Source organism: Eggerthella timonensis (genome assembly GCF_900184265.1).
Lineage (GTDB): Bacteria > Actinomycetota > Coriobacteriia > Coriobacteriales > Eggerthellaceae > Eggerthella > Eggerthella timonensis.
In genome coordinates this window covers 2,068,450-2,991,195 of sequence record NZ_FXXA01000002.1, presented here as the reverse complement: position 1 = coordinate 2,991,195, position 922,746 = coordinate 2,068,450, and the positions used below count along the sequence as shown (strand labels likewise).

Genomic DNA, 922,746 nt, shown 5'->3' with positions numbered 1-922,746 from the left:
GGTGTGCAACGCGGCCGAGACGCTGCTCGTCGACGCTGCGGTCGCCGAGGATTTCCTGCCCGCGGCGCTCGCCGAGCTGGCGGAGCGTGGCGTGACGCTGCATGCCGACGAGCGCGCGGCGGCCGTCGCCGCGAAGCACGGCACGCCCACGGTGCCCGCCGACGAATCCGATTGGGAGACCGAGTACCTCTCGGCCGACCTGGCCGTGCGCGTGGTCGACGGCGTGGACGAGGCCGTCGACCACGTGAACCGCTTCGGCACGAAGCACTCGGAGGCCATCGTCGCCGAGGACGAGCGCGCCGTCGAGGCGTTCCTCGCGCGCGTCGACGCGGCCGCCGTGTACGCGAACGCCTCGACGGCGTTCACCGACGGGGCGGAGTTCGGCCTGGGCGCCGAGATCGGCATCTCCACCCAGAAGCTGCACGCGCGCGGACCGTTCGCCCTCGACGCGCTCACGTCGTACAAGTACGTGCTGCGCGGCTCCGGGCAGGTGCGCGCGTAGTGGCACGCATCTGCGATCACTTCGACGACCTGGGACGGGACGGGTCGCCTGCGCGCCTCGGCATCATGGGCGGCACGTTCGATCCCATCCACATCGGGCACCTCGCGTGCGCCGAGCAGGCGCGCGAGGCCTACGACCTCGACGGCGTGGTGTTCGTTCCCGCGGGCAACCCCGTGTTCAAGAAGGACCGCGCCGTCACGCCGGCGGCCGAGCGCCTGGAGATGTGCCGCATCGCCACCCGCAGCAACCCGGCGTTCGACGTGAGCGCCATCGAGATCGAGCGCGGCGGCGACACCTACACGGTGGACACGCTGCGCCAGCTGCGCGCGCACTACCCCGACAACGTGGAGCTGCGCTTCATCACCGGCGCGGACGCCGTGTACCATATCGTGCAGTGGCGCGAGAGCGCTGCCATCGCCGACCTAGCGCACCTCATCGCGGTCACACGTCCCGGCTACGTGCTGTCGGAGGAGCGGCGGGCGTTCATCGCCGCGCACGGCAACTTCGCCATCGACTACCTCGAGGTGACGGCGCTTGCCATTTCGTCGAGCGACCTGCGCCGACGCGTGGCGGAAGGGAAGTCGATCCGTTATTTGACGATGCAGGGCGTGCTCGACTATATTCAGGAGCGAGGCCTGTACGAGGCGAAACCGAGCGACGGCGAAGGAGGCGTGCGATGAGCGAAGACGTGCTGTCGGATGCGTTCTTCGAAGCCCGTGAACGCGATTTGGAGCAGCGGCTCAAGCGCAAGCGCTTCGAGCATGCGCGCGGCGTCTCGAAGATGGCCGCCGCGCTGGCCGAGACGTACGGCGCCGACGTGCGCAAGGCGCGCTTGGCGGGCCTGCTGCACGATTGGGACAAGGAGTACGACGACGACGCGATCAGGGCGCGCGCCCGAGCGCTCGACGTGGACGTGGATCCGTACGTGCTCGATACTATGCCGCGCCTGCTGCACGGGCCCACCGCGGCTGCCGAGCTCAAGCGCGCACACCCCGACCTGCCCGACGACGTGGTCCAGGCCATCGCGTGGCACACCGCGGCCGCGGTGGGCATGAGCGACCTCGACATGATCATATACGTTTCCGACGCCATCGAACCTGGCCGCGATTTCACCGGGCTCGACGAGCTGCGCTCCGCCATCGGCGAGGTGCCGCTCGAAGAGCTTTTCATGATGACGTTCAACCATATCCTGCTGACGCTCGTGGAGCGCCGGCGACGGCTGCACCCGGCAACGGTCGAGGTGTGGAACCATTACGTGGCCCGATCGCGCGACGCGAGGGCCGAGAAAGGAACAGCGTGAGCACAACGATACCCGAGAAGACTTCCAAGGAATGCGCCCTCATCGCGGCCCGCGCGGCCGATGACAAGAAGGCCACCGACATCATGGTGCAGGAGGTGCGCGACCTCATCGGCGTGACGGACTACTTCGTCATCGCCACAGCCTCGAACAACCGTCAGGTCGAGGCCATCATCGACGAGATCGAGGACGCGGTGCGCACGCAGGCCCAGTTGAAGCCGCTGCATCGCGAGGGCACGCAGGACGGCACGTGGTCGCTGCTCGACTACGGCAGCTTCGTGGTGCACGTCTTCCAGCCCGAGACCCGCGAGTACTACCGCCTCGAGGCCTTGTGGAACGACGCGCCCGTCATCGACTTGGCCGCCGAAGCCGGCCTCACCGACATCGAGTACTCCGACCGGATCGCCAAGCTGCTCGGCAAGGAATAACGAGTCGAGCTTCGAGCTTCCGTCTGCGCCTGCCCGGGCGCACCGCATGCGCCGTCACTTCGTGGCGGCGCTTTTTCGTCCTCTGCGGCGCCGGGACGGCGCAGGTCGCGAGGAGGCGTCGGACGCGCATGGAAACGGCGTAAGAATCGCGTGGAATGCGCGTGGAAACGGCGTCGCATCCACGTGCAATGCGCGTGAAAACGGCGTCGGATCCATGCAAGATCCGCATGGAATATGCGCTGGGATGCCGTGTCCATCGCGTGAGCGCTTCGCTGTTATGCTCTGCCTGCAGGTTCGATCGCGTCTTGACCAAGGTGTGAGTATCCTGTAAGATACAAAGGAGCGTATATGGGAAATCAAAGCAAGCTCAGGGTGGAGCAGACGCCGACGTTCGCGCGATGGCTCGATCAGCTCAAGGATACGCGGGCACGGGCGCGAATCTTAACGCGCATCCTTCGTTTGGAAGATGGGTCGTGGGGCGATGTTCGCGTTCTGGCCGATTCTCTGTTCGAGCTGCGCGTGATGGTCGGGCCGGGCTATCGCTTGTACGGGACGCGGATGGAGGGCGCAATCGTGATGCTCCTTTGCGGTGGCGACAAAGGCTCTCAAAACCGAGATGTAGAAAAGGCGAAACGCCTGGCCGAGAAAGTTCGAGAGGAAAGGTCGGGATATGAAGAATCCCTTTAAAAGGCCGATGAACATTTCGGAATTCCGTGTTGCGGACTATCTCGATTCCGAGGAGGCGATCGCGGAATTCCTGACAGCCGCTCTCGAAGAAAACGATCCGGAGTTCTTCCGAAAGGCTCTCGGTGAAGCGGCTAAGGCTCGCGGGATGGCGCAGGTTGCCGAGCGCGCGGGGGTGGGGCGCGAGAGCCTGTACAAGTCGCTCTCGGCCGAAGGCAACCCCCGGTTCAGCACCATCGTCGACGTCCTCGACGCGCTCGGTTTCAAGCTCGTCGTCACGCCGGGGTCGTAGGAGCGGGATCCTTCTCGGCGCGCAGGGCCTTCGGCAGCGGGATGGCTGCGCCGAGGGCCGCGGCGGCCAGCATGACGACGATGCCCTTCACGGGGAAGCACAAAAACAGCAGCAGCACGGTCATGAGCGGCTGGCGCATGACGCCGCCTACGAGCGCGGCCGTGCAGGCGCACAGGCAGAACACGGGGTCGGCGCCGGTGAGCATGGACATGCCGTAGCCGATGGCGATGCCGGCGAAGATGACGGGGAAGAAGTGGCCGCCGCGCCATCCGAAGCGGATGCACAAAGGCGTGATGAGCACTTTGCCGAAGCCCGTGGCCAAGAGCGCGAACGCGCTCATCGTGGTCCAGACCTCGCCGAGCTGCTCGGCCTGCGTCTCGCCGGCGAACATCGTGAACGGCAACGCGATGCCCATGAGCGCCAGCGCGAGCCCGGCGATGAGCGCCTTGGCCACGGGACGCTCGCCCATGCGCTCGGACAGGCGTCCGAACAGGCCGTCGAACGCGCAGAACAGCCAGCCGCCCGCCGCCCCCACGAGCGCGAGCGGCGCGAGCCACAAAAGCTCGGTCGTTCCCACGTGGATGTCGGTGAAGCGAGGCAGCGACAGGCCGCCGCCGAACAGCGCGCCCAATCCGATGAACGCCGCCAGCGCGCCCGCGATGGCGCACAGGTACACGACGATCTTCGACGATTTCGGCAGCGTGATGGTCGTCTGCGTGCCCGCGTCCTCGTCCCCGTCGTCGTACAGGGGCGCGGCGAAGCCGAACAGGGGAGCGGTGAAGATGGCCGATAGCGCCGCCATGGTGCCGACCGACGTGAGCTGTTGGAAGTCCGAGCCGAAGCGCTTCATGCGGTCGCCCACCCACGTGCAGATGCCGGCGACCGCGCCGGTAAGCCCCGCTTCGGGGCCGACGGATCCGCCGAAGAACAGCGGCAGCAGCGCGGCGACGGACATGACGCCCAGCTTGTCGTAGTCGTAGCGGCCGTCGCGCTTCACCTTCGCCATCACCTGGTTCAGGTCTTCCGGATACGAGCCGAAGCGCTTTGCGAACAGTCCGATGACGAGCCCTCCTGCCAGGCAGGCGGCCAGCGGGAAATACGGCCCGAAATGCGCGGGCAGCTTCTCCCAGATAAACGTTATGCCGAGATTCATGGCGAACAGCAAGAGCCAGACGAATGCGCCCGCAATGGCGCCCGTGACGATCACCGACGCGACGAACAGCGAGCGGTTCGCGAGCTTCGCTCCCTCCACGACCCCCCCCCTAACGAGCGGCGAGGTCGCAGGCCGCGGGCAGCCCGTACGCGCTCTCGGCCTGCGTGATCGCACGTTCGATGGCGCCCTGCATCGCCTCGGTCGCCAGGATGGCGAACGTGTCGTAGTCGGCATCGACTTCGCCCGATGCGAACGTGAAGACGGTGTCGCCGTCGCCCGAGGTGTGCACGGGCTTGATGGCGCGCGCGTAGGCGTCGTGGACGGTCGAGGAGGCCTTCGTCGCCTGGGCCTTCGTCAGGCGCGCGTTCGTCAGCACGACGCCGATGGTCGTGTTGGCGCACGGGCCGGCGGATGCGTCGACCTTCGCGACCGCACGGGCCGCCGCCTGCTGCACGAGCACGCCGAACGCCTCGAGGGGGTCCATGACGCGACCCTCGTCGTTGCGGCAGCCGGCTATCCAGGTCCCGTTCGCGTCGCGCACGTTGCCGAGCGCGTTCACCGCCACGATGGCGCAGGCCGCAAGCTCGCCCAGGCGCAGCCCGCAGATGCCGATCCCCGCCTTCATGGCTCGCTGGCCTCCCAAGAGCTTGCCCACCGATGCGCCGCATCCGGCGCCGGCGTTGCCCTCGGCAAGCGGTTTCGCCGCGTCGCGCTCGAACGCCGCCTGCGCCGCCGCGCGCCCCATGGCGGCGTCAGGGTGCGCGTCCTGACCCACGAGCAGGTCGAACAGGCATGCGCCCACGACGATGGGCACGCGGGCGCTCTCCACGGGAAAGCCGATGCCGCGCTCCGCGAGCTCTTCCATCACGCCGGTCGCGGCGGCCAGGCCGAAGGCGCTGCCGCCCGACAGCACCACGCCGTGGACGGCCTCGATCATGTTCTCGGGCTTGAGCAGGTCGGTCTCGCGCGTGGCCGGGCCGCCTCCGCGCACGTCGACGCCGCACGTCGCCCCGTCGGGCGCGATGACGACGGTGCAGCCGGTGCCCGCTCGGGCATCTTCGGCGTGCGCGCAGAGAAACGCGGGAAGGTCGGCGAGCGAGGCGGGTTGCAGCATGGCGTTCTCCCTTGGGTCGGGTAAGGATCGTTCGGTTCGCTCATTGTACACCGCGAATCGCGGCGTAGTCGAACCGATGTCGGCTTGCGGACGACGGGTTACGGTAGTAAGGTAGCAGTCCCGCTCTCGCTGCGCGCTCCCCTCGACGAAGGGAGTGAATCGCATGCCGGAATTCCTCAAGAAAGCATCGTGTCGCGGCCGTCGCCCGCTCCATCTCGCCTCGCGGCGTCAGATTCCCCGTCCCGACCTTATCGCGAAGCTGCTGCGCGAGCGGCACGTCGCCCGGTTCATCGTCGCTCCCGACGGGTTCGGCAAAACGGGCCTGGCCTTGGAGTACGCCGACACGGTGTTCTCGTTCGAGCACGTGGTTTGGCTCGACGGCCGCAGCCCGTGCTTCCTGCGCGACCTCGATCGCGGCGTCATCGCCCGCACGCTCCTGGAGGACGACCCCGAGCCGTTCCTCGCCGTCGTCGACGACGTGCCGCTGCTCGATCCGGAGCGCGCCGAACTGCTGTCCGACGAGCTCGACTTGCTGCTCGACCGCGATTGCGAGGTCGTGGTGGCCTGCGTGCCGTCGCGCGACGCCTTCGCGCGCCATCGCGATCGCATCAAGCTCGCCGCCTCCGATTTGCTGCTCACCGACGAGGAGGTCGACCTGCTTCGCACGCCGGGGGAGCGTTCGAGCGATCCGGCGTCGACGATTCCGGCCGCCCGCCGCGTCGCGGCTCTCGTATGGGGGTCGGAGGAGGAGCGCGCGGGGTTTCTGTCCGCCGCTCTGAGGGAGGAGCTTCCGGCCGATCTGCTGCTGCCGCTGTTCGTGATGGCGGCGCTCGAGGAGGGGACGCTCGAGGACGTGGCTGCGTTCGGCCCGTTCGGGCCCGACCAGGAGGCCCTCCTCGCCGAACAGTACCCCTACCTCGGCATCGATCCTGGGCGCGGGCGGTTCGGTACGGCGCCCTTCGCGGCGGACGCGGTCGCGGAAGCCTTCGGGCGCAAGCTGGGCGCGGTGGCCGACCGCTCGCTGTTCTCCGATGCGAGCACGCTCGTCGTGCGTTTGGGCGACGCGCTCGTGGCTCGCGGAGCGCACGAACGCGCCTGCGATCTCGTGCGGATGCTGGCGGCGCGCGCCCCGCGCGCGACCTGGCTCGCCGAGCACGGCCGTGCGCTGCTCGACGCCGCCTGCCTCGTGCCGGCCTGCGAGGTGCACCGGTCGCTTTCGGGCGAGACGGCGGGGAAGGGCGCGCTGCTCAGCGCCTACGAGGCCGCCCGTCGCGCGCTCTTGGGCGATCGTGCGGCGGCCTGCGCGGCCGCACGCAAGGCGGTGCGCGACAGGAGCGCGCCGGCAGCCGCGCGGATGGCGGGAGCGCTCGTGCTCGCGCAATGCGCGGAGGCCGACGAGCGGCGACGGGCCGACAAGCTCGCTGCGGCGCTGCTCGCGGCGGCCGGCGTCACCCGCATCGTCGACGCGCATCGGGCGGTCGGGTGCGCGAAGGCGGCGGAGGAGCGCGGATGGATGGCTTCCGGCTGCGTGCATGCCCAGCTCAGGCAGGCGGGCTGCCCCGATGCGGCCCGTGTGTGGCTCGACTGGTACGACGCCGGCGCGCGCGGCGGCTTCGTCAAGCAGGCCGCGGCCGAGGTGCTGCGGCAGGCGGCGTCGTCGGACGTGCGCGTGGTCCAGTCGCCCGAGCTCGACCGTTTGGGGGCGCTCGTTCGCAAGAGGGTATCCCAGGCGAGCCGCGCGGGACTCGGCCTCGTGGACGCGTTGGCGGGCATCGCCTACGAGCGGGCTTGCGAGCGCGGGGTGCTCGCCATCCCGGCGTTCGACGCGCAGACGGCCCTCGCCGTCAGGCGCGTGGAGATGGGCCTGTTCTCCCAGCGCAACGCATCCGAGCGCCTCGAGCTGGACCGTCTCGAGCACGAGCGCGCCTTCGTCGCCACCCATCCCGACGCCTATCGCGACGAAGGGCGCGCGAAGCGCCTGCCGAAGCTGCCGACCGCTGCGCCCGCGCTCACCGTGAACCTGTTCGGCGGCCTCGACGTGCTCATAGGCGGCGAGCGCGTCGATCCCTCGCTGTTCAGCCGTCAGAAGGTGAAGACGCTGCTCGCCCTGCTCGTGCTGCACAACGGCCGCGAGTTCTCGCGCGACAAGCTGGTGGGGCTTCTGTGGCCCGACAGCGAGATCATGCACGGCCGCAAGAACTTCTACGGCATCTGGGCCATGCTGCGCCGCGCGCTGACTCTGCCGTCGGGAGACTGCCCCTACCTCATCCGTCAGCAGCAGGGGCTTCGCCTCGACGCGAGCTTGCTGACCAGCGACGTGGCGCAGCTCGAGGACGTGTGCCGCACGCTTTTGTTCGAGCGTCCGGGCTACGGCGGCTGGGCGCAGGTGTACTCGCAGGTGAACGACCGGTTCTCGGACGATCTGCTGCCCAGCGAGAACGGCAACGACGCCATCGCCTCGTTGCGCGTGGACTACCGCAACCGTCTCGTGGACGCGCTCGTGGCGGCCTCGACGCGCCTCGTGGCGGCGGGCGAGGCGCAGGAGGGCCTCTGGTTCGCGCGCGCCGCGCTCCAGCGCGACCGATCGCGCGAGGACGCCTACACCTGCCTCATGAACGCCCAGCTGGCCTCGGGTCAGCGCACGGCCGCCCTCGAAACCTACTTTGCCTGCCGACGCTACCTCGCCGACGAGCTCGGCATCGACCCTTCGCTCGAAACGATGCGCCTTTACCGCAGCATCATCGAAACCGAAACGGACTTCGAGTAGACGACCGAGGTGCGAATGAGGAACAGGGGAGTGGTAATATTGCGGAAACAGAGTGAAATAAGTATAATAAAGATACCTATTAGTAGCTTTGGACAGGAAGACAGAACGTTTGAATACGATCCGGCAAAAAGCGCGACGAACCTGGAGAAGCACGGCATCGACTTCGAGAAAGCCCAGGAGTTGTGGCGGCGCAGGGTCGTCAAGGTGCCCGTTGCCGACGATTACGGAGAGCGGCGCTACGCCATGCTGGGAATGATCGACGGAAAGCACTGGACGGCGATCGTCACGTTTCGCGGCGAGCGCATCCGCATCATCTCCGCACGGAGGTCGCGAGTGAAGGAGGCTTCGTACTATGACGCCGAAGAAGATTAGCGCAGAGAAGTTCGACCGCATATTCGATGAAGGCAAAGAGGACATCATGGAGTACCTCGATCTTGAGAACGCCGAGGTAATCCATCCGGTTCGCCAGGTTCGCAAGGTCAACGTCGACATGCCCCTGTGGATGGTGGAGGCGCTCGACAAGGAGGCGAAGCGGGTGGGCATCGGACGCCAGGCGGTCATCAAGATGTGGCTCGCCGAGCGCCTCGACGAGGAAGCCCGCCGCACGGCCTGAGCGCGCCGCCCGCCGGGCCGGCGGCGCGCGGGCGCGTTTCCGGCTCGCCGTCGGGCGCGCAAACCCCTTGCGTGCCCTGTGAATTTCCTCTGAGGTCAGGCGCGATATGCTAGAGTAGCACGTGCTGTATTCGAGTGAATAAGCGCGCATTGCCGCGCTGCAAGCCACGAAAAGGATGGCGCATACATGGCAGGATTTCTTTCCAAGCTCCTGACGCTTGGCGAGGGCAAGCAGCTCAAGAACTACGAAGCCACCGCAAGCAAGATCAACAGCCTCGAGCCCGAGATGCAGGCGCGCTCCGACGAGGAGCTGCGCGCGCTCACCGCCGCGTTCCGCGAGCGAGCCGCGGGCGGCGAGGATCTCAAGAGCCTCTTGCCCGAAGCCTTCGCCGCCGTGCGCGAGGCCTCGGTGCGCACGCTGGGGCTGCGTCACTTCGACGTCCAGCTCATCGGCGGCATGGCCTTGAACGACGGCCAGATCGCCGAGATGAAGACCGGCGAGGGCAAGACGCTCGTCTCCACGCTGGCCGGCTACCTGAACGCGCTGCCCGGCCACAACGTGCACGTGGTCACCGTCAACGACTACCTGGCGAAGCGCGACAGCGAGTGGATGGGCCAGGTGTACCGCTTCCTCGGCATGGACGTGGGCCTCATCCAGAACGGCATGCGCCCTGACAAGAAGATCCCCGCGTACAAAGCCGACGTCACGTACGGCACGAACTCGGAGTTCGGCTTCGACTACCTGCGCGACAACATGGTGACGCGCGCCGAGTCCCGCGTGCAGCGCGGCCACCACTTCGCCATCGTCGACGAGGTGGACTCCATCCTCATCGACGAGGCCCGCACGCCGCTCATCATCTCGGGCGCGGGCACGCAGGCGGCCGAGACGTACAACAAGTTCGCCCGCGTCATGGTGGGCCTCACGCCCGAGCTCGACTTCGACATGGACGAGGCGAAGAAGACCATCAACGCCACCGAGAGCGGCCTGGAGAAGATCGAGGCCATGCTCGGCATCGACGACATCTACGCCGATCCGTCCGGCCAGCTGCCGAACCACCTGCAGCAGGCCCTGAAGGCGCAGTTCCTGTTCCATCGCGACGTGGACTACGTCGTGGTGAACGGAGAGGTGAAGATCGTCGACGAGTTCACCGGCCGCATCATGGAGGGGCGCCGCTACTCCGAGGGCCTGCACCAGGCGCTCGAGGCGAAAGAGCGCGTGCTCGTGCGCGAGGAGAACCAGACGCTGGCCACCATCACGCTGCAGAACTACTTCCGCCTGTACGAGAAGCTCTCCGGCATGACCGGCACGGCCATGACCGAGGACGCCGAGTTCCGCGAGATCTACAAGCTGCCGGTCGTGGCCATCCCGCCGAACCGCCCGGTGGCGCGCAAGGACGAGGACGACCTCATCTACCGCACGGTGGAGGCGAAGTTCAACGCCGTGGCCGACGACGTGGCCGAGCGCAACAGGGCCGGCCAGCCCTGCCTCATCGGCACGGTGTCCATCGAGAGCTCCGAGAAGCTGTCGCGTCTGCTCGACAAGCGCGGCATCAAGCACGAGACCCTCAACGCGAAGAACCACGAGCGCGAGGCGCACATCATCGCGCAGGCCGGCCGCGTGGGCGCCGTCACCATCGCCACGAACATGGCGGGCCGCGGCACCGACATCCTCTTGGGCGGCAACCCCGACGTGCTGGCCGACGACGTGCTGATCGAGCGCGGGTTCGACCCCGAGCTGCACGAGGGCGACGAGGCGGAGGAGGGTCGCGCGCCCGCTCCTTCCGAGGCCGACCGCGCCGCGGCGCTCGCCGAGGCGAAGCGCGTGTGCGGCGAGGAGCACGACCAGGTCATCGCGGCCGGCGGCCTCACCGTCATCGGCACCGAGCGCCACGAGTCGCGCCGCATCGACAACCAGCTGCGCGGCCGCGCCGGCCGTCAGGGCGACCCCGGCGTGACGCAGTTCTACCTGTCGCTCGAAGACGACCTCATGCGCCTGTTCGGAGGCAACCGCATGGACTCCATCGCCCGCATGATGGAGAAGACCGACATGCCCGACGACATGCCCATCCAGGCCGGCATGGTGTCGAAGGCCATCGAAGGCGCCCAGCGCCAGGTCGAGAGCATGCACTTCGCCGCCCGCAAGAACGTCCTCGAGTACGACGACGTCATGAACCTGCAGCGCGTCGCCATCTACAGCGAGCGCAACGCCATCCTCGACGGCAAGGACATGGACGAGCGCATCCCCGAGATCGTGAGCGATGCGGTGGAGGCCGTCGTCGAGGAGAATTGCCCGGCCAAGGTGCCGAGCGACGACTGGGACGCCAAGGCCGTGGAGCTGTGGGCCGCGAACATGACGGGCCGCGACGACTTCAGCGTTGCCGAAATCGATCACGAGGACGACCCTGCGGTGCTGTCCGAGGCGCTGGAGGAGTACCTGGAGAACGTGTTCGCCGAAAAGTCCGAACAGCTGGGCGAGCCGGTGATGAAGATGCTGGAAGGCCAGGTCATGCTGCGCATGATCGACACGCGCTGGATGGCCCACCTCCAGGAGATGGACTACCTCAAGGCCGGCATCGGCCTGCGCGCGTTCGGCCAGCGCGATCCCCTCGTCGAGTACAAGAACGAGGCGTACAATGCGTTCCAGAGCCTGACTGCGGGCATGTACGAGGACTACCTGCGCACGCTCTTGCGCCTGCAGGTGGCCGTGAAGCAGGAGCAGCCTGCGCTGGCCGAGGAGAAGAGCCCGCTCGACGGCAAGGTGAGCTACTCGTCTCCCGAGCAGGCGCTCGAGCAGACGGGCGTGGGCGCCGCGCGCAAGCAGGCGGCCGCGTCGGCTGCGTCGCCCTCCGGCGCCCCGGCCGCGCCGCCCAAGCCGGCGGCGGCGAAGCCCCAGACCTACGAGAAGGACAAGGACGATCCCTTCGCCAACGTGGGCCGCAACGACCCGTGCCCCTGCGGCTCGGGCAAGAAGTACAAGAAGTGCCACGGCGCTTAGGGCTCCTGCAGACTTGACGGCCGAGGGGACGGGCACGCCGGTCTCGGCCGCCGCGGCCGCCCTCGCCGACATTGGCGGACGGCGCGATCGAAAACGATAGCTACTTGAGAAGGAATATGGCAGACAGAGACGAAAAAGACTTGGAGCAGGTCGCGCAGCGCGTCGAAGCGGCGCACGGCTACCTGCACATCGAAGAGCGCGCGGTCGAGCTGGCGAAGCTCGACGAGGAGATAGCGCGGCCCGGCTTCTGGGACGACGCCGCGCACGCGCAGAGCGTGTCGAAGCAGGCCAGCGTGCTGCGCGACACCATCGCCGAATATCAGGAGGCGGCGACGCTGCTCGACGACGCGCGCGCCGCGTTCGACCTCGCATCCGAAGACGAGCTGTTCGCCGAAGAGGCTTCCGAGGCCCTCGACAAGCTCGACGAGCTGCTCGACGCGCTCGAGATCAGCTCGTGGTTCTCGGAGCGCTTCGACGGCGGCGACGCCATCCTCACGGTGAACCCCGGTTCCGGCGGCCTCGAGGCCCAGGACTGGACCGACATGCTCTACCGCATGTACGTGCGCTACGCCGAGAAGAAGAACTGGAAGGTCACCGTGCTCGACGTGGTGCCCGGCGAGGGCATCGGGCTGGACAAGGCAACCATCCAGATCGAGGGCCGCAACGCCTTCGGCATGCTGAAAAGCGAGAACGGCGTGCACCGCCTCGTGCGCATCAGCCCCACCGACGACAAGAAGCGCCGCCACACCACGTTCGCGGGCGTGGAGGTGCTGCCGGTGCTGCCCGACGACATCGAGGTGGACCTCAACCCCTCCGACGTGCGCGTGGACGTGTACCGTTCGAGCGGCCCTGGCGGCCAGTGCGTCAACACCACCGACTCGGCGGTGCGCCTCACGCATATTCCCACGAACATCGTCGTGACGTGCCAAAACGAGAAATCCCAGCTGCAGAACAAGGAAGCCGCGTTTCGCGTGCTCAAGGCGAAGCTCTACGAGCGCGAGGAGCAGAAGCGCGCCGAAGAGCTCGCGCAGCTGCGCGGCGATCGCATGGATTCGACGTTCGGCAGCCAGATCCGCAACTACGTGCTGTACCCCTATCAGATGGTGAAGGACGTGCGCAGCGGCATCGAGACCGGCAACGTTGAAGCCGTGCTCGACGGGGATTTGGACGAGTTCGTGATAGGCTATCACCGGTGGAGAGTGTCGCAATAATGTCCCAAACGGGGACTGTCCCCATTCGGGACATTTTGAACGGGCGAAAGGAAACAGCATGACCGAACTTGAACGGCGGGCGAACGAGATGCGCTCCGACATCGTGCGCATGATCGCGGAAGCGGGCAGCGGGCATCCGGGCGGATCGCTGTCGTGCGCCGACATCCTCGTGGCGCTCTACTTCGGAGGAGTGCTCGAGCACGATCCCGCGCGTCCCGACTGGGACGAACGCGACCGCTTCATCCTGGCGAAGGGCCATGCGGCGCCGGCGCTGTACGCGGTGCTCGCGAGCGCGGGGTACTTCCCGCGCGAGGAGCTGCTCACGCTGCGCAAGCTGGGCACGCGCCTGCAGGGCCACCCCGACTCGAGCCTCGTGCCCGGCGTCGAGGTGTCCACGGGCTCGCTCGGCCAGGGACTGTCCGTCGCGGCGGGTGCCGCGGCCGGCCTCAAGCTGGACGGTAAGGAACAGACCGTGTTCGCCCTGCTCGGCGACGGCGAGTGCCAGGAAGGCCAGGTGTGGGAGGCTGCCATGTTCGCGGCGCACCGGGGCCTCGACAACCTCGTGGCCGTCGTGGACCGCAACTGCCTGCAGATCGACGGCGACACGGCCGACGTGTGCGACCCGGGCGACCTCGTGGCGAAGTTCCAGGCCTTCGGCTGGGAGGCGGGCGAAGTGGACGGCCACGACATCCCCGCGCTCGTGGAGGCGCTCGCGACGGCGAAAGCGGCCCGCGACGGCAGGCCCCATGTTTTGATCGCGCGCACGGTGAAGGGCAAGGGCGTGTCGTTCATGGAGAATCAGGCGGGCTGGCACGGCAAGGCGCCTTCGCCCGAGCAGACCGAGACCGCGCTGGCCGAGCTGGCGGCGCTGAGTGGAGAGGAGCCCAGCCGTGGTTAAGCTGGCAAACGAAACGGAGTCCCAGGTCAAGCGCGCCACGCGTGCCGCATACGGCGTCACGCTGGCCGAGCTGGCGAACGAGGGCCTGCCCGTGGTGGCCGTGGACGCCGATTTGACGGGTTCCACCACCACGAAGAAGCTCGCCGACGCGGGCTTCGCCGATCGCCTGTTCAACTGCGGCATCGCCGAGCAGAACATGGTGGACGTGGCCGCCGGCCTCGCCGCGACCGGCCACATCGCCTACACCGGCTCGTTCGCCGTGTTCGGCACGGGCCGCGCCTACGACCAGATCCGCAACACCGTGTGCTACAGCAACCTCGATGTGAAGGTCGCTCCCACGCACGCCGGCATCTCCGTCGGCCCCGACGGCGGAAGCCATCAGATGCTCGAGGACGTCTCGCTCATGCGCGGGCTCCCGAACATGCGCGTGCTCGTGCCGGCCGACTACGCCGCCGCCCGCGCGGCCATCCGCCTCGCGGCCGAAACGCCGGGCCCCGTGTACGTGCGCATGGGCCGCGCGTCGGTGCCGGCCGTCTACGCCGACGGCGTCGAGCTCGAACTGGGCCGCGCCTACGTGCTGCGCGAGGGCGCGGACGCCACCATCGTCGCGTGCGGCGTGGAAGTGGAGCAGGCGCTCAAGGCCGCCGAGATGCTGGCCGCCGAGGGAATCGAGGCGGAGGTCATCGACGCGTTCAGCGTGAAGCCGCTCGACGAGGACACGATCCTCGCGTCGGTGGGGAAGACGGGGCGCGCCGTGGTCGCCGAGGAGCACAGCGTGTTCGGCGGCCTCGGGTCGGCCGTTGCCGAGACGCTCGCGCGCACGAATCCGGCCCCGGTCGAGTTCGTGGGCATGCGCGATCAGTTCGGCAAATCGGGCGAGTTCGAGGAGCTGCTCGACTACTTCAACCTGGGGTCGAGGGCGATTGTCGAAGCTGTGAAGAAGGTTATGGCCCGATAGTGCTTCTGCTAGAATCTACCCGTCTCAGTACCCTACTATTCGAACGGAGCACTCTGTGACGAACGACATCAGCCAAGGGGTTCCTGCGCGTCCCGTGCGACGCAGCGGCGCCCACGCGGCGCCCGCGCGGCAGACTACGTCGCAGCTTTCTGCGTCGCTGCCGGTGCTGGAAGTCGATGACATCCCCCAGCAGACAGGCACGCCGGTCATCACGTTCGACCACGTGACGAAGGTATATCCCGCGCAGCCCAACAAGCCGGCGCTCAACGACATATCGCTGCAGATCTACGCAGGCGAGTTCATCTTCCTCGTGGGCCATTCCGGTTCCGGAAAGTCCACGTTCATCCGCATGCTCATCCGCGAGGTGAAGCCCTCGCAGGGCCACATCTACGTCGCCGACGAGGACCTGACCACCATGCGCAACTGGCGCGTGCCTTATCTGCGTCGCAACATCGGCTGCGTGTTCCAGGACTTCAAGCTCCTGCCGAACAAGACCGTGTTCGAGAACGTCGCGTTCGCGCTCGAGGTCATCGGCAAGAGCCGCCACGTCATCAAGACGCAGGTGCCCGAGGTGCTGCGCCTCGTCGGCCTGCAGGACAAGCTCAACAAGCGTCCCGACCAGCTGTCCGGCGGCGAGCAGCAGCGCGTGTCCATCGCGCGCGCCATCGTGAACCGCCCGCCGCTGCTCGTGTGCGACGAGCCCACCGGCAACCTCGACCCGCAGACGTCGCGCGGCATCATGGACCTGCTCGAGCGCATCAACCGCACGGGCACCACGGTGCTCGTGGCGACGCACGACCGCGAGATGGTGGACAACATGCGCCGGCGCGTCATCGCGCTCGACCGCGGACACCTCACCCGCGACCAGGATCGGGGGGTGTACGGTTTCGATGTCTAGTTTCTTCTACTTTATCAAGGAGTCCGCCAAGGGCTTCACGCGCAACCTGTCGACGGCGCTGGGGTCCATCGTGACCATCTTCCTGTCGCTGCTCATCATCGGCGTGTTCCTCGTCGGCGGCTTCGTCATCGAGAAGCTCGTGTCGTCGGTGGAGAACGAGGTGTCCATCACGGCCTACGTGGCCGACGACGCCTCCGACGCCGACATCCAGACGGTCGAGAGCTTCATCGAGGGCCTCGACGGCGTGGCGTCGGTGGGCTTCACGAACAAGGATCAAGCGCTCGAGAAGTTCCGCGAGACGTCGACGTCCGACATCATCGACACGCTCGACGGCCAGAACCCGCTGCCGCGCTCGATCGACGTGGAACTGTCCGACCCGCAGCTGGTGGAGCAGGTGGCCTCCGCGATTCGCGGCAACACCACGTACCAGCAGATCATCGGGTACGACACGGTCGACCAGTCGCTCAAGTACGGCCAGCAGACGGTCGATCGCCTGTTCACGCTCACGAACTACGTGCGCTACATCGGCATCGCGCTCGTGGCGCTGCTCATCTTCATCGCGATGGTGTTCATCAACAACACCATCCGCCTGGCCATCTTGGCGCGCCGCAAGGAGATCGCCATCATGCGCCTCGTGGGCGCGTCGAACGGCTTCATCCGCGGGCCCTTCCTCATGGAAGGCGCGCTGCACGCCATCATCGGCTCGCTTTTGGCGGTGGGTTGCCTGGAGCTCGTGCGCACGCTCGCGCTGCCGAAGCTGCAGAGCGCGCTCATGTTCCTCAACTTCGACCTGAGCCTGAACACCTTCCTGTTCATCTACGCCGTGCTCGTCGGCGCGGGCCTGCTCATCGGCCTGCTCGGTTCGGCGTTCGCCATGCGCCGCTACCTCAAGGTTTAACGTGCTGAACGGTCATGGCCAAGCATACTGACACTTCGCAACTTGCGGCGTCCGCGCGCCGAGCGCGGGCCCGCAACATGCGCCTCATCAAGGCGTGTGCCGTCGTCATCGTCGTGGGCGTCGCCTTCGTCGCGGGTTTCACCGCGCGAGGCGACGCTTCGCTTCTCGAGTCGCTCGGCTTCACGTCGCTCGTCGTCGACGTCGATCGCAACCCGGGCTCCACGACGTCGGGCGACACTTACGACTCGCTCGGCGCGCGCGTGGAGGAGGTCGAGGGCATTATCGAGAACGACAGCCTCGACGCCTACGATCTGGGCATGGCCACGACCAACGTGCTGAACGCCCTGTCCGACACGACGGAGGACGCCTACCTGCGCTACTACGATCCGGCGCGCTACGCGGCGCTGTTGCAGGACAGCGCCGAGCAGTCGGCGGGCATCGGCGTGCTGTTCTCGGAGTACAAGGGGCGCGCTTACGCGGCCGACGTGTTCGAGGGGTCGGCCGCTCAGATGGCCGACGTGCGCAGCGGCGATTTCGTGGTGGCCATCGACGGCGACCGCGGGCACGAATGGACCACGAACGAGGTGACCTCCGCGCTCAAGCGCGAGGAGGGCGAGAGCGTCGTCATAACCTGGCGGCGCGCCGAGAGCCTCGACGACGAGGGCGGCGAGGAGTTCACCACGACGCTCGTGTGCTCGAACTACGCCGTGAAGAACGTGGAGACCGAGCTTTCCGACACGGTGGGCTACATCAAGCTGAAGCAGATCACGCAGAACGCGGCCGACCTTGTGAAGAGCGCCGTGACCGATCTCGAGGCACAGGGCGCCACATCGTTCGTGCTCGACATCCGCGACAATCCCGGCGGCTTCCTCACGCAGTCGGTGGACACCGCCAGCCTGTTCGTGAAGAGCGGCACCATCGTGAAGATCCAGACGAAGGCCGAGGAGACGTCCAAGACCTCCTCGCGGCCCTACGCGACCGAGAAGCCCCTCGTCGTGCTCGTGAACGGAAAGACGGCCGCGTCGGCCGAGGTGCTGGCCGCGGCGCTGCAGGACAACCAGCGCGCCACGCTCGTGGGGTCGACGACGCTCGGCAAGGGGTCGGTGCAGGTGACACGCGATTTGAGCTTCGGCGGCGCGCTGCGCTACACGGCCGCCTACTACAAGAGCCCGCTCGGCCACGATATCGACGGCGCGGGAGTCACGCCCGACGTGATGGTGGGCCTGGCCGACGGCGAGGACAACCAGAAAGCGCTTGCCATCGAAACCGCCCAGTCCCTTGTGAAGAGCTAGCCCATGGCGCGGACGCGTTCCCATACGCGCCGGCACCCTCGCAGCAATCCACGGGGCGTGCTGAGCGTGCGCGGAGGCGGCTTCGGCTTCGTGCAGACGGCGGAAGGCGAGTTCTTCGTGCCGGAATCCAAGATGGCGGGCGCTTTCGACGGCGATCTCGTGGAAGTTGCGCCGCTGCCCGTGCAAAACGGGCGCAAGAAGCAGCCGCACGAGCGTAAGGGCGACGTGCGCGCGGGCGAGAAGCCGGCGGCTCGCGTGCTGCGCGTCGTCGACCGCGCCCATGACACGCTCGTCGGGCGCTACGAGGTGGCCGAGCCCTTCGGCGTGGTCGTGCCCGAGGATACGCGCATCCCCTACGACATCTTCACGATGCGCGCCGACAATCCCGACGTCGAGGACGGGTCGCTCGTGCGCGTGCGCATCACGACGTTTCCCTCCCGCGCCACGGCGGCCACCGGCGTGATCGAGGACGTGCTCGGGCGCGCCGACGACGAGCGCGTGGCGGTGGACGTGGTGATCGCCCGGCACAAGCTGGAGACCTCGTTCTCGGAGGGAGCGCTCGCCGAAGCGCACGCTGCCGTGCTCGACGAGGACGGAGCGCTGGCGTCCGGGTACCGCGACCTGCGCGATCGGTTCACGCTCACCATCGATCCGGCTGACGCGCGCGACTTCGACGACGCGATCAGCATCGAGCCCATCGAAGCCGACGAGGTGCCGGAGCGGGCGGCAGGGGAGCGGGGCACCGGCATCCGCATCGTGGACGAGCGCGGGTTCGGGGCGGCGGCGTGGCGGCTCGGCGTGCACATCGCCGACGTGTCGCACTACGTGCCGTGGAACTCCTCGCTCGACCTCGACGCGCGCCGACGCGCCACGAGCGTCTACCTCGTGGACCGCGTGATCCCCATGCTACCCGACGAGCTGTCGGGCGATCTGTGCTCGCTCAAGCCCCGCGAGGCGCGGCGCACGATGACGGCCGACCTCTATCTCGACGACCGGGCGCGCCTCGTCGCCTACGACCTGTACCCGGCGCTCATCCGCTCGGATGCGCGCCTTTCGTACGACCAGGCGCAGGCCTTGCTCGACGAGCCCGCCGACGATGCGCTGTCGCGGAAGCTCGCGACGCTCTCGGGCATCGCGAAGCGGCGTCTCGCCGCGCGCGAGAGGGCCGGCGGGCTTGACTTCGACTCGGTCGAGGCGCGCGTGCGGCTCGACGACGAGGGCCGGCCGACGGGCATCGACTTGCGAGAGAAGACCGACGCCACCTCGCTCATCGAAGAGGCGATGATCCTCGCGAACGAGACGGTCGCCCTGCACCTGCGCGACGCGAAGTTCCCCGGTCTGTACCGCGTCCACGAGCAGCCTTCGGCCGACAGCCTGGCGGCGCTCGTGCCGGTGCTCCAGGAGTTCGCGTGGTTTCGCGACATCGACCAAGGCGACTTCGTCGCGGGCGATCCGCACGTCATCCAGCGCGTGCTGGCCGCGAGCGCCGGCCGTCCCGAAGGCGAGCTCGTCTCGTCGCTCGTGCTGCGCTCGATGAAGCGCGCCGTGTATCGCCCCGCCTGCGCGCCGCACTACGGCCTGGCGAGCGATGCCTATACGCATTTCACGTCGCCCATCAGGCGCTATCCCGACCTCGTGGTGCACCGCATGCTCAAGGCCCTCATCGGCGGCCGCCCCGAGAAGTTCGACCAGGAGACGTCGTCGCTCGCGTGGATCGCCGAGCATTCCTCCGACATGGAGCGGGTTGCGGAGAAGGCCGCGCGCGAGTCGCAGGAGCTCAAGATGATCGAGTACCTCGAGCGGTTCATAGGCCAGTCGTTCTCCGCGACGGTGTCGGGCGTGGCAACGTACGGCGTGTATGTGCGCCTCGACAACACGGCCGAGGGGCTCATCCCGAGCAAGAACCTCGGAAACGAGTACTTCGCGCTCGACCCCGTGCAGCACCGGCTGACCGGGCAGGACACGGGCACGTCGTATAGGCTGGGGCAACGGCTGCCCGTCGTGCTGACGGCGGCCGACCCGCGTGCGCGGCGCCTGGACTTCCGTCCGGCGCGCCCCGAGCGGTAGGGGATGCTGCGATGGGGCGCGTGCGCGATGTCTTCGAGGCCATGGGCCGCGAGGTGCGCAAGAACAAAGGCTCGTTCGCCGTCTACGTGGTGCTGCGCCTCATCGTGATCGCCTGCGCCGCCGGCGCGCTCGTGTTCGGCAACTACGAGGCGTTCTTCCTGTGCCTGCTCACGTTCGTGCTGCTCCTCGTGCCGACGTTCATCGAGGTGAACTTCAGCATCTCGATACCCGAGACGCTCGAGGTGGTCATCGCCTTGTTCATCTTCGCCGCCGAGATTTTGGGCGAGCTGTTCCGCTTCTACACCATCTTCCCGTTCTGGGACACGCTGCTGCACACGTTCAACGGCTTTCTGGCGGCGGCCATCGGGCTTGCGCTCGTGTCCATCCTCAACCGCTCGGAGCGCATCGCGTTCTCGCTGTCGCCGTTCTTCTGCGTAGTGGTGGCGTTCTGCTTCTCCATGACCATCGGGGTGCTGTGGGAGTTCTTCGAGTTCGGCATGGACCAGGCGTTCGGGCTGGACATGCAGAAGGACAGCGTGGTGACGAGCATCTCGAGCACGCTGCTCGATCCGAACGCGTCGCAGCATCCCGAACGCATCGACGGCATCGCCTCGGTGGAGGTGAACGGACGCGAGCTGGGTCTCGGCGGGTACCTGGACATCGGCCTGGCCGACACGATGGCCGATCTGTTCGTGAATTTCGTCGGAGCGCTCGCGTTCTCCGTCATCGGGTACCGCTACCTCAAGAGCAAGGGGCAGGGCCGGTTCGTGCGGCGCTTCGTGCCCACGCCGACGCCGCACGGCGATTGCGACGAGCAGGATACTTTGACTATCTAACTAATTGCGGTATGATGCGGGTGACGTGAAACGAAGAGCGAGAAGGAGGGAGCATGGACGGTTTCGCCATGGGCGCCAGCGCGTCGCGCAAGCGACGCGAGGATATCGACGACTTGCTGTCCGGAACGTTCAACTCCATCCTGCGCATCGAGGAGCAGTCGCTCGACAACCGGCTGACGCACGGCCTCACCATCACCGAGGTGCACACCATCGTGGCCATCGGCCTGCATGAGCGCAATCCCATGAACGTGGTGGCCGCGCGCCTGAACGTGACGTTGGCCACGCTGACGACGGCGGTGAACAAGCTGGCGAACAAGGGGTTCGTCGAGCGCACGCGCGCCGAGGACGACCGGCGCAAGGTGCTCGTGTCGCTCACCAAGAAGGGCAAGCAGGTGCTGCGCGCCCACAACCTGTTCCACCACCAGATGATCGACGAGGCGCTGGCCGGTCTTTCCGAGGAGGAAGAGCGCGTGTTCGCCGAGGCGCTGTCGAAGGTGAAGGCGTTCTTCGACGCGCAGGCGTAGCGCGCGGGGCGGGGGCGCTCGTGACGTCCGACGGGGAGCGGGGCACCGATGTTTCACGTGAAACATCGGTTCGCGCGAACGAATGTTTCACATGAAACATGCGGGCTGGGGAGCTGACGCCGGGCAGCCGGCAGCTTGCGCGCCGGACGGCAGCCCGGCGGGTCGCCGTTCGGCGCCGTCGGAACGCGGCCGATGCGCTGGCGCGCAGAAATCGTGGAGGGCGCGCGGGAGCCCTTGCAATCGGCGTCCCGTCACCATACCATTACTCCCGTAGAAATACTTTGATTATCAAACTAAATTGCACGACGCGAAAGGAACTGGCCATGGCTACCATCGACACCGTGAAGGACGTCCTCGTGGAGAACCTCGATCTCGAGGCCGACAAGATCACCGAGGAGGCCACGCTCGAGTCGCTCGGCATCGACTCGCTCGACATGGTCGAGCTCATCTGCGACCTCGAGGAGAAGTGCGACTTCGAGTTCGGCGAGCCCGAGGGCATCGAGACGGTGGGCCAGCTGGTCGCGCACATCGACTCGCTGTAAAGGCGCGTTGACCGGGCCCCGTTACGGGGCCCGTTTTGCCGAAGCCCGCGCGGCGGGCGCATGGGATACGTTTTGAGGAGCTGAGCCGTGAAAACGAGGATTACGGAACTGCTGGGCATCGAGGTGCCCGTCGTGCAGGGCGCGATGGCGCGCATCGCCGACGCGAGCCTGGCCGGCGCGGTGAGCGAGGCCGGCGGCCTCGGCATCATCGCGTGCGGCGGCGCGCCGCTTGAGTGGGTGGAAGAGCAGGTGCGCATCGCCCGCTCGATGACCGACAAGCCCATCGGCGCGAACGTCATGCTCATGGATCCGAACGCGGGCGAGACGGCCGAGCTTCTGGCGAAGCTGCGCGTCGACGTCATCACGACGGGCGCGGGCAGCCCGGCGAACTACATGCAGCTGTGGAAGGACGCCGGCATCAAGGTGGTGCCCGTGGTTGCCTCGAGCGCGCTGGCCGCGCGCATGGAGCGCCTCGGCGCCGACGCCGTGGTGGCCGAGGGAACCGAGGCCGGCGGCCATATCGGCGAGCTCACCACGATGGCGCTCATCCCCGCGGTGTGCGATGCCGTGTCCATCCCCGTGATCGCCGCCGGCGGCATCGCCGACGGGCGCGGCATGGCCGCAGCCTTCGCGCTGGGCGCCGAGGGCGTGCAGGTGGGCACCCGCTTCCTCACGGTGGACGAGTGCACCATCGCCGACGCTTACAAGGACAAAGTCATCGCCGCCAAGGACGCCGACACCATCGTCACGGGCCGCGGCAGCGGGCATCCCGTGCGCTGCCTCAAGAACAAGTTCGCCCGCACCGTCCGCAAGCTCGAGGGCGACGTGGCGGCCAATGGCGACGAGCTGGAGGCCATGTACGCGGGCTCGCTCAAGCGCGCCGTGGACGGCGATGTGGACAACGGCACGATGATGGCGGGGCAGTCGGCGGCGCTCGTGCACGAGCGCGCGACGGCGGCCGAGGCCATCGCGGCCCTGGTGGCCGAAGCCGAGGCGCTCGGAGCGCTCGATCTTTGCGCTACGGCGAAATTGAACGCGCGGCGCGGACGCGCATGGTAAGGAGCCTGCCGATGAACGACGAAAAGGGGCTTCGGAATCCTGTGGGCGCGGGCGCGCCCGTCTTCCTGTGCTCGGGCCAGGGCTCGCAGAAGCCCGGCATGGGCGCCGACCTCATGGGCGTGCCCGAGGTGCGCGCGACGTTCGCCTGCGCCTCCGACGTGCTGGGCTTCGACGTGGCCGACCTCGTGCTCAACGCAGAACCCGAAAAGCTCAACGACACGCGCAACGCCCAGCCGGCGCTGTGCGCGCTGTCGGTGGCCGTCGCCCGCGCGCTCATGGCGCGCGGCGTGGAGCCGGCGGCGGTGCTGGGCTTCTCGCTCGGTCAGGTGAGCGCGCTCGCCGTGTCGGGCATGCTCGCCGACGAGGCCACGTTCGCGCTCGTGAAGGCGCGCTCGGAGCTCATGGCCGAGGCCGCTGCGGCGCATCCCGGCGCGATGAGCGCGCTGCTGAAGGCCGACGAGGATGCCGTGCAGACGCTCTGCGACGAGTGCGCCGAAGGCGACGTGCTCGTGCCGGCGAACTTCAACTGCCCGGGGCAGATCGTCGTGGCGGGCACGCCGGAGGCCGTCGAGCGCGCCGAGGAGGCGTGGGCTGCGGCGGGGAAGCGCTCGTCGCGCCTGGCCACGTCGGGCGCGTTCCACAGCCCGCTCATGGCCTCGGCTGCCGAGGGGATGGCCGCCTATTTGGAGAACGTCGAGTTCTCGGAGCCGCGCGTGCCCCTCATCTGCAACGTCACCGCCGCGCCGCTGTCCGCCGTCGACGCGCGCGAGAGCCTCGTGCGCCATCTCACGAGCCCCGTGCGCTTCGACGCGAGCGTGGTCGCGCTCGCAGCAGCCGGCGCCGACACGTTCGTCGAAGTGGGCTTCGGCGGCGTGCTGGCCAACCTCGTGAAGCGCATCGACAAGACCGCGACGCGCGCCTGCGTCCAGGACCGCGCGAGCTTCGACGTGCTCCTCGCCGCCCAGGCCGCGCCCGATTCCGAATAGGAGCCCCTTCTCCCATGACCAACGAAACCGAAACCCCGCGCCGAAGCGCGGTCGTCACCGGCTCGAACCGCGGCATCGGCCGCGCCGTGGCCGAGGAGCTCGCGCGCGCGGGCTTCGACGTGTGCGTGAACTGCTCGAGCGAGCGCGGCCTCGACGAGGCCCGCGCCTTCGCCGCCGCCCTCGAGGCCGACTGCGGCGTGCGCGCCATCGCGGTGGCCGCCAACGTGGCCGATGCCGCGGAAGCCGCCGCGCTCGTCGATGCCGCCCACGAAGCGTTCGGCCGCGTCGACGTGCTCGTGAACAACGCGGGGATCACGCGCGACGGCCTTCTGGCCCGCATGAAGGAAGAGGATTTCGACGCGGTGATCGACGTGAACCTCAAGGGCACGTTCAACTGCTGCAAGGCCGCGGCGCAACGCATGATGAAGCAGCGCTACGGGCGCATCGTCAACCTGTCGAGCGTCGTGGGCGTGGCGGGCAACGCGGGCCAGGCGAACTACGCCGCCTCGAAGGCCGGCGTGATCGGCCTCACGAAGTCCATCGCCCGCGAATTGGCCGCGCGCAACGTCACGGCGAACGCGGTGGCCCCCGGCTTCATCGCCACGGACATGACCGACGCGCTGTCGGAGAAGCAGCGCGAGGCCATCCTCGGCCGCATCGCCTCGAAGCGCCTCGGGGAGCCGGAGGACGTGGCGAAGCTCGTGCGCTTTTTGGCGAGCGAGGAGGCCGGCTACATCACCGGACAGGTTATCTGCATCGACGGAGGTATGTCGCTATGAGCGAGAACAGCATGAGCACGGGCGCCACGCGCCGTGCGGACGGCACGCATCGCGTGGTCATCACCGGCATGGGCGCGGTATCGCCGGCCGGCGTGGGCGTGGGGGCGCTGTGGGATGCGGTCATGGGCCGCGCGTGCTGCATCGGCCCGGTGACGCGCTTCGACACGGCCCACTTCGACGTGCACATCGCCGCCGAGGTGCGCGATTTCGACCCGTGCGAGCACGGCATCTCGAAGAAGGAGGCGCGCCGGTTCGAGCGCTTCGTGCAGTACGCCATCGTCGCGTCCGACGAGGCGCTGGCGCAGTCGGGCCTCGACCTCGAGGCCGAGGACACCACGCGCATCGCGTGCGTGTTCGGCACGGGCATCGGCGGCATCGACGAGCTGCAGAGCGGCTTCTTCACGCTGGCCGAGAAGGGGCCGAAGCGCGTGAGCCCGCTGTTCATCCCCACGATGATCGGCAACATCGCAGCCGGCAACCTTTCCATCCGCTATGGCTTGCGCGGCGAGTGCCTGAACGTCGTGACCGCGTGCGCCACCGGAGCGCACTCCATCGGCGCGGCCGTGCGCGATATCCGCCACGGCTACATCGACGCGGCGCTGGCCGGCGGCTCGGAGGAGTCCGTGTCGCCCATCTGCCTGGCCGGGTTCTCGAACCTCGGCGCGCTGTCGAAGGCCGACGACCCCTCCCAGGCATCGCTGCCGTTCGACGCGCGCCGCGCCGGCTTCGTGGCGGGCGAGGGCGCGGGCGCCGTGGTCGTCGAGTCGCTCGAGCATGCGCTCGGCCGCGGTGCTGAGGTGCTCGCCGAGATCACGGGCTTCGGCTCAACCGGCGACGCCTACCACATGACGGCCCCCGAGCCCAGCGGCGAGGGCGTGGTGCGCGCCATGCGCCAGGCGCTCGAGGAGGGCGGCTTCTCGCCGGAGGACCTGGGGCACCTGAACGCCCACGGCACCGGCACGCCCGCCAACGACGCCACCGAGTCCAAGGCGCTGCTGGCCCTCGTCGGCGAGGAGGCCGGGCGCGCCGTGCCGGTGACGTCCGTGAAGGGCGCGACGGGCCACACGCTGGGCGCCGCCGGCGCCATCGAGGCCATCGTCTGCGCCCTGTCCGTGATGAACGACTGCGTGCCGCCCACGGCCGGCTTCGCCGAGGCCGACCCGGAGTGCCCGGTCAACGTCGTCACGGAGGCGAAGACGAACTACCCGCAGAAGGTGGCGCTGTCGAACTCGCTGGGCTTCGGCGGGCATAACGCCTCCTTGGCGCTGTCGCCGTACCGCGCGTAGACTGAAAGGAGCAGGACCTATGGACATTGAGTACCCCTGCGGCAAGGACGTCGTCGAGGCGGTGCTGCCGCATCGCGACCCGTTTAGCTGGGTGAGCCGTGTCGTCGCGTGCGAGCCGGGCGTCGAGGTGACCGCCGAGCTCGACGTCGATCCGGAGCTCGCGCTGTTCGCGGGCCACTTCCCGGGCCACCCCGTGCTGCCGGGCGTCATCATCATGGAGGCGCTCGCGCAAGCCGCCTCGTTCTGCATCCTCGTACAGCGCGGTGCCGAGGGATCCATTGGCTTTCTCACCGGCATCGATGGCGCGAAGTTCCGCCGCCAGGTGAGCCCGGGCGAGACGCTCACCCTCAAGGGGCGCATCGTGAAGTCCTCGTCGCGTTTGTGCGTGGCCGAGGTGGAGGCGAGCGTCGACGGCCAGCTGTGCGCGTCGGCCACGCAGAAGTACGTGCTGGCGAAAGCGGAAGCGTAAAAAAGCGAGAGGTCGTTCGATGAAGAGTGCCAAGCAGAACTACATCACCATCGGCTCCGACGGCACGGTGCTGCCCCAGGGCGCGACGCGCGCCGCGGCTCCGGCGCCGGAGTCGGCCGACGTGGCCTACCGCCTCACGCGCATGGCCGAGGAGGCGGCGGCCGGCCAGCTGGCCGCGCCGAACGCGCACGACGCGGCCGACGCGGCCGACTACACCGCCGTGCCGCGCGCGCTGGCGACCGCTTCCCCGCGCCAGGCGGGGATGGCTGCCGATGCGGCCCCCAAGCCCGTCGCGCTCGTGATGGCGCGTCCGAAGACGGCGAAGCGCCTGTTGCAGGCCGTGTCCGATGCCGGGTTCGCGGCATGCGCCGTGTACACGCAGGACCACCGCGGCGACGGGCACCTCAAGCTGGCCCAGAGCGCGGTGAGCTTGGGCGAGAAGTACTCGGACGCCTTGTTCTGCAACAGCCACGCCGTCTTGACGGCGGCCGACGCTTGCGGCGCCTCGGTGGTGCTGCTGTGCGACGAGGCGCTGCCGCTGGCCGAGGTGGACAGCTTCCTCGCGCGCACGGCGGCGCACGGCGTGCGGGTGTTCCGCCCGCTCAGCAACGACGCGCCGCTGTTGGGCTGGGTGCTGTGCACCACCGACAAGCCCGCCATCGACGGCGACTCGTGGCGCGCGTGCCCGCACTGCGGCCTCAAGTTCGACGGCCCCAGCTTGGCGGCCGGCCACTACGTGTGCCCCACCTGCGGCGGGTACCTGCGCATGTCCTCGAGCGAGCGCATCGACGACTTGCTCGACGCCGACAGCTTCGTGGAGTGGAACCGCTCCGTCCCCGAGACCGATCCCCTCGCATTCCCCGGCTACTTGGGCAAGCTGGAAGCCCAGCGCGAGAAGACGGGCCTCGAGGAGGGCGTGCGCACGGGCGAGGGCCGCATCGCCGGCCTGCGCGTGGCCATCGGCATCATGGAGTCGCAGTTCTTCATGGGCTCGATGGGCTCGGTGGTGGGCGAGAAGGTGGCACGGCTCGTGGAGCGCGCGACCGACGAGCGTCTGCCCGTGGTGGTGTTCACCGCGTCGGGCGGCGCGCGTATGCAGGAGGGCCTCGTGTCGCTCATGCAGATGGCGAAGGTGTCGTGCGCGCTCGAGCGCCACGCCGAAGCCAAGCTGCCCTACATCTCGGTGCTCACCGACCCCACGACGGGCGGCGTGACCGCGTCGTTCGCCATGCAAGGCGACGTGATCCTGGCCGAGCCCCGCGCGCTCATCGGCTTCGCGGGCCAGCGCGTCATCAAGGACACCATCAAGCAGGAGCTTCCCGAGGGATTCCAGACGGCCGAGTTCGCGCTCGAGCACGGCCTGATCGACGCCATCGTGGAGCGCGGCGAGCTGCGCGGCACGCTCGCGCACCTGCTGGCGCTGCACCTGGCCACGGCCGTGGCGTCGCGCGACTTGCACGAGCCCGGCGACCGCGACATCCTCGTCAGCTACGAGGCGGTGCGCGAGAATCTGGCCAGCGGAGCCGCCACGTACAACACGGTGACGTACGGCGATCTGACCGTGGGCGGCCTGCCGTTCGCCGGGGCCGCCGGATCGGCATCGCGCAAACTGCGCGGGCGCATCGCCGCCGTCACCGAGCGCTTCGACCGTCGCGGGTCCTCCCGCGCCAAGCGCCTCGAGAAGGCGCTCAGCACGGGCGGCTTCGACGCGGAGGCCGGCGTGTCGCTGGAGGACGCGTCCGCCGCGGCGCGCGAGGCGAGCGCGCCCGCGTCGAACCGCGCGTGGGAGAGCGTGCAGCTGGCGCGCAACGTGCACCGCCCGACGGCGCTCGCCTACATCGACGCGTTCGTGGACGGCTTCATCGAGCTGCACGGCGACCGCATGTTCGGCGACGATGGCGCCATCGTGTGCGGCCTCGGCTGGATCGGCGGGCGCGCGGTGACGGTGATCGCCCAGGAGAAGGGCCGCGACTTGCGCGAGCGCATCGCCCGCAACTTCGGCTGCCCGCAGCCGGAGGGCTACCGCAAGTCCCTGCGCCTCATGCGGCAGGCCGAGAAGTTCGGCCGCCCGGTGGTGTGCCTCGTGGACACGCAGGGCGCGTTCTGCGGCATGGAGGCCGAGGAGCGCGGGCAGGGCAACGCCATCGCCGACAACCTGCTGGCGCTCGCGGGCCTGCGCGTGCCCGTGGTGAGCGTGCTTCTGGGCGAGGGCGGCTCGGGCGGTGCGCTGGCGCTCGCGCTGGCCGACCGCGTGGCCATGCAGGAGCACGCGGTGTACTCGGTGCTGTCGCCGGAGGGCTTCGCGTCCATCCTGTGGAAAGACCGCACGCGCGCCCCCGAAGCGGCCGCCGTGATGAAGATGAGCGCCGCGGAAGCGTGCGAGATGGGCATCGTGGACGCCGTGCTGTCCGAGGGCGCGGGGCCTGCGCACGAGAACCCCGAGCAGGCGGCCGAGGGCGTGCGCGCGTACGTGTGCGCCACCCTCGACGAGCTGTGCGGCGTGCCTGTGCCCGAGCTGCTGCGCGCCCGCTACGAGCGCTTCGGCAAGTTCTAGGCCCGAGCCCTCGTCCCGCAGAAGCGCCCCGCCCTCCGGCGGGGCGCTTGTCGTTTGCGCGCCGCCGTCTCCCTCCCTTGCAAGGCTAACGATTGTTAGCTATACTGGCTCCCATAAAGCTAACGATCGTTAACCGATAGGAGGGACCCTCATGCTTGATCGGCTTGCGCGCGGGTTCGCGCTGTTCGTGAACTGGTTCAATGGGGCGTGCGCGGTCGTGTGCGGCGGCCTCATGATGGTTCTGGGGCTTACGGGCGCCGACAACGCGTTTATGCCGCTGTCGGTGTACGACGGCTTCCCGCTGCACGACGTGTTCTTCACGAGCCATTTCTGGCCGGGGCTCGCGCTCGTCCTCGTGAACGGCGTGCCCAATCTCGTCGCGCTCGCGTTGCGGTTCCGCGGCGAGCGGGCGGCGTCGTACGCGGCGGGCATGGCGGCGGGCGGGCTGCTCGTCGCCTGGACGCTCGTCGAGACGGCGTTCATGCCCAATCCTGTCACGGTCGTCTACCTGGTCATCGGCGCTCTGCAGCTGGCGGCGAGCTGGCGCGCCCGCCGCGCAGAAGGCGCGCGCCCGTGACGGCGCGGCGCAACACGAAGGAGGCGGTGGCGAAGGCGGCTCTGCGGCTGTTCGCCGAGCACGGGTACGACGGCGTGAGCATGCGCGACATCGCGGCGGCGGTGGACGTCAAGCCCGCTTCGCTGTACAAGCATTTCTCCGGCAAGCAGGCGCTGTTCGACGCCGTGGTCGAGCGCATGGACGCCGCCTACGAGCGCTTCGCGGCCTCGCTCGGCACGCCGTCGGGCGAGGTCCCTCAGCTGGCGGGCGCGTACGCCGCCCTGCCGATCGGGGCGATCGAGGACATGGCCGAGGCGCAGTTCCGCTATTGGACGCAGGACGAGGAGGCCGTGCTGTACCGGCGCCTGCTCACGCGGGAGCAGTACCGCGACGCCGCCATGGGCGCGCTCTACCGCGGCCGTTTCGCCGACGGCCCCATCGCGTACCAGGCCGCGCTGTTCGACGGCATGGTGCAGGCCGGGGCGTTCGCGCCGGGCGACGGGCGGCTCATGGCGCTGGAGTTCTTCGCGCCGCTCATGACGCTCATGCAGATGCACGACGGCTGCGAGGACGATGCCGCCCGCGCCCGGGTGACGTCCCTCTGTCTCACCGGGCGTCTCTCTGTCTCACCGCCCCCCTAGCCCTCGAGCAGGTCGAGCAGCTCCTCTTGGCTGAGCGTCGCAAGCGACACGCCGCCGGCGCCGATCACCTGGTCGGCGAGGTCGGTCTTCGCGTCCTGCAGATGCAGGATGCGCTCCTCGACGGTGTCCTTAGCGATGACCTTGTGAACGCTCACCACCTGCGTCTGGCCGATGCGGTGCGCGCGGTCGGTGGCCTGGTTCTGCGCGGCCGCGTTCCACCAGGGGTCGGCGTGCACCACCACCGACGCGCCCGTGAGGTTGAGCCCGGTGCCGCCCGCTTTGAGCGACACGAGGAAGACGGGCGTGTCGTCGTCGTTGAACCGGTTCACCAGCTCGAGCCGGCGCTTCTTGGGCGTGGCGCCCGTGATGGTGAAGTAGGGCACCCTGCGCGCGTCGAGCACGTCGGCGATCAGCTGGAGAAAGCTCGTGAACTGCGAGAACACGAGCGTCTTCTCGCCGGCGTCCATGGCCGACTCCACGATCTCGGCGATGGCGTCCAGTTTCGCGGCGTGGCCGGCGTAGTTCTCGTACAACAGGCGCGGGTCGCAGCACAGCTGGCGCAGCTTCGTCAGCTCGGCGAGGATCTCCACCTTGCGCTCGCGGAACTGCCGGTTGTTGCGGTTGTTCTTCTGCAGCGTCAGCGCGTCGCGCAGCTGCTGCTCGTGCGCGGCGTACAGGCGCTGCTGCTCGCCCTCCATGGGGACGTACACCACCGATTCCAGCTTGTCGGGCAGGTCCTTCAGCACGTCGGCCTTCAGGCGGCGCAGCATGAAGGGGGCCACGAGCGATCGCAGCCGGCGCGCGGCGTCCTCGTCGCCGCCGGTGATGTCCAGCTCGAAGTGCTCGCGGAAGCGCATGTAGGAGCCCAGCAGGCCCGGCATGAGGAAGTCGAAGATGCTCCACAGCTCGCTCAGGCGGTTCTCCATCGGCGTGCCGGTGAGGGCGAAGCGATGGCGCGCCCGCACGCGCTTCGCGGCGCGCGCCGTTTTGGTGGCGTGGTTCTTGACGTACTGGGCTTCGTCGAGCGCGCAGCAGTAGAACTCGCGCGCGGCGACGTCGTCCGCGTCGATGCGCAGCAGGTCGTACGAGGTGATCAGCACGTCGCAGCAGCGCCCGTCGCGGGCGAGCTCGCTTTCGCGCGCGTGGCGGTCGCAGGCTTCGGAGCGGATGCGCATCCGCTCGCGCTTGGCGCCCACCGCGGCGCGCACGTCGAGGCCGGGCGCGAAACGCTCGAACTCGGCCATCCAGTTGTACACGAGCGATGCAGGGCAGACGACGAGGCTGGGGCCCACGGCCCGAGCCTCGCTCTGACGCGCCAGCAAGAACGCGATGAGCTGCACCGACTTGCCGAGGCCCATCTCGTCGGCCAGGATGCCGCCGAGGTCGCGGTCGGCGAGCGCGCTCATCCAGCGCAGGCCCTCGGCCTGGTAGGGGCGCAGCGTGGCGGCCAGCTGCTCCGGAACGGGGCAGGGCTCGGCGCTGGCGGCCCGGAAGCTCTCGAGGTAGCGTGTGAAGGGGCGGTTGCGCTCGGCGTCGTCGAACTGCTCGTCCAGGTAGAACGCGTGATAGGCGGGCAGCTCGACCTGGCCCGCGGCCAGCTGCTTGGGCGTGAAGCCGAAGTCGTCCGCGAGGTGGTCGAGCTGGGCCAGGTCGTACTCGGCGAGGTTGAGGTACGCGCCGCTCTTCAGGCGGTGGTAGCGCTTGCGCCGCCGGTAGCTCGCCAACAGCGCGGCCACCTCGGCCGGGGGCAGGTCGTCGGCCGACACGGTGAGGTTGATGAGGTTGCCGGCCAGCGAGATGCCCACCGACAGGCGCGGCTTCTTGTCGACGAGCAGGCGGTCGAACGCAGGCGTCGTGAACGACTCGCCGAGCGCCTGGAACTCCGCGAGCCCGCCGAACACGAGGTCCGCCACGGCGGCCTCGTCGGCCAGCTGGATGGCCGGGGGCGCCTCGAACGTGTCGAAGTACCGCTTGGCCAGCTTCTTCGCCCGCCCTTCCAGCCGCTCGTCGCGCAGCGGGCCGGTCTCGTCTCCCGCTGCAGAGTCGAACAGCGGGTAGCGGCGGCTTCCGTACACGGCCTGCGCGGAGCACGTGACGTCGCGGTCGGTCTTGTCGAAGTAGAATTCCAGCTTGCACGGCACGGGGCGGAACAGCTCGATCTCGGGCGGCGTTTCCACATGGAGGCGCTGCTCGATGGCGGGCAGCACGGTGGCGCAGAACAGCGGCATGTCGGCGAGGCTGACGAACAGGCGCGCGTCGTCGTTGTCGTAAACGGTGCGCAAAAAGCCGGCCGTGCGCGCGAAGTCGGCCGAGCAGCGGTAGAACGTGTCGTCCTGCCACAGGTACATGCGGTCTCCCTGGGCGACGAACGGCAGCTCGTCGGGCTGGACGATGGCGTACCCGCCCTCGTCGGTGCGCTCAACCCGGACGTCGATGTCGGGGTCGGCGCTCACGATGCGCGCGTGCGTGAGGGAGCGCGTTCCCCAGTCGGTGCCTTCGACGGTGAACGGGCGGCCGTCGAGCAGGTCCAAGAGCTCGATGAGCTCGTAATCCGACAGGTCGAGGTCGCGCCCGATCTGGTCGCGCCCGCGATAGCGCAGAAACGCGGTGCCGGCGGCCTGCTCGCGTTGGGCCACCGCGCGGTCGAGGAACCGGGCGATAGGGCGCGCCTGGTCGGCGAGCAGGGAGGGGACGTGCGTGAACGCGAGCTTCTTGCCGTAGGAGAACCGCTCGCCGCGGCGCATGCGCCCCATGAAGTCCGAGATGCTCTTCATGACGTAGCCGCCCTGCGGCCCGACGATCCTGAAGTGCGCCGACCACGATCGGTAGCCGTAGACGATGGTGGGCTCCAAATCGATGCCGCCGGCTTCCTCCGCCTCGGCGACGGCCTTGCTGCGCGCCATGAGTTCGAGCAGACTCGCGGATGTCGTCGGCGCGCGATGGGCGCGATAGCCCATGAACTTCTCGGGCGCGGACAGGTACGACAGCGCCAGCGCCGCGCAGTGCTTGCACATGCCGTCGTGCTCGCGGTAGGCGGGGCAGGTGCACGCGTAGTCGACGACGGCTCCCTCGCCCTCGTCGAACGTGACGGAGGTGCGGTAGCGGTCGGTCCATCCGCTGCTGCTGGCCACGAACGCGGACAGCGTGGTCTCGGGCGGGTTGTAGCGCACCTGTTTCGTGAGGATGTTCCTATCCGAGGCGGCGATGGACTGCGCTCGTGCCAGGGTGCGCGCCGAGCACTGTCGGCTGATCTCGTCTTCGGATAGCATGCGGTGCGGTGTCCTCCTCGGTGGAACGTTTCAGAACATTTGTACCATGGTATCAGACTTTCGGCGATGCGGGCCCCTTATTCGCGGCGGGCGGGTGTTCCCTCCATGATTTCGAGGTGCTATGCTGGGCGCAATCGCTCCTCGCAGGGAGGAATGCGGGCGGAATTCGCGGGGGACGGACGGGTGGTGCCATGCGCGCGCATGCGGTCGAAGCGGTAGGGTCGAGTCTTTCCCGGCAGGAGCCGGATCGGGGCGCGGGACGGGGCGTGCGCGGCCTCGCCATCGCCACGTTCGCCTTCGTCGCCGTGTTCGCGGCCTCGGCCGTGCCCATCCCCTTGTACTCGGAGTACAAGGTCGCCATCGGCCTCACCGACGCCGATATCTCCGCCACCATGCTCATGTACCTGTTCGGCGTGATCCTGACGCTGTTCCTCTCGGGGTCGCTCTCCGACGCAGCCGGGCGCCGCCCGCTCGCCGCAGCGTCGCTGTTGCTGGCCATGCTCGGGTGCTTCATGTTCCTGCGCGCCGACGGCCCTTCGGTCGTGCTGGCGGCGCGCGCCGTGCAGGGGGTGTCGTGCGGTCTGGCCATGAGCGCGACTTCGGCCCTCGTCGTGGATTCGGCGGAGGGGCGCTACGAGGGGTTCGGCCTCGCGGTGGCCGGATGCGGGGCGCTGTTGGGCGTGATGGCGGGCTCGCTTGCCGTGGGCGTGCTGTCGCTCGCCACGGCGCAGCACGAGCTGATCTACTGGATCATGATCGCCCTGCTCGCGCTCGGCGTGGTGCTCGTACCTGCCGCGCCCGAGACGGTGCTGCGGCGCACGCCGCTACGCACCGCGTGCAAGCCGGTGATCGGGGTGGACGCGAAGCTGCGCGGCGTTCTGCCCATCGCCGCGTGCGCCTACGTCGCCTCGTGGGGCGTGGGCACGTTCTTCCAATCGTTCAGCTCGCCGGTGGCGGTGGAATGCTTCGGCTCGAACGACCCGTTCGTGGCGTCGGCCATCCTCGCGCTGTCGATGGCGCCGAGCGCGCTGGGGGCGCCGCTCGAGGCGCGCATGCCGTCGGGCGTGTCGCTGCGCGTGTCGATGGCGGCCCTTCTCGCGTTCACGTGCGCGATGTGCGCGGCCATGGCGGCCGGGGCGCTGGGGCCGTTCCTCGTGCTGGTGGCTCTGTTCGGCCTGTCCACGGGCATGTGCCTGTCGGGCAGCCTGCGCCTCTTGTTCGCGAAGTCCGACATGCGCAGCACGGCGACGGTGGTGTCCACCATCAACCTCATCGGCTATACGGGGTCGGCCGTGCTCAGCGGGGCGATGGGGGCGCTCGTGGGCGCGACGACGCTCGTGGGCGTGCTCGCGGCGCTGGCCGGGTTCGCGGCCGTGGCCGCGGCGGCGGTGTTCGTGCGCACGCGCTAGCGCGACGCGGTTGCGGGCTTTGCTATACTGATGCCCGCCAAACGATTCCGTGACGAAACGAGGATGATCCATGCCGATAGCCGTGAGCGCGTGCCTGCTGGGCGAACCCTGCCGCTATGACGGGGAATCGCGTCCGTGCGAGGCCGTGTTGCAGCTGCGTGCGACGCACGAGCTTGTGAGCGTATGCCCCGAGACGCTCGGAGGGCTGCCCGTTCCGCGCATGCCCTGCGAGATCGTCGCCGCCGAGCGCGCGCTGCGCGTGGTGGATGCGGACGGGGGCGACGCCACGGACGCGTTTCTGGCCGGGGCCGCCAAAACGGTGGAGCTGGTGCAGGAGCGGGGCTGCACGCTGGCCGTTCTCAAGGCGAAGAGCCCCTCGTGCGGATGCGGCCTCGTGTACGACGGCACGTTCACGGGCACGCTCGTGCCCGGGTACGGCGTGGCGGCGCGGGCGCTGCGCGAGGCGGGGGTGCGCACGCTCGACGAGGTGCAGCTTGCGGCTTGCCTTGAAGCTGGCGAGGCGCGGCGCCCGGGCCAGGCGCCGGCCGTGCTGGCGGCGACGTCGGCGGAGTGCCCGGTTCTCGAAACGGAGCGTCTCGTGCTGCGCCCGCTGACGTCCGACGACATCGACGACGTGTTCGCCTACTGCAGCGATCCCGCCGTCGGCCCCGACGCCGGATGGGCGCCGCACCGCACGCGCGAGGACGCGCGCGTGTTCGTGGAGGTGATCGCGCGCGAGCCGCACGTGTTCGGCGTTTTCGAGAAGGTTTCAGCGGGGGAGGGCGCCGGTGCCGGCGCCGTGGGGCCGTGCATCGGATCGATCGGGCTCATCCGCGACCCGCAGCGCCGCAACGTCGACTGCCTCATGCTGGGCTATGCGCTCGCGCGGAGCGCGTGGGGCCGCGGCTACATGACCGAAGCATCGGGCGAGGTACTGCGCTACGGTTTCGAGGAGCTGGGGCTCGGCCTGATCACATGTACGCATTATACGTTCAACGAGCGTTCCGGCCGCGTGATCGAGAAATCGGGGTTCGTCCACGAGGGCACCCTCCACGGCGCTGAGGCGACCCCGGACGGACTCACGCAGGACTTAGAGCTGTACTACCTCACGCGCGAGCGCTGGGCGTCGATGTCGACTGCTGCCAGCTTGTCGACGAGCTTGCGGTAGATCCGATCGCGCATCCACGGTTCCGTGGATGCGGTAAGGGCCTCTTCGAGGTCGAACCAGCGCACGCCGCTGTTCTCGTCCGGCTTGACGCGCAGCGGCTCGTCCGGCGAGGCCACGGCCAGGTACGTCACGTTGAGATGCAAGTGCGAGCTCACGTACCGACCGCGCTTCTCGTGCCCGTCCACGGTGAGCACCTCGAGCGAGAAGATGTTCCCCGGCCCGCACGGCACGATCCGCGCTTCGACGACGCCTGTCTCCTCCTCGAGCTCCCTGAGCGCGACATGCGCCAGGTCGCGCTCGCCGTCGGCGTGCCCGCCGATCCAGCTCCATGAGCCGTAGGTGTTGTGGAACACCATGAGCGTCCTGGTCGCGGTCGGGTCGACCGTCCAGATCGAGCACGTCATATGCGCGAGCGAGTCGCGGTCGAACACGTGCGGATCGGTTTCGAGCTGCTGGAGGATGATGGCGCGATCCGCAACCTCTTGCTGGTTGAAGGGTAGGTACGCGCGTATGTCGTCGATGAGGGGCATGGATTGTCAGTCCAGTTGGTGCTTTGTTTTGTATTTAGCAACGATGTCGTCGCACCAAGATTCGACATAATTCGGTACTTGTTGGAATGCGCAAGGATCGAGTTGATAGAGATAATCCCCTCCGATATGGTACGTTTCGTCAGCGAATCTTGTCATGATTGTCTTATCGCAAGTTGAGAGAAGGTCGCTTTTCTCAAGAATAATCCGGACGAACTGCAGTTTTTCGTAAGCTGATTCGCTCTGTTCGTAGCATGAAACGATATACGACGAGCCGTTCTTAACCCGTTCGTACCATTCTTGATATGCGAACTGGATGCTCGTCAAGTCATGTATGTAGTTGCAGGCCGAACCCATATCGTTATCGTCGAGTATATTCCCCTTGTTATCGGTGGCGTATTCGCGTTTATGGAAAAGGGAGGAGAGAACATTCCATGCTGGTTTTAGAGACTCGTCGACGCCTTTTTCCAGTTCCACCAACTGCCGAGCGTAAATAAGCCGAGATAAATCATTCGCGCTATGTTGAGCTTTCTTGTAGGTGATGGATCGAAAATCCTCGATATCGTTACACTTGATTTGGCGACAGAGAATGCTTCCGGTTTCATTGGTTCGGAGGCAATTGGCTTTGATGCCCGAACCTCCATGTGTGTTTTTGAGAACCTTGAGCCAATCTGAAACAACGAGAAAGTCGTGAGTGAATAGGGCAACCGTCGTATCTTGGAGGTTGTTGCAAAGCAATTGCTGACAGGGAGAAAAGAGCGTATAAAGAAGAGCAAATCTTTTGTCTCCGTCGAAGGATGATACTGGGTCATCAAGAACGACCAGATCAGGTTCGGCCTCAAGCGCTTCATACAGAAAAAGAATGAGAGTTATGGCATTTCTCTCGCCGTAGCTCAAATGATCTTTTGACCCCAAAACGGGATAAGCACTGTCAGCATCTTTCAGGATCAGAGAAGCCGCACCCTTTTCATCTACCTCCAACTCTACTTCATAGTTATATCCCGCTTCTTTCAAAAAGGTATTGATCTCGCCCTCGTGATTTTTCACTGCCGATTCAATGAGCGAGTTCTGTTCTGCTATCATCGCTGCTGCTTTTTCGATGTTATCCAACGCTTTATGCAAAATATCGGTGATGGTGGATAGTGTGATTTCGATTTTCTCCGAAAACACATGGTGTTTACAGGCGAGCTTTGTGAGAGCGTCCTGTATTTGAGCTTTTATAGACGGGGTATCGATTGTTCCATTGAGGTGAAGACTTTTCAGCGAAGACAAAGTGTCTGCAACTTCGTTTGCCCTTCTTGAGATAATGGCGAAGTATTCGTCGTTATCGGCCGTAGGATTCGATTCTGCAGAAAGAACCGCATTCGCGACATATAATGAGTTGTTGTTGAACAAGGAGGCATTGTCGGCAAAAGCCGTTGCGGTTTTGAGCCAGCCGTTCGCCGGTGCGTCGGTACGTGATTCGTCGTAGGCGATGCAAGCGTGCATCAGGGCATCGTCTACGGTTCCGCAATAGGGGCATCGATGCTGGTCGTTCTTTGCAAACTTCAGACCCTTTATATGCCAACCAAGCCAATCAGCTCTTTCTACGGGCAAAAGCGGGTTCAGAACTGGCTCGATGCTTTCGGGAACAGAGCCGAGGGGCGAGCCTTGTTTGAAAGCTTTGCTATAGCAAGCTGACTGCATGAGGGACCCGCTTGCGCTCGTTGCGCCGATGCCCTTTCTTAAGCTCTGAAATCCTTTTATGAGAAGATCGATTTCCTCTTGGTGCAGAACTTGCTGGATCTCGGCAAGTATTCGGGCTCGTTTTGATGCGAGTCGCTTGTATTCGCCTGTTTCTACAAATATGCGAAACACATCGTCTCGAAGACTGTCCTGTTTGAAGCAGTGTTTGTCAACCCAGTTTTCATCGAATATAGCTACGCTGAGCGATCGGTCAGGTTTCGTGACCGAAGGTTTTGCGTCCTCGTCATTGGGGTGGAAGAGGCTTGCGAATGATCGCAATGCTTCGTAAGCGGCTCCTTCTTCGTCCGTCCCTCTCTTTGACAGATAGTCACAGATACGTACTATAGTAGTTTTTCCTGTGCCATTAGCGGCGTAGAAGATGTTTAAAGTGTTTTCTGCGATATGCAAGGAACCGTCGACGACGGAGGCAATATTGCGGCAATTTTTAAAGCTAATATCAATACTGCCCATGCGTGGACTCCTCGCTATATGCGGATTAGTAACGCCATCATAAGGCAGTGAAATGTGCCACTTCAAGCATAATAGCTCGTGTACGTGGTGATGCGGCTATAAATTGATGGGTTGATGACGTATACTTCGCTACGCGATGAAGCTGCAATAATGGAGGGGCTATGGCCAAGTTTACGGGTCCGACCTATATAAAAATGATGCCGTACGTATTGCGAGCACTCGAAGAATTGGGTGGTCGGGCCATGAACGAGGAAATCGATCAGCGCGTCATTGATCTCATGGGCTTTTCGAACGAAGTCGTTTCTTTCCCCCATCTCGGATCTACGAAATCGGAAGTTTCTTATCGTCTTGCTTGGGCACGGACCGATCTAAAAAAGATTGGCATGGTTGAGAATCCTGCGCGGAGCACATGGGAGCTAACTGAAAAAGGAAGGTTGGCGCTTGACGGTGACCCGTCTGAAATTATCGCGCAGGTCAACGCTATTCGTTCGCTCGAAGCCGCGCAGCGCTCTTTAGGAGCGGACGCCGGCAAAGAAAGTGCTAATCCGGGGTTCGAATACTACTCCTTAGACGTGCCTGATGCTGATTCTGATCTTAATCCATCGCCTGATCAGCCGCTTTTTGCATATTTTGTGGGAGCATCAATTAATGGCGTTGATATGACCGAGGGATTTCTCTCGGAGGGGATCTGGCAGTGCGGTTACGAAGAGAAATATGCTGACCAGATCAACGCTATCCAGCAAGGTACATCGATAGCTATCAAGGCGGCGTACACGCGCAAGTACGACTTGCCGTTCGACAATCACGAAGAAACCGTATCGGTAATGAAAATCAAGGCGCGAGGCACGGTTCGATACAACCCTTGCGATGGAAAAACGCTGCGAGTCGATTGGGATAAGGACTACGAACCGCGCGAATGGTTGTTCTTCACTCTGCGTCCAGCATTTAACTTCATTAGGCGTGACTTACAGGATTGGAAACGTGGAGCTCTGATAGACTTCGCGTTCAACGACGATGTTCAAGATATTGAGGCGTTCATTTCCGATCCGCTGTGGGTTGGTCGCTACGATGCTGTAGTCGAAGGAGAGGATGCCGAGCTTTCCGAACTCGAAGAAGCAGCGATCGAAGCTAAACCGTATGGTCCGAAAGACTTCTTGCACGACGTTTTCATGGACGAGACTGAGTATGACCGACTTGTTGAACTTCTCAGGCGAAAGGGCAATGTGATACTGCAGGGCGCTCCCGGCACCGGTAAAACCTATGCTGCGAAACGTCTCGCATGGTCGCTAATGGGAAAGAAAGATGATAGCAGAATCGAGTTCGTGCAATTCCATCAAAGCACTGCGTACGAGGACATAATCGTTGGCTATCGACCCACAGAAAACGGTGGCTTTAAGCTGAAAAACGGGACGTTCACTCGGCTTTGCCAGCGAGCCGAGGCTTCCACGGAGGCATACTTTTTCATCATCGACGAGATCAATCGAGCAAACGTTTCCAAGGTTATGGGCGAGATGCTGATGACGGTTGAGAAGAAGCACCGAGGGGAGACGGTTGGAGTGCGTTTGCAGGATGGACGCAACGGCTTTTCCGTTCCCGGGAACATCTACATTATCGGTATGATGAACACTGCGGATCGCTCGATTGCCACAATGGATTATGCGCTGCGTCGCCGATTCGCGTATTTCGAGATGAGACCTGCATTTCAACAGGACGGTTTTCGAAAGAGGCTGTACGAACTCATGCCCGCTGACTTTGCCGATGCTCTCATAGCTTCGGTGCGGGAACTCAATGCAAGAATCGAGGAGGAACGGGGGCGAGGCTTGTGCATCGGTCACAGCTTCTTTCTCGACGCTCCCGATAATGATGGCGTAATGGATGTTTCCGCAGCTCAATCCTGGTTGGGATCCATCGTAGATTACGAGATTGCGCCGCTTCTCGAAGAGTATTGGTTTGACGCTGCTCCGAACATTATCGCGAGTTACGTTGCGCCGCTTCGAGAACTTGCTGGCGCTCGCAAGTAGCAGTCAGACTTATCGTGACTCGTTCAACAGAATTGCGATGCGGGGGAATCCCTGTTCGCAATATCTATCATATGCTCTGCTACGCATGGAGTGGCCGTTACCTTCTCGACGAATGCCTCACGGGTGAGGCGGGGCGATTCGAGGGAGTCGAAGACCTTCTTTCGTATCTTGTGGCGCGTGAGGCGAAGAACATCGCCCAGCTGGGTCTTGCCCGCGAGTACGTCTCTTTCGAGGCGTGCACTGCTTCTCCAAGAGGACCTGTGAACATGAAGGAATCCTTCTCTCATGTTGCACGTCTCGATCAAAAACTGGTATGTAGGCCCGATGAGTACACCACCAACAACGACCTGAACGGTATCGTCGCGCATGCGTTGATGAGCGTGTGCAGCGAGCATGCAGAAACCCGGAGACTGGTTAGGGCGGCATACCCCTCATTCGAGGAGATTGATCCTGTCGCTCCGACTGAGCAAGTTCTCTCGCGCATCGTATTCAACCGCACGACCTCGCGATATCGATTCGTCATATCGCTTTGCTCACTGCTTTATCGCCATACGCTTCCTTTGGAGGGTGCTGACGGTGTCCTCATGAGCGATTCGGAGCGAACTACGCTGAATCATATCTTTGAAAAGTTCGCTCGAGCGTTCTATCGCAAAGAGCTGCCGCGTCTTAAAGGATCTCGTTACGTCGTGTTCGAGAAGAACAAACCTATCGCCTGGGCGACGCGAGACTCCACCGATATCTGTCCCTTTATGCCCCGCATGGAAGCCGACATCTGGATTGAAACGATATCCGACGTCGGCTCGTCTCGGCTTTTTATCATCGATGCGAAGTACTATCGGGAGGCCTTGCGCGATGGGAGCAAGTTTAAAACTGAAAACCTATATCAGATTTACAGTTACATGTCGAATGCTCGTACCGCTTCATTGATGAAGTTCCATGAGGTGCATGGGTGCCTGCTCTATCCTCTGAACGGGAGGCGTTTGTGCGAGGATGTCGTACTGTCCGAAGGGTCGTTGCATGTCAGAACGGTCGACCTTGATGCCAGTTGGCAGGTTGTTGAATCGCAGATGCTTGAGATATTTGACAGCATGGATTGCGGCTAGCAATTCCATCTGGCCGCTCGCGCTTGCAATGAGCGGCCAGACTGTCCGCATCCTTTTCCGTTTATTCCACCACCAAATCAGCGAACTCGAACTTGGTGCAGTCCACCAGCCCTCGGTTCGTCAGCCTCAGCTCCGGCAGGCAGGCGAGCGGTATCAGCGCCATCGTCATGAACGGCGACGGCATGGTGCAGCCGATCTCGGCCCACGTCTTCTCCAGCCGATGCACCTTCTCGCTCATCGCTTCGGCGGGCAGCGCGTCCATGAGGCCGGCGATGGGAAGCTCCACCAACCCCAGCACCTCGCCGTCGGCGACCACGACCATGCCGCCGCCGCACGCGGCGAGCGTGCTCGCGGCCAGGGCCATGTCTTCGTCGTTCGTACCCACGACCAGCAGGTTATGCGCATCGTGCGCCACCGTCGAGGCCATCGCGCCGCGCTTGATGCCGAAGCCCTTCACGAAGCCGTAACCGCACGTGCCCGTCTCGTGATGGCGCTCGAACACGAACGTCTTGAGCACGTCCTGCTCGAGGTCGGATTCCAATCGGCCGTCGACCACCGGCAGGTCGACGTGCACCTCGTTCGTGCCCACTTTCCCGGGGATGACCTCGATCGCGCGCACGCGCACGCGATCGCCATCGCGCGTGCCCTCGGGCGCGGCCACGGCGAACGACTTCGCCGTGAGCTCGCGGCCCAGATGCATGGAATGCGTCACCCACTCCGGGAATTGGAACGGCGGCAAGTCGAACAGCGGGCGTCCGTTCTCGGCCACGACGTCGCCGTCGATGAGCACGCGGGTGACCTGCAGGCTTTCCAGGTCGTCCAGGAACACGATGTCGGCGCACTTGCCGGGGGTGATGGATCCCAGGTCGTGGTCCATCTGGAAGCACTGGGCGCAGTTGATGGTGACCATCTGGATGGCGGTCACGGCGTCGATCCCCAGATCGACGGCAACTCGCACGATGTGGTCGAGGTGTCCGTCGGCTACCAGCGTGTGCGGATGCGTGTCGTCGCTCACGAGCATGGCGAAACGCGTGTCGATGTCGTTCGCCAGAATGGCCTCGCCCAGCACGGGCAGGTCCTTCCATGCCGAGCCGTAGCGCAGTTGCGCGTACATGCCGAGGCGCATCTTCGCGAGCACGTCTTCGGGACGCGTCGATTCGTGACAGCAGCGCACGCCGGAGGCGATGTAGGCGTTCAGGCCGCGGTCGGTTTCGGGCAAGGAGTAATGGCCGGTCACTATTTTGCCGGCGCGCAGCGTCGCTCCCACCTCGCCGTGCGCGTGGTCGGTGCTGCCCAGGATGCCGGGGAAGTTCATCATCTCGCCGAGGCCCACGACGTTCGGCCACGCCATCGTCTCGGCGACGTCGTCGGGTCCGATGAACGAGCCGGTGTCCTCGAAGCCGGGCACGGCGGGCACGCACGAGGGGGTGGTGATCATGGCCTTGAGCGGCGTGCGCTGCGCGTCCTCGGCCATCACCTGCACGCCTTCGAGCCCCAGCACATTGCAGATCTCATGCGGATCCCAGTAGATGCCGACGGTGCCGTGCGGCACGACGGCGCGCGCGTATTCGCCCACGCCCATCATCGACGACTCCACATGGATGTGCCCGTCCAGGAACCCGGGCGCGATGTACTGCCCCTCCGCGTCGATGACCTGCGTGCTCTCGCCGATGCAGTGGTCGGCCTGCCCGAGGTAGGCGATGCGGCCCTCGGCGATGGCCACGTCCACGTCCTCCTGGATCTCGGCCGTGCACACGTTCACGAGCTTCGCTCCCCTGATCACCGTGTCGGCGGGCGCGAGTCCCTGGGCCACGGCGGAAAGGGTTTTCGAGCATTCCCACAGCGGTTTCTTGCAGAACTGGTTGATCATGCCTTGCTCCTTCGGTGGACGGCGCCGCAATGCCGGCGCGGGGCTGATGAGGCCATTATCGACTTCCCCGCCGCCTTCGTCCACGAGGCCCTGCGATACTTCAAGCAGAATGCGCAAGCGCTGCCGTCGCGACGGGTGACGCTCTGCAAACCGTTTGGCACGGTCTCGTCAACCGTTCGACGCGCGAGAATCGGGAGACGCTACGATGAGCGAACTGCGATGAGATGGCGCGCGCCAGGCGATCGCGGTGGAGCAAGCGCAAGCGAGATCACGCACGGTGAGGAGAGAGCATGGCTACGATGGTTCGCGTCGTTTCGGGCACGGGTTCGAGAGGCGAGGGGGTGCGCAGGGCGACGCTGATCGGGCTGCTCGTCTCGATCGCGCTCTTCTTCGCGCTGGCGCCTGCGCCTTCGTTCGCGGTCACGACGGTTCCCGACGGGCGCTATTCGTACGACGAAGGCGACGACGGCATCGTCTTGGCGAACGGCTCGGGCGAGGGCGTCGTGTGGAACTATCCCCAAACGCCCGGCGCGGAGCTGCCCGAGGCGGGCGGCACGGTGCGGTTGGACGACGAGGGCTACGTCATCGTCCCCGACGAGTCTTCTGATCGCGGGGCTGCGTTCTTGAAGAAATCGGCGGAGGAGGTGCCCGGCTCCCAGGGCCTGTTCGGCATGACGCTCGACATCAAGGGCAATCAGATCGAGAACCCGGTCGACGTGGTGCTCGTCATCGACTTCTCGTCCACGATGTCGGGAACGAAGCTGGAGAACGCGCTTGCGGGCGTGCGCGACTTCCTCGGCGCGGTGGCCGACCCGCTCGAGGCGGGGCGCATACGGGTCGCCGCCGTCGCCTACAACCGCGAGGCGTATGCGATGGGCGGCTTCGCAACCGACCCCGACGAGGTGCTGGGCTTTCTCGAGAACACCGCCAAAAGCGGCAGCGGAACGTTCGTCCAGAAAGGGCTGTACGAGGCGCAGCGCCTCTTTCAAAGCCAAGGCCGCGCCGACGCCCGCCATCTGCTCATCCATGTGGGCGACGGCAGCGCGAACTGCGCGTACCTTCCGACCGACGGCGCGACGGCGTATCCGAACGACGGGCGGATCGTCGCCATGGGCGGCTACTCTGCCGATTCGTACATCACCTCGTTCCAAACGGGCTCGGAGCGTTACTACGCCTCATTGACGACGTCCGATCCCAACGCCGTTCCGACCGACGATCGGCAGATGCTGTCGAACTTCACGCTGGGCACGGCGATCGACCTCAAGGACGGCGGCATCGAGATATTCTCCATCGGCGTCGACCCCTCGACGCGCGGCAAATACACCGCGTACAACATGGCTTCCGACGGCGAGACGCGCTACGTCGCTATCGACGCCGACCTCGCCGGGCTCTCCCAGGCGCTCGCGGGGGTCGCGTCGCGCATCGGAAAAACCGTCAGCGGCGGCACGGTGGCCGATCCGATGGGGGAGGGCGTCATCCTGCAGCAGAGCGCGTCGGGCTTCGGCCCTGACGACTACGAGCTCGCCGGCTACCGCAAGGGGCCGGATGGAACCTGGGCCGAGAACCCGCAGATCGCCTCGTCGGTGGAGGTGGGGTTCGAGGACGGGGCGATCCGGATGTCGGGCCTTTCCCTCGGTTCCGACGAGCGCATCGTGCTCGAGTACCGCGTACGGCTCGACACCGAAGCGCGTGGCTTCCGCCCGGACGTTTGGCATCCCGCGAACGGGGCGACGACGCTCGACCGCTTGGGCGACGGCGAGACCGCTTTCTTCCCGGTGCCGTCTGTTAAGGCCCCGTCGATCGTCCTCGACGTCGCGAAGGAGTGGGACGATACCGTGAACGTGGGAGGCGCGAACGGCGCGGAGGTGGACTATTCGGATCGGCGCCCCAGCTCCGTTGGATACACGGTGGTGCGCGAGCCGGTCACCGCGGCCGACGCGTGGACCCGAAGCGAGCCTCTGGAGCTTGTGCGGGCGACGGGATGGCGAGCGTCGGTGGACGCGGTCGTGCCGCAAGGCGACGATCTTTCGGTGAGGCTGCCTGCGTACAACAACGAGGGCGAGAGCTTCTCGTACTCCGTGTCCGAGGTAGGCGTTCCGCTGGATTACGAGTCGAGCGTGACCGAGGCGGCCACGGCGATCACGATTACGAACCGGCTCAAGGTCGCCTCGTTCTCGCTGACGAAGGCCGACGAGCAGGGCCTTCCGCTTGCGGGCGCCGCATTCGCCTTGTACGACGAGGCGGGGGCGATGCTGTGCGAGGCGGTTTCGTCGAACCCGGAGGGGACGCTGACGTTCTCCGACCTGCCGGCCGGCCGCTACAAGATCCGGGAGACGAAAGCTCCCGACGGATACGTCCTGTCGAACGTGGAGCTCGTTTTGACGATCGCTGCAGACGACGAGGGGACGCTGCGTGCGAGCGTCGAGACGAGCGACGGTTCCGCATGGTCGGGAGCGCTTCGCAACCTTCCTGTCGCGACGGGCGGCGGCGCGGGCGCAGGCGGCGCTGCGGGCGCCGGCACCGGGACGCCGACGCCGGGGTCGCCCGCCGCCTTGGCCTCGACGGGCGACGGGGCCGCAGGTGCGTGGCTTTCCGCGGCAGCGCTCGCCGCGCTCGCGACGCTCGCCATCGCGCGCCGCTGCACGCGCGCCGAAGGGTCTCGGCGTTAGCGGGAGCCGGGTGTATACTGCGATGCGCACCGAACCGCACCGCAACCCCGTACCGAAAGGACCGTCCATGCTGGCTTCAACGCTTCGTCACGCCGCCGACCACGACTACCGCTCCGCGCGCTTCCAGGCCGCTTACGCTTTCCTGGCGCAGGAGGATCTGGCCGCCCTGCCGCTCGGCCGCGTCGACATCGACGGGGACGCCGTGTTCGCCAACGTGCAGGAATACGACACCGTCCCGGCCGCGGAGAAGGACATGGAGGCGCATCGCCGCTACTTCGACGTGCAGTTCGTCGTGGCGGGCGAGGAGGTCATGGAGTACGCGCCGCTCGAAGGGCTTGCCGAAGCACAGCCGTTCGACGAAGACGCCGACTTCGGGCTGTACGTCGCGCCGGATCGCCCCAGCTCCGTCGTGTTGCGCGCGGGCGACGTGGCCGTGCTCGCGCCCGAGGACGCCCATAAGCCGGGGTGCGCGCTCGAAGCGCCGGGCCGCGTGCGCAAGATCGTCGTCAAGGTGCTCGCGTAACCTCATGGAGTCCTCGGTGGCGGAAACCCCGTCGTTCTACCTGTACGTGCTCGAGTGCGCCGACGGCACCTGGTACACGGGCTACACCGTGGACGTCGACGAGCGCGTGCGCGCCCACAACGCCGGTGCGGGCGCGAAGTACACGCGCAGCCGCCTGCCCGTGCATCTGCTCGCGCAAGCCGCGTTCGCGACGAAGCACGAGGCCATGAGCGCCGAGTACCGCTTCAAGCGCCTCACGCGCCGCCAGAAGGAGCGCCTCGTGCGCCGCGCCGCCCGCGAGCCGTTCGAGTGCGTGCTGCGCTCTATCATGGCGGATGACGGCGGAAGCGAGGGACGATGAGCGCCGCGGTTCCCGACGGGGCCGGCAACGGGGGAGACGTCGTCGCGGGCCTCGCGCGGCTGCTGGAGCTCGAGCGCGACCGCTGGTCGCCGCATCGGCTGCTCGAGCTGCTGTCGTTCGTGCTGGGCGACCGCGCGCAGGTGGGCGACGCATCCCGCTACATCTACGCGTACGCGCGCCATCGGGGCTACGACCTGCCGCCGTACCCGCTGGCGGGGTGCGGGGAGATCCGGGAGTTCTTCGCCGACGAGGGCGTGCGCAACGTGCCCGAATGGTACGAGCGGAAGCTCGGCCTGGACGAAGCAGCCTACGCGGCGCTGCCGTCGCAGACCGTCGTCGTGGTGCGCGATCGCGACAACCGGCGCAAGGCGTTCTTCCTCGACGGCATCCGCTACCGCAACGCCGCCGCGTTCGAGAACCTCGCCGACAGCGGCTTCGCGCGCACGCTCGACGAGGCCGAGCTGGACGCCCTGCTCGGCCGGATGCTCGCATTCCTCACGGGCGCCGACGCGCCCGAAACCCTCGACGCGCCAAACGCCGGCTGTCTCTTCCGCGGCTCCTCGCGCGCGTTTTAGGCCTCCGCGAGCACTTCCAGCAGCTGGCGCATCTCGGCGCTGTCCTTGAGCGCGAAGCGGGCGCGGGTGGGGCCGCCGCCGATCTTGATGGTCCAGGCGTCGGCCGGCGCGGCCTCGAACACGTCCTCGTCGGTGCGGTCGTCGCCGGCGGCCAACAGGAAGCCGTATGCGGGATCGCGGAACCAGCGGTGGGCGGCGTGCCCTTTGTCCACGCCGCGCGGCTTCACCTCGATCACCTTGTTGCCGTCCATCAGCGCGATGCCGCGGTCGGCCAGGCCGTCGCCCAGCGCGTTCTTGATCTCGATGACGCGCCGTTCGGCCAGCTCCTGGCTGCACATGCGGTAGTGCCACACGAGCGAGTAGTCCTTCTCCTCCAAAAGCGACCCGGGCGTGCGGTCGACGAAGTCGGCCAGCACAGGGCGGATGGCGTCCTTCCAGCTGTTGTCGAGCGGCTCCTGCAGCGTCCAGGCGCGCCCGGCTCCCGCGGTGCGGGCGGCGAACCACACGCCGTGCTCGGCAACGAGGTCGATGGGAAGCGCCCCCAGCCACGCCTCGAGCGTGGCGTGGTCGCGTCCCGACACCACCACCACGTCGTTGTCCGCGTGCCCGCCCAGGCGCGCCAGCACGTCGAGCAGCCGCTCGTCGGGAGCGACGTGCGCGGGGTCGTCCGAGAACGGCATGAGCGTTCCGTCGTAGTCGAGCAGAAGCGCGCGCCGGCCCGCCCCGCCAAACGCCTCGAGCAGCCTGCCGGCGGACGTGGGGCCCAGCAGGTGCGCGCTCATGCCCGCCTGCCGGCGCTTGACGTCGTCCACGGCGGCGAGGAACTCGCGCGCCCACTTCTTCGACGTGTAGCGCGCGAGGCGCTGCTGCATGGGCGCGTTGCGCTTGCGCTGCTCGTCTTCGGGCATGGTGAGCGCCCGCTGCATGGCCGCGACGATGCCCGCGCGGTCGAACGGGTTCACGCACAGCGCCTCGTGCAGCTCGTAGGACGCGCCCGCCATCTCCGACAGCACCAGCACGCCGCCGTTGCCGTCGTGGCAAGCCAGGTACTCCTTGCACACGAGGTTCATACCGTCGCGCAAAGGCGTGACCAGCATGACGTCGCTCGCGGCGTACAGGCTGACCAGCTGCTCGAAGGGCAGCGCGCGGTAGTAGTAGTCCACGGGCGTCCAGTCCATCGTGGAGTGCTTGCCGTTCACGAGGCCCACCAGCTCGTCGATGCGCTTCTTGAGCGCGCGGTACGACGCCACGTTCTCGCGGGACGGCACGGTGACCAGCATGAGCACGACGCGCCCCTTCCATTCGGGGTATCGGTCGAGGAAGGCGTCGAACGCCTCGATGCGCTCGGGGATGCCCTTCGAGTAGTCGAGCCGCTCCACCGACAGCATCACCTTGCAGCCCTCGTGGCCCTTCTCGGCCGCGAGCGTCTCCATGGACGCGCGCACCTCGGGCGTGCGCGCTGCGTCGCGGTAGCGCGCGTAGTCGATGCCGAGCGGGAACGCGTCCACCTGCACGATGCGCCCGTCCACCGTGAGGGTGCCGCTCGTGTTCTCGATGCCCGCCACGCGTCGGCAGCTCGACAGGAAGTGGCGCACGTAGTCGTATGCGTGGAAGCCGATGAGGTCGGCGCCCAGCACGCCGCGCACGATCTCGTCGCGCCACGGCAGCGTGCGGAACGTCTCGTAGTCGGGGAAGGGGATGTGGAGGAAGAACCCGATGGAGGCCTCCGGCAGCGCCTCGCGCAGCATCGACGGCAGCAGCATGAGGTGGTAGTCCTGGATCCACAGGGTGTCGCCGGGCCGCGCTTCGGCCAGCACCGCCTCGCAGAACCGCTCGTTCACGCGCCGGTAGGCCTCCCATTCCTCTTCGTCGAAGCGCGTGAACTGGGGAAATCCGTGAAACAGCGGCCAGATGGCCGAGTTGGAGAACCCCTCGTAGTACGCTTCGGCGTCGTGGTCGTCGAGGAAGACGGGCCGGCAGGCGCGCTCTTCGAACGCCGCGGCCAGCCGCGCGCGCTCCTCGTCGCCCATGCACGCGTCGGCGTCGGCCCAGCCGATCCAGAGGTTGCCGTCCTGCTCGTGCAAGGGCCCCAGGCCGGTCGCCAGGCCGCCCACGCTGCGCTCGAGCTCGAAGCCTCCCTCGCCGTCGTCCTCGAAGCGGTAGGGCAGGCGGTTCGACACGATGATGAGCCGGCCGGCTTCGGGCGCGGCGGCGCGGCGCGCGCTCGGCCGGGGGCGACGCGCGGGTGCGTTCGCCTCCCGGGGTTCGTCGAACCGGGCGAGCGGCAGGGGGAGCGGCGTTTCGCGGCGAAGCGTCGCCGAGGTGCTGTGAGAGTTTGGCATGGGGGTCCACCTTTGCTGTCTTTTCTGCCATTGTAGGGAAGCGACGGGCCGCTTCCCGAAGCGGTTGCATCCTTGTTTCGCGGCTGTCAGGTCGTCGTGAACGCGCCCTTTTCTCGCGCGTTCGCGCAGCATGCGCGGCCGCCTTGGGGTATCATGCGAACAGTGCGAAAACCACGACCTTTGAAGGAAGGATATGCAGACCTACATCGCCCACTACGTCTCTCCCGCGGCCGCCGACGTGCGCGGCACGGGGCTTTTCGAATTCGAAAGCGACTCGCGCGCCAACACGAAGGGCAACCTGCGCGACGCGCGCCTCAAGATGCTGGAGCTGTACGGCAAGGACGCCGTGTCGTGGACCATCGACAGCGTGGAGCGGAAGAAGGCGTCCGTCGCCTCGCAGGACGGTCAGCTGGCGCTCGACTTCCGCCCGCCGAAGCCCGAGCGCAAGCGGGCGAAGAAGAAGGAGTACTGGTAGGCCCCTCGCCAGGTCGCCTGCCAGCCCGTCGCGCGCCGTCGGCCCCGGATGCTTCGTGGTGCTCCGGTGACGGCCTCGCGTCAACGCTGCGATGAGGTAGCCGCTCAGGCGTCGCAGGGGCTATACTGTGTCCCATACCGAACGAACGTGCCGCGCGCCCGCGCGGCCTTGCCCAGAACAGGGAGCGCTATGAAGAACAAGCAGGTCAAATTCCTCAAGCAACTGCTCGAGACCCCGTCGGCCACCGGCACCGAGATCGCCGTGGCCGAGCTCGTGCGCGAGCGCCTGGCCGGCACGGCCGACGAGATCCAAACCGACGTCATGGGCTCGGTCCATGCGCGGCTGTCGGGCACGGGCGTGGCCCCGTCGCTCATGCTGTCCGCGCACATGGACGAGATCGGCCTCATGGTCACCTACATCTCCGACGAGGGCTTCCTGTCCGTGTCGTCGGTCGGCGGCGTGGACGCGGCCATCCTGCCGGGCATGCGCGTGGACGTGCACGCGTCGAACTCTTTCGAGCCGCTGCGCGGCGTGGTGGGCCGCAAGCCCATCCACCTCATCGAGCCCGACGAGCGCAAGAACGTCACGCCCATCGACAAGCTGGTCATCGACCTGGGCTTGCCGGCCAAGCGCGTGAAGAAGCTCGTCATGGTGGGCGACGTCATCACGTTCGGCGTGGGCTTCGAGCGCTTCGGCAAGAACATGGCCGTCTCGCGCGCCTTCGACGACAAGGCGGGCGTGTGGATCGCTGCGCGCGTGCTCGAGACGCTCGCGAAGGAGGGTCGCGCGCCCGGCGACTTCATCGTGGCTGCCACCGTGCAGGAGGAGATCGGCACGCGCGGCGCCATCACGTCCACGTACGGCCTGAACCCCGACGTGGCCATCGCGTTCGACGTGACGCACGCCACCGACTATCCCGGCATCGACAAGACGAAGTACGGCAAGATCGTCTGCGGGGAAGGCCCCGTCATCGCGCGCGGCCCCAACATCAACCCCGCCGTGTTCGAGCGCCTCGTGGCGGCGGCCGAGGCCGAGGGGCTGCCGTACCAGATCGAGGCCGAGCCCGGCGTCACCGGCACCGACGCCCGCTCCATCCAGATCACCCGCAGCGGCATCCCCACCGGCCTCGTGTCGGTGCCCCTGCGCTACATGCACACGCCCACCGAGGTGGTCAGCCTCGACGACTTGGACGCGACGGTGAAGCTGCTCGTCCGCTTTGCGCTCGACTTGGACGAGGACGCCTGCTTCGTGCCGGGCATGGGCGATGCGGTGACCGACGACGAGGGCGAAGCCGAGTCGACCGCGCAAGAGCGCTTCGACGAGACGGGCGTGGAGTAGAGGTACGGCGTGAAACGCGAAGAGAAGACCATCGCCAAGAACAAGAAGGCGTTCCACGAATACGAGATCCTCGAGACGATCGAGGCGGGCATCGAGCTGACGGGCACCGAGGTGCGCTCGCTGCGCGACAACCACTGCCAGCTCACCGACTGCTTCGCGCTCATCCGCGACGGCGAGGTGTGGCTGCACAACGTGCACATCCCGCCGTACCTGAACGGCAACATCGCCAACCCCGACCCCGACCGCAAGCGCAAGCTGCTGCTGCACAAGAAGCAGATCCGCCAGCTGCAGGAGCAGGTCAAGGAGAAGGGCATGGCGCTCGTGCCCGTGAAGATGTACTTCAAGGACAACTCGCTCGTGAAGGTGGAGCTGGCCGTGGCGCGCGGCAAGAAGCTCTACGACAAGCGCGCGACCATGGCGGCGCGCGACTCCCGCCGCGAGGTGGAGCGCGTGCTCAAGGAGCGCAGCCGGTACTAGGCTGCGGCAACGTTACAGACGCGAAGGAGGCCATCATGGGCTTGGACGAGGAACTGGAAACCATCGAGGACGGCGCGGAGACGGAAGCCGAGCAGATCGACCAGGAGACGGAGCTCGAGGACGTCGAGGAGTTCCAAGACGACGAGGAGTTCGATCCGGCCGACGACGAGACCGACCTCGAGGACGCCTACGAGGGCTTCTTCGCCGAGGAAGGCCCCGACGGCGAGGGAGAGACGTCGCTTTCCGGCGACGACGGGGGCCTCGCAGCCGTCGCGTCGCAGGCGGTGGGCATCGACCTGTCCGAGGAGGGCTTCCATATCGTTGACGGCGACGCGGCCGACGAGGAGGCGCAGCTCTACGAGGAGGGCTCCCTCGATTCCTACGACGCCGACGCGCTCGGCGAGGACGGCGACGTGACCGCCGGCGCGGTGTCCGAGATCACGCAAGCCAACGCCCTCGAGGAGCTTGAGGGTGGCCAGGCCGACGACGTGCAGGACGTCGCCATCATCGAGCCGAGCGCCGAGGACGACGGCTACGAGCTGGTGGAGCTCGAACTCGACGATGACGACATCGTGCGTTACATCGAGGACGAGGACGGCGACGTCATCGGGTTCGTGCTCATGGAGGACGGCGAAGAGGCGGAGTACTACTACGTCGAGGAGGACGAGGGGTCCGGCACCGACGAGGAGGACAACCCCTACGACCTCGGCATCACGAAGGAGGGCGTGGCCGAGGCCACGAGCGACATGAATGCCATCTACAAGGACGGCATCGCCGTGGCAGCCGAGCTCAAGGGCGCTTTCGACGACATCAAGAGCGCGCTCGACTTCACGTCCTTCCTGAAGAAGTAACCCCGGGCGCAACCCCGCAAACGCAAAGGACCCCGTCGGCGCGCAGCCGACGGGGTCCTGTCATTGGTGGTGGAGGCGCGGAGAATCGAACTCCGGTCCATACTACCTTCTCCATGAGGCTCTACAAGCTTAGTCCGTGGTCGAGATTCGGATGCGGCCAGCCCGCGGACAAGCGAGACGCACCCTAGCCGGTTCGATCTTTGCCTGAGCCATACCGGCTACGTGCTCAAGCGCATTCCCCTAGGTTGATGCCGGACCGAGGGGCGGGGAAATCCCAAGGCCGACAGCCTGGCGCTATTAAGCAGCCATGGCGAGCGCCGGAGCGCTCTGAGTGTTGTTCTTGCCAATTAAATTGACGGTACCCCTGTTTAACGTGGCGAGGAGACCACGACCTGCTCCTCATTTCAAACGTACCATGTCGAAACCAGTCGCCCCCAGAAGAAGTGCGGGGTCGAAGGCCCACCTTGTCAATGTTCCACGGCTTCGCCGCGAACATCCATTCTATCGGCGCGTGCGCGTTTGTCAAGGACGATCGCGGCGTTGTGGACGACGCGTTGTGGACGAGTCGACGCTCAACCGCACGTTGAGGAAGACATGCGGACGTCTCATGCGCGCCCCGTGTCGAAATTGTGACAATCGCAGCCCAACCGGAAAGCGAACCGTTTTGTTACAGGAGAATTACCCTCGACTTGCTACAATGGTCAGAAGACCCAGACCTATGAGAGTGATTATGAGCGAAAACAAGTCCGACAAGCCGTCGCGCGGCCGTCACGCCGCCGGCGCTCATCATAGCGCGAACAGCGAGCCGCTTCCCACCGTCCCTCCCGTGCAGCCCACGGCCGCCATGCCCCCGGTTGCGCAGCCTCCGCGCGAAGCGGGGCAGCAGCCTCCGATGCGCTACGCGTCCGACCAGGTGTTCCAACCGCTCGGCTCCATGCGGCCGGTCGATATGGGGCAGGGTCCTGTGCGCGAGCGCAAGCACAAGCCCCTCAAGATCCTCGGCATCACGCTCGGCGTGATCGTCGCGTTGCTCCTGGTCGCGTATGCGGGCGTGGCATGGTACTTCACCGACCGCTTCATGCCGAACTCGAGCATCGGCGACCTCAACGTGTCGCTCATGAGCGCAGGCGACGCCGAGAAGGTGCTGACCGATTCCATCAAGGACTACGAGCTGTCCATCGACGGGCAGGGCTTCTCGCTCAAGCTGGACGCCACCGATGCGGGGCTGTCCATCGACGAGGGCAAGGTCGTGAAGGACATGCTGTCCGACATGAACCCGTGGGCCTGGCCGTTCGAGCTGCGGAAGGATCACGACGAGACGGCCAAGCTCGTGGCCACGTACAACGGCACGGGCCTCGAGGACGCCATCCGCACCGCGGTGGCCACGTTCAACGAGGACGCCACGCAGCCCACGAACGCGGCCATCGGCTTCGACGAGGCTCAGGCCGCCTTCGTCGTGCAGCCCGAGGCCGTGGGCACGGCGCTCGATGCCGACGCGGTGATCAAGGCGGCCGACGAAGCGGTGGCGGGACTCGACCCGCAGGTGAAGCTCACCGCCGAGCAGCTGCTCAAGCCGACGGTGCTCTCCTCCGATCCGAAGCTCTCCGCGGCGGCCGACGAGGCGAACGCCATGATCAAGGCCGACCTCGAGCTGCTCATGGCCGGCACGGTGGCGGGCACGGTGGACGCGAGCCTCATCTCCCAATGGGTGACGCTTGCCGACGACCTCACGGTGACGCTCGACGAAGGCGCGCTCGCGGCGTGGGTGGACGAGCTCGCGGCCGCCTGCAACACCGTCGGCACGCAGCGCACCTACACGCGTCCCGACGGCAAGGTGGTCACGGTCGCCGGCGGCACGTACGGCTGGGAGGTTGACAAGGACGCCCTGCTCACGCTTGTGAAGGACGGCGTGGCGAACGGCACGGCGGACACGGTGGACATCCCGTGCACGCAGACGGGCGACGCGTACAACGGCGCAGGCAAGCAGGATTGGGGAAGCCGCTATGTGGATCTCGACCTGTCCGAGCAGCATGCGCGCTTCTACGATGCGTCGGGCGCCATCATCTGGGAAACCGACGTCATCACCGGCAAGCCCGACGGCGAGCACGACACCCCTACGGGCGTCTACATGGTCAACCAGATGGCAAGCCCCTCGAAGCTTATCGGCTACAATGGAAACGAGAAGATCTACGAGACCGAGGTGCAGTACTGGATGCCCTTCGTGGGCAACTACATCGGCTTCCACGATGCCGACTGGCAGACTTCGGGCTTCGGAGGCACGATGTACGCGGACGGCTTCGGCAGCCACGGATGCGTGAACCTCTCCCCATCGAAGGCGGCCGAGCTGTACGGCCTGCTCTCGTCCGGCGACACGGTGGTGTCGCACTGGTAGGATGGCCGCTTCGACCCAAGGCAACGGGCCCGCATCGCGCGGGCCCGTTTTTTTTGTCCCAAACGGTGACAGTCCCCGTTTGGGACATTCTTCATACCACGGTGAGGTCTGCTGCGACGAGGGGCACCACGCGCGCCAGGTCGTCGGGCGCCATCTCGATCTGGCAGCCGATGCGCCCGCCCGAGAACGCGATGCGCTCGTGGAGCCGGCACGTCTCGTCGATGGCGGTGGGGAAGGCCTTCTTCATGCCGAGCGGCGAGCAGCCGCCGTGCACATATCCGGTCAGGCCGAGCAGCTCGCGCGAGCGGATCATGGCCACGGCCTTCTCGCCCACGACGGCAGCGGCCTTTTTGAGGTCGAGCTCGCAGGCCACGGGTATCATGAACACGTAGTGCTCGCCCGATTTCCCCTGGGTGACGAGGGTCTTGAACACGGTGTCGGGGTCGAGCTCGAGGATGCGCGCCACCTCCACGCCCGAAAGCGCTTCCGGGCAATCGAAGAAGCGCGCCCGGTAAGGCGTCCCCGCCGCGTCGAGCACGCGCATCGCATTCGTCTTGCGATCGTATTCCTTGGCCATGGTTCCCTCGCGCCTGCGCTAGCGGATGAAGCTCGTCACGATCTTGCGCTCCATTTCGGGCACGGGCACGGAGGCGGTCGCCTGCAGCATCCAGGCCATGTTCGTGCCGAGGCCGCGCATGATCTGCATGCCTTCGGCGTCCTCGCGCACCTGCTCGACGCTCTGGCCGTGCACCATGGGCCAGTAGGTCGACGACACCACGGGCATGCAGCTTATCTGGAAGTACTTGTTGACCTGGTCGATGGCCGGGGTGGTGCCGGCGCGCCGCGCGGAGGCCACGGCGGCCGCGGGCTTGAAGCGCAGCGCCTTGGAGGCGGCGTAGAACATGCGGTCGAGTACGGCCAGCAGCGCGCCGTTCGCTCCCGCGTAGAACACCGGCGTTCCCACGACGAGGCCGTCGGCATCCACCGCCTTCTCGATGAGGCCGTTCGCCACGTCGTCGTCGAAGATGCAGCGATTGTCGCCGCGCTTGGAGCAGCCGCCGCATCCCAGGCAGCCGCGCACCGGCTCGCGCCCGATCCAGGCGACCTCGGTTTCGACGCCCTGCGCTTCCAGCGCGCCGGCCACCTCGCTGAGCGCGGTGTACGTGCAGCGCTTCTCGTTCGGGCTTCCGTTGATCAGCAGAACCTTCATAAGCTTCGCCTCGTTTCTCATCGTGCTTTCTCCGCTCATGCATCAGGTTAGCAGAAACTATGACCGGCGGGTGTCGAATGCAAACAACGAACGAACCCTGCGGTATACTGGGGCGATGGAAACCATCGAGACAACGACCGCGCCGTCCCTCGCCGAAGGCGCCGCAGGGTTCGACAACGCGCCCATCGGCGTGTTCGACTCCGGATTCGGCGGGCTCACCGTGGCGCGCGAGATCGCCAAGGAGCTGCCGAACGAGTCCATCGTGTACCTCGGCGACTCGGCGCGCTGCCCCTACGGGCCGCGCAGCCTCGACGAGGTGGACGGCTTCGTGCAGCAGATCGGCGCGTGGCTCGTCGGGCGCGGCGTGAAGCTCGTCGTCATCGCGTGCAACACGGCCACCGCGGCCGGCCTGTCCCACGCGCAGCAGACGTTTCCCGTGCCGGTCGTCGGCGTGGTGGAGCCTGGCGCCCGCGCTGCGGCCCACGCCACGAAGAACCGCCGCGTGGGCGTGATCGCCACGAAGGCCACGGTGGAGTCGGACGCGTACACGAAGGCCATCCGCCACCTCGACGCCGGCATCACCGTGTTCTCCACGGCCACGCCGCGTTTCGTGGAGATCGCCGAACAGGGTTTGCGCATGGCCGAGGGCCCCATCGAGGACTTCACGTCGCTCGTGTCCACCGTGTACATCCGCCCGGCGTTTCTGGAGATCGCCCGCGAGTACCTCGAGCCGCTGCGCCGCTGCGACATCGACACGCTCGTGCTGGGATGCACCCATTTCCCGCTGCTCAAAGCGCTTATCGGCGGCGTGGTGGGGCGCGACGTGACGCTGATCTCGTCGGCGCAGGAGGCCGCGCACGACGTGGCGCACATCCTCTCGCGGCGCGGCGCGCTGGCCTCGGACGACCACGAGCCCTGCTACGACTTCTACACGACGGGGGAGGACGTGGAGGAGTTCCGCAGCTTCGGCGCGCGCGTGTTCCGCACGGATATCGACCGGGTCGGGCGCGTCGCGTTTCCCTCGTAGCGCACATCACCCAAGGAGAAGGAGCCTCATCGCATGAAGACCATCGTCATCGCCAGCAACAACGCGCACAAGGCCGAGGAGATCGCCACGGCGCTCGACTTTCCCGGTTGGGAGTTCCGCACGCTGCGCGATCTGGGGCTTGATTCCGACCCGGTCGAGGACGCCGACTCGTTCGAGGGCAACGCGCGCATCAAGGCGCAGGCCGCCCGCGCGGCGAGCGGCGGTATGGCCGTGCTCGCTGACGACTCCGGGCTGGCCGTGGATGCGCTCGACGGCGCGCCGGGCGTGTACTCGGCGCGGTATGCGGGCGATCCGTGCGACGATGCGGCGAACAACGCCAAGCTGCTTGCGGAACTGGCCGGCGTGTCCGACGAGGAGCGCACGGGACGGTTCGTGTGCACGCTCGTGTTCATCGACGAGAACGGCGCCGAGACGGTCGCGCACGGCACCGTCGAGGGGCGCATCGGACACGAGGAGCGTGGGGAGCACGGCTTCGGCTACGACCCGTTGTTTCTGCCCGACGTGTTCGACGACGGCCGCACGCTCGCCGAGGCGCTGCCCGAGGAGAAGAACGCCGTGTCCCACCGCGGCAACGCCCTGCGCCAGCTGCGCGCGAAGCTCGCACCAAGCGGGCGGTGAGCCTGCGTCGGCAAGCGCTCCGTTCGCGCACGCTTTTGACAAGCAAAACTGCCTGAAAAGCGCGTGATCGCTTGACAAAAGCGTGCATGAGCGGCACGATCGGTTTTCGCCGCGACGGGAAGAGGCAGCATGTCCGGAATCATCACGCATTCGAATTCGAGCATGAGCAGGCAAGCTCTTCGACAGCAGGCCGAGAAGCATCGTCTCGTACGCCTGTTCCGCGGCGCGTACATAGATGCGCAGGAGTACGCGGCGCTCGACATCTCGGGAAGATACCGGGCCCGTGCCCAGGCGTTTCTCGCGACGCATGCGAAGCTTCGGGCGTGGGGGATCACCGCAGCCGCTCTTGAAGGGACGCCGGTCCTGAACGGAGCTCCTTTGCATTTCGGCGGCGCGCGAAGCCACGCCAAGAGCAAGCAGGACGGTTGCGCTTTTCACGAGGCTTCGCTGGAAGCTTCATCGAACCCTGTTGCGCAAACGCTCTTCGAATGCGCCTCGACCTCCCCTTTGCCGGATGCGCTCTTAGCGGCGAATTATCTGCTGCGACGTTCTTCCGCGCAAGCGCAGGGCGGTCTGGTGGCGTTCAGGGATCTGGACGAGAAGACGACCGAAGCGCTCGTATGGGAGCCTGCAACCTCTGAGGGCGGGGAAGCGGGCATCCCCACTGCGCTCGATATCCGCACGCTCGACGTGGAAGCCCCTGACTTCCTTGCCAACTACAGCGCTGCGCGCATGACCGGATTCGTTTCGCCGGAAGCCGAGCTCCTCTGGCTCGGCTTCGCGCAGCTCTGCCTCGTCAATGGCAGAAAACGCGGAGTGCGCAGCGCATTGAAGGCGGGCCTGTACTTTACCGACCAGGTTGAATCGCCGGCCGAGTCGTTGCTGGTCGCCCGTTGCGCCGAGCTTGGCTTCGAGATTCCCTATCTGCAGGTCAACATCCTCGATCCTTCGAACGGGAGGCATCTCGGTCGCGTCGACGGGCTCTGGCCTTCTGAAGCCGTGCGGAAGAGCCTCTATCGAAGCGATAGCCGGTTCGGGCGCTTTCTCCAATGCAGGCGGCTTGGAGACAACGGCTCCGTCGTCGTCGAATTCGACGGCAAGCTGAAGTATCGGCAAGATTATGCTGAAGTGTTGGAAAGGGAGCGGCAACGGCAAAATGCCATAGGGAATCTCGGGTTCCGATTCGTGCGCATCGGCTGGGACGATCTCATGCGGCCCGAGCGCTTGCGTTCGATCCTCGAAGCGGCCCACGTCCCGCGCTGCGGGTGAAAACGGGGCGAGCGCTTGTAGAAGTTGTGCGAATTGCTGCTTGATGCACGCTTTTGTCAACCATGTGCACCCAATCGAAGCTATTTCGCTTGTCAAAAGCGTGCATGAGGGAAAATGGTCGGGACGACAGGATTCGAACCTGCGACATCCTGCTCCCAAAGCAGGCGCGCTACCAAACTGCGCCACGTCCCGACGCGAAAAACGGCAGGAGCTAGTATAGCAGAACTCGGACGAAGCGCGTCTTCGAATCATGACAGACAACCCGGTCTCCTTCGATCTGCTGATGCACGCGCTCCGAGCTCGGGTCATCGCATCATCCATGGTGCGTTCGGCAATGGCTGGAAACGCGCAACCGGCCAACTATGTCACGGATGCGATCTAGTGCGAGCGGCTTCATGCCGCGAGATCGGGCTTTCAGCGAAACGGTGTGCTATCATTTCCGGACAGGATTGTATGAGAGTTGCGGGGATTTCGAGCAGGACGTCGCAGGTTCGAATCCTGTCGTCCCGACCGCTTATCTCGATCGATCGTGCCGGTGTCCCCGAATGACGGAGAGCCCATGACCAAGAGCCTCGCGCTGAGAGCGTTTCAAGACGACGACCTCCCCCTGTTCGAAAGCTGGCTGGCACGTCCCCATGTGGCCGCTTGGTACGGCGATCCCCTCGAGTGGATCGACGAGGTATGCAAGCGCCACGACGAGTATGCGTTCCTCCATCATTTCATCGTCGAAGCGGACGGCGAGCCCATCGGTTTCTGCCAATTCTACGAGTATGCCTGCGGCGGCGAGGACTGGCACGGCGACTTGGACGTGGCAGGCGTATACAGCATCGACTACCTCATCGGGGAGACCTCCTATCTGGGCAAAGGCCTCGGGTCGGCCATCGTCGGCGCGCTCGTCGAGCGCATCGCGGCGCGCGCCGACGCGCGATGCGTCATCGTGCAGCCCGAACCCGAGAACAAGGCTTCGTGCGGCGCGCTGTTGTCCAACGGGTTCTCCTTCGACTCGGCGCGCGAGTTGTACGCGCTGGACATCGCGAAAGGGGCGCAGCGTGGATGAGCCGTTGGTTTTCCCTGATCGGGCGGCGTTTCGGACGTGGCTCGACGAGTTCGGCGAGACGAGCGCCGGGGTGTGGCTGCTGTTCGGCAAGAAGGGCGGCCCCGTCACGCTCAAGGCAGCCGAGGCGTTGGAGGAGGCGCTGTGCTTCGGGTGGATCGACGGGCAGATGCAGAGTATCGACGCCGCCGCCTACCGCAAGTACTTCGCGCGCCGCACGCCGCAGAGCGCGTGGTCGGACAAGAACAAGGCGCTGGCCGAGCAGCTCGAGGCGCAGGGCCTCATGACCGATCGCGGGCGCGAGAGGATCGCAGCCGCCAAGCGCGACGGCCGTTGGGATGCACGCAAAGCGCCGGGGATCACCGAGGAGCAGATGGTGCAGCTCGAGGGCCTGCTGAAAGGCCATGAGCCGGCATGCTCGAACTTCAAGGCCATGTCGCCGTCGGTGCGCACCACCTACGCGAAGGCGTACTTCGGCGCGAAGACGGACGCCGGTCGTGCCAACCGCCTCGCGTGGATGCTCGACCGCCTCGAGAGGAACCTCAAGCCCATGTAGGCGGGGTGGCCGTCCGGTAACGGCTTGCCGCGCGTTGCGCGCGCTGCCCCACGCAGGCTGGCTGGCGCTTTACCATGGCGGAAACGACCGACCACCTGCGACCGAAGGATCCGCCATGGAAATCGAGAACACCCTCGCCGACGAACAGCGCACCGCGCTGCTGGACGTGCTGCGTGCGCGGTTCGAGCGCAATGCGCACCTCCATCCCGGCATCGCCTGGGACGGCGTGCGGGCGAAGCTGGAAGCGGACGACGGCAAGCTCGCCGCGCTCTTTGCTATGGAAGAAACGGGCGGCGAGCCCGACGTGGTCGCGTACGACCCGACGGCGGACGAGTACGTGTTCTACGACTGTTCGCCCGAAACGCCGACGGGCCGTCGGAACCTGTGCTACGACCGTGCGGCCTGGGAAGCGCGCAAACGCAACAAGCCCGCAGGCAACGCTGTCGACACGGCGGCCGCGATGGGCATCGAGCTGTTGACCGAGGCGCAGTACCGCGCGCTGCAGGAGCTAGGCGAGTTCGACGCCAAGACGTCGAGTTGGATCGAAACGCCCGAGTCGGTACGCGCGCTCGGCGGCGCGCTGTTCTGCGACCGCCGCTACAACCGCGTGTTCACCTTCCATAACGGCGCCGAATCCTACTACGCCTCGCGCGGGTTCCGCGGCTCGCTGCGCGTGTGAGCGTGCCGCCGGTCCGACCAGCGTAGCACGCCTCCTATTCGAGCGCCTGGTCCACGTCGAAGTAGCCGTCCCATGGATCGACGCCCTCGATGCGCGCGAGCGCGTCGGCCATCGTCACGGCGTTCGGGGCCACCTCGTCCAGCTCGTCCCAGGCCAGCGGCATGGACACGCGCGCGCCGCTGCGGGCGCGCAGCGAGTACGGGGCGATGCTCGTGGCGCCGCGCCCGTTGCGCATCCAGTCGATGAACACCTTGCCGGTTCGCTTCGCCAGCCGCACGTTGCTCGTGTAGCGGTCGGGCCATTTCTCGGCCATCACCTGGGCGATGCGCTTCGCGAAACCGTAGAACGCGTCCCATGACGCGGCGGGCTCGAACGGCACCACCACGTGGTAGCCCTTGCCGCCGCTCGTCTTGAGGAACGTCCTCAACCCCAGTTCGTCGAGGATGCCCTTCAGGTCGCGCACGCCTTGGCGCACCTGCACAAGCTCGAGGCCCTTGTCGGGATCGAGGTCGAACACCATCATGTCGGGCTGCTCGAGCGTTTCGACCTTGCTGCCCCATACATGGAACTCGAGCGTGTCCATCTGCGCTTCGTATACGAGTCCGGCGGCGTCCTCCACGTAGAAGTAGGGCTCGTCCTCTCCGCTGCTCGTGGGGATGGAAACGGTGCGCACGCCCGGAGTGGAGGGGCCGGGGTGCTTCTTGAAGAAGCAGGCCGAGCCCGCGCCGCGCGGGCATCGCACGATGCTGAGGATGCGGCCGCCCGCGAAGGGCAGCATGCGCTCGGCCATGCGGGCGTAGTAGCGCACCACGTCCTCCTTCGTGATGGGCGGATCCTCGAACAGCAGCTTGCCGGGGTTCGTGATGCGCACGCCGTCGATATGCAGCTCGGCGCTCTTCTCGTTGACGGTGCTTATAGGCGGCTCCATTCGCTCGGTCGGGTTCGGAGAAGGCTCCTCGGCGGGTTCCCGCTGCACGTCGCGCGGATCCTTGTCGGTGCGCAGGCCGAGGTAGCTGGGGTGGCGCAGCAGGCCGTCCTCCGTCCGCTCGGAGAACTTCACCTGCACGACCGTCTGGGGGTCGAGCCATGTGACGTGCTCGCCGGCGCGCGGCTTCGGGGCACCGTCGAAGGGGGCGTCCGGTCGCTCGAGGCCCTCGAACGCCTCGAGCAGTTCGCGCGACGCCGCTTCGCCGAGGCCCGAGCCTACGCGCCCTGCGTACGCGAGACGCGCGCCCTCGTGCAAGCCCAGCAGCAGCGAGCTGATGCCGTGCGCGCGCTTGGACGAGCGCGTGTACCCGCCGACGAGGAACTCCTCCTCGTTGCCGCACTTCAGCTTGATCCAGTCGCCGACGCGCCCGCTGCGGTAGGGCGCGTCGGCGCGCTTGCCCACCACGCCCTCGAGGCCTTGCTCGCAGGCGGCGCGGAAGCTCTCGGCTCCGTTGCCGCGTACGTGCACGCTGTAGCGAACGTCGGCAGGCGCGTCCTGCAGCAGCGTCTCAAGCAGCTGCTTGCGCTCGACGAGCGGCCGGTCGCGCAGGTCCTCGCCGTCGAGCGCCAGCAGGTCGAACGCGATGTAGGCGGGATGCTTGCCGGAAGGGTCGCGCAGGAAGCTCTGCAGCGCCTGGAAGTCGGTCTTGCCGGCCTCGTCGGCGACCACGAGCTCGCCGTCGAGCACCATCGCGCGCCGACCCGCCCAATCCTCCAGCGAGCGCGCGACGGCGCCGAAGCGCTCGGTGTAGTCGTTGCCGTTGCGCGTGACGAGGCGCGCCGTGCCGCCCTCGAGGTAGGCGACGATGCGGTAGCCGTCGTACTTGACCTCGAACACCCAATCGTCTCCGGACGGGGCCGCGCTCACGAGCTTGGCGAGTTCCACGTCGACGCTATCGAACGGGTTCTCGACGATGCGTTCCTCCTCCCCACGGGCGATCTCGTCCATCGTGCGCCCCGTCTGCACGGACGTGTCGAAGCCCTCGATGCCGGCGCGCGGTTGGACCAGGTCGTCCTTCTCCTTGATGAGCAGCCAGTTGTTGTCGCGTTCGCGACCCTTCGGCTTCATGTGCACGAGCACCCACGCGCCCTTGAGGCGGTGCCCGTCGAGCACGAACTTGAGATCGCCGTCGCGCAACCCTTCCTCCACGTCCACGAGCGGCTCCCAGTAGCCTTCGTCCCACAGCATGACGGAGCCGCCGCCGTATTCGCCTTGCGCGATGGTTCCCTCGAACGTGCGGTAGTCCAGCGGGTGGTCCTCCACCCGCACCGCCAGCCGCTTGTCGCGCGGGTTGTAGGACGGTCCTTTGGGAACAGCCCAGCTCATAAGCGCACCGTTCCATTCGAGCCGCAGGTCGTAGTGGTCGCGCGACGCCAGGTGGTGCTGCACGGCGAAGCGGAGCCGCCCGTCTCCGTCCTCCTCGGGGCGCGGTTCCATCGTGCCGGGCGGTTCCGCCGTCCGGTCGAAGTTGCGCTTGCGGTTGTAGTCGCTCAAAGGAGAGGTCATGGCCACCTCGTGGTTCTTCTCGGATTATTTCGCTCGCATCGGGCGAACTTGCGGTACAATAGTCGCCGCGCAAAACGCGGGTGTGGTTCAATGGTAGAACCTGAGCCTTCCAAGCTCATGACGCGGGTTCGATTCCCGTCACCCGCTCCACGAATTCGCAGGCCGTGCACCGAGGGTGCGCGGCTTTTTCTTTTCCGGCTTTCAATCGCTATGGTGAGCCTCTTGCGTGGGCTGATGCGCGTGCATCGGCTTTTTGCCGCCCAATCGTAGCGCCGATGCCACGCGTCCGTTGCGGGATGATTCGAGAGCCGCGGTCGATTTTGGTAAGTTCGGGTCGTTGTGGCTATCCTCAATAGGGGATATGATCTCTTCGTGCGCTTCTGAACAGGCGTGACGTTCATGAGCTTTGGGCGATGTGCTCCAAACCACGAGAAAACCCTCGCATATCGCCCCCGAACTTGCCGCCGTGCGCCCGCACCACGCACGTCCCTCGCGCCCGTGCAGGTCGAAGCCCCGGCTGCGCGCGCGGCCGGGGCTTCTGGGAGGGGAGGGGGGGGAGAAAGGGAGGCGCGCTACGCCAGCAGCTCCTTGGCGTCCTTCATGGCCAGGCGTCCGGAGTTGACCGCCCATGCCGCCTGGGAGCCGGGGGCGAACTTCACGTCGTAGGAGTCGCCGTACAGGCCGCCCGCGTCGGAGCCGCCCGCGTACAGGCCCACGATGACCTGGCCGTCCTGGTCGAGCACCTGGGTCTTCTCGTTCACCTTGATGCCGCCGCACGTGGTGTAGAAGCCGTCTGCCGTCTCGCACAGCCAGTAGGGCCCCTCGTCCATCTTGTGCAGGTACTTCGCGCGCTTGCCGAACTCCTCGTCGGCGCTCGTGTCGTCGCCGTCGAGGCCGGCGGCCGCGTCGCAGTAGCCGTTGTACTGGTCGACGGTGGCCTTCACCGCGGCCGGGTCGAGCCCCACTTCCTTGCATACGGCTTCGAGGGAGTCGCCCACATGGCAGCCCTCGGCCTTCTCAAGCACCTCGCGCGCCTTGGCCAACGGCGTGCCGGGCGTGCCGAACGAGAACACCTGGCCGTCGGGGCCTTCCGCTTCCCAGCGCAGCATGTCGGCCTCGGTGAACAGCGCGAACGTCTTCTCCTGGTTGCGCACGCAGATGCCCGCGCCCGCGAAGTCGTCGAGCCACAGGTCTTCCTTGCAGAAGCGCGAGCCGCTCTCGTTGAGCCACAGCGTCGGCTGCACGCCGGCGGAGTACGCATCGGTGGTCCACGTGGCCGTCACGGCGCCGATGGTCACCGGGCCGCACCACATGACCGTGCCCAGCCCTTCGGCCATCTCCGCGCCTGCGTCCTTCGCCATCTTGATGCCGTCGCCGGCGCGGCAATCCATGCCGAGCGCCTGGATGTTGGCGTTCTTCGTCTCGGACACGGCGTAGAGGAACTCGGAGTTGTTGGCATAGCCGCCGGTGGCGATCATCACGACGGGGGCCTCCACCTTCAGCACTTCGCCGTTCTCCTTCTCGGCGAGCACGCCCTTCACCTTGCCGTCCTCCACGACGAGCTTGCGGCCGAACGTGTTGAAGTAGGCCTGCACGCCCAGCTTCTCGGCTTCGGCGCCGAAGCACTGCATGAAGTAGCCGCCGGGGCTCGCGTTGTCGCCCTTGTCGTAGACGTGCCACACCTTCGGGCCCACGCCGATGGAGATGTTGCCCTCGAACTGGATGCCGTGGCTCTCGAGCCAGTCGATGGTTTCGGACGTCTGGCCGAAGAAGTTCTCGTACAGCTTGTGCTGGGGGATCCAGTGATGGTAGTTCAGGCAGGTGTTGATGGCGTTCTTCACGCCGTAGGGGGCATCGGGGCTGTAGGCGCCGGCGAACTTCACGCCGCCGTCGGCTTCGGTGAAGTGCGTCTCGAGGCCGGTCATGCCCTCGGTGCCGATGAACGATCCGCCGTAGCCGCTCAAACGCTCGATGACGACCGGCTTGAGCCCCAGGTCGATGGCTTGGATGGCCGCTGCCGTGCCTGTGCCGCCCGCGCCCACGATGCACACGTCGGCCTGCACGGTCTCCTTCGGCTCGCCCAGCTCGGGGATGCTCCAGATGGCGTCGTCGGCGGCGGTGGAGCTGCCCGACGCGGCGCTCGCGTCGGAGCCCTCGGCGGGGGCGTCGGCCTTGGCGTCCTTGGTCTGCTGCGGCCCGCAGCCCGTCAGCGCCGCGCCGGCGAAGCCTGCGGTTAGAATACCGGCGCCTGCGAGAAAGGAACGCCTGCTCAAGTTGTTGGTAGCTGCACTCATGATGGATCCTCCTTAGCTGCCTCCGTTACGAGGAAGCGGATTGCGGCCGCCCTCCTGCGGCCTGTCCCCACTGTAGTTTCTCATGGATATTTCGTGCAAGAGCTTGACGTGTAGCTACTTGGATGCTGTTGAAACTCTTAGTTTCAAGCACAGCAGAAAGCCGGGTCCGCCTCGCGCCGTCGTAGTACAATGGGCGACGCGGAGCAGGGGAGGGAGCCCTTCCGCATCGGAGGGAGGGACGTGCGATGGTGCAGGACAAGTACGACTACTTCATGCTGGCTTACGATTCGCCTAGCTTCAGCGCCGCGGCCGGCAAGGTCCCCATGTCGCCGCAAGGATTCGCGAAGGCGATCCGCAACCTCGAGCGCGAGCTGGGCGTGCCGCTGTTCGCGGTGGAGGAGGACGGCACCCGTCGTGCGACGCCCTACGCCGACGAGCTGTACGAGTACGCCAAGCGCATGCGCGCCGAACGCAACCTGCTGGCCAGCGCTTTCGAGCGCATCTCGTCGAGCGGTTACGTGGAGCTGCGCATCGCCTGCTCGTTGGGCGTGCCCGGGCTTCTGGGATCGGGCTTTCTCGACGGCTTCCTCAAGCAGCATCCCGACGTGTCCATCACGCTCAACGAGATGCCCGACTCGATGTGCGAGTCGGTGCTGCGCGACGGCCTGTACGACCTCGCGCTCACCGTGACGTCCTCCGTCGACGACTTCGACTCCCACGAGCTGTACTCCTCGCCCGTGAGTTACTGGGTGCGCAGCGACGATCCTCTCAGCGAGCGCGCCGTGCTCGAGCTCGAAGACCTGGCGCAGCGGCGCCTTGCCATTCCCGGCGACGACTTCAAGTGCTACCGCGACCTCGTGGGCCGCTTCGAGCGCGAGAGGGTCCGCCCGCCCGAGATCGTGAAGTACTCCGAGATTTTCTGGATATACGAATTCGTTCTGCGCGGCGAGGGCATCGGGTTCACGCTGCCGCACCTCGCGTCGCTCGAGGTGTTCAAGGGCAGCGAATCGGTGGTGGCCGTGCCGACCTGCGGTTTCAGTTGGGGATTCGGCGTGTCGCACCTCAAGGCGCACACCCTGGGACCGCGCGAGGAGGATCTGATCGCCTACCTGGACGAGCGGGTGGCGCATCGCCGTCGCGGCAGGTTCACGGCATGAAAAAGCCCGCAGTGTTTGCGGGCGGTTGTTCGATCGAGGCGACGGGCGATCGCGTTACGCGACGGTCGTGCGCAGGTAGGCGATGATGTCGTCCGACTCGTAGAGCGGCTTGCCGTTGATGACGAGGCACGGCACCTGCTTCTTGCCGCCGATGCGGACGAGGTCGTTCTGGTTGCCGGGCTGCAAGGTGTCTCGCGTGTCCATCGTGATTTTGTTGTCATCCATGAAGCGCAGAACCTTTTGGCAGAACGGGCACTGCTTCTTGTAGTACAACGTGTGGTTTTCCATGTACGGCATGGGCAGCTCCTCTCGATGTGCGATCGAAGAATATTCATGAGCTCGGGGATGATAGAGCTTTCCATGTTACGCCAACGATCGCACGGGACGAGCCGATTCGGAGGGCTGTTGCCAATCGGTTGACAACTCTCCGCACCCCGTTGGAAAAAGACGGGTGTTTGTCATCACTCTGTAACTACCTAAGAACTTTCTATTGTGATATAGAGAAAAGTATGCGATACTATTTTGTTTTTCGCTCAAAGGGATGCAAAAGGGGGATTGCGCGAAGCGGCAGCGTAAGCGAAAGATGGCGCGCCCGGCAGGACTCGAACCTGCAACCGACGGATTAGAAGTCCGTTGCTCTATCCATTGAGCCACGGGCGCGTTTCAGCGAGCATCGGTATTATACCGTAAAATCCCCCTGTGCGAAGCATGGATAAGTCAAGCGTTTCGGCGGGGGAGCGAAGAAGTAAAATCTGCCCGGTATCTGGTATTTTACCGAAGATCGCCCATGGTTCGACCCCGCGGGGCGTCCCCAGGGCGCGCTGCCTGATCGGCATGATCCGAAGCGGTTGCGCCCGAAATGCATCTTTTTCAATGTTTATGCATTCGAGTTAATCAAATATGCAATTCGCAAGGCCGGCGCACGGTCGTCTCAGGGGCGAAACAGGGTGAAAAACGCCGCTTCATCGCTATAGCGTGAAAAAGCAAATGTGGCGAAAATATGAAAAACTGCTCAACGAGAGGTGACCATTCGCCGAAAAAACACGAGGTATCGCGAGGGGCACCGTTTTGTTTCGTTTTTGTGGTTGCAATTTGATCCGAACCATGAGATTTTGGCGAAGTGAACGGACACCCGGTGCGCAACGGGTGCTTCCGCAAGCCAAAAATCTGGAAAATGCATAAAGGAAAAGGAGGGTTGCTATGGCTGGTTTGAACGTCAAGAGCGAGATCAAGCCCTTGAAGAAAGTTCTGCTCCACCGCCCTGGTCGAGAGCTTCTGAACCTGACGCCGAACACGCTCGAAGAGCTGCTGTTCGACGACATCCCGTTCTTGAAGGTCGCCCAGGAAGAGCACGACGCGTTCGCGCAGATACTCCGCGACAACGGCGTCGAGGTCGTGTACCTCGAGAAGCTCATGGCCGAAGTGCTCGATCAGAACCCCGAGCTGCGCGAGCAGTTCCTTAAGCAGTTCATCGAGGAAGCCGGCATCCGCACGGATCGCTACCAGAAGATCATCTTCGACTACCTCAATGACAACTATCCCGACAACCTCGACCTGGTCATGAAGACGATGGAGGGCATCAACCTCACCGAGCTTCACACCGATGCGTCGAACTCGCTCGTCGACCTCGTCAGCGAGGCCTCCAAGATGGTCGTCGCCCCCATGCCGAACCTGTACTTCACCCGCGACCCGTTCGCGTCCATCGGCAACGGCGTGTCCATCAACCGTATGTACTCCGTCACGCGCAACCGCGAGACCATCTACGCCGAGTACATCTTCGGGAACCATCCTGATTTCGCGGACGTCCCCGAGTACTACAGCCGCTACAACACGTTCCACATCGAGGGCGGCGACATCCTCAACATCAACGACAAGGTGCTGGCTATCGGCATCTCCCAGCGCACCGAGCCCGATGCCATCGACGCCATTGCGCACAATATCTTCAACGATGAGACGAGCCCGGTCGAGACCATCCTGGCGTTCAACATCCCGAACAACCGCGCCATGATGCACCTCGACACCGTGTTCACCCAGATCGACGTCGACAAGTTCACCATCCACCCGGGCATCATGGGCCCGCTGACCGTCTTCGAGATCACCCCTGAGGGCGACGGCATCAAGGTCAAGGAGATGAACGGCAAGCTCGAGGACATCCTCGAGAAGTACGTCGGCAACCCGGTCGAGCTCATCCCCTGCGGCGGCGGCGACCGCATCGCGGCCGAGCGCGAGCAGTGGAACGACGGCTCGAACACGCTGTGCATCGCCCCGGGCACCATCGTGGTGTACGAGCGCAACGACGTGACGAACGCGCTGCTCAAGGAGAAGGGTCTCACGGTTCTCGAGATGCCCTCCGCCGAGCTGTCCCGCGGTCGTGGCGGCCCGCGCTGCATGAGCATGCCGCTCGTGCGCGAGGACTAAGGTTCCAAGCTCGCGCGCAGCTGCATGTGCGCGAGTGCTGTTTGAGCTACCCTTGCCTTTTCCGGATTGCCGGGGCCGTGCAACGCGGCCCTGGCGTTCGAAGAGGGGCGGGCGGAATTACTTGGCACCGCCTGCCGGTATCATGTTTGGTTTTGTAAGCAACGTTGAAAGGAATGATCTATGCCTACTAGCCTGAGCGGTCGCGACTTCCTGCGCCTCCTCGACTTCACCACCGAGGAAATCGAGTACCTGCTGAAGTTGTCCCGCGAATTCAAGAACCTGAAATTGACGGGTACCCCCCATCGTTACCTCGAGGGCAAGAACATCGTCCTCCTGTTCCAGAAGACGTCCACCCGTACGCGTTGCGCGTTCGAGGTCGGTGCCATGGACCTCGGCATGGGCGTGACCTACCTTGATCCGGGCAGCTCCCAGATGGGCAAGAAGGAGTCCATCGAGGACACCGCCCGCGTGCTCGACCGCTTCTACGACGGCATCGAGTTCCGCGGCTTCGCCCAGTCCGACGTGGAAGAGCTGGCTGCCGGCGCCTCCGTGCCGGTGTGGAACGGCCTGACCACCGAGTGGCACCCCACCCAGATGCTCGCTGACATCCTGACGGTTCAGGAGAACTTCAACTACGACATCAAGGGCAAGACGCTGGTGTTCATGGGCGACGCCGCCAACAACGTGGCCCGTTCGCTCATGGTCGTGTGCGCCAAGCTGGGCTTGAACTTCGTCGCTTGCGGCCCCAAGGAGAACATGCCCGACGCCGACCTCGTGAAGACCTGCGAGGAGATCGCTGCCGAGAACGGCTGCACGATCAAGCTGACCGAAGACGTGAAGGACGCCTGCACGAACGCCGACGTCATCTACACCGACGTGTGGGTGTCCATGGGCGAGCCCGACGAGGTGTGGGCCGAGCGCATCAAGCTCCTCGAGCCGTACCGCGTGACGAAGGAAGTCATGGCCATGGCCAACCCCAACGCTATCTTCCTGCACTGCCTGCCGTCGTTCCACGACACCAACACCACCACCGGTGCCGACATCGCCGAGCGCTTCGGCGTCACGGAGATGGAAGTCGAGGACGTCGTGTTCGAGTCCAAGCAGTCCAAGGTGTTCGACGAGGCCGAGAACCGCATGCACACCATCAAGGCTGTCATGTACGCGACGCTCTCCTAAAGAAAGAAACGGTGATCCAGTATGCCTTACGCTAAAGGAGAAGGCCCCAGCGTCGTCATCGCGCTCGGCGGCAACGCCCTGGGCAACACGCCCCAGGAGCAGCTGGCGCTCGTGAAGAACACGGCCAAGCACATCGTGGACATGGTGGGCGAGGGCACCAACGTCGTGGTCTCCCACGGCAACGGCCCGCAGGTCGGCATGATCAACAACGCGTTCGCCTACGCGTCCCAGCACGACGGCAAGACCCCGGAGATGCCGTTCCCCGAGGCCGGCGCCATGAGCCAGGGCTACATCGGCTACCAGCTGTCCCAGGCCATCCTCAACGACATGAAGGAGCGCGGCATCATGCGCTCCACGGCCTGCGTCGTGACCCAGACGGTCGTGGACCCGGACGACCCGGCGTTCCAGAACCCCACCAAGCCCGTCGGCGCCTTCCTCACCGAGGAGGAGGCCAAGGCCAAGGCCGAGGAGACCGGCTGGACGTTCAAGGAGGACGCCGGCCGCGGCTGGCGCCAGGTGGTGGCCTCGCCCAAGCCCGTGCGCATCGTCGAGTTCGACGCCGTGAAGGACCTCATGGACGACGGCTACATCGTGGTGTCCACGGGCGGCGGCGGCGTGCCGGTGTTCGAGACGGAGGACGGCTACGTCGGCGTCCCCGCCGTCATCGACAAGGACCGCTCCTCGGCCAAGCTCGCGGCCGACTTCGGCGCCGACATGCTCGTCATCCTCACGGCCGTCGAGAAGGTGTGCGTCAACTTCGGCAAGCCCGACCAGGCCGAGATCAGCACCATGACGGTCGCCGAGGCCGAGGAGTACATCGCCCAGGGCCAGTTCGCCCCCGGCTCCATGCTCCCGAAGGTGGAGGCGTGCATCGAGTACGTGCGCGCGTTCCCCGAGGGCAAGGCGCTCATCACGAGCCTCGAGTGCGCCGCCGCGGGCCTCGAGGGCAAGACGGGCACGGTCATCACGGCGTAAACGTTTTGCGTGTGCGCGGAAGGCTTCCCACGCTTCCGCACGATGGATCGGTGGCATGCGCTTCGGCGCATGCCACCGTAGCAGGGGTACAGCGGATTGTGCGGTTACGCTTCCACTGATCCGCTTGAAAATTTCTCGTTCGCCAAAATATCCGACTCGATCCTCAAATAGGAGGGGTTGTTATGACCGAGAAAGCAAAAGAAAAGAGCAAGAAAAAGCGATCTATATCATCGTTTACCATCCTGCTGATCATCTTGATCGTGCTGGCGCTGGTCACGGTAGTGATGTCGCTGGTTGGTGTGCAGGGAATCGAAGGCGCCACGGTTGCCAATGTGGCAACGGCTCCCGTTAAGGGCTTTACCGACGCTCTACCCGTTTGTCTGTTCGTGCTGATCCTGGGTGGCTTCCTGGGCATCGTCACGGAGACGGGCGCGCTGGACGCCGGTATCGCAGCGCTGGTGAAGAAGCTGAAGGGCAACGAGCTCGTGCTCATCCCCATTCTGATGTTCATCTTCTCCATCGGCGGTACGACGTACGGCATGTGCGAGGAAACGGTACCGTTCTACCTGCTGCTCGCGGCCACGATGGTCGCCGCAGGCTTCGACAGCGTTGTCGGTGCTGCGGTCGTCCTGTTGGGCGCTGGCTGCGGCGTGCTCGGTTCGACGGTCAACCCGTTCGCCGTTGGTGCTGCCGTTGACTCCCTGAGCACGTCGGGCATCGAGATCAACCAGGGCACCATCATCATGCTCGGCGTGGTGCTGTGGCTCGTGACGCTGGCGATCTCCATCGTCTTCGTCATGCGCTACGCGAAGAAGGTCAAGGCCAACAAGGGTTCCACCATCCTGTCCTTGCAGGAGCAGGAGACCATGAAGGCCGAGTTCGGCGAGGCTCAGCAGGAAGCTGAAAGCGCTGAGGCGAACCCGAACGAGAAGCTTATGACGGGCCGCCAGAAGTGGACGCTCATCGTGTTCGCTCTGACGTTCGTGGTCATGATCGTCGGCTTCATCCCCTGGGGCGACTTCGGCGTCGAGGTGTTCGATGCCGGCGCAGCCACGGAGGAAGTCACGACGCCGGTTACCGGTGACGACATCTCCGCCGTGTACGCAGATGAAGACATGGGCGAGCTGACCTTCACGGGCGATGTGTCCGGCACGGTCACGACGGAAGACCAGATTTCCGAGGGTTGGTCCGCGTTCCTGACGGGTCTGCCGCTGGGTCAGTGGTACTTCGACGAGGCTTCCACCTGGTTCCTTATCATGGCCATCGTCATCGGCATCGTCGGCGGCGTGTCCGAGAGCCGTTTCGTGAAGGCGTTCATCAACGGCACCGCCGATATGATGAGCGTCGTGCTGATCATCGCCATGGCCCGTTCGATCACGGTGCTCATGGGCGAGACCGGCCTCGACATGTGGATTCTCGAGAACGCAGCGAATGCGTTGAACGGCCTGTCGGCAGTCATCTTCGCCCCCATGTCGTTCCTGCTGTACATCGTGCTGTCGTTCCTCATCCCGTCGTCGTCCGGCATGGCAACGGTGTCCATGCCCATCATGGGGCCGCTGGCGAACTCGCTGGGCTTCTCGACCGACGTCATGATCATGATCTTCAGCGCCGGCAACGGCCTGGTGAACCTGTTCACCCCGACGAGCGGTGCGATCATGGGCGGTTTGGCGCTGGCCAAGGTGGAGTACTCCACGTGGCTGAAGTTCGGCGGCAAGCTGTTCGTGATGCTGGGCGTGGCGTGCGTGATCATCTTGACGGTTGCGATGATGGTCATACCAGGCGTCGCGTAAGCGCATCGCGACAAGCGAAACCGCGTGGTGCACGACGGTATACGAGAGCCCCCGCTTCGGCGGGGGCTCTTCGCGTAGGCAGGGGTCGAAATGAGACGTTGACCCCGCCCCTTTGTCTCGTTACAGCGCCTTCTTCATCCAGATGTGCTCGACGTGCTCGTCCAGCTCGACGGGGCCGTACTGCTCGTAGCCCGCGCGCTCGTAGAACGGCGTGACGCGGCACTGCGCGTGCAGGTGCACCTCGGCGGCGCCGGCTTCGCGCGCCAGGCGCTCGGACTCGGCCAGCAGCTTGGCGCCGAAGCCGCCATGGCGCGCCTCGGGCAATACGGCCAGGCGGCCGAACACCCAGCGTCCGGGCTGGTGGGGATGGTCGGGGTCGGGGAAGACGCGTGCGCACCCGACGAGGGCGTCGTCAACGTAGAGCGTCACGTGGATGGTGCGCGGGTCGTCGTCCACGGCGTCGAACTCGTCTTGAAATCCCTGCTCCTCCATGAAGACGCGCGTGCGCACGATGCGCGCGTCTTCGAAGTTCCCGTGCTCGAATCGCAAATCCATGCTGGCCCTCTCTCTCGTCGGTCGCAGGCAACTCTACCATATCTGCGCAACGAAATCGGTCTTATCCGAGGTCGTGTGTATGTTTTCTGCATAACGGGCCTCCGGGCGAAACGCGTTGGGGGCCGCGTGCCCCAAACATGCGCGAACATGGTAGAATCGAATGACGTGTAAAAGAAGGACCCATCCGCTAAGGAAAGATGCGTACCATGCAAATTCGCGAACAACTTGAACAGCTGATCGACGCAGCCGTCGCGGCCGCGTGCGAGGACGGAACGCTCACGCTCGAGCAGGCTCCCGAGGCGGCCCTCGAGCGCCCGCGCGACGAGAGCAACGGCGATTGGGCGTCCACCGTCGCCATGCGTTCGGCAAAGCTCGCCAAGAAGAATCCGCGCGAGATCGCCCAGATCATCGTCGACCACCTTCCGGAGAACGACATGATCGCCTCCGTCGACATCGCTGGCCCCGGCTTCATCAACATCCGCCTTGCGAACGCCGTGCTGCAGAGCGTCGTCGCCGCCGCGCGCGCCGAGAAGGGCGACTTCGGCAAGGGTACCATCCCGGAGGGTGAGCGCAAGATCAACCTCGAGTACATCTCGGCGAACCCGACCGGCCCCCTGCACGTGGGCCACGGCCGTTGGGCCGCGCTCGGCGACGCCACGGCGCGCGTCATGCGCCACGCAGGCTACGACGTGTTCGAGGAGTTCTACATCAACGACGCCGGCACGCAGATGGACAACTTCGGCGAGTCGGTGGCCGTGCGCTACCAGCAGCTGCTCGGCCGCGACGTCGAGATGCCGGAGGCGTGCTACGCGGGCTCTTACGTGAAGGATATCGCGCAGACCATCATCGACGAGGACGGCGATGTGTGGCTCGACGCCGACCCGAAGGAGCGCATGGAGAACTTCCGCGAGCGCGCCTACGCCTACGAGCTGGCCGAGCAGCATCGCGTCACCGAGCGCTTCGGCACCACGTTCGAGTGCTGGTTCTCCGAGCGCAGCCTGTACGTGCCTGACGAGACCGGCAAGAGCGCGGTCGACCGCAGCCTCGAGGCCATGGACGAGAAGGGCTACATCTACGTCGAGGACGGCGCAACCTGGTTCAAGTCGAGCGCGTTCGGCGACGAGAAGGATCGCGTGCTCATCAAGGCCAACGGCGAGATGACGTACTTCATGAGCGACGTGGCGTATCACTACAACAAGATGGAGCGCGGCTTCGACCATCTCATCAACATCTGGGGCGCCGACCACCACGGCTACATCGCCCGCTGCGAGGCCATGCTCGCGGCCTGGGGCTGGCCCGGCGCGCTCGAGATCATGCTCGGCCAGCTGGTGAACCTGTTCCGCGACGGCGAAGCCGTGCGCATGTCCAAGCGCACCGGCGAGATGATCACGTTCGAGGAGCTCATCGACGAGGTGGGCGTGGACGCGACCCGCTACCTCATGCTGGCGAAGTCCTCCGACCAGCCCATCGACTTCGACATCGAGGTGGCGAAGAAGAAGGACGCGTCGAACCCGGTGTACTACGTGCAGTACGCGCATGCCCGCATCTGCTCGATTCTGCGCAAGGCCGCCGACGAGGCCGACGCCGAGGCCGCCGCGAACGGCGACATCACGATGGACGAGCTGGCCGCGAAGGTGATCCCGGCGAACGTGGACCTGTCGCCGCTCACGCACGAGTCGGAGCTCGCGCTCATGCGCAAAATGGACGACTTCGGGCCGCTCGTGGCCCAGGCGGCCCGCGATCGCGCTGCGTTCCGCCTGACGCACTACGCGCAGGACCTTGCGGCGCTGTTCCACTCGTTCTACACGAACTGCCATGTCATCGGCGAGGAGGACGACGTGAAGAACGCGCGTCTGGCACTCGCGGACGCCACTCGCATCGTGCTGGCCACCACGCTCGATCTCTTGGGTGTCACGGCCCCGGCCAAGATGTAGCGCGCTCGTCAGAAAGCGCTTGCGGCGCGTTTCCGCAGCAAGGTTCGACGATCGAAAGAGCCGGAGCCCTCAGGGGGTTCCGGCTCTTTTCTTGTGTTCGGTCGTTCCGGCGCGGCGATATGGTGCAAAATCGGACTTTTGGCAGAGCGCGCGGCGCGGCTGATCGAAGGGAGGTTGCGCTACCAGGGGTTTTGCTGAAGAGCGCGCCAGCGGGCAATCCTCGGGCGCGCTGAAAGCGGGAAAAAGCCGCCAAAAACCCGATTCTGCAACGCATAGGCCCTCGCATGCTTGCCCCAGGCGCCGCTTTGACCCGTCCGACCGCGCCGGGGGCGTCCTACACGTTGTCTTCCAGGTCCACCTGCATGAGGTAGACGTTCTCGCGGAGGCGCTTGTACGAGGCGCGGCACAGCTCGCCTTCCTCGTAGCGCGCTTGGATCTGGTCGAGCTCGAGGCGAAGGCCGTAGCGCTCGATGTCGAGCGCCTTGCCGGCGGTGTTCGTGAGCGCGGTGATGGACGGGTTCGCGTTGCGCATCGCCGTGATGGAGCGCTGGTATTCCAGCAGGAGCGTGCTCACGTCCTCGGTGGGCTCGTTCGAGTCGGGGGAGGCCAGCTTCTGCTGCAAGCGTTCCACCACGTGCTCGGCGCACTGCATCTGCAGGTCGCGAACGGCCTGCACGCGCTCGGTGACGTTGATGCCGGGCAGCCCGGAGACGATGCGGTGCCAGCCCGAGCGCACGATGGCGCGCAGGCGCAGCATGAAGTTCTGCGCGGACCAGCGGCCACGATGGTGCTGCAGCATGTTCTCGATGCGGGCGAGACGGCTGAGGTACTGATAGCCGATGATGGGGTAGATCTCCTCGTCGTCGATGAGCTTGAGCACGAGCTGCTGCTCCCACGCCACCGCCTGGAGGCGCAGGGCGGTGTTCGGCTTGTCCTCGATGTCGTTGCGGCTCTTGATGCGCGCGATGCGGTCGTTGTAGGAGTGGATGACCATCTGCGTGGCGGCGCGGTTCTCGGTGGTCTGGCGCGCGGCCAGGTCCTCGATGACGGTGCGCAGGATCTCGATGCTCACCTCGGTCTCGTCGCAGCGCAGGTCCTCGTCGGTGGGGGGCTTCTTCGGGGCCAGCAGCGGCACCACGAACGTGGCCAGCAGCAGGGTGATCACGATCACGCCGCAGGCCATGAATATCATGAGATCGCGTTGGGGCACGGAGTAGGGGATGGTGAACGCCACGGCCAGCGTGATGGTGCCCTTCGGCCCTCCCAGCGTCATGACGGCGGCCGAGCGCACGTTCTCCAGGCCGAACGTTCCGGAATCGGGGTCTTTGCGGTTGTGCACCCACTCCATGAGCAGCACCCAGACGAACCGCACGGCGATGATGAGCAGCGCGAGGCCCAGCACGTAGGCGATCAGCTTGTCGTTGGCGATGGCGGTGCTCTCCCACGTGCCTTGGAACGCGAGCGGCAGCTGCGTGCCCAGCAGCACGAACACCACGCCGTTGAGCGTGAACGACAGCACGCGCCACACGCTCGTCGACACGATGTTCATGCGCGAGATGGACGGTCCGATGACGCGCGGCGAGATGACGTTCACGAGGCCGGCTGCCACCACGGCCAGGATGCCGCTCGTATGCAGCGCGTTCGCCACGAGGTACACGATGAACGGCGTGAACACCTCGAACAGCACGTGGAACGTCGTGTTCTCCAGCCCCCAGGAGCGCACCTTGCGCACGAGGAAGTTGCCCAGATAGCCCAGCACGATGCCCATGAGGATGCCGCCGAAGAAGCTGAATAGGAAGTCGGCCGTGGCGTCCACGAGCGAGAACGTGCCCGTGACGGCGGCGGCGATGGCGAATTGGAACGAGACGATGCCCGACGCGTCGTTGATGAGCGATTCGCCTTCGAGGATGCTCTTGGATCGCGATGAGATGTTGGTCTCCTTCGACAGCGACGCCACGGCCACCGCGTCGGTGGGGCCGAGCGCCGCGCCTAGCGCGAACGCCGCGAACAGGCTGATGGAGGGCACGAGCCAGTTCACCGCGAAGCTCACGACGAGCGCGGTGGCCACCACGAGCCCGATGGCCAGCGACAGCACGGGCCGCCGGTTCTTCCACAGCGACGCCTTGTCGATGTTCTTGGCCTCGTCGTAGAGCAAAGGCGCGATGAACAGCACGAGGAACAGCTTGTCGTCGAGCTCGATCTTGATTTGGGAGGAAGCGAGAAGCGCGATGCCCAGTCCCAGCAGTATCTGGATGAGGGGCGAGGATATCTTGGGCACCAGCTGGTCGATGACCGACGAGACGAGGACTGCTGCCAGCAAGAGCAGGGCGAGCATGAGCGCTTCCAAGGGCTCCTCCTATCGTGGGATGGGGATCGACCCTTCTATTGTAACCGAGCTCGTCGTATATGCCCGAAGGTGCGCACGAAATGAGCGGAAGACGTAACGTCGCTACGTTCGGGACACCGCGATGCTCGCCTTGATGTAGAGCGTGTAGGCGACCGCCGCGGTGGAGGCCAGCACGAGATCGCGTTCGAAGTCTCCTTCGTTCGCACCGCTCATCAGGCCCTTCGGGCTGGCGGGCACGGGGGCGAACAGCGCACGCAGCGCCGCTTCGAACGCGTCGCAGTAGTAGTCGTAGGCCACGTGCGTGTCGAAGCTGGAGATTTGCATGCGGATGAGGCGATCGATCTCGGCGATTGAGAACGTCTGCTTGAGCGTGCAGATGACGACGAGGTAGGCGATATGGGAGCGCGTGTATTTCTTGCCCGCCGCCGATGCCAGCACGCCCTGCTTCACGTAGTTGTTCACCATCGAGCGCGTGATGATCTTCTCGTCCGACTGGTACAGGGGGCCGAGCGTCTCCTCGAGGTAGCCGATGAGCTGGTCCATGTACAGGTCGATCGAAGGGATCTCCTCGTAGCGGGGCAGATGGAGCGCCACGAGACCCTCGGCGTACGAGGATGCGCTGACGGAAGCGTCGTTCATGGAGGAGCCTTTCGCGTAAGGAACGGGGAGCCGAAACACGAGGATAGCAAGAAGGGCGTTTGGAGTCAATCTTCCGAACTCCTTGACATGGTGTGCTGCAACCAATAATCTAGTTATTGAAACTAGATAGCATGGGGGAGACCCCGACCGAACGAAAGCAGGCCGTATGGACTCCAACCGCATCGCCCTCGTCATCGACTCGTGCACGGACGTGCCGCCCGCCGACATCGAGCGCTACGGCATGTACGTGGTGCCGCTGCAGGTGAACTACGAAGGCGAGAGCTTCCTCGACAAGGTGACCATCACGCCCCAGCAGGTGTACGACCGGTTCAGCGAGGAGGTTCCCACCACGTCGACGCCCACGCCGGCCATCGCGCGCGAGGTGCTGCAGCGCGTGGTGGACGACGGTTACGAGCAGGCCGTCATCGTCACCATCTCGAGCGGGCTGTCGGCCACATGCGAGCTCATGCGCTCGCTCGTCGTGGGCATGCCCGAACTGAACTGCCACATCGTGGACACGAAGAACATCGGCATGGGAGCGGGCCTCGTGGCGCTCGCGGTGGCGCGCAGGCTGGCCGCCGGCTCCACGCTCGACGAGCTGCGACGCGACAGCGACCGCATCGTGGAAAGCACCAAGGTCTTCTTCTGCGTCGACACGCTCGAGTACCTGCACAAGGGCGGCCGCATCGGCAACGTGACGTACGCCGTGGGCAGCCTGCTCGACATGCGGCCGGTGATCAGCTGCAACGAGAAGGGCGTGTACTACACGGTGGCGAAGGCGAAGGGCCGCCGCCAATCGCTCAAGAAGGCCATCCGGTGCGCCGAGGAGGCGGCGGCGCGCTTCCCGCGCTGCGCGATGGCCGTGGTGAACGGCGACGCGGCCGAGGAGGCCGCCGAGGTGAAACGCGAGCTGGAGGGGAGCGTGCGCAACGTCGACGCCTGGTACGAGGGGCAGATCAGCCCCGTGCTCGTCGTGCACACCGGCCCCGGCCTCATCGGCATCGGCGTGAGCGGGGCGTAAAACCGCGCGTCGGCGCGTCGGGGTGAGACAGAGGGACGGGGTAATCGTCTCATTCCGCCGAAAGGATTTCGGTCAACTCTTGTTTACTGCAGAATGAGACGATTACCCCGTCCCTCTGTCTCACCCTAGGCCAGTGGCAGCGTGACGGCCACGGTGAAGCCCGCGCCCTCTTCGCCGTCGAGCGCGAGCGAGCCGCCGTGCGCGCGGGCGATGCGGTCGATGAGCACGAGCCCCAGGCCGTGATCCTTGTCGAACGAGCCGGCAGCGCTCTTCGCGGTGCGCGAGCGTGCGAGGCGCGCTTCGAGCTCGGCGAGCTCGACGGGCGCGAGCCCTGCGCCGTCGTCGCTCACGCTGATCGTGCAGCGCGCATCGTCGTGCGCCGTCAACGTCACGCGTATCGCGCATCCTTGCTCGTTGTGCAGGCGCGCGTTCGCGAGCGCGTTCTCCACCGCGCGCGTCAGCAGCCGCTCATCGCCGAGCACCACGGCGTTGAGCGCGCCTTCGTCGATGTCGAGCTCGACGGGATGGCGCTCGTCCAAGCCGCTGTTCGCATGGGCGGCCACCACGGTGCGCAGCAGGCGTGCCGCATGCACGCGTTCGAGGCGCAGCGGCTGCATGTCGTAGTCGAGCTGCGAGGCGGTGTTGAGGTCGCAGACGAGATCCTTGATCTTGAGCCCCTGCGTGCGGATGACCCGAGCGCGCTCGCGCGCCTCCTCGTCGGTGCCTGCGTCCTGTGCGAGCGCGTCGGCGTAGCCGAGGATCATCGACAGCGGCGTGCGGATGTCGTGCGAGATGCCGCGGATCCAGCTTGCGCGGGCGGCGTCCTTCTGCTCGATGATGGCGCTCGTCTCGGTGATCTGGTCGCCGATGCCGCGCAGGTCGCCCTTGAGGTGCAGCTCGGCCGCCCGCCCGTCCGACAGCGCGTCGAGTGCGTCGGCGATGGGAGCCACGGCGTTCTGCGTGCGGCGGCGCGACACCGCGTAGATGGAATAGAGGATCCCTAGGTCGACCGCGAATATCAGCAGCACGTACAGCGGGAAGTTGCGCACGGTGGACGCGGGATAGGTCAGCGTCATCGTCCAGAACTCGTGCTTCGGGAAGCCGAGGAGCAAGAGGCCGTCGTCGCGATCCCAGAAAAACGTCGGATAGTCGGCGACGACCGCGTAGTGGGCCGCCATCGCCACGTCGTTGATGTCGAACCGGTCGGGCACGTCGTCGGGCTTGCCTTGGAACCACGTCACCGCACCGTCCTCCCCGATGACGAGGGCCCATGCGCCCTGCTGCTCGAGCGCTTCGATCCCGGCCTCGCCGAGCGTCCATGCGCCGTCGTCTTGCCGCTCGAGCGCCTGGTCGACGGCGCGCATCGTGGACGCGGGCGTGCCGTCGTTGAAGTTCGAGTTCGATTCCTGGTAGGCGATGACGGCGTACAGGAAGAAGTCGACCACCACCACGAGCAGCGCCAGCGCCAAGAACAGCAGCAGCTGCTTGGTGAAGAAGCGCGCGAAGCCCACCGACGGGGCGCTGCGGCGCGCGCGGCCCGAGGCGCGGGGAGGCCGTCCCATGCGCTAGCCCCGCTCCGTCAGTTTGTAGCCGAGGCCGCGCGCCGTGACGAGCGATGCCGGTGCTGACGGGTTGGCCTCGATCTTCTCCCGTAGGCGGCGAATGTGCGCCATGAGCGAGTTCTCGTAGCCGAACGAGGTTCCCCAGCACGCCTCGCACAGCGCGTCGATGGTGACGATGCGTCCGGCGTTGCGCGCGAGCACGCTGAGTATCTCGTGCTCCTTGGCGGTGAGCAGCACCGTGCTCCCGTCGGCGCGCTCCACTTCGGCCGTGGCGAAGTTCACGCGGCTCGCGGCAAGCTCGAGCACGGGGCTCTCGGCGGCGTAGCAGCGTCGCAGCACAGCGGCGATGCGCAGCACCAGCTCTTGGGGCAGAAACGGCTTCGCGATGTAGTCGTCGGCGCCCAGCGTGAGCCCCGAGACGCGATCGAAGGGCTCGTCTTTGGCCGTGAGGAACAGCGCGGGCGTGGAGGCGTGCGCGGGCAGCTGGCGGATGCGACTCAGCAGGTCGAAGCCGTCCATGCCCGGCATCATCACGTCGAGGACGAACAGCTGGTAGGCCAGCTCGGGCACGCTGCTGCGCTCCGTGATGGACGAAAGCGCGTCGATGCTGGAGCTCATGATATCGACGGAGGCGAATCCCGCGCCATGCAGGATAGCGGCCACCATATCGGCCAGCTCGTGCTCGTCGTCTACCAGCAGGATGCGCTTGTCGCGCAGATGCGCCTCCACCATGCCGAATGCGCCCGTCATCGTCGAACCCCTTTCTCTCTCGTGCTTGCCAGTATGCCACAGACGGGCGGCCCGACGCACCGGTTCAGCGCAACGTAAGGCAGCCGCAAGGTGCTGCAAGGTTGATGCAAGGCGCACTGCAAGGCAGCGTAAGGAAGGTTCCGTATGCTTGGGGGAGGAGCAACCCGGAAGAAGAAGGAGCGGATCATGGAAACGAATGATGGGAGCGGATCGACGGTGGTGGAGGTGCGCGCCCTCGGCAAGCGCTACGGCACCGAGGGACGCAAGCATGACGCGAGCGTGACGCAGGCGCTCGACCGCGTGAGCTTCGCGGTGACGCGCGGCGAGTTCACCGGCATCATGGGTCCGAGCGGGTCGGGCAAATCGACGCTGCTCAACTGCCTGGCCACCATCGACGCGCCCTCGAGCGGCAGCATCCACGTCGGCGGACGCGACGTGGGATCGCTCGCAGGCAAGGAGCTGGCGAAGTTCCGCCGCGAGGATCTGGGGTTCATCTTCCAGGATTCGAACCTGCTCGACACGCTCACGGCGTACGAGAACATCGCGTTGGCGCTGACCATTCAGAACGTTCCCGCGCGCGAGATCGATCCGCGCGTGCAGGAGGCGGCCCGTGCGCTCGGCATCGAGGACGTGCTGCAGAAGTACCCCTATCAGATGTCCGGCGGCCAGAAGCAGCGCGTGGCTGCGGCGCGCGCCACGGTGACCCGCCCGCGCCTCGTGCTGGCCGACGAGCCCACAGGCGCTCTCGACTCGCGGTCGGCGCGCCAGCTGCTCGAATCGCTCGCGTACCTCAACGAGCGCGGGTCCACCATCCTCATGGTCACGCACGACTCGTTCTCGGCCAGCTACTGCAACCGCATCATCTTCATCAAAGACGGCGGCCTGTTCGGCGAGCTGCGCCGCAACGGCTCCGAACGCGCGGCGTTCTACCGAAAGATCGTGGACGTGGTGTCCAGCATGGGCGGAGCGGGCGAGGACGAGGCCGCCTCGAACGAGGTGACGCGCCATGCTCGCTAGGCTCGCGCTCGGCAACGTGCGCAAATCCCTCGCTGACTTCGGCATCTACTTCCTCACGGTCGTGCTGGGGGTGGCCGTGTTCTACGCGTTCAACTCCATGACGGCCCAGCAGGGCGTGCTCGCGTTCTCCGAGACGCAGGACAAGATGTTCGAGCTGCTGGGCATGGTCATCGGCGGCGTGTCGGTGTTCATCGCGTTCGTGCTCGTGTTTCTCGTGGTGTACGCGAACAGCTTCCTCGTCAAGCGGCGCAAGCGCGAGTTCGGGGTGTACCTCACTTTGGGCATGAGCACGGGCGACGTGGTGAAGATCGTGGCGCTCGAGTCGCTCATCGTGGGCGCCGCGTCGCTTGCGGTGGGCCTTGTCGTGGGCATCGGACTGTCGCAGCTGCTGCTGCAGCTCACGAGCGCGCTGTTCCAGGCCGACGTGGCCGAGGTCGGCGGGTTCGCGTTCGTGTTCTCGGCCGACGCGCTCGTGAAGACCGTCATCGTGTTCGCGGCCATCTTCCTGGTCGCCGCGCTGCTGAACGCGCGCACGGTGGCGCGGGCGAAGCTCATCGACCTCTTGCATGCGCAGCGCAAGAACGAGGAGATGAAGCTGACGAGCCTGCCGCTGTCGCTCGCGCTGTTCGCGGCCTCGCTCGTGCTTATCGGCGTGTCCTACAAGCTGCTCATCGACAACGGCCTGATGGAGCCCTCGCCCGAATTCGCGGCGGCCACGCTGCTCGTGTGCCTGGGCACGGTGCTGTTCTTCTACGCGCTGTCGGGCTTTCTGCTGAAGCTCGTGCAGCTCGTCCGCCCGCTGTACTTGCGAGGGCTCAACATGTTCACGTTGCGGCAGCTGAACGCCAAGGTGAACACCACGTTCGCGTCGCTGTCGGTGGTGTGCCTCGTGCTGTTTTTGGCCATCACCAGCGTGTGCGGCGGCATCGGCATCCGCAACGCCATCGACGGCTCGCTGGACCGGAGCACCGACTACAGCGCCAGCGTGTCCACCTCGTTCGGCTCGTACAACGCCGAGGCGGGCTATCAGCCTGCCGAGCTGGGCGATTTCGGGGCCTTCGCCGAACGGCAAGGCTACGACATGGCGGCCGGGCTGCGCGCGAGCGTGACGACGGTGGGCGCGGGCGACTTCGATGCGGTCGCGCTCGCCACGGCGCAGGTCGATCTTTTGGTCGACCCTGCCGATGACCTCGTGCTGGACGACGTGGAGCGCGCGAGCGGCCTTGTGCTGGCCGACTACGCGGGTGCGTCCATCAACAGCGGCTACGGCGCGTACCCCGTGTACGTGGCGAAGCTGTCGCAGGTGAACGCGACGCTCGAGCTGGCGGGACGGCCGGGGCTCGAATTGGGCGCGGGGGAGTGCGCCGTTTTCAGCGACTCCGACATCACGAGCGGATTCTACCGCGACGTGGTGGAACGCGGCACCGAGCTGTCCGTGGGCGGGCACGACCTGCGCGTGGCCCAATTCCGGGACGATTGCCTGCAGACCACGCCGTTTCCCATGAACACGGGCACGCTCGTGGTGCCCGACGAGGCCGTGTCGGACGGCTCGATGATCCTCCAATCCATCCTCAACGTGCAGTGCGGAAGCGACGAGGACGAGGCTGCGTTCGGCGAGATGATGGATGCCGTGTCGGATACCGACAACCCCGACACCTGGCCGGTGACGCTGTCCATGACGCGTGCCGATGTCTTCGACCAGAGCATCAGCCTCTCGACCATCGTGGCGTACCTGGCCATTTACCTCGGTTTCGTGCTGGTTATCGCATGCGCGGCCATCCTGGCCATCCAGCAGCTGTCCGACGCGTCCGACAACGCGCAGCGCTACGGTCTGCTGCGCAAGCTGGGCGCTCCCGAGCGCATGATCGACGGGGCGCTGTTCGCCCAGGTGCTCGTGTACTTCCTGTTCCCGCTGCTGCTGGCGGTGGCGCACTCCGCGTGCGCGCTCGTGGTGGTCACCGACGTCGTGGCCGTGTTCGGGCACCTCGACATCACCTCGATGGCGCTCGCCTGCGCCGGAGCGTTCCTCGCGGTGTACGGCGTGTACTTCGCCGTGACGTACTTCGGCGCCCGCAAGCTCGCGCGCGGGTAGGGGGCATGAGGAAGGGCCCGCAGGTTCGACCTGCGGGCCCTTGCGTGGCGGAACGGCTAGAGCTGCCCGCTGACGGAGAACGCTTGGGTGACGGCTCTCGTGCCGTCGTCGGCGATGCTCGCCGGGACGAACAGGAGGCTGTCGTCGTCGGCCAGGCGGTTCGACAGCACGCGCAGGATGGTGATCTGCACGGTGTCGCCTGCCGCGATGCCGACGTGCTGCGGCTCGTCGCACGGCAGCGCGTTGTCGCTGGCGGAGAAGTCGAGGTTGTAGCCCGTGTTCGCCGTGGCCACGACGCCGTCGCCGTTGATGATGGCGAATTCGCCGATAACGGAGGGCCATACCTCGATGGCTTCGTCGCCCGTGTTCGTCACGTCGAACGTCGCGGTGACGTAGGTGAAGTCGTCGCTCGTCAGGGTGCCGTCGTCGTTGAAGCCGTAGCCCCACACCTCGTTCGAGCATTTGTTCACGTACGCGGTGTCGCCGAACCAGCCGTAGATGACGTCGTTGAAGTCGCCGAGCGTCTTGCCGTCGGGCGGTGCGCTGAGGCGCTCCACGGTCGGATAGCCGAAGGAGAGGGGGACGAAGGATGCTTCCCCGGCGACCTCGCTGCGGTAGGTCGTCTCGATCGTGGTGCCCTCGCCGAGCAACGCATCTTCGCCGAGCGTCGTGTCGGTGGGACGGGTCTCGTCCTGGCGGTCGAGCGTGTAGGCCGGCAGCACCTCGTCGGCGCGGTCGTTCGCGTTGTCGAGCGGCAGCGGGAAGGCTTCCTTGTTCGCCTCGATCACGGTGCCGTACAGCGAGCGGAGGGAGTGCTCGCCCTCGCCCAGCTGCGCGGGGTCGACGATCTCGGGGATGAGCTCGGTTTCGGTGCTGCTGGTGTATTCGACGCGGAAGTCGGCGGCGTGCAGCTCGATGACCTGGGTGGAGCTGTGCCCGTCTTCGAACGTCACCGTGACGGTGAGCGTTTGGCCGTCGAACTGGTCGATCACGCCGGCGTAGGGGTCGAACGCGGCGTCTGCGGACGGGTTGCCCTCGTTCGTCCACAGGCCGAAGCTCGTCTCGCCGGTGGCGATGCCGGGGTCATCCTGCGCGGATACGTCGATGGTGGAGCCCAGCAGCTTGTTCAGCTCGGCGCCCACGATGGCGTCGGGGTTGTCCTTCGCTCCGTCGTTCGCGATCATGAGCGGGTACGCTTCGTCGTACGCCCCGTAGTATTCGCCCATGCCGCGGTTCGTCGGCTTCGTGCTGATCAGCTCCTGCCATTTCTCCGGCTCGTCGCCGCGGCGGAACTGCTCGATGGCGGAGCGGTACAGCACGCCCTTCGAGACGTTCATCTGCACCCGGGCGATGCCGTCGCCTTCCACGCGGAACGTGCAGCCGGTGAACGCGCCTTCGACGTCGTACTGGTCGCTGAGGCCGGTCGTCGGCGCGCGCCTCCCGAACACCACGGTGCCGTCGCTGCCGAGTTCCAGCATCGAAGAGCCGTCGGCCGCGTAAGCGCGCACCGAGAACCCGCTGGCCTGCTGGGCGTCGTTCATGGAGATGGCCGAGTGGCCGCCCGCGTCCATCGCGCCCATGACGACAGGCACGCCGCCGGCGACGATGGCGACTGCCACGAGGCAGGCCGCGGCGGGAAGTCCCCAGCGACGCGCGACGGCGATGCCGCCGACCTGCGCGCCGCGCGATCCGGTGCGACGATGCGGGCGCTTTTCGGACGCGGGCACGGTCGCTTGCGGGGCGGGGGCGCCGCGATGGGCCTCGCGTTTCGCGGCGGCCAACGTTCGCTGCTTGAGATCGGACGATGCGGTCACGTCGTGCTGCATCGCCTCGTATGCTTGGCGGAAATCACGTTCGTTCATGAGTGCGCTCCTAAATCGATCTTGAGGGCCTTGCGCGCGCGGTGGAGGTGGGATCGGACGGTGCCGGGGCGCTCGCCGGTGATGCGGGCTATCTCGTCGGTCGCGTAGCCTTCGAAGTAGAACAGGTGCACCACGGTGCGCTGCTGGGGCGTGAGGCGGGCGAGGGCCGCGGTCAGGTCGCCGCGCTCGAGGTCGCGGCTGCCGAAGGCGTCGTCGGGCGGCTCCTGCCCCGGCTCGTCGAGCTCCGACGCGCGCAGCGTGGACACCGTGGCGTCGTCGAGCTCGGCGCGCCGCTTGTTCCAAGGGCTGCGGTGCGCATCGTTGCAGCAGTTGACCGTCACGCGCAACAGCCACGCCTTCAGATGCTCGTCGTCGACGAACCGGTCCTTCGATTGCAGCAGCCGCATGAACACGGTTTGGAACACGTCCTCGGCGTCGGCGACGCTGCCCATGCGGCTCGTCGCCAAGCGCAGCACAGTGTCGCCCCAGCGCTCCATGGCCCCCTCGAGCGCCACGGCGTCGAGGGGATGCGCGCCATCGCACTCTCCGTCGACGCGCGGTCTTCGCCCGGTTGCTGCAGCAAGCGGGCGATCGCTCAGGGGCATTCCCGCTCCCAGAGCCTCGCAACCTGTTTCCATATCCCATCTCCTTTCCGCTACCAACACGGGCGAAGGAGCGTTTTTGTTGCAGATGCAACCGCCATCATACACAAGGTGCCCACAAATCAGGGGAGAAGGGAGGACGTGTCGCGTCGCGCGGCGCAGTTCCGGTGCCCGACGTTCTCGATTCTGGCAAGTTCGCGCCGATATGCGGGGGTTTTCGCGCGATGGAAAACAGGGTGCACCGTGCTCGAAAGCATCGGGCCTGGTCGGCTTCGTGCAAGCAGGGATCATCTGCATGCGAGGATAGCCAAATCGACGCGGACTTGCCAGAATCGAGAATGCGGTGCTCGCGCACGGTTTTCTCGGGGGCTCGCAACGTGCGCGCAACGAGGACAACAAAAAAGGCCAGACGCATTGTCTGACCTCTCGAATTCAAATGGTGGACTGTCGGGGACTCGAACCCCGGACCTTGGGATTAAGAGTCCCCTGCTCTACCAACTAAGCTAACAGTCCGAAAAGTAACGCCTATGTCAAAGTTCCAAGTGCGCAAAGCGCTGGATTATTTTAAAGCACGTTTCCAGCAATTGCAAGCACTTTTTTCAAACTCGCGCTGGGGTGGATGATGGGACTCGAACCCACGACCTCCAGAGCCACAATCTGGCGTTCTAGCCGACTGAACTACACCCACCAAGGCGCAAGGTGGAAGTATACGGATTTTCTACCGCGAGCGCAAGAGGAATATGAACAAAATGTATCAGGCTTTTTGCAATTGCCCGCTCAACGCTCACTTTCAAGTAGTATAGAATCAGTCGAGACGTCGAAAACGACCCGTCAACCGAGGCGGCGCGGACGCGGCGCCCGAGGGGCAGGGCATACGGCTCGCCCGCAATCGGAATGAGGAGCACCACGTGGATACCAAGCAATCGTCTGAAAAGCGGTTCGCACTCTTGATCGATGCCGACAACGTGTCGGCGAAGTATATAAAGCCCATCACCGACGAGCTGTCGAAGTACGGCACCGTCACCTACAAGCGCATCTACGGCGACTGGACGCTCACGCTTCACGCCAAATGGAAGGACGCCCTGCTGGAGAACTCCATCACGCCCATCCAGCAGTTCGGCTACACGCAGGGCAAGAACGCCACCGACTCGGCCATGATCATCGACGCGATGGACATCCTGTACACGCGCTCGGTGGAGGGGTTCTGCATCGTGTCGAGCGACAGCGATTTCACGCGCCTGGCCAGCCGTATCCGCGAGAGCGGCCTCACGGTCATCGGCATGGGCGAGAAGAAGACGCCCACGCCGTTCCGCAAGGCGTGCGACATCTTCACCACGCTCGAGCTGTTGCTGGGAGACACGGGCGGCAAGGGCGCGGGCGGCCGCGGCAAGAGCCGCCACGACCAGAGCGTCTCGTCGGGCGGGCAGAACGCCGGCGCCACCACCATGAGCAAGGACGAGATCGAGCAGGCCGTGGTGAACATCATCACGGACAACCAGAACAACGGCAAGTCGACGGGCCTCGGCGAGGTGGGCAGCCGCCTGCTCAAGCGCTTCCCCGACTTCGACGTGCGCAGCTACGGCACGAACCTGCTGTCGAAGCTGCTCGACGAGTTCGCCAGCGTGCAGATCATCAAGGACGGCAGCTCGGTGGCCGTGGTGCTGACCGAGGGCAAGGACGCCAAGGACGCGCCGGCGGAAACCGAGCCGAGCGTGGAGTCGCAGGAGCCCGGCGCCAAGGAGCCGCGAGACGCCAAGGACGCCGGCGAATCGAAGCCCGCGGCGCGCCGATCCCCGCGCCGCCGCAAGGAGCAGGCCTCCGCGCAGCAGGAGCCCGAAGCCGTGGAGCAGCCGACCGAGGCCGTCGCGCCGGTCGAGGAGCCCGAAGCGCTCGAAGCGCCCGCGCCCGCCGCGGAGGCCGAGGACGCGCCCGCGGCGCAGCCTCAGCAGCGCGCCCGCAAGTCGAGGCGCAAGCCGTCGTCGCGCTCGGCGAGGCCGCAGGACGAGGACGCGCCCGCGTCCGAGCCCGCCCCTCAGCCCGACGAGCCCGCCGCCGGGGACGAGCCCGCGCCCGCGAAGCGCAAGCCCGCGGCGCGCGCCAAGAAGCCCGCGCGCAAGCCCGCGCAGCCGGTCGAGGCTCCTGCGGCCCAGACGACGCCTTCGCCCGAGCTTGCGCCGGCGCCCGAACAGCGGTCGGAGGAGCGCGCTGGCGAGACTCCGGAGCAGTTCATCCGCCGCATCGTGCGCGAGTCGGGAGCGGAGGGCGTGGCTCTCTCGGAGCTCGGCAAGCGCGTGCGCGGCAGGTTCCGCTCGTTCAAGCTGCGCGACTTGGGCTACACGCAGCTGCGCTCCTACGTTGCCGACATCGACGACGTGGAGATCGAGAAGCGCGGCAAGGACTTCATCGCCCGCCTGGGGGAGTAGCGCGCGGCCCTGCCCGCCGCTCAACCGGTAGTTGAACGATGCCTTACGGGGCCGATCGGAGCCGATGCTCGGATCGGCCCCGTGGTATGCTGTCGGCTGTTGAAACGTTGACAGGGTAGGAGAGGCATGAAGAAAATACTCATGGTTGTCGTCGCCGTCGCGCTCGTCGCGGCCGGCGTGTTCGGAACGCTCGCCGTGCAGCGCACGCTCGAGCCGAGCGTGTCGCTGTCGTCCACGTCCATACAGGAGCAGCTGTCCGATTGCAGCGAGCTGGCCACGGCCAAGCTCGACTACCGCGGCCTCGTGCGCTACGAGAACGGCGATATCGACTTCATCACGAAGAAGGCGTTCACCATGGTCTACGACGCCGAGGTGCGCGCGGGGGTCGATCTGGCGCAGGCGCGCGTCGAGGTGAGCGGCAACGCCATCACGGTGAGCCTGCCGGCGCCCCAGCTGTTGGGCATCGAGATCGACCCGAACTCCATCGAGTTCTACGATTCGTCGTTCGCGCTGTTCAACTGGGAGAACAAGCAGGACACGGCCGAGGCGCTCAAAGTGGCCCAGCAGGACGCCGAGGGCAAGGTGAACCAGGCCAACATGCTGGAGCAGGCCAAGACGCAGGCGCACACGCTGGTGGAGAACCTGCTGAAGCCCTTCACCGTGGGCGACAACGCCTACACGGTGGCGGTGGTGGACCAGTAGGCCGCCCTGCTTCGCGGCGGAGCCCGGACGCCCGGAGCCTCGCCGCGCCGGAGAAGAACGAAGCGGCCCTTGGGGCCGCTTCGTTCGCAGGGGGCGTGTTTACGCCAGCTCGTCTTCGCTGAACGCGTCCTTGCCGAACGTGATCTCCTTGCCGGCCTTGCGCCACTGGCGGTACTCGGACGTGGCGGTGAACAGCACGTCGGACGACGAGTTGAGCGCCGTCTCGCACGAGTCCTGGATCACGCCGATGATGAAGCCGATGGCCACCACCTGCATGGCCACGTCGTTGCCGATGCCGAACAGAGAGCACGCCAGCGGGATGAGCAACAGCGACCCGCCCGCCACGCCCGACGCGCCGCAGGCGGACACGGCGGACAGCGCGCTCAGGATGACGGCGGTGGGCAGGTCGATGACCACACCCATCGTGTGCGCGGCCGCCATGGCCATGACCGAGATGGTCACCGCGGCGCCCGCCATGTTGATGGTGGCGCCCAGCGGGATGGACACCGAGTAGTTGTCCTTGTCGAGGCCCAGCTTGCGGCACAGCTCCATGTTGACCGGGATGTTCGCCGCCGAGCTGCGCGTGAAGAACGCCGTGATGCCGCTGTCCTTCAGGCAGCGCAGCACGAGCGGGTAGGGGTTCTTGCGGATGCCCCAGAACACGAGCAGCGGGTTCGTGACGAACGCGATGAACAGCATGCATCCCACGAGCACGAGCAGCAGCTGTCCGTACTCGGTGAAGATCTCCAGGCCGTTCTCGCTCACCGTGGAGTACACGAGGCCCAGGATGCCGAACGGCGCCAACGCGATCACCCAGCGCACCACCTGCGACACGGCGTCGGACACGCTGGTGAACACGTCCTTCGTGCTTTGCGACGCGGCGCGCAGCGCGATGCCCAGCACCACGGCCCAAGCCAGGATGCCGATGTAGTTCGCGTTCATGAGCGCGTCCACCGGGTTCGACACCACGTTCATCACGAGCGAGCCCAGCACTTCCCCGATGCCCGACGGCGAGCTCTGGTCGGCCGCCGGGGCGGTCAGTGTGAGCTCGATGGGGAACAGGAAGCTGGCCACCACGGCCACGAGCGCCGCGACGAACGTGCTGACCACGTAGAGGAGCACGACGGTCTTCATGGATCCGGCGGCCTTCGCGTTGGCCAGCGCGCTGATGACCAGGAAGAACACGAGTATAGGAGCGACGCCTTTCAGCGCCGACACGAACAGCGTGCCCAGAAGCGCGATGACCTCGATGTTGGGCGCCGCCACGCCCAGCACGCCGCCGATCACCAGCCCGATGACGATGCGCTTCACCAGGCTGACGGAATTCCATGCCTGTGCGACCTTCTTGATTCCCATGATGCGGTCCCTCGTTCCTTTCTCGACGTCGGCCGCGCGGCGGCCGCTGGAACAGCTGGGGGGAGGATGCCGATGGCACCCTCCCCCCAGCTGGTGCGGGCGAAAGGACTTGAACCTTCACGAGTTTCCCCACCAGAACCTAAATCTGGCGCGTCTGCCAATTCCGCCACGCCCGCACGCATTGAGCGCACGCTTCGAAGCGTGCAGCGATCATGATACCAAAAAAGGCGGGAAAGCCAACCGCAATCGTCGGCTCGCGCGAAAATGGGCGCGGCGAGGGCGCGCTTCGCGGCCGATGCGGGATGCGAAGGCGGCGCGTCCGTTTCCCACGCACGCTTTTGTCAAGCAGAACGCACTGCTTGGACCGTATATGCTTGACAAAAGCGTGCGTGGGCGGAAAGGTCCACGGCTTCGGTGCTCGGTCACGCTAGGCGAAGAAGTGTCCCAGCAGAAAGCCGATGAGCATGCTGATGACGGCGAACAGGGCGGCGGTGCCCACGAGGCGCACCTCGCGCCGCTCGCGGCGCTTGCGCTCTTCCTCCTCCTGGCGGAGCATGGGAAAGTAGGAGTAGCCGTCCGACGTGATGGTGACCACGGTGCCGCGCCGATCGTCGATCTTCTGCATGAGCGCGCCGCGTTCCACGAGCTCGCGCTGCAGGTCGTCGTCGGGCCGGTAGGGGAAGGCGCACCGGTACACGAGGTCGCCGTCGACCGTGCATGTGGCGCGCTCGTAGTCGAGCAGGCGCCCCAGTTCGCGTTCCTGTATGATGTTGAGATCGATGGTGGGCATGAAAGCCTCCGCTGCTGCGTTTGGTGTACGTTTCGGTTCGCCTCCATGATACCGTGACCGGGCATTCTGCGGGAGGGGGAAATCGATTTGTAACTTTATTCCGCACGGATGCGCGCCCTGTGCGCGGAGCGATCCGGAGGGCGGAAGGGCGGCGTGCGGCGCGGGGAGGAGCCTACGCCTCCGTCTCGATGGTGAGCTTGCCCGAGTCGCCCGATTCGATGCGGAAGGGATAGGCTATCAGCTCGAGGCCCAGCAGCAGCACGTGGTGCTCGATGTTGGCGAACGGGCTGATGATGAGCAGCACGGCCAGCACCATCTCGAACACGGTGAACGCGAGCTTCAGCACGAAGGGGCGCCGGTTCCTGAGGGCGTGCACCACCTCGTCGATCTCGTCGGCGCCCTTGTACAGGCCCAAAAGACCCCACATCACGCCGACGAAGCTGATGGACGCGTGCCCCTGCACGAGGATCACGATGCCGAGCACGCTCATCACGATGGCTTTGCCGAGGATCGCGTGCTCGCGGTCGGTCTCTTCGTCCGACGCTGCGCCGGCCGCCGCATGCACGATGCCGCCTATGCCGGAAACCGCCATGATGCCGCCCAGCACGAACGGCAGGGCCATCGTGGACGCCTCGGGAAGCAGCAGGCAGCACAGTCCCAAAAGCGGCAGGAACAGCAGCGAGATCACCGACACCTGCTCGCTGCGCGTGCGCGTCTTGATGGCTTTGAGGGTGCGATCCTGCGACATGGGGTCTCCTTGGCGGACGGGGTCGAAACAGGCCTATATTAGCAGAAGGACGGGTCGGGCGAACGGCTCGCGCGACCCGAACGGCCTCCAACCCGCCCGTTTCGTCGGTTCTTCGTGAACCTGCCTCATCTTTACTTCCCGGGCGGCCTCATATGTGCGATAATTCCGTCTCGGTGTGCTTGGCGCAGTGCAGGTCATCGCGCATCGCCGCATGAAGGCAGCCGAGGCAATCGCACCGAACGATGCCGCGAGGCGACATAGAATGATGGAGGATAGTTACGTGGAAACAAAAGTTGAGGCATTGGAAGATAACCGCACGAAAGTGACCGTTACCGTCGATGCTGCGGACATCGATGCCCGCATCAAGAAGACCTACAAGGACTTCGCCAACAAGTACAACTTCCCCGGGTTTCGCAAGGGCAAGGCCCCGCGCCCGATCATCGACAACGCACTTGGTGCCGAAGCCGTCCGCGCGACGGTGACCGACGATGTCGTCAACGGAACCTATCCTCTCGCCATCGACGACTGCGACCTGTACCCCATCGCCAAGCCCGAGTTCGACGAGACCGACCTCGTCGAGACTGGCAAGCCGTACACGTTCGCGTTCACCGTCACGGTGAAGCCCGAGATCGAGATCTCCAGCTACGAGCCGGTCGAGATCGAGCTGCCCGCCGAGGGCGCGAGCGACGCCGAGGTGGACGAGCAGATCGACGCCCTGCGCGAGCATTACTACTCGTTCGAGGACGCGTCGGCCGCCACGAAGGTGAAGGACGACAGCTACATCGACCTGTCCATGAAGGCCACCGATGACAAGGGCGAGGAGATCCCGTCGCTGACGACGGAGAACCGTCCCTACGGCCTGGGCGCCAACCTGTTCCCGGCCGAGTTCGACGAGCAGCTCGTGGGCTTGAAGAAGGGCCAGACCGCCACGTTCACCCTCGACATGCCGGCCGACCCGCCGATCATGCTGTCGGCGCTGGCGGGCAAGACCGAGAAGATCAACTTCGAGGTCGAGGTCAAGGTCGTCAAGAAGAAGATCGTTCCCGAGGTCACCGACGAGTGGGCCAAGGAGCAGATGGGCTTCGAGAGCGTCGAGGACCTGCGCACCCGCATCGCCGAGTCCATCGCCAGCCAGAAGGCCGACATGATGCCGCGCCTCAAGGAGAACGCCTGCCTGTACGCGCTCGCCGAGCGCGTGGAAGCCGAGGTCCCCGAGGCCCTGCGCGAGGATGCGGAAGCCAGCCTGATCCAGGACTTCTTCCAGCAGCTGCAGAGCCAGGGCATGACGTTCGACGTGTACCTCGCCCAGCAGGGCATCACGCCCGACCAGTTCAAGGAGGACGTCAAGCAGCAGGCGCTCGACATGTCCAAGCAGGATCTCGCGCTCGACGCGTGGGCCCGCCACTTCGGCATGGAGGCCACCGACGAGGACGTCACGCAAGAGTTCGTAAAGAGCGGCGTGGAGGACCCCGAGTCCCTGCAGGCCGAGTGGCGCGCGAACGGCCAGCTGCACATGGTGCGCCAGGGCGTGCTGCGCACGAAGGCCGTGAAGGACCTCATGGACAAGGCCGTCGTGTCCGAGCTCGATCCCTCGAAGAAAAAGGACGAGGAGAAGAAGCCGGCCAAGAAGGCTGCCGCCAAGAAGACCGCCAAGAAGGACGAGGCCGAGGGCGACGAGCCCGCGAAGAAGCCGGCCAAGAAGGCCGCTTCGAAGAAGGCTGCGAAGAAGGACGAGGACGTCGAGGCCAAGGCCGACGACGCCGAATAGCACCGAGAACGCTCGAGCCGTCCGGCTGCGCACGTGTGCGCGGTTGGACGGCTCGAGGTAACGAAACGGTACCCGGGCCTTGCACGCGAGAGCGATACATCGCACTATGGCATGAACGCAAGCAGAGCCGCGAAGCGGCCGCAAGAGACAAGCGAGGCAACCTCATGAGTTTTGATCCCAAATCAGCATTGATCCCCTACGTTATCGAGCAGTCCCCGCGCGGCGAGCGCAGCTACGACATCTACTCCCGCCTGCTCAACGATCGCGTCATCTTCCTGGGCGAGCAGATCGACGACAACGTGGCCAACTCCGTCGTGGCGCAGCTGCTCCATCTCGAGAGCGCCGATCCCGACAAGGACATCTCCCTGTACATCAACTCGCCGGGTGGCTCGGTGACCGCCGGTCTCGCCATCCTCGACACGATGGACTTCATCAAGTGCGACGTGTCCACCATCTGCCTGGGCGAGTGCGCGTCCATGGCCGCCGTGCTGCTTTCCAACGGTGCCAAGGGCAAGCGCCTGTGCCTGCCGAACTCCATGGTGCTCATCCACCAGCCGTCCGGCGGCGCGCAGGGCCAGCAGACCGAGATCGCCATCGTGGCCGACTTCATGCTGAAGACCCGCAACCGCCTGAACAAGATCCTCGCGGACAACACGGGCCAGACGCTCGAGACCATCCAGAACGACACCGAGCGCGACAACTACATGACCGCCGAAGAGGCCGTTGCCTACGGCCTGGTCGACCGCATCACCACCTCGCGCGCGGTTGCGCCGAGCACCGACGAGTAGAAGAGCGAACAGGATACATGAACGACAGACGCGACGACGAATTCGAAGGCCGCAACTCCGACATCGCCTGCGCCTTTTGCGGCAAGCAGCCGCATCAGGTGGCGGCGATGATCTCGGGGCCGAACGGCATCTACATCTGCGACGAGTGCATCTCCGTGTGCGCCGACGCCATGATGCGCGACCTGGGGCTGAGCGTTCCCGGCCATGACGCGGACGCGGCCGAGGGCTTCTCCCATGCCGAAGAAGGCCGCCATGCGCGGGTGGGCGACGGCGCCGTGACGGCGTCGGTCGTCGACCCGACGCCGGAGGACGTGCTGGCCGAGCTGCCCACGCCCCACGAGCTGTACGCGGACCTTTCCGAGCACGTGGTGGGCCAGGAGCAGGCGAAGCGCGCGCTGTCGGTGGCGGTGTACAACCACTACAAGCGCATCAGCCTGGGCGCGGACGCCGAGGACGGCGACGTGGAGCTGGCGAAGAGCAACATCATGCTCTTGGGCCCCACGGGCTCGGGCAAGACGCTGCTGGCCCAGACGCTGGCCCGCACGCTGCGCGTGCCGTTCGCCATCGCGGACGCCACGACCCTGACCGAGGCCGGCTACGTGGGCGAGGACGTGGAGAACATCCTGCTCAAGCTCATGACGGCGGCGGATTTCGACATCCCACGCGCCGAGATCGGCATCATCTACATCGACGAGATCGACAAGGTGGCCCGCAAGGCCGAGAACCTGTCCATCACCCGCGACGTGTCGGGCGAGGGCGTGCAGCAGGCGCTGCTGAAGATCGTCGAGGGCACGGAGGCCAGCGTGCCGCCGCAGGGCGGCCGCAAGCATCCGCAGCAGGAGCTCATCCATATCGACACCACGAACATCCTGTTCATCCTGGGCGGCGCGTTCGTGGGCCTGGCCGACATCATCGCCGAGCGCGTGGGCAAGAGCGGCCTGGGCTTCAACGCCGAAATGCCGGAGAGCAAGAAGCACGCCGAGGCCGAGCTTCTGGCCCAGGTGCTGCCGGAGGACCTCAACAAGTACGGCATGATACCCGAGTTCGTGGGCCGCATCCCTGTGGTGACGTCGCTCAACGAGCTGTCCGAGGACGACCTCGTGCGCATCCTCACCGAGCCGAAGAACGCGCTGGTGAAGCAGTACACGAAGATGTTCGAGTTCGAGGACTCCGCGCTCACGTTCGAGCCCGAGGCCCTGCGCGCCATCGCGCACGAGGCCGTCGAGCACGGCACGGGCGCCCGCGGCCTGCGCTCCATCTGCGAGCGCGTGCTGCAAGACGTGATGTACGACCTGCCCGAGCAGAACGGCCCGTCGTCGGTGATCATCCGCGCGACGGACATCACGGGGGAGACGAAGCCGGAGATCGAGCCGGCCGTCGAGCCCGAGGCTCTTGCGGCGGGCGACGAGGCGAGCCTGCAGAGCGCGTAGCGCGGAAGCAGGATACGGTAAACGAGCGGGCGGATCGCGGATGAGCGGCGCGCCCGCTTTTCGGTTTGAGAGACTTGAGGACGAAAGAGCAGATCATGGCCGATAACACGAACGACAAGAGCGGCAAGAAGATCGACTACGACTTCGCGGCGCACGAGCGCCCGCTGTTCGACGCGTGGATGAACGCAGGCTACTTCCAGCGCACGCCCGAGCTGGGCGCGGGCAAGGGGCAGCCCTACACCATCGTCATTCCGCCGCCGAACATCACGGGCGTGCTGCACATGGGCCACGCCCTCAACGACACCATCCAGGACACGTGCATCCGTCGCGCCCGCATGCAGGGCCGTCCCACGCGCTGGATCCTCGGCACCGACCACGCCGGCATCTCCACGCAGACCAAGGTGGACAAGAAGCTGGCCGACCAGGGCATCAGCCGTTTGGAGATCGGTCGCGAGGCGTTCATCGAGGCGTGCTACGACTGGTACAAGGAGTACGGCACCACCATCGTGAACCAGATCAAGGGCATGGGCTGCTCGTGCGACTACGACGACGAGCACTTCACGCTGGAGCCGTCCTACGTGAAGGCCGTGCGCAAGCTGTTCGTGGACTGGTACCGCGACGATCTCATCTACAAGGGCAAGCGCATCGTGAACTGGTGCCCCCACTGCACGACGTCCATCTCCGACGACGAGGCCGAGTACGTGGACGAGGCGGGGCATCTGTGGTACCTGCGCTACCCGCTGACCGAGCCCGAGGACGGCCTGGAGTACCTCGTGGTGGCCACGACGCGCCCCGAGACGATGCTCGGCGACACGGGCGTGGCGGTGAACCCGAAGGACGAGCGCTTCAAGCATCTCGTGGGCAAGACGGTGAAGCTGCCGCTCGTCGACCGCGAGATCCCCATCTTCGCCGACTGGCACGTGGACATGGAGTTCGGCACCGGCTGCGTGAAGACCACGCCCGCGCACGACCCGAACGACTGGGCCATGGGCGAGAGAGCCGGCCTCGAGCGCATCAACATCTTCGACGAGACGGCGCACGTGGTGGACGGCTTCGGCGCGTTCAGCGGCATGGACCGCGACGAGGCCCGCGAGGCCGTCGTGGCCGCGTTCGACGAGCTGGGGCTGCTGGAGAAGGTGGAGGACCACGACCACTCCGTCATGACGTGCTACCGCTGCCACACCAAGCTCGAGCCTTGGGAGTCGGAGCAGTGGTTCGTGGCCGTGGACGGCCTCAAGCAGAACGCGGCGCGCGTGGTGGAGGACGGTTCCATCCAGTTCCATCCCGAGCGCTGGAAGCAGGTCTACCTCGACTGGCTGGCCAACCTCAAGGACTGGTGCATCTCGCGTCAGCTGTGGTGGGGCCATCGCATCCCCATGTTCTACTGCGACGCGTGCGGCTGGGAAGACGCGTCGGTGGAGGACGTCGAGGTGTGTCCGGTGTGCGGGGCGCCGGTGCGTCAGGACGAGGACGTGCTCGACACGTGGTTCTCGTCGCAGCTGTGGCCGTTCGCCACGATGGGCTGGACCGAGGAGGGCATGGACGCGCCGCAGATGAGGCAGGCGTATCCCACGCAGGTGCTGTCCACGGCGCGCGACATCATGGGGCTATGGGTGGCGCGCATGGTGATGGCGTCCATGTACTGCACCGATCGCATCCCGTTCGAGCACGTCATCATCCACCCGACGGTGATGGCCGCCGACGGCAAGCCCATGTCCAAGAGCCGCGGCAACGGCGTGGACCCGCTGCGCCTCATGGAGGACTACGGTGCCGACGGCATGCGCTTCGGCCTGCTCATGCAGGTGACGGGCGCGCAGGACCTCAAGTTCAACGAGGCGAAGCTGGAGAGCTCGCGCAACTTCGCGAACAAGATCCGCAACGCGGCGCGCTTCGTGACGATGAACCTCGACGACTACGAGCCGGGCGCGCCCGAGCCCGCGGGGCCCGTCGACCGCTGGATCTTCTCGCGCTTGGCGGGGCTCGTCGCCCGCGTGGACGAGGCGTTTGCGAACTTCGAGTTCGGCGAGATCACGCGCGAGCTGTACTCGTTCGTGTGGAACGAGTTCTGCGACTGGTACATCGAGTTCTCGAAGGCCCGCCTGAACGGCTCGCCGGAGGATCGCCGGTCCTGCCAGCGCAACCTCGTGTTCGTGCTCGACCATGCGCTGCGCCTGCTGCATCCCATCATGCCCTTCGTGACGGAGGAGATCTACCAGCAGCTGCCCATCGACCGCGCGGAAGCGCCGTACCTCATCGTGGCCGCCTGGCCCGACGCCGAGGCGCTGGCGCGCTACGCCGACGCGGACGCCGAGCGCGCCATCGACATGGTGTGCGAGACGGTGTCGGCCATCCGCTCGACGCGCGCCCGCTACGGTATCTCGCCGAAGACCGAGCTCAACGTGGTCGTGAAGGCGGGGGAGGCCGACGCGACGCTGCTCGAGGCGCAGCGCGGGCTGATCGAGGGCATGGGCGCTACGGCGTCGCTCGAGATCGCCGCTGACGTCGAGAAGCCGGCCGAGTCCAGCGTGTCGCTGGCGCCGGGCCTCGAGGTGTACATCGTGCTGTCGGGCCTCGTGGACTTCGACGCCGAGCGCGCCCGCTTGGAGAAGGAGCGCGCGAAGCTGGCCGCCGATGCCGGCAAGCTGGAGAAGAAGCTGTCGAACCCGGGCTTCCTGGCGAAGGCCGCGCCCGAGATCGTGGAGAAGGATCGCGCCAAGCATGCCGAAATGGCCGACAAGCTGGCCCGCGTGGAGGCGCAGCTGGCGGAATTGGGATAAGCGAGCCCATTCCGCAGGTCGCAGGCCCCGTCTCCTGTTGGAGGCGGGGCCTGCTGCGTTTTCGAGAGAGTGCGAGCCGTGCGTTTGGGAGGCGGTGCCTTCTCCCGGTTTTCGCCCTGCTTGCGTTGTGCCGCGCCTCTCCACGCGATAAGATGAGCGCAAGGGTGCGAATTTTATGTGGGAAAGGACGGACTATGGCGAAAATCAGCAAGATGATCGACGACCTCACCGGCAAGACCGAGGAGGAGATGCGTCTGAAGGAGCAACTCAGCTTCCTCCAGAAGATGGCAAGCGCGAAGTCGGAGACCTTCGAGAACCGGCTCAAGCTCATGCTGAGCAACAAAGAAGCGGTGGGCGCGCTCGAGATCGTGGGCGACAAGGCCTTCGAGTACTACAGCGGGCAGCATGTGAATATCTCGCAGCAATGCGACGATGCCATAGCTGGCGCGGTCGACGAGTTCTTCAAGGGCGGCAAGGGGGTCAAGGCGGGCTTCCAGAAGCTCGTCAAGCAGGGGCTCTCCGGCCTGATCGGCAACACGTCCATCGGCGAGACCGAGGAGAAGATGTTCTTCGTGTTCCCCGAGAACTACTCCATCGTGCGCGTGGACGTGATGGCCTACAAGTACACGTTCTCGTCGAAGGGCGTGCTCGCGAACAACGTGGAGAACGTGTTCGTCTACACTATGGCGAAGTCCATCGTCGACCACAAGAAGGTGGGCATCGACTTCCTCATGCACGCCGTCGTGGACATGCTGCGCGGCGATTCAGACGAGGATCCTTCCCTTGAGCAGATGATGCCCTTCATCCAGAACCTGCAGATGTGCTGGAAGCTGCTCGACGAGGGCGCGGTTTCCGGAAGCGCATCCGACCTGATGCGCAGGTAGTTCAGGCCGTGTTTTTTTTCGATCAGGTTGCGTTCCAATGCGTCCTGCATATTACGCACGATTCTTCGAGATAGGAAAAACGAGCAATGGCGAAAATCAGCAAGATGATCGACGATCTCACCGGCGAGACCGAGGAGGAGATGCGTCTGAAGGAGCAGCTCGGCTTCTTCCAGAAGATGGCCAGCGCGAAGTCGGAGATCTTCGAGAACCGGCTCAAGCGCATGTTGAGCGACCCGGAGGAGTTGGGAGAGCTCGAGATCGTGGGCGGTAGGGCCATCGAGTACCACAGCGGACAGCATGTGAACGTCTCGCAGCAATGCGACGATGCTGTAGCTGAAGAGATCGGCGAGTATTTCAAGGGCAGCCCGAAGATAAAAGCGATTATTCAGAAGCTCGTCAAGCAGAGGCTGTCCGGCCTGATGGGGGACGCGTCCATCGGCGAGAAGGAGAAGAGCTTGGTGTTCGTGTACCCGGAGGACTGCTCCATCGTGCGCGTGGACATAATCGCCTACAAGTACATGCTCTCGTCGCGGGACGTTCTAGCGAGCAACGTGGAGAACATGTTCGTCTACACCATGGCGAAGTCCATCGTCGACGAGAAGAAGGTGGAGCTCGACTGCCTCATGCGCTTCGTCGTGGACATGCTGCGCGGCGTGGACGAGGATCTGCCCCTCGGAAAGACCATGCTGTTCGTCAATAGCCTGCGTGAGACCTGGACAATGCTCAACGAGGATCCGGCGCGCTTTCGCTAGTGCAGATATTTCGCAATCGTCCTTGACTTATGCCCCCGCGCATCCTTCGGATGCGCAGGACGATTAAACCAAAGGACGGCTTCTCCTCTTATCGGGCATCGAATTCCTGGAAATCGCCGCTTCGGCGGCAACCAGAGACAACCTTCTGGTCAGCACGGCATCGTTCCCTCGAGGTCAAGGCCATACCCCCCCCCGAAGTCTCCCTCGATCTTCAAGGCCTGGGCACTGATCACCCTCTTTTCTCGTAAACGCGATCTTGTAACGAGCGACGCTTCTTAGGTTGCCGGAAGGCTTCCCGAGCGCTTCCGCTCGTTCCATTTTTCGTGGCTTTCGTTACGGCATTGTTGCTTTTATACAACATATAGGTATAATCAAATGCGCGACGGGCAAACCGTTGGATGGAAGGGTCAGGCGTTCGGGTCGATGCGGGGGATTCCCTCGAAAAACTCGGACAGCGTCATGTCGAATCCGTTCGCGATCTTCGCAAGGTTCTGCAAGGTGACGTTGCGCTGCCCGACCTCGATGGAGGCAAGATAAGTGCGGTCCATGCCGATTTTGTTGGCGAACCGCTCTTGGCTGACGTCGTGGGAGGCGCGCAGGTCCTTGATACGCAGACCGACTTTTGTTTGAAGTGTGTTTCGCATCGTCGCAGCGTATCGTGTGTGTTGTGTATATAACAACGGACTATATACAACATTGCACAATCGTTGAAAGAGGGAAAGGCGCTCGTCGCCTTTTTCTTACAACCTGAATGTTGTATCTATGCAACATTCAGGTGAGCCTTGAGGCTCGCTACATATCTTGAGAAGACGAAATCGTCGCGAAGCGCGTTCCGTCGATCGACAAGAGGATGAATAGATGCGCAACAGCTCGGTAGGAGCGGTCGTTGCTTATAGCGACGGCGAGGCGCAGCTATTCATCCTCTTTTCTTTTGACGGAGCGGTCGGCGCATGCGAGGGGAAAGGAGCAGACATGTGGTACGTGGCGCAAGTGCAAGCTGGTCGTGAGTCCTCGACGCTCGAAATGTGCCGCCGTTTGGTACCCCCTTCCGTCATGGAGGACTGCTTCATGCCCGAATACGAGGTCATGTGGAAGATCCGCGGAGAATGGCGCCTGGTGAAGCGGCTGCTGTTCCCAGGGTACTTGTTCTTCGTGACCGACGATCCCGAGGCGCTCCATCGGGAGCTCGCCCGTGTTCCCATGCCTATCCGCCTGCTCGGCAACGAGGAGAACTCGTTCTTCCCGCTCACGGGCAAGGAGCGCGACTGGTTCCTGTCGTTCATGGACGGCACCCATACCGTGCGCATGAGCGAGGGGTACATCGCTGGCGACAAGATCACCGTCACGCGCGGCCCGCTCATGGGCTTCGAGGGCGACATCCGTAAAATCGACCGGCACAAGCGGCGCGCCTACATCGACGTGAGCCTGTTCGGCCGCACCGTCCCCGCCAGCGTCGGCCTGGAAATCGTGAGGAAGTCCGCATGAGGCCGCATCGCCCGACGGGGGGGGGGTGCTGACCGCATGGCTTTCGCCATGGATGGCGCTACGCTTTCGGATGAATGCTCGGTTGACCCGGACGAAGTAGGATTCGCCGCAGATGGAGCCGCTCTTTCCGGTGCAGAGCAGCACGTAGCGTTCGCCAAAAAGCATGAGTTCGAGGTGGGCAGCGTCGAATTCGAACAAGCGTGTCGTGAGACGGACGCGCGATCAGTGGGGTATCGATGCGTCAAGCGCTTGGTCGATGTCGCGGTGAGCCTGGTGGTCGTGGCCTTTCTCGTGCTGCTCTGGCCTCTTGTCCTGATTGTTCTGGCAGCAGCAGCGGTCTCCGCCCACGCAAATCCGGTGTACGTGCAGAAGCGCGTCGGACAGTACGGTCGGACGCTCAACATATTGAAGCTTCGCACCATGGTGGGCGATAGCGACGATGTCGAAAAATATCTCGACGGCAAACAGTTAGAGCAATGGCGCAAAGAGCGCAAGGTCGAGAACGATCCCCGTATCACGAAGGTGGGAGCGTTCCTGCGCAAGACCAGCCTTGACGAGATCCCCCAATTCATCAACGTGCTGCTGGGTCATATGAGCATCATCGGACCCCGTCCTGTCTCAATGGAAGAAATTGCGTGGTACGGGGAAGACAAGATGCTCGCGTTGTCGTGTCCGCAGGGAATCACGGGGTGGTGGCAGATAACGGATCGAAATGACGCCGTTTGGGACGATGGCAGTCGTCAGGAAGCGGAGCTGTACTACGTACGACATGCGAGTTTGAAGTTGGATGCGGCCATCTTCATCGGCACCTTCAAATCGATTACCGAGAAGACGGGAAGGTAGCCTTGTCCGGGGAACGAAATTCTCCCGCGTTCGAGCGGGTGCGTGAGGACGACGCTTTGGCCATTGTGCAGGAAACGGTGTTGGAGATGGCCGTCTGCCTTGACGCGATATGCCGCAAGCACGATCTGCGCTACAGCCTTGCTTTCGGATCGCTGATCGGGGCGGTGCGGCACAAAGGGTTCATACCGTGGGACGACGATATCGATGTGCTCATGTTTCGCGATGACCTTGATCGCTTCCTTCGAATCGCTCCTGACGAATTGCCCGATTATTACGAGATTCAGCACTTTTCGTTGGGAAATACGCGACGCTATGTGACGCGAATCGTGGACAACCGCACCCTCATGCGACTCGATTCGTATGGCGAGCGGAACGATCTTGCCATCTGGCTGGACATTTTCGTCCTCGACGGCATTCCCGACGGACGTTTCGGTCGCGGTCTTCAGTATCTTCGCATCCTGTGGCATAAGGCGATGTGCGCCTTCGCTTCTTTCGAGGAGACGGTCAACCGATCAAGGCCCGGGCGCTCGTGGTGGCAGCAGGCCATCATCGAATTCTGCTCGATCACTCATTTCGGGAGTTGGATGGATATTGGTGAGCGATTGGAGAAATACGACGTTGCTCTCAGGCGCTACCGATGCACTGAGGGCGAGGCGTGCTTCTGCGGCGTGGGAACGTACTCCGGAGAACGTCAAACGTGGCCTCGAGCTTCTCTTGAGGATCTTGTCGAATACGAATTCGAATCTGCGGTGCTCAAAGGGCCGCGCGACTACGATTCGGTGCTTTCTGCAACGTACGGTGAGTACATGGTTCCCCCTTCGGAAGGGCATCGGGCCGTCCATAACGTGCAAGTGGTCAAGCATCCGGTGTTCGGTGGCGACGGCGACGAAGAGGATGGAGTGAGTGTTGTCGGATAACCTAGCTCATGAAAAGGGATGCGTGGAGCGCATCTGCATGATAGGAAGCGGAACCTGGGGCATCGCGCTTGCTCGGCTGATGGCTCTCCAGGGACATCGGGTTGAGGTGTGGTCCGAAAGCGCGAAGAAATCGATGCAGTTGGATCGCGAACGGTCGCTGCCTCAGCTTTCCGGTGTGCGCATACCCGAGAGCGTGCGATTCGCGGACGATCTCGAGCGCGCCTGCAAAGAGGCGACGATCATCGTGTGCGCGACGGCGTCCCAATACGTTCGCGACGTCGCGAGGACGATTGCCCGCGTGGCGGATCCCTCCCAGATCATCGTCTGCGCGACGAAGGGAATAGAGTCGGATACCCTCTTCTCTATGACCGCGGTGATCGAGGATGAATTGAAGAAGGCGGGCTCTCCGTGCAATGCGCTTGTCGCCTTCTCCGGCCCTACGCACGCCGAGGAGGTTGCGCACGACATGCCGTCGGCTATCGTCGCGGCGAGCGCCCATCGCGCAGCTGCGCTTCGCGTGCAAAAGGCATTTTCCAACGAGGTCTTTCGCGTCTATACCGGTTCGGATGTCAAAGGGGTCGAGCTTTGCGGGGCGCTCAAGAACGTGGTTGCGCTGGCATCCGGCATGGCTGCGGGTTTGGGGTACGGGGACAACTCGCGTGCTGCGCTCATTGCGCGGGGCATCGCCGAGATGACCCGCCTCGGCGTCGCGGCGGGGTGCCGCGCAGAGACCTCTAGCGGCCTGGCCGGGGTGGGGGATCTGGTGGTTACCGCTTCGAGCGTGCATAGCAGGAATCACCGGGCCGGTTTTCTCATTGCCGGCGGCATGTCCGTCGAGGAGGCGGTCGCCGAGGTGGGCATGGTCGTCGAAGGCTTGAACGCGCTTCCTGCCGCTGTGCAGCTGTCCGCACGCTACGGTGTGGACATGCCGATCGTCGATGCCGTGCAAGCGGTCGTCAGCGGATGCGCGCGTCCTCAGAGCGTGGTTGGAGCGCTCATGACGCGCAGGCTTACCTGCGAGGCGTACGTGCGCAAGCAGAGAACGGTGATGACGTACGGAACGTTCGATCTCCTGCATTACGGCCATATCAACTTGCTCCGTCGTGCTCGTGCGCTGGGCGACCGCTTGATCGTGGCGATATCGACCGATGAGTTCAACTGGAACGAGAAGAAGAAACGCTGTTATTTCAGCTACGAACAGCGCAAAACCATGGTTGAAGCGGTCGGATACGTCGACGAAGTGGTGCCGGAGTCGAGCTGGGACCAGAAGCGCCGCGACATGCATGCCTACGACGTCGATGTGTTCGCCATGGGGGACGATTGGGCGGGACGGTTCGATTTCCTGAAAGAGGAAGGCGTGGACGTAGTCTATCTTCCTCGAACGCCTGAGATATCCACGACGCAGATAAAAACGGACATGTCAAAGGGGAGCAAGAAGTGAGTCCCGTCGAAGATTTTCCCGTTGACGTTGTCGTTACCTGGGTTGACGGATCGGATGAGGGTTGGGCGGCGGAGCGCGCTCGCTACGAGCGGAGCGATTCGTCGATTGCAGATGATTGGGCGAAAGGAGCCATCCGGTTCCGCGATTGGAATACGCTGCGCTACTGGTTCAGGGGGATCGAGCAGAACATGCCCTGGGTGCGCTACGTGCATTTTGTCACGTACGGGCATGTTCCGTCCTGGCTGGACGAACGCAATCCGCACCTGCGTATCGTACGACATGAGGATTTCATCCCGAGTCGGTATCTCCCCACGTTCAACTCCCATACGATAGAGCTCAATTTCCATCGTATTCCGGAGCTTGCCGAGCACTTCGTGTACTTTAACGACGATGTGTACGCGCTGCGCCCTCTTGCGAAGAGCGACCTGTTCAAACGAGGCCTCCCGTGCGACTTCGCCGCCTTGAACGCCCCTTCTCGCGATCGGCACAACAAGTTGCTGATGGAGGTGAACAACGTTGCTGTAATCAACCGTCATTTCCGGAAAAACAAGGTGCTGCGGGATCACTTCTTCAAATGGTTCAATCCGAAATACGGTGCAAAGATGCTGAGGACGCTCTGCCTTCTGCCGTGGCCGAGGTTCACCGGATTCATCGAGCAGCATACGGTTCAGACCTTCCTCAAGAGTACGTTCGAGACGTTGTGGAAAGAGGAATATGACGAGCTCGACGCGACATGCTTGACGAAATTCCGCGCGTACGAGAATGTGACGCCCTGGCTTATCCGCGATTGGCAGTTGGTCTCGGGCTCGTTTGCGCCGAGCGATCTACGCGGCAGGCGCTATTTCAAGCAGTCCATTGATGCCGATATGCTTGCGCAGGTTTTCGGCGGTCAGTACTCCGTCGTATGCATAAACGACGTCGCGACAGCCGAGACTTTTCTTTCGGAGCGGGAGGCGCTTGTGGCTGCTTTCGACGGAGTGTTCCCAAATAAGTCTTCTTTTGAGCGATAAGCCGAGGATGGAGCAGGAGCCATAGTGACAGAACATCTGGCAAATCGGGGCGTCGTGGCAACACTGACGTTCCACGAAGCGGTTAACTACGGTGCCGTATTGCAGTCATATGCGTTGCAGCAAGCAGTGCTGAAAACAGGCGTTGAAACAGTGTTGTTGAACTATTCGTGTGACGCGATACAAGCGTCTCATTACTCTGCGGGCAAGGGAATCAAGTCTAAAATAGGCTGGTATGCGCGGTCCCGCTTTCGCAACGTTAAGCATGCGAAATTTGCCGATTTCAGGGCAAATCGTCTCGTTCTGACGGAACCTGTTCGAAAGAACGAGCTCCGCGCGTATTGCGATCGGTTCCGCTTGGTCATTGTGGGGAGCGATCAAGTTTGGAATCCTGCGATCACCGATGGCGATACCTCGTACTTTCTCGATTTTATCGACGATCCGGAACGAAAGGCATCCTATGCCGCCAGTTTGGGGGTCAAAAGCTGGCCCGAGTCGTTTCGGTCTGTCGGAACTCGTCTTGTTCGGGATTTTTCCTTTGTGAGCGTCCGAGAGCAAGGTGCGGCCACGTACCTTCGAAGCGCAGCAGACGTGGATCCGTGCGTTGTGTGCGATCCGGTCATGCTGTTGTCGAAGGAAGAGTGGGAGCGCATGGCGATTGACCCGCGGCATGCTAGGCCGTATCTTCTGGTATTCGGACTGGGGCGAGTGGATGCGGATTGCCTGCAATGGACGCGGCGCATCGCCGACCAGCTAGGCGTTGACGTGGTCGTGCTTCATAACGGCGCGTTCGCGCTGAGCGGCGTCACGAACGTGCGGGATGCGGGTCCTGAAGAATTTCTCGGCTGGATCAAGCAGGCAAGTTTGATCATCACGAATTCGTTTCACGGAAGCTGCTTCTCTATCTTGTTGGAGAAGCAGTTCTACTGGTTTAGGAGCGCGCAATGCAGTGATGCGCTGAAGACGAGAGAAAGCAGGCTGGAGGATCTTCTTGACGCGTTCGACCTGCGCAGCCGCCAAGTGTCTTCAGGGGATGCGCTTGCGGGTCCCATCGACTACGAACGCGTGACGGGCCGTCTTGAGGAATACCGGCGCGCATCTCTCGATTTCTTGAGAAGGATGCTTCGCTCGTGACAGCAGAAACCCAACGTGACGCGCCGGTTACCCTGGCGTTGGTTCTGCTGCTGGCCCCGCCGTTTTTCTGTCAGACCTTGCTGAAGTCGACGGCCGTGCAGTGCCTATCGATCTGCCTTGCCGTCGCGTGCTTGACCTTCCAGGTTGCGCGGGGGAGATGCAGGCTGTCGATCCCGAAGCCCCTTATTGCCTTCATTGGGTTCTTCGTTCTGGCGGTGCTGAACAAGAACGTGGATATCGTCACGGGAAGCGGGTTGGCCTGGTTCGCTTTGTTCGGCATGTCCCTCGTAGCGGTCGTGCTTTTGGTCTCGCTGCCGCACGCCGGATGGATTCGCACGGCGCTCGTTCTGATAGCGGCGTTTTCCGCATTTCACGCGCTTGTCACGATTGCGACCTGGATGGTTCCCGACCTGTACGATCGATTTATCTACCCGCAGTTTTTTAGCGATAGGCTGACCATCACCGGTCGTGGCTATCGGTCAGGGTTCACGGCTCACTACTCGACGAACGGAATCTATCTTGCCCTCGGGGCGTTGGCTTCGTATGCCCTCACAATGGAACATAAGAAAAAGGCGCCTTACCTTGCCCTGCTCGTCTTGATTCTGTTCGCGCTGCTGCTCACGGCGAAACGCGCGCATTTGGCGTTCGGTATCGTGTCGATAGCGGTTTCCTTCGTGGCGATGCGCGGTACGGGGGGAATCGGGAAGCTTGCCGTGGTGGGTGCCGCCGGCGTTCTCGCCTTGTTCGCCGTTTCCTTTATCGCGCCCGATGTGATGTTCGTATTCGATCGGTTTTCCGACGCGATGGAAGACGACACCATGAACGGGCGAACCCCGTTTTACGAGCTCTGCATGTCCATGTGGGGTGATGACCTGCTTTTGGGCAACGGGTGGGGCTCTTACACCCAAGCATTCAACGCGAGCTTGCTGAGCTGGTCGTTTTTGGCGCGCGGATTCGAGACGATGAATGCGCACAACGTGTACCTGCAGGTGCTTGCCGAAGAGGGCGTTGTTGGCCTCGGTCTGCTGCTGGCGTCTGCGGTGGGGCTGTTTGCCGCGAGCATGAAACTTGCGAAAGACAGGGAGGCGTTTCGCGGCCATGCTTCGGACGCGTCTATCGAAGGGGCGTTGTCGGGATCGTTGGCCATACAGGCGTTCTTTATCATGTACTGCCTGACCGGCAACCCCTTATACGATATGCAGGTGTACATTCCCTATCTGGTGGCGTGTGCCATGTCGTTATGGGTGTATCGCAGGCGGTGCTCGGGGCATGCGGGACGGAGTGAGCCGTGCTGAGTCGTTCGAAGTCGTTCTTCGGCAATGCCTTTTGGTCGTTTGCCCTGCAGATGGTGAACATCCTCGTCGCCTTTATCGTGCCCCGCGTGGTGATTTCTTGCTACGGCTCGGACGTGAACGGTCTGGTCACTTCGTTGACGCAGTTCGTATCGTATATAAGCCTGGTAGAGGCGGGCATATCGGGCGCTGCCGTGTTCGCGCTGTACAAGCCGCTTGCATCCAAGGACTACGGAGCCGTGAGCGTTGTCGTTTCGGCGGCGAAGCGGTTCTACTATCGATCAGGCTGGATATTCGTGGCCCTTATCGCGGTGCTCGCTTTCGTGTATCCCGTTTTCGTCGACTGTGGCTCCATGGGCAACATCCAAGTTGTCTTGCTGGTGGTTTCGTTGGGCTCGATGGGAGTACTTGATTTTTTCACCTTGGCGAAATATCGCGTGTTGCTCACCGCCTCGCAGCGCAACTGGGTTATTCAGATAGCCACTATTCTGTACAAGGTGCTCTATGCGTGCGTGATAGCGGTGCTTGCTTTTCTTGGCTTCTCGGTGGAAATCGTGTACATCGCGGCCATTGCTCCGGTGATTATTCGCTCGGTGATCTTGTCCCTGTACGCCAAATCGAAATTCAAACAGGTGGATTTCTTTGCCGACGACAAGGGGTACCAGCTTGACCAAAGATGGAATGCGTTTTACCTGCAAGTGCTCGGTGCGGTTCAAAGCGGGGCTCCGGTTATCGTTGCGACCTTCGTGCTGCAAGACCTTGCCCTTGTCAGCGTGTTTTCGATTTATCTTCTGGTGGCGAATGGGATTCAAAGCGTGTGCATGTCGTTCATCAACGGTACGCAGGCCTCGTTCGGCGACGTGATCGCCCGGGGGCAGACGGAGACGCTTCAGCGTACGTTCAAAGAGCTGCAAACCATATCGTACACATGCAACGCCCTCATATGCGGCGTCGCTCTCGCGTTGATCAACCCTTTTGTTGGACTTTATACCTCGGGAATCACGGAATTGAACTACGTCTATCCCGCTGTCGGGTTTCTCGCGGTTCTGAACGTGTTTCTCTACCATCTCAAAACCCCCCAAGGATTGCTCGTCGTTGCTTCGGGGATGTATCGAGAGACGCGCATGCAAACGACCATCCAGACGCTCATATTGCTGAGCGGTTCGGTTGTCGGAGGTCTGGTCGCCGGGATGCCGGGAATACTGGTCGGGTGCTGCCTATCGAATCTGTATCGTGACCTGGATCTGCTGGTGTTCATACCCAAGGTGTTGACGAAAACCCCGATACGCGATACGGCAAAGCGCATGCTCGTGAGCGTCGTGGAATGCGCGTTGATAGCCGTGCCGTTCATAGCGGTTGGGTACTCTGGCGGTAGTTGGGCCGATTGGCTGATAGCGGCTGCGGCCATGCTGGCGTGGGGGTTGCTGGCTTGCATCTCGTGCTGCTGGCTCGCGGAGCGGGAGCAATTCAAAAGCTTGATGACAAGACTGAGGAAGATGCTATGAGCGATAAGGCGAACGGTTTGATCACCTGCGATCTGGTTTGTTTAGGCGTTCCGTCGCCGAAGGGCTTTCGTTCCTATGTGGAATGGCTCGAGGCATGCACAGGGAAGCACGTTGTCGGATACCGACATCGCGGGCACACCCCTTGGGGTCTATACGAGGAACGGGCGGTGTACGACGATGGGTCGTTCGAGGAGGCGACCGTGCGAACAAGAGCCTGGAAGCGCGTCTGGAACAAGATGATGCTGCGACCGAGCTGCTTGGAATGCGCGTACCACTCGGTCGTTCGTCCCGGCGATCTGTCGATGGGCGATTATTGGGGGGTCGAAAGAGCTCATCCGGGCATCGCTGACGATAGAGGCGTGTCTTGCCTTTTCGCGAACACCGCGAACGGTCTTCGCTTCCTAAAGGGGGCTTCGCATTCGTTGAATCTTGTGGACAGCTCGCCCTCCCTTTGTGCGAACCCAGAACAGCCTATGCTCTGCCACCCGCCTCAAGCATCCCGTTTGCATGATGGGTTTTGGGAAGCGCTGGTGGAGGATGGGTTTGGCGCGGCTTGCGAGAGCGTTGGCGTCCTTGGGGCGAGACGGTCGCTTAAGGATGCGGTGCTTCCTGTTCTTCGGAGCAGGGGCGGGCGAAAGGGGTTCGAAGGAGAGGAGGGCGTAGGAATGGATGCGAGTATCGATCTTGATCATGTGCGAGACGAGGATTTTCCGCTGGTGTTCGCGGCGAAACATCGTTCAGACGAAGTGCGGGCGAAAAGCTCGTCGGGAGGTATGTTCTATGCGCTCGCCGATTACATGATTGGTCAAGGAGGCGTTGTCTACGGATGCTCGTTCGACGACGATCTCAAAGCCCGTCATGTTCGGTGCGAGACGCTGGAGGAATGCGAACGATGCATGGGGTCGAAGTATTCCCAGAGCGATATGGGTTCGACGATTGCCCTGGTGAGCGCTGATCTCTCCTCGAGTCGGCCGGTCCTTTTCACGGGCACGCCTTGCCAGGTTGACGCCGTGCGCCACGCGTGCGGCGAGATGGGGGGGGGGGGCTGTTGACTGCTGACCTTATCTGCCATGGCGTGCCTTCCCCCGGCCTGTTCGCCGCGCATCTCCGGTTTCTCGAGCGACGGTTGGGTCGCAAGGTGGTTGCGTACAACCACCGACCCAAGAATCGCGGATGGAGGCATTGTGAGGCTGCGACGTGCGATGATGGAAGCGTTCAGCAGGGGAGTCGCATGGTCGAGTCCTGGAAAAGGCTGTTTTACGGAAACAGAATGCTTCGACCTTCCTGTTACGCATGCCCCTACACGACCTCGAATCGTTCTTCCGATGTGACCATCGCTGACTACTGGGGCATCGAGCGCACGGGGATCGCGGCATTCTCGGACGATTTGGGGGTCTCGCTCGTTCTCGCCAACACCCCGATGGGCTTTGACGCCACGAAGCGTTGCGAGATCGACGCGTGCATATCTACCTTGGAAGAGGCGCTTCCCGGCAATCCGATGCTGTCGCGTCCTTCATCGTGCGCCCAACCGAGGGAGCTCGTATGGGAGTCGCTTTGCTCGGACGGGTACGACGGCATGATGAAGCGGTTTCGGTTCCTGCCGACGCGGGCTCGGTTCGCGGGAGCGCGCGTCAAACGGCTCTTGCATCGTCTTTAGGAGATCGGAGTTCACATGGGATTGTTTTCAGCAAAGAGCGTCGATCCTCGGGGGTCGTGGTGCTTGCCGGACAACAACCAATACGCATACCGCGACGGCACGAGGCTCGATACGTCTTTCGGCTATCACCCTCATCGGTCCACGCGGTTTAGAAACCTCGAAACGGTGGATGCGAAGCGTTGCGGCAGGTTGCCGGAGCTGTATGCGCGGCGCAGCGAATGCTGCGGCTGCAGTGCCTGCGCATTCGCGTGCCCGCAGGGCGCCATCGTTCTGGAGCCCGATGAAGAGGGCTTCGACTACCCGGTTGTCGATGCCGCAGCGTGTATCGGGTGCTCAAGATGCATCGATGTCTGTGTGTTCAAAAACAGGAGCGGCGCATGATGGAGTTCGTAGAAAGGCTCGTATGCAAACTGTATCGATTGGCGAAGATGGCGTTTCTTCGAAGTCGTTACGGCTCGAGACTCGACGTCGGGGGTCCGATCAGTTTTCGCAATCCGTTTTTCTGCCGGCTTGGTCCACATGGGCGAATGCATCTTGGGAGAGGTGCGTTCTTCAATTACGGCTGCAAGATAATCGCTCATGAGCATATTGAGATTGGAGACGACTGTCTTTTCGGGCCGAACGTGCAGGTGTTCGATTTCGATCACGGCCATGACCGCTCCGATATCGCTTACAAGAAACAAGGAATGGAAACGAAGCCGGTGACCATCGGCAGCAACGTCTGGCTCGGTGCGAACGTCGTCGTGTTGAAGGGGGTCACGATTGGGGACAACGCTATCGTGGGTGCAGGGACGATTGTGTCGCATGACGTTCCGCCTAATGTGACGGTGTACTCCAAGCAGGATATCCGAACCGTGCGTCATTGACGCAAGCGTCGCATTTCGTCCCTTCATCAACCTCAAATTCAACGGCTTGCGGAAATTACCTGCACGTCTGCTCGTTCTTCGTCATCTTTGCTATAATGACTGATCGTGTGCATGTATCGTGCGTTTTCCATACCTGCACACCAGTCGCTGAATATACAAGAAAACGAGGTTGAAATGAGCGAACTGCTGTCCCAGCTGTGGACTCCTGAACTGCAAGCCGCGTTCACCGTGGTTGTGGTGCTGCTGGTCATCCTGTACGTGCTGTCCATCATCTGGGTGGTTCGCGACGCGTACCTGCGCGGTTCCTACTGGTACGTGTGGGCCATCGTGGCGCTCATTCCGCTGCTCGGCATCATCGCATACTGCCTGCTGCGCCCGCCGCTGCTGCAGATCGACCGCGACGAGCAGGAGCTGGAGATCGCGCTCAAACAGCGCGAGCTCATGAAGTACGGTGAGTGCGCGAACTGCGGCTATCCGGTGGAGGCCGACTTCGTGCTGTGCCCGAACTGCCACCAGCGCCTCAAGAACCTCTGCGGCACCTGCAACCACGCCCTCGATCCCACCTGGACCGTGTGCCCGTACTGCGCCACGCCCGTGGCTGGCGGCCCCCGCACGCGTCGCGCCCCGCAGCAGCGCGGTGCGCGAACGCAGCAGCCGCAGCAGGCGGCATCCCAGCAGCAGACGAGGCAGGCGCGCCCCGCTCAATCCGAGCACGGCGCCCAGTAACCACTTCGCATCTCATCGAAGCCGCCTCGCGAACAACGGGGCGGCTTCGTTGTTTTGTCGCATCGGCGAGCGCGCAGTGCGCTCGTTGCGAACCGATCGTGCAGGCGCTTTGTGCGCGCCCGGCACAGGAAAGGAATTGCTATGAACATCGTACTTCCCGACGGCTCGACCAAAGACGTGGCGGAAGGCGCCACCGTCGCCGACGTGGCAGCCGCCATCGGCGCGGGCTTGGCGAAGGCCGCGCTCGCCGGCATCGTGAACGACCAGCCGGTCGACCTCTCCGCTCCCGTGCAGGAGGGCGACGCGGTGGCCATCGTCACGGCCAAGAGCGACGAGGGCCTCGAGCTTCTGCGCCACTCCACGGCGCACGTCATGGCCGCCGCGCTCGTCGACCTCTACGGCGACGTGCAGTTCGGCGTGGGCCCTGCCATCGAGGACGGCTTCTACTACGACGTCAAGCTCGACTGCGCGCTGTCGCCTGACGACTTCGCCGCCATCGAGGCCCGCATGGCCGAGATCGTGAAGGCCGACGAGCCCTTCGAGCGCCGCGTGGTCACGCGCGCCGAGGCCGAGGAGATCTTCGCGAACCAGCCGTTCAAGCTGGAGCTCATCGCCGAGCTTCCCGAGGATGCGACCATCACCACGTACACCATCGGCAAGTTCACCGACCTGTGCCGCGGGCCGCACCTGCCCTCCACCGGCAAGCTGGGCGCGTACAAGCTGACCAAGCTGGCCGGCGCCTACTGGCGCGGCGACGCGGAGCGCGAGATGCTCACCCGCATTTACGGCACCGCGTTCTTCAAGAAGGCGGAGCTCGAGGAGCACCTGCACAACCTGGCCGAGGCCGAGAAGCGCGACCACCGCAAGCTCGGCCGCGAGCTGGGCATCTACATGATGGATCCCATGGCGGGCGTGGGCCTGCCCATGTACCTGCCGAAGGGCGCGCGCGTCATCCGCACCATGCAGGAGTGGCTGCGTCGCGACCTGTACGAGCGCGGCTACGAAGAGGTCATCACCCCGCACATCTACAACGCCGACGTGTGGAAGACTTCGGGGCACTACGGCTTCTACAAGGAGAACATGTACTTCTTCGAGATCAACGAGGGAGACGACGAGAACCCGCGCATGAGCGAGTACGGCGTGAAGCCCATGAACTGCCCGGGCCACGTCATGCTGTACAAGAACGAGCTGCACTCCTACCGCGACCTGCCGCTGCGCTACTTCGAGTTCGGCACGGTGTATCGCCACGAGATGTCGGGCGTGGTGCACGGCCTGCTGCGCGCCCGCGGCTTCACCCAGGACGACGCGCACGTGTTCTGCACGAAAGACCAGGTCGTCGACGAGGTGGTGGCTATCCTCGACCTCGTGGACCACATCATGTCCACCTTCGGCTTCCAGTACGAGGCCGAGATCTCCACGCGTCCCGAGAAGTCCATCGGCACCGATGAGATGTGGGACCATGCCACGAACTCGCTCAAGCAAGCCTGCGAGCGCCATGGCCTCGCTTACGAGATCAACGAAGGCGACGGCGCGTTCTACGGCCCGAAGATCGACATCAAGGTGAAGGACGCCATCGGTCGCACCTGGCAGTGCTCCACCGTGCAGGTCGACTTCAACATGCCCGAGCGCTTCGAGCTGACCTACCGCACCGAGGACAACACCGAGGAGCGCCCCTGGATGCTCCACCGCGCCATCTTCGGCTCCATCGAGCGCTTCCTGGGCATCCTCATCGAGCATTACGCCGGCGCGCTGCCGCTGTGGCTGGCTCCCGTGCAGGTGGCCGTGCTGCCGCTGGCCGACCGTCACAACGACGCGGCGGCGGAGCTGGCGAAGCAGCTCAAGGCTGCGGGCGGCCGCATCGAGGTGTACGACCAGAACGAGCCTATGCGCGTGAAGATCGCGAAGGCCCAGAGCCAGAAGATCCCGTACATGGTGGTGCTCGGCGACAAGGAGATCGCCAGCGGCACGGTCAGCGTGCGCGAACGCCACGAAGGCGATCTCGGCGCATGGCCGGTCGAGCAGCTGGTGGAGAAGATCCGCGAGGCGGCGCTGTAAGCTTCCCTGCGCAACAAGCTCGACGACGACCCCGGCCGACGGCGCCGGGGTCGTTTTTTTTGTCGGAATAAGCTCCGGCTGTGTGCGGGAGGCGCAGGCGGGGTATGCAGCAGGGGCCGTTCGCAAGCCCTTTCTCCCAAGCTCCAGCGTACCTGGAGCAGCCGCTTGACCCAGACGGCCCTCGATGCGACCGGGCGCATGTCGATGACGATCGGACACGCGAATCCGCTCAGGATAAGCAATTTTTTCGTTTTGCGTACGATTTGGCGTTTCGAAGCGTCCTTGGACGCCGATCCCGAAAGCGGTTTTCACGTTTCCGCAGGTCGCGTGATGCGCGTTCGACTGCTGCGGGGCAGCAAGTCCCCTTGAGCGTTCGCAAAACGAAAAAATTGCTTAGAACTCGACAATTCGCGTGCCGCTGTTAAACCGTCAGGTATTGAGCGCTTTCGGCTCGAGACGGATTCCCCCTTGCATACTATATCGGCTTCCGATATACTGACTATATCGGAAGCCGATATAGTTGCGATGGCGAGGAGGGGAACCATGGAGTCGATCGCACTGACCGAGGCGGTGTTCTACATCCTGCTGTCGCTCGACGAGCCGCTGCACGGCTACGGCATCATGCAGAATGCCGAGCGTCTGAGCCAGGGGCGCGTGCGCTTGGCGGCCGGCACCCTGTACGGCGCGCTTGACACGCTGCAGAAGCGACGCTGGATCGAGCCGGCACCCGGCGGGGGATCGGGGCGGAAGAAAGAGTACCGGTTGACGGAAGCCGGCCGCGATGCGGTGAAGGGCGAGCTCGAGCGGTTGCGCGAGCTGGTGAGAAACGGCGAGGAGATCGTGGGGAGGTGGCCGTCGTGAGGCGGGTGATGCATCGGCTGTTCTGGGCGTGGGATTTCGACCGCGAGGAGGAATGGCTCAACACGTGGGCCGCGCGCGGATGGGCGCTCGTCGACGTATGCGGGTTCCGCTACGTGTTCGAGGAGAGCGCGCCGGGGGAGTACGCGTACCGTCTCGAGCTGCTGGAACACACGGCGAACCACGCCGAAAGCCGCTGCTACCTGGACTTCTTGCACGACATGGGCATCGAGTGCGTCGGGTCGTACGGTCGTTGGGCGTACCTGCGCCGCAAGAGCGACGGCGCGTCCTTCGACCTGTTCTCGGACATCGACTCCAAGATCGCGCACCTGCGGCGCATCAACACGCTCGTGACGGCCGTGCTCGTCATATGCCTGGCGGGTGGCGCGAACTTGTTGCACATGCGCGACTATCCCATGGACGCGCTGCCGTTCGCCGTGCTCTGGGCGGTGGCGACGATCGCCGTTGCATGCGGGTTCGTTCGCATCGCGTGCAAGTCGGGCCGTCTGAAGCGCGAGCGCGCGGTGCGCGAGTAAGCTCAGCCCAGCCAGAGCCGATAGATGGTGGGCGGGTCGTAGTCGGACAGCGCGAGGCAGAAGCGGGACGGGTCGATGTCGTCGTAGGCCGACCGATCGCAAAACGTGTTCGCATACACGAGGTACGGTAGCGTGATGGCGCGCGTCTCGCCGGGTTGGAGGACGTTCCAATCGTCGGGGAGGGTGTTTTGGACGAGTCCGCGCTCGGAAGGGGCGCCGTACAGCTCGCCGAGCAGGTAACCGCCCGAATCGCCGCCTCCGCCGTTGTCGAGCATGTCGTTCGCCCCGTTGAAGTCTTCGCTCCACAGCTGCATGACCGGAAGATACTGCTCGTACTCCATGGTGTTCGTCATGGTGACGTCGACGAGCAGCACCTTGCATTCATGCTTGCGTGCTTCGGTGTATCCGGTCGTCAGGGCGTAGTGGGGATACCATTCGGCGAACGCGTCCAAGGTCACGGCCTTCATGCTTGCGGGGACGATCTCAATGCCGTCCGAATCGTAAAGGTAATCGAATTCGCTCAAATAGCGCTCGCGCTCCTCGTCGCTCCACGATGCGCGCTCTTCTTCGCTTACGCTGAACCATTTCCCCCGGGTCAGGCTCTTGGTTCGGAAGGTTTGCCCGAAGGGCGCGTCCACGATGCGCTCGGCCTCGTAGCTGCTTGCGCCGACGGCGCTGATCGACGCAGGGCGGGGTCCTTGATCCGCTTTCCGCGCTCGCGGCTCGCCGGGGGTGAATTGGAAGGCGAACCAGACGAGCGCGGCGGTGGCCGCCGCGATGCATGCGGCGCCGAGGGCCGCCCGTACGATCCTGCTGCGTGCTGCGCTCATAAGGCGCTCCCTTCTCCGTGGCTTTCAGTGTCCAACCTAGCATGACCTGCCGAATCTCGGCAATGATGAAGTTTTTCATCACCGGTTCTGCTTCGGCCTGCCGGGCAGGTTGCGCTATGCTTGATGCGAAACGAGGCGAGAAGGAGAAGCGCGATGGTGTCCTGGTCGACGGTAGCGGTGCTGGCGCTGGTCTGCGTCGAGTTCGCCGCGTTCTGCGCGGCGATCGCCCGCGCGTTCTTCCGCGCGCAGGCGGATCGTGCTGCGTATCGAACGGCGGGCGCATGCGCGGTCTGCTTCGGCGCGACCGTCGTCGGATCGCTCATGGCACGCGACGCGCAGAGCGTCGACGCGGCCGCCGTGTTCGCGGCCTGCGCGTGCCTCGCATCGTTCCCGCTGTGCCTGTTGCTCGAGCGACGCTGGCGCAACCGCGACATGGCCGCGGCCGTGGCCTACCTGCAGCTCCATCGGCCGGTTCCCCAGCCTGCGGAACCGGCCGCCGCGCCGGGGTTGGAATGGGGCACCGGCCTTGACGCCACCTGCGCCCGCCTCGCGCGCGCCTACGACCTGACCCGCCGCGAGGAGGACGTGCTGCGCCTGCTCATGGAGGGCCGAACGTTCGCCGAGGCCGCCGACGAGCTGGTGGTGTCGCTCAACACGGTGAAGAGCCACGTGCGCCGCATCTACGCGAAGATGGGCGTCGGCGGCAAAGCTGACCTGCTTGAGAAGGTGTCGTCCGCCACTTGACCGACCGGGGTGCGGAACGGGTGTCGGCGCGCGCTGGCGGCGATGAGCGCTTGGCTGCGGGGCGGTACGGTAAGAGATTCGCGATTTTTTCCCGATATTGTACCGAACAGCGGGGTCTTGTGCTTGAAACTCGCCTTCGGCTGCCCTGCGTCTGGCTTTTCCCGCCGTATCGGGCGGTTCTCCCGCTTTCGGATGGGGTTTCCGGGCCCTGCTCGTCCGATACGGTAAAATATCGAAAAATTTCTCCGATTCCATTACCGTACGCTAAGGAACGCCGTGACCTGTACCCCAAAATAGCTCGAAAGCGCTTCCTCGTGCCGAACCGCCCTCGATGCGCGGTCGCCACGCGCCTCGAGGGCGCCGACATGGCTGCATGCTTGCCGAGCGGTTCGCTCGAAGCGGGCGGCGAAGCCCGCTGAGCTGCAGCCGATCTAGCGGGCGCGCCCGTCTTGGCCGCCGCGCTCCCCGCGACGTTGCCGCGCGTCCTCGAACATCTGCTTGACGTCGTCTTCGCTCAAACCCATCCGCTCGGCCGCGCGTCCCATCTCGTCCATGCGGCGGCGATACTCGCGCACGACGTGCTCGGCCATGCGACGGCGCCGTTCCTCGCGGCGTTGCTGGACCTGGGGCAGCAACGGGCCGTCGCCGTCGGGATCGGCGTCGGGCGCCAGCTCGCGGCGCGCCATCTCCTGCGCGGCCAGGTCGAGCGCCTCGTCGATGGCGCGCTTGCGCGCCGACCTCCGCTGCAGCAGCGCGGCGCGGTCCTGCCAGTCCATGTCGCTCGCATCGCGTCCCTCGCGACGCGCCGCGAGCCGCTCGAGCGCCTCCTTGCGCGCCAGCATGCGCTCCAGCTCCCAGTGCTCGCGCAGGATGTCGCCGATGTCGCGCGGGTTGCGGCTGATCTCCTTCACGGCCTCGATGGGCTTGGCGTCGGCCACGCGGTAGGTGAGCATGCCCAAAAGCGGCATGAGGAACACCGTGATGGCGCCCGCGGCCACCAGCACGCTGGCCGTTTCCTGCGACATGGCGTTCGCGCTCACGGCCACCGAGGTCACCGCCACGATGATGGGCAGCGCCGTGGTGCAGTAGAGCGCGATGGTCAGGCGGTTGTGCGTGGAGATGTCGCGCGTGTCCTTGCCGGTGGACAGCGCGACGAAGATGGGCACCGCGCGGATGAGCAGCAGCATGAGGATGAACCCGATGAGCAGCGCCGGCTGCTGGAACACGGCCATGAGGTCGATCTTCGCCCCCGACACCACGAAGAAGATGGGGATGAGGAATCCGTACGCCACGCCGTCGAGCTTCTTTTCCAGGCCGTGATCGCCTTCGGGGATGATGTAGCGCAGCACGAAGCCGGCGGCGAACGCGCCCAGCACGATGTCGAGGTCGAACGCGGCCGACAGCGCCACGAGGCCCACGAGCAGCAGCACGACCATGCGCATCATGGTCTGCGACGTGCCCTCGGCGTTCGCGGTGAGGAAGTGGAACAGCTTGTGGCCCGCCTTCTTCGCCTTCGCGGGCACCACGGCGACGACGACGGATATGGCCACGAACGCCAGCAGGATGAGGACCGTCTTCCATTCGGCGCGCGACGACAGCAGCACGGCCATGGCCAGCACGGGGCACAACTCGCCCCAGGTGCCGTACGCCAGGATGGACTCGCCCACGCGCGTGCCGTTGAGCTCGCGCTCCTTGAGGATGGGCATGAGGGTGCCGAGCGCCGTGGTGGTCAGCGCGATGGCCACGGCGATGCCGTCGATGTGGCTGACGGAGAAGAACGGCGTGGCTCGCACGACGAGAAAGGCCAGCACGATGGAGACGCCCCAGGTGAGCAGTCCGCGCTTGCCCTGGCCGCCCGTCAGGCTCTTGGGGTTGATCTCGTAGCCGGCCAGCAGGAACAGGAAGGCAAGCCCCAGATCGGACAGCAGGCCCACCGAATCGGTGAGCACGACGGCGCCCGCCAGGTGGGGCCCCAGCAGCGCGCCGGCGATGAGCAGGAACACCGTTTCGGGCACGAGCTTGTTGGGTATGAGCTTGGCGACGATCGGGCATGCCGCCGCGACGAGCGCGATGATGGCGAGCGAAATGAGGTCGACGGTCATGGGGGAGCCTTTCGTGCATATTTAGCATAGGTGCAGGTAAACGTTACTATTGTACACCTTCGTCCCCGTGCGGGTCGTGGTATGCTAGGCGACACGCAATGCGCATCGGCTCAACCGTTCGTTGAAAGGAACGATCATGATCGTGACCACCACCCCCTCCGTCGAAGGATACCGCGTCACCGGCTACTACGGCATCGTGTTCGGCGAAGTCATCACCGGCATCAACTTCCTGCGCGACTTCGGCGCGGGCATCCGCAACATCGTGGGCGGCCGCAGCGAAGGCTACGAGCAGGAGCTTCTGGAGGCGCGCACCGAGGCGCTGCACGAGCTCGAGCAGCGCGCGGCCTCCATGGGCGCGCACGCCGTGGTGGGCGTGGACATGGATTACGAGGTGCTCGGGCAGGGCAACATGCTCATGGTGACCGCCTCCGGCACCGCCGTGACCCTCGAGCAGGCGTAAGGGAGCCGACGCGATGGGCGCGGCGAAGCGGGGGGTGGACGGCCCGGGCGATGCCCGGCGCGCGGGCGGCGCGATGGGCGCATCCCGTCGCGCGCCCTCGCCGTTCAAGCGGCAGACGTACTTCGCGCTCGAGGACGTGCGGCGCGGAAACGCCGTGGCGCGCTTCGTCGGCATCGCGCTGTTCGTGCTCATCGTGGCGAACGCGGCGCTCGTGTTCGCCGAGACGCACCCCGGCATCCCCGCCGGGGTGTCGGCGGTCTTCCTCGTGTTCGGCCTCGCGTCGAGCGCGTGCTTCGCATTGGAGTACGCGGCGCGCCTGTGGACCGCCGACCTCGTGCATCCCGACCTGAGCCCGGCGCGAGCCCGCGCCCGCTACGCGCTGTCGCCGATGGGGATCATCGACCTTCTGGCCTTCGCCCCCGGTCTGCTCGTGCTGTTCGTGCCCGTGTCGGCGTCCATGCTCAACGCGGCGCGCATCATCAGGCTCGTGCGCCTCATCAAGCTGTCGCGCTACATGCGCGGCCTGCACTCCATCGCGCGCGTGTTCCATAAGCGCCGTCAGGAGATCGTCGCGGCGTTCATGGTGCTGGCCCTGCTCACCGTCACCGCCAGCGTGCTCATGTACGAGATCGAGCATCCCGTGCAGCCCGACAAGTTCGACAGCGTGTTTACGGGCATGTACTGGGCTATGACCACGATCACCACCACGGGGTACGGCGATCTCGTCCCCGTCACGGCGGCGGGGCGCCTCGTCGGGTTCTGCACGATGGTGCTGTCCATCGGCGTGGTGGCCATCCCCGCCGGCATCTTCTCGGCCGGCTTCGTGTCCGAGTTCCGCGCGCAGGACGCGCGCGACCGCCGGCGCGCCCGTTGCGACGGGGCCGACGACCCTTCCGACGACCCCCGTCGAGAGGAGCGCTAAGCCTCCAGGTACGCCTGGAGGGCGGGCCAGGTGCGCGCCGCTTCGGCGTAGCCTTGCTCGTAGAGCGCGAACAGCTTGTCGGCGTCGCGCTCCATGCTGCCCACGGTGACCGGCTCGGGCGGCCTGATGAGGAACAGCTGGCCGGCGTCGTGCATGCGCGGCAGCGCGCGATAGATGCGGTTGTAATCGTAGTGGCGGTGCTGCAGGCGCTCGATGTAGTGGGGGTACAGGGCGTAGCGCTGGCGCAGGATGGCCATGAGCTTGTTCGGCCCCTTCACGTAGTCGGCTGCCTGGGTGAGCACGACGATGTGCTTCTCGGCTCCCGTCAGCATCGAGTACACGATGGGCACGCTGTCGCAGGTGCCGCCGTCGAGCAAAAGCTTGCCGTCCACGTCCACGATCTGGCTGACGAGCGGCATGGACGACGAGGCGATGAGGTAGGGCAGGTCGGCGACGGAGTCGGCGAAGGGATGGTAGTCGGCCTCGCCGGTGACGAGATCGCTCGACACGGCCACCAGCTGCATGGGCGACTCGTCGAAGCCCGCGTAGTCGAACGGCTCCAGGCGGTTGGGCACCTCGTCGAAGGCGAACTCGCGCCCGCATGCGTTGCCCGTGCGCACGAAGCTCTTCATGGACAGGTAGCGCCAGTCGTCGCAGTACTTCGTGTTGAGGTAGCAGGTGCGCCCGTCTTCGCCGGCCACGTAATTGTAGCCGCACAGCGCGCCCGCCGACACGCCGATGACGCGCTCGCAGAACAGCTTCTGGTCCATGAAGAAGTCGAGCACCCCGGCGGTGAACTGGCCGCGCATGGCGCCGCCTTCCAGCACGAGGTTCGCTGGCGTCGTGCCGTGGCCGCGCCATGCGGGCGTGTGGGCGGGACGTGCGTCCGAAGGGGAGGAGGCGTGCTCGGTCGATGCGCTCATGCGGAGGTTCCTTTCTATGCGTCGCCCACGATTATATCGCAGCGCGACCGCGCGTCGCGGGCTCGCGGGTGACCGTCGCGTAACAAGGCCGCCGTCTGTGGAGCAACCGTGGAGGAAACCGCATGCGACGACCGTTTGCCGAGCGAAATTGTCGGGAATATTGAGATTTATGGTCTGAACCGTAACAATTTGATGCACAGTTGAGCAAACGCGTTTACAATACGATGCGAACAAGAACCGCCGCGGGTGAGGGATGCGCGCGGCCCCTACAAAGGAGGCTTTAACATGAGCGAGGTCGTTTCTTCTTCTGAATTCCAGTCCAAGGTGCTCGACGCGCAGGGTCCCGTGCTCGTCGACTTCTTCGCCACGTGGTGCGGCCCGTGCAAGATGCTCGCCCCCACGCTCGACGAGGTCGCGACCGAGACGGCCGGCAAGGCCGCCGTGTACAAGCTCGACATCGACCAGAGCCCCGACATCGCGCAGCGCTACGGCGTGATGAGCGTGCCCACGCTCATGGTGTTCGAGAACGGCCAAGTGAAGAACCAGGCTGTCGGCGTGCAGCCGAAGCAGAACATCCTGTCGATGATCGGCTAGCCCCGCAGCGAACCGAACGTGCGACGAGCAAGCCCCGGCCTGGTGCCGGGGCTTTTCGCTATCCTTCGCCGAGCAGGCGGTTGAAGTCGTCCAACGGGACGGGCCGTGAGAACACGAAGCCTTGGATCATGTCGCACGAGGTGGTCTTGATGAACGCGAGCTGCTCCTGGGTTTCCACGCCCTCCATGACCGTCTTCATATCGAGCTTTCCCGCCATGTCGATGACCGTGCGCACGATGACCTCCTCCTTTTCGGAGTGGTCGCGCTCGAACAGGAACGCGCGGTCGAGCTTGAGCTCGTCGGCGGGCAGCTCCTTCAGCGCGTTGAGCGACGACTGGCCCGAGCCGAAGTCGTCGATGGAGCAACGAAAGCCCGCCTGGCGCAGCTCGTCGATGATGGCGACGGCGGCGTCGAGGTCCTCGAGCACCATGCTCTCGGTCAGCTCGAGCTCGGCCAGCTCGTCGGGGATGCGGTACGCGTTCTTGATGCGCACGTAGGTGGGCACGAACGAGCTGCGGTGCAGGTGCACCCGCGACACGTTCACCGACACGGGCACGACGGGAAGCCCCGCGTCGAGGCGCTCGCGCTGCGCCTGGCACACGCGCTCGAACATGTACTCGTCGATGCGCACGATGAACCCGTTCTGCTCGAACAGGGGGACGAACTCGGCGGGGCTCACGATGCCCTCGCCGGGACGGTTCCACCGCACGAGCGCCTCGCCGCCCAGCACGCGCGTGCCGTCGACGTTGAACTTCGGCTGGATGAGCGGGAAGAACTCGCCGTTTGCAAGGGCGGCCTCCATCGTGCGCTCGAGATCGGCTCGGCGCAGCATGTCGTCGCGCATGGACGCGCTGAACAGGCAGACGTTCGTGCCCGCGCGGCGGCCTTCGGTCTTGGCGATGCGGGCGCGGTCGGTGAGCTCGGTGACCGAGGTGACGTCGGGAGCGTCCTCCGAGCAGCAGATGCCGACATGCAGGGCGAGGGGCTTGCCCGCCGCGACGATGCCGCGGGCGGTCTCGACGATGCGTTCGCAGCGCTGCGCCGCGTCGTCGCGCGACGCGTACGGGAACATGAGCAGGAAGTGGTCGGCCGTCGAGCGGCAGGCGATGCCGTCGGCGCACGCGTTTCGCAGGATGGCGCTCAGCTCGCGCAGCACCTCGTCTCCGCGCTGGTAGCCGTCGAGGTCGTTCACCAGCTTGAAATCCACGATGTTGAGGTAGGCCACGGCCACCCCTTCTGCGTCGGCGCCGCGGCGCTGCGCGCGCTCGCGCGCCCCTTGCAGCAGGCGGGAGCCGTCCAGCTCGAACTTGGCGCTGCTCGCGAGCCCCGTCAGCTGGTCGAAGTAGGCCAGCTGCTCGATCTGCTTGCGGTGCGCGCTGCTCGAGCGCCAGTACACGACGAGGATGACGAGCAGCCCCACGATGATGACCGCGCACAGCGCGAACGTGGCCTGCAGCACGACGTTCGCCTGTTCCATGAGCACGTCGTTGGGAATGACGGACACGAGGTCCCAGCCGTCGGTGCTTGCGAGCGGGGTGAAGCAGAACACGTACTCGCTGTCGAGGTACGTGAACTTCGCCACGCCCTGGCGGTTTTCCTCGAGCGCCCCGCGGAACGTCGCGATCGCCGATGCATCGTTGCCTTCGTGGTCGACGAGGTCGTATATGTTCGCGATGGTGCGGTTGCTGTTGCGATGCGACGAGCGGATGACGATGTCGCCCTCCTGGTCGACCACGTAGGCGAACCCGGCGTTCTCGTAGAACGACAGCGCGTAGCGGTCGGCCACGTCCTGCAGCGGGCGCGCCTTGCGCACGAGCCCGGGGGTGCCGTCTGCGAACGTGATCTTCTCGTACACTCCCACCATGTTGACCCCGGTCGCCTCGTCGAGGAACGGGCTGATGACGTTGCGGTCGCTATGCTGGCCGATCTCGGCGATCTGCTCGTCGGTGATGAACGTCTCGCGGTCTGCGGTGCTCGAGCGCACGACCCGGCCGGTGTCGAGGTTCACGCACAAATACGTGGCGCCTTCGTCGTTGTGGTCGAACAGCGCCACCTTCTCGTCGATACGCGCGAGGTCGTCGGAGCTTTGGCTTTCCAGCTCGTCGGCGAACAGGTCGAGCGTGTCGAGGTCCTTCTCGAAGAACGTGTCGAGGGCGTTCTGGCCCTGCACGGTTACCTCGAGCGCGTCGGTGACCGACTGCTTCCACAGCGAGTCGTACACGAAGGACGAGAACAGCCCCGACCCAGCTACGATGAGCAACCCGACGGCGAGGGTGAGCGCGGTGATCCGCGCGCGGCCCTTCATGCGGCACGCCCTTCCTTCGCGGCCTTCAGCAGGCCGAGCAGCTGCTCTTCCGCTTCCGCCGCGCTCGCGCCTTCGAGCATGGACATGATGCATGTCCGCACGTCTTCCCAGATGGGGTAGTGCAGATTGTCATCCGAGCCGATGATGGTCCTCCCGTCGGCGAAGGCGCGGGCCAGCGGCTCGAGCGCCTCGTCGTCGGGCGCGGCATTGCCTTCGAGCGGGCTGAACGAGCATTGGCTGTTCGCGAAACGCTCCACCGCGGCGGGCTGCGTGAGGAACGCGACGAACTCCTTGGCTTCGGCCAGGTGCGGGCTGCGCGCGTTGACGCTGACGCGGGTGTCGACGTTCACGACGAGCGCCGGCCGGTCGTCGAGCGCGGGCAGCGGGTGCACCTCGTAGGAGAGCTCGGGCGCGCGATCGTGCATGCGGGCCGAGGCCCAGGCGCCCGTCAGCATGAAGGGGGAGGCGCCGGCGGCGAACTGTTCCAGGTCGTCGGAGGTCTTCTCGGTTCCGCGGGCCAGCTCGGCGTCCACGAAACCGCGCGAGACGAGCTCTTCGACGGCGTCGAACCCCGTGCGCAGCTGGGCGGCGAGCGCGGGAGCATTCTCGTCGAAAGCGGCGATGGCGCTGGCCGCGTCGTCTTCGGCGTACGCGCTTGCAAGGCCGCGGGCGATGGCGAACGTTTTGAGCGAGATGTCGTTGTTCGCCACGATGGGGAGGATGCCCTCGTCGGCGAACGTCGCGCACGCGTCCAAAAACGCGTCGAACGTCGTCGGCACGGCGATGCCGCGCGCCTCGAGCAGCTCCATGTTGCAGTACAGGCCGAACGCCGAGATCGACGTGGGCGCATAGGTGGGAGCGCCGTCCGCGCGCATCTGTCCGAGCGCGAAGGCGCTGAACGACGTCAGCGTGGGGAGGTCGGAGAGGTCGGCCAGGTAGCCGGTTTCGGAGAACGCGAGCGTGGTGTCGTGATCGACCATGAACACGTCGTCGCCGTTGCCCGAGGCGAGCCGCTTGCCGAGCGCTTCGAAGTACGGGCGGCTCTTGATGCCCTCGTACATGATGGAGACGCGGCGATGCTCGTCCATGTACTGGCGCATGATGACCTCGATGGCCTCCACGTTGAGGGGTTCGTACTTGAAGCCGAAGAAGGTGAGGCTCACGTCGGCGTCCGCCTCGTCGACGTCGTCGATGATGATGGGCGCGTTCGACGAGCAGCCGAGCAGGCTGGACGCGCATCCGAGCGCAAGCGTGCAGCCGCCGAGTGCGAGAAATGCTCTTCGAGTGAGCTGCGATGTCGATTCGTCAGCCGAGGGGTCTCCTTCGTAGAGGTCCAACCGCACATTATAATAGCGGAAAACAGGCTTTTGATCACGCTCTATTTTCCCACCACCCAGGCTCGGTGATAATCCCAGCGCCCCGTGTCGTCCGATGCCGTGAGCAGGTAGCTGCCCACCACCGCGTACGGTTCGATGCCTTGGCGCGCCGCTTCGGCGAACAGCGCGGGGGCGTTGCTGCCGAGCGCCGTGGGCGACACTTTGAGCAGGCATTCCCGGCACGCGGCCTCGTCGTGCGCGTCGGTGCGCCGCCATAGCACGGCGCCTTCGCCCGCCTGCGCCTCCACCACCGATTCGCGCACTTCGTGCGGGTCGCTCGCGAACACGAGCACGCCGTAGCGCCACGGCTCCTCGACGAGCAGCTTCCAGGGCGCGGTTGCTTCGTAGTCGATGGCGCTCAGGCTGCGGATGGCGGGGGCGCCCGGGCGCATGCCGGCGCGCTCGAGCTCGCCGGCGGCCGCATTGAGCGCGCGCTGGCGGGCGAGGCGGTCGCGCGTGGCCTCGAGCTCGGCGATGCGCCGCTCCACGTCGTCCTCGGTGCGGGCGAGCGCCTCGTCCAAGCCGCGCGCCGACAGCGCCCGGTAGCCCCGCAGCTCCTTCACCGGCACGCCCAGCTCGCGGTAGAACGCGATCTCGCTCGCCTCGATGAGGTCGTGCAGCGAGTATCGACGGTAGCCGTTGGCCGCGTCGCGCCCTGCCTGCACGAGCCCCGCGCTTTCCCAATAGCGCAGCGTCGAGGCGGCGATCCCCAGATAGCGGGCCGCATCCTTGATGTCGTAGAGGCGTGGCGTTCCCATGGGCGCGCTCCTTCGCGATCGTCTGAAGATTCGGCGAATCCTGTGAAATGCGGGCTTTACCTTCAAGTAGCTTTAAGGTTTAGAGTACCATGCGGAAAAAATCTCAGCAAATCGCATAGCGGAGTGACGCAACATGATTACCAGAGGCATGCTCAAAGAGTATTTGAAGTACATCATCCCGACGATGATCACGTTCACCTTGGGCGGCGTGTACAGCATCATCGACGGCGTGTTCGTGGGGCACGCGGTGGGCGACGCGGGCTTGGCCGGCATCAACGTGGCCTTCCCGCTCGTGGCGTTCATCATGGCCGTGGGCACGGGCATCGGCATGGGCGGCGGCGTGATCTCGTCCATCGCGCGCGGGGCGGGAAACGAGCCGAAGGCCCGGCGCGCCATGGGCACGACGCTCACGATGCTCGCGATCGCCGCCGTGCCCATCATGGCGCTGCTGTTCGCGTTCGCCGAGCCGATCTGCAGGTTGCTGGGCGGCCAGGGGGAGACGCTCGCGCAAGCCGTGGCGTACACGAGCGTGATCGCCTGGGGCGTGCCGTTCCAGATTCTTGTGACCGGCTGCACGCCGCTCATCCGAAACCAGGGCAAGGTCGCTTACGCGATGACCGTGCAGGTGCTCGCGGGCCTCATGAACGTGGCGCTCGACTACGTGTTCGTCATCCTGCTGGGCATGGGCACGGCGGGCGCGGCCGAGGCCACCGTCATCTCGCAGGCGTCGTCGTTCGTGCTGGTGCTGGGCTTCTTCCTCGCGAAGAGGAACCGCATCGCCTGGTCGGACCTGCGTCCCGACCGCCGCATCGCGCTCCATGCGCTCAGGCTGGGGCTCGCGCCGTTCGGCCTGACCATCCTGCCCGAGGCCACGGTGGTGGCCATCAACGTGAACCTGTCGATGTACGGCGGCGAGCAGGCGCTGGCAGCCTACGCGGTGGTGTCCTACACCGCCTGCGTCATCCAGATGCTCATCCAGGGCGTCGGCGACGGCTCGCAGCCGCTCATCTCCAAGCACTACGGAGCGGGCGACGCCGACGGCGTGCGGCGCTTCCGCAACACGAACTACCTGATCACTATCAGCCTGGGCGTGCTGGGGCTCGCGGCCATGTACCTGCTGCGGAACCAGGTGCCGCTGCTGTTCGGCGCGTCGGCCGAGACGGCCGGGCTCATCGCCTACGCGCTGCCCATCTTCTCCACCACGTACGTGTTCTACGGGTTCACCCATGCGTCCACCTCGTACTTCTACGCGGTGGACGATGCGAAGGCTTCGAGCGCCATCGTGTACGGCGAGGCGCTGCTCGTCGTACTCGTCGTGTTCGGCGCAGCGTATCTGTTCGGGCTCGACGGCATCTGGCTGTCGGTGACCATCGTGCAGATGGTGCTGTCGGCGGCGGCGGGCGCGTTGCTGCACTACCGGCATCGGACGCGCCGCGCGGAGGGCGCGTTGGAGCCCGCGGCGGGCGAGGCCTGCTAGCGGCGCGGGCCACGAAGGCTCTTGTCGGGGCGCGGTATCGTGCGGTGCGGCGACGCGGCGGTGCGACGACGCGCCACGACGGCGCCGCCATGACGGTGCCGCCGCAAAATCCGGCAAGTTCGGGACGATATGGCTATCCTTACGCGAGGATAGCGAAGCGAATCGAGTGCGCGACCTGGGGATATGCAAACGTTAGGACGTTTGGGGGATATGCCCGCCCCGAAATCGCTCGCATATCGGCTCGAACTTGCCAGGTTTCGCCGATGGGATCGCAGCTGCCGCTGGCGACCCCCGCACTCCGCATGCCGTGCCCCGCAATCGCGCTCAGCGAGCGCGGGAGAGCTCCTGCTCGACGAGCGGCTTGAGGTAGCCGTAGCCCTCCTCGTCCATGTGGGAGTACGGCACGAAGCGCAGGGCCGCGCTATTGATACAGTAGCGCAGGCCGCCCGCCTCGGCGGGACCGTCGGTGAACACGTGGCCGAGGTGCGCGTCGCCTGCGCGGCTGCGGACTTCCGTGCGGTAGGTGCCCAAGGAGCGGTCGAGGTGCTCGGTGACCACGTCGCGCGCGATGGGGCGCGAGAACGCGGGCCAGCCGCATCCCGCGTCGAACTTGTCCGCCGAGGCGAACAGCGGCTCGCCGCTGGTCACGTCCACGTAGATGCCGGGATCGAACGTGCGGTCGTAGACGTTTCGAAACGGCGGCTCGGTGGCGTTCATCCGCGTCACGCGATACTGGTCGGCCGTCAAGGAGCGGCGCAGCTCGTCGTCGGAGGGGGCGGCGTAGCCGGCTTCCCGGATCAGCGCGTCCACATCGGCGCCGCCGCTGGCCGGGGCATCCGCGTCGTCGCTTCCGCCGTGCGGGCGGTCCGCGCGCATCGACACCGAAGGCGTGGGGATGTCCTCGCGCTCCACGAGGCGCGTCGGGGCGTCTTCGTGCGGGGCGCTCGGCTCGCACAGCCCGTCCACCTGGACGCACGGCCGGCCCTCCACGAGCCCCATGCGCTCGGCGAACGCGTCGGCGTCGCGGACGTTGATGTGGCAGTAGCCGCCCGGATTCTTGTCGAGGTAGTTCTGGTGGTACTCTTCGGCGGGGTAGAAGCCGTCGAGCGGTTCGACCTCGGTGACGATGGGGCTCGTGTAGCGCGCCTGCTGGCGCAGCAGCGACGCCTCGATGGCGGGCAGGTCGGCTTCGTCGGTCCAGTAGATGCCCGACCGGTACTGCGTGCCGCGGTCATTGCCCTGGCGGTCGAGCGTCGTCGGGTCGATGGCCTCGAAGAACGCGTCGAGCAGCACGTCGGTGGGAAGGACGCGCGGGTCGTAGGTCACGGCCACGGTCTCGGCGTGCCCCGTGTTCCAGCGGCATACGTCGTGGTAGCTGGGGTTCTCGGTGGAGCCGTTCGCGTATCCCACCACGGTGCCGCGCACGCCCGGCAGCCGCTTCAGGTAGGCTTCGAGCCCCCAGAAGCATCCCCCGGCCAGGTACAGGGTGCGCGTGGGGGCGGCGCCCCCTTCGGTCGAGGGAGCCTCGTCGGTGTGAGCGGTGTTCGTGTGATGCATTGCCCGGTCCTTTCGCTAGCGATCGCATCCATGGTAGTGCGGGGGCCGCGGATGCGGGGGCGGACGTGCGAATCCGTCACGCACGCGTTGCCGGCCCCTGCCCATTCCTGCTGTTTTAGCGCATATTGGTGCCAAGTTTGTGACATTTAAGCGACGTACCTTATACTGGCACTCAGAAAACACGATTACCCGCGAACCAGGAGGCATGCATGACCGAGGAAACCGTGAGAAACGAAACGTCCGCCGCGTGCAAGACGGCAACGACCGACGACGTCATCGACGTCGCCGTCATCGGCGCCGGCCCGGCCGGGCTCACGGCGGGGCTCTACGCCGCGCGCGCCGGTCTGAACGCCGTGCTGTTCGAGCGCATCGCGCCGGGCGGGCAGCTGGCCCAGACCGAGCACATGGAGAACTACCCGGGCTTCCCCGAGGGCGCCAACGGCTTCGAGCTGGCCTTCGCCATGAAGCAGCAGGCCGATCGCTTCGGCGTGAACAACGTGGGCGAAGAGGTGGTGTCGGTGGACTTCACCCAGAACCCGAAGGTGCTGACGACGGCGTTCAACGAGTACCGCGCCAAGAGCGTGATCATCGCCACGGGCGCGCGCCCGCGCAAGCTGGGGCTCGAGCTCGAGGAGGACCTGCAGGGCCGCGGCGTGTCGTACTGCGCCACGTGCGACGGCAACTTCTTCCGCGACAAGGAGGTCATGGTGGTGGGCGGCGGCAACACGGCCGCCGGCGATGCCATCTACCTGTCGCGCATCTGCAAGAAGGTGTACCTCGTGCACCGTCGCGACAAGCTGCGCGCCACCGCCATCTACCACAAGCGCCTCGAGGACCTGCCGAACGTCGAGTTCGTCTGGAACGCCGTGCCCCGCAAACTCGTGGCCGACGAAGGCAAGCTGGCCGGCGTGCGCCTCGAGATGCTCGAGACGGGCGAGGAGCGCGACGTGGCCGTGGACGGCCTGTTCGTGGCCGTGGGCACCGAGCCGAACACCGAGTTTCTGGGCGGCGCGCTGCAGCTCGACGAGACGGGCTACATCGTGGCCGACGAATCGTGCACGACCGAGGTGCCCGGCGTGTACGCGGCCGGCGACGTGCGCACGAAGTTCCTGCACCAGGTAGTGACCGCCGTGTCCGACGGCGCCGTCTGCTCCGAGGAGGCCGCCGAGTTCCTGGCGATCTAGGAGGAGGTGCGCAATGCGCGCCGATCTGCTATCATAAACCGGTTAACAGCACGAGCGCTCGCTCCGCATGCTCGGGGCGGGCGCTCTCCGCGCGCGGGGGCGCGTTCGACAACCACGTCACGAAGGACAGCACAGGATGCAAGATACCGATATGCGCGAGAAGCTGCTCAAGATCATCGAAGCCTACGAGGACGTGCAGGCGAAGATGGGCGATCCGGCCGTTCTCGCCGATCAGAAGGAGTACAACCGCCTGGCCAAGGAGTACGCCAACCAGGGACCGCTCGCCAAGAAGGCGCGCGAGTACGTGCAGGCCGCCGACGACCTGGCCGCCGCACGCGAGATGCTGGCCGACTCCGACATGCGCGAGTTCGCCCAGGAGGAGATCGCCGAGATCGAAGGGCAGCTGCCGGCGCTCGAAGAGGACATCAAGTTCATGCTCATCCCGGCCGACCCGGCCGATGACAAGGACATCATCGTGGAGATCCGCGCGGCCGCAGGCGGCGACGAGGCGGCCATCTTCGCGGGCGACCTGTACAAGATGTACGAGCGGTTCGCGGCGGCGCAGGGCTGGAAGACCGAGACGATGGACATGTCGCCCTCCGAGGCCGGCGGCTTCAAGGAAGTCCAGTTCAAGGTCAAGGGCGACCACGTGTACTCGGTCATGAAGTTCGAGAGCGGCGTCCATCGCGTGCAGCGCGTCCCGAAGACCGAGAGCCAGGGCCGCATCCACACGTCCACGGCGACGGTGGCCGTGCTGCCCGAAGCCGACGAGGTGGAGATCGACATCAACGACAACGACCTGCGCATCGACGTGTACCGCGCCGGCGGCCCGGGCGGCCAGTGCGTGAACACCACCGACTCGGCCGTGCGCATCACGCACCTGCCGAGCGGTCTGGTGGTGCAGTCGCAGGACCAGAAGTCGCAGCTGCAGAACAAGATCGCGGCCATGGTCGTGCTGCGCGCGCGCCTGTACGAGAAGATGCTGGCCGAGCAGCAGGCCGCCGAGGGCGCCAAGCGCCTCGCGCAGATCGGCTCGGGCGACCGCAGCGAGAAGATCCGCACGTACAACGGCCCGCAGGACCGCGTGACCGACCACCGCATCGGCTACAACGGCACGTACAACGGCGTGCTGCTGGGCGACGGCCTGGGCGACGTGATCACCGCGCTGCAGGCGGCCGACCGCGCGCAGAAGCTCGAGCAGGCCGTCTAGCCGGCGGAACCGCACGTGGCGAACGACATCTGGACCATTCAGGCCGCCCTCGATTGGACGGTGGGCTACCTCGAGCGCAAGGGCGACGAGAACCCGCGCCTGTCCGCGCAGTGGCTGCTGTCCGAGGCCACCGGCCTGCGGCGCATCGAGCTGTACGCGAACTTCGAGCAGCCTTTGTCGATGGAGGAACGCGACGTGCTGCGCGCCTACGTCACGCGCCGCGGCAAGGGCGAGCCGCTGCAGTACATCACCGGCGAGGTGGGTTTCCGGCACATCACCGTGCAGGTGCGTCCCGGCGTGCTTATCCCGCGCCCCGAGACCGAGGTCCTCGTCAGCGAGGCCTTGGCCCTGCTGCCCGCCGCGCCGAGGCGGGTGGCCGCCGATTCGATGAGTCAAAGGGACGGGGATAACGTCTCATACGCCGACGTGCGCGCCGACGACCCTTCCGAGTCCGTCGAATCGCCCGCTGTGTCCGAGCCTCCCGAGCCCTCCGAGCTCCTCGTGGCCGACCTCTGCACCGGGTCCGGCTGCATCGCCTGCTCCGTGGCCTACGAGCATCCGCTCGCGAGCGTGGTGGCCACCGACATCGCACCCGAGGCCGTCGCGCTCGCGCGCGATAACGTCGCGGCCCTCGGGCTGTCCGAGCGCGTCGACGTGCTCGCGTGTGATCTGGGGGAGGGCATCGACGACGCACTCCTGGGCGCGTTCGACCTCGTCGTGTCCAACCCGCCGTACGTGCCCACGGCCGTCATGGACGGCATCCCGCGCGAGGTGGCCGCGTTCGAGCCCGCGCTCGCGCTCGACGGTGGCGCCGACGGTCTCGACGTGCTGCGCCGCCTGCTGCCGTTCTGCCGACGCGCCCTCAAGGAGGGCGGCGCGTTCGCTTTCGAGCTGCACGAGACGTGCCTCGACGAGGCCGCGCGCCTTGCCGAGGACGCCGGCTTCAACGACGTGCGCATCGTCTCCGATCTCGCCCAACGCCCCCGCGTCCTCACGGGGCGCAAGCCCAGCGCGTAGTCGGCGGGCCGCTCGCGGCTTCGTTGGCCGGCCGTGCGCGCGTTTCGACAGGGGAATCTCCGAATTCCATGCGATTTTTTCGTTTTGCGAACGCCGAGGGGCGCCGTTGCGCGGCGCGCTCTGCAAGCGATTCTCGAAATCCCAGGTCATGACGCTGCGCGTTCCGGATGTTCTTTCTTGACGGGCGCCGGAAGCTTTCGGCGTGGCGCGATCGAGCCCCGAACGTTCGCAAAACGAAAAAATCGCTTGCCGCGAGCCGATTCGCGTGTTGAAGGCGCGCTTTTTACGAGCCGCAGGCCCCCGGCGGGCCCTCGATGCATCCTTACGCGCTCCACGTCGCTTCCGAGGCGTCTTCGGCGGAAGCGGCGCGGCCGCAGTCGGCTATAATGGGGCCAAATCGCGAACGAGGAGGAGCCTCATGCTGGAGCGGAACGTTCTTGACGACAACCTGACCCTGTCGGCCTACGTGCTGCGGCAGCGGCTGGAAGGTCGCGAGCCGAAGATCGGCCTCGTGCTGGGATCGGGCCTCAACCCGTTGGCGAACGAGATAGCCGACGCGGTGAGCATCCCCTACGTGGAGGTGCCGCGCATGAAGACGAGCACGGCCGAAGGCCACGTGGGCCGCTTCGTCTGCGGCACGCTGGGCGGGAAGTGCGTGCTGGCCATGCAGGGCCGCCTGCACGCCTACGAGGGCAACAGCGCGCAGGAGGTGGCGTACCCCGTGTGGCTCATGGATCGCCTCGGCGTGCGCACGCTCATCACCACGAACGCGGCGGGCGCGCTCAACCCGAATTACGAGGTGGGCGACTTCTGCATCATGGCCGACCAGATCAACTTCACGGGGCGCAACCCCATCGCCGCGCCCGACCCGGCGAACCTGTCCGACCGCTTCTTCTCCATGGCGGGCGCGTTCGACCCCGAGCTGCGCGCCATCGCGCACGACGTGGCCGCCGAGCGGGGCGTGCGCGTGCGGGAGGGCGTGTACCTCGGGGCGCTCGGCCCCAGCTTCGAGACGCCGGCCGAGATCCGCATGTTCCGCTCGTGGGGCGCCGACACGGTGGCCATGAGCGTGTGCGAGGAGGTCATCGCCGCGCGGCACGTGGGGATGCGCGTGCTGGGCATCTCGCTCGTGTCGAACATGGGCTGCGGCATCGAGGGCGCGAGCCCTACCGGCCTCGAAGTGCTCGACGTGGCGAAGACGCGCGAGGCCGACTTCGCCCGCCTCGTCACCGGCATCGTCGAAGAGCTGTAACGGCGTCGGGGGCTGCGGCGTGTGGACGCTGCGGCCCCTGCGCGGAGATCGCCGCGCGGACGTCGTCGCCCGCCGCGCGGTCGCCCGCGTCCGCGCGCCCTACGCTTCCAGCTTCAGGTCGCCCTCGACGATGAGGCCGGCCTTGCGCATGAGCGCGCCGACGGCCCAGGCGATGAGCGCGGGAAGCACGAAGCAGACCAGCACGAGGCCGACCCAGTCGAAGACGCCCGGCGCGGCCGCTCCGGCCTCCATGCCCGCGATCCAGCCGGTGTACACGCCGATGGGGCCCACGAGTCCGCAGGTGCCCATGCCCGAGGCTACGGCGGGGCCGTTCTGGCTGAGCTGGAACACGCAGGTGGCAAGCGGGCCGGTGATGGCCGAGGCCACGATGGCCGGCACCCAGACGAGCGGCTTCTTCACGATGTTGCCCATCTGCAGCATGGACGTCCCCAGCCCCTGGGACAGCAGGCCTCCCCAGCGGTTCTCGCGGAAGCTCAGCACGGCGAAGCCCACCATCTGGGCGCAGCAGCCGGCCAGCGCCGCCCCGCCCGCGAGCCCCGTCAGCCCGAGCGCCGCGCAGATGGCCGCCGACGAGATGGGCAGCGTGAGCGCGATGCCGATGACCACCGATACGATGACGCCCATGAAGAAGGGCTGCAGCTCGGTGGCCCACATGATGAACCCGCCCACCGACGAGGCCAGCTCTCCGATCCACGGCGCCGCGATCAGCGCCAGCCCGCAACCGCCCATGATGGCGACGGCCGGCGTGACGATGATGTCCACCTTCGTCTCTTTCGACACGGCCTTGCCCAGCTCGGAGGCGACGATGGCGATGACGAGCACCGCCAAGGGCCCGCCGGCGCCGCCCACGTCGTTGGCCGCATAGCCCACGGCTGCCAACGAGAACAGCACGAGGGGAGGGGTGCGCAGCGCGTAGCCGATGGCGACGGCCATGGCCGGCCCCGCCACGCTTTTGGCGAACGTGCCGATCTCGTTGAACGCCGCGAGGCCCGACAGATCGCCGACGGTGGTGAAGATGGTGCCTATCAGCAGCGACGCGAACAAGCCCTGCGCCATGGCCGACAGCGCGTCGATGGCGTAGCGCTGGAAGGTGATCTCGATGTCCTTGCGTTTCAAGAATGCTGCGGCTTTCGATGCCATGCGTACCCCGTCCCCTGGTTCGACCTGCATGTTCATGTGGGGAACCATAGTAGGCGATGCGGGCGGCGCGGCCAACCGCCGATTCCCGATCGGCGGCAATTCCGCCCGTGCGCGGCAAAATGTCCCCGATGGGGGCGGTCCCCATAGGGGACATTTTGCGCTCGGCGCGCGTTCGGGTACAATCGGGGGCCGACCGAGAGAGCGAGAAGAGACCCTATGAACCATCGACTTGCACTGCACGTGCTGGCAAGCGGCAGCCGCGGCAACGCGGCCGTCATCGAGAACGTCGTCACGGGCAAAGGCGTGCTTGTGGACTGCGGCATCTGCAAGCGCGATTTCCTCGCGCGCTGCGACGAAGCCGGCTTCGATCCGGCGAACCTTGAGGCCATCCTCGTCACGCACGACCACACCGACCACACGAAGGGCCTCGGCGTGGTGCTGCGCGGGCTGGCCAAGCTGGGCGTGGAGCCGGCGGTGTTCGTGGACGATGCCGTGCGCGCGGCCAGCAAGGAGATCGGGGCGCTCGAGGGGGCGTGCGACCTGCGCGCGTGCCGCGCGGGCGATGCGCTGTCGCTGGCGGGCCTGCAGGTGCACGCGTTCCGCACGTCGCACGACGCGGCGGCATCGTGCGGGTTCAGGATCGAAGGCGACGGCGACGCGGTGGGCTTCATGACCGACACGGGCATCGTCACGGGCGAGGCCGACGAGGCGCTGCACGGCGTGCGCATCCTCGCGCTCGAGAGCAACCATGACGTGGATATGCTCGAGCACGGCCCCTATCCCTACCCGGTGAAGCGCCGCGTGGGCTCCGACGTGGGGCACCTGTCGAACGTCCAGGCCGCCGAAGAGCTGGAGGGGCTGCTGAGCGGCGCGCTCGAGCAGGTGGTGGCCATGCACATCTCGCAGAACAACAACACGTACCGGCTGCCGGACGAAGCGCTGCGCGCGGTGGTCGAGCGGGCCGCGCATCCTGCCGTCGTGCGGGTGGCGTACCAGACCATGCTCGTGAGCGTCCGCTAGCGGCCCCTGCGCTCCCGTGCCCCCGAGCGGCGCGTCCGAGCCGTGCCCTACATGGTTTTCTGGAAGCGCCCGATCAGCGCGAAGTACACGACCGTGGCGACGATCTCCACGCCGATGAGCGTGAGCATCGCGGCGACGGTCATCTCCCCGATGACGTACAGCACGAGCCCGGCGATGGGCACGAGCACGCTGAGCGTTTCGAACGCGCCCAAGGCGGCCTTGCCGTTGATGGCGGCGTTGCGCTCGTCGCCCTGTTCGATGAGCTCGGTGCGCGTGGGCTTGTGGGCCAACGCGAACGCGCCGCACACGATGAGCGCCGCCGCGCACCCGGCGAAGCCCCACACGGCCTTGCCGGCGATGGGCAGGAGGGCGGACGCGCCCCCGATGTCGAGAGCGAACACGGCGGCGGCGAGCGCGCAGGCGATGCCGAGGGACAGCGTGAGAACGGCGGGCTTCTTATTCATGGTCTTCCTCCTGGTAGATGAACACGTCTTCGATCTGCATGTCGAAGCGATGGGCGATTTTGAACGCGAGCAGGATGGAGGGGTTGTAGCGCCCCTTCTCGAGCGAGCTGATGGTTTGGCGCGACACGCCCAGCTCGAGCGCGAGATCCTCCTGCTTGATGCCGCGCGCTTTGCGGATCTCCTCCAAGCGATTCTCCATGCGCGCTCCTTCCCCTGGTGCGAATAGGTAAAGCTAGCTTTCCATGCAGTATACGGGAGCGCAGCAAGAATGTAAAGTACGCTTTCCATTTTATGCCCCTGCGAGTATGTGCAGATGTGTCGATTCTGGGCGCGAATCGGCAGCCATGGCAAAATCGAGGGGCTCCCGACCTCTTTTCCGGCGACGCTGCGAACGTCATCTGGCCTTTCTCCGCCGCGAACGTGAATCCGGGACGAAATCAGTCCCGGAAATCGCCATGGGTGCCATTTTGCGCCCACCGAATGCGATCCCGGTTTCGCGTCCATCGTTGCACACCGAGGGGGCGCTATGTGTGGCAAAACCGGGTTTTTGGCAGCTTCGAGGCCATCGGAGGCGCTGTTTCGCGGTCGTGAGAATCGGCGACCTGGGGTTTTGCCCGCAAGAACTTCGGAAGGGAGCGCAGAGGCTGCCAAAAACCCGGTTTTGCCACATATAGCGCCTCCGTTTCGGGCCGACCGATCGCGGCGTCGGAAAGCAGCTCGCGGGACGACGGCCCGCGAGCGCAAATGTTTCACGGAGGGCATTCCGCTCGCGCACCGAGATGCCGGGGCACAGCTAGCGCACGGAAAAGCGGCCTCGCTACCCACAAAAACCGCCAGTGAAGCGATCCGGCCGCTTCGAAGGGCTTTCGCCGGCTTATCGCCTGGCATCTTCGCCCGCCTCGTAAAGCTGCTGTGCGACATGCCCGATCTTGGAAGGCCGTTCGATGACGACCGGCTGGTCTTCAAGGATCGCCGCAGCTGTCGGGTGGGCTCGTACCGGTTGTTCTGCTCGTATTCCGCGGATGCGCTCACCATATGGCGCGTCGTCCACGCCACGCAGGACATGGACGACGCGCCTTGGTCGCTTTGGCGGATTAAGACGTCGCGGCCTACGCGGCGGGCGTGTAGGACCACAGGCCGTCGGCCTGCGAGGTGATCTCGTCGAAGGTCCAGTGGCGGCTCGTGTGGTCGCGGCTGAGCGGGTCGACCACGGCGAGCGTGCCGTGCTCGTCGATGCCGGTGATCACGATGTAGGTGGCCGACGAGCCGAACGACCCCGCCTTCACGGAGGCGATGATGGGCCGGTCGCCCACGAGCTCGCGGCGCATGGCCAGCTCGTTCGCGTCGACTTCACGCGAGGCGAGCCCCAGCTGGGCCGCGCCCTCGGTGAGCAGCTCGGTGGCGTCGACGGAGCTTGCGTATCCGCTGCTCTGCGAGAAGGACGCCACTTCGACGGGGCCGGTGCCCACGTCGCCCGTCGCTTCGATATGCACCATGGCCAGGCACATCGGCGCGGCGCCCGCGTCTCCGATGGTTCCGGATCCGTAGGGGCGATCGGCCCACTGCGGGTCGTCTTGATACAGCACGGGAACGGTTCCCTGCTCCCACGACGACTGCGGCGTGCTCAGGCTCGCGCCGTTCGCGGAGGTGGCGGCGCTTGCCGACCCGATGAGGGGGAACGCGCCTTCGTCGATCGCGCCGGTGAGGGCGCGCGCGGCGAAGATGCCGAGAAGCGCCGACAGGACGGCGACGACCGCCATGACGAGCACCGCCTTGAGCGCGCGCTGCCACTCGAAGCTCCGGCTCGCCTGATGGGCGGCGGCGGTGGTGCGGGCGCATACGGGGCGCACCGCCTCGGAGGGCGCGTAGGTTCTGATGCAGGTGGAGCGTTTCGGCGCGGACGCGTAGCGGATGCCGTGCGTGCGGTTGGGGAGGCAGCGGCGTTCCGTCGCGTACGGGTCGGTGCGGTAATCGGAGCTGGCGCTTTGGGATACGAAGTAGAGTAAGCCTCGATACGGCATGAACGCCTCCTTTCATGATGGGGTGCTGAGACGGGCCAAGCCCCTTGGCGCATGTCGCGGTTGCGGGGCTTTCGTGGTAGGTGAGTGTACTGCCCGTGCGAACTTGCGCATGCGAGCTGGGGCAACCGTTTCCCCGACATGAGCGATCGGTCAGCAATCCGACATGTTTTCGGCGCGTTTGCAGCGTATTCGATTTGAGGAGGACGACGTGCGAGGCGGGATGGACGGGGGCACCCGCCTCGGCTACCCCGCCACCCAGGTTCCGAGCAGCGCGAAATGATCCGTGCCCTGCACGTTAACGGTTTCGAGGCCGCCTACGGACATGCCGCTGTTCTTGGAGTAGACGATGTGGTCGATCTCGATCATGGGCGGCACCGGCACCATGGCGTAGTGCGGCTCGGAGGGGTAGGTCATGTGGAAGCCCTCGCCTGCCTGTTGCGAGGCGTCCACGAGGGCGTCGCCGAGCATCTTGCGATAGCGCGAGTGGTCCCATGTCGAGTTGAAGTCGCCCATGATCAGGTATTCGTCGTCGTAGCGGCGCAGCGTGCCCAGGTTGGCGAGGCTTTCGTTCCAGAAGCCCCGCGCGCCCGTCTTGGGAGAGGCGGGGTGCGCGCTGACGAGGCGCACCGGACGGCCCCCGGCGACGATCGTGCAGGCGGGCACGGCGGATCCCGTGACGGGCAGGATGCTGTCGGACGCGTCGCTCGCGGGCGCGAGCGCGTAGATGACGTTGATGCCGCCGTTGTCTTCGGATCCCGCCGCGCCGAGGATGCGCGTAGGCAGCAGCTCGTCGAGGCCGGCCGCCGAGAGCCGTTCGATGAGCGAGGCGCTGACCTCCTGGAGGGCGAGCACCTCGACGCGCTGGTCGCGGACGATCGAGACGATCTGGCCCGCGTCGGCGTTGCCGTTCTTCGTGTTGAGGGTCATGATGCGCATGACGGCGTCGTCGGAGGTCCGCTCGGGCACGGGCCGCGTCGCCTCGTCGGCGATGTGGGGCGCGGGCAGGAAGAAGCCCGCATGCCAGACGATTTGGCAGGCGAGGCACAGAGCGGTTGCCGCGAAGAGCGCCTTGCGCCTGCTCAGCGCTGCGATGATGAGCATGATGGCGCTCGGTATGGCCAGCCAGGGCACGAACGCGGCGGCCTCGGGTATCAGCCGGCCGTTGCTCAGGACGGAAGGCGCGAAGCGGGTCGCCATGATCGCGGCCACGCACGCGGTCGCGGCCCATAGGACGACCGAGAGCGCCGTGCGAACGGATGAGCGGCGGCTTCGAGCCGCCCGCGTCGCCGTCCCGTCCGTCGCTTCTTCGTCCATGCCCGTTCCCGCCTTGTCGTCGATGATCGTCATGAGCCCCAATCTATCATTCGATCCGTCATCGGGCCCGGCGAATCGTCGCCTGATCCCCAAACGTCAGCGAATGCCCATGCGTCCCGCGGCTCGATAGGCGTTCTGCGGCGGATATCCCAGTCCCTCCATGTGAATTTCCCGCATAAACGCTTCGACCGTCAAAGTTTTTCTTGCATCCGGCGAGTGCGGGGGTATACTTTCTCCCACAAGTTCATAGATGAAATGCGATGACGAGGACAGTAGGGACGAATCCATCTCAAGAGAGCCGGCGGATGCTGCGAGCCGGCGGTGGACGGTCCGAACGCCCCCTCCGAGCAGTTCAGCTGAACGCAGCGGACACGCAACGGACGATCTCCGGGTGCAGCCGCGGCAAGTAACCTGAACCGGCGACTCCGTTATCAGTCCGATACGAGCCTCGCTCGAGTGCCGCGCATAGGCGGCGCCACGGCAGCTCGCTTCTCTCTGAGGTCCTGGTGCAGGTTGCTTGCAGCAGGATTTTTTTATGGGCGGAACCCGGCGGGCGGCACCAGCCGACCGGGCATCCAGAGAGAAGGGATCGGACATGCAGCTACGCAGCGATGCCGTACGATGCGGCACGGCGCGCGCCCCTCACCGCAGCCTGCTCAAGGCCGACGGGATCACCGACGAGGAGATGGAGCGGCCGCTCGTCGCCGTCTTCAACTCCCGAAACGACATCATCCCGGGGCACAACAACCTCGACAAGATCGCCGAGGCCGTGAAGGCCGGCATCTACATGGCCGGCGGCGTGCCGTTCGAGATCTCGACCATCGGCGTGTGCGACGGCATCGCCATGAACCACGACGGCATGCACTACTCCCTCGTGTCGCGCGAGGCCATCGCCGACTCGCTGGAGTGCGCGGTGCAGGGCCACGCCTTCGACGCGCTCGTGTGCATCCCGAACTGCGATAAGATCGTGCCGGGCATGCTGCTGGGCGCGCTGCGCGTGAACATCCCCACGGTATTCGTGTCGGGCGGCCCGATGCTCGCCGGAAAGCAGCCGGGCGGATGCGGCCCCTCCACCGACCTCAACACGCTGTTCGACGGCGCGGCGCGCGTGCTCAACGGCACGATGACCGAAGACGAGCTCAAATCGTACGAGGACACGGCGTGCCCCACCTGCGGCAGCTGCTCGGGCATGTTCACGGCGAACTCCATGAACTGCCTGTGCGAGGCCCTCGGCATCGCGCTTCCCGGCAACGGCACCATCCCCGCGGTGTACTCCGAGCGCATCCGCTTGGCGAAGCATGCGGGCATGAAGGTGATGGAGCTCTTGGAGCAGGGGGTCTGCGCGCGCGACATCGTGAGCGAGGCCGCCATCCACAACGCCATGGAGTGCGACATGGCCTTCGGCGGCTCCACGAACACGGTGCTGCACCTCACGGCCGTCGCCCGCGAGGCGGGCCATCCCATCACGATGGACGATTGGGACGCGGCGAGCGCGCGCACGCCGCACCTCGTGAAGCTCGCGCCCTCGGGCCCGCGCCCGCTCACCGACCTGTACGAGGTGGGAGGCGTGCCCGTGGTCGTGGCGGAGCTCGACCGCTTAGGGCTCATCGACCGAAGCGCGCTCACCTGCATGGGCCCGATGGGGGACTACCTCGACTACATGCACGCGGCCTGCGCCGGCGCGGACGGCGAGGTATGCCGCACGCACGACAACCCGTTCAGCCCGTCGGGCGCGCTCAAGGTGCTGCACGGCAACATCGCTCCCGACGGCGCCATCGTGAAGAAGTCGGCCGTCGATCCCTCGATGATGACGCATACCGGCCCTGCGCGCTGCTTCGACAGCGAAGAGGAGGCCTGCGCCGCCATCAACGCCGGGAAGATCGTGGCGGGCGACGTGGTGGTCATCCGCTACGAAGGGCCGAAGGGCGGCCCGGGCATGCGCGAGATGCTGACGCCCACCTCGTCCATCGTGGGGATGGGCCTGTCCACGAGCGTGGCGCTCATCACCGACGGGCGCTTCTCGGGCGCGACGAAGGGCCCTGCCGTGGGACACGTGAGCCCCGAGGCCGCAGCTGGCGGCCCCATCGCGCTCATCGAGGAGGGCGACCAGGTGACGGTGGACATCGAGGGCGGCGCGCTCACGCTGGGCGTGGACGATGCCGAGCTCGAACGCCGCCGCGCGGCCTGGACGCCGCCGGCGCCGAAGCACGATTATGGCGTGCTCGCGAAGTACGCGAAGCTCGTCTCATCCGCAGACAAGGGGGCGTATGTGTCATGACCAACGCACGCAGCACCTCAACCGACGACGCCGCGCCTCGTCCGACGCAGGCCAACGCCACCGCAGCCGGCGCGTCGCGCGGCCTGGGCAGCCGGACGCCCAAGCAAGGCGCTACCATGATCGGCGCCGAGGCCGTCGTGGCCTCGCTCGAGGCCGAGGGCGTCGACCTCGTGTTCGGCTATCCGGGCGGCCAGGCCATCAAGATATACGATGCGCTGTACGACTCCGACCAGATCAAGCACGTGCTGGCGCGCCACGAACAGGGCGCCGTGCACGAGGCCGACGGCTATGCGCGCGCCACGGGCAACGTGGGCGTGGCCATCGTCACGAGCGGCCCGGGCGCCACGAACACGGTGACGGGCATCGCGACGGCCTACATGGACAGCGTGCCGCTCGTGGTGATCACGGGCCAGGTGCCGCGCGGCGTCATCGGCACCGACTCGTTCCAGGAGTCCGACATCGTGGGCATCACCATGCCGGTGGTCAAGCACAGCTACCTGCTGCAATCCACCGAGGAGCTGACGCGGACGTTCCGCGAGGCGTTCCATATCGCCAAGACCGGGCGCCCCGGCCCCGTGCTCATCGACATCCCGTCCGACCTGGCCAGCGAACGCATGGTGTTCGACTATCCCGACGACGTGAACCTGCCGTCGTACAAGCCCACCTACCGCGGCAACGCCAAGCAGATCAAGCAGGCCGTCGCGCGCATCGGCCGGGCCGAGCGCCCCGTGCTGTACGTGGGCGGCGGCACCGTGTCGTCGGGCGCGTCCGAGGAGCTCAAGGAGCTCGCCGAGCTCATGCAGATCCCCGTGGTCACCACGCTCATGGGCAAGGGCGCGTTCCCCGCGTCGCATCAGCTGAACCTGGGGCCCGTGGGCATGCACGGCTCGAAGTACGCGAACCTCGCCATGACCGAGAGCGACCTGATCATCGCGGCGGGCGCGCGCTTCTCCGACCGCGTGACGGGCAAGCTCGACGAGTTCGCGCCGCATGCCGACGTCATCCACATCGACATCGATCCGGCCGAGATCGGCAAGGTGCGCGAGGTGCAGGTGCCCATCGTCGGCGACCTCAAGGGCGTGCTCGGCGGCATCGTGGCGAGCCTTCGGAAGGAGGGCGCGCAACCGAACACGGGCGACTGGGTGGCGCAGATCTCCGCGTGGCGCACGCGCTACCCGTTCTACCATCCCGGCGTGGGCGACGATCCGGACGAGATCGTCCCCGAAGTGGTGCTGAAGAAGCTCTCCGAGCTGCTCGACCCGCAGAAAAGCGTCGTCGTGACCGAGGTGGGGCAGCACCAGATGTGGGCCGCTCAGAGCGTGGACCGCGAGGCGCCGCGCAGCTTCATCTCCTCGGGCGGCCTCGGCACGATGGGATTCGGCTTCCCGGCCGCCATCGGCTCGGCCATCGGCTGCCCGGACAAGCAGGTGGTGTGCGTGGCGGGCGACGGATCGTTCCAGATGAACAGCCAGGAGATGGCCACGGCGGGCATCCATCGCGTGCCGGTGAAGGTGCTCATCCTGGACAACCGCTGCCTCGGCATGGTGCACCAGTGGCAGAAGCTGTTCTACGACGAGCGCTACTCCTCGACGCTCCTGGACGCGAACCCCGACTTCGTGAAGCTGGCCGATGCGTACGGCTGGCAGGCCGAGCGTGTGGAGAAGCCCGCCGACGTGGAGGCGGCGCTCGAGCGCATGCTGGCGGCCGAGGGCCCGTACCTCTTGGACGTGGCCATCTCGCGCGATCAGAACGTGTATCCCATGGTGGCGCCGGGCCGCGCGCTCGACGAGGTGATCGGCGCCATCGACGTGGCCGTGGGAGCCGTGCGCACCGACGTGCCCGACGGAGAAGACGAGAAGGGGGGCGCGCGATGAAGCACATCCTGTCCGTCCTGGTGGAGAACAAGCCGGGCGTGCTGTCGCGCGTGACCGGCCTCATCTCGCGGCGCGGCTTCAACATCGAATCGCTGTCGGTGGGCCCCACCGAAGATCCCACCATGTCGCGCGTCACGGCCATCGTGAAGGCCGACGACGTGGCCTACGAGCAGATCACCAAGCAGCTGCACAAGCTGATCAGCGTGCACAAGATCACCGACCTCACCAACGACGCGGCCATCGAGCGCGAGCTCGTGCTGTTCAAGGTGAACGCCCAGCCCGATCGCCGCAACGAGATCATCGAGATCGCCAACGTGTTCCGTGCGAAGATCGTGGACGTGGGCAAAAGCTCGCTGACCATCGAAGCCACGGGCGACGAGAGCAAGCTCAAGGGCATGGAGGACCTCTTCCGCGCCTACGGCATCAAGGAGATCACCCGCACCGGCAAGATCGCCATGTCCCGCAACAGCAAGGACGTGTAAGGCGCGAACGCGCATGCCCCAGTAACCTCAGCCAACAGAAAGGAAAACCGACATGGCTGTTACGATCTACCACGAGAACGACGCGAACCCCCAGCTCATCCAAGACAAGAAGGTGGCCATCATCGGGTATGGAAGCCAGGGCCACGCCCACGCGCTCAACCTGAAGGACTCGGGGGTCGACGTGCGCGTGGGCCTGCGCGAGGACTCGCGCTCGCGGTCCAAGGCCGAGGAGGCGGGCCTCAAGGTGATGAGCGTCGCCGACGCCGCCGCGGAAGCCGATTTCATCATGATCCTCACGCCCGACGAGACCCAGGCCGCAACCTACGAGGCGGAGATCGCGCCGAACCTGAACCCGGGCGACACCCTCGCGTTCGCGCACGGCTTCAACATCCACTTCGGCTACATCGAGCCGCCTGCGGACGTGGACGTCGTCATGATCGCGCCGAAGGGCCCGGGCCACATGGTGCGCCGCGTGTTCACCGAGGGCGCGGGCGTGCCGTGCCTCATCTGCGTGCAGCAGGATGCGTCGGGGCAGGCCTTGGACGTGGCGCTGTCCTACGCGTGGGGCATCGGCGGGGCGCGCGCCGGCGTCATCGAGACCACGTTCAAGAACGAGACGGAAACCGACCTGTTCGGCGAGCAGGCGGTGCTCTGCGGCGGCGTGACGGCCCTCATCAACGCTGGTTTCGAGACGCTCGTCGAGGCGGGCTACCCGCCCGAGATGGCCTACTTCGAGTGCTTCCACGAGATGAAGCTCATCGTGGATCTCATGTACGAGGGCGGCATGTCGAACATGCGCTACTCCATCTCGAACACGGCCGAGTACGGCGACTACTACGCCGGCCCCCAGGTGATCACCGACGAGGCGAAGGCCGCGATGAAGACCGTTCTCGAGCGCATCCAGGACGGCAGCTTCGCCCACGAGTTCATGGAGGACTCCAAGAACGGCCAGGCGTGGCTCAAGGAGCAGCGCATGGAGCATGGCAACGCCCAGATCGAGGAAGTGGGCGCCAACATCCGCTCGATGTTCAGCTTCGCGCGGAGGTAGAACGCGCCTCGCCGCCCCCCGGCGCGCGCGGGATGCGCGCCGGGGGGCGGACGGCTAGCCCGCGATCGTCTTCCCGGCCGCGACGCCGTCGGCTATGCTGCCGACGCCGGCGATGGTGTTGCGCGCCTCTCCGGCCACGTACAGCCCCGGGATGGGGGCTCCCGACTCGTCGAGCGCCTCGTGCGTTTCGTCGTCGGCCGTGATGCCGCCGAGCGTGATATGGGCGGCCCAGGTGGCGGGGGAGGCGAAGAACGGCGGCTCCTCCACGGAGCTCAGCTCGGTGTAGATGTAGCGGCCGAACTCGTCGTCCTCGCCGGCGGCCGCCGCCTCGTTGAACGCGCCGATCGTTTCCTCGAGCACGGCGGGGTCGCAGCCCATCTGCCGGGCGAGTTCCCCGATCGTGTCGGCTTTGAACAGCTGCTTGGTGCGCAAGAGCGTCTCCTGGCGCTCGGCGGAGGGGTAGTCGGCGCACTTGCTGTCGCAGACGAAGAAGCAGAAGCTGTCGGTCTGGCGCATGAGCGCGTCGGCGATGGTGAAGCGGTCGGTGGTCTCGTCGACGAAGCGCCTGCCCTCCTTGTTCACCACGGGGCTGTCGCCGAACGCGCCCATGATGTCCTCGGCCGACAGCGTGATGGGGCTGTTGAAGGGGAACAGCATCTGGTTGCCCATGTCGGCCACCCCCGCGCCCAGCGCCGTCGCCATGCGCACGCCGTCGCCCGTGTGGCCGTTCACGTTCGTCGTGGCGATGGCCGCGTCGGGGAAGTTCCACGTGGTGTTGTACTTCTTGAGCAAGTCCGAGTTGCCGGAGAACCCGCCGGTGGCGATCAGCACGCGCGGCGCCGCGATGGCGTACGTCGTGCCGTCCTCGGCCGTGGCGGTCACGCCGGATACCGCGCCTCCCTCCGCGAGGATGTCGTCGGCGGCGGTGGCCAGCAGCACCTGCACCCCGAGGTCCTGGGTGGCCAGCACCTCGTCGAAGAAGTCGAAGTAGCCTTCGCCGCCCACGCCCGTCGTGGGGTTCGACCAGCGGGGGTAGGTGTAGCCGGTGATGGCGTGCAGGGGCGTGGCCCACTCGAAGCCCAGCTCGGTCATCCAATCGTTGAGCACCGAGATGTTGCGGGCCACGGGCAGGTAGGCGTCGACGGGCATGCCCTCGCCCGTGGTGGCGGCGAAATCGAGCGCGTAGAAGTTCGGGGAGTCGAACAGCTTCGTGCCGCCCGAGGCGCGGTAGGCGTCGTATTCGGCCTGCACCTGGGCGACGAACGCAGGGTCGGTCTCGGCCGCCGCGTCGCTTGCCAGCACGTCTTCGACGTAGCGATGGAACTCGGCCGTCATCTCGGGCCGGTCGGCGTCCGGCGCGGTGAGGTACTCCAGGTAGCCGCCCGACACGAGGCAGTTGCCGCCGATGTTCGAGTTCTTCTCCAACACGACGACCCGCTTGCCGCCCTGCGCCGCCGCGATGGCCCCGCCCATGCCCGCGGCTCCGGCGCCGATGACCACGACGTCGGCTTCGAGGTCGACGCGCTCGCCTGAGGGTTCCGAGGCTCCGACGCGCTTGAGGGCGCTCGCGTTGCCGCCCGCCTGCTCCACGCACGCGGCGGCCGCTTGCACGATGCCCATGCTCGTGAGGGTCGCGCCCGTGACCGCGTCGACGCCGAGGCCCTGCGCGGCCACGATGCGCTCGGGGATTCGCTCGATGGCGGGCGCCGCGATGCGCTCGGTGTCGGCGCTCTGCACGACGCGCACCGCCTCGATCGCCGTGGCGGAGAAGTCGGCTTCCACGACGATCTTGTCGAACTTGCCCTCGGCCTCGCCCGTGTACGTGCCCGCTCGGAACGACCCCTCCGCGCCCGGCGCCTTCGGCGCGCAGCCGGCCAACCCGAACACGGCCACCTGCACCCCGGCGAGCGCCGTCGCGCCCAAAAACGTTCGTCTGCTGATGCCTCGATGCTTCTGCATGCTGTCCATGATCTCCTCGTCCGTTTCCCTCGGGCAGGAGGCGTCCCGCCCCCGGCGTTTGACGGTTCCGACCATACCCGCGGCAGCGTGCGCCGCGTACACCCCAAAGGTGGGTTTCTCGGGATTTCGCAGGTTGAGCCCTTGGTTCGGGCGGTTTCGCACTATCATGGACTCGTTGCGCTCTTCAAGCGCGGCGCGCCGCCCCTCTCGGGCGCGGCAACGATTCGAATCAATGAAACGCATAGGACGCAAGGTGGTTACCATTATGACGAAGAAGGTGCTGGTTACCGAGAAGCTGGCCGACGCCGGCCTCGCGGTGCTTCGCGACAAGGGCTACGAGGTGGACGTGAGGCTGGAGCTCGCGCCCGAGGATCTGGTCGCTGCGATCCCCGCCTACGACGCGCTCATCGTGCGCTCGGCGACGAAGGTGGACCGCGCGGCCATCGAGGCGGCCGAGAACCTGCGCATCATCGGGCGCGCCGGCGTGGGCGTCGACAACGTGGACGTCGAGGCGGCCACCGAGCGCGGCATCATCGTGTGCAACGCCCCCACGTCGAACATCGTCTCGGCCGCCGAGCACACGATGGGCCTCATGCTGGCCTGCGCCCGCAAGGTGCCCCAGGCGAACGCGTCCATGCACGAGGGCAAGTGGGAGCGCAGCCGCTTCACCGGCGTGGAGCTGTACGAGAAGACGCTCGCCATCTTCGGCCTCGGCCGCATCGGCGGCCTCGTTGCCGAGCGCGCCCGCGCCTTCGGCATGAAGCTCATCGGCTACGACCCCTATTGCAGCCCCGAGCGCGCCGAGCAGCTGGGCGTCACCCTGTACGACGACGTGGACGCGCTCGTGCCGCTGGCCGACTTCATCACCGTGCACCTTCCCAAGACGAAGGAGACTCTTCGCATGTTCGGCCCCGACCAGTACGCGCGCATGAAGGACGGCGTGGTGCTGGTGAACGCGGCGCGCGGAGGCATCTACGACGTGGACTCGCTCGCCGACTTCCTGGCCGCCGGCAAGATCGGCGCCGTCGGGCTGGACGTGTACGAGAGCGAGCCCTGCCTGGCGAGCCCCCTGCACGAGTTCGACAACGCCGTGCTCACGCCGCACCTGGGCGCGTCGACGCGGGAGGCGCAGCTGCGCGCCGGCGTGCAGACCGCCGAGTACGTGGCCGCGGGCCTCGAGGGCTCCATCGTGCCGACGGCGCTCAACATGGCGCCCGTGCCGCCCGAGGTGATGGACGCGGTGGGGCCGTACGTGCCCGCGTGCCAGATGATGGGCAGCATGCTCGCGCAGATCGACGGCGAGATCCCGCAGTTCCTCAAGCTGACGACCGCCGGGACGCTGGCGAACGCCGACGTGTCCATCCTCGTGGCGGGCACGCTCAAGGGCATCCTGTCCTACCAAAGCTCGACCACGGTGACGCCGGTGAACGCCGACGCGGTCGCGAAGCGCCACGGCATCAAGGTGGACACCCTGTCGGTGGCCGATGCCGACGGCTACGCATCCACCGTGTCGGTGGTGGCCGACGGCACCGAGGTGGCCTGCACGCTGGCAGGCGAGGCTCAGGCCGCGCGCCTCGTGTCGCTTTTGGGCTACAAGCTGGACATCGCGCCGGCGGGCCAGTCGCTCGTGTTCGAGTACGTTGACGCGCCGGGCCGCGTGGGCACCATCGGAACCATCCTGGGCGAGGCGGGCATCAACATCACCACGATGCAGATCGGCACTAAGCCGGCCGAGCAGTGCGCGCTCGTGTACATGAACGTGGAGGGCGACGTCGACGACGACGTGCTGGCCTCGCTGCGCGCCGGGCTGGGCGACCTCAAAAACCTCTGGTACGTGAAGCTGTAGCGGACGCGCGATGTTCAGCCCGCTCATCGTCATCTACCTGTTCTTGGCGGGTGCGGGCTGCGGCACGTTCGTCGCGGCCGTGTTCCTGTCGTGGCGGGCGCGCTCGTCCGCGGCGCTGAAGCGCTCCTTCGGGCGCGTCGCGCTGCCGGCGCTCGTCGCCTCGTGCGGCATGGTGGCGGTGGGGGCGACGTGCCTCATGCTCGACCTGGGACGGCCCGAGCTCGCGCTCGACGTGCTGGCGAACCCGCTGGGCAGCGTGCTGTCGGCGGGCGCGTGGGCGCTCGTGGCGTTCGTGGCCGCCGCCGCGGTGCTCGCCGCGTGCAACCTGGGGGTGCTCAGGCTCGGCCGCGTCGGCGCTGCGGCGGCGAAGGCGTTCGGGTGCGCGTGCGCCGTCGTGGTGATGGTGTACTCGGGGTTGTTCCTGTCCACTATCTGGACGCTGCCGTTCTTGGCCTCGCCGCTCGTGCCGGCGCTGTTCGTGTGCTCGTCGCTGTCGTGCGGGGGAGGCGTGCTGCTCGTGCTGCCGCTTTTGTGCGATGCCGATGCGCGCCCGCTGTTCCGGGAGATCGCCCGCATCGACGGGGCGCTGCTGGTGCTCGAGGCCCTCGCGCTCGCCGCCCTCGTGGGCCTCGCGGCGAACGACCCGCTGTCGAGCGCGGCCGCCGCGCGCCTGCTGACCGGCGACATGGCGCTCGCGTTCTGGGGCGGGCTCGCGGCGGCGGGCATCGCGGCGCCGTTCGCGCTCGAGGTCGCGCTGCGCGCGCCCGATGCGCGCGCCTGCGCCTGCATCGGCGTTCTGCTGCTCGTAGGCGGCTTCTTCCTGCGGTACTGCCTCTGCATGGCGCCGTTCGCGGGCATCGCGTCGTACTTGTGAGACGAAGGTGTGCGACAGAGGAGACAGAGGGACGGGGTAATCGTCTCATTTTGCCCGCAAAATGAGACGATTACCCCGTCCCTCTGTCTCATTCTCGTCGGCATCGGGGGCGAAGCGCGTTAGAATGTATACGGTAGTATTTAGCTAGGGATGTAGGAAAACCGGCACCCGCCCCGGCGGTGCGAAGGAAGCTCGGCGCATGGACGATTTCAGCATAGACGAACGAAGCGGCGTGCCCATCTGGGTGCAGCTGCGCAACAGGCTCGTCTACCTCATCCAGACGGGGCAGTACCAGCCGGGCGACCAGCTGCCCACCGTGCACGAGATGGCCGTCAACCTCAACATCAACTACAACACCGTGAACAAGGTGTACCGCAGCATGGAGACGTCGGGCCTCATCATGTCGAAGCGGGGCCGCGGCACCTTCGTCGCCGAGAACCCCGCATCCGCCGACGAGGATTCCGTCGAATCGACGATCGACGCCATGATGGGCGATTTCATCCGCCAATGCGAGGAGCTGGGCATGACGCGCAGCGAGATCGCGGGGCGCCTTCAGGACAAGATCTCCCGGATGGGATAGGAGCGAGCTATGGTCAAGTTCGGCAAACGCGGCAACGATCGTCCGAGCGACGTGCTGTCGGGCGGGGAAGAGCCCGTCTCCGGCAGGCGGAAGGCGTCGCGCCGCGGCGCGGTCGTGCTGGCCGTGGCGCTGTTTCTCGCGGCGTTCGCCGTGGTGGTGGGCGCGACGTACCCCTTCCGCTCGGCGTTCACCGTGGGTCTGGGCGTGCTCGTGGGCTTGGGGCTGGCCGGCAGCGTGCACATCGCCTACGAATGGGAACGCGCCGTGGTGCTGCGCTTCGGGCGGTTCCATCGCCTCGCGGGCCCGGGGCTGTACGTCACCATCCCCGTGGTGGACTCGGTGACCATCGTCATCGACCAGCGCATCTCGTCCATCTCGTGCTCGGCCGAGCAGGTTCTGACGGCCGACCTCGTGCCGGTCGACCTCGACGCCGTCGTGTTCTGGATGGTGTGGGACCCGAAGAAGGCGTGCCTCGCCGTCGAGGACTACGAGCACTCAGCGTCGCTCGTGGCCCAGACCGCGCTGCGCGATGCCATCGGCCAGGTGGAGATCGCCGAGCTGTCCATGCAGCGCTCGCACATCGACCATCAGCTGAAGAAGAACATCGAGGAGAAGACCGAGCAGTGGGGCGTCACGATCATCGACGTGGAGATCCGCGACATCCGCATGCCCCAGGAGCTGCAGAACGCCATGAGCGCCGAGGCCCAGGCGCAGCAGGAGCGCAACGCCCGCGTCGTGCTGGCCGAGGTGGAGAAGGACATCTCCGACATGTTCATCGAGGCCGCGCACGCCTACCGCGAGGACGACCTGGCCCTCCAGCTGCGCATGATGAGCCTCGTGAACGAGAGCGTGAAGGAGGGCGGCAACATGGTGGTGGTGCCGAGCCCCTACGCCCAGGGCTTCACCGGCGACATCGCGAGCGCGCTGAAGGGCAAGAAGTAGGGTGCCTCTTGCGAGCCCCCGCCGCGTCGCGAAGCGCGCGTACGCAAAACCCGTACAAATGTTTCACGTGAAACATTCCGGCGATGGCCCGCCGTCGGGGAGGGCAGCTGTTGCGCACGAATCCGCCGCCGCGAAACTCGTCGAGCCGGCAGCGCGCTTCGTTTCGTGAAGGGCGCGCCGGGCGCTCGCCTCCGATGCCCGAAACCGGTCGGAACCCCCGAAATCGCCTCGCGTCGGCGGCTTTTTCACGGTAACGGGCCCTGGGCGGCGGGCGTTTCCCGGGCAGCGGCGCGCCTTCGTTTACGCGGTTTTGCGGCGCAGGTCCGTCGATGCATGCGGATGTTTCACGTGAAACATTTGTACGCTCTGGACGTGCGCCTGCGAGCACGAATCGGCTTGCGAACGCGCGGCGCCCATCGGGGGAGGGTGGCGAAGTAAAACATATGTCAACAGGTTATATATAATGGTTGACGTGGGTATATGATGCGGGCGAAGCGTCGTCCCGCAGCTGCGGAAGCCGCAGGGGCCAATCGCTCCTGCGGCTTTCGCCGCGTTTTCCGCGCCGTTCGCGGACGGGCAAATTATTCTTGAAATGTACATATTCAATTTCCTATTTAACTATATTACTATGAAAACAGTTAACTAGCAGTCTTAGAGGAAACGGTCATGAGTCACTGAGAAAGGGGATGCAATGGCCACAGACGAGACGAACGTAACGCGCCGGGGTTTCATCAAGGGAACCGCCGCCGCAGGCGCCGGCCTGGCGATGCTGGGCGCGGCGGGCGCGATGACCACCGCCGACGGATGGTTGTCGCCGGCCCACGCGGATTCGGGCGAGGAGTACACGGCGTACACGTACCACCAGTCGCATTGCGGCGGCATGTGCCCGCTCGCGTGCACGGTGCGCGACGGCCGCATGGTATCGGTGCAGCCGAACCACTGCTGCGACGATAGGTACGAGACGATCTGCGTGAAGGGCATTTCCGAGGTCCAGCACATCTACGGCGACCATCGCGTGCAGACCCCGCTGCGCCGCACGGGCGAGCGCGGCGCGGGCGAGTTCGAGCCCATCTCGTGGGACGAGGCGCTCGACGAGGTGTGCGACACCTTGAAGGACCTCCAGAGCAAGCACGGCAACGACTGCGTGGTCATCTCCACGGGCGCCGAGGCGAACTTCCCGTGGCTCGCGGCCGTGCTGGGCGCGCAGGTTGACGCCAGCTCGGGCATCGACGTGGGCATCGGCAACGGCCTCGACCCGGCCATCGGCTTCGGCGGCGGCTACGCGATGGCCACCTGCGAGGCGCGCGACTGGGTGAACTCTAAGCTCGTGCTCAACGTGGGCAGCAACTTCCTCGAGTCCAGCCTGCCCAACGCGCGCCTGTTCTTCGAGGCGAAGGAAGCCGGCACCCGCATGGTGACGGTGGACCCGCACTTCTCCACTACGGCCGGCAAGTCCGACCAGTGGGTGCCCATCACGCCGGGCACCGACGCGGCGTTGTTCCTGGGCATGGCCAGCGTCATCCTGGACGAGAAGCTCTACGACGAGGACTTCGTGCTGAACTGCACCTCGCTGCCGTTCCTCGTGGACGCCTCCACCGGCAAGCTTTTGCGCGACCATGCGGAGGACATGGATGCCGAAGAGCCCGAGACGGGCGAGCAGAACCCCTTCTTCGTGTGGGACACGGCGTCGAGCGCGAAGGCCGCCTACACCGACGCGGCCGCGAAGCCGGCGCTCGAAGGCACCTTCACCGTCGACGGCGCGTCGTGCACCACCGTGTTCTCGCTGCTCAAGAAGAAGCAGGCCGAGTACACCCCCGAGTGGGCCGAAGGCGTGAGCGGCGTTCCCGCCGACACCATCCGCAGCCTCGCTCGCGAGTACGCCGAGGGCCCCGCTTGCCTCGCGCTCGGCTGGGGCGGCAACGACAAGATGGGCAACGCCGACATCGCGGGCCACGCCGCCGCCACGCTCGTGGCCCTCACGGGCAATGTGGGCAAGGTGGGCGCCGGCGTGGGCGTGTTCGTGGGCGGCAGCTACAACGGCCATGCGGGCACGCTCGGCGCGTGGGAGCTGCCCGAGGACCTCGCGGCCGGCACGCTCGAGATGCCGCTGTACGACGCGCGCGACGGCCAGGCCAAGGTGCGCGCCTGCATCTTCTGCGGCGACGTGCTGCAGCAGCACATCGGCAACATGAACAAGACGGCCGAGTTCGCCCGCGGCCTCGATTTCATCGTCACCATCGACCCGTACTTCACCGAGGGCGCCAAGTGGGCCGACATCATCCTGCCCGCCACGACGCGCTTCGAGAACGACGCGGAGGTGGGCAACGTGAAGGTGGGCTACAGCAACATCGTGCTGCAGAACAAGGTCATCGAGCCTTTGTTCGAGGCCCGCACCGACTTCTGGATCGGCAAGGAGATCGCCAAGCGCTTCGGCAAAGACCAGTACCTGCCCGCCACGTCCGAGGAGTGGGTGGAGAAGGTGCTGTCCTCCTCCGAGGACCCCTACGTCTCGGCGCTCACCATCGACAAGATCAACGATAAGCAGGGCGTCTACCCGCTCGAGGGCATCGAGGAGCCGCGCCGCGAGTTCATGGACCGCGTGTTCGCCACCACCTCCACCCGCATGGACGTGTACTACGACGCGCTGACCGCCTACGACCAGGCGCTGCCCACCTGGGAGCCGCCCCTTGAGGCGCATGCCGCGAGCGATCTGGCCTCCACCTACCCGCTGCAGCTGGCGAACGTGCGCACGCGCTACCGCATCCACAACCAGTTCAACGACGCCAAGTGGATCCAGCAGTTCGCCGAGCCGCGCATCGAGCTCAACCCCTCCGAGATGGAGTCGCGCGGGCTGGCGACGGGCGACGCGGTCGAGGTGTTCAACGACCGCGGCTCCTTCACGTGCCGCGTGAAGGCGAACGAGTCCATCCGCCCCGGCAGCGCCCGCATGTTCGAGGGGCAGACGGCCGACTTCCTCATCGAGGGCAACGTTCAGAACGTCACGAACGACGGCTACGTCGAGCGAGGCGCCGAGCTCATGTGCGGCCCGGTCATCCCGTTCTCCGATACCCTCGTCGAGATCAAGAAAGCGTAGGTGAGAGATCATGACCAAGCTTGGCATCGCTATCAACCTTGAGCGCTGCGTCGGGTGCAACACCTGCGCAAACGCCTGCAAGATGCAGAACAACGTTCCCATGAACATGCTGTACATCCGCGTGGAGACCGACGGTGTGGACACCGCCGATGGCGCGCAGGGGACCTATCCCAACCTCAGCCGCACCTACATCCCCGTGGCGTGCCAGCACTGCGAGAACCCCGCGTGTCTGAAGGTGTGCCCCGTGGGCGCCACGTACAAGGATGACTTGGGCCGCGTGGAGATCCATTACGACAAGTGCATCGGCTGCCGCATCTGCATGGCCGCCTGCCCGTACAACGCCCGCGTGTTCAACTGGAACGAGCCCGAGCGCGACCCCAACTGGAACTACGGCGACAAGGACGTGCCGGTGCGCCCGAAGGGCGTGGCCGAGAAGTGCACGCTGTGCAAGGAGCGCACCGATCGCGGCGACATCCCGATGTGCGTGCGCGTGTGCCCGGGCCGCGCCCGCGTCTACGGCGACCTGGACGATCCCGAGTCCGAGATCTCGAAGGTCGTGCGCGAGAACAAGGCCTATCAGCTTCTCGAGGAGTTCGGTACCCGCCCGCAGCTCCGCTACTACAACGCTTAGGGGGCTTGACATGCAAACGAAACGAATCTCCCGTCCGGTCATGATCGTCCTGGCCGTGATCGCCGCCGTCGGCGCGGCCGCCTGGATCTACCAGACCATGTTCGGCCTCGGCGTGACCGGCATGAACAACGGCACCTCCTGGGGCCTCTACATCGCCGCGTTCATGTTCTTCGTCGGCCTGTCCGCCGGCGGCCTCATCGTGGCCTCCTCGGCATCGATCTTCCACGTCACCGAGTTCAAGAAGGTGGCGCTGCCGGCCGTGTGCGTGTCCACGGTGTGCATCTGCTGCGCGGGCCTGCTGGTCATCCTCGACCTCGGCGGCGTGGCGCGCCTGTTCAACCTGATCCTCTCCCCGAACTTCATCTCGCCTTTGTTCTGGGACATCTGCGTCATCACCTGCTACCTGATCATCAACCTGGTCTACCTGTACTTCATGACGTCGAAGAAGGCCGACAAGTCCAAGATCGCCATCGTGTCGCGCTTCGCCCTGCCCATCGCCATCCTCGTGCACACGGTGACGGCGTGGATCTTCGGCCTGCAGATCGCCCGCGAGGGCTGGCACTCGGCCATCATGGGCCCCTTGTTCGTGGCCTCGGCCATGGACTCGGGCTTGGCGCTGCTGCTCATCTCGCTCGCTTGGATGAATCGTCGCGGCATCTGGGAGACGTCGAAGAAGCTCATGGGCATGCTGGCTGGGCTGTTGGCCACCTGCATCGCGGTTGACGGCTACATGGTGGGCTGCGAGCTTCTGACCACGGCGTATCCCGGTTCCGAGGGCGGCTGGCACGTGCTGTCGCAGATGTTCTTCGGCGCCACGGCCCCGTACTTCTGGATCGAGATCGTCGTGGGCGTCATCATCCCGTTCACCATCCTCGTGTTCGCGAAGAACCGCCAGAAGACCGGCCTCATCGTGTTCTCGTCGGCATGCGTCGTGGTGGGCGTGTTCTGCAAGCGCGTGTGGCTCTTGTTCTCCTCGTTCATCACGCCGAACACCTTCGGCGGCCCGGGCCTCATCGACGGCACGTCGGCCAACGCCTCGGGCATGGACGTGTGGGCGGCGACCAGCTGGTACGCGCCGTCGTGGGTGGAGTACGCGGTGCTCCTCGGCGTGATCGCGCTGGGCACGCTGGCCTTCCTCATCCTCGTCGAGCGCTTTATCATGAAGGCGAAGCCGACCGACCTCATCGACGCCGACGCGGCCGCCCACGGCGCGGCCGATGCGAAAGCGAGCTCACCCTCCTGCTAGCGCGTGCAACCTCCTCTCCTGCATGCGGTCGGCATTGCGGCCCGGCAAGCGAACCCCTGCGCTTGCCGGGCCTTTGCATGTACCCAAAGGTGCCTGACCCCTTTGGGTACATTTAGGTCGCTATGGCTCGAGGAAGGCCCTCACGGCGGCTTCCGGGTCGTCCATGAAGCGCCGCATCATGATCCATTCGAGCGAGTCCTTCCCGTCGATCTCACGAATCTCGTCGTCGAACTGGTAGACGGTGGCGCCGGGCAGCGCCAGCAGGATGGGGGAGTGCGTGGCGATGACGAGCTGGCAGCCCGCGTCTCGCAGCCGGGTCAACTCGCAGGCGAGCGCGATCTGCCCGCTTTGCGACAGTCCCGTCTCGGGCTCGTCGAGGATGTAGAAGCCCTCGGTTCGGAAGCGGCGCGTGATGAGCGCCATGATGCTCTCGCCGTGCGAGCGGGCGTGCAGCGACACGCCGCCGTAGTAGCGTTGGTCGTCCTCGAGCTCGTCGGTGGCGCTGATGAGGTTGAACAGCGTGTCGGAGCGGACGAAGAAGCCGTCGAGCGGGCGGTAGAGGGATCGGTCGAGCCGGATGAAGTCGTGCAGCGCGGAGTGCGTGGGCTTCGTCGAGAACGTGTAGTTGCGCGAACCGCCCTCGGGGTTGAAGCCGAAGGCGATGCCGACGGCCTCGAGCAGGGTGGACTTGCCCGTGCCGTTCTCGCCGCAGAAGAACGTGATGCCCTTGTCGAACCGCAGCTTGCGAAGCGAGGCGATCGCGGGGATGTCGAACGGGTAGGCGTCGGCGTCGGGGACCTCGTTCCAGAGGATCTCGGCCGAGCGCACGAACGCATCGTTTTCGAACATGGCAGCCCTTTCGTCTCGTCGATCGCTGCAGGCGCGCTTCCGAGTATACGGAATCCGAGGCGTGTTCGCCAACCGTGCGAAGTCCTGCGATGGTATAATCGGGCGAACGTTCGCCGAGCTGAGGAGGAGCCATGCCCCGCATCACCGATTTCGCCCTCGTCGAACGCGCCGAGCAGCCGTCAGTCGTAGTGAGCGGGCGTACGCCCATCGCGCAGCTGCCCGCGCTCATAGGATCTGCGTTTTCCCAGTTGGGTGCCTATGTCGCCGACGAGGGCCTGGAGCCTGCGGACATCCCGTACGTGCGCTTCGTGGATATGGGCGGCATGGACGATGCGCTCGTCGAAGTGGGTTTCCCGCTCGCGCGCCCTCTGCCCGGCGCTGGCGACGTCGCTGCCGGGTGCGTCCCGGGCGGACGCTACGTCACGTTCATGTTTCTGGGACCCAACGAGAACATGGGGCCGGCGTACGAGGATATGGAGGGCTGGCTCGCGCAGCGCGGGCTCGTTTCGTCCGGCCAGTGTATCGAGCAGTACTATAACGGCGATCCGTTCCCGCGCGACCTGGCGCTCACCGGCGTGTCGGTTCTGCTTGCCTGAGGGTGTTCCGCCGCGGTATCGCACGGTCGGGACGGTGGACAAAAACGCGAGTATTCTTTATCTTTTGTTGGGAATAATCGTGAGAGCGGACTTTCTACCAGGTGTTATGCGAACCGCCATGTTCGGAGGGCCTCGCACGCTGGCAAAATCTAGCGAATACTCGCACTTTTGTCCATTACCTTTCTAATCATATATAACCCGCGGAACGGGTGGATGCTTGCCGGCGACGGCGGGGCGCCTTCCGGCATCTGCGGGGCGCTTACCGGCGACGGCGGGATGCCTGCCGACGACTGCGGGGCGCCTGTCGGCGCCGGCGAGACGATCGCCCGTTTCGCCATGCACGCGAAAATGACCGGGGAGAACCCGGGGCCGCTGCCGAATTCCCACGGCTTCGGTCGGCATATTTGCTATGATTGTCAAATCAATCTGAAACGCGGTCAACGCTTGCGCGGTTCGATGCGGCGGGACTGGACACGAGAAGGAAGGAACACGCACATGACTCGCAAGATCAACATCTTCGATACGACGCTTCGCGACGGCGAGCAGTCGCCGGGCGCCTCCATGAACACCGAGGAGAAGCTGGTCGTGGCGCGTCAACTTCTGCGGCTCAACGTGGACGTCATCGAGGCGGGCTTCCCCATCTCGAGCCCCGGCGACTTCGAATCGGTCCGCCGCATCGCCGAGCTGGCGGGCGACCAGGCCACGGTGTGCGGCCTCACGCGCGCGGTGGAGAAGGACATCGACGCGGCGGCCGACGCGCTCAAGTACGCCAAGCGCCCCCGCATCCACACGGGCATCGGCGTGAGCCCGAGCCACCTGCGCGACAAGCTGCGCATCACCGAGGACGAGTGCGTCGAGCGCGCGGTGAAGTGCGTGAAGTACGCCAAGACGTTCGTGGAGGACGTGCAGTTCTACGCCGAGGACGCGGGCCGCTCCGACTACGACTTCCTCGTGCGCGTCATCGAAGCCGTCATCAAAGCCGGCGCCACGGTGGTGAACATCCCCGACACCACGGGCTACTCGCTGCCCGAGGAGTTCGGCGCGCGCATCAAGTACCTCATGGACAACGTGGACGGCATCGAGAAGGCCACGGTGTCGGTGCACTGCCACAACGACTTGGGGATGGCCACGGCGCTGTCGCTGGCCGGCGTGAAGAACGGTGCCACGCAGGTGGAGTGCACCATCAACGGCCTGGGCGAGCGCGCGGGCAACACGGCCATGGAGGAAGTGGTCATGGGCATCAAGATGCACGGCGACGAGCTGGACGCCTGCACCGAGATCAACACGCGCGAGTTCATCAAGGCGAGCCGCCTCGTGTCGTCCATCACGGGCATGAACGTGCAGGCCAACAAGGCCATCGTGGGCGCGAACGCCTTCGCGCACTCCTCCGGCATCCACCAGGACGGCGTGCTCAAGAAGCGCGACACCTACGAGATCATCGACCCGGCCGACGTGGGCGCGGGCACCAGCCAGATCGTGCTCACGGCGCGCTCGGGCCATGCGGCTCTCAAGCACCGCCTCGAGGAGCTGGGCTACGAGCTGGAGGGCGAGGCGCTCGACCAGGTGTACGAGGCGTTCCTCAACCTGGCCGACAAGAAGAAGGAAGTGTACGACGAGGACCTCGAGAGCCTCGTGAACGAGCGCGACCGCAACGAGAGCGCGCTGTACTCGCTCGAGGGCGTGCAGATCAGCACCGGCTTCCCGCTGACGCCGACGGCCACGGTCACGCTGCGCAACGCAGCCGACCAGGTGGTGACCGCGTGCGAGTACGGCACGGGCCCCATCGACGCCATGTGCAAGGCCGTGAACAAGATCGTGCAGGTGGACAACGACCTCACCGAGTTCTCGGTGCAGTCCGTCACGCGCGGCATCGACGCCCTCGGCGAGGTGACCATCCGCGTGACCGATCCGAGCGGCGCCGTGTACACGGGCCGCGGCGCCGACGGCGACATCGTGGTCTCGTCGACGAAGGCCTACCTCAACGCGCTCAACCGCCTGCTCAACGACAAGCAGGAGCAGCGCCGCTAGAGCTTCGCGGTTTCCATGCGTCATCGACGGCCCGTCTTCGGACGGGCCGTCGGCGTTTCGGGCTGCATGCGCTCTCGGAACCCGCTCGCCCGTTTCGCCGCCGTTCGCGAGGCGCGTCGGCGCGCGGATCGGCTCGAAGTAGGCAATTACTGCGTTTTGCGAACGCACGGGGCGCGTTCGGCACCTGTTTTAGGAGACGCATGGTACGCGACCTGGGGAAACGGTTCACGTCTTCCTCCGCGTCGATGGCGGAAACGGGCTCGTCGGGCCTCCAACGTACGCAAAACGAAATAATTGCTTAGAAATCGGCGAATCGCGTGTCCGATGCAAGCTGTCGACGGGCGACGTTTTCGCGCGCGGGATCGAACCGGTTTTCCTATCCCGACCGCGGCGACGGGCGGTGGACTCATTGGCATTTCGAGGGGTTCTCGCGCCGTTTTGCTCGGGAAACGCCGACGCAGGGCCGTCCGATCCATTGGAACTTTCAATGGAAGAAAAATGCAGGGACAAAACCGGCGATCCTGTCCATGTTCGAGCGGAAGCGCGGCCGGTAGGCTGCAAAGCATACGATCCCGGTTGCTCAGGGTCACCGGGACGATCCGTTCACGAGGAGGAATCATGGGTCAGTATCAGGAGAAGTACCACGTCCCCGAGTTCACGTACGACGAGTACGAGAAGATCACCGTCAAGAAGGACGGCCCCGTCTACATCGTCTCGTTCAACGATCCGGGCAACCTCAACGCCATGTCGTACGCCCAGATGGCCGAATTCAACGAGTTCCTCATCAAGGTGCGCATGGACCACGAGTGCCGCGTCATCGTGCTGACGGGCGAGGGCCGCGCGTTCTGCGCCGGCTTCAACCTCAACGACCTGGCCATGGAGCATCCCGACGACATGGGCGACGTGCAGACGATGTACTACCTCATGCAGCGCATCTGCTCCGACCAGGTGGTGTACATGCACCGCTGCGAGCAGCCCATCATCGGCGCGCTCAAGGGCTACGCGGTGGGCGGCGGCATGTCGCTGTCCTGCGCCTGCGACATGCGCATCCTGGGCGAGAGCTTCAAGATGAACGCCGGCTACCTGGCCATCGGCTACACCGGCACCGACATGTCCGGCTCGTTCTACCTGCCGAAGATCGTCGGCTACGAGCGCGCGTTCCGCATCATGTCCTCGCCGGACCGCTGGGACGCCGAGACGCTGCACAGCTGGGGCTTCGGCCTGGAAGTGGTGCCCGACGACGAGGTGGTCGACAAGGCCGTGGCGCTGGCGCACCACATGTGCGACACCACCGCCCCCATGGCGCTGCGCCTCACGAAGGAATCCATCCACGCCGCCGTCGACGGCACGAGCTTCGAGACGCAGGTGAAGATGGAGAACCGCAACCAGGTGCTGGGCGCGGTGTCGCAGGACGGCGTGATCGGCCGCGCGAAGATGAACCCGCACAACAAGCAGGACGTGAAGGACAACCCCGAGAAGTACCGGTTCAAGAACCTCTGATCTCCGCCGCGCGCGAGCGCTGGCACCCCACCCTGCGAACCCGGGCGCTGCTCACGCCCGGGTTCGTCCCACACCGTCAAGAGGGGGCTGTATGGCTATGCAAACGCGTGAGAAGCTTTCGTCACGTCATCTGCTCGTCGTGCTCACCGGCATCATGATCACCTTCGGATGCTCGGCGCTGTGCTTCTCGACCTGGGGGCTGTTCCAACCGGTCGTGTCGGAGGCGCTCGGCATCCCCACGACCTCGTTCGCCCTGTACGTGACCATTATGTACCTGACCATGACCGTGGCCTCGCCCTTCGCGGGCAAGCTGCTGCAGAAGGTGGACGTGCGCATCATCCTGAGCGCGTCGGCGGTGAGCGTGGCCGCCGCGTTCGCGCTGATGGGCCTCTCGACCAACATCTACCTGTTCTACGTCGCCGGCGTGCTGCTGGGCCTCGGCGAGATATCCATCCTGTGGCTGGCCATCCCCGTGCTGGTCAACAACTGGTTCTACGAGCGGGCCGGGTTCTTCATCGGGCTGTGCATGGCGTTCACCGGCATCGGCGGGGCGCTGTGGTCCATGGTGTTCACCGCGCTCAAGTCCGGCGGCATGGACTTCCATCAGATCTACCTCATCTGGGCCGTCATCGCGCTGGTCACCTCGCTGCCGTTCACGCTGTTCTGCGTGCGCACGCGCCCGTCCGACTGCGGGCTGGCGCCCTACGGCGCCGCCGTGGCCGAGGGCAAGGAGGCTGCGAAGCCGTGCGGCCTGTCCGCGTCGCTCGCTATGAAGTCGTCGGCGTTCTACCTCGTGTGCGTCTGCGCGGGCATCATCAACATCGCGAACCTCATCGCCATGCAATTCCCCACGTACACGAAGTCGCTCACCGGCGTGGCCTTCGACGTGCTCGTGGTGGGCGGCATCATGTCCACCGTCATGATGGTGGGCCAGGCGCTGTTCAAGATCGTGCTGGGCGCCGCCGTGGACAAGAGCGTGAAGGGCGCGCTGTGGTTCGCGTTCGCGGCCGGCGTGGTGGGCATCTTCCTGTGCTGGTTCGGCTTCGCGTCCGAGTTCATGCTGTACGCCGGCGCGTTCATCTTCGGCGCGTTCTACGCCACGGCCGTGGTGCTGGTTCCGGCGCTCACGCGCGCCGTCTTCGGCACGCGCGAGTACCCGATCATCTACTCGCGCATCTCCACCGTGTTCAACCTCATCGGGGCGTTCGCGTCCATGATCTGGGCGTGGGTGGGATCGTCCTACGGGTTCGACGCCGTGTTCACGGTGGGGCTCGTCATGCTCGTGGTGGTGCTCGTCACCGGTCTGGCGTCGCTTGCGGCGGGGAAGCGGCGCCTGCGCGCGCTGTGGGAATAGGCGTCTGCGAGACAAAGGGAGACAAAGGGACGGGGTAATTGTCTCATTTTCATAGGCGGAGCCGGAAGTCCGTGCAGGCTGCAAAATGAGACAATTACCCCGTCCCTTTGTCTCATTCCGAACGGAACAGAACGGCCAGGCTGGCCGTGGCGCGGCGGCGTCGAAGCGCCTAGGATAGGGACAAGGGCCGAGCGCCGGTTGCATCCATGGCAGGTGAGGAGATACCCGTGAACAACTCTTCTTCGCTTTCCCTCTCGCAGCTGTACAACTTCAAGAAGCTGGCGGAGACGCAGCACATGACCCGCGCGGCGAAAGAGCTCTACATCACCCAGCCCACGCTGAGCCTGTCCATCAAGGCCCTCGAGCACGAGCTGGGCGTGCCCCTCTTCTTCCGCGACGGGCGCCAGATCAGGCTGACGAAGCACGGGCGCGACTTCTACGCCGACGTCGCCGGCGTGCTGGGTGACCTCGACCGCAGCATCGCGGCGGTGCGCGCCCAGGGCACGGTGGGAAGCGGCTCGCTCAGCATCGGCACCATCCCCACGATCCAGCACGACTTCCTTCCCGAGCTGCTGCAGCAGTTCTGGCAGGAGTACGGCTACGACGTGAAGATGGGCTTCACGGTGGAGTTCTCGCTGCCGCTCATCCGCTCGCTCAAGGCCCAGGAGTTCGACCTGATCTTCGCCTCGAAGGCCGAAGGCGAGCCCAACCTGTGCTTCGTGCCCATGCTGACGAAGCGCCTCATCCTCGTCGTGCACGAGGAAAGCCCCTTCGCCGAGCGCGACAGCGTGTCGCTCGCGGAGCTGCGGGGCGTGCCGTTCGCCAGCTACGCGCCCGACACGCCGCTGGGGCTGGAGGCGAAGCGGCTGTTCGAGGGGTGCGGCATCGAGCCCGCCATCGTGTACGACGACGAGTTCATGCTGACGAGCGTCGTCGTGGCGAACCGCGCCATGCCGGGCGTCATGCTGGACACGTTCGCCATCGAGCGCTTCGACGGCGTGAAGAAGATCGCGCTGGCCGACGTGCCCGACGACTTCCACTACATCTACCTGGCCTTCGACAAGCGCATCTACCGCAGCCAGGTGGTGGAGAGCTTCGTCGAGACGGCGCGGCGCTTCTCGTCGATCGCGCAGGGCGACCCTCCGGGCGCACTCGCCGTCCCCGCCTGAGCGGCCGCGCGTCCTTGCGCCGAATCGCCCGCGCCCGCCCGCTCCGCGCTCCAAAGGTGACAAAGGGAGACAAAGAGACGGGGCATCGTCTCATGGGGAGACGAGGGGACGGGGGTGTCGTCTCATGTGCAGGCGAACCGCAGGGCCTCCCCGTCGGCGCGCACCACGTACAGCTTGAAGCCGCGCTTGCAGCGCGCGACGCACTGCTCGCAGGGATCGAGGTCGCAGTAGCAGTAGGCGTCCTCGTCTGCGAGGGGGAACACCGCCGCGCCTCCGCGCGGGCGCGGGCGCGTCTGCAGGCCGGTGAACGTCTTGAGCACGACGAGCGCGGGCCCGTTTTCGGCATCCTCCCAGGAAAGCGTCAGGCGGTTCGCGTCCATCCCTCCCGTGAACGCGAAGGAGAACCCCTCGTCGGCGGCGCATGCGCTGCGGAAGGCCATGGGCTGCACGGGGGACCCGCCGCAGCGCGGGCACCGTGCGTGCGCGCCGCCGCCGGCCTCGCCGTAGGGCGCGCGCACGATCGCCGAGCGCCACAGGTCGGTTTCGACCTGCGCCGCGGCGCTGCCGAGCTCCATGAGGAGGCTTTCGCAGCGCGGGCAGCGATACAGGGCGACGTCCGCCTCGTCCACCCGGGGCTTCCAGGTGGCGCGCGTGCGCGTCGGCGAGAGCCTTGGCGGCGCGCACGCGCGCAAGGAGGATGTCGCACGGTCGGTCATCGGGCCATCGGTTCGCGCGGGGCGCTAGTCGAGGTAGGCCATCGTTCCGCCGTGCTTGATGCAGTCGCGCGCGATGGTGATGCGCTGCACCGTGGGCGCGCCCTCTTCCAGCCACATGGCGCGGCAGTCGCGGTACAGGCGCTCCACCGGGCCGAACGGGTTGTCCTCGAAGTAGCCGTCGCCGCCGAAGATCTCGAGCATCTCGTCGGACACGAGGCGCGTCGTGTCGATGGAGAACAGCTTGCAGCAGGCCGCCTTCTCGGCGATGTAGGCGCCGTTCGGCTCGTGCATGTAGTCCTTGCAGAAGTCGTACACCATGGTGCGCAGCGCGTGGATGTACATCTGCATGTTCGCGATCTTCATCTTGATGGCCTGGCGCGACAGGATGGGCTTGCCGAACGTGATGCGGTCGGCGGCGCGGGCGAGCGAGATCTCCAGCATGCGCTGCGCCATGCCGAGGTTCGACGCGGCGATGTGCACGCGCGACACGGCCAGCGAGTGCATGGCGATCTCCATGCCCTGGCCTTCTTCGCCCAGGAGGTACTTCTTGTCCACCTTCATGTTCGTGAACTTGAGGCCCGTGTGGCCGGCACCGCGGCAGCCCATCATATGCGGCATGGGCGTGACCTCGTAGCCGGGGGTGTTCACCGGCACGTAGAACGTGGACAGGCGATGGTCGGGGTCGGCGTCGGGGTCGGTGACCGCGTGGATGTAGGAGTGCGTGTTCATGTCGGTGAACGAGATGAGCCACTTCTCGCCGTTCAGCACGTAATCGCCGTTCTCGTCCTTGACGGCCGTCGTGTGCAGGTCGGCGCCCGTGCCGCCCGTGGCCTCGGTGAGGCACCAGGCCGAGAAGATGGACTTGTCCTGGAACTTCGGCATGAGCTCGGCCTTGAGCTCCTCGGAGCCGTAGTCGTACAGCGGACGCCAGTTCAGGTCCTGGGCGAAGTGCATGTGCATGCGCATGCCGCCGGGGCCGCGCGAGAACTCCTCCTGGCACTTGAGCGTCTCGAGCTCGCTCAGGCCCCAGCCGCCGTACTCCTCGGGCAGCGACATACGGTAGATGTTGTGCTCGTTGCACTGGTCGTAGAACTCCTGCGGGAACTTGTTCGTCACCTCGATGTCGGCCTGCATCTCCTCGCACGGCCCTTCGACGAAGGCGCGCAGCCCCTTGAGGTGCGCCTCGAATTCCTGCGGCGTCAGCTTGCCCATGGTTCCTCCTCTGCATCGTGCGCCGCGCGCATCGGCGGCGCTGCTCCTGCACCCCATTGTCCGTGCGCGCAGTCGGGCGCGTCCAATTGGAAAGGCGCGGCCTTTCGATTGAAACGTTTTATGCATCGCGGAAGGGGCGCGAATCTCACGGGAACGACCTGGGATGATAGGTTGGACGGGCATCTTGCATTGGGAATGCCAATCGCCGCGACGTCCCGTGCGCCCGTCGGTTGGGCTATCGTTGGGGGCGACGAGGAGGCGCGCGGCGGCGCGCCGAGGGAAAGGAGCGGAACCCATGGGCAATCCATCGTTTGCGCGCCTGCGCGTGCTCGACCTGTCGAGATACCTGCCCGGCGGGTACGCCACGCAGGTGCTGGCGGATTTGGGAGCCGACGTCGTGAAGGTGGAGGACGTCGGGCTCGGCGACTTCTGCCGTCACGAGCGGCCCCAGCGCGGCGGCATGAGCTACTACATCGAGGCGCTCGGGCGCAACAAGCGCTCCGTCGCGCTCGACCTCAAGGACGAGGAGGCGCATGCGGCGTTCCTCAAGCTGGCGGAAGGCGCCGACGTGGTTGTGGAGAGCTTCCGCCCGGGCGTGACGAAGAAGCTCGGCATCGACTACGAAGCGCTCGCCGCCGCGAACCCGCGGCTCGTGTACTGCTCGCTGTCGGGCTACGGCCAGGACGACCCGCGCAGCCAGCAGCCGCTGCACGACCTGAACATGCAGGCGCAGAGCGGCTACCTTTCGCTCAACGGCGGCGTGAAGGCGCCGCTGCACCTGTGCGACCTCGCCAGCTCGATGGTGGCGGCGCAGAGCGTGCTCGCCGCGCTCTACGACCGCGAGATCACGGGCGAGGGGCGCTTCATCGACGTGTCGATGTACGACTCCTTCGTGTGGTGGAACTCGCTCATCGACGAGCGCTGGTGCTTCCAGGGCGGCATCGACGAGAGCACGGTCATCTACCCGGCCGACTGCTGCTTCTACAACATCTACGAGACGCGCGACGGCGGCAAGCTGGCGTTCGGCCTCATCGAGGACAAGTTCTGGACGTCGTTCTGCGAGGCCGCGGGCGTGCCAGAGCTGGCGAGCAAGCCGGTCGGCGCCTACGAGCGCATGCGCGAGCTCGTGGCGTCGCGCACGCGCGAGGAGTGGGAGGAATGGCTGGTCGGCAAGGACTTGTGCATCGCCTCGGTCATCGACAAGGACGAGGCCATCGCCCAGCTGCTCGAGCGCGAGCCGGACATGATGGCCTACCGCGACTTCCCGCGCGCGGGGCGCGTGCTGCAGACGAACCTGCCGCACGACATCGCGGGGATGCGGCCGTCCATCGACGCGTTCGCCGAGGCCCCGGCCCACGGCGAGCACACGGCTGCGGTGCTGGCCGAGGCGGGGCTTTCCGCCGACGACGTCGCGCGCCTCGAGCGGCGCGGCGCCGTGCGCAGCGCGTCGTGAGGCGGGGCGACGTCCCGAAGCGCGCGGTTTGCCCGTGTCGCGCCGCGGCGCGGGACGCTACCATGAAAGGAGAAGGCGACGACGAGGGAAGGACGACACGCGCTATGGGCACCATGAATCCGGATCATGCGAACGCGGTGATGGAGCTGATCAACCGCTCGCCGTACTTCGAGCTGCTCGGCATCGAGCTCGTGGAGCTGGCCGAAGGGTCGTGCCGGGCGACGTGCGCGTTCGAGCGCAAGCATATGAACGCGTTCGGCGGCGCCCACGGCGGCGCGTACGCCTCGCTGCTCGACTGCGCCGCGTACTGGGCGCTGTACGGCTCGCTCGCTGAGGACGAGGGATTCACCACGATGGATCTTTCCACGACCTGCCTGAAGGCGACCGGCATGGGCCCCGTCACGGCGTCGGGGCGCGTCATCAAGCGCGGGCGCACCGTGTGCTTGTGCGAAGCCGAGGCGCACGACGAGCGCGGCGCGCTCTTGGCGCACGCGACGTCGAAGATGCTCGTGGGGGCGCGCCTGCAGCCGATGAGCGCGGCCGTGCGCGAGCTGGGCGCGGAGCCCCTGCCGCCGAAGTTCCTCGCCTGAGCGCGCGCTCGGCGGTCCGCTCTACAGGTTGCGGCGCAGCTGCGCTTCCTTGATCTGCGCCTCGAGCGAGCTGTGGATGATGTTCGCGAAGGGCCCGGCCTGGCCGGTCAGGCGCTCAGCGCCCGGCTGATCGCACTTGCGGATGAAGTAGTACAGGAACGCGCACGTGTAGAACTCGGCCAGGAACTGGATGTTCTCCTGAGGCAGGTAGCGGTTCGCCAGGATGAGGTCGATGTCGTTGCGCAGCGCGGGCAGGTACAGGTGGTACAGGTAGTTGCGCAGCGAGTAGGGGTTCGTGTCGGCCAGCGCCTGGGTGTAGAAGTGCCGCTTGGCCTCGAGGACGTGGGCGAAGCAGTCGAAGAACTCGGCGTGGTCGAGGGAGCGCACGCCGGATTTCTGCAGGATGTAGAACGGGAACTGCGCCGAGGAGTCGCTCGTGCCGGTCTCGTACACGAGCGCGCTTTCGGGGAAGCGGCGCTTGAGCTCCTGGCCGAGGTCGTAGCGGAAGATCCACGTGATGAGGCAGTCCTTGTTCTCGAAGTGGTAGTAGAACGTCTTGCGGTTCTTCCCCGTGCGCTCGATGATGTCGCTGATGGACACCTTCTTGAGCGGCATCTCGTCGCATAGCGCGACGAACGTGTCGGCGATGAGGAGCATCGTGCTGAGCGCGTTCATAGGATCGGGCCTCGCTCTCGATAATGATGATAGTGCCAGGGCTATTATACGTCGCGTTTTCGGACATTTCTAGGACAAAGATGAAAATATGTGCAGTAATTCTCCGAACCGGTTCCGGTCGAGTGCCCCTGTTTTGGGGATATTCCCCATAAAAACAGGCTCATCTATGGCAATATTGGGAGACTTTTTTGGCAATGACTAACCAATATGCAAATTCTGTCCATCGTATCGTCCTTTTCGGGAGCCTACAATGTTGGCAACGAGGAAGCCGCGCACATCGAGAGGGATAGTTCGCACGGATCGACCTCGCACCAATCGCGCAGAGAGACGCTTAGCACTGTTCAAAGCGGAAAGGGGTTTGCATCGTGGCAAAGTATCAGAAGCTGCTGGAACCGTTCAGCATCGGCGGGGTGGAGATCCGGAACCGGTTCGTCATGCTGCCCATGACCACCGAGATGGTCGACAACTACTACATCACCGACGCCATCGTCGACTTCTACGAGGAGCGCGCCAAGGGCGGCACGGGCCTGTTGGAGCTGGGCAGCGCCTACGTCAGCGACTGCTTCAACGCGACGCCGAAGTACCACACCACCACGGGTGCCGCCGGCATCTGGGACGACGCGTTCGTGCCCGGCCTTGCGCGCATCAACGAGGCGTGCCACAAGCACGGCGCCAAGACGGCCGTCCAGCTGCAGCTGTGCTACGAGTGGCGCGCGTCGGGCGACGACGAGCTGAAGAGCTACGCCCCGTCCAAGGACGTGCCGAGCGGCCCGTTCGTGGGCATGCCCGAGTGCGAGTACACCACCGACGAGATCGCCATCGTGGTGAAGCAGTACGGCGAGGCCGCGCGCCGCGCCGTGGAGGCCGGCTTCGACATCATCGAGATCCACGCGGGCATCGGCTACATGGTCATGCGCTTTTTGTCCAAGTACTCCAACCACCGCACCGACGAGTACGGCGGCAGCCCGGAGAACCGTGCGCGCCTGCTGACCGAGATCCTCGACGAAGTGCATCGCGTGTGCCCCGACACCCCGGTGCTCGTGCGCATCTCGGCCGACGACCTCATGCCGAACGGCAACCGCATCGAGGACACCCTCGAGCTCATCCCGATCATCGAGAAGCACGGCGTGGACGCGTGGAGCGTGCAGGCGGGCTTCCATGAGGCCCCGCGCCCCGTGGCCAACCAGATCGTGCCGGAAGGCGAGTTCATCGACCTCGCCAAGCAGGTGAAGACCGTCACGGACAAGCCCGTGTTCCCCGGCACCCGCATCAACTCGCTCGACGTGTGCGACAAGGTGGTCACGCAGGGCTACGGCGACGCCGTGGGCATGGCGCGCCAGTTCATCGCCGACCCGGAGACGGCGGGCAAGGTTGCCGCCGGCCATCCCGAGCAGGTGCGTCCCTGCATCGTGTGCAGCCGCTGCCTCGACCACACGTTCCTCGGCCAGCCCATCTGGTGCTCGGTCAACGGCAACATCGACAACATCGCCATCGGGCATCCCGAGGACCAGCCCGCCGACGAGAAGAAGCACATCGTCGTGGTGGGCGCCGGCCCCGGCGGCCTCGAGACGGCGCGCGTTGCGGCCGTGCGCGGACACAAGGTGACCGTGCTCGACAAGTCCGACCGCGTGGGCGGCCTGCTGAACATGGCGCAGGTGCTGAACGACAAGATCGAGCCCCTCGTGACGTACTGGAACGAGGAGATGAAGCTGCATCCCAACATCGAGCTCAAGCTGAACACGAAGGTGACGGCCGACACCATCAAGGCGCTCGACCCCGACGAGGTCGTGGTCGCGCCCGGCGGCGAGGTCATCGGCGTGGACGTGCCGGGCATCGACGGCAAGAACGTCGTCAGCTCGCAGGACATCAAGGACATGGTCGCGGGCATCGTGCCCGAGGGCAAGGGCCTCATCTGGAAGGCGGCCGTTGCGGCCATCAAGGCGCAGGGCGGCACCGTGGGCTTCATGCGCATGGGCCTCAACATGGCGAGCGGCCCCACCGCCATCGTGGGCAAGCGCGTCGTGGTCGTGGGCGGCGGGTTCGCCGGCCTCGAGGTCGCCGAATCCATGAGCGACGGCCGCGAGATCACGGTCATCGACGAGGCCAAGAAGATGGGCAACGGCATCGGCATCATCGACAAGAACCCCACCATCAACCTCGTGAAGCAGAAGGGCGTGAAGCTCATGCCGCTGACGAAGCTCGTCGAGGTCACGAAGAAGGGCGCGAAGGTTCAGAACGTGGAGACGGGCGAGGAGCAGCTGCTCGAGTGCGACACCGTGCTGCTGTCGCTGGGCGTCGAGGCCAACACGAAGCTCTACGACGAAGTGGTCAAGATCTTCCCGGACGCCAAGCTCATCGGCGACGCCACCACGCCCGCGGGCAAGGTGTACCGCACGCTCGAGGCCGTGAACGCCGGCTACAAGGAGGCTATGGCCTTCTAGGCATCGCAGGCACCAAGCGCCCGCCTCGTCTGCTGCATGAGGGGGCGGGCGCTGCAGGACTTCGATTCAAACACGCAGGTGTTTTGAATATAGGGAAAACGGTTAAGGAGGAAGCATGGATTTCGCATACACCGAGGAACAGCTCCGCATCAAGAAGGGCATCCGCGAGTGGGCCAAGGAGAACCTGACGGAAGAGGTTATCGCGGCCGGCTACAAGAACCGCGGCATCGCTCCCGAAGTGGCGAAGGCGTGGGTGGATTCGGGTTGGGGCATGTACGGCCTGCCCGAGGAGTACGGTGGAAAGCCCGTCGACCATCAGACGATGGCCATGATCATCGAAGAGCTCAACCATGCCGGCGGCAACATCCCCATGGCTCCCAACCTGCTCATCATGTTCGACGTGTGCGAGTTCGGCACGCCGGAGCAGATCAAGTACGCGATGGACTACTACGTGGAGAACGGCTACCCGCCGTACTGCCTGGCCATCTCCGAGCCTGAGGCGGGCTCCGACAACCAGGGCATGGAATGCCTGGCCACCCGCACGGGCGACGGCAAGGTGCACATCAACGGCGTGAAGACCTGGGTGACCCAGGGCGAGCACGTCGACGGCTTCATCGTGGTGTGCAAGGACGAGGATCCGTCCCGCGAGAACAAGAACATGTCCATGTACCTCGTGCCGGCCAATGCCAAGGGCGTCACCATCGAGCCGCTCAACAAGATCGGCATGCAGATCATGCCCTTCGCGATGATCCACTTCGACGACGTGGTCATCGACGAGACCGACCTTCTGGGCATCCAGGGCAAGGGCTTCTACCAGCTCATGAAGAACTTCGAGTGGGAGCGCTGCGTGCTTCTGGCCGAGCTGCTCGGCGAGGCGCAGGCCGCCATGGAGGACGCGTGCGCCTGGACCAACGAGCGCATGCAGTTCGGCAAGGGCATCAAGACCTACCAGCTCGTGCAGGAGCACATCGTCGAGATGCAGATCGAGCTCTCGAACACCCGCAACTTCCTGTACCGCACCTGCTGGAAGATGGACAACGGCATCCCGGTGAACAACGACGCCGCCATGCTCAAGCGCTACGGCGCCCCGGCGCTCACCGACTGCTGCTCGCGCGCGCTGCAGCTCATGGGCGGCCTCGGCTTCACCGACGAGACCCGCGTGTCGCGCCTCATGCTCGACTGCCGCGGCTTCCAGATCGGCGGCGGCACGGTGGAGATCATGGTGCACATCTCCGGCCGCGGCATCCTCAAGGAGTACGCCAAGGTCGCCGAGGATCCCGATTACCTGTACACGATCTAAAGACGCTTCAGCATGCGGGGCTTATCGCCGGCTCCGCGCGAAACGCCCCGGCTTCGGCCGGGGCGTTTGCCGTTGCGCGAAAGGCCGAACGCGCCGTCGCCCGAAAGGCGCACGGGCGCCGGGAAGGGAAGTCCCGCTCCCTCAGGATGAAACGAACGGATGTTTCACGTGAAACATCCGGCTCTGGGAGGGTCGGGCGGCGCGGCGAAGCGCTCGCGGACGTTGCGCATCGCCGCGTTCCGGCAGGATCCGAGGCGCACGGTCGATGCGATGGGCGAACGGATGTTTCACGTGAAACATCCGAGAGAGGGGGGAGGGGCCGCCTTACTTGGCGAAGGTTCCCTTGGCGCCGTGGCAGGTCATGCCGATGGCGCGGATGGAGCAGTACGAGCGGTACTTGCAGCGGCCGCAGGCGCGCTTGCGGTTCTTGTGGGAGGGGTCGTAGAGGCCGACGACGCCCACCGTGCTGTAGCGTGGCTCGAAGACGCCGTCCTTGCCCAGCTTGAGCCCCAGGCGCTTCTCCGACTGGGTGTAGAACACGAACTGGGAGCGCGTGTCGAGCGGGAAGTCGCCCATGCCGGGGCTCAGGCGGTCGTCGGTGTAGAGGCCGTCGTCCATGGCGGCGGCCACGATGGCGGCGTTCACGCGGTCGGCCGCGCTTTCCACGAGCGCCCGCGCACAGGCGTCGGCCAGGGCTCGGTCGAGCTCGTCGGCGTCGGCGGGCAGCGCTTCGGGGTTGTCGGCGCCGATGGTCACCGCCATGAGCGCGCAGTGCGCCGCGCGGCGCAAGCGCTCGTACACGCTTTGGCCGTGGAACATCATCATGGTGCCCACGAGCTTGATGGCCGGCTCGGAGTATTCGGGCGGCAGCGTGCAGATGGCGGGGTTGAACAGCTTGTACACGCCGCGCGGATCGTAGGCCGCCAGGCACGCCGCGATGGCGGCATCGATGCGCGCGGCGGCGTCGGCTTCGAGCGCGCCCTCGTCGGCCGCGCCCACGCCGAGGGCGCGCGCCGCCTCGGGAGCCAGCTGCGCAAGCACCTCGGAGCGCTCGAGCGCGTCGACGGTGCAGGGGACTTCGATGATCTGCCGTACGGCTCCGGTCATGGCGATGCTCCTTTTCGTGCATGATTCTTCCTCTATAGATCATAGTGCACCGCTTGCAGTGATTGACCGGCTAGTTTGGCTCGACTGTGCGGTTTTTGTCTTCGGGCCCATGTCAAGGCGCTCGGTTCCGTTGATTTCGCAAGAATGGGTGGAACGAAGGCCAACAAATATGTTCGATTGACCAGTCAGTATGCTCAGGGCCCCTGTTTTGACCGTAGGCAAACCATAGACGCAGCCTATTATTTAAAGGGGAATCAATAGGAAAAGGAAATGAATTGCCGTCGGATTCGCTGGCGCGGCGGCACGTTTCGCGGGGAAGGGGTTCCATGTACGAACTGACGCAAGAAGAGCGCATGATCCTTTCGATGGTGGACGATCTGTGCGTCGACGTGGTGGCGCAGCGCGCGGCCGAGATCGACGAGGAGGACGAGTTCCCGCACGACGTCTACGAGCTGTTCGTGGAGCAAGGGCTGTTCGCGCTTGCCTACGGCGAGGAGCACGGCGGCGTGGAGGTGAGCATGCACTGCTGGGTGCAGGTGATCGAGCGCATCGCGCGCGAATCGCCGGCCGTGGCGCTCATGATCCTCATATCGGCCATCGGCTCCGACGCCCTCGTGTTCTCGGGGAGCGACGAGCAGAAGCGCGCCATCTTGCCCGCGCTGGCGGCAGGCGAGGCGAAGATCTGCTTCGCGCTGACCGAGCCGAACGCCGGCTCCGACATCTCGGCCATCGCCACCACGGCGCTTCCCGACGGCGAGGGCTACACCGTGAACGGCAGCAAGATATTCATCACGAACGGCGCGGTCGGCGACTGGTTCACCGTGTTCGCGCGCGTGGTGGAGGACGGGCAGTCGAAGCCCTCCTGCTTCGTCGTGCACCGCGACACGCCCGGCCTCGTGATCGGCCGCAAGGAGGACAAGATGGGGCTTCGCGGCTCGGTGACCTCGCAGCTGTTCTTCGAGAACATGCACGTGGGTCCCGAGTCCGTGGTGGGCGCGGTGGGCGACGGGTTCGCCATCGCGCACCATACGCTCAACCGTGGCCGGCTGGCCGTGGCGGCGCTGGCCACCGGCGTGACGGCGGCGTCGCTCGGGGCGGCGGCCGCCTATGCGAAGGAGCGCATCCAGTTCGGCAAGCACATCGCCGATCTGCAGGCCATCCGCTTCATGCTGGCCGACATGGAGATAGCCCTCGAGGCGTCGCGTTTGCTGCTCGACCAGGCGGCCACGGCGTTCGGGGGCGACATCCAGACGATGATGAAGACGGCGTCGGTGGCGAAGGTGTACTGCTCGGAGGCCGCGGTGAAGGCTGCCGAGACCGCCGTGCAGATCTTCGGCGGCTACGGCCTGTGCAAGGACTACCCGGTGGAGCGCTACTACCGCGACGCGAAGTCGTTCACCATCGTGGAGGGCACGAGCCAGGTGCAGCGCTCGCTCATCGCGAAGTCGGTGCTGAAGGAATACTAGGAGCGCGCCGCCGGGCGCGGCGCGCAGGGGGCGAGGAGGATCGCAGCCATGAACATCGCAGTGTGCATCAAGCAAACCGTCGACACCGAGGCCGAGGTGGGCGTCGACGCCGAAGGGCGGGTGCTCACCGAGGGGCAGACGCTCGTCATCGACCCGTACAGCGAGTTCGCCGTCGAGCGCGCCGTTCAGCTCGTCGAGGAGCACGGCGGCGAGGTGGCCGTCGTGTGCATCGGCGGCGACGAGGCGATGCCGGCCGTGCGCCACGCGCTGTCGATGGGCGCGGCCGCGGGCTACCTGATCGACGATCGCGCGCTCGACGCGGCGGACGCGGCGGCGCGGGCGCGCGTGCTGGCCGCCGCGCTCGAGCGCGTGTCGGCCGACCTGGTCATGGGCGGCTGCAAGTCGGCCGACACGGCGGGCGCGCAGACCATGCCGCGCGTGGCCGAGCTCCTGGGCCTGCCGTGCGTGCAGGTGGTCACCGCGCTCGAGGCGGACCCCGCGGCGGGCACCGCGCGCGCCACGCGCGAGATCGACGACGGCGTGGCCGTGGTGGACGTGGCGCTGCCGGCCGTCGTCACGGCGCAGCAGGGGCTGGCCGAGCCGCGCTACCCCAACGTGCGCGCCATCATGCAGTCGAAGAAGAAGCCCGTCACCGTGTGGACGCTGGCCGACCTCGGCAGAGAGGACGCCGCGGCGCCCGAGGCGGCGCACACGCGCGTGGTGCGCTACCGCGCCAAGGCCGCGCGCCAGGGCGGCCGCATCGTGGAGGGCGAGACGACGGCCGAGGCGGTCGCCACCGCGGTGGGGCTGCTGGGAACCGAAGCCAAGGTCTGGTAGGACGGGAAGGGAGAGCATCCATGGCAGGAATCTGGGTATACGCGGAGCCGCGGGACGGGTCGTTTCCGCGCGTGACGTTCGAGATGCTGGCACTCGCGCGCCGCATGGCCGACGCGGAGGGGACGGACGTGGCCGCCGTCGTGCTGGGCAGCGGGCTGGGGGACGTCGATTGCGCCCCGCTCGGCGCGGCGGGCGCCGACGCCGTGCTCGCGCTGGACGATCCGGCGCTGGCCCCGTACACCACCGACGCCTACGCGGCGGCCCTCGCGGCCCTCGCGGCGCAGCAGCGACCCGACGCGGTGCTGTTCGCCGACGGCGCCACCGGGCTCGACGTGGGCCCCGTGCTCGCGCAGCGCCTGGACACCGGCTTCGTCGCCGACGTGGTGGCCGTCGAGGCCGACGCGCAGGAGGGCTTCCTGTTCACGCGCGAGCCGTACTCGGGCAAGGTGCGCGCCGATGTGGCCTTCGCCGCCGACGCGCGCCCGATGGTCGTCACCGTGCGCCCGAAGGCGTTCGACCCGGCCGCGCCCGACGAGGGCCGCACGGCGCCGGTGCTCATGCAGCACGTCGACGGCTTCGGCGACGTGCGCCAGACGGTGGCCGACGTGGTGCGCCGCGCGTCGGGCCGCGTGGAGCTGACCGAGGCCGACGCGGTGGTGTCGGGCGGGCGCGGCACGAAGGGCGCGGCGGGCTTCGCGCTCGTCGAGGAGCTGGCCGACGTGCTGGGCGCCGCCGTCGGGGCCTCGCGCCCCGCGGTGGACGAGGGCTGGACCGACATCCAGTTCCAGGTGGGGCAGACGGGCAAGACCGTCGCCCCGTCGCTCTACATCGCCTGCGGCATCTCGGGCTCCATCCAGCACATGGCCGGCGCAGCGGCGTCGAAGTGCATCGTGGCTGTGAACACCGACCCGCAGGCCGAGATCTTCAAGGTGGCCGACTACGGCATCGTGGCCGACCTGTTCGAGGCGGTGCCGCTGCTGACCGAGGCCTTCCGCGCGAGCAAGGCGTCCTAGCGTGGACGCGGCGACGCCTGCGCGCGAGGCGTTGTGGAACATCGAGGGGTCGTGGATCATGTACCCCTGCTTCCTGGTGGTGCTGGCCGTGGCCGCGTACTTCTTCGTGCGGCGCTACCGGCTGTGGAGGATCGGCCGCCCCCTCGAGCGCGCCGACCGTCCGCGCGAGCGCCTGAAGGGCGCGTTCTTCGACGCGCTTTTGCAGGCAACCGTGGTGCGCGAGCGCGGCATCGGCATCGCGCATCTCGGGATGTACGTGGGCATGGCCGTCATGGTGGTGGCCACCGTGAGCTACGCGGCGCAGGTGGACCTCGGAGTGGACATCGCGAAGGGGGACTACTACCTCTATGTGCTGGCGCTCGGCACCGACATCGCCGGCCTGGCGTTCTGCATCGCGATGGCGGCGTGCATCGTGCGGCGCGCGGCGGGCCGCAACCCCTCGCTCCGCACGTCGCCGGCCGACATCGTCGTGCTCGTCTGGCTGCTCGTCATCGGCGTCACGGGCTTCGTCGTGGAGGGGCTGCGCATCGTCGGGACGAACGACCCCTGGGCCGCGTGGTCGCCCGTCGGCAACCTGTTCGCGCAGGCGCTGTCGGGCCTCGATGCCGCCCAGGTGACGCTCGCGCACCAGGCGCTGTGGTGGTTCCACATGGCCATCGCCTTCGGCATTCTGGCGTACTGGGCGTACTCCAAGCTCGTGCACGTGCTGCTCGTCCCCGCCACGGTGTACTGCCGCCCGCTCGAGCCGAAGGGAACGCTGCCGTTCGTCGACCTCGAAGACGAGGAGCTCGAGGAGTTCGGCGCGGGCAAGCTGGAGGACTTCACGTGGAAGGACCTGCTCGATGCCGAGGCGTGCGTGCGCTGCGGGCGCTGCGAAGCTGTATGCCCCGCGCATGCGAGCGGCAAGCCGCTGTCGCCGATGAGCCTGATCCAATCGCTCGAAACCCATCTCGAAGAGCGTGGGCCGCTCGTGCTCCTCGAGCGCAAGGCCGAGGCCGCAGGCGCTGCGTTCGAGCCGACCGAGCAGCAGCGGGCTGTGCTCGACAAGGCGCTCGTGGGCGACGTGGTCGCGCCCGAGGCGCTGTGGTCGTGCACCACGTGCGGCGCGTGCACGGAGGCGTGCCCGGCGCTGCTCGAGCATGTGCCGAAAGTGGTAGGCATGCGCACCTACCAGGTGTCGATGGAGAGCGCGTTCCCCGCGGAGGCGAAGGCGGCCTTCCGCAACCTCGAGACGAACGGCAACCCGTGGGGCCTGGGGTGGCAAAGCCGCCTGGCGTGGGCGGAGGGGCTCGACGTGCCCACGCTGGCCGACCGGCCGGACGCGGAGTACGTGTACTGGCCCGGCTGCGCGGGCGCCTACGACGCGCGCAACCGCAAGGTGTCGAGCGCCCTCGTGGCGCTGCTGAGGCGCGCGGGCGTTGATTTCGCCGTCATCGGAGCTCAGGAGAAGTGCTGCGGCGATGCGGCGCGCCGTATGGGCAACGAGTTTCTGTACTACCAGCTGGCAACCGAGAACATCGAGACGCTGCAGCGCTTCGGGGCGAAGAAGATCGTCGTGCAGTGTCCCCACTGCGCCCAGGTTCTCGAACGCGACTACCCGCAGCTGGGCGGCTCGTTCGAGGTGGTGCGCCACGCGCAGCTGCTCGAGAGGCTCGTGTCCGAGGGGAGGCTGCCGGGCGCGGGGGCGACGGGCGAGCCTGCGGCGTTCGAGCGCGTCACGTACCACGACTCGTGCTACCTGGGGCGCTACGCCGACGTGTACGACGAGCCGCGCGCCGTCGTGGCCGCGTGCGGCGCGCAGGTGGTGGAGATGGAGCGCACGCGCGAGAAGAGCTTCTGCTGCGGCGCAGGCGGCGGGCGCATGTGGCTCGAGGAGCGCGAGGGGCAGCGCATGAGCGCCTTGCGCGCCGAGCAGGCCCGCGCGACCGGCGCCGATGCCGTGGCCACCGCTTGCCCCTTCTGCCTGTCCATGCTCGAAGACGGCCTCGCGTCATGCGACGAGGCGCCGCCGGTACGGGACATCGCCGAGCTGTTGTCCGACGCGCTCGCCCTCGAGCGGTGATACCATGAGGTTTGCCCCCTTGCGCGGTGCGCGAAGAGGGGCAAACCGAGATGGATGATAGGTGCGCACGGAGGTGGCCTATGAACGCGTGGAGGTCGGGCGAGACGCTCGAGGTGCCGATGGGCGAGCAGCTGGCCCGCACGTACGAGGACTTTTGCGCTGCGGGGGCCGCTCCCGTCGCGCCGAAGCTCGCGGCCACCGTCATGCTCGTGCGCAGCACGCGCGAGGTGTTCATGCTGCGCCGGGCGGCCACGATGGCGTTCGTGCCGGAGGCCGTCGTGTTCCCGGGCGGGGGCGTGGATCCGCGCGACGGCGATGCGCCTTGCTCGTGGATCGGCCCGGACGAGGAGGAGTGGGGCCGTCGCATGGGCACGAGCGCCGACGTGGCGAGGTGCGTGGTGACGGCGGCCGCGCGCGAGGTGTTCGAGGAGTGCGGCGTGCTGCTGGCCGGCGACGAGCGCGGCGTCTGCGCCGTGGACGCCGCGGAGCCCGCATGGGCCGAGGAGCGTCGTCGGCTCGTGAGCCACGAGACCTCGTTCGCCGACGTGCTGGGCCGGCACGGGCTCGCGCTGCGCACCGACCTTCTGGGCCTGCGCTCGCATTGGCTGACGCCCGCGTTCGAGCCGCGCCGCTACGACACGTACTTCTTCGCCGCGCTCGCGCCCGCCGGGCAGGCGCCCGACAGCCGCACCAGCGAGGCCGATAGGGCGGGGTGGGTCGATCCGCGCCTCATGCTGGAGCGCGGCGCGGCCGGCGCGGTTCGCCTCGTGCCGCCCACGGCCTACAACCTGGCCCACCTCGCGCACGCTCCCAGCGTGGAAGCGTTCGCGGCGGGCGTGGAGCATGCGCGCCGCGTGATGCTCGAGCCCGCCGTGCGCGACGGAGGGAAGGCGGTGCTCTCGTGCCGGCTGCCGTAGCGCGCCGCGCGCCCGTCGCGGCCGGTGCGCCCGCCTGGGGAAGCGGCCGCGTGTCGGCGCGTGCGCGCGCGATCCTCGCCGACAACCCGTCTCCGCTCACCTACCTCGGCACGAACACCTGGGTGCTGGCCGATCCCGGCGCGCCGGCGTGCGTCGTGGTGGATCCCGGGCCCGACAGCGCTCCTCACCTGCGCGCCGTTCTGCGCGCCTGCGCCGAGGACGGGTACGAGGTGGCGGCCGTCCTCCTCACCCACGACCATGCCGACCACGCGGAGGGCGCCGAGCGCTTCGCCGCGCTGGCGGGCGCGCCGGTGCTCTCGCGCAAGGGCGGCACGCTGCCCGACGGGCCGCTCGACCTCGGCCCGGGCGCGCCGCGCCTCGAGGTGATCCCGCTTCCCGGGCATGCGAGCGACCTCGTGGGCTTCCTCGTTCCCGCCGACGCGTCCATCGTGACGGGCGACATGCTGTTCCGGCAGAGCTCCACGCTCATCTGCTGGCCCGACGGCAGCCTCGCGGAGTACCTGGACAGCCTCGAGCGCCTGCGCGCCGCGGTGGAGGCGCACGGCGTCGCGCGGCTGCTGACGGCCCACGGCCCGCTCATCGACGACCCGCTCGCCGCCATCGATCGCGCGCGCCGCCATCGCCTCGAGCGCCTCGAGCGCGTGCGCGTCGTGGCGGCGGCCGGTGCCGGCTCGGACGTCGAGCGCATCATCGAGGCCGTGTACCAGGACGTCGACGCCCGCCTCGACCCCGCTGCCCGCATCAACATCCGCGCCCAGCTGGAGTACCTCGAGCAGCAGGGGCTTCGGTAAAGCGCGTGCGCGCCGCTCGCGCTGCTCGGCTGGCCCGTTGCGGCCCCGCTGCGCGGGTTGCGGCCCCGCCGGGACGTTTCGCCGCCGCCGCTCGCGGCAGATTTCGCGAGTTTTTCGTCGCGTTTCGCCCGGATGCGGCCACGGTTGCGCGCTCGGCTGCTGAGTCGTTCTCGTCGTCCCAGGTCGGAAGCGAGCAGGGAGGCGCGCTGCACCGAGCGAAGCCGAGAGACGACGAATTTCTCGCAAAACCTGCCACGAACCACGAACGCCATGAATCGGCGATGCGCGCGCCGCGTTGTAGGCAGGCGTCGCGAAAAGCGAAGGATCGGGGAGCCCCCGATCCTTCGCTTGCGACTACTTCATGCGCTCGGCCAGCTCCGCTGCCAGCAGATGGCGCTTGACCTTGCCGGTGGCCGTCTTCGGTATCTCGTCGATGTATTCGATGCGCTCGGGCCATAGGCGCTTCGCCACGTGGCGCTCGGCCAAAAAACCCGTGACGTCGGCCAGGACGGGGCGCTCGTCGCCCGTCGGCACCGCGAAGGTGCAGATGCGCTCGCCCAGGCGCTCGTCGGGCATGCCGATGGTGGCGTGATCGCCGATGCCGGGGCACTCCATGAGGTTCTCGTCGATCTCGTTCGCGCAGATGTTCTCGCCCCCGCGAATGATGATCTCCTTCTTGCGCCCGTTGATGCGGATGCGGCCCTCTTCGTCCATGTAGCACAGATCCCCGCTGTAGAACCAGCCGTCGTCGTCGAGCGCGCGATCGGTGCGCTCCTTGTCGTTCAGGTAGCCGACGAACTGGTGCGGCCCGCGCGAGATCTCCTCGCCCTGCGCTCCGTGCGCGACGTCGCGATGATCCGCGTCCACCACGCGCACCTCGATGCCGGGGAAGGGGATGCCCGACCAGGCTCCGTCCCACTCCAGGCAATGCTCGGGCGGCACGAACGCATGCGGGCAGCTCTCGGTGGAGCCGTAGCATTCGCACAGCAGGATGCCGTGGCCGTAGGCGCACTGCACGAGCGATCCCGGCACCGGGGCGCCTCCGCAGATGAACAGGCGCAGCGTGTCGAACGAGCCGAGGTTCTCCGCCGTGAGGTACTTGAGGATGTCGTAGATGAACGGCGTGGCGCCCATCGACCAGGTGACGCCTTCGCGGTTGCACAGCTCGAAGGCTTTCGCAGCGTCGAAGTGCTCCTGCAGCACCGTGCGGCCGCCCAGGATCATGGGGGAGATGAGGCCGTGGTAGAAGCCCGTCGCGTGGTTGAGCGGCGAGGGCATGTACATGACGTCATCGGCGGTGCGTCCGAGCCCCTTCACGAAGGAGCGCTCGGAGAACAGGATGTTGTTGTGCGTGAACAGCACCGCCTTCTGGCGGCCGGTGGTGCCCGACGTGGACAGGATGCACGCCACGTCGTCGGACGACGCGGCGGCGCGCTCCCGCACGGGCTCGAACGAGGCGCAGATGCCGCTCAGGCACGGCGCACCGTCGGGCGCAGGGGCCTGCTTGTCGATGAACGCGATGGACGTCAGCGTGGGGATGCGGTCCTTCACGGCGTAGGCCTGCGCGACGAAGTCGCAGCGATGGAACTCGGTCGGGCAGATGAACGCGCGCGACCCCACCTTGTTCATGTTGTAGACGAGGTCCTCGTCGTTGAAGTTCGGCGGCACGGGGTGCATCACGGCACCGCACTTGAGGCAGGCCACGTACACGATGCAGAACTCGGCCCAGATGGGCACTTGGAACGTCACGACGTCTCCGGGCTGCACTCCCTCCGCGATGAGCCACGATGCCAGGCGCGCGGCGCGGTCGTCAACCTCTCCGTACGTGTACGACGACCCTTGGTCGTCGGTAACGTAGGTGCGCTCCGGATGGGAGGCGACGCGATCGGCCCACACGTCGCCGATGGTCTTGTCGGTCCAGTACCCCTTCTCGTAGTAGAATCGCTTCCGCTCGGCATTGATTTTGAGATCGGTAATCATCACCCCTGAGTCCTCTCTTGATGACGGCTCGCTTCTCTCATCCGGCTTTCCCCGCCGGATGTTCCGCTTAATCTCGATCTGCCTGCCCGTTGCGACGGGTCCCCTCCGACCCGCCCTCGCGCGATGCGGCGAACGTCGGGCATCGTGCATGGAATCCCATGCGCCTCACTCAGTGTCTCTCATTGTAGACCCTGCGATGATGGTCGATGATGCACATTTGTGGGTATACCGATAGGAAGTTCCTATGTGTTGATAGCCAGAACCTATTGATAGCAAAAAACCTGATCATACAGCGGATTTTCGGGCATGGGCACCGTCTTTGTTCAAGGAGGCAGTTTTCCCTACAGAAGACGAGTCAAGAAGGTATCAAGGGGTCTTTTCCAGGAAATGATGGACAAATATCTAAAAATGATGAACTCTGATTTCGCAAGTTAGACAGTATCAACCGATTGTCCGTAGATTAATCGCGCCCATCCGTGGATCATGAAGAAGGGCCGATGAGCACGGCCCGTATCGCGTGCACAAGACGCAACGAACGATATGAAGACTACAGGGAAAGGGGTAGTGCCAATGAGCGTGTATCAGGAGGATTACCATCTGCCGGAGTTCGACTACGACTACGAGAAGCTGATCATCGACCGCCGCGGTCCGGTGTACGTGTGCAGCTTCAACGACGCCGCGAACCTCAACGCCATGTCGTACGCCCAGATGGCCGAGTTCAACGACTTCCTCATCAAGGTGCGCATGGACAAGGATTGCCGCGTCATCGTGCTGACGGGCGAGGGCAAGTCGTTCTGCGCCGGCTTCAACCTGAACGACCTGGCGCTCGAGCCGCCTGAGGATATGGGCCGCATCCAGCGCGACTTCTACATCATGCAGCGCATGTGCTCCGACCAGATCATCAACATGCGCCGCTGCGAGCAGCCCATCATCGGCGCCCTCAAGGGCTACGCCGTGGGCGGCGGCCTGTCCATCTCCTGCGCGTGCGACATGCGCGTGCTGGGCGAGAGCTTCAAGATGAACGCCGGTTACCTGTCCATCGGCTATACCGGCACCGACATGGGCGGCGCGTTCTTCCTGCCCAAGATCGTCGGCTACGCCCGCGCCTGCGAGATCCTCATGAACCCCAACCGCTTCGGCGCCGAGAAGCTGCTGGAGTGGGGCTTCGCCAACAAGGTGGTTGCCGACGACGACGTGGTGGAGGAGGCCGTGGCCTTCGCCCAGCAGATGTGCGACGCCACCGCCCCGTTCGGCCTGCGCCTGACGAAGGAGTGCCTGCAGGCCTCCCTCGACGGCACGAGCTTCGAGAACGTCGTGAAGATGGAGAACCGCAACCAGGTGCTGGCCTCCAACACCACCGACGGCCGCATGGGCGTCGGCAAGATGAACCCGAAGAACAAGCAGGACGTCAAGGACAACCCGGAGAAGTACCAGTTCCACAACTTGTAGGGCGCACGCGCACGCACGCGCTCGCCATCGCCGCCCCCGGCCCGCTCTGCGGCCGGGGGCGGTCGCGTTTCGGCGCGGATCGACGAGAGAGGATGAGACATGCGGATACTCGCCATCAACGGAAGCCATCGGCCGGACAAGGGGACGGCGGCGCTGCTGCAGACGGCGCTCGACGCGGCGCGCGACGCGGGGGCCGAGACCGAGCTCGTGGAGCTCGCGCGGCTCGACATCGGCTACTGCGTCGGGTGCAACGCGTGCCTGGCGAAGCCTGCCTGCGCGCTGTCCGACGACATGGACGGCCTCGTGGGGAAGATGAAGGCCGCCGACGGCATCGTCCTCGGGTCTCCCGACTACTTCGCGAACGTCACGGCGCGCATGAAGACGTTCATCGACCGCACCCGCCCTTTGCACATGAGGGCCAACGCGCTCAAGGGCAAGGTGGCCGGCGCGGTGACCACGTCGGGGCTCGTCGACTGCGGCGCCGAGGAGACGCTCGGCGCGCTCGACCGCTTCTTCGCCACCCACGAGATGCTCGTCGTGCATCCGCGTCCTGCGGGCCCGGTGCTGGCGAACGGCACGGCGGCGTCCCAGTTCGCCGGATTGGACGACGAGGGCCGCATCCGCTGGCGCCGCATCCAGGACGACCGCACCGCCTTCGCCTTCGCCCGCCAGCTCGGCGCCGACATGGTCGAGCTGCTGAAGCGCCTCGGGTAGGGCGCATCGTAGGCGCAGGGCCCGTCTTCCGTATCCCGGGAAGGGGACTGCGTCGATCTTGGTTTTCCAGCGGAGAACGGGTCGGGTGGACAAAAAGCGGAGTTCTCTTTATCCTTTACGAGGATAGTGAAGAAGTCAAGCCGATGATCAGGCACGATGCGCCCGTCTAATTTCCATCCCTCAGTTTGTCACGGAAAATCTAGAGAAAACTCGCGCTTTTGTCCATGATGTTGCCAGTCATGGTTTGAGGCGCGTCGGCTGCCGCCGGTTCGATACGTTTCCGCACGGAACGGGCCGCAGTGTTTCGTCGGCGCGCTCCCGGCGAGGCTTTGACGCCCCGCAGCTTGCGCTTCGTGAGCGTTTCCCCAGGTCTCGGAAATCGCAGGCGTGCGAAACCGTCTCCCGACGCACCATCGAGGCGCGTTTTCGTGCAGGGTCGGGCTCGAGAGGCGCCGAACCTTCGACCCCCTTCGATCCCGATCATGCTCGCGCCGCTCCGCCCAGGACGGCGCCCGGTGCCGACTTCGGCGACGGCGCAAAAAAAAGAGCCGCAGCGCGTTGCTGCGGCTCTTTCGATCGATGCAGGGAAGGGCCTTACCAGTTGCAGGGGGCCTCGCCGGCGATCTGGCGCTCGGACTTGAAGATGACGTCCGGCACTTCCTCGCCGTGGTAGCACTTGATGGCTTCCTTCTCCTCCATCTCGGCGATCTCGGCGTCGCTGTAACCCAGGCCCTGCAGGAACTCGGCCGTGTGGTAGCCGATCGGCTTCGACAGGATGATCGGCGGATCGCCGTAGTCGTCGAAGCGCAGCGGCGACATGGGGATGGCCTTCTTGCCGAACGCCTCGTACTCCACCCAGCGCAGCGAGTCGTTGTCGTAGGCCTCTTCGTCCTTGATGATGTCGGTGTAGCGGAAGCACTTCTGGTGAGGCACCTCGTGCTCGCGCAGGATCTCGTCCCACTCCTCGAACGTCTTCGTGGCGAAGGACGCCTCGAGCCAGCCGATGACCTCAGGCTGCTTGCCGGACGCCTTGAGGGCGGGCAGGTTGCAGGTGTCGGGCTGATCCTTGTGCTCGTCGTTGCCGGTGATCTCCATCATCATGTTGTAGTACTTGTCGTACTGCGGCATGCAGATGAGCATCCACTTCTCGTCCTTGGTGCGGTACGTGTTGTTGAAGGGGTTGGGCACGTGCTTGCGGGACTTCGGGTAGGGCGCGCCGAACTGCGTGGCCATGACGCCGATGTTGCCGCCCCAGATGGCCGCGCCGTACAGGTTGCAGGTGACCTTGTCGCCCTTGCCCGTGCGGGTGCGGTTGAACAGCGCGGCGAGGATGCCGCCGGAAAGGATGGACGCCGCGTTGTAGTCGCCGAACGCCTGAGGCGGGATGGCGGGGGACTGGCCGTCCTCGCGGAACACGTTCGCCACGCCGCCGCGCGCCGCCCAGCACACCGCGTCGAAGCCGGGGGTGTCGCGCTCGGGGCCGAACTCGCCGTAGCCGCGCATCTGCGCCCAGATGAGGGTCGGGTACTTCTCCTTGAGCGAGGCGTAGTCCAGGCCCAGCTTCACGAGCGCCTTGTCGCGCAGGTTGTTCACGAACACGTCGGCGGTGGCCAGCAGCTGGTGCATGACCTTGGAGCCCTCTTCGGTCTTCAGGTTGAGTGACAGCCAGTTCTTGTTCGTGTTGTTCAGGTCGATGGTGGGATCCTCGCGCTCGGTCTGCTCGCATCCGAACCCGGGGCCCTGCGTGCGCTGTGCATCGCCGTGCAGGGGCTCGACCTTGATGATCTCGGCTCCCATTTCGGACAGAACGCGCACCGTCGCAGGCGCCGCCACCCATTCGCACAGCTCGACGACCTTGACGCCGTTCAGAGGACCATACCCGTTCAGTTTCTCTGTCACTGACATACGACGGTTCTCCTTTCTTCGATGACTTGTTGTTTTCCTCCTGCAGATATACTCACATGTCATCCGTTTTGTTGCTATGGACAATTATTTTCAATTGATGGTCGTCCGTAAGTTTTGATGCGTTGGGAGCGTTTCACTCACAGGTTCCCCGATTTGTTGGCCATTTGCCGGGGGCAGAGGGTGCAAATCGTCGGATTCGTCCATCGTTTTGGTTAATTCGGCAGATTTGAGGGTGATGCGCGAGGGTTGTCTCAGTATACTGGTAACAAGTAATCCCTGCTTGCAGCGTTGCGGGCCTGCTCAGCGAGCGTGGCCGCTGCGGCGTGTTGAAGGAAAGAAGGCACCCTGTGGATTTCGAATTGACCGACAAGCAGCGCAAGCTCGTGGAGGCGTTCCGCGCGTTCGGCGAGGAAACGTTCACGCCCGAGCACGTGCACCAATGGCGTCGCGACCAGGGCCTGCCCGACGAGGTGGTGAAGGGGTTCGTCGACCTGTACTTCGGCCTCGAGGAGCTCGAAGACGGCGAGGGCACGTTCAGCCTATGCTCGCAGGCGCTCATCATCGAGGAGCTGTCGCGGTGCGCCGGCGCCACGCTGCCGTTCCAGAACGACCTGTTCAACCTCTCCATCGTGCGCCAGTTCGCCGGCGCGGGCGAGTTCGCCGACGTGCTGAAGGACTACCGCGAGACGGGCCGCCTCCTGTTCGCGCTGGCCATCTCGGAGCCGGAGGCCGGCTCGGACGCCATGAACATGCAGACCTACACGCGCACCGTCGACGAGCACCTCATCTTGAACGGGCACAAGACCTACGTGAACAACGGCGAGTACGCCCCCTATATCATGGTAGCCGCCATCGACCGCGACAAGGAGTCGCCGGGCAAGTACCCGCCCATGACGTTCTGGCTGCTGCCGCGCGACCTCAAGGGCATAAGCGCCTACCCCATCAACAAGATAGGGCAGTCGATGCTCCCGTTCGCCACGCTCGTGTTCGACAACGTGGAGCTGTCCCCGTCCTATCGCCTGAACGGGCGCCAGGAGGGCTTCCGCCAGCTGTTCCGCCTGCTCGAGTTCGGCCGCGTGTTCACGTGCGCCTCGTCTTTGGGCATGGCCCGCGCCGCCATGGAGGACGCCGTGGCCCACGCGCGCAGCCGCAAGGCGTTCGGCGTGCAGATCGGGCGCTTCCAGCAGATCGAGCAGATGCTGACGGACATGGAGGTGAGCATCTTCAATATGAACTCCATGCTGTACCGCGCGGCTCTGGCGGTGGACAACGGCGGCCCCGACGAGCGGCTGTCGGTGGCGCTCATGAAGCGCTACGTGCCCAACGCCGCCACCGAGGTGGCCTCGAGCGCCATGCAGATCCTCGGCGGCATGGGCTACACGGAGGGCGCGCGGGTGAGCCAGCTGTGGCAGGACTGCCGCGGCAACCAGATTGCGGAGGGCACCGACCAGATCATGGTGTACATCGCCTCGCCGCTCATCATGGAGAAGTACTGAGGCCGCCGCGCCGAAACGATCGGAGAAGCAAGGGGATGCCCGTCGCGCAATGCGGCGGGCATTTTCATGCTATTTGGTACAAGCGGAGCGGATAGTCCTGCGCATGCGCTCAAAAGTATTACTCAATTGTTCAATATTATCCATTGTGCAGTCTGTTTCTGGGTCAGTTCTGTCGTTATGACCATTCTCGTGCGTCGGGAGGCACGGAATAATGACTGCTAGAGAGCCTGCTCTAAGCAGATAGTGTCAGGGGTGCCGTTCCCTTTCGTGTGCGCTCAATACCACGGAGGGGGACGACGGAGAAATTAGGAGGACAAATTGAGTACCGCAGCTAAGAAAGAGAAGATGAGCGTGCGCCACATGCTCGTCGTTCTCACGGGCATCATGATCACCTTCGGGTGCTCGGCCCTGTGCTTTTCCACGTGGGGCCTGTTCCAGCCGGTCGTCGCCGAGGGCCTGGGCGTCGAGACCACGGCGTTCGCCATGTACGTCACGGTCATGTACCTCACGATGACCGTCGCTTCGCCGTTCATGGGCAAGCTGTTGCAAACGGTGGACATCCGCATCATCCTGTCCGTTTCCGCCTGCTTGGTGGGCGGCGCGTTTTTGCTGATGAGCGTATCGAACGAGATTTGGATGTTCTACCTCGCCGCCGTGCTTCTGGGCTTGGGCGAGATCTCCATCCTGTGGCTCGCCATCCCCACGCTGATCAACCGCTGGTTCGCCGACAAGGCGGGCACCTTCATCGGACTGTGCATGGCGTTCACCGGCATCGGCGGCGCGGTGTGGTCCGCCGTGTTCACAGGCCTGCGTTCCGGCGGCATGGACTTCCACACCATCTACCTCATCTGGGCCGTCATCGCCTTGGTCACGTCGCTTCCGTTCACGCTGTTCTGCGTGCGCAGCAAGCCCGAGGATTGCGGCCTGGCTCCCTACGGCGCATCGGTCGTCGCCGGCCAGGCTCCCGCCAAGCCCACCGGCTTGTCCGCCGCCGCGGCCATGAAGACCCCCGCGTTCTACACCGTGTGCGTGTTCGCAGGCCTGATCAACATCGCCGTCCTCATCGCCATGCAGTTCCCGACCTACACCAAGTCGCTCACCGACGTCACGTTCGACGTTCTGGTCGTGGGCGGCGTGATGACCACGGTCATGATGGTGGGCCAAGCGGTGTTCAAGCTCATCCTCGGCGTGGTGGCCGACCGCAACGCCAAGGGCGCCCTCATCTTCGCGTTCGTCTGCGGCGTCGGCGGCGTTCTGCTGTGCTGGTTCGGCATCGCTTCCGAGTACGTCCTGTACAGCGGCGCGTTCATCTTCGGCGCGTTCTACGCGACGGCCGTCGTGCTCGTCCCGATCGTCGTGCGCCAGTCGTTCGGCTCCCGCGAGTACTCCATCATCTATTCCCGCGTGAGCACCGTCTTCAACCTGATCGCCGCGTTCGCATCCATGATCTGGGCTTGGATCGGTTCCAGCTTCGGCTTCAACGCCGTGTTCGTCGTGGGCCTCGTGCTGCTGGTCCTCATCCTGCTGCTCGGCTTCTACACGTTCTCGAACGCCAAGAAGTTCAAGAGCCAGTGGACCGACTAAACACGGGTATACTCTGCTAGAACAGCTCTGCACTTCGCTCGGGGGCCCGTTTCGGCGGGCCCCCGCCGAGCGCCTTCTTTCAGACCGGTCGAGATCGTGGGGGAGCATCGCAATGAACCTGTCCCAGCTCTACTACTTCAAGAAGCTCGCCGAACTGCAGCACTACACGCGAGCGGCCAAGGAGCTCTACATCGCCCAGCCCACGCTCTCCGACGCGATCAGCTCGCTGGAGAAGGAGCTGGGCGTTGCGCTGTTCTGCCGCGACGGCCGCAGCGTCAGGCTGACGTCGAACGGCAGCGAGTTCTACCGCTACGTGAGCGACAGCCTGCGCTCCCTCGACGACGGCATCGACGCGATGAACCGGCGCAAGGCGCAGCTGGGCGGCGCCATCAACCTGGGAGCCACGTTCACCGTGCAGGACGACTACCTGCCGACGCTGCTCAAGGCGTATCGCGAGCGCTTCGGCGACGAGGTTCGCATCGAGACGTACCAGGCGTTCACGAACTACCTCACGCAGAGCCTGCACAACGAGACGCTCGACGTGTCGTTCTGCGGCAGGCGCGACCACGAGCCCGACATCGAGTACTTCCCCGTGCTCAACCGCAGCCTGGAGCTGGGAGTTCGCGTAGACCACCCGCTGGCCGACCGCGCGTCGGTGTCGTTCGACGAGCTGCGCGACCAACGCCTCATCACGTATCGGCGCGGAACGCCCATCGGCGAGGAGGTGCAGCGCCTGCTTGCCCGGAGCTCGCTCGAGGGAGTCGACGCGCTCTACGACGACGACATCACGATGGCCTCGGCGCTGTCGGTGGACGGGGGCCTCGGCGCGCTCATGCTGAACTCCATCGGCCTCAAGGTGTTCTCGAACATCACGACGGTTCCCCTCGAAGGCGTGCGCCCCGATTTCTACTGGGTGTACCTGGCTTCGAGCGCGAAGCACGCCAAGACGGCGGCCGTGCAGTCGTTCATCGACTTCGTGAAGGAGTTCGACGCCGAGGGGGCGGGGATCGACCTCGGCTATCGCCCCGATCGCCCCGAGGACGGCCGTCCTAGCGCGTGACGGCCTCGCGGTGCACGCCCAGCGCGACGAGCCCGACGCGTTCGACGTAGGCGTACAGCTCGAATCCGCGCTTGCAGCGGAAGGTGCAGCTGACGCAGGGATCCTCGTCGCAGTAGGCGTAGGCGTCCTCGTCGCCCAGCGCGAACACGAGCGGCGGCCGCTTGCCCGGCAGCACGTACTTGAGCTGCATCCCCGTGAACGTCTTGAGCGCGACCCAACGCGGCTCGCAGCCGTCCTCGCGCACCTTCCAGAACACGCGCAGGGCGTTCTGGTCGAACCCGCCCACCACGTCGTAGGAGAGCTCGATCGCGTCGGCGCAGGAGGCGGCATCCGCGGCCGCGAGGCGCGTCAGGGAGCCGGCGCACGCGCTCGCGTCGGGGGCGGGGGCGTAGGGCAGCTCGATCGTGGGGCGCCGCCCGCCGCCCGTGAGCTGCGGGCCCTCGCCGCCGTCGACGCCCACGAACACCGCCGCGCACCCGTCGCAGCCGTAGAAGGGGATCGGCTCGTCGGATACGCCGGGCTTCCAGGTTGCGCGGGTGCGCGTGGGGCTCAAGCCGGTGCTGTCGGTGTCTGCCATGGCAATCCTCCGGGAGAATCTCGAATCAGTCGATGTAGCGGGCGTTCGGGTTGGTGGCGAGTGCCTTCGTGTCGGCGACGTACTGGATGAAGTGGTCCACGCAGTACGGGTGGTAGTTCTTCGTGCTGTAGGCCATGTACACGCGGTGGTAGCAGCTGCGGCGCTCGAGCGGGCTCAGGTAGAAGGGCCTGACCACCACGTTGTCGACGCTGCGCAGCAGGAAGGTGTCCAGCATGATGGCCGCCTCCACGCCGTTGGCCGCGAAGCCGGCCAGGATGGACTCGTCGAGGTAGCTGTACTCGACGTTCTTGATGTCGCGCTCGTCGAGCATGCGCCTGATGGCCCGCCCGAGCGGGATGGTGTCGACGTAGGTGATGAGGTGCTGCTCGTACAGGTCGGCCGGCGTGACGAACGCCTTTTCGACCAGCGGGCAGTCGGCGCTCATGGCCACGACCACCTTCTGGGTGAGCACGGGCACGTACGTGAGGTCGGGGTCGTCGTCGCCCCGCGCGCAGAACACCACGTCGTAGCAGCCGCTCAGCAGGTCCTTCACGAGGGGCTGCGAGGTGTCCTCGCGCACGCTGAACGCGACGCCGCCGGTGGAGGCCTTGTAGCCGTTGAGGAGCTTGGGGATGAAGTCGGTCTGCACGGTGATGATGCAGCCGAGGTCGATCTTGCCGCCGTCGCTCGTGCCGGCGTAGTTCTTCATGATGGCGATGCCCTTGTCGATCTGCTCGAGGCCCTTGTTCACGTAGACGAGGAACTCGCTGCCGTACTTCGTGAGGTGGATGTTGCGGCCCGTCTTCTGGAACAGCGACACGCCCAGCTCCTGCTCGAGCGAGCTGATGGCGTTCGAGAGCGAGGGCTGGGTGATGTAGAGCTCCTTGGCCGCCTTGGCGTAGTGCTGCAGCTCTGCGAGCTTGCGGAAGTAGTACAGCTGGGAAAGGTTCATCAGTCGCCCCCTGGGGTCTCACGACGCATCGAACACCGCCTCCATTATACGGGTGAATGACGAGGAGGTTGCCACACAAAATGGCTGATCTAGGGGTTTTCGCGCCGCTCCCTCGCGCGCGCCGGGCCGTTTGGCGGCTCGTTCGCCGTTCTGCGCGCGCGACGGAGCGGGGTGCTGGGAAAGGCTTACCCGTAGCGGTACTCGACGCCCATGGTGGGCTGGGGGTACTCCCAGCGCTCGAGGATGGTGGCGCCGCACAGGATGCGGCACGTGCCGCACTCGAGGCACCCGGCGTAGTCGAACGACAGGCCGCCGTCCTCGTCGAACTTGTACAGCGCGGCGGGGCAGGCCAGCACGAGCTTGCGGAACTCGGCGCGGTCCGCGTCGTCGACGAGCTCGATGTGCGCGTGGCCCTCGTCCACGTTGTACTTGTTGAGCGCCAGTTTGGCGTCGACGTTCACGTTGATGACGGGATCGCTCATAGGGCCTTCATCCCCTTTCTGCCGTCCTGGGCCAGCTGCCACAGGCCCACGCGCTTGAGCGGGCCCAAAAGCTTGTCCTTGACGCGCTGCTGCGGATGCCCGTCTACCTTGAACAGGTTGAGCATGACGTCGCGGGCCATGGCCGGGTACTCGTTGAAGATGCGCGTCGTCTCCTCCATGTAGCGCGGGAAGCGGCGGAAGCGCTTGAGGTCCTGCAGCACGTAGCAGCCGTCGAGCAGCTGCTCGTAGGCGGCCAGGCGCGCTGCCGACACGTCGTCGGCCTCGAGCGCGCCCATGACGGCGTCGGCCGCGAGGTCGCCCGAGCTGACGGCGAAGTCCATGCCGCGCACCGAGTAGCCCAGGTTCATGCAGAGCATCGCGGCGTCGCCGCACGCGAGCACGCCGTCGCCGTAGAGGCGCGGCACCATGGCGAGGCCGCCCTCGGGCACGAGGTGCCCCGAGTACTCCACGAGTTCGCCGCCCTTGACGAGCGGGGCGATGTCGGCGCGCTGCTTGAAGTCCTCGAGCATCTGGTAGATGGGCACGTCGCCCGCCGCGAGGTCGGACAGCGTGGCCACGAGGCCGAGCGAGATCGAGTCGTCGTTCGTGTACAGGAAGCCGCCGCCCACGCGGCCCTTCGTGCAGTCGCCGGCGAACATCCACGCCGCGCCCTCGCCGGGCGCGCACAGGAAGCGGTCCTCGATGACCGACGGCGGAAGCGCGATGGTCTCCTTCACTCCCACGGCCATCTGGTGGGGCAGGGGCGTTCCGTCGGCGAGGCCCGCCTTCTGGGCGAGCAGCGAGTTCACGCCGTCGGCCAGCACGGTGACGCGCGCCTCCACCTCGTCGCCGCCGGTACGCACGCCGCATACCTTGCCGTCGCGCACGATGAGGTCCTCCACGGCGATGCCGTAGATGAAGTCGGCGCCCGCCTGTTCGGCCTGCTCGGCGAGCCATTGGTCGAAGGGCCCGCGCAGCACCGCGTAGGAGTCCTTGCCCGACTCGCGCAGCTCGTCGGCCGTGAAGTCCATCGTGAACAGCGCATCGGGCGCGGCCAGCGAGATCTTCTCGTGCGTGATGCGCCGCTGCAGGGGAGCGCGCTCCTCGAAGTCGGGGAACACGCGGGCGAGCGCATGCGTGTAGATGCGCCCGCCGGTCATGTTCTTCGCGCCGGCGTAGTTGCCGCGCTCCACCACGAGCACGGCGAGGCCCGCGGAGGCCAGCCGGTAGGCCGCGACCGCGCCGGCGCACCCGGCGCCGACGACGATCGCGTCGAATTGATCATCGGACATGGGGATACCTTTCCTCAGCCCGGTCCGCTAGGACAGCTTCTCGACGAGGGCCGGCAGCGCCTCGTGCAGGTCGCCCACGAGGCCGAAGTCGGCCTGGGCGAACACGGGCGCGTTCTGGTCCTTGTTCACGGCCACGATGATGTCGGCGTTGTGCACGCCGATCATGTGCTGCATCTGGCCGGAGATCCCGACGGCGAAGTACACCTTCGGCGCCACCATGCGGCCCGACACGCCCAGGTAGAGGTTCTTGGGCAGCCACTTCTCGTTCTCGGCGAGCGGGCGGGAGCAGGCGATCTCGCCGTGCACGGCCGAGGCCAGGCTGCGCGCCAGCTCGAGGTCCTCCTCGTGCGCGAAGCCGCGCCCGGCGCCCACGATGACCGACGCGCGGCCCAGGTCGGCGCCCATGTGCGGCACCTCGTGCGTGCCGCGCAGCTTGAGGGGCTTCTCCGGCGCGACGAACGCGCGCGCCTCCACGACGTCGGTGCCCGACGCCTCGGCCCCGTCGAAGGCGGCGCCGTTGCAGGAGTAGAAGGCCACGGGCCCCGCGGCATGCTGCTTCTTCGTGGCGAGGCCGCCGAAGTACAGGCTCTCGGCCTCGGCGCCGTCGAGGGCGGTGACGTCGCTCATCACGCTCGTGTTCGCGTGGGCCGCGAGGCGCCCGCCCACGATCTTGAGGCGCGGCGTGGGCTCGAACAGCACCACGTCGGGCGCGGTTTCGTCGAACAGCGCGGCCACGGCGCCGTAGGCGTTCTCCACGAGTTCGCCTTGCGGCAGCTCCACGGCGAAGGCCTTGTCGGCCACGCCCGTCGCGGGGTCGGTGCCGATGGTGACGAGCAGGACCTCGTCGGCGAGCGTGCGCGCCCCGGCGCAGAGCTCCTTCTGCGCATCGGCCGATTCAGCGATAACGAATGCTTTCATGATGGATGCCTCTCTCTCGTCTACCGGCTACGCGCGGACGGCCGCGGCCACGGCCGACGCGAACGCGTCGAAGTCGCCGTCGTTTTTCATGTCGAACACCTGGCGCTTGCGCTCGGCCAGCTCGGGCGCCGTGATGCTGGCGGTCTCCACCGCGGCGCTCGTGTCCACGCCCGCGTCCGCGGCCGAGGTCACCGTCGCGGGCTTCTTGCCGGCCGCGAGGATCTCGCGCATGCCCGCGATGCGGGGGAACGCGCATTCGGGCGTCACGGCCACCACGGCGGGCAGCGGCACCTCGATCTCCTCCACCACGTCGCTCAGCGTGCGCTCCACCACCACTGCCCCGTCTTCCAGCTTGATGGACGAGACGGCGTTGATCACCGGCAGGTCCAGCTCGGCGGCCAGCTGCACGTCCACCTGGCCGGCGTACATGTCGGCCGAGCCGTCGCCGCACACCACGAGGTCCACCTCTCCGATGCCCCTCACGAGCGAGGCGAGGGCGCGCGCCGTGGTGCGGGCGTCCGCGAAGGCGAACGCGTCGTCGGCGATCATGCGCAGCTCGGCGGGGCCGCGCGACAGGATGCTCTTCTTCACCTTGAGGTCGTCGGCCTTCGCGTTGCTGGCGCTCACCGCGTACAGTGTGGCGCCCGCCTCCTCGGCCAAGAGCGTGGCCGCCTCGATGGCGTTGAGGTCGTACTCGCTCACGATCTGGTGGGCTTTGGAGTAGTCGAGGGTACGGTCGGATGCGACGGCGATGTCCTGGTCGTCGGGCACCACTTTCACCGCTACGGCAATGTTCATTCGGGTTCCTTTCGCTCGATGGGTACGATTGCTCTCGTTCGTGCCTGGTCGTCTTACTTCGCGTAGCGCTTGAGGATCTGGCGCCCGGCGATGTAGCTCATGATCTCCACGGTGCCGCCGGCAAGCTGGTTGCCGCGCAGGTCGGTCCAGATGCGGCCGACGCGGGAGGCCGTGGTGTAGCCGAGGGCGGCGAAGATCTCCAGCGCCATGTCGGCCACCTTCGTGCAGCCCACCGTGGCGTAGCGCTTGAGCAGCGCCGCCTCGGTGCGCACCGATTCTCCCTGGTCGAGCTGCCACAGCGTCTTGTACAGCATGTTGCGGGAGTTCTCGAGGATGGTCTCCATCTCGGCCAGCATGTCCTGGATCATGGGGTTCCAGCCGATGGGCTTGCCGAAGGCGTAGCGCTCGTTGGCGTAGGCGGCCGCGTCGTCCATGCACGCCTGGGCGAGCCCGAGCGACTGGGCCACCACGAGGCAGCGCTCGATCTCGAAGTTCTTCATGAGCAGCAGGAAGCCCTCGCCCTCCTTGCCGAGGCGCATGTCCTCGGTGAGCACGACCTCGTCGAAGAACACGTCGACGAACGGGATGATCTGCTGGCCGATCTTCTCGAGCGGGGCGGTGGACAGGCCCGGGGCGTCGGTGGGGATGAGCCACAGCGACATGCTCTCGTTGGCGTGGGCCGGATGCTCGTCCTTGGACACCACGAGCATGTAGGGGGTGTTGCCGCCGTTCGTGACCCAGGTCTTCTGGCCGTTCATGATGTACGTGCCGTCGGCCTGGCGCTTCGTGTACGTGCTCATGGCCTTGTTGTCCGAGCCGGCGCCCGGCTCCGACAGCGCCAGCGAGGCGATGGGCTTGCCCGACTTGTTATATTGGTCGACGACGAGCGACACCTGCTCGGGCGTGCCGAACTCCGCGACGTCGGCCGTGGCCAGCATGGCGGTCATGAACGGGGTCATGCAGCCGGTGGCGTGGTACAGCGTCTCGGTCATGAGGCCCAGCGTGAGCTTGTCGCAGGGGATGCCGCCGCACTCCTCGGGCAGCCCCATGAAGGCGAACCCCGCGTCGCGGTACGCCTCGCCGATCTCGTCGGGGATGCCGTGGTTCTCGTACATGGCGCTGACGGTCTCCTCGTCGAAGTACCGGTCAGCGAATTCCTGGATGCTCTCGACCAGCAGTTCCTGATCGACGGTCAGGCTGAAATCCATAGTCAACGCTCCTTTTCTGTCCAGTGTCTTGCCCCGCATGCGCGCGGTTCGTCCCCGTTCGCCCCCGGGTTGGCGGGGGCGGTGCTGCCGCATTTGCCTCGTTCTAACGGTTGCTTCGTACAGTTTGCACCCAGAATCACGTCAGTGTCCAATAGGTTCTTTTCAGCGATTCATAGGCCAATCCATAGGTTTCTTCTATCAATGGGTGGGGGCAACCGGACAAGGCCGTTGGTATGATGGTGGCACTATGTGCATATGATCAGGTAAAATATAGATCGTCGAAACGGTGATCCGGATTGTTTCGTCCGAAGAATCGCGGAAATCAGCGGTGAACCATAGCCAAAACCTATGTTTGGCACATGATTCATCAACGATTACCTATTGGACAAAATAATCGTTTAGGGTGCAAACTGTGATCAACGCGGTTGCCACTCACCGATGACCGGAGACGAAGCAACCCGAAACCCGCCGTCTGGCACTACGTTGAAGGAGGATGTATGAGCAAGCTAACCCCCGAGGAGTTCCGCGAGTACCTCAAGACCGTGCGCGCGCTCGCCGAAGGCCCGTTCGAGGAGATGCAGAAGGAGGTCGAGGTCACCAACAAGTTCCCGCAGGAATTCTACGACCTGGCCATCGAGAACAACCTGTACCGCTACGCGCTGCCCGAGGAGTACGGCGGATGGGGCCTGTCCGAGAAGGAGATCCTGCAGGTGCAGGAGGAGTTCTCCCGCGGCCCGGGCGGCATGCGCATGCACCTGCACTACGCGGCCGACCTGAACTGGCGCATCCTCGACGACTACGGCAAGCCGGAGCTCAAGGCCGAGTTCATGGACAAGTTCCAGGACAAGACCATCTTCACGAACTTCGCGCTGACCGAGCAGACGGGCGGCACCGGCGCCGACCTGCACACCACCGCGCTCAAGGACGAGAACGGCAACTACGTGCTCAACGGCGAGAAGTGGCTCATCTCCCACACCGACTGCTCGCAGTACGCCTACGTCATCGCGGTGACCGACCCTGAGAAGAAGGGCGACGAGCGCCTGTCCGCCTTCTTCGTGCCCATGGACACGCCGGGCTTCGAGCTGGTCCCCATGCCGCACATGATGGGCTGCCGCGGCGCGGGCCATGCGGGCTTCAAGATGACCAACGTCGTGCTCGACCCGAAGTACCTGCTGGGCGAGGAGGGCCAGGGCATGGAAGTGGCCATGCACTCGCTCGCCATCTCCCGCGTGCACATCGCCGACTCCAACCTGGGAATGTCCCAGCGCATGCTCGAGATGTCCATCGCCCGTGCCCGCGACCGCGTGACCTTCGGCAAGCCGATCATCCAGCGCCAGGCCATCAAGATGAAGCTGGCGAACATGGCCACGAACATCCACGCGCTGCGCTGCATGATCATGGACTTCGCCGACGAGTACGACGTGGACCCGCACAACGAGTTCGTCGACGAGAAGGCCGCCATGTGCAAGCTGTTCTCCATCGACACCGTGAAGATGGTTTCCGACGAGATGCTCGAGATCTTCGGCGGCGACGGCTACTTCGAGGATTCGCCCTACGGCCCGACCGAGCGTTTGTACCGCGACTGCCGCGCCATGTGGCTTGAGGAAGGCGCCCCCACCGTCCAGCGCATCACCATCGCGCGCGGCGTGGACAAGCACGACGGCCACGTGGAGTACGCCGACTGGATCGCCGGCACCGCCCTGTAAGCTCTCCCAGCGTTCCAAGAGACGATTTCGCCATCCTCTCCTTATCCTTCGAAACGCCCCGGCAGCCGCCGGGGCGTTTCGCGTCGAGGGCGCGGGCGGCGGGGCTTCGCGCATGAGCGGCGTTCACGTAAACGTTTGGCAACGAGGGGAAGGGGGCTTGCGCGCGCGGGTGTATCGTGGCGGCAACGGCCTTGCGGGGCCGGGCAGCGGGCATGCGATGCCGCCCGCATGTCGGCGATGCGCGTTGAGAGACGGCGCACGGCGACGGCGAGCGCAGGCATGCGACTCTCGTGCGAAAGGAAGCGCCCATGAACAACCCTGCTCAGAAATCCTATCAGCTCTACATCGACGGCCAGTGGGTCGACGCGTCGGACGGCGGTACGCTCGACGTGTACTGCCCCGCCAACGGTGAGCAGCTTTCAACCATCGCCGACGCCACGAAGGAAGATGTCGACCGCGCGGTCGACGCCGCGTGGGAGGCGTTCAAAACCTGGGGCAAGACGACGAAGGCCGAACGCGCCATCATCTTGAACAAGGTGGCCGACCTCATCGAGGAGAACGCCGAGAAGTTCGCGCTCCTCGAGTCGCTCGACAACGGCAAGCCCATCCGCGAGACGCGCGCCATCGACGTGGCGCTGTCCGTGGACCATTTCCGTTACTTCGCCGGCGTGCTGCTGGCCGACACGGGCGAGGCCGACAAGCTGCCCGGCAACCTGCTGTCCATCGTGCTGCACGAGCCCATCGGCGTCGTCGGCCAGATCGTGCCGTGGAACTTCCCGTTCCTCATGGCCGCCTGGAAGCTGGCCCCCGTGCTGGCCGCCGGCGACTGCACGGTGTTCAAGCCCTCGTCCACCACGTCGCTCACGGTGCTCGAGCTGGCGAAGCTGACGCAGGACATCATCCCGGCCGGCGTGTTCAACGTCGTCACGGGCCGCGGCTCGAAGTCGGGCCAGTACATCCTCGACAACCCGAAGATCAGCAAGCTCGCGTTCACCGGCTCCACCGAAGTGGGCCGCGACGTGGCCCGCGCGGCGGCCGAGCGTCTCATCCCGGCCACGCTGGAGCTGGGCGGCAAGTCGGCGAACATCGTCTTCGACGACGCCAAGTGGGACATGGTCATGGACGGCATCCAGCTGGGCATCCTGTTCAACCAGGGCCAGGTGTGCTGCGCCGGCAGCCGCATCTTCGTGCAGGAGGACATCTACGACAAGTTCGTGAAGGACGCCTGCGAGGCCTTCAGCAAGGTGAAGGTGGGCATGCCCTGGGAGGACGACACCCAGATGGGCAGCCAGATCGACGAGAACCAGCTCAACAAGATCCTCGAATACGTGGAGATCGCGAAGCAGGAGGGCGGCAAGGTCCTCTGCGGCGGCGAGCGCAACACCGAGGGCGACCTCGCGAAGGGCGCGTTCATGAAGCCGACGCTGCTCGAGGTGCCGAACAACTCGTGCCGCGTGGCGCAGGAGGAGATCTTCGGGCCCGTGGCCGTCGTCATCAAGTTCAAGGACGAGCAGGAAGTCATCGACATGGCGAACGACTCGGTGTACGGCCTGGGCGGCGCCGTGTGGACGCGCGACATCAACCGCGCCTTCCGCGTGGCCGAGGGCATCCAGACGGGCCGCATGTGGGTGAACACCTACAACCAGATCCCGTCCGGCGCGCCGTTCGGCGGCTACAAGGAGTCGGGTATCGGCCGCGAGACGCACAAGGTGATGCTCGAGCACTACACGCAGACGAAGAACATCATGATCAACCTGGGCGAGGAGCCGAGCGGCTTCTACCCCGAGAAGTAGGGATTGCGCTCACAGCGAGCGTGCGAAGCGCCCCGGGGAACCGGGGCGCTTTTTTGTGCGTGCTGCCGCATATCGGCGCGGCGGCACGCCTGTCCGCCGTGCACGCCGCGCCTTCGTCGGATCGGCGTGAAGCAGGTCTGCCGGCCCACATGATAACCACCGCGCCAAAGGGGGATAGGGACGGTGAAGGAGAGGTCCCTGCGTTACGACCTCGTGAACGGCGGCCGACGGCTTCGTTGCGGTATCGGCACGCCGTCGTGCCAGAACGGGCTTCATCATCGTTCACCAGGCAGGTAGGGCTTATGCTTCGGCCACGAGCCCAGCCGACCTCTATCGGGCGCTGCGCTCGTATCCTCTTGCAGCGCAATCGCTTCCTTGCATGCCGTCCTGTTCGAGCGGCGGCCCTCTCGGAACGCGGGATCGCGAGCACGGCCGCGACGCCGCCGTGCGGAATACGTGACGGGGCCGACCCGTCCCAACCCGGTATGAAAGGAAGACAGATGGAACAGAGGTTATCTGGGCTGTCGGGAAGGATGATGGCCGCAGCCGTGGCCCTCGCGCTCGCCGCGTCGATGGCGCTGGGCACCACGCCGGCATTCGCGCTGAACAACGGCGGCCTGACCGACGACGGCACCGCATCGATCACGGTGCACAAGTACAAGACCCCCGCGGCTTCGTCCGAGCCCGGCACCGGGTCGACGGCCGACGAGGGCAACGTGCCTACCGGCGCCGAGCCGATGTCGGGCGTGGACTTCACGCTGTACAAGCTCGACTCCGCCAAGGTCGAGGGCTCGGTCGCCGGCACGGCGGCCGCAACCGCCGCCCCGTCGGCCGACGGCGTGGCGGCGTTCCTCACGCTGTACAAATCCGCGAGCTCCACGCCGGTCGTCAAGACCACCGGCGCCGACGGCACGGCCGTGTTCGGCAGCCTGTCGTTCGGCTACTACCTGCTCGTCGAGACGAACGCGGGCGGCGCGAACGTCGAGACGAGCGTGCCCTCCATCATCACGCTGCCCTACGCGCAGCAGGCGAGCGGCGGGTCCACCACGTACCTCAAGGACGTGCACGTGTATCCCAAGAACGTGAGCAAGGAAGAGGTCGAGAAGACCGTCATCGACGAGCCTGACCTCGTGAAGCCCGGCGACACGCTGAGCTACCAGATCGCGTTCATGATCCCCGAGGCCTCCAAGATCTTCACCGATCCCGCGAACTGCCTCAAGGGCACCATCGTCGACACGCTGCCCAAGAACGCCGCAGGCCAGCCCACCATCACCATCAAGAACGACTACTCGGTGGTGGCGCTCGCCCAGGACGGCACCGAGAACGTGCTGACTCCCGGCGACATCGGCTTCTCCGACACCTCGGCCACGAACGGGCAGGCCACCTGGACCATCACGCCGGCCATCGCCCAGGCCATCAACGTCATCAACGTGGCGAACATCGCCACGCCGGCGAAGCAGATCGGCAAGGTCCTCATCCGCGTAAACGCCACGGTGAACGACAACGCCTTCAACGCGGGCGTCGACGCCGACGGGCTGCCGATCATCCAGAACACCGCGGCGGTCACCGTCATCGACGCGCTCGGCACTACGACCATCGACGCCAAGGCGAGCACGACCGTCGCCATTCCGCTCATCGGCTTCCAGTTCCTCAAGGTCGACGCCGAGGGCAACGCCATCCTCTCCGACACGGCCACGTTCAAGCTGGCCACGTCCTACGACAACGCGGTCGCGGGCACGTTCCTCAAGAACGCCACCGCCACCGCCGATCTGCAGGCCACGACGAACCTCGCCGACGGCAAGGCCGTGTTCTCGGGCCTGAGCTTCGACAACCTCACCTCGGGCGGCACGGCCTACACGGCCATCGAGCAGGCCGTGACGGCCGCGCGCGCCAACCTGGGCACCGTGCAGAACGTGGAGCTGTGGTTGTGCGAGACGAAGGCGCCGAACGGCTACCGCATCCTGCAGGCCCCCCAGAAGGTGACGCTGCAGATCGTGAAGGCCACGGCCGACGCCAAGGTGACCACCACGGTGGTGGGCGGCCCGCTGTCCCTCGTCAACACGCGCGACGGCCAGGAGGGCGGCGGCAACTTCGCGCTGCCGAACACGGGCGGCACGGGCGCGCTGATCTTCGGCATCGTGGGCGCCGTGCTCATCGGCGCCGCGGTGGCGTACTTCGTGCGCTCGCGCAGGCGCGACCAGCACGACCAATCGTAAAGGCAACGGATGCGGCGGGGCCTCGAGCGGAGGCCCCGCCGCACGGCGAGCAGGGAAGAGCGAGGTGTGATCGGGTGAAACGAACGAGCGAACGCGCGATGCGCGCGAACCTGCGCGCCGCAGCCGCTGCGACGGCGCTCGCCGCCGCGCTCGCCCTCTGCGCCGCGGCGCTCGCGGGCACGGGCAGCCCGGCGCTCGCCGACGCCGGCGCCGACGCGGCGCGCACCGGCTCCATCGTCGTGCACGAGTACCGCTCGCAGCTGGGCGGCACGAACCCGGGAAACGGCGACGAGGACCCCGTGCTGCCGAAGGATGCCCTGCCGTTGGCCGACGTGCCCCTCACGCTGTACCAGCTCTCGACCGACCCCGAGGCGGCGAACGGCTTCGAGCCTGCGGTGGACGTCGACTCGCCGCCGTTGGCGTCGTTCGACCCGCGCACGGGCACGACCGACGCGCAGGGCGTGCTCGCGTTCCGCGATCTGCCGCGCGGCGTGTACCTGCTCGCGCAGGGCGACGTCGCCGGCGTGCAGCCCGCGCAGAAGAAGCTGCTCGTGGCCGTGCCCATGCAGGGCGCGGTTGGCGGCGACGCACGCTGGGACGTGCATGTCTACCCGAAATCGTACGTGGCGGCGTCCATCGCCAAGGCGGCGGACGACCCGGACGCCGTGTACGGCGTGGGCGACGAGGCGCGCTGGCGCATCACAGTGCCTGTACCCGCCGAGCTCAAGCTCGTCGCGACCGACGGCTCGGTGCGCTACGGGCGCGGCTTGCAGGTGCGCGATATTCTGGACGCCCGGCTCGACAACGCGCCCGGCGCGCAGGTGTCGCTTGTCGACGCGACGGGCCAGCCGAGCGCGACGGCGCTCGTGCCCGGCGCGGACTACGAGGAGGCGTACGACGAGCAGGGGCGCACGGTAACGTGGACCTTCACCGACGAGGCGCTGCGGCGCATCGCCGATGCCGGCGCGGCCAACCTCGTCATCGCGGTGACCACGCGGGTGAACGAGGCCGCTTACGACGAGCCGGGCACCATCTACAACAACGCCGCGGTGTCGTTCACGGCCGCCTCGGGCGCGTCGATCGGGGCCGAGGTCATCCCCGGAGGCGTGCCCGATCCCGCGAACCCGGCGCACCCGCGCCTCAGCACGGGAGGCGTGCGCATCGACAAGCACCTCGAGGAAACGGGGGAGAAGCTCTCCGGCGCGACGTTCAAGGTGGCGCGCTCGCGCGCCGACGCGCTGGCCGGACGCTTCATCGCCCGGACGGTAGACGGCTCGCTGCAGGATGTGCAGCTCGTCACCGAAGCGGACGGCGCGGCGTCCCTCGGCGGCCTCGGCGCGGGCACCTACTGGCTCATGGAGACGCAGGCTCCCGCCTACGTCGATGCCCGGGGCCGGCAACGGGCCTGCGTGCGCCTTGCCGAGCCTGCAGCCGTCGAGATCCCCGCCGTCCCGGCGGCGGCCGAGGTGCGCGTGGCGGTTGCGAACCGCCTCGAAACGCCCCTCGACCGGGCAGGGAGCGCCGTGGGCGGCGCGCTGGCGAAGACGGGCGATGCGGGCTGGCTGCTCGCCGCCGCCGTCGCCGCGCTCGCAGGCGCGGGGATGGCTCGTCGCTTGCGGCGGCGCGGCGAACGTACGGACGATCGATAGGAGGAACGGCCCCATGAAGAAGCTCAACGAGCGGCGACGTCCGACCCGCCCGCTGCGCGCGGCATGGCGCGTGCTGCTGTGCGCCCTGCTGGCGTTCACGCTGTTCCCCTCCATCGGCGCCGGCTCCGCATCCGTCGGCGCCGCCGACGGCCGTGCGGAGGCGCCCGCCGCGCCCGCCCCCGATTCCGATCTGCCCGACTCTGCGCCCGCGCCCGAGACCGACGACGCCGCCGACGGGCGGCCCTCCGACGAGCTTCCGCCGACGGGCGAGCCCATCGACGGGACGCAGCCCTCCGCGCCCTCCGCGTCCGTCGACGATGCCGGCGACGAGCCTGCGGTCGCGCCGGATGCGGACGAGCCCGCCGACGCGGCCGCCGCCTCGCAGGCCGAGCCGCGCGCAACCGGCGACACCTTGTACGTGTCCGCGTCGGGCAGCGACCTGACGGGAGACGGCACCCGCGCGAAGCCGTTCGCCACTTTGCAGGCCGCAGTGCAGAAGGCCTCCGCGTCGGCCGCGACCACGGTGGCCGTCATCGGCAACCTCGCCGCCGCCACGACGGCCGCGGTGGGCGCCAAGAACGTCGTCGTGACCACCGATCCGGCGCAGAGCGCGCCCGCCGTGGTCACCGGCTCGACCGCCGCCACGCTGTTCACTGTGAACACCGGGTCCGTCACGTTCTCGAACATCGTGTTCGACGGCGCATCTGCGTCGGTCGATCATCGGGTGGTCGAAGCTACGGGCACGAACTCCCAGGTCACGCTTTCGTCGGGCACGACCGTGCGCAATTGGTACAGCTCGGGCACGGCGGGAGCGTTCCGCATGAACGCCCACGGCGCGTCTCTCACCATGCAGACGGGCAGCATCATCCAGAACTGCCGTCTCGTCACGCAGGGCGCCCAGGCGGGCGGAGCGGCCGTCAGCATCCTCGCGAACCGCATGCCCGGCACGGGAACGACCCCTTCCTCGTCGAACCGCGCCTCGTTCACCATGCAGGGCGGCTCGTCCATCGTCGACTGCGACACGCAGCTCACCGCGAACGCCTCGCTGTCGGGCGGCGGCGCCATCCATGCCGCCGACGCCGTGGTCAGCATCCAAGCGGGCGCCGCCGTGCGCTCGTCGGACCTCGCGTTCCGCAGCTCGCTCGGCCTGCTGTTCGACCCGACGGGCACGCGCCAAGGCGGCGGCGGGTTGTTCGCCAACAACTGCAAGGTGGACATCGCCGGCACCATCGATGCGTGCAACGTGGTGAGCAGCGTGAACATCACCGCGGCCAACTTCTACGCCGGAGGCGGCGGCGCGTACCTCTACGACTACGGGTGCACGACGACCGCGGCCGTGGACTGCCGCACCTCCATCAGCGGCACCGTCTCGAACTGCTCGGCCATCGCGGGAGGCGGCGTGTTCTACTGGAGCGAGGCGGACGGCTACGGCGAGGGCGACAACCTATGGGTGGGCGCGGGCAACGCGCCGCTGACCTCGGCCGCCCAGGTGGTGGACAAGGTGTACGACACCGTTACGCTGTCCGGCACCATCCAGAACTGCTCGACCACGGACGTGGGCACGCTGCGCGCCATCACGTTGGGCTCCTACGGCGATTTCGAGCGCTACGGCGTGGGCGGCGGCGCCATCTGCGGCGCGTTCAACGGCCTCGTCGTGCTGGCCGACGGCTCGCGCATCGCGGGGTGCTCCACGTACAGCGAGGGCGGCGCCGTGTCGAACTACGGCACGTCGGTGTTCTGCCTCGACGGCTCGGCCGACCTGAGCGGCGGCCCGTCCATCTCGAACTGCACCTCGGGCAAGATCGCGGGCGGCTTGAGCATCGGCGCCGGGTCGAGCATCGAGAGCGTGCGCATCGACGGCTGCACGGCCGGCGCGTTCGGCGGCGGCATGTACCTGTACAGCGGGTCCACCACGATGTACAACTGCTCCGTCACGAACTGCACGGCGGATATGTACGGCGGCGGCATCATGCAGGATATGTACAACGACCTGTTCTGGTACGGCGGCACGGTGACGGGCAGCCATGCCGGGCTCGGGGGCGGCGGCGTGGCCCTGTACGGCTTCCAGGGCAGCTCGGCGAGCGCCCCGCGCGGCCTCGTGTTCAACTACCCCGCGTCCGCCAACGGAGGCTTCACGAACCCTACCTATTACAAGACGAGCATCCTCGCCGGAAAGATCGTCGCATCGAGCATCGTGCGCGCGAACACGCAGGGCGCAACGGGCATCGCGTCCAACGTGTGGACGAACGCGTTCTACCCGTCCACGCGCATTTCCGTGAACGGCAACCTGGTAGACGGTTCGAAGGTGTGCGTTCGCGTTTCCGACGGCTTGGCGACGCTCAATGCGAGCGGCGCCCGATTCGGATCAGTGTTCCAAACCTCGGCTAACCTGGGCCCTTTCGCGAACGATGCGGACCCCACGCTCGTCGCGGCGGCCAACGGCTCTCAGCTCGTGTGGGCAAGCGGGTTCGTGGTGGACTACCGCGCCAATGCGCCTGCGGGCACCACGCTCGCGGGAACGGCGCCCTTCGACGGCGCGGACGGCGTGGCGAACGCCTACCCCCGCACGGGCGGCGCGGCCACGCTGCTCGACCAGGGCACCATGGCGGTGAGCGGCTACACGTTCAAGGGGTGGGCCTCGTCGCCCACGGCGACGACGGCGCAGTACCAGCCCGGGGCGACGCTGTCCTACGATGCGTCGCTCGACCCGCTGAAGAACGGCCATATGGTGCTGTACGCCGTGTGGCAGACGCCGCCGCGCGTGTGCCAGATCATTCGCGACACGAACGGCGACGGCGTGCCCGACGCGTTCTTCCAATCGTACACGACGCTCTACGACGCGCTGCGCGCGGCACAGTCGAACGACCGCATCGAGATGCTGCGCGACGCGCCCATCGTCGACTTCGCGGCCTCCAGCAAGCCCGCCGACGGCGGCGTGGCGCTGGCGGCGGGCACCGGCGGCGTCGCGCTGACAACGGCGCCGCTCGTGCAGACCGTCCCGGGCGCGAGCGGGTGGCTGGGCTCCGTCCCGTCCACCGGGTCGCTCGCGGCCACGCTCACGCGCACGGCGTCGGGCTCCGTCTCCTCGTGGTTCTCGGTGGCCGGGGGCCTGAGCGTGACGAACCTCGTCGTGGACGGCGGCTGCACGGTGCGCCAGGCCCAGGACGGCACGGGCATCGCGGCCGACCACGCGCTGTTCGAGGTGTCGGGCGCCTCCTCGTCCCTGACGGTGGGGGCCGGCGCCGCGCTACGCAACGCCTACAACGCCTCCGGCCCGGGCGGCGCGGTGCTCGCCGCCGGCGGAGCAACCCTGCGCATGACCGTCGGCGCGAGCATCGCCGGCTGCACGGCCGCCGACGGCGGCGGCGTGACGGTGGAGGCGTCGACCTTCGCGCAGAGCGGCGGCTCGATCGCCTCGAACGCGTCCGGGCGCTTCGGCGGCGGCGTGTACGCGGGCCCGCAGGCGACGGTGACGCTGTCGGGCCTCGCGGAGGTGCGCGCCAACACGGCGAAGCGCACGGGCGGCGGCGTGTACGTGGATCCTGCGGCGCGGCTCGTCATGACGGGCGGCTCCGTCGTGAACAACGCGGCTTCGGCCGAGAACAACGACGCGGGAGCCTATGCGGGCGCCTACGTCGGCGGCGTGGCGCTCGGTGCCTACGCGGGCACGTCTCCGCTCGTCACGCTCAGCGGCGCCGCGCTCGTCTCCGGCAACGTGGGGCGTCCCGTCAAGGGCTCGTCGACCGACGCGCCGAAGGCGTCCGACCTGGAAGCGGCCCGCTCGGGCACCTCCTACGCCATCGCGGTGGACACGTCGGGCCTGGCCCCCACGGCGGCCGTCGGCATCACGTCGGCTGATCGTACGCTGCTCGCGGCCGGCGCGCAGTTCGCCTCGCGCACGGGCTCGACGCCCGTCGTGGGCCTCCAGCTGTTCTTCAACAACGCGAACGCGGGCCTCGCGGCCGTGGCGGGCACGGGCAGCGCCGTGGTGTGGCGCGGCCTGCACGCGGACGTGACGTTCACGAAGGTAGGGGCCGACCAGCGCACCGGCGCCACGGTGAAGCTGGGCGGCGCGCAGTTCAACCTGTACCGCTACGTGGGCTCGGTCGCCCTCGGCCCGCTCACCATCAACGGCGGCTCCATCGACCTGGCCACCACGGCCTCGGCCCAATGGGCGCCCGTCATCGCGGCCGACGGCACCGTGGGCGCGCCGGGCGACGCGTCGAACGTGCCCTACGTGTTCGAGTCGTCCTCGAGCGTCGACACGCTCGGCCAGGTCAAGCTCACGCAGCTGGCGCCGGCGTCCTGGTACATGCTCGTGGAGGCGAGCGCGCCCGACGGCTACCAGAAGCCCACGGGGCAATGGGCGTTTCAGGCTATCGAGCTGTCCGGCGCGGGCGGCTACGGCATCGACGTGAGCACGCTTTTGGCCCGCAAGGGCGACGGCGGCCTGCTGCCCACCGCGTTCTCCACCTCCATCACCGTGGGCGGCGCCGTCGAGCGCGGCGTGTACCTCGTGAACGTGGCGCGCTACGACCTGCCCTTCGCCGGCGCGCCGGCGATCGCGCCGTACGCGGGCGCGCTGCTGGGCCTCGTGCTCATCGCGATCGCGATCGCGCTGCATCGCGCGCGGCGCGCCTCCTCATGAGGGCGCGCGAGGGCGTGCGCCGCGCCCTTATGCTGGCGTGCCTTTTGGCGGGCATCGCCCTCGTGCTGTACCCGGTGGTGGGCACGTACCTCAACGAGCGCTCGTTCAACGACGCGGTGAGCCACTACGAGGAGGCGGTGCAGACGCTGCCCGACGACGTGCGCCGGCAGATGCTCGCCGAGGCGCGCGCCTACAACGACAGCCTGCGCGGCGATCCTGTGCACGACCCGTTCGTGGCGAACAGCGGCTACGCGGTTCCCGACAACTACGACGACGTGCTCGACGTGGACGGCACCGGCCTCATGGGCGCGGTGAGCATCCCGTCCATCGGCCTCACGCTGCCCATCTACCACGGCACGTCCGACGACGTGCTCGCGCACGGCGCGGGCCACATCCCGCAGACGTCGCTGCCCGTGGGCGGCGCGGGCACGCACGCCGTCCTCACGGGCCACACGGGCCTGCCCACGGCGCGCCTGTTCACCGATCTCGAACGGCTGAAGGAGGGCGACGTGTTCGTCATCGAGGTGCTGGGGGAGCGCCGCGCCTACGCGGTGGACGACGTGAGCGTGGTGGAGCCCGACGACGTGTCGTCCATCCGGGTCGACGGCGAGCACGAGTACGTGACGCTGCTCACCTGCACGCCCTACGGCGTGAACTCGCACCGCCTGCTCGTGCGCGGCGCGCCCTGCGACCTGCCCGACGATGCGGCGCTCGCGGCCGCGACGCCCGTGCCCTGGCCGCTCGTCGGCGCGCTGACCGCCGCCGCGGCGCTGGCCGTCGCCCTCGCCGTGCGCGCGGCGCGCAGACGGCGGCGCAGGCGCGCGGCAGGGGAGCGCTCGTGAGCGCCCGCCGCCGCCTCGCGCGCTGGTTCTTTGGGGCCGTGCTCGTCCTCGGCATCGGCTGCATCCTGTACCCGATCGTGACGAACATCGCCTACCAGCTGGGCGCGTACAGCGCCGTGTCGTCCTACGACGACGCCGTGGCCCGTCGCAGCCCCGAGGAGCTGGCACAGCTGTGGGCGCAGGCCTACGCCTACAACGAGGAGCTCGCGGCCTCGGAGGTGCGCGATCCCTTCGCCGTGGAGGAGGTCACCGCCCCGCTCGACCGCTACTTCGAGGTGCTCGACCCCGACGGCACCGGCATGATGGGCTACGTGGAGGTGCCCTCCATCGGCCTCGAGCTGCCGCTGTACCACGGCACGGGCGAGGAGGTGCTGCAGAAGGGCGCGGGCCATATCGCCACGACGGCGCTGCCCATCGACGGCGACTCCATCCATCCGGTGCTCACGGGGCACACGGGGCTTCCGGACAAGCTGCTGTTCACGAACCTGTCGTTCGTGAAGGCAGGGGACGTCTTCCGCGTGAAGGTGCTCGACCGCGCGTTCTCCTACGAGGTGGCGTCCGTGGACGTGGTGGAACCCGACGACGCGGCGCTGCTGCAGCCGACGGCGGGGGAGGACAAGCTCACGCTGCTCACCTGCACGCCCTACGGCATCAACTCCCACCGCCTGTTCGTCACGGGCGTGCCCACGGCGGACGACGGCGAGCAGGGCCTGCGGCCCGTCGTCCTGCTGCCGATCCTCGCAGCCGGGTTCCTCGCCGCGTTGCTTGTCGCGGGCGCGGCCGTGACGGCGAGGCGCGCTTTGAAGTCCCGCGCCCGCGGTTAGGGGCTCGGGTGACGCGGACGCGAGGATCCCCGCGTCCGCGTCGAAGTTTGCCTTTTTGCGCGCGCGGCGCCGCTCCGGCGCCTCTAGAAGTCGCTGCGCTGCATGTTGAGGTAGTTCAGCAGCTCGCTGCGCTTGTGGATCTGCATCTTCTCGTAGATGTGCCGCACGTGGGTGTTCACCGTGTACGGCGAGATCACCAGCTTCTCGGCCATGTTGTTCGTGGTGTAGCCGCGCGCGATGAGCACGAGGATCTCGGCCTCGCGACCCGACAGGCTGAACTCCTTGGCCACCTCGGAGCAGATCTCGTCGATCTCGGCCTTCGTGGGCGGGGCCGCCGTCAGCGCCACGATGTTGAACTCCTGGCGCACGAGCGGCACCAGCAGCACGGCCAGCACGCACATGAGCCCCAGGCACGTCTCGGGCGTGATGGCGAAGGCCAGGTCGGGCGCGTGCTCGTAGCCCACGGCCCAGGTGTTGCCCACGGCGATGCCCGCGCGCACGAACGCGCCGGAGAAGGCGAACGCCACGGCCGGCGTCACGTAGCCCTTCGACGTGAGGATGCCGAAGTACATGATGAGGAGGATCTCCAGAAGCGACGAGATGCCGGTCGCCATGATGAACGAGGGGAAGAAGGCGGCCTCGTCGGCCAAGAACAGCGCGAACGCGGCGATGAGCAGCACGATGAGCCAGGGGAACATCTTGAATATGTTGGCCTTGTCCTTCGAGACCATGCTGATGCCCGCGATGCCCAGCATGAGGACGGCGCCGCCGAGGATGCCCAGCGTGAAGCTGAGGTCGCCGGTGGGAAGCGCCTCCCAGGGGATGATGGCCACGAGGAAGTAGCACGCGGTGCTCGCCAAGAACGTGATGGCGCTCACCACCACCATGTTCTTGAGGCCGCCCTGCGCGGCGCTCTTCGGCAGCAGCACGGGGAAGGAGTGCGCCCCGTCGCGGCGGGCGGCCACGAGCAGCGCGCCGGAAGCGATGGGCAGCAACGAGACGAACACCGTCGTCACGTAGGTGGGCAGCGCCCACGCCAGCGCGATGGTGACGAGCAGGGCCAAGCCGAACGTCGTGCCGATGTGGCGCAGCGAGAAGTTCGCCTTCACGCAGGCGTAGCGCTCGCCCCAGAGTATCCACATGACGGACTCGGTGGCGCCGAGGAAGAAGGACAGCGCGTAGGCGAGGCCCGGGACGGTGAACGCCTGCGGCAGCAGGCACAGCGCGAGCGTCGCGATGCACGTGAGGGCCGGCGAGGCGACGAAGAGCCAGCGGAACGACGAGAGGTGGCGCTTGCGTCCCAGCAGAAACGCGATCAGGAGCAGGAACACGACCGTGGCGCCCAGGTTCACGAGCCAGGAGGTGGTTACGCGCTCGTCGAGCAGCTCCGTTTGCGAGAACATGTGCGGCACGAACCACAGGGCGTAATGCCATGCCAGGAGAAGCGCGAAACCGACGTATTTCAATGCGGGACGGGTCGCGAATTCGGTTAACGAGCCCGCTTTCCCCGTTTTCAACTCAGGCGCTGCTTCCGCTTGGAGTGTCATGAAGCCGACCATCCTTCCTATCTCCCGTTAGCGATGGATGATGATGTCGTTGAGCTGCCATAACGCATCATAACGCGCCATGCCCCCTCCCGATTCATCACCGTGAAAACCTATCACTATTTCCACGGTAACGCCTCGCAAGAAAGTAAGTATTAGGGCAATTAGTGGTGATTTTGCGATGGCAAAACAACGCTCTGCGAACAGAATGCACCCAACGGCTCGGTTCACCGCCGGTCGCCGCCATGAACGTGCCGGCGACCGACTGAGAGACCGGGCGCAGACAAGGAGAAAGGAAGTAAGGATGTCACTGCTTGCCAAGAGCAAGGGAGAGGTTACCTACAAGGAACTCTCCACCCTGCACAAGTGGGCGCTCGTCGTGCTCATCTCCATGGGCTCGTCGATCATCTACGCGCCGATGTATCTGAAGAACGTGTTCTACGATCCGCTGATGCAGGCGCTCGGCGCCACGAACGCCGACCTCGGCCTCATGGTGTCGGCGTACGGCATCGCCGCCATGATCTGCTACCTGCCCTCCGGCATCGTGGCCGACAAGTTCCGCATGCGCACGCTGGCATGGGTCGGCTTCATCGCCACCGCCGTGCTCGTGTTCGTGTACGCGATGCTGCCTTCCGTGCAGATCTGCCTGATCCTGTTCGTGCTCATGGGCGTCACCTCCATCCTCGTGTGGTGGGGCACGCGCTTCAAGGTCATCCGCCTGTGCTGCGAGGAGAACGAGTACGCTTCCAAGATCGGCATCAGCTACTCCATCTACGGCGTCACCGGCCTCGTCATCGGCCTCATCAACGCCGCCATCATCGCCGCCATCTCCGGTTCCGCCGGCGTGCAGGCCATGCTCATCTTCCTGGGCATCGTCATCGCCATCCTCGGCGTGATCTCCTTCTTCATCATCCCCGACTTCAAGGGCGAGATCAACAAGGACGCGAAGCTGTTCAGCGTCAAGGAGGCCATCCAGGCCATCAAGCATCCCGGCGTCATCTGGGCCTGCGTCGCGTACTTCGCCTGCTACGCCGTGTACCAGGGCGCTACCTACACCACGCCGTACCTCACGCAGTGCTTCAACGCCGACGGCAACCTCGTGAACATCGTCGGCCTCATCCGCACCTACGGCATCGGCCTCATCGCCGGCCCGATCGTCGGCTTCATCGCCACGAAGATCAAGAGCCCCTCGAAGACCATCCTGGGCGGCTTCATCCTGTCCATCGCGGTGCTCGTCGGCTTCATCCTGTTCCCGCAGGATCCCTCCGGCGCGATGGTTGCCTCCATCCTCGTGGTCGTGTTCGGCTTCACCACTTACGGCGCCTTCTCCATCGGCTCCTCGCCGCTGTCCGAGGTCAAGATCCCCATGGCCATCTTCGGCACCGCTTCCGGCCTGCTGTCCGTCATCGGCTTCTTGCCTGACGTGTTCATCCACACCTGGTACGGCGGCATGATCGACGCCCAGGGCACGGCCGCCTTCTCGAGCATCTTCGGCTTCGAGATCATGTTCGGCGTCATCGGCTGCGTCGCGCTGGTCATGTTGCTCCGCAGCATCAAGAAGCACTTCGGCGCCGCGGATGCCGCCGAGGTCGAAGAAGAGGCCGTCAAGGCGTAAGTCTCCATCCGAAACGATGCGGGGGCGCGCCGCCGTGAGCCGCGCCCCCGCATCTCGAATCACCTCATCAACCAACGCGAATCGGAAAGGTCGTGCATCATGAACAAGCTCGACGTCCTGTCGAAGATCAACCCGCAGATGAAGGCGGTTCTCGCCAAAGAGGACGAGCTGGCGGGCGACGCGAACGACACGAGCGTGGGCTTCGAGGTCATGCGCGAGAACTACGTGGCGGGCCGTGCGTACTGGACCGAGGGCGGCCCGGTCATGGCGGAGCAGCTCGACGCCGAGGTCGACGGCCCCCACGGCGCCGTTCCGGTTCGCTACTACTATCCCACCGCTGCGGCCGCCGCAGGCCGTGCGGCGGCCGAGCCCGCCACGCCGGCCATCGTGTACGTGCACGGCGGCGGGTTCGTGCTGGGCAACCTCGACACGCACGATCGCGTCTGCCGCATCCTGGCGCAGAACACGGGCGTCGTCGTGGTGGCCGTGGACTACCGGCTGTCGCCCGAGGCGAAGTTCCCGAGCGCGGTGGAGGAAGTGGCCGCCGTGGCGGCGTACCTGCACGAGCAGGGAGCCCGGCACGGCATCGACGGCGAGCGCCTGTCCTTCGCCGGCGACTCCGGCGGCGCGCATCTGGGCCTCGCGGCCACGCTGTACCTGCGCGAGGAGCTGGGCGGCAGCGGGTTCGTGAAGTGCTGCCTGCTGTTCTACGGCTGGTTCGGCCTGACCGACTCGTCCTCGATGCGCCTTCTGGGCGGCCCGTGGGACGGTCTCACCGAGGCCGACTGGCAGTTCTACATGCAGATGTACGCGAACGACCCCGCCGAGCTGGAAACCAACCCGTACGCGAACCTGTTCCTGAACGACCTGGAGCGCGACATGCCGGCCTGCTACATCGCGGCGGCGGAGTACGACCCGCTGCGCGACGACAGCACCACGTTGGCGGCCATCTGCGAGCAGTACGGCACGCCCGTGCGCTACGAGGTGTTCGAGGGCGTCATCCACGCGTTTCTGCACTACACCAAGATGCTCGATGCGGCCAACGACGCCCTCGAGCATGGCGCGACCTTCTACCGCGAGCAGCTGGGGCTGTAGGCCCGGCTGTCGCGGCCGGAAGACCAACCAAGGCTACAGCGGGGGATCAGCCCCCGTTGCACAAACACCAAAAGGAGGATCGTCATGGATTTCAAGTTGACGGACGAGCAGGAGCTGATCGTCGATAGCTACCGCGAGTACATGGAGAGCGAGAACTGGGAGACCTACTTCCACGAGTGCGACGAGCAGCACGCCTACCCGCTGCGCTGGGTGAAGGGACTCTGCGAGCTGGGCTTCGACCAGATCATGCTCCCCGAGAGCCACGGCGGCCTCGGCCTTGAGCAGCCGGCCGTGACGCTCATGGCCGTCTACGAGGTGCTCGGCCGCTACGGCGCCCCCACCTACGTGCTCTACCAGCTCCCGGGCTTCGAGACCATCATCCGCGAGGGCACCGAGGAGCAGATCGAGGCCGTCATGTCCACGCTGGGCTCCGGCGAGCAGATCTGGAACTCCGCCTGCACCGAGCCGGGCGCCGGCTCCGACGTGGGCGCGCTGGCCACGACGTACAAGCGCGAGAACGGCAAGATCTACCTCAACGGCACCAAGACCTTCATCACCTCCTCGCTGGGCGTGAAGTACCTCGTCATCATGGCGAAGAACGCCGACGACCCGAGCGTGTTCACCGAGTTCTTCCTCGACATGTCCAAGCCGGGCGTGAAGCTGTCCCCGCTGACCAAGCTGGGCCTGCGCATGGACAGCTGCTGCGAGGTCTACATGGACAACGTGGAGCTCGAGGAGAAGGACATCTTCGGCAAGGAGGGCAACGGCTTCATGCGCGGCGTGTCCGACTTCAACTTCGAGCGCTGGCTCGTGGGCGCCTGCGACTACGGCACCGCCATCAGCGCGTTCGAGGACGCCATGGCGCACGCGAACACCCGCATCGCCTTCGGCAAGCCGATCAGCCGCCAGCAGCTCAACCAGCTCAAGATCGCCGAGATGTGCATCAAGCTGACGAACATGAAGAACATGCTGTACGAGGCCGCCTGGAACGCCGACAACAACGGCGGCGACTTCGACCCGGCCGCGGCCGCCATGTGCAAGTACTACTGCGCCAACGCCTCCTTCCAGGTGGTGGACGACGCCATGCAGATCATGGGCGGCATCGCCGTGGCCAGCGAGCACCGCATCAACCGCATCTGGCGCGACCTGCGCGTCGACCGCGTCTCCGGCGGCACCGACGAGATGATGATCCTCGCCACCTCCAAGGGCGCCTCCATCAAGTACAAGCAGAAGTAAGCGCACCGTACGCCTGCGGGGGCGCTCCCTACGCCCCCGCTTCATGAAACCCATGCGAAACAAGGAGGATTTCAACCATGGCACTACCTACCGAAAAGCCCTCGTACGGCCCCCTCGACGGCGTCAAGGTCGTCTACGCGGCGGTGGAGCTGGCGTGCCCGAAGGCCGCCGACCTCATGGCCGACTGGGGCGCCGACGTCGTCTGGCTCGAGAACACGGGCGCGGGCGACACCATCCGCGACACCGCGTACGTGAAGCAGGCCGAGCGCCGCAACCAGCGCTCCGTCGCCCTGAACTACTTCTCCGAAGAGGGCAAGAAGGTCTTCTTCGACCTCGTGAAGGACGCCGACATCTTCATGGAGGCCTCCAAGGGCGGCACGTGGGCCCGCAAGGGCATCACCGACGACGTGCTGTGGGAGCTCAACCCCAAGATGGTCATCGTGCACGTCTCCGGCTTCGGCCAGGAGGGCGACCCCAAGATGGTCAAGCGCGCCGCCTACGACCTGACGGTCATGGCCTACTCCGGCATCATCATGCAGAACGGCACGGAGGAGCAGCCCATGCTCCCCGGACCCTACGCCGGCGACTACTTCAATACGCTCATGATCGCCTCCTCGGCGCTCGCGGCTCTCTACAAGGCCGAGAAGTCCGGCAAGGGCGAGAGCATCGACCTGGCCATGTACGAGACGCTGCTGGCCATCGGCCAGTACTACCTCGTCGACTACCTCAACGAGGGCATCAAGTGGCCCCGTCCCGGCGCCCGCAACCAGAACCTCTGCGGCATCGGCGAGTTCAAGTGCAAGGACGGCTTCCTGGGCGTGTGCCTGTACGGCGTCGACCAGAACAAGTACTTCCTCGAGACGATCGGCCTCGGCCATCTCTGGGGCACCGAGGACATCCCCGAGGACACCTCGGGACTGTGGCTGTCCAACCCGCACGCAGACGAGATCCAGAAGGCGTTCGAGGACTACTGCCTGGCGAACTCCAAGTACGACATCGAGGAGGACTTCGCGGCGCACCGCATCGCCGCCCAGGTGGTCAACGACATGGAGGACCTCGTCGAGGAGGAGCACCTGAAGCTCCGCAACACGTGGGTGGACTGGGAGACGGCCGACGGCGAGACGTTCCACGGTCTCGGCGTGTTCCCGAAGTTCAAGAACAACCCGGGCCAGATCTGGCGCCCGATGCCGAACCAGGGCGGCGACACCGTCGACGTCATGACGAAGCTGGGCTACACGCAGGAGCAGATCGACGAGCTGGCCGCGGCCGGCGTCGTGAAGATCGGCTAGCCTGTTCGCCCGACGGTCGGGAAGCTGCATTCCCGGCCGTCCGCTCGGCGGATGCGCGGACCGCATGCATGCCGCGCATCCGCACGACGCCGCCTTTGCGGGCCACGCACCCGCGACGGCGGCATCGTGCGGATAACCAGGGGATCGATGGATGGAAAAGGTGAGACGATTGACCGACATCGTGGGAAACGAAACGGTGCGAAGCCTGTGGGATGGCCTCGTCGCCGCCTGCGGGGACCGCGAGTTCCTCATCTTCCGCGATCGCACGGGCTCGACGAGCACGTACACGTACCGCGCGTTCAACGAGGAGATCGACCGCACGGCCAACGTGTTCTTGTCCATGGGCGTCGAGGCCGGCGAGCGCGTGGCGGTGCAGCTGTGCACGTGCCCCGAGTTCATGATGTGCCTGTTCGGCCTCGCGAAGATCGGCGCCGTCATGGTGCCCATGAACGAGCAGTACCTCGTGGAGGAGGCCGCGTTCGTGCTCGAGCGCACCGAGGCCTCCTGCGCGCTCGTGGAGCCAAAGTTCCTCGACCTGTACCGCGAGGTGCGCGAAAGCGGCCCGTACCTGCCCAAGGGCGTGCTCGTGGCCCGCACCGAAGACGACAACGTGGAAGGCGTCGAGGAGGCCCGCGGCGCGCTCGGACGCTATGAAGGCCTGCGCGACTTCTCGCGGCTGCGGGCCGAGGCCGCGGCCGAGCTCGAGGAGGAGCGCCCGCTCTGCGCGGACGACCCGGCCGAGATCATCTTCACGAGCGGCACCACGTCGCGCCCGAAGGGCGTCGTGCTCACCCATGCGAACATCCTGTTCAGCGGTTTGTACGGCGACTGGGAGGTGGCGCTCACGCGCGACGACCGCCTGCTCACCACCATGCCGGCCTGCCATTCCAACTTCCAGCTGGCGGCCCTCATGCCGGTGCTCACCGTGGGCGCCACGCTCATCGTGGTGGAGAAGTACAGCGCCAGCCGCTTCTGGTCGCAGATCCGCGAGTTCAAGGCCACCGTCACGCAGTGCGTGGCCATGATGCTGCGCACGCTCATGCTGCAGCCCGCCCATCCCGACGACCGCAACCACACGCTGCGCGAGATCCTCTACTTCCTGCCGGTGTCCGATGCCGAGAAGGAGGCCTTCGAGGAGCGCTTCGGCGTGTCGCTCATGAACACGTACGGCTCCACCGAGTCCATCGGCTGGGTGCTCACCGACCCGCCCACGGGCGCGCGCCGGTGGCCGTCGGTGGGACGCGCGGGCATGGGCTACGAGGTGCGCATCATGCGCGAGGACGGCACGGAGGCCGAGGCGCACGAGGTGGGCGAGATCCAGGTGCACGGCGTGCGGGGGCGCACCATCATGAAGGAGTACTTCAACGACGAGGAGGCCACGGCGCGCACGTTCACCGCCGACGGCTGGCTCAAGACCGGCGACAAGGGCTACGTGGACGAGGACGGCTGGTTCTTCTTCGTCGACCGCAAGGTGAACATGATCAAGCGGGCGGGGGAGAACATCTCCACCACCGAGCTCGAGAACGTGCTGGCGGGCCATCCCCTCATCGCCGAAGCCGCGGTCATCGGCGTGCCCGACCCGATCCGCGACCAGGCCGTCAAGGCGTTCGTGCTGCCGGTCGCCGGCGCGAAGCTCACCGAGGAGGACGTGCTGGCCTTTTGCGAGGAGCACATGGCCGGCTTCAAGGTGCCTTCCTTCGTGGAGATCGTGGAGAGCTTCCCCCGCACCTGCTCCATGAAGATCGAGAAGAAGCTGTTGCGGTGACCTGCGGTGGCGGCGAAGGCCCGGGGCGAGGGTCCGAAAGACCGTCGCTTTAGCTCCAAGGATCTTTCAGACCCTCGCCCTGAGCCTTCGCCTGCGCGCAATCGAACGGCTTCGGTTGCTCGGAAGCCCTTTTTGTATTGGGAGATTAAGGAGAACGACCATGGCAATCAGCACTGAAATCGTGGGCAAGGAGTTCGGCCCGTTCGTACGGGAGTACACGTTCAAGGACCTCGAGATCTGCGCGCTCGGCTGCAACGCCGGCTACGACGGCCAGACCGACCTCGAGTACGTCAACGAGGGGGATGCGGCCCATCCCGAGCTCAAGGTGCTGCCCATCTTCGGCGTGCCGCTGACCGTGCACGAGGAGATGACGCGCACGTTGGACTACGGCTACGACTACGACGGCTCGCTGCACTACGGCTTCGAGATCCGCCTGCACGCGCCATTCAAGATGAACGACCGCATCGAGACGTTCGTCACCCAGGACGCGCTGTACGACCGCGGCGAGGGCCGCGGCTGCCTGTCGAAGCAGACGGGCCGCTCCTACTCCTCCGACGGCACGCTTCTGTGCGAGACCGAGACGTGGGACGTGTGCATCTACGACGGCGGCTGGGGAGGTCCCAAGCCCCCGAAGGACATCGTCGAGATGCCCGAGCGCGCGCCCGACGCCGTGGTGGCCGAGACCATGCCGCTCAACATGCCGCTCATCTACCGCCTCATGGGCGACTGGCACCAGCAGCACATCGACTTCGCCTACACCGAGCAGACGGGCCTCGCGCGCCCCATCGCGCACGGCGTGAGCCTCGGCGGCTTCGCGATGCGCCACATCATCAGCTCGTTCTTCCCGGGCGAGCCCGAGCGCATGACGCGCTTCAAGACCCGCATCACCTCGCCGGTGCTGCCGGGCACCGCGCTCGAGACCCGCATGTGGAAGGTGGGCGACAACGAGATCCGCTTCCAGCTTGTCGACGCCGACGCCGACGAGACCGGTGCCAAGCCGCACCTGAACTTCGGCATCTGCGAGTGGGAATAGCAGGTTCAACCGGGCGGGGGCCGGTTCCGGGAGGCGAGGGTCTGAAAGACCGTCGCTTCGCTCCAAGGATAGTTCCGACCCTTGCCCTCCCGGAACCGCTTCCTGCGATTGACGCGGGCGGGGCCGTTTTTCAAGCACGCAAGGAGATGATGAGCATGAGCAACGTGAAACAGATGACCCAGGTGACGAGCCCGCCCATGGGAGAGGTCGCCGACAGCGCCAAGCAGATCGGCGAGGACGTGGTCGACAAGGTGAAGAAGTCGGCCAAGAAGACCATGGACGACGTCGCCATGACCCCCTTCCTCCGCAAGATCACGTTCTTCTCGAGCGGCGGCTCGTTCCTCGACGGCTACGTGCTCTCGCTCATCGGCGTCGCCCTCACGCAGATCACGCCGCTGTTCAACCTCGACGAGGCCTGGAGCGCGGCCATCGGCGCGTCGGTCCTGCTGGGCATCTTCGTGGGCACGATCGCGGGCGGCTACCTCACCGACCGCATCGGGCGCAAGAAGATGTTCATCGTCGACATCGTTGCCATCGGGCTGTTCTCCATCCTGAGCGTGTTCTGCGCCGACCCGCTTCAGCTCGTGGCCGCTCGCTTCTTCATCGGCGTGTTCGTGGGCGCCGACTACCCGATAGCCACCTCGCTCATCGCCGAGTTCACGCCCAAGCAGCACCGCTCCATCTCGATGGGCATGGTGTCGGCCGCCTGGTACCTCGGCGCCACCGTGGCGGCGTTCGTGGGGTACTTCCTCTACAGCGTGCCCAACGGCTGGCAATGGATGCTCGGCTCGGCCGTCATTCCCTGCATCATCCTGCTGGTCGGGCGCCACGACATCCCCGAGTCGCCCATGTGGCTGGCGCAGAAGGGCCGTACCGAGGAGGCGGACGCCGTCATGAAGCGCGTGTTCGGCGAGGGCGTCGAGCTCGAGCTGGAGGAGCCGGGCGAGAAGACCAGCCTGCGCAAGGTATTCGCCGGCGGTTACGCCAAGCGCATCGTGTTCCTGGGCATTCTGACGCTGTGCCAGGTGGTGCCCATGTACGCCATCTACACGTTCGGCCCCGAGATCATGACGGCCTTCGGGCTGGGCCAGGGCCACGAGGCCATCCTGGGCGAGAGCGTGGTCAGCCTGTTCTTCCTCATCGGCTCCATCCCGGCCATGTTCTGGCTGAACTCGATGGGGCGGCGGCCGCTGCTCATCCGCTCGCTCGCGCTCATGGCCGTGGGCCTCGTCGTCCTCGGCGTGTTCCCCGACGCGCCTGTCTTCGTGATCATCCTCGGGTTCGGCCTGTACGCGTTCTTCAGCGGCGGTCCGGGCATCCTGCAGTGGCTCTATCCCAACGAGCTGTTCCCGACCGAGGTGCGCGCCTCGGCGGTGGGCATCGCCATCGCGTTCTCGCGCATCGGCACCATCGTCGCCACGTACGGCACGCCGCTGTTCCTGGCAGCCTACGGCGTGGGGCCCACCATGCTCGTCGCCGCGGGCCTCGTGATCCTCGGGCTCGTGCTGTCGGTGCTCATGGCGCCCGAGACGAAGGGCAAGTCGCTTCTGGAGACGAGCTCGCTCGACGAGGGGGACGCGAGCCCGCGCGGGGCGTGAGGCTGCGAGCGCGGAACAGGGGAGCTGCGGCGCCCACGCGCGCGTCCGGGCGGGGAGCCCTGCGGCGCCTGCGTGCGCGTTCGGGGTGCCGCTGAAACCTTCCCATGCGCGTTCGGGAGGGGACGCCGCTGAGACCCTCCCGTGCGCGTTCGGGCGGTCCGATGTGTGGCAAAATGGGGTTTTTGGCAGGTTCCGCGCTCTTTCCGGAGACGCTTTCAGGCAAAACCCCAGGTCGCGTTTTTTCGTTGCGTCAAAACGCCCGTCTCAAGTGGTTCCGATCTGCCAAAAATCCGATTTTGCCACACATAGCGTGCCGGATCGTGCCAGCGGACGGCCCCTCCTGGATCTCTCATGCGCTGAAGAAGGAGCCGGTCAGCATACCGTGCAATTCGTGTTGGGCTTTTCGCCAATCGTCCCGGCTCGTCCATAGCCTTTTGCCCAGGCGTTTGGCAAGCAGCCGCGCTATCTCGTCGAGCTCGATGAGATTCCATACCGTCCTGCCCGTTATCGACACCACCGTCACGCCTCTGACGAGCAGGTCGGTTCTCCTCCTCGCATCGTCGGCGAGACCTGAGCGGCTGCTGTGGTGCAGGAAGCTGTCGTACTCGACGGCGATGTTCGCGTCCGCCCAGAGCAGGTCGCAGCGGTAGCGTTGCTCGGAGGGCTTGAGGGATGCCTGCTTCCTGAGATTCGCCTTGCCGTTCATCGTGGGACGGGGCAGGCCGTACCCGCCGAGCCTTGGCGGCAGGCAGAACAGCAGGATGACGGCCGTTTCCATGGGCGAAGCCGATCCCGACGCGATGAAGCGCGCGGCCCTTCGCGCCTTTTCGAGTCCCGGCATACGTTCCGCTTTGAGCAGGAACCGCTCCAGGCGATCGACGGTGGTGAAAGGGGTTTTTCTGTCGAAGTCCACGATGCCGACGGTCTCGATGCCGTAGGTGCCGCAAAGCTCGTCGCCAAGCTTGACGAGCCGAGGCTGGTCCAACGACTCGGCCATCTGGACGAAGGCGAGCTCGGGAGAGGACGAGAACGCGTTTGCGGCGACGGGCAAGAACGAGCGGGCGGGAAACGGGCCGCTTCTCACGTGGCAGCGGACGGTTGCGCATCGCGTCCTCAGCTTCGCGTTCGGCACGAGGAGGTGCACGGGGCGCGTGAGGAACGCCGATCCGGAGCTCGATAGCCCCTCGATATCCGCGCGCGTCGCTTTGCCGACGGACGGGAGGGGAGCGCCGTCGCGGCGGGGAACCCGTCTTCGACGATCGCTTGACGTGCATGCGAGCGGCTTGGCGTTCGTGCTCGCGAGCAACTCGAGGGCGGAAGTATGACTGATGTACATATTCATGACCCGATCGTATCATGGGGCAACGCCGGATGGAGAAGGTGCCGAACAGGCTGTTTACCAAGCGTTATGCGACGTGGAAACGGCGTTGGACCCACGTGGAAACCGCGTTGGATCCGCGTGGAAACGGCGGGGAAATCGCGTTGGAACCGCGTTGGAACCACGTGGAAACGGCGGGGAAACCGCGTTGGATCCGCGTTGGATCCGCGTGCGGAAGCCCCCCCTCCTGAGCGATGCCGTCGCGCGCCTTTGGCGCGGCGGTTGCGCAGCCGTTGCTTGTCCGCGGCGCGGGCCGACCGTACACTGGAAGCATGATGACCCCGCTTCCCGATATCGCCCGCGCCGCCCTCGCGCGCCTGCGCGCCTGGACGCGGCGCCCGTTCGGCACGGGCTATCGCTGGGGCATTCCGCTCGCGCTGTACGCGATGCTCTGCCTGGCGCTGCCGGCGGGAGCGGGGCTCGCGCTGTTCCTTCCGCCGGCATGCGCGTTCGGCGCGAAGGCCGTGCGCGTGTCGCAGTGCATCCATCGCCTCGATTTCGTGCGGCTCGTCGACGAGGGCGGCACCGCGCGCCTCGGCACCGAGGCCGATCGGCTGCAGCGCGCCTGGGTGCTCGGCTGCGTCGCGATCGTGGGGCTCGCCGTCGCGTTGCTGGCGGCGAAGCTCGCGCTCGCGCTCGCGGGACAGGCTCTATCGGGGTCGATCTCGCTGTACCTCGGCTTCGCGGCCGTGCTGCTGGGCGGCTTTCTGCTGTTCTACTTCCTGGCGCTGCGCTTCGACAGCGGTCTCGCCCGAGGGCTGGCCAGCGTCGCGGTCACCCTGCCGGCGTTCTTCGTCATCGTTGCCTTGGCGAGCATGCTGCTGTCCTGGCTCACGGCACTCGTGGGCTCTCTCGGCGTCTCGGCCGAAGGAGCCATCGCGGGCGGCTTCTCGTGGGTGTACGACGTCCAGCGCGTCCTCGGCTCTGCGACGGATCGGTTCGTGCGGCAGGATGCCGTGATCGTCGGCGGCTCCATCGTGTTCGCCGCCGTGCTCCTGCTGCTGTACGCCTACACGGTGCCGTACTACTGGATGTCCAGCGTGGCGCGCTGGTTCAAGGGGCTCGGCATCGTCGCCGTGGTGCTCTCGGGCGCCGCCATCGTGTTCGCGGGCGCGTGGCTCGTGGACGTGCAGCGCTGGGCGGCGACGAGCGAGGACGGCCGGCTCGCCCACGTCCTCGACCCCGACCTCGTGGGCGACAAGGTCCAGGCGCTGGCCGACTACCGTGCCGACGACCTCGTGGCGCTCGTGAAGGCGTTCGTGCTGCCCTACACCGTAGGCGTGTTCGTGGCGAACGCCGTCGTGGCCTACCGCAAGGCGAAGGCGAAGCGCGAGAGCGACGCGATCCTCGACGGGTTCGCCCGCGCCGGCTCCGTGGACGAGGCGGCCCTGCCCGAGCTCGAGAAGCGCTACCTGTTCTTCGGCGGCCGCCGCACGCTGTGGGATATCGCCCTGCGCTCCATCGGCGCCGACGTGCCCCTGCCGAGTCCCTTCGCGCCGCGCAAGCTCACCTGGAAGGAACGCCTGACGGGCGAGCTGGGCGAATGAGACGGGGGTGAGACAGAGGGACGGGGTAAATGTCTCATTTTGCAAAATGAGACATTTACCCCGTCCCTCTGTCTCACCGTCTCACAAAAAAGCCCCCGGCGCTCGGCGTCCGGGGGCTTCGGTGCAAAGGAGGAACTACTTGCCCTGCCAGTTCGGCGTGCGCTTCTCGACGAAGGCGGCCGGGCCCTCGATGCCGTCGGCGGTCTTCTCGAGGAAGCGGTAGGCGGCGTCGGAGTAGCGCATGGCGTCCTCTTCGGACATCTGGTCGGCGGCGTGCACGATGTACTTCGTCCACTTCAGGGCCAGCGGCGCGTTCTTCAGGCACTCTTCGGCCAGCTCGATGGCCTTGTCCATGACCTCTTCGGCCGGCACGACGTAGTTGATCAGGCCGAGCGCCTTCGCCTCGGGGGCCTTGATCTTCTTGCCGGTGAGCAGCAGCTCCATGCAGTCCTTGCGGTTGATGTCGCGGGCGAGGCGCACGAGGCCGCCCGTGGAGGCGATGATGCCGAGGCCCACCTCGGTGCAGCCGAACTTGGCGTTCTCGTTCGCAACGACCATGTCGCAGGACAGGGCGATCTCCATGCCGCCGCCGGCCGCGGAGCCGTTGCAGGCCGCGATGACGGGCTTGGAGCACAGGCGCGCGGTCAGGCCGCCGAAGCCGTGCTCGGTCACGGTCTGGCACTCGCCGCCTTCGCTGAGCTCGGAGAGGTCCTCGCCGGCGCAGAACACCTTGCCGGTGCCGGTGACGATGATCGCGCGCACCGCGGGATCGAGCTCGGCGTTGTTCATGATGTTCTCCATGGCCTTGGAGGTTTCGCCGTTGAGGGCGTTCGCCACGTCGGGTCGGTTGATGCGGATGATCAGCAGGCCGTCCTCGCGAAGTTCGGATACGACGGTGTCGGTGCCATAGTAATCTGCCATTGCTCCTCCTTGGATTGTTGCGATTCTAAACGCCGGTCTCCCAAGCGCCGTCGCCTCCCGCCGCGTCATGTGCAGCACGGCGCGGCGGGAGGAAGGACGCGCCTGGAATCTGTTTCCATCATAGGGATCGTCAGGTATCCGACGCATCGCAAGCAGCGCAGTAATTCGACGATACTGCGCAATCGGGGCATCGCAAAAAAAGCAGTAGGCGCGCGTAAACCGGGGTAGTGAGCGGGGGAGAGTCCCCGTGCGCGCGGCCCTCGCCCCCGCGTTTCCGGGCGGCCTTCGACCCTGCGGCCGCACCGTGCGAAAAAGCATAGTCAAAAGTTGAGTAATGAGGGTTTCACAGCGATTTTGCGATGACGGGGCGGCAACGGCGCTGCAAACTGTCATCAACGCGCTGGGGGACGGCCCGGGCGGCTTCCGAGAAGGCGGGAAAGCCCGAGACGCGCCCGGCCAAGGTTCCGCATACCTCTTATACGTCAAACGAGAAGGGAAAGGTACAGGATGAACATCGTTGCTGCTTTCAAGGTGGTTCCCGACGATCAGGATATCCAGGTGTCGGCCGACGGTTCTCTGGACTACTCCAAGGCGAAGAACACCGTGTCCGCCTACGACCTGAACGCCATCGAGGCCGCCGCCCAGCTGGCCGCCGCCGTGGAAGGCTCGAAGGTGGTCGCCGTTACCGTGGGAGGCGCCGACATCGACGACTCCAAGCTCAAGAAGAACGTGCTCGCCCGCGGCGTGGACGAGCTGTACATGACGGCCGACGATGCGTGCAAGGGCCTCGACGCCAACGCCGCCGCCGGCGCGCTCGCCGAGCTCGTGGGCAAGGTGGGCGGCTTCGACGTCATCCTGTGCGGCGACGGTTCCGCCGACAACTACGCGCAGCAGGTGGACGTGCAGCTGGCCGCGAAGCTGGGCCTGCCCGTGGTGAACGCCGCCACGAAGATCACCGCGAAGGGCGACGTGCTCGAGGTCGAGCGCACGCTCGAGGACGTGGTCGAGGTCGTCGAGGTCCCGCTGCCGGCCGTGGTGTCGGTTGCTCCCGACATCGCGCTGCCCCGCATCCCCGGCATGAAGGACATCCTCGCCGCCGGCAAGAAGCCGATGAACGTGGCCGGCGCCGACGGCGCCTACGAGAGCGCCCTCGAGGTCGTGTCCTGCAAGGCTCCCGAGCAGGCCGACCGCAAGCAGGAGATCCTCGAGGCCTCGGCCGACGGCGCCATCGCGCAGTTCGCCGCCGCCCTCAAGGCCGCGCTGTAAGTTTCCCGACCATCCGTTGCATACAGAAAGGTAGAGTTGATATTCATGAAAGCACTCGTTATCGCTGAACGCGCGGACGCCGCTCGGGAACTCGCTGCTGGCGCTCGCACCATGGCCGACGAGGTCGTCCTCGTCTCCTTCGGCGAGGCCCCCGAGGCCGTCGCCGACAAGATCGCCCGCATCTGCGTGCCCGAGGGCTCCGTCCTCGACGATGCCGCCGACACCGTGATCTCCGTGTTCGACGCCGAGCAGCCGGGCGTCGTGATCGTCGAGCCGACCCGTCACATGAAGACGATCGCGGGCAAGCTGGCCGCCCACGCGAACACCTCCGTCATCACCGACGTCATGTCCTTCGAGGACGGCGCCAAGAGCCTGTACTTCGGCGGCGTGGCCGAGCGCGTGCAGAAGCCGCGCGGCGGCGTGGCCGTGTACACGGTGGGTACGGGCGTCTTCGAGGGCGCCGAGGCCTCCGGCACCAACGCCGTCGAGGACGTCGCCTGGATCGCCCCGGCCAACCCCGTGAAGCTCGTCTCGTCGAACCCCATCGAGAAGAGCGGCGTGGACCTGAACAAGGCCGACATCGTCGTGGCCGCCGGCCGCGGCTTCGCCGAGGAGTCCGAGCTCGACCTGGCGCGCGCCCTGTGCGACAAGCTGGGCGCCGGCCTGGCCTGCTCGCGCCCCCTCACCGAGGGCGTGGACTGGCTCCCCACCGAGCTGTACGTGGGCGTCTCCGGCCTCATGCTGTCGCCGAAGGCGTACGTGGCCTGCGGCATCTCCGGCCAGATGCAGCACATGGTGGGCTGCAACCGCGCTGGCACGATGTTTGCTATCAACAAGGACAAGAACGCTCCGGTGTTCAAGCAGTGCGACTACGGCCTGGTGGGCGACATCAAGGACGTCCTGCCGGCTCTCGCGGCCGCACTGTAAGCCGAGCTTGCTCCCCGGGCCCTTGCGGGCCCGGGGAAGCCGGTCAGGCTGTCATCCCGAGCGCTGCGGGCGGAGGCGGAACGTCGCATCCCCCTCCTCTCCTCGACGAGATCTTCGCCAGCTCGTCGGCAGCATGAAGCGTCCCGCGCCCGCCCCGCGCGCTCGGGATGACAGCCTCGACGGTTTGCGGCGAATGCCGCGGCACGGTAAGATAGTGGAAACGCACACAAGAAAGGACAGGACATGGCTGATTTCGACGCGATCGTCGTCGGCTCCGGGTGCGCGGGCGCCGTGGCGGCCTACGAGCTCGCCCGGGCCGGCAAGAGCGTCCTCGTGGTCGAGCGCGGCAACTTCGCCGGCGCGAAGAACATGACCGGCGGGCGCATCTACTCGCACTCGCTCAAGAAGGTCTTCCCCGACTTCGAGCGGGAGGCCCCCCTCGAGCGAAAGATCACCCACGAGCGCATGGCGTTCATGGACCCCGCCTCGCAGATGGCCATCGACTTCACGAGCCCCGAGCTCGCCGAGGAGGCCAAGGACTCCTACAGCGTGCTGCGCGCGCCCTTCGACCAGTGGCTCGCGAGCAAGGCCGAGGACGCCGGCGCCGAGTACATCTGCGGCATCGCGGTCGAGGAGCTCTTGAAGGACGAGAGCGGCAAGGTCGTCGGCGTGCGCGCCGGCGAGGACGAGATCACCGCCGAGGTGACGATCGTCGCCGAGGGCGTGAACAGCCTCTTGTGCGAGCGCAGCCTCGGCAACCCCCGCCCGAAGGCGAGCCAGATGGCCGTCGGCGTCAAGCAGGTGTTCGAGCTGCCGGCTTCGCAGATCGAGGACCGCTTCCTCGTGCCCGAGGGCGAGGGCGCGGCGATGCTCTTCGTGGGCGACTGCACGCACGGCAACGTGGGCGGCGGCTTTTTGTACACGAACAGGGACTCCGTCTCGCTCGGCCTCGTGGCCACCATCTCGCTGGCCGCCGACGGCTCCAACGAGGTCCCGGTCTACCAGATGCTCGAGGACTTCAAGAACCACCCGGCCGTGGCCCCCGTCATCCGCGGCGCGAAGCTCGTGGAGCACTCCGGCCACATGGTGCCCGAGGGCGGCTACGACATGGTGCCGCGCTACGTCTTCGACGGCGCGCTCGTGGCGGGCGAGTCGGCGGGCCTGTGCATGAACATGGGCTACCAGGTGCGCGGCATGGACTTCGCCGTGGCGTCCGGCCAGATGGCGGGGCTCGCGGCCGCGAAGGCGCTCGACGCGGGCGACACGTCGGCTGCGGGCCTGGCCTCCTACAAGACCGCGATGGAGAGCTCCTTCGTCATCCGGGACCTGGCGACGTTCCGCAAGTGGCCGCACACCATGGAGGGCTGGTCGAGCATGTTCGACGACTACCCGGTCATGATGAAGGAGATCTTCAACGCGCTGTTCAGCGTGGACGGCGAGCCGCAGAAGCCGCTCATGAAGCGCATGATGCCCATCGTGAGGAAGCGCGGCCTGTTCAAGCTGGCCGGCGAGGTGAGGAAGGCGGTGAAGTCGCTGTGAGCAAGGTCGAGGAGATCACGGTCAACGTCGACGAGTTCCTGGCTATCGACAAGTACGAGGTTGACGAGGAGAACGCCCACATCGAGCTGGTCGACGACCCCGACGCGGAGGAGTTCCTGAAGCTCGTTCGCGTGTGCCCGGCGGCCCTGTACAAGATCGACGAGAACGGCGCCAAGTCCTTCGACTACGTCGGCTGCCTCGAGTGCGGCACCTGCCGCATCGCCTGCGAGGGCACCATCGTCAAGAAGTGGGAGAACCCCCAGCCCACCATGGGCGTGGAGTATAGGTACGGCTAGGAAGCCGTTGCCATACGCAGCGTCGAAACGGCGCAGGGTTTCGGGCCCTGCGCCGTTTTTCGTGTGAAATGTCCCAAAAGGGGACAGGCACTTTTGGGACATTTCGCGCGCCAAACAGGGTCGTTCGCCGTCAAGCTCAGTCTTACGCGACGGTTTCAAGCGGGTGGCGGCCGGCAACGCTTCCTGCCGCTTTCGCCTGCGAGGCATTACAGTGGAGGCTCCAACGAACGCATCGAAAGGAGCCCCATCAAATGAGTACGCTCATCGTGCTCGGTTATCCGAGCGAGGCGGAGGCAACGTCCGCTTACCAGAAGATCCTCGACCTCGACAAGAACCTCATCGTCAGCCTGCAGTCCGTCGCCGTCGTGGCGCGTCGCGCCGACGGCAAGTACGACGTGGTCACGCCCGGTTCAAAGGTGGGCACCTCCACCGTGTGGGGCCTGTTCTGGGGCGTGCTGTTCGGCCTCTTGTTCTTCGTGCCGTTCTTCGGCGCGGCCCTCGGCGCAGGCATCGGCGCGCTGACGGGAGCCATCGTCAAGCACGGCGTGGACAAGGACTTCCAGGATCGCGTGCGCAACCTCCTGTCCAGCGACGACAGCGCCGCCGTGTTCATGGTGGTGGACGAGATGACCACCGACAAGTTCATCGACGCCATCCGCCCGTTCGGCGGCGACGTGCTGCAAACCTCGCTGTCCATCAAGGACGAGGAAGAGCTCAAGCACGCCCTCTTCAAGGGCTAGGACGTCCGGCGCTTCCACGCCCGCCCGTCCTTGCGCGTTTCAGCATCCCGCGAAGCCGTCCCTTCTGGGGCGGCTTCGCTCGTCTTGCGCCCCGTTTCGGCGTTGGGCGTCGACGCGCGCCAGCGAGCAGGCTCCGCCATCCGCTCGGACGGCGCGGGCGCGCCAAACTTCTTCGAAGTTTTGGCAGGTTTTGCACGGTATGCACCCCGATCGGATCGGCTCGTCTCGCAACGGCTTCCCTTGCGACCTTAGCCGTCTCGCATCGTCGCAGGTCGGAAAACGTCCATGACGAGATCGCGGCGGAATCGGATGGCCGATGGCGAATTCCGTGCGTTTTCGACCGGAAAACGCGATTCGGCCGGCGCGGCCGTTCCGTGGCCGACGCCGCGTCGGCTGCACCGCGCGTTGGGCTCGTCGCATCGCGCGTCGGGCGGTGCCGAGCGCCTCCGCCGATTTCGCCGCACGCCTTTTCATGATTGGACACCGGCAGCTCATGGGATACCATGGTCGGTACAGCAAGCACGAGGAGAGGACGCTGCCATGGCGGACGAGAACAAGTTGGGGACCAAGATCACGACCCTTCGGACGGCGCATCACCTGTCGAGCCAAGACCTGGCGGATCGCTGCGGATGCGACGTGTCGGTCATCGAGGAGCTCGAGGCCGGCGAGCTGCCGCCTTCGCTCGCGCCTCTCATCAAGATCACGCGCGCGCTGGGCGTGCGCCTCGGAACGCTCATGGACGACGACGAGAACCTGGGTCCCGCCTACATCGACCGTGCCCAGATGGAGGAGGTCGCGAAGGTCAAGACGCTCGAGACGGCCAGCGACGCCGGCGACCTCAGCTACTTCAGCCTGGCCGCGGGGCGCCCCTCGCGTCACATGGACCCGTTCATCATCACGGTCGACCCCTCGGGCGCGACCGATCACGAGCTGGTGGGGCACGAGGGCGAGGAATGGCTCTTCGGCATGGAGGGCTCTATCGAGATCGAGTACGGCAAGGACGTCTACGTGCTGCATCCGGGCGAGAGCATCTACTACGACTGCATCGTGCCGCATCAGGTGCGCGCCCACGACGGCCAGAAGGCGAAGTTCCTCGCCGTCGTCTACACCCCGATCTAGGGAGGGCGAACATGATGACCGACGAGAAGAACGAGGCTGCTTCGGGCGCCCCCGTCCCGGGAGACGCCGACTACCCGCTGCATTCCGAGAAGACCATCGGGCGCTACTTCCGCGACCAGGTCGCCGTGGATCCCGACCACGAGTTCGTCGTGTACCCCGACCGCGACCTGCGCTGGACGTACGAGGACTTCGACGAGCGCACCGACAACCTGGCGCGCGGGCTTCTCGCCATCGGCATGCGCCCGGGCGACCACCTGGGCGTGTGGGCGCGCAACATTCCCGACTGGTTGACGTTCATGTACGCCACGGCCAAAATCGGCGTGGTCATGGTGACGGTGAACCCCGTGTACAAGAGCCACGAGCTGGACTATGTGCTGAAGCAGTCCGACATGAAGGCGCTCTGCGTCATCGACGCCTACCGCGACGTGGACTACCTCGAGATCATCCGCGAGCTCGTGCCCGAGACGCTCACGCAGCAGCGCGGCTACCTGGAGTCCGAGACGTACCCGTTCCTCAAGAACGTCATCTACATGGGCCCCGAGAAGCACCGCGGCTGCTACAGCGTGCCCGAGCTCGTGCTGCTGGGCCAGCACGTGCCGGCTGACGCGCTCGCGGAGGCCGAAACCCATTTCGACAACAACGACGTGGTGATGATGCAGTACACGTCCGGCACGACGGGCTTCCCGAAGGGCGTCATGCTCACGCATCGCAACATCCTCAACAACGGCTTCTACATCGGCGAGGGGCAGAAGCTGGGGGCGGACGACCGCGTGTGCCTGCCGGTGCCGTTCTTCCACTGCTTCGGGTGCGTGCTGGGCGTCATGGCGAACCTCACGCACCGCTCCACCATGATCATCGTGGAGGAATTCGACGCCAGCCTCGTGTTGCAGGCCATCCACAAGGAGCGCGCCACCAGCGTGTACGGCGTGCCCACGATGTTCATCGCCGAGCTCAACCATCCCGATTTCGACACGTTCGACCTGTCGAGCCTACGTACGGGCATCATGGCCGGAAGCCCGTGTCCGCCCGAGACGATGCGCGAGGTCATGGACAAGATGTTCATGAAGGAGATCACCATCTGCTACGGCCTCACCGAGACGAGCCCCGTGTTCACGCAGACGAGCGCCGACGACGACATCGAGCACAAGTGCGAGACGGTGGGGCGCAAGCACCCGCCCGTGGACGTGCGCGTGATCGATCCCGCCGACGGCCACATCTGCGTGCCGGGAGAGCCGGGCGAGCTGTGCTGCAAGGGCTACAACGTGATGAAGGGCTACTACAAGATGCCTGAGGAGACGGCGCGCGCCATCGACGCGGCCGGCTACCTGCATTCGGGCGACCTCGGCACGGTGGACGAGGACGGCTACTATCGCGTCACCGGGCGCATCAAGGACATGATCATCCGCGGCGGCGAGAACGTCTACCCGCTCGAGGTGGAGAACTTCCTGCTGACCATGCCCGGCGTGCTGGACGCCCAGGTGGTGGGCATCCCCGATGCGAAGCTCGGCGAGCTCGTGGGCGCGTTCGTGCGCGTGCGCCCCGGGTACGAGGGCATGACCGAGGACGACGTGCGCGCCTTCGCCATCCCGCGCATCGCGCGCTACAAGGTGCCCAAGCGCGTGTTCTTCGTGGACGATTTCCCCATGACCCCGTCCATGAAGGTGCAGAAATTCAAGCTGCGCGAAATGGCCGAAGAGCTGGTGCGGGCCGGGAAGTAGGCGGGGCGCCGCGCGCTCGTGGAGCGTGCGGCGCACCCGTTTCCGCGGAAGCGCGGTTCGTCGCGGCGAGGCGTACGCGCCCGAGCCGAGCGTGCGGTTTCCGGCGGCCGCTCGGGTCTTTTTCGTGCAGTAATCACCGTAATGTTGCGCTGTCGGACGCCATGCGGTCGCTACGATTTTTGCGACCTGGGGAAACGCTCGCGAAGGGCATGGCGGCCGCAGGCGAAAGCCCGGCGGAGGCGCACCAACGTAACATTTGGGTGATTACGGTACGAGAGCGGGGCTTCGCGGCGTGCTGGAACGATCGACCCGCCGCGCGAAGCCCGGCCGCAAGCCCGACGGCGTGCGCGAGGATTCTGCTCGCGCGGAAGACGACCGCATCGCGACGTCAGCGCGGCCGCAAGCGGTTCGCGTTCAAGGACGCGTTTTACGCGGGCGCTCCGAACCCCTTCGCCATGCGACGAGCGCTCCTCCGGCGACGGCCGCGGTTCCGGCGGTGAGGCCGACGGCCCAGGCGAAGCCCGGAATGCGCTCCTCGTCCTCGACGCCCTTGGGCGCGGAAGCGCCCAGGCGCTCGCCGCTCGGGGCTTCTCGGGTTTCGCCTGCGGCCGGCGCGACGCCTTCCGTAGGATCTTCGGGGGCCGTGGGCGCGCTTTCCACCGAGTCCTCCTCGCTTCCGGAGGCGCCGCTTCGCGGTTCGGCGCCCTGGCCTTCGCCGGCATCGCCCTGCGGCGGGATCGTCTCGGCTCTTTCGGTCGAAGGATTCCTGTCTGCCGGCGCGCTTCCCGGGTTCACGCGTTCGCTCTCGCCTTGGCCCACGCCCCCGCGGTTGCCGCCGCCGTCGCCGGAGTCCACCTCCGGCGGGTTCACGACGCTCGGAGGCTCCGCGTCGGGCTCGTCAGGCACGTCAGGGTTCGGTGCCGGGTCGGGGAGCCATTCCTCCTCGTAGGCGATGAGCGCCGGTTCGAACGCGGTGGTCGTCAGCGCGCCGTTTTCGAGCGTCACCGCGGTCGCGCGCAGGTAGAAGTCGCGGTAGTCGACGATGCTCGAAGAGTAGCTGACCGTGCAGTACAGGATGGAGGGATCTTCGTAGTCATCGTCGTACACGGGGAAGATGCTGTCCGTGCCCCATGCGTACTCCTGCCAATCCTCGTCCCATTCGAAGGTGCCCCAGCGCTCCCAGGCGTCCGGGTCGTCCGCGTAGGCGCGATCGACGTAGAGCGCCTGCAAGGCGGGGCGCCCTGTTTCCTCGTCGCGGTAATACGGGTCGATCGGCAGCGCCGGCAGGTACAGCAGCGCGCTCATCCCCACGTCAGGGATGATGCGGATGATCTGCCCGAACGGTTTGTCCACGCGGTCGATGCCGCCATCGCCGCCCCCTCCGACGTCCCCGCCTGCCGTGAGGGCGAGCGCCGCGGAGCAGGGGAGGGCCAGCGCGGCCGCGATCCCGAGGGCGAGCGCGCCCGCGACCGTGCGGCCGAGGCGTTTTCTGGTACCATGCTGCACGGAGGCTCCTTGTCGTTCGCGGAAGGTGGCGTATGCCGGTTCGTGCGCTCTGCCGTGCGGCGGCTCCCGCAGCAGCGGTCTTCTTGCTTGCGGGATGCCTGTTCGCGCTGACGTACTACCATGATAACAAATACCTCGCGCCGCCCCCGTACGGTTCGGACGGGGCCGTCGAGATCGCCGACGCCGACCTCGAACGCCCCCTCTCGCTCGTGGACGGGTGGCTGCTCTCCGTTGACGGCGGCCCGCAAACCGAGACGTTCATCGGCCAATACTCCAACTTCTCCTACGCGCCGGGCGGCACGTCCGCCTTCGGCAGCGCCTCCTACGAGCTCGCCCTGCGCTACGTCGGCGACCGGGACGAGCGCGCGCTCGTCCTGCTGGTCCCCGAGGTGTACGGAGACTACGCGCTGTACGTGGACGGCGTTCTCGCGGCGACGAGCCGCGACGGCGCGGACGTGGGCATCGTCGTGGGCGACGACACGCGCCTGAGGCTCGAGGTGGTCAACGACGCGCACTACTACGGTGGGCTGTACTACCCGCCGGTGCTGGGCACCGCTCAGGAGATGGCCGCCATCGTGTTCGCGAATGCGCTGGGAACCTGCGTGCTCGTGCTGGGGCCGCTCGCCGCCGCGTTGTTCGCGCTGGCCGTGCGCCGCAGGCGCGACGGCGACGCGCTCGTGCGCGACTTCGGCGTGCTGTGCGCCGCCTTCGCCGTAGCGGGCGCGCACGGAGCGGTTTGGCGCTTGGGAATCGCCGGGACCTGGTGGTATGCCGTGGAGGACGCGGCGTGGGCATGCGTGCTCGTGTCGGCGGTGGCGCTGGCCGCCCGCGCCGCGGGGCTGCCGTGGACGCAGGCGCGGCGCCCGGCCGCGCGCTGGGCAGCACGAGCTCTATGGGCGCTGCCGGCCGTCACGCTGGCCTGGGCGCTGGCCATCCCTGCGCTGCCGGCGTCCATCGAGGCGTACGGCCTGTTCCAGACCGTCGCGCGCGCCGGCTGCTGGGCCTTGTTCGTGGGCTGCGCCGTCGCGGGCGCGCTCAACCGCAGCGCCGAGGCGCGCTTCGTGCTGTACGGCTGCGCGGTGCTGGGGGCGGCGCTCGTGGCGAACCTGCTGGACAACAACGCCTACGAGCCGCTGTACGGCCTGTGGCAGAGCGAGTACGCGGCGCTCATCCTCGTGGGCATCTTCGCCTGGATGCTCGTGGAGCGCGTGCGTCGCCTGCGCGCCGCCGGCGAGCAGGTGCGCGACCTCGAGGTGCAGGTGCGCGCGGCAGAGACGAGCGTCAGGCACCTGCGCAGCGGCGAGGAGGCCACGCGCGCCGCGCGCCACGACCTGCGCCACCACGTGGGCACGCTGCGCCGGCTCGCCGACGCGGGGGAGTGGGAGCGTTGCCGCGCCTACCTCGACGAGCTGGGCGAGCTGCAGGACTCCGAAGCGCCGCTGCGCTACGCCGACAACCTCGTGGTAAACGCCGTCATGGCCGCCTACCTGTCGCCGGCGCAGGCGGCCGGCGTGCGCGTGAGCTGGGACGTGCAGGTGCCCTCGACGCTGGGCATGAAGAGCACCGAGCTCGTCGTGCTGCTGTCGAACCTGCTGGCGAACGCCGTGGAGGCGTGCGAGCGCGCCCGCGCCGCCGGGGAGCCCGAGCTACGGATCGCGTTCTCCATGCGCGAGCGCGACGGCCGCGTGGCCGTGCGCTGCGAGAACACGGCCGCGCCCGACGCGGCGTTCGGAGCCACGAGCAAGCCCGACGCGCGCAACCACGGCTTGGGGCTGCCCGCCATGCGCCAGATCGTCGAGCGCCACCACGGCGCGCTCGTCGCCGACGTCGAGGATGGCACCGCCGTCGTCCGCATCGCCCTGCGCTTGGACCGTTGAGCCGCTTGAGAAGCGCATGGTCGGTCGAAAGCCTCGCTTTCGAGACGATTTCCGAGGCGTTCGGCCGACAACGCGCTTTTCGGCTTCCGTGCAACCGTCGCCCGCCGTCCGCTTGCGCAAAAATGTGGTGAACTTGCGGGCTGCCTGATGAGCGCACTAGGCAAAGCGCAGCTGATATGGTATAAATGCTGGGCACGACAAAGAAGCAAGCGCGTTTTCGCGCACCATACTTTCGACACACGAGAAAGTGGGCTTGTTCCCGCTTTCTTTGTTTGTACGGGCTCGCCTCCACGAGGCGGCGGGCGAACATGGGGCGGCGAAGCGAACCAAACGGGAAGGAGGAGGCGCGTGCTCAGCAAGAAGGAACAGCAGCTGCTCGACGCGTTGGCTCCCCGGGCGGAGCAGGAGGGCGTCGAGGTCGTCACGGTCGAGGTCGTGGGCGCGAAGAAGGCCCCGACGATTCGCGTGTTTATAGACACGCCCGACGGCGTGAGCTTCGACGAGCTGTCCTCCGCGCAGGCGTGGATCAACGACCTCATGGACGAGCTCGACCCGTTCCCCGGGGCGTACACGCTCGAGGTGTCGTCGCCCGGCATCGACCGTCCGCTGCGCACCGTGGAGCATTTCGCGCGGTTCGCGGGCGACACGGCGGTGCTCAAGACGCAGCCCGTGGACGGCCGCAGCAACTGGACCGGCACCATCGTGGGCGCGGAAGGCGACGCGGTCACGCTCGACGTCGACGGCGCCGAGGTGCGGATCCCGATGAACGCCATCAAACGCGCCCATCTCAAGGGCACGATCGATTTCAGCTCGCAAACGAGCATCTGAGGAAAGGAAGCGAAGACGTGGCAAGTTCAGAACTGATTGAGGCGTTGCAGGCGCTGGCTCATGAGCGCAAGATCGATGAGTTCTACCTCATCGAACGCCTCGAGGCATCGCTCGCCAAGAGCTACCAGCACATCCTCGATCTCGAGTGGGATGCCCGCGTGACCATCGACCGCCAGTCGGGCCATATCTACGTGTACGAGCTCGTGCCGGTGGGAGAGCCCGACGAGGAGACCGGCGAGTACGAGGAGTTCGAGGAGCGCGACGTCACACCCGACGACGTGAGCCGCATCGCCGCCCAGAACGCCAAGGGCGTCATCGCGTCCATCGTGCGCGAGGCCGGCCGCCAGTCCATCTACGAGGAGTTCTCGGACCGCGTGGGCGATCTCGTGACGGGCACGGTGCTGCAGGGCACGCCCGACTTCACCATCATCAAGATCCGCGACGGCGTGGAGGCCGAGCTGCCCCACTACGACGTGAAGCGCAACCCCAACGAGCGCAACGAGCGCCCGAGCAACGAGCACTACCGTCACAACCAGCGCCTCAAGGTGCTCATCATCGAGGTGCGCGACCCGAACTCCGACGCGCCGAAGATGCGCGGCGAGCAGGCGCGCCCGGCCATCGTGGTGTCGCGCACGCACCCGGATCTCATCCGCCGCCTGTTCGAGATCGAAGTGCCGGAGATCTACGACGGCATGGTGGAGATCAAGTCCATCGCCCGCGAGCCCGGCGCCCGCTCCAAGATCGCCGTGGCGTCGCGCGAGGCGAACCTCGATCCGGTGGGCGCCTGCGTCGGCCCGAAGGGCAGCCGCGTGCGCATGGTGGTCGAGGAGCTGCGCAACGAGCGCGTCGACGTGATCCAGTGGGCCGAGGACCCGGCGGTGTACGTGGCCAACGCGCTGTCGCCGGCGAAGGTGACCCGCGTGGTGGTCGACGACGAGAACAACTACGCCACCGTCGTGGTGCCCGACGACCAGCTGTCGCTGGCCATCGGCAAGGAGGGTCAGAACGCCCGCCTCGCCGCCCGTTTGACGGGGTGGCACATCGACATCAAGAGCGCCAGCTTCACGGGCGAGTCGCTTGCCCCGATGGACAACATGCTGATCGACGAGGACGAGGCCGGCGACGACGAGGCGGGGCTGTGCGCCTACGTGGGCGAGGACGGGGTCCGCTGCCGCAACCATGCCCGCCCGGGCAGCCGGTACTGCGGCGTGCACGCCGACCTCGACGAAGCGTAAACTAGGTACCGAGAGAGGGCGGCCTGGTATGACGACGACGGCGACGAAGAGGCAGCGCAGCTGCATCGCATGCGGGAAGCTGGCCGGCAAGGCCGAGCTCATGCGCATCGTGCGCGACCCGTCCGGCGCCGTGTCGTTCGACAAGACCGGCCGCGCGCCGGGCAGGGGGGCGTACGTCTGCTCCGAGGAGTGCTTCGCCGCCGCATGCAAGAAGAAAAAGCTCGACCGGGCGCTCAAGGCGACGCTCGGCAGCGATGAGTACGACAGGATCGCCGCCGACGTCGCTTCGGCTGCGCGCGAAGCGAGATAGAAGTAGAGGAGTGGTATATGGCCAGCATGCGAGTACATGAGTTGGCGAAGGAATTCGATATGTCGAGCAAAGAGCTGCTCGACAAGCTGCAACAGATGAAGATCCCCGCGAAGAGCCACGCGAGCATGCTCGCGGACGCCTACGTCGACAAGATCCGCAAGAATCTCGAGCCCGAGATCAAGCAGCGCGCCGGTCAGCTGGAGGACGAGGAGGCCAGGAAGCTGGCCGAGGAGCGCGCCGAGGCCGAGCGCAAGCGGGCCGAGGAGGAGCGCGCCCGTCGCGAGGCCGTGGAGCAGGAGCGCGCCGCCCGCGAGGCAGAGCGCGCGCAACGCGCCGAGGGCTCGTCCGACGATGAGCGCGGCATGGGCGCCGACGGCTCCGACAAGCCGAAGAAGGCGCCGGCGTCCTCGCCGTTCGAGAGCCTGGCGAGCCAGATCGAGAGCGAGAAGGAGCGCGTCGCCCGCGAGGCCGCCGAAGCCCGTGCCCGCGCCCGCGCCGCCAAGATGGCCGCCGAGGTGGCCAAGAAGCAAGCCGTCGAGGAGGCGCTGCGCAACCGCAACGCCAAGGGCGCCAAGAGCGCCTCTCCCGCGTCGGCCCCCAAGAAGCCCGCGCCGGTGCTCGGCGCGAAGAAGCCCGCGTTCGACTCGCTGCTGTCGCAGATCGAGGCCGAGAAGCAGCGCATCGAGGCCCAGAAGCAGGCCGCCCCGGCGGCACGCGACGCCGCACGCAAGGGCTCCAGGCCCGAGCGCCCGGCCAAGAAGGGCAAGAAGGGCGGCCATATCGAGCAGATCGTTCCCGAGCTCGAGCAGCAGGCCGCTCAGCCCGAGGACCGCTACGCGCAGATGGCCGTGCAGGCCGAGAAGCTGCAGCGCGACAAGGTGCTGGCCGAGGCCCGCGCCGCCGTCGCCGCCGCGTCCACGCACGAGGGCGAAGGCCGCCGCAAGAAGCGCAAGGAGAAGCGCGAGGCCGAGAACCGCGAGCGCATGGAGCTCGAGGCCATCGAGAAGGGCCTCGACCCCACGCTCGTGCTCGACGACTCCGTCGTGGAGATCCCCCAGGGCGCCACGGTGGCGAAGTTCGCCGAGATCCTCGGCGTGCAGCCCAACGACATCATCAAGCGCCTGTTCATGCTGGGCCAGGTGCTGACGCTCACGCAGTCCATGGGCGACGACCTCGTGGAGCTCATCGCCGACGACATGGGCCGCAAGGTGCGCGTCGTGTCGCCGGAGGAGGAGTACGCGGTGGTGTACCACGACAAGGACGAGGACCTCAAGCCCCGCCCGCCCGTGGTCACCGTCATGGGCCACGTCGACCACGGCAAGACGTCGCTCTTGGACGCCATCCGCGACACGGGCGTCGTGGCCAGCGAGGCCGGCGGCATCACCCAGCACATCGGCGCGTCGGTCGTCGAGATCGACGGCAAGCAGATCACGTTCATCGACACGCCGGGCCACGAGGCGTTCACGGCCATGCGCGCCCGCGGCGCCCAGGTCACCGACGTCATCGTGCTCGTGGTTGCCGCCGACGACGGCGTCATGCCGCAGACCATCGAGGCCATCAACCACGCGAAGGCGGCCGAAGTGCCCATCGTGGTGGCCGTCAACAAGATCGACAAGCCGGGCGCGAACCCCGACCGCGTGCGCCAGGAGCTCGTCGAGTACGGCGTCATCCCCGAGGAGTGGGGCGGCACGAACATGTTCGTGGAGGTGTCGGCCAAGCAGCGCCTGCACATCGACGACGTGCTGGAGACGATCATCCTCCAGGCCGACGTGCTCGAGCTCAAGGCGAACCCCGATGCCGAGGCCTCCGGCTTCGTCATCGAGGCGAACCTCGACAAGGGCCGCGGTCCCGTGGCCACGGTGCTCGTGCAGCGCGGCACGCTCCATCCGGGCGACGTCGTGGTCGCCGGCACGTCGTACGGCCGCGTCCGCGCGCTCGTCGATCCGCACGGCAAGCACGTCGATTCGGCCGGTCCCGCCGACCCGGTGGAGATCCTGGGCCTCAACAGCGTGCCCGTCGCCGGCGACGAGTTCCGCGTGTTCGAGGACGAGCGCGACGCCCGCAAGCTGGCCGAGGAGCGTGCGCTGCGCGCCCGTCTGGCCGAGCAGGAGTCCAAGAGCCACATGAGCCTGGACGACCTGTTCAACCGCATCGAAGAGGGCAAGCAGACCGACCTAAACCTCATCGTGAAGGCCGACGTGCAGGGCTCCATCGAGGCGCTGCGCGACGCGTTCGAGAAGATGGACCAGTCCGAGGTGCGCATCAACATCGTGCACTCCGCGGTCGGCGGCATCACCGAGACCGACGTCACGCTGGCCTCCGCCTCCGACGCCATCATCATCGGCTTCAACGTGCGTCCCACGGGCAAGTCGAAGCAGCAGGCCGAGAAGGAGAAGGTGGACATCCGCCTGTACAGGATCATCTACCAGGCCATCGAGGAGATCAACGCCGCGCGCGTGGGCCTGCTTTCCCCCGACATCGTGGAAGAGGACACCGGCGTGGCCGAGGTCCGCGAGACGTTCAAGGTGCCGAAGGTGGGCACGATCGCCGGCTGCTACATCATCGACGGCGAGATCCACCGCGACGACAAGGTGCGCATCGTCCGCGACGGCACCATCATCTTCGAGGGCGTCATGGAGTCGCTGCGCCGCTTCAAGGACGACGTGAAGTCCGTGAAGCAGGGCTACGAGTGCGGCATCGGCATCCACGGCTACCAGGACCTCAAGATCGGCGACCACATCGAGGGCTACACCGTGAAGGAAGTCGAGCGCACGGAGTAACCGTCCGTGCCGACCGCGGCGAGCGAGCCGGACGGAGGGCATGCCGTGCTCAGACAGTCCTGGCTCGCTCGAAACGTCCACTGGACGTTTCGGCTCGTGCGGAACTGCGCGCAGCACGCCCCCCCCGTACGGCTCGCTCGCCGCTACGTCAACCTTGTGGTTACCGTAGCGGCGATGCGCTTCCTCCGACGCTTTGCGCTCGGTATGCTGGCTCAAGGGCCGGCGGCTGAAGATGCCGAGGTCACTCGGTTAGCCATAGGCCCTTGTTCCACCTGCAAGGTTCGCCTTTATCGGTAAGGAGACGCATCATGAAACAGAGTTCATCGAACCGCAAGGTCAACGAGCAGGCGCGCGAGATCGTCGCGGGCATCCTGCTCTTCGAGATATCCGACCCGCGCTTGGAGCTGGTCACCATAACCGGCTGCGAGGTGAGCTACGATCGCAGCGTGTGCAACGTGTTCTACACCACCGAGCCAGACCGCTACGAGGACGTGGCCGCGGCCTTCCAGAAGGCGTCCGGCCGCATCCGCTCGCTCATGGCGAAGCAGCTGTCGTGGCGCATCGCGCCGGAGCTGCGCTTTTTGCTGGACAAGAGCGTGGACGAGGCCGAGCGCATCGCGTCGGCCCTCGAGCGCGATGCCGCGCGCAACAAGGTGGTCGCGCCCACGGACAGCGACGTGCCGGCCGATGCCGACATCATGGCCGATCGCGAGGCGCAAGCCGAGCTGGCGGCCGACGACGAGTAGGAGACCCTATGGCGGTCACGCCCCAGACGAACACCGACCTCGCCTCCATCGCCGAGGCGCTCAAGGAGCATGACGACTTCATCATCTGCGGGCACGTGAGCCCCGACGGCGACTGCCTGGGCTCGCAGCTCGGCTTGGCCGCGGCGCTCAAGGGCCTCGGCAAGCGCGTGACCTGCCTGCTGGCGAAAGACGAGCCTATCGACGAGCGGCTCGTCTTTCTGCCGGGAGCGGCCGACCTCGTGCCGGCAGCGTCCTTCGACGGGCGCGCCCGCACGTTCGTGGGGGTCGACGTCCCCACCCGCGAGCGCATCGGGGAGGCGGCAGCCGCCCTGCGCGACGCCTGCGAGCTGGCCGTCACCGTCGATCACCATGCGGTGGACGCCGCGATGTCCGACCTTGTGTACGTCGATCCCGACGCCGCCTCCACCACGATGCTCGTGTGGGAGCTCGCGGGCCTTCTGGGCGCGGATCGCGCCGGCGACGTGGCGCTGTGCTGCTACACGGGCCTCGTCACCGACACGGGCCGCTTCCAGTATCAGAACACCGACGCGGCGGCGATGCGCGCCGCATCCGAGATGGTGGAGGCGGGGGCCGATCCGGCGTCCGTGTCGCGCGCCATCTTCCAGAACCGCACGCTGCCGTCCGTGCGCCTCGAGGGGCTCGCCGTCGAGCGCATGGCGTTCGGCGCGGACGGCGCTTACGCGATGAGCTGGCTCGTCGCCGAGGATTTCGAGGCCGTCGGCGCGGTGAAGGCCGATGCCGAGCCCATCATCGACGCGCTGCGCTCGGTGGCGGGCGTGCGTGTGGCGTGCATGCTGCGGGAGCAGGGCGATGTCGTGCGCGGCAGCCTGCGCGCCAAGGACGACACCGACGTGGCCGCCATCGCGCGCTCGTTCGGCGGGGGAGGACACGTCGCCGCGGCAGGCTTCACGCTGTCCTGCACGATGGACGAGGCGCGCCGCACGGTCGAGGAAGCGCTCGAGGCGACCTTCGCCGAGGGCGAGAGGGCGTGCGGCGCGTGAAACGGGGGCTATCGGGGCTGTCGCTGGTCGTCGGGGTGAACAAACCCGCCGGCATGAGCTCTCATGACGTGGTGAACCGCTGCCGGTCCATCTTCGGCGAGCGTCGCGTGGGGCACACGGGCACGCTCGACCCGATGGCCACCGGCGTGCTTCCCATCTGCGTCGGGCCGGCAACGCGCCTGGGGTCGTATCTGACCGGGCACGACAAGCGCTATCGCGTGTCCATCGCGTTCGGCGCCGGCACCGACACCGACGACGCCGCCGGATCGGTGGTCCGTACGGGAGAGGTGCCCGACCGCGTGCTCGACCCCGAGTTCGCGGCCGCGTTCGTGGCCGGCCTCGTGGGCAAGCGCAAGCAGATGCCGCCGGCGTACTCGGCCATCAAGGTGAACGGCAAGAAGTCCTACGAAGCAGCTCGCGCCGGCAACATCATCGACCTTGCGCCGCGCGACATCGAGGTGTACGATGCGCGGTTGCTGGGCGTGCACGAGGGCGACGGCGAGACGCTGCCGACGTGGGACGTGTCGTTCGAGGTGTCGAAGGGCACCTATATCCGCGCGCTCGCCCGCGACGCGGGCGTGTCGCTGGGCTGCCCGGCGCACGTGGGCGCGCTCGAGCGCACCGAGCTGGGGTTGCTCACGTTGGAGGAGTGCGTGAGCCTGGAGACCCTGGCCGAGCTCAAGGATCGCGCCGCGCTCGACCCGGTGCGCCTGCTGGGCGTGCGGTTCTCCTACGCCCAGGGCGAGCTGGCGAAGAAGGTGGCGAACGGCGCGCAGCTTCCGGCTGCCGAGCTGCCGCTGTTCGAGCGGAGGAGGACGACGTCGGCGGCCGAGATGTGCGCCTGCACCGCGGGCGTGCGCGAAAGCTGCGAGCCGCCGCGCGACGGTGAGCTCGTGGCCGTGTTGACGGACAACAGGCTCGTCGCGCTGTACGCGTTCGACGAGGGGCGCGCTCGGTTCGAGACGCGCTGCGTGTTTCAAACGGGGGTGTCTCGTGGCAGAGATATATAGGGTCGACGAGTCGTTCGACCACGGGTTCTTCAAGGGCACGTCGTGCGCGTTCGGCGTGTTCGACGGCGTGCATCGGGGGCATCGCTTCCTGCTCGACTGCGCTCGCGCAACCGCAGCCGAAAGCGGCGGCGCCAGCGTCGCGCTGACGTTCGACATCGATCCCGACGAGGTGTTCCACCCGACGCGGCTCAAGAAGCTCATGACGAACGAGGAGCGCGTGCTCATGCTGGCGGACAGCGGCGTCGACGCCGTCGCCGTGCTGCCGTTCACGCGCGATTTCGCCGCATCGTCGCCCGAGGAGTTCCTCGTGCAGACGTTCGACGGCACGGTGCCGTCGTGCTTGCACGTGGGCTACGATTTCAAGTTCGGCGCGCGGGCGGCAGGCACGGTGCGCGACCTCGACGCATGGGCGGCCGAGGGCGGCACAGACGTGCAGGCGCACGATCTGAAGAGCGACGACGGCGCGCCCATCACGGCCACGCGCATCCGTCTGCTGCTGGCCGACGGCAACGTCGAGGAGGCGAACCATTTGCTGGGCCGCCCCTACTTCATGACCGGCGTCGTGGAACCGGGCCGCGGGGAAGGGGCCGACCTGGGCTTCCGTACCGCGAACCTCACGGTTCCCGATCAGATGCGGCCGCTCGGCGACGGCGTGTACGCCGCCTACGCGCACGTGGACGGCGCGCGCTACAAGGCTGCCGTGAACGTGGGGGTGGCCGCCACCTTCGCCGATCGCGCCACTGCCACCTGCGAGGTGCACCTCCTCGACTTCTCCGGCGACCTCTACGGCAAACCGGTCAAGGTGGAGTTCCTCCACTGGCTGCGCGAGATGCGCAAGTTCGACGACCTCGACGAGCTCGTGTCCACGGTGAAGGGCAACATAGCCTGGGTCAGGGAGAACCTGTAAGGCGAGGGGGAGACAAAGGGAGTGAGACAGAGGGACGGGGTAATTGTCTCATTTGGCTCGCCAAATGAGACAATTACCCCGTCCCTCTGTCTCACTCCCTTTGTCTCCCCCGTCTACCGCATTGTCCACTCCGAATCCTTGTTGAACAGGTTGTCGTACTGCACGGTCGCGTAAGCGCGCAGGGCCTCGCGCGCGTCGTCCGCGCCTTCGTCGCCGAAGCCGTGCCAGGTGCCGTCGGCGGTCAGGAAGCCGTTGAGGTTGATGGCGGGAATCGCCTCGCGCACGGCCAGCAGGAAGCGCTGGTAGCTCGTCGTGGGCAGCCCTGCGGCCTCCACCAGCTTCGATCCCAGGTAGTTGAGGCTCGTGCGCCCGTCGGCGCCGCCGTCCGGCCCGTGGGCGCCCTGCGCGCGGGCGGCGTCGTTCGCCCAGATGAGGTACGGCACCGTGTAGCGCTCCTGCACGGCCTCGAGCCCCAGGTCGTCGGCTGCGGCGCCGTCGTGGGTGGCTTCGAACAGCCAATCGCTGAAACCGGGCTGGTGGTCGCCGAAGAAGCACAGCACCACGGGCCGGTCGAGCGCGTTCAGATGGTCGACGAGGTAGGCGAGGTCGCGGTCGGCCTGGCGGATGACGCTCGCGTACTCGTCGAGCTCCGAGGAGGTGCTCCCGTCGCCCAACGGCACGCTCACCGCAAGCTCGTCGGATAGGCCGCCCACATCGTAGCCGCCGTGGTTCTGCAGCGTCACGTCGAAGATGAACTGCGGGCTCTCGTCGGCTTCCAGCAGGTCGAGCACGTAGTCGTACGTCGCGCGGTCGGTGGTGAGCCCGCGCAGCGTTTCGGCGTCGGCGAAGGCTCCCTCGTCGGAGAACTCGTCGAATCCCAACTGGTCGTACACGCGGTCGCGCCGCCAATTCGTGCTCTCGGCGGGGTGGATGGCATGGGTTCCGTAGCCGAGCGCGTCGAAGTACGACACGAGGCTCTCGGCGCCGTCGAGGTCGTACAGCACGTAGGGGTACACGCCGCCGCCGAGATGCCCCATGCTCGATCCGGTGAGGAACTCGAACTCGCTGTTGCACGTGCCGCCGCCGAGCGCCGATGCGTACGCGTCGCCCGCCTCGAGCGCTTCCGCTGCGATCTCGTAGTAGTGCGCGGGGCGCGCGTCGGTGCCCGCGAGGCCGGGGTAGCGCGAGAGGTCCGAGAACGTCTCGTTCATGATGGCGACGACCGTGGGCGCCTCGGCCGCATCGGACGCTTCGGGCGCGCGGCCGCCGAGCGAGCCGAGCAGGGCCGCGACGTCGTCGGCGTCGTAGCCCTCGGGCCGGGCGGGGCTCAGGTCCTGCACGCGCTTGAGGAAGCAGAGCGCGGAGCCCTGCTCGGCGTACGACTCCTTCACGCCCCATACGTCCACGGTGCACGCGTAGGCTTCCTCGATGTTCGACGACCCCATCCACCAGCCGAAACAGCCTGCCAGCGCCAACGCGCAAGCGCCGTTCGCCACCGCGCGCCGCGGCGTGGCCGCAACCTTCGGCACGTAGGCGACGGCGGTCGAGGCGACGGCGAAGACGGCGAGGGCCTCGAGCAGGCGCGCATCGAGCGCGAAGGTGTAGCCGCCTCCCACCGAGGCGGCCGTCGACAGCGCGAACAGGTCGGCCGGCACGATGGGCTGGCCCTTGAACAGGATGACGAAATGGTTCGCCACGCCCGCGAGCAGGCAGGCGGCCAGGAACAGGACCACGGCGCCGCGCGTGCGCTGGCCGGCCGCGTACACGATGGCGAACAGCGCGCCGAGCACGCACAGGTTCAGCGCGGCGTAGTACGGATCCATGGAGAACAGCTGGCCGTTCCAAGGGCGCTCCATGAGGTAGAATCCCACGGGTACCGCGAGCAGCACGACGATCGGCCGTGCGAGGCGCCAAGCCTCCCGCGCACGATCGGAGCGCCCGCTGCGCGCCAGGAACGCTGCGGCGCAGCCCGACAGCGCGCAGACTGCCAGCGTCGTGGCGAACCAGGGCGCGTCGACCAGCCCGCATGCGGCGTAGGCGACGAGAAACGCGGCGAAGAGGGCGCACAGGACGGCGCCGACGATGTCGCCGCGCTCAGGGGCGAAGCGAACGCGCAGGTGGGAACGCAACGAAGCGGCCGCGGAGAGCGCCGCTTCCCGGCGCTGGCGTACGGTCATACAGAACTCCTCTATGCAAATGCAAACGGATGCAAACAACGATCGTCTCAAGTATAAGGGGTGCATGATAGCGGTTTTCGCGCGAACGCGCAGGGGAGCCTCCGAACGGCCGGAAAGCTTTCGCGCGCTGACCGGGCGATTCGACCTAAGTGACAAAAAACCGTGATTCCGGCTTCACATTATCTGCAAATATCCTACAATAGGGCAGTTGCGTGCGACTTTCCCGCTTAGAATGCCCGGCGAAAAGGTCGCATACGTCGTATCAGTACGGGACAAGGAGGATTCAAGTGACGCTACAAGTCGCATGGATGGCCCCCATCTGCGCCTTAATAGGCATCTGCATGGCGGGCTACCTCGGATCGTGGGTTCTGAAGCAGGACCCGGGTCCGGAGAAGATGAACAGCATTTCGTTGAAGATCCAGCAGGGCGCCAAGGCGTTCCTCATGAGCGAGTACAAGCTGCTCGTCATCTTCATGGTCGTCGTGGCCGTCGTCATGGCCGTCGCGCTGTCGCCGATCACGGCCATCGCTTTCGTGACGGGCGGCGTGCTGTCCGCCCTGGCCGGCTACATCGGCATGCACGTGGCCACGCGCGCCAACACGCGCACGGCCTACGCCGCCGAGAAGTCCGTGGCAGCCGCGCTCAACGTGAGCTTCAAGTCGGGCCTCACCATGGGCCTGTCCGTCGCCTCGTTCGCGCTGCTGGGCCTGAGCCTCTGGCTCATCCTGCTCGTGTTCGGCGTCGACTCCTTCGACCTCATGCACGAGCATGTGGGCATGGTCGAGGGCTTCGCAACCGGTGCATCGGCCGTGGCGCTGTTCGCCCGTGTGGGCGGCGGCATCTACACGAAGGCGGCCGACGTGGGCGCCGACCTCGTGGGCAAGGTCGAAGCGGGCATTCCGGAAGACGACCCGCGCAACCCGGCCACCATCGCCGACAACGTGGGCGACAACGTGGGCGACGTCGCGGGCATGGGCGCCGACCTGTTCGAGTCCTACACCGGCTCCATCCTGGCGCCGACCATCCTGGCCACGACGTTCGCCGCGCTCGGCTACTTCGGCGCGTTCGGCAGCATCGACGCCACGTGGGCCATCGTCGTGCCGGTGCTCATCGCCGGATGCGGCATCATCACGTCCATCATCGGCCTTCTCGCCGTGCGCACGAAGGAAGGCGCCGAGCTGCACAAGGCCCTCAACCGCGGCACGTACCTCGCGGCCGTCATCGAGGTCGTCGCCATCCTCGCGATCTTCTTCGTGTGGAACGGCCAGACCGTCGATGCGCAGCCTCTCTGGCTGTTCGGCTCCGTGCTGTGCGGCCTCGTGGCGGGTCTGCTCATCGGCAAGACCACCGAGTACTTCTGCTCCGACGCCTACAAGCCGGTGCACCAGATCGCCGAGGCCTCTGAAACCGGACCGGGCACGAACGTGATCCAGGGCCTGTCCACGGGCATGCTGTCCACGATCGTCCCCATCCTGCTCGTGGCGTTCGCCATCATCGGCGCCTACACCTTCGGCAACATGGCGTTCCCGAACGTCGACGACATGGGCGGCATCGCCGTCGGCCTGTTCGGCGTGGCCCTGGCAGCGACGGGCATGCTGTCCAACACGGCCATCACCATCGGCGTCGACGCGTACGGCCCCGTGGCCGACAACGCGGGCGGCATCGCCGAGATGGCGGGCCTGCCCGAAGAGGTGCGCGAGCGCACCGACGAGCTGGACTCCGTGGGCAACACCACGGCCGCCATCGCGAAGGGCTTCGCCATCGCGTCCGCGGGCCTGTCGGCCATCTCGCTGTTCGTGTCCTACCAGGCCACGATGCACCACGCCATCCCCGAGTTCGAGCTGACGCTCACCGACCCGCTCATCATCGCCGGCATCTTCATCGGCGCGATGATCCCGTTCATGTTCGCGGCCCTCACCATGGGCGCCGTGTCCCGCGCGGCCCACGCGATGGTCGCCGAGGTGCGCCGTCAGTTCCGCGAGATCAAGGGCATCATGGAGTACGAGGCCGAGCCCGAGTACGACAAGTGCATCGCCATCTCCACGTCGTCCGCGCTGCGCGAGATGATGCTGCCGGGCATCCTGGCCGTCGTCATCCCCGTGGTCATCGGCTGCTTCAACCCGGCCATGCTGGGCGGCTTCCTCGCGGGCGCCGTGTCCACCGGCATGCTGCTGGCCATCTTCATGTCGAACGCCGGCGGCGCGTGGGACAACGCGAAGAAGTACATCGAGAAGGGCTCGCACGGCGGCAAGGGCTCCGAAGCCCACAAGGCCGCCGTCGTGGGCGACACGGTGGGCGACCCGTTCAAGGACACCTCCGGTCCGTCCATGAACATCCTCATCAACCTCATGACCATCGTCTCGCTGACGTTCTCGCCGCTGTTCATCTTCGTGCAGTCGCTGTTCTAGGGCTTGCGTGAACGATAGGGTATGATCGGAGGCCCCGGCATTGCCGGGGCCTCCGTTTGCTCTTGGGAGAGGATCTGATCTATGGAAATCGAAGTGCGACGCGTTCGGCCGGAGGACTATCCCGCTACGGAGCACGTGATGCGCGAGGCGTTCTGGAACCATTTCGTGCCCGGTTGCGACGAGCATTACCTGCTGCATACCATGAGGACGTGCTCGGCCTTCGTCCCCGAGCTTGACTTGGCGGCGGCGTGCGATGGCGCGGTGGTAGGAAACGTCGTGTGCATGCGGTCGACTGTCGAGGGCGACGACGGGGTGGCGCGCGAGGTGCTGACCCTCGGTCCCATCGCGGTGCTGCCGACATATCAGAACGCGGGTGCGGGGGCGGCCCTCATCGAACGTTCGAAGGACGTTGCGCGCTCGCTGGGCTTCGGGGCGGTGCTGCTGTGCGGCGACCCTGCCTACTACGGGCGGCGCGGCTTCGTTCCCGCCGAGCAGCTCGGCATCCGCACGGCCGACGACGCGTACGCGGCGGCGCTGCAGGCGTGCGAGCTGTTCGAGGGCGCGCTTGCCGGTGCGGCGGGCCGCTACGTGGAAGATGCCGTGTACGAGGTGGACGAGGATGCTGCCATGCTGTACGACCAGGCGTTTCCGGCCAAGGAGCGTATCTCGGGCACGCCTTCGCAACAACGCTTCGCCTATCTGGTGGGTCAGCGGAGGAGTGCGTTCTGACGTAGGGATGCCCTGTTTCGCCTTAATCTTTCCGTGAAGCGGAGGAAGTTCCTCGATGCGCATACCCGCGGGGGGGGGGGGATGCTACACTGGCTTAATCAATGCGCATGAGAAGGACGACGTAATGGCACGCAAGACGGACATAGCCCGCGGGGCTTCGCGGTTCTCGTTTCGGCGCATGGCCATCTACGGCGTCGCGCTCGCGGCGGCGTTCCTGGCGTCGGTGTGCACGGTGGGCGCGGTGTTCGCGGTGCAGAGCATGCGTCACGAGGCCGACGTGTCCCTCGCCGGCGCCAAGCCGCGCATCGAGGCGAGCGTCGAGGAGTCGTTCAAGCTGCTCGGGTCGCTAGCCGACCAGCCCACGCTGTACGACGCTTCGGTCCCCGTCATGGACAAGGTGGCCATGCTCGATCAGGTGAACGAGCATTTCGGCTACTTCCTGCTGTGCTACGTCGACGACGAGATGAACGTGTGGGACGCCACCGGCCCGGCTAGCCTCGCCAGCCGCGACTTCATGCAGAAGTGCTACTCCACCGGCCAGAGCCTCGTCACCGACAGCTTCGCGGCCGGCGCCGACGGCGTCACCCTCAACTACGTCGTGCTCGTGCCCCTCTTCGATGGCGGCGAGATGACGGGCTCGCTGTTCGTGTCGCTGTACTTCGACGACATGGTGAAGGTGCTCGACGAGAGCGCGACCAGCGGCACCGTCGTCTCGGTGCTCGTCGGCAGCCGCGGGCAGGTCATGTCGGCCACGTCCGGCTTCGTCTACGACGATCTGTTCCTCGACCCCCTGCGCGACTCGATCGCCTTCGGCATGACGGCCGACGAGATCGAGGCCGAGCTGCTCGACCTCAACCCGGTGACCTTCTGGGCCGTCGACGGCCTCGACGTGCGCTACTACGCGGCCACGCCCATCGCGAACACCAGCTGGGACGCCGTGTGCGTCACGAGCTTCTGGAGCGCCTACGCGGGGGTCATGGGCTCGCTGCTGCCGCTCGTCGTCATAGTGCTCGCCCTCATCGCGGGCACGTTCGCGCTGCTGCGCGCCAACTTCGCGCGCCAGACCGAGAACGCGCGCATGCTGGAGAAGTCCGTCGAGGAGCTGCAGCGGAAGGTGTACAGCGAGGAGCGCCCCGCCGACGCCGACATCGCCGACATCCTCGAGCTCACCTCGTCGGGCCTGTCCGACGGCCTGACCGGCGTCGTCACGCGCTCCGTGTTCGCGAGCAAGCTGGCGGGCGCGCTCGAGAACGCCGAGGACGACGGGTCGCTGTATGCGCTGTGCTTCGTGGACCTCGACGACTTCAAGACGGTCAACGACACGTTCGGCCACGCGACCGGCGACGTCGCGCTCAAGACCATCGGCTACGCGCTGCGCGGCTACGAGCGCCGCTACGACGGGCTCGTCGGGCGCTACGGCGGCGACGAGTTCGTGCTGCTCATGACCGACATCGACGACGAGGCCGAGCTGCGCGACGTGCTCGACGAGATGGTGGGCGAGCTGCACGTGGACATCCAGTCGGGCGACGCCGTGTTCTCGGTGCACTGCAGCGTCGGCGTGGCCGTGTGGGATCGCTCGATCGACGCCGACGCGCTCATGGAGCAGGCCGACCAGGCCCTCTACCGCGTCAAGCAGCACGGCAAGGAAGGATACGTCGTATTCGGCGACGAGGGGGAGCGATGAGGCGGCGCGATGCGCTGGCCGCGCTCGGCTTCGCAGCGTACGTCCTGATCGTGTGTACGCTCACGGGCCTGCTCGGCGTGTTCGTCCACACCGAGGCGGGCGCCATCCGTCAGCGCGACGCCGAGCACGTGCTGACCTACTTCCAGCAGACCATGCAGCTGAAGCTGCACAACGAGGCGAGCCCGGTAAGCCGGCTCTCGTCGGCGCTCGAGGTCGACCCGGACGACGAGTCCTGGCTTCCCCGTGTCGCGAACGACCTGCTCGAACGCGAGGAGATCGCCTACGTGGCGTACGTCCGCGACGAGACGATGGCCTACGCCTACCCCGAGGACGCGTTCGGCGACTCCGTGGGCGCCGACCTGGCCACGTTCTCCTACGTCTACACCCTGGCGAAGGTGACCGACGGCTTCGTGGTGGAGGGGCCGGTGGAGCTCTCGAACGGCGCGTCGGTGTTCCTGTTCATCGAGCCGGTCGACGTCGATGGCGCCTACTGCGGCGAGATGGTGGTGGGGATGCGGGCCTCGTACGTCGTCGAGCAGCTGAACCTCGCGTCGCTCGAGGAGGCGGGGTACCGCTACGAGCTGTGGGCGGTCAGCCCGCAGGACGGCAGCAAGGACGTGATCGCGGCGTCCGAGGGAGGCCATGACTTCTCGCATGCGGTGAAAGCGTCCTTCAACATGCCGACGCAGTGGACCCTGTCCATCATGCCCGAGCAGGGCTGGGTGCCGCAGGGCTGGCTGTGGTTCATCGCCGCGGGCGTGATCGCGACGCAGGCGCTGGCCGTCGGGCTCGGCGGCACCGTGGTGGCCGCCCGGCGCTCCCGCCGGCTGCACGCCGAGGCCGTGCGCAGCGACGACGAGACGGGGCTGCTCACCTACCGCGCCTTCATCGACGTGCTCGATCAGGCGGCCCGCTGCAGCGACGGCTGCGCGCCGTTCACCATCGTCTGCCTGACGGTGGACGGCTTCGAGCATACGGCGCTTTCGCTGGGCTGGGACGCGCGCCGCGCCTACCTGGGAAGCGTGAAGGGGGAGATCGACGCGGTGGTGCACGGCGACTACGAGGCCGTGCGCGTGAGCGCCGGCTGCTTCGCCATCGCCATCCGCGAGTACGTGGACCGCCGCGCGCTCGGCGACCTCATGCGCGCGCTCGAGCTGGCGCTGCTGTGGAAGGTGCGCATCGACGGCAAGAAGGCGTTCTGCATGGCGCGCTCGGCCGCCGTGCGCTTCCCCGAGGACGGCGACGACCCCGCGGCGCTCGTGGAGCGCACGGTGTCGCTGCTGGAGCGCGACCGCCCCGGCCGGTAGCCCCTCGCCCCTCGCTCCCTCGCTTCCGAGAAAACGAACGGCCCCGTCCGAGGACGAGGCCGTTTCGCTGCGCGCGGTCGGTGCTGCGCCGCGCCTACACGATGCCCTGGGCCATCATGGCGTCGGCGAGCTTCTTGAAGCCCGCGATGTTGGCGCCCATGACGTAGTTGCCCTCGTGGCCGTACTCCTTGGCGGCGTCGTCGGCCGCATGGTAGATGTTCTTCATGATCTCCTGCAGCTTGCCGTCCACTTCCTCGAACGTCCAGGACAGGCGCTCGGAGTTCTGCGACATCTCGAGGCCGGAGGTGGCCACGCCGCCGGCGTTCGCCGCCTTGCCCGGGCAGAACACCACGCCGTTCTCCATGAGGTAGTCGGTGGCGTCCATCGTCGTGGGCATGTTCGCGCCCTCGGCGACGATCTTCACGCCGTTGGCCACGAGCTGCTTGGCGTCGTCGATCAAGAGCTCGTTCTGCGTGGCGCAGGGCAGCGCGATGTCCACGGGCACGCTCCACACGCCGCGGCCCTCGTGGTACTCGACGCCCTCGCGGCGCGCGGCGTACTCGGAGATGCGGGCGCGCTCCACTTCCTTGATCTGCTTCACGAGGTCGAGGTCGATGCCCGCCGGGTCGTGGATCCAGCCGGTGGAGTCGGAGAGGGTGACCACCTTCGCGCCGAGCTGCTGCGCCTTCTCGGTGGCGTAGATGGCCACGTTGCCCGAGCCGGACACGGCCACCGTCTTGCCCTCGAAGGAGTCGTCGTGGCAGTTCAGGTATTCCTGCACGAAGTAGACGAGGCCGTAGCCGGTGGCCTGCGTGCGCGCCAGCGATCCGCCGTAGGACAGCCCCTTGCCCGTGAGCACGCCCTCCCACACGTTCTTGATGCGCTTGTACTGGCCGAACATGAAGCCCACCTCGCGGGCGCCCGTGCCGATGTCGCCGGCGGGCACGTCGGTGTCGGCGCCGATGTGGCGGTACAGCTCGGTCATGAAGCTCTGGCAGAAGCGCATGACCTCCATGTCGGACTTGCCCTTGGGGTCGAAGTCGCAGCCGCCCTTGCCGCCGCCCATGGGCAGGGTGGTCAGGCTGTTCTTGAAGATCTGCTCGAAGCCGAGGAACTTGATGATGCCGAGGTTCACCGACGGGTGCAGGCGCAGGCCGCCCTTGTAGGGCCCGATGCAGCTGTTGAACTGCACGCGGTAGCCGCGGTTGACGTGCACGTTGCCGGCGTCGTCGACCCAGGGGACGCGGAACATGATGACGCGCTCCGGCTCCACGAGGCGCTCGAGCAGACCGGCCTTCTCGTAGGCGGGGTCGGATTCGATGACCGGCTTGAGGGACGAGAGCACCTCCGTGACGGCCTGGATGAACTCAGGCTCGTTCGGATTCTTTTCCTTGACCTGCTCGATGACATTATCGACGTAACCCATCTTGGCGGACCTCCATTTCATGCGGGTGACCATACTGCTTTCATTATAGGGAGCGAACTGCGACGCGCGCGCTTATTTAAACGATTCGAAACAAAGAGCACGATAGGCGGATCCGGACGGCGCGCGTTCGGGAATCGTGTACGGCGACTTCCGTAAAACCGAACGAAGGGCGATACCCTCCTCTCGTGCAATCGGGCTATACTCGAAATGCGAAGCATGCATGGCGAGCGCATCGTGCGGTGCATCGTTCGCGGCATCGAGGAGACGGAAAGCATCGGAGGCGAGCCGCGCAATCTGCGTCGGCGCCCGAGCCGCTCGGAAAGGGGTTCGCAATGCACGAGATGGCCCTGGTGCATCAGGTTGTCGAGATAGTGCTCGACTATGCGGAAAGGATCAACGCTCGCGAGGTCACGGACGTGCGCTTGACTGTCGGGGCGGGACGCGACGTGATCGAGGACTATATGGAAGGCCTGTTTTCCTTCGTGGCGCGCAACACCGTAGCCGAGCATGCGAAGCTCGTTATCAAGCGGACTCCCTACGCGGTGCGCTGCAACCAATGCGGCAAGGTGTTCACGCTCGACGTGGGCGATCGCTCTACCTGGACATGCCCTCGATGTCGCGCCGAGAAAGACTACAAGCTGTTCTCGGGCATGGAGTTTACGGTCGACCAGATTGGCGTTATCCGCGATAGCGGACAAAGCAGAGCCGTATAGCCGCAAGCCTTGCCGGGGCGCAGGGCAAGGGATCGGCAGCGGGCAATCATCTATTGAGAGGAGGAAGCGGTGGAGGAAACCCGTATCGACCCGCGTCGCATCGTCGAAGTGAGGGAAAGCATCCTCGCGGCAAACGACGAAGCGGCTGACGCCTTCCGGGCGGCACGAGCCGAGGAGGGCACGGTTTTCGTGGACGTCATGGCCAGCCCGGGCGCTGGCAAGACCACCATCCTGCTTGCGATCATCGAGGAGCTGCGTCGGCGCGGGGTGCGCGACCTGGGCGTCATCGAGGCGGACTTGGAGTCCGACGTGGACGCTCTCAAGATCAAGGAGGCGGGCGTGCCGTCGGTGGAGCTCAACACCCGCGGGATCTGCCACGTGGAAATGGGCATGGTGGGCATGGCGTTCGAGGCGTTCGGAGAGGAACGGTTCGACTACCTGTTCCTCGAGAACATCGGCAACCTCGTGTGCCCGGCCGACTTTGACACGGGGGCTCATGCGCGCGTCATGCTGCTGTCGGTTCCCGAAGGTTGGGACAAAGTCATGAAGTACCCGCCTATGTTCGCCGTCGTGGACGCGCTCGTCGTCACCAAGTGCGACTACCTGCCCCTCAACGAGGACTTCGACATGATCCGTTTGGAGGAGCGGGCGCGCCTGCTGAACCCGCACTTGGATATCTTCGTTACCTCCGCCCGAACCGGCGAAGGCGTGCCGGAGCTTGCCGACTGGCTCCAGGCCCAGCGCGCGAGCAAGGTGAGAGCGTAGGCTGCCGCAGCCCGCAACGTTTCCCGAACGGAAGGATGTTCCCATGTGCTCGACCGGCATCAACACCGAACAGCTTGACATGATGATCGACATGGCCGACGATTACGTGGCCGTCGGCTACCGTTGGACCCACAAGATGGCTCACATGGCCTCGGGCGGGGGTTTCGCGAGCGCTTCGGAGAAGCTCCATGCCGCGCAGCGCTTGCTGGCCGATGCCCGCGCCCTGCTCGACGAGGCCAAGTTCTGCATCGAGGAGGGGGTAACCGTCAGCAACGGCGTCACTATCAAGCGCATGTGAGGGGATAGCCCTCTTCGGCGATGCGAAGGGCGCTGGAACACATTGCCGATGCTTTCGGAATCGAAGAGAGCGGGATCTCATGAGACTGTCCTACCTGAGGGAATTCGTCGCCCTGACGGATTACGCCAAACTCACCGCCGCAGCGAGGGCTCTGCATGTATCCCCTTCGACTCTGAGCCAGCACGTGGCCGCCCTGGAGAGGGAGATCGGATGCGAGCTGTTCTCTCGTGATGGCGGTTTCACCCTCACCGAGGACGGCTTCAGGGCCCTTGGTCATGCTCGGAGCATTCTCTGCGAGTACGACGAGCTTTTGCGCGACTGCGCCGAGAGCGAGGAAGACGTCGTTTACCTGAGCTTTCCCATCTGGGATATGTGCCAGCCGCCTCTTGCCCGCGCCAAGGATGCCTTCCGAGAGCTCCATCCAAACGTCAAGGTCGTCCTCAGCTCCAACGAGCACGACTTGGAAGATCCCGTCGAGATGCTCGTCAACGGGTCGAGCGATGTTTCGCTGCTTTACCTCATCCGGAAAAGCGGCCAGCGTATCGCGGACATGGTTCCGTCGGACATTTCATCGGTGTCCATCGGCGCCTATCGCGTTGTCTTCGCTTGCGCTCCCCAGCACCCGAATGCCGGCAAGGGCGTTCTGACGGCCGGCGATCTTGATCAGGCAACCGTTATCACGGGGCTTCATCCGCTCGCCTCGATATTCGCCGAGGGCATCGTGGCGGTGCTCGGAGGCCATGGGGTCACGGTTCGCGTGGTGTTCAAGCGGTTGCTTCGAGAATACGAAGCCCTTCACGACGACCTGGGCGATGAGTACGTTGTGTGGTTCGAGCCCCTTGGCGACTCGCCGGGCTACTTCGATTTGCCGGGAAGCGCGATCCTCAGATTCGAGCACGATGTCACGGCCGAGGCCTATTTGCTCTATCGCCCGGCATCGCTCGGCCCCCTTCAGCGCGAGTACCTGAACATCGTAAGGAGCCTGTATCTCAAAGATTAAGGCTTTCACCTGGGTGTTCGTGTTTCCTGAATCCTCGTTTCGGATAGTGTCAACAAGCCGTGCGGTCACCGGTCTGCTCTCGTGCCTAGAATGATAGGCGCTTCCAGCAGGCCTCCTTCCAAGGAAAGGCATGGAGGGGTCGCCAGGGGAAGAGCGGCAAGGGGCATGCATGCAGTGCTGTACGAGAGAGGAGATCGTCATGAAAGAGATGAGTCGAAGGAACTTCCTAGGTGCCATCGGAGCGATGGGGGCCATGGGCGCGGTTGCGGCTGTGAGCGGGTGCGCTCCGAAAGCGACGGGGGAGGAGAAGGCTTCCGGGCCCGAGCGCAAGCCGGCCGCGGCAGCTCCTGCGGAGCCCGTTGCCGGCAAGGGCGAAGAGATCATCATGAGCGACGGAACCATCTGGCGCGGCACCCCCGAGCACATCGCCGCGCTCGGCGGCTCCACGATGCCGCTCGAGGAGCTCAACCGCCGCCGCAAAGCCTACGTCGACGCCCAGACCGAGTGGGTCAACGAGGACGGCTCGGTGGTGCCCGCGTGCTACGTGAAGATGCGCGCCCTCATCCACACCCACGGCTTCGGCGCGGGCGAGGGTTTGAACGACGCCATGTTCAAGCGCATGCAGGACCTGTTCACCGAGGAGCAGGTGGAAGCCTACCTCGAAATGCCCTGGGGCGAGACCTTCACCGTGAACGAGTACTACCACAAGTGCCAGAAGGAGGGCATCGACCGCACGTTCGACGAATGCAAGGAGCTGTGCGAGCTGTTCAGCGAGCACGTTTTCCTGCCCTTCCGCACCACCAACGAGGGCCTCGCCTACAACATCCCCGCCTATGGCGAGGGCGTGGCCACCTATTCCTACTGCGACGAGTATTACGACGACCCTGCTTCGTTTGCCTTTCCGATCGCCGGCGACGGCATGCAGGTGGACCAGCTTCGTTGCGGCACGCCGGTGTTCTACTCGGTTCCGCTGAACCGAGAGGTGGTGGCCGAAGACAGCGAGCTCCTGGCTTACGACGATGTGGAGGCCGTCATCAAAAGCCATGAGTTCATCGCCGTTCAGCCGTGCTCCTGCCGCTACGAGGCTCACACGATGCAGTGTCACGAAGACGGCAAGGAGTACCCCAAGTTCGGCGATTTCGGCACGGGGGAGTACGGCGAGTACCGCGACGAGATCGGCGAGCGCATCGAGACCTGCCTTGCCCTGGGAGACGATGCCGAGTTCATCGTCTCGCGAGGCCTCGGGCGCCGCGTCGATCAGGACTACGCTCTCAAGCTCATCGCCGACGCGCGAGAGGAGGGGTATATCTTCCATTGCCTGTATGGCAAGGAACATGCCTGGCTGTGCATGTGCAGCCCCTCGAAATGCTGGATCATGAAGGGCTGGCAATCCCTGGTGGAGGCGCTCGGCCCGGAAGAAGTCGAGTCGCAGCCGACCTTCATCGGCAAGTCCCATTACACCCTCGAAGTCGATTTTACCAAGTGCATCGCCTGCGGCACGTGCATGGGCCGTTGCCCCGGTGCGGCCATCACCATGGACGGCAAGGGCGGCACGCCCCAGGTCACCAACCATAAGTGCTACCGTTGCGGCCAGTGCGCCTATGTGTGCCCGCAAGGCGCCCGCATCCTCGTGAAGCGGCCCGACGACGAGATTCTGGAGCTGCCGCATTTGCTGACCGACGACTACAACCAAAAGGCAGCCTATCGTTTCGAGCACGATATGATCGGACGAGGGCTGGAAGAAGCCTTCAAGCCGACCGAGGTGACCCAGCATCCCTAGCATTGTCCCGTGCGGAGCGAGAACCTCCCTCCTCTCTCGCTGTTGCATGACCGAGGCCCCGCTCAAGCGAGGCCTCGTCTTTTTTGTGGTAGAATTCCCTGGTCGACACGTTCGCAATGCCGACTGCCAGAGGGCTGGGGATGAGCAGGCGGGGGTATTCCATGAAGCTGTCGTATCTGAAGGAGTTCGTGGTCCTGGCGGGCTATTCGAAGCTTACGAGCGCCGCCCGGATGCTGCACATGTCGCCATCGACGCTGAGCCAGCATGTGGCCGCTCTGGAAAAGGAGATCGGCTGCGAGCTGTTCTCCCGCGATGGCGGGTTCGCCCTCACCCGAGCAGGCGAGGCGACCCTCGATCACGCCCAGAAGATTCTCTTCGAGTACAGCATGCTGTTGCGCGACTGCTCCGGCGATGACGAGGGTGGTCGTTGACGCTTGCGGCGCGTATCGCAGAAGGAGCGACCTCCTGATCGACCTTGAAGGCACCTCGGTTGAAAGGCTCCTGGCCGGTCCATGCCGCTCGTTTTCGGCTCAGATCTTCGGGAGGAGCGCCGCCTGTCCCGAAAGAAGGGCCGGCGCGCGGAGCCGATGGGGTAGAATCGAAGGGATACGGGAGAAGGAGCGAGCATGAACGAGATCAAGTGCCCCCATTGCGGCGGGATGTTCACCATCGACGAGGCCGGCTTCGCGGCCATCCTCAAGCAGGTGCGCGACGCCGAGTTCGACAAGGAGGTGCGCCGCCACGCCGACTTGCTGGAAACCGAGAAGCGCCAGGCGGTGGAGCTCGCCGTGGCCCAAGCGCTCGGCGATGCGCAGGGAGCGGCGGCGCAGAAGGAGGCGCGCATCGCCGAGCTGGAGGCCCGCCTTGAGGCGGCGGCGCGCGAGCGCGAGAACGAGGCGCGCCTGGCCCAGGCCGAGCGCGAGCGGGCGCTGGCCGACGCGGCGGCGGCGAAGGACGCCCGCATCGCCGAGCTCGAGCAGCGCCTGTCCGCGCAGCAGCGCGCCAACGAGGCCGAGAAGCAGCTGGCGGTGGAGCAGGCGCGCTCGGCCCTCGAGCGCGAGCGCGACGCGCTGGCCGCGCAGGTGGCGCTCAAAGACGCCGAAAGGTGCCAGGCGACGAGCGCCCTCAAGGAGCAGCTGGCCATCGAGCTCAAGGCGAAGGACGACATCATCGCCTACAAGGAGAGCGAGATCGAGCGCTACAAGGACATGAAGGCGCGCCTGTCCACCAAGATGGTGGGCGAGTCGCTCGAGCAGCACTGCGAGACCGAGTTCAACAAGATCCGCGCCACGGCGTTCCCGCGCGCGTACTTCGAGAAGGACAACGATCAGTCCGGCGGCAGCAAGGGCGATTTCATCTTCCGCGAGTGCGACGAGGAGGGCAACGAGATCGTCTCCATCATGTTCGAGATGAAGAACGAGTCCGACGAGTCGGCCTACCGCCACAAGAACGAGGAGTTCTTCAAGAAGCTCGACGCCGACCGCGCGAAGAAAGAATGCGAGTACGCGGTGCTGGTCACCTTGCTCGAACCGGAGAGCGAGTTGTACAACCAGGGCATCGTGGACGTGTCGTACCGGTTCGAGAAGATGTACGTCATCCGGCCGCAGTTCTTCATCCCGATGATCTCCATCCTGCGCAACGCGGCGCTGAACTCGATGGCGTACAAGGCGGAGCTGGCCGTCGTGCGCAACCAGAACATCGACATCACGAACTTCGAGGAGTCGATGGAGGCGTTCAAGACGGGTTTCGCGCGCAACTACGACCTGGCCAGCCGCAAGTTCCAGACGGCCATCGACGAAATCGACAAGACCATCCTGCACCTGCAGAAGACCAAGGACGCGCTCGTGTCGTCCGAGAACAACCTGCGCCTGGCGAACAACAAGGCCCAGGACCTCACCATCAAGCGCCTCACGAGGAAGAACCCCACCATGAAAGCCGCCTTCGAAGCGTTGAAGACCGAGCAAGATGAATAGAGCGCGCGGCTCGGCGCTCGCTCGGGCGGGGTACGCGCTGGCGGGCACGCTCATCGCGGTGCTCGCGGCGTGGCTCCTCTCGCTCTTCGTGCCGTCGGCGCACCCCGGCTTTCTCGAACTGTTCGCATTCGTCGCCGCGATGAGCGCGGTGCTCATGCTGTGGGCGGCGTTCAAGCCCTCGCGCGGCTCGTCGGGCTCGGTCGCGCTCGAGGCGCTCGTCGTGTTCACGACGATGATGCTCGTCCAGGTTGCAAGCGACTTTCTGCGCTCGCCGAGTTTGTTCGGCTATTCCAGCCCGCTTGTATGGTTGTGGAGTTACCTGATCTTCATGGTGTTCAGCGGCCTCGGTTTGGCGCTGCCGGCGGCATGGGCGTTCGGCAGCAGCGAGCGATGGGCGCGGCGTTCATGGGGCTGGGTCGCGGGCGAGGCCGTCTTCGTCCTGGCGGCGGGAGCGCTGGCTTCGGCCGGCATGCTCGATCTGTCCTCGAGCCTCGCCGGCTTCGCGATCCAGGGCCTCGTCTTCGTGGCGGCTGCGCTCGCTGCGGCGGGCGCGGTCCAACGGCTCGTCTGCGAGCTCGTGTGGCGCTCACGCGGGGAGCGCGCAGGCGAGCCCTCATCGCCTCCGGCCGCTCGCCCGACCACGCGTCCTGTCGTGCGCCCGGACGCTGCGCCGCGAAGCAAGCTGCGCACGGCCTGCATCGCCGTGCTGGTCGTGCCAGTGGGCGTCAGCGTGGCCGCGCTCGCGTTCTTTTTCGCATGTCGCCAGTACGCTTTCTCGCAGGGGCTCGCCCTTCGCAACGTCGTGTACGAGATGCCGACCTTCTGCGTGCTGGCCACGTGCTTCGTCGCCATCCCGTTCGCTGCCATAGGCGCGGCGGCAGGGCCGCGCAAAGACTACCGCGTTGCAGGGTGCGGGGCGCTTTGCGCGCTCGTGCTGCTTCCGGTCATGCTGTTCAGCTCGGCCCGCTTGGACGTTCCCGAGGAAACCGAGCTGCCCGACGGCACGATCGAGGTGGTGACGCCCGTGTGGCTGGACAAGCCGCGCGTGCGGTACGCCGTACCCGAAAGCCCCCTGTTCATGCGCATGCTGCCCGATGCAAGCGAAGCTGCGGTTCCCGAAGCGGGGGAGCCGCTTCCGCGCGCGCAGTCGGGGCACTCCTACCATACGACGGGAACCATCGCATCCGTCGATGCGGATGCGCAGACGCTCGAGCTGGCGGTGACGGATTCGACCGAGGACCTTGCGACCGGCGAGCGCGTGACCGTCGAATGCGCTACGGCCGAGCATTTCGATGTCCCGTTCGACGAGCTCGAAGTGGGAACGAGCGTGCAGATCCGCTCGACCGAGGCCTGCGCGGACGGGGTCATCGTCGCGCAGAAAGTGTTCGGCCCTCTTGCGTCGTCCGCTTCCGACCGGGCCGTATCCGACTCGCTCGACGACATCCTCTTGTCGTACGACTGCCCCTACGCGATCACCGGCACGGTCACCTCGGCCATCGGGGAGGGCGGGTTCTCGTTCCGCGTGGACGACGGGGGCGGCTTCGTCGAGAACGGCACCGAGCTGCACGTGTCCGAGGCGTTCGTGGAGCGGCGCCTGTACGGCATGAAGGGCCTGCAGTGGGGGATGGACGGGGTGGTCATCGGGTTCTCCGACCTGCCGGCCGAGGGCGTGCTGCGTGCGAAGGTGATCGTCGGCAACGACGACACCTCGTCGGACTACTGGGAGAGCATGCCTGCCGCGTGATGCGTCGGCTCTCGTGATCCGAGGGGCCTTTGAGCGCCCGTCGATGCGCCGAAAACGGCGATTTTGCAGCAGGACCTTCGCCAGCGAGCGCTTTCATTCTCCGTCGCGCAGGGCATCCTCGACGAGGCGCTGCAGGTTCGCGCTGAACCGCTCGCGATCGTCGTCCTCGAAGGCGGCGGGGCCCTTCGTCCGGCCGCCTTGGCGACGCACCTTTTTCTCCTCGTGGCGGATGTGCATGTCGAGGTCGATGGTGGCCAGCGTGTACACGCGCCCGCGCACGCCGATGGCCCGTGCGCGCCGTCCCAACGCCATGGCGGCCAGCCCGATGTCCTGCGTCACCACGATGTCGCCGGGGTCGAGCTCCTGCACGATGGCGAAGTCGGCCGCGTCTGCGCCGATGCCCACTGCCAGCGTGTCCACCCAGAACCCGTCGGCAGGTTCGCGCGGGTCGCCGCGCCGGATGTGCCGGGCGATGTTCTGCGTCGCGTTGCCGGCGATGACCACGGCAAGCTTGTTTTTGCGCGCGACGGCGAGCGCTTCGGAGGTGACCGGGCAGGCGTCGGCGTCGATGTAGATCGTGGGCTTCATGGACTCGCTTTCTCTCGGAGGCCTCCAGTATACGGCGTGCGGGCGCTCCAAAGCGCGCCAATGCGACGGGACGGTGACCGAAATGTGCGCAGACGGTGATCGGCCCGCGCCGTAGATATTTTATTGAGAAATACGTCATAGATTCTTGCCCGTACGGTAAGTCGAAGCTGCGGGAGGATCGCCATGACGAGGGAGAACGAGTTCGTATGCGCCGTTGAGCGGCAGGTTCGCGCGCACCCGGAGGCGCCCGCGCATCGGGCGTCGAACGGGCAGACGACGACGTACGGCGAGCTGTGGGAAGCCTCCGACCGCATAGCCGCCGCCTTGGCGGCGCGCACGGACGGGCGACAGCCGGTGGTGGTGCTCGGCCACAAATCGGCGCTCATGGTCGCCGGGTTCCTCGGCTGCCTCAAAAGCGGCCACGCCTTCGTGCCCGTCGACGTGGAGATGCCTTCCGCGCGCCTCGCCGACATCCTGGCGCAGCTCGGCGACGCTCCCGTGGTGACCACCGTGCCCGTGCCCGCCGCGCTTGCCGCATCCCTCCCGGCGGGCGCGGCGCTCGATGCGCGCGCGGCGGTCGCGACCGCCGACCTTGGCCCTGCGCCCGACCGCGGGCGCTGGGTGACGGGCGAGCAGACGCAGTACCTCATCTTCACGTCCGGATCCACGGGCCGCCCGAAGGGCATCGAGGTGAGCGCGCGCAACGTCGCGCGCTTCATGGACTGGGTGCGCACCTTCCCGGTGATCGGCGAGGGCGGGCGCGTGTTCCTCGACCAACCGCCGTACTCGTTCGACCTGTCCGAGTACGAGGTGGTGGGCGCACTGTCCACGGGCGGCTGCCTGCACGCCGTCGAGCGCGAGGAGACGGAGGACATGCGGGCGCTGTTCGCCGACTTGCGCGCCTCGGGCGTGGAGGTGTGGACGTCCACGCCGTCGTTCGCCGACCTGTGCCTGGTCGACCGCAGCTTCGACGAGCGGCTGCTGCCCGACGTGCGCCTGTTCCTGTTCTGCGGCGAGGCCCTGCGCCGCTCCACGGCCGCCGCCCTGCGCGAGCGCTTCCCCCGCGCCCGCATCGCGAACACGTACGGCCCCACCGAGTCCACGGTGGCGGTCACCTACGTCGAGATCGGTGACGCCGAGCTCGCCGGCGAGCGCCCGCTGCCGGTGGGCGCGGCGCGCCCCGGCACCGAGCTGCGCATCGTCGATCCCGAGACGGGCGCCCCGTGCGAGGCCGGGCGGACCGGCGAGATCGTCATCGTGGGCGACACGGTGGCCAAGGGCTACTTCCGCAACCCCGAGAAGACGGCCGCGGCCTTCTTCGACGCGACGCTCGCCGACGGCTCGCCCGCGCGCGCCTACCGCACGGGCGACGCGGGCCATCTCGACGAGAGCGGCATGCTGTACTGCGACGGCCGCTTCGATTCGCTCGTGAAGGTGAACGGGTTCCGCATCGAGCTGGAGGACGTGGAGGAGAACCTCGGCGCGCTGCCGCTCGTGAAACAGGCGGCCGTGGTGCCCGTGCGCCGCCGCGAGCGCGTGGCGTACCTGAAGGCGTGCGTCGTGCTGCGCGACCGCCCGGCCGGCACCGACTTCGAGATCGCACGGCTCATCAAGGCGCGGCTCGCCGAGCGCGTGCCCGGCTACATGGTGCCGCGCGCGGTGACGCTCGTGGGCGAGCTGCCGCTCACCTGCAACGGCAAGGTGGACCGCAAGGCGCTGGCCGAGGCATGAGGCATGGCGAGCATCGATGACGTTCTACGCCGATCCGAGCTTCTTCGCGCTGCTGGCGCTGGCTGTGGCGGGCGCCGCCTTCCTCGGCCTGCGCGAGAAGCCGCTCGCGCGCTACGGCATGGCCGCTTCGGTGGCGTTCCTGGCGTGCCTGTTCTGCAAGGACCTGCCCGGGCTGGCCGTGGCGCTGTGCTTCGTGGCGGTGGCCGTGCTCTCGACGCGCTGGGTGCTGGCGAGCCCGCGCTCGAACAAGCGCTTCGCCGTTGCGTTCGCGCTCATCCTCGCGCCGCTTCTCTCGGCGAAGGTCGGCGCGGTGTTCGACCAGAACCTGCTGGGCTTCATGGGCGTGTCCTACATCACGTTCAAGGCGCTGCAGGTGCTGTTCGAGGTGCGCGACGGCATCATCGAGGAGCTCGGCCTGTTCGACTACCTGTACTTCCTCCTGTTCTTCCCGGTGTTCACCTCGGGCCCCATCGACCGGTCGCGCCGGTTCGCCGAGGATGCGCACGCGGTGCGCTCGCGCGACGAGTACGCGGGCCTCTTGGCGCGCGGCATCCTGCTTTTGCTGGTCGGGCTCGTCTACACCTTCGTCGTGGCCGCGTGGCTGCATCGGTTCTACGCGCCGGCGGTCTGGGGCTCGGGCCCGTTTCTGGTCGAGCTGGGCGCGCAGGTGCAGACGGCGTACGCGTACGGGCTATACCTGTTCTTCGACTTCGCGGGCTACAGCCTCATGGCCATGGGAGCCAGCTACTGCTTCGGCATCCGGACGCCGCGCAACTTCCGCGCCCCGTTCGCCTCCATCGACATCAAGGACTTCTGGAACCGGTGGAACATCACCCTGTCGTTCTGGCTGCGCGACTTCGTGTTCATGCGCTTCTCGCGCCTGGCGCTGAAGCGCCGCTGGTTCGACAGCCGGATGGCTGTGGCGTGCTGGGGCTTCGTGTTCGACATGGCCCTCATGGGCGCCTGGCACGGCCTCACGGCGGACTACCTGCTGTACGGCCTGTTCCACGGCCTGCTGCTGGCCGGCACCGAGGCGTTCCAGAAGAAGTCGAAGTTCTACAAGGCGCATAGGAAAGACCCCGCGTTCAAAGCGCTGTCCTGGTTCGTCACGCTGCAGCTGGTGATGTTCGGGTTCGCGCTGTTCTCGGGGCAGATCACGATGCTCGTGAAAGGAGCGTTCCATGGCTGATACGACGCGCGAGGAGCTCGAAGAGAAGATGCTCGACATCCTCGAGGAGGTGTGCGGCGACGACGAGGTGCGCGTGCGCCGCGACGAGGACCTGTTCGCGCTCGGGCTGCTCGACTCGATGGGCGCCATCGAGCTGCTCGTGGACATCGAGGACGAGTTCGGCGTGTTCATCGCCCCCACCGAGGTTGAGCGTGCCGAGATGAACACGGTGAACCTCATCATCCACCAGGTGGAGATCAGGCTGTAGGCGATCATGGCGAACCGGTCGGACACCCCGGGTGCGGCTCCGTCGGGCATGCGCCTCCTGCGCGCGGTGCTGGCGGGGCTGCTGGCGGCGGCGCTCGTGGTGGCGGGCGCGAACGCCCTGCTGCCCGCGCAGACCGCACACGACCCCGCGCGCCTGTACGACTACGTGTACTCGGGCACGAAGTCCGAGAGCGCGGCGTTCACGCTGGCCACCATGAGCGACGACGGCTACCTGGCGTTCGGGTCGTCGGAATTCTACATCTCGAAGGACAAGGTGGCGCAGTGCCCGCAGCAGGTGCTCGGTGAGAACGTGACGGGCGTCGACCTCACCTACGTCGGCGAGGCGTACGACCAGAGCCTGTGGCAGGCCATCGCCGCGGGCGCGTACGGAAGCCAGGTGAAGAATAGAAAGGCGATGATCGTCGTGTCGCCCCAGTGGTTCTTCAAGGGCAACGGCGACCAGGGCAAGTTCGCCTCGAAGTTCTCCTACGCGCTGTACCGCCAGTTCGCGGACAACCCGAGCATCTCGGACGAGACGAAGGCCTACGTGCGCTCGCGCGTGGAGCAGCTGGGCGTGGACGCGAAGACGACGGCGGCCGCGCATCGCGATACGCCGCTCGACGCGGTGAACGACGCGGTGCGCGCAGCGGCCGACGACCTGCGGTTGCGCTCCGAACTGCCGAGCGTGGTGAGCCGCTCGCCGCTCAAGAGCGCCGTGCGCGCCGCGGGCCAGCCCACCGGCGAGCCCGACTGGGACGCGTTGCTCGAGGAGGCCGACGACTCGGGCGACGCCGCCTGCACCACGAACGACTACGGCGTCTACGACGCGTACTGGCAGAAGAACTCCGGCTACGACGCCGAGCGCGGCCAGACCTTCTCGCAGGCCGACGAGGAGTACGCCGACCTCGCGTGCTTCCTCCAGGTGTGCCGCGAGACGGGGATCGAGCCGCTCGTGGTCATCCTGCCGGTCCACGGCGCCTGGTACGATCGCGAGGGCGTCTCCGCCGACGAGCGGCAGGCGTACTACGAGCGCGTGCGCGGCATCGCTGACGCGGCGGGCGCGGCCTACGCCGACTTCTCCACCTGCGAGTACGAGAAGTACTTCCTCTGCGACACCGTGCACCCCGGGTGGCGCGGCTGGGTGCGCATCGAGCAGGCGTTCTACGACTTCGTGCACGATCGCGACGACGCCTTCCTCGGCGGCGGCTCGTTCGGCGCGGCCGAGGGCCTCGACGCGGCGGGCAACGCGGGCGCGTCGCTGGCGGGCGCGGGGGAGGTGGCCTCGTGATGGCGCGGGCGATGCGGGCGGCGGCCGCGGTGCGCGCCGCGGTGGAGGCGCGGCCGCGGGTGCTCGGCGCGCTCGCGGCGCTGGCGACGGCGGCGATGGTCGTGCTGCTCGCGTGGTTCCTCGTGTTCTCGGGGCTGAACGGGCCGGTGCAGTTCGTGTACAGCAGCTTCTGATGGCGCGGAACGACGACAGGCGGGCGCGCGCGTCGCGCGCGGGACGGGTTGCGCGGGCGTTTGCCGCGGCGGCGCTCGCGCTGGCGTGCGCGCTGTCGCTGGCATCGTGCGGGGCCGAGGCGGATACGGCGGATGACGAGGGCTTCGCCGCCGAAACGGCGGCGACGGCGGACGAGGGCCCCGCCGACGACGAGGAGGGGCCCGAGGACGCGGACGGCGCCGCGCCCGCAGGGCTCGAGCCGACGGGGGAGGACCTCGCCGCGCGCCTGGACGCCTACCTGTCCGCGAACTTCCCGCAGGTGGGCATGCCCGGGGCGGCGGTCGCCGTGGTCGACGCCGACGGCGTGCGCTACCTCGCCACGCTCGGCGACTGCCCCGGCGCCGACGCGCCGTTCGTCGTGGGCTCGCTTAGCAAGTCGTTCACGGCCGTGGCCGTCATGCAGCTGGTCGAGCAGGGGACGGTGGACCTCGACGCCCCCGCCGCCCGCTACGCGCAGGGCTACGACGTGCCCGACGAGGTGACGGTGCGCAGCCTGCTCAACCAGACGAGCGGGTTCGGCTCCCACGATTCGCTCTCGGAGGCCGCCGACGGGCAGCTGGGCGACACGTTCGGCTCGTTCTCGTACGCGAATGCGAACTACGACCTGCTCGGGCGCGTCGTCGAGGGCGCGTCGGGCGAGCCGTACGCGCGCTACCTCGACGAGCACGTGCTGGGCCCGCTCGGGATGACCGCTTCGACGGCCGATCCCGCGCGAGCCGAGGCGCTCGGCATGGCGCCGGGGCATCGCGACTGGTTCGGCCTCCATCTGGCCGACGGGTTCCGGCACGCGCAGGGCGACGACGCATGGGGCGGCCCCGCGTCGGGCTACGTGGCGTCCAGCGTGCAGGACATGGCCGGCTACCTGCGCATGTACCTGAACGGCGGCGCGGCCGACGGCGATGGGCGCGTGTTGTCGTCCGACAGCGTGCGGCGCATGTTCCTCGACCGCGTGCCCGATCCGGAGGGCGACACGTACTACGGCATGGGGTGGACGTCGTTCTACTGGGATGACGGCGAGCTCGTGCTGTCCCACGACGGCCAGGTGGAGAACTACGTGGCCAGTATGTGCCTGCTGCCCGAGCGCGGCATCGGCGTGGTGGTGCTGGCGGACGCCAACGACAACGCCGGCGGCAACAGCCGATTCTTCGACCTGGTCAGCGGCGTGGTGACCGCGGCGGTGGGCGGCGTGTCCGCGCCGGTGGACGCGCAGTGGACCGCGCTGTGGCGCCAGCGCACCGACGTGCTGTACGCGTGCGCGGTGCTGGCCTGCGCCGCCCCGCTGCTGCTGATGGGCCGCTGGCCGCGGCGGCTGGCCGCGGCGCCGCGCCGCCGCCTGCTCGCGCAGGGGCTCGCGCTGCACGCGGCGCTGCCCGCCGCCCTCCTCGCGCTGCCGCTCGCGCGGGGCGTGCCCTGGCGCGACCTGCTCGCGTTCGCCCCCGACGCGGCGCTCGTGCTCGTCCTGTGCGCCGCGCTGCTCGTCGCCGCGGGGGCGGCGAAGCTCGCGTGGGTCGCGCTGGCACGAAACGCTGCGCCGCCCGCGAACTTGCGGTAAGATGGCTCCTTCACCGATGGGATCGCAGCGCAGGCTCTCGCCATGCGCACGGCGGGAAGGGATGTCGTGGAGATACTGGTCGTCATGGTCGCGGGGGTGCTCGTGGGAGCAACGGTGTTCCCCGCGCGGCTCAAGGGGCTGAACGAGAAGCTGACGCTCGCGGCCACCGGGCTGCTCATCTTCTCGATGGGCGTGCTGCTGGCCGGGCGCGAGTCGTTTCTGGAGGAGCTCGGCACCGTGGGGTGGGCCAGCGTCCTGTTCTGCCTCGTGCCGGTGGCGTTCTCGACGATCGCCGTGTACGCGCTGACGAGCCTGTTCATGTCCGACATCGCCCGCCGCCCGGCCGGCCCGCGCGTGGCCGCAGCCCAGGAGGACGCCGAGGGCGCGGCGGGCGCGCGCGGCGAGGCCGCGATGATCGGCGTGGCAGTGGGAGCGCTCGCGCTCGGCGCGGCGTACGGGCTGGCAAACGTGCCGATCGCGCCGGTCGACTTCGTAGCCGGCCATTCCGAGGCCATCCTCTACGCGCTCATGTTCCTCGTGGGCATCAGCGTGGGCGGCAGCCGCGGCCTTTTGGGCAAGTTGCGCCAGTACCACGTGCGCGTGCTCATCGTTCCGGCGGGCATCGTGATCGGCTCGGTGCTGGGCGGCCTCGCGTGCGCGCCGCTTGCGGGCATGCCGCTGCCCACGGGCGCGGCCGTGGCGTCGGGTCTGGGATGGTACAGCCTCGCGGGCGTCATGATGACCGACATCGCCGGCGCCCAGGTGGGCAGTATCACGTTTCTGGCGAACCTGCTGCGCGAGCTCGTTTCGTTCTTCAGCATCCCCTGGATCGCGAAGCACCTCAACTACCCCACGTGCATCGCGCCTGCCGGCGCCACGAGCGAGGACACCACGCTGCCCATGCTCATCCGCTGCACGAACGGCGAGACCGTGGTGCTCTCGGTGCTCAACGGCGTCATCTGCTCCGCGCTGGTCCCCGTGCTGATCGAGGCGTTCCATCAGCTGATGTAGGGGGGGGCGGAGCCAAGGGCCGCACCGTGCCGGCTTGCCGCATGGATCCCTCGTCCTGCCCCGGGTCCGTTCCTGCCGTCCCCTGGCCGCATCGGTCCTCCGCCCCTTGGCAGCGTCGATTTCCCGTCCCTACGCCATGGCGGTCCTCCGCCCCCTGGCTGCGTCGGTCCTCCATCCCCTTGCCGCGTCGATTCCCCGCCCCCTGGCCGCGTCGGACCTCGCCGCGCGGCTTCGCCGTGCCGTCGCAAGAATGTTTCACGTGAAACATTTGTTCGGGAACATCCGTCCGTTTTCTGCTACACTGTACCTATGGAACAGACGATCGAAACAACGACGAGCGTACGGCACGACGAGGACGACGGCCGGACGCGCCTGAACGCGGCGCAGCGCGAGGCCGTCGAGGCGACCGAGGGGTACGTGCGCGTGATCGCCGGCGCCGGCACGGGCAAGACGCGGGCGCTCACCGAGCGCTTCGCCTACCTGGTGAACGAGTTGGGCATCATGCCGGGCACCATCCTGTGCGCCACGTTCACGAACAAGGCGGCCAGCGAGATGCGCCGCCGCATTCGACGGCTGACCGGCGACAGCGACACCGGCTACATCAACACGTTCCACGGCTTCTGCGTGTCGGTGCTGCAGGAGGACTGCCACGCCGTCCAGTACCCGAAGAGCTTCCTCGTGCTGGACAACGCCGACGTGGACGCCATGCTGCAGGTCGTCTACGAGGAGCGCGGGCTCACGCTGCGCGACATGACGTTCTCGAAGGCGCGCGACATGATCGAGATCGTGAAGCTGAAGGAGCGCCCGGACTACTACCGCGACATGCTGGCCCTGCCGCTCGAGGGCCTGCGGCAGAAGTACCTCGACGCGACCGCCGCGAAGGACGTCATCTTCTACGGCTACCTCTACCAGGAGAAGAAGTGCTTCGGGCTGGACTACAACGACCTCATCGTGTTCGTGCTGCACCTCTTCGAGCAGAACCCCGACATCCGGTCGAAGTGGCAGAAGCGGCTCGAGTACATTATGGTCGACGAGTTCCAGGACATCGACGGCCTGCAGCACGAGCTCATGGAGGTGCTCGCCGGCTACCACAAGAACCTGTTCGTGGTGGGCGACCCCGACCAGACCATCTACACCTGGCGCGGCGCGGACGTACGCTACCTGTTGGACTTCGACCGCGCGTTCCCGGGCACGCGCACCATCATGATGCTGGAGAACTACCGGTCGGCGCCGCGCGTGGTGGCCGTCGCGAACTCGCTGATCGAGAAGAACCGCGAGCGCATGCCGAAGAGGCTCGTCGCCGCGCGCGCGGCCCATGGGCCCACGGTGTGGCATCACGCCAAGAGCTCGGCCGACGAGGCCGCGTGGATCGCCCAGGGTGCCCTCGCGCTGCACGGCGAGGGCGTGGCGTACCGCGACATGGCGGTGCTCTACCGCGCCCATTACGCGTCGCGGCCGGTGGAGGAGGCGCTGCTGCGCGCCGAGGTGCCCCACGCGGTGTACAGCGGCGTGCCGTTCTTCGGCCGGCGCGAGATCAAGGACGCGCTGTCGTACCTGCGGCTCGTCGCCTACCAGGACGACCTGGACTTCGCGCGCGTGGCGAACGTCCCCAAGCGCAACCTGGGCCAGCGGCGCATGGCCTTCCTTCGCGAGAAGGCCGACGAATGGGGATGCAGCCTGTTCGAGGCGCTCGCGCGCTCGGCGGACGACGAGCTGTTCAAGCGCACGAAGGCGCGGCAGCTCCTGCAGCTGGTCGATCGCTTCCGCTCGTCGTACGAGGGGCGTCCCGTGTCCGAGGTGCTGGCGGCCGTGCTGTCGGAAAGCGGCTACGAGGGCATGCTGCGCACCGAGGGCGGCCAGGAGCGGCTCGACAACCTGGCCGAGCTGAAGCAGTCCATCTACGAGTTCGAGTCGACATGCGGGGAAGAGGTGACCCTCGAGCACTACCTGGCGCACGTGGCCCTGCTCACGAACGCCGACGCGATGGACGATGCGCAGGACAAGGTGCGGCTTATGACCGTCCATGCGGCGAAGGGCCTCGAGTTCGCGCACGTGTTCCTCTGCTCCATGAGCGAGGGCGTGCTCCCGTCGCGCAAGACGAGCACGCCGCAGGGCATGGAGGAGGAGCGCCGGCTGGCGTTCGTGGCCATGACGCGGGCGCGCGACGGGCTGTACCTCACCGAGGCGGAGGGGCGCTCGCACGAGGGCGCGGCGCGCTATCCCTCGCGCTTCCTGCTCGACATCGACCCGGCGGCGCTCGAATTCTCGAACAAGCCCGACGAGCGGCGGATCGAGGACGCGCGCGCCGCGTACGCGCTCACCGACCGCTGGATCGCCGACCTCGTCCGCGACGAGCGTTTCTCCCCGGGCGACCGCGTGGCCCATGCGGTGTTCGGCGTCGGGCGCGTGGCGGCCGTCGACACCGAGAAGCGCGCTTACGAGGTGGAGTTCGACGACATGGACACGCCCCGCACCATCTCGTTCAAAGCCAAGCTGGAAAAAGCCTGACGAGGCGCAGCCCGCATCCAGCCCGCGAAGCGCGTCCCGCGCACCTCGCCCCGTTCGTCCCCAAATCTCATCCTGCGTCCCGCGCGTCCGGGCGCGTGCCTGCGCGTCCGCCTGCATCCCGTGCCTCGTTCGCCGCTTGCGCCCGCTCGCGTTGCGCGCCGCGCGCGCCCGCATCCCGCGCCCCAAACGGGCCGCTGCAAGATGTTTCACGTGAAACATTCGTTCGTTAGTCGCTGTGGGGGGAGAGTCCCTGCGAACGTTGTGTGAGAGGGTTATACTGAGGGCATGATAACGGCGAATGTTCACAGCTGAGGCGGGTGCCCATGTTTCCCATCCATGATTTGAACGGAATCGACGATAACGAGCGGGGTCGTCGCGGCCGGCGGGCTATTATGCTGCTGTTCGTGAAGCCGACCGATGAGCACGCCGATGGTCTTGTCGATAATTTCAACTATTACCATTTCGCCTCGGGAAGCCACTGTTCGATCTATGCTGCCGGATATAGTTCCGACTCTATGGAGGCGTATCGTGATGCGCGCAAAATCGGCACGGTGGATGGCAGTGACTGGTGGTACAGCGATCGCTGCTTCGTCGAATTGCAGAACCAGCTCTCGTCGCGCACGAAATGGCGCTACTGCGGCGAGCCGGAGATTCTCATCCTGCAAAACGGCAGAGGGAAGCACTCGTCGCTCGACTTCACCAATTACGTCGCAATCGACGTGTGCCGGGGCTTGCGTCAAGGCTATGTCGATTCGGCACCGCGGCTCATGGAGGCGTTGTTGCAAGCTTCGAAGAGCGAGGTGGAGGCGAAGCGGGTCCTGAAAGAGGCCACTCGCCTGAGCGCTTCCGATATCGCGAAATCGGCCATACGCACAGGCTTGGAGCTTGCGCATTGCCCTGATTCGCTGAAAACCGTCCTTGCCGACCGGGCATTCTATCGCACGTCGAACCGGAGGTCGTAGCGACCTACGCGATCCCAGCGGGTGTTTCACGTGAAACATTCGTTCGTGCTATATGGGGATGCCCAACTTGGTGCAGGCGGTGCTCGTCTTCGCTAATCTCGGCGGCCGCGCCTTTTGCATTCCGCGTGGAGCGGGGCGCGCTCAGGGGAACGCTTGTGCGGTTTGCTATACTGACGGCATGGACGAACTCAACGAAACCAACAACCCCGCCGGCCCGTTCGGCTCCGACGACGGCCTCGGCGCCGCCGACGCGGGCGGCGTGGAGCGCCTGACAGGCGACGCCTCGCTCGGCGCGGGCGCGCTGCGCGACGACGAGCGCCTCGAGCGCGAGGGTCGCCGCCGTCCCGCGCTCAACCGCGCCGCGCGCGAGCACGACGCCGAGGCCGCGCGCGCCGAAACCGGCCAGCGCGCCAAGCTCGAGCGCATCAAGCGCGAGCTCGACAGCGTGCCCACGCTGCCGGGCGTGTACCTGTGGAAGGACAAGTCCGGCCAGGTCATCTACGTCGGCAAAGCGAAGCAGCTGCGCGCTCGCATGCGCCAGTACGTGAACTACCAGGACGAGCGTGCGAAGATCCCGCTTCTGGTCGACCAGATCGACAGCTTCGACTACATCGTGGTGGAGAACGAGCACGAGTCGCTCGTGCTGGAGAAGAACCTCATCAACCAGCACGCCCCGTTCTTCAACGCCGACTTCAAGGACGACAAGTCCTACCCCTTCATCGCGCTCACGAAGGGCGACGTGTTCCCGGCCATCAAGTACACGCGCGAGAAGCACCGCCCCGACACCAAGTACTTCGGCCCCTACACCGACAGCCGCGCCGCCCGCGACATGGTGGACATCGCCCGGCGCGTCGTGCCGCTGTGCGCCACGTCGTGCGCCGATTGGCGCCAGCTCAAGCGCCGCTTGGAGAAGGACCCGCTCGCGCTGCTGGACCGCGAGGCGCGGCCGTGCTTCGACGCGCACGTGGGCCTCGGCCCCGGCGCGTGCTGCGGCGGCATCACGCCCGAGGAGTACCGGGTCAACGTCAAGCGCATCGAGCGCTTCCTGTCGGGCCAGCACCGCGAGTTCATCGACGAGCTGACCGAGGAGATGCAGACCGCCGCCGCCGAGCTCGACTTCGAGCGTGCCGCGCGCATCAAGGCGCGCATCGACACCATCAACAGCCTCACCGACAAGCAGCACGCGGTGTCCACGCGCAACCTCGACGCCGACGTCGTGGGTTTGTTCCGCGAGGAGACGGTGGCGGGCGTGCACGTGTTCATGGTGCGCGAGGGCCGCATCATCAACTCCAACGAGTTCGTGCTCGACCGCGGCAAGGACGTCCCCGACGACGACCTCTTGCACATGTTCCTGCTGCGCTACTACGACGCCACCACGTCCATCCCGCACGAGGTCATCCTGCGCGACGAGCCCGAGGACAAGGCCGCCATGGAGGCGTGGCTCACCGAGAAGCTGGCCAGCCCCCATGGCGCGAAGGTGCGCATCACCGCGCCGCAGAAGGGCGAGAAGGCCGAGCTTGTGGGTATGGCCGAGACGAACGCGAAGCACACGCTCATGCGCTACAAGGTGCGCACGAACTACGACGACAAGCGCATCAACAACGCGCTTCTGCAGCTGGAGAGCGCGCTCGCCCTCGACGAGGCGCCCATGCGCATCGAGTGCTTCGACATCTCCACCATCCACGGCTCCTACACGGTGGCCTCGATGGTGGTGTTCACGAACGGCAAGCCCGACAAGAACCAGTACCGCCGCTTCAAGATCAAGACGCCGCTCGACGAGGCGAACGACTTCCTGTCCATGCAGGAGGTCATGAGCCGCCGCTACGCGCCCGAGCGCATGGCCGACGAGCGCTTCGGCAGCAAGCCCGACCTCATCATCCTCGACGGCGGCAAGCCGCAGCTGTCCGCGGCGCTCGAGATGTTCGAGCGGATGGGCATCGACGACATCGCTATGTGCGGCCTGGCCAAGCGCGACGAGGAGCTGTTCGTGCCGTGGCAGGACACGGGCCCCGTCGTGCTGCCCAGCGGCTCGGCGTCGCTCTACCTCGTGAAGCAGGTGCGCGATGAGGCGCACCGCTTCGCCATCACGTTCCACCGCGAGCTGCGCGGCAAGGGCATGACGGCCTCCATCCTCGACGACGTGACGGGCATGGGCCCCGTGCGCAAGAAGGCGCTGCTCAAGCACTTCAAGTCGTTCAGGAACCTGAAGGGCGCCACGCTCGAGGAGATCAAGGAGGCGCGCGTCGTGCCCGAAGAGGTGGCCGAGGAGCTGTACCGCGTGCTGCAGCAGTATAATAGGGATCGAAAAGACGAGCGCGTCGTGGGAGGCGAGGCCGACGAGGCCGCCTGCCCGCCCGCAGGCGAGGGCCCGGCGGCCGTCGCCTCCGCCGTGGTGGACGCCGCCGTCGAGGCGGCCGTGCAAGGCGCGAGCGCGCGTACGGATACGGAAGGATAGCGCTATGAGCGAAGAAACCGCAGGCAAGACGGCAGACCAGGCCACCGACCTGAGGCATATGCCCGAGCTCGTCATCGTCACCGGCATGAGCGGCGCGGGCCGCACCGAGGCCATGCACTCGTTCGAGGATCTCGGCTACTTCTGCGTGGACAACCTGCCCTCCAGCCTGATCGGGAACCTGCTAGAGCTCACCGGCATGCCCGGCCAGCCCGACGAGAAGCGCCGCCTCGCCGTGGTGTGCGACGCGCGCAACCGCGACTTCTTCGAAAGCCTCGCCGGCGAGCTGAAGAAGCTCAAGGAGCTGGGCATCGACTACCGCATCCTGTTCCTGGACGCCGCCGACGAAAAGCTCGTCGCGCGCTACAAGTCCAGCCGCCGCCGTCACCCGCTGTGCGCCGACGGCGCGTCCATCGCCCAGGGCATCGAGCGCGAGCGCGACCTGCTGTTCGAGGTGCGCGAGAACGCCCACCATGTCATCGACACCACGTCCATGCTGCCGCCGCAGTTGCGCTCGGCCATCCGCGCGCTGTTCGCACCGGGCGAGGAGCGCACGGGGCTGTCGGTCACCGTGTACTCGTTCGGCTTCAAGCACGGAGCGCCGCTGGACGCCGACCTCGTCATGGACGTGCGCTTCCTGCCGAACCCCTACTACGAGCCCCAGCTGCGCGGCCTCACGGGCCTCGACAAGCCGGTGCGCGACTTCGTGCTGTACCGTCCCGAGACCGAGGAGTTCCAGGAGAAGTGGCGCGCGCTGCTCGACTGCGTCATGCCCGGCTACGTGGCCGAGGGCAAGCAGCAGCTGGCCATCGCCGTGGGCTGCACGGGCGGCCAGCACCGCAGCGTCGCGCTGGCCGAGTCCACCGCCGACTACCTCAAGGCGAAGGGCTACCGAGTGAGCATCGCGCATCGCGACCTCTCCCTCGCCGAGGGTGGCGACGCCTCGGCGCGCCCGAGCGCCGCCGCCGGCCGGTAGGGGAGGGACCATGTCCGCCCGCCCGTTCACCCACGATCCATCGGCCACGGCCGCGTTCGCCGCGCTGAGCGACTCCCGTCCCGTCGTCGCCCGCGACGAGCGCCTGCGCGTCGTCGTCATCGGCGGCGGCACCGGCGCGCCCGTGTCCATCCGCACGCTTCTGTCCATGGGGCTCGAGACGAGCGCCGTCGTGGCCATGGCCGACGACGGCGGCTCCACCGGCATCCTGCGGGAGGAGGCGGACGTCACGCCCCCCGGCGACGTGCGCAAGTGCATCGCCGCCATGGCCGCCGATCCGAAGGACCCTCTGACCAAGGCGTTCAAGTACCGCTTCTCGTTCGCGCGCAACCATACGCTGGGCAACCTCATGCTGTCGGCCCTCGAGGACGCGGCGGGGTCGTTCCCCGAGGCCATCTCCATCTGCGAGCGGCTGCTCGACGCGCGGGGGCACGTGTACCCCTCCACGCTCGACCGCGTGACGCTCGTGGCCCGCACGCGCGACGGCCGCTCCCTCGAGGGCCAGGCCGTTGCCTGCCACTCGCGCACGGCGCTCGAGTGCGTGGGGCTGCGCTCCGCCCACGAGGTGGTGCCCTACCAGCCGGCGCTCGACGCCATCCGCGACGCCGACCTCATCGTGCTGGGCCCGGGTTCGCTGTTCACGTCCATCATCCCGAACCTGCTCGTCCCCGGCGTGGTGGACGCCATCCGCGCGTCGAAGGGATCCACGCTGTTCGTGTGCTCGCTCGCCGACATGCAGGGCGAGACCTGGGGCCTCACCGCGCGCGAGCACGTGGAGGCGCTCATGGACCACGGCATGCGCGGGCTGCTCGACTACGTGCTCGTGCACACCCCGGTCACGCTGCGTCCCGACAGCCCGGCCACGGGCGTGTTCACCGCCGTGACCGGCGCCGATTCCGAGCACGCCTCCACCGCCGACCTCGATGACCTCGTGCTGTCGGGCCGCATCCGCCCCGTGCGCGTCTGCTACCAGGACGTCAAGGCCATCCAGGCGCAGGGCCCCGTGGTCATCGCGCGCGACCTCGTGGACCCGCTCCATCCCACCTGGCACGATCCGGCCGCGTTGCGCGACGCGTTTGCGGGGGTGTTGAAGCTATGTCGTTCACGGCGGAGGTAAAGGACGAGCTCGCCCGCGTCCCCCCGGTGTGCTCGCACTGCGAGAAGGCCACGCTGGCGGCGCTCGTGCGCATCGAGGGCACGCTGTTCTTCAGCGGCCAGGGCAAGTACCGAATCGAGATCGCCACCGACGTGCCGTCCGTGGCGCGCCTCATCATCAAGCTCCTGCACGAGCTGTACCACCTCGAGACGAACCTCACGGTGCGCCGCAGCGTGCTGCACAAGACGCCGAACTACCTCATCGAGGCGCCTTCGCAGCCCCGTCTCGCGCCGGCGCTCGCGGACATGGGCGTGCTGTCGCCGGACGGCGGCCTCGAGCTGGGGCTCAAGGGCGACCTCGTGGAGAAGCAGTGCTGCTGCGCTGCCTACCTGCGCGGAGCGTTCCTCGGCAGCGGCTTCGTGTCCGACCCGCGCGGCGACTTCCATTTCGAGATCACCGTGGAGAACGAGGATCTGGCCGAGGGCCTCGTCGACCTGCTCGACCGCAAGGGCATCCATGCGCGCGTCATGCAGCGGCGCAGCTCCTACATGGTGTACCTCAAAAGCGGCAGCGCCATCCTCGAGTTCCTCGCGTTCGCCGGCGCGCACCAGAGCGCGCTGGCCATGGAGAACGCACGTGTCATCAAAAGCGTGCGCAACGACGTGAACCGCATGACGAACGCCGAGATCGCGAACCAGGCCAAGGCCGCGAACGCCTCGGTCGACCAGCTGTACGCCATCCGGGTGGTGCTCGAGGCCCACGGCATGGAGAACCTGCCGCCCGCGCTGCAGGACTTCATCAAGCTGCGCGTCACATATCCCGACGCCACGCTCAAAGAGCTGGGCGAGCGCGCGAACCCACCCCTGTCGAAGTCGGCCGTCTACCACCGCGTCCGCCGCATCGAGCAGATGGCGAAGGAGGTCCAAGGCTAGGGGAGTCCCAAAGAGTCCCAAAGGGGAGTCCCAAAGGGGGAGTCCCAAAGGGGACAGGCACCTTTGGGTACATTTTGAGAGGAGAGTGCTATGGCGCGTCCGGCGAGAGCCGCTTCCGAATCGGGCTATTACCATGTGGTGCTTCGGGGGAACGGCAAGCAGCTTCTCTTCGAGGACGACATCGACCGGCATGCCTTCGTCTACATGGCTGCGGAGCAGCTCGCGAAAAGGGGCATCGACGTCATCGCGTGGTGTCTCATGGACAACCACGTGCACTTGCTGCTTCGTGACGTCGATATGCAGCTGAGCGGGGCGATGCACGCTCTTGCGACGAAGTACGCCCAATACTTCAACCGAAGAAACGGGCATTCGGGACACGTGTTCCAAGGGCGTTTCGGCAGTTTTCCCGTCAACGATGACGCCTATATGCTCGAAGCTGTTCGTTACATTCACGACAACCCTGCGAAAGCGGGCGTTTCCGCGGCCTCCGAGTATTGGTGGAGCAGCTATCGCGAATATGTCGGAAGGGCTAAGTTGACGGATACCTCGATCGTTCTGGACATGCTTGGCGGGGTCGATGCGTTCGTGGCGTTCCAAGCTGCGGGCGCTGACAAGCCCTATCGTATCGCCGGTGGGCACCGCATTGCGGTCGACGAGGCGGGCGAAGTCGCGGCCGTCGCGCTGTCGGCGTCGTGCGGGTGCGCGATTGGCGAGGTGAAGGCGCTTCCGAAGGCGAGCAGGGACGAGTGCTTGGCCGCCCTTCGCGACGCCGGCCTGTCCATGAGGCAGATCGAGCGCCTTACGGGTATCGGCCGCAAAACCATCGCTCGCGCGACCGACAATGGCCCCAAAGGTGCCTGACCCCTTTGGGGCCATTCGAAGAACCCGCCACTCGGCGAGCGGCGGGAAAAGTCCGTTATCGGGCAGCCCGGTTGCTTTTTTTATACGCTGGCCAGATAGGGCTTGCCGCGAGGCGGCGATACCGGCTATGATCGGGGCGTTCCTGCAATTCTAATGCGAGTATTCTGAAAGGGGATACGCATGGCAATCAAAGTAGGCATTAACGGATTCGGTCGCATCGGCCGCCTGGCGTTCCGCGCGATGGTGAACGATCCCGAGATCGAGGTCGTGGCAGTGAACGACCTCGGCGACATTCCGACGATGGCCCACCTGCTCAAGTACGATTCCATCCACGGGCGCGCCTTCGACACGGTCGAGGTCACCGAGGACGGCTTCGTGGCCGACGGCCATGCGGTCAAGGTGCTCTCCGAGCGCGAGCCGGCCAACCTGCCCTGGGGCGAGCTGGGCGTCGACGTCGTCGTCGAGTCCACGGGCTTCTTCACCGACGGCACGAAGGCCAAGGCGCACCTCGACGCGGGCGCCAAGAAGGTCGTCATCTCCGCGCCGGCCAAGAACGAGGACATCACCATCGTCATGGGCGTGAACGACGACCAATACGATCCCGAGAAGCACAACATCATCTCGAACGCCTCCTGCACGACGAACTGCCTGGCCCCCTTCGCGAAGGTGCTCATGGACAACTTCGGCATCAAGCGCGGCTACATGAACACGATCCACTCCTACACGAACGACCAGAAGATCCTCGACCTTCCCCATAAGGACCTGCGTCGCGCCCGCGCGGCCGCCATGTCGATGATCCCCACCACCACGGGCGCCGCCCGCGCGGTGTCGCTCGTGCTGCCCGAGCTCAAAGGCAAGCTCGACGGCTTCGCCACGCGCGTTCCCACGCCGGACGGCTCGATGGTCGACCTCACGGTTGAGCTTGAGAAGGACGCCACCGCCGAGGAGATCAACGCCGCGATGAAGGCCGCCGCCGAAGGCCCGCTCAAGGGCATCCTGGAGTACACCGAGGACCCGATCGTCTCCATCGACATCGTGGACAACCCGCACTCCTCCATCTTCGACAGCAAGCTCACCATGGTGCTGGGCGGCGAGGGCAACTTCGTCAAGTGCATCTCCTGGTACGACAACGAGTGGGGCTACTCGAACCGCGTGAAGGACCTCGTCAAGATTCTTCTCTAGCAGCATTCTCTGGAACGAGCCTGCCTTGGCAGGCTCGTTTCGCGTTTAGACAGGAGGGCCCCATGGCCGACATCAAAACCATCGACGAGCTGGACGCGCACGGTTTGCGCGCGCTCGTGCGCGTCGACTTCAACGTGCCGGTGAAAGACGGCGTCGTCACCGACGACACGCGCATCCGCGCCGCGCTGCCCACCATCGAGAAGCTCGTCGCGCAGGGTGCGCGCGTCGTGCTCATGAGCCATCTCGGCCGCCCGGCGGGCGAGGGCTTCGAAGAGGCGTTCTCGCTGCGCCCCGCCGCCCAGAAGCTCTCGGAGCTGCTGGGCAAGCCCGTCGTGTTCGCAACCGACACGGTGGGCGACGACGCGCGCGCGAAGGCCGCGTCGCTGCGCAACGGCGACGTGCTCGTGCTGGAGAACCTGCGCTTCGACAAGCGCGAGAAGAAGAACGACCTCGCGTTCTGCGAGGAGCTGGCCGCGCTCGGCGACGTGTACGTCAACGACGCGTTCGGCACCGCGCACCGCGCCCATGCCTCCACGGCCGGCGTCGCGGCGCTGCTGCCGGCGTACGCGGGCTACCTCATGCAGCGCGAGGTGGGCACGCTCTCGGGCATGCTCGAGGAGCCGCGCCGTCCCTTCACCGCCATCCTCGGCGGCTCGAAGGTGTCCGACAAGATCAAAGTCATCGACGCGCTCATGGACAAGTGCGACACGCTCATCATCGGCGGCGGGATGTGCTTCACGTTCCTGCTGGCGCAAGGCAAGGCCGTGGGCACGTCGCTCAAGGAAGAGGAGTGGGTCGAGCGCGCGGCGGCCATGATCGCCAAGGCCGAGGAGTGCGGCGTCAAGCTGCTGCTGCCGGTGGACGTCGTGTGCGCCGACCGCTTCGCCGAAGATGCCGAAACGCTCACGGTTTCGGTCGACGACATCCCCGGTGATATGATGGGCCTCGATATCGGGCCCGAGACGGCGAAGCTCTACGCCGACGCCGTGGCCGAGGCCCAGACCGTGTTCTGGAACGGCCCCATGGGCGTGTTCGAGATGGCGGCGTTCGAGGCCGGCACGAAGGCCGTGGCCGACGCCGTGGCCGCCAACGCCGATGCGGACACCATCATCGGCGGCGGCGACAGCGTGGCCGCCGTCAACAAGTTCGACCTGGCCGACCGCATGACGTTCATCTCGACCGGCGGCGGCGCCTCCATGGAGCTCGTGCAGGGCGAGGCGCTCCCGGGCGTGGAGGCATTGAGGAAGTAGCAAGACGACGAATGTCCAAACGGGGACAGTCCCCGTTTGGGACATTTCGAGGGAAAGGAAGACCCTATGGCGCGCAAACCCATGATGGCGGGCAACTGGAAGATGAACAACACCATCGCCGAGGCCGTGGTGCTCACGCAGGAGATATCCAACCAGTACGACAAGGAGACCTGGGGCGAGGACGTGGACATCGTCATCTGCCCGCCCTACGTCGACCTCAAGCCGGCCAAGACCGTGCTCGACTTCGACAAGACGAAGGTGGCCGTGAACGCCCAGAACGTGTACTGGGAGCCCTCGGGAGCCTACACCGGCGAGATATCGGTGCCCATGATCAAGGAGATCGGCTGCGCGGGCAGCATCGTGGGCCACTCCGAGCGCCGCGAGCTGTTCGGCGAGACGAACGAGGACGTCAACCGCAAGGTGAAGGCGCTCGTCGAGGGCGGACTGTACGCCATCGTGTGCGTGGGCGAGTCGCTAGCCGTGCGCGACGAAGGCACCACCGTGGAGTACGTCACGGCGCAGGTGCGCGCGGCGTTCGCCGGCGTGGACGCCCTGGACGCGCAGCGCTGCGTGGTGGCCTACGAGCCCATCTGGGCCATCGGCACGGGTCGCACGGCCACGCCCGAGCAGGCCGAGGCCGTGTGCGCCGCCATCCGCGCCACGCTGGCCGAGCTGTACGGCCCTGCCGTCTCCGAGGAGATGCGCGTGCTGTACGGCGGATCCATGAACCCGGGCAACGTCGAGGGCCTCATGGCGCAGCCGAACATCGACGGCGGCCTCATCGGGGGTGCCAGCCTCAAGGCCGACTCGTTCGTCCAGCTGATCAAGGCGTGCCTGTAATGTCGCAGGAGCCGAACGCGGGGGCGCAGGCCCCCGCGCCCGCGGACGGCCTCGTGCTGCCCGCGTGCCTCGTCATCATGGACGGCTTCGGCCTGGCCGAGCCGGGCCCGGGCAACGCCGTATCCCAGGCGAGCACGCCGTGCCTCGACGAGGTGTTCGCCACCCGCCCGTGGACGAAGCTCGAAGCGTCGGGCGAGGCCGTGGGCCTACCCGAGGGGCAGATGGGCAACTCCGAGGTAGGGCACCTCAACATCGGTGCGGGCCGCGTGGTGTTCCAGGAGCTCACCCGCATCAACCGCGCTTGCGCCGACGGCTCGCTGGCCGCGAACCCCGTGCTGAACGACGCGTTCGCGGCGGCTGCGCGGCCGGGCGCGGCGCTGCACCTCATGGGGCTTCTGTCCGACGGCGGCGTCCATTCGATGAACGAGCACCTCTACGCGCTCGCGCGTGCTGCGAAGGCGGCCGGCGTGGGGCACATTGTGGTGCACTGCTTCATGGACGGGCGCGACGTGCCGCCGAAGAGCGGCGCGGGCTACCTCGAGGAGCTCGAGGCCGTGCTGGCCGAACTGGCTGACGACGCGTGCGCCGCCGAGATAGCCAGCATCTCGGGGCGCTACTACGCCATGGACCGCGACAACCGCTGGGAGCGCGTCGAGCAGGCGTGGCGCGCCGTCGTGGACGCCGAGCCGTGCGCGGACGCGACGAGCGCCGAGGTGATGGCGGCCTCCTACGCCGAGGGCGTCACCGACGAGTTCGTCGTGCCCACGGCGCTCTCGAGCCGCGGGGTGCGCGAGGGCGACGCGGTCGTGTTCTTCAACTTCCGGCCCGACCGCGCCCGCGAGATCACGCGCGCGCTGGTGGACCCGGCGTTCGCCGGCTTTGATCGCGGCGCGTACCCGCAGGTGAGCTTCGTGTGCCTGACCGAGTACGATCCCGAGATCCCCGCTTCGGTGGCGTATCCCAAGGAGTTCCCCGACGACGTGCTGGCCGACGTGCTGGCCGAAGCGGGCCTGCGCCAGTACCATATCGCCGAGACGGAGAAGTACGCCCACGTGACGTTCTTCCTGAACGGCGGCCGCGAGGAGCCGAAGGCGGGCGAGGAGCGCGCGCTCATTCCCAGCCCCAAGGTGGCCACCTACGACCTGCAGCCCGAGATGAGCGAGCCCGACGTGGCCGCCACGCTGGCTGCGGCCATCGACGCCGATGAGGCCGACGTCTACATCGTGAACTTCGCGAACCCCGACATGGTGGGCCACACCGGCGTCATCCCGGCTGCCGTCGCTGCCGTGGAAGCGGTGGACGCGGGCGTGTCCCAGGTGCTCGCGGCGCTCGAGCGCAAGGGCGGCGTGGCGCTGATCACGGCCGACCACGGCAACGCCGACAAGATGCTCAGCCAGGACGGCTCGCCGTTCACGGCCCATACCACGGCGCCCGTCCCGCTCGCGCTCGTGGACTTCGCGGGCACGGGCCGCACGCTCGACGGCCGCCAGGGCGCGCTCTGCGACATCGCGCCCACGCTGCTCGAGCTCGTGGGCCTCGAAGCCCCCGCCGCCATGACGGGCAAGAGCCTGCTGGCGTAACCGGCTTGCCTGCGAGGCGCCGCAGCCCAGGTTGCGGCGCCTCGCCATTCGATGCGCCTCATGGAGATCGCGCCCAATCGGGGCATTCGACGTCTCGCTTCCCGACGCCGCCGTGCGGATCGGCCGTCCGTGCCAGCGAAATCGCAAGTTTTGGTCGAACATGCGCGGAATTCGCTCACGGCCGTTCCCTTTCTCGAGGTGCATGGACTCGTGGGCTTCGTCGAGCTGGGGAAACGAGGCAGGCGTAAAACACGTCGAAGGCGAGGCCGCGTTTGCGGCCGCCTTCGACGTGCCGGGCGGTGAATTTCGTGCATGTTCGACCAAAACTCGGAAAACCCGCGGCGCGCTTTCCGAACGAAGGGCGTCGCGAAGGCTTTGGCGCCCTCGTTCTCCGTCGGCAAGCCGGTCGACGCTCGACCTGGGTTTGCGGCGGCCGCGGCCGCGTGTGTTCATGCTGCGCCGCGCTTGCCCTGACGGGCGCGTTTCGCTATACTTAGCAACTTGCGTACCGATATATTGTGAACGAAAGAAGAGAGACGAACCTTGAATCCGCTCCTCATCATCATGCTCATCCTGCTCGTCGTGTCGGGCTTGGGCCTCATCGTGTTCATCCTGCTGCATTCCGGCAAGGGCACGGGCATCTCCGATATGATCGCCAGCTCGGTGTACTCCACCCAGACCGGCACGAGCATCGTCGAGAAGAACCTCGACCGCATCACGATCGCCTTCGCGATCATCTTCATGCTGTCGCTCATCGTGCTCATGATCATCTACCCGCACGGAACGATTGCAAAATAGCTGAAATTGCCCCTTCACAACGCAGGAGGGTTCGGGTAGAATAACCTGCGTTGCGTTTCGAGCAACACGTCGGAGTGGTGGAACGGCAGACACGCTAGCTTGAGGTGCTAGTGCCCGTTTAAGGGTGTGCGGGTTCAAATCCCGCCTCCGACACCAGAGAGAAACGAGAGAGCCTTCGGGCTCTCTTTTCGTATATGGCCGCCCGCTCGCGTGCGGCCGCGACCGCCGTCGGCGAAAGGAGCGAGCGTGGCGAAGGCGCTTGCAACGAAGAACTCCGTATCGGAGCGCATGAGTTCGATACGGCGCGTGCTGTGGATCATCCTCCTGCTCAACCTTGCCGTGGCTGCCGCCAAGTACGTCTACGGCACGATAAGCGGCTCGGCGTCCATGCAGGCCGACGGCATCCATTCGGTGTTCGACTCGGCCGGCAACGTGGTGGGCCTCGTCGGCATCGCGCTGGCCGCGCGCCCGGCCGACGACAGCCACCCCTACGGCCATGCGAAGTTCGAGACGTACGCGAGCCTCGTCATCGGCGTGCTGCTGCTTTTGGCCGCCTTCGAGGTGGGCTCGAGCGCGGTGGGCAAGCTCGTGTCGGGCGTGTACACGGCCGAGGTCACGCCGCTGTCGTTTGTGGTCATGGTGGGCACGTTGGCCGTGAACCTGGGCGTGACCACTTACGAGCGCCGGTGCGCGAAGAGGCTCAAGAGCGAGGTGCTGGCGGCCGACGCGAACCACACGCTGTCAGACGCGCTCGTGTCCATCGGCGTCATCGTCGGACTGGCGGCCGTGGCGCTCGGGTTCCCCGTGGCCGACCCCGTCATGGCCCTCGTGGTGACCGTCGCCATCCTGGCCACCGCCTACGACGTGTTCAAGCACGCGCTGGCCACCCTGTCCGACCATGCGCGCATCCCCGAGGCCGACGTGCGGGCGGCGGCCATGGAGGTGCCGGGAGTGCAGGACGCCCACCGCATCCGAACCCGCGGCACCGAAGGCGAGGTGTACGCCGACCTGCACGTGCTCGTGGCGCCGCGGATGACGGTAGGGGAGGCCCACGAGCTGTCCGAGCGGGTGGAGCGTGCCGTGATGCGGCGGTTCCCGAACGTGATCGAGGTGCTCGTGCACATCGAGCCGAACGACGGCCACGAGGACTAGGAGGCTCGCATGACCGAGGCGGTGTTCTTCGACGTGGGCAACACGCTCATCAGGCCGTGCCCTTCGGTGGCCGAGACGCTCGCGCGCGTGGCCGCCGAGCGCGGCCACGGATGCACCGTGCGCGACATCGAGCCGCACATGCCGGCCATGGACGCGTACTACGAGGCCGAGTACCTGCGCGACGGCGATTTCTGGTGCTCTCACGAGGGTTCGACGGCTATCTGGCTCGACCAGTACCGCTACGTGTGCCACCTTGCGGGCATCGGCCACGATGCGGAGGGCGTGGCGCAGTCCGTGCACGAGGCGTATCGGGGCGCGGGCTGCTGGGAGCTGTACGCCGACGTCGTGGAGTGCCTGAGAGCGCTCAAGGAGCGCGGGTACGCGTTGGGCGTGGTGTCGAACTGGGATGCGGGCTTAGAAGGGCTTCTGCGCGATCTCAGGCTCCTGCCGTACTTCGATGCGGTGGTGTCCTCGGCGGTGGTGGGCTATCGCAAGCCCAACCCGGTCATCTTCGACCTGGCCTGCGAGCAGATGGGCGTGCGGGCCGAAGCGTGCGTGCACGTGGGCGACCGTCCCGACGCCGACGGCGACGGTGCCAGCGCGGCGGGGATCCGGCCCGTCATCATCGACCGGCACGATGCCGAAGCCGGCTGCGGTTACGAGCGCATGGTATCGCTCGCCGACCTGTTAGAGTTGCTCTAAGTTGCGTCGCCTGAAGCGGGGCATGAAAAAAGCCCGTCGGCGAACCGACGGGCTTGTGCGATCATGGAGCGGACGACGGGGTTCGAACCCGCGACCCCGACCTTGGCAAGGTCGTGCTCTACCAGCTGAGCCACGTCCGCATGGGTAACGCTCTTCAGTTCTCAAACCAACCGTCCCGCAAGGGAAGGATGGAGGCGACGCCCGGATTCGAACCGGGGGTGAAGGCTTTGCAGGCCTCTGCCTTACCACTTGGCCACGTCGCCGTCTCGTCGACGTCGTCATGAAAAGGCCGGTCAAACCATGTTCGTAAGACCGGCCTTGTAGTGACGATGGAGCGGACGACGGGGTTCGAACCCGCGACCCCGACCTTGGCAAGGTCGTGCTCTACCAGCTGAGCCACGTCCGCATCGGCGAGGAAATATGATACTGGAAGTGATTCGACCGCGCAACCCCTGATTTCGGAAAAGTTCACGAAAATATTTCTGAAATTTGTCTTTGACGCTCAGCGAACTTCTGGTAGACTATCTGCTTGCTGACGCGGAAAACTTCCAAAGCAGCGAACGTTCATGGGCGATTAGCTCAGGGGGAGAGCACTACCTTGACACGGTAGGGGTCACAAGTTCAAATCTTGTATCGCCCACCATGAATTTAAAAAGAGCCTTCGTAGTCGAAGGCTCTTTTTTGTCGTCTGCTTCCTGCTGAAAGCCCGTGGGGCGCATCTTCGCCCGGCAAGGCGAGGCGATTCGCGCCCGAAGTCGAGGGCCGCCTCGACGCTCGAGCGGGCGAGCGCGCAGCGGCCCCCGTGCGCGCTAGTCCTCGTCCTCGATCTTCTTGAACTCGTGGTGCCCGCAGTTGGGGCAGGCGGGCAGCGCCTCGTTTTCGCTCGTGATGCGCACGACGTAGCCGCAGTTCTCGCAGCGGTACCGCCCTACGCCGGGCTTGTCGCCGGTTTTGTACTCCATGGTCGTCTCCTTCCGGTCGGTTGCTTTCTGAATCGTAGCCTACTGCAGCGGCGCTCCTGCGCGGTGGCGGCGCCGTAACGGTTCCCCGTCCGCTCGCTTGCGCGGCTCGGCGCGCGAATTCGCGCCAATTCACCCGGATAGGGTATGGTGCGCCGCGCCCGCAACCGGGAAGATGAGGGGTGAAACGAAAGCGGTCGAGTGCCCCGGTGCGGGCGGAAAGCGAGGAGCCATGGACGTCGGTTCGCGCGATACGGTCATCTCCATCAACATCCCCTTCGTCAGCGACGAGCGGCCCTTCCAGACGGGCCACTGCCTCGTGGGCGACCGGGAGGCGCGCATGCGCTACCTCGACGCGCTCGCGGCCGAGGCGCGCGCGGTGGCGCCCGAGGCGGCGGGCTGCACGGTGCGCGCGGTGAAGGTGGTCGGGCCGAGCCCCTCCATCATGAGCCCCGACGCCCTGGGCGCGCTGCTGCGCGAGGTGCGGCAGCTGTTCGACGTGGCCGACGGCTGCGAGGTGGGCATCGAGGCCGCGCCCCACACGGTGGGCGTGCCCTCGCTCACGGGCTGGGGCCAGGGCAAGGTGAACCGCGTCGTCCTGCGGGCCGACAGCGTGCAGCCCGAGGAGCTCGCGGCCCTTCAGCGCCCCTTCGACAGCGTGCAGGTGCAGAACGCGCTGCTGTTCCTCGAGCGCTTCCACCTGGGCAACGTCGACGTGGCGCTGCGCTACGGCATCCCGGGGCAGACCGAGGCGTCGCTCATGCGCACCCTCCGCTCGGTCTCGGGCATCGAGCCGGCGCACCTCACGCTCGAGCCGCTGCTGTCGGCGGAGGAGGGCGTCGCCGACGAGGAGGCCCAGCGGCGTCTCTACGAAGCGGCGTGCGAGCGCCTGTCCTCGTACGGCTTCGAGCAGTACGCCGTCGGCCGCTTCGCCCGGGACGCGGCGCATCGCGAGGCGTTCGCGACGGCGCTCGGGCGCGGCGCCGAGCTCATCGGCCTCGGCATCGACGCCCGCAGCGTCTACGGCTCCGTCGCCTACGTCAACACGTCCGACTACGCCGCGTACGTCGCGCACAGCGCCGATGCGCGCGAGACGGTGGCCGAGGCGGCCGCCCTCGACGCCGCGGCCCGCGCCCGCCTGTTCGTGCGCACGCGCCTGGCCTGCGGCGGCGGTTTCGCCGCCGACGAGCTCGCCGCGGCGTGCGGGCCGCTCGACGCGGCGCTCGCCCGCGAGCTCGACGAGCTGGAGCAGGCGGGCCTCCTCGAGCGCACCGAGGGCTGCTTCCGCCTCACGCGGCGCGGCATGTTCGCCTGGGCGCGCTGAGCGCTACAGCCGCGCGGCGGCGTCGGTCGCCTCGCGCCCCTTCTCGCGCACGAGGTCGATGAGCTCCTGCTGGGTGTGCACGCCCAACTTGCTGTACACGTTCGAGATGTACGTCTTGATGGTGTTCTCGGACAGCACCAGCTTCTCGGCGATCACCTTGCGGCTGCGGCCCTGGGCCAGGTAGGGAAGGATCTCGGTCTCGCGCGCGGTCAGCAGGTTCTCCAGCGCAAGGGTGACGCACGCCGCGTCGATATCGGTCTCGGCGGCGTGCTCGGCCGGGCGCACCATGCCCCAGCTCTCGTAGGGCGACGCGCTCGTGGACATGAACAGGCACGCCAGCAGCAGCGACGTGGACATGAGCACCGACGCCTCGTGGTCGAGCCCGTACAAGAACGTGTCGATGGAGATGAGCCCCACCCCCTGGCCGAGCGCCATCATGCATCCCATGAGCGCGAACAGCCATCGCACCATGCCGCGCGACTGCGTGGCCAGGTACACACACAGCACCCACAGCACCACCTGCGTCATGTAGTAGCCGGCAACGCACAGGATGAACCCGACGAACGCGTTGCCGTTGAGCGCCACGAGCGTGAACCCGAGGGCCAGAAGCGGGATGCCCGTGTGGTAGATGAGGCGGTTGAAATCGAAGCGGCCGCGGAACACCACGACGGCCGCCGCGCCCGCCGCCAGCAAGAAGCCGATGGACGACAGCGGGTTGAGCGCGCTGTGCCCCTCGTCGGCGGTGATCTGGGTGAAGATGCCCTGCAGCATGCCGAGGGCGAGCCCTGCCAGCACGAGCGTCAGCACGAACTTCACGGGGATGCGCGCCCGTTCCACCTTCCGCGACTCTTTGAGACCGTAATGCTTGCGCAAACGGTCGAGCACGGGCGGAGCGAGCACGAGGATCGCCACCATGAGCCCCTCGCGGGCGTTGCCGCCGATCCAGTACAGCGACATCTGCACGGGCACGCAGATGACGAGCGCGGCGATGGCCGCGGTGGAGATGAAGCGCAGGCGCGTGGCTCCCATCGATCCGAACAGCTCGCCGATCTCGGCGTACAGAAACGCGCTGGCCGCGCCCATGGCGACCGACTGCACGGCGAAGGGCGCGCCCGCGAGCTCGCCGTCGAAGCTGCCGTCGGCGAGGTCGGACGCCAGGATGACGGCCCCCAGCGCGAAGGCGAGCGCGTAGCGCCGTGCCCGCCGCTGCGAGCGTGTGCCGCCATCGCCCAGGTAGCGCATGAGGAACAGGGCGAACCCCGTGACCGCGAAGGCCAGCAGCAGCGCGAAGCGCGACGGCAGCACGACGGGCCCGAGCTCGATGACGAGGCTCGTCGGGCTCTGGTAGATGATCCAGTTCCACGACCAGAACAGCCCCAGCACGATGCAGAACACGATATCGAGCGCCGAAGCGCGCCGCTTCGCCATGATGAACCACCGTCTCCCTCGCGGCTCCGAACGAGCCGCCGAACCCCTCTTGCCGACATCGATCCCATGGTACGCAACCGCGGTTGCCCGTACAAGCGAAACGTTGATGCCGACGCTCCCTTTGCCCTTCCATGGTCGCATGAAATCGCAGATCACCGTTCACCCGAGACGGGTGAATTGCGGGCGATTTTCGGGTTTGGGCCCCCGTCGGGTGAGTACAAGCGCTCGCGCAGCGGCGATGATGCGGCGCAGCGGGCCGAGCGGCCCGGCATCATGCACGAACGGGAAAGGGGAAAGACATGGGAGAAGATCTGACGCGCCGCGATTTCCTGATGGGCGCCGCCGCGATGGGAAGCATCGCCGCGCTCGGCTTGGCGGGGTGCGCGCCCCAGACGACGAACGCGGGCGCCGCCGACAAGACCGAGACGGCCAAGGCGGACGCGGGCGGCGAAGGCGGAGGCCCGGGCGGCGGCCCGGGCGGCGGATCGTCCGAGCCCACGGCGTTCTCGGGCCTCACCGACGACGGCCGCGTGCGCGGCTACTGCGGCCCCGGCGACTGGCTGGGCGCGCCGCCGACGGTCGACGACGCCGACATCGTGGACGAGAAGACGTTCGACGTGGTGGTGTTCGGCGGCGGCCACGCGGGCCTCATGGCCGCGTGCGGCGCGGTCGACGAGGGTGCTACGGTGGCGGTCATCGAGATGCAGCCGTGGTCGAGCTACGTGGACGAGGAGAACACGAGCGGCACGAACCTGGCGGGCTGGTACGGCGAGGACATCGGGCACGTGAACTCGCAGTTCCTCATCGAGCGCGGGTTCGGCCCCTACAACACCGGCGAGATCACGGCCGAGTTCTGCAAGCGCGCGGGTGGGCGCGTGAACCCGGGCCTGCTGCGCAACTACGTGCAGAGCTCCGGCCCCATGTTCGACCGTTACAAGGAGATCTACGACGGCTACGAGGCTGATCGCTTGGCCAACGACAGCGCCGTGTTCATGAAGGACACCCAGGTGGTCATCCCCGGCGTGGACGTGCCCGACGAGGGCACCTTCGATATGTCGAACATGTTCGAGTACCCGCTGTGCAACACGCAGGCGGCCTGGAGCGGCGCGAACGTGGAGTACCCCATCGAGTGCGGCGGCTACAAGACCTGGCCGTGCAACGCGCAGTTCTACGGCTACCAGGGCAACAACATCGAGTTCGTGCACAAGTACATCGTCAAGCACACGCAGGAGAACGGCGCGGAGTGGTTCTTCCAGCACACGGGCACCGTGCTCGTGCAGAACGACGCGGGCGACGTGACCGGCCTCATCGCCGAGGGCCCCGACGGCTACGTGAAGTTCAATGCGAACAAGGGCGTGGTGCTGGCCGCGGGCGACTTCATCGGCGATCCCGCCATGTGCTGGGCGCTGCTCAACGAGGGCATGGAATGGGGCGAGCGCAGCGGCGCGACGAAGGACGACTGGACGCAGACCGGCTTCCGCACCGGCGCGGCCCACAAGATGGGATGCTGGGCGGGCGGCATGATCGAGCCCAGCCCGCGCGGCTGGATGGGCCTCGGCGGCGCCGCGAGCGGCCCGTGGGGCACCGCGCCGATGCTCATGCTCAACTCCGAGGGCAAGCGCTTCTGCAACGAGGGCGCCATCCCGCAGCTCTCGGCGGTGTCGCTGCGCCAGCCGCACGGCCTGTGCACCTGGGTGTCGGACGCGAACTGGAAGGACATCGTGGGCAAGGCGCCGCTCGACCACGGCGCGCCGAACTTCGGCATGGACGACTACATGGACGCGCTCGAGGCCGACATGGCGAAGGTGCCCGTGGGCGACGCCGAAGGCTACGAGGTGGTGGGCGCGAACCTGGCCGAACGCAAGATGATGAAGGGCACGGTGTTCGCCGCGAACACGCTGGAGGAGCTGGCGACCATCCTGGGCTACGAGGGCGACGCGGCGACGGAGTTCGTCAAGAGCATCGAGCATTACAACGAGCTGTGCCGCAGCGCCGACGGCGACACCGACTTCGGCAAGGACGCCGCCTACCTGGCGCCCATCGAGACCCCGCCGTTCTACGGAGGCAAGGGCCAGCTGTCCCACAGCTCCACGCCCATGATGGTGACGATGTCGGGCCTCGTGTCCGACGAGTCGCAGAACGTGCTGAAGACCGACTGGACGCCCATCAAGGGCCTGTACGCGGCCGGCAACTGCCTGGGCGGACGCTACGGCTTCGGCTACAGCACGCCGTTCGCGGGCAACTCCGTGGGCATGGCAATGACGCACGGCTGGCTGGCCGGCAAGACGGTGGCGAACCTGTAGGAGCCGCCGCGCGACGCGGATCCCGAGGAACCCCCTCCCTCCCGTTCCTCTCTCCGAGAAAGGGCCCTTTGCGGCCCTTTCTTCATGTTCCGAGCCGTACGGGGCCGTCTTCGGCAGGCCGCATCGCCCGGGGAGGCGTCGGCGCGCCTGCCCGCCGCCCGCCGGCGGGACGGTGAGTACGAGGCGCTTCGCGCTGCGAATTCGGGCGCCGGGGGCTTCCTGATCGAAAAAATCAAGATTACCCCGGGGTAAGAAACGCCGATGCCGATTGTTTGCGGGGGGGGGGGCTCTATCATTACCCTTGACGGTAATACATCAAGCGCAAATCGCATAGGCAAGACGGAATCCTCCGAGAGGGGGCTTGGCTTGTCGGTGCCTGCGCCGGGGTAAAGGATCGAGCTGGAACCGACACGGCGACATAGCATGCTCAGAACCGCGAGGAGGGCCGCTGCAACGGCGCTCCTCGCGGCGCTCGCGGCCTGCTGCCTGGCGCTGGCTTGCCCCGCGGCGTCGGCGCGCGCCGAGGGCGGGGGCGCGTCGGTCGAGCTGTACGAGGGCGCCCCCTCGGCGAACGAGCGGTTCTCGGTGGCGGGGATGCTTCCCGGCGACGCGGAGTCGCGCGACTTCGTCGTGAAGGTGGCGCACGCGGAACCCCTCGACGTCCGTTTCGCCGTCGAGGTCGTTTCGGACGAGCGGGGCTTGGCGGACGTTCTGAACGTGCGCCTGGAGGACGCTGCGGGCACGGTCGTGTACGACGGGCCGGCGAGCGCGCTGTCTCGGGAGCCCGCCACGCTCCGGGTGGACGACGGCGCGGGGGAGACCGTCCTCGCCTGCCGGGTCACCGTGTCGTTGAGCGCGTCGGCGGGCAACGAGTTCCAGGGGGCGCACGCGCAGATCGACCTGCATTGGTCGGTGGACGCGTCCGACGAAGGGAAGCTGGCCCCCTTGGCGAAGACGGGCGATGCGCTCGGGGCCGCGCTCGGGGCGCTCGTGCTGCTATGCGTCGCCGCGGCGGCGGCCCTCGCCGCGAGGAGGCTGCAGGGCCGGCGCAGGCAGGCGCTTCGCCTGGTCGCGGCCGTCGCGCTGGCTTCGCTGGTCGTCGCGCTCGCCTGGGCGCTGCTCTCGCCGCGCGCCAGCGTGCGCGGGAACGTCTTCGACACCGGCACCGTCTCCATCGACCTGAACGGCGGCGCGCCGGCGTTCTCCGAGCGATCGGCGCGGCTGGAGCCGGGCCGGGCCGTCACGGAGGAGCTCGTCGTCGCCAACACGGGGACGGCCGCCGCCCGCTACTGCCTGTACCTCGAAAACCTCCAAGGCGACGCGGCCGATGCGGTGGAGTTCACCGTGCTCCTCGGCGATGCGGTGCTGTTCTCGGGCAATGCGTCGCAGCTGGAGCACTGCGGCTCCTGCGCGTCCCCGACGATCCTCGAACCCGGCCAGGCCGAGACGCTCGCCGTCTCGGTGCGCCTGCAGGAGGGGGCCGGCGACGACCTCCAGGGCGGCGGCGTGGGGTTCGACCTCTGCGCCGACGCGGTGCAGGTCGCGAACGTCGGGGGAGGGGGATTCTGATGGCCTCGTCGAGCCCTTCGACGGCCGCCGCGCTGCGCGGCCTTCGCCTCGCGCTCGCGGCGAGCGTCCTGTTGCTGGCGGCGTCGGCGTTGGTCGCGACCGGGACGACGCATGCCTGGCTCACCGACGCCGTGGTGAACGAGGGCAACGTCGTCAGGTACGTCGAGCCGGCGGTCGCGCCGCCTGAGGAGGCTCCCGAGCCGGCGGAGGGAGCCGCCGTGCCCGAAGCCCCCGACGAAGCCCCCGCCGACGTCGCCCCGCTCCCTGCGGACGATGCGGCGGAAGGCGAGGCGTCGGATGCGGAGGAATCGCCGCCCGACCCTGCGGGGCAGGGCGCCGATCCCGTCCCGGAGAACGTCGAGGGAGAGGGGTGAGGCGCTCATACGCGATTGCGCATTGAGGGCGGGCGACGCCCTTCATCCGAAACGAAGCGACAAGGAAGAGAGTCACATGGAAACGACCAACAACAGAAAGCTCATCGCCAGCGCGGTGCTCATCGTGGCGTCGGTGGCGCTGCTGCTGGGCCTCACGTTCGCGTGGTTCACCGACACCGCGGCGAACAAGGGCAACAAGATCCAGGCCGGCACGCTGCAGGTGGCGCTGCTGGAGAACGGGGCGGACATCGGCGGGTCGCCCGATCCCGTGTTCGACCACAACCTATGGGAGCCCGGCTATTCGACCGGCAAGGCGAGCTTGGCGGTCGAAAACATCGGAAGCTTGGCCGTCAAATACGAATTGAGTTTCCAGTCGGGCGATTTGAGCCAGAGCAAAGGCATCGAAAACGTCATCGACGTGTATGTCGACGACGTGAGCGTCGGCACGCTCGCCACGTTCCTCAACGGCTCGGCGTTCGATTCCGGAACCTTGGAAGCCGGAGCGTCGTCGGCCGCGAGGTCGGTGTATCTGAAGATGCAGGAAAGCGCGGGCAATACCTACCAGGGTGCCGTCGCCACGTTCGATATCCTGCTGAAAGCCACTCAGGCACCGGTCGAGAAGGACGGCTTCGGCGACGATCAGTACGACAAGGACGCCGCATATGCATGGGACGGTGCAACGAAGACGGAGGTCGTACCGGACCAAGACGGCGTCTATCGGGTTTCCACGGGCTCCGATCTCGCATGGATTGCGCAAGCGGTTGCGGACGGGACGCTTGGAATGGCGCGCTCGGGAGAAGGCGTGACGGTCGAGCTGCAGAGCGACATCGATCTTGGAGGCAACGAATGGACTCCCATCGGCGGCGACAACCCGTTCACGGGGACGTTCGACGGTAAGGGCCACACGATCGAAAACCTTACGGCGTCGAGCAATCCTTCGAGCAGCGATCCCACGCGAGGGGTTGCGTTGTTCGGGTATGCAGAGAACGCGACCGTGAAGAACCTGAAGATCGTGAACTGCAACCTTCAAGGACGCTACGCTACCTCCGCGGTCGTCGGCGACGGCTGCGCGCCCCTTGCCTTCGAGAACATCGAGGTGGCGAGCGGTACGATCGCTTCGATCCAAGATGTCGGAGACAAGCAAGCGCAGGTTGCCGGAGGCATTCTCGGACAAGGTTGGGGGCCGAGCGGCTCCTCCATCACGTTCGCTCAGTGCGTCAACAGCGCTGACGTTACGGTCAACAAATGGCATGCGGGCGGCATATGGGGTTCCATCACCGCAAGCGGAGGCGAGAATGTGGACGTCATCAGTCTTGCGGATTGCGCCAATTACGGTTCGATCACCGCGATCGGCTCCGGATACGCCGGAGGGCTCGGCGCTTTCGCCTACGCGGGGAACTGCGTCATAAGCGGATGCTCGAACAGCGGAACCGTTTCGGCTGCGAGCCCGTCTTCGGAGTTCGTTGCCGCGTTCAACGATGCCCCGATCAACGGAAACACGGTTTCGTAAAGGTCGAGCCGGCCTGATCTTGAACAGAACGCTGGCAGCTTGTGGAGAGGAAACGCTATGGAAACGACCAACAACAGGAAGCTCATCGCCAGCGCGGCGCTCATCGTGGCGTCGGTGGCGCTGCTGCTGGGCCTCACGTTCGCGTGGTTCACCGACACCGCGGCAAACAAGGGCAACAAGATCCAGGCCGGCACGCTCGGCATCACCGCGACGGTGGCATCATACGATGCCGCCGGCGACGTGCGAGTGGCTGCAGGCGAGCTCGGCACGGATATGATTCCGGACGATCTGGCGTTCGGGGCGGCTTCGGACGTGGAGGCTCCGGACGTGCACGTCATACAGCAGATTAACTGGGAGCCGGGGCAGCGCGACGCCAAGCTGCTTACCGTGACGAACGCGGGCGATCTGGCAACCAAGATCAAGCTGCAGTTCGACATCGTCGAAGGAGGCCTGACCGACGCGCTGTGGTACGACTTCGTCTTAGTGGAGGACGGCGTGGCCGTAGGGCAGTTCACCCAGCGGCCTATGAGCACGCTCGAGACCGTGGGCAGAGCGTACGAAGGGCATGTCGCGCCCGGTGAATCCGTGCAGTTTTTGCTGGTGTACGGCATGAGCGAGAACGCGGGCAACCAGTACCAGGGCAAGGCATTCGAGGCGGATGTGAGCGTCGTTGCCGCCCAGGATACCGCTGAGGTCGACGGCTTCGGCAATGCCGACTACGACAAGGATGCCGCCTATCCCACCGTGGTGTCCACGGCAGAGGAGTTCGATCAGGCGATCGCCGCCGGCGGCATCGTGCAACTGGCCGAAGACCTGACCGTCGATGCGTCCAAGACGATCGGTGCCGACACCACCATCGACCTGCAAGGCAATACGCTCGTTGTCGCCGAGGGAACGCAGTCCATCAAGGCCGCTTCGGGCACCACGTTGACCATCGAGGGCAATGGGGCTATCGACGGCGTAGTGTATGCAGACAAAGGCGCAGCGGTGGTCATAAACGCAGGCGATGATTTCTCCGTGAACGCGTCGTCTTCGAACGGATGGGCGGTCTACGGAGCGTTGGGCTCCCGTGTGGCCGTGCATGGCGGCACCTACACCTCTTCCCAGAAGGGTGCAGGGGTGATACACGTCCTCGGCTCGTCGCTTTCCGTTGAGAACGCCGCCATCGTGGTCGGTTCGGCATCGGTGATGAACTCGTCGGGCGTATGCTCGAACGCTCCTGAAACCTATCTGGAGAACGTGCAGGTGCAGGGCAGCTACAGCATCGCGGTCGACCTCAAAAACGCAAACGGCTCTTCCGTGATCAGGGGTGGATCGTTCTCCACGGATAAGAGCGCCGACGGGTTCGCCAGCCCCACCATCCGCTACCAGGGCACGCTCGAGATTTCCGATGCCGTCGTCACACGCGTCAGCACGGGCATCCTGTTCTCTCGATCGTTTCCGACGCCTACTGAGGTTGAAGGTTTGACCTGCTCGAACGTGACGTTCGTCGAGGTTGACGGCGCTACGGGCCAGGATATCGATTACAAGCACTGAGCCTTTCATTTGATGTCGAGCTGCTATCTGCGGGAGGGCGTTCAACGTTCCTCCCGCATTCCTGCGAAGGAGTACCATGTCCGGCCGCACAATATCGCATAGGATCGCAAGCGTTTTGGCCAGCGTCGTCTTCGCGCTCACGCTGTGCTTCACGGCGGTCGTCGTGGCGACGACGCTCGCGTCGGGACGGGGAGAGGCCAGCCTGCTGGGGTGGAAGCCCTACGTCGTGCTGTCCGATTCCATGCGGACCGAGTTCCAGGTGGGCGACATCGCGGTATCGCATGCGGTCGATCCCGCCACGCTGGGGCCGGGCGATATCGTGACGTTCGAGTCCATCGACCCCGACAGCTACGGCGAGGTGTTCACGCACAAGATCCGCGAGATCACGGAGTACGAGGGCGAGCGGGCGTTCGTCACCTACGGCACCACCACCGGCGACGACGACGCGTACCCCGCGCCGTTCAGCCGGGTGGTGGGGCAGTACGCGTTCCGCATCCCCCAGGCGGGCTACGTGTTCCAGTTCTTCAAGTCGCCGCTGGGCTACGTGGTGCTCGTGCTGGCGCCGTTCTCCGTCCTCATCGGGCTGCAGGTAAAGCGGTTCGCCGGCCTGCTCGCCCAGCGCAGGAGGGAGAGCGCCCGCGCGCTGGCCCAGGAGCAGGCGCGGTCGCGCGCGCTGGAGGCCGAGCTCGCCGCGCTGCGCGGGCGCCACGTCGCCCCGCCCGCCGCGCTGACGCGCGCCGCATGCGGGGAGGGGGTTTCCGATGAGGGTCGAAGCGGCCGACCCCCGGGAGCACCTGTCGCCCGCGCAGATGTGCGTGATGGGCATGATCGCCGCGCATTCCACGGAGGGCGGCGGCGCGATCCTGTCGAAGCGCCAGATGAGCATGCTGTCCGGTTACAGCGACGACGCGATCAAGCTGGCCGTTCGGGAGCTGAAGCGCAAGGGCTACCTGACGGTGGAGTCGCGCTTCGCCGAAGACGGCTCGCGCCTTTCGAACCGCTACCGCATCGTGGCGCCCGGTTAGCCCTCGCGCCCTCGCGGCGACGCGCCCCGCCCGCCGTTCGCCGGCGGGGCGTTGCGGGGGCGGGCGAAGTCCGGTATCCTAGCCGTCGTGAGAGTACGCAAGCGCGTACGAAGGGGCGCACCACCTCGGGTGCGATCTGCTTCGTGCGCGCTTTTTTCATGCCTGGAGGGCGGCTATGCGCCGGCGGGCGGAGAGGAGGGGCGGTGGCGAAGGTGAACGGGGCCGAGCGGCCCGAGGCAGACGGCGGGACGCTCGCCGAGCTGCTGGCGCTCGACGGCGTGGACGCCGCGCGCGTGGCATGCGAGCTGAACGGCCGGATCGTGCCGCGCGACGCGTACGCGGCCACGGTGCTGCGGGCGGACGACGCGCTCGAGGTGGTCCGCTTCGTGGGAGGCGGCTGATGGACGCGCTCGCCCGTCGCATCGGCGCGGACGCGCGCGCAAGGCTGGCGGCGGCGCGCGTGGGCGTGGCGGGGCTCGGCGGCCTGGGGTCGCACATCGCCGTCATGCTGGCGCGCTCGGGGGTGGGCGCGCTGCACCTCGTGGACTTCGACCGCGTGGACGAGGGCAACCTGAACCGCCAGCACTACTTCCGCGAGCACCTCGGTCGGCCGAAGACCGAGGCGCTTGCCGAGCAGCTGCGGCGCATCGAGCCGGGCATCGAGCTGGCGCTCGACCGCGTGCGCGTGGACGCCGGCAACGCGGCGGCGCTGTTCGCGGGCGAGCGCATCGTGTGCGAGGCCTTCGACGACCCCGCATGCAAGGCCGACCTCGTGAACGCGCTCTTGACGGAAACGCCGGACACCGTGGTGGTTGCGGGCAGCGGCATGGCGGGCGCGGGCCCGGCCGACGCCGTGGTCACGCGCCGGGCGGGACGGCGGCTGTACGTGTGCGGCGACGGCGCCACCGACGTGGCGGACGCCGCGCTGTTCGCGCCGCGGGTCGCCCTGTGCGCGGCGCAGCAGGCGCTCGTCGCGGTACGCCTCGTGCTGGGTCTCGAAAAAGAGTGACGACATACGCGAAACGGGCCGCGGAGGCGGCCGGGAAGGGATAGCCATGGCATACGAACCGGACACCTGGTCGCTCGGCGGCCGTACGTTCACCTCGCGCTTCATCCTGGGGTCGGGGAAGTTCAACCTCGACCTCGTGGAGGCGGCGGTGCGCGACGCGGGCGCCGAGATCGTCACGCTGGCCGTGCGCCGCGCGAACACGGGGCAGGACGAGAGCATCCTCGACGCCATCCCCGAAGGCGTGACGCTGCTGCCGAACACGTCGGGGGCGCGCACGGCCGAGGAGGCGGTGCGCATCGCGCGGCTGGCCCGGGCGATGGGCTGCGGCGACTTCGTGAAGGTGGAGGTCATTCGCGATGCGGCCTACCTCATGCCCGACAACGCCGAAACCGTGCGGGCCACGGCGCTGCTGGCCGAGGAGGGCTTCGTCGTGCTGCCCTACATGTTCCCCGACCTCGTCTGCGCGCGCGACCTCGTGCGGGCGGGCGCGGCGGCCGTCATGCCGCTGGCGGCGCCCATCGGCTCGAACAAGGGCCTGGCGGCGCGCGATTTCATCAAGATCATCGTCGAGGAGGTGGACGTGCCCGTCATCGTGGACGCGGGCATCGGCCGGCCGTCCCAGGCGTGCGAGGCCATGGAGCTGGGCGCGGCCGCGGTCATGGCGAACACCGCGGTGGCCACGGCGGGCGACGTGCCCCTCATGGCGGCCGCGTTCAAGCGCGCCGTGGAGGCGGGCCGCGCGGGCTACCTCGCCGGCATGGGACGCGTGCTCGACCGCGCCGAGGCCTCCTCGCCCCTCACCGGCTTCCTCGCGGACTAGGGGGCGCGCATGGACATCGCACGCGCCCCGCGCTTCCCGCGCCTCGACGCCGTGGACCCGGCGGACGTGGCGCGCGACCGCGGCATCGATCCCTTGACCTACCTTCCCGACATGGACGTCACCGACTCGCCCGTGCTCGGCGAGCTGCTCGGCCGCGCATCGTCGTTCGACTTCGACGCCGTGGGCGAGGCCGACGTGCGCGCCGCGCTCGCGGCCGACCGCCTTTCGCCCGAAGGCTTCGGCGCGCTGCTGTCGCCGGCCGCCGAGCCGCTGCTGGAGGAGGTGGCCGTCGCCGCCCGCGCCGCGCGCCGGCGCTGGTTCGGCAGCACCGCGTACCTGTTCACGCCGTTGTACCTGGCGAACTACTGCGACAACCACTGCGTGTACTGCGGGTTCAACCGCGACAACGACATCTGCCGCGCGCGTCTCGACGCGGACGGCATCGTCGCCGAGCTCGACGCCATCGCGGCGACGGGCCTCGAGGAGATCCTGCTGCTCACGGGCGAGGACCGGGTTCGCACCGACGTCGCCTACATCGGCGAGGCGTGCAAGCTGGCCGCCGAGCGCTTCCGCATGGTGGGCGTGGAGGTGTACCCGATGAACGAGGACGAGTACGCCTACCTGCACGCATGCGGCGTCGACTACGTCACGGTGTTCCAGGAGACGTACGACCCTGCGCTCTACGGCAAGCTCCACTTGGCGGGGCGCAAGCGCGTGTTCCCGTACCGCGCGAACGCCCAGGAGCGCGCGCTGAGAGGCGGCATGCGGGGCGCGGCGTTCGGCGCCCTCTTGGGCCTGGGAGACTTCCGGCGCGACGCGCTCGCCTGCGGCCTGCACGCGTGGCTCGTGCAGCGCGCCTACCCGCACGCCGAGCTGTCGCTGTCGTGCCCGCGGCTGCGGCCCATCGTCGGCAACGGCTCGCTGGGGCCGCGCGACGTGGGCGAGCGCCAGCTTCTGCAGGTGATGTGCGCTTACCGTCTGCTGCTGCCGCAGGCGGGCATCACCATCTCGTCGCGCGAGCGCGCGGGCTTCCGCGACGAGGCCATGGGCATCGCCGCCACGAAGATATCGGCCGGGGTGTCCACGGGCGTCGGCGAGCACGCGGGCGAGGAGGGGGCGGGCGACGACCAGTTCGAGATCGCCGACGGCCGCGACGTGCCCCAGGTGCGCGCCGCCCTGCGCGCGGCCGGCCTGGAACCGGTGATGAACGACTATGTGCGCCTGTGAGCCCGGACGGCGGATCCCGTCGTTCGCGCGCGTCTTCGTCACCGACCGCCTGGGCTGCGCGCGCCCGCTGCCGCAACAGGTGGAGCTCCTCGCGGGGGCAGGGGCCGTCGACGCGGTCATCCTGCGCGAGAAGGGCCTCGACGCCGATGCGTACGCGCGCCTCGCGGCCGAGGTGGCCGCCGCCTGCGCCCGCTGCGGCATCGCGTTCGCCGCGCATACGCAGGTGGACGCGGCGCGCCGCATCGGGTGCGCGACCGTGCACCTGCCGCTGCCGCTGCTGCGCGCGCGGGGCCGCCCGGAGGGGTTCTCCTGGGTGGGCACGAACGTCCACGAGGTCGAGGAGGTGGACGAGGCTGAGGCGCTCGGGGCCGACGCGCTCGTCGCGAGCCCCGTGTTCGCCCCCTCGTGCAAGCCGGCGACGGCAGCGAAGGGACTGCCGTTTCTGCGCGCGATCGTGCGGCGCGCGCACGTGCCCGTGCTCGCGCTCGGCGGCATAACCGACGAGAACGAGCGCTTGGTCAGGGAAAGCGGCGCGGCGGGAGCCTGCCGTATGGCGGATTACGCGCGTCGTTGAGGCATTCAACGACGCATCCCGTGCAAAACGGAGCGAAGTAGGGGATAATGGCCTGTTGACGAGCGAACGAGCGGGTCGACGACGGACAGGGGGAGACGCGGTGGGAGCGTCCAATTTCAGCGAGCGGGAGCTGGCGGGCACGTGCGACAAGTACGCGCAGGCCGTGCACGACATCAAGGACCGCTACGGGTTCGATTTCGTGTCCATCGGGCTGACGGCCTTCATCGGCGCGCCGCTCAAGTGGGTATACAGCGCGGGTGCCACCGGCGAGCGCCATCGACGCATCGTGCTCGCGCCCGGGCACGGCATCGGCGGCATCACCATCAAGGCGGGCAAGCCCATGATGTTCACCGACATCGACGAGGAGATCGACCCGCGCGAGTACTCGTCGTACCCTATCGTGTTCGCCGAGGACCTGCACAGCTTCTGCGCGCTGCCCCTCACGCGCGGCGGGCGCGTGGTGGCCGTGCTGCTGTGCGCCTTCCGCACGGCCAGCGACCAGCACGAGGCGGCGTTCCATCGGCTCATCGAGGGGTTGGGCGACACGCTGTGCGGCCTGAAGGTGGTGTCGAGCGACTTCATGGACTTCGAGAGCATCGCAGCCGAGAAGCGCTCGGACAGCCAGAAGAACCCCATCTTCATCCGCTCGGAGCTCTCGCGCGTCATCGCCGCGCAGGAGGACGAGCGCAAGCGCATCTCGCGCGAGCTGCACGACGGCATCGCGCAGGAGCTGCTCACGCTGTCGTTCGTGTTCAAGCGCCTTGCTTCGCACGTGGACGCCGAGGGCGCGGAGCTGCTCGCCGAGGCCAACAACGACCTGGACCGCGTGCTCGACGAGCTGCACAACATCTCGGTGGAGCTGCGCCCCTCGGCGCTCGACCACCTGGGCTTCGTGGCCGCCCTGCGCTCGCAGGCGGCCGTGTTCGAGCGCACGTACGGCAGCGAGATCGTGTTCGAGGGCAGCCTGTCGCGCGATCGCTTCGACCAGGCGCTCGAGACGCAGGCGTACCGCATCTGCCAGGAGGCCATCCTGAACGCCTGCAAGTACTCGGGCTCCGAGAAGGTGATCGTGCAGCTCGAGGATTCGGCCGGATGGCTGCACGTGAGCGTCGTGGACCACGGGTGCGGCTTCAACACCGAGCAGCCCGAGATCAAGGGCAGCGGCTGCGGCCTCGTGGGCATGCAGGAGCGCGCGAGCGTCATCGGCGCCACGTTGACGATGGAATCCGACGAGCACGGCACGAAGATGACGCTGGTCGCGCCGATGCACGTGGTGGAAGGCAAGGAGGTGGGCGCATGATCCGCGTCATGCTGGCAGACGATCACGAGGTGGTGCGCGCGGGCTTCAGGATGATCCTCGAGCAGGATCCCGAGGTGCGCGTGGTGGCAGAGGCGGCCGACGGCGCGCAGGCCTACGCCATCGTGGCCCGCGAGAAGCCCGACATCCTGCTCATGGACATCTCCATGCCGCCGGGGCAGAGCGGGCTGGTAGCATGCGAGAAGATCGCGAAGGACTTCCCCGGCACGAAGGTGGTCATCCTCACGATGTTCGCCGAGCCCGAGTACCTGTTCTACACGCTGCGCGGGGGAGCTGCGGGCTACGTGCTGAAGAACTCGACGTCCGAGGAGCTCATCGCAGCGGTCCATGCCGTGGCCGAGGGCGGCAGCTACATCCACCCGAAGATGACGGCGCTGCTCACCAAGCAGCTCGTGACGGGTGGCGAGGAGGAGGACCGCTCCTACCAGCAGCTGTCGAACCGCGAGTTGGAGATCCTGCAGCTTCTGGCCAAGGGCTTCACGAACAAGGAGATATCCGAGCAGATATTCCTTTCGGTGAAGACCGTCGAGGCCCATCGCTCGAAGATATACCAGAAGCTCGGCCTGAAAACCCGCGCCGACCTCGTGGACTATGCCCTGAGGCACAAGCTGCTGAACGTGTAGGGATTCTCCCGGGCGCGCGGTGCCGCTTCAGAAGCGCCGCGAAGCCGCGCGGCGCTTCTGAAGCGGCACCGTCATGCTTCGACGGCGTCGCTCGCCGGCTCGGGCGAGGATGCGGGAGCGGGCTTCGCGGTGCGTCCCAAGGTGAACGACAGGGCGCGCGTCGGGCAGGCGTCGATGCATGAGCCGCAGGCCATGCAGTCGCCCGCGCGCACGATCACGTCGCGCTCGGTGAGCACCGGGTCGAGGATGGCGGGGTCGGACAGGCAGGCGCTTTTGCACGCGTCGCAGCGGATGCACGCGCTGCGGTCGAATTTGACGTTCACCTGGCCCATGTGCCCGAGCGCTTCGTAGAAGCCGCCGAGCGGGCACAGGGAACGGCACCACACGCGGTGGCCCCAGAACAGCTCCGCCAGCACGATGGTCAGCAGCACCCACACGCCTGTCACGGCCCCGAACAGGATGCCCTTGTTGACGGCGCTGATGGGCGAGAACGCCTCGAACACCGGCACGCTGGTCAGCGCCGACAGCGCGAGCACCGCCAGCGCGATCCACAGCTTCGCGTGGCGCGGCACCGGCATCTCCCGCACGTTGAGGCGCAGCTTGCGGCGCACCGCGTCCGCGATCTCCAGCAGCAGGTTGACCGGGCACACCCATCCGCAAAAAGCCCGTCCCCTGATCAGGCCGTACACGACAAGCACCGGCAGCACGGCCAGCAGCCAATCGAGTTCGAACGTCTTCGAGGCGGCGACCACCTGCAAGAATCCGAAGGGATCGAGGAGATCGAGCCCGCCTACGGAAGAGGAGGACAGGCTGCCGAAAAAGGGAAGCTCGGCAGGGGCGGGCGCGGCATCGTCGCCGCCGACGGCCAGCCCGAACAGGCCCCAGCCTGCCACGAGCACCGGCGCGGCGAACAGCGCCAGGACCGCTGCCTGCACCGTATGGCGCAGATAGGACCAGCGAAACGCGCGCCGAGGGTTCGGGGCGTCGCTCATCGCGTACCGGCCTTGGCGAGCGTGGGGTCGTCTTCGAAGTTCGCGTAGACGAGGTTGATGCCGGTGACGCCTTCGATGCCGATGAAACCGCTCGCGACGTCGTGCGAGTCGTCCACGGTTTCGGCCTCGATGGTGACGACGATCTTGTAGCCGTTCGTCTCGTGCACCTCCACGCCCTCGCGCTGCGCAAGCTCCAGCGCCACGTCGTCGGTGCGCTCGGGGCTCGTTTCCACGACCAAACTCGAAATGACCATGATGGGTTCCTTACCTTCGTTCATCGGCTCCTCTGAGGGCCCGCCCCCTAGGATGCAGGGGGCGGGTGAGGAGGGAGGGCGGACGCGCGGTGCTCCGTCCGCCGGATAGGGCTGATGGTTCTCTTACGCCTGCGCGTGGCAGGTGATGCACTGCTCGTGCGTCGGGTCCATTTCCAGGGAGCCCGCATCGCCGCCTGCGTAGTGGTCGGCAGGCAGGGCGGTCGCGTCGGCCAGCATGGGGTTCGCCTGCTCGTTCGCGCCGTGGCAGCCGTAGCAGCCCGCCGCGCCCAGGTTCTCGAAGCGGCTCTCGTGGCTTGTGGGCATCAGCGGCGGGGCGCCTGCCGGCACGTTCGCGTTCACGTCTTCCTTGGGCGCTTCCTGGCTGCAGCCGGCAACCGTGCCCAAGCCCAGCGCCATCACGGCCACGAGGGCGGCGGTTATCATGTGCTTCTTCATCGTCTTCCCCCTAGAGCTTCGTAATGGATACGCAGGTCTTCTTGTAGTCGGGCTCCTTGGACAGCGGGCAGTACACGTCCTGCACTGCCAGGTTGACCAGGGTCTCCTCGGCGAAGAACGGAGCGAAGGCCACGCCGGCGGGAGGTTCGGTGCGCCCTGCCGTGGACACCTTGATGTCGAACTCGCCGTAGGTGGACTTGACGCGCACCATGTCGCCGTCCTTGACGTCCATCTTCTTGCAGTCGTCCGGGTTCATGTTGAGCAGCGCCTCGGGCAGCGCGCGGTCGAGCTCGGGCACGCGGCGGGTCATCGTGCCGGTGTGCCAATGCTCCAGCAGACGGCCCGTGACGAAGTAGAACGGGTACTCGTCGCTCGGCGTCTGCGCGGGCGGCTCGTAGGGGCGGAACACCACGGAGGGCTTCATGTTGGCGGACTTGTAGAAGCTCACGCCGCCGGCCATGCCGGGCTTGCCGTACTGCTTTACGCCGATCTCGTCGAAGCCTTCGTCCTGCGATCCCTCGGCGAAGCGCCACTTCGTGGACTTCCAGGCACCGTCGACGTTGCGCACCGGCCACGTCATGCCGTGGTGGGTGAGGTACTCCTCGTAGGGGGCCAGCTGCTTGGCCTCCATCTTGAGCTTCGCGTTGAACTTCCCGTCCGCGTCGTCGTTGATGGCCTTGGCCTTGTCGTTCATCTCGGGGTTCGAGAAGATGCGGTACTCCTCCCACAAGAGGCGGTTCGTCTCGCGGTCGTCGTTCTTGAAGTCGCGCGCGTTCTTGTCGTATATGAAGCCGAAGAGGTGGTCGAAGGAGTCCTCGCCGCCGATCTTCTCGCCGTCGAGCACGCGGTGCGCAACTTCCATGAACGCCCAGAGGTCCCACTTGGCCTCGCCCGGAGCATCCACGGCCTTCTCGAAGACAGCCGAACGGCGCTCGGCGTTGCCGAACTGGCCCTCGCGCTCGACCCACAGGGCGACGGGGAACACGACGTCGGCGTACTGGGTGGACAGGGTGGGGTACACCTCGTTGACCACGATGAACGCGTCGAAGATGCCCTTGTTGTCGTCGCCTTCGCCCAGGAAGCGGGTGAGGTTCGGCATGGACTGGGCCCAGTTGTTGTGCGCGGACCACATGAAGTCGATGTTGCCCTTCGACAGCTCGCGGAACATTTTGACCGTGTGCATGCCGGGGGCCTTGATCTCGTCGAGGTAGCCCTCGGGCAGATCCCAGATGGCCTCGGTGTAGCGGCGGTGCTGCTCGTTGGCCACGAGGAGGTCGGCGGGCAGGCGGTGGCTGAACGTTCCCACCTCGCGGGCGGTGCCGCAGGCGGTGGGCTGGCCGGTCAGCGAGAAGGGGCCGCAGCCGGGCTGGGCGATCTTGCCGGACAGCAGGTGGACGTTGTAGATGTTGTGGTTCATCCACGTGCCGCGGTTGTGCTGGTTCACGCCCATCGTCCACAGCGACATGACCTTCTTGTCGGGGTCGGCGAAGACCTCGGCCAGTTCCTTGAGGTCCTCGACGGCCACGCCGGAGAGCTGGGAGGTGTACTCGAAGGTGTAGGGCTCCAGGCGCGCGGCGTACTCCTCGAACGTGATGGGGCTCACGGCGTCCACCTTCGAGCCGATCTCGCTCTTGTCGTAGCCGTCTTCGAAGGCGTTCCCGATGTCCTCGGTGCCCTGCTTGAACTGCAGATGGTCGTTCACGAACGCCTCGTCGTACTTCTTGTTCTGCACGAGGTAGTTGGCGATGCAGTTCGCGATGGCCAGGTCGGTGTTCGGATGGAAGATCATCGTCTTGTCGGCGCTCGCGCTCGTGCGCGTCCTGATGGTGCCGAGGTCGTAATGCTTCACGCCCGTGCCGGAGAGCTTGCGGGCGGTCAGGCGCGAGTACAGCATGGGATGCGCTTCGGCCATGTTGGCGCCCCAGGTGATGAAGACGTCGGCCTGGTCGAGGTCGCTGTAGGAGCCGGCGGGCTCGTCGGTCTGGAACACGTTCATGAACGCGACCACGGCGCTGGCCATGCAGAGGCGCGCGTTCGGGTCGACGTTGTTGGACAGCAGGCCGGCCTTGATGAACTTGGCGCAGGCGTAGCCCTCGGTGATGGGCTGCTGGCCGCTCAGCCAGAAGGCGAGGCGGCTCTTGTCGGCCTTCCACGTCTCCTTGAGCTTGGACGCCACGAGCTCAAGCGCCTCGTCCCAGGTGGCCTCGCGCAGGCCCTCTCCGGTGCCCTTCGTGGACTTGTCCTCGCGGATCATCGGCTTGGTCAGGCGATCGTCCCCGTAGAGGATCTTCGCCAGGTAGTAGCCCTTGACGCAGTTGAGGCCCTTGTTGGACTCGTTGTCCGGGTCGCCCGTGACGCTGACGAGCTTGTTGTCCTTGACCTCGCAGATGACGCCGCAGCCGCAGCCGCAGAAGCGGCACACGGCCGTGTACTTCTGACCGTCGCCCGCAGCGGCAGCCGTCGTCTGGCCCTCGCCGCTCGCGCATCCAACGAGCGACGACATGGTGCCTGCCGCCGCGGCGCTTGCAAGCGCTACCGCCGTGGCCTTGACGAATCCTCGTCTTGAGATGTCCATGACATCCCTCCTTTTCCTCCCGTTACTCACTCTGTATGTCCTACCGTCCTCCAACGGTTTGGCAGTACGTTCAAGGGCGCGACGCGCCCGTTACCCCGCCGCAGCGACGCCCCGTGCGCGCTCCTCGTCGCAAGCGATGCGGATGGCGACCTCGGGTTCGCCGACTACGCAGCGCTCGACGCACAGCCCGCATCCAACGCATTTGTCCTCGTCGATGACGGGGGCGAACACGGAATGGATGGCGTCGCCCTCGCGCAGGCGGTAGTCGATGGTGATGGCCTCGTCGATGAGGGGGCAGGTGCGGTAGCACACTTCGCAGCGCATGCCCTGAAACGCGATGCAGAGGTCCTCGTCGATGACGGCGACCCCCATCTTCACGTCCGAGCGGGCCTCGATGTCGCGCAGCGCGTTCGTGGGGCAGGCCTCGACGCAGGGGAAATCCTCGCACAGGCGGCATGCCTGGGCGCGCGCGTCGATCATGGGCGTTCCCACGGCCGCGCCCGCGTCGTCGCGCGCGGGCTTGAGGGCGAGGTAGGGGCAGGCTTCCATGCATTTGCCGCATTTGATGCAGCGCGACGCGAAGTCCTTCTCGCCCTGCGCGCCCGGAGGGCGCAGCAGGTCGGCCTCGCCGCGGGTGGCGTAGAACACGGCTTGGAATGCCACCAAGGCAGCCGACGCACCCGCTATGACGCTCGATACTTTCATGAAATCTCCTCTTCCTCACGTCGTATCATGCGCTTGAGCAGGACGGGTGCCTATCGGGGTATATCCGAGGGCGTGGGAGGGAAACCCCTGCGCAGTGGTAGGGTTTTCTTCTGTTTTTAATAAAGAATAATGTTGAAGTGGAAAAACAACGCGCCCCGCATCGTCGAACACGATGCGGGGCGCGGTTTCCAGCGATGCGCGCGGGGCGCTAAGAGGCTAGGCGCTCAGGCGCACGCCCACGTACGTGGCGGTGTCGGGCAGGCCCGAGATATCGTACATCTCGGACAGGGGGATGGCCGAGACCTTCCAGGTATAGGTGGTTCCGTTTGCTTCGACGGTGCCCTGCTTGAACGTGTTGCCCACTTCGTCCACGCCCATGCCGTCTTCGGCTACGGTGGCGGGATCGAAGCCCTCCGCGGCGATGGCGCTGTCGATGGCGGCATCGAGGCTGCCCGAGGAGAAGTCGGCGTAGCGCAGGCGCATGGACGTTTCTTCGGAGCGATCGGCGTCGAGCGTCCACGACCCGTTGAGCAGCAGCGCCGCCTCGCTCGCCGTGAGCTTCGACACGCCCTTGCTGTACATCATGCCGGCATCGAGCTCGCTCACGTCGGCGGGCAGCTTGATCAGCTCGAGGGCGGCATCGGGATCCTCCGACATGCCCCCCTTGTCGATGACCGTGAGGCCCGCGTCGGCCAGGGCCTGCTTGATCTCGTCGTCGTTCATCGCGATGTAGGACGTGAGCGACGGCAGGTCGTAGGACACCTCGCGCGACAGGTTCTCCTCGACGCTGGCCTGGGCGCGCGCGGCGCCTCCCTTCACGGCGTCCAGGACGTTGAACAGCAGGTAGCCGCCGATGAGGGCTGCGACCACGACGAAGGCGATCATGATGGCGATCTGGGGCTTGGGCATGTCGAGCGGGCGCTCGAGGCCGCTGCCGTCCAGGTAGCGCACGGGGCCTTCCGTGTCCACGTACTCGTTTCTGCGTGACTTGAATAGCATTGCGTCTCCTGCGGTGATGTGCGTGATCGGTGCGAAACTGATGTTGCGCTTTGCGCATTATAGCATTGCCCGCCGCGACCTGCGCGCAACCCTGCGCGTCAACGACATTTGTACGGGTTGCGTTAAATTCCCCTTTTTGCAATTGCCGAGCTGGGGGCGTCGTGTTAGGATACCGAACACCCGTGGGGGAGTAGTTGGCTCGCATGTTCGGATATGCGAGCGGCACGTTCAACATCATGGCCGGAAGGCCTGGCGTGTCTTAAATAACGAGACTCATGGCGCAGCTTGCATCGTGCGGCGCGCCATGAGTCTTTTTTTATGGACGCTGCCCGCCCGCGGAACGGACGAGGAATCTGAAGAAGGAGCTAACAACCCGTGGATCTGTCAATCTTCGCGTCACCCGAGGCATGGATCAGCCTGGTCAGCCTCATTTTCCTGGAAATCGTGCTCGGCGTGGACAACCTGGTGTTCATCTCGATCACGACGAACCGCCTGCCCGAGGACAAGCAGCACATCGGCCGCAAGCTCGGCCTGGCCGGCGCGCTCGTCATGCGCATCGTCTTCCTGTGCTTCGCCTCGTTCCTCGTGCACATGACCACGCCGCTGTTCACCATCGACCTCGGGCCGTACGCGCACGGGTTCTCGGTGCGCGACCTCGTTCTGCTCATCGGCGGCGGCTACCTTATCTACAAGGGCGTCGCCGAGCTGCGCGACACGCTCAAGCTGACCGAGGTCAAGGCCGAGCATTGCGAGGAGCACAAGGCGCTCCATCGCATCGCGCTGCCGCAGGCCGTGGGCACCATCATGGTCATGGACCTCGTGTTCTCCATCGACTCGGTCATCACGGCCGTGGGCATGGCCGATCACCTCATCATCATGATCATCGCCGTCATGCTCGCCGTGTTCCTCATGATGATCTTCATCGACCCCATCTCGAACTTCATCAACGGCCATCCCGAGATGAAGATGCTCGCGCTCACGTTCATCGTGGCCATCGGCGGCCTGCTCGTCATCGACAGCGCCGGCTTCCACACCGGCATCGAGCTTCTGCACATGCCGCTCGAGAAGCTGATCGTGTACTTCGCCATGGTGTTCTGCATCGTGCTCGAGCTCATCCAGATGCGCTACAACGCGAACTTCCTCGCGTGGCGCAAGGACCGCTGGAAGAACGAGACGGCCGCGCAGATCGAGAACGTGCGCGCCGAGATGATGGAGCAGATGAAGCGCGAGGGCGCACAGCCGCAGCCTGCGGGCGCATCCGACGCGGCAGGCGCGCCCGCCGAGCGCATCACGCCGGTCATCATCGGCAACAACGTGTACGTCATGATGCCGATGGCGGGTGAGGACGCCGCGTCGTTCAAGGAGCTCATGGCCACGTCCGACACGGCGAGCGCCGCCTTCGGCCGTCCGCTCGAGATCGGCGCCGAGAACGTGACGGTGGAGGACGCCGGCGACGCGGGCGAGCCCGCCTACGAAGTGCCGGAAGAGAAGTAGCCGACAACGGAAGCGGCCCCGAAAGGGGCCGCTTTGGGACGGTGAGACAGAGGGGTGAGACAGAGGGACGGGGTAATTGTCTCATTCGCACGCGAATGAGACAATTACCCCGTCCCTCTGTCTCACCCCTCTGTCTCACCGCCGTTTACTCGGAGGCGAACAGCTCGTAGCCTTCTTCGCTGACGAAGAAGCGCGCGGCGCGCGGGACGATGCGCGCCGAGAACGGCGTCGTGAGGCGCGTCGCCTCGCCGTCGTACTGCACTTCCATGGGCGGGTCGGCCTCGACGCGCACCTCGCGGGCGCGGTGGATCTCCAGGGCTCCCGTGCGGTCGGGGAAGTCGCCGCCGCGGTCGAGGAGGCCGGCGAACACGGCGGGGATCAGGTCGAAGGCGGTCTTCGCCTTGAGCACCACCACGTTGAACTCGCCGTCGCGCGGCTTGTTGTCGTGCGTCACCGTGATGTCGAACTGTATCTTGGAGAAGTTCACGAGCAGGATGCCCAGGCCGTCGCTCTCCACCCGCTCGCCGTCGAGGTCGATGGTGAAGTGCGACTTCTGCGGCAGGGGGTTCGCGATGGCGGCCGAAAGGTAGGCCATGGGTCCGAACAGGCGCTTGCCGGCCTCGGCGCCGTGCATGATGGCGGCGTCGTAGCCCGCGCCCGCCATGATGCCGAAGCCGAACTTGCGGTCCGCCACGTCGATCTCGCCGAGGTCGAAGTCGAGCGTGCGGCCCTCGCGCACCATCTTCGCCAGCGCGTGCGGCTCCATGGGCGAGGCCAGGTTGAGCGCGAGCAGGTTCGCGGTGCCGGCGGGGAAGGGCAGGACGGGGATGCCCGAGTTGGCCAGCATGTAGCTGACCGTGGCCACGGTGCCGTCGCCCCCGCTCGCGATGACGGCGTCGAACGATGCGGCGTCGGCGAGCAGGGTGCTCACGCCGGTGGTCCCGTCCGTCGAGCGCAAGCACACCTCGTCGCCGTCTTGGGCGAACGAGCGCACGAAGTCGTAGACGGCTCCTTCCCCGAAGCCGGACGAGAGGTTGTTGATGACGAGCAGTTTCACCGGTTCCCTTTCCAATCGTTTGCTATGATGGCATGGTACAACATGAACCGAGAAACACAAGGTAAGGAACACCGGGTGTACATAGCAAACCAAGAAAACCTCGTGGCGTTCGTCGAGCGCGCCATGCATTCCAGCGTGCTGGCCATCGATACGGAGTTTTTGCGCGAGAAGACCTACTATGCCAAGCTGTGCCTGATCCAGCTCGCGACCGACGACGAGACGGCCATCGTCGACCCCTTCGCCGTCGACGATTTGCGCGTGCTCGCGCCCGTGCTGCGCAACGAGAGCGTCATGAAGCTGTTCCATGCGGGCAACCAGGATCTCGAGATCCTGCTGCGCGAGGTGGGCGTGCTGCCTCATCCGCTGTTCGACACCCAGGTGGCCGCCGCGCTCTTGGGCCATACCCAGCAGATCGGCTACGCCGCGCTCGTGCACGCCGAGTGCGGCGTGACCCTCAAGAAGATCGACTCGTTCACCGACTGGTCGCGCCGCCCGCTGTCGGACTCGCAGCTGGAGTACGCGGCCGACGACGTGGTGTACCTGCCGCGCATGTACGAGCGCATGCGCTCGCAGCTCGTGGAGCTCGGGCGCCTCGCATGGCTCGACCGCGACTTCGAGGACATGGCCGACCCGGCGCGCTACGCCACGAACGAGCGCGAGCGCTACAAGCGGCTCAAGCGCGTCTCGCAGCTGTCACGGCGCCAGCTGTCGGCCGCGCGCGAGGTTGCGGCGTGGCGCGAGCTCGAGGCGCAGCGGCGCGACGTGCCGCGCAAGTGGGTGGTCACCGACGAGCAGATCGTCGAGGCCTGCAAGCGCGAGGCGCGCTCCATCGACGACCTGTTCATGGTTCGCGGGCTGTCCGACCGCCTGTCCACGAAGGACGCGCGCGCGGTGGTGGCCCTCATCGCGGCGGCGGTGGACGCCTCGCCCGACACCTGGCCCGAGCCCGACCGCTGCGGCAAGAACGAGCCCAACGTCGATGCGGAACTCGACCTCATGTGCGCGCTCGTGCGGTTGCGCGCGAAGCAGAACGGCGTGGCGTTTCCCACGCTGGCCAGCCACGACGACCTCTCGCGCGTGGCGCGGGGCTACCGCGAGGGCATCGACCTTCTGCGCGGGTGGCGCCGTGCGCTCGTGGGCGAGGAGCTGCTGGAGCTGTTGGAGGGCAGGATCGCGCTCAGCATCGACGGCTCGGAGCTGCGCGTGGAGCATCGGGACTGAGGCGCGCAGGCGCTTTCGCGCCGGCAGTTGCGAATCTTTCACGCTGAATCGATGACGGTTTCGAGGCGATCATCTGTTTCATTATAGAATATCGGCGAACGAAAACGATGCGGGCGCCCGCGCCCGCGCATGCAACCCCTTGAAGGAGTGTTATAACCTATGTTCGGATTGAGCAACGGATACCTGCTGCTGATCGTGGTCACGCTCGCCATCGGCGGCTTGGCAACCTGGTATGTGAACTCCCAGCTGAAGAAGTACACGCACGTGCCCATCTCCACGGGCCTCACCGGCGCCGAGGCCGCGCGCCGCATGCTCATGTACTACGGCATCGGCGACGTGGAGGTGCACCGCGGCGGACCCGGCCAGGACTTCTTCGACCCGCGCACGAACTCGGTCACGCTGTCGCCCGACGCGTTCAGCGGCCGATCCATCACGGCGACGGCCACCGCGTGCCACGAGGTGGGCCACGCCTGCCAGTACGCGCAGGGATACGCGCCCATGAAGATCCGCGGGGCGCTCGTGCCCGTGGTGAACCTCGCGTCGAACGCGTGGATCTTCCTGCTCATGCTCGGTATCTTCATGCAGATCACCCAGCTGACGACGCTCGCCATCGTCATGTACGCGGCCGTCGTCATCTTCCAGCTGGTCACGCTGCCGGTCGAGTTCAACGCCTCGCAGCGCGCGATGGCCTACATGAACACGACGGGCTTGCCGCAGGCCGAGCAGACCGGCTCGTTCAACGTGCTGCGCGCCTGCGCGCTCACGTACGTGGCCGCGGCCCTCACCTCCATCCTGCAGCTCTTGTGGCTGCTCGGTCAGCGCCGGGACTAGCGCCGGGCGATGGGGGATCGCGATAAGGAGCCGGCGCTTTCCGTATCGGCCGCTATGGCGCTGGCGAAGGGAGCGCTCGAAGGCGTCGTCGTGCGCCTCGTGGGCGAAGTCTCCGAGGTGAGCAGCAAGCGCGGCTACAAGGCCGTCTACTTCACCGTGAAGGACGAGGACGCCGCTTTGTCCTGCATGATGTGGATGGGTCGCTACAAGGCCTGCGGGGTCGATCTTGCCGTCGGCCAGCTGGTGGAGCTTTCCGGCAGGTTCACGCTGTACGCGGCGAAGGGGCGCATGAACTTCGACGTGTTCTCGCTCGCTCTCGCGGGGGAGGGCACGTTGCGCGCGCAGGTGGCGGCGTTGGCTCGCAAGCTGGAGGCTGAGGGTCTCATGGACCCGGCGCGCAAGCTCCCCATCCCGCAGTTCCCGCTGACCATCGGCATCGTCACCTCGCCGCGCGGCGACGCCGTGCACGACATGCTGCGCACGTTGCGCAACCGGTTCCCGGTGGCTCGCGTGCTGGTGGCGGGCGTGCGGGTGGAAGGCGCGCGCGCCGCCGCCGACATCGTCGAGGGCATGCGCTGCATGTACCGCGCCGGCGTGGAGGTCATGCTGGTCGGGCGCGGCGGGGGCTCGTACGAGGACATGATGCCCTTCAACGACGAGGCGCTGGCGCGCGCCATCGCGGCGTGCCCTATCCCCGTGGTCACCGGCATCGGGCACGAGCCCGACACGTTCATCGCCGACATGGTGGCCGACCGCCGCGCCTCGACGCCCACCTACGCGGCCATGGCCGTCACGCCTACGCGCGAGAGCTTGGAGGAGCTGTTCGGCGCGCATGCGCGCTCGCTTACCATGAGCGCGTCGCGCGCGGTGGAGCGCACTGCCGCCGAGGTGCGCCGATGCGCCGAACGGCCCGTGTTCCAAGATGAGAACCTCCTGTTCGCCTCCTGGATGCAAGGCTTGGACCTGGCCTCGGAGCGCCTGTTCCGCGCCATCCCCGCCAATCTCGAGCGCGACCGCACGACGCTTGATCGACAGCGCGAGCGCTTGGCGCGCCTGCTGCCCGAGGGCGTCGCGCGCGAGCGTGCGGCCCTCGAGCGGTGCCGCGAGCGCTTCCTGCCGTCGCTGCCCGCCAATCTGGAACGCGATCGCGTGCGGGCGGGCCACGCCCGCGAGAGGATGCAGGCCTTGGGTTCCGGGATCGTGCCGCGGTTCGGGCAGCAGGCGGCCTTGGCGGCTGCGCGCTTGGAGGATCTCTCGCCGCTGTCCGTCATCGGGCGCGGCTACGCGATCGCCCGCACGCAAGACGGGTCCGTGGCGAAAAGCGTCGATGCCGCGCCGCCGGGCTCGGCGTTGGAGGTGACCGTCTCCGACGGCGTGCTGGCGTGCCGCGTCGAGTCGGCGCGGCATGAGGAGATAGAGCTGATACGTTGGGAGGATGAAGGGTGATGGATACGACCGAGTGCAAGCCGATCGAGGAGCTGACGTTCCGCGAGGCCATGGCGGAGCTGGACGGCATCGTGCGCGTGCTGGAAAGCAACTCGCTCGAGCTGGAAGACAGCCTGATGAGCTACGAGCGGGGGGTATCGCTCCTGCGCGCGCTGCAAGGCCGGTTGAACGAGGCCCAGCAGAAGGTGGAAGTGCTGATGGGCGAGCTCGAGGGCGAGGTCGACGACGCGACGCGCGACGCGACGCTGTCTTAGCTCATCGGGCGGCAGCGGCGAGGGGGCTTCCGCGCTCTCCGCCGATCGACGAAGAAGGAAGGAAGAGCCATGCGCAAGGAAGACTGCCTGTTCTGCAAGATCGTGGCGGGGGAGATCCCTTCGGCGAAGGTGTACGAGGACGACCGCGTGCTCGCGTTCGAGGACGTGAACCCGCAGATGCCCGTGCACACCCTCATCGTGCCGAAGAACCACTACGACAACATCGGCGACGCCATCCCCGACGAGGAGATGGGCTACCTGTTCAACACCGTGAAGAAGGTCGCCGAGATCAAAGGCATCGCCGAGAGCGGATACCGCGTGATCGTGAACACGAACGACGACGCGCAGCAGTCCGTGCACCATATCCACGTGCACGTGCTGGGCGGGGCCCCTATGAACTCGGGCGATCCATCGAAGAAGTGACGCCTGTCCCATTCGGGGGCAGACCCCACATGGGACATCCGGGGCCGCTCGGCTGCTTTGCAGCCCGCGCGGCCCCGGTCGTGTTTTCGGTGAGCGGCGCGCCGTTGGCCGATACTGAGGGCCGTTTGCGCTCGGAGGTTCTCGACCGCGCCTAAAATAAGCGTTTTAGGAATACTGAAGGAGGCAGGTCGTTGAACGTACTAGTCATCAATGCGGGATCATCTTCCTTGAAGTACCAGCTGGTCAACGTCGAGCAGCAGGAGCTGCTCGCGAAGGGCATCTGCGAGCGCGTGGGCTCGGCCGAGGCGTTCCACAAGCACGGCCTCGATAAGAACGAGGAGGTCATCGACGCCAAGATGGCCGACCACGACGACGCGATGGCGCTCGTGCTCGAATCGCTGACGAGCGGCCCGGCGAAGGCCATCGACTCGCTCGACGAGATCGACGCGGTGGGCCATCGCATCGTGCAGGGCGGCAAGTACTTCGATCGTTCGGTGCTCATCGACGCGGACGTCATCGAGAAGATCGACGAGCTGGCCGAGCTCGCGCCCCTGCACAACAAGGCGGCGCTCATGGGCATCAACGCGTGCCTCAAGCACATGCCCGACACGCCCATGGTGGCCGTGTTCGACACGTCGTTCTTCCAGACGCTGCCTCCGAAGGCCTACATGTACCCCTTGCCCTACGAGCTGTACGAGAAGTACGCCATCCGCAAGTACGGCGCTCATGGCACGTCGCATCGCTACATATCCGAGCGCGCCGCCGCCGTGCTCGACGAGCCCCTCGAGGACCTCAAGCTCATCACCTGCCACCTCGGCAACGGCTGCTCCATGTCGGCCATCGACCATGGCGTGGCGGTGGACACCTCCATGGGCCTCACGCCGCTCGACGGCCTCATGATGGGCACGCGCTGCGGCGCCGTCGACCCGGCCATCGTGCCGTTCGTCATGGAGCACGAGGGCCTCAGCGCCGCCGAGATGAACGACCTCATGAACAAGAAGTCGGGTCTCTTGGGCATCTCGGGCATCTCGAACGACCTGCGCAGCGTGCGCGACGCCTCCGAGCAGGGCCACGAGCGCGCCATGCTGGCCTACGACATGTACTCGAACTCGGTGAAGAAGTACATCGGACAGTACATGGCCGTGATGGGCGGCGTGGACGCCATCGTGCTCACGGCCGGCGTCGGCGAGAACTGTGAGAAGATGCGCCGCATGATCTTCACGGGACTGCAGCCCCTCGGCATGATCCTCGACGAGGAGAAGAACCGCCAGCGCGGCTTCGAGCGCGAGATCTCCACCGAAAGCTCGCCGGTCAAGATCATCATCATCCCCACGAACGAGGAGTACATGATCGCCCGCGACACCTACGAGATCCTCCACGAGAAAGTGGACGTCCCGCTGGTGTAAGCCGCCTTTCGACCCTGCATGCGAACGGGCCCGCGACGAATCGCGGGCCCGTTTCTTATGCTCGCAACGCCCGCCCCGCCTGGCCGACGGGGCGGGCGGGCTCGGTTACTCCGCCTTCTTCGCCTGCGCCTGCACGCAGGTGATGGCGATGACGCCGACGATGTCGTCGGCGGTGCAGCCGCGGGAAAGGTCGTTCACCGGCGCGGCGATGCCCTGGGTCACCGGGCCGTACGCCTCGGCCTTCGCCAGGCGCTGCACCAGCTTGTAGCCGATGTTGCCGGCGTCGAGGTCGGGGAAGATCAGCACGTTGGCGTGTCCGGCGACGGGGGAGTCGGGCGCCTTCGAAGCGCCGACGGAGCCCACGATGGCCGCGTCGAGCTGCAGCTCGCCGTCGAGCGCGAGCTCGGGCGCCAGTTCCTTCGCGATGGACACGGCCTCCACCACCTTGGCGGAATCGCCGTTCTTGGCCGAGCCGTAGGAGGAGTGCGACAGCAGCGCCACGGCGGGCTCGGTGCCGATGAGCGTCTTCCAGGACTTCGCCGAGTTCACGGCGATGTGCGCGAGCTTCTCGGCATCGGGCTGCACTTCCAGGCCGCAGTCCGAGAACAGGAACGTGCCCTGCTCGCCCAGGTCGCAATCGGGCACCACCATGATGAAGAAGGAGCTGACCAGCTTCACGCCCGGCGCCGTCTTGAGGATCTGCAGGCAGGGGCGCAGCACGTCGCCGGTAGCATGGCACGCGCCGGCCACCATGCCGTCGGCGCCGCCGGTCTTCACCATCATCACGCCGAAGTACAGCACGTTGTCCATGAGGTCCATCGCCTGCTCGGGCGTCATCCCCTTGGCGCGTCGCAGCTCGTAGAGCTGTTCGGCGAACCCTTCGCGCAGCTCGGACGTGCGCGGGTCGACGATGCGCGCGCCCTCGAGCGCGTAGGGGCTGGCAGCGATGGCGTCGGCGTCGCCCAGGATGACGAGGTCGGCGACGTCGTCGGCCAGGATGCGCTCGGCAGCTGCAAGCGTGCGTTCGTCGTCGCCTTCGGGCAGCACGATCGTCTGCCGATCCGCTTTGGCGCGGGCGAGCATCGTTTCCAGGAATGAACTCATGGGCGATCCCTTCTGGTATTGTCCGTTTTCCGATGTAAGTATGATACTACCCATCGCGTCGGAAAAACGGGGCTATAATACGTCCTCAGTGCAAACGCGCATATTTCGGGCCGGAGAGGCCCTCATGATTCTCTTGACGCAAAGGAAGGTTACCCATGGGTGTGCGGTTCTGCGATTTTCGCGACATTGATCGAGGCGATTTCGATGCCGTGGTGGTGGGCAGCGGGTTCGCCGGCAGCGTGATGGCGCGCGAGCTGGCGGAGCGCGGCGGCAAGCGCGTGCTCGTCATCGAGAAGAAGCCCCACATCGGCGGCAACATGTACGACGAGGCCGACGAGGCGGGCATCCTCGTGCACCGCTACGGGCCGCATATCTTCCACACGAACGACGAGCGCGCCTTCGACTACGTGCGCCGCTTCACCGAGTGGCGCGACTACCAGCACGAGGTGCTGGCCGATTGGTACGGCACGTACATGCCGGTGCCGTTCAACAAGAACTCCATGGAGATCGCGTTCGGCGAGGAGCGTGCCGCCGAGCTCATCGAGAAGCTCATCGCCACGTTCGGCGACGAGCGCAAGGTGACCATCACCGAGCTGCGGAGCCTCGACGACCCCGACCTCACCGAGGTGGCGGACTTCATCTACAAGAACGTGTTCCTCTACTACACGCAGAAGCAGTGGGGCCTCACGCCCGAGGAGGTGGATCCGTCGGTGACGGCGCGCGTGCCCGTGTTCCTGTCGCGCGACAACCGCTACTTCCAGGACGCCTTCCAGGGCATGCCGCGCGACGGCTACACGCCGCTGTTCGAGCGCATGCTCGATCACGAGAACATCATGGTGTGCCTGAACACCGAGGCCGAGAACGTGTTCGAGCTGGAGTTCGAGAGCGACGACGAGAACGCCCCGCTGTCCGCGATCCTCATCAAGGGCGCGCCGTTCGAGGGCCCCATCATCTACACGGGCCCGCTCGACGAGCTGTTCCTGTCGCGTTTCGGCCGCCTGCCGTACCGCAGCCTCGACTTCGTGTACGAGACGCACGACGCCGAGCACGTGCTGCCCTGCGGCACGGTGAACTTCACGGTGACCGAGGACTACACGCGCATCACCGAGTTCAAGTACCTCACGGGGCAGGTGAGCGACAAGACCACCATCATGAAGGAGTACAGCCACTCCTACGATGATCCGAAGAAGCAGATCCCGTACTACGCCATCATCAACGACGAGAACGCCGCGCACTACGAACGCTACCGGGCGCTCACCACGTCGCTGCCGAACTTCCATCCGCTGGGGCGCTTGGCGGAGTACCGCTACTACAACATGGACGTCATCATCGGCCGCGCGCTCGCGCTCGCCGACGAGCTGGTGGGGTAGCCTCATGAAGACCATCTCCTTCGCCGTGCCGTGCTACAACTCGGCGGCGTACATGGACAACTGCATCGAGTCCATTCTCAAGTGCGGCGACGACATCGAGATCCTCATCGTCGACGACGGGTCCACGAAGGACGACACGGCCGCCAAGGCCGACGCCTGGCAGGAGCGCCACCCCGACCTCATCCGCGCCATCCACAAGGAGAACGGCGGCCACGGCTCGGCGGTGAACACGGGGCTCGCGCACGCGACGGGCCGCTACTTCAAGGTAGTGGACTCCGACGACTGGCTCGACGAGCACGCCATGGTCGAGATCATGGCGTATGTGCGTCGCCAGGCCGAGCTGCCGCACCCCACCGACCTCGTCATCGGCAACTACGTCTACGAGAAGGTGCACGAGGGCGCGCGCACGATCATGCACTACCGCAACGTGTTCCCCGAAGGCCGCGAGTTCGGCTGGGACGAGGTGGGGCACTTCGGTCAGAGCCAGTACCTGCTCATGCACTCGGTTATCTACCGCACCGATTTGCTGCGCGACATGGGCCTCAAACTGCCGGAGCACTGCTTCTACGTGGACAACATCTTCGTGTACGTGCCCTTGCCCTACGTGAAGACCATCTACTACCGCGACGTGGACATGTACCGCTACTTCATCGGCCGCGAGGATCAGAGCGTGAACGAGAGCGTAATGATGGGCCGCATCGACCAGCAGCTGCGCGTGACGCGCGAGATGATCGACGCGGTGAAGCTGCCCGACGACGTGTCCGAGAAGCGCCTCGAGCGCTACATGGAGAACTACCTGTCCATGATGATGTGCATCTGCTCCATCTTCCTGCGCATGATCGGCACCGACGAGGCCGAGGACAAGCGCGAGGGGATCTGGGACTACCTCAAGGAGCACAACCCGGACGCCTACCGCCCCATCCGCCGCAGCACGCTCAACATGGGCACGAACCTGCCCACGCCGCTCGGCCGCAAGATAGGCATCACCGGCTACCGCGTAGCCCAGAAGATCTTCAAGTTCAACTAGCATCCCGGCGGGGACGGATGGCTCCAGAGTCGTCCGCGCACGCGCACTGTCGCCCGAAACGTACGGAATTGTGCCGAAAACCGTACGAATCGGGCGACGCGGTATCTCGGCTACGCCCCCAGCCCCGTCGCCACGGCGGCGAGCGCCACGAGGACGCCGACGATGGACTCGCCTCCCAGCAGGCCGGACGACACGACGAGCCCCGTCTCGCCCTGGGCTAGCTTCCGCTCGGCGGCCTCCTCGCCCGAGAGCTTCGCGCGGCGGCGCTTGCAGACGAAGTCGTACGCCACCTTCGCCATCGCGCCCAGAAACGCGGTGAACGACATGTAGAAGGGCAGGTAGATGCCGAGCCCCAGCATCATGGCGGGGAAGTTCAGCAGGTAGAGCCCGAACCCGAGCGCAAGCCCCAGGGCGAACGCCGGGACGGACGGGATGCCGGCCACCATCGTGGCCACGACGGACGCCTGCGCCGACACGAACGACGCCTGCGGGCCGAACGACTCGGGGCCGTAGGCGCTCACGAGCACGGCCATGACGGCCACGGCCACCACCGCGCCGATGACGGCGCCGATGGCCTGGCCGATCCACTGGGCCTTCGGCGACGTGCCCAGCACATGGCCGGCGTGGAAGTCGTTCATCACGTCGCCGGCCAGGCCGCACGCCACGGCCACGATGCCCGCGACGAAGAACAGCTGCACCTGCGGCACGTTCGACGCGGCGGCCACGGCCAAGAGCACGATGAGCCCGAAGATCTCCATGGGATCGATGCCCGTCTGGCCGACGCTCTGCGCGCTCATGGCCGTGGCCACCCAGGCGAGCGCCACCACGATGAGGGCGGGCACGGGGCCCAGCTGCAACCCGAAGCAGATGACGAGCGCAACGGCCGCCACGGCGAACGCTGCTACGCCGGCGGACAGGCGCATGCGGGCTCGCCGCGATCCCTTGGAGCCGGCGGGTGCCGCGTCGTCGGCCGCAGCGGCGCCGAACGCCACCGAGCCGCGCGTGTCGCGCAGCATGCGCACGGCCTTGGGCAAGATGTTCTTGAAGATGACGCCGAGGCCCGCGCCCATCATGACGCCCATGCCGAGGCTCGACACGATGCCTTGGCCCGACGCGACGTCCCAGAGCCCGGCGGCCGATCCTCCCACGATGATGCCGAAGTTGGCGACGAGCGCGCCGACGAACCATACGACGACGGCGCCGGTTCCCACGAGGAAGCCCACGGCCAGCAGCATGGGGGAGTTGTAGATGCCGAACGCGACGCCGGGTATGGCGACGTTGCCGAACAGCATGGCGGGGATCATCCCCAGCCCGTCGCGCAGCGCCGTGTAGACGCCAGCGATGCCCATCGACCCGAACAGCTTCCAGCCGGTCTTGCCGCCCTTGTCGCCCGCGATGAGCGTCTGCGCGGCCGCTTCGCCGATGGGGTACTCCAGCTCGGCGTCCTCGATGAAGTGGCGGCGCAGCAGCACGGTGCAAACGAGCCCGAGCACGACGCCCGACAGCGCCACGAGCAGCATCTCGTAAACGCCCACCTCGTCGGCGAACCCGAGCATCCAGATGCCGGGGATGGTGAAGGCCAGGCCTCCCGCCACCATGGCGCCGGCGCTCATCACGGTATGCGTGACGTTCGCCTCGTTGAGGCTGGCCTTGCCATGCCCGAGCGCTTTGAGGAAGAACAGCGAGATGATGGCCGCGAACACGATGGGCCAGGGAAGCGCCCCCATCTTGAGGGCCGTGTACACCGATGCCGCGGTGATGACGGCGCAACCGACGCAGCCTATGAGGATGCCGCGCAGCGTCAGCTGCCCTTTGACAGAATCCATTCTCTTCTCCTTTTCGTATATCCGCTTCCCCTCTCGATCGGGAAGTCGGGTTACTGAACGGACGGGTACAGTATACTGGATGGAAACGAACGGCGACATCGCTAAATTCGCATGATTGTGGGAGAGCGCGGAAAGGCAGGCGGCTATGGGCAACGGACGGGGCGCGGCGCGCACGGTGCTGTGCGTGGACGTGGGGAACTCGGACACGAACCTGGGGCTCTTCGTCGAGGGAGAGCTGGATGCGACCTGGACGGTGACCACGACGGAGCGCATGACTGCCGACGAGGCGCGCATGAGGATGGCGGGGCTCTTCGACATGCGGGCGCGCGACGGCAAGGAGGCCGTTTGCGACGATGCGGTGATCGCCTCGGTGGTGCCAGGGTTGACGGACGCCTGGGTGGCCGCGACGCGCGCGCTGTGCGGCCGGCGCCCCCTCGTGGTGGGGCCGGGCGTGAAGACGGGCGTGAAGATGCGCTACAACGATCCCGGCGAGCTGGGAGCCGATCGCGTGGCCGACCTCGTTGCCGCGCGCGCGGCCTACGAGCCGCCGTTCGTCGTGGTGGACCTCGGCACGACGACGAACTTCGAGGTGGTGGACGAGGAAGGGGCGTTCGTGGGCGGCATCATCGCGCCCGGCGTGAAGCTGTCGGCGAAGGCGCTGGCCGACGCCGCCGCGCAGCTGGCCATGGTCGACCTCAAGGCGCCCGCCTCGGTGGTGGGCAAGAACACGCGCGAGGCCATGCAGGCCGGCGTCGTGATGGGGGAGGTCGCGCTCATCGACGGCCTCATCGACATGGTCGAGCGCGAGCTGGGCTACGACGTGGACGTCATCGCCACGGGCTCGGACGCCGCCGCCATCGCCGCGCTCTCGCAGCGCATCGCCCGCACCGACGAGCATCTCACCCTCCGCGGCCTCAGCATGCTGCACGCGCTGAACAGGAAGTGAGGCGTCCTGTCCGAGCACGCTGTCCGCGGCCGCGCGTGCTTCTCATCCCTCTGTGCTCGCTCTTTTTGAGTTGCGAACAAATGTTTCACGTGAAACATCTTGATCGGGCGGGTTGCTATTTCGAGGGCTGCCTGTCGGGCGCGGTTTTTACCGAAATGTGACGTACGCGGGCTCTCCGGGCTCCCCTGCTTTTCCGATCGCGAACGTTTCCCCTGGTCGTCGTGCGCTGCGCGGTCACGAACGCGTCTTGGACGCCGCCGAACTGCAACATCTCGGTGAAAACTGCACGGATTTGCGGCGGGAGGGGCGCATTGGCGCGCAATACCCGAAGAGCTGCATCCGCTCCTCACGTTTTGTCTCGCAAAGAATCACCCGATTCGGATGTTCTCGGTCGGGCCGCAGGCGCGCTGGGAAACCCTTTCTCGCATCATGCCTGTTCAAGGCAGGGTCCGTCTTGCAGGAAGCGTTCGATGCCGCCCGGGGTGGGGCCGAGACGCCCGGATCCGGGGGTTTCTCGCCTGTTCGGTGGCGGGAGGATGCCTGGGGGCGCCCGCGAGGCGTTGCGCCCGTCGGGGCGAGCTGCGCCAAAGAGAAGCAAGAACAAATGTTTCAGGCCCGGGCGGCTCCCCCCTGCGCGGTGGACGCGCGGGTGGCTCCCCCTGCGCGGCGGGCGGGCCGGCTCATGTGACGGGCGCGGGGTGCGGGCCGCGGCTCGCGCTGGGCATCGGCCCCTGCGTCTGTTGCTCGGCGACGAAAAAATTAGCCGTGGTTTACAAATTCTGCTGAATCGCGTACAATTCCCGTTTTGTTAGATTAAGCAAACTAATAGCCGGCGCACACGTCGGCATCGGGAAGGATGAGCGCATGACGAACAAGAGGGACGGGCGCGCGGGCGGCGGCATCCGTGTGCTGTGGGCCGCCGGAGGCTTCGCGTGCTTCGGGCTGGGCGCGCTGGGAGCCGTGCTGCCCATCCTGCCGACGGTGCCGTTTCTGCTGGGCGCGGCGTTTTGCTTCGCGCGCAGCTCCGAGCGCCTCGACACGTGGTTCCACGGGACGAAGCTGTACCGCACGGTGCTCGAAGGGTTCGCGAAGAAGCGCGCCATGACCGTGAAGGCGAAGCTGTTGCTGCTGGGTCCTGTCACGCTCGTGTTGGGCGTCTCGTTTCTGCTGATGGCGAACGTGCCCGTGGGGCGCGCCGTCGTGGCAGCCGTGTGGGTGGCGCATATCGTGTACTTCGGCTTCGTGGTGAAGACCGATCGCAGGGCCGCAACCGCGGCAAAGCTCGTTTCCGAGCGCGCTCCCGAGCGAACGGAGGGCTAGGGCATGTTCAGCAAACGGCTGGCGGAGATGGTGCCCGCGGCGCGCAAGTACGTGGTGGCCAGCGTGGTGCTGCAGTGGGTCGCGCTCGTGGCGAACGTCGCCCTCATGCTGCTCATCGGTCTGTTCGTGCAGGCGCTCATCGAGGGCGGGGACGTCGCGGCGTCGCAGGCGAGCCTCGTGCAGGCCGCCGTGGCGGCCATCGTCGTGCGCGTGGGATGCCTCACGCTCGCGCAGCGCATGGGCCAGGTGGCGGCCGCCGCCGCGAAGCGCACCGTGCGGAAGCTCGTCTACGACAAGCTCGTGCGCCTCGGGCCGTCGTACTCCGAGCGCGTGGCCACGAGCGAGGCCGTGCAGGTGAGCGTCGAGGGCACCGAGCAGCTCGAGAGCTACTTCGGCTCGTATCTGCCCCAGCTGTTCTACTCGGTCGCGGCGCCGGTCACGCTGTTCGCCTGCCTCGCGCCGCTGTGCCTGCCGGCCGCCGTCGCGCTTCTGGCCTGCGTGCCGCTCATCCCCGCGTCCATCGTGGCCGTGCAGAAGATCGCGAAGCGCGCGATGGGCACGTACTGGGGCGCCTACACCGACCTGGGCGCCACGTTCCTCGAGAACCTGCAGGGCCTCACCACGCTCAAGATATACCGCGCCGACGCGGAGCGCCACGAGGCGATGAACCGTGACGCCGAGACGTTCCGCCAGGCCACCATGCGCCTTTTGCGCATGCAGCTGAACTCCGTGACGGTGATGGACGTGTTCGCCTACGGCGGCGCGGCGGTGGGCATCATCATGGCGCTGTGGCAGTTCTCGCTCGGGCAGGTGCCGTTCTTCGCGGCGTTCGCCGTCGTGTTCCTGGCGGCCGAGTTCTTCATCCCGCTGCGCACGCTGGGCTCGTTCTTCCATACGGCCATGAACGGCATGGCTGCCGCCGACAAGATGTTCGCCATCCTCGACACGCCCGAGCCCGAGCGCGGGTCGCGCGTCATCGAGCCCGATCGCGCGTCTTTCGCGTGCCGGGGCGTGGGCTATTCCTACGATGGCGAGCGCACTGTGCTGGAGGCCGTGGACTTCGACGCGCCCGCCGGGTCGTTCACGGGAATCGTGGGCGAGAGCGGCTCGGGCAAGTCGACGCTGGCCGGCATCCTGTCCGGGCGCAACGCCGGGTTCACGGGTTCGGTGGAGGTGGGCGGCGTGCCGCTCGCGCAGGCGTCGCGCGCCGCGCTGGCCAGCACCGTCACGGTCGTGCCGTTCTCGAGCTACCTGTTCAAGGGCACCGTGCGCTCGAACCTGCTGCTGGCCGACCCACGGGCGAGCGACGACGAGCTGTGGGATGCGCTTTCGCGTTGCCGCGTGGACGGGTTCGTGCGCTCGGCCGGCGGCCTCGACGCCGCCATCGCCGAGGAGGGCGGGAACCTCTCGGGCGGCCAACGGCAGCGCCTCGCGCTGGCCCGCGCGCTTCTGCACGACACGCCGGTGTACGTGTTCGACGAGGCCACGTCGAACGTCGACGCGGAGAGCGAGCACGCCATCATCGAGGTGATCCACGAGCTGGCGCGCACCAAGACCGTCATCATGATCTCGCATCGCCTGGCCGCCGTGGCTGACGCCGAGTGCATCTACGTGCTGGAGGACGGCCGCGTCGCCGAGGCGGGCCCCCACGACGAGCTGCTGGCGCAGGACGGCGCCTACGCGCGGCTGTGGAACCAGCAGGTCGCGCTCGAGCGGTTCTCGAGCGCGGCCCGGATGGGCGAGCCCGAGGACGAGCTCGTCGACGCCTTCGACGATGCGCCCGCCCGGCGCCCCGAGGCCGCGCCCGCGCGCGGCGCCACGCCGGCGAGCAGGTCGCACCTATCGGTCATGCTGCAGCTCGTCAAGCTAGTGCGCCCCCTGCTGCCCTGGATGCTGCTGGCCGTCGCGCTGGGCGTGCTCGGATTCGCGGCCGCCATCTTCCTCACCGTGTTCGGCACGTACGCGCTCGTCGACCTCGCCGGGTTCCCGCAGGCCGTGAGCTACGGCGCGGCCGTGGTGCTCGTGGCCGTCTGCGGCGTCGCGCGCGGGCCGCTGCGCTACGGCGAGCAGCTGTGCAACCACTACCTGGCCTTCAAGCTGCTGGCGCTCGTGCGCGACCGCGTGTACGCCGCGCTGCGCCTGCTCGCGCCCGCGAAGCTCGAGGGGCGCGACAAAGGCGATCTCGTCTCCCTCGTCACGAGCGACATCGAGCTTCTGGAGGTGTTCTACGCGCACACGCTGTCGCCGGCGATCATCGCGCTCGTGGTGTCGCTGGGCATGGGGGCGTTCATCGCCGCGGTGTCGCCCGTGCTGGGCGCGCTGGCGCTCGCGTCCTACGTGCTCGTAGGCGTCGTGGTGCCCGTCGTGGCCTCGAAGGCCAGCGGCTCGGGCGGCCGCGCGCTGCGCGAGGGCATCGGCGACATGAACGCATTCGTTCTGGATAGTCTGCGCGGCCTGCGCGAGACGCTGCAGCTCGGCCGCGCCGCCGACCGCTCCCGCGAGCTCGACGAGCGCATGGGCGCGCTCGCGCGGGTGGAGGAGCGCCTCAAGGGCCGCGGCGCGCTGGCGATGTCGCTGACGAACGGGCTGGTGCTGGCGCTCGACGTGGCCATGGTGCTGGCGTCCGGCGCGCTGTGCGCGTCCGGCGCCATCGGTCCGGACGCCGCGCTCGTGGCGACGGCCGCCCTCATGTCGTCGTTCGGCCCGGTGATCGCCGTGGCGAACCTGGGCTCCACCCTGCAGCAGACGCTGGCTTCGGGCGCGCGCGTGCTCGAGCTCATCGAGGAGCGCCCGCAGATCGAGGAGGTCGACGACGGCGTGGACCTGGAAGCGTTCTCGGGCGCCGCGGTGCGCCGCGTGGACTTCTCCTACGGCGAGCGCCCCGTGCTCGACGGCGTGAGCCTGCGCATCGAGCCGGGCAGCGTGGTGCATCTGGCCGGGCGCAGCGGGTCGGGCAAGTCCACGCTGTGCAAGCTGCTCATGCGGTTCTGGGACGCCACGCGCGGCGTAGTGGAAGTGTCGGGCATCGACGTGCGCCGCGTGAACACGGCCAGCCTGCGCGATACGGAGGGCTACATGACGCAGGAGACGCACCTGTTCGCGGGCACCATCGGCGAGAACATCCTCATCGCGAAGCCGGACGCCTCGTCCGAGGAGCTGGCCGAGGCGTGCCGCAAAGCGGCGTTGAGCGCGCTGGTTGAGCGCCTGCCCCAGGGGCTCGACACGCCGGTGGGCGAGCTGGGCGAGACGCTGTCGGGCGGCGAGCGCCAGCGCATCGGCCTCGCGCGCGTGTTCTTGCACGACGCGCCGTTCGTGCTGCTCGACGAGCCCACCTCGAACCTCGACAGCCTGAACGAGGCCGCCGTGCTGAGCGCGCTGGCCGAGGGCCGCGAGGGAAAGACCATCGTGCTGGTGAGCCACCGGGCCTCCACCGCCGCGATCGCGGACACGACGTACACGGTGGATCGAGGACGGCTGCGCTAGCGAAGCGCTGCCGCCCCCAGCACGGCCCCGTTCATATCCTTCAGCGCGAACGTGCCGTGCTCGCACACGGCGTAGCCGGCGCATCCGTCCTTGGGGATGGAGGTGCTTCCCGGGTTCACGAACAGCACGCCGTCGCGCTCGTCGAGCGTCTTCACGTGGGTGTGGCCCGATAGGAAGGCGCTGCCGGGGCGCAGGCGCGGCGCGAGGTCGAGATGGCCGTGGGTGAGGTAGAGCTCGTGGCCGTCGGCCTCGACGAGGGCGTAGTCGGCCATGCAGGGAAAGTCGAGCACCATCTGGTCCACTTCGGCGTCGCAGTTGCCGCGCACGGCGACGATGCGCTCGGCCAGGCCGTTGAGCATCCCGATGACCTCCTTGGGCGCGTAGCCCTCCGGCAGATCGTTGCGCGGTCCGTGGTAAAGGAGGTCGCCCAGCAGGGCGATGCGGTCGGGCGCCTCGGCCTCGACGCGCTCGAGGAGCGCGCGCACGGCTGGGGCGGAGCCGTGCAGGTCGGATGCGATGAGCAGCTTCACGGGCGTTCCTTTCGATCGGTCGTGCCAGTGTAGCGCAAACGGCCCGTGCGCGCGACCTGCGCCCTACAGCTCGGCCAGCACGGCGCGGTCGGCTTCCACCTGCTCGCGCGTGAGCGCGGCCAGGCCGCGGTAGAACGACGTGCGAGCGCGCTCTTCTGCATCGTCGCAGAACGCGGGCACCCACGCCGCCAGGTGCTCCTCGACGAACGCGCGCTGGGAGGCGACGAGCTCGTCGGCGGCTTCCCGGTCGCCGCGCTCGCAGGCGTCTGCCGTGCGCGCGGCCAGCTCGGCCGCGAACGCGCATTCGAGCGCCAGATGGTCTTCGGGAAGGTTGAAGTCGTCGGGCGCGTCGAGCCCCTGCGCGCGGTACGCGGCCAGCACCTCGTCGCGGGCATCCTGCATGAGCAGGTGCTCGGGGCTCGTGTACACCGACTCGTACGGCGGCACGGGATGGGGTCCCATCCCGAGGAACAGCCGGTTGTAATCGGCGGCGAGGTCGATGCGCAGCGCCTCGTCGTCGGACGCGTCGGCGGACGCCAGCTCCGCGAAGAAGGGCGCGAGCGGGTCGTCGGCGGGACGGTCCGAGGATGCGGCGCGCAGCGCGGCGACGAACGCCGCGTCGGGGGCCGTGCGGTAGGCGCGCGAGAGGAAGCGGTAGGCGAGGGCGCGTTCGCCCATGAGCTCGATGAGGTTGCGGTCGTCGGTATCCATGGAGTGCTCCTCGTGGTCGGCGGTGAACGTGGTGCCGAAGGGCGCCGAAGCGCCCTTCGGGCAAGGGAGGGAAGGGGGCCGCGGGGAGGCGCGGCCCCCGGGTGGTCGCGGGTCTAGGACACGTACACGCTGGGGTTCGTCTCGCCCCCCATGCGCGCGCCGCCGCGCCCGGTCGCCTGCTGCTCCATCTCGGAGAGCGGGCCGAAATGCAGGGCCTTCATGGGGCACGCCGCCACGCAGTGCGGGTCGCCCTCCTCGGTGCGCTCGATGGACAGGCACGTGTCGCACTTGTCCATCTTGAGGCCGCCGCCCTCCACCTCGCGGTACTGCGGCACGTCGAACGGGCAAGCCAGCGAGCAGGTCTTGCATCCGATGCACTTCTCGTCGTCCACCACCACGATGCCGTCTTCCTCGCGCTTGCTGATGGCGCCCTGCGGGCACTTCGCGAAGCATGCGGGGTCTTCGCAATGCATGCACGACAGCGATTCGAACGAGCGCTTCACGTTGGGGAACGTGCCGTCGACCGTCTCCTGCACGTTGCGGCGCGACACGGTGCCGGCCTCGATCCCGTGCCACTGCTTGCATGCCACCTGGCAGGCCCAGCATTTGATGCAGCGGCTCGTATCGACGTAGAATCCGTACTGCTCAGCCATGATTTACCCCTCACTCTTCGAGATCTTGACGAGCGTCTGCTTGGCCATCGCCGAGGTGAACCCGTCGAAATTGTCCATGTTGTCGTCGTACAGGACGTTGACCTCGCTGCCGCCGTCCAGGGTTCCGTAGCCGGGCAGGCCCAGCTCCTCGCACGGCTCCCACCAGCCGCGCTTCGTCATGAGGACGTCGGGCGCGATGGCCTCGAAGTAGCGCGCCACCATCTTGATGGAGCCGTGGGGCGATTCCACCGTCATCCAGTCGCCGTCAGCGATGCCGTACTTCGCGCCCGTGGCCGGGTTGATCTTCACCCAGGGCTCGGGCTGCAGCTCGCGCAAGTAGGGGACGTCGTGGTAGTAGCTGTGGTTGCACAGGCGGTAGGCATGCACGTCGGAGATGACGAGCGGGTACTCCGCGGCGATGTCGGGCGTTCCGTCGAGGCTCTCGGGCGCGCCCTTGTACACGGGCAGGCGCTCGATGGTGCCGGTGTCCATGGCGTTGGGCTTGTCGCCGATCCACTCGTTGACGCACTGCACCTTGCCGCCGGGCAGGTTCGCGAACATCTTCTCGTAGTCCTGGTACGCGGGCTCGGTCGGCTTGGCGCCGTCGGTGCGCTCCTTGAACACGTAGCCCTTCTCGCGCAGCTCCTCGAGCGTCACGCCCGAGCCGTCCAGCTGCTCGTTCAGCATCTTGTCGATGTCGCCGTCCCAGAAGTCCGCGCCGTAGCCCATCTTCACGGCCAGGTCGAGGTAGTACTGCCAGTCGGAGCGCGTCTCTCCCGGAGGCTCGGAGATCACCTGGTTGATGCCGATGAACGTGCCGGCGGGGGAGTTCTTCGTGGCGAACTGGTCGGCCGATTCGTACTGCGTGGTGGCCGGCAGCACGATGTCGGCGTAGTCGCACGACGAGTTCCACGCCGTGTCCATGACCACGTAGTAGTCGAGCTTCTTGAGCGCCTCGGCGATGGTCTTGGGCTGGCGGGTGGCCGACATCGGGTTCGAGGACTGGCCGAACACGAAGCGCAGCGGATAGGGATCCTCGGTCAGGATGGACTGGAGGCCCTTGTTGTAGGCGCTCGTCGGGCCGGACTCCTGGGTCACCATGTCCTGGAACCAGCGCGGCGTCTCGGGCGCCACGAGCTTGGACACGCCGGCCATCCAGCCGTTTGCCTTGTCCTCGTCGCTTTCCGGCAGACGGTCGCTCAAAAGGTCGATGCCCTTCGTCTTGATGAGGGGTTCCGGCATGACCATGCCGGCCCCGCCGCCGCCCGCGATGCCGAGGTTGCCGGTGATGGCCTCGATGATGCAGGCGCACGCGACGGTCCAGTGGCCGTCGTTGGCCTGGTCGCCGATGCCGTTGCCGCAGTTGATGCCCATGGGCTTGACGGTGCCCATGAGACGGGCGACCTCCGTGATCTGCTCTTCCGGCAGGCCGGTGATCTCGGCGGCCCAGGAGGGCGGGAACTGCTTCACGTGCTCGGCAAGCTCGTCGAAGCCGGTCGTCCAGTTCTCGACGAAGTCGTGATCGTAGAGATCCTCGCCGATGATGACGTTGAGGAACGCGAGCGCGAGCGCCGTGTCGGTGCCGGGACGCACGGGCAGCCAGTAGTCGGCGTGCGCGCCGAGGCCCTCCTGCATCGGGCGGATGTCGACGATCTGCATACCGGCTTCCTTGGCGTCCATGCGCTTGTACGGGTTGCCCTGGTTGATGGCCGAGTTCTCGGAGTTGTAGCCCCACACCACCAAAAGCTTCGTCTTGTCGAGCTGCCCGGGCGCGGTGTCGGTGGCCTTGGCGTGCTCGGGGCCGCCGATGGTCACGAGACGCGAGAACATGCGCTGCGAGTTGCAGATGGCGGAGTGCAGGTAGTTCGGCGAGCCGTGCACGTTGAGGAACCGGCGGCCGAGGCTGCCGAGCACGGCGTAGAACTGCGGGCTGAGCACGCCGTAGGACTCGGCGCCGTACTGCTCCTTCTGCTCCTTGAGCTTGGCGGCGATGGTGTCGAGCGCCTCGTCCCAGGTGATCTGCTCGAACTTGCCCTCGCCCTTCTCGCCGGTGCGCTTCATGGGGTACAGCAGGCGCGTGGGCGAGTACACCGTGTGCATGGCGGCGTTGCCCTTGGCGCAGAGCGTCCGCGAGCCGCGGCCGTAGTTGTTGCCGGCCTCGGGGTTGCCCTCGACGTTCGTCCAGCGGCCGTCCTTGATAGTGCACAGGGTGGAGCAATGCGTGCGGGCGGGTCCGCACATCTTGCACCAGGCGTGCTTGACCTCGACGACGGCGTCCTTGCCGGCCTCGCCGGCGCCGTCAGCGCCGTCGGATTCCTTCATCTCCTGCGGGGCGCATCCGCCCAGCATCGCGGCGGCGCCGAGCGCGGCGGCGCCTTTGAAGAACGTTCTCCTCGTCAGTTCTGACATGATCCCTCCTCTTGGATCGGTTCCCCTCGCATCCAGCGCCCGTCGGCCCGTGCCAAGCCTTCCCCTCCTCCGTGCACGCACCCGACGTTTCCCCGCGCTTCGTGCCAGGATCGCTTATGCGATGGGTTCACTTTATGCAGGTTGCCGGCCGTTTGAAATCGTAGGTTTCATAGGTGGGAAAAATCAGTTTCCCACCTGGTTGAACATAGGTTTTATATGAGGTCGGTTTGCGGTACAATAGCCGCCTACATGGCAGCCGCGCACGCGGCACGGGGGGAAGGGGTCGCCATGGAAGCGGGGATCGTGGCGCGCATGGCCGCGCTGAAGGCGCATCTGAAGGCCGTGACGCTGGCCGATGTGTTCGACGTACGGGCGCTGGGATTCGCGCTGACGCTCGCATGGGCGTCCATCGTGTTCTTCAGCACCACCGTACATTTCTCGACGCGCAACGACGTGAGCCATTTCAACAGCGTCGTGGGCTTCTCGAGCGTGGGCACGCTGGCCGTGCTGCTCCTGGGCGCGCTCGGGCCGAAGCGCTTCGCCCGCGTCATGCGAGCGCCCGCGATGCGCGCGCTCGCGCCGGCGGTCATGGCGGTGTCCACCGTCGTGCTCGTCGTCATCGACCTCAACTTCTTCACGCAGCCGTGGTGCTCCCTTTTCTCGACGGCGGCGGGCGCGGGGCTCGGCGTGCTGTACCTGGCCTGGGGCGAGGAGTTCCGTCGGCTCGCTCCGGCGCAGGCCGTGGTGAAAACGGCCTCGTCGTTTCTTCTGGCCGCCATCCTGTTCGCCCTCGTGGTGGCGCTGCCGCGCCCGGTGAGCGTCGCGGCGACGGTGCTCATGCCCATGGCGGTGGGGTTCATCCTGTTCGCGAAGGTGGGCGTGTGGAGGGGCGGCGAGGACGCGGCGCCCGCGACGCTGAGGCGCGGCGCCTTCTCGCTGCGCGCGCTGCTGTCGCTCGGCGTGCTGTCGTTCGCCGAGTCGTTCATCCGGGCGCTGTTCTTCAACGCCTCGCCCATCATCAGCGAGGGAAGCTACCCCTGGCTGTTCCTCGTGGCCACGATGGCGTCCATCGCGCTCGTGTGCGTGCCGCTGTTCTCCTCCGACGAGCTGGACGTGGCGGCCGCGTACCGCGCGGCGGTGCTCGCGCTCGGGTTCATGTTCCTGTTGCTGCCCATTCTCGACTTGGGATCGCTGCCCGCCGACATCGTGGCGCTCACCATGTACGCCACGGTGACGCTGCTCGTGTGGATCGTGCTTGTGCGCATCACGGGGCTCTACGGGCTCGTGGCGCTGTTCTCGATCGGCGTGGGGTGGGGCGCGCACGTGGCAGGGTCTCTGGCGGGCACGTTCGGCGGCGCCCTGTTGGGCTCGTTCGTGGAGCTGGCGCCGCGCGTGCTGAGCATCGTCGAGCTCGGATGCGTGTGCCTGCTGTTCCTGGCGTATCTGTTCCTGTTCACCGACCGCTCGATGACGAGCTTGTTAGGCGTGCGCCTCGGCGGCGGGCGGCGCCCGTTCCGCGAGCGCTGCGAGCGCGTGGCGCGCGACTACGACCTCACGCCGCGCGAGGAGGAGATCATGGAGCTCGTCGCGAAGGGACGCTCGACGCCGCGCATCCAAGATGCGCTCGGGCTGACGGCGGGCACGGTGAACACGCATCTTGCGCACCTGTACCGCAAGCTCGACGTGCACGACAAGCAGGAGCTCATCGACCTGCTCGAGCGCCCTCAGCCCAAGTCGGCGCAGTAGCCGCGCCCGACGATGCGCCGGTCGCTTCCCGGGAACAGGTGGGCGTAGAGCGCCATGAAGTAGCTGTCGGTCATCGAGGCCATGTAGTCGACCACCACCTGGTTCGCGTCGGAGGCGAGGTAGTCGTCGATGCGAACCGTGCGCGACTTGGCCGCGAGCGAGGCCGCATGGTGCTTGAACACCGGCGAGCTCTCGTCTCCTGCGCGCAGGTCGGACAGCAACCGTTCGTACATGTCCTCGAACATCTCGCCCACGATGTTGCCCGAGCCGTTCACGATGCCCTCGCGTTCGTAGATGAGCTCGTAGTTCTGGCGCTTGGCCCGTTTGAGGTCGGCGAACACCTCCTCGCTGAGCGCGATGCGGTCGGTTCCGTAGCTCGAATTGACGAGGTCGACGGTGAGGTTGTTGATGATGCGCGCGTTGTCGCGGCCGATGACCGCGCTGTCGAACACGTCGAGCGTGTCGATGACGCCCATGTCGAGCGCGTCGGCGCGATCCTTGCCCACGTAGGCGATCATGTCGGCGACGCGCACGACGCAGCCTTCCAGCGTCGAAGGGCGCAGCGTCTTGATGGCGCGCTCGTCGGCGGTGCAGGCTTCCACGAGCCCGTCGAGCGCGGCGAAGTCGGCCGTGTCGCCCATGCGCAGCACCTGCTGGGCGAACTCGCCGTTGTGGCACAGCACGCCGTCGAGGGTCTGCAGGCTCACGTTGCGGCGGTACAGCTGGTCGAGCACGCGCACCGAATGCACGTTGTGGTTGAAGTAGCGTCCCGTGCGCGCGTGGTAGCAGGCGCTGAGATACCGCTCGCCGGCATGGCCGAAGGGCGTGTGCCCCACGTCGTGGCCGAGCGCGATGGCCTCGATGAGCTCGCAGTTCAGCCCCAGCAGCGATCCGATGCCGCGCGCCACGCGGCTGACCAGCTGCACGTGCAGCCCGCGGCGGCTGATATCGTCGTTCTCCACGAACGAGAACACCTGCGTCTTGTCGGCGTAGCGGTTGTACGCCGGCACGTTGAGGATCTTCTCGATGTCGCGCGCGAACGCGGGGCGCGTGAGCGTGGCATCGTCGTGCGGGTTGCGCTCGCGGCGCACGACGCCCGCGTCGTCGAAGCGGTGCGGGTGCAGCCGGCCCGCGGCGCGATCGGCGCGGATGGCCGCCTCGATGTCCGCGTCGAGCGTGAGGTAGGGGATGTTCGCGTGATCCATATGCGTCCTCTGCTGTGCGGCGCGCCGCGCGAGCGGCACGCATCGTGTGCATCGAGGACATTGTAGCGCATGGAGCCGCGTACGGCGAAGGGGTCGGCGAGCGAGCGCATGCGCCGACCCCGAGCGGCTGCATTCCGCTCATGCACGCTTTTGACAAGTAAAACAGCCTTTCATACGCATGAAAGCTTGTCAAAAGCGTGCATTAACGAAGCGGATCGGTGCCGATGGCTTCTGAGCGGATCAGTAGCGGTACAGCGCAGCCATGCCGGATTCGCCGGGGATCTTCTCCGGGGCGAGCTCGAACACCTCTGCATCTTGGGCCAAAGCGGCCCGAGCGAACTGGTCGGCCAGCTCGGGACCCTGGAAGCGGCCGTGCGGCTCGCGCTCGAACAGATGGACTTCGCCCGTCTCGTCGTCGAAGCCGCCGGGGATGTAGGCGCCCTCCGCCACGAACAGCGCGCGCACCTTGCGCTCCACGAGCGCCAGCCCGATGGCCTCGAGGCCGGTCGAGCCGCCGCCGTGGGGCTCCGCGTCGCCGAGCTTCTCGAGCAGCTCGTCCGCCCGCGCCTCGCGCACGTGCTCGATGACGGCCTTGGCATCGGCCAAGAGCTCGGGCGCCTCGATGCCGCCGATATCCTTCTCGATGCCCTCGTTCAGCAGGTGGGGGATGGTGGAGATGCGGCGGAACGCCGTTTGATGCTCGGGCAGGCTCACGAGGATGACCGGCAGCTCGGTGCCCTGCACGAGATGGTCGGTCACCGCCCGGTTCACGTACTGGAAGAACTTCTCGGCCTCCTCCTTCCTCACGTCGTTGCGCGACTTGTAGCCGTGGTAGGGCGGCATATGGTTCTCGAGCGACTCGTAGTCGAGGGCGCCCTCGTGGCCGTCGTAGACGAGCGGGAACTCCTCGCTGAACTCGTCGAGCACGTCCTGGGGCAGCTCGACGCGCTCGAGCGAGCCGAAGTCGCCGTGGACGAACGCGAAGCGGTCGGCCGACAGGCCCAGCAGGAAGTAGCGCGAGCCGAACTGGAAGTTCTTGAGCAGCGGGCGCACGTAGAACCGCTCGCCTACGAACGCGAGCGGCCCCGCCTCGTAGCCCAGCTGGTATATATAGGTGCGGTCGTTGCCCACGAGCACGGCGAGGCTGCCGCCGGGCGCGGGGCTCGCAAGTTCGTCGAGGCGCGCCGCTACCTGGTCGAGGCGCTCGTCGACGCCCGTGTACTCGCGGCGCTCGCGCTCTTGGGCGAGCTTCTCGCGCGCCTGCTCGACCAGGGCCTTGAACTCGATGCGGTCCCGGTCGTCGCCGGGCACGCGCCCGTGCGTTGGCAGGTAGAGCGATACGAGGGGCGGCTCGACCTGCTCGTAGAGCGCAGAATCGAAGTCCGCCAAAATGCTGATGTCGTCGTTCATGGCAAACCTCTCTTGTCGATGATCGTGCGGAAGCCGACGGGGGCCGCCGGCCGATCCAGCATAGCAGCGGCTCCGAGCGCGGCCGATGCTGCTGCGGTTTTGTCAGGATTCGGTTGGCGTTCTGCTGATTGGCCCGCGCGCTTCCGCCTTGCCGACGCGGGGGCGCGCATGCGCTATACTGGACGGCGACGAACGCGGAAAGGGAGCGCATGCAGAACAGGCAGTGGATATTCGCGGCGATCGGAGCGCTGAGCTTCGTGCTCATGACGGGCAGCCTCGTGCTCACGTACATGAACGCGGGCGAGGAGGGCGTCGGGCTGGCCGAGCTGGGGCCGTCGCTCGCGCTCGCCTTCGTGTTTCTCGTGAACGTCGTGCTGGCAAAGCAGAACAGGCGAAGGTAGGGGCGCACCGTGGCGGGCGGCATCAGCGAAGAGGACATTCAGAAGGTACGCGAGGCCAGCGATCTCGTCGCGGTCATCGGCGAGCGCACGCCCGTGAAGCAGCGCGGGCGCGATTTCTGGTGCTGCTGCCCCCTGCACAACGAGAAGACGCCGTCGTTCAAGATCGACCCTTCCCTGCAGCTGTGGCATTGCTTCGGCTGCGGCGAGGGCGGCGACGTGTTCGGCTTCGTCATGAAGACCGAGGACCTGTCGTTTCCCGAGGCCGTCCGCCGGCTGGCCGAGCGCGCGCACATCGACATCGCCGAGAGCGGCGGCCGCAAGAGCATCGGCAGCAGCCGCAAGGCGCGCCTCAAGGCCGTCTGCGACGAGGCCGCGCAGTTCTACCACGCCCAGCTCATGCGCAATCCCGGCCCCGACGCGTCGGCGGCGCGCAGCTACCTGGGCGCGCGCGGCCTGGGCGGCGAGGTGCCGAAGACCTGGCAGCTCGGCTTCGCGCCGGGGCGCGGTCAGCTCGTGCGCCACCTGTCGGCGAAGGGCTTCAAACCCGACGAGATGGTGCAGGCCAACGTGGCGCTGTCGGGCGACGGCGGCAAGCTGCGCGACCGCTTCTACAACCGCATCATGTTCCCCATCAACGACCCGCAGGGCGAGTGCATCGCCTTCGGCGGGCGCGTGGTGGGCAAGGGCGAGCCGAAGTACCTGAACTCGCAGGAGACGCCCCTGTTCCACAAGTCGCAGGTGCTGTACGGCATGGACAAGGCGAAGGCCGCCATGGCCTCGACGGGCGTGGCCGTGGTGGTGGAGGGGTACACCGACGTGATCGCCCTGCACGAGTCGGGCGTGAAGAACGCCGTGGCCACGTTGGGCACCGCGCTCACCATGCGCCATATCCGCCTGCTGTCGCGCCATGCGCAGCATGCCATCGTGTACCTGTTCGACGGCGACGAGGCGGGCCAGCGCGCCGCCGACCGCGCGCTCGCGTTCATCGACGACTCCATGACGCCCGAGGCGGGCAAGAGCCGCATCGAGCTGGCCGCCGTCACGCTGCCGGACAACCTCGACCCGGCGGATTTCGTGGCCCAGCGCGGGGCCGAGGAGCTGCAGAAGCTCATCGCGCAGGCCCAGCCGCTGCTGAAGTACGGCATCGAGCGTCGCCTTGCCCGCCACGACCTCGGCCGCGCCGAAGGGCGCGCCGCGGCGCTCGCCGACGCGCTGCAGGTGCTGGCCCCCATCAAGGACTCCATGCTCGCGCGCGACTACGCGGTGCAGATCGCCACGAGCGTGCGCGCCCGCGAGCAGGACGTGATCGACCAGCTGGAGCATCTGAAGGCGCCGAAGGCCGAAGGCGAGCGCGACGAGGCGGGCGCCGCCGACGGCGCGCCCGCGGCAGCGCCGCCGCGGCCGAGCCGCAGCCTGCCGCGCGCCGAGATCAACCGCCGCCGCTTCGAGCGCCAGCTGCTCACGCTGGCCGCGCGCCGCCCCGACCTCGCGCTCCTGCACGCCGACGCCCTCGCCCAGACCCAGTGGCACGAGCAGGCGCACGCCGTGATCGCGCAGAGCATGCTCGACACGCTGGCCGAGGATCCTGCATCCTCCTCGGCACGCCTCGTGGCGCAGGCGTCGCGCGCGCTGCCTGCGGCGGCGAGCGTGCTGACGTCGGGAACCGTGTCCGAAACGTCGACGCCCGAGCACCTGGCCTCCTTCCTCGTGGAGGAGCTCGCCATCGGCGACGCCGAGGACGCGGTGGGGGCCCTGCGCGCCCAGATCGCCGACCCCTCGCGCCTCGATCCCGACGAGCTGGAGATGCTGTACGAGACGGTGGCCGCCATGCAGCAGGACCTCAAGCGCCGTCGCGCCGCCCACAAGCCGCTGTCCTGATCGGGCTCGCGCCCCTCGCGCGCGGGACGGCGCATGGAATGGTATACTCGAAGCAGGAGAAAGGAGGAGCCCGTGAGCCCCTTCATCTGGTTGGCCGTCGCCGCCGTCATGGCGCTCGCCGAAGTGGCGTCGTTCGGCCTCATCACCATGTGGTTCGTCGTGGGCGCCCTCGTGGCGTTCGGCGCGAACCTGCTCGGCGCCGACCTGCTCGTGCAGATCGTCGTGTTCCTGATCGTGTCCGTCGTGTGCCTCGTCGCCCTGCGCCCCGTGTTCGTGAAGTACCGCGATCGCGGAAAGCAGGAGGAACCCACCCATGTCGGGCAGACCGCCATCGTGGTGGAGGACGTCGACAACGAGGGCCTCACCGGTCGCGTGGAAACCGACAACCGCATGACCTGGGCCGCGCGCTCCGCGGACGGCTCGTTCATCCCCCAGGGCGCTGTGGTGCGCATCGTGGGGCAGGAGAGCGTGAAGCTCATCGTCGAAAGGAAGGTGTCCTGACATGTTCACCCTCGATCCGCTCATGATCGCCATCATCGTGATCGTCGTGCTCGTGGTGCTGTTCTCGGTCACGTGCATCAAAATCGTCCCGCAGGCCGAGGCAGCCATCGTCGAGCGCCTCGGCTCGTACCTGGCCACGTGGAACAACGGCCTGCACGTCAAGGTGCCCTTCATCGATCGCGTGCGCCCCTACATCTCGCTCAAGGAGCAGGTGTTCGACTTCCCGCCGCAGCCCGTCATCACGAAGGACAACGTCACCATGTCCATCGACACGGTCGTGTTCTTCCGGATCATGGACCCGAAGCTGTACTGCTACGGCGTGGAGAACCCCATCATCGCCATCGAGAACCTGTCGGCCACCACGCTGCGCAACATCATCGGCGATCTGGACCTCGACACGACGCTCACCTCGCGTGACACCATCAACGCGAAGATGCGCGCCATCCTCGACGAGGCCACCGACGCGTGGGGCATCAAGGTGAACCGCGTCGAGGTGAAGAACATCACGCCGCCCGCCGCCATCCAGCAGGCCATGGAGAAGCAGATGAAGGCCGAGCGCGAGAAGCGCGAGGCCGTGCTTCTGGCCGAGGGCGAGAAGCAGGCCGCCATCACCATCGCCGAGGGCAACAAGCAGGCTCAGATCCTGTCCGCCGAGGCCGCGAAGCAGCAGGTGATCCTCGCCGCCGAGGCCGAGAAGGAGAAGCAGATGCGCGAGGCCGAGGGCGAGGCGGCGGCCATCCTGAACGTGCAGCAGGCCACGGCCGACGGCATCCGCATGGTGCGCGAGGCCGGCGCGGACAGCGCGGTGCTCACGCTGCAGGCGTTCGAGGCGCTCAAGAAGGTGGCCGACGGCCAGGCCACGAAGCTCATCATCCCCTCCGAGATCCAGGGCATGGCGGGCCTTGCCGCCTCGCTCAAGGAAATCGTCGTGGACAAGCAGGAATAGCGCTTCCCACCTCGCGTTTTGTGGAGCTTTCGGAAGACCGCTAGACAAGGCGCGCCCGAAACCGGACAATACGAACCCGACGATAACCCGCGCCGCCCCGACCACGGGCGGCGCGTCCCATAGAAGCAAGAAGGACGTGTTGACCGTGATTTCCATCGTGCAGTCCCCCAACCCCATCTTGAACCAGATGTGCGAACCGTGCGATCTGGACGACAAGAGCCTGAAGAAGCTGGCCAAGCAGATGGCGAAGGCCATGTACAAGAACGACGGCTGCGGCCTCGCCGCGCCGCAGCTGGGCGTGACGAAGCGCCTCGTGGTGATCGATTGCGACCAGGACGAGGGCGAGCAGAACCCCATCGTGCTCGTGAACCCCGTGCTCGTGGACACGCAGGGCGACCCCGTCGTGGCGGGCGAGGGGTGCCTGTCGTGCCCCGGCATCTCGGTGCCCATCGCGCGCCCGCCGTTCGCGCGCGTGCGCTACTTCGACCTCGACGGCGAGGAGTGGGAGATCGAGGGCGACGATCTTCTGGGCCGCTGCCTGCAGCACGAGCTCGACCACCTCGACGGCATCACCATGTTCGAGCGCTGCGACCCGCTCGTGCGCATCCAGGCGCTGCGCGACTACGAGATCGCGGTGGCCTCCGGCGCGAAGCCGGGGGAGACCTCGCTTGAAGCGCGGGTGCGCTGACATGCGCGTCGTGTTCATGGGCACGCCGGAGTTCGCGGCGACCATACTCGACGACCTCGTGGAGCAGCACGACGTGGTGGCGGTGTACACGCGCCCCGACGCGGTGCGCGGCCGCGGCAAGCGCCTCGAGCCCTCGCCGGTGAAGGCCGTGGCCGAGCGCCACGGCCTGCGCGTGCTGACGCCGCGCACCCTGCGCGACGAAGAGGCGCAGCGCGAGCTGGCGTCCTTCGCGCCCGACGTCGTCTGCGTGGCGGCCTACGGCGCCATCCTGCCGAAGGCCGTGCTCGACATCCCGCGCTTCGGCTGCCTCAACGTTCACGCCTCGCTGCTGCCGCGCTGGCGCGGCGCCGCGCCCATCGAGCGCGCCATCCTGGCGGGCGACGCCGAGGCGGGCGTGTGCATCATGCGCATGGAGGAGGGCCTCGACACGGGCGCGTACTGCGTGTGCCGCACAGCCTCCGTCGAGGGCAAGAGCGCCGCAGAGCTCACCGAGGAACTGGCCGACCTGGGCTCGCACGCCCTGCTCACCGCCCTCGTGCACGTCGAGCGCGGCGCCGCCGAGTGGACGGAGCAGGACGAGGCGCTCGTGACCTACGCGTCGAAGATCGAGAAGCGCGAGCTGGACCTGTCGCCGGCCGACGACGCCTTGACGGCGTCGCGCAAGGTGCAGGCGTCGCGCGCGGCGCATCCGTCGCGCGCGACGGTCGCGGGACGCGGCGTCACCGTGCTCGAGGCGCGCGCCGTCGAGGACGCGCAGGGCGGCGAGCTTGCGGCGGGCCTCGCGCCCGGATCGGTGCGGTTCGCGGGCAAGCGCCTGTTCCTCGGCATGGCAGACGGCGTCCTCGAGGCGCTCGAACTCAAACCTGACGGCAAGCAGGCCATGGATGCGCGTTCGTTCGCCGCGGGCATCCAGGGAATCAAAGACGGCGGCCTGACGTGGGAGGAAACGCATGCCTGAACCATCCGAGAAGCGCGAGCCGAAAGGCTACGCGGGACCCAAGAACCCGCCGAAGAGGCCGCGCTCCAAGGCGAGCCCCGCGCGCCTCGCCGCGCTCGACGTGGTGCGCGCCGTGCGCGAGCGCGACGCGTTCGCACAGGACGTCATCGGCACGCGCATCGACCGCTCGGACCTCTCCTCGGAGGACCGCGCCTTCGCCACGAAGCTGGCGCTCGGTACGGTCAGCGCCAGCGGCACGCTCGACGAGGTCATCGACCGCGCGCTCAACAAGCCTGACGACGTGAAGCCCGACGTGCGCGACGCCCTGCGCCTGAGCACCTACGAGATCATCTTCTTGGGCAAGAGCCCGCATGCGGCCGTCGACCAGGGCGTCGAGCTCGTGCGCTCGTTCGCGGTGAGCGCGTCGGGCTTGGCGAACGCGGTGCTGCGCAAGATCGTGGCCCTGCGCGCGTCGTTCCCCTTCGGCGATCCGATGCGCGACCTCGAGGCGCTCGCGCGCCTGCACGCGTTCCCGCTGTGGCTCGCGCGCAAGCTCATCGCCGACCTGGGGCCGCAGGCGGCCCTCGACTTCATGCGCGCCTCGAACGAGCAGGCGCCGCTGTTCATCGCCGTCAACGCCGCGAAGACGAGCGACGAGGCCCTCGTGGCCGCGTTCGAGAAGCTCGACGAGGGGCTCGACCCGGTGGCGATCGACGACGTGCGCGTTCCCGGCTGCTACCGCGTGCTCGATACGCGCGCTCTGCTGCTGCCCGAGGTGAAGCGCCTGTTCGGCCAAGGCAAGATACTCGTGTCCGACGCCGCTTCGCAGCTCGTGGCCGCCTCGGTGCTGCCCGAGCGGAAGCCGGAAACGTTGCTGGAGGTGGGCGCCGGGCGCGCCACGAAGACCATCCTGCTGCAAAGCGACGCCCAGCGTGCCTACGGCTCGCAGCTCGCGCTCACGGCGCTCGACAACCATGCGTTCAAGACGCGGCTGCTCAAAGAGCGTGCCGACCGCTACAACGCGCAGGTGGCCGAGGCGCTCACGGGCGATGCGCTCGAGCTGGACGCCGTGGTGGGGGAGCGGCAGTTCGACGAGATATTCATCGACGCGCCCTGCTCCGGCCTGGGCACGCTGCGCCGCCACCCCGAGATCCGCTGGCGCATCACGCCGGCCGACGTCGCGGAGTTCGCGCGCGTGCAGCTGGGCATGCTCCAGTCCGCGGCGCCTCACGTGGCCGTCGGCGGCACGCTGGCCTACGCCACGTGCACGGTGACGCGCGAGGAGAACAACGGCGTGGTGAAGGCCTTCCTCGACAGCCCCGCCGGCGCGGGCTTCGAGCTGGCGCCCGTCAACGGCCGCTCCTGCGTCGCCACGCGCCTGCGCCCCGGATCGTCGGACGCCCACTTCGCCGTCCGGTTCGTCCGCACCGCCTGACGCACGCCGCACCCCGAATCGAAACGAAAAGGAGACCCTATGCTTTCCGAGCGCATGCTTTCGCGCCTGATCCATACCATGACCAAACGCGAGTTGACCCTGCGGCCGACCGACGAGACCATGATGCCGCCCGCGAACCCCGGGCAGAAGTACATGCTGTACATGCACGTGCCCTTCTGCGAACGGCTCTGCCCCTACTGCAGCTTCAACCGCTACCCGTTCCGTGCCGAGGTGGCCGCGCCCTACTTCGCGAACATGCGCAAGGAAATGATGATGCTCAAGGATTTGGGCTACGACTTCGAGAGCATCTACGTGGGCGGCGGCACGCCCACCGTCATGATCGACGAGCTGTGCGAGACCCTCGATATGGCTCGCGACAACTTCAGCATCAGGGAAGTGGCTTCCGAGACCAACCCGAACCACCTGACGCAGCCGTGGCTCGACAAGCTGCACGGCCGCGTGCAGCGCCTGTCCGTAGGCGTGCAGAGCTTCGACGACGACCTGCTCAAGCAGATGGACCGCTACGAGAAGTACGGCAGCGGCGACGAGATCCTCGAGCGCATCGCCGAGGCCGAGCCGTACTTCGACTCGCTCAACGTGGACATGATCTTCAACTTCCCCTCGCAGACCGAGGACGTGCTGATGGCCGACCTCGAGAAGATCGTGCTGTCCGGCTGCCGTCAGACCACGTTCTCGCCGCTGTACGTGTCGTCGGCCACCACGCGCAAGATGGTGTCGGTGCTGGGCAAGATGGACTACGAGCGCGAGTACCGCTACTACCAGATCATCGACGGGGTGCTGGCCGGCGGCGACGACCCCCTGTTCGACCGCACCACGCTGTGGACGTTCACGCGCGACGGCGAGGGCGAGAAGCCGGTCGACGCGCCGCAGATCGACGAGTACCAGGTGAACTACGACGAGTACCCGGCCATCGGCAGCGGCTCCATCACGCACCTGAACGGCTGTCTGTACGTCAACAACTTCAGCATCAAGGACTACAACGCCGCCATCGAGAGCGGGCGCATGTCCATCATGGGCAAGACGGTGATGAGCAAGCCCGACCTCATGCGCTACCGGTTCCTGCTCGATCTGTACAAGCTGCGCCTCGACAAGCGGGCCTTCGCGCGCGATTTCGGCTGCACCATCGAGCGCGGCCTTCCCATGGAGATGGCGTTCATGCGCTTGAACGGGGCGTTCGCCACGGACAACGCCGACGAGCTGACGCTCACGCCGAAGGGCCGCTACCTGGTCGTCGTCATGTACCGCCAGTTCCTCAGCGGCATGAACAACCTGCGCGACCAGGCGCGCGCCGCGCTGACGGGCCCGGAGCGCGAGCTCTTGTTCGGCGAGGGCGTCCCCGCGTAGGGAGCCCGCGCGCGTCGACGACGCGCGAACCGACGCCCATGGCAGGCGGCCCGGAACCACCGGGCCGCTTTTTTGTTTCCAAATGATTTCGTCATCGTATGAATCGAAGCGGTTTGCTATACAATAGGTAGACTTTTATTCCGACAACATACAAGAAGGAGGTCAAGCGAGCATGGAGCCGAACATCGAAGAGGTGGCTGGACGTATTCGGGCGCTGCGCGAAGACCTCGACATCACCATGCAGGAGATGGCAGACGCGACGGGCCGCTCGGTGGCCGAGTACGCCGCGCAGGAATCGGGGCGGCAGGACCTGTCGTTCACGTTTCTGTACAAGTGCGCGCAGCGCTTGGGCGTCGACGTCATCGAGCTTTTGACCGGCGAGGACCCGCATCTTTCGGGCTATTCGCTGACGCGCGCCGCCGAGGGGCTGTCCATCAAGCGCCGTGCGGGCTTCGAGTACCTGCACAAGGCCCCGCACTTCAAGAACAAGCTGGCCGAGCCCTTCCTGGTGACGGCGCCGTACCTGGAGGAGGAGCAGAGCGAGCCCATCCACCTGTCCTACCACAAGGGCCAGGAGCTCGACTACATCATCTCGGGCCGCATGCGCTTCGCCTACGAGGACCACGTCGAGGAGCTCGAGGCGGGCGACCTGCTCATGTACGATTCCAGCCGCGGCCACGGCATGATCGCCACCGGCGGCGAGCCGTGCACGTTCCTCGCGGTCGTCATGAAGCCGAACGGGGAGATTATCTAGGCGCTGCTCCCCGGCGCGCGGCGTCCAACCGCGCGGAACCCGGGCGCATGCGCCTCGCATTCGATGATCCCATCCGTCTCGCGGCGGATAGTTCCCGCCGCATCGATTCCCCAGAAAGACATCATCATGAGAAACATCAACCTCCGTTACGTGAACGAATCCTACGACGAGGACGGGGTGCTCGCCTCGTTCGAGGTGAACTGCCCGGCCGACTTCAACTTCGGCTACGACGTGGTCGACGACATCGCCGTGAACGATCCCGATCGGCGCGCCATGGTGTGGTGCAACCCCGAAGGCGAGGAGCACGTGTTCACCTTCGCCGACATGAAGCGCTGGTCGGACAAGACGGCGAGCTTCCTGGCCGAGGCGGGCGTCGGGCGCGGCGACATGGTCATGGTCATCCTGCGTCGCCACTACCAGTTCTGGTTCGTGGCCACCGCGCTCGCGAAGCTGGGCGCCGTCATGGTGCCCGCCACGTTCATGCTCAAGGAGCACGACCTGGAGTACCGCCTGAACGGCGCCTCCATCAAGGCCGTCATCGCCACGTCGCTCGGCGACATCGCCGACGTGGTGGACAACGTGGCGGGGGCGTGCCCCACGCTGGCATGCCGCATCCTCGTGAACGGCGCGGGCGGCGGGCTGTCGCCCGAAGACGAGCACGGCGCCATCGTGCTGCCCGAAGGCGAGCTCATCGGGCCCGCCTTGTCCGGCCCCGAGGGCGTGTGCGCGGCTTCGGCCGAGCGCGACGGCTGGCTCGACTTCAACGCGGGCGTGCGCGCCGCCTCCGAGGACTTCGAGCGTCGCGAGACGGCCGCCGCCGACCCCATGCTCATGTACTTCTCGTCCGGCACGTCGGGCAACCCCAAGATGGTGCTGCACGATTCCGAGTACGCCATCGCGCACCTCGTGACGGCCAAGCACTGGCACAACGTGGAGCCCGACGGCCTGCACTTCACCATCGCCGACACGGGGTGGGGCAAGGCCGTGTGGGGCAAGTACTACGGCCAGTGGCTCATGGAGGCGTGCGTGTTCACGTACGACTACGACCGCTTCCGCCCCTCCGACATCCTGTCGCTCATCGGGCGCTACGGCATCACCACGCTGTGCTGCCCGCCCACGATGTACCGCATGATGATGACCGAGGACATCGACGCCTTCGACCTGAGCACGCTCGTGTACTCCACGACGGCGGGCGAGGCGCTGAATCCCGACCTGTTCGACTTCTGGAAGGAGCACACGGGGCTCACCATCTACGAAGGGTTCGGGCAGACCGAGACGCCGCTCACCATCGCGAACCTCACGAACTCCACTCCGCGCCCCGGCTCCATGGGCAAGCCGGTGCCGCTGTACAACGTGGAGATCCAGCGCGACGACGGCACCCGCTGCGCCGTAGGCGAGACGGGCGAGGTGTGCATCGACATCCACGAGAAGGCCGCCGGCATCATGCTGGAGTACTACCGCGATCCCGAGAAGACCGCGGCCGCCATGACGTGCGGCTGGTACCATACCGGCGACACGGCCTGGTGCGACGAGGACGGCTACTTCTGGTACGTCGGCCGCAACGACGACGTCATCAAGTCGAGCGGCTACCGCATCGGCCCCTTCGAGATCGAGAGCGTCCTGCTCGAGCACGAGGCGGTGCGCGAGTGCGCCGTCACCGGCGTGCCCGACCCCACGCGCGGCAAGGCCGTGAAGGCCACCATCGTGCTGGCCGAGGGCTTCGCGGGCTCCTCCGAGCTCACGCGCGAGCTGCAGACCTGGGTGAAGCACAAGACCGCGCCGTACAAGTACCCCCGCATCGTGGAGTACGTCGAGGCGCTGCCGAAAACCGTGAACGGCAAGATCCGCCGCGCGGCAATCCGCGAGACGGACGAGGCCGCCGCGGCGCCCGAAGGGCTCGTGTGATGGCGGCCGACGACCCGGAGCGCTCCGCGCGCGGCCCGCTCGCCCTCGACGTGCCCGTGGCCGTGGTATGCGGCCATTACGGGGTGGGCAAGACGAACCTGTCGCTCAACGTCGCGCTCGACGCGGCCGAGGCGGGGCGCGCGGTCACGGTGATCGACCTGGACGTGGTGAACCCCTTCTTCCGCTCGAGCGACTACCGCGCGCTGCTCGACGAGCGCGGCATCCGCCTCGTCGCGCCCGTGTTCGCGGGCACGAACCTCGACGGGCCCAGCCTGTCGGGCACCATCGAGCCGGCCATCGACGGCGCGCAGCGCGCCTGGCGCACGGGCGACGAACGCCCGCTCGTCGTGATCGACGCGGGCGGCGACGACGTGGGCGCGACGGCGCTCGGCCGCTTCGCGCGCACGGTGTCGCAGGCCCCCTACGCCATGCTGTACGTGGTGAACCGCAGCCGCAACCTCACGCAGGAGCCGGGCGAGGCCGTCGAGGTGCTGCGCGAGATCGAGCTGAAGTCGGGCCTCGGGGCCACGTGCGTCGTGAACAACACGCACTTGCAGGGCGACACCGACGAGGCGGTGGTGGAGCAGGGCGTGCCGTTCGCGCGCGCCGTCGCGCAGGCGGCCGGGCTGCCCCTGGCGTGTACGACCGTGCCCGCTGCGCTGGCCCAGCAGGTCGCCGACCGGGAAACTACCCACCGCGCGCCGAATGGGGATCGGCAAACGTACTATCCTGTGCAAGTATATGTAAGAACTCCCTGGGAATAGGCAAGAGAGCTGCGTGCCGGACGCTTTTCGTCCGGCCGTTCATGCATTCAGACGAGACGAGGAAGGCGAATCATGGCGAGAATCAGCGTAGACGACTCCTTCTGCAAGGGGTGCGGCCTGTGCGTTGACGCATGCCCCGAGCAGATCATGGCGCTCGACCACGACAAAATCACCGCGAAGGGCTACCACCCCGCGTACTGCACCGACATGGACGCGTGCACGGGCTGCATGTCTTGCGCGACGATGTGCCCTGACGTTGCGATCACGGTAGAGAGGTAGACCATGGCAGAGAAAGTGCTCATGAAGGGTAACGAGGCTTTGGCGGAGAGCGCCCTGCGCGCCGGCTGCCGCTTCTTCTTCGGCTACCCCATCACGCCGCAGACCGAGCTCGCGGCATACATGTCCAAGCGCATGCCGAAGGTGGGCGGCACCTTCCTGCAGGCAGAGAGCGAGATCGCGGCCATCAACATGGTGTACGGCGCCGCGGCCGCCGGCGCGCGCGTCATGACGTCGTCGTCGTCGCCGGGCATCTCGCTCAAGGGCGAGGGCATCTCCTACATGGCCGGCGCCGACCTGCCGGGCGTCATCATCAACGTGCAGCGCGGCGGCCCGGGCCTCGGCGGCATCCAGCCGTCCCAGGCCGATTACTGGCAGGCCACCCGCGCGCTCGGCCACGGCGACTTCCGCGTGGTCGTGTACGCGCCGTCCACCGTGCAGGAGATGGCCGACTACGTGTACTCCGCGTTCGACGTGGCCGACAAGTACCGCACGCCCGTCATGATCCTTGCCGACGGCATGCTCGGCCAGATGATGGAGCCCGTGGTCATGCCCGAGCCCGTGGACGCGCTTCCCGACAAGCCCTGGGCCACGAACGGCCACCGGCACGAGCGCGCCCACAACGTGGTGAACTCGCTGTACCTGACGGCCGAGGCCCTCGAGGACCTCAACGTGGAGCGCTACGAGCGCTACGCCGCCATCGAGCGCGACGAGCAGCGCGCCGAGTCGTTCATGTGCGACGATGCCGACATCGTGGTCGTCGCGTTCGGCGCGAGCGCCCGCGTGGCGCGCAGCGCGGTGGTCGCGGCGCGCGAGCAGGGCATCAAGGCCGGCCTCATCCGGCCCATCACCCTGTGGCCGTTCCCCGTGGACGCCATCGAGGCCACGGTTCCCACCGCGAAGGCGTACCTGTCGGTGGAGATGAACATGGGCCAGATGGTGGACGACGTGCGCCTGACCGTCGCCGGCCGCCGTCCGGTGGAGTTCTACGGCCGCACCGGCGGCGTCATCCCGACGCCCGTGGAGGTGCTGGCCAAGCTGGAATCGATGAACGAAGAACTCGCTGCGTCCGCGAAAGGAGGGGAGTAGGCCATGGCCGAGAAGGAAATGAAAGTCGTGTTCGAACGACCCCATGCGCTCTTGCCCGTCGTGACGAACTACTGCCCCGGGTGCTCCCACGGCATCGTCAACCGCCTCGTGGCCGAGTGCCTCGACGAGCTGGACGTGGAAGGCTCCACGGTGGGCGTGGCCCCCGTCGGCTGCACCGTCACGTCCTACGACTTCTACGGCTGCGACATGATCGAGGCCGCGCACGGGCGCGCGCCGGCGGTGGCCACCGCCGTCAAGCGCGTGCTGCCCGGCGGCGTCGTGTTCGCCTACCAGGGCGACGGCGACCTCGCGTCCATCGGCATGGCCGAGACCGTGCACGCTGCCACCCGCGGCGAGAACATCACCGTCATCTTCGTCAACAACGCCATCTACGGCATGACGGGCGGCCAGATGGCCCCCACGAGCCTGCCGAACCAGGTGACGCAGACGAGCCCCTACGGCCGCGACACCGAGACGGCCGGCTTCCCCATCCGCGTGTGCGAGCTTCTGAGCTCGCTCGACGGCGTGGCGTACCTGGAGCGCGTCACCGTCGACTGCCCGAAGAACGTGCGCAAGGCGAAAAAGGCCATCAAGAAGGCGTTCCAGACCCAGATCGACGGGCGCGGCTACTCGCTCGTCGAGATCGTGGGCACGTGCCCGACGAACTGGGGCATGACGCCGCAGGACTCCTTCGCGTGGATGAACGAGAACATGCTGCCGTACTACCCGTTGGGCGTCTACAAGGACGTGGTGGCCGAGGGCTACGCGAACGCGGCCGAGGCCGCCGCCGCGCGCAACGCCGACTGCCCCATTGCGAACCCTGCCCCGCAGGCGGAAGGAGGCGCGCGATGAGCCGCTCCGTCAATATGGTGCTGGCCGGCTTCGGCGGCCAGGGCGTGCTGTTCGCCGGCAAGCTGATCGCCTACGCCGGCCTGTTGGAGGACCGCGAGGTGTCGTGGCTGCCCTCCTACGGTCCCGAGATGCGCGGCGGCACCGCGAACTGCAGCGTGTGCGTGTCGGACGACCCCATCGGAAGCCCCCTCGTGCTGGAGCCCGACGTGCTCGTGGCCATGAACCAGCCGTCGCTCGACAAGTTCGAGCACAGCGTGGCGAAGGGCGGCGTCGTGGTGGCCGACTCCACGCTCATCCAGCGCATCCCCGAGATCGAGGGCGTGCGCATGTGCGCCATCCCCGCGACGGCCATGGCCGAGGAGGCGGGCTTCAAGAAGCTCGCGAACATCATCCTGGCCGGCAAGCTGTTCGCCGAGACGGGCTTCTGCGAGGAAGCGACCCTGTGGAAGGCCATCGAGAAGTGCGTGCCCGCCAAGAAGGCGGAGATGCTCGACATGAACAAGCGGGCGCTGCAACTGGGAATCGACGCATAGGGTTCCGCCGTTCTTCGAACGGCGGAACATGCCGACGCTGCGGCCGTCCGTGGCGCTCGAGCTTGGCGCTCCAAGCCCTCGTCGCGTGCCCGAGGCGCGCTTCCTCGGGCTTTCACGCCAATCTCGGGCACCACGGAAAGCCTCGCTGACCGATTTGGAAATGTACGCGATAGAAAGTGTAGGATTCGCATGGTAGCTGAACTGGCCGAGATCGGCCTGCGCATCAAGGGTCTGCGCGAGGCGTGCGACGTCTCGCGCGAGGACATGGCGGCCGAGCTGGAGGTGCCGCTGGAAACCTACGTACGCTGGGAGGAGACCGGCGACGACGTTCCCATCTCGGCCATCTACCACATGGCCCACCACTTCGGCGTGGAGTTCACCGAGATCCTCACCGGAACCGCGGCGAAGCTCGACACGTACCAGGTGGTGCGCTGGGGCGAGGGGCGCGAGGTGGACCGCTATCCGGGCTACCACTTCGAGGACCTCGCGTGGCGCTACACCGGCAAGATCATGCAGCCGCTGCTCGTGGTGCTCGACCCGTCCGACGAGCCGGCGAAGCTCGTCACCCACACAGGCCAGGAGTTCAACCTCGTCATCGAGGGCACCGTCGTGGTCACCTGGGCGGACAAGGAGTTCGAGCTCAACGCCGGCGACAGCATCTACTTCAACCCCGAGCACCCGCACGGCCAACGCTGCGGCGGCGACGTGCCCGCGAAATTCGTGACCATCATCGCAGAGTAGGAAGCGCGACCCGTGAACCATATCCTGAAAAAATACTGCCCCCGCATCGAGTTCGACTCCTACGAGGACTTCTTCGAGAACTTCCGCATCGACGTGCCTGAGGCGTTCAACTTCGGCTTCGACGTCGTCGACGAGTGGGCGCGCGTCGAGCCCGAGAAGCGCGCGCTCGTGTGGTGCGACGACCACGACGAGGAGCGCACCTTCACGTTCACCGACCTGTCGCGCCTGTCGAACCAGGCGGCCAACGCATTTCGCAAGCTCGGCATCGGCAAGGGCGACGTGGTCATGATGATCCTGCGTCGCCGCTGGGAGTATTGGGTGTGCGCCGTGGCGCTGTGCAAGCTGGGCGCCACCATCATCCCGGCGTCGTTACAGCTGACGAAGAAGGACATCGTCTACCGCGCCGACAGCGCGAGCGTGAAGGCCGTCGTCTGCGTCGACGACGACTACGTGTGCGGCCAGATGGAGCTTGCGCTGCCCGAATCGCCGTCCATCGAGAACCGCATCATCGTTGCGGGCGAGCGCGAGGGCTGGACGCCGTTCGACGAGCTGATCGAGGGCGAGTCGGACGAGTTCGAGCGCCCGTGCGGCCCTGCCGGCGTCACGAGCAAGGACACCATGCTCATCTACTTCACGTCGGGCACCACCGGCATGGCGAAGGCCGTGTGCCACAACTTCGCGCATCCGCTGGGCCATATCATCACGGCGAAGTACTGGCAGCAGGTGGAGGAGGACGCGCTGCACATGAGCGTGACCGACAGCGGCTGGGCGAAGTTCGGCTGGGGCAAGATCTACGGCCAGTGGATCGCCGGTGCCACCGTCTTCGCCTACGACATGGACAAGTTCGTGCCCACGAAGCTGTTGCAGAAGATCCAGGACTACCGGCTGACCACGTTCTGCGCGCCGCCGACGATGTACCGCTTCATGCTGCAGGAGGACGTGAGCGCCTACGACCTGTCGAGCGTGCACAACTTCGCCACGGCGGGCGAGCCGCTCAACGCCGAGGTCACCATCGCGTGGAAGCGTTTGACCGGCAAGAACATCCGCGAGGGCTTCGGGCAGACCGAGGGCCCCGTGCTGCTGGCCACCTTCCCGTGGGTCGACCCGCGCCCGGGCTCCATGGGCAAGCCCTCGCCGCTGCTCAACATCAAGCTGCTCGACGACGACGGCAACGAGGTGCCCGACGGCGAGGAGGGCGCCATCTGCGTCACGGGCCTCAAGGAGGCGTACCCGCCGGGCCTGTTCACGGGCTACTACCGCGAGCCGGAGCGCACGCGCGAGGCCGTGGGCGGGGAATACTACAACCTGCACGACATGGCGTGGCGCGACTCGGACGGCTACTGCTTCTTCGTGGGCCGCAACGACGACGTCATCAAGTGCTCGGGCTACCGCATCGGCCCCTTCGAGGTGGAGAGCGCGCTCATCGAGCACGACGCCGTGGTGGAGTGCGCGGTCACGGCCGCGCCCGACCCCATCCGCGGCAAAGTGGTGAAGGCCACGATCGTGCTGGCAAAGGGCTGGGAACCCTCCGATGAGCTGGTCAAAGAGCTGCAGAACCACGTGAAGAAGACGACGGCGCCGTATAAGTACCCCCGCATCGTCGAGTTCGTGGACGAGCTGCCGAAGACCATCGGCGGCAAGATCAAGCGCAAGCTCATCCGCAACCAGGACGGCATCGAGGATTAACGGGGCGCGCCGACGCGGGCGCGGGGATCGTGCTATCATGTCAGCTCATGGACCCGCATGAGCCGACATATCGCGACTACGCCCGTTGGGCGCGCCAATCGCTCGAGGAGATCGCGCGCGATTGCGACGTGCAGGCGTTCCGCGCGAGCGGCCCGGGCGGGCAGTGCGTGAACACCACCGACTCGGCGGTGCGCATGACGCACGTGCCCAGCGGCATGACGGCGACGTCCCGCGAGTCGCGCAGCCAGTTCCGCAACCGCCAGCTGTGCGTGCAGAAGCTGCGCGACCAGTTCGCGCGCAAGGCCGTCCCGCCGAAGGTGCGCCGGGCCACGAAGGCGACGCGCGCTTCCAAGGAGCGCCGCCTCGCCGAGAAGCGCCATCGCTCCCAGACGAAGTCCCAGCGCGGCCGCGTCGACGAGTAGCGCGGTCGGCCTGTCGGCGCATGCCCGCCGTGGATGCCGCTTTCTCGCACGGCCGGGCCTTCGCAGCTGCGATTCGTGGCAGAAAACGCGAGAAATTCGTCGTCGCACTACCGTCGCAAGCGACGATTTGTCCAGGGCGGTTTCGAAGCCCCCTCTTTGAGCAGGCGAAACGAAACAGCGCCGGTTGCCCCTCTGCCACCCCGGCCGAAACGGCGGGGAAAAACGACGAATTTCTCGCGTTTTCTGCCAGAAGAGGGGGTTTCTTTGGCGTGCGCCCCCTGTTGCGGTCGCGCGGCGGCCGGGCAGGCGCGAAAGCCGTCCGCACACTACCACGGGTAACGCTTGCGTGTCCCTCCTGCTACGAACCTGCGACGGTTCGGTGACCGGGCGCTGCTCGGGCGTATCGTGAACTCGTTATGACGGTTTGCGTCGTCTGCGGGCGGCGTATCAGCGATAAGGAGCACGCGCATGGCGGATTTGCAAAGTCCGAAGGACCGGATCACCCTGCGAAACGGCTACGGCATTCCGTGTTTGGGGTTCGGCACGTGGAAGATGCCCGACGGGGAAGTGGGAATCGACGCCGTTCATCAGGCGCTTCATGACGGGTATCGCCACGTCGACACGGCTCAAGCCTACGACAACGAAGGCACGGTGGGCAAGGCGCTCGCCACGGGCGGCGTGTCGCGCGAAGATATGTTCGTCACCACGAAGGTGTGGAACACCGATCGCGGCTACGACGCCACGCTCAAGGCGTTCGAGGAATCGCGCACGAGGCTGCATCTCGACTACGTCGACCTCTACCTCATCCATTGGCCCGCTGCGAAGGGCGCCGAATCGGAGTGGCAGCGCACGAACCAGGAGACGTGGCGCGCGCTCGAGACGCTGTATCTCGACGGGAAGGTGCGCGCGATCGGCGTGAGCAACTTCAAGCCCCATCACCTCGAGCCGCTCATGGACGCTGCCGACATCCTGCCGATGGTGGATCAGATCGAGCTGCATCCCGGCTGCAACCAGGAGGTCACGCGCGAGTTCTGCAACCGCCACGACATCGTGGTGGAGGCCTGGTCGCCGCTCGGCTCGGGCCGCGTGCTGGAGAACCAGCTGCTCATCGACATCGCGGCCAGCTACGGTTGCACGGTGGCGCAGCTGTGCCTGCGTTGGTGCCTCCAGCGCCGCGCCATCCCGCTGCCCAAGTCCACGGACCCGGCGCGCATCGCCGAGAACGCGCGCATTTTCTGGTTCAACATCACCGACGAGGACCTGCAACGCATCGACGAGCTGGACCCGCTCGGCCAAAGCGGCCTCGACCCCGACACCGTCGACTTCTAAGCGCACGCACCCGTAGAAAGCCCGCTGATGCGGGCTTTCTCTTGTAGTGGAGCGCAACGCATGGCCGACGGGCGGGCAACGCGTTGGCAAGGTCCGCGCGGCCCCGCATGCGCCGGCGGGGTTCTCCCGTAGGGTGTATCGGGTACGTCTGGACGCAAGCGCGCCGAGCGCGCCTCGAAGCGACCCCCGATAAGGAGCATCAGCATGGTCGATAACGCTCACAGCGGCGCGAACCGCGCCTCGTCTGATGCGAGCGCCGGCGGGAAGCCGGGCAAGCAGAAGCTCGCGCGCGTGCTCAGCGTGCCGGACATGGTCGTGTACGGGCTCATCTTCATGGTGCCGATCGCGCCGATGGGCATCTACGGCGGCGTGTTCGGCGATTCGGGCGGTATGCCTGCGCTCGTGTACCTCGTGGGCACGCTGGCCATGGTGTTCACGGCGCTGTCCTACGGCATGCTCATCCGCGAGTGGCCCGTGGCGGGATCGGTGTACGCCTACACCTCGCGCGGCCTCGGCAAGGGCATCGGCTTCGTGACGGGCTGGACGCTTCTGCTCGACTACCTGCTGATCCCCCTGCTCATGTACGTGGTGGCCTCGACGGCGCTCTCAAGCCTCGTGCCCGAGGTGCCCGCATGGGCGTTCGCCGTGGTGTTCGTGGTGGCGAACACGTTCGTGAACGTGCGCGGCATCGGCCTCACCGACATCGTGAACCGCATCGCGCTCGTGCTGGAGATCCTCGTGCTGCTTATCTTCGTCGTGCTCGGCGTCCGGTGGCTGCTCACCGATCCTGCATCGCACGGTTTCTCGCTCGATCCCTTCTTCAACCCGTCCACGTTCGATCCGAACCTCGTCATGAGCGCCGTATCGCTGGGCGTGCTGTCGTTTTTGGGCTTCGACGGCATCGCGACCTTGTCGGAGGAGGCGAAGGACGGCCGCCGCGGACCGGGGCGCGCCATGATGGCGTCGCTTGCCATCGTGGGAAGCCTGTTCGTGCTGCAAACCTACATCGCCGGCTGCATCAGCCCCGACGGCGCCGCGTTCGCGGGCGATTCGAGCAACGCCTTCTACCTCGTGGCGCAGCTCGTGGGCGGGCGCTGGCTGTACGTCGTGTGCGCGGTGGCGACGGCGCTGGCCTGGGGCATCTTCACGGCGCTGGCCGCGCAGACGGCCGTGTCGCGGATACTCTTCGCCATGGGCCGCGCGGGCGGGCTGCCGAAGCCGTTGGCCAAGGTCCACCCGAAGTACCGCACGCCCTACGTCGCGTCGCTGTTCGTGGGCGCGCTCACGCTCGTGCTCGTGCTGACGTTCGGGCAGCTGGGCACCGATACCATCTCGCTGTTCGTGAACTTCGGCGCGCTCACGGCGTTCCTCATGCTGCACGTCACCGTCATCGGGTACTTCTTCGTCAAGAAGCGGGACGGACGCTGGGTGGCACACCTGCTGTCGCCTTTGTGCGGCATCGCGGTGATCGGCTACACGTGGTGGAGCCTCGACGTGCCGGCGAAGGTGCTCGGCCTCGTTTGGATGGCCTTGGGAATCGTGTACTACCTCGTGCTGCACTACGGTTTGAAGCGCGACGTGAAGCTGGACGGCTAGGCGCACCTGCGCGCATCGTGGGAGCCGTCGAACTGCTCAGCTGCGAAAACGGCGCGCTGTGCGTCGTAACCGGTTCTAGACAACGTCACCCTCTTCGTCGGAAAATAGATCAACACGGTCAAAAACGAAAGCATGCACGAGGAGGTTGCGGTTTGAGGATAGCGATCTGCGATGATGACGGAGCGCTTCGAAGCGGTCTGCGCAGCGCGCTGGACCGGTCGCTGGCTGGGCGAAACGTTCGGGCGCGGTACCAGGAGTACACCGCCGGCGAGCGCCTGGTGGCCGCCGCGGCGGAGGGCGAGCCTTTCGATTTGGTGTTCCTCGACGTCTATCTCGAAGGTGAGGACGGCGTGTCGGCGGCTCGCGCGTTGCGCGCCGTGGACGCGGCGGTGCCCATCGTCTTCCTCACGGTCTCGCGCGAGCACGCGGTGGAGAGCTACGAGGTGCGCGCAACCGACTACCTGATGAAACCGCTCGATCCGACCGCCATCGAGCGCGTCCTCGATCGGGTCCTTCCGGCCCATAAGCCCCGACTGGCGTTCAGGGTGGGCGCGTCGCGGCGCTATTTCGCCTTCGGCGACATCATGTACCTCGAAAGCCGCGACCATGCGGTGCTGCTGCATATCGCCGACGGTTCCTGCCATCGCGGGCTGGCGAAGCTCGACGACGTGCAACGGGATCTGGACGACCCTCGTTTCCTGCGCTGCCACCGCAGCTGCCTGGTGAACATGGACTACATCGCCGACGTGCACGACGATTTCGTCCTGCGCGACGGAACGTGCGTGCCGGTGCGCGTGAAGGAGCGCCGCAAGATGCACGAAGCCTATCACCGGTACTTCGTCGACGCCTTGTGCGAGAAGCGCGGGGGCGCGTAGGGGGGGGGCGAGCCCGATGCGTGCATCCGGCAACGCTTGCGTGCCGGATGGGCGGCCAGGCGTCGCGGCGGCGGGGCACGGCGGTGTACAATGGCCGAAAACGCATGCGCGCCCGCGTTCGGGCGCTCTCGGTCAACGCCGTGGAAGGGAGTTTCTCATGGGAATCGTCGCCGCGTACGCCGTGCCGCACCCGCCGCTCATCGTGCCCGCTGTGGGTCGGGGGCAGGAGCGCGCCATCCAGGACACCGTAGACGCGTACCGCGAGGTGGCGCGCCGTATCGCCGCGCACGCTCCCGATACCATCGTGGTCGTCTCGCCCCATGCGCCGCTGTTCCGCGACTGCTTCCACGTGTCCACCGGCGAGGCCGGGCACGGCGACATGGGAAGGTTCGGGGCATGGGACGCGTCCGTCACCGTGCCCTACGACGGCGCGATGGGCGCCTCCATAGCCGCCTGCGCGCGCAAGCACACGGTGCCGCTGTGCGGCAGCGGCATGCGCGACGGCGAACTCGATCACGCCACCTTCGTGCCGCTGCATTTCGTGAACGAGGCCTACACCGGCTACGAGGTGGTGCGCATCGGGCTTTCGGGCCTGTCGCCCGAGACGCATCTCGCCATGGGGCGCTGCATCGCCGAGGCGGCCGACGACCTCGACCGCACCTGCGTGCTGGTCGCGAGCGGCGATCTGTCCCACAAGCTGGCGGCCGAGGGCCCGTACGGCTATGCGCCGCAAGGACCCGTGTTCGACCGTACGGTGACCGCGCTGTTCGATGCGGGCGACCTGGACGGGTTGATCGACATCGACGAGGCGTTCGCCGAGGAAGCGGCCGAATGCGGTCTGCGGGCGTTCTGGATCATGGCCGGCGCGCTGGAGGGCCGACCGTTCTCGCACGAGCTGCTCAGTTACGAGGGGCCGTTCGGCGTGGGCTACGCCGTGGCCGCCTTCGAGGTGCAGGGCGCATCCGGCGACGGGGCCGTGCGCTCGGGCATCGACGAGCGCGCCGACGCGCTCGACGCCGAGGACGCCGCGGCCGACGGCGCGCGCGTCGATCCGTACGTGGCGCTGGCGCGGGCGAGCGTCGAGGGCTTCGTGCGCACGAGAAGCCCCATCGCGCTGCCGGACGACCTGCCGCCCGAGCTGGCCGACGAGCGAGCCGGCGTGTTCGTGTCGCTGCACGAGCGCGGCGAGCTGCGCGGGTGCATCGGCACCGTCGCTCCCGTCACCGGCAGCGTGGCGGCCGAGATCGTGCGCAACGGCGTGGCGGCGGCCTCCGAGGACCCGCGCTTCCCGCCCGTGCGGCCCGAAGAGCTGGATGCGCTGTCGTACTCGGTGGACGTCTTGCTCACGCCCATGCCCATCGACTCGGTGGACGAGCTCGATCCCGCGCGCTACGGCGTGATCGTGACGAAAGGGTGGAAGCGCGGTTTGCTGCTGCCGAACCTCGAGGGCGTGGACTCGGCGCAGCAGCAGGTGGACATCGCGAAGCGCAAGGCCGGCATCGACCTGTTCGACGACGACGTGGAGCTCGAACGGTTCGAGGTGGTGCGCCATGAACGCGGGGGAGAGGCGCGCCGTGGCTGACGGCAAGGGCGCCGTCCCGAGCGGAAGGGACAGCGCGGAGTCGAAGGATCCCGTGCGGTTCTGGGGCGCTTCCCCGCGCGCCGTCTGCGGCGTGTGCCCGCACGCGTGCACGCTCGCCGAGGGAGCGCGCGGCATCTGCCGGGCGCGCGTGGCGCGCGGCGGGCGCGTGGTGGACGAGAACTACGGGCGCGTCACCTCGATCGCGCTCGACCCGGTGGAGAAAAAGCCGCTCGCGCGGTTCCGCCCGGGCTCGACGGTGCTGTCGCTGGGCAGCTACGGCTGCAACCTGCGCTGCCCGTTCTGCCAGAACGCGAGCATCGCGTGCGCGGGGGCCGACGATGCGGCATGGCGCGAGCTTTCCCCCGAGGAGGCGGTGCGCCTGGCCGCCGGCGCGTGCGACGACGGGTGCGTCGGCATCGCCTACACCTACAACGAGCCGCTCGTGGGCTACGAGTACGTGCGCGACGCGGGACGTCTCGCGCACGAGGCGGGCCTCGTGAACGTGCTGGTGAGCAACGGGATGGTGAACGAAGAGCCGCTCGCCGAGCTCCTCGGCGTCGTGGACGCGGCCAACATCGACCTCAAGGGGTTCACGCAGGGGTTCTACGACCTGGCGGGCGGCGATCTGACCGCCGTCAAGCGCACCATCGAGACGCTGGCCGCCGATCCGGCGTGTCATCTCGAGGTGACGACCCTCGTGATCCCCGGCCTCAACGACGATCCCGACGAGATCGACGCGGCGGCGGCCTGGCTGGCATCGCTCGATCCGTGCATCCCGTACCATCTCACGCGGTTCTTTCCCTGCCACCGCATGCTCGATCGGCCCCCGACGCCCGTGCCCGCCCTGCGCGCGCTCGCCGACGTGGCGCGCCGCCACCTGGACGACGTGCTCGTGGGGAATTGCTGAGCGGACGGGCGCGGCGCTCGCTTCTGGCAGGTTTCGACGGAAAACCGCGATCGCTTTCCCGCTTCTGCCGCTAGACGACGAAAAGGCCCTCCCTCGACCAGGCGTTTCCCCAGGGTTTGCGGTGAATGCTCCTCCCGTTGCCCCGCCCGAAGGCGGATAAACGTCGAAACCTGCCACCATCGGCATACCCCTACGTTAAACCACCATCGACATAGAGTTCCTCCGGTCGTGGCCGTTTTCGACGGGTATACGTCGTTCGGAAGAGCTTCGTTCGAACGCGCGTACCGATCATAGGAGAACGTTTTTCAAAGGGCCAGTTCAGCGGCTTGGTGCATTTTCCCGCGCCGCGAGATGCTTTGAACGGGGACGTATATCCGTCGAAAACGGCCGCGAAACGAGAATCTCTACGTTAAACCACCGTTGACATACGCCAGGCCATACCGGGACCGGCGGGGTCGAGCCGCCCCCCCCCCCATGCATGCTGCAGCGGCAAGGAGGGCTTGCGATCGGGCCCGATCGCAAGCAGCTGAGCCGATTCGCGGGCGAACGCCAGTACGTGTCAACGGTGGTTTACTATGGAGCGGCATACCGCAGTTCAACTCGTTATTCGAGCGAGCCGAAGGATCCCGTGCTACGCCAGCCGTGGCGCACCCGGCCTGCGCTGCGCGCTCGCGGTTTTGGGGAATTGCTGAATGATTCGCAACATTTCGGAACGCGCGGCCGCGACGCCGGCAAATGCGGTACTATATCAACGGTGCCGACGGCACCTTCTTATTGGAGATGGATGGGTCCTGGTGGGCCCCACGGCCTTCAAAGCCGCTGTGAGGCGTGCAGAACGTCTCGGGTGTGTTCGATTCGCACACATCTCCGCCAGATACGCGAAGCGCCCCCGAAGGGGCGCTTTTTTCGTCTGAGAAACGCTCCGAACGGAAGCGTCCTACCTTCCGCCCAGCACGCGCACGTCCCCCTCTCGGCGGGTGACGGCTTGGGCGTCAAAGAACTCGAGCAGGGGGATGGCGTACTTCCTGCTCGTGCCCATCGCGTCCTTGAGCTCTGCCGCCGTGGCGGGGCCATCGGCGAGGCGGGCGCGCACGGCCTGCTCGAAGGCGGCGAGCGCCGTCGCATCGAAGTAGAAGTCCGCGCCGATGCGGCGCACGAGCCCCTGCTTCTCGAGGCCGCCCAGCACGCGGTGGACGAGCGAGGCGTCCAGGCCGCTCGTCGCGACGAGCTCGCTCGTGGAAGGCGGCGCTCCTGCCGCGGCGGCCAGCGTCTCGCGCAGCCGCGCCGCCGCCTGCTCCTCCAGCTTGCGCGCCCCGGCGCCCGCCTTCGGGTGGCTCGCCTCGCCGCCGTCAACCACGGCCAGGCCCCGGGCGACGGCGTCGTCCAGCAGCACGTCGAAGCAGCTCGCGTCCAGGCGCGGCAGGCAGCGCCCGCGCAGCGCGTCCTTCGAGATGCCGGTGGCCGACGGGTTCTCGGCGTGGAACTTCAAAAGCGCGTTCTCGATTGCGGAGCGCTGCTTCTGCAGCACGGAGGCCGCCGCGTAGCGCACCGCGCGCCCGCCGTCGCCTCCGAGGCGCACCGCGGCGTTGCCCGCGGCCAGCGCCTCGAGCTCGCGCGCGGCCGCGTCCTCCTCGAGCCCCGAAAGCGCGGCCAGCTCGGCGGCGGTGACGGGCGCGGCGGCCAACGCGAACGCGGATCGCGCCACGGCCGCCTCGTCTCCCGCGCGCAGCGCGTCGAGCAGCTCGGCCGCCCCGGGCGCGAGCGTGGTGGTGCGACGCGGGCGGGCGCGCAGCACCTCGCCGCCGCCGATGACGTGCACCGGCGAGTACGAGCGCACGACGAAGCGGTCGCGCCAGGCCACGGGCAGCGGCTCGTCGAGGCGGACCTGCGCGTAGGCGCGCTCGCCCGCGGCGAGCGATTCCCGGCCGTCCATGAGCAGCACGCGCCCCGTCACCTCGCGCGTCCCGTGCGCCACGTGCACGCGCGCGCCGCTGGCGAGCGGCTTGCCCTTTCCGGGAACGCCCAGGTAGGAAAGCGATGCGTCGAAGCGGTCGGTGGCGCTCGCGGCGCCCGGCGCGGCAAGGAAGTCGCCGGGGCGCACCTCGTCGACGGACACCGCGTTCAGGTTGAGGGCCACGCGGTGCCCGGCCTCGGCGCGCTCGACGGGCGCGCCATGCACCTGCACGCTGCGCACGCGCGTGCGCAGGCCGGAGGGGTGCACCTCCACCTCGTCGCCCACCTGCGCCGACCCGCTCCACAGGGTGCCCGTGACCACGGTGCCGGCGCCCTTGATGCTGAACACGCGGTCGACGGGCAGGCGCAGGCGCGTGCCCGCCTTCGCGCGGCGCGTCGTGCGCGCGGCGCGCGAGAGCGCCGAGCGCAGCTCGGGCAGGCCGGCGCCCGTGCGGCTGGACACGGGGACGATCTCGGCTTCGGCGTAGGGCGTGCCCGCCAGGCGCCCCCGCACCTCCTCGGCCATGAACAGCGCCCATTCCTCGTCCACGAGATCGGTCTTCGTGAGCGCCACCACGCAGGTGCGGATGCCCAGCAGCTCGAGCACGGCGAGGTGCTCCACCGTCTGCGGCATGACGCCGTCGTCGACGGCGATGCACAGAAGCGCCAGGTCGATGCCCGTCGACCCCGCGATCATCTGGCGCACGAACCGCTCGTGGCCCGGCACGTCCACCACGCCGAGCTTCGTGCCGTCCGGCAGGTCGAGGCGGGCGAAGCCCAGCTCGATGGTGATGCCGCGCTGCTTCTCCTCGGCCAGACGATCGGGGTCGGTGCCGGTCAGCGCCAGCACGAGCGACGACTTGCCGTGGTCGATGTGGCCGGCCGTGCCCAGCACGAGGTCGGTCTGCGTCGCCTCGCTCATGCCCGGCCCCTCTCGGCCTCGGCGTCGAGCGCGTCGAAGTAGGCGCGCACGGCCTCGGCAGCCTCGGCCAGCTCGTCCTCGGCCACGGTGCGCGCGTCCAGCAGCACGGCGTCGTGCTTGATACGGCCCACCACGGGCACGTCGCGCCGCGAGACGAGGAACGTCTCGCACCCCTGTGCGTCCCCGCGCAGAAACTCGATGCGCACTGCGTGCGATTCGATGTCGCACAGCGGCAGCGCGCCGCCGCCCGCCCGCGCCGTTTCCGGGACGACGCCGACGCGCGCCGCGCCCGCGGGCAGCGCCGCCTCGACGGCCGCTGCCAGCTGCTCGGCGCGCTCGCGCACGGCCTCGCCCGACTCGGACAGCATGCGCAGCGCGGGGATGCGCTCGAGCGCTGCGGCAGGGTCGAGGTAGAGGCGCAGCGTGGCCTCGAGCGCGGCCAGCGTCATCTTGTCGAGGCGCATGGCGCGGGCGTAGGGGTTCTTCTTCAGGCGGTCGATGAACCGCTTCGCGCCCACGATGATGCCCGCCTGCGGCCCGCCCAAAAGCTTGTCGCCCGAGAACGACACGAGGTCGCAGCCCGCCTGCAGCGACTCGGCGACGGTGGGCTCGGCGTACGCCCCGAACGCCTCGAGGTTCAGAAACGCGCCCGACCCCTGGTCCTCGTACACGAGCAGCTCGCCCGCGCCCGGCTCGCCGGCTGCGGCGCGGCGCGCGTTCTCGGCGTCGGCCAGCGCGCGCAAATCGCCTGCGGCCACGCCTTCGGTGAAGCCCACCACGCGGTAGTTGGAGGGATGCACCTTGAGCACCATCGAGGTGTCGGCGCCGATGGCCCGCTCGTAATCCACGGCGTGCGTCTTGTTCGTGGTGCCCACCTCTACCATGCGGGCCTGCGACAGCTCCATGATGTCGGGGATGCGGAACGACCCGCCGATCTCCACGAGCTCGCCGCGCGACACGACCGCCTCGTGGCCGCGCGCGAACTCGTGGAGCACCATCATGACGGCCGCCGCGTTGTTGTTCACGGCCAGCGCCGCCTCGGCGCCGGTGAGCGTGCACACGAGGCGCTCGACATGGTCGTGGCGGCTGCCGCGCGCCATGGCCTCGGTGTCGTACTCCAGCGTGGAGTAGCCGCGCGCAACGTCCTCCACGGCGCGCACGGCCTCGTCGGCCAGCGGGCTGCGCCCGAGGTTCGTGTGCACGACGATGCCGGTGGCGTTGATCACGCGGCGCAGCGAGGGCCGCGCCTTGGCCAGCGCACGGGCGCGCACGGCGTCGGCCAGCGCATGGACGTCCACCTCGTCGCAGGCGTCGGCGAGCACCGCCTGGCGCAGCTCGTCGACGGCCTCGCGCACGCAGTCGGCGAGCACGCTGCGGGGAACGAGCGACAGAAGCGCGCTCACCTCGGGCAGCTGGAGCATTTCCTCCACCTGCGGGAGCGCGCGGAGCAGGTCGGTGCGTGACGGATTCGCCATAAGAGCGCCTTTCTCGTGCTTGGGTGCGGGAGCGCGCGGCCGATGCGGCCGCGCTCCAAAGTATACCAGCCCTCCGCGCCGCGGTGGGCGAACGACCCGGGAACATTCGCGGAGAACCCCGGCGCGGGGCGCTGCGATGGGGAAATTGTCGAGGAAAAGACTATTGTTTCGCCTCGAGGCGGCGAGTTGAGGTACCATACCCTGCGGCTTCGAAGGGGACGAGGATCGGGGCCGGGACGAGACAGGGAAGGAAAAGGGCTCAATCATGACGCCAGACGAAATCAAAACGCTCAAGCCGGACGCGCTCTCGCCGGCCGAGACCGCTGCGAAGGCCGAGGCCGTCGGGGAGGCGAAAGCGGCCATTCCGTCGGCGAGGTGCTTCGCGTCCTCCATGCTCGCCGGCGCGTTCATCGCGTTCGGCGCGCTGTACTTCTGCGTGTTCCTCGGCGATCCGACCATGCCGTTCGCCGTGCAGCGCATGGTGGGCGGCGTCTGCTTCTGCCTCGGCCTCGTGCTCGTGCTGTGCTGCGGGGCCGAGCTGTTCACCGGCAACATCCTCATGGTATGCGCCAAGGCGTCGAAGCGGATCGGGTGGGCGCTCTTGCTGCGGAACTGGGCGATCGTCTGGATCGGCAACCTTGCGGGAGCGCTCGTCGCGCTCGCGCTCGTCTTCCTCGCCAACGTCGCCGCCATGAACGGCGGGGCGGTCGGCGAGGCGTTCGTCAGCGTGGCGGCGGGCAAGGTCGCTCCCGATTGGGCCACGCTGTTCTTCAAAGGCGTCATGTGCAACATCCTCGTGTGCCTGGCGGTATGGATCGGCTTCTCGGCGCGCACCGTCGTCGACAAGGTCATCGGCATCATCCTGCCCATCTCGGCCTTCGTCGCCTGCGGGTTCGAGCACTGCGTCGCCAACATGTTCTTCCTTCCCATGGGGCTGCTGCTCAACTCGATGGGCGTGGGCGCTCCCGACGCGGTCACGCTCGGCGGCCTCGCCGCGAACCTGTCGGCGGCCACGCTCGGCAACATCGTCGGCGGCGTCGCAGTGGGGCTCGCGTTCTGGTTCGTCCATCGGCAAAAGGCCGCGAGCAGGTAAAGGGCCTCGCCGCCGACCGCTCGCCGATCATGGAATCGATGATTGCGACGGGCGGCCGACATACGGTATCATTACGGCGTTGCTTCGCATTGGCACGACTTCTGCGCGGGTGCCATTTCTGCATGCGGGGCGGCGCTTCGCTTCCGCGCACCTCATCGCGTCCCGCATGCGCCTCTGCGCGCGTCCGGCGGCGCTGTTCCATCCATTCTGCATCGCAATCGAATAGTGCCGCAAGCATGCCGTCTCGCGACGCAAGCTTGCTCATCGACCGGTATCGAAGGGGGCCTTCATGGCTGATTATCAGGCTATGTGGAAAGACCTGGGTATGGACCTGGAAACGCACGACCAGCTGTGCGCCGTGCTGCCGATGGCGTTCGGCGACACGTACCTCACGCAGGAGAACCGACCGGAGAACATGGCGTTCTACGACTTCGTGGTGTCCGAGATCCACGGCGTGCGCCCGGCCGAGCTCATCGAGCTGCAAAGCCGCGGGGGCAAGGTGTTCGGCACGTTCTGCGTGTTCGTGCCCGACGAGGTGGTCGTCGCCTGCGGCGGCGCGGTCACCGGCTTGTGCGGCGGCTCGCAGTTCTGGGTGCCCGAAGGCGAGAAGGTGCTGCCGAGCGGCATCTGCCCGCTGATCAAGGCGTCGCTCGGCGCGCACTTCGGCCGGACCTGCCCGTACTTCAGCGTGGCGGATCTGTACGTGGGCGAGACCACGTGCGACGGCAAGAAGAAGGCTTACGAGATCCTCGGGGCCGACAAAGAGACGTACGTCATGGACGTTCCGCAGGTGAAGCGCGCCAAGGACATCGCGGCGTGGAAGGACGAGATCGCCCTGTTCGCGAAGAAGGTGGAAGCGGTCACGGGCAACGAGTTGACCGAGGAGAACCTGGCCCGGGCCATCCGCCTCATCAACGAGAAGCGCCGCGCGCTGGCGCGCGTGTACGAGGCCCGCAAGGCCGACCCGGTGCCCATCAGCGGCAAGGACGCCTTGCTCATGATGCAGATCGCGTTCTTCGACGACCCGGCGCGCTGTGCCGAGACGGCCAACAAGCTGGCCGACGAGCTGGAGGAGCGCATCGAGCGCGGCGAGGGCGCGGCGCCGGCCGGCACGAAGCGCATCCTCGTCACGGGCACGCCGCTGGCCATCCCGAACTGGAAGCTGCACCACCTCATCGAGACGAGCGGCGCCGTGGTGGTGTGCGAGGAGATGTGCACGGGCACGCGCTACTTCGAGAACGAGGTAGACGAGGGCGCCGACACGCTCGACGGCATGTTCCAGGCGCTGTCCGAGCGCTACATGAAGAACAACTGCGCGTGCTTCACGCCGAACCCGGGTCGCGTCGCCGACGTGGTGCGCATGGCGAAGGAGTACCAGGTGGACGGCGTGATCGACGCGAACCTCAAGTTCTGCACGCTCTACGACGTGGAGAAGGGCTCGTTGGCCGACGCGCTCGCCGAGGAGGGCATCCCGTGCCTGGGCCTCGAGACGGACTACGCCGACAACGACGCCGAGCAGCTGCGCACGCGTATCGGCGCGTTCGTCGAGATGCTGGACGCGTAGGGCGGATCAGTGCAACAAGACGCTGCCGATACGGTGAACGAGGGCCCGCGGCCCGTGGATTGCTATATCCTGTTCTCGAGCCATACCGACGGTTGGCGGCTGTACGAAGCGGCGCGCGATGCGGGGCGCACGGTGCGCATATCGCCCACACCCCGCGCCGCGCGCGCATCCTGCGGGGTGTCGCTGCTTGCGTCGTGCGACGACGTGGAGCTGCTCGAGCGCCTCGCGCAGGAGGAGGGCATCCCGCTCGAAGGAGTCGCCCGGCTGCCGCGCCAGCTCAACGCGCGGCGCGATACGTTTTGCTGACAGGCGCCGTCACAAGCGGAGGCCGCCCGGGATTCGCCGTCACGGGCGGCGGCCGCAGGTCGGAGTCGAAGGAGCCCCTGCGGCGCGAGCCGAAGGGCACGACGGAGAAAGAAGGGATCGCGATGGAGAGAATCGACGCGCGGGGCCAGGCGTGCCCGCTTCCCGTGGTGCGCGCCAAGAAGGCGCTCGCGGCCATGGGGGAGGGCGTGCTCGAAGTGCTCGTTGACAACGAGACCGCGGTGCACAACCTCGAGGCGCTCGGCAAGACGCTCAAGGTGGAGGCGTCCGGCGAGGAGCGCGGGGCGTCGACGTTCGCGGTGACGTTCGCGAAGGGCGCGGCGAGCGTCGCGGCTGCGGCTGCCCAAGACGCCGCGTGCCCGGCCGTCCAGGCGACCCCGACGGGCGGCGTCGTGGCGGTGATCCCGTCCGAGTTCATGGGGTCGGGCGACGACGAGCTGGGGGCGGTGCTCATGAAGGGCTTCGTGTTCGCCCTCACCCAGCTCGACGAGCTGCCGGAAACGGTGCTCATGTACAACGGCGGCGTGAAGCTGGCGTGCGCCGGCTCCTCGTCGCTCGACGACCTGCGCGCGCTGGCCGAGGCCGGCGTGGAGGTCATGAGCTGCGGCACGTGCCTGAACCATTACGGGTTGGCCGAGCAGCTGGAAGTAGGCGAGGCCACGAACATGTACGTGATCGTGGAGAAGCAGGCGAACGCGCGCGGCATCGTCCGCCCGTAGGGTCGAAGACGCGCGAGGACAAGGACCGTGGAGCTATGATCTACTTCGACAACGCGGCCACCACCGCATCCAAGCCGCCGGCGGTGGCCGAGACGGTGGCGCGCGCCATCAACGGGTTCGGCGGCGTGGGCCGCGGCGTGCACGAGGCGTCCCTCGACGCGGGCTATGCCGTGTTCCGTGCGCGCCAGCAGCTCGCGCGCCTGTTCGGCGCGGGCGATCCTGCGCGCGTGGCGTTCGCCGGCAACGCCACCGAGGCGCTCAACACGGCCGTCAACGGGCTCGTGCGCCCGGGCGATGCGCTCGTGACCACGGCCGCGTCGCACAACTCGGTGCTGCGCCCGCTGTACCGCGCGGTCGACGAGCGCGGATGCAAGCTGACCGTGGTGCCGCACGACGCGCGCGGGGCGCTCGACTACGAAGCGCTCGACGCGGCGCTCGAGCCGAACGTGCGCCTCGCGGTCGTCACCCACGCCTCGAACCTGACGGGCGACGTGTACGATATCGCCCGCATCGCCCGCATCTGCCGCGAGCGCGGCGTGCTGCTGCTGGTGGACGCCGCCCAGACGGCCGGCGTCGTGCCCATCGACATGGGGCGCGACGGGCTCGACCTCGTGGCGTTCACGGGGCACAAGAGCCTGTACGGCCCGCAGGGCACGGGCGGCCTCGCCGTGGCGGAGGGCGTGGACGTGGAGCCGCTCAAGGTGGGCGGCTCAGGCGTGCACAGCTACGACCGGCGCCACCCCGTGCGCATGCCCGAGCGGCTGGAGGCGGGCACGCTCAACGCCCACGGCATCGCCGGCCTGGGCGCGGGGCTCGCCTACATCGAGGAGCGCGGCGTCGAGGAGATGGGCGCGCGGGTGCGGGCCCTGGCCGAGCGGTTCGAGCGCGGCGTGCGCGGCATCGAGGGCGTGCGGGTGCTGGGAGGGGGCGGCGACGCGGGTCGTTGCGGCATCGTGGCGCTCAACGTGGGCGAGCTGGACTCCGCGGCGGTGGGCGATGCGCTCAACGCCGAGTTCGGCATCTGCACGCGCGCCGGCGCCCACTGCGCGCCGCTCATGCACGAGGCGCTGGGCACCCAGAACCAGGGCGCGGTGCGGTTCAGCTTCAGCAGCTTCAACGCCGAAGACGAGGTGGACGCCGGCATCGCCGCCGTGGCCGCCATCGCCGAGGAGGCGTGAGCCGTGCGCAGAAAGACGCCGAAAGCCGTGGTGACGTTCGCGTCCACGAGCGATGCGATGGCCGTTGAGGCCGCTGCCCGCGAGGCGGGCTTCCCAGGCAGGATGATCCCCATACCGTCCGAGATATCCGCCGGCTGCGGCCTCGCCTGGTGCGTTCCCGCCGAGGAACGCGACGCGCTGCTCGCCGCCTTCGCCGACGGCGCGCTCGCGTACGAGGCCGTGCACGAGGTGGAGCTGTACTAGGCCGACGCCCCCTGGCTTGGAGGAGGACGTGGGCGCCGCGGCGCATCCGCGCCGCTGAGACGACCTGCGGGTTCTCTCATCGGCTCCGATGCGCCGCGCGATAGGCACGCTCTTCTCCGCGCCAAGAGAGAAAATGAAAGGATCTTGCCCATGCCCGCTATCGGCATCGACATAGGCAGCACGGCGGCGAAAGCTGCGGTGCTCGAGGGCTGCGAGCTCGTCGCGACGTTCGTGTGCCCGACGGGGTACAGCAGCGTGGACGCAGCCGAGCGCCTGGCCGAGCAGCTGCGCGCCCGGGGCTTCGACCCGCTCGACGCGCCCTGCGTGGCCACCGGCTACGGGCGCGTCGCCGTTCCCTACGCGAACCGCGTGGTCACCGAGATCACCTGCCACGGCAAGGGCGCCGGTTTCCTGTTCGGAGGCGAGGGCACCGTGGTGGACGTGGGCGGCCAGGACACGAAGGTCATCGTGCTGCGCGGCGGCAAGGTGGCGAAGTTCGCGATGAACGACAAGTGCTCGGCCGGCACGGGCAAGTTCCTCGAGGTCATGGCGAACCGCCTCGGCGTCAGCCAGGGAGAGCTCGCGCGCCTCGCGCAGGCGGGCGCTCCCACGTCCATCTCGTCCATGTGCACGGTGTTCGCGGAATCCGAGGTCATCAGCCTCATCGGCACCGGCACGCCCCGCGAGGACATCGCGTACGGCGTGATCGAGTCGGTGGTGGAGAGGGTGTCGGTGCTCGCGGCGCAGGGCAAGGGCGCGCCGTACTACCTGACGGGCGGCCTGTGCGAGAACGGGTACTTCGTCGAGCGCTTGGGAGTGCGCCTCGGCTCGCCCGTGGCCACCGACGCGCGGGCGCGCTATGCCGGCGCGGTGGGCGCCGCGCTGCTGGCGATGTCCGTCCGATAACCATTATGGTGAAGGTCATGGACAAAAACGCGGGTTTTCTCTAGATTTTCTACCCTGTAGCGAGCCTCGGTCGCGGGCGGCTCCAATAACCCGAGGTCAAAGCGTCGAAGTTTAGATTATACTGGAAAAAAGATAAAGAAAACTCGCGTTTTTGTCCAGCAGGCATGCAGTCCGCCGTTATGTCCCAAAGGGGCCTGGCCCCTTTGGGACACGTGGGCCCTTTGGGACATCCTCACGCGCGCATCGCGATGGTTCCGCTCTTTCCGTCCCGCACGCGCCCGATCAGCGCGGGGCGGCGTCCGGCGGCGCGCACGAACGCCTCCGCGAACGCGTCGGCCTCCTCGCTCGCCACGGCCACGAGCAGGCCGCCCGACGTCTGCGGGTCGCACAGCACGCCCATGCGGTTCTCGAACTCCTCGTCGTCGAGCGCGCCCTGCTCCACGAAGGCGCGCGCCCAATCCACGATGCCGAACGTCTTGGCGGGGCGGCAGAAGTCGCACGAGTACGCGTAGGCGCCCTCGAACAGGGGCAGGTCGTCCCAGAAGAGCTCGGCCGAGGCGCCCGAGGCGTCGAGCATCTCGTGGAGGTGGCCCGCCAGCCCGAAGCCCGTCACGTCGGTGGCGGCATGCGCGTGCACGCTCGCCATCGCCTCGGCGCCCGCACGGTTGAGCTCCATCATGGAGTCGATGACGGGGCGCATGCCCTCGTCGTCCTCGAACCCGGCGCGGAACGCCGAGTTCATGAGCCCCGAGCCGATGGTCTTCGTGTAGAACAGCACGTCGCCCGGCAGCGCCCCGCCGTTTCTGACGATGCGGTCGGGGTGCACGGTGCCGAACACCGACAGCCCGTACTTGGGCTCGTCGTCCTCGATGGAGTGGCCGCCCACCACGAACGCGCCCGCCTCGGCCACCTTGTCTGCCCCGCCGCGCAGCACCTCGCCCACCACGTCGGTGCCGAGGCTGCAGGGGAACGCGAGGATGTTGAGCGCGGTCAGCGGCTTCGCGCCCATGGCGAACACGTCGGACAGCGCGTTCGCCGCGGCGATGGCGCCGAACTCGTAGGGATCGTCCACCACCGGCGTGAAGAAGTCGAGCGTCAGCACGGCGGCCGTCTCGTCGTTCAACCGGTAGACGGCGGCGTCGTCGGAGGTGTCGAAGCCCAGCAGCAGGTCGGCGTCGGGAGGCGGCGCGATGTCCTTCAATATCTCTTCGAGGTCGCCCGGACCCCACTTCGCCGCTCAACCGCCCTTCTCGGTGAGGTGGGTGAGGCGTATGCGCTCGGTCTCGCTCATGGCCGTTCCTTCCGCATGGACGCGATGGTTGCTGCATCCAGTATAACAGTCCTGCGCACCCGTCGATCATCCTGCCGCCTACGCGTTATCCGCGCCGCTCGTCGATACCGTAGCGGTGCCTCAAACGTACCGTCTACCGGAGACGGGTCGCCGCCCACCAGGGGAAAGCGACCGCTCGCTCTGCCGCTTTTCCGGCGGGGTGTCGTTTACCGAATATTCCACGAATGAATCTTGAGCGTTTGCGCATAAAACGACCCATATCATCAGAAACTGATTACGTCGCATCTTGGCGCGCTTGCTAAGATCGCGGTCGTCGGGCGGTGGAGGGCTGCCGTCCCGGCACACCATGCAATCCGGCACCACGAGCAGGACGACGTCTCCCATGCCCTCGGCGACGTTCTCCCGCTGGTCTCGGGCATGATTCTCAACGGACGAGAAGGAAGGAGAACGAGGACATGAACCTGTCACGCAGGGGCTTCTTCAAAGCCGCCGGTGCCGCGTTCGCCACTACCATGGCGTTCGAGCTGTCCTCACAGTCGGAGGCGCTGGCCGTCGAGCCCGCAGCCGACTGGAAGCTCGTGAACACGGAGGAGTACACGAACATCTGCTGCTACTGCTCGGGCGGATGCGGCGTGATCTGCTCCACCCGCGACGGCGAGCTGGTGAACATCGAAGGCGATCCCGACCACCCCATCAACCAGGGCGGTCTGTGCCCGAAGGGCGCCACGATGTTCCAGCTGCGCAACGTGGTGGATCCTGCCACGCGCGAGGTGATCAAGAACCCGAACCGCCGGACCAAGCCGATGGTGCGCCGTCCCGGCGCCTCCGAGTGGGAGGACATCACCTGGGACGATGCCGTCGCCGAGATCGCGAAGTGGGTCAAGAAGACCCGCGACGAGACGTTCGAGACGGTGGCCAACGGCATCACGGTGAACCGGTGCCACGGCATCGCCAGCCTGGGCGGCAGCCAGCAGAACTCCGAGGAAGAGTACCTCATCAACAAGATGATGCGCTCGTTAGGGGTGATAGCCATCGACAACCAGGCTCGTGTTTGACACAGCCCCACGGTTGCCGGTCTGGCAGCAACATTCGGTCGCGGTTCCATGACGAACCACTATTGCGACATGCAGAACGCCGACGTCATCATGACGATCGGCTCCAACAACGTCGAGAACCATCCCGTGTCCTCCAAGTGGGTGCAGAAGGCGCTCGATAACGGCGCGACGTGGATCGTCGTCGACCCGCGCTACACGCGCTCGGCCGAGATGGCGGACATCTACTGCCCCATCCGCTCGGGCACCGACATCGCCTTCTACGGCGGCCTGTTCAACTACATCATCGAGCACGACCTGTGGCAGCACGAGTACGTGCTGAACTACACGAACGCCTCCTACCTGCTCGACGAGGAGTACTCCTTCGACGTGGAGGCGGGCATCTTCTCGGGCTTCGACGAGGACAGCGCCACCTACGACGCGAAGACCTGGCACTACCAGGTCGAGTCCACGAAAGAATGGGACACCTCCGAGGGCGGCGCCTACGCCTGGGCCGCGGCCGAGGGCGTGCCCGCGTTCACGCCTCCCACCGTCGAGGTGCCGAAGCGCGACATGACCCTGCAGGACCCGATGTGCGTGTTCCAGCAGATGAAGAAGCACTACTCCCGCTACGACCTGGACGCCGTGTCCAGCGTGTGCGGCATGGACAAGGACCTGCTGGAGAAGGTGTACGCCACCTACGCCTCCACGGGCGCTCCCGACAAGTCCGGCACCATCCTGTATGCCCTCGGCCAGACGCAGCACACCTACGGCGCGCAGAACTGCCGCTCCATGGGCATCCTACAGCTTCTGCTGGGCAACGTCGGCGTGGCCGGCGGCGGCGTGAACGCGCTGCGCGGCGAGCCGAACGTGCAGGGAGCCACCGACATGGGCATGCTCGTGGCGAACCAGCCCGGGTACCTGAACTGGCCCACCGAGTACGGCACCCCGTCTCTGCGCAAATGGTGCGAGAAGGAAACCTATTCCGACGGCTACTACACCAACAAGCCGAAGTTCATCGTCTCCGCGCTCAAGGAGTGGTTCGGCGACGCGGCCACGGTGGACAACGACTACGGCTACGACTGGTGGCCGAAGGTGCCGAAGAGCCCCGACTACTCCATCATCGGCTCGTTCGAGCTCATGAGCCAAGGCGTCATCAAGGGCTACTTCAACTGGGGCATGAACCCCTGCCATTCGGCGCCGAACGCGAGCAACGTGCGCCGCGCCATGGCGAACCTCGACTGGCTCGTGGTGGCCGACTGGGTGGAGACGGAGTCCGCCACCTTCTGGAAGGCCCCCGACATGAACCCGGCCGACGTCGACACCACGGTGTACTTCCTGCCCGCGGCCCTCATCTACGAGAAGCCCGGCATCATCGCGAACTCGGGCCGCTGGCTGCAGTGGCGCTTCCAGGCCGTCGAGCCGTGGGAAGAGGCCAAGCCCGACTACGAGATCTGCGACGTGCTGTGGACGGCCATCGTCGACGTGTACAAGAAGGAAGGCGGCGTGGCGCCCGAGCCCATTCTGAACACGAAGTGGGACTACTACGTGGACGGCAAGATCGATCCGCGCCCCGTGAACTGGGCCCTGAACGGCTACGTGTACGAAGGCACCGAGTGCAACACGACCTCGGCCGCCCCGAAGACCGAGCTGCTCTCGTCGTTCGCGAACCTCAAGGCCGACGGCTCCACGGCTTGCGGCATGTGGATCTACACCGGCTTCTGGGCCAACAACGACGCGCCGCTCGATCCGGCCGAGCAGGCCGCCGGCGGGCGCAACACCGAGGATCCCTCGGGGCTGGGCCTGCATCCGAAGTTCTCCTTCGCCTGGCCGCTCAACCGCCGCGTCATCTACAACCGCGCCTCGGCCGACATGGAGGGCAAGCCCTGGAACCCGAACCGGGTGCTCGTCGAGTGGACGGGCGACAAGTGGGTGCAAAACGACGTCGGCGACTTCGTGGCCGTGTCCAACGGCACGCCGGTTCCCCCGAACAACAAGGCCTTCATGATGCTGTGGGAGCAGAACGCGCGCCTGGAGAGCTACGGCATGGGCGACGGGCCGCTGCCCGAGCACTACGAGCCCTTCGAGAGCCCGGCCGACAACCAGATGAACGGCCGGCAGAACTCGCCGTGCGTCCGCTTCGCCGAGTTCGAGTCGGTCAAGCGCGGCGACCGCAGCCAGTACCCCATCGCGGTGACCACCTACTCGGTCACCGAGCACTGGCAGACTGGCGGCCAGACCCGCACGTGCCCCGCGCTCAACGAGGCCATGCCCGAGCAGTTCGTCGAGATGTCGGTCGAGCTGGCAGCCGAGAAGGGCATCGAGAACGGCGAGCGCGTCCGCGTGTTCAACAACCGCGGCTCGGTGGAGGTCATGGCGCTGGTGACGCCGCGCTTCAAGCCGTTCAAGGTGAACGGCGAGACGGTGCACCAGGTGGGCATGACGCACCACTTCGGCTGGGCGGGCGATTTCGCCACGGGCGACATCGTCAACGACCTGCCGCCGAACGTGGGCGACCCGAACTGCTGGGTTCCCGAGTACAAGGCGTTCCTGGTCGATATCGAGAAAGCATAGGAGGGGTGAGCTATGAGTGAGAAAGCCATATTGTTCGACTCCTCCCGCTGCACCGCGTGCCGCGGCTGCCAGGTGGCCTGCAAGTGCTGGAACGGCTTGCCGTCCACCCTCGAGAAGAACGGGAACCCCTCGACGGGCTCCTACCAAAGCCCGATGGACCTGAACGGCGCCACGCGCATCCTGATCAGCTTCCACGAGGAGGCCGGCGGCGACAAGGGTGTGAAGTGGGCCTTCGGGCGCCGGAGCTGCCAGCACTGCACCGATGCCCCCTGCGCCACCATCTGCCCGGCGGGCGCGGTGTTCAAGGACGAGGCCACGGGGCTCGTGAGCGTGGACGACTCCAAGTGCATCGGCTGCAAGTACTGCTCCACGGCCTGCCCGTTCGACGTGCCGCAGTACCGCGAGGACAACGGTCGCATGAACAAGTGCACGGGCTGCCTCGACCGCATCGAGCAGGGCCTGTCCCCTGCGTGCGTCACGACGTGCCAGCCCGGCGCGCTCGTGTTCGGCGATCGCGACGAGCTGCTGGCCCAGGCCAAGGAGCGCGTGAGCTACCTGCAAGGCAAGGGCTACGCCGACGCCGCCGTGTACGGCGAGGACCAGGTGGGCGGCCTGCACGTCGTCCAGGTGCTCAAGCACGGCGTGGCCGCTCATGGCCAGGTCGAGAACCCGCAGGTCAACCCGATCGTCGGCCTGACGCAGATCATGAAGCCGGTCACGGCGGTGGCCACGGGCGTGACGGTGGCCGGCCTGGCTGCCATGTTCGCCCTCGGCGTCGGCTACAAGCGCGACAAGCTGGCGTACAATGCCGAGACCGAGGACACCATCGACGTGGACACCGGAGCGGTGGTCAAGCACGGCGACGGCCAGGACACCGAATCGGTGAAGGAGCACATCTTCGAGAACCTGGGCGGCAAGAAGGGAGGCAACGATGAATAAGGGACCCGTCATGGTCTCCGCTGAGGAGGCCGCCAAGAACCAGGCGTTCTTGGAAGGCATGGCGAAGAGCGGCAAGGAGCGCTATATCAAGCGCCACTCGCTGCAGGCGCGCGTCACGCACGACGTCACCATCATCGCGTGCATCCTGCTGGCCATCTCGGGGCTGTTCGTGTTCGTCCCGGCGCTCGCCGCGATGGCCGGCCCGGACGCCGTGTGGCTCATCCGCATGTCGCACCGCGTCATCGGCGTCGTCTTCGTCGCCGTGCCCCTCGTCAGCGCCATCATGGCGCCGAAGGGCGTGGCCCACATCTTCAAGAACCTGTTCGCGAAGTGGGACTCCGACGACAAGAAGTGGATGATCCTGTTCTTCCCGTACCTGTTCATGGCCAAGTGGATCCACATGCCCGACCAGGGCGAGGTCAAGAGCGGCCAGCGTTTCGCCGACGGCATGCTGTGGTTCGCCGGCGCGCTCATGGGCATCACGGGCGTGCTGTTGCTGCTGGGCTCGACGGTGGTCGACTTCGGCGGGGCGCAGGGCATCTTCCTGTTCCTGCACGACGTGGGCTTCCTGCTGATCGCGGTGTTCGCGCTCGCGCACATCTTCCTGGGCGCCGGCATCTTCCAGCCGTACCGCGGCACGGCCAAGCTCATGTTCGGCGACGGCACCGTGTCCGAGTCCGACGCCCTGTACCACTGGGGCCACTGGGCTCGCGAGGAGATCGCCACCGGCCAGAACGTGGTGGAGAAGACGAAGTAAGCACGATTGCAAGACGGCCTGTTCGTGCCGCCGCCCTGCGCGGCGGCACGAACGTCCTGCCCGCGCGGCATGCGCGGCGCGGGCAGGGACACCGAATCGATAGGATGCAAGCATATGAACCTCAAAGCCATCGACGCGGCCATCGCCGCGTACCGTACGAACCTCGACGACGCCGACAACGCGCGACTCGCGTTCTTCCGCGAGCTGTGGGGCGCGGCCGACGAGGCCGCCGCGAGCGCCGATACGGCCGCAGCCTACCCGCTGCCCGACGCGGACAGCCTGCGCGCATGGGCGCGGGCGGGCGAGCCCGTGCTCGCGCAGGCGCCGGTCGCGCTCGAGGCCGACGCGCTGGCGGGCGCGGTGGGGCGGGTGGCCGCGCTCATGGCCGAGCACGGCGGCTTCGCGGCGTCGACGAGCGAGGCGCTGTCGCGCACGAACTGGGAGCGCATGGCGACGGCGAGCGACCTCGCGCTGGCCGGCAGCGATCCGGCAGCCTACGTCGAGTCGTTCGCCGCGCTCTTGGAAGACGACGGCATGGACGAGGACGCGGCCCGCATCGGCGCCGCCGCCGCGGCGCTCGCGCTGCGCGCGCTGCTGGAGGGCCCGGCTGCGGCCATCGAGCAGGCGCGCCGCGCGGCGGGCGCCGACGAGCCGCACAGCGTGCGCTGCCCCGTATGCGGAGGCGAGGCCGCCGTGGCGCAGGTGAGCGGAGCGCCGGCGGGGCAGGGGCGCGGCAAGCGCCTGTGGTGCGGCCATTGCGGCTGCGTGTGGGACTTCGAGCGCGTGCGCTGCGCGCGCTGCGGCACGCAGAACCAGGGGCACCTGCACTACTTCAACCTCGAAGGCGACGAGGCGCACCGCCTGGCCACCTGCGACGAGTGCGGCGGCTACACGCGCACCGTGTACCAGGCCGACGCGCTCGCGCCCTTCTCGTTCGAGGTGGAGGACGTGCTCATGGCGAAGCTCGACCTCGTGGCCTACCAGCGCGCCGCCGCCGACGCGGCTGCGGCCGGCGAGGGAGCCGAAGCCGTCGAAGCGCCGGCGCGGGGGTAGCGCCATGGCCATCGTGGAGTACCCCGCACCCGCGCGCAGCGAATCGGCCGAGCGGCCCATCCGCATCTACCTGAACGACGTGCCCGTGGCGGTGAGCCAGGGCAGCCCCTTCGGGCTGCCCGAGCTCGCCGTGGGCTACCTGCTGTCCGAGGGCCTCATCGCCGACCGCGAGTGCTTCGTCGAGGTGACCGCCGTGCCCGAGGAGGCTGCCGTGTACGTGGCCAGCGGCGAGTGCGCCGCGGAGGGCTACGTGCCCCTGCACCGCGTCACGTCGGCCGGCTGCGCGAGCTCGGCGCTTTTGCGCGACGCGCGGCGCGTGGAAGAGCCGCGCGTGCTCGAGACGACGGCCCGATTCGACGCCGACGACCTCTTGGCCTGCATGGACGAGCTGTGCGAGCGCAGCCCGCGCCGCAACACCGGCGAGTGCGTGCACGGCTGCGGGCTGGGGGCGGCGGGCGAGGGCTCCCTCTTGCTCGTGCGCGAGGACATCGGGCGCCACAACGCCATGGACAAGCTCGTGGGCCAGGCATGGCTCGACCGCGTGGACGTGCGCGACAAGGCGCTGTTCATCACGGGGCGCATCAGCTGCGAGATGGCGCTCAAGGCCTACCGGGCCGGCTGCTCCGTGCTCGTCAGCCGCAAGTCGGCCACCGACGAGGCCGTGGCCCGCGCCGAGGCCCTCGGCGTCACCCTCGTTTCGCACTGCCGCGACGGCCGCGTGCGCGTGCTGTCGCGCCCCGAGCGCATCATCGGGTAGGGAGCGGGCCGTCGACCGTTTCGGCGGCAAGGTGGCGTGTCCCTGTCCGGTTTCGGCGTAGGGGCGCCCGGTTTCGGCGCGCGCCTTGACCGCGCTTGCCGATTGCCTTTGAATTGCCGGGACGGCGCGCGGCGCGTAGGCGCGCCCGAACGAGAAAGGGCTTCCTTTGGGGCATTCCAGGCGCGTACGACGCAATCCGAGCGCGATGGCGCTCGTCGTGCTGCTGGCGCTGCTGTTCGCCGGGGCGGCGGCGGGGTTCGGCTATCTCGTCTGGCAACAGCAGCACGCGGCCGATGCGGTGCGCGCGATCGAGCGCACACCGCTGCCGACGGCGGAGCGCGCCTACGATGCGCCTGCGGACGGACCGCGGGAGAACCCCATCGACTTCGAGGAGCTGCGCCAGGAGAACCCCGATGTTTACGCGTGGCTCTACGTGCCGAACACGAACGTCAACCTTCCCGTGCTGCAGCGCCCGGGCGACGACTTCTTCTACCTCGACCATGACCGCTACGGCGAGCCGGCCGTCGAAGGCGCGGTGTTCTCGCAGATGGCGAACGCGACCGACTTCTCCGATCCCGTCACCGTGCTGTACGGCCACAACATCGTGAACGATGCGATGTTCGCCACGTTGCACGCCTACGAGGACCCGGCGTTCTTCGCCGACAATTCCGACCTGCACGTCTACCTGCCCGATCGTATCCTCGCCTACGAGGTGGTGGCGGCCTACGAGTACGACGACCGGCACATCCTCAACTCGTTCGACTTCTCCGACCCCGCCGTGCGAGCGGGCTACTTCGCATCGGTGCTCGCGCCCGACGACCCGAAGGCGAACGTGCGCGACGGCGCGCAGCTCGACGCCGACGACCGCATCGTGCAGCTTAGCACGTGCCGTTCGGCGTGGACGAACGACCCGGTGCGCTATATCGTCACGGCCGTGCTCGTGGGCGAGGAGCCTGCGGCTTGAGATGCGCTTCCGGTTTCGCAGCGAGGAGCGCCGCTTTCGCTCAACGGGTCGAACGGCGCGCCTTCGTGCCGTAGCATGGAGGGGCTGTGGAACGCACGCGCCCTTTCCGGGGCGCATCGACGAGAGAGGTGCTGATATGAAGAAGAAGCTGGACGCGCTTTTGTGCGCTGCGATGATCGCGAGCGCGCTCCCCGCGCTCGCGTGGGCCGACGAGGCGGCTGAGCCGACGGCGGATCAGGCGACCGCGCAGGAGACGGGAGCGGCGACCCGCTCGATCGAGCCGTGGCAGGAGAGCGCGTCGAACGAGGACGGCTCGTGCGTCCTCTCTGGCGAGACGAGGGCGTCCTCGTTCGCCGTCATCGCTACGAGCGAGACGGCCGACGGCGCCTTGGACGGCATGCCCTCGTTCAGGGTGGTTGCCGAGAACGCGACCAAGAAGATCGATTTCGGCGTGGCGCTTCTGGCGGGCGGGGCGTACGCCGGATGCAACAAGCTCGAAGTGCACGTGAAGCCGAGTGCGGGCAGCGCCGGCGTCGCCAAGTCGTTCGAGGTGACGAGGGCCGTCAACCAGAGCAGCTTCAACTTCACGTCCGAGATGTTCAACCTCGGCGACCAAACGGGCGATGCTTCCTACAACGCCGACTTCGTCGTGACGTTCGTCCCCTCGAAGGTGGATGCGGACGAACCGGCCGCCGTCGAGCCTGCTGCCGATACGCCGGCTGCGCTGCCGTCCGGCGCCGACACGGGCGCGACCTCGCCCAAGACCGGCATGGACGCCGGCGCGCCGGCGAGCGCCTCTTTCGGCATGCTGGTCGCCGCCGGAGCCGTGGCCTTTGCACTGCGCCGCAAGCTCGCGAAGTAATCACGACCAGCCATTCCGAGTGAAGCCCCGCAAGGCGCGCCGTCGAAGGATCCCGCGAGGGATCCTTCGTTCGTCTATGCAAATTCTTGTAAGTTTCTGCATAAAAGGGGTTACATATCAGGTTCGAACCGCATATACTGCGAGCAGTCCTTTAAAAGCGGTACAGAGAGACCGACAAGGTAGAACCCCAAGCGTTCAGCTGAACAAGAACGCGAACGAGTCGAAGCCTTCGTCTGTCGCGAGGCTTTTTTCATGCCCTGCGCCAGACGCCGCCAACTCGGGGGCGACGCGGACGCCCGGCCTTGCCGGAGCGGGCGCGGAACCCGGCGGTACGCAGGTCCGTCTGTACGCACTCGAACAGAAAGGGTGTGTATGAACGACGCAGCAACAGTCAAGACCGTCTGCATGGACGCGGACGAGATCGAGCGGTCGTTGACGCGCATTGCGCATCAGATCCTCGAGGCGAACAAGGGCGCGGACAACATCGCGCTCGTCGGCATCGTGACGCGCGGCGACCTGCTCGCCAAGCGCCTGGCCGAGAAGATCGAGCAGATTGAGGGCACGAAGGTGCCGCTCGGCAAGCTCGACATCAGCTTCTACCGCGACGACTTCGCGACGCATCTCGCTCCCGAGGTGCACTCCACCGACATCTTCTTCGATCTCGACGGCAAGGACATCGTCCTCGTGGACGACGTGCTGTACACGGGCCGCACCATCCGCGCCGCACTCGACGCGCTCATGGACATCGGCCGCCCGGCCACGGTGCAGCTGGCCGTGCTGGTGGACCGCGGGCACCGTCAGCTGCCCATCCGCGCCGACTTCGTGGGCAAGAACGTGCCGTCGGCGGCGGACGAGAACGTGCGCCTCTTCCTGGAGGAGACGGACGGCAAGTCCGAGGTCGAGATTCTGGAAATCGCACCGGGCTCCCGCGCGGGTTCGGCACCGCTGGGAGGTGAATAGGGCATGGCCTTCAATCACAAGCATCTGATCGATATCACGGAGTACTCCGCCGAGGATATCATGACCGTCCTCGAGACGGCCACGCGCTTCAAGGAAGTCAACGAGCGCCGCATCAAGCAGGTCCCCACGCTCAAGGGCGTCACGGTCGTGAACATGTTCAACGAGCCGTCCACCCGCACGCGCTCCTCGTTCGAGATCGCCGAGAAGCGCCTCTCCGCCAACAGCCTGAACTTCGGCGGCAGCTCCACCTCCACGGTGAAGGGCGAGAGCCTCGTGGACACGGTGGAGACGCTGTGCGCCTACAAGATCGACATGATCATCGTCCGCGACAAGCACGCGGGCGTGCCCCGCAAGATCGCCGACGTCTCCGGCGCGCACGTCATCGACGCGGGCGACGGCAAGCACCAGCACCCGACGCAGGCGCTGTTGGACCTGTACTCCATCTGGGAGGTCAAGGGCGACCTGGCCGGCCTTAAGGTGGGCGTCGTGGGCGACATCGGCCACTCCCGCGTGTGCGGCTCGCTCATCCCCGCGCTCAAGATCATGGGCTGCGAGGTGACGGTGGTTGCCCCGCCGACGCTGCTGCCGGCGCGCCCCGACATCCTCGGCGCCGACCACGTCACCACGAAGCTCGACGAAGTGCTGCCCGACCTCGACGTGGTGTACATGCTGCGCATCCAGCGCGAGCGCCTCGAAGGCGCGCCGTACCCGTCGCTGCGCGAGTACAACATGCTGTACGGCCTCACGAAGGAGCGCGAGCCCCTCATGAAGCCCGACGCCCTCATCTGCCATCCCGGCCCCATCAACCGCGGCGTCGAGCTGGACAGCTACATGGCCGACCATCCGAAGCGCTCGGTCATTCTCGATCAAGTCTACGCCGGCATCCTCACGCGCATGGCGGAAATGTATCTTCTTCTGGGAGGGAGCGAAGATGGCCTTACTGCTTAAGAACGCCCATGTGATCGACCCGCAGGTCGGTCTGAACGAAACGGCTGACATCCTCGTGCGCGACGGCAAGATCGTCGAGATCGGCCAGAACCTCGCGATGGAGAAGGGCGTCGAGCGCGACCTGGGCGGAAAGATCGTCGTCCCCGGCCTCGTCGACATCCACGTGCACCTGCGCGAGCCCGGCTACGAGACGAAGGAAGACATCGCGTCCGGCACGCGCGCCGCGGCCCACGGCGGCTTCACGGCGGTGTGCTGCATGCCGAACACGAAGCCCGTCATCGACAACGCGGTGGGCGTCGAGTACATCAAGGCCCGCGCCGCGGCCGTCGGCAAGTGCCGCGTGCACGTGGCCGGCTCCTGCTCGCAGGGCCTCGCGGGCGACACGCTGTCCGAGATGGGCGACATGGTGGCCCACGGCGCCGTCGCCTTCACCGACGACGGCCGCGGCGTGCAGGGCGCGGGCATGATGCGCCGCGTCATGGACTACGCCGCGCAGTTCGACCGCGTGGTGATGAGCCACTGCCAGGACGAGGACCTCGTCGGCGCCGGCCAGGTGAACGAAGGCGTCGTGTCCACGCGCCTCGGGATGCTGGGCTGGCCGGCGGAGGGCGAGGAGATCCAGATCGCCCGCGACATCGCCATTTGCCGCCTCACGGGCTGCCCGCTGCACGTGCAGCACCTCACCACCGCCCGCGGGCTCGAGCTCGTGCGCGCCGCGAAGGCCGAGGGCCTGCCCGTCACCTGCGAGGTCACGCCGCACCACCTGTTCCTCACCGAGGACGCCATCGGCGACGACTACAACACCTTCCTCAAGGTGAACCCGCCGCTGCGCACGGCCGACGACGCCGCCGCGCTCGTCGAGGGCGTGAAGGACGGCACGGTGGACGCCATCGTCACCGACCACGCGCCGCACAACGACTTCGAGAAGAACGCCGAGTTCGAGCTGGCTCCCTTCGGCATGATCGGCCTGGAGACGTCGCTCGCCCTCGTCATCACGAATCTGGTCGCGCCCGGTATCATCAGCTGGGAGCGCGCCGTCGAGCTCATGGCCGCGAAGCCCCGCGAGATCCTGCGCGTCGAGCGCGTGGCGCTCGAGCCGGGCGCGACGGCCGACCTCACGGTCATCGACCCGGACGCCGCCTGGACGGTGGACGCGGCCGACTTCCTCTCGAAGGCCGTGAACTCGGGCTTCATCGGCGCCGAGCTCACGGGCCGCGCCACCGACGTCTACGTGGGCGGCTACGCCACCCTCGAGGATGGCGCGATCGTCGAGTAGACGCTTCGCGAGCTTGACGACGGCATGCGCCAACGGGGCCCGACGATGTCGGGCCCCGTCGTTTACCGCGGTCTGCAGTCTTCCGGCATGAACTCGACATTGATGATGGTGCAATCGATGTTCTCGGCCGCATCGCCGAGCGCGCCCGAGAGCGCCTCCTGCCCCATGAGCTCGGCGCGTTGGTGCGTTGCTCGTAGACCTCGGCCGGATAGCACCGACCGCAGTCCCAGACGCTTCCCTAGCGCTTGGATCGGTACTCGTTCCCGTTGCGGTTCGTGATGGCGAAGGCGTGCTTGGCCGTTCTGCCGTTGCTAGGGTTGTGCCCAACTTGCATGGTGCGAATACGGTAATAAAACCGGAGGAATTTTTCGATATTTTACCGTATCAGACAATCAAGGCTCCGAAACCCCCTTCGAAAGCGGGGAAACCGCCCGAAAACCGCCCCGCGCGGTGGGAAAAGCCGGAATCGGGGCGGCCTAAGGCGCGCTCCGGGCGCGAGGCCCCGAGCTTCGGTAAAATATCGAAGAAAAATTCCGAATCCGTTACCGTAGCAGCTCTGCAGCCGATCGTCCGTCGTCTGCGGGGCTGATGTGCCGGCCCGCTACGATCGATTTTCATCGGCCATGCCCTCTGACGGCGGGTCGGGACATGAGGGTGCCTCCGCGAACGATGCGACCGGAGTCGCGTTGGGGGTTGGCGGGACGAGGAGCGTCCCGATAGCCGGGTGTTGCATAGCGCCCTTTCTCGGCGCACGTCGATGCAGATTGAAAAACGCAACATTGCGTGAAGAGCCGTGCACGCAAGCGCGCGGGACGCAAATGCGCCCGCCGACGGGAGGGTTCGTCGGCGGGCAGGGGAGGGGCCGCAATCAACGCGGCACGAAGCGGGGAACGCGTGCTCAGATGGCGCGGCCGACGTCGTTGCCGGCGCGGATGGCGAGCGCGATGTTGAACGGTGCGTCGCAGTCGCCGATCGCGTAGGTTTCCGCAACCGACAGCCCATCGAGCAACGATGTGTTCGGCACCATCTCGGCGCCGTCGACGATCGCGTCGCAGTCGACGGTCACCTCGGTCCCCACCTCGGTTGCGATGATCGCCTTGCCGTCCTTGGCCTCCTTGATCGAGGCGCTCGGCCACACCTTCACGCCCAGGGAGTACAGCGCCGTGGTCATGAAGCGCATGGCGTGCTGCGATTGCTGCATGTCGAGGTCCGCGTTGGCGTGGGGCGTGACGATGGTGACGCGCTTCTTGCGCACGGTCAGCCACAGCGCGCAGTCGAAGGCCTGGGCGTTCGAACCGTACACTACGACGTTGTCGCCCAGGTCGGCCGTCATGAACGAGTCGAAGTCGACGATGGGCACGTCTCCGGCGATGTCGGCTTTGTCGCGCGTCCCGCCTACCGCCAAGATGACGGCGTCGGGAGCCTCGGACTCGATGAACGCCTGGTCGATCTCCTTGCCGGTGGTCACCCGCACGCCCGTGACCTCGAGCTGGCGCTTGAGGTAGGCGGCGAGGTCGTCGAGGTTTTCGTGGGGCCCCTTCACCATGCTCGCGAACGACAGGAGGCCTCCCAGCGTGCTGCCCTTCTCGTAGAGCGACACCTCGTGCCCGCGGGCCGCGGCGATGCGCGCCGCCTCCATGCCGGCGGGGCCGCCGCCGACCACCATGACCTTTTTGGGCGAGGACGCGGGCTCGAGCTCGTAGGAGGCCGGCCCGTTGTCGGTCATGACGCGCTGAGTGAGGGCGTTCACGCGGCAGTAGCCCATCGCGCGGTTCAGCTGGTTGCTGCCGATATGGCAGTGCAAGCAGCGCGTGCAGGGGGCGATCTCGTCGGCACGCCCGTCGCGAAGCTTGGCGACGTACTCGTTGTCCACGGTCAAGGGGCGGGTCATCATGAAGAAGTCGACCTTGCCGTCGGCGAGCGCCTGTTCGAAGAAGTCGGGGGCGTGCGCCGGGTCCATGTACGTGACGGCGCCGCAGGGGATGGAGACGGCTTCCTTGTAGCGCGCGACGACGTCGATGAGCATGCCCGCGCCGCTGTGGTCGGCGATGAGCGATCCTTGGAAATGACGGCTGAAATCCCATTGCGTGCCGTAGCCCGTGGCGCCCTCGATGCCGTACAGGATGAAGTAGAGGTCGCTTGCGAACTGGCAGGGGTGGTTGCCCAGCGGCCCGAGGCGCAGGTGCATGGAGTCGCAGCCGGCGGCCTCGAAGAGCTTCGCGAACTCGATGCCCTCCTCGATGGTGATGACGAGGTTGCTCGGCGCGGTCAAGGTGTTGTCGAGGTCCATGAGCGTCGCGTTGTTGGTGAGGTTGTCGTTCTCCTCGACGCAGTCGATGAGCATCTGCACGACGAAGTCGTCGCCGCACGCTTGCTTGATCTTCTCGATGCATTCGGTGGCGAAGCGGGCGCGGTCCTCGAGGCTGCCGGTGCCGTAGCGGTCCGTGCGCGTGTTGTGGAAGCGCGAGAGGAAGTGCTCGCCGATGTTGAAGCCGGCCGCGTTGATCTCGAGCGCCTTGAAGCCCATGCCCTGGATGGTTGTCGCGAGGTTCACGGCGACGTCCTCGAAGGCGAGGATCTCATCGACGGAGAGCTCGGCCACGTCGGGCGCGAACTGGGCCCATTGCAGGCCGAGCGAGGCGCCGTACCGGGCGCATTCGTCGACGAGGCGCTTGCAGAACTCCTCCGCGTTGGGCGCCGCGGTCTCCCCGGTGATCAGCGACACGAGCTCGCCTTCGATCCAGATGATCTCGACGCCGCCCTTCGCCAGGTTCACGTAGTACTGGAAGAACTCGTCGGTGAGCCCGCCCAGGTACGTCGCCGATCCGGCGGCCGACTTGATCATGCGGTGGCTCGATTCCATGGAGCCGATCTTCACGGGCGAGAAGAGCGTCGAGAAGTCGGTCGTGTTCTGCCGGTAGTCGTAATCCTGCGGGTTGAGGTACGCGGCCGAGATGAGCTCGGCGCCCTCCGATGCGCCGGCCCCCGCGCCAGCCTCGCCCGCCGTCTTGGCCCCGGTTCCCGCGCTCGGCGCGCAGCCGGCCAGCCCGGCTCCCGCGACGGCGATGCCCGCCGCTCCGAGGCCCGCAAGAAAGCTTCGCCTTGATACTTCGGTTCCCATATATCCTCCTTCGGTTGCAGTCGGAAAACGTCTCCTCCGCTTCCGCCGCATAGCCGCGACGGCCGGAAGACGTCGTCCATCGCCCCTGGCGACAGGTACAGGCTAGGCGACGGGACGCGAAATCGCCTCACATACGCCATGTGAAATAGGGGATGCCGCGCCCTGATTTGCCACATGGCGCGGGCGATTTCGCGAAGAGGCGCTACAATGTGGCACCGGAAGGAAAAAGCATGCGGGGAGGGGCCCCGCGCGCGGTCGGCGCCGAGGGCCTGCAAGGGATACGCGAAGGGGCAGAGGGGGTAGCGTGAAGGATCGTGCGGTCAGGTGTCTCGGCTTGTCCTCGGTTCTGCTCGTCGGGGTGCTCACCATCTGGGGCGGGCTGCCGCTCGGCGCGCTGACGCAGCTGGGGCTGTCGGAGATACTGAAGTGCTGGTCCATCCCCCTGTCGATCGCGCTCGGACTCACGCTGGGCGCGGTTCTCCTGAAGCGCAGCATGCCCTCGGCACGCTTTCTCGCCGCGGTCGCGTTGCTGGCGGGCGCTTTCGTGGGCGGCGGCTACGCCCTGTTGCTCGCCGGATCGGGCGCGCTCGACAGAGCGCTCGTTGCGGGCACGTCCTCCGTCCTCGTCGGCATCGGCTACGGCCTGTTCTCGCTTGCGTGGCAGCACGTGCTCTCGCGGCTCTCGTTCGACGAGATGACCAAGACCCTGCTGCTCTCGCTGGCCATGGGCTCGGCGGAGTACCTGCTCCTGTCCGCGGTCCTCGGCGGGCGCCTCTGGACCGCGTTCCCCGCGCTCGTCGCCGCGGCGGTCGCGCTTAGCCTGATGGCCCTGCGCGCGCCGACGCCCGCGCCTGGCGATGCCGAGCGGCAAGGCGGTCGCAAAGCCGGGCTGCGCGATTTGGCGAAGGAGGTCGGCAGCCCGCTGATCTGCGTGTGCGCCATCGCGTTCGCGGTCGCCCTGACGAGGACCATCACGCTCGACGGGATCGAGAATTCCGACACGATCAACCTCGTCGCCAGCGGGTGCATCATCGCCGCCTCTCTCGTCCTGTACGCGGCCTGGTACGTGCCCGGCGGGAAGCGGTCCGTCTTCAGGAAGCTGAGCATACTGGGGCTGTACCGCATGTTCTTCCCCGTCATCGTGACGGCGCTGCTGGCGCTTTCGATTGCGGGGGACGCGCTCGCCCTTCCCGTGGCCACCCTGGCGTACGTGCTGTTCTCGTTCGTCGCGGTGTTCATGATGTCGACGAGCGTCACCATCGCGCAGCGCCACGGGCTGTGGTCTCCCTACGTGTACGGCGCGTTCGCGGGCGCCACCTACTTCGTGTTCGCCGGTGCGACGGCGCTGGGCGCGTGGGTGTACTACCCGCGAAGCTTCGGCGCGGCCACCTTGCCCGTCATCGTGCTCGTGGTGTTCTACATCCTGGCGATGTCCTACGCGGCGATCCAGGCGCGCAAGAGGGGCCAGGACGAGCATGGTGCCGCAGGTGCCGCGGAAGGTGTTGCCGCGACGGCGGCGCCCGCGGTGGTCGACGAGGTCGCCCAGCGCTGCGCGGTGCTGGCGGAGGAAGCGGGGCTCACGAAGCGCGAGCGCGACATCCTCCTGGTGCTGGCAAGGGGCAGGGACGTCCCCAGCATCGCCAAGCAGCTGTTCATATCGGAGAACACCGTCCGCTCGCACAGCAAGAGCATCTACCGGAAGCTGAGGATCCACTCGAAGCAGGAGCTGCTCGACCTCCTCGATCGCGTCCCCCTCGATCGGGGGTAGCTCACTCGGCTTCCGGGGCGGGCTTGGGGGCCGCGCCGTTGCGGGCGAGGTCGATGAGCTCCTGCTGCGAGTGCACGCCGCACTTCGAGAAGATGCTGCGCACGTGCGAGCTCACCGTGTTGATGGACACCGTCAGCTCGTCGCGGATGAACGGGCGGCTGCGGCCCGCCAGCAGCAGCGCGGCCACGTCGGTCTCGCGCTCGGTCAGCCCGAAGCGGCTTTGGAGGGCGGTCGCCTCGCCTTGGAAGATGGCCTCGAGGTCGGCGCACGGGTTCGCGTCCTCCTCGGACGTCCCGGCGGGCCGCCTGCGCGGCGACGGGCCGCGCTGGAACACCCAGCTGGGGTTGAACCCCGTGGCCATCGCCACGAAGATCACGAGCGACATGAGCACGAACGACATGGTCATGATGCCCTGGGAGTCGAGCATCCGCACCGCGGCGAGCCCGATGAGGCTGCCGACGAAGATGCCCGCGCCCTCGCCGAGCGCGTAGCGGCTCACGAGCGCGATCGTTCCGCAGCCGCTTCGGCGCAGGAACTTGCACGCGCCGATCCAGCACCCGAACTGCACGCCGAACATGCCGAGGAAGTTGATGGCGTAGGCCAGGATGCGCAGGTTGGCGTTGCCGTAGTCGATGACGACGGGCACGTAGCTCAGCATGAACAGCGGCAGGCTCCAGCGGTAGGCCAGCGACACGTTCAGGTAGCGCGACATGCGGATGCACAGCAGCAGCATGGCCAGCGACAGCACGCAGGCGAACGAGAACGGGATGAGGTAGTGGGTGAACCGGTTGCCCGACATCGCGGGCGTGGACAGCACGCGGAAGAACGCGATCTGCACCCACGAGGCGAAGGCGAGGATGGCGAACGAGCGCACGCCCGGGTTGCCCGGCATCGGCTCCTTGTCGCACGGGGCGGGCTGGGGAACGGCGGCCTCGCAGCGCGCGAACCGCACGGATGCGAACACCATCGCCACCACGAGGAGCAGCACGACGAGCCCGCTCTCCTTGGTCAGCAGGATCACGAAGTACAGCAGAAACGAGATGGTGAACGAGCAGGGGATGACGAACTCGAGCCGCGCTTCGTTGAGCGTGCGCAACCGCGCGCTCCAAATCGCTCCGTACAGCACGATGGCCAGGCCCGTGAACGCGCTCCCGATGACGTAGAATAGGTCGAACAGCGAGCGGTCGTACCAGGCGAGCCAGACGAAGAAGCATCCCGTCGCGGCGCCGACGGCTGCTGCGACGGCCACGCGCCGATCCTGCAGCAGCTCGTCGGCGCGCGGCAGCTTGCGCGCGACGGCGATGCCGGCGACGGCCCCGAGCGCCTCGAACAGCCCGCACATCATCCAGATGTACTCCAGACCGTACGACGAAGGCGCGCACGCGATGGTGTCGTCGACGGTGGCCAGGCCGCAGCCGAACAGCGTGCAGTACACCCACGCGAGAAGCAGCGCGAAACCGACGGTCTCGCGCCAATGGTTCGTCAAGTTCTGTCGGAAATGATCGATCATACGCCCTCCCTCGTACGGGTACCAGTATAGCGTGCCACCGGTGGGGCGTGCCGGTCATAGTTACGTCTCACCTCGCTTGCGAACTGCGGTTATCGAAATTTCACCGGATTAAGGTGAGACGGTTTTCGCGGTTGCGGAGCACTAAAACGCCTTGATCAGGTGATGATCCGCGCACGATCGCCCCGTACGCTTTTCCCGTCGTGCTATCAGACGAGAAGAAAGCAAGGAGGAGGATATGGGACAAGCGAACATGGATCGAAGGACGTTCGTCGAGGCGCTCGGCGCCTTGGGCACCCTGTCGGTCGCCGGCGCGGGCGTGGGGGCCCTGCCGTCCGTGGCGGTGGCCGCGGAGTCGGAGTTCCCGGCGCCCCGGACGGGCAAGCCCATCGAGGCCGCGGTCGATCCCAAGACGGGCGCGGTGTCCGTCAACGAGGACGTGATCGTGCGCTACTCGGGCTGCGTGGGCTGCTACAGCGCCTGCGGCAACCGCATCAAGCTCGACCGCGAGACGGGCAGCGTGCTCGGCGTGGGCGGCAACCCGTACAACCCCGCGTGCGCGAGCTCGCCGCTCGAGTTCGGCGCGCCGCTCGAGGACGCGTACCGCTCGATGAGCTACGCGAACGGCGGCGGCAACGTCACGCGCGGCACGGTGTGCGGGCGCGGCAACGGCACGCTCGACGCCGTCAGCCAGCCCGAGCGCATCACGGTGCCGCTCAAGCGCGCCGGCAAGCGCGGCGAGGGCAAGTGGAAGCCCATCGGCTGGGACCAGCTGATGAAAGAGGTGTGCGAGGGCGGCAAGCTGTTCGCCGACATCGGCGAGGACACGGTGATCGAGGGGTTCAAGCAGGTGCACGATCCCGAGACGCCGATGAACCCCGAGCAGCCCGACCTGGGTCCCAAGTCGAACCAGATCATCGTGTGGAACACGCGCGCCGACGGTCGCCGTCAGCTGAACGCGCGCTTCGCCAAGTCGTTCGGTACGCTGAACTCGTTCAGTCACAACTCCAGTTGAGGCGCTGCCGGCGGAGCGAGTTCGCTCTACACGAATGCTAAGAACGGCTGCGGCGTCGACATCGACGAAGCGGAGTACATCCTCTGGAGCGGTGCGTTCCCGGGCGGGAACGGGTCGAACTTTCAGTTCATCAGCAAGCACGTCACGGAGAGGCTGCGCACGGGCAAGCTCAAGATCGACGTGGTCGATCCCACCTTGGCAAGCGGCGCGGTGACGCCGACGATGCCGGGCATCACCTGGGTGCCCATCAAGCCCACCACCAACGGCGCCCTGTACGCCGCCATCGCGCAGATCATGGTGCGCGACAAGACCTACAACGCCGACGTGCTGTCGTTCACCACGCAGAAGGCGGCGGAGGCGGCGGGCTACGGCGCCTTCACGAACGCGAGCTACCTCGTGATCGTCGACGAGGGCCATCCGAACTACCGCAAGCTCATGCGCGCGGCCGACGCCGGCATCGAGGTGCCCGAGGAAGAGGTCGCCGCAGGCGCGACGCCTGTGCAGCACTACGTGGTCATCGACGCGGCGACGAACGAGCCCGCGGCGCACGATGCGTGCGAGCGCGGCGTGATCGACTTCGAGGGCGAGGTGAACGGCGTCAAGGTGCGCACGGGATTCTCGTGCATGCAGGACACCATCGGCAGCCGCACCATCGAGGAGTACGCCGACATCACCGGCATCCCCGCATCCGAGATCGAGCGGATGGCGAAGGAGTACGCCTCCCACGGCGTGAAGGCCACGGTCAACGCGGCCGCCGCGTCCACGGCCGGCGTCAACGGCTTCGACACGCCGAACGGCCGCGAGGTGCTGCGCGCGCTCATCGGCTCGAACCAGATGAGGGGCGGATCGTTCCCCACGGGCGGGCCGGTGACCGACGGCAAGGGCGTGCGCTACGACCTGGCCGCAGTCGAGGGGGCGCCCGACGTGAGCATGAAGAACGCCGCGATGATCTCGCGCGGCAGCAGGGCGTGGGAGAAGACCGACGAGTACGCGAACCGCGTGGCGGCCGGCGAGAAGGACCCCAAGCCGAAGCTGCCCTGGTTCGCGAACGCCCCGCAGTCGGACAGCCAGGCGCTCATGTCCGCGATCAACCAGTACCCCTACCAGTGCAAGATCATGCTCACCTGGATGTGCAACGTCATCCAGGCGACGCCCGGCGCCATGCGCGACGAGGTGGTCGAGCGCCTGAAGGATCCGGAGGTGCTGCCGCTGCACATCGTGTGCGACGTCGTGATCGGCGAGATGGCCCAGGTGGCCGACTACATCGTGCCGGACGTGACGCAGTACGAGAGCTTCGGGCTTCCCTCGAGCGGCGCCTGGGGCGCCACGGTGCGCTGGCAGGCGAAGACGCCCGAGACCGTCCAGCTCGACGACGGGCGCTACGCATGCTGGGAGACGTTCCTCATCGACGTGGCGAAGGCGTGCGACCTGCCCGGCTGGGGCGCGGACGCCATCCCCGACGCCGAGGGCAACCTGCACCCGTTCGAAACGTCGGCCGACTTCTACCTGAAGGCGGTGGCGAACCTCGCGTATGCCGAGACGCCGGTGGACGACATCTCGGCCGAGGAGGCCAGGCTGCAGGGGCTCGACGAGCTGCCCGCCGACTTCGAGGCCGCGGTGAGCGCCGAGGAGTGGCCGAAGGTGCAGCACGTGCTGTCGCGCGGCGGGCGCTACTGGCCCTCCGAGCAGATTCGCGGCGAGGACGGGCGCTACCGGTTCCTCAAGCCGTTCGAGACGTACATCTACAACGAGAAGCGCGCGCTGGCCACGAACTGCTACTCCGGCAAGCGCCTCCCCGCGACGCTCGGCTACAACCCGCCGACGTTCAGCGACCTGTCGCCCATGACCGATCACTTCTCGGTCGGGGAGTTCCCGTTCACGGTGTCCGAGCACAAGCCCCGCTTCCGCTCCATCTCCATGCTATCGAACAGCCCCATCATGCGCGATCTGTGCGCGCACAACTACCTGGAGATCAACGACGAGGACGCGGCGGCCCTCGGCATCGCCGACGGCGACGCCGTGCGGGCGATCACGCCCACCGGCGAGGTGACCGAGGGCGTGGCGATGGTGCGCGGCGGCCAGGTGAAGGGCGCGTTCAGCCTGTCGTTCGGCTACGGCCACGACAACTACGGCGCGCAGGACGTCGAGGTGGACGGCAAGCTCGTCGAGGGCAACCCGGCCATCGCGGCGGGCGTGCGCACGAGGATGATGCTCGACCCGCTCGTCTCCAAGGACGGCGTGTACAGCATCCTGGCCGACCACGACGCGTCGAGCCCCGGGCGCTGCGGCGGCATGTTCAAAATCGAGAAGGCATAAGGGAGGTGTGGGATTATGAGCGAACAACGATTGGGCATGGCGATTGACCTGGCCCTCTGCATTGGATGCAACGCCTGCGCCGTAGCCTGCAAGATGGAGAACGGCGTGGGGTTGGGCCACTTCAACACCTGGGTGGAAAGCTGGGACGTGGACCGGGACGGCGACGTGCGCCGCGCGAGTGTGCCGAAGCTCTGCAACCACTGCGCGAACCCCGCGTGCGTGAGCGTGTGCCCCACGGGCGCCAGCTACGTGGACGCGGACGGCTCGGTTCAGATCGACACCGACAAGTGCATCGGCTGCAAGTACTGCATGGCCGCGTGCGCCTACGGGGTGCGCTACCTCGTCGAGGAGACGGGCGACGTGCACAAGTGCACGTTCTGCCACCATCGCTCCGCGAACGGGCTCTTGCCCGCGTGCGTGGGGACGTGCGTGACGAGGGCCCGCGTGTTCGGCGACCTGAACGACCCTGAAAGCGACGTGTCGAAGCTGCTGGCCGAGGCGGGCGGCGGCGAGGCGCTTTTGGCCGACATGGGCATGGAGCCCTCGGTGCGCTACGTCGGCCTGGAAGAGACGATGGCGCTCAAGCGCGTGTCCGCCGTGCACAAGGGCGGCAACGTGCTCGTGCCGTACGAGGGGAGGCAGTAATGGTTTGGGACGGTATCGTCGCCTGCGACCTGTTCTGCGCGGGTTTGGGCGCGTGGACGTTCATCTTCACCGTGCTGTCGGCCGGCCGCGACGAGGCGCATCGCAAGGCGAAGCTCGTCGGCGTCGTCGCGGCGTTCGCGCTCGTGGCGCTCGGCGCGCTCATCCTGGCGGTGGACGCGCGGGGCGGGCTTTTGAACCCGTTGCGCTACTTCAACCTGCTGGGCAACCTCGGGTCGGTCATGGCGTGGGGCGTGATCCTCATCAGCCTGTTCTTGGCCGGTTCTTTCGCGTGCGCGGTTCTGCTGCTGACGAAGCGCAACGTGCCCCGGGCGCTCGAGGTCGTCACGGCGGCGCTGGCGGTGGGCGTGTCGCTGTACACGGGCGTGCTGCTCAGCACCTCGCCGGCCTTCCCGCTGTGGAACATCGCGGTGCTGCCGGCCGCGTTCGTGGTGTCGGCGGCCTACACGGGCTATGCGGCCTACGCGCTCGTCGCGCGCTTCGCAGCGCCGAAGGACGACGCCCTGCCGACATGGGTCGGGCGGGCGGCGATCGCGCTGCCGGTGCTCGAGGCTGTCGCGCTCGCGGCGCTCGTCGCGGTGGTGTCGGGCACGCAGGGCAGCGGCGCCGAGGCGGCGGCCGCGTCGGTGGCGAACCTGCTCGGCGGCTCGTGCGCGCTCGTGTTCTGGGGCGGCACGGTGGCCGTCGGCATCGTCGCGCCGCTCGCGCTGGCGATCGTGCGCTCCCGTCGGGGCGTTGAGGCCCTCGCTTGGATGGGCGTCGCCGAATGGGCGTGCATCCTCGTCGGCGGGTTCGCGTTCCGCTACGCGGTCGTGGTGGCCGCCGTCCCGATATTCGGCTAGGGAAACGGAGGAGCCGCCATGTGCGATACGGCATCCCCTTGCTCGGAGGACAAGCTGCGCGGGTTCGCCGTCGTGGCCGAGGCGTGTGCCCGGGCCCTGGTGAGCGAGCCGTCCTCCGAGGTGGTGCGCGACGTTCGCCGCGTGGCGCAGGCGCTGGGCATGACGCGGTTCGACTGCGTGGAGCCCGGCGCCGCCCTTCGGCAACGCTACTACGACCGGTTCTTCGTATCGGGAGGCCCCTTGTTCGCGCCCCTCGTGGAAAGCTGCGTGCGCGGGGCGTGGGAGCAGGACGGCCGCCGCTCGTTCGGCACCGCGAGCGGCCCGGCGGCCGACCACGCGCTGCGGTGCTACCGGGCGGTCGGGTTCGATTACCGAGCGCTCGAGGGCTTCGCGCCCGCCGTGGCGCAGCTGCGGCCCGACTCGATGGCGTGCGAGTTGGCGTTCATGGCCTCGCTCGCGCGGCGCGCCTGCGAGGGCGGCGACGATGCTGCGGCTGCACGCGGCGTCGAGCTGCTGCGCCGGTTCTCGCGCGAGCACGCCGCAGGCTGGTTCGGGGCGGCCGCCGAGGCCCTGCGCCGCGCCGACGACGATTTCTACGCCGGCGTGTGCGCCCTCGCCGCCGAGGCGGCGGACGTGCTGGCCGCCTGAGCCCGGCCGCAACGCGGGACCCGCGCACGCGCGGGTCCCGCTTCGTCGTCTCGTCCTGAATCCCGAAGACGGCGCGCCTTCCCTTACCGGTCCAAGTACTCCTTTACCGCGCCGTAGTCGGGAAGCATGAGGGACGCGTCGACGATGTTGCAGTCGACGTCTCCGGTCGGGCAGCCGAACGCTTCCTCGAACGATGCCTCCCCCATAAGGTCGGCGTAGCGGGCGACGAGGGCACGCACGCCTTCGTTCATCTGATCGGCGTACTCCTCGTTCGCGATCTGCCCACGGACGAGGAGGTTGTCCAGCTCGTGCTTGAGCGCCATGGCCTCGAGGTCGGCGTCGAGCAGCGGCTGGACGCTGTCGAGTCCGGACACAGCGCTTCCCAGCAGCTCGCGCCGCTCGTCGGCGTCAGGGCCGTTCTCGAGCGCCTCCTTCATGACGGCGCGCCTGCGCTCTTCGATGGCCGTCAGCGCGTCATCGAGCGCCGAGACGTCGATGTCGGAGCCTGCGGGCTCGACGTCGCCCGTCGCATCGCCGTAAAACGACCGGAGCGCCCGCACGTAGTCGACGATGGCCCCCTCGTGTCCCCAAATGCCCCGGTTCCCGTAAATTAGCTTCGAGGCGTTGAGCGAAGGCGGCCAGTTGATGAGCGCGTTCAGCGGGTCGTGCACGCGGGTCGCGCACGTTACCGTGTTGCACATCTGGTGGCACACGCCGTCGAGGGCGTAGACGAGGCCCGCGCAGTCGCCGCGTCCCGTGGGGCTGCCGCTCTTGTTGTCATAGTCGTTTTTCTGCCAGTCGAGAGGGTTGCCCCACTGCGCCAGGTGCATCGCGATCTGCGGGTGGCAGGAATGCTCCTTGTACGAGGTGATCGCCCCGCCGCGGGTGTACCACATGCTGCGCTTCTCGTAGTACTCGGCCGGGTAGTAGCGCTCCTCGTCCCAGACGCCTCCGTAGCATTGGAACCGGTACTCGCTCCCGTTGCACTCCATGATGGCGAAGGCATGCTCTGCGGTATGGCTGTTGATAGGGTAGTGTCCGACGTGCATTGTGGCCATGGTTCCTCCTATCGCAGGATGGCACCGCTCTGCGGCGGTCTGCCTCAAGTATACGTTGAGCCATCATGAATTACCATCGGGGCTCGACGGCCCCTCCAAACGATCTGATCGATGATTCAATACTGCATAAAAATTATAAATAGCAAATAAAAATTGCATTTTAAAGAAAGAAAACTCGCAATAGGCGTATACTACCGAACAACCTTTAAGGCGGTACGGAGAGACCGACAAGGCACGCAGCGCACCTTTCCGCATTTTCCAGCACTCCGTCGAGGGACGGGGTGCTTTTTTATACGCGCGCGCTGCACACACGGAAGGATGGAAGCTTGAGCGAGATATCGAAGCGGCTGATGAAGGGAACGTCGAAGCCCGCCGGGGCACCGGCGGCCCTCGTGCTCGAGGACGGTGCCGTGTTCCGCGGCACGTCGTGCGCGGCGGCGGGGGAGGTGTTCGGAGAGATATGCTTCAACACGTCGCTCGAGGGCTACCTCGAGGTGATCTCCGACCCGTCGTACGCGGGCCAGATCGTCACGATGACCTACCCTCAGATCGGCAACTACGGCGTGAACGGGGACGACGCGCAGTCCGACGAGCCCGCCTTGCGCGGGCTCGTCGTGCGCGATATGTGCACGACGCCGTCGAACTGGCGCAGCGCGCAGAGCCTGCCCGACTACCTGCGCGCGCACGGCGTGGTGGCCGTCGAGGGCGTTGACACCCGCGCGCTCGTGCGCCACGTGCGCGACCGCGGCGCGCAGCGCGCCGTGCTGTCCACCGTCGACGTCGACGAGGCCAGCCTCCTCGCCAAGGTGCGCGGGAGCGCGTCCATCGTCGGGCAGAACCTCGCGGCCGCGGTGTCGTGCCCGCGTCCGTACCGCTTCGCGGCCGACCGGCTGCCGGCCTCCCAGGCGTTCGCGCTCGCCGCGCCGCCCGAGCCGCGGTTCAAGGTTGCGGCCTACGACTGCGGCGCGAAGCGCTCCATCCTCGAGAACCTCGTGCGCGCCGGCTGCGACGTGACCTGCGTGCCGTGGGACGCCCCGGCCGCCGACGTGCTGGCGATGCGTCCCGACGGCGTGTTCCTGTCGAACGGCCCGGGCGACCCCGAAGCTGTCGAGGGCACGTTCGCCCAGGTGGAGCAGCTTTTGGGCAAGGTGCCCGTGTTCGGCATCTGCCTGGGGCACCAGATGATCGCCAAGGCGGCGGGCGCGGACATCGAGAAGCTCAAGTTCGGCCACCGCGGCGGCAACCACCCCGTCATGAACCTGCGCACGCGCCGCGTGGAGATCACCGCGCAGAACCACGGCTTCGGCCTCGTGTTCCCCAGCCTCGGCGCGCTCGTGCCGGAGCTGTCGGACGGCGTCGCCGCGCACGAGGACGACCTGCGCTGCTGGGCGCGCCGCGGCGTCGCCCCCGTCGTCGAGAACGCGCGCTTCGGGCGCATCCAGCTCACGCACGTGAACCTCAACGACGGCACGGCCGAGGGCGTCGCGTTCCTCGACGTCCCCGCGTTCTCCGTGCAGTACCATCCCGAGGCCTCGCCGGGCCCCACCGACGCCCACTATCTGTTCACGGCGTTCGCCCGGTTGATGGAGGGCCGCGCCGACTACCTCGACATCGACATCGCCGAGGACCGCCTGGCCGGCTGGTCGTTTGCGGGAACAGGGAAGCAGGGTTTTCGTGACGGATCTCAGCGCCTTGAAGGTTCTGCGGCCGACGAGCTAAGCGGCCTTGAGGCCGTGTGCGAACGGCGGCAGGTTCTGAATGGCGCTGAGCCCGCCACGGGAAGCCTTCAATCAGGAGAGGAAGACTAATGCCTAAGCGCACCGACATCGACACCATCCTCGTCATCGGCAGCGGCCCCATCGTCATCGGGCAGGCGTGCGAGTTCGACTACTCGGGCGCGCAGGCGTGCAAGGTGCTCAAGACGTGCGGCTACCGCGTGGTGCTCGTGAACAGCAACCCCGCCACCATCATGACCGACCCGGGGCTGGCCGACCGCACCTACGTCGAGCCCATCACCGTCGAGTTCGTCGAGCAGGTCATCGCGAAGGAGCGCCCCGACGCGCTGCTGCCCACGCTGGGCGGCCAGACCGGCCTCAACACGGCCGTCGAGCTCGCGCGCGCCGGCATCCTGGACAGGTACGGCGTGGAGATGATCGGCTGCGACCTCGAGGCCATCGAGCGCGGCGAGGACCGGAAGCTCTTCAACGACTGCATGGAGAGCTTGGGCATCGAGACGGCTCGAAGCGGCTACGCCTACTCGCTGGCCGATGCCGAGGCCATCGTGGCCGAGCTCGGCTACCCCGTGGTGCTGCGCCCCTCGTTCACGCTGGGCGGCGCGGGCGGCGGCATCGCGCACGATGCGCGCGAGCTCATGGAGATCGTGGGCCAGGGCTTGGAGCTGTCGCCGGCCGGCGAGGTGCTCGTCGAGGAGAGCATCGAGGGCTGGAAGGAGTACGAGATGGAGGTCATGCGCGACCGCGCCGGCAACGGCATCATCGTGTGCTCCATCGAGAACTTCGATGCCATGGGCGTGCATACGGGCGACTCCATCACGGTGGCGCCCGCGCAGACGCTCTCCGACGTGGAGTACCAGCGCATGCGCGCGGCGTCGCTCGCCATCCTGGAGAAGATCGGCGTGGAGACGGGCGGCTCCAACGTGCAGTTCGCCGTCAACCCCGACGACGGGCGCATGATCGTGATCGAGATGAACCCCCGCGTGTCGCGCTCATCGGCGCTCGCGTCGAAGGCCACCGGGTTCCCCATCGCGAAGGCGGCGGCGAAGCTGGCCGTGGGCTACACGCTCGACGAGATCGTGAACGACATCACGAAGGCCACGCCCGCCTGCTTCGAGCCGTCCATCGACTACTGCGTGGTGAAGGTGCCGCGCTTCGCGTTCGAGAAGTTCCAGGGCACCGACGACACGCTGTCCACGCGCATGAAGGCCGTGGGCGAGGTCATGGCCATCGGCCGAACGTTCGAGGAGGCGCTCGGCAAGGCAATGCGCTCGCTCGAGAACGGCCGCGCGGGCCTGGGCGGCGACGGCAAGGGGCTCGAAGCCGCCGCGAGCGACGAGGAGCTCGAGGACCTCGTGGCGCGTCCCACGGCCGAACGCGTCTTCTACCTCGCCGAGGCGCTGCGCCGCGGCTGGACGGTGAAGCGCGCGAGCGCGGTCAGCCGCGTGGACCCCTTCTTCGTCGCGCGCATGGCCGACATCGTCGCCGTGCAGGAGAACCTGCGCGGCATGGCGCTCGACGAGCTCGACGCCGACGCGTTCCGCCTGCTCAAGCGCATGGGCCTATCAGACGCGCAGATCGCCCACCTCACGGGATCCGACGAGCTCACCGTGCGCACGTGCCGCAAGCTGCTCCACGTGGTGCCGGCGTTCAAGACCGTGGACACCTGCGCAGCCGAGTTCCCCAGCGCGACGGCCTACCACTACAAGACCTACGACGCGGACGAGACGGAGGTCGCGCCGAAGACGCGGCGGCGCGCCATGATCCTGGGTGCTGGGCCGAACCGCATCGGCCAGGGCATCGAGTTCGACTACTGCTGCGTGCACGCGAGCTACGCGCTCGCCGAGGCGGGTTTCGAGACCATCATGGTGAACTGCAACCCCGAGACGGTGTCCACCGACTACGACACGTCCGACAAGCTGTACTTCGAGCCGCTCACGTTCGAGGACGTCATGGACGTCGTGGACGTCGAGCAGCCCGACGGCGTGGTCGTCACCCTCGGCGGGCAGACGCCGCTCAAGCTGGCAAACGCCCTGGCGGAGGCCGGCGTGCCCATCATGGGAACCTCGCCCGAGGCCATCGACCTGGCCGAGGATCGCGATCGCTTCGCCGCCATCCTCGACGAGCTGGGCGTAACCTACCCCGCCGCCGGCATGGCCTCCACGTACCAAGAGGCGTGCGTCGTGGCCGATCGGATCGGCTTCCCGCTGCTCGTGCGCCCCAGCTACGTGCTGGGCGGGCGCGGCATGGGCATCGTCTACGACGGCGCCCAGCTGGAGAAGCACCTGGCGGAGGCCGCGAAGATCTCGCCCGACCACCCGGTGTACCTCGACCGCTTCCTCGAAGGCGCGGTGGAGGTGGACCTCGATGCGCTGTGCGATGGCGAGCAAGTATATGTGGGCGGCGTGCTCGAGCACATCGAGATGGCCGGCATCCACTCGGGCGACTCGGCCTGCTGCACGCCGCCGTTCGCGCTGTCCGAGGCCGTGCAGGACCGTCTGCGCGCCATCGCGCGCCGCTTGGCGCTGCGCCTGGGCGTGGTGGGGCTCATCAACATCCAGTTCGCCATCAAAGACCAGGTCGTCTACATCATCGAGGCGAACCCGCGCGCCAGCCGCACGGTGCCTTTCGCCTCGAAGGCCACGGGCGTTCCGCTGGCGAAGGCGGCCGCGCGTATCATGGCGGGGGAGAAGCTGGCCGACTTGGGCCTGCCCGCAGACGACCGTCGGCTCGAGCACTTCAGCGTGAAGGAGGCCGTCATGCCCTTCGGCCGCTTCCCCGGCGCCGACACGGTGCTCGGCCCCGAGATGAAGTCGACCGGCGAGGTCATGGGCATCGCCCGCAACTTCCCGGCGGCGTTCGCGAAGACCCAGCTGGCCATCAGCTACGCGCTGCCCGAGGGCGGCACGGTGTTCATCAGCGTGTGCGACCGCGACAAGCGCGCCATCGTGCCCATCGCCCGCGACATCGCGCGTTTGGGCTTCCGCATCGTGGCAACGGGCGGCACGGCACGTGCGCTGCGGGCGGCTGGCGTCGAGTGCGAGCAGGTCAAGAAGATCCACGAGGGCGAGGACAACGTGCGCGACATGATCGCCGCGGGTGACGTCTCGCTCATGATCAACACGCCGTTCGGCCACGCCACGCGCTCCGACGGATACGAGCTGCGCCTCGAGGCCGTGAAGCACGGGGTGACCCACGTCACGAACCTCGCCGGCGCCCAGGCCATGGTGGCCGGCATGGAGATGGCCCGCCTCGGCGGCCTCACGGCCGTGGCTCTCCAGGACCTCCCGCAGTGGGAGCCCGTGGGGTAGAGGGGCGTTGGGTGTTGCGCTGCGATCGACCTTCGTGCGGCACCTCGTTCTCTTGCGGGGGCGAGGTGCCGTTTTTGGCAACGGTTCGGTGGATAAGGTAGAATGAGCCTATACTGCTCGTCAAGGAGGTGCGCTCGTGTCCGATACCGATATTCTCAGCCTCGATGGTCTTTCGGGCATCGTGCGGCCCATCATCGACAGGCACCGTGTAGATAAAGCCGTGGTGTTCGGGTCGTACGCTCGAGGTACGGCGACCCCCGAGTCCGACATCGATATGGTCGTCTACGGCGGTGACGGTTTTCAGGCGAGATCGGTGTTTGCGATCGCCGAGGAGCTTCACGAGGCGTCCGGCAAGCGCGTAGACGTGTACGAACGTCGTGAGATACAAGAGGGCAGTCCTTTGCTGCAGGCGATCGAAGAAGAGGGGGTTGCCCTGTGATCGCGGAGGCGACCGAAGGAAGCTCGCGCGAATTCTCGAAGTGGCTGCGCAGATCGACGATTGCGTTCGTCGCAACGAGATCACCGAGGATCGCGTGCTCGAAGACCGCGACACGCAGTGGATGCTTTCGATGCCGTTGGCCGAGATCGGCGAACAGACACACGCGCTCTCGCGGGAATTCAAAGACGCCCACCCTGATGGCGAGTGGAGCTACGTGAGCGGCATGCGCCATCGCCTTGTGCATAACTACGAGGGCGTCAGCTTCGAATACATTGCGGAAGCGATTTTTCGAGATTTGGGCGTGTTTGCCGATCGTATCCGAGCTATCCTGGAAGCCGAGTCCGCGTGATGCGTTTCTACGACGCGCCATCCGCTTCGGCGGCACGGCTCTGAGCCCATGGCCCGCGCCGCCGTGCATTCCCGGGGATGCGCTCGGCGCGCACGCGCGCTTTCTCGCGCTCGTCGAAGTCCAAGGCGGCGTAGCGCGCGTAGCCGTCGAACCGGTACGCGTCCGCCGCGAAGACGTACGCGGACGGGCCGCCCGGCAGCTCCAGGTGAGCAGCGGGCGCTTTCATTCCCGTCACCTCTCCCTGTGTCGATCCTGCGCGGATGCTATGATTGTCGCCGGCTGGGGGCAGTCGCGGAAAGCACGTACAATTCCGTGCCCTGGAAGCGAGCATCGAAAGGGGAGACCGTGGAAACGGAAGCAGGCCGAGCCCTTGAGCCCTCTCTGGAGGCGCTCGTCTCGTGGGCCGGGAATCGCATGCGGGAAGACGTCGAGGTGCGCAGGCTCGCACCTCACGACGACAGGGCGGCGGTGGCGCAGGTGTACGTGAGCACGTGGCGGGAGGCGTATGCGGGCATCGTAGAGCAGGAGTACCTCGATGCGCTGTCGCCGAGCGCATGGGCCGCGTCGCTCGAGGACCACGCGGATTGCACCTGGGTGGCGTGTGCGGGCGGCGAGGTGGCGGGCGTGTGCACGTACGGGCCGTCGCGCGATGGGGCGCTTGCGGGATGGGGCGAGATCGTGTCGCTGTACGTGCTGCCCGAACGCGGAGGATGCGGCCTCGGGTCGCGTTTGCTGGACGCCGCGCTCGATGCGCTGGCGGCCGAGGGATTCGAGCGCGCTTACCTCTGGGTGCTCGAGGAGAACCGCGGCGCCCGTGCCTTCTACGAGCGCCGCGGGTTCGCGCCGAACGGCGATGTCGCCGAGGTCGAGGTAGGCGGAAGCGCCGTGTGCGAGGTCAGGTACGTGCGCGACCTCACTCGTCGATCATGAGCTGCCAGGGCACGCCGAAGCGGTCGGTCACCATGCCGTACAACGGGCTCCAGAACGTCGTCTGCAGTTCCATGTCCACCGTTCCGCCCGCTTTGAGCCGGTCGAAGGCGCGGCTCACGTCGGCGTCCTTCTTCAGGCTCACCACGGGGCTGATGTTGTTTCCCTGCGTGAACGGCATGCCGCTCGGCACGTCGCTGAACATGACGTTCGTGCCGCCGATCATCATGCTGCAGTACATGATCTTGTCGCGATCATCCTCGGAGACGACATAGGTTGGGTCGGGCGGCATCTCGCTGAACGTCATGAGCCCTTGCACTTCCGAATCGAACACGTGCGCGTAGAAGTCGACGGCCTGGCGGCAGTTCCCGTCGAAGTTGATGAACAATGAGAATCCCATGATGAAAGCTCCTTTCAAGCGGTTGCGACGCCCTCCATGCTCGCGGGCGCGCGCCGCGGCGCAGCGGAGTTTTCAGGGTTGTGGCAGGATCGTCACCGAACGAACGCCGCGAGGCCGCATTCGAAAGGGTGGTCGGGGAAGCGCACCTCGCTGCCGGGCTTGAAGCGCAGCATCTTGAGCGCGATGACCAAGCCGCCCCCTCCTCGAGGATCATGAGCAGCCCGACGGCCAGCACTGCCGCGGATCCGCTCGCGTACGCCGCGATCACGAGGAGCGGGCCCAGCACCACGGTGGGAGCGAGCGCGTCCACGACGTAGGCGCGCTTCGACAGGGGCTCGTCGCACGTGCAGTACGGCGTCAGGTACTGCCAGATCACGCCGAACGAGACCGATTTCCATCCGCCCTTCGCGCATGCGCTCCACGCGATGCCGTGGATGAGCTCGTGGAGCACGACGAGCGCGAAGAACGCGGCCAGCACGAGCAGCGTGCCGACGAGGTCGAACGAGAAGCTGAGGGTCGGATGCAGCAGGAAGAACCCCGCGCCCAGCACGACGGCGAGGGGGAGCCCCAGCACGAGGGCCTGGACGTTGGCCGACACCACGCTGAGGGTCAGCGGCTGCGTGCGGAACCCTTGCGCCTCGAAATCGGCCTTCGCCCGCTCGAACGCTTCCTTGCGGGCCAGCTCGGCTTTCGTCAGCTTGCGCTCCTGGTCGGCCATGCCGCCTCCTTACGCCTTCGGGGGTTTCGGGGACTTGGGGGACTTCGGCGGCTTGGCCGATCCGCGCTTGACGGAAAGATCGAGCCCGGCGAGGGCGTCGTAGGCGGCTTGCGCCGCAGCCTGTGCCCGGACGGCGTCGAGGCCGCGCTCGTCGACGACGGCGCGCACGGCGGCAGCGTAGTCGCGTCGGCAGCGCTCGTTGAGCTCGGTCCAGTTCACCTGCGCGAACCCGTCGGCCACGGCGCGGTCGAGCGGCAGGCGGCCTTGCTCCATGAGCACGGCGATGACGGGGTAGCCCGCATAGCCCTGCCAGTACGTGGCGTTGTCGTTCGAGGAGTACGTCGAGCCGTCCTCGCTCCAGGCGACCGTGTAGGTCTTCGCGCCGTTCGACGAGGCGACGGTCGCCTGCCGCTCGTCGGGGCGCAGCGTCACGCGGCCGTCGGCGACGGCGCTCAGGGCCTCGTACACTTTCTCGATAGGCGGCAGCTTCTCCACGGAACTCCTTCGGTCGCGGTGCGTCATGCTCTCAGGGGCAGCATGATACCAGATGATAGAATGGCACGACGAACGTCGATGCAACCGCCGAAGAAGGAGCGCCCGTGACGCTGTACGAGGACCTGCACGAGCTGATGAGAACGCCCGAGCTGTACGAACGTACCGGCGCGGCGTTCTGGGACGACGAGCATATCTCGCGCGGCATGCTGGCGGCGCATCTCGATTCCGCGTTCGAGGGTGCCAGCCGCAGCTTCGCGTTCATGGACCGCTCCGTCGACTGGATACGCGCCACGGCGCCTCCGGCGACGCATCCGCGCTTGCTCGACCTGGGCTGCGGGCCCGGGCTGTACGCCGAGCGCTTCGCGCGCGCGGGCTACGCGGTGACGGGCGTCGACCTCTCGCCGCGCTCGCTCGGCCATGCGCGGGGCTCCGCGGACGAGCAGGGCCTCGCCATCGACTACCGATGCCGGAATTACCTTGAGCTCGATCTGGACGGGACCTTCGACATCGCCGTCATGATCTACTGCGACTACGGCGCGCTGTCGACCGACGAGCGCCGCGTCGCGCTGCGCCGTGTCCGCGAGCGTTTGCGGCCGGGCGGCGCGCTCGTGCTCGACGTGTTCTCGCAGCGCAAGCTCGAGGTCTTCGAGGAGCGCACGACGTGGGAGGAGCACCCTGCAGGCGGGTTCTGGAACCCGGGCCCGCACCTCGAGGTGCAGCGATGCGTCCGCTTCTCCGACGCCGTGTCGCTCGAGCAGATCGCGGTGATCGCGCCCGAAGGCGCGACGACCTATCATCTGTGGAACACGTACTTCACGCCCGCGACGCTCTCGGCAGAGCTCGAGGCGGCCGGTTTCGAGGTGGCGGAGCTGGTCGGCGACGCGGCGGGCGCGCCCTTCGACGACGCGAGCCCGACGATCTGCGCGGTCGCTCGCAAGTCTGCGACCAGCGAGGATGGGCGATGACACGAAACGTGTCTTGCCGGAGCGCCGCGGCTCCGCCATCTTGGGAGCCTGAAAGGGGGCGCGTCCTGTGGATTTCGGAGAGAAGCTGAAAGCGCTGCGCACCGAGCGCGGCCTGACCCAGGAACAGCTTGCCGCCAAGCTGTACGTGTCGCGCACGGCCGTGTCGAAGTGGGAGACGGGCGGCGGCTCGCCCAACCTCGACTCGCTGCAGGCAGTCGCGCGCCTGTTCGACGTGTCGGTGGACGATCTCCTGTCCACCGACGACCTCATCGTGCTCGCCCGCGACGAGCGCCGCTCGTCGGCGCGCAGCGGCGGCATGCTGTCGTTCGGCCTGCTCGACATGATGGCCGTCGTGTTCGCGTTCCTGCCGCTGTACGGCGTGGACGACGGCTCGTTCGTGCGCATGGCGAACCTGGTCGAGTACGGCGTATCCGTGGATTTCGGCGTGTCGTTCGCCGTCATGGCGGCGGCCATCGTCTCGCTCGTGCTCGTGGGCGCGGTGGAGGTCGCGCTGGCCGTCGCGGGTCCGCGCCGTGCGGCGCGCGTCGTCGGCCTCGTCGGGTTCACGGTGCAAGCGGTCGCCGTCGATCTGTTCGTTTCCACCATGCAGCCCTACGCAACCACGCTCGCGTTCGCGCTGTTTCTGGCGAAGGCCGTCGTCGGCTACCGTATCCTGCGCTCGTAATCCCTGGTCGTCGGCGGAGGCACGCACCGTGTCGCCCGCGCGACGCATCGTGGCTTGCCGCCGGGCGGCGCGCATCGTTTCATGGAGGCTCGGCGGGGCCCGCAAGGACCCCGCGACATCCGTGAGACGAAAGGACGGCTCGATGGAAACGACCCTGATGGCCGCGTGGCTGAACGATGCGTTCGCCGCGTTCGATACGACGATCTTGGGGGCGCTGCACGCGCTCGCAGAATGCGGGGGCTTCGCGCTCACGCCGCTGTTCGAGGCGGTGAGCTTCGTGGGCGAGAAGGGCGCGTGCTTCTTCGCGCTGGCCCTCGTGCTCATGGCGTTCAAGCGCACGCGACGTGCAGGGGCGGTCATGTTCGTCGCCATCTGCCTGGGTGCGCTCGCCACCAACATCGTGCTCAAGGACCTCGTTGCGCGGCCGCGGCCGTTCGAGTCGTCCACGCTCTTTCTCGACTGGTGGCGCTTCGCCGGCGCCGCGCCCGAGGACGGGTTCTCGTTCCCCTCCGGGCACATGACCGCGGCCTCGGCGGCGATGGTGGCGCTCATGCTGGCATGCCGAACCTGGAAGACGGTGCTGGGCGGCTCGCTCGTCATGCTGGTCATGGGCGCGGCGCGCTGCTACCTCGTGGCGCACTATCCCTCCGACGTGCTGGCCGGCTTCCTCGTGGGCGCGCTCGCGGCCGTCGCGGCGTGGCTGCTCGTATCGCTTGCGTTCCGCTGGTGCGAGGAGCGTCGAGCCGCGCGTCCTCGCCACGCCTGCGCTCCCGTGCGCCGCCGGCGGTAGCCTCGCCGTTCGCGCCTTCCGCCGCGCCAGCGGGCGCATCCGCGCCCCTGGCGTGCACATTCCTTGCATTTTGGCTTGTCAGCCGTGCGTCCCGCGCGCAGATGATACAATCGACGGCCGAGAGACGAAAACGCGCGGCGCCGCTCGCGAGGGCGGCGGCGAGGAGTGAAAGGCAGGAACGTGGCACTCGTCAACGAACGGGCGCGCATGCGGGATAACGCGTGCGTGGGCCCGAACCTCTACCTCATGACGCTCGAGGCGCCCGCCATCGCGGCGTCCATCGAGCCGGGGCAGTTCGTGCACATGAAGGTGCCGGGCATGGAGGCGCACATCCTGCGCCGCCCGTTCTCGGTGTACGCGCGCGACGCCCGCGCGGGAACGCTCGAGATCCTCTACCAGGCGGTCGGTTTCGGAAGCGCGCACATGACGGCGCTGGCTGCCGACGGGCCGCTGGCCGGCGACGTCGAGCTCGTCGGGCCAGTGGGCCGCACGTGGCAGCCGGCGCCCGACGCGCGCCGCGCGCTCCTTGTGGGCGGCGGCGTGGGCGCGGCGCCGCTGTTCATGCTGGCCGAATCGCTCGTGGGGGCCGGCGTGCGCACGGACGTCGTGCTGGGCGCGCAGACCGAGGGCGCCCTCACGTGCCGCGCGCGCTACGAGGCCCTGCTCGAGTCTCCGCCGCGCTGCGCCACCGACGACGGCAGCTTCGGCCGCGAGGGCTTCTGCACCTCGCTCGTCGCCGAGGCGCTCGCCGAGGCGGATGCGGCGGGCGAGCCGTACGACTACCTGGCCGTATGCGGCCCGGAGCCCCTCATGAAGATCGTCGCCGGCATGGCGGCCGAGGCGGGCGTGCCCTGCGAGGTGTCCCTCGAGAAGCGCATGGCATGCGGCGTCGGAGCCTGCCTGTCATGCGTGGTGGACACGGTGGACGGCAAGCAGCGGGCGTGCGTCGACGGCCCCGTGTTCGATGCGCGGAAGGTGGTGTGGTAGATGGCCGGGATCGAGAACGCGCTGCCGCTCACGACGGCGCCCACCAGCGTCAAGATGGCCGTGAATCTGGGCGGCCTCAAGATGAAGAACCCCGTGACCGTGGCGTCGGGCACGTTCGCCGCCGGGCGCGAGTACGGCGACTTCGTGGACGTGGCCAGTCTGGGCGCCGTCACGACGAAGGGCGTGTCGCTCGCCGGCTGGGAGGGCAACGCCAGCCCCCGCATCGCCGAGACGCCCTCGGGCATGCTCAACTCCATCGGGCTGCAGAACCCCGGCGTCGCGCACCTGAAGGAATGCGACCTGCCGTGGCTCGAGGAGCGCGACGCGACGGTCATCGTGAACGTGTCGGGCCACAGCTTCGACGAGTACGTGCAGGTGATCGAGGCGCTCGAGGACGCGCCGGTGGACGCCTACGAGGTGAACATCTCGTGCCCGAACGTGGATGCGGGCGGCATGACCATCGGCACGTGCGCGGACAGCGTGGAGGCCGTGGTGGCGCGCTGCCGCGCCGCCACGAAGCGGCCGCTCATCGTGAAGCTCACCCCCAACGTCACCGACGTCGCCGAGATCGCGCGCGCCGCAGTCGCCGCCGGCGCCGACGCGCTGTCGCTCATCAACACGCTTCTGGGCATGGCCATCGACGCCGAGCGCCGCCGCCCGCAGCTCGCGCGCGGCGTGGGCGGGCTGTCGGGCCCCGCCGTCAAACCCGTGGCGCTGCGCATGGTGTGGGAGGTCCATCAGGCTGTCGACGTGCCCATCTTGGGCATGGGCGGCATCTCGTGCGCAACCGACGCGGTGGAGTTCATGCTGGCCGGAGCCACGGCGGTGGCCGTCGGCACCGCGAATTTCGTGAATCCGCACGCCACGGTTGAAATCATCGACGGAATAGCGCAGTATTGCGAAAGGCACGGCATCGACGACGTGCGGCAACTGATAGGAGCTTTGGAATGGTGAGTTCGTTCGAAGGGGTGCCCGCGCGCGACCGCGTGATCGTGGCGCTCGACTGCGGCATCGAGGAGGCCTTCGACCTCGCGGACCAGCTGCAAGGCAAGGCGACGTGGATGAAGGTGGGCATGACGCTGTTCTACGCGAACGGCCCGGCCATCGTGTACGCGCTCAAGGAACGCGGCTTCAAGGTGTTCCTCGACCTTAAGTTCCACGACATCCCGCACCAGGTGGAGGGCGCCGCGTACGCCGCCGCCGGCAGCGGGGCCGACATGCTGACCATGCACACGGTGGGCGGCGTCGACATGATGGCGGCGGCCCAGAAGGGCGCGGAGCGCGCGGCGGCCGAGTACGGCCACGACGTGCCGGCAACTCTCGGCATCACGGTGCTCACCAGCATGAACGACGCAGCGTTGGCCGAGACGGGCGTGAGCCGCGCCATGGCCGACCAGGTGGTCGTGCTGGCCGAGCAGGCGAAGCGCGCGGGCATCTCGGGCGTGGTCGCCTCGCCGCAGGAGGCCGCGCGCCTGCGCGACATCCTGGGGCCCGACGCCTACATCGTCACGCCGGGCGTGCGCCCTGCGGGCAGCGATCGCGGCGACCAGAGCCGCGTGGCCACGCCAGCGCAGGCGTTCGAGAACGGCGCGTCGCACATCGTCATCGGCCGGCCCATCACGCAGGCGCCCGATCCGGCGGCGGCGTTCGCGGCCATCGTGGCGGAGTTGTAGGCGTTTCGGCGCACTGCGCGTCCGGTCAGGTAAAATGACGGTTAGGCGACGGACTATCGACAAAGGGCGCTTCAGCTTCTAGAATGTGTGACCGCGCGCTGAAATTTTTGGGATTTGTGGTAAAAGACAAGGTGAAGTGGGCGAATGCGTGATAGTATCACGGAATCGCTTTTGGAACAGAAGGAGAGAACACGATGGCTATTCCTCAACTCAGCCCTGAAGAGCGTCAGGCGGCTTTGGAAAAGGCGAAGGCGGCCCGCATCAAGCGCGCCGAGGTTCGCGACGATCTGAAGTCCGGCAAGCTCACGCTCGAGAAGGTTCTTGGAATGAAGAACGACCCGGTTGTGGGCCGCATGAAGGTTTCCACCCTCATCGAGACGCTTCCCGGCTACGGCAAGGCCAAGGCTGAGAAGATCATGAAGGAGCTCCAGATCGCCGAGAGCCGCCGCCTGCGCGGTTTGGGCGAGCGCCAGCAGACCGCCCTGCTGGAGCGCTTGGGCTAATCGCTCCATGCGCCACGGCAATCTGTTCGTCATCTCAGGGCCATCGGGTGCCGGCAAGGGCACGCTGGTGGCCCGACTTGTGCAGGAGGTCCCCGATGCATGGGTGTCTATGTCGGTGACCACCCGCAAGCCGCGCGAGGGCGAGGTGGACGGCGTCCACTACCGCTTCGCGTCTCCCGAGGAATTCCAGCAGCTCGTCGCGAGCGACGGCCTGCTGGAGTGGGCGACGTACGGGGGGAACCGTTACGGCACGCCCCGCGCCACCGTCGAGGAGCACATCGCGCGCGGCGATCAGGTCATCCTGGAGATCGACGTGCAGGGAGGGTTCCAGGTGCGCGACAAGTTTCCGGCGGCGCACCTCGTGTTCATCGAACCGCCTTCGCTCGACGTGCTCGAAGCGCGTCTGCGCGGACGCGGGACCGAGAGCGACGAGGCCGTCGCGACTCGCATGGAAACGGCGCGGGTGGAGCTTTCCCGCAAAATGGAGTATGATATACGGCTGGTAAACGACGATTTGGACGAAGCCGTCAACGCGTTGGTGGGCTACGTCAACGAGCAAGCCGAGAAAATACGAGGTTAACACGCATATGAGCATTATCGAACCGAAGATCGACGTCCTGCTGAACGAGACCGACAACGACCGCTTCCTGCTGTGCGCTCTCGCTTCGAAGCGCGCGCACGACATCAACGACATGATGCGCGGCCAGCGCGATCGCGCCATCCAGCTGCAGACGGCGGTCGAGATCGCCCGCGCCGCCGACAAGAAGCCGCTGTCGCTCGCCTTCAACGAGGTCGCTCGCGGCGAGGTGTCGTACGATCCGAATTCCATCGACGTCAACTACCACTAGGCCGTATCTCGCCGATCGGCCGGAATCGCGTCATTCAGCCGCGCTGGGAACCCCGGCGCGGCTTTGCTGTGTCCGCACCCTGAAAGACAAGGTCGTCCATGACTGAATTCCAACGCATCTGCCTGGTCCACTACCACGAGATCGGGCTCAAGGGCCACAACCGCTCCGCGTTCGAGATGAGGCTGCTCAAGAACCTCGAGGCGCTGCTGGGCCGGTTCCCCGTGGTCACGATCCACCGCATCGCGGGCCGTCTGTGCGTGTTCTTGCGCGAGGGCACCGATTGGGAGACGGCGAAGGAGGCGGCCGACGTCATCGGCAAGGTCCCGGGCGTGGCGCGCGTGTCGTGCGGGTTCAAGTGCGAGCGCGACCTCGACGCCATGACGGAGGCGGCGCTCGCCGCCATGGGCGAGGCAGGCCCGTTCGACACGTTCAAGGTGGCGGCGCGGCGCAACCACACCGATTTCGCCACGGGTTCGATGGACATGAACCAGATCATCGGCTCGGCGCTGTGCGCGGCGTATCCGGACAAGGCCGTGAAAATGAAGAGGCCCGACCTGACCGTGGGCGTCGAGGTGGTGCAGAACGCGGCCTACGTGTACGCGCGCTCGCTGCCGGGCGTGGGCGGCCTGCCGGTGGGCAGCTCGGGGATCGTGATGTGCCTGCTGTCGTCGGGCATCGATTCGCCGGTGGCCACCTGGAAGCTCGCACGGCGCGGCGCGGTGTGCATCGGCGTGCACTTCTCGGGCCGTCCGCAGACCTCCGACGCCAGCGAGTACCTCGTTGACGACATCGCGCAGGTGCTGGAGCGCACGGGTTGCATCGCGCGCGTCTACACGGTGCCGTTCGGCGACTACCAGCGCGAGATCGCGCTGACCGTGCCGCCCGAGCTGCGCGTCATCATGTACCGCCGCCTCATGTTCAAGGTGGCCGAGGAGCTGGGGCGGCGCGAGCGCGCCGGGGCGCTCGTGACGGGCGAGAGCCTGGGGCAGGTGGCCTCGCAGACGCTCGACAACATCCGGTGCACCGACGCGGCGGTGGACATGCCCGTCTTCCGGCCGCTCATCGGCACCGACAAGCTGGAGATCATCGCGGAGGCCGAGCGCCTGGGCTCCTTCGAGATCTCGTCGCAGGACGCGCCCGACTGCTGCACGCTGTTCATGCCGCGCAGCCCCGAGACGCACGCGAAGCTGCCGGACGTGCTCGAGGCCGAATCTCCGCTGCCCATCGAGCGATGGGTGGTCGAGATCGCCGACGCGGCCGAGGTGCGCGATTACGCGTGCCCTGCCTACAAGCCGAAGAAGAAGCGCGCCTCGTAAGCGTTTCGGACATCATGCATTCGCGAGCGCGGCGCCCCGGGTATTCCTCGGGGCGCCGCCTTTTCGCGTCCCGCTCCGGATGTTTCACGTGAAACACCTGTTCGGGTAATCTCTCAGGCGCATGCGGCCGGATGCAAGAACTCCTTTCGCCGTCGGCCGTTCCCCGCCGTTTGCGTTCGTCCAGCGCTCCGACGGGCACGAGGCACAAGGACGACGCCGCAGCTTCGCGGCCGGGCGGGCACCGGGGAGAGGCGGCGTTTCGCTCCCGGCTTTCATGCGAAGCGGAAGCCCGCTGCGGCGGAATGCCGGAGCGAAGCCCTTGTCGGCCCGGATGTTTCACATGAAACATCCGTTCTGTTTCTGCGGTACGCAGCAGGTGATTCGGCAGGGATGATGCGGGGCTCGCCGCGGCGTCGCATTCGCGGGAGATCCGTCGGCACGGCGCGTGGAAACCGCGTCGGATCGCCATCGACGGCGCATGGAATCGGCGCTGGAAACGCGTGGAAGGCGCGCTGGAAAACGGGGCTCGTTTCGCTGGATCTGCGCCATCGCCGCGTGAGACCGGCTCGCTATCATAAAAGGGCGGGTGCGGAAGGACGAGGCGGCAACGGCGATACGAGGGGGCGGCATGGGATTCGTGGACCAGGCGGAATCGTGGCGGGCGAAGGCGCATTTGAGCGGCGTGCGCTTGCCGGTGCTCGTGGGCGTGACGGCGCTCGCGGCGATCGTGCTCGTCGCGGCGGGCGGTGCGCTCATCAAGGCGGGGACGGCGGACGGGTTCTCGCTCGCACGCGAGGAGGGCGCGCTTTCGACCGAGGACGATGCGGAAGAGGAGGCTCCCGCGCCTGCGCCGACGATCGTCGTGCACGTCGGCGGCGCGGTCGCCGATCCGGGCGTGCGCGAGCTCGACGAGGGGTCGCGCGTGCAGGATGCGATCGACGAGGCGGGCGGGTTCGCCGAGGGCGCGGCGCGCGACGGGCTCAACCTTGCGCGGGTGCTTGTCGACGGCGAGCAGATCGTCGTGCCGACGCAGGAGGAGGCGGGCGCCGCTGCGGCGGGATCGGCTGCGGGCGCGTCAGACGGCGGGGAGGGCGCGTCCTCGGTCGGAGGGAAGGTGAACCTCAACCGGGCCACGGCCTCGGAGCTCGACGCGCTGCCGGGCGTGGGGCCGTCGACGGCGGAGAAGATCGTGGCCGACCGCGAGGCGAACGGCCCCTTCCGCACGGTGGAGGATCTCAAGCGCGTTTCCGGCATCGGGGACAAGAAGTTCGCCGATCTGGCCGATCTCGTATGCGTGGGGTGAGCGGGTGCGCCCTTGCGAGCATCGCCTGCGCGTTGGCGCTGTGGCGGCTGCCGGCGCCGCTCGTCTGGGCGGCGCTTTTGGGCGCGTCGCTCGGCGTCGCCTGCGCGGGCGGATGCGCGGCGATGCAGCACGAGGCGCAGCTGCAGGGCGACGGCGCATCGGGGCGATGGCGCTTCGAAGCGGCGGCGGACGGCTCGGAAGGCCTCTACGGCGCGACGTGCTTCGCGCGCGTCGACCTGCCCGGCATCGGGGCGGCGCTCGTGCGGTTGCGCTTCGATGGGGAGGCGCCGCCCCCGCGCTACGGCGACGTGTTCGAGGCCGACGTCGCGCTCTCCGCGCCTTCGGGGACGTCGGCGGCGTACTGCTGGCGGCAGGGAGCGGTGCTCGAAGGGACCGCGCGCGAGGTGGAGCCCTGCGAGCGCGGCGATGTGCTCGGCATGCTCGCAGGGCTGCGGAACCGGGCTATCGACCTCATCGCCGAAGAGGGGTGCGGCGACGGCGGGGCCGTGCTCGCGGCGCTCGTGTGCGGATGGCGCGGCGGGCTCGAGGAAGGCGACGCGTACGCCGCGTACCAGGCCAGCGGCCTCGCCCATCTCGTGGCGGTGTCGGGCGCCCACCTGTCCATCGTCGCCGGGTGCGCCTCGGCGCTGCTGCGGGCCCTGCGCGTTTCCCGCCGCGCGGGGATCGCGTTGCAGGCCGCGCTTCTGCTGTTCTTCCTCGTGCTGGCGGCCGCCCCGCCCTCGGCCGTGCGCGCCGCCGTCATGGCCTTCGCCGGCATGTTCGCGTTCGCGGCGCGCCGCCGTCCGGCGGCGCTCAGCGCGCTCGCTGTGTGCATGGTCGGCTGCATCGCCTCGGGTCCGACCACGGCGCTGTCGGTCTCGTTCGCCCTGTCGGCGCTCTCGACGCTCGGCATCGTGCTGTTCGCCGGGCTCTGCCAGGGATGGATCGCGCGCTGCCTGCCGCGCGTGCCCCGCCTCGCGCGCGAGGCGCTCGCGCTGACGGCCGCCTCGAGCCTCGCGGCCACGCCGCTCGCCGCGTCGCTGTTCTCGCAGCTGCCCCTCGTGGCGCCGCTCGCCAACGTGGCGGCCGCGCCGCTGTTCCCGCTCGTCTGCGCGGGAGGGCTCGCGGCGGTGCTCGGCGCCGTCGCCCTCCCTCCGGCGGCGCCGGCTCTGATAGGGCTCGCCTCGGCAGGCGCGGGCGCGCTCACCGCCGTCGTGCGGGCGCTTGCGGGAATCCCCTACGCCAGCGTGCCCGCAGCCGTGCCGCCCGTCGCCGCGCTCGCGGCGTCGGCACTCTGCGCGGCGGCGCTCTGGCTCGCCTGGCCGCGCCCGAGCCGCCGCTTCGCGTTCGGCGCGGCGACCGCGCTTGTTTGCGCCCTTATCGCCGCCATCGTCGTCGCGCCGCGCCTCGCGGGCGACGAGATCGTCATGCTCGACGTGGGCCAGGGCGACGCCTTCGTCGTGCGCAGCCGCGGGGCGGCCGTCCTCATCGACACAGGCAACCAGGACCGCAAGCTGCGCGAGGCGCTCGCCCGCCACGGCGTGTACCGCCTCGACGCGGTGGTGATCACCCACGGCGACGACGACCACATGGGCTCGCTCGCCTCGCTCGCGGGCATCGTGGACGTGCGGCGCGTGCTCGTGGCGCAGGATGCGCTCTCGTGCGGCTGCGCGGCATGCGCGGGGCTCGTCGCCGACGCCCGCGCGCTCGCCGGCGACGGGGGAGTGATCGGCCTGCGGCAGGGCGACGTGCTCGAAGCGGGCGCCTTCGCCCTTCGGGTGGTGTGGCCCGAGCGGTTCGTCGACGAGGGCGGCAACGCCGACAGCGTGTGCCTCGTCGCCGACGCCGACCTCGACGGAGACGGCGCGCCCGAGTGGCGCGCGCTGTTCACCGGCGACGCCGAGCGCGACCAGCTGCGCGCGCTCATCGACGCGGGCCTCGTGGGCTCCGTCGACCTCTACAAGGTGGGGCACCACGGGTCCAAGAACGCACTCGACGACGAGGAGGCGGCCGTCCTCGCGCCGCGCATCGCGCTCGTCAGCGTGGGCGCGGGCAACCGCTACGGCCATCCCGCCGACGAGACGCTCGATCGGCTGGGCGCGGCGGGCGCGCGCATCTGCCGCACCGACGAGCAGGGAGATGTTTCATGCAAATTGACCGACGATGGGATCGACGTCCGGACGCTGCGCTAGAATGGGGGCATGGCTACTCAAAAGAAACAAGAAGCACCGCTGCTGCCCGTCTACCTCGTCGTGGGCGAGGACGCGCTCAAGCGCGACACCGTGATGAAGCGTCTGCGCGCTCGGTTGTCGGCGATGGGCGACCTGTCGTTCAACGCCGACGAGTTCACCGGCGAGACCGCGCTCGGCGGCGACATCGTCACGGCCTGCAACACCGTGCCGTTCGCGAGTCCCGTGCGCCTCGTCGAGGTGCGCGCGGCCGACAAGCTGAAGAAGGCCGACGCCGAGCAGCTCGTGAGCTACCTCGCCGCGCCGAACGAGACCACCGTGCTCGCGCTCGTCGCCGAGAAGCTGGCGAAGAACACGCGCTTGTACAAGGCGGTGGCCGCGCACGGCAAGACGGCCGTCATCGACTGCACGCCGCTCAAGCGCTACGAGCTGCCCAAGACGGTGCGCTCGATGGCCGTGGGCCACGGCGTCACGCTCACCGAGGGCGCGGCCATGAAGCTCGTGGACCTCGTGGGCGAGGACACGGTGCACCTCGACAGCGAGATCAAGAAGATCACGCTCGCGCATCGCGGCACCGATGCCGTGAACGAGCACGAGATCGTCGAGATGGTCAGCCGCACGGCCGAGGTGAAGCCCTGGGAGTTCGTCGACGCCTTCGCGGCGCGCGACGTGCGCAAGTGCCTGCTGTATCTGGGCCGCATGGACTCGGTTTCGCCCCATGCGTTGCTCGCCATGTGCACCTCGCGCTTGCGCGAGCTCGTCTGCGCGCGCTCCATGGCCGACCGCGGCAACCCCCGCGGCGTGGCCGCCGCCCTCAAGGCGCCCGATTGGCGCGTGAAGAACCATGTGAACTGGGCGCGCGGCTTCACCGCCGCCGAGCTGCGCCGCGCCATCATCGCATCGCGCGACACGGAGCGGGCCATGAAGAGCGGCGCCGACCCTCGAAGCGCCTTCCTCGACTGGGTGCTGCACGTGACCGCGCGGGGGTAGGGCGGCCGACCCCCTCCGGATCCGTCGTCGGCCGAAACCCACGGAATCGGACCGAGCAGCGTATGGTTCGGCCGGCGACGACCGCGCGTCCAGCGCGTCCCGAAACGCGAGAAGGCCCCGGAAATCCGGGGCCTTCTCGCTCTTGATATGCGGACGGATCGCGGAGCGATCGTCGTATGCATCGTCGTTATTCGGCGGCAGCTTCCTCGGCGCCTTCGGCGGCGGCAGCAGCCTCGGCCTTGGCGGCCTCTTCGGCTTCCTTGGCCTTGCGCTTCTGAGCGGCGGCCTCTTCCTTGAGCTGCTTCTCGCGGCGCTTGGCCTTCTCCTTGGAAACGGCTTCCATCTCGGCGACGCGCGCAGCCTTGCGCTCGGCCTTCTTGGAGCCGGTCTTCTGCTCCTTCTTGGCCGGCGCCACGTACGCGGCGCGGTCGGCGTCGGTGGCAACCGTGTTGGCCAGAGCCATGATGCCGCTCTTGCGGTTCGCGGCCTGGTTCTTGTGGATGACGCCCTTCGAGGCGGCCTTGTCCATGAGGCGGCATGCGGCGCACGCGGCGGCGTAGGCCTCGGCACCGTTGCCGGCGGCGACGGCGTCCTTCACGCGACGGGTCGCGGTCTTGAGCTCGCTCTTGACCGCGCGGTTGCGCATGCGGGACTTCTCGTTGGTGATGATGCGCTTCTTCTGGCTTTTGATGTTCGCCATGGGTGATGTTCCTCCAATATGAAAACCTATCGAATACCGTGCGTCTCCGGCGGCGCAAGCGCGCTGCGGTTTCGAGATGCGGTGGCACGGTGACGACGGCCTCGCATGCGGGCCCCGAGGGGCGCGGCGCGCCCGCGCAGGCGGACGGCCTTCGATGCATGGTGAAACAGGCGGGATTTCTCTGTTTCGCGGACCAATCGGTCACCGACACTACGAATCTTAAAGCGCAGCCACGTCTGCAGATCGGCGATGAAACCATCGCGCGAACGTACGTGCCGGATACACAATGCGATAGAATAGCAAACGTTGACCGCTTTTTCACGCACAAATGGAAAATCGTGCGCGATTCTCCATCAACCTGGGAAAAGGAGCTTGCCATGCCCCATGTCGCCCTCCGCTCGCCGATCCGCGCCCTCGCGCTGCCCCTCGTCGCCGCAACGGCGCTCGCCGGGTGCTCCGACGCGTCGCAGCACCAGGTGATCGACCGGAACGAGGCCTGCGCGACGTGCCATTCCGAGGAGAAGCCCTCCTACGAGCGCGCGGAGGATCCGGCTGGGACCGCGCAGAGCGGGACCCGGGTGCGCGTGAAAGCCTCCGGCGCGAGCGCCGTCGCGGTGGCCGAGCCCCTGTTCACGTCCGAGGACGGCGCGCGCTTCGTGCCCCTCCAGGAGAAGACGGTCTCCCTGAGCGGGGGAGAGGCCGTCGTCGAGCTCGACGACGGCCTGTGGGCGCTCTGCGTGGACGACGGCGACGCGGCCCGGGCGCGGCTCGTGCGGGTCGATTCGGCAAGCGACGCGGAGGCCGTCGTGGAACTGTAGTGCGAAAACCCCCTGCGCCGCACGCGAATGAGGTAGAATAGGCTCCGTTTCCCCGAAGCGCCCGCACGCCTGCGAGCGCGCACGACGTGAAAGACAGGCTATGACCACCGATCCGAACTTCATCCGCAACTTCTCCATCATCGCGCACATCGATCATGGCAAGTCGACGCTGTCCGACCGCATCCTCGAGCTCACGGGCACCGTGGCCAGCCGCGACATGCAGGCGCAGCTGCTTGACAGCATGGACATCGAGCGCGAGCGCGGCATCACCATCAAAAGCCAGGCGGTGCGCGTGGACTACACGGCCGACGACGGCCAGACCTACCAGTTCAACCTCATCGACACGCCGGGCCACGTGGACTTCACCTACGAGGTGAGCCGCTCGCTGGCCGCGTGCGAGGGCGCCGTGCTCGTGGTGGACGCCACCCAGGGCGTCGAGGCGCAGACCGTGGCGAACGCCATGATGGCCATGAACGCGAACCTCGAGATCGTCCCGCTCATCAACAAGATCGACCTTCCCGCCGCCGAGCCCGAGCGCGTACGCGAGGAGATCGAGGAGGGCCTCGCCATCCCCGCCGACGACGCGGTGCTCGCCTCGGGCAAGACGGGCGTCGGCGTGCACGATCTGCTGGAGGCCGTGGTCTACAACATCCCCGCCCCGGAGGGCGACGCGGGCGCGCCTCTGCGCGCGCTCATCTTCGACTCGTACTTCGACCCGTACCGCGGCGTGGTGGCGCTCGTGCGCGTGGTGGACGGCTCCATGAAGAAGGGTGATCGCGTGCTCATGATGGCCACGGGCACCGAGGTGCTCGTGGAGGAGGTGGGCGCGCGCCGCCCCGCCGAGACGCCGCTGCCGACGCTGTCGGTGGGAGAGGTGGGCTACCTGGTCACGGGCTTGAAGGACGTGCGCCAGGTGAAGGTGGGCGACACGATCACCGCCGTCAAGGGCGGCGTGTCGGAGCCGCTGCCGGGCTATCGCGAGGCCAAGCCGATGGTGTTCACGGGCCTGTTCCCCATCGACGGCGACCAGTACGAGCCGCTGAAGGAGGCGCTCGAGAAGCTGTCGCTCAACGACCCGGCGCTGGCCTGGGAGCCCGAGAAATCGCATGCGCTCGGCTTCGGCTTCCGCGTGGGCTTCCTCGGCCTGCTGCACATGGAGGTCATCAAGGAGCGCCTCGAGCGCGAGTTCGGCCTCGACCTGCTGGCCACGGCGCCCAGCGTGGAATACCACGTGTACCGGGCCGGCGGCGAGATGATCAGCCTGCACTCGCCCCAGGAGATGCCCGATCCCGGCGAGATCGAGCGCATCGAGGAGCCCTACCTCAAGGCGAAGATCCTCATCCCGCCCGATTACGTGGGCGCGGTCATGGAGCTGACCACGGCGCGCCGCGGCACCTTCGTCACGATGAACTACCTGTCCCCGACGACGGTGGAGATGCTGTGGGAGATCCCGCTCTCGGAGCTCATCATGGACTATTTCGATAAGCTGAAGTCCAACACGAAGGGCTACGCCTCGCTCGACTACGACTTCGACGACTACAAGCCCTCGAAGCTGGTGAAGCTGGACATCCTGCTGTCGGGCAAGCCGGTGGACGCGCTGTCGTTCATCATCCACAAGGACAAGGCCTACGATCGCGGCCGCGTCCTCACGGAGAAGCTGCGCAGCATCATCCCGCGCCAGATGTTCGAGGTGCCCATCCAGGCCGCCATCGGCGGGCGCGTGCTGGCCCGCGAGACGGTGAAGGCGAAGCGCAAGGACGTGCTGGCGAAGTGCTACGGCGGCGACATCAGCCGCAAGCGCAAGCTGCTGGAGAAGCAGAAGGCCGGCAAGAAGCGCATGAAGAACATCGGCAACGTCGAGGTCCCGCAGGAAGCGTTCATGGCCATCCTGAAGGTGGACGACTAGCATAAGGGCAGGTGAGGTATGGCACGCAAAGACGATTTCGACTGGCTGGACGATCCGTTCGACGAGAAGAAGGCCGCGAAGGACGAGCTCAAGGCCGCCACATCGGGCGGCTCGAAGCTGGCGCTGGGCTGCGGCTGCCTCGTGGCGGTGGTGGGCATCGTGGTGCTGTTCCTGTTCGCCGCCGTCAACATGATCGACATCCTGGCCGCGTAAGGCGCCGGGGAAAGGACCTCCCATGAAGACCAACGCCGTCATCGACGCCATCCTGTCGCGCCGCTCCATCCGCTCCTTCGAGGATGCGCCCGTCGCGCGCGAGGACCTCGAGGCCATCGTGTCCTGCGGGCAGTGGGCCCCGTCGGCCAACAACCGCCAGGAATGGACGTTCGTCGTCGTGGACGACCGCGCCCGCATCGCGCGCCTGGCCGAGGCCGTGCGCGTCGCGCTCGGCCGCGCGGCCTACGACATGTACGCGCCCCGCGCCATCGTGATCGTCGCGCACGCGGCCGACGCGCCGTTCGCCCGCGAGGACGACGGCTGCGCGATGGAGAACATGATGCTGGCCGCGCACTCGCTGGGCATCGGCAGCGTGTGGATCAACCAGCTGCAGGGCGTCTGCGACGAGCCCGCCGTGCGCGCCGAGCTCGACGAGCTCGGCGTTCCCGCCGGCAGCGTCGTGCACGGCGTCTGCGCGCTGGGCTACGCGGCCGCCGAGGGGCGCTCGCACGCGCGCCTGAGCGGCGTCGTCTGGGTCGGATAGGGGCGCGCGTCTTGGAGCGGCTTGGGATCCGACGGCGCGCTCCGCGGGACGTTGCGGCGGAAACCGCCTCTATTGGCAAGCGTCCCGGCTTCGGTTTCGCGAACTGTCGCATCGATTTTCCCATCGTCCCTGTTCGGCTTGCCCGACAGAACCGCAGTCGCTGAAGCCGATTGCCAATAGGGGCGGTTTCCGCCAAAAACTACCCGAAGCCGCGAGGAAATGAGTCATGTTCGAATTCTTCCAAACACACCGCCTGCTGCTCGCCCCCATGGCGGGCGTGAGCGACGAGGCCTTCCGCGCGCTCTGCCGCGAGCAGGGCGCCGATCTCACCTACACCGAGATGGTGTCGGCCAAGGGGCTTTCCTACGCGAACGAGAAGACGCGGCACCTGCTGCGCCTCGCGCCGGGGGAGGACCAGGTGGCCGTCCAGCTGTTCGGCCACGAGCCCGACACGATGGCCGCCCAGGCCGCGTGGATCGAGCGCGAGATGGGGGAGGCGCTGGCCTACCTTGACATCAACATGGGCTGCCCCGCGCGCAAGATCGTGTCGAAGGGCGACGGCTCGGCGCTCATGAAGGATCCGGAGCTGGCCGCCTCCATCGTGCGCGCCGTGGCGCGGGCTGTGAGCTGTCCCGTCACGGTGAAGTTCCGCCGCGGTTGGGCGCAGGGCGTTGAGACCGCTCCCGCGTTCGCGCGCCGCATGGAGGACGCGGGGGCGTGCGCCGTGGCCGTGCACGGGCGCTACGCCGAGCAGCTGTACCGCGGCAGCGCCGAATGGGACGCCGTCTCGCGGGTGAAGGAGGCCGTGAGCGTGCCCGTCATCGGCAACGGCGACGTGAGGAGCGGCGCCGACGCTGTGGCCCTCGTCGCGCGCACGGGCTGCGACGCCGTGATGATCGCCCGCGGGGCCGAGGGCAACCCATGGCTGTTCGCGCAGGCCAAGGCCGCGCTTGCAGGAGAGCCCGAGCCCGAGGCTCCCGGCATCGAGGAGCGCATCGCGCTCGCGCGCCGTCATGCGCGGCTCCTCGGCGCGCGCGAGGGCAAGAACATCGTGCGCATGCGCAAGCACGCGATGTGGTACCTGGCGGGGCTGCCGGGCGCCGCGGCCGCGCGCGGCCGGATCAACGGCTGCGTGTCGGTGGAGGATTTCGACGAGGTGTTCGACGAGCTGCTGGCGTGCGCCTGCGCGCACGGCGCAGCCCACGAGTGAGAAGCGAGGCGCGCATGCCGCACGATCCGTACAAGGCGCTCTACCTGCATCTGCCGTTCTGCGTGAAGCGCTGCGCCTACTGCGACTTCGCCACGGCGGCCGTGCCCGCCGGCTCCCCCGAGATCGACGCCTACGTGGAGGACCTCAGCCTGCAGATCCGCCGCAAGGCGAAGGAGGGCGAGCTGGGCGCGCTCGAGACGGTGTACCTCGGCGGCGGCACCCCGAGCCACGTGGGCCTGGCGGGCCTGTCGATGCTGCTGTACACGCTGTCGCTGTCGATGCACCTCACGCCCGAGGTGGAGTGCACGATGGAGGCGAACCCCGAGAGCCTCACCGAGCGCATGGTGCGCGATATCTGGGCCCTCGGCGTGAACCGCCTGTCCATCGGCGTGCAGAGCTTCGACGACGAGGTGTTGCGCACGCTCGGCCGTGCGCATTCCTCCGAGGACGCCCGCCGCGCCGTCGAGGCGGCGCGCACGCGCTTCGACAACGTGAGCCTCGACCTCATGTGCGGCATCCCGGGGCAGAGCGCGGAGAGCTTCGAGGCCGGCGTGCGCGAGGCGGTGCGCCTCGGCGCGACGCACGTGAGCGTGTACCCGCTGACCATCGAGCCGCACACGCCCTTCGACGCCGCGGTGTTGGCGGGCGAGCTCGAGGAGCCCGACGACGACGTGGAGGCCGCGCACATGGAGATCGCCGCGCGCGTGCTGGCCGAGGCGGGCTTCGAGCGCTACGAGGTGGCGAGCTACGCCCGCCCCGGCTACCGCTGCCGCCACAACATCGCGTACTGGACGGGCGTGCCCTACCTGGGGCTCGGCCGCTCGGCCGCCACGATGACGCAGAACGCCGAGCGCCGCATGCGGGTGAAGGACGGCGCGGTCACCGACGACCTCGATCCGCGCCAGATGGCCGCCGAGGACCTCATGCTGGGCATGCGCATGACCGACGGCGTGTCCGACGAGCGCGTCGCGCGGGCCGCCGAGCTGCTTCCCGAAGCGCCCGCGACCTTGGCCGCCCTCGAGGAGCGCGGCCTCGTCGAGCATGCGAAAGGCCGCTGGCGCCCCACCGAGCGAGGTTGGCTCTGCGGCAACGAGCTGTACGGCGAGCTGTTCGACCTGGCGCCCTAGGCCAGGCCCTTCGCGCTCCCGCCTTCTCCGTGCATGCATTGAGGGAACGGCAGCGCGAGAATCGCCCGGAAGCAAGCAATTTTTGCGTTTTGCGCGTTTTAAGCTTGCATGCGGGCGGTTTTTGCCCGAAGCTCGCGCTGCGTTATGCACATAAGCCCTGATCGCATAGGTGGCGTACGGCGATTGCCCTGAAAAGCGCGCTTCCGATGCGCGCAAAACGCAAAAACTGCTTGAAACGCGCCGATTCGCGTGTCGCGAATAGCCCGGGAGCCTGCAGGGCTTCCGGGCGGCACGCGATCGTGGGTGCCGCGCGCGCGACTGGCACGCGCGTCCCATGTGCAGTAACCGTCGAGTTTCTCCACAATTTGCGACTGTCGTTAGCACTCTCGGCTTTCGGCTGCTAATATGATGCGTTACTATGGTTCGGGTTCGGGTTCGGGGAACGCGGACCGGCAAGAGACCGGTAAGAGAGAGGTAGGTGGAGGAGCGTGCTTTCGGATCGAAGGCAACGGGTGCTGAGCGCCCTCATCGAAGAGTACGTCGCGCGCGCTCTGCCCGTGGGGTCGCGCACGTTGACGGAGCGCTATCAGCTGGGCGTGAGCCCGGCCACGGTGCGCAACGAGCTGTCCGTTCTCGAGGACGGCGGCTACATCACGCAGCCGCACACGTCTGCCGGGCGCATCCCGACCGATTTCGGCTACCGCGCGTTCGTCGACAACCTGCTCGCCTCCGACCTCGCCGGCGACGACGACCGCTACCGGCCCGTCGTCGACCAGCTGCGCCGCAGCGCGAGCGAGCTCGATGCGCTGCTCGAGCAGACGTCGTCGGCGCTCACCCGCCTCACCGACTGCCTGTCCATCGTGCTGGCGCCGTCGGTGCTGAACCTGCACATCAAGCAGCTCTCGCTCATCTCGCTGTCCCCGCAGTGCGCCCTCGTGGTGCTCGTCACCGAGGACGGCCAGGTGTTCAACCGCCAGATGGAGTTCGCCGAAGAGGTGTCCCCCGACGACTTGGCCCGCGTTCAGCGCTTCCTCTCCGAGGTCATGGGCGGCAAGTCCCTGCAGGAGATCGAGGACGGCCTGGGCGAGGGCATGGTCGAGGCGTTCCGCGACCCGCTCGTGCGCATGGCCCTCGACGAGGTGCTGTCGTGCCTGCAGGAAGGCGACGCGTCGCGCACCCATCGCCTGGGCGTCAGCTCGCTTCTGACGAAGCCCGAGTTCAGCCAGTCCCAGGCGCTGCTGCCCGTCATGCAGGTGCTCGAGGACGACACCGTGCTGCTGCAGATCCTCGACGACGCCGCCCGGCGAAGCGCGGGCGTTCCCAGCGTGCGCATCGGGCGCGAGAACGACGCGGCCGCGCTGGCGGGCGTGTCGGTGGTGGCCAGCCGTTACGGGCGCGGCGCATCGGCGGGCGTCGTGGCCGTGGTGGGGCCCACGCGCATGGACTATTCCAAGGTGATCCAGGCGGTGCGCATAGCGAGCGCGGCGCTGGAGGACGTATAAACGACATGTGGCGGCGGCGCGGGACGCGCCGTCCTCGAGGAAAGGTTTCGAAAGCAAGATGGCGAAGGATCTGTACGAAGTTCTGGGCGTGTCCCGCGAGGCAACCGAAGACGAGATCAAGAAGGCGTTCCGTCGGCGCGCGCGCGAGCTTCATCCGGACGTGAACAAGGCGCCCGATGCCGAAGACCAGTTCAAAGAGCTGAACGAGGCCTACGACGTGCTGTCCGACGCGCAGAAGCGCGCCCAATACGACCGCTTCGGCACCATTCCGGGCGCGGCCGGCGGCGGCAGCCCCTACGGGGGCGGCGGCTACGTCGACTTCGAGGACCTCTTCGGCGGCGGCTTCGGCATGGGCGACATCTTCAGCTCCTTCTTCGGCGGGCAGGCGACCGGCCGCACGCCGATGCGCAAGGAGGGCCGCGACATGGGCGTGGGCCTGCGCCTGACGCTCGAGGAAGTGGCCGCCGGCGCGAAGAAGGAGATCGTCTACGACCGTCTCGCCCCGTGCCCCGACTGCGAGGGCTCGGGCCTCGGCCCCGACGGTCGCGAGGTCACCTGCCCCGACTGCCACGGGCAGGGCCGCGTGGTCACCATCCAGCACACGTTCCTCGGAGACATGCAGACGGCCACCACGTGCAAGACCTGCGGCGGCACGGGCCACACCATCGAGAACCCGTGTCCCGAGTGCGAGGGCCAGGGCCGCGTGCCCGACCGCCAGCGCGTCACCGTGGAGGTGCCCGTGGGCATCCGCGACGCGCAGCAGCTGCGCCTGTCCGGCTTCGGCGAGGCCGGCATGCACGGCGCGCGCCCGGGCGACCTCATCGTCACGTGCCGCATCCAGCCGCATGAGTTCTTCGAGCGCGACGGCGACAACCTGCACGCGCGGGCGAACGTGTCCATCGTGCAGGCCACCCTCGGAGCCGAGATCGAGATCGACGGCATCTTCGAGGGCGAGAAGGTGCAGGTGCGCATCCCCGAAGGCTGCCAGAACGAGCAGGTGGTGCGCGTGAAGGGCTTCGGCATGCCGAAGTTCCGCAGCGAGTCGCGCGGCGACATGTTCGTGCACGTGAACGTGGTGGTGCCCAAGAAGGTGACGAAGAAGCAGCGCGAGCTGCTGGAGCAGCTGGCCGAGGAGCTGGGCGAGAACGTCGCCGACGAGCGCACCCCGCTCCAGAAGCTCCGCGACGCGTTCAACTAGCGGACCCGCGATGTCCCTGCAGCATTTCTACCTGCGCGACCAGGTGCTGGCCGACGAGGAGGCCGCGGCGTTCCCGCTGCGCCTCGAGGCCGACGACGCGAAGCACGCCCGGGTGCTCAGGCTGGCGCCGGGCGAGCGCATCGCGGTGGTGGACGCGGCGCAGGACTACTTCGCTTGCGAGATCGTCGCGTTCGACGAGGCGCTGCCGGTCGTGCGCATCGCGCAGCGCTTCGAGCGCGCAGACGCGGGTCCGTCGGTGACGCTCGTGCAAGGCCTGGCCAAGGGCGACAAGATGGAGACGGTGATCCGCCACGCCACCGAGCTGGGCGTGTCCGCCTTCGCGCCCCTGGCATGCGAGCGCTCCATCGTGCGGCTCGACGCCCGCAAGGGCGCGGCGAAGGCCGAGCGCTGGCGCGCCATCGCGAAGAGCGCGGCCATGCAGTCGGGGCAGCCGGCCGTGCCCGAGGTGCGGGAGCCGGCGGGCCTGGGGGAGACGTGCGCGCTGCTGGAGACGGCCGCGGCGGTGCTCGTGTGCTGGGAGGAGGCTCCCAGCGCGTCGCGGCTCGACGTCGCGCTCGACCGTGCGCTCGGCGGCGGCCCGGCGGCGCAGGGCGCTCGCGTGGTCGTGGTGGTGGGGCCCGAGGGCGGCCTGACCGAGCGCGAGGTGGAGGCGCTTTCGGCCTGCAACCCCCGCTCCTCGCTCGTGTCGCTCGGCCCGTCCATCCTGCGCACGGAGACCGCCGGCATCGTGGCGCCCGCGCTCGTGCTGTACGAGCTGGAGCGTCGCGCGAGGGCGGGCGCGCGATGAACTTCGCCGTCGTCAACTTGGGGTGCAAGGTGAACCGCGTCGAGTCTGACGACGCGGCGGCGCGTCTCGCCGCGTGCGGCGTGGAGACGCCCGAAGCGGAAGCCGACCTCATCGTGGTCAACACGTGCACGGTCACCGGCGAGGCCGAGAAGAAGACCCGCAAGGCCGTGCGCCGCGCCCTGCGCGCGAACGATCGCGCCCGCGTCCTGGTCACCGGCTGCGCCGCCGCCATCGACGCGGCGTTCTACGAGGCTCTCGACCACCGCGTCACCGTGGTGGGGAAGGCCCAGCTCGCCGACGCGATACGGGACTGGTGCGAGGCCCGTCCCTCCCAGGGCTCCGCCGACGAGCCTGCCGATCCTGCCAACGCCCCCGCCGCGCGAACCGAGGAGCCCGCGGGCTCTCCCTCCGGCGCGGCGCGCGAGGCGTCCCCGTCGAGCGAGGCTCCCCTTTTGCATATCGGATCCGGGTTCCGCACCCGGGTGGGGGTCAAGGTGCAGGACGGGTGCGACAACGCGTGCACGTACTGCATCGTGCACGTGGCGCGCGGCCGGGCGACGAGCCGCCCCGCCGACGAGGTCGTGCGCGAGTGCGCGGCGTACGCGCGGGCGGGCGCGGGCGAGATCGTGCTCACGGGCATCAACCTGGGCTCGTACTGCGACGGCGAGCGCCGCGACCCGTCCGCGACGCGCCTGGCCGGCCTGCTGCGCCGCCTGCTCGACGAGACGGCGGACCTGCACGAGCCCGGCGCGTTCCCCGTGCGCTTCCGCATCTCGAGCGTCGAGCCGCGCGACGTGGACGACGCGCTCATCGACCTCCTCGCCGCCGCCGACGGGCGCGTCTGCCGCCATCTGCACCTGCCGCTGCAGGCGGGAAGCTCGAAGGTGCTGCGCGAGATGGCGCGCCCCTACGACGCGGAGCGGTTCCGCGCGCTCGTGGAGCGGCTCTACGCCGCCGTGCCCGAGCTGGCGCTGTCCACCGACATCATCGCGGGCTTCCCGGGCGAGACCGATGCCGAGTTCCAGGAGACGCTCGCCCTCGCGCGCGCCTGCCGCTTCGCGAAGATCCACGCCTTCCCGTACTCGCGCCGCGCCGGCACGCCCGCCGCCGCGCGCGCCGACCAGGTGCCTGCCGAGGTCAAGGCGGCCCGAGCAGCCGCGCTGCGCGCCCTCGGCGACGAGCTGCGCGCGTCCGAGCGCGCCCGCCGCGTGGGAACCGTCGAGCTCGCGCTGGTCGAGGAAGGCGGCGTGGCCATGTCGGAAAGCTACTTCGAGCTGCCCGCTCCCGTCGGTGCCCCGTTGGGCACGCTCGTGAAGGCGACGATGTAGCCGCGTCGTCGCCGGTGCGGGCCGGACGGCGACGGCGCCGCGCGATCCCGCTCCGAGGGAGGGGGGGACGGCCTGTGCAGGGGAACGGCTCGGATATGGCGGTTTTCGACGGAAATCCGCGTTCGGCCTTGGGGCTTTCCCGAACATGCTTTGCGAACGCGGTTTCCTATCAGGCGAAATGCAGCAGATGCGGGCTAGGTTCGTCGCACCAGCGCGATCCGGGCGTTCCGGATAGCGGATTTCCGTCGAAAACCGCCACGGCTTGAGCTTTCGACGGCGCCGGGGCCTCGTGGCGGCTCTTCGGAAGGACCGCCGCGAACGGAGCTCCTGCGCGCAGGTGCGCAGTCTGCGTCGTATTGTGCCGCTTCGGGGAAGATTCCTCCCCATAGGATCAGGTATGATATGGTTTCCTGAAAGGCCGGGAGAGGACGGGAGGCGCCTATGGCCGATGACGAAGCGCGCGAGCGAGCGCGGAGGAGGCTCGAGGAGCGCCAGGCCCGCATGCGCGGAGGGGCGCCCGCCGCGCATGAGCCGATCAGCTCGGGCCGCCTCCGTTCGAGCCGTCCCGGAACGGGCAATCGGCGCTCGTGGGAGGCGCACGGCCCGGAGCCCCTCTTCGCCCTCTTTGAGGCTGCGACGAACCTCGTGCGCGCCGTCGGGCCCAAGCGCCTCGCGATCGCGCTCGCCGCGGTCGTGCTCGTCATCGCGCTCGTCGCGGGCGTCCGCGGCTGCATGGCCGCCGGCGCGGCGGCGCCGGAGCTGGACGAGGCCGACCAGGCCCCCGTCGAGCAGCAGGCGCCCCGCGATCCCATCGACGAAGGCGAGCTCAAGGCCGTGCTCGGCGACGAGCTGGCCGCCCGGCTCGTAGAAGCGGCCGAGACGAGCGACGACGCCGCATGGATCGCCGCCCATCCGGGTGCCTACGCCGTCGACGGCGAGGCCGTGCAGTACAAGCTGCTCAAGCTGGCCGCGGTCGAACCCGAGGCCGTGTCCTTCGTGCGCACGTTCCCCGACGCCTATCCCGCCGAGAGCGCCTTTGGCACGGACGACCCCGCCTCCGGCGAGGTGCCGCGCCTCTACCAGTGGGATTCCCGCTGGGGGTCCACCGTCTACAGCTCCACGGCGTTCGCGCTGACGGGCTGCTGCCCCACGTCGCTCTCCATGGTGTACCAGGGCCTCACCGGCAAGGGCGACCTCTCGCCGTACGACATGGGCAAGCGCGCGAGCGACGGCGGCTACGAGACGCAGTTCGACGGCACCGACGCGACGTTCCTCGTCGACGAGGCCGCTTCGCTCGGGCTCTCCTGCGAGACGCTCGCCGCCGATGCGGGCAGCGTGCGAGCCGCGCTCGAAGACGGCGCCGTGCTCGTCTGCAACGTGGGCCCCGGCGACTTCACCGACAACGGGCACTTCTTCGTCGTCACGGGCATCGACGACGAGGGGAACCTCTCCGTCAACGACCCGTATTCGGCCGAGCGCTCGAACAAAGCTTGGAGCGTTGACACGGTGCTCGGCCAGACGAAGGCGCTATGGGCCTACCGGCTCGCCTGACGCGGCGCCGCTCCCGTCCAAAATTGAGCACCTGCACCATATTCCCTTGTCGGTTCGATGACATCGAGGCCGGTCGCAGCCGTACGTGGTACAATGCCCCCATGACAGACCAAACGCAAATCACCCTCACGGCCCCGCAAAGCGTGAACATGGCGCTGATCGTCGGGCCTGCGGACGAGATTCTCCACGTCGTGCAAGACGCGTTCCAGGCGCGTATCACCGTGCGCGGCGATACGATCGTGCTCGAGGGCGACCCGCTCGAGGTGCAATCGCTCACGGCGTTGTTCTCCGACCTCATCAAGCTCGTGGAAGGCGGCGGCGAGCCCACGCTGGAGTACGTGCGCCATGCCATCGACCTGTTGCGCACGGCCGAGTTCAGCCCCGCTGCGCTGCGCGAGGACATCTTGCTCACGTACCGCGGACGGGCCATCCGCCCGAAGACGGCGGGCCAGAAGCGCTACGTGGACGCCATCCGCGAGCACACCATCACCTTCGGCATCGGTCCCGCGGGCACCGGCAAGACCTACCTCGCCATGGCCATGGCCGTGGCCGCGCTCAAGCGCAAGGAGGTCGGCCGCATCATCCTCACGCGCCCCGTGGTGGAGGCGGGGGAGAGCCTGGGCTTTTTGCCCGGCACCCTCACGGAGAAGGTAGATCCATATATTCGCCCGCTCTACGACGCGCTGTTCGACATGACCGACATGGAGCGCGCTACGCAGCTCATCGAGAGCGGCGTCATCGAGATCGCCCCGCTCGCGTTCATGCGCGGGCGCACTTTGAACGACAGCTTCATCATTCTCGACGAGGCTCAGAACACCACGCCCGAGCAGATGAAGATGTTCCTCACGCGCCTGGGCTTCGGCTCCAAGATGGTGGTGACGGGCGACGTGACCCAGCTCGACCTGCCGCGCGGCATCTCGGGCCTCAAGGGCGTGCGCGCCATCCTCGAAGGCATCGACGACATCGCGTTCTGCGATTTCACGGGCAAGGACGTGGTGCGCCATTCGCTGGTGGCCGCCATCGTCTCGGCCTACGATCAGGCAAGCAGAAAGGCTTGAGTACCATGGACATCCAGATCAACTACGATTATCGCAAAGAAGACCTCGAGAAGCTGCCGCTGCACGAGCTCACGCAGTTCGTGCTCGCGCGCGAGGACAAGCCCTTCAACACCGAGGTGTCCATCAGCTTCGTCACCGACGAGGCCATCGCCGAGCTCAACGAGCGCTACCGTCACAAGGAAGGCCCCACCGACGTGCTGTCCTTCGAATGCGACGGCGTGGACGACGACCTGTCGGCCATGACCCTGGCGGAGGATCCCATCTTCGAGCTGGGCGACGTGATCATCGCCCCCGACGTGGCCTCGCGTCAGATGCGCGAGTTCGGCACCACCTTCGAGGAGGAGATCAGCCTGCTGCTCGTGCACGGCCTGCTGCACCTGTGCGGCTACGATCATATCGAGGACGACGAGGCCGAGGTCATGGAGAAGCGCGAGGCGGAGATCCTCGAAGCTTGGTCCAAGCGGTAAGGCCGGGGGAGGGGCGGGATTGCATGGATGCGACCAACGCCGTGGATGAAGACGATCGCGCCGAGGGGGCGGCGTCGCCGGAGGGCGGCGCGCGCGAAGACGATCGTTTCGTTCGCAACGACGCGGACAAAGGCTCGCGCGCCCGGTTCTCGCTCGGGCGCGCGTTTTCGTGCGCCTGGGAGGGCATCGCCTACACCACGCGGACGCAGCGCAACATGAAGATACACTTCGCGGTGGGCGCTGCGGCGGTCGCGCTCGGCATCGTGCTCGGCATCGACGCCCCGTCATGGGCCGCCATCGCCATCTGCATCGCGGTCGTGCTGGCCGCCGAGTGCCTGAACACGGCGCTCGAGTCGGTGGTCGACCTCGTGTCGCCCGAGTACGCCGAGCTCGCCAAGCGCGCGAAGGACTGCGCCGCCGGCGCGGTGCTCGTGTGCGCGCTCGGCGCCGTGGCGGTCGCCGCCGCCGTGTTCGTCCCGCGCCTTTTGGCGCTCCTGAGCTGATACCGAGAAAGGTTCCATCGATGACCGATATGTTTCCCCCGAAGGGCGAATCCTTCAAATCCGGGTTCGTCACGCTGGTCGGGCGCCCGAACGCGGGCAAGTCCACGCTGATCAACGCCATCATGGGCAAGAAAATCGCCATCACGTCGGATACGGCGCAGACCACGCGCCACCGCTTCCGCGCCGTGCTGACCCGCGACGAGTTCCAGCTCATCCTCGTGGACACGCCGGGCCTGCACAAGCCCCACGACGCCCTCGGCGAGGAGCTGAACACCTCGGCGCTCAAAGCGCTCGAGGACGTGGACGTGGTCGCCTTCCTTGTGGACGCGTCCAAGCCCGTGGGCACGGGCGACGAATGGGTGGCCGCCCAGCTTTCGCGCGCGCGGTCGAAGAAGATCCTCGTGCTGTCGAAGATCGATCTCGTGGACGAGGGCGAGCTGGACCGCCAGCGCTTCGCGGCCGCCCAGCTGGGCGATTGGGACGCCGTCGTGGAGCTATCGAGCGCCACGGGCGAGCATGTGCAGGACTTCGTCGACGAGGTGGTGGCGCTCTTGCCGCCGGGGCCGGCGTGGTTCCCCGCCGACATGGAGACCGACCAGCCCATCGAGGTGGTGGTGGCCGAGTTCATCCGCGAGAAGATCCTGCGCTCGTTCCACGACGAGGTGCCCCACGCCATCGGCGTCCACGTGGAGGAGATGGAGTACGACCGCAAGAAGGACCTCTACCGCATCTACGCCATCGTGTACGTGGAGCGCGACAGCCAGAAGGGCATCATCATCGGCAAGAAGGGCGCGGCCATCAAGCAGATCGGCACCGAGGCGCGCACGGACCTCGAGCAGCTGCTGGGCTGCCGGGTGTTCCTCGACCTGTCGGTGAAGGTGAAGAAGAACTGGCGCCGCGACGCCAGCCAGATCCGCCGCTTCGGCTACGGCGAGGGCGCGTAGGGAATTCCGGTTGCCCGGTGAGACAGAGGGACGGGGGTAACGTCTCATTCGGTTGCGAATGAGACGTTACCCCCGTCCCTCTGTCTCACCCATTTGCTCGCATATGGGACGTTTTTCTGCAGGTATTGTCACGAAGCGCGCAATCGGTGCGTTGTCCCGCTGCGGGCGGGCCGTTTTCGGCTACAATCGCAGGAGGTGCCATTTGCGCGAGGGAGTAAGCCAGCATGATCTGTCCGAACTGCCAATCCGATAACAAAGACGGCGCGAAATTCTGCAACGAGTGCGGGTTTCCGCTGACCGGCCGCATGGCGGCCGTTGCCGCAGCGTCCACGAGCGATGCGACGCTGCGCTCGATCGCGGCCGACGAGGCCCCCGAGGAACGTGCGCCCGAAGCGGACCGAGCCGCCGACGGGCTCGATCCCGACTTCGAGGGCGTCGTGTCCGCCGACGAGTCTGTTTCCGACGGCCCCGACGCCTCGGGCCCGCTCGACCGTTCGAGCCTCCCCGCCATCGACGTGGCGGGCGTCAACGTCGACGAGAACGGCAACGCGTTCGACTTCGCCTCCGTCGGGGACGACGAGGCCGCGCGCGCTGCCGATGATCTCACGCCGTTCGTGCCCCGCCGTCCCGACGAGGAGCCGGTGTCCGGACGCTCCGATTTCTCGGGCTTCGACGAATGCCTCGTCGATGCGGGCTACGTGCCGCCGAAGAAGTCGTGGGGGCCGGGAGACACCATGGAGATGCCCCGCATCGAGGGCCAGGCCGCCCCGAAGCAAAAGGAATTCCGCGCGCCCGACGCCAACCAGAAGAAGGGCGGCAAGGGCAAGATCGTGGCCATCGTGCTGGTCTGCCTGCTCGTCCTCGGCGGCGGAGCGGCGGGAGTCACGTACTACCTGGAGCTGTGGGGCGGCAAGATGCTGCCCGACGTCGTCTCCATGACCCAGTCCGACGCCGTCTACGTGCTGGAGTCCAAGGGCTTCACCGTGCACGAGGAGAAGATCAAGTCCGACGACACCGAGGGCGTCGTGCTGCTCATGGATCCCGCCGCCGGCGCGCGCGAGGAAGCCGGCTCCGAGGTCACCATCCACGTCTCCGAGGCGCGCACGATCCCCGATGCCGTGGGCAAGCAGCGCGACGAGGTGGCCGGCCAGCTCGAGAAGGACGGCTTCAAGAACGTCACCTTCGTCACCGAGAAGTCCGACGAGCACGAAGGGCTCGTGCTGGGCATAGCCCCCGAGCCAGGGTCGAAGGCGACCGCCAACACCGAGATCACCGTCACGGTAGCCGTGCCCTTCACCGTTCCCGACGTGGTCGGAAAGACGTGGGACGAGGCGTCCAAGCTGCTGCAGGACGAGGGGTACGAGGCCGTGGCCAGCTACGTGTACGACGAGAGCGCAGCGCCCGGCACCGTGCTGGGCACCGATCCCGGCGCCGGCGAGAAGGCCGATTCGGGCTCTTCGGTGACCGTGTCCATCGCTCTGTCGCGCGCTTCCGAGCTCGAGCAGGCTGCGCTGTCGTATCTCGGCGGCGTGCAGGGCTCGGGCGAGCCCATCACCATCGGCGGCACGGCCTACCTGGTGGAATCGGTGGACGCGGTGAAGTACGAGGGCAACGAGACCACGTCGTTCACCATTACGGGCAAGGCGGTGACCTCGCTCGACGGCGAGACCGTGTACGGCTCCTCGAAGCAGAAGAGCGGCGCCATCGTCTGGACGAGCGACAACGCCATCGCCAGCATTTCGTAGGCCCGCGTGTCCCAGCCCACCTACGACGCGCGCGCCATCGTGCTGCGCAAGACGAAGCTCGGCGAGAGCGACCTCATCGTGACCATGCTCGCCGAGGACGGCTCGCAGATGCGGGCTGTGGCGAAGGGCGCGCGCAAGCCCACCAGCTCGTTCGCCGCACGCCTCGAGCTGTATTCGGTGGCCGACGCGCTCGTCGCGCGCGGGCGCAGCCTCGACATCGTGAAGGAAGTGCGGCTCGTCGAGAGCAACGACCGGCTGCGGCGCGACATCGAGCACGCCGCCGGCGCCGCGCCCATGGCCGAGCTGCTCGACCGCGTCACGCAGATGGGCCTCGAGAACCCCCGCCTGTTCGCGCTCACGCGCGCGGCGCTGGCCAGCTTGGGACGGGTCGAGGCCGCCCAGGTGCCGGCGGTGTGCGCCGCCCATCTGCTCAAGACGCTCGCGTTCGCGGGGCTGCGCCCGAGCCTCGACGTGTGCGTGGGCTGCGGGCGCGACGTCGCACCCGCTCCGACGGACGCCCTCGTGCCGCTCTCGTACCAGGAGGGCGGCACGGTGTGCGCCGCGTGCCGGCCGAACGTCGAGACGGTCCTCGTGCCGGCCTCCACGGTGGCGTGGTGCCGGGCGCTGCTGGGCTCCACGTTCGCCGAGATCAAGGCCCTCGAGGTGGACCCTTCCGCCTCGTTCGCCGTGCTGCGCTTCTGCCAGCAGTGGGTGCACGAGCACGTGGGGTCGAATCTGAAATCGCTGAACTTTCTGTTCACCTGCGGATTGTTTTGAAAACGTGCGGGCGCTGGCCCGTACGGGGAAGGAGAGGGGCATGTACCAGTTCACGCCGCGCGGCGTCTGCTCGCGCGCGATCGGCATCGACCTCGACGGCGACAAGGTGGCGCGCGTCGAGTTCGTCGGCGGCTGCAACGGCAACCTCAAGGCCGTGTCCAAGCTCATCGAGGGCATGACGGTGGAGGAGGTCGCCGCGGCGCTCGAAGGCAACACCTGCGGTCGGCGCAGCACCTCCTGCGCCGATCAGCTGGTGAAGGGGCTGCGCGAAGCGCGTCAGGCGGCCGTATAGGACCAGATCGCGCGGCACTGGCCCAGCACGGTGCCGAAGTCCCAGGCCTTGCCCGTGCGCTCGGGGCTGTTGGGGTCGCGGATGAGCAGGCGGCCCTGCTCGTCGATGCCCGCGAGCACGATGAAGTGCCCCGTGCTGGTGAAGTCGCCCGGCCCGACGCTGCATATGACGGGGGAGCCGGACAGCAGGGCTCGGCGCACGCTCGCCTCGTCGGCGGGCACCTCCTCGGCCACGAGCCCCAGCTCGGCCGCTCCCTCGGTCATGAACGTCCAGGCGGTGCCGTCGGGCGTGGCGCAGCCGAGGCGCTCGGAGAACGTCCCCATGTCGGCCGGGGTCATATCGGCGTTGCCGGTCAGCGCCACGTACACCATGGCGAGGCACGTAGGCCCGCAGCCCGTCGTGCCGAACGAGTCCTCGGCGTAGGTGCCGTTCGCCCAGGCGGGGTCGCGCTGGTACAACGCGGGCACCTCGCCGGCCTTCCAGGCGCTCTGCGGCGTCGACTGCGGCCCGGCGGCGGAGGTTCCGCTCGCCTCCGCTCCGGCGACCATGCCTCCCAGCGTGCTCACGGCGTACCAGCAGGCGCCGCCGAGGGCGGCCAGCAGCGCGAGCACGACGGCGAGCTGCCCCGGCGTGCGCGATGGCGAGCGGCGCGCGCCCGGCGCGGCGTAGGCGCGGGTCGGGGGAGCGACCATGCGGCGGGTCGGCTGGGCGCGATAGGCCGGTCGGTTCGGGCGGGGCCTCGTGTCGAAGGAGTTCGTATACGGCATGGGAGCCTCCTCAAAGGCGTTCGGCAGTGAGACGAGATAGCGAGGAGTCGTCCGAGGCGCTGCCCCGGACGACCTCCGGCCCGCTTTCGGCGCGCCGTCCTCGCCGTCAAGTATCCCCCGGACGCGCCTATCCCGTCCCAGAAGAAACGTCAACCGATTGCTTAATTTTTCCTTAATGAAGGATGCTTCGAGAAGGGGTCTCGCGTGTGCGCATGTCGATACGGCCGTCTGGCATGGCGGCCGTATCGACAAGGTGTTCGCCGCCGTCTTCCGTCAGAGGTTGCGGTATACGTCTCGACGGTGCCCGATCTTGAACACTTCGATCGTTATGCGGTTGCCGTCGACCGTGCCGAGCACGCGATACGTTCCGGAGCGCCAACGCCAACCGTTCTTCACTCCCTGGAGTTTCTTCGCGTTGGGGAGCATGCAGGGGTTCTCGCACCCGTCAAGGCGCTCGATCAGCTCCGATACCAGCAGCAGGGTTTTGCGATCGAGGCTCTGCAGCTGCCTTGCCGCTCCGCTCGTCAGCTCTACCGAATAGCCCAATCAGATCGCCAGCCCGAGATCGGCCTTGGCCTTGCTCCAGGAAATGCGCGTGCCGTCGTCTTCCTCGATCGCCTGCGAAAGGTCCCGAGCGTCAAGCTCGTCCTCGAGGCGCTCGAGCGTCCACTGGCGCACCTGCGCGGAAAACGTGGAACCGTTCATCTCGGCGAATGCGGCAATCCATTCTTTCTCGTTCGGTTCGAACCGAATAGCCGATGCCGTCATGGCCATAGGTGCCTCCTTCCATGAGTTTACATTGTCAACTCATTATGGTCTAATCCGTTTACGTTGTCAACGGCGCGAAGGAACGCAACATGTCTCGGATGTGCAACTGCCGCTTCAGGGTCTTTGCCCGCGCGCTCTGCGCGCATCAACGCTCATTCCAACCGATTGCTTAAGTTTTCCTTAATCTTGCCTCGTCAGGGGCGCGAGCGCGGACAGGGGCTTATACAATGGCACGAGACGGAGGCGCGCAAGGGCGCCTCCCCGCCCGGACGGGCGCGAAAGCGAGCGAGGAGGAACGCGTGGAATCGAAGATGCGCATCGCCGTGTGCGACGACGAGCAGGCCATCGCCGACTTGGTGGGGCAGCTGCTCGTGGAGGCGGGGTTCTCCCCCTCGGTGTTCTACGCGGCGGCCGACCTGCTGGCCGAGCAGGCGGGCGAGCCCTTCGACCTCGTCATCCTCGACATCATGATGCCCGGCATGGACGGGTTCGCCTGCTGTCGCGAGCTCAGGCGCACGAGCTCGGCGCCCATCATCTTCCTCACGGCGAAGGACGAGGAGATCGACAAGGTGGTGGGTTTCGAGCTGGGAGCCGACGATTACGTGGTGAAGCCGTTCAAACCCCGCGAGCTCGTCGCCCGCGTCCGCGCCCGCCTGCGCCGCAGCGCGGCGGCCGACGCGGGGAAGGCGCCCGCGCAGGGGGTGCTCGAATGCTGCGGCATCGCGCTCGACGAGGGCGCCTACACGGCCACGCTCCACGGCGAGCCGCTCGGCCTCACGCCGAAGGAGTTCGCCATCCTCGCCTGCCTCATGCGCGACAGCGGCCATCCCGTGGCCTCGCGCGACCTGTTCGAGGCGGTGTGGGGCGAGGAGGCCAACGCCCAGAGCAACAACACGGTGATGGTGCACATCCGCCATCTGCGCAAGAAGCTGGCCGCCGTCGACTCGTCCCAGGAGTTCGTCGAAACGGTGTGGGGCGTCGGCTACAAGCTGGGCTAGGAGGAGGAAGCTATGGAGGCACCTGCGCGCTCCCAGGCGCGGATCGACCAGACGAAGCGGCTCTCGAACGCCATACTGAGGCGCACGGTGGTGAACGTCATCCTGTTCGTCGTCATATACTTCGTGCTGTACGGCGGCTTCATGACCGTGTTCGGCTCGACCGTGTCGAACTTCGTCTACGAGCTGCTCGACTACAACTACCTGCTGCACACGACGATCGCCAGCGCGTTCATGATATGCTCGGCCATCGGCTTCGTGGTCGGCATCGTGCTCGTGGTGCGCTCGGGCATCAACCGGGGCCTGCGCTACTTCGACCTGCTGCTCGACTCGATGTCCGACATCCTGGCGAAGAGCGACGGCCCCGTCATGCTGCCGAGCGAGCTGGCGCCCACCGCGCTCGCGCTCAACACCATCAAGGCCGCCTCCGAGCAGAACGAGCGCGCCGCGAAGGCGGCCGAGGAGCGCAAGAACGAGCTGGTGGTGTACCTGGCGCACGACATCAAGACGCCGCTCACCTCCATCATCGGCTACCTCACGCTGCTCGAGGAGTCGCCCGACCTGCCGCTCGAGGTGCGCGAGCGCTACACGAACATCACGCTGGACAAGGCCTACCGGCTCGAGGAGCTGCTCGACGAGTTCTTCGAGATCACGCGGTACAACCTGCAGACCATCCCCATCGAGCGCTCGCGCTTCGACGGCGCGCTGTTCGTGAACCAGGTGATGGACGAGTTCTTCCCGCTGGCCGAGGGGCGCCGCCTCGAGCTGGTCTACGAGGGCCCCTCCGAGCTGTCGGTGTTCGCCGACGCGGGCCGCGTGGCGCGCGTGCTCAACAACGTCATCAAGAACGCGGTGGCCTACGCCGACCCCGAGACGGACGTGAAGGTTCGCACGGGCCTCGTGACGGCGGCCGACGGCTTCGTGTGGTGGGAGCTCACGGTGAGCGACCAGGGCCGCGAGCTGTCGCCGCAGCACCTCGAGCGCATCTTCGAGAAGTTCTACCGCGCCGACGAGTCGCGCGGGTCGCAGGCGGGCGGCGCGGGCCTCGGCCTCGCCATCTCCCGCGAGATCGCGCGCGCCCACGGCGGCGACATCTACGCCTTGAGCGACGCCGGCCTCACGTCGTTCACCATCTGGATCCCCCAGGGGCCCAGCGTCGTGTCGCGGTAACGCGAAACACCGACGAAACGAAGGCGCGCTACCATGGAAGCTCCGTCGTCGAAGAGGGGAAGGACGCCCATGATCGAGCTCGTCGACTACGAGCCGCGCCGCCATGTGGAGCTGCTCGCGTTCCTGCATCGCTGCCTGCCCGAATCGGGCCGTTCGTTCGACCCCGAGGGGCGCCATGCGCACCTGAAGCGCGTCGAGGAGGCCTACGAGGCGCTCTGGTGCCTCGTCGAGGACGGCATCGGGATCGTGGGGTGCGTCGGCGTGCGCGCGCTCGACGCGCGCACCTGCGAGCTCAAGACGCTGTTCGTGTTCGAGCGCCTGCAGGGCCAAGGCTGGGGCCGCCGCCTCGCCGAGCGCGCCATATCCTTCGCGCGCGAGCGGGGGTACGCCGCCATGCGCCTCGACACCGTCTCCACGAGCGAGAGCGCCATCGCGCTCTACCGTCGGCTGGGCTTTTGCGACATCGAGCGCTACGGCGGAAACCCGGTGGCCGACGTCTTCATGGAGCTGCGTCTGTCCTGATGACGGGGCGGCAACGAAGCGTCGGCGCTTTGTGCGGAACCTGTGGGCGCCCCGTCGCCCGCTTGCCGCGCGCGGCGCTTGCCGCTACAATAGGCGGGCTGCGAAAACGCAGGCACGTTCCGCTTGGTCCGCATGTTCACCGCATGCCCACCCAGAGGGACGCGCATACGACGCACGCGGGCCCGGGCCGGGCAGGCGTGCAGGAAGCGGCGCCCCGGACGAGGCGCTGCAAACGAAAGGTGGAATAGCACATGGCCAGCAAACTCAGCATCAGCAAGGAGCGCACCGCCGAGCTCGTCAAGGAATTCGGCAAGGGCGAAGGCGATTCGGGCAGTCCCGAGGTGCAGATCGCGATCCTCACGGAGCGCATCCGCAACCTCACCGAGCACCTCAAGGTGCACAAGAAGGACAACCACACCCGCCGCGGCCTCATGATGCTCCTCGGCAAGCGCCGCGGTCTTCTGAAGTACGTGAAGAACCGCAACATCGAGGAGTACCGCGCGCTCATCAAGCAGCTCGGCATCCGCGACACCATCTAGCGTATGAAAGCCCGCTTCGGCGGGCTTTTACATAGACGGCGGGCGGGACGCAAGGGCGCATCCGCTCGCGGCGGCGGGGGAACGGTAAGTACCCTGACGCCGAAGAAGCTGGGCGGCACTAGGGCCGTTCAGGTGAAGAGAAAGAAAGCAGCATATGGAAAAAATCGTCGAATCCTTCGAACTGTACGGAAAGCAGTACCGTTTGGAGACTGGCGAGCTCGCCAAGCAGGCGACCGGCGCGGTCGTCGTCACGCAGGGCGACACGACCGTGCTCGTCACGGCCGTCATCTCGAAGGAGGAAAAGGATTACGACTTCTTCCCCCTCACGGTCGACTTCATCGAGAAGATGTACGCGGTCGGCCGCATCCCGGGCGGCTACCTCAAGCGCGAGGCGCGTCCCTCCGACAAGGGCACGTTGACGGCCCGCATGGTGGACCGTCCCATCCGTCCCGGCTTCGCCGACGGCTTCAAGCGCGAGGTGCACGTCGTGTGCACGACGCTCGTCGTCGACAGCATCAACCCGCCCGACACCATCTGCGTCATGGGCGCCAGCGCGGCCCTCATGCTGGGCGCGGCCCCCTTCGACGGCCCCGCCGCCTGCGTGCGCATCGGCCGCGACGTCGAGACGGGCGAGTTCATCGTGAACCCCACGTTCGAGGAGTCCGAGAACTCGGACCTCGAGCTGACCATCGCCGGCACGGCCGACTACATCTCCATGGTGGAGGCCGGCGCCGACGAGATCTCCGAAGAGGATATGCTGGCCGCCATGACGTTCGGCCAGGAAGCCATCGCCGCGTTCTGCGAGGCCCAGCAGCGCTTCCTCGATCGCGCGAACATCGTGCCGGTCGAGTGGCCCATCCACGTCGCGGACCCGGCCATCGCCGAGCGCGTCGCGCCGTTCATGTCCGAGATGTCCGCCGCGCTGCACGATGCCGACAAGCTGTCGCGCATGGGTAAGGTGGAAGAGCTCAAGGCCCGCATCAAGGAGGAGCAGTTCTCCGACGAGGAGCGCGCCGCGTGGAAGGGCGACGTCAACGCCGAGCTCAAGAAGCTCGAGAAGAAAGCCATGCGCGCCATGGTGATCGAGACGGGCGAGCGCGCCGACGGCCGCCGTCCCGAAGACATCCGCCCGCTCTACATCGTGCCGGGCTACCTGCCCCGCGTGCACGGCTCGGGCCTGTTCCAGCGCGGCCAGACGCAGGCGCTCTCCGTCTGCACGCTCGGCATGCTGAACGAGTGGCAGCGCCTCGACACCATCGACCCCGCCGAGGGCAAGCGCTACATGCACCAGTACAACTTCCCGCCGTACTGCACGGGCGAGACCGGCCGCATGGGCGCCCCGAAGCGCCGCGAGATCGGCCACGGCGCGCTGGCCGAGCGCGCCCTCATCCCGGTGCTGCCGAGCGAGGACGAGTTCCCCTACGCCATCCGCGTGGTGTCCGAGGTCCTCGAGTCGAACGGCTCGTCGTCCATGGCCTCCACCTGCGGCTCCACGCTCGCCCTCATGGACGCCGGCGTGCCCATCAAGGCGCCCGTGTCGGGCATCGCCATGGGCCTCATCAAGGAGGGCGACGACGTGGTCATCCTCTCCGACATCCAGGGCATCGAGGACTTCCTCGGCGACATGGACTTCAAGGTGTGCGGCACGGAGAAGGGCATCACCGCCCTGCAGATGGACAACAAGGCCCGCGGCCTGTCCGTCGACATCCTCGCCCGCGCGCTCAAGCAGGCGAGCGAAGGTCGCGCCCACATCCTCAACGCCATGCTCGAGACCATCTCCGCGCCCCGCGAGGAGCTCTCCGAGTTCGCGCCGCGCATCGAGACCATCCACATCCCGGTCGACAAGATCCGCGACGTCATCGGAAGCGGCGGCAAGGTCGTCCGCGGCATCCAGGAGGAGACGGGCGCCAGCATCAACATCGAGGAGGACGGCACCATCCACATCGCCGCCATCGAGGGCCCGGCCGGCGAGGCCGCGAAGGCCATGATCCTCGGCATCGTCAAGGAGCCCGAGGTGGGCGAGCAGTTCGACGGCGAGGTCGTGGGCATCAAGGACTTCGGCGCGTTCATCAAGCTGACGCCCGGCAAGGACGGCCTGCTGCACATCTCCCGCGTGGCCAACGGCCGCGTCGGCAAGGTGGAGGACGTGCTCAACCTCGGCGACGTCATCAAGGTGGAAGTGCTCGAGGTGGATCCGAAGACGGGCAAGATCTCGCTCGACCGCCTCGACAAGCCCGACGCTCCCGAAGGCTCCGCCCCCAGCGGCGAGCGTCGCGAGCGCGGCGACCGCGGGGATCGCGGCGAGCGCAACGGCGGTCGCGACAACCGTCCGGGCCGCAGCGGGCGCGAGGGCAACGGCGGCCGCACGCCGCGCCGTCGCCACGACGCGTAGCGTTTCCGGCGCATAGGCGCTGCAAGGTTGGTTTCGAAGGGGCCGCACGCGGCCCCTTCGTCGTTCCGTCGCCCGATTCGTACGGTTTTGCGTGGAAAACCGTACGAATCGGGCGACGGTGTCCCGCTGAAGGGCGAAGGCATCGATGCGGACGTTGCCCGGACAAATCGTGCCGACCGGGTAACGGGCGCGCAAACCCCGCCTTCGACGTGGTAGGATACGCACGGACATGAAGCGAAAGGCAGGTAGCGATGATCAAGGTGGCAGTAGCGGGATGCGCGGGCCGGATGGGCAGCACGGTGTGCGACACGGTGCGCGCGGCGGACGACATGGAGCTCGTGTGCGGCATCGACCCGCATAGGCCCGAAGTCGACTTCCCCGTGTACCCGACGGTGGCGGCGGCGCTCGAGTCGTGGACGTTCGACGTGCTCGTGGACTTCACCCAGCCCTCCGTGGTCGCCGGCAACCTGCGCGAGGCCCTTCCCGCCGGCGTCGACTGCGTGGTGGGCACGACGGGCCTGTCGAACGAGACGCTCGAGGAGCTGGCCGCGCTCGCGCCGGCGGGCACGTGCTTGTTCTACGCGCCGAACTTCACGACGGGCGCGGTGCTCATGATGGAGTTCGCGAAGGCGGCGGCGCCGTACTTCCCGGAGGCCGAGGTCATCGAGTTCCACCATTGCAACAAGAAAGACGCCCCCTCGGGCACCGCGGTGCGCACGGCGCAGATCATCGCCGAGGCGCGCGGCGGGCGGGCGAGCGAGGCGCCGGGCAAGGAGACCGAGATCGAGGGGGCCGAGGGCGCGCGCGGCGCGCTCGTGGACGGGGTCCCCGTGCACTCGGTTCGCTCGATGGGCTATGTGGCCAGCCAGGAAGTGATCTTCGGGTCGCTGGGCCAGACGCTCGCCATCCGCCACGACTCCTGGGAGCGCACCTCGTACATGCCGGGCGTGCTGCTGGGCATCCGCAGCGCAGGGTCGTGCGAGGGACTCGTTGTAGGTTTGGAGAACTTCATGGCCTGACGGCCCGTCTCATGGCATAATAGCCGTTCAGGCACTTGTTCGTGTACGATGGATGCGCGCTATGCAACACGCGGCGCGCATGGAAGGTGAGGAGTCAGAGCATGTCGCAGCCCCGGTTCGGCCGAATGATCCCGGCCATGGTCACGCCCTTCGATGAGAATCGCGAGCTCGATCTTGACAAGGCCCAGGCTCTCGCCGCGCGTCTCGTCGACGGCGGCAGCGACTCCCTCATCATCAACGGCACGACGGGGGAGAGCCCGACCGTGTTCTACCCGCAGAAGATGGAGCTGTTCCGCGCCGTGGTGGAGGCCGTGGGCGACCGCGTGCCCGTCATCGCGAACGTCGGCGACAACTGCACGGCCGACACGGTGAGCTTCGCCCGCGACGTGCAGAAGCTCGGCGTCGACGGCTTCATGTGCGTGGTGCCCTACTACAACAAGCCCCCGCAAGAGGGCATGTACCAGCACTTCCGCACCATCGCCGACGCGGTGGAGCTGCCCATCATCCTGTACAACATCCCGGGCCGCTGCGTGGTGAACATGGAGGCCGACACCACGCTGCGCCTCGCGCACGACTGCGACAACGTGGTGGCCGTGAAGGAGGCGTCGGGCAAGATGGACCAGGTCAAGGCCATCGTCGACGGCGCCCCGGAGGGCTTCGCCGTGTACTCGGGCGACGACTCCGCCACTTTCGACATCATGAAGCTCGGCGGCACCGGCGTCATCTCCACCATCGGCAACGTGTCTCCGGCGCGCATGAAGGAGATCGTCGACCTGTGCGCTGCCGGCGACTGGGAGGCCGCAGCCGCGGCCAACGAGCGCCTCATGCCGCTCATGACGGGGCTGTTCGAGACTTCGAACCCCATCCTCGTCAAAGAGGCGCTCAAGCTTCTCGGCTTCCCTGTGGGCGGCGTGCGACTGCCGCTCGTGGACGCCACGCCCGAGCAGTCCGAGCGCCTGGCCGCCACCATGCGCGAAGTGGGCGTGCTGTAACGCCCAGGCTGTCATCCTGAGCGAGGGCCGCAGGCCGTAGTCGAAGGATCCCGCGCGGCGCCAGCTGCGAGGCTTTCGGCGACACGGCTTCCCGCTTCGTCCAGGGTGACAGGCTGAAGAAGGACCGAAGCGCCGCCAAGGCGGTGCATGACATAACCGCGACGCGCGGGCTCGCAGGTGCGAACGGATTTCCGCCTGCGGCGAGACAGCCGGGACGCCCCGGCTCCTCGTATATGCGCCCGCGTCGCCTGAGAAAAAGGAACGACATGGAAGAGAAGAACCCGCGCGCTCAGCGCGGAAGCGATCGCGCACGCACGGAGAACCGCAGCGGCGGGAACCCGCGCAGGGGCGAGAAGACGCCCCGAGCGAACGGAAGCGAAAGCGGCCAGAACGGCCAGAACAACAAGAAGACCCGCACGTACAAGCACGTGCAGCTCGAGCACAAGCGACCGCAGCTGTCGAAGGGCGGCCAGAACGGCCAGCAGGCGGCGGGCCGCGGCGACCAGAGCGCGCGGCGCAACTTCGCCTCGCCGAAGAAGGACCCGAACGCAACGCTCAAGATCATCCCGCTCGGCGGCCTCGACGCCATCGGCAAGAACATGACGGCCTTCGAGTGCAAGGGCGACATGATCCTCGACGACGCCGGCCTCATGTTCCCCGACGACAACCATCCGGGCGTCGACCTTATCCTGCCCGACTACACCTACGTGCTGGAGAACGCCGACAAGCTGCGCGGCATCATCATCACCCACGGCCACGAGGACCACACCGGCACGCTGCCGTACCTCATGAAGGACCTCGACCGCAACGTGCCGATCTACGGCACGAAGATGACGCTCGGCCTCATCGAGGGCAAGTTCGCCGAGCACAAGATCAAGAACGCCAAGCTCGTGGAGATCAAGCCCGGCGACCAGATCAAGCTGGGCTGCTTCACGGCCGAGTTCTTTGCCGTGAACCATTCCATCCCGGGCGCGGTGGGCGTGTTCTTCCAGAGCCCGGCCGGCAACGTGCTGCACACGGGCGACTTCAAGCTGGACCAGACGCCCATCGACGGCGTGACCACCGACTTCGGCGCGCTGTCGAAGTTCAGCCAGATCGGCGTCGACCTCATGATGAGCGACTCAACGAACGCGCAGAACCCCAACTTCACGCCGTCGGAGGCCGAGGTTGGCAAGGAGCTGGCGAAGATCATCGCGCAGGCGAAGGGACGCGTCATCATCGCGTCGTTCGCCAGCCACATCCACCGCATGCAGCAGATCTGCGACGCGGCGGTGGCCAACGGCCGCAAGGTGGTGGTCACGGGCCGCTCGATGATCCAGAACACCGACATCGCGCGCCGCCTGGGCTACCTCAGCATCAGCGACACCGACCTCATCGACGCCTACGATCTCAAGGGCATCCCGCCCGAGCAGGTGGTCATCATGTGCACGGGCAGCCAGGGCGAGCCGCTCTCGGCGCTGGCCCGCATCGCCAACGGCGAGCACCGCACCATCACCATGGACGAGGGCGACACGGTCATCGTGTCGGCCACGCCGGTGCCGGGCAACGAGAAGGCGGTCACGCGCGTCATCAACGGCCTCGCGAAGATCGGCGCGGACGTGTACGACAAGAACCGCGCCCGCGTGCACGTGTCGGGCCACGCCGGCGCCGAGGAGCTCAAGCTCGTGCTCTCCATCGTGCAGCCCAAGGCGTTCATGCCGGTGCACGGCGAGGCCACGCACCTGCGCGCCCACGCGCGTCTGGCCGAGGCCACGGGCGTGCCGGCCGACAACGTGTTCATCTGCGAGAACGGCGAGAGCCTCGAGCTGACGTCGCAGGGCGTCGTCCGCGGCGAGACCGTGCAGAGCGGCATCGTGTTCGTGGACGGCCTGTCGGTGGGCGACACCTCGCAGGGCGTGCTCGACGAGCGCAACGCGCTCGGGTCGCAGGGGTTCGCGGCCATCGCGGCCGCCGTGTCGCCGAAGGGCAAGAACGTGGTGGGCAACGTGCAGATCGAGATGCACGGCATCACGGGCGGCGACGACGACTTCCTCGTGCGCGAGGCGCAGAACACCGTGAAGAGCGCCCTCGGGCGCGCCATGGGCAAGGGAGGCGGCCAGAAGGAGTGGAAGAAGGCCGGGCGCGACGCCTTGCTGTCGCTTCTGTGGGAGCGCACGAAAACCCGCCCCATGGTGATTGTGAACTTGCTCGAGGTTTAAGCTATAATGGCCGCATGCGCCCTCGCGGCGCACGCGGCCGCATCATCGGCCGAAACGAACCCGTGAAACGCAGATCAAACGCAGCATAAAGGAGTAGGGCGTGGCCCGACAGTCATCCAGCACCGCGAAGCCGAAGGCGGCTTCGGCGGCGAAATCGAAGGGCAAGGCGGCCTCTCCCGCCGAAAAGCGGGCGAAGCAGGCCAAGGGCTCGCGCGCGCAGGCGGCGGAGGAACCCCGCCTGTTCGACGAGCGCACGCGCCGCGACATCACGGGCGTGGCCTTCGCCGTGCTCGCCGTCGTGCTGTTCGTGGCGGCGGTGCTGCCCACGAACGCCGTGGTCACGTCGTTCGTCTCCACGGCGCTCCACCTCACGCTGGGCTTGGGCGCCTACCTGCTGCCGTTCTTCCTGCTGGTCATCGGCGCCAGCTTCCTCGCCCGCTTCGACCGCGAGCGCGTGCCGACGCGCGTGGCCGTGGGCCTCGTGATGATCTTCGTGGCCGTGCTGGCCATGCTCGCCCTGTTCACGCCCGAGCCCGCGCCCGACTCCGTCGACCGGCTGTTCCTGGCCGACGAGCTCGTCGCGCGCGGAGGCTACGTGGGCGCCGGCATCGCGTGGGTGGGCCTCAGCCTGTTCGGGCAGGCGGTGTCGTGCATCGTCATGGTCGGCGTCATCCTGGCCGGGCTCGTGATCATCGGGTTCTCGCTGTCGAAGCTCGTGGAGCGCGTGCAGGACGCGCGCCGCGCGCTCGTCGGCGGCGAGGGCGACGGCGAGGTGCTGGCCGCGCCGCCCTACGCCCGCGTGAAGCGCTCGACGGGCGCGAAGGTGCCCGTGGTGCCCACGACCGGCGAGGTGGTGGAGGCGGGCGCGACGAACGTCCTGCCGCGCGCCAAGGACGCCGCGAAGGCCCGTCCGGGCAAGCCGCGCCGCGCGTCGCAGTCGCTGCCCACGCAGGCCATAGGCAACCGCGCGGCCACCGCCGAGGAGGGGGCGGGCGAGGCGCCGCAGACGCTCACGCGCAAGCTCGGCCGCAAGCACGACAAATCCGGAAGCGCCCCTTCGGCCCCCACGTCGCGGGCGAGCTCCACTCCCTTGGCCGCCCCGCGCCCGGCGGACGGCTTCGTGCTGCCGCCTGCGGACTTGCTGGCCGTGTCGAAGAACTCCAAGAAGGACCGCGCCTCAGACGCCGAGCTGGCCGACACCGCGGCCTGCCTCCAGGAGACCCTCGAGAGCTTCGCCATCATGGCCGAGGTCGTGGGCTGGGTGGCCGGCCCCACGGTGACGCTGTTCAAGGTGGACCTGCCCGCAGGCGTGCGCGTCAGCCGCATCACGGCGCTCGAGCAGGACATCGCGCTCGCTCTGGCCGCGCCGGGCGTGCGCATCTTCGCGCCTATCCCCGGCACGAACTACGTCGGCATCGAGGTGCCCAACCGCACGCGCCAGAGCGTGCTGTTGGGCGACGTCATCAAGGACGCCGACGAGGGCCCGCTGCAGATCGTCATCGGCAAGGACGTCGAGGGGCGCTCGATCGTCTCCGACCTTGCGAAGATGCCCCACCTGCTCATCGGCGGCACCACCGGCTCGGGCAAGTCGGTGTCCATCAACGCGATGATCATGTCCATCCTCATGCGCGCCACGCCTTCCGAGGTGCGATTCATCATGATCGACCCGAAGCGCGTGGAGTTCACGCCTTACAACGGCATCCCGCACCTGTACGTGCCCGTGGTCACCGAGCCGCGCGAGGCGGCCAGCGCGCTGTCGTGGGGCGTGGCCGAGATGGAGCGGCGCCTGAAGGTGTTCTCGAAGGTGGGCGCCCGCAACATCGGCCAGTACAACGCCAAGGTGCAGGCCGAGCTTGCCGCGCAGCAGAAGGCGATCGAGGCCGGCGAGGAGCCGCCCGCCGGCGAGATGGGCGCCGAGCTGCCCTACCTCGTCATCATCATCGACGAGCTGGCCGACCTCATGATGAACGTGGGCAAGGAGGTGGAGTTCTCCATCAGCCGCATCGCGCAGCTCGCGCGCGCGGCCGGCATCCACCTCATCGTGGCCACGCAGCGCCCTTCCACGAACGTCGTGACGGGCCTCATCAAGGCGAACATCACGAACCGCATCTCGTTCAACGTGGCCAGCGGCATCGACAGCCGCGTCATCCTCGACACGCCGGGCGCCGAGAACCTCATCGGCCTGGGCGACCTGCTGCTCTCGAAGCCCGAGTTCGCCCGGCCCCAGCGCATCCAGGGCTGCTACGTGTCGGAGGACGAGATCAACGCCGTGGTGGCCATGCTCAAGGACCAGGGCGAACCGGACTACCACTCCGAGATCCTGCAGACGAACCTCATCACGCTGGGCGCTTCGCAGCCCGACGGCTCGGGCGGCGGCGTCTCCGACGACGACCCGCTCATCTGGGAGGCGGCCGACATCGTGGTGTCGAGCGGCCTCGGATCAACCTCGAACATCCAGCGCCGCCTCAAGGTGGGCTATTCGCGCGCTGGGCGTATAATGGACATGCTGGAGGAAAAGGGCGTCGTGGGGCCGCCGAACGGCAGCAAGCCCCGCGAAGTGCTCGTGGACGCCATGGAGCTCGAGACGTTGAAGGCCTTCGAGGCGCACGACGCGGCGAGCCCGGAGGAATAACGAGGTGGCGCAGGTGACATTCGGTACCATTTTGAGAGAGGCGCGCGAGCGCAAGGGCTACGACCTCGCGACGGCCGCGCGGAGGCTCCGCATCCGCCCCGACATCCTCCGCGCCATCGAGGAGGACGACTTCTCGCGCATGCCCCCGCGCGGGTACGCGCGCAACATGGTGAACGCCTACGCGCGCCTCGTGGGCCTCAACCCCACCGAGATGACGCGCATGTACCTGGACGAGGCCTACGCCTACCAGGTGGGGCGCGCCCGCAACGACGCCCAGCCCTCGGGCTTCGATCGGGGCGGCTCGTCGCGCACCGCCCGCTCGTCTGCGCGCCAGGGCGCCCGGCCGGCCCAGCAGGCCGACGAGCGCCCGCCGCGGCAGAACGCGCTCGGGCGCACGATGTACGACGACCGGCGCGACTACGGCCGCGACTACGGCACGCGCAGCGGCGGGGCGGGGCGCCTCTACTCCGAGGACCGCACGCATCCCAGCCGCCATGCGGCGCTTCCGAACGCCGAGTACACGAACTTCTACGCAGGGCCGAAGGCCTCGAGCGTCGTGCAGTCGAAGCTGCCGTTCATCATCGCGGGCGGCGTGATCCTCGTGCTGCTCGTCGTGGTGCTCGTGCTCGTGTTCGGCAACAACGGCGGCGGCTCCAACGAGGATATGACGAAGCTGCCGGTGACGGGGCTCACCGATCCGACGCAGGACGGCAGCGGGTCGGACGGCAGCGCCGAGAGCGCCCAGCCGCAGCCCGCGCCCAAGGAGACGGCCCCGACCAGCCTGAAGGTGACGTACTCGATCGCGAAGAACACGCCCGTGTACGCCGTCATCACGCAAGACGGCGTGGCGACGGATCAGATGTTCTCGGGCGGCGAGGAGGACACGGTCGAGCTGACCGAAGGCGGCACCTGGTCGTTCGCCGCCTGGGCGAGCGACGGCGTGACCATCACCGCGGACGGCGAGGCGGTCGAGTTCGACGGCGCCGACGCGAGCGGCATGCCGATGGCCACGGTAGACTTCGACGCCTACCTCGAGCAGTGGTACGAAGACCATCCGGATGCCAAGAAGAAGGACGCGGGCGATACGGACGCCGCCGGCGACTCCGACGCGGGAGGCGCAGGCGAGGGCTCGGCGACCGGCGACGGGTCTCAAGCGACGTAGGGCCCGACCGGCAAGAGCGCCCGCTCGTCGTGGAGCGCCTCTGAAATTGCCGGCCTGAACGCGAAAATGCGCTATGCTGTGCGCAAACGAAAATTCGAGCGGCCCGCAAGCGCGGGCCGCGTCGTGCGGAAAGGAACGCTCATGGCCAAGGAATCCAGCTTCGACGTCGTGTCCACGGTCGACATGCAGGAGGTGGACAACGCCTTCCAGCAGGCGAAGAAGGAGCTCGCCCAGCGCTACGACCTGAAGGATTCGGGGGCCGAGATAACGCTGGACAAGGCGAGCAAGACCATGACGGTGGCGGCGCCGGCAGACTTCGTGGCCAAGCAGGTCATCGACGTCATCGGCTCGAAGCTCATCCGCCGCGGGATCGACCTCGCCGCCGTGCAGTGGGCCGAGCCCGAGGCGGCCGCCGGCCAGAGCGTGCGCCAGAAGGCCACCATCGTCGAGGGTATCGAGAAGGACGTCGCCAGCAAGATCAACAAGGACATCAAGGCCGAGAAGTTCAAGGTGAAGGTGCAGATCGAGGGCGACAAGCTGCGCGTCAGCTCGCCGTCGCGCGATGCGCTGCAGGAGGTCATCGCGTTCCTCAAGGGCAACGATTACGGCCAGCCGCTCCAGTTCGTCAACTACCGCTAGGACGGTCGCGCCATTATGGAACGCTCATCTGACGCGGCGCTCGCTGCGCCCCGCGTCGCCTTCGTCACGCTGGGGTGCGCGAAGAACGAGGCGGACACGGCTCGCATGCGCGCGCGGCTCGTGCAGGCCGGCTTTTCGATCGAGGACGATCCGGCCTGCGCCGACGCCGTGGTGGTGAACACCTGCTCGTTCATCCAGAGCGCCACGGAGGAGAGCCTCGAGGCCATCTTCGACGTTGCGGGGCTGCCCAACGTGGCGGCAGGGGCGGCGCTCATCGTGGCCGGCTGCATGCCTGCGCGCTACGGCGACGACCTGGCGGGCGAGCTCGTCGAGGCGCGCGCGTTCGTGCCGTGCAGCCGCGAGGACGACATCGCCGCCGTCGCGGCCGAGGCGCTGGGGCTCGACGAGCTCCCCGCGAGAGACGCCGAGGCGCCTGTTGTCCTGCCGGGCTCCGTGTCGGCCTACGTGAAGATCTCCGACGGCTGCGACCGCTTCTGCACGTACTGCACCATTCCCTACATCCGCGGGCGCTACCGCAGCTTCCCGCTCGACGACGTGCGCGCCGACGTGGCCGCTCAGGTGGAGGCCGGCGCGCGCGAGATCGTGCTCATCGCCCAGGACACGGGGCGCTGGGGCGCCGACTTCGAGGAGCCGTCGTCTTTGGCGAGGCTTCTGTCGGCCTTGGCCGAGCAGTTCCCGCAGACGTGGTTCCGCGTCATGTACATACAGCCGGAGGGCCTCACCGACGAGCTGCTCGACGCCGTGGCCGCGCACGCGAACGTGTGCGATTACTTCGACATCCCGCTGCAGCACGTCGACGCGGGCATCCTGCGCGCTATGAACCGCACGGGCTCGCGCGAGGAGTTCATGGCCCTCGTCGAGCGCGTGCTCGCGCACGTGCCGGGCGCCACGCTGCGCACGACGCTCATCGCGGGCTTCCCCGGCGAAACCGACGAGCAGTTCGAGGATCTGTGCTCCTTCGTGGAGGAGGGGCTGTTCGACTACGTGGGCGTGTTCCCGTACTCGCGCGAGGAGGGCACGCGCGCTTACGACCTGCCCGACCAGGTTGACGAGGACGAGAAGGCCGACCGCGCCCAGCGCTTGCGCGACCTGGCCGACGCCGTGTGCTGCCCGCGCATCGCCGCGCGCGTCGGGCGCGAGATGGACGTGCTCGTGGAGGGGTTCGAGGAGGACGGCCAGCTGTTCGGGCGCGCCATGTGCCAGGCGCCCGAGGTGGACGGCGTCACCTACCTCGCCGCAGGCGAGCCGGGCGAGGTGCGGCGCGTTCGCATCGCCGACACGCTGCTCTACGAGATGGAAGGGGAGTGAGCGCGATGGCGCAAGGTCCCGTCCACGAGAAGCTGTGGACGCCGGCGAACGTGGTGACGCTCTTGCGCATCTGCCTCGTGCCGGTGTTCGTGGTGGCCATCATCAGCCCGTGGCCCGAGTACTTCCCGTTCTGGCCCGACGCCGAGGCGTCGAAATCGTGGATCGCCGCCGGCATCTTCATCCTGCTGGCCGCCACCGACGGCCTCGACGGGTACCTGGCCCGCAGCCGCGGCGAAGTGACGAACTTCGGCAAGTTCATCGACCCGCTGGCCGACAAGATCCTCGTGGCGGCCGCGCTGCTCGCGCTCATCGAGCTGGGCGTGCTGCCCTCGTGGGTGGCGCTCGTCATACTCACGCGCGAGTTCATCGTCTCGGGCATACGCATGGTGGCGGCCAGCCAGGGCGTGGTCATCGCGGCCAGCTGGTACGGCAAGGCGAAGACCGTCACGCAGATCATCGCCATCGTGCTGTTCATCGTCAAGGACAGCGTGGTCATCACCGACCCGCAAGGCGTGCTGCACAACCCGCTGTACCTCGTGTCGTGGGCGGTCATGCTCGTGGCGGTGGCGCTCACCATCGTCTCGATGCTCGACTACTTCGTGAAGGCGAAGGAGATCCTCGGGTTCACGCCGTCGGGTAAGCGCGCGAAGCGCGCGGCGAAGGTTGCCGAGAGCGCGGCGGCGGAAGCGGATGCGGCCGACGGGTCGGCGGTGCGCGCGCTCGACGCCGAGGAGGCTGCGAGCATCGCGCCCGAGGCGCTCGACGAGCTGGCCGGGCGCGTGCTGGAGGCAGCCCGCGCGGCGGGGAAGACCATCGGCGCGGCCGAGAGCCTCACGGGCGGCCTCATCGCCGCGACGCTCACCGACGTTCCGGGCAGCTCGGACGTCGTGCGCGGCGGCATCGTCAGCTACTCGTCCGATGTGAAGCGCGACGTGCTGGGCGTGGGCCGCGAGACGCTCGCCTTGTGCGGCGCGGTCAGCGAGGAGACGGCGAGCGCCATGGCGGAGGGCGCCCGGCGCACGCTCGCGTGCGACGTGGCCGTGTCGGTGACGGGCATCGCCGGGCCGGGCGGGGCCGAGCCGGGCAAGCCGGTGGGCACCGTGTGGATCGGCCGCGCGGATGCGGCTCTCACCTGCGCACGCTGCTGCCATTTCCCCGGAACGCGCGACGAGGTTCGCCTGCTCACCGTGCGCGCGGCGCTCGAGTTCGCGCTCGAGGCGCTGGAAACGCGCTAGAATCGCGCGAGCGTCGCGGGGAAACCGCGTTGGATCGGGTGGCAAGAAACGTGGAAACCGCGTGCCTTCGGCGTGGTAGGCGCGCTGGATCGAGAGGTGCTGCGCGCTGGATGCGCGCCATCGGGACGTGATACGGCGACGCTATACTGGGGTTGCAAGCTTCTTTCGCGAAAATGCTTGACCGACAAACATATGTTCGTATAATGGTAAGCAGCAAACGCTCCGCGTCCTTGGCGCTCGCGGCAGGAAGAGAAGGAACCGCATGAACGAAGAAAAATCGAAGATGCTCAAGCTGACCACCGATCAGATCGAGACCAAGTTCGGCAAGGGCTCCATCATGAAGTTCGGCGAGGGCGGTCACGACCTCAACATCGGGGTCATCCCGACCGGCGCGCTGCCGCTCGACGCGGCACTCGGCATCGGCGGCGTTCCGCGCGGGCGCATCGTGGAGGTGTACGGCCCCGAGTCGAGCGGCAAGACCACGCTCGCGCTCCAGATCATCGCCGAGGCGCAGGCCATGGGCGGCATCGTGGCCTTCATCGACGCCGAGCACGCGCTTGACCCCGTGTACGCCGCGCGCTTGGGCGTCGACATCGACGAGGTGCTCATCTCGCAGCCCGACACCGGCGAGCAGGCGCTCGAGATCTGCGACATGCTCGTGCGCTCGGGCGCCATCGACGCCGTCGTGGTCGACTCCGTGGCCGCGCTCGTGCCCCGCGCCGAGATCGAGGGCGAGATCGGCGACACCACGGTGGGTTTGCAGGCGCGCCTCATGTCCCAGGCCTTGCGCAAGCTGGCCGGGTCGCTGTCGAAGTCGAACACCACGTGCATCTTCATCAACCAGCTGCGCGAGAAGATCGGCGTCATGTTCGGCAACCCCGAGACCACGACGGGCGGCCGCGCCCTCAAGTTCTTCTCGAGCGTGCGCATCGACATCCGCCGCATCGACTCCATCAAGAAGGACGGCGAGATCGTGGGCAACCGCGTGCGCGCCAAGGTGGTCAAGAACAAGGTGGCCCCGCCGTTCCGCCAGGCCGAGTTCGACCTCATGTACGGCGAGGGCATCTCGCGCGAAGGCTGCATCGTCGACATGGCCGTCGAGGCCGGCGTGGCCAAGAAGAGCGGCGCGTGGTACACCTACGGCGAGGAGCGCTTGGGCCAAGGGCGCGAAGCGGCGAAGCAGACGCTCAAGGAGAACCCCGATTTGCGCGACGAGCTGGAGACGAAGGTGCGCGAGGCCTTCGAGATCCCCATCATCACGCGCTCGACCGAGGAGGCCAACGCACTCACTCCGGTCGCCAAGCCGACGAAGAAGAAGTAGCATGCCCGAGTCCCCGAGCGATCTCCGCGCCCGCCTGCGCGCGGAGATCGCCGCCATCGAGCAGGGCAAGGCGCCCGCCGCCGACGCCGCAAAGCCCTCCCGTTCTCGGGAGGCTTCCGACGGCCCGCACGCTCGCGACGCCGCCCGCGGCGCATCCGGCAATCACCCCGACGGCCCCTGCGCACGCGTCAAGGGCCTTCGTTTCGAGCCGGAGGAGGCCCTCGACGGCGCCGATGGCGCCCGGTTCGCCGACCCTGAGGCCGCCTTCCGCAAGATCGAGCGTCTCTGCCTCGTGCGCGAGCAGGCGAGCGAGCAGCTGCGCCGTCGCCTCGCGCGCGACGGTTTCGAGCCCGAGGCCGTCGAGGCGGCGCTTTCGCGCGCGCTGGCCTGCGGCCTCGTCGACGACGCCCGGTTCGCCGACGTGCTCGTGCGCAGCCGCCTCGCCCAGGGGCGTGGGAAGCGCGGCATCGCGGCGGAGCTCGAGGGGCTCGGCATCGACGCCGACGGCGTGGATGCGCTCGCCGAGCGGGACGGCGACGATGCGGGCGAGGTCGAGCGCGCCCTCGCGCTGCTCGACCGCAAGCCGCCGCGGGCGAAGAACCGACGCGATGCCGCCTACCGTCGCCTCGCCCAGAAGGGCTTCAGCTCCTCGGTGTCGTCGACGGCCGCCCGACTCTGGTGCGAAGCGCATCCCGTCGAGGGGTAGGGGCCGTTTTACCCGCATTCCGCCCCCGCTTTTCAGATTATTTCTTGTCAGGGCTTTTACAATTCGGGCACAACCTTTATCATATAGTGCAGCTTGAATGATCGTACCTGATGAGGGTACTTCTTATAGACAAATTCATACGATGCCACCCGTATCGCGTGCGTTCGTTCATGCCCGGTTTTCTCCGGGATTTTTTATGTCTATGTCCCTTGTATGTACCGCTCTACTGGAAACTGAAACGAAAGGGGGAGCGTATGCCCGAATTCATCTGGCTGATCATCGGAGCCGTCGTCGGCATCGCCCTCGGCTTCGTCGTCACCCGCTACCTGGTCAACGCGTCCACGAAGCGCGCGGCGCAGGAGGCCGAATCCGTGGTGAACGACGCGAAACGACAAGCCGAAACGCTGCGCCGAGAGGCCATCATCGAAGCGAAGGACGAAGCGCTCAAGCTGAAGCAGGAGGCGCAGGCCGAGAGCAAGGAGCGCCTGCGCGAAGTGCGTTCCGCCGAGAACCGCATCTCGCAGCGCGAGGAATCGCTCGACCGCCGCGTGGAGTCGCTCGACGCCCGCGAGCATCAGATCTCGTCCATGCAGGGCCAGCTCGAACGTCGCGAGCGCGATCTCGACGAGGCCGCGCAGGAAGTGAGCTACCGCCTCGAGCGCGTCGCCGGCATGACGCCGGACGAGGCGAAGGCGGAGCTGCTCGACACGCTCAAGGACGAGGTGACGCACGAGTCCGCGGCCATCATCCGCGATGCCGAGGCCCGCGCGAAGGCCGAAGCCGACAAGAAGGCCCGCTCGATCCTCAGCCTGGCCATCCAGCGCGTCGCGGCGGACCACTCGGCCGAGACCACCGTGTCCGCCATCCACATCCCCTCCGACGACCTCAAGGGCCGCATCATCGGCCGCGAGGGCCGCAACATCCGCTCGTTCGAGCAGCTGACCGGCACGAACCTCATCATCGACGACACCCCGGAGTGCGTGACCATCTCGTGCTTCGACCCGGTGCGCCGCGAGATCGGCCGCGTGACGATGGAGAACCTCGTGGCCGACGGCCGCATCCATCCGGCGCGCATCGAGGAGATGTTCGGCAAGGCCGAGGCGTTCGTGAACCAGCGCGTCCAGGAAGCGGGCGAGCAGGCCACGTTCGACACCGGCATCCACGACCTGCACCCCGAGCTCGTGCGCACGCTCGGCCGCCTGCGCTACCGCACCTCGTACGGCCAGAACGTGCTGAACCATTCGCTCGAAGTGGCCTACCTCTCGGGCGTCATGGCGTCCGAGCTGGGGCTCGACCCCATCCCGGCCAAACGCGCCGGCCTGCTGCACGACCTCGGCAAGGCGGTCGATCACGAGGTGGAGGGCAGCCATGCCGTCATCGGCGCCGATCTGGCCCGTCGCTTCGGCGAGCGTGCCGAGATCGTCCATGCCATCGAAGCGCACCACAACGACGTGGAGCCGTCCAGCGTGCTGGCCGTGCTCGTGCAGGCGGCCGACGCCGTGTCCGCGGCGCGCCCCGGCGCCCGCAAGGAGACCCTCGACGCCTACGTGAAGCGCCTCGAGAAGCTGGAGGAGATCGCCAGCTCGTACAAGGGCGTGGAGCGGACCTACGCCATCCAGGCCGGCCGCGAGGTGCGCGTGATGGTGGAGCCCGACACGGTGGACGAGGCCGCCACCACGGTGCTCGCGCACGACATCGCGCAGCGCATCGAGAACGAGATGCAGTACCCCGGCCAGGTGAAGGTCGTGGTCATCCGCGAGAGCCGCGCGGTCGGCGTCGCGAAGTAGGGCGCGCGCCCCGTGGCCGACGAAGCGCTCGAAGCCTTCATAGAGAACGTATGCGGCGATAGCCATCTCCGGGTCGAGGCCGACCTCGGGGATGGCTTCGTCCGTTTGAAGAGCGCCGAAGCCGAGCGTCGGCAAGCGGCGCACGACATCCGCTCCACCGAGGACATCGTCATCGAGATGCTGCGCAACGCGCGCGACGCGCACGCGAAGAGCATCTTCCTCGCCGTGTCCCGCGAGGGGCAGCGTCGTCGGCTCGTCATGATCGACGACGGCGACGGCGTGCCCGCCGCCATGCACGAGCGCATCTTCGAGCCGCGCGTCACGTCCAAGCTCGACAGCATGCACATGGACAAATGGGGCGTCCACGGCCGCGGCATGGCGCTGTACTCCATCGCGGTCAACGCCGAGACGGCGCGCGTCGTCGCCTCGGACGCGGGAAAGGGCGCCGCGCTCGTCGTGGAGACCGACCTCGACCGCCTCGGCGAGAAGGCCGACCAGTCGAGCTTCCCCGTGTTCGAGCGCACCGAATCGGGGAGCATCGCCGTGCGCGGGCCGAAGAACATCCTGCGAACCGCCTGCGAGTTCGCCATCGAGTGCCGCCACGACTGTACCGTGTACCTCGGCTCGCTCACCGACATCGCGGCGACGCTCTACGCCTTCGGGCTCTCCTCGCTCACCTCGGCCATGCGCGCGTTCTGCACCGACGCCTCCGAGCTGCCGGTGGCCAAGCGCCTGTCCGTGGCCGTGGATCCCGCCGGCTTCGCCGAGGAGGCCGAGGCGCTCGGCCTGGCTCTGTCGGAGCGCTCGGCCCGCCGCATCTTGGACGGCGAGATCGCCCCGGTCGACGCGCTGGTGAACCGCGTGCGCATCGAGGGGGACCCCGAGCCGCGCCCGAGCTCTCGTCCGTCGAAAGCGCCGGCAGCCGACGCTCGCGGGCTCAAGATCGCGCCGGACGACCTGGATGCGTTCTCCCAGCGCATCGCGCGCGCGTTTTCCGAGCTTGCCCGCGACTACTACTTGGAGCCCGAGGTGAAGCCAGACGTGCGCGTGGGCAAGGACGGCGTGCGCATCCACATCCCCATCGAGAAGCTACGGTGACGAACCCGCTTGACAACAGCATAGCCGCAGGTTGCGCGCCATAGCGTTAATGAGTAGAATGGATAGAGCATAAGAATAACCTATCTCACGCACAACGGAATCCTATCGCAGCATACACAGCAAACCATACGGACTACCCAACGACAAAGGATAGGCATGCCCACTTCCGAACATAAGCCAGACGTTGGCTGCTTGAAGGTATCGTCGAAGTCGTCGCCCGCCTCCGTCGCCGGCGCCATCGCCGGCATGGTGAAGGACGGCGTGAGCGTCGAGATCCAGGCGGTGGGCGCCGGCGCGGTCAACCAGGCGGTCAAGGCCATCGCCATCTCCCGCGGCTTCCTGTCTCCCATCGGCATCGAGATCGCCTGCGTCCCCTCGTTCGCCGACATCGTCATCGACGGCGAATACCGCACCGCCATCCGCTTCACGGTGGATCCGCGCTACACGCGCGGCGTCGCTCAGCCTCTGAGCGACGATTCCCACCGCTCCGCCCCCGAGACCCGCTGAAACGAAAACGAGCTTATGCATACCCCATTCACGAACTTGACGTTCTGCATCCGCACGTTCGGATGCCAGATGAACAAGCACGATTCCGAACGCATCGCCGGCATGCTCGAAGGCCTGGGCGCGCTGGCGGTCGACGCCATCGAGGACGCCGACATCGTTGCGTTCATGACCTGCTGCGTGCGCGAAGCCGCCGACACGCGGCTGTACGGCCAGGTCGCCTCGCTCAAGAACATCCCGTTGCGTGCGGGCACGCCGCTGTCGAAGCGCATCGTCGCCGTGGGCGGCTGCATCGGCCAGCGCGACGGCGAGAAGCTCGTCGAAGAGCTGAAGCACCTCGACGTGGTGTTCGGCACGCACAACCTCGGCTCGCTGCCGCGTCTGCTCGAGGCGGCGCTCGCCGAAGGCGGCCATCAGGTGGAGGTGCTCGACGCCGCGTCGTCGTTCCCCACCGAGCTGCCCACGGCGCGCGAGCACGAGTGGGCGGCATGGCTGCCCATCACCATCGGCTGCAACAACTTCTGCTCGTATTGCATCGTGCCGTACGTGCGCGGGCGCGAGAAGTCGCGGCCGCTCGAGGATATCGTCGCCGAGGCCGAGCGCTACGTGGCCGCCGGCGTGAAGGAGATCACGCTGCTCGGCCAGAACGTGAACTCCTACGGGCGCGACCTGTACGGCTCGCCCCGCTTCGCCGCGGTGCTCGACGCCCTCGATCAGACGGGCATCGAGCGCCTTCGGTTCGCCACGAGCCATCCGAAGGACCTCAATGACGAGGTCATCGGCAAGTTCGCGACCCTGCGGTCGCTCATGCCGGCGCTTCACCTGCCCGTGCAGTCGGGCTCGGACGCCGTGCTCGCCGCGATGAACCGCCGCTACACGCGCGACCACTACCGGGGCCTCATCGCGAAGCTGCGCGACGCCGTGGGCGACATCGCGCTGTCCACCGACATCATCGTCGGGTTCCCCGGCGAGACGGCCAAGGACTTCGAGGACACGTACCGGCTCGTGGACGAGGTGGGCTACCACCAGGTGTTCACGTTCATCTACTCGAAGCGCGAGGGCACGCCGGCCGCGTCCATGGACGACGACACGCCGCGCGAGGTGATCCAGCAGCGCTTCGACCGGCTCGTGGACCTCGTGCAAAAGCGCGCCTTCGAGGCGAACCAGCAGGATCTGGGAAGCACGATCGACGTGCTGGTGGAAGGCTCGTCGAAGCGCGACGAGGGCCTGCTGGCGGGCAAGAGCCCGAAGAACCAGACCGTGCACGCGCCGGCGCCTGCGGGCACGCGCGCGGAGGACCTTGCGGGCAGCATCGTGCGCGTGCGGGTGGACGAGGCGAAGACGTGGTACCTCGCGGGCGAGGTCGTGGGCGAGCGCGATGCGGCCTCCGCACGCTGAGCCGGCCTTGACGGAGGCTTCGTTCGCGCTGGGCGCTCCCGTGGTCTGCGTCGTGGGGCCCACCGCGTCCGGCAAGACCGACCTCGCGCAGCTGCTCGCGCTCGAGCTGGGCGGGGAGGTGGTCAGCGCCGACTCCATGCAGATCTACCGCGGCATGGACATCGGCACGGGCAAGCTGCCCGCGTCCGAGCGCCTCGTGCCGCATCATGGGCTCGACCTCGTCGACCCGGGCGAGCCGTTCTCCGCCGCGCTGTTCCAAGAGTACGCGCGCGGCTGCTTCCGCGCGATCGACGCGCGTGGCAAGCGCAGCGTGCTGGCGGGGGGAACGGGCTTCTACGTGCGCGCGGCCGTCGATGCGTACGACTTCCCCGCGGGCGAGCAGGTGGGCAATCCCGTGCGCGACCGCTATCAGGCCGTGGCGCGCGAGCAAGGCGCAGAGGCGTTGTGGAAGCTGCTCGCCGCGCGGGACGAGGCGAGCGCGGCGCTCATCCCGCCCGCCGACGTCAAGCGCGTCGTGCGCGCCTTCGAGCTGCTCGAAGAGGGCACGACGTACGCCGCGCAGCGCGCCCGGCTCTCTCGGCTCCCGCAGCTCGTGCCCGCGACCTTCTTCGGCTTGGCCGTCGACCCCGATGTGCTGCGCGCGCGCATCGACGCGCGGGTGGAAGCCATGGTCGAGGCGGGACTCGTGGCCGAGGTGGAGGGGCTGCTCGCGCGCGGCTTCCGCGAAGGGGTGACGGCGCCCCAGGCCATCGGCTACAAGGAGATCGTCGACGCGATCGACGGGCGCATCTCCCTCGACGAGGCCGTCGAGCGGATCAAGCTGGCCACGCGGCGCTACGCGAAGCGGCAGCGCACGTGGTTCCGCAAGGACGCGCGCATCCGGTGGCTCGACGCGACGAAGCGCGAGCTGCCGTCACTCGCCGACGAGGCGCTTGGGCTGTTGAACGGCGACGTTGCCTGACGGTTTCCCCAGACGGAAGGGCGCATGTGGTATGATACGGAGCCACGGGCAGGGTTCTGCCGTCGAACCGTTCAAGATCGGAGCACCTATCATGCAGACAGCGCACGCGTTTCTCTAGCGGCCGACACCGCTTCCGACTGTCTTCGCGCGCCGGCGCCGATGCCCGGTGCGCTCATCTCTGCATCGAAAGGTTGCATCCATGACGGAATTCGAATCAGTCATCACGCGGGGCATGACCCCGGTTTCCGAAGATCGCCGCGAGCGCGCCGTGCTCGTCGGCGTCGACCGCCCCGGCTCCACCTGGCCTTTGGTATCGTCGCTCGCCGAGCTCGAACGTCTCGTCGACACGGCGGGCGCCGACGTGGTGGCCACCACCACGCAGAAGCTCGACGCGCCCAACCCGCGCACGTTCGTGGGCACGGGCAAGGCCGAGGAGGTGGCCGAGCTCGCGCGCGCCCACGCGGCCGACCTCGTGGTGTTCGACGACGAGCTGACGCCCTCGCAGCAAGCGAACCTCGAGAAGGCGATGGGCCGCGACGTGAAGGTCATCGACCGCACGGCGCTCATCCTCGACATCTTCGCCCTGCACGCCACCAGCAAGGAAGGGCGGCTGCAGGTGCGGCTCGCCCAGAACGAGTACCTGCTGCCGCGCCTGCGCGGCATGTGGGCGCACCTGGCCTCCAACCGCATGGGCGGCGGCGTGGGATCTCGCTTCGGCGAAGGCGAGAGCCAGCTCGAGGTCGACCGCCGCATGGTGCGCAAGCGCATCACATCGATCAAGCGCGAGCTCAAGCACCTGGCCGACGTGCGGGCCGTGCAGCGCGAGAGCCGCTACGAGAGCGGCATGTTCAAGGTGGCGCTGGCCGGCTACACGAACGCCGGGAAATCGAGCCTGCTCAACCGCCTGACGAATGCGGACGTGCTGGCCTACGACAAGCTGTTCGCCACGCTCGACTCCACCACGCGCAAGTTCGAGCTGCCCGAGGGCCGCGAGATCACCATCACCGACACGGTCGGGTTCATCCAGAAGCTGCCGACCACGCTCGTCGAGGCGTTCAAGTCGACGCTCGACGAGATCACGGGCGCCGACCTCGTGCTACACGTGGTGGACGCGTCCTCTGACGAGTACGAGGCGCAGATCGCCGCAGTGGAAGACGTGCTCGGGCAGATCCAGGCGCAGGACCTGCTGCGCGTGCTCGTGTTCAACAAGTGCGACCTGCTCGACGAAGAGCGTCTCGGCGTCCTCAAGGCGCGCCATCCGCAGGCGCAGTTCGCGTCGGCGGCGACGGGGGAGGGCGTGAGCGAGCTCGTCGAGCATATCGCCCGCGTCGCCTCGGCGCAGGACGAGCACCTCGACGTGCTGATCCCCTACAACCGGGGCGACCTCGTCTCCATCGCTCACGAGCGGTGCCGTATCCTCTCGGAGGCGCACGAGGAGGAGGGCACGCACATCGTCATGCTCGCGGGCCCTTCGTACGCCGGGCTCTTCAGGCCGTTCGCAATAGCTTAGAGTTACTCTAAGGAACGGCAAGCGCCCCCGTCGCTTCATCGAGCGACGGGGGCGCTGTTGGTTCGTCCGGCGTGCGGCGCCAGCGCTAGAGGCGACGGAATACCGCGACCACCTTGCCGGCGATGGCGCAGTCGGTGGTGATGATGGGGTCCATCGTGGAGTTCTCCGGCTGCAAGCGGATATGGTCGCTTTCCTTGAAGAAGCGCTTCACCGTGGCGCCGTCGTCGATGATGGCCACGACGATGTCGCCGTTGTTCGCGACGGGCTGCTCTTTGACCACGACGTAGTCGCCGTCGTTGATGCCTGCCTCAATCATGCTCTCGCCGCGCACGGAGAGCAGGAACGAAGGAGCGTCGCCCACGATCTCGGTGGGAAGCGACAGGGTGTCGGTGATGTTCTCCTCGGCGAGGATGGGGGAGCCGGCGGCCACGTTGCCCACGAGGGGCACGCTCACGATGTTGCTGAAGCTGGGCTGCACCACGTTGGTGGCCAGGGCGGCGTCCTCGAGCGGGTAGGTGAGCGCGATGGAGCGCGACTTGAGCGGGTCGCGCTTGATGAGGCCCTTCTCCTCGAGCGCCTTCAAGTGCACGTGCACGGTGGAAGGGGAGGAGAGGCCGAGGCTCTGGCATACCTCGCGCACGGTCGGGCCGTACCCCTTCTCTCGAATGCACTCCTCGATGCAGTCGAGCACCGCTTGCTGGCGCTTCGTCACTTTCTCGGCCATGGATCGTCCTTTCGTCGCCGCTCTATCTTCTACCGAACAAATGTATGAAATTCCTATTGACATGAACCTTTGTTCGACCTATTATATACGCGAACAAAGGTTCTACGCAAGAGCAGGAGGGCATAAAATGAAGAATTTTGAGATGAAGTACCCTGTTGAGGGAACCTCGGCCCTTCAGCCGAAGCTGGATTCGGCGCCTGCTCGACGCGCGCGCATCATCTCGTTTCCCGAGCGCCCGTCCCAAGACGGAGGCGCTGCGCGATCGAAGCACGGCAGCGCATCGTTTGCGTCCGCGCTGCGCGCAGGCACGGCGCAAGGCGTGTCGTTCGGCCGCATGCAGCGCTGGCAGGCCGTCGTCGGCGGATGCGCGTTCGGGGCGCTCGCGTTGGCCAGCCTGCTCATGGGGTTGTAACCAGCCGTTTTCCGCTCATCGTCGGCCCGTGCGGCCGTTCCCTGATCCACAGATGCTGCGTTTCTGTGGCTGCGTAGCGCCTCCGCCACCCCGGAGGCGCGTCCATTCGGGGGTTTACGCATCCTGCGCGTCGTGGTAGACTCGGCCGAGCAGCAACAAACCGCGCCGCCGCGCTTCCATGTCGGCAGGCGCTTCGCGAAGGAGACAAGGAACATGAAGCGATAACGAAAGCCCTATCATCGCCCCTTGCATGCATCAACCAGCCGCATCGGGTGCGCTTTCGTCATCGTTCTCGACTCCGCCTCGCGCTTCATCCGCTAGCTCCGATTCGCGCGGCTCCCTTTCATCGGCATCGCTGAACGCTGCGCAGAGCCATCCGTGCGCCTCTTCGACGGAGGTCGCCATGTTCATAACCGCTCACCATCTTTCCCATACGTACGAAGGCGCCGACGAACGCGCCCTCGACGACGTCTCGCTTGTGTTCGCGAACGGCTGGACGGGCATCGTCGGGCCGAACGGCGCCGGCAAGAGCACGCTCGTGCACTGCGTGTGCGGCATCCTGACGCCCGATCAAGGCAGCGTGTCGCCTCGAACGCGCGGCACGGTGTGCCGGCAATCCACCTCATCGCCCCCTGCGACGCTCGAGGAGTTCGCTTGCGACTACGGTTCCACGGCCGTCAAGCTGCGCACGCTGCTGGAAATCGAGGACGAGTGGCTCTGGTGCTACGAATCGCTGTCCCATGGCGAGCGCAAGCGCATCCAGATCGCCTGCGCACTCGCCGCAGAGCCGCAGGTGCTGGCGCTCGACGAGCCGACGAACCATCTCGACGCCCCCACGCGCGACCTCGTCGCGCAAGCGCTCGCCTCGTTCAAGGGCGTCGGCCTGCTCGTGTCGCACGATCGCGCGTTGCTCGACGAGCTCGTGCGATCGTGCGTGTTCGTCGAAGCCGGCCGGGCGACGGCCATCCCGGGCACGTACACGCAGGCGCGCCGCGAGCTCGACCTGCGCCGCGAGACCGTGCGCGCCGAGCGACGAGCTGCTCGCGACGAGCTGGCGCGCATCAAAGCCGAGAGCGTGCGGCGCGACGGGGTCGCGGCCCGTTCGGCCGCCCGCCGCTCGGCGCGGCATCTCGACCGCCACGATCACGACGGGCGGGCGAAGATCAAGCTCGCCGTCTACTCCGGGCAGGACGGCAAGGCGGGCAAGCTGTCATCGCAGATGGACAAGCGTATCGAGGCCGCAGAGAAGCGCCTCGAAGGCCTCGATGCCAAGAAGGAGCGTCGCAGCTCCTTGGAGTTGGACGCCCAGACTGCCGCGCGCAAGGTGCTCGCCCATCTTCCCGAGGGCAGCATGCCGCTCGGTGCCGGGCGCATGCTGCGCCATCCCGAGCTGTACCTCGGCAACGAGGACCGCATCGGCCTTGTCGGCAGGAACGGAGCGGGGAAGTCCACCCTGCTCAATGCCTTGATTCGTCAGGTGACGCTGGAGGAGGGGGTGGCCTATATTCCGCAGGAGACAACCGACGATGAGGTGCGCGCGTTGCTCGACGAGCTTCGGGGGCTCTCGTCGGCCGAACGAGGGCGCATGCTCTCCATCGTGGCGCGGCTCGAGTCGCCCCCGGCGCGCGTGCTCGACGGCGAGGAGCTCAGCCCGGGCGAGGTGCGCAAGCTCATGATCGCGCGCAGCCTGCTCTCCTCGCCGCACCTCATCGTCATGGACGAGCCGACGAACCACCTGGACATTCGCTCGATCGAGGCCCTGCAGGACGTGCTCGGCGATTGCGCGTGCGCGCTTGTGCTCGTGTCGCACGACGAGCGATTCCTCGACGCCCTCGTGGACGAGCGCTGGTCGTTCGAGGTCGAGCGAGCGGAAGGGGAGGTCGGACTGGGGGATACGTATGTGCGCGTAGCCTGGTAGAAGCGGCGTGCGGGGATCGTGCAGGTTTTTTGCGCGAATCCGACATGTTGATTGAACCACTATATATTGTATGTTAGGCTGAACCCAAAATCGACAAAGGAGCAAGTATGCGTTGTCCTTCCTGCGGCAATCCAGAGTCGAAAGTGGTCGACTCGAGGCCTTCCGAGGACGGCACGGCCATTCGCCGCCGCCGCGAATGCCTCGAATGCGGGCGTCGTTTCACCACCTACGAGCGTCTGGGCGACAACCCGCTCATCGTCATCAAAGCCGACGGCTCGTCGGAAGCCTACGACCGCCAGAAGCTCATGCGCGGCCTGCTCAACGCCGCCGCCAAGCGGCCCATCGGGCCCGAGCAGATCGCCTCGCTCATCGACAGCATCGAAGCCGAGCTGCGCAACGCCTCGAAGAGCGAGATCGGGTCGAAGGATCTGGGCGACATGGTGCTCGTGCGACTCGCCAAGCTCGACGACGTCGCCTACGTGCGCTTCGCGAGCGTGTACAAGGACTTCCGCAACGTCGAGGAGTTCGCCGCCGCGTTGGAGGGATTGCGCTAGCATGGAGCATGTTTCGGTACCTTTGCAGCAGCTCGATGCCGAGCTGCCCGTTCCCGCGTACGCCTATGCGGGCGATGCCGGCGTCGACTTGCGCGCCACCTGCGACGACACGATGCAGCCTTTCGAGCGCAAACTGGTTCCGTGCGGCATCGCCGTGGCCATCCCGCGCGGCTACGCGGGGTTCGTGCTGCCGCGCAGCGGTCTTGCCATCAAGCACGGCGTATCGCTGGTCAATGCGCCCGGACTGATCGACAGCAACTACCGCGGCGAGATCCAGGCCATTCTGGTGAACCTGGATCCGCAGAACACGTTCGAGATCAAACGGGGCGATCGCATTGCGCAGCTCGTCATCATGCGCGTGCCCGACGCCGCGTTCGACGTGTGCGGGGAGCTGCCGGAGACGGAGCGCGGCGCTGGCGGGTTCGGCAGCAGCGGCGTGAGCCTGTAGATCCGTGCCGTTTCAACTCGCTTAGAGTTACTCTAAGCAGGAAGGGAGGGGATGACGATGGATGCGAGCGAGCATGGCGGAAGCGCTCGGAGCACGTTGCCGTGCTTCGGCATCAGCGAAGTCGCCGACATGACGGGCATCTCCGCCTTCACGATCCGCTATTACGACAAATGCGGCTTTTTTCCCGAGCTGGCACGCGATGCGCGCGGCGTTCGCACGTTCTCGCGATCCGATGTGGCGCAGCTGTACTTCGTCGACGCGCTGCGAAAAAGCGGCCTGTCCATCGAAGGCATCCAGTACTACGTGAAGCTGCAGCGACGCGGCGCCTCGACGCGAGACGAGCGGCTGGCCATCGTGCGAGCCCAGGAGACGGTGCTCGAATACCAACGCGCCGAACTCGACGAGAGCTTGAAGCGCCTGCATGCCGCAGGTGTGGAATTGTCGACGGATTGAGGCCTGCGATGACCTTCATGGTATAGTACTCGCCAGTTCGGTTGAAAAAGCACGTTTTCCATGACCTAGGACTCGTCCGAAGGCAAGATAGGGCCTTAGAACGGCTCTCAGGGCTTTGTTTATAAAACCCCAGGTCAGAAGCTGTGAAATTTCGATAAACAAGGAAGATGCATGACAGACAACGAACATAGGCCTCCCGAACCGCCTCCAGGGCACGATCCGGGGCGCCAGCCGACGCTCAACGGTGCTCCGGCTCCATCGTCGAACATGAACGACCTGCGAGAGCTGAAGAAGGCTCAAACCATGGTCATGGTGGCCAGCGTCGCCGGTCCCGTGTCGCTGTTCATCGGCGGCGTGCTGCTCAGCGGTGTCGGGCTCGTGTGCGCCATCGTCGCGTTCCGGAAGCTGGGCAAGCTCATCGCGAAGCATACGGACGTGTCGGTTCTCGCGCAGCGCCTCAAGCGTTCGGCGATCGTCGGCATGGCCGTTTGTGGTGTCGCGTTCGCGCTCAACGCGATCTCGTTCTATTTGATGATGCCCGTCGTGCTCGAGATGATGGAAAGCGGCGATTACGCGGGCGCCATGACGGACGCCGGCATGGGCGCCGCAGGCTCGAATTCCACGTGGGGATAACGCATCGTCGTAAAACGCATAAAACGCCGCAGGATATGCAACGATCCTGCGGCGTTTCCGTATGCCGTAAACTTCACGACCAGCAAAAACACTCTCAGCTGCCTTGTGAGCTCCAGTTTTATTGATAATATGTCTTATGTAAACTTAAGCAGATTTTCCATAGAAGCGCGACTTCCGGTTGATTGCGATGGGTATGCTCTAGCGGTTTCCTCTGCTAGGATGGTCTTTGTCGCTCCCGTAACGACAATGGACGGATCGGATCTGCGAAACATCATGGACTTCGTTGGCAGGATGAAAGGGCTCAAAAGGGACGTTCCTGCGATCTTTCTCGCTTTGAAGGACCGGGAAACGCCGATTGCAGCGAAAGCGCTCGCCGCCGTGACGGTAGGCTACGCCCTCTCGCCCATCGACTTGATCCCGGATTTCATCCCCCTGTTGGGGTATTTGGACGATGTGATCCTGCTCCCTGCGATGGTCGCTCTGACGATAAAGCTCGTCCCTTCGCCCGTGCTCGAACGCTGTCGGCGAGATGCGGAAAGCATTTGGGAGAACGGGAAGCCCAGAAAATGGTACTACGCTCTTCCCATCGTGCTCGTGTGGGTGCTCGTCATCGTGCTCGTCTGCCGCGCGTTGTTCGGCCTTTGATCCGTGTATGAGCGCTTTCAGGCGAAGGCGTCCGTCTTTCTGTTAAACCGCCGTTGGCATGTGTCCGGTCAGGCTGTCTCGTGAATGGGGCTCGCAGCGGGAAGCTTCCGGCCGACGCCGCGAATGAGACATTGACCCCGTCCCTTCGTCTCCTTTCTAAGCACCACCCCATACTTCGCTGCTCTCGCACGATCTCCTCGTAGCCTTGACGTGCTAGCTACTATGCACTACTATATAGCGGTAGGTAGTGACACTTACTAGTAAGGCGGCGAGCGATGTGGAACACTTGACGGAGATGCTGAAGGGCGTATTGGAGGGATGCGTGCTCGAGATCATCGGACGCGAGGAGACGTACGGGTACGAGATCACGCGCCGTTTGAACGAGCTGGGCTTCGCCGACGTCGTGGAGGGCACGGTGTACGCCATCCTCGTGCGGCTCGAGAAGAACGGGCTCGTGAACACCGATAAGAAACCGTCCACGATGGGGCCGCCGCGCAAGTTCTACACCTTGAACGATGCGGGACGCGAAGAGCTGGCGCGCTTCTGGACCAAGTGGGAGTTCGTCTCGTCGAAAATCAACGAATTGAAGGAGCGCTGACATGGGAAACCTGTCGCACTATATCAACCCTGCGCAAATCATCAGGGACAAGCGGGAGTACCGGGCTCTGGTGGCGCGCGTGAACGCCCTGCCCGAGGACTACCGCTACGCCTATCGCAAGATACAGGATTACATGTGGAAGTTCGCATCCGGCGGCGGCTTGGACATGGTGGCGCTTCAGGCGGACCTGCTCGAACTGTTCGAAGAGGGCGCGTACGCGGGCAAGGGCGTGCTCGACATCACCGGCGAAGACGTCGCGGCGTTCAGCGACGAGCTGCTGGCGAACGCGGCCACCTACCTTGCCAAATGGCGCGAGGACCTCAACAGCGACATCAGGAAGAAGCTGGGGTCGAAGCGCTCCGATTCGAAAAACTGACACGCTGGGCTATCCGTTTGCCAACGAGCCTCTGACGAACGGGATCCGCGCATGCCTTCAAGCCCTCGCGCCGATACGATGGCTGCGAGGTGATTATATGAGCGTACTGACATATCAGGATTGGCGCGACACGTGCGACACCGAGCACATGCTGTTGCAGATGATGGGCAAAGTGAAGCTTGAATCGATGGATCCCCAGCCCGAGTGGAAGCAGGTGGTGCTCGACGCGGACGCGGACGGGTTCACGACCGGCCTCATCCCGGCGGGCGCCGACGGGTTCGAGGTCAGGCTGAGCATCGCGGATGCGGAAATGAGCGCTGAGACCACGGCGGGCGATCGAGCGCGGTTCCCCATCAAGGGCCGAGCCTCGGTGAGCGAGCTGTACGGCCGTTTCACCGCCATGCTCGAGAACATCGGCCACCCCGTGGCCATCAACCCGGTCCCGCAGGAAATGTACACCGACGTCCCGTTCGACCGGCAGCACAGCGCGCACGAGTTCGACGAGAAGGCCGCCCAGCGCTCCTTCCGCCAGTTCCTGTTCGCACGCGGCGCCCTGAGCGGCTTCGCGGCCCCTTTCCGCGGCAAGAAGATCCCGCCGTCGCTGTTCTGGGGCACCTTCGACATGACGACGGTGCTGTTCTCGGGCAAGCCGTGCCCCTTCGAGCGCACCGCCTCCCTCGTGGAGCGCATCGCATTCGACGAGCAGTTCGTGGAGTGCGGATTCTGGCCCGGCGACGACGTCGTGAACGACCCGTCCTTCTTCGTGCTCGCCTACCCGTTCCTCGAGGAAGGGTCGTCGGAGGACGCGGGCGTGAAGGAGGCGTTCTACGACGCCGAGAACGCCGAGTACTTCCTGCGGCTCGAGGACGCGCTGCGCTACGACGACCCCGAAGCCGCGGTCCGTCGCTTCTGCGCCTCCGCCTTCGACAGCATCATGCGCCGTCAGGAGTGGGAGCGGCGCGACTGGTTCACCGAGCCGCTGCTGAACGCCTGACCCTTCCCTTCCCCGCTGCTCGCATGCACGATCCGCGCGCTTTCCGCCCGCTTAGAGTAACTCTAAGCGGGCGGTTCCCTATCGACGGAGCCATCCTCTCCGAAGGCCATGCCCTCCTTGACGAGGTCGATCACCTCCTGTTTCGAGTGCACGCCCAGCTTGGCGTACAGCGACTTCGTATAGCTTTTCACCGTGTTGCGCGACAGGAACAGCGTCTTCTCGACGTATGCGGCGTCGCGTCCTTGCGCGAGCAGCTTGAGGAGCTCCGTCTCGCGCTTCGTCAGGCCGTGCGCGCGCGCCAGCTCGTCGCAGGCGAGCAGCTGCAGATCGGTGCGAGCGCGCACGTAGCGTCTGATGAGCTCGTCTCGCTTGCGGATGGCGTGCTCGGCGGCGCGCTTCTCGCGCGTGCGCAGCAGCCAGATGGCCATCATGATGAGGTACAGCAGCGCGAAGGACACGATGGTCGTCTGGGCGAAGGCGAAGCGGCTGTCCACGGCCACGGCCGATGCGGCCAGCGCCCCGAGCACCACGCCGGGGCGCGGGAAGGCGAACACGAACGCGGCTCCCGCCAGCAGCTTCGCGCGATCGCCGCGCAGCGCCTTGATGACGAGCGTGTAGGAGATGAGCAGCGCGACCTCCCACCCCATGTGCGTCAGCACGACGAGGGCGATGCTGTACGCGCCCGGCAAGAACGGCAGGAACAGCAGTCCCGTGGCGATGACGGCGAGCGTCGCGTTGAGCATCGTCGCGTAGCGACGGCCGTCGAAGCGCACGTACAGCAAAAACCCGGCGTCCGCCACGATGCCGGCGGCGAGCGAGGCGAGGCCGGGCACGTCCGAGGCCCCGGGGTTCGCCGACGCCACGACGTCGAGCACTCCGTAGACGATCGACAGCAAAAACACGTAGGCCAAGGGCGCGGCCAGCTTCGCAAAGGGGCGTCCTTCGGCGCGCGCATCGTCCCGTTGGTCGGCGGGCGCGCCGTCCGGGTCGTTCGCCGACGGCTTCGGCAGCGCGAGCAGCGCCGAGGAAACGAGCACGAGCAGCGCGCAGGCGGCGATCAGGGCAGGCGGCGATACGGTGTCGAGCGCGAGCACGACCGGCGCGCTGACGGCAGAAGCGAGCCCGAGCGCGTAGGCGTAGCGCTCCCCTGCAAGCTCGCCTGCCCGCACGAACCACCGCGGCACGAGCAGGCCCGCTCCGAGCCCGGCCGGGATCCCGGCCGCGTAGCACAGCGCCGCCGATCCGGCGGGGAAGGCGGCGGCTAGAAGCGCGAGGGCTGCGGCGTAGCACGATGTGCCGACGACGACGGTAGCCGCCCCGCGTCCCCTTCCCCGCCGCGCAGCGAGCCAGGAGAGAGCGGCCCCCGCGCACAGGGCGCCGTTGAGCACGGCGAGGTACGCGAGCGGGTCGGCCTGGGGCACGTCGGAGATCCAGTCGCTGTAGAAGAACACGATGGCAACGACGTACAGGCAGGTGAACCCGAGGGTGACGATGCCCGTTTCGTGCCGGCGCGCGAAGGAGGATGCGTTCGATTCGTTCATGGTGCCATGATACCCGATATCGCCGGGATGGACGTAACGCGCCCGAGGCCTTATGCTGGTACGGAGGCGAACCAGGAAGGGGAAACGATGAAATCCATCAAGACGATCATGGCGGCCTGCCTGGCCGCAGCCGTGCTGAGCTTCGGCGCGCTGTCGCTCGTCGGCTGCGGCCCGAGCGCCGAGGAGGTGGTGCGCCAGGGAGTATCCGACGAGCTCGAGCGCTTGAAGACCCACGACGCAGCGCTGCTCGACGAGCTGGCGGCCGACAGCGGGGCCGACCAGCTGGCCGTGTACGGCATCGACGCGCAGACGTTCATAGCCGCCTACCTCGACGGCTTCGACTACCGCATCGACGAGGTGAAGGTCGAGGACGACAGCGCCACGGCCACGGTGGTGCTCACCTGCAAGAAGTTCGACGCGTTCACCCAGGCGCTGACGGAGGCCACGGCGGCGCTCGCCGAGGACGAGGAGACGGCCGCGCTCGGCGCCGACGAGCTCAACGCGAAGATCGGCCAGGTGGTGCTCGAGGTGCTCGCAGGCGTCGAGCCCACCGAGTCGAGCCCGGTGGAGCTGCCGTTCACGCGCACGGACAACGTATGGAGCCCGTCTCCCGAAGCGGAGCAGGCGCTGTCCGCCGCCTTGTTCGCGCAATGACGACGCGCAACCGCATCGGTTACGAACGGGATACCGCTCGGTAACCGATGCGGCAACGTAGGGCCTTCGATCCTCTGCGCGTGCTATCGTGCATGTCAAACGATGGATCGCAGACTCGTCGCAAGGAGGAATCATGGGGTATGTGATCTCCCTGCTATGCTTCATCGGCGTTCTCGGGTGCGTTTCGCTCGTCCGACGCCTCGCATAGCGGGGATGCGCGAACGAAGGGCCGGTATATGCCGGCCCTTCGTCGTGTCGGGAAGCGCTCCTGCGGGCGAACCCGCCGTCGTGGATCTCCTTCGCACGGCAGAGCGCCTCACGCGTTGCCGCAACCCCCCCCATAGCTCCTCGCCCCCTCTCAACTTTTGCTTGATCATGGTGCGCGAGCCGCTCTTCCCGGTCATGCTTCCCCTACCGTTTCCCAACGGGCCGTCAGCGCATGGCCGCTCGAGGCCGGAGCGTTCCTCGGGCGGCGCTACGATGCCGGCCAGGAAAGGAGGCTCGCATGGAGCGGAAGAAAAAGGTGCTCGTCGCGTTCGGCACGAGGCCGGAGGCGGTGAAGATGGCGCCCGTGCTGCGGGCGCTCGAGGAGGACGGGGCGTTCGAGACGGTAGTGCTCGCCACGGCCCAGCATCGGGAGATGCTCGATCAGGCGGTGGGCGCGTTCGGCCTGCGCATCGACTGCGACCTGGACCTCATGCGCGATCGTCAGACGCTCGACGGCCTCACGGCGCGCATCCTGACCGCGTCGACCCCCGTGCTCGAACGCACGGAGCCCGACGCGGTGCTCGTGCACGGCGACACGTCCACCGCCTTCGCGCTGGCGCTCGCATCGTTCTACCGGCAGATCCCCGTGGGGCACGTGGAGGCGGGCCTGCGCTCGGGAAACCGGTACTCCCCCTTCCCTGAGGAGATGAACCGACGCCTTGTCTCGAACCTCGCCTCCTGGCACTACGCCCCCACCGCCGGCAACCGCGCGAACCTCGTGGCCGAGGGCGTCGATCCTGCGAACGTTTGGGTCACCGGCAACACGGTCATCGACGCGCTGCTCGCGACGGTGGATCCGTCGTACCGGTTCGCGAGCGGGGAGCTGGCCGCCGTGGACTTCGAGGGCGCGCGCGTCATCGGGCTCACCTGCCATCGACGCGAGAACCTCGGCGCGCCGATGGAGCGCATGTTCGCGGCCGTGCGCGATGCCGTGGACGCGCATCCGGACGTGGAGGCCGTCTATCCCGTGCATCGCAACCCGGCCGTGCGCGCCGTCGCCGAGCGCGTGCTGGGCGGGCATCCGCGCATACGCCTCGTCGAACCGCTCGATTACGCCGACTTCTCCAACTTCATGGCGCGCTGCTCGTTCATGCTGACGGATTCGGGCGGCGTGCAGGAGGAGGCGCCGGCCCTCGACGTGCCCGTGGTCGTGCTGCGCGACGACACCGAGCGCCCCGAGGCCCTCGAAGCGGGCTGCGCCGTCCTGGCCGGCACGTCCTACGCTGGCGTGCGCGCCTCGTGCGAGGCTCTGCTGGACGATCCGGCGCTCTACGCGCGCATGGCGGCCGCGCCCGATCCTTACGGCGACGGCCACGCCGCCGAGCGCATCCGCGGGGCGCTCGGCGAAGCGCTCGCCTAGCCGAGGCGCGAGACGGCCAGGCCCATCTCGCGCGCGACGTCGTCCACCGACCGGCCCAGATGCAGCGCATAGGCGAGCGCCATGCCCGCCTGGGGCAGCTCCACCTGCGTCGCGTTCAGAAGCGCAGCCGCCTCGCCCGGCTGCGGCGCGCGGGACTCCTCCTCGTCGACAAGCGCTCCCTCGAAGGCTTCGATCAGGTCGGCCGTGCTGGAGAACAGGAAGAACGCCGGGCCGTCCAGCACGAGCGCCAGCCGGGCGCGCTCGGCGGCCGGCATGTCGTCGTCCACCGCGACGATCCAGCCCTTCCCCACGTGCACGAGGGGAAGCACCGCGGACCCGTGCCCCTCGGCCTCGTCCGCGCCGGGCGGCAGGTCCTCCATGAGCGCTGGCAGCACGAGGGATGGCGAGGCGCGCACGAACATCGACTGCTGCTGCAGCGCGTAGGCCTGCGTGATATGGCGCTCCTCCACGAGCCCCTGCGCGAGCAGCTCCTGCCCCAGCCGCACGCCGCGCTCGAGCGCGGCGCCCACGGCGTCCTCGAGGTGCCCCGGCTCGACGAATCCCTGCTCGAGCAGAGCATCGCCCAAGAGCCTTCGGTAGCGCTCGAGCACCGAGGCGGGGAGGAACTCATGGTCGGTCTTGTTCCACGCGGGCCCGCTTTGCCCGGCCGGCGCGTCCGGCGCCTGCTCGCCATCCCCTTCCGCCTCCGGCGCCGTCGCGCACCGATGCTCGACGACGGGCGCAGCCGCCGCCTTGGCCTCGCGCCCGCGCAACAGGACGTAGGCGATCTTCTGCCGCCACGCGCGAAACGTCGCGCACAGGTTGATGAGGTTGCCCCACAGCAGCCTGATCGGGAACAGCGGCGGCAGCAGGATGGAGAACGCCATCGTCTTCCATCCGTACACGTTCACGAGCGCGCGCCCGCGCAGCACCTGGCGCTCCACCATCATGAACAGCAGGAACACGCACATCCACCACGAGAAGCTGAACAGCGGGTACATGACGGGCAGCTCGACACCGGGCACGAGCGTCTGCACGAGGAAGTACGCGAGCACGGCGTAGCCGGGCAGCAGCACGAAGTTCGCGAACTTCGCCTTGAGGTCTTTGTACAGGAAGGTGCGCTCGGCGAACGTGAGAGCACTCTTGCCGAACACGTCGCCCATGTTCGCGCTCTGCATGGTGATGCCGTACACCCAGCGCGCCTTCTGGCGCACGGCCGCCTTGAACGTGGACGGGAACAGCGAGCGCGTGGCGATGTAATCCCACACCGTGCGCCCGCGCGCGTCGACGCGCGGCACCTTCTCCAGCACGTAGTGGACGCGGAAGCCGCGCATGCGCAGGGTGAGCGACAGCTTGTAGTCCTCGGTCAGGCTGTTGCGCGGCAGCAGATCCTCGCCGCGATACGCGTCGAGGATCTGCCGCCCGATGGCGAACCCCGTGCCAGCCGACGGCACGAAGCCCAGCTCGTCGCGCATGACCATGGTGCGGAAGTGGTGCTCGGCGAACTCGTCGGCGTAGGTGGACGAGGTGAGCGTCTTGAAGAACAGCCGCAGCCGCGGCATGCGCTGCAGGGGGAACACGGGGAACTGGAGGGCGTCGTACTCGTCGATCAGGTAGTTCGTCATCTTGAACTCGTTGGGATGCACCACGTCCTCGGCATCGTGGATGGTGACGCTCGCGAAGCGCACGTCGCGGGCGCGCTCGTAGGCGCGGACGGCGCGCAGCGTGGCGTTGATGTTGTCGGCCTTCGACGTGGGGCCCGGCGCGTCCCCCACCACCGCCACGACGGTGCCGCCGTGGCGCGCCTCGAGCGCGCGGGCCACGGCCACCGTGGCGGAGTCGTTGGGATACACGCCCAAAAACACCCGGTAGAGCGAGCGCGGGTACTGCGCAGAGGCCACGAGGTTGTCCACCACCTCGCCGATCACGGCATCCTCGTGCCAGGCGGCGATGACGACCGCCAGCATCTTCGGAGGCTTCTCGTTGATGAGCGACAGCTTCACGCGCCTCTTGCCGATGCCGCGGAACAGCGCGAAGACGTCCCACAGCAGGTCGTCGGCTCCGAACACGATGAACGCGAGCGCCACGAAGAAGCCGATCCAGTAGACGACCTGCGCATCCATGCCCGCTCCTTTCTCCGCTTCCCTGCGTTTCCCGCTGGATTGCCCGCCTGAAAACGCCGCCGTTGCAGTTCGCCTCCGAACGGCGCCCGCGCATCCGCCCGAAGCGGGCGGCGCGCTACGATGCCGTGAGGTATCCGCGAGGAAGGAGCAGGTCATGGCCGGTCGAAAAGGCGCAATCGCGTTCGGTCTCGTATACATCCCGGTGGAGCTGTTCACGGCGACGCAGGACGACGCCGTGCGGTTCAACCAACTTGCAAAAGATAGCATGAAGCGGGTGCGCTACGTGAAGACGTGCCCCGACTGTAAACGAGAGCTTGAACCCGACGACATCGTGAAGGGCTACCAGTACGAGAAGGGCAAGTACGTGGTGGTCGACGACGCCGAGCTCGACGCCATCAAGACCGACGCCGACCGCGCGATGAAGATCGTCCAGTTCTCCGACATCGACGAAGTGCCTCCCCTCTACTTCGAGAAGCCCTACCAGGTGGTGGCCCAGCCCGGCGGCGAGAAGGCGCTCGAGCTCTTGCGCCGCGCCATGGTGGACGAAGGCAAGATCGCCATCGGCACGACGGTGCTCGGGAACTCGGAAACGCCCATCGCGCTCATCCCCCACGACGACGACCTCGTCATGATGACGCTGCACTACCAAAGCGAGGTCAAGGACGTGCCGAAGACCCTCGCGCACCCCGACGTGGCCGACGAGGAGCTGTCCATGGCGAAGCAGCTCGTGGAGAGCATGACCGCGCCGTTCGATCCGGGCCGTTTCCGCAACACGTACCAGGAGAAGCTCATGCAGCTCATCCAGGACAAGATCGCCGGCAAGCAGATCGTGGCGGAGAACCAGCAGGCCCAGCCGTCGAACATCATCAACCTCATGGACGCCCTGTCGGCCAGCCTCAAGGCGCGCGAGGGGAAAGCCGAGGGCGCGGAGCCGAAGAAGGAGCCGCCGGCGAAGAAGCCCGCGCGCAAGCGGGCGTCGGCCTAGGCGCTCGGGGCGGCGAGCTCGCGCAGAGGCTCGAACGAGCGCGAGCGGGCGGATACCCAGATGCGGTCGACGTGGCCGTCCTCGAACGCGCGCTCGAAGCGCAGCCGGCGCGGCGAGAGCGCTATCCCGAGCGCCGCTCCCGCCACGGGCAGGAGGTTCACGAACGCGAACAGCGCGGGGCCGCTCAGGCCGAAGGCGTGGTCGAGCGCGGCGACGGGGAGAAGCATCAGCACCCCGAACAGCACGTATCCGGCGAACCCGTACAGGATCGCCTGGCGCAGCCCCACGGCCGGCAGCGCGGCCGCCATGGCGGCGAACATGCCGACGAGGGCGATGCCGGTCACGGCCGGCGTGGACACGGGAGCGGAAGCCATCACCGCCTCGGCCGCCACGAGCGCGCCGGCGATCGCCTCGGACACGAGCAGGCAGCGCGCGAACAGCATTCCGCGCCGCGGCGCGGGCTTGCCCGCCACCACGCGCACCCCGACGAGGCGGCCGTAGGGGCCTGCGGCGCGCACGCCCCATCCTTCCACCCAGCGTGAGAGCGCGCTCCCGCCGACCAGGACGAGCGCGACGATCGCCACCGCGACCCATTGCGCAGCGTATCCTCCGCCCATGTCGACCGCCTCCTCGAAGGATCGGTTCCGCATAGGCCCAGTATAGCATGCGGCCCGCCCTGCCATCCCGAGCGCAACGCCGTGCGGCGGATCGCGGTCCCGAGCGCAGGGCGCTCATGCGCGCTCGGGCCACGCCTTCCTCACGACCTGGACCGAGGCCACGCCCACCGCGATGCCGATGAGGGCGCCCGCGACGATGTCGGAGGGGTAGTGCACGTACAGGTAGATGCGCGAGAACGCGATGAGGCACGCCACGGCGACGGCCGACACCTTGAGCGCCAGCACCGCCCTGCCCTTGCCGGGCAGGCAGCACAGCGCCGCCGCCGCGGCGAACGACACCATCGAGTGGTTCGAGGGGAACGAGTCGCCCGACGGCGGCGGGATGAGGAGCCCCGCGAACTCGTAGGCGACGAACGGCCGCGCGCGGCCGAACAGGGGCTTCAGCACGAACATGCCGAGGGCGGCCGTGACGACGACGGCCGCGAGCACGGCGATGCCGTAGCGGCGGTGCCGCGGCTGCGCGATGAGCACGGCGGCCGCGATCAGCCACACGAGGGCGAGGTCGCCCAGGTGCGTGGCCAGCAGCATGACCTGGTCGAGTAACGGCGTGCGCAGGTGCTCCTGGATGGCGTCGAGGATGGCGATGTCCACGCAGCCGCCCCTACGGCCGCTTCGCGCCCGGTGCCAGCCGCGCGAGCAGCCCCGTGCAGCCGGCGATCACGTCATCGTAGGTGGCGTCGAAGTCGCCCGTGTACCACGGGTCGGCCACGTCGCGATCGGAGTCGGCGAACTCCAGCAGCTTGAAGCAGCGGTCCTCGGCCTCGCGCCCCAGCTGGCGGCGCATGTCGCGCATGTTCGCCTCGTCCATGCCCACGAACAGGTCCCATTCCTCGGCGTCGGCGCGGCGCAGGCGGCGGGCGGTCTTGCCCGAGCAGTCGATGCCCTGCGCCTCGAGCACGGCGCGCGTGCCGTGGTGAACGGGGCTGCCGATCTCGTCGTCGTGCGTGGCCGCGGAGGCGATAACGAAGCGGTCGGACAGGCCGTGGCGCGCCACGAGGTCCTTCATGACGAACTCGGCCATCGTGGAGCGGCAGATGTTGCCGTGGCACACGAACAGGATGCGGAACGGCGCGCTCATCGGCCCTTCCCTTCTTCCGGCTCGAGCACCTCGAGGTAGCGCTCGTACAGCTGAGGCATCGCGCGCTTCAGGCTGACGGGCTTGAAGGTGGCGGCGTCCACGAGGCAGTGGGTGCTGCGGCCCGTGCAGCACGGCTTCTCCTTGTCGAGGTCCTGGCCCTCGCGGAACACCTCGTAGGCGTACACGGTCTTCACCGGGCGCGACTCCACGATGCGCGTGCGCACGACGGCCGTGTCGCCGTAGCGCAGCGGCGCGCCGTAGTCGCATTCGAAGTGAGTGACGGGCGACATATAGCCCGCCTGCTCGATGTGGTCGTAGGGAAACCCGATGGCCTCGAGGAACCGCGTGCGCGCATCCTCGAAGTACAGCAGGTAGTTGGCATGATAGACGACGCCCATCATGTCCGTCTCGGCATAGCGTATGGTGATTGGCGTGCAAACCCGCATGGTTCGGCTGTCCGTCCTTTGCAATCGGCTACAATGGTCGCATGAGGAATATCGTAACGTATATGGCCGAAGAGCAGCGCACCTTCGCGGAATCACCGTTTAACCCCGTGGACTCGCTCGTGTTCGCGACGCTCGCGTACTTCAACTACGAAGCGGCGCCCGGCATCGACCTCGCCTCGGGCGCGGGAGCGCTGCTGCACGACGTGGTGATGCTGTCCGACTGGAGCGCGCTCACGGCGCACAGCTGGATGGAGGACGCGAAGGACACCGAGGCGTTCCTGCACGTCCTGTCGGCAAGCCGCCGCATGCGCGACGTGCGCGCCTCGTTCTACGCCAACGAGCGCTCCGACGCGGTGGAGAAGCAGTTCTCGGCGGTCACGCTCACCTTCCCCGATGCCGACGGCCAGACGGCCTACCTCGCGTTCCGGGGCACCGACGGCAGCTTCGCCGGCTGGAAGGAGGATTTCAACCTCTGCTTCAAGGAGGTGATCCCCTCCCAGTGCACCGCGGCGGCCTACCTGTCGGGCGTGGCGTCGGCCCTGCCCTGCCCCCTCGTCGTGGGCGGCCACTCCAAAGGCGGCAACCTCGCCGAGTACGCGGCGCTCGTGGCCGACGACCGCGCCTTCGACCGTCTGCGGGGCGTGTTCAACCACGACGGCCCCTCGTTTCTGGACGACCCCTCGCCGCGCATCGACGACGAGCGGTTCTGCCGCCTCTTGCACAAGACCGTGCCCGAGTCCTCGGCGTTCGGCATGATCCTCGAGCGGCGCGCCGACTACCGCGTGGTGCGGTCATCGGCCATGTCGGTGTTCCAGCACGAGCCGTTCACCTGGCAGACCGAGGGCGACGACTTCGTGTACCAGGACGCGCTCAACCCTTCGGCGGTGTTCTTCGACGAGGCGCTCGACGCATGGCTGCGCAGCAAGTCGCCCGTCGAGCGAGAGCGGTTCATCGACACCATATACGACCTGTTCGCCGCAACCGAGGCGGGCACGTGGAGCGAGTTCCAAGAGAAGCTGTTCGCGAACACGCGGCGCATGCTGGGCGCGCGCTCGAAGCTGGACGCCGAGACGAAGAGCTTCATCTGGCAGACGCTCGGCTCGCTCGGCGGCATCCTGAAAGCCGAGACCGTCAAGCGCTTCAAACCCGCCCCGCCCACCTGGCTGCCGCGCCGACGCGAGACGTACGACCCCGAGAAAGGAACCGAAGCATGAGCGCACCCGTCGCGTACGGAAGACTGACCCCCCGCATGGCCATGCAGCTGGCGGCGCCGCACACCTGGCCGGCCGCCATCCTGCCCGTGCTCGCGGCCGTCGCGGCCGCGGCCGTCACCGCGCCGGCGGTGTCGGCGACCATGGCGTGCGTGCTGCTGGTCATCTGCGTGCTCATGCAGGCGGCCGTCAACACGTTCAACGACTACTACGATTACGTGAAGGGAGCCGACTCGGCCGACGACAACGTGGATCCCACCGACGCCGTGCTCGTGTACAACAACGTGAACCCGCGCGCGGCGCTCGCGCTGGCGATCGGGTTCCTCGCGGCGGCGTTCCTGCTGGGCGCGTACGTGATCTGGATCGCCGGATGGATCCCGCTCGCGCTGGGCGCCGTTGGCGCCGTCATCGTGGTGCTGTACTCGGCGGGCAAGACGCCCATCTCCTACCTGCCCATCGGCGAGCTCGTCAGCGGGTTCGTGATGGGCGGCCTCATCCCGCTGGCAAGCTATCAGGCGCTCACGGGCATCTTCGACCTCCGCGCGCTGTTGTGGGCCGTGCCCACCATCCTCGGCGTGGGCCTCATCATGTTCACGAACAACACGTGCGACGTGGAGAAGGACGTGGAGTCGGGCCGCCGCACGCTGTCGGTGCTGCTGGGTCGCGAGCGGGCGCGGGCGCTCTACCACGGCGTCGTGTACGCGTGGGTGGTCGCCATCGTCGCGCTCGTGGCCGTGTTCTTCACGAACGGGCTCGTGGTGATGCCGTTCATGCTGCTGGCCTCCTATCCCCTGCTCAAGGCGCTTTTGGGGAATCCGCTGGCCCCGGCGGCCCGCATCGGCGCCATGGCGCAGGTGTGCAGCGTGAACATCGCGCTCGGCGCGTTCTACGCGGCGGCCATCCTGGCGAGCGCCGTCACGCTGACGGCGTAGGCGAGGGAGGGGCTGATCACCATGGAAGGAGCCGTCATCGCCGCCATCGCGGCCTCCGGCGTCGCACTCGTCGCGTTCGCGCTGCTCGCAACCATGTTCTGGCGCGGGCGCTGGCTCGTGCTGCTGGCGGGGTCCGCCGCCGCGGATCCCGGGCGCGACGAGGCCTGCCGCGCGCTCGGCAGGCACATGGCCGTGGTGCTCATGGCGGCCGGCACGCTCATGGCCACGCTCGTCGTGTTCCTGGCCGGCGAGCTCGCCCGCAGCGCAGGGGTCGTGTCGGCCGCATCGATGGCGAACAACGTGGCGTTCGTCGCGCTCGTCGTGGTCCTGGTCTGGTTTTTCATCGTGCAGCGTCCGGACGACGAGCAGCCCTCGTCGAAAGGCGCCGCCCCGCGCCGGTCGAGCCTCGACCACCTGCACGCCGCCACCATCGTCTTCGTCGTGGCCGTGCTGGCCGTGGTTGGCGCGGTGGGAGCGGTGGCGGCGGGGTTGTAGCGCCGAGGCTGCGCGGCCTTACCCCTCGAACCTCACGACGAGGCGCCCGTCCTCGTAGCGGGCCCCTGCAACGTCCAGCCCGCGGGCCTCGTCCGGCAGCGCGATGCGACGGCGCTGGTTCTTGAGCGCGACGACGAGCGCGTCGCCGTCTTGGTGCAGCTCGAGATCGCGCTTGTCGAAGAACGGCACCGCGAGGGACAGCTCGAGCGCGCCGTCGGCCTGCACGATGCTCGCCGTCTCGGTGCGGGCGAGCACGAGAGCGGGATCCACGCCGTCGTAGAGCTCGGCGGCTGCCTCGCGAAGCCCGTCGAGGCCGCGCAGCTCGCCGTGGCGGAGCATGAGGCGCAGGACGGGCACGCCCGAGAACCCCTCCTCGATCTCCCGCATCGACGCGCGCTGCAGCTCGGTCCAACGCTCGAAGTAGCCGGCCAGCGCCTCGTCGGGGTACAGCCGGTTGGCCACGACCGCGTCCACGTTGTAGCCGTACAGGTGCAGCCACGAGAACGCGCGCTTCGCCTCCTGCACCACGATGCGCTCGGCCGTGGTGACCACGCGCAGGCTGACGCGCTCGTCGTCGACGAGCAGCGCGCGCAGCGCCTCCAGCTTGTCCACGAGCGCCGACACCTCGTCGAACAGCGCGTCGTCGGGCATCGGCATCTTCATGAGCCCCTCGAGGACGGGCCGCCCCAGCTTGAGGGCCTTGCGCTTGAACGGAAGCGCGTCCTCGATGAACGCGCCGAGGCGCTCGGGGTACTTGAGCAGCGACAGCGTCTCGCCCGTGGGCGCGCAGTCCACGACGAGCACGTCGTAGGCGCCCCCGCGCTCGATGTCGAGCAGGGCCAGCAGCGCGAACAGCTCCTCGAGCCCCGGGAACACGAGCAGCTCGTCGGCTTCGATGCCGGCGTCGGCGTGGCTCGTCATGAGCGTGCGCAGGTAGCCCTGCAAGCCTCCCCACGCGGCGCGGCCGGCGACGGCCGGGTCGATCTCGAGCGCCTGCAGGTTCTCGGCCACGGGCGTCGCCGCGCTGCCGACGGGCAGGTCGAACGCGTCGCCCAGGCTGTGCGCGACGTCGGTGCTGGCGACGAGCACGCGCTGCCCGCGCTCGGCCAGATGCAGCGCCGTGGCGGCGGCCACGCAGGTCTTGCCCACGCCGCCCTTGCCGGTGTACAGGATGATCCTCATGATGTAAGCTCCCGCTTCTAATCGATGGCGATGGGGCGCAGACCGCGCTCGTGCCGCTTCGGTTTCCGTTCCGGTTGCGCCGCGCGCCGCTCCGCTTGCGGCGATGGCTCATGCGGTGCGGGCGCGCCTTCCAGCATGCCGAGGGCCGCCTCGGCGCACGCGCGCACGGCCGCCGCCGCCATGCGGCGCGCCGGCGGCGGCACGAGCAGGGCGAGGGCTTCCGCCTCGAGCCGTTTGGCCTCGAGCATCTTGCTTGCGAACTCAGCGTTCATCCCGTTCTCCTTCCGCGAAGGCCACGTGCAGCGTTCCGTTCTCCAGCCGCGCGCCCGCCACGTCGAAGCCCGCCAGCGCGTTCGGCAGCGGGATGCAGCGGGCCATGGCGCCCACGCGCACGACGAGGTCGCTTCCGGCCTGGTACAGCTCGAGCGCGCCCTTGTCCGCCAGCGGAAGCGCCAGCTCGAGCGCCCATCCGTCTGGCGTCTGCGCGTAACGCTCGTGCTCGAGGGGCGGCGCGGCGGCGAACACGCTCTCGTCGGGAAGCTCCTCGGCCAGCTGCGCCACCCCTTCCGCGCCGCAGATGTCGGTGCCGTGCCAGGGGAGGCGCGCGGTGGGCACGTCGGCGAACACCTGGGAGAGCTCGTCCATGCAGCGCGCCTGGACCTCGGCCCATTCGGCGAAGAAGCCCTGCGCCTCCTCGGCGGGCAGCACGCGGTTCACGACGAGGCCGTCCACGCGGTAGCCGAACAGGTTGAGGTAGAGGTAGTTGCGCTTCGTCTCCTCGACGACCATCTTCTCGGGCAGCGTCACGATGCGCACGGCGGTGCGGTCGCCGTCCTTCAGCAGCTCCTGCAGGTCGATGAGCCGCGCGTAGAGGCGCTCGATGTCCGACATGGCGTGCTTGTCGGGAAGCTCCACCTTGAGCACTTTCTTGGACAGCGGCGACAGCACGCGCAGCGCCGCCTTGCCGAGCGGCAGCCACTTCTCGACGTACCAGCCCAGAAGTTCGGGGAATTTGAGCAGGGCGAGCGTCTCGCCCGTGGGCGCGCAGTCCACGACGATGGTGTCCCAGCGCCCGCTTTCGGCGTACTCGAGCAGCTTGAGCAGCGCGAACAGCCCGTCGAGGCCCGGCATGGTCGGCAGCTCGCCGCCGTCGTCGGCGCCGCGCTGCATGCTGGTGGCCATCGAGGTGACGGATCGGACGAGGTCGCCGTACTCCCCTTCCATGATGCGGTCGGCGTCGAGCTCGACCGCATCGAGGTTGTCGGCCACGCGCACCTCTTCGGGCCCGACGCGCTGCGCCAGCACATCGCTCACGCTGTGCGCCGCATCCGTGCTGGCCAGCAGCGTGCGCTCGCCGCGTGCGGCCGCCTTCCAGGCGCTCGCGGCCGCAACGCTCGTCTTGCCGACCCCGCCCTTTCCCGTGAATATCCGAATCTGCGTCATCGTGCGTCCTATCTTCTTCAGTCGAATTATTCCATGCTCGAACTATTGGTGCGAAAAACGCGGCGTTGCCGCCGCCGTGCCTCGTGCGCCCCGCGTCGGCGGGATCGACGTTGTCCCATGCGCCCCGCGCTCCTCCGCGCCCGGAGGGCGCACGCGCCTACTCGATCGCGATGCGCTTCATGCCCGTCTTCGCGCTTCCGCGCTCCTTCCCGTCCCCGCCTTCGCGCTCGAGCAGCGCGGGCAGCCGCTTGACCACCTTGAGCAGCACGAGCCGCTCCTCGTCCGACAGGTCCTCGAACAGCGCTCCGACGAGCGAGCCCACCGTGCCCATGACCTCGGCCACCTGCCGCGCGCCTTCGTCGGTGATGCGCACCACCATCACGCGCTTGTCCTGGACGCTGCGCCAGCGCTGCACGAGGCCGCGCTTTTCCAGCCGGTTCGCGATGCCCGTGGCCGTGTTCAGCGGCACGCCCACGTACTCGGCGATGCGCGACATGGTGGTCTCGCCCGCACGGTAGACGTGCACGAGCGCGAGCAGCTCGTTCTTGGAGCAGTCCATGAGCACGCCCTGCCACCGCTCGGAGGAGAAGGCGTCCTTGCCCGCGTCGAGGAACTCCCAGAAGAACTCGTCGGTTGGGAGATTCGTCGCGCGCTCGTTCGTCATAGAATGCTTCCTTTCTCGAAGTAAATTCATTCTGTCACCGAACTATCTTGTTGTCAAGCCCGCGAGCCCGACGAGCCGGCGAAGCCGCGACTCGTGGCAGGTTTTGCGAGATATTCGTCGTTTCCGCTTGCCGACGAAGGACGCGCGAGGGCGAAGCACCGGAGCGGATCGCCTATCCCCTGATCACAGGGATGTGCCGAAAGAAGCCGAGCGCCACGGCCGGGAATCGCGACGAATATCTCGCAAAACCTGCCACGAACCCCGTCACTCTATGTTTAACCACCATCGACATAGAGATCCTCCAGTCGTGGCCGTTTTCGACGTATACGTCGTTTGGAAGGGCTTCGCCCGAGCGCGCGCACCGACCATAGGAGAACGTTTTCCAAAGGGCCAGTTCAGCGGCTTGGTGCATTTTTCCGCGCCGCGAGATGGTTTGAACGGCGACGTATACCCGTCGAAAACGGCCGCGAAACGAGAATCCCTATGTTGAACCGCCGTCGACGTATGCCCGGCCGTACCGGGGCCGACGGGATCGAACCGCCCCTTCGTGCATGCCGCAGCCCGGCAAGGAGGGCTTGCGGCCGGCTTTCGCAGGCGCATGCAGTGGCCGGATGGGCGTGCGATACCGTATACTCTCAACGGACGGAAAACGACGGGCGCGAGAGCTAAGGGAGGCTTTCCATGGAGATCGCACGTTTGGTGCTGGGCGCATTGCTGCTGGTTGCTGCGGCGCTGTTGGCGGTGCAGCTGTACAACGGGCGCTGGCTGTTCCTGATCGCCAAGCCCGAGAAGACGAAGAAGGGCACGTTCTTCCCCGAGGGAACCGCCAACACGGGCAAACGGGCCTCGTGGGTCATGGTGGCCTGCTTCGCCGTCGTGGCCACGCTCATGGCCTTCGAGATGGGCAAGATGACCGGCGTGCCGGTGTTCGTGCAGGCCGCCACCGTCCTCAGCAACATCGCGCTCGTGGCCTTCTGCCTGAGCCTCGTGTGGACGCTGTTCGCCGGGCGCAAGGATCAGAACTACCAGGATCGGTTCAAGAAGGACGGCGTGCGCCTGCTCGTCCTGTTGCTGGGCGCCTGCGCCGTCATGACGGCCGTGTCGCTTCTGTTCGTCTGAGCGACGGGGCAGCCACGAATCGGCGACGCGCGGCCGCCGATCGGGTTGCGAACTCGACGAGACGGCTTCCCGCCCGCTATGCTGGTCGGCTCAGGCGAACGGCGCGGCGAAAGGGACGGGCATGCCGAAGGGAAGATTGGAAGCGTTCACCGACGCGATCATCGCCATCATCATGACGGTGCTCGTGCTCGAACTGCACGAGCCGACCGGCGGCGGTTTCGCCGCCCTGTTCGAGGAGTGGCACCGGCTGCTCATCTACCTGGTCAGCTTCCTCATGCTGGCCATCTATTGGAACAACCACCATCACCTGTTCCAAGCCGCGCGCAGCGTGAACGGCAAGGTGCTCTGGGCGAACAACTTCTTCATACTCAGCCTGTCGCTGTTCCCCTTCGTCACATCGTGGATGGGCGACTACTTCTCCGACCTTGCGCCCCAGGTGACGTTCGGCTTCATGGTAATGGCCGCCGACATAATGTTCTTCGTCGTGGCGCGCAATCTGCGGCAGGTGGAGGACGGCAACGACGCGGTGAGCGTCTACTTCAACCGGTACTGGAAATCGTGGGCGTCGGTGGGGGCGAACCTCGCGGCCATCGCGCTCGGCATCCTCGTGCGCCCCGAGCTCGTGTTCGTGGTGAATGCGCTCATGCTCGTGCTGTGGGTGGTGCCCGAGCGGCGCATCGAGCGCGCCGTGCGCTCGTAGGGCCTGTGCCGGGCGGCCGGAATCGGAACATGCGGCAACGGATTCCTTAAGCGCGCCTTAAGTATGCCGAAGCAGCGCGGCTGCGCGTCGCGAGCCTGGTAGCATGGGGCCTTCTCTCAACCAAGGACGAAGGGGGCTTCGATGGAGCAGGCGGTATCGACGGCGTACGAGGCGGCGACGGCGCTCGTTCCGCTCTTCGTCGCGTACGCGATCGTGCGAGAACGGGCGCGGCGCACGGGAACCCAGGCGAGCGCGTGCCTGCCGACGCTCGCGTTCGCGTTGTACCTTGCCGCGGTGCTGAGCGTCACGGGAGCCGGCACGCTCTACGATCTGCTGCGCATCCTCGACGGGCACGGGCCGGTGGCGAGCAGCGTGAGCCTCGTCCCTTTCGCCGACGCCGACGTCGTCGGGTGCGCGTTGAACGCCGTGCTGTTCGTCCCGCTCGGCTTCCTGCTTCCGTTTGCGTTCCGTCCGCGCATGCGGGCATCGGGCGCGCTCGCGTTCGGGCTCGCGTTCTCGCTGGCAATCGAGCTGAGCCAGCTGCTGAACAACCGAACCACCGATGCGGACGACCTCGTCATGAACGCGCTGGGCGCCCTCGCCGGGTTCGCGCTGTTCAAGGCATGGAGCCTCCTGCGTCACGGCACGCCGGCGCCGCGGCGCGGCGCCTTCGCGCGCAGACCCGCGATGGCCGGCCTCGGCGAGCCGGCGCTATACCTGGCGGCGGCGTTCGCGGGCCGCTTCCTCCTGTTCAACGACCTGGGCGTATCGGAGCTGCTAGGCGCGCTCTGAGGTCGAGCGTCGGCGCCGAGGCGCACGTCACGGAAGCTGGTCGGTGGCCTCGTCGACGAGCGCGATGAGCTCCTGGCGCGCATGGACGTCGAGCTTCGCGTACACGTTGCGCGTATGGGTGCGCACGGTGTTCCACGACACCTGCAGGCGCTTGGCGGCCGTGCCGGCGTCGTAGCCCATGGCCAGGCAGCGCAGCACGTCCTTCTCGCGCGGCGAGAGGCCCGCCTGTTCGGCCAGCGCGTCGATGGCCAGCCCGAAGCGGCCCTTCTTGCCCGAAGGCGCCTCGTCGTCGGCGTGCGGGTCGGGAAGCTCGTCGCCCAGCAGGTCGTCGAGCGAGGCCTCCCCTGCCCCCTCGGGCTTGAACAGGCGGTCGAACTCCTTCTCCGAGAACAGCACGAACGCGCACGCAAGCACCGCGAACGCCAGCACGAGGTACAGCACGATGGAGTTCGACGTGACCGCTATCTGCGGGAACAGGTGCACGCCCGCCAGCCATCCGGCGCCCGACCCCGCCATGAACATCCCGTATCCGTAGCCGAACACGAGCACGGCCGAAATATGGCGCTGGTAGACCACGAACGCGAGGATGCACCACAGCACGAACTCGAAGATGGCCGAGAGGAAGGTGACGAGCGCGCTCCACCCGAGGTGCGTGACGCCCACGATGGGACAGAACGCGATGAGCGCCACGACGGCGGCCATGATGACCGAGTAGATCTTGCCGAAGTCGAAGCGCTCCCCCTCGACGCCGATGGCCGCCGCCGCGAACACGAGCGCCATGACCATGCGCAGCAGCATGACAAGGCGCGTGTTGTCGAGCGTGACGTCGACCGGCGACACCTCGACGAGCATCGAGCGCAGGGCCACCACCACGAACGAGAAGACGAACGTGACCGCGATGAGCTTCCAGAACGACCGCGGGAAGCGGGAGCTGCGGTCCTCGGGCGCGCCCTTCTCGCTTGGAGGCGCGATGAACGACAGCGCGGAAGCGGCTGCGGCGGCGAAGGGCATGCTCACGAAGGCGACGATGCCCGTGAGAGACGGCCCTCCCGCAACGGGCTGCCAGGCGGGCGAGCCGATGACGGTGAAGTAGATGAGCGCGATCACGACGTGCGAGAGCGCCGTGTACAGGATGGCCTTGCGAGGCGCGATGCCGCCGTACAGCTGCCCGCACTTGAGGCCGATCACGGATGTGCCGACGCCCGTGCATGCGCTGGCGATGTAGAAGACGACGTTCGTGACCTCGTCCGAGAGCACGGGCATGAGATAGTACGGCCCGATGAGGATGATGACGAGGCACCCGAGGGATGCCGCGGCCCCGCCGGCGAGCACCGCCTGCGGGCGGTCGATCAACCGGCGCACGCGCTGCCCCGCGCAGGCGGCCGCGAGCAGCGCGATGCCGAACGCGAGCGTCGAGACAATGTACATCGTGGAGATGTTCGCGCCGTTGACCTCGGTGTCCGAGAGCCAGGCGGTGCCGCTGTAGGCGATATAGGCCCATGCCAGCCAGATGCCGAGCGCAAGGTAGGGCACCGACGGGCACGCCTTGACGAGCTTTTCCGGAAACGCCTTCATGAAAGCAGTCGACTCCCCCTCCCCGAACGGACGACAGCTCGAGCCGCGCGCTCCTTTGCGAGCGTCAGACGGCGTCGCGCGCGCGACGCTCCCGCACGGCGCGGACGAGCCGCAGAACGATGTACGCCGCGAACACTGCCGAGTATACCGCAACGCTCGCCGTGGCGGCAATGCCGCCGTGCAGCGCCGAAGGCGCCAGCATCAGCAGGAGGTGCGCGTACACGAGCAGGAAGAACGGGTACGCCAGCCGTTGCACGTTCTTCCAGGTCTCGGTGCGCATGCGGCGCTTCACCGCGTTGAAGGACGTGACGCCCAGCACGAGGAGCAACGCCAACAGCACGACGGCCACGACGAACGATGCGACGACGTTCGCGTCCGTCCTCCCACCCGTGAGAAGACGCGGCAGGTAGGTGGCGCCGTACACCGCCATGTGTCCGAGCGAGAGGATCCATGCGACGATTGACAGCTCGGCGCGCACCGCCTTGAGCCACCGGCACGGTCGCGAACCCTGTGGGAGCACGCCGATGTACATCACGACGACGAACAGGGCGAGCGGCAGCAGGCATTTCTGGACGAGGACGAAGAACGCGCTCCACACATCGCGCGGCATGCCCCAAAACGTGCCGGCCAAGAACGCGACGTCCGCGAGCACGGCGGCCGCGTAGAACGCCATCGGGCAGGCCTTGAGGGGATTGCGCAGCGCGAAGCAAGCGACTATCGTGCATGCGAGCACGAGGGCGAACGTCATAGCCTTTCCAACTCCTCCGCCAAATCTTCGAGCACGCCGGCATCGAACAGGAAGAACCCCTTGGTCATCTTCAGGACGCCCCGGTAGAAGCGCGTCTTCACGAGGAGCAGCGCCGTCTCCTCGAAGTCGTCGAACCACGACAGCACGTGGTCGCGCAGCACGGCTTGCGAGCGGCACACCTGCTCCAGCGCCCCTTCGGCGTCGCCCGCCTCGAGCGCCTCGACGGCACGTCGGGCCAGGACGGCTTGGAGCTCGCAGATGTACGACAGGTGGTCGTCGGGGAAATCGAAGCCCGCGCCTTTCCGCACGCCGTTCTCGCGGTACAGGCGGTGCACTTCGTGGTAGGACTCCTGGAACAGCAGCCCCTCCTCGCTCGTGAACACCGACTCGTAGGGCGTGGCGTAGCGCCCCTTCCACGACGACGTGCCGGCGAACGCGCCGGTGAAGTCCACCGCCAGCTCCTGGCGCGTGCCGGAATGGCGCTTGGCCACCGCGCGCTCCATGTCGTGCAGCCCTTCGGCCACCAGCTCGCTCGTGTCGGCGAACGCGCCGAGCCCCCCGTCAGCGATGCGGTCGATCTGCTCCTGCGTCAGCGGCTTGTAGTAGAGCGCCGCCACCGCGTCGTAGAAGGCTGCGCGGCCCTCGAGCGCCGAGGCGATGCCCGGGACGCTGCTCGTTTCCGTCATCATCGTTCCCCTTTCTCTGCTATCCCTGCGTGGAGCGCGCGAATGTCCCGGCAGGCCTCGGGAGGGAGGTCGGCCTGCCGGGACGGCGCGCGACGCGCGACGCGGCCTACGAAACGGCAACGCGTTCCGTCGTCGCGGGATCGTCCTGCCATGCTGCGGTCTTCGCGGACAAGATGTAGACGGTCGCCGGCTTCAAGCCGTGCGGGTCGTCGAGCTGGTGGCAGTTCTCGGCGCCCGCCGCCGCGACGGCCTTCGCCGCCGAGCTGTTCGCGTCGTCGAGGTCGCCGAAGTAGCGCGCGCCGCAGCAGCAGTTGTGCACGCAGGCCGGCTCCCAGGTCTCGTTCTCATGGCGCTGGAAGCACAGCGTGCACTTCTCCACCACGTTCGTGTTTGGGTTGAGCTGGCGCACGTTGTACGGGCAACCCGTCAGGCACGACTCGCACCCGATGCACTCCTCGGCGTTCACGAGCACCACGCCCGTGGCCTCGTCGCGGTACGACGCGCCCGTCGGGCACACCTCGATGCACCCGGGGTTCTCGCATTGCTGGCATTGCAGGGGCAGCCAGTACTGCTCGATGTCCGGGAAGGTCCCCGTGGGGCCCACGGCGTGCACGCGGTTGTAGTACACGCCCAGGTCCACGTCGTTCTCAAGCTTGCAGGCCGCGATGCAGCTGTCGCACCCGCTGCAGCGGTCGAGGTCGATAACCAGGCAGTTTCTCATCAGAACACATCCTTCGTCTGAGCTTCGGACAGCATCTCCTCAGTCGGCAGGAACGGGGCGAACTCACCGGGCTCCACCCACACGTTCGCGGGCTTTTCCGACTTCTCGATGCTCACCGTGAAGCCGCGGTTGGTGTAGGAGCCGTATACCTCGTTGAACGGGGCGTCGTTCTTCGTCAGCACGTTGACGTTGCACTCGCGCCACCCGGCCGTCGGGTTGGATTGGGACTCGTCGTAGCACTCGGGGTTCCAGAAACGCTCCATCCACACGCACTTGGGATGCACGCCTTCGGTGAGGTAGGCGCGCGCGTGCACCTCGCCGCGGCGGCTCGACACCTTCACCCAGTCCAGGTGCTCGATGCCCAGCTCCTCGGCGCTGGCCGGGTTGATGCGGATCTCGGCGGTCGGGAACAGTTCGCGGGAGAGCGCGGCGTGGCGCATGGTGCCGTGGTGGAAGTACGGCACGCGGCCCGACGTGAGCACGAAAGGATACTGCTCGTCTGCGAGCGGGCTTTCCGCCGGCTCGATGTAGGAGCAGATGGGGCTGTAGTCCTCGCAGGGCTCCTGCGGCTCCGGGTAGCAGAACGGGTAGCCCGTGCGCGCCAGCTTGAGCAGGATCTGGCAGTACACTTCGATCTTGCGGCTCTCGGTGCCGAAGCCCGCTGGCAGCCCGTCGTCCACCACCGTCTCGTGCTGGTTGTACTGGAAGTACTCCTCGGCCGGCGTGACGAAGGGCACGTACTTGTCGGTGTCCTTGACCAGCTCGTCCCAGCTGGGAGCGTGCAGCGTCTCGGCGACGGAGGCCTTGACCTCCTCCTCGGTCGCGCTGCCCAGGTAGCCGGGTTTGAGGCCGGGCAGCTCGCCGCCCATCTTCTCGGCGCATTTCGCCACCACCTGAGCGGCGGGGATGGAATGCGAGACCGTCTCGCCGATGTGCACGCACTCGTTCTGCAGCCACTGCGTGTTGAGCTGGGTCATGTTCACCATGGGCTCTTCAAGCCACTCGCGCACAGGGAACACGAGGTCGGCGGCCTCGATATGGAACGAGGTGAGCATGGGGTACTGGCCGATGATGTAGTCCACTTCGGGGAACACCTCGTACCACGATTTCGCGTTGCCCAGCATGGCAAGCTTGTTGCCCGACATGTCGAACCATACGCGCGGCTTGTACGGCTCGCCCGTGGCGATGGCCTCGCGCACCGTGGGGATATGGCTGTGGCACCAGGCGTACAGGCCCTTGTGGTCCTTCATGCCCAGGCGGTCGACGAGCAGCTGGTTCGCCAGCTTCTGCTGCGGGTTCTCCTCCCCCAGCTTCTTGGCGCGCGCCTCGTTCTCGGCGTCGCTCATGCCCACGACCGCGCCGATGCCGTACATGTCGGAGAACATGCCGTCGAATCCGTTGTTGTACGTGACCGGGCGCTTCACAGGCTGCGCGCCCGCTGCGCCGTACTGCGTCATCGTGCAGCCGGGCTTGTTGACGTAGCCCATGATGGCGTCGAGGCCCATGCAGCCGAGCGGCACCTGGCTGGCCGACTCGGTCATGTCGGACGCCACGCCGTTGGCGATGCCGGCCACCTTCGCATCGGTGTAGATCTTGATGGCCTCCTCGATCTTGGCGGCGTCGAGCCAGCAGTTCTCGGCGGTGCGCTCGAGGGTCCAGGGGTCGGCTTCCTCCTTGTAGATCTGGCCGGCCGTCTTGTACGTTTTGCCCTCGAAATCCCCCGTCCAGAAGATCTCGGGGTCGACCGCCGCGTCAGCGGGCGCAGAGAACTCGAAGGGCGCCACCGCGTTCGTCTTGAGATCGAAGCACACGTAGGCCGGGGTGTTCTCGGGCGTGGTCTGCTCGAAGTCCGGGAACAACTCCTGCGCCTTCACCGGCAGCTTCGTATCCGGGTCGATGAGGAAGGGCAGGTTCGTCCAGTACTTGGTGAATTCCTCGTCGTAGAGCTTGTTCTCGAAGATGTAGCGGAACCAGCACAGCAAGAGGCCCGTGTCGGTGGCCGGGCGCACCGGCAGCCACACGTCGGCCTTCACGGCATCGGGCGAGAAGTTGGGATCGACGACGATGGTCTTCACCCCCTTGGCGCGCAGCTCGGCCATGCCGCGGCCCGATTCGGCCGTCTGGCTGACGGAAGGCTGGGCGCCCCACAGCACCACGACCTCGGCCTTGTTGTCGTCGCCCGTGCGGAAGATCTCCTGCACGGCGTTGTCCGCGATGGACTGGTCGTTGCCGCCGTAGAACAGCTTCGACAGGCTCCAGCGCGGCAGGTAGCATTGGGCGCAGCCCGGCTCGAACACCGTAGGCGATCCGAACGCCATCGGCAGCGTCATAGCCTCCATGAACGAGTACGAGCCGCCGCCTCCGACGCTGGCGAAAAAGGCATAGGGGCCGTACTTGTCGATGGCGTCGCAGATGTGCGTGGCCGCCTCCTCGACGGCCTCGTCCCAGCTGATGACCTCCCATTTGTTCTCGCCGCGCTCGCCCGCCCGCCTGAGCGGGTGCAGCACGCGCCGCGGGCTGTACATGGTGTGCAGCTGGTTGAGCCCTTTGATGCAGAGGCTGCCGCGGCTCACCGGCGCGTCGGGGTCGCCTTCCAGCCTCACGACGACGCCGTCCTTCAGATACGCGACGGCCGGGCACATCTGGATGCAGCCGTGGCAGGACGTCTTCATCCTCACGAGCTCTTCTTGCGCGCCACCCGCAGAGCCGCCCTCTTCCTTCGGGGCCTCCTGCATGCAGCCGGCCATCGAGACGCCGAATGCCGCCGTCGCGCCCGCGAGCGCGGACGCCTTGACGAAGCTTCGGCGCGTCAACGTGGTTTCAGCCATGTTCTCTCCCTTTCTCCTCCTGTAACGGTTCTACTCGCTTGCCTTCAGTTCCTGCAGAAACGATTCCCCCTCCTCCGTCAAGCACCACCCCTCATTCCAGACCAGAGCGCCGGAGCGCTCGAGCTTGTCCACGAACACGCTGGGCTGCATGGTGCGCCGCACGCCGTCCACGACGGTTTCCAGCACCGGCCGGTCGCGCAAGAGTTCCTCGACGTCGCGGTAGGAACGCGGCTGCGCGCGCACGAACTCGAGCAGCTCGACGTACGCTTCGGCGCGCTCGGGGGCCAGCTGGAGCAGTTCCACGAGCCGAGCGCGCGGGCGATGCAGCTCCACGAAGCGCCGGCCCGTCTCGGTGACGCGGTACGACACGGTTGCCACGAGGTCGTCGATCGCGTCTTCGTCGAGGCCCTCTTTGTCGTGCGGCGCGACGATTGCGCCGCTCTCGTCGCGTTCGATGCGCTCGAGCCCGCCCGCGCGCACGAGGTGCTCGGCGAGTCGGTACTGGTTCTGGGTCGCGGTTTTGAACGAGGGCCAAGAAGCGATCTCGCGTTCGAGATCGTCCAACGCGCGCTCCTCGCCGCAGAACGCGAGCATGCGGTACAGCACCTCGCGGTTGAGCGGATGGCGGGTGACCGTGTCCTCGAGCACGTCCAGCCCTTTAGCCGCGCCTTGATCGTCGATTTCTGTTTCGTCTTGCATGGCGGTTATGCACCTCCCCCTTCGCTGCATTCCTCCGATGGCATCACTGTAGGCAGTGAGAGGCGGCAGGACTATCCGCACTCTGGATGAAACGGGAGAAAAACCTGATGGAAAACCTCACGCATTTTGCGTGAGTGAGGGGGTTTCGACCGGAGAGGCGCTGATTCAGCGAGAGAGTGACGGCGTCGAGGGCGGTTTGACAGCAGAAACGCTCCTATATGTTGCAGAATCGGAGTTTTGGCAGAAGACCTGCGCCCTTTTGCGGCGGGGTGAATCCGCGACCAGGCCTTTCGTCGACGGGCTTCTCGTCGAACGGCACTCGAACCCCTGAGAGATGAGGAATATTTGCCAAAAACCCGATTTTGCCACACATAGCCATGGATCAGCGAGCCATGTGGGCGCGAAAGGTCAGCCCTGACAATATTGCTCGCGACTAACTCGAGTGCTGCGAACCGGAGCGCCTTGCGACCTGGACACATGCTGAATGCCTTTTCCGAAACCAGGCGCGACGACGAGAAATACCGCCTGGAATTGTCATGGCCGCCCTTTCGCGCCCCTCCAGCTGCCGACGCCCCCTCTTCGTCCTTTCCTCGCGCAGTGCCGCAGGAGTATACTGCGGGCAGGGTCGACCGAAGGGAGAGCGCCATGGATGAGCATGCGAAGCTGATCGCCGGATGCGTCGTCTTCATCCCCTTGATCGCGTTTCTGCTGCTGAGTGCCGGGAAGCTTTGGCGCGGGAAATGGCTCGGCCTTTCGGATATCGCTCACAACCCCTACGAAGGCCGACCGGCGAGCGCGCTTCAACGACGTCGGGGAAGGCGTGCGGCCCTCGTGAACCTGGTGTGGGCGGTTGCATGCGCCGGCATCCTCGGCATTTCGGCCTTCGGTGCGACGGGCGGCTTTGATGCGAGCGTCGGCGTGGTTTCGGGCGTTGCGATCCCGATCGCGCTTATGGCCGGATGCGCCTGGATCAGCGTCGGCTCGCGACGCGACGGCAAGGCCATCGCGGAGGCGGCCGCCGGCACGGGACCGGAGCTTACCGCAGAATATGAGCTCGGCACTCAGGGCGTCGCCCTTCTCGTCATCATCATGCTCGCGGTGCTGGCCGTCGAGGTCGCAAGCTCCCTCATCGCCTCCTGGTAGGCCTACCTCCAGCGCACCTGCACAAGGTCGTCGAAGGCTGCGGGCAGCGCGGTGGGGTCGAACGTCGCCAACAGCTGCTCGGGCGTGGCGGGATCGCACGTGGGAGCGAGTCCGGTGATGCCGGCGATGTGCCCGATGACGCCTGCGGGCGTCTTGAAGCGCTCGAGCAGCGCGTCGAGCGCGGCGTCGCGATCGCGCTTCGAGAGGCGCCGGTCGCGCTCGGCGACGAGCAGGGGGATATGCGCATAGGTCGGATGCGGCAGGCCGAGCAGCCCTTGAAGGTAGAGCTGCTGCGGCGTCGAGCACAAAAGGTCCACGCCGCGCACCACCGACGTGACGCCCTGTGCCGCGTCGTCTACGACGACGGCCAGCTGGTAGGCGAAGGCGCCGTCCGAGCGCCGCACGAGGAAGTCGCCGCAGTCGGAAGCGAGGTTCTGCTCGTAAGGCCCCTGCACCTGGTCGATGAAGGCGATGCGCTCGTCGGGCACGAGCAGGCGCTGCGCGGGCGTGCGCTCTCGTGCGCGGGCCTCCCGTTCCTCGTCGCCGAGGCTGCGGCAGGTGCCCGGATACACCGGCTTCTCGCCGCGGTGCGGCGCCGAGGCCGCATGCAGGTCGGCGCGCGTGCAGAAGCAGGGGTAGACGAGGTCGCGGGCGCGCAGCTCGTCGAAGGCCGCGCGATAGGCTTCCGTGCGGTCGTGCTGGAAGTAAGGCCCCTCGTCCCAGAAAAGCCCGAGCGCCTCGAAGTCGCGCTGCGCCGCGTCGACGTAGGCGGGCTTCGATCGCTCGGCGTCGAGGTCCTCGATGCGCAGCACGATCTTTCCGCCCTGCGACTTCGCCACGAGCCACGCCGTGAGCGCCGCGAACACGTTGCCCGCGTGCATCCGCCCCGTCGGAGACGGCGCGAACCGGCCGACCACAGGGCCTTGGGCCGGGGCCTCCTCGGAGGGCGCCATGCTCAAACAGTCCTCGCTTTGGCGGACGGTCCGCTGGACCGTCCACGTCGCTGCGGGTCTGCGCGTGACGCCCTCCGAGGAGGCCCCGGCCGCACGGCAGACGTCATCCGGTTCTTCGCACAAGCCCTTCTCGTACATCGCGACCTTCTCCTTCGAGGGATATTGCAACACGTTTGCGAACCGGCGGCATCGAGCGCCTTCGCAGGTCGAGCGCTCGAACGTGCGGAAGGGTTTCAACGCGGGGTGCCCTGGCACGGGGCACCGCGCAGTTCCGCACGAGCCGGACGCCCCGCTGGGGCGTCCGTGCGAGCTCAGGACCGTTTGAGCATGGCGCCCCGTGCCGGGGAGCCATTCCCGTGCAGGCCCAGTTACTTCCGCAGATCCTCGACGTGCTTGGTCTTGCCGAGCGAGCGCTCGATGCCGCCGGGCTCGACGAGCTTCACGCGCACGCCCACGAGCAGCACGCCCTTGAGCTTCTCCTCGATGGAGCGGCGCAGGTTCTCCATGTCCTCGAACGAGTCCGAGAACGCCTCGGGCTTGAGCTCCACGTGCACGGTCATGCGGTCGAGGCCGCCCACGCTCTCCACGACGATGCGGTAGTGCGGCGTGACGCCGTCGATGCCGGCCAGCACGTCTTCCACCTGGGAGGGGAACACGTTCGTGCCGCGGATGATGAGCATGTCGTCGGAGCGTGCGCGCACCTTCTGCATGCGTGCCGTGGTTCGCCCGCAGGCGCAGGGCTCGACGACCACGCGGGTCAGGTCGTGCGTGCGGTAGCGCAGCACGGGGATGGCCTGCTTCCCGAGCGGCGTGAGCACGAGCTCGCCCATCTCCCCGTCGGGCACTGGCTCGCCCGTCTCAGGGTCGACGACCTCCCACAGGAAGTGGTCCTCGGCCAAGTGCTGCATGTCGCGCGAGGCGAGGCACTCCCCCGACACGCCCGGGCCCATGACCTCGGTGAGGCCGTAGTTGTCGGTGCACACGATGTGCATGCGGCTCTCGATCTCGGCCTTGAGGCCCGGCGGGCACGGCTCGCCGCCGAACAGCCCCACGCGCAGCGGCGACTTCGCCCAGTCGTAGCCCATGCGCTCCCCTACCTCGCACACGTGCAGCGCGTAGGAAGGCGTTGCAACGAGGACGGTGGTGCCGTAGTCCTCGATCATGGCGATGTGGCGCTCGGTGTTGCCCGAGCCGGCGGGGATCATCATGCAGCCGAGCTTCTGCAGCCCGTAGTGCAGGCCGAAGCCGCCCGTGAACATGCCGTAGCCGAACGCCATCTGCGCGCGGTCGCCCGGCACGACGCCGGCCATCTGAACGAGGCGCATGATGCAGTCGGCCCACATGGCCATATCGCTTTCGTTGTAGCCCACCACGATGGGCTTGCCCGTGGTGCCCGAGGACGCGTGCAGCTCCACCACCTCGTCGAGCGGCACGGCGAACAGGCCGTACGGGAACGTGTCGCGCAGCGCGGACTTGTCCGTGAACGGGAGCTTGCGCACGTCGTCGAGCGTCTTGATGTCGGCAGGCGCCACGCCGAGGGCGTCCATGCGCGCGCGGTACCACGGGACGCGCTCGTAGATCCAGGCCACCTGCGCGATCAGCTTTTCCAGCTGGATGGCGCGGATGCGCTCGCGCGAGGCGCACTCGACGGCGGGGTTGTGGATGGGCAGGTCGGAGAAGTCGCCCGCCGCGGCGGCGGCCAGCGCCGCGCCCTTCACGGTCATGTCGGCCACGCAGCTCACCGGCCTTCCGGCGCGATGGGCCGCGCAAGGTCGTCCTGCCCGATGAGCTCGACGGGCTCGCCCGCCAGCAGCTCCTCGGCGCGCGCGAGCTCGTCTGTGGCCAGCGCGATGTAGGTGGAGATGAGCGAATAGCTGTACGTCACGTTGATGCCGCAATCGGCCATGACGCCCATGACGCGGGCGAGCTCACCCGGCTCGTCGTCGAGGCGGGCGCACAGCACGTCGGTCTGCGTGGCCGCCGCGCCCATGTCCTGCAGCACGGCGAGCGCCTTGTCGGGCGCGTCCACGATGAAGCGCACGATGCCGTAGTCGCCCGTGTCCGAGGCGCTGTAGCCGCGCACGCTGACGTGCGCCTCCTCGAACGCGTCGAGCACGCGGCGCAGATGACCGGGACGGCTTTCCAAAAACACGCTGATCTGCTGCACGCTCATGGCTTTACATCCCCTCCCCGGCCCCGTCGCAGCGCGATGCCCCGTCGCGCGCGAAGTCGAGGCCCGCGCGGAACGCGGCCAGGTTCGCGTCGACGGTCTTGGGCGGCACGCGGCGCGCGATGACCCGCTCCCACGCATCCTCCGTGAAGTCGAGGCGCGTCGCGAGCGCGCCCAGCAGCACCACGTTCACCGACTTCGGCGCGCCAACCCCCACGGCGATGTCGCTTGCCGGAATGAGCGTGGCGCCCGCTGCGAGGAGCGTCTCGTGCGCGTGCTCGGGCATGGACGCGCGCCCGATGAGCACGGGCAGCGGCTGGATGGACTCGTCGGCCACGAGCAGGTAGCCCCCCTCGCGCACGTTGGGGAGGTTGCGCAGGGCCTCGGTGGTCTCGAAGGAGACCACGCAGTCGGCGCAGCCCTCGTCGGACACCATGGACAGCACGCCCTCGCGCCCGAAGCGCACGACGGTGGTCACCGCGCCGCCGCGCTGCGACATGCCGTGGATCTCGGATACCTTCGCGTCGTAGCCCGACTCCAGCGCCGCGTGCGCCAGGAGGTCGGCCGCCAGGATGGTGCCCTGGCCGCCCACGCCGCACAAGAGGACGGTGACGGTATCGTTCGAGGTCATCATGCCTGGCTCCCTTCGTTTGCCGAGATAGCGGGTTCGGGTTGCGCGATGGCCCGATAAGCGCAGTACTGCGCGCACTGGCCGCACCCGATGCACTGCGCGGCGTCGATGAGCGCGTGGTCGTTAGCCGGGTCCTTCGCGATGGCCGGGCAGCCCAGCGTCGAGCACACGCCGCAGGCCGTGCAGGCCTCGCCCACCGCGTACGCAGGCTCCCGATGCCGGTCGATGAGCACGCACGGGCTGCGGAACACGAGCACGGACAGCTCGCCCGTGGCCACGGCCTCCTTGAGCGCGCGGCGCACGGCCAACGCATCGTTCGGGTCGATGGTGCGCACGTCCTCGACGCCGATGGCGCGCACGACGCCCTCGAGGTCGAGCTCGCGCGAGGGGCGCTTCTGCAGCGTCTCGCCGTTGAAGGGGTTGCCCTGGCGGCCCGTCATGGCGGTGGTGCGGTTGTCGAGCACGCAGATGGTGCCGCCGCCTCGGTTGTACACGGTGGAGATCAGCGCCGAGAGGCCCGAGTGCGCGAACGTCGAGTCGCCGATGACGCCCACGACGGGGCGGTGGTCGGTTCCCGCCCAGGCCAGCTCGAAGCCGTGCGACATCGAGACCGACGCGCCCATGTCGATGGTGGTGTCCATGGCGGACAGCGGCGGCAGCGCGCCCAGCGTGTAGCAGCCGATGTCGCCCGTGACGACGGCCTTCATGCGAGACAGCTCCTTGAACACGAGGCGGTGCGGGCATCCGGCGCACAGCGCCGGCGGACGGCCGGGAAGGCCGGCGGGCAGCTGCTCGTGCGCGGGCTCGTCGCAGCCGAACGCCGCGCGGATGAGGCCGGGCGTCAGCTCGCCGTCGCGCGGCAGCGGACGGGCGAACGGCGCCACCTCGACGCCGAGCGCGCGCACGCTTTCGGCAAGGTACTCGGAAGCCTCCTCCACCACGTAGAGCGCCTCCACGCCGTCGGCGAAATCGCGCAGCGCAGCAGCCGGCAGTGGCCAGGTGAGGCCCAGCTTGAACACGGACGCGTCGGGCAGCGCCTCGCGCACGTGCTGGTAGACGGCGCCCGCGCACACCACGCCCACGGCGCTTCCGCGATGCAGCACCTCGTTGTAGGGGCATTCCTCGGCCCAGGCGCGCAGCGCGTCGATGCGCTCGAGCTGCACCTTGCGGCGCGGCTTCGCGAACGCGGGCATCATGACCCACTTCGCGGGGTCGCTCTCGTAGGGCTTGAGCGCCGCTTCGACGCGCTCGCCCGGCTCGACCGGCGTCTTCGTGTGCGACACGCGCACCGTGGAGCGGATGAACACCGGCACGTCGAAGCGCTCGGACAGCTGGTACGCCTCGCGGGTGAAGCGCAGCGCCTCGGCGGAGTCGGCGGGGTCGAGCATGGGGATGTGCGCCGCGCGGGCGTACCAGTGGGAATCCTGCTCGTTCTGCGACGAGTACATGCCCGGATCGTCGGCGGCGAGCACCACGAGGCCTCCCCCGACGCCCGAATACGCGGCGGTGAACAGCGGATCGGCGGCCACGTTCACGCCGACGTGCTTCATCGTGGTCAGCACGCGCGCGCCGGCGGCCGACGCCCCGATGCCCACTTCCACGGCCACCTTCTCGTTGACGGCCCATTCGGCGTACACGCCGTCCTTCTTCGCGAACGCCTCGAGCGTCTCCGTCGACGGCGTGCCGGGATAGGCCACGCCGATGCGCGCGCCGGCCTCCCATGCCCCCTGGGCTATTGCCTCGTTGCCTGACATCAATTCCATGAGCGAACCCTTCCGTGTAATGACCCACGTCGGAATTATACGGCAACGTGCGCCGCCCGCCCCGGTCAAACCATCGAAACCGAGCCGAACGGCGCACGTTGAGCGAGAATGACGAGCGCTCCGAAACGCATCATCGCCCCGAAAACACGCAAAACGGCCTCCAAGCGTGTTTTCGGGGCGATGATGCACCCGTATCCGGCCGTATGTCCCCAATGGGGTCAGACCCCATTGGGGACATACGGCGCTACTCTTCCTTGTAGACGAGGCAGAAGGCGCCGATCTGGATGACGTCGCCCGAAACGAGGCGGCGCGCCTCCACGCTGTCGTTGTTCACCCACACGCCGTTGAACGAATTGGCGTCGCGGATGACGTAGCCGCCGTCTGCGGGTTCCACCGCGGCATGCTCGCGCGACACGGTCATGTCGTTGAGGAACAGGTCGCACTGCGGGCTCCGGCCGATGGTGAGCGGCTGGTCGCCCAGCTGGTAGGTCACGCCGGTCTGCGGCCCGCGCACCACGTGGAGCGCGGCGGCTGCCTGGGGGGCCGCCGCGACGGGAAGCGCGTCGTCGCCGAACGACAGCGGCTCGAAGCGCTGGGTCGAGCCGAGCAGCTTGAACCCGCAATGCGGGCAGGCGGCAGCCTGCGAGTCGATGGGGTTGTTGCATACTGGGCACATGCTCATGGCGTATCCTCTCTGAGGTCCGGCGTTACGCGGCGGACGCGGTCTTGTCGATGACGAGCGGCGTTTCGTTGAGCGTGACGGACTGCGCCTCCTGCTGGCCGCCCGAGAAGCTGCGGAACAGGCGGTCCCACCACACGCCGACGCCCTCGAAGAAGTCGGGCGCGTCCAGGTCCTCGCACGCTACGAGGTCCATCGTCGCGATGGTGGCGTTGCGTTGCTTGAAGGTGATTGTGCCCACCTTGTCGCCTTCCTTCACGTTGCCCGTCAGCTCGTCGAACTCGAGCGACTGGCTCACGTTGCCGTTCAGGTCGAAGATGGTGACGGCTGCGGCGGGATCGCGCAGCGTCGCCTTCACCGTGGCGTCGATCCACCCGGCGTGCGCCACCTCGGCCACCACCGGCACCTCCGCGCCGTTCATCGTGGCGGTTTCGGGGCTGTTCGCCAGCTGGTAGGAGATCTCGTGCTGGTACACCCACTCGCACAGGTTCTCGGCATCCTGGAAGCGCTGCGCCTCCGAGGACGAGTTGATGACGATGGCGTACAGCTCGCGTCCGTCCTTGTTGGCGGCGCCCGCGAACGACGGGCCGGCCAGCAGCGTGACGCCGGTCTTCACGCCCACGGCGTACTCGTAGATGTCGAAGAAGCCGTCGGTGGTCTCGAGGTAGATGTCGGCTTTCGTGCCGTCGGCGCGCGTCACCTGGATGTCGGTGCTGCCGCCGCCCACGGCCGCGCGGAACGTGTCGTTGGTCATGGCGTACTGCACCACTTTGGCCACGTCGGCGGCCGTGCTGTGCAGGTTGCCCTCGTAGGCGTCGAAATCGAGGCCGTGGGGGTTCTCGTACACCGTGTCGGTGCAGCCGAGCTCCTGCGCCTTGGCGTTCATCGCATCCACGAACACGGCTTCCGGATCGGCCGCGCCCGGCTCCATGAGGGCCCCGACGGTCTCGGCGATGGCCACGGCGGCGTCGTTGCCCGAAGGCACGAGCAGCGCCTTGAGCGCCGCGTCGAGATCCATGACGTCGCCCTCCTGCAGGCCCGCCGACGATTCGCCCACGGCCGCCGCGGCGGCGGACACCGTGATGGGGGAATCGAGCGTCACGAGCCCGCTGGCCACAGCATCGAGGGCGACCACGCCGGTCATGATCTTCGTGATGGAGGCGATCTGCGTGGGGCTCTGGGCGTTGCGCTCGAAGTACACGGTGCCGTCGGCGCCCATCACGATGGCGTACTCGGCGTCGATGTTGGGGCACTGCGCCACGGCCAGGCCGCGCGCGTCGACGGTCTGGCCGTAGACGACGTCGGCCTTGCGCACGTCGGCGAAGGCGAGCGTGGGCACGGCCGCGCTCGAGAACGCGAGCGCGCACGCGAGCATGCACGCCAGAAAGCGCGCATGCCCGATGGATGCGAGGTGCTTGAAGGTGTTAGTCAATGCGGTAGATATCCTCCGGTCGGACCGGTTCGAAACCGGCTTCGGTCAGCTTCTGCTCCAGATCGTCCGAGCCGTCGACCTTGAGAACGTCGACGGCGAAGTCCTCGTTCACCGAGAAGCAGTAGCCGTACTCGACGTTCGCGTCCTGCTCGTCCATGAACTCGAGGAGCGTGGCCAGGCCGCCCGGCACGTTGGGCACGCGCACGCCGAGCACCGAGGTGACGGTGGCACGGTAGCCCTGCTCGCGCAGCGCTTCGGCCGCGGCCTCGGGCGTGTCGGTCAGCATGCGCACGACGCCGAAGTCCGCCGTGTCGGCGAGGTTGAGCGCGTGCATGTTGATGCCCGCGTCGGAGACGGCGCGGCAGGCGGCCGCGAGGCGGCCCTTCTCGTTCTCGAGGAAAACGGTCAGCTGCGAAATCATGCCTTCTTCCCTTCTCTGAGGTCGATGATGCGCTTCGCCTTGCCCTCGCTGCGCTCGATGGTCTTCGGCTCCACGATCTTGATGTCGACGGCGATCTGCAGGTTGCTCTTGAGCTCGGACGCCAGGCGGCGCTTGAGGTCCTCGAGCTTGCGGATCTCGTCGAACGGGAATTCGGGAACGGTCTCCACGTCGAGCTCGACGTGGTCGAGCGGGCCCTTCGAGGTGAGGATGATCTGGTACTGCGCCGCGATCTCGGGGAAGCTGACGATGACCTGCTCGATCTGGGACGGGAACACGTTCACGCCGCGCAGGATGAGCATGTCGTCGGTGCGGCCCACGATGCGGTCGATCTTGCGGTGGGTGCGACCGCAGCCGCACGCCTCGGGGATGATGCGCGTGACGTCGCGGGTGCGGTAGCGCACGAGCGGGCAGCACTCGCGCACGAGCGTGGTGAACACGAGCTCGCCGTAGGTGCCGTCGGGCACGGGCTGGAGCGTGTCGGGATCGACGATCTCGGCGTAGAACTGGTCCTCGGCCACGTGCAGGCCCCTCGATTCGGCGCATTCCATGGCCACGCCGGGGCCCATGACCTCGGACAGGCCGTACACGTCGCAGTACTGGATGCCGAGCTTCTTGCGGATATCCTCGCGCATGCTCTCGGAGGCGGGCTCGGCTCCGAAGATGCCGGCCGAGATCTTGAACTCGGTGGCGGGGTCGTAGCCCATCTCGATGGCCGTGTCGGCAATGAGCAGCGCGTAGGACGGCGTGCATGCGAGGATGTCGGTGCCGAGGTCCTTCATCATCTGGATCTGGCGCTTCGTGTTGCCCGACGAGGTGGGGATCACCGAGCAGCCCACGGCCTCGCCGCCGGCGTGCGCGCCCAAGCCGCCCGTGAACAGGCCGTAGCCGTAGGACACCTGGATGGTCGAGTTCTCGTTGCCGCCCACCATGTAGATGCCGCGCGCGAAGCAGTCGCCCCAGTTCGCCAGATCGTTCGCGGTGTGGCCCACCACGGTGGCCTGGCCCGTCGTCCCGGAGGACGCATGGATGCGCGCGACGTCCTTCTGCGGCACGGCGAACAGCCCGAACGGGTAGGCGTCGCGCATGTCCTGCTTCACGACGAACGGGAACTTCGCGAGATCGTCAAGCGTCTTGAGATCTCCCGGCTCGACGCCGGCGTCCTTGAACGACTGCTGGTAGAACGCCACGTTGTCGTAGGCGTGGGCCACGGTCTTCTTCATGCGCGCGAGCTGCAGGCCGCGCAGCTGCTCTACGGGCATGGTCTCGATGTCTGGCTGGTAGTACACCTGAGTATTCACCTCTCAATTGCTCGTGACGTTGGATGAAGAGCCCTCCGTCGCAGCGTCGCCCTTATCGTCGTCCGCGGATTTCGGCCCTTCGACGACAACCTCCGTCACCGGGTCGTACACGGAGTTGAACGCGTCCTCGTGCAAGACGGCGCCGGATTCGTCCTTCACCGTGCGGATGACCGTGATGGTGCGTCCGTCGGTGCCCCGCGTCTTGACGTAGCTCGTGTTCGGCGCGAGCGTCTCGTCGACCTTCGTCCTGGTCGCGTATTTCTCGCCCTCGCCCCAATCGCCGGTCGTCGTGGACACGAGGTATCCGGGATCGACTCCGTATAGTGTAGCGGTTACGGACCCGTCCACACAAGAAAGACGCACCAAAACATCGCTGGCGGAATCGTTTTCCCATACGAGGTCCAAATCGGGCCAGCTGACCGCCGCATCGCGGCCCGTGGGGTAGCTGGCGATGTAGAGCGAGTGGTTGTGCCGCGTGAGCACGGGGAAGCCCGCGTTGTGCACGGCGTTGAACATGGTGGTCGCCACCTGGCAGATGCCGCCGCCGATGGCGTCGTCGTACTCGCCGTCCACGATGGCGCCGGCGCCCTTGAAGCCGCGCTCCTCGGTGCTGCAATCCCCTGCCGTCCCGTTGAACGACCAGCTGTCGCCGGGCTTCACCACGGAGTTGCTGAGGAATTGAGACACGAGGGCGATGTTGTGGTTGCGCGCTTCGGTGCCCGGACCGGTGGTGTACTCGGTGGTGTAGGCGGCGATGGTGCCGATCACGCCGAGCTCCATCGCCTCGTCGAACGGCATCGTCTCGGGAGCCGGGCCCGACCCGATGGCCACCTCGACCGGCTCGTCGGCGCCTGCGCCCGCAAGCGCCTTGCCGTCCTCGCCGAACAGCGCCGCGTCGAGCCGGGAGACGGCCTCGGCGACGAGCGGGATCGTGCCCGCGCCCTGGGTGCGCACGCTCACCTGGTCGCCGTCCACTTCGAACGTCGCGCGCACCGCATCGCCCTTGCTCACCTCGGCCACGTGCGCCAGCAGCGCCGGCTTCGCCTTCGCCGCGTCGACGAACGCCACGAGCGAGGAGCCCTCGACGCGCGTGCCCACCCAGCCGCCGATGTCGGAGGCCGAGGCGCTCCACGTGGCGCCGTCGTAGGCGAAGCGGGCGCCGTGCGCGATGGCGGCGTTCACGGCGTCGCACGTGGCCTGGGCGGCGGCTTCGTCCACGCGCAGGGGCGCGTACTCCGTCTGGGCCACGAACGACCCGCTGCCGCCCTCCTGCCCGAGGAAGATGCCGTCGAGCGTCCGCTTGAGCGCGTCGCGGTTCACCATGGACCCGTCATGGCCTGCGGTCACCGCGGCCGTGCCGTCTTCGACGGCGATGCCGTAGTCGACGCGCGGGTCGCCGATGGCGGCGTCGATGTCGGCGGCCAGCGACTCGATGGCGGCGTCGGCGTACGCGGCGCGCGGTTCGAGCTCGCGGCCCGAGACGAGCGCTGCGAGGCGCGCGAGGATGCCGCCGTCCTCTCGTCCCACCGCGAGCGCCTCGGCGGCCAGCTCCTCTGCCGGCACGTGGGCCTCGAGCGACGAGGCGTCGGCCGTCCAGGCCAGCTTGTTGGCGCGGGCCTCCTCCACCGCCAGCTGCTCGGCCAGCGCGGCGTCCTGAGCGGCGGCCGCCTCGTCGGCGATGCGCGAGGCGGCCTCGTCGTTCGCGTAGACGGTGACGGTGCCCTGGGCCAGGCGGGCGCCGTAGGTTTCCTCGATAAGGGCGACCAGCTCGTCGGCCGTCTTGCCGGCAGCGTCGATCTGGCCCACCCGCACGCCCGGATAGGCCTTGCCCGCGTTCATGCCGAAGTCCGCGAGGCCGCCGACGAGCGCCACCGCCACCACGACGAGGGCTACGAGGGCGATGCGGCTGCGCGCCACGAGATGCGCGAGCGCGCGCAGCAGCGCGGCCAGCCCTGTGCCCGCAAACGCGACGAGCGCCAGCAGCGCGCTTCCCACGGCTCCGAGGATGCGGCGCACGGGGCCGCGCCCGCCTGCGGCGGCGGAGCGCGGGGCGTCCTTCGTCCAGACGGCGGGAGCGTTGTAGGCGCGGGCGTCGCGCGGGCGCTGCGCGGAGGCGCGGGGCGCCCGGGAGGCGCCCGCGTTCGCGCGCGAGCGGCGCGAGGGCGGTTGCGACGGCTGGCGGCGCGCAGGCGCGGCGCCGCGATGGGAGGCGCGGCCGTACGAATCGCGCTGCGTCGAGGGCGCAGGGCGACCGGAGCCAGCGGGGCGTTCGGAGCGCCCTGCGCCCGTTCGTCTCGGCGTCCGGTCGGTCATCGGCTACCGCGCGCTTTCCGCCTGCACGCCCTGGGCGGCGCGCACGCTCCGCAGCGCGGCGACGACGTAGTAGGCCGTGGTGGCGAGAGCCAGCACAAGGCCGGCGTACACGAACCAGATGCCCCACGAGCAGGGCAGCGCGTTCAGGCCCGGCAGCCACGCCGCGTCGACGAGGCCGAGCCCCGGGACGAGCGGCCAGTTCAGCAGCAGGCCGGCGAAGCCCACGAACAGAAACGTCGTGGCCACCTTGCCCGGGAAGATGACGGCCACGCGCACGCGGAAGCGTTTGAGCAGCACCGCGCCGCCCACGAGCAGAGCCAAGTCGCGCACGAGCACGACGAGGATGATCCACAGCGGCAGGCGCCCCACGAGGAACAGCCCGCACACGCCCGCGATCATGAGGATGCGGTCGACCGCCGGGTCGAGCAGCTGGCCCAGGCGCGACACGGCGTTCGTGCGGCGCGCGATCTGCCCGTCGATCCAGTCGGTGCCCGCGGCCAGCGCGTACAGGAGCGTGGCGACGATGTTGTAGCCGTTGAACAGCAGCACGAGGAAGATGGGCACGAGGCAGAGCCGAACGAACGATATGACGTTCGGCACGGTGAAGATGCGGTCGCTCACCTGGTCGGCTGCGCAGCCCTCATCCTTGCGTCCCATACAAGCATCCTTCCCTTCCATGCGCGTCCCTCGACGCAAAAACCGGGCCCAGCGCCCAGGCCCGGTCGAACGTGATCCGATAGTCCACCATTCTAGCAGGTTTCCCCCATCCCCCGCCCTTGTTTCACGCTTCAACAGCTTTTCCATTCGCCGGAGCACGCCGGCTCGCCACCGCAGCGCTGCCTGCTCTTCGGAAGCGACGAGCGCGCCGGCGAACGCGGCACCCTTGACGAGCCCGCGCCGCCTGCCTTCGCAGTGCATTCGATCGCCGATGCGCGCGCCCACGAAGCGGGAAGCGTGGCCAAGACAGCCCCGTCCGACCCGTTCGTCCGGGTTCAAGGCCTTGCGCCGGCGAAGTCGCGGTTCGTGGCAGAAAAACGCCGAAATTCGTCATCTGACGGCGCCTGCACGGGGGCGTTTTCCGCCAACGGACGCGCTGGATGCTCCCCACCAGGCAAAACGCGGCCCAGCGCATCCGCCCCGCGCCTCGACCGTGCTCGACGAGGCCGACGACGACGAATAACTCGCAAAACCTGCCACGAACCGCGATTTCGCCGACGCGGACCCAACGCAAGAAGCCCCGCTCGACGAGCGGGGCTTCCGGGTCGCGCGTTTTGCGGCGCGGCGCTTACGCCGTCTTCTTGGTCTCCGGGACCTCGAAGGCGTCGACGTGCTTGCTCGTCGCGGGCGGCGTGTACGCGGGCTCCATGGTCAGGCAGTCCTTCGGGCACTCGCGCACGCAGCTGCCGCACTGCACGCAGCGGAAGCGGTCGATCGTCCAGGTGCGTCCCGGCTTGTCAACCGTGATGGCGGCGCAGGGGCAGCGCTTTTGGCAGATGCCGCACAGGATGCAGCGGTCCACGTCGTTCACCACATGGCCCTTGAGGCCCGCGGGAGGCGTTTTCGTCTGAACGGGGTACAGAAGCGTCTCGGGCTTCTTGAACAGGCCTCCGAGTGTCATCTTTCCCAGCTTGAAGCTTCCCATGGTCCTCCTACCTTTCCGTGCAGCTGATGCAGGGGTCGATGGTGAGCACGATCATGTTGACGTCGGCCAGATCGCAGCCGGCCAGCGCCGTGGCCATGCCGGCCAGGTTCTGCGACGTGGGCGTGCGCATGCGCATGCGGTCGAGGAACTTCGTCCCGTTGCCGCGCGCGTAGTAGTAGCACTCGCCGCGGGGCTGCTCCACCACGTTGGCAGCCTCGGCGCCGGCCGCGGGCGAGCCCTTCACGTCGACGGCGATGTCGCCTGCGGGGATCTTGGCGATCATCTCCTCGATGATGTCGATGGACTGCAGCACTTCGAGCGCGCGCACCTTCACGCGGGCGTAGCAGTCGCCCTGGCCGTCGAGGATGGGCTGGAAATCGCTCAGGAAGCCGTAGCCGCCGTTGCCCAGCATGCGCACGTCGTAGTTCACGTTGGAGGCGCGTGCGAACGGGCCCACCATGCTCATGCCGAGCGCGTCCTCGTGGCTGATGTAGCCCACGCCCACGGTGCGGTTCTTCACCGAGGTGTCCTTGAGGAAGGCGTTGCACAGCTGGCGGTAGTCGTCCTTGATGCCCTCGAGCACGCGCTTCATCTCGGCGAACTGGGCGTCGTCGATGTCGCGGACCACGCCGCCCACCTTGACGACCGAGAAGATGACGCGGCCGCCCGTGGTCTTCTCGAAGATGTCGAGCACGCGCTCGCGCAGACGCCAGCAGTGCATGAACAGGCTCTCGAAGCCGAACGCGTCGGCCGCGAGGCCCATCCACAGCACGTGGGAGTGGATACGCGAAAGCTCGTGCCAGATGACGCGCAGGTACTCGGCGCGTTCGGGGATCTCGACGCCCATGAGCTTCTCGACAGTCTCGGCGTAGCCCATGGAATGCCCGAACGCGCAGATGCCGCAGATGCGCTCGGCCACGTAGATGAACTGGTTGTAGTCGCGCGTCTCGACGAGCTTCTCGAGGCCGCGATGGATGAAGCCGATCTGGGGAACCGCCTCGATGACGGTCTCGTCCTCGACCACGAGGTCGAGGTGCAAAGGCTCGGGCAGCACCGGGTGCTGGGGGCCGAACGGGATGACGGTCGCCTTTCCCATGCTACTCTCCTTCCTTTTCTGCTTCCGCTTTCGCGGCTTCGCGCGCGGCCTTGGCCTCGAGGGCCGCCTTCACCTTGGCGGCCTTCTCCTGGTCGAGGTTCGCGATCTTCTCGTCGGCGGCCGCCTTCTTGGCTGCCTCGGCCTCGGCGGCGGCCTTCTTGGCCTTCGCCGCGATGCCGGCGCGCACGCGCGCCACCTTCTCGGGATCCATGCCGGCCAGGCGCGTCTCCAGATCGTCGTCGCCGGACGGCTCGATGACGCCCTCGCGCTTCGGCTTCGCGTCGGGATGATCGGCGACGAACGACGCGTTGGCCTTCGCCGCCTTGGCGGCCTTGGCGGCGGCCAGCTTCTTGGCCTTCTCGCGCGCGGCATGCTGCTCGGGCGAGACGATGGTCATGGGCTCTTTCTGCGCGAGCGCGTAGAAGTTGCCGCCGAAGTCGATGGCGATGCCCTTGATGTCCATGCCGAACAGGTCGTGCGCCTCGTTCTCGAACACGAACGCGGCCAGGAACTGGTCGGTGACGCTGGGCACGACGGTGCCCTTCTTCACCGCCTTGATCTCGTGGTTCGTCAGCACGCCGTCCTTCATGAACGAGTAGACGAGGTCGATGCCGTCCTCGGTGTTCACGCACAGCATCTGCACGAAGCGCGCGCCTTCGGCCTTCTTCTCGGCCGCGAGCGCCGGCAGGCCCTCGACGGTCAGGGGGATGAACTCGGATCGCAGGGTCATGACCTCACGCCCCTTTCTTCTGCGCCTGCAGGGCTTTCGACTTCTCTTCCAGGATGCCGAGGCCCTGCACGACCGCGTCGATGATGGCCTCGGGTCGCACGGCGCAGCCGGGCGCGTACACGTCCACGGGAATGGCCTGGTCGACGCCGCCGATCACGTTGTAGCAGTCGTGGAAGATGCCGGCCGAGCATGCGCAGATGCCGCACGCGATGACCACCTTCGGCTCGACCATCTGGTTGTAGATCTCCTGGACCACGCCGATGTTCTGCTCGTTCACGCTGCCCGTGACGAGGAAGATGTCGGCGTGCTTGGGGTTGCCCGTGTTGATGATGCCGAAGCGCTCGACATCGAAACCGGGGCACAGCGCGGCCAGCACTTCGATGTCGCAGCCGTTGCAGCTGGAACCGTCGTAGTGGATGACCCACGGTGATTTGGTTGCATACGTCATAGGTGCAGCTCCTTTACAGGTAGGCCAAGAACGCGATGTTCACGCCGCCCGCGACGAGGGCAACGCCCCACGCCGACGCCAGCAGGGCCTGCCACTTCACGCGAGCGAAGTTGTTGTCGATCCAGATCTCCAGGAAGTACACGAGCGCCACCACCACGAGCGCAAGCACGATGGACAGCGGGTTTCCCCAGAGGAAGAACAGCGCGGTCCAGCCGAGGAACAGCACGTTCTCGCACCAGTGCATGATCTCGACCTTCGCGAGCGTCTTGCCGCTCATCTCGGTGGTGATGCCCTTGACGATCTCCTGGTGGGCGTGGTGCGAGTACGACAGGTCGAACGGCGACTTGCGCAGCTTGATGGTGAGCACGAACAAGAAGCCCAGGAACACGAGCCAGATGTTCGCCACTACGGGCGCGTCGAGGAAGAACACGCCGGCCGAGTTGAACGTGCCCGACGCCATGTAGAACGCCACGGCCATGAACAGCACCATGGGCTCGTACGCCATGACCTGCAGCGTCTCGCGGTTCGCGCCGATCTCGGCGTACGGCGAGCGCGTCGAGTACGCGGCCACGATGAAGAACAGGCCCGACAACGTGATGACGAAGACGCTCATCAGCAGGTTGCCGCCGGAGAAGAAGATGCCGCCGGCGATGAGGGTGAACACGAGGGCGCACGTGATGTAGGTGCCCTCGGTGGAGTTCACCGACACGTTGTCCTTCTCGATGAGCTTGCGCACGTCGTAGTACGGCTGCAAGAGCGGAGGCCCCACGCGACCCTGCATGCGGGCCGAGATCTTGCGGTCGAGTCCCGCGAGCAGGCATCCCAGGACCGGCGCGACGATGGCGAAGACGAGGGTGCCGATGAGAGCGAACAGCATAGTCATGTCAGATCACACCCTTTCCTAGAACAGTCCCGGAACGCCCACGGCAGCAGCCGCGAATGCGATCACGATGATGATGGTGCAGCACGCGGTGCCGAAAGGCGAGATGCGCTTCTCGCCGAAGATGCCCTCGAGGTACCAGTTGCGCGCCGATGCGGTGGACTCGCCCGACAGCGAGTTGGAGAACGTGCGCTCTGCGTTGTCGCGGCTCACGCCCGCCAAGTAGATGTCGACCTTCTTGGCCTTCGAGCGGCCGAGGCCGGCGAACAGCACCACGGCGATGAACGCCGACAGGATGGAGGCGATCCACAGGTTGGACGACGAGATGTCCTGACCGACGGCGCCGTACACGCTGTAGATGTAGGGCTCGACCACGGCCCACGAGATGATGGGCAGGCCCACGCAGCACAGGATGACGAGCACGGCCATGACCATGATGGCCACCCACTCGCTCGTGTGCACTTTGACCTCGACGTTCTCGGGTCGCGCGGCGATGCCGGAGAGCTTGCCCAGCCACTTCGCCCAGAACATGAACGTGGCGGCGGAGCCGAACGCCAACAGCACGATGAGCGCCACCTGGCCGGTATCGGCGAAGGAGACGAGCGTGGCCCACTTGGCCAAGAGCATGCCGAACGGGGCGATGAACATGCACAGGATGCCGAGCATCATGAAGCGCGCGAGGCGCGGCATGCGCTCGAACAAGAGGTCCATGTCCTCGATGTCGCGGCTGCCGATGTGGTGCTCGGCGGTGCCGACGCACAGGAACAGCAGCGACTTCGCGATGGCATGGAACAGCACGAGGAACGTCGCCGCCCACACGGCCTCCTTCGTCCCGACTCCGGCGCAGGCCACGATCAGGCCGAGGTTGGCGATGGTCGAGTACGCGAGCACGCGCTTGGCGTTGGACTGCGAGATGGCCATGAACGAGCAGAAGAGGAACGTGAGCCCGCCCACGAGGATGACCATGACCGACGGCACGGGGCACGCCATCATGATGGGTGCCAGCTTGATGAGCAAGAAGACGCCGGCCTTCACCATCGTGGAGGAGTGCAGCAGCGCGGAGGTGGGCGTAGGCGCCACCATGGCGCCGAGCAGCCACGTGTGGAACGGCATCTGCGCGGCCTTCGTGAGGCCCGCGAACGCGAGCGCCGTCACCGGCAGCACGACGAGGCCGGGGTTGGCGATGCCGATCTGCAGGAACTCGAGGAACGACAGCGTGTTGAACTGGATGGCCATGACGTACAGGGCCGCGAGGAACGCGATGCCGCCGAGGATGTTCATGATGATCTGGCGGAAGGCGTTCTTGATGGCCTCCTCGGTGCGCGTGTAGCCGATGAGCAAAAACGAGCACACCGTGGTGATCTCCCAGCCGGTGAACAGCCACAGCATGTTGTTCGAGAACACGATGAGGAACATCGCGGCCAAGAAGACGAACATGAGGGCGAAGAACGTCGGACGGCGGTCCTTCGCGCCCTCGGGCTCGTGCGCCTGGAAGTCCTCCATGTAGCCGAGGGCGTACACGCAGATGCCGGAGCCGATGACGCCGATGATGAACGCCATGAGCAGCGACAGCGAGTCGAGGTACAGCCCTTCGGTCACGAGGATGTCGTGGGCGAAGCCGAACTCGAACACGAGCGAGCCGACCACCTGGACGGCGGCGAGCACGCAGGCCCACACGTTCTTGTACTTGATGCCGAAATACAGGATGGCCACGGCGATGAGCACGCTGACGGCCATGCAGATGTAATCGACCACCGGGGAGTAGAACTCATACGTTATCCATGGAGCTCCCAGATAGGATACGACGAGCCACACCGACGCCAGCCCGATGACGAGCGCGGAAGCTCCCACAATCACGTTTCTCGCTCGGTTGTTGCGCACCACGAGCAGGATGCCGGCAACAACCAGCGGGAAAAGGATTAAAAACCCGAGCATAGCCACGTAGTTTCCCCCTTTACCTTTACCGATTGCACTTGAACAATAAAAGCGAGCGATATCGCCCGCGCTGCCACTCTACCAGAGAAAAGTGAACGGTCGGATGACAGGCCCCCTCCGGAGGCGATTGTTCGGTAAAAGGGTGCCAACGGCGAATACGGATGCGACCAATGGCAACACGTCTTTGGCAAACGGCGTCGCGTTACCCGTTCGTTTCCGGGTCGTAACCTTCTCGCTTTTCGTTGTGCGCTTGCACAAAAGAGACGGCGCCGTCCCGGCGCAGCTAGAGCCTGCGCGGAGATTCAGGCTTCCTCCCCGCCTCCACGGCGCGCAGTCTCCGCCACTCGACGGCCAGGAAGCCGCCTACGATCAGCGTCGAGGTGATGTCGGAGATCGACGGCGCCAGCCACACGCTCTCGAGCGCCGTGATGGGCAGTATCTGCGGCAGCACGACCGGGCAGAACACGAGCAGCGGGATGAGGAACAGGATCTGGCGCGTGAGCGTGAGCACGGTGGCCTTCGCCGCCTGGCCCGTGGCGTCGAAGTAGTTCGAGCCGATGGTCTGGATGGGCAGGATGGGTATGAACATGAGGTACAGCACGAGCGCCCAAGCCGTCTCGCCCATGTACTGCTCGGGCAGGCCGAAGAGGTGCGCGTACATATCGGGCGCGAGGATGACCGTGGCCCACAAGGGCGTCGTGATGGCGATGCCGAGCGCGATGGCCTGCCCGAGCACGCGCTTCATGCGGCCGTAGGCGCGGGCGCCGTAGTTGTAGCCGATGATGGGCTGGGCGCCCATCGAGATGCCCATGGCCGGCATGAACGTGAACAGGCCCACGGCCGACAGCACGCGCATCACCGCCAGCGCGCCGTCCACGCCGAGCGCGTCGGCGGAGCCGTACAGCACGAGCAGGTTGTTCTCGATCATCGACGACACGGCGAAGCCCAGCTCCATGACGCAGGGCGCGATGCCGAGCGCGCAGACGCGCAGCGCGATGCGCCCGTCGATGGCGAGCGAGGCGCGGCGCAGGGGCATCGGCGAGTCCTTCTTGAGGAAGAACTGCATAACGAACAGGGCCGACAGCGCCCACGAGCACACGGTGGCCAGGCCCGCGCCGCGCATGCCGCCGTCGAGCACGATGATGAACAGGTAGCCCAGCACCACGTTCGCGCCCGTGCCGACGAGCATGGAGCCCAGCGCGCGGTTGGGATGGCCGGCCGTGCGGATGAAGTTGTTCATGCCGAACGCGATGAACTGCAGCGGGCAGCCCGCGACGATCATCGTCATGAAATCGAGCGCGAGCGGCAGGACGGCGTCGTCGGCGCCCGAATAGCGCAGGATGGGCTCGAGCGCGAAGAGCGCGACGGCCCACAGCACTGCGGTGGCGATGAGCAGCAAGACGAAGCTGTTCCCCACCACGCGCTCCGCCACGTCCTTCTTGCGCTCCCCCAGCTTGATGGCCGCCAGCGCGTTGCCGCCCACGCCCACGAGCATGGCAACGGCCACCATCGCCGTCATCATGGGGTTCGCCACCGTCGTGGCCGCCAGGCCGTCGGCTCCCACGGCGTGCCCCACGTACACCGCGTCGATGACGTTGTACAGCATCTGCACGAGCACGCCCGCCACCGCCGGGATGGAGAATTCCAGCAGCAGCTTGAACGTGCTCTCGGTGCCGAGGCGATCGATCTTCTGGTCGTTGCCGGGCGCGAGGGCGCCTTCCGTCGTCTCTTCGGTTCCGTGCATGATTCGCTTCGCTCCATACGTGCGCGAGCATGCGCCCCGGCCGCGGCTCCGCGCGCGGCGGGCCGTCGGATGAAGCGCATGCTCGATGGTTTCCCGGGTTGTCCCGGCAGACGGGCTTGCGGCGGAGCTCCCGCGAGGGGCTCGACGCACCTGCAAGGCTCGGGTCATCCCGAGCGGCCACCAGTATACGTGACCCGGCCGCCGACCACAACCCGAAAGCCCTCCTGCGGGCGCAGCCTGCGAACGCGCCCTCCTCGCTTACGCGGCTCCGTACACCAGCACCTGGGCGACCAGCAGGACGCCGCCGAAGATGAGCACGAACAGCACCATGGGCCACACGAACTTGAGCCACTTGGAGTACTTCATGTCCAGCATGGTGAGCGTGGCCAGCACGAGGCCGGTGGGCGCGAGGTAGAGCATGGCGTACTGGCCCCACTGGTAGGCGCACACCACCACCGAGCGCGGGATGCCCACGGTGTCGGCCAGGGGCGCCATGATGGGCATAGACAGCACGGCCAGGCCCGACGACGAGGGCACCACGAAGCCCAGCAGGAAGAAGATGAGCATCATGACGATGATGAAGACGGGTCCGGTCATGCCCTGCACGAGGCCCGACGACCAGAACAGCAGCGTGTCGGAGATGAGCCCCTGCTCCATGATGAGGTTGATGCCGCGCGCCAGCCCGATGATGAGCGACACGCCCACGAGGCTCGACGCGCCGTGGATGAACGCATCCACCACCTTCTTCTCGGCGATGCCCGACAGGAACATGATGACGATCGCGATGGCCAGAAACGAAGCCGCCATCTGTGGGAACCACCAGCCCTGGCTCACGACGCCCCACACCATGATGGGAAACGCCGCCACGAACAGCACGAGGATGGCCTTCTTCTTGAGCGTGAAGCCGGTCGCACGCGCCTCCTTCGTCTCCCCTGTCTCCACGTTGTACAGCTTCGCGAACTTCTCGCGGTCCTCGTAGGTGTAGGAGAACGTCGGGTCGGCCTTGATCTTGCGGCTGTACCAGTACAGGTACGCGATGACCACGACGGCGCCCACGATGCAGCCGGCGATGCGCCATTCGATGCCCTGCGTGAAGTTCACGCCCGCCGCGTTCGAGGCGATGACCACGGAGAACGGGTTGATGGTGGAGAACGTCGTGCCCATCGACCCGGCCAGGAAGATGGCGCCCACGCAGATGATGGAGTCGTAGCCGAGCGCCAGGAATATGGGCACGAGGATGGGGTAGAAGGCCACGGCCTCCTCCTCGAGGCCGCAGGTGGTACCGCCGAGGACCATGAGGGCGCTCACGAGGAACACGAGCAGGAACTCGTGGCCCTTCGTCTTCTTCGTGAGGGCCATGAGGCCCGACTCGAACGCGCCGCTCGCGTTCACGACGCCGATGAGGCCGCCCAGCACGAGGATGAACACCATGATGTCGGCGGCCTCCACCGTGCCCGACACCATGCTCACCGTGATGTCGGCGATGCCCTTGGGCTGCTGCTCCAGGCGCTCGTAGGTGTCGGGCACCGAGATGGGCTTGGACAGCGCGCCCGAGGTGAACTGGTCGATGCCGATGTTCACGCCGATGGCGTCGAGCGTCTCCTGCGTGGCGGGCTCCTCGCTCACCGCGCCCTGGGGGCTCGTGATCTGCAGCATGCCGGAGTCGGCGTTGTACGCGAGCTTCGCGTACTGGCCCGCCGGCACGAACCAGGTGGCGGCCACCGCGACGATGGTGAGCGCGAACAGGATGGTGAACGCGGTGGGAAAGCTGAGCTTCCGCTTCTTCTTGGGCGGATCCTCCTCGGGCGAGGCGGTGCTGGTGGGCAGTGCGGTTTCCGTCGACATGCGGTCCCCTTTCGTCTACCTTCGTCGTTTCGTTCCGTACGTTTCGCACGCTGGCCTCATCGTGTCGCGCCCCCGGTCACGCGGGCAGTCCTAACCAGGTGGTAGGAGCGGGTGTATTTCGGTTGTAGAGGCGTTTGAGCTGGCGCGTTGCGGCCAATCGTCTATACTGTTCGGGATATGCGCCCCTGCGGGCGCGTGGCGGCGACGACGAACGAGGACGCGCATGGACATGGGGCTCGGTCTTTTCTACTACACGCTCATCGTGCTCTTGGCCGTCATCCTGACGGCGGCGACGTGCCTCGCCTCGTTTCTGGTGACGCGCAACAAGACGTACCGCTACGCGTTCGCCGGCTTCCTGTTCTACTTCTTCGACGTCGCGCTCGTGTTCCAGGACGACTTCCTCATGCAGCGCGCCGCCGACGCGTCGGCCACCCCCTTCTTCATCGGCAGCCCGGTCGCCTCCATCCTTATCGGAGGGGGCGCGCTCGTATCGTTCTGGCTCGTGCTGTGCGAGTACCTGGAGGAGCGCAGGCCGGCGGTGCGCTGGATGCCAGGCGCGGCGTTCGCGCTGGCGAGCGCCGCCGCGCTGCTGCTCGTGCCCGCGGGCAACGGCCAGATGTTCCTGTTCTACAGCATGCGCGAGGCTCTGCTGTACGCGATGCTCGTCTACCTCGCCGTCCGCTACGTCGCCACGCGCGACGACGTGCTGCGGCTGCGCATGCGGCGCCACCGCGCCCTCTACGGCGCGCTCTGGGCGCTCGTCACGTGCGTGCTGCTGGAGAACGTCGTGTTCCTGCTGCTCGTCGACCCGCATGCGTCAGGAGGCCGGGCGCTGCCCTTCTTCCCCGAGCGCAACTTCGCCGAGAACGCCCTCGTGCTGTGCTGCGCGTTCGCAGCCTGCACGAGCGCCTGGAGGAACCTGTCCCTGAGGCGCGCCGAGCCGCCCACGCAGGGCGGCGCGTCGCTCGAGACGTTCATCGACCAGAACCTCGTGGCCTACGCGGCCGCACGCCAGCTGTCGAAGCGCGAGGCCGAGGTGCTCAGGCTCGTGCTGCTGGGCAAGGACAACCAGAACATCGCCACCTCCATGCACCTCGCGCCGAGCACCGTCAAGGTGCACATGCACCACATCCTCCAGAAGGCCGGGCGCGCGAACCGCAAGGAGCTCATCCAGGATTTTTGGGAATTCTCCTAAAATCGCGCCCGCGCTGTCAGGATCCGTGCGTCTGGATCGTATCGAAGGTGAAGCGACGTTGCCCGGAAGATGACAGGAAACGGACACCCTATGCGCAAGCGACAACCCGAAAACGAGGCGGAGCGGCTCGTGCGCACGTACGCCGACCTCATCCTGCGCCTGAGCTACACGTACCTCAAGTCCACGCACGATGCGGAGGACATCTGCCAGAACGTGCTGATCAAGCTGCTGCAGGGCGGGCGCGCGTTCGAGAGCGCCGAGCATGAGCGCGCCTGGGTGGTGCGCACGACGGCGAACGCCTGCAAGGACGTGCTGCGCAGCGGGCGGCGACGCACGTCGGTCGCCCTCGAAGCCGCAGCCGGGGCCGCCGCGCCCGAAGCGCCGGACAGCGACGTGCTCAACGCGGTGATGGCGCTGCCGCAGGCCTACCGCGAGGCCGTGTACCTGCACTATTACGAAGGATACACGGCGCGGGAGATCGCGCAGATGACCGATCGCACCGAAGACGCCGTTGCGGCGCATCTGAGCCGCGGGCGCGCCAAGCTGCGCGCCGCGCTGGAAGGAGCCGACGATGATCGATGAGTACAAGGCAGCCCTCGACGAGCTGCGGTTCTCCCCCGAAGCGAAGCGGCGCCTGGCGCAGGCCCTCGAGGCTGCGGCCGCGCCCGAGCGTCCGCGTCGCGCATCCCGCCGAACCCGCACCCTCGCGATAGCCGCGGCCGCGGCCCTCCTCGCGCTCGTCGTCGGCTGCACGGCGTACGCGGCTGGGATATTGGGGCGCCCGGCCGCGAAGGCGGAGACGCTTCCGGCAACCGAGGTGGTCGACCGCGTCGGACGGCCCGTCGCGAGCGCTTCGTCGAACGGCGTCACCGTCACTGCCGAGGCCGTCGTGGGCGACCGATCCAACTACGCCGTCGTGCTGAGGGTCGCGAAGGACGACGGCACGGCCTTCGAGGGGATCCGGAAGAACGAGGACGGCACGCTGGCGCTCAGGTTCGGGAACCTGGCAACCGTCACGATCGACGGCGCGCCGTCGCGCGGCACCGCCTCGTACTTCTTCGATGCCGACCCCGACGACAACGCCATCCAGTTCGTGAAGGCGAGCACCATCGACACGCACGGCGGCGGCAGCTTCCTCGGCAGGCCCGTGCGCGTGAAGCTGCTCGACCTCATGGCCCTCGACGAAGACGGCGAAGCGCGAACCCTCGTGGAGGGCGCCTGGAGGATGAGCTTCCTCGCCAACTGCGCCGATCTGTCGAGAAACGTGCCGGCTGGTCAGACGTTCGCCTTCGACGAGGGCACCGCCACGATCAACGCGATCACGATCTCCCCTTTGAGCTTGTCGGTCGACCTCATGATCGACTTCCCGATCGGGTTGGGCCCGACCGGAGCCGGCACGCCGGAGTCGAAGCGCCTGCAAGAGCGGCCCTTGACGGTGAACATGAAGGACGGCACCGTCGTCGACGCGACGCGGAAAGGCGGCGGGGTCGAGGTGCGGGAGCAGACGACGGTCACCGACAAGCACGTGGCGTTCGACCGGTTCCTCGATCTCGACGAGGTGGCGTCGATCACGGTCGGAAGCGTGGAGATACCGATAAGCTCCGTACCGCCCTCGCGATGATGCGGTCTACGCGCAGGCCAACGGCGGCGTGGCACGGGACGGGCCCCTATGCGTTGCAAAATCGGGTTTTTGGCGGTTTCCCCGAGGCGCTTTCGAAGCGCCTCGGGACATCGTCCCAGTTCACCGTTTTCCGGCAGGTGCGAAACGGCAGCCGCGGCATGCGTCGGGCGACCAAAAACCCGATTTTGCAACGCATAGGGGCCGGCGCCTTCGCCTTTTTCGAGCGAGCACGCCGAGGGCCGGAAGCGTGCGCTCCCGGCCCTCGGCGTCCAGTCGATCGGCAGCGGCGTTACGCGCGCTTGCCGGTCAGCAGGTTGATGACGGCGATGAGGATCACCGATCCGATCAACGCAACTAAGAACGACCAGAGGTTGAACCCGGTGAAGCCCGCAGCGCCGAAGAAGCTCATGACGAACCCGCCGATGAGCGCGCCGACGATGCCCGTCACGATGTTCTTGATGAGGCTGCCGTCCGTCTTCATGATCATGTTCGCGATCCAGCCGGCCAAACCGCCGATGATGATCCATACGATGATGCTCATGTCCTATCCTTTCCTCGGATGCTCGTAGATGATGAAGGAAAGGATAGACGAGCAACGCCCTCAGAACAGCCTGACCAGAAAGCCGTATGCAGCCTGTTGGCGGTTGGATGCCGCTTCGTGAGCAGCGCCGCCGCGCAAAAAAGGCCGGGGAGCGCTCCCCGGCCTTCTCGTTCATCCGATGCGCAAGCAGGTTACTTGACCGGCGGGGTGCCCTCGGCGTTGCCGAAGATCGCGTCGATCTGCACGAGCGCGTCCATCGGGAGCGCCGCGGTGCCCACCGCGCGGAACGCGGGAGCGCCGGTGAAGTAGCGGGCGCACACGTCCTCGACGGCGGCAAGGTCGTCGATGTTCTTCAGGTAGACGTTCACCTTGACGGCGTCTTCCATCGTATGGTCGACGTTCTCGATGATGGCCTTGATGTTCTTGCACGCCTGCTCGGCCTGCTCGGCAACGCCGCCGGCGACGAGCAGGCCCGACGCGGCGTCGACGCCCAGCTGCGCCGAGATGTTGTTGTAGTGCGAGAACGCGACGCTCTGCGTGGAGAGCGGGCTCGTGGGGGCCGCGTCGGTGTCGTTCGCCTCGATGATGAGGCCGTGACGGGCTTCCACTTCCTGCGGCGGCGTGCCGTCGCCGTGCGACACCACGGCTTCGATCTGCACGAGCGCGTGCATCGGCAGCTCGGCGACCTCGACCACCGTGCGGGCGGGCACGTAGGCCACGGCGCGGGCGATGCCCGAATCCGGGAAGAAGCGCGTGTACACGTCGTTCACGGCGTCGATGTCGGAGAGGTTCTTCAGGAAGACGGTGACCTTGACGATGTCGTCGAACGGAACGTCGATGCTCGTCAGGATCGCCTTGATGTTCTTCAGGCACTGGGCAGCCTGCTCGGCAACGCCGCCGACCACGATCTGGTTCGACACGGGGTCGATGGGCAGCTGCGCGGTCAGGTTGTTGTAGTGCGAGAAGGCGACGCTCTGCGAGGACAGGCCGTCGTAGGGAGCGTTGTGCGTGTTGTTCACGTACTTCACGAGGTCGTTGGCCTGCGGCTCGTTGGGGATGGTGCCCTCGCCGTTGACGAGGAGCGCTTCCACCTGCACGAGCGCGTCCATGGGCAGCGCCGCGACGGCCATGGCCGTGCGGGAAGGAACGTAGGTCGGGAAGAAGGCGCGGAACACCTCGTCGACGGCGTCCATGTCGCGAATGTCCCGCACGAAGACGGTGAGACGCGCGACGTCGTTCAGCGAGTGGTCGATGCTCTCGACGATGGCCTCGAGGTTCTCGAAGCACTGCTCGGCCTGCTCGAAGATGCCGCCTTCGACGAGCGCGCCGGTCTCGGGGTCGATAGGAAGCTGGGCCGAGATGTTGTTGTAGTGCGAGAACGCCACGGTCTGCGCGTGACGGTCGTTCTGGGGGGCCGCTTCCGTGTTGCGCGCCAATACTACGTTATCACCGCTCATAGATCGTTTCCTCCTTTATGAGTGCTTCGCTTACGTTCCTGCGGAACGCTCCGTATGTCCGGAGGGCTGTAGTATAACGTTTTGTGCAGGTGCACAATTCGATTCTGGGAAGATTTCCGATCCGCGGCGAGGCGCCTCAGCGACCGTTCGCCGCCAATAGTGGAAACCCCTCCCCCGCCATGCAGAAAACGGGATCGAAAGGAGCGTTTCATGCAGGATTATCGCGCCTACCGTTCACCGATTGCTATCCCGCCGCGTCACCTTCTGTTCACAGGATGCCCACGATATCGCCACGAGCGGCCCGACGCAAGAAAACAGGCCACCGGGCTGATGCCCGATGGCCTGTTCTACGTTGCTGGTCGGGTTGACAGGATTTGAACCTGCGACCCCTTGACCCCCAGTCAAGTGCGCTACCAAACTGCGCCACAACCCGTTGTGCTTGTCCGGTCGCTCAAGCAAGCTTCCCAAACAGCGTTGACTATATTAACGGTAACCTCGGTGCTTTGCAAGAAGAAATTTGCATCTTCTCGTTCGTTCTTCTCGTTCGTCGCATCCCGAAGCCCTCATTGGACGCGAAGCGCAACCGGAGAGCAGCGTCGGCCCGAATACGCTTTTTGATCAAAAAGCGTATTCGGGCCGACGCCTCGATCGGCGGATGCAGGCAAGCGCCCGACTACGCCAGGAACTGGATGGCTTTGTCGAGGATCTCGTCGGCGAGGCGGGTCTTCGACATGCGGGGCAGCTCCTCGATGTCCTCGTCGTCCACGAACCACACCACGTTGTCGTCGGCGCCGAAGGCGCGGCCGCCGCCCACTTCGTTGGCCACCACGAGGTCGGCGTGCTTGGACACGAGCTTCTTCTCGGCGTTCGCCACCACGTCGTTCGTCTCCGCGGCGAACCCGACCACCACCTGGTGCTCCTTGCGCGCGCCCAGCGTGGCCAGGATGTCGGGGTTCTCCACGAGGTCGATGGTGCCCAGCTCGGCGTCGGCGATGCCCTTCTTCAGCTTGTGCCCGGCCGCCTCGCGCGGGCGCATGTCGGCCACCGCCGCCGCGAAGATGGCGATGTCGGAGTCCTCGAAGGCCTCCTCTGCGGCCGCGTACATGTCGCGCGCCGTCTTCACGTGCACCATGTGCACGCCCTGGGGCGCGGGGAGCGAGACGGGGCCCGACACGAGCGTCACGTCGGCGCCGCGCAGCGCCGCCGCGCGGGCGATGGCGTAGCCGGTCTTGCCCGAGGAGTGGTTGGAGATGTAGCGCACCGGGTCGATGGGCTCCACGGTGGGGCCTGCGGTGATCATGACGCGGCGGCCGGCCAAGTCGCGCTTCACGCCCAGCTCGTCGAGCGTGGCCGACACGATGTCGTCCACCTCGGCCAACCGGCCCTTGCCGATGTCGCCGCACGCCAGGTAGCCGTCGCCGGCGTCGATGAAGCGCGCGCCGCGGATGTGCAGCTTGCCGATGTTGTAGCGCGTGGCGCCGTTCTCGTACATGTTCACGTTCATGGCCGGCGCGATGACGAGCGGTGCCGTGGTGGCGAGCGCCGTGGTGGTCAGCAAATCGTCGGCGATGCCGTTGGCGATCTTGGCGATGACGTTCGCGGTGCACGGCGCGATGAGGAAGACGTCGGCCTCCTGCGCGAGCGACACGTGGTGGATGGGGTCGGAGGGGTCGTCGAACAGCCCGACGGCCACCGTCTCGTGCGTGAGCGCGCGGAACGTCGTGGGTCCCACGAACTCGGTCGCGTGCTCGGTCATGACCACCTTCACGCGCACGCCGGCCTTTTGCAGGCCGCGCACGATCTCGCACGACTTGTAGGCGGCGATGCATCCCGTCACGCCCAGCAGCACGGTTTTCTGCGCGGGGTTCGCCGCGCCGTCGTTTGCGTTAGCCACGAGGATCCTCCTCTATATACGGACGCAGCACGTCGGCGAGCACCCGAAGGTGCGCGCGGCTGCGGTCGAGGCAGGGCACGTAGGTGAAGCATGCCTCGTCCGGCGTGCGGCCCGCCTGCTTGATCTGGTCGAAGTAGAACGGCTTGAGCTCGTAGTCGATGTCGTAGAGCGTCTCCAGGCAATCGACGGCGAAGTTCGGGCAGATGAAGAACACGCGCTTCACGCCTGCCTCGGCCCACCGCGTGAGCACGTCGCGCGTGTACGGCGAGAGCCACTCGCGGCTCTTGTCGAAGCGGCATTGATAGCCGATGGTCCAACGATTGCGATCGATGCCCAGTTCGCTGGCTACCTGCAGGCTGGTGGCGCCCGTCTGCAGCTCGTAGGTGTCCCCCGCCTCGATGTCCACGAGCGGGATGGAGTGGTACGAGAACAGCACCTTGTCGTCGGAATCCACCTTGAACCCGGCGTGCTCGATGGACGCGGCGATGGCGCGGATGTAGGTGGGGTCGTCGTGGTAGTTGTCCACGAAGTCGCACGGCACGTCCCAGCGCGCCTTCTTGAGCGCGCGCTCCACGCTGTCGGACACCGAGCCGGTGGTCGAATACGCGCTTTGCGGGTACAGCGGCAGCACGACGAGCTTCGTGCAGCCCGCGTCCTTGAGCTCGCGCACGCAGTCGAGCACCGACGGGTCGCTGTAGCTCATGGCGCAGCGCACCATGGCACCGAGGCCCTCCTCATCGAACGCGGCGCCCAAGCCGGCCGCGAGCTTCTCGTGGGCGATCGTGAACGGCGAGCCCTCGTCCGTCCATATCTTCTCGTACTTCTCGGCCGACGCGCGCCCTCGCTTCGGCAGGATGAACAGATGGAGGATGAACCACCATCCCACGCGGTTCATCGGCGCGATGCGCTTGTCCATCAAGAATTTGGCGAGGTACTTCCGCACGGCCCGGGGCTTGGGCACGGCGGGCGTGCCGGTGTTCACTAAAAGCACCCCTGAGCGCTTCGGCTGTGGCACGATGCTCATCACCTTCCTGCGGCGTAGACATGGCGAAACGGTTGAATTCCGCCCTTGAAAATCTGTTATAGTTTAGCCCATTGACTATTGATAGGGCAGGTGAATGGAGAAAGAACCGAAAAAATCGGCTGCGGAATTACCGTCGCGACAGGCCGTAACGCCCGATCGCGAACCCGGCGCCGGCTCCACCTCCTGCGACAGCGCGGCGCCGCATCCGGGCATCCTCCGCGAGATCGGCAAGGAGGCGCGCGAGCAGGTCCGCCCGAACCAGGGCTATCTCAAGATCGACTACTTCACGCTGTTCTGGCTGTTCATGGCCGGATGCGTGTTCGGGCTCGTGGTGGAGACGGCGTTCCACGCCATCGTGTACGGCGGCTACGAGAGCCGCGCCGGCCTCGTATGGGGGCCGTTCTCGCCCATCTACGGCGTGGGCGCGGTGGTGCTCACTGCGTCGCTCAACCGCTTCTACCACTCGCACAACCTCATCATCTTCCTCATCGCCATGCTGCTGGGCTCGGTGATGGAGTACACCACGAGCTGGCTCATGGAAGCGCTGTGGGGCGCGATCGCCTGGGATTACAGCGGCACGTTCGGCAGCATCAACGGGCGCACGAACTTCGCGTTCGGCGTGATGTGGGGCCTTTTGGGCCTCGTGTGGGTGCGCACGATCCTGCCGTTCATCAAGCGCGTGTTCTCGCACGTCGATTCCAAGAGCGCGGTCGCGCGGCTCGTGACCGCGGCGCTCAGCCTGTTCATGGCGGCCAACATCGCCGTCACCGTGATCGCGCTCGACCGCGAGGGCCAGCGCGCCGCCGGCGTGCCCGCCACCACCTGGGAGCAGCGGTTCCTCGACGAGCATTTCCCCGACAGCTACCTCCAATCCCGCATGCAGAACATGAGCGTGTACGGGAAAGGGTGAGACGGAGGGACGGGGTAATTGTCTCATTCAGCGAATGAGACAATTACCCCGTCCCTCCGTCTCACCTCCCCTGTCTCACCGCAACTGCGGCCTCGGGGCGTCTTCGAGCAGGGCACGCACTTCCTCGCCGGCTGCCGTGCGGCCGGCGCTGCGGCCGGCGAGGCCGTCGAGGGCATCCTGCAGGTCGGCGGGAAGGTTGTCCGCGAAGCGGAGGGCCTCGCCGGTGAGGGGATGCTCGAAGGCCAGCTGGAACGAATGGAGGAACTGGCGGTCCAGGCCGAGATCGGCTGCGGGGGCGCTCGGGGACCCCGAGACGTACACCGGGTCGCCCACGAGCGGGTGCTTCGCATACTCCATGTGCACACGGATCTGATGCGTCCGGCCCGTGAACAGCTTGCAGTCGATGAGCGTGTAACCGTCGTCGCGCGGCCCGTGCTCGAAGCGCTCGAGCACGCGGAACGTGGTGATCGACTCGCGGGCCGATTGCGTGTCGCGGACGGCCATGCGCGTGCGCTCCTTTTCGGCGCGCGCGATGGGAGCGTCGATCATGCCCGTGTCGTGGGCGATCACGCCGTGCACGAGCGCCAGGTAGCGGCGGTCGACCGCGCGGTCGCGGATGTCGGACATGAGCGCGTAGCCCACCTCGTCGGTCTTCGCGGCCAGCATGAGGCCGCTCGTGTCGCGGTCGAGGCGGTGCACGATGCCCAGGCGGTCGTCCTCGCCCTGCACGTTGCACAGATGCTCGGCGCCGCAATGGTAGATGAGGGCGTTCACCAGCGTGCCGTCGTCGTGGTCGACCGACGGATGGCACACGAGCCCCACCTGCTTGGACAGCACGATGAGGCCGTCGTCCTCGTAGCGGATGTCGAGCTCGATGGGCTGTCCGGTCAAGGGGCCCGGCGCCGCGGTCTCCTCGACCTGGTACACGATCGTGTCGCCTGCGGCCACGAGGTGCTTCTTCGCCACCGCCGCTCCGTTCACGAACACGAGCCCCTCGTCCACGGCGCGCGCCGCCGCACTGCGGCTGGGATACAGCCCGCGCGCGGCCAGCAGGGCGTCGAGGCGCTGCCCCGCGTCGTCGGCGGAGGCGCCGTAGCTCAGCAGGCGGCTCATCGGGCGTCGGTTCCTTCGTCGCGCGCGTCGTCGGGCACGGCGTCAGCTTCGGCGGCGGAGGCTGCCGCGGCATCGATGCGGTCCTCGTGACGCCAGCTCAGCAGCACGCCGACGAGGAACAGCACGAACCCGCACGTCACGCCGATGTCGGCCACGTTGAACACGGGGAAGTCGATGAACACCGGCTCGATGAAGTCCACGACGTAGCCCAGCGTGAAGCGGTCGAACGCGTTGCCGAGGCCGCCCGCCACCACGAGCGCCACGCCCACCACCTGCGCCATGTTCGGACGGCGCACGAGGAAGAACAGGTACACCGTGAGCAGCACGCACACGATGAGCGACATGACGCCCAGAAGGAACGTCGAGTCGCCGAACATGCCCCATGCGGCCCCGGTGTTGTGCACGAGGTGGAACCGCACGAGGCCGAGCAGCGGCCCCGTGACGACCTCGCCCACGGCGTACGAGCCGTTGAAGTAGCTCTTCGTGAGCGTGTCGAAAGCGAGCCATGCGAGCGCGACGATGCCGAACACGAGCGTGTTGCGCGAGCGCTTCGAACGTTCGGGGTCTTTCGGCTCCGCTCCCGCGCCGCCTTGCTCAGGCTGATTGGGCATGCGCCTTACTCCCCTTCTGCGAAGCCGACGGCGTCGAGCGCGTCGCCGCAGCGCTTGCATACATCCGGATGGTTCGGGTTGCCGCCGAGCGCGCGGTAGTTCCAGCAGCGCGGGCACTTCTCGGCATCGGTCTTCGCCACCGACGCCGCCAGCTCATCGCCCTCCTCGAACGCCACCGAGGCCACGATGAACAGCTCCTCGAACACCGACGCGTCGTAGCGCTCCAGCACGTCGAGCATGCTGCGCGGCGCCGTCACCGTCACGGATGCCTCCTGGCTCTTGTTCACGACCTTCCGACCGCGCGCGTCCTCGAGCGCCTTCGTCACGACCTCGCGCACGCCCATCACCAGGCCGAAGTCCTCGGCGACGCGCTCGGCATCGTCGGGCAGCGCGGGCGCGAAGTCGGACCTCTCGGGCCAGCCGGCCAGCTGCACGTTCGGGACGTTCCCGTAGCTCGAGCGAACGCCTTCCGGATAGTGCTCCCACACCTCGTCGGTCGTGAACGTGAGCACCGGCGCCAGCACGCGCACGAGCACCTCGAGGATGTTCATGAGCACGGTCTGCGCGGCGCGGCGGCGCGGCGAGTCGGGCGCCTCGGAGTACAGGCGGTCCTTCGTCGCGTCCATGTACACGGCCGAGAGATCGTTCACGGCGTAGTCGTACACCGCGCGGTAGACGAGGTGGAACTTGTACTCGTCGTAGGCGCGCTCCACGTCGCGCAGCAGATGCCAAAGACGCACCATGGCCCACTGGTCGACGGGCTCGAGCGCGTCCCAATCCTTGACGGCGTGCTCGTTGGCGAAGTCGTCGAGGCTGCCCAACAGGAAGCGGAAGGTGTTGCGGATGCGGCGGTACGCCTCGCTCGTGCGCTCGAGGATCTCGTCGCCGATGTTCACGTCCTGGGAGTAATCGACGCTGGCCACCCACAAACGCAGCACGTCGGCGCCGCTCTTCGCCATGACGTCCGCCGGGTCGACGCCGTTTCCGGCCGACTTCGACATCTTCTTGCCCTCGGCGTCCATCGTGAATCCGCAGTGCATGACGGACTTGTACGGCGGCACGCCGTAGGCGCCCATGCTGGTGAGCAGGGACGACTGAAACCAGCCGCGATGCTGGTCGGAGCCTTCGAGGTACATGTCGGCCGGGAAGCGCAGGCCCTCGGCCTCGCGGTGCTTCAGCACGGAGGTGTGCGATACGCCGCTCTCCCACCACACGTCGAGGATGTCCTTCTCGGGGACGAGCTCGGTGCAGCCGCACGTCTCGCACTTCACGCCGCGTGGCAGGTAGTCGGACGGATCGTGCGTGAACCACGCGTCGGCGCCCTCGCGGTAGAACAGGTCGATCACCGCGTCGAACGTCTCGGCCGTGGCCACGGTGTTGCCGCACTTGGCGCACTTGAACACGGGGATGGGCACGCCCCACGAGCGCTGGCGCGAGATGCACCAGTCGGGACGGTCGGCCACCATGCTTCCGATGCGGTTCTTCGCCCATGCGGGGATCCACTCCACCTCGCGGTCGATGGCGTTGAGCGCGTTCTCGCGCAGCGAGTTCTTGTCCATCGACACGAACCACTGGTCGGTGGCGCGGAAGATGACCGGCTCGTGGCAGCGCCAGCAGTGCGGGTAGCTGTGGAGGATCTCCTTCTGGGCCACGAGCGTGCCGCGCTCGCGCAGCCACGCGATGATGGCCGGGTTCGCCTCGTCCACGTCGAGGCCCGCGAAGGGGCCCGCCTCGTCGGTGAGCACGCCGTTGTCGTCCACCGGCATGAGCAGCGGCACGTCGAACTCGAGGGCGACCAGGTAGTCGTCCTGGCCGTGGCCGGGGGCGGTGTGCACCGCGCCTGTGCCCGAGTCGAGCGTGACGTGGTCGCCGTAGATGATGGTCCCCTTGAGGTCCTGGCGGATGGGGCACGTGTAGGTCAGTCCGGTGAACTCGCGGCCCTTGAGCGAGACGGGCTCGCCGTCCGCGCCGCGCACGAGGTCGTAGGACTCCCAGCCCGCGATCTCGGCCACCTGGTCCACCAGCTCGCGCGCCATGATCATGTTCGAGCCCGCTACCTGCACCATTACGTAGTCGGCATCGGGCGCCAGCGACACGGCGGTGTTCGCCGGCAGCGTCCAGGGCGTGGTGGTCCAGATGAGCACGTAGGCGTCGCCCGTCGCGCCGGCGGCCTCGAACATGCCGGGCATGAGGTCCATCTTGAACTTCACGAAGATGGACGGCGACGTCTCGTCGGAGTACTCGATCTCGGCCTCGGCAAGCGCGGTGTGGCAGCGCTTGCACCAGTGGATGGGCTTGCGGCCGCGGTACACCGAGCCGTCGAGGTACATCTTCTTGAACACCTCGACGTTGCCCGCCTCGTAGTTCGGCGTGAAGGTGAGGTACGGATGGTCCCAGTCGGCGTTCACGCCGAGGCGCTTGAAGCCCTCGCGCTGCACGTCGACGTACTTCTCGGCCCACTCGCGGCACAGGCGGCGCAGCGTGGGCTGGTCGATCTTCGCCATCTTCTCGGGCCCGAGGGTCTTCTCCACCATGTGCTCGATGGGCTGGCCGTGGCAGTCCCAACCCGGCACGTACGGCGTGAAGAAGCCGCGCTGCGCATGGGACTTGTTCACGAAGTCCTTGAGGATCTTGTTGAAGGCGTGGCCGATGTGGATGGGGCCGTTGGCGTACGGGGGGCCGTCGTGCAAGATGAAGGGCTTGCCGTCCTTGTTCTTCTCGAGCACCTGCTCGTAGATGCGCTCTTCCTCCCATTTGGCCAACCGCTTCGGCTCGTTCTCGGGCAGGTTCGCCCGCATCGCGAAGTCGGTCTTCGGCAGGTTCATCGTTTCTTTGTACGTGTTCGCCACGGGTGCCGTACCTTTCCTCAAAGCCTGTGCGCTTTCGTTCGTCATAAACCGCTATAGTATAGTGGAACGAACGCCGTTTCCAGCGAGCCTGGCCGCACTTTTCAAAATTGCGACACAGGAGCACGACGCTTCACGGTATACTTTTCATCATTCGCCTATTCACAGCGGAAGGCTCGGGTTTTCCGACCGCTGCAGTTTTCAGGAAGGACGCGTCGTATGCCGATGAACTTCGAGATCGTCACCGATTCCAGCTGCAACCTCGTCGAGGACATGATCGACGACTTCGGGCTGCACATCCTGCCCCTCACCTTCATGGTGGACGGCGAGCAGTACCAAAGCTACCTCAAGGGCCAGCACACCGATCTGGCGCAGTTCTACACGATGATGCGCGAGGGCAAGGTGATCACGACGTCGCTGCCGAACCTGGCCGATTCCGAAGCGCTCATGCGCGGCCTGCTGGAACAAGGGCGGGACGTGCTGTACCTGGGCTTCTCCAGCGGCCTGTCGGGCACCTACGAGGCCACCAAGCTGCTCATCCGCGACCTGGCGAAGGAGTTCCCCGACCGCACGATGTACGCCGTGGACACGCTGGCGGCCTCGGGCGGCGAGGGCCTGCTGATCTGGCACGCGGTCCAGCGCGCCCGTGCCGGCGCCTCCATCGAGGAGGTGCGCGACTGGGTGGAGGAGAACAAGCTGCACCTGGCTCACTGGTTCACCGTCGACGACCTCATGTTCCTGTTCCGCGGCGGCCGCGTGTCGAAGACGGCGGCCTGGGCGGGCACCATGCTCAACATCAAGCCCGTCATGCACGTGGACGACGAAGGGCGCCTCGTCCCCCTGGAGAAGGTGCGCGGCCGCAAGAAGTCCCTGAACGCGCTCGTGGACCACATGGAGAAGGCGGCGCTTCCGCCGATCGACGGGCAGATGGTGTTCATCACGCACGGCGACTGCATCGAGGAGGCCGAGTACGTGGCCGAGCAGGTGAAGGAGCGCTTCGGCGTAAAGCAGGTCGTCATCAACTACGTCGACCCCGTCATCGGCGCCCATTCCGGCCCCGGCACCATGGCGCTGTTCTTCCTGGCCGACAAGCGCTAGCGCGGCCTGCGAGCCGGGCAGCGGGCCGCCGAGGATCCGGCGGGCTCGCATGAAGCCCCGTTTCGTTGTTCGCTCCGCCGAAAATGGCTGAAGATTCCGCTATTGGCAATCTTCTTGCGGATGTTTGCGAGAGCTCCGGGCGTTTGCCTGGGGCTCTCTTGCTTCACGATGGTTTTCTTCGACGAAGCTTGCCAATAAGGGGAATTTTTGGCGTTTCCGCGAACTATCCGATCATGATCGCCCGCAGCGACGTCGACAGCGGGCTCGAAGCGCGCCCTACTTGTAGTCGGCCGGGTTCTTGCTGGCGGAACCGGTGGTGTTGCCCTCGCCGCGCAGCTCGCGGCCGAAGCGGACGGCGGATTCGCCGAACTTGTCCTTCACGAGGTCGGTGGCCTCGATGAGCCCGCGGCGCTTCCCCTCGTCGGGGATGGACGGCCGCACGTCGTCCTCGTTCGGCGCGGCCTCGGCGAGGTCGAACAGGCTCTCCTGCACCCCTTCGCCGCCCTCGAACCCCGTCATCCCCACGCCGATGAGGCGCACGGGCATGCCGGGCCGCCACAGCTCGTCCATCATGCGGTACAGAAGCGGCGTGTAGGCGAACTCGTCGTCGCTGGGCGCCGCCAGCTGGCGCTGCACCGAGCGCACGCTGCGGTCGTCGTAGCGCACCCGCAGGCTGATCGTGCGGCCGCGCAGGCCCTTGCGCCGAAGGCGGCGCCCCACCTTCGCGGCGATGGTAGCGATGGCGCCCTCCACCTCGTCGCGCGCGGTGAGGTCTGACGCGAACGTCATCTCGTTCGACACCGACTTCACCGTGTCGTCCTGCTCGACCGGGGCGTCGTCGCCGCCGTTCGCCCGCACGTGCATGACGCGGCCGTTCTTGCCGAACACGCGCAGCAGCATGCCCTCGTCCGCGTCGGCCAGCTGGCCGAGCGTGCGGATGCCGCGGGAGTGCAGCTTCTCCTCGGCCGCGGCTCCGATGCCGCTCATCGTGCGGACGGGAAGGGGGGCGAGGAAGTCCCGCTCGCCGCCCGGGTACACCACGGTCAGCCCGCGCGGCTTGTCCATGTCCGAAGCGATCTTCGCGACGGTCTTCGACGTGCCCACGCCGATGGAGCACGTGACGCCCAGCTTCTCGACGCGCTGCTGGATGCGCTGCGCGACGCGCACGGGATGCTCGCGGTTCACCGACGTGGGCGTCACGTCCATGAACGCCTCGTCGATGCTGACCTGCTGCACGTGCGGCGTCTCGGCGCGCAGGATGTCCATGATGGCGTTCGACATCTCGCGGTAGCGGTCGAAATGGCCATGCGTCCAGATGGCGTGCGGGCACAGGCGCTTCGCCGTGGACGAGGGCATGGCGCTGTGCACGCCGTACGGGCGCGCCTCGTACGACGCCGTGGACACCACGCCGTGCTTGTCGGCGTCGCCGCCCACGATGACCGGCTTGCCGCGCCAAGCGGGATGGTCGAGCTGCTCGACCGAGGCGAAGAACGCATCGAGGTCCACAAGCAGGATGGCCGGCCCGCGCCACTCCTCGAGCGGCAGGGCGAAGCCGTCGCCGTCTGCGGGCGCTTCGGAATCGGTCTGTGGGGAATCGGATCGCATTGCGCGAATAAGTCTACCATGCCATAGCCGGGCGTAACGAACTTGTGCTAGGATATTCATTCCTTGCCTCGAATCACGAGGCGAAACGCGGGGAGGGAGAGACATGACGATGACGCAGCGAGATGCCGACGCGCGCCTTGGCGTGCGCGCCTGCGTGACCGCGCTGCCCGAGCAGCTGCTGTCGCCCCCCTACGAGATGCGCTCCGAGATGAACTGGATCGACTTCTCCGGCACGGCGAACCCCCTGGGAACGCCCCCTTCCTTCATCCGCGCGATGGAGGAAGCGCTGGCCGCCGGCGAGCTGAACTACCCGCCCGACCGCGAGGCGCACACGCTGCGCAGCGTGCTTGCCCGCAAGTTCGGGCTGCCCGTCGAGTCGTTCCTCGTGGGCTCCACCGTGGGCGACATGGTGCGCGCCGTTGCCCAGACCTACCAGCCCTGCACCGTGGGCGTGGCCGTCCCCGGCCCCGTGGAGTACGCGCTGGCCGCCGGCAACGCGGGCCATCGCGTGGTGGAGATCGCGAGCCCGGCCGGCTTCACCGTGCCCGACCCGGCCGCGGCCGAGCGCCACGGCATCGTGTTCGACGCCGCCGTGCTGGCGAACCCGGGCTACCCCACGAGCCGCCTGCTGCCCAGGCCCACGCTGCTCGCCTACCTCGACGCCTGCACCTGGGTGGTCGTGGACGAGCGCTCCATCGAGCTCACGCTGGGCGGCGAGAGCATGGTGGCGCTCGTGAACGAGCACCGCAACCTCGTGGTGGTGCGCTCGCTGTGCGAGCCCTTCGCCATGCCGGGCATACCCATCAGCTACTGCATCGCGCACCCCGACACCATCGCGCAGATCACGCACTTCTACGACAGCTCGTGCGTGCCGATGTTCGCCGAGGTCATCGGCGAGCTGGCGCTTTCGGAGACGGAGCACCTCGAGCGCACGCGCGACTTCCTCGATTCGGAGATCCCCTGGCTGCAGTGCATGCTGAACCTCATCCCCGGCATCGACATCTTCCCCGCCGAGGCGAACTACGTCATGTGCACGTTCGACGGCGGGCCCGACCTGGCGCTCGGCGTGGCGAACACCGACGAGCTGGCGCAGCGCCTGCAGCTGGCCGGGTTCCTGATCCGCAAGCTCGAGGGCACCCCCGCGCTGGAGGACAGCCGCTACTTCTGCGTGGCCGTCCGCACGCGCGAGGACAACGAGAAGCTCGTGGCCGCCCTCCGCGAGATCATCACGGGGTGCTAGAGGGCGCATCCGCGAAAGAGGAACGCGCTTTGTCGCAACGAAGGGCTGCCCGCGGGCAGCCCTTCGCGCTTCTACTTCACCTCGTATCCCGCCTCCGTCACGGCGGCGACCAGCGCCTCTTCGGGCACGTCCCGGGTCATCTTCGCGGTGGCGGTGCCGGCCTCGAGGTCGACGACGGCCTCCTCGACGCCCGCCACGCCTTCGAGGGCCTTCTTCACGTGGGCGACGCAGTGCTGGCACATCATGCCTTCGACGTTCAGGGTCTTCTCCATGACGATCTCCTTTTCGTTGGGGGTTTCATCGGGGGTTTCATCGGGGGTTTCTTTGGGGTCCGCGGCCTCGCCGGGGTCGCCGCCTTCGACGGGCGAGCTCGCGGGGGCGCCCGTCGGCACCTTGGGGAGGTTGGGCTTCCAGCCGCGCAGGCGCAGGGCGTTCGACACCACGCACACCGAGCTCAGGCTCATGGCGGCCGCGGCTATCATGGGGTTGAGGTTCAGCCCCATGAACGACAGCGCGCCGGCGGCCACGGGAATGCACACCGCGTTGTAGACGAGCGCCCAGAACAGGTTCTGCTTGATGTTGCGCAGCGTCGCGCGCGACAGCTGGATGGAGGCGGGCACGTCGAGCGGGTCGCTTCTCATGAGCACGATGTCGGCGCTCTCGATAGCCACGTCGGTGCCCGCCCCGATGGCGATGCCGACGTCGGCGCGCGCGAGCGCCGGGGCGTCGTTGATGCCGTCGCCCACCATGGCCACGCGGCCCTGCTCGGACAGGCGGCGGATCTCGCGCTCCTTGCCGTCCGGCAGCACGCCGGCGATGACCTCGTCGGCGCCCACCTCGCGCTGGATGGCGGCGGCGGTGCGCTCGTTGTCGCCGGTCAGCATCACCGTGCGGATGCCCATGGACTTGAGCTCGGCGAGGGCGGCGGCGCTCGAGGGCTTCACCGTGTCGGCCACGGCGATCACGCCCAGAAGCTCGCCGTCCTGAGCGAAGAAGAGCGGCGTCTTGCCCTCGTCGGCCTGCCGTCGCGCCTCCTCGGCGAACGCGCCCACGGCGACGTTGCGGGCCTCCATCATGCGCAGGTTGCCGGCGCATGACGGACGGTCATCGACGAGCGCTGCCACCCCTTCGCCGGGCACCTGCTTGAAATCCTCCACGATCAGCGGGTAGGCCCGCCGAGAGCGCGCGTAGTCGCACACGGCGCGCGCGAGCGGGTGCTCTGATCGGCCTTCGATGGACACCGCCAGCTCCAGCAGGCGCTCCTCGCCCACGCCCGGCGCCGGCATCACGTCGGTGACGCTCGGCGCGCCCTCGGTCACCGTGCCCGTCTTGTCGAGCACGACGGTCTTCACGTCGTGGGCGGTTTCCAGCGCCTCGGCCGACTTGATGAGGATGCCGCATGCCGCCCCGCGCCCGGTGCCCACCATGATGGCCGTGGGCGTGGCCAGGCCGAGCGCGCACGGGCACGAGATGACGAGCACGCTGATGGCGTGCGACAGGGCAACTTCGAGCGTCGAGCCGCCGAACATCCACACGGCGAACGTTACGACGGCGATGACGATGACCACGGGCACGAACACGCCCGATATCCTGTCGGCGATCTTCTCGATGGGCGCCTTCGTCGACGTGGCCTCGTCCACGAGCCGGATGATGCCCGCCAGCGTGGTGTCGTCGCCCACGCGATCGGCCCGCATGGTGAACCACCCGGTGCTGTTCACGGTGGCGCCGGTCACCGCGTCGCCGGGGCGCTTGTCCACGGGCACGCTCTCGCCCGTGATCACCGACTCGTCCACCGTTCCCGAGCCCTCGAGCACGGTGCCGTCCACGGGGATGCCCTCGCCCGCGCGCACCGCCAGCACGTCGCCCGCGCGCACCGCTTCCACCGCGACGCGCTCCTCGCGGCCGTCCACGAGCCGCGTGGCCTCCTTGGGCGCGAGGTCCATGAGCTTCGCGATGGCGTCGGTGGTCTTGCCTTTCGCGCGCGCCTCGAAGTACTTGCCCAGCGTGATGAGCGTGAGGATCATGGCCGCCGACTCGAAGTACAGGTCCATCGCCGCCATATGCGAGGCGTGCAGGTCGCCCGCGCCTAGCGCGATGCCGATCTTGTAGATGGCGTAGATGCCGTACGCGGTGGCCGCCGTCGAGCCGAGGGCGATGAGCGAGTCCATGTTCGGCGCGCCGTGGGCGAGCGTTTTGAAGCCCACGCGGAAGAACTTGAAGTTGACGAACACGACGGGCAGAAGCAGCAGGAACTGCGTGAACGCGAACGTCATCACGTTCGCGTCGCCCAGGAAGAACCCGGGCAGCGGCCAGCCGAACATGTGCCCCATGGACAGGTAGAACAGCGGGATCGTGAATGCCGCGGACACGACGAGGCGCATGCGCACGCGCCTGGCCTCGGCGGCCGCGTCGGCCACGGGACGCGCCTCGGCCGCGCGGCTTCCGGCACCGGGAGCCTGCTGGCCCGCTGGGACGCGCGCGGCGGCGCCGTAGCCCGCCTTGTCGACGGCGGCCTCGACGGCGTTCGCGATGGCCGCCGGCTCCGCGCCGTCGCGATACGTCACCTCCATGCTGTTCTTCAACAGGTTCACGGCGACGTCGGCCACGCCGGGCACGGCCCGGGCGGCCTTCTCCACGCGCGCGGAGCACGCCGCGCACGTCATGCCGGTCACATCGAATGCTTGCTTCACCTCATGCTCCTTCTTGGCCGCCCAACGAGAATCCGAACGGATGTTTCACGTGAAACATCCTGCCCGTCTTTCGCGCTGCCTCCTTGGTCTATCGCGAGAACTTCTTCATGAGCTGCATCACTTCGTCGACGACCTCCACGTTGCCGCGCCTGATCTGCTCGACCACGCAGGTTTCCAGATGGTTCTGCAGCATGAGGGCCGAAACGCTGTGGACGGCGCTTTCGGCGGCGGCGAGCTGCGTGAGCACGTCGCCGCAGTACCGGTTGTCGTCGATCATGGTTTTGATGCCGCCCAGTTGGCCGATGACGCGGTTGAGCCGCTTCTGCAGGTCGGCTTGCAGCTCCTCCGAGCGCGGCGTCTCCTTGCGACGGCAGCAGCCGGCCTCCGCAGCCGGCGGGTTCTTCTCCGCCATGATGCTCCTTTCCTCTATACCCCATGAGGGTATCTTGGCGTGAGTATATACCCCTCATGGGTATTGTCAACCCCCTGGTGCGCGAGCGGCGGGACACGCGGCGCTCGGCGGGCGGCGCAGGCGCAAGGCGCGAGGCGCAAACCGGCCGTCATGCGAAGGACACCGCGCGGCAATCCCGCAGACGGCCGCGAACCGCTACACTGGAAGCGTGCAGGAACGCGAGGAAGGAGCCGCCGATGTGCCGCCGTTTCATACCCGTCGACCGCGACGAAGTCGCGCGCATCGCCGCGGAGATCGAGCGCGACCTGGTCGATCACGCCGACGAGCTGGCCTCGCTCGACCCTCTTGAATCCTACGAGGCGCATCTGTTCGCGCCCGCGGGCGACGCTGCGCGGGCCTCCCGCGCGCAGGAGGCGCGCTGCGACGCGGCGACGCAGCTGTCGCTGTTCGACGACGGGCCCGCCGTCCCCGCGGCTTCCGCGCTCCCGCCCCGCACCGAGGCGCTCCCCTCGTCGGTGGTGCCGCTCATCGTGGCCACAGGCGACGGATGCGGCCTTGCGGTCGCGCATATGGCCTGGGGATACGAGGTTCCATGGAAGAACGGGCCCGTGTTCAACACGCGCATCGAGACGGCGCTGAAGGGTGAGGGCAGCATGTGGTCGCCGTCCTTCGCGCGGCGCCGCTGCCTGATACCCGCCTGGGGCTTCTACGAGTCGCACGCGTCCGAGACGGTGCCGAGCGAGCGCACCGGGCGCCCCGTGAAGCGCCAGTACGCCTTCGAGCCGCTCGACGGCGCGCCGCTCTTGCTGGCGGGCATCCACGATCGCGGCCGGTTCTCGCTCGTCACCACCGAGCCGAACGACGCGGTGGCTCCCGTGCACAACCGCATGCCGCTCGCGCTGGGGCCCGGCGAGCCCGCGCTGTGGCTGCGCGGCGTCTACGCGCCGCTGCTCGACCGCGGCGCCATCGAGCTGCGCGTCGCTCCCGAGCGCTAACCGACGGCGGCGGCCACGGTCTCCCCTGCGCGGTTTCGCCCAAACGGTGCGGAACCGAGCTCCCACGGCCCCCGCGCCTTACCGATCGCGAGCGTTTCCCCAGCTCGCTATTCGCCATGTCGCCTTGCGCCGCTTCCGGTGCCGCGATTCTGCAACATCAGGGTGTGAACCGCACGCAAACGGAGCGGGGAAGCTCGCCAAGAACGGATGTTTCACGTGAAACATCCGTTCTGGTTCCCTTCTTGGAGCATAGCGCCCGGCGATCCATCTTCCTCGATGGGGCGTCGTTGCGCAAGGAAGCGCCGGCGCCGGTTGCGTCGGCCGCGCCGCTTCAGGCTCCCCTATGTGCGGGAAAATCCGGTTTTTGGCAATCGGAGTCCCTCGTTCTTCCGCTGCGGAAAACTCCGACCTGGGGTTTCGCCGCGCGAAATCGCGGCGGCGGCGTCCTGCGACGGCGAAACGGGGAAAAGGATTGCCAAAAACCGGATTTTCCCGCACATAGGGGAGGCGAGAACGCACCGGCGCGGACGCTTCCGACCGGCGCCTCGGCACGGCGGCCGGAAGCGGGGTTGCAGAACGCGATCTGGCATTATGCGCCAAACGAGAGGTCAAAGTATTCGTTCTGGTTCTCTGTTTGGAGCATCGTCCCTGGGCGGCGCGGCCCCGAAAGGCGCGGCGCTACTTGCCGCGCTCGGACAGGAACAGCCCCGCGATCGTCAGGGCCACGCCGGCGATGACGGGCGGCGTGAGCGGATCGCCCAGCACGGCCGCCGAGGCCAGCACGGTGAGCGCGGGCACGAGGTAGATGTACAGGCTCGTCTTCACGGGCCCCAGCTCCTTCACCGCCATGTTCCACGTCACGAAGCACAGCGCGCTGGCCCCCAGGCCCAAGAACACGAGGTTGCCCCACATCTCGGGCGCGGCGAGCGAGGCCCAATCGGGCGAGAAGCCCAAAACGGGCAGCGTCGGAAGCATGAAGGCGAGGCCCCAGGCGAACGTGCGGCGCGTGACGAGGATGCTGTCGTAGCCGAACGTCGAGAGCTTCTTCGTCACGATGGAGTACGCGGCCCACGTGCCCGCCGCAGCCAGCGCCAGCGCCACGCCCACGAGCCCGACCTGGCCGAGGCCGCCTTCCCCCGCAAGCCCCGCCATGCCGCCCGAGAAGCTGACCAGGCATACGCCCGCCATGGCCACCGCGAAGCCCGCGAAGAACGGCGCGCGCAGCCGCTCCTTGAGCACGACGGCCGATGCGATGCCGGTGAACAGCGGAGCCGCCGCCACGACCACGCCCACGATGGAGGCCGTGGTGAACGTGAGCGCGATGTTCTCGAGCAGGTAGTACAGCGTAACGCCGGTGGCGCCCGCCAGCATGAACCAGCGCTCCTCCTTGAACCCCCGCACGCGCAGGATGCGCGGGCGCAGCAGGGCGAGCGCGGCGAAGCCGATCACGAAGCGGAAGAACAGGATCTCGATGGGCGCGAGGTGCACGAGCAGCACCTTCGTGGACACGAACGTCACGGCCCACACGAGCACGGTGACGAGCGCCAGCACGTGCCCGCGCACCGCCGGCCGCTGCTGCGTCTGCACGTCGTCCGCCGCCCGGACGTCTGCCGCGGCCATGTTAGAGCCCCTCGCGCGAGGCACGCGCGGCGCTGCGGTAGCGGCCCGGCGTGACGCCGTAGAACGACTTGAACACCCGGGTCATGTGCGCCTGGTCGGAGAAGCCGGCGCGCACGGCCGCCTCGGCGGGAACTTCGCCGGCAGCCAGCAGGTCGCGCGCGCGGTTCGCCCGCACGGCTTGCAGGTAGCGATGGGGCGTGAGGCCCGTCTCGTCGGAGAACGCGCGGATGAGGGCGAACCGCGACAGCCCGGCGGCTTCGGCCAAATCCGCGAGCGTCAGCTCGGCAGCGTACGTCTCGTCGACGAGCGCCCGGGCGCGGGCCACCGCCGAGGCAGAGCCCGTCGGCGCAGCGGGCGCGCTCGACGCCGAGGGGCCGCCCTCGCAGCAGCGGGCCGCGCGCGCCAGCAGGGCGAGCAGGGCCTCCTCTTCCTCGAGCGGATCGGCCCCTTCGCTCCAGGCGAACGCGTACAGGCGCGCCATGCAGGCCGAAAGCGACACGTCGCGCGTGACCACCGTCTTAAAGCGATGCGGGCCCGCCACGCCGATCGCCTCGCCCACCACCTGCGAGAACAGCTCGTCGGGAACGACGATGCTGCGATACGCCAGCGGGGCATCGCCCACGGGCTCGCAGCCGTGCACCTCGCCCGGCTCGAACAGCACGAAGTCGTCGGGACCCAGAACGTGCTCTTGTCCGCGACAGCGCATGCGACGGCCGCCGCCCACCATCTGCCCGATGGTCCAGAAATCGTGGAAGTGCAGCGGGAAGGGCTGCACGATGCCCTCGAGCGTGACGAACTCCACGCCCGGGCACGGCCCGAACGGCGCGATGCGCCGGTTCTCGGCTCCCATCTCGGGGTCGGCCAAGCGCGCGCCCGCCACGTCCGGGCGCTCGTTCCATGCTTCGATCGTTTCCATGCAAACCCTTTCGTCCAAGCAGGAAACGATACCACGAACCCGCACGGCCCGCTTGAACGAAATTGCGGGCGGGACGCCGCGGCCGGCGCGACGCCCCGAGCCTGCGAGCGCAAAACCCGTACAAATGTTTCACGTGAAACATTCCCGCGGCGATGGGCGATGGCGATGGGGCCGCGACGGCGATGGTGCGATGGCGCCGCGATGGCGATGGGGCGCCGTCGCCCATAGCCGTCGCCCGTTCTCGCCGCGGGGTGCTACCGCCGTTCGAGCAGATCGCCGCGCGTGGAGATCACCGCCACCTCGAAGGGCACGTCTTTGCCGCTGCGCTCGAGGGCCGTGCGCGCAGCGTGCTCGAGCCCGCCGCAACACGGAACCTCCATGCGCGCTACGGTGACCGAGGCGATGTCGTTGCTCGCGAAGACGGCCTCGAGCTTCTGGCTGTAGTCGACGGCGTCCAGCTTCGGGCAGCCGACGAGGACGACCCGCCCGCGCAAAAAGTCGCGATGGAAGTCGGCGTAGGCGAACGCCGTGCAGTCGGCGGCGACCAGCACGTGCGCGCCCTGGAGGTACGGCGCCCGAACGGGGGCGAGCTTGATCTCCACCGGCCACGTCGTCAGCTCGGAGGGGCGCGGCGCATCGCAGCCGGCCGCGTCCGGCGCGCCCGCGGCGAGCCCGGCGGCCCCGTCGGCGGCTCGGCCGCGCGCCGCGAGCACGGCCGCCTCGTCGTAGGCTTCGGCCTCGCGCTCGACGAAGACGATGGCGCCGGTCGGGCACGCGGGCAGGCAGTCGCCCAACCCGTCGCAGTAGTTGTCCCGCAACAGGCGGGCCTTGCCGCCCACCAGGCCGATCGCTCCCTCATGGCACGCCGAAACGCACAGGCCGCAGCCGGTGCACGCCGCCTCGTCGATCTCGATGATCTTCCGTATCATACTGTTCCTCCCGCACGCATCCTCGACGCACGCCCTCGCACGTTCTCTCCGGTACGCCCGGGAGCATAGCACGTCGCATCGACAACCCTTGTTGGAAATCCAACAAGGGAGCATTTCCCTCGCTTTCCCCTTGACACGGCGCTCCTCGCCCGTATACTTATGAACAGTTGATCATATGTTGAGAGGTTGGCAGGATGAAGTCAGACCAGAGCACGAACGCGACGACGCACGACGACGGCTCCGCCCCGGCGCAGAGCGCGCACGACAACGGCTGCTCGTGCGGCTGCGCCGAGCACGCGGGTGCGTCCGGACCGGGGCCCGAGAGCATGCCCGACGAGGAGCTGCTCTACGACCTGGCCGACCTGTTCAAGGTGTTCGGCGACACGACGCGCATCAAGATGCTGTACGCGCTCATGGGCCGCGAGCTGTGCGTCGCCGACCTCGCCGAGCTCATCGGCGCCACGCAAAGCGCCGTGTCGCACCAGCTGCGCACGCTCAAGCAGGCCCGCCTCGTCAAGTTCCAGCGCGACGGCAAGAACGTCATCTACTCGCTGTCCGACGACCATGTGTACACCATGCTCGCCCAGGGCATGACCCACATCTGCGAATAGGGAACGACGAGCGACGAGCAACGAACAACCCGACGAACGCCCCTACCGAAAGGAACCCCTCATGCGCAAAGCATTCAAGCTCCAGGACCTCGACTGCGCGAACTGCGCGGCCAAGATGGAGAACGCCATCTCGAACATCGACGGCGTGAAAAGCGCCACGGTCAGCTTCATGACGCAGAAGCTCGTGTTGGAAGCCGACGACGACCGCTTCGAAGCGGTGCTCGACGAGGCCGAGCGCGCGTGCCGCAAGATCGAGCCGGATTGCGTCATCCTGCGCTAACCGCCCGCTGACAATCGAAGCGTCGCCCTGCAAGACTGCGAACGGATGTTTCACGTGAAACAGTCCGACGCTGCGGCGCGCCCTTTCCCGAACCATACGAAAAACAAGGTTGGAGATCATGAACAAGAAACAGAAACGCACGAGGAACCGCATCGTCCTCGCCATCGCGCTGTTCGTCGTCGTGTACGTCGTGGCGGAGCTGCTTCCGCTGTCGACGTGGCTCGGCAGCGAGACGACGGCGCTGTGGGTGGAGTTCGCGCTGTTCCTCGTCCCCTACCTCATCGCCGGCTACGACGTGCTGCTGCGCGCGGCGAAGAACATCGGCCACGGCCAGGTGTTCGACGAGAACTTCCTTATGAGCGTGGCCACCATCGGCGCCTTCGCGCTGGTGCTGTTCCCCGACAGCGACCCGCACATGGCCGAAGGCGCGGCCGTCATGCTGTTCTACCAGGTGGGGGAGCTGTTCCAAAGCTACGCCGTGGGCAAATCGCGCAAGTCCATCGCCGACATGATGAACATCGCGCCCGACTTCGCCAACGTGGAGCGCGACGGGCGGCTCGTGCAGGTGGACCCCTACGAGGTGGCCGTGGGCGACGAGATCGTCGTCAAAGCCGGCGAGCGCGTCCCGCTCGACGGCGTGGTGGTGAGCGGCACGTCGCAGCTCGACACCGCGGCTCTCACCGGCGAGTCGGTGCCGCGCGAGGTGCGAGAAGGCGACGAGATCATCTCGGGCTGCGTCAACATGACCGGCCTCATCACCGTGCGCGCGACCAAACCCTTCGGCGAGTCCACCGTGAGCCGCATCCTCGAGCTCGTGGAGAACGCGGCCGAGAAGAAGGCCAAGACCGAGAACTTCATCACCCGCTTCGCGCGGTACTACACCCCGGCGGTCGTCGGCATCGCGGTGCTGCTGGCCGTCGTGCCGCCGCTCGTGCTGGGCCAGAGCTGGTCCGACTGGGTGCAGCGCGGGCTGATCTTCCTCGTGGTGTCGTGCCCCTGCGCGCTCGTCATCAGCGTGCCCCTGTCGTTCTTCGGCGGCATCGGCGGCGCCTCGCGCCTCGGCATCCTCGTGAAGGGCAGCAACTACCTGGAGACGCTCGCCGGCACCGAGACGGTCGTATTCGACAAGACCGGCACGCTCACCGACGGCTCGTTCAACGTGGTTGCCGTGCATCCCTCGTCCGGCATCGACCCCGACCGGCTGCTGTCCATCGCGGCGCACGCCGAGGCGTACTCGAACCACCCGATCGCCCTGTCGGTTCGCGCGGCCTACTCGGGGCCCATCGACCAGCAGCGCATCGATGACGTGCAGGAGCAGAGCGGCCACGGCGTGCGGGCGCGCATCGACGAGCACGTGGTGCTCGTAGGCAACGACAAGCTCATGAGCGAGTGCGGCGTGGGCTGCCACGACTGCGAGCTGACCGGCACCATCCTGCACGTGTCGCTCGACGGGGAGTACATCGGCCACATCGTCATCGCCGACGTCGTGAAGCCCGACGCGGCCGAGGCCGTCGCCGAGCTGCGCGCGGCCGGCGTGAAGAAGACCGTCATGCTGACGGGCGACCGCGTCGACGTGGCCGCCGCCGTGGCGAAGGAGCTGGGCATCGACGAGTTCCGCGCGCAGCTTCTGCCCCAGGACAAGGTGGCGGAAGTGGAGAAGCTCCTCGAAGAGACGCACGAGAGGGGCGCCGGGAAGGGCAAGCTGGCGTTCGTGGGCGACGGCATCAACGACGCGCCCGTGCTCACCCGCGCCGACATCGGCATCGCCATGGGCGCGATGGGGTCGGACGCGGCCATCGAGGCGGCCGACGTGGTGCTCATGGACGACAAGCCGTCCAACATCGCGCGGGCGATCGGCATCGCCCGCAAGACCATGGGCATCGTGTGGCAGAACATCGTGTTCGCCCTCGGCGTGAAGTTCCTCGTGCTGATCCTGGCGGCGGTGGGCATCGCCAACATGTGGCTGGCCGTGTTCGCCGACGTGGGCGTGGCCGTGATCGCCATCCTCAACGCCATGCGCGCCATGAACGTGAGGAAGTAGCCGCCGCGCGATCGACCGGCGAGCAGCCGACCGCGCCGCCCCTCGGGGCGGCGCGGCGCGTTTCCGGGGTGCGAAGCCTCGCGCCGCTGACGCCGGGTGCCGGATGTTTCACGTGAAACATCTGTTCCCGTTCCCGAACGATCCTATGGACGCGTCTGCGCTTCGGCGTCCTGCACGAGCGTGATCATGTCCTGGCGGTTGTTCACGCCGAGCTTCTGGTAGATGCGGGAAGTGTGGGTCTTCACCGTGCCCTCGGCCAAAAACAACGTGTTCTGGATGTACGTGCGATTGCGCCCCTGCGCGAGCAGCTCGAACACCTCGGTCTCGCGCGGCGACAGCCCGTAGCGCACAGCGACGGACGTGAGCCGGTCCTCCTCGCTCGTTGGCGCGGGTGCAGGAGCAGGAGCCGCATCGCCGCCGCGATGCGAGCGAAACAGCAGCATCATGACTACGATGAAGAAGTACATGGCCAGCACGATGAGGATGCTGCTGAGCTCCACCGTGTTCTGCAGCAGCATCGCGTAGGCGATGGAGAACGCGCCGTAGACGGCATAGCCGATCCCCACCACGCGGTACGGATGCACGTTGAGACTGCGGATGGACAACGCGATGAGCGCCCAGTGGAACAGCTGCGAGAACAGCTCGACGAACGTGGTGAGCACGTAGCTCGTCCACGATGTGAGCCCCACGAGGTGCGCAACCTGCGGGTCGAGCAGGAAGAAGCCGCCGAGGATCACCATGAACGGCGGCAGGAACCGGGTGATGTAGTCGTCGCCCTGCTCTTTGACCAGCGTCACGCGGGCGAAGAACAGCACGAGCGCGATGACCACGAGGAAGCCCAGCCCGTTGAGGATGTTCTCCACCTCGTAGCCGCTTCCCCAGAACCCCATCTTGCTGAGCACGCGCACGAGCGCGCGCAGCACGGGCAGCATCACCAGCAGCACCAGCAGCACGCGCCGGTCGGGCTCGTGCACCTTGGGCAGCTCGGCAAGGTCGAGCGTCTCGGTCGAGCGGTCGAGCGTCCGCTGCCCCGCCCACACCGCTGCAAACGCGATCACGGGCGATGCGATGGCGGCCGCCACCTGCACCGCAGGCGCCCCATGCAGGTTGATGAGGCTTGTGAGGATGGTCTTCGCCAGCAGGCTGACGGCGAGGATGGACACCACTGTGGCGTAGTCGCCCTTGTAGGCCACCTCGCACACGAGGTGGACGGCCAGCCAGCCATAGCCAAGTCCCACGAAGAACAGGCAGCCGGCGCACAGGTAATCGCTCGGCAGGATAGGGACCGCCGTCGGGAACGAGAACAGGATCGTAGCCGCTACGGAGGTCGCCGCGATGCCGACGCCGATGAAAGCCTCGAACCGTTTCAGCAAGCCGGGGACGAGGACGTAGAGCGCCGTCGACAAGGTAAGGCCCGCGAGGAACAGCACGCGCGCATTCGCGATGCCCTGCACCGCGTCGGCGCTGGAGAAGAACCCGGAGCCATGGCCCACCACGTCCGACCATACGCTCATGAACGCGAGGCCCACCACCGTGCAGACCGAAAGACCCCAACCCTGTTTCATCGCATTTCGACGTAGCGGCATCCCCTATGCCCTCCCTCCTACGCCTTCGAGCATAGCACATCGGACCCGCGCGCTACCGCGAACGTGCCCTGCTGAGCGGGCGTCCCAGGCACAATCATCCCTTTCGGGCACAAGGACGAGCATGGTTTAGGGCGTTTCGGGAGACACGCGCCGCTCCCCCGCGAGCCTAAGATGAAGCCAGTCCGCAGCAGCGGAATAGAGGATCATCGAGGAAAGGGGAATGCATCATGGAAGAGCAAGCTAGGATGACGCGCCGTTCGTTCATCGGAGGAGCTGCCGTCGCGGCGGCGGGGCTGGCAGCCACGGGGCTGGCAGCATGCGCGAGCCCGCAGCAGCAGGGGCCAGCCGCCACGTCGGGTGGCGAGGATTGGGACGAGGAGTACGACGTCGTCGTATGCGGTGGAGGGATCGCCGGCCTCGCCTCGGCCATCACGGTGGCCACCGAGGGCGACGGCGCGACGTGCCTGCTGCTGGAAAAGGACGTGTCGGCGAACGGCAACAGCCCGTTCTGCGCAGGCAGCATGCTGTACTGCGAGGACCCGGACGAGTTCCTGGTGTACCTCGACGCCATGATCGGGGACAGCACGCCTGACGACGTGAAGAAGGCGTTCGCCGACGAGCTGGCCCACAACCTCTCCTGGCTGTACGAGCTGGGAGCCCAAGAGGATTGGCTCGAGGTGGGCCCGCCTGACGACTCGAAGCTGGGCGAGTGGCCCGAGCTGCTGAACGACAACACGTACGGCCGCATCAAGTTCAAGACCGACGGCGAGGGTCCTTCCCACGTGTTCCAGTTCTTCCTCGACGTGATGCAGCAGCACGAAGCCATCACCTTCAAGTCATCCACGGCCATGGAGTCGCTCGTGCAGAATCCCGAGACCAAGGCCATCGAAGGCGTCGTGGCGAACGGTAAGCGCTACAAGGCGAGCAAGGGCGTCATCATGTGCACGGGAGGCTTCGAGAGCGACGCAGAGATGCTGTACAACTACACCGGCGTCAAAGGCGTGTTCCCTTATGCCGGCAAGGCGAACACCGGCGACGGACATCGCGCCTGCATGAAGGTGGGAGCCGATTTCTGGCACATGGCCGGCGGAGCGCAGTACTGGATGGCCCTGCGCGACCTGACGAACACGAAGTTCGTCTCCACCGTGTGGAACTTCACGACGAAGCAACACGGCATCACCGTGGGCGTGAACGGGCGCCGCTTCTACCAGGATTACGACGCCTGCTCGTGCCCCACCACGCCCTACGCAGAAGCCGATTCCGACCCGAAGCTCAACGTGGGCTACCGCCACGGCATCACCCAGTTCGGCGGGAACTGGACGCACCTGCCCTTCCCCGAGAAGGCGTGGTTCCTCTTCGACGCCGAGGGCCTGTCCGCAGGCGCCTTCCCCGCCGAGAAGTCGGCCGATCCCGTCGCCGACGGTTGGGCGCTGAGCGCTGACAGCGTCGAAGCGTTGGCCGCCGCCATCGAGGTGCCCGCCGACGAGCTGGCGAAGACGGTGGACCAGTGGAACGAGTTCTGCGATCAAGGCGAGGACCTGGCCTTCTACCGTCCTGCCGACACGTTGCAGAAAGTGGCGACGCCGCCGTTCTACGCCGTGCTGTGCGTGCCCTCCATGCTCAACACCGACGGCGGCCCCGTGCGCGGCCCGAAGGCCGAGATCCTCGACCCGTTCGGCGAGCCCATCCCGCACCTGTTCTCGGCCGGAGAATTCGGCTCGGTGTGGGGACACCTCTACCAAGGCACCGGCAACGTCGGCGAATGCGCCGCGTTCGGCCGCATCGCCGCCCGCAGCGCGCTCTCCTCGTAACCCCGACGGCGGCTCGGCGCCCGGGACGGCCTCTCTTTCGCCGCTCCGGGTTCGCGCTTTCATGAAACATGGGCGCAAAGGGGCAGCTGTGACAATTTCAAGCGCGACCGAAGGTCGTTCGCACCGTGCTTCCGTAAAGCGTCTTGGCATATGCCCAGGTCGCGAAAAGCAACGAGCCTCCATGATTCATGTTTGCCATGGAGTACTTTGTCATGGCTCCCCTTTTGCGCCCACTCCATGCCCGCCCACGGCTTCGGCAACGGTACGGTGCCCGTGTCGAGGCCGGGAGCAGGATGCATGGTATCGTGAGGACATGGAAGACGAGCGACAAGATACCGGGAGCGCATGGGCTCGCATGTCGGGGCGGCGGCGCCTCATCGTCGTCGGGCGCTGGGCGCTCGTCGTCGCATGGGCGGCCGTCGTGTACTTCGGGCCCGCCGTGAGCGCGCCCTCCGCCGTCGCGTACTTCATCGAGTTCGCGGTGCTCAGCTTCCTCTTGGCCAACGCGCTGTGGCAGCACATGGGCCTGCTCACCGCCTGCGCTGCCGCCGTCCTGATCACCTGCGTGCTCGGCATCGCCGACGGCGCGGTGTCGCTCCTGGTGCCCGACCACCCCTTCAGCTTCTTCGACTGGCTCGTCGGGGCCGGCGGCGCGCTCGTGGGCGGCATCGCAGCGCACCCCGCGCTGCGCGTCATCGACAGCTTCGTCTCGTCCGACCTCTGACGCCCCTCCGTTTCCAACCGAACGTAACGGCTGCGACTCGCGACGCTCACGCCGTGCGCCCTCCCGCTGCGCCGTCGTCCTCAAGGCGTAGGGTGCTGCGAGGAAAGACGACCCCGAGCAGAAGGAGGCAGCCATTGAACGCGAAAGAAGGAAGCGCCCGCCCCGCGGCGCTCGGCCGAGGGCTCGACACCCTCATGGGAAACGAGGAGGAGCGCGACGCGCCCTCCGCTGCGGGAATATCGGAGGAGCGTCCGTGCGGGCACGGCGCGTGCCTCGTCGGCGGGCTCATCGCCAGCGGGGCGGCAGGCGCCCTCGCCGTCGCGGCGTTCACGCTCCTCGGCGTGCGCGCGGTGCTGGCGATGGGCCGCTAATAGCCGGCAAAGCGGGTCCCGCATGAGAAACGCCGTCCGCCCGGGCGGCGTTTCTCGTTTCACGAGACGGTTCGGACCGAAATGCGTCATGATGGTACGAGTACCCCCCGAGGAACACGGAGAGACCATGCCCGACAACCCCGCATATCGGCAGCATCCCAACGACCCGCTGCACGGCATCACGCTCGAAATGATGCTCAAGCAGCTCGTGAACAAGTACGGCTGGGACGGCTTGGCCAAGCGCATCAGGATCAACTGCTTCAAGAAGGATCCGAACTTCAAAAGCTCGCTGTCGTTTTTACGCAAGACGCCCTGGGCGCGCAACAAGGTGGAAGAGCTGTACAAGAACTCGAGATTCTGGGTGGATCTATAGATTGCCAAACATCTGATTTGACGTAAAACGTCATATTCATATTGTTTAACGTCATATTATGGCGTATGCTGGGGGCATCCGAGAGCGAGGAGGCCCTTATGGACAAAATGCGGGCGAAGATCAAGGCGACCAGCATGACCGCGTTCGTCGCGATCCTCTTCATCGCGCTCATGTTCGGCATTCGGACGTCGATCCTCATCGTCGACTGGCTGACGACCGGCGGCGCTCTGTCGAACCCCGACTCCGCGCGCTGCGGCATGGGCCTCCTCAGGGACGGCTTCCTCATCGCGCTGGGCATGTACGTCGCTTTCGTCTTCCTGCGCATCAACCGTGAGGAGACACCGTTCTTCGCCGCGCTGCCGCGCAAGATCAAGGCATCGGCCGTCCTCCTATTCGCAGCGCTCACCGTGCCGAAATGGCTGTACTGGGCGGTCGTCAGCATCCAAACCGGAATGCTGTCCGGCGCGCTCGTGGACGAATCGGTCATGTTCGCATTCATGCTGGCCGCCGTCGTGTTCTGCCTCGGCCAGATACTCGAGTACGGGTATCTCGTCCAGGACGAGAACTTCGAGATCATCTAGGAGGGCGGCATGGCTATCGTGCTGCGCCTCGATCGGATGATGGCCGATCGCAAGGTCTCCCTGGGCGAGTTGGCCGACAAGGTGGGCATCGCCGACGGCAACCTGTCGAAGCTCAAGAACGGCAAGGTCAGCGGCTTGCGCTTCAAAACGCTCAACGCCATCTGCAAGGAGCTCGACTGCCAGCCCGGCGACCTTCTGGAGTTCGTCGACGACGAGGACGCGTGATCGCAGGTAACGGCGCGTTCAGCTCGCGGAAACAATATCCCGCCTGCTCGCAGACGAAGGCCGGCTCGGCGCTCACCGTGCGATACCGTACGCACATGGACGCGAGCAAGACATCCCCGAACGATTCCCGCCCGAGCTCGGCGCGCGGCGCCGTGCGCTGGATCGTCGCGCTCGGCTGGGCGGGCCTCGTGGCGTTCGCCCTCCCCGCCGGCGAGACCCCCGCGGGCCTGGCGCTGCAGGCCGTCGCGTATTTCGTCCTCTCCTTCCTGCTGGTGAACGCTTTGAGGCGGCGGATGACGGTCAGGTCGGCCTGCGCCATGGCCGTGATCGGGGCATGCCTGCTCATATCCTGGTCGGAAGCGCTCGAGAGCATCGTGCTCGACCAGCCGGTCCCCGACACGCTGGTGCCCGGCTTGATCGGGTCGATCGTCGGGGCCGCAGCCGCCTTCCCCGCCTTCAAGCGCATCCGCCGCGCCGAGAGCCTGCGCGCCGCCCGGCGCGAACGGGACCGCGCCGCCCGCTAGGCGCCGCCCGCCCCCCTCGAAGCTTTCCCGCCGCGCGCGCGGGCGAGCTTCTCCCTCCCCTTCCCCCGGTTTTCTGCTACCGTGGACGCGAAGCACTCGAAGGGAAGGACGCACCATGCGCATGTTGCTCGTCGAAGACGATGCGGCCATCGTCGCCAGTTTGACGGATCTGCTGCGGTCGGAAGGCTACGAGACGGCATCGGCCGCCAGCCAGGACGAGGCCGTCGCCCTGCTGGACGCGGAGCGCTTCGACCTGGCGCTCGTCGACATCGCGCTGGCGCAGGGCAACGGATTCGCCGTATGTGCCGCCGCCAAGGCGTGCGAGCCGGCGCCCGCCGTCATCTTCCTCACGGCCTCCGACGACGAGTACAGCACCGTGGCCGGCCTCGATATGGGCGCCGATGACTACATCGCCAAGCCCTTCCGCGCCCGCGAGCTGACCTCGCGCATACGCTCGGTGCTGCGCCGCGCGAACGCCTCCGCGTCGCTCTTGCGCCTGGGCGACGTGGAGATCGACGCGGGCGCGGCATGCGTGCGCAAGGCCGGGCGCGACGTGGCGCTGACGGCGCTCGAGTACCGGCTGCTGCTGCTGTTCGCGCAGAGCCAGGGACGGCTCGTGACGCGCGAGCACCTGCGCAACGCCATCTGGGACAGCGCCGGCGAGTACGTGAGCGACAATACGCTGAGCGTCTACGTCAAGCGGCTGCGCGACAAGGTGGAGGACGACGCTGCGAACCCCCGCTTGATCCTCACCGTGCGCGGGCTGGGCTACCGGACGGAGGCGTGACATGGGGCTTCTGAGGAACCGCTCGTTCGCCTTCCAGCTGGCGCTGCTCGCGGGCGCGCTCGCGGCCGTCGCCGCGGGCGCTGCGGCGATCGAAGGGCCGCGCGCAGGGCTGTGGACGCTCGCGTCCGGCATCGCGGCCTGCGCGCTGTTCACAGCGTTCTCCGCGCGCCGCTACCGCCAGATCGCGCGCCTGGCCGCCGAGGTGGACGAGGTGCTGCACGACGGGCGGCGCATCGACTTCTCCGACTACCGCGAAGGCGACCTCGCGGTGCTCAAGAACGAGCTGGCGAAGATGGTGACCGCTCTGCGCGCTGCCTCCGAGCGCCTCGACGCCGAGAAGAGCGCACTGGCCGACGCCTTGGCGGACGTTTCGCACCAGATACGCACGCCTCTCACGGCCATGGGGCTGCTCATCGGCTCCGTCGAGCGCGCCGACGACGAGGCCGAGCGCACGCGGGCGCTCCGCGAGCTGGAATCCCTCGTGCACCGCGTGGGCTGGCTCGTCACCGCGCTGCTGAAGCTGGCGAAGGCCGACGCCGGGGCCATCCGCGTGCAAACGAGCCCCGTGGACGCGGCGAAGCTCGTGCGCGACGCGCTGGCCCCGCTCGCCGGGGCCTTCGACCTGCGCGACGTGGCCTGCGAGACGGACGTGGAGGACGGCGCGTCGTTCACGGGCGACGCCGCCTGGTCTGCCGAGGCGCTGGGCAACGTCCTCAAGAACTGCATGGAGCACACCCCGGCGGGCGGCACCGTGCGCGTGCGCGCCGTCGAGGACGCCGTCGCCTGCCGTCTGCGCGTCGCGGACACGGGGCCGGGCATCGCGGACAAGGACCTCCCCCGCCTGTTCGAGCGCTTCTACCGCGGAGAAGGCTCCGAGGGGTTCGGCATCGGCCTCGCGCTCGCCCAGGCGCTCACGGTCGCCCAAGGCGGCACGCTGCGCGCGGGCAACGACCGCGAGACGGGCGGCGCGCGCTTCGACTTCACGTTCCCGAAGGTGGTCGTGTAGGCTTCCGCCCCGACTGCGGAAGACGGCGCCGGCAGGGAGCGTCGCGGCTAGCGGCCGCACGGGAGCGTTCGGCCCCGCGTCTTCGCCGCACCGCACCCGCTGCCTTGCCGCCCCGTCGCCCGCCCAGGATGACGATTCTGTCACCCGGCGTTCACGCCTGCGCAAGCGCGGGCTGCCACACTGTTCCGTAGACTGTCAGCGAGAAAGGCTCATCATGGACATTCTGACCATCGACCATCTCACCAAGGTGTACGGAAGCGGCCCCACGGCGCTCACGGCGCTCGACGACGTGTCGTTCAGCGTGGCGGCCGGCGAGTTCGTCGCCATCGTCGGCTCGTCGGGGTCGGGCAAGTCGACGCTTTTGCACCTCATGGGCGGCGTCGACCGCCCCACCTCGGGCACGGTGCTGCTGAACGGCGCGGACGTGTACGCGCGCTCCGACGAGGAGCTTGCGGTGCTGCGCCGCCGCGACGTGGGGCTGGTCTATCAGTTCTACAACCTCATCCCCGTGCTCAACGTGGTGGAGAACATGACGCTGCCCGTGCTCATGGACGGGCGCGCCGTGAACGAGGAGCGCCTCGGCATGCTGCTGGGGGCCTTGGGCCTGCGCGGCCATGAGCGTTTCCTGCCCAACCAGCTGTCCGGCGGCCAGCAACAGCGCGTGGCCATCGGGCGCGCGCTCATGAACGCCCCGGCCGTGGTGCTGGCCGACGAGCCCACCGGCAACCTCGACTCGAAGAACTCGCGCGAGATCATGGCGCTTTTGCGCGAATCGAACAGGCGCTTCGACCAGACGCTCGTGGTGATCACCCACGACGAGGACATCGCCTGCATGGCCGACCGCGTCATCGCCATCGAGGACGGGCGCGTCTCCTCCGACGAGAGGCGGCGGTGATGGCGGGCATATTCACGCGCTTCACCCTGCGCACCCTCGCGCGCAACCGCGTGCGCACCGCCGTGACGGTGATCGGCATCGCGCTGTCCGCGGCGCTCCTGGCCGCCGTGCTGACCAGCGTTGCCAGCGTGCAGGCGGGGATGCTCGAGCGCACGCGCGCAACCGAGGGGTCGTGGCACGTGTTCTCCTCCGAGGTTCCCGGGTCCGCCGTCGACGCGCTCGCGAAAAGCGACCGGGTGAGCGGCCTCGCCACGTTCGCGAAGGGCGGCTCGGCGGCGCTGTCGGAGCAAGACGCCCGTTACCTGGGCCCTTTCCTCACGCTCAAGAGCCTGCCGACCACGGCAAAGGGCGCAGACGAGCCCGACGGCGCGCCGTTCGCCCTCATGCCCGAGCTCGTGGAGGGCGGCTGGCCTCGAACGGGCGACGAGATCGTGCTGCCCGGCTACTTCAAGGGCGAGACGCTCGGCGCCGACGGCGAAGGAGGCGTGGCATCGGACGGCCCCGTGGAAGTGGGCGGCATCGTGACGGCCGACCTGGGGGCGCGCACGACCGACGGCGAAGAGGAGACGATCGTCGACGCCCGGCCCCGCACGCTCACGGTGACGGGTTTCTACGAGCACCAGCCTTCTTACCTCGCGAACAACTACACGGCCGCCAGCTCGTCGTCCGTCGCGCTCAACGCCGCCGATTCCCCCGCGACCGTCGCCGATGCCGACGGCGAGCCGCTGATGGGCGCGTACGTCGTGACGCAGGGCTTCGGCAGTCGCGACGAGATGCAGGCGTTCTTCGAGGAGACGACCGGACTCGAGAACGTCGAGACCACGCTGTACCACACGAACCTGTTCGCGTACCTCGGCATCGCCGACAACCGCCCCATCTGGGGGACGCTGTGGATGGTGGCGGCCGTCCTCGCCGCGGTCATCGTCGTGGCGTCGGTGTCGCTCATCTACAACGCGTTCGCCATATCGGTTGCCGAGCGCACGCGGCAATTCGGCCTGTTGGCCTCGCTCGGCGCCTCGAAACGCCAGCTGCGGCGCACCGTGTTGACGGAAGCGCTGCTGCTGGGCCTCCTCGGCGTGCCCCTCGGCCTGTTCGCGGGCGTGGCGGGCACGGCGGGCGTGTTCGCGGCGTCGCAGGAGGCGTTCGCCGCGATGCTGGGGGCGGGCGCGACGGGCCTTCGCGTGCACGTGGACGCGGGCGCGCTGGCCGTAGCGGCGGGCCTGTCGTTCGCGACGCTGCTGGTGAGCGCCTGGGTGCCGTCGGCCCGAGCCGCGCGCGTGTCGGCCGTCGATGCCATCCGCCAAACGCAGGACGTGCGCCTGTCGAAGCGCGCCGAGCGGGCCGCTTCCTCGAAGCGTCGCGCAGAAGGTGCGCCCGTGCGGCTCGGCCTCGCAGGCAGGCTCTTCGGCGTTCCCGGCTTCGTCGCCCACCGCAACCTCTCGCGCGCCGCCGCGCGCGGGCGTACCGTGGTGGCCTCGCTCGCCGTGAGCGTGGCGCTCGTGGTGGTCACCGGCAGCGTGGCGCTGTACCTCGCGCCGCTGTCCGAGCGGGCCGGCAGCACGAACGGGGCCGCGAGCGGGGCCGACATCGTGGTGTCGGCGCACGCGAACAGCTCCGGCATGCGCGACGTCGGCGACCTGTCGGACAACGCCGCCGCCCTGGACGAGTTCCTCGCCCGCGCGAGCAGGATCGACGGCCTCGAGCTTATCGGATCGTGCCGCCAAGGGCAGGCCGAGGGCATCGTCGAGGCACGCATGATAACGGACGAGGCGCGCCGAGCCCGCGCAGCCTACGACGGGCAGGTGAGCGCCGGCTGGGTGCCGCCCTCGTTCGGCTCGGACGGAACCTATTACGGCAGCGTCAACGTCTTCTACGTCGACGAGGCGTCCTGGAACGGGCTCGTGGCCGACCTGGGCCTCGACGCGGACGCGTACGACGACCCCGCGAACCCGCGGGCCATCGGCCTGAACACCTACCAGGACACGATGCCCGACGGCACCTACGTGTCCACGACGCCGTTCGCGGCGACGGGCGCGATCGACCTGTTCGCCATCGAGGCGCGCGAGGGGTTCAGCATCATGGGCGTCCAGGAGGGCGCGGACGGACGCCCCGCCGTCGGCTACCTCGACCAGGCGCAGGACGTCGGAGACGGAGCCGGGCTGACCGTGGCCTCCGTGGACGAGGCCGCCACGGTCGCTTCCCTCGAGATCGGCGCACTCGTCTCCGAGGAGCCCGATGCGGTCAACGCCATCTCGGGCAACAACCAGTTCCCCTCCATCATCCTGCCGGAGAGCGTGGCCGCGAGCGCCGTCGGGCGGGGCGACTATCACGAGAACCCCTTCACGTACTCGTTCGCCGGCTTCTCGTTCACGGCGGCCGACCACGAGAAGGCCGCGGCCGAGCTCGAGGAGATCGCACGCGACTACGCCGACGGCATCTCCGTCAACGTGAACGACGTCGCGGAGCATGCGCGTCAGAGCCGCCTGATCATGCAAGCCGTCCAGCTGTTCGTGCTGTGCTTCTCCGTCATCACGACGCTCATCGCCGTGGCCAACGTGTTCAACACGCTGGCGAACGGGATCATCCTGCGCACGCGCGAGTTCGCCACGCTGCGCTCGATCGGGATGGGCAACCGCGCCTTCGCCCGCATGCTGGCCTACGAATGCGCGAGCTACGCGCTGCGCGGGCTGGCGATCGGCCTGGCCGCAGCCGCCGTCGCCACCTACGGGCTGTACCGTGCCACGTCCTTGGCGTTCGCCGGGCTCTCGTTCGCCCTGCCGTGGGGCCACGTGGGCGCCGCCGTGGCCATTGTGTTGGCGGTGCTGGCGCTCAGCGTGGCCTACGCCCTGCGCCGCTCCCACGCCGCGAGCATCGTGGACTCCCTGCGCTCCGACGCGATCTAGGCGACGTCGGGCGCGCCTCCCTCTCGGGTCGGGCGCGCCCTACGTCGCCCGGTGCGCGCCCTCAGCGTGCGCGCACCGTCTTCACGACCGAGTCGACGGCGTCGATCGCGAGCGCGAGCACGATGAAGCCGCAGAACGCGATCTGCGCGTTTGACACCGCCCAGAGCACAGGCCCGTTCGGCGCATCGCCCGACGCCTGCATCGCCTGGAGGATCGCCTGGCTGTCGACCAGCTGGAAATTCGTCAGCCAGAAGACGGCGAGCGCCGCGACCACGAGGTTGCTCACGAGCGTGACGGCCAGCAGACGGGGCGTGTAGCGGCCCTCCACCAGCTTGAAGCTCTCGGCGCCGATGCACACGACCGTCCAGGCGATGATGACCCATGCCGACGAGCGGATGGCCTCGGTATCGAAGGGGTCGAACGGCACGCCGTCGCCGCGATGGCTGAGCGCGTTCAGCACGTCGGGGAACAGCAGGAACACGATGGCGCCCACGATGGAGAACACGATCCCGGCCACCGCGTCGCCGCGCGCCGGGTTCTTCGACTCGCGCGGTACGGGCGGCAGATCGTCGAGCGAGCCCATCACCTCCACGTCGACGCCGCGACGCGAGAAGAAGGCGAACAGCAAGGTGACGAACGCGAAGGCGAAGACGAGCGCCGCGATCAGCGAGCCGACCGCTTCGAGCACGCTTCCGAGCACGCCGCCCTCCGCGCCCGTCGCCAGCGACAGCGCGCCGGCCACGAGCATGCCGCCGGCCACGCAGGCCAGCACGATCTTCAGCACGTAGAGGTACTGCGCGTAGTACGGCTGGCCGATGAGGCACGCGTCCTCGTCGGCGGTGTACTTGCGCACCACCTCGCCGGGGGTTCCCAGCTCGGTGAGCACGACGCGCACGTCCTTCGCCGTGGGCGGCAGGTTCCCGCAGCGCTCGTCGAGCATGTCGGAGATGAGCGTGCGCAGCTCCTCGGCCACGTCGGCGCGCTGCTTGGCGGGCAGCCGCCGCGTGATGGCGTACAGGTAGCGCTCGATCAGGTCGTTATCGTTCAACATGGTCCCGGTCCTCTCCTTCGGCCAAAGCGGCCGCGTCTCCGTCGCGCTCCCCGGCTTCCAACAGCTTGTCAACCCCGCCGCACAGCACGCGCCATTGGGCTTCGACCTCGCGCAGCACGCGCAGGCCCTCGTCGGTGGTGCGGTAGTACTTGCGCGGCTTCGAGCCGCCGTTGTCCCAAACGCTTGCCAACAGCCCCTGCGACTCGAGGCGCCGCATGAGCGGGTACAGCGTGTTCGCCTCGATGGGAATGCCGTGGTCGGCCAGCGATTTCACCAACGCGTAGCCGTAGGCCGGCTCGCGCAGCTGGCTCAGCACGAGCATGACCAGCGTGCCGCGCCGCAGCTCGAGGACCATGCTCGATACGATGTCGTCGTGCGCCACCCCTCCCCCTTCCGATTCCGTCTCGACGATTCGGCTCTGCGCCGACGCGTCAGATAGTGTGTGTTGCACACTATAACATAGATCGCACGGTAATGTGCGTCACACACTATAAACTGTAATTTCATGCTGGCAGACGATGATTGGCGCGATCCGGATGAGCTTTGAATGGCCTGATGCGACGAGGATCCGACGCGGTTCGCATTGACCCGGGCGGCAGCGCGAAGGTCGAAGGGCGCTTACAAGCCGTCGGAGGGTCGCACGCTGCCCTGCTCTTTGAAACACGGTAATGAAATCGAAAATATTTTCTGATATTTTACCGTACCGGGCGATCAAGGTCCCGAAACCATCTCCGAAGGCGGGAAAACCGCCCGATACAGCATGAAAAGCCGCTTCCTGCGCGGTTCGAGGGCAGGCTCCGGACCGTAATCCTAAGATTCGGTAATATATCGAGAAATAATTGCAGATCTTTTACCGTAGCATCCCCCACAGCCAGGTATAAGCTAGCGCTTCCGACGCCCTCGGGCGACTGCGCGCAAGGCGCATGGGGTATACTCGTCATCATCGATACTCGACCAGTCAGCAAAGGAGGCAGCCCATGCACCGCATGACCGACAGCGAGTTCGAATCGGCCGTGGAGGAAGCGCTCGAGCGCATTCCCGAACGGTTCCTCGATGCGCTCGAGAACGTGGCCGTCGTCGTGGAGGACGAACCGAACGACTACCATCTCGACGCCCTCGACGACCCCGACTGCCTGGGAGCCTCGATGGTGGACGACGAGCTGCTGGGCCTGTACGACGGCGTGTCGCTGCCTGATCGCGCCGACGGCTACGACGGCGACATCCCCGATGTCATCACCGTGTTCAAAGGCCCGCACGAGCGCTGCTTCGGCTCGCGCGAAGAGGTGGTCGAGGAGATCGGGAAGACGGTCGTGCACGAGATCGGCCACTACTTCGGCATCGACGACGCGCGCCTGCACGAGATGGGATACTAAGCGACTTCCCGAAAGAACAAACGACCTGCATATACACCCGCACCATTTCACGTATAATTCCCTCAGATCATTGCCGAACACGAGGAGGACTTCCGAATGGATCCCAACAAGCGCCCTGAAGACATGGAGCGAATTACCACGCCCGAGCTGGCGACCGCGTTCATCGACGAGCAAGTGGAAGCCGTGCGCGCCCAGGTAGGCGACCAGAAGGTGCTGCTGGCGCTGTCCGGCGGCGTGGACTCGTCCGTGGTGGCGGCGCTCTTGATCAAGGCCATCGGCAAGCAGCTCATCTGCGTGCACGTGAACCACGGCCTCATGCGCAAGGGCGAGAGCGAGCAGGTGGTGGACGTGTTCCAGAACCAGCTCGACGCGAACCTCGTGTACGTCGACGCCACGGACCGCTTCCTCGCGCTGCTCGACGACGTGGCCGAGCCCGAGGCGAAGCGCAAGATCATCGGCGCCGAGTTCATCCGCGTGTTCGAGGAGGAGGCCCGCAAGGTGGGCGACGAGGTGAGCTTCCTCGCGCAGGGCACCATCTACCCCGACATCCTGGAGTCCGACGGCGTGAAGGCGCACCACAACGTGGGCGGCCTGCCCGACGATCTGCAGTTCGAGCTGTGCGAGCCCGTGAAGCTGCTGTACAAGGACGAGGTGCGCGTCATCGGCCGCGAGCTGGGGCTCCCCGAGGGCATGGTCGAGCGCCAGCCGTTCCCGGGCCCGGGCCTGGGCGTGCGCTGCCTCGGTGCCATCACGCGCGACCGCCTCGAGGCGCTGCGCGAGGCCGACGCCATCCTGCGCGACGAGTTCGCCGCGGCCGGCCTCGAGGGCAAGGTGTGGCAGTACTTCGTGAGCGTCCCCGACTTCCGCGCCACCGGCGTCCGCGACGGCGTGCGCGCCTTCGAGTGGCCCGCCATCATCCGCGCGGTGAACACGGTGGATGCCATGACGGCGGAGGTTCCCGAGCTGGATTGGGCGCTGCTGAAGAAGATCACCGCCAGGATCCTCGCCGAAGTCCCCGGCATCTGCCGCGTGTGCTACGACCTCACCCCCAAGCCCATCGGCACCATCGAGTGGGAATAGGCGTCTCGCAGCAGTGTCGACCGCTCGACCGAATACCGCTCGTTGCCTGACTATCGTCTTCGGGATGGCGTTTTACTGGTCGACGGTCGACATCACGCGCGTCGACTACTTCATTTCCCTGCAAGCCGGAACGAGCAACGGCGCATTTGCCGCATTCGCCGCCTACTGCGCCGTTGCCGTCACGGTCATCGCCCTTTTATTCGCCAAGCGAAAGCGCGTCGAATCTCTCTTCAGAGAAAAGAGCTGGCTCGTGCCGGCTCTTTCGTTTGTCGCCAGCCTCGGCGTCGCGCTCTTCCTGATCCCCTTCAGAAGCGAAGGCCTGGCATTTTGGATAGCGCGGCTCTGCGCGAGCACGGCCCCCATACTCTGGTTCATCGTCATCACCTTCGCATGGGGGCGTACGATAATCCAAGAATCCGCTCGATTCGGCATGATGGTCCCCCTCCTCTCGTTCGCGATGGGAATCGCCATAACCCTGTGCAGCCTGCTGCCCGAGCCCATCGGCAGCGCGATCATAATCGCCACGCCGCCCATCACGAGCATACTGTGGCAGCTTTCGGCGAACAGGGACGATGGCGACCCGCCGACCTCGAGCCGATTGGCCGATTTGGAGAATGCCCAAATCCCCACCTTCATCGTGTGCGGCGTCTTTTTCTGCACGGCGGCGTTCGCCCACGACTTCGTCAACTACAGCGGCAGCCGCGCGATCACGGCTCCCTTCACGCAGTGGGTGGCGGTCTCCACTTCGATCACGTGCGTGGTTTTGCTGTCTGCGGCGCTTGCCATAAGCTCGCAGAGCAAGAACCACGACCATGCCTTCATCGTCGCGTGGTCGACTATCGCCGTAGCGTTCTTCGGATGCCTGTTCGCCGCCGCCTTGGGGGCGTTTCCCAGCGAAGAGGGGGCGGCGGCTGTCTTGGCGGCGTGCTTCATGTGCTTCAAGCTGCTTCTCTGGATATTCACGGCAAGCGTCGCCCGCAACTCCCAAGTGTCGAGCGTCACCGCGTTCAGCGTACTGTATCTGCCGATCAACGTGCTCATGGTGGCCGTCGTGGGCACGGTGCTCCCCATCCTTCTCCAGCTTGAGGAAGCGGCCGTCTCCACCTACCGCGAAGAGGTGCTCCTGATGCTGGCCTTCGCGTTGATCATCGTGGCCTTCGTGTTTTTCGTGCGCTACGCCCCCGCGCTCAGCGAAGCGATCCTCGAATCAGCCAAAAGCACCTCGAACTACGAGATACTGTCGCACGTGGCGGACGAAAAGGAGCTCACCGCGCGCGAAACGGAAATCGTCTTGCTGATATCCCAGGGCTACACCTCGAAAACGATAGCCGAGATGCTGTACGTATCGCCGGAGACCGTGCGCACGCACACGAAGCGTATCTACCGCAAGCTCGGGATCCACAACAGGCAGGACATTATCAAGTTCGTGAACTCTCGTAGCAATTGATCAGGCATGATGCCTAAATCCCTCATTATGGGGTACGAAGATCCCTCACTTTCTGCACCCTGTTTTCGGCAGAACTTGCAATACTCGATGGAGATTGGAAGCCAAGACAGGTTGCACGAAAAGAGAGAGGGGCAGATCAATGTCTGGATTGAAGAGTTTGTCGCGCAGGAGCTTTCTCAAGGGGAGCGCCCTTCTGGGCGCCGGCATCGTCGGCTCTGCGAGCATTACCGCATGCGCATCCGAAGCATATGCCGACTCGGTCGCATGGGACCGGGAAACCGACGTCCTCGTCGTCGGAAGCGGCTTCGCCGGGTACTCCGCAGCCCTGCATGCGCACGATGCCGGCGCCGAGGTGCTGCTCATCGACAAACGCGGAAGCGACGGGGGGAACTCCCTCAAATGCGACGGCGATTTCGGCGTGTGCGGCTCGTCGGCGCAAAAAGAGCATGGGATAGAAGACTCCGTCGACGCCTACGTCAACGACATGCTCGTGGCGGGCCTGTATATCAACGACGTCGAGAAGTGCCGCACGATCGCGGAGAGCACGAACGGCATCTACGAGTGGTTGAACGACCTTGGCGTTACGTGGGTGCAAGACGGCGAGGGCAAAACCGAGGTGCTGCCCTACGGCGGGCATTCCATCCGCCGCACGCTCAAAGCGGAGGGCGCGGGCGCCGCGATCGTCGGGGCCCTCAGAACCGAGGCGAACGCGAAGGGCCTGGAGGTCGAATGCCACCTTCTGCTTACCGAACTCGTCAAAAACGACGAAGGCCGCGTCATCGGAGCCAAGGTCGTGAAGAACAACGAGACCCAGGAACGCTCCGACAGCCCCCACGGGCAATGCATCAACATCAAAGCGAGGAAAGGGGTCGTGCTGGCGACCGGCGGCTTTGGAGGAGATGTCGCGTGGCGGATGCAGCACGATCCGAGGCTCGACGAAACGGTTGGGGACACCAATCGCTCCGGCGCGAACAGGGAGGCTTTGGAGCCGGCCCTGCATGCCGACGCCCTGGCCGTCCACATGGATTGGATCCAGCTGGGGCCCTGGTGCAGCCCCGACCTTGAGACCTACGGCCCCGACGGCACCTACATCGACGCGGGATTTCCCTACGGGCCCGTCGTGGCCCCTCAAACCGGCAAGCGCATCGTGAACGAGCTGACCGACCGAAAGCGCTACTGCGATGCGATCCTCGCGAACGAGGAGCCGCTGATCCAGATCGTCGACGAACGCAATCTGCCGGAATGGTCGTTGGAGTACCTGGAGAAATGCATCGATGCCGGATGCACGTGGCGGATAGACTCGATCGAGGAGATCGCCGAAAGGTTCGACATCCCGCTCGAAGCCCTGCAAACCGAGATAGCCCGCTACAACACGTTCGTCGCCAACAAGGTCGACGAGGATTTCGGCAAGGCGATTCCCGAAGACGCCCTCCCGGTCGAAGAGCCTCCCTATTGCGTGACGCGCGTTTGGCCCCGAGTCCACCACTGCATGGGCGGCGTGAAAACCGATGCGGATTGCCGCGTCATCGACATCTCCCTCCAACCGATCGAAGGCCTGTTCGCGGCAGGGGAAGCAACCGGCGGCGTGCACGGAGCGTGCCGGCTCGGCTCGTGCTCCATCGCGGACTGCCTCGTCAACGGCTCCCTGGCAGGCCAGAACGCAGCCCAAGCGGAAAGCTGGTGCTAGAGCCCGGCATCGAACCGGGATTGAAATGCCCTTCGCTCCGAAAACGACCCTGCCGTCGATCCCGTCGACAGGGTCGTTTTTCGATCGGCACGCAGACTCCGGCCCGTTCGGATCGTCCACGCGCCTGACGCGGAACCGCCCTCGGCCGTGAGCAGGTACGGTTTCCAGAGCGGGCACGTGCGCCAGCCGTCCGCAAAGCCCATACGCTCCTGGTTGCGCAACGAGAGCCCGAGGACCATGTCCAATAGCCGCTTGCGCCAGCCCGCGTCGGGGGCGACGCGCTTAAGCAGATAGCTCAACACGGTGAGCGTGCCGAACATCTTGGCGTTTCCCACCTCGTAGGGCTCGTGCCATTCCGACGCCTTCGGGATCATGGGCGGGTTGCCGATAACCCTGTTCCACAGACGGCCGTGATGGGCGCAGATGTTGCGTACGGTGTTGACTGTCACGAGCCACGAGTCGAGAACTTTGGCGCTCACACCCAGGTCGCCGGCGATGCGCTGCCTGACCTCCACAGGAGAGCCCCTGAAGAGCGTGACCACCATGCCGAAATCCATGACGTTCGCAAGCATCCAGTACGGCGGCAGGTCGTGCACGTCGCCGTACGCGCCGTGGAAGTGCTTTGCGAAGGGCTCGCCGCCCCTTGCGCGCTCGTAGGCCTCCCTGCACTTTGCCATGAACCGCTCGTACCGATCCGTGCTGAGACGGGGGAGGTTTGCGTTGTCGAGGAAGCCGAATGGGCCGGTTCGCTCCGCGAGGAGGTACGCGAGCTGCGTACGCATGTAAACCTCGACGCGCTCTACCGCGTCGAGAACCACCAGGCGGAACTGCCGATCGAACACGTAGGTATCCCAGACGCGTTGGAACGTTGTGCCCTCCCAAAACTCGTCGGAGTCGCGCTTTTTGTAGAGGTGCCAGTAGCCGCTCAGACGATAGTAGCCCACATCTTGAAGATGACGGATGAGCACGTCACGGTCTGCAGCCATGCCTCGATCCTTCATGAGAAGGTCGGCCTGCTGCTCGAACGTGAGAAACGGCTTCGCGTACTCCATGGGCTAAAGTCCTTCAAATAGGCGAAAACCCGCCAGTGTGCATCGCTGAGAGGCCGGGCGGGCTTACTGGGGCCATCTTACCACGAACATTGGCGCCCCGGTCAAGATTCACTGGCTATTCCGCAGACAATCGCGACGACCGCGTTGACGTACCCCCCCTCGCCCCGCAATCAGGAGGAAACCATCGCTCGAACGAGCGCCATGCCTTGCCGCTCAGTGCCCTCCGAATACCGGCAGATCCATCGTGTCCAGCTTCGCATCGATCGCGGCGACCTCGCTGTCGCTCAAAGCGATTTCCGCCGCCCCGAGGTTCTCACGTAGGCGATCCGGCTTCCTGCTGCCCGGAATGGGGATGATGCAAGGTTTCTTGCATAGCATCCAAGACAGCGAGATTTGCGCCGGCGTCGCGCCCTTCTCCCCCGCCATCGCTTTCAGCATCTCCAGCAGATCGCGCCCTTTCTCAAAGCCCTCTTTCGTGTACTGTGGCATGCCGCTGCGAAAGTCCGCTCCCTGCTCGAATGTGCTGTCCGAGCCGTACCGTCCCGTCAAAAAACCGTTTGCCATAGGGGAGAAGGCGACGAAGGCGATGCCGAGCTCCTCCACCGCGGAAAACAGCCCCTCATGCCAGCGGGCCATCATCGAGTAGCGGTTTTGGATGGCGGCGACCGGGCAGACCGCATGGGCGCGCCGCAGGTAATCCTCGCTTGCTTCCGAGATGCCCCAAGACTTGATCTTGCCCTCCCTGATCAGTTCCGCCATCGTTTCTGCCACCGTCTCCGGCTCCACCTCGGGGTCGATGCGGTGCTGGTAGTACAGGTCGACGCATTCGATCCCCAGACGCCTCAGGCTGCCCTCGAGCGATCGCCGGATAGCCGCAGGGCTGCTGTCCAGAATCAAACGATCGCCCCCGTGCCTGACGCCGCACTTGGTGGCGATGGCAACGCCGTCCCGCACAGGCCTCAAAGCCTCGCCCACCGCCTCCTCGTTGTAGGCGGTGGAGCCGTCTGGATACGTGCCCGTGTAGCACTCGGCGGTGTCGAAGAAGGTATAGCCCATCTCGTAGGCTTCCCGTATCACCTTTGCGCCCTCGTCAATGCGCATGGGCGCGCCGCTGGCGTGGGTGACGCCCATGCACCCCAGGCCGACCGCCGAGACGCGCAGCCCGCTATTGCCCAACCTACGTAATTGCATCTTGTTCGCCCTCCCTTTTTGAATTCCCTCGCCATATCAGCCGGCAGCGCACGAGTCGGTCGTATACACAAGCGCAGGCTGGTAGACGGTTCCGCGCAAGTCGCTCGTCGCCCATCCGCCGTCTCTATTCCGGCCGAAGCGGGCCGTAGTAGTAGCTGGCGGTGGCGCCGCCGTCGATGAGGAAGTCGCTGCCGGTGATGAACGCGCCCCGAGGGCTCATGATCAGCTCGGCGAGCGCGCCCACCTCGTCCGCGGTCCCGGCGCGCCCGGCCGGGCATTTGGCGAACATGTTCTTGTAGAAACCGCCGCGCGGGCCGTTGAGCTCGTCGACGGCGAGCGGCGTCACGATGATGCCCGGGCTGATGGAGTTGATGCGCGCGCCGCGCTCGCCCCAGCGCACCGCCTCGCGCATGACGCGCTTCTCGTTGCAGCGCTTCGCCAGCTGGTAGGCGTGCAGCGTGTCGCGCACGTTTTCGCACTGAAGCAGGTCGAGCGATAGCAGCTCCTCGCAAGGCGTGATCGCAAGCAGCCGATCCTCCTCGGCGCTCAGCTGCGGCATGCGCTTGCCCGACTGGCTAGAGATGGTGACGCCCGCACCGCCGGACATGATGACCCTGCCCACCTCTTCCAGCAGCACCGCCGTGCCGTACAGGTCCACCCTCAAGATGGCCTCGACCGGCGCCTGACTGGGCGACACGCCCGCCGCGTTGACGAAAAACTCGATGCCGCCGAGCCCCCGCCCCCTTTCGATGAACGCCAAGATGGACTCGCGGCTGGCGAGATCCGCCTCCGTCCATTCGCAATCGAAGCCCGCTTCGCCCATCGCCCTTGCCATGGCCTCGGCGTTCGCGGGGTCCTTGTCCCCCACGAGGATCTTCTTCCCATACCCGATGCGCCGCGCGATGGCCATCCCGATCTGCCCCGCGCCCATCCACAAGACGACGTTCTTATCCACAGGACCTGCCTTCCTCTCCGTCTTTCACGAGGTAAGCATATCCCGCAATAATCAAATTAACAATTCGATTATTGCACCTGTATAATAAGCTAGACTTATTCATCCCCGGAAAGGGCTCCTCATGGACTCACGCCAGCTCGCCTATTTCTGCGCCGTGGTAAGGCTCGGCAGCTTCACCAAAGCGGCGGAGGAATGCCGGATATCCCAGTCGGCGATCTCCCAGCAGATCAGGGCACTCGAGACGAACCTGGGCTGCGAGCTGCTCGAGCGGCGCGGCAGGCGCTTCTCCCCCACGCAGGCGGGAGCGCTTCTGGCGCGCAAGGGGGCGACCGTCCTCGCCCAGCTGTCGGAGATCGAGGCGGAAGCCTACGACGTCGCCCACGGCAAGCCCCGCCGGCTCACCGTGGGGTACCTCAACCGCTACGACGGCTGGGAGGTGGCGGGCGCGGTTGCCGCCTTCGCCCGCAGGCACCCCGGATGCGAGGTAGCCGCCGTCGCCGGCAGCCACGACCAGCTCTACCGCGACGCCCTCGAAGGCAAGGTCGACCTTGTGTTCAACGACAGGCGCAGATCCCTCTCGCCCGACTGGGAGAACGTCCATCTTGAAACGTGCTACCGCTACGCCGAGGTGTCCGAGGCGAGCGCGCACGCCCGGGACGACCATGCGACCTGCGGGGCGCTTTGCGATCTACCTTGCATTATCGTGTGCGAGCGATCGCGCTTCGAAACCGAAGCCTCCTGGTGGCGCGACGTGATGAACTTCGACGGGGAGCTCATCCGCGCGTCAAGCACGGACAAAGGCCGCATGATGGTGGCGGGAAACCGCGGCTGGCTCCCGACGGAATCGCGAGAGAAATCGGAGGCTGCGGGCAGCATCATAAGGCGGATCCCCCTCCACGACGCGAATGGGCACTCGGCGAGCGAGTACTACGCCTTCTGGCCGAAGGCGAGGGGAAACGCCCTGGTGGCCGAGTTCGCCGAGATCTTAAGGGAGCTGTTCGATTGGCAGCCCTCCACGATCATCGCACGCGAAAAAACCATGAGCATAATTCGTACCAAATTCGTACCACCCGGTGACCCAGCCCCATAAGAAATTGCTTTCGCAACCCTCTGAACTGCACAAACATAGCAAGGAAAGAACCCTTTATCTGTATACGATTACCGAGTGAGAATAGGCTATTGAATGTCTGCGAAATGGAAGCTATATTACGTTGAATCGGATGGCTACGAAGATTGTTTTGTGGTTGCCAAGAATAAGCGGAGCGCCATCAGAGTAGATCGCGATATGAATGACTTTGAAACGAAGGATCTCAAAGCTACGCTGATTTGCGACATCCCCGACAATCTAGAAGAAGTCGCAGATGCTCGTTTTCTTGAATGGTCGAGGAAGAATGCTCCCTCGCAGGTGAGCAAAATTGAGTCCGGGAAGCTTCACGCTTGGCCATATTATCCAGACCAATGGCTCTTAAAGGAATTGGGCGCCTCCTTTCGAGTAGCGGAAGGAGCTGAAGAAATCTTATTAGATGGCGTTGTATACTCCTGCGATTCCAGTGGTCTGCATCATACTAGGACTATTGGAGTGAGAGCTCTATGGAAGTTCAATCCTGATCTTCCTAAAGTGGTACCGATCGATGAAGAAACAGCTGATATCAAGACTATTATTTACCAAATGCTCGGCATGGCTCTCAGGGAGTCGCAGGAGATTGAATGGTTTCTGAATCATTCGTTTGTTTTTGCATTCTCAGACAAGCAACGCCGCAAAATAGAGACGATTAATGAGGCTATCGAATATTGGAGTCATAAGACGCTGGGCGCGATGGTCAACATCATGAAAGAGTCTTTCGAGTTTTCTGAGGATGTGGATAACGGCTTTAAACTCTTTATCGATATGCGAAACCGCCTAGTACACGATATTTTAATGAGCGAACGATACAGCATCGATACGAATTGGGGTCAAAGAGAATTAATAGCCTATCTCGATTTGTTTCTGACGTTATGCGAGCCTATAAAAGAAATAGCGACTGCATGTTGCGATGTCAGCTTTGCACTGGGCGAGGACTTGTTCGGTGACAGTATTCCAAATTGGGAAAGAAATCCAAATCTAACCGGATTGTTTTCTGCTAGTTTTACCATGAAGTTGCATTGATCATGTTTTGCATGCAAGCCATTTGTCACTATTGCAGTTCGCTGCGAAAGCGCATCAACTTCTAGATGAGCTTGACGAGAGCGGCAGAAAAAGCAAGTCCCTGATTCTTTGCAAGCAAAGGCATTGGCACAACCATATTATGTTTCAATCCCAGTCCCCTCGTTGAAAAGAGACCTGTCGTCGACACCATTAGAGACTTAAGAGCCAACATTCAAAAGCATCATTTTACGCGATACCGGGCACTACCGTAGGTCAATATCGCCGATTATCTCTCCTCACTCACGAACGACATGACGATAATCGAAGAGAACGTCGCGATACCGTTCCTCAACGCCATTCGATACGCCATCATCTTCATGCCGACCATCGCGGCAATCCTGCTGTACGTGGCTTACAACATGTCCGGCTGGCGAAGCTTCACCCATCCGTGCAAAACGGCCGCGCGCGGCACGGTGTCCACGCTACCGCTCACCTTTGGGCTGACCATTGTGTTCGACCTGGTGTAGCACTCGCCGAAAAGCAGATTATTATCAATAAGGTAATATGATCGGAGCATTTTCTACTAGTCTCATTTATTGTTACAAGTTCAGGATAGGAGCATTATGGAACTCTTGTACCTTGCTGTACTTGACGATGGAGAGAAGTTCCAGTTTGTCTCAAAAGACACTTTGACGAACCCTTTGAATTTCATTGAATGTATAGCTGAGCTACGCAACGAACAATCCTCAACCGCAACAAAAGAAGGCATCAATTTTACTGAGGTATACGGGTTCTATGGACATGAAGAAGATGTTGATACGTTTAAAGACGTTCTGCTCAAAAAGTCTTTCAGTTTCTCGATAAATACAGCAATCCGCCACGATCTTGATAACGCCTTATCGATAAAGCCAGCAACCCGTGAGATTCTTTACGACAAAAGTTTCGATGAGTTTCTTGAAATGTGCGCGCCGATAGCAAGGGCAGTGACGCCGTGGTCGAAGGCAAATTACCTCCAGATGCACGACTATGAAGAAAAATTTGCATTGCTCGTAATGACGACAGGGAATGCTTTCCCAGGGAAAAACGAATGCTTACTCTCCCTTGAGCAATTTGCGGAAGCTTGGATCGAGCAGGAAGAACCTGTTCTTTTCAAGCATCAAATGATTACAACTTCATTCATGCTCAATTCTATCAAGGGTAAAAGAATCATAGCACCGTTTTTTAACCCATATGAACACGAGTGGGAATTGCTTCTTGAAGGTGCCCGAAGAATTTGCCTAAGTGGTGAAATTCCTTTTCTCAGTCAGCAAACGGACTCGTCCATAGTCGACCGATGGACGGAAGTCGATATCGAACAGATTCTAACAAACCCTGCTTACGGCTACGGGATACATATCTTGCCTTATTCCATTGCGGATGAGTGGATCAATGCGCTCTTATATTGCTGCGCCGTCTCGATTTACATTCGCAAGTGGAGCCTACGTGAAGCGCGAAGCATTTATCGAGACTTTCTGGCAATGCTGAAAGAGAGGCTCCCCTATGAAACAAGTGAAGCCATTGTCGATGAAGACACCTTTCTCAAATCGTTTCTGATGTCTGCCGAATACGCCGCTCAGTCTTTGAGGGGCATAGAAGAATCTTCTTTGACCAGGCGTTTTGCGCTTGAAATGCCATACAGAGTTTATCAGCTGAACGCTATCATGCCGATTTTATGTCAGAATCTTCCTGGTACCCTGACATTTGAGCCGCAGGCCTTCAGTTGCGAAAGGTTTTGCGAATTGCTCGTGAGCTGCACAGTCTCAACCGCTTCGGATAAAGGCATAGCTCTCGAGAACCTGGCCGCATACATGCTCAGCGCTGTTGAAGGGTGGCTATTGGCGGGCCGAAGGGTGAAAGCAGACGATTGCGAGATAGACATTTGCTATGTGAACGCGTCGCTGAATCAGGATGCTTGGGACATGGGAACCATATTGCTGGTCGAATGTAAAAACAGGGCTAAGATCACAGGGGTCACCGCTTTACGCAACCTATCTTTCGTCATGGATGCGAAAGGATGCAGAACTGGCCTAATCATTTCCATGTCTGGATTCAGCAAGGTAGCTGTTGAGCAGTCGATACGACTTGCGTGTCAAGGAAAGAGCATACTTTTGATCGACGGAGATGATCTCAGCGCTATTGCTGACGGCATACACCCATCTGCGCTCGTAAAAAGGAAATATCGCACCCTGCAAAATGAAATTGAAGACAATCTAGCTCAATTGTACTGACAGGCCTTTGCGAAGACTCTGAGTTAGATACTTATGCTATATATTAGCTATCGAAAACAAGAACAGCCGCTCAAAAGACAAGTTTGCAAGAACAGGGCTTTTGTTTATAGCGTTTCCTCCAGCTCCTCCCGCACGAAGCAATCCGCCACGTGGTCGTTCACCATGCCGATGGACTGCATATAGGCATACACTATGGTGGAGCCGACGAATTTGAAGCCGCGCTTCTTGAGGTCCTTGCTGATGCGGTCGGAGAGCGGCGTGGTGGCCGGCACGTCCGTTTGGGTCTTCCAATGGTTCACGATGGGCTCGCCGTCCACGTACCCCCAGATGAACGCGTCGAAGCTCCCGAACTCGCGGGCCACGTCCAGGAACTGCTGCGCGTTGGCCACGGCCGCTTCGATCTTGCGTCGGTTGCGGACGATGCCCGCGTTCGCCATGAGCTCCTCGACCTTCGCCTCGTCGTAGCGCGCCACTTTGGCAGGGTCGAAGCCGTCGAAGGCCTCGCGGTACGCCTCGCGCTTCTTGAGGATGGTAAGCCACGACAGCCCCGCCTGCGCGCCCTCCAGGACCAGCAGCTCGAACAGCTCGCGGTCGTCGTGGGTGGGCCTGCCCCACTCGTTGTCGTGGTAGTCCACGTAGACGGGGACATCGCCCGCCCACGCGCACCTGGTCTTTTCTTCCATGCTACTCTCCCAACTCCACGCCTACGAGCTCGGAAAGCTCTGTGCGCGAATGTACGTCCAGCTTCTGATACAAGTGCTTGATGTGCGTTTTCACCGTGCTCGGCGCGATATAGAGATCCCTTGCCACCTGCCCCTGCTTCTTTCCTTGAACGATCAGGGTAAGGATCTCCGACTCGCGCGACGTCAGGCCGAACTTCTCGCTCAGCTCATCGCACTTCACGCCGATACGCGAGCGATTGTCGCAGCTTTGGCCGCTGAAGCTCTTCAACACGGCTCCCCACGGCGTCGTCAGCTGCTTCTCCGAAAGGAAGAAGAGCGTGGCCGTCACGACGGCCACGGCGACGACGGCGCACAGCACCGCATAGCCGAGAGAGGATGCGGGGAGCACCTCCGTCGCCGTCAGCCCCGCCTGCACCGACACGAGCCGGACAGCCCTTTCGATGCCGAAAAGCCATACCGCGTTGAACCCGTATTGATAGGCGAGGTTGCTGAGCACTACCATGATGACGATCAGCACGAAGGTGTAGGCCCCCAGGGCGCAGAAGCTCGCCAGCTCCCCACCGAACGAGAACCATGAGCCCAAGGGCACGAGCGACACCAGGAGCAGCGGGCATGCTGCGAAATAGGCGAAGGAAAGCCTCAGTCGATCGCGGCGCAGGCAGACGACCAAGTACACCGCACCGGCGGCGGCCACGCATCCGAAGCCAGAATGAATGCCCAACTCGCTTCCGAACACGCTCTCGCACATGCCGTAGGAGAAAGAGTAAAGCGCGACGATCGCGATCGGCTTCCAGGGGAAAGAGAAAGAGCCCCATGCGGCGTGAGGGCGCTCGTTGTCGGGCAAGAGCGCGTACGCGCGACGAAGGCAGATCAGGCTGACGACGGGGACGAGACACGTGCACACCCACAGCCAAGGTATGGCAAGCCCTTTGAAAAGCCACAGCACCAAGGCCCCGACGACCAACCCGCCGGAAAAGTACAACGCCACTCGAAACGGGTTCAAACAACCGAACAGCTCCGACCATAGCAAGATGATAAAGGCGATGCCGATCGCTCCCAGGATGGCGGCTGGAGCGCCAAAGACTCCTGCCAGCTCCGGGATGTACATGCTCGAAAAATTCATGCATGCGGAAACCACCAGACAGATGCCAGTGACGAGGGGGATCCCCGGCTTGCCGTGCAAGGGCGCGATTCGACGCGAGCAGGCAGCCGCACCGAGAAGAACGGCAGCGGCTATCATGTTGAAGGCGGCGAACCCGAAACCTGTCTGGTCTTGCGCCGGGAACGCGATGGCGCCGTTGGAGTACACCGTTTCCGTCCACACGCGGAAAAGCCCCATGCCCGTGAAGGCGAAGGGCATCTCGATGAAGCGCTCCTTGAAGCCCGCGAACCGTTTCGCTTTCATATCGCATTCCCCGCTCGCATGCGCCTTCCCCTTCCTGCGCAACAATCCCCCGCCAAACCCTCTCTGCGAGGGAATTATAGCGCTGCAACACGAAGAACGCCGCTCAATCAACCAATATCCCCCCTCTATATGAGGCAAGGGGGATATCCCTCTCCCGAATATCCCCCTCCTTCCAAGCGCGGAGGAGGATGGCGAGCTTCGACCGAGCTTGTATGGTTTCAGCGACGACAGCGATGCCGTTGGCACACGCAGGCATCGTTTCGAGCAAAGGAGAGGGAGCGTCCGACGTCGGAAACCCGCAGTGGACGCGCATCGAGAAAGGATCGAGCATGGAACAGAACATTTCGCGGCGCAACTTCTTGACCGGAGCCGCTGCCGCCGTAGCGGGCGCCGCCGTCACGAGCATGGTCGGCTGCGCTCCGAGCGGCAAGGCATCGGCCGAAGCTGACGCGAGCGCGGCAGAGGGGGTGCGTTGGAGCTGGGAGACCAAGCCCGTCCCCATCAGCGATGCGGACATCGTCGAAACCGTCGATACCGATATCTGCGTGGTGGGTTTCGGCTCCTCGGGCACCACGTGCGCCATGGCCGCCGCGCAAAGCGGCGCCAAGGTCGTCGTCCTGCAAAAGCTCGACCAGGTCATCACCAACGGGTGGTGCGTCGCCGCCTACAATTCCCAGATGTTCCTCGACGCCGGGCAAACCTACGACCTTGCGCAGATATACAACGACTTCGCCAACCTGTCGAACGGCCGCGACAATCCCAAGGTCGTTCAAACCTTCTTGCGACGCAGCGGCGAGGTGGTCGACTACATCATCCGCCAAACGCCCGAATTCACCCCCGTTATGCAAGGTTCCGGCCACACGTACGGCTGGTACGTCAACAACGACATGGCCACGCGCTACGAGCAGTTCAAGAAGCTTCTGAACGCAGTCGCCGACAAAGCCGTGGCCGCAGGCGCCGACGTTCGCTACAACACCCCCGCCGTTCAGCTTGTCCAAGACGAAACCGGGCGCGTCACCGGCGTGATCGGCGAGAGCAAGGTAGGCTACGTTAAAGTGAACGCCTCGAAGGGCGTCATCCTATGCACGGGTGACACGTCCGACGACAAGGAGATGCTCGAAGCCTATTGCCCCCTCATGCTCGGCGTGCAAAGCATGCACGGCGCGCCGTGCAACACGGGCGACGGCCAGAAGATGGGCATGTGGGCAGGCGCCTCCATCGATCCCGCTCCCCATACCATGATGATGCACTTCGATCCCACCTGGATGCCTGAAGGAAACGCCCCCTATTCCGGCATCCCCTGGCTTCGGGTGAACCTGAACGGCGAGCGCTTCGGAAACGAGAACCTCGGCTATCAAAGCCATGTGACCCAAGTCCGCTACCAACCCGAGATGACCGCGTTCCAGATCATCGACAAGAATTGGGATCAGCACGCTCCTCAGGGAGACTACAAGCATCCCAACAGCCACAGCCGCGGCACGGCGGATCCGGTCAACGACTGGAAGTCGGCCTTGGAGCGCGGCGCCATCGTCGAGGCGGACAGCATCGAGGAACTCGCGGAGAAGTGCGGCATCGACAAGGAGAACCTCGTGGCCACGGTAGCTCGCTACAACGAGCTGGTGGACGCGGGCTACGACGAGGACTTCGGCGTCGACGGCACGTTCATGACCTACAACGGCATCAAGGAAGCGCCCTTCTACGCCATCAAGCGCATGCCCAGCGTCCTCTCCACGTGCGGGGGCCTCGCCATCAACGAGAAGCTCGAGGTGCTCGACGAGTCCAACAAGCCCTTGGGCGGCCTCTACGCCGCAGGAAACGCGTCCGGTTCCTACTACGGCGACGACTATCCCCTGTTCATCACCGGCGGCTCCCACGGCCGCGCATGGACGTTCGGCGTGCTGTCGGCCCGCTCGGCTCTCGGTATGCTCGACGAGCCCGTGGATACGCTCGGCGCATAACGCTCCGTTCCCCCTCCCTCCTCGTTGAGGGCCCTCCGGGGCCCTCAACGGGCATCGTTCCTAGCGAAACGTCATCCGGTACGTCAGCGTCGTACGCTCCCCCGGCGCGAGCACGCGCACGCCGGGCTTCTCGGCCAGCTCGCGCGGCGAGAAATGCGCATCGGGCAGCGCCGACCACGGCTCGAGGCACAGGTAGCGGGCATCGGCCTGACCCGCCTTCGTCCATATGCCCAGGTAGGGGAAGTCCCGGAACTCCACCGTGACCTCGTAGCCGTTCGTGCCGCTCGCTAGCGCGACCGCGCTCCCCGGGACGTTCTCCAGCACCACGGTGTCGATGCCCAGCTGCTCGGGCGTCTTCGTCAGGCGGCCGTCCTCGAGCGGCACCTCGATCTTCGGCAGCGTGAGGATGCCCGCTTCGTCCAGCCCGAACATCTCGATCGCATCGACGCCTTCGAAGCGCACGAAATAGTCGGCCATGCTCTCGCCGGGCAGCAGGCGCGTCGCGTACGCCTCGTGGCCGCCCAGTTCGAACGGCATCGGAACGTCGCCCGCGTTCTCCACGGTATGCGTCTTCACGATGGTCGCACCCTCGAGCGAGAAGTCCACGCGCAGGCGGAAGTCGAAGGGGTAGACGGCCCGCGTCCCGTCGTCCGAAGCCGTCTCGAAGCGCGCCTGCGTACTCGAAACCAGCTCGGCGACGAACAGCCTATCGCGGCAGAATCCGTGCATCGGCGCGTCCACGCGCTCGCCGCCGTTCGCGTACCAGCCATCCCGCAAGCGCCCGATCAGCGGGAACAGCAGCGGTGCCCGACGACCCCACACCGCAGGGTCGCCCGACCACATCCGCTCGACGCCATCGCGCACGACGCTCTGCAGCTCGGCGCCCTCGCTCGAGACGCGAACCGACAGCGCATCGTTTTTCAGCATCAGCATCGGTATCTTCGATCCTTCCTACTTGAAACCGGCGACTTCCCCACCTGTCCAGTATCGCGCATCCCGAGCCTGCGATGCTCGAGATGCTGCACGAAACGAGGCTGCGGCGCGAAGCAAGACCGTACCGCTACGCAAAGGTCGTATTCGCAACGAGCGGCATCCGGCCGCATCCGAGCTCGAAGGTAGCCGAACGCGCAGGTTTCTGCCCATTTTGCAACCTTCCCGTTATCTGAGGGTATAATGTCCTCGTAAGGACAAACACCGCACCCAACCGCATAGAATCCGCTCGCGTTCCGTCCGGGCTTCCTACCTGGACGGAACGTTTTTTCGCGCGCCCCGAGCGGTCGGACAATCGAGAAGAGCAAACCAGTGCAACGCGACAAGATCAAACCGATACTGTTCAGCATCGTCAAGCATTCGAGCGCCGAGGAGCTCAAGCGACAGCTGCCCAAGGACGTCCTCTCGGGCGTCATGGTGGCCGTGGTGGCGCTCCCCCTCTCCATCGCGCTCGCCATAGCCTCGGGCGTGAACCCCGAGCAGGGTCTCTACACGGCCATCGTCGCCGGGTTCCTTATCGCCTTCCTCGGCGGCAGCCGCGTGCAGATCTCGGGGCCCACCGCCGCGTTCGCTACCATAGTCGCGGGCATCGTGGCCGCCGACGGCATCGACGGCCTCGTCGCGGCGACCGTCATCGCAGGCGTCCTGCTCATCCTGATGGGGCTTCTCAAGCTGGGCTCGCTCATCCGCTTCGTGCCCTTCACCATCACCACCGGCTTCACGGCGGGCATCGCCATCACCCTCGTCATCGGCCAGGTCAAGGACTTCCTCGGCCTCTCCTTCCCCGTCGGCGCGCCCGCCGTCGAGACCATGGACAAGCTGCAAGCCGTCGCCCAGAGCATCGGAACGGTGAACTGGCAGGCCTTCCTCGTAGGGGCGGTGTGCCTGGCCATCCTCTTCGCGTGGCCCAAGGCGAGCAAGCGGATCCCCGGTTCCCTGGTCGCACTCGTCGTCGGCGTCGCCATGGTCGGCGGCCTCGGCATGCAGGTGAGCACCATCGGCGACCTCTACGTGCTCACGAACGAGCCGCCGGCGCTCCACATTCCCCAGCTCAGCATCGACCTCCTCCGCGATCAGCTGCCGAACGGCATCACCATCGCCATCCTGGCGGCCATCGAGTCGCTTCTGTCCTGCGTCGTGGCCGACAGCATGATCAGCTCGCACCACCGCAGCAACATGGAGCTGGTGGCGCAGGGCGTGGGAAACATCGGCTCGGCGCTGTTCGGCGGCATCCCGGCCACGGGCGCCATCGCGCGCACCGCCGCGAACGTCAAGAACGGCGGCCGCACGCCCGTCGCCGGCATGACGCATGCGCTCGCGCTGCTCGCCGTCCTGGTGTTCTTCATGCCCTACGCGGCCCTCATCCCCATGCCGACCATCGCGGCAATCCTTTTGCACGTGGCCTACAATATGTCCGGCTGGCGCAACTTCGCCCACCTGTGCACGACGGCCTCGCGCGGCGCGGTCGCCACGCTGCTGCTCACCTTCGGGTTGACCATCGTGTTCGACCTGGTGGTAGCCATCGGCGTGGGCATGCTGATCACGGTCGTCCTGTTCATGAAGATGGTGAGCGAGGAGACCGAAGTGCGCGGCTGGAAGTACTACGGCGACGAGGACTCCGAGGTCACGCACCTGCGCGAGCTGCCCGAGAGCGTGCGCGTGTACGAGATCAACGGCCCGATGTTCTTCGGCATGACGGACCGCATCTCCGACATTTCGGTGAAGGAGTTCACGAAGTACCTGATCATCCGCATGCGTGGCGTGCCGTCGCTCGATTCGACGGGAATGAACGCGCTCGAGAACCTCTACGGGTACTGCCGAGAGAACGGCGTCGACCTCATCTTCTCGCACGCCAACGAGCAGCCGATGAAGACCATGCGCCGCGCGGGCTTCGTGGACCTCGTGGGCGAGGAGCACTTCCGCGCGAACATCGACGATGCCATAGCCTACGCGCGCCGGATGCTTGACGAGGAGGAAGCGACGAGCGCGTAGGCGGCTCAAAGCCAAGGGACGACGAGGGTGCGCACGACGCTGTCGACGCGCATCATGTCCATATCGTTCCCGCTCGAATAGAGATAGATGATGTTGCTCCACTCCACGATGCCCGCCGCCTCGTAGGCGCCGCGCTTGCGCTTGTGACCCTCGACGTAGGCCGGGTCGTCCATCATGCCGCAGAATTCCAGGTAGAATTCCTTGCCGCCCGCGCCCTCGAACGTGAAGTCGGGATGGAAGGTCATGTGGCCCACTTCGAGCTCCTGCTCGTAGCGGAAAGGAATCCCATAGACGTAGAGCGTCTCGGCGATGAGGACCTCGGCTTTCGAGCGCATGCGCTCGCCTCGCGACGTGCGCAGGGTGCGACCCTCGATCAGGTAGCCGCTCGGCTCGAGCGCCTCGGCGCCCCATTGCGCATGGGAAGCGATACGCTGCTCGTCGGTCGAGTCGAGGGAGAGGGCCACCATATCCACAAGGGGGTGGTAGAACGCGTCGAGAGGCAGATCCCGGTAGGCCGAGGACAGGCTTCCTACCACCTCCTCGGGGTCGAAGCGCTTGTAGCGGCGCACGGCGCGCTCGAGCGTGCGCACGTCGTGGTCGATGACGGCCAAGGCCTTGCGCAGGTACTCCTTGCGCGCGTAGGTCGCCACGAGCTCCGGCCGCCGCGTGATGCCGCGCCGTACGGCATGCTCGCCGTCGCGCACCTCGACGTAATAGCGCTCGCCATCGGCCGCCTTCACATGGACGAGCTTGCCGTCGGGCATCTCCTCGAGCTCGAACATGTATCGCGCACGCGCCTCCTGGAGCTGGGCGAGGGCGCTTTCAAGCTGCTGAAAGATCATACGGAGCCCCTTTCGCGGTACACGGTAATAAAATCGAGGGAAATTTCCGATATTTTACCGTAACGGGCGGGCAACGCACCGAAATCCTTCCCGAGGGCGCGATTCCGGCCCGAAAACCGGTCATCAGGCAGTCGAAACGCGGGTTTCGGGCAGGAAGCCGCAAGTTTCGGTACTATATCGCAAAAAAATTCCGAATTCATTACCGTATTCCGATCGATCGAGAATGGCGACCCTCGGCCCTCAGCCGGAAACACGCGAGGACCGCAGGGGCGCTTGCTCGATCTTCCCTACTCCCCCTTCTCGGCGATCTCGCCGCGACGGTACGCCGCGAGCAGCTTCTCCAAATCGGCTATCTGCTGCTTGAGCTCGACCCCCGTGTCGGTATCGGCCACGAGCGTGCGCTTGTCCACGCGCTCGACCACGCTGCGGGACGAATGGATGTCCAGCTCGTTCACCACGGCGGCGCGCATCGACTCGAGCGGCTCGTGCGCGGCCAGGATGAACCCGTAGGAGTTCGAGATCAGCGTGTAGCCGGCGATACCCGTGGTGGGCTGGTAGGCCTTCGAAAAGCCGCCGTCGATGGTGAGCACCCGCCCGTTGCACTTCACCGGGTCCTCGCCGTCCTTCACCTTCACGGGCACGTGCCCGCACACGATGCGCGACGCCTCGGGATCCATGCCGAAATCCTCGAAGATGCCGGCCATCGCGCGCTCGTCGTTCAGGTACGAGTAGAACGGGTTCTTGACCTCCTTGCGCGCGTCCTTCTCGGCGATCAGGTAGATCTCGAACGTGGCCATCTTGCTCTTCGCGAACAGGGGCGAGCCCTCGCCCAGCCACATATACCACAAGAGGTCGCGTCCGCGCTTGCGCATCTCGGGGTCGGAGTCGAAGAACGCGGCGCGCACGTAGCGCTCCATGACGTCGTACAGCGCGCGGCCCCGGTACTTCTCGCCGAACACCTCCGTCTCCATGAGCGACCCGTCGGCGTTCAACGGCACGCACGCATGGAACAGCAGGTTGCCGTTGTACACCTTGTAGAGGCTGCCCGCCTCCAGGAAGAAGCGCATGTGGCGCTGCAGCTTCTCGCAACCCGTGAACGCCTGCTCGAGCCGCTGCATGACCTCCTCTTCCTCGGGCGTCATGCGGTAGGGGTCGGCCGGGTCCACCGTGGGGAACACCGTGTCGGTGAGCGCGTACTCCGTGCCGTCGAGCAGCACCGTGCCCCGTTCGTAGTCGATCTTGTCCAGAAGCTTGCGGTCGTCGAGGCCGAAGCCGGGGTTCTCGTCGATGAGGCGCGCTTCCACCTTGAACTGGATGATGGCCATGGCCTTCTGGATCTTGACGTTCATCTCCAGCTCCTGCGCGGACAGGTCCGGGTTGCCCTTGAGGCCGAAGCCGACGCACGGGTCGTCCTTGTAGGCGTCGAGCGCAAACGAGGCGAGCGGCAGGATGTTGATGCCGTAGGCGTCTTCCAGTATGGAGAGGTTGCCGTAGCGGGCGCAGTTGCGCACCACGTGCGCGATGCAGCCGCGCTGGCCGAGCGAGGCGCCCATCCACACGATGTCATGGTTGCCCCACTGGATGTCGAGCGAATGGTAGCCCTGGAGGGTGTCCATGATGACGTCGGGGTAGGGCCCGCGGTCGTAGATGTCGCCGATGATGTGCAAATGATCGATGGCCAGACGCTGGATGAGCAAGCAGAGGGCCTCGATGAGCGCACCCACGCGATTGGTGCGGATGACCGCGTCGATGATGGCCGCATAGTAGGCTTGCTTGTCCGCGCCCTGGCTGTTCTCCGTCATCAGTTCCTCGATGATGTAGGCGAAGTCGCGCGGCAGCGCCTTGCGCACGCGGGAACGCGTGTACTTCTGAGCAGCGCGCTTGCAGACGGCCACGAGGAGCGGCAGCACGGCCTCGTACCAGCCTTGCGGGTCGTCCGTCTGGGACAGCACGAGCTCCATCTTCTCGCGCGGGTAGTAAATGAGGGTGGCCAGCGAGCGCTTCTCCCCCTCGCTCAAGGCATCGCCGAACACGTCGTCGATCTTGAGGCGGATGGACCCCGAGCCATTGCGCAGGATGTGCGAGAACGCCTCGTACTCGCCGTGGATGTCGGACGCGAAGAACTCGGTGCCCTTCGGGAGGTTCAGGATGGCGCTGAGGTTGATGATCTCCGCCGACGCCTTGGCGGCCGTGGGAAACGACCGCGAGAGAAGTTCCAGGTACCGCTTTTCCGTCACATCCATGAGCGAGCCTCCTTGAGGGTCCGTGCAGCTTGACGTTGACGCTATGATACCCGCATATGCGGCGCGCCGAACAGCCCGAAACCGAACGGTTCGGATAATCGACAGAGAACGAGGGCGCCGAAAGGGCGGCTACGGCAAGCCTACTCCCACGTCTTCCACACGTCGGGCGCGTAGCCGACGGTGGCGATCTTGCCGTTGCGCACCACGGGCTCGGCCAGGACGTGCTGGTTCTCCAGCAGCTTTTCGAACTTCTGGTCGGGAGAGAGGTACGCGAGCAGCGCCACCGTATCCTGGTCCTTCGCCTTCGGATCGACGAGCGCGTCGATGCCGCCGACCGCGCGGCAGACGGATTCCAGCTCGCCTTTGCTCATCCCCTTCTCCGCGAGGTCGATGAACTGGAACTTCACGCGACGTTCCTTGAAGTAGCGCTGCGCCTTCTTCGTGTCGAAGCTCTTCTTGGTCCCGAATACCTGGATGTTCACGCTGCCTCCGCCTTCCTGCTCGCCGAATCGATCGCGCCGCGCCTTCCGCGCGGGGCGCGCTATACTGCACTTCGATGGTTTCCCGTCTGGGATTCTATGACACGAGGAGAGGTTGGGCATGGAACTCATCGAAATTCCGGAGAGCGAGAAAACGAAACATCTGGACTTGCTGCTCGTCGGCGACGAGTCGGCGGACATGATCGAGCGGTACCTGCATCGCGGCGATCTGCTGGCCCTCCTCGACGACGGCAGCATGAGGGCGCTCTGCGCGGTGACGCAGGAGGAACCCGGGACGTTCGAGATCAAGAACATCGTCACGGTGCCCGAGCACCAGCGCAAAGGCTACGGGCGGCGGTTCGTCGAGCTCGTCGCCGAACGCTATCGGGATCGAGGAGGCTGGCTCCTCGTCGGCACGGGCGACGTTCCCGGCATCCTGCGCTTCTACGAGGGATGCGGGTTCGAGCGCTCGCATGTCATGGAGAACTTCTTCGTCGACAACTACGACCATCCCATGTACGAGGACGGCCACAAGCTCGTGGACATGGTGTACTTGAGAAGGCGCCTCTAGCGCACCGGCTCGTAGCTCGGCTCGGCGGGCAGGTCGGTTGCCTCGAGCTTCATGATGACGGGGCGCAGGCCGTCGTTGCAGCTGACGACGGCGCATCCGGGCTCGCGCATCCAGTCGTCGAAGTAGAACGTGAAGCCGTCGCCGCCATGGGCCAGCGCGAACACGTACTGGTAGACGGCCTTCCACGCTTCGTCGCAGAAGCCGTCGGGCTTGGCGTAGTCGGCCAGGAACACCTGACCGGCACGCATCATGGGGCATGCTTGCAGGCCGGGAACGCCGTACTCCTCGGCCAGCTCCTCGTCGAGCGTGGTCTTCAAAACGGTGATCCTCACTTTGTTCATGGCCATGGCGCATCCTTTCGAGAACGTCGGGCGTGTCCGCTTGCGGTCTCGTTATACTGTGAGCGAAGCCGCAATGGAAGTACGGTCTTTTACAACAGGTACTATCCTGAAAGGAAGCGCTATGAGCATGGAGCCCTACGAAGGGAGCCTCTCGTCGCTCGCCGACACGCCGTTCGGCTACACGCTATCGATGATCGGCGGGAAGTGGCGGCTCGTCATCATGTACTGGCTCGTGGAGTGCGAGACCATGCGCTTCAACGAGCTCAAGCGCAAGATCGGCCGCATCACCGACAAGACGCTCAGCAGCCAGCTCAAGGGAATGGAGGCCGACGGCCTTATCGTGCGCACCGAGTACCCGCAGATCCCGCCGAAGGTGGAGTACCGCCTCTCCGAGAAGGGGAAGTCGCTCCACCCCCTGATGGAGGCCATGTGCGCCTGGGGACGGGAGTACGGAGCGCCGGGGCCGGGCGCGCCCGACGAGCCTTCCGCCGGCCTTCGCGTATAATGGCACATCCGATTTCAAGCCGGAACACAGGAGCACCGCACATGTCGAACATCCAATCCACGCTCGCACGCGAGCTCAACCTTTCCGCGGCGCAGGTCGCAGCCGTCATCGGGCTCGTCGATGCGGGCGACACCATCCCGTTCATCGCCCGCTACCGCAAGGAGGCCACCGGCGGCATGGACGACGTCCAGCTGCGCGCCTTCGACGAGCGCCTCGCCTACCTGCGCAGCCTCGAAGCGCGCAAGGCCGAGGTGCTGCACGCCATCGAGGAGCAGGGAAAGCTCACGGCCGACCTGCGCGCGAAGATCGAGGCGGCCGAGGTCATGCAGCGCGTGGAGGACCTGTACAAGCCTTACAAGAAGAAGCGCGCCACCCGCGCGTCGAAGGCGCACGACGCAGGCCTCGAGCCGCTCGCGCTGCTCATCCTCGCTCAGGGGCACTCGGGCAAAAGCCCCCTCGCCCTCGCGTCCGGGCTCGTGAACGCCGAAGCCGGCTTCCCCACGCCCGAATCGGCGCTGCAGGGCGCGCGCGACATCGTGGCCGAGACGATCGCCGACGACGCCGAGCACACCGAGGCGCTGCGCAGCTTCGCCAAGCGCACCGGCACACTGGCCGTGGAAGCGGTCGATCCGCGCGAGAAGACCGTCTACGAGGCGTACTACGACTTCTCCGAGCCGCTTTCGCGCATCCCCAACCACCGCGTGCTCGCCGTCAACCGCGGCGAGAAGGAGGGCAAGCTGCGCGCGAAGGTGCGGGTCGACGCCGACGCCGCCATCGGGCTGCTCGAGCGCCGCGTCGTCAGGAACCCGCAGAGCCCCTTCGCCGCCGTGCTGCGCGAGGCCGTGGCCGACGGCTACAAGCGCCTGATGGCGCCCTCCCTCGACCGCGAGATGCGCGAGCTGCTCACCGAGCGCGCGCAGACCGACGCCATCGGCGTGTTCGCCAAGAACACCGAGAACCTCCTGCAGCAGCGGCCCGTGCGCGGCGCGCGCGTCCTCGCGCTCGACCCCGGCTACCGCACAGGCTGCAAGGTGGCGGTGCTCGACGAATACGGCAAGCTGCTCGACTACACGACGGTCTACCCCACCCCGCCGCGTTCCCAAGTGAAGGAGGCGCAGGCTGCGCTCGAGCGCCTGATCGCGAAGCACCGCGTGAACGTGGTGGCCATCGGCAACGGCACCGGCAGCCGCGAGACCGAAGAGGCGGTGGCCGACCTCCTCGCGCGGCTCGACGAGCCCGTGCAGTACACCATCGTGAACGAGGCCGGCGCCTCGGTCTATTCGGCATCCAAGCTGGCAAGCGAGGAGAACCCCGACCTCGACGTCACCACGCGCGGCGCCATGAGCCTGGGCCGCCGTTTGCAGGACCCGCTCGCCGAGCTCGTGAAGATCCCGCCCCAGGCCATCGGCGTGGGCCAGTACCAGCACGACCTGGACCAGGCCGCGCTCGGCCGCGCGCTCGCCGGCGTGGTGGAGCGCGTCGTGAACCGCGTGGGCGTCGACCTCAACACGGCCAGCGCGAGCCTGCTCGGCTACGTGTCGGGCGTGAGCGCCTCCGTCGCCAGGAACATCGTCGCGTACCGCGAGGAGCACGGCGCCTTCGCCGACCGCCGCGAGCTCAAGAAGGTGCCGAAGCTGGGAGCCAAAGCCTACCAGAACTGCGCCGGTTTCCTCCGCATCGCAGGCGGCGTCAACCCGCTGGACGCCACGAGCGTCCACCCCGAGAGCTATCCCGTGGCGCGCGAGCTGCTGAAGCGCGCGAACGTCAAGCCCGACGCGCTCGCGCGCGGCGGCGTCCCCGACATCGCGAGCCGCCTCGGCGAACTCTCCGCGCTGGCGGCCGAGCTGGGCGTGGGCCTGCCCACCCTGCGCGACATCGTCGCCGAGCTGGAGAAGCCGGGCCGCGACCCGCGCGACGACGCGCCGCCGGCAGTGTTCGACCGCACGGTGCGCGACTTCGACGACCTCGCGGTCGGCATGGAGCTCACGGGCACCGTGCGCAACGTCGTGGACTTCGGCGCGTTCGTGGACGTCGGCGTGAAGCAGGACGGCCTCGTGCACGTCTCCAAGCTGGCCGACCGCTTCGTGCGCCATCCGAGCGAGGTCGTGTCCGTGGGCGACACCGTCGCCGTCTGGGTGGCCGGCATCGACAAGGATCGCGGCAAGATCTCGCTGACCATGGTGAAGGGGAAGTTGTAGAGGGGCGAAACCGGGCGGTTCCTTGGTATACTGATGCGCATATGACTTGAAAGGACGACGCGCAGAACATCCGGCGCGTGCAAGAAGAAGGTGCGCATGGGCAGCGGGAACGAAGAAGCAGGAAAGCACGGGGCTCCGTTGCTCCTCCTCGGCCTCGACGGAAAGGAGGAGGCGGCACTGCGCGGCGTCTTCGAACCCGAACGCTCCGTGCTGTCGGCTACCGACGGCGACGAAGCGGCGGCGGTCCTGCAGTCCGATCCAGTCGCCGCGATCGTGTACAGCCCCGACCTGGAAGGGGTCGACGCGCTGCTGCGCCGATTGGATCGCGAGCGCCGCCTTCCGTTGTTCGCGGTGGCCGACGAGCAGGACGAAGCCGCCCAGGTTCGGGCGCTCGAATCGGACGCGGACGACGTCATCCTCCTGCCGCCCAAAGCCCCGCTCGTCCGCGCTCGCGTGAGAAGAGCCCTTGAGAACCGTCGCCGCCGTTTCGATCCTCTGACGGATCTCCTTCGCGAAGACGCCTTCGAACGCGAGGCGAGGGCGAGGATCGCAGCCGCGCCCGACGGCTCCTACCTGCTCGCATGCTGCGACGTCGACAACTTCAAAGCGGTGAACTCCCAGTACGGCCGGGCGACGGGCGATTTCGTGCTGCAGCAGGTGGGTCTCATCATCAGCGATTACGTCTCCTCGTTCGACGGCCTCGCCTGCCGCGTGTCGGCCGACAACTTCGAGCTGCTGCTCCCCGCATCGGCGCCGGTGCTCCTTCCCGAGCTGGCATCCAGCTTGGAAGACGCCTTCAAGAGCAAGAGCATCCATCTCAAACTGCAACTGAGCATCGGACGTTACATCGTCGACGACAAGCGGGTCCCCTTCAGCGAGATGGCGAACAACGCGCTGCTGGCGAAACGCACCGTCAAAGGGCGCTACAACGTTTCGGTCGCTTACTTCGACGACGAGATGCACCGCGCGTCCGTCGAAGAGCAGCGCATCATCAGCCGTATGGAATACGCGCTGGCCGAAGAGCAGTTCGAGGTATGGCTGCAACCTCAGTACAACCACGAGACCGGGGCTATGACGGGAGCCGAGGCCCTCGTTCGCTGGCGCGACCCCGAGCGAGACGAGATGGTCTCGCCGGGCGCCTTCGTGCCCGTGTTCGAGCGCAACGGCTTCATCTACGAGCTGGACGCCTATGTGTGGGAGCAGGTGTGCAAGCTTTTGCGCCTGTGGCTCGACGAGGGAAAGGAGCCGCTGCCCATTTCGGTGAACGTCTCGCGCATCGACATGCTTCAGGAGGATTTCTTCGAACGCATCACCGCCATGGTGGAATCCTACGGCATCCCGGCCGAGATGCTGCGGCTCGAGATCACGGAATCGGCGTTCTCGTTCGACACCGCGCTCATCATCGACTTGGTGAAGCGCCTGCAAGCGCGCGGATTCACCATCGAGATCGACGATTTCGGCAGCGGCTACTCTTCGTTCAGCGTGCTGAAGGACGTGCCCGCCGACGTGCTGAAGCTCGACATGATGTTCCTCTCCGGCAGCGACGACGACGGCGACGACGGGCGCGGGGGCACCATCATCGAGTCGGTGGTGCGGATGGCGAAGTGGATCGGGGTGCAGGTCATCGCCGAGGGCGTTGAGACGAAGGAGCAGGCAGACTACCTGCGAAGCATTGGCTGCACGATCGTGCAGGGCTACCTCTACGACCGCCCCATGCCTCTTGACGCGTTCGAGGAGAAGTTCGACACCGGCCTCAAAGCGCGCGACGTCAACACGTTCGAGACCGTCAGCATGCTCGACGGCAACGCGTTTTGGAATCCCGCATCGCTCGACTCGCTCATCTTCAACAGCTACGTCGGCGGCGCCTGCGTGGCGGAAGTCACCGAGGGCGGCTGCGAGATCATTCGCGTCAACGACGAGTTCAGGAACACGCTGCGCTCGAACCTTCCCCTGCTCGACCTGCTCAAGCTCGATCCCTTCGACTGCCTGCCCGAAGACGATGCCCTGCGCCTTGTCAACGAAGTGCGCCTAGCCGAGCGCAACGGCCTGGAGCTGCACGGCGAGACGACGTACCGCCTGATCGCAAGCGACCCGTCGCATCAGGGGCATCTACGCTATCGGGGGCGGGTCATCGCGAAGAGCCCGACGAGCAGCGTCGTCTACTTCTTGATCGAGAACATCACCGACCAACGGAAAACGCTCGAGAAGCTTCGGGACATGAACCAGACCGCCGAGCGCCTCATGAGCGACACGCCGGGCGGGTTCGGCAGGGCGAAGATCATGCCCGACGGCCGCATGGCGTCCGCCTTCACCAACGACAGGCTCTGCCAGCTGCTGGGCATGAGCCGCGAGGAGATGGCCGACCTCTACGACGAGAACCTCTACGCGATCGTGCATCCCGACGATGCCCCCGGCCTCGTGCAAACGGTTCGCCGCATGCTGGAGGAAGACGACGTGCTGTCCACACGCGTGCGCCTGCGCCATAAAACACGCGGCTTCATGCCCTTTCAGGTGTCCCTGCGCACGAGCACCGACAGCGACGGCGCGAAGTGCATCAACAGCTACTACACCGACTCGACGGCGGAAACCGAGCTCGAAGGCCGTCGCAAGGAGCTGCTCGACAACCTTCCGTGCGGAGCCGCCGTGTACCGTATCGTCGACGGAGCGATCAGCGTCCGCCACGTGAACAAGCAGTTCCACAACCTGGTCGGCCGCGACGAGGCGCATATCCACGACGAAGACGCCTTGGCCGCCGTGCATCCCGACGATCGCGAACGGCTCATGGAAACCCTGCGAAACGCAGCCCCCGGCGACGAGACGGCATGCGACTTCCGTATCATGCACGGGAAGGACGGCTTCCTGCCCATGCACGTCGTGGGAAGAAGCGAGCCCCAAGAGGACGGCTCGTCGCTTCTGTACGCCACGTACACGCCTATCACCGAAGAGGCTCTGTCGGTCAGCATCGCCCAGGCCGACCAGCTCAAGGCGGAGCGGCTGGCGCAGGAGACCAACGAGCAGCTGCTGTTCCTCAACGAGATCTCCCGCTTCCTGCTCATCAGCACCGACGCCGATCGCGCGATACAGCAGGCGCTCGAGAAGATACGCGAGCATTTCGACGGGGAGCGCGCCTACGTCTTCGAACTCGACGACGAGAAGCGCGTATCGCGCAACACCTACGAGGTGTGCGCCCCCGGCATCCGATCCGAGAAGGAGAGCCTGCAAGCGCTTCCCTACGAGCGGCAGCGCTACATCTTCAACGAGTTCCTCGAAGGCCGAACCGTGTGCATCGAGGACGTGAACGCGTCTTCGGCCGCCAGCGAGGAAGAGCGCGACATCCTCAGGCGCCAAGGCGTCGGCGGGGCGTTCCTCGTCCCCCTGTGGAACGACGGCAAGCTCGTCGGCTGCACGGGCGTGGACAATCCGCGGCGCAACACACGCCACGTCGGCCAGCTGGCGGCCATCGGCGACTGCATCGCGACGATGCTCATCCGGCGCGACCACATGGCGCGCATGGAGCAGGACAACGAGCTGATGCAGCGGCTCATGAACGACACGCCGGGCGGCTTCGTGCGCATGAGGATGCTGCCCGGCGCCGAAGCAGTGCCCGTGTTCGTCAACGACGGGTTCTGCCAGATCATGGGCATGACCCGCGACGAGGTCATGGAACTGTACACCGAGGACGCCTACGCGGGCGTGCATCCCGACGACGTGCCCGAGATCATGCAGGCGGCGGCGAAGGCCATGGAGGAGGATGCGATGTTCTCGGCAAGGGCCCGCTTCTTCCACAAGGACAAGGGCTACGTGCCGTTCCAGGCGTTCTACCGCACGATCACCGCCCCCGACGGAGCGCAATACACGAACGGCTACTACGTGGACATGACCGCCGAGGTCGCCTTGGAGGAGAAGCGGAAGGAACTGCTCGACAACCTGCCGTGCGGCGCCATCATCTTCGAGATCGGCGCGGACGGCAGCGTCGGCACGGCGCATATCAACAAGCGCTACGCCGAGCTCGTGATGCGCGAAGGCGACGAGCTGCGCACCCACGACTCCCTCGAGGCGATCCACCCCGACGACCGGGAGCGCATGATGCGCGCCATCAACGACGCCGTCGAGCACGGGCACGACATGGAGTGCGACATCCGCACGCTCAGGGGCGACGACGGTTACCAGCCGTTCCATCTCATCGGGCGCGTGGTGGAGAAAGAGGCGAGCAAAACCGTCGTGTACACCACCTATACCCCCATCAGCGAGGAGACGCGGTCGTTGAGCGTGGCCTTGGCCGACCAGCGGCGCGCCGAGAAGCTGGCGCAGGAGACCAACGAGCAGCTGCGCCTTCTGAGCGACGTCTCGCGCTACCTGCTGACGGGAGACGACTCTGACGATGCCATCCATTCGGCGCTTCGCGAGACGATGGCCTACTTCGACGGCGACCGTTCCTACCTCTTCGAGCTCGACGACGAGCGCCGGGTCTCGAGCAACACCTACGAGGTGTGCGCCGCGGGCATCGGCTCCGAGAAGGACGGCCTGCAGCGCGTGCCCTTCTCGGAGCAGGCGCATACGCTGGACCTGCTCTCCCACGGCTCGAGCCTATGGGTCGAAGACGCGCAGAGCGTTCCCGACCTTGGAATCCGCGATCGCGGCATCCGCAGCCTCGTGCTCGTCCCTTTGCGAAACGGCGGAAAGCTGGGCGGCTTTCTGGGCGTGGACAACCCGCGCCGCAACGTCGAGCACGTCGAGCACCTCGGCGGCCTCGGCGATTCCGTGGCCGCCATCCTCCAGCGCCGCGACAACGAGGAGCAGATCCTGCGCGACAACCGCGTCTTGCGCGACCTCATGAACGATATGCCGGGCGGCTTCGTGCAACAGCTGGTCACGCCCGACGGCCGCACCGTGCCGATATTCATCAACGAAGAGTTCTGCCGCATGAGCGGCATGACCCACGACGAATGCGTCAAGTTCTACAACACCGACGGCTTCACCGGCGTGCATCCCGACGACAACGAGATGGCCAAGCGCGCCCTCGAGAGCCTCGTCGTCACGCGCGAGACGCTGACCCTGCGGCTGCGGCTCATCCGCGGGGACGGCAGCTACGTGCCGATGCAAGTGTTCTACCGCATTACCGACGACCGCGACGGGAACCTGCTTCTGAGCGGCTATTACACCGACCTCACCGACCAGCTGGCGGCCGAAGAGCGCGAGATGGCCGAGCACGACGAGCTGACCGGCCTGTTCAACCGCACGAAGCTCTCCCACATGATGGCGGGAGCGTACCGGGAGCTCTCGTCGTGCGGCGTGCTGTTCTTCGACGTGAACCACCTGAAAACCGTGAACGACAGCGAGGGCCACGAGCAGGGCGACCTGCTGCTGCGCCTCGTGGCCGACGGCATCGCCTCCATCGCCGACGAACGCGTGCACGGCTACCGCTACGGAGGAGACGAGTTCCTTGTGGTGGCCTGCGACGGGACGGAAAGCGAGCTGGACGAGCTGGTGGACCGCTGGACGGAGCGCCTGCGCGAGCTGGCCGACGAGCGTCGGATCGCCGCCACCGCCGCCGTCGGCAGCGCCTTCGGCGAGGCGCCGTTCAAGCTGAACGATCTCATCCGCCGCGCCGACCACGCCATGTACGCCGACAAGCAGCGCTCGAAGAGGCCGATGCGCTAACGGATAGATACCCCCCTTCCCCGTCGCGCCGTTAATGGTAGAATGCGGCGCGGAAGGGGGCCTCCATGAACATCCTCGTCATCGAAGACGACCGCAACCTGTCGAGTTCCGTCAAGCGCTGCCTCGAGCCCGCCTATCGCGTCGATTGCGCCTACGACGGCGCCGAAGGGCTCTTCCTCGCCGAGCGGGGCACCTACGACCTCGTCGTGCTCGACCTCATGCTGCCCCAGCTTGACGGCTTCGCGGTGCTCGAGCGCCTACGCAAGAAGGGAGTGTCCACCCCCGTGCTCATCCTCACCGCCAAAGGCGCGTTGGCCGACAAGGCGAAGGGCTTCCGAGCGGGCGCGGACGACTACTTGGTGAAGCCCTTCTACCGCGACGAGCTCGCGCTGCGCATCGAGGCCATCCTGCGCCGCGCCCTCGGGGCCCGCGACGACGGCCGCCTCGCCTTCAAGGACCTCGTGCTCGCGCCGTCCGACCGCACGGCATCCGTCGCAGGGGCGCCGCTCGACCTCAAGGGCAAGCAGTTCGACGCGCTCGAGTACCTCGTCAGCCGCAAGGGGCGCATCCTCACGAAATCGCAGATATTCGACAAGGTGTGGGGCTACACGTCGGACACCTCCTCGAACGTGGTTGCCGTGTGCATGAACGCCATCCGCAACGAGCTGAGGCCCCACGGCTACGACCGCTACCTGAGAACCGTGCGCGGCTGCGGCTACCTGCTCGCGGAGGACGAGCCGCATGCGTGAGGCCGAGCGCTTGAAGCGCGAGTCGCTGCGCTACGCCCTGTTGGTGTTCGCGGTGTTCGGGTTGCTGTTCGCCGGTCTCGGCGTGTTCGTGCGCCAGGAGGTGGCCGCCAGCCTGTTCCAGGTCGTGGACGAGGAGCTCTTCGACTACCAGGGCGTCTTGACGGCCACGGTCCTGCCGCTGGCCGACATGCCGCTGCCCGCCGAGCAGCTGCGCGATCCCGGCGAGACTCCGATCGCGACGTTCGCCCCTTCTTCGGGCGGCGGCATGCGCGCCATGACGATCATGCGAGACGCGGCGGGCGGCTTCGCCGGCGCGCTCGACGCCGGCGGCGATGCCGAGCGCGCCCTGCGCTCGATCCCCTTCGATGAGAGCATCATGGAACGCGCCTATCTCGTCGAAGCGGACGGACGACGCTACCGGGTGGCGAACTTCGCGTCGGACGATGCGGAGCTGCCCTACGTCCAGCGGGCGGCGGACGTCGGCTCCGAGGCGGCCATCCTCGAGCGGCTCACCGCCGCGCTCGCCGTGGGGCTGGCCGCGGCGCTCGTGCTGACGGCCGTCGCCAGCTACCTGCTGTCGCGCAGGACGCTGCGGCCCATCGCCTCGGCCTGGGAGAAGCAGACCGAGTTCGTGCAGAACGCCTCGCACGAGCTGCGCACCCCGCTCGCCGTCATCCGCACGAACCAGGAGCTGCTGCTCGACGACGTGGGCGCGCCCGTGATCGACAAGCTTCCGTGCATCGACGCGTCCATCGAGGAGGTGTCGCGCCTCGCACGGCTCACCGACGAGCTGCTGGCGCTGACGTCTTCCGACGCCGCCGCGACCGGCCTGAACGTGCGGATGCTCGACATGGGCGCGCTGGCGGCCGACATGGCGGCGTCCTACGAGGAGCTGGCAGCCGCCGAAGGCAAGGCGCTGAAGGCCGAGGCCGGCGGGCTGGTGCGGGTCGAGGCCGATGCCGACAAGCTGCGCCAGCTCATGGCGATCCTTTTGGACAACGCCCTCAAGTACACCGAGCCTGGCGACGCGATCGAGGTGCGGGTGCGCTCCCACGGGGCGCGGGCCGTCGTCGAGGTGCGCGACACCGGCGTGGGCATCGCCGAGGAGGACTGCGGGCGCGTGTTCGACCGGTTCTACCGCGCCGACCGAGCACGCGCCCGCTCCACCGGCGGAAACGGCCTGGGGCTCTCCATCGCCAAGGGTATCGTCGAGGCCCACGAGGGCACGATCCGCATGGAGCGCAACCGGCCGCGGGGCGCGGCCGTGATCGCCGAGATACCGAAACGCGCCGTTTAACCGTAGTTTAATCTTCCAAGCTCATACTGGACTCGAAAAGCGCATCCCCCCGGTCGTATTCGGAGGGGAGGTTTCCGCGCGTTCGGGACGATGGAGCAAGGAGGGGACGATGGGTCACGCGAACCGCGCGCCGTTGGGCGCGGCAGGAAAGCTGCTGGCAGCGGCCCTGTCGCTGGCGCTGGCCGCCTCGTGCCTGCTCGTCGGCTTCGCATCCGCCGACGACGAAGGGGCCGAAGAGCCTGCGGGCCGGCCCGAGGCCGTCGAGGCCGCGCAGCCCGGCGAGCCGGAGGCGGCCGACGGGAAGGGCGTCGACGATGCGACGGCGGAGCCCGAAACCGAAGAGCCCCCGGCCGAGGGCGCGCTGCAGGCAAGCGCCCTTCCCCCAAGGCAGGATTCGGATGCCGTGGAAGATCCCGCAGAAGACCCGGAGGCCGAGCCGGAACCTGAACCGGCGTGCGAGCCCGAGCCCGTCCAAGCCCCCGGCGTCCCCGACGGGGAGCCGACCGAGGAACCCGCCGTCGAGCCGTATGCCATCGGCGACCTCTTCGTCTACGAAGGCATCCGCTACTCCATCATGTCCGCCGCAAGCGGCAGCAGCCTCGGCAAGGTGAAGGTCGGCGGCGGGACGAACAACTGCGTGGCAGAGCTTCCCGCCGACGGCGTGGTCACCATCCCCGAGGGCGGCGTCGTGACCCGCGTGACCGGCGGGGTGCGCTACTACTACGACGTGACCCGCATCGCGAACAACGCGTTCAAGGGCGTATCGGGACTCAAGCAGATCAACCTGCCCAGCACGCTCAAGTCCATCTACATCACCGCGTTCGAGGGAACGAGCCTCACCTCCATCACCATCCCCGCGAACGTCGATTACGTCGACGTGAAGGCGTTCGAGGGCGCGACCATGCTCAAGTCCGTCAACGTCGACCCCGCGAACCAGGCGTTCGCCTCGGACGACGGCGTGCTGTACACGAAAGACTTCAAGAAGCTCTACCGTTGGCCCGAGGGCAAGATCGGCCACCGAGCCGTCATTCGAAAGGAAGCCTCGTCCATCGAGGATCGGGCCTTCGCGAACACCCCCGTCACGGAGATCGTGCAGCTGGGCTGCATCCACAGCCTAGGGGGCAGCGCGGCGAGCGTCTTCGCCGGCATGGACCGCGCCAATGCGAAGGTATGGGGCAACGGATGCGTCAGCTGCACGGCGCTTCAATCGCAGGCAAGGTGGAACAACTGGGGGTTCCCCAACGCCAAGGGCTTCCCAGAGTGGCGGATCGACGTAAACTACGATGACATCAAAACCCCCGGTTCCACCTCGCAGGCCCCCGGGACGAAACTCGCGAAGCCCGCCGACCCGACGCGCACGGGCTACACGTTCGGCGGCTGGCACAAGGAAGCCGGCTGCACGACCGCCTGGGACTTCGCCAACGACGTCATGCCCGAAGAGGACCTGGTGCTCTACGCGAAGTGGGAGCCCATCTGGTACGTCATTAGGTACAACCTTGACGGTGGAAGCGGAACGCCGCCTCCCGCGGTAGGCTTGCACTACGACGTCGAAGTAAACCTGTATCCGACGAAGGGGGTCGAATCCAACGGCACGCCGTGGGAGATGTCCCGTACCGGCTACACCTTCGGCGGCTGGCGCACGGTCACGAACGCGCAGGCAGCCGCCGGAGAGCCGGGCAAGACCTTCGCGGAAACGGAACGGGTCAAGAACCTGACGACCGTCTCCGAGGTGGTTGACCTCTACGCCGTCTGGGTGCCGAATTCCTACACCGTGAGGTTCAGCGGGAACACCGCCACCTCGGGCGCGAACCCGGCAAACATCGAGACTACGTACGACGCGACGGTCACGATGCCGGCGAACCCGTACGCGAAGACGGGCTATCTGTTCAAGGAATGGAACACGAAACAGGACGGCACGGGAGCGGGCTACGACGCGGGCGAGGAGATCAAGGAGGCGAACCTCACCGACGTCTCCGGCGGCTCGGTCACGCTCTACGCCATCTGGGCGCCCATCAAGTACAAGGTCAACTTCCATTCGAACGGCGGCGCGCACGACGTGTCCCCGGACGAGCACGACGTGAGCTACGACGAAGAGTTCACGCTCCGGGAGAACACGTTCACGAAGACGGGTTACCTGTTCAAGGAATGGAACACGGCGCCCGACGGAAAGGGAAAGGGCTACACGCCGGGCAAGGTGTACAAGAACCTCGCCACGACGAACGACAAGACCGTCACGCTCTACGCCGTCTGGGTTCCCGTATGGTACAACGTGCGATACAACCTCGACGGGGGCGTCGGGACCGCGCCCCCGACGCAGGGCGTCTCCTACGACCAGGAGTTCGCGATCCTGCCCCGCGGGGGCTACGAGTCGGACGGCACGCCGTGGGGCAGTTCCCGCACCGGCTACGCCTTCGGAGGGTGGCGCACGCTGCCCGCCGCCGACGTCACCCCGGACAACCCGGGCAAGATCTACGGCGAGTTCGAGAGCGTGAAGAACCTCTCCTCCACCGACAAGGCGGTAGTCGACCTCTACGCCGTCTGGGTTCCCGTATGGTACAACGTGCGGTACAACCTCGACGGGGGCGGGGGCACGCCTCCGCCGACGTGCGGCGTCTTCTACGACCAGGTGTTCCCGATCCTGCCCGACGAAGGCGTCGGGTCGGACGGCACGCCGTGGAAGATGTCCCGCACCGGCTACGCCTTCGGAGGGTGGCGCACGCTGCCCGCCGCCGACGTCACCCCGGACAACCCGGGCACGGTCTACGCCGGGTTCGAGAACGTGAAGAACCTCGCCTCCGTAAACAACGCGGTGGTGGACCTCTACGCCATCTGGAAGGCGAACTCCTACACCGTGAAGTTCGACGGTAACAAGGGAACGGGAGCAGGCCCGGAAGACATCGTCGCAAAGTACGACGCGACGGTCACGATGCCGGCGAACACCTATGCCAGGGCTGGATACTCGTTCAAGGAGTGGAACACAAAGGCCGACGGCACGGGGACGGGCTACGCTGCGGGCCAGGAAGTCGAGAAGGCGAACCTCACCGACGTCGCCGGCGGCTCCGTCACCCTCTACGCCGTGTGGGCGCCCGTCGTCTCGGTGGACGCGCCCCTGACGGCGGCGGTCGGCGTGAGCGCGCAGGGCACCGCGACGGCCGGGACGGCGACGTTCGCCTCGCGGTCGGTGGTACCCCTGAAGGTGGCAACGGCGACGTGCGCGACCGTGCCGGGCGCGAACGGCACGGAAGCGACGTTCCCGAAGGCCTCCCAGTGGCCTTCCATCGCAGTCGTGCTCGAGGCCGGCGCGGCCTCGGCCAGGCTGCCGCTCGGGTCGGCCCCGGTCGCGCTCTCGGGCTTCACCGTGCCTGCGGCGACGTCCGGCGCCCTCGGCGAGCTCTCCGCCACGTTCGGGCTCGACTTGCCGAGCCCGGTGGACGTCGCAGGGCCCCCGGCCGATCGGCGCGGCCCGTTCGCGAACGTCACGTTCACCTTCGAGATCGAGGAGTAGGAGCCGACGATGGCCGAACGCACCGAAACCGAGAGCAAGGCCGGATCAGCGAGGAAGCGCATCGCGCTGGCGCTCGCGATCCTCCTGCTGCTGGCGTTGGGCGCGGGCGCGCTGCTGCTGTGCGGGCAGAGCGGCGCCGGCCCGTTCTTCGACGCGAACGCCAAGGTCGGCCAAGCGCCGTACAAGTCCAAGGAGCAGATGCAGGAGGAGCTCGGGCGCGTCGTCGCGGAGGGCATGTTCAACATCTCCATCGCCTCGGTGATCGAGTTCCCCAGCGCAAGCGAGCCAGGCACGGCCTACATCGAGAACGTCCCCGGGAACCGCTACGCCATGAAAGCGGCCGTCACGCTGGACTCGACGGGCGAGACCGTCTACGAGTCGGGAGGCATCGCGCCGGGAAGCTACCTGGAGGACATCGTCCTCGCGAAGCGCCTCGAGCCCGGGGAGTACGAGGCCACGGCCCTGTTCACCGCGTTCGACGTCGACACCTTCGACGAGGTGGGCAAGGCCGCGGCGCGCATCACGCTCATCGTGAGGGGGTGAGGGCATGCACGCACGGGACCGGGGCGGCTAGCGCGCCCCGACACGCAACGACCGAACGTAACGACCGAAGGAGGAACCCCATGAAGAAAACCGCTATCACCCTGGCATTGGCGACGACGCTCGCCCTCGGCACGGCCGTGCCCGCGTTCGCCGCGAACACGGCGGGCGCGACGGGCACCGACGGCTTCAGCTCCAACAACGCCACCACCGAGGTGTCGGCCATCCCCGACGCCAGCCAGATCGCGGCCACCATCCCGCTCAAGGTGTCCGTCGTGGCGCCGATGGCGGGCGGCGCGATCACCGCGCCCGCGGCTACCGACTACAAGATCACGAACAACTCCTTGTTCGACATCTACGTGACCGAGTTCACGCCCACGTCCAAGAGCGATTGGCAGATCGTGGCTTCCGACCCGAGCGGAGCGGCGGCGGGCGGCAGCCGCCACGGCGACATCCAGGCCACGCTGAACACGCTGCAGCTCGTCGAGGCCACCACGACCTCCATCACCGCCGCCCAAGCCGACGATTGGAAGGCTGCGGCCAACGCGGGCACGCTCGGCCTCGCGCTCGCGGGCAAGAACTCGCAGCTGACGAGCGTCACCGCCGATAGCGCCGAAGCGGTCATGGACATCGTGTACAAGATCAGCGCCGCGAAGCCCACAGCCTAGGACAGCGGTGGAACCGTCCAAGCACACGGCCGAGGAGCGCCCGAAGCGGAGGAAGCCTTCCCTCGCCCTCGCCGCGGCGCTCCTCGCCCTGCTCCTCATCCTCGCGCCGCTCGTGCTGCTGGGCCTGCGCACGTGCTCGCCCGACGCGGGCGCGCGCGACCCCAACGCGGCGCTCGGCCAGCTGGACGGCAAGAGCCCCGAGGAGATCCAAGCGGCCCTCGGCGACCTCGTGGCCGAGGGCATGTTCAGCATATCCATCGCCTCGGTCGCGGAGTTCGCCGACGGGTCCTCCGAAGGCGAGCTGCGCATCGAGAACGCACCTAACAACCGCTACCTCATGAAGGTGACCGTCATGCGCGACGATACCGGCGAGGCCGTGTACGAAAGCGGCGTCATCGAGCCGAACCACCATATCCAGCGGGCGCGCCTCGCCGTCGACCTGCCGGCGGGCACGTACCCGTGCACCGCGTCGTTCGAGGCGCTCGACCCCGAGACCGAGCAGCCCGTCGGGCGCGCCGAGGCCGGGGTGCGGGTGATCGTCCATGGGTAGGAGGATCGCCGCCTGCTTGGCCGCCGCGTGCCTGCTGGCCTGCCTCGGCGCTCGCCCCTGCTACGCCGACGCCGCCCTGGCGACCGAGGTGTCGCTCATCCCCTCAGCCGAGCAGATCGACCGGCTCCGGCTCTCGGTGACCGAGAGCTTCGCGGCCCCGCGCCTCCTCATCGCCCATGAGGAAAACGGCGACGGCGCTCCGAAGTACGACCTGCATGCCGTCGCCGAGGGGACGGCGCCCTACGCGTTCGAATGGCGCTGCTCGGTGGACGGCGGCGAGGAGTCGCTCGTGAAGCGCTCCGGGCAAGACGGCGACGGACGCGACCGCTTCGAGCTTTCCGCACGGGCGTTCTCGCTGCTGCACGACGGCTCGACGCATCGCTTCACCGTGACGGTCGCCGATGCCGAAGGGCGCTCGACCAGCGAGAGCATCACCGTCGTGGCCTCGTCGGAGTACGCCGAGCGCGCCCTGCCGGCCCGCGACGCGCTGCCGCGGGTCGAAAGCTGGTGGATGCACGATCGGGCGCGGCTTTCCGTGGCGGAGCTCGAACCGGGCATCGACGGCTACGAACGCCTGCAGCGGGAGGCGGGGGAAGCCCGCGTCGCCTCGGCGTGGCGGCTCGCGCTCGAGGGGCCCGACATGCCCGCGCCGCTGCACGTCGGCGCCCTCGCCGTGCGCCTCCCGGTTCCCGTCTCGTTCCCCATCGGCGCGACGCACATCGCAGTGCTCGGCATCGACGCGTCCGGCAGCGCGTCGCGCCTCAGCGCCCGCGTCGAGGGCACCGGCGCGGAGCGCGCGGCCGTGTTCGAGACGGACGGGCTGGGAGACTTCGCGCTGCTCGCCGACGCGGGGATGCCGACGGCGCGCACGACGCCGCCGGGCCTGTCGCCGCGCACGGGCGACGGGGCGCTGGCTCCGACCTTCGCAACCGTTGCCGCAGGATCGCTGTGCGTGGCCATGCTCGCGCTGTTCATGCGCCGCGAATCGCGCGAGCGGGAGGGTTCGGCCCATGGCGCGCTCTAGCAACAGGCGGGTCGAGGAGACGAAGGCGCAGCTGCTCGCCTGCCTCGCACGGCACGCCGACGAGCGCGGCGTCACCGAGCCGCTCCCCTGGCGAACCATCGAGAGCGAGATGGGCGCGTCCATCCCCCGCTGCCGCTGCGCGCTCGGCAAGCTCGAAAGCGAGGGGCTCGTCGTCCGAAAGCATCTTTTCGCACCCGACGGCGGACAGAAGGCGAACGTGTTCCGTCTCTCCCGGAAAGCGAACGCCGCGAGCGCCCCTCCCGCAGAGCGGCCGTCCCCCGAATAGCGAGCACAACGCAACCGCGCCGGAGGCATGCGAGCCAGCGCGCCGCCTTTCCCCGTTCGCGGCAGAAACGGAGGAGATATTCGTCGTCGTGCGGCCCGTCGAACCGCTGCAGCATCGACCGTTCGAGCCACACGCAACGTTTTCCCAGGTCGGCTGAGAACTCTAGGCTCGGAAAGAGCGGAAAGAGCGGCGGGTCGAGGGTCTCGCGTCTCCCCGCGACGAATATCTCGCCGAATCTGCCACGAACCTCCCGATCGACAGCTCGGCCGGCAGCCAGCTTCTCGACGAACCCGCACCGAACGGCCCCGTACAGCCCGTACGCCTACCAGGTTCGACCCCTGGGCGACCCGATGCGGCCTGCAAGCCTACCAGGTTCGGCTCCGGGCGACCCGATGCGGCCTGCACGCCGAATCCGACGCGGTTTCCGCCCGAAAGACACGCGGTTCCAACGCGTTTTCCATGCCGTTCCAACACGGATCCAGCATGGACCAACGCGGATCTAGCGCCGGAAAAGTTCTCGTTCACCTGGTCATATTTCGTGGTATGCTCGCGCCATGCCCTCTTCACGGCGCTCCTCGGGCCCGCAAGGCGCTTCCGCATGTGCTGGGCATGTCGGCATCGCCGAGGGAGTCGACGTTGTCCATGCTCCTCACCTTGCCGTACGGCCATGGCGGCAGCAATATCTCCCACCCGAAGATGAACGCGCCCGTACCCGTCGGCAAACGGAACGCATGGGCGACCGGGCGATCCTGTTTCCGCTGCGACCTGCTATGGCCCGAGCGAAACGTGGCCGTCGAATACGACAGCACCCTGTGCCACACCGGGGCGACCCGCATCGCCGAAGACGCTTCCCGGAGAAACGCGTTGGAGTCCCTCGGGCTCACCGTGCTGACGGCGACTTGGCGGCACGTGGCGAACCGCCAAGAATACCTTCGCTTCACCCGCATGCTTGCAGCCCACTTGGGAACCAGGGTGCGGCCGAGCTGCGAAGACTACGCCAGCAAGCAGTTCGGGCTTCGCGCTGAGCTGCTGAGCTAAGCCCGCCGGCAACGGGAGTCGACCGTCGCGTTCGCTCCCCACGTTTCGCATTGCCGCAGCTCAGACGATCGCGCACGAACGAGCGGCGCGGAAGGGCGTCCGAAGGCGACGAATTTCCCCGCCGAATCTGCCACGAAACCGAGGTTCGGTTGCGCACGACGATCACGCTACCGCGCGCGACCGCGCGCACGGCGCGCTACGCCTGGCGGTAGCGGCTCAGGAAGTCGCCGAGGTCGCGCATGGCGTCGCCGAGCACCTCGATACGCGGCAGGTACACCACGCGGAAGTGGTCGGGCTTCTTCCAGTTGAAGCCGCCACCATGCACCACGAGCAGGCGCTTCTCATGCAGCAGGTCGAGCGCGAACTTCTCGTCGTCCACGATGTTGAACTTCTTCACGTCGAGCTTCGGGAAGATGTAGAAGCCCGCCTTGGGCTTGACCGCGGTGACGCCGGGGATGTCGTTGAGCGCGTTGTACACGTATTCGCGCTGCTCGTACACGCGGCCGCCCGGCACGATGTAGCCTTGCACGCTCTGATGGCCGCCGAGCGCCGTCTGCACGATGGACTGCGCCGGCACGTTCGAGCACATGCGCATGTTGCACAGCATGTTGACGCCGAGGATGTAGTCGCGCGCCCGCGCCTTGTCGCCCGACAGCACCATCCAGCCGATGCGGTAGCCCGCCACCATGTGCGACTTCGACAGGCCGCTGAACGTGACGCAGAACACGTCGGGCGCCATCGAGGCGATGGAGATATGCTCGAGGCCGTCCATGACGATGCGGTCGTAGATCTCGTCGGAGAAGATGATGAGGTTGTGCTCGCGCGCGATGTCGACGAGCTCTTGGAGCACCTCGCGCGGGTAGAGCGAGCCGGTGGGGTTGTTCGGGTTGATGATGACGAGGGCCTTCGTGCGGCTCGTCACCTTGGCTCGGATGTCGTCCATGTCGGGGTACCATTCCGCCTGCTCGTCGCACACGTAGTGCACGGGCGTGCCGCCGGCCAGCGTCACGCAGGCCGTCCACAACGGGTAGTCGGGCGAGGGCACGAGCACCTCGTCGCCGTTGTCGAGCAGCGCGAGCATGCTGAGGTTGATGAGCTCGCTCACGCCGTTGCCGGTGTACACGTCGTCGATGTCGACGCCCTCGATGTGCTTGAGCTGCGCGTACTGCATGATGGCCTTGCGCGCCGAAAACAGGCCCTTCGCCGACGAGTAGCCCTCGCACTCGGCCAGCTGGCGGCTCATGTCGAACACCATCTCCTCGGGCGCGCGGAAATCGAACGGCGCCGGGTTGCCGATGTTGAGCTTCAGGATGCGTGCGCCGGCCTCCTCCATGCGCTCGGCCTCCTCCACCACCGGCCCGCGCACGTCGTACAGCACGTTGTCCAGCTTCGTCGACTTCTTGATCTCGCGCATGGGCTCGCTCCTCGGTTCGGTGGTTTCGGGTTCAGTTCCGGTTTCGGCTACGGCACGGGGGGCTTCGGCGGCAGGAGAATCATCGCGAGCGCCGGGTTCAATTTCTGCGCCCGTCAACAGCCAGGCGGGTTCGACTTCCAAGATGTCCGCCAAGACGCGCACCACCGGGGCACGGGGAAGCGTTTTGCCGTTCGCATATTGGCTGACCTGGCTTTTCCCCAGCCTCATGCCCTGTTCGGCCGCCAGCCTGATAAGATCGGCCTGCTTGAAACCCTTGGCCTCCATCGACCGGGCAAGGCGGTCCGCAAACGTTTCCTGCTGGCTCATAGGCCCTCCGTAGTTCAATTTCCATGTCAGATAAATTGAACTCATTGAACCACGATATTGAACTTGAACCTGCCAGGAATCGTAAAGTTCATTTTATCGGCACCATCCCGCGGGCGGACGGTAAGCGAACGCGCGCAGGGATCGATGCGGTCGGCACCGGGGGCGTCACACGTAATCGTAGGGCATGCGCCGCGCGAAGGCGTAGAACAGCAGCACGGCCGGCACGGCGAGCGGCGAGAACGCGAGGACGAATCCCAGAACGAGCAGGCGCGCGACGTAGAAGGCGAGCCGTCGCCATCCCTCGCGCGGACGCGTCTCGCAGGTCATGCGCACGAACCCGCCTCCAAGCGTGCGGCCCTGCCGAAGCCAGGGGACGACGCCCTCGAACGCGACGAACACCGCCAAGGCGACCGCCGCCTCCCACCGGGCGCCCTCGGTCCACGACGAATCGCCCGCCGCGTGCAGTACGAGGCTCGCGGCGGCCATCGAGACGACGAGCACCCCGCCCGCCGCCGCCAGGTCGATCCACAGCGCCACGGCGCGGCGGACGAGGCCGGGGCGGTCGGTCACCTGCCCCTCGGGCGCGAGCTCGCCCGGCGGCAGCAGGCGCGCGGCGAGCACGGCGAGGCCCCACCCGACGGCGGCTCCCGTCGTGTTGCAGAGAAGATCCAGCACGTCGAACATGCGGTACGCGTACGGGTGCAGGCCGAACAGGCCCGTGAGCTGCGCCGTCTCGATCAGCAGCGAAGTGCCGAAGCCCAAGGCGAGCGTCGGTGCGAACCGCCAGCGCAGCATGCGCCCCACGATGAAGCCGAGCGGGACGAAGAACGCGACGTTCGCCACCATGTCCGGCAAGGCGCGCACGCCGTCCTTCGCGAGGTCGTCCAAGAAGCCGAGCGGGTTGAACCGCGGAGGGATGCCGTACGTGATGCCGGGGCCGGAGGCGCCGTCGGGCAGCGGATAGAGCGTGAAGCACCCGAGCCCCAGCACGTAGAGCACCGCGAGATAGGCCGTCACCGCCGACGACGCGCGCAGACGCCCGTCGCGGTGGTACAGGTATGCGAGGATGGGCAGCGTGAGCGCCAGCGACGCCAGCGGCCACAGCGCCACCGCCGCCGAGAAGCTCTCGCTGAAACGTCCGAGGAACTGCGCTATGAAACCCACGACGACCTCCGTCTTCCCATCCGCCATGCCCTGCCATGCAGCTCCAGTATGCCGCCTCGGCCTTGCCCCAGGCTTGCCTGTCGCTTACGGCGTCCTTACTTCTTCGTAAGGCGCAGGTGGAGAAGCGGCCGCATGCCAACCGGTTGCGACTGGATATCCGAGCGCCGACACGGACGCGACTACGCATCATACTCATTATGTGTACTTTTGTTCACTTTTATGGAAAAGCCTTATTCTGGAAAGCAGGGAACGGAATCGAGAAAGGCGTGCACTATGCAAAACGACCGGATAACGTTCAAAGAGCTCCAGCGCCGGGACTTCGACATAGCGACGAAATTTGCTTTGACCGGTATGCACCTGGATCGGTACGCAAGCGGACTCGCGCTCAAGCTGTACGCGAAAGACGTCTTCTGCGAAGCCCTCGCACGTTGCACCTTACCCCTCGCTGCATACGACGGGAATCGGCTGACCGGCTTCCTCCTTGCCGCGTTCGAAGGAGAGGCGCATCCCTACGCGCGTTCAGCCCAAGCGCGTTTCCATCGCATGTTCACGGCTCTTTCTAAGCTCGTGCCCTACGCCGCCGCCGAGGAGCCATACGATCGCGCCAACGAGGAGATGCGCGAGGAGCTGCCCTTCGAACCCGACGGGGAGATCGTTCTATTCGCGGCCGACCCAGCTTGCCAAGGTCGTGGCATCGGCACGAAGCTGCTCAACGAGCTCTCGCGGCTGAGACCGGGAAAGCGCGTGTTCCTCTACACCGACGACGCGTGCACGTACCGTTTCTACGAAAGCCGCGGCTTCGATAGAATGGGCAAGCGACGCGTCGAGCTTCCCCTCCCGCAGGGTACCCTGTCCATGGAGAGCTTCCTGTACGCGAAGACGTTGCCCGAATCATCCGAGCAGAAGGAGCGAGCATGATGGACGAGAGCGCTGCGTCGCTCGGGCCGAAAGCGAAAGCGACCAAGGACCGCATCGCCGCAGCGGCGGCGCGAATCCTCGTAGAGGACGGACCCGATCGGCTCACCCACCGAAGGGTCGCAACAGCGTCCGGTTCGTCTTTAGGTTCCGTTACCAAGTACTTTTCAAGCATAGAAGAACTCAAGCGCGCCGGTTACGAGCGTCTTTCGCACGTTATCGACGAAGACTACCGCACCATGCTCCAAGTCGCGTCGGCCGCCGGCAACGACATCGAGCAAACGGTTCGAGCCCTGTATGCGCGTTTGGAGAGCCCGGACAACGCGCGAGCCGATATCGCGCTGCACCACGCCTCGCTGTTCGATTCGAGGCTGCGCTCCATGACGACCGAAGCCGCAGAGGCATTCGAGGCATCGCTTGCCAAGCTCATCGGTCGCGAACAGGCGCTCGCGGTTTCGATCTACATCGACGGACTCGTGCTCCGCACCTGCACGCACGGAGAACCACCCACCGTCGAGCATATCGCGCACGCGATCAAGGCCTTGCTGTCAATGGAGGAAGCGCCGCTGCATCTTGCAGCACGGCACCCGTTAGCGAACGAAACGCAGAAAGGCGCGGAAAACGCCCGAGCTCTGTGAAAGGTGCATTACCATACTGGGCAAAGCCCTTCGACAGGAATGAGGAATCGTAGGCATGGAACCGCTAAGCCGCCGCGAACCGCCCGCCCCCGATCACATCCAGGTGCGCGGGGCCCGCGTGCACAACCTGAAGAACGTCGACGTGGACATCCCGCTCGGCCGCCTCGTGGCCATCGCGGGCGTGTCGGGGTCGGGCAAGTCGTCGCTCGCCCTCGGCGTGCTGTACGCGGAAGGGTCGCGGCGCTACCTCGAGGCGCTGTCCACCTACACGCGGCGGCGCCTCACGCAGGCGGGACGCGCGGCGGTCGACGAGGTGCTCCACGTTCCCGCCGCCCTCGCGCTGCACCAGCGGCCCGCCGTACCCGGCGTGCGCAGCACCTTCGGCACCTCCACCGAGCTGCTAAACAGCCTGCGCCTGCTGTTCTCGCGCACGGGCAGCCACGTGTGCCCCAACGGCCACCGCGTGCCGCCCACGCTCAACGTGGCCGCCGAGCGCCCCATCACATGCCCCGTCTGCGGTGTGGAGTTCTACGGGCCCGGCGCCGAGGAGCTGGCCTTCAACAGCGAGGGCGCCTGCCCTGAATGCGACGGCACGGGCATCGTGCGCACCGTGGACGTCTCGTCGCTCGTGCCCGACGAGACGCTCACCATCGACGAGGGCGCCGTCGTGCCGTGGAGCACGCTCATGTGGGACCTCATGAAGCAGGTTGCCCGCGAGATGGGCGTACGCACCGACGTCCCGTTCAACCAGCTCACGCCCAAGGAGCGCGACATCGTGTTTTCCGGCCCCGCCGAGAAGAAGCACATCCTGTACAAGGCGAAGAAGACCGACGCGTTCGCCGAGCTCGACTTCACCTACTTCAACGCCGTCCGCACCGTGGAGAACGCGCTGTCGAAGGTGAAGGACGAGAAGGGTCTCGGGCGCGTGGCGCGCTTCCTCAAGCAGGGCACCTGCCCCGTCTGCCACGGCACGCGCCTGTCCGAGCAGGCTCGAAAACCGCACGTGGCCGGCATCAACCTGGCGCAAGCGTCTCAGATGACCCTCGACGAGCTCGTCGGCTGGGCGGACGCCGTGCCGAACGGCCTGGCTCCCGAGATGCGCCCGATGGCGGAAAGCATCGTCGAATCGTTCCAGCATACCGCGCGCCGCCTCGTCGACCTGGGACTGGGCTACCTCGCGCTCGACCGCGCAGGCTCCACGCTGTCCACCGGCGAGCGCCAGCGCGTGCAGCTGGCCCGCGCCGTGCGCAACCGCACCACCGGCGTGCTGTACGTGCTGGACGAGCCGTCCATCGGCCTGCACCCGTCCAACATCGACGGGCTCATCGAGGTCATGCGCGACCTCATCGCCGACGGGAACTCGGTGGTCATGGTGGACCACGACGCGCACATCCTGCGCGCGGCGGACCATCTGGTCGAGATGGGGCCGGGCGCGGGCGCCGACGGCGGCCGCGTGATCGCCCAAGGGTCGCTGGCCGAGGTGGAGGCGGATCCGGCCTCGCTCATCGGCGGCTTCCTGTCGGGCGCGGAAACCGTGCGCGTGTGCGAGCGCATCCCCGCGGACGAGGTGTTCGCTCGCGGCCGCATCGAGCTGGCCACCGACGCGCTGCACACCGTGAAGCCGCTCGAGACGGCCATCCCGCGCGGCCGCCTGACCGCCGTCACCGGCGTGTCCGGCTCGGGCAAGACCACGCTCGTGCTGGAAAGCCTCATCCCGGCGCTGGCGTCGAACGCGAGCGGCAGCGCGCTCCCCGCCCACGTAAAGCGCGTCGAGGCCGCGGGCATCGAGCGGGCGAACCTTATCGACGCCACGCCCATCGGCTCGAACGTGCGCTCCACCGTGGCCACCTACGCCGGCGTGCACGACGAGCTGCGCCGCGCCTTCGCGCGCACGCCCGAGGCGAAGGCGGCCGGGTTGAAGGCGGGCGACTTCTCCTACAACACCGGTCGCTTGCGCTGCCCCGTCTGCGACGGCACGGGCTCCATCAGCCTGGACGTGCAGTTCCTGCCCGACGTGGACATCGTCTGCCCCGCGTGCGAAGGCTCGCGCTACGCGCCCGAGGCCGATCGCATCCACCGGCCTGGCGCCGGTTGCGACGAGCCCGGCTGCACGCTGCCCCAGCTCATGTCCATGACGGTGGACGAGGCGCGCACGCCCGCATCCGACCTGAAGAAGGTGCGCGCCCGCCTCGACACGCTGCACGACCTGGGTCTGGGCTATCTCACCCTCGGCGAGGCCACGCCGGCGCTCTCCGGCGGCGAGGCGCAGCGCCTCAAGCTGGCCAGCGAGATGGGGCGCGCGCAGGACGACGCCGTGTTCGTGTTCGACGAGCCCACCATCGGCCTGCACCCGCTCGACGTGCGCACCCTGCTGCGCGTGTTCGAGAACCTCGTCGCCCACGGCGCCACCGTGGTGGTCATCGAGCACGATCTCGACGTCATCGCAAACGCAGACTACGTGATCGACCTCGGCCCCGGAGGCGGCGCGTCCGGCGGCCGCATCGTCGCCGCCGGCACCCCTGAGGAGCTGGCGGCGAACCCCGCGAGCGTCACGGGAAGGTACCTGCAGCAACATTGAACATGCGTCCGAAAACGCACGGTCGGCCGTAACACGCGTTTTATGCCCGAATAACGCGTGTTACGGCCGACGATTCCCGCCGCCAAGGTGAATCTCCCAGACGTCGTCGAAGGCGATGCGGGTACGGACGATGGTGACGGAGCGTGCCGCGAGGTCGATGTCGCTCACCAGGCCGTGCGTCGTCACGTACGCCTCGCCGTCGTAGTGGACGACGCTCGCCATCGTGCGGCGCTCCATCCGGGCGAGGCGCTGCGACAGCTCGAGCGCCTGCTCGTCGGTCAGGTCGCGCTTCGGCTCCACCACGCGCTCGCGTTCGCGGATGAGATCGTAGTAGCCTTTGAGCGCGGCGAAGGGCATGAACTGCTGGGCGCGGTCGGCGCGCGGTCGGCGCTCAGGCATGGTGGCCCCCGATCTGCTCGTTGCGCTCGCGCGCCGTGGCCTTCTCCTTCAAGCTGGTCCCGCGCAGAAGCGCGTTCTTCCCGAAGCGCCCCTTCACGGCCAGCACGGCCTGCTGCAGCCGGAGCTCCTCGGCCTCCGCCTCCGCATCCGAGAACAGATCCATCGTGGCGAATTCCTCGGGGAGCACCCCGCCGACGCCCACGTTGATGCGGCGGATGGGCGCGTCTTTGCGCGTAGTCTCGTCGAACAGGTCGAGGAAGCGCGGCATGAGCTTCGAGTAAAGGTTCGTGCGATCCGCCTGCCTGCGCGTGGATCCGGTGTGAGGGAAACCACGGCGGCCGCTTGCGGGGCGCCTGCCGTGGCCGCCGTCGAAGAACGCGCCGTCCGCTTCGCCCGCAGGCTCGCCTGGACCTTTCGCGTACCCCACGTACAGCGATATCGATCCGGCTACGAGGCGCTTCTCCACGAGGTCGAGCACGAGCTGGTCCACCATCTCCTTGAGCACGTCGCGCGCTTCCTCGAACGAGTAGTCGCAGGGCAGCACCTGGCCGTTCCCCAGGGAATGGCCGCTCGGCTCGTAGGCGTGGATGTCGGCGATGGTGCACGGTTCAACGCCATGGGCATGGTCGATCAGGTACTCGGCGTTCACCCCGAATTCGCGGTAGAGCGTGGCCTCGCTCATCTCGCACACGCCGCGCAGATCGTACACGGCGTACTTCGCCAGCCTCTTCGCGATGCCAGGACCGATGTTCCAGATATCGGTGATGGGCCGGTGGGTCTGGATCGAGCGCTCGAACTCGGCCTGATCGAGGTAGCCGATATGGTCCTCGGCGTGCTTCGCCGTGATGTCGAGCGCTACCTTGGCGAGGAACAGGTTCGGACCGATGCCCGCGGTGGCGCAGACGCCCGTGTCGGCCAGCACCGCGTCCATGAGCATGACGGCGAACTCCTTAGGCTCCATCCGGTACAGCGCGAGGTACGGCGTCGCGTCGATGAAGCACTCGTCGATGGAGTATGCGTGGACGTCCTCGGGCGACACGTAGCGCAGGTAGATCGAGTAGATGTCGGCCGACGCCTCCATGTAGCGCTGCATGCGCGGACGTGCCATGACGTAGTCCACGCCTTCAGGAATCTCGAACACGCGGCAGCGGCTCGACAGGCCGAGCGCCTTCATCGACGGCGTGATGGCCAGGCAGATGGTCTTCTCCGTGCGGTCGGGATCGGCCACGACAAGGTTCGCCTTCAGCGGGTCGAGCCCGCGATCGACGCACTCGACGCTGGCGTAGAAGCTCTTCAAGTCGATGCACACGTACGTGCGCTCCTTCGCCACCGCCGCCTCCTCGCTTCTCGATAACCAAAACGTTTGTTCGTACAGTATAGCGCTTTTCTACGCCGATCCAACGCGGATCTTACGCGGTTTCCCACCCGTTCCAGCGCGGTTCGCACGCCGTTCCAGCGTCGCGAAATCGTCGTTTCACCTGGCTGTACGCCATGGTACACTCCCCGCATGCACACGGTTCTCGCCTACACGTCCGCGCTCGAATTCTGGCGCTCGCCCCTCAGCGACGCAGGGCTTTCGCGCGCCACGTGCCGTATGCGGAACCTGCCGGAAGCCGCGCCGAGCGCAACCTCGGCCAAGGGGATCGTCCTCGCTTCCGCAGGCGCGCTCTCCGCGCCGTTGCACGTCGTCGCCCTCGACGGCCATCGAAAGGCCACCGGCGATCTCGTCGTCCATCAATCCCCGGAGCTGCCCTCGAGCTCCTTCCGGACGATCCCGGTTCCCATCGGCGCCGAAGCGTTCGTCATCAGCCCCGAGCTGCTGTTCGTCCACCTGTCTTCCGTCCTGAGCCTTCCCCGCGCCGTCCACCTGGGCTGCGAGCTGTGCGGCACGTACGCCCCCGACGAAAGCCAACCGTTCGGCGTCAGAGGCAGGACGCCGCTCACCACCCCGGCCAAGCTGGCGAATTACCTGGACAGGGCCGGAGGCGTGCGCGGCGTGAAATCCGCGCGCAAGGCGCTCCCCTTCGTGGCGAGCGGATCGGCGTCTCCCCGCGAGTCCACCCTGTGCGCATTGCTCACGCTCCCCTACGTGCAGGGAGGAAGCAACCTGACGCAACCGCTCATGAACGCCGTCGTCCCGCTCGGCAAGCGGGCAAGCTGGACGACCGAGAGCAGGTTCTTCCGTTGCGACCTGCTCTGGAAGGACAAGAAGGTGGCCGTCGAATACGACAGCACGCTGTGCCATACCGGCGCGACGCGCATCGCCGAGGACGCCTCGAGGCGCAACGCCCTCGAGTCGCTCGGCTTCACCGTGGTGACCGCCACCTGGAAGCAGGTAACCGACTATCGCGAGTACAACCGGTTCGCGCGCATCCTCGCCGGGCATCTGGGCAGAAGGATCAGGCCCCGCTGCAGCGAGTACCCCTCCCGGCAGTTCGCGCTTCGCTCCGAGCTGCTCCGCTAGGAGGCGAGTCCGCCCCACGCGCGTTCGTGGCCGAATACGACGGCTGTACGTCGTCAAAATGGGCAAGCCGCCCGGCTTTCGTCGCCATATTCCGATCGCTTCTGCGTTTCCCCTGATCGCACGAGTTCGGTTGATCGCCGCCGGGCGAAAGCGGCCGCTGACACGACGTACAGCCGTCGTATCCGGCCACGTTCGACGAAATCGCTTGCGCGGGACAGACGGCGAGGGGCGAAACGCGGACGGCACGGCGCTGTCGCGCCGCCCGCATGCCGCCCGCGCGCGCAGCCCGCCCGACCTACTCCAGATACGCCCCCGTCTGCCTGCTCCACAGGTTCGCGTAGGCCCCGCCGGCCTCGATGAGCTCGGCGTGCGGGCCGTCCTCCACCACGCGGCCGTCGTCGAGCACCACGATGCGGTCGAGGCTGGCCACCGTCGACAGGCGGTGCGCCACCACGATGGCGGTGCGCCCGCGCATGAGCGTGGCCAGCGCGTCCTGCACCAGCTGCTCGCTCTCCGAGTCGAGCGCGCTCGTGGCCTCGTCCAGCACGAGCACCGGGCAGTCGGCCAGAAGCGCCCGCGCGATGGCGATGCGCTGGCGCTGGCCGCCCGACAGCTTCACGCCGCGCTCGCCCGTGACGGTGTCGAAGCCCTGCGGCAGCCGCTCGATGAACTCGAGCGCGTTCGCCTGGCGCGCCGCGTCGCGGATCTGCTCCATCGTGGCGTCGGGCCGCCCGTAGGCGATGTTCTCCGCGATGGAGCGGTGGAACAGCAAGGCCTCCTGCGGCACGTAGGCGATCTGGCGGCGCAGCGATTGCTGGGTGGTGTCGGCGATGTTCTGGCCGTCCACGAGGATGCGCCCCTCCTGGATGTCGGACAGTCTCAGCAGCAGCTTCGTGAGCGTGGTCTTCCCCGCCCCGCTCGATCCCACGAGGCCCACGCGCTGGCCGGCGGGGATGTGCAGGTCGAGGTCGTCGAACACCCGCGTGCGCGCGTCGCCGTCGGTGTACCAGAAGCCGATGTCCTCGAAGTCGATGGCGCCCTCGCGCACCTCGAGCTCCGGCGCGTCGGGGGCGTCGGCCACCAGCCGCGGCTCGTCGAGGATCACGGTCATGCCGCTCGCGTCGCCGAACGCGCGGTTGAAGCGCTGCAGGCCGTTGTTGATGAAGTTGAACTGGTTCGTCACCGTGTAGGTGTACGTGAACATCACCACGAGCGTGCCCGGCGTGATGCCGTACCAGGCGTTCCCGCCCGCGATGAACACGGCCACCACGCTCATGATGGCGATGGTGATGCACGCCGTCACGATGCCGCGCGTGAGCGACGCCCACATGCGCTTCGAGTCGCGCGCCACCACCTCGCGGTTCGCCTGGTCGAACAGCCCGCGCTCGTAGTCCTCGCGCCCGTAGGTCTTCACCGCCAGGATGTTGGCAACCGAGTCGGACAGCTCGCCCGACAGCTGGTTCTGCGCGCTGGCCGCCTGCTCGTTGAGGTGCAGGATGCGCTTGTACATGTAGTAGGACACGCCGGCGTACACCGCGAGCAGCGCCATGAGGATGGCCACGTACACCGGCACGCGCGGCGCGAGGATGGCGCACGTGAACACCACCGAGCAGATGACCGGCAGAAACGGGAAGGTGATGGTTTCCAGCAGCAGCTGGTAGGCGCTCATGAACTTGGTCGTCTGGCTCACCAGCGTGCCGCCGAAGCGGTTGGAGTGGAACGACATCGACTGGTTGGACAGCGCGTCGAACGACATGGTGGCCAGGTCGTAGGAGGCGGCGATCTGCAGCCGGTACATCGCGTAGTCCTGCACCTTGCTGGCCGCCTGGCCGGCCACGTTGATGAGGATGAGCGCGACGATGTAGGGGCCGAACACCGCGAACACCTCGTCGGGCGCCACCGAGCCCGCGCTCACGCGGTCCACCACGAGGCTCATGACGTAGGGGTTGCCGTACGACAGCAACGCCACGAACAGAAGCGTCGCGGTCATGAGCGTGGCGAACAGCCCGAGATGTTTGCGGGTGACCAGCCAGAAATAGTGAAGCGTGCGACGCGTCGTCGACGGTACGCCGGTTCGTGCCATGCGGAATTCCTCTCTCGTCTCTTCCGCACGATTATCCCACAAGTTTGGAGGACTCCACCTCTTCGACGTACCACGTCATGAACTTGGCAAGCGGCCCCCGCAGCACGAGCCCGATGAGCGCGGCGGGGATCAGGAACAGCGCCAGCAGCCCGATCTCCCACCAGAAGTCGCCCCCGTAGGTGCCGAACATGGCCGCGCGCATGGCGTTCACCACGTGCGTCGCGGGCAGCCAGGGGCTCAGGGCCTGCACGAACGGCGGCAGCAGCTGCAGCGGGAACGAGCCGCCGCATCCCGTCACCTGGATGATGAGCAGCAGCACCGCCACGGCCTTGCCGAGGTTCGCGAACGCCGCCACCAGCGCGTAGATCAAGAACGTGAACACGAGCCCCGCGATCCAGAAGCACAGCATGAACAGCAGCGGCTCGGCCACCTGCACCTGCAAGAACAGCAGGTTCCCGAGGCCCATCACCGTCGTCTGCGCGAGCGACAGGAACGCCAGCACGCCAAAGCGCCCCATGAACAGCTGCCGGGGCTTCGGATCGTCCAGCTGCTCGCACGTGCGCTCGGACACCGTGGGCTTCACCACCACGAGAATCAGCAGCGACCCGATGAACAGGGCGAGCGTCGTGTAGAGCGGCGCCATGGCCGAGCCGAAGTTCTCGGCCGGGAACACGGCTGCGCGCTCGATGCCCACCGGCGCCGCGAGCGCCCGCGACAGCAGCTGCGCGTCGGCGCCGAGCACCGCGCGCAGCGCTCCCGCGTCGCCGGCCGCCAACGCCTCGTCCACATCGGCCGCCAACGCGTCCAGCTCGCGCGCCGTCTCGCGCAGCTCCCGAACCGCCTCGTCCACCTCGGCCCTCGCGCCGCCCAGCACGTCGGCGGCCGAGCCGGCCGACGAGGACAGGTCGGCGCCCGCCGCGCGCAGGCCGTCCAAGCCGTCGCCCATGGCAGCCGCGAGGACGCCCGCGCTGTCCGCGAGCTGCTGCAGGCTCGGCTTCAGCCCGCCTTCGAACGAGGTCGCGAGCGCCTCCGAGCTCTGCCGCGCCTCGTTCGCCAGGCGCTCGACCTCCGCGCGTTCGGCCTGCACGTCGGCGTTGCCCGACTCCAGCTTGCCCGCGGCGGCCGCCAGGTTGTCGCGCATGCCCTCCATGAGCCCGACGACGGCGTTCAGCCGTGCGACGACGGCGTCGAGCGCCGGCTGGCTTTCGGACGGCAGCGAGCCGCGCAGCTGTTCGAGCTGGGCGGCGAGGTCGCGGTACCGCGCGATCTGCGCGTCGAGCGCCTCGGCCTGCCCGCGCAGCCCCGCCGCGCCCTGCTCGGCGCCCGCCGAGGCGGCGTCGAACAGCGCGCCGGACGCCTCCGACGCCTCCGCGAACGCCTCGCCGCCCGCGCCGAGCGCCGCCGAAAGGTCGTCGACGGACCCCTTCACGGCCGCCACCATGGCGGATGCCGACGAAGCGCCCTCGGACGCCGCGTCGCCTGCATCGTCGGCCGCGCCCTGCGCGGACGCGATGAGCTTCCCCGAATCGCCGACGAGCGCCTGCGACGCTGCGGCCAGCGACGAGTACAGCTCCAGCACCGACGCCATGCGCTCCGCCTGCGCGCCCATGTCGCGCACCTGCCCGGACACGGCGGCGATGCGACCGTCCACGCCGGCCTCGTCGGCATAGCTCGACATCGACTCGGCGATACCGAGCGCCACTTCGGACAACGTTTGGGCGAACACCTCGTTCACCTGGTAGGACACGGAATCCGCGCCCTTGTCGGTGATCTTCGGCGCGATGGCGCTCTTCTTCTCGTTGGCGTAGTAGACGATCTTCGCGTGCTGCACGTCGTCGGAGTAGAACGTTAGCATGTCCTTGCTGAACCCCTCGGGGATGACCACCGCCGCATAGTAGCGGCCCGAGCGCGCGCCGTCCACCGCGTCCTCTTCGTCGGTGAACGTCCAGTCGATCTCGTCGTTGGCGCGCAGGGCCGCCACCACCCGCTCGCCGACGTTCACGCGCAGGGGCACGAGCTCGCTCTCGTAGCCGTCGTCCACGTTCGCCACCGCCACGGTGAGGTTGCCCGTGTTGTCGAACACGTTCCAGCACGCGATGACGTTGTACCACGCGAAGATGGACGGCATCACCACGAGCCCGACGACGATGATCGCGCTCATCGCGTTCGCGAACAGGCGCTTGAAGTCGCTGCGCACGATGCGCACTACGTTACCCACGAGCGCCGCCCCCTCCCGCGCCCGGGGCGGCTGGCGCGTCCGGGCAGCCCGCCGCCGCGCCGTCGGCGTCGTCGTCCGACGAGCGCACCATCCGGTTGCGCGCGCTTCCCAGCGCGAGCAGCCCCTCGTCGCTCATGCCGTCGAGCCGCATCTGGCGCTCGAGGCCGGCGCGCAGGCTCTCCAGCACCACGAGGAACACGAACACGGCCACCATCCACGCCAGCCACGCCGTGAGCAGCTGCACCTTCTCGGCGGGCGTGAGGGCGAACACCACCGTGAGCGCGACGGGCACCGCGAGGCCCAGGGCAACAGCCCCGCGGATGAGGCGCGGGTACCAGCGCGCGAAGCGCATCGCGCGTGCCCGCAGCTCCTCGCGGTACTCCTCCTTGTCCGACAGCGCCCTGAACAGCTGCGACGCGCGGTACGGGCGCGCGGGTATCTCCACGTCCTCGCCGTTGAAGAGGCCGCTCTCCCGCACCTGGCAAGCCACCATGCGGTTGACGTTCGCCATGAGGGGCCGCACGAGGATGCCGAAAGCCATGGACAGCGCGAAGAACAGCGCCAGCATGCCCAGCGCGGCCGCGTACTGCGAGCCGTAGAAGCCGAAGATGGCCTCGCGCATGGCGGAGATGCCGTAGGTGAAGGGGAAGAACGGGTAGACGGCCTGGAAGAAGCTCGAGGTCATCTCGACGGGGTACAGCCCCGTGGCGCCGGGGATCTGCGCGAACACGAGCACGATGCAGATGCCCTTGCCGATATGCTGCAGCGTCACCGACAGCGCGTAGATGATGCTGAGGTAGGAAAGCGAAGCCACCGAAGCCGCGAAGAACAGCGCGGGCGCGTCGGCCGCCTGCACCCCGATGGCCAGCACGCCGGCGCAGCAGACCACCGCCTGCAGCACGGCCATGACGGCCAGCAGCAGGAAGCGTCCGAGGTAGCGCTGCGTCACGGTGAGGTTGCGCACGCCTTCGCCGTCCACCTCCTGCTTCATGATGACCAGCAGCATGAACGCCCCGATCCAGAACGTCAGGTTCATGAACAGCGGGGCCATGGCCGAGCCGTACGCGTTCAGCTCGTAGAGCTGCTCGGTGACCAGCTCGGTGGGCGACCCCATGAAGTCGGCGATCTTGGCCGCATCGAGGCCGTCCTCGCCGAACGCCTGCGAAAGCGCGCCCGACCCGCCGAGCGACAGGACGTCGGTCTGCACGGTGCCGAGGCCCTGCTCGAGATCGGCCAGGATGGCGTCCGTCTGGCCGAGCGCCTCGCGGGCCGTGCCCAGCGTGGAGGCCAGCTGATCGAGCGCGAGCCCGGTCTGATCGACCAGCAGCTGCTGGTTCGACACCACTGCCGAAAGCGACGCCGAAGCGGCGCTCAGCTGCGCGAGGCTGCCGTTGATCGTAGGCACCGTCGTGGAGAACAGGCCGTCCGCGTACGCGCCTGCGGCGTCGGCGGCCCTGTGCGCCGCAGCGTCGAAGGAGGCTCCCGCCCGCGACACTTCCTGCGCAAGCTCGCCCGCTTGCGCGTTCGCGCCGGCTAGGCCGTCGAGCGTCACCTGCGCGTCGTCGGCGCGCTGCTCGAGCGCGTCGGCGACGGCGGCGAGGGGCTCCTTGGCCGGGTCGCCGTCGAGCAGCGCCTGCGCCGTCTGGCGCGCCTGGGCGGCCAGCGCCCTGCTCTCGTCCACGGCGGCTTGCCCCTGTACGATGGACGCGCCGATGCCCGCCTGGGTCTCGCCCACCGCCGCGGCCATGCCGCCGACGGCCCCGTTCGCCTTCGCCGACGCCTCCGACACCGCGCGTACGGTCCGGCTCACGGCGGGCATCGCCGACGAGGAGAGCTCCGCCGCGTCGCTTTGCAGCTGAGCGGCGATGCTCGCGATGGAGCCGAGGGCGTCGCTCGCGGCGGCGATCTCGGTGCGCGCCCGGTCGAGCGCCTCCTTCGAGCCGTCCACCTTGGCCCGTGCCTCGTCCGTGGCCGCGACGATGCCCCCGAGCGAGGAGCGCGCCTCGGACACCGTCTGCACGGCGCCCGCCACCTTCGCCGCCGCCCTGCCCTTGGACTCGTCCATGGCGTCGCTCGACGCGCCGAGCGCCCGATCGACGGCGTCGGCAGCGACGTCGCTCACCGTGGAGACGAACGTGGAGTTGATGGTCTCGTCGAGCGTGCTCGCGCCCGTATCGGTGATCTTCGGCGCCACGGGGCCCGTCTTCTCGTTCACGTAGTAGGAGAGCTCGGGCTGTTGGAAGTCGCCGGTGGTCAGCGACAGCAGCCGTTCGGTGAAGTTCTCGGGGATGACGAACGCGGCATAGCTCTCGCCCGCGCCGAGCTCGCCCATGGCGGTGCCGCGATCGACGAACGCCCAGTCGAGCTGCGTGTTCTCGCGCAGCTCCTCCACGATCATGTCGCCCACGCGCAGCTCGCCGGTCAGCTCGCTCGACCCGCCCGCGTCCTCGTTCACCACGCACACCCGCAGGTTGCCGGTGTTGTCGTAGGGGTTCCAGAAGCCGACGACGTTGTACCAGGTGTACACCGACGGCAGCACGAGCAGCGCGATCACCACCACGAGCGCCGGCGGCACTTTGAGCAGCCGCAGCACATCGCGCTTGAACACGCGCAGAACGTTTCCCATGCCCGCAGGCTCCTCTCATCGCTCGTCTGAAACAACCCGAGCAATGATACCTCCTCCGTTGACGCTCCGTCAGCCCCGATTGACGCTCGCGCGCGTATCGTCAACGGCGAGGGTCGGCGGAGCCGCTGCGCCGCGCCGTCCTAGCCCCTCGGGGCCTTGATGGGCTTCGTGGCGGGACCGTCGGCCACCGATCCGTCTGCGGAGAAACGCGAGCCGTGGCAAGGGCAGTCCCACGTGTCCTCCTGGTCGTTGTGCTCGAGCGAGCAGCCGAGATGCGAGCAGCGCTTCCCCGGCTTCACGAGGTTCGCCGCCGACACGCCCATGTTCGAGAACAGGCTGGGATGCAGCATGGACCGCTCGGGCGAGAACAGCTCGTCGACGGCGCTGCGGCCGTTCACGATCATGTCGGCGATGGCACGGGCGGCCACGTACGAGCCGGTCATGCCCCATTTGTTGAACCCGGTCGCCACGTAGTGGTTCGGCTGCCCGGGGCGATGCACGCCGATGTAGGGCATATGGTCGAGGCTCATGCAGTCCTGCGCCGCCCATGCGCAGCGCTCGGCGCTTCCCGGGTACGCTTCGGCCGCGAAGGCGCGGAGCTTGGCGTAGCCCTGATCGGGATGCGGCCCCTCGCCCGTGCGGTGCCCGCCGCCTCCCAGCAGCAGGTAGTCGCCGTAGGTGCGCAGCGAGTAGCCGCCGCCCTCGCCGATGAACATGCCGTCCACGCCCGGCGCGTCCTCGAGCGCGAGCGCATAGGAACGCTCCTGGTGGAGCTTCATGAAGTACAGCCCCGGCACGTTCACCAGCGGGTAATGCGTCGCGAACACGATGAAATCGGCCGTGATCGAGCCGTGCGGGGTCTTCGCGACGTTGTCCGAAACGTCCGTGACGAACGTGTGCTCGTACACGTCGACCCGGGGCAAAAGACCGTAGAGGAGCTTGAGCGGGTTGAACTGGGCCTGGCGCTCCATGCCGAGCGCCCCCATGTTCGCCACCGGCACCGGCGCGCTCGGCATCGTACGGTGCGGGATGCCGAGCCGCTCGTAGGCGTCCTGCTCGCGCTCGAGGTTCTCCGTCGTGCCCTCCGCGTACACGTAGGCCGTGCGCTCCTCGAAGTCGCAGGGCACCGAGCGGGCCAGGTCGCGCAGCCCCGCGACCGCCGCCTGGTTCGCCTCGAAGTAGAGGCGCGCCCGGTCGGGCCCTTCCTTCTCGATGAGCCGGTCGTAGACGAGCCCGTGCTGGGCGGTCACCTTCGCGGTGGTGTTGCCCGTGGCGCCCGACCCGACGCGGTCCGCCTCCGCCACCACGCACCCGCACCCGATCTTGCTCAGGAACGCGGCGCACAGCATGCCCGCCATGCCCGCCCCGATCACCAGCACGTCGGCCTTGACGTCGCCTTCGAGCGTCTTACCGTCGTCGGCCCTCTTCGTTTCCTCGGCCCAGATAGAGGTCATGGCCTGCCCTTCCGTCCGTGTTCTTTGCAGTCCTACGAATGATCGCGCACGGGCGCCGCGCGCGCAGGCGGCGGGAGGGATCCGTATTCGCCGCTTCATCGGACCGTCGCCGAAACGTGGAACGGCCCCGGCACGATCGCCGAGGCCGCAAAGCATCGCGTAGTATCGCGGGTTCGGCTTTACGCCGCCAGCCTCTTCGCGATGGCGAGGATGAAGTCGCGGGTGGAGAGCTTCACCGGGTTCGGGAGCGTGGTGATGAGCGCGAGGTCGCCCGTCATCTCGCCGGCCTCGATGGTGTCGAGCGTGGCGCGCTCCAGCTTGTCGGCGAACGCCACGAGGTCGTCGAGGCCGTCCAGCTCGCCGCGCTTGCGCAGGGCGCCCGACCACGCGAAGATGGTGGCCACCGAGTTCGTGGACGTCTCCTCGCCCTTGAGATGCTTGTAGTAGTGGCGCTGCACGGTGCCGTGCGCGGCTTCGTACTCGTAATAGCCCTGCGGCGACACGAGCACCGACGTCATCATGGCCAGCGATCCGAACGCGCTGGACACCATGTCGCTCATCACGTCGCCGTCGTAGTTCTTGCAGGCCCAGATGAAGCCGCCGTCGGCCTTCATCACGCGCGCCACCGCGTCGTCGATGAGCGTGTAGAAGTACTCGATGCCGGCCTCCTCGAAGCGCGCGGCGTACTCGGCATCGAAGATCTCCTGGAAGATGTCCTTGAAGCGGTGGTCGTACTTCTTCGAGATGGTGTCCTTCGTGGCGAACCAGAGGTCCTGCTTGATGTCGAGGGCGTACTCGAAGCAGCTGCGCGCGAAGCTGGCGATGGACGCGTCGAGGTTGTGCATGCCCTGGGCGATGCCGGGGCCTTCGAACTTCTGCACGAGCTCGCGCGTCTCGGAGCCGTCGGCCGCGGTGTACACGAGCTCCACCGTGCCGGGGCCGGGCACGACCAGCTCGGCGTTCTTGTACACGTCGCCGTAGGCGTGGCGCGCGATGGTGATGGGCTTCACCCAGTTGCGGACGCACGGCTCGATGCCCGCGACGGTGATGGGCGTGCGGAACACGGTGCCGTCGAGCATGGCGCGGATGGTGCCGTTGGGGCTCTTCCACATGCTCTTGAGGTCGTACTCGTCCATGCGCGCGGCGTTCGGCGTGATGGTGGCGCACTTCACGGCCACGCCCAAGCGCTTGGTGGCTTCGGCGGAGTCCACGGTCACCTGGTCGTCGGTGGCGTTGCGATGCTCGAGGCCCAGGTCGTAGTACTCGGTTTTCAGATCGATGTGCGGAAGCAGCAGCTCGTCCTTGATCATCTGCCAGATGATGCGCGTCATCTCGTCGCCGTCCATCTCCACGAGCGGCGTGGTCATCGCAATTTTCGCCATAGTCAACCTTTCCGTGTCCAAGAGCCTCGCGCTCCCCCGTTTTCCGTACCCGGATATGATACCGTTGCCGCGCCGCAGATGACGCGCGACCCGCCGATTTCGCCCCGAAAACACGCCTGGGGAAGCGGGGCAGGCACAAGCGCTGAGACGACGCGGCGCGCAAGGGCGCTTACGAGAGGCCTTCACCGCTCCGAGCGGCGCAGGGCTTCCTCGATGCGGGTCATCTTGGGATCGCAGAGGATCGGGCGGCGCTCGCGATACCAGGCATAGGTCCGCACCATGCCCTCCTCGAGGGCGGTTCGGGGAGAGGGCAACCCGAACTTCGCGGCCTTGCGAACGTCGAGCACGTACGAGCAGTCGCGAAACGGGAAGAACGAACGCGCTTCGAGCGCGTCGGAGCAGCGGACGTGCGCGATGCGCGGCTCGACTCCCACCGCGCGGGCAGCCGCGCGGACGAGGTCGTCCCAGCCGACCGGCTCGGGATGCGCGCAGTTGAACGCCTCGGCGCTCCAGCAGACGGGCTCGGCCAGCGACGCGACCATGCGCGCCGCTTCGTCCACGATCGCGAACTGCGTCCGCGTGCCGCCGCTCGGCACCGGCACGGGCAGCCTCTTTTCGAGCCGATCGAACAGGTAGGCCTCGCGCAGCAGGTTGTTGCCAGGCCCGTACAGGTACGCCGGCCTCACGATGGAGAGCGCGTAGCCGCAGCGCGGCTGGCGATCGAGGAGCAGGCGCTCCGCCTCGAGCTTGCCCAGCCCGTACGGGCCCCAATGCACGTTCTCGCCCGCCGGCGCGTCCTCGGCGAGCGGACGGTCGCTCGGCCGGTACACCGCGCCCGAGCTGACGAGCACGTAGCGCGCGCCGTCGTCGAAGCGCAGCGCGTCGAGCACCGGCTCCACGTCCGCCGCTGTGTAAGCGGACACGTCGACGACCGCGTCGAAGCGCTCGCCCGCGAGCGCGCCCCAACCCGACGCGGCGCGCCGATCGGCGCGGTACCACCGGCCGATGCCCGAAACCGTCGAAGGGAGGATGCCGCGCGTGAGGATGGACACGTCCCAGCCGCGCGCGACGAGCTCCCCGGCCAGCGCCTGCCCCACGAACTGCGTCCCGCCCAACACGAGCACGCGCACGGCGGCCCCCTTCCCCCGACAACGGTTACGCCCCCATGGTAGCGCATCGCGGTCGCGGGCGGTGCACGCAGGACGCGCCGTTCGTGGCAGAAACTTGGAGAAATTCGTCGCATTTTCGCGCTTCGAGCCGGCGGGCGCTCGAATACAAACTGCCGACCAGGCAGTATGCTGCAGTCCCGAAGCCCAATGCCCGTTTATGCCCGCGAGAGCGGGCGCAAACGACGAATTTCTCCGCGTTTCTGCCACGAACCGCGATCTCCGCTGTTAAACCAAGATTGACATAGGCCCGGCCAGATCGTCATCCTGAGCGAGCGCAAGCGAGTCGAAGGATCCCGGCTGGCGCCGCACGGGATCCTTCGACTCCGCGGCTGCGCCGCTCAGCTCAGGATGACAAGGCGCGCGCCGGCCTGCGAAATGTCAATGTTGGTTTAACAGCGGAATCGCCGAGTTCCAAGCAATTTTAGCGTTTTGCGAACGCGCAGGGCCTCAGCGGAGCATTGTCCGCAGTATCGGACTTCGCCGACCTGGGGCGATGTCCGGCCTCTCGTGCGCGCTCTTCGCCGATAACGCTCGAAAGCGTCTGAATCGTTCGCAAAACGAAAAAATTGCTTGCCGATCGCGATTCTGCTGTTAAACCAACATCGACACGGTCCCTTTCCCGGGACATGGAAAACGGGCCCTTCCGCCTACGATGCGATTGCCGGAAAGCATCGGGGAAAGGACCCGCCATGGGGATTGTAGACCAGGTCGCGACGATGACGCTCGCCGAGAAGCGCGAGCTTGCCGAGGCGCTGTGGAGGGCCATCGCGGAGGACCTCGCAGCCTCCGCCTGCGGCGAGCCCGACCGGTGCCCGAGGTGCGGCCGCCCCTCCTTCGTGCGGAAGGGCCGCGACGGCTCGGGCGGCCAGCGGCGGCCGAGCCGCGGCTGACGCACCTGGAGAGCCGCCCGTTCATGAGCTGCGTCAACGGGTGGACGATCGGCGAGAGGTACGGGTATGTGTCAACGTTGGTTTAACAGCGAACCGCGATCGCGATGAAACGCCCCGGGGAGCCTTATCGGGTGCTCAGGGCCATGTAGCCGTCTTCGAGGGTGGGCTCGACGGGTTCGGAACCGGCGGGCGGCGCATCGGACACGATGCGGTAGCGCGTCCCCTGCGCCGTGGTGACCGCGTTCGCCACGACCGCGCCCGCCGGCGGCGCCATGAGAGGCGGCGTGAGCCACGTGCGGCCGTGCGCGCCGTCGATGAGGCCCGCGGTGGCGCCGTCGTAGCGCAGCCGCCCCGCACGCAGCACGCACACGTAGGGGCAGGTCTGCGCCACGTCGTCGAGGATGTGCGTGGACAAGACCACCGTGCGCTCGCCGCCGAGCGTTGCCAAGAGCGTGCGGAAGCGCATGCGCTCCTCGGGGTCGAGGCCGGCCGTGGGCTCGTCCACCACGAGCAGGCGCGGGTCGCCCATGAGCGCCTGGGCGATGCCCACGCGCCTCCGCATGCCGCCCGAGAACCCGCCGATGCGCCGCCGGCGCACGTCGGTCAGCCCTACGCGCTCGATGAGCTCGTCGGCTTGGCGGCGCCGGGCGCGCCGGTCGTCCATGCCCTTGAGAACGCCCACGTAGTCGAGGAACTCGGGCGGCGTGAGGTTGGGATAGGGCTCGATGTCCTGCGGCAGGTAGCCGAGGGACTTCTTGAGCGCGCGGCGGTTGCGCGGCTCGGACAGGTCGCGCCCGTCCACGAGCACGCGCCCCGTCGTGGGCCCCACGATGCCGCAGAGGATGCGCATGAGCGTGGTCTTGCCGGCGCCGTTCGGGCCGATGAGCCCGATCATGCCGGAGGGCAGGTCGAGCGTGAGGTCGTCGAGGGCGCGCGGCTTCTTCGGGAAGTCCTTGCCCAGATGGTCGAGGGAGATGAACATGGGGGTATCCTTTCTGCGCGCAAGCCCTGGCAGGCTCAGCGGCGGCGATAGGTGCGTTTGCGGGCGATGGCTCCGGACAGCGCGAGGAGCGCGACGGCGACGGCGAGCTTGAGCGCGAGCAGCGCGACGGCCTCGAGGGACGTGGCGGCGGCGGCCGGGCCCTGATAGTCGAGGAACGGGCTCGATCCGAAGAACGCCTGGCAGATCGGGTCGGCGACGATATGAACCTGGAAGCCGCCGCCCCCGTCCACCGACACCCCGCGGAACGAGAACGCGAACAGCGCCCCGCACCACGCGACCACCGCCGCGCATCGCGCCAGCGCCCGCGGCAGCAGCGCGCCCGCCAACGCCGACAGCGCCGCGGCGAGGGCAGCCGAGGGCAACACCACGCCCGCAAGCAGCACGATCGCCTGAGACAGCGCCCACGCGTTGCCGTGCAGCATCTGGCCGACCACGCAGAACAGCAGCACGGCTGCCGATGGCAGCGTCATCACCGCGAGCGCGCCCGTCACGCGCGCTGCGCTCAGCGCGACGGAGCTCACGGGCGCCGAGACCTCGACCTCCGAGACGCCGAGCCGCTCGGGCTGGGCGACGAGGTCGGTGAAGGCCGCAGCGTAGACGACGGGCGGGAGCATGGCCAGCACCTGCGCCAGGAACACGAGATCGGCCGCGTCGCCCGTCTCGAAGGGCAAGCCGTCGTTCACGGTGATCGCCATCGAGAGCAGCGCGAGCGCAGACGACACGATCCACAGCGCCCGCTGGCGGGCCGCCATGCGGAAATGGGCGCGCGCCAGGCAAAAGAACCTCATCGCGCGCCTCCCAACCTGTTCCATGCGTATTCGGGCGCGCCCAGCGCACGCCAAACGCAGGCCGCCGCCGGGAGCAGCACGAGCAGCGGCAGCCCGCGCTGCAAGGCGAGCGGAGCCACGTTCGGATCCCAGACGAGCGCGAAGAACAGCCATGCCGCCACGACGGCGAGCGAGGCGTTGCGGGAAGACCCCGCGAGCGCCGCGGCGACGTACGCGGCCAGCACCATGAGCGCCGCGCCGCCCACCGGCGTGACGAGGCCCATCCACCCGACATCGCGGTACACGATGCCCATCGCCTCGAGCGGCGCGAACATCGCGAGCGCGCCGGCCGCAGCCGCGGCGAGCACGACGGCCCCGCGCAGCGTCTGCACCGCGCGGAACTCCGCCGGCGTGGCCGTCTGCAGCTCCACGAGCGGGTCGCCCGTGAAGGCCGCGACGGCGCAGACGCCCACTGTCAAGGGATACGCCTGCGTGAACGCGAGCATCGCGAGCGCAGCCGCCGTCGCGCCCGCCGCGTGCGCCCACCATGCGCCGACGACGGCGATGCATGCGCCGACGGCCATCGGCACGACGACGCCCACGACGCGCACCCGCCGTGCCTGCGCGGCCGCGAGCGCGCGCAGCTGCGATCCCGTCAAGCGGCCGTTGCCGCCGCCATATCCTGCAATCATGCGTAACCTCCTCGAATTCAAGCTGCGTCCAGATGCGCGACCAGCGCCCGGCGCGCCGTGGCCACCGCAACCGCGAGCAGGGCGCACCCTGCAGCCGCAGCCGCTTCGGGCCCGACGGCGCCCTGCAGCTGCGCGATCGCCGAGAGCGCGCCGCCCGCGTCCGCCGCGCGCCCAACCGGCACCACGAGCGGTACGAGGAGCGCACCGGCCACCGCGCCCGTCCACGGGGCGTTCGACCACACCGCGACGAACGCCGAGGCGCCGGCCACGGCAGAAAGGGGAACGAGCCACGACGAGACGAGCGCGCCCAGCCCGAACGGCGCGCCCAGCCAGACGAAGACCGCCGAGGCGGCGAGCCCGGCGAGCGCGTCGACGCCCAGCACCAGCGCCAACCGCGCGAGCAGCACGGTCTGCGGCCCCAACGGCATGGCCAGCGCCAGCGCGTCGGCCGCGTCGTTCGAGAGCGCGGCCGTCACGGTGATCGCCGCGCCCAGCAGCAAAAGCGCCGAAAGCCACCAAGCGGCATCGCCCGAACCCCCTCTTGCGGCCACGAAGCACGCCGCGCCCGTCGCGAGCGCGGCCATCGCGAGCGCGGCCGGCAGCACCGCTCGCGGCATCGCGCGCGCCTGCGCGGCCGCCAGGCTCGCGGCCAACCGGGCGCCCTTGCGCGCCGTCCAGGCCGGCGCCTCGAAGATCGACGGCTCGTCCTCGATGCGCGCTGCGATGCGCGCGAACGGGGGCACGTCGGACGCGCACGCCCGTTCCTGCATCCTCATCGCCTCGCGCAACGCCGCGCGCGGCTCGGTTCCGTCCGTGTTCATGCTCGCCTCCCCAAGGTCTTCTGCAACAGGGCTCGCGCGCGGGACACGCGCGACTTCACCGTGCCCACCGGCACGTCGGTCACCTGGGCGATCTCCGCATAGGGAAGCTCGTGCAGCCAGGCGAGCCGCACTGTTTCGGCCAACGCCGGCTCGAGGGCGTCGAGCGCGGCCACGATCTCGTCCACGCCCGCTTGCGCCATGAGCGCGCCCGAAGGGTCGCCTCCCTCGTCGACGACCTGCGCCGAAGCCTCGTCGAGCGGGCACTCGGCAAGCCGCACGCGCCGCATGCGCACGTACACCTGGCGTTTCACGATGCCCAGCAGCCACGTGAGCACCCGGCTGTCGCCGCAAAACGCGCGAGCGGAGCGCCAGCAGCCCAGCCACACGTCGGCGGCGACCTCCTCGGCAAGCTGGCGGTCCGGGCAGCGCGCCGAGGCGAACGCGAGCACGGCCGGCGCGTAGCGTCGGTACAGCTCCTCGAGCGCGCCTTCGTCGCCGCGCGCCATGCGCGCGAGCGCGGCGCGCGCCCGCTCCTCGTCCGCTTCGAGCCCTCCCATGCCACCGCCTCTCGTTCCCGTCGTCGCGTTCAACCCTTTGGTAGCGCCGAAGACCGACGCGGTTCACGGAAAATCGTCGTTTTCGCACGAAGCCGCTCTTTTTACCCCGGCGCGGCGAACGCTCGGCCATCAGCGTACCCTAACCTGCACCGGCTGCACGCCGCATTCGGAGCCCGAGAACGCGAAAGGGCCCGGAACGATCGTTCCGGGCCCAAGTTCCCCGCGCTCGCGCAGCCGTCTCAGCGCGTCTCGTCGTCGTCCTCGTTGCCGAGGTCTTTCGAGGCGGCTTTCTGCTCCTCGTTGAAGCGGTCGGCGCTGCGCTTCTCGGCCGCCGTCGCCTTCTTGAACTCGGTGGGCTGGTTGATGACCACCTGCGGGTACGGGATGCTGATGTCGTGCTTGTCGCAGATCAGCTTCATCTCGCGGTTCAGGTCGCGCTCGAGCTGCACGCGGTCGGTCTCGGCGCACTGCACCACGATGCGGATGTTCACGCTGTTGTCGCCGAGCGACACGACGCCCTTGTAGAACGGGCCGTCGAGAATGGCAGGCAGGCGCTTGCGGATGTTCGGCAGCTCCTTGGACAGGATGTTCTCCACGCGCTCGAGCGACTCGCCGTACTCGATGCCCACGTCGCACGAGGCGTAGGACGTCTCCTTGGTCATGTTGACGACGTTGCTGATGTCGCTGTTGCGGATGACCTTGATGTTCTGGGAGCCGTCCTCCACCTTCGTCGTGCGCACGCCGATCTCCACCACCGTGCCGCGCCAATCGCCCACCATGATGATGTCGCCAACGCGGAACTCGCCCTCGAAGATGATGAACAGGCCGGACAGGATATCCGAGACGAGCTCCTTCGCGCCGAAGCTGATGGCGATGGACAGGATGCCGGCGGAGGCCAAAAGCGTGGTGGTGTCGACCCCGACGAGCATGAGGCAATAGTACGCCATGCCGATGATGGTGGCGTACTTGATGAAGCTTCCCAGCAGGCGGCACACGGTCTCCCCGCGCGCGCCGAGCACCGTCGACAGGAGGTCGAGCAGCTTCTGCACCACGGTGACCACGGTCAGGGCCACGCATACGAACATGATGCACGCCGTGAACGCGAATATGTTGAGCCCGCGCTCCCAATCGCCGCCGAGGATGTAGGAGAAGATGGAAGCGCTGCCGAAGAAGCGGTCCTGGAACACCACGGCCACGCACACGGCGATCACCGAAACGCCCAGCAGCCACTTGACCACGGCGGCCGTCTTCTGCTCCGCCGTCCGCTCGCTCCACTTGAACGACCGGTCGAGCCAGCGGCTCGCGGCGGACTCCGTCTTGATCTTACGGCCGCTCGGCATGGTCACGTCGAACATGCGCGACTCGGCCTCCTCGCCGGGACGGTTCGGCACGGAGAAGCCCCGCTTCGGCTCGAACGCCAGCAGCAGGAAGATCACCGCGAGGCACACGAGCGCGATGCCGCCCGTCGTCAGCGTCAACGGCACGCGCTCCGCCATGAGCTCGCCCTCGGTTCCGGCGATGTACAGGTAGTAGCCGTCCGTCTCGGCGGACGAGGCGTAGTACGTGACGCCCTCGACGGTGATGTAGTCGCAGTACCCGTCCTTCAGCTGGCTCTCCAGCATCCCGTGCTCGAGCGCGGGCTTGCCCACGAGGCGCTGGTCGGGGAAGGAGGCGAACGTGCCGTCGGATTTGCTCACCGCGAAGGCGAACCCGTCGGCGCCCGACTTCAAGCCGTCGAGGACGCTGTCGATCTGCACGCTGGCCAGCAGGTTCTCAAGGCGCGTCGAGCGGATTCCGAGCTGCACGAGCCCGTTGGCCGTTCCTTCGGCGTCGTGCAGCGCCACGCCGATGTACTGGCGCAGCTCGCCGGAGACCTCGTCGGGCTGCGGATCCTGCACCACCGAGTCGGCACCCTGCAGCAGCTTCCTGAACTCGAAGGACTGATCGTCGGGGCTATCGCTCAACGTGAGGTTCGCGTACGAGGAGTTCGTGGCCGTCATGGCGCCGGTCTCGTCGTAGGCGAACACGTACTGAACCTGCAGCACGTCGGCCAGCTTCTGCAAGTCGGCTTTGTTCTCGAGCGCGGGATTCCGGTCGAGGATGTAGCCGGCAACGCGCGTCTTGCTCAGGTAGCGCTCCCCGTACTGGTCGTTCAGGTCCTCCATGCGCTCCGTGGAGCGTTGGATGGTTTCCACCACCTCGTCGACGCGCTCGTTGTTGGCCACCGATTCCGACGACAGCGCGAACAGCGTCTGCATGTAGAACGTCACCAGCAGGATGGCCAAGAAGCCCACGAACGACAGCACGGCCGCCTTCCGCCCGATGACCTTGTTGTAGAGCAGCGGCCCAAGCGTGCGGAAATGGTCCGAATCGTAGCCCTCGCGTTCGTCCTCGCGCATGACGAAGATGCCGTACATGATGACCACGCACATCACCGCGAAGAAGATGAACAGGATGACGCCCACCGTGATGTTGCGGGTAGCCGCCATGTCGCTCTCGGGCACCGCGGCGATGTAGTACATATCGCCGATCTTGCTCACGTTGCAGTACAGCGATTCGCCGCCCAGCTCCATCCAGGCAAGGTTTCCGTCCTCGAGGGCGCTCGCGTCGAGGCCGCCGTCGATGGCGTCGGTGCCGACGAGATTCGCGTTCGGATGGTATTCCACAAGGTAGTCCTGCGCGGACACGGCGAACAGGTAGCCGTGCTGGCCGATGGCGATGTTCTTGAGCACGCTCTCCGTCGAGCCCGTCACCTCCACGAGCTCGCGCAGCTCGGCGGGATTCTGCTCGACCACCACCATGGCGTCGGCGTCGACGGCGGCGGCGTAGTAGCGCATGAGCCAGCTCTGCTCGGGCAGCTCGATCTCCACCGCCTGGGAGGGCTTGCCGTCGTCGAACACCGTGCGCAGCTGGTTGAAGCGCGGGTACGCGAAGTCGGCGAGGGTGTCCTGCGCCTTTGCGATCAGGCTGCCGTCGCGGCCGACCACCATGACGTTGTCCACGCCGAGGAGGTCCTTGTACTCGGCCATCTTCGCGTCGGTAGCCTCGAAGCCCGTGTCGTTGTTCGCCATGAAAGCGACGCTCGCGGCCTTCGACTGGAATATCTCGTCGTAGGTGAGGGTGTTCTGATCGACGTTCTCCTGCGCCGATTCCAGCAGCTCGGGAAGCGCGTCGGCTTCCTGCCTCATCTCGCTCGTGTAGTCCTCGAGCGACAGGTCGTTCTGCATCGTGGACAGCACCACGCCCATGACGGCCATGCTGACGGCCGCCACGAGGACGAGGATGGCGATCTTCACCTTGAGTTTCACAGACATGCGCGCCCCCTTAGTCCCATTTGTCCGTCAGCCGGGCGATGGTGCCGTCGTCGAGCATGCCCTGGACAGCGGCGGAAACCGGCTGGCTGAGCGCGGAGTCCTTCTGCGTGGCGACGCCGTACTCCTGCGTGTCGATCGTGAAATCGAGAATGCTGCGATCGTCGTTCAAGTACGTTTTGGCGATGCTGCCGTCCATGCACGCAGCGTCGATCGTGCCCTCCTCGAGCGCCTTGCTGAGATCCTGGTACGACGCGAGCTGCACAAGATGGAACGTGTCGAACGCGACGTCGGAGTTGTCCTCGTTGGCCGACAGGGCCTCGCCGGACGTGAAGCCAGCCTCCGTCAGCTTGATCACGAGCTGCGGAGCGGTGTTCGAGCCCGACATGGTGCCGAGCGTCTTGCCCTCAAGCGCGTCGACGCCGTCGATGAGCGCGCTGTTCTCCACCATGACGATGGAGTCGTCGGAGTAGTACGCGGGCGAGAAGTCGAAGTTCTTCTGCCGCGATTCCGCGATGGAATAGCAGGCCACGAGGCAGTCGACCTCGCCGTTCTGCAGCATGTCCTTGCGGTTCTCGGGCAGCACGCTCACGAACTCCACCGCGCCGTAACCCATGCGCGCGGCCATCTCGTTCGCGATGTCGATCTCGAGGCCGTAGTACTTGCCCGTGCCCTCGTTGAGGTAGCCGAAGCCCACCACGTCGCTTCGCACGCCCACGCGCAGCGTCTCGCCGCTCGACGCCGTTCCCTTGTCGTCGCCTGGGCCCGCGCACCCTGCAAGGCCCGCCAACGCGCACGAAAGCAGCGCCACGGCGAGCAGCAGCGCGATGCGCGCCCCTCTCCCGGTCTTCCCCATCCGTTTCCTCCCGTCGCACCTAACCTTCCGGCCGCCTCGCCACAGCGACGCAGCACCGAAATGCTCAGTATGGCAAAAAGTCAGCGAAGCGAAGACCTGGGCGAACGGTTCAAAATATTGTTGAGGACGAGAGATGGAGCAAACCTGTCCCAAAGGGGACAGGCACCTTTGGGACAAGTTGGGGGGGATCCTGGGCAGTCGCACCCTGCCGCGCTTTCGAGGAGACGCGCGCCGGAACATGTCCGCGGCGCGCGGGAGGCGAGGCGAAGCCGCGCATCGGGCGAGCTACTCCGCCTCCAGGTCCTCCACGAAGCCTGCGCGGAGGCTCTTGAACACCGCCTCGCCTTCCTCCTGGGTGGCGTCGAGGTCGACGTCGGCGACGAGGGCGAAATCGTGGTCGCCCTCAGGGTCGCTGAATATCTGGCGCACGTGCCACACGCGGTCGGTCGCCTCGTCCGCCTCGTCGATGGCGAGGTAGGCCATCGAGCGGGCGTCGGCGTCGATCTGGACGGCCTCGTGCACCTCGAAGTAGGCGTCGAGCGCGCGCTGCCAGCGCGGTTCGCCGCAGCCCCATTCCTGGTCGAGCTTGCCGAGCTCCGCCGCGCGCCCCTGCGAGGCCAGCCGCACGCGCCGGAACAGCGCGTTGCGCACGAGCACGGTGAGGCCGCGGCGGTCGGCCACCACGACGTCGTCCGCCGTCGGCGGCGCGGCGTCGGCTGCGGAGCCGGCGCTCTCCCACTCGTCCACGAGGCTCGAGTCCACCGAGCGCACGACGAAGCCGAGCCACGCGATGACGTCCGCGAGCCGCTCGTCGCGCAAGGCCTCGGGCACCGTGCGGTCGAGCACGCGGTAGGCGTCGGATAGGTAGCGCAGAAGCGTGCCCTCCGAGCGCGCGATGCCGTAGCGCTGCACGTAGCCCTTGAAGTCGGACGCGCCCTCCAGCATGTCGCGCAGCACCGACTTCGGCTCCAGCTGGAAGTCGCGCGCCCAGGGCACGTCGGCGCAGTAGCGCTCGAACGCGGCGTCCAGCAGCTCCTCGAGCGGGCGCGGGTACGTGATCTCGGCGAGGCGCTCGAGGCGCTCCTCGTACTCGACGCCGTCGGCCTTCATGTCCTGCATGGCGCGGTCGCGCGCGGCGCGCTCCTGGGCGCGCAGCACCTGGCGCGGGTTCTCCAGCGTGGCCTCGGCCATGGAGATGACGTCGAGCGCGTACGTGTCGCTTTCCGGGTCGAGCAGCTCGAGCGCCGCCAGCAGAAACGGCGACAGCGGCTGGTCGAGCGCGAAGTCCTCGGGCAGGTCGACCGTGGTCACGTACGCGGTGCCCCCGTCCTCGCCCTCGACGCTCTCGATGACGTCGGCGTTCACGAGCGTCTCGAATATCTCGTCGGCGCGCACGACGAGCGCGGCCTTCTCCTCGGCGGTCTGCGCCGAGTCCTCGATGAGCCGGCGCACGCGGCTGTACGCGTCGCCGCCCTGCACCACCTCGGACAGCACCATAGAGTGGGTGATCTTCATGCGCGGCTTCAACGTCTCGGGCACCGCCGCGATGAGGCGCTCGAAGGTCTGCTTGTTCCAGGTGACGAAGCCCTCGGGCGGCTGCTTCTTCTTGACCTTGCGGATCTTCTTCGGATCGTCGCCCGCCTTCGCCATGAGCTTCGCGTTCTCGATGTCGTGCTCAGGGGCCTCGGCGATCACCATGCCCTCGGTGTCGAAGCCCGAGCGCCCCGCGCGGCCCACGATCTGATGGAACTCGCGGGCGCGCAGACGGCGCATCTTGTAGCCGTCGAACTTCGTGAGCTGCGTGAGCACCACGGTATGGATGGGCACGTTGATGCCCACGCCCAGCGTGTCGGTGCCGCAGATGACGGGCAGGAGGCCCTGCTGGGCCAGCTTCTCCACGAGCAGCCGGTAGCGCGGCAGCATGCCCGCGTGGTGCACGCCCACGCCGCTCGCCAGCAGGCGCTTGAGCGTCTTGCCGAACGCCGTGGTGAAGCGCGTGCCCTTCACGGCCTCCTTGACGAGCTCGCGCTGCTCCTTGGAGGCCACGCCGTAGCTCGACAGCGCCTGCGCGGTGGCCAGCGCCGCGTCCTGCGAGAAGTGCACGAGGTACAGCGGCGCCTCGCCCTTGCGCAAGGCCAGCTCCACCGTGCCCTCGAGCGGCATCTCCACGTACTCGTACGACAGCGGCACCGGGCGCGGCGCGTCGGCGACGACGTCCACGTCCGTGCCCGTGCGCTCCTTAAGCGACGCCGCGATGGCGCTGACGTCGCCCAACGTGGCGCTCATGAGAAGGAACTGCGTCTTCGGCAGCGTGAGCAGCGGCACCTGCCACGCCCAGCCGCGATCGGCATCGCCGTAGAAGTGGAACTCGTCCATGGCCACGCAGCCTACGTCGGCGGCCTCGCCCTCGCGCAGCGCCTGGTTGGCCAGGATCTCGGCCGTGCAGCAGATGACGGGCGCCTCGGCGTTGATGTGCGCGTCGCCCGTGATCATGCCCACGTTCTCGCGGCCGAGCACCTCCACGAGGCTGAAGAACTTCTCGCTGACCAGCGCCTTGATGGGCGCTGTGTAGTACGAGCGCTTTCCCGTGGCCAGCGCCATGAACTGCATTCCCAGAGCCACGAGCGACTTGCCCGAGCCCGTGGGCGTGCCGAGGATCACGTGGTCGCCCACCATGAGGTCCATGAGCGCCTCTTCCTGGTGGGGCCACAGCTCGATGCCGCGCGCACGCGTCCAGTCGAGGAAGCGGTCGAGCGCCGCGTCGGGCGAAAGCCACGGCTCGGGCTCGGGCTCGCCCTCGGCTGGCTCCCACCAAGCGGGAGCGAGCCGGCCCAGCGAGCCGTGCGCGAACGCGCCCTCGCCGTCGGGCGGGACGGACGGGACGGGCTCGGTCGTTGCATCCTGCGCGCGTTCAACCATGGGGAAAGGCCTCCGGGAGTCTGGAATCGTTGTTCGAAAGCGTATTCTACCCGAGCCGCCCGCCCGAACGCCCCGGAACGGAAAAGAACACGGGGCCGGGCGGCTCTTCGTCGGCTTCGGGCTTCTCCGCCGGGGCCCGCCGCAAGGTTGCATCGCGTTTCCGGGCGTGAATCGGCACCCCTGACAATCTTCGAGGGATCGCGGAGCCTCGAAACGCGCCGAGAATCAATGCCGTCAGGGGTTTTGCTCATCATTCGAACCGCACGGCAGGCAGGAAGCGATTCGAGATCGGCAGGGGTGCCGATTCGCGCCCAAAACGCCAGGGGACGGGGGCATCGGCGTGCGCCCCGCTGCCGCGCGCTCCCCGCGACACCCCGGGCGGCGGGCGTACGAGCGCCTGCGGTGCGGATGCCCCCTCTCCTGCTATAATCGCCCTCCGAGAGAGACGTTTCAGAAAGAAGGCCGCCCATGAGCTTCGCGCTGAACCCCTACACCGCGCCCGACTTCGACCGCGAGCCGCTGGCCGGCGCGCCCGACGCCCTGCTGCTCCCCGCGCCGAAGGACGGCGTGGCGCCCGAGGGCTACCACGCCATGAGCATCTACCCCGAGTACTTCAAGATCGACGGCACGTGGCTGCTCGCGGAGGACAGCCGCATGGACTGCGTGCCCGTCTTCGAAAACGGGCGCATCTTCGTTCGCGAGTTCCGCCACATCCGCGCAGGCGACGCCATCGTGTTCGGGCGCACCGAGTCGGGCGCGCAGGGCATCTACGTCCACACGAACGGGTTCGACGCCGCGCCGGACGACGAGGGCGAGCTGGCCGACGCCGGCAGGCACGCCGACAACTTCGCCTTCCGCCTGGGACGCTCGCGCGAGACCGCGTTCTCCCGCGAATACGACGAGCTGTACGAGCTGCTGAAGCACGAGCGAGAGCACGGCTACATCGTGTGGGTCATGGGGCCGGCGTTCTCGTTCAACGGGTTCTCGCGCACGGCGTTCTCGAAGATCATCGAGGCCGGGTACGCCGACGCGGTGTTCGCCGGCAACGCGCTGGCCACGCACGACCTGGAGGGCTCCTACTTCCACACCGCGCTCGGCCAGGACATCGAGACGCAGGAGAACCGCCCGCTCGGCCACTACAACCACCTCGACACCATCAACCGCGTGCGGCCGTACGGCTCCATCGAGCGCTTCATCGAGGAGGAGCAGGTGACGAGCGGCATCATGCACGCCCTCGAGAAGAAGGGCGTGCCCTACGTGCTGGCGGGCTCCATCCGCGACGACGGCCCGCTGCCGTGCGTGCTGGGCAACGCCTACGAGGCGCAGGACGCCATGCGCGCCCACCTGCGCAAAGCCACCACCGTCGTGTGCATGGCCACCATGCTGCACACCATCGCCACGGGCAACATGACGCCGTCGTACCGCGTGCTCGAGGACGGCACCGTACGCCAGGTGTACTTCTACTGCGTCGACATCGCCGAGTTCGCCGTGAACAAGCTCATCGACCGCGGCTCGCTGGCCTCCCGCGGCATTGTGACGAACGTCCAGGACTTCATCGCCAACGTGGCGAAGGGCCTGGGGCTGTAGCGGGACGGGAGCCCGCGCGTCTGCCCGCCCGCACGGGCGCGCGGGCTCCGAAAATGCCTCTTGACTCGGAGTCGGCTCCAAGCCGTATGCTCCTCGGCGACATCGAAGGACGAAACCTAAGGAGCACGGCATGAACGACGTGATGATACTCACCGGCGCCGGCCAGATCGGCTTGGCCATCGCGCGGCGCATGGGGTACGGCGTGACCATCGTGCCATGCTCGTGAACGCGACGGGCGTCTCGCCCAGCCAAGCTCCTGTCGAGGCCATCCTCGCGGTCGACCTCTACGGCACCGCCATGCTGCTGGAAGAGGTGGGCAAGGTCGTCAAGCGGGACGGCGCCGGCGTCACCATCTCGAGCCAGTCGGGACACCGCATGCCCGCGCTCGGCGCCGAGGTCGACGAGCTGCTGGCCACCACGCCTGCCGAAGAGCTGCTGGATCTGGACATCCTCCAACCGGAGAACATCGTCTACACGCTGCACGCCTACCAGCTGGCGAAGCGCTGCAACGAGAAGCGCGTGATGGCCGAAGCGGTGAAGTGGCCTCGTGGACGGCGGCGCCACCGCCTCGTACTTCTACGGCCCCCTGAAGCCGCAGAGCTAGCGCGGGCGGGCGCACGCGAGGTGACCACGCTTGCACGCGCCCTTCGCCATGCGCACGCGAGACGCCCCGTTCGTCCCAGGCACGGAATGCAGATGATATACAATGGCCCGAAGAGCAAAGGGGCTGCAAGCCCCAAGGGGAAACGACCGAAATACGAACGGGGCGAGGGGATGGAATATCTGACATCCGGCCAGATGGCGAAAGCGAACCGGATTTCCGAGAAGGCGTTGCGCGTGTATCAGGAGAAGGGGATCCTCATCCCCAAATACGTCGACGAGGCGACGGGACGGCGCTACTACGATATCCAGCAGTCGACCAAGTTGGACATGATCCTTCAATTGCAGCAAATAGGGTTCTCGCTCAACGAGATAAGCCGCATCGACGAGCTCAAGGATATGGGCTATCTCCAACAGGAGGCCGTCGAGCGGCTCGAAGCGATAAAAGAGCAGCAACGCGAGCTCGCCATAGCTCGTCAGGCGGCGGAAGGCCTTGTCGAAAGCTGCGCAACCTATCTGGATAAACCGATCATCGATCAGATCATGCTTGAGATGCTTCCCGTGCGCCATATCGTCAAATTCAAAGTTCCCGACCCGAAAAAACTGCGTGCGGGGGCTTCGTCGAGCACCGCCGAGCAATGGGAATGGGCAATGCGGCACGCGCGTCAGGAAGTATACGATCGAGGCTATCCTCACTCCCTTTTCCATGACCTCGGCGTCCTTATCCCAAAAGACAGCGTCGAAGAGCGCGAGCCTTCCAAAGAGCACATCTTCGCCTTCGTCAACGAATCGTTCGGAGCCTGTTTCGAGGACTCCGAGCCGTTGCCCGGCGGTGAGCACCTCACGCTGTACCTGGATCGAGCGTACGACGACGCGGGTCAAGAGCTGGACACCGATCGACTGATCCGTATGGCCGATTACGCACATAAGAAACATTTGGAATTGGCAGGGGACGTGTTCGGCGAGGTTCTTTGCCGCTACCCGCGATTCTTCAACATCGGCGAGAACCTGCTCTACCGGTTCTGTGCGCCGGTGAGGCCCGCACGATAGAGTTGCGCCTGGGACGCGCGAAAGTGTCCCAGGCGCGTCCATGTCACGCGACGGTGAATTCCGCGAACGCGGCTTCGGGGCTCGCCGCGCCCTCATCGTTCACCGAACGAACCTTCAAGACGTAACATCCCGGCTCCTCGGGAGCGTAATCAAACGTCCATCCCACATTTTGAAAATCGTTCGTCTCGGGAGTTTCGTACGTGGTCCAGGTGGCACCATCGTCGAGCGAGAATTGGATCGCGACGATGGCGTGACCGAAATCATAAGCCGACCCCTTGAACCGCATGGGATGTCCCACGCGTCCGTTCATGTGCGCAATCATCGTGATTCGCCGCCATAGGTGACACTGACGTTCGGCAGGTTAGCACGCTCAGCTTCTTCGGTTCCAGGAACAGGAGGAGGGGTTTGGCGCGTCTCGATGTCGATGGATACGATATCGCGCGCGAAATAGAACGCGGAGGTCGATCCGAGCCACAGCTGGTTGGTGCCGCCTATCGAGTCTTCGAGAGGAGCCTCGTTCAAGGTGCTCGCAATCAGCGCATAATGATGCCGCATGTAGAACAGCGGCAGCGCCACTTCGTAACCGTCGGAAGACGTGAACACGATCGTATTGGCACCTTCGTTCGGCCGCGCCGTCTCGAGTATCGTCTGTAGAGGGACGCCCTCCACTTCGGCGTTCGCGCTCGCCGTCCCGCCGGCAGGATTCCCGCCACACGAGCATCCCATGACGACATGCTGCGCGCCTTTTTCGGCAAGCTCATTCAGCGTGGCGCTGAAAGCGTTCTCCACTTCCCCGCCAATCGAGATGATCCACGCTCCTGCAGGCCTACTCCCTTCCGCACGGTGTGCCGTCTCCGCGAAGCTCGAACCACAAAGACGCGCGCTCGCCTTGCCGAGCGCTCGCGCGATAGCGTCTTTCGAAGCGAGGGTATCCTGATCAAAAGAAAACGCTCCCTCGACGTTCGAAACGGTTTTCCGCGCGCCACCAAACTGCGATGCATCGACGGCGGCTATCTCTGGCTGGGCAGTCTCCTGGGCGAAAGCCAACGTCGCGCCCGCTCCCATCGATCCCAACATCAGGGCCGAGCCCGCAACGCCTGCGATCCTTCTCATCCTCTGCTCCACGGTTACTTCGCCTCGCTTTCGTATGCCGACACATCGTTCTTCGCCACGATCATCTTCTCCACAGGAGCCGCCGACTCGTCTCGACCGGTGTACGGTGCGATCGTGGTGACACGCCCCGTCTCGCTTACCGCGCGAACCGCTATGCAATAGGCCGACTCCTCGGTTGGAGTGAAAGTGTATTCCCACGTCACCCAATTCAGCGTTGAGGTGTCGGGGGTATCGAAGCGCTTCCACGTCTTGCCACGATCAAGCGATATCTCCATCGCAGCGATGGACTCGTTCCACCCATCGGCATAACCGCGAACCGTGAAAGGCTCTCCTACCTCGACGATCTGGCCTTCATACACGCCGAACACGCCAACGCCCGGCTTGCCGTAGTAGTTTCCGCTGTAATCGACCTTCCCCTCTGAGCGCGCCGAATCTTCTCCCGACTGCAGGATGAAGTCGGAGCAGCATTTGATGTCGGCATCCGCCGCCACGCCGCCCGACATGAGCATGCAGGGGTATCCGTGCAGCCACGAAAGAGGCTCGCCGTCGATCTGATAGACGATCATAGCCTCTTGCTCGATGAAGTGGTCGATTTCGCGAGCGGAGCCGTAGCCCTTTCCACCGCTCGACACCACGCGCAGCACGTTCGCTGCATCGGTCATGCCGACCCGGTCGAGCAGCCAGCTCAGCGGTATGCCGGTGACCTCAACCTGGCCGACGAGCGGGCCGCCTATAGGATTGGCCAGACAGTTGAGCTTCATGGCCTTCGTCTCGACGGGAGCCTCCGCAATCAAATCGGTCAGCTTGAAGGTAACCGGCTTCTCCACCTCTCCTGAGAACGTGAGCGTCCAATCTTCGAACATCTGCTGGTCCAAGGGATCGTCGTTCTTCACGTGATCCCAGATCTCGTAATCGACGGCATCGTAGTGCAGCCACGTCACATCGAACAGGTCGGACTGGCCGATGGTCTCATCGGTGCGGTACGAGAAGCCCTCTTCCATGTCACCCTCTGCAATATCGGTGAATCCGCGGAGCTGCTGATGCTTCACCGCATCCCAAAGCTGCATACCTGAGCCGTCGTTCGTGGCGTTGTGACAGTTCTGACACTCCGCGTAGCCGGTCTCTTCGTGGATGCCGTGGATCAGCGTCCCGAACGACTTCTGGTTGGTCGTCGCGCCGCTCTCGGTGTGGCAGGCGAAGCACATGTCCACGGTAACCTCCACGCCGAGCGTGTTCTGCAGCTCCACATGCCCATACGGCATATTGGCCACGGTTTTCGCGAGGTCTTCGTGACACGCGTTGCAGCCTTTTGCGTCGGCTTTGAGGAAGTAGGTGTTGTACGGCACGTTCTCGTCGGGATGGTGGTACACCGCCGTCGCGTCGCTCGACGCGGAAACGTCCTCGCTCGGCGTTCGCTGGATTGTCACGCCGTTCTCAAGCGTCTTCACAACCGGATCGTACAAATCATACTCAGCCGCGCTGATAGGCTCTACGTCCGTCCCACTGGAACCCGCGGCCTTTTCCTGCGCCTGCGGGGCGCAGCCGGCGGCCACGAGCGCACCTGCCGTTGCCGCAACGACGAGCCCGCTGGCAAGCCATTTTTTCCGAATCTTCATGCGTCTCCCTTCTCCTTGTTCTTCTCGGAAGGGCGCCTTTCGCAGCGGCGATGCCGCATCGGCCCCTTTCCCCAAGGAGCATTCTGCCTCCTTCCCCACGGGCGGAAGCAATAGCGGATTTCGCCTGATTTCGAAGGATGTTCGGGCGGTTCGGGGCCGCAAGGCCCAACAGGGGCAGGTCACTCCGCCTAAAACGCCTGATCGGTTTTCGCAGTTGCAGCCCGACAGGAGACGAACCTGCCCCTACGGCAGGCTATCCCGGCTTCGCGTTCTACGCCCGCCGCACGAGGCGCTTGCGCTCCCTGAACGACCAGGCCGCGCCGATCGCGGCGCCTACGAGCGCGGGCAGCAGCCATCCGAGGCCGGCATCGGCGAATGGGAGGGCGTCGAGAGCCAGCCAGAGCCCCGGGGCGAACGCGTCGCGCAACCCGACGGCGACGCTGTAGGCCGCCGTCGTCAGCACGGCCCACGGCCACATGCGCGGCAACCTATCGCAGCGCCTGCGCACGAGCCCCATCGCCACGAGCACGATGGCCGGCGGGTAGAGCGCGCCGAGCAGAGGTGCCGAGAACGCGAGGATGGCGTCGAGCCCCACGAGCGACACCGCGCAGCTGAACACGGCGAACGCCGCCGCCCATGCAGGGAGCGGGATGCGTGGGAAGGCCTCGGAGAAGTATTCCGAGCAGCACGAGATGAGCCCCGTGCACACGTTGAGGCACGCCAGCAGGAAGATGGCCGCTACGATGACGGTGCCCGCGGCGCCGAAGTGCGCGCTCGCCGACGCGGTGAGGATGGACGCGCCGTTGGCCGCGTCGGGCATCGAGGACGCCATCGTCGCGCCCACGAACGCCAGCCCGCAGTAGATCGCCATCATGAGCGCGCCGGCGATGAGGCCCGCGCCCGAGATGGAGCCCGCCACGCGCTTCGGATCGCGCACGCCCAGCTCGCGCACGTTCGCAGCCACCACGATGCCGAAGCACAGCGCCGCAAGCAGGTCCATGGTCTGGTACCCCGTGAGGAAGCCGTGCGACACGGGGCTCGCGTCATAGGGCGCGTGCGGCTGCGACGAGAAGTCTGCGCCGCCCAGCAGCGAGGCGCCCACCACGAGCACGATGAGCGCGATGAGGGCCGGTGCGGAGAAGCGCCCGAGCACGCGCGACAGCAGGCCGGGCCGCAGCGCCAACGCGAACGCGACGGCGAAGAACGCCGCCGAGAACGCGATCGCCGCGATGTCGAGACCCGCCGCGTCGGTTGCGGGCAGCAAGGGCTTCAGCATCTCGAAGGCGGTCGAGGAGGTGCGCGGGATGGCGAGGAACGGCCCGATGGTGAGGTACATGAGCCCGATGAACACCGAGGCGAACAGCGGGCTCACGCGCCCGGCCAGCTCGCGCACGCCGCCGCACACGGCAACCGCCACGATGCCGAGCACCGGCAGCCCGATGCCCGCCGCGAGGAAACCCGTCATGGCCGGTACAGCCGCGCCGCCCGCCTGCAGGCCCAGCAGCGGCGGCAGGATGAGGTTGCCCGCACCGAAAAACATCGAGAACAGCATGCCTCCCACCGCCAGCAGCTGAGCCGGCCGCAGACCGGCGGCGCGGCGCTCGCTAGACACCGAGCACTCCCTGCGACGCGAGCAGCCAGACGAGCGCCGCCGCCCACAGCATGGCCACGACGATGCGCACGGGCGTCGGCACGCGCAGGTTCTTCGCGGGGATCATGAACATGGCGATGAGGCCGCCCAGCGCGCCTCCGAGGTGCCCGCTCACGGAGATGCTGGGCATGAGCAGCGTGTACACCACGTTGATGCCGATCACCGCGAGCATGCTCTTGCTGTACTGCGCGAAGAACGAGCGGTTCCCTTTGTGCAGCAACCCCAGCAGCGCCACGGCAATGAACAGGCCGAACACGCTGGTGGAAGCTCCGGCGCTCACGGACGCGCCGGTGCCCAGAACCACGTCGGCCGCGTAGGACACGGCGTTGCCCGTGATGCCGGCGATGAAGTACAGCGCGAGGTAGTTCCCCTTGCCCAGCACGCGCTCGAGCACCTCGCCGACGCTGAACAGCGCCACCATGTTGAAGCCGAGGTGCATGAGGTCCATGTGCAGGAACATGGGCGTGACGAAGCGGTACAGGTCGGCCGGCGATTGGATGAGCGGCGCGTACATCGCGCCCATGTCGACGAGGGTGCGCGTGGAGATGTCGACGCGCATGCCTGACAGCAGCACCTCGACCGCGAACACGAGCACGTTGATCGCGATGAGCGCGAGCGTGACGATACGGTAGCGGTTGCGCTCGAAGAAGCTCGGCTGGTTGTTCGCCATCATCCGCTTCAGCTGCTCGTCGTCGATGACCCGCCTCGGCTCTCCCACCGGCTCGTTCACCTTGTATGGCACGTCTGTCTCCTCGATCGTGTGTTGGTTCGCTCGAACCGGAACATACTACCACGAGGAGCCGGGCGGTCACCGTTTTGAAGCATTCCGCCCCGCCAGTCGTTCGTCGAATCGACACACACGCGGAAAGGGGCGCGCCGAAGCCCGCCCCTTGCTCGATGCGCTACGCGAAGCTCTCCCCCTAAGCCAGGGCCCCCGCGATGGCGGCCATGAGCTCGTCGTACTCCTCAAAGGCCGGCAGATCGGGGTTGTCGGCCTTGATGGAGTCGGGGCTCTTGAACAAAAAGCCCGCCTTGCTGGCGCGGATCATCCCCAGGTCGTTATGGCTGTCGCCCGCCGCGATGGTGTCGAAGCCGCACGACTGCAGCGCGCGCACCGTGGTGAGCTTGGATTCCGGGCAGCGCATGCGGAACCCGCTGATGGACCCGTCGTCGGCCACCTCCAGCTCGTTGCAGAAGATGGTCGGCCAGCCCAGCTTCTCCATGAGGGGCTGGGCGAACTGGGTGAACGTGTCGCTGATGATGATGGCCTGCGTCGTGGCGCGCAGCTCGTCGAGGAACTCCTTCGCGCCCGGCAGCGGGTCGATGCGCGCGATGGTCTCCTGGATCTCCACGAGGCCCAGGCCGTGCTGCCTGAGGATGTCCAGGCGGTAGTTCATGAGCTTGTCGTAATCGGGCTCGTCGCGCGTCGTGCGCTTGAGCTGCGCGATGCCGGTCTCCTCCGCAAACGCGATCCAAATCTCCGGCACCAGCACGCCTTCCAGATCCAGGCAGGTTACGTACATCTCTCGTCTCCTTCTCGGTCGCGCACGACCGCTCAGCAGGCTTCTCCGTCTCGTCGTGCCATCATACCCGGAAACGCCCGTGACCGCCCGCCGCAACGCTTTGTTTCTTTACGGCAGGCGCGCTCGCATGGTTCAATGGTCGCGCCGCATCCATCCGACGAAAGGAACCCCCGTGGTCATCGGAGACGCCCTCATCCGCATCCGCAAGGAACGCAACCTCACCCAGGAAGAGCTTGCGCGCAAGCTCTTCGTCACCCGCCAGGCCGTCTCGCGCTGGGAGAACGGCGAGACCTCGCCCGGCATCGACATGTGCAAGCTCATCGCCGCCACCTGCGACGTGCCCGTCACGCTGCTGCTGGAGATGCCCGACGGCGACTTCTGCCAGAGCTGCGGCATGCCGTTCTTCCAGGAGAAGGACCACGGCACCGAGGCGGACGGCTCGCCGTCGGGCGAGTTCTGCTCGTGGTGCTACGCGGACGGCTCGTTCATCCGGGACGAGACGCTCGAGGAGCTCATCGAGCGCTGCGCGCCGGGCATGGCCGAGACGTGCCACATCACGCGCGACGAGGCCGTGTCGTTCATGGGAGCGCTGCTGCCCACGCTCAAGCGCTGGTAGCGCGCCCGTCCTGAAGCGCAGCGAGGCCCCGGGATCCCGGGGCCTCGTCAGAATGTCCCAAATGGGGACTGTCCCCGTTTGGGACATGCGCTAGTTGCGGGTGAGCTTGCGATGGACGCGGTGGGGCTTGGCGGCCTCCTCGCCGAGGCGCTCGATGCGGTTCTTCTGGTAGGACTCGAAGTTGCCCTCGAACCAGTGCCAGTTCCCCGGGTTCTCGTCGGTGCCCTCCCACGCCAGGATGTGCGTGGCGATGCGGTCGAGGAACCAGCGGTCGTGGCTGACCACCACGGCGCAGCCCGAGAACGCCAGCAGCGCCTCCTCCAGGCTCTCGAGCGTCTCCACATCGAGGTCGTTCGTGGGCTCGTCGAGCAGCAGGAGGTTGCCGCCCTGCTTGAGCGTGAGCGCCAGGTTCAGGCGGTTGCGCTCGCCGCCCGACAGCACGCCGGCCGGCTTCTGCTGGTCGGGGCCCTTGAAGCCGAAGCTGGCCACGTAGGCGCGGCTGGGGATCTCCTGGTCGCCCACCTTCATGTAGTCGAGGCCGTCGGACACGACCTCCCACAGCTTCTTGTTCGGGTCGATGCCCTCGCGGTTCTGGTCGACGTAGGAGATGCTCACCGACTCGCCGATCTCCAGCTCGCCGCCCGAGAGGGGCTCGAGCCCCACGATGGTCTTGAACAGCGTGGTCTTGCCCACGCCGTTCGGGCCGATCACGCCCACGATGCCGCCCTGCGGCAGCGTGAAGGACAGGTCGTCGATGAGCACGCGGTCGCCGAACGCCTTGTGCAGGTGCTTCGCCTCGATCACCTTCGCGCCCAAGCGCGGCGGCACGGGGATGGTGATGTCGGACACGCTCGTCTTCTCGAACGAGCGCGCCTCGGCCGCCATCTGCTCGTAGCGCTCGATGCGGGCCTTGCTCTTGGCTTGGCGCGCCTTGGGGCTCGAACGCACCCACTCCAGCTCGGAGCGCAGGCGCTTCGCCAGCTTGTCCTCGCGCTGGCCCTGGCCCTCCAGGCGGGCGGCCTTCGTCTCGAGGTACGTGGAGTAGTTGCCCTTGTAGGGGAACAGCTGGCCGCGGTCCACCTCGCAGATCCACTCGGCCACGTTGTCGAGGAAGTAGCGGTCGTGCGTGACGGCCAGCACCGCGCCGGGGTAGGTGCGCAGGAACTGTTCGAGCCACAGCACCGACTCGGCGTCAAGGTGGTTGGTGGGCTCGTCCAGCAGCAGCAGGTCGGGGGCTTGCAGCAGCAGCTTGCACAGCGCCACGCGGCGGCGCTCGCCGCCGGACAGCACGTTCACGGGCATGTCGGGTTCGGGGCACTGCAGCGCGTCCATGGCCTGCGACAGCTGGCTGTCGAGGTCCCATCCGTTCGCCGCGTCGATGGCGTCTTGCAGCTCGCCCATCTCGGCCATGAGCGCGTCGAAGTCGGCGTCGGGCTCGGCCATTTCCTCGCCGATCTTGTTGAAGCGGTCGATCTTGGCCTTGACCTCGCCAAACGCCTGCTCGATGTTCTCGATGACCGTCTTGTCCTCGTCGAGCGGCGGCTCCTGCTGCAAGATGCCCACCGTGTAGCCGGGCGAGAGGCGCGCCTCGCCGTTCGAAACCTCTTCGATGCCCGCCATGATCTTGAGCAGCGTCGACTTGCCCATGCCGTTCGGGCCCACCACGCCGATCTTCGCGCCCGGATAGAACGACAGCGACACGTCGTCGAGGATGACCTTGTCGCCGTGCGCCTTGCGCGCCTGGTACATTTGGTAGATGAATTCTGCCATCGGGTTGCTCCTGTTCTGAATGGTTCGCCCCATTGTCTCACACGGGGCCGCCGCGCGGAAGCGCGAAGGCCCCGCGCGGCGAATGACGGATGCCGCCTTTCCGCCCTAGCGGTTCTCGATGCGGCCGATGTTCTTGAGCTCGATGTTGATGAGGCCGTTCGGGCCGCTCACGAACTCGATGAAGTCGGGGTTCTCGCCGTACTCGGCCGGGAACGTGATGTCGATGCCCGTGTCGGTGCGGATCTTGTGGTTCTTCGCCACGCGCTTGGCCACGCTCTTCTCCACCACGACGCGCTCGGGCAGCGCCTCCTCGGCGAGCGCCTCCTCGAAACGCTTCTGCAGCGGCTCGTCGTCGAACACCTCTTCGCCGAGATCCCACGGGGCCAGCTCGTCGGACTCCGCAGCGTTCTCGGCCACGTAGCTCTTCGCCTTCGACACCGCAACGGCCGAGTTGGCGCCGTACTCCTCGGCGACCTCCTCCACGATGCGCGTCACCGTGTCGAACACCTCCTTGCTCGATGCCTCCATCGAGCATTGCAGCAGGCCGTCGGGGATGAGCCAGCGGTTCTCGCCGGCGATGGTGCGCTCCTTGTCGCTGAACGACACCGACAGCGTCTTCGACTCGATGACCGCGAACGACGGCACCTTCTGCGAGGGGTTCGGCAGGATGGCGTGATGGCGCGCGATGTCGTTGCGCTGCGCGCCGCTCTCGCCGTAGCCCACCTCGTGCATGTAGGCCTGCTTGGCCTCCAGCAGCATGAACGCGAAGTAGCGCTTTCCGCGCGCCTCGTAGGCGGCTTCGGCCTCCTCGTCGGTCATCTCCCGCACCGTGTTGTCGGGGTCGGCCTCGAAGTCGAGCACCAGCAGGTCGGCGGACTCGGTCTTCTCCATGCGCCCCAGCTCCCCGACGATGTACTCGGCCACCTGGACGGACAGGTCGACGAACTCGCGTTGGCCGCGGAAGTAGCTGCGCAGCTCCTCGGCGAACATGCTGTTCTCGGCGAACTCGCCGCGCTTGCTGTCCATGTTGCCGAGCGCCTTCTTCGCGTGGCTCGTCACATAGCGTTTGGCGTTCTTGCTCGAAAGGTCGAGCTCCTCTTGGGCGTACACGTTGACGCACGACACGAAGTCGAAAACGTGCAGGATCGCATGGTTGATCTTCATGAAGCCTCTCTTGCGCTCTGTTCGATTGAAATTGTCGCGAACGCTCAGGATACCGGAAACGAGGGCCGCTCGGCGCGAAGATCGGAGAATCATCAGATGCGGATGCGCAGACGCAGACGGTGGGCTGTTCCGGCGAGATCGATCGAAATGGCAGGATATTCCCCTATTGGCAAGCCGGATGAGGAAAGCGCGTCTTGCATGTCGGAAGCTTTCGGAGAACAGCCAGGTCGCAGGCTCGCGAAGACAGGCATGGCATGAACAGATCCGAGCAGGCTTGCCAATAGGGGAATATCCTGCCAAAAAGCCACGTGGAGGGAACGCCTGCCGTACCCAACGACCGCGCTTCCGACGGCGTGCGCCGAACAGGAAGCCGGGGCGCCTCTCGTCCTACCCTGCGAGCGCGGCCGCGCGGCGCGCCCTGTCCCGCGCGCGCTTGCGCAGACGCAGCACCGCATAGCCCGCTCCGAGCGCCAGGTACAGCCAGGCGGTGGCCACCTGCCCCGCGAAGGTAGCGAGCCAACCGGCGGGATCGGCTGCGAACGCCGCCGACGCGGCCAGCCCGTCATAAGGGTAGCCGTACAGCGCGTGCCCCACCGCCAGCAGGAACCCTTGCGCCGCCATGAGGATGACGAACGGGTACGCCAGCAGCTGCGTGCGCTTCCATGCCTTCGCCGACAGCCGCCTGCGCACGACCTTGAACGAGGTGATCCACGGCACGAGGAACGTCAGCGTCAGCGGCACGCCCACGATCACCGCCGCCGCAAACATGAGCGAGGCCGTCGGCTGGCCCCAGACGCGCTCCCACATCGGCGTCAGCGACAGCGTGAAGAACCCGACGACGCGCACGAGGTGCGCCGCGATGACGATGCCGCCGATGACGGACAGCTCCGAGCGGACGGACAGCAGGCGCTTGACCCACGGCGTGCGGTCGAGCGCGCCCGCGAACATCACGACGAAGTAGAGGCAGACGCCCGTGTAGGCCGACGTGGCCAACTGCACGGCCGCGTCGAGCGCGGGCGAGGCGAAAACGGGATCGAACCAGGCGACCAGCGCGCACAGGACCGCCCATGCCAGGTAGAACGGCCCCGGATGGAGCCGCAGCGGCTTCGCGCACGCGAGGGCGAAGGCCAGCACGAACGGGGCGACCTGCAGCAGGTTGGGAACGAACGCGGGGACGAACGGAAGCATGAGGGGCCTCTTCTCTCGGGGTCAGGCGTTGTCGAAGCGCGCGAGCCGGGCCTCGAACCAAGCGGGCTTCTCGATAGAGCGCGCCACGAGGGGGAACGAGCCGGCGTCGGCGGCCGGGCTCGCCACCACCACGGCGTGGCCGTCGGGGATGCCGGCCGGGAACAGCACGAGCTGCGCGCACGACACGGTGCCGGTCTCCCCCGCCTCGATGCCGCTCTTCGCGAACGGGCCGTCGAGCTCCCACGGCAGCGCGCGAACCTCCAAGCTGTCCGCATCCGCGTCCTTCGACACCACCTCCAGGAGCGTGTAGGCGAACGCGCCGTCGAGCTCCGGAAGCGCCTCGTCGCCGGCCTGCCGCGCGGCGGGCGCGCCGTCGCTCGGCGCGGCGGCGCAGGCCGCCAGGCCGAGCGCGCACGCGAGCGCGAGGAGAACGTCGAAAGCGGTGATCGAGCCGCGCCGCGCAAACGCTCCCCACCGCGATCGTTCCGCGCTCTCCCCCATGGCCGCCTTCACCTCCTCGTTCCCCGCCTTTTCATGTCAGGGGAACCATACCGCACAGGCGCGACGACATCCGTTGCAAATACAACAGCGCGCCGAGCGGCGCCGATGCGCGGGAAAACCCCGCGGAACCCGGTCGCATCGCCCTGCGACAAATGTTTCACGTGAAATATTTGTTCTGATTCCCCGTTCGACGCACGATCCCCGACAGATCGCCCTCCTCCTCCGGACGGGGCTGCGGGCCGCGGCGTGGCCCGCCATGCGCAGTTTTCACCCAAATGTTGCAGATACGGGCCCTTGCAGCCCCCACGCCTTCCCGATTGGAAGCGTTTCCCCAGGTCGCCCTCAGCCGCGCTGCCCTGTGCCGCGCCCCGGAGCGCAAAACCGCAACATTTGGGTGAGAACTGCACGGAAACGAGGGTTCACGCAGGAACAGGAGGCGCCCCGACCATCGCACGTCGTGCGAGTTCTTCGACGAAGCGGTCGACCGCATGCGCCCTCGCGCCCGAGGACGCCGCCGCCCTGCTGCCCGCGCTCGCCTAACGCCACGCGCGCCCGTTCCCGCACGCGCCCCTACCCTGCCGCCTCGCCGCGGTCGAAGGCGAGCAGGCGGCGATAGCGCTCGCTCGTGCGCGCGAGCTCGTCGGGCGCGCCGTCGAGCGCGATGCGGCCGTCCTCCACGAACACGACGCGGTCCATCGCGCCCACGCCGGCCAAGTGGTGGGTGATCATGATCACCGTCTTGCCCGCCAGCGCCTCGAACAGGGTGTCGAGCAGCGCGCGCTCGGTGAGGGGGTCCAGGCCCACCGTGGGCTCGTCGAGGATGACGACGGGGACGTCCTGCAGCAGCACGCGCGCGAGCGCGACACGATGGCGCTCGCCGCCCGAGAAGCGCAGGCCCGCCTCGTCCACCATCGTGTCGAGGCCCTGGTCAAGACGCTCGACCAGCGGCCGTAGCCCCACCTTGTCGAGCGCGTCCCACAAATCCTCGTCGGAGGCGTCCTCGCGCCCGAGGCGCAGATTGTCGGCGAGCGTCATGTTGAACAGGTACGTGCGCTGCTGGATCACGCCGATCCACCGCGCCGCCCCGTCGCCGAGTTCGGCCGTCGGCGCGCCGCCCAGCGTCACGCCGCCCGCGTTCGGCCGCACGTCGCCGCGCACGAGCGAGGCGAGCGTGGACTTGCCCGCACCGCTGCGGCCCAGCACGGCCACGCGCTGGCCCTGCGGCACCGTCAGGCTCACGTCGCTCAGCACGGCCCGCTCGGCGCCGGGATAGCGGTACGCCGCATGCTCCACGCGCACGTCGAAGGGGGCAGTCGGCTCGCACGCGGGCGCGTCGTCCTCCGCAGGAGCGGGCAGGTCGTTCAGGCGTGCGATGGAGTCGCGGTAGGCGCCGGCTTCCACGGCCGCCGACGACAGCGGCGCGAACGCGTCGATGAGCGGGAAGAAGCCCAGCACGAACGCGGCGATCCAGTTGGCGGCGTCGCCGCCCTCCGGCCCGAAGCGGCCGCCCGCCCACACGAGCAGCAGCACCGCGCACAGGCCGAACAGGGCCTGCAGCACGAGGTCGCGGCGGCGTCCGAAGCGCTCCATGCGCTCCTGGACGGCGCGCATCTGCCGTTCGCGCTCCTTGTGGCGCGTGAGGTACTCGTCGCCGCGACCGGCGAACACCCAGTCCGACACGCCCAGCACGTTGTCGGCCAGCTCGGCGTACAGCTCGTTCTTCATCTGCTTGTGGCGGGCCTGGCGCGCCGCGTTGGCAAGCACCGACACGAGCGGCACGAGGAACACCGCCACGCCCAGCACGAGCAGCATCGCCAGCGCGAGCCAAAGCGAGAACCAGCCCAGGCACGCGACGAGCACGACGTAGAGCAGCCACGCCACCACCGTGGGGAACACCGTGCGCAGATACAGGTTCTGGATGTGCCCGATGTCCTCGGCCAACAGGCCCAGCACGTCGCCCGTGCGGTGCGTGGCGCGGAAGAACACCGCGTCGCGCTCGAGGGCGCGGTACAGCTTGAGCCTGAGGCCGCTCGTCATGCGGAGCACCCAGTCATGGCTGGTCAGGCGCTCGAGGTATTGCAGGATGGGCTTGCCCACGCCGAAGATGCGCACGAAGATGAGCGGCAGGTGCAGAAACAGGATGGTCTCGGCCACGGCCGACGCGCTCACGAGGTAGCCCGAGGTCACCATCAGCGCCGAGGCGAACCCGAACGTCAGCAGCCCCAGCACAAGCGCCAGCGCGAGCGCCTTGCGGTAGCGGAAGAAGAACGGCTTCACCCAGGCGTCGCGGCGCAGCGCGCCCGCAAGGCTTTCCGGACGGCTCATCGCGGGCCCCCTTCCGCCTGCGCCGCCAGGCGCGCGAAGGCGCCGCCGCGGGCGGCGAGCTCCGACGGCGCGCCGAACTCGACCGCGTGCCCGTCCTCCATGACCAGCACCGCGTCCATGTCGTGCACCCAGTGCAGCCGGTGCGTGGCGAAGAACACGAGGCGGCCCTCCATGAGCGGCAGCATGCGCTCCTTCAGCTCCAGCTCGGTCTCGATGTCGAGATGGGCCGTGGGCTCGTCGAACAAGAGGATGCGCCGCGAGCGGTCGAGCAGCGCGCGGGCGAGCGCGATGCGCTGCTTCTCGCCGCCCGACAGCGCGCGGGCGCCTTCGCCCACGAGCGTTTCCAGGCCCTCGGGCAGCTCGGCCACGAGGTCTTCCAGGCCCACGACGCGCACGGCCCGCTCGACGTCCTCGTCGCCGGCGTCCGGTCGGTAGAACACGATGTTCTCGCGCAGGGTCGCGTGGAACAGGTAGGGGTCCTGCGGGATGTAGAGCACCTGGCGCTGCCACGAGGGATCGCGCAGGTCGGCGAGCCCCCGCCCCGCCGCGCGCACCGTGCCCGCGCTGGGCGCGGAGAAGCCGCCCAGCAGGTTCACGAGCGTGCTCTTGCCCGAGCCGCTCGCGCCGATCACGCCGATGCGCGCGAAGCCGCGCACGTCGAAGGTGACGCCCGACAGCGCCTCGTGCTCGGGATACGAGAAGCCCACGCCGTCGAGCTCGAGGACGGCGTCCTCTCTCCACGCGGGAACGGCGCACGCCGCGCGCCCGCCGTCGCCGGACGCCGCCGACGCGATGATCGCCTGGATGGAGGCCAGCGCGTTCTTGCCGTCGAGCGAGGCATGGTAGTCGCTCGCGAACTCGCGGATGGGCTTGAAGTACTCGGGCACGAGCACGAGCACGAACAGAGCCGGGAAGAAGGCGATCGAGCCGTCCACCAGGCGGAATCCCAGCATGATGGCCACGGCCGCCAACGATAGCGTGGAAATGAGGTCGAGCACCGAGCCGGACAGCGTGGCGATGCGCAGCGTCTTCACCGTGGCTTCGCGGAAGCGCTCGCTCACCTCGAAGATGCGCTCCCCGTGGCTCTTGCCCCGGCCGAGCAGCTTGAGCGTGTCGATGCCGCGCATCGAGTCGATGAAGTGGTTGGACAGCCGTTGGTACTCCTCGTGCTGCAGCGATGCCGCCGCCTTCGCCGTCGCGCCGATGAGGCCCATGTAGAACACGATGACCGGGTACATCACGAGCATGATCACGCCCGACACCCAGTCGACCGGGAACACGCATACGAGCACCACGAACGGCACGACCACCACGCACACGATCTTCGGCAGGATGAGGCGCAGGTACGTTTCCACCTGGTCGATGCCCTCGAGCACGAGCGCGGTGACGCTGCCGGTGCCCGTCTCCTGCACGATGCGCGCGCCTTGGCCGAACACCGCCTGCAACAGCTTGCGGCGCAGCTCGTCGATGCGCGCGTAGGCGTAGCGGTCGAGGTAGGAGTCCTGGGCGTAGCGAACGCCTTGGCCGCCTACGAAGCAGGCGAAGAACAGGGCGACGAGCATCCCTTGGTCGGCGAGCGGCGCGCCCTCCCACAGATGCACGATGGCGCTGGCGAGCGCCCACGCCTGGCCGACCACGAGCAGCGCGCGCGCCGTCGCGAGCGCCACCAGCGCCACAAGCGCCCCGCGGATGCCCTCCAGCGCGAACAACGCCCGATCGATCATGCAGAAGCCCCCTCGTATCGTAATATGTTATATCAATAGTAACATTTCAGGAGGATACCGTGCAAGTGGGTATTCCCGCGCGGCGCCCCACGGCCCGACGCACCGTCCGGCACCAGCGCGTCCTTTGCCGCGCGGGTCGCGCAGAGCGCCCGCGCGAATCGGCGCACCGCACGCCGGCCGGTCTGCAAGGATCGCCCGCGCCAAAACGGCGGCCGAACCCATCCCGCACACGGTCACGGCGCCCGGCGCCTCCGCACTCGCGAAGCCCGCCTCGCGTCATGTCCGGCGCCGCCGACGCCTCCGACGCCTCCGCGTCCGCGAGTCCCGGCGTCCCGACGCCCGCAAGCCTCCGCGCGCACGCGCTCCGCGCCGCCGCGCCCCGGCGCCCGCGAGTTTCCGCATCCCGGCACCCGCAAAGGCCCCGCAGCCGCGCATCGCGCAGGCGATCGCTCCGCGCTGCTCCTCGTGCCGCTCTCCACTCACGAACAAGTGTTTCACGTGAAACACTTGTTCGCTTGTCGCGGGACATTGCGACAGGCGGCCGGCCGCCTACTCCTCGAAGCCCCACATGCGCACTTCGGGCTCGAGGCGCACGCCGGCGCTCGCGTGCACGCGCTCCTGCACGTCGGCGATGAGCCGGCGCACGTCGGCGGCCGTGGCGCCGCCCGCGTTCACCACGAAGCCCGTGTGCTTCTCCGACACCTGCGCGCCGCCCACCCGCAAGCCGCGCAGGCCCGCCTCCTGGACGAGCTGCCCGACGAAGAACCCCTCGGGACGCTTGAAGGTGCTGCCGGCGCTCGGCAGCTCGAGCGGCTGCTTCTCGGCGCGGCGCCGCGCGAGGTCGTCCATGCGCTCCTGGATGGCGCGCGGGTCGTCGGGTGTCAGGCGCAGCGTGGCGCCCAGCACCACATAGCCGGCGGCGTCCATCATGGAGTGGCGGTACGACCACTGGGCGCGCTCGGCGTCCACGTCCACCAGCTCGCCCTCGGGCGTGAGGCAGCGCACCTCCTCGGCCACGTCCTTGAACTCGCCGCCGTAGGCGCCCGCGTTCATGATGGCCGCGCCGCCCACGGTGCCCGGGATGCCGCAGGCGAACTCGTAGCCCGCGAGCCCCTCGGCGCACGCGCGCCGCGCCACGTCCTCGTTCGACGCGCCCGCCTCCACGCGCATCCGCGCGCCATCGACCTCGATCCGCGACAGGTTCTCCGCGATGCGGACCACGACGCAGCGCAGCCCCTCGTCGGCCACCAGCACGTCCGAGCCGCGGCCCATCACGCGCACCGGCGCGCCCGCGCGGCGGCACGCGGCCAGCGCCGCGCCCACCTCGTCGACGGTCCGGGGCTCCACGACGCAGTCGGCCGGGCCGCCGATGCGAAACGTGGTGAGCTCGGCCATCGGCACGTCGAGGTGCGCGCACCCGTCCTCGAACAGGCCCGCCAGCACATCCCTCAGCGTTTCCCGATCCACAGCGCATGTCCTTCCCGTCGCGCGGCCCGCAGGCCGCGTTGTGCGTATCGCACCATGGTAGCGCATATCGGGCGATCGAGCACGTCGCGCGCCCGGCGCACGCGAGCGGCGCGGGCGCGCGCTAGCGCACGGCCCTCGCGCGCTGCTTCTCCTCGTACATGCGCCGGTCGGCGCGCAGCAGCAGGTCCTCCACGCGCTCCCCCGGCAGCCGCAGCGCCCACCCGACGGACATCGACAGCGGCCACCCTTCCGCCCGGTGCCGCGCGCAGAACGCGCGGATGCGCTCGGCGACGGCTGCCGCGCGCTCCTCGTCGAGGTCGAAGTAGCAGGCCGCGAACTCGTCGCCGCCCACGCGGTACACCGCCCCCGCGTCCGCGCACGCCTCGGCCAGGACGGCCGCCGCGCGCTTGATGAGCTCGTCGCCCGCGGCGTGGCCGCGCGTGTCGTTCATGCCCTTCAGGCCGTCGAGGTCGGCCGAGACGATGCCGGCGCACGCGCGCCCCTCGCTGCGCTCCCAGTTCGCGACGTCCACCTCGAAGGCGTTGCGGTTCTTGAGCCCGGTGAGGTAGTCGGTGTTCGCCATGTCGCGGTACCACGGGTTCGACACGCGCCTGAAGGCGAAGAACGCGATGGCGATGGCCAGCAGGCAGAACGCCACGGCGATCGCCGGCGTGCCGAGGCGCACGATGCGGAACGTCTCGTACTGGCGCTGGGCGTCGAACTCGATGCCGAGGACGCCGACGACCTCGCCGCCCTCGTGGACGGGGTAGTAGGTCACGAAGACGTAGCCCCAGCCGGTGTCCTTGATGTCGGCAGGGTACACCACCTCGCCGGCGAGAGCGCGCTCCATGTCGGGGACGATCTCCTCCTCGATGGGGGCGCCCGGCTCGCGGAAGTCCTCGCTCTCGTGAGGCAGGCCGTCCACGACGTAGACGAAGCCGCCCTCGTCGTCGCGCTTGGCGGTGTAGAGGTAGCGCACGCCCGTGGACTCGCGCACGGCCTTGAACGCCTCCTTCATCGCGCGGTAGGATTCGTCCTCCATGTCCTCGGCGGCATCGATGCCCGTGAACGTGGCCGTGTCCAGCGCGTCGTCGACGTAGCCCTCGATGCTGTCGGAGCGCTCCCTGAGCGTCTCGATCATCTCATGGTAGGTCACGGAGTAGTTGAACGCGTACACGCACAGAAACGACAGCGCCACCACCACGGCGACGATGATGCACACCTGGACGTCGACCCTGCTCAACCCGAGCTTCGCATACCGTTTCCCCATGTTCGCCCCGTCTCGTCAGGAGCCGTTCGACAGCTCATGCACCGTGCGCTCGCCCAGGTCGATGAGCTCCTGGCGGCCGTGCATGCCCGTCTTCGTGTAGATGCGCCGCAAATGCGTGTCCACCGTGCTCTTCGAGATGAAGAACTCGGCGGCGATGCGCTCGCCCGTGCGCCCCTTGAGCGCGAGCGGCAAGACCTCGGCCTCGCGCTTCGACAGGCCGTAGGTGGAGGCGATGAGGCGGCAGGCGTCGTCGAAGCGGTCGGCGTCGCGCACGATGACCGACAGGGCGCGGAAGTCGCGCTCGGTGAACAGGAACAGGTAGGCGTACAGCGCGGCGAGGCCGGCGAACGCCGCCACGGCGTAGGGCACCTGCCCGGCCGGTTCCAAGAGCTCGATGCCGTTGCCGCAGGCGATGCCCGCCATCTCGCCCACGTACAGCGCGGCGAACCCGCGCGCGAACGACACGGCGGCGTCCTGCCCCGTGATCTTGGCCATGACGAGGAACAGCGACACGAGCACGAAGGTGAGCCCGAGGTAGCCCGCCAGCACGATGGCCTCGCCCGGCACGCCGAACGACTTCAGCACGGGCACGAACAGGAAGCCGGCCATCATCACGAGCACGGCAAGACGGTACACGCCGTCGAGCGGCCCGTCCGCAGCCGCCCCCTCCTTGCCCTTGCCGAGCCCGCCGGCGGCCAGCAACTGCAGCGCCGCGACGCAGAACAGGATGAGCAGCAGCAGGCTGGCGAGCACCGTGGGCGTCGAGGCCATGCCGGGGTCGGATCCGAACGTCTCCATGAAGCCGGCGGCCAGGCCGAACAGCACGGTGCCGGCGATGATCTTCTTCGAGAGCCGCGCCGTCTCGTCGCGCTGCTCCTTCGTGGCCAGCAGGTCGCCGAACGACAGCGGCCCGCCCTCGGAACGGGCGTCGCGCGAGGCGTCGCGGGCGGGCAGCAGGCCGCGCAGGGCCAGCGCGCTGCCGAGGGGCAGCAGCTTGAGCGCGAAGAGCGCCTGGGGGACGGGAATCGCGGCCATGACCAGGCAGACGCCCGCCGCCACTGCTGCGGCGACGAACACCTCGGGCACCGAGTCGCTCACCGGCCGACGGCCGAGCGCGCGGCCCCACGCGGCCAGCATGAGACCCGCCGGCACGCCCACGAGCAAGCTCTCCAGCACGATGCCGTGGCTGCCGTCGCCCGCGATGACCGGCATGAGCGAGCCCAGCACGAGCAGCCCGGCGTAGCACCACACGAGCGGTCGCGATAGCAGCGCGTCGCGCGCCCGCGGCGAGGCGAGGCGCAGCAGGGCGAACGAGAGCAGCATGCACAGCAGCGTGCCCAGCAGGTCGGCGCGCTCGAAGGCGAACGGCCCGTCGCCGAACGCGCGGTTCTCGCCCATGTAGAACAGCGAGAACACGAACGCCTCGTTGCAGACGAAGCCGCCGATCACCCGCGCCGAGCGCGAATCGCCCAACCTGCCAGCGCGCAAGCCGAATTGCACGTGCTCCCCCTTCGCATCCTGATTGATGCTCCCATGATAGCCGAGTTGCACGCCGGCTTGCCGTATCCCGCCGCGCCCTCCTCAAAATGCGCAACCGCCCGCGGCACGGATGCCGCGGGCGGTTGCGGGCGCGAGGGAGGGAGGGTTCGCGCCCGTAAAGGGAAGGGTGGGTAGGTTATGCGACCTTCTCGGCCTTCTTGGCCACTTTGACGGTCTTCTTGGGAGCGGCGGCGGGAGCCGCCTCCTCGACGACTTCTTCGACGATCTCTTCCTCGTCCTCGGCTTCGACGAGCTTCTCGCCGCCGCCGAGGCCCTCGCGCAGGCTCTTCACGGTCTTGCCCACCGACGCGCCGAGCTTCGGAAGGTTCTTGGGGCCGAAGATGAGCAGAATGACGGCGAGGATGATGAGGAGCTCGGGAACCCCCATGCCTAAGATTTTCATGTGCGCCTCCTACAGCGTGTCGGTGGCGCGCGCCTCGCTGGGGAGCCGCCGCCGGTTTCAACGAGGCCCAGTATGCCCCGAAACCGGCGGCGCGCCTATCGTGCAGACGCATGATTTTATGCGCATCGCCGCACCAACCCGTGTCATGCAAACGGGGTACGTTATGCGTCGTGCCTGATCACAGCTCATCGGCCACGATACGCCCCGCAAGCCACCCCATGACGCTCGCCATCATGAGCCCGCGCGTCCATCCGCTGGAATCGCCGAGGCACTGCAGGTTGCGAACGCTCGTGAGGAACCGCTCGTCCATCTTCACGCGGTTGCTGTAGAACTTGAGCTCGGGCGAGTACAAGAGCGTCTCCTGCGCGGCGAACCCCGGCACCACCTCGTCCACGGCCAGCATGAAGTTGAGGATGTTCGTCATGGCGCGGTACGGCATGGCGGCCGTGATGTCGCCCGCCACCGCGTCGGCCAGCGTGGGCGCCACGTTCGAGCGCGCGAGCTCCTTCTCCCAGGTGCGCTTGCCGTCGAGGATGTCGCCGAAGCGCTGCACGAGGATGCGGCCGTCGCCTAGCATGTTCGTGAGCTCGCCCACCTTCTGCGCGTAGGCGATGGGCTGGTCGAAGGGATGCGAGAAGTTCTGCGAGCACAGGATGGCCAGGTTCGTGTTCGGCGACTTGCGCTCCTTGTAGGAATGCCCGTTCACCACGGCCAGGCCGCCGTCGTAGTTCTCCTGGCTCACGAAGCCGCCGGGGTTCTGGCAGAACGTGCGCACCTTGTTCTTGAAGGGCTGGGGATAGCCGATGAGCTTGCTCTCGTACAGCACGTCGTTGACCGTCTCCATCACCTCGTTGCGCCCCTCCACGCGCACGCCGATGTCGACGGGGCCGGGCGCGTGGGCGATGCGGTGCTCGCGGCACATGCGCTCGAGCCAGTCGGCGCCGCGCCGGCCCGTGGCCACCACGGTGCGCCGCGCGCGGATCTCGCCCGGGCCGTCCGGGCCCGCGACGCGCACGCCGCGGCACTCGTCCCCCTCGATGAGCACCTGGGTGCATTCCGTGCGGAAGAGCAGGTCCACGCCCGCATCCCGCAGGTGGTGCTCGATGCGGGCGTACAGGTCGTGCGCGCGCTCGGTGCCGAGGTGGCGCAGCGGGCAGTCCACCAGCTTGAGGCCCGCCTTGATGGCGCGCCGCCGGATCTCGTCAACCTCGGGCTTGCGCTCGGCGCCCTCCACGCGCCCGTCGGCGCCGAAGCCCAGGTACACGCCGTCCACCTCGTCGATAGCGGCCTGCTCGGCCTCGCGCCCGACGAGGTCGGGAAGGTCGCCGCCCACGTCGGGAGACAGCGACAGCTTCCCGTCCGAGAACGCCCCCGCGCCCGAGAAGCCCGTCGTGATGCGACAAGGCTCACAGTTCGCGCACGGCGCGCCCGCCTGCTTCGGGCAGGCGCGGTCCTCCACGGCGAGGCCCTTGTCCACCATGACGATGCGCCCCGCGAAGCCGCGCTCGAGCAGCGCGAGCGAGCAGAAGATGCCGGCCGGTCCCGCCCCTACGATGACCACGTCGGTGTCGATGGTTCGCATGTTGCCTCCTCGCGTTCGCCCCGCCGCGGCTCGACGAGGCTCGAATGTCCGACGACCATTGTACCCCTCTTGTCGACGAAGAGACGATCCTCGCCCACAGCGCTTCCAGGGCCGGCCGGGCGGGTCGCAGACCCGCTTCGCCCACGCGGCCGCGCGGCGGCGTGGGGAAACGGCCCGAAAATGCAATGTGCACGAGTTATGCACATGCGCGGAAGCGTATCGCACGGCATATTCGCCCAGACTACCTTTTCCACCTGGGACTTCTCCGAAGGGCCCGTCGCACGGAGACGCCGGCGGCCTGGTTTTCCGCGAAGCGGGCGCGCAAAACGAAGGGACCTTGCATTTTCGGGCGTTTTTCCGAACGCGGGCGCGCAAAACGAAGGGACTTTGCACCTGCAACGAAGAACGTCCTGCGCGCCCGCTTCTACGCCCGCAGCCCCCCACATGGAGGATTTTTGAACCTCCTGTGGCGGTTCGCAGAGCATTGGCGCGAGGACGAGCTGCGGCGTTGCCGTTTTGTTACCATACCGCATCGCGGCCGCACATCCACCCTAAACGAACCAGACGCGGACGCAGGAAGGATGCTCCATGGCATCGCGCTTTCCCTATCGCGCGCTCGCGTTCGGCGCGGCGATCTCGCTCGGCATCGCGTGCGCCCACCTGCTCGAGGGTCGCGGCGGCCTCGTCGCCCCGGCCCTCTCCGACCCGGCGACCGCCGCCGACGAGGCCGCCGCGACCCTCGAGCAGGTGCGCGCTCTCGCATCGCAGCGCGCGGCCGAGCAGGCCGCCGAGCTGCGCGACAAGCGCCTCGACTACGATCCCGCCCTCATCGCCGCCATCGGCGACCAGTCGGCAGGCGGCCACACCGTCTGCTGCCCCGCCTACGCGTGCGCCTACGGCGACGCGATCCTCACCGGTCAGGCGAACGACCACGGCTCTTACGGCTGCGGCTGCTGCACGTGGCCGGGCTGGGGCGGCGGCGACTCGTCGTTCCGCTCGCTCGGCTCCGACGAGGCGCTGCTGCGCGAAGCGTACGACGAGATCGCCGCCGGCCGTCCCACGGTGATCCACGTGGCGGGCCCCTACGGCGAGCACTGGATCTGCCTCATGGGCTACCAGGGCGTGGAGGATCCCGACGCCCTCACCCTCGACAACTTCATCGCGCTCGATCCGGCGAACGGCCGGGAGGTCGAGGCCTCCTACCGCTACGTGCCCTACGGCGACGCCTGCGAGCATGTGAGCGACCTGCGCTAGCGGTCCCGCCGCTCAGAACAGCCGCGGCGGCGCGTCGGGCAGCTTCGCCGCGGCGCACTCCACCACGGCGTCGTCGGGCCCCAGCTCGTCGCAGAGCATCGGCGATGCCGGGTCGTAGCGCCGCAAGCGCCAGGGATCGGCCGCCCCGCGAGCCGCGGCCGCCGTGCCGGGATTCGCGTAGCAGTACACGCAGCCGTTCGCGCACGTGTCGTACGTGCCGATGTCCACGCTCGGCGCGCAGCGGCAGGCTCCCCGCCGACCGGCGCCCGGCGCGCGACCCGCCCGCACGCCCGCGATGCGCTCCACGAGGCCCCCATCGATGCATCCGGCCCGCGCCAGCCCCGCGTCGTCGAGCGCGCCGTCGCCGCAGCCTCCCACGTCGATGCCGTGCGCGGCTCCCAGCTCGGCCAGCCGCAGCGCGAGCGAGGCCTTCTCCGCGTCCGGCACGCCCGAGAACCCGAGCGTCGCCATGCGCCCGGCGATCTTCGGGTACAGGTCGAGGAAGCTGATGCGGCAGGCGCGCGTACTGCCTTCGAGGCGCGCGGCGAACTCCTCGAACCAGTGCAGGTGGTGCGCGATGTCGTAGGGGCCGCCCACGAGGATGGGGCTGTAGCGCCACACGACGCGCTCCGGGCCGATCGCCTTCGCGAGCGTGCGGAACGTGTCGAGCAGCTGCGCCTTGCGCGGCAGGCCGGCCTCCACGTCGGCCCCGTAGGCGTTGAGCGTGAACTGCACGAAGTAGGGCGCCGGCGTCGCGCGCTCCAGCTCGTCTCTGCGCGCGAGCAGCACGGCGGGGTTCTTCGTCCAGAACGCGATGCAGTCCACCGCGTCGGGTGCCAGGCTCACGCGGCTCACCTGCGTGCGCGCCACCGGGTTGCGCACGAGCGCGTAGCCCTCTTCGAAGCGCCTGAGCAGCCAATCGAAATGAAACCGCGGGATGTCGGTCCTCCTCGACGCGCTGACGATCACAGCTCTTCGATGACTTTCGCCGACACGACGTTGCTGGGCGAGATGAGGATGGTGCCCACCTTGCCCACCTCGGGGGCGTCCACGTAGAACGTGCCGTCGATGGTCTCGCCCATCACGAACAGGTCCTCGTCCTGGGTTGACACGACGATGTCGATGCCCGAGGCGTCCTCGACGTACTCCTTGTCGGGCGTGATCGCCACGATGAAGTCGACCTTGTGCTTGGCGAAGTACGCCACCTGCTTCTCGATGGCCCGCACCGTGGTGGGCTCGGTCACGCTGAACACGCCGAAGCGGTGGTCGCCCTTCTTGAGGATGGTGCCCTCGCCGTACTGCTCGAGGTCGACGGTGTCGAGGGAGAACACGGTGGCCTTCTTGTCCTCGTAGCTCTTCTGGGCCTCGTCCACGGTCACGGTCGGCTTGGCCTTCGAGGACGCGCCGTTCGCTAGCGTTCCCGTGCCCGCGCTCACGGCGCCCTCGTCCGCGCCGGGCGCGTCGTCGGCCGCGGCATCGCCCTCGGGAAGCTCCCGCGCATCGGCATCGGCGTCGGATTGCGGCTCGGCACCCTTCGACGCGGGATCCTTCCGCGCATCGTCGTCGGAGGCCGCAGGATCGGCCGCGCCAGGCGCCTGCTTGCCCGCAGCCCCGCTCGCCCCCGCGCCGCCCGCTTCCCGCTCGCCTGCCGCCTTCGGCATGGCGGTGCCCTCGTACACGATGGCCGTGTAGCCGTCCATGCTGCCGAAGGTGTCGTCGATGTTGGACGCGGCCACGTTCCACGAGTGCCCGGCAATCAGGTACCATCCCAAGCCGAGGAGGCTCAGCACGATCAAGGCGGCGAACACCGCCAATGCTATTTTCTCGCGTGATTGAACCGACATAGTGACCCGTATTATACCCCGCGTCGCGAATACGTCGCCCACGCTGCGCGAGCGACAGAATTTCGACAGGAAGCGGAAAGGAAGCGGCGCGCGCTCGGCTAGACGAGCCGCTCGTAGGCGACGCGCTCGGGTGTCCCCTCCTCGGCGTGGGCGATGTAGATGATGCCGCACTGCGCGTAGCCCGCCTTCGCCAGCAGCCTGCGCATGGGAGCGTTGCCGGGATGCGTGTCGATGCGCACGCTCGCGCTGCCGTTCGCGCGCGCCAGGTCCTCGGCGCGGGCCAGCAGGAAGGTGGCCGCGCCCCGGTTCTTGACGTCCGACGCCACGGCGACGCGGTGCACCACGCCGTAGCACGGGCTCTCGGACGTGCACGAGGTGAGCCAGGCCCCCTCGTCGATGCGGTCGTAGTCGCGCTCGCCCGCGAAGCCGATCATGGCCGTGGCGATGACGACCCCGTCGTCCTCCACCACGTAGGAGTCGCCGCGCGCCGCGTCGGCCTCGATGACGGCGCGGTGCGGGTAGCCGCCCTGCCACTGGTCGATGCCGAGCGCGGCCAGCGAGGCGCGCCCGTCGGCGAGGATGGTCATGATGCGATCGATGTCGCATGCGCAGGTTCTGCGAAATTGCACAGGAGGTTCTCTTTCTTCTCTAACCGTTCGATTATCGGGAGGGGCGCGCGGCGCGCGGGAGCGAGGCGGCTACCAGACGCGTTCGAACACGGCGCGGCGCTTGACGCGGCCGAGGCGGGAGTGGATCTCGACGTTGCCGCAGAACTCGTAGCCGTACGACAGGAGCAGCTCGCGCATGGGGACGTTGTCCTCGTAGATGTCGCAGCAGATGCTGATCTTCCCCGCGTCCTTGGCGATGCGCTCGGCCGTTCCCAGGATGTAGCCGCCCACGCCGCGTCTTCGCGCGTCGGCCGCCACCGTCACCCAATGCAGCGCCGCGTACGCGGGATCGTCGGGCGAGGACGGTTCCGTGGCCCACTTCGCGCCCGTCATGTGCGCGTAGGCGGGGTCGCCCTGCGGGTTGAGCGCGAACATGCCGATGACGCGCCCTTCGTCGGCCGGGGCGCCCGCGCCCTCGGCATCGCTCGACGAGGACACCACGACGTAGGTCTTGCCCTCGTCGATCGAACGCATGAGGCGCCGCGCGGAGGGGTACTTCTTGAGGCCCTCCTTGATGCCGAGCGCCGCCATCGCCCGATGGCCGTCCTCGAGCAGCGCCTTCGCGCGCTCGAAGTCGTCGCGCGTGGCGCGGCGCGCCTTGTAGTAGCCCAGCTCGGTGGCGCGTCCTTGGAACGGGGGCAGGTCGTAGGCGGCGCCCTCGTAGGCCGCGGCGCCGCCCGAGCCCTCCTCGCGCTCGGTGACGAGGAACACCATGGCGATGATCATGGCGCAGCCGACGATGTCGACGACGCCAACCGACGTGCCCAGCCATACGGCCGAGATCACCGTGGCGGACACGGGCTCGACGCAGCCGACGAGGCCCGCGCGCACGGGGCCGGCGTCGGTGATGCCCTGCAGGTAGAACAGGTAGGCGGCGAACGTGCCCACGATCACCATGGCGAACATGACCCCGGCGAGCGCGGGCGACACGTCGACGGGTATGGACCAGGGCTGCACCGCGACGGTGGCCACGCAGCCGCCGATGAGCATGGCGAGGCCCGTCACGATGAAGCTGCCCCACTTCTCCAGCACCTTGCCGGGAAGCAGCGTGTAGAACGCCAGCGCGAACGCCGAGACGATGCCCCAGAACAGGCCCTCGGCCGGGATCGCGAGCGAACCGAGGTTGCCCTTCGTGGCGATGAGCACGGTGCCGCCGATGGCGAGCACGAGCCCGATGGCCTCGCGGACGCGCGGCAGGCGCTTCGTGCGCAGGCACACGTAGGCCATGATGACGATGAGGCCCGTGCGCTCGAGGACGGTGCCGGTGCCCGCGTTCGTGTACGAGATGGCCGACAGGTAGCTCACCTGGGTCAACAGCACGCCCAAGAGCGAGAAGGCGGCGATGCGCCCGAGCGACCGCGCGTCGCGCAGGGCGGCCAGCAGGTTCCTCGGCTCGCGCACGGCGCACACCACGAGGAAGATGACGGCCGCCAGCAGCAGGCGCACGCAGGTGATCCAGGCGACGGGAACGCCGAAGCCGCTCGTCATGAGCTGGGCGCACGTGCCCGAGAAGCCCCAGCATATGCCGCCGAGCGCCGCGAAGACGATGCCCCGAACCACGTGGTTCCCCCGAGCGGCGGCGGCGCCGTCCTGCTTGGGGGCAGATGCGACCGTCTGACCCATGCTTCCTCCTCCCATCGACCCTGCGCGGCGAGGCGCCCGAACCCCGCTCGCGAGCCGTTCGCCACGTTGCATCAGCGCATTGTCGCACGTCTGGGCAGCGCGGTAAAGACGTTTTGCGAGAGTTTTGCCCATGATTTGGGCAGACGATCAAAACACCACGTCAAAAGGCGAATACAGCGCGCTCAGCGCAACAGCCGCTCGTAGCACACGCGACGCTTCTCGCGACCGAACACGTCCTTGATCACGAGGGTGCCGCAGCGCTCGTAGCCGTGCTTCTCGAGGAGGTTCTGCATGGGCTCGTTCAGCTCGTAGACGTCGGCGCGGATGCTCGACCGACCGCCGGCGCGGGCGATCTGGTCGGCCTTGTCGAGGATGAACATGCCCACGCCGCGGCGGCGCGCCGGGTAATCGACCGCCACCCAGTGCAGCTCCGCGTACGGCTGCGGACGGGCGGACGTATCGGTGAGCCATGCGCCCTCGATAGGTCGCTCGTAGTTCTTGTCCGGCGAGAACGATACAGCGAACAGGGCGATCATGCGGCCGTGGGCGTCCTCGATGACGTGCGTCGTGGAGTTCTTGATGCTGTGCATGAGACGGCGCGCCGAGGGGTACTTCTTGCTGCGGCCCTCGTCGATGCCGAGCTCCGCGAACGTCCGGTGCCCCACGTCCAACAGCGCAGCAGCGCGCTCGAAGTCCTCGCGCACGGCCGGGCGGCTCGTGTAGTAGCCCAGCACCGACGCACGGCCCGCGAACAGCGGCGGGTCGTCGTCGTAGGCTCCCGAAAGCGCGCCCTCGCCCGCCGCGGCCGGCCCCGTCTTCGGCTCGCGCTCGGTGACGAGGAAGATCATGACCACGATGAGCGCGCATCCCGCAAGGTCCCAGGCGCTCACCGGCGTGCGCAGCCACACGAGCGCGAGGATCATGGCCGACACGGGCTCGACGCAGCACAGAAGGCTCGCCTTCACGGGGCCCGCGTCGTTCACGCCCTGCAGGTACAGCATGTAGGCGCCCAGCGTGCCCACGATGACGATGGCCACGAGCGCGGCGATGCCGCCAAGCGGCAGGTTCACCGGCATGGTCCAGGGCTGCACCACCACCGAGGCGGCCGAGCCACCGAACAGCATGGCGAGGCCCGTCACCAGCATGGAGCCCCACTTCTTCAGCACGCGAACCGGCATGAGGGTGTAGAAGGTCAGCGCCACGGCCGAGACGAGGCCCCAGGCCAGGCCCTCGGCGGGAATGGCCAGCTGGTCGATCTCGCCCTGCGTGGCGATGATCAGCATGCCGCCCAGCGCGAACACGAGGCCGGCCGCCTCGCGCAGGCGCGGCAGGCGCTTCGCGCGCAGGCACACGTACAGCATGATGAGCACGAGGCCCACCTGCTCGATGGTGGTGCCCACGCCCGCGCTCGTGAAGGAGATGGCGTTCAAGTAGCTGAGCTGGGTGAGCAGCACGCCGAAGATGGCGAACGCCGCGATCTGCGCGAGCGAGCGCCAGTCGCGGAACACCGCCACGAGGTCGCGCCAGTTGCGCACCGCGGTGAGGAACAGGAAGAACACGGCGGCGATGACCATGCGCACGCAGGTGATCCACGTGGCGGGAGCGCCGTACTCGTTCATGAGCAGCTGGGCGCACGTGCCCGAGAAGCCCCAGCAGATGCCGCCCGCGAGAGCGCACACGACACCGCGCGCAACATGGCGGCTCCCCGCCGCCGCTGCCATTTCCGCCACCTTGATCGAACCCTCTTCCCGCACGCCGCCGTCACCCGCACCAACAAAGCCGAGGCATTGTCGCACGTCCCGACTGCGCGGTAAAGGGGTTTTGCGTAAGATTCGGGCAAAGACCAGCGGGCGGCCCGGCGAACGCGCGGCGCTGCGGGCCCGCCGGGCGCGCCTCCCCTGCGCAGTTCTCGCCCGCCTGTTGCAGATCCGGGCCCACGCCTTCCCGATTGCGAGCGTTTTCCCAGGTCGCCTTTCGCCGCGTCGCCCCGCGCCGCGCCCCGTCGCGGGCGCTCCCCGACGGCGGGGCTTTCACGCCCCGATGCACAAAAAGACGCGCTGTGAAGGGATTTCAGCCCCTCCGGGCCGCTTTCGGGCCGCTCCCGCCTGCCACTCGCCACGACGCGAAGGCGTTTTCCTGGGTCGGGTGAACCGGGCCGGCCGCAGAACCCGCGTGCGGCCTTCACAGCGCTGCTTTTTGTGACTCGGCGGGCGTTTGAGGCACAGCGGCGCCTCCGAGGCGGCGGCGATCGCGCCGCTCGGAAAGCCTCCTGCAGGGGCCGCGCCGAGCTTCCAGCTGCGGTCATGCATCAGAGGGAATCGGAACAGACGCTCCGATTCCCCGCATGGCACATAATCCCAGGTACGGCCTCATCCCCGGCGGGCGCGTCGTCCCGCAGGGACCCCCGTGCATCGTCGCGCCGCCGAAATGGCGAGAAATCGCCGGATTCGGAAGCTTGCGGCCCGCCCTGGGCGGGCGGAGCATCTCCGGCGGGACAGAGGTTCTCCGCGAACAGGCATGATGCGGGACGGAGCATCCCGGCGCGCTCTCGACGCGCCCGAAACATCCGAATCCGGTAAAAACTTGCCATCCGCAGCCCCGTCGGATGCATACGGGGCGGTCCGCCCGGGGCAGGCGCAACCTGTCGGACGCTATGCGATCATGCCTCAAGCGCACAGTCGGGGCGAATGCGCCGAACAGGCGCTTTCCACATGGGCCCGGAAACGGCTGAGCGGGGCGGCCCCTGGCACGGCGCCGGTTCCGAGAAGGAGGGGGCGAGGGCGCGGCCCGTGGCGGTTTCCGACGGAAAAACGCCCTCGTACGGTGCCGTCCGAGGGCGTTTCCCGCGAGCCCTTCCCGCGGTGCCTCCGCGACCTGGGAGAATGGGGGCGGGCGGATGCCGGACAGGACGAGGCGGGAACCTGGGCACGCCCGGGAAAAGCGCTCGAGCGGGCGTTGCGCGTCAAAGGGGGAATCGGAACAAATGTTTCACGTGAAACATCCGAAAGTAGGACGCGCCTGCGGGCCAGCGGTTCCCGGCCCGCCGCGTCCCATGGCACGGCGGAGCGCCCGGGTCCGGGCGCTCCGGCCGCGATGTTTCCGGCCCCCGTACGAGGCACCGCAACCTCTACAGCCGGCCGTCCTCCAGCATCTTCTTCACGAAGGCGCCGGTGTAGCTGCCTTCCACCTGGGCGACTTCCTCGGGCGTACCCTGGGCCACGATGGTGCCGCCGCGCTCGCCGCCCTCGGGTCCGAGGTCGATGATGCGGTCGGCGCACTTGATGACGTCGAGGTTGTGCTCGATGACGAGCACGGTGTTGCCGGCGTCCACGAGCCGGTCGAGCACCTCGAGCAGCTGGCGCACGTCCTCGAAATGCAGGCCCGTGGTGGGCTCGTCGAGGATGTAGAACGTCTTGCCGGTCTGGCGGCGCTGCAGCTCGCTCGACAGCTTCACGCGCTGCGCCTCGCCGCCCGACAGCGTCGTGGCCGGTTGGCCGAGGCGGATGTAGCCGAGGCCCACGTCGTGCAGCGTCTGCAGCTTGCGCTTGATGCCGGGGATGTTCTCGAAGAACGCGAGCGCGTCCTCGACGGTCATGTCGAGCACCTCGGCGATGTTCTTGCCGCGGTACGTCACCTGCAGCGTCTCGCGGTTGTAGCGCGCGCCGCCGCACACCTCGCACGGCACGTAGATGTCGGGCAGGAAGTGCATCTCGATCTTGATCTGGCCGTCGCCCTTGCATGCCTCGCAGCGGCCGCCGTTCACGTTGAACGAGAAGCGGCCCGGCGAGTAGCCGCGCGCCTTCGACTCCTGCGTGGAGGCGAACAGGGCGCGGATGTCGTCCCACAGCCCGATATAGGTGGCCGGGTTCGAGCGCGGCGTGCGGCCGATGGGGCTCTGGTCGATGTTGATGACCTTGTCGATCTTGTCGAGCCCGGTGATCTTCTTGTACGCGCCCGTGCGACGGTGCGCGTGGTTCACGCGGTTCGCGAGCGCCGGCGCCAGCGTGTCGGTGACCAGCGAGCTCTTGCCCGAGCCCGACACGCCCGTAACCACGGTGAGCGTGCCGAAGGGCACCTCGAGCGTGACGTTGTGCAGGTTGTTCTCGGTGGCGCCCGTCAGCTTGAGCGACCCGCGGCGCGGCTTGCGGCGCTTCTCCGGCACCTCGATGCGGCGGCGTCCCGACAGGTAGTCGGCCGTGAGCGAGCCTTGCGCGTTCACGATCTCGTCGGGCGTGCCGATGGCCACGATCTCGCCGCCGTGCTCGCCCGCGCCCGGGCCCATGTCCACCACGAAGTCGGCGCTGCGGATGGTGTCCTCGTCGTGCTCGACCACGATGACGGTGTTGCCGAGGTCGCGCAGGCGCTCGAGCGTGGCGATGAGCCGCTCGTTGTCGCGCTGGTGCAGGCCGATGGAGGGCTCGTCGAGGATGTAGAGCACGCCCATGAGGCCCGCGCCGATCTGCGTGGCCAGGCGGATGCGCTGCGCCTCGCCGCCCGACAGCGTGGCCGTAGCGCGCTCGAGCGTGAGGTAGTCGAGCCCCACGTCCACGAGGAACTTGAGGCGCGCCTTGATCTCCTTCACGATGGGCCCGGCGATGTGCTCCTCGGAACCATGGAAGACGAGGCCCTCGAAGAACGACAGGGAGTCGGCCGCGCTCATCTCGGTGACGTCGTGGATGGAGCGCTCGTTCACCGTGACGGCGAGGATCTCGGGCTTCAGGCGCTTGCCGCCGCAGGTTGCGCACGGAACGACGGCGAAGTAGCTGGCCAGCTTCTCGCGCTGCGAGTCGCTCTGGGCCTCCTGGTAGCGGCGCTGCACCGCGGCCAGCGCGCCCTCCCACTCGATGTACCAGTACGTCTCGCGCCCGTCCACCGTGACGTAGTCGACGCGCACCTTGTCCTTGCCCAGGCCCTCCAGCAGGCCCCGCTGCGCCTTCGCCGGCATGTCCTCCCACGGGGTGTCGGCGTCGGTGCCGAGGTGCGCGGCCACGGCACGCAGCACCTGCGGGTAGTAGTTGCCGGTCTTGAACGGCGCGATGGCGCCCTCGTTGAGCGACAGCGACGGGTCGGGCACCACGAGCGAGGCGTCCACCTCCTCGCGGCTGCCGATGCCGAGGCAGTCGGGGCAGGCGCCGTAGGGGGCGTTGAACGAGAAATCGCGCGGCTGCAGCTCGTCCATGGAATGGCCGTGCTCGGGGCACGCCAGCGCGAGCGAGAAGATGTGCTCGCCCTCGCCCAGGCCGCCCTTCGCTCCGCTCGACTGGCCGCCGGCCTCGCCGAGCGGCTGGCCGTCGTCGCCCAGCACCTGCACGAGCACGCGCCCGTCGGCCAGCTTCGTGGCCAGCTCCACCGCCTCGGCGATGCGGCTCGTCGCGCTCCCCTTCAGCTGCACGCGGTCCACCACCACGTCGATGAAGTGCTTGATCTTCTTGTTGAGCGTGCGCGGCTCCCCGTCGAGCTTCACGATCTCGCCGTCGATGCGCACGCGGCTGAAGCCCTCCTTCTGGAGGTCGGCGAACAGCTTCGTGAACTCGCCCTTGCGGCCCGCCACCACGGGCGCCATGATGATGGCCTTCGCGTCGGGCGCGAGCGCGAGGATCTCGTCGGTCACCTGGTCGGTGGTCTGCTTCTTGATGACGCGGCCGCACTCGGGGCAGTGAGGCACGCCCACGCGCGCGAACAGCAGGCGCAGGTAGTCGTAGATCTCGGTGGTGGTGCCCACCGTGGAGCGCGGGTTCTTGCTCGTGGTCTTCTGATCGATGGACACCGCCGGCGACAGCCCGTCGATGCTGTCGAGGTCGGGCTTCGACATCTGCCCGAGGAACATGCGCGCGTAGCTCGACAGGCTCTCCACGTAGCGGCGCTGGCCCTCGGCGTACATCGTGTCGAACGCAAGCGAGGACTTGCCGCTGCCCGACAGGCCCGTGATGACCACGAGCTCGTCGCGCGGGATGGTGAGGTCGATGTCCTTGAGGTTGTGCTCGCGGGCACCCTTGATGACGATGGCGTTCTGTCCCATGTGGCGTATCGCTCTTTCTATCGTTTGCAGCCCGGCGCGATGCCGGAGGTGAATATGGCTACCGGAGAACTATCATTTCCGTGCAATCGCTCATTTTAGCGCAGTCCGACGATGGAATCGGCAAAAACATCCGTTCGTCTGATTCGTTCAAATTCTGAGCACAAACTGTTCGATTCAGCGCGCGGAACGGGTCCGCCCGCGGTCGGCGAGCTCCCCCGCCGTCGCGAGGCGGACGCGTTCGACCAGCTCGTCGAACGGCAGCGCGGGCGCGTACAGGTAACCCTGGAAGTACGAGCATCCCAGCCGCTCCAGCAGATCGCGCTGCTCGGCGGTTTCCACGTACTCCGCCAGCACGGTGAAGCCCAGCTGGCTCGACAGATGCGTGATGGACGAGACGATGTCGGCGTAGCGCTCGTTCTCCAGCACGCCCTTCGCGATGGTGCCGTCCAGCTTCACCACGCTGAACACGCTCGTCTCGAGGTACTGGAACGACGTGCGCCCCATGGAGAAGTCGTCGATGGCCAAGGGGACGCCGGCGTCCACGAGGCGCTCGAGCAGCGCCGAGGCGCCGTCGTCCCAGCGCAGGGCCTCGCGCTCGGTGGCCTCCACCACCACGCGCCCCCGGTCGAGGCCGCGCTCGCGCACGCCGTCGATGATGTAGCGCACGCCGCCGTCGCTTTGCAGCAGCCGCGCGGTGGCGTTGACGCTGACGCTGAACCCCTCGTGCACGACGCCGGCATGGGCGAGCCGCTCGACGAGCACCGCGTCGTCGAGGGCGCGGGCGAACACGGCGCGCTCGAGATCGTCGAGCGCGCCCATCTCCTGCGCCAGCTCGATGACGAGCGGCGGGTACACCATGCCGTACACGGGATGCTCGAAGCGCAGGAGCGCCTCGGCGCCCACGGCGCGGCCGGCCGTGTCGAACTGCGGCTGGTAGCGCAGGGCGAACGCGCGCTGCTCGACGGCCGCGCGCACGTCCTCGGCAAGCGACGTCGCCAACGCTCCCACGGCGCCCGGCAGCGCCGTCAGCTCGATGCCCACCCCCGCGCGCTCCGCTTCCATGAGCGCGTCGAGCAGCGCGCGGTACTCCTCGCGCTCGCGCTCGTCGGCCAGGTGCTCGTAGCGGCGCAGGAACGGCAGGTAGATCGCCGCGCCCAGCACGATGCACGCCAACTGCAGCACGCCTCCCGCCATCGAGCCCGTGGCCAGGTAGCCGCCCACCACGGGCGGCGTGGTCCACGACACGTCCACCACCGTGGGCGGCACGATCCCCGTCGCCATGGCGGCGTAGGCGATGACCATGTTCACGAGGGGCACGAGGATGAACGGCACGAACAGCATGGGGTTCCATACCACGGGGAGGCCGAACAGCATGATCTCGCTCACGTTGAACGCCATGGGCAGCGCCGCGAACGCCGACAGCCGCCGCACGTTGCGCCGTCGGCCGAACAGAAGGATGGCCACGAGCAGCGACAGCAGGGCCCCCGCCCCGCCGATGGAGGCGAACACGTCGAGGAAGGTCTTCGTGACGATCTGCACCGGCTCGCCGCCGGCCGCGAGCGCCGCCGCGTTGGCCGCGGTGCCGGGCACGAAGACGCTCTGGGCCACGCCGTCCAGCATGTTGCCGCCGTGGATGCCGAAGAACCACATGACGTTGTTCATGAGCAGGTACAGAAGCCCGCTGCCGAGCGTGGCCGAAGCGAGCGGGAACAGCGCGCTCACGCTCGCGAAGAACAGCTCCTCCACGCTGTCCACGCCGAACAGCATCGACACCGCGACGTTCGCCACGGCGAACAGCGCCACGACGGCGCCGATGGGCACGAGCGCGGTGACGGCCTGGTTGAACACGCCGTCGATGCTGTCTCCGTAGCGGCGACGGCGGCGCATGCGCACGAGCCGGCAGTAGATCAGCGACGAGACGAGGCCGCACACGATGGCGATGAACAGCGAGCGGGTGCTGAGCACCGCCTTGTCGAACCCGTCGGAGCCGAAGCCCACGAACATGAGGTACGCCGCGAGCGCGGCGAACGGCGCGCCCTGCGTGAAGAAGTCGCCGTGGCGGCCGGCGTAGGCGTGCGCGTAGCGCAGCGCGATGGCCACCGACACGTACAGCGAGAAGATGCCGAGCGTGGCCGCGTACGACACGTCGAAGAGGTTCTGGAACCAGGGAGTTGCGGCCAGGAAGTCCTGATAGCCGGGAAGCGGCAGGTTGAGGAAGATGAGGCTGAACGATCCGATGAGCACGACGGGGATCGTGAGGATGAGGCCTTGGCGGATCGCCTTGAACGCCATGACGTCCTCGACGCGCGCGAACCACGCGAGCACTGCGTTCACCTCGACCCCCTTCGATCCTGCGCGTCTGCAAACGCCGCTCTTCTGAACGTGCTCTCGCCATTCTACGGTGACGGACACGCGAGGACAAGCAACGATTTCGCAAAAAACGGGGCGCTCCGCGCGCGCTCGCCGCCTTCGCGGCCGATTCGAGGGGAAATCACGCGTGCGCGCAGGCGCGGGTTCTGGTATCCTCGCGCTGAGACCACGGAGGAAGCATATGATGCAGCAGGACAGCCCGAAGACCGCCCAGCGCCGCGTCCGCGAGAAGCGCACCATCTCGCAGATGGTGGCGCTGTACTGCGCCGACAACCACGAGGCGGCCGATCGCACCGAAACCGCCCACTGCGGAGAAGCGGTGTGCGACGAGTGCGCGCGCATCGACGCCTACGCCGTGCTGCGCACCGAACGCTGCCGCAAGATGGACGTGAAGACCTCGTGCGACGAGTGCGAGAACCACTGCTACAAGCCCGAGGAGCGCGAGCGCATCCGCGCCGTCATGCGCTACGCCGGCCCCCGCATGCTGCGGAAGCACCCCGTGGCAGCCGTCCGCCACCTGTTGGGAAGGTAGCGCGCCCGCCGAAGGGGCCGCTGCGCCGAAACGAGCCGACGGCGCCCGAAGCGGCCGGAATCGTCGCGGAAACCGCCCGCTACGCGCGCTGCGCCGAACGGGAGCGGCGCCGTCGAACTTCGGACAGCGCCGCCCCGCCTTCGCCATGAGCGGCTGCGGCCCCGTTCGGACCGCAGCCTCAATCTTCCCCTCCCTAGCCCAACAGCTTCTTGCCGAGCGAGGCGCGGATGATGCTCCGGCTGGCGAAGTACGTGACCAGGAGGTAGGCGCCGTACACGATGCCCACCAGCACGCCGGTCATCATCGCGGGCTCGAGCACCGACACGCCCAGCTGCGCGAGCACCGAGTCGCTGATGATGCCGACGGCGCACACGGTGTGGCTCACGGCCAGCGCGAGCGGCACGAGGAAGTACACGAGCACCTGCGTGCGCAGCGACCGGAATATCATGCGGCGGTCGCAGCCGATCTCGGCGAGCACCTGGTAGCGTCCCAGGGAATCGCTCGTCTCGGACAGCTGCTGGATGGCCAGGATGGCCGCCGTGGCGATGAGGAACACGAATCCGATGTACAGCGCCAAGTACGAGATCATGAGGTTCATGCCGCTCGACTGGACGAGCACCTCCTCGGCGGTGAACGACAGCGTCACGGGCCAGGGCTTCGGGCCGAACGCCCATCCGGACGCCGCCACCTCCGCGCTCGCGGGCGAAACCTCGGCGAGCATCTCGGCCAGCAGCTTGTCGCCCTCGACGCGATCCGTCTTGTACATGAGGTTGAGCAGGCTCTGCTCGGGTATCGCGCCCTGAGCGCGCAGCTCGGCGATCACCGCGTCGGGCACGATGAGCTCGGCCCCGCTCGCGGAGAACGCGGCATCCTCGAGCGGCTGGCTGCGCAGCTCGCCCGTAGCCGTCAAGGTGCGACCGGCCGCCTCGATCGTCTCGCCCTTGCGCGATACGGCCTCCGAGAGCGCCTTCATCGCGTCGAGCGTGTTGTTCACCGCGTAGCCGTCCTCGCCCACGTCCACCGTCGGCCGACCCGACAGCTCGGCCGCCGCGTTGAACTGCGAGACGCCGATGAGCGTGACGCCCTGGTTGTGCAGCGCCTCGTTCTGCTTCTCGTTGCCCGTGTCGTGCCCGTAGCGGTCCATGAGCTCGCCGTACGACACGTCGTCGTTCACGAACGCATCGATCTGCGCGGAACGATCGACCAGCCGGTCCCACACCGGCGAGGAGTCCGCCAGCTTGGCGGCGATGTCCCAGCCGTAGGCCTCCGCATCGGCGGTCACGGCGGCCGCCTTCTCGTCTGCGACCCGCTGGTACTCGCGATCCTCCTCGCTCATGCTCGCGAGCGCCTCCTCGTCGTGGACGCCGCCCGCGTTGAGGTACACGTTCGCCGTGAGCGTGGCGTCGTACACCGTGCCGTCCTCGATGTTGCCGCTGAAGGCGCGCGCCAGGCCCATGCCCGTGGAGAACACGGTGAGCGAGAAGAACAGCATGATGCACACCACCGACAGCGACACGAACGCCGTGTTCACCTTGCTGGCGATCTGGCGCATCGTGAACATGGCCAGGCCCTTGAAGTAGATGCCGCGCGTGCGCTCGATCACCGCGAGCGCGAAGCCCGCCAGCGACCAGAACAGCAAAAACGTGCCGATCACCATGAGCACGGTGGCTTTCCAGAACCCCTCGTCGAACTGCATGAGGCCGTTGTCCAGGAGCGTGAGGTACGACCACGCGACCACGCCCACGGCCGCAACGAACCCGACGAGGCTGATCCACGGGTTGCGCACGCGGAAGCGCGCGTTCTTCGAGCGGGCGGACAGCAGGTCGATGAGCTTGTAGCGCCGTATGGACAGCGTGTTGAACAGCCCCGTCACGGCGAAGATGAGCACGAAGCACATCAGCGTGAGCACGAAGCCGTCGACCGAGAAGATGAAGCGGTACTGGGTCATCTCGATGTTGAACAGCCCCGCCGTGACGAACGACAGTCCCTGCGACAGCGCGAAGCCCAGCGCGAGGCCCACGACGAGCGAAACGAAACCCACCGCCGCCGTCTCCATGAGCACGATGGCCGACACGCTGCGGGGGTTCATGCCCAACATGAGGTACGTGCCGAACTCCTGCTTGCGCCGCCTGATGAGGAAGCCGTTCGCGTACAGCACGAGGAAGCCCAGCACGCAGGCGATGACCACGCTGAACATTCCGATGAACTGCCCGGTCATCTCGAACACGCTGGCCGACGCCGCGTCCTCGAGGTCGAACAGGATGGACTGGCTCGTCACCGAGTTGAACGCGTAGAACACCGCGACGCCGAACACGAGCGTGACGAAGTACACGCTGTAGTCCTTCACCGAGCGCCCGATGTTGCGGAATGCGAGTTTAGCCAGCATCGCGCACGTCACCGCCCAAGAACGTCACCACTTCCATGATGCGGTTGAAAAAGTCGGCGCGGCTCGTGGCGCCGCGGCGTATCTCGTTGAACACCGCGCCGTCCTTGATGAACAGGATGCGGCTGGCGAACGAGGCCGCGAACGAGTCGTGCGTGACCATCATGATGGTGGCATGCAGATCGGCGTTCATCATGGACAGGGTCTCGAGCATCACCGTGGCGCTGCGCGAGTCGAGCGCGCCGGTGGGCTCGTCGGCCAGCACGAGCTTCGGGTCGGCTACCATGGCGCGCGAGGCGGCGATGCGCTGACGCTGCCCTCCCGACATCTGGTAGGGGTACTTGCCCAACACCTCCTCCACGCCCAACGTGCGCGCGATGGCCTGCACGCGCGGCTTGACGGAGGCGGCGGGCTCGCCCTTCACCGTCAGCGCGAGCGCGATGTTCTCGAAGCCGGTGAGCGTGTCCAGGAGGTTGGAATCCTGGAAGATGAAGCCCAGGTCGTCGCGGCGGAACTTCGCGAGCGCACGGGAGCGCAGGCCCGTGATGTCGCGGCCGTCGACGAGGATGTGGCCGCTCGTGACGGTGTCGATGGTGGCCACGCAGTTCAAGAGCGTCGTCTTGCCGGAGCCCGACGGCCCCATGATGCCCACGAACTCGCCGGGGGCCACGTCGAAGCTGATGTCGTTGATGGCATGGGTGACGGAATCGCGGTTGCCGTACACCTTCTCGATCTGGCGCACCGACAGGATGGGGCGGCTTCCCAGGGACGGGGCCGCGGCGCCCGAGCGCGGTGCGGGCGCGGTATTCGGAGTCGCGTAGACTTCGGTCATGGTCGTATCCTTCCTCGCTTTACGGTCTGCGACCATGCTACGGCCCAGTACGCGCGGGCGCCATCGAAGTCGGTGACGCGTACCTTACGAAAATGCAAGAGTGGAGGCGGGACGGGGGTGAGACAGAGGGACGGGGTAATTGTCTCATCGTCCGATGAGACAATTACCCCGTCCCTCTGTCTCACCCCCGTCCCGCCCCGTCTCATCCGCACAGGTCGAGTCTGCGGCGATCGTGCGGGAACGCCAACAGCACGCGCGTGCCCGCGCCCTCTTCCGACGCGAGCGCCACGGACAGCCCCATCTTCGCGCACAGCTCGGCCACGAGGTACAGCCCCATGCCCGTCGACGAGCCGACCCGCCGCCCGTTCTCGCCGGTGAAGGCCCGCTCGAACACGCGGGGCACGTCGCCGGCCGGCACGCCCCAGCCGTCGTCGGCCACCTCGAGCACCGTGCGCTCGCCGCTCGTTTTCGCGCCCTCCTCCTGCACGGAGAAGCGCAGCGTCGTCGCGCCGTACTTCGCCGCGTTCGCCACGAGCTGCCCGATGACGAAGGCGAGCCACTTCGCGTCGGCGAACACGCGAACGTCGTCCGGCACGTCCACCGTCGGCGACACGCCGCGCTCGATAAGGTAGCGCGCATGCTTGCGCACCGCCTCGCGCACGGCATCGGCGAGGCTCGTCTCGCGAATGGCGTAGTCCTGGGAGAGCGAGGTGGAGCGCGCGTAGTACAGCGCCTGCTCCACGTACCCCTCGATGCGGTCGAGCTCTCCTTTGAGCCGCGCCGCCTGCGGCCCGTGCAGGTCGGAAGCCATGAGGGCAGCGGCGGCGATGGGCGTCTTGATCTCGTGGATCCACAGCTCGATGTAGTCGCGGTAGGCCTCGGAGCGTTGCTTGTGCACGGCCACGTCGTCGGCAGCGGCCTTCCCCGATGCCTGCAGGGCCTCGAAGGCCAGCCGGCCTTCGAGGAAGTCGGGCGGCTCGATGAGCGACGTGGCGTAGTAGGTGCGATCGAGATCGCCCACCACCTGCTCGAGGTCGCGGTAGAACGCGCGGCGCCGTGCGAAGTCCACGGCCAGCGCCACCGCGGCGCAGGCGAGCACGATGCACGCTGCCAGCACCGACGCATCGGCGCCCGCCCCCAGAACGGCCACCATGAAGCCCAGCGCGAGCGCGCATGCGACGGCGATGGCGATGGAGATCGCACGGTCCTTGAGGAAGGCGGACAAGGTCATCGCGAGCGGCCCTCCCCCGGACGCTGCGGCGCGCGCATCACACCACGTACCCTTGGCCGCGCCGGGTGATGAGGAAATCGTCCGGCACGCCGATGCTGCCGAGGCTCTTGCGCAGCCGGTTGATGTTGACGGTCAGCGTGTTGTCGTCGATGAAGGCGTCGGACTGCCACAGCTCGCACATGAGCTCCTGGCGCGATATGATGGCGTCGTGGTTCGCCATGAGCATATGGAGGATCTTGAGCTCGTTGCGCGTGAGGTCGACGGTACGGCCGTCGTGCTCCACGCGCCCGCGCGCCACGTCGAGCACCACGCCGCGATGGGCGATGCGCGTCGGCGGCTCCGCGCTCTGGGAGCGCCGCAGCACCGACTGGATGCGCGCGAGCAGCACGGCGGGGTTGTAGGGCTTGGTGACGTAGTCGTCCGCACCCAGGTTCATGCTCATGACCTCGTCGAACTCGCTGTCGGACGAGGTGAGCATGATGATGGGGACCTGGCTTGCGCGGCGCAGGTCGCGGCAGACGGAGTGCCCTCCCGTGCCGGGCAGCTTGAGGTCGAGGATCACGATGTCGGGCGATGCGGCCAAGATGTCGTCGGCGATCCGGTCGAACGAGATGCTGGTCAACGGTTCGTGGCCTTGCAGCTCCAACAGGCGCATAAGCTCGTCGCGCAGCGACGCGTCGTCCTCCACGACGAAGATGCGTGCCATGGGCCCTCCTCACGGCCGCCCGCCCCGGACGGCCCTTCGACTTCGCTTTCCCATCCATAGTACGGCAGCGCACCGTTGCCGACAGCGAGGCGTAACCGTTTCGTTGCCGCTCCGAAGCTAGCCTTTATGATGTTTGGAGTACGTGCTCGGCATCGCCGGACAGGCGGCCTTGCTGCTTTTGAAGTAGCGCAGCACGAAGCTGACGCCCGCCACCGCCAGCGCCAAGCCGAGGCCCGTGTAGAAGAACGCGATGAACCACTCGGGGGCGATGCCCGAAGCGCGCAGCGCGATGCCGCCGCCCATCATGATGGCCATCATGATGTAGCCCTTCTTGTCGAAGAACTTGAACACATGGGTCTTGTCTTCCTCGTAACCCGTGATGCGGCTCGCGTGCTTGCCTACCATCTTCGTGAACACGAAGATGTGGAACAGCACGAAAATGACGAGGGTCCCGATGATCAGAACCCACAACAGCCACCCGGTCTCGTCCAGGAAGGCCGTCAGACCGATGTTCACGATGTTCGCGCCGGCGATGAACCACACGATGCCGGCCACGAGCAGAAGCTTTTCGGTCGAAACCTTCAGCAGCTGCATGCCATGCTCCTTCGATGCGACTTGTACCCGATCGCCCGCGTCACGCGGCCGCGCGCGAGCATCTGCCCATTATAGGCTCGAAGCCGGCCGAGGCAAGGTCGGGCCGGCGTTCTCCACAGGGAAGCGCCGGCCCGCTCGGGAATTCGCTACAGGACGTTCTGGGGAACGCGCGCATCGTCGGCGTTCGTGCCGGCGCCCGCCACGTCGAGGATCTCGATGGTCGTAGGCGTGAAGCCGGAGCCGGAGCCCGTGCCGCGCATGACGATGACGTCGTCGGCGGAAAGGGTGCGGCCCTCGATCTCGGCGCCCGACTCGTCGACGATGGACACGTTGTTCGCATCGAACGTGATCTCGTCCTGGCCCGCGTTGAAGGCCTGGCCGCCGCTGCCGTCGTTCGCGTCGTCAAGCGTGCCGACGACGACCGTCGCCTCGGTGCCGTTCACTGCCATGACCTGGCCGTACTGGACGCTTTCGCCGATGGAGCCCTCGGCTTCGTTGCGCGATTGCTCGTCGGCGTTCAGCTCTTGCTGAGCCTGCGGGTTGTCCTCGGCCGCGTTGGTGGTGCAGCCGCTCAGGAACGGGATGAAAGCGAGCACGACAGCCATCGCGCCGGCGAACGCCCGCATCTTCTTCTTGCTCATGAAGCCTCCTTATGGGTCGGTGCGCGGCGCGCACGTCGTGAGCGTTTCGATGTACGCCCCCGATTGTGGAGGATCGAGCGGGTGGGAATCGCGGCGCGCGCCAAGCGTCAGCCGGCGGTCACGCAGCCGCAACCGGGTGGGAACCGGGAACCCTACCCTCGCGGATGGGTACGGGCATGCACCTGCTTGAGGCGGCCCGGGGACAGGTGGGTGTAGATCTGCGTGGTGGACAGGCTGGCATGGCCGAGCATCTCCTGGACGCTGCGCAGGTCGGCGCCGCCGTCGAGCAGGTCGGTGGCGAAGGTGTGGCGCATGTCGTGCGGCGAGAGCGTCTCGTCGAGGCCGGCCTGGCGCAGCGCCTCCTTGAACATCTTGCGTATGGCGTCGGTGCCCATGCGGTTGCCGCGCGTGGACACGAAGAAGTAGTCGCAGGTGCGGTCGCGCAGGATGAGCGGGCGGGCCCACGTGGCGTAGGCGCGCATGGACGACACCGCCATGTCGTGCAGGGGCACGATGCGCTCCTTCGACCCCTTGCCGAACACCTTCACCTGGCCGCTGCCGAAGTCCACGTTGGCCGCCAGCAATCCCGACGCCTCGGACACGCGGGCGCCGCACGCGTACAGGAACTCGAGCAGCGCCTGGTTGCGCGCGTCGACGGACGACTGGTCGCGCTCGCGCCCGGCGATGTCGCGCTTGCCGTACACCGTCAGCAGCTTCACCATGTCTGACGCCCGGATGACGTGCGGCAGGCTCTTCGGCTGCTTGGGTCCTTGCAGGATGCTCGCGGGGTCCTCGTCAGTTGTCCCGGTGACGTTGAGCCAGCGGAAGAAGCTGCGCAACGCCGACAGGCGGCGGTTCACCGTGGTGCGGGAGTACTGCGCGCGGTCGAGCTCTCCCAGGTAGCGGCGCAGCTGGCGATGGGTGGCCGCGAGGATGTCGATGCGCTCGCGGAAGGCCCAGCGAGCGAAGTCCATGAGGTCGATGCGGTAGGCGCGCAGCGTGTGCACCGAGGCATTGCGCTCCACGCGCATGGCGTGGCAGAACGCGTCGATCAGCTCGACGATGCGCGGATCGCAGTCGAGGGGGTCGCGCAAGGACGACGAGCCGTCGCCCACGGTCATGAGGCCGCCTCCGGCTTGCCGCGCTCATCGAGCGCGAGGCCGCGCGCGGCCAGCTCGTCGCGGTACGCGGCGAGCGCCTCGGCGCCGCGCGCGGCATAGGCGGCGTAGCGGTCGCGCTTGTTGCGGATGCGCTGCTCGAACGGGGGCAGGATGCCGAAGTTCACGTGCATGGGCTGGTAGTCGGACGTGGCCGGGTCGGTGGCGTAGGCCATGAGCGCGCCGAACGCCGTCTCGCTCGGCAGCAGGGGCGCCTGCGCGTTGCCGAGCTCGGCGGCCACGGCGATGGCGGCATGGAGCCCCGAGCGGATGGCCTCGCAGTACCCTTCGGTCCCGGCGATCTGGCCGGCGAGGTACACCGGCGTCCCGAGCCGCTCGGCCTCGGGCGTGCGCAGGCGCAGGTTCGCGTCCAGCAGGCGCGGCGCGTCGACGAACGTGTTGCGGTGCATCACGCCGTAGCGCGCGAACTCGGCGTGCTCGAGGCCCGGGATGAGGCGGAACACGCGGCGCTGCTCGGGGAAGGTGAGGTTCGTCTGGAACCCGACGAGGTTGTAGCTGGAGCCGTGGGCGTCCTCGGCGCGCAGCTGCAGCGCGGCCCACGGGCGGCGGCCCGTGCGCGGGTCGGTGAGCCCCACCGGCTTGAGCGTGCCGAAGCGCGGCGCGTCGTGGCCCTTGCGGGCGATCTCCTCGATGGGCTGGCAGGCCTGGAACAGGTCGCGGGTCTCGAAGTCGCGGCGGATGACGCGCTCGGCGCTCACAAGCTCGTCGATGAAGGCGTCGTACTCCTCGCGCGAGAAGGGCGCGTTCAGGTAGTCGCCCACGTCGGCGCCGGCATCCTCGTAGCGGCTCTGGCGGAACAGGCGCTCGCCGTCGAGGGAGTCAGCCATGACGATGGGCGCGGCGGCGTCGTAGAACGCGCACGACTCCTCGCCCGTGAAGCGGACGAGCGACGCCGCGAGCGCGTCGGAAGTCAGCGGGCCCGAGGCCACCACGAGCGCGTCGGCGCCTTCGGCGGCCTGCGCGAGGTCGACGGCCTCCTCGTGCACGAGCTGGATGAGCGGATGGGCCTCCACGAGCACGGTCACCGCTGAGGCGAACGCCGCGCGGTCGACGGCCAGCGCGCCGCCTGCGGGCACGGCATGGGCCTTCGCCTGGGCGTACAGCCGCGAGCCCAGCTCGGCGAGCTCGCGCTTGAGCATGCCGGCCGCGCTGTCGGGCTTCTCGCTTTTGAGGGAGTTCGAGCACACGAGCTCGGCGCAGCACCCCGTGACGTGCACGGGCGTGGGCACCGCCGGGCGCATTTCGACCAGGCGCACCCGCACGCCGCGGTCGGCGAGCTGCAACGCCGCCTCGCTCCCCGCGAGGCCGGCACCCAGTATGGTTACGGATTGAGACATGCCGTCAAGGATAGCAAAACCCGGCCCGGAAACGCCCGGAAACCTCCGAATCTACGCGCGTCCTGCGATTGCGCCCCGTCAACCGCAATCGGCGAGCGCCGATTGCACGGCATCGCGCAGGAATTCTGAACGGGTGATGCCCTTTTCCTCGGCTCGCCTGTCCACCGCGAGGATCTGAGAAGAAGGGAGGCGGAACGTCACGGGCTTGACGTCCTCGTCGGCGATCGACGGACGGCCCCTTCGCACCTCGCCGAGCGTCGAGGCGTCCCAGGTCCCGTTTTCGTACTCTTCCGCCCAGTCGTCCAACTGCTCCTCGGTCACGCCGAACGCCTTGTTGAGCTCTTCCCGATCCATGTTTACCTTCCCTTCAGTCTGACCTCTGCGAGCACCTTCTTCGAAGGCGGCGTCATGGCATGGTAGATAAGCCAGTCCCCGTCCGGCGAGCGAGCGGCGACCATCTCGACGAACCGCCCTCGAGCGTCGAAGCCCACCGCAACGCTTGCGTTCGATGCCCTTCGCTGAGCCCACCGCTCGCAGCCCTCCCATGCCGCGAGAACGTCGGCTTCGGACAGGTCGGGATGACGTTCCATCACCCGCGGATGCACGAATACGCGATTCATGTGCCCCTCTGCTTTCCCATATTATTGTATGACAAAAATAGCCCGCATGCAAACGCCGAGGGTCGGCCCTCACCTCACGGCGGGGCCCCAGCGGCCGTCGGGGTGGCGGGCGATGGCGCCGGCGAGCTCGGCTTCCACGAGGCGCTCCATGAGCCACGAGCGCGCGTCGGCCTCGCCGCACGACGCCGTCGCGATCGCGTAAAGCTGCTCCATGCCGAGCGGCTCGGCGCGCAGGGCGTCCGCCACCGGGTTCGACGGCCCGTCGCCGCCCGGCCGCGATCCGTCGCCGACAGCCTCATGCTGCTTCAGGAGACCGAACAGCGAGAACAGCGCGTCCTCGAACGTCTCGTCGTCGACGACGGGCGTCGCCCCCTGGTAGAGCAGCCGGTTCGCCCCACGCGAGGACGCGGCCGTGATGGCGCCGGGCACTACGAGCACGTCGCGGTTCGCCGCGAGCGCCTCGTCGGCCGTGGAGAAGGTTCCCGAGGGCAGCCCCGCCTCCACGATGAGCGTGGCCCGCGCAAGCCCCGCGATGAGGCGGTTGCGCAGACGGAAGCGGTAGGGCTTGGGATCTTCGTCCCACGCGTATTCGGAGGCCACCGCGCCGCCTCCGTCCACGATGCGTTGGAACAGCCCCGCATGCTCGGCCGGGTACGGGCGGTCGCACCCGCCGCCTAAGAACGCCACCGTGCGCCCGCCGGCGCCGAGCGCGGCCTCGTGCGCCGCAGCGTCGCATCCGCGCGCGCCGCCCGACACCACCACGACGCCCCGCCGCGCGGCCAAGGCCGCGAAGCGCTGCGCGCACCCCCGCCCGTACGGCGTGGCCTTGCGCGCGCCGACGATGGCGATGCCCTCCTCGAGCGCGGCGGGGTCGCCCGCCACGTAGAGCCGCTCGGGCGGTTGCGGCACGCGCTCGAGCGCAGGCGGGTACCCCGCGCCCCCGCGCTCGAGCACCGTCCTCCGCCCTGCGAGCGCCCTCACGACTCCCCCTCCCGCAGCCGGAACCCGATGGCCTCGCAGAGGTGCCCCCGCTCCACGCGCGCGCTCTCCTCCATATCGGCGATCGTGCGGGCCAACGCGAGCGTGCGCATGATGGCGCGCCCGCTCAGGCGGCTCGCCCGCGCCGCCCCCTCGAGGAACCCCTCGTCCTGCGCCGTGAGCGCGCACGCCTTGACGAGCGCCTCCGACGTGCGGGGACCCTCCCCCTCGTCCAAGCGCGCCCGTCGCCACGAGGCGTACTCGCGCGCCCGCAGCACGTCGCGCCGCAGCTCCTCCGAGCTCGTGCCCCTCCCGGTGGCCAGCACCTCGCCGGGAGGGATGCGGCGCACGGCGATGTGCACGTCGATGCGGTCCATGATGGGCCCGCCGATGCGGTTGCGGTACAGCTGCATCTGGCGGTACGTGCACGTGCACGGCTCCTCCTCGTCGCCGTAGTAGCCGCACGGGCACGGGTTCGTGGCGGCCACCAGCATGAACCGCGCCGGGAAGTCGACGTTGCCGTCGGCGCGCGTGATGGTGACCCGCCCCGACTCGAGCGGCTGGCGGATGCCCTGCAGCACCGAGGGGCTGAACTCGGCGAGCTCGTCGAGGAACAGCACGCCGTTGTTCGCAAGCGATATCTCGCCGGGACGCAGCGGCGCGCCGCCGCCGATGAGGCCCGCCAGGCTGGCCGAATGATGAGGGCTTCGGAACGGCCGCACGCCGCCGAGGATCGACTCCACCTCCTCGCCGGCCACCGAATGCACGACCGCCGTCTCGATGGCCTCGGCTTCGGCCAGCGGCGGCAGGATGGACGGCAGCCTCGATGCGAGCATCGTCTTCCCCGAACCGGGAGGGCCCGACATGAGCACCCCGTGGCCGCCCGCCGCCGCGATCTGCAGCGCGCGCTTCGCCATGTCGTGCCCGGCGATGTCGCGGAAGTCCAGCGCTGCGGCGCTGCGCGGCGAGGCGTCGGCGACGGCTTCCGGGAACGGCCCCGATCGGAACCCCGAAAGCGACGTCGCCGCGCGCCGCACGAGCCCGTCGAGCTTGGCGAACCCCCGCCGAACCGGCGCGCACACGAGGTCGACGCCGAGCCGCTGCGCGCACAGGGCGTAGGCGAGCAGCCCCGCCACCGGGCGCACGGCGCCCTCCAGGGACAGCTCGCCCACGAACAGCTGGCCGGCCACCGCGCGCGGGTCGAGCTGACCCGTCGCGCACAGGATGCCCGCCGCGATGGGCAAGTCGAACCCCGATCCCGTCTTGCGCAGCGCGCCCGGCGCCAGGTTCACCACCACCTTGCTGGCGGGCATGGCGAAGCCGCACGAGCGCAGCGCGGCTTTCACGCGCTCGCGCGACTCCTGCACCGACGCGTCGGCCATTCCCACGATGGAGAACCCGGGTATCCCGTTCGACACGACCACCTCCACGTCCACGGGGACGGCATCCACCCCGCGCAGCGTCGCGGCCCGCACGACGCATTGGCCCTGCACGCTCATTGCGCGCCGAACGCGTTGATGTGGTGGCGGATCATCGCGCGGTCGGGCGCGATCACCACGATGGACACGATGTCGAAGCGCACCGGCACGTCCACCACGTCGTATCCCTGCAGGAACAGGGCGGCGATGCGCTCGTAGCGGTCGCGCGACGGGACGGGGAAGAGCGCCGCGGCGCCCTTCTTCGAGCGTCGCTTCGCTCCCGCGCCCGCGGCGCTCTTCCCCGTCCGCCCTTTCGCCCTGCGCCGCCGCGCTGCGCTCCGGCTTCCCTCCCGCTTCCTCGCGCACGATCGTCGCCGCCGCCGTTTCCCGTTCCATGGCACCACGCCCCTTTCGTCTGTGGTTCCATGATAAGGACGCCGTCTTACGCGCCGATGGCGCGTATCCAGCGAAACGCGCCGCGGAATCCATCCGGGAAGCGACGCCGTTTCCACGCGAAGTACACGCGCCGTGCCACCGTTTCCAACGCGGTTCGAACGCGGAGCGCACGCGATTCCCACGAGCATCCGATGTCGCGCCGTATCCGCAGATGAAAAAGCCGCCCGACAACGCTCGAAAGCGCGCCGAACGGCGTGGAGACCCGAGGGGGAAGCCGGTGGAAACGCGGATATCGGCGGAACCGGCGGAAACGCGCGGGCGGCGCGCGGCGGCGCCGAAGCGCAGCGGAGCCGAGACGTGGCAGCAGAAGCGCAGCGTCCTGCGCACGAGGGGCTAGAACAGCGTCGGCTGCGTGAAGGCGGTGCAGAACGAGGCGCGGTGGATGGGCGTCAGCCCGTAGCGCTTGATGGCCTCGATGTGGGCGGCGCTCGCGTAGCCCTTGCAGGCCTCGAAGCCGTATGCAGGGTACTCCTCGGCATAGCGGCACATGAGCGCGTCGCGCTCCACCTTCGCCACGATGGAGGCGGCGGCGATGGAAGCGCATTTCCCGTCGCCCTTCACCACGTTCACCTCTCGCTCGTCGAGACGCATCGGATTGCCGTCGAGCAGCACCACGTCAGGATGCACGCCGGCCTCCTCGATGCGGGCGATCGCGCGCCGAAACGCCAGCACGAGCGACGCCGTCATGCCGCAGGCGTCGATGTCGCAAGCCTCCACGTACTCGACCGTCCACGCCACGGCCACGGCTTTCACCTGCACGGCGATGCGCTCGCGCGCTTCGGGCTTCACCTGCTTGGAGTCGTTGAGCCCCGCGATGACGGGCTCGGCGGGCAGAACCACCGCGCCCACGGCCAGCGGCCCGGCCAAAGGGCCGCGGCCCACCTCGTCGAGCCCCACGATCACGCCGTCGCCGCGGCCTTCGGCCAACGCGCGCTCGAACGCGTATAGGGCCTCCAGGCGCCGCCGCTCCGCAGCGTCGGCCGCCAGGCGCTGCCGCGCACGTTCCACGGCATCGCGCACGCCTTTGCGCGTGTCGGCCACGAGCGAGCGCTCGAGCACCGCGAACTCGCGCTCGTCGGCCTCGTGCAGGCGCTGCTTGATATCGGCGACGGTCGGTCCCATGAATCCCCCTCGGCATGCTCGTCTTCGAGCGACTATGATACCAGAAGGCCGCGCGCGCCCGAGCGCGCCGCGACGAAAAGAACCCCTCGCCATCCGGGGACGGCGAGGGGTTCTTGCAGATCCGAATCGGATTGCAGGCCTAGCGGTAGGCCTTCTCCTTGATCTTCGCGGCCTTGCCCACCTTCTTGCGGAGGTAGTACAGCTTGGCGCGGCGCACGTCGCCCTTGCGCGTGACCTCGATGCGGTCGATCTTCGGCGAATGCACGGGGAAGGTGCGCTCCACGCCGATGGAGAAGCTGATCTTGCGAACGGTGAACGTCTCACGGTTCGAGGCGCCCTGGCGACGGATGACGTCGCCCTGGAACACCTGGATACGCTCGCGGTTGCCCTCGGTGATGCGGTAGTGAACCTTCACGTTGTCGCCGACGTTGAACTCGGGGACGTCCTGCTTGATCTGCTGCTGTTCGATGGCGCGAATGATATCCATGACCCGTTCCTTCTTATATGTTCAATGAAACCTAATTGCATGTCATCTTGTAAAGACACGATTGGATAGTATACCGTCAACGGAATGGTACTGCAAGGAGAAATCCAAGGTCTTCGGCAAAAACTTGGGTTCTTCACGCAGAGCAGCGCCGTTACCGAGCGTCTCGCCAAACGTTTCGGCACGAAAACCAGAAAGGATCACCGCAGCCCGCTCGTCGACAGCACGCTTCCGTCCTTTGCGACGAGGATCGCCTCGAGCTCCTCGCATCGCTCCACATAGCCGAGAGCCCGCTCGAGCCCCATGGCGAAGACCATGGTGGAGCGCCCGTCCGCCTCAGTCGATGTAGGGGCGACCAGCGTCACGCTGGCCAAATCGGAATCGACCGGCATGCCGGTAACCGGATCGAGTATATGGTGGAAGAGCCTTCCGGCCCGGAAAAAGCTCCGCTCCGATGCGCCGCTCGTCACAACCGACCCGTCGCGAAGAGCCACGATGGCGACAGGTTGCTCATTGCCGAAAGGATCGCGCACGCCGATGAGCCAAGGAGCTCCTTCCGGCTTGCCCCCGAACACGGCGATGTTGCCGCCCAAATCCACGTATCCGCAGCGCACGCCCGCCTGACGCAGCAAAGCGCAGACGCGATCGGCTATCAGCCCCTTCGCCGTGCCCCCGACGTCGACGCAGACGAAAGGGTCGGCCTTGCGCGCGAAACGCCGCCGCCTGCCGGGCTCGTCGGCTTCGAACAGCTCCACCTTGCGCCATCCGACATGGGCGAGCGCGTCTGCAAGCTCATCGGCATCGGGTTCGATCCCTTCATGGAAATCCCAAAGCCGCGTCACGCTTCCCATGGTGAAATCGAATGTTCCTCCGCTCTCTGCCGAAAAGCGCCTTGCGTCCCGCAGCGCATCCCATGTGTCGGAATGCACCTCGATCAGCTCTCCGGTCGAGCGATTCAGATTCCATACGTCCCCGCCTGCCGACGTTCTCGATAGGAGCCGCTCGAACCGACGGCACAGCCCAACCGCGCTTTCGAGCGCGTTGAAGGCGGTTGCCGCGCGCTCCGCTCCGACGCACGTCCCAACGCGTATCGACACCACCGTGTCGAACGCGAAAAACCTGCACGACGCGAAGCCGTCCGCATCGGGTTCCTCGTACTCTACGCGGAGGCCGCCCTCTCTCATCAGCGCTTCGGCCATCGCCCGTTCCTCCATCCTCGAAAGCGCTCGACGGATGCCCGCTCCTGCGGGCATCCGTCGTCTTTGCGCGAGCCTTACTCGCTCTTCGCCTGCGAAAGCGCGTTTTCCACCGCCTGCTTCACACCGCCGGTGGTCACCGTGGCGCCGGACACGCCGTCTATCTCGGAGGACTGGGCCTCGACGATCTGGGCGGCGAAGGTGCCGTCCTCGATGGCCTCCTTGCCGCCGACGCCCTTGGTCTCGCCGGAATCGGAGATGCCGTCCACGCTTGTGATGGCCTCCGCGTCCACCGTGAGCTCCACCTTTATGGGGCCGCTCATGCCGTTGCCCTCGCCCGTGTAGGTTCCGGGCACGTACTTGCCCGCCGCCTCCGCCGCGCCGGCGGCGCACCCCGTCGTCGCCAACGCGAACGAGGCGCACACCGCCGCTGCGCCCGCTGCGCGCATGGCCTTGCCCATAGCAGTCTTCATAGCCTCGACCCATCCTCTCTCATCGATCCGAACATCCCGCGCGATGCTGCGCGCATGCTTACTCTTCTTCCGCAATCGTCCCGATTGCCAAGAACCCTCCCAAATAGGAGTTGCTCACCCCTCCCACCGAAGCTGCCATGGTGCTCAGATGGTCGTCGATACCGGATGCCGCCGTGTACCAGCCGGCGTACAGGCCGGGGATGACCGTTCCCTTCGTGTTGAGCACCTGCATCTTCGTGTTGATGAGCAGCCCCGTCTTCGACTGGAACAAGTTCCCGCCGATCTTCGCGCCGTAGTACGGCGGAGCGTCCACGGGATGAAGCCACTCGTCCTCGAGCGGGAACACGAAGTCGTCGTGGCCGGAAGCGACCATGGCGTTCCAATCGTCCACCGAAGCTTTCACGACGCCCGCGTCGAGGCCCAACTTCTCCGCAAGCTCATCGAGAGTGTCGCAGACGAAGATGAGCCCCGCATCGATGGCGTCTTGGACGCCCGCATGGTAGTCCTGGTAGTACGCGGGAACATAGGACTGACGCGCAACGCCGTCCTGGATGGGCTCGCGGCACGCCTTCTGCCCGAACGTCTGGAGGTACTCATCCCAGTTGGAGTCGAAGATGACGTAGGCGCGGTTGTCGGGCGTGGACGTCTCGACGGTGGCCTGGTCGGTGAGGGCCCCGCCCACCTTCGTAGGAATGTAGCGCATCCTTCGCCCCGCGCAATCGATGGAAAGCCATGGCTGGCGCACGAGCTGGGTCGACCCGTCGTAGAGGTAGCGGCACCACTCGCCGCCATGGTTCTCCCAGTCCATGCCGCCGTCGAACATGGCGAAGCTGTTGCGCGCCGAGACCATGGCCCCTGCGCCGAGCCCCATGCGGAAGCATTCCCCGGAGTCGGTGCTCGTGAGGTAGCACGACACCGCCCGGCGCACCGCGGAGGGGCAGTACTCGGCGAGCAGGTCCTTGTTCGCCGCGAAGCCGCCTCCCGTGAGCAGGACGCCCTTCTTGCCGTGCAGGTGAATCTCGGAGCCGTCCTGAGCCTTCGCCTTCACGCCCACGACGCGCTCGCCGTCCATGACGAGCGCCAACGCCTCGCATCCGAGCAGGAACTCCGCCCCGTTCTCCGTGGCGTAGCGGTAGGCCGCCTCCGTGATGACGGTCATTCCCACCGGGGCCACCGTGGCGTAAGTGCCGCCGTTGCCCAGCTGCCATTCCAAGCCGTAGGTCTCGGTCATCCAATCGAAGCACGGGACGATGTTTTCGCCGATGAGCTTGATCATGTCGGGGTTGTATCCGTTATGGTAGCTCTTCGCGATGAACTCGTTCCACTTGACCGCGTCGTAAGGGTATTCGGGGAGCGCGATCTGCGCCTCGTTCTGCAGCGCAGTGCCGCCAGGCAGCGTGAACATGGTCGCGCTCTGCGTGTTGCCGCCGGGCTGCGTCAGCTTCTCCAGAACGACGCAGGAGAGTCCCTCTTGGCAAGCGCGCGAGGCCGCGTTCAGGCCGCCGCCGCCCGCGCCCACCACCACGACGTCGACCTCCTTGTCCCATTTCTCCGGCACGGCCACCGGCTCGATGGGGGCCGTGCGATCGTTCCGCGCGACTTCGGCCTTCGCCTCGCCCTGCGCCGTCCCGGTCTTGCCGGAAGCCGCATCGGCTCCGTCGGCCTTCCCGGTCGCGCATCCCGCAAGCGCGCCTCCAGCCATCGCCATGATGCCGGCGGCCGCGCCGCCGACGAGGAACGACCTTCTGTCTATCCCCTTCTCCATCCTTGCCCTCCTTCTCTCCTTGCCGCTTCCCTTCGCTTGTTTGTTTGCGGCATTACTGTATGTATATTATTGCTTTATTTGAGCAATAATATACTTGCAATATAGAATCGGAAAATAGGCTTGTCAAGGTTTTTCTGCAAGAAAAGCGACGCGGCGATGAAGAGGGGCCCGCGAAGGCGGCGCGGAAGCTGCTCAGCGGGCTTCAAGCGATGCGAGGGCGCGGCGGCGCTCCTCCTCGGCTCGACGGTTCCTCGCGAGGTCGAAGAGCTCGCGGATCTTCATCGTGGCCTCGAGATCCTGCGCGTCGAGACGTCCCCAATAACGGTCGCGCCCAATCGCGTCGAGGCGCTCGGCGATCGCGTCCTGCACCCGCTCCCCCTCCTCGGTGGGCTCGAGGTAGACGGCTTTGCGGTCGTCGGGGCTCAAGAGGCGCCGAACGAGGCCCGCGCGTTCGAGGCCCGCGCCCGCGCGCGTGGCGATCGTCGGCGAGAGCCTCATCTGATCGGCCAGATCGCCGATACGGAGGGGCTCGCCTGCCTCGTCGAGGCGCTGGAGCACGCGGCATTCGCTGAGCGAGAGCCTCGTCGCATCCTTGAGCTCCTGTTCGACGCTGCGCCTGAACAAGGAGATAGCGGTCAGGTTCGTCGACGAGGGGAACGCCTCGATCAGCTTCGTCGACCATATGCCGCCGATCTTGCCGCCCACGCGCAGACCCCGCTCGAGGAACCCGCGGTTCTCGGCGTTGCCCTCGGGATTGAACAGCTCCCGCATCGAAGCGTACAGCTCCCCGTCCACCTTGTCGACGAGCTCGCGGCCGGCCGACGCGATGACGACGTGCTTCGCGCGCGCGTCAGCCTCCGACGCGAGGCGCTCGACGAGGCCCCGGCCCTCGAGGTCGTTGACCGCCTGGGTGACGATGCTCGGCTTGAGCCCGAGCATCTCCGCTATATCCTTGGTAGGCACTTTGACGCCTTCGAGCTCGACGCACTTCAGCAGCACGCAATGCTTCGTGAGGCTGAGATCGTTGGCGACGAGCACCCGGTCGAGAAGACGGTAGCGCTCGTCGAGCACGATGAAGTTCACAGAATCGAAGTAGGGCAAGGTGCGCATCGCAATCTCTCTTCGCATGGCAGACGTTCGGAGGAGACGCGCACGAGCGCGCATCCCCTCCGATCATACCCGATTCCATTTCAAACCGTCATGATATCATTGCGTCGATAAAATAAAACCACGTCAGTCGGATTCGCGGCTCGAAGCCTTCCCTCACTCCTCCTCTGCGATGAAGCCGGCGGCCAGGTAACCGCCCAGATAGGACTTGCTCACGCCGCCCGTGTCGAAGGTCATGCTGGTCACCGTGTCGGGCGCTCCCGCGCCGCCGGCGGTATGCCAGCCCGCGTACAGCCCGGGGATGACCGCGCCCGTCGAGGACACAACCTGCATCTTCGTGTTGACGAGCAGGCCCGTCTGCGTCATGAACAGGAAGCCTCCCAGCTTGGCGCCGTAGAAAGGCGGTTCGGAGATGGGATGGAGCCACTGCTCCTTGTAGGGGTAGACGAAGTCGTCCTTGCCCGAGGCCACCATGTCGTTCCACTTCTCCACCGACGCGCCCAGCACCTCCTCGTCAAGCCCCAATTCGCGGGCAAGCTCCTCGAGGGTGTCGCACTCGCAGATGACGCCCACGTCGATGGCATCCTGCACGCCCTGATGGTAGTCCTGGTAGTACTCGGGGATATCGGCCTGCTTGTACATGCCGTCCTGCACGGGCATGCGGCATTCGTACTGGCAAAAGCCCGACATGTAGTTCTCGACGCCCTTGAGATAGTCGTCCCAACGGCCGTCGAACACCACGTAGCTCTCGCCTCCGGGAGACGCGCTTTGCACGGCGGCCAGATCGGTCAGCGCGCCCATGCTCTCCATGATGTCGATGTAGCGGATGCGCGATCCATCCTTCTTGATGGCCAGCCATGGCTGACGCACGAGCTGCGTGGCACCGTCGAACAGGTAGTGGCACCATTCGCCGCCATGGCCCTCCCAGTCCATCCCGCCGTCGAACATGGTGTAGCAGTTGCGGTTCACGATGTCCGCGCCCGCGCCGAGCCCCATGCGGAAGCACTCTCCGGTATCGGTGTTGGCCAGGTAGCACGCCTTGGCGCGCTCGAGCGCGCTCGGACAGTGCTCGGCGAGCAGGTCTTTGTTGGCCGCGAAGCCGCCGCCGGTAAGCAGCACCGCCTTCGAGCCGTGCAGGAAGATCTCCGAACCGTCGCCCTGCTTCGCCTTCACGCCCACGACGCGATCCCCATCCATCACGAGGGCTTGCGCCTCGCAGCTCTGGATGAACTCCGCGCCCTCGCCCTGGGCATAGGACGAGGCAGCGTCGATGATCTTGGTCATGCCGTCCTGCTGCACGAAGAAATAGGACGCGTTCGGACCCATCGTCCACTCGAGCCCGTAGGTCTCGGTCATCCAGCTGAAGCACTTCGGCATGTTCTCGCCGATGAGGCGCAGCATCTCGGGGTTGCCGCCCTGGCCCAGGCCCGTCATCATATGGTCGACCCATTTGTCGACCTCGTAGGGGAACGACGGCGTGGCGAAGCCGACGGCGTCTTGCTCGGGCGTGCCGCCCCCGATGGTGAACATGGTGGCGCTCTGGCTGTTGCCGCCGGGGCGCGCCAGCTTGTCGATGATGATGACCGAGAGGCCCAGCTGCCGTGCGCGCGAAGCGGCGTTCAAGCCTCCTCCGCCCATGCCCACCACCACGACGTCGGCTTCCTTGTCCCACGCCTGCGGAACGCCGACCGGCTCGATGGGCGCCGTGGAGGCTATGCCCTTCGGCGCCCCATCGGAAGCCCCTCCTTCGTCGGGCGCCGCCTTCGCCTGAGCCGCTCCCTCGGGAGCAGGAGCGGCGCAGCCGCCCAGCAGGCCGGCCCCCGCCATGGCGAGGCCTCCCGCCCCCATGCCCAGCAGGAAATCGCGCCTGTCCATCGTCTTTTCCATCTCGAACCACTCCCCTTCGAGCCTTCCGGCCCTTCGTCGGGCCAAAAGGGGGCTTGCCCTTTCGGCCCGTCCTTTACATCCTTACTCGTTCGCCGCCTGGGCGAGCGCGTTGTCCACCGCCTGCTTGACGCCGCCCGTGGTCACCGTGGCGCCGGACACGCCGTCTATCTCGGAGGACTGGGCCTCGATGATCTGGGCGGCGAAGGTGCCGTCCTCGATGGCCTCCTTGCCGCCGACGCCCTTGGTCTCGCCGGAATCAGTTATGGAGTCGACGCTGGCGATGGACTCCGCGTCCACCGTGAGCTCTACCTTTATGGGGCCGCTCATGCCGTTGCCCTCGCCCGTGTAGGTTCCGGGCACGTACTTGCCCGCCGCCTGGGCCCCGCCGCAGCCGGCGGCGCCCAGCGCGAACGAGGCGCACACCGCCGCCGCGCCGGCCGCGCGGGCAGTGCGGCGAACCTTCCGTTTGATGTCGACCATGATGCCTTCCTTTCTGTTGGATGGTTGAATGCAGGTGAAGCGGCCACCGGGAACTCCAGGGAGGGAGGGGTTGGAAGCCCCCGGGGCCGCGAGAGGTGATCTACTCGAGCTCGGCGATGCTCTCCGCAGCCAGATAGCCGCCAAGGTAGGACTTGCTCACGCCGCCTGTGTCGAATGCCATGCTGGTCACGGCAACGGGCGCCGCCGCGCCGCCGGCGGTATGCCAACCGGCGTACAGGCCGGGGATCGCGCGCCCTTCGGTGTCAAGCACTTGCAACCTCGTGTTCACGAGCAGCCCCGTCTGCGTCATGAACAGGTTCCCGCTGATCTTCGCCCCGTAGTAGGGCGGCGTGTCGACAGGATGCAGCCAGCCGTCCTCATAGGGGAAGACCTCGTCGTCGTGCCCGGTCGCCACCATGGCGTTCCAATCCTCAACCGTGCGCACGAGCACGTCGGCATCGAGTCCGAGCTCTTCGGCCAGCTCTGCAAGCGTACCGCATTCCTTGATGATGCCCGCATCGATCGCGTCCTGGACGCCCGCATGGTAGTCCTGATAGTACTCGGGGACGAGCGGCTGGCGGGCGACGCCCTCTTGGATGGGCTCCCGGCACGCCTTCTGCCCGAACGTCTGGAGGTACTCGTCCCAGTTGGAGTCGAACACGACGAAGGAGCGTCCGTCCGGCCCACGGCTTCCGCAGGCTCCTCCTTGGCAGCCGCCCTCTGGGCGTCCTCCCCCGAAGCGCACCCCGCCAGCATCCCCGCGCCTGCGACGGCCAAACCGCTCGCACCCATCCCCAGCAGGAACTCCCTTCGATTCAATTCGGTTCCCATCGGCTTCCCTTCCCTTCCGACTCGCGGCACTCGACCGCATTTCCAATCTTCCCATATCTTTTTCATTACCTAACTTAGGTAACTTTATATTTGCATGATACAGTCAGATAGAGGGTTGTCAAGCTATTTCGGAGAAAACCGCTCGAACGCGGCGCGGCACGCTAGCGGCGAGCCGCCGATTCCAAGGCCGCGAGGCGCTCGTCGCGCTCGCGCTGCTCGGCGGAGCGGATGACGGCAAGCGTGTGCTCCTTGATTCGATCGGTGACCGACAGGTCGTCGGCCGGAAGCCGTCCCCAGTACATCTCGTTGCTGAGGCGGTTGAGCGTGCGCTCGATGGACGCGGCAGACAAACGGCCCTTGTCGGTGAGATCGAAGTAGACGGCCTTGCGATCATGGCGGCTGACCAGCCGTTCGACAAGACCCGACTGTTCAAGCTTCGATGCCGCGCGCGTTACGGTAGCCGCAGGAAGGCGCAGGTAGGTGGACAGGTCGACCACACGCATGGGCAGGCTCACTTCGTCGAGCCGTTGCAGCACGCGCGCCTCGCTCAGCGTGGTCCCCTCCCCTTTGCGCAGCTCGCGCTCGACGCGGCGCAAAAACGAAGTGACCGCCACGAGGTTGGTGGCCGAAGGATACCGCTCGACGAACGACTCGGACCACAGCTCTCCCACTCGCGCGCCGATGCGCAGGCCTCGCTCGAAAACGTCGCGAATCTGCATGCCGCCCTCGGGTGAGAACAGATCCTCCAGCGCCACGTAAAGCTCGCCGTCGAACTGAGAAAGGAACTCCCGTCCCCGCTTGGTGACCAGCAGGTACTTCGAACGGCCGTCCCCGCTTCGCGTGCAGCGCTCGGCGAATCCGAGCCGCTCGAGCTCGTTGGCGGCCTGGGTGACCACGTTCGGCTGGACGCGCACGAGCTCCGCGAGGTCCTGGATGGCGGTTTCGGCACCGTCGATCTCCTCGAGCTTGAGCAGCACGGCAAGCTGCGTTGCACTGAGCCCGTGCGCCCGCAGGCAGCGCTCGAACGCATCGCAGCGGATGTAGAGCACCACGAAGTTCGCCGAATCGAAGAGCGCCGAGGGGGTCTGCGTCATGATAGGTGCACGCCTTTCGCACAAGGTACCGTCAACTGTTCATTCTCGCACAACGCCTCCTCGCGTGCGAGGGCACAGGCCATGCCCACAGGGAAACCGCCTCTCGGCCCGCTCTCCCTTCACGAAGGCCCTCCGTGCCCCATGCGAAAGGGGCGCGCCGATCCGTCGCCGACGCTGCGCCCTACACCAGCGTGAGCAGCGCGTAGGCGGCCACGCCCGACACGGCGCACCACAGAAGCGACTTCGTCTTCCACGCGACGAGCGCCACCACGAGCGCGGCGACCAGCGGCGCGGCGGCCGGCCACAGCCCCGCGTCGAACATCCCGGGCGTCAGAAGGTCGTTCGCCACGAGCGCGGCGAACGCGGCCGGCGGGATGAAGCCGAGCGCCTGCTCGACCCCCTGCGGCAGCTCCTTGCCCTTGAGGACGAACAGCGGAACCACGCGGCATACCAGCATGGTGAGCGCGCAGCAGCCCAGCACGACGAAGTAATCGCCCCAGCCCATCGTCGCCATCAGCCGCGCTCCTTCGCCCAGGTGAACAGCAGCGCCGCCATCACGCCCGCGAGCGCTCCCACGAGGATGGCCGGGCCCGCGAGCCCGATGGTCTTGCACGTGTACACTCCCAGCACGGCGAACGCCGCGGCTATCACATTCGCGGGCGTCACCTTCTGCGTGACCAGCAGGCAGATGAAGATGGAGGTCATAGCGAACGACGCGATGGCCAGCGGTATGCCGATGGCGTTGCCCACGAGCACGCCCACCACGTTCGACAGCGCCCAGGAGCTCTGCGACAGCAGGTTCACGAGCGTCGCGCGGCCCACCGACCAGCCGCCCTCCTCGAACTTCGCCGTGTTCACGCCGTAGCTCTCATCGGTGACGGTGGCCGCGAACAAGAACGCCAAGCGCTTCTTCACGTGCTCGCAGCGCGGCGCGAACGAGGCGGAATACAGCATCTGGCGGGTGTTCACGAGCGACACGCTGGCGATGATGGACGCGAGCGGCGAGCCGGCCAGCCACATGTTCGGGATCATGAACTGCCCCGCGCCCGAATAGAACACGGCGGACAGGAGGAACACCTGCAGCTCGTTCATGCCGATGGAGGCGCTCAGGATGCCGCAGGGTATGCCGATGGCGACGTAGCCCAGCATGATGGGCAGCGCCGCCGAAAACGATTGCCTGATGTGATCCCCCGAAAGCATAGTCAGACGATTATACAATCATTGTGCACATGCGCAAGGATGGAAAAGCCGGCGCGGGCAGAACCGCGAGGGCCCGCCCGCGCGGGCGCAAGGCGCCGTCCCTAATAATGCAGCGCGTTAGGTATGAAGATGCGCTGGTAGAGGTTCTTGGCGTAGCGATCGGTCATGCCGGCGATGAAGTCGGTGACGGCGCGCAGGTCGTCGCCCTCGGAGATGGCGCGGTACTCCTGCGGCACCTCGTCGACATGCGCCACGTAGTGCTCGAACAAATCGTCCACGAGGTGCGTCGCCTTCGCCACCTCGTCGGTGACGGCGGGCGCGTTGTACACGCGCTCGAACAAAAACGACCGCAGCTCCATCATGGCGTTCCACACCGCGTCGCTCATGCGGATGTCGTCGACGGCCGCCGATGTCTCCACCATGTCGAGCACGAGCGTCTCGATGCGCGACGAGTGGTCGGGGCCCAGCATGGCGTGCGTCGAGGCCGGCAGGTCCTCCTCGCGCAGGATTCCCGCGCGGATGGCGTCGTCGATGTCGTGGTTCACGTACGCGATGCGGTCGGCCGTGCCCACGATACGCCCCTCGAGCGTCTCGGCGCGCAGGTCTCCCGTGTGGTTGACGATGCCGTCGCGCACCTCGGGCGTGAGGTTGAGCCCCTTGCCGCCGTTCTCGATGCGCTCGACGACGCGCAGGCTCTGCTCGTTGTGGCGGTAGTACCCCTCGGCCTCGGGCGAGGCCGGGTCGACGCCCTTGTGCCGGGCGATGCAGCGCGCGAGCGCCTCCTCCCCGGTATGGCCGAACGGGGTGTGCCCCAGGTCGTGGCCGAGCGAGATGGCCTCGGCGAGGTCTTCGTTCAACCCGAGCGCCCGCGCGATGGTGCGCGCGATCTGCGCCACCTCCAGCGTGTGCGTGAGCCGCGTGCGGAAGTGGTCGCCCTCGGCGGCGAGGAAGACCTGCGTCTTGTGCGACAGGCGTCGGAACGACTTCGTGTGGAGGATCTTGTCGCGGTCGCGCTGGAAGTCGGTGCGCAGGATGTCGGGCTCGGTGGAGCGGTCGCGGCCGTCGCTCTCGTCGGCGAACGCCGCGTCGCGCGCCAGCTCGACGTGCTCGCGCTGCTCTTGGTCCTCGCGATGGATGATGCGCATAAGGCCCTCCTTGTCCGTCGCCCGCTCGCGGGCGGCCCGCGGGATCGGTGTGGATCAGTATATCAGTATACCAAGCCGCCCGGCTCGAACGCGCCGCGCTCGGTGACGATGCGCGTGACGAGCGCGGCGGGCGTCACGTCGAAGGCCGGGTTCCACACCTGCACCCCCTCGAGGGGCTGCGGAAGCACCTCGGCAGGATCGCGCTCCTCGATGGGGATGCCCGCCCCGTCGGCGACGGACGCGTCGATCGTGGACGAGGGCGCGGCCACGTAGAAGGGGATGCCGTGGTGGCGCGCGAGCACGGCCACGCCGTACGTGCCGATCTTGTTCGCGACGTCGCCGTTGGCCGCGATGCGGTCGGCGCCCACCACCACGGCGTCCACTGCGCCTTTCGCCATGAGGCTGGCAGCCATGTTGTCGCAGACGAGCGTGCAGGGCACGCCCGCGCGCCCCAGCTCCCACGCCGTGAGGCGCGCGCCCTGCCCCACCGGGCGCGTCTCGTCGGCGTACACGCGCTCGATCTTGCCCTCGGCGGCCGCGGCGTACACCACGCCGAGCGCCGTGCCGAAGAACGCCGTGGCAAGGCTGCCGGCGTTGCAGTGCGTGAGCACGCAGCTGCTCGGGCGCAACAGCGCGGCGCCGTGGGCGCCGATGGCGCGGTTCGCGGCCTCGTCCTCGGCCTCCATGCGCTTCACCTGGTCGTACAGCGCCTCGGCGACCTCCCCGGGCGCCGCGCCCCCGTCGAGGGCCGCCACGGCCCCGTCGCGCACGCGCTCCACGGCCCAGCGCAGGTTGACGGCCGTCGGGCGCGCGCCGGCCACCTCCTCGGCCGCCGCCTCGAGGGCTGACCGGTACGCGCCCGGCCCCGTGCCCGCGCCCGTCGCGCCGGCCGCGGCTTGCTGCGCCCACAACGCCACGGCCGCGGCGCCCGCCACGCCGATGGCGGGCGCGCCGCGCACCGCGAGCGCCTTGATCGCGCCCACCACCGCGCGCCAGTCGCGCGTCCGCGCGATGCGCAGCTCGGCGGGCAGCAGGCGCTGGTCGACGTAGGCGAGCGTCGCGGAGCCGTCGGCTCCGCGCGCCAGTTCCACGGTGCGCGGAAGGCGGTCGAGCTGGAGATTCGCGGTCACAGGGGTCCTTCCTTTCTTCTCGATGCCGCTCATTCTACCGGAAAGCGCCCGGCTGCGGGAGCGCGCCGCGCGGCACGGCTCGCAGCCGGGCGCTCGCGTCCGCATCTCGCCGGGTGCGTAATCGTCGCATCTCGCCGGGGGCGCCGCCGTATCTCGTCGGATGCGCGGCCATATCTCGCCGGGTGCGCGGCCGTATCTCGCCGGATGCGCGACCGGCGAGACCTCATGTGTTGCAGAATCGGCTTTTTGGCAATCTTGAACCGTCCGGGACGGCATCTTCGAGGTTGCGGAAAATCGCGACCTGGGGTTTTGATCGAAAACTCTTCGGAGAAGCACGCGAAACCTGCCAAAAACCCGATTCTGCAACACAAAGGACCGGAAAAACGTGCTCGCCGGCGGCGAGAGGGCGAAGTCGGCCGGACAAGGGCCGGTTCCCCGCCCGAGCTAGGGCCGATTCCCCGCCCGGACGAGGACCGGCGGCTCGTCCGCGGGGAGTGCGACGTCGGGAGGCTGCGTTTGGCTCGCCTGCGGGGAGCGCGACGCCGGGGGGGGGTGCGCTTGTGGCTCGCCTGCGGGGAGCGCGACGTCGCGCGCTCGCAGCCCCGCCTCGGCGAACGGGCCGCGCGCGGCATCCGAGCGCCCGATCGGTTACCGGCTCGTGACGGTTCGCCTGAAGCGGGCCGCAAGCGGGTATGGTGAACGCAGACAACGCTGCAGCGATCGCGCAAAGGACCTTCCATGTCGAACCCTCAAACACCCAGCAACCAGCCCGCGCCCCGACCCTGGCACGCGGAGCCCCTTCCCGAAGTCCTCGTCGAGCTCGACTCCTCGCTCGAGGGGCTGAGCGACCTCGAGGCCGCGCGCCGCCTCGCCGCGCACGGCCCGAACGAGCTGAACGCGAAGCCTCCGCGCACCCTGGCGCAGATGACCCGCGAGCAGCTGACCGACCCCATGATCCTCATCCTCCTCGTCGCGGCCGTGCTGTCGGCGATGTTGCAGGAGTGGGCCGAAGCCGGCATCATCTTCGCCATCGTGGTGGTGAACGCGGTGATCGGCATCGTGCAGGAGCGCAAAGCGCAGTCCTCGCTCGAAGCGCTGAAATCGATGAGCGCGCCCGAGGCGCGCGTGGTGCGCGACGGCGTGGAGATGGTGGTGCCCGCGCGCGACCTCGTGCCGGGCGACCTCGTGCAGCTCGGCGACGGCAGCATGGCGCCCGCCGACCTGCGCCTCGTCGAGGCGGCCGGGCTGCGCATGCAGGAGGCCGCGCTCACGGGCGAGTCCGTACCCGTCGAGAAGGACGCCTCCGCCGTCGTGCTGCCCGGCGCGCCGCTGGGCGACCGGACGAACATGGCGTTCGCCACGGCCATCGTCACGGCGGGCCGCGGGGCGGGCATCGTGGTGGCCACGGGCATGGGCACCGAGGTCGGGCACATCGCCGGCATGCTCGAGGGCGACGACGAGCTGGACACTCCCATCAAGCGCAAGCTGGCCTCGTTCGGCAAGATCCTCACCATCGTGGGCGTGGCGGCCGCGCTCGCCGTGCTGGCCATCGGCCTCGCCTACGGCCGGCCGTTCGCCCCCTTGCTGCTGCTGGCCGTGTCGCTGGCCATCTCGGTGATCCCCGAGAGCCTGCCGGCCACGGCCACCATCACCATGGCGCTGGGCGTGCAGCGCATGGCGCGCCACGAGGCGCTCGTGCGCCGCCTGCCGGCCGTCGAGACGCTGGGAGGCGCCACCGTCATCTGCACGGACAAGACGGGCACCCTCACCGAGAACCGCATGAGCGTCGTGCGGGTGGCGCTGGGTCCCGACCTCGACCGCGACGAGGCCCTCGAGCCCGCCGCCGCCCTCGAGGAGCACCCCGACCTGTTCGGCTACCTCGCGTTCACCGCCGTGCTTTGCAACGACGCCGCGTTCGCCGCCGACGACGACGGTGCGCCGGGAGCGCCCGCCTTCATCGGCGATCCCACCGAAGGCGCGCTGCTCGTGCTGGCGCGCGACAACGGCATCGACCCGCACGCGCTGCGCTCCTCCTACCCGCGCCTCGCCGAGCGCCCCTTCGACTCCGACCGCAAGCGCATGTCCACCGTGCACGAGCGCGACGGCGAGATCGTCGTCGCCGTGAAGGGCGCGCTCGACTCCCTGCTGCCCCGCTGCGCCTTCATCATGGACGGCAGCGGCGCGCGCCCGCTGACCGACGAGGATCGCGCCCGCGCGCTGGCCGTGGCGCAGCAACTCTCCGACGAGGCGCTGCGCGTGCTCGCCTTCGCCACCCGCGCCCTTCCCGACGTGCCGGACGAGGGCGTCGACATCGAGCGCGACCTCGTACTCATCGGCCTCGTGGGCATGATGGACCCGCCGCGTCCCGACGTGCGCAAGGCCGTGGAAACCTGCCGCACCGCCGGTATCCGCACCGTGATGATCACGGGCGACCACGCATCGACCGCGCGGGCCATCGGCCGTGAGCTGGACATCTACCGCCCCGGCGACCTCGTGGTCACCGGCGAGGAGCTCGACGAGATGGACGACGCCGCCCTCGACGACGCGGCCCGCAACACCTCGGTGTTCGCGCGCGTGTCGCCCTTGCACAAGCTGCGCATCGTCCGCGCGCTGCAGCACGCCGGCGAGGTGACGGCCATGACGGGCGACGGCGTGAACGACGCGCCCGCGCTCAAGGCGGCCGACATCGGCGTGGCCATGGGCATCACGGGCACCGACGTGGCGAAGGACGCCTCCGACATGATCCTCATGGACGACCGCTTCACCACCATCGTCTACGCCGTGCGCGAGGGCCGCCGCGTGTTCCGCAACATCCAGAAGGTGGTGGCCTTCCTCGTGGCCGACAACGTGGCGCAGATCGTGGTGCTGCTCACCGCCGTGCTGCTGAACTGGAACGCGCCGCTCACCGCCGTCATGATCCTGTGGGTGAACCTCGCCACCGCGTCGCTGCCCGCGCTGGCGCTGGGCGTGGAGCCCGCCAGCCGCCACATCATGGAGCATCCGCCCATGCGCGTGAACAACCTGCTGGACGGCCGCCTCGCGCGCCGCGTGATCTTCCAGGGCGTGTTCATCGCGGCGCTCGCGCTCGTCGCCTTCGTGGTGGGCCAGAACGCCGGCGGCTACGCACTGGGCTGCACGATGGCGTTCGGGGTGCTCGGGTTCTCCCAGGTGCTGCGCTCGCTCAACCAGCGCTCCACCACCGACCCCATCTGGGACCGCGAGGGCGCGCGCAACCCGCAGCTGGGGCTCGCCGTGGCGGCCAGCCTCGCGCTCATGCTGATCGTGCTCTTGGTGCCGCCCATCGTGGACGCGTTCGGCGGCACGGTGATGAACCTGTGGCAATGGGCGCTCGTGCTCGGCTTCGCCCTGCTGTCCGTCGTGCAGACCGAGGTGGCGAAGGCCATCGGGCGCATCCGCGCGCGGAGCTAGACGGGCAGCAAAAGAGGGCGGAACCGCTCGAGCGCGCTCGAACGGCGCAGCGCCTCCATGCGCGCTTTCGACAAGGAAAACGGGTCGAAACGCCTGCGCATGCTTGACTAAAGCGTGCATGAGAAGAAAGGGTTTGCCGCTCGGACGCATGCGCGCTCATCCCACTTCGCCGTCGGCGACGGCGAAGTGGCGCTCTGATGGGTTTCCCCCGAACCGCTCATGCTCGCGCTACAATATCGTTTCACTGATGAACGAATTGCGGAGCGCGCGAAGGAGGCTGAGGCATGGACGGGATCGGAACCGAGCGCGACCTCTCTCTCGACTCGACGTTCTTCGTCGCGTTCGACCTCACCCATCGCGCGCTCAAAAGCGGGCTGGCGCAGGCGAGCGACCTCAACACGACCCAGTACCGCATGCTCGTGAAGCTGCTGGCCGCGCGCCCCGAGGGGGTGGCGCAGTCGAATCTCGGCAAGCTGCTCGACCTCAAGCCCAACGTGGTGACTCAGGCGATGAACGCGCTCGTCGTCGCCGGGCTGGCCGTGCGCAGCGGCGACGGCGCGGACGCTCGCGTGCGCACCGCGCGTATCTCCGAAGCGGGCGTGCGCCATGTGGCCGAGGTCAACGCGGCCATCGTCGAGCGCCTCTACGCCCTGTTCCCCACCGAGGACGCCGCGTACCGCGACATCCTCGAGGCGTCCATCGCCGCCGGCGCCAGCATCGACCCGCCGCTGTCCGGCGACGCGTCGTCGCCCTACGCGGCCTCGCGCGCGCTCGTGTCGCTCGAGCTCGTGAAGCGCGGGATGGAGGACGCCCTGCGCGCCTCGTGCGGCGCGTCGCTGGGCGAGTGCCGCGTGCTCCAGCGCCTCGGCGAGGTGGGCGAGCCGCTGCGCATCGGCGACGTGGCCACCCAGCTGCAGATGACGCCCGTCGCCGTGGCGCGCGCGGCGGACCGCCTCGTTGAGCAGGGCTGGGCGCAGCGGCTGGCCAGCCCGCACGACCGCAAGGCCGTCTTCTTGGCCGCCACGCCGCGCGGCGAGCGGCAGCAGAGGGTCATCGCGCGCACCATCGACCTGCTGGCGCGCACCCAGCTGTGGAGCCGTCTGGACGACCGCCAGCGCCGCGCGCTCGCCCGTGCCTGGCGCGTCGTCATCGCCGACGTCCAAGCCCGCAAGGAGGCCGAGCGCAAAGCCGCCCTCGGCCAGCTGCAGCCCAGGGAGTGAGGCGAGCCCGACCGCGAGCGCGGACCGGCGAGGCCGTCGGCTCGCGGCGAGTTTTGGCACGTCCGAGCCGATATGGCTATCCCCAAACGCGAACTATCAAGAGGTGCAGGTTTCCGACCAGGCGTTATAAACGAAGGAGCCGGGGGCATCGCTCCCGGCTCCGAGAAAACCTAGCCAAAACGGCTCGAACGTGCCAAAGTTTGCGCAGCACGCAGCACGCAGCACGCAGCACGCAGCACGCAGCACGCAGCACGCAGCACGCAGCACGACCAGCGCGACCAACGCGGCTGCAGGGCGCAGGATCGCGGCCGCACGCCTTCGGTCCCCGCCCCCCGCGCCCCGAGCAGCCTACGCGCGGGCCTTCTTCACAAGCGCGCCCATCCCGAACATGATGGCCAGGTTCACGACGACGTCGGCGGCGAACCAGCCGCCGACGGCGGACAGGCTGATCGACGCCGCATTGAGGGCCGAGAACGTGCCCACGGTGAGCGCCATGACCACGAGCCCGCACGCGAAGGCCGCGAGCACCAGGTTCCAGCCCGCGCGCTTCTCGTCGCGCGCCCGCGCGAGGCACGCGCACACCGTCATGGACGCCGCGCCCAGAAGCGTGCCGAGGAACGCCGCGAACCCGATGAGCGCGATTGCGAGCACCGGCGCGCTCGGCAGCTTCGAGCTCATGGACGCCACCTGCACGGCCGACAGGATCCCGCTCACGGTGACCAGCAGGCACACGATGGCCGCGAGCGCCGTCGCCCAGCCCCACAGAAACGCCGTCGCGGGCCTGCCGGCGCCGTCGTCGCGGCGCGCGAACAAGAGGCCGTACAGCGCGACGCCCGCCGTGGACACGACCATCGCGAGCGACGCCGCGTACATGAACGCCACGAGCGCCGAGCCGGTGAGGATGGAGCACACGACGTCCAAGATGGGCACGTCGGCCGCCGAGATGTAGTCGTAGGAAAGCGTTCCGGTCAGATCCATCGCGGCCAGCCCGATGCGGCCCACCACCGCCACCGCGAGCGCGATCAGGAACAGTATCGCGTAGGGGCGGGCCATGCCCTTCAAACGCTGCATCATGCTACTCCCCTCCCTTCATCTCGTTGGCAACCGCGTACGTGCCGCACAGGTACCCGCCGCAGAACGCCAGGCTCACGTCGCCCAAGAGCGAGCCCAGGATGGGATCGCCGATGTAGCTGTTCTCGCCGCACGCGCCGCCGGCCGTGTGCCAGCCGGCGTACAGGCCGGGGATCACGGTGCCCTTCGTCGAGATCACCTGCATCTCGTCGTTGATCATGAGGCCCGCCTTCGTGCCGTACAGGTTGCCGCCGATGCGGCAGCCGAAAAACGGCGGGTCCTTGATGGCGTGCAGCCATTCGGGCGGCATGGGGTACATATAGTCGTCCTCGCCGCGCTCGCACGCCTCGTTCCACCTCTCCACGGCCTCGACGAGCACGCCGGGGGCGAACCCGAGGTCGCGCTCCAGCTCTTCGAGCGTGTCGCGCTTCTTCAGCACGTCTGCCTCGATGGCGTCCTCGACGCCGTGGTGCCAGTCGCGGTAGTGCTCGGGCACCTTGTCGATCTGCTCGAGGTCCGGCGTGATGAGCTTGCGGCAGTGCTCCTGCGCGAACCCCGCCAGATGGTCCTCGTAGTGCGCGTCGAAGACGATGTAGGAGCGGTGCCCCGGCGGGGTCATCTGGATGGTGGCCAGATCGCCCAGCGCGTAGATGGCGTTCGCGCCGTCCTCGCCCACGCGGCTGTCCATGTAGCGCAGGCGGTTGCCGCAGCGGTCGACGGTGAACCACGGCTGGCGCGACAGCTGCGTCATGCCGTCGTAGAGGAAGCGCGCCCACTGGCCGCCCTCGGCCTCCCAATCGACGCCGCCGTCGAAGCTGGCCGAGCTGTTGAAGCCCGACACGTCGGCGTTCACGCCCAGGCCCATGCGGAAGCACTCGCCGGTCTCGCCCGCCGTGAGGTAGCTCGAAGCGCAGCCCATGGCCGCCGTGGGGATGTAGCGCTGCAAGAGCGCCTTGTTGTTGCAGAACCCGCCCGCCGTGAGGATGACGGCGCGCTCGGCGTGGATGTACTTCTCCTCGCCGTAACCCTCGCGCACCACCACGCCCACGATCCTCCCGTCGCCGTCCTGCACGAGCGCCTCGGCCGGGCTCTGGAAGAGGTACTGCACGCCGTGCTTCTGGCCGAAGCTGAACATGGCGTCGGTGGCGTCCTTCATCTTCAGCACGTGGTGGTCGAGCGTCGAGTTCTTCGGCGCCACGTACACCGGCACCTCGCCCAAGCGCCAGCGCACGCCGCAGTCGCCCATCCAGTCGATGCACGTGCCGCCCGCCTCGGCGATGCGGTAGATGAGGTGCGGGTCGGCCGCGTAGTGGTACTCGTCGATGGCCCAGTCGGCCAGCTTGCGCGCGTCGAACGGGTAGGACGGGAACGCGAAGCGCTTCGACTCCTGCAGCTTCGAGCCGCCGAGGATGGCGCACATGCCGGCCTCCTGGGCGTTGCCGCCGTGCAGGCCCATGGCCTCCACGCAGATGGTCCGCGCGCCCTGCTCGGCCGCGCGCGCCGCCGCGTTCAGCCCGCCGCCGCCTGCGCCCACCACGCAGATGTCGCATTCGTAGTCCCACGACGCGGGGATCGCGCGCGGGGGAATGGGGCTCGCGTCGTCGGCCGGGAAGGCCGCGCCGTTATGCTCGCGGTACGTGCCGTCCGACCACGAGGCGTTCGTGGCGGCGCTGTCGGGCACGGCCGCGTCCTTCGAGCCGTCGGCGGCCCAATCGCCGATCGCGCCCTCCTGCACGGCGTATGCGGCGCCCGGCATCGCCGCCGCGGCGGCCGCGGCGCCCATCGCCGCGCCCGCCTTCGTCAAGAAGTCGCGCCGGGACAGCGCCGCGTGCGCGCGTCCCCGCTCAGGTGCCTGCTCCGTCATCGGGACCCCTCCTCATCCTGCGTTGCGCCCGCGGCTTCCGCCTGCGAAAGCGCGTCCTCCACCGCCTGCTTGACGCCCGCCGTCGTGATGGTGGCGCCGCTCACCGCGTCGATGTCGGCGCCCTGCGCGGCCTCGATCATGGCCGCGAATCTGCCGTCGCGGATGGCCTCGTAGCCGCCGCGGCTCTGGCTCTCGCCCTCCTGAGTGGTTTCCAAACAGGCGATGCGGTTGTCCTGCACGAGCAGCGTGACGGTGATGGGGCCTTCCATCCCCTTGCCCGTGCCCGTGTACACGCCGTCGGCGAGGTTGCCCTCGGCCTTCGCGGCCGGGTCCGCCCGCACCTCCTGCGCCCACGGGTCGTCCAGGCGCAGGGCCAGCTGCTCGGCGCTCGCCGCGTCCTTCGACCCCGATCCCTCGAACCCCGCGCCGCAGCCCGACATGCCCGCCGCGAGCACGGCGGCCCCGCATACGGCCGCTGCCGTCTTCTTCTTCATCGCTCCTCCTTCTCGCGCCCTACCGGGGGCTTTCCCAGCCGTCGGGCAGCTTGTAGTCGTGGCAGGCGTTGCAGTACATATACGACGAGCCGTGCGCGGCGTGGCAGTTGCTGCAGTCGATGGCCTCGCCCTGGTGCGACGCGTGCGGGTTCACGCCCGCCTCGCCGCCCCAATCCTCGGTGGCCGCCTTCACGTCCTCCCAGTCGTGGCAGCCGCCCGTGGCGCACATCTTCTTGTCGGCCGTCACGCCCTGCACGGTCAAATGTCCCGTCTCGTCGGTGGCGAAGTCTCCGCGCATCCAGGCCAGCCCCTCGGCCACCTGCTCCTCGATTTTCGCCTCGTGGCATTCCAGGCACGCGACGTCGGCGCGCTCGTGCGCGTTCGCCATGAGCGTCGCGTCGTCGAAGTAGCCCTCCACGTAGGCGTCCATCGGATCGTGGCAGATGGCGCTGCAGAAGCTCGGCTGCTCGTGCCACGTCCAGAACCCGGCTCCCGCCACGAGCACCACCGCGGCCGCGACGCCGACGACGATCGGCCAGCGCCTCCGCTTCCGGCTCCGCTTGCCCGTCGGCCCTCCGTCGGCGCGCGGCGCGTCCGCGTCGGACCCGCGTTCCCCGGCGGCGCGCATCCCGTTCGCGGCGGCCCCGTGCGCTCCCGCGTCCGGCTCAGCCTCGTGCGGCTCCGTTCCCGTCTTCCTCTCCATGCGTCTCCCTCCTCCGTTCTCCGTCTTTACTTCACTTCTGTTTCTTTTTTATTTCATTGTTGAACTTTCTGCGCATGCTAGCATCTTGAGCGGCGAAGAGAAAGCCGCTTTTGACACCGCCTGACGTTCCGTCAACATATGCGCGGCTCCCCGCCCCGCATCGCCCCCATCCTCCGTTGACGGAATGTCGAAAGTGTCTATTGACGCTCTGTCAACGAGGGGCGTATGCTGCGCTCATCAGGGGATCGAAGGCAAGCGGCAAGGAGGGCAGCATGGAAACCGCAAGCGACCGGGCGCGCAACGCGGCATCGGCCGAACGGCGCGCCGACATCGTGGCCGCCGCCCGCGAGCTGTACGAGGAGCAGGGGCTGTCGAAGACGTCCGTGCAGGACATCACCAACCGCGTCGGCGTGACGCGCTCGCTGTTCTACCATTACTTCCCCGACAAGGACGCCGTCACCTCGGCGGTGCTCGACGACTACGTGGCCGACTTCATCGAGGCCACGCACTACTGGAACGCGCAGCGCCATCCGGGCGATATCGAGAGCGCCCTCACGAGCGTCGTGAAGCTCATGCGCCTCGGCGTGTTCGAGCACGACGCGTTCCGCCGCTCGCTCGCCTCGCGCGAGAACGCGGCGCTCTACATCGACTTCGTGAACCGCGTGGCCGACCGCATCGCCACCTACATCGTGGACACCACCGTGCGCGACTACGGCGCGCTGCACGAGATCCGCATCGAGCACGTCTACGAGACGTTCTACGTGCTCATCCTGGGGATCGTGGGCTACCTGCGCATGCACCCGGACGCCGACGACGAGGTTCTCAAGGACATCATCGCCCAAACGCTGCACATGGACCGCGGCCCGGGCAGGAAAAACGCCCCCGAGGGCGGCTAGGATTCGCGCGGGCAAGGCTCGCGTACGACGGCGTCAATCATCTCATCTGCGGAAAGAGCAGGCCGGAAGGCGGCCTGTGCGAAGCATACGCTACGTAAGGAGGGTTTTCATGTTGTTCCAAGTCTACGGGGAGAACGCCCTGTACCAGTGGCTCGGCTGGGCCATCGTGTTCATCGGGTTGATCCTGGTGAACGAGATCGCGCGCCGCACGAAGGCGGGCGGCGTGTTCTGCTTCATCGTGCTGCCCATCGCGCTGACGGTGTATTTCGTGGCCATCTCGGTGGGCGCGGGCATGGGGGCGGAGTGGGCGCTCACGAACCCCACGCACGTGCACATGAACAGCTGGTTCCACTACGCGAAGCTCTACGCGGCCACCATCGGCTGCATCGGCTTCATGGCCATCAAGTACTCGTGGGGTAAGATCGGCAAGGCGCACTGGTTCAAGTGCTTCCCGTTCGTCATCGTGGCCATCAACATCCTCATCGCCGTGGTCAGCGACTTCGAGAGCGCCATCCGCGCCTGGGGCACCACCTGGGTGTCCACCGAGGGCATCACGCTGTACGGCGGCTGGCACAACGTGTTCAACGGCCTGGCCGGCATCATCAACATCGCATGCATGACCGGCTGGTTCGGCATCTACATCTCCAAGAAGCGCCAGGACATGCTGTGGCCCGACATGACCTGGGTGTTCATCATCGCCTACGACCTGTGGAACTTCTGCTACACGTACAACTGCCTGCCCACCCACGCGTGGTACTGCGGCTTGGCCCTGCTTTTGGCCCCCACCGTTGCGGCGTTCTTCTGGAACAAGGGCGGCTGGATCCAGAACCGCGCGTTCACGCTGGCCTTCTGGTGCATGTTCGCGCAGGTGTTCCCCGCGTTCCAGGACTACAGCGTGTTCAGCGTGCAGTCGGTGAACAACCCGAACGTGAACCTGGCCGTGTCCGTCATCGCGCTGCTGGCCAACATCGCCGCGTTCGCCTACATCATGTACCGCGCCAGGAAGCTCAAGGTGAACCCGTACATGAACGAGGTGTTCGTGGGCACGAAGGACTACGACAAGGCCATGGCGCGTCGCGCCACCCCCGCGGAGCTGGCCGAGAGCTAGGGACTCGTCCGCAACCCGCACGCACCGCGCTTCTTCGAACGGCCCGCTTCGGCGGGCCGTTTCCGGCTCTGGCACAGAATCGCCGATATGAACGATTTTGGGAGGCGGTTTCGCGTATGATCCGATAAAACCCCAGGTCGCTGTTTTCACAGACCCTCGAAAATCGTTCATATCGGCGATTCTGTGCCACGCGGATCGGCGTCGTCCCTGAGGCGCGCGGCGTTGCGGAGGGGGGTCATGCGCTTCGCCGACCGCGTTGCGCACGCATCCTCCGCAACGCCGCGCGCCAAGGGAGAGCGTCGCAGGCCCCTGCCCGCGCCCGAGGGAGACGCGCCGCGGAAACCGACCTCTCCCCGTGCGATCCGCCGCACGTGGAAGACGGGGCTCCTGCTACAATAGAATGTTGTGCAAACCGTATGCCGTTCTGCGAAAAGGAAGCCATGCAGTCAATTCCCCAGCTCGTCAGCGACCTCGCCCTGCTGCTCGCCGTGGCGGCCGTCGCCACCATCGTCTGCAAGCGCTTCAAGCAGCCGCTCGTGCTGGGCTACGTGGTGGCCGGGTTCCTCGTGAGCCCCGCCATCGGCTGGATCCCCAACATCGTGGAGACGGCCGACGTGTCGACCTGGTCGCAGATCGGCGTGATCTTCCTCATGTTCGGCCTGGGGCTGCAGTTCAGCGTGGTGAAGCTGACCACCGTGGGGCGCTCGGCGCTCGTGACGGCGGCCTTCGAGATGTCGCTGATGATCGCCGCCGGGTTCGCCTGCGGCACGCTGCTGGGCTGGTCGACGTCCACGAGCCTGTTCCTCGGCGGGATGCTGGCCATCTCGTCGTCGAGCATCATCGTGAAGACGTTCGGCGAGCTGGGACTGCGCACCAAGGCCTTCGCGCAGCTCGTGTTCGGCGTGCTGGTCATCGAGGACATCGCGGGCGTGTTCTTGCTCGTGGTGCTGTCCACGGTGGCGGTGAGCGCGTCGGTGGACGGTGGCGCGGTGGCGGTGCACATCGGGCGCATGGCGCTGTACCTCGTGGTGTGGTTCGCGCTCAGCGTCATCCTCGTGCCGAGCGCGCTCAAGCGTCTGCGCTCCGAGCTCAACGACGAGATCCTGCTCATCGCGTCCATCGCGCTGTGCCTCGGCATGGTGGTGCTGGCCGACGCCATCGGGTTCTCCTCGGCCCTCGGCGCGTTTCTGGCCGGGTCCATCCTTGCCGGCACCGTGCAGGCCAGGCGCGTCGAGGCGCTGTTCAAGCCCATCAAGGACCTGTTCGGCGCCGTGTTCTTCGTGTCGGTCGGCATGCTGGTCACGCCCTCGGCCGTCGTGGACAACCTCGGCGCCATCGTCGTCATCTCGGCGGTGGCCCTCGTCGGGCGCTCGCTGTTCTGCGGGCTGGGCGCCCTGCTGTCGGGCGCGACGCTGAAGACCTCGGTGATGAGCGGGCTCAGCCTGGCGCAGATCGGGGAGTTCTCGTTCATCATCGCCTCGCTGGGTTCGGCGGCAGGGGTCACGCCGAGCTTCCTCTACCCCGTCATCGTCACCGTTTCGGTGGTGACGACGCTCGCCTCGCCCTTCCTCGTGAAGAACTCCGAGCGCGTCTACCTCCTGCTCGTGCGCATCCTGCCCGACCGGCTGTTCGCGCTGCGCCGCAAGCACCTGAGGCGCGCGCAGGACGACGAGGGCGAGCCGAACCTGTGGGTTGACTACCTCAAGCGCTGGGCCCTCAAGCTGGGGCTCGTGGTGCTGGCCGGCATCGCCTCGGTGGAAGTGCTCATGAAGGTGGCGCTTCCGCTGCTGTCGGGCTACGTGGACGAGGCCGTGCTGAACCCGCTGCTGGCCGGCGCGGGCATCTTCGTGACGGGGCTGTTCCTGTCGAACCTCTTCTACACGGGGCGCAAGAACGAGTTCGGGGTGCTGTGGATGAAGAGCCGTCGCAACCACGTGCCGCTGGCCGCGCTCATGCTGGCCGGCGCCGCGGCCTCCTGCGGCGTGGTGGCCTACATCGTGCATGCGGCCGGCGCGCGCCAGTCGGTGTGGATGTTCGCGCTGGCGGCGATGTGCTCGCTTCTGCTCGCGCGCTCGCGCACGCTGCACTCGTGGTTCCTCAAGCTGGAGACGAGCTTCGTGGGCAACCTCAACGAATCCATCCTGGCCGAGCGCTTGGCGAACATCGACGAGGAGGAGCGCGCCCATTGGGTGGAGGAGCGTTTGTACGTGGTGGAGGTTGAGGCGTCCCGTACGCTGCGGCGGCTGGGCTCCGAGCGGTCGAGCGACTTCCTGTTCGGCATCGCGCACAACCTGGACCTCATGGCCATCGAGCGCGACGGCGAGCGCATCGGCTCGCAGGCTCTCGCGCGGCTGACCAAGGAGGAGCTGACGCGGCGCATCAACGACCCGTCCGATGCGCTCGGCATCCGCGAGGGCGACGTGCTGACGTTCCTCGGCACCGAGGACGAGGTGGACGCCTACCTGCAAACCCTGCTCAAGGAGGACTCCATCGACGAGGCCGACGCCGTGAGCGTCGCGTTCGACGAGTACGCGGCCTCCCATCCCGACAAGCTCGATCTCGCGTGCGTGCCGCTTTCCGTGGAAGCAGGATCGCCGTTCGTCGGCAAGACCATCGCAGCCGTGGATTTCAAGGGAGCGTTCGGCTGCCTCGTGGTGGCGCACGAGCACGAGAAGCTGCTCAAGATGAAGCCGAGCCGCAACACGCGCCTGTTCCCCGACGACCGCATCTGGCTCGTGGGCGAGACGGCGGCCGCGCGCGCCCTGGCTGAGCCGGCGGAGTGAGACAAAGGGACGGGGTAATTGTCTCATTCTGCAGCACGTCGCGGCCCTCTCGGAGCATGCGGGAATGAGACAATTACCCCGTCCCTTTGTCTCACTCCGGCACCGGCTTCGTCTTGCCGCACACCACCTTCACGCCCACGGGGAGATCGTCGTTGACCACGGTGCCCGCGTCCTCGCCATCCTCGGCGTCGACGGTGGCGTACGGCCACGACTCGATGCCGCCGAAGTCGCGCACCTGGGTGTAGCCGAGCTCGGCCAGCTTGGCGCTCGCCTCGGCCGAGCGCACGCCGGTGCGGCAGTACACGAGCACGAGCGCGTCCTTGTCGGGAGCGACGGCCGCAGCCGCCGCCTCGTCGACGGAGTCGAGCGGCAGCAGGCGCGCGTTCACGATGTGCGACGCGTCGTACTCCTCCTGCGTACGCACGTCGAGCACGGCCACGCGGTCCGACGTCATGAGGCCGTGCGCCTCCGCCGCGGTGACGACCTGCACGGCCGGCGCCGCCTCGCCCTCGCCCGCATCCGCAGCGCAACCGGCCAGTGCGAGCGCTCCCGTCAGCGCGAACGCCGCCGCACACGCCGCGGCCGCCGCCCGGCTACGCACCGGCGCGCTCCGCCTCGGCGCGGCGCGCGGAGGCGAGCATCGTGGACATCGGGAAGGCCGCTCCGTGGCGCACGGCCGTGATCTCGGCCATCACCGACAGCGCGATCTCGGCCGGCTCGCGGCCTTTGAGGTCGAGCCCGATGGGCCCGTACACGCGGCCGATGGCCTCGTCGTCGTAGCCCTCGCATACGAGCTGGCGGTAGCGCGCGAGCTGCGTGGTGTAGCGCCCGAGCGAGCCGATGTAGAACGCCGGCGAATCGAGCGCGACCGCCAGCGCGGGCACGTCGATCTTCGGGTCGTGCGTGAGCGCGCACAGCGCCGTCGACGCGGTGAGGCGCAGCGTTTTGAACGCCTCCTGAGGCCAGGCGTGGACGAGCTCGTCGACGAAGGGAAACCGCTCCTCGGTGGCTAACGCACCGCGCGGGTCGATGACGACGGTGCGATAGCCCAGCATCTTCGCCATGCGCGTCAGATGGATGGAGATGTGCACGCTGCCCACGCACACGAGCTGGGGCTGCGGGTTCGTGCGCGCGAAGAAGAACGTGCCGGCACCCGTCCGCACGAGCCCCGCGCCCTCCGTCGGCGCGCAGGCGCATACGCCCTGGGCCGCCTCTGCGAGCACGGCGCGCCCGAGGCGCTCCTCCGCATCGCGCGGCGCGACCACCCGCCATCCTTCGCAGCCCGGCGCCGCGAAGGCGCGCAGGCCCACGCGCCCTTCCGCCGCGGCCGCATCGGGCGACACGAGCAGGAAGCTCGCGCCCGCGCCGTCCCCGTCCGCCGGCTCGACGAGGCTCGCACGCACGTACGGGCGCTCCGCGTCGAGCTCGGCGCATTCCGCCTCGAACAGCGCCCGGTCGAGGCGCGCCACGAGCACCTCGATGTTGCCGCCGCACGACAGCCCCACCTCTTGGGCGCGCGCAGTCGAAGCATGGAAGCGCTCGAGGCTGGCATCGCGCACGCCCTCGAGGCAGTCGAGCGCCGCCTGGATGACGCTGCCTTCGATGCAGCCGCCCGACACCGACCCGGCGATGCCGCCGCGATCGCTCACCGCCATCACCGACCCCGGCACGCGCGGCGAGGACCCCCAGGTCTTCGTCACCTGGGCCAGCGCGACGTCGCGCCCCGCCTCGAACCATCGGTCCACGTCGTAGCGTATCTCGCGCATGACGACCCCTTTCTCCTCGTCGGGCGCCGCCGCGGGCCAACCGTCTCCCGCGGCGGCGCGAAGCCCAACCCCCTTACCGCTCGGCGTGGCAGGAGGCGCATTCCTCGTTCGCCAGGTTCTGGCCCGCATGGCTCGACGGCTGCTGCGCGGCGGCGCTCGAGCCGTCATGGCAGCTCAGGCAGTCCGACCCGTTGTCGTCGTGGCCCATGGCGGGCGGCTCGCCCGCCATGCCGTAGTTCGGCACGTAGTCGCCGTCGCTCGCCTCCACGATGCCCTCGAGCGGCTCGAGGTTCTGCGACGTCACCGCGCCCACGCTGCCGCCGGCGATGCGCTCCTGCTGCAGCTCTTCCTCCTCGGAGCCCTCGATGGCCTTGCCGCTCGTGTTCTCGGCCTCCACTGCGGGGTCGAAGGGCTTGTACTCCCCTTCCACCGCCGTGTCGTTCGTGGCCGGCGCGCCGTTCGAGGCGTCCTCGCCCGCACCCTGCGGGGCGCAGCCGACCGCCGCGAGCGCCAACACGAGCGCGCAGGCAAGCGCCCCGAGGCGCGCGGCCCGGTACTCTCTCGTTGCTTTCATGGTTCCTCCGTTTCTAGCGGGTCTTCATCAGTCGTTCAATGTCCTCGCGATGTCCGCGAGCTTCTCCTCGTCGAACCCCACCGTACGCCGCTGCACGGGCGCCACAGCCTCGTCGTCCAGCAGCCCGGGCGCGAACTCCCCGGAGGCGTCGAACGTGATCACCTGCACGGGCCGTCGCGAGCGCGCGGCGTTGATGCGCTCGACGAACGCGCTCACGTACGCGGGATAGCTCATGTCGTGCGGCTCGAGCACCTCGCACATGAGGTCGATGGGCGTCTGCACGCGCTTCTGCCGATCGACCGTCACGGTCACGTCGTCCACGCTGCCCAGGCGGTACAGCAGCAGCACGCGATGGCCCATGAGCCCAACGGTGTTGCCGCCGGCCGAGCTGTCGCGTCGCCGCTCGATGCGCACGCCGTAGTAGTCCAGCTCGCGGGCCGCCTCGCTCTTCATGGCGAACACGCGCCCGTCGGCCGTCTCGAACACCGCTTCGGGGATCCGCCGCTCAGGCGACGTCACCTGGGAGGACGCCCACACCTCGTCCGTGCGCACGGCACGCACCTCCTCGGTGTCCGACGACAGCGCCGCGTAGAACCTCGTCGGCTCGAGCGCCGCCACCACGCCGAGGTAGGCCCACGCCTCGTAGGCGTTGCGCAGCAGCGACGAGCAGAACGGCGGCAGCGCGCGACGCGCGGCCGCCTCCAGCTCCTCGGGCGACGACCCCTGCCCTACCGCGTCGAGCACGAGCGCGAACGCCGGCTTGGCGAGCGTCTTGTCCGCATCGGACATGAGGCTCTCCAGCGTGGGCGCAAGGTGGAACGCGGCGAGCCCGCTTCGGTCGAGCACCCGCCCGCGCATCGCGGCGCAGCGCCGCGCGGCCTCGCGCACGCGCTCGGCCTCGGGCCCCAGCACCTCCTCCGTCAAGCCCCGCTGCACCTGCTCCACCAGATCGTAGAACTCGGGCCGCGCCTCGGGCGGCACCGTCAGGCTCCTCGGAGCCAGCCGGATGCCCTCGTGCGCCGCCGCGTAGTCCCGCAGCCGCCCGTAGGCGTCGCTCCACTCGCGCTCCGACGCGCGGACGCCGCCGTTGCCTTCGTCCATATCGCACCTCCCGTCGCGCATCGCCTAGACGATGTCCATGAGCGTGCGCTTCACCAGCGTGCGCGCGATCTCCACCTTGTAGGCGTTCTTGCCGAGCGGCTTGCACGCCGCCACTGCGGCGTCGCCCGCCTGCGCGGCCGCCTGCTCGCTCACGCCGTCGGCCACCGCGGCCTCGGCCTCGGACGAGCGCACGGGAGCCGGGTACACGCCGCCCAGCACCACGCGCACCGTACCGTCCCCGCCCTGCGCCACCGCGCAGTTCACGACGGGAAAGTCGATGGACTTGCGCAGCGCGAACTTCTGGAACGCGCTCTTGGCCGCCTTCGGCACCTTGAACTCGGTGACCACTTCGCCGTCCTCCAGCACGTTCGAGCGCGCGCCGTTGGCCTTGAAAAACTCCTCGGCAGGCACCTCGCGCTTCGTGGTGACCACGGTGGCCCCCAGCGCCACGAGCGCCGGCGCCGTATCGTGCGAGCTAGCCGCGTAGCAGCCGTCCTGGTCGCCGAAGATGGAGTGGTAGCGGTTGTCGCCCACGCGCGCCGGGCACCAGTCGCCGCCCTTGCGCTTGCAGTGGAAGCGGTCGTCGGGCGTGCGGAAGTACCAGCAGCGGTGCATCTGGCACGCGTTGCCTCCGATGGTGCCCATGTGGCGGATGGTGGGCGACGCGGCGCGGGCGCAAGCCTCGGCCAAGGCCGCGCAGCCGTTCTTCACCGCGTCGCTGTCGGCCACGTCGGCCAGCTTCGCCAGCGCGCCGATGCGCACCGCGTCGCCGTCCTCGGCGATGCCGTCCATGTCGGGGATCGTCTTGAGGTCGATCACCGTGTCGGGGTACGTCGGCAGGATCTCGTCCTTCAACGTGCCCAAGAGGTCGGTGCCGCCCGCGATGAGCGCGGCCGTGCCCGACGCGGCGCTCGACGCCGCCTCCTTGGCCGAGGCGGCCTGCTGATGCTTGTAGTGTTTCATAGGTGCTCCTCCTCTACTGCTCGATCTTCCCGAGCACGGCCAGCACCTTGTCGGGCGTGTAGGGAACCATGTCGATGAAGTCTCCGCCGGTGGCGTTCTGGATGGCCTGGCCCACGAGGCCCGGGTTCGCGTGCGCGTGCGCCACGCCGGTGGAGCCGTACGCACCGCCGCCGCAGCGGGTTTCCACGGGCACGGGCTCGATCTTGGGCTGGTCGAGGATGGTGGGCACCTTGTAGTCGTACATGTTGCCGTTCAGCAGCACGCCGGTGGCCTCGTCCCAGATCAGCTCCTCGCGCAGCGCGCGGCCCGAGTTCATGGTGATGGCGTTCTCGATCTGGCCGAGCGCCGACGAGGGCCGGATGACCTTGCCGAAGTCGTGCGCCACCACGTAGTCGAGGATCTCCACGAGGCCCGTTTCGGGATCGACGGCCACCTCGCACATGTCCACGTTCATCGTGCGGATGACGTCGGTCTGGAACGGCACCTTGGGCTTGCCGCAGTACCCCACGGCCAGCTGGCCCATCCCCACGATGGGCATCTGCTTGGTCGGGTCGGCCTTGAGGGTGATGAGCGAGTCGACGAGGTCCACCTCGTCGGCCGTCACGCCCATGGCCGCCGCGCCCGTGGCCAGGATCTGCTGCTTCAGCAGCACGGCCGCCTCCTTCGCCGCCCACGTGCACGTGGATCCGCGATCGGCCGCGTCGCCCTCCTGCCAGTTGTTGTAGTTCGGGGAATAGTAGACGATGACGTCTTCCAGCTTGCATCCCAGTTCTTCGGCGATGACCAGCTGCACCGCGTCGGGCCAGTACGTGCCGATGAGGGCTTCTGCATAGGGCATGTAGATCTTGCCGTCCACGCCCATGCGCAGGTTGATGTTGTAGGAGATCATGCCCCAGGTCTGCGAGGCGGCGTAGCGGCACGACACGCCGTGCAGGCGGCCGTCCTCAAGCGTGCGCTCGCCGGCGAGGTGCCACTTGCCCGCCCAGTCGAAGGCCTCGCGCGCCGCGTCCATGCAGGCGGTGAGCGACGGGTCGGTCACGCGCACGTTCTTCATGATGACGTCGCTCACGTCCATGCCCAGCACGTCGGCCATCTTGGCGAACGCGAGGTTCACCGGCTCGTACATGGGCTGGCCCGGATCGGCCGTGGTGCAGGCGCCGTTCGTCACGTAGTAGGCCATCTCCGAGTACACGTTGGGGCTGACCGTCTGCTTGAAGCCCTGCGCGTTCGGCGGCAGCACGAGGTGCCCGTGCGTCTTGTCGCCGTAGCCGCCGCGGGCGCCCGTCTGATGCACGTTCTCCGACTGCACCGCCACGAGCGTGCCGTCGTCCTTGAAGCCGATGCGCACGGTGAGGTAGGTCTGGGGCACCGCCGCGTCGAACGACTCGCGCCGCGACTGCACGTAGCGAACGGGCGTGCCGCCCAAGCGCTTGGACAGCACCGGCGCGAACTGCGCGCCGCGCTTCTCCACGAAGTCGCAGTAGCGCGCCGCCATGTAGGGCGACAGCGCGCGGTACTTGTCGGCGTGCGAGCCGGCGCCCATGAACGCCGACACGATGGGGCCGTTCGAGGGGAAGTGCGCGTGGTTCGTCACGTAGCACATCTTCTCGCCGTCGGGGTTGCCCCACGGGTCGTCCGCCCAGTAGGAGAAGTACGCCGGCGGCATGGGGCGGAACTGGCTCCACATGGGGCGGCCGTAGTCGACGACCTCGATGTGGTCGGCCTCCTTGAACCCGTCCTCCACGCAGCCCTGCTCCCACTCCACGGCGGCGCCGAACGTGTTGCCGGTCATGTTGGAGTCGGGGTTCATCTCGGGACGCAGGATGGGCGCGCCGGGCTTGGCCGCCTCGCGCGCGTCGAGGATGAACGGCAGCACCTCCCACTCCACCTTGATGGCGGCAAGGGCCTGCTTGCACACCTCCTCGTTCACGGCCACCACGACGGCGCCCACCTCGTCGCCCTCGAACTCGGCCTCGTCGCCCAGAAGCGGGCTGCCGCCGAACTCGAAGTACGCCGGACGGTACTTCGGCATGCTGGCCAGCTCCTCGTCCTCGTAGGTGAGCACGAGCTTGACGCCCTCGATCTTCTCGGCTTCGGCGATGTCGAGGCTCTTGATCTTCGCGTGGCCGTAGGGGCACCTCAGCGCCATCGCGGTCAGCGTGCCCTCCATCCACAGGTCGGTGGGGTACTTGGCCGCGCCCGACACCATGTCCCACGACTGGCGGCCCGGATGGTCCCACGTGCCCACCACCTTGAAGTCGGCGCGGTCCTGGTTGGTGCCCTCGGGCTCCCACACGCTCGTCTCGCCCATCAGTTGCCTCCTTCGATCGCGGCGGCCGCTTCCTGGATCGCCTGCACGTGGCGCGAGTACGTGCCGCAGCGGCAGATGTTGCCCGCCAGCTCGGCGCGGATCTGCTCGTCGGTGGGCGCGCCGTACTTCTCGATGATGTACTTCGCCACGGTGAACTGGCCGGGCGTGCAGTAGCCGCACTGGGCGGCGTCGTGCTTGGCGTACGCCTCCACGAGCGGGCGCCACTTCGCGTCGGCGGCGATGCCCTCCGACGTCTCGATGCGCTTGCCCTCGCACTCCACCGCAAGCGTCGTGCAGGACAGCGCGGGCACGCCGTCGACGAGCACCGTGCACGAGCCGCAGGCACCGCGATCGCACATCTGCTTGGCGTTGCCGGTCAGGCCCACGGCCTTCAGCAGCGTCTCGCGCAACGTCCAGTGGGGTTCCACCTGCACCTTGACGTCCGTCCCGTTGATGGACAGCGCCGCGCACGTCGGCACGGCCGCCTGAGGGTGGGTCTCCTCGAAATGCTTCACGAGGGCGTCGTAGTCGGCGGTCTTCTGCCCGCACAGCGGGCAGGTGTACACGAAATCGGTGACGGTGATCGCCTCGGCGTGAGCCTCGGCCGGAGTTCCCAGGATCGAGCCGATCCCGAGTCCCGCCGCCCCCGCCGCGAAGCCGGCGAACCCGCCGACCTTGAGAAAGTCACGGCGCGACACGTCGTTGCCCATGAGCCTCTCCTCCTTCTGTCGTTTCATACGTCCCTTGCATCCGGACGTGCGAGCGCATACCCTCCCCTCCTGCACGCCGGGTCTTCCAACGAGGTATATCGGGGGGGGGGGAGTCGAGGCCGAGGGGACCGCGCGAGGTGCCGCCGAGCCGGGGGGCAGGCGCCCCCGGCGGCGCGCGGCGGCGAGGAGGCTAGATGACGCCGGCGTCGCGCAGGAGGGCGACCGCCTGCATCTTGGAGTGCACGCCCAGCTTGCCGTAGATGTTCGCCAGGTGCTTCTTCACCGTCTCGCGCGAGACGAACAGCTCGTCCGCCGCCTGGGCGATGGTCAGCCCCGCGGCGATGCAGCGCATCACGTCCGCCTCGCGCTCGGTGAGGCGCGAGGCCTCGCCCGCGTCGACGTCGGCGTCGAGCAGGCCGCGCACGTAGCCCGCGAGCGCGGCGTCCTCGGTCTGCGCGAGGAAGCGCTGCGCAGCCGGGCGCAGAAACGCGATGTTCTCGGCAAGCGCGCTGTCGAGCTTCGAGTCGCGGGCATGGCGCGCAGCGCGCTCGAAGTAGGCGTCCGCACGGCCGAGGCGCGCCACCTTCTCCGAGAACGCGCAGGCCACGGCCGAGGCGCGCACGAACACCGAACGGTCCTCCGCCTCCGTCGCATCGGCGAACGCGCACGCGTCCTCGTAGCGCGCCACCGCGTCCAGGCAGTACGCCAGCATGGCGCGGAACACGCCCGTGGTGCGGTTCTCGAACGGGGACGACGCCTCCTCGAGGGCACGCGTGCGGAACGCCCGGCACCAGTCGCTCGCCATGGCGAACGAAGGAGCCGCAAGGATCGCCCCTTCCTCGTCCATCGCCATCGCCGCGAAGAACCCCTCGCGCGCGCCCGGGACGCCCGTGCGGTAGCGGATCTTCGCCAAGAGCAGCGCCTCCTCGGCGGCGCTGCCCGGCACGACGCCCTCCGAGGACACCACCAGGTACGTCTCGTGCTCGCGCAGGGCCCGCTCGAGGTCGCCCTCCTCGTAGGAGCACAGCATGACGGACAGGTAGGCGTAGCCCAGCATGGGCTTGAAGCGCCGCTCCTGCTCAGGGTACAGCGCGAGCGCGCGATCGGCGTAGTGGCGCGCCTCCTGCACGTGGCCGAGGTTCGCGCAGATGCGCGACAGGTTGCAGAAAGCCGAGCTCGACAGGCACTTGTTGCCGTAGTCCAGCTGCATGGCCAGCGATTTCGCGAACGCCGCCTTCGCGCCCAGCAGGTCGAATGCCGCGCTGGACGACGCCTCCACCTGCAGCATCATGCTGCGCAGGTAGAACTCGTCGGCCGGCAGGTACTTCAGCGCCTGCGTCGCGAACTGGCGCATATGCCCCCAATCGTTCTTAAACGACGCTACGAACGCCTTCTGCACGAGGCATAGCGCGAACAGGAAGTCCTCGTCGTCGTGCAGGCGCGCGATGGCGTTCTCCAAGCAGGCGTTGGCGCGCTCGGATTCGCCCTTCAGCGCGAACGGCATGGCCAGCACCGCGCACAGAAGCGGGCTCGCCATGATCTCGGCCTCGGGAAGGAACGACGCCCAGCGCAGCACGGTGTAGTGGCTGTCGCTCATGTACAGCCGCTTCCAGTTGTCGACGATGATCTGTCGCACGCGCCCGAAGTCCTCCTGATCGGCCGCCACCTCCACCGCCGAGTCGAAGTAGCCGTGCTCCTCGAGCCACGCGCACGCGGCGGCTCCCAGCGAGCCGGGGTCGAGGTCGTCCATGCGGTCGAGGCGCTGGTGGAGCAGGTCGGCCAGCAGCGGGTGGTAGCGGTACCAGTCCTCGCCCTCCTTGCGTTCGAACCGTTCGATGAACAGGCCGTTGCGCACGAGGTAGTCCACCTGACCGGCCGCCTCCTCGCGCGACAGGCCCGTGATGCGCTCGGCCAGGGGCAGGCAGAACGACCCCACCACCGACGTGGCCGCGAGGAACCGCCGCCGCTCGGCGGGCAGCACGCTGAACACCTCCTCGAACAGGTAGTCGTTGATGCTGACGCGAGCGCAGGCCAGGGCCTCGTCCACCTGCGTCCGCGACCCGTCGCCGCACAGCAGCGCCACGAGCCGGATGCCCGTTGCCCAGCCGGCCGTCGCCTCGTGCACGGCGCTCGCCTGCTCGGCCCCCAGGCGCATGCCCATGCCCGCGAGCAGCGCGCCCGTCTCGTCGGCGGACAGGCGCAGGTCGGCCTCGCCCACCTCGTTGAGCGCGCCCTCCACGCGCATCTTGGCGGTGGGGAACCTGAGCGCCTGGCGCGAGGTCACCACGAAGTGCGCGTTCGGCGGCAGGTGCTTCAGCAGGTAGTGCACGCTCTCGTGGACTCCTGCGTCCTCGTGCACCTCGTGGAAGTCCTCGAGTACGCACACGAAATCGCGCCCGTACTCGGCCATCTGGATGATGAGCGCGTCCAGCGCGGGGCGCAGCTTCGAGAAGTCGTCGGGCAGGCGCACGTCGTCGAACGACTGGCAGATGCGCTCGTCGGCGCGGCGCAGCGCGGTGACGAGGTAGAGCCAGAAGCGGTCGAGCGCGGCATCCTCGGCGTCGAGCAGGTACCAGGCGCACGGCACGCCGTCCAGCGTGCGCAGCCACGACACCACCGCCGTGGTCTTGCCGAACCCCGCAGGCGACACCACCGCGGTCAGCGGGCACGAGATCGCCGCCGCGAGCTTCTCGGTGACCGCCGGGCGCTCCACCACGTGGGCTGCCCGCGACGGGACGATGATCTTCGACGGCAGCAGTACGATGTCGCGCATGCCGTCGGCCGGCTCGCTCTCGCCCATGTTCTCCCCCTTTTGCCCCGCCGCCTGCCGGCGGCGCCGTGCATCCCCTGGCAGCCTATTGTAGCAAACTCGCCCGCGGGCGTTCGAGCGCGGCCTCGAGCGCCCGCTTGAACACCGAGACCGGCAGGTCGACGCAGCCCCTGCGCGTGCGGCCCACCTCGAGGCCGCCCCACCAGCGCAGCACGTCGTCGCCCGTCAAGGCGGCAGCCTCGTCCGCCGACATGCCCGCCGCGCGCTCCATGAGCACGTCGGCGCTCGCCGTGCACAGCGAGCACGCGTAACCGTCGAACGCCGCGCGGGCGACCGCCATGCCGCCGTCGCGGCGCTCGAGGGCCACGCGCACCTCGAGGGCGTCGCCGCAGAACGGGTTGTCGCCCGACGCCGCGCCGTCGTAGGCGCCCTCGAACCCCTTGCAGCGCGGGCGGCGGTACCGTTCCACGATGCGCTCGTCGTCGATGCGCACGGCCCTCACGCCCCCCGCTCGACGAGGCGCGCCGCAGCGCGCAGCAGCGCGTCCACGTCCTCGTCGCTCGAGTAGCCCGCGAAGCTGGCGCGCACGCTGGCCCGCGCGCCGAGGGCTGCATGGAGCGGCTTGGCGCAGTGATGGCCGGCGCGCACGAGCACGCCCTCGGCGTCGAGGGCCGCGCTCGCGTCGTGGGGGTGCACGCCGTCCACCGTGAAGCTCACGAGCGAGGCGCTGGCGGGCGACGTCCCGCCCAGCACGCGCACGCCCGGCAGCGCCGCGAGCCCGCGCTGCGCGCGGGAGGCCAGCGCGGCCACGTGGCGCCGGACCGCTTCCATGCCCGCCTCCTCCAGCATGCGCAGCGCCTCGTCCCAGGCGACCGCGGCGGCGATGGCGGGCGTGCCCGCCTCGAAGCCCTGCGGGCCCGGCGCGACCGCGTAGCCGCGGGCGTCTACCTGCGCCACCATGCCGCCGCCCCCGAGCGCCGGCCGCATGCCCTCGAGGGCGCGCGGCGAGCACGCGAGCGCGCCGATGCCGGTGAGCCCCAGCATCTTGTGCGCCGACAGCGCGTAGAAGTCGACGGACAGGGCGGCGAGGTCCACCGCCTCGTGGCCGACGACCTGCGCGCCGTCGAGCGCCGTGAAGGCCCCGGCCAGGCGCGCGTCGTCCATGATGCGGGCCAGGTCGGGCTGTTCCCAGCCGACGACGTTCGACTGCTGAGACAGCGCTGCCAGCTTGGGGCCGCGCTCGGCGATGCGGCACCAGGCGCCGTAGTCGAGCCGTCCGTCCGCATCGACGGGTATCCAGGCGATCTCGACGCCGCGGCGCTCGGCCAGCATCTGCCAGCACACGATGTTGGCGTGATGGTTGTCCTCGGCCACGGCCACGACGTCGCCCGGTCCGAGCGCATGCTCCGCCCAGCCGAGCGCCGCCAGGTTGAGCGACTCGGTGGCCCCGTGCGTGAACACGACGCGCGACGCGTCGCCCACGCCCAGGTGGGCCGCAAGGCGCTCGCGCGCGCACTCGTAGGCGTCGGTGGCCTCCTCGGCCAGCGTGTGCGCGCCGCGGTGGATGTTGGCGCAGCTCGTGTGCAAAAAACGCGTCACGGCGTCGGTCACGCGCAGCGGCACGAGGGAGGTGGCCGCGCTGTCGAGGTACGCGAGCGGGCGCGCGCCGTCGCGGCCGATGCGGCGCTCGAGCACGGGGAACTGCGCGCGGTCGATCGGCGGCGCGCCCGCCGGGCGCCTAGCGCCCACCGAGGATCGCCTCCTCGATGCGGGCGAGCTCGTCGGGCGTGTCCACGTCGTCGAGCACGCGCGCGTCCGCCGCCGGCACGGCGCGCACGGCAAGCTCCGGATGCGCGCGCAGCATCGAGCGCGCGCCCTCGTCGCCCTCCAGCTCCTCGAGCAGGGGGAAGCACGCCCGGTCGAACAGGCACGGGTTGCCGCGGCGAAGCGCACCCTGCGTGACGCAGGCATGGGCGCCGCCCGCCGCGTACGCGCGCAGCAGCGCGTCGAGGTGCGCCGCCTCCACGTAGGGCTGGTCGGCCACCATGACCAGCAGCAAGTCGTAGCCGTGCGCCGCGGCGAAGCGCGCCGCCGTGCGCACCGAGGTCGACTGCCCGCGCTCCCACGAGGGGTTGAACGCCTCGCGCGCCCCCGCCTCCTGCGCCGAGCGCGCGACGGCGTCGCGATGGGCGCCCGTCACCACGACCGTCTCTGCCGCAGCGCACCCGCGCGCGGCCCGCAGCGCCCGCTCGAGCAGCGTCGACCCGGCGAACGGCCGCGTCAGCTTGCATGCGCCCATGCGCGTCGACGCGCCAGCGGCCAGCACGGCCGCGCACGCGTTCGGAAACACCTGCATCGGCTCCTCCTTTCCTCACTGCAAGTGTAGGAGCCTCTATACCCTGCCCGCATCACCCGAACGGGTAGTCTTTGGGAAACGAGAAAAAAAAAGGGGGGGGGGTGCACCGCGAGCCCCCGTCAACCCGCTAGACGCGCAGCGGGCGACGCGAACATCGATGCGACCGCTTCGCTCAGCTCGCCCGCATCGAACGGCTCGCCGAACAGGCATGTGTCGACAACGGCTCCTTCCACGATAAGGCAGAGCATCCGCGCTTTTCGCCTTCCCACGAAGGGCGCGCAGATTCGCACGAAGAACCTGAGCGCACCCCGCACGACGGAATTGACCTCGGGATCCCGCATCGCCGTCGAGCAAAGCGCCGCCGCTTCCTCGGCGGCGCGAGGATCTCCCAGCAACGAATCGAGCGCGGCGGCCAAATCGTCGGCCCAAACGGTCGCCGGGCTCGAGAACAAGAAGGCGTCTTCGCGCCCCTCTCTTCCCACTAGCAGGAAGAGGCGCTCGAAATGCCGTTCGATTCGCACGGCCAATTCGGCAAGCCCCGCTTTCTTGAGCTCTTCCGAGCTGGCGAAACTTCTCGAGACCGCGTCGTGCTCGACGCCGGCTTCCTCGGCGGCGCGCGAAAGGGTGACGAGTGCAACCCCCTCCCGCGCGATGAGCCGGGTGGCGGCGGCGATCATCGCCTGCCGCTCGGCAGCAGGCGATGCGATCCCCCTTGCATGAACGTCGAGGCAAGGCGTACCTAACAGCATGGCGACTTCCTTTCGTGGCCGAACCGACGCCTGGGCGCGGACCGCGGCCGATTTCCTATCCCGCACGAACCCTTCCACCTGCTCGCAAAGCACGGCGGGTGCGTCCCTCCCCGGCAGGGAGGCGAGCCGGGCCCTCATCTTTTCGAGCTCACCGGGCCGCGCCAGCAGGCCGACGGCGGCGGCGACGAGCTCGCGAACGCTCTCGCCCGTTACCGCGCCGCCGCTGCGCACAAAGAACTTTCGGTTGGGCTCCTCGCACCCCGCCACGGCATCCACGAGAACCATGGGCAGCTCCTTAACGGCGGCTTCGGCGACCGTGAGCCCACCGGGTTTGGTGAGGCACAGATCGGCCGAGTCCATGAGCAGCGGCACGTCGTTCGCAAACCCTCGAACACGCACATCGGGGTTTCCCTCGTAGCGTTTGGCGAGCTTCAGTCGCAGTCGCCGGTTCGTGCCGCATACGACGGTAACGCATACATCGCCCGCCGTCTCGCGCTCGAGACCTTGCACGAGCCTTTCCATCGGCCCGCATCCCATGCTCCCGCACATCACGAGCACATGCGGCACATCTTCGGGTATGCCGAGCTCGCGGCGAGCGAGCGTTCGGGGCGTTCGGAGATAGAATTCCTTCCGCAGTGGTATACCCGAGCCGATCACGCGCTCTTTCGCTATCGCCGGGCATGCGTAGAGACCGGCAAGTGAAGGGTCGGGCACGAAGTAACGATCGAGCATCGTGTCTTTCGTACCTGGATTGCAGGTGTAGTCGGTTCCGATCAGGAAGGTTGCGACCGATAAGGGACGCCGTCCGACAGCGTCCGTCAGCATCACGGCTGCGAACGCATGGGTGCAGACAACGGCGTCGAAGCAGCCCGTCTCAATGCGCTCGATCATACGCTCGGTTCCGAGTCCGAACACCCGGTATATCCCGAGCTTTCTCCAAAACGCGTCGGGATGCCGCTCGGAGAATCGGTAGCCCACACGGAAAAGCCAGGGAAGATGCCGGTACATCGTGGAGTGACCCCAGTTCAAAAACCGTGAGAGCCGCGGAGAGGCAAATCCGAGCGCGTCATCCATCTCGCATGCCCACCCTCGATCCTCGAAGTGCTCCTTGACGGCCATGGCACACGAATCATGCCCCTTCCCGGTGCTGCAGCTCAAGATCAGCATCCTCATGAAAGAACCCCTTCCCTTCCGCCGCCCCACCGAGCCCGCCGTTTCTCCTCGAGACGGACGAGCCGAGGCCGGTTGCATCGTTGCGCCAGGATGAAAGGCGCGTTCCCCGCCGCATACGCAGCGAAGACGGCGATGCCTCCCGCACCGGGCCACAGCCAAAGGCACGCAACGCCCGCTGCACAGAGCGCCCAATGGCAAAGCTCTGCCACGCAGGTCTCCCTCACCATCTCGGAAAGGTCGCCGCCGGTCGGTCCGATTCTCTTGGGCGGTAGGAAGCCGGGGAGAATCCTGCTCATATCCGGCAGCTTGCCCTGCCAACGCTTCACCCCGATCCGATCATAGAGACGCCCTTCCCGCTCGAACGGAAAGCAGCGGAATATTCCGCGCGGCTCTCGAAGCCAAGCTGATGGAAGCGCGCGCCCTAGGACGAACGACGTCGCCCCTGCCGCTGCGAGGTACGCCGCGCACCTGAAAAGCCCCATGGCTCCCCTCCTCTCTCTCGACGATCGGGTCGGTCGATCAAGATCGTCCGAAGCAGGCGCGCTAAGGCCATCTCGAGTCCGAATCAATCCGAAGTTGCCTACAATAGACCGATTACAGGCTATTATACGGCAAGAACGACTTCGGAGACAGGAAGATCCACAGTATTTAGTCTGATTTCAGGCAAAATTCACATGTACGTACAGGGAAGCCGGAACAAGAATGAATGCTATCAAACTCCTCCTGATCAGTATCGATTCGGAACAGAGGGCCCGAAAATACGTTATAGTGGACGATGGGCGAAAACAGGCGCCGACGAGCGCCTAAGAAGGCTAAGGAGGCTCCATGGGACAGAAGAAGGCGGTCGCACACGCGCAGGCCGAGGCTTCTCGAGACGAGATGCTGCAGGCGCTTTACGGCGACAACCTGCCTGCGAGCTTCAAGGCCACCGTCGAGCTCACCCAAACCATGCTCAAGACGACGGCGCTGTACGACCGGTTCGCCAAACGCCATGCCCTTAACGTCAACTCGCTCATGGTGCTCATGGTGCTGCACTACTCCGCGACACCCCGCAATCAGCGCTTCATCAGCGAAGCGCTATCGCTTCCCAAGCAGACGGTTGGATCCATATCCTCGAAGTTCAAGGAGATAGGCTATCTAGCCGAGAGCCCTTCCGCCGAAGATGCCCGAGCCAAGGACATCACGCTCACCTATGAGGGCGCGCGCTTCTGCGATAAGGTGTTCGAAGAGCTTCGCAAACTGGAGAACCGAGCTTTCCAAACCGTGGACGCAACCGAGATCGAGGCCGCCGCGAGCTCGATGCGGGCTTTCGCCGACGCATTCAACGCGGGGTTGGACGAAGCGGCCGAGCCGACGGAGCAGTGAGCACGGCGAATAGACGCTATCTTCTCGACCGCACGGCATCCTGCGCGTTCATGCTCATGGATTGGAACCGGGCCTGCATGTGATCGTCATCGAAGCACTGCGCGTAGAACTGCTCTAAAGGGGTGTCTACGGCATCGCCCGCTAAGCGCCCGTACCAGCAGTCGAGCGCTTGCACAGTCATAACGCCGTCGAGCAGCATGAACGCGAGGCATACCGCAGTCAGGCCTCCCCGCCATCGCGGCAAAATGGAACCTATCGCCCCCAACACGAGCGGCAGCAACAGCTTGATCCAAACCGATCCCAGTATGCCCCACGCCACCATGAACACGAAGTTCGTGCGACCGTCAAAGGACAAAAACGTACCCGAGTAGTCCCATGCATGGATGCCGAATAGCGCCTCCATGATCCAGCTGACGAAGAACTCGAACGCTCCTCCGATGACGGCGCTGGCCACGAACAACGCGAACGGCGAAACAGCGCGGAAGCGGTTGAGGGCAACGGTCATGAGCACCGCCCCGAACCCATATATGGGCGAGAACGGCCCGAACAAAAGCCCGGCACGGTCTTGCCTCACCCCCAACACCAGAAGGTGGAACATCGTTTCCAGGACAAGACCCAGCACGCTGCATACGACGAATATCCAGAAGAGCTCGAAGAAGCCGAGCTTGGCAACGGCGCGAGCGCGCCCATCGATGCGCACACCGTCGAGCCCTCCCTTCGAAAGGCTTCTCGGACGCGCCTCGCATCCCTCCGCCGCTGAAAACCACGCCATCGCCTTCCCCACCTCTCAGAAGTCCTTGAATTGTTCGCCCGATTTCAGACTATCATGGGGCGAAGCCCATATAAGACCATGAGACAAAATATAGTCTGATTTCAGTCTTTCTACATAAGTCCTGATCGCAACGCCCGCATCCTATTCTCGCGAACGTCCTCGAGAGGCGCGCTCGATTGCCCTTCCCACTCCCCTATGATATTGTCCGATTACAGACTAATTTAAGTTGCGTCAAACCGGACGCCATCGACCAAGGAGGTTCCAGCGTGAAGGAAATGCCCCGCGATAAGGGTCTCGTACACCGTCAGCGCTTGCGATTGGCGGAAACGCTGCACGCGCCCAAACATGCAGTCAGCTGCATTCTGTCCTATGAGCTGTCGGCGCTTATGCGCGAAGAAGGAGGTGCTTCGTGAATCGCAAGATGATACTCGTGTTCGTCGGCCTTATGCTGGCGATGCTGTCCGGCTCGCTCGAGCAGACCATCGTCGCCACGGCCCTGCCCACCATCGTGGGCGACCTGGGCGGCGTCGACCGCATGCTGTGGGTGACCACCGCCTACGTGCTCACGGCAACCATCGTCATGCCCATCTACGGCAAACTGGGCGACCTCATCGGCCGCAAGTGGATATTCGTCGGCGCGCTCGTGCTGTTCACCGGCGGATCGGTGGTCTGCGGCATCTCCTTCGACATGACCCAGATGATAGCGGGGCGCGCCGTACAAGGGCTGGGCGGCGGCGGACTCATGGTGCTGTCCCAGGCCATCGTGGCCGACGTCATACCCGCCCGCAAGCGCCCGCTGTACATGAACATCATGGGCATCGCTTGGGCCGTGCCCATGCTGGCCGGCCCTTTGCTGGGGGGCCTGTTCACCGACTACCTCAGCTGGCACTGGGCGTTCCTCATCACCGTGCCCCTGTCGGCGATCTCTATCGTCGCGGCCGTGGCGTTCCTGCCGAACCCGAAGAAGCGCGAGAGCCTCTCGTCCTTCGACGTGCGCGGCACCGTGCTGGTGTCGGCGGCGGTGTGCACGCTCACGCTGGCCACCTCGCTCGGCGGCATCGACTACGCGTGGGACAGCCCGCAGATCATCGGGCTGTTAGCCGCCACGGCCGTGCTCGTCGTCCTGTTCGTGCTGGTGGAGCGGCGCGCGATACAGCCCATCATACCGCTCGAGCTGTTCCGCAACCGCAACTTCGTGCTGACCACGCTGGCCGGGCTTGTCACCCTGTTCGCCCTCATGGCCTCGATGTCGTATCTTCCCATGTACTTCCAGATCGCCCACGGCATGAGCGCCACGGCGGCCGGCTACATGGAAGTGCCCATGAGCATCGCGAACCTCATCGCCTCGCTGCTGGCCGGCTTCCTGATCGCACGCAACGGCAAGTACAAGGCGATCATGGTAACGAGCTTCGCCATAGCAACGGCGGGCGGTATCGCCATGACTATGCTGAACGCCGACATGTCCCCGGCATTCGCCGTAGTCTCCCTCTGCATCGTGGGATTCGGCATCGGCATGAGCTTCCAAGTACTGGTGCTCATCGTGCAGAACGAGTTCCCCGCCTCCATCGTGGGCACGGCGACCTCCGCCACGAACCTCTTCCGCGAAATCGGTACCACGCTGGGCTCCTCCATCGCCGGAGCGCTGTTCACGGGCAACCTTACGCGCCTCATGGCGGAGCGACTGGCGCCGCTCGGAGGCGGCGAGGCGCTGGGCATCGACGCGAACTCGATCACTCCCGCCGTTGTGAACGCCCTTCCGGGAGACGTGCACGCAGCCATCGCCGGCGCCTACAACGACGCGTTGCTGCCCGTGTTCTTCGTCATGGTGCCGCTGCTTGCGGCGGGTATCGCGCTCATGGCGTTCTTGAAGAACACGCCGCTCAAGGAAACGGTGGAGGACTAGCCTCGTTGCGCCGCGCAAGGGCGATGTCGGCCCGAACACGCGGAATTCGACTCGAAACCGTGCGTTCGGGCCGACATCGCGGCTCCCCGCAAGGGCACAAGGCCGCTCCCCGCACGCAGAAGGGCCCGCAGCGCGTGCTGCGGGCCCTTCGATCAGGCGAGGTTGAAGCGGGCGGCTACTTGTCGCGGCCGTCGCCCATCTTCTCGGCCAGGGCGGCCTGGCCGGCGGCCAGACGGGCCAGCGGCACGCGGTACGGGGAGCAGCTGACGTAGTCGAGGCCGATCGTGTGGAACATCTTCACGGAGTCGGGGTCGCCGCCGTGCTCGCCGCATACGCCGCAGACGAGGTCGGGGTTGCCCTTGTGACCCAGGTCGACGCCCATCTCCACGAGCTTCGCCACGCCCGGATCGATGGTGGCGAAGGGGTTGTAGGGCAGCAGGCGCTCGGCCAGGTACTGCGGGACGAACTCGGCCTCCACGTCGTCGCGGCTGAAGCCGAACGTCGTCTGGGTCAGGTCGTTCGTGCCGAAGCTGAAGAAGTCGGCCACCGCGCCGATCTCGTCGGCCGTCACGGCCGCGCGCGGCAGCTCGATCATCGTGCCCACGGGGATGTCCAGCTCGACGCCCTGCTCGGCGGCGACCTCGGCGATGGTGTCCTCGGCGACCTTGCGCAGCTTCTCGAGCTCGGCCACCACGGACACGAGCGGGATCATGACCTCGGGCTTCGGATCGAGGCCCTCCTTCTTCAGCTGAGCGCAGGCCGTCGCGATGGCGCGCACCTGCATCACCGGCAGGATGGGGTACACGATGCCGAGGCGGCAGCCGCGCAGGCCCAGCATCGGGTTCGCCTCGCTCATGCCGTCGATCTGCTCCATGAGCATGCGCTTCTGCGCGATGGTCTCGCGGTCTCCGCCCGTGGCCTCCAGCTTGGCGATCTCCACGTCGAGCGCGCGGGGGCTCTCGAGGAACTCGTGCAGCGGCGGATCGAGCAGGCGCACGATGACCGGCAGCCCGTCCATAGCGCGGAACATGCCGAGGAAGTCGCCCGTCTGGGCTTCCAGCAGCTCGCTCACGGCCTTTTCGCGCACGGCCGGATCCTCGTTGAGGATGAAGGTCTGGATGATCTGCTTGCGGTCGCCCAGGAACATGTGCTCGGTGCGGCAGAGCCCGATGCCCTCGGCGCCGAAGCCGCGGGAGAGCTCCGCGTCCTCGGGGTTGTCGGCGTTGGCGCGCACGCCCAGCGTGCGGAACTCGTCGGCCCACTCGAGGATGGTGTCGAGGTCGCCCGTCATCTCGGGCAGCACGAGCTCGACCGCGCCCAGCACCACGGAACCGGTGGTGCCATCGATGGAGATCATGTCGCCTTCCTTGATGACGATGTCGCCTCCCACGACGCTGGCCTGCTTCTTCTCAGCGTCGATGCGCAGCGCCTCGACGCCGCATACGCACGGGGCGCCCATGCCGCGGGCGATGACGGCCGCATGCGACGTCTTGCCGCCGTGCGAGGTGAGGATGCCCTCGGCGGCGATCATGCCGGCGAGGTCGTCGGGGTTCGTCTCCCAGCGCACGAGCACGCACTTGCGGCCAGCCTCGGCCACGGCCACCGCGTCGGCGGCGGAGAACACGGCCTCGCCCACGGCGGCGCCCGGAGAGGCGTTCAGGCCCTTGGCGATCACGTCGTAGGAGGCGTTCTTGTCGAACTGCGGATGCAGCAGCTGGTCGAGCTGCTCGGGATCGACGCGCATGACGGCCTCCTCCTTCGAGATGAGGCCCTCCTTCTCCATCTCGATGGCGATGTGCAGCGCGGCGGCGGCGGTGCGCTTGCCCACGCGGGTCTGCAGCATCCAGAGCTTGCCCTGCTCGATGGTGAACTCGATGTCGCACATGTCGCGGAAGTGGTTCTCGAGGGTGACGAACACCTCCTCGAGCTCGCGACCGGCCTCTTCGAGTCCCTCGACGTTCTTGAGGTCGGCGATGGGGCTCGTGTTGCGGATGCCGGCCACGACGTCCTCGCCCTGGGCGTTCACCAGGTAGTCGCCGTAGAACTCCTTCTCGCCGTTGGCGGGGTTGCGCGTGAACGCGACGCCGGTGGCCGACGTGTTGCCCTTGTTGCCGAACACCATGGACTGCACGTTGACGGCGGTGCCCAGGTCGTCGGCGATCTTGTTCTGCTTGCGGTACAGGGTTGCGCGCGGGTTGTTCCAGCTGCCGAACACGGCCTCGATGGCCAGCTGCAGCTGCACGCTCGGGTCCTGCGGGAACTGCACGGCGCCGTCCACGACGAGGCTCGGGTACGCCTCGGCGTCGACGTTCTCGGCGAAGATCTGCTTGAACTCGCTCACGAGCTCCTGCAGGTCCTCGGCGGTGAGGTCGGTGTCGGACGCGACGCCGCGGGCGTGCTTCATAGCCGTGATGGCGTTCTCGAACAGGTCGCCGTCGAGGTTCATCACCACGTTGGAGAACATCTGGATGAAGCGGCGGTAGGAGTCCCAGGCGAAGCGCGGGTTGTCGGTCTGCTTGATCAGGCCGTTGATGGACTGGTCGTTGAGGCCGAGGTTCAGCACGGTGTCCATCATGCCCGGCATGGACATGGGGGCGCCGGAGCGGACGGACACGAGCAGCGGATCCTCGGCGTCGCCGATCTTCTTGCCCATGCGGGCCTCGAGATCGTCGCGGTACTCCTGGATGGTGTCGAGCGCGCCCTCGGGCCACGTGTTGTCCGCATTGGCGTACTCCATGCAGGTCTGGCACGTGATGGTGAACCCGGGAGGCACCGGCAGCCCGATGTTGGCCATCTCGGCGAGGTTCGCTCCCTTGCCGCCGAGGATCGCCTTCATGTTGGTGTTGCCCTCAGTTACGTTGTTGCCCTGCGCGTCTTTGCCGAACGCATACACTCGCTTGACTTCTTCAGTCACCTTTTTCTCCTTAACCCGACGTACCGACTTTACAAAACTTGGGAACCCTGGTCTCAGGCTGAGCCCATCATATCAGCTGATGGGGGATGAGCCCGCTCATAGTAGCGCAAAATTTCCTGTGCCGTTTCCTCAACGGCACGATTTTCGGTGTGAATGACAATACAGCCCAGTTTGCGCATGAGGGCGCGGGCGTCCTCGAGATCCTGGTACACGTACTCCGGATCGGCGTAGCGCGACGCGACGGCGCTCGCCCGCCCCAGGCGCCGCTGGCGGATGCCGATGAGCACCTCGGGGGTCGTCATCAACCCGAACAGCCGCGTGCGGTCGATCTGCGCGAGCTCGGCCGGCGGCTCGGTGGTGGGATCGAGCGGGATGTTCGCCACCTTGTAGCCCTGCTGCGACAGGTAGATGGACGTGGGCGTCTTCGACGAGCGCGATACGCCCAACAGCACGATGTCGGCCTGGTGCAGCTCCTGCGGGTTGCGGCCGTCGTCGTGGGCGATGGTGAACTCGATGGCCTCGATGCGGCGGAAGTAGTACTGGTCGGCCACGTGAAGGCCGCCCGGCTTCGTGGAGGGCTCGCGGCCCGTCATGCGCGCGATGGCGCCGATGGCGTCGGTGACGAGGTCGACGGCCACGATGTCATCGCGCGCGGCCGCGTAGTCGGCGAACTGCCGCGACAGGGAGCCGTCCACGAGCGTGTAGAACACGAGCATGCGCCCGTCGCCGGTGTTGCGCTTGTGCACGGCGCTGTGCTCGTCGATGAACTCCGTGATCTCCTCGAAGGTGCGCACCTTCGGCAGCACCTCGATGACGGGGTTCGTGACGCCGAACTGGGCGGCGGCCGCGCGGGCCACCGCCTGGGCCGTCAGGCCCACCGAGTCGCTGATCACGTGGATCGTGGGCAACTCGGTGGAGCTTCCGTAGGCGATGAACTCGTCCATGGTTACTTGGCGCCCTTGGCCATCTTGCCGAAGTCCGCCACGTGGGCGAACACGGCGACGAAGCGGTTGAGCAGGCGCAGGCGGTTCTCGCGCAGGGCCCGATCCTCGTCCATGATGAGCACGTCCTCGAAGAACGCGTCGATGGGCGCGCGCAGGGCGGCGAGCGCCGCGAGGGCGGCCGCGTAGTCGTCGGAGGAGAGAGCCTCCTCCACGCGCGTCGCGGCCTCGTCGGCGGCGGCGAGCAGCGCGCGCTCGGCGTCGGCCGCCAGCGCCTCGTCCACCTCGACGCCCAGATCGGCGTCGCGCAGGTTGTTCGCGCGGGCGTAGGCCGTGGCCAGGTCGGCGAACGTGTCGGGGTCGTCCACGCGCGCGGCCTCGAGGGCGCGGGTGCGGGCGATGATCTGCGCCGGCTCCTCCACGCCCGTGGCCAGCACGGCCTCCACAGCGTCGGGAGCGCAGCCGCCGTCGCGCAGCATGACCTTCGTGCGCGTCACGAAGAAGTCGGCCACCTCGGCGCGGGTCGCATCGCGGTCGTAGTCGATTCCGGCGTTCTCGTAGGTGCCGAGCGCCGCGTCGATCGCGGCGGCCAGCGACACGGGCAGGCCCGCCTCAAGCATGGCCACGATGCCGATGGCGCTGCGGCGCAGCGCGAACGGGTCGGACGAGCCGGTGGGACCCTGCCCCGCGGCGAACAGGCCGCAGATGGTGTCCAGCTTGTCGGCCATGGCCACGATCCGGCCCACGTCGGACGCGGGCGGCTCGTCGCCGGAGAAGCGCGGGCGGTAGTGGTCGGCGATGGCGCGCGCTACCTGGTCGTTCTCGCCGCAGGCAGCGGCGTAGTAGGAGCCCATGACGCCCTGGACGCTCGTGAACTCCACGACGGCGTTCGTCACGAGGTCGGCCTTGGCCAGATACGCGGCGCGCTCGGCGTCGGCGGCGTCGGCGGCGTCCAGCCGCGCGTCGGCGGCGAGGTGCTTCGCCAGCGCCACGATGCGGTCGGCCTTGGCCTTCATCGTGCCGAGGGCCTCCTGGAACACCACCTCGTCCAAGCGGTCGACATAGGTCTCCAGCGGGTGCTTGAGATCCTCCTCGTAGAAGAACTTCGCGTCGGACAGGCGGGCGCGCACCACGCGCTCGTTGCCGTCGATGATGGTGTCGGCGTGCGCCGGGTCGCCGTTGGTCACGACGATGAAGTCGTTGGTGAGCTTGCCGTCCGCGTCGTACAGCGGGAAGTAGCGCTGGTGCATGAGCATGGCGTCGACGATGATCTCCTCGGGGACGCGCAGGAACTCCTCGTCGAAGGAGCCCACGAGCACGGTGGGCTGCTCGCAGAGGTTCACGACCTCCAGCAGCGTCTTCTCAGGAAGCTCGGCGCGCGCGCCCGTCCGCCGCTCGGCTTGCGTCACGCCGGCGCGGATGACGGCCTCGCGGGCCTGCTCGCTGCACACCACGTGCGCTGCCTCCACGACGCCCAGCAGGTCGGCGGCCGTGGCCACCTCGTGAGGGCCGGGGGCCAGGAAGCGATGGCCGCGCGTGAGGTTGCCGGCCTCGAGGCCCGCGAACCGCACGGGGATCACGCGCTCGTCCAGCAGCGCCACGAGCCAGCGCACCGGGCGCGAGAAGTACTCGCTCGTGGTGCCCCAGCGACACGACTTCGGCCACGAGATGCCGGTGATCACGCCTTCCAGCACGCCGGGCAAGAGCTCGGCCACGTCGCGCGCGGCGATGCTCTTGGTGGCGAACACGTACTCCACGCCGCCTTCCTCGCGGCGCTCCAGCGCGTCGACCTCGACGCCCTTGCCGCGCGCGAAGCCCGTGGCGGCCTTCGTCGGGTTGCCCTCGGCGTCGAACGCGATCTTGGCGGACGGGCCGCGGAACACCTCTTCGAGGGCCGCGGTCTCGTCGGCCACGTCGGACACGAGCGCGATGAGGCGGCGCGGCGTGGTGTAGACGGCCACGTCGCCGTGCGGGATGCGCACCTGGTCGAGCGCCTCGGGCACGAGCTTCTCCAACTGCTGGGTTGCGCGGTGCAGGTCGAACGCCGGGATCTCCTCGGTGCCGATCTCGAACGCGAGCGTATGCAGGTTACTCACGGCCGGCCTCCTTCCCCGCCTCGTCTTCCTCGGCGGGCTTGATGCCTACCACGTGCTCCATGTACGAGGCGCACACCGCCTTGGCGATGGTGCGCACGCGCAGGATGTAGGCCATGCGCTCGGTGGCCGAGATCACGCCGCGCGCGTCGAGCAGGTTGAACGCGTGGCAGCACTTGAGCACGCTGTCGTAGGCCGGAAGCGGCAGGTTGGCCTCCAGCGTGCGCAGGCACTCGGCCTCGCGGTCGTTGAACTCCTGGAACAGGAAGTCAGTGTCGGCCACCTCGAAGTTGTAGCGCGAGTACTGGCGCTCGTTCTCGAGGTACACGTCGCCGTAGGTGAAGTTCACGCCGTCGGCGCCGCGGCTCCACACGATGTCGAACATGCTGTCGACGCCCTGGATGTACATCGTCAGGCGCTCGAGGCCGTAGGCGATCTCCACGGGCACGGGATTGCACTCGAAGCCGCCCACCTGCTGGAAGTAGGTGAACTGCGTCACCTCCATGCCGTCGATCCACACTTCCCAGCCGAGGCCCCACGCGCCGAGCGTCGGGCTCTCCCAGTCGTCCTCGACGAAGCGCACGTCGTGCGCGTCCACGTCGATGCCGATGGCGCGCAGGGAGCCCAGGTACAGCTCCTGGATGTTATCGGGCGAGGGCTTCATGAGCACCTGGAACTGGAAGTAGTGCTGGGTGCGGTTCGGGTTCTCGCCGTAGCGGCCGTCCGTCGGGCGGCGGCTGCCCTGCACGTAGCAGGTGCGCCACGTGTCGGGGCCCAGCGAGCGCAGCGTGGTGGCCGGGGCGTTCGTGCCGGCGCCCACCTCGTTGTCGTAGGGCTGCAGCACGACGCACCCCTGATCGCCCCAGTAGCGCTGGAGGTTCATGATGACGTCCTGGAACGTCGGCGGGAGCTGGCTTGCGGCCCCCTCGTCCGCGGCTGCGGATGCATGTTCGGTTGACATGGTTCTCCTTGTCTCGATCAAACCCGTACCCCTCGGCTAGCGCGCTAGTCGAGCAGGCTGAAATCGTTGAGCGGCCAGTACACGAGCGCCCCCCTGCCCGTCACCGAGGAGACGGGTATGGCGCCGAAGAATCGCGAGTCTTGGGAGTTCGTGCGGTTGTCGCCCATCATCCACAGGTACCCCTCGGGCACCGTGTACGGGTAGGAGACGTCGCTGGCCAGCGTGTAGCTGGGCTTCCCGTCGGTGTAGGGCTCGGACAGCGCCACGCCGTCCACGTACACGAGGCCGTCCTCGTCGTTGATGTCCACCGTCTGCCCGCCCACGGCGATGCAGCGCTTGATGAGCACGCGTCCGGGGATCTCGGGATCCTGGAACGTGACGATGTCGCCGGGCTCGGGGTCGCGGAAGTAGTAGCTCACCTTCTCGGAGAACACCATGTCCCCCACCATGATGGTCTCCTCCATGGAGCCCGAGGGGATCTCGTAGGCCTGGAACACGTACGTGCGCAGCACCCACGACAGCCCGAATACGAAGGCCACCATGACCAGCAGGCTGACGAAGGTTCTGAGTATGCCCGGGCTCTGGCGGTCGGCGTGCTGTCCGGAATCCATGTAGTCTGTCTATCCTTTCGAAGCGGGCGCGCGGCGCCCGGATGAGGTCGCGAGCGTATATGATAGCGCGTCTGCACAATACGTTCGGCGCGTTCGACAAAGTTTGCAGAAATTCCCGATCATCGGGCGAAACCTTCAAATCGGCCGAACGCGGCTACTCCAGGAGGCCGAGGTCGTCCAAGGGCCAAAGGACGGCCACGCTGCGAGCCTCGGCGGACGAGGCGGGCACGGCGCCGAAATAGCGCGAGTCCTGCGAGTTCGTGCGGTTGTCGCCCATCATCCACATCATGCCTTCGGGCACCGTGTAGGGGTAGGAGACGCCGTTGGCCAGCGAATACGTGGGGAGGCCGCCCGTGTAGGGCTCGGACACCGCCGCGCCGTCCACGTACACGAGGCCGTCCTCGTCGTTGATGTCCACCGTCTGCCCGCCCACGGCGATGCAGCGCTTGAGGAGGAGCCGCCCCGGTATCTCGGGATCCTGGAACATCACGATGTCGCCCGGCTCGGGGTCGCGGAAGCGGTAGCTCACCTTCTCCGCCAGCACGCGATCGCCCGTCATGATGGTCTGCTCCATGGAACCGGAGGGAACCGCGTAGGCGTGCCCCACGTAGGCGAACGTCAGGTACGACATCAGCGCGACGAAGCCCAGCCACACGAGCAGGTTGAGGAAGCGGCGCAGCAGGCCGGGCTCCTGGACGGCGGCGTGCTCTCCGGAGTTCATGAAATCTGCCTATCCTTTCGAAGCGGACGTGGCGTCCGAATGGGACGCGGATATACATGATAGCGCGTCCGTGCGAAATATTCGGCAAAGGCTGCAGGAATTCACGGCCGTATGCGAGAAAGCGAGGGCCTGCACGAAGCAGTGCGAAAAAAGAAGCCCCCGCGCTTGCGGCAGCGCAGGGGCGGGATGCCGCTTCAAGCCGACGTCAGGCTCGGCGAGCGGGGAAGCTGATGGCTTTCGCAGGACAGTTCGCCGCGCAATCGCCGCATTTCGAGCAGTCGTGCATCCCTTCCGCAACGTGCGGATCGAGCTCCTCCGGGCACACGCCCGTGCAGACCTGGCAGTCCACGCCCTTGCCGCGCAGGCACCGGGATTCGTCGACTTTGGGGCGCAGCCAGCGATTCGGCAAGCTGAGCAGCGACATCAGGGCCCCCAGCGGGCAAAAGCGCGAGCACCACTTGCGCAATACCGTCAGCTCCAGAACGAGGATGAGCGGAAACAAGAGCAATCCCCAGGACAGCGTCTGCATCCCGAACAGCTGCACGAACGCCACGACGGTGGCGAACGTCAGACCGATAGGGCACACGAGGCAGAACACCGGGAAGCCGAACACCGCGGCGCTGAGCAGGGTTCCCCCCAATACGAGGTGCCGAGAGTCGAACCGCGCCCGCGAAACGCACGAGGAACACGAGGGGCACGACGCGCCGCCCTCCACGTGGATCGACGTCGGCTCTCCGTCGGAGACGCCCTTGCGCGTCGCAATGCGGGCCGTCTTGCCGCGAACGCTGTCGACGACCGACTTCACGCCGGGCACCGGGCACGCCCACGAGCAGAAAACCTTCCCCAACGCGATCGCGACCACGGCTGCCACCGCCAAGAACACCAGCGCGCGAGGAACGAGCAGCTTGCTCGCCACCATGGTTTCAATGGCTCCCAGCGGGCATATGGACGCTATCGATTCCCACCCGAACGATGAGAGGGTCCCGGTGCCGAGGTTGAGCACGATGCCGGCGCACACGACGGCGAACGCCGCAGCCACGACGATCCGGCGCGCACGTGGCTTCTCGATCGGCCGCACGGCTTCGTCGGCGGCTGAGGGGGAATCGACAGCGGATGGGGCGGCAGAAACGCCTTCGACCTCGTCGAGCGGAATCGAATCGGTTTTCATAATGCCCGCCCTTCGACGCTTTCGGCCCGATCGACGACGTTGATGCCGCGCGGGACGTTGCCCGTACGCCGACAGTACGCAAGGGAGCGCGCGTAGTCCTCGTTGCCGTCGTTCGCACGCTCTTGCAACGTGCTCACGTCGATAACCTGCCGGTACGACGCGCTCGGACACACTGCCTCGCACTTGCCGCATCCGTTGCACTTGTCCGCAACCACCTCGGGGCGCTGTTGGTCGTTCATGGCGACCGCCTCGTAGGGGCACGCGTCCACGCACAGGCGGCACCCGGTGGGCGTCTGCCCCATCTGGGGGAAGTTGATGCAGTACACCGGGTCGATCACCGCGACGCCGATCTTGTCGCTGAATTCGTCGAACTCCTGGAGCGCGCCGGTCGGGCAGCAGGCGATGCACTTCTTCGTCTTCCCTCCTGCGCCTTCGGGGTCGCAGAAGTTGCAGTAGCCGGACCCGGCCTCGTGGTACTCGGTGGTGCCGATCGTGCGCCCGAGCGCGCTCGTCCGGAAGTTCAGCTTGGGCGTTCGAACGTCGATCAGCCCGTCTTCCACGCCGGCGCTCTCGATAGCGTGCATCGGGCACGCTTGCCGGCATCGGTCGCAGCGTACGCACAAACCGATGAAACGATCCTCGTCCTGGCCCCCGGGCGGACGCAGGAGCTGCCTGTCGGTCGCCCAGGCGTAGCGCGACGCGCCTCCCAGGCCCAGAAGCAGGGCGGCGCCCACGCCGCCCACGACGAGCGAGCGGCGCGTCATGAGCGGCGCGTTCATGATCTTTGCACCTCGGCCTCGAGCTCGTCCAGCGTTCGCAGGTCGAGCTCGAGGTAGCCCTTCGTGATCTTCATGACGCCTTTGTAGAATCGGGTCTTGAGCATGGCCAACGCAAGTTCCTGCAATTGCGGGAACCAGGTCAGGACGTGTTCCTCGACGAACTGCCGGGACAGGTCGATCAGGCGCACGGCCTCGTCAACCTCGCCTGCGCGGAGATGTTCTGCCGTCGCGTCCGACAGGACCGACAGGAATTCCAGCTCGAAGGTCAGGTGGCTCTCGGCCATGCCGGCGCCGTCTTCCAGTCGCAGGCATTGCTCACGGTAGACGCGGCTGACCTCGTTGCGGGCCGGGCCGTACGTGAGCCCGGACTTGTCCAGGAACAGCGACGCCTCGGGCACGCAGTAGCGGCCCTTGTACGCCTCGGCGCCGCCGAAGGTGCTCGTCCATTCCGTGGCCAAGATCGACCGCGTGCCCGTGTGACGCTTGCGCAGCGCCCGACGGATATCGTCGAAGCCCTCGTCCAACAGCTCCTCGCCCGTAGCGTATGCCGAGAAGTCCTGCCCGGCCATGCGGTCGATCTGCTCCTGCGTGAGCGGCCGGTAGTACAGACCAGCCAGCATCAGGTAGAACGCCGACCGCTCTTCAAGCACGCCGCATGCCTCGTCGAAGGCGTGGGCGCCGGTTTTCTCGTTTTGCATGGTTCAACCGTCCTCTCTTCTTCCCTACGCGCGGCCCGGGCGGCCCTCCAAAGCCTCCAGCGCCGCATCCGTCGCCTGCCAGCCCCCGTCGTAGGAGATGGCACCCGCCCGCTCGAGCTTGTCCACGAACACGGAAGGCTGCACGCCCCCGTCGCCAGCAGCGCGGCTCAGCTCGGCCACACCGCAGGCGCGCATGAACGAGTCGATCTCGGCGAACGAGCGCTTCTCCCGCACGAACTCCAAGAGCGCCAGGTACGCGTCGCGGCGGCGAGGCGCGGCTTCGAGCAGCTCCGCCAGGCGTCGACGAGGATCCAAGCGGGCCGCGACCTCGCGTCCGACGTCGGTGGTTCGGTAGGCGAAGCCCGCCACCAGGTCGTCCACCTCGTTCTCGGTCAGGCCCGCCTTGTCCTCCTCGGTCACCACGCACCCCGATACGTCAAGCTCGTAGAACGCCAGGCCGTGGTGGCGCACCAGCTCGGTGATGAGCGAGTACTGGTCGCGCGTCGCCGACTTGAACTCGGGGAGCCCTGCGATATGCTCCTCGATGTCGGACAAGCCCCTGCGTTCGAAGCAGTACGCCAGCACCTTGTAATCGATCTCCCTGATAAGCGGCTCGAACTGCACGAACCGCATCAGGTCGGCCACTTTCTCGTCAAAGGTCATCTTGCCCTGCTCCTTCTTGACCGCGACGTCTCTGTTCACGGCTTCTTCCGCAAAAGCATTGTCCGACATGGGAACCCCGCCTCTCCTCGTTTAGAACGGTTTAGAACAGATACAACCCGCGGTTTGCCGCCGCGTCCCAGATGAAGCTGTACTGGTACGACGCGACCAGCCACATGAGCACGCGCAGCGCGATCGATCCGCCGACGCCGACCAAAACGCCGGCGAGCGCGATCGTCAGAGCGGGTGCCTTGAAGGCGAACCACGCTGCCAAGCCGAGGGTCGCCAGCTCGAGGACGGCCGCCAGCACGACGAACGCCGTCGCCGCGCCCTCCAGCAGGCCCGCGCCTCCCAAAGCTGCCGCGTAGGCCGCAACCGCGACCACGGCCAGGGCGGCGAGCGTCGCAGCGATCGTCCCCGTCAGCTTGAGCGCCGCCGCATCCTCCTTTTTGGCAGCGGCGATCGCTGCGTACACCAGCACGCCGGCCGCAAGCGACGTGAACAGGTAGCTCGCCGGCAAAGCGGGGGTGCTCCAACCCGCCTGGGCAGCGACCTCGAAGTACGCCCAACCTTGCAGAAACGCTGCCACCGCCCCGATGGCAACCGAGCATGCGGCGAGCGTCTTCTCGCCGGCGAGGTTGCCCGTCGAGGCGAACACCAGGAACAAGGCCGCGGCGGCAAAACCGAGCGCCAGGCCGATGAGCTCCAGAGCGATCCCGGAGAACGACAGCAGGTTCGCGATGGCGGCCATGAAGCGCTCCGGGTGCGCAAGATGGAACACGCTCATCAACCCGCCGACACCCAGAAGCGCCATCGCGACCACGAGAGCCACCTTGCACGTCGCCGCCCCCTGTTTGCCCGCCAGCCGCGCTGCGCCGGTGGCGGCCAAGACGCCGTAGCCCGCGCCCGAAATAACCGTGAACAGCACCAAGGGCCATTGGATTCCGATTTCCATGATCTCACAGCTCCTTCCACTGGGCCACGGAGGGGTTCAGGATGTAGCGCACCGTGGGCTTCGCGCCCGACGGATCGCTCAGCGCGTGCACGTTCTCCGAGCCCTCGCCGCCGGCGGCCGCGATGGCCTTCGAAGCCGCCGAATCCGGATCGTCCAGATCGCCGTAGTAGCGCGCGCCGCAGCAGCAGTTATGCACGCACGGCGGCACCGCATGCTCCTCGTCGAAGCTGTCGTTGATGTTCTCCACGCCGTCGGACTTGGCCGTCAGGTGGTTGCACAGCGTGCACTTCTCCACGACGCCCGCAGACTCGTTGAACTGCCGCACGCCGTAGGGGCAGGCGTACATGCAGTACTGGCAGCCGATGCACTTCTCCTTGTCCACCAGCACCACGTTGTTGTTGGGGTCGCGGTACGACGCGCCCGTGGGGCACACGCTCACGCAGGGCGAGTTCTCGCACTGCTGGCACTGCATGGGAAGCCAGTACATCTCGATGTCGGGGTACTCCCCCGTGGGGCCGACGGCCAGCACGCGGTTCCAGAAGGTCCCTAGCTGGATGTTGTTCTCGAATTTGCAGGCCACCGTGCATGAATCGCAGCCTGAGCAGCGGTTCAAGTCGATCACCAAGGTTCTTCTCGCCATGATGGATCCCTCCTACTTCTCGAATGTCTCGTTGGCGAACGTGTGCGCCTCGTCGAACGTGACGACCGGGGTCCAGCTGGCCGAAGGATCCTTCAGCGTCTCCTCGAACGGGTTCGCGTCGACGTACTGGTTCTTGCGCGTGTACATCAACGGCTCGAACTCCTGCGGCTCCACCCACACCCGGGGCGGCCTCTCCGCCTTCTCAACCTTGACGCAGAATCCGCGGTTGGTGTACGAGCCGTAGCACTCGTTGAACGGCGCGGTGTTCTTGGTCAGGATGTTCACGTTGCACTCGCGCCATCCGCCGCTCTTCGTCTCCTGGGAGGAATCGAAGCACTCGGGATTCCAGAAGCGCTCCATCCATACCACGTTCTCATGCATGCCGTCGGTGATGTACACCCGCGCATGCGTGGAGCCGCGCCTTGAGGTCGCCTTCACCCAGTCCATATGCGCAAGCCCGTACCTCTCGGCGGTCTTGCTGTTCATGCGGAGGTCGGGAGCGGGCCAGATCTCGCGCATGTACGGGGCCTGGCGCTGCGTGCCGTGGTGCGTGTAGTACACGCGACCGCTCGTGAGCGAAAGCGGGTACTCGGGATCGTAGCCCTCCGTGCCTTCGAGCGGGCTCTCGGCGGGCTCGATGTGCTGGCAGATGGGCGCGTAGGTGCCCTCGTAATCGCCCTGGCCGATGGAGGGATCGACGTCCACCTGCGCGCGCGGGTAGCAGCAGGGGAAGCCGGTCTTGGCAAGCTGGACGAGCATCTGCGCGTACACCTCGAACTTGCGGCTCTCGGTGCCGAAGCCGGCCTTCAGGCCGTCGACAGCGGTCATCTCGTGCTGATCGTACACCCAGAACTCCTCCTGAGGGCTCCACCAGTGATGCGTGCCGTCGGGCCACAGCTTGCCGCCGCCCTCGCCCGCAACGGGCGTCTGGTACTTCTCGGGCTCGCCATGCAACGCCTCCATGCTCGGCGCGCCGAAGCGCTCCGCGAAGGACTGCTGGATACGCTCGTCCGACTCCTCGCCGAACATGACGCCGGGAGGCAGCGGGAAGCGCAGGTTGAATTTCGAGCGGTCGATGTCGTGCAGGTACGATGCGCCTTTCGACGTGGACAGGAAGCCGTCGACGGCGGTGGTGGGCTCCTCCATATAGGTGCGTCCCGTGGCCTGCCCCACCGCGCCCAGCACGATGTCCTGGCCGGCTTCCAGCTTGGCGTTCAGGATCTCGGCCACCTTGCCCGTCACCTTCTTGGGGGGCACGAAGCACGATACCGTCTCGCCCAGATGCAGGATGGGGAACATGCCGAACTTGAAGTTGAGCTGGCCCGTATCGGTGGTGTCGGGCGAGGGATCCTTGATCTCGCCCTCGGTCGTGATGTCGCGGCCGTCGTGGCTGGTCACCTCGAGCCACTCCTCGATCGGGAAGATGAGGTCGGCCACCTCGGCTTGGAACGAGGTGATCATGGGATGCTGGCAGATGCAGTAGTCGATCTCGGGGAACACGTCGTACCACGACGCCGCGTTGCCGAGCATCGCCAGCTTGTTGCCCGACATGTCGAACCACACGCGCGGCTTGTACGGCTCGCCGGTGCGGATGGCCTCGAGCACCGAGGGGATATGGCTGTGCTCCCAGTGATAGAGGCCCTTGTGGTTCTTCATGCCAAGGCGATCCAGGCGCAGCTGGTTCGTGAGGTAGAGCAGCTCGGCCGTGCGCGGGTTCGGGAAGCCGTCCGGATCGGGCTTGAAGCCCTCGAGGCGCGCGGCGTTCTCCTCAGGCGAGTTGCCCACGATGTAGCCTACGCCGCAGTCGTGCACGATGTCCACGTTGCGGTACTGGAAGATGGTGGTGGGGCGCGCAACGCGGCCGTTCTCGTCGGTCTTGGGACGGGAGTTCTGCGTCAGCGTGCAGCCGGGCTTGTTCACGTAGCCCATGATGGCGTCGAGGCCGCAGAGCCCCACCGGCAGCTGATGGGCGATCTGCTCCATGTCGGACGACACGCCGTGGCAGATGCCGCCGCACTTCCCCTCTTTCAAGGGCTCGGCGTACAGCAGGATGGCCTTCTCGTTCTCGGCTGCGGGCACCCACGTGACCTTTTCGGTCTTCTCGAGCGTCCACACGGAAGCGGCTTCCTTGTAGATCTGACCTGCGCTGCGGGCGGCGACTCCGCCCAACTCCTCGATGGAACCGCTCCAGAAAATCTCCGGATCGACCGAATCGTCCTGGTACTCGAAGGGAGCCAGCTTGCCGGCGTTGGCGTCGAAGCACACGTAGGCCGGGGTGTCGGCAGGCGTGCTCTGCTCGAAATCCGGCCAGATGTCGGTTGCACGGTAAGGCAGCTTGGTATCCTCGTTGATGATGAAGGGCAGGTTCGTCCACTGTTTGACGAACTCCTCGTTGTACAGCTCGTGCTCGATGATGTAGTTCCACCACGAGAGCGCGAGCGCGCCGTCGGCGCCGGGACGGACGCGCAGCCACACGTCGGCCTTCACGGCGTCGGGGCTCATGTTGGGATCTACCACCACGGTCTTGCAGCCTGCTTCGCGCAGCTCGGCCATGCCGCGGCCCGATTGCGCGGTCTGCGACACCGAGGGCTGGGCGCCCCACAGCACGATCATCTTCGTGTCTATCTCGTCGGCGTAGCCCTTCTTGTTCTCGTCGTCGATCTGGTCCCATACGCCGTACTTCTGGTACCAGCGCTTCGCGATGCCCTTGAACGGCTCCTGCGCGGCCGCGTCGGCGATGGACTGGTCCATGCCGCCGTACATGAACAGCGCGACGGAGTAGCGCGGCAGGTAGCACTGCGCGCAGCCCGGCTCGAACACCGTGGGCGAGCCGAGGGAATGGCTCATGGTGATGGCCTGGCGCATGGCGTACGACCCGCCGCCGCCCACCGAGGTGAAGAACGAGTACGTGCCGTACTTCTCGATGGCCTCGGCGATCTTCGTCGCCGCCAGGTCGATGGCCTCGTCCCAGCTGATGCGCTCCCACGCCATCTCCTCGGCGCCGCGCGGGCCGGAACGCTTGAGCGGGTAGAGCACGCGTCGGGGACTGTAGACGTTGTTGATCTGGTTGAGGCCCTTCATGCACAGCGACCCCATCGAGGTCGGCGCGTACGGATGGCCTTCGATCTTCACCACGATGCCGTTCTCGACGTACACGCGGGCGGGACATGCCTGGATGCAGCCGCGGCACGTTGTCACGTAGGTCTTTCGCTGGCCTGCGGACGCGTCGGCGGCGTACGCCTTGTCCGTCTTCTGGAGCTTGCCGCCGTACCCCGTGCCCAGAGCAGCTGCGGCTCCCGCCAAGGACGCTGCCTTGACGAACGAGCGTCTGGTCAAGCTTTCGCTCATGGATGGTCCTCCTCCTCGTTTCATTGGCGAATCGCATAGCGCTAAGCGCTGCGCATTATCGCCGTCGAGCAGGGGGCGAAACCATCCTCCCGGAGCATGATCTTGGCGGATGAGGGGCATCACCCATTGGGTGATGCCGATTGACCAGGTATTTTAGAGCTTCTGGATGACGTCGATGAAATCTTGGCGCCGATGCACGCCGAACTTCGCGTAGATGTTCCTGATGTGCGTCTTGGCGGTGTTGCGCGACACGCACAGGCTGGAGGCGATGTACTCCGAATCGCGGCCGGCCTTCATCAGCGCGAAGACTTCCAACTCGCGCGGAGAGAGATGCACGTCGCCCAGCTCGTCGGCCTGCGTGCCGGCGGAGGCCTCCTCGAGAGGGACGTCCCGCCCGCCGTCGGCGTCAAGCATGAGGATGGACTCGATGTCCTCCCTGCGAATGGCGACCGCGCACAGCATGAGCACCGCCACCATCGCCACCACGACCACGGGCAGCGCGCGCTCCACGTCCATGCCGGGCAGGACGAACACACCGATCAGGCACCCGGCGAGCGACCCTGCCGAGTACACGCCGCGCCCGAGGCCGAACACCTGAACAGGCGAGAAGTAGCGGCTATGCCCCAGGTAGGACATGAAGGCCCACACGTACGACGAGAACAGGCAATACACCAAAAACGTCGTGCCGATGGCGACGGGATTGCCGAAATCGAGCAGGTAGGCCACCACGATGCACACGATCAGAATGAAGATGATGGGACGGTACAGCGCGATGAACGCTCCTTCGCGGCCGAAGGTGAAGAACAGGGCCAAAGCGAGCGACGAAACGACCAGCAGGCTCACGCCCAGCGTGAGACCGCGGTCGATCTCCGCCTGAGCGAACCATGAATTGCCCAGGCCGTATTGCAGGAAGGCGACGAGCGCGATCAGGAACACCGCCGCTAGGAAGCGCGCGAACGACCGCCACGGGGGCCGCTCGGGATCGATGGGCCGCGCGTCCATCGCCTCCTCGTACGAAGTGGGGACGATCACCACGATGGCCAACGCCGAAAGAAGCGGCAGCGCGGCCGCGGTGGCGAGGCACAGAAAGGGCCAGGTGCCGACGCAGAAGAAGAATATGAAGCCGGCCACGACGTCGCTCAAGAGCGTGGCGACGATGGCCGCGTTCGATTTGACGGCCGCGTACACCTGCCCAGCGCGCACCGCGATGGGCGCCGTGCACAGACCCGTGAGCGCACTGCCCGCCACGAACAGGGCCGATTCCGGGCTCTGCTGCATTGCGAGCGCTGCGAACTCCAACAGCACGCCCACGCTCGCGCCTGCTCCGCACGCTATGGTGAACCATCGCAGCGAGAGGAGGTTGACGGCCCTCACGTGGAGCACGGACAGAAGAACGGAGGTCACGATGAAGCACACGGTGGAGATGCCGTACATCCACAAGCTGGCGTTGGACGCCCCAGGATGCGCGAGCATCGCCCATACAGGCGAGGAGTACATGACCAAGAACCACGCCCGCCACAGGGCGTAAGAAAGGTACTTCGCCGTCGACCATCCGGCGACGTCCGCCGTGCCGTCCAAACCGTTCCGCATCCGATTCCCCCATAGGATTAGCCGGCAAGCCGACGATCGGCCGCCCCACCGAAACCTGATCGGTCATTCTAGCACACCGGAGACCCGAACACGCGCTGGCCGATCGCATGGAACCTGCGCCTGCTCAGGACGAAGATCCGCACCGGTCACTTCTCCGCTTCAAGCCCCAACCCCTCGAGGAACTTCCGGTCGGCGGCGCTCAGCTCGACGTCTTCGAGCAGGTCGGGGCGCAGGCGCGCGGTGCGCTCCAAGCTCTGCTCCCGACGCCAGCGCGCAACCGCCGCATGGTTGCCCGACAGCAGCACCGGCGGCACGTCCATGTCGCGAAACGTCGCCGGGCGCGTGTACTGGGGGTACTCCAGCAGGCCGTCGGCGAAGCTCTCGCCGAGCGCGCCCGTCTCGGCGCCCAGCACGCCGGGGAGCTTCCGCACGGCGGCGTCGATGACCACCATGGAGGCCAGCTCGCCGCTGGTCAGCACGTAGTCGCCGAGCGAGATCACGCGATCGGCCAGCGCATAGGCGCGCTCGTCGATACCCTCGTAGTGCCCGCACACGAACAGCAGGCGCTCCTCGCGCGACAACTCGCACGCCACGGCGTCGTCGAAAGGCTCGCCGCACGGCGAGAGGAACACGGTGGTCGGGCGCGGGCCCTCGCTCGCGATTGAGTCATGCGCCTCGAAGATGGGCTCGCACTTCATGACGAGGCCGTCGCCGCCTCCGTAGGGGTCGTCGTCGGTGGTGCGATGGCGGTCGTGGGTCCAATCGCGCAGGTCGTGCGCTTTGAACGTCAGGATGCCCTTCTCCTGGGCGATGCGCATCATGGAGGAGCCCATGACGGATGCGTACATGTCGGGGAACGTCGACAGCGTTTCGATGATCATTGGGTATTCCCTCATGAGTGACGGGATTCTGTGGCGGCCAGCTTGGCTTTCAGAACCCGGATCGCTTTCAGTCACGGCCTTTAAGGCCGTTCCTTCAAGCAACCCGGAACCTTCAAGCCAATCTGACTCACCACAGAATCCCTAGCCTTTGTTGGTGCCGGCTCGTATTGCCGCATGATCGTCATAGCTCCAGCAGGCCGTCCGGCAGATCGACTTCGATGCGGCGCGCGTCCTCGTCGAGATCGACGACGAGCGCGTCCACGAGCGGCACGAGCACGGATGCTCCCCCGTCCGCACGGGCGACGGCGAGCAGGAACTGCCCCGGGTTCTCCACCACCGACTCGACGGTGCCCACCAGGCCCGCGCGCGCATCGCGCACCTCGAAGCCCACGAGCGTGTCGGCCTCGGCGGCCAGCGCGTCTTCGGGCAAGTCGGCGCGGCGCACGAGGCAGCTGCAGCCCACCAGGAGCTCGGCGACGCCGATGGAGTCGACCCCGTCGAACGCCACGAGGTAGGAGCCCTTACCCAGGTCCTGCACCGATTGCACGCGCGCACGGCGCGGCGCGTCGTGCTGGGGCGGCACGAAGGCGACCTCCATGCCCTCCTCCAGCAAAAAAGGAAGACCCGGCGCGCAGCGCGCGACGAGCCCTCCTGTCAAGGTCTTCGTTTTAGATAGCTCGGCTACGTTCGCCCACGCGCGCATCTAGTCGAGAAGCTCCACTTCGACATGGGTGTTCGTACGCGATGCAGCGGCACGGGCCAGCGTGCGGATAGCCTTGATGACCCGCCCCTGGCGACCGATGACCTTGCCGGCATCTTCTTCGTTCACGCGAACTTCGACGAGAATAGAACCGTCCTCGGCATCGCTCGACGTGATCTCCAACTCGTCGGGAAACTCGACGAGCGGGCGCACGACGGACTCGACGAGACCGACGATGTCTTCCGTCTGCTCGGCCATGCTGCTTACGCGTTCTCGCGAGCGCGCTTCAGCAGGCTGGCGACCGTGTCGGTCGGCTGCGCGCCGTTCTTGATCCACTGGTCGACCTTCTCCAGATCGAACTGCACCATGGCAGGCTCGGTGCAGGGGTTGTAGCGACCGACTTCCTCGATGAACTTGCCGTCGCGCGGGCAGCGGGAATCGGCAACGACGATGCGGTAGTACGGGCGCTTCTTGGCACCGTGGCGGGCCAGGCGAATTTTAACTGCCATGAAGATGAACTCCTTTTGCTTCTTACATTCGATTCGATGCGTGCAGCGCGTATGCGGTGCAGCGAAAACAGCAATTGCTTATGATACGGCGTAATCAATCGTTTGACAAGCGATTACCAAGCAGAATTGTAGCGCGGGGACGTCCCGGGCGCATCCCCGACCTCCCGCGTCCTCGAAAATCCCACGTTTGGCGGGACCGGCAGGGCGGCGCGTCCGCATCTTGGCTCCTGGAACACGACTCGGCGTGCTGCGCATGAGGAGCCGGGCGCGGCTATCGCGCATGCGGGCGAAGAGGAAGCGGGGGCGTACGCTGCGCCGCAGCATCCCTCCGATGGCAAGAAATCACCGGATTCGGAACTCTCACGCGCCCGGAGCGAGAAACCGTTCCTCTCGACCAGGCATTTTAAGGAAGCGATCCTGCAGAGCGCGCCCGAAGGGGCCAGAAAACCTCCGAATCCGGCGGTTTCTTGCCACGATAGGCGCTTCACGATGCGCTCCGGACGCCCTGCGGATCGAAACGCGCGGACCCTGCGGATGCGGACGTTTGCTATCATGGTTCCCGTCAGTCCCGCCCCGACCGAAGGAGCCCGCCTCATGCAGAAGTTCATAGCCGAAGACTCGTTTTGGGAGCTGTTCCCCGACGCCTCCCTCGGCATCATCGTCGTGCGCGGGATGAAGGGCGCCGATGACGTGCAGCCCGAAGACGCTGCCGAGATCGCGAAGATCCTGCACGACGCCAACGAGCGCGCGAACGTGTACCTCACCAGCAACACCATCTCGGAGAACGAGCCCGTGAAGGTCTGGCGCGCGGCCTATCAGAAGTTCAAGACGAAGAAAGGCGCGCGCTGCTCCATCGAGAACCTGCTCAAGCGCGTGCTGAAGGGCAACCCCGTGGGCTCCATCACCCCGTCGGTCGACCTGTACAACGCCATCTCGCTCAAGTACGCCCTGCCGGTGGGCGGCGAGGACATCGACGCCTTCGTCGGGGACCTCCGCCTGGGGCTGACCGAGGGCGGCGACGCGTTTTCGCCCCTCGGCGAGGACGAGGACGACCCCACGCTTCCCGGCGAGCTGTGCTACCGCGACGAAGCCGGAGCCGTCTGCCGCTGCTTCAACTGGCGCGACGGCCAGCGCACCGCGCTCAAGGACGATTCCGAGAACGCGTTCCTCATCGTCGAGAGCGTCGATGCGGCGCGCCGGGCGGACCTCGAGGCCGCGCTCGACGAGTTCGCCGGGCTCATGGAGCGCTACCTGGGCGCCGAGGTGGTCGTGCGCACCGTCGTGGACCGCGAGCACCCCGAGACGGTCATCGTGCGATAGGCGCTCCGATCGCCGACATGCAGCCGGCGATCGTCGCCAAAACCGCGAATCACGGCCGTTTTCGACGGGAATACGTCGTGCCGCAGGCTGAAAGCCCCGTTTGAGGGCGGTCGGCCTTTCAGGCGCTTCCGTTTTCCCAGATCATAGGCGCGACTATTTCGGATCGCTTGCAACGCGACCGGCGGTACGACGTATTTCCGTCGTATTCGGCCACGAACGGGCATACGCCCGGCAAGAACGTCCCGCGCGCCTCGCAAGCGCGTTCGCCCAAAGGCCCAGCCCCCGACCGAGGGCTACCGCGGGCCTCAGCAGCCGCGGTTCTCGTCGACGCATTCCTTGTAGTAGATATGCATGTCCTCGTAAGCGCCCATGTTGTTGCAGAAGCCGCGCGGCACGGTGCCCACGCGCGCGAAGCCGAGGTCCTCGTACAGGTGGACGGCTCCTGCGTTCGAGGCGACCACCGCGTTGAACTGCAGGCCGCGGAAGCCCAGGCGCGCGGCCTGTGCGAGCGAGTCCTTCACGAGCTCGCGGCCGAGGCCCAGGCCGCGAGCGCTCGACACCACGGCGTAGCTGGCGTTCGCCACGTGCGCGCACCGGCCGACGTTGTTCGGATGCAGGATGTACAGGCCGAACAGCTTACCCTCGACCACCGCCACCGTCGTCAGCGCCTGCTCGGCGAAGAACGCGTGCGCCTCATCGATGGAAAGAGGCATGATCTGGGGAAACGCATTTCCCGCTTCCACCACTTCGTTCCATACCTTGCACATGCCCGCGAGATCCTCCTCGCGGTAGGGACGTATCTCAAGCGCCATGGCGCACTCCTTCCAGAACGGTACCAGCGCAGTATAGCACCCCGGAGGCACCCCGCGTCATTCCGCCACCAGCTCGCGCACGTCCACGCGCTTCACCTTGCGGGCGCTCACGTAGGCGGCGATCAGGAACAGCGTCGAAAGGCCCAGCGTGAGGCCGCCTACCATGAGCGGATTCGTATCGATGGCGAAGCGCGAAACGCCGAAGAGGCCGAACAGCTGCCCCATGAGCCAGCTGCCGCCGAGCGCCGCCAGCGTTGCGCCCGCCGTGCAGCCCGCGAGCGCCACGAGGAAGAAGCGCAGGGCGAACTGCACGCGAAGCGCGCGCGTCGTGAACCCGAGCGCGCGGTACACGCCCAAGTCGTGACGCTCGGCCGTGAACATGCGCCCGATAATGAGCGACACGGCGAGGAACACGAGCGTCGCGGCGACCGTCGCCATGGCGAAGCCCATGATGGTGAACAGCTGTTGGATAAGGCCGATCATGCCCTCGGTATCGCTGAACATGCCGGCAGGCCGCGCGTCCACCGCATCGCCGAAGCGCGCCTCGATGGCCGCACGCGCCTCGTCGGCCTTCTGCGGATCGGCCAGGACGTACTGCCGCGCCGTCTCGGCGACGTCCGCGCCTTTTCCGGCCAGGTCGCACACCCCGTCGTAGGTGAGGATGGTGCCGTAGCCGGCATTGAACATGGCGGAGAGCAGCCCGCACACCACGAAGCGGCGCTCCTCGCCGTCCGCCCCGTCGACAGCCAGCTCGTCTCCAATGCCAAGACCCATCGACTTCGCAAGGTTTCCGCCGATGAGCGCCTCGTTGTCGTGAATCGGCAGACGCCCTGCCACCACACCCGTCACCAGCGAAAGGTCGCTCAAGCCCGCGAACGAGTGGCTCTCGCCCCCGAAGCTCACCATGGCGAACGACTCCTTCCACGACTTCTCTATGGGGCTGACCTCTTCGATGACCCGCTCCACTTCGTCGAAGCTCGCGTCGGGCGAGACGAGGGTGGCCGACACGTCGCTCGTCCACATGCCGAAAGCCTCCTTCGCCGCATTCGGGCCGCCGAGCGCGCCGCCTATGCCGAACACGAGCACGATGAATGCACACATGACCAGCGCACATCCCGCAAGCCCCACGTAGCGGCGCTTCGCCGATACGATAGCGCGCACGGCCAACCCCAAACCGAGATGGGAACCGCCCAACGGGCGGGCAGCCCGGCTGCGGAACGTCACGTCGACCGCGCCGCCACGGAAAGCGACGAGCGGCGAGATGCGCGAGAGCTTGTGCGTCTTGCATACGACGACGGCCGCGACCAGCGCCAGCAGCGCTGCCAAAAGGAGCAGCGCCGCCGCAGGAGGCGCTGCGTTCGTCGCCAGCACGCCGGTGAATTGCGCGAAGAACGGCAGGACGGGAGGCACGAGCGCCCAGCCCAACCCGAGGCCGGCCGCGAGTCCCAGAAGGCTCACGCCCACGTACTCCACGCCCAGCATGCCGCGCAGCGAGCGGTTCGACAAGCCGAGGGCCTTGAGCGTGCCGTAATCCGCGTAATCCTCCTCGATGGACGTCGCGATGGCGTGCGTGCAGATGACGAGCGCTATCACGAACAGCAGCAGCGCGAACACGCCCAGGACGGCGCCGCCGATGACCACGACCATCATCGCATAGCCGGCAAGCGTGTCGGCGGCGAACATGCCCGTTGCCGTGTTCGCCCAGGCCACCTCATCCGCGATGAGCCGGGCGAGGTCGGTCGAGGTCGTGCCCGACGCGCGGGCCTCGTCCGACAAGCGCACGTTGATCTCGGCCATGCGATACGCCGACATCTTCGACGAGGAAGAAAGAACGTCGGCCGGTTCGCCGCCCTGCGCGACGGTCGCGTCGACGAGCGAGCCCACCTCGTCGTAGGCTCCCTGCGCCACCACGTAGCGTTTCATCTCCAGAAACGGCGTGCCAAGCTGAGGATCCTCGAAGAAGCCCGCGATGGTGAAGCGACGCGCCTCGTCGCCCACCAGCACTTCCAGCTCGTCGCCTACCTGAACGCCAGGAGCGACCTTGAGCGACGCCGGCACGTAGACCTCGTCGGGGCCCGGCTCGAAAGCCCCGACGACGAGACGCGTCCCGTCGTCGGAGAACAGGCGGAAGCCGAGGGCGTCGCCCCAAGCCACAAGCGCGGTACCCGAGGTGGGGTTCTTGTCCACGGCCTCGCCGCCCGCATCGTAGAACCTCACGGGAACGGAGAGGGCGCCGTTCAACCGTGCCTCGCTTACCTCGGACAGCGCCTCCACCTCGGCGGCCACCTCGTCAGTGAGGTTCGTCGCCATATCGACGGCATACACGTCGCCCGCCCCGATCTCGGCAAGCGCGGCCTCCTCGCGGGCGTTCAAGTCCGCGTACATGCTCACGGTGAAGGTGAGCGCGGCGGCGGTGAGGGCCATGAGCAGGAAGATGCCCGCGAACGAGCCCTTCCCCCGTTTGAGGCCGGCCGCGACGAGCGTTCGCATGAGCGCCATCTCGCACCCCCTACCAAGCCAACGACGACAGCCAGGCGTTCACCTGGGCGTCGCGGGCCTTGAGGTAGGCGCCGCCGCCGTCGCCGCGGAAGGCCGGCAGCTCGAGCTCGCCTTTGATCGAGCCGTCCTCCAGGTACAGCACGCGGTTCGCACGCAGGGCGCACAGCACGTCATGCGTGACCATGCAGATCGACTGGCCGCTGCCGTTCAGCTCGCAAAGCAGCGAGAGCACCTCGAGCGTGTTGGCACGGTTGAGCGCGCCGGTGGGCTCGTCGGCGAACACGATGTCGGGATCGTTCACCACGCTGCGCGCCACGGCGCAGCGCTGCTGCTGGCCGCCGGAGGCCTGGCTGGGAAGATGATGCGCGTCGGCATCGAGCCCCATGCGCTCGACGAACGCCTGCGCGACCGCGCGCGTGTCGGCAGCCGAGCGGCCGGCCTTCAGGTAGCCGGGTACGGCCACGTTCTCGAACAGCGTGAGGTTCGACACAAGGTGAGCCTGCTGGAACACGAACCCGAAGCGCTGCGCGCGCAGCTCGGCCATGTCGCGCTCGCGCAAGCCGGTGATGGACGAGCCTCGATAGCGCACGTCGCCGGCCGTCGGGGCGTCCATGCCGGAAAGGCAGTACAGAAGCGTGGACTTGCCGGAGCCCGACGGCCCCATGATGGCGGTGAAATCGCCTTCGTAGAGCGTCAGGTCGACGTTGCTCAGCACGTGGGTCTGCACTCCGTCGGCCGCGTAGCTCTTGCACAGCCGCTCGGTTTGGATGATGGGATTCTTCATGATGCCCTCTCGTCTCGCCTATTCGTTGGAAGGCATCGTAGCCGCGCGAACATTAAGGCGTCCTTAAGATGCGAGGGGGAATTCGAGGATGGCGGCGAGGCCGGGCTCGGCGTTCTCGAGGCTTAAGCCGCCTCCCATCTGCTCAACCAGGTAGCGCACGATGAACAGCCCGAGGCCCGCGCCCGGCGCATCGCCGGCGTTCGAGCCGCGGTAGAAACGGTCGGTGACGAACGGCAGGTCCTCGGGCGGGATGCCGGGGCCGCGGTCGCGCACGCGCACGCGATAGGCGCGCGCGGCGGTGTCGAGGACGCCCTCCACCTCCACGTCCGCGCCGGGCGCGTACTTGGCGGCGTTCGCCAACAGGTTCCCGATCGCCTGCTCGAGGCGCTTCGGGTCGCAGCTCGCCTGCGCCTCGTCGAGGCGCCCGAGCGTCACTCTGCCGCCCGCGTCGAAGTCCGCGACCGCCCGAGCCACGACGCGGGCGATGGGCGCTTCCTCGCAGCGCACCTGGATGCGGTCGAGGTCGGCAAGCGCGTGGAGGAACAGGTCGTCGGTGAGCGACGTCACCTCGTCGCACTTGCGCGCGATGGTGCGCGCGTAGCCCTCGCGCTCCGCTTGCGTGCGCGCGAGGCCCAGCTCGAGCGCCTCGGAGTAGGCGCGGATGGACGCGATGGGCGTCTTTATGTCGTGCGACAGCGCGGCGACGGCCGTCTTGCCCCGCTCCACAGCCTCGGCCTCGGCGGCGCGGGCGCGTTTGATCTCCACACGCATATTGTCGAACGCCCAGGTGAATCGGCCGAACGGGTTGCTGCGCTCATAGGCGAGCGGGGCGTCGAGGTTGCCCGTCGCCACGTCCTGCGCGAACGCCTCCAACCGCATGAAGGGACGCACGACGCCGACGTAAAGGTAGGCGACGACGCCCCATGCGAATGCCGCGCCGAGCGCGGCGAGCGCCCAGACGAGCGCGACGGGGAGGCCGCCGCGCGCGTCGGCGGCCGCTCGCAGCGCATCCTGCGCGCGCGAGAGCGCGGCGTCGGCGGCCTCCGCGTCCGCGCCTTCGGGCAGCTCGGCGCGGGCCGCGTTCAGCTCCACGGTCTGCGCCCGCATCTCGGCGGCCGGCCCGTCGCCCGCGAGCAGGGCCGTGGCCGCGAGCGCCGTCAGGGCGAGGGCGAGCGTCGCGGCGGCGGCGATGCCGACAAGCCGTCGCGCGATGCGCGCGCCCTCGCGCGAAGTCGCCGTCACGACGCGCCGCCCTCGGCGTCGAAGCGGTAGCCCCTCCCCCGCACGGTCTTGAAATGGGCCGGGCGGGAAGGATCGTCTTCCACCTTCGCGCGCAGCCAGCTCATGTGCACCGACACCGTCTGCGGCTCCACCTCCGAGAACGCGCCCCATACCTCGGCCAGCAGGCGCTCCTTCGACACCACCTCGCCCTCGTGCGCGATCAGGAAGCGGGCGAGCGCGAACTCCTTGGGCGACAGCGCCGCGACGACGCCGTCCTTCGCGAGCGTCCCGGCGGCTTCGTCGAGGGCGAACGGCCCCGCGACGAGCGGCCGTCCCGCGCCGCCGGAGCGACCCCGAGAGCGCCTGAGCAGCGCGTTCACGTGCGCGAGCAGCTCGCGCAGAGAGTAGGGCTTGGGCAGGTAGTCGTCGCCGCCCGTGTCGAGCCCGACGATGCGGTCCGTCTCGCTCGTGCGCGCCGACGCGAACACGATGGGCACGTCGCTCGCGCGCCGAAGGGCCTCGCACGCCGCGAAGCCGTCGTCGCCCGGCAGGTTGATGTCGAGCAGCACGAGGTCGAACGGACGGGCGCCCAGCACGTCGTAGGCCTCCTCGGCGCTCGCGGCGCGCACGACCGCGAACCCCTCGCTTTCGAGGTAGCGCGCCACGATGGCTGACAGATCCGCGTCGTCGTCGACTATGAGTACGCTCGGCATCGCTCCCCTTCCCTCGCTTCGGCCCCGCATCGGGCGGGGAACGCCTCCATTGTAGCAAGGAGCGACGCCGACCGCCCTCGCGGGACGGGGGTTTCGCGCGGATCCGGCGAGCCGTTCGCAGAACCTGTGTCGTTCGGGCGCAGCAGCGAGGGGCTGTGATACCATGCGCGCAGGAGGTGCCCCATGGCCCACATGCTGATCATCGAAGACGAACCAGCCATCCGCACCGTGCTCGCCGAGGTGTTCAAGAGCGCGGGCCACGACGTGGCGCTCGCCGCCGACGGGATGGAGGGCATCGCGGCGTTCCGCGCGCGGCCTTGCGACCTCGTCGTGCTCGACCTCATGCTGCCGAAGATCGACGGCTTCGCCGTGTGCGAGCTCATACGGCAGGAATCCGACGTCCCCGTCATGATGCTCACGGCGCTCGGTGCCGAGTCCGACGAGCTGCGCGGCTTCGAGCTTCTTGCCGACGACTACGTGACGAAGCCGTTCTCCGTGAAGGTGGTCCTGCGGCGCGCCGAGGCCCTGCTGCGCCGGGCCGCGCACGCTCCGGCCGACGGCGCCGACGGACTGCTGCGCTGCGGCGACGTAGCGCTCGACCCCGCCGGCCGCACGGCGAGCCGCGGCGGAACTCCCGTGGAGCTTACCCGCACCGAATTCGACGTGCTCGAGCTGCTGCTCGCCCATCCCGGCCGGGTGTTCACGCGCGACGAGCTGCTCTCCCTCGTGTGGCACTACGAGTTCGCCAGCGATCCGAAGATCGTCAACATCCACGTCATGAACATCCGCAAGAAGCTCGGCGCCGGCCTCGTGGCCACCGTTCGGGGGATTGGGTACAAGCTTGGAGAGGCGTAGGCGGCATAGCGACGAGAGCAGGCGACGGCGCCGCCTCGGACTCAAGGTGTTCCTGGCCGTGGCCGCCGCGCTCGCGCTGACGAGCGCGCTCATCTACGCGCTCGTGGCCGTGGCGCTGCCCGCCAGCTACGAGAACGTGGCCACATCGCGCGTGCACGAACGCCTCGACGCGCTCGGCGCGCAGCTCGCCGAAACGCCCTACGCCGATGCGGCCCAGCCCATCTACGACTTCTGCATCGAGAACAACGCAACCGCCGTGCTCGTCGTGGGCAACGACTCGTCCCGTTTCGGCACCGAGCCGGACGCGGGAAGCGAATCGGCCGTCGCCCTGTCGACCAACGTGCGGTTCGCCGACCAGGACAGCGGCTACCTCACCATCGTGGCCAACCTGCCCGCCGCCGGCGAGCTGCCTTCGGCGTTCTGGAGCATGCTGCCCGCCGTCGTCACGGCCATCCTCGCCGCGGCCGTGCTCGTGGCCTGGGGCGTGAGCCGCATCATCAACCGGCTCGTCGCCGACGTGGCCGATGCCAAGCGCGCCGAGCGGCAGCGCCGCGACTTCTTCGCCGCCGTGTCCCACGAGCTGAAGACGCCCCTGTGCGCCCTCAAGGCCCAGATCGAGTGCATGCTGTACGGTATCGGCGACTTCGCCGACCGCGACAAGCACCTGCCGGTGGCGCTCGAGACCGCCGAGCGCCTCGAAGGGCTCGTCGGCGAGATCGTGCTCGTCGCCGGCATGGAGGCCGACGACATCGACCGCGCCTGCGAGGACGTCTCGGCGACCGCGCTCGTGCAGGAGGCCGTCGACGCGTGGGCGCCGCGGGCGGCCGAGCGGGGGCTCGCATTCGACGCCGACGTGCAGGGCGACGCCATCGTCCGGGCGAACCGCGCGCTCGTGGCCAAGGCGCTGGCGAACATCGTCGGGAACGCCGTGACGTACTCGCCGCCCGGCGCGCAGGTGTCCGTCCGCCTCGCCGACGGGACGCTCGTCGTGGAGAACACGGGCATCGAACTCTCCGACGACGAGCTGGCCCGCGCGTTCGAACCGTTTTTCCGCGCCGAAGCCTCGCGCAGCCGCGCAACGGGCGGCAGCGGCCTCGGTCTCTACATCGCGAAGACGGCGTTCGACCGCTACGGCATCCGCTTCGCGCTCGACAGTGCGAACGACCGCGTCACGTTCTGGGCGCGCTTCCCCAAGGGCCGCAGCATCTAAACCGAATCTAAACCGACGCTCAACCGGATCCTCGCCTTTCTGGCCGATAGTGGAATTCCACCGAACGGAAAGGAGTCTTCATGGGACTTGGCAAACGCGCCCTGCTGTACCTCACGCGCAAGCGGGGCAAGACGCTCATCCTGTTCCTGCTGCTGCTCGTCATCGCCACGATGGCGTTGTCAGGGCTGGCCATCAAGCAGGCCGCGCAAACCGCGCAGCTCAACGTGCGCGAGGCGCTGGGCGGGTCGTTCGCCCTCAAGCAGAACACGAGCGACGCGAGCAAATGGGAGTCGGTCCAGCAGGGATCGAACGGCTCGAAGGGGTTCTATCGCGGCGAGCCCATCACGAAGGAATTGGCCGACCGCATCATGGGAAGCGTGGACGGTATCAAGGGCTACAACGCATCCTATCAGTCCACCGTGCTCATGAAGAAGCAGGGGGCCTATCTCGATCTCGTCGAATCGGACGCGGAGGACGGCGGAGGGCTGGGCGCGATGCTGGCCTCGTCGGGCGACATGAACAAGACCTCAACCGCCTTCGGCGCAACCGACACCGCTTTCGACTCTTACTTCGCCCAGGGCTTTCTCAAACTCGTGGACGGGCGGCACCTCGAGCACGGCGAAACCGGCAAGGCGCTCATCAGCAAGGAGCTGGCCGAGAAGAACGGCCTCGCGGTGGGCGATAGGCTCACTCTCCAGCAGAGCGAGACGAAAGCGCAGATGAACGGCATCGATCCCGAAGACACGAAGATAGACGTCGAGATCGTGGGGCTGTACGAGCCCACCGCCAAGGCGAGCGCCGTCATGAGCAACTGGTCCATCGACAACGCAGTGTTCACCTCGCTCGAGGTCATCCAGCACGTGCGCCCCGAGACGGGCGGCGAGAGCTACGAGCGCGTGGACTTCCACGTGGACGATCCCGCCGAGGTGAACCGCATCGTCGAGGAAGTGAAGAACCTCGACGGCCTCGACCCCACCGACTTCACGGTTGACGTGGACACGGGCAACGTCGATTCCGTCATCGAGCCGCTCGAGAACATGGACAGCCTCATGACCGGGCTCATCGCGGTCATGGTGGTCATCGGCGCGATCATCCTCTATCTCGTGCTGGCCGGACGGGTGCGCGAGCGCATCCATGAGAGCGGCGTGCTGTTGTCGCTCGGCGTGACCAAGCGGGCCATCGTCGCGCAGTACCTCGTGGAGATCTCCCTCGTGGCCGTGCTCGCGTTCGGTGCCTCGTACTTCACGAGCGGGCTCGTGGCCCAGACGGCGGCCGCGCAGCTGCTCGACTACGCCACCGAGCAGGCGGGCGACGTAGGCGGATCGGGATCTGCGGGCCCCAAGAACTTTGACGGCACGAGCGTGGCCGACTCCTCCTCCATGGCGCCGAGGTTCGAGCAGAAGCGCGATATGACGAAGATCGAGGTCGTCATCGACCCTGCGGCGCTTGTCGGCGTCTACTTGGCGGGCGGCGTGCTCATCGTGGGCTCGGTGGCCGCAGCAGCGCTGCCGGTGCTGCGCCTCAAGCCCAAAGAGATACTCACGAAGATGAGCTAGAAAGGACCAGTCATGCACCTCATGGAACTCGAGAACGTACGCTACTCCTACGGCTCCGCACAGCCCGTGCTGCGCGACGTGTCGCTGACGCTCGATGCGGGCAGGCTCTACGCCATCCTCGGCCCGTCCGGTTGCGGCAAGACGACGCTGCTGTCTCTCATGGGCGGGCTCGACGCGCCCGACGGCGGCACCATCCGCTTCGCCGGCGAGAACATCGCCGACACGGGGCTCGCCGAGCACCGCAAGAGCCACGTGGCGTTCGTCTTCCAAAGCTTCAACCTCATCGACTACCTCACGCCGGCTGAGAACGTTGCCCTCATCACGCGCTCGTCTCCTTACCCGTTGCTGGAAGAGCTGGGCCTGACGAACGAGGAGGCGCGCCGCAACGTGCTGAAACTGTCGGGCGGCCAGCAGCAGCGCGTTGCCATCGCCCGCGCGCTGGCAACGGACGCGCCGGTCATCCTGGCCGACGAGCCCACGGGCAACCTCGACGAGGACACCGCCGCCGAGATCACCGGAATCCTGCGAAGCTGCGCCCATAAGATGGAGAAGTGCGTGGTGGTGGTCACCCACTCGCGCGAGCTGGCCCGCAAGGCCGACTGCGTGCTGCGGTTGAAGAAGGGCGTCGTCAGCCAGGAGGACGCAGCCGCAGGCGGGGCGGCTTCCCGCCGAAGCCCCTCGAGCCGAAGGAGCCGTCCATGAAAGCCCGCAAGCGCGCCGCCGCCCTCCCCGCCTTCGCCGTCGCCTCGTACGCGGCCGGCGGCATCCTGACCGCCTGCTTCGTTCTCGCCGCTGTCGCCACCTGGGCGAACGTATCGGCGCAGCTGGCGCAGGGCGTGCCCGTGCAGGGCAACGAGCTGGCCATCGCGAACGCCGTCCTGTCGGGCTGCGCGTCGTACGCGGCGTTCGCCTTCCTCGCCTTCGCGGCCGGGACGCTGTACCGCAGCCTCGACCGCCGCGCGGCGGTCGAGGCCGACGTCGGCAGCGGCGACGACGATCCGACCGACCCGGAAGCCGACGAGGACGCGTTCTGGGACGAGGAGGATGGGGCTCCCGACGACGAGCGCGACGGGGACATCGAGGCCTTCGTGCGCAGCGCCGACCTCAACCGCGTGTTCGGCGTGCGCCAGACCGTGACCCTCGACCAGGCCCTCAAAGGCGTCTACGTCCGCTGACGCGACCGCTCAGAGAAGCGCCCGCCCTTCGGGGCGGGCGCTCGACCTCCGCTACGCTCGCGTCTTCTTCCATTTTCGGATCTTGCTGCGGAACGATTTGAACGGCGCGACGGTGTTCGTGTGGATCCATTTCCACACCGGCCAGTTCGAAGGGGTCGACTGCGCCCAGGCTCTGCCGCCCGGCTCGAACAGCTCCTCGTCGGAGAACCCGTCGACCCACTGCACGAGCGCGTCCACGTCGTCCTCGAACGACCGCTTCAGGTGCTCGAACGGTTCCGCGCGATGCTCGTCGTAGAAGCCTTGGTACAAAACGCCCATCTGGTTCCACTTGCAGCCGGGCGCGGGCATGGCCACGTCCTTGCCGGCCAGCTCGTCGGCGTCCCAGCCGCGCAACAGCCCCATCCACCCCAGCTGGTAGGCCAGCATCTCGCGCGGCGTGCGGTCCACGCCCTCGACCATCGAGTCGGCGTCGGCCTCGGCCACGTCGTCGAACTCCGCGGCGAACAGCCCGGCCGTCTTCCGGATCTCGGCGATCAGCGCTTCCTTGCTCTCGTACCCCTGCATAGCAGCCCTCCTCAACAAACGAATGCGGCGGCCCCGTTGCCGCCGCATCATGCCTATTCGCCCATCATGTCCTGGAGCTTCTTGATGTCGGCCATGCTCATGCCGCCCATGCCGCCGGGAAGGCCCATGCGGCGTCGGCGGCCCTTCTTTCCCTTCTTGCCCTTCTTTCCGCCCTGCATATCCTCCATGGCGGGCATCATCTTCTTCATCATCTTCTTCGTCTCGTTGAACTTCTTCATGAGCTGGTTCACGTCCGAGACGGCGACGCCCGCGCCTGCGGCGATGCGCGCGCGGCGCGAGCCGTTCAGCAGGTCGGGCTTCTCGCGCTCGGCCTTCGTCATGGAGTTGATGATGACCTCCATGTGGTCGAACGCACCCTCGTCCACCTGGCCGGCGGCCATGGCCTTGTCGCCGCCGGGCAGCGCCGACAGCAGCTTCGACACACCGCCCATTTTGCGGATCTGGCGGTTCATGTCGATGAAGTCGTTGAGCGTGAGGTTCGCGCGCATCATGCGCTCGGCCTGCTCCTGCTCGACCTCCTCCTGCTGCACCTTAACGGCGCTCTCGATGAGGCTGACCACGTCGCCCATGCCGAGGATGCGCTTCGCCATGCGGTCGGGGTGGAACTCCTCGAGCGAATCCGGCTTCTCGCCGGACGAGATGAACTTGATGGGCTTGCCGGTGACCTGCTTGATGGACAGCGCGCCGCCGCCGCGGGCGTCGCCGTCCATCTTCGACATGATGACGCCATCGAAGTCCACGCGCTCGGAGAACGCAGCCGCCACGTTGACCACGTCCTGGCCGGTCATCGCGTCCACCACCATGAGGATCTGGTCGGGCTTCACGGCGCGCTTGATGTTCTCGGCCTCGTCCATCATCTCGTCGTCCACGTGCAGGCGGCCCGCCGTGTCGACGATCACCACGTCGCGCAGGTTGTCGATGGCGTCTTGGACGCCCTCCCGCGCGATCTTCACCGGGTCCTGGCCGTCGCCGCGGTACACGCGCACGCCGATCTCGGCGCCGAGCGTTTCCAGCTGGTCGGCTGCGGCGGGACGGTACACGTCGCAGGCCACGAGCAGCGGCGAGTGGTTCTCCTGCTTGAGGCGGTAGGCCAGCTTCGCGGCGGCCGTCGTCTTGCCGGAGCCCTGCAGGCCCACGAGCATGATGACGTTGGGGATGCGGCTGCCCAGGACGAGCTTGGAATCCGTGCGGCCCAGAAGCTCGGTGAGCTCGTCGAGCACGATCTTGATGACGTTTTGCGCCGGCGTGAGCGAGTCGAGCACCTCGGCGTCGAGGCAGCGCTCCTTCGTGCGCGCGACGAACGTCTTCACCACCTTGAAGTTGACGTCCGCCTCGAGCAGCGCCATGCGGATCTCGCGCATGGCATCGTTGATATCGTCCTCGGTCAGGCGGCCCTTGCCGCGCAGCCCGCTGAATATGCCCTGAAGGCGCGTCGAAAGGTTCTCGAGCATGGTGTGTCGCTCCCATCACGTTGCGAATGAGCTTGTTTGAGGGAATTATACCGGAACCGAGCATCCCGCAGCGAACTTCACCGTTTCAACTGCTCGAAAGCAGCCTCGAGCTATCGAAGCGTCAGCAGCGCCTCGATGCGCAAGCCGATGTAGTCGTTCAAGAGCGCCGTATAGCGCTCGTCGAGCGGAAGGTCGGGATGCGGGGCGAACTCGAAACCGCGCAGCGCCGCCAAACGATCCTGCAGGTCGTCGGTCATCGCGTAGCGCGCCTGGTAGTCCAACAGCACGTTCGAGGGACTCTTGTACCAGGCAGCCGACCGCGCCAAATCCGACGCCGTCAGACCCGCGTCCACGTCGCGGATGAACAGTCCCAGATTGTTGTCGAATACCGGCGCGGCCGACACGACGGCGCGCGTGCGGTTGTCGAACAGGAACCCGAAATTGCCGAGATGCCGGTCGTCGTTGGCGATCAGCGCATCGAAGACCGTCATCGCGGCGAAGCGCTCGCGAGCCTCGGGCCCATGCTCGGCGTACGCGTCGGCTATATCCTCGAAGGGCAACGTCCCGAACATGCCGGAGAACGTCGCGAAACCGATGTCGTAGCTCGTGAACAAGGGGCTCGCGCTGCACAGCTCGCCGTGCCATGTCGCGAGATCGTAGGACGCATGGGGGATATCCATGGCTTCGGCCAACTGCGCGGCATAGTACTCCGCATGCGGCTCCAGCCCGTTGGAACTGGGCGCGCCCGCTTTGTACAAGAAACGCTCGCCGCCCACGATGCGCCAGGCTTTCGGGAACTGGCCGCTCGTGGTCAACTCGCCCGAAAGCCCTTCCGGCTCCTTCGACGTGTCGAGCACGCCGGAGAACGCCACCGTGGCGACAAGCTCGTCGAACGGGTTCTCGTACAGGTTCCTCTCCGCGAACGTCGCGGCCGACCCCTCGGGGACGACCCAGTACGCATCGTTGAGCGAAAGGCCGTTGCAGGCATCGAGCATCTGCATCGCGTCGTCGAACCGGATGCCGTATTGGCGCACGATGCGGGAAGCGAACGTTCGGTTCTTCGAGATCGTGCGCCCTTCGATCCACCGTTCGAACGATGCCGCATCCCCCGACATGCGAAAAGGAAGGAGCCCGCGCCGAGATTCGTCGCATTCCGCCCCCACGCATCTCACCGCGCCCCGCTCGTCGCGCGCCAAGGTGAACGATGCGAGATCGTCATCGTAGAGTCTCAGGAGGTATGTGCGGGTTTCGTTCATGGCGCCTATTCTACCATCGCGGCGCATTACGCGTTCGGAACGCTTTTGAGCGCTTCCGAAGAAAAAAAGCATTCCGAACACGGAATGCTTTTCGATCAGAAGTACCGGTTGACGCCCGCTTCGTCGGGTTCGCGGCGGACGAGGCCGCGGTCGACAAGGTGATTGAGGATCACGACGCCCTCGGTGACGATGCACCAGCGCTGCACGAAGGATATCTCCTCCCACGTGTCGAACGGGACGTTCCAGCGGATGGCTCGGATGACCCCTTCGCCCGTGAGGCCCGGCTGCGCGCTCACGATGCCCCGCGTCTCCTCAAGCCGCTCGAGGTGGTGGGCGGCCAGCCAGTCGATGCGCGCGTCGAAATCGTCGCGCTCGTCGCCGTGCGAGACGAACAGCCGCTTAACGCCGAGCCTGCGCACCTTCGCGAGGCTGTCGAGGTAGGCTTGCAACCCGTCGGCTCCGCCCGGGAACAGCGCGATGCTCGGCGAGATGACGAACAGCACGTGGTCGCCGCCGAACAGGATGCGCGATTCGGGCTCGTAGAGCGCGAGGTGCCCCGGGGTGTGGCCGGGCGTCTCCACCACGCGCAAGCGCCAGCGCCCCACCTCAACGACGTCGCCCTCGCACGAGGGCACGAGCGTGAGGCGCGAGGCGTCGAACAGGCGCGGCTCCACGGCGTAGCGGGCGTAGCCGGACGCGTCGGACGGCGACACGCCCTCGGCAACGAAGGCGCGGCGGGCGGCGTCGTAGGACGAGGCCGCCCGCGAGGCGCGCACCGCTTCGAAGTCCACGGGGCTCACGTAGAGCTTCGCGCCCGGCAGGGCGACGCGGTCCACGAGCCCCGCATGGTCGAGGTGCAGGTGCGTGAGGAAGAAGCGCAGCCGCGCGCGGTCGACGCCGAGCTCGTCGAGGGCCGCGTCGAGGATGGCGCGCCCCTCGTCGGACGGCGCGCCCGTGTCGACGACCAACGCGTCGTCGCCGTCCCGCACGATGAAGCAGTTCGTATCGTTCGTGGAGATGTTCTCGAACGGCACGCGCACCTCGAACACGTCGGGGTCGCTGTGGACCTGGACGCACGCCACGCTATCCCCGCTCGTCGAACTCGCCGACGAGGGCGCGGGCGAAGTCGTGCGCGTCGAAGTCCTTGAGGTCGTCGAGCCCCTCGCCCACGCCGATCTTGAGCACGGGCAGCCCCAGCTCGTGCGACACGGCCAGCGCGATGCCGCCCTTGGCGGTGCCGTCGAGCTTCGTGATGATGACGCCGTCCAGATCGAGCGCGCGGTCGAACTCGCGCGCCTGCGACAGGCCGTTCTGGCCGGTGGTCGCGTCGGTGACGAGCACGGTGTACACGGGCAGCTGCGAGCGCTTGCGCACGACGCCCACCACCTTCTCGAGCTCGCGCATGAGATCGGCCGACGTGTGGAGGCGGCCAGCCGTGTCCACGAGCACGAGGTCGGCGCCCAGCTTCTCGGCGCGCTCGATGGTGTCGTAGCACACGCTGGCCGGATCGCTGCCGCGCTCGCGCGTGACCACCTCGACGTCCGCGCGCTTCGCCCACACCTCGAGCTGCTCGATGGCCGCGGCGCGGAACGTGTCGGCGCTGCCGAGGATCACCGTGCGGCCCGCGTCGTTCGCCTCCTTGGCCAGCTTGCCCACCGTGGTGGTCTTGCCGGTGCCGTTGATGCCCACGAACAGCACGAGCGCGGGCCCGCCGCCCAGCACGTCCTCGCCGCCCGGCGTGAACGTGGCGGCTATCTGGTCGTTCAGCAGGTCGAGCACCGCGTACGCGTCGGGAAGCGCCTTGCGCGTGGCCGTGTCGCGCAGGCCCTCCACGATCTCGGTGGCCGCAGCCCCGCCGACATCGGCCAGGATGAGCGTCTCCTCAAGGCCGTCCCAAAACTCCTCGTCGAGGTCGGGGCCGCGGTCGAGCAGGACGTTCATCTGCTCTTTGAACTTGTCGCGCGAGCGGGAGAGCCCCTCGCTTATTCGGTCGAAGAATCCCATGCCGGACTCCTTTCTTGGTCGCCTGAACAGTGTATCCCAAATGAGGCTGCGCGTCAGCGGCGGGGATCCTCCTCCTGCTCCTTGCGAATCGCGCGCAAGGAGCGCGTGTAGCCGAGGAAGGGAAAGAGCGAGAAGACGAACCCGGCAGCGAACGCCGCGCACAGGGCGAGGCACGCCCACGACCCCGGCTCGTTGCCTTGAGCGGAGAGGCGGGCCTGCAGCGCGAAGAACAGCGCCGCCGCGATCGCGCAGGCGAGCGCCGCCCAGCCCAGGCCCGCCCGGCTCGCGCCGAGCGTCTCGGCCTGCGCGTCGTCGTCGGTGTAGAGCGGGACGGTGCCCGCCTCGGCGCGCACGATCTGCCAGCCGGGCCCCAACGCGACGGGCTGCCAGCCGCCGAGGTCGTACAGCTCCCGCGCCTCCTCCGAGAAGTCCCGCTGGAAATCCACCGCGTAGTCGTATGCGTGCGGCTCGCCCTGCTCGAACCGGTACAACAGCGCCCGGTTCACGCCGGTCACGTGCCACCCCTTCGCGCTCATGCGCTTGAGCATCGCCATATCGTGCTTCGGCATGATCGCCAGCCCGCCGCACATCCGGTACCTAGCCATGCTTCTCCTCGCTCCTCTTGCCCAGCCGCCCCTCCGCGAAGGCGACCAGCCGCTTGCGTCGAACGAAATCGCGCTGCAGCACCGCGCGGCCCTCGTCGGTGGCCGCGTACAGGATGCGGCTCTCATCCTCAGCGATCTCGTCGATCCATCCCGCCGCCTTGAGCTTCTTGAGCGTCGTGTACATGGTGGCGGGCCCGATCTTCACCGCGCCCCCCGTGGACTCCTCGACGCCCTGCATGATACGGTAGCCGTGCACCGGCTCGAGCGTAGCCAGCAGGATCAGGAAGATGCTGTCGGACAGCTCCCCTGTCTCGTACGGGCTCTTCTTCGCCATTTCGTTCCTCTCATATATCCATGATGGATACTATGCTACAATGAGCCTGCTTGCAAGCGAACAACCTTTGGTCCCACTATACTCTATCTGGAAATGGAGCGTTTCATCATGGTTGAAGAGCATTTGGAAGCATCTGCAAGCGGGCAGGCGGCGGGCTGGTTCGAGCAGAGGAAGGATCCCGAGCTGAGGAAGCGGCAGGATGCGAACCTGTTCCAGACGATCACGCTGGTTTTGCTGCCGCTCACGTGGGCGGGTTTCGCCTATTCGCTGTTCACGGGCAACGAGAGCAACATGAACAGCTACTCGCTCATGATACTCTTCTTCTCGATGCTGAACGCAGACGTGCTGATCAAGGGCGAGAAATTGTCGAACAAGGTGCTCAACGTCCTGGCGAAGGCCAACTGCGTGCTGTTCTTCGTCTGGGCGCTCGCCAACGTCGTCTACCTGCTGGTGAAATAGCGCGAGGTCGCGCGCTGCGCCGAATGTTCCAGAATGTCCCAAAGGTGCCTGTCCCCTTTGGGACACCTTTGGGACATTTCGAACGCGCTACTCCGCGTGGCGCAGCGCGTTCTCCAGCTTTTGGCTGACCACCTTCGTCACGCCGTCGGCCTGCATGGACACGCCGAACAGCACGTCGGCCATCTCCATCGTGCGGCGCTGGTGCGTGATCATGATGAGCTGCGTGGAGTCGCGCAGCGATTCCAGGTACGACGTGAGGCGGCGCAGGTTCGAGTCGTCGAGCGCGGCCTCCACCTCGTCGAGGATGTAGAACGGCGTCGTGCGGATGCGGTACACCGCGAACAGGAGCGCGAGCGCCGTGAGCGACTTCTCGCCGCCGGACATGAGCATCATCTTCGTGATGCGCTTGCCGCGCGGCTGCGCCGTCACCTCCACGCCCGTCGTCTCCAGGTCGTCGGGATCCACGAGCGTGAGCTCGGCCGAGCCGCCCGGGAACAGAACGGCGAATATCTCGCTGAAGTTCTTGTTCACCGCCTCGTACGTGCGGATGAAATCGTCCTTCATGCGCGCGTCGATTACGCGGACGATCTTCGTGAGCGAACGGCGCGCGCCGTCGAGGTCGGCCAGCTGCGCGGCCAGGTAGTCGTAGCGGGTCTTCAGCTGCTCGTACTCCTCGGCGGCGTCGGGGTTGATGGTGCCCATGTTGGCAATACGACGGCGCAATTTGAAGGCCGCATCCTCCGTCGCCCCGCGATCCTCGAGCTCGGGGATCTCGAGCGCGCGCTCGAGCGGTACGTTGCAGTCGTGCACGATGGCGTTCACCGCCGCGTCCACCTGCACCTCGAGGCGGCCCTTGTCCACGCGGGCCGCGGACAGGCGCGCGTTGGCGTCGTCGAACGCGTCATGGGCCGCACGCGCGACGGCGCGGGCCTCGTTGACGGCGTTGTGCAGCCCCGCGGAGGAGTCCTGCGCGGCCGTGGCCGCCTCCTCGAGGTCGCGCGTCCAACGCCGCGCGCTGGCCACGAGCTCCTCGAACAGCGCGAGCAAAGGCTCGATGCGTTCCTGGGCGACCCGCTTCTTCACGAGGGCCTCGCGCGCGTCGGCGTCGCTCGCCGCCACGGCGGCAAGATCGCGCGTGCGCGCGTCCACCACGCGGCTCTCGTACGTCTGCCGCTCGGCGAGCGTGGCGGCCTTGAGTTTGGCCTCCGACAACGCGTCGCGCAGGCGCGCCGCGTCCTTGCGCAGCGGCACCACCGCGTCCTGCGCCTCCTCGAGACGCGCCGCGCCCGCCTCGAGCTCCTGCTTGAGCGTCGCGAGCTTCTGTTCGAGCGCCTCCACCGAGGGGCGCGCCTCGGCAACGGTGCGCTCGGCTTCGCCGCGCTGGCGCTCGATGTCCTCGAACTCGCGGCGGACGGCCGCCAACTTCTCCTCGGCGCGCCGCGCCTCGGTGCGGGCGGAGTCCGTCTTGCCCCGCAGCTCGGCCAGCTCCTGCGACAGGCGCAGGCTCTCCCCCTGCGCGGCGCGCAAGGCCTCCTCCGCTGCCACCGCACGCTCCTCCGCGCCCGCACGCTCGCTCTCCGCGGCGCGCAGCTGCGCGCGCAGCTCCTCCAGGCGGCGGGCGCGCGCGAGCACGCCTTCCTCGCTGTCGGCCGCCGCGGCGCCCACGGTCACCTTGCCGTTCGGCCACACGATGCAGCCGCCGCGCGTCACGAAACGCACGTCGTGGGCCCCGCGCGCATGCGCGGCGAACGCCGCGTCGACGTCGTCGCACACGACGACGTCGCCCAGCAGCGCCTCCACCGCGGCGGCGTCGGCCTCCGCGTACGCCAGCTCGTCCACGAGCGCGCGGCCCAGGCCGGCGGCGGCCGCATCGCGGGCGGGGCACGCGCGGCGGGCCTCGCCCGCACGCGGCACGAGCACCACCTCGCCCTGCTCGTCGCGCGCCGCCAGCGCGGCGGCCACGGCGTTCGCGCGGGACGCGTCGTCCACGAGCAGCGCCGACACGTCGCCTCCCAGCAGGTGCTCCACGAGCGCCTCGAAGCCCTCCGAGGCGCGCACGGCGTGCGCGATGGGCGCGAGGCGCACGTCGAGGTCGGCGGCGTTGTCGAGCACCCACGCCCGCGCCGGGCCCGCCGCGGCGCTCGCGCGCTCCACCTCTTCGAGCCCCTTGATCTCGGACGCCAAAAGCGACGCCGCGTCGCGCGCCTCGTCGAGCTCCCCGCGGGCCGCCTCGCGCGCCCCCAGCGCCTCGCCAACGCGCGCGCGCGCCGCGCCCTCGGCCTCCACGAGCGACGCGAGCGCCTGCTCGGCTTGCGTCGCGGCCTCCGCGAGCGCCACGGCCTCGGTTTGGGCGCGCTCCAGCTGCAGCTCCAGCTCCTTGCCGTGGCCTTCGATGAGCTTCACGTGCGCCAGCCCGCTCGTCAGCGCCTCCTGGGTGCTGGCCAGCTCGCGGCGGGCCTGCTCCTGCGCGCGCTCCCCGTCGCGCTTCGCGCGCTCCAGCTCCTCCACCTCGCGCTCGAAGGCGCGGCGGCGCTGGGCGTTCTCCGACTGCTCGCCCGCCAGCCGCGCCACGGTCGCGTCCGCCTGCTCGCGGTCGCGCTGAACCTCGGCCAGCTGCGAGGCCGCCTGCGCGCGGTCGACCTCGGCCTGCGCCCGCTTCGCCTTGTTGGCCTCCAGCGTCACGCGCAGCTCGGCCTCGTAGCTCTGGGCCGCGCGGCGCTTCTCGTGCAAGAGCAGCGTGGCGCCGTCGAAGCGCTCCACGGCCGACGAGGCCCGGCGGTGCCGGCGCGCCAGCTCGCCCGCGTCCACGCTCTCGCGGCGGATCTTCTCCTGCAGCTCCTCGGCCGCCGCTTCGGCCTGACCGATGGCGGCGCGCTTCTCCTCGAGCTCGGCTTCCAGCGCCTGCTCGCGCTGGACGGCGTCGTTCCAGCCGCGGCGCAGCGTGCGCAGGTCGTCCACGGCGATCGCCAGGCTCAGGTCGGCCAGCTCGTCGGCCAGCCCCTGGTAGGTGCGGGCGCGCTTCGCCTTGCGCTCGAGCGGCCCCAGCTGGCGCTCCACCTCGGCGGCCACGTCCTTCACGCGGGCCAGGTGCGCGTCCATGGCGGCCAGCTTGCGCTCGCTCTTCGCCTTGCGCTGCTTGTGCTTCAGCACGCCGGCGGCCTCCTCAATGAGGGCGCGACGGTCCTCTGGCTTCGACTGCAGGATGGAGTCGAGGCTGCCCTGCGAGATGATGGAGTGCGTGCCCGTGCCCAGCCCCGAGTCGTGCAGGATGTCGAGCACGTCCATGCGGCGCGCCACCACGCCGTTGATCAGGTACTCGCTCTCGCCCGAGCGGTACATGCGGCGCGTGATGGCCACCTCGTCGAAGTCCACCGGCAGCGTGGCGTCGGAGTTGTCCAGCACGAGGTCCACTTCCGCGATGCCCACGCTCTTGCGCGCGGACGATCCTGCGAAGATGACGTCTTCCATCGCCTGGCCGCGCAGGTGCTTCGCGTTGCGCTCGCCGAGCACCCACAGCACGGCGTCGGAGATGTTCGACTTGCCCGAGCCGTTCGGGCCCACCACGGCGGTGATGCCCGGCTCGAGCGCCAGCACGCTGCGGTCGGCGAACGACTTGAAGCCCTTGAGGACCAGTGATTTCAGGTACATGCGCGGCTACCCCTGCTTGCGCTGCTTGGCGCGCTCGCGTTCGGACTTCTTGCGGGCCTTCTCCTCGGCGCGCGCAGCGGCCTTCTCGGCCTTCGCCAGCTTCGCGGCCTCGGCCTTCTCGGCGCGCGCCTCGCCGTCCACGCCCAGGCCGAAGAACTCACCGAGCCGCGCGAGCGTGCTCTTGGCGGCCTGGCTCTCGGCCTCCTTCTTCGTGCGGCCGGTGCCGCGCGCGAGGCCCTGGCTGCCGGCGAACACCTGCGCGACGAACGTGCGGTCGTGCGGCGGCCCCTGCGTCTCCACCAGCTTGTAGGTGGGCGTGATGCCGTCTTCCTGCAGCTTCTCCTGCAGGGCGCTCTTGGGGTTCTCGGGCTCCCTGGCCATGTCCACCGACATGCGCGGGATGAGCGTGGCGCGCACGAACGACACGGCGGCGTCCATGCCGCCGTCGAGGAACAGCGCAGCCACCACGGCCTCGTACACGTTCTCCAGCGCGGAGTGCAGCCCGCGCCGGCCCGTGCCCGTCTCGGACGAGCCGAACACGATGATGTCGGTGAAGCCCAGCCGCTCGGCGACGTCGGACAGGCTCGCTCCCGACACGAGCGCCACCTTGATGCGCGTGAGGCCGCCTTCGTCCAGATCGTGGAAGCGGTCGAACGCGATGGTGGCCACGATGGCGCCGAGGATGCTGTCGCCGAGGAACTCGAGGCGCTCGTAGGAGTACTTGACCGACTTGCCCTCGGTGGCCGAGGGATGCGTGATGGCGGACAGCAGCAGCTGCTCGTCCGCGAAGCGGTAGGCCAGGATCTCCTGGGCGCGCGCAAGTTTTCTCTGCTGTTCGTCGGTGAAGGTCATGGCGTGCTCGGGCTTTCGTTCAGGCTGCGGATGGGGGGCGTGGGCGGGATTCCATGATTGACCGGGCATGGCGTCACTCGCCCTCCGTCGTTTGGGCGGCGCGCGGCGCGGACACCGTTTGCGCGATTATATCAGAAACGCCCGTGCGCACGATGCTCGCGGTGGTCAGCACGCCGTTCTTCACCGCCAGCGCGTTGGACGAGCCGTGGCCCACCAAGAGCGCGCCCTTCACGCCCAGAAGCGGGGCGCCGCCGTACGTGTCGGGGCTCACCTGCGCCATGAGCTGCTTCAAGCCGCCCTTGATGGCGAGCGCTCCCAGCTTCGTCAGCGGCGTGGACATCATGATGCCCTTGAGCGTCTTGAACAAGGTCTTCGACGTGCCCTCGATGGTCTTGAGGCACACGTTGCCGGTAAAGCCGTCGGTGATGATGACGTCGAAGTTCGCAGGCAGGATGTCCGAGCCCTCCGCGTTGCCCGCGAAGTTCGGCAGCTGCTCCCTCAGCAGTCCGTGCGCCTCCTGGGCGAACTGCGAGCCCTTCTCGTCCTCCTCGCCGATGTTGAGCAGCGCGGCGCGCGGGTGCTCGATGCCGACGACCTTCTCCGCGTAGATGGAAGCCATCTGGCCGAACTGCACGAGGTACTCGGGCTTGCAATCGGCGTTCGCGCCGATGTCGCACATGACGACGGGGCGCACGGGCGACGGGATGACCGTGGCCAGCGCGGGCCGGGCGACGCCCTTGATGCGGCCCATGACCAGCGTGCCCGCCGCCAGGCAGGCGCCGGTGGAGCCGGCCGAGAAGAAGCCTTGCGCTGCCCCCTCCTTCACGAGGCGGCAGCCCACCACGATGGACGAGTCCTTCTTCTTGCGCACGGCGTTGGCGGGGTGCTCAGCCATGGCGATGACCTCGGAGGCCGCCTGCGGCGTGCAGCGGTCGTGCTCGGCCGCGAACGGCTCGACCACGTCGGCCGGGCCGCACAGGACGACCTCGAGGGCAGCGTCGGCGGCGAGCGCCTGGGCGACGCCGTCGAGCACCACGCCGGGAGCGTTGTCGCCTCCCATGGCGTCGACGCTGATGGTGACCTTATCGGGCATGATGTCCTCGCATTCCTCTTCGGATCGCGTGGACGCATGCGTCTGGCCGCCGATGCGAGCAGGCGCATGCGCGCAGCGCGGGTTACGAACATGCAAAAAGCCTCCCGGCGCATCACGCGCGAAGCGCGGTGTGCGGGGAGGCTTGTCAATGCGCGTCAGCAGAACGCACGCGCATGGGCGCTGCGCTAGTCCGTCTCGATGACTTCGCGGTTCTTGTAGAAGCCGCAGTTCGGGCACACGCGATGCGGAAGCTTGACCTCGCCGCACTGCGGGCACACGGAACGCGAGGGCGCCGCGATCTTGTCGTTGCTGCTGCGACGGGCGTGGGTGCGGGCACGGCCCATTTTGCGCTTAGGTACTGCCATGATTCTCTATCTCCTTCTTTAAGCCGAGCGATCACGATCGCTCGTTCTCGCTTAAGTAAACACGCGAAACGGTATAGTATCAAACACGGAGCCGCGCCGCAAGCCCCGATCACCCGCAAAATCCAATCCGCACCCAGGTTTCATAAACGCTCACGAGCGGTACGTGGCAGATGCTCCGCACCCGCGCTGAAGAGGCCGTCGCGGAAATCGGCCCGAAGCAGCCGATTTCCTCGTTTTGCGCGCCTTGCGCAGCCTCCTGGCGAGAGGCCCTGCTCGCAGGCAACTGCGTTCGACTCGCGAACGAACGCCAACGCCTGCCAACGACGGACTAACATGGAGATTCGCGTTTCGCGGCCGTTTTCGACGGGTATACGTCGTCGTTCAAAGCATCTTCCGGCGTGGAAAAACGCGACGAGCTTCTGACCTGGCCTTTCGAAAAAGCGTCCTTTGCGGGCAGCGCGCATGCTCTGGCGGGGCCTCTTCCGAACGACGTATATCCGTCGAAAACGGCCGCAACCGAAGGATATCCCTACTCCGCCGGGCCGAACTGCATCTCGTAGTAGTGGGCGTAGGTGCCGCCGAGGGCGAGCAGCTGCTCGTGCGTGCCGCGCTCGGCCACCTTGCCGTCCTCCACCACCGCGATGAGGTCGGCGTTGCGGATGGTGGACAGGCGGTGCGCGATGACGAGCGTCGTGCGCCCGGCCGACAGCTCCTCGAGCGACTTCTGGATGGCCCGTTCGCTTTCGTTGTCGAGCGCGCTCGTGGCCTCGTCGAGGATGAGGATGCGCGGGTCCTTCAGGAACACGCGCGCGATGGCGATGCGCTGCTTCTGCCCTCCGGACAGACGCGCGCCGCGCTCGCCCACGTAGGTGTCGTAGCCGTCGGGCAGGCCGCGCACGAATTCGTCGATGTTCGCGCGGCGGGCCGCCTCCACGATCTCGGCCGTCGTGGCGTCGGGGCGCCCGTACGCGATGTTGTCGCGGATGGTGCCGCCGAACAGGTACACGTCCTGCTGCACGATGCCGATGGCGTCGCGCAGCGACTCCACCGTGACGGTGCGGACGTCGATGCCGTCGATCTCCACCGTGCCGCTCGTCGGGTCGTAGAAGCGGGGCAAGAGCGAGCACGTGGTGGTCTTGCCGCCGCCCGAGGGACCCACGAGCGCCACCGTGGACCCTGCCGGGATGGCCAGGTTGAGGCCGCGCAGCACCTCGTGGATGCCGTCGTAGCTGAAATGCACGTCGCGGTAGCGCACCTCGCCGGCCACGTGGCCGTCCGGGCCGCCGCAACGGGCGCGCTCGGCCGCGTTGAGGTCCACGGCGTCGGGCGCGTCGGCGATGTCGGGGCGCACGCAGAGCACCTCCATGAAGCGCCGGAAGCCGGCGTAGCCTTTCTGGAACGTCTCCACGAAGTTGATGAGCTGCTCGATGGGCGAGATGAAGATGCCGATGTACAGGGCGTAGATGGCCAGGTCGGCGACCTGCAGGCCGCCCGTGGCCACGAAGTAGCCGCCGCCCACGATGGTCACCGTGTACAGCACGCCGATGAACAGCGAGTTCACCGCATGGAACGATCCCATGAACCGATACGAGCTCTCCTTCGTCGCCACGAAGCGCTCGTTCGTACGGTCGAACTTCTTGATCTCCACCGGCTCGTTGCCGAACGACTTCACCACGCGGATGCCGCCGAGCGAGTCTTGCAGGCGCGCGTTGATGTCGGCCATCTTCTTGCGGTTCTCGGTGAAGATGACGCGCTTCTGGTAGTTGCGCCAGAACGAGTACGCCGCCAAAAGCAGCGTCGCGACCAGCATGATGGCGGTCAGCGGCACGTTGATGAAGAACAGCAGCGCGAACGAGCCCACGATCTTGAGGATGCAGATGAACAGGTTCTCGGGCCCGTGGTGCGCGAGCTCCGAGATGTCGAACAGGTCGGTGACCAGCTTGCTCATCATCTCGCCGGTGTTGTTGCGGTCGTAGTAGGAGAAGCTGAGGCGCTGGTACTGCTTGAACAGGTCCATGCGCATGTCGGCCTCCATGCGCGCGCCCATGATGTGGCCCCAGCTGGTGATGAAGTACTGGCAGGCCGTGCGCACGCCGTACAGCACGACGAACAGAAGCGCGATCCAGCCGAGCGAGCCGATGATGGCCTCGGGCGAGCTCTGGAAGAAGTCCTTCGTGAAGAAGCTCAGGAACTGGGGGAAAGCCAAGTCGACGCAGGCGAGCACCGTCGCGCACACGAGGTCGAACGCGAACAGGAACGTGTAGGGCTTGTAGTAGCTCGCGAACTTCGCGAACACCTGGCGCGCGGTCACTTCGGGCGCATTCGTCGCGGGAGCGGGCGCGGTTTCGGGCGCGGGCGTTGCGCCGACGGACGGGCCGCCCGCGCGCGGGGCCGCCTTCCGGACAAGGTTCTTGATGGTATCCATACCCCCCATTGTAGCGCTACTCCGAGCGCCGAGCACCTCGAATCGGCGCGGCGCGCGGCGCTTCGTGGGCTTCGCATGGGAACGGCGCCGTGGGCGCAGGGTTTCTTCGCGTTGCCTCATCGGGCCTCCTCGATAATCGATTCGCCGCGTCGCGCCTCTCGGCGCACGCGCGCGAGCTCGCTTGCCGCCCCGCGCCCGAACACGCCCACGTCGTAGCTGCCGGCATAGGCCGCCGCGACGGCGATCAGCAGATACGGCAAGGCGAGCCAGCCGAATATCTCTGCGCCCATGAGCACCGCCGCCAGCGGGCAGCGGCTGGCAGCCGCGAAGAACGCCGCCATGCCGAGCGCGGCCGAGAACCCAGCGGGCTGCCCCGTCGCGAGGCCCAACGCGCAGCCCAGCAGCGCGCCGACGGTGAACATGGGCATGATCTCGCCGCCCTTGTAGCCGAAGCCGAGCACGAGCACGGTGAGCGCCCCTTTGACGGCGAAGTCGCCTGGAGCCGCATGACCGGCGAGCGCGCCGCGCAAAAGCCCCACGCCGGTGCCCTCGAAGGCCTGCCAGCCGAAAGCCAGCACGAGCCCTGCGAACAGAAGGCCGCCCGCCGCGGCGGCGACGAGCGGGCGCCCGACCCGATGGCGCGTCGCATGGCGCAGCGCGCGCAGGCCGCTCGCGAACAGCGCGCCGCCCACGGCGCAGCACAAGCCCACGAGCAGGCATTGGGCGACGGAAGCCCACGACAGCGCGGGCAGCGCGACTGTCGGGATGAGGTCGCCGATGCCGATCGGGCGCGCGATGGCGAAGGCGACGAACGCGGCGACGAGCATCGTGGGCACGTGGCGCGCCACCGCGCGGTCGAAGCGCGCGAGCTCGAGCACGAGCATGCACGAGCCCAACGGGGCGAAGAACAACGCGCTGAACGCCGCCGCCATGCCGAGCGCGGCGGGATAGCCGTTCGGGATGGCGCGGCCGCGGCGCCACACGGGAGCAAGCTTGAAGGGGCGGCCGATCATCGAGCCGACGGAAGCGCCCATCTGCAGCGCGCCCGCCTCCATCCCCACCGATCCGCCGCCGAGCACAGTGAGGAACGTGCCGCCGAGAATGCCGGGGGCCACGCCGCCCGGGATGCGCTCGTTGGCGCGGAACCGCTCGATGACGCCGTCGGTGGCCAGGTTCACGGGCAGGCGCAGCAGCTTGTACAACCCGACTGATGCGAGGCCGAGCGCGGGCAGGGCGAACAGCAGCCAGGGGAAGCGCCGCGAGAGCGTCCCCGCGAGGTCGACGGTCAGGGTGAGCACGATGGAAGCCGCAGCGCCGGCCGCGCCCACGACGAGCGCGCACGCCGTATGGCGCACGAGCTGCCCGAGGTCGAAGCGACCGTCCTGCAAAGATTCCGCTTGCCCGCCGTCTTGTGCGTCCACGCGCGCCTCGCCTCCCAACCTGCTCCGAATACCAACGCATCCGCCCCATGGTACGGAGCGGATGCGCCTGCGGGAGGTAGCGGCGAAAGGCGGTTGCCGTACCGTCGCGCCCTGTTGTCCGGCGCGTTGACGACGCGCTCGATTCGGGCGAGCCGCGCGCGAGCGGGCCGAGCGCTCAAGAGCGGCTCGCCGCTGCCAAGGAGCGAAGGCGGGCGCAGGAAACCGTGCAGCCGGGCGCTACCTCGTCAACCCCATCGCGCCCTGGAATACGACGTCCTCGTCCTTGCACAGGTGCTGGACGGCAGTACGCGCGGTCTCCACCGCCGTGGGCAGGCCGCCGGGGGCGACGAGTCGCTGCCCCGCGAAGTAGACGCCCACGAATCCTTCGGGCTTCGCGGGGTAGCTCGTCTGCTTTTCGCCCGGAAGCATGTTGGACATCCACGATCCCTTGTACGAGCGCAGATAGCGCTCGTAGGTGAGCGGCGTGGCCACGTCCCACACCTCGACGTTGCCCTCCACCTGCGGGCACTTCTTCGACACCGCGGCGATCACCGCCTCGGCGAGCTTGCGCTTCTCCTGCGCGTAGGTGCCGTCGGCCTTGCGCGCGGCCCACCAGTCGTACGTGTCGCCGTTCATGAACAGCGTCATGGCCGTGCAGCCCTCGGGCGCGTAGCCCTCGTAGGCGGCGTAGTTGTTGAAGGAAAGCGCGTCGTGTAGCTGCCCTCCGCAGAAAACGGGCTCGTCGAGAGGGAACCCGACGCATTCCGGCACGTCCGAGAGGTCGCTTCGGATGCCGAGGCTCACGAACGTGTCGAGGATCGGATGCACGTGCTCCCGCAAATGCTCCGCCCAAGGCTCGACGATCGGCGGGTCGAAGAGCTCGTCGACGGCCATGCGCAGATCCTGCGTCACGATGACGGCATCGAACGCCCGCTCTTCGCCGTCCACGACCACGCCCACCGCTCGCCCGTCCCGCACGGCAACCTGCTCGACGAGGCTCCGGTACTCGATCCGACCTCCCAGCCGCTCCAACGTCTCAGCGACGCGCCGGGCCATGGCGAGCGAGCCGCCGAGCGGGTACCCGCCGTCGCCCGCAGCGAGCGTCGCGAGCGTGAACGCGAGTCCCATCGCGCTCATGTCCTCGCCGACCATGCTCGCGAACAGGGTGCGCAGCAGCGGGTTGGAGAAGCGATCCGCGAACGCACGGGCGGTCTGGTTCGCGTAGACGGGCATGCGCGTCATCGCCGGCAGCATGGCAAGCATTTCCCCCATGCCCGCCTTGCGCGGCACGGCCGCCTTCACGCCCTTGAGGTCGAAGACGGGCATGCTCACCTTCATGAACGCGCGCACGTCCTTGACGAGGCGCCGTATCTGGCGCGCGTCTTCGGGCGCGACGTCGAGCAGGTGCTCCTCGAGGCGGTCGACGTCGCGGTACAGGTAGACGGTCCTCCCCTCGAACTCGTAGGCGAGGAAGGGGTCGCGCACGTATATCGGCACGTCCGCATCGAGCGCGCCGATCTCGTTCCACACCGCGTTGAGCGCCGTCTTCGGCGACGATCCCGTGAGCCAATGCATGCCGCCCTCGAACAGGTACCCCTTGCGGCTCCAACTGGTCGATGCGCCGCCGGGGATGGCGTGCGACTCGAAGACGGTGACGTCGAAGCCGCTTTGGCGCGCGTACACCCCGGCCGCGAGCCCTGCGATGCCGGCGCCCACGACGGCGACGCGCTTCGACGAAGCTCCCGCCCCCGCCGCGCCCGTCGCGCGCGACGATCGCTCCTCCGATGTTTCACGTGAAACATCCGTTCGCTTGGCCGCGCTCGCGCTTGCGTGCTCGCTCTTCAGCTGATCCATTCCCCTACCTCTTCCTCACGATGTCGACGATCCATTCCGGTTCCGGGCACGGCATATCGGGATACACGGCCAGCTCCTCGGCGATGCCCTGGATGGCCGCCCAGAACGCGATGGAGAGCGCCGTCGGGTCGCCCGCGCGGACGGTGCCCTCGCGCTGGCCGCGACGCACCATCTCGGCCGTGGGCGTGTTCATGTCGAAGCCCGCGAGCAGCTCCTTCGCGCGCTCGGGGATGGCGTCGTCCATAAGCGCGTTGCCCATGAGTACGAACATGTCGGCCATGAAGGGGTCTTCGCGCAAAAAGGCCAGGATGCTCGCGGCGGCCCCTTCGAAGAACGCGATCGCGTCGACCTCGGCCCCGTTGCCCATCATCGCCATCGGCCCGCTCACGCCCAGGCCTATGAGTTCCTCGTAGAGCGCTTCCTTCGACTCGAAGTAATGGAACATGAGCCCCGTGCTCATGCCCACCGCCTCGGCGATGTCGCCCACCTTCGTGCCCGCATAGCCCTTGCGCACGAACAGGTGCATCGCCGCTCGGAGGATCTCCTCGCGGCGCCGTTCCCGCTGCTCCTGCCTCGTCGCCATTCGTTGAACTTCCTTTCATTGAATTACTATTCAACATAATACCACGGGACGGAAGGAACGCAAGGAGGATCGCGATGTTCGGGCGCGATGCGGGCGCCCCACGCATCGTTTCGCCGCCTTGGAGGCGAAGGATTGCCGGATGGGAGGCGTTTGCGCCGCGCCCGACCGGGCAAGGTGCTCCCGATGGGGTGCGGCTTAGCGAGGTTCCTCGCGCCCCTACCCCTCCAGGAAGCGGGAGGGGGTACCCCGATGGAGGATGGTGAGGCGGTGCATGGCGCGGGTGACGGCGACGTAGAGGAGGGTGCGGTCGAACTCGGTGGAGAAGAAGCGCTCGTCGGCGTCGAGCACCACCACCTCGTCGAACTCGAGGCCCTTCGCCATCTTCACCGACGCCACCGACACGCCGTCCTCGAACGTCGTCGTGCGCTCGGTCAGCAGGCGCACGTCCGCGTCGCGGCCCAGCAGCTCGGCGTAGCGAGCGGCCAGCTCGTCGGAGGCGTGCAGGATGCCGAGCGTCTTGCGGCCGCTCGCCCGGAACCCCTCGACGGCTTCGAGCGTCCGTGCAAGCACTTCCTCGGTGCTCGCGCAGCCGACGATGCGCGGCGCCTCGCCGTGCCGCTCCACGGCTTCGAGCCCGGCGGCGGGCTTCACGCGGTTCGCGAGCGCCACGATCTCGCTCGTCGAGCGGTAGCTGCGCGCGAGCCGCATCACGCGCGCGGCTTCGTAGGCCGCCGCCACGTCCTCGAGCTCGGTTCCGTTGCCCCGGTCGACCACCTGGCAGCAATCCCCCAGCACGGTCTTGTCGCAGCGGAACAGGCGAGCCACGAGCGCATGCTGAACCGGCGTCAGGTCCTGCATCTCGTCCACCACGAGGTGCAGGACGCCGTCGTACGCATCGAATCCGGAAAACGCTCCCTGCAGCAAAGCGAGGGGCGCGGCGTCCTCCCACTCCACCGTGCGCTTCGGCCCGAGCTCGAGCGCATCGTCCCATCCGCGCTCGCGCAGGAACAGCCGGTAGAGCGACAGCGCGTCCTTCGCGCGCAGCATGCCGGCCAGACGGCGGCGCACCTCGCGCTTCGTCGGCACGGCGTGGCGGTCCCGCCCGACGCTCGTCGACTCAAGCTCGTACACCGCGCTCGCGGCCACGAGGTCGAGCCGCTCCTCCAGCGCGAGGTCCCCGTGGGCGCGGAACCGCGCATCGATCCACGCGGCTTCGACGACGCGCCGGCCGAACGCCATGTCCTCGGCCGCGAACGCCGCCTCGGGCGCCCGTTCGAGGAACGCGAGCACCGCGGAGGCGAACGCCGCCGAGCCCTTCAGGCGGGCGCGCTCGCGCCACGCAACGTCCGCCTCGTCCACGCTCGAACGCGCAGGCGCGACCCTCGCCGCGCCGCCGAGGGCGCGCTCGACGACGGCGCGCAGGTCGAGGGCCGCGATGGGTTCCTCGCCGAGCTCCGGCAGCACGCCTGAGACGTAGTCGGCGAACACGCGGTTCGGCGACAGGATGGCCACCGCGCGCGAGGACAGCTCGCCCTTGCGACGGTACAGCAGGTACGCCACGCGATGCAGCGCGATGGACGTTTTACCCGAGCCCGCCGCGCCTTGGATGACGAGCGTGCCCGGCTCCTCGTCGCGGACGATGCGGTTCTGCTCGGCTTGGATGGACGCGACGATGGTGCGCATCTTCTTGTCGGACGTGCGTCCCAGCTCGCGCGCCAGCACTTCGTCGCGCACGCTCGAAGCGCTGTCCGCCGCGTACACGAGCCTTCCCCGCTCCACCCCCAGCTGGCGCTTGCGCGCGAGCAGGCCCTCCACGCGGCCCGCAGGCGCATCGTAGGCGGCGGGCCCCGTCCCGTCGTGCTCGTAGAACAGCCCCGCGATCGGCGAGCGCCAGTCGGACACCACCGCCGCCTCGTCGGAGCTGAACGAGAAACGACCCAGGTAGAACGGCGTCGGCGCGCTCGCGCCCGCCGCCTGGAAGTCCACGCGCGCGAAATAGGGGGCGTCGAGCAGCTTCTCCAGGCGCTCGGCCGACGCGCCCGCCTCGGCAGCCTGACGGTCGACCTCCTTGAGGAACAGCTCGTTTCGGTACTGCTCGCTCGGGTCGATCTCGCCGCGGTAGGCCGCCATGTAGCGTTTCGCCTCATCGTACCCGCCATCCACGCGCTCGAGCAGCCCCGCCGCCCGGTCGCGCGCGGCGCGCAGCAGCGCGAGCACGTCGTCGAGGTGCGCGCGCTCCTCGCGCATCACGGCGTCCTCGACAGCTTCGCCTTCCTCGCACGACGCGTCGCCCGCGGCCTCCGCTCCGTCTCCGCCCGCGAGCCTTCTCTCCGCGCGCAGCACGAACCGCTGCGTGGGGTAGCCGAACTCCTCGAGCAGCTCCGCCTCCTCGAAGCCGAGGGCCAGCAGATCGCGCCGATGCCCCGTGTCGGCCCGGTCGCCTGCGCGGAACGTGGTCAGCGACACGTCGCGTTCCGGCAGCTCCACCGAGCGCAGCGCGTCGAGCAGCGCACGCGCCACGTCGAGGCGGCGGTACTGCGGGTGCACGACCAAAACGTCGATGCGCGCCGTCTCCGCATCGAACGCGAGCGCACCCGCCAGCGCCTCACCGTCCCACGCGGCCAACGCCCGCCGCCGCCCGATGCACGAGGCGGCCCACGCCTCGTGGTCGCGTTCGTCGAAGCACGGGAACCCGTCGATCGACGAGCGCATGAGGTCCATCCATGCGGGCAGGTCGCCGGGCGACGCGCACCCGATCGTCCAGGCGCCCTCGTCTTCCGGCACCCCGTCGCGCAGCGCAAACGGAAGCTGCAGCGCGTAGAACGAACCCACGGCGCGGAACCGCGCGGGCGTGGTCTTGTACAGAGCGGAAAAGGCGAGCGAGAACGCTTGCTGGCTGTCGTAGCCGGCCTCGAGCGCCACCTCCGCGAGCGGTTTGTCCGTCGATACGAGGGCGCGCGCCGCCTCGGTGAGCCGCCTGCGCTTCACGTAGTCGTACACGGGGAAGCCCACCGTAAAGGTGAACAGGCGGTGCAGGTGATATTTCGAGTATCCCGCTTCCTCGGCCAGCCAATCGAGGTCGATCCGCTCGCCAAGGCGGCTCTCGATGCAGTCGATCGTCCGTGCGATCGCGCGCTCCTGTTCACGGCTCATGGGCGTCCTCCTTCATCCTGGTTCGGCGAACCATCCATGTAACCAGAAACAAGCGGGCGCGTCTCTATCGATCTTGCGCTCTTCGGAAAGCACACGAACGAAAAGCGCCCGCCGTCGAGGGCGGGCGCTACGGGGAAGCGATGCGCGGCGCTAGTTCTGGGGCTCGTCGAACGGGAAGTCCTTGAGCGCCGCGAAGGGGTTCGGCGGCGTGCCGTCATCGTCGTCCGACGCCGGCGCGCAGCCGCACGGGCCCTCGTTGAGGTCGGCGCCGCACTGCGGGCACAGGCCCTTGCAGTCCTCGTCGCACAGCGGGATGAGCGGGAACTCCAGCAGCAGCGCCGCCGTGATGATGGGCTCCAGATCGATGACGTTGTCGGAGGGCAGCACCTCGAACTCGTCGTCGTCCATGTCCTCCGGCGCTGCCTTCGTCTCGTCGAGCAGGAAGTAGCCTTCCAGCTCGCCGGTGACCGGGAACGAGAACTCGTCGAGGCAGCGCGCGCAAGCCGTCTTCGCCTCGCCCTCCACCGTGCCGGTGACCAGCAGCGCATCGCCCGTGTTCGTGATGTCGGCCTGCCAGGCCAGCGGCCCCGCGAAATCGTACAGGTCAGGGCCCGCCTTCATGACCGGGATGGCGACGGTTCCTTCAAAATGAGAGCTCTCCGCCGGTGCGAAGAGCTCGGAGGGTATATGGATGCGCAGCGTCTCCATTTAGCGCCCCGACGCGAGGGAGTTGGCGTTCAGGCGGTCGCGGCAGCGGCGCACGTTGTTGAGCAGCGTGTCGAGGCTCTGTTCGACATGGCCGAACACCTCGTCGGCGTAGTCCTCGGCGCCGGCGCGGGTCTGGCGCTCCAGCTCGCGGGCGTCGGAGAGCACCTGGTCGGCCTGCTGCTGGGAGATGCGGACGATCTCCTGCTCGCTGGCGATGGTCATGGCCTGGCTGCGCGCGTCTTCGATCATGCGGTTGGCCTCGGCCTCGGCATCGTCGAGCAGGCTCTGGCGCTCGCGCACGATCTGACGGGCCTGGGCGAACTCGCTGGGGAACGTGTCGCGGATCTCGTCCATGATCTCGAACGCCGCGGCGATGTCGACCTGGCGCATGTTGCCCTTGCCGAAAACCGGCTTAGAGTCCTCAAGCAGAATCGAGAGCTCTTCCAACAGCCCCAAGACTCCTGTTTCGTCCATGATTGTCCTTCCACCCAGGCGTGCTGCGTTTCATCTGCGTTGGCGCGCACGGGTATCCTCGCGTGCATGCGTCGCAATATTCTAGCATGTATGCTGGGAAAACCAACCTCCAATGCACAAAGCGTGCACATTTTACCCGGTCGGACCCGTGCCGACACCGAACGGTGACCTGCGGGCGCGCAGGATATGCTACGCGTCGCCGAACTTCTTCAGCAGCGCCTCGTTCACGCATGCCGGCACGAACTGCTCCACGTCCCCGTGAAGGCTGGCGATCTCGCGCACGATGGACGACGACAGGTACATGTACTGCGGCGGCGACATGATGAACAGCGTCTCGAGCTCTTGGTTCAACTGGTAGTTGAGGGCCGTCATCTGGAACTCGTACTCGAAGTCGGTGATGGCGCGCAGGCCCTTGATGACCACGGTGGCGTCGAGGCGCGCCGCGAGGTCGACGAGCAGCTCGTCGAACGGCTCGACGCGGACGTTGGGCAGATGGCTCGTCGCCTGGCGCACCAGCTCGGCGCGCTCCTCGAGCGCGAACAGGGGCTTCTTCTTCGGCGAGGCAGCCACGGCGACGACCACCTCGTCCACCAGCTGCGCCGCGCGGGTGATGACATCGAGGTGCCCACTCGTGATGGGATCGAACGTTCCGGGCGTCAGTGCACGTTTCATGTAAGGTTTTCCGTTCCTTCTCAGCTTCTCAGTCGATCGCGTCGCGCGGCGCTTCCAGGCGCAGCACGTCCACGACAGTATCCCCGTACTTCTTGCGCTGCGCAATAGACAAATCGCGCGCTTTTGCCGCATCCTCCACCGCGGCGTTCGCGCCCGCCGCGTGCTCGTACACGACGATCGCGTCGTCGGCCAGCGCCGCGCGCTCGCGCAGCGCGCCCACGAGCCCGAGCGCCGCGTCGGCCTCGCACGCGTACGGCGGGTCGAGAAACACGAGGTCGAACGGCGGGCGGGCGTAGGGGACGTCCTTCAGCACGTCGCCTTTGCGCACGCGGGCGCGCCGCGCGTCAAGCCCGAGCAGGCCCACGTTCGCGTTGAGGGCCTTGAGCGCCTCGCCCGCGCGCTCGCAGAACTGCGCGCTGCGGGCGCCGCGGCTGAGCGCCTCGAGCCCGAGCGCGCCCGACCCGGCGAACGCGTCGAGCACCACGGCGCCATCGAACCCGTCGCGCGCGCTGTGCACCGTGCTCATCATGGCCTCGCGCACCCGGTCGGTGGTGGGGCGGGTGCTCTCCCCCTTCGGCGCCTTGAGCGTGCGCCCGCGGAACTCGCCTGCGATGATCCTCATACGTATCAGCCTCCCTGCGCCACGTGGTCGTGGGCGTACATGATGCGCACCTCGCGCGCGAGCGCGCGGTGCGCGGGCAGCTCCAACTCGGGGTCCTCGGCCATGATGGCCGCGGCGTCGGCGTGCGCGGCCTCGATCACCGCGCCGTCGCGCACGACGTTCACCAGCTTGAGGCCCGACGCGCCGTGCTGCCGGTTGCCGAGGATGTCGCCCTCGCGGCGCAGCGACAGGTCGTAGCTGGCCAGCTCGAAGCCGTCGTCGGTGCTCACCATGGCCGCGAGGCGCGTGAGGGCGGCATCCGACTTCGACGCCGACACGAGGTGCACCTCGGCGGCTTTCTCGCCGCGGCCGACGCGCCCGCGCAGCTGGTGGAGCTGCGAGAGGCCGAAGCGGTCGGCGTCCTCCACGATCATGACCGTGGCGTTCGGCACGTCGACGCCCACCTCGATGACCGTGGTGGCCACGAGCACCTGCGTGTCGTTGTCGCGGAAACGCTGCATGACGGCCTGCTTTTCCGCGCTGGGCATGCGCCCGTGCAGCAGCTCCACCCGGTAGTCGGCGAACAGGGTGGTCTGCAGGTAGGACGCCTCCTTCGCGGCGGCCGCCACGTCATCGCCCGCCAGGTCGTCGTCGGTCTCGATGCTGATGGCCGCGTACTCGTAGGCCTCCTCGTCGGCCTCGCGGCGCCGCCCGCCGCTGCCGCCGTCCGCCGCCTTCGCGTCGCGCTCTCCCCCGTCCTGGCCGATGAGCGGGCACACCACGTACACCTGCTCGCCACGCGCCAGCGCCGCGCGGGCGGCGTCGTAGGCGTGTCCGCGGTCGGCCTTCTGGTGCACGAAGGTGGTGCGGCGCGCCGCGTCATGCGGCCGGTGCTTGAGGTAGGACAGCGTCAGGTTGCCGAACAGCGCCAGCGCCAGCGAGCGCGGGATGGGCGTGGCCGTGAGGTACAGCGCATCGGGCGCCTCGCCCTTCGCCAGCAGCTTCGCGCGCTGCTCCACGCCGAAGCGCTGCTGCTCGTCGATGACCACGAGGCTGAGCCGTCGCGGCGCCACGTCGTCTTCCAGCAGCGCGTGGGTGCCGATGAGCACGTCCGTCGTGCCGCCCGCCACGCGCGCGAGGATGGCCTCGCGGTCGGCCGGCGGAGTGGAGCCCGTCAGCACCTCCCAGGTGACGCCGGCCGCGTCGAACAGCGGCCCCAGGCTCTTGCCATGCTGGCGCGCGAGCACCTCGGTGGGGGCCATGAGCAGGGCCTGCGCTCCCGTGTCGGCTGCCGCCGCCAGCGCGAAGGCCGCGACGACGGTCTTGCCGGTGCCCACGTCGCCCAGCAGCAGGTGGTTCGCGGTCTCGGGCGCGGCGAGCGCGGCGAGGATGTCGCGCTTGGCCTGCTGTTGCTCGTCGGTGAGCTCGAAGGGCACCGCGGCCTCGAGCGCGGCCAGGTGCGGCCCGTCCACCACGTGCACGACGGGCTCGCACCCGTCGCTGCGCTCGCGCGACTCGCGCATGAGCATGAGCTCGAGCAGCAGCAGCTCCTCGTACACGAGGCGGCGACGCGCCTCGGCCACCTCGTCCATCGTGTGGGGGAAGTGGATGCACGACAGCGCCGCGCCGCGGCTCATCAGCCGGTACTTGGCGCGCAGCTCGAGCGGCAGCGGATCATACATACCGCTGGCCGCCGCCAGCGCGTTGCCCACGAGCCGGCGCATCCACGCGGCCGATATCTTCTCGCAAGCGGGGTGCACGGGGATGATCATGCCCTCGGCCATGCGCTCGCCCTCGAGCACTTCCAGGTAGGGGTTCGTCATGCGCTTGAAGCCGTAGTTGAACTCGAGCTTGCCCGCCACCGCGATGCGCATGCCGGGCTTCACCTGGTCCATGAGCCACGGCTGGCGGAAGCACGTCACCATGAGCACGCCCGTCGCGTCCACGAGCGACAGCTCCACGAGGGAGAGGCGCGGCTTCGGCTTCTTCAACTTGATCTCGTGCACCGAGCCCTCGATGGTGCACGACTCGCCGATGCGCGCGGTGGCCACCTCGGCCTTGCGCGAGAGGTCGATGTAGCGCCGCGGGAAATGCGTGGCCAGGTCGCGCACCGTGCGGATGCCGAGCCCGTCGAGCGCGCGGGCGCGCGTCGGGCTCACCAAACGAACGCGCCCGACCGATTCGTCGAGCGCGAGCGTTGCTGCTAAACGGTCAGGCGCGTCCATGCACTTCTCCAGGTCGTTCGTAAGGTCAGCGAGGGGAGCAGCATCGAGCAGGTGCGCCGTTCGGAGAACGGCGCAGCGGTTTTACTCAACGGACATGACCACCGGGTACAGGGGCTGGTCGCCGCGGTGGGCGTCGATCTCGAGGTCGTCGTAGGCGCCCTCGATGCGCTCGAGCAGCGCGGCGAAGGCTTCCTCGCCCAGATCCTCGCCCGCGAGGATGGTGAGCGTGTCGGCCTCGTCGGCCCCCATCGTGTCGAGCAGCGCCATGACCACGCCCTCGGTCGTGGCGCCAACGGCCTCGATGGCCCCGTCGGCGATGCCGATCACGTCCCCCTCCTTGATGGGGTTGTCGTGCGCGTCCTTGGAATCTTTGATGGCCGTGGTCACCTCGCCGGTCTTCACCTCGGCGTACGCCTCGGTCATCGACTCGACGTTCTCCTCGAGGCTCGCGCCCTCGTCGAAGCCGAACAGCGCGGCGAACGCCTCGGGAACGCTGCGCGTGGGAACGACGGCGCACGGCGTCTCGGACAGCTCGCAGGCGCTCTGGGCGGCCATGATGATGTTCTTGTTGTTCGGCAGGATGATGACGGCATCGGCGTTCACCTGGCCGGCGGCGTCGAGCAGGTCCTTCGTGGAGGGGTTCATGGTCTGCCCGCCGGACACCACCACGTCCACGCCGAGGCTCTTGAGGATCTTCGCGTTGCCCTCGCCTGCGGCCACGGCCACGAAGCCGAGCGGCTTGGGCGCCTCCTCCTGCTCGGCGGCCAGCGCGTCGGTGCGCGCCGCGCTCTGCTGCTGCATGTTGTGGATGTGCACCTCGGAGATCTGCGCATCGTGCGTGAGGAACCAGCCGAGCACCTCGTCGGGGCGGTTCGAGTGCACGTGCACCTTGAAGTTGGGGTGCATGCCCACCATGAGGTCGCAGTCGCCCATCGTGGGCAGGAAGTCCTTGGCGGCGTCCACGTCCACCGTGTCGGAGTGCACGAGGAACTCCGTACAGTAGCGGTACGCCGAGCCCTCCCAGTCGTTGATCTGCTCGATCTCCACCTTCGGCGCCGTGCCGCGCGCGAAGGCCAGCTCGTCCACCATGGGGCCCTCTTTGCCCGTGAGCGCCGAGGCGAACGCGTCGAAGAAGATGGCCAGGCCGAAGCCGCCCGCATCCACCACGCCGTTCTCCTTGAGCACGGGCAGCAAGTCGGGGGTGCGCTGCACCGAGGCGTAGGCCTCCTCCACCACGTAGGCGAGGGCCTCGTCGGCCGGGAGCTTCTTCTTGCGGGCGCGCTTCGCGGCCGACGCGCTGTCGCGCAGCACGGTGAGGATGGTGCCCTCGACCGGCTTGCGGACGGCCTGGAAGGCCACTTCCTGCGACTTCGCGAACGCCGCGTCGATGCTGTCGGCGTTCAGCTCGTCGTGTCCCACGCTGCCCTCGCACAGGCCGCGCAAAATTTGCGAGGTAATGACACCGGAGTTGCCGCGTGCGCCCATGAGCGCGCCGGTCGTGATCGCCTTGCGAATTTCCGCGCCGCCCGCCCCGATGGGCAGGTTGGCCAGGTTCTCGACGACGGTCTCCAGCGTGAGCGACATGTTCGTGCCCGTGTCGCCATCGGGCACCGGGAACACGTTCAGACGGTTGATCTCGTCCTTGCGCTCGCTCAGGGTCTTGCTCGCGACGGCGATGGCGTTGAGCAGATCGTTCGCGGTATAGGGTTCTGGCATGCTGATCGATTCTCCTTAAACGTAATGCCGCAGAGCGCCGCGCCCCTCTCTCGGGCGGGCTGCGGCTCATCATGGCAGGGCGAGCGCTACTTGCGCACCTTCACGCCCTGCACGTGCACCTCGACGCCGTCGAGCGGGACGCGAGCGTATTCGGTCAGCGCGAACGTGACCTGATCGACGAGGTTCTGCGATACCGTGTTGATGTTGGTGCCGTACTCGATGACGACGTACAGCTCCACGTGCACGCCCGCATCGGTCGTGGTGACCACCACGCCGCGGCGCAGACGCGACGCCGGGAGGATCTTCGCGATGCCGTCGACGGCGGTCGGGGCGGCCATGCCCACGACGCCGTAGCACTCGAGCGCTGCATTGCCGACCATGTCGGCCAGTACGTCATTGGCAACGTGGAGGTTGCCCGCTATCGTATCGTTCATGGCATTCCTTTCACGGCGCGGGTGATCCCGCGCACGACAAAAAACCTGCTAACGCAGTATAGCGCATGGGCTCGGTGCTGTGCGATGCGCCTGATCGCAGGCGAAAGTATACTACACGAAAAATTCTTGTAACTGTTGAAGTTTATGTGCTATAGTATGAGGGCTTTTTTGTCATCAACGGTTTTTGCCGATGAGTACCCAACGTACATGGAGTGATGAACGATGTCGAAGATTTGTGAAGTTTGCGGTAAAGCGCCGAGCGCGGGACGCAACGTCAGCCACTCGCACCGCGTGACGAACCGTTGGTTCCGTCCGAACATTCAGCGCGTGACGATCAAGGACAAAGAGGGCCATGTCCGCAAGGCCAACGTTTGCACGAAGTGCATGAAGGCCGGCAAGGTCGAGCGCGCGTAACACGCCTGCTCCGGTTCGACCGGCGAACAAACCGGCACCGAAAAAGCCCGCTCGCGCGGGCTTTTTGTCGTTTACAGAATAGGTGGTTGAGACAGCGAGACGGGGGTGAGACAGAGGGACGGGGGTGAGACAGAGGGACGGGGTAATTGTCTCATTTCGAGCAAATGAGACAATTACCCCGTCCCTCTGTCTCACCCCCGTCCCTCTGTCTCACCCCCGTCTCGCTGTCCCCTTGTCTCGCTTCCGCCTATTCCATGATGAGCAGGCGGCCGCACTGGGGGCACGGCGCCACGTTGCCCTGGGCCTTCATGTCGATGAGGCGCCCGCCTTCGATGGCCATGCGGCACACGCCGCAGTTGCCGCCCTGCAGGCGGCCCACCGCGACGCCGCCCGTGCGCGCGGCCGTCTTCTCGTAGGCGTCGAGCAGCTCGGCCGGCAGCGAGGACGCCAGCATGGCGCGCTCGGCGTCGATGCGCGCCACCGCGTCCTTGAGCGCGCCGCCTTCTTTCACGAACGTCGCCGTGGCCTCGGCCTCCTGGCGCTCCAAGCCCGCAAGCGCCGACGCCACCTGCGCCTGCACGGCCTCGATCTTCGCCAGCTCGTCGCCGACGGCGTTCAGCTCGACCTCCAGCGTGTTGCGGCGCTTCGCGAAGCCGTTGAGCTCTTTCGTGCGCGCCTCGACGCCGCGGTAGTCGCCGCGCACCGCGTCGATCTCGCCCTGCACCTGACGCTGCTTCTCGGCCAGCGACGCGTCCTCGTCGCCGATGCGCGCGAGCTGGGCGTCTGCCTTCGCATGGAGTGCGTCGAGCTGGTCGCGCTTCTGCTCGACGGCCTTCTTCTTCGAGCGCGCCTCGAGGATGATCGCCCGCTGGGGGAGCTCCTCGAGCTTCTTCTTGGACTGCATCGCCTCGAGGTCGAGGTGCTGCATCTTGAGCAGCGTGGCGAGATCGTCGGTGTCTACGTGCATGCGCATCCTTTGTTCGAACGGAGCGCCGCAGCTGCGACGCTCCCTGTATTATACCCGTACCGTTTCAGGGTACGACCAGTTATCTCCCTGATCGAGCACCGTGACCAGATCACCGGGAATGCCCACGGATTCCACGGCGGCGGCCAGCACGGCCGCGAGCGGCAGCTCGCTCGTGTCGTGGCCGAGATCGACGATGGCGAGTCCCGCCTGCGACAGCTCGAGGGCCGCATGGTACTTGATCTCGCCGCACACGAGACAATCCACTTGCGTCTTCAAGCAGGCGCGGCCGAGGTCGTCGCCCGTCGACCCCGTGCAGGTGACCACGCGGTCCAGCTCGCGCGGGAAGTCGCCCCACACGCGCGGCGCGCGGGCGAACACCGAGGTGCAGCGCGCGGCGAGCTGGCCAAGCGTGAGGGCGTCGTCCTCGCCGAGGGTGCACAGCTGGCCGTATCCCTTGTCCCGCGATCCGGGAAGGGGCACGAGCACCTGCTGGAATTCGAGGCCGAGCATGCCGGGCAGCACACGCTGGGCCCGCACGCTCACGTCGAGCGCCGTGTGATACGACAGGATCGAGACCCCGCGCTCGACGGCGCGCCACACGCCGGCCCCCGGGTTGGCCGCCACCGAGGAGGCGGGCATGAACGAATCGGGCGGGGCGAGGAACGCGGGATGATGCGTGACCAGCACGTTCGCGCCCATGTTCGCGGCCGCGTCGATGGCCTCGACCGTCGGGTCGAGCGCGACGGCCACGCCCGTGACGAGGCGGGCGGGATCGCCCACCGACATGCCGGTGCGATCCCACGGCTCGGCGTCGGCAGCCGGGAACTCGGCCAGCAGCGCCCGCTCGAGCGCGCCGGTGGTGACGGCCGTGACGGGTTTGGACAACGGGCCCGACGCGCGGCGCGCCAAACCTTCCCGACCCTTGGCTTCCTTCTGGTTCTTCTTCGCTGCAACCATGGCGCGGCTCCTTCGCTCGTGTTCGAATTGGTTTTTCGAACCCACGTTACTCGATTGCGACGGCCCGGCGGTCGCCGTCGGCTGTCGGGACCGTTACCGTTCTATAACCCGCCTCGTACATGAGGCGGTAAGCTTTCTCGATATCGCGCGCGACGTGCCCCGGCACGTGCGCGTCGGTTCCCACCGTGCACGGCACGCCTGCGCGGCAGAACGCGGCCAGCAGCGCCGGCGCGGGAAACATCTCCTTGCAGGCGTAGTAGGATCCCGACGTGTTCACCTCCACCATGCGCCCCGACGCGGCGCAAGCCTCGGCGGCTCGGTCGTACAGGGGCTGCGGGTCGAAGCTGGGATAGAAGTTGAACTTCTTGGCGAGATCGGGATGAGACATCACGTGGAAGGGGGCGTCGGACGAGACGGCTTCGCACCATACCTCGAAGTAGCGCCTCCAGATATCGTCGGCCCCCACCTCGTCCCAACGCCCGCGCTGGGCGGGATCGTCGAAGGGCCAGCGGTCGACGAAGTGCACGGATCCTAAGATGAGCTGGAACGGCGCGAGATCCTCCGCGGAGATGGCGCGGTCCTCGTCGTCGCCCAGCCAGTCCATCTCGCAGCCGGCGATGACCTCGATCTCGGGATGCGCCGCGCGCGCGGCCTCGACGGCCTCGAGGTACTCCCCCATCCGCTCGGCGGGCATCGACAGGTAGCGGTCGGGATCGAACGCCGCCGTCATCGGGTAGTGCTCGGTGACGGCGATGGTGGACACGCCCGCCTCGACGGCAGCGGACACGAGCTCCTCCACCGTCCCCTCGCCGTGGTTGGTGAAGCAGGTGTGGGTGTGGGTGGTGATCAGCTCCATGACGGCTCTACTCCTCGACGCGTCTCGGTTATCGGTTATCGGTTCTCAGTTCCAGGCAAGGCTCTTGCACATGGCGGCGACGAAGGCGTCGACGTCCGCTTCCGTGGTGTAGCGCCCCATCGAGATGCGCAGGGCGCCGTGCGCGCGGTCCGCGTCGATGCCGAGCGCGCGCAGCACGTGGCTCGGCTCGAGCGAATGCGACGAGCAGGCCGACCCGCCCGACACGCCGAAGCCCTGCATGTCGAAGCGCAGGATGAGCGTCTCACTCTCCAGGCCGTCCACCAGCACGTGCACGATGTTCGGCAGGAAGTCGCAGCTGCCCGGCTCCACGTCGACGGTGGCCTCCACCGCGTCGAGCGCGCCCAGCTGCGCGTACAGCCTGTCGCGCAGCCCGCGCAGGCGCGCGGCCTCGTCCTTTTGCATCGCGCACGCCGCGCGCACGGCCGCCGCGAACCCGACGATGCCGGCCACGTTCTGCGTGCCGCTGCGCCGCCCGGCCTCTTGGCCGCCGCCGATGGCGTAGGCCTGAAACGGCGTGCGCGCGCGCAGGTACAGCGCGCCCACGCCCTTGGGGCCGCCCACCTTATGGGCCGAGAACGACGCGGCGTCCACGTCGAGCTCCTGGAGGTTCACGGGAGCCTTCCCCAGCGCCTGCACGGCATCGGTGTGGAACAGGGCGCCGGCCCCATGGGCGATGCGGGCCAGCTCGGCGATGGGCTGGATGCTGCCCACCTCGCTGTTGGCGGCCTGCACCGACACGAGCACGGCGTCGTCGTCGAGCGCCTCCTCGAGCGCGCGCGCCTCCACGAAGCCCTGACGGTTGGGGACGAGGCGGGTCACCCGGAAGCCCTGCGCCTCGAGGCGCTTCGCGGGCGCGAGCACGGCATCGTGCTCGACCGCGGTGACGACGATGTGCGGCGTGAACGCGCCCGCGCCGCGCCGGCGCCGCTCTTCGGCGGCGGCTTGCGCGATGCCCAGCAGCGCCGCGTCGTCGGCCTCGGTGGCGCCGCTCGTGAACACGATCTCGTCGGGACGGCGCGCGCCCAGGTCGCGGGCGACGGATTTGCGCGCGTCCTCGAGCGCGGCGAACGCGGCGCGCCCGGGCGCGTGCAGCGAGTTGGCGTTTCCGCCCGCGGCGAGGTTCGCGCGTCCCGGCACGAAATAGGGCGCCATGGCCGCGGCGGCCTCCTCGCAAAGCGGCGCCGTGGCGGCGTAGTCGAGGTACACGTACTCGTGCGTGATCGGGGTCATCGCGCCTGCGCCCCCTTGGCGCCGTCGAGCGCGGCGAGGCGCGCCTCGTCGGCGGCCGCCTGCACGGCGGCCAGCGCGGCGGCCGGGTCCGCGTCCGCGAACACGGCGTTGCCGCATACGAGCACGTCGGCTCCGGCGGCGGACACGAGGGGCGCCGTCCTGACGCCGATGCCGCCGTCCACCTGGATGAGCGGCGCGGCCCCCACGGCACGCGCCATCTCGGCGATGCGCGCCACCTTGGCGTCGCTGCCCTCGATATAGCTTTGGCCCGAGAAGCCCGGCTCCACGCTCATGACGAGCACCATGTCCACGTCGGCGATCACGGGGGCGAGCGCGCCCGGCGCCGTGCGCGGCTTGAGCGAGACGGCGGCCGCCGCGCCCGCCGCGTGGATGGCGGCGATGGCGCGCGCGAGCCCTTCGGCGTCGAGCGCCTCGGCGTGCACGGTGACGGAGTCGGCCCCCGCATCGAGGAACCAGGGGAGCTGCTCCAGGGGGTTCGAGATCATGAGGTGCACGTCGAGCGGCAGATCCGTGGCCTTCTTCAGCTGCTTCACGACGGGCACGCCCATCGTGAGGTTCGGCACGAAGTGGCCGTCCATGACGTCGACGTGCACGTAGCCCGCGCCCGCGCGCTCGATGAGCTCGATGTCGCGCCCGAGGTGCATGAAGTCGGCCGACAGGATGGATGGTGCGATCTTCACCGGTTCGAACATGCTCAAATCCTTCCTCATCGTTGTTGCGCCCATTCTAGCGCAAGCGCCGCGTCTGCCGCAGCGGTGCCGCGGGCGATGGAGGAAAACAACACGATGACGGCGAAGCTCAACCGCTTCCCCGCGACGGCGCGCGCTGCATTATAATGAAGGCCCCCTCTGGAAGAAGGCTCCATGGCTGCACGCGCTGGCACGCACTACGCATATCGGACGCCGCACGGCCCGGTGACCATCGCCGCGAACGAGCGCGGCGTCACCCGCGTCGCGTTCGGCGACGCGCCCCTGCCCGGCGAGCGCCGGCCGAGCGAGCTGGCGAACCGCGCGGCCACCGAGCTGCTCGAGTACTTCGCCGGCAAGAGGCGCGCCTTCGACGTCCCCCTCGACCCCGACGGAACCCCCTTCCAGCTGGCCGTATGGCGCGCGATCGAGCGCATCCCGTACGGTCAGACGCTCACCACGGCCGACGTGGCCGCCCTGCTCGACAAGCCCACGTCCTACCGGGCGGTGGGCAGCGCCGTGCACAAGAACCCGCTGGCGGTGCTCGTGCCCGACCACCGCATCGTGGGAGCGGGCGGCGTGCCCATCGGACCGAACGCCCGGCTGCGCGGCGCGCTTTTGGCCCTCGAGCGCGCGGGCGCGCACGATGCCCGCTGACCCGGCCGCTTACGACCCGAATCTCGAAAGGCACTCCCCCGCATGAACGTCTACGTCTCGAACATCCTCACGGCCGCGCTCTCGTTTCCGCTGATCGCCTTCCTCATCACGCTGCCCTATATGGTCTACCAGTACCGCAAGTTCGGATCCATCCCCTGGCTGCGCACGCTCGTGGTGTACTCGTTCGTGTTCTACCTTCTGTGCGCCTACTTCCTCGTGCTGCTGCCGCTGCCCGAGGACCGCTCGGCCATCGTGCCCTACGCGCAGACGCCCCAGCTCGTGCCGTTCAACTTCGTGCACGGGTTCCTGGCCGAGACCTCGTTCTCGATCGGCGACCCCTCCACCTGGCTGGCCACGCTGCGCGACCCGTACATCTACGAGGCGTTCTTCAACGTGCTGCTGCTCGTGCCGCTGGGCATGTACCTGCGCTACTACTTCCGCCGCACATGGTGGCAGACGCTCGTCATCGGCTTTCTGGTGACGCTGTCGTTCGAGACGACGCAGCTCACGGGTTTGTGGGGCCTCTACGAGCACCCGTACCGCCTCTTCGACGTGGACGACCTCATCATGAACACGCTGGGCGCCATGACGGGCTTCTGGATGGTGGGCCCGGCGATGCGCGTGCTGCCCGACATCCGCCTCGTGAACGAGGAGGCGCGCGAGGCCGGCATGCGCGCCAGCGTGACGAAGCGAGCCCTGTCCTTCCTCATCGACGTGCTGATCGCGTTCGCCGTCTCGATCGTGCTGTTGTTCGGCGTGACGGGATCCGGGGTCGCCGACAAGCTGATCGCGCAGGAAGGCGTTTGGAACGCGGCGGCGTACGGTCTCGACCTGATCGTGCTGGGGACGTTCTTCGTCATCGTGCCCGCGCTCACCCGCGGGCAGACGCTCGGGCAGAAGCTGCTCAGGCTGCGCATCGTACGCTCGGACGCGTCGCGCGCGCACTGGTACCAGTACCTCGCGCGCTACGGCCTGCTGTACCTCATGATCTGGGCGCCGTTCGCCGTCCTGAACGGGGTGGCGGAGCTCGATCCTGCGGCATCGAGCGAGATGGGCTCGCTCGTCGGGTTCGCGGCAGAGCATCAGGCGGTCCTCATGCTGGCATGGATCGCGCTCATGGTCGCCTGGGGCGTCTCGCTCGCGGTGCGCGCCGTGCGCTCATGGCACCTGAAGCAGCCCTTCGTCATGCTGAACGGCGTGCTGTCGAACACGCGCGTCATGACGGAAGCCGGGGTCGAGCTGGCCCGCGAGCGGCGGGCCGTGCTCGATGTTGACGAGGTGGCCGCGCTCGAGCGCGCCATCGCAGAGGACGGCACGCCGCTCATCGAGCTCATGGACCGCGCGGGACGCGCCGTGGCCGAGGAGGTGCGCGCCTGGGTGCCCGACCCCGCGCCCGTGGTGGTGCTGGCGGGCGCCGGCAACAACGGCGGCGACGGCTGGGTGGCGGCGCGCACGCTGGCCGAGGCCGGCTATCCCGTGACGCTTGTGGCGCCCGACCTGGCCGAGCGCCTCCATGCCGAGCCGGCGCGCACCACGGCTCTCGACGCGTTCGCGCTGGCGGCCGAGGACGGCCTGCCGCTTTCCGTGCTCATCGCGCCCGACGCCGACGTGCTGGCCGACGCCGTGGACCGGGCGGAGGCCGTGGTGGACGCGCTGCTGGGCACCGGCTTCTCCGGCGACGAGGTGCGCGAGCCGTACGCGAGTTGGATACGCGCCGCCAACCGGCGCCGCTTCGAGGGTCCGCGCGGCAAAGGGCGCGGTCGGCACCGCAAGCGCACGCACGAGCGCGGCGACCATGAGCGCGCGCGGCGCTCGCTGCCCGCGAAGGCCAAGGACGCGCCCTTCGCGGTGGCCGTCGACGTGCCGAGCGGGCTCGCGGCCCAGACCGGTTCGGCGGCGCGGCCCACGTTCGCAGCCGATGCGACCGTGACGATGCTCGCCTTCAAGCCGGGCCTCGTCGTCGCAACCGCCTCCCCCTGGGTCGGCGCCGTGAAGCTGGCGAAGCTGGGCGTGGACGTGGCGAAGTACCGCGAGGCTTGAGGCGGTTCGGCCGCAGCACGGCAGCCGGGGCGCGAGGGCATCCTCGAAGGCGGCCGGGCGCGGCGCGCGTGCGAGGCGGCGGGCGCGGCGCGGCGGGCATGCGACCGCGCCGGACTGTTCTGCTATGTGTGGCAAAATCGGCTTTTTGGCAGAAATTCCTGCGCATGCAGCGAAGCAAGAGCCCGCCAAAGAAGGCGCTGGCATCATAATCCCTGGTCGCACATTGCCCTCTTCGCCGAGCAGGTACATGCGATTGCCAAAAACCCGATTCTGCCACATATCGATCAACGAAAACCGACGACAGCCGGACGACATGGCGAAATGCGGGCAATAAAAAGCCTCCCTTGGGTTGGGGGGACCCAAGGGAGGCTATGCAGTACGCACAGAGGAGAAGGGGGAAGGTGCGTATGCTCACGGCCCGTCGGAGGTTTGAGAGAGTGAGAGAGAGGGGGGGGTTCACACGAGAGACGAGACGACGGGCACTCGGATAGGTTGTCAATTGCCGTGTTGCGCTGGCAGGGACTAGAGTACCCCCGTTCCCGCAGCGCTACAATACGTTCGGGCGTTCGGTGAACCCCCGGTCAATGCCTTGTCACCCATGCGAAAGAATACGAGGGTTTCCCTCAGGAAGAAGGGCCGGATCATGGATTGGGACGCAGAGCTTTACGATAGGCAGCATGCGTTCGTCGGCGCCTACGGCAACGATCTCGTGGGCATCGTGCGCTCCATCGCGCGCGAACGCGCGGATGCGGGCGGCGGGCGGCGGCTACGCATCCTGGACGTCGGATGCGGCACGGGAGCCCATCTCGGCGCCCTCGAGGAGCTCGGCGACGCGGTGGGCGTCGACGCTTCCCCCGCCATGGTCGATCGCGCCCGCAGCGCCCACCCGGGCTCCGACGTTCGCGTGGCCGACGCATGCGCGCTGCCGTTCGACGGCGAGTTCGACGTGGCGTTCTCCAACGCGGTGTTCCACTGGGTTCCCGACCAGGAAGCGCTGCTGGCCAGCGTGGCCCGCGCGCTCGTCGACGGAGGCGCGCTCGTGGCCGAGATGGGCGGTGCGGGAAACAACGCCCGCATGCGCGCAGGCATCTCCGCCGCGCTCCGGAAGCGGGGTCGCGCCTTCGCGGAGACGTTCTGCTTTCCGGAAGATCGGGAGCAGGAAGAACGGCTCGCCGCCGCCGGCTTCGACGTGGTGTCGCTGCGCTCGTTCGACCGTCCCACCCCGCTCGCAGGCGGGGCTGCAGGCCTGCGCCTGTTCGCCGAGCAGTTCTACGCAGGCAGCCTCGAGGGCCTCGACGACGTCGAGCGCGACGCCGTCCTCGAGGAATACGAGGCAGCCTGCCGCGACGGCCTTTGGGATGGAGCAGAAGGCCGCTGGGTCGCGGACTACCGACGTCTGCGCTTCGTCGCCCGCAAGCGTCCGGCGTGACGCGCGCCCCTACAGCCCGTAGAACTCGGTGGTGAGGGGGCGGCTCGTGAGCGTTTTCGCCACGTCGTGTGGATCGGCGCCCTCCCAGGCGATGCTGCGCACGACATCGGTGATGGGAAGCTCCACGTCGTAGTGGTCGGCCAGCGTCTTGAGCGTCTTGCACGCGAGCGCCCCTTCGGCCACCATATGCGTCTGCGCGGTGAACTCGTCGAGCGTGCCGCCCTCGGCCAAGAGCTTCCCGAAGCGGCGGTTGCGCGAATGCTCGGACGTGCACGTGGCCACGAGGTCGCCCGTGCCGGCCAGCCCCATGCACGTGATGGCCTGCCCGCCCGAGCGCACGACGAGGCGGCTCATCTCGGCCAAGCCGCGCGTCATGAGCATGGCGGCCGTGTTGTCGCCGTAACCGAGGCCGTAGGACACGCCCACGGCGATGGCGATCACGTTCTTGAACGCCGCGCACAGCTCCACGCCGCATACGTCGTCGCTCACGTAGGTGCGGAACGTCTCCGCCGCGAACAGCTCCTGGAAGAACGTCGCCGTGCGCTCGTCCGAGCTGGCGATGACGGTGCCCGACGGGATGCCGCGGACGACCTCGGCGGCGAAGTTCGGGCCCGACAGCACGGCCAGGCGGCTCGCGTTGCCCATCTCGGCCTCGAACACCTCCACCGGCAACAGGCCGCTGCCCTCCTCGACGCCCTTCGAGCAGATGATCACCGGAAAATCGCCGTCCACCGCCTCGGCGAGCGTGGAGGCCACGTCGCGCATGAGGCTCGACGGCGTCACGATGACGGCCGCCGCCGCGCCCGCCAGCGCTTCCTCGTACGAGGTCGTGGCCACGACGTGCGGGGACAGCTCGACGTCGCTCAGATAGCGGGGGTTCACATGGCCCTCGTTGATGCCCTGCACCACCTCGGGCTTGCGCGCCCACAGCCCCACTTCGTGGCCGTTGCATGCCAACAGCTGGGCGAGCGCCGTGCCCCACGACCCCGCCCCGATAACTGCGATCTTCATGATTGCCTACGCTTTCTTCTTGTCGCCGATCCTGCTCTCGGTTCCGGCGCGCAGGCGCTTGATGTTTTCGCGGTGCGCCCAGACGACGGTCAGGCCCGCGACGGTGCAGAACAGCCAGGCCAGCCAGTCGCCCCAGAAGAAGTACAGCGCGAAGAACGGGCACGCAGCCGCGGCCGCGATGGAGCCGATGGACACGCGCTTCGTCGTCGCGACGAGCACGATGAAGATGAGCAGCTCGAGGCAGGCGCCGATCCAACCGAACGTCACGAACAAGCAGCCCACGGCCACCGCGATGCCCTTGCCGCCCTTGAAACCCAGCCACGGGCAGAAGATGTGGCCCCACGTGCAGCCGAGAAACGCCACGGCCAGCATGGTGTCGTACGTGACGAGCGCGCCCGGCTCAAGGCCGCCGCCCGGCAGGAACCACGAACTGAACGCCCAGGCCAGCACGCCCGACAACAAGCCTTTGCCGAAGTCGAGCACGAACACGGCGTATCCGCCCACCTTGCCCATCGTGCGGATGGCGTTCGTGGTTCCGATGTTGCCGCTGCCGTGCTCGCGCAGGTCGGTATGGTAGAACACCTTCGAGATGATCAGCCCGAAGGGGATCGACCCCAACAAAAACGCGGCGACGAACAACCCGGCCGCAACCAGCAAATCCCCCATGATTCCTTAATCCTTCTTCTTGAACTTGATCCCGATCGGCGTGCCCACGAGGTCGAAGCCCTCGCGCAGGCGGTTCTCGAGGTAGCGCTCGAAGTTGTCGTCCACGAGGTCGGGGCGGTTCGCGAAGAACGTGAACTGCGGCGGGCACGTGGCCGTCTGCGTCACGTACTTCATGCGGAGCACCGCCTTGCCCTTGCTCACCGTGTGACCGAACTCGCGGATGCCCTGCAGCCACGTGTTCAGGCGGTTCGTGGGAATGGTCTGGCTGTAGTTCTCGTACGCCGTGTTGACGGCGTCCCAGATGCGGTCGACCTTCTTGCCGGTGAGCGCCGAGATGGCGATGACCGGCGCGTATCCCACGAACGTGAGGCGGTCGGCGATGCGCTCGCGGATCTCCGCCTTCGCCTCGGGGCCTTCGACGAGGTCCCATTTGTTCAGCACGATGACCATGGCGCAGCCGCGCTCGGCCGCGAAGCCGGCGACGCGCTGGTCCTGGTCGGTGAGGCCCAACGTGGAGTCGATGACGAGCAGGGCCACGTTGGCGCGGTCGATGGCTCGCATGGCGCGCACGAAGCCGTAGTACTCCACGTCCTCGTCGATCTGGCTCTTGCGGCGCAGACCGGCGGTGTCCACGATGGTGTAGCGCTGGCCGTCGTACACGATGTGCGTGTCGATGGCGTCGCGCGTCGTGCCCGCCACGTCGGAAACGATGGAGCGGTCGTTCGCGGTGAGCTTGTTCGTGAGCGACGACTTGCCGGCGTTCGGGCGTCCGATGATGGCCACGTTGATGCCGTCGTCCTCGTCGGCGTCGGCGGGCAGCTCCACGTTCCGAAGCTCGTCCACCACCGCGTCGAGCAGGTCGCCCGTCCCGTGGCCGTGCATGGCCGACACGGGCCATGGATCGCCGAGCCCCAGCTGGTAGAACTCCCACACCTCGTCGGTGCGGTTCGGCGTGTCCAGCTTGTTCACCACGAGGAAAACGGGCTTGGACGTCTTGCGCAGGATGCGCGCCACGGCCTCGTCGTCGGCGTTGACGCCGGTCTTGCCGTCCACGAGGAACAGGATGACGTCGGCCTCGTTCGCACCGGCAAGCGCCTGGTTGCGGATGGAGCCCTGGAAGGCGTCGTCGTCCCCCATCTCGATGCCGCCGGTGTCGATGAGCTTGAAATCGACGCCGTTCCAGTCGGCCTCATGATAGGAGCGATCGCGCGTGACGCCGCGCATCTCGTGGACGATGGCCTCGTCGGCCTGGGCTATGCGGTTGACGAAGGTGGACTTGCCGACGTTCGGCCGTCCGACCACCGCGACGATGGGTAAAGGCATGGGCTACCTCGCAGATTGCTTCGGTTGGTGCGGTCAGGGGATCGGGGCGTTGCGCCCGACCAGGTCGATGATCTCGAGGAGATAATCAGACGCGTTACAGGATACCACGGACATAGGCGCGCCCGCGCGCTTTTCCATATCCTCCAAACTCATGTCATCGAGCGTTACCGCGTCGTCGTTGAACACGACGCGCGGGACGAGGGCCAGCTGCAGGCCGCGCTCGCGCTCGGCGCGCACGGCGTCGGCCATGTCGCAGCCGCACAGAAGCCCCGTCACGTCCACATTGCCGCCGAAGAAGTCGTTCTTCACGTACAATGGCACGAGCAGCCCCGCCAGCGGGCCGGCCGCGACGAGCGGACCGAGGAAGTGGCGCGTGGCGCAGCCGGCCACGTAGTGGACGCGCGCGTCGGCTTCGCGCAGGGCCGCGGCGCAACGCTCGACGAGGCCCGAGCGCTCGGCCTGCTCCCAATCGTCGACGAACGAGCGGATGATGCCCACGCCGTCCTCGAACATGCCGAAGTCGCCGTAGTGCGCCGAGGGCGGCAGGTTCTCGAGCAGCGCGGGCCCGTAGGCGTTGTGGTAGAACTCGTCGGCAGGAAAGGCCCACATGCTCCCGCGCTCGGCCAAGGCGCGTCGCTGGAACGGGATGACGAGGTCCATGACGGCGCGCGAGGACGCCGGATCGTTGAAGCTGCGGTCGAACACGCTCTGGTGCTTCGTGAAGCCGAGCGGCACGATGCACACGTCTTTGATGCCGGTGCGCGCGTAGGCCCAGGCCAGCGTATCCTCGAGCACCGCGCCGTCGTTCTGGTCGGGCACGAGCACGATCTGCGCGTGGAACTCGATGCCGGCCGCCAGCAGCCGCTCGAGCACCTCGATGCCGTGGCCCGCATGACGACCGATCATGCGGCGGCGCACCTGTGCGTCGGCAACATGCAGCGACAGGCGCAAAGGCGAGATGCGCTGCTCGACGATGCGCCGCTCGTCTTCGGGCTTCAGGTTGGTGAAGGTGACGAACGTGCCCGCGAGGAAGCTCAGGCGGTAGTCGTCGTCGCGCAGCGTGAGCGAGGAGCGCATGTCGTCGGGCAGCTGGCGCATGAAGCAGAACGTGCAGGCGTTACGGCACTGCTTCACGCCGTCGAACACGACGCCTTCGAAGTCGAAGCCCCAGTCCTCTCCTTCGTCGCGCTCGAGCTCCACCACCCCCTCGTCGCCGTCGAGGTCGACGTATCCCAGCTCGATGGCGTCGTCGGCCGAAAGCCAGCGCCAATCGATGAGGTCGCGCACCGGACGGCCGTCCACCGTGGTCACGTAGCAGCCGGGCTCGAATCCCGCGTCGTCGGCCGGGCTGTTGGGCGCGACGGCGCGCACGAGCGCCCGGGGCGCCTCCTCGCGCGCGGCGCACCCTCCGCACTGCTTCGCCGCCGCCTCGCGATCGACGTCGGCCGGCGGGTACACCGGCGGCATTTCTCTCGCTCCCACGCTGGTCACGCTCAAGCCTCTCCGTTCTGATCGGGGTCTCGATAAAGCACGAGTGTAGCATGGAGTTGACGCGAGCGTGCATTCTCTACCGACTCAACGCGTTTCGAGGCAGGACGGTGCGTTGGCGAAGGGCGCACGGCATATGCTACGATACGCGAAGCGCTGCACGAGCCGACACGGGAGCTTTCATGTACGTTTTCGATATCGCATTGTCTGCCGACGAAGCCGTCGAGGCGCAATGGCATCTCGACGTTCCGGATTTGGGCCTCTCGCTCGCCTGCGTCGGCAGCAGGCGCAAGGCCATCGAATTCGCCGCCGAGGAGATCAAGAACGAGATCACGCGGCTCCTCATTGCAGGCGAGCCCGTTCCTGAAAGCCAGAACCTCGATCGGCGCGACAGAGGCGAACGCGTCGTGACGATCGCCTTGGAGGCGGACCTTCCCGAAGACGAACTCTTCTCCGTCGAGCAGACGATGGGCGTTCTCGACGTGACGCAGCCTCGCGTGTCCCACCTTATCCGCGACGGCAAGCTCGTCGCGCTCAAACGCGGTCGGAAGAACTACATCACGAAAGCGTCGCTGGAGTCGTACCTCAAGACCCCTCGCACCTCGGGCCGGCCCTCCACGCGCGAGTACGGGGTCGAGCATCTCAAACGTACGCCGCCAGAGCTTCCTTGACCACGTTGTTGAGCGTCGTTCCCTCCCGATCAGCCTTCGCCGCCGCGGCGGCATGGAGAGTCGGCGTCACGCGAACGTTGAATTTCCCGCTGTAGGGCTTCTCGGGAACGATGCCCGCGTCTTCGCAGTAGGCGAGATAATCGTCTACTGCCTCGTGAAAAGCCTCTTCCACGCTTCCGTAGCGATCGTCAAGCTCGTAATCGACGTAGGCGCGCACGCCTTCCAGCTTCCCGTACAGACGGCCGGATGCGGTGTCGTAGCGAACGAACGTCGAATATCCTCGGTACGAAAGCATGTTGCTCCGTCCAGCCTCGCTCATGGTCGGCTCCTCTCACCAAAGATCGAGCTGCTTCGCGATCTCCCTCAAACGCCCCTGGTTGACGGGTTTGTGCGGAGGGTGCGGCTTGTGCAGCAAGATAGGCGGTTGCCCTTCTTTCTCGAACACGACTCGGCTTCCGCTCGTCTTTCCCTTGTCGCGCTCGCGATAGCCGCAGCATTCGAGCAATCGCTTCAATTCGGCATAGCGAAAATCCGATGGAAACGACAAGAATCGTTCGACGAGCTTGCCCTTGGTGTTCATTGTACCTCCAAGTTGCCACTATATCCAGTGGCATGTCGTTAACGCACGACCATGCGCATATCCCTGCACGATTCTCGGAGTTTATTATAATGTTTTACATTATAGTTTTCAATAGAGCGAAGCGCCAGACGTCCGCCCTCACAGGGCCTCCAGGCGCTCCACGATGGCGGCGATCTGGTCTTCGGGCGTGCTCGCTCCCGCGGTGACGCCCACGCTCTCGCAGCCGGCGAACCAGGCGGGATCGAGCTCGTCGGGCGCTTCGACGTGATGCGTGCGCGGGCAGACGGCGGCGCAGATGTCGGCGAGACGCGTCGTGTTCGAGGAGTTGCGGCCGCCGATGACCACGATGGCGTCCACTTCGTCGGCGAGCGCCGCGGCCGATTCCTGGCGCTGGCGCGTGGCGAAACAGATGGTGTTCTTCACCTCGGCCTCGATGCCGCGCTCGCCGAGCGCGGCCACCACGGCGTCGAGCGCCTCGCGGGTCTGCGTCGTCTGCACGACGATGCCCACCGGAGCCTCGAGCGTGCCGGGAAGGTCCTCGGGGCCGGCGACGACCACGACCTCGCCGTCCGCCTCGCGGGCGTGGGCCACGAGGCCCTCCACCTCGGGGTGCCCCGCCTCCCCCACCACCACGACGCGGCCGCAGCGGCGCGCGAGGTCGGCGGCGGCCTTCTGAGCGCGGGCGACGTGCGGGCAGGTGGCGTCGATGAGCGGCAGCGCGCGCTCCTCCACCGCGCGGCGCACGGCGGGCGTCACCCCGTGGCTGCGGATGATGACCGAGCCGCGCTCCACGTTCTCGGGGCCGTCGACCGCGCGGATGCCGCGCGCGGCGAGGTCGGCCACCACCTGCGGGTTGTGGATGAGCGGGCCGAGCGTGGACGCGCCCTCGCCGCTCTCGCTCGCCTCGACGGCCAGGTCGAGCGCGCGCTGCACGCCGTAGCAGGCGCCGGCGTAGCGGGCCTTCACCACCCTCATGCGCGCACCTCCTCCACCGGCTTCTCCTCGCGCGCGGAAGCGGGCTGTGCCGCTTTCGCCGCCTTCGCGGCCGCCTTGGCCTCGATGCCGGCGACGACCTCGGCCGTCGTGTGGTGCGGGATGGGATGCTCGGCGAACGCGGCGGTGAAGTCCTTGCCGCCGGGGAACAGCGCGACCATGTCCACTTCCTCGCGCGGCACGTTCAACGACAGCGCGAAGCACTCGCGCATGGCGTACCACGAGCAGCCGTCGAGGCGGTCCTCCTTCGGCAGGAAGTCGAAGTCTCCCACGAGGACGGGATCGCCGTACTCGATGGTGATCTTCGGGAAGCGGAAGCGCTCGCCCTTCTGCTTCACGTGCTCGGCGTTGCGCACGGTCATCGGCAAGATGGGCGCGTGCCCCATCTTCGCGATGAACGCGGCGCCCGAGTGCAGCTCGGGCGTGCGGTCGCTCTTGCCGCGACGGGTCCCTTCGGGCATGATGCCCACGATCTCGTTGTTCTTCAGCATGCGCGTGGCGCGCTTGATGGCGGTGCGGTCGGCGGCGTCGCGCTTGATGGGAAACGCGCCCACGCGCGACAGCACCTGGCCCACGAGGCCGTGCGCGTTGCCGAACAGGTTCTCGCGGCCGAGGAAGCGCACCCACTGCGAGGGACGCCCGGCCAGGTACATGAACGCCACGTCGAGAAACGACGTGTGGTTGCCGATGACCACGACGCCGGTCTTGTCCTTGAAGCCGCGCAGGCTTTTCCGATGGTCGACGCGGTAACGGAAGCAGATCTTGAAGACGAAGGCCAAGAAGCCCCAGATGAGGTTGCCGGCCCAGTGCGGCACCTGCTTTTCGTCGGACGTGCCGCCCAGCGGCATGTCCCACATCTTCTCATAGGGAAGCAGCAGGCTCATCGCGCGCCCTTCTCGCGGGCGAGCGCGCAGATCTCCTCGATGACCTCTTCGATGTAGCGGCCGGTGGAGTCGATGCGCACGGCGTCGTCGGCCGGGCGCAGCGGCGAGGTGGCGCGCGAGGAGTCCTGGTCGTCTCGGCGGCGGATGTCGGTGAGCACCTCGTCGTAGTCGACGGAGCCCACGCCGCGGTCGACGTTCTGGCGCACGCGGCGATGCGCGCGCTCCTCGGCCGACGCGGTGAGGAACACCTTCACCGGAGCCTCGGGGAACACGGTGGTGCCGATGTCGCGGCCTTCCACCACGTAGTCGCCCGCGCGCCCGATGCGCTGCTGCTGTTCCACGAGCGCGGCGCGCACGGAAGGGGCGGCGGACACGGGGCTCACGGCGCGGTCGATCTCGGCCGTGCGGATGGCGTCGGTCACGTCGACGCCGCCGATGGACACGCGACGCGGAACCGGATCGCCTGCAACATGGCCGAAGGCGATGTCGTAGGAGCGCGCGAGGCGGTCGAGCGCCTCGTCGTCGTCGAAGGGGACGCCGTCTTCGAGCGCACGCCATGCGACGGCGCGGTACATCGCGCCCGTGTCGAGGCAGGAGAAGTCGAGCTCGCGGGCGACGGCCTTCGCAACCGTCGACTTGCCGGCCCCGCTGGGGCCGTCGATGGCAATGATCATCGTGCCAACCTTTCGATATCGGTGAGGAACTGGGGATAGCTGATTTTAACGGAGTCGAAATTGTCCACTTCGACGGGCGCGTTGCCGCACAGCCCGGCGAGCGCCCACGTCATGGCGAGGCGATGGTCGTTCTTCGAGTCGAACGCGGCGCCTGCGGGCGCCTGCAGGCCCGGCTGGCCCTCCACGAACAGGTCGTTTCCGTCGATCCACGCATCGACGCCGAGAGTCTCGAGCCCTTCCACGATGGCGGCCAGACGGTCGGTTTCCTTGACGCGCAATTCGCCGACCTCGCGGAACACGGTGACGCCGCGCGCATGGGCCGCCACGAGCGCCAACACGGGAACCTCGTCGACGAGGGTGGCGATCTTGTCGGCCGGAACCTCGCAGCCGTGGAGCGCGGGCGTATAGCACGCCGAGATGACGCCGTAGGGCTCCTTGCCCGCCGCGCCCGCATGGCGCACGCTGATATCGGCGCCCATGCGCTCGAGCGTGCGCGTGAACCCGATGCGCGCGGTGTTCAGGCTGACGTTCTCCACCTGGATGGAGCTGCCGGGCTTGAGCACGGCCGCGCACACGAGGAAGGCCGCCGAGGACGGATCGCCCGGCACCTGCACCTCGCAGGCCGCGAGCTGCGCCGGCCCCGTCACGCTGGCCGTGCGGTCGGCGGCCGTGGTGGTCACGCCGAACTCGGGCAGCATGAGCTCCGTGTGGTTGCGCGAGGGAGCGGGCTCGTTCAAGGTGGTGGTGCCGCGAGCGTACACGCCCGCCAGCAGCACTGCGGTTTTGAGCTGGGCCGACGCCATCGGGGCGTCGTAGGTGATGGCGCGCAGGCCCGACGAGCCGCACACGGTGAGCGGCAGCGTCTCGCGCCCCTCGGGCTCGAAGCGAGCGCCCATCTTCATGAGCGGCGCGGTGATGCGGCGCATGGGGCGGCGCTGCAGCGACTCGTCGCCCGTGAGCTCCACCCGCACGTTCCATGGGGCGAGCACGCCCATGAGCAGGCGCACCGTGGTACCGGAGTTGCCGCAGTCGATGGGCCCGTCGGGCTGCACGGGGCCGGACGCGCCCCACCCTGTAATGCCGCCGGCGAGGCTGCCATCGGGCTGCTTCTCGAGCGACACCTGCGCGCCCAGCTGGCTGACGGCCTTGATGGACGAGCGCACGTCCTCGGAGTCGAGCACGCCCGAAAGGCGCGAGGTGCCCTCGGCCATGGCCGCGAACAGCACGGCGCGGTGCGAGATGGACTTGTCGCCCGGAACCGACGCCGAGCCGCGCAGGGGCGCCGGCAGCGGGTTGACGACGGTGGCGTTTGCTTCATGCGACATGGGTGTGCTCCTTTGCCGTCAGGGGGCTGAACGAAACTGAGAATCCCGCGTTGATGAGCTGGGCGGACAGCTGCCCGATATCGCCCTCGTCCGTCAGCACGAGGCTGAGCACGGCGCTGTCCTCGGTGACGTGGTCGATCTCGATGGACTGGATGTTGCAGCCCACCGAGCTGGTGACGGTGGTCACCTCGGCCACCACGCCCGGGCGGTCCTCCATCGGGATGCGCACCTCCAGCAGGCGCTCCGTCGAGGGGACCCAGGCGGCCGGCAGCGCGCGGCGCGCGGCGGCGGCCTGCGCCAGCAGCGCGGTGAGCGCCGTGCGGTCGCCCGCGGCCAGCGCGTCGGCGAACGAGCCGATGATCTCGCGGATCTCGTCAAGCCCGTCGGCCAGCGCGTCCTTGTTGTCGAAGGCGATGCCGCACCACAGCTCGGGCGAGCCGGCCGCGATGCGCGTGGAATCCTTGAAGCCGCCGGCGGCGAGGCGCATGAGGGCCTGCTGGTCGTCGGCGTGGCGGCTGGCCAGCTGCACGAGCGAGGAGGCCATGATGTGCGGCACGTGGCTGACCACGGCCACCGCCTCGTCGTGGTCCTCGCGCGGCAGCGCGATGACGCGCGCGCCGATGGACGTGACCAGCTCGTGCAGGCGCGGGAAGTGCTCGGCGGGCGTGTCGGCGTCGGGGCAGAGAATCCAATGGGCGCCCTGGAACAGGTCGCCTCGCGCGCCTTCGAGGCCGTTCTTCTCCGAGCCGGCCATGGGGTGGCCGGGAACGTAGTTCTCGGGATGCGGCAGAAGCGAGGCGGCGAGCGCCGTGATGCGCGCCTTCGTCGAGGCGGTGTCGGTGACGATGCCGCGGTAGTCCCACCGGGCGAGGTCCTCGAAGTACCGCCCGACCGCGCCCACAGGCGTGGCGAGCACCACGAGGTCGCAGCCGTCGCACACGAAGCGCTCGAAGGCGGGATCGTCGGGCAGCGCGGCGGCGCTCGCCCAGCCGCGGTCGAGGGCCGCGGCCAGCGTGCGCTCGTCGACGTCGACGGCCAGCACCTGCGTGTCGGGATGGGCTGCGCGCACGGCGGCGGCGAACGACGCGCCCACGAGGCCGAAGCCGACGACCACTATGCGGTGAAACGCCTGATCAGCTTGCTCTGCTTGCTGGTGTGCCATGAAACGGGAGCACCTTTCTTGCGAGGGGTTCATTCCATCGTCGGCAGACGCCCGCCGCGCGGGCCCCTGCGACGTTCATTCTAGCATTATTCGGTGCGTCCGATAGCGGTATGGAGCGCTGCGACCTCGTCGGCGTCGAGGGCGCGCCACGCGCCGCGCGGCAGGCCTCCCAGCTCGAGCGGGCCGAAGGAGTCGCGATGCAGGGCCAGGACCGGGTGGCCGATGGCGGCCAGCATGCGTTTCACCTGGCGCTTGCGGCCCTCGCGGATGCCCACGCGCACGATGGAGCGCTGCGACGCGCGCCCCTCGCACACGGCGGCGTACTGCCTCGACGAGCGCGGCGGCACGGCGGCGGGGATCTCCAGCAGACGCTCCGCTGCGCGCGCGGCGCCTCCCGCCACCAGCCGCACGTCGGCGGGCTGGGCCGGGCCGTCGTCCAGCTCGATGCCGCGGCGCAGCCGCGCCAGCTCGCGCTCGGTCGGCACGCCCTCGACGCAGGCCAGGTAGCGCTTCGTCACGTGGTGCTTGGGATGGAGCAGGCCGTTGCCCAGCTCGCCGTCGGAGGAGAACAACAACAGGCCGGTGGTGTCGAAATCGAGCCTCCCGATGGGGAACAGCCCCGGGTAGCGCTCGGTGGGCACGAGCTCGGCCACCGTGGGCCGCCCCTGCGGGTCGGACATGGTGGTGACGAAGCCGGCCGGCTTGTGCAGCACGATGGTGACGGGGCCGTCCGCCAGGCGCACGACCGCGCCGTCCACAGCCACCTCGTCGACGAGCGGATCCACCTTGCTCCCCAGCTCGGTGACCACCTCGCCGTTCACCGTCACGCGCCCCGCCGTCATGAGGTTCTCCGAACCCCGCCGGCTGGCAGCCCCCGCCCGCGCGAGGAACTTCTGCAGCCGCATGGGCACGATACGGTTCTCAGAATCGGATTGTCCTCGCAGGTCGCTCACAGCGCACCTTCGATCTTCGGAACCCCGTCGTTCGAGACGACGGCGAAAAAAACGCAACGCTCGACGCGGGCATTGGCGGCGCCCACCAAGCGAGTTCCGCAGCGAAGCGAGGACTGTTTGAGCGACTGGGCACCGCCAATGCCCGCGTCGAGCGCGGAAAGCCTACTCATCGTCCGTCTCGAAGGTCAGCTTGTCGAAGTCGATCTTCTCCACGAGGCCGAAGCCGCTGGCCATGGCCTCGGCGAGCATCTGCTGGGCCGCATCGGAAGCGGCTTCCTCGCGCGGGCTGTCCGCAACGACCACCGCCTCGTCGTCCAGCTCGAATTGCACGCCGTCGAGCACGTCGGCCGGCTCGGCGTCGAGCCGAGCGTCCTCGGCGACGAACACCTCGTCGCGTGTGGCGCTCAGGCGCTCGCGGATGAACGCGCGCGTGTCGTCGTCGGGCGCGAACTGATCGAGGTCGGGCAGGTCGGCAGTCGAGCGCAGGCCGAACTTCTCGAGGAACGCGCGCGTGGTGGCGTAGAGCGTGGGGTTGCCGGGCGCGTCGGCCACGCCCGCCTCGCGCACGAGGCCCTTCTCCACGAGCGAGTTGATGGAGCTGTCCGAGTTCACGCCGCGCACCGACGCCACGCCCGAGCGCGTCACCGGCTGCAGGTACGCCACGATGGCGAGCGTCTCCATGGCCGCCTGCGACAGCTTGCGCGTGTCCCACGACAGCACGTAGCGCTCGATGAGCTCGTGGTAGGCAGGATGCGTGTACAGCCGCCAGCCGCCGGCCACCTCGCGCAGCTGGATCCCGCGGTTCTCGCCTTCCAGCTGGTCGCGCAGCTCCACGAGCGCGCGCTCCGCCTCGGCCGGCTCCACCTCCAGCATATCGGCCAGCGCGATGGTGCCCACCGGTTCGTCCGTGACGAACAGCATGGCCTCGATAGCCCCTTTGAGCTGGTTTTCCTGCAAGCCTTGGAACATGGGCCTAATCCTCCCCTACCGAGGTGAGCGCGTCGTCGCCCGTGAGCACGAGCTCGCCCGACCCTTCGATGTAGCGTATGTCGATGTCGCCGAACAGCTCGTCCTGCTCGATCTTCACCATGGCGCGCTTGTACAGCTCGAGCACGGCGAGGAACGTCACCACCACCACCGGCACGGGTGTGCGCTCGTCCACGAGCTCGCTGAAGCGCAGCGTCTTCTTGTTCTGGATGCGCTGATGGATGGCGCGCACGTGCACTTCCACGGGGATGGGCTTCGCGGCGATGTGCTCCGACTCCAGCAGGAACACGTCGCGCCGCGCGAAGGCGCGCGCGGCCAGCAGCGCCAAGCCGTCGAGCGTGACGTCCTTGAGGTAGTCGGGCATGAGGTTGAGGAAGCACGCGTCGGGCCCGAACGGGCGCGGATGCATGCGGCCCTCCGACACGAAGCGCATGTGCAGCGCGCTGGCGGCGTTCTTGTACTGCTTGTACGCCAGCAGGCGCTCCACGAGGATGTCGCGCGCCTCGCTCGGCGCGAGCTCGTCGAACTCGTCCTCAACCGCGTCGCGCTCGCGCGGCAGCAGGCTCTCGGCCTTGATCTCGAGCAGCGTGGACGCCACCAGCAGAAAATCGCTCGCCACATCGAGGTCGAGGTTGTCCATGCGCGACACCTCGGCGAGGTACTGGTCGGCGATCTGCGTGATGGAGATGGCCCCGATGTCCACCTTCTGACGGCTGACCAGGTACAGCAGCAGATCGAACGGCCCCTCGAAGCTGTCTATGCGAACCTTGTACGACACGCCTCGGCCCCGCTACCCGCTGAAGGAGAACAGCAGGTCGAACACGTTGCCGGCCGTCGCGTCGAGGTAGATGCCAATGGGGTTGAAATGCAGCACGTACGGCACGAGCAGCACCACGATGAGGAACACCGGCATCGCGTAGCGCTGCACCTTGTAGTACTGCGGCAGGTACTTCGCCGGCAGGAAGAAGGCGAAGATGGACGAGCCGTCGAGCGGCGGGATGGGCAGCAGGTTGAAGAACATGAGGTACAGGTTGATGAGCGAGAACATGGGCAGGAACAAGGTGAGGAAGTAGTAGAAGATCTCGTTCTGCGCGAGCTGGTTCACGGGCAGCACGAGCATGATGACCGTGTACACCGCCGCTCCCAGGACGGCCAGCACGAGGTTGGCCGCCGGGCCCGCCAGCCCCACGATGAGGTCGCCCTTGCGCGGGTCCTTAAAATAGGCGGGGTTGTACGGCACGGGCTTCGCGTAACCGAACACGGGCATGTTCATCGCCATGAGCAGAAGCGGCATGATCACCGTGCCGAAGGGGTCGATGTGCTTGAGCGGGTTGAACGACAGCCGCCCCGCGCGCTTGGCCGTGGGATCGCCCAGCTTGTAGGCGGCGAAGCCGTGGCAGGCCTCGTGGCACACGATGGCGGGGACGAAGCTTAGGATGGAGCATATAAGGTAGGGTATCGAAATCATAGTGCCGACCAGTTTACCGCAACCGCACGGGACGCCGTGCGCAGGGAGGGAAACTTCACAAGGAGCGAACGCCGCCCGAGGCCCTACGGTCCGCCGAGCATCTTCGCTCCGAAAACACGCTACAGGCGCTGTGGCGTGTTTTCGGAGCGAAGATGCTCGGCGGACGTCGCCGCTGAAGAACGTTTTCCCGCCGCTCGTGTCGCACGGTTTCCGCGCTCGGTGCCGGAGGGGCCTTTCGCCGTCGGGGCGGTTCAACGCACCGGGGCGTGCATGATACGCTTCATGCACGATTTCCCGATCACACGAAGGAGCCGCCGCCATGTCCGAGACATGCCACAACCCCGTTCTCGCAGGCCAGACCGCCGTCATCACCGGAGGCGCATCCGGCATCGGCAAGAGCATCGTCCAGCGTTTCCTGGAGGCGGGCGCGAACTGCCTGGCCGCCGACCTCAACGAGGAGGCCCTCGCCGCGCTCAAGCAGGAGTTCGCCGCGTACGGCGACAAGCTGGACGTCGTCAAGGTCGACGTGTCGGACCGCGACGCCGTTGAGGGCATGGTCGACCGCGCCGTGCAGACGTTCGGCCAGATGGACGTCATCGTGAACAACGCCGGCATCATGGACAACCTGCTGCCCATCGCCGAGATGGACGACGACGTGTGGGAGCGCCTGATGAGGGTGAACCTCAACAGCGTCATGTACGGCACCCGCAAGGCCGTGCGCTACTTCCTCGACCGCGGCCAGGGCGGCGTCATCATCAACACCGCATCGCTGTCGGGCCTGTGCGCCGGGCGCGGCGGCTGCGCCTACACGGCCTCGAAGTTCGCCGTCGTGGGCCTGACGAAGAACGTCGCGTTCATGTACGCCGACACCGGCATCCGCTGCAACGCCATCTGCCCCGGCAACACGCAGACGAACATCGGCGTGGGCATGCGCCAGCCCAGCGAGCGCGGCATGGCGAAGGCCACGACGGGCTACGCCGGCGCCACCCGCTCCGGCACTCCCGAGGAGATATCCGCCGCCGCCTTGTTCCTGGCCTCCGACCAGGCCGGGTTCATCAACGGCGAGACGCTCACCATCGACGGCGGCTGGAGCGCGTACTAGGAAGCCGCCGCGCCGCGCGTTCGGCCCTCCTCCGCCGGGCGCGCGGCCAGACGCGCTGTTCGTGGCAGAAAGTCGGAGAAATTCGTCGCGTTGCACCGCAACGCGACCGCTCCCCTACCACACGCGAGGCGCCCACCTGCGAAAACGAGATCAAGCGAGGGCGAGGCCGGATGCAAGCCCGCCTTCGACAGCGAAAACCGACGAATTTCTCGCCGAACCTGCCACGAACGCCACGCAGACGCAGAAGGGCCCGCTACGAATAGCGGGCCCTTCGCACAGGTCGCTTCCGGAGATCCGCCCTATGCGTTCTCGCGCTCGAACTCCTCCATGAACTTCACGAGGGCCTCGACGCCTTCGCGGGGCATGGCGTTGTAGATGCTGGCGCGCATGCCGCCGACGCTGCGATGGCCCTTGATGCTCTCGATGCCGACCTTTTTCGCCTCGGCGACGAACTTCGCGTCCAGCTCGTCGCTTCCGGTGACGAACGGCACGTTCATGATGGAGCGGTCCTCTTTGCGCGCGGTCCCCTTGAACAGCGCGCTCTGATCGAGGAAATCGTACAGCAGCTGCGCCTTCTCCACGTTGCGCTGCTTCATGGCCTCGAGGCCGCCCTGGGCCTTGAGCCACTGGAACACCTTGCCGCACATGTAGATGCCGTACGCGGGCGGCGTGTTGTACAGGCTCTTCGCGTCGACGTGCGTGTCGTAGCGCAGCATCGTGGGCGTGCCGGGAAGCGGCTCGGACACGAGGTCGTCGCGGATGATGACGATGGTCACGCCGGCGGGGCCCACGTTCTTCTGCACGCCGCCGTAAATGAGGCCGTACTTCTCCACGTCCATGGGCTCGGACAAGAAGCACGACGACACGTCGGCCACGAGCGGCTTGCCGTGGGTGTCGGGCAGCTCGTGGTACACGGTACCGTAGATGGTCTCGTTCTGGCAGATGTAGACGTAGTCGGCGTCGTCGGACAGCTCGAGGGCGCGCACGTCGGGCACGTAGCTGAAGTTCTCGTCCTCGGACGAGGCCACGCAGCGCGCATCGCCGAAGATCTTCGCCTCTTTGAACGCCTTCTTCGACCACGAGCCGCTGACGACGTAGTCGGCCACCTTGTTCTTCATGAGGTTCATCGGGATCATCGCGAACTGCGTGGACGCCCCGCCCTGCAAGAACAGCACATGGTAGTTCTCGGGGATGCCCATGAGGTCGCGGATGTCCTGCTCGGCGGCCTCCATGATGGCGGCGAACGGCTTGGAGCGATGGCTCATCTCCATGACCGACATGCCCGAGCCCCGGTAATCGAGCATCTCGTCGGCAGCCTCGCGCAGCACCTCCTCGGGCAGCACCGCGGGACCGGCGGAGAAGTTGTACACTCGAGCCATAGGAACGACCTCCTTGATACGTGCGCAGATAATGCGCTTAAGTATACCGCGCGGCCGAGCCCGTTGCACGCTTTATCCCGCTAAAGCGGAGAAAGCGCGCGCGGGCGGTCGTCAGCGAACAGCGTCGGCGTTTGCCGGCCAAACTGTCGGCCCAAACACGCGCTTTTTCGCCCGAAACCGCGTGTTTGGGCCGACACTGCGGTCGGGTGCCGTTACACGAGTCCCGGCCAGCCTTGCTGGCGGAGGGCTTCGTAGGTCGCCACCGCCACGGCGTTGCCGAGGTTGAGGCTGCGCAGGCCGTCGCGCATGGGGATGCGCACGCAGCGCTCGGCGCGCTCGTCGATGACCTCCCGGTCGAGGCCGCGGCTCTCGCGACCGAACACGAGGTAGGAGCCCTCGCCGTAGGCCGCATCGGCGAACGAGCGGGAAGCATGGCCGGTGAACAGATGCAGCTCCTCGCCGTCGCACGCCTCGAAGAACGCCGCGGCGCACGGCCAGCGCACGATGTCCACCTCGTCCCAGTAGTCGCATCCCGCGCGCGCCAGGTTCTTCTGGCTCAGCCGGAACCCCATCGGCTCCACGAGGTGGAGCCGCGCGCCCGTGCAGGCGCACGTGCGCGCGATGTTGCCGGTGTTCTGCGGAATCTCCGGCTCCACCAGCACGATGTTCAACGGGCGGGAGATCACAGCGCCTCAGCCTGCTTCGCCATCTCCTCTTCCAGCTCCTCGGTGAGCAAAAACCACTCCTCCTCGGCGGCGGCCAGGCGGGCTTTGAGCTTCCCGTGCTCGGCTATGGCGTCGGACGAGGCATCCTCGTTCACGTAGAAGTTCGGATCGGCCATGAGCGCGAGCAACTCCTCCATGCGCGCGTTGTCGCGCTCCATCTGACGGTCGAGCTCGGCGATGCGCTTGCGGTGGTTCTTGAGCGCGGCGTAGGCGCGGTTGCGCGCCTCGGCTTCGCGGCGCTTCTGCTCCTTGGTCTTGGGCGAGCTCGCGCGCGGGGCGGTCAGCTCCGTTTGGGGCGCAGCGGCCGCAGGCGCGCTGGCGGCAGGCTTCGCCTTCGACCCTTTGGGCTCCTTGGCCTTCCCCGCCGCCTTCGCCTGCCGATCCTCGTCGAGCATCTCGTCGACGAGCGACGGCCCGCTCGGCCCGTCGCCGTCCAGCTGCCCGCTCTTGAACAGGTAGTAGTCGTAGTCGCCGTCGTAGTTCGTCGCTTTGCCGGGCTCGATCTCCACGATGCGGTTCGCCACCCCGCGGATGAGATGCCGGTCGTGCGTGATGAACAGGATGGTGCCCTCGAACGCCTTGAGCGCCTGCTCGAGGATGTCGGCGCTCGCTATGTCGAGGTGGTTCGTCGGCTCGTCGAGGCACAGCAGCGGGCGCGGCGCCACGAGCATCTTCGCCAGCGCGAGACGGCTCTTCTCGCCGCCCGACAGCACGCTGACCTTCTTGTCCACCGCGTCGCCCGTGAACAAAAACGCGCCCAAGAGCGTGCGCACCTGCGAGATGCTCCACCCCGGAGCCACGTGGTCGAGCTCCTCGAACACGGTGTTGCCGGGATGCAGCTCTTCCAGCTGGTGCTGCGCGTAGTACGTCTTCGACACGTGCACGCCGTACTCGATGGAGCCCGCGTCGGGCTCGATGGCGCCGGCGATCATCTTGAGCAGCGTCGACTTGCCCGCGCCGTTGGGGCCCACGAGCGCGATCTTGTCGCCGCGGTACATGGTGAAGTCGAAGCCGTCGTACACCGCCTTGTCGCCGTAGCGCTTCACGAGGCCGCGGGCGCGCACCACCTCGTCGCCCGTGCGCGGCGGCTGCTTGAAGTTGAACTTGACGGTCTTCTTCTCCTCGGGAAGCTCGATGCGCTTGATCTTCTCGAGCTTCTTCACGCGGTCCTGCACCTGCTTGGACTTCGTGGCCTTGTAACGGAACTTCTCGATGAAGGCCTCCATATGGGCGATCTCCTCGGCCTGCCGTGCGGCTTCGGCGCGCAGGCGCTCGAGGCGCTCCTCGCGCGTCTTGAGGTAGGCCGAATAGTTGCCTTTGTAGAGGTTGACCTGGCCGTTGTCCACTTCTGCCACGCGATCCACCATGTTGTCCATGAAGGCGCGGTCGTGGCTGACCACGATGACCGTGCCGGCGTAGCCGCGCAAAAAGCCCTCGAGCCACTTCACGCTCTCCAGGTCGAGGTGGTTCGTGGGCTCGTCGAGCAGCAGCACCTCGGGGTTGCGGATGAGCAGCTTGGCCAACGCTATGCGCATCTGCCAGCCGCCCGAGAACTCGGTGGTGGAGCGCGCGAGGTCGCCCTCTTTGAAGCCGAGGCCGAACATGACGCTCTTCACCTTCGCCTCGATGGTGTAGCCGCCCAGCACCTCGTAGGCGTCGCGGGCGCGGCCCGCAGCTGCCAGCTGCTGCGGCGTGGGGTTCTCGCCCAGCTCGGCCTCGAGCTTGTGCAGGCGGCGCTCCGCCTCGAGCACCTCCACCTGCGATGACATGACCTCCTCGAAGATGGGCTGGTCGCACATCTCGATGGCCTCCTGCTCGAGGTAGCCCACGCGCGCGCCCTTCGCGAACAGCACGCGGCCCTCGTCGGCGTCCTCGGCCCCCGAGATGATGTTGAGCATGGTGGTTTTGCCGGCGCCGTTCGGGCCCACGAGCGCGAGGCGCTCGTACTCCTCGAGGCGGAACGTCACGTCGTGGAAGAGCTGGCGCCCTCCGAACGACTTCGAAATATGTTCGAGCTGCATGATCATGATGCGTGCGTGCTTTCTGCTTGCGGTTCGGTGCATGGCCGCGCCCGTAGGCGCAACTTGTCTATGATACCGGAAGAAGCCGCTTGTGGCGAAGCGGCTTCCCCGTTCCCAGAAAGCAACTACATCGGAGGCCGGGCGACGGAACCGGCACGGCCTTGCCGAGCGGCGCGCCCGCCTCGCCGCGCCCGCCCGGTAGACCTACGCGAGCGCGGCGTACTCCTCGTCCGACACGGGCTCGAGCCACTCGTTCGACGCGCCCTCGGCCGGCACCGCGATGGCCACGTGCGAGAACCAGCTGTCGGGCGCCGCGCCATGCCAGTGCTTCACCTCGGGAGGGATGCTCACCGCATCTCCCGGCCTCAGCTCGCGCGCCGGCGCGCCCCATTCCTGATAGTAGCCGCGCCCGCCGGTGACCAGCAGGATCTGGCCGCCCTCGTGATGCACGTGCCAGTTGTTGCGGCACCCCGGCTCGAACGTCACGTTGCTCACGCCCACGCCCGCATCCGCGTCCGCGAGCGGCGCGAGGTAGCTCTGCCCCGCGAAATACGCCGCGTAGGCGTCGTTGCGCTCCCCCAGCGGGAACACCGCCGCCGGGCCCAGGCTCTCGTTCATGTCCATATGCCTCGTCCTCTCGTCTTGGATGTCTGACGGGCTCCATCCTATTCCTTCGAGTTCACTCCAAGTCAAGAGGTTGTATGAACCGAGTCCGGATTCAACCGATCGCTTGACTTGGAGTGCGCTCCATGTGCTTCAATGCACGTACGAGGTAAGGAGCATCCCATGAAGATTGCCGAAGTGAGCAAAGAGTACGGGCTTTCCGCCGACACGCTGCGCTACTACGAGCGCATCGGCCTGCTGCCGAACGTCACCCGCACGGCGAGCGGCATCCGCGATTACAGCGAGCAGGATTGCGCGCGCGTGCAATTCGTGAAGTGCATGCGCGGCGCGAACGTGTCCATCGAGGCCCTCATCGAGTACATGGCGCTGTTCGAGGAGGGCGACGCGACGCTCGAAGCGCGCAAGGCGCTGCTCGAGGAGCAGCGCGACCTCGTGCAGCAGCGCATCGCCGAGATGCAGGCCGGGCTCGACCGCCTGAACTACAAGATCGACAACTACGAGCAGACCATCCGCGAAGCCGAGAAGAAGCTGCGCGGCTGACGAGAGCACCGCGGATGAGGCGGGCGCGGGTTCCGCGACAATAAAAAAGCGGCCCCTCGGGGCCGCTTCGCTTGCTCGTGCAAAAAAGCGCTTAGAGCACGCAGACCTGGGTGGCCTGGCTCTTGCCGTTGGAGCCGGACGCGATCACGAACTCCACCTTGGCGTTTTCGTCGAGGCTCTTGTAGCCGTCGCCCTGGATCTCGCTGAAATGGACGAACAGGTCTTCGCCGTTCTCCTGGGAGATGAAGCCGTAGCCCTTGTCAGCGTTGAACCACTTAACCGTACCTTGAGACATACCAAACCTAGCTTTCCACCCCGAAGGGCACATACCGGCAACGCGCATCCATACGCGACGCTCCCGTAGACAGGCGACGTGTTGTCGCGCAGCTCACTATACGCGCTATCCCGGCGAATACGGAGGGCGCGCGGGTAATAGATGCGTGCACACACGATCCACACGCAGGCCTCCGACGAAAAAAGGAGGCCAGACGATGTCTGGCCTCCTGCAAGTTCATGGCTCCCCGGGTAGGATTCGAACCTACAACCCTCCGGTTAACAGCCGGATGCTCTGCCGTTGAGCTACCGAGGAATGTGCGCCCTTGATTGCGCAAGTGAAGATTATACCGGAACCTCATCTTTTCGCAATACCGAATTTTGGAAAATCGGGCACCTGCACGATTTTCGTCGATCCGGCCAGGTCGTGCGCATAAACCGCCTTAGTACACCATGTTCATGGCCGCCCGGACCTCGTCGAGCGTGGCGTTCGCGATCTCGTTCGCGCGGCGGTTGCCCTCGTGCAGCACGTCCTTGATGTAGTCCATGTCGCCGGAGAGCTCGACGCGACGCTCGCGGATAGGCGCCAAGAACCCGTTCACGCTTTCGGTGACGTACTTCTTGAGCGCGCCCGATCCGCCGTCGCCGATCTCCTCGGCGATCTCCACCTCGGTGCGGCCCGTGCACAGCGCGGCCGTGGTGAGGAGCGCCGACACGCCGGGACGGTTCTCCTTGTCGTAGGTGATCGTGCGGTCGGCGTCGGTCTTCGACTTCTTGATGAGCTTGGCCGTCTCCTCCGCGGTGAGCGACAGGCCGATGGCGTTGCCGTAGCTCTTGGACATCTTGCGGCCGTCGAGGCCGGGGATTTCCACCGCGTCGTTCAGCACGCCCTCGGGCTCGGGGAACACGTGCCCGTAGCGCTCGTTGAAGCGACGCGCCACCTGACGGGTCTGCTCGATGTGCGGCAGCTGGTCCTTGCCCACCGGCACGATGTTGCCCTTGCAGAACAGGATGTCGCACGCTTGGTGCACGGGGTACGTGAGCAGAAGGCCCGTCAGCGCGTGGCCCGACGCGTCCATCTCCGATTTCACCGTGGGGTTGCGCAGCAGCTCGGATTCGGTGACCAGCGACAAGAACGGCAGCATGAGCTGGTTGAGCGCCGGCACCGCCGAGTGCGTGAAGATGATCGTCTTTTCCGGGTCGATGCCGCAGGCCAGGTAGTCCACCACCATGTTGTAGACGTTGTCCTGGATGTGCTCGGTGGTGTCGCGGTCGGTGATCACCTGGTAGTCGGCGATGATGATGCGCGTGGAGATGCCCAGGTCCTGCAGCGCGACGCGCTCGCGGATGGTGCCGAAGTAGTGGCCCAGGTGCAGACGGCCCGTCGGGCGGTCGCCGGTGAGCATGGTGTACTTCTCGGGATGGACGGGAAGGTCGGCGCGGATCTCGTCGGAGCGCTTGCGGCTCGCTTCAAAACTGTCGATGCTCATGGTATCGGTTCTCCGTTGATCTCGGTTCCTCGTATGGCGGTTGCATCGACCCAGTATAGCGGTTTTCGCCGCTCAGTACAGCAGCCCGAGCGCGCGGGCCTCGTGCGACAGCTCGTCGCGGACGTCGGGGTGCGCGATGGAGATGAGCCGCTTCGCGCGCGTGGGGACGTCGCAGAAGCGCAGGTCGACGCAACCGTATTCCGTGCAGACGAGGTGCACGTCGGCACGCAACGTGGTGACGACGCTGCCGGGCGCGAGCGCGGGAACGATCTTCGACACGGGGCCCGCGCTCGTGCGCGCCCTGCTGGCGAGCGCCACGAACGACATGCCGCCCTTCGACGCGGCCGCCCCGCGCACGTAGTCCACCTGCCCGCCCGTGCCCGAGTACTGGCGGCTGCCGAAGCTTTCGGCGCACACCTGCCCCGTGAGGTCCACCGCGATGGCCGAGTTCACCGACACCATGTCGTCGTTCGCGCGGATCGCGTCGAAGTCGTTCACGCGCTCGTAGGGCTCGAAGAGCACCGTGGGGTTCCGCTCGATGAACGCGTGCAGCTGCGGCGTGCCCACGGCGAAGCCCGCCGCCGACACGCCGGGCAGGTGCGTCTTGCGGCTGTTGTCGACGATGCCCTCGCGCTGCAGGTCGGCCATCACGTCCGGGAACATCTCGCTGTGCACGCCGAGGTGCTTCTTCGAGCGCAGCCCCTGCCCCACCGCGTTCGCCAGTCCGCCGATGCCCAGCTGGATGCATGCGCCGTCCCGCACGCGATCGACGACGTGCTCGGCGATCTTCAGCTCCTCGGGCGTGGGGGCTGCCGGCGCGATGGGCGCGAGCGGCTCGGCGTGCTCGACGACGGCGGCCAACTCGGACACGTGGTAGTCGTGGGCGGTGCCGTTCACCGCCGGCAGGCAGGGGTTGATCTGGGCGACGATGGCGCGCGCATGGCGCAGACCCGCCGGCGTGAAGCCCAGGGGGCCGATGTTGCACCTGCCGTGCTCGTCGGGCGGCGTCATCGGCACGATGGCCACGTCGGGACGCACGAAGGCCAGGTAGCGCTCGGTGTTGCTGAGATGCAGGGGCACGTAGGTCGCCGAACCGGCCCTCATGCCCGCACGCTCGTTCGCGCCGTGGAAGAACGACCGGTAGCGGAAACGGCTCTCGGGCACCGCGAGGCGATCGAGCCCCAGGTCGCCGTTCGTCATGTTGCCGTGCAGCTCGATGCCCTCCACCTCGCCAGCCAGCACGCGCCGCAGCAGCGCTTCGAGGGTATGGCGCGCCACGTCAAGGCCGCCGACGAACACCTTCGACCCGCTCGGCGCGAAGGCGCGCACCGCGTCCTCGGCGCTCATGACCTTCCGCTCGTACTGCCGCTCCCAGGGTTCGCCCATGGCCTCGCTCCTCGACGTTTCCGCATCCGTCCTTCATTCTGGGCGCTGCGCTTCGAGGAATGAACCCATAAATCGACCGATTTGAGGAACGCCGGAAGCGCGGAAGGCCCCGCTGAGCGCGCTATAATCGCTTGCATGCGAAGCGCAGACGGTCACCGCGAGAAGAAGCAGGAGCAACCCCATGAACGAAGCCGTGCAGAACCTGTCCAAAGACGAGCTCGTCGAGCTGCTGGAGATCTACGCGAAGAACCTCATCGCGCTCGACGGCACATGGTTCCAGTCCATCGAGCGCGAGGACGGCATGGACGCGGCCGTGCACCACGACATCGAAGCATGGCGGAGGTTCAGCGCGTCGGAGGCGCGGCGCATCAAGAAGTTCTTGGGGCTTGGGGAACGTCCGGGCATCGAGGGGCTTGCGCGGGCGCTGGCCCTGCGCTGCCAGTCGGCTGCGAACGTGGACGAGATCGCCGTGGAAGGCGACGAGCTCGTGTACCGCATCGTGGACTGCCGCGTGCAGAACGCGCGCGAACGCAAGGGCATGGGCTTCCATCCCTGCAAGAGCGTGGGCGTGGTGGAGTACGGCGCGTTCGCGTCCGCCATCGACGACCGCATCGACACCGAGTGCCTCAGCTGCTACCCCGACATCGTGGACGCCACCTGCAACTGCGCCTGGAAGTTCACGCTAAAGGCGTGAAGACGCGAAAAAGCCGGCTGCGCAGGATCGTCGCGCAGCCGGCTTGCGGTTTCGTGGTGGGCCCAGCAGGGCTCGAACCTGCAACCAAGGGATTATGAGTCCCCTGCTCCACCATTGAGCTATAGGCCCGTAAAGCGTCTCGCTATTCTATCCCAAAACGCGCGCCGATGCCAAGAGGGTAACGAAGACCCGCCGGAAAACCAATTTCGGGAAAATTGGAAATTAGGCCTTGCGCGCATCCGGAACTACCGGTAAAATACTCAAACGTTGCGAACGCCGCAACCGAAACGGTCGCTTGGCTCAGCGGGAGAGCATCGCCTTCACACGGCGGGGGTCACAGGTTCAAATCCTGTAGCGACCACCATGAATTCAAAAGCCTTCCTTCGGGAAGGCTTTTTTCGTTGCGATCCTATGCCTGGAAGGCTCGAAGCCTCCAGCACGTTACTAAGCGGGGTTTATCGAAGGATCGCACCCCCTGCGCTCGAGCTTCGCTTCGGGGCAGCGGCGGGCGAGCTCGGCGTAGAAGCGATCCTTGTCCCTGACGGCTATCATGAATTCGTCGTAGCCGATGAGCAGCTCGATGCGATCGATGGACGCCGCCAGGGAGGCCAGCGGGTTTCGCGTCTCGCGCGCGCGACGGATCTTCGCGACGGGATACGCCGCTTTCTGGAAGCCGAACACGACGAGGAGATTGCCCTCGCCGTCGAACTCGACGTAGTTGCGAAGGAGCGTGGGGATGATGAGGAGGTCGCAGAGGACGAGGCACAGCAGGCCGACGATGACGCCCGCAAGCGCCCCTTCCTTCGAAGGATCGGCGAGAAACGACGCGAGAGGCCACGCCAGCATGACGTTGACGCCCACCGTCAACGCGTAGTACCACCCGTCCACTTTCCCCGCGAACCTCATCGACTCACCCATGATGCTCCTTCAACAGGTCGGCATGCGTCTTCAGCGAAAGAGCGATGAGCACGGCGATGCCCAAAGCCGCCGCGATGCCGATGACCAGGCACGCCGTGCGCACCGCGTCGTCCTGTTGGGCGTAGTTCCACGCCCCGAAGCACCAAAAATCGATCGCGAGCAGGAAGATGGCCGCACCTGAGCGCCGAGCCTCCCGGCGAAACTGCGCCTCGCTCGGATTGAGCGCCAGAAAGTCGCTCCCCCCAGCGAGGATGTTGAAGCACCGCTGGTTGCCCGCGAACACGAACCCGCCGTACACGCACACGAAGATGCCGACGACGATCAGCGCAACGAACGTTTCCATGGTGCACCTACCTCATATTCAATCCGATGATCTTCATATCCTCGTCGAACGAAAACGTATACGTAATCGTCGCATTCTCGTACAGCGCAACGAGGGTGACCGCGTTCCCGGTTATTCCCATTTGGCTGATCTCGGTTGCATAGGCGTTTCCGAACGACTTGAAAGCGCCCCAATCGTCACCGAAAAGCGCATGCGCGTCGGCCATGGTCTGCTCGTTCAAACCTTCGACGGCTGCGTCGGCGATCAGCGGACGCATCTTGTCGTAATCGTCCTGCCCTATCACTTCGGCAACCTGTTGGGCGTAGGCGATCACCTCTTGCTCGGTCATTCCGACGCTTTGCCCGGCGGGGGCGGTTTTCGGAGACGCCCACCAGGTTGCCCCGCCGATGATCGCCGCCACGACGACCACGACGACGGCCGCGATCACGATCGCCTTGGTGCGCTTGCGCTTCTTGCCGGCGGCGAGCTCGGTTTCGGAGAGGTCTTCGTTGAACTCCTGCGCCACCTGGCGCGGGTCGCCCATGCGAGCCTCCACCTGCTCCCAAGTCTCGCCCGCGGACAGCGCCGCAGCGATGTCGGACTCGAGGTCGCGCACGAATTCGGCCTGCCGGGCCTTCGAGCACGCCAGACGCTTCGCAACCGCCTTCACATAGGATGTTTGGTTCATCGCTCCTCCTCCATGATCGACCGCACGTATCCGTCGAATTCGCTCCAGAGCTCGTACATCTCGCGCAGGGCGCCGCGCCCCTCGTCGGTGATCGCGTAGTACTTGCGCGCGGGCTCCTTCGCGGTGTGCGCACTCATGCGGCTCGCCACGAGACCGCCGTCTTCCAGCCGGTAGAGAATGGGGTACAGCGTGCCCTCCTTGAGCGCCAACGCCCCTTCGGTACGGTCGCGCAGCTCGCTGATCAGCTGATAGCCGTACTTCTCCTCGTGCTGCAGCAGCTTCAAGACGAGCATGTCGAGCGCGCCTTTCTTCATCTGCTGTGCGAACCGAAGCTGCATCACGTATCCCTCTCATAGGCACTTAGCAATACTAAATATATCTGATCTGCGGATACTATGCAATACTGAACCGATGGGCGGTCTTCCCCCCTTCGGCGCGGTTGTTCCCTTGTCGCGAACGGCGGCCAGCGATACAATCGAGAACATGAAATCTACCGCACTGCGTTTCGGGCTGCTCGCCGTCGGCGTGATCGTCATGACGGCCGGCATCGTCCTCGTCACCAAAAGCAACTTGGGAACCTCGCCCATCTCCTCGCTCGGCTACGTGCTGAGCCTGGCGTTTCCCGACGTGTCGTACGGCACGTTCATGTTCGCATGGAACTCGGCGCTCCTCGTCGGCCAGATCGCCATCCTGCGGAGGCGCTTCAAGGCGTTCGCGCTGCTGCAGATCCCCTTGTCGGTGCTGTTCAGCCTCGGCATCGACGGATTCAGCCAAGCGCTGTGGTTCGTGGCGCCCGACAACTACCCTGCGTCGTTGGCCGTGCTGGCCCTGGGCGTGGCGGTGCTCGCGTTCGGCGTGGCGTGCACCGTGGTGGCGAACGTGGTCATGAACTGCGGCGAAGCGTTCGTATGCGCCGTCACGAGCTCCACGGGGTGGAACTTCGGCCACACGAAGGTGGGCTTCGACCTCGGCTGCGTAGCGCTCGCGGCAGCTGCGTCGTTCGCGCTCATGGGAGGCCTCGCCGGCGTGCGCGAGGGCACCGTCGTGGCCGCGGCGGCCACGGGCTTTCTGGTGAACGCGTTCATCAGGATGATGGGCGGGGTGCGCCCGGCACTGGGGGAAGCGAAAAAGCGCGAGGAGGAACGTCCCCTCCCCCAGGGCGCGGAGTACAACCGCGCGGACTGAACAAGACGCGCCGAGCCCTTGCAACCAGGACACGGCGCGCACTGGGCGCGGCGGGAGCAGCGCAGACGGCAAGCCGATGCCGCGCCAAGAGGGAGGGAGGCCCTCCCTTCGAGTCAGGGGCCCTTATCCCCTTTTCACCAGGTAGCATTTGTGGATGCGGGGGTTGCGCTCGAAGTCGTGGGGGATCGTAGCCGCCGTTATGTCCTCGAGCGTGACGCCGTACTTCGCCAGCGCTTCCTCATCGGGCTTGAACGAGCGCAGGTTGCACGAGAACACGGCCTCGCCCTCCTCGGACAGCAGGCGCGACACGCCGATGAGCAGCTCCACGTGGTCGCGCTGCACGTCCCAGGTGCGCTTGCCCATGGCTTTCGAGTTCGAGAACGTGGGCGGATCGACGAACACGAGGTCGAAGCGCCGTCCCGTGCGGCGCGCCTCGGTGATCCACGCCATCACGTCGCCGCGCTCGAAGGTGTGCTCGTCGCCGTCGAACCCGTTGGCCGCCATATTGCGCTCGGCCCAGTCGAGGTAGGTCTGCGACAGGTCCACCGTCGCGGTGCTCTTCGCGCCGCCGCCGGCCGCATGCACGCTGGCCGTTCCCGTGTAGGCGAACAGGTTGAGGAAGCGCTTCCCCTCCGCCTTCGAACCCACGAGCTCGCGCGTCAGGCGATGGTCGAGGAACAGGCCCGTGTCGAGGTACCCGGCGAGGTCCACCTCGAGCAGGTAGCCGTCCTCGCTCACCTGCGTGACGTACGAGCGCCGTCCTGCCTCGCGGTACTGGCTGCCGCCCTTGTCGCGGCGGCGCACCTTCGAGAACACGTGGTCGGGACGCACGCCCATCACCACGGGCGCGAGCGCCAGCACGTCGTCGTAGCGGCGTTGCGCCTTGCCCGGGTCGATGGTCGAGGGGGCGGCGTACTCGGCGATGTGGAGGTACAGGTTGCCCTCGGCGTCGCCCGCTCCCGGGTACACGTCGATCGCCACGGCGTAGTCGGGCAGGTCGGCATCGTACACGCGGTAGCACGACACGCCCTCGCGGCGCGCCCACTTGCGGCGCTCCTTGGCCGTCTTGCGCAACCGCGCCGCGAACTGCTCGGACGACGGCTCCAGCACCTCCACCACGTGCTCGGCGCCGCCGGCGGAGTCGGGCACGATCACCTCGTGCGCCTTGACCGGCGGCTCGTCGAACACGGAGGCCTCGGTGGCCACTCGATCCTGGCCGAGCGTCGCATGGGCGACCGGCGCGCTGCCGAAGCGCGTCTCCACGCCCTCGCCGCCGGCCACCGCGAACGTCGATCCGGCCGGGGCCGCCGATGCGGCGCGCACGAACGCGGCCGCCTCGGCCTGGGCGCGCGCGTCGGATTGAGAGCGCTCGCCCGTCGGCAGCACGCTGGCCACCGTGCACGTCATCTCCTCGAGGCCGCGCACCTTGCCCGCAGCCGCGCACACGCGCCCCACCAGCTCGTCGACGTTCTGGGCGTCGGCCGGCTCGATGCTGACGGCCTGGCGCAGCCCCGCGCGCTTCGCGTGGGTGCGCGCCCGGGCGATGGCCGGCGACGACGTGGACGCGCCGGCGAAGCGCACGTAGGCCGGATCGGGCGGCGTCGATGCGGGGCCGTCGAGCGCGCCCGGGGCCGTCGCCGACGCGAGCCCGATCTCGAAGCGCTCGTCGGCGTCGTCGATGAGCTCGTTCCACAGCTCGGGCCGAGACTGCTTCCAGCCGAAGAAGCCCCAACGCTCGCGCGTCAGGCCGGGAGCCAGGTCGCACGCGATCGACGCCGCCTCCACCACGAGGAAGCCGTCTCCGCACGCCGGGTCCACGCATGCCTCTCCCCGGCTGCCGCGGGCGCGCCAGCCGGACAGGGCCAAGAGTCCGGCCGCGAGCGCGCACGACAGCGGCGCGTCGGCGCCGTCGTCGGGCGTGAGATAGGAGCGGCGGTACAGCGACTCCCCCGACAGGTCGAGCGAGACGGTGGCGCGCCCCTCGCGCACGCGCACGTCCACCATGGCGTCGGCGCAGGCGGCGTCCACGTCGGGACGCTCGCCGCGCACCTCGCGCAGGCGGTCGCATACCGCGTCCTTCACCTTGAGCGCCGTGAAGCGCGTGTTGCGCAGCTCCTCGTTCATGCCGTGGGCCTGCACGGCCATGCTGCCGCCCTCGACAAGGACGTTCTCCCACGGCAGACGCCGCACGCCCTCGTACAAAAGGTTGGCGTCGCCCGCGTTCACGCGCCCCACCACCACGAGGATGCGCGAGGCCAGCCGCGACCACAGGCACGCGGACAACGCATGGGGCACGTCGCAGAAAAAGGCGACGCCCCCGCCGAGGGGGCGCACGCGCTTGATTCCGAGGCGCTTCAGCTCGTCGGCGAGCGGGGCTTCCAAGCCCGAGAGGCAGCTTGCGAACAGCTCGAGGTTCTCAGTATCCATACAGCACAGGTCCAATCAAAGTCAGCGAGAAGCCCCCTCGTGCCGATAATCGGCCCGTTTCGCGGCCGAGCGTGCTTCTGCACGCGAGGGAAAGCGAAAAAGGGCCGAGGATCGGTGCGAGGGGGCTTCGCAGCATCGGCTGGTTCCGACGGCCGTCAGGCCGCCGGAACCTTAATCTTCCAGGTAGTCCTTCAGCTTCGAGGAGCGGGACGGGTGGCGCAGCTTCGCCAGCGTCTTGCTCTCGATCTGGCGGATTCTCTCGCGCGTGACGCCGAACTCGCGCCCGACCTCCTCGAGCGTGCGCGGATGCCCGTCCTCCAAGCCGAAGCGCAGGCTGATGACCTTGCGCTCGCGCTCGGCCAGGCCGTCGAGCACTTTCGACAGCTGCTCTTGCAACATGCTGAACGAGGCGGCGTCGGGCGGCACCACGGCGGCGTCGTCCTCGATGAAGTCGCCCAGCTGGGAGTCCTCCTCCTCGCCGATGGGCGTCTCGAGCGACACGGGCTCCTGCGAGATCTTCTGGATCTCGCGCACGCGCTCGGCGGGCAGGCCCATCTCCTTGCCGATCTCCTCGGGGCTGGGCTCGCGGCCGAGCTCCTGGAGCAGCTGGCGCTGGATCCGCACGAGCTTGTTGATGGTCTCCACCATGTGCACGGGGATGCGGATGGTGCGGGCCTGGTCGGCGATGGCGCGCGTGATGGCCTGGCGAATCCACCAGGTGGCGTACGTCGAGAACTTGAAGCCCTTCGTGTAGTCGAACTTCTCCACCGCGCGGATGAGGCCGAGGTTGCCCTCCTGGATGAGGTCGAGGAACAGCATGCCGCGGCCCACGTAACGCTTGGCGATGGACACGACGAGTCGCAGGTTCGCCTCGATGAGCTGCTGCTTGGCGTCGATGCCCACCTGCTCGATGCGGCCGAGGCGGCGCTTCTCGCGGCGCTCGAGCTCGATGCCCTCGTCCTCCGCGCGCTCGAGCTCCTCCGTGGCGGCCACGCCGGCTTCGATCTTCATGGCGAGGTCGATCTCCTCCGCCGCGGTGAGCAGCGGGACCTTGCCGATCTCCTTCAGGTACATGCGGACGGGATCGCCCGTCAGCATGGTCACGCTGGCGTCGGCGTTGCGCTTGCGCACCGAGCGCACCTTGCTCTTGCCGGCCACTTTGGGCAGCTGAACGTCGACCGTCGCCTTGAGCTCCTCTTCGGGAATGCCTTCGAGCAGGTCTTCGTCGTCGCTGTCCTCGGACAGGCCGCCTTCGAGCTTATCGTCGTCAAGCCCGTCGCCGGCGTCGACCACATCGGGCTCGTCGTCGAGGGCGTCTTCCTCCAGGATGTCTTCGGCTTCGATCGGGGCAACCGCTGCGGTGCTCTGCTCTTGAGCGATGTGCTTACTTGAGGCTTGGGCCACGTGATCTTCCTTTCCGACAGGACTGCGCGCAGGGCATGAGTATACATACGCACCAGGCGCAAAGATACAGCCAAATAATATACCACACTCTCCCGCCATTTCGACGATGAATATTCAGCTTGCGAAGAGCGCGAGGAGAACCGCTCACTCCTCGGGAGGCAAGTAGCTGCGCAGCGTTTCGTAGAGCTGCTGGGCGTCGAAGGGCTTGGGGATGAAGCCGTTCATGCCGGCCGCCGCCGCGTCCTCGCGATCCTCCTGGAACGTGTTGGCCGTGAGCGCGATGATGGGCACCGTGCGCGCGTCCGCGCGATCGAGGGCGCGGATCTCGGCCGCCGCCTCGAGGCCGTCGAGCAACGGCATCTTGACGTCCATCAGCACGAAGTCGAACGACCCCGGATCCGAAGCGGCGAACAGGTCCACGGCCTCGCGCCCGTTCGCCGCGCGCCGCGCTTCGACGCCCTGCATGTCGAGCAGCGCCACCGCGATCTCGGCGTTCAGGTCGTTGTCCTCGGCCAGCAGCACGCGCGTGCCCTCGAGCGAGCGCTCGGCGGCGTCCGGGACGGCCATGCCGCTTCCCAGCGCCTCGTCGTCGGCCGCCGGCAGCTCGAGCACGAAGAAGAACTCCGAGCCCTCGCCGAGACGGCTCCGCACGTCCAGCTTGCCGCCCATGAGCCGCACGAGGTTGCTGCTGATGGCCAGCCCGAGGCCGGTCCCCTGCGCGTTGCGACGGTTCTCGGAAGCCTGTTCGAACGACACGAAGATGCGCTCGAGGTCCTCCTCGCGGATGCCCGCGCCGGTGTCCTTCACGCTGAAGCGCACGCTCACACGGCCCTCGTCGCGCATGAGCACGCCGATGCTCAGCCGGATGGTGTCGCCCGGATCGGTGAATTTGAGCGCGTTCGACAGCAGGTTCGCCAGCACTTGCTGCAAACGCACGTCGTCGCCCACCACGACGTCGTCGGCGTCGCAGCGCGCCTCGAGCAGGATGCCCTTCTCTTCGGCCTGGATGCAGAACATGCTCTGCAGGCGCTCGGCCAGCGAGCGCAGGCACAAGGGCGCCGTCTCGATGTGCATCTTGTCGTTCTCGATCTTGGACATATCGAGGATGTCGTTCACGAGCGACAGCAGGAACTGGGCCGACGTGTTGATCTTCTCGAGGCTCGAGCGGATGGACGGCGTGGCCTCGCCCGACAGCGACGCCACGTTCGACAGTCCGATGATGGCGTTCATGGGCGTGCGGATCTCGTGAGACATGCGCGAGAGGAAGTCCGTCTTCGCGCGTCCCATCTCCTCGACCTTCTCCAGTTTCATCTCCATCATGCGGTTGCGCACCTTCGCCACCGACACCACGATGACGATGGCGCCCACGAACAGGCACAGCACGAGGCCGAGCGCCACGACGAGCAGCGGGTTCTCGGAGACGACCGCCTGGATGGTGCGCTGCTTGCCGAACGAGGGCATGGTGTTGCGCGAGAAGATGGTGTCGAGCTCGTCTTGCGAGAAGCTGTTCACCGTCTTGCTGAGCACCGAATAGAGGTCGGGGTCCACCGGACGGGCGATGGCGAACGAGAGGTTGGCCTCGTGGTGCTCGGAGGTGGCCGGCGTGATGTTGTTGAACGAGCGATCGGTGAAAAGGCTCTCGGCGTAGGCGACGGGCATGCTCGTGACGTCGGCGCGGCCGGAGTTCACCGCCTCGAGGCAGTCTTCGTAGGTGCGGTAGTGCACGATTTCGGATGCGTCCACGCCGTCGGCCCCCTCGCGGCCGTCGATCTGCGCGAACACCGCGCCTTCGGAGGAGGCCAGCTTGTTGCGGAACACCACTTCGTTGAGCGAGGCGAAGCCGTCCGTGATGACGAGCTGCTGTTCGTCGGCGACGTACTCGTCGTCCATGAAGCCGCCCAAGATATCGGCCTCGCCCGATTTCACGAGGTCGATGGCGCCTTGGTAGGTGCTCGCATGAACGAGGCGGAACGTGAGCCCGGTGCGCTCGGTGACGAGGTCGAGCACGTCCTTCACGATGCCTTGGGGCTGGCCGTCGCGCTCGTAGAACAGGGGGAAGCGATCCTCCATCACGGCGACGCTGATCACGTCGGAGCGGTCGATGTAGGCGAGATCGGCCTTGGAGAACCTGATGGAGCTCTGATGCCGCGAGGGCAAATGCTTGGCGTCCAGCTCGTTGGCGAATTCGGGATCCGCTTCGTATATCGAGGTCATCGTCGCGTTCAGCTCGTCGATCACGTCGCTTCCGGCGGGCGTGGCGATATAGTACGGCTCGCCGTCGAACTCGGCGGCCACCCGGCGCCCCTCGGTGACGTCCACATCGCCGCCCAGGACCAGGTCGGCGATGCCGTCGTCGAGGCACTGCGCGTACGCGTCGTAGTCGAGGCGCAAGACGGTGCAGTCGACGCCGTTGAAGTCGAGGTAGTTCTCGAGGCGCCGTATCTTCTCGGTCGCGTTCTCGTAGGTGCCGATGACCTTGCCGTCGAGAGTGCTCGGATCGAAGGTGACGACGTCGTCGTTGTCGGCGAGGCTGATGAGCAGCGCATGGTTCGACCCCATGGCGAAGGTGGAGTACTCGTACTGGTAGGCGATCTGCTCGCGGTAGTACATGCCGCCGATAAGGTCGACCTCGCCGGCCACCGTCTTCCTCATGAGCTCCTCGGCATCGCCGTCGACGAACTCGTAGCGCCATCCGGTGTATTTGGCGATCTCGGTGAGCCAGTCGTAGAAGATGCCCGAGCGCACGCCGTCGTCGCTGATCTCGCTGATGCCCTCGACCTCGGGAAACGCCACGCGCAACACGCGATCCTGCCCTGACGTGCCGATCGCATCTCCGTCGTCGGCGAACGCGGCCGCAGGCGCGGCGAGGGCGGACATGGCGATCAGCGCCACGATCAGCGCCGAGCAGATGCAGCGCGCTGCTCTCGTTTTCACAGCCCATCCCTCCTTCGACCCCTGCGAGCACGTCCCACGATCCGCTAGGATACCACGGTATGGAACAAAACCACCAATCCGACATACGCCGCGGGGTTTTCAAGCGCCCCGCAGGCGACCATGTCGAGCGCGTATACTGGTGGCCGGAGAATCGCCGCCGAGCCCGCCCCCTTCCGAGGAGCACCGTATGAACGCCCTCCGCCATCGCCTCTTCTTCGCCGCCTGCCTGGCTTCGGCCGTCGGCCTCGCCTGCCTGCCGCTTGCCGCGCACGGCATCGTGGACGAGGGCGACCTCGTGCTGGGCCGCAGCGCGTCCGAGCGCGTGCTGCCAGGCGAGCGGCTCCCCGACCTCGACGCCTCGCATGCGGCTCTCGTGGACGAGGAGGGCACGCTCTGGTTCGGTCGCAACGCCGGCGAAACGGCGCAGATCGCCTCGCTCACGAAGATCATGACCGCGCTCGTGGCGGCAGAATGGCTCGACGCCTCCTCGACGATCGAGGTAACGCCCGAGGCCGCGAGCGTCGGCGAGTCGAGCGCGGGGCTCGTGCAAGGCGACGCGATGACGTTCGACGACGCCCTCAAGGCGCTGCTTACGGCATCGGGCAACGACGCGGCGGCCGCCATCGCCCAGGCGGCCGGGGCTCGGATGCTGTCGCAAGACGGGCTCGAAGGGGATGCGCCCGCCGGCGAGGCGGCCTTCGTCGAGGCTATGAACGCGAAGGCGGCCGAGCTGGGATTGGCGAACTCGCGCTTCACGAACCCGCACGGCCTGGACTTCGATGCGTACGCCCAAGGCCAGTACAGCTGCGCGGCCGATGTCGCGGTCATGCTGCGCGCGGCCATGGGGATCGATCTCGTCCGCGCGAACATCGGGTTCTCGCAGGTGGACATCACGGTGCAGCGCGGCGGCGCGCCCGCGACGCTCACGCTGACGAACACGGACGCCATGCTGGGCAGCTACGAGGGAACGTGCGCGGCCAAGACCGGCTACACGCTGGCCGCGGGCCCCTGCGCGGCGACGGCCGTGAACCGCGGCGACGGGCACGAGTACTACGCCGTGGTGCTGGGGTCGTCCTCGAAGCAGCAGCGGTTCGCGGACGCCGAGGCGCTGTACGACTGGGTGTTCGCCGAGCGCGGCGCGCTGGTCGAGGAAGCGGAGGCCGCCGCCGAGGCGCCGGCCGAGTCGGAGCCGACCGGTGCCGAGATGGCCACGTACCAGCTGGTCAACGCCCCGCGCACCATAGACGCCGACATCGGCGGCGCGACGGAGGCTCGCCCCGTGGTAGCCGAGGTGGCGCACGGGGACTGGACTGACCGCACCGTCGAGGCCACGGTGCTCGACGCGGACGCCACGGTCGCGGCGCGCGTCGGCGGCGGGCGCATCGAGCAGGAAGCGACGTTCGCCGCGCTCAGCGGCGACGTCGAGAGCGGCGACGTGGTGGGCCGCCTGACGTTTCGGCAGGGGGACGAGGTGCTGTGGGAGGGCGACCTCGTGGCGGTCGGGGACGTGGCCGCGCCTACCTGGTGGGAGCGCTGGGGCGTGGGAGCGCAGCGCTTCTTCGGCAGCCTGTTCGGCGCGCCGACCGTCGCCGAGAACAGGCTTTTGGCGACCGGCCCCCTGAAGGTTTCGTGAGCCGCTCGACGGGGAGGCCGCCTGCGCGGGGGATGCGCTAGAGCAGGTCGTCCGGATCCACGTCGATGGCGACGTTCGCATCCTTGTCCGGCTTGCGGCGGCGGAAAAACGGCAGCAGCGCCGTGGACAGGTCGGCCTCCACCGGGCACTTCACCACGATGTGCCAGCGGTACGTGCCGCGCAGCTTCGCCAGCACGCACGGCGTGGCGGGCAGCACGCTCCAGCCCTCGCCGCCGTAATCGCGCACGACCTCCTCGAGCCCCGCCTGCAGCTCGGCCGCCACGCGGCGCACCGCCGGCTCGTCCTTGCTCCACACCAGCACGTTCGCCATGCGCACGTAGGGCGGGTAGCCCAGCAGGCGGCGCTTCGGCAGCTCGTCGCGCAAGAACAGGGCGCGGTCGTAGGAGGCCGCCGCGCGGATGGCAGGAGAGGCCGCCTCGTAGGTTTGCACGAGCACGCGCCCCGGCAGCTCGGCGCGGCCCGCGCGGCCGGCCACCTGCTCCACGAGGTCGAACGTGCGCTCGGCCGCGCGGTAGTCGGGCAGCTTCAGCATGGTGTCGGCGTTGATGACGCCTACGAGCGTGACGTCCTCGAAGTCGAGCCCCTTCGCGATCATCTGGGTTCCCAGCAGCACGGCCGCGTCGGCGGCGGCGAACTCCTCGAGCAGGCGCTGGTGCGCGCCCTTGCCGCTCGTGGTGTCGGCGTCCATGCGCACGATGGGCACGTCTGCGCCCACGCCGGGCATCTCGTCGAGCAGCACGCGCAGCTCGGCCTCGACGCGCTGCGTGCCGGCCCCGAACTTCTTGAGGTAGGGGCTGCCGCATTCGGGGCACGTCGGCGGCGAGGGTATCCGGTAGCCGCAGTGGTGGCAGATGAGGAAGTTGCCGCGCTCGTGGTAGGTGAGCGAGGTGGAGCACGACGGGCACTCGGGCACGAAGCCGCATTCGCGGCACAAAAGGAACTTCGCGAACCCGCGCTGGTTGAGCAGCAGCACCGCCTTGCGTCCGGCCGCGAGCTCCTCCTCGAGGGCGCGCGCGAGCGGCAGCGCGAACATCGAGCGCGAGCCGCCGCTGAACTCCTTCGCCATGTCCACCACCTGCACCTCCGGCAGCGGCTTGCCGTTCGCGCGCTCGGGCAGCTCCACATGGTGCCACGCTGGATCCTTCGCGCAGGCATGGAGCGCCTCGATGGAGGGGGTGGCGCTTCCCAGCACCACGGCGGCCCCGGCGCGGCGCGCCATCCACACGGCGACGTCGCGTGCGTGGTAGCGCGGGGCGCTGTCCTGCTTGTAGGAGCCCTCGTGCTCCTCGTCGATGACGACGAGGCCGAGGTTCGCGAGCGGCGTGAACAGCGCGCTGCGGGCGCCCACCACCACGCGCGCCGCGCCCGAGCGGATGAAGTCCCATTGGTCATAGCGCTCGCCTTGGCTCATGCGCGAGTGCATGACGGCGACCATGTCGCCGAAGCGGCCGCGGAAGCGCGCGACGGTCTGCGGCGTCAGCGAGATCTCGGGCACGAGCACGCACGCCGTGCGCCCGGCCGCGAGCGTGGCCTCGATGGCCTGCAGGTACACCTCGGTCTTGCCCGAGCCGGTGACGCCGTCGACGAGCACCACCTCGCCCGCCCCGCGCATGCGGGCCGCGTCGATGGCGGCGAGCGCGCCGGCCTGCCCCGGCGTCAGCAGCGGCTTGGCGGAGGGGGTGAACGACGGCGCCGCGGCCTCGGGCGCGGCCGCAGACCCAGCGACGTCCTCGACCATCCCCCGCATGCGACGGCGGTGTTCGATGCGCACCACCCCCTGCTTCTCCAACGTTTTGAGAGGCGACGACACCGCGCCGAACTCGGCCGTCAGCTCCGCCACGCGCAGCTCGCCGCCGCGCAGGGCCGCCACGATGGACGCCTGCTTCACGGCGTTCTTGCGCGGCTCGAAGTCCGCGAACGCCGGGCCCGGCACCACCCAGCGGTCGTCCACCTCCCCCACCGACGGCTCTTCGAGGCGCCAGTAGCCCTTCGCGGCGCGCACCATGCGCGGCACGCCGCCCGGCGGCGTGAACAGGCGCACGCACGACGACAGAGGCGCGATGTAGCGCTCCGAGAGCCACTGCGCGCACGCCGCGCCCTCCTCGTCGAAATACGGGCGACTCACCGCGCGCACGATGCCCTTGAGCTTGGCAGGATCGAGCCCTACGGGCCAGTCGCCGTCGTCGCGCTCCTCGATGCCGATGACGAAGCCGACCGCTTGGCGCGAGCCGAACGGCACGAGCACGGCGCAGCCGACTTCGACCGGCTGGTCGCCGCCGCCCGCTTCATCGGAAACGGCGTAGGTGTAGGGCGTATCGAGCGCCTGCGTGGGTATGTCGAGAATGACCGATGCGAGTTTCATGCTTCCCAGTATATCCCAACCCCGCGCCATCTCAGGAACGCCTAGCTATCGACCGCACGAAAACCCTGAGCGCCCTCAACCGGGCCCTTGCATCATCTTTTGCCCACCGTCCGACTCCGCTACTTTCCCCCATTCAGCTGAAGTTTGAAAACACCAGATCGAACGGCTGTAGACGCATAATTGGACGCCATATGGCGAAACCTGGACGCAATAGCTATTGCTGGACGCGCCCCGGCATCGGTACCGTCGAACCGAATTAAGGAAAGGAGGTGAAAACATTGACAGCAGCAAAACCAGCAAGGCGATTCGTCCTCACGCTCTCAGCATGCGCGTTCGTCTGCTCCGTTATAGCGTGCTCAAGCGGTTGCGCACCTCAAGCACAGCTGGAAAACGAGAGTAGTGGAAATCAGCCGCAAGCAGTCGAAGCTTCTTTATGGTCGCTCGATTCCAACTGTGACCAATGTCACAGCGACGAATCGAGTTCGCTCTCCGATGTTTCCTGCTTAGTTTCCACGCATCAAAAAGAAGGCCTTGGTTGTATCGATTGCCATACGGACGAGTCTAACCTGAGTCTCGTGCATAAAGAGGTTGCAGCAAATGAGGCCGCACCGAAGAAGCTAAAGAAAACCCAGGTCGGCGAGGAGACATGTGCAATATGTCACGGAACGTACGAAGACCTCGCCGCCACAACACTCGACAAGCTCGTCATCGACAGCAAAGGTACCGCCGTCAACCCCCACGAGGTCCCACGCCTCACGGACGGACATGAAGGGAACATCACATGCACAAGTTGCCACTTCATGCACAAGGAGACGAATGCAACGGATGAGACGCATGAAACTTGCACGAACTGTCATCACGAAGACATGTTCGAATGCGGAACATGTCATTCGTAGGCACGCTAAAAAACCACTACAGGAGGGATACTATGAGACAATGCAGTCGTAGGGGTTTTCTGACCGCCGCCGTTTTAGGAACGGGCGCCTTGGCGGCTTCGAGCCTCGCTGGATGCTCCGGAGCAACCCAAGAATCGTCGAAAACGGGGACATGGGACAAAGAAACCGATGTCGTCGTGGTCGGCGCCGGATTCGGAGGCATGGTTGCGGCAGCGACCGCGCTTGAAGACGATGCGAGGGTGATCGTGCTCGAAGCATCCGTCAGAACCGGGGGAACCGGCCTGTTGTGCAGCGGAACGCTCGGGTTCGGCGGCAAGGACATCACATTGGAGAACCTTCTCGAAGATGCTCCTATGGCAGACCCGTCCATGCTCGAAACGTATGCGGAAGGATGGAACCGCTTAACCAAATGGCTCGTCGACATCGACGCGCCTTGCGAGGAGATCGACGGCAACTTCAAGTTCGATCCAGACGCCGGCTCACCCGACGGCAATGCGTCTTTTGCGGACTGGCTTGCCGAATACCTCGTCTCGCTCGGAGGGGAGATCCTGTACCAGACCCGCGGGAATCACCTGATCGCAGATGAATCGGGCACGGTCGTCGGCATCGCTGCACGGGATGCGCAAGGCGCGAGCATCAGCATCAAAGCCAGCAAGGTGATCCTTGCTTGCGGCGGCTTCATGGGCAATAAGGCCATGATGCGGCAGTACATGGGCACGTACGCCGATCAAATGGCGAATCGTGGCAATCCGCACAACGACGGGGCGGGACTGAGCATGGGTCTTGCGGTAGGCGCTTCGCTGAGCAAGGGGCTGAGCACGTTCTACGGCTACCATCTGGCCTACCCCTTCACTACCGTAAGCAGCGTGGAGGAATGGGATAAGGGGATTCAGGACGTCGAGTGGATCGCGCTTCAACAAGGACTCATGTCCAACATACAGGGATGGAGCGGGTCCTGCTGCCTCGTCAACGAGAACGGCATGCGTTACGACGACGAAACGCAACGAGACAATGTAGTCTCGAACGAAACGGTTCATCAGAAGTTCGCGCGAGCGTACGTAATCCTTGACTCCGCCATTCGAGAGAAATGCGTCGGATCGTCGAAACGTCTCGGCAAAGAAAAGATAGACGTACTCGCCGACAGCGGCGTCTCGATCGTCCAAGCGGATACGATTGAAGAACTGGCCGAAAAGCTTTCCTCCCTACATGGAGTTAGGAAAGCAGCACTTCTACGAACGATCAGCGCATACAACGAGGCGTGCGACGCGGGCACATGCGGAGACCTCGACGTCCCGAAAAGCAACGGAGACAAGGCAGTCGCCCTCGACTCGCCGCCGTATTTCGCCATCCCCGTCGTCCCCGGCGTCAGCCTATGTTACGGCGGGCTGAGAGTCAACGAGAACTCCCAGGTAATAGACGTCAACGGGTGCGTTATTCCCGGTCTTTACGCAAACCAAGGAGTTGCAGGCGGGGTAACCTACCACGATTCTGTCGGCGTGCTTGCCAGCATCTGCAGTTTTGCATGGATCGCCGGTCATCACGCTGCCCAGGCGGCGCTTTCCAGCTCAGAAACAACCGATCGATAGCGACCTTCACAAGCCCCACGCAAGCTTAACGCGTGGGGCCCTCTTACCGGCATTGCCGGCCGACAAGCGTATCGAATTCTTGTCGCGAGTGCACCTGGAGCTTCTCGTAGATCTTCCCCACGTGCGACCTCACCGTGCTTTGCGATATGAACAGATCGTCGCTGATATCGATCGTCCTCTTGCCTCTTACAAGCATGAGAAAAATCGTCTTTTCCCGTACGGTGAAGCTCTTCTCTTCGCATATCCGCAGCAGACCTTCCTCCTCAAACGATTTATCCGCACGCTCCAACTGCACTTTTTCTGCCAAATGACGCTCTTTGAACAGGAACGATGACGCGACGACGATCATCATAACGACAGCGAAGCTCACCGCAGCGCTCGTTTCAGGTGTGACGATCAAGCGACCCGCGAACAAACCGATTTGCGTGAATAGCAGCGACGATGCGGCCAAGATTCCGCAGTATATCGTTGAGGATGTTTTAGTGCGATACGCATACGTACAAGCGACGACGAACGCGAGCATACAATAGCTTTCATTCGCTGCGCTCATGAGCAGCTGGGAGAGCACGGGCAGCGATGCGAAAAAGAAGGAGAGGCCGATACCCGCCAGCATAAAGGCGAGAGCGATTTGGTACACGCTTCCTAAATCAAACTTCTCCATGAACAGGATGCTGATAATAACGACGAGCCCAGGCACAGCCATGCCGATCTTCGAGGCCATAGTAGCGAAACCCGTCCCCGTGATGCTGTCGCCGACGCCGTATGCGAAAGCGAAGATCGAAATCCAAAGGATCAACTGCCACGAGAGCCCGCGAAACGAAGGCTTTCCTGGGTAGCGATCCCCTTCGGGAATCTTTCGGTAGCTAACGACCACGAGCGAAGCGGAGCAGACGGCAAGCACGGCCACGAGGAGAAGCCCGATCAAATCATTCGATCCGGACAATGCGAGCCATGCGAACAAGTTGGCCAAATACGCACAGGAGTACGCTAACACCATATTTCGCGGCGACAGGCATCCGTAGAACTCCAGCCAGAGCAGGAAAAGCGTCGCATACCCGAAACCGCCCATAAAACCACCGACGTAGAATATTGGAGCAGACTGCAAGACCAAGGCTACATACATGAGCATGGCACCGAAGACTGTGCATGCAAACGACCCAATAAACGAAAAGGGATTCGCATACAAAGGACTCCGTTTGCGAACAAGGATTATCGCCAAGACGAATCCGATCAGCTCACCCAGATCAACCGCGTGATGCCCGCTGAGCAAAACCCCATCCGGCAAGAAACGGGCCTCGCGCACGAGCATGAGCATCCAGCCGATACACGCTCGACATAATCCACAGCCCAAAAAGGAAACGCAGACGAATGCGCGTACGGACAACTTGTCGATTTCGGCGTTTAACCGAACCATAAAACTCATCTATTTCCCCTTCTGATCTCCCCCTATTTCCCATAGTAGATCACAAGCGAACAGTAAATGCAAAGAGCGAGATATGCGCGCTCCCGCTCCTCCTTCAATGAGCGATTTCGACGCGCGACCGACACGCCCTCTGCAGCCTTCACGCAACCCGAAGGGTCCTCGATGGCAAGTACTCGCTGATTTCGGAGCCTAGTGCGGGAACATAGAAGTCGTCGACGCGATCTATCCTAGATAAAACCAGGTCGCGAAGAAGGCGCTCGCTCGCCGCCCCGCCGGAGCCCATCGGGCGCGACTTTAAATGCCGAAATCGGTGAAAACGTTGCCATTCCGAGCGGCTCTGCCCACGACAAGAGTCCCACAAGCTTTTTTCGGAGACAACGGTCAAAAAAGGGAGTTGAAACGCCCGCCTCAATGAAAGACCCCGGCGCGAAAACAAGAGCCGCCCGGCGCAATCGCGTCGGGCGGCTCGCCACGCATATGCAGGTTGCGTTACGCCAGCCCGCACGCCTTCCGCAGCTCGTCGGCGCGATCGGTGCGCTCCCAGGTGAACTCGGGCAGCTCGCGGCCGAAGTGGCCGTAGGCGGCCGTCTTGCGGTAGATGGGGCGGCGCAGATCGAGCGCGTCGATGATGGCGCCGGGACGCAGGTCGAAGACGGACTCGATGGCGGCCATGATGTCGGCCTCGGGAACCGCGTTGGTGCCGAAGGTGTCGATCATCACGCTGACCGGCTTCGCCATGCCGATGGCGTAGGCCACCTGCACCTCGCAGCGCGCGGCGAGGCCCGCGGCCACCACGTTCTTGGCCACCCAGCGCGCGGCGTACGCCGCCGAGCGGTCCACCTTCGTGCAGTCCTTGCCGGAGAACGCGCCGCCGCCGTGGCGGCCCATGCCTCCGTAGGTGTCGACGATGATCTTGCGGCCCGTGAGGCCCGCGTCGCCCATGGGGCCGCCCACCACGAAGCGCCCCGTGGGGTTCACGTGGATCTCGGCGCCTTCCAAAAGCTCCACGCCCTCGGCGGCAAGCACCGGCTCCACGACGTTGGCGATGACCTGGGCGCGCAGCTCGTCGTGGGCGATCTCCTCGGCGTGCTGCGTCGACACGACCACCTTCTCCACGCCTACCGGGAGGCCGTCCGCGTAGCGCACGGACACCTGGGTCTTGCCGTCGGGGCGCAGCGCCGGCATGGTGCCGTCCTTGCGCACCGCAGTCAGGCGCTCGGCCAGGCGGTGGGCCAGGTACACCGGCATCGGCATGAGCGTGGGCGTCTCGTCGCAGGCGTAGCCGAACATCATGCCCTGGTCGCCCGCGCCCACGCACTCGTAAGGGTCGTCGCCGGCCAGGCCGCGCTGCGCCTCCCAGCTCTCGTCGACGCCCTGCGCGATGTCCGGGCTCTGGTCGTGGATGGCGTTGAGCACGCCGCAGGTGTCGCAGTCGAAGCCGTACTTCGCGCGGTCGTAGCCGATGTCGCGCAGCACCTCGCGCACGATGGCGGGCACGTCGACGTAGGCCTGCGTGCGGATCTCGCCGGTGACGATGACCATGCCGGTGGTGGCCATCGTCTCGCAGGCCACGCGCACCTGCGCGGGATCGGCGGGGTTGCCGTCGGGGGCCACGTAGCCGGACGCGGCCAGCTCGATCTCCTTCGCGAGGATCGCATCGAGGATGGCGTCCGAGATCTGGTCGCACACCTTGTCGGGATGACCCTCGGTGACGGACTCGGACGTGAACAGGTACGTAGAACAATCTTCGGCCATAAGTTCCTCCTTCATCGCTGTAGGCCGGACCACCTTGGCGTATCCGCCAGGTTGGTGTCGGGATCTCAGAGCCAACTCTCTCCCCCGACTCTTGATAAAACAGAGAACCGCGCACATGGCCGGAATCCCCGTGAAACCTTGCCGATGGTACCCTGAAAGCAGCATCGGCGCAAGACCGGAAACGTCGCAAGCGCGCAACCCTCACGAGTGCGGCGTGCCCGTCCGGATAAAACGCCAGCAAATTGCTGGAGTATCGCTCCTGAAAGGTTCCGCGCAGCCGCCGTTCGTGTGGCGATACGGCAACTTCCCCGATCGGGCCGCGCAGCTCATGGTACACTTTTCGGCTGAAAAACCTATCCCCCGCCCCGAAGCGCGCGACGCAGCGGGAGCGGTGTCCCGAAAGGATCGCCATGCCAACCAACGCCGACTACACGCGCGAGTACTTCGAGATCATGGACTCGCTCGGCGGAGACGTCGCCGGACGTCGCGCCGCTTTCGACTACATGCAGAACTCCACGGCCATCGTGCACCACCGCGTGGTGGCGTGCTCCTTCATCCCCCGCCTGTTCAACAAGAAGACCTACGACACGATGAAGGAGACGGCGGAAACCGCGCACCGCATCCTCGTCAAGGTCATCGAGCATTATCTGGCCGACCCCGAGTACCGTCGCGCATTCGACTTCGACCCGCGCCTCGAGGAGCTCATCTGCCTGCCGCGCGGCTACGACTCGGTGCTTCCGTTCGCGCGCGTGGACACGTTTCTGAACGAGGACGACTACCGGGTGAAGTTCTGCGAGTTCAACGCCGACGGCTCGTCGGGCATGAACGAGAACCGCGAGATCACCACGTCGGTGGCCCAATCCGAGACGTTCAAGGAGTTCGCGAACCGCCATCGCGTCGAAGGCTGCGAGCTGTTCGAGTCGTGGGTGCAGGCCTTCCTCGACATCTACGCCACCTATGTTCGCCGCGTGGAGAACCCGCGCATCGCCATCTGCGACTATCTGGAGAACGGCGTGGTGGACGAGTTCCACATCTACGCCGACCTGTTCCGCCAGCGCGGCGTGGAATGCGTGGTGGCCGACGTGCGCGATCTCTCCTTCGACGGCGAGGTGCTGCGCGACAAAGACGGCCTGCAGATCGACGCCATCTGGCGCCGCTGCGTCACGAACGACGTCATCGACCATTGGGACGACTCGCAGGAGCTTCTCAACGCGGTGCGCGCCGAGAAGGTTGCGCTCATCGGCAGCTTCGCCGGGCACATCGTGCACGACAAGCAGATCTTCAAGGTGCTGTTCGACGAGCGCACCGTTGAGTTCCTCGACGGCGACGAGATCTCGTTCATCGAGGAGACGGTGCCGATGACGGCGTTTCTCGACGACGACTACATCAACGTGCCGCAGATCCGCGCGAACAAGGACGAGTGGATCATCAAGCCCACCGACCACTACGGCGCCGACGACGTGTACGCCGGCTGCTACGTGTCGCAGGAAGAGTGGGAGGGCCTCATCGACAAGTTCGCGAACGGCCGCGCGGGCTTCCCGTTCATCGTGCAGCGCTACATCCGCCCGTTCAAGACCGAGACGCTGCCGCCCGACGCGCGAATCGACGAGCTGGCCGACGACGAGGTGTCGGACGCTCCGAAGCTGTACAACAACCTGAACGGGCTGTACCTGTACGACGGCGTGTTCACCGGCGTGTTCAGCCGCCTGGGGCCGCTGCCCACCATCTCGAAGGAGATGCAGGGCATGACCGCCGCCACGATCTGGGTGGACTGAACGCAATCGCGAGCATTCGAGCATCGATCGCAAAATAGCTGATCAAAGCCCAGGTAGATAACAATTGTCTACCTGGGCTTTTCTATACGATTCCCCCTAAAGGACGCTTTCGTACATTTCTTCCGATGACGCAAACTCCCTTCGCTCGGTACGCTCCATGGCGTCGGATACCCATCCGAACACATTCCGATGAGGAGAGGGGACGCGAGCGAAGCAGCGCGAAACGATGTCTGCAGGGAACCGCCCTGGACATTTCGCCTCGCCGCTCGAACCCCGGAAAGGAGAGACATTGGAAGAGAGAGCAGGTTTGACTCGGCGCAGTTTCCTGACATGGGGAGGCATGGCCGCCGCTGCAGGCGGAGCCATGCTCGCTGGATGCTCGCCCAGCGCCAAGGCGGCGGATCAGTCGACCCAAGCCGATCAGGGTGACGAAAACGACGTCGCTTACGACGCCCCCGTCACGAGCGAGCTGGCTGTCCCAGAGGAAGCGCCGCCTGATACGACAGACTACGACGTGGACGTCCTCGTTGTCGGCTGCGGTTTCACGGGCATGAACGCTGCTTTCGCAGCTGCGCAAGCGGGCAAGCGCGTGCTCGTCGCGGAGAAGGGGTATCCCGGTTACGGAGGCATGTCGGCATGGGCCGAGGGCACTGCCGAATTCGGCCAGAATACCGACAAGGACAAGCTGCTCAAGAAGATGATGCAAGCCAACGAGTACCTCTGCAACTTGAACTGGGTCGAGGTCTGGTGCGAGGAAAACCCCGCCTACATGAAGCGCATGGAAGAGTGGGGATTCTTCCAAGAATATCCCAGCGTCGCAGAAGCCGGCTGCTGGGTGGACGGCTACTTCGACGGAAGCGACGGACATGACGACCTGCGCGGGTACGTTCAGAGCTCCGACGTGTCTTCCAAAGAGCGTCGACCGCTCTTCGCGAACGTCGTCAAGGACGCCGGAGCCCAACTGCTCGATCACACCATGATATGCGACGTCGTCGAGAACGACGGGAAGATCGCCGGTGCCGTGGGTTTCCACATCCCGAGCGGCACCCCCATCACCGTGAAGGCCGCCGCTGTCATCCTCTGCTCGGGCACCGGCGTCATACGATCGAACACCATGCCCGTCGGCGGCGGCTCCTACGATGCCACGTACATCGGATATCAGCACGGGCTGCCCATCGCAAACATGGAGTTCGAGGCATACCAACTGGCCTGGGACATAAAACCCGGCAGCAACCTTTCTACTAAGAGCATGGCGTATTTGCAAACGCTGGGCAAGAACCAGGTCGATGTGACGGCGGAAACGGCCGACGACGACCTGTGGGGAAACGGGTTCCAACAGCGCATCGTGTTCGATCCCTGCGTTCAAGGCGTGTCGAACCCTGAGTGGACAGTACCGGACGAAGGGCGCGCAGGCAGTTGGAAGCTTCCTGGCGCAGCACCGGGCATGCCCTTGCACATGACGGGTGGCGTGTTCAACGGACTCGATGAAACGCTCGGGGAAACGACGCTGCCCGGCCTCTACGTCGCAGGCGACGGCCCGAACGCCTCCGCCATCGGCGGTGCGTGCTATTCCGGTATCACGGGTCTTACGTCAAGCGGTTGCTCCATACAGGGCTTCCGCGCGGGGAAAGCCGCTGCGGAGTATGTCGACGCGGCGACCCCTGTCGATCTGCCCGCAGATAAGGCGAACGAGATCGTAGACGACATCCTCGCGCCCCTGAGCGTCGAGAAAGGCTACCACCCCAACTGGGTCAACCAACAGCTGTTGAACGTCATGTCTAATCCCGCTTGCCTCTATCTGAAAAACGAGGACAGCATGAAAGCCGCACTGACCCAAGTCGAGTTCATTCGAGACAAGTACCTTCCCAAGGTCAGGGCCGCGAGCAGTCACGACCTCAAGTTGTGTCGCGAGATTCGCCACAAAGTGCTTGCAAGCGAGATAAAGCTCCGTCTCGGCCTTGAGCGCAAGGAAAGCCGCGGGATGCACTACCGCATCGACTATCCGTATCGCAACGACGATTTCATCGGGTATTTCACCGCGACGAAGAGCGGCGACGCTATGGACATCGGCTTCGTCGAAGTGGAAGACGAGTGGAAAGGCGACCTGAGCGCCGATTACGCAACGCGCTACCCTGGCTACCATTTCGACGGCGAGGCCGAAGCTCTCGGCATCGAATTCCCCGTAGCCCAGTCAGGCGGCCCGGGCGGCCCGGGCGGCGGTATCGGCTCGTGAGCTGCCGCATGGAAAACGATCCGTCAGTCTTCAACATGGAAAGGATACCCCTATGGCCGTCAAACGCGTTGATTTGAATGCATGCATCGGGTGCGGCACCTGCGCCAAAATATGTCCTATGGACGTCATGCGATTCGACAAGGAAAGCATGAAATCGGTAATCGCCTACGTGGAGAATTGCCAATGCTGCGCCCAGTGCTACTTGTACTGTCCCAGCGGCTCTCTCGGGTTCGACCCCGCGACCTACCTGTATGCACCTGCGGTAGGAGTAAGGTAGAGCATCTCTCGCGCCCGGCGACGCTTCGCCGGGCGCTTCTTCTTAGTCTCGATAGGCGTCCACCATCTTGATGAGCTCCTGCTTCGAATGAACCGAGAGCTTGCGATACACCCTGTCGGTGTGGGTGCGCACGGTGCTTTCCGAGATGAACAATTCCTGAGACATAGCCTTGCCGCTGTACCCGCGATATAGCAGCGATAGAATATCCTTTTCACGTTCGGTCAGGCCTTTCGCGGATGCGAGCTTATCGCACAACGCTTCCTCTACCGTCGTCTGCGCTTTCTGACGCCTAAGCCCTTTGTCAAGCTGCGTCACATAACGCAGGAGAAACACTATGAGCACGCTCGTCGTTACGAAGAGGAGGACGAGAGCGACATGGCTGTTCGCAAGCGACACCGAGCCGTGCCCCATCGACTTGACCATGTCCCCCAAGATCATCCAAAAGCTTCCGTTGAACAGCGTGGCGCATAGGGCAAACAGCATCACCTGGGGAAGCCGTCGTTCTGCTACGGTGTAGGAAACCAATATGAAAGCGAGCGCGTTCAAACACCCCTGCATGACCAACATCCCCACCTTGACGAATCCATGATCGAACGTTTGAGGATATATGACGAGTGCGAGCATGGCCATGTACACGATAACGACCGTGACAAGCGGATGTAGCAAGGCATGGCGGGAAAAGCCCTTCTTCGCCATCGCCCCGAAAAAGAGGGCCATTGCCAAAAGGGAGGCGCCCCCTAACCCATAGAGCCAAATCCGACCGCTCCACGAAAGGGATCCGAGCGTGTCCTCGGTTGAAAACCCCAAGACGAAGGACCACAATGCGACGAAACCGACGAAAGGCGCGAGGAACTGCCAAGGAAAGGCCTTCGTACAGAACTTGCCCAACGAAAGCGTCGCACCTCCCCCATGTGAAGCCAGCAGAAGCAACACCGCAGACACCAGCGAAAACACCACCGCTCCCCACGAAACGTCAAGCAGCGCGCAACTTAGCTTGAGCAGCTCAGACAGTGCAAAAGATAGCGCCACGATAAGCGGGATGCTGCTCTTGCTCCTCTCGACCAGCATCCCTCCCCAAGCATTCACGAACACAACGATGAAGATCGAGTCCGGGATGAGCATCGCAACGCCGATGGCGTTGAAGAAGCCCTCGCTGCTCGCCATCGCAAAACCGGCGGCTCCGCAGCAGCCGGCGAACGCGATAATGCCCTTCTTCGAAAGAAGATCGCGATGGTTTCTCAGCAACCGCGCCAACGCAGCCGAAGCGAGAAGCACCGCTGCCAGATACAAGAGGAGGCTCAACAAGCCCCACATAGCACCGACGTTCGATTTTTGAAGAAAGCCGACGAGGAAGAACGTCGGTTCCTTGATGCAGGGCCAAAACGTCGCCAACCCTCCGATGAGCAGAGCGGTATCCTTGTCGAACAACCCCTCCGTCTGCTTTGGAAGCAAATTCCCCTTCTTTCATCCCGCGTTTCGAGAAAACGCAATCCCGAAAACACCGACCCTCCAATCGATTATAGCATTGCATTGTAAGCGGGCGTTGCCATCCAAACGAACGATCCTGGTCGCTCACTTGAGCGTTTCCGGACGATGAGGGCGAAGAGGATGCCGCGGCGGAACGGGATGATATACTGGCAGCTCCGATTCCGGTGCTATGCGAACGAGACATCGAACCATGACGATGAAGAGGACTTGAGATGCGCATTTTGGACAAGCTTGCCGCGGTGGTTGCCGCTGCGGCGCTGACGGTGACGCTCGTTGCGGCGGGGTTCGCCGCGTGTGCGGCGTTTCCGCAGACCACCGAGGCGCTCGCCGGAGCGTTCTCGGGCAACGGCAATCCCGGCACGCCGTTCTCGCACGACGAGCTCGTGCAGGCAGCCGTGGCGACGCGCGACTACACAGTGGGGTCGAACGACCGCGACGCCGTCTTCTCCGCGCTGCACGCCATCAACAAGAGCGCGAACACGCCCTACGCGCAGACCGGCCCCGACGAGCTGGCCGCCGCCCCCGAGGAGTACACGCTGCCCGCCGACGCCCTGTCGCACCTCGACGACGTCTACCGCGTCGTGGCGGGCGCGCGCATCGGGCTCATCGTCGTCGCGCTTCTGGCCGCAGCCGCCTGCGCTCACGTGGCCATCCGCGTCGGACGGCGCGCCCTCGGCGGCGTGCTGCTGGCAGCTGGCATCGCGGTGGTCGCCGTGTTCGCGCTCTTGGCCGCCTGGGTGGTCGTGGACTTCAACGGCTTCTTCACCGCCTTCCACTCGCTGTTCTTCGCGAACGGCACCTGGACCTTCTCCTACGACTCGCTGCTCATCACCATGTACCCGCCCGAATTCTGGATGGGGATGGGAGCAGTGTGGCTCGCGACCACGGGCTTGCTGTCGATCGCGGCCGTCGTCGTCGGCGTGTTCTTGCGTCGCAAGGGCGCGTAGGGCGCACCTCCCACCTGCGAAGCCGCGCGGAACCGACGCGGACCTAGCGGAAAATCTACGCGGATCTAGCCAAAACCCAGCGCGTTTCCAGCGTTCAAATCGGTATATTTTTAGCATTTGAACTGGTAAGATGTCATTCGTTTCCCCAGTCGGCCCTACCGGGAAGGAGCGACATGACTTTGTACCTTACCGATGCGTCGGCCGTCGAATACTGGAGAAAGACCGCCCCGAGCGCGAAGGCGTTCACGAGAGCGGCCACGCCGTTCGGACAGGGTTTCGCGACGTCGCCGTTCAGCGCCTCGGATCTCACAGCCCTCGAGGAGGCGGGGGTCGGATGGCTCTCCGAGCCGATCCACCTCCTCGTACCCGATGCGTCGTCGCGCAGGCGATGCAAGAGGGCGCGGCTCCACGTGTGCTCGCACCGATTGCCGGAGCGATCCTTCGTCAAGCTGTCGCGCCGCGTGATGGTCGCCTCGCCCGAGCTCACCTGCCTGTCGATCGCGCCGTCGATGTCGTTTCCCCTGCTCGTCGAATTCCTGTACGAGCTCTGCGGCCGCTACCGTCTGCCCGGCGGTCGAGGAGGCGATGCCGCCGAGTTGCCGCCCGCGACGACCGTGGTCGGCATCGAGCGTTTCGTCGACAAGGCCCGGGGAGTGCGCGGAGCCGCCGAAGTGAAGCGGGCCTTGCGCTACGCGTGCGACAACTCATTGTCGCCGATGGAGACCGACATCGCGGAAACCATGGTATTCGATCCGCGCATGGGAGGTTTCGGTCTGGAGAAACCACAGTTGAACCCGCGTTTCGAAGTGGCACGGAAAAACCGCCGCGCGCTGCCGCAGTCGGCGTACCCCCCCCGATCTGTACTGGCCCCGCGCGAACATCTCCGTGGAATACGACAGCGACAAGCACCACCGCAGCGACCGAAAAGCATCCGAGGATGCCATACGCCGTAACGGCATCGAGCATCTGGGCACACGGGTGGTGACCCTCACTTGGGGACAAGCTCGAAATTACTACGAATTCGAACGCGTCGCACTGCTGGTGGCCAGCGCTCTGGGCAAGAAGTTCGGACCGGGCTGGAACGCATGGGCGTCTCGGCGCATCGAGCTCCACCGCTTGCTGGTTCAGCGATAGGCGAAACGAGCGCTCCAACGGCGCAGCCACCCTCACGGCGCCCCTTGCGCGACGCGCGGAAACCGAAGCAGGGCAAGTCTTTGAGTTATGCGCGCTCGCGTTATCGAAAAGGGCCGAAAAGCACCATGTACCCGACTTATGCGCACCTCTCAGAGGGCCGAAAAGGAAAAAGTATGTCTTGGTTTATTTCTGAACTGCGGTTTTCTTTAACAGCGGATCGCATCACCTCCCACGAGAGATGTTTTCCCATGGCAAAGGTGCGCAAAAGTCCGGTACATGGGAGAAAGCGCGGCTTTTCGCAGCAGGGGACCAATCGGGTGACCCCTCTGCCGCCCGGAAAGCGGGGTTCCGACATCGACGCGGCTGAAGTTCGGCATCCAACGTAGAAAGCCCGCGGCACCAACGCACCGCGGGCGCGTCGGTCGAACATTTTGATGAGGATGCGGCGCATGCGGTTTGCGGCTTGAGCCAGGTTGTCTATACTGGCATTCGTCCCCGAAACCCTGTTTCGAGGGCTCGAAACGAGAAATCATCCAATCCGGAGGATCACCGCAACCATGACTGACGAGAACAAGAAAGTACGCGTGCGCTTCGCACCTTCCCCCACCGGCCGCCTCCACGTGGGCGGCGCCCGCACGGCCATCTACAACTGGGCGTTCGCGCGCGCCATGGGCGGCGATTTCATCCTGCGCATCGAGGATACCGACCCCGAGCGCTCGACCGAGGAGAACGTGCAGGTCATCCTCAACGCCATGAAATGGCTGGGGCTCGATTGGGACGAGGGCCCCGAGGTGGGCGGTGACGCCGGCCCGTACTTCCAGACCCAGCGCATGGACACGTACGCCGAGGCGCTCGAGCGCATGAAGGAGCGCGGCAGCGTGTACCCCTGCTTCTGCACGAAGGAGGAGCTCGACGCCAAGCGCGCCGCGGCCGAGGCGAACGAGGGCGGCTACGCGGGCTACGACCGCACCTGCCGCGACCTCGACCCCGCCGAGGCGGCCCGCCGAATCGCCGCGGGAGAGCCGCACGTGTGGCGTCTGCGCGTGCCCGAGGACCACGCCGCCATCGAGTTCGACGACGCCGTGTACGGCCACGTCAGCTTCCCGGCCGAGGTGATGGACGACATGATCGTCGTACGCACCGACGGCTCCCCCACCTACAACTTCGCCGTGGTGTGCGACGACGCGAACATGGGCGTCACGCACGTCATCCGCGGCGACGACCACCTGTCCAACACGCCCCGCCAGATCCTCATCTACGAGGCGCTCGGCTTGCGCGTGCCCACGTTCGCGCACCTGTCGATGATCCTGGGCCCCGACGGCAAGAAGCTGTCGAAGCGCCACGGCGCGGCCTCGGTGGAGGAGTTCTACGAGCGCGGCTACCTGTCCGACGCCATGGTGAACTTCCTGGCGCTTCTGGGCTGGTCGCTTGACGGCGAGACGACGCTCATCGACCGCGCCACCCTGTGCGAGAAATTCGGCCTCGACCGGGTGACGAAGAAGGACGCCGTGTTCGACGAGACGAAGCTCGACTGGATGAACGGCCAGTACATCAAGGCCATGGACGCGGGCGCTTGGGTGCAGGCGTCGATGCCATGGCTCTTCCGCGCGCATGCGGGCGTCGCGGCCGACAGCGAGCTCGCCGACGAGGCGCGCAATGCGGCGGCGGCCGACCTGGGCGCGCGCCCGGAGTGGTACGTCAAGCTCTACCCGCTCGTGGCCGAGCGCCTCGTGCGCCTCGACGAGATCCCCGCCAAGCTGGCGTTCATGTTCTGGGGGCCCGAGGTGCGCGAGCTCGACGAGAAAAGCGTCAACAAGGTGCTGAAGAAGGAAGGCGCGCGCGCCGACGAGGCGCTGGCCGCCTGCCGCGGCGTGTTGGCCGACGAGGGCGTCGCCTGGGAAGCCGAGGCGCTACAGGAGGCGTGCCGCGCCCGCGGCGAGGAGCTGGAGCTCAAGCCGAAGCTGCTGTTCCAGCCGTTGCGCGTGGCGGTGTGCGGCAACATGGTGTCGCCGCCCCTGTTCGAGAGCATCGAGCTCCTGCCCCGCGAGGACGTCCTCGCCCGCATCGACTACGTGACGAAAGAGGTGTTCGGTGGCTGAGGCCCCTGAGAACATGCCCGAGGGTGCGAACGCTTCGGACGTGCGCGAGCCCGCCGAGGCGGAAAACCGCCCCAACCAGATCGTCGTGCTGCGCGACTACTGCACGCGCGTGCGCGGCGCCGCGTGCGACCGCTGCGCGCTGGCCTGCCCGCACGACGCCATCTCGTTCGCGGAGGACGGGCGCCCCGTCATCGACGCGGACGCTTGCACGCGCTGCGGCATCTGCCTGGGCATCTGCGACGCGTTCTCGTCCTCGCGCGTCACGATGATCGACGTGCACGCGCGCATCCGCCGCATCGCGCTGCGCGGCGAGGACGTGGTGCTCACCTGCAAGGAGAACGTCTTCCCCGGCTTCGAGCCCGCCGCCAACGTGGTGGTGCTGCCGTGCCTGGCGTGCCTGTCCCCCGAGTTCTGGACGCTCGTGCTGACCGAGAACATCCCGGTGCGCATCGCCGCGGACCTCGCCTACTGCGCCGACTGCGAGCGCGCGGGCGAGATGGGCGAGATGCTGTACGCCCACGCCGTGGAGACGGCCGAGGAGTGGAGCGGCGCCACGGTGGGCTACCTCGACGAGATCCCCGAGAAGGAGAACCTCGTGCGCGACCTGGCGAACCCCGAAGGCGTCGACCGCCGCAGCGCGTTCACGAACCTCGTCGCCGACGTGGGCGACATCGCGTCGGGCAAGCGCCGCCTGCGCAACTCCGACGTGCTGCAGCAGTTCTACGAGCGCAAGGAACGCGCTCGCGCCCGGGCGCGCCTCAACCTCGTGGACGGCGTGCAGTTCAACGACTTCGTGCCGCAGGGCCGCACGAAGCACGTCATGTGGCCGAAGCGCCAGCTGCTGCTCGAGGCCATCGACCGCAACCCGGAGATCGCCGCGCGCGTGCCGGTGGTGCTCTCGGAGACCGATTGCAGCCGCTGCACGAACGAGCTCACCTGCGCCGAAGCGTGCCCCACGGGCGCGCGCTTCCCCAGCCCCGAGGACGGCCTGCTGTCGTACGATCCGCGCTACTGCATCGGCTGCGGGCTGTGCGTGGACGCCTGCCCGCAGCAGGCGGTGGAGCTCGTGGAGACCACCGCGGCCGCGTTCGCGCGCGACGAAGACGAGAACCCGGAACCCCCGACCGACTAGCCCTCAAGGCAAGGAGCATCGCATGACCGCACCCGAGCAACCGGTTCCCGAGCACGACGACCAGAGCGCGCCGAACGGCAACGACGGCCGGCAGCACCCGTCCGCCATCCCGACGGGCGGCGCCCCCGTGCCGCCCCCGCCTCCGGGCGGCCAGCCCTACGCGCTGCAGCAGCCGCAGCCCCAGCAGCCCTCCTACGGCGCGCCGCAGCCGCCGTACGGCCAGGCACCGCAGCAGCCCTCCCCCTACTACGGCCAGCAACCCTACGGCGCCGCGCCGCAGCCGCCGTACGGCTACCCCGTCCAGCCCCCGTATCCTGCAGCTCCCGCGCAGCCGAAGAGGAAAGCGTGGCCCTGGGTGCTCACGGGCTGCCTGCTCGCGTTCCTGCTGGGCATCGGCGGGTGCGTGGGCTGCGTGTCGTGCGCGATGATGGTCGACCCGAACTACAACGGATCGTTCGATCCCTATTACGACGACGGATACGACGGCCCGTACGACCCCTTCTCCGACGATTACAGCTACAACTACCCCTTCGGCGACTCCGCCGACGGCTTCGACGGCTCGGGATACCTCAGCTACGAGGCCATCAAGGACGCCGCGAACGACCTGCCGAACGAGATCGTGGACGGGAAGTGCTCGTCGGGCGTGTACCGCGTTGGCACCGGCCAGGACATCGAGCCGGGCCGCTACTTCTTCGAGGGCAGCATGGACGAGGAAGGCTACTTCACCGTGTTCGACGGCGCCGGCTTCTCGGGCGGCTACGACATCGAGTCGGCGATCACGTACTTCGGCAACTACTTCGCCGACCTCGAGGAGGGCGACCTCGTCGTGTTCATGGGCGCAGGCGACGACCGCATGTACCTGGCCGACAAGGCCGGCTTCAAGCCCGAAGCCCCCTACGACAGCGGCCTGTACCGCGTGGGCACCGACATCCCGGCAGGCACCTACACCGTCACCGCGCAGGACGAGGCGGCGGCCGCCACCGATCAGGAAAGCGCGGCGTTCGTCATGAAGAGCATCGACTTCGACGACGACCCCGTCACCGACACCAAGTACGTCCTGAAAGGCGGCACCCAAACCGTCACGGTGAAGGACGGCGAATGGCTCGAGCTGTTCGCCGCCACGGCGACGCCGGCGGAATAGGAAGGCGCGCGATGCTTCCCGACAACCCCACGCTCGAGGAGATCGAGGCCGTGTTCGCCAACGACCGGTTCGCCACCGAGGCGGCGGGCTGCCGCGTCGTGTCGGGCGAGCGGGGCCGCGCCGTGTGCGCGATGGAGCTGGCCGACGTGCACCGAAACGCGATGGGCAACGTCATGGGCGGCGCCATCTTCACGCTGGCCGACTTCGCGCTGGCCGTCTGCTGCAACATCGGCGAGGAGCCCACGGTGTCGGTGGACTCCTCGATCAGCTTCTTCCGCTCCACGCAGGGCTCGACGCTCACCGCCACGGCCGTATGCGACAAGCCAGGCCGCCATCTGGGGTTCTACACGGTAACGGTCGAAGACGACCTCGGAAAGCCCATCGCCCGCATGACCGCCAGCTGCTACCGCTAGCCCCCTGCTCCGGGCGCCTTCCAGCTGCATCTTCGCTCGCAAAACACGCCACAGCGCGTGTGGCGTGTTTTGCGAGCGAAGATGCAAGCCGCCGCGCCTTACGCGTAGCCGTAGGGCTTGCGCAGGTACACGAGGAAGAACGTCGTCAGCACGAGCGCGCACGCCTCCGCCACGATGATGGCGCTCCACACCCCATCGATGCCCCACGCCAGCGGCAGCAGCATGACCGTGGACGTCTCGAACACGAGCGTGCGCATGAAGCTGATGAGCGCCGACACCTTGCCGTTGTTGAGCGCCGTGAAGAACGCCGAGCCGTAGATGTTGAACCCGCACACGAGAAACGCCGTCGCGTAGATGCGGAACCCGTGCAGCGTCATGTCGGCGAGCTCGGGGTCGTAGCCCACGAACACGTTGACGAGCGGCACGGCCAGCGCCTGCGAAGCCGCGAACATGGTGGCGCCCGTCGCCCCCACGAGGATGAGGCTCTTCTTGAAGAGGCCTCTGAGCTCGCTTTGGTTCCGCGCCCCGTAGTGGTAGCTCACGACGGGCCCCGTGCCCATGGAGAAGCCGAAGAACACGGCCGTGAAGATGAAGTTCACGTACATGATCACGCCGTACGCCGCCACGCCGTCGGCGCCTGCCAGCATCATGAGCTGGTAGTTGTACAGCATGCTCACCACGGACGCGGCTACTTCGGTCATGAGCTCCGACGATCCGTTGACGCACGTCGCGCCGAGCGCGCGGAAGTCGCGGACGGGGCGCGCGAAGCGCAGGCGGCTCGTCTTGCTGCGCGCGAAGAACGCCGTCGACGCTGCCGCGGCCAACAGCTGCCCCGCCGCCGTGGCCAGCGCCGCGCCCGCGATGCCCCAGCCCAGCACAGCGATGAGCAGGTAGTCCAGCACGATGTTCGTCACGCCTGCGAGCACGGTGACCATAAGGCCCATCTGCGGCTTCTCGGCTGCGATGAAGAAGCTGAGGAACACGTTCTGCACGATGAACAGCGGCAGCGCCGCCAGCAGGACGCGGCCGTACACGAGCCCCTGCTCCATGAGCGTGCCCTGCGCGCCCATGAGGCCGAGCACCGATTCGAGCGCGAGCGCGCCCACGCCCGCCAGCGCCGCGCCCGAAACCGCAGCCGCCAGCACGATGAGGCTGAACAGGCGGTTCGCGCGCTCGGCCTTGCCCTCGCCCATCGTTTTCGCCACGAGGGCCGCGCCGCCCGTGCCGAACATGAACCCCACCGAACCCAAGGCCATGATCAGCGGGAACACGAGGTTCACGGCCGCGAGCGCCTCCTTGCCCGCGAAGTTCGACACGAACAGGCCGTCCACCACGCTGTAGATGGACGTGAAGATCATCATGGCGATGGAGGGCAGCGCGAAGCGCACGAGCCGGCCGTAGGTGAAGTGGTCGGAAAGCTTGATGGCCACGGCGATCACCGCCCGTCCGGGTACGGCAGAGCGTCCATTTGCTCGCGCAAAGCGGCGAGGTGCAGCCGCGCGAGCCGCAGCAGCTCCTCGCACGCTCCCGGTTCCATCGCGGCGAACGCGGCCCGCTCGGCCTCGACCACCGGGCGGATGCGCTCCTCCACGAGCGCGCGCCCCGCCTCGGTGAGGTGCAGGTGCGTGCCGCGACCCTGGTCGATGCGCAGCTCCACGATGCCCGAGCGCTCCAGCTTGTGCACCGACGAGTTGATCGTCTGCTTGGTCAGGCCCGAGGCTGCGCACACGTCGCGCTGCAGGCAGCCGTCGCCCAAATCATCGAGGCAGTACAGGATGTCGAAGGCGCTGTCGGACAGCCCCATCTTCGTGGCGACGTCGTGGTACAGCTCCGTCTCGAGTCTGAACAGGTTGTTGTATTCCCGGTTCGCACGGTCCTGCCGCGTTTCCATTGATGCACCTCTCGCTATCGAGTCCGATTTCGTACTCGGCACAGTATAGGTACGAAATCGGACTCGTAAAGAGGGTTCACGAAACCATCACGCGAACGGTCGCGCCCTCAGCGCTCCCCGTCGGCTCGCGCGAAGAAGTCGCGGGCGTTCTGGAAGAACACCCGGTCGGCTATCGTACGGCCGAACTCGTCCGCCAACAGCTCGTGCAACGCGCCGACGCGGTCGCAAGGCTCGAGCCAGCTGGGAACGTCGCACCCGTCGTAGTCGCTGCCGAGCGCCAGCACGCGCTCGCCCGCCGTCTCCAGGACGTGGTCGACGTGGCGCAGCACGTCGTCGCGCGTCGGGTCGGCGATGCGGTCGGTCAGGAACTGCGTGCAGAAGTTGAGGCCTGCGATGCCGCCGCGGTCGGCAAGCTCGCGCAGCTGCCAATCGGCGAGGTTGCGCGGGTGCCCGCACACGGCGCGCGCGTTGGAGTGCGAGGCGGCGAAGGGGCGGGTCGCGACGGCGCACACGTCCTTGAACCCGGCGTCGTTGAGGTGCGACACGTCCACGACGATGCCGCGGCGCTCGAGCTCGGCCACGCACGTCCGCCCGAACCCGGTCAGGCCGTGGCGCGTGTCGTTGCCGCTGCCCAACGCGTTCGGGCCGTTCCATGTGAGCGTGACCATGCGCACGCCCGCGTCCGCAAGCTCGTCGAGGCGGCCTTCGGCCGTGCCGTCGTCCTCCAGAAACGACGCGCCCTCCACCGTGAGCACGGCCGCCGTCTTGCCCGCAGCGTGCACGGCATCGACCTCTGCCATGGTGCGCGCCTGCGCGAGGCGCATCCCGCAGCGTTCCAGCTCGCGCTCCAGCACGGCGCGCACGCGCTCGAACAGACCCCACGCCGCGTCGCCGTGCACCTCGTCGGGGACGAACGCCGCGAAGCACTGGCACCATGCGAACCCTTCCGTGCGCGCGAGCGAGACGTGCGCGTCGTTGTCGGCCAGCGTCGCCATGCGGTGCGCGGGGATGTGCGCGTCGTGCGCGGCGAAGCCGCCCGGCACCGACACATCGCCGTGGAACGCCAGCCGGTCGAGCGTGTCGCAGTGCAGGTCGAACACCCGCAGGCGGTCCGGTGCCGTCCGCCCCTCGCCCGCAAGCCGCGCCGCCTCCTCGGCCGCCAGCTCGTCCAGCGTCATGAACAACCCCATCATGCTTCCTTCCTCATCGCGTCGTGGTACTCTTCGGGCACGGGTACGCCGAAGCGCTCGCACAGCAGCCGCACGTCGCGCACGTCGTCGCCGTCGAAGTCGTAGCCGCAGTGGAACGCCACCTGCTCGGCCGGCGGGATGCAGCGCACCTCGACGCCTCCGACCGTTCCCCGCCCCGAGAACGCGGACGCCGGGTAGCGCTCTCCCAAGAACACGAGGGAGCCGTCGTCGGCGAACTCGAACACGTGCAGGTCGACCACGCGCCCGTCGCCCGCCTCCCAGGCGGTATGGTCTTCCATCGTGAAGGAGCGGGGCGCTTCCGAGAAGCCGTCCGCTTCCAGCAGCGCGACGAACGCGGCCTCGTCGCGGCGCCGCACGAACACGTCGAGGTCGTCATGCGGGCGCGTCTGCTCGCCCACGAGCGCGTCCACGCCCCAGCCGCCGTCGAGCCACACGTCGACGCCCCGGCGCGCCGCCTCTTCGAGCAGGGCGGCCGCCTCGCGCTCACCCATCATGGGTAAACCCCATCGCCCGCATCACCTCGTGCGCCGCTTCGCGCGAGGTCAGCTTCGCCAGCAGCTCGAAGGCCACGAAGGGGGCGGTCTGCGGACACCAGGACGTGACGACGTTGCCGTCCACCACCACGGGCTCGTTCACCACCTGCGCGCCGAACCCCGCCAGCTGGCGCTGACGCGAACCGTCTCCCAGGTGGTACGTCGTCGCGCGACGCCCGGCCAGGATGCCGCTCTTGCCGAGGGGAAGCGCTCCCACGCAGATCGACGCGATGGGCTTGCACGCCGCGTCGAACGCGCGGATCAGCGCCAGCGCGCGCTCGTCGTACGCCTCCTCGTAGAAGCCGTACTCCTCGTAGCCGCCCGGCACGGCGAGGGCGTCGTAGTCGTCGGCACGCACGTCGCCGACGAGCGCGTCCATTGCCACGGATACCCCGAACGTGCTGGTCGTCATGGGCGCGAACCCGCACAGATCCACTTCGACGTCGTGACCGAAGTCGTCGCGCGCCCACCCCATCACATCGACGAACGGGCTGAGCTCCATCGTCTCGAACCCCTTGCAGCACAACAGCAGAACCTTCATCGGCACGTCCCTTCCGCTTGCTTCTTCTCGATGGCGAACAGCAGGTCGACCCGCGGATGCCTGCCCAAGGTCTTCTCGGTATGGTGTTCGTATTCCAGGTTGAGGGCGGCGTAGCCGCTCGTCGGGAGCCACTGGGTGTACAGCCAGCGCTTCGCCTTGCCGATGGAGGCGCCCCACAGAGCGCGCAGCGCGGGGGCCAGCTCGAGACGCGCGTACGCGCCGGCCGGGATCGTAAAGCGCTCGAGCCCGTCCGCCTCGACCTCCCCGCCGACGAACAGCTCGCAGTCGCCCGTGGAAGGGTCGTAGCCGCGCGAAATCACGAACAACGGCACCGTGCTGTCCGCGGGCGCGCCGGCCGCTTCCGCATACGCCTTCGCCAGACGGTCGATGTCGCGCGAGAGCGTCCGGTCGTTCGACGCCGCGCCCGCCCCGTAGACCGCGCGCTCGCCCATCTGCTCGACCCGCACCTCAAAGCCCATGCCCGCACCTTTCTTCTCGCCCGACCGTTCTCGACCATCGTAGCAAATCGGGCGACTTGGGGAATGCCCGATTGGGCGCAAATCGAAACCCATGACGATCTTGCGGGCGACGAAAGAGCCCGAACCTTCCAAGAATTCTCGTCCACCTGGGCTTTCACTTGCCGCCAGCGCATCGAGGCCGATTCCGTGCGTCCCGAAATTGTCATAGGTGCCGATTTGCGCCCACAACCGGAGCCTCCCCTCGCGCCAGCTTGCATATCCGCTCCCGAGGCGTTATATTTAACCATATTGTTAAATGTTTACGGAGCAGGCCGATGGGCATCCAGGAAACGCTGAAAGCGCTGTCCGACCCCGTGAGGAGGGAGATCCTCGAACACCTGAAGCAAGGGCGCATGCCAGCCGGCGACATCGCCGACCTGTTCGACATCTCCGCCCCCGCCGTGTCGCGGCACCTCTCGGTGCTCAAGAGCGCCGGTCTCGTGCGCGACTACCGCGAGGGCAAGCGCATCTACTACGAGCTGAAGGCGTCCGTGCTCGAAGAGACGCTGCTATGGATCGCCAACCTGAAGGAGCAAGGCGAATGAAGAACCTCTACCGTGCAGTTTTCATCCTGGTCGCGCTCAACCTCGCGATAACGGCGGCGTTCCTCGCGCTCATGCCCGACCAGGTTCCCGTCCACTTCGGCGCCAACGGCGACGCGAACCGCATCGGCAGCAAGTACGAGCACCTGTGGTTCCCGGCGCTCGCGCTCGTGTTCGGCCTGGGCCTCGCCTTCACCGCAAAGCGCAGCGACGAGCGCGACGGCGGCAAGCTCCTGAAAGCCGACATCGCGCTGTTGGCCCTGCTGCTCGTGTTCTCGCTGATCATATACGCGAACGCGTTTCCCGAAAGCGCCTCGCCTTTCAGCGCTGACCTCTTCAACGTCAGCAGGGGCGGCGCCCTCATCGCCGGCATCGCGTTCATCGTCTGCGGCAACGTCATGCCGAAGTCGGACCGGAACGGCTCGTTCGGCGTGCGCACGCCCTGGAGCCTCAGCAACGACGAGGTGTGGCGCAAGTCGCAGCGCTTCGGCGGTTACGCGATGATCGCAGCTGGCGCGCTGACGATCGCAGGAGGCCTCGCGCTGCCGATCGACCTCGTCATGCCCGCCATGGTCGTCATCCTCCTGGCGACCGCCGCCGCGAGCATCGCGGCGACCCACGCGTACTACCGGAAACACTACGAAGAAGAGGCCTGATGCAACGAGGGCGTCGGCGCGCCCAAGAAGTCGGCCATGCGCTCGAACAGCAGATCCATGCCGACCGTGCCGGGCATGTGCCCGCTGCGCGGGGCTTCGGCGTAGTGCAGGTTGGGGTTGCCGCATTCCGCAACGAACGTGCGGAGCGCGCGGGTGGACGTGACGATGTCCGTCTCGCCCTGCACGACGAGGTACGGTACCTCCATGTTCGCAAGCTCCTCGGACAGATCGATGGCGAACAACTCCGCGAACAGGCGCTCGCTGCGCGAGAAATCGTTTGAAACGGCCGCAACCAGATCGCGCAGGGTGTAGTCGGGACTCTCCAGCAGACCGCGCACGAACGCGCCGACGGGCATCGTGCCGCCGCCCTGCGCCTGATAGCCCTCGGTGTATTTCCGCACCCACCCGGCCAGCAGCATGCCCGTCTTCAGGTCGCGCACGCCCGACTCGCGAACCGCGCTCAGCCGGGCCTTGAGCTTGTCGGGCATCGCCGAGCGCCCGAGCGCCTCGAACACCTCGTCGTTGAAGCCGAGCTCCTTCAGCACCTGGCCGTACGTCACCACGCGGTCGACGAGCCCCGGCTCGCGCGCGGCCGCCCGCGCCGCCAGGATGGAACCCCACGACACGCCGAGCAAGTTCACCTCGTTGTCGGGGAAGTCGCGCCGCACCGCGCGCACCAGGTCGAGCGTCATGTCCACGTAGCAATCGATGCACGCGTCGTCGCCGAGTCGGCGCCGATTCGCGCCGCACCCCAGCTGGTCCCACGCCACCAGCACGTGGCGGTCCACGATGTCCGGGAACATGCCGCGCGTGCCTACCGAGATGGGAAGCGGCGAGCCCGGCCCGCCGTGCAGGAAGATCAACACGGGCGCGTCCTTATGACGACCTTCCACCATCGCCTTCTGCTCCACACCGCCCAGCTCGTAGCGGACGAGCTGCGACACCTCGCACGATTCGATATAGCGCCGGCGCACCTTATTCATGGACGGTCTTCCTTTCCGCGCGGCCCTGCGCGCTATCGGTCGGTTCGGCGACGGACGGCTCGTCCTCGCGGGGCGCTTCCTGCTGCGGACGCGGCTTCTCGCCCGTCACCAGGAAGATCATGGCGATCATGAGGGCGCAGCCGGCGAGGTCGGCGCCGGTGAACGCGGTGCCCAGCCACAGCGTGGCGAACACGGTGGCGCTGACGGGCTCGATGGCGCCCAGCAGGCTGCCCTCGACCGAGCCCACCACCGACACGCCGTGCAGGTACAGCGCGAACGCCGCGAACGTGCCCACCACGATGAACGCGGCGAACACGGCTACGCCCATCGCGTCGAGCGACGGCAGCGCGAGCGGCTCGCCGAGCGCCACCCCGCCGAGGTACACCGCCGTGGCCACCACGCCGCCGAACAGCATGCCGATGCCCGTCACCGCGAAGCTGCCCCAGCGGGCGAACAGCTTCTTCGGGTACATGATGTAGAACGCCACCGACAGCCCGTTCGCGATGCCCCAGGCCAGGCCCACGAGCGGAAGGTACAGCGCGTTCGGATCGCCCTGCGTGGCGATGAGCCAGGTGGCCGCGATGGCGGCGACGAGCCCCACCGCCTCGCGCGCCCGCGGCAGCCGGCGCGTGGCGGCGCAGGTGAACAGCATGACGAACGCGATGCCGGTGGTCTGCAGCACGGTGGCGGTGCCCGCGTTCGTGTAGCCGATCACGATGGTGTAGGTGATCTGGCACAGGAACAGACCGACGCCGCCGAACACGGCCAGCTGGCCGAGCGTGCGCTTGTCGCCGAGCATCGCCGCCAGCTGCGCGCGGTTGCGCACGGCCAGCACGATCAGGAACAGCGCGCCGGCGCCCAGCATGCGCACGGCGGTGATGAACGAAGGCGTGATGTCGTAGTTCGCCAGCAGGTACTGCGCGCACGCGCCCGAGAAGCCCCACAGCCCCGCGCCCACGAGCGCGCTGGCCACGCCCTTCAGGTGGCGGCGGCGGAACAACGCCTCCCCCTGCGCTATCCCCTCCCTCATGCCAGCTCCTCGAGGAACTGCGCGACGGGGCCCAGCAGGTTGTCGCCCTCGTCCAGCTTGAAGTAGCGCAGGGGCAGCGACAGCTTCCGCTTGTCGGCCAGGTAGCGCCCGCCCGCGCGGCGCAGACCCGTCATCTTGTCGCGGGAGACGTCGATGGGCTCCACCACCAGCTTGCCGCCCGTCACCGACACGGTCTTGATGTGGTGCTCGTTCGCGTAGGCCTTGATGCGCGCCTTCTCCAGCAGGTTCTTCGCCGCCTGCGGCATGTCGGGTCGCTTGTCGGCCAGGTCGGCAGCCACATCGGCGACGGCCTGCTCGGTTGCGGCCGACGCGATCTTGCGGTACCACAGCACGCGCTCGTCGGCATCGGGCACGTACTCCTCGGGCAGGTAGGTGTGCCCCGGGACGTTCACCGTGATGTCGGAGAGCGCAGGCGGAAGCGAGTCCATCGCCTTGAGGTCGCCCTCGCGCGTGGCGTTCACCGCCTGGGACAGCATCTGCGCGAACAGGTCGAAGCCCACTGAGGACATGTTGCCGCTCTGCTCGGCTCCCAAGAGGCTGCCCGCGCCGCGGATCTCGAGGTCGCGCATCGCGATGCGCATACCGCTGCCGAGGTCGGTGTGCTCGCCCAGCGCCGTCAGGCGCGCGGCCGCCTCCTCGGTGAGCTCCATGTGCTCGGGGAACATGAAATACGCGTACGCCTGCGTGGACGAGCGGCCCACGCGGCCCTTGAGCTGGTACATCTGCGCCAGGCCAAGGCGCTGCGAGTCCTCGATGATGAGCGTGTTCGTGTGCGGGTTGTCGATACCGCTCTCGATGATGGTGGTGGCCACGAGCACGTCCAGCTCGCCGGCGCTGAAGTCCTCCATCACGCGTTCGAGCTGCTCTTTCGACATCTGGCCGTGCGCCACGCCCACGCGCGCCTCGCCCGCGGCCGACGTGACGCGGCGCACGGCCTCCTCGATGGAGCGCACGCGGTTCGACACGTAGTACACTTGGCCGCCGCGCGCCAGCTCGCGCCGGATGGCGCCGCTCACCACGTCGGGATCCCACTCGCCCACGTGCACCTCGACGGGGCGGCGCTCGTCGGGAGGCGTGAGGATGAGGCTCATGTCGCGCACGCCCGACAGCGACATCTGCATCGTGCGCGGGATGGGCGTGGCCGACAGCGTGAGCACGTCGATGGACTCGCGCAGGTTCTTCAGCTGCTCCTTGTGGCCCACGCCGAAGCGCTGCTCCTCGTCGATGATGACCAGCCCCAGATCGTGGGGGTTCACGTCGCGGCTGAGCAGGCGATGCGTGCCCACGAGCACGTCCACGTCGCCTTCTTGGAAGCCTTTGAGCGCGGCGGCCTGCTGCGCGGGCGTGCGGAAGCGCGAGAGCACCTCCACGCGCACGCCGAAGGGTTCGCAGCGCTCCTTGAAGTTCGTGTAGTGCTGCTGCGCGAGGATGGTGGTGGGGCACAGCACCATCACCTGCTTGGAGTCCTGCGTCGCCTTGAACGCGGCGCGCAGGGCCACCTCGGTCTTGCCGAAGCCCACGTCGCCGCACACGAGGCGGTCCATGGGCTTCGCCGACTGCATGTCGGCCTTCACGTCGGCGATGGCCGCCAGCTGGTCGGGCGTCTCCTGGTAGGGGAACGCCTCTTCCATCTCGCGCTGGGCCGCGGTGTCGGGGCCGAAGCGGTACCCTTGCGTGGACGCGCGCCGGGCGTACACGTCGACGAGGTCGAACGCGAGCTTCTTCGTGGCCTTGCGCGCCTTGGCGAGCGCGCGGGACCAGTCGGCCGTGTTGAGGCGCGTGAGGCGCGGGCTCGCGCCCTCCGGCCCCACGTAGCGCGTCACGCGGTCGAGCTGTTCCACCGGCACGTACAGCTTGTCGCCTTCGGAGTACTCCAGCAGCAGGTAGTCGCGCGCCGTACCGTCCACGTCGCGCCGCACGAGCTCCTTGAAATAGGCCACGCCGTGCGCGGCGTGCACCACGTAGTCGCCCGGTTGGTAGGGGAAGGTGATCTCGGTGATGTCCACATGGCGCGACGGCCGCGACGAGGACGAACCCTGCGTGTCGGACAGGCTCACGATGGCCAGCTTCGCCTTCGGGATGATCATCCCGAGCGGCACGTCCACGTCCACGACGTTCACCACGCCGCGGCGCAGGCGGCGCTTGGCCGCGCCCTCGGTCTCTTCACCAGCGGAATGTCCCAAACGGGGACTGTCCCCATTTGGGACATCCAGCGTCTCCTGGATCGGCAGGCCGTGGTCCACGAACGCCAGCTTCATGTCCTGGCGGGCCCGGAAGTTGGGCGCGCTGAACACCACGGTGTAGTCGGTGTCCACGAGGCTGCGCAACCGCCCGAACAGCTTGTCGGGATGGCCCGCCACCTCCACGCGCTTCACGGGCAGCTCGTCGTCCACGTGCCCGCCCACGCGCATGATGGACACGTACGTGGCGCGCTGCCCCTCGCCGAAGCTCACGGCCCCGGGCTCGGCGTACAAGCCCTCCACCGGGATGCTCGACCCCTTCGCACGGCCCACGACGTCGTCGTAGGCGTGGCTCATGTCGTCGAACAGCGAGCGCGGTTCCAACAGCGCGGTGAGCGCGCCGGGGCGCACGTAGTCGCCGAGCGTGGACGTGGTGGCGTACAGGTACGGCAGCAGCATGTCGGAGCCGTCGAAGCGAAGCCCCCCGTCCAGCTTCTCCAGCACGTCGCGCAGCACGGGGTTCGTCTGCGCAGGACGCTCGAGCTTCTGGCGCGCGCGGGCCAGGCCCCGCTTCGAGCACGAGAATTCCACCACGGGATAGATGCTCACGCTTGGAAGCGCTTGGATGGTCTGGCCCGTGGTGGGCACGATGCGGCGGATCTCCTCCAGCTCGTCGCCGAAGAAGTCGAGCCGCACCGGGTACACGAGGTTGCCGGGGTACACGTCCACGGTGCCGCCGCGCACGGCGAAGGTGCCGGGGCCGTCCAGCTCGCCGGTGTTCCGGTAGCCGCGCTCCTCGAGCGCGTGCGCGAGGTCCTCGAACTCGGTGACGCTCGCCGCCTGGGCGCCGGGCATGGCGGCCAGCTCGCTGCCCGCAACGAGCGCCACCGGCAGGTGCACGTCGGAGCCGACCGGGGGCAGCGTGCGCACGAGCGCGCGGGCGCTGGCCACCACCACCGTCTCGCGGCCGCTGGCCAGCGCGTGCACGGCCTCCATGCGGCGCGCCACCTGGGCGGGGTCGCTGGGCTTCGCGACGAAGGGGTAGTCGCTGCGCTCGGGGAAGCGCATGACCCGCTCGTCGCCCAGATAGGCGGCCAGGCTGCGCGAGAACGCGACGGCGGCGTCCTCGCCGGCCACCACGACGAGCGTCGGCTGGGGCTTGTGCGCGAAGCGCGCCGCCACGAGGAACGGGCGCGCCGACGAGGCCACGCCGAGCGTGCCGTCCTCGCCCTCGTCGAGCCTGCCCCAGAACGCGTCGAGGCAGCCCGATTTCTCCAGGGTGAACGTCAATGAGTCGATGAGCATGGCGCGTCCTCTTCCGTATGCATTCCGTATGCGAGCAGCACGAAAAGCCGCGATTCGCGGCCTCATGCAAGGTTTCTGCTCGCCGTCCGCGCACGCGCGGGCAGCGCTGACGATTCTACCACCCGAGCCCGCCCCGCACGATGCCCGAAGCCGCCCCGTGAAGGAGAAACCACAGGCGCGCGGGCGGACGCCGACGCAATCGAGCCCCTCGCTCTACGGAGCGTCGGTTGGCGAACCTCGCACGCAGCGGTACGCTCTCGTCGTCGGAACGTCCCGCGAAAGGATCGTCATGGAAGAAAGCCGGGTGCTGCTCGTGAACGGATCGCCCAAGGGCGCGCGCAGCGACACGTTGAAGCTCGCATGCGCGTTTCTCGAGGGCATGGGCGAACGGGGAGCCGAAATCGAGGCGAGTGCGCTCGACATCGCGCCCTGCCGAGGCTGTTTCTCCTGCTGGAGAGACGAGGGGCGCTGCGTGCAGCCCGACGACATGGCGCGGATACTCGAACGCGTCGCCGCCGCCGAGCTCATCGTGTGGTCCACGCCGCTGTACTGCTACGGGGTACCCTCCGCCTGCAAAGCGATCCTCGATCGCCTCCTGCCCCTCAGCTCGCCCGCGATGCGCCTCGACGAGCGCGGCCGCACCCATCATCGGGCCCGGGACGGACGCGCGGCACGCACGCGCCACGTGCTCGTGGCAGGCTGCGGCTTTCCCGAGCGCGCCGGGAACTTCGACTCCCTGGAGTTCCAGTTCCGCCGCATGTTCGGCGACGACACGGCGCTCGTGCTCTGCACCGAAGCGCCCCTTCTGTCCGAGCCCGAGGCGGAGCCGGCGACGCTCCCCTACCTGGCGGCCGTGCGCGCCGCGGGTGCCGAGTACCGCGAAACCGGCCGCATATCCGAGACCGTCCAGCGCGTCCTCGACGCGCCGATGCTCGACCCGAACGTCTACCGGGCACTCGCGAGCAGCTAGCTTAGCGATAGCGGCAGGTCAGGGAGGCGCGTTGAAGGACGTGGCCGTCCATCGCGGCCAGGACGTCGCGCTTCCTCGCCGTGGGCGGCAGATCCAAGCGGCAGTCCAGCGCGTACACGGTGAAGCGGTAGCGATGCGACCAGTTGAACGGAGGCTTGGGCCCGCGGTAGCGATTTCTGCCATAGCCGCGTCCCTGCACGGCGCCGCCGAGCGATTCTACCCGCTTGCCGGCGGGGACGCTTCCCGGTATCGAAGCCCGGGCGGGCACGTTCCAGAGCACCCAGTGGCTGTAGCCCCTGATGGGATGATCCTCGTCGTCGAGCATGACGACGAGCGAGACGGCGCCCTCGTCGAGGCCGTCGAGCACGAGCGCGGGCGAGACGTCCGCGCCGTAGCCGGTGTGCTCGACCGGGACGAGGCCGCCCTCGTCGAAGCACGGTGACGAAACCTTCAAACCGCCCATGAACCAACCCTTTCGCAGCTCGATCGCATTCGTCAGAGGATAGCATCTCCCACGGCGAAACGCGCAGGCCGTCAACCCTCCTCCACAACCTCGCGCGCCGTAGGTTCGCTCCGATTCCCGAACGTTTTCCGACGAGGAGGCGAAACTTCACTATACTGGGGACGTGCCCAACAACACCGCGTCGCGAAGGAGATCCCATGCCGCGTGAGACCATGACCGCCAAGCGCGAGCGCGCCTTGCTCGTAGCCGAGCGCATGAACGAGCACTACCCGGCCGCCGAGTGCGCGCTGCACTATTGGGGCGACCCGTTCCGCCTGACCATCGCCGTGCTGCTGAGCGCCCAGACCACCGACAAGGGCGTAAACAAGGTGACGCCCGCGCTGTGGGAGCGCTACCCCACGCCTGCCGATCTCGCGCAGGCCGACGTGCGCGACGTGGAGGACATCATCCGTACCATCGGCTTTTTCCACACGAAGGCCGCGAACGTCATCAAGTGCGCCCAGATGGTGGTGGCCGACTACGGCGGCGAGATCCCGCGCGACATCGACGAGCTGCAGAAGCTTCCCGGCGTGGGCCGCAAGACGGCGAACGTCGTGCTCAACGAGGCGTTCGGCATCGTCGAGGGCATCGCGGTGGACACGCACGTGTTCCGCATCGCGCACCGTCTGAAGTTCGCCGGCCCCTCCGCCGACACGCCGGCGAAGACCGAGAGCGCCCTGCTCAAGCTCTACCCGCGCGCGTATTGGGGGCCCATCAACCACCAGTGGGTGCTGTTCGGCCGCGAGACGTGCATCGCGCGCAACCCGAAATGCGCCGAGTGCTTCATCTGCGACCTGTGCCCCAGCTGCGGCAAGGCGTAGGGCAAGGGCGAGCGGGAACGCGAAGCGCGGGAGACATCGGACACGACCATAGGGGGAACCATGCGATACCGTCGATTGGGAAAGACCGGGCTCATGGTGAGCGAGATCGGCTTCGGAGCCGAATGGATGGAGAAGAAATCGGCGGCCGAGGTGCGCGCCGTGGTCGAGCGCTGCGAGGAGGCGGGCATCAACATCCTCGATTGCTGGATGGCCGGCCCCGACGTGCGCAGCAACCTGGGCGCCGCGCTGGCGAACACGCGCGATAGCTGGATCATCCAGGGCCACATCGGCTCCACCTGGCAGGACGGCCAGTACGTGCGCACGCGCGACATGGATCTCGTGCGCCCCGCGTTCGAAGACCTGCTCGCGCGCCTCGGCACCGACCACGTGGAACTCGGCATGATCCACTACGTCGACGACGTGGACGAATACGAGGGCATCATGGCCGGGCCGTTCATCGAGTACGTGCGCGCGCTCAAAGCCGCCGGCACCATCGAGCACGTCGGGCTGTCCACCCACGCGCCCGAGGTGGCGAAGCTGGCCGCGCTGTCCGGCGAGATCGAGGCGATCATGTTCAGCGTGAACCCCGCCTTCGACCTGCTGCCGGCCGCCGCGAGCCTCGACGACGCCTTCACCTTCGACTACGCCGACGAGCTCGCGGGCATGGAGCCGGTTCGCGCCGAGCTGTACGCGACGCTCGAGCGCGAGGACGTCGGACTCACGGTTATGAAGGGCTACGCCGGCGGGCGGCTGTTCAGCGCCGAGGCCTCGCCGTTCGGCGTGGCGCTGACGCCCGTGCAATGCATCCACTATGCGCTCACCCGCCCCGCCGCGGCCAGCATCATGGCCGGCTTCGACGAGCCGGCGCACGTCGACGACGCGGTGGCCTACGAAACGGCCGCCGACGACCTGCTGGACTACGCGAGCGTGCTCGCGGGAGCGCCGAAGCACGCCTACTTCGGCCAGTGCACGTACTGCGGCCACTGCGCGCCCTGCACCGCCGGCATCGACATCGCCGCCGTCAACAAGTTCTACGACCTGGCCGTCATGCAGGGCGAGGCGCCTGCGTCGGTGCGCGCGCACTACCATGCGCTCGACGTAGCGGCCGACGACTGCACGGCCTGCGCCGCATGCGAGCCGCGCTGCCCGTTCGGCGTGCCCATCGCCGAGCGCATGGCCCAGGCCGCCGCGCTGTTCGCCTAGGCGCCCGGACCTCCGCGGGTTTCGCGGCCTCGGGGAGCAAACCGTCGGTCGGAACACGCGGAAAAGAGACTCGAAACCGTGGCACGGCCGACAGCGCGCATCCCAGATCCGGCCTTCCGGCGCGCGGCTTCACGCGCCGAGCCGCGCGGCCGTCTTCGCCAGCACGTCGCCGATGTCGGCGTCCAAGCACAGCGACCGCGCGGCGATCTCGGGCGGCGCGTACGCCTCGCCCCGGTTCACGCAGACGTACGTCGCCTGGGAGTTGCGCGCGGCCAGACGCCAGAACGGGTACTTGACGATGCCCGGCGTGTTGCCGCCCACGCCCAGCTCCAAAAGCACGATGCGGCCCTCGCCGTGCGCGCGCACGAACGCCTCGTAGCGCCGCGCGGCCGCATGCCACCCCTCGTCCTCGACGAACGTGGCGTCCACCCGCAGGTTCACGGCCATCGGCGCGCCGCAGCGCGGACAGCGCGGGATCAGCTCGGAGGGGATGCGCATGCCGCGCTGCTCCGCCGCCATGCGGCGCACGGCCTCTTCGTTTTCGTAGACGACCTGCGCGCACGGCTTCGAGCATTGGAGCAGCCCGTAGTCGCCCTGCGTGTAGAACAGCCGCGCGCGGTCGATGCCCGCCAGCTGGAACTGGTGGTCGACGTTCGTCGTGAGCACGAAGTGCTCGCGCCCCTCCAGCACGCGCAGAAGATCGACGTAGGGCGCGCCCGCCTCCTGGTCGTAGCGGTTCGCCATGATGTGCCTGCTCCACCAGGCCCAGTACTCCTCCGGCGTGGCGTAGGGGTAGAAGCCGCCCGCGTACATGTCCCGGATGCCGTACGCCGCGTGGAAGTCGGCGAAGAGGCGCATGAAGCGCTCGCCGCCGTACTCGAGCCCCGCCGACGCTGACAGTCCGGCCCCCGCGCCCACGAGCACCGCATCGGCCTCGTCGATCTCCGCGGCGAGCCGCTCCGCCTGCTCGTCGAGCGCCGTCATCGTCGCCGCTCGATCGCATCGTAGGGGCACGTCTCCCGGCACAGCCCGCAGCGCAGGCAATGCTCCTGGACGATGGCGTAGGGCGACCCCTCTTCGATGCAGCGCTCGGGGCACGCGTCGGCGCAGGCGCCGCACTCCTGGCAGCGGTCGGTGATGACGAACCCTTCGACGGCCTCGGGCTGCGCGCCGAGGGCGAACGGCACGCGCACGATGGGCTTGCCGCTCAGGTCGAAGTACTCGCCTTGCGCGTCCTGCAGATAAAACGGCTCCAGCACGTAGCGCGAATCGCCCGGGTACAGCTCGGGCATCGACGGGTTCAGCTCGAAGATGCGGTCGATCAGGCGATGGCGTTCGGCCTCGTCGTCGGGGCGCTCGACGCGACCGCGCAGCCGGCACGTGCGGAAATCCTGCGACTGCCCCACGATAGCCGTGAAGCGCGTGCGCATGATGTCGGCGTAGAACGCCTTGCCGCGCGCGGCCACGAAGTACAGCCGGCCGTCCTCCACCATCATCACGTCGATGACGCGCACTGCCGGCAGGCCCTCCTCGTCCACCGTGGCGAACGCCACGTCGCGCACTTCGCGCAGAAACCGCAGGCAGTACGCCGCGTCGATGTCCTCGATCTCAAGCTTTCCGTCCATGCCCGCCGTCCTCTCGCATCGCGTTCTCGAAGTTGTCGCGCACGCCGGCCAGCACCCGGCGCGCTGTTTCCATGTCCGCCGCGTCGATCCCGCGGCCCTGTACCTCGCTCAGCGCCGCCGACACCGCCTCGAACTCCCCGCGCAGCCCGCGCCCCTTCTCGGTCAGCGACACGATGGTGGCCCGACGGTCCTGCTCCCCCTTCTCGGTGCGCACGTACCCGGCTGCGACGAGCTTCTTCACGAGCGCCGTCACCGTGGACGGATCGCGCCCGATGGCGCGTGCAAGCTCCTGCATGGGCTGCTCGCCGCACGTGAACAGCCGCATGAGGATGTCGCCGTGCGACGGCGCGATGCCGTCGAGGCCGCGCTCCTTCAGCTTGCCCGCGATGAAGCGGTTCGCCTGCCCGAGCGTCTGCGACAGCCGGTTCACCAGATCGTCCATCCGCGCCCCTTCCCTTCACCGTTCTCTTGTTGCACATTATACTTTGATATCAAAGTATAATGTGCGGATGTCGGCAAGCGGTCATCGCACGTCGTCGCACGCCTCGCCGCTCGCCGATTGGGTCGGCGCCGCAACGACGCGAAGAATGGTATAATTGAACCGCTGATCTGCGACGTCATTGCGACGCGACGGAACCGCTTCCTCAAATCACCCATCTATCGGAGGTTGCCATGTACTCGTGCGGAGATACCGTCGTCTACCGTCATCACGTCTGCGAAGTTGCCGCGTTGCGCGAGCGGTACTTCGAGGACAAGGACTATCTCGAGCTGCGCGCGCTGTTCGAGAACTCGCTCAAGCTGTTCATCGCCGTGGACGAGGCGACGTCCGACGCGCTCAGGCCCGTCATGTCGAGGCGCGAGGCGCTCGAGCTCATCGATTCCATCGCCGACGCAGAAGTCATCGACGAGGAAGCGCTCAAGCCGGACGCGCCCACGCCCACGTTGCTCGAGCGGCGCATCAAGGAGGAGTACGACCGCCACCTCAAGACGTTCGCGCCCGAGGACCTGGTCCCCATCATGAAATCCGTCCACGAGCGCACCGTCCGCCGCGTCGATTCGGGACGCCAGATCACCGCCACGGACAAGAAGTACTTCGACCTCGCCGAGGGCCTGCTGTGCGACGAGCTAGCAGTGTCGCTCGACATCCCCCGCGACGACGTGAAGGGCTTCCTCGTCGAGCGCGTGAGGAAGGCGGAGGCGCGCAAGCGCTGAGGGCTGCTATACTGACGGCAACGCCGCAGCGCGCGCCGCGCGCAGACGAACCCAGGAGGCCTGCCATGATCGAGCTGCCCGAAGCCCTCACGCTCGCCCGTCAGATGCGCGAGGCGTACCTCGGACGCGTCATCATCGAAGCCGAGGCGGGCCACACGCCGCACAAGTTCGCATTCTACACGGGCGATCCCGCTACGTACGACGCGCGCCTCGCCGGACGCGCGATCGCAGACGTCAAAGCCACCGGCCCCTACGTCGAGCTCGTCCTGAGCGACGGCATGACGCTGCTGCTGCGCGAAGGCGTGAACGCGCGCCGCCTCGCTCCCGGCGATGCCGTGCCCGCCAAGCGCCAGCTGCTGCTGAGCTTCGACGACGGGTCGAAGCTCGTGTGCACCGCCGCCATGTACGGCATGTTCCTCGTCGCCGACACGGGCGCCGACGACGACGAGTACTACGTCGCCGCCCGCGACGCCGCGCCCGTGCTGTCGGACGCCTTCGACGAGACCGCCTTCCGCGCGCTCGTCGACGCCGCGCCGCCCAGCGCCAGCGTGAAGGCTCTGCTGGCCACCGAGCAGCGCATCCCCGGCATCGGCAACGGCGTGCTGCAGGACATCCTGCTGAACGCCCGCCTCAACCCGAAGCGAAAGACGAGCACGCTCTCCGACGACGAGGTCGCGCGCCTGTTCCGCGCCATGAAGGGCACGCTGGCCGCCATGGTCGATGCGGGCGGCCGCAACGTGGAGAAGGACCTGTACGGCAACCCCGGCGGGTACCGATGCCTGCTGTCGGCGAAAACGTGGAAGGACGGCTGCCCGGTCTGCCATGCCGCCGTCGTGCGCCAGCCCTATCTCGGCGGCAACGTGTACTATTGCCCCGTCTGCCAGCCGATTTCGTAAGGCAGCGACTCTACGGAGCGTTCATTGCGCCGGAGGCTGCGGGCGCGTATCGTGAACGCCATCCGAAAAACCAGGGAGGATCACCATGGACGCCAGAAACACCGGCACGCTCATCCGCGCGCTGCGCGAGGAGCGCGGGCTTACCCAGCGTCAGCTCGCCAACGCGCTCGGCGTCACCGACAAGGCCGTGTCGAAATGGGAGCGCGGCTGCGGCTGCCCCGACATCGAGCTCCTCGGCGGGCTGTCGGCATGCTTGGGAACCCCTGTCGAAACGCTGCTCGACGGCCGCATGGCCGTCGACGCGAGAATGGGAGGAACCATGAAGCGCACGGCATTCCGCGTCTGCCCTGCCTGCGGCAACGTCGTCACCACCACGGGAGACGCCGAGGTGTCCTGCTGCGGCAGGAAGCTCGAGGCGCTCGAGGCGCGCCCGGCCGACGACGCGCATCGGCCGCAGATCGACTATATCGAGGGAGACCTGTACCTCACGTTCGACCACCCTATGGACAAAGGCCATCACCTGGGGTTCGTCGCGGCGATCGGCCACGACCGCATGGCGTGCGAGAAGCTCTATCCGGAGCAGGGGGCCGAGGCGCGCTTGCCGCACCTCGGCGGCGCGAAGCTCTATACGTACTGCACCGCGCACGGCCTCATGTTCCACGAGCTCGGCCCCGCACGGCGCTAACGGCCTTCCAGCTCCCTCGCGCAGGCCACCACGGGTTCGATGGCCGCCCGGTCGGTGCCGTCGAACCCGCCGCGCATGCCTTCGAGCATCTCGGCGGCACGCGGATCGCTCTGGGCCGCTTTCCCCTGCATCTTGAAGAACATCCTCATCGCCAGCTTGTTCGGCATGCTCAGCCGCTCGTAGGCGAACCCGCCGCGCAGGTAGAACCGCGGCAGATCGTCGAACTCGGGCGAGGGGAACGCGCGCGCCATCCCCTCGTCCACCATGTCGGTCCACTCGGGCGGCGTCGCGCCCACCGCGAATGCGACGAACCTGGTTTCCGGATGCGCTGCGCGCTGCCGCTTCAACCACTTCTCGCCCACGAGGGACGCCGCATGGAACCAACCGCCGAACACCACCGCGTCGAACGCGCCCGCGTCGAACCGGGCATCGTCGTCGATCGACACCGCGTCGCAGCCCAGCTCCTCGGCGATCCACTCCGCGTAGCGCTTCGTGAACCCCGTCTGCGACGAATACGCCACCACCATGCTCATACCCGCACCCCTCCCTCGATCGCATGCTCCGCGTAGAAGCGCCGCATATGGTCCCGGACGAGCGGCTCGGCTTCCGCCCACGGCTTCGCCGCCATCATGAGCAGAAACACCGGCCCATAGAACGCCAAAGCGAGCGCGCGCGGGTCGTCTTTCTTGAACTGCCCCTCCTCCATGAGGTGCGCGAACACCGCCGCCTGAATCTCGCGCGGACGGTCCAGGAACACCTCTCGGAACGCGGCCGCGGCGCGGGCGTCGTCGAACTGGCTGATCATGAGGAGGCATCGCAGCTGCGCCATCCGATCGTCCTCGAAGAAGTACCGAAACCCGGCGAGGACGCGCCGCTCCGTCTCCTCGTAGGCGCCGGCATAGCCCGTCGGGTCCTCCGACGGCTCGAACATGACCCCCTCTGCGGCGAACGCCTCGCGCGTGCGCGCCAGCTGGTCCGCGAGAACCGCGTCGAATATGGCCTGCTTCGTGGGGAAATGGTTGTACAACGACGCGTCCTTGATGCCGACCGCCGCCGCGATGTCGCGTACCGACACCGCGTGGAAGCCGCGCTCCGAGAACAGCGCGAAGGCCTCCCGCACGATGCGCTCGCGCGTAGCGGTTCCCCGCGTCCTCCTCGACGACCGATCCGCCATATCTTCGCCCATGCATTCGCCTCCTGGTAAAACTAGCAGTTGCTAGTATATTAACTGGCAATCGCTAGTTTTGCAAGCGGAAAAGCGCAGAAATCTCTTTTGAGGCACGCTGCGCGCCGCGACGTCCTCGGCGCATGCAGGGAGCCTCCCTACTCCTTCAGGAAAGCCTCCAGCATCTCGGCCAAGACCTCGACGTGGGAACGCCGGGCTCGGGTGGCGGTGCCCACGAGCGCCACGGACTCGCAGTCTCCGTAGCGATCGAAGAACTGCGGGATCGCCTCGCGCTCGCGCATGTCCTCGCGATAGGCGTCGGCGTACGCGTCCCAGCCGATGTTGCCGTGGATGTACCGCTCCATCATCGTGGGCGCCGGCGCGAACAGCTTGTCGTGCACGTAGCGCGCGTGCGCGAGCCGCTCCACGAAGAAGGCGAGGTCGTCGCGCTTCGTGAAGCCCGCGAGCTGGTTCGTGTTCTTGAGCCTCGTGTCAACCACGAGGTCGACGTTCCAATCGTCGAGGCGCTTGAAGAACTCCTCGGCCGAAGTCTCGTACGCGCTGATGGTATGAATATGCATGAGCGGATGCTCCTTCGCGGTCGTTTCCTCGAAACGATACCGCGAGCACGGCTTGGCAGGCCCGTCAGACGTTCGCTGTGGACAAAACGAGAAGGATTTGTCAAGAGGACGCCATGCAGCAATTTCCCCGGTCGTCAGGGGTCTTTATCCCCATCTTGGGCCATTTATGCTCAAAAACGCGCCGTTTGCGTTTACAATACAGAAGGCCTATTCAATCGTTCATTGAAACGGAGCGCATTTCTTGGATACGAAAGAAGCGCTGAACTCGTTCGAGCTCGACGCGCGGCTGTTCTACGACGCCGTCGCGTTCAGCACGGACGACTACCTCTACATCATCGATATGCAACGTGACGTAGCGCTCGTCTCCGATAACATGCGCGAAGATTTCGGCCTGCCCGACAGCCTCGTGCCCGGCCTCATCCCGCTTTGGCGCGATCTCATCGTCGAGCGCGACCGAACGCGTTTCGACGAGTCCATCGACGATATGCTGTCCGGCAAGACGAACGTGCACGACGTCGAGTACCAGGTGAAGAACATCCTCGGCGAGAGCATCTGGGTGGTGTGCCGCGGGCTTCTGAAGCGCGACGAGAGCGGAACGCCCACGATGTTCGCGGGCGTGGTCACCTGCCTGGAGCGCAAGGGCAAGATCGACCCCGTCACCGGCCTGTTCACGCACGACGAATGCATCGACCTCGTCGAGCGCCTCATCGGCTGCGAGTCAGAAGGCGGCGTCATGCTGCTGGGGCTCGACGACTTCTCGCGCATCAACTCGCTCAACGGCCACGCGTTCGGCAACACCGTGCTCAGGATGTTCGCCCAATCCACGCAGCGGCTCATCCCCGAAGGCGCCTCCATGTTCCGCTTGGACGGCGACGTGTACGCCATCGTGGTGGACGGCGCCGACCGCAGCGCCATGCGGGAGCTTTACCACGCCATACACGTGGTGGCGAACCGTCCGCACACCGTCGACGACGTCACGTTCTTCTGCATGGTGTCGGCCGGCGTCGCCATGATCGGCCAAGACGCGACCACGGCCCAGGATCTGCTGCGCAACGCCGAGAACGCGCTGGAGGAGAGCAAGCTGCGCGGCAAGAACACCATGACGTTCTTCTCGTCGACGATGACCGCGACGAAGCTCAGGCGCCTCGAGATCAGCGATTACATGCAGACCTCCGTCCTCGACGGCATGAAGAGCTTCGAGCTGTACTACCAGCCGCTCGTCGACGCGGGCACCATGGGCCTCGCGGGCGCCGAGGCGCTGCTGCGCTGGAACTCCGACGAGCACGGCCAGCTCTCCCCCGTCGAGTTCATCCCCGTGCTGGAATCGTACGGCCTCATCGGCCAGGTGGGGCGCTGGGTGCTCGAGCAGTCCTTCGCCCAGTGCAAGCGCTGGACCGAGACGCAGCCCGGGTTCATCATGGACGTGAATATCTCCTACCTGCAGCTGCTCGACGCCGACTTCATCCCGTTCGTAGAGAGGCTCATCGAGCGAACCGGCGTCGATCCGGAATCCATCGTGCTCGAGATGACCGAAAGCTACTTCGTCACCGACATGGATGCGCTGCGCGCCACGTTCGACCGCCTGCGCGCCATCGGCATCCGCATCGCGATGGACGACTTCGGCACCGGGTACTCGTCGCTCGGCCTGCTGTCGCAATCGCCGGCCGACATCGTGAAGATCGACCGGCTGTTCATCAAGAACATCCACGAGGAAACGTTCAACCGCGCGTTCATCGACGCGGTCATCGACCTATGCCACAGCGTGGGCATCAAGGTGACCGTCGAGGGCGTCGAGGAATCCACCGAGCTCGACGCCGTGCGAGCCATCGGCGCCGACAGCATCCAGGGTTTCCTCGTGTCGCGGCCGATTCCGGCGCAACGCTTCGAGGAGCGCTTCCTCACGCCGCAGGCAACGTCCTAGCCTCGGGCTCTCTGTCGCCCTCCTCGTCGTCGCACGGCGCGGCGGGCCCCTGCACGTCCTTCGCCCGCACGTCGTCCATATCGGCGATGCGGTACGAGCTCTTCCCCGTGCGCTTGATGCCGTACAAGGCCTGGTCGGCCGCCCGGTAGAACGCCTCGAACGAATGGGTGGGCCGTCCCACCGCGACGCCGATGCTCACGGTCACGCCGATGCTCGCGGCGGCCATCTCCTCCACGCTCGCAACCACGTCCGCGCAGATGCGCTCGGCGACGCAGGCGCAGGGGATGTCCGGGACGAACGCCGAGAACTCGTCGCCGCCGGCACGGTACACGATGTCGGAGCATCTGAACGAGCGCTCGAGCACGCGCGCGAAGCCCTTGAGCACCGCATCGCCCCGATCATGGCCGAACTCGTCGTTCACCTGCTTGAAATCGTCGAGGTCGAACATGAACAGCGCGGCGCGCGCGCCTTTCCAACGCGGCGAGGCGAGCGCTCGCTCCGCCGATGCGCGGCCTTCGCGCACGTTCCACAGGCCGGTCAACGGGTCGCGCGTGGCCCGGTGCTCGAGCCGGCGGCGCTCCTCCTCGCGCGCAGCCTCGAGCTGCACCCATTCGGTCACGTCGTCGAGCACGCACGCGCAGAAACCGTCCTCGGGACGGTACGTGCGGACGGAGAGGTAGCGCTCGCCGGGAATCCGCGCGGTGAAGCTGCGCTCGAGCCCGTCGCGCGCCGTCGCTTCGAACGCCGTGCGCATCGTCGCGTCCACTTCGGGAAACACGTCGAACAAGGAACGTCCGATCAGGTCTTCGCGCGCATGACCTTCCAACCGCGCCCCCGCCTCGTTCGCGTACACGTACACGATATCGTCGGGCAGCATGCGGAAAACGATATACGCCACGGGCATGTCTTTGAGAAAATCACGTTCTTCGCTCAGGTTCACCACGATATGCAAGGCACCCCTTTACCTTCAACTCGACGATGCGCGAAAGAAGCGCTCGTCGTAGTGTACGATACCTGAGCGCCGCGCTCACCGTGCGTCTGGCAAGGTTCGGGGGTACCCGTGCCACTTCGAGGGGTTTTCCCTAGGATCGCGTGCGCAGGGGCGACCCGAGCCGCGCGAGCTCGCCCGCCACCGTTTCCACGAGCAGCGGCAGGGCGGCGTCCACCTTCGGCGTGAGCCCCACGGTGACCATCGCAGGGGACGGGTTCTCCACCTGCATGCCCAGGCACAGGCCCTCCGCCTCGTATCCCAAGAGCGTCGCGGCGTCGAACAGGTCGACGAGCTTCAGATCGTGCAGCGACGCGTTCGCGCCCGTATGGCGCGCCATGGCGTCGGGCTCGAAGCGGAACACGGTGCCCGGCTCGGCATCGGTGCCGTCCACCGCGTCCACCGTGATGATGACGTCGTACTCTCGTACGCGCTCGATCATGTTGAGCGTGAGGCACCCCAGGTCGAACAGCTCCACGTTGTCGGGGATCTCGTAGCGCTTGAGCAGCTCCTCGTACACGGCCGGGCCCACGCCGTCGTCCAGCATGAGCTTGTTGCCCACGCAGAACACCGCGATGCTGCGCGGCGCGCCCACCTTACGCCCCCACCGTCGGGCGGATGACCAGGTTGTAGTACGTGGCCGCCGCGATCATGGCGAGACCCGCGATCACGCACGCCACGGTCCAGACGCGCTCGCGCTTGAGGTACGCCTCCTTGTCCTGCCCGAGGCCCGCCGCGCGATGGGCCGCGAAGGGCTGGCCGAGGATGGCGAACGCCACCGTGCCCGCGGTGAGCGTGACCAGCACGATGAGCGCGATGGCGATGGCCAGCGGGGTGCGCTCCGTGAACGCCGCGTAGAACGTGTTGTCGGCGAACAGCCAGATGGGGTAGAACAGGATGGCGGCCCACATACCGTGCGCCGGGCCCCAGATGGGAGGCAGGAACAACGCTCCGATGTTGAGCCGGGGAATCCCTTCGAGGAACTTCTCCTCGCGGGCGATCTGTTCGTCGGTCAATTCAGTCACAATTCGATATCCCTTTCGCTCCTTCGTTGATTGTCTGCCATTATAGACGAGTGAGCCCCGCACACGAGGGGGCTTTAGCCGAGCGGAAGGAGACACCATGAAGCTGCTGGCGATCGCAGGGTCGTTGCGCGAGAACAGCTACAACCGGCAACTGGCCGAGGCGGCAGGGGCCGTGATGCGCGAGAAGCACCCCGACGTGGAATACGAGATCCTCGCCTGGAGCGACGTGCCGTTCATGAACCAGGATCGCGAGCATCCCGCCCCCGAGCCGGTCGCGCGCGTCCGTGCGGCCGTGCGCGAGGCCGACGGGGTGTGGCTGTTCAGCCCGGAGTACAACCACGCCATCCCCGGGCCGCTGAAGAACCTCCTGGACTGGCTGTCGCGCCCCGTGAGCGCCACCGAGGCGCAGGTGCTGGGAGAGAAGCCCGTCGCCCTCGCCGGCGCGAGCATCGGCATGAGCGGCGCCGCCCATGCCCAGGAGCAGCTCGTGGGCATGCTGAGCTTCCTCGACGCGCGCGTGATGAACAAGCCGCGCCTCTGCATTCCGCACATCGCAACGCAGGCCGACGAGCAGGGCCGCCTCCAGCTGGCCTCCTCGGCCCCCTACCTCGAAGCGCAGGCCGACGCCTTCGTGCGGTTCGTGGAGCGGGAGACCGCCTGATCGACGCCGCCGGAAAAGACCGCTTCCCCGAAAAGAGAAAGGGCCCGGTTTCCCGGGCCCTTTCATGAGCGCTGAAGCGAGAAGCTTACGCCTTTTCGCCGTGCTTGAGGTCGTCCTCGCCCACGATGGTGTGCCTCTCGGGGTCGTACACCAGGCCGCCGTGCTCTTTCCAGAAGAACATGAGCAGCGTCGGGGAGATGCCCTCGATGTTCGCCAGGTAGATATGGATGAACATGAAGCAGATGAAGACGTACATCATGAAGTAGTGGATGATGCGCATCGACATGAGGCCGCCCACCAGATCGGTGCCCGCCGCGAAGAACGCCCAGTTCATCGTCGGAGCCCACAGGGCGAGGCCCGTGTAGAACATCACGATGATGAGGATCGGGATGGCGAGGTAGCTGATCTTCTGCGGCACGCCGAGCTTGGCGCCCAGCGGGTGATCCTTCTTGAAGAACAGGTAGTAGCGGATCCACGCGCCCAGCTGGTGACGGTTGTCAGCCTGCGGCAGCCACGTCTTGTAGTCCGTGACCTGGTAGCGCGTGCCGCCGTCCGGCGCGGACTTCACGAAGAAGGCCATGATCACGCGGACGATGCAGTTGATGAACAGCACGAAGCCCAGGAACACGTGGACTCCGCGGGCGATGCCCATGAAGCCGCCCCAGAACGGGAAGTGGATGCTGAAGCCCGTGACGATCAGGAGGATCATCGCAACGAGGTTGATCCAGTGCGTGATGACGAAGGGCATCGGATGCGCTTCGCGGTAATGTGCCAAGTGCGCCATGTTACTTCACCCCCCAGGGGCTCGTGACGGTCTCGAAGCTTTTGCCCGTCGCCGGCTCGGTGATGTGCACCGCGCACGCCGTGCAGGGGTCGAAGCTGTGCACCGTGCGCAGCGCGTTGATCGGCTTCTCGATGTCGCCCACCGGGTTGCCGATGAGCGCCTGCTCCATCGGGCCGTGCTCGCCGCTCTCGTTGATCGGAGCGAGGTTCCACGTCGTCGGGATGATGATCTGGTAGCCGTCGATCTTGCCGTCCTTGACGCTCTCGGAGTGGTAGAGCGCGCCGCGCGGGGCCTCCCAGAAGCCCGTGCCTGCACCGGTGATGGTGGCCGGCTCGCGGAAGTACTCGCTGTCGCCGCTCTTGAGCGCCTCGACGAGCTCGGCGACCCAGTCCTTCATGAGGCCGGCGATGTAGAGCGTCTCGATCTGGCGGACGGCGGTGCGGCCGAGCGTCGACTGCGCGACGCCGATCTGGCCGGGAGCGCCGAGCGCCTCGAGGAGGCCGTCGACCTGCTCGACGACGAACGGCACGTTGCGCTTGTACGCGGCCAGGATGCGGGAGAGTCCGCCGGCCTCGTAGGGCTTGCCGTCGTACGCGGGGCACTTGACCCACGTGTAGCGGTCCTCGACGTTGTACTCGGTGTACTCCGGCTCGGTGACGAAGTACGGCGACGCGTACGTGGCGTCGCCCTTGTACCAGGAGCGGCCCATGTACTCGGTGATGAGGTCTTCCTGCACGTCGGACAGGTTGAGCTTGTCGTCGATGACGCCCATCGGCAGGTAGCGGTTCGCCATCTGCTCGGTGTAGCTGGCGTAGTCGCCCTGGCCTTCGAACACGCCCCAGGCGACGTAGCGGCCGCAGCCCTTGCCCCAGTTGAGAGCGTCGATGTAGTACGGCGCGATGGCGAGGGTGTCGGGGATCATGGTCGATTCGACCCAGGTGTAGATCTCGTCGACGAGGCCCTTGAGGTCGTCGAGCTTCTGGTCGGTGGGCACGAAGGCCGTGCCGCCCGGGACCAGCGTCATGACGTGGGGCATCTTGCCGCCGATGATGGCGGAGATCTGCGAGGCCTTGGCCTGCATGGTGAGGGCCTCGAGGTAGTGCGCCGTGCAGATGAGGTCGAGCTCGGGCGGCAGCTGGTAAGCCGTGCCCTCCTCGGCGTCGAACCAGTTGCCGGAGAAGATGGACAGCTGGCCGTTGTCGGCGAAGTTCGCCAGGCGCTCCTTGAGCGCGACGAAGTCGCTGTTCATGGACGTGCCGGCAGCCTGAGCGAGGTCGTAGGCATCCGCCGGATCGGCCTTGAGGGCGTTCAGCGGGTTCACGTAATCGAGGGCAGCCAGGTTGTAGAACCACAGGATGTGGCTGTGCAGGAACTGCGCGCCCTCGAGCAGGTTGCGGATGATGCGCGCGTTGTTCGAGATCTTGATGCCGTAGGCTTTCTCAGCCGCGATGGCGGACGAGTGGGCGTGGGACACCGGGCATACGCCGCAGATGCGCTGCACGATCTGGGCAGCGTCCTCGGGCGTGCGGTTCTCGACGACCATTTCCATGCCGCGGAAGCAACCGCCGGACACCCAGGCGTCGGAGACCTTGCCGTTGGTCACTTCCATCTCGACGCGGAGATGGCCTTCGATACGGGTGATCGGGTCGATGACTGAACGGGTCATAGGGGCTTACCTCCCTTCTTTTTTGTCGTCGTTTTTAAGGTCGGCTTCGTCGTACTTGCCGATGGACTTGTCGGGATGCTTCGCGTCCCAGCCGCGCACCTTCTCGAAGTCCGCGCCGCCGTCCATGCGGCCGGTCATCTTCATGCCGAAGCCGTGCACCACGAGGGCCGCAGCCAGCAGGCCGGTGATGCCGAGGGCGATCGTGCCGGGCTGGACCATCCAGTCGCCGATGCGCAGGTCGCGATGGCGCTTGTAGAACGGGGTGTTGACCTCGACCCAGTTGTGGCCGGGATCGTTCGGGTTGGCCTCGCAGCAACCGATGCAGGGAGCGCCGGACTGCACGCACCAGCTGCGACGGTTGTTCCACAGCACCACGCCGCAGTTCGACTTCGTCTGCGGGCCGCGGCAGCCGAGCGGGTACAGGCAGTAGCCCTTGGCCTCTTCCTCGGAGCCGAACTTGTAGACGAACTCGCCGTTCTCGAAATGGCCGCGACGCTCGCAGTTGTCATGGATCGTCTGGTCGAAGATGCCGGCAGGCTTGTTCTCGCCGTTGAGCGCGGGAAGCTTCTCGAGCAAGATGACGTCCGCCAGGACCGCCACGAGCCACTCGGGGTTGGCCGGGCAGCCGGGGACGTTCACGACCGGCGTGTCGATGCCGGCCTTCTTGAGGAACGCCTGCACGCCGAGCGCGCCCGCCTGGTTGGGGTTGGCGCCCATCCATCCGCCGTTCACTGCGCAGGAGCCCAACGCGACGACGGCGTTGGCTTTCTCGGCAGCCTCGATCAGATGCTCCGTACCGGGCTTGTCGGCCACGCGCAGCGCCTGGCCGCCCCAGCCTTCCAGCACGGCACCCTCGTACACGAGGATGTAGTTGCCGGCCTCGATCGTCTGCTCCTTGGCCTCCTCCATCGACCAGCCGGCAGCCGCCGACAGGGTCTCGGAGTAGTTGAGCGAGATCATGTCCAGCACGATTGAAGCCGCATCCGGCGTCTCAACCTGGGCAAACGACTCGGTACAACCCGTGCACGACGCGCCTTCGATCCAGATAACCGGATACAGCTTGCCCTTCGTTGCGCCAATCACGGACTTCTCGAGGGCCTGCGCCACGCGCGGGGCAGCGAGCTCGGACAATCCGGCCGCGACCGCAACGGCGCCGCAAAGTTTCATGAAACTGCGGCGGCTTACGCCACGCGCGGAAAGCATGTTCTGAAACTCTGAAACTGTGGCCTCTGTTTCCATGTGCACACCTCCTCAGGTGCTCTCGTCTTCCAATGCTTGCTGAATGTGTATTTTCCACGACTCCAGAAATAAAACGCACAGCGAGGGCGCGAGCGCAACGTTTGACCCGCAAGTGGCGCAAAAATGTTACGGTTTGACATCTACGTAACATGAGTTATACACTTGATTAGCTGGTTTATGCATTTTCATGCAAGAGGACCCCTTTTTCGCCCCTCTCTATGCAGACCGCTCATCCGTGAGAACTCCCGTTGGTTTCTCGTTCACCGCCGTTCATCTTGTCGTGAAGACGGGTATGATAGCACAAGCACGGATAATCGAGAACCCCGATAGAAGGATTGGACCCATGGCTTCAACCGAACCCGTATTCGCCTACCTCGGCCCTGCCGGCACCTACACCGACGAAGCCGCGCGCGCGTTCGCGGCACGGCTCGGCATCGACGACCCGAATCTGCTCGAGTGCGCCTCGTTCGACGAGGTGTTCGACTGCGTCGACCGCGGCAAGTGCGAGTTCGGCGTGGTGGCGAAGGAGAACTCCCTCGAAGGGTCAGTCACGGCCACGCTCGACAACTTCTCGTTCAAGAGCTCGGCCACGATCCTCGGCGAGGAGGTCATCGACATCCACCATTGCCTCGTCATGCACCCGGACGCGAAGATCGAGGACATAGCCACGGTGGCGTCGCACGCCCAGGGGCTCGCGCAGTGCCGCCGCTTCCTGAGCGAGCGCCTGCCGGGCCGCTCCACCATCACCACGTCGTCGACCGCCGACAGCGCGCGGCTGGTCATGGAGAACCCGCACATCGCGGGCATCGCCAACGCGTTCGCGGCCGAACTGTACGGTGCGCGCGTGGAGGAGCGCGAGATCGAGGACCACTTCGGCAACCAGACGTCGTTCGCGCTCATCGGCCGCCAGGGGCATCCCCCCGTGTTCACCGGCGACCGCTACAAGACGTCGCTCGCGCTGTTCTTGCAGGTCGACCGTGCCGGCACCCTCAACATGATCCTATCCGAGTTCGCCTACGCCGGCATCAACCTGTCGATGATCCAGTCGCGCCCGACGAAGCAGGCGCTCGGCGACTACATGTTCTTCATCGAGTTCAAGGAGAACGCGAACGATCTGGCCGTGCAGACGGCGCTCAACTGCCTGAGGCTGAAGCTGCGCGAGGTGAAGGTGCTCGGCAGCTACCCGATCGACTAGCATTCGATTCAACCTGTCCGGTTGCGGAGAGAGGAGGTGCCCAGTCGCTCGGACAGTCCTCGCTTCGCTGCGGAACTCGCTTGGTGGGCGCCCCCTCTCTCCGCAACCTCGACATCGCGCGGGTTGATCGGGCGGCGCTTCGCTAGCCCGGGTTCAACCCGGGAGAGCGTGCGGAATCGCTAGAGCGCCAGGATTCCCAGGTGCTCGAGGAGGATCTTGAGGCCGATGAGGATGAGCACGATGCCGCCGGCGATGGTGGCCGGCTTCTCGTAGCGGGCGCCGAAGCGATGGCCCACCGCCACGCCTACGATGGACAGGACGAACGTCGTCGCACCGATGAGGCCCACGGACATGACGATGTCCACGCGCAAGAACGCGAACGTGATGCCCACGGCTAGGGCGTCGATGCTCGTGGCGATCGCCATCATCGTGAGCTCGCGCATATCGAGCTTGCCGTCGGCCGGGCATGCCGCGCCCTCGTCGTCCTCGTGGAAGGCGTCCCACAGCATCTTTCCGCCGATGATGGCCAGCAGCACGAAGGCGATCCAATGGTCGACCGGTGTGATGAACCGCTCGAACTGCGTGCCCAACGCCCAGCCGACGAGCGGCATGAGCCCCTGGAAGCCGCCGAAGAACAACGCGATGACCGCAGCCTGGCGCAGGTTGAGCCGCTTCATGCACAGCCCCTTGCACACCGACACGGCGAACGCGTCCATCGACAAACCCACCGCTATCAAGAACAGCTCTACGAATCCCATGGGCATTCCTCTCGTCCGTCGGCGCCCCCCCCTGGCCGCCCCCGCTTCGTCCGCGGGCATAAAAATACCGACGCGTACGCGCCGGCTGCATAGCGGTGCGACGGGTACGCCACACCGCGAGTCTTGTCGTTTAAGGTTGCGCCAGCTTCGCTTGGAAGCAGTATGTTGACGCAGCCACGCCTTCCGGCGTCGACTACTCCCCCACGGGATTCGGATATTTTAGCATAGGTTTTCGCTGCGCGCGCGAGTTTGCGGAGAAAGCCCGTCGACGGCAACCGGAAGATTCCGCAGAGCACTGTGCAGGTTCCGCCCGATCGATTATTCACCCCGAGCGCTGTGGGAGACCCGCCGAATTCGAGCGCAAATCGGTGCCCACGACAACCCAAGACCTCACCGCATCGGCACCCGCTGCCGAGCCGCAACGAACGCTCCGGGGAAGCCGATCGCAACGCTTCTGGCAGAGATCGCACGATATGAACGATTCTACAGGCAGAAGAGAAATCGCGACCTGGGGTTTCTTTCCAGCGCTCCTAAAACTAGACCGAAAAATCGTTCATATCGTGCGATCTCTGCCAAAACCTACGAAGCCTTCCCGACAAGCGCGCCCAGGTACACGGCGGCCGCGCAGTAGAAGGAATGGCGGGACTCGGCGGCGACGGCGCGCGCGAAGGCCGGCATCCAGGTTCGGGCGTGGCCCTCGAGGAAGGAGGCGTAGGCGGCCTGCGCGGAGCCGCCGGGGAGGCCTGCGGCCCCGGGCGCGCCCGCCGGCGCCTCGGCCCCGGCGGCCACGGAGGCCAGCCAGGACAGCAGCTCGCACTCGGCGGCCACGTGGTCGAGCGGCTCGTTGGTACCCTCAGGCCGCCCCAGGCCGCAGGCGCTGGCGAAGCGCTCGACTTCCATGGCGCGGGGGCTCACGAACAGGAGCGCCCGCGCCCCGTCGGCCCCCGCGGCCCAGACGCCCTCGTAGGGCGAGCAGGCCGGCTCGGGCGCGCCGACGAACAGGCGCGTGGCCTCGGGGCGCAGGCCGCCTGCGGGCGCGCCCGCGCCGAAGCCCTCCGGCAGCGCGAGGCCGAGCGCCGCCGCGACCTCGCGCGCGGCCTCGGCCCACTCGCCGGACGCGACGGCGCCCTCGAGCTCCGCGCCCGGGTAGCGGAACGAGAGCGCCGCGAGCTCCCAGGCGGCGGCGCGCACCCGCCAGACGGCCTCATTCATGCGAGCCCCCTTTCCGGAACGCCCTCGCGACCCACCTCCAGTGCGCGGCCACGTGCACGAGCAGCAGCGCGAGCAGCGCCTTCGCGGCGACCGCGTGCAGCGTGTCCCAGAAGTAGTACCCGTCCGCGTACAGCCCGAACGCCGCCAGGACCGAGCCCGACACCATGAGGCCCGACACCGCCGCCGTCATGAGCGCCACGACGATGAGCGCGTCCAGCACGAGGTTGCCCGTGCGCGTCCAGGAGGGGTGCGCGAACGACCCGCGCACGGCCTCGACAACCCAGTCGACGTGCGTCGCGACGTGCGCGAGGAACGCGACCAGCACGCCCAGGCCCAGCCACTCGTGCACGCCGACGCCCGTGAGAGCCGGGTTCGCCGCGGCCAGGTAGGCGACCAGCGCCGCGACGTCGATCGACAGATTGCGCCCGTCCATCCCCTACCCCTTCCGCACGATCAGCACGAGCCCGACGACGAGGGCCGCCGGCGCGAGAATCCACAGGTTCAAGCTCGCGTCGGACGCCTGGCGGTAGCGGGTCGTCAGGGCGTCCCACGCGTGGCACTCGACGGAGGCGCATCCCGCCTTAGGGCACGCCATCTCGCGGACGCCGTCGGGCTCGGGCACGTCGTCGAAGCCGTGGCACGACCCCGACGCGCATCCCGCCGCCGGGCAGGGGGAGTCGGGGCCGATGGGCTCGGGCAGCCCCACCGACGTGTCCGCCACGGCCCCGCCGGCGAACACGCACGCCCCGACGAGCAGGAAGGCCGCGAGGGCGACGAGGATCTTTCTCATCATGCAGCACCCCTCCAATCGAAGGGGGCGCACGCGCCCCCTTCCGCGCGGTTGTCTAGCGCGCGTCTTCCGCAGGCTTCAGCGGCAGGTACTTGAGGCCCAGCAGCAGGAGCAGCGCGCCCAGGCCGATGACGCCGAGCACGATGCCGAACTCCATCGGCGTCGGCCAGTACACCATGCCCTGGTAGGCGCCGGCCATGCCGGCCGTCCAGTCGGTGACGGTGTACGAGGACACCGGCGCCGCGTAATCGAGGTTCGGGATCTGGAAGCCGCCCACGAGCAGCTGCACGCGCTTGCAGAAGATGCCGGCGATGGCCAGCAGGGACGCGGCCACGATCAGCGGGTTGGTGCGCAGCCTCGGCACGAAGCACACCGCGGCGCACAGGATGCAGCCGACGACCTCGGTCCAGAAGAACGGGGCGAGCGCGCCCGCCGTGAGCATGGCGACGACCTCGGCGCCCGAGCCGCCCGGGAAGGCGGAGGTCAGGAGGTCGCAGCCGAAGAAGTACAGGTCGACGAGCACGAACGCGCCGAGCATCTTGACGAGCTTGACCACGTGCGTCTGGTCGAGCTCCAGGTAGCCGGCCTTGCGCAGGCCGATGACGACCACCAGCACGAGCGCCGTGCCGCACACGAGCGCGCTCGACACGAACCATGGGGCCAGAAGCGCCGTGTGCCAGAGCTCGTGGGCCTGCTGCAGCCCGAAGATCCAGGCGGTCACCGAGTGCACGAGCACGGCCGTGACCAGCGCGACGACCGAGATCACGCGCAGCGCGGCCGACGACACCTTCCCCGCCTCGGCGCGAAGCGTCGCCCACAGGTACGCGACGGACAGCACGAGGTAGGTGCCCAGCACGAGGATGTCCCACATCAGCGGAGAGCCCAGGTTCGAGTACGCGAACAGCTCCCACAGACGGGCCGGCTGGCCGAGATCGACCACCACGAACCCGATGGCGAGCACCGTGCAGCAGATACTCGTCCACACGGCCACCTTGCTGATGCCGCCGAAGCCCTTCATGCCGAAGGCGCGCGGCACGCTCGAGATGATGAGGCCGCCGGCCGACAGGCCCACGAGGAACATGAACATCGTGATGTAGAGCCCCCACGAGTCGAGGTTGCGCATGCCGGTCTGCACGAGGCCGCCGGAGAGCTGGACGCCCCACAGGGCGACGCCCGCGACGGTCAGGACCGCCGCGGCCGCGATGGCGGCGTTCAGCCCCCTCCCCCCGAACCGGGCAGCAGGAGCCTTGGCGGGCGATGCCGCCGATACGTTCTCAGACATTGTCGTTCTCCTTATCTCCCTAGACGAGGTAGTAGACGGAGGGGCGGGTGCCCTTTTCGGGGAGGAGCTGCATAACTTCGCGTTCCCGAATCAAGCGCGACACTTCGGAGTCGGGGTCGTTGAAGTCCCCGAAGAAGCGCGCGTATGCGGGGCACCCGTCGACGCACAGCGGGTTCTCCCCCTTCGCGATGCGGTGATAGCACATCGTGCATTTCTCGACCACGTGCTTCTGATGCACGGGAACGTCCGCAGCGCCCATCGCATGATCGACCGAGTACTTCGGCTCCTCCCAGTTGAACGAGCGCACGCCGGTGTACGGGCACGCCGACATGCACATGCGGCAGCCTATGCACTTGTCGTAGTCCTGACGAACCGCACCGGTCTCCTCGTCCTGATACGTGGCGCCGACCGGGCACACTTTCACGCAAGCCGGATTGTCGCAGTGCTGGCAGGCCACCGTGACGAACGTCCGCGAAGCGGCTTTGTACGACCCCTTGAACGAGCCGATGCTCTCCCCGCCGTCGGTGAGCACGCGGTTCCACCACAAGCCGTCGGGTACGTTGTTCTCGCTCTTGCACGCGACGGCGCACGTATGGCATCCGACGCAGCGCTTCGTGTCGACCACGAAGCCAAGTCTTTGCGTAGTCATTATTCGCTCCCTCCATCCCACTTGCGCACTTCAACGCACGTATCGCCGAACGACGAGTTCACCGCGAAAGGATCCATATGCAACGAGCAGAGCGACGCGAGGTCTCCCGACTTGTACTGACGCCCTTGCAGGCCCTTCGGGTACTGCAGCATGCCGGGACGCTTGCCCGCGTCGAGCACGACCCGCGCCACGCCGTGGCCGCGATCGTTGTACACTTCCACATCGTCGCCGTCCTCGATGCCCCTCGCCTTCGCGTCGTCGGGATTCATGCGCACGATGGGGCCGCGCTCGATCTCGTTCAGCCACACGCCGTCGAACCCGCCCGTGTGGAAGCGGCCGCGCGAGTGCTCCGGGATGAGGATGAGGGGATACTTCTCCATCGCCTCCGTTCCCGGCCACGCCTCGTAAGGCGGGAAGAAGCGTGGCAGACGCTCGGGGGCGACGTCCAAATCGAGGCCGAGGTCGACGCGCGGGAGGGGCTTTTCGCAGTAGAACTCGACCTTGCCCGTCGGCGTGTAGTACTTCCCGTCCGCGTATCCCACGCCCGCGGGGATGTAGCGCATGTCCTTCTTCTCGCGCAGCGCGTCGAGCGTGATGCCCTGCGCCTTGAGCGCCGGGAAGTCCAGCTGCTCGCGCAGCCACGACTCGTCGTCGCCGTCGAAGTACTCGCCGATCCCCAGTCCTTCTGCAAGCAGCTTCGCAACCTGCAAGTCGGGCTTGGCCTCGAACGCCGGCTCGACGATCTTCGGACCGTGCTGGACGTGGTAGGACAGCGTCGCGCCGTACACGTCTTCGACCTCGTAATAGTGCGCCGCCGGAAGGACGATGTCGGAGTACAGCGCCGAGTCGGTGAACGCCACGTCGAGGCAGACGATGAACTCCATCTTGTCGATGATCTCGGCGATGATCTTGTTCTTGTCGGGCCTGCCGCCGACGAACGCCGACCCCCTGATGTAGAGGGACTTGAACGGCGGATAGTCCTTGCCCTTGAATGTGCCCGTCTCCATCACCTCGGGAAGATGCAGCACCGGGATGGTGGTGGTGAACGTGCCGGTCGGGAACAGGAAGCTCGCGTTTCGCATGCCCATGAACGCGGTGGCCTGCACGCCTGCACCGGGCTTGCCCACCATGCCGGTCACCGCCAGCAGCAAGCCGAGGCCCGAGCCGAACTGCAAGCCGTTGTCGTACGCCTGCGAGCCGAGGCCGAACATATGGGAGACGGGGCCGTCCACCGCCAAGCGCGCAAGGCGGCGAATGTCGTCGGCGGGCATGTCGACGATGTCGGCAACGTCCTCCGGCTTGTACTCCTGCACGCTTTCGACCATGAGGCTGTACGCGGTTTTCACCTTGAAGCCCCCGACGGTCCACGAGCCTTCGAGCTCGGGATCGGCGCATTCTGCCGACGACATCTCCTTGCCCGACGCCGCGTCCCACACCACCGGCGGGTCGATCATCGTCGGTTTCTTGGTCGTCGGATTCACCGGGCCTTCGGTGGGCTCCACGCCCAGGTCGCTCATGCGCAGGTACTCTTTCGTATCGTCGCGCACGAGGAACGGGCCCACCGTGTCGCGCTTCAGATAGGCGGTGTCCTGCAGGCCTTCCGCGACGATCTCCTGCACCATCGAGAGCATGAGGGCCGGGTCCGATCCCGGGCGCAGCGTGTACCACTCGTCGGCATGCGCCGAGACGGTCGTCTCGTTGGGATCGATGGAGATGATCCTCGCACCTTGCTCCTGCGCCTCCATCAGGTAGCGCCAGCGCTGCGTGTAGGTTTCAGAGAGATTGTTTCCCCACATGAACACCGTCTTTGCGTTGAAGATGTCCTCTTCGAACGGCTCGTTGCCGGGTGCCGTCATGATGCCCGTCGCGGGATTGCCGTACACCCGCTGCAGCCCGTGGTAGACGGCCCAGTCCGCGCACATCTCCACGTTCGTGAATTGCAGGATGTTCTCCAGGCGGCTTGCGCCGGAAACGGTGAAGCGCGCGCCCGACGAGCCCGTGCTCACGAGTATGGACTGGCCGCCGTACTGCTCGATGTAGCCCTTCCATTTTTCCGTGATGGTGGCGATGGCCTCGTCCCAGGAGATGCGCTCCCACTGGTTCTCGCCGCGCTCGCCGACGCGCTTCATGGGATACTTGATGCGCTCTTGCGAGTACATGCGCTGCGGAAGCGAGTACCCCTTGAGACAGGGCCTTCTTCCGAACAGGGCGTCGGGGTCGGGCGACACCTTCACCGCTCGACCGTCGCGCACCGTCACGTTGTAGTTGCATGAGAAGCAGCCGCCGAAATAGCATCGGCCCGGCATGACCTTCTCTCCGGAACCCCCGTCCGCCGTCCCCGGCTCCGCGGCCAACGCATGCATTGCAGGAGTTGCGCCGCCCGCCAGCGCCGTGGCGCCCGCAACAAGACCGGTGGTCTTGAGAAAGCTTCTGCGGGTGAGTCCGCCGTGCGGGTCATTCGTTCCTGACATTTCTCCTCCTCCAAAGATCGTGTCAGGATATCCCCCTCGATCGTCGGCTGGAAGGCGGTGCAGCTGATGCCTCCCGCGCGCAATCCTACAGGATATCCCCCATCGTGCTCCTGAAAAGAATTGGCCAAATCCTTGTGCCTGTCATGTTATCATATTGTAATAGTTCAATGCAATTAGTATCGTTGTTCTATCTGAGGGATAATCGACGCGCAGCGATGCGAGCCTGAAAGCTGGGAAGGCGCCCGACAAGCGAGCGCCTTCCCATGGCAAGCGGCGTCAAGGGCCGCTGATGGAGTAGAACGGGGACCTTCGGCTCCGGCGCTACGCGCCAGCGCTCAAGACGACAAGGGCGTAGAGCGCAGCGGCCTGCGCTCAGAATGACGAAAGGATGAGACATTAACCCCGTCCCTTTGTCTCACTCCCCTTTGAACAGCTTGCTCACGTCGAAGCCGTCGGCCAGGCTGCTGGGCGCGAGCAGGACGCCCTTGCCGTCTTTGGCGCCCTCGTAGGCCAGGTTCATCGCGCGAAGCTGCATGGCCTTGGGGTTCTTGTCGTACACCTCGGCTGCCTCGACGAACATCTCGGAGATGTCCTTCTCCACCTCGGCCAGGATGACGCGCGCGTTGCGCTCGCGCTCGGCCTGGGCCTCCTTCGACAGCGCGTCCTGCAGCTCGCGCGGCACCATGATGTCGCGGATCTCCACGCTCATCACCGTGATCCCCCACTGCTCGCACTTCGCCCCCATGATCTCCTGCAGCTCGCGGTCGATCTGCTTGCGGCGCAGCGACAGGTCGGCCAGGTTGAGCTGTCCGATGGCGTCGCGCATGGCCGTCTGCGCCGACCACAGCACCGCCTTCGGGTAGTTCTCCACCTCCAGGCACGCCTTCTCGGCGTCCCACACCATCCAGAAGAGGATGGCGTCCACGTCCACCGGCACGAGGTCGGCCGTCAGCGCCGCCTCGGCAGAGAACGACGAGGTCATCACGCGATGATCGATGTGGATTGCCGTGTACTCGATGAACGGGACGAGCGCGTAGAGCCCTGGACCCGCCACGCGGTTGAAGCGGCCGAAGCGCAGCACCGCCACGCGCTCCCATTGCGGCGCGATGCGGATGCAGCACGCGCACAGCAAGCCCGCGATCACGGCCGCGACCACCGTGCCCGCCGAAAGCCACGGCAACGTCGCCGCGAACACGACGCCGAAGCCGAGCGCGAACACGACGAGCGAGAACAGGTACACCCCCGCGCGCGTCGCCTCGTTCGGCTCGAGCTCGGTGGACGCCACCGAGCGGCGCTCGTCGTCCTTGGATTTCGACGTCTTGACCTTGTCGCTTCTCAGGCTGAATTTCATTGCCTACCCTTCCAACGCTTCGAGCCGCCTCTCCACGAGCCCGACGATTTCCGCTCGCGGCACGCCGAGCTCGCGGCACTGCTGGATGAACACGTCCGCCAAGGATTCGACGGCGTTGTCGGCCGTCTCCTCGACGCTTTTGTACTTGTCGTGGACGAAGGTTCCGCGCCCCCGCTTCGACACGATGTAGCCGTCCCGCTCGATATCCTGGTACACCTTGCTCACCGTGTTGTAGTTGATCCCCAGATCGACCGCCATCTCGCGCACGGTGGGAAGCTTGTCGCCCGTCTGGTAATGACCTGAGGTGATCAGGTATATCAGACGGTTGCGCAGCTGCAGCCAGATGGGGATGCCGCTGTCGTCGTCGATGGTGATCTGTATGGTTTTGCTCTCAGTCGTCACGCTATCCTGCAATCATGTCGTCCAACTCGTACCTGTCCTGCCGACTCATCATATCGCACTGAGCGCGAGGGGCGAGAAGCTCGCTGCGGCAACGATGCAATACCTCAGAAGAAGTCCACCGACCAGCACGCCGACCGACGCCCCCACCATGGTCGCGCGCCCAGGCAGCAGGCACCCCGCCGCATGCGCGGCAAGCGGCAGGGCGAGGCCGACCGCGACCACGCCGCCCCAGAACGCTGGGGCGAGCGCTCCGCCCACCAGCAACTCGCACGACGCACGCGCCGTCTCCGTGAACCCGCTCTGCGCGATGAGGAACGCCGCGAGCACCGCCGCCTCGACGCAGCCGAGCACCGCGCCCGTCCGCCACAGCTCCCGTGACACCTCGTACGACGACGGAGCGAGGACCGCGTCGATCGCCACGATGACGGCGATGCCGCACGACAGCGACGAGGCCACGAACAGCGCGATCAGCCACGGCGTACGCCAAAAGTCGATCGATACCATGTCGGACAGCAGCAGCCCCGTGTAGCCCATCACGCCGAGCGCGCAGGGAGCCCCGACGATGCAGCACGCCCAAAGCAGCGTCCGCGGAACCGAGCTCGAGGCCAAACCGCACGCCGCCGCTACGCCCGACACCGCGGCGAGCAGCGCGACGAGCCACGCGCCCATCGACAGCACCGACTGCAACGGCGTGAGGAGCACGAGCCACGCGCGCTGGGCGTTCCCGAGGTCGAGCAGCAGGAGCAACGCCGCGAGCACCACGAGGCAGGGCGCGACGTAGAAGCCCACTTGGCAGGTGCGCAGCGTCCGCTCGCTCGCATCGCTTCGGCGCACGGCGTCCCATACGCACGCGCACGCCGCCGCGAAGAACGCGCCGGCACCCGTTCCCGCCAGGAACAGGTACGCCACGATGTACCAGCCGAATACCACGTGCTCCCCCTGCCGAACCCTCATGCGCCCGGCCGAACCGCAGCGCGCTTTTCGTCAGTATATCATAGGATATTAGTTCAAGTAGACAAAGGGAGGAGTACACGGATCGGAAGGGCGGCCGCAGCGTGCTCGGGTGGCGTGCGGATTGGAAAGGCGACCGTAACGCGCTCGGAAGGAACACGGACTGGAAAGGCGGCCGCAGCGCGCTCGGGTGGCGTGCGGACCGGAAAGGCGCAGCACGCTCGGATGGCGTGCGGATCGAACGCGGCCAGAGCGGGCGAAAGCGCCGGATGCAAAGCGATCCCTCGCCGTTCCGGCGCTTCTCCATGAGCATGGTAGAGGATCCCGGCCCTGATCGAACCCGCTGCAAGCCCGAGCTCGGTCAAATTGGCAGGAATTTACGGTTTGGGCACGGAAAAGCTCAGCGCCGAAAACCGCGACCAGGCATTTCTCCAATTTGGGACGCTATCCAGGACTTGCCGAACCCGTTTCTGCGCCCAAACCGTCAATTTCTGCCACATTCTGCCAATTCGACCGAAAACAGGCGCGAAGAGGCTCGATCGCACGGCGCTCCCAACGCGGCCCACCCTGACCGCCCCTGCATCGCTACGCCCTGAACGCGCCGCCCTCTCGACGGAAGAAGCCCTCGGCCACGAGGTCGGCCACGATGGAGTCGAACGTCGCGGCATCGACGCCGTCGCGCCCGGCAGCGCGCTCGAACGCGTCGAGGCGCCCGGCCAGCTCGTCGGGGCCTATGCCCGGCTCGGCCAGCACGATGCGCACGAGCTCGGCGCGCTTCTGGCGCCGCGAGCCCTCGAAGGCCGACTGGCGCGCGTAGTGGGCGCTGCGACGCGAAGGGTTCGCGACGAGCGTCTTGAGGTGCGCGCCGTAATCGAGCAGGGCGTAGTACCACGACCGCGCGTCGCCTTCGGGGCAGGTCGAGGCCACGAGCGGCGCCAGCTCGCGGTCGGGAACCTTGTCGCGATGAGGGAACAGCTCGTGGAGGAACACCGTGCGCACGTTCGTCTCGATGTACACCGACGGCCGGTTGTAGGCGAACGCCATGACGCCCGCCGCCGTGGCGGGCCCGATGCCGGGAAGCGCCTCGAGCTCCTCGGCGGTGGCGGGCAGCAACCCTCCCCGCTCGGACGAGCACACCTCGGCCGCGCGCTTGAGCGCGAGGGCCCTGCGGTTGTAGCCCAAGCCCTGCCACTGCGCCAGCACGTCGGCCGTTCCGGCGGCCGCCAACGCGTCGATCGTGGGAAACAGCGAGAGGAAGCGCGTCCAATGCTTCTCGACGCGCGCCACCTGGGTCTGCTGCAGCATGACCTCGCTGACCAGCACGGCATAGGGATCGTCGATGTAGCGCCACGGCAGGTCGCGATGGAGCCGAGCGCCCTCGCGTCCCACGAGGTCCACGAAAGTATCGCGCCCGAGCGCGGCGTCGTCGGGCCAGGCCGAATCGGTATCCGCTACGCGCACGACTCGCACACGTCCGTATCGACGCCGGCGCTACCGGCCGCTTGGGCCGCATCGGCGACGATGCGCGGCGTCGGCGCCGCGCACGCAGACGCGCATCGGGCGGTCGTCGGGGCAGCATCGGCGCCCTTCGCCTTCGCCATGGCCGCCTCCACCACCGGGTGCGATGCCCCTTGCTCGATGAGGTCCTGCAAGGTGATGGCGCCGAAGTAGGCGTTGAGCAGCTGGTCGGCTCCCTGCCACAGCTTGTTGTAGGCGCAGTCCTTCTGCTTCTCGCAGTAGGCCGGATCCATCACGCACAGCGAGATGCTCACCGGGCCCTGCACCGCCTCGAGCACCTCGAGCAGCGTCACCGCGGCCGGGTCGCAGTTGAGCGCGAGACCGCCGCGCGCGCCGCGCACCGTCTTGATGAGCCCGCCTTTCACGAGGTCGTGCTGGATGCTGCGCGCGAAGGCGTACGGGATGTCCTCCTGCTCGGCGATGTCGGACACCGACACGTAGGACTCGCCGCTTCTGTAGGCGGCCCTCAGTATCCGGCAGGCGTAATCGCAGCGGCGCGTGACGTCCATCAGTTCCCCTCTTCCCCGTCGAGCAGGTCTTCCAGATGTTCCAGCTCGCGCCTGAAGTCGCTCACGACCGCCTCTTCGAGCGCACGGTACTCGTCGGAGTCGAGCGGCTGGTAGGCTGCCAGCTTGTCGTACAGGTTGTCCGCCGTCACCGGCAGGTAGCGCCGCGCGACGAGGCTGGCCTTGTAGGCCTCCTCGATGGCCTCGCGGGCGGCCATATACATGTCGTAGCGCGGCATCTGCGACGAGAAGCGCACGAGCGACGCGCGGTCGATGCCGCGCAGCGACGGGTGGTCGCGGGCGATCTCCATCCAGATGTCCTCGCGCTCCGACACCGTGGGAAAGTCGATGTCGATCACCGACAGGGGCTCCAGGAGGTCGTAGAAGAACGGGTCGATCTCCCCCGCCTCCGACGACGACGCCAGCACGAACACGTCCGGATTCTCCACGGCCGAGCGGATGAGGCTGATGGCCTCGCGCGCGCCGCGCGACAGGCTGGCCATGAGGAAACCGCCGAAGTCATCGCCGCCCGACTCCACCATGGGCGACATCCACAGATCGAGATCCTCCAGCATGAGCACGCCTGCGCCCTCGAAGGCGTTGCGCGCCGCGTTGAGCTTCGGCTGGCGATCGGCCTGCGCCATGACGCACAGCACCGGCATGCCCTGGAGGTTCTCCTCCATGTGCATGCGGATGGCCGGCAGACCCAGCTCGCCGAGCGTGGCGGCCATGAAGCGGTTCGCGTCCTCGCGTGCCGGAGAGCGGAACAGCAGCGCGTCGGATGCCGGCATGCGGTCGAGCCCGTGGCGCACGTTCAACAGCTCGACGAGCTCCTGGAAGCGATCGTCGTGCTGCATGCCCACGCCGAAATCGCGCATGAGCTTCACGGTTTCGTCGTAGCCTACGAGCTCGCGATACGTTATGCTCTCGATCGACGACACCACCGCGTGCGCGTCGGCATCGTCGCCGCACGCCTGGATGGCCTCGGCGAGCGACTTCTCCACCTCGGCGACCGAGGGGGCCTGCTGCTCGCCTGAGCCTTCGTCTGCGGCGGCGCTTTCGGCGGCGGCCTGGGCCGACGGCTCGGTGACGTGCTCCACCCGCATGAGGCGCGCGGCGTCCAGCCCCAGGAAATCCTGGGAGATCATGTCGGTCATGTCCTCGAGGTCCTCGCGCGTGAGGCCGTACTCCTCCAGCTTGTCGAGCGCGAGGCTCTGCAGCTGCTCGGCGCAGGCCGCCGCCTCGTCCGAGGACAGGTAGGGCTCGAGGCGCTCGAACGCGTATTCGGCGATGGAGCGCTCCTTGAGCGTGCAGGCCAGCTGCCACGCTTGCTTGAGGCCTTCGAGGGCAGCCTCGTCCGGCGCCGCGCCGCCGCTATGCTGCGCGCGCTCGAACGCCGCCAGATACAGGTGCATGCCGAGGACCGCGTCGCCCGAGGCGCACGCCTGGGATGCGAGCCGCAGGTACTCGGTCGAGGAATTGCTGTGCTCGTCGTTCTGGCTGGGCGAGCTGTTCGCGTCGTTCTCAAACATGGACCCAACCTCCTTTTCAACGTATCCGCTCATCAGCGGTCGAAATGCATATGTTCAGGTCACATTTTACCGAAGAAGGGGGCCGACGCATAGGCCGCACCGCAAAAACCTACAATCGTCACGCCCCCGTCATCCAAAGCGGATGCCAAGGCGGTGAAACGAAGGGACGGGGTAATCGTCTCATTCCGCCGTGCGATTCGCGGACAAGCGCTTTGCGGCGCGGAATGAGACGATTACCCCGTCCCTTCGTCTCACCGCCTACCAGTCGAGGATCTCCCAGCCCTTCTCTCGCGCGGTGCGCGCCAACGGGCGGTCGGGGGACACGGCGCGGGGGTGCTCGGCGGCCGACAGCACGGCACGATCGGAGTGATGGTCGCCGTAGGCGTAGGCCAGCTCCCAGTTCCCGCCTCCGAACCGTCCGTCGCCGAAGCGGCGCACGGCGGCGAGCTTCTCCTCCCCTTCCACCGGCAGGCCCTCCACCGCGCGCGTGTAGGTGCCGTCCGTCGCCACGCACATCCGCGTGGATATCTGGTTGTCGAAGGGGTGGTGCTCCATCGCGCGCAGGATGATGGGCTCGAAGGTGGCCGAGACGACCACCACGGTGTCCCCCGCCTCGGCGTGGGCGCGCATGGCGGCGTCGGCCTCGGGGCGGAACAGCGGCGCGATGCGCTCGTCGTAGAACTCGGCCAAAAACGCGTCCACGTCGGCGGCGGGCTTGCCTTCGAACGCCGTGAACACGAGGCCGCGGACGGCCGCCTCGTTCTGCGGCAGGCGCAGCTTGTAGGCCGCAGCCCACAAAAGGATGCGGAAGACGACCCGCTTGGACAGCATCTTGTGCCGCAGCAGATGGCTGACCAGCAGCACGGGCGAGTTGCCCGCGATGCTGGTGCCGTCGAAGTCGAACACGGCAAGGCGCGCCTTGCCCTCAGGCGCGCCTTGCGTATGCGCGGTTGCGTTCTCGGTTCCCGGTCGGGGCATACGTCGTTGTTCCCATCCCTGAGCGAGGGAGGGAAAACGCGCCGTGTGCGCTAGCCCTCCACCTCGTCAATCGTCTCGGTGAATTGAGAATTATACAACTCCGCGTAGAAACCGCCAAGTTCGAGCAGTTCCTCGTGCGTGCCCTGCTCCACGATGTCGCCGTCTCGGATGACGAGGATGAGGTCCGCGTTCTTGATGGTGGACAGGCGGTGCGCGATGACGAACGACGTCCGGCCGGCCATGAGGTTGTCCATGGCCTTCTGGATGCGCTCTTCGGTGCGCGTGTCCACCGAGCTCGTGGCCTCGTCGAGGATGAGCATGCGGCGGTCGGCCAGGATGGCGCGCGCGATGGTGAGCAGCTGGCGCTGTCCCTGGCTGATGTTGCTGGCGTCCTCGTTGATCTCGGTGTCGTAGCCCTGCGGAAGCGTCTGGATGAAGTGGTTGACGTAGGCCGCCTTCGCCGCCGCCTCCACCTCCTCGTCGGTGGCGTCGAGCTTGCCGTAGCGGATGTTGTCGCGGATGGTGCCGTGGAACAGCCACGTGTCCTGCAGCACCATGCCGAATAGGCTGCGCAGGTCGTCGCGCGCGAAGTCGCGGATGTCCACGCCGCCGATCTCGATGCGTCCCGACTGCACGTCGTAGAAGCGCATGAGCAGCTTGACCATGGTGGTCTTGCCGGCGCCCGTGGGGCCGACGAGCGCGACGGTCTGGCCTTCCGACACCTGCGCCGAGAAGTCCTTGATGACCGGCTTCTCCGGATCGTAGCCGAAGTGCACGTGATCGAACCGCACGTTGCACTCCACGTCGGCCGTGCGCGCGCTCACGTGGTCGGGCTCCTCCTCGGGCGCATCGAGGAACTCGAAGATGCGCTCGGCGGCGGCGGCCATCTGCTGCAGCACGTTGGACACCTGCGTGAGCTGCGTGATGGGCTGCGTGAAGTTCTTCACGTACTGGATGAACGCCTGGATGTCGCCCACGGTGATGACGCCCTGCACGGCGAGGAAGCTGCCGGCGATGGCGACGGCCACGTAGCCGAGGTTGCCGACGAACGTCATGATGGGCTGCATGAGGCCGCTGATGAACTGCGACTTCCACGCCGAGCCGTACAGCTTCGCGTTCGTCTCGTTGAAGCGGTCGACGGTGCCGTCCTCGCGGTTGAACGCCTTGACGATAGCATGGCCCGAGAACGTCTCCTCCACGATGCCGTTGATCGCGCCGAGCGTGCGCTGCTGCGCCACGAAGTACTTCTGCGAGCGCTTCACCACCACGAGGATGAGCACGATGGAGATGGGCAGGATGACCACGGTGATCAGCGTCATGAGCGGGTTGATGGTGAGCATCATGACGAGCACGCCGATGATGGTGGTCACGGACGTGATGAGCTGGGTGATGCCCTGGTTGAGGCTCTGGCCGAGCGTGTCCACATCGTTGGTGATGCGCGACAAGGTGTCGCCGACGCTCGTGCGCTCGAAGTAGCCCATGGGCATGCGGTCGATCTTCTCCGCGATGGCGCCGCGCAGCTGGTAGCACGTGCGCTGCGACACCGAGCTCATGATCCATCCCTGCACGAACGAGCACGCCGCGGACAGCAGGTACAGCCCCAGCGTGAACAGGAGGATCTGCGCGATCGCGTCGAAATCGATGCCGCCCGAGCCGTCGATCTTCGCCACGATGCCGTTGAACAGCTCGGTCGTGGCGGTGGACAGCACCTTCGGGCCCACGATGTTGAAGATGGTCGAGCCGATGGCGAACACGAGCACCACCACGATGGCCACCTTGAAGCGGCCCATGAAGGCGACGAGCTTGCCGAGCGTGCCTTTGAGGTCCTTCGGCTTCTCGCCCGGCATCATATGCCCGCCCGGGCCGTGGCCGCCGCCGAATCCGCGTCGCGGGGCGTTGCCCGCGAGGTTCTTCTTCTCGCTCATGCCGCATCACCTCCGTTCAGCTCGGCTTCCGACAGCTGGGACATCGCGATCTCCCGATACTCCTCGCAGGTTTTCAGCAGCTCGTCGTGCGTGCCCTGGCCCACCACGCGGCCGTCTTCGAGCACCACGATGAGATCGGCGTGCAGCACCGTCGAGATGCGCTGCGCCACGATGACCACGGTCTTGCCGCCCAGGCGCGTGTGCAGCTCCTGGCGCAGCGCGGCGTCGGTCTTGTAGTCGAGCGCCGAGAAGCTGTCGTCGAACAGGTAGGCGCGCGCCTCGGTGGCCAGCGCGCGGGCGATGGCCAAGCGCTGGCGCTGGCCTCCCGACACGTTCGTGCCGCCCTGCGACACGGGGGCGTCGAGACCCTCCTCCTTCGATTCCACGAACTCGGAAGCCTGGGCGATGTCGACGGCCTCCCTCACGCGGTCGGCGGGCATCGACTCGTCGGCGTAGGCCACGTTCGATTCTATGGTGCCCGAGAACAAGAACGCCTTCTGCGGCACGTAGCCCAGCTGCTCGCGCAGCGCCTGCTGCGAGACGTCGCGCACGTCGACGCCGTCGATAGTGACCGAGCCCTCGGTCACGTCGTAGAAGCGCTCGATGAGCTTGATGACCGTCGACTTGCCCGAGCCGGTGGAGCCGATGAGCGCCGTGGTCTTGCCCGGCTCGGCCACGAAGTCGATGTGCTCGAGCACGCACTCCTTCGAATCGCCGTAGCGGAAGCTCACGTCGTTGAAGGCGATGGTGGCGCCGTCGCTCGATCGACGCAGCTCGGCATCGCGCGCCCGGTCGGCGGCCGGATCGCAGATGGTGGGCTCGGTTTCCAGCACCTCGTTCACGCGGCTCGCCGCCACGTCGGCGCGCGGCAGCATGATGGAGATCATGCCGATCATCAGGAAGCTCATGATGATGACCATCGCGTACGTGATGAACGCGATGAGGTCGCCCGTCTGGATGGTGCCGTTGTCGATGTAGCCGCCGCCCACCCACACGATGAGCACCGACACGCCGTTCATGATGAGCATCATCAGCGGCATCATGAACGTCATGACGCGGTTCGTGAACAGCTGCGTCTTCATGAGGCGCGTCGAGGCCTCGTCGAAGCGCTTCTCCTCGTAGGGCTGGCGGTCGAACGCGCGGATGACCGGCAGGCCGGTGAGGATCTCGCGCGACACGAGGTTCACGCGGTCGATGAGGGTCTGCATGATCTGGAACTTGGGCAGCGCCACGCGCATGAGCACCATGATGAGCACGAAGATGATCGCCACGGCCAGCACGATGATCCAGCTCATGGCAAGGTTCGTGCGCGACACCATGATGATGCCGCCGATGGCGAGGATGGGAGCGTACAGCACCATGCGCAGCAGCATGACGGTGACCATCTGCACGAGCTGGATGTCGTTCGTGCCACGCGTGATGAGCGAGGCGGCCGAGAAGCTCTGGACCTCGGCGTCGGAGAACGACACGACGCGGCGGAACAGCTTGGCGCGCAGCGCGGCGCCCACCTTCGCGGCGGTGCGCGATGCGATGAAGCCCACGAGGACCGCGGCCAGCATGCCGAGCGCGGCCAGGCCGAGCATCATGAGGCCGATGCGGATGAGGTAGCCCATCTGCATGTCCGAAAGGTTGTAGCCGAGCGACTCGTACTCCGCTTTGGCGGCCGAGATGGCCTGCTGGTCGACGATGGCATCGCTCCCGTCACCCATATGCTGCTTGGCCTCGTCGAGCATGTCGAGGATCTTCTGCTTGTCGATGGCGCCGGCCTCGTAGGCCTGCATCACCTGGTCGAGATCGAGGTCGGGGATCTGGCTCGCGTAGTGGATGGCCACGAGCGGCATGGCCACCATGCGATCGAGTTCCTCCTGCTCCTTCTTGCCCTGGTCGTTCAGCTTGTACGTACCGTCGTCCGTCTCGGTGTAGGCTTCGCGGAACGTCTGCTCGTCGTCGGCCGGCAGCATCATGGCGATCTCGTCGTGGGTCTTCGCCGTCATCTCGTCGGTGGCGGCGTGCTCCACGCCGGACTGCTGGATGCCCACGTCGACGATGTCGGACGTGTAGTTCGGCAACGCAAGATCGGTGAACGCCTGCACGATGAGCAGGCACACGATGAGGACCACCGCGACCTTGCAGTTCTTCAGATAGCGGATTATGCGCACGGGGCGTCATCTCCTTCCGCATGGCTCTTGCATGCGACCTCGGGGGCCTGCTCGTGGAACTCGACCACCTTGCGCATGATGCGGACGAGGTGCTGCATGTCCTCGACGCCCACGTACTCCATGACCGCGTCCATGTGCTCGTCGCGCAGGCGCCTGCCCTCGGCGGCGAACCGCTCCCCTTCTTCGGTAAGGCTCACCGATACGGCGCGATAATCGCCGCTCGCGCGATGACGCTCGATGAGACCCTTCTCCTCGAGCGTCTTGAACGTCTGGGACAGCGCGCTCGGCGTCGTATGCGTCAGCTCCGCGACGCGGCCCGGCCTGATGTCCTCGCATGTGTGCTGAAGCCCGCTGATGGTCATCATCGTGCGCGCCTCGGACGGCGTCACGCCTTCGGGCGTGGGTGGCGTGAACCGTTCGCGTCGCGAGCGCTGCATAAGCTCGTACAGCTCGCGTTTCGTCTCAATGAACGAGTCTGTCATCGCACCTTCCTTGCTCTCGATTCTTGCCGGTTACAATTTAGTCGCTAAACTTTATCACTGCTGTGAAGTTTCGTACCAAAATGTTTCCTTCATCACAGAACCTGCATGGAGCCTGCTCGACTCACCCCCCCCCCGAGCACGGTGCAGGAAAGCGCCCCGGCGATCCCGCACGGACTGACGAGCGCGGCTTCGGGGAGCTCCCCGGCCTTTGGGAGCAAGCTCGCTCGGCTCGACGCCGTTTCGCCCGCATTTCCCTCTTCGCGCGGCAGCCGTCGCCATTCCGCGCATATGCACGCTTTTGACAAGCACATCGAGCTGATACGGCTGGAAATGCTTGTCAAAAGCGTGCATGAGAAGAAATCCCGACGTTCAGGCGCAGGGGGCGCGATCGAAACGAATCCCAGGCGAGGACGCGCCCCGCACGCCACGTTGCACATTCCCTCCGAACTTTTTCAAATTGGGGCTTGCGCAGAGCGCTGACTACCGGTAATATATTCCGCGCTGCAAAGCACGGGGTGTTAGCTCAGTTGGTTAGAGCGCCGGCCTGTCACGTCGGAGGTCGCGAGTTCGAGTCTCGTACATCCCGCCATCTGAATGCTAAGAAGCCGCTTCGGTGGGTTCTTTTCGTATCGGGAAAATTCGTCATAATAATGATTGCGCAGCGAAGATTCTTCCGGTAGAATAACCTACGCTGCAAAGCACGGGGTGTTAGCTCAGTTGGTTAGAGCGCCGGCCTGTCACGTCGGAGGTCGCGAGTTCGAGTCTCGTACATCCCGCCATCTGAATGCAGAAAGCCCGCCGATCGGCGGGCTTTTTTCTTGGTCGATGCACGCGCGCGGGGCAGCGCGTCCCCCGCCCGTCAGCGGGCGGCGCGCTGCTCCGTGCGCATGACCGACAGCACGCGCAGCGGCTCGGCGCCTTCGGGCGCGTCGGCGTCGGCGGCGTCGCAGCATGCGCGCAACAGCACGTCGGGACGCAGCGAGCCCGTCAGCTTCGACTCCAACGCGAACGTGACCACAGCGCCGGACACCTCCATCTCCCCCACGAGGAACTCGTCCACCCGCAGCACTTTCTCTTTCTTCTTGCGCACCACCTTGACCTCCTCGGGCACCGGGAAGGTCGCAGGGGGGCGCGACAGCAGCGCGCGGTAGGTGGCGATGGGATACGCGGCCGAGGCGGCCGGCGCATGCGGCTCAATGTAGTCGCAGGCCTTCACCATGAGATCGGGCACGCTGGCGTCCTGCAGCGCCCTCAGCGCCTCGTCAGCCGGCACGTAGCGCGTCATCTGCAGGTCCACCAGCTCATGCGTGCCGCCCACCCCGACGGGCAGGGCCGCGCCGAACGCGATCTTCATGTGGGGCGAGAAGCCCTGGCTCACCGCGAACGGCAGGCCGGCGCGGCGCACCGCGCGCTCGAGGGCGCGCGCCACCTCGAGGTGCGACAGCAGCGCCAAGCGACCCTGCTTGCAGAACGTCACGCGCAAACGGAACAGGTTCGGATCAGGCATGGGTCGCCTCCCCTTCGACGATGGCGTTCGACCCGCTCGCAACGCGGGGCTGGGCCAGGACGTTGTCCACTCCGAGCGTCGGGCACGCGCCGCACGCCGAGCAGTTCTCGAACGTGCAGTCGGGCGTGGTGCGGCCCTCGTCGGCCAAGCGGCGCTCGCGCGCGAGCCAGCGCGTCGACACGCCGGTGGAAATATGCTCCCACGGCATGACGCGGGTCGTGGGATACGCCGTTTGCGCGATGTCGGCGGGGTCGATGCCCACTTCGCCCGCCGCCTCGCGCCAAGCGGCCTCGTCGAAGCACTCGGTCCACGCGTCGAACCGCGCGCCCCGACGCCAGGCGGCCTCGACCCACGCGGAGGCTTCGCGACCCGCGCGGCTCATCACGGCCTCGACGAAGCTCGTGGCCGGATCGTGCCAATGCACGTCCACGGCGCGGTACTTCACGGAGTTGCGCAGAAGCTGCACGCGGCGCAGCGCCTCCTCGGGCGGGATCTGCCCGTCCCATTGGAACGGCGTCTGGGCCTTCGGGACGAACAGCGCGCACGACACGCTCATGCGCAGGGATCCGCGCTGCTCGGGCGGCGTGGCCGCCTTCATGCGGTCGTAGGCGCGCTGAGCGAGGCTCGCGATGCCCTTGATGTCGTCGTCGGTCTCGGTGGGCAGCCCGATCATGAAGTACAGCTTGCAGCGGCGCCACCCCGCCCTGAACGCGGCGTCGAGCGCGCCGAAGAGGTCGTCCTCCGTGACGTTCTTGTTGATGACGTCGCGCAGGCGTTGCGTGCCCGCCTCGGGCGCGAACGTGAGGCCTCCCTTCTTCTGGCCGGCCACGAGCTCGGCCATGTCCACGCCGAACGAGTCGAGGCGCTGGGAGGGCACCGAGATGCGCACGCCCTTCCCGTCGCAGGCGCGGTTGATGCGCGTGAGGATGGACGCGATCTGCGAGTGGTCGGTGGACGACAGGGACGTGAGGCTCACCTCGTCGTAGCCCGTCTCGGCCAGCCCCTGCACCACCGACTCCACCACGTTGTCGGCCGAGCGCTCGCGCACGGGACGGTACATCATGCCCGCCTGGCAGAACCGGCAGCCGCGGGCGCACCCGCGCAGGATCTCGACGTTCAGGCGGTCGTGCACCACCTCGGTGAACGGCACGATGCACGGCTCCCAGCCGGGGCTTTCCGCGAAGCCTTCGAACAGGCTCTTCTCGATGCGCAGAGGAAGCCCTTCCTCCACCGGCTCGATCCACGATCCCGCTTCCTGGGCCTCGTCCTCGGCGCGCCAACGGTACAGCGACGGCACGTACCAGCCCGGCTCGTCGGCCAACGCGCGCAGGATGGAGGCGCGCGCGGCGCCCTCGGCGCGCAGGCGGCGGATGAGGTCCAGGCCGCGCGGCAGCGCCTCCTCGCCCTCGCCGATGTTGAACGCGTCGAAGAACGGCGCGTACGGCTCGGGATTGTAGGCGCACGGGCCGCCGCCCACCACGAGCGGGTCGCCCTCGGCGCGCTCGTCGGCATGCAGCGGGATGCCCGCCAGATCGAGCGTTTCCAGCACGTTCGTCGCCGCCAGCTCGTGCGGCAGCGTGATGCCCACGGCGTCGAACTCCGCAAGCGGCGCGCAGCTCTCGATGCTGAACAGCGGGATGCCCTCGGCGCGCAGCGTGTCGCACATCGCGGGCGCGGGAAGGAACGCGCGCTCGGCCGCCAGGTGCTCGGCGGCGTTCACCACGTTCACGAGGATGCGCAGCGCCTGGTTCGCCTGCCCCAGCTCGTAGGTGTCGGGGTACACCATGCAGAAGCGGAAATCCGCCTCAGGCTTGTAAACGCAGCCGAACTCGTGGTTGAGGTAGCGCGCAGGGCGCTCCGCAGCGGCGAGCAGCGGCTCGAGACGCGGCCAGAGATCCGTCATCGAACTCGTTTCCCTTCTTCGGTTTGCTTTGATGGCAGGGCGGGATCAGCGGGCTTTGCCGGAAGCGAAGCGCGTGAGCGCGGCATCGCGCACGCCGCCCGCCGCGTGGGCCGCGCGCCCGGCGCGATCGCGCACGGCACCCATGGCCTTCGCCCCCGTCGCCTGCGCCTTCTGCGCCGCGCGCTTCGCGGCGGCCTGGACCACCTTGTCGCGCGCCGCGGCGACCGCGTCGGCGAGCTTGCCCAGCGTGGCGCCGTCCTCGTAGTACTCGATGGCCGCGCGCCCCATGGCGATAGTGCCGGTGTAGCCGATGGCGGCCTTCACGGCCCACCCGAGCGCGGGCACGAACGCCACGAGCTGGCGCGCCACCGCGCGGCACGCGAACGCGCCGCCCACGAGGGCCGCGAGCTCCTTCACGCGCTCCATGTTAAGCTCCTCGCCGTACGCGGCGGCTATCTGGAGCAGCATCTTCGCTTGGTTGAGCGTCATGACGGGCATGTCGGCGCCCGGGATGATGACGAGCAGGCCGACGCCGGCGTTCTGCAGCGCCGTCGCGTTCACGGCCTCGAGCGACAGAGGCTTGCGCACGAACGGGAACGCCAGCGCGAACGCGAGGCGCTTGTCGTTGCATGCCGCGATGACCCAACCGCCCATGCGCTCGTTGAGCGAGCCGACGGCGGCGGCGTCGAGCGCATAGGGCTCGCTCGGCGATGAGGCTCCGAGCGCCTGCACGGCCTCGGCCCCGCTCACGGCTGCATCGGGCGCCGGCAACGGAGCCGGTTCGGCCTTGGGCGCCTTGGGGGCGACGAGATCTCCCTGCGGGATGGGCGCGCCCTGGGCTTTCGCGATGTCGGCCACGAGCGTCGGCAGCGTGGTGACCACCATCACGGGGACGCCCGCCGCGCGCACCTGCGCCGCGTACTCCCCCACCTGCTCGTTCAACCCCGCCACGATGACGGCCATGTCGTCGCCGGAGAACGGCACGAACGGCCGGCCGTCGAGGTACATGAGCGAGACGCGAGCATGCGGCGACGCGCTGGCGAACGCCTGGCGCACATGCGCCTGCACGTCGCCCGGCGCGCTGTCGTCGAGGTACACGCTCACCGACAGCGACGTGCGGCGGGCTTCGTCGATGTTGGTGGCTTCGTCGATAACCGCTTTGATGTCAACGGGTAGCTGCATAACCGCCCCTTTTCCTAGTGCTGTTTCTGAATGTTGTGAGTCCAAACCGAGCCGATCATGCCGAGCATGATGAAGTTCATCACCATGCCCGTCGCTCCGTAGCTCACGAACGGCAGCGGGATGCCCGTGATGGGCATGAGCCCGCAATCCATGCCGATGTTTTCAAGAATCTGGAACAACCACATGCCGACGACGCCCATGACGATGAGCATGCCGAACAGGTCGCTCGAGGCGCCGGCAATACGGAAGCATATCAAAACGAGGGCCGTGTACAGCGCCAGCAGCACCATTACACCGAAAAACCCCAGTTCCTCGGCCAGCACGCAGAAGATGAAGTCGGTGGCCGGCTCGGGCAGGATGCCCAGGGCGTGCTGCGTTCCCTGGAACAGGCCCTTGCCGAACAGGCCGCCCGAGCCGATGGCGATCTGGGCTTGCTTGAGGTTGTAGCTCTCTCCCGTGGGGTCGATGTCGGGATC

At 67.1% G+C, this 922,746-nt stretch carries 800 protein-coding genes, 18 tRNA genes, 1 other RNA gene, 2 pseudogenes and 1 riboswitch (2 of these 822 cut by a window edge); of the genes and pseudogenes, 444 read left to right on the top strand and 377 right to left on the bottom strand.

From position 1 onward, the window contains the following. The 6 genes from C1A15_RS12585 to C1A15_RS12560 form a co-directional block, all read left to right on the top strand. Positions 1–502, top strand: the end of a protein-coding gene (locus tag C1A15_RS12585) for a glutamate-5-semialdehyde dehydrogenase (protein WP_101722893.1). Its footprint begins 776 nt before the window's first position; the window shows 502 of its 1,278 coding nt (coding positions 777–1,278); its start codon lies beyond the left edge, outside the window; its stop codon occupies positions 500–502. After that, positions 502–1,182, top strand: a complete 681-nt coding sequence (gene nadD / locus C1A15_RS12580; protein WP_101722892.1) for a nicotinate-nucleotide adenylyltransferase — start codon at positions 502–504, stop codon at positions 1,180–1,182. Before C1A15_RS12585 ends, nadD begins: the two co-directional genes overlap by 1 nt. Beyond that, complete coding sequence (gene yqeK / locus C1A15_RS12575; protein ID WP_101722891.1) at positions 1,179–1,802, top strand: bis(5'-nucleosyl)-tetraphosphatase (symmetrical) YqeK; 624 nt, start codon at positions 1,179–1,181, stop codon at positions 1,800–1,802. The genes nadD and yqeK overlap by 4 nt, the downstream gene beginning before the upstream one ends. Beyond that, the gene (gene rsfS / locus C1A15_RS12570) at positions 1,799–2,227 is read left to right on the top strand and encodes a ribosome silencing factor (protein WP_101722890.1); all 429 of its coding nucleotides are present in this window, start codon (positions 1,799–1,801) and stop codon (positions 2,225–2,227) included. The genes yqeK and rsfS overlap by 4 nt, the downstream gene beginning before the upstream one ends. A 348-nt stretch (positions 2,228–2,575) precedes the next feature. After that, positions 2,576–2,914 (top strand): type II toxin-antitoxin system RelE/ParE family toxin, encoded by a 339-nt coding sequence (locus C1A15_RS12565; protein ID WP_101722889.1) that lies wholly within the window; start codon positions 2,576–2,578, stop codon positions 2,912–2,914. Continuing rightward, positions 2,898–3,203, top strand: a complete 306-nt coding sequence (locus C1A15_RS12560; protein ID WP_101722888.1) for an addiction module antidote protein — start codon at positions 2,898–2,900, stop codon at positions 3,201–3,203. Before C1A15_RS12565 ends, C1A15_RS12560 begins: the two co-directional genes overlap by 17 nt. Here C1A15_RS12560 and C1A15_RS12555 read toward each other — a convergent pair. Both C1A15_RS12555 and C1A15_RS12550 read right to left on the bottom strand, forming a co-directional pair. Then, positions 3,187–4,455 carry a chloride channel protein gene (locus C1A15_RS12555; RefSeq protein WP_101722887.1) on the bottom strand — a complete coding sequence of 423 codons (1,269 nt, stop codon included), beginning with the start codon at positions 4,453–4,455 and terminating at the stop codon, positions 3,187–3,189. The two genes, C1A15_RS12560 and C1A15_RS12555, sit on opposite strands and share 17 nt — an antisense overlap. 10 nt (positions 4,456–4,465) lie before the next feature. Next, complete coding sequence (locus C1A15_RS12550) at positions 4,466–5,470, bottom strand: P1 family peptidase (RefSeq protein ID WP_101722886.1); 1,005 nt, start codon at positions 5,468–5,470, stop codon at positions 4,466–4,468. 163 nt (positions 5,471–5,633) lie between these two features. On the opposite strand from C1A15_RS12550, the gene C1A15_RS12545 reads away from it, so the two are divergent. From C1A15_RS12545 to C1A15_RS17045, 22 genes are all read left to right on the top strand, one after another. Continuing rightward, positions 5,634–8,237 (top strand): AfsR/SARP family transcriptional regulator, encoded by a 2,604-nt coding sequence (locus C1A15_RS12545; protein WP_101722885.1) that lies wholly within the window; start codon positions 5,634–5,636, stop codon positions 8,235–8,237. A gap of 15 nt (positions 8,238–8,252) precedes the next feature. Beyond that, the gene (locus tag C1A15_RS12540) at positions 8,253–8,609 is read left to right on the top strand and encodes a BrnT family toxin (RefSeq protein WP_101722884.1); all 357 of its coding nucleotides are present in this window, start codon (positions 8,253–8,255) and stop codon (positions 8,607–8,609) included. Continuing rightward, the gene (gene brnA, locus C1A15_RS12535; protein WP_101722883.1) at positions 8,590–8,850 is read left to right on the top strand and encodes a type II toxin-antitoxin system BrnA family antitoxin; all 261 of its coding nucleotides are present in this window, start codon (positions 8,590–8,592) and stop codon (positions 8,848–8,850) included. Before C1A15_RS12540 ends, brnA begins: the two co-directional genes overlap by 20 nt. 186 nt (positions 8,851–9,036) lie before the next feature. Further along, entirely contained in the window at positions 9,037–11,844 is a 2,808-nt protein-coding gene (secA, locus tag C1A15_RS12530) for a preprotein translocase subunit SecA (protein WP_101722882.1), read from the top strand. Positions 11,845–11,960: 116 nt separating this feature from the next. Beyond that, complete coding sequence (prfB, locus tag C1A15_RS12525; RefSeq protein ID WP_101722881.1) at positions 11,961–13,055, top strand: peptide chain release factor 2; 1,095 nt, start codon at positions 11,961–11,963, stop codon at positions 13,053–13,055. A 58-nt stretch (positions 13,056–13,113) separates the two neighbouring features. Then, entirely contained in the window at positions 13,114–13,953 is an 840-nt protein-coding gene (locus tag C1A15_RS12520; RefSeq protein ID WP_101722880.1) for a transketolase, read from the top strand. Then, positions 13,946–14,911, top strand: coding sequence for a transketolase family protein (locus tag C1A15_RS12515; protein WP_101722879.1), 966 nt, complete (start codon positions 13,946–13,948; stop codon positions 14,909–14,911). Before C1A15_RS12520 ends, C1A15_RS12515 begins: the two co-directional genes overlap by 8 nt. Positions 14,912–14,966: 55 nt before the next feature. Continuing rightward, on the top strand, positions 14,967–15,809 hold the full coding sequence (ftsE, locus tag C1A15_RS12510; RefSeq protein WP_101722878.1) for a cell division ATP-binding protein FtsE: 843 nt from the start codon (positions 14,967–14,969) through the stop codon (positions 15,807–15,809). Beyond that, positions 15,802–16,707 (top strand): permease-like cell division protein FtsX, encoded by a 906-nt coding sequence (ftsX, locus tag C1A15_RS12505; RefSeq protein ID WP_101722877.1) that lies wholly within the window; start codon positions 15,802–15,804, stop codon positions 16,705–16,707. The genes ftsE and ftsX overlap by 8 nt, the downstream gene beginning before the upstream one ends. Before the next feature lie 14 nt (positions 16,708–16,721). Beyond that, entirely contained in the window at positions 16,722–17,999 is a 1,278-nt protein-coding gene (locus C1A15_RS12500; protein WP_101722876.1) for a S41 family peptidase, read from the top strand. Positions 18,000–18,002: 3 nt separating this feature from the next. Next, positions 18,003–20,066 (top strand): ribonuclease R, encoded by a 2,064-nt coding sequence (gene rnr / locus C1A15_RS12495; protein ID WP_101722875.1) that lies wholly within the window; start codon positions 18,003–18,005, stop codon positions 20,064–20,066. A gap of 11 nt (positions 20,067–20,077) precedes the next feature. Beyond that, the gene (locus tag C1A15_RS12490) at positions 20,078–20,902 is read left to right on the top strand and encodes a DUF2238 domain-containing protein (RefSeq protein ID WP_101722874.1); all 825 of its coding nucleotides are present in this window, start codon (positions 20,078–20,080) and stop codon (positions 20,900–20,902) included. 53 nt (positions 20,903–20,955) lie between these two features. Further along, positions 20,956–21,426: a MarR family winged helix-turn-helix transcriptional regulator gene (locus C1A15_RS12485; RefSeq protein WP_101722873.1), complete on the top strand. Its 471-nt coding sequence runs from the start codon at positions 20,956–20,958 to the stop codon at positions 21,424–21,426. Between the two features lie 323 nt (positions 21,427–21,749). Beyond that, the gene (locus tag C1A15_RS12480) at positions 21,750–21,968 is read left to right on the top strand and encodes an acyl carrier protein (RefSeq protein ID WP_101722872.1); all 219 of its coding nucleotides are present in this window, start codon (positions 21,750–21,752) and stop codon (positions 21,966–21,968) included. Positions 21,969–22,055: 87 nt separating this feature from the next. Next, on the top strand, positions 22,056–23,027 hold the full coding sequence (locus C1A15_RS12475) for a nitronate monooxygenase (RefSeq protein WP_101722871.1): 972 nt from the start codon (positions 22,056–22,058) through the stop codon (positions 23,025–23,027). Between the two features lie 11 nt (positions 23,028–23,038). Further along, positions 23,039–24,013: an ACP S-malonyltransferase gene (locus C1A15_RS12470; RefSeq protein WP_180953092.1), complete on the top strand. Its 975-nt coding sequence runs from the start codon at positions 23,039–23,041 to the stop codon at positions 24,011–24,013. Positions 24,014–24,027: 14 nt separating this feature from the next. Next, entirely contained in the window at positions 24,028–24,792 is a 765-nt protein-coding gene (gene fabG, locus C1A15_RS12465) for a 3-oxoacyl-[acyl-carrier-protein] reductase (RefSeq protein ID WP_096226829.1), read from the top strand. Then, positions 24,789–26,078: a beta-ketoacyl-ACP synthase II gene (gene fabF / locus C1A15_RS12460; RefSeq protein WP_101722869.1), complete on the top strand. Its 1,290-nt coding sequence runs from the start codon at positions 24,789–24,791 to the stop codon at positions 26,076–26,078. The genes fabG and fabF overlap by 4 nt, the downstream gene beginning before the upstream one ends. A gap of 19 nt (positions 26,079–26,097) precedes the next feature. Next, entirely contained in the window at positions 26,098–26,547 is a 450-nt protein-coding gene (fabZ, locus tag C1A15_RS12455; protein ID WP_101722868.1) for a 3-hydroxyacyl-ACP dehydratase FabZ, read from the top strand. A gap of 19 nt (positions 26,548–26,566) precedes the next feature. Further along, positions 26,567–29,101 carry an acetyl-CoA carboxylase carboxyltransferase subunit alpha gene (locus C1A15_RS12450; protein ID WP_101722867.1) on the top strand — a complete coding sequence of 845 codons (2,535 nt, stop codon included), beginning with the start codon at positions 26,567–26,569 and terminating at the stop codon, positions 29,099–29,101. 151 nt (positions 29,102–29,252) lie between these two features. Continuing rightward, positions 29,253–29,678, top strand: a complete 426-nt coding sequence (locus C1A15_RS12445) for a hypothetical protein (protein WP_101722866.1) — start codon at positions 29,253–29,255, stop codon at positions 29,676–29,678. Next, complete coding sequence (locus tag C1A15_RS17045; RefSeq protein WP_180953091.1) at positions 29,675–30,298, top strand: TetR/AcrR family transcriptional regulator; 624 nt, start codon at positions 29,675–29,677, stop codon at positions 30,296–30,298. The genes C1A15_RS12445 and C1A15_RS17045 overlap by 4 nt, the downstream gene beginning before the upstream one ends. Here the strand turns inward: C1A15_RS17045 and C1A15_RS12435 are convergent. After that, on the bottom strand, positions 30,295–33,567 hold the full coding sequence (locus C1A15_RS12435; protein WP_101722865.1) for a DEAD/DEAH box helicase: 3,273 nt from the start codon (positions 33,565–33,567) through the stop codon (positions 30,295–30,297). The genes C1A15_RS17045 and C1A15_RS12435 overlap by 4 nt on opposite strands. Before the next feature lie 191 nt (positions 33,568–33,758). Here C1A15_RS12435 and C1A15_RS12430 point away from each other — a divergent pair, with 191 nt between their 5' ends. Continuing rightward, positions 33,759–34,976, top strand: coding sequence for an MFS transporter (locus C1A15_RS12430; RefSeq protein WP_101722864.1), 1,218 nt, complete (start codon positions 33,759–33,761; stop codon positions 34,974–34,976). Positions 34,977–35,046: 70 nt separating this feature from the next. Continuing rightward, the gene (locus C1A15_RS12425) at positions 35,047–36,144 is read left to right on the top strand and encodes a GNAT family N-acetyltransferase (RefSeq protein WP_101722863.1); all 1,098 of its coding nucleotides are present in this window, start codon (positions 35,047–35,049) and stop codon (positions 36,142–36,144) included. On the opposite strand, the gene C1A15_RS12420 is transcribed toward C1A15_RS12425, so the two are convergent. After that, positions 36,078–36,674, bottom strand: a complete 597-nt coding sequence (locus C1A15_RS12420) for an NUDIX hydrolase (RefSeq protein WP_101722862.1) — start codon at positions 36,672–36,674, stop codon at positions 36,078–36,080. The two genes, C1A15_RS12425 and C1A15_RS12420, sit on opposite strands and share 67 nt — an antisense overlap. A 6-nt stretch (positions 36,675–36,680) precedes the next feature. After that, on the bottom strand, positions 36,681–38,867 hold the full coding sequence (locus tag C1A15_RS12415) for an AAA family ATPase (protein WP_101722861.1): 2,187 nt from the start codon (positions 38,865–38,867) through the stop codon (positions 36,681–36,683). A 161-nt stretch (positions 38,868–39,028) separates the two neighbouring features. Here C1A15_RS12415 and C1A15_RS12410 point away from each other — a divergent pair, with 161 nt between their 5' ends. After that, positions 39,029–40,888: an AAA family ATPase gene (locus C1A15_RS12410; protein WP_101722860.1), complete on the top strand. Its 1,860-nt coding sequence runs from the start codon at positions 39,029–39,031 to the stop codon at positions 40,886–40,888. A gap of 14 nt (positions 40,889–40,902) precedes the next feature. Then, positions 40,903–41,991, top strand: coding sequence for a 5-methylcytosine restriction system specificity protein McrC (locus tag C1A15_RS12405; protein ID WP_146001856.1), 1,089 nt, complete (start codon positions 40,903–40,905; stop codon positions 41,989–41,991). A 61-nt stretch (positions 41,992–42,052) separates the two neighbouring features. Here the strand turns inward: C1A15_RS12405 and ade are convergent, their stop codons facing one another. Beyond that, positions 42,053–43,861 carry an adenine deaminase gene (gene ade / locus C1A15_RS12400; RefSeq protein ID WP_101722858.1) on the bottom strand — a complete coding sequence of 603 codons (1,809 nt, stop codon included), beginning with the start codon at positions 43,859–43,861 and terminating at the stop codon, positions 42,053–42,055. Between the two features lie 290 nt (positions 43,862–44,151). On the opposite strand from ade, the gene C1A15_RS12395 reads away from it, so the two are divergent. The 4 genes from C1A15_RS12395 (at position 44,152) to C1A15_RS12380 (ending at position 47,968) form a co-directional block, all read left to right on the top strand. Beyond that, the gene (locus tag C1A15_RS12395; protein ID WP_101722857.1) at positions 44,152–46,530 is read left to right on the top strand and encodes a VWA domain-containing protein; all 2,379 of its coding nucleotides are present in this window, start codon (positions 44,152–44,154) and stop codon (positions 46,528–46,530) included. Positions 46,531–46,597: 67 nt separating this feature from the next. After that, entirely contained in the window at positions 46,598–47,053 is a 456-nt protein-coding gene (locus C1A15_RS12390) for a NanQ anomerase/TabA/YiaL family protein (protein WP_101722856.1), read from the top strand. Between the two features lie 4 nt (positions 47,054–47,057). Next, positions 47,058–47,393: a GIY-YIG nuclease family protein gene (locus tag C1A15_RS12385; protein ID WP_101722855.1), complete on the top strand. Its 336-nt coding sequence runs from the start codon at positions 47,058–47,060 to the stop codon at positions 47,391–47,393. Next, positions 47,390–47,968 (top strand): hypothetical protein, encoded by a 579-nt coding sequence (locus tag C1A15_RS12380; RefSeq protein ID WP_245865019.1) that lies wholly within the window; start codon positions 47,390–47,392, stop codon positions 47,966–47,968. Before C1A15_RS12385 ends, C1A15_RS12380 begins: the two co-directional genes overlap by 4 nt. Here C1A15_RS12380 and C1A15_RS12375 read toward each other — a convergent pair. After that, complete coding sequence (locus C1A15_RS12375) at positions 47,965–50,310, bottom strand: bifunctional alpha,alpha-trehalose-phosphate synthase (UDP-forming)/trehalose-phosphatase (protein ID WP_101722854.1); 2,346 nt, start codon at positions 50,308–50,310, stop codon at positions 47,965–47,967. The two genes, C1A15_RS12380 and C1A15_RS12375, sit on opposite strands and share 4 nt — an antisense overlap. 193 nt (positions 50,311–50,503) lie before the next feature. On the opposite strand from C1A15_RS12375, the gene C1A15_RS12370 reads away from it, so the two are divergent. From C1A15_RS12370 to C1A15_RS12355, 4 genes are all read left to right on the top strand, one after another. After that, positions 50,504–50,785, top strand: a complete 282-nt coding sequence (locus C1A15_RS12370; RefSeq protein ID WP_101722853.1) for a hypothetical protein — start codon at positions 50,504–50,506, stop codon at positions 50,783–50,785. Positions 50,786–50,974: 189 nt separating this feature from the next. Next, positions 50,975–52,123 (top strand): M42 family metallopeptidase, encoded by a 1,149-nt coding sequence (locus C1A15_RS12365; protein WP_101722852.1) that lies wholly within the window; start codon positions 50,975–50,977, stop codon positions 52,121–52,123. Positions 52,124–52,132: 9 nt separating this feature from the next. Continuing rightward, positions 52,133–52,600: an SsrA-binding protein SmpB gene (gene smpB, locus C1A15_RS12360; RefSeq protein WP_101722851.1), complete on the top strand. Its 468-nt coding sequence runs from the start codon at positions 52,133–52,135 to the stop codon at positions 52,598–52,600. Between the two features lie 35 nt (positions 52,601–52,635). Continuing rightward, positions 52,636–53,451 (top strand): hypothetical protein, encoded by an 816-nt coding sequence (locus C1A15_RS12355; protein ID WP_101722850.1) that lies wholly within the window; start codon positions 52,636–52,638, stop codon positions 53,449–53,451. 67 nt (positions 53,452–53,518) lie between these two features. On the opposite strand, the gene ssrA is transcribed toward C1A15_RS12355, so the two are convergent. Next, positions 53,519–53,887, bottom strand: a transfer-messenger RNA (tmRNA) gene (gene ssrA / locus C1A15_RS12350). Positions 53,888–54,181: 294 nt separating this feature from the next. Here ssrA and C1A15_RS12345 point away from each other — a divergent pair. Next, positions 54,182–55,843: a L,D-transpeptidase family protein gene (locus C1A15_RS12345; protein WP_245865018.1), complete on the top strand. Its 1,662-nt coding sequence runs from the start codon at positions 54,182–54,184 to the stop codon at positions 55,841–55,843. Between the two features lie 91 nt (positions 55,844–55,934). On the opposite strand, the gene ybaK is transcribed toward C1A15_RS12345, so the two are convergent. Both ybaK and C1A15_RS12335 read right to left on the bottom strand, forming a co-directional pair. Then, positions 55,935–56,420: a Cys-tRNA(Pro) deacylase gene (gene ybaK / locus C1A15_RS12340; RefSeq protein ID WP_101722849.1), complete on the bottom strand. Its 486-nt coding sequence runs from the start codon at positions 56,418–56,420 to the stop codon at positions 55,935–55,937. An 18-nt stretch (positions 56,421–56,438) separates the two neighbouring features. Next, positions 56,439–57,053, bottom strand: coding sequence for a flavodoxin family protein (locus C1A15_RS12335; RefSeq protein WP_101722848.1), 615 nt, complete (start codon positions 57,051–57,053; stop codon positions 56,439–56,441). A 115-nt stretch (positions 57,054–57,168) separates the two neighbouring features. On the opposite strand from C1A15_RS12335, the gene murI reads away from it, so the two are divergent. The 3 genes from murI (at position 57,169) to C1A15_RS12320 (ending at position 59,988) form a co-directional block, all read left to right on the top strand. After that, the gene (gene murI, locus C1A15_RS12330) at positions 57,169–58,080 is read left to right on the top strand and encodes a glutamate racemase (RefSeq protein ID WP_101722847.1); all 912 of its coding nucleotides are present in this window, start codon (positions 57,169–57,171) and stop codon (positions 58,078–58,080) included. A 33-nt stretch (positions 58,081–58,113) separates the two neighbouring features. Beyond that, complete coding sequence (gene rdgB, locus C1A15_RS12325) at positions 58,114–58,719, top strand: RdgB/HAM1 family non-canonical purine NTP pyrophosphatase (RefSeq protein WP_101722846.1); 606 nt, start codon at positions 58,114–58,116, stop codon at positions 58,717–58,719. 129 nt (positions 58,720–58,848) lie between these two features. Then, entirely contained in the window at positions 58,849–59,988 is a 1,140-nt protein-coding gene (locus C1A15_RS12320; RefSeq protein ID WP_101722845.1) for a hypothetical protein, read from the top strand. Positions 59,989–60,103: 115 nt separating this feature from the next. On the opposite strand, the gene C1A15_RS12315 is transcribed toward C1A15_RS12320, so the two are convergent. Next, positions 60,104–60,180, bottom strand: a tRNA-Pro gene (locus C1A15_RS12315). A gap of 367 nt (positions 60,181–60,547) precedes the next feature. Between C1A15_RS12315 and C1A15_RS12310 the strand changes: the two genes are divergently transcribed. The 3 genes from C1A15_RS12310 to C1A15_RS12300 all read left to right on the top strand — a co-directional run bounded on the left by C1A15_RS12310 (position 60,548) and on the right by C1A15_RS12300 (position 62,277). Next, on the top strand, positions 60,548–61,045 hold the full coding sequence (locus tag C1A15_RS12310) for a GNAT family N-acetyltransferase (RefSeq protein ID WP_101722844.1): 498 nt from the start codon (positions 60,548–60,550) through the stop codon (positions 61,043–61,045). After that, the gene (locus C1A15_RS12305) at positions 61,038–61,598 is read left to right on the top strand and encodes a YdeI/OmpD-associated family protein (protein WP_101722843.1); all 561 of its coding nucleotides are present in this window, start codon (positions 61,038–61,040) and stop codon (positions 61,596–61,598) included. Before C1A15_RS12310 ends, C1A15_RS12305 begins: the two co-directional genes overlap by 8 nt. A gap of 115 nt (positions 61,599–61,713) precedes the next feature. Beyond that, positions 61,714–62,277, top strand: a complete 564-nt coding sequence (locus C1A15_RS12300) for a DUF4256 domain-containing protein (protein ID WP_101722842.1) — start codon at positions 61,714–61,716, stop codon at positions 62,275–62,277. A 34-nt stretch (positions 62,278–62,311) separates the two neighbouring features. Here C1A15_RS12300 and ligD read toward each other — a convergent pair whose 3' ends face one another. Next, positions 62,312–64,771, bottom strand: a complete 2,460-nt coding sequence (ligD, locus tag C1A15_RS12295; protein WP_101723787.1) for a DNA ligase D — start codon at positions 64,769–64,771, stop codon at positions 62,312–62,314. A gap of 76 nt (positions 64,772–64,847) precedes the next feature. Between ligD and C1A15_RS12290 the strand changes: the two genes are divergently transcribed. Next, positions 64,848–64,921, top strand: a tRNA-Gly gene (locus C1A15_RS12290). Positions 64,922–65,343: 422 nt separating this feature from the next. On the opposite strand, the gene C1A15_RS12285 is transcribed toward C1A15_RS12290, so the two are convergent. Beyond that, entirely contained in the window at positions 65,344–67,065 is a 1,722-nt protein-coding gene (locus C1A15_RS12285; RefSeq protein WP_101722841.1) for an FAD-binding protein, read from the bottom strand. Positions 67,066–67,310: 245 nt separating this feature from the next. Here C1A15_RS12285 and C1A15_RS12280 point away from each other — a divergent pair, with 245 nt between their 5' ends. Further along, on the top strand, positions 67,311–68,222 hold the full coding sequence (locus C1A15_RS12280; RefSeq protein ID WP_101722840.1) for a LysR family transcriptional regulator: 912 nt from the start codon (positions 67,311–67,313) through the stop codon (positions 68,220–68,222). A gap of 54 nt (positions 68,223–68,276) precedes the next feature. Here the strand turns inward: C1A15_RS12280 and C1A15_RS12275 are convergent, their stop codons facing one another. Further along, complete coding sequence (locus C1A15_RS12275; protein WP_101722839.1) at positions 68,277–68,519, bottom strand: glutaredoxin family protein; 243 nt, start codon at positions 68,517–68,519, stop codon at positions 68,277–68,279. A 287-nt stretch (positions 68,520–68,806) separates the two neighbouring features. Beyond that, positions 68,807–68,882, bottom strand: a tRNA-Arg gene (locus C1A15_RS12270). A 540-nt stretch (positions 68,883–69,422) separates the two neighbouring features. Here C1A15_RS12270 and arcA point away from each other — a divergent pair. From arcA to C1A15_RS12250, 4 genes are all read left to right on the top strand, one after another. Continuing rightward, positions 69,423–70,640 (top strand): arginine deiminase, encoded by a 1,218-nt coding sequence (gene arcA, locus C1A15_RS12265; protein ID WP_101722838.1) that lies wholly within the window; start codon positions 69,423–69,425, stop codon positions 70,638–70,640. 180 nt (positions 70,641–70,820) lie between these two features. Then, positions 70,821–71,816 (top strand): ornithine carbamoyltransferase, encoded by a 996-nt coding sequence (gene argF, locus C1A15_RS12260; RefSeq protein WP_101722837.1) that lies wholly within the window; start codon positions 70,821–70,823, stop codon positions 71,814–71,816. Between the two features lie 21 nt (positions 71,817–71,837). Continuing rightward, complete coding sequence (gene arcC / locus C1A15_RS12255) at positions 71,838–72,791, top strand: carbamate kinase (protein WP_101722836.1); 954 nt, start codon at positions 71,838–71,840, stop codon at positions 72,789–72,791. A 182-nt stretch (positions 72,792–72,973) separates the two neighbouring features. After that, positions 72,974–74,581: a YfcC family protein gene (locus C1A15_RS12250; RefSeq protein ID WP_101722835.1), complete on the top strand. Its 1,608-nt coding sequence runs from the start codon at positions 72,974–72,976 to the stop codon at positions 74,579–74,581. Positions 74,582–74,701: 120 nt separating this feature from the next. Here the strand turns inward: C1A15_RS12250 and C1A15_RS12245 are convergent, their stop codons facing one another. Further along, positions 74,702–75,136 (bottom strand): GNAT family N-acetyltransferase, encoded by a 435-nt coding sequence (locus C1A15_RS12245; RefSeq protein ID WP_101722834.1) that lies wholly within the window; start codon positions 75,134–75,136, stop codon positions 74,702–74,704. Between the two features lie 206 nt (positions 75,137–75,342). Between C1A15_RS12245 and argS the strand changes: the two genes are divergently transcribed. Continuing rightward, positions 75,343–77,070, top strand: a complete 1,728-nt coding sequence (gene argS, locus C1A15_RS12240) for an arginine--tRNA ligase (RefSeq protein ID WP_101722833.1) — start codon at positions 75,343–75,345, stop codon at positions 77,068–77,070. Between the two features lie 334 nt (positions 77,071–77,404). Here the strand turns inward: argS and C1A15_RS12235 are convergent, their stop codons facing one another. Next, positions 77,405–79,417 (bottom strand): cation:proton antiporter, encoded by a 2,013-nt coding sequence (locus tag C1A15_RS12235; RefSeq protein WP_101722832.1) that lies wholly within the window; start codon positions 79,415–79,417, stop codon positions 77,405–77,407. A 102-nt stretch (positions 79,418–79,519) separates the two neighbouring features. After that, a complete protein-coding gene (locus C1A15_RS12230; RefSeq protein ID WP_101722831.1) occupies positions 79,520–80,056 on the bottom strand; it encodes a DUF1836 domain-containing protein in 537 nt (178 codons plus the stop codon). A 166-nt stretch (positions 80,057–80,222) separates the two neighbouring features. On the opposite strand from C1A15_RS12230, the gene C1A15_RS12225 reads away from it, so the two are divergent. Continuing rightward, positions 80,223–81,077: a DegV family protein gene (locus C1A15_RS12225; protein ID WP_101722830.1), complete on the top strand. Its 855-nt coding sequence runs from the start codon at positions 80,223–80,225 to the stop codon at positions 81,075–81,077. Between the two features lie 125 nt (positions 81,078–81,202). Here the strand turns inward: C1A15_RS12225 and C1A15_RS12220 are convergent, their stop codons facing one another. Both C1A15_RS12220 and C1A15_RS12215 read right to left on the bottom strand, forming a co-directional pair. Beyond that, positions 81,203–82,639: a sensor histidine kinase gene (locus C1A15_RS12220; protein WP_101722829.1), complete on the bottom strand. Its 1,437-nt coding sequence runs from the start codon at positions 82,637–82,639 to the stop codon at positions 81,203–81,205. A 3-nt stretch (positions 82,640–82,642) separates the two neighbouring features. Continuing rightward, positions 82,643–83,389: a response regulator transcription factor gene (locus C1A15_RS12215; protein ID WP_101722828.1), complete on the bottom strand. Its 747-nt coding sequence runs from the start codon at positions 83,387–83,389 to the stop codon at positions 82,643–82,645. A gap of 186 nt (positions 83,390–83,575) precedes the next feature. Here C1A15_RS12215 and C1A15_RS12210 point away from each other — a divergent pair, with 186 nt between their 5' ends. Together C1A15_RS12210 and C1A15_RS12205 are read left to right on the top strand one after the other, a co-directional pair. After that, positions 83,576–84,406: an ABC transporter ATP-binding protein gene (locus tag C1A15_RS12210; protein ID WP_101722827.1), complete on the top strand. Its 831-nt coding sequence runs from the start codon at positions 83,576–83,578 to the stop codon at positions 84,404–84,406. Then, the gene (locus tag C1A15_RS12205) at positions 84,396–86,498 is read left to right on the top strand and encodes an ABC transporter permease (protein WP_101722826.1); all 2,103 of its coding nucleotides are present in this window, start codon (positions 84,396–84,398) and stop codon (positions 86,496–86,498) included. The genes C1A15_RS12210 and C1A15_RS12205 overlap by 11 nt, the downstream gene beginning before the upstream one ends. A 56-nt stretch (positions 86,499–86,554) precedes the next feature. Here the strand turns inward: C1A15_RS12205 and C1A15_RS12200 are convergent, their stop codons facing one another. The 4 genes from C1A15_RS12200 to C1A15_RS12185 form a co-directional block, all read right to left on the bottom strand. Then, positions 86,555–88,360 (bottom strand): hypothetical protein, encoded by a 1,806-nt coding sequence (locus C1A15_RS12200; protein WP_101722825.1) that lies wholly within the window; start codon positions 88,358–88,360, stop codon positions 86,555–86,557. Beyond that, positions 88,357–88,998 carry an RNA polymerase sigma factor gene (locus C1A15_RS12195; protein WP_101722824.1) on the bottom strand — a complete coding sequence of 214 codons (642 nt, stop codon included), beginning with the start codon at positions 88,996–88,998 and terminating at the stop codon, positions 88,357–88,359. The genes C1A15_RS12200 and C1A15_RS12195 overlap by 4 nt, the downstream gene beginning before the upstream one ends. A gap of 401 nt (positions 88,999–89,399) precedes the next feature. Beyond that, positions 89,400–89,475: transfer RNA gene (locus C1A15_RS12190), tRNA-Lys, on the bottom strand. Positions 89,476–89,573: 98 nt separating this feature from the next. Then, positions 89,574–89,650, bottom strand: a tRNA-His gene (locus C1A15_RS12185). Between the two features lie 220 nt (positions 89,651–89,870). On the opposite strand from C1A15_RS12185, the gene C1A15_RS12180 reads away from it, so the two are divergent. After that, positions 89,871–91,385 carry an NYN domain-containing protein gene (locus tag C1A15_RS12180; RefSeq protein ID WP_101722823.1) on the top strand — a complete coding sequence of 505 codons (1,515 nt, stop codon included), beginning with the start codon at positions 89,871–89,873 and terminating at the stop codon, positions 91,383–91,385. 126 nt (positions 91,386–91,511) lie between these two features. Beyond that, positions 91,512–92,087 (top strand): DUF4230 domain-containing protein, encoded by a 576-nt coding sequence (locus C1A15_RS12175; RefSeq protein WP_101722822.1) that lies wholly within the window; start codon positions 91,512–91,514, stop codon positions 92,085–92,087. Between the two features lie 99 nt (positions 92,088–92,186). Here the strand turns inward: C1A15_RS12175 and sstT are convergent, their stop codons facing one another. The 4 genes from sstT to C1A15_RS12155 all read right to left on the bottom strand — a co-directional run bounded on the left by sstT (position 92,187) and on the right by C1A15_RS12155 (position 94,981). Next, on the bottom strand, positions 92,187–93,443 hold the full coding sequence (gene sstT / locus C1A15_RS12170; protein WP_101722821.1) for a serine/threonine transporter SstT: 1,257 nt from the start codon (positions 93,441–93,443) through the stop codon (positions 92,187–92,189). A gap of 91 nt (positions 93,444–93,534) precedes the next feature. After that, positions 93,535–93,619: transfer RNA gene (locus C1A15_RS12165), tRNA-Leu, on the bottom strand. Between the two features lie 251 nt (positions 93,620–93,870). After that, positions 93,871–94,233 (bottom strand): hypothetical protein, encoded by a 363-nt coding sequence (locus tag C1A15_RS12160; protein ID WP_101722820.1) that lies wholly within the window; start codon positions 94,231–94,233, stop codon positions 93,871–93,873. 172 nt (positions 94,234–94,405) lie between these two features. Continuing rightward, positions 94,406–94,981, bottom strand: a complete 576-nt coding sequence (locus tag C1A15_RS12155) for a DUF308 domain-containing protein (RefSeq protein ID WP_101722819.1) — start codon at positions 94,979–94,981, stop codon at positions 94,406–94,408. Between the two features lie 280 nt (positions 94,982–95,261). Between C1A15_RS12155 and tig the strand changes: the two genes are divergently transcribed. The 6 genes from tig to C1A15_RS12125 all read left to right on the top strand — a co-directional run bounded on the left by tig (position 95,262) and on the right by C1A15_RS12125 (position 103,380). Further along, the gene (tig, locus tag C1A15_RS12150; protein WP_245865017.1) at positions 95,262–96,749 is read left to right on the top strand and encodes a trigger factor; all 1,488 of its coding nucleotides are present in this window, start codon (positions 95,262–95,264) and stop codon (positions 96,747–96,749) included. Positions 96,750–96,913: 164 nt separating this feature from the next. After that, a complete protein-coding gene (locus C1A15_RS12145; RefSeq protein WP_009304212.1) occupies positions 96,914–97,537 on the top strand; it encodes an ATP-dependent Clp protease proteolytic subunit in 624 nt (207 codons plus the stop codon). Positions 97,538–97,554: 17 nt separating this feature from the next. Next, positions 97,555–98,967, top strand: a complete 1,413-nt coding sequence (gene clpX, locus C1A15_RS12140) for an ATP-dependent Clp protease ATP-binding subunit ClpX (RefSeq protein ID WP_101722817.1) — start codon at positions 97,555–97,557, stop codon at positions 98,965–98,967. Between the two features lie 95 nt (positions 98,968–99,062). Then, positions 99,063–101,744: a valine--tRNA ligase gene (locus C1A15_RS12135; RefSeq protein ID WP_101722816.1), complete on the top strand. Its 2,682-nt coding sequence runs from the start codon at positions 99,063–99,065 to the stop codon at positions 101,742–101,744. Between the two features lie 194 nt (positions 101,745–101,938). Further along, on the top strand, positions 101,939–102,628 hold the full coding sequence (locus C1A15_RS12130; RefSeq protein WP_101722815.1) for a hypothetical protein: 690 nt from the start codon (positions 101,939–101,941) through the stop codon (positions 102,626–102,628). Between the two features lie 86 nt (positions 102,629–102,714). Further along, the gene (locus C1A15_RS12125; protein ID WP_101722814.1) at positions 102,715–103,380 is read left to right on the top strand and encodes a hypothetical protein; all 666 of its coding nucleotides are present in this window, start codon (positions 102,715–102,717) and stop codon (positions 103,378–103,380) included. A 407-nt stretch (positions 103,381–103,787) separates the two neighbouring features. Here C1A15_RS12125 and C1A15_RS12120 read toward each other — a convergent pair whose 3' ends face one another. Beyond that, positions 103,788–104,024: a helix-turn-helix domain-containing protein gene (locus tag C1A15_RS12120; RefSeq protein ID WP_101722813.1), complete on the bottom strand. Its 237-nt coding sequence runs from the start codon at positions 104,022–104,024 to the stop codon at positions 103,788–103,790. A 328-nt stretch (positions 104,025–104,352) separates the two neighbouring features. Between C1A15_RS12120 and loaP the strand changes: the two genes are divergently transcribed. From loaP to C1A15_RS12040, 17 genes and pseudogenes are all read left to right on the top strand, one after another. Further along, positions 104,353–104,865, top strand: coding sequence for an antiterminator LoaP (gene loaP, locus C1A15_RS12115; RefSeq protein ID WP_101722812.1), 513 nt, complete (start codon positions 104,353–104,355; stop codon positions 104,863–104,865). 36 nt (positions 104,866–104,901) lie between these two features. Further along, the gene (locus C1A15_RS12110) at positions 104,902–105,708 is read left to right on the top strand and encodes a sugar transferase (RefSeq protein ID WP_245865016.1); all 807 of its coding nucleotides are present in this window, start codon (positions 104,902–104,904) and stop codon (positions 105,706–105,708) included. A gap of 65 nt (positions 105,709–105,773) precedes the next feature. Beyond that, entirely contained in the window at positions 105,774–106,625 is an 852-nt protein-coding gene (locus tag C1A15_RS12105) for a LicD family protein (protein WP_245865095.1), read from the top strand. A 22-nt stretch (positions 106,626–106,647) separates the two neighbouring features. Further along, a complete protein-coding gene (gene tagD, locus C1A15_RS17380) occupies positions 106,648–108,066 on the top strand; it encodes a glycerol-3-phosphate cytidylyltransferase (protein WP_101722810.1) in 1,419 nt (472 codons plus the stop codon). After that, complete coding sequence (locus C1A15_RS12095) at positions 108,063–109,076, top strand: stealth family protein (protein WP_101722809.1); 1,014 nt, start codon at positions 108,063–108,065, stop codon at positions 109,074–109,076. The genes tagD and C1A15_RS12095 overlap by 4 nt, the downstream gene beginning before the upstream one ends. Before the next feature lie 24 nt (positions 109,077–109,100). Next, entirely contained in the window at positions 109,101–110,207 is a 1,107-nt protein-coding gene (locus tag C1A15_RS12090) for a polysaccharide pyruvyl transferase family protein (protein ID WP_180953090.1), read from the top strand. After that, on the top strand, positions 110,204–111,502 hold the full coding sequence (locus C1A15_RS12085; protein ID WP_101722807.1) for an O-antigen ligase family protein: 1,299 nt from the start codon (positions 110,204–110,206) through the stop codon (positions 111,500–111,502). Before C1A15_RS12090 ends, C1A15_RS12085 begins: the two co-directional genes overlap by 4 nt. After that, positions 111,496–113,004 (top strand): polysaccharide biosynthesis protein, encoded by a 1,509-nt coding sequence (locus C1A15_RS12080; protein ID WP_101722806.1) that lies wholly within the window; start codon positions 111,496–111,498, stop codon positions 113,002–113,004. Before C1A15_RS12085 ends, C1A15_RS12080 begins: the two co-directional genes overlap by 7 nt. Continuing rightward, positions 113,001–113,366: pseudogene (locus C1A15_RS17425) on the top strand (Coenzyme F420 hydrogenase/dehydrogenase, beta subunit C-terminal domain); the annotation flags it as partial. The gene C1A15_RS12080 and the pseudogene C1A15_RS17425, both read left to right, overlap by 4 nt. A 303-nt stretch (positions 113,367–113,669) precedes the next feature. Then, positions 113,670–114,056: a coenzyme F420 hydrogenase/dehydrogenase beta subunit N-terminal domain-containing protein gene (locus tag C1A15_RS17255; protein ID WP_245865015.1), complete on the top strand. Its 387-nt coding sequence runs from the start codon at positions 113,670–113,672 to the stop codon at positions 114,054–114,056. Next, positions 114,026–114,661 (top strand): Coenzyme F420 hydrogenase/dehydrogenase, beta subunit C-terminal domain, encoded by a 636-nt coding sequence (locus C1A15_RS12070; RefSeq protein WP_101722804.1) that lies wholly within the window; start codon positions 114,026–114,028, stop codon positions 114,659–114,661. The genes C1A15_RS17255 and C1A15_RS12070 overlap by 31 nt, the downstream gene beginning before the upstream one ends. A 15-nt stretch (positions 114,662–114,676) precedes the next feature. After that, a complete protein-coding gene (locus tag C1A15_RS12065) occupies positions 114,677–115,042 on the top strand; it encodes an NADH-quinone oxidoreductase subunit I (RefSeq protein ID WP_101722803.1) in 366 nt (121 codons plus the stop codon). Next, positions 115,039–115,527, top strand: coding sequence for a DapH/DapD/GlmU-related protein (locus tag C1A15_RS12060; protein ID WP_180953088.1), 489 nt, complete (start codon positions 115,039–115,041; stop codon positions 115,525–115,527). Before C1A15_RS12065 ends, C1A15_RS12060 begins: the two co-directional genes overlap by 4 nt. Before the next feature lie 174 nt (positions 115,528–115,701). Beyond that, entirely contained in the window at positions 115,702–116,253 is a 552-nt protein-coding gene (locus C1A15_RS12055; RefSeq protein WP_101722801.1) for a zinc ribbon domain-containing protein, read from the top strand. A 141-nt stretch (positions 116,254–116,394) separates the two neighbouring features. Next, positions 116,395–118,308 carry a threonine--tRNA ligase gene (thrS, locus tag C1A15_RS12050; RefSeq protein WP_101722800.1) on the top strand — a complete coding sequence of 638 codons (1,914 nt, stop codon included), beginning with the start codon at positions 116,395–116,397 and terminating at the stop codon, positions 118,306–118,308. Positions 118,309–118,851: 543 nt separating this feature from the next. After that, a complete protein-coding gene (locus C1A15_RS12045; RefSeq protein ID WP_101722799.1) occupies positions 118,852–119,169 on the top strand; it encodes a PadR family transcriptional regulator in 318 nt (105 codons plus the stop codon). Beyond that, positions 119,166–119,702, top strand: coding sequence for a DUF2812 domain-containing protein (locus C1A15_RS12040; RefSeq protein WP_101723785.1), 537 nt, complete (start codon positions 119,166–119,168; stop codon positions 119,700–119,702). Before C1A15_RS12045 ends, C1A15_RS12040 begins: the two co-directional genes overlap by 4 nt. A 2-nt stretch (positions 119,703–119,704) precedes the next feature. Here C1A15_RS12040 and C1A15_RS12035 read toward each other — a convergent pair whose 3' ends face one another. Beyond that, positions 119,705–120,532 (bottom strand): hypothetical protein, encoded by an 828-nt coding sequence (locus tag C1A15_RS12035; protein WP_245865014.1) that lies wholly within the window; start codon positions 120,530–120,532, stop codon positions 119,705–119,707. A 153-nt stretch (positions 120,533–120,685) separates the two neighbouring features. Between C1A15_RS12035 and C1A15_RS12030 the strand changes: the two genes are divergently transcribed. After that, a complete protein-coding gene (locus C1A15_RS12030; RefSeq protein ID WP_101722798.1) occupies positions 120,686–121,276 on the top strand; it encodes a response regulator transcription factor in 591 nt (196 codons plus the stop codon). 431 nt (positions 121,277–121,707) lie between these two features. Here the strand turns inward: C1A15_RS12030 and C1A15_RS12025 are convergent, their stop codons facing one another. Further along, the gene (locus C1A15_RS12025; RefSeq protein WP_101722797.1) at positions 121,708–123,378 is read right to left on the bottom strand and encodes a cation:proton antiporter; all 1,671 of its coding nucleotides are present in this window, start codon (positions 123,376–123,378) and stop codon (positions 121,708–121,710) included. Between the two features lie 136 nt (positions 123,379–123,514). Between C1A15_RS12025 and C1A15_RS12020 the strand changes: the two genes are divergently transcribed. Then, positions 123,515–123,838, top strand: coding sequence for a heavy metal-binding domain-containing protein (locus tag C1A15_RS12020; protein ID WP_101722796.1), 324 nt, complete (start codon positions 123,515–123,517; stop codon positions 123,836–123,838). A gap of 13 nt (positions 123,839–123,851) precedes the next feature. Continuing rightward, on the top strand, positions 123,852–124,760 hold the full coding sequence (locus C1A15_RS12015) for an ion transporter (RefSeq protein WP_101722795.1): 909 nt from the start codon (positions 123,852–123,854) through the stop codon (positions 124,758–124,760). Here the strand turns inward: C1A15_RS12015 and C1A15_RS12010 are convergent. Next, on the bottom strand, positions 124,757–125,683 hold the full coding sequence (locus C1A15_RS12010) for a patatin-like phospholipase family protein (protein WP_101722794.1): 927 nt from the start codon (positions 125,681–125,683) through the stop codon (positions 124,757–124,759). The two genes, C1A15_RS12015 and C1A15_RS12010, sit on opposite strands and share 4 nt — an antisense overlap. Before the next feature lie 285 nt (positions 125,684–125,968). Here C1A15_RS12010 and trxA point away from each other — a divergent pair, with 285 nt between their 5' ends. After that, complete coding sequence (trxA, locus tag C1A15_RS12005) at positions 125,969–126,277, top strand: thioredoxin (RefSeq protein WP_101722793.1); 309 nt, start codon at positions 125,969–125,971, stop codon at positions 126,275–126,277. Between the two features lie 58 nt (positions 126,278–126,335). Here trxA and C1A15_RS12000 read toward each other — a convergent pair whose 3' ends face one another. From C1A15_RS12000 to C1A15_RS11990, 3 genes are read right to left on the bottom strand one after another with little or no spacing between them, the layout of a single operon-like run. Next, positions 126,336–128,582, bottom strand: coding sequence for a bifunctional diguanylate cyclase/phosphodiesterase (locus C1A15_RS12000; RefSeq protein WP_101722792.1), 2,247 nt, complete (start codon positions 128,580–128,582; stop codon positions 126,336–126,338). Continuing rightward, a complete protein-coding gene (locus tag C1A15_RS11995) occupies positions 128,579–129,919 on the bottom strand; it encodes an ABC transporter substrate-binding protein (RefSeq protein ID WP_101722791.1) in 1,341 nt (446 codons plus the stop codon). Before C1A15_RS11995 ends, C1A15_RS12000 begins: the two co-directional genes overlap by 4 nt. A gap of 41 nt (positions 129,920–129,960) precedes the next feature. Further along, positions 129,961–130,716: a MerR family transcriptional regulator gene (locus C1A15_RS11990; protein ID WP_101722790.1), complete on the bottom strand. Its 756-nt coding sequence runs from the start codon at positions 130,714–130,716 to the stop codon at positions 129,961–129,963. Positions 130,717–130,849: 133 nt separating this feature from the next. On the opposite strand from C1A15_RS11990, the gene C1A15_RS11985 reads away from it, so the two are divergent. After that, a complete protein-coding gene (locus C1A15_RS11985; protein WP_101722789.1) occupies positions 130,850–132,193 on the top strand; it encodes an MATE family efflux transporter in 1,344 nt (447 codons plus the stop codon). A 324-nt stretch (positions 132,194–132,517) separates the two neighbouring features. On the opposite strand, the gene msrA is transcribed toward C1A15_RS11985, so the two are convergent. Further along, entirely contained in the window at positions 132,518–133,750 is a 1,233-nt protein-coding gene (gene msrA, locus C1A15_RS11980; protein ID WP_245865013.1) for a peptide-methionine (S)-S-oxide reductase MsrA, read from the bottom strand. Between the two features lie 209 nt (positions 133,751–133,959). Between msrA and trxB the strand changes: the two genes are divergently transcribed. The 4 genes from trxB (at position 133,960) to C1A15_RS11960 (ending at position 138,413) form a co-directional block, all read left to right on the top strand. Then, positions 133,960–134,934 carry a thioredoxin-disulfide reductase gene (gene trxB, locus C1A15_RS11975; protein ID WP_101722788.1) on the top strand — a complete coding sequence of 325 codons (975 nt, stop codon included), beginning with the start codon at positions 133,960–133,962 and terminating at the stop codon, positions 134,932–134,934. 136 nt (positions 134,935–135,070) lie between these two features. Then, a complete protein-coding gene (prfA, locus tag C1A15_RS11970; protein ID WP_219618194.1) occupies positions 135,071–136,144 on the top strand; it encodes a peptide chain release factor 1 in 1,074 nt (357 codons plus the stop codon). Positions 136,145–136,159: 15 nt separating this feature from the next. Beyond that, entirely contained in the window at positions 136,160–137,161 is a 1,002-nt protein-coding gene (locus C1A15_RS11965; protein ID WP_101722787.1) for a N5-glutamine methyltransferase family protein, read from the top strand. 418 nt (positions 137,162–137,579) lie between these two features. Beyond that, positions 137,580–138,413, top strand: a complete 834-nt coding sequence (locus C1A15_RS11960; RefSeq protein ID WP_101722786.1) for a purine-nucleoside phosphorylase — start codon at positions 137,580–137,582, stop codon at positions 138,411–138,413. A gap of 99 nt (positions 138,414–138,512) precedes the next feature. Here the strand turns inward: C1A15_RS11960 and C1A15_RS11955 are convergent, their stop codons facing one another. Then, the gene (locus C1A15_RS11955) at positions 138,513–139,574 is read right to left on the bottom strand and encodes a PTS sugar transporter subunit IIC (protein ID WP_101722785.1); all 1,062 of its coding nucleotides are present in this window, start codon (positions 139,572–139,574) and stop codon (positions 138,513–138,515) included. 216 nt (positions 139,575–139,790) lie between these two features. Between C1A15_RS11955 and C1A15_RS11950 the strand changes: the two genes are divergently transcribed. Beyond that, on the top strand, positions 139,791–140,594 hold the full coding sequence (locus C1A15_RS11950; protein ID WP_101722784.1) for an MBL fold metallo-hydrolase: 804 nt from the start codon (positions 139,791–139,793) through the stop codon (positions 140,592–140,594). 47 nt (positions 140,595–140,641) lie between these two features. Here C1A15_RS11950 and C1A15_RS11945 read toward each other — a convergent pair whose 3' ends face one another. Both C1A15_RS11945 and C1A15_RS11940 read right to left on the bottom strand, forming a co-directional pair. Further along, a complete protein-coding gene (locus C1A15_RS11945) occupies positions 140,642–141,058 on the bottom strand; it encodes a hypothetical protein (protein WP_101722783.1) in 417 nt (138 codons plus the stop codon). After that, positions 141,051–141,257, bottom strand: a complete 207-nt coding sequence (locus C1A15_RS11940) for a helix-turn-helix transcriptional regulator (protein ID WP_101722782.1) — start codon at positions 141,255–141,257, stop codon at positions 141,051–141,053. Before C1A15_RS11940 ends, C1A15_RS11945 begins: the two co-directional genes overlap by 8 nt. Before the next feature lie 327 nt (positions 141,258–141,584). On the opposite strand from C1A15_RS11940, the gene C1A15_RS17420 reads away from it, so the two are divergent. Continuing rightward, complete coding sequence (locus C1A15_RS17420) at positions 141,585–142,214, top strand: type II toxin-antitoxin system RelE/ParE family toxin (RefSeq protein WP_101722781.1); 630 nt, start codon at positions 141,585–141,587, stop codon at positions 142,212–142,214. Here C1A15_RS17420 and C1A15_RS11930 read toward each other — a convergent pair. Together C1A15_RS11930 and C1A15_RS11925 are read right to left on the bottom strand one after the other, a co-directional pair. Then, positions 142,168–143,079 carry a cysteine peptidase family C39 domain-containing protein gene (locus C1A15_RS11930; RefSeq protein WP_101722780.1) on the bottom strand — a complete coding sequence of 304 codons (912 nt, stop codon included), beginning with the start codon at positions 143,077–143,079 and terminating at the stop codon, positions 142,168–142,170. The two genes, C1A15_RS17420 and C1A15_RS11930, sit on opposite strands and share 47 nt — an antisense overlap. Positions 143,080–143,322: 243 nt before the next feature. Continuing rightward, a complete protein-coding gene (locus C1A15_RS11925) occupies positions 143,323–144,426 on the bottom strand; it encodes an endonuclease/exonuclease/phosphatase family protein (protein ID WP_245865012.1) in 1,104 nt (367 codons plus the stop codon). 562 nt (positions 144,427–144,988) lie between these two features. Between C1A15_RS11925 and ilvD the strand changes: the two genes are divergently transcribed. The 4 genes from ilvD to ilvC are packed head-to-tail and all read left to right on the top strand — an operon-like array spanning position 144,989 to position 150,075. Then, positions 144,989–146,671 (top strand): dihydroxy-acid dehydratase, encoded by a 1,683-nt coding sequence (ilvD, locus tag C1A15_RS11920; protein ID WP_101722779.1) that lies wholly within the window; start codon positions 144,989–144,991, stop codon positions 146,669–146,671. Continuing rightward, entirely contained in the window at positions 146,668–148,545 is a 1,878-nt protein-coding gene (gene ilvB, locus C1A15_RS11915) for a biosynthetic-type acetolactate synthase large subunit (protein ID WP_101722778.1), read from the top strand. The genes ilvD and ilvB overlap by 4 nt, the downstream gene beginning before the upstream one ends. Continuing rightward, a complete protein-coding gene (ilvN, locus tag C1A15_RS11910; protein ID WP_101722777.1) occupies positions 148,542–149,027 on the top strand; it encodes an acetolactate synthase small subunit in 486 nt (161 codons plus the stop codon). The genes ilvB and ilvN overlap by 4 nt, the downstream gene beginning before the upstream one ends. 52 nt (positions 149,028–149,079) lie before the next feature. Then, on the top strand, positions 149,080–150,075 hold the full coding sequence (ilvC, locus tag C1A15_RS11905) for a ketol-acid reductoisomerase (RefSeq protein ID WP_101722776.1): 996 nt from the start codon (positions 149,080–149,082) through the stop codon (positions 150,073–150,075). Positions 150,076–150,129: 54 nt separating this feature from the next. Here ilvC and C1A15_RS11900 read toward each other — a convergent pair whose 3' ends face one another. Beyond that, positions 150,130–152,034, bottom strand: coding sequence for an FAD-dependent oxidoreductase (locus C1A15_RS11900; RefSeq protein WP_180953086.1), 1,905 nt, complete (start codon positions 152,032–152,034; stop codon positions 150,130–150,132). A gap of 232 nt (positions 152,035–152,266) precedes the next feature. Here C1A15_RS11900 and serA point away from each other — a divergent pair, with 232 nt between their 5' ends. The 7 genes from serA (at position 152,267) to nrfD (C1A15_RS11865) (ending at position 161,247) form a co-directional block, all read left to right on the top strand. Beyond that, positions 152,267–153,880 (top strand): phosphoglycerate dehydrogenase, encoded by a 1,614-nt coding sequence (gene serA, locus C1A15_RS11895; RefSeq protein WP_245865011.1) that lies wholly within the window; start codon positions 152,267–152,269, stop codon positions 153,878–153,880. Between the two features lie 10 nt (positions 153,881–153,890). Next, a complete protein-coding gene (nrfD, locus tag C1A15_RS11890; RefSeq protein WP_101722773.1) occupies positions 153,891–154,754 on the top strand; it encodes an NrfD/PsrC family molybdoenzyme membrane anchor subunit in 864 nt (287 codons plus the stop codon). Between the two features lie 199 nt (positions 154,755–154,953). Beyond that, positions 154,954–155,334, top strand: a complete 381-nt coding sequence (locus C1A15_RS11885; RefSeq protein WP_101722772.1) for a GntR family transcriptional regulator — start codon at positions 154,954–154,956, stop codon at positions 155,332–155,334. A 9-nt stretch (positions 155,335–155,343) separates the two neighbouring features. Beyond that, the gene (locus C1A15_RS11880) at positions 155,344–156,276 is read left to right on the top strand and encodes a slipin family protein (RefSeq protein WP_101722771.1); all 933 of its coding nucleotides are present in this window, start codon (positions 155,344–155,346) and stop codon (positions 156,274–156,276) included. Positions 156,277–156,967: 691 nt separating this feature from the next. After that, positions 156,968–159,370 carry a molybdopterin-dependent oxidoreductase gene (locus C1A15_RS11875; protein WP_101722770.1) on the top strand — a complete coding sequence of 801 codons (2,403 nt, stop codon included), beginning with the start codon at positions 156,968–156,970 and terminating at the stop codon, positions 159,368–159,370. A 10-nt stretch (positions 159,371–159,380) separates the two neighbouring features. Beyond that, positions 159,381–160,001, top strand: coding sequence for a 4Fe-4S dicluster domain-containing protein (locus tag C1A15_RS11870; protein WP_101722769.1), 621 nt, complete (start codon positions 159,381–159,383; stop codon positions 159,999–160,001). A 10-nt stretch (positions 160,002–160,011) separates the two neighbouring features. Continuing rightward, positions 160,012–161,247, top strand: coding sequence for an NrfD/PsrC family molybdoenzyme membrane anchor subunit (gene nrfD / locus C1A15_RS11865; protein WP_101722768.1), 1,236 nt, complete (start codon positions 160,012–160,014; stop codon positions 161,245–161,247). Between the two features lie 120 nt (positions 161,248–161,367). Here the strand turns inward: nrfD (C1A15_RS11865) and C1A15_RS11860 are convergent, their stop codons facing one another. After that, entirely contained in the window at positions 161,368–162,096 is a 729-nt protein-coding gene (locus tag C1A15_RS11860; protein ID WP_101722767.1) for an AAA family ATPase, read from the bottom strand. A gap of 131 nt (positions 162,097–162,227) precedes the next feature. Here C1A15_RS11860 and C1A15_RS11855 point away from each other — a divergent pair, with 131 nt between their 5' ends. The 5 genes from C1A15_RS11855 to C1A15_RS11835 all read left to right on the top strand — a co-directional run bounded on the left by C1A15_RS11855 (position 162,228) and on the right by C1A15_RS11835 (position 168,743). After that, entirely contained in the window at positions 162,228–162,692 is a 465-nt protein-coding gene (locus tag C1A15_RS11855; RefSeq protein WP_101722766.1) for a GyrI-like domain-containing protein, read from the top strand. Positions 162,693–163,187: 495 nt separating this feature from the next. After that, positions 163,188–164,720: a 2-isopropylmalate synthase gene (locus C1A15_RS11850; protein WP_101722765.1), complete on the top strand. Its 1,533-nt coding sequence runs from the start codon at positions 163,188–163,190 to the stop codon at positions 164,718–164,720. A 618-nt stretch (positions 164,721–165,338) separates the two neighbouring features. After that, positions 165,339–166,220, top strand: a complete 882-nt coding sequence (locus C1A15_RS11845; RefSeq protein ID WP_101722764.1) for an enoyl-CoA hydratase/isomerase family protein — start codon at positions 165,339–165,341, stop codon at positions 166,218–166,220. Between the two features lie 91 nt (positions 166,221–166,311). Further along, a complete protein-coding gene (locus C1A15_RS11840) occupies positions 166,312–167,574 on the top strand; it encodes an MFS transporter (RefSeq protein ID WP_101722763.1) in 1,263 nt (420 codons plus the stop codon). Between the two features lie 227 nt (positions 167,575–167,801). Then, positions 167,802–168,743, top strand: coding sequence for a LysR family transcriptional regulator (locus tag C1A15_RS11835; RefSeq protein ID WP_180953085.1), 942 nt, complete (start codon positions 167,802–167,804; stop codon positions 168,741–168,743). A gap of 122 nt (positions 168,744–168,865) precedes the next feature. Here the strand turns inward: C1A15_RS11835 and C1A15_RS11830 are convergent, their stop codons facing one another. After that, positions 168,866–169,459: a hypothetical protein gene (locus C1A15_RS11830; RefSeq protein ID WP_146001854.1), complete on the bottom strand. Its 594-nt coding sequence runs from the start codon at positions 169,457–169,459 to the stop codon at positions 168,866–168,868. Between the two features lie 24 nt (positions 169,460–169,483). Then, positions 169,484–170,671, bottom strand: coding sequence for an acyl-CoA dehydrogenase family protein (locus tag C1A15_RS11825; protein WP_101722760.1), 1,188 nt, complete (start codon positions 170,669–170,671; stop codon positions 169,484–169,486). A 295-nt stretch (positions 170,672–170,966) separates the two neighbouring features. On the opposite strand from C1A15_RS11825, the gene C1A15_RS11820 reads away from it, so the two are divergent. Further along, a complete protein-coding gene (locus C1A15_RS11820; RefSeq protein ID WP_101722759.1) occupies positions 170,967–172,124 on the top strand; it encodes a CaiB/BaiF CoA transferase family protein in 1,158 nt (385 codons plus the stop codon). 104 nt (positions 172,125–172,228) lie between these two features. Then, positions 172,229–172,714, top strand: coding sequence for a PaaI family thioesterase (locus C1A15_RS11815; protein ID WP_101722758.1), 486 nt, complete (start codon positions 172,229–172,231; stop codon positions 172,712–172,714). A gap of 21 nt (positions 172,715–172,735) precedes the next feature. Here the strand turns inward: C1A15_RS11815 and C1A15_RS11810 are convergent, their stop codons facing one another. After that, the gene (locus tag C1A15_RS11810) at positions 172,736–173,389 is read right to left on the bottom strand and encodes a TetR/AcrR family transcriptional regulator C-terminal domain-containing protein (protein WP_101722757.1); all 654 of its coding nucleotides are present in this window, start codon (positions 173,387–173,389) and stop codon (positions 172,736–172,738) included. A gap of 365 nt (positions 173,390–173,754) precedes the next feature. On the opposite strand from C1A15_RS11810, the gene C1A15_RS11805 reads away from it, so the two are divergent. After that, positions 173,755–175,830: an oxidoreductase gene (locus tag C1A15_RS11805; RefSeq protein ID WP_101722756.1), complete on the top strand. Its 2,076-nt coding sequence runs from the start codon at positions 173,755–173,757 to the stop codon at positions 175,828–175,830. Between the two features lie 115 nt (positions 175,831–175,945). After that, positions 175,946–177,130: an acyl-CoA dehydrogenase family protein gene (locus tag C1A15_RS11800; RefSeq protein ID WP_101722755.1), complete on the top strand. Its 1,185-nt coding sequence runs from the start codon at positions 175,946–175,948 to the stop codon at positions 177,128–177,130. 324 nt (positions 177,131–177,454) lie between these two features. Here the strand turns inward: C1A15_RS11800 and C1A15_RS11795 are convergent, their stop codons facing one another. After that, a complete protein-coding gene (locus C1A15_RS11795) occupies positions 177,455–178,237 on the bottom strand; it encodes a phage tail protein (RefSeq protein WP_101722754.1) in 783 nt (260 codons plus the stop codon). Positions 178,238–178,563: 326 nt separating this feature from the next. Between C1A15_RS11795 and C1A15_RS11790 the strand changes: the two genes are divergently transcribed. The 6 genes from C1A15_RS11790 to C1A15_RS11765 all read left to right on the top strand — a co-directional run bounded on the left by C1A15_RS11790 (position 178,564) and on the right by C1A15_RS11765 (position 185,344). After that, positions 178,564–179,703: an acyl-CoA dehydrogenase family protein gene (locus tag C1A15_RS11790; protein WP_101722753.1), complete on the top strand. Its 1,140-nt coding sequence runs from the start codon at positions 178,564–178,566 to the stop codon at positions 179,701–179,703. 48 nt (positions 179,704–179,751) lie between these two features. Next, positions 179,752–180,540 carry an electron transfer flavoprotein subunit beta/FixA family protein gene (locus tag C1A15_RS11785; protein ID WP_101722752.1) on the top strand — a complete coding sequence of 263 codons (789 nt, stop codon included), beginning with the start codon at positions 179,752–179,754 and terminating at the stop codon, positions 180,538–180,540. Between the two features lie 20 nt (positions 180,541–180,560). After that, a complete protein-coding gene (locus tag C1A15_RS11780; RefSeq protein ID WP_101722751.1) occupies positions 180,561–181,553 on the top strand; it encodes an electron transfer flavoprotein subunit alpha/FixB family protein in 993 nt (330 codons plus the stop codon). Position 181,554: 1 nt separating this feature from the next. Next, complete coding sequence (locus tag C1A15_RS11775; RefSeq protein ID WP_101722750.1) at positions 181,555–183,615, top strand: heterodisulfide reductase-related iron-sulfur binding cluster; 2,061 nt, start codon at positions 181,555–181,557, stop codon at positions 183,613–183,615. Positions 183,616–183,695: 80 nt separating this feature from the next. Continuing rightward, entirely contained in the window at positions 183,696–184,532 is an 837-nt protein-coding gene (locus C1A15_RS11770) for an NUDIX hydrolase (protein ID WP_101722749.1), read from the top strand. Beyond that, positions 184,517–185,344, top strand: coding sequence for an MBL fold metallo-hydrolase (locus tag C1A15_RS11765; RefSeq protein WP_101722748.1), 828 nt, complete (start codon positions 184,517–184,519; stop codon positions 185,342–185,344). The genes C1A15_RS11770 and C1A15_RS11765 overlap by 16 nt, the downstream gene beginning before the upstream one ends. A 354-nt stretch (positions 185,345–185,698) precedes the next feature. Here C1A15_RS11765 and fadK read toward each other — a convergent pair whose 3' ends face one another. Continuing rightward, positions 185,699–187,324, bottom strand: coding sequence for a medium-chain fatty-acid--CoA ligase (fadK, locus tag C1A15_RS11760; protein ID WP_101722747.1), 1,626 nt, complete (start codon positions 187,322–187,324; stop codon positions 185,699–185,701). 570 nt (positions 187,325–187,894) lie between these two features. Between fadK and C1A15_RS11755 the strand changes: the two genes are divergently transcribed. Both C1A15_RS11755 and C1A15_RS11750 read left to right on the top strand, forming a co-directional pair. After that, positions 187,895–188,773: an enoyl-CoA hydratase/isomerase family protein gene (locus C1A15_RS11755; protein ID WP_101722746.1), complete on the top strand. Its 879-nt coding sequence runs from the start codon at positions 187,895–187,897 to the stop codon at positions 188,771–188,773. A 99-nt stretch (positions 188,774–188,872) separates the two neighbouring features. After that, positions 188,873–189,487: a flavodoxin family protein gene (locus tag C1A15_RS11750; protein WP_101722745.1), complete on the top strand. Its 615-nt coding sequence runs from the start codon at positions 188,873–188,875 to the stop codon at positions 189,485–189,487. 594 nt (positions 189,488–190,081) lie between these two features. Here the strand turns inward: C1A15_RS11750 and C1A15_RS11745 are convergent. Further along, positions 190,082–191,392, bottom strand: coding sequence for a CaiB/BaiF CoA transferase family protein (locus C1A15_RS11745; RefSeq protein WP_101722744.1), 1,311 nt, complete (start codon positions 191,390–191,392; stop codon positions 190,082–190,084). Positions 191,393–191,739: 347 nt separating this feature from the next. Between C1A15_RS11745 and C1A15_RS11740 the strand changes: the two genes are divergently transcribed. From C1A15_RS11740 to C1A15_RS11730, 3 genes are all read left to right on the top strand, one after another. Then, on the top strand, positions 191,740–192,888 hold the full coding sequence (locus C1A15_RS11740) for an acyl-CoA dehydrogenase family protein (protein ID WP_101722743.1): 1,149 nt from the start codon (positions 191,740–191,742) through the stop codon (positions 192,886–192,888). A 318-nt stretch (positions 192,889–193,206) separates the two neighbouring features. Continuing rightward, positions 193,207–194,472, top strand: coding sequence for an MFS transporter (locus C1A15_RS11735; RefSeq protein WP_245865010.1), 1,266 nt, complete (start codon positions 193,207–193,209; stop codon positions 194,470–194,472). A gap of 112 nt (positions 194,473–194,584) precedes the next feature. Next, entirely contained in the window at positions 194,585–195,532 is a 948-nt protein-coding gene (locus C1A15_RS11730) for a LysR family transcriptional regulator (RefSeq protein ID WP_101722741.1), read from the top strand. Here C1A15_RS11730 and C1A15_RS11725 read toward each other — a convergent pair. From C1A15_RS11725 to C1A15_RS11695, 7 genes are all read right to left on the bottom strand, one after another. After that, positions 195,522–196,109 carry a hypothetical protein gene (locus C1A15_RS11725; protein ID WP_101722740.1) on the bottom strand — a complete coding sequence of 196 codons (588 nt, stop codon included), beginning with the start codon at positions 196,107–196,109 and terminating at the stop codon, positions 195,522–195,524. The two genes, C1A15_RS11730 and C1A15_RS11725, sit on opposite strands and share 11 nt — an antisense overlap. Positions 196,110–196,134: 25 nt before the next feature. Continuing rightward, positions 196,135–197,061 carry a LysR family transcriptional regulator gene (locus tag C1A15_RS11720; protein WP_101722739.1) on the bottom strand — a complete coding sequence of 309 codons (927 nt, stop codon included), beginning with the start codon at positions 197,059–197,061 and terminating at the stop codon, positions 196,135–196,137. Between the two features lie 185 nt (positions 197,062–197,246). After that, entirely contained in the window at positions 197,247–197,543 is a 297-nt protein-coding gene (locus C1A15_RS11715) for a ferredoxin family protein (RefSeq protein WP_101722738.1), read from the bottom strand. Beyond that, the gene (locus tag C1A15_RS11710; protein WP_101722737.1) at positions 197,540–198,835 is read right to left on the bottom strand and encodes an FAD-dependent oxidoreductase; all 1,296 of its coding nucleotides are present in this window, start codon (positions 198,833–198,835) and stop codon (positions 197,540–197,542) included. The genes C1A15_RS11715 and C1A15_RS11710 overlap by 4 nt, the downstream gene beginning before the upstream one ends. Before the next feature lie 27 nt (positions 198,836–198,862). Then, the gene (locus tag C1A15_RS11705) at positions 198,863–199,753 is read right to left on the bottom strand and encodes an electron transfer flavoprotein subunit alpha/FixB family protein (protein ID WP_101722736.1); all 891 of its coding nucleotides are present in this window, start codon (positions 199,751–199,753) and stop codon (positions 198,863–198,865) included. A gap of 27 nt (positions 199,754–199,780) precedes the next feature. Continuing rightward, positions 199,781–200,551 carry an adenine nucleotide alpha hydrolase family protein gene (locus C1A15_RS11700; RefSeq protein ID WP_101722735.1) on the bottom strand — a complete coding sequence of 257 codons (771 nt, stop codon included), beginning with the start codon at positions 200,549–200,551 and terminating at the stop codon, positions 199,781–199,783. A 53-nt stretch (positions 200,552–200,604) separates the two neighbouring features. Next, positions 200,605–201,759, bottom strand: coding sequence for an acyl-CoA dehydrogenase family protein (locus tag C1A15_RS11695; RefSeq protein ID WP_101722734.1), 1,155 nt, complete (start codon positions 201,757–201,759; stop codon positions 200,605–200,607). 497 nt (positions 201,760–202,256) lie between these two features. On the opposite strand from C1A15_RS11695, the gene C1A15_RS11690 reads away from it, so the two are divergent. From C1A15_RS11690 to C1A15_RS11660, 7 genes are all read left to right on the top strand, one after another. Continuing rightward, entirely contained in the window at positions 202,257–203,465 is a 1,209-nt protein-coding gene (locus tag C1A15_RS11690; protein WP_101722733.1) for an acyl-CoA dehydrogenase family protein, read from the top strand. Between the two features lie 308 nt (positions 203,466–203,773). Next, positions 203,774–205,258, top strand: coding sequence for an aldehyde dehydrogenase family protein (locus C1A15_RS11685; protein ID WP_101722732.1), 1,485 nt, complete (start codon positions 203,774–203,776; stop codon positions 205,256–205,258). 500 nt (positions 205,259–205,758) lie between these two features. Continuing rightward, entirely contained in the window at positions 205,759–207,474 is a 1,716-nt protein-coding gene (locus C1A15_RS11680; protein WP_146001853.1) for a SpaH/EbpB family LPXTG-anchored major pilin, read from the top strand. 74 nt (positions 207,475–207,548) lie between these two features. After that, positions 207,549–209,123 (top strand): SpaH/EbpB family LPXTG-anchored major pilin, encoded by a 1,575-nt coding sequence (locus C1A15_RS11675; protein WP_146001852.1) that lies wholly within the window; start codon positions 207,549–207,551, stop codon positions 209,121–209,123. A 13-nt stretch (positions 209,124–209,136) separates the two neighbouring features. Next, complete coding sequence (locus tag C1A15_RS11670) at positions 209,137–213,771, top strand: InlB B-repeat-containing protein (RefSeq protein ID WP_101722729.1); 4,635 nt, start codon at positions 209,137–209,139, stop codon at positions 213,769–213,771. Then, complete coding sequence (locus C1A15_RS11665) at positions 213,768–214,613, top strand: class C sortase (protein WP_245865009.1); 846 nt, start codon at positions 213,768–213,770, stop codon at positions 214,611–214,613. Before C1A15_RS11670 ends, C1A15_RS11665 begins: the two co-directional genes overlap by 4 nt. Continuing rightward, a complete protein-coding gene (locus C1A15_RS11660) occupies positions 214,610–215,437 on the top strand; it encodes a class C sortase (RefSeq protein ID WP_101722728.1) in 828 nt (275 codons plus the stop codon). The genes C1A15_RS11665 and C1A15_RS11660 overlap by 4 nt, the downstream gene beginning before the upstream one ends. Positions 215,438–215,520: 83 nt before the next feature. Here the strand turns inward: C1A15_RS11660 and C1A15_RS11655 are convergent, their stop codons facing one another. Continuing rightward, the gene (locus C1A15_RS11655; protein ID WP_101723782.1) at positions 215,521–216,984 is read right to left on the bottom strand and encodes a helix-turn-helix transcriptional regulator; all 1,464 of its coding nucleotides are present in this window, start codon (positions 216,982–216,984) and stop codon (positions 215,521–215,523) included. Between the two features lie 301 nt (positions 216,985–217,285). On the opposite strand from C1A15_RS11655, the gene C1A15_RS11650 reads away from it, so the two are divergent. The 7 genes from C1A15_RS11650 (at position 217,286) to C1A15_RS11620 (ending at position 226,612) form a co-directional block, all read left to right on the top strand. Beyond that, positions 217,286–218,596 (top strand): MFS transporter, encoded by a 1,311-nt coding sequence (locus C1A15_RS11650; RefSeq protein WP_101722727.1) that lies wholly within the window; start codon positions 217,286–217,288, stop codon positions 218,594–218,596. A 99-nt stretch (positions 218,597–218,695) separates the two neighbouring features. After that, positions 218,696–219,691: an acetyl esterase gene (aes, locus tag C1A15_RS11645; RefSeq protein ID WP_101722726.1), complete on the top strand. Its 996-nt coding sequence runs from the start codon at positions 218,696–218,698 to the stop codon at positions 219,689–219,691. 84 nt (positions 219,692–219,775) lie between these two features. Further along, positions 219,776–220,927, top strand: a complete 1,152-nt coding sequence (gene caiA, locus C1A15_RS11640; RefSeq protein ID WP_101722725.1) for a crotonobetainyl-CoA dehydrogenase — start codon at positions 219,776–219,778, stop codon at positions 220,925–220,927. A gap of 77 nt (positions 220,928–221,004) precedes the next feature. Then, positions 221,005–222,216, top strand: coding sequence for an L-carnitine CoA-transferase (gene caiB / locus C1A15_RS11635; RefSeq protein WP_101722724.1), 1,212 nt, complete (start codon positions 221,005–221,007; stop codon positions 222,214–222,216). Positions 222,217–222,376: 160 nt separating this feature from the next. Then, the gene (gene caiC / locus C1A15_RS11630; RefSeq protein ID WP_245865008.1) at positions 222,377–223,981 is read left to right on the top strand and encodes a crotonobetaine/carnitine-CoA ligase; all 1,605 of its coding nucleotides are present in this window, start codon (positions 222,377–222,379) and stop codon (positions 223,979–223,981) included. A gap of 160 nt (positions 223,982–224,141) precedes the next feature. Beyond that, the gene (locus tag C1A15_RS11625) at positions 224,142–225,014 is read left to right on the top strand and encodes a MaoC/PaaZ C-terminal domain-containing protein (RefSeq protein ID WP_101722722.1); all 873 of its coding nucleotides are present in this window, start codon (positions 224,142–224,144) and stop codon (positions 225,012–225,014) included. Positions 225,015–225,169: 155 nt separating this feature from the next. Beyond that, positions 225,170–226,612: an MFS transporter gene (locus C1A15_RS11620; RefSeq protein WP_101723781.1), complete on the top strand. Its 1,443-nt coding sequence runs from the start codon at positions 225,170–225,172 to the stop codon at positions 226,610–226,612. A gap of 349 nt (positions 226,613–226,961) precedes the next feature. Here C1A15_RS11620 and C1A15_RS11615 read toward each other — a convergent pair whose 3' ends face one another. After that, positions 226,962–227,954: a hypothetical protein gene (locus tag C1A15_RS11615; protein ID WP_101722721.1), complete on the bottom strand. Its 993-nt coding sequence runs from the start codon at positions 227,952–227,954 to the stop codon at positions 226,962–226,964. A 308-nt stretch (positions 227,955–228,262) separates the two neighbouring features. On the opposite strand from C1A15_RS11615, the gene C1A15_RS11610 reads away from it, so the two are divergent. After that, entirely contained in the window at positions 228,263–229,537 is a 1,275-nt protein-coding gene (locus tag C1A15_RS11610) for a hypothetical protein (protein ID WP_101722720.1), read from the top strand. 135 nt (positions 229,538–229,672) lie between these two features. On the opposite strand, the gene C1A15_RS11605 is transcribed toward C1A15_RS11610, so the two are convergent. Then, positions 229,673–230,458, bottom strand: coding sequence for an enoyl-CoA hydratase/isomerase family protein (locus tag C1A15_RS11605; RefSeq protein ID WP_101722719.1), 786 nt, complete (start codon positions 230,456–230,458; stop codon positions 229,673–229,675). Positions 230,459–230,965: 507 nt separating this feature from the next. Between C1A15_RS11605 and fixA the strand changes: the two genes are divergently transcribed. From fixA to C1A15_RS11570, 7 genes are all read left to right on the top strand, one after another. Then, positions 230,966–231,724 (top strand): putative electron transfer flavoprotein FixA, encoded by a 759-nt coding sequence (gene fixA / locus C1A15_RS11600; protein ID WP_101722718.1) that lies wholly within the window; start codon positions 230,966–230,968, stop codon positions 231,722–231,724. A 45-nt stretch (positions 231,725–231,769) separates the two neighbouring features. Next, positions 231,770–232,651 carry an electron transfer flavoprotein subunit alpha/FixB family protein gene (locus C1A15_RS11595; RefSeq protein WP_101722717.1) on the top strand — a complete coding sequence of 294 codons (882 nt, stop codon included), beginning with the start codon at positions 231,770–231,772 and terminating at the stop codon, positions 232,649–232,651. 243 nt (positions 232,652–232,894) lie between these two features. Next, a complete protein-coding gene (locus tag C1A15_RS11590) occupies positions 232,895–234,190 on the top strand; it encodes an FAD-dependent oxidoreductase (RefSeq protein WP_101722716.1) in 1,296 nt (431 codons plus the stop codon). Beyond that, the gene (locus C1A15_RS11585; protein WP_101721077.1) at positions 234,187–234,486 is read left to right on the top strand and encodes a ferredoxin family protein; all 300 of its coding nucleotides are present in this window, start codon (positions 234,187–234,189) and stop codon (positions 234,484–234,486) included. Before C1A15_RS11590 ends, C1A15_RS11585 begins: the two co-directional genes overlap by 4 nt. 251 nt (positions 234,487–234,737) lie before the next feature. Continuing rightward, the gene (locus C1A15_RS11580) at positions 234,738–235,226 is read left to right on the top strand and encodes a DUF1269 domain-containing protein (RefSeq protein WP_101722715.1); all 489 of its coding nucleotides are present in this window, start codon (positions 234,738–234,740) and stop codon (positions 235,224–235,226) included. Positions 235,227–235,766: 540 nt separating this feature from the next. After that, positions 235,767–236,345, top strand: coding sequence for a helix-turn-helix domain-containing protein (locus C1A15_RS11575; protein WP_101722714.1), 579 nt, complete (start codon positions 235,767–235,769; stop codon positions 236,343–236,345). An 11-nt stretch (positions 236,346–236,356) separates the two neighbouring features. Then, positions 236,357–238,063 (top strand): AMP-binding protein, encoded by a 1,707-nt coding sequence (locus tag C1A15_RS11570; protein ID WP_245865007.1) that lies wholly within the window; start codon positions 236,357–236,359, stop codon positions 238,061–238,063. A 414-nt stretch (positions 238,064–238,477) separates the two neighbouring features. Here the strand turns inward: C1A15_RS11570 and C1A15_RS11565 are convergent, their stop codons facing one another. Then, complete coding sequence (locus C1A15_RS11565; RefSeq protein ID WP_180953084.1) at positions 238,478–239,569, bottom strand: hypothetical protein; 1,092 nt, start codon at positions 239,567–239,569, stop codon at positions 238,478–238,480. A 32-nt stretch (positions 239,570–239,601) separates the two neighbouring features. Between C1A15_RS11565 and C1A15_RS11560 the strand changes: the two genes are divergently transcribed. The 9 genes from C1A15_RS11560 to ribF all read left to right on the top strand — a co-directional run bounded on the left by C1A15_RS11560 (position 239,602) and on the right by ribF (position 250,284). Continuing rightward, positions 239,602–241,446: a sensor histidine kinase gene (locus C1A15_RS11560; protein ID WP_101722713.1), complete on the top strand. Its 1,845-nt coding sequence runs from the start codon at positions 239,602–239,604 to the stop codon at positions 241,444–241,446. 348 nt (positions 241,447–241,794) lie between these two features. Further along, positions 241,795–242,274: a ribosome maturation factor RimP gene (locus C1A15_RS11555; RefSeq protein WP_101722712.1), complete on the top strand. Its 480-nt coding sequence runs from the start codon at positions 241,795–241,797 to the stop codon at positions 242,272–242,274. 17 nt (positions 242,275–242,291) lie between these two features. Next, a complete protein-coding gene (nusA, locus tag C1A15_RS11550; RefSeq protein WP_101722711.1) occupies positions 242,292–243,509 on the top strand; it encodes a transcription termination factor NusA in 1,218 nt (405 codons plus the stop codon). Between the two features lie 28 nt (positions 243,510–243,537). Next, the gene (gene rnpM, locus C1A15_RS11545; RefSeq protein ID WP_101722710.1) at positions 243,538–243,819 is read left to right on the top strand and encodes an RNase P modulator RnpM; all 282 of its coding nucleotides are present in this window, start codon (positions 243,538–243,540) and stop codon (positions 243,817–243,819) included. Between the two features lie 17 nt (positions 243,820–243,836). Next, positions 243,837–246,599 (top strand): translation initiation factor IF-2, encoded by a 2,763-nt coding sequence (gene infB, locus C1A15_RS11540; RefSeq protein ID WP_101722709.1) that lies wholly within the window; start codon positions 243,837–243,839, stop codon positions 246,597–246,599. 308 nt (positions 246,600–246,907) lie between these two features. After that, positions 246,908–247,345: a 30S ribosome-binding factor RbfA gene (gene rbfA, locus C1A15_RS11535; RefSeq protein ID WP_101722708.1), complete on the top strand. Its 438-nt coding sequence runs from the start codon at positions 246,908–246,910 to the stop codon at positions 247,343–247,345. Between the two features lie 8 nt (positions 247,346–247,353). Then, the gene (locus C1A15_RS11530; protein WP_101722707.1) at positions 247,354–248,367 is read left to right on the top strand and encodes a DHH family phosphoesterase; all 1,014 of its coding nucleotides are present in this window, start codon (positions 247,354–247,356) and stop codon (positions 248,365–248,367) included. Further along, positions 248,355–249,377 (top strand): tRNA pseudouridine(55) synthase TruB, encoded by a 1,023-nt coding sequence (gene truB, locus C1A15_RS11525; protein ID WP_101722706.1) that lies wholly within the window; start codon positions 248,355–248,357, stop codon positions 249,375–249,377. Before C1A15_RS11530 ends, truB begins: the two co-directional genes overlap by 13 nt. Continuing rightward, the gene (gene ribF, locus C1A15_RS11520) at positions 249,361–250,284 is read left to right on the top strand and encodes a riboflavin biosynthesis protein RibF (protein WP_101722705.1); all 924 of its coding nucleotides are present in this window, start codon (positions 249,361–249,363) and stop codon (positions 250,282–250,284) included. The genes truB and ribF overlap by 17 nt, the downstream gene beginning before the upstream one ends. A gap of 113 nt (positions 250,285–250,397) precedes the next feature. On the opposite strand, the gene C1A15_RS11515 is transcribed toward ribF, so the two are convergent. Next, complete coding sequence (locus C1A15_RS11515) at positions 250,398–252,461, bottom strand: LTA synthase family protein (protein WP_101722704.1); 2,064 nt, start codon at positions 252,459–252,461, stop codon at positions 250,398–250,400. Positions 252,462–252,769: 308 nt separating this feature from the next. On the opposite strand from C1A15_RS11515, the gene C1A15_RS11510 reads away from it, so the two are divergent. The 4 genes from C1A15_RS11510 (at position 252,770) to C1A15_RS11495 (ending at position 258,589) form a co-directional block, all read left to right on the top strand. Further along, a complete protein-coding gene (locus C1A15_RS11510; protein ID WP_180953150.1) occupies positions 252,770–254,869 on the top strand; it encodes a sodium-translocating pyrophosphatase in 2,100 nt (699 codons plus the stop codon). Between the two features lie 81 nt (positions 254,870–254,950). Further along, on the top strand, positions 254,951–255,598 hold the full coding sequence (locus C1A15_RS11505) for a GNAT family N-acetyltransferase (protein ID WP_101722702.1): 648 nt from the start codon (positions 254,951–254,953) through the stop codon (positions 255,596–255,598). 124 nt (positions 255,599–255,722) lie between these two features. Beyond that, positions 255,723–257,282 carry a GGDEF domain-containing protein gene (locus C1A15_RS11500; RefSeq protein WP_101722701.1) on the top strand — a complete coding sequence of 520 codons (1,560 nt, stop codon included), beginning with the start codon at positions 255,723–255,725 and terminating at the stop codon, positions 257,280–257,282. Beyond that, the gene (locus C1A15_RS11495) at positions 257,279–258,589 is read left to right on the top strand and encodes a GGDEF domain-containing protein (protein WP_101722700.1); all 1,311 of its coding nucleotides are present in this window, start codon (positions 257,279–257,281) and stop codon (positions 258,587–258,589) included. The genes C1A15_RS11500 and C1A15_RS11495 overlap by 4 nt, the downstream gene beginning before the upstream one ends. Positions 258,590–258,683: 94 nt before the next feature. Here the strand turns inward: C1A15_RS11495 and gdhA are convergent, their stop codons facing one another. Continuing rightward, complete coding sequence (gene gdhA, locus C1A15_RS11490) at positions 258,684–260,015, bottom strand: NADP-specific glutamate dehydrogenase (RefSeq protein WP_101723779.1); 1,332 nt, start codon at positions 260,013–260,015, stop codon at positions 258,684–258,686. 332 nt (positions 260,016–260,347) lie between these two features. Between gdhA and C1A15_RS11485 the strand changes: the two genes are divergently transcribed. From C1A15_RS11485 to C1A15_RS11450, 8 genes are all read left to right on the top strand, one after another. Then, positions 260,348–260,728: a hydrogenase maturation nickel metallochaperone HypA/HybF gene (locus tag C1A15_RS11485; RefSeq protein WP_101722699.1), complete on the top strand. Its 381-nt coding sequence runs from the start codon at positions 260,348–260,350 to the stop codon at positions 260,726–260,728. Positions 260,729–260,797: 69 nt separating this feature from the next. After that, the gene (gene hypB / locus C1A15_RS11480) at positions 260,798–261,493 is read left to right on the top strand and encodes a hydrogenase nickel incorporation protein HypB (protein ID WP_245865005.1); all 696 of its coding nucleotides are present in this window, start codon (positions 260,798–260,800) and stop codon (positions 261,491–261,493) included. Between the two features lie 43 nt (positions 261,494–261,536). Then, the gene (locus tag C1A15_RS11475) at positions 261,537–261,791 is read left to right on the top strand and encodes a dynein gamma chain protein (protein WP_101722698.1); all 255 of its coding nucleotides are present in this window, start codon (positions 261,537–261,539) and stop codon (positions 261,789–261,791) included. A 79-nt stretch (positions 261,792–261,870) separates the two neighbouring features. Further along, entirely contained in the window at positions 261,871–262,791 is a 921-nt protein-coding gene (locus C1A15_RS11470; RefSeq protein ID WP_101722697.1) for a LysR family transcriptional regulator, read from the top strand. A gap of 199 nt (positions 262,792–262,990) precedes the next feature. Continuing rightward, complete coding sequence (locus C1A15_RS17250) at positions 262,991–264,571, top strand: ATP-binding protein (protein WP_180953083.1); 1,581 nt, start codon at positions 262,991–262,993, stop codon at positions 264,569–264,571. A 161-nt stretch (positions 264,572–264,732) separates the two neighbouring features. Further along, positions 264,733–265,002, top strand: a complete 270-nt coding sequence (locus tag C1A15_RS11460) for a LysR family transcriptional regulator (protein ID WP_180953082.1) — start codon at positions 264,733–264,735, stop codon at positions 265,000–265,002. Between the two features lie 195 nt (positions 265,003–265,197). After that, positions 265,198–266,544 (top strand): DUF2130 domain-containing protein, encoded by a 1,347-nt coding sequence (locus tag C1A15_RS11455; protein ID WP_101722694.1) that lies wholly within the window; start codon positions 265,198–265,200, stop codon positions 266,542–266,544. Continuing rightward, positions 266,537–268,288 carry a hypothetical protein gene (locus C1A15_RS11450; RefSeq protein ID WP_101722693.1) on the top strand — a complete coding sequence of 584 codons (1,752 nt, stop codon included), beginning with the start codon at positions 266,537–266,539 and terminating at the stop codon, positions 268,286–268,288. Before C1A15_RS11455 ends, C1A15_RS11450 begins: the two co-directional genes overlap by 8 nt. Before the next feature lie 93 nt (positions 268,289–268,381). On the opposite strand, the gene C1A15_RS11445 is transcribed toward C1A15_RS11450, so the two are convergent. Further along, entirely contained in the window at positions 268,382–268,876 is a 495-nt protein-coding gene (locus C1A15_RS11445) for a YaiI/YqxD family protein (RefSeq protein WP_101722692.1), read from the bottom strand. Positions 268,877–269,059: 183 nt separating this feature from the next. Here C1A15_RS11445 and dltA point away from each other — a divergent pair, with 183 nt between their 5' ends. The 22 genes from dltA (at position 269,060) to C1A15_RS11340 (ending at position 293,415) form a co-directional block, all read left to right on the top strand. After that, a complete protein-coding gene (dltA, locus tag C1A15_RS11440; protein WP_101722691.1) occupies positions 269,060–270,607 on the top strand; it encodes a D-alanine--poly(phosphoribitol) ligase subunit DltA in 1,548 nt (515 codons plus the stop codon). Between the two features lie 16 nt (positions 270,608–270,623). Beyond that, positions 270,624–271,796 carry a D-alanyl-lipoteichoic acid biosynthesis protein DltB gene (dltB, locus tag C1A15_RS11435; RefSeq protein ID WP_101722690.1) on the top strand — a complete coding sequence of 391 codons (1,173 nt, stop codon included), beginning with the start codon at positions 270,624–270,626 and terminating at the stop codon, positions 271,794–271,796. Beyond that, positions 271,789–272,043 (top strand): D-alanine--poly(phosphoribitol) ligase subunit DltC, encoded by a 255-nt coding sequence (gene dltC, locus C1A15_RS11430; RefSeq protein WP_101722689.1) that lies wholly within the window; start codon positions 271,789–271,791, stop codon positions 272,041–272,043. The genes dltB and dltC overlap by 8 nt, the downstream gene beginning before the upstream one ends. Before the next feature lie 6 nt (positions 272,044–272,049). After that, positions 272,050–273,330, top strand: a complete 1,281-nt coding sequence (gene dltD, locus C1A15_RS11425) for a D-alanyl-lipoteichoic acid biosynthesis protein DltD (protein ID WP_101722688.1) — start codon at positions 272,050–272,052, stop codon at positions 273,328–273,330. Continuing rightward, positions 273,330–273,503: a hypothetical protein gene (locus tag C1A15_RS17035; protein ID WP_154332157.1), complete on the top strand. Its 174-nt coding sequence runs from the start codon at positions 273,330–273,332 to the stop codon at positions 273,501–273,503. The genes dltD and C1A15_RS17035 overlap by 1 nt, the downstream gene beginning before the upstream one ends. Then, entirely contained in the window at positions 273,503–275,095 is a 1,593-nt protein-coding gene (locus C1A15_RS11420) for a serine hydrolase domain-containing protein (RefSeq protein ID WP_101722687.1), read from the top strand. Before C1A15_RS17035 ends, C1A15_RS11420 begins: the two co-directional genes overlap by 1 nt. Positions 275,096–275,161: 66 nt before the next feature. Further along, positions 275,162–276,106, top strand: coding sequence for a LysO family transporter (locus C1A15_RS11415; protein WP_101722686.1), 945 nt, complete (start codon positions 275,162–275,164; stop codon positions 276,104–276,106). A gap of 309 nt (positions 276,107–276,415) precedes the next feature. Continuing rightward, positions 276,416–278,614, top strand: a complete 2,199-nt coding sequence (locus tag C1A15_RS11410) for an ATP-dependent helicase (RefSeq protein WP_180953081.1) — start codon at positions 276,416–276,418, stop codon at positions 278,612–278,614. A 323-nt stretch (positions 278,615–278,937) separates the two neighbouring features. Then, entirely contained in the window at positions 278,938–279,576 is a 639-nt protein-coding gene (locus C1A15_RS11405; RefSeq protein ID WP_146001850.1) for a hypothetical protein, read from the top strand. 178 nt (positions 279,577–279,754) lie between these two features. Next, positions 279,755–282,031, top strand: a complete 2,277-nt coding sequence (uvrC, locus tag C1A15_RS11400; protein WP_245865004.1) for an excinuclease ABC subunit UvrC — start codon at positions 279,755–279,757, stop codon at positions 282,029–282,031. 4 nt (positions 282,032–282,035) lie between these two features. Then, positions 282,036–283,004 (top strand): RNase adapter RapZ, encoded by a 969-nt coding sequence (gene rapZ, locus C1A15_RS11395; RefSeq protein WP_101722684.1) that lies wholly within the window; start codon positions 282,036–282,038, stop codon positions 283,002–283,004. Positions 283,005–283,014: 10 nt separating this feature from the next. Then, positions 283,015–284,139 carry a gluconeogenesis factor YvcK family protein gene (locus C1A15_RS11390; RefSeq protein WP_101722683.1) on the top strand — a complete coding sequence of 375 codons (1,125 nt, stop codon included), beginning with the start codon at positions 283,015–283,017 and terminating at the stop codon, positions 284,137–284,139. After that, positions 284,118–285,050 carry a DNA-binding protein WhiA gene (whiA, locus tag C1A15_RS11385; RefSeq protein ID WP_101722682.1) on the top strand — a complete coding sequence of 311 codons (933 nt, stop codon included), beginning with the start codon at positions 284,118–284,120 and terminating at the stop codon, positions 285,048–285,050. Before C1A15_RS11390 ends, whiA begins: the two co-directional genes overlap by 22 nt. Positions 285,051–285,140: 90 nt before the next feature. Further along, positions 285,141–285,911, top strand: a complete 771-nt coding sequence (locus C1A15_RS11380; RefSeq protein ID WP_101722681.1) for a transposase — start codon at positions 285,141–285,143, stop codon at positions 285,909–285,911. Between the two features lie 180 nt (positions 285,912–286,091). Further along, positions 286,092–287,093 (top strand): type I glyceraldehyde-3-phosphate dehydrogenase, encoded by a 1,002-nt coding sequence (gene gap / locus C1A15_RS11375; protein WP_101722680.1) that lies wholly within the window; start codon positions 286,092–286,094, stop codon positions 287,091–287,093. 62 nt (positions 287,094–287,155) lie between these two features. Continuing rightward, entirely contained in the window at positions 287,156–288,343 is a 1,188-nt protein-coding gene (locus C1A15_RS11370; RefSeq protein WP_101722679.1) for a phosphoglycerate kinase, read from the top strand. 66 nt (positions 288,344–288,409) lie between these two features. Next, positions 288,410–289,183: a triose-phosphate isomerase gene (tpiA, locus tag C1A15_RS11365; protein WP_101722678.1), complete on the top strand. Its 774-nt coding sequence runs from the start codon at positions 288,410–288,412 to the stop codon at positions 289,181–289,183. Continuing rightward, positions 289,183–290,763, top strand: a complete 1,581-nt coding sequence (gpmI, locus tag C1A15_RS11360) for a 2,3-bisphosphoglycerate-independent phosphoglycerate mutase (protein WP_101722677.1) — start codon at positions 289,183–289,185, stop codon at positions 290,761–290,763. The genes tpiA and gpmI overlap by 1 nt, the downstream gene beginning before the upstream one ends. Before the next feature lie 543 nt (positions 290,764–291,306). After that, positions 291,307–291,561 carry a preprotein translocase subunit SecG gene (secG, locus tag C1A15_RS11355; RefSeq protein WP_101722676.1) on the top strand — a complete coding sequence of 85 codons (255 nt, stop codon included), beginning with the start codon at positions 291,307–291,309 and terminating at the stop codon, positions 291,559–291,561. A 68-nt stretch (positions 291,562–291,629) separates the two neighbouring features. Next, positions 291,630–291,717: transfer RNA gene (locus tag C1A15_RS11350), tRNA-Leu, on the top strand. A 90-nt stretch (positions 291,718–291,807) separates the two neighbouring features. Further along, a complete protein-coding gene (locus C1A15_RS11345; protein WP_101722675.1) occupies positions 291,808–292,713 on the top strand; it encodes a cation diffusion facilitator family transporter in 906 nt (301 codons plus the stop codon). Between the two features lie 9 nt (positions 292,714–292,722). Further along, positions 292,723–293,415 carry an HAD family hydrolase gene (locus C1A15_RS11340; protein WP_101722674.1) on the top strand — a complete coding sequence of 231 codons (693 nt, stop codon included), beginning with the start codon at positions 292,723–292,725 and terminating at the stop codon, positions 293,413–293,415. Positions 293,416–293,479: 64 nt separating this feature from the next. Here the strand turns inward: C1A15_RS11340 and C1A15_RS11335 are convergent. From C1A15_RS11335 to C1A15_RS11325, 3 genes are all read right to left on the bottom strand, one after another. Continuing rightward, positions 293,480–293,555 (bottom strand) — tRNA-Gly (locus C1A15_RS11335). A 49-nt stretch (positions 293,556–293,604) separates the two neighbouring features. After that, positions 293,605–293,678, bottom strand: a tRNA-Cys gene (locus C1A15_RS11330). A 67-nt stretch (positions 293,679–293,745) separates the two neighbouring features. Continuing rightward, positions 293,746–293,821 (bottom strand) — tRNA-Gly (locus tag C1A15_RS11325). 162 nt (positions 293,822–293,983) lie between these two features. Between C1A15_RS11325 and C1A15_RS11320 the strand changes: the two genes are divergently transcribed. Beyond that, positions 293,984–294,058: transfer RNA gene (locus C1A15_RS11320), tRNA-Val, on the top strand. 166 nt (positions 294,059–294,224) lie between these two features. Here the strand turns inward: C1A15_RS11320 and C1A15_RS11315 are convergent. After that, complete coding sequence (locus tag C1A15_RS11315; protein ID WP_281254156.1) at positions 294,225–294,410, bottom strand: zinc ribbon-containing protein; 186 nt, start codon at positions 294,408–294,410, stop codon at positions 294,225–294,227. Positions 294,411–294,606: 196 nt separating this feature from the next. Here C1A15_RS11315 and C1A15_RS11310 point away from each other — a divergent pair, with 196 nt between their 5' ends. Next, on the top strand, positions 294,607–295,698 hold the full coding sequence (locus C1A15_RS11310; RefSeq protein ID WP_101722672.1) for a hypothetical protein: 1,092 nt from the start codon (positions 294,607–294,609) through the stop codon (positions 295,696–295,698). Between the two features lie 3 nt (positions 295,699–295,701). On the opposite strand, the gene C1A15_RS11305 is transcribed toward C1A15_RS11310, so the two are convergent. Continuing rightward, complete coding sequence (locus C1A15_RS11305) at positions 295,702–297,126, bottom strand: response regulator transcription factor (protein ID WP_180953080.1); 1,425 nt, start codon at positions 297,124–297,126, stop codon at positions 295,702–295,704. Positions 297,127–297,425: 299 nt separating this feature from the next. Between C1A15_RS11305 and C1A15_RS11300 the strand changes: the two genes are divergently transcribed. The 12 genes from C1A15_RS11300 (at position 297,426) to C1A15_RS11245 (ending at position 311,014) form a co-directional block, all read left to right on the top strand. Then, positions 297,426–299,429: an FAD-binding protein gene (locus C1A15_RS11300; protein ID WP_101722670.1), complete on the top strand. Its 2,004-nt coding sequence runs from the start codon at positions 297,426–297,428 to the stop codon at positions 299,427–299,429. A 423-nt stretch (positions 299,430–299,852) separates the two neighbouring features. After that, entirely contained in the window at positions 299,853–300,998 is a 1,146-nt protein-coding gene (locus tag C1A15_RS11295) for a hypothetical protein (RefSeq protein WP_101722669.1), read from the top strand. Continuing rightward, entirely contained in the window at positions 300,998–301,372 is a 375-nt protein-coding gene (locus C1A15_RS11290) for a hypothetical protein (RefSeq protein WP_101722668.1), read from the top strand. Before C1A15_RS11295 ends, C1A15_RS11290 begins: the two co-directional genes overlap by 1 nt. Before the next feature lie 76 nt (positions 301,373–301,448). Continuing rightward, complete coding sequence (locus C1A15_RS11285) at positions 301,449–302,882, top strand: hypothetical protein (protein WP_101722667.1); 1,434 nt, start codon at positions 301,449–301,451, stop codon at positions 302,880–302,882. 57 nt (positions 302,883–302,939) lie between these two features. Continuing rightward, positions 302,940–304,418, top strand: a complete 1,479-nt coding sequence (locus tag C1A15_RS11280) for a SipW-dependent-type signal peptide-containing protein (protein ID WP_101722666.1) — start codon at positions 302,940–302,942, stop codon at positions 304,416–304,418. A 76-nt stretch (positions 304,419–304,494) separates the two neighbouring features. Continuing rightward, entirely contained in the window at positions 304,495–305,844 is a 1,350-nt protein-coding gene (locus tag C1A15_RS11275) for a signal peptidase I (RefSeq protein WP_101722665.1), read from the top strand. Further along, positions 305,844–306,452, top strand: a complete 609-nt coding sequence (thiF, locus tag C1A15_RS11270) for a sulfur carrier protein ThiS adenylyltransferase ThiF (RefSeq protein WP_101722664.1) — start codon at positions 305,844–305,846, stop codon at positions 306,450–306,452. Before C1A15_RS11275 ends, thiF begins: the two co-directional genes overlap by 1 nt. Before the next feature lie 46 nt (positions 306,453–306,498). Next, the gene (locus C1A15_RS11265) at positions 306,499–307,272 is read left to right on the top strand and encodes a thiazole synthase (RefSeq protein ID WP_101722663.1); all 774 of its coding nucleotides are present in this window, start codon (positions 306,499–306,501) and stop codon (positions 307,270–307,272) included. A gap of 9 nt (positions 307,273–307,281) precedes the next feature. Then, complete coding sequence (gene thiH, locus C1A15_RS11260; protein WP_101722662.1) at positions 307,282–308,499, top strand: 2-iminoacetate synthase ThiH; 1,218 nt, start codon at positions 307,282–307,284, stop codon at positions 308,497–308,499. Next, a complete protein-coding gene (locus C1A15_RS11255; RefSeq protein ID WP_101722661.1) occupies positions 308,486–309,073 on the top strand; it encodes a thiamine phosphate synthase in 588 nt (195 codons plus the stop codon). The genes thiH and C1A15_RS11255 overlap by 14 nt, the downstream gene beginning before the upstream one ends. A gap of 100 nt (positions 309,074–309,173) precedes the next feature. After that, positions 309,174–310,373 carry a GAF domain-containing sensor histidine kinase gene (locus tag C1A15_RS11250; RefSeq protein ID WP_101722660.1) on the top strand — a complete coding sequence of 400 codons (1,200 nt, stop codon included), beginning with the start codon at positions 309,174–309,176 and terminating at the stop codon, positions 310,371–310,373. Beyond that, complete coding sequence (locus C1A15_RS11245; RefSeq protein ID WP_101722659.1) at positions 310,370–311,014, top strand: response regulator; 645 nt, start codon at positions 310,370–310,372, stop codon at positions 311,012–311,014. The genes C1A15_RS11250 and C1A15_RS11245 overlap by 4 nt, the downstream gene beginning before the upstream one ends. 71 nt (positions 311,015–311,085) lie before the next feature. Here the strand turns inward: C1A15_RS11245 and C1A15_RS11240 are convergent, their stop codons facing one another. The 6 genes from C1A15_RS11240 to C1A15_RS11215 form a co-directional block, all read right to left on the bottom strand. Then, positions 311,086–312,006 (bottom strand): 4Fe-4S binding protein, encoded by a 921-nt coding sequence (locus tag C1A15_RS11240; RefSeq protein WP_101722658.1) that lies wholly within the window; start codon positions 312,004–312,006, stop codon positions 311,086–311,088. Next, the gene (locus C1A15_RS11235) at positions 312,003–312,260 is read right to left on the bottom strand and encodes a chaperone NapD (RefSeq protein WP_101723775.1); all 258 of its coding nucleotides are present in this window, start codon (positions 312,258–312,260) and stop codon (positions 312,003–312,005) included. The genes C1A15_RS11240 and C1A15_RS11235 overlap by 4 nt, the downstream gene beginning before the upstream one ends. A gap of 123 nt (positions 312,261–312,383) precedes the next feature. Beyond that, positions 312,384–312,716 carry a hypothetical protein gene (locus C1A15_RS11230; RefSeq protein ID WP_101722657.1) on the bottom strand — a complete coding sequence of 111 codons (333 nt, stop codon included), beginning with the start codon at positions 312,714–312,716 and terminating at the stop codon, positions 312,384–312,386. Between the two features lie 10 nt (positions 312,717–312,726). After that, complete coding sequence (locus tag C1A15_RS11225; RefSeq protein WP_101722656.1) at positions 312,727–315,291, bottom strand: molybdopterin-dependent oxidoreductase; 2,565 nt, start codon at positions 315,289–315,291, stop codon at positions 312,727–312,729. Between the two features lie 90 nt (positions 315,292–315,381). Then, positions 315,382–315,996 carry a 4Fe-4S dicluster domain-containing protein gene (locus tag C1A15_RS11220; protein WP_101722655.1) on the bottom strand — a complete coding sequence of 205 codons (615 nt, stop codon included), beginning with the start codon at positions 315,994–315,996 and terminating at the stop codon, positions 315,382–315,384. A gap of 216 nt (positions 315,997–316,212) precedes the next feature. Beyond that, a complete protein-coding gene (locus C1A15_RS11215) occupies positions 316,213–316,995 on the bottom strand; it encodes a teichoic acid transporter (RefSeq protein WP_101722654.1) in 783 nt (260 codons plus the stop codon). Positions 316,996–317,370: 375 nt separating this feature from the next. Between C1A15_RS11215 and C1A15_RS11210 the strand changes: the two genes are divergently transcribed. Continuing rightward, the gene (locus tag C1A15_RS11210) at positions 317,371–318,489 is read left to right on the top strand and encodes a TerC family protein (protein ID WP_101722653.1); all 1,119 of its coding nucleotides are present in this window, start codon (positions 317,371–317,373) and stop codon (positions 318,487–318,489) included. Between the two features lie 145 nt (positions 318,490–318,634). Here the strand turns inward: C1A15_RS11210 and C1A15_RS11205 are convergent, their stop codons facing one another. Next, positions 318,635–319,546, bottom strand: a complete 912-nt coding sequence (locus tag C1A15_RS11205) for a diacylglycerol/lipid kinase family protein (protein ID WP_101722652.1) — start codon at positions 319,544–319,546, stop codon at positions 318,635–318,637. 75 nt (positions 319,547–319,621) lie between these two features. Here C1A15_RS11205 and rnd point away from each other — a divergent pair, with 75 nt between their 5' ends. The 6 genes from rnd to C1A15_RS11175 all read left to right on the top strand — a co-directional run bounded on the left by rnd (position 319,622) and on the right by C1A15_RS11175 (position 325,127). Continuing rightward, positions 319,622–320,767, top strand: coding sequence for a ribonuclease D (gene rnd, locus C1A15_RS11200; RefSeq protein ID WP_101722651.1), 1,146 nt, complete (start codon positions 319,622–319,624; stop codon positions 320,765–320,767). Between the two features lie 159 nt (positions 320,768–320,926). After that, positions 320,927–321,598 (top strand): zinc metallopeptidase, encoded by a 672-nt coding sequence (locus C1A15_RS11195; RefSeq protein WP_101722650.1) that lies wholly within the window; start codon positions 320,927–320,929, stop codon positions 321,596–321,598. Positions 321,599–321,607: 9 nt separating this feature from the next. Beyond that, a complete protein-coding gene (gene xseA / locus C1A15_RS11190) occupies positions 321,608–323,044 on the top strand; it encodes an exodeoxyribonuclease VII large subunit (protein WP_101722649.1) in 1,437 nt (478 codons plus the stop codon). Next, the gene (gene xseB / locus C1A15_RS11185) at positions 323,044–323,298 is read left to right on the top strand and encodes an exodeoxyribonuclease VII small subunit (protein ID WP_180953079.1); all 255 of its coding nucleotides are present in this window, start codon (positions 323,044–323,046) and stop codon (positions 323,296–323,298) included. Before xseA ends, xseB begins: the two co-directional genes overlap by 1 nt. A gap of 69 nt (positions 323,299–323,367) precedes the next feature. After that, entirely contained in the window at positions 323,368–323,721 is a 354-nt protein-coding gene (locus C1A15_RS11180) for a histidine triad nucleotide-binding protein (protein ID WP_101722647.1), read from the top strand. A 191-nt stretch (positions 323,722–323,912) separates the two neighbouring features. Next, the gene (locus C1A15_RS11175; RefSeq protein WP_101722646.1) at positions 323,913–325,127 is read left to right on the top strand and encodes an acetate/propionate family kinase; all 1,215 of its coding nucleotides are present in this window, start codon (positions 323,913–323,915) and stop codon (positions 325,125–325,127) included. Positions 325,128–325,232: 105 nt separating this feature from the next. Here the strand turns inward: C1A15_RS11175 and pta are convergent, their stop codons facing one another. After that, positions 325,233–326,231, bottom strand: a complete 999-nt coding sequence (gene pta, locus C1A15_RS11170; protein ID WP_101722645.1) for a phosphate acetyltransferase — start codon at positions 326,229–326,231, stop codon at positions 325,233–325,235. A 155-nt stretch (positions 326,232–326,386) separates the two neighbouring features. On the opposite strand from pta, the gene glf reads away from it, so the two are divergent. Both glf and C1A15_RS11160 read left to right on the top strand, forming a co-directional pair. Beyond that, complete coding sequence (glf, locus tag C1A15_RS11165) at positions 326,387–327,601, top strand: UDP-galactopyranose mutase (protein WP_101722644.1); 1,215 nt, start codon at positions 326,387–326,389, stop codon at positions 327,599–327,601. Positions 327,602–327,605: 4 nt separating this feature from the next. Continuing rightward, a complete protein-coding gene (locus tag C1A15_RS11160) occupies positions 327,606–328,628 on the top strand; it encodes a glycosyltransferase family 2 protein (RefSeq protein ID WP_101722643.1) in 1,023 nt (340 codons plus the stop codon). A gap of 110 nt (positions 328,629–328,738) precedes the next feature. Here C1A15_RS11160 and C1A15_RS11155 read toward each other — a convergent pair whose 3' ends face one another. Then, positions 328,739–330,454, bottom strand: a complete 1,716-nt coding sequence (locus C1A15_RS11155) for an OPT/YSL family transporter (protein WP_101722642.1) — start codon at positions 330,452–330,454, stop codon at positions 328,739–328,741. Between the two features lie 145 nt (positions 330,455–330,599). Here C1A15_RS11155 and C1A15_RS11150 point away from each other — a divergent pair, with 145 nt between their 5' ends. The 3 genes from C1A15_RS11150 to cydC (C1A15_RS11140) all read left to right on the top strand — a co-directional run bounded on the left by C1A15_RS11150 (position 330,600) and on the right by cydC (C1A15_RS11140) (position 336,203). After that, positions 330,600–331,400: a type III pantothenate kinase gene (locus tag C1A15_RS11150; protein WP_101722641.1), complete on the top strand. Its 801-nt coding sequence runs from the start codon at positions 330,600–330,602 to the stop codon at positions 331,398–331,400. An 864-nt stretch (positions 331,401–332,264) separates the two neighbouring features. Next, on the top strand, positions 332,265–332,720 hold the full coding sequence (locus C1A15_RS11145) for a YbaN family protein (RefSeq protein ID WP_101722640.1): 456 nt from the start codon (positions 332,265–332,267) through the stop codon (positions 332,718–332,720). A gap of 3 nt (positions 332,721–332,723) precedes the next feature. Further along, positions 332,724–336,203 (top strand): thiol reductant ABC exporter subunit CydC, encoded by a 3,480-nt coding sequence (gene cydC, locus C1A15_RS11140; protein ID WP_101722639.1) that lies wholly within the window; start codon positions 332,724–332,726, stop codon positions 336,201–336,203. Here cydC (C1A15_RS11140) and yfcE read toward each other — a convergent pair. From yfcE to C1A15_RS11120, 4 genes are all read right to left on the bottom strand, one after another. Continuing rightward, positions 336,200–336,733: a phosphodiesterase gene (gene yfcE, locus C1A15_RS11135; protein ID WP_101722638.1), complete on the bottom strand. Its 534-nt coding sequence runs from the start codon at positions 336,731–336,733 to the stop codon at positions 336,200–336,202. The two genes, cydC (C1A15_RS11140) and yfcE, sit on opposite strands and share 4 nt — an antisense overlap. Before the next feature lie 63 nt (positions 336,734–336,796). Then, complete coding sequence (locus C1A15_RS11130) at positions 336,797–337,444, bottom strand: TorD/DmsD family molecular chaperone (protein WP_101722637.1); 648 nt, start codon at positions 337,442–337,444, stop codon at positions 336,797–336,799. A 113-nt stretch (positions 337,445–337,557) separates the two neighbouring features. Then, positions 337,558–338,097 (bottom strand): 4Fe-4S dicluster domain-containing protein, encoded by a 540-nt coding sequence (locus tag C1A15_RS11125; protein ID WP_101722636.1) that lies wholly within the window; start codon positions 338,095–338,097, stop codon positions 337,558–337,560. 3 nt (positions 338,098–338,100) lie between these two features. After that, positions 338,101–340,506: a molybdopterin-containing oxidoreductase family protein gene (locus C1A15_RS11120; protein WP_101722635.1), complete on the bottom strand. Its 2,406-nt coding sequence runs from the start codon at positions 340,504–340,506 to the stop codon at positions 338,101–338,103. A gap of 288 nt (positions 340,507–340,794) precedes the next feature. Here C1A15_RS11120 and C1A15_RS11115 point away from each other — a divergent pair, with 288 nt between their 5' ends. Further along, a complete protein-coding gene (locus C1A15_RS11115; RefSeq protein WP_180953078.1) occupies positions 340,795–342,252 on the top strand; it encodes a helix-turn-helix transcriptional regulator in 1,458 nt (485 codons plus the stop codon). Here the strand turns inward: C1A15_RS11115 and C1A15_RS11110 are convergent. Together C1A15_RS11110 and C1A15_RS11105 are read right to left on the bottom strand one after the other, a co-directional pair. Further along, on the bottom strand, positions 342,231–343,457 hold the full coding sequence (locus tag C1A15_RS11110; RefSeq protein ID WP_101722633.1) for a deoxyguanosinetriphosphate triphosphohydrolase family protein: 1,227 nt from the start codon (positions 343,455–343,457) through the stop codon (positions 342,231–342,233). The two genes, C1A15_RS11115 and C1A15_RS11110, sit on opposite strands and share 22 nt — an antisense overlap. Before the next feature lie 240 nt (positions 343,458–343,697). After that, on the bottom strand, positions 343,698–344,867 hold the full coding sequence (locus tag C1A15_RS11105) for a baeRF8 domain-containing protein (protein ID WP_101722632.1): 1,170 nt from the start codon (positions 344,865–344,867) through the stop codon (positions 343,698–343,700). A 209-nt stretch (positions 344,868–345,076) separates the two neighbouring features. Between C1A15_RS11105 and C1A15_RS11100 the strand changes: the two genes are divergently transcribed. The 24 genes and pseudogenes from C1A15_RS11100 to C1A15_RS17030 all read left to right on the top strand — a co-directional run bounded on the left by C1A15_RS11100 (position 345,077) and on the right by C1A15_RS17030 (position 369,202). Next, entirely contained in the window at positions 345,077–345,268 is a 192-nt protein-coding gene (locus C1A15_RS11100) for a hypothetical protein (protein ID WP_101722631.1), read from the top strand. 9 nt (positions 345,269–345,277) lie between these two features. Next, the gene (dnaG, locus tag C1A15_RS11095; RefSeq protein ID WP_101722630.1) at positions 345,278–347,146 is read left to right on the top strand and encodes a DNA primase; all 1,869 of its coding nucleotides are present in this window, start codon (positions 345,278–345,280) and stop codon (positions 347,144–347,146) included. A gap of 72 nt (positions 347,147–347,218) precedes the next feature. Continuing rightward, positions 347,219–347,647: an NfeD family protein gene (locus tag C1A15_RS11090; RefSeq protein ID WP_101722629.1), complete on the top strand. Its 429-nt coding sequence runs from the start codon at positions 347,219–347,221 to the stop codon at positions 347,645–347,647. 1 nt (position 347,648) lies between these two features. Further along, positions 347,649–348,593: an SPFH domain-containing protein gene (locus C1A15_RS11085; protein WP_101722628.1), complete on the top strand. Its 945-nt coding sequence runs from the start codon at positions 347,649–347,651 to the stop codon at positions 348,591–348,593. A gap of 136 nt (positions 348,594–348,729) precedes the next feature. Further along, positions 348,730–349,281: a peptide deformylase gene (def, locus tag C1A15_RS11080; protein WP_101722627.1), complete on the top strand. Its 552-nt coding sequence runs from the start codon at positions 348,730–348,732 to the stop codon at positions 349,279–349,281. Between the two features lies 1 nt (position 349,282). After that, positions 349,283–350,239 (top strand): methionyl-tRNA formyltransferase, encoded by a 957-nt coding sequence (gene fmt / locus C1A15_RS11075; RefSeq protein ID WP_101722626.1) that lies wholly within the window; start codon positions 349,283–349,285, stop codon positions 350,237–350,239. After that, positions 350,232–351,653 carry a transcription antitermination factor NusB gene (locus C1A15_RS11070; RefSeq protein WP_101722625.1) on the top strand — a complete coding sequence of 474 codons (1,422 nt, stop codon included), beginning with the start codon at positions 350,232–350,234 and terminating at the stop codon, positions 351,651–351,653. The genes fmt and C1A15_RS11070 overlap by 8 nt, the downstream gene beginning before the upstream one ends. Positions 351,654–351,692: 39 nt before the next feature. Then, positions 351,693–353,018 carry a coproporphyrinogen III oxidase family protein gene (locus C1A15_RS11065; protein WP_101722624.1) on the top strand — a complete coding sequence of 442 codons (1,326 nt, stop codon included), beginning with the start codon at positions 351,693–351,695 and terminating at the stop codon, positions 353,016–353,018. 172 nt (positions 353,019–353,190) lie between these two features. Then, a complete protein-coding gene (locus C1A15_RS11060; RefSeq protein ID WP_101722623.1) occupies positions 353,191–353,772 on the top strand; it encodes a helix-turn-helix domain-containing protein in 582 nt (193 codons plus the stop codon). A gap of 126 nt (positions 353,773–353,898) precedes the next feature. Then, positions 353,899–355,677: an AMP-binding protein gene (locus tag C1A15_RS11055; protein WP_101722622.1), complete on the top strand. Its 1,779-nt coding sequence runs from the start codon at positions 353,899–353,901 to the stop codon at positions 355,675–355,677. Then, the gene (locus C1A15_RS11050) at positions 355,677–356,441 is read left to right on the top strand and encodes a nucleotide-binding protein (protein WP_101722621.1); all 765 of its coding nucleotides are present in this window, start codon (positions 355,677–355,679) and stop codon (positions 356,439–356,441) included. Before C1A15_RS11055 ends, C1A15_RS11050 begins: the two co-directional genes overlap by 1 nt. 72 nt (positions 356,442–356,513) lie before the next feature. Then, entirely contained in the window at positions 356,514–356,720 is a 207-nt protein-coding gene (locus C1A15_RS11045) for a 4Fe-4S binding protein (protein ID WP_101722620.1), read from the top strand. 3 nt (positions 356,721–356,723) lie between these two features. Continuing rightward, a complete protein-coding gene (locus C1A15_RS11040) occupies positions 356,724–357,806 on the top strand; it encodes a 3-methyl-2-oxobutanoate dehydrogenase subunit VorB (protein ID WP_101722619.1) in 1,083 nt (360 codons plus the stop codon). Positions 357,807–357,809: 3 nt separating this feature from the next. Continuing rightward, complete coding sequence (locus C1A15_RS11035; protein WP_101722618.1) at positions 357,810–358,658, top strand: thiamine pyrophosphate-dependent enzyme; 849 nt, start codon at positions 357,810–357,812, stop codon at positions 358,656–358,658. After that, positions 358,655–359,191: a 2-oxoacid:ferredoxin oxidoreductase subunit gamma family protein gene (locus C1A15_RS11030; protein WP_101722617.1), complete on the top strand. Its 537-nt coding sequence runs from the start codon at positions 358,655–358,657 to the stop codon at positions 359,189–359,191. The genes C1A15_RS11035 and C1A15_RS11030 overlap by 4 nt, the downstream gene beginning before the upstream one ends. A gap of 189 nt (positions 359,192–359,380) precedes the next feature. After that, positions 359,381–359,932 carry a helix-turn-helix domain-containing protein gene (locus C1A15_RS11025; protein ID WP_021409396.1) on the top strand — a complete coding sequence of 184 codons (552 nt, stop codon included), beginning with the start codon at positions 359,381–359,383 and terminating at the stop codon, positions 359,930–359,932. Between the two features lie 12 nt (positions 359,933–359,944). Further along, positions 359,945–361,618 (top strand): AMP-binding protein, encoded by a 1,674-nt coding sequence (locus C1A15_RS11020; protein WP_101722616.1) that lies wholly within the window; start codon positions 359,945–359,947, stop codon positions 361,616–361,618. A gap of 137 nt (positions 361,619–361,755) precedes the next feature. Beyond that, positions 361,756–362,040: pseudogene (locus C1A15_RS11015) on the top strand (peptide chain release factor-like protein); the annotation flags it as partial. 468 nt (positions 362,041–362,508) lie between these two features. After that, a complete protein-coding gene (locus C1A15_RS11010; protein ID WP_101722614.1) occupies positions 362,509–363,369 on the top strand; it encodes an aldo/keto reductase in 861 nt (286 codons plus the stop codon). Between the two features lie 204 nt (positions 363,370–363,573). Next, a complete protein-coding gene (locus C1A15_RS11005) occupies positions 363,574–364,965 on the top strand; it encodes an APC family permease (protein ID WP_101722613.1) in 1,392 nt (463 codons plus the stop codon). Positions 364,966–365,117: 152 nt separating this feature from the next. Next, positions 365,118–365,840 carry a LytR/AlgR family response regulator transcription factor gene (locus C1A15_RS11000; protein ID WP_180953077.1) on the top strand — a complete coding sequence of 241 codons (723 nt, stop codon included), beginning with the start codon at positions 365,118–365,120 and terminating at the stop codon, positions 365,838–365,840. 157 nt (positions 365,841–365,997) lie between these two features. Further along, the gene (gene amrA / locus C1A15_RS10995; RefSeq protein WP_101722611.1) at positions 365,998–367,422 is read left to right on the top strand and encodes an AmmeMemoRadiSam system protein A; all 1,425 of its coding nucleotides are present in this window, start codon (positions 365,998–366,000) and stop codon (positions 367,420–367,422) included. Further along, the gene (amrS, locus tag C1A15_RS10990; RefSeq protein WP_101722610.1) at positions 367,391–368,329 is read left to right on the top strand and encodes an AmmeMemoRadiSam system radical SAM enzyme; all 939 of its coding nucleotides are present in this window, start codon (positions 367,391–367,393) and stop codon (positions 368,327–368,329) included. Before amrA ends, amrS begins: the two co-directional genes overlap by 32 nt. Before the next feature lie 776 nt (positions 368,330–369,105). Continuing rightward, positions 369,106–369,202, top strand: a tRNA-Sec gene (locus C1A15_RS17030). 64 nt (positions 369,203–369,266) lie between these two features. On the opposite strand, the gene selB is transcribed toward C1A15_RS17030, so the two are convergent. Both selB and selA read right to left on the bottom strand, forming a co-directional pair. Continuing rightward, a complete protein-coding gene (selB, locus tag C1A15_RS10985; protein WP_101722609.1) occupies positions 369,267–371,204 on the bottom strand; it encodes a selenocysteine-specific translation elongation factor in 1,938 nt (645 codons plus the stop codon). Further along, a complete protein-coding gene (gene selA / locus C1A15_RS10980; protein WP_101722608.1) occupies positions 371,201–372,679 on the bottom strand; it encodes an L-seryl-tRNA(Sec) selenium transferase in 1,479 nt (492 codons plus the stop codon). The genes selB and selA overlap by 4 nt, the downstream gene beginning before the upstream one ends. A 265-nt stretch (positions 372,680–372,944) precedes the next feature. Between selA and C1A15_RS10975 the strand changes: the two genes are divergently transcribed. The 7 genes from C1A15_RS10975 to C1A15_RS10945 all read left to right on the top strand — a co-directional run bounded on the left by C1A15_RS10975 (position 372,945) and on the right by C1A15_RS10945 (position 378,706). Further along, complete coding sequence (locus C1A15_RS10975; RefSeq protein WP_101722607.1) at positions 372,945–373,772, top strand: formate/nitrite transporter family protein; 828 nt, start codon at positions 372,945–372,947, stop codon at positions 373,770–373,772. 289 nt (positions 373,773–374,061) lie between these two features. Beyond that, positions 374,062–375,336, top strand: coding sequence for a double-cubane-cluster-containing anaerobic reductase (locus C1A15_RS10970; RefSeq protein WP_101722606.1), 1,275 nt, complete (start codon positions 374,062–374,064; stop codon positions 375,334–375,336). A gap of 9 nt (positions 375,337–375,345) precedes the next feature. Then, on the top strand, positions 375,346–375,642 hold the full coding sequence (locus C1A15_RS10965) for a putative Se/S carrier protein (RefSeq protein ID WP_101722605.1): 297 nt from the start codon (positions 375,346–375,348) through the stop codon (positions 375,640–375,642). Positions 375,643–375,764: 122 nt separating this feature from the next. Next, on the top strand, positions 375,765–376,379 hold the full coding sequence (yedF, locus tag C1A15_RS10960; protein ID WP_101722604.1) for a sulfurtransferase-like selenium metabolism protein YedF: 615 nt from the start codon (positions 375,765–375,767) through the stop codon (positions 376,377–376,379). Between the two features lie 35 nt (positions 376,380–376,414). After that, a complete protein-coding gene (locus C1A15_RS10955; protein WP_101722603.1) occupies positions 376,415–377,557 on the top strand; it encodes an aminotransferase class V-fold PLP-dependent enzyme in 1,143 nt (380 codons plus the stop codon). A gap of 3 nt (positions 377,558–377,560) precedes the next feature. Next, entirely contained in the window at positions 377,561–377,800 is a 240-nt protein-coding gene (locus tag C1A15_RS10950) for a putative Se/S carrier protein (protein WP_101722602.1), read from the top strand. 150 nt (positions 377,801–377,950) lie between these two features. Further along, positions 377,951–378,706 carry an acyl-CoA dehydratase activase gene (locus C1A15_RS10945; protein WP_101722601.1) on the top strand — a complete coding sequence of 252 codons (756 nt, stop codon included), beginning with the start codon at positions 377,951–377,953 and terminating at the stop codon, positions 378,704–378,706. Positions 378,707–378,938: 232 nt separating this feature from the next. On the opposite strand, the gene selD is transcribed toward C1A15_RS10945, so the two are convergent. After that, complete coding sequence (gene selD, locus C1A15_RS10940; RefSeq protein ID WP_101722600.1) at positions 378,939–379,997, bottom strand: selenide, water dikinase SelD; 1,059 nt, start codon at positions 379,995–379,997, stop codon at positions 378,939–378,941. A 455-nt stretch (positions 379,998–380,452) separates the two neighbouring features. On the opposite strand from selD, the gene C1A15_RS10930 reads away from it, so the two are divergent. The 10 genes from C1A15_RS10930 to C1A15_RS10885 all read left to right on the top strand — a co-directional run bounded on the left by C1A15_RS10930 (position 380,453) and on the right by C1A15_RS10885 (position 392,118). Next, positions 380,453–383,602, top strand: coding sequence for a molybdopterin-dependent oxidoreductase (locus tag C1A15_RS10930; protein WP_146001848.1), 3,150 nt, complete (start codon positions 380,453–380,455; stop codon positions 383,600–383,602). Positions 383,603–383,614: 12 nt separating this feature from the next. Beyond that, positions 383,615–384,541, top strand: coding sequence for a 4Fe-4S dicluster domain-containing protein (locus tag C1A15_RS10925; protein WP_101722597.1), 927 nt, complete (start codon positions 383,615–383,617; stop codon positions 384,539–384,541). Beyond that, complete coding sequence (locus C1A15_RS10920; protein WP_101722596.1) at positions 384,534–385,298, top strand: cytochrome b/b6 domain-containing protein; 765 nt, start codon at positions 384,534–384,536, stop codon at positions 385,296–385,298. The genes C1A15_RS10925 and C1A15_RS10920 overlap by 8 nt, the downstream gene beginning before the upstream one ends. 114 nt (positions 385,299–385,412) lie before the next feature. After that, positions 385,413–386,351: a formate dehydrogenase accessory protein FdhE gene (locus tag C1A15_RS10915; RefSeq protein ID WP_101723774.1), complete on the top strand. Its 939-nt coding sequence runs from the start codon at positions 385,413–385,415 to the stop codon at positions 386,349–386,351. Between the two features lie 4 nt (positions 386,352–386,355). After that, on the top strand, positions 386,356–387,108 hold the full coding sequence (fdhD, locus tag C1A15_RS10910; RefSeq protein ID WP_101722595.1) for a formate dehydrogenase accessory sulfurtransferase FdhD: 753 nt from the start codon (positions 386,356–386,358) through the stop codon (positions 387,106–387,108). 166 nt (positions 387,109–387,274) lie between these two features. Further along, positions 387,275–388,072: a class B sortase gene (locus tag C1A15_RS10905; protein ID WP_245865003.1), complete on the top strand. Its 798-nt coding sequence runs from the start codon at positions 387,275–387,277 to the stop codon at positions 388,070–388,072. 136 nt (positions 388,073–388,208) lie between these two features. Continuing rightward, positions 388,209–388,934, top strand: a complete 726-nt coding sequence (locus tag C1A15_RS10900; protein WP_101722593.1) for an LPXTG cell wall anchor domain-containing protein — start codon at positions 388,209–388,211, stop codon at positions 388,932–388,934. Positions 388,935–389,306: 372 nt separating this feature from the next. Then, complete coding sequence (gene pyrR, locus C1A15_RS10895; protein ID WP_101722592.1) at positions 389,307–389,894, top strand: bifunctional pyr operon transcriptional regulator/uracil phosphoribosyltransferase PyrR; 588 nt, start codon at positions 389,307–389,309, stop codon at positions 389,892–389,894. A gap of 3 nt (positions 389,895–389,897) precedes the next feature. Beyond that, a complete protein-coding gene (locus C1A15_RS10890; protein ID WP_087189704.1) occupies positions 389,898–390,842 on the top strand; it encodes an aspartate carbamoyltransferase catalytic subunit in 945 nt (314 codons plus the stop codon). Then, complete coding sequence (locus tag C1A15_RS10885; RefSeq protein WP_101722591.1) at positions 390,826–392,118, top strand: dihydroorotase; 1,293 nt, start codon at positions 390,826–390,828, stop codon at positions 392,116–392,118. The genes C1A15_RS10890 and C1A15_RS10885 overlap by 17 nt, the downstream gene beginning before the upstream one ends. 898 nt (positions 392,119–393,016) lie before the next feature. Here the strand turns inward: C1A15_RS10885 and C1A15_RS10880 are convergent. After that, entirely contained in the window at positions 393,017–395,239 is a 2,223-nt protein-coding gene (locus C1A15_RS10880; protein ID WP_101722590.1) for an oxidoreductase, read from the bottom strand. A gap of 304 nt (positions 395,240–395,543) precedes the next feature. Here C1A15_RS10880 and C1A15_RS10875 point away from each other — a divergent pair, with 304 nt between their 5' ends. Further along, on the top strand, positions 395,544–397,007 hold the full coding sequence (locus C1A15_RS10875; RefSeq protein WP_146001847.1) for a helix-turn-helix transcriptional regulator: 1,464 nt from the start codon (positions 395,544–395,546) through the stop codon (positions 397,005–397,007). A gap of 1 nt (position 397,008) precedes the next feature. On the opposite strand, the gene C1A15_RS10870 is transcribed toward C1A15_RS10875, so the two are convergent. Continuing rightward, a complete protein-coding gene (locus C1A15_RS10870) occupies positions 397,009–398,517 on the bottom strand; it encodes a helix-turn-helix transcriptional regulator (protein WP_101722588.1) in 1,509 nt (502 codons plus the stop codon). 235 nt (positions 398,518–398,752) lie between these two features. Here C1A15_RS10870 and C1A15_RS10865 point away from each other — a divergent pair, with 235 nt between their 5' ends. The 5 genes from C1A15_RS10865 to C1A15_RS10845 all read left to right on the top strand — a co-directional run bounded on the left by C1A15_RS10865 (position 398,753) and on the right by C1A15_RS10845 (position 403,998). Then, on the top strand, positions 398,753–399,529 hold the full coding sequence (locus C1A15_RS10865) for a Tat pathway signal protein (RefSeq protein WP_101722587.1): 777 nt from the start codon (positions 398,753–398,755) through the stop codon (positions 399,527–399,529). A gap of 180 nt (positions 399,530–399,709) precedes the next feature. Then, positions 399,710–401,845 (top strand): molybdopterin dinucleotide binding domain-containing protein, encoded by a 2,136-nt coding sequence (locus tag C1A15_RS10860; RefSeq protein WP_101722586.1) that lies wholly within the window; start codon positions 399,710–399,712, stop codon positions 401,843–401,845. 15 nt (positions 401,846–401,860) lie between these two features. Beyond that, positions 401,861–402,490 carry a 4Fe-4S dicluster domain-containing protein gene (locus C1A15_RS10855; protein ID WP_101722585.1) on the top strand — a complete coding sequence of 210 codons (630 nt, stop codon included), beginning with the start codon at positions 401,861–401,863 and terminating at the stop codon, positions 402,488–402,490. Next, positions 402,490–403,350, top strand: a complete 861-nt coding sequence (gene nrfD / locus C1A15_RS10850) for an NrfD/PsrC family molybdoenzyme membrane anchor subunit (RefSeq protein WP_101722584.1) — start codon at positions 402,490–402,492, stop codon at positions 403,348–403,350. The genes C1A15_RS10855 and nrfD (C1A15_RS10850) overlap by 1 nt, the downstream gene beginning before the upstream one ends. Before the next feature lie 18 nt (positions 403,351–403,368). Next, complete coding sequence (locus C1A15_RS10845) at positions 403,369–403,998, top strand: molecular chaperone TorD family protein (RefSeq protein ID WP_101722583.1); 630 nt, start codon at positions 403,369–403,371, stop codon at positions 403,996–403,998. Positions 403,999–404,081: 83 nt separating this feature from the next. Here C1A15_RS10845 and C1A15_RS10840 read toward each other — a convergent pair whose 3' ends face one another. Continuing rightward, positions 404,082–405,056 carry a hypothetical protein gene (locus C1A15_RS10840; RefSeq protein ID WP_146001846.1) on the bottom strand — a complete coding sequence of 325 codons (975 nt, stop codon included), beginning with the start codon at positions 405,054–405,056 and terminating at the stop codon, positions 404,082–404,084. A gap of 326 nt (positions 405,057–405,382) precedes the next feature. Here C1A15_RS10840 and carA point away from each other — a divergent pair, with 326 nt between their 5' ends. The 4 genes from carA (at position 405,383) to C1A15_RS10820 (ending at position 410,888) form a co-directional block, all read left to right on the top strand. Beyond that, positions 405,383–406,864 carry a glutamine-hydrolyzing carbamoyl-phosphate synthase small subunit gene (gene carA, locus C1A15_RS10835; RefSeq protein ID WP_245865002.1) on the top strand — a complete coding sequence of 494 codons (1,482 nt, stop codon included), beginning with the start codon at positions 405,383–405,385 and terminating at the stop codon, positions 406,862–406,864. Beyond that, on the top strand, positions 406,864–410,100 hold the full coding sequence (gene carB, locus C1A15_RS10830) for a carbamoyl-phosphate synthase large subunit (RefSeq protein WP_101722581.1): 3,237 nt from the start codon (positions 406,864–406,866) through the stop codon (positions 410,098–410,100). Before carA ends, carB begins: the two co-directional genes overlap by 1 nt. 136 nt (positions 410,101–410,236) lie before the next feature. After that, a complete protein-coding gene (locus C1A15_RS10825) occupies positions 410,237–410,539 on the top strand; it encodes a nucleotidyltransferase family protein (protein ID WP_101722580.1) in 303 nt (100 codons plus the stop codon). A 40-nt stretch (positions 410,540–410,579) separates the two neighbouring features. After that, the gene (locus C1A15_RS10820; protein ID WP_180953076.1) at positions 410,580–410,888 is read left to right on the top strand and encodes a HepT-like ribonuclease domain-containing protein; all 309 of its coding nucleotides are present in this window, start codon (positions 410,580–410,582) and stop codon (positions 410,886–410,888) included. Positions 410,889–410,895: 7 nt separating this feature from the next. On the opposite strand, the gene C1A15_RS17025 is transcribed toward C1A15_RS10820, so the two are convergent. Beyond that, positions 410,896–411,114 (bottom strand): hypothetical protein, encoded by a 219-nt coding sequence (locus tag C1A15_RS17025; RefSeq protein WP_180953075.1) that lies wholly within the window; start codon positions 411,112–411,114, stop codon positions 410,896–410,898. 119 nt (positions 411,115–411,233) lie between these two features. On the opposite strand from C1A15_RS17025, the gene C1A15_RS10815 reads away from it, so the two are divergent. Then, the gene (locus C1A15_RS10815) at positions 411,234–411,818 is read left to right on the top strand and encodes a GNAT family N-acetyltransferase (RefSeq protein ID WP_180953074.1); all 585 of its coding nucleotides are present in this window, start codon (positions 411,234–411,236) and stop codon (positions 411,816–411,818) included. Here C1A15_RS10815 and C1A15_RS10810 read toward each other — a convergent pair. From C1A15_RS10810 to C1A15_RS10800, 3 genes are read right to left on the bottom strand one after another with little or no spacing between them, the layout of a single operon-like run. Then, the gene (locus C1A15_RS10810) at positions 411,802–412,149 is read right to left on the bottom strand and encodes a VOC family protein (RefSeq protein ID WP_245865090.1); all 348 of its coding nucleotides are present in this window, start codon (positions 412,147–412,149) and stop codon (positions 411,802–411,804) included. The genes C1A15_RS10815 and C1A15_RS10810 overlap by 17 nt on opposite strands. Further along, positions 412,070–412,933 (bottom strand): DUF3267 domain-containing protein, encoded by an 864-nt coding sequence (locus C1A15_RS17135; protein WP_101722576.1) that lies wholly within the window; start codon positions 412,931–412,933, stop codon positions 412,070–412,072. Before C1A15_RS17135 ends, C1A15_RS10810 begins: the two co-directional genes overlap by 80 nt. Positions 412,934–412,942: 9 nt before the next feature. Then, a complete protein-coding gene (locus tag C1A15_RS10800; protein WP_101722575.1) occupies positions 412,943–413,428 on the bottom strand; it encodes a hypothetical protein in 486 nt (161 codons plus the stop codon). Positions 413,429–413,532: 104 nt separating this feature from the next. Here C1A15_RS10800 and C1A15_RS10795 point away from each other — a divergent pair, with 104 nt between their 5' ends. The 13 genes from C1A15_RS10795 (at position 413,533) to holA (ending at position 425,677) form a co-directional block, all read left to right on the top strand. Continuing rightward, on the top strand, positions 413,533–414,393 hold the full coding sequence (locus C1A15_RS10795; RefSeq protein WP_219618193.1) for a class I SAM-dependent methyltransferase: 861 nt from the start codon (positions 413,533–413,535) through the stop codon (positions 414,391–414,393). 67 nt (positions 414,394–414,460) lie between these two features. After that, entirely contained in the window at positions 414,461–415,078 is a 618-nt protein-coding gene (locus tag C1A15_RS10790) for a helix-turn-helix domain-containing protein (RefSeq protein ID WP_101722574.1), read from the top strand. Positions 415,079–415,220: 142 nt separating this feature from the next. Next, complete coding sequence (locus tag C1A15_RS10785; RefSeq protein ID WP_101722573.1) at positions 415,221–415,868, top strand: phosphatase PAP2 family protein; 648 nt, start codon at positions 415,221–415,223, stop codon at positions 415,866–415,868. A 180-nt stretch (positions 415,869–416,048) separates the two neighbouring features. Further along, positions 416,049–416,855 carry a dihydroorotate dehydrogenase electron transfer subunit gene (locus tag C1A15_RS10780; protein ID WP_101722572.1) on the top strand — a complete coding sequence of 269 codons (807 nt, stop codon included), beginning with the start codon at positions 416,049–416,051 and terminating at the stop codon, positions 416,853–416,855. Next, entirely contained in the window at positions 416,856–417,809 is a 954-nt protein-coding gene (locus C1A15_RS10775; RefSeq protein ID WP_101722571.1) for a dihydroorotate dehydrogenase, read from the top strand. After that, on the top strand, positions 417,803–418,528 hold the full coding sequence (gene pyrF / locus C1A15_RS10770; RefSeq protein WP_101722570.1) for an orotidine-5'-phosphate decarboxylase: 726 nt from the start codon (positions 417,803–417,805) through the stop codon (positions 418,526–418,528). The genes C1A15_RS10775 and pyrF overlap by 7 nt, the downstream gene beginning before the upstream one ends. Positions 418,529–418,722: 194 nt before the next feature. After that, positions 418,723–419,031 carry an integration host factor, actinobacterial type gene (gene mihF, locus C1A15_RS10765; RefSeq protein ID WP_101722569.1) on the top strand — a complete coding sequence of 103 codons (309 nt, stop codon included), beginning with the start codon at positions 418,723–418,725 and terminating at the stop codon, positions 419,029–419,031. Positions 419,032–419,038: 7 nt separating this feature from the next. Then, positions 419,039–419,611 (top strand): guanylate kinase, encoded by a 573-nt coding sequence (gmk, locus tag C1A15_RS10760; RefSeq protein ID WP_101722568.1) that lies wholly within the window; start codon positions 419,039–419,041, stop codon positions 419,609–419,611. 7 nt (positions 419,612–419,618) lie between these two features. After that, positions 419,619–419,879 (top strand): DNA-directed RNA polymerase subunit omega, encoded by a 261-nt coding sequence (locus C1A15_RS10755; RefSeq protein ID WP_101722567.1) that lies wholly within the window; start codon positions 419,619–419,621, stop codon positions 419,877–419,879. 98 nt (positions 419,880–419,977) lie between these two features. Then, the gene (gene thiI / locus C1A15_RS10750; protein WP_101722566.1) at positions 419,978–421,195 is read left to right on the top strand and encodes a tRNA uracil 4-sulfurtransferase ThiI; all 1,218 of its coding nucleotides are present in this window, start codon (positions 419,978–419,980) and stop codon (positions 421,193–421,195) included. Between the two features lie 628 nt (positions 421,196–421,823). Continuing rightward, the gene (locus C1A15_RS10745; protein ID WP_101722565.1) at positions 421,824–422,498 is read left to right on the top strand and encodes a ComEA family DNA-binding protein; all 675 of its coding nucleotides are present in this window, start codon (positions 421,824–421,826) and stop codon (positions 422,496–422,498) included. Further along, on the top strand, positions 422,486–424,690 hold the full coding sequence (locus C1A15_RS10740) for a ComEC/Rec2 family competence protein (protein ID WP_101722564.1): 2,205 nt from the start codon (positions 422,486–422,488) through the stop codon (positions 424,688–424,690). Before C1A15_RS10745 ends, C1A15_RS10740 begins: the two co-directional genes overlap by 13 nt. Positions 424,691–424,699: 9 nt before the next feature. Beyond that, positions 424,700–425,677 carry a DNA polymerase III subunit delta gene (gene holA / locus C1A15_RS10735; RefSeq protein WP_101722563.1) on the top strand — a complete coding sequence of 326 codons (978 nt, stop codon included), beginning with the start codon at positions 424,700–424,702 and terminating at the stop codon, positions 425,675–425,677. A 187-nt stretch (positions 425,678–425,864) separates the two neighbouring features. On the opposite strand, the gene rpsT is transcribed toward holA, so the two are convergent. Further along, positions 425,865–426,377: a 30S ribosomal protein S20 gene (gene rpsT / locus C1A15_RS10730; RefSeq protein ID WP_101722562.1), complete on the bottom strand. Its 513-nt coding sequence runs from the start codon at positions 426,375–426,377 to the stop codon at positions 425,865–425,867. 377 nt (positions 426,378–426,754) lie between these two features. On the opposite strand from rpsT, the gene C1A15_RS10725 reads away from it, so the two are divergent. The 18 genes from C1A15_RS10725 to C1A15_RS10640 all read left to right on the top strand — a co-directional run bounded on the left by C1A15_RS10725 (position 426,755) and on the right by C1A15_RS10640 (position 444,368). Next, positions 426,755–427,195 carry a hypothetical protein gene (locus C1A15_RS10725; protein ID WP_101722561.1) on the top strand — a complete coding sequence of 147 codons (441 nt, stop codon included), beginning with the start codon at positions 426,755–426,757 and terminating at the stop codon, positions 427,193–427,195. Positions 427,196–427,295: 100 nt separating this feature from the next. Beyond that, positions 427,296–429,101 carry a translation elongation factor 4 gene (gene lepA, locus C1A15_RS10720; protein ID WP_101722560.1) on the top strand — a complete coding sequence of 602 codons (1,806 nt, stop codon included), beginning with the start codon at positions 427,296–427,298 and terminating at the stop codon, positions 429,099–429,101. 18 nt (positions 429,102–429,119) lie between these two features. Then, a complete protein-coding gene (locus C1A15_RS10715; protein WP_101722559.1) occupies positions 429,120–429,314 on the top strand; it encodes a hypothetical protein in 195 nt (64 codons plus the stop codon). A gap of 22 nt (positions 429,315–429,336) precedes the next feature. Further along, positions 429,337–429,858 (top strand): nitroreductase family protein, encoded by a 522-nt coding sequence (locus C1A15_RS10710; protein WP_101722558.1) that lies wholly within the window; start codon positions 429,337–429,339, stop codon positions 429,856–429,858. A gap of 226 nt (positions 429,859–430,084) precedes the next feature. After that, positions 430,085–431,068, top strand: coding sequence for a tRNA dihydrouridine synthase DusB (gene dusB / locus C1A15_RS10705; protein WP_101722557.1), 984 nt, complete (start codon positions 430,085–430,087; stop codon positions 431,066–431,068). Between the two features lie 14 nt (positions 431,069–431,082). Beyond that, a complete protein-coding gene (gene hemW / locus C1A15_RS10700; protein WP_101722556.1) occupies positions 431,083–432,195 on the top strand; it encodes a radical SAM family heme chaperone HemW in 1,113 nt (370 codons plus the stop codon). A gap of 488 nt (positions 432,196–432,683) precedes the next feature. Continuing rightward, positions 432,684–433,697: a heat-inducible transcriptional repressor HrcA gene (hrcA, locus tag C1A15_RS10695; protein ID WP_101722555.1), complete on the top strand. Its 1,014-nt coding sequence runs from the start codon at positions 432,684–432,686 to the stop codon at positions 433,695–433,697. Between the two features lie 58 nt (positions 433,698–433,755). Then, on the top strand, positions 433,756–434,895 hold the full coding sequence (gene dnaJ, locus C1A15_RS10690; protein ID WP_101722554.1) for a molecular chaperone DnaJ: 1,140 nt from the start codon (positions 433,756–433,758) through the stop codon (positions 434,893–434,895). A 10-nt stretch (positions 434,896–434,905) separates the two neighbouring features. Beyond that, the gene (locus C1A15_RS10685) at positions 434,906–435,703 is read left to right on the top strand and encodes an RsmE family RNA methyltransferase (RefSeq protein ID WP_101722553.1); all 798 of its coding nucleotides are present in this window, start codon (positions 434,906–434,908) and stop codon (positions 435,701–435,703) included. Then, positions 435,700–437,031 carry a MiaB/RimO family radical SAM methylthiotransferase gene (locus C1A15_RS10680; protein WP_101722552.1) on the top strand — a complete coding sequence of 444 codons (1,332 nt, stop codon included), beginning with the start codon at positions 435,700–435,702 and terminating at the stop codon, positions 437,029–437,031. Before C1A15_RS10685 ends, C1A15_RS10680 begins: the two co-directional genes overlap by 4 nt. Before the next feature lie 441 nt (positions 437,032–437,472). Continuing rightward, the gene (locus C1A15_RS10675; RefSeq protein ID WP_101722551.1) at positions 437,473–438,582 is read left to right on the top strand and encodes a C39 family peptidase; all 1,110 of its coding nucleotides are present in this window, start codon (positions 437,473–437,475) and stop codon (positions 438,580–438,582) included. A 101-nt stretch (positions 438,583–438,683) separates the two neighbouring features. Then, positions 438,684–439,640 (top strand): PhoH family protein, encoded by a 957-nt coding sequence (locus C1A15_RS10670; protein WP_101722550.1) that lies wholly within the window; start codon positions 438,684–438,686, stop codon positions 439,638–439,640. A gap of 5 nt (positions 439,641–439,645) precedes the next feature. Further along, positions 439,646–440,107, top strand: a complete 462-nt coding sequence (ybeY, locus tag C1A15_RS10665; RefSeq protein ID WP_101722549.1) for an rRNA maturation RNase YbeY — start codon at positions 439,646–439,648, stop codon at positions 440,105–440,107. A 23-nt stretch (positions 440,108–440,130) separates the two neighbouring features. Further along, positions 440,131–440,610 (top strand): diacylglycerol kinase family protein, encoded by a 480-nt coding sequence (locus tag C1A15_RS10660; protein WP_101722548.1) that lies wholly within the window; start codon positions 440,131–440,133, stop codon positions 440,608–440,610. Between the two features lie 20 nt (positions 440,611–440,630). Further along, positions 440,631–441,554, top strand: a complete 924-nt coding sequence (gene era / locus C1A15_RS10655; RefSeq protein ID WP_101722547.1) for a GTPase Era — start codon at positions 440,631–440,633, stop codon at positions 441,552–441,554. Positions 441,555–441,778: 224 nt separating this feature from the next. After that, positions 441,779–443,299, top strand: a complete 1,521-nt coding sequence (locus C1A15_RS10650) for a PASTA domain-containing protein (RefSeq protein ID WP_101722546.1) — start codon at positions 441,779–441,781, stop codon at positions 443,297–443,299. A 6-nt stretch (positions 443,300–443,305) separates the two neighbouring features. Beyond that, positions 443,306–444,076: a DNA repair protein RecO gene (recO, locus tag C1A15_RS10645; protein WP_101722545.1), complete on the top strand. Its 771-nt coding sequence runs from the start codon at positions 443,306–443,308 to the stop codon at positions 444,074–444,076. Between the two features lie 40 nt (positions 444,077–444,116). Next, positions 444,117–444,368 carry a TIGR03905 family TSCPD domain-containing protein gene (locus C1A15_RS10640; protein WP_101722544.1) on the top strand — a complete coding sequence of 84 codons (252 nt, stop codon included), beginning with the start codon at positions 444,117–444,119 and terminating at the stop codon, positions 444,366–444,368. On the opposite strand, the gene C1A15_RS10635 is transcribed toward C1A15_RS10640, so the two are convergent. From C1A15_RS10635 to relB, 3 genes are all read right to left on the bottom strand, one after another. Beyond that, positions 444,353–445,135, bottom strand: a complete 783-nt coding sequence (locus tag C1A15_RS10635) for a C39 family peptidase (protein WP_101722543.1) — start codon at positions 445,133–445,135, stop codon at positions 444,353–444,355. The two genes, C1A15_RS10640 and C1A15_RS10635, sit on opposite strands and share 16 nt — an antisense overlap. A 273-nt stretch (positions 445,136–445,408) precedes the next feature. Then, positions 445,409–445,681, bottom strand: coding sequence for a type II toxin-antitoxin system RelE family toxin (locus tag C1A15_RS10630; protein ID WP_245865001.1), 273 nt, complete (start codon positions 445,679–445,681; stop codon positions 445,409–445,411). Then, positions 445,682–445,909, bottom strand: a complete 228-nt coding sequence (relB, locus tag C1A15_RS10625) for a type II toxin-antitoxin system RelB family antitoxin (RefSeq protein ID WP_101722542.1) — start codon at positions 445,907–445,909, stop codon at positions 445,682–445,684. Between the two features lie 293 nt (positions 445,910–446,202). Between relB and C1A15_RS10620 the strand changes: the two genes are divergently transcribed. The 21 genes from C1A15_RS10620 to hflX all read left to right on the top strand — a co-directional run bounded on the left by C1A15_RS10620 (position 446,203) and on the right by hflX (position 472,012). Then, positions 446,203–446,901 carry a response regulator transcription factor gene (locus tag C1A15_RS10620; protein WP_101722541.1) on the top strand — a complete coding sequence of 233 codons (699 nt, stop codon included), beginning with the start codon at positions 446,203–446,205 and terminating at the stop codon, positions 446,899–446,901. Positions 446,902–446,913: 12 nt separating this feature from the next. Then, a complete protein-coding gene (locus C1A15_RS10615; protein ID WP_101722540.1) occupies positions 446,914–448,068 on the top strand; it encodes a sensor histidine kinase in 1,155 nt (384 codons plus the stop codon). A gap of 69 nt (positions 448,069–448,137) precedes the next feature. Then, on the top strand, positions 448,138–448,590 hold the full coding sequence (locus C1A15_RS10610; protein WP_180953073.1) for a GNAT family N-acetyltransferase: 453 nt from the start codon (positions 448,138–448,140) through the stop codon (positions 448,588–448,590). Between the two features lie 251 nt (positions 448,591–448,841). Beyond that, a complete protein-coding gene (gene rpsO / locus C1A15_RS10605; protein WP_101722538.1) occupies positions 448,842–449,129 on the top strand; it encodes a 30S ribosomal protein S15 in 288 nt (95 codons plus the stop codon). Positions 449,130–449,283: 154 nt separating this feature from the next. After that, complete coding sequence (locus C1A15_RS10600) at positions 449,284–451,521, top strand: polyribonucleotide nucleotidyltransferase (RefSeq protein WP_101722537.1); 2,238 nt, start codon at positions 449,284–449,286, stop codon at positions 451,519–451,521. Between the two features lie 251 nt (positions 451,522–451,772). Continuing rightward, complete coding sequence (gene dapB / locus C1A15_RS10595; RefSeq protein ID WP_101722536.1) at positions 451,773–452,540, top strand: 4-hydroxy-tetrahydrodipicolinate reductase; 768 nt, start codon at positions 451,773–451,775, stop codon at positions 452,538–452,540. A 101-nt stretch (positions 452,541–452,641) separates the two neighbouring features. Beyond that, positions 452,642–453,532, top strand: coding sequence for a 4-hydroxy-tetrahydrodipicolinate synthase (gene dapA, locus C1A15_RS10590; protein ID WP_101722535.1), 891 nt, complete (start codon positions 452,642–452,644; stop codon positions 453,530–453,532). Between the two features lie 266 nt (positions 453,533–453,798). Then, positions 453,799–455,730, top strand: a complete 1,932-nt coding sequence (locus C1A15_RS10585) for a ribonuclease J (protein WP_101722534.1) — start codon at positions 453,799–453,801, stop codon at positions 455,728–455,730. A 100-nt stretch (positions 455,731–455,830) separates the two neighbouring features. Then, positions 455,831–458,362 (top strand): FtsK/SpoIIIE family DNA translocase, encoded by a 2,532-nt coding sequence (locus C1A15_RS10580; protein ID WP_101722533.1) that lies wholly within the window; start codon positions 455,831–455,833, stop codon positions 458,360–458,362. A gap of 4 nt (positions 458,363–458,366) precedes the next feature. Next, the gene (locus C1A15_RS10575) at positions 458,367–459,524 is read left to right on the top strand and encodes a helix-turn-helix domain-containing protein (protein WP_245865000.1); all 1,158 of its coding nucleotides are present in this window, start codon (positions 458,367–458,369) and stop codon (positions 459,522–459,524) included. A gap of 141 nt (positions 459,525–459,665) precedes the next feature. Further along, a complete protein-coding gene (locus tag C1A15_RS10570) occupies positions 459,666–460,163 on the top strand; it encodes a YajQ family cyclic di-GMP-binding protein (protein WP_101722532.1) in 498 nt (165 codons plus the stop codon). A gap of 15 nt (positions 460,164–460,178) precedes the next feature. After that, positions 460,179–461,492 carry a 30S ribosomal protein S12 methylthiotransferase RimO gene (gene rimO, locus C1A15_RS10565; protein WP_101722531.1) on the top strand — a complete coding sequence of 438 codons (1,314 nt, stop codon included), beginning with the start codon at positions 460,179–460,181 and terminating at the stop codon, positions 461,490–461,492. Positions 461,493–461,497: 5 nt separating this feature from the next. Continuing rightward, the gene (gene pgsA / locus C1A15_RS10560) at positions 461,498–462,727 is read left to right on the top strand and encodes a CDP-diacylglycerol--glycerol-3-phosphate 3-phosphatidyltransferase (protein WP_101722530.1); all 1,230 of its coding nucleotides are present in this window, start codon (positions 461,498–461,500) and stop codon (positions 462,725–462,727) included. Between the two features lie 262 nt (positions 462,728–462,989). Next, positions 462,990–464,048 carry a recombinase RecA gene (gene recA, locus C1A15_RS10555; RefSeq protein ID WP_101722529.1) on the top strand — a complete coding sequence of 353 codons (1,059 nt, stop codon included), beginning with the start codon at positions 462,990–462,992 and terminating at the stop codon, positions 464,046–464,048. A gap of 1 nt (position 464,049) precedes the next feature. After that, positions 464,050–464,754: a regulatory protein RecX gene (locus C1A15_RS10550; RefSeq protein WP_101722528.1), complete on the top strand. Its 705-nt coding sequence runs from the start codon at positions 464,050–464,052 to the stop codon at positions 464,752–464,754. A 254-nt stretch (positions 464,755–465,008) separates the two neighbouring features. Continuing rightward, positions 465,009–466,541, top strand: coding sequence for a ribonuclease Y (gene rny / locus C1A15_RS10545; RefSeq protein WP_101722527.1), 1,533 nt, complete (start codon positions 465,009–465,011; stop codon positions 466,539–466,541). 12 nt (positions 466,542–466,553) lie between these two features. Further along, positions 466,554–467,639: an ATP-binding protein gene (locus C1A15_RS10540; protein WP_101722526.1), complete on the top strand. Its 1,086-nt coding sequence runs from the start codon at positions 466,554–466,556 to the stop codon at positions 467,637–467,639. 156 nt (positions 467,640–467,795) lie between these two features. After that, entirely contained in the window at positions 467,796–468,146 is a 351-nt protein-coding gene (locus C1A15_RS10535) for a stage V sporulation protein S (protein ID WP_101722525.1), read from the top strand. Between the two features lie 15 nt (positions 468,147–468,161). Continuing rightward, entirely contained in the window at positions 468,162–469,541 is a 1,380-nt protein-coding gene (gene miaB / locus C1A15_RS10530; RefSeq protein ID WP_101722524.1) for a tRNA (N6-isopentenyl adenosine(37)-C2)-methylthiotransferase MiaB, read from the top strand. A gap of 7 nt (positions 469,542–469,548) precedes the next feature. Next, entirely contained in the window at positions 469,549–470,502 is a 954-nt protein-coding gene (gene miaA / locus C1A15_RS10525; protein ID WP_245864999.1) for a tRNA (adenosine(37)-N6)-dimethylallyltransferase MiaA, read from the top strand. 199 nt (positions 470,503–470,701) lie between these two features. Continuing rightward, entirely contained in the window at positions 470,702–472,012 is a 1,311-nt protein-coding gene (gene hflX / locus C1A15_RS10520; protein WP_180953072.1) for a GTPase HflX, read from the top strand. An 85-nt stretch (positions 472,013–472,097) separates the two neighbouring features. On the opposite strand, the gene lexA is transcribed toward hflX, so the two are convergent. Next, on the bottom strand, positions 472,098–472,736 hold the full coding sequence (gene lexA, locus C1A15_RS10515) for a transcriptional repressor LexA (RefSeq protein WP_101722522.1): 639 nt from the start codon (positions 472,734–472,736) through the stop codon (positions 472,098–472,100). A 142-nt stretch (positions 472,737–472,878) separates the two neighbouring features. On the opposite strand from lexA, the gene C1A15_RS10510 reads away from it, so the two are divergent. The 10 genes from C1A15_RS10510 (at position 472,879) to C1A15_RS10465 (ending at position 479,767) form a co-directional block, all read left to right on the top strand. Continuing rightward, complete coding sequence (locus C1A15_RS10510) at positions 472,879–473,148, top strand: hypothetical protein (protein ID WP_245864998.1); 270 nt, start codon at positions 472,879–472,881, stop codon at positions 473,146–473,148. A gap of 403 nt (positions 473,149–473,551) precedes the next feature. Continuing rightward, on the top strand, positions 473,552–475,066 hold the full coding sequence (locus tag C1A15_RS10505; protein ID WP_101722520.1) for an ATP-binding cassette domain-containing protein: 1,515 nt from the start codon (positions 473,552–473,554) through the stop codon (positions 475,064–475,066). Positions 475,067–475,173: 107 nt separating this feature from the next. Then, complete coding sequence (gene nrdR, locus C1A15_RS10500; RefSeq protein WP_101722519.1) at positions 475,174–475,620, top strand: transcriptional regulator NrdR; 447 nt, start codon at positions 475,174–475,176, stop codon at positions 475,618–475,620. 1 nt (position 475,621) lies between these two features. After that, positions 475,622–476,068, top strand: coding sequence for a dUTP diphosphatase (dut, locus tag C1A15_RS10495; RefSeq protein WP_101722518.1), 447 nt, complete (start codon positions 475,622–475,624; stop codon positions 476,066–476,068). Positions 476,069–476,125: 57 nt separating this feature from the next. Next, a complete protein-coding gene (locus C1A15_RS10490) occupies positions 476,126–476,521 on the top strand; it encodes a MerR family transcriptional regulator (RefSeq protein ID WP_101723769.1) in 396 nt (131 codons plus the stop codon). Between the two features lie 171 nt (positions 476,522–476,692). After that, on the top strand, positions 476,693–477,154 hold the full coding sequence (locus C1A15_RS10485; RefSeq protein WP_245864997.1) for a hypothetical protein: 462 nt from the start codon (positions 476,693–476,695) through the stop codon (positions 477,152–477,154). Positions 477,155–477,283: 129 nt separating this feature from the next. Continuing rightward, the gene (locus C1A15_RS10480; protein WP_342746818.1) at positions 477,284–477,799 is read left to right on the top strand and encodes a YkvA family protein; all 516 of its coding nucleotides are present in this window, start codon (positions 477,284–477,286) and stop codon (positions 477,797–477,799) included. Positions 477,800–478,076: 277 nt separating this feature from the next. Further along, on the top strand, positions 478,077–478,397 hold the full coding sequence (locus tag C1A15_RS10475; protein ID WP_101722516.1) for a PadR family transcriptional regulator: 321 nt from the start codon (positions 478,077–478,079) through the stop codon (positions 478,395–478,397). A 1-nt stretch (position 478,398) separates the two neighbouring features. Then, on the top strand, positions 478,399–478,773 hold the full coding sequence (locus tag C1A15_RS10470) for a DUF1048 domain-containing protein (protein WP_101722515.1): 375 nt from the start codon (positions 478,399–478,401) through the stop codon (positions 478,771–478,773). Positions 478,774–478,870: 97 nt separating this feature from the next. Then, on the top strand, positions 478,871–479,767 hold the full coding sequence (locus C1A15_RS10465) for a DUF5996 family protein (RefSeq protein ID WP_101722514.1): 897 nt from the start codon (positions 478,871–478,873) through the stop codon (positions 479,765–479,767). 62 nt (positions 479,768–479,829) lie between these two features. Here C1A15_RS10465 and C1A15_RS10460 read toward each other — a convergent pair whose 3' ends face one another. Next, the gene (locus tag C1A15_RS10460; RefSeq protein WP_101722513.1) at positions 479,830–481,308 is read right to left on the bottom strand and encodes a helix-turn-helix transcriptional regulator; all 1,479 of its coding nucleotides are present in this window, start codon (positions 481,306–481,308) and stop codon (positions 479,830–479,832) included. Positions 481,309–481,395: 87 nt separating this feature from the next. On the opposite strand from C1A15_RS10460, the gene C1A15_RS10455 reads away from it, so the two are divergent. After that, a complete protein-coding gene (locus C1A15_RS10455; protein WP_101722512.1) occupies positions 481,396–481,962 on the top strand; it encodes a hypothetical protein in 567 nt (188 codons plus the stop codon). Between the two features lie 505 nt (positions 481,963–482,467). Further along, complete coding sequence (gene wecB / locus C1A15_RS10450) at positions 482,468–483,589, top strand: non-hydrolyzing UDP-N-acetylglucosamine 2-epimerase (RefSeq protein ID WP_101722511.1); 1,122 nt, start codon at positions 482,468–482,470, stop codon at positions 483,587–483,589. On the opposite strand, the gene C1A15_RS10445 is transcribed toward wecB, so the two are convergent. After that, on the bottom strand, positions 483,586–485,712 hold the full coding sequence (locus tag C1A15_RS10445) for a glycosyltransferase (RefSeq protein ID WP_101722510.1): 2,127 nt from the start codon (positions 485,710–485,712) through the stop codon (positions 483,586–483,588). The genes wecB and C1A15_RS10445 overlap by 4 nt on opposite strands. A 154-nt stretch (positions 485,713–485,866) precedes the next feature. Here C1A15_RS10445 and ku point away from each other — a divergent pair, with 154 nt between their 5' ends. Continuing rightward, positions 485,867–486,697 (top strand): non-homologous end joining protein Ku, encoded by an 831-nt coding sequence (gene ku / locus C1A15_RS10440; RefSeq protein WP_101722509.1) that lies wholly within the window; start codon positions 485,867–485,869, stop codon positions 486,695–486,697. On the opposite strand, the gene C1A15_RS10435 is transcribed toward ku, so the two are convergent. The 4 genes from C1A15_RS10435 to C1A15_RS10420 all read right to left on the bottom strand — a co-directional run bounded on the left by C1A15_RS10435 (position 486,694) and on the right by C1A15_RS10420 (position 488,898). Beyond that, a complete protein-coding gene (locus C1A15_RS10435; protein ID WP_101722508.1) occupies positions 486,694–487,314 on the bottom strand; it encodes a hypothetical protein in 621 nt (206 codons plus the stop codon). The two genes, ku and C1A15_RS10435, sit on opposite strands and share 4 nt — an antisense overlap. Before the next feature lie 114 nt (positions 487,315–487,428). Continuing rightward, the gene (locus tag C1A15_RS10430; RefSeq protein WP_101722507.1) at positions 487,429–487,965 is read right to left on the bottom strand and encodes a phosphatase PAP2 family protein; all 537 of its coding nucleotides are present in this window, start codon (positions 487,963–487,965) and stop codon (positions 487,429–487,431) included. 10 nt (positions 487,966–487,975) lie between these two features. Beyond that, on the bottom strand, positions 487,976–488,452 hold the full coding sequence (locus C1A15_RS10425) for a low molecular weight protein-tyrosine-phosphatase (RefSeq protein ID WP_101722506.1): 477 nt from the start codon (positions 488,450–488,452) through the stop codon (positions 487,976–487,978). Further along, on the bottom strand, positions 488,449–488,898 hold the full coding sequence (locus tag C1A15_RS10420; protein WP_101722505.1) for an acyl-CoA thioesterase: 450 nt from the start codon (positions 488,896–488,898) through the stop codon (positions 488,449–488,451). Before C1A15_RS10420 ends, C1A15_RS10425 begins: the two co-directional genes overlap by 4 nt. Before the next feature lie 41 nt (positions 488,899–488,939). On the opposite strand from C1A15_RS10420, the gene C1A15_RS10415 reads away from it, so the two are divergent. From C1A15_RS10415 to C1A15_RS10405, 3 genes are read left to right on the top strand one after another with little or no spacing between them, the layout of a single operon-like run. After that, positions 488,940–490,112 carry an Mbeg1-like protein gene (locus C1A15_RS10415; protein ID WP_101722504.1) on the top strand — a complete coding sequence of 391 codons (1,173 nt, stop codon included), beginning with the start codon at positions 488,940–488,942 and terminating at the stop codon, positions 490,110–490,112. Further along, the gene (locus C1A15_RS10410; RefSeq protein ID WP_101722503.1) at positions 490,109–491,041 is read left to right on the top strand and encodes a prenyltransferase; all 933 of its coding nucleotides are present in this window, start codon (positions 490,109–490,111) and stop codon (positions 491,039–491,041) included. Before C1A15_RS10415 ends, C1A15_RS10410 begins: the two co-directional genes overlap by 4 nt. Positions 491,042–491,062: 21 nt before the next feature. Continuing rightward, entirely contained in the window at positions 491,063–491,536 is a 474-nt protein-coding gene (locus C1A15_RS10405; RefSeq protein ID WP_101722502.1) for a hypothetical protein, read from the top strand. Between the two features lie 18 nt (positions 491,537–491,554). Here C1A15_RS10405 and C1A15_RS10400 read toward each other — a convergent pair whose 3' ends face one another. The 4 genes from C1A15_RS10400 to C1A15_RS10385 form a co-directional block, all read right to left on the bottom strand. After that, positions 491,555–492,718: an ArsA family ATPase gene (locus tag C1A15_RS10400; RefSeq protein WP_101722501.1), complete on the bottom strand. Its 1,164-nt coding sequence runs from the start codon at positions 492,716–492,718 to the stop codon at positions 491,555–491,557. 17 nt (positions 492,719–492,735) lie between these two features. Then, the gene (locus tag C1A15_RS10395) at positions 492,736–492,990 is read right to left on the bottom strand and encodes a hypothetical protein (RefSeq protein ID WP_101722500.1); all 255 of its coding nucleotides are present in this window, start codon (positions 492,988–492,990) and stop codon (positions 492,736–492,738) included. Beyond that, positions 492,980–494,161, bottom strand: a complete 1,182-nt coding sequence (locus C1A15_RS10390) for an ArsA family ATPase (protein WP_101722499.1) — start codon at positions 494,159–494,161, stop codon at positions 492,980–492,982. The genes C1A15_RS10395 and C1A15_RS10390 overlap by 11 nt, the downstream gene beginning before the upstream one ends. A gap of 157 nt (positions 494,162–494,318) precedes the next feature. Then, complete coding sequence (locus tag C1A15_RS10385; protein WP_180953071.1) at positions 494,319–494,825, bottom strand: MarR family winged helix-turn-helix transcriptional regulator; 507 nt, start codon at positions 494,823–494,825, stop codon at positions 494,319–494,321. Positions 494,826–495,506: 681 nt separating this feature from the next. Between C1A15_RS10385 and C1A15_RS10380 the strand changes: the two genes are divergently transcribed. From C1A15_RS10380 to C1A15_RS10370, 3 genes are all read left to right on the top strand, one after another. After that, positions 495,507–495,944, top strand: coding sequence for a lipocalin (locus C1A15_RS10380; protein ID WP_101722497.1), 438 nt, complete (start codon positions 495,507–495,509; stop codon positions 495,942–495,944). A 121-nt stretch (positions 495,945–496,065) separates the two neighbouring features. Continuing rightward, positions 496,066–496,644 carry a TMEM175 family protein gene (locus C1A15_RS10375; RefSeq protein WP_101722496.1) on the top strand — a complete coding sequence of 193 codons (579 nt, stop codon included), beginning with the start codon at positions 496,066–496,068 and terminating at the stop codon, positions 496,642–496,644. A gap of 141 nt (positions 496,645–496,785) precedes the next feature. Further along, positions 496,786–497,436, top strand: a complete 651-nt coding sequence (locus C1A15_RS10370) for a VanZ family protein (RefSeq protein ID WP_101722495.1) — start codon at positions 496,786–496,788, stop codon at positions 497,434–497,436. Positions 497,437–497,463: 27 nt separating this feature from the next. On the opposite strand, the gene C1A15_RS10365 is transcribed toward C1A15_RS10370, so the two are convergent. The 6 genes from C1A15_RS10365 to C1A15_RS10340 form a co-directional block, all read right to left on the bottom strand. Continuing rightward, the gene (locus C1A15_RS10365) at positions 497,464–499,011 is read right to left on the bottom strand and encodes a helix-turn-helix transcriptional regulator (protein WP_101722494.1); all 1,548 of its coding nucleotides are present in this window, start codon (positions 499,009–499,011) and stop codon (positions 497,464–497,466) included. Positions 499,012–499,075: 64 nt separating this feature from the next. Next, the gene (locus C1A15_RS10360; protein WP_101722493.1) at positions 499,076–499,759 is read right to left on the bottom strand and encodes a ferric reductase-like transmembrane domain-containing protein; all 684 of its coding nucleotides are present in this window, start codon (positions 499,757–499,759) and stop codon (positions 499,076–499,078) included. Beyond that, positions 499,756–500,448, bottom strand: coding sequence for a TorD/DmsD family molecular chaperone (locus C1A15_RS10355; protein WP_245864995.1), 693 nt, complete (start codon positions 500,446–500,448; stop codon positions 499,756–499,758). Before C1A15_RS10355 ends, C1A15_RS10360 begins: the two co-directional genes overlap by 4 nt. Positions 500,449–500,551: 103 nt before the next feature. Then, positions 500,552–501,166: a 4Fe-4S dicluster domain-containing protein gene (locus C1A15_RS10350; RefSeq protein ID WP_101722492.1), complete on the bottom strand. Its 615-nt coding sequence runs from the start codon at positions 501,164–501,166 to the stop codon at positions 500,552–500,554. After that, positions 501,166–503,994, bottom strand: coding sequence for a molybdopterin-containing oxidoreductase family protein (locus C1A15_RS10345; RefSeq protein ID WP_101722491.1), 2,829 nt, complete (start codon positions 503,992–503,994; stop codon positions 501,166–501,168). Before C1A15_RS10345 ends, C1A15_RS10350 begins: the two co-directional genes overlap by 1 nt. Positions 503,995–504,024: 30 nt before the next feature. After that, positions 504,025–504,693, bottom strand: coding sequence for a hypothetical protein (locus C1A15_RS10340; protein WP_245864994.1), 669 nt, complete (start codon positions 504,691–504,693; stop codon positions 504,025–504,027). 645 nt (positions 504,694–505,338) lie between these two features. Between C1A15_RS10340 and C1A15_RS10330 the strand changes: the two genes are divergently transcribed. Next, positions 505,339–505,836, top strand: coding sequence for a hypothetical protein (locus tag C1A15_RS10330; protein WP_101722489.1), 498 nt, complete (start codon positions 505,339–505,341; stop codon positions 505,834–505,836). 2 nt (positions 505,837–505,838) lie between these two features. Here the strand turns inward: C1A15_RS10330 and gluQRS are convergent, their stop codons facing one another. The 19 genes from gluQRS to C1A15_RS10235 form a co-directional block, all read right to left on the bottom strand. After that, positions 505,839–506,789, bottom strand: a complete 951-nt coding sequence (gene gluQRS / locus C1A15_RS10325; RefSeq protein ID WP_101723765.1) for a tRNA glutamyl-Q(34) synthetase GluQRS — start codon at positions 506,787–506,789, stop codon at positions 505,839–505,841. Between the two features lie 368 nt (positions 506,790–507,157). Further along, entirely contained in the window at positions 507,158–508,513 is a 1,356-nt protein-coding gene (locus C1A15_RS10320; RefSeq protein ID WP_245865089.1) for a phenylacetate--CoA ligase family protein, read from the bottom strand. A 14-nt stretch (positions 508,514–508,527) separates the two neighbouring features. Further along, complete coding sequence (locus C1A15_RS10315; protein WP_101722487.1) at positions 508,528–508,962, bottom strand: amino acid-binding protein; 435 nt, start codon at positions 508,960–508,962, stop codon at positions 508,528–508,530. Between the two features lie 4 nt (positions 508,963–508,966). Continuing rightward, positions 508,967–509,593, bottom strand: a complete 627-nt coding sequence (locus C1A15_RS10310; RefSeq protein WP_101722486.1) for an indolepyruvate oxidoreductase subunit beta — start codon at positions 509,591–509,593, stop codon at positions 508,967–508,969. Then, the gene (locus C1A15_RS10305; protein ID WP_101722485.1) at positions 509,590–511,353 is read right to left on the bottom strand and encodes a thiamine pyrophosphate-dependent enzyme; all 1,764 of its coding nucleotides are present in this window, start codon (positions 511,351–511,353) and stop codon (positions 509,590–509,592) included. The genes C1A15_RS10310 and C1A15_RS10305 overlap by 4 nt, the downstream gene beginning before the upstream one ends. Before the next feature lie 244 nt (positions 511,354–511,597). Then, entirely contained in the window at positions 511,598–512,035 is a 438-nt protein-coding gene (locus C1A15_RS10300; RefSeq protein WP_101722484.1) for an FHA domain-containing protein, read from the bottom strand. 25 nt (positions 512,036–512,060) lie between these two features. Beyond that, a complete protein-coding gene (locus tag C1A15_RS10295; RefSeq protein WP_101722483.1) occupies positions 512,061–513,464 on the bottom strand; it encodes a D-alanyl-D-alanine carboxypeptidase family protein in 1,404 nt (467 codons plus the stop codon). Beyond that, entirely contained in the window at positions 513,457–513,885 is a 429-nt protein-coding gene (locus C1A15_RS10290; RefSeq protein ID WP_101722482.1) for an amino acid-binding protein, read from the bottom strand. Before C1A15_RS10290 ends, C1A15_RS10295 begins: the two co-directional genes overlap by 8 nt. Further along, the gene (locus C1A15_RS10285; protein WP_101722481.1) at positions 513,882–515,192 is read right to left on the bottom strand and encodes a phenylacetate--CoA ligase family protein; all 1,311 of its coding nucleotides are present in this window, start codon (positions 515,190–515,192) and stop codon (positions 513,882–513,884) included. Before C1A15_RS10285 ends, C1A15_RS10290 begins: the two co-directional genes overlap by 4 nt. Positions 515,193–515,207: 15 nt before the next feature. Beyond that, complete coding sequence (locus C1A15_RS10280; protein ID WP_101722480.1) at positions 515,208–517,517, bottom strand: VanW family protein; 2,310 nt, start codon at positions 517,515–517,517, stop codon at positions 515,208–515,210. A 3-nt stretch (positions 517,518–517,520) separates the two neighbouring features. Continuing rightward, entirely contained in the window at positions 517,521–518,174 is a 654-nt protein-coding gene (locus C1A15_RS10275; protein ID WP_101722479.1) for a CDP-alcohol phosphatidyltransferase family protein, read from the bottom strand. A gap of 628 nt (positions 518,175–518,802) precedes the next feature. Continuing rightward, positions 518,803–519,159 carry a 4Fe-4S binding protein gene (locus tag C1A15_RS10270; RefSeq protein ID WP_101722478.1) on the bottom strand — a complete coding sequence of 119 codons (357 nt, stop codon included), beginning with the start codon at positions 519,157–519,159 and terminating at the stop codon, positions 518,803–518,805. A 7-nt stretch (positions 519,160–519,166) separates the two neighbouring features. Beyond that, a complete protein-coding gene (locus tag C1A15_RS10265) occupies positions 519,167–520,255 on the bottom strand; it encodes a hydrogenase large subunit (protein ID WP_101722477.1) in 1,089 nt (362 codons plus the stop codon). Position 520,256: 1 nt separating this feature from the next. Beyond that, positions 520,257–520,985 carry an NADH-quinone oxidoreductase subunit C gene (locus tag C1A15_RS10260; protein ID WP_101722476.1) on the bottom strand — a complete coding sequence of 243 codons (729 nt, stop codon included), beginning with the start codon at positions 520,983–520,985 and terminating at the stop codon, positions 520,257–520,259. A gap of 4 nt (positions 520,986–520,989) precedes the next feature. Beyond that, positions 520,990–521,433 (bottom strand): NADH-quinone oxidoreductase subunit B family protein, encoded by a 444-nt coding sequence (locus C1A15_RS10255; protein ID WP_009306980.1) that lies wholly within the window; start codon positions 521,431–521,433, stop codon positions 520,990–520,992. 13 nt (positions 521,434–521,446) lie between these two features. Then, positions 521,447–522,316 carry a complex I subunit 1 family protein gene (locus C1A15_RS10250; RefSeq protein ID WP_101722475.1) on the bottom strand — a complete coding sequence of 290 codons (870 nt, stop codon included), beginning with the start codon at positions 522,314–522,316 and terminating at the stop codon, positions 521,447–521,449. 18 nt (positions 522,317–522,334) lie between these two features. After that, complete coding sequence (locus C1A15_RS10245) at positions 522,335–524,248, bottom strand: NADH-quinone oxidoreductase subunit 5 family protein (RefSeq protein ID WP_180953148.1); 1,914 nt, start codon at positions 524,246–524,248, stop codon at positions 522,335–522,337. 283 nt (positions 524,249–524,531) lie between these two features. Further along, positions 524,532–525,992, bottom strand: coding sequence for an MATE family efflux transporter (locus tag C1A15_RS10240; protein WP_101722473.1), 1,461 nt, complete (start codon positions 525,990–525,992; stop codon positions 524,532–524,534). Between the two features lie 258 nt (positions 525,993–526,250). Continuing rightward, positions 526,251–527,837, bottom strand: a complete 1,587-nt coding sequence (locus C1A15_RS10235; RefSeq protein ID WP_101722472.1) for a YfcC family protein — start codon at positions 527,835–527,837, stop codon at positions 526,251–526,253. 223 nt (positions 527,838–528,060) lie between these two features. Between C1A15_RS10235 and C1A15_RS10230 the strand changes: the two genes are divergently transcribed. From C1A15_RS10230 to C1A15_RS10220, 3 genes are all read left to right on the top strand, one after another. After that, the gene (locus C1A15_RS10230) at positions 528,061–529,032 is read left to right on the top strand and encodes a helix-turn-helix transcriptional regulator (protein WP_101722471.1); all 972 of its coding nucleotides are present in this window, start codon (positions 528,061–528,063) and stop codon (positions 529,030–529,032) included. 90 nt (positions 529,033–529,122) lie between these two features. Further along, the gene (locus C1A15_RS10225) at positions 529,123–529,614 is read left to right on the top strand and encodes an RNA polymerase sigma factor (protein WP_101722470.1); all 492 of its coding nucleotides are present in this window, start codon (positions 529,123–529,125) and stop codon (positions 529,612–529,614) included. Continuing rightward, complete coding sequence (locus C1A15_RS10220; RefSeq protein ID WP_101722469.1) at positions 529,604–530,653, top strand: DUF4179 domain-containing protein; 1,050 nt, start codon at positions 529,604–529,606, stop codon at positions 530,651–530,653. The genes C1A15_RS10225 and C1A15_RS10220 overlap by 11 nt, the downstream gene beginning before the upstream one ends. A 289-nt stretch (positions 530,654–530,942) precedes the next feature. On the opposite strand, the gene C1A15_RS10215 is transcribed toward C1A15_RS10220, so the two are convergent. Both C1A15_RS10215 and C1A15_RS10210 read right to left on the bottom strand, forming a co-directional pair. Further along, positions 530,943–531,194, bottom strand: a complete 252-nt coding sequence (locus C1A15_RS10215; RefSeq protein WP_101722468.1) for a GlsB/YeaQ/YmgE family stress response membrane protein — start codon at positions 531,192–531,194, stop codon at positions 530,943–530,945. Positions 531,195–531,385: 191 nt separating this feature from the next. Further along, positions 531,386–532,651 (bottom strand): RidA family protein, encoded by a 1,266-nt coding sequence (locus C1A15_RS10210; protein ID WP_101722467.1) that lies wholly within the window; start codon positions 532,649–532,651, stop codon positions 531,386–531,388. A gap of 210 nt (positions 532,652–532,861) precedes the next feature. Between C1A15_RS10210 and C1A15_RS17020 the strand changes: the two genes are divergently transcribed. Beyond that, the gene (locus tag C1A15_RS17020; RefSeq protein ID WP_180953070.1) at positions 532,862–533,029 is read left to right on the top strand and encodes a hypothetical protein; all 168 of its coding nucleotides are present in this window, start codon (positions 532,862–532,864) and stop codon (positions 533,027–533,029) included. Here C1A15_RS17020 and C1A15_RS10205 read toward each other — a convergent pair. From C1A15_RS10205 to hemH, 3 genes are all read right to left on the bottom strand, one after another. Next, positions 533,008–533,084 (bottom strand) — tRNA-Pro (locus tag C1A15_RS10205). The two genes, C1A15_RS17020 and C1A15_RS10205, sit on opposite strands and share 22 nt — an antisense overlap. Positions 533,085–533,324: 240 nt before the next feature. Then, positions 533,325–534,545 carry a bifunctional phosphopantothenoylcysteine decarboxylase/phosphopantothenate--cysteine ligase CoaBC gene (coaBC, locus tag C1A15_RS10200; RefSeq protein ID WP_101722466.1) on the bottom strand — a complete coding sequence of 407 codons (1,221 nt, stop codon included), beginning with the start codon at positions 534,543–534,545 and terminating at the stop codon, positions 533,325–533,327. Further along, the gene (gene hemH, locus C1A15_RS10195; RefSeq protein WP_101722465.1) at positions 534,538–535,569 is read right to left on the bottom strand and encodes a ferrochelatase; all 1,032 of its coding nucleotides are present in this window, start codon (positions 535,567–535,569) and stop codon (positions 534,538–534,540) included. The genes coaBC and hemH overlap by 8 nt, the downstream gene beginning before the upstream one ends. A 94-nt stretch (positions 535,570–535,663) precedes the next feature. Here hemH and C1A15_RS10190 point away from each other — a divergent pair, with 94 nt between their 5' ends. Further along, positions 535,664–536,479: a putative ABC transporter permease gene (locus C1A15_RS10190; RefSeq protein ID WP_101722464.1), complete on the top strand. Its 816-nt coding sequence runs from the start codon at positions 535,664–535,666 to the stop codon at positions 536,477–536,479. 75 nt (positions 536,480–536,554) lie between these two features. Here the strand turns inward: C1A15_RS10190 and C1A15_RS10185 are convergent, their stop codons facing one another. Genes C1A15_RS10185 through ileS form a run of 3 tightly spaced genes read right to left on the bottom strand, consistent with a single transcriptional unit; the run spans position 536,555 to position 541,052 of the window. Further along, complete coding sequence (locus tag C1A15_RS10185) at positions 536,555–537,592, bottom strand: RluA family pseudouridine synthase (protein ID WP_101722463.1); 1,038 nt, start codon at positions 537,590–537,592, stop codon at positions 536,555–536,557. Beyond that, positions 537,589–538,203 carry a signal peptidase II gene (lspA, locus tag C1A15_RS10180; protein ID WP_245864993.1) on the bottom strand — a complete coding sequence of 205 codons (615 nt, stop codon included), beginning with the start codon at positions 538,201–538,203 and terminating at the stop codon, positions 537,589–537,591. Before lspA ends, C1A15_RS10185 begins: the two co-directional genes overlap by 4 nt. 5 nt (positions 538,204–538,208) lie before the next feature. Further along, positions 538,209–541,052 (bottom strand): isoleucine--tRNA ligase, encoded by a 2,844-nt coding sequence (gene ileS / locus C1A15_RS10175; RefSeq protein ID WP_101722461.1) that lies wholly within the window; start codon positions 541,050–541,052, stop codon positions 538,209–538,211. 216 nt (positions 541,053–541,268) lie between these two features. On the opposite strand from ileS, the gene C1A15_RS10170 reads away from it, so the two are divergent. Continuing rightward, positions 541,269–542,147 carry a DegV family protein gene (locus C1A15_RS10170; RefSeq protein WP_101722460.1) on the top strand — a complete coding sequence of 293 codons (879 nt, stop codon included), beginning with the start codon at positions 541,269–541,271 and terminating at the stop codon, positions 542,145–542,147. Positions 542,148–542,423: 276 nt separating this feature from the next. On the opposite strand, the gene dinB is transcribed toward C1A15_RS10170, so the two are convergent. Next, the gene (dinB, locus tag C1A15_RS10165; protein ID WP_180953069.1) at positions 542,424–543,752 is read right to left on the bottom strand and encodes a DNA polymerase IV; all 1,329 of its coding nucleotides are present in this window, start codon (positions 543,750–543,752) and stop codon (positions 542,424–542,426) included. A gap of 103 nt (positions 543,753–543,855) precedes the next feature. On the opposite strand from dinB, the gene C1A15_RS10160 reads away from it, so the two are divergent. Then, the gene (locus C1A15_RS10160; RefSeq protein ID WP_101722459.1) at positions 543,856–544,992 is read left to right on the top strand and encodes a pyridoxal phosphate-dependent aminotransferase; all 1,137 of its coding nucleotides are present in this window, start codon (positions 543,856–543,858) and stop codon (positions 544,990–544,992) included. 71 nt (positions 544,993–545,063) lie between these two features. Here the strand turns inward: C1A15_RS10160 and C1A15_RS10155 are convergent, their stop codons facing one another. Both C1A15_RS10155 and C1A15_RS10150 read right to left on the bottom strand, forming a co-directional pair. Then, the gene (locus C1A15_RS10155; RefSeq protein WP_101722458.1) at positions 545,064–547,682 is read right to left on the bottom strand and encodes a heavy metal translocating P-type ATPase; all 2,619 of its coding nucleotides are present in this window, start codon (positions 547,680–547,682) and stop codon (positions 545,064–545,066) included. Positions 547,683–547,770: 88 nt separating this feature from the next. Next, positions 547,771–548,094 (bottom strand): metal-sensing transcriptional repressor, encoded by a 324-nt coding sequence (locus C1A15_RS10150; RefSeq protein WP_101722457.1) that lies wholly within the window; start codon positions 548,092–548,094, stop codon positions 547,771–547,773. Between the two features lie 236 nt (positions 548,095–548,330). Here C1A15_RS10150 and C1A15_RS10145 point away from each other — a divergent pair, with 236 nt between their 5' ends. Then, entirely contained in the window at positions 548,331–549,089 is a 759-nt protein-coding gene (locus tag C1A15_RS10145) for an SOS response-associated peptidase family protein (RefSeq protein ID WP_101722456.1), read from the top strand. 678 nt (positions 549,090–549,767) lie between these two features. Here C1A15_RS10145 and C1A15_RS10140 read toward each other — a convergent pair. From C1A15_RS10140 to C1A15_RS10130, 3 genes are all read right to left on the bottom strand, one after another. Then, positions 549,768–550,709: a DMT family transporter gene (locus C1A15_RS10140; protein ID WP_101722455.1), complete on the bottom strand. Its 942-nt coding sequence runs from the start codon at positions 550,707–550,709 to the stop codon at positions 549,768–549,770. Position 550,710: 1 nt separating this feature from the next. Next, positions 550,711–551,625 (bottom strand): helix-turn-helix transcriptional regulator, encoded by a 915-nt coding sequence (locus tag C1A15_RS10135; protein WP_101722454.1) that lies wholly within the window; start codon positions 551,623–551,625, stop codon positions 550,711–550,713. A 254-nt stretch (positions 551,626–551,879) separates the two neighbouring features. After that, positions 551,880–552,554, bottom strand: coding sequence for an ATP-binding protein (locus C1A15_RS10130; protein WP_101722453.1), 675 nt, complete (start codon positions 552,552–552,554; stop codon positions 551,880–551,882). A 194-nt stretch (positions 552,555–552,748) separates the two neighbouring features. Between C1A15_RS10130 and C1A15_RS10125 the strand changes: the two genes are divergently transcribed. The 3 genes from C1A15_RS10125 to C1A15_RS10115 all read left to right on the top strand — a co-directional run bounded on the left by C1A15_RS10125 (position 552,749) and on the right by C1A15_RS10115 (position 555,486). Beyond that, positions 552,749–553,165 carry an ArsR/SmtB family transcription factor gene (locus tag C1A15_RS10125; protein ID WP_101722452.1) on the top strand — a complete coding sequence of 139 codons (417 nt, stop codon included), beginning with the start codon at positions 552,749–552,751 and terminating at the stop codon, positions 553,163–553,165. A gap of 61 nt (positions 553,166–553,226) precedes the next feature. Beyond that, positions 553,227–553,445 (top strand): cation transporter, encoded by a 219-nt coding sequence (locus tag C1A15_RS10120; RefSeq protein ID WP_087189829.1) that lies wholly within the window; start codon positions 553,227–553,229, stop codon positions 553,443–553,445. A 118-nt stretch (positions 553,446–553,563) separates the two neighbouring features. Beyond that, the gene (locus C1A15_RS10115) at positions 553,564–555,486 is read left to right on the top strand and encodes a heavy metal translocating P-type ATPase (protein ID WP_101722451.1); all 1,923 of its coding nucleotides are present in this window, start codon (positions 553,564–553,566) and stop codon (positions 555,484–555,486) included. Positions 555,487–555,629: 143 nt separating this feature from the next. Here the strand turns inward: C1A15_RS10115 and C1A15_RS10110 are convergent, their stop codons facing one another. Further along, positions 555,630–557,051 carry a helix-turn-helix transcriptional regulator gene (locus C1A15_RS10110; protein WP_180953068.1) on the bottom strand — a complete coding sequence of 474 codons (1,422 nt, stop codon included), beginning with the start codon at positions 557,049–557,051 and terminating at the stop codon, positions 555,630–555,632. A gap of 248 nt (positions 557,052–557,299) precedes the next feature. Here C1A15_RS10110 and C1A15_RS10105 point away from each other — a divergent pair, with 248 nt between their 5' ends. The 11 genes from C1A15_RS10105 (at position 557,300) to C1A15_RS10055 (ending at position 567,272) form a co-directional block, all read left to right on the top strand. After that, positions 557,300–558,883 (top strand): FAD-dependent oxidoreductase, encoded by a 1,584-nt coding sequence (locus C1A15_RS10105; RefSeq protein WP_101722449.1) that lies wholly within the window; start codon positions 557,300–557,302, stop codon positions 558,881–558,883. 313 nt (positions 558,884–559,196) lie between these two features. Next, positions 559,197–559,607 carry a Tat pathway signal protein gene (locus tag C1A15_RS10100; protein WP_101722448.1) on the top strand — a complete coding sequence of 137 codons (411 nt, stop codon included), beginning with the start codon at positions 559,197–559,199 and terminating at the stop codon, positions 559,605–559,607. Positions 559,608–559,741: 134 nt separating this feature from the next. Next, a complete protein-coding gene (locus C1A15_RS10095) occupies positions 559,742–559,978 on the top strand; it encodes a hypothetical protein (RefSeq protein ID WP_101722447.1) in 237 nt (78 codons plus the stop codon). A 127-nt stretch (positions 559,979–560,105) separates the two neighbouring features. After that, on the top strand, positions 560,106–560,351 hold the full coding sequence (locus C1A15_RS10090) for a VF530 family protein (protein ID WP_101722446.1): 246 nt from the start codon (positions 560,106–560,108) through the stop codon (positions 560,349–560,351). A gap of 98 nt (positions 560,352–560,449) precedes the next feature. Beyond that, entirely contained in the window at positions 560,450–560,932 is a 483-nt protein-coding gene (locus tag C1A15_RS10085) for a hypothetical protein (RefSeq protein ID WP_101722445.1), read from the top strand. Positions 560,933–560,941: 9 nt separating this feature from the next. Continuing rightward, entirely contained in the window at positions 560,942–561,157 is a 216-nt protein-coding gene (locus C1A15_RS10080) for a helix-turn-helix domain-containing protein (RefSeq protein WP_101722444.1), read from the top strand. Then, the gene (locus tag C1A15_RS10075; protein ID WP_101722443.1) at positions 561,154–561,681 is read left to right on the top strand and encodes a VanZ family protein; all 528 of its coding nucleotides are present in this window, start codon (positions 561,154–561,156) and stop codon (positions 561,679–561,681) included. The genes C1A15_RS10080 and C1A15_RS10075 overlap by 4 nt, the downstream gene beginning before the upstream one ends. A gap of 115 nt (positions 561,682–561,796) precedes the next feature. Beyond that, a complete protein-coding gene (locus tag C1A15_RS10070; RefSeq protein ID WP_101722442.1) occupies positions 561,797–562,468 on the top strand; it encodes a response regulator transcription factor in 672 nt (223 codons plus the stop codon). A gap of 1 nt (position 562,469) precedes the next feature. Beyond that, positions 562,470–563,474, top strand: coding sequence for a sensor histidine kinase (locus tag C1A15_RS10065; RefSeq protein WP_101722441.1), 1,005 nt, complete (start codon positions 562,470–562,472; stop codon positions 563,472–563,474). Between the two features lie 214 nt (positions 563,475–563,688). Beyond that, positions 563,689–564,369, top strand: a complete 681-nt coding sequence (locus C1A15_RS10060; RefSeq protein WP_101722440.1) for an ABC transporter ATP-binding protein — start codon at positions 563,689–563,691, stop codon at positions 564,367–564,369. Then, positions 564,369–567,272, top strand: a complete 2,904-nt coding sequence (locus C1A15_RS10055) for an ABC transporter permease (RefSeq protein WP_101722439.1) — start codon at positions 564,369–564,371, stop codon at positions 567,270–567,272. Before C1A15_RS10060 ends, C1A15_RS10055 begins: the two co-directional genes overlap by 1 nt. A gap of 61 nt (positions 567,273–567,333) precedes the next feature. Here the strand turns inward: C1A15_RS10055 and C1A15_RS10050 are convergent, their stop codons facing one another. Both C1A15_RS10050 and C1A15_RS10045 read right to left on the bottom strand, forming a co-directional pair. After that, positions 567,334–568,323: an HAAS signaling domain-containing protein gene (locus tag C1A15_RS10050; RefSeq protein WP_101722438.1), complete on the bottom strand. Its 990-nt coding sequence runs from the start codon at positions 568,321–568,323 to the stop codon at positions 567,334–567,336. Continuing rightward, positions 568,310–568,705, bottom strand: coding sequence for a PadR family transcriptional regulator (locus tag C1A15_RS10045; RefSeq protein WP_101722437.1), 396 nt, complete (start codon positions 568,703–568,705; stop codon positions 568,310–568,312). Before C1A15_RS10045 ends, C1A15_RS10050 begins: the two co-directional genes overlap by 14 nt. A gap of 595 nt (positions 568,706–569,300) precedes the next feature. Here C1A15_RS10045 and C1A15_RS10040 point away from each other — a divergent pair. Continuing rightward, positions 569,301–569,696: a metallopeptidase family protein gene (locus C1A15_RS10040; RefSeq protein WP_101722436.1), complete on the top strand. Its 396-nt coding sequence runs from the start codon at positions 569,301–569,303 to the stop codon at positions 569,694–569,696. A 96-nt stretch (positions 569,697–569,792) separates the two neighbouring features. Continuing rightward, complete coding sequence (gene guaA / locus C1A15_RS10035) at positions 569,793–570,776, top strand: glutamine-hydrolyzing GMP synthase (RefSeq protein ID WP_101722435.1); 984 nt, start codon at positions 569,793–569,795, stop codon at positions 570,774–570,776. A gap of 162 nt (positions 570,777–570,938) precedes the next feature. Here the strand turns inward: guaA and C1A15_RS17015 are convergent, their stop codons facing one another. Further along, positions 570,939–571,151, bottom strand: a complete 213-nt coding sequence (locus C1A15_RS17015; protein ID WP_180953067.1) for a hypothetical protein — start codon at positions 571,149–571,151, stop codon at positions 570,939–570,941. A gap of 55 nt (positions 571,152–571,206) precedes the next feature. Between C1A15_RS17015 and C1A15_RS10030 the strand changes: the two genes are divergently transcribed. Together C1A15_RS10030 and C1A15_RS10025 are read left to right on the top strand one after the other, a co-directional pair. After that, complete coding sequence (locus C1A15_RS10030; protein ID WP_180953066.1) at positions 571,207–572,223, top strand: helix-turn-helix transcriptional regulator; 1,017 nt, start codon at positions 571,207–571,209, stop codon at positions 572,221–572,223. 139 nt (positions 572,224–572,362) lie between these two features. Beyond that, positions 572,363–573,910, top strand: coding sequence for a flavocytochrome c (locus tag C1A15_RS10025; protein WP_101722433.1), 1,548 nt, complete (start codon positions 572,363–572,365; stop codon positions 573,908–573,910). Here C1A15_RS10025 and C1A15_RS10020 read toward each other — a convergent pair. From C1A15_RS10020 to C1A15_RS10010, 3 genes are all read right to left on the bottom strand, one after another. Then, on the bottom strand, positions 573,907–574,962 hold the full coding sequence (locus C1A15_RS10020) for an Abi family protein (protein ID WP_101722432.1): 1,056 nt from the start codon (positions 574,960–574,962) through the stop codon (positions 573,907–573,909). The two genes, C1A15_RS10025 and C1A15_RS10020, sit on opposite strands and share 4 nt — an antisense overlap. A gap of 213 nt (positions 574,963–575,175) precedes the next feature. Then, positions 575,176–576,153, bottom strand: a complete 978-nt coding sequence (locus C1A15_RS10015; protein ID WP_101722431.1) for an aldo/keto reductase — start codon at positions 576,151–576,153, stop codon at positions 575,176–575,178. Between the two features lie 124 nt (positions 576,154–576,277). After that, the gene (locus C1A15_RS10010; protein WP_101722430.1) at positions 576,278–577,108 is read right to left on the bottom strand and encodes an SDR family oxidoreductase; all 831 of its coding nucleotides are present in this window, start codon (positions 577,106–577,108) and stop codon (positions 576,278–576,280) included. A 121-nt stretch (positions 577,109–577,229) separates the two neighbouring features. Here C1A15_RS10010 and C1A15_RS10005 point away from each other — a divergent pair, with 121 nt between their 5' ends. From C1A15_RS10005 to C1A15_RS09990, 4 genes are all read left to right on the top strand, one after another. Continuing rightward, positions 577,230–578,198: a LysR family transcriptional regulator gene (locus C1A15_RS10005; RefSeq protein ID WP_101722429.1), complete on the top strand. Its 969-nt coding sequence runs from the start codon at positions 577,230–577,232 to the stop codon at positions 578,196–578,198. A 93-nt stretch (positions 578,199–578,291) separates the two neighbouring features. Next, positions 578,292–579,254: a hypothetical protein gene (locus tag C1A15_RS16830; protein WP_146001845.1), complete on the top strand. Its 963-nt coding sequence runs from the start codon at positions 578,292–578,294 to the stop codon at positions 579,252–579,254. A gap of 290 nt (positions 579,255–579,544) precedes the next feature. Then, positions 579,545–579,760 carry a hypothetical protein gene (locus C1A15_RS09995; RefSeq protein ID WP_101722427.1) on the top strand — a complete coding sequence of 72 codons (216 nt, stop codon included), beginning with the start codon at positions 579,545–579,547 and terminating at the stop codon, positions 579,758–579,760. Between the two features lie 96 nt (positions 579,761–579,856). Then, positions 579,857–581,500 (top strand): restriction endonuclease, encoded by a 1,644-nt coding sequence (locus C1A15_RS09990; RefSeq protein ID WP_101722426.1) that lies wholly within the window; start codon positions 579,857–579,859, stop codon positions 581,498–581,500. Positions 581,501–581,604: 104 nt separating this feature from the next. Here the strand turns inward: C1A15_RS09990 and C1A15_RS09985 are convergent, their stop codons facing one another. Continuing rightward, positions 581,605–582,183, bottom strand: coding sequence for a DNA-3-methyladenine glycosylase I (locus C1A15_RS09985; protein ID WP_101722425.1), 579 nt, complete (start codon positions 582,181–582,183; stop codon positions 581,605–581,607). 1 nt (position 582,184) lies between these two features. Next, positions 582,185–583,588 (bottom strand): response regulator transcription factor, encoded by a 1,404-nt coding sequence (locus C1A15_RS09980; RefSeq protein WP_101722424.1) that lies wholly within the window; start codon positions 583,586–583,588, stop codon positions 582,185–582,187. 329 nt (positions 583,589–583,917) lie between these two features. Between C1A15_RS09980 and C1A15_RS09975 the strand changes: the two genes are divergently transcribed. Further along, positions 583,918–585,546 carry an FAD-dependent oxidoreductase gene (locus tag C1A15_RS09975; protein ID WP_180953147.1) on the top strand — a complete coding sequence of 543 codons (1,629 nt, stop codon included), beginning with the start codon at positions 583,918–583,920 and terminating at the stop codon, positions 585,544–585,546. A gap of 60 nt (positions 585,547–585,606) precedes the next feature. Here C1A15_RS09975 and C1A15_RS09970 read toward each other — a convergent pair whose 3' ends face one another. Continuing rightward, positions 585,607–586,479, bottom strand: a complete 873-nt coding sequence (locus C1A15_RS09970; protein ID WP_101722422.1) for an aldose 1-epimerase family protein — start codon at positions 586,477–586,479, stop codon at positions 585,607–585,609. Between the two features lie 369 nt (positions 586,480–586,848). On the opposite strand from C1A15_RS09970, the gene C1A15_RS09965 reads away from it, so the two are divergent. After that, a complete protein-coding gene (locus C1A15_RS09965; protein WP_101722421.1) occupies positions 586,849–588,528 on the top strand; it encodes a SulP family inorganic anion transporter in 1,680 nt (559 codons plus the stop codon). Between the two features lie 5 nt (positions 588,529–588,533). On the opposite strand, the gene C1A15_RS09960 is transcribed toward C1A15_RS09965, so the two are convergent. The 3 genes from C1A15_RS09960 to C1A15_RS09950 form a co-directional block, all read right to left on the bottom strand. Next, positions 588,534–589,370, bottom strand: coding sequence for a hypothetical protein (locus C1A15_RS09960; RefSeq protein WP_101722420.1), 837 nt, complete (start codon positions 589,368–589,370; stop codon positions 588,534–588,536). Positions 589,371–589,657: 287 nt separating this feature from the next. After that, on the bottom strand, positions 589,658–591,613 hold the full coding sequence (locus C1A15_RS09955) for a fructose-1,6-bisphosphatase (protein WP_101722419.1): 1,956 nt from the start codon (positions 591,611–591,613) through the stop codon (positions 589,658–589,660). 140 nt (positions 591,614–591,753) lie between these two features. Next, on the bottom strand, positions 591,754–592,095 hold the full coding sequence (locus C1A15_RS09950) for an arsenate reductase family protein (RefSeq protein ID WP_101722418.1): 342 nt from the start codon (positions 592,093–592,095) through the stop codon (positions 591,754–591,756). A gap of 118 nt (positions 592,096–592,213) precedes the next feature. Here C1A15_RS09950 and C1A15_RS09945 point away from each other — a divergent pair, with 118 nt between their 5' ends. Beyond that, positions 592,214–592,663 carry a GNAT family N-acetyltransferase gene (locus tag C1A15_RS09945; protein WP_101722417.1) on the top strand — a complete coding sequence of 150 codons (450 nt, stop codon included), beginning with the start codon at positions 592,214–592,216 and terminating at the stop codon, positions 592,661–592,663. Here C1A15_RS09945 and C1A15_RS09940 read toward each other — a convergent pair. Beyond that, the gene (locus C1A15_RS09940) at positions 592,660–593,010 is read right to left on the bottom strand and encodes a TIGR04076 family protein (RefSeq protein ID WP_219618191.1); all 351 of its coding nucleotides are present in this window, start codon (positions 593,008–593,010) and stop codon (positions 592,660–592,662) included. The genes C1A15_RS09945 and C1A15_RS09940 overlap by 4 nt on opposite strands. 115 nt (positions 593,011–593,125) lie before the next feature. On the opposite strand from C1A15_RS09940, the gene C1A15_RS09935 reads away from it, so the two are divergent. The 12 genes from C1A15_RS09935 to C1A15_RS09870 all read left to right on the top strand — a co-directional run bounded on the left by C1A15_RS09935 (position 593,126) and on the right by C1A15_RS09870 (position 611,025). After that, on the top strand, positions 593,126–593,509 hold the full coding sequence (locus tag C1A15_RS09935; protein WP_101722416.1) for a winged helix-turn-helix transcriptional regulator: 384 nt from the start codon (positions 593,126–593,128) through the stop codon (positions 593,507–593,509). A 41-nt stretch (positions 593,510–593,550) separates the two neighbouring features. Next, the gene (locus C1A15_RS09930) at positions 593,551–595,707 is read left to right on the top strand and encodes a Tex family protein (protein ID WP_101722415.1); all 2,157 of its coding nucleotides are present in this window, start codon (positions 593,551–593,553) and stop codon (positions 595,705–595,707) included. Between the two features lie 96 nt (positions 595,708–595,803). Further along, entirely contained in the window at positions 595,804–601,368 is a 5,565-nt protein-coding gene (locus C1A15_RS17130) for an EAL domain-containing protein (RefSeq protein WP_219618190.1), read from the top strand. A gap of 65 nt (positions 601,369–601,433) precedes the next feature. After that, positions 601,434–602,117, top strand: coding sequence for a response regulator transcription factor (locus tag C1A15_RS09910; protein ID WP_101722414.1), 684 nt, complete (start codon positions 601,434–601,436; stop codon positions 602,115–602,117). Further along, positions 602,110–603,414 carry a sensor histidine kinase gene (locus C1A15_RS09905; RefSeq protein ID WP_101722413.1) on the top strand — a complete coding sequence of 435 codons (1,305 nt, stop codon included), beginning with the start codon at positions 602,110–602,112 and terminating at the stop codon, positions 603,412–603,414. Before C1A15_RS09910 ends, C1A15_RS09905 begins: the two co-directional genes overlap by 8 nt. Positions 603,415–603,523: 109 nt before the next feature. Continuing rightward, the gene (locus tag C1A15_RS09900; protein WP_101722412.1) at positions 603,524–606,919 is read left to right on the top strand and encodes an InlB B-repeat-containing protein; all 3,396 of its coding nucleotides are present in this window, start codon (positions 603,524–603,526) and stop codon (positions 606,917–606,919) included. 9 nt (positions 606,920–606,928) lie between these two features. Then, positions 606,929–607,462: a hypothetical protein gene (locus C1A15_RS09895; protein ID WP_101722411.1), complete on the top strand. Its 534-nt coding sequence runs from the start codon at positions 606,929–606,931 to the stop codon at positions 607,460–607,462. An 80-nt stretch (positions 607,463–607,542) separates the two neighbouring features. After that, on the top strand, positions 607,543–608,127 hold the full coding sequence (locus C1A15_RS09890; RefSeq protein ID WP_101722410.1) for a hypothetical protein: 585 nt from the start codon (positions 607,543–607,545) through the stop codon (positions 608,125–608,127). Positions 608,128–608,134: 7 nt separating this feature from the next. Next, positions 608,135–608,677: a hypothetical protein gene (locus C1A15_RS09885; RefSeq protein WP_101722409.1), complete on the top strand. Its 543-nt coding sequence runs from the start codon at positions 608,135–608,137 to the stop codon at positions 608,675–608,677. Beyond that, the gene (locus tag C1A15_RS09880) at positions 608,670–609,701 is read left to right on the top strand and encodes a hypothetical protein (RefSeq protein WP_146001844.1); all 1,032 of its coding nucleotides are present in this window, start codon (positions 608,670–608,672) and stop codon (positions 609,699–609,701) included. Before C1A15_RS09885 ends, C1A15_RS09880 begins: the two co-directional genes overlap by 8 nt. After that, positions 609,688–609,987, top strand: coding sequence for a hypothetical protein (locus C1A15_RS09875; protein WP_101722407.1), 300 nt, complete (start codon positions 609,688–609,690; stop codon positions 609,985–609,987). Before C1A15_RS09880 ends, C1A15_RS09875 begins: the two co-directional genes overlap by 14 nt. A gap of 483 nt (positions 609,988–610,470) precedes the next feature. Further along, on the top strand, positions 610,471–611,025 hold the full coding sequence (locus C1A15_RS09870) for a hypothetical protein (protein WP_245864992.1): 555 nt from the start codon (positions 610,471–610,473) through the stop codon (positions 611,023–611,025). A 196-nt stretch (positions 611,026–611,221) separates the two neighbouring features. On the opposite strand, the gene C1A15_RS09865 is transcribed toward C1A15_RS09870, so the two are convergent. Further along, positions 611,222–612,766: an aminotransferase class I/II-fold pyridoxal phosphate-dependent enzyme gene (locus tag C1A15_RS09865; protein WP_101722406.1), complete on the bottom strand. Its 1,545-nt coding sequence runs from the start codon at positions 612,764–612,766 to the stop codon at positions 611,222–611,224. 165 nt (positions 612,767–612,931) lie between these two features. Further along, positions 612,932–613,930 carry a VanZ family protein gene (locus tag C1A15_RS09860; RefSeq protein WP_101723761.1) on the bottom strand — a complete coding sequence of 333 codons (999 nt, stop codon included), beginning with the start codon at positions 613,928–613,930 and terminating at the stop codon, positions 612,932–612,934. A 273-nt stretch (positions 613,931–614,203) separates the two neighbouring features. Between C1A15_RS09860 and C1A15_RS09855 the strand changes: the two genes are divergently transcribed. The 3 genes from C1A15_RS09855 to C1A15_RS09845 are packed head-to-tail and all read left to right on the top strand — an operon-like array spanning position 614,204 to position 618,061. Further along, positions 614,204–614,848, top strand: coding sequence for a GNAT family N-acetyltransferase (locus tag C1A15_RS09855; protein ID WP_180953065.1), 645 nt, complete (start codon positions 614,204–614,206; stop codon positions 614,846–614,848). After that, complete coding sequence (locus C1A15_RS09850; protein WP_101722404.1) at positions 614,845–615,483, top strand: TetR/AcrR family transcriptional regulator; 639 nt, start codon at positions 614,845–614,847, stop codon at positions 615,481–615,483. The genes C1A15_RS09855 and C1A15_RS09850 overlap by 4 nt, the downstream gene beginning before the upstream one ends. A 55-nt stretch (positions 615,484–615,538) precedes the next feature. After that, complete coding sequence (locus tag C1A15_RS09845; RefSeq protein WP_101722403.1) at positions 615,539–618,061, top strand: excinuclease ABC subunit UvrA; 2,523 nt, start codon at positions 615,539–615,541, stop codon at positions 618,059–618,061. A 60-nt stretch (positions 618,062–618,121) separates the two neighbouring features. Here C1A15_RS09845 and C1A15_RS09840 read toward each other — a convergent pair whose 3' ends face one another. Continuing rightward, entirely contained in the window at positions 618,122–618,460 is a 339-nt protein-coding gene (locus tag C1A15_RS09840; protein WP_101722402.1) for a hypothetical protein, read from the bottom strand. After that, positions 618,453–619,790: a Y-family DNA polymerase gene (locus tag C1A15_RS09835; protein ID WP_101722401.1), complete on the bottom strand. Its 1,338-nt coding sequence runs from the start codon at positions 619,788–619,790 to the stop codon at positions 618,453–618,455. The genes C1A15_RS09840 and C1A15_RS09835 overlap by 8 nt, the downstream gene beginning before the upstream one ends. A 177-nt stretch (positions 619,791–619,967) precedes the next feature. Here C1A15_RS09835 and C1A15_RS09830 point away from each other — a divergent pair, with 177 nt between their 5' ends. Continuing rightward, positions 619,968–620,924 carry a hypothetical protein gene (locus C1A15_RS09830; protein WP_101722400.1) on the top strand — a complete coding sequence of 319 codons (957 nt, stop codon included), beginning with the start codon at positions 619,968–619,970 and terminating at the stop codon, positions 620,922–620,924. Between the two features lie 295 nt (positions 620,925–621,219). On the opposite strand, the gene C1A15_RS09825 is transcribed toward C1A15_RS09830, so the two are convergent. The 6 genes from C1A15_RS09825 to C1A15_RS09800 all read right to left on the bottom strand — a co-directional run bounded on the left by C1A15_RS09825 (position 621,220) and on the right by C1A15_RS09800 (position 631,817). Next, on the bottom strand, positions 621,220–623,007 hold the full coding sequence (locus tag C1A15_RS09825) for an ABC transporter ATP-binding protein (protein ID WP_101722399.1): 1,788 nt from the start codon (positions 623,005–623,007) through the stop codon (positions 621,220–621,222). Between the two features lie 31 nt (positions 623,008–623,038). Next, positions 623,039–625,225, bottom strand: a complete 2,187-nt coding sequence (locus C1A15_RS09820; RefSeq protein WP_101722398.1) for a YhgE/Pip domain-containing protein — start codon at positions 625,223–625,225, stop codon at positions 623,039–623,041. Next, the gene (locus tag C1A15_RS09815) at positions 625,218–627,851 is read right to left on the bottom strand and encodes a YhgE/Pip domain-containing protein (RefSeq protein WP_101722397.1); all 2,634 of its coding nucleotides are present in this window, start codon (positions 627,849–627,851) and stop codon (positions 625,218–625,220) included. Before C1A15_RS09815 ends, C1A15_RS09820 begins: the two co-directional genes overlap by 8 nt. Positions 627,852–627,991: 140 nt before the next feature. After that, positions 627,992–629,305, bottom strand: coding sequence for an FAD-dependent oxidoreductase (locus tag C1A15_RS09810; protein ID WP_101722396.1), 1,314 nt, complete (start codon positions 629,303–629,305; stop codon positions 627,992–627,994). 179 nt (positions 629,306–629,484) lie between these two features. Beyond that, positions 629,485–630,687 (bottom strand): NADP-dependent isocitrate dehydrogenase, encoded by a 1,203-nt coding sequence (locus C1A15_RS09805; protein ID WP_101722395.1) that lies wholly within the window; start codon positions 630,685–630,687, stop codon positions 629,485–629,487. 182 nt (positions 630,688–630,869) lie between these two features. Then, complete coding sequence (locus C1A15_RS09800) at positions 630,870–631,817, bottom strand: NAD-dependent epimerase/dehydratase family protein (RefSeq protein ID WP_180953064.1); 948 nt, start codon at positions 631,815–631,817, stop codon at positions 630,870–630,872. Positions 631,818–632,545: 728 nt separating this feature from the next. Here C1A15_RS09800 and C1A15_RS09795 point away from each other — a divergent pair. Continuing rightward, a complete protein-coding gene (locus tag C1A15_RS09795; protein WP_101722393.1) occupies positions 632,546–632,746 on the top strand; it encodes a hypothetical protein in 201 nt (66 codons plus the stop codon). A 124-nt stretch (positions 632,747–632,870) separates the two neighbouring features. On the opposite strand, the gene C1A15_RS09790 is transcribed toward C1A15_RS09795, so the two are convergent. The 8 genes from C1A15_RS09790 to C1A15_RS09755 all read right to left on the bottom strand — a co-directional run bounded on the left by C1A15_RS09790 (position 632,871) and on the right by C1A15_RS09755 (position 643,672). Then, on the bottom strand, positions 632,871–633,728 hold the full coding sequence (locus tag C1A15_RS09790; protein WP_101722392.1) for an ATP-binding cassette domain-containing protein: 858 nt from the start codon (positions 633,726–633,728) through the stop codon (positions 632,871–632,873). 35 nt (positions 633,729–633,763) lie between these two features. Then, on the bottom strand, positions 633,764–634,537 hold the full coding sequence (locus C1A15_RS09785; protein WP_101722391.1) for a hypothetical protein: 774 nt from the start codon (positions 634,535–634,537) through the stop codon (positions 633,764–633,766). Next, the gene (locus C1A15_RS09780; protein WP_101722390.1) at positions 634,534–635,208 is read right to left on the bottom strand and encodes a hypothetical protein; all 675 of its coding nucleotides are present in this window, start codon (positions 635,206–635,208) and stop codon (positions 634,534–634,536) included. The genes C1A15_RS09785 and C1A15_RS09780 overlap by 4 nt, the downstream gene beginning before the upstream one ends. A gap of 17 nt (positions 635,209–635,225) precedes the next feature. Next, entirely contained in the window at positions 635,226–636,029 is an 804-nt protein-coding gene (locus C1A15_RS09775; RefSeq protein WP_101722389.1) for a hypothetical protein, read from the bottom strand. Beyond that, positions 636,026–636,586, bottom strand: coding sequence for an RNA polymerase sigma factor (locus tag C1A15_RS09770; RefSeq protein WP_101722388.1), 561 nt, complete (start codon positions 636,584–636,586; stop codon positions 636,026–636,028). Before C1A15_RS09770 ends, C1A15_RS09775 begins: the two co-directional genes overlap by 4 nt. Positions 636,587–636,825: 239 nt before the next feature. Then, positions 636,826–639,900 carry a mechanosensitive ion channel domain-containing protein gene (locus tag C1A15_RS09765; protein ID WP_101722387.1) on the bottom strand — a complete coding sequence of 1,025 codons (3,075 nt, stop codon included), beginning with the start codon at positions 639,898–639,900 and terminating at the stop codon, positions 636,826–636,828. A 10-nt stretch (positions 639,901–639,910) separates the two neighbouring features. After that, a complete protein-coding gene (locus tag C1A15_RS09760; RefSeq protein WP_101722386.1) occupies positions 639,911–640,753 on the bottom strand; it encodes a transporter substrate-binding domain-containing protein in 843 nt (280 codons plus the stop codon). Positions 640,754–641,038: 285 nt separating this feature from the next. Continuing rightward, positions 641,039–643,672, bottom strand: coding sequence for a DEAD/DEAH box helicase (locus C1A15_RS09755; protein WP_101722385.1), 2,634 nt, complete (start codon positions 643,670–643,672; stop codon positions 641,039–641,041). Between the two features lie 468 nt (positions 643,673–644,140). Between C1A15_RS09755 and C1A15_RS09750 the strand changes: the two genes are divergently transcribed. Further along, complete coding sequence (locus C1A15_RS09750) at positions 644,141–645,259, top strand: putative NPN-dependent ornithine cyclodeaminase (RefSeq protein ID WP_101722384.1); 1,119 nt, start codon at positions 644,141–644,143, stop codon at positions 645,257–645,259. A gap of 216 nt (positions 645,260–645,475) precedes the next feature. Further along, the gene (locus C1A15_RS17125) at positions 645,476–646,909 is read left to right on the top strand and encodes a MerR family transcriptional regulator (RefSeq protein ID WP_219618189.1); all 1,434 of its coding nucleotides are present in this window, start codon (positions 645,476–645,478) and stop codon (positions 646,907–646,909) included. Positions 646,910–646,952: 43 nt separating this feature from the next. Here the strand turns inward: C1A15_RS17125 and C1A15_RS09735 are convergent, their stop codons facing one another. The 6 genes from C1A15_RS09735 to thrH form a co-directional block, all read right to left on the bottom strand. After that, positions 646,953–647,219: a molybdopterin-binding protein gene (locus C1A15_RS09735; RefSeq protein ID WP_245864991.1), complete on the bottom strand. Its 267-nt coding sequence runs from the start codon at positions 647,217–647,219 to the stop codon at positions 646,953–646,955. Positions 647,220–647,227: 8 nt separating this feature from the next. Further along, positions 647,228–648,034, bottom strand: coding sequence for a molybdopterin-dependent oxidoreductase (locus C1A15_RS09730; protein ID WP_101722381.1), 807 nt, complete (start codon positions 648,032–648,034; stop codon positions 647,228–647,230). A 2-nt stretch (positions 648,035–648,036) separates the two neighbouring features. Next, positions 648,037–649,638, bottom strand: coding sequence for a molybdopterin-dependent oxidoreductase (locus C1A15_RS09725; protein ID WP_101722380.1), 1,602 nt, complete (start codon positions 649,636–649,638; stop codon positions 648,037–648,039). A gap of 271 nt (positions 649,639–649,909) precedes the next feature. Beyond that, positions 649,910–651,250 (bottom strand): branched-chain amino acid transport system II carrier protein, encoded by a 1,341-nt coding sequence (gene brnQ, locus C1A15_RS09720; RefSeq protein WP_101722379.1) that lies wholly within the window; start codon positions 651,248–651,250, stop codon positions 649,910–649,912. Next, on the bottom strand, positions 651,243–652,031 hold the full coding sequence (locus tag C1A15_RS09715; RefSeq protein WP_101722378.1) for a rhomboid family intramembrane serine protease: 789 nt from the start codon (positions 652,029–652,031) through the stop codon (positions 651,243–651,245). Before C1A15_RS09715 ends, brnQ begins: the two co-directional genes overlap by 8 nt. A 178-nt stretch (positions 652,032–652,209) precedes the next feature. Then, on the bottom strand, positions 652,210–652,812 hold the full coding sequence (gene thrH, locus C1A15_RS09710) for a bifunctional phosphoserine phosphatase/homoserine phosphotransferase ThrH (protein WP_101722377.1): 603 nt from the start codon (positions 652,810–652,812) through the stop codon (positions 652,210–652,212). A gap of 172 nt (positions 652,813–652,984) precedes the next feature. Here thrH and C1A15_RS09705 point away from each other — a divergent pair, with 172 nt between their 5' ends. Then, a complete protein-coding gene (locus tag C1A15_RS09705) occupies positions 652,985–653,428 on the top strand; it encodes a zinc ribbon domain-containing protein (protein WP_101722376.1) in 444 nt (147 codons plus the stop codon). A 90-nt stretch (positions 653,429–653,518) separates the two neighbouring features. Here the strand turns inward: C1A15_RS09705 and ettA are convergent, their stop codons facing one another. From ettA to C1A15_RS09650, 11 genes are all read right to left on the bottom strand, one after another. Next, positions 653,519–655,198 (bottom strand): energy-dependent translational throttle protein EttA, encoded by a 1,680-nt coding sequence (gene ettA / locus C1A15_RS09700; RefSeq protein WP_101722375.1) that lies wholly within the window; start codon positions 655,196–655,198, stop codon positions 653,519–653,521. A 105-nt stretch (positions 655,199–655,303) separates the two neighbouring features. Beyond that, the gene (locus C1A15_RS09695; RefSeq protein WP_101722374.1) at positions 655,304–656,362 is read right to left on the bottom strand and encodes a nucleoid-associated protein; all 1,059 of its coding nucleotides are present in this window, start codon (positions 656,360–656,362) and stop codon (positions 655,304–655,306) included. Between the two features lie 387 nt (positions 656,363–656,749). Then, positions 656,750–657,550, bottom strand: coding sequence for a ferric reductase-like transmembrane domain-containing protein (locus C1A15_RS09690; protein WP_101722373.1), 801 nt, complete (start codon positions 657,548–657,550; stop codon positions 656,750–656,752). Between the two features lie 21 nt (positions 657,551–657,571). Continuing rightward, positions 657,572–658,051 carry a hypothetical protein gene (locus C1A15_RS09685; RefSeq protein ID WP_146001843.1) on the bottom strand — a complete coding sequence of 160 codons (480 nt, stop codon included), beginning with the start codon at positions 658,049–658,051 and terminating at the stop codon, positions 657,572–657,574. Between the two features lie 570 nt (positions 658,052–658,621). After that, entirely contained in the window at positions 658,622–660,376 is a 1,755-nt protein-coding gene (cydC, locus tag C1A15_RS09680) for a thiol reductant ABC exporter subunit CydC (RefSeq protein WP_101722371.1), read from the bottom strand. Continuing rightward, complete coding sequence (gene cydD, locus C1A15_RS09675; RefSeq protein WP_101722370.1) at positions 660,373–662,100, bottom strand: thiol reductant ABC exporter subunit CydD; 1,728 nt, start codon at positions 662,098–662,100, stop codon at positions 660,373–660,375. Before cydD ends, cydC (C1A15_RS09680) begins: the two co-directional genes overlap by 4 nt. A 549-nt stretch (positions 662,101–662,649) precedes the next feature. After that, positions 662,650–663,567: a UDP-N-acetylmuramate dehydrogenase gene (murB, locus tag C1A15_RS09670; protein WP_101722369.1), complete on the bottom strand. Its 918-nt coding sequence runs from the start codon at positions 663,565–663,567 to the stop codon at positions 662,650–662,652. A 121-nt stretch (positions 663,568–663,688) separates the two neighbouring features. After that, on the bottom strand, positions 663,689–664,837 hold the full coding sequence (locus C1A15_RS09665; protein ID WP_101722368.1) for a GGDEF domain-containing protein: 1,149 nt from the start codon (positions 664,835–664,837) through the stop codon (positions 663,689–663,691). A gap of 15 nt (positions 664,838–664,852) precedes the next feature. Next, complete coding sequence (locus tag C1A15_RS09660; protein WP_101722367.1) at positions 664,853–666,337, bottom strand: helix-turn-helix transcriptional regulator; 1,485 nt, start codon at positions 666,335–666,337, stop codon at positions 664,853–664,855. A gap of 175 nt (positions 666,338–666,512) precedes the next feature. After that, a complete protein-coding gene (locus C1A15_RS09655) occupies positions 666,513–666,779 on the bottom strand; it encodes a twin-arginine translocase TatA/TatE family subunit (RefSeq protein WP_101722366.1) in 267 nt (88 codons plus the stop codon). Positions 666,780–666,957: 178 nt separating this feature from the next. After that, positions 666,958–668,361 carry an NAD(P)/FAD-dependent oxidoreductase gene (locus C1A15_RS09650; RefSeq protein WP_101722365.1) on the bottom strand — a complete coding sequence of 468 codons (1,404 nt, stop codon included), beginning with the start codon at positions 668,359–668,361 and terminating at the stop codon, positions 666,958–666,960. Between the two features lie 588 nt (positions 668,362–668,949). Here C1A15_RS09650 and C1A15_RS09645 point away from each other — a divergent pair. Next, complete coding sequence (locus tag C1A15_RS09645) at positions 668,950–669,615, top strand: cysteine peptidase family C39 domain-containing protein (RefSeq protein ID WP_101722364.1); 666 nt, start codon at positions 668,950–668,952, stop codon at positions 669,613–669,615. Positions 669,616–669,627: 12 nt separating this feature from the next. Here C1A15_RS09645 and C1A15_RS09640 read toward each other — a convergent pair whose 3' ends face one another. The 7 genes from C1A15_RS09640 to C1A15_RS09610 all read right to left on the bottom strand — a co-directional run bounded on the left by C1A15_RS09640 (position 669,628) and on the right by C1A15_RS09610 (position 682,103). Further along, the gene (locus C1A15_RS09640) at positions 669,628–670,584 is read right to left on the bottom strand and encodes a DUF1848 domain-containing protein (protein WP_101722363.1); all 957 of its coding nucleotides are present in this window, start codon (positions 670,582–670,584) and stop codon (positions 669,628–669,630) included. Continuing rightward, positions 670,581–671,459 carry a metallophosphoesterase family protein gene (locus tag C1A15_RS09635; protein WP_101722362.1) on the bottom strand — a complete coding sequence of 293 codons (879 nt, stop codon included), beginning with the start codon at positions 671,457–671,459 and terminating at the stop codon, positions 670,581–670,583. Before C1A15_RS09635 ends, C1A15_RS09640 begins: the two co-directional genes overlap by 4 nt. A 98-nt stretch (positions 671,460–671,557) precedes the next feature. Beyond that, positions 671,558–672,088, bottom strand: a complete 531-nt coding sequence (locus C1A15_RS09630; protein ID WP_101722361.1) for a GNAT family N-acetyltransferase — start codon at positions 672,086–672,088, stop codon at positions 671,558–671,560. A 69-nt stretch (positions 672,089–672,157) separates the two neighbouring features. Then, on the bottom strand, positions 672,158–673,750 hold the full coding sequence (locus tag C1A15_RS09625) for a GNAT family N-acetyltransferase (protein WP_101722360.1): 1,593 nt from the start codon (positions 673,748–673,750) through the stop codon (positions 672,158–672,160). 182 nt (positions 673,751–673,932) lie between these two features. Then, positions 673,933–675,471, bottom strand: a complete 1,539-nt coding sequence (locus tag C1A15_RS09620; protein ID WP_180953061.1) for a GNAT family N-acetyltransferase — start codon at positions 675,469–675,471, stop codon at positions 673,933–673,935. Positions 675,472–676,877: 1,406 nt separating this feature from the next. Next, a complete protein-coding gene (gene uvrA / locus C1A15_RS09615) occupies positions 676,878–679,769 on the bottom strand; it encodes an excinuclease ABC subunit UvrA (protein ID WP_101722358.1) in 2,892 nt (963 codons plus the stop codon). A 174-nt stretch (positions 679,770–679,943) separates the two neighbouring features. Next, entirely contained in the window at positions 679,944–682,103 is a 2,160-nt protein-coding gene (locus C1A15_RS09610; protein WP_180953060.1) for a PTS sugar transporter subunit IIC/EAL domain-containing protein, read from the bottom strand. A gap of 217 nt (positions 682,104–682,320) precedes the next feature. Here C1A15_RS09610 and C1A15_RS09605 point away from each other — a divergent pair, with 217 nt between their 5' ends. Continuing rightward, positions 682,321–682,671 carry a nitrous oxide-stimulated promoter family protein gene (locus C1A15_RS09605; protein WP_101722356.1) on the top strand — a complete coding sequence of 117 codons (351 nt, stop codon included), beginning with the start codon at positions 682,321–682,323 and terminating at the stop codon, positions 682,669–682,671. A 193-nt stretch (positions 682,672–682,864) separates the two neighbouring features. Here the strand turns inward: C1A15_RS09605 and C1A15_RS09600 are convergent, their stop codons facing one another. From C1A15_RS09600 to mtnA, 27 genes are all read right to left on the bottom strand, one after another. Continuing rightward, positions 682,865–685,057, bottom strand: a complete 2,193-nt coding sequence (locus C1A15_RS09600; protein WP_101722355.1) for an FtsX-like permease family protein — start codon at positions 685,055–685,057, stop codon at positions 682,865–682,867. Beyond that, entirely contained in the window at positions 685,047–685,886 is an 840-nt protein-coding gene (locus tag C1A15_RS09595; protein WP_101722354.1) for an ABC transporter ATP-binding protein, read from the bottom strand. Before C1A15_RS09595 ends, C1A15_RS09600 begins: the two co-directional genes overlap by 11 nt. A 202-nt stretch (positions 685,887–686,088) precedes the next feature. Next, positions 686,089–687,117 (bottom strand): sensor histidine kinase, encoded by a 1,029-nt coding sequence (locus C1A15_RS09590; RefSeq protein ID WP_101722353.1) that lies wholly within the window; start codon positions 687,115–687,117, stop codon positions 686,089–686,091. 37 nt (positions 687,118–687,154) lie between these two features. Further along, on the bottom strand, positions 687,155–687,823 hold the full coding sequence (locus tag C1A15_RS09585) for a response regulator transcription factor (protein ID WP_101722352.1): 669 nt from the start codon (positions 687,821–687,823) through the stop codon (positions 687,155–687,157). 117 nt (positions 687,824–687,940) lie between these two features. Then, a complete protein-coding gene (locus C1A15_RS09580) occupies positions 687,941–688,417 on the bottom strand; it encodes a hypothetical protein (protein WP_101722351.1) in 477 nt (158 codons plus the stop codon). A 146-nt stretch (positions 688,418–688,563) separates the two neighbouring features. After that, positions 688,564–689,058, bottom strand: a complete 495-nt coding sequence (locus tag C1A15_RS09575) for a hypothetical protein (protein WP_101722350.1) — start codon at positions 689,056–689,058, stop codon at positions 688,564–688,566. Between the two features lie 152 nt (positions 689,059–689,210). After that, positions 689,211–690,179 (bottom strand): tyrosine recombinase, encoded by a 969-nt coding sequence (locus tag C1A15_RS09570; RefSeq protein ID WP_101722349.1) that lies wholly within the window; start codon positions 690,177–690,179, stop codon positions 689,211–689,213. Then, positions 690,176–691,573, bottom strand: a complete 1,398-nt coding sequence (gene trmFO / locus C1A15_RS09565) for a methylenetetrahydrofolate--tRNA-(uracil(54)-C(5))-methyltransferase (FADH(2)-oxidizing) TrmFO (RefSeq protein WP_101722348.1) — start codon at positions 691,571–691,573, stop codon at positions 690,176–690,178. The genes C1A15_RS09570 and trmFO overlap by 4 nt, the downstream gene beginning before the upstream one ends. 78 nt (positions 691,574–691,651) lie before the next feature. Then, positions 691,652–691,927 carry a ribbon-helix-helix domain-containing protein gene (locus C1A15_RS09560; RefSeq protein ID WP_101722347.1) on the bottom strand — a complete coding sequence of 92 codons (276 nt, stop codon included), beginning with the start codon at positions 691,925–691,927 and terminating at the stop codon, positions 691,652–691,654. 2 nt (positions 691,928–691,929) lie between these two features. After that, positions 691,930–692,193, bottom strand: a complete 264-nt coding sequence (locus C1A15_RS09555) for a hypothetical protein (protein WP_101722346.1) — start codon at positions 692,191–692,193, stop codon at positions 691,930–691,932. 69 nt (positions 692,194–692,262) lie between these two features. Beyond that, positions 692,263–693,174: a DNA-processing protein DprA gene (gene dprA / locus C1A15_RS09550; protein WP_101722345.1), complete on the bottom strand. Its 912-nt coding sequence runs from the start codon at positions 693,172–693,174 to the stop codon at positions 692,263–692,265. After that, positions 693,171–694,670 carry a YifB family Mg chelatase-like AAA ATPase gene (locus tag C1A15_RS09545; RefSeq protein WP_101722344.1) on the bottom strand — a complete coding sequence of 500 codons (1,500 nt, stop codon included), beginning with the start codon at positions 694,668–694,670 and terminating at the stop codon, positions 693,171–693,173. The genes dprA and C1A15_RS09545 overlap by 4 nt, the downstream gene beginning before the upstream one ends. Continuing rightward, positions 694,667–694,990, bottom strand: coding sequence for a hypothetical protein (locus C1A15_RS09540; protein ID WP_146001841.1), 324 nt, complete (start codon positions 694,988–694,990; stop codon positions 694,667–694,669). The genes C1A15_RS09545 and C1A15_RS09540 overlap by 4 nt, the downstream gene beginning before the upstream one ends. Before the next feature lie 388 nt (positions 694,991–695,378). Beyond that, the gene (locus C1A15_RS09535) at positions 695,379–696,167 is read right to left on the bottom strand and encodes a ribonuclease HII (protein ID WP_101722342.1); all 789 of its coding nucleotides are present in this window, start codon (positions 696,165–696,167) and stop codon (positions 695,379–695,381) included. Positions 696,168–696,306: 139 nt separating this feature from the next. Continuing rightward, entirely contained in the window at positions 696,307–696,654 is a 348-nt protein-coding gene (rplS, locus tag C1A15_RS09530) for a 50S ribosomal protein L19 (RefSeq protein WP_101722341.1), read from the bottom strand. 197 nt (positions 696,655–696,851) lie between these two features. Beyond that, a complete protein-coding gene (locus tag C1A15_RS09525) occupies positions 696,852–697,850 on the bottom strand; it encodes an FAD:protein FMN transferase (protein WP_180953059.1) in 999 nt (332 codons plus the stop codon). 74 nt (positions 697,851–697,924) lie between these two features. Next, complete coding sequence (locus tag C1A15_RS09520; protein ID WP_245864990.1) at positions 697,925–698,320, bottom strand: FMN-binding protein; 396 nt, start codon at positions 698,318–698,320, stop codon at positions 697,925–697,927. A gap of 58 nt (positions 698,321–698,378) precedes the next feature. Beyond that, positions 698,379–700,085, bottom strand: a complete 1,707-nt coding sequence (locus tag C1A15_RS09515) for an FAD-binding protein (protein WP_101722339.1) — start codon at positions 700,083–700,085, stop codon at positions 698,379–698,381. Between the two features lie 192 nt (positions 700,086–700,277). Beyond that, positions 700,278–701,195, bottom strand: a complete 918-nt coding sequence (locus C1A15_RS09510; protein WP_180953058.1) for a MarR family winged helix-turn-helix transcriptional regulator — start codon at positions 701,193–701,195, stop codon at positions 700,278–700,280. 153 nt (positions 701,196–701,348) lie between these two features. Continuing rightward, the gene (locus C1A15_RS09505) at positions 701,349–703,079 is read right to left on the bottom strand and encodes an FAD-binding protein (RefSeq protein ID WP_101722337.1); all 1,731 of its coding nucleotides are present in this window, start codon (positions 703,077–703,079) and stop codon (positions 701,349–701,351) included. Positions 703,080–703,160: 81 nt separating this feature from the next. Continuing rightward, entirely contained in the window at positions 703,161–703,559 is a 399-nt protein-coding gene (locus C1A15_RS09500; RefSeq protein ID WP_101722336.1) for an FMN-binding protein, read from the bottom strand. Between the two features lie 100 nt (positions 703,560–703,659). Next, on the bottom strand, positions 703,660–704,430 hold the full coding sequence (locus tag C1A15_RS09495) for an FAD-binding protein (RefSeq protein WP_281254153.1): 771 nt from the start codon (positions 704,428–704,430) through the stop codon (positions 703,660–703,662). Between the two features lie 121 nt (positions 704,431–704,551). Next, the gene (locus tag C1A15_RS09490) at positions 704,552–705,484 is read right to left on the bottom strand and encodes a MarR family transcriptional regulator (protein ID WP_101722334.1); all 933 of its coding nucleotides are present in this window, start codon (positions 705,482–705,484) and stop codon (positions 704,552–704,554) included. A 181-nt stretch (positions 705,485–705,665) separates the two neighbouring features. Continuing rightward, a complete protein-coding gene (locus tag C1A15_RS09485) occupies positions 705,666–705,998 on the bottom strand; it encodes an AzlD domain-containing protein (protein ID WP_101722333.1) in 333 nt (110 codons plus the stop codon). Next, entirely contained in the window at positions 705,998–706,684 is a 687-nt protein-coding gene (locus tag C1A15_RS09480; protein ID WP_101722332.1) for an AzlC family ABC transporter permease, read from the bottom strand. The genes C1A15_RS09485 and C1A15_RS09480 overlap by 1 nt, the downstream gene beginning before the upstream one ends. 101 nt (positions 706,685–706,785) lie before the next feature. After that, complete coding sequence (locus tag C1A15_RS09475; protein ID WP_101722331.1) at positions 706,786–707,829, bottom strand: deoxyguanosinetriphosphate triphosphohydrolase; 1,044 nt, start codon at positions 707,827–707,829, stop codon at positions 706,786–706,788. 62 nt (positions 707,830–707,891) lie between these two features. Then, the gene (mtnA, locus tag C1A15_RS09470) at positions 707,892–708,959 is read right to left on the bottom strand and encodes an S-methyl-5-thioribose-1-phosphate isomerase (RefSeq protein WP_101722330.1); all 1,068 of its coding nucleotides are present in this window, start codon (positions 708,957–708,959) and stop codon (positions 707,892–707,894) included. A 738-nt stretch (positions 708,960–709,697) separates the two neighbouring features. Between mtnA and C1A15_RS09465 the strand changes: the two genes are divergently transcribed. Together C1A15_RS09465 and C1A15_RS09460 are read left to right on the top strand one after the other, a co-directional pair. After that, the gene (locus C1A15_RS09465; protein ID WP_101722329.1) at positions 709,698–712,388 is read left to right on the top strand and encodes a cation-translocating P-type ATPase; all 2,691 of its coding nucleotides are present in this window, start codon (positions 709,698–709,700) and stop codon (positions 712,386–712,388) included. Between the two features lie 284 nt (positions 712,389–712,672). Beyond that, positions 712,673–713,608, top strand: coding sequence for a MarR family winged helix-turn-helix transcriptional regulator (locus C1A15_RS09460; protein WP_101722328.1), 936 nt, complete (start codon positions 712,673–712,675; stop codon positions 713,606–713,608). Between the two features lie 348 nt (positions 713,609–713,956). Here the strand turns inward: C1A15_RS09460 and C1A15_RS09450 are convergent, their stop codons facing one another. The 4 genes from C1A15_RS09450 to C1A15_RS09435 are packed head-to-tail and all read right to left on the bottom strand — an operon-like array spanning position 713,957 to position 717,740. Continuing rightward, complete coding sequence (locus C1A15_RS09450; RefSeq protein ID WP_101722327.1) at positions 713,957–714,682, bottom strand: hypothetical protein; 726 nt, start codon at positions 714,680–714,682, stop codon at positions 713,957–713,959. Between the two features lies 1 nt (position 714,683). Beyond that, positions 714,684–716,543 carry an FAD-dependent oxidoreductase gene (locus C1A15_RS09445; protein WP_101722326.1) on the bottom strand — a complete coding sequence of 620 codons (1,860 nt, stop codon included), beginning with the start codon at positions 716,541–716,543 and terminating at the stop codon, positions 714,684–714,686. Further along, entirely contained in the window at positions 716,540–717,037 is a 498-nt protein-coding gene (locus tag C1A15_RS09440; RefSeq protein ID WP_101722325.1) for an FMN-binding protein, read from the bottom strand. The genes C1A15_RS09445 and C1A15_RS09440 overlap by 4 nt, the downstream gene beginning before the upstream one ends. 19 nt (positions 717,038–717,056) lie before the next feature. After that, positions 717,057–717,740 carry a cytochrome c3 family protein gene (locus C1A15_RS09435; RefSeq protein WP_245864989.1) on the bottom strand — a complete coding sequence of 228 codons (684 nt, stop codon included), beginning with the start codon at positions 717,738–717,740 and terminating at the stop codon, positions 717,057–717,059. A gap of 272 nt (positions 717,741–718,012) precedes the next feature. Here C1A15_RS09435 and C1A15_RS09430 point away from each other — a divergent pair, with 272 nt between their 5' ends. The 3 genes from C1A15_RS09430 to C1A15_RS09420 all read left to right on the top strand — a co-directional run bounded on the left by C1A15_RS09430 (position 718,013) and on the right by C1A15_RS09420 (position 722,527). Next, the gene (locus C1A15_RS09430; RefSeq protein WP_101722324.1) at positions 718,013–718,636 is read left to right on the top strand and encodes a TetR/AcrR family transcriptional regulator; all 624 of its coding nucleotides are present in this window, start codon (positions 718,013–718,015) and stop codon (positions 718,634–718,636) included. A 109-nt stretch (positions 718,637–718,745) separates the two neighbouring features. Continuing rightward, complete coding sequence (locus C1A15_RS09425) at positions 718,746–719,744, top strand: DUF5692 family protein (protein WP_101722323.1); 999 nt, start codon at positions 718,746–718,748, stop codon at positions 719,742–719,744. 440 nt (positions 719,745–720,184) lie between these two features. Next, a complete protein-coding gene (locus C1A15_RS09420; protein WP_101722322.1) occupies positions 720,185–722,527 on the top strand; it encodes a cation:proton antiporter in 2,343 nt (780 codons plus the stop codon). A gap of 91 nt (positions 722,528–722,618) precedes the next feature. Here C1A15_RS09420 and C1A15_RS09415 read toward each other — a convergent pair whose 3' ends face one another. The 13 genes from C1A15_RS09415 to C1A15_RS17415 form a co-directional block, all read right to left on the bottom strand. Next, entirely contained in the window at positions 722,619–723,128 is a 510-nt protein-coding gene (locus tag C1A15_RS09415; RefSeq protein WP_219618188.1) for a rhodanese-like domain-containing protein, read from the bottom strand. Beyond that, positions 723,121–724,293 (bottom strand): XdhC family protein, encoded by a 1,173-nt coding sequence (locus C1A15_RS09410; protein WP_180953055.1) that lies wholly within the window; start codon positions 724,291–724,293, stop codon positions 723,121–723,123. Before C1A15_RS09410 ends, C1A15_RS09415 begins: the two co-directional genes overlap by 8 nt. A gap of 73 nt (positions 724,294–724,366) precedes the next feature. Further along, positions 724,367–724,867 carry a hypothetical protein gene (locus C1A15_RS09405; protein WP_101722320.1) on the bottom strand — a complete coding sequence of 167 codons (501 nt, stop codon included), beginning with the start codon at positions 724,865–724,867 and terminating at the stop codon, positions 724,367–724,369. 27 nt (positions 724,868–724,894) lie between these two features. Further along, positions 724,895–725,968 (bottom strand): hypothetical protein, encoded by a 1,074-nt coding sequence (locus tag C1A15_RS09400; protein WP_101722319.1) that lies wholly within the window; start codon positions 725,966–725,968, stop codon positions 724,895–724,897. Between the two features lie 24 nt (positions 725,969–725,992). After that, positions 725,993–726,931 carry an FAD binding domain-containing protein gene (locus tag C1A15_RS09395; RefSeq protein WP_101722318.1) on the bottom strand — a complete coding sequence of 313 codons (939 nt, stop codon included), beginning with the start codon at positions 726,929–726,931 and terminating at the stop codon, positions 725,993–725,995. Positions 726,932–726,944: 13 nt separating this feature from the next. Then, the gene (locus C1A15_RS09390) at positions 726,945–729,242 is read right to left on the bottom strand and encodes a xanthine dehydrogenase family protein molybdopterin-binding subunit (RefSeq protein ID WP_101722317.1); all 2,298 of its coding nucleotides are present in this window, start codon (positions 729,240–729,242) and stop codon (positions 726,945–726,947) included. Next, positions 729,242–729,979, bottom strand: a complete 738-nt coding sequence (locus C1A15_RS09385; RefSeq protein ID WP_146001840.1) for a (2Fe-2S)-binding protein — start codon at positions 729,977–729,979, stop codon at positions 729,242–729,244. Before C1A15_RS09385 ends, C1A15_RS09390 begins: the two co-directional genes overlap by 1 nt. Positions 729,980–730,142: 163 nt before the next feature. Then, positions 730,143–732,752, bottom strand: coding sequence for a helix-turn-helix transcriptional regulator (locus C1A15_RS09380; RefSeq protein ID WP_101722315.1), 2,610 nt, complete (start codon positions 732,750–732,752; stop codon positions 730,143–730,145). A gap of 55 nt (positions 732,753–732,807) precedes the next feature. Further along, entirely contained in the window at positions 732,808–733,224 is a 417-nt protein-coding gene (locus tag C1A15_RS09375; protein ID WP_180953054.1) for an iron-sulfur cluster assembly scaffold protein, read from the bottom strand. Continuing rightward, positions 733,221–734,471: an aminotransferase class V-fold PLP-dependent enzyme gene (locus C1A15_RS09370; RefSeq protein WP_180953053.1), complete on the bottom strand. Its 1,251-nt coding sequence runs from the start codon at positions 734,469–734,471 to the stop codon at positions 733,221–733,223. Before C1A15_RS09370 ends, C1A15_RS09375 begins: the two co-directional genes overlap by 4 nt. Continuing rightward, a complete protein-coding gene (locus tag C1A15_RS09365; protein WP_101722314.1) occupies positions 734,461–735,078 on the bottom strand; it encodes a nucleotidyltransferase family protein in 618 nt (205 codons plus the stop codon). The genes C1A15_RS09370 and C1A15_RS09365 overlap by 11 nt, the downstream gene beginning before the upstream one ends. Positions 735,079–735,197: 119 nt before the next feature. After that, the gene (locus C1A15_RS09360; RefSeq protein WP_281254152.1) at positions 735,198–736,994 is read right to left on the bottom strand and encodes an MGDG synthase family glycosyltransferase; all 1,797 of its coding nucleotides are present in this window, start codon (positions 736,992–736,994) and stop codon (positions 735,198–735,200) included. A 2-nt stretch (positions 736,995–736,996) separates the two neighbouring features. Next, a complete protein-coding gene (locus C1A15_RS17415) occupies positions 736,997–737,482 on the bottom strand; it encodes a glycosyl-4,4'-diaponeurosporenoate acyltransferase CrtO family protein (RefSeq protein ID WP_219618187.1) in 486 nt (161 codons plus the stop codon). Between the two features lie 343 nt (positions 737,483–737,825). On the opposite strand from C1A15_RS17415, the gene C1A15_RS09355 reads away from it, so the two are divergent. Beyond that, positions 737,826–738,365 (top strand): MarR family winged helix-turn-helix transcriptional regulator, encoded by a 540-nt coding sequence (locus C1A15_RS09355; RefSeq protein WP_101722312.1) that lies wholly within the window; start codon positions 737,826–737,828, stop codon positions 738,363–738,365. A gap of 16 nt (positions 738,366–738,381) precedes the next feature. Here the strand turns inward: C1A15_RS09355 and C1A15_RS09350 are convergent, their stop codons facing one another. Beyond that, positions 738,382–739,137, bottom strand: a complete 756-nt coding sequence (locus C1A15_RS09350; RefSeq protein ID WP_101723755.1) for a putative ABC transporter permease — start codon at positions 739,135–739,137, stop codon at positions 738,382–738,384. A 409-nt stretch (positions 739,138–739,546) separates the two neighbouring features. On the opposite strand from C1A15_RS09350, the gene C1A15_RS09345 reads away from it, so the two are divergent. Continuing rightward, entirely contained in the window at positions 739,547–741,040 is a 1,494-nt protein-coding gene (locus tag C1A15_RS09345; RefSeq protein WP_101722311.1) for an MDR family MFS transporter, read from the top strand. A 175-nt stretch (positions 741,041–741,215) separates the two neighbouring features. On the opposite strand, the gene ppdK is transcribed toward C1A15_RS09345, so the two are convergent. The 18 genes from ppdK to rpsP all read right to left on the bottom strand — a co-directional run bounded on the left by ppdK (position 741,216) and on the right by rpsP (position 761,209). Then, on the bottom strand, positions 741,216–743,954 hold the full coding sequence (gene ppdK, locus C1A15_RS09340; protein WP_101722310.1) for a pyruvate, phosphate dikinase: 2,739 nt from the start codon (positions 743,952–743,954) through the stop codon (positions 741,216–741,218). A gap of 53 nt (positions 743,955–744,007) precedes the next feature. Continuing rightward, positions 744,008–744,898, bottom strand: a complete 891-nt coding sequence (locus tag C1A15_RS09335) for a pyruvate, water dikinase regulatory protein (protein WP_101722309.1) — start codon at positions 744,896–744,898, stop codon at positions 744,008–744,010. A 2-nt stretch (positions 744,899–744,900) separates the two neighbouring features. Then, positions 744,901–746,991 carry a glycine--tRNA ligase subunit beta gene (gene glyS, locus C1A15_RS09330; RefSeq protein ID WP_101722308.1) on the bottom strand — a complete coding sequence of 697 codons (2,091 nt, stop codon included), beginning with the start codon at positions 746,989–746,991 and terminating at the stop codon, positions 744,901–744,903. Beyond that, entirely contained in the window at positions 746,984–747,949 is a 966-nt protein-coding gene (locus C1A15_RS09325) for a glycine--tRNA ligase subunit alpha (protein WP_101722307.1), read from the bottom strand. The genes glyS and C1A15_RS09325 overlap by 8 nt, the downstream gene beginning before the upstream one ends. A gap of 44 nt (positions 747,950–747,993) precedes the next feature. Then, positions 747,994–748,560 (bottom strand): signal peptidase I, encoded by a 567-nt coding sequence (gene lepB / locus C1A15_RS09320; RefSeq protein ID WP_101722306.1) that lies wholly within the window; start codon positions 748,558–748,560, stop codon positions 747,994–747,996. A 154-nt stretch (positions 748,561–748,714) separates the two neighbouring features. Next, entirely contained in the window at positions 748,715–749,281 is a 567-nt protein-coding gene (gene lepB / locus C1A15_RS09315; RefSeq protein ID WP_101722305.1) for a signal peptidase I, read from the bottom strand. 205 nt (positions 749,282–749,486) lie between these two features. Continuing rightward, entirely contained in the window at positions 749,487–750,449 is a 963-nt protein-coding gene (locus tag C1A15_RS09310) for a 4Fe-4S binding protein (RefSeq protein ID WP_180953051.1), read from the bottom strand. Next, a complete protein-coding gene (locus C1A15_RS09305; protein WP_101722303.1) occupies positions 750,446–751,228 on the bottom strand; it encodes a 4Fe-4S dicluster domain-containing protein in 783 nt (260 codons plus the stop codon). The genes C1A15_RS09310 and C1A15_RS09305 overlap by 4 nt, the downstream gene beginning before the upstream one ends. Continuing rightward, complete coding sequence (locus C1A15_RS09300; RefSeq protein ID WP_101722302.1) at positions 751,225–751,926, bottom strand: TorD/DmsD family molecular chaperone; 702 nt, start codon at positions 751,924–751,926, stop codon at positions 751,225–751,227. Before C1A15_RS09300 ends, C1A15_RS09305 begins: the two co-directional genes overlap by 4 nt. Before the next feature lie 24 nt (positions 751,927–751,950). Continuing rightward, on the bottom strand, positions 751,951–752,628 hold the full coding sequence (locus tag C1A15_RS09295) for a hypothetical protein (protein WP_146001838.1): 678 nt from the start codon (positions 752,626–752,628) through the stop codon (positions 751,951–751,953). 61 nt (positions 752,629–752,689) lie between these two features. Further along, positions 752,690–753,541, bottom strand: coding sequence for a DmsC/YnfH family molybdoenzyme membrane anchor subunit (locus C1A15_RS09290; protein ID WP_101722300.1), 852 nt, complete (start codon positions 753,539–753,541; stop codon positions 752,690–752,692). A 4-nt stretch (positions 753,542–753,545) separates the two neighbouring features. Continuing rightward, entirely contained in the window at positions 753,546–754,181 is a 636-nt protein-coding gene (locus tag C1A15_RS09285; protein WP_101722299.1) for a 4Fe-4S dicluster domain-containing protein, read from the bottom strand. A 12-nt stretch (positions 754,182–754,193) separates the two neighbouring features. Further along, a complete protein-coding gene (locus C1A15_RS17000) occupies positions 754,194–757,529 on the bottom strand; it encodes a molybdopterin-containing oxidoreductase family protein (RefSeq protein WP_180953050.1) in 3,336 nt (1,111 codons plus the stop codon). A 153-nt stretch (positions 757,530–757,682) separates the two neighbouring features. Next, positions 757,683–759,119, bottom strand: a complete 1,437-nt coding sequence (locus tag C1A15_RS09275) for a helix-turn-helix transcriptional regulator (protein WP_101722298.1) — start codon at positions 759,117–759,119, stop codon at positions 757,683–757,685. 146 nt (positions 759,120–759,265) lie between these two features. Then, complete coding sequence (gene trmD, locus C1A15_RS09270; RefSeq protein ID WP_101722297.1) at positions 759,266–760,000, bottom strand: tRNA (guanosine(37)-N1)-methyltransferase TrmD; 735 nt, start codon at positions 759,998–760,000, stop codon at positions 759,266–759,268. Between the two features lie 181 nt (positions 760,001–760,181). Further along, the gene (locus C1A15_RS09265; protein ID WP_245864988.1) at positions 760,182–760,598 is read right to left on the bottom strand and encodes a ribosome maturation factor RimM; all 417 of its coding nucleotides are present in this window, start codon (positions 760,596–760,598) and stop codon (positions 760,182–760,184) included. Between the two features lie 105 nt (positions 760,599–760,703). After that, entirely contained in the window at positions 760,704–760,958 is a 255-nt protein-coding gene (locus C1A15_RS09260) for a KH domain-containing protein (RefSeq protein ID WP_101722295.1), read from the bottom strand. A gap of 5 nt (positions 760,959–760,963) precedes the next feature. Further along, complete coding sequence (rpsP, locus tag C1A15_RS09255; protein ID WP_009304490.1) at positions 760,964–761,209, bottom strand: 30S ribosomal protein S16; 246 nt, start codon at positions 761,207–761,209, stop codon at positions 760,964–760,966. Between the two features lie 594 nt (positions 761,210–761,803). Here rpsP and C1A15_RS09250 point away from each other — a divergent pair. Then, positions 761,804–762,529: a B3/B4 domain-containing protein gene (locus C1A15_RS09250; RefSeq protein WP_101722294.1), complete on the top strand. Its 726-nt coding sequence runs from the start codon at positions 761,804–761,806 to the stop codon at positions 762,527–762,529. 305 nt (positions 762,530–762,834) lie between these two features. Here the strand turns inward: C1A15_RS09250 and C1A15_RS09245 are convergent, their stop codons facing one another. The 5 genes from C1A15_RS09245 to C1A15_RS09225 form a co-directional block, all read right to left on the bottom strand. Next, positions 762,835–763,341, bottom strand: a complete 507-nt coding sequence (locus C1A15_RS09245; RefSeq protein ID WP_101722293.1) for a GNAT family N-acetyltransferase — start codon at positions 763,339–763,341, stop codon at positions 762,835–762,837. Between the two features lie 57 nt (positions 763,342–763,398). Continuing rightward, on the bottom strand, positions 763,399–765,840 hold the full coding sequence (locus tag C1A15_RS09240) for an ABC transporter permease (RefSeq protein ID WP_101722292.1): 2,442 nt from the start codon (positions 765,838–765,840) through the stop codon (positions 763,399–763,401). A 10-nt stretch (positions 765,841–765,850) separates the two neighbouring features. Then, positions 765,851–766,624 (bottom strand): ABC transporter ATP-binding protein, encoded by a 774-nt coding sequence (locus C1A15_RS09235; RefSeq protein WP_096228429.1) that lies wholly within the window; start codon positions 766,622–766,624, stop codon positions 765,851–765,853. 63 nt (positions 766,625–766,687) lie between these two features. Further along, positions 766,688–767,866, bottom strand: coding sequence for a sensor histidine kinase (locus tag C1A15_RS09230; RefSeq protein ID WP_101722291.1), 1,179 nt, complete (start codon positions 767,864–767,866; stop codon positions 766,688–766,690). Continuing rightward, entirely contained in the window at positions 767,863–768,558 is a 696-nt protein-coding gene (locus tag C1A15_RS09225; RefSeq protein WP_101722290.1) for a response regulator transcription factor, read from the bottom strand. The genes C1A15_RS09230 and C1A15_RS09225 overlap by 4 nt, the downstream gene beginning before the upstream one ends. 183 nt (positions 768,559–768,741) lie before the next feature. Here C1A15_RS09225 and C1A15_RS09220 point away from each other — a divergent pair, with 183 nt between their 5' ends. From C1A15_RS09220 to C1A15_RS09200, 5 genes are all read left to right on the top strand, one after another. Next, the gene (locus tag C1A15_RS09220) at positions 768,742–769,413 is read left to right on the top strand and encodes a response regulator transcription factor (RefSeq protein ID WP_101722289.1); all 672 of its coding nucleotides are present in this window, start codon (positions 768,742–768,744) and stop codon (positions 769,411–769,413) included. Next, positions 769,400–770,623 (top strand): sensor histidine kinase, encoded by a 1,224-nt coding sequence (locus C1A15_RS09215; protein ID WP_146001837.1) that lies wholly within the window; start codon positions 769,400–769,402, stop codon positions 770,621–770,623. The genes C1A15_RS09220 and C1A15_RS09215 overlap by 14 nt, the downstream gene beginning before the upstream one ends. Before the next feature lie 80 nt (positions 770,624–770,703). Next, positions 770,704–772,179, top strand: a complete 1,476-nt coding sequence (locus tag C1A15_RS09210; protein ID WP_101722287.1) for an ABC transporter permease — start codon at positions 770,704–770,706, stop codon at positions 772,177–772,179. Between the two features lie 12 nt (positions 772,180–772,191). Continuing rightward, entirely contained in the window at positions 772,192–772,881 is a 690-nt protein-coding gene (locus C1A15_RS09205; protein ID WP_101722286.1) for an ABC transporter ATP-binding protein, read from the top strand. Beyond that, positions 772,878–773,354 carry a hypothetical protein gene (locus C1A15_RS09200; RefSeq protein WP_101722285.1) on the top strand — a complete coding sequence of 159 codons (477 nt, stop codon included), beginning with the start codon at positions 772,878–772,880 and terminating at the stop codon, positions 773,352–773,354. The genes C1A15_RS09205 and C1A15_RS09200 overlap by 4 nt, the downstream gene beginning before the upstream one ends. Before the next feature lie 51 nt (positions 773,355–773,405). Here the strand turns inward: C1A15_RS09200 and C1A15_RS09195 are convergent, their stop codons facing one another. From C1A15_RS09195 to C1A15_RS09165, 7 genes are all read right to left on the bottom strand, one after another. Continuing rightward, entirely contained in the window at positions 773,406–773,918 is a 513-nt protein-coding gene (locus tag C1A15_RS09195) for a ClbS/DfsB family four-helix bundle protein (protein WP_101722284.1), read from the bottom strand. Positions 773,919–773,971: 53 nt separating this feature from the next. Next, entirely contained in the window at positions 773,972–775,390 is a 1,419-nt protein-coding gene (ffh, locus tag C1A15_RS09190; protein WP_101722283.1) for a signal recognition particle protein, read from the bottom strand. A 110-nt stretch (positions 775,391–775,500) separates the two neighbouring features. After that, positions 775,501–776,646: a HipA family kinase gene (locus C1A15_RS09185; RefSeq protein ID WP_101722282.1), complete on the bottom strand. Its 1,146-nt coding sequence runs from the start codon at positions 776,644–776,646 to the stop codon at positions 775,501–775,503. A 95-nt stretch (positions 776,647–776,741) separates the two neighbouring features. Next, a complete protein-coding gene (locus C1A15_RS09180; RefSeq protein WP_101722281.1) occupies positions 776,742–777,728 on the bottom strand; it encodes an MBL fold metallo-hydrolase in 987 nt (328 codons plus the stop codon). A gap of 1 nt (position 777,729) precedes the next feature. Beyond that, positions 777,730–778,650, bottom strand: coding sequence for a signal recognition particle-docking protein FtsY (ftsY, locus tag C1A15_RS09175; protein WP_101722280.1), 921 nt, complete (start codon positions 778,648–778,650; stop codon positions 777,730–777,732). Between the two features lie 53 nt (positions 778,651–778,703). Beyond that, complete coding sequence (locus C1A15_RS09170; RefSeq protein ID WP_101722279.1) at positions 778,704–779,255, bottom strand: DUF2812 domain-containing protein; 552 nt, start codon at positions 779,253–779,255, stop codon at positions 778,704–778,706. After that, complete coding sequence (locus C1A15_RS09165; RefSeq protein WP_101722278.1) at positions 779,248–779,589, bottom strand: PadR family transcriptional regulator; 342 nt, start codon at positions 779,587–779,589, stop codon at positions 779,248–779,250. Before C1A15_RS09165 ends, C1A15_RS09170 begins: the two co-directional genes overlap by 8 nt. Positions 779,590–779,697: 108 nt before the next feature. Here C1A15_RS09165 and C1A15_RS09160 point away from each other — a divergent pair, with 108 nt between their 5' ends. Continuing rightward, complete coding sequence (locus C1A15_RS09160) at positions 779,698–780,048, top strand: hypothetical protein (protein ID WP_101723754.1); 351 nt, start codon at positions 779,698–779,700, stop codon at positions 780,046–780,048. An 87-nt stretch (positions 780,049–780,135) separates the two neighbouring features. On the opposite strand, the gene smc is transcribed toward C1A15_RS09160, so the two are convergent. The 16 genes from smc to C1A15_RS09080 all read right to left on the bottom strand — a co-directional run bounded on the left by smc (position 780,136) and on the right by C1A15_RS09080 (position 802,272). Then, positions 780,136–783,696, bottom strand: a complete 3,561-nt coding sequence (gene smc / locus C1A15_RS09155; protein ID WP_101722277.1) for a chromosome segregation protein SMC — start codon at positions 783,694–783,696, stop codon at positions 780,136–780,138. A 6-nt stretch (positions 783,697–783,702) separates the two neighbouring features. Further along, entirely contained in the window at positions 783,703–784,548 is an 846-nt protein-coding gene (rnc, locus tag C1A15_RS09150) for a ribonuclease III (protein WP_101722276.1), read from the bottom strand. Between the two features lie 73 nt (positions 784,549–784,621). Continuing rightward, positions 784,622–785,641 carry a phosphate acyltransferase PlsX gene (gene plsX, locus C1A15_RS09145; protein WP_425430948.1) on the bottom strand — a complete coding sequence of 340 codons (1,020 nt, stop codon included), beginning with the start codon at positions 785,639–785,641 and terminating at the stop codon, positions 784,622–784,624. Between the two features lie 185 nt (positions 785,642–785,826). Next, a complete protein-coding gene (gene rpmF / locus C1A15_RS09140) occupies positions 785,827–786,006 on the bottom strand; it encodes a 50S ribosomal protein L32 (protein WP_101722275.1) in 180 nt (59 codons plus the stop codon). A gap of 529 nt (positions 786,007–786,535) precedes the next feature. After that, positions 786,536–788,431 carry an ABC transporter ATP-binding protein gene (locus C1A15_RS09135; protein WP_245864987.1) on the bottom strand — a complete coding sequence of 632 codons (1,896 nt, stop codon included), beginning with the start codon at positions 788,429–788,431 and terminating at the stop codon, positions 786,536–786,538. A gap of 116 nt (positions 788,432–788,547) precedes the next feature. Continuing rightward, positions 788,548–789,852, bottom strand: a complete 1,305-nt coding sequence (locus C1A15_RS09130) for a chloride channel protein (RefSeq protein ID WP_245864986.1) — start codon at positions 789,850–789,852, stop codon at positions 788,548–788,550. Between the two features lie 237 nt (positions 789,853–790,089). Continuing rightward, on the bottom strand, positions 790,090–791,706 hold the full coding sequence (locus C1A15_RS09125; RefSeq protein WP_101722273.1) for a phytoene desaturase family protein: 1,617 nt from the start codon (positions 791,704–791,706) through the stop codon (positions 790,090–790,092). A 4-nt stretch (positions 791,707–791,710) separates the two neighbouring features. Then, entirely contained in the window at positions 791,711–792,289 is a 579-nt protein-coding gene (locus C1A15_RS09120) for a TetR/AcrR family transcriptional regulator (RefSeq protein WP_101722272.1), read from the bottom strand. Between the two features lie 216 nt (positions 792,290–792,505). Then, entirely contained in the window at positions 792,506–795,442 is a 2,937-nt protein-coding gene (locus C1A15_RS09115; protein ID WP_101722271.1) for a GNAT family N-acetyltransferase, read from the bottom strand. 150 nt (positions 795,443–795,592) lie between these two features. Then, positions 795,593–796,150 (bottom strand): YceD family protein, encoded by a 558-nt coding sequence (locus C1A15_RS09110; RefSeq protein ID WP_101722270.1) that lies wholly within the window; start codon positions 796,148–796,150, stop codon positions 795,593–795,595. Then, on the bottom strand, positions 796,151–796,624 hold the full coding sequence (locus tag C1A15_RS09105) for an ATP synthase subunit B family protein (RefSeq protein WP_009304513.1): 474 nt from the start codon (positions 796,622–796,624) through the stop codon (positions 796,151–796,153). Positions 796,625–796,813: 189 nt separating this feature from the next. Continuing rightward, complete coding sequence (gene coaD / locus C1A15_RS09100) at positions 796,814–797,296, bottom strand: pantetheine-phosphate adenylyltransferase (RefSeq protein ID WP_101722269.1); 483 nt, start codon at positions 797,294–797,296, stop codon at positions 796,814–796,816. Between the two features lie 28 nt (positions 797,297–797,324). After that, positions 797,325–797,918 (bottom strand): 16S rRNA (guanine(966)-N(2))-methyltransferase RsmD, encoded by a 594-nt coding sequence (gene rsmD, locus C1A15_RS09095; RefSeq protein WP_101722268.1) that lies wholly within the window; start codon positions 797,916–797,918, stop codon positions 797,325–797,327. 5 nt (positions 797,919–797,923) lie between these two features. Further along, on the bottom strand, positions 797,924–800,122 hold the full coding sequence (locus C1A15_RS09090) for an ATP-dependent DNA helicase RecG (RefSeq protein ID WP_101722267.1): 2,199 nt from the start codon (positions 800,120–800,122) through the stop codon (positions 797,924–797,926). Positions 800,123–800,203: 81 nt separating this feature from the next. Continuing rightward, the gene (locus C1A15_RS09085; RefSeq protein WP_101722266.1) at positions 800,204–801,838 is read right to left on the bottom strand and encodes a DAK2 domain-containing protein; all 1,635 of its coding nucleotides are present in this window, start codon (positions 801,836–801,838) and stop codon (positions 800,204–800,206) included. A gap of 86 nt (positions 801,839–801,924) precedes the next feature. After that, the gene (locus tag C1A15_RS09080) at positions 801,925–802,272 is read right to left on the bottom strand and encodes an Asp23/Gls24 family envelope stress response protein (RefSeq protein WP_101722265.1); all 348 of its coding nucleotides are present in this window, start codon (positions 802,270–802,272) and stop codon (positions 801,925–801,927) included. A 222-nt stretch (positions 802,273–802,494) separates the two neighbouring features. On the opposite strand from C1A15_RS09080, the gene rpmB reads away from it, so the two are divergent. Further along, on the top strand, positions 802,495–802,686 hold the full coding sequence (gene rpmB / locus C1A15_RS09075; protein WP_009304520.1) for a 50S ribosomal protein L28: 192 nt from the start codon (positions 802,495–802,497) through the stop codon (positions 802,684–802,686). Between the two features lie 247 nt (positions 802,687–802,933). Here the strand turns inward: rpmB and C1A15_RS09070 are convergent, their stop codons facing one another. From C1A15_RS09070 to rpe, 5 genes are read right to left on the bottom strand one after another with little or no spacing between them, the layout of a single operon-like run. After that, entirely contained in the window at positions 802,934–803,653 is a 720-nt protein-coding gene (locus tag C1A15_RS09070; RefSeq protein WP_101722264.1) for a zinc ribbon domain-containing protein, read from the bottom strand. A gap of 48 nt (positions 803,654–803,701) precedes the next feature. Further along, entirely contained in the window at positions 803,702–804,610 is a 909-nt protein-coding gene (locus tag C1A15_RS09065; RefSeq protein WP_101722263.1) for a Nif3-like dinuclear metal center hexameric protein, read from the bottom strand. A 46-nt stretch (positions 804,611–804,656) separates the two neighbouring features. Beyond that, positions 804,657–805,466, bottom strand: a complete 810-nt coding sequence (locus C1A15_RS09060; protein ID WP_101722262.1) for a histidinol-phosphatase HisJ family protein — start codon at positions 805,464–805,466, stop codon at positions 804,657–804,659. Between the two features lie 45 nt (positions 805,467–805,511). Next, entirely contained in the window at positions 805,512–806,717 is a 1,206-nt protein-coding gene (locus tag C1A15_RS09055; protein WP_101722261.1) for a cysteine desulfurase family protein, read from the bottom strand. Beyond that, a complete protein-coding gene (rpe, locus tag C1A15_RS09050; RefSeq protein WP_101722260.1) occupies positions 806,714–807,430 on the bottom strand; it encodes a ribulose-phosphate 3-epimerase in 717 nt (238 codons plus the stop codon). The genes C1A15_RS09055 and rpe overlap by 4 nt, the downstream gene beginning before the upstream one ends. Positions 807,431–807,601: 171 nt before the next feature. Between rpe and C1A15_RS09045 the strand changes: the two genes are divergently transcribed. From C1A15_RS09045 to C1A15_RS09035, 3 genes are all read left to right on the top strand, one after another. Then, positions 807,602–808,081 carry a methylated-DNA--[protein]-cysteine S-methyltransferase gene (locus C1A15_RS09045; protein ID WP_101722259.1) on the top strand — a complete coding sequence of 160 codons (480 nt, stop codon included), beginning with the start codon at positions 807,602–807,604 and terminating at the stop codon, positions 808,079–808,081. A gap of 42 nt (positions 808,082–808,123) precedes the next feature. Further along, positions 808,124–810,121, top strand: coding sequence for an NAD(P)H-hydrate epimerase (locus tag C1A15_RS09040; protein ID WP_101722258.1), 1,998 nt, complete (start codon positions 808,124–808,126; stop codon positions 810,119–810,121). Positions 810,122–810,764: 643 nt separating this feature from the next. Continuing rightward, positions 810,765–811,550, top strand: coding sequence for a class I SAM-dependent methyltransferase (locus C1A15_RS09035; protein ID WP_180953048.1), 786 nt, complete (start codon positions 810,765–810,767; stop codon positions 811,548–811,550). A gap of 9 nt (positions 811,551–811,559) precedes the next feature. On the opposite strand, the gene C1A15_RS09030 is transcribed toward C1A15_RS09035, so the two are convergent. Genes C1A15_RS09030 through C1A15_RS09015 form a run of 4 tightly spaced genes read right to left on the bottom strand, consistent with a single transcriptional unit; the run spans position 811,560 to position 816,017 of the window. Further along, positions 811,560–812,561 (bottom strand): NAD(P)H-dependent glycerol-3-phosphate dehydrogenase, encoded by a 1,002-nt coding sequence (locus C1A15_RS09030; protein ID WP_101722256.1) that lies wholly within the window; start codon positions 812,559–812,561, stop codon positions 811,560–811,562. A gap of 6 nt (positions 812,562–812,567) precedes the next feature. Then, on the bottom strand, positions 812,568–813,227 hold the full coding sequence (plsY, locus tag C1A15_RS09025; RefSeq protein ID WP_101722255.1) for a glycerol-3-phosphate 1-O-acyltransferase PlsY: 660 nt from the start codon (positions 813,225–813,227) through the stop codon (positions 812,568–812,570). 6 nt (positions 813,228–813,233) lie between these two features. Beyond that, positions 813,234–814,550 carry a ribosome biogenesis GTPase Der gene (gene der, locus C1A15_RS09020; protein ID WP_101722254.1) on the bottom strand — a complete coding sequence of 439 codons (1,317 nt, stop codon included), beginning with the start codon at positions 814,548–814,550 and terminating at the stop codon, positions 813,234–813,236. A gap of 33 nt (positions 814,551–814,583) precedes the next feature. Continuing rightward, positions 814,584–816,017 (bottom strand): DUF512 domain-containing protein, encoded by a 1,434-nt coding sequence (locus C1A15_RS09015; RefSeq protein WP_101722253.1) that lies wholly within the window; start codon positions 816,015–816,017, stop codon positions 814,584–814,586. 203 nt (positions 816,018–816,220) lie between these two features. On the opposite strand from C1A15_RS09015, the gene C1A15_RS09010 reads away from it, so the two are divergent. After that, a complete protein-coding gene (locus tag C1A15_RS09010) occupies positions 816,221–816,709 on the top strand; it encodes a helix-turn-helix domain-containing protein (RefSeq protein WP_101722252.1) in 489 nt (162 codons plus the stop codon). Here C1A15_RS09010 and C1A15_RS09005 read toward each other — a convergent pair. From C1A15_RS09005 to C1A15_RS08955, 11 genes are all read right to left on the bottom strand, one after another. After that, entirely contained in the window at positions 816,681–817,028 is a 348-nt protein-coding gene (locus tag C1A15_RS09005) for a type II toxin-antitoxin system HicB family antitoxin (protein ID WP_101722251.1), read from the bottom strand. The genes C1A15_RS09010 and C1A15_RS09005 overlap by 29 nt on opposite strands. A 12-nt stretch (positions 817,029–817,040) precedes the next feature. Continuing rightward, positions 817,041–817,289: a type II toxin-antitoxin system HicA family toxin gene (locus C1A15_RS09000; RefSeq protein ID WP_101722250.1), complete on the bottom strand. Its 249-nt coding sequence runs from the start codon at positions 817,287–817,289 to the stop codon at positions 817,041–817,043. Between the two features lie 138 nt (positions 817,290–817,427). Next, positions 817,428–818,264 carry a 4-hydroxy-3-methylbut-2-enyl diphosphate reductase gene (ispH, locus tag C1A15_RS08995; RefSeq protein WP_101722249.1) on the bottom strand — a complete coding sequence of 279 codons (837 nt, stop codon included), beginning with the start codon at positions 818,262–818,264 and terminating at the stop codon, positions 817,428–817,430. Further along, positions 818,261–819,166: a lysophospholipid acyltransferase family protein gene (locus tag C1A15_RS08990; RefSeq protein ID WP_101722248.1), complete on the bottom strand. Its 906-nt coding sequence runs from the start codon at positions 819,164–819,166 to the stop codon at positions 818,261–818,263. The genes ispH and C1A15_RS08990 overlap by 4 nt, the downstream gene beginning before the upstream one ends. After that, a complete protein-coding gene (gene cmk / locus C1A15_RS08985) occupies positions 819,163–819,840 on the bottom strand; it encodes a (d)CMP kinase (RefSeq protein WP_101722247.1) in 678 nt (225 codons plus the stop codon). The genes C1A15_RS08990 and cmk overlap by 4 nt, the downstream gene beginning before the upstream one ends. Continuing rightward, positions 819,837–821,165: a 3-phosphoshikimate 1-carboxyvinyltransferase gene (aroA, locus tag C1A15_RS08980; RefSeq protein WP_101722246.1), complete on the bottom strand. Its 1,329-nt coding sequence runs from the start codon at positions 821,163–821,165 to the stop codon at positions 819,837–819,839. Before aroA ends, cmk begins: the two co-directional genes overlap by 4 nt. Continuing rightward, complete coding sequence (locus tag C1A15_RS08975; RefSeq protein WP_101722245.1) at positions 821,155–822,327, bottom strand: prephenate dehydrogenase/arogenate dehydrogenase family protein; 1,173 nt, start codon at positions 822,325–822,327, stop codon at positions 821,155–821,157. The genes aroA and C1A15_RS08975 overlap by 11 nt, the downstream gene beginning before the upstream one ends. An 86-nt stretch (positions 822,328–822,413) precedes the next feature. After that, on the bottom strand, positions 822,414–823,232 hold the full coding sequence (locus tag C1A15_RS08970) for a pseudouridine synthase (protein WP_101723751.1): 819 nt from the start codon (positions 823,230–823,232) through the stop codon (positions 822,414–822,416). 210 nt (positions 823,233–823,442) lie between these two features. Next, positions 823,443–824,249: an SMC-Scp complex subunit ScpB gene (gene scpB, locus C1A15_RS08965; protein WP_101722244.1), complete on the bottom strand. Its 807-nt coding sequence runs from the start codon at positions 824,247–824,249 to the stop codon at positions 823,443–823,445. A gap of 4 nt (positions 824,250–824,253) precedes the next feature. Then, a complete protein-coding gene (locus C1A15_RS08960; RefSeq protein ID WP_101722243.1) occupies positions 824,254–825,045 on the bottom strand; it encodes a segregation and condensation protein A in 792 nt (263 codons plus the stop codon). A 12-nt stretch (positions 825,046–825,057) separates the two neighbouring features. Beyond that, a complete protein-coding gene (locus tag C1A15_RS08955; protein ID WP_101722242.1) occupies positions 825,058–825,735 on the bottom strand; it encodes a site-2 protease family protein in 678 nt (225 codons plus the stop codon). Positions 825,736–826,054: 319 nt separating this feature from the next. Here C1A15_RS08955 and C1A15_RS08950 point away from each other — a divergent pair, with 319 nt between their 5' ends. Continuing rightward, positions 826,055–826,837 (top strand): glucose 1-dehydrogenase, encoded by a 783-nt coding sequence (locus C1A15_RS08950; RefSeq protein ID WP_101722241.1) that lies wholly within the window; start codon positions 826,055–826,057, stop codon positions 826,835–826,837. Between the two features lie 299 nt (positions 826,838–827,136). Here C1A15_RS08950 and serC read toward each other — a convergent pair whose 3' ends face one another. The 4 genes from serC to C1A15_RS08930 all read right to left on the bottom strand — a co-directional run bounded on the left by serC (position 827,137) and on the right by C1A15_RS08930 (position 831,586). Beyond that, on the bottom strand, positions 827,137–828,216 hold the full coding sequence (gene serC / locus C1A15_RS08945; protein ID WP_101722240.1) for a 3-phosphoserine/phosphohydroxythreonine transaminase: 1,080 nt from the start codon (positions 828,214–828,216) through the stop codon (positions 827,137–827,139). A gap of 212 nt (positions 828,217–828,428) precedes the next feature. Continuing rightward, the gene (locus tag C1A15_RS08940; protein ID WP_342746817.1) at positions 828,429–828,902 is read right to left on the bottom strand and encodes a tRNA (cytidine(34)-2'-O)-methyltransferase; all 474 of its coding nucleotides are present in this window, start codon (positions 828,900–828,902) and stop codon (positions 828,429–828,431) included. Continuing rightward, positions 828,899–830,968, bottom strand: a complete 2,070-nt coding sequence (locus tag C1A15_RS08935; RefSeq protein WP_101722239.1) for an ABC-F family ATP-binding cassette domain-containing protein — start codon at positions 830,966–830,968, stop codon at positions 828,899–828,901. The genes C1A15_RS08940 and C1A15_RS08935 overlap by 4 nt, the downstream gene beginning before the upstream one ends. A gap of 198 nt (positions 830,969–831,166) precedes the next feature. Then, complete coding sequence (locus C1A15_RS08930) at positions 831,167–831,586, bottom strand: cupin domain-containing protein (protein ID WP_101722238.1); 420 nt, start codon at positions 831,584–831,586, stop codon at positions 831,167–831,169. Between the two features lie 162 nt (positions 831,587–831,748). On the opposite strand from C1A15_RS08930, the gene C1A15_RS08925 reads away from it, so the two are divergent. Then, positions 831,749–832,126 carry a MerR family transcriptional regulator gene (locus C1A15_RS08925; protein WP_101722237.1) on the top strand — a complete coding sequence of 126 codons (378 nt, stop codon included), beginning with the start codon at positions 831,749–831,751 and terminating at the stop codon, positions 832,124–832,126. A gap of 91 nt (positions 832,127–832,217) precedes the next feature. On the opposite strand, the gene C1A15_RS08920 is transcribed toward C1A15_RS08925, so the two are convergent. From C1A15_RS08920 to C1A15_RS08905, 4 genes are all read right to left on the bottom strand, one after another. Beyond that, positions 832,218–832,421: a cold-shock protein gene (locus C1A15_RS08920; protein WP_101722236.1), complete on the bottom strand. Its 204-nt coding sequence runs from the start codon at positions 832,419–832,421 to the stop codon at positions 832,218–832,220. A gap of 219 nt (positions 832,422–832,640) precedes the next feature. Beyond that, a tRNA-Asn gene (locus C1A15_RS08915) sits at positions 832,641–832,715 on the bottom strand. 127 nt (positions 832,716–832,842) lie between these two features. Next, positions 832,843–833,889 (bottom strand): tryptophan--tRNA ligase, encoded by a 1,047-nt coding sequence (gene trpS / locus C1A15_RS08910; RefSeq protein WP_101722235.1) that lies wholly within the window; start codon positions 833,887–833,889, stop codon positions 832,843–832,845. Between the two features lie 72 nt (positions 833,890–833,961). Continuing rightward, positions 833,962–835,275 carry an acetyl-CoA hydrolase/transferase family protein gene (locus C1A15_RS08905; protein WP_101722234.1) on the bottom strand — a complete coding sequence of 438 codons (1,314 nt, stop codon included), beginning with the start codon at positions 835,273–835,275 and terminating at the stop codon, positions 833,962–833,964. 181 nt (positions 835,276–835,456) lie between these two features. Here C1A15_RS08905 and C1A15_RS08900 point away from each other — a divergent pair, with 181 nt between their 5' ends. Next, positions 835,457–835,969 carry a DUF6125 family protein gene (locus tag C1A15_RS08900; protein WP_101722233.1) on the top strand — a complete coding sequence of 171 codons (513 nt, stop codon included), beginning with the start codon at positions 835,457–835,459 and terminating at the stop codon, positions 835,967–835,969. Between the two features lie 54 nt (positions 835,970–836,023). On the opposite strand, the gene C1A15_RS08895 is transcribed toward C1A15_RS08900, so the two are convergent. Next, positions 836,024–836,098: transfer RNA gene (locus C1A15_RS08895), tRNA-Ile, on the bottom strand. Positions 836,099–836,258: 160 nt separating this feature from the next. On the opposite strand from C1A15_RS08895, the gene C1A15_RS08890 reads away from it, so the two are divergent. Next, a tRNA-Val gene (locus tag C1A15_RS08890) sits at positions 836,259–836,333 on the top strand. An 80-nt stretch (positions 836,334–836,413) separates the two neighbouring features. On the opposite strand, the gene C1A15_RS08885 is transcribed toward C1A15_RS08890, so the two are convergent. From C1A15_RS08885 to C1A15_RS08870, 4 genes are read right to left on the bottom strand one after another with little or no spacing between them, the layout of a single operon-like run. Continuing rightward, on the bottom strand, positions 836,414–836,887 hold the full coding sequence (locus C1A15_RS08885; protein ID WP_101722232.1) for a PH domain-containing protein: 474 nt from the start codon (positions 836,885–836,887) through the stop codon (positions 836,414–836,416). Then, entirely contained in the window at positions 836,880–837,230 is a 351-nt protein-coding gene (locus C1A15_RS08880) for a translation initiation factor IF-2 (RefSeq protein ID WP_101722231.1), read from the bottom strand. The genes C1A15_RS08885 and C1A15_RS08880 overlap by 8 nt, the downstream gene beginning before the upstream one ends. A 7-nt stretch (positions 837,231–837,237) precedes the next feature. Beyond that, positions 837,238–837,897, bottom strand: coding sequence for a DUF3887 domain-containing protein (locus C1A15_RS08875; protein WP_101722230.1), 660 nt, complete (start codon positions 837,895–837,897; stop codon positions 837,238–837,240). Then, positions 837,894–838,235 (bottom strand): PadR family transcriptional regulator, encoded by a 342-nt coding sequence (locus C1A15_RS08870; protein WP_101722229.1) that lies wholly within the window; start codon positions 838,233–838,235, stop codon positions 837,894–837,896. The genes C1A15_RS08875 and C1A15_RS08870 overlap by 4 nt, the downstream gene beginning before the upstream one ends. Positions 838,236–838,380: 145 nt before the next feature. Here C1A15_RS08870 and C1A15_RS08865 point away from each other — a divergent pair, with 145 nt between their 5' ends. Next, positions 838,381–839,082, top strand: a complete 702-nt coding sequence (locus tag C1A15_RS08865; protein WP_101722228.1) for a YczE/YyaS/YitT family protein — start codon at positions 838,381–838,383, stop codon at positions 839,080–839,082. Between the two features lie 123 nt (positions 839,083–839,205). Here the strand turns inward: C1A15_RS08865 and rlmKL are convergent, their stop codons facing one another. The 3 genes from rlmKL to C1A15_RS08850 all read right to left on the bottom strand — a co-directional run bounded on the left by rlmKL (position 839,206) and on the right by C1A15_RS08850 (position 845,847). Next, on the bottom strand, positions 839,206–841,509 hold the full coding sequence (gene rlmKL / locus C1A15_RS08860; RefSeq protein WP_101722227.1) for a bifunctional 23S rRNA (guanine(2069)-N(7))-methyltransferase RlmK/23S rRNA (guanine(2445)-N(2))-methyltransferase RlmL: 2,304 nt from the start codon (positions 841,507–841,509) through the stop codon (positions 839,206–839,208). A 171-nt stretch (positions 841,510–841,680) separates the two neighbouring features. Then, entirely contained in the window at positions 841,681–842,913 is a 1,233-nt protein-coding gene (rpoD, locus tag C1A15_RS08855) for an RNA polymerase sigma factor RpoD (protein ID WP_101722226.1), read from the bottom strand. 144 nt (positions 842,914–843,057) lie between these two features. Then, entirely contained in the window at positions 843,058–845,847 is a 2,790-nt protein-coding gene (locus C1A15_RS08850; protein WP_101722225.1) for an ATP-binding protein, read from the bottom strand. 187 nt (positions 845,848–846,034) lie between these two features. On the opposite strand from C1A15_RS08850, the gene C1A15_RS08845 reads away from it, so the two are divergent. Next, the gene (locus C1A15_RS08845; protein WP_245864985.1) at positions 846,035–847,480 is read left to right on the top strand and encodes a D-alanyl-D-alanine carboxypeptidase family protein; all 1,446 of its coding nucleotides are present in this window, start codon (positions 846,035–846,037) and stop codon (positions 847,478–847,480) included. A 37-nt stretch (positions 847,481–847,517) separates the two neighbouring features. On the opposite strand, the gene priA is transcribed toward C1A15_RS08845, so the two are convergent. After that, the gene (gene priA / locus C1A15_RS08840) at positions 847,518–849,863 is read right to left on the bottom strand and encodes a replication restart helicase PriA (RefSeq protein WP_101722224.1); all 2,346 of its coding nucleotides are present in this window, start codon (positions 849,861–849,863) and stop codon (positions 847,518–847,520) included. Between the two features lie 269 nt (positions 849,864–850,132). Here priA and C1A15_RS08835 point away from each other — a divergent pair, with 269 nt between their 5' ends. Then, entirely contained in the window at positions 850,133–850,759 is a 627-nt protein-coding gene (locus C1A15_RS08835) for a cytochrome c3 family protein (protein WP_101722223.1), read from the top strand. An 89-nt stretch (positions 850,760–850,848) separates the two neighbouring features. After that, entirely contained in the window at positions 850,849–852,345 is a 1,497-nt protein-coding gene (locus C1A15_RS08830; protein WP_180953047.1) for an FAD-dependent oxidoreductase, read from the top strand. A gap of 43 nt (positions 852,346–852,388) precedes the next feature. On the opposite strand, the gene C1A15_RS08825 is transcribed toward C1A15_RS08830, so the two are convergent. Together C1A15_RS08825 and metK are read right to left on the bottom strand one after the other, a co-directional pair. Next, positions 852,389–853,768, bottom strand: coding sequence for a helix-turn-helix transcriptional regulator (locus C1A15_RS08825; protein WP_101722221.1), 1,380 nt, complete (start codon positions 853,766–853,768; stop codon positions 852,389–852,391). 489 nt (positions 853,769–854,257) lie between these two features. Then, entirely contained in the window at positions 854,258–855,523 is a 1,266-nt protein-coding gene (gene metK / locus C1A15_RS08820; protein WP_101722220.1) for a methionine adenosyltransferase, read from the bottom strand. An 8-nt stretch (positions 855,524–855,531) separates the two neighbouring features. Continuing rightward, positions 855,532–855,624: riboswitch (SAM riboswitch) on the bottom strand. A gap of 309 nt (positions 855,625–855,933) precedes the next feature. On the opposite strand from metK, the gene C1A15_RS08815 reads away from it, so the two are divergent. From C1A15_RS08815 to C1A15_RS08805, 3 genes are all read left to right on the top strand, one after another. Beyond that, a complete protein-coding gene (locus tag C1A15_RS08815) occupies positions 855,934–857,298 on the top strand; it encodes an ATP-grasp domain-containing protein (protein WP_101722219.1) in 1,365 nt (454 codons plus the stop codon). A 340-nt stretch (positions 857,299–857,638) separates the two neighbouring features. After that, complete coding sequence (locus tag C1A15_RS08810; protein WP_180953046.1) at positions 857,639–859,531, top strand: FAD-dependent oxidoreductase; 1,893 nt, start codon at positions 857,639–857,641, stop codon at positions 859,529–859,531. 52 nt (positions 859,532–859,583) lie between these two features. Continuing rightward, positions 859,584–859,808 carry a 4Fe-4S dicluster domain-containing protein gene (locus C1A15_RS08805; RefSeq protein ID WP_101722217.1) on the top strand — a complete coding sequence of 75 codons (225 nt, stop codon included), beginning with the start codon at positions 859,584–859,586 and terminating at the stop codon, positions 859,806–859,808. Positions 859,809–859,850: 42 nt separating this feature from the next. On the opposite strand, the gene C1A15_RS08800 is transcribed toward C1A15_RS08805, so the two are convergent. Then, complete coding sequence (locus tag C1A15_RS08800) at positions 859,851–861,260, bottom strand: helix-turn-helix transcriptional regulator (RefSeq protein ID WP_101722216.1); 1,410 nt, start codon at positions 861,258–861,260, stop codon at positions 859,851–859,853. A gap of 248 nt (positions 861,261–861,508) precedes the next feature. Here C1A15_RS08800 and C1A15_RS08795 point away from each other — a divergent pair, with 248 nt between their 5' ends. The 6 genes from C1A15_RS08795 to C1A15_RS08770 all read left to right on the top strand — a co-directional run bounded on the left by C1A15_RS08795 (position 861,509) and on the right by C1A15_RS08770 (position 868,162). Continuing rightward, positions 861,509–862,243 (top strand): lipoprotein intramolecular transacylase Lit, encoded by a 735-nt coding sequence (locus tag C1A15_RS08795; RefSeq protein ID WP_101722215.1) that lies wholly within the window; start codon positions 861,509–861,511, stop codon positions 862,241–862,243. 173 nt (positions 862,244–862,416) lie between these two features. Continuing rightward, entirely contained in the window at positions 862,417–863,196 is a 780-nt protein-coding gene (locus tag C1A15_RS08790; protein ID WP_245864984.1) for a hypothetical protein, read from the top strand. Between the two features lie 738 nt (positions 863,197–863,934). After that, entirely contained in the window at positions 863,935–865,476 is a 1,542-nt protein-coding gene (gene gltX / locus C1A15_RS08785) for a glutamate--tRNA ligase (RefSeq protein WP_101722214.1), read from the top strand. Then, on the top strand, positions 865,469–866,608 hold the full coding sequence (locus tag C1A15_RS08780; protein ID WP_101722213.1) for a 4Fe-4S binding protein: 1,140 nt from the start codon (positions 865,469–865,471) through the stop codon (positions 866,606–866,608). Before gltX ends, C1A15_RS08780 begins: the two co-directional genes overlap by 8 nt. 22 nt (positions 866,609–866,630) lie before the next feature. Further along, positions 866,631–867,749, top strand: coding sequence for a hypothetical protein (locus C1A15_RS08775; RefSeq protein WP_101722212.1), 1,119 nt, complete (start codon positions 866,631–866,633; stop codon positions 867,747–867,749). Continuing rightward, entirely contained in the window at positions 867,707–868,162 is a 456-nt protein-coding gene (locus C1A15_RS08770; RefSeq protein ID WP_245864983.1) for a PaaI family thioesterase, read from the top strand. The genes C1A15_RS08775 and C1A15_RS08770 overlap by 43 nt, the downstream gene beginning before the upstream one ends. Before the next feature lie 98 nt (positions 868,163–868,260). Here C1A15_RS08770 and C1A15_RS08765 read toward each other — a convergent pair whose 3' ends face one another. The 6 genes from C1A15_RS08765 to C1A15_RS08740 form a co-directional block, all read right to left on the bottom strand. Then, positions 868,261–869,592 carry an MATE family efflux transporter gene (locus C1A15_RS08765; protein WP_245864982.1) on the bottom strand — a complete coding sequence of 444 codons (1,332 nt, stop codon included), beginning with the start codon at positions 869,590–869,592 and terminating at the stop codon, positions 868,261–868,263. A 5-nt stretch (positions 869,593–869,597) separates the two neighbouring features. Beyond that, on the bottom strand, positions 869,598–870,053 hold the full coding sequence (locus tag C1A15_RS08760) for a MarR family winged helix-turn-helix transcriptional regulator (protein ID WP_101722209.1): 456 nt from the start codon (positions 870,051–870,053) through the stop codon (positions 869,598–869,600). Between the two features lie 107 nt (positions 870,054–870,160). Beyond that, positions 870,161–871,246 (bottom strand): dipeptidase, encoded by a 1,086-nt coding sequence (locus C1A15_RS08755; RefSeq protein ID WP_245864981.1) that lies wholly within the window; start codon positions 871,244–871,246, stop codon positions 870,161–870,163. Then, complete coding sequence (locus tag C1A15_RS08750; protein WP_101722207.1) at positions 871,243–871,758, bottom strand: nucleotidyltransferase domain-containing protein; 516 nt, start codon at positions 871,756–871,758, stop codon at positions 871,243–871,245. Before C1A15_RS08750 ends, C1A15_RS08755 begins: the two co-directional genes overlap by 4 nt. Continuing rightward, positions 871,748–872,338 carry a DJ-1/PfpI family protein gene (locus tag C1A15_RS08745; protein WP_101722206.1) on the bottom strand — a complete coding sequence of 197 codons (591 nt, stop codon included), beginning with the start codon at positions 872,336–872,338 and terminating at the stop codon, positions 871,748–871,750. Before C1A15_RS08745 ends, C1A15_RS08750 begins: the two co-directional genes overlap by 11 nt. After that, positions 872,335–872,817 (bottom strand): GyrI-like domain-containing protein, encoded by a 483-nt coding sequence (locus C1A15_RS08740; RefSeq protein WP_101722205.1) that lies wholly within the window; start codon positions 872,815–872,817, stop codon positions 872,335–872,337. The genes C1A15_RS08745 and C1A15_RS08740 overlap by 4 nt, the downstream gene beginning before the upstream one ends. A 314-nt stretch (positions 872,818–873,131) precedes the next feature. Between C1A15_RS08740 and C1A15_RS08735 the strand changes: the two genes are divergently transcribed. Both C1A15_RS08735 and C1A15_RS08730 read left to right on the top strand, forming a co-directional pair. After that, entirely contained in the window at positions 873,132–873,401 is a 270-nt protein-coding gene (locus C1A15_RS08735) for an autorepressor SdpR family transcription factor (protein ID WP_101722204.1), read from the top strand. Continuing rightward, entirely contained in the window at positions 873,398–874,054 is a 657-nt protein-coding gene (locus C1A15_RS08730; RefSeq protein ID WP_101722203.1) for an SdpI family protein, read from the top strand. Before C1A15_RS08735 ends, C1A15_RS08730 begins: the two co-directional genes overlap by 4 nt. Here C1A15_RS08730 and C1A15_RS08725 read toward each other — a convergent pair. The 3 genes from C1A15_RS08725 to mfd are packed head-to-tail and all read right to left on the bottom strand — an operon-like array spanning position 874,036 to position 879,573. Continuing rightward, positions 874,036–875,037, bottom strand: a complete 1,002-nt coding sequence (locus C1A15_RS08725; protein WP_101722202.1) for an alpha/beta fold hydrolase — start codon at positions 875,035–875,037, stop codon at positions 874,036–874,038. The genes C1A15_RS08730 and C1A15_RS08725 overlap by 19 nt on opposite strands. Continuing rightward, positions 875,030–876,067 (bottom strand): DMT family transporter, encoded by a 1,038-nt coding sequence (locus C1A15_RS08720; protein WP_101722201.1) that lies wholly within the window; start codon positions 876,065–876,067, stop codon positions 875,030–875,032. The genes C1A15_RS08725 and C1A15_RS08720 overlap by 8 nt, the downstream gene beginning before the upstream one ends. Then, positions 876,064–879,573 (bottom strand): transcription-repair coupling factor, encoded by a 3,510-nt coding sequence (gene mfd / locus C1A15_RS08715; RefSeq protein WP_101722200.1) that lies wholly within the window; start codon positions 879,571–879,573, stop codon positions 876,064–876,066. The genes C1A15_RS08720 and mfd overlap by 4 nt, the downstream gene beginning before the upstream one ends. 289 nt (positions 879,574–879,862) lie before the next feature. Here mfd and C1A15_RS08710 point away from each other — a divergent pair, with 289 nt between their 5' ends. After that, positions 879,863–880,543 (top strand): flavodoxin family protein, encoded by a 681-nt coding sequence (locus tag C1A15_RS08710; RefSeq protein WP_180953045.1) that lies wholly within the window; start codon positions 879,863–879,865, stop codon positions 880,541–880,543. A gap of 1 nt (position 880,544) precedes the next feature. Here C1A15_RS08710 and C1A15_RS08705 read toward each other — a convergent pair whose 3' ends face one another. Beyond that, complete coding sequence (locus C1A15_RS08705; RefSeq protein WP_101722198.1) at positions 880,545–881,006, bottom strand: YbhB/YbcL family Raf kinase inhibitor-like protein; 462 nt, start codon at positions 881,004–881,006, stop codon at positions 880,545–880,547. A gap of 197 nt (positions 881,007–881,203) precedes the next feature. Here C1A15_RS08705 and nth point away from each other — a divergent pair, with 197 nt between their 5' ends. Together nth and C1A15_RS08695 are read left to right on the top strand one after the other, a co-directional pair. After that, complete coding sequence (gene nth / locus C1A15_RS08700) at positions 881,204–881,866, top strand: endonuclease III (protein ID WP_101722197.1); 663 nt, start codon at positions 881,204–881,206, stop codon at positions 881,864–881,866. A 60-nt stretch (positions 881,867–881,926) separates the two neighbouring features. After that, on the top strand, positions 881,927–883,069 hold the full coding sequence (locus tag C1A15_RS08695; RefSeq protein ID WP_101722196.1) for an aldo/keto reductase: 1,143 nt from the start codon (positions 881,927–881,929) through the stop codon (positions 883,067–883,069). 129 nt (positions 883,070–883,198) lie between these two features. Here the strand turns inward: C1A15_RS08695 and C1A15_RS08690 are convergent, their stop codons facing one another. Genes C1A15_RS08690 through C1A15_RS08680 form a run of 3 tightly spaced genes read right to left on the bottom strand, consistent with a single transcriptional unit; the run spans position 883,199 to position 885,136 of the window. Beyond that, positions 883,199–884,053, bottom strand: a complete 855-nt coding sequence (locus C1A15_RS08690) for an SIR2 family NAD-dependent protein deacylase (RefSeq protein WP_101722195.1) — start codon at positions 884,051–884,053, stop codon at positions 883,199–883,201. Beyond that, on the bottom strand, positions 884,050–884,694 hold the full coding sequence (locus C1A15_RS08685; protein ID WP_101722194.1) for a 4Fe-4S binding protein: 645 nt from the start codon (positions 884,692–884,694) through the stop codon (positions 884,050–884,052). The genes C1A15_RS08690 and C1A15_RS08685 overlap by 4 nt, the downstream gene beginning before the upstream one ends. Further along, complete coding sequence (locus tag C1A15_RS08680; RefSeq protein ID WP_101722193.1) at positions 884,678–885,136, bottom strand: MarR family winged helix-turn-helix transcriptional regulator; 459 nt, start codon at positions 885,134–885,136, stop codon at positions 884,678–884,680. Before C1A15_RS08680 ends, C1A15_RS08685 begins: the two co-directional genes overlap by 17 nt. 230 nt (positions 885,137–885,366) lie before the next feature. Between C1A15_RS08680 and C1A15_RS08675 the strand changes: the two genes are divergently transcribed. The 3 genes from C1A15_RS08675 to C1A15_RS08665 all read left to right on the top strand — a co-directional run bounded on the left by C1A15_RS08675 (position 885,367) and on the right by C1A15_RS08665 (position 887,487). Further along, positions 885,367–885,906 carry a CarD family transcriptional regulator gene (locus tag C1A15_RS08675; RefSeq protein WP_101722192.1) on the top strand — a complete coding sequence of 180 codons (540 nt, stop codon included), beginning with the start codon at positions 885,367–885,369 and terminating at the stop codon, positions 885,904–885,906. A 65-nt stretch (positions 885,907–885,971) separates the two neighbouring features. Continuing rightward, on the top strand, positions 885,972–886,802 hold the full coding sequence (locus tag C1A15_RS08670; RefSeq protein ID WP_101722191.1) for a DNA-formamidopyrimidine glycosylase family protein: 831 nt from the start codon (positions 885,972–885,974) through the stop codon (positions 886,800–886,802). A gap of 85 nt (positions 886,803–886,887) precedes the next feature. Then, on the top strand, positions 886,888–887,487 hold the full coding sequence (locus C1A15_RS08665; protein WP_101722190.1) for a helix-turn-helix domain-containing protein: 600 nt from the start codon (positions 886,888–886,890) through the stop codon (positions 887,485–887,487). Here C1A15_RS08665 and C1A15_RS08660 read toward each other — a convergent pair. The 3 genes from C1A15_RS08660 to C1A15_RS08650 all read right to left on the bottom strand — a co-directional run bounded on the left by C1A15_RS08660 (position 887,484) and on the right by C1A15_RS08650 (position 889,233). Then, positions 887,484–888,020, bottom strand: coding sequence for a flavodoxin domain-containing protein (locus tag C1A15_RS08660; protein ID WP_101722189.1), 537 nt, complete (start codon positions 888,018–888,020; stop codon positions 887,484–887,486). The two genes, C1A15_RS08665 and C1A15_RS08660, sit on opposite strands and share 4 nt — an antisense overlap. After that, positions 888,017–888,673 (bottom strand): TetR/AcrR family transcriptional regulator, encoded by a 657-nt coding sequence (locus C1A15_RS08655; protein WP_245864980.1) that lies wholly within the window; start codon positions 888,671–888,673, stop codon positions 888,017–888,019. Before C1A15_RS08655 ends, C1A15_RS08660 begins: the two co-directional genes overlap by 4 nt. Positions 888,674–888,810: 137 nt before the next feature. Beyond that, on the bottom strand, positions 888,811–889,233 hold the full coding sequence (locus tag C1A15_RS08650) for a DUF488 domain-containing protein (RefSeq protein WP_101722188.1): 423 nt from the start codon (positions 889,231–889,233) through the stop codon (positions 888,811–888,813). Positions 889,234–889,474: 241 nt separating this feature from the next. Between C1A15_RS08650 and C1A15_RS08645 the strand changes: the two genes are divergently transcribed. Next, the gene (locus C1A15_RS08645; RefSeq protein ID WP_101722187.1) at positions 889,475–891,154 is read left to right on the top strand and encodes a putative bifunctional diguanylate cyclase/phosphodiesterase; all 1,680 of its coding nucleotides are present in this window, start codon (positions 889,475–889,477) and stop codon (positions 891,152–891,154) included. On the opposite strand, the gene C1A15_RS08640 is transcribed toward C1A15_RS08645, so the two are convergent. From C1A15_RS08640 to C1A15_RS08630, 3 genes are all read right to left on the bottom strand, one after another. Further along, positions 891,132–892,052, bottom strand: a complete 921-nt coding sequence (locus tag C1A15_RS08640; RefSeq protein ID WP_180953044.1) for a GGDEF domain-containing protein — start codon at positions 892,050–892,052, stop codon at positions 891,132–891,134. The genes C1A15_RS08645 and C1A15_RS08640 overlap by 23 nt on opposite strands. Before the next feature lie 184 nt (positions 892,053–892,236). Then, the gene (locus tag C1A15_RS08635) at positions 892,237–892,737 is read right to left on the bottom strand and encodes a hydrogenase maturation protease (protein WP_101722185.1); all 501 of its coding nucleotides are present in this window, start codon (positions 892,735–892,737) and stop codon (positions 892,237–892,239) included. A 1-nt stretch (position 892,738) separates the two neighbouring features. After that, complete coding sequence (locus tag C1A15_RS08630) at positions 892,739–893,167, bottom strand: viscotoxin-A3 (protein ID WP_101722184.1); 429 nt, start codon at positions 893,165–893,167, stop codon at positions 892,739–892,741. 97 nt (positions 893,168–893,264) lie between these two features. Between C1A15_RS08630 and C1A15_RS08625 the strand changes: the two genes are divergently transcribed. Further along, on the top strand, positions 893,265–893,828 hold the full coding sequence (locus C1A15_RS08625; protein ID WP_101722183.1) for an NADPH-dependent FMN reductase: 564 nt from the start codon (positions 893,265–893,267) through the stop codon (positions 893,826–893,828). An 85-nt stretch (positions 893,829–893,913) separates the two neighbouring features. On the opposite strand, the gene C1A15_RS08620 is transcribed toward C1A15_RS08625, so the two are convergent. Genes C1A15_RS08620 through C1A15_RS08610 form a run of 3 tightly spaced genes read right to left on the bottom strand, consistent with a single transcriptional unit; the run spans position 893,914 to position 897,517 of the window. Then, entirely contained in the window at positions 893,914–894,612 is a 699-nt protein-coding gene (locus tag C1A15_RS08620) for a cytochrome b/b6 domain-containing protein (protein WP_101722182.1), read from the bottom strand. Position 894,613: 1 nt separating this feature from the next. Continuing rightward, positions 894,614–896,278: a nickel-dependent hydrogenase large subunit gene (locus C1A15_RS08615; RefSeq protein ID WP_101722181.1), complete on the bottom strand. Its 1,665-nt coding sequence runs from the start codon at positions 896,276–896,278 to the stop codon at positions 894,614–894,616. Positions 896,279–896,284: 6 nt separating this feature from the next. Further along, positions 896,285–897,517, bottom strand: coding sequence for a hydrogenase small subunit (locus C1A15_RS08610; RefSeq protein ID WP_101722180.1), 1,233 nt, complete (start codon positions 897,515–897,517; stop codon positions 896,285–896,287). Between the two features lie 343 nt (positions 897,518–897,860). On the opposite strand from C1A15_RS08610, the gene pheA reads away from it, so the two are divergent. Next, positions 897,861–898,712: a prephenate dehydratase gene (gene pheA, locus C1A15_RS08605; protein ID WP_101722179.1), complete on the top strand. Its 852-nt coding sequence runs from the start codon at positions 897,861–897,863 to the stop codon at positions 898,710–898,712. 179 nt (positions 898,713–898,891) lie between these two features. Here pheA and C1A15_RS08600 read toward each other — a convergent pair whose 3' ends face one another. The 17 genes from C1A15_RS08600 to C1A15_RS08520 all read right to left on the bottom strand — a co-directional run bounded on the left by C1A15_RS08600 (position 898,892) and on the right by C1A15_RS08520 (position 917,678). Continuing rightward, entirely contained in the window at positions 898,892–899,470 is a 579-nt protein-coding gene (locus C1A15_RS08600; protein ID WP_101722178.1) for a manganese efflux pump MntP, read from the bottom strand. Positions 899,471–900,049: 579 nt separating this feature from the next. Beyond that, positions 900,050–900,682 (bottom strand): TorD/DmsD family molecular chaperone, encoded by a 633-nt coding sequence (locus C1A15_RS08595; protein WP_101722177.1) that lies wholly within the window; start codon positions 900,680–900,682, stop codon positions 900,050–900,052. Beyond that, the gene (locus tag C1A15_RS08590) at positions 900,675–901,115 is read right to left on the bottom strand and encodes a DUF4405 domain-containing protein (RefSeq protein ID WP_101722176.1); all 441 of its coding nucleotides are present in this window, start codon (positions 901,113–901,115) and stop codon (positions 900,675–900,677) included. The genes C1A15_RS08595 and C1A15_RS08590 overlap by 8 nt, the downstream gene beginning before the upstream one ends. 3 nt (positions 901,116–901,118) lie before the next feature. Then, positions 901,119–901,475, bottom strand: a complete 357-nt coding sequence (locus C1A15_RS08585) for a hypothetical protein (RefSeq protein ID WP_101722175.1) — start codon at positions 901,473–901,475, stop codon at positions 901,119–901,121. 52 nt (positions 901,476–901,527) lie between these two features. Continuing rightward, the gene (gene nrfD, locus C1A15_RS08580) at positions 901,528–902,754 is read right to left on the bottom strand and encodes an NrfD/PsrC family molybdoenzyme membrane anchor subunit (protein ID WP_101722174.1); all 1,227 of its coding nucleotides are present in this window, start codon (positions 902,752–902,754) and stop codon (positions 901,528–901,530) included. A 19-nt stretch (positions 902,755–902,773) separates the two neighbouring features. After that, positions 902,774–903,403 (bottom strand): 4Fe-4S dicluster domain-containing protein, encoded by a 630-nt coding sequence (locus tag C1A15_RS08575; RefSeq protein WP_101722173.1) that lies wholly within the window; start codon positions 903,401–903,403, stop codon positions 902,774–902,776. Further along, positions 903,403–905,874, bottom strand: coding sequence for a molybdopterin-containing oxidoreductase family protein (locus C1A15_RS08570; protein ID WP_101722172.1), 2,472 nt, complete (start codon positions 905,872–905,874; stop codon positions 903,403–903,405). The genes C1A15_RS08575 and C1A15_RS08570 overlap by 1 nt, the downstream gene beginning before the upstream one ends. Positions 905,875–906,289: 415 nt before the next feature. Continuing rightward, the gene (locus C1A15_RS08565; RefSeq protein WP_101722171.1) at positions 906,290–907,225 is read right to left on the bottom strand and encodes a slipin family protein; all 936 of its coding nucleotides are present in this window, start codon (positions 907,223–907,225) and stop codon (positions 906,290–906,292) included. A gap of 3 nt (positions 907,226–907,228) precedes the next feature. Continuing rightward, positions 907,229–907,627, bottom strand: coding sequence for a GntR family transcriptional regulator (locus tag C1A15_RS08560; RefSeq protein WP_245864979.1), 399 nt, complete (start codon positions 907,625–907,627; stop codon positions 907,229–907,231). A gap of 48 nt (positions 907,628–907,675) precedes the next feature. Further along, the gene (gene nrfD / locus C1A15_RS08555) at positions 907,676–908,581 is read right to left on the bottom strand and encodes an NrfD/PsrC family molybdoenzyme membrane anchor subunit (RefSeq protein ID WP_101722170.1); all 906 of its coding nucleotides are present in this window, start codon (positions 908,579–908,581) and stop codon (positions 907,676–907,678) included. Positions 908,582–909,163: 582 nt separating this feature from the next. Further along, complete coding sequence (locus C1A15_RS08550; RefSeq protein WP_425430947.1) at positions 909,164–910,048, bottom strand: HhH-GPD family protein; 885 nt, start codon at positions 910,046–910,048, stop codon at positions 909,164–909,166. Next, complete coding sequence (locus C1A15_RS08545; protein WP_101722168.1) at positions 910,030–910,605, bottom strand: RrF2 family transcriptional regulator; 576 nt, start codon at positions 910,603–910,605, stop codon at positions 910,030–910,032. The genes C1A15_RS08550 and C1A15_RS08545 overlap by 19 nt, the downstream gene beginning before the upstream one ends. Then, a complete protein-coding gene (locus C1A15_RS08540) occupies positions 910,605–912,134 on the bottom strand; it encodes a ribonucleotide reductase subunit alpha (RefSeq protein ID WP_101722167.1) in 1,530 nt (509 codons plus the stop codon). Before C1A15_RS08540 ends, C1A15_RS08545 begins: the two co-directional genes overlap by 1 nt. Before the next feature lie 258 nt (positions 912,135–912,392). Then, positions 912,393–913,112, bottom strand: a complete 720-nt coding sequence (locus C1A15_RS08535) for an HAD family hydrolase (protein WP_101722166.1) — start codon at positions 913,110–913,112, stop codon at positions 912,393–912,395. 50 nt (positions 913,113–913,162) lie between these two features. Further along, positions 913,163–915,037: an ABC transporter ATP-binding protein gene (locus C1A15_RS08530; RefSeq protein ID WP_101722165.1), complete on the bottom strand. Its 1,875-nt coding sequence runs from the start codon at positions 915,035–915,037 to the stop codon at positions 913,163–913,165. Further along, positions 915,034–917,196, bottom strand: a complete 2,163-nt coding sequence (locus C1A15_RS08525; protein ID WP_101722164.1) for an ABC transporter ATP-binding protein — start codon at positions 917,194–917,196, stop codon at positions 915,034–915,036. Before C1A15_RS08525 ends, C1A15_RS08530 begins: the two co-directional genes overlap by 4 nt. Further along, positions 917,187–917,678, bottom strand: coding sequence for a MarR family winged helix-turn-helix transcriptional regulator (locus C1A15_RS08520; protein WP_101722163.1), 492 nt, complete (start codon positions 917,676–917,678; stop codon positions 917,187–917,189). The genes C1A15_RS08525 and C1A15_RS08520 overlap by 10 nt, the downstream gene beginning before the upstream one ends. A gap of 512 nt (positions 917,679–918,190) precedes the next feature. On the opposite strand from C1A15_RS08520, the gene C1A15_RS08515 reads away from it, so the two are divergent. Continuing rightward, positions 918,191–918,267, top strand: a tRNA-Asp gene (locus C1A15_RS08515). Between the two features lie 113 nt (positions 918,268–918,380). Then, a tRNA-Asp gene (locus C1A15_RS08510) sits at positions 918,381–918,457 on the top strand. An 80-nt stretch (positions 918,458–918,537) separates the two neighbouring features. Here the strand turns inward: C1A15_RS08510 and C1A15_RS08505 are convergent. The 4 genes in view from C1A15_RS08505 to rodA are tightly spaced (at most 45 nt apart) and all read right to left on the bottom strand, a layout consistent with a single transcriptional unit that may run on beyond the window. Then, the gene (locus tag C1A15_RS08505) at positions 918,538–919,185 is read right to left on the bottom strand and encodes a TIGR03936 family radical SAM-associated protein (RefSeq protein ID WP_101722162.1); all 648 of its coding nucleotides are present in this window, start codon (positions 919,183–919,185) and stop codon (positions 918,538–918,540) included. Continuing rightward, complete coding sequence (locus C1A15_RS08500; RefSeq protein WP_101722161.1) at positions 919,178–921,088, bottom strand: TIGR03960 family B12-binding radical SAM protein; 1,911 nt, start codon at positions 921,086–921,088, stop codon at positions 919,178–919,180. Before C1A15_RS08500 ends, C1A15_RS08505 begins: the two co-directional genes overlap by 8 nt. A 45-nt stretch (positions 921,089–921,133) precedes the next feature. Beyond that, positions 921,134–922,270 carry a YcjF family protein gene (locus tag C1A15_RS08495; RefSeq protein WP_101722160.1) on the bottom strand — a complete coding sequence of 379 codons (1,137 nt, stop codon included), beginning with the start codon at positions 922,268–922,270 and terminating at the stop codon, positions 921,134–921,136. 14 nt (positions 922,271–922,284) lie between these two features. Beyond that, positions 922,285–922,746 carry the final stretch of a rod shape-determining protein RodA gene (rodA, locus tag C1A15_RS08490; RefSeq protein ID WP_101722159.1) on the bottom strand. Its footprint extends 732 nt past the window's final position, so the window shows 462 of its 1,194 coding nt (coding positions 733–1,194); its start codon lies off the right edge, out of view — the gene reads right to left on this strand; it ends in the stop codon at positions 922,285–922,287.

Bases quoted from the DNA above. Each gene is read 5' to 3' on its own strand.
- yqeK (WP_101722891.1), top strand. From the start codon at position 1,179: ATGAGCGAAGACGTGCTGTCGGATGCGTTCTTCGAAGCCCGTGAACGC.
- C1A15_RS12565 (WP_101722889.1), top strand. From the start codon at position 2,576: ATGGGAAATCAAAGCAAGCTCAGGGTGGAGCAGACGCCGACGTTCGCG.
- C1A15_RS12560 (WP_101722888.1), top strand. From the start codon at position 2,898: ATGAAGAATCCCTTTAAAAGGCCGATGAACATTTCGGAATTCCGTGTT.
- C1A15_RS12550 (WP_101722886.1), bottom strand. From the start codon at position 5,470: ATGCTGCAACCCGCCTCGCTCGCCGACCTTCCCGCGTTTCTCTGCGCG.
- C1A15_RS12545 (WP_101722885.1), top strand. From the start codon at position 5,634: ATGCCGGAATTCCTCAAGAAAGCATCGTGTCGCGGCCGTCGCCCGCTC.
- C1A15_RS12540 (WP_101722884.1), top strand. From the start codon at position 8,253: ATGAGGAACAGGGGAGTGGTAATATTGCGGAAACAGAGTGAAATAAGT.
- brnA (WP_101722883.1), top strand. From the start codon at position 8,590: ATGACGCCGAAGAAGATTAGCGCAGAGAAGTTCGACCGCATATTCGAT.
- secA (WP_101722882.1), top strand. From the start codon at position 9,037: ATGGCAGGATTTCTTTCCAAGCTCCTGACGCTTGGCGAGGGCAAGCAG.
- prfB (WP_101722881.1), top strand. From the start codon at position 11,961: ATGGCAGACAGAGACGAAAAAGACTTGGAGCAGGTCGCGCAGCGCGTC.
- C1A15_RS12520 (WP_101722880.1), top strand. From the start codon at position 13,114: ATGACCGAACTTGAACGGCGGGCGAACGAGATGCGCTCCGACATCGTG.
- ftsX (WP_101722877.1), top strand. From the start codon at position 15,802: ATGTCTAGTTTCTTCTACTTTATCAAGGAGTCCGCCAAGGGCTTCACG.
- C1A15_RS12500 (WP_101722876.1), top strand. From the start codon at position 16,722: ATGGCCAAGCATACTGACACTTCGCAACTTGCGGCGTCCGCGCGCCGA.
- rnr (WP_101722875.1), top strand. From the start codon at position 18,003: ATGGCGCGGACGCGTTCCCATACGCGCCGGCACCCTCGCAGCAATCCA.
- C1A15_RS12490 (WP_101722874.1), top strand. From the start codon at position 20,078: ATGGGGCGCGTGCGCGATGTCTTCGAGGCCATGGGCCGCGAGGTGCGC.
- C1A15_RS12485 (WP_101722873.1), top strand. From the start codon at position 20,956: ATGGACGGTTTCGCCATGGGCGCCAGCGCGTCGCGCAAGCGACGCGAG.
- C1A15_RS12480 (WP_101722872.1), top strand. From the start codon at position 21,750: ATGGCTACCATCGACACCGTGAAGGACGTCCTCGTGGAGAACCTCGAT.
- C1A15_RS12470 (WP_180953092.1), top strand. From the start codon at position 23,039: ATGAACGACGAAAAGGGGCTTCGGAATCCTGTGGGCGCGGGCGCGCCC.
- fabG (WP_096226829.1), top strand. From the start codon at position 24,028: ATGACCAACGAAACCGAAACCCCGCGCCGAAGCGCGGTCGTCACCGGC.
- fabF (WP_101722869.1), top strand. From the start codon at position 24,789: ATGAGCGAGAACAGCATGAGCACGGGCGCCACGCGCCGTGCGGACGGC.
- fabZ (WP_101722868.1), top strand. From the start codon at position 26,098: ATGGACATTGAGTACCCCTGCGGCAAGGACGTCGTCGAGGCGGTGCTG.
- C1A15_RS12450 (WP_101722867.1), top strand. From the start codon at position 26,567: ATGAAGAGTGCCAAGCAGAACTACATCACCATCGGCTCCGACGGCACG.
- C1A15_RS12445 (WP_101722866.1), top strand. From the start codon at position 29,253: ATGCTTGATCGGCTTGCGCGCGGGTTCGCGCTGTTCGTGAACTGGTTC.
- C1A15_RS12435 (WP_101722865.1), bottom strand. From the start codon at position 33,567: ATGCTATCCGAAGACGAGATCAGCCGACAGTGCTCGGCGCGCACCCTG.
- C1A15_RS12430 (WP_101722864.1), top strand. From the start codon at position 33,759: ATGCGCGCGCATGCGGTCGAAGCGGTAGGGTCGAGTCTTTCCCGGCAG.
- C1A15_RS12425 (WP_101722863.1), top strand. From the start codon at position 35,047: ATGCCGATAGCCGTGAGCGCGTGCCTGCTGGGCGAACCCTGCCGCTAT.
- C1A15_RS12420 (WP_101722862.1), bottom strand. From the start codon at position 36,674: ATGCCCCTCATCGACGACATACGCGCGTACCTACCCTTCAACCAGCAA.
- C1A15_RS12415 (WP_101722861.1), bottom strand. From the start codon at position 38,867: ATGGGCAGTATTGATATTAGCTTTAAAAATTGCCGCAATATTGCCTCC.
- C1A15_RS12410 (WP_101722860.1), top strand. From the start codon at position 39,029: ATGGCCAAGTTTACGGGTCCGACCTATATAAAAATGATGCCGTACGTA.
- ade (WP_101722858.1), bottom strand. From the start codon at position 43,861: ATGATCAACCAGTTCTGCAAGAAACCGCTGTGGGAATGCTCGAAAACC.
- C1A15_RS12395 (WP_101722857.1), top strand. From the start codon at position 44,152: ATGGCTACGATGGTTCGCGTCGTTTCGGGCACGGGTTCGAGAGGCGAG.
- C1A15_RS12390 (WP_101722856.1), top strand. From the start codon at position 46,598: ATGCTGGCTTCAACGCTTCGTCACGCCGCCGACCACGACTACCGCTCC.
- C1A15_RS12385 (WP_101722855.1), top strand. From the start codon at position 47,058: ATGGAGTCCTCGGTGGCGGAAACCCCGTCGTTCTACCTGTACGTGCTC.
- C1A15_RS12380 (WP_245865019.1), top strand. From the start codon at position 47,390: ATGAGCGCCGCGGTTCCCGACGGGGCCGGCAACGGGGGAGACGTCGTC.
- C1A15_RS12375 (WP_101722854.1), bottom strand. From the start codon at position 50,310: ATGCCAAACTCTCACAGCACCTCGGCGACGCTTCGCCGCGAAACGCCG.
- C1A15_RS12370 (WP_101722853.1), top strand. From the start codon at position 50,504: ATGCAGACCTACATCGCCCACTACGTCTCTCCCGCGGCCGCCGACGTG.
- C1A15_RS12365 (WP_101722852.1), top strand. From the start codon at position 50,975: ATGAAGAACAAGCAGGTCAAATTCCTCAAGCAACTGCTCGAGACCCCG.
- C1A15_RS12355 (WP_101722850.1), top strand. From the start codon at position 52,636: ATGGGCTTGGACGAGGAACTGGAAACCATCGAGGACGGCGCGGAGACG.
- C1A15_RS12345 (WP_245865018.1), top strand. From the start codon at position 54,182: ATGAGCGAAAACAAGTCCGACAAGCCGTCGCGCGGCCGTCACGCCGCC.
- ybaK (WP_101722849.1), bottom strand. From the start codon at position 56,420: ATGGCCAAGGAATACGATCGCAAGACGAATGCGATGCGCGTGCTCGAC.
- C1A15_RS12335 (WP_101722848.1), bottom strand. From the start codon at position 57,053: ATGAAGGTTCTGCTGATCAACGGAAGCCCGAACGAGAAGCGCTGCACG.
- murI (WP_101722847.1), top strand. From the start codon at position 57,169: ATGGAAACCATCGAGACAACGACCGCGCCGTCCCTCGCCGAAGGCGCC.
- rdgB (WP_101722846.1), top strand. From the start codon at position 58,114: ATGAAGACCATCGTCATCGCCAGCAACAACGCGCACAAGGCCGAGGAG.
- C1A15_RS12320 (WP_101722845.1), top strand. From the start codon at position 58,849: ATGTCCGGAATCATCACGCATTCGAATTCGAGCATGAGCAGGCAAGCT.
- C1A15_RS12310 (WP_101722844.1), top strand. From the start codon at position 60,548: ATGACCAAGAGCCTCGCGCTGAGAGCGTTTCAAGACGACGACCTCCCC.
- C1A15_RS12300 (WP_101722842.1), top strand. From the start codon at position 61,714: ATGGAAATCGAGAACACCCTCGCCGACGAACAGCGCACCGCGCTGCTG.
- ligD (WP_101723787.1), bottom strand. From the start codon at position 64,771: ATGACCTCTCCTTTGAGCGACTACAACCGCAAGCGCAACTTCGACCGG.
- C1A15_RS12285 (WP_101722841.1), bottom strand. From the start codon at position 67,065: ATGAGTGCAGCTACCAACAACTTGAGCAGGCGTTCCTTTCTCGCAGGC.
- C1A15_RS12280 (WP_101722840.1), top strand. From the start codon at position 67,311: ATGGTGCAGGACAAGTACGACTACTTCATGCTGGCTTACGATTCGCCT.
- C1A15_RS12275 (WP_101722839.1), bottom strand. From the start codon at position 68,519: ATGCCGTACATGGAAAACCACACGTTGTACTACAAGAAGCAGTGCCCG.
- arcA (WP_101722838.1), top strand. From the start codon at position 69,423: ATGGCTGGTTTGAACGTCAAGAGCGAGATCAAGCCCTTGAAGAAAGTT.
- argF (WP_101722837.1), top strand. From the start codon at position 70,821: ATGCCTACTAGCCTGAGCGGTCGCGACTTCCTGCGCCTCCTCGACTTC.
- arcC (WP_101722836.1), top strand. From the start codon at position 71,838: ATGCCTTACGCTAAAGGAGAAGGCCCCAGCGTCGTCATCGCGCTCGGC.
- C1A15_RS12250 (WP_101722835.1), top strand. From the start codon at position 72,974: ATGACCGAGAAAGCAAAAGAAAAGAGCAAGAAAAAGCGATCTATATCA.
- C1A15_RS12245 (WP_101722834.1), bottom strand. From the start codon at position 75,136: ATGGATTTGCGATTCGAGCACGGGAACTTCGAAGACGCGCGCATCGTG.
- argS (WP_101722833.1), top strand. From the start codon at position 75,343: ATGCAAATTCGCGAACAACTTGAACAGCTGATCGACGCAGCCGTCGCG.
- C1A15_RS12230 (WP_101722831.1), bottom strand. From the start codon at position 80,056: ATGAACGACGCTTCCGTCAGCGCATCCTCGTACGCCGAGGGTCTCGTG.
- C1A15_RS12225 (WP_101722830.1), top strand. From the start codon at position 80,223: ATGGACTCCAACCGCATCGCCCTCGTCATCGACTCGTGCACGGACGTG.
- C1A15_RS12220 (WP_101722829.1), bottom strand. From the start codon at position 82,639: ATGGGACGGCCTCCCCGCGCCTCGGGCCGCGCGCGCCGCAGCGCCCCG.
- C1A15_RS12215 (WP_101722828.1), bottom strand. From the start codon at position 83,389: ATGACGGGCGCATTCGGCATGGTGGAGGCGCATCTGCGCGACAAGCGC.
- C1A15_RS12210 (WP_101722827.1), top strand. From the start codon at position 83,576: ATGGAAACGAATGATGGGAGCGGATCGACGGTGGTGGAGGTGCGCGCC.
- C1A15_RS12205 (WP_101722826.1), top strand. From the start codon at position 84,396: ATGCTCGCTAGGCTCGCGCTCGGCAACGTGCGCAAATCCCTCGCTGAC.
- C1A15_RS12200 (WP_101722825.1), bottom strand. From the start codon at position 88,360: ATGAACGAACGTGATTTCCGCCAAGCATACGAGGCGATGCAGCACGAC.
- C1A15_RS12195 (WP_101722824.1), bottom strand. From the start codon at position 88,998: ATGGAAACAGGTTGCGAGGCTCTGGGAGCGGGAATGCCCCTGAGCGAT.
- C1A15_RS12175 (WP_101722822.1), top strand. From the start codon at position 91,512: ATGAAGAAAATACTCATGGTTGTCGTCGCCGTCGCGCTCGTCGCGGCC.
- sstT (WP_101722821.1), bottom strand. From the start codon at position 93,443: ATGGGAATCAAGAAGGTCGCACAGGCATGGAATTCCGTCAGCCTGGTG.
- C1A15_RS12160 (WP_101722820.1), bottom strand. From the start codon at position 94,233: ATGCCCACCATCGATCTCAACATCATACAGGAACGCGAACTGGGGCGC.
- C1A15_RS12155 (WP_101722819.1), bottom strand. From the start codon at position 94,981: ATGTCGCAGGATCGCACCCTCAAAGCCATCAAGACGCGCACGCGCAGC.
- C1A15_RS12145 (WP_009304212.1), top strand. From the start codon at position 96,914: ATGAGTTTTGATCCCAAATCAGCATTGATCCCCTACGTTATCGAGCAG.
- clpX (WP_101722817.1), top strand. From the start codon at position 97,555: ATGAACGACAGACGCGACGACGAATTCGAAGGCCGCAACTCCGACATC.
- C1A15_RS12135 (WP_101722816.1), top strand. From the start codon at position 99,063: ATGGCCGATAACACGAACGACAAGAGCGGCAAGAAGATCGACTACGAC.
- C1A15_RS12130 (WP_101722815.1), top strand. From the start codon at position 101,939: ATGGCGAAAATCAGCAAGATGATCGACGACCTCACCGGCAAGACCGAG.
- C1A15_RS12125 (WP_101722814.1), top strand. From the start codon at position 102,715: ATGGCGAAAATCAGCAAGATGATCGACGATCTCACCGGCGAGACCGAG.
- C1A15_RS12120 (WP_101722813.1), bottom strand. From the start codon at position 104,024: ATGCGAAACACACTTCAAACAAAAGTCGGTCTGCGTATCAAGGACCTG.
- loaP (WP_101722812.1), top strand. From the start codon at position 104,353: ATGTGGTACGTGGCGCAAGTGCAAGCTGGTCGTGAGTCCTCGACGCTC.
- C1A15_RS12110 (WP_245865016.1), top strand. From the start codon at position 104,902: ATGGCTTTCGCCATGGATGGCGCTACGCTTTCGGATGAATGCTCGGTT.
- C1A15_RS17255 (WP_245865015.1), top strand. From the start codon at position 113,670: ATGGATGCGAGTATCGATCTTGATCATGTGCGAGACGAGGATTTTCCG.
- C1A15_RS12065 (WP_101722803.1), top strand. From the start codon at position 114,677: ATGGGATTGTTTTCAGCAAAGAGCGTCGATCCTCGGGGGTCGTGGTGC.
- C1A15_RS12060 (WP_180953088.1), top strand. From the start codon at position 115,039: ATGATGGAGTTCGTAGAAAGGCTCGTATGCAAACTGTATCGATTGGCG.
- C1A15_RS12055 (WP_101722801.1), top strand. From the start codon at position 115,702: ATGAGCGAACTGCTGTCCCAGCTGTGGACTCCTGAACTGCAAGCCGCG.
- thrS (WP_101722800.1), top strand. From the start codon at position 116,395: ATGAACATCGTACTTCCCGACGGCTCGACCAAAGACGTGGCGGAAGGC.
- C1A15_RS12045 (WP_101722799.1), top strand. From the start codon at position 118,852: ATGGAGTCGATCGCACTGACCGAGGCGGTGTTCTACATCCTGCTGTCG.
- C1A15_RS12035 (WP_245865014.1), bottom strand. From the start codon at position 120,532: ATGAGCGCAGCACGCAGCAGGATCGTACGGGCGGCCCTCGGCGCCGCA.
- C1A15_RS12030 (WP_101722798.1), top strand. From the start codon at position 120,686: ATGGTGTCCTGGTCGACGGTAGCGGTGCTGGCGCTGGTCTGCGTCGAG.
- C1A15_RS12025 (WP_101722797.1), bottom strand. From the start codon at position 123,378: ATGACCGTCGACCTCATTTCGCTCGCCATCATCGCGCTCGTCGCGGCG.
- C1A15_RS12020 (WP_101722796.1), top strand. From the start codon at position 123,515: ATGATCGTGACCACCACCCCCTCCGTCGAAGGATACCGCGTCACCGGC.
- C1A15_RS12015 (WP_101722795.1), top strand. From the start codon at position 123,852: ATGGGCGCGGCGAAGCGGGGGGTGGACGGCCCGGGCGATGCCCGGCGC.
- C1A15_RS12010 (WP_101722794.1), bottom strand. From the start codon at position 125,683: ATGAGCGCATCGACCGAGCACGCCTCCTCCCCTTCGGACGCACGTCCC.
- trxA (WP_101722793.1), top strand. From the start codon at position 125,969: ATGAGCGAGGTCGTTTCTTCTTCTGAATTCCAGTCCAAGGTGCTCGAC.
- C1A15_RS12000 (WP_101722792.1), bottom strand. From the start codon at position 128,582: ATGAAGGGCCGCGCGCGGATCACCGCGCTCACCCTCGCCGTCGGGTTG.
- C1A15_RS11990 (WP_101722790.1), bottom strand. From the start codon at position 130,716: ATGGGAACGCCACGCCTCTACGACATCAAGGATGCGGCCCGCTATCTG.
- C1A15_RS11985 (WP_101722789.1), top strand. From the start codon at position 130,850: ATGATTACCAGAGGCATGCTCAAAGAGTATTTGAAGTACATCATCCCG.
- msrA (WP_245865013.1), bottom strand. From the start codon at position 133,750: ATGCATCACACGAACACCGCTCACACCGACGAGGCTCCCTCGACCGAA.
- trxB (WP_101722788.1), top strand. From the start codon at position 133,960: ATGACCGAGGAAACCGTGAGAAACGAAACGTCCGCCGCGTGCAAGACG.
- prfA (WP_219618194.1), top strand. From the start codon at position 135,071: ATGCAAGATACCGATATGCGCGAGAAGCTGCTCAAGATCATCGAAGCC.
- C1A15_RS11960 (WP_101722786.1), top strand. From the start codon at position 137,580: ATGCTGGAGCGGAACGTTCTTGACGACAACCTGACCCTGTCGGCCTAC.
- C1A15_RS11955 (WP_101722785.1), bottom strand. From the start codon at position 139,574: ATGGCATCGAAAGCCGCAGCATTCTTGAAACGCAAGGACATCGAGATC.
- C1A15_RS11950 (WP_101722784.1), top strand. From the start codon at position 139,791: ATGAACCATCGACTTGCACTGCACGTGCTGGCAAGCGGCAGCCGCGGC.
- C1A15_RS11945 (WP_101722783.1), bottom strand. From the start codon at position 141,058: ATGAATAAGAAGCCCGCCGTTCTCACGCTGTCCCTCGGCATCGCCTGC.
- C1A15_RS11940 (WP_101722782.1), bottom strand. From the start codon at position 141,257: ATGGAGAATCGCTTGGAGGAGATCCGCAAAGCGCGCGGCATCAAGCAG.
- C1A15_RS17420 (WP_101722781.1), top strand. From the start codon at position 141,585: ATGTGTGGCAAAACCGGGTTTTTGGCAGCTTCGAGGCCATCGGAGGCG.
- C1A15_RS11930 (WP_101722780.1), bottom strand. From the start codon at position 143,079: ATGCCGTATCGAGGCTTACTCTACTTCGTATCCCAAAGCGCCAGCTCC.
- C1A15_RS11925 (WP_245865012.1), bottom strand. From the start codon at position 144,426: ATGACGATCATCGACGACAAGGCGGGAACGGGCATGGACGAAGAAGCG.
- ilvD (WP_101722779.1), top strand. From the start codon at position 144,989: ATGCAGCTACGCAGCGATGCCGTACGATGCGGCACGGCGCGCGCCCCT.
- ilvB (WP_101722778.1), top strand. From the start codon at position 146,668: ATGACCAACGCACGCAGCACCTCAACCGACGACGCCGCGCCTCGTCCG.
- ilvN (WP_101722777.1), top strand. From the start codon at position 148,542: ATGAAGCACATCCTGTCCGTCCTGGTGGAGAACAAGCCGGGCGTGCTG.
- ilvC (WP_101722776.1), top strand. From the start codon at position 149,080: ATGGCTGTTACGATCTACCACGAGAACGACGCGAACCCCCAGCTCATC.
- C1A15_RS11900 (WP_180953086.1), bottom strand. From the start codon at position 152,034: ATGCAGAAGCATCGAGGCATCAGCAGACGAACGTTTTTGGGCGCGACG.
- serA (WP_245865011.1), top strand. From the start codon at position 152,267: ATGAAACGCATAGGACGCAAGGTGGTTACCATTATGACGAAGAAGGTG.
- nrfD (WP_101722773.1), top strand. From the start codon at position 153,891: ATGTTCAGCCCGCTCATCGTCATCTACCTGTTCTTGGCGGGTGCGGGC.
- C1A15_RS11885 (WP_101722772.1), top strand. From the start codon at position 154,954: ATGGACGATTTCAGCATAGACGAACGAAGCGGCGTGCCCATCTGGGTG.
- C1A15_RS11880 (WP_101722771.1), top strand. From the start codon at position 155,344: ATGGTCAAGTTCGGCAAACGCGGCAACGATCGTCCGAGCGACGTGCTG.
- C1A15_RS11875 (WP_101722770.1), top strand. From the start codon at position 156,968: ATGGCCACAGACGAGACGAACGTAACGCGCCGGGGTTTCATCAAGGGA.
- C1A15_RS11870 (WP_101722769.1), top strand. From the start codon at position 159,381: ATGACCAAGCTTGGCATCGCTATCAACCTTGAGCGCTGCGTCGGGTGC.
- nrfD (WP_101722768.1), top strand. From the start codon at position 160,012: ATGCAAACGAAACGAATCTCCCGTCCGGTCATGATCGTCCTGGCCGTG.
- C1A15_RS11860 (WP_101722767.1), bottom strand. From the start codon at position 162,096: ATGTTCGAAAACGATGCGTTCGTGCGCTCGGCCGAGATCCTCTGGAAC.
- C1A15_RS11855 (WP_101722766.1), top strand. From the start codon at position 162,228: ATGCCCCGCATCACCGATTTCGCCCTCGTCGAACGCGCCGAGCAGCCG.
- C1A15_RS11850 (WP_101722765.1), top strand. From the start codon at position 163,188: ATGACTCGCAAGATCAACATCTTCGATACGACGCTTCGCGACGGCGAG.
- C1A15_RS11845 (WP_101722764.1), top strand. From the start codon at position 165,339: ATGGGTCAGTATCAGGAGAAGTACCACGTCCCCGAGTTCACGTACGAC.
- C1A15_RS11840 (WP_101722763.1), top strand. From the start codon at position 166,312: ATGGCTATGCAAACGCGTGAGAAGCTTTCGTCACGTCATCTGCTCGTC.
- C1A15_RS11830 (WP_146001854.1), bottom strand. From the start codon at position 169,459: ATGACCGACCGTGCGACATCCTCCTTGCGCGCGTGCGCGCCGCCAAGG.
- C1A15_RS11825 (WP_101722760.1), bottom strand. From the start codon at position 170,671: ATGGGCAAGCTGACGCCGCAGGAATTCGAGGCGCACCTCAAGGGGCTG.
- C1A15_RS11820 (WP_101722759.1), top strand. From the start codon at position 170,967: ATGGGCAATCCATCGTTTGCGCGCCTGCGCGTGCTCGACCTGTCGAGA.
- C1A15_RS11815 (WP_101722758.1), top strand. From the start codon at position 172,229: ATGGGCACCATGAATCCGGATCATGCGAACGCGGTGATGGAGCTGATC.
- C1A15_RS11810 (WP_101722757.1), bottom strand. From the start codon at position 173,389: ATGAACGCGCTCAGCACGATGCTCCTCATCGCCGACACGTTCGTCGCG.
- C1A15_RS11800 (WP_101722755.1), top strand. From the start codon at position 175,946: ATGGATTTCGCATACACCGAGGAACAGCTCCGCATCAAGAAGGGCATC.
- C1A15_RS11795 (WP_101722754.1), bottom strand. From the start codon at position 178,237: ATGACCGGAGCCGTACGGCAGATCATCGAAGTCCCCTGCACCGTCGAC.
- C1A15_RS11790 (WP_101722753.1), top strand. From the start codon at position 178,564: ATGTACGAACTGACGCAAGAAGAGCGCATGATCCTTTCGATGGTGGAC.
- C1A15_RS11785 (WP_101722752.1), top strand. From the start codon at position 179,752: ATGAACATCGCAGTGTGCATCAAGCAAACCGTCGACACCGAGGCCGAG.
- C1A15_RS11780 (WP_101722751.1), top strand. From the start codon at position 180,561: ATGGCAGGAATCTGGGTATACGCGGAGCCGCGGGACGGGTCGTTTCCG.
- C1A15_RS11770 (WP_101722749.1), top strand. From the start codon at position 183,696: ATGAACGCGTGGAGGTCGGGCGAGACGCTCGAGGTGCCGATGGGCGAG.
- fadK (WP_101722747.1), bottom strand. From the start codon at position 187,324: ATGATTACCGATCTCAAAATCAATGCCGAGCGGAAGCGATTCTACTAC.
- C1A15_RS11755 (WP_101722746.1), top strand. From the start codon at position 187,895: ATGAGCGTGTATCAGGAGGATTACCATCTGCCGGAGTTCGACTACGAC.
- C1A15_RS11750 (WP_101722745.1), top strand. From the start codon at position 188,873: ATGCGGATACTCGCCATCAACGGAAGCCATCGGCCGGACAAGGGGACG.
- C1A15_RS11745 (WP_101722744.1), bottom strand. From the start codon at position 191,392: ATGTCAGTGACAGAGAAACTGAACGGGTATGGTCCTCTGAACGGCGTC.
- C1A15_RS11730 (WP_101722741.1), top strand. From the start codon at position 194,585: ATGAACCTGTCCCAGCTCTACTACTTCAAGAAGCTCGCCGAACTGCAG.
- C1A15_RS11725 (WP_101722740.1), bottom strand. From the start codon at position 196,109: ATGGCAGACACCGACAGCACCGGCTTGAGCCCCACGCGCACCCGCGCA.
- C1A15_RS11720 (WP_101722739.1), bottom strand. From the start codon at position 197,061: ATGAACCTTTCCCAGCTGTACTACTTCCGCAAGCTCGCAGAGCTGCAG.
- C1A15_RS11715 (WP_101722738.1), bottom strand. From the start codon at position 197,543: ATGAGCGATCCCGTCATCAACGTGAACGTCGACGCCAAACTGGCGCTC.
- C1A15_RS11710 (WP_101722737.1), bottom strand. From the start codon at position 198,835: ATGTCCGATGATCAATTCGACGCGATCGTCGTCGGCGCCGGGTGCGCC.
- C1A15_RS11705 (WP_101722736.1), bottom strand. From the start codon at position 199,753: ATGAAAGCATTCGTTATCGCTGAATCGGCCGATGCGCAGAAGGAGCTC.
- C1A15_RS11700 (WP_101722735.1), bottom strand. From the start codon at position 200,551: ATGAACATTGCCGTAGCGGTGAAAGTGGTGCCCGACGACCAGGACATC.
- C1A15_RS11695 (WP_101722734.1), bottom strand. From the start codon at position 201,759: ATGGATTTCAGCCTGACCGTCGATCAGGAACTGCTGGTCGAGAGCATC.
- C1A15_RS11690 (WP_101722733.1), top strand. From the start codon at position 202,257: ATGAGCAAGCTAACCCCCGAGGAGTTCCGCGAGTACCTCAAGACCGTG.
- C1A15_RS11685 (WP_101722732.1), top strand. From the start codon at position 203,774: ATGAACAACCCTGCTCAGAAATCCTATCAGCTCTACATCGACGGCCAG.
- C1A15_RS11680 (WP_146001853.1), top strand. From the start codon at position 205,759: ATGGAACAGAGGTTATCTGGGCTGTCGGGAAGGATGATGGCCGCAGCC.
- C1A15_RS11670 (WP_101722729.1), top strand. From the start codon at position 209,137: ATGAAGAAGCTCAACGAGCGGCGACGTCCGACCCGCCCGCTGCGCGCG.
- C1A15_RS11665 (WP_245865009.1), top strand. From the start codon at position 213,768: ATGAGGGCGCGCGAGGGCGTGCGCCGCGCCCTTATGCTGGCGTGCCTT.
- C1A15_RS11655 (WP_101723782.1), bottom strand. From the start codon at position 216,984: ATGACACTCCAAGCGGAAGCAGCGCCTGAGTTGAAAACGGGGAAAGCG.
- C1A15_RS11650 (WP_101722727.1), top strand. From the start codon at position 217,286: ATGTCACTGCTTGCCAAGAGCAAGGGAGAGGTTACCTACAAGGAACTC.
- aes (WP_101722726.1), top strand. From the start codon at position 218,696: ATGAACAAGCTCGACGTCCTGTCGAAGATCAACCCGCAGATGAAGGCG.
- caiA (WP_101722725.1), top strand. From the start codon at position 219,776: ATGGATTTCAAGTTGACGGACGAGCAGGAGCTGATCGTCGATAGCTAC.
- caiB (WP_101722724.1), top strand. From the start codon at position 221,005: ATGGCACTACCTACCGAAAAGCCCTCGTACGGCCCCCTCGACGGCGTC.
- C1A15_RS11625 (WP_101722722.1), top strand. From the start codon at position 224,142: ATGGCAATCAGCACTGAAATCGTGGGCAAGGAGTTCGGCCCGTTCGTA.
- C1A15_RS11620 (WP_101723781.1), top strand. From the start codon at position 225,170: ATGAGCAACGTGAAACAGATGACCCAGGTGACGAGCCCGCCCATGGGA.
- C1A15_RS11615 (WP_101722721.1), bottom strand. From the start codon at position 227,954: ATGAATATGTACATCAGTCATACTTCCGCCCTCGAGTTGCTCGCGAGC.
- C1A15_RS11610 (WP_101722720.1), top strand. From the start codon at position 228,263: ATGATGACCCCGCTTCCCGATATCGCCCGCGCCGCCCTCGCGCGCCTG.
- C1A15_RS11605 (WP_101722719.1), bottom strand. From the start codon at position 230,458: ATGGCAGATTACTATGGCACCGACACCGTCGTATCCGAACTTCGCGAG.
- fixA (WP_101722718.1), top strand. From the start codon at position 230,966: ATGAACATCGTTGCTGCTTTCAAGGTGGTTCCCGACGATCAGGATATC.
- C1A15_RS11595 (WP_101722717.1), top strand. From the start codon at position 231,770: ATGAAAGCACTCGTTATCGCTGAACGCGCGGACGCCGCTCGGGAACTC.
- C1A15_RS11590 (WP_101722716.1), top strand. From the start codon at position 232,895: ATGGCTGATTTCGACGCGATCGTCGTCGGCTCCGGGTGCGCGGGCGCC.
- C1A15_RS11580 (WP_101722715.1), top strand. From the start codon at position 234,738: ATGAGTACGCTCATCGTGCTCGGTTATCCGAGCGAGGCGGAGGCAACG.
- C1A15_RS11575 (WP_101722714.1), top strand. From the start codon at position 235,767: ATGGCGGACGAGAACAAGTTGGGGACCAAGATCACGACCCTTCGGACG.
- C1A15_RS11570 (WP_245865007.1), top strand. From the start codon at position 236,357: ATGATGACCGACGAGAAGAACGAGGCTGCTTCGGGCGCCCCCGTCCCG.
- C1A15_RS11560 (WP_101722713.1), top strand. From the start codon at position 239,602: ATGCCGGTTCGTGCGCTCTGCCGTGCGGCGGCTCCCGCAGCAGCGGTC.
- rnpM (WP_101722710.1), top strand. From the start codon at position 243,538: ATGACGACGACGGCGACGAAGAGGCAGCGCAGCTGCATCGCATGCGGG.
- infB (WP_101722709.1), top strand. From the start codon at position 243,837: ATGGCCAGCATGCGAGTACATGAGTTGGCGAAGGAATTCGATATGTCG.
- rbfA (WP_101722708.1), top strand. From the start codon at position 246,908: ATGAAACAGAGTTCATCGAACCGCAAGGTCAACGAGCAGGCGCGCGAG.
- C1A15_RS11530 (WP_101722707.1), top strand. From the start codon at position 247,354: ATGGCGGTCACGCCCCAGACGAACACCGACCTCGCCTCCATCGCCGAG.
- C1A15_RS11515 (WP_101722704.1), bottom strand. From the start codon at position 252,461: ATGACCGTACGCCAGCGCCGGGAAGCGGCGCTCTCCGCGGCCGCTTCG.
- C1A15_RS11510 (WP_180953150.1), top strand. From the start codon at position 252,770: ATGGCCCCCATCTGCGCCTTAATAGGCATCTGCATGGCGGGCTACCTC.
- C1A15_RS11505 (WP_101722702.1), top strand. From the start codon at position 254,951: ATGGAAATCGAAGTGCGACGCGTTCGGCCGGAGGACTATCCCGCTACG.
- C1A15_RS11500 (WP_101722701.1), top strand. From the start codon at position 255,723: ATGGCACGCAAGACGGACATAGCCCGCGGGGCTTCGCGGTTCTCGTTT.
- C1A15_RS11495 (WP_101722700.1), top strand. From the start codon at position 257,279: ATGAGGCGGCGCGATGCGCTGGCCGCGCTCGGCTTCGCAGCGTACGTC.
- gdhA (WP_101723779.1), bottom strand. From the start codon at position 260,015: ATGGGTTACGTCGATAATGTCATCGAGCAGGTCAAGGAAAAGAATCCG.
- C1A15_RS11485 (WP_101722699.1), top strand. From the start codon at position 260,348: ATGCACGAGATGGCCCTGGTGCATCAGGTTGTCGAGATAGTGCTCGAC.
- C1A15_RS11475 (WP_101722698.1), top strand. From the start codon at position 261,537: ATGTGCTCGACCGGCATCAACACCGAACAGCTTGACATGATGATCGAC.
- C1A15_RS11470 (WP_101722697.1), top strand. From the start codon at position 261,871: ATGAGACTGTCCTACCTGAGGGAATTCGTCGCCCTGACGGATTACGCC.
- C1A15_RS17250 (WP_180953083.1), top strand. From the start codon at position 262,991: ATGAAAGAGATGAGTCGAAGGAACTTCCTAGGTGCCATCGGAGCGATG.
- C1A15_RS11460 (WP_180953082.1), top strand. From the start codon at position 264,733: ATGAAGCTGTCGTATCTGAAGGAGTTCGTGGTCCTGGCGGGCTATTCG.
- C1A15_RS11455 (WP_101722694.1), top strand. From the start codon at position 265,198: ATGAACGAGATCAAGTGCCCCCATTGCGGCGGGATGTTCACCATCGAC.
- C1A15_RS11450 (WP_101722693.1), top strand. From the start codon at position 266,537: ATGAATAGAGCGCGCGGCTCGGCGCTCGCTCGGGCGGGGTACGCGCTG.
- C1A15_RS11445 (WP_101722692.1), bottom strand. From the start codon at position 268,876: ATGAAGCCCACGATCTACATCGACGCCGACGCCTGCCCGGTCACCTCC.
- dltA (WP_101722691.1), top strand. From the start codon at position 269,060: ATGACGAGGGAGAACGAGTTCGTATGCGCCGTTGAGCGGCAGGTTCGC.
- dltB (WP_101722690.1), top strand. From the start codon at position 270,624: ATGACGTTCTACGCCGATCCGAGCTTCTTCGCGCTGCTGGCGCTGGCT.
- dltC (WP_101722689.1), top strand. From the start codon at position 271,789: ATGGCTGATACGACGCGCGAGGAGCTCGAAGAGAAGATGCTCGACATC.
- dltD (WP_101722688.1), top strand. From the start codon at position 272,050: ATGGCGAACCGGTCGGACACCCCGGGTGCGGCTCCGTCGGGCATGCGC.
- C1A15_RS17035 (WP_154332157.1), top strand. From the start codon at position 273,330: ATGGCGCGGGCGATGCGGGCGGCGGCCGCGGTGCGCGCCGCGGTGGAG.
- C1A15_RS11420 (WP_101722687.1), top strand. From the start codon at position 273,503: ATGGCGCGGAACGACGACAGGCGGGCGCGCGCGTCGCGCGCGGGACGG.
- C1A15_RS11410 (WP_180953081.1), top strand. From the start codon at position 276,416: ATGGAACAGACGATCGAAACAACGACGAGCGTACGGCACGACGAGGAC.
- C1A15_RS11405 (WP_146001850.1), top strand. From the start codon at position 278,938: ATGTTTCCCATCCATGATTTGAACGGAATCGACGATAACGAGCGGGGT.
- uvrC (WP_245865004.1), top strand. From the start codon at position 279,755: ATGGACGAACTCAACGAAACCAACAACCCCGCCGGCCCGTTCGGCTCC.
- rapZ (WP_101722684.1), top strand. From the start codon at position 282,036: ATGAGCGAAGAAACCGCAGGCAAGACGGCAGACCAGGCCACCGACCTG.
- C1A15_RS11390 (WP_101722683.1), top strand. From the start codon at position 283,015: ATGTCCGCCCGCCCGTTCACCCACGATCCATCGGCCACGGCCGCGTTC.
- whiA (WP_101722682.1), top strand. From the start codon at position 284,118: ATGTCGTTCACGGCGGAGGTAAAGGACGAGCTCGCCCGCGTCCCCCCG.
- C1A15_RS11380 (WP_101722681.1), top strand. From the start codon at position 285,141: ATGGCGCGTCCGGCGAGAGCCGCTTCCGAATCGGGCTATTACCATGTG.
- gap (WP_101722680.1), top strand. From the start codon at position 286,092: ATGGCAATCAAAGTAGGCATTAACGGATTCGGTCGCATCGGCCGCCTG.
- C1A15_RS11370 (WP_101722679.1), top strand. From the start codon at position 287,156: ATGGCCGACATCAAAACCATCGACGAGCTGGACGCGCACGGTTTGCGC.
- tpiA (WP_101722678.1), top strand. From the start codon at position 288,410: ATGGCGCGCAAACCCATGATGGCGGGCAACTGGAAGATGAACAACACC.
- gpmI (WP_101722677.1), top strand. From the start codon at position 289,183: ATGTCGCAGGAGCCGAACGCGGGGGCGCAGGCCCCCGCGCCCGCGGAC.
- C1A15_RS11340 (WP_101722674.1), top strand. From the start codon at position 292,723: ATGACCGAGGCGGTGTTCTTCGACGTGGGCAACACGCTCATCAGGCCG.
- C1A15_RS11310 (WP_101722672.1), top strand. From the start codon at position 294,607: ATGGACGTCGGTTCGCGCGATACGGTCATCTCCATCAACATCCCCTTC.
- C1A15_RS11305 (WP_180953080.1), bottom strand. From the start codon at position 297,126: ATGGCGAAGCGGCGCGCTTCGGCGCTCGATATCGTGTTCTGCATCGTG.
- C1A15_RS11300 (WP_101722670.1), top strand. From the start codon at position 297,426: ATGGGAGAAGATCTGACGCGCCGCGATTTCCTGATGGGCGCCGCCGCG.
- C1A15_RS11295 (WP_101722669.1), top strand. From the start codon at position 299,853: ATGCTCAGAACCGCGAGGAGGGCCGCTGCAACGGCGCTCCTCGCGGCG.
- C1A15_RS11290 (WP_101722668.1), top strand. From the start codon at position 300,998: ATGGCCTCGTCGAGCCCTTCGACGGCCGCCGCGCTGCGCGGCCTTCGC.
- C1A15_RS11285 (WP_101722667.1), top strand. From the start codon at position 301,449: ATGGAAACGACCAACAACAGAAAGCTCATCGCCAGCGCGGTGCTCATC.
- C1A15_RS11280 (WP_101722666.1), top strand. From the start codon at position 302,940: ATGGAAACGACCAACAACAGGAAGCTCATCGCCAGCGCGGCGCTCATC.
- C1A15_RS11275 (WP_101722665.1), top strand. From the start codon at position 304,495: ATGTCCGGCCGCACAATATCGCATAGGATCGCAAGCGTTTTGGCCAGC.
- thiF (WP_101722664.1), top strand. From the start codon at position 305,844: ATGGACGCGCTCGCCCGTCGCATCGGCGCGGACGCGCGCGCAAGGCTG.
- C1A15_RS11265 (WP_101722663.1), top strand. From the start codon at position 306,499: ATGGCATACGAACCGGACACCTGGTCGCTCGGCGGCCGTACGTTCACC.
- thiH (WP_101722662.1), top strand. From the start codon at position 307,282: ATGGACATCGCACGCGCCCCGCGCTTCCCGCGCCTCGACGCCGTGGAC.
- C1A15_RS11255 (WP_101722661.1), top strand. From the start codon at position 308,486: ATGTGCGCCTGTGAGCCCGGACGGCGGATCCCGTCGTTCGCGCGCGTC.
- C1A15_RS11245 (WP_101722659.1), top strand. From the start codon at position 310,370: ATGATCCGCGTCATGCTGGCAGACGATCACGAGGTGGTGCGCGCGGGC.
- C1A15_RS11240 (WP_101722658.1), bottom strand. From the start codon at position 312,006: ATGAGCGACGCCCCGAACCCTCGGCGCGCGTTTCGCTGGTCCTATCTG.
- C1A15_RS11235 (WP_101723775.1), bottom strand. From the start codon at position 312,260: ATGGTCATTTCGAGTTTGGTCGTGGAAACGAGCCCCGAGCGCACCGAC.
- C1A15_RS11230 (WP_101722657.1), bottom strand. From the start codon at position 312,716: ATGAAGAAGCACATGATAACCGCCGCCCTCGTGGCCGTGATGGCGCTG.
- C1A15_RS11225 (WP_101722656.1), bottom strand. From the start codon at position 315,291: ATGGACATCTCAAGACGAGGATTCGTCAAGGCCACGGCGGTAGCGCTT.
- C1A15_RS11220 (WP_101722655.1), bottom strand. From the start codon at position 315,996: ATGAAAGTATCGAGCGTCATAGCGGGTGCGTCGGCTGCCTTGGTGGCA.
- C1A15_RS11215 (WP_101722654.1), bottom strand. From the start codon at position 316,995: ATGCTATTCAAGTCACGCAGAAACGAGTACGTGGACACGGAAGGCCCC.
- C1A15_RS11195 (WP_101722650.1), top strand. From the start codon at position 320,927: ATGTTCGGATTGAGCAACGGATACCTGCTGCTGATCGTGGTCACGCTC.
- xseA (WP_101722649.1), top strand. From the start codon at position 321,608: ATGGGGGATCGCGATAAGGAGCCGGCGCTTTCCGTATCGGCCGCTATG.
- xseB (WP_180953079.1), top strand. From the start codon at position 323,044: ATGGATACGACCGAGTGCAAGCCGATCGAGGAGCTGACGTTCCGCGAG.
- C1A15_RS11180 (WP_101722647.1), top strand. From the start codon at position 323,368: ATGCGCAAGGAAGACTGCCTGTTCTGCAAGATCGTGGCGGGGGAGATC.
- pta (WP_101722645.1), bottom strand. From the start codon at position 326,231: ATGAGTTCATTCCTGGAAACGATGCTCGCCCGCGCCAAAGCGGATCGG.
- glf (WP_101722644.1), top strand. From the start codon at position 326,387: ATGGGTGTGCGGTTCTGCGATTTTCGCGACATTGATCGAGGCGATTTC.
- C1A15_RS11160 (WP_101722643.1), top strand. From the start codon at position 327,606: ATGAAGACCATCTCCTTCGCCGTGCCGTGCTACAACTCGGCGGCGTAC.
- C1A15_RS11155 (WP_101722642.1), bottom strand. From the start codon at position 330,454: ATGGATTCTGTCAAAGGGCAGCTGACGCTGCGCGGCATCCTCATAGGC.
- C1A15_RS11150 (WP_101722641.1), top strand. From the start codon at position 330,600: ATGGGCAACGGACGGGGCGCGGCGCGCACGGTGCTGTGCGTGGACGTG.
- C1A15_RS11145 (WP_101722640.1), top strand. From the start codon at position 332,265: ATGACGAACAAGAGGGACGGGCGCGCGGGCGGCGGCATCCGTGTGCTG.
- cydC (WP_101722639.1), top strand. From the start codon at position 332,724: ATGTTCAGCAAACGGCTGGCGGAGATGGTGCCCGCGGCGCGCAAGTAC.
- C1A15_RS11130 (WP_101722637.1), bottom strand. From the start codon at position 337,444: ATGGATACCGACGACCGCAACCTCATCGAGCTCATGGGCGAACGCGCC.
- C1A15_RS11125 (WP_101722636.1), bottom strand. From the start codon at position 338,097: ATGGCTGAGCAGTACGGATTCTACGTCGATACGAGCCGCTGCATCAAA.
- C1A15_RS11120 (WP_101722635.1), bottom strand. From the start codon at position 340,506: ATGTCAGAACTGACGAGGAGAACGTTCTTCAAAGGCGCCGCCGCGCTC.
- C1A15_RS11115 (WP_180953078.1), top strand. From the start codon at position 340,795: ATGGAAGCGGGGATCGTGGCGCGCATGGCCGCGCTGAAGGCGCATCTG.
- C1A15_RS11110 (WP_101722633.1), bottom strand. From the start codon at position 343,457: ATGGATCACGCGAACATCCCCTACCTCACGCTCGACGCGGACATCGAG.
- C1A15_RS11105 (WP_101722632.1), bottom strand. From the start codon at position 344,867: ATGAACGACGACATCAGCATTTTGGCGGACTTCGATTCTGCGCTCTAC.
- C1A15_RS11100 (WP_101722631.1), top strand. From the start codon at position 345,077: ATGCAGAACAGGCAGTGGATATTCGCGGCGATCGGAGCGCTGAGCTTC.
- C1A15_RS11085 (WP_101722628.1), top strand. From the start codon at position 347,649: ATGTTCACCCTCGATCCGCTCATGATCGCCATCATCGTGATCGTCGTG.
- fmt (WP_101722626.1), top strand. From the start codon at position 349,283: ATGCGCGTCGTGTTCATGGGCACGCCGGAGTTCGCGGCGACCATACTC.
- C1A15_RS11070 (WP_101722625.1), top strand. From the start codon at position 350,232: ATGCCTGAACCATCCGAGAAGCGCGAGCCGAAAGGCTACGCGGGACCC.
- C1A15_RS11065 (WP_101722624.1), top strand. From the start codon at position 351,693: ATGCTTTCCGAGCGCATGCTTTCGCGCCTGATCCATACCATGACCAAA.
- C1A15_RS11060 (WP_101722623.1), top strand. From the start codon at position 353,191: ATGGAGCCGAACATCGAAGAGGTGGCTGGACGTATTCGGGCGCTGCGC.
- C1A15_RS11055 (WP_101722622.1), top strand. From the start codon at position 353,899: ATGAGAAACATCAACCTCCGTTACGTGAACGAATCCTACGACGAGGAC.
- C1A15_RS11050 (WP_101722621.1), top strand. From the start codon at position 355,677: ATGGCGGCCGACGACCCGGAGCGCTCCGCGCGCGGCCCGCTCGCCCTC.
- C1A15_RS11045 (WP_101722620.1), top strand. From the start codon at position 356,514: ATGGCGAGAATCAGCGTAGACGACTCCTTCTGCAAGGGGTGCGGCCTG.
- C1A15_RS11040 (WP_101722619.1), top strand. From the start codon at position 356,724: ATGGCAGAGAAAGTGCTCATGAAGGGTAACGAGGCTTTGGCGGAGAGC.
- C1A15_RS11035 (WP_101722618.1), top strand. From the start codon at position 357,810: ATGGCCGAGAAGGAAATGAAAGTCGTGTTCGAACGACCCCATGCGCTC.
- C1A15_RS11030 (WP_101722617.1), top strand. From the start codon at position 358,655: ATGAGCCGCTCCGTCAATATGGTGCTGGCCGGCTTCGGCGGCCAGGGC.
- C1A15_RS11025 (WP_021409396.1), top strand. From the start codon at position 359,381: ATGGTAGCTGAACTGGCCGAGATCGGCCTGCGCATCAAGGGTCTGCGC.
- C1A15_RS11010 (WP_101722614.1), top strand. From the start codon at position 362,509: ATGGCGGATTTGCAAAGTCCGAAGGACCGGATCACCCTGCGAAACGGC.
- C1A15_RS11005 (WP_101722613.1), top strand. From the start codon at position 363,574: ATGGTCGATAACGCTCACAGCGGCGCGAACCGCGCCTCGTCTGATGCG.
- amrA (WP_101722611.1), top strand. From the start codon at position 365,998: ATGGGAATCGTCGCCGCGTACGCCGTGCCGCACCCGCCGCTCATCGTG.
- amrS (WP_101722610.1), top strand. From the start codon at position 367,391: ATGAACGCGGGGGAGAGGCGCGCCGTGGCTGACGGCAAGGGCGCCGTC.
- selB (WP_101722609.1), bottom strand. From the start codon at position 371,204: ATGAGCGAGGCGACGCAGACCGACCTCGTGCTGGGCACGGCCGGCCAC.
- selA (WP_101722608.1), bottom strand. From the start codon at position 372,679: ATGGCGAATCCGTCACGCACCGACCTGCTCCGCGCGCTCCCGCAGGTG.
- C1A15_RS10975 (WP_101722607.1), top strand. From the start codon at position 372,945: ATGACGCCAGACGAAATCAAAACGCTCAAGCCGGACGCGCTCTCGCCG.
- C1A15_RS10970 (WP_101722606.1), top strand. From the start codon at position 374,062: ATGGCTGATTATCAGGCTATGTGGAAAGACCTGGGTATGGACCTGGAA.
- yedF (WP_101722604.1), top strand. From the start codon at position 375,765: ATGGAGAGAATCGACGCGCGGGGCCAGGCGTGCCCGCTTCCCGTGGTG.
- C1A15_RS10955 (WP_101722603.1), top strand. From the start codon at position 376,415: ATGATCTACTTCGACAACGCGGCCACCACCGCATCCAAGCCGCCGGCG.
- C1A15_RS10945 (WP_101722601.1), top strand. From the start codon at position 377,951: ATGCCCGCTATCGGCATCGACATAGGCAGCACGGCGGCGAAAGCTGCG.
- C1A15_RS10925 (WP_101722597.1), top strand. From the start codon at position 383,615: ATGAGTGAGAAAGCCATATTGTTCGACTCCTCCCGCTGCACCGCGTGC.
- C1A15_RS10920 (WP_101722596.1), top strand. From the start codon at position 384,534: ATGAATAAGGGACCCGTCATGGTCTCCGCTGAGGAGGCCGCCAAGAAC.
- C1A15_RS10915 (WP_101723774.1), top strand. From the start codon at position 385,413: ATGAACCTCAAAGCCATCGACGCGGCCATCGCCGCGTACCGTACGAAC.
- fdhD (WP_101722595.1), top strand. From the start codon at position 386,356: ATGGCCATCGTGGAGTACCCCGCACCCGCGCGCAGCGAATCGGCCGAG.
- C1A15_RS10900 (WP_101722593.1), top strand. From the start codon at position 388,209: ATGAAGAAGAAGCTGGACGCGCTTTTGTGCGCTGCGATGATCGCGAGC.
- pyrR (WP_101722592.1), top strand. From the start codon at position 389,307: ATGAACGACGCAGCAACAGTCAAGACCGTCTGCATGGACGCGGACGAG.
- C1A15_RS10890 (WP_087189704.1), top strand. From the start codon at position 389,898: ATGGCCTTCAATCACAAGCATCTGATCGATATCACGGAGTACTCCGCC.
- C1A15_RS10885 (WP_101722591.1), top strand. From the start codon at position 390,826: ATGGCCTTACTGCTTAAGAACGCCCATGTGATCGACCCGCAGGTCGGT.
- C1A15_RS10880 (WP_101722590.1), bottom strand. From the start codon at position 395,239: ATGGGAACCGAAGTATCAAGGCGAAGCTTTCTTGCGGGCCTCGGAGCG.
- C1A15_RS10870 (WP_101722588.1), bottom strand. From the start codon at position 398,517: ATGATCGATCATTTCCGACAGAACTTGACGAACCATTGGCGCGAGACC.
- C1A15_RS10865 (WP_101722587.1), top strand. From the start codon at position 398,753: ATGGGACAAGCGAACATGGATCGAAGGACGTTCGTCGAGGCGCTCGGC.
- C1A15_RS10855 (WP_101722585.1), top strand. From the start codon at position 401,861: ATGAGCGAACAACGATTGGGCATGGCGATTGACCTGGCCCTCTGCATT.
- nrfD (WP_101722584.1), top strand. From the start codon at position 402,490: ATGGTTTGGGACGGTATCGTCGCCTGCGACCTGTTCTGCGCGGGTTTG.
- C1A15_RS10845 (WP_101722583.1), top strand. From the start codon at position 403,369: ATGTGCGATACGGCATCCCCTTGCTCGGAGGACAAGCTGCGCGGGTTC.
- C1A15_RS10840 (WP_146001846.1), bottom strand. From the start codon at position 405,056: ATGGCCACAATGCACGTCGGACACTACCCTATCAACAGCCATACCGCA.
- carB (WP_101722581.1), top strand. From the start codon at position 406,864: ATGCCTAAGCGCACCGACATCGACACCATCCTCGTCATCGGCAGCGGC.
- C1A15_RS17025 (WP_180953075.1), bottom strand. From the start codon at position 411,114: ATGAAAGCGCCCGCTGCTCACCTGGAGCTGCCGGGCGGCCCGTCCGCG.
- C1A15_RS17135 (WP_101722576.1), bottom strand. From the start codon at position 412,933: ATGGCCGACCAGGAGCGCAAGCTGACGAAAGCCGAGCTGGCCCGCAAG.
- C1A15_RS10785 (WP_101722573.1), top strand. From the start codon at position 415,221: ATGGAAACGACCCTGATGGCCGCGTGGCTGAACGATGCGTTCGCCGCG.
- C1A15_RS10775 (WP_101722571.1), top strand. From the start codon at position 416,856: ATGGCCGGGATCGAGAACGCGCTGCCGCTCACGACGGCGCCCACCAGC.
- pyrF (WP_101722570.1), top strand. From the start codon at position 417,803: ATGGTGAGTTCGTTCGAAGGGGTGCCCGCGCGCGACCGCGTGATCGTG.
- mihF (WP_101722569.1), top strand. From the start codon at position 418,723: ATGGCTATTCCTCAACTCAGCCCTGAAGAGCGTCAGGCGGCTTTGGAA.
- gmk (WP_101722568.1), top strand. From the start codon at position 419,039: ATGCGCCACGGCAATCTGTTCGTCATCTCAGGGCCATCGGGTGCCGGC.
- C1A15_RS10755 (WP_101722567.1), top strand. From the start codon at position 419,619: ATGAGCATTATCGAACCGAAGATCGACGTCCTGCTGAACGAGACCGAC.
- thiI (WP_101722566.1), top strand. From the start codon at position 419,978: ATGACTGAATTCCAACGCATCTGCCTGGTCCACTACCACGAGATCGGG.
- C1A15_RS10745 (WP_101722565.1), top strand. From the start codon at position 421,824: ATGGGATTCGTGGACCAGGCGGAATCGTGGCGGGCGAAGGCGCATTTG.
- C1A15_RS10740 (WP_101722564.1), top strand. From the start codon at position 422,486: ATGCGTGGGGTGAGCGGGTGCGCCCTTGCGAGCATCGCCTGCGCGTTG.
- holA (WP_101722563.1), top strand. From the start codon at position 424,700: ATGGCTACTCAAAAGAAACAAGAAGCACCGCTGCTGCCCGTCTACCTC.
- rpsT (WP_101722562.1), bottom strand. From the start codon at position 426,377: ATGGCGAACATCAAAAGCCAGAAGAAGCGCATCATCACCAACGAGAAG.
- C1A15_RS10725 (WP_101722561.1), top strand. From the start codon at position 426,755: ATGCCCCATGTCGCCCTCCGCTCGCCGATCCGCGCCCTCGCGCTGCCC.
- lepA (WP_101722560.1), top strand. From the start codon at position 427,296: ATGACCACCGATCCGAACTTCATCCGCAACTTCTCCATCATCGCGCAC.
- C1A15_RS10715 (WP_101722559.1), top strand. From the start codon at position 429,120: ATGGCACGCAAAGACGATTTCGACTGGCTGGACGATCCGTTCGACGAG.
- C1A15_RS10710 (WP_101722558.1), top strand. From the start codon at position 429,337: ATGAAGACCAACGCCGTCATCGACGCCATCCTGTCGCGCCGCTCCATC.
- dusB (WP_101722557.1), top strand. From the start codon at position 430,085: ATGTTCGAATTCTTCCAAACACACCGCCTGCTGCTCGCCCCCATGGCG.
- hemW (WP_101722556.1), top strand. From the start codon at position 431,083: ATGCCGCACGATCCGTACAAGGCGCTCTACCTGCATCTGCCGTTCTGC.
- dnaJ (WP_101722554.1), top strand. From the start codon at position 433,756: ATGGCGAAGGATCTGTACGAAGTTCTGGGCGTGTCCCGCGAGGCAACC.
- C1A15_RS10685 (WP_101722553.1), top strand. From the start codon at position 434,906: ATGTCCCTGCAGCATTTCTACCTGCGCGACCAGGTGCTGGCCGACGAG.
- C1A15_RS10680 (WP_101722552.1), top strand. From the start codon at position 435,700: ATGAACTTCGCCGTCGTCAACTTGGGGTGCAAGGTGAACCGCGTCGAG.
- C1A15_RS10675 (WP_101722551.1), top strand. From the start codon at position 437,473: ATGGCCGATGACGAAGCGCGCGAGCGAGCGCGGAGGAGGCTCGAGGAG.
- C1A15_RS10670 (WP_101722550.1), top strand. From the start codon at position 438,684: ATGACAGACCAAACGCAAATCACCCTCACGGCCCCGCAAAGCGTGAAC.
- ybeY (WP_101722549.1), top strand. From the start codon at position 439,646: ATGGACATCCAGATCAACTACGATTATCGCAAAGAAGACCTCGAGAAG.
- C1A15_RS10660 (WP_101722548.1), top strand. From the start codon at position 440,131: ATGGATGCGACCAACGCCGTGGATGAAGACGATCGCGCCGAGGGGGCG.
- era (WP_101722547.1), top strand. From the start codon at position 440,631: ATGACCGATATGTTTCCCCCGAAGGGCGAATCCTTCAAATCCGGGTTC.
- C1A15_RS10650 (WP_101722546.1), top strand. From the start codon at position 441,779: ATGATCTGTCCGAACTGCCAATCCGATAACAAAGACGGCGCGAAATTC.
- C1A15_RS10640 (WP_101722544.1), top strand. From the start codon at position 444,117: ATGTACCAGTTCACGCCGCGCGGCGTCTGCTCGCGCGCGATCGGCATC.
- C1A15_RS10635 (WP_101722543.1), bottom strand. From the start codon at position 445,135: ATGCCGTATACGAACTCCTTCGACACGAGGCCCCGCCCGAACCGACCG.
- relB (WP_101722542.1), bottom strand. From the start codon at position 445,909: ATGGCCATGACGGCATCGGCTATTCGGTTCGAACCGAACGAGAAAGAA.
- C1A15_RS10615 (WP_101722540.1), top strand. From the start codon at position 446,914: ATGGAGGCACCTGCGCGCTCCCAGGCGCGGATCGACCAGACGAAGCGG.
- C1A15_RS10610 (WP_180953073.1), top strand. From the start codon at position 448,138: ATGATCGAGCTCGTCGACTACGAGCCGCGCCGCCATGTGGAGCTGCTC.
- rpsO (WP_101722538.1), top strand. From the start codon at position 448,842: ATGGCCAGCAAACTCAGCATCAGCAAGGAGCGCACCGCCGAGCTCGTC.
- C1A15_RS10600 (WP_101722537.1), top strand. From the start codon at position 449,284: ATGGAAAAAATCGTCGAATCCTTCGAACTGTACGGAAAGCAGTACCGT.
- dapB (WP_101722536.1), top strand. From the start codon at position 451,773: ATGATCAAGGTGGCAGTAGCGGGATGCGCGGGCCGGATGGGCAGCACG.
- dapA (WP_101722535.1), top strand. From the start codon at position 452,642: ATGTCGCAGCCCCGGTTCGGCCGAATGATCCCGGCCATGGTCACGCCC.
- C1A15_RS10585 (WP_101722534.1), top strand. From the start codon at position 453,799: ATGGAAGAGAAGAACCCGCGCGCTCAGCGCGGAAGCGATCGCGCACGC.
- C1A15_RS10570 (WP_101722532.1), top strand. From the start codon at position 459,666: ATGGCCAAGGAATCCAGCTTCGACGTCGTGTCCACGGTCGACATGCAG.
- rimO (WP_101722531.1), top strand. From the start codon at position 460,179: ATGGAACGCTCATCTGACGCGGCGCTCGCTGCGCCCCGCGTCGCCTTC.
- pgsA (WP_101722530.1), top strand. From the start codon at position 461,498: ATGGCGCAAGGTCCCGTCCACGAGAAGCTGTGGACGCCGGCGAACGTG.
- recA (WP_101722529.1), top strand. From the start codon at position 462,990: ATGAACGAAGAAAAATCGAAGATGCTCAAGCTGACCACCGATCAGATC.
- C1A15_RS10550 (WP_101722528.1), top strand. From the start codon at position 464,050: ATGCCCGAGTCCCCGAGCGATCTCCGCGCCCGCCTGCGCGCGGAGATC.
- rny (WP_101722527.1), top strand. From the start codon at position 465,009: ATGCCCGAATTCATCTGGCTGATCATCGGAGCCGTCGTCGGCATCGCC.
- C1A15_RS10535 (WP_101722525.1), top strand. From the start codon at position 467,796: ATGCCCACTTCCGAACATAAGCCAGACGTTGGCTGCTTGAAGGTATCG.
- miaB (WP_101722524.1), top strand. From the start codon at position 468,162: ATGCATACCCCATTCACGAACTTGACGTTCTGCATCCGCACGTTCGGA.
- hflX (WP_180953072.1), top strand. From the start codon at position 470,702: ATGACGGAATTCGAATCAGTCATCACGCGGGGCATGACCCCGGTTTCC.
- lexA (WP_101722522.1), bottom strand. From the start codon at position 472,736: ATGGCCGAGAAAGTGACGAAGCGCCAGCAAGCGGTGCTCGACTGCATC.
- C1A15_RS10510 (WP_245864998.1), top strand. From the start codon at position 472,879: ATGAAGTACCCTGTTGAGGGAACCTCGGCCCTTCAGCCGAAGCTGGAT.
- C1A15_RS10505 (WP_101722520.1), top strand. From the start codon at position 473,552: ATGTTCATAACCGCTCACCATCTTTCCCATACGTACGAAGGCGCCGAC.
- nrdR (WP_101722519.1), top strand. From the start codon at position 475,174: ATGCGTTGTCCTTCCTGCGGCAATCCAGAGTCGAAAGTGGTCGACTCG.
- dut (WP_101722518.1), top strand. From the start codon at position 475,622: ATGGAGCATGTTTCGGTACCTTTGCAGCAGCTCGATGCCGAGCTGCCC.
- C1A15_RS10490 (WP_101723769.1), top strand. From the start codon at position 476,126: ATGGATGCGAGCGAGCATGGCGGAAGCGCTCGGAGCACGTTGCCGTGC.
- C1A15_RS10485 (WP_245864997.1), top strand. From the start codon at position 476,693: ATGACAGACAACGAACATAGGCCTCCCGAACCGCCTCCAGGGCACGAT.
- C1A15_RS10480 (WP_342746818.1), top strand. From the start codon at position 477,284: ATGTCTTATGTAAACTTAAGCAGATTTTCCATAGAAGCGCGACTTCCG.
- C1A15_RS10470 (WP_101722515.1), top strand. From the start codon at position 478,399: ATGGGAAACCTGTCGCACTATATCAACCCTGCGCAAATCATCAGGGAC.
- C1A15_RS10465 (WP_101722514.1), top strand. From the start codon at position 478,871: ATGAGCGTACTGACATATCAGGATTGGCGCGACACGTGCGACACCGAG.
- C1A15_RS10460 (WP_101722513.1), bottom strand. From the start codon at position 481,308: ATGAACGAATCGAACGCATCCTCCTTCGCGCGCCGGCACGAAACGGGC.
- C1A15_RS10455 (WP_101722512.1), top strand. From the start codon at position 481,396: ATGAAATCCATCAAGACGATCATGGCGGCCTGCCTGGCCGCAGCCGTG.
- wecB (WP_101722511.1), top strand. From the start codon at position 482,468: ATGGAGCGGAAGAAAAAGGTGCTCGTCGCGTTCGGCACGAGGCCGGAG.
- C1A15_RS10445 (WP_101722510.1), bottom strand. From the start codon at position 485,712: ATGGATGCGCAGGTCGTCTACTGGATCGGCTTCTTCGTGGCGCTCGCG.
- ku (WP_101722509.1), top strand. From the start codon at position 485,867: ATGGCCGGTCGAAAAGGCGCAATCGCGTTCGGTCTCGTATACATCCCG.
- C1A15_RS10435 (WP_101722508.1), bottom strand. From the start codon at position 487,314: ATGGGCGGAGGATACGCTGCGCAATGGGTCGCGGTGGCGATCGTCGCG.
- C1A15_RS10425 (WP_101722506.1), bottom strand. From the start codon at position 488,452: ATGAGCGCGCCGTTCCGCATCCTGTTCGTGTGCCACGGCAACATCTGC.
- C1A15_RS10420 (WP_101722505.1), bottom strand. From the start codon at position 488,898: ATGCGGGTTTGCACGCCAATCACCATACGCTATGCCGAGACGGACATG.
- C1A15_RS10415 (WP_101722504.1), top strand. From the start codon at position 488,940: ATGAGGAATATCGTAACGTATATGGCCGAAGAGCAGCGCACCTTCGCG.
- C1A15_RS10410 (WP_101722503.1), top strand. From the start codon at position 490,109: ATGAGCGCACCCGTCGCGTACGGAAGACTGACCCCCCGCATGGCCATG.
- C1A15_RS10405 (WP_101722502.1), top strand. From the start codon at position 491,063: ATGGAAGGAGCCGTCATCGCCGCCATCGCGGCCTCCGGCGTCGCACTC.
- C1A15_RS10400 (WP_101722501.1), bottom strand. From the start codon at position 492,718: ATGAGGATCATCCTGTACACCGGCAAGGGCGGCGTGGGCAAGACCTGC.
- C1A15_RS10395 (WP_101722500.1), bottom strand. From the start codon at position 492,990: ATGAACGCTGAGTTCGCAAGCAAGATGCTCGAGGCCAAACGGCTCGAG.
- C1A15_RS10390 (WP_101722499.1), bottom strand. From the start codon at position 494,161: ATGACGCAGATTCGGATATTCACGGGAAAGGGCGGGGTCGGCAAGACG.
- C1A15_RS10385 (WP_180953071.1), bottom strand. From the start codon at position 494,825: ATGACGAACGAGCGCGCGACGAATCTCCCAACCGACGAGTTCTTCTGG.
- C1A15_RS10380 (WP_101722497.1), top strand. From the start codon at position 495,507: ATGGAGATCGCACGTTTGGTGCTGGGCGCATTGCTGCTGGTTGCTGCG.
- C1A15_RS10375 (WP_101722496.1), top strand. From the start codon at position 496,066: ATGCCGAAGGGAAGATTGGAAGCGTTCACCGACGCGATCATCGCCATC.
- C1A15_RS10370 (WP_101722495.1), top strand. From the start codon at position 496,786: ATGGAGCAGGCGGTATCGACGGCGTACGAGGCGGCGACGGCGCTCGTT.
- C1A15_RS10365 (WP_101722494.1), bottom strand. From the start codon at position 499,011: ATGAAGGCGTTTCCGGAAAAGCTCGTCAAGGCGTGCCCGTCGGTGCCC.
- C1A15_RS10360 (WP_101722493.1), bottom strand. From the start codon at position 499,759: ATGACGTTCGCCCTCGTGCTCGCATGCACGATAGTCGCTTGCTTCGCG.
- C1A15_RS10355 (WP_245864995.1), bottom strand. From the start codon at position 500,448: ATGATGACGGAAACGAGCAGCGTCCCGGGCATCGCCTCGGCGCTCGAG.
- C1A15_RS10350 (WP_101722492.1), bottom strand. From the start codon at position 501,166: ATGAGAAACTGCCTGGTTATCGACCTCGACCGCTGCAGCGGGTGCGAC.
- C1A15_RS10345 (WP_101722491.1), bottom strand. From the start codon at position 503,994: ATGGCTGAAACCACGTTGACGCGCCGAAGCTTCGTCAAGGCGTCCGCG.
- C1A15_RS10340 (WP_245864994.1), bottom strand. From the start codon at position 504,693: ATGCAAGACGAAACAGAAATCGACGATCAAGGCGCGGCTAAAGGGCTG.
- C1A15_RS10330 (WP_101722489.1), top strand. From the start codon at position 505,339: ATGGATGAGCATGCGAAGCTGATCGCCGGATGCGTCGTCTTCATCCCC.
- gluQRS (WP_101723765.1), bottom strand. From the start codon at position 506,789: ATGGCGCCCTCCGAGGAGGCCCCGGCCCAAGGCCCTGTGGTCGGCCGG.
- C1A15_RS10320 (WP_245865089.1), bottom strand. From the start codon at position 508,513: ATGACCGTGAAGGGCGCGGCGCTGGCCGCCGCCGCGGCGGGCGACTTC.
- C1A15_RS10315 (WP_101722487.1), bottom strand. From the start codon at position 508,962: ATGAGCGTGCAGCAGATCAGCGTGTTTTTGGAAAGCCGTCCCGGTCAT.
- C1A15_RS10310 (WP_101722486.1), bottom strand. From the start codon at position 509,593: ATGATGACCTCGAACGATACCGTCACCGTCCTCTTGTGCGGCGTGGGC.
- C1A15_RS10305 (WP_101722485.1), bottom strand. From the start codon at position 511,353: ATGGAATTGATGTCAGGCAACGAGGCAATAGCCCAGGGGGCATGGGAG.
- C1A15_RS10300 (WP_101722484.1), bottom strand. From the start codon at position 512,035: ATGAGCATGTGCCCAGTATGCAACAACCCCATCGACTCGCAGGCTGCC.
- C1A15_RS10290 (WP_101722482.1), bottom strand. From the start codon at position 513,885: ATGATTTCGCAGCTGACCGTTTTCCTCGAGAACGAGAAGGGCCGCCTC.
- C1A15_RS10280 (WP_101722480.1), bottom strand. From the start codon at position 517,517: ATGACCGACCGGACGCCGAGACGAACGGGCGCAGGGCGCTCCGAACGC.
- C1A15_RS10275 (WP_101722479.1), bottom strand. From the start codon at position 518,174: ATGGGACGCAAGGATGAGGGCTGCGCAGCCGACCAGGTGAGCGACCGC.
- C1A15_RS10270 (WP_101722478.1), bottom strand. From the start codon at position 519,159: ATGGGAAGCTTCAAGCTGGGAAAGATGACACTCGGAGGCCTGTTCAAG.
- C1A15_RS10265 (WP_101722477.1), bottom strand. From the start codon at position 520,255: ATGGGAAAGGCGACCGTCATCCCGTTCGGCCCCCAGCACCCGGTGCTG.
- C1A15_RS10260 (WP_101722476.1), bottom strand. From the start codon at position 520,985: ATGACCCTGCGATCCGAGTTCATCCCCCTGACCGTCGAGGGCCTGCCG.
- C1A15_RS10255 (WP_009306980.1), bottom strand. From the start codon at position 521,433: ATGACGTATGCAACCAAATCACCGTGGGTCATCCACTACGACGGTTCC.
- C1A15_RS10250 (WP_101722475.1), bottom strand. From the start codon at position 522,316: ATGACTATGCTGTTCGCTCTCATCGGCACCCTCGTCTTCGCCATCGTC.
- C1A15_RS10245 (WP_180953148.1), bottom strand. From the start codon at position 524,248: ATGCTCGGGTTTTTAATCCTTTTCCCGCTGGTTGTTGCCGGCATCCTG.
- C1A15_RS10240 (WP_101722473.1), bottom strand. From the start codon at position 525,992: ATGCACGGAACCGAAGAGACGACGGAAGGCGCCCTCGCGCCCGGCAAC.
- C1A15_RS10235 (WP_101722472.1), bottom strand. From the start codon at position 527,837: ATGTCGACGGAAACCGCACTGCCCACCAGCACCGCCTCGCCCGAGGAG.
- C1A15_RS10230 (WP_101722471.1), top strand. From the start codon at position 528,061: ATGGACATGGGGCTCGGTCTTTTCTACTACACGCTCATCGTGCTCTTG.
- C1A15_RS10225 (WP_101722470.1), top strand. From the start codon at position 529,123: ATGCGCAAGCGACAACCCGAAAACGAGGCGGAGCGGCTCGTGCGCACG.
- C1A15_RS10220 (WP_101722469.1), top strand. From the start codon at position 529,604: ATGATCGATGAGTACAAGGCAGCCCTCGACGAGCTGCGGTTCTCCCCC.
- C1A15_RS10215 (WP_101722468.1), bottom strand. From the start codon at position 531,194: ATGAGCATCATCGTATGGATCATCATCGGCGGTTTGGCCGGCTGGATC.
- C1A15_RS10210 (WP_101722467.1), bottom strand. From the start codon at position 532,651: ATGAGCGGTGATAACGTAGTATTGGCGCGCAACACGGAAGCGGCCCCC.
- C1A15_RS17020 (WP_180953070.1), top strand. From the start codon at position 532,862: ATGCAGGATTATCGCGCCTACCGTTCACCGATTGCTATCCCGCCGCGT.
- hemH (WP_101722465.1), bottom strand. From the start codon at position 535,569: ATGAGCATCGTGCCACAGCCGAAGCGCTCAGGGGTGCTTTTAGTGAAC.
- C1A15_RS10190 (WP_101722464.1), top strand. From the start codon at position 535,664: ATGGAGAAAGAACCGAAAAAATCGGCTGCGGAATTACCGTCGCGACAG.
- C1A15_RS10185 (WP_101722463.1), bottom strand. From the start codon at position 537,592: ATGAGCCGCCTGCTGAGCTACGGCGCCTCCGCCGACGACGCGGGGCAG.
- lspA (WP_245864993.1), bottom strand. From the start codon at position 538,203: ATGCCCAATCAGCCTGAGCAAGGCGGCGCGGGAGCGGAGCCGAAAGAC.
- C1A15_RS10170 (WP_101722460.1), top strand. From the start codon at position 541,269: ATGCCGATGAACTTCGAGATCGTCACCGATTCCAGCTGCAACCTCGTC.
- dinB (WP_180953069.1), bottom strand. From the start codon at position 543,752: ATGCGATCCGATTCCCCACAGACCGATTCCGAAGCGCCCGCAGACGGC.
- C1A15_RS10160 (WP_101722459.1), top strand. From the start codon at position 543,856: ATGACGATGACGCAGCGAGATGCCGACGCGCGCCTTGGCGTGCGCGCC.
- C1A15_RS10150 (WP_101722457.1), bottom strand. From the start codon at position 548,094: ATGGCGGAGAAGAACCCGCCGGCTGCGGAGGCCGGCTGCTGCCGTCGC.
- C1A15_RS10145 (WP_101722456.1), top strand. From the start codon at position 548,331: ATGTGCCGCCGTTTCATACCCGTCGACCGCGACGAAGTCGCGCGCATC.
- C1A15_RS10140 (WP_101722455.1), bottom strand. From the start codon at position 550,709: ATGGCCGCGGCAGACGTCCGGGCGGCGGACGACGTGCAGACGCAGCAG.
- C1A15_RS10135 (WP_101722454.1), bottom strand. From the start codon at position 551,625: ATGGAAACGATCGAAGCATGGAACGAGCGCCCGGACGTGGCGGGCGCG.
- C1A15_RS10130 (WP_101722453.1), bottom strand. From the start codon at position 552,554: ATGATACGGAAGATCATCGAGATCGACGAGGCGGCGTGCACCGGCTGC.
- C1A15_RS10125 (WP_101722452.1), top strand. From the start codon at position 552,749: ATGAAGTCAGACCAGAGCACGAACGCGACGACGCACGACGACGGCTCC.
- C1A15_RS10120 (WP_087189829.1), top strand. From the start codon at position 553,227: ATGCGCAAAGCATTCAAGCTCCAGGACCTCGACTGCGCGAACTGCGCG.
- C1A15_RS10115 (WP_101722451.1), top strand. From the start codon at position 553,564: ATGAACAAGAAACAGAAACGCACGAGGAACCGCATCGTCCTCGCCATC.
- C1A15_RS10110 (WP_180953068.1), bottom strand. From the start codon at position 557,051: ATGAAACAGGGTTGGGGTCTTTCGGTCTGCACGGTGGTGGGCCTCGCG.
- C1A15_RS10105 (WP_101722449.1), top strand. From the start codon at position 557,300: ATGGAAGAGCAAGCTAGGATGACGCGCCGTTCGTTCATCGGAGGAGCT.
- C1A15_RS10100 (WP_101722448.1), top strand. From the start codon at position 559,197: ATGGAAGACGAGCGACAAGATACCGGGAGCGCATGGGCTCGCATGTCG.
- C1A15_RS10090 (WP_101722446.1), top strand. From the start codon at position 560,106: ATGCCCGACAACCCCGCATATCGGCAGCATCCCAACGACCCGCTGCAC.
- C1A15_RS10085 (WP_101722445.1), top strand. From the start codon at position 560,450: ATGGACAAAATGCGGGCGAAGATCAAGGCGACCAGCATGACCGCGTTC.
- C1A15_RS10080 (WP_101722444.1), top strand. From the start codon at position 560,942: ATGGCTATCGTGCTGCGCCTCGATCGGATGATGGCCGATCGCAAGGTC.
- C1A15_RS10070 (WP_101722442.1), top strand. From the start codon at position 561,797: ATGCGCATGTTGCTCGTCGAAGACGATGCGGCCATCGTCGCCAGTTTG.
- C1A15_RS10065 (WP_101722441.1), top strand. From the start codon at position 562,470: ATGGGGCTTCTGAGGAACCGCTCGTTCGCCTTCCAGCTGGCGCTGCTC.
- C1A15_RS10060 (WP_101722440.1), top strand. From the start codon at position 563,689: ATGGACATTCTGACCATCGACCATCTCACCAAGGTGTACGGAAGCGGC.
- C1A15_RS10055 (WP_101722439.1), top strand. From the start codon at position 564,369: ATGGCGGGCATATTCACGCGCTTCACCCTGCGCACCCTCGCGCGCAAC.
- C1A15_RS10050 (WP_101722438.1), bottom strand. From the start codon at position 568,323: ATGTTGAACGATAACGACCTGATCGAGCGCTACCTGTACGCCATCACG.
- C1A15_RS10040 (WP_101722436.1), top strand. From the start codon at position 569,301: ATGCACCGCATGACCGACAGCGAGTTCGAATCGGCCGTGGAGGAAGCG.
- guaA (WP_101722435.1), top strand. From the start codon at position 569,793: ATGGATCCCAACAAGCGCCCTGAAGACATGGAGCGAATTACCACGCCC.
- C1A15_RS17015 (WP_180953067.1), bottom strand. From the start codon at position 571,151: ATGAACCAGAGTATGGGGGCCGTGCTCGCGCAGAGCCGCGCTATCCAA.
- C1A15_RS10030 (WP_180953066.1), top strand. From the start codon at position 571,207: ATGATGGTCCCCCTCCTCTCGTTCGCGATGGGAATCGCCATAACCCTG.
- C1A15_RS10025 (WP_101722433.1), top strand. From the start codon at position 572,363: ATGTCTGGATTGAAGAGTTTGTCGCGCAGGAGCTTTCTCAAGGGGAGC.
- C1A15_RS10020 (WP_101722432.1), bottom strand. From the start codon at position 574,962: ATGGAGTACGCGAAGCCGTTTCTCACGTTCGAGCAGCAGGCCGACCTT.
- C1A15_RS10015 (WP_101722431.1), bottom strand. From the start codon at position 576,153: ATGCAATTACGTAGGTTGGGCAATAGCGGGCTGCGCGTCTCGGCGGTC.
- C1A15_RS10005 (WP_101722429.1), top strand. From the start codon at position 577,230: ATGGACTCACGCCAGCTCGCCTATTTCTGCGCCGTGGTAAGGCTCGGC.
- C1A15_RS16830 (WP_146001845.1), top strand. From the start codon at position 578,292: ATGTCTGCGAAATGGAAGCTATATTACGTTGAATCGGATGGCTACGAA.
- C1A15_RS09995 (WP_101722427.1), top strand. From the start codon at position 579,545: ATGACGATAATCGAAGAGAACGTCGCGATACCGTTCCTCAACGCCATT.
- C1A15_RS09990 (WP_101722426.1), top strand. From the start codon at position 579,857: ATGGAACTCTTGTACCTTGCTGTACTTGACGATGGAGAGAAGTTCCAG.
- C1A15_RS09985 (WP_101722425.1), bottom strand. From the start codon at position 582,183: ATGGAAGAAAAGACCAGGTGCGCGTGGGCGGGCGATGTCCCCGTCTAC.
- C1A15_RS09980 (WP_101722424.1), bottom strand. From the start codon at position 583,588: ATGAAAGCGAAACGGTTCGCGGGCTTCAAGGAGCGCTTCATCGAGATG.
- C1A15_RS09975 (WP_180953147.1), top strand. From the start codon at position 583,918: ATGGAACAGAACATTTCGCGGCGCAACTTCTTGACCGGAGCCGCTGCC.
- C1A15_RS09970 (WP_101722422.1), bottom strand. From the start codon at position 586,479: ATGCTGATGCTGAAAAACGATGCGCTGTCGGTTCGCGTCTCGAGCGAG.
- C1A15_RS09960 (WP_101722420.1), bottom strand. From the start codon at position 589,370: ATGATCTTTCAGCAGCTTGAAAGCGCCCTCGCCCAGCTCCAGGAGGCG.
- C1A15_RS09955 (WP_101722419.1), bottom strand. From the start codon at position 591,613: ATGGATGTGACGGAAAAGCGGTACCTGGAACTTCTCTCGCGGTCGTTT.
- C1A15_RS09945 (WP_101722417.1), top strand. From the start codon at position 592,214: ATGGAACTCATCGAAATTCCGGAGAGCGAGAAAACGAAACATCTGGAC.
- C1A15_RS09940 (WP_219618191.1), bottom strand. From the start codon at position 593,010: ATGGCCATGAACAAAGTGAGGATCACCGTTTTGAAGACCACGCTCGAC.
- C1A15_RS09935 (WP_101722416.1), top strand. From the start codon at position 593,126: ATGAGCATGGAGCCCTACGAAGGGAGCCTCTCGTCGCTCGCCGACACG.
- C1A15_RS09930 (WP_101722415.1), top strand. From the start codon at position 593,551: ATGTCGAACATCCAATCCACGCTCGCACGCGAGCTCAACCTTTCCGCG.
- C1A15_RS17130 (WP_219618190.1), top strand. From the start codon at position 595,804: ATGGGCAGCGGGAACGAAGAAGCAGGAAAGCACGGGGCTCCGTTGCTC.
- C1A15_RS09910 (WP_101722414.1), top strand. From the start codon at position 601,434: ATGAACATCCTCGTCATCGAAGACGACCGCAACCTGTCGAGTTCCGTC.
- C1A15_RS09905 (WP_101722413.1), top strand. From the start codon at position 602,110: ATGCGTGAGGCCGAGCGCTTGAAGCGCGAGTCGCTGCGCTACGCCCTG.
- C1A15_RS09900 (WP_101722412.1), top strand. From the start codon at position 603,524: ATGGGTCACGCGAACCGCGCGCCGTTGGGCGCGGCAGGAAAGCTGCTG.
- C1A15_RS09895 (WP_101722411.1), top strand. From the start codon at position 606,929: ATGGCCGAACGCACCGAAACCGAGAGCAAGGCCGGATCAGCGAGGAAG.
- C1A15_RS09890 (WP_101722410.1), top strand. From the start codon at position 607,543: ATGAAGAAAACCGCTATCACCCTGGCATTGGCGACGACGCTCGCCCTC.
- C1A15_RS09880 (WP_146001844.1), top strand. From the start codon at position 608,670: ATGGGTAGGAGGATCGCCGCCTGCTTGGCCGCCGCGTGCCTGCTGGCC.
- C1A15_RS09875 (WP_101722407.1), top strand. From the start codon at position 609,688: ATGGCGCGCTCTAGCAACAGGCGGGTCGAGGAGACGAAGGCGCAGCTG.
- C1A15_RS09870 (WP_245864992.1), top strand. From the start codon at position 610,471: ATGGACCAACGCGGATCTAGCGCCGGAAAAGTTCTCGTTCACCTGGTC.
- C1A15_RS09865 (WP_101722406.1), bottom strand. From the start codon at position 612,766: ATGAGCCAGCAGGAAACGTTTGCGGACCGCCTTGCCCGGTCGATGGAG.
- C1A15_RS09855 (WP_180953065.1), top strand. From the start codon at position 614,204: ATGCAAAACGACCGGATAACGTTCAAAGAGCTCCAGCGCCGGGACTTC.
- C1A15_RS09850 (WP_101722404.1), top strand. From the start codon at position 614,845: ATGATGGACGAGAGCGCTGCGTCGCTCGGGCCGAAAGCGAAAGCGACC.
- C1A15_RS09845 (WP_101722403.1), top strand. From the start codon at position 615,539: ATGGAACCGCTAAGCCGCCGCGAACCGCCCGCCCCCGATCACATCCAG.
- C1A15_RS09840 (WP_101722402.1), bottom strand. From the start codon at position 618,460: ATGCCTGAGCGCCGACCGCGCGCCGACCGCGCCCAGCAGTTCATGCCC.
- C1A15_RS09830 (WP_101722400.1), top strand. From the start codon at position 619,968: ATGCACACGGTTCTCGCCTACACGTCCGCGCTCGAATTCTGGCGCTCG.
- C1A15_RS09825 (WP_101722399.1), bottom strand. From the start codon at position 623,007: ATGGCACGAACCGGCGTACCGTCGACGACGCGTCGCACGCTTCACTAT.
- C1A15_RS09815 (WP_101722397.1), bottom strand. From the start codon at position 627,851: ATGGGAAACGTTCTGCGCGTGTTCAAGCGCGATGTGCTGCGGCTGCTC.
- C1A15_RS09810 (WP_101722396.1), bottom strand. From the start codon at position 629,305: ATGACCTCTATCTGGGCCGAGGAAACGAAGAGGGCCGACGACGGTAAG.
- C1A15_RS09805 (WP_101722395.1), bottom strand. From the start codon at position 630,687: ATGGCGAAAATTGCGATGACCACGCCGCTCGTGGAGATGGACGGCGAC.
- C1A15_RS09795 (WP_101722393.1), top strand. From the start codon at position 632,546: ATGGGGATTGTAGACCAGGTCGCGACGATGACGCTCGCCGAGAAGCGC.
- C1A15_RS09790 (WP_101722392.1), bottom strand. From the start codon at position 633,728: ATGTTCATCTCCCTCGACCATCTGGGCAAGGACTTCCCGAAGAAGCCG.
- C1A15_RS09785 (WP_101722391.1), bottom strand. From the start codon at position 634,537: ATGAGGTTCTTTTGCCTGGCGCGCGCCCATTTCCGCATGGCGGCCCGC.
- C1A15_RS09780 (WP_101722390.1), bottom strand. From the start codon at position 635,208: ATGATTGCAGGATATGGCGGCGGCAACGGCCGCTTGACGGGATCGCAG.
- C1A15_RS09775 (WP_101722389.1), bottom strand. From the start codon at position 636,029: ATGAACACGGACGGAACCGAGCCGCGCGCGGCGTTGCGCGAGGCGATG.
- C1A15_RS09770 (WP_101722388.1), bottom strand. From the start codon at position 636,586: ATGGGAGGGCTCGAAGCGGACGAGGAGCGGGCGCGCGCCGCGCTCGCG.
- C1A15_RS09765 (WP_101722387.1), bottom strand. From the start codon at position 639,900: ATGTCTGTGAAACTCAAGGTGAAGATCGCCATCCTCGTCCTCGTGGCG.
- C1A15_RS09760 (WP_101722386.1), bottom strand. From the start codon at position 640,753: ATGGGGAAGACCGGGAGAGGGGCGCGCATCGCGCTGCTGCTCGCCGTG.
- C1A15_RS09755 (WP_101722385.1), bottom strand. From the start codon at position 643,672: ATGGTTGAACGCGCGCAGGATGCAACGACCGAGCCCGTCCCGTCCGTC.
- C1A15_RS09750 (WP_101722384.1), top strand. From the start codon at position 644,141: ATGAGCTTCGCGCTGAACCCCTACACCGCGCCCGACTTCGACCGCGAG.
- C1A15_RS17125 (WP_219618189.1), top strand. From the start codon at position 645,476: ATGCTCGTGAACGCGACGGGCGTCTCGCCCAGCCAAGCTCCTGTCGAG.
- C1A15_RS09735 (WP_245864991.1), bottom strand. From the start codon at position 647,219: ATGAACGGACGCGTGGGACATCCCATGCGGTTCAAGGGGTCGGCTTAT.
- C1A15_RS09725 (WP_101722380.1), bottom strand. From the start codon at position 649,638: ATGAAGATTCGGAAAAAATGGCTTGCCAGCGGGCTCGTCGTTGCGGCA.
- thrH (WP_101722377.1), bottom strand. From the start codon at position 652,812: ATGTACGTAACCTGCCTGGATCTGGAAGGCGTGCTGGTGCCGGAGATT.
- ettA (WP_101722375.1), bottom strand. From the start codon at position 655,198: ATGGCAGAATTCATCTACCAAATGTACCAGGCGCGCAAGGCGCACGGC.
- C1A15_RS09695 (WP_101722374.1), bottom strand. From the start codon at position 656,362: ATGAAGATCAACCATGCGATCCTGCACGTTTTCGACTTCGTGTCGTGC.
- C1A15_RS09690 (WP_101722373.1), bottom strand. From the start codon at position 657,550: ATGCTTCCGTTCGTCCCCGCGTTCGTTCCCAACCTGCTGCAGGTCGCC.
- C1A15_RS09685 (WP_146001843.1), bottom strand. From the start codon at position 658,051: ATGGGGGAGAGCGCGGAACGATCGCGGTGGGGAGCGTTTGCGCGGCGC.
- cydC (WP_101722371.1), bottom strand. From the start codon at position 660,376: ATGAGCCGTCCGGAAAGCCTTGCGGGCGCGCTGCGCCGCGACGCCTGG.
- cydD (WP_101722370.1), bottom strand. From the start codon at position 662,100: ATGATCGATCGGGCGTTGTTCGCGCTGGAGGGCATCCGCGGGGCGCTT.
- C1A15_RS09665 (WP_101722368.1), bottom strand. From the start codon at position 664,837: ATGGGGAAACGGTATGCGAAGCTCGGGTTGAGCAGGGTCGACGTCCAG.
- C1A15_RS09655 (WP_101722366.1), bottom strand. From the start codon at position 666,779: ATGAAAATCTTAGGCATGGGGGTTCCCGAGCTCCTCATCATCCTCGCC.
- C1A15_RS09650 (WP_101722365.1), bottom strand. From the start codon at position 668,361: ATGCGAACCATCGACACCGACGTGGTCATCGTAGGGGCGGGACCGGCC.
- C1A15_RS09645 (WP_101722364.1), top strand. From the start codon at position 668,950: ATGGCATCGCGCTTTCCCTATCGCGCGCTCGCGTTCGGCGCGGCGATC.
- C1A15_RS09635 (WP_101722362.1), bottom strand. From the start codon at position 671,459: ATGTCGGTTCAATCACGCGAGAAAATAGCATTGGCGGTGTTCGCCGCC.
- C1A15_RS09625 (WP_101722360.1), bottom strand. From the start codon at position 673,750: ATGGGTCAGACGGTCGCATCTGCCCCCAAGCAGGACGGCGCCGCCGCC.
- C1A15_RS09620 (WP_180953061.1), bottom strand. From the start codon at position 675,471: ATGGCAGCGGCGGCGGGGAGCCGCCATGTTGCGCGCGGTGTCGTGTGC.
- uvrA (WP_101722358.1), bottom strand. From the start codon at position 679,769: ATGGGACAGAACGCCATCGTCATCAAGGGTGCCCGCGAGCACAACCTC.
- C1A15_RS09605 (WP_101722356.1), top strand. From the start codon at position 682,321: ATGATGCAGCAGGACAGCCCGAAGACCGCCCAGCGCCGCGTCCGCGAG.
- C1A15_RS09600 (WP_101722355.1), bottom strand. From the start codon at position 685,057: ATGCTGGCTAAACTCGCATTCCGCAACATCGGGCGCTCGGTGAAGGAC.
- C1A15_RS09595 (WP_101722354.1), bottom strand. From the start codon at position 685,886: ATGACCGAAGTCTACGCGACTCCGAATACCGCGCCCGCACCGCGCTCG.
- C1A15_RS09590 (WP_101722353.1), bottom strand. From the start codon at position 687,117: ATGACCTTGTCCGCCTTCCTCAAGGACCGTGCGATCTCCATCGCCATC.
- C1A15_RS09585 (WP_101722352.1), bottom strand. From the start codon at position 687,823: ATGGCACGCATCTTCGTCGTGGAGGACGACGCGTCGCTGCGCGACGAG.
- C1A15_RS09580 (WP_101722351.1), bottom strand. From the start codon at position 688,417: ATGCAGCTGCTGAAGGTTTCGACCGAAAAGCTTCTGCTCGTGGCCGGC.
- C1A15_RS09575 (WP_101722350.1), bottom strand. From the start codon at position 689,058: ATGAGCAAGAAGAAGATGCGGGCGTTCGCCGGCGCGATGGCTGTCGTG.
- C1A15_RS09570 (WP_101722349.1), bottom strand. From the start codon at position 690,179: ATGACCGTGGGCGACGGCTCGTCGTCCTTGCGCGACCCCCTCGACTGC.
- trmFO (WP_101722348.1), bottom strand. From the start codon at position 691,573: ATGTCTCAATCCGTAACCATACTGGGTGCCGGCCTCGCGGGGAGCGAG.
- C1A15_RS09560 (WP_101722347.1), bottom strand. From the start codon at position 691,927: ATGGATCGGGAAGAGCTCAACAAGGCGTTCGGCGTGACCGAGGAGCAG.
- C1A15_RS09555 (WP_101722346.1), bottom strand. From the start codon at position 692,193: ATGAATCGCGTATTCGTGCATCCGCGGGTGATGGAACGTCATCCCGAC.
- C1A15_RS09545 (WP_101722344.1), bottom strand. From the start codon at position 694,670: ATGAGCGTGCAGGGCCAATGCGTCGTGCGGGCCGCGACGCTGCGCGGG.
- C1A15_RS09535 (WP_101722342.1), bottom strand. From the start codon at position 696,167: ATGGGACCGACCGTCGCCGATATCAAGCAGCGCCTGCACGAGGCCGAC.
- rplS (WP_101722341.1), bottom strand. From the start codon at position 696,654: ATGGATATCATTCGCGCCATCGAACAGCAGCAGATCAAGCAGGACGTC.
- C1A15_RS09525 (WP_180953059.1), bottom strand. From the start codon at position 697,850: ATGGCCGAAGCGCTGATGAGAGAGGGCGGCCTCCGCGTAGAGTACGAG.
- C1A15_RS09520 (WP_245864990.1), bottom strand. From the start codon at position 698,320: ATGAAGACTGCTATGGGCAAGGCCATGCGCGCAGCGGGCGCAGCGGCG.
- C1A15_RS09515 (WP_101722339.1), bottom strand. From the start codon at position 700,085: ATGGAGAAGGGGATAGACAGAAGGTCGTTCCTCGTCGGCGGCGCGGCC.
- C1A15_RS09510 (WP_180953058.1), bottom strand. From the start codon at position 701,195: ATGCGCACCTTGCCCTACTTCGATTCTGTGAACTTCATCGTGCTCGAC.
- C1A15_RS09505 (WP_101722337.1), bottom strand. From the start codon at position 703,079: ATGGAAAAGACGATGGACAGGCGCGATTTCCTGCTGGGCATGGGGGCG.
- C1A15_RS09500 (WP_101722336.1), bottom strand. From the start codon at position 703,559: ATGGTCGACATCAAACGGAAGGTTCGCCGCACTGCCCGCGCGGCCGGC.
- C1A15_RS09495 (WP_281254153.1), bottom strand. From the start codon at position 704,430: ATGCGGTCGAGTGCCGCGAGTCGGAAGGGAAGGGAAGCCGATGGGAAC.
- C1A15_RS09490 (WP_101722334.1), bottom strand. From the start codon at position 705,484: ATGACGCAGACCCCCTCGGCGCTCTTCGATTCGGCGAACTTCGTGGTG.
- C1A15_RS09485 (WP_101722333.1), bottom strand. From the start codon at position 705,998: ATGGCGACGATGGGCTGGGGCGATTACTTCGTCGTGCTGGGCTGCTGC.
- C1A15_RS09480 (WP_101722332.1), bottom strand. From the start codon at position 706,684: ATGCTTTCGGGGGATCACATCAGGCAATCGTTTTCGGCGGCGCTGCCC.
- C1A15_RS09475 (WP_101722331.1), bottom strand. From the start codon at position 707,829: ATGCGCATCATCCATCGCGAGGACCAAGAGCAGCGCGAGCACGTCGAG.
- C1A15_RS09465 (WP_101722329.1), top strand. From the start codon at position 709,698: ATGTCGAACCCTCAAACACCCAGCAACCAGCCCGCGCCCCGACCCTGG.
- C1A15_RS09460 (WP_101722328.1), top strand. From the start codon at position 712,673: ATGGACGGGATCGGAACCGAGCGCGACCTCTCTCTCGACTCGACGTTC.
- C1A15_RS09450 (WP_101722327.1), bottom strand. From the start codon at position 714,682: ATGATGCAGCGTTTGAAGGGCATGGCCCGCCCCTACGCGATACTGTTC.
- C1A15_RS09445 (WP_101722326.1), bottom strand. From the start codon at position 716,543: ATGACGGAGCAGGCACCTGAGCGGGGACGCGCGCACGCGGCGCTGTCC.
- C1A15_RS09440 (WP_101722325.1), bottom strand. From the start codon at position 717,037: ATGAAGAAGAAGACGGCAGCGGCCGTATGCGGGGCCGCCGTGCTCGCG.
- C1A15_RS09435 (WP_245864989.1), bottom strand. From the start codon at position 717,740: ATGGAGAGGAAGACGGGAACGGAGCCGCACGAGGCTGAGCCGGACGCG.
- C1A15_RS09430 (WP_101722324.1), top strand. From the start codon at position 718,013: ATGGAAACCGCAAGCGACCGGGCGCGCAACGCGGCATCGGCCGAACGG.
- C1A15_RS09425 (WP_101722323.1), top strand. From the start codon at position 718,746: ATGTTGTTCCAAGTCTACGGGGAGAACGCCCTGTACCAGTGGCTCGGC.
- C1A15_RS09420 (WP_101722322.1), top strand. From the start codon at position 720,185: ATGCAGTCAATTCCCCAGCTCGTCAGCGACCTCGCCCTGCTGCTCGCC.
- C1A15_RS09410 (WP_180953055.1), bottom strand. From the start codon at position 724,293: ATGCGCGAGATACGCTACGACGTGGACCGATGGTTCGAGGCGGGGCGC.
- C1A15_RS09405 (WP_101722320.1), bottom strand. From the start codon at position 724,867: ATGAAAGCAACGAGAGAGTACCGGGCCGCGCGCCTCGGGGCGCTTGCC.
- C1A15_RS09400 (WP_101722319.1), bottom strand. From the start codon at position 725,968: ATGGACGAAGGCAACGGCGGCGTCCGCGCGTCGGAGCGCGAGTGGAGC.
- C1A15_RS09395 (WP_101722318.1), bottom strand. From the start codon at position 726,931: ATGAAACACTACAAGCATCAGCAGGCCGCCTCGGCCAAGGAGGCGGCG.
- C1A15_RS09390 (WP_101722317.1), bottom strand. From the start codon at position 729,242: ATGGGCGAGACGAGCGTGTGGGAGCCCGAGGGCACCAACCAGGACCGC.
- C1A15_RS09385 (WP_146001840.1), bottom strand. From the start codon at position 729,979: ATGAAACGACAGAAGGAGGAGAGGCTCATGGGCAACGACGTGTCGCGC.
- C1A15_RS09380 (WP_101722315.1), bottom strand. From the start codon at position 732,752: ATGGGCGAGAGCGAGCCGGCCGACGGCATGCGCGACATCGTACTGCTG.
- C1A15_RS09365 (WP_101722314.1), bottom strand. From the start codon at position 735,078: ATGCAGGTGTTTCCGAACGCGTGCGCGGCCGTGCTGGCCGCTGGCGCG.
- C1A15_RS09360 (WP_281254152.1), bottom strand. From the start codon at position 736,994: ATGCTGATCTTGAGCTGCAGCACCGGGAAGGGGCATGATTCGTGTGCC.
- C1A15_RS17415 (WP_219618187.1), bottom strand. From the start codon at position 737,482: ATGGGGCTTTTCAGGTGCGCGGCGTACCTCGCAGCGGCAGGGGCGACG.
- C1A15_RS09355 (WP_101722312.1), top strand. From the start codon at position 737,826: ATGGGACAGAAGAAGGCGGTCGCACACGCGCAGGCCGAGGCTTCTCGA.
- C1A15_RS09350 (WP_101723755.1), bottom strand. From the start codon at position 739,137: ATGGCGTGGTTTTCAGCGGCGGAGGGATGCGAGGCGCGTCCGAGAAGC.
- C1A15_RS09335 (WP_101722309.1), bottom strand. From the start codon at position 744,898: ATGGACGAGTTCATCGCCTACGGAAGCTCCACCGAGTTGCCCACGATC.
- C1A15_RS09325 (WP_101722307.1), bottom strand. From the start codon at position 747,949: ATGTCAACCGAACATGCATCCGCAGCCGCGGACGAGGGGGCCGCAAGC.
- lepB (WP_101722306.1), bottom strand. From the start codon at position 748,560: ATGGATTCCGGACAGCACGCCGACCGCCAGAGCCCGGGCATACTCAGA.
- lepB (WP_101722305.1), bottom strand. From the start codon at position 749,281: ATGAACTCCGGAGAGCACGCCGCCGTCCAGGAGCCCGGCCTGCTGCGC.
- C1A15_RS09310 (WP_180953051.1), bottom strand. From the start codon at position 750,449: ATGAAAACCGATTCGATTCCGCTCGACGAGGTCGAAGGCGTTTCTGCC.
- C1A15_RS09305 (WP_101722303.1), bottom strand. From the start codon at position 751,228: ATGAACGCGCCGCTCATGACGCGCCGCTCGCTCGTCGTGGGCGGCGTG.
- C1A15_RS09300 (WP_101722302.1), bottom strand. From the start codon at position 751,926: ATGCAAAACGAGAAAACCGGCGCCCACGCCTTCGACGAGGCATGCGGC.
- C1A15_RS09290 (WP_101722300.1), bottom strand. From the start codon at position 753,541: ATGGAAATCGGAATCCAATGGCCCTTGGTGCTGTTCACGGTTATTTCG.
- C1A15_RS09285 (WP_101722299.1), bottom strand. From the start codon at position 754,181: ATGGCGAGAAGAACCTTGGTGATCGACTTGAACCGCTGCTCAGGCTGC.
- C1A15_RS17000 (WP_180953050.1), bottom strand. From the start codon at position 757,529: ATGAGCGAAAGCTTGACCAGACGCTCGTTCGTCAAGGCAGCGTCCTTG.
- C1A15_RS09275 (WP_101722298.1), bottom strand. From the start codon at position 759,119: ATGCGGAACGGTTTGGACGGCACGGCGGACGTCGCCGGATGGTCGACG.
- trmD (WP_101722297.1), bottom strand. From the start codon at position 760,000: ATGATCATCGAAACGCTGTCGACGTTCCCCGACATGTACGCATCCGTC.
- C1A15_RS09265 (WP_245864988.1), bottom strand. From the start codon at position 760,598: ATGGAGGTCGCCTTCGTGCCGCCCCAGCACGACGCGCCGCGCCGTGCG.
- C1A15_RS09260 (WP_101722295.1), bottom strand. From the start codon at position 760,958: ATGGCCGAGCAGACGGAAGACATCGTCGGTCTCGTCGAGTCCGTCGTG.
- rpsP (WP_009304490.1), bottom strand. From the start codon at position 761,209: ATGGCAGTTAAAATTCGCCTGGCCCGCCACGGTGCCAAGAAGCGCCCG.
- C1A15_RS09250 (WP_101722294.1), top strand. From the start codon at position 761,804: ATGCAGAAGTTCATAGCCGAAGACTCGTTTTGGGAGCTGTTCCCCGAC.
- C1A15_RS09245 (WP_101722293.1), bottom strand. From the start codon at position 763,341: ATGGCGCTTGAGATACGTCCCTACCGCGAGGAGGATCTCGCGGGCATG.
- C1A15_RS09240 (WP_101722292.1), bottom strand. From the start codon at position 765,840: ATGGCGCTCATGCGAACGCTCGTCGCGGCCGGCCTCAAACGGGGGAAG.
- C1A15_RS09235 (WP_096228429.1), bottom strand. From the start codon at position 766,624: ATGAAGAATCCCATCATCCAAACCGAGCGGCTGTGCAAGAGCTACGCG.
- C1A15_RS09225 (WP_101722290.1), bottom strand. From the start codon at position 768,558: ATGCCGAGCGTACTCATAGTCGACGACGACGCGGATCTGTCAGCCATC.
- C1A15_RS09220 (WP_101722289.1), top strand. From the start codon at position 768,742: ATGGCCCACATGCTGATCATCGAAGACGAACCAGCCATCCGCACCGTG.
- C1A15_RS09210 (WP_101722287.1), top strand. From the start codon at position 770,704: ATGGGACTTGGCAAACGCGCCCTGCTGTACCTCACGCGCAAGCGGGGC.
- C1A15_RS09205 (WP_101722286.1), top strand. From the start codon at position 772,192: ATGCACCTCATGGAACTCGAGAACGTACGCTACTCCTACGGCTCCGCA.
- C1A15_RS09200 (WP_101722285.1), top strand. From the start codon at position 772,878: ATGAAAGCCCGCAAGCGCGCCGCCGCCCTCCCCGCCTTCGCCGTCGCC.
- C1A15_RS09195 (WP_101722284.1), bottom strand. From the start codon at position 773,918: ATGCAGGGGTACGAGAGCAAGGAAGCGCTGATCGCCGAGATCCGGAAG.
- ffh (WP_101722283.1), bottom strand. From the start codon at position 775,390: ATGCTCGAGAACCTTTCGACGCGCCTTCAGGGCATATTCAGCGGGCTG.
- C1A15_RS09185 (WP_101722282.1), bottom strand. From the start codon at position 776,646: ATGAACGAAACCCGCACATACCTCCTGAGACTCTACGATGACGATCTC.
- ftsY (WP_101722280.1), bottom strand. From the start codon at position 778,650: ATGGGATTCTTCGACCGAATAAGCGAGGGGCTCTCCCGCTCGCGCGAC.
- C1A15_RS09170 (WP_101722279.1), bottom strand. From the start codon at position 779,255: ATGGCTAGGTACCGGATGTGCGGCGGGCTGGCGATCATGCCGAAGCAC.
- C1A15_RS09165 (WP_101722278.1), bottom strand. From the start codon at position 779,589: ATGGCGAAGAAGAGCCCGTACGAGACAGGGGAGCTGTCCGACAGCATC.
- C1A15_RS09160 (WP_101723754.1), top strand. From the start codon at position 779,698: ATGGTTGAAGAGCATTTGGAAGCATCTGCAAGCGGGCAGGCGGCGGGC.
- smc (WP_101722277.1), bottom strand. From the start codon at position 783,696: ATGTACCTGAAATCACTGGTCCTCAAGGGCTTCAAGTCGTTCGCCGAC.
- rnc (WP_101722276.1), bottom strand. From the start codon at position 784,548: ATGACCTTCACCGACGAACAGCAGAGAAAACTTGCGCGCGCCCAGGAG.
- plsX (WP_425430948.1), bottom strand. From the start codon at position 785,641: ATGCCCGATAAGGTCACCATCAGCGTCGACGCCATGGGAGGCGACAAC.
- rpmF (WP_101722275.1), bottom strand. From the start codon at position 786,006: ATGGCAGTACCTAAGCGCAAAATGGGCCGTGCCCGCACCCACGCCCGT.
- C1A15_RS09135 (WP_245864987.1), bottom strand. From the start codon at position 788,431: ATGGATACCATCAAGAACCTTGTCCGGAAGGCGGCCCCGCGCGCGGGC.
- C1A15_RS09125 (WP_101722273.1), bottom strand. From the start codon at position 791,706: ATGGATCAGCTGAAGAGCGAGCACGCAAGCGCGAGCGCGGCCAAGCGA.
- C1A15_RS09120 (WP_101722272.1), bottom strand. From the start codon at position 792,289: ATGGCGACGAGGCAGGAGCAGCGGGAACGGCGCCGCGAGGAGATCCTC.
- C1A15_RS09115 (WP_101722271.1), bottom strand. From the start codon at position 795,442: ATGAGCCGTGAACAGGAGCGCGCGATCGCACGGACGATCGACTGCATC.
- C1A15_RS09110 (WP_101722270.1), bottom strand. From the start codon at position 796,150: ATGGAGACGCTGCGCATCCATATACCCTCCGAGCTCTTCGCACCGGCG.
- C1A15_RS09105 (WP_009304513.1), bottom strand. From the start codon at position 796,624: ATGGACGAAACAGGAGTCTTGGGGCTGTTGGAAGAGCTCTCGATTCTG.
- coaD (WP_101722269.1), bottom strand. From the start codon at position 797,296: ATGAAACGTGCACTGACGCCCGGAACGTTCGATCCCATCACGAGTGGG.
- rsmD (WP_101722268.1), bottom strand. From the start codon at position 797,918: ATGAGGATCATCGCAGGCGAGTTCCGCGGGCGCACGCTCAAGGCGCCG.
- C1A15_RS09090 (WP_101722267.1), bottom strand. From the start codon at position 800,122: ATGGACGCGCCTGACCGTTTAGCAGCAACGCTCGCGCTCGACGAATCG.
- C1A15_RS09085 (WP_101722266.1), bottom strand. From the start codon at position 801,838: ATGCCAGAACCCTATACCGCGAACGATCTGCTCAACGCCATCGCCGTC.
- C1A15_RS09080 (WP_101722265.1), bottom strand. From the start codon at position 802,272: ATGAACGATACGATAGCGGGCAACCTCCACGTTGCCAATGACGTACTG.
- rpmB (WP_009304520.1), top strand. From the start codon at position 802,495: ATGTCGAAGATTTGTGAAGTTTGCGGTAAAGCGCCGAGCGCGGGACGC.
- C1A15_RS09070 (WP_101722264.1), bottom strand. From the start codon at position 803,653: ATGCACGTAGACACCGACGATCTCGCCACGCTGCTCAAGATGCAGCAC.
- C1A15_RS09065 (WP_101722263.1), bottom strand. From the start codon at position 804,610: ATGGTTGCAGCGAAGAAGAACCAGAAGGAAGCCAAGGGTCGGGAAGGT.
- C1A15_RS09060 (WP_101722262.1), bottom strand. From the start codon at position 805,466: ATGGAGCTGATCACCACCCACACCCACACCTGCTTCACCAACCACGGC.
- C1A15_RS09055 (WP_101722261.1), bottom strand. From the start codon at position 806,717: ATGACCCCGATCACGCACGAGTACGTGTACCTCGACTACGCCGCCACG.
- rpe (WP_101722260.1), bottom strand. From the start codon at position 807,430: ATGTTCGAACCGGTGAAGATCGCACCATCCATCCTGTCGGCCGACTTC.
- C1A15_RS09045 (WP_101722259.1), top strand. From the start codon at position 807,602: ATGGCTGCACGCGCTGGCACGCACTACGCATATCGGACGCCGCACGGC.
- C1A15_RS09040 (WP_101722258.1), top strand. From the start codon at position 808,124: ATGAACGTCTACGTCTCGAACATCCTCACGGCCGCGCTCTCGTTTCCG.
- C1A15_RS09035 (WP_180953048.1), top strand. From the start codon at position 810,765: ATGGATTGGGACGCAGAGCTTTACGATAGGCAGCATGCGTTCGTCGGC.
- C1A15_RS09030 (WP_101722256.1), bottom strand. From the start codon at position 812,561: ATGAAGATCGCAGTTATCGGGGCGGGGTCGTGGGGCACGGCGCTCGCC.
- plsY (WP_101722255.1), bottom strand. From the start codon at position 813,227: ATGGGGGATTTGCTGGTTGCGGCCGGGTTGTTCGTCGCCGCGTTTTTG.
- der (WP_101722254.1), bottom strand. From the start codon at position 814,550: ATGCCTTTACCCATCGTCGCGGTGGTCGGACGGCCGAACGTCGGCAAG.
- C1A15_RS09015 (WP_101722253.1), bottom strand. From the start codon at position 816,017: ATGCCGCCGGTGTACCCGCCGGCCGACGTCGATCGCGAGGCGGCGGCG.
- C1A15_RS09010 (WP_101722252.1), top strand. From the start codon at position 816,221: ATGTACGTTTTCGATATCGCATTGTCTGCCGACGAAGCCGTCGAGGCG.
- C1A15_RS09005 (WP_101722251.1), bottom strand. From the start codon at position 817,028: ATGAGCGAGGCTGGACGGAGCAACATGCTTTCGTACCGAGGATATTCG.
- C1A15_RS09000 (WP_101722250.1), bottom strand. From the start codon at position 817,289: ATGAACACCAAGGGCAAGCTCGTCGAACGATTCTTGTCGTTTCCATCG.
- ispH (WP_101722249.1), bottom strand. From the start codon at position 818,264: ATGAGGGTGGTGAAGGCCCGCTACGCCGGCGCCTGCTACGGCGTGCAG.
- C1A15_RS08990 (WP_101722248.1), bottom strand. From the start codon at position 819,166: ATGAGCCTGCTGCTTCCCTATGAGAAGATGTGGGACATGCCGCTGGGC.
- cmk (WP_101722247.1), bottom strand. From the start codon at position 819,840: ATGATCATTGCCATCGACGGCCCCAGCGGGGCCGGCAAGTCGACGGTT.
- aroA (WP_101722246.1), bottom strand. From the start codon at position 821,165: ATGTCGCATGAAGCAAACGCCACCGTCGTCAACCCGCTGCCGGCGCCC.
- C1A15_RS08975 (WP_101722245.1), bottom strand. From the start codon at position 822,327: ATGGCACACCAGCAAGCAGAGCAAGCTGATCAGGCGTTTCACCGCATA.
- C1A15_RS08970 (WP_101723751.1), bottom strand. From the start codon at position 823,232: ATGCGGCTGCAGAAGTTCCTCGCGCGGGCGGGGGCTGCCAGCCGGCGG.
- scpB (WP_101722244.1), bottom strand. From the start codon at position 824,249: ATGTTCCAAGGCTTGCAGGAAAACCAGCTCAAAGGGGCTATCGAGGCC.
- C1A15_RS08955 (WP_101722242.1), bottom strand. From the start codon at position 825,735: ATGATTTCGATACCCTACCTTATATGCTCCATCCTAAGCTTCGTCCCC.
- C1A15_RS08950 (WP_101722241.1), top strand. From the start codon at position 826,055: ATGTCCGAGACATGCCACAACCCCGTTCTCGCAGGCCAGACCGCCGTC.
- serC (WP_101722240.1), bottom strand. From the start codon at position 828,216: ATGGCTCGAGTGTACAACTTCTCCGCCGGTCCCGCGGTGCTGCCCGAG.
- C1A15_RS08935 (WP_101722239.1), bottom strand. From the start codon at position 830,968: ATGATCATGCAGCTCGAACATATTTCGAAGTCGTTCGGAGGGCGCCAG.
- C1A15_RS08930 (WP_101722238.1), bottom strand. From the start codon at position 831,586: ATGGACATGAACGAGAGCCTGGGCCCGGCGGCGGTGTTCCCGCTGGGG.
- C1A15_RS08925 (WP_101722237.1), top strand. From the start codon at position 831,749: ATGAAGATTGCCGAAGTGAGCAAAGAGTACGGGCTTTCCGCCGACACG.
- C1A15_RS08920 (WP_101722236.1), bottom strand. From the start codon at position 832,421: ATGTCTCAAGGTACGGTTAAGTGGTTCAACGCTGACAAGGGCTACGGC.
- trpS (WP_101722235.1), bottom strand. From the start codon at position 833,889: ATGAGCATCGACAGTTTTGAAGCGAGCCGCAAGCGCTCCGACGAGATC.
- C1A15_RS08905 (WP_101722234.1), bottom strand. From the start codon at position 835,275: ATGGGCGAACCCTGGGAGCGGCAGTACGAGCGGAAGGTCATGAGCGCC.
- C1A15_RS08900 (WP_101722233.1), top strand. From the start codon at position 835,457: ATGAACGAAGCCGTGCAGAACCTGTCCAAAGACGAGCTCGTCGAGCTG.
- C1A15_RS08885 (WP_101722232.1), bottom strand. From the start codon at position 836,887: ATGGGTGAGTCGATGAGGTTCGCGGGGAAAGTGGACGGGTGGTACTAC.
- C1A15_RS08880 (WP_101722231.1), bottom strand. From the start codon at position 837,230: ATGGAAACGTTCGTTGCGCTGATCGTCGTCGGCATCTTCGTGTGCGTG.
- C1A15_RS08875 (WP_101722230.1), bottom strand. From the start codon at position 837,897: ATGAACCAAACATCCTATGTGAAGGCGGTTGCGAAGCGTCTGGCGTGC.
- C1A15_RS08870 (WP_101722229.1), bottom strand. From the start codon at position 838,235: ATGCAGCTTCGGTTCGCACAGCAGATGAAGAAAGGCGCGCTCGACATG.
- C1A15_RS08865 (WP_101722228.1), top strand. From the start codon at position 838,381: ATGAAATCTACCGCACTGCGTTTCGGGCTGCTCGCCGTCGGCGTGATC.
- rlmKL (WP_101722227.1), bottom strand. From the start codon at position 841,509: ATGGATACTGAGAACCTCGAGCTGTTCGCAAGCTGCCTCTCGGGCTTG.
- C1A15_RS08845 (WP_245864985.1), top strand. From the start codon at position 846,035: ATGAACGCCCTCCGCCATCGCCTCTTCTTCGCCGCCTGCCTGGCTTCG.
- priA (WP_101722224.1), bottom strand. From the start codon at position 849,863: ATGAAACTCGCATCGGTCATTCTCGACATACCCACGCAGGCGCTCGAT.
- C1A15_RS08825 (WP_101722221.1), bottom strand. From the start codon at position 853,768: ATGAGTTTTATGGTTCGGTTAAACGCCGAAATCGACAAGTTGTCCGTA.
- metK (WP_101722220.1), bottom strand. From the start codon at position 855,523: ATGGCCGAAGATTGTTCTACGTACCTGTTCACGTCCGAGTCCGTCACC.
- C1A15_RS08815 (WP_101722219.1), top strand. From the start codon at position 855,934: ATGCCAACCAACGCCGACTACACGCGCGAGTACTTCGAGATCATGGAC.
- C1A15_RS08810 (WP_180953046.1), top strand. From the start codon at position 857,639: ATGGCCGCCGCTGCAGGCGGAGCCATGCTCGCTGGATGCTCGCCCAGC.
- C1A15_RS08805 (WP_101722217.1), top strand. From the start codon at position 859,584: ATGGCCGTCAAACGCGTTGATTTGAATGCATGCATCGGGTGCGGCACC.
- C1A15_RS08795 (WP_101722215.1), top strand. From the start codon at position 861,509: ATGCGCATTTTGGACAAGCTTGCCGCGGTGGTTGCCGCTGCGGCGCTG.
- C1A15_RS08790 (WP_245864984.1), top strand. From the start codon at position 862,417: ATGACTTTGTACCTTACCGATGCGTCGGCCGTCGAATACTGGAGAAAG.
- gltX (WP_101722214.1), top strand. From the start codon at position 863,935: ATGACTGACGAGAACAAGAAAGTACGCGTGCGCTTCGCACCTTCCCCC.
- C1A15_RS08775 (WP_101722212.1), top strand. From the start codon at position 866,631: ATGACCGCACCCGAGCAACCGGTTCCCGAGCACGACGACCAGAGCGCG.
- C1A15_RS08770 (WP_245864983.1), top strand. From the start codon at position 867,707: ATGGCTCGAGCTGTTCGCCGCCACGGCGACGCCGGCGGAATAGGAAGG.
- C1A15_RS08760 (WP_101722209.1), bottom strand. From the start codon at position 870,053: ATGGAAACGCGGCAGGACCGTGCGAACCGGGAATACAACAACCTGTTC.
- C1A15_RS08755 (WP_245864981.1), bottom strand. From the start codon at position 871,246: ATGATGGGGTTGTTCATGACGCTGGACGAGCTGGCGGCCGAGGAGGCG.
- C1A15_RS08750 (WP_101722207.1), bottom strand. From the start codon at position 871,758: ATGATGGGTGAGCGCGAGGCGGCCGCCCTGCTCGAAGAGGCGGCGCGC.
- C1A15_RS08745 (WP_101722206.1), bottom strand. From the start codon at position 872,338: ATGAAGGTTCTGCTGTTGTGCTGCAAGGGGTTCGAGACGATGGAGCTC.
- C1A15_RS08740 (WP_101722205.1), bottom strand. From the start codon at position 872,817: ATGGGCTTTGAGGTGCGGGTCGAGCAGATGGGCGAGCGCGCGGTCTAC.
- C1A15_RS08735 (WP_101722204.1), top strand. From the start codon at position 873,132: ATGGGCATCCAGGAAACGCTGAAAGCGCTGTCCGACCCCGTGAGGAGG.
- C1A15_RS08730 (WP_101722203.1), top strand. From the start codon at position 873,398: ATGAAGAACCTCTACCGTGCAGTTTTCATCCTGGTCGCGCTCAACCTC.
- C1A15_RS08725 (WP_101722202.1), bottom strand. From the start codon at position 875,037: ATGAATAAGGTGCGCCGGCGCTATATCGAATCGTGCGAGGTGTCGCAG.
- C1A15_RS08720 (WP_101722201.1), bottom strand. From the start codon at position 876,067: ATGAGGGAGGGGATAGCGCAGGGGGAGGCGTTGTTCCGCCGCCGCCAC.
- mfd (WP_101722200.1), bottom strand. From the start codon at position 879,573: ATGCTCATCGACTCATTGACGTTCACCCTGGAGAAATCGGGCTGCCTC.
- C1A15_RS08710 (WP_180953045.1), top strand. From the start codon at position 879,863: ATGGAAGAAAGCCGGGTGCTGCTCGTGAACGGATCGCCCAAGGGCGCG.
- C1A15_RS08705 (WP_101722198.1), bottom strand. From the start codon at position 881,006: ATGGGCGGTTTGAAGGTTTCGTCACCGTGCTTCGACGAGGGCGGCCTC.
- nth (WP_101722197.1), top strand. From the start codon at position 881,204: ATGCCGCGTGAGACCATGACCGCCAAGCGCGAGCGCGCCTTGCTCGTA.
- C1A15_RS08695 (WP_101722196.1), top strand. From the start codon at position 881,927: ATGCGATACCGTCGATTGGGAAAGACCGGGCTCATGGTGAGCGAGATC.
- C1A15_RS08690 (WP_101722195.1), bottom strand. From the start codon at position 884,053: ATGACGGCGCTCGACGAGCAGGCGGAGCGGCTCGCCGCGGAGATCGAC.
- C1A15_RS08685 (WP_101722194.1), bottom strand. From the start codon at position 884,694: ATGGACGGAAAGCTTGAGATCGAGGACATCGACGCGGCGTACTGCCTG.
- C1A15_RS08680 (WP_101722193.1), bottom strand. From the start codon at position 885,136: ATGGACGATCTGGTGAACCGGCTGTCGCAGACGCTCGGGCAGGCGAAC.
- C1A15_RS08675 (WP_101722192.1), top strand. From the start codon at position 885,367: ATGTACTCGTGCGGAGATACCGTCGTCTACCGTCATCACGTCTGCGAA.
- C1A15_RS08670 (WP_101722191.1), top strand. From the start codon at position 885,972: ATGATCGAGCTGCCCGAAGCCCTCACGCTCGCCCGTCAGATGCGCGAG.
- C1A15_RS08665 (WP_101722190.1), top strand. From the start codon at position 886,888: ATGGACGCCAGAAACACCGGCACGCTCATCCGCGCGCTGCGCGAGGAG.
- C1A15_RS08660 (WP_101722189.1), bottom strand. From the start codon at position 888,020: ATGAGCATGGTGGTGGCGTATTCGTCGCAGACGGGGTTCACGAAGCGC.
- C1A15_RS08655 (WP_245864980.1), bottom strand. From the start codon at position 888,673: ATGGGCGAAGATATGGCGGATCGGTCGTCGAGGAGGACGCGGGGAACC.
- C1A15_RS08650 (WP_101722188.1), bottom strand. From the start codon at position 889,233: ATGCATATTCATACCATCAGCGCGTACGAGACTTCGGCCGAGGAGTTC.
- C1A15_RS08625 (WP_101722183.1), top strand. From the start codon at position 893,265: ATGAAGCTGCTGGCGATCGCAGGGTCGTTGCGCGAGAACAGCTACAAC.
- C1A15_RS08620 (WP_101722182.1), bottom strand. From the start codon at position 894,612: ATGGCGCACTTGGCACATTACCGCGAAGCGCATCCGATGCCCTTCGTC.
- C1A15_RS08615 (WP_101722181.1), bottom strand. From the start codon at position 896,278: ATGACCCGTTCAGTCATCGACCCGATCACCCGTATCGAAGGCCATCTC.
- C1A15_RS08610 (WP_101722180.1), bottom strand. From the start codon at position 897,517: ATGGAAACAGAGGCCACAGTTTCAGAGTTTCAGAACATGCTTTCCGCG.
- pheA (WP_101722179.1), top strand. From the start codon at position 897,861: ATGGCTTCAACCGAACCCGTATTCGCCTACCTCGGCCCTGCCGGCACC.
- C1A15_RS08600 (WP_101722178.1), bottom strand. From the start codon at position 899,470: ATGGGATTCGTAGAGCTGTTCTTGATAGCGGTGGGTTTGTCGATGGAC.
- C1A15_RS08595 (WP_101722177.1), bottom strand. From the start codon at position 900,682: ATGAATGAGGCCGTCTGGCGGGTGCGCGCCGCCGCCTGGGAGCTCGCG.
- C1A15_RS08590 (WP_101722176.1), bottom strand. From the start codon at position 901,115: ATGGACGGGCGCAATCTGTCGATCGACGTCGCGGCGCTGGTCGCCTAC.
- C1A15_RS08585 (WP_101722175.1), bottom strand. From the start codon at position 901,475: ATGATGAGAAAGATCCTCGTCGCCCTCGCGGCCTTCCTGCTCGTCGGG.
- nrfD (WP_101722174.1), bottom strand. From the start codon at position 902,754: ATGTCTGAGAACGTATCGGCGGCATCGCCCGCCAAGGCTCCTGCTGCC.
- C1A15_RS08575 (WP_101722173.1), bottom strand. From the start codon at position 903,403: ATGACTACGCAAAGACTTGGCTTCGTGGTCGACACGAAGCGCTGCGTC.
- C1A15_RS08570 (WP_101722172.1), bottom strand. From the start codon at position 905,874: ATGTCAGGAACGAATGACCCGCACGGCGGACTCACCCGCAGAAGCTTT.
- C1A15_RS08565 (WP_101722171.1), bottom strand. From the start codon at position 907,225: ATGAAATTCAGCCTGAGAAGCGACAAGGTCAAGACGTCGAAATCCAAG.
- nrfD (WP_101722170.1), bottom strand. From the start codon at position 908,581: ATGAGGGTTCGGCAGGGGGAGCACGTGGTATTCGGCTGGTACATCGTG.
- C1A15_RS08545 (WP_101722168.1), bottom strand. From the start codon at position 910,605: ATGGACGTCACGCGCCGCTGCGATTACGCCTGCCGGATACTGAGGGCC.
- C1A15_RS08540 (WP_101722167.1), bottom strand. From the start codon at position 912,134: ATGTTTGAGAACGACGCGAACAGCTCGCCCAGCCAGAACGACGAGCAC.
- C1A15_RS08535 (WP_101722166.1), bottom strand. From the start codon at position 913,112: ATGCCCCGACCGGGAACCGAGAACGCAACCGCGCATACGCAAGGCGCG.
- C1A15_RS08530 (WP_101722165.1), bottom strand. From the start codon at position 915,037: ATGAGCGAGAAGAAGAACCTCGCGGGCAACGCCCCGCGACGCGGATTC.
- C1A15_RS08520 (WP_101722163.1), bottom strand. From the start codon at position 917,678: ATGACAGACTCGTTCATTGAGACGAAACGCGAGCTGTACGAGCTTATG.
- C1A15_RS08505 (WP_101722162.1), bottom strand. From the start codon at position 919,185: ATGCCTGATCCGAACCTGTTCCGTTTGCGCGTGACGTTCTGCAAGCAG.
- C1A15_RS08500 (WP_101722161.1), bottom strand. From the start codon at position 921,088: ATGACGGATCTCTGGCCGCGTCTCGAGCCGCTGCTCGCCGCTGCGGAG.
- C1A15_RS08495 (WP_101722160.1), bottom strand. From the start codon at position 922,270: ATGCAGCTACCCGTTGACATCAAAGCGGTTATCGACGAAGCCACCAAC.